The sequence below is a fragment of the Saccharothrix australiensis genome (assembly GCF_003634935.1).
GTDB classification, from domain to species: domain Bacteria; phylum Actinomycetota; class Actinomycetes; order Mycobacteriales; family Pseudonocardiaceae; genus Actinosynnema; species Actinosynnema australiense.
Map to the genome: position 1 here is coordinate 3,215,092 of NZ_RBXO01000001.1, position 922,746 is coordinate 4,137,837.

At 74.8% G+C, this 922,746-nt stretch carries 593 protein-coding genes, 1 tRNA gene, 10 pseudogenes and 2 riboswitches (2 of these 606 cut by a window edge); of the genes and pseudogenes, 312 read left to right on the forward strand and 292 right to left on the reverse strand.

The annotated features are described in order from the left end of the window. Window positions 1-369, reverse strand: the beginning of a protein-coding gene (locus tag C8E97_RS14750) for an ATP-grasp domain-containing protein (RefSeq protein ID WP_121005928.1). Its footprint begins 840 nt before the window's first position; 369 of the gene's 1,209 nt are visible here — the first part of the coding sequence; it begins with the start codon at window positions 367-369; the stop codon falls past the left edge of the window. Window positions 370-641: 272 nt separating this feature from the next. On the opposite strand from C8E97_RS14750, the gene C8E97_RS14755 reads away from it, so the two are divergent. Continuing rightward, window positions 642-1,856 carry an MFS transporter gene (locus C8E97_RS14755; RefSeq protein ID WP_121011521.1) on the forward strand — a complete coding sequence of 405 codons (1,215 nt, stop codon included), beginning with the start codon at window positions 642-644 and terminating at the stop codon, window positions 1,854-1,856. On the opposite strand, the gene C8E97_RS14760 is transcribed toward C8E97_RS14755, so the two are convergent. Then, window positions 1,857-2,609 (reverse strand): class I SAM-dependent DNA methyltransferase, encoded by a 753-nt coding sequence (locus C8E97_RS14760; RefSeq protein ID WP_121005930.1) that lies wholly within the window; start codon window positions 2,607-2,609, stop codon window positions 1,857-1,859. A gap of 364 nt (window positions 2,610-2,973) precedes the next feature. Here C8E97_RS14760 and C8E97_RS14765 point away from each other — a divergent pair, with 364 nt between their 5' ends. From C8E97_RS14765 to C8E97_RS14775, 3 genes are read left to right on the forward strand one after another with little or no spacing between them, the layout of a single operon-like run. Then, window positions 2,974-4,083, forward strand: coding sequence for a FecCD family ABC transporter permease (locus C8E97_RS14765; protein ID WP_121005932.1), 1,110 nt, complete (start codon window positions 2,974-2,976; stop codon window positions 4,081-4,083). Then, a complete protein-coding gene (locus C8E97_RS14770) occupies window positions 4,083-5,168 on the forward strand; it encodes an ABC transporter ATP-binding protein (RefSeq protein WP_121005935.1) in 1,086 nt (361 codons plus the stop codon). The genes C8E97_RS14765 and C8E97_RS14770 overlap by 1 nt, the downstream gene beginning before the upstream one ends. A gap of 54 nt (window positions 5,169-5,222) precedes the next feature. Further along, window positions 5,223-6,440 carry an ABC transporter substrate-binding protein gene (locus tag C8E97_RS14775; protein ID WP_121005937.1) on the forward strand — a complete coding sequence of 406 codons (1,218 nt, stop codon included), beginning with the start codon at window positions 5,223-5,225 and terminating at the stop codon, window positions 6,438-6,440. Window positions 6,441-6,494: 54 nt separating this feature from the next. Here the strand turns inward: C8E97_RS14775 and C8E97_RS14780 are convergent, their stop codons facing one another. Further along, window positions 6,495-7,235 carry an SAM-dependent methyltransferase gene (locus tag C8E97_RS14780; protein ID WP_121005939.1) on the reverse strand — a complete coding sequence of 247 codons (741 nt, stop codon included), beginning with the start codon at window positions 7,233-7,235 and terminating at the stop codon, window positions 6,495-6,497. A gap of 175 nt (window positions 7,236-7,410) precedes the next feature. On the opposite strand from C8E97_RS14780, the gene C8E97_RS14785 reads away from it, so the two are divergent. After that, window positions 7,411-8,610 carry a cytochrome P450 gene (locus C8E97_RS14785; protein ID WP_121005941.1) on the forward strand — a complete coding sequence of 400 codons (1,200 nt, stop codon included), beginning with the start codon at window positions 7,411-7,413 and terminating at the stop codon, window positions 8,608-8,610. 216 nt (window positions 8,611-8,826) lie between these two features. Here the strand turns inward: C8E97_RS14785 and C8E97_RS14790 are convergent, their stop codons facing one another. From C8E97_RS14790 to C8E97_RS14810, 5 genes are all read right to left on the reverse strand, one after another. After that, complete coding sequence (locus tag C8E97_RS14790; RefSeq protein WP_121011524.1) at window positions 8,827-9,648, reverse strand: IclR family transcriptional regulator domain-containing protein; 822 nt, start codon at window positions 9,646-9,648, stop codon at window positions 8,827-8,829. Window positions 9,649-9,724: 76 nt separating this feature from the next. Next, window positions 9,725-10,900: a thiolase family protein gene (locus tag C8E97_RS14795; RefSeq protein ID WP_121005943.1), complete on the reverse strand. Its 1,176-nt coding sequence runs from the start codon at window positions 10,898-10,900 to the stop codon at window positions 9,725-9,727. Beyond that, window positions 10,897-11,649, reverse strand: coding sequence for a CoA-transferase subunit beta (locus C8E97_RS14800; protein ID WP_121005945.1), 753 nt, complete (start codon window positions 11,647-11,649; stop codon window positions 10,897-10,899). Before C8E97_RS14800 ends, C8E97_RS14795 begins: the two co-directional genes overlap by 4 nt. Next, window positions 11,646-12,458: a CoA transferase subunit A gene (locus C8E97_RS14805; RefSeq protein ID WP_121005947.1), complete on the reverse strand. Its 813-nt coding sequence runs from the start codon at window positions 12,456-12,458 to the stop codon at window positions 11,646-11,648. The genes C8E97_RS14800 and C8E97_RS14805 overlap by 4 nt, the downstream gene beginning before the upstream one ends. A gap of 444 nt (window positions 12,459-12,902) precedes the next feature. After that, window positions 12,903-13,238 carry a helix-turn-helix domain-containing protein gene (locus C8E97_RS14810; RefSeq protein WP_121005949.1) on the reverse strand — a complete coding sequence of 112 codons (336 nt, stop codon included), beginning with the start codon at window positions 13,236-13,238 and terminating at the stop codon, window positions 12,903-12,905. A 529-nt stretch (window positions 13,239-13,767) separates the two neighbouring features. Here C8E97_RS14810 and C8E97_RS14815 point away from each other — a divergent pair. The 4 genes from C8E97_RS14815 to C8E97_RS35315 all read left to right on the forward strand — a co-directional run bounded on the left by C8E97_RS14815 (window position 13,768) and on the right by C8E97_RS35315 (window position 17,788). Further along, window positions 13,768-13,989, forward strand: coding sequence for a heavy-metal-associated domain-containing protein (locus C8E97_RS14815; RefSeq protein WP_121005951.1), 222 nt, complete (start codon window positions 13,768-13,770; stop codon window positions 13,987-13,989). 57 nt (window positions 13,990-14,046) lie between these two features. Then, complete coding sequence (locus tag C8E97_RS14820) at window positions 14,047-14,952, forward strand: hypothetical protein (RefSeq protein ID WP_121005953.1); 906 nt, start codon at window positions 14,047-14,049, stop codon at window positions 14,950-14,952. A 22-nt stretch (window positions 14,953-14,974) separates the two neighbouring features. After that, window positions 14,975-17,215: a heavy metal translocating P-type ATPase gene (locus C8E97_RS14825; RefSeq protein WP_121011527.1), complete on the forward strand. Its 2,241-nt coding sequence runs from the start codon at window positions 14,975-14,977 to the stop codon at window positions 17,213-17,215. A 99-nt stretch (window positions 17,216-17,314) separates the two neighbouring features. Further along, window positions 17,315-17,788, forward strand: coding sequence for a hypothetical protein (locus C8E97_RS35315; RefSeq protein WP_211347017.1), 474 nt, complete (start codon window positions 17,315-17,317; stop codon window positions 17,786-17,788). 303 nt (window positions 17,789-18,091) lie between these two features. On the opposite strand, the gene C8E97_RS14835 is transcribed toward C8E97_RS35315, so the two are convergent. Beyond that, window positions 18,092-18,955 (reverse strand): alpha/beta fold hydrolase, encoded by an 864-nt coding sequence (locus C8E97_RS14835; RefSeq protein ID WP_121005955.1) that lies wholly within the window; start codon window positions 18,953-18,955, stop codon window positions 18,092-18,094. Between the two features lie 104 nt (window positions 18,956-19,059). On the opposite strand from C8E97_RS14835, the gene C8E97_RS14840 reads away from it, so the two are divergent. Next, window positions 19,060-22,479, forward strand: coding sequence for an ATP-binding protein (locus C8E97_RS14840; protein ID WP_121011530.1), 3,420 nt, complete (start codon window positions 19,060-19,062; stop codon window positions 22,477-22,479). Window positions 22,480-22,533: 54 nt separating this feature from the next. Here the strand turns inward: C8E97_RS14840 and C8E97_RS14845 are convergent, their stop codons facing one another. Continuing rightward, entirely contained in the window at window positions 22,534-22,833 is a 300-nt protein-coding gene (locus C8E97_RS14845; RefSeq protein WP_121005957.1) for a DUF1540 domain-containing protein, read from the reverse strand. Between the two features lie 307 nt (window positions 22,834-23,140). Between C8E97_RS14845 and C8E97_RS35320 the strand changes: the two genes are divergently transcribed. Next, window positions 23,141-25,018, forward strand: a complete 1,878-nt coding sequence (locus C8E97_RS35320) for a serine/threonine-protein kinase (protein WP_246018895.1) — start codon at window positions 23,141-23,143, stop codon at window positions 25,016-25,018. 282 nt (window positions 25,019-25,300) lie between these two features. Here the strand turns inward: C8E97_RS35320 and C8E97_RS14855 are convergent, their stop codons facing one another. Next, window positions 25,301-25,633 carry a YnfA family protein gene (locus C8E97_RS14855; RefSeq protein WP_121005959.1) on the reverse strand — a complete coding sequence of 111 codons (333 nt, stop codon included), beginning with the start codon at window positions 25,631-25,633 and terminating at the stop codon, window positions 25,301-25,303. A 139-nt stretch (window positions 25,634-25,772) separates the two neighbouring features. Between C8E97_RS14855 and C8E97_RS14860 the strand changes: the two genes are divergently transcribed. Further along, window positions 25,773-26,243 (forward strand): hypothetical protein, encoded by a 471-nt coding sequence (locus tag C8E97_RS14860; RefSeq protein ID WP_121005961.1) that lies wholly within the window; start codon window positions 25,773-25,775, stop codon window positions 26,241-26,243. A 14-nt stretch (window positions 26,244-26,257) separates the two neighbouring features. Here C8E97_RS14860 and C8E97_RS14865 read toward each other — a convergent pair whose 3' ends face one another. Next, on the reverse strand, window positions 26,258-26,710 hold the full coding sequence (locus C8E97_RS14865) for a PaaI family thioesterase (protein WP_246018896.1): 453 nt from the start codon (window positions 26,708-26,710) through the stop codon (window positions 26,258-26,260). An 81-nt stretch (window positions 26,711-26,791) separates the two neighbouring features. Further along, window positions 26,792-26,959 (reverse strand): hypothetical protein, encoded by a 168-nt coding sequence (locus C8E97_RS34555; RefSeq protein ID WP_170211855.1) that lies wholly within the window; start codon window positions 26,957-26,959, stop codon window positions 26,792-26,794. Between the two features lie 246 nt (window positions 26,960-27,205). Between C8E97_RS34555 and C8E97_RS14875 the strand changes: the two genes are divergently transcribed. The 4 genes from C8E97_RS14875 to C8E97_RS14890 all read left to right on the forward strand — a co-directional run bounded on the left by C8E97_RS14875 (window position 27,206) and on the right by C8E97_RS14890 (window position 30,393). Beyond that, entirely contained in the window at window positions 27,206-28,132 is a 927-nt protein-coding gene (locus C8E97_RS14875) for a PfkB family carbohydrate kinase (protein WP_121005965.1), read from the forward strand. Then, window positions 28,129-28,878 (forward strand): 5'/3'-nucleotidase SurE, encoded by a 750-nt coding sequence (gene surE / locus C8E97_RS14880; RefSeq protein WP_121005967.1) that lies wholly within the window; start codon window positions 28,129-28,131, stop codon window positions 28,876-28,878. The genes C8E97_RS14875 and surE overlap by 4 nt, the downstream gene beginning before the upstream one ends. Before the next feature lie 523 nt (window positions 28,879-29,401). Continuing rightward, complete coding sequence (locus tag C8E97_RS14885; RefSeq protein WP_121005969.1) at window positions 29,402-29,803, forward strand: hypothetical protein; 402 nt, start codon at window positions 29,402-29,404, stop codon at window positions 29,801-29,803. 29 nt (window positions 29,804-29,832) lie between these two features. After that, entirely contained in the window at window positions 29,833-30,393 is a 561-nt protein-coding gene (locus C8E97_RS14890; protein ID WP_246018897.1) for an AAA family ATPase, read from the forward strand. On the opposite strand, the gene C8E97_RS14895 is transcribed toward C8E97_RS14890, so the two are convergent. Together C8E97_RS14895 and C8E97_RS14900 are read right to left on the reverse strand one after the other, a co-directional pair. Further along, window positions 30,386-30,739 (reverse strand): DUF6204 family protein, encoded by a 354-nt coding sequence (locus tag C8E97_RS14895; RefSeq protein WP_121011537.1) that lies wholly within the window; start codon window positions 30,737-30,739, stop codon window positions 30,386-30,388. The two genes, C8E97_RS14890 and C8E97_RS14895, sit on opposite strands and share 8 nt — an antisense overlap. Window positions 30,740-30,847: 108 nt before the next feature. Next, window positions 30,848-31,615 (reverse strand): CPBP family intramembrane glutamic endopeptidase, encoded by a 768-nt coding sequence (locus tag C8E97_RS14900; RefSeq protein WP_170211856.1) that lies wholly within the window; start codon window positions 31,613-31,615, stop codon window positions 30,848-30,850. Between the two features lie 112 nt (window positions 31,616-31,727). Between C8E97_RS14900 and C8E97_RS14905 the strand changes: the two genes are divergently transcribed. Further along, window positions 31,728-33,089: a sodium:proton exchanger gene (locus tag C8E97_RS14905; RefSeq protein WP_121005973.1), complete on the forward strand. Its 1,362-nt coding sequence runs from the start codon at window positions 31,728-31,730 to the stop codon at window positions 33,087-33,089. A gap of 17 nt (window positions 33,090-33,106) precedes the next feature. Here the strand turns inward: C8E97_RS14905 and C8E97_RS14910 are convergent, their stop codons facing one another. Continuing rightward, on the reverse strand, window positions 33,107-33,364 hold the full coding sequence (locus C8E97_RS14910; RefSeq protein ID WP_121005975.1) for a hypothetical protein: 258 nt from the start codon (window positions 33,362-33,364) through the stop codon (window positions 33,107-33,109). Between the two features lie 274 nt (window positions 33,365-33,638). On the opposite strand from C8E97_RS14910, the gene C8E97_RS14915 reads away from it, so the two are divergent. Then, entirely contained in the window at window positions 33,639-34,622 is a 984-nt protein-coding gene (locus C8E97_RS14915) for a GHMP family kinase ATP-binding protein (RefSeq protein WP_121005977.1), read from the forward strand. A gap of 414 nt (window positions 34,623-35,036) precedes the next feature. Continuing rightward, the gene (locus C8E97_RS14920; RefSeq protein ID WP_121005979.1) at window positions 35,037-35,687 is read left to right on the forward strand and encodes a TNT domain-containing protein; all 651 of its coding nucleotides are present in this window, start codon (window positions 35,037-35,039) and stop codon (window positions 35,685-35,687) included. Window positions 35,688-35,897: 210 nt separating this feature from the next. On the opposite strand, the gene C8E97_RS14925 is transcribed toward C8E97_RS14920, so the two are convergent. The 5 genes from C8E97_RS14925 to C8E97_RS14945 form a co-directional block, all read right to left on the reverse strand. Continuing rightward, complete coding sequence (locus tag C8E97_RS14925; RefSeq protein ID WP_147455119.1) at window positions 35,898-36,908, reverse strand: hypothetical protein; 1,011 nt, start codon at window positions 36,906-36,908, stop codon at window positions 35,898-35,900. Next, window positions 36,905-41,596, reverse strand: a complete 4,692-nt coding sequence (locus tag C8E97_RS14930; protein WP_170211857.1) for an ATP-binding protein — start codon at window positions 41,594-41,596, stop codon at window positions 36,905-36,907. The genes C8E97_RS14925 and C8E97_RS14930 overlap by 4 nt, the downstream gene beginning before the upstream one ends. After that, window positions 41,593-43,737, reverse strand: coding sequence for a CHAT domain-containing protein (locus C8E97_RS14935; protein ID WP_121005985.1), 2,145 nt, complete (start codon window positions 43,735-43,737; stop codon window positions 41,593-41,595). Before C8E97_RS14935 ends, C8E97_RS14930 begins: the two co-directional genes overlap by 4 nt. Continuing rightward, window positions 43,734-45,257 (reverse strand): hypothetical protein, encoded by a 1,524-nt coding sequence (locus C8E97_RS14940; protein ID WP_121005987.1) that lies wholly within the window; start codon window positions 45,255-45,257, stop codon window positions 43,734-43,736. The genes C8E97_RS14935 and C8E97_RS14940 overlap by 4 nt, the downstream gene beginning before the upstream one ends. 234 nt (window positions 45,258-45,491) lie before the next feature. Further along, complete coding sequence (locus C8E97_RS14945) at window positions 45,492-46,550, reverse strand: polysaccharide deacetylase family protein (protein ID WP_246018898.1); 1,059 nt, start codon at window positions 46,548-46,550, stop codon at window positions 45,492-45,494. A 127-nt stretch (window positions 46,551-46,677) separates the two neighbouring features. Between C8E97_RS14945 and C8E97_RS14950 the strand changes: the two genes are divergently transcribed. Both C8E97_RS14950 and C8E97_RS14955 read left to right on the forward strand, forming a co-directional pair. Continuing rightward, complete coding sequence (locus C8E97_RS14950; RefSeq protein ID WP_121005989.1) at window positions 46,678-48,255, forward strand: putative glycoside hydrolase; 1,578 nt, start codon at window positions 46,678-46,680, stop codon at window positions 48,253-48,255. Next, a complete protein-coding gene (locus tag C8E97_RS14955; RefSeq protein WP_121005991.1) occupies window positions 48,252-49,073 on the forward strand; it encodes a DUF3152 domain-containing protein in 822 nt (273 codons plus the stop codon). The genes C8E97_RS14950 and C8E97_RS14955 overlap by 4 nt, the downstream gene beginning before the upstream one ends. Before the next feature lie 157 nt (window positions 49,074-49,230). Here C8E97_RS14955 and C8E97_RS14960 read toward each other — a convergent pair whose 3' ends face one another. The 10 genes from C8E97_RS14960 to C8E97_RS15005 form a co-directional block, all read right to left on the reverse strand. Then, entirely contained in the window at window positions 49,231-50,616 is a 1,386-nt protein-coding gene (locus C8E97_RS14960) for an MFS transporter (protein WP_121005993.1), read from the reverse strand. Window positions 50,617-51,222: 606 nt separating this feature from the next. After that, complete coding sequence (locus C8E97_RS14965; protein WP_121005995.1) at window positions 51,223-51,615, reverse strand: STAS domain-containing protein; 393 nt, start codon at window positions 51,613-51,615, stop codon at window positions 51,223-51,225. Between the two features lie 215 nt (window positions 51,616-51,830). Beyond that, window positions 51,831-52,223 carry a hypothetical protein gene (locus C8E97_RS14970; RefSeq protein ID WP_147455120.1) on the reverse strand — a complete coding sequence of 131 codons (393 nt, stop codon included), beginning with the start codon at window positions 52,221-52,223 and terminating at the stop codon, window positions 51,831-51,833. Window positions 52,224-52,320: 97 nt separating this feature from the next. Next, window positions 52,321-53,538, reverse strand: coding sequence for a hypothetical protein (locus C8E97_RS14975; RefSeq protein WP_121005999.1), 1,218 nt, complete (start codon window positions 53,536-53,538; stop codon window positions 52,321-52,323). A gap of 139 nt (window positions 53,539-53,677) precedes the next feature. Next, window positions 53,678-54,889: a proton-conducting transporter transmembrane domain-containing protein gene (locus C8E97_RS14980; RefSeq protein WP_121006001.1), complete on the reverse strand. Its 1,212-nt coding sequence runs from the start codon at window positions 54,887-54,889 to the stop codon at window positions 53,678-53,680. Beyond that, entirely contained in the window at window positions 54,886-57,651 is a 2,766-nt protein-coding gene (locus tag C8E97_RS14985) for a DUF2309 domain-containing protein (RefSeq protein ID WP_121006003.1), read from the reverse strand. The genes C8E97_RS14980 and C8E97_RS14985 overlap by 4 nt, the downstream gene beginning before the upstream one ends. After that, entirely contained in the window at window positions 57,648-59,201 is a 1,554-nt protein-coding gene (locus tag C8E97_RS14990) for a SulP family inorganic anion transporter (protein ID WP_246018899.1), read from the reverse strand. Before C8E97_RS14990 ends, C8E97_RS14985 begins: the two co-directional genes overlap by 4 nt. A 143-nt stretch (window positions 59,202-59,344) precedes the next feature. Then, the gene (locus tag C8E97_RS14995; RefSeq protein WP_121006007.1) at window positions 59,345-59,638 is read right to left on the reverse strand and encodes a hypothetical protein; all 294 of its coding nucleotides are present in this window, start codon (window positions 59,636-59,638) and stop codon (window positions 59,345-59,347) included. Window positions 59,639-60,029: 391 nt separating this feature from the next. Beyond that, on the reverse strand, window positions 60,030-60,959 hold the full coding sequence (locus tag C8E97_RS15000) for a YihY/virulence factor BrkB family protein (RefSeq protein WP_121006009.1): 930 nt from the start codon (window positions 60,957-60,959) through the stop codon (window positions 60,030-60,032). Between the two features lie 255 nt (window positions 60,960-61,214). Beyond that, window positions 61,215-61,436: a hypothetical protein gene (locus C8E97_RS15005; protein WP_121006011.1), complete on the reverse strand. Its 222-nt coding sequence runs from the start codon at window positions 61,434-61,436 to the stop codon at window positions 61,215-61,217. 204 nt (window positions 61,437-61,640) lie between these two features. Between C8E97_RS15005 and C8E97_RS15010 the strand changes: the two genes are divergently transcribed. The 3 genes from C8E97_RS15010 (at window position 61,641) to C8E97_RS15020 (ending at window position 64,434) form a co-directional block, all read left to right on the forward strand. Continuing rightward, entirely contained in the window at window positions 61,641-62,276 is a 636-nt protein-coding gene (locus C8E97_RS15010; protein WP_121006013.1) for an acetoacetate decarboxylase family protein, read from the forward strand. Between the two features lie 359 nt (window positions 62,277-62,635). After that, window positions 62,636-63,505 carry an MEDS domain-containing protein gene (locus tag C8E97_RS15015; protein ID WP_121006015.1) on the forward strand — a complete coding sequence of 290 codons (870 nt, stop codon included), beginning with the start codon at window positions 62,636-62,638 and terminating at the stop codon, window positions 63,503-63,505. Beyond that, complete coding sequence (locus tag C8E97_RS15020) at window positions 63,502-64,434, forward strand: anti-sigma factor RsbA family regulatory protein (RefSeq protein WP_121006017.1); 933 nt, start codon at window positions 63,502-63,504, stop codon at window positions 64,432-64,434. Before C8E97_RS15015 ends, C8E97_RS15020 begins: the two co-directional genes overlap by 4 nt. Before the next feature lie 157 nt (window positions 64,435-64,591). Here C8E97_RS15020 and C8E97_RS15025 read toward each other — a convergent pair whose 3' ends face one another. Continuing rightward, window positions 64,592-65,131 carry a DUF6292 family protein gene (locus C8E97_RS15025; protein ID WP_147455121.1) on the reverse strand — a complete coding sequence of 180 codons (540 nt, stop codon included), beginning with the start codon at window positions 65,129-65,131 and terminating at the stop codon, window positions 64,592-64,594. A 217-nt stretch (window positions 65,132-65,348) separates the two neighbouring features. Here C8E97_RS15025 and C8E97_RS15030 point away from each other — a divergent pair, with 217 nt between their 5' ends. Beyond that, window positions 65,349-65,864 (forward strand): DUF1360 domain-containing protein, encoded by a 516-nt coding sequence (locus C8E97_RS15030; protein ID WP_121006021.1) that lies wholly within the window; start codon window positions 65,349-65,351, stop codon window positions 65,862-65,864. Between the two features lie 153 nt (window positions 65,865-66,017). Here C8E97_RS15030 and C8E97_RS34560 read toward each other — a convergent pair whose 3' ends face one another. Then, window positions 66,018-66,176, reverse strand: a complete 159-nt coding sequence (locus tag C8E97_RS34560) for a hypothetical protein (protein ID WP_170211858.1) — start codon at window positions 66,174-66,176, stop codon at window positions 66,018-66,020. 161 nt (window positions 66,177-66,337) lie between these two features. Here C8E97_RS34560 and C8E97_RS15035 point away from each other — a divergent pair, with 161 nt between their 5' ends. After that, window positions 66,338-66,859, forward strand: coding sequence for a hypothetical protein (locus tag C8E97_RS15035; protein ID WP_121006023.1), 522 nt, complete (start codon window positions 66,338-66,340; stop codon window positions 66,857-66,859). A gap of 15 nt (window positions 66,860-66,874) precedes the next feature. On the opposite strand, the gene C8E97_RS15040 is transcribed toward C8E97_RS15035, so the two are convergent. Continuing rightward, on the reverse strand, window positions 66,875-67,729 hold the full coding sequence (locus C8E97_RS15040; RefSeq protein ID WP_121011543.1) for a helix-turn-helix domain-containing GNAT family N-acetyltransferase: 855 nt from the start codon (window positions 67,727-67,729) through the stop codon (window positions 66,875-66,877). A 102-nt stretch (window positions 67,730-67,831) separates the two neighbouring features. Here C8E97_RS15040 and C8E97_RS15045 point away from each other — a divergent pair, with 102 nt between their 5' ends. Continuing rightward, a complete protein-coding gene (locus tag C8E97_RS15045; protein WP_121006025.1) occupies window positions 67,832-69,148 on the forward strand; it encodes an NAD(P)-binding domain-containing protein in 1,317 nt (438 codons plus the stop codon). A 366-nt stretch (window positions 69,149-69,514) separates the two neighbouring features. On the opposite strand, the gene C8E97_RS15050 is transcribed toward C8E97_RS15045, so the two are convergent. Next, complete coding sequence (locus tag C8E97_RS15050; protein WP_246018901.1) at window positions 69,515-70,255, reverse strand: TetR/AcrR family transcriptional regulator; 741 nt, start codon at window positions 70,253-70,255, stop codon at window positions 69,515-69,517. A 110-nt stretch (window positions 70,256-70,365) separates the two neighbouring features. Here C8E97_RS15050 and C8E97_RS15055 point away from each other — a divergent pair, with 110 nt between their 5' ends. Next, window positions 70,366-71,577, forward strand: a complete 1,212-nt coding sequence (locus C8E97_RS15055; RefSeq protein WP_121006027.1) for a cytochrome P450 — start codon at window positions 70,366-70,368, stop codon at window positions 71,575-71,577. Window positions 71,578-71,659: 82 nt separating this feature from the next. Continuing rightward, entirely contained in the window at window positions 71,660-71,854 is a 195-nt protein-coding gene (locus C8E97_RS15060) for a ferredoxin (RefSeq protein ID WP_121011549.1), read from the forward strand. A 362-nt stretch (window positions 71,855-72,216) separates the two neighbouring features. On the opposite strand, the gene C8E97_RS15065 is transcribed toward C8E97_RS15060, so the two are convergent. Continuing rightward, a complete protein-coding gene (locus tag C8E97_RS15065; protein WP_121006029.1) occupies window positions 72,217-72,774 on the reverse strand; it encodes a TetR/AcrR family transcriptional regulator in 558 nt (185 codons plus the stop codon). A gap of 93 nt (window positions 72,775-72,867) precedes the next feature. On the opposite strand from C8E97_RS15065, the gene C8E97_RS15070 reads away from it, so the two are divergent. Both C8E97_RS15070 and C8E97_RS15075 read left to right on the forward strand, forming a co-directional pair. Then, complete coding sequence (locus C8E97_RS15070; protein ID WP_121006031.1) at window positions 72,868-73,779, forward strand: NmrA/HSCARG family protein; 912 nt, start codon at window positions 72,868-72,870, stop codon at window positions 73,777-73,779. A 110-nt stretch (window positions 73,780-73,889) separates the two neighbouring features. After that, window positions 73,890-75,968, forward strand: coding sequence for an NACHT domain-containing protein (locus C8E97_RS15075; protein WP_121006032.1), 2,079 nt, complete (start codon window positions 73,890-73,892; stop codon window positions 75,966-75,968). Between the two features lie 34 nt (window positions 75,969-76,002). Here C8E97_RS15075 and C8E97_RS15080 read toward each other — a convergent pair whose 3' ends face one another. The 5 genes from C8E97_RS15080 to C8E97_RS15100 all read right to left on the reverse strand — a co-directional run bounded on the left by C8E97_RS15080 (window position 76,003) and on the right by C8E97_RS15100 (window position 82,767). Beyond that, window positions 76,003-78,861 (reverse strand): AfsR/SARP family transcriptional regulator, encoded by a 2,859-nt coding sequence (locus tag C8E97_RS15080; protein ID WP_121006034.1) that lies wholly within the window; start codon window positions 78,859-78,861, stop codon window positions 76,003-76,005. A 207-nt stretch (window positions 78,862-79,068) separates the two neighbouring features. Next, window positions 79,069-79,827, reverse strand: coding sequence for an iron ABC transporter ATP-binding protein (locus C8E97_RS15085; RefSeq protein ID WP_121006036.1), 759 nt, complete (start codon window positions 79,825-79,827; stop codon window positions 79,069-79,071). Continuing rightward, window positions 79,824-80,804, reverse strand: a complete 981-nt coding sequence (locus C8E97_RS15090) for an iron chelate uptake ABC transporter family permease subunit (protein WP_211347019.1) — start codon at window positions 80,802-80,804, stop codon at window positions 79,824-79,826. Before C8E97_RS15090 ends, C8E97_RS15085 begins: the two co-directional genes overlap by 4 nt. Before the next feature lie 5 nt (window positions 80,805-80,809). Continuing rightward, complete coding sequence (locus C8E97_RS15095) at window positions 80,810-81,802, reverse strand: ABC transporter permease (RefSeq protein ID WP_121006038.1); 993 nt, start codon at window positions 81,800-81,802, stop codon at window positions 80,810-80,812. Continuing rightward, complete coding sequence (locus C8E97_RS15100) at window positions 81,799-82,767, reverse strand: siderophore ABC transporter substrate-binding protein (RefSeq protein ID WP_246018902.1); 969 nt, start codon at window positions 82,765-82,767, stop codon at window positions 81,799-81,801. Before C8E97_RS15100 ends, C8E97_RS15095 begins: the two co-directional genes overlap by 4 nt. Before the next feature lie 378 nt (window positions 82,768-83,145). Between C8E97_RS15100 and C8E97_RS36480 the strand changes: the two genes are divergently transcribed. The 4 genes from C8E97_RS36480 (at window position 83,146) to C8E97_RS15120 (ending at window position 87,886) form a co-directional block, all read left to right on the forward strand. After that, entirely contained in the window at window positions 83,146-84,060 is a 915-nt protein-coding gene (locus C8E97_RS36480) for an FAD-dependent monooxygenase (RefSeq protein WP_121006040.1), read from the forward strand. 630 nt (window positions 84,061-84,690) lie between these two features. Continuing rightward, a complete protein-coding gene (locus C8E97_RS15110) occupies window positions 84,691-85,818 on the forward strand; it encodes an acyl-CoA dehydrogenase family protein (RefSeq protein ID WP_246018903.1) in 1,128 nt (375 codons plus the stop codon). A 17-nt stretch (window positions 85,819-85,835) separates the two neighbouring features. Continuing rightward, window positions 85,836-86,687 (forward strand): phosphate/phosphite/phosphonate ABC transporter substrate-binding protein, encoded by an 852-nt coding sequence (locus C8E97_RS15115; RefSeq protein ID WP_121006042.1) that lies wholly within the window; start codon window positions 85,836-85,838, stop codon window positions 86,685-86,687. Beyond that, complete coding sequence (locus C8E97_RS15120; protein ID WP_121006044.1) at window positions 86,684-87,886, forward strand: diiron oxygenase; 1,203 nt, start codon at window positions 86,684-86,686, stop codon at window positions 87,884-87,886. Before C8E97_RS15115 ends, C8E97_RS15120 begins: the two co-directional genes overlap by 4 nt. A 152-nt stretch (window positions 87,887-88,038) precedes the next feature. Here the strand turns inward: C8E97_RS15120 and C8E97_RS15125 are convergent, their stop codons facing one another. The 3 genes from C8E97_RS15125 to C8E97_RS15135 are packed head-to-tail and all read right to left on the reverse strand — an operon-like array spanning window position 88,039 to window position 91,206. After that, the gene (locus C8E97_RS15125; protein ID WP_121006046.1) at window positions 88,039-90,156 is read right to left on the reverse strand and encodes a hypothetical protein; all 2,118 of its coding nucleotides are present in this window, start codon (window positions 90,154-90,156) and stop codon (window positions 88,039-88,041) included. Then, the gene (locus C8E97_RS15130; protein ID WP_121006048.1) at window positions 90,153-90,836 is read right to left on the reverse strand and encodes an ABC transporter ATP-binding protein; all 684 of its coding nucleotides are present in this window, start codon (window positions 90,834-90,836) and stop codon (window positions 90,153-90,155) included. Before C8E97_RS15130 ends, C8E97_RS15125 begins: the two co-directional genes overlap by 4 nt. 1 nt (window position 90,837) lies before the next feature. Continuing rightward, window positions 90,838-91,206, reverse strand: coding sequence for a peptidase inhibitor family I36 protein (locus C8E97_RS15135; RefSeq protein WP_121006050.1), 369 nt, complete (start codon window positions 91,204-91,206; stop codon window positions 90,838-90,840). A 292-nt stretch (window positions 91,207-91,498) separates the two neighbouring features. Between C8E97_RS15135 and C8E97_RS15140 the strand changes: the two genes are divergently transcribed. Both C8E97_RS15140 and C8E97_RS15145 read left to right on the forward strand, forming a co-directional pair. Continuing rightward, on the forward strand, window positions 91,499-94,426 hold the full coding sequence (locus tag C8E97_RS15140; protein ID WP_170211859.1) for an AfsR/SARP family transcriptional regulator: 2,928 nt from the start codon (window positions 91,499-91,501) through the stop codon (window positions 94,424-94,426). A gap of 51 nt (window positions 94,427-94,477) precedes the next feature. Further along, the gene (locus tag C8E97_RS15145) at window positions 94,478-95,164 is read left to right on the forward strand and encodes a S1 family peptidase (protein ID WP_170211860.1); all 687 of its coding nucleotides are present in this window, start codon (window positions 94,478-94,480) and stop codon (window positions 95,162-95,164) included. 144 nt (window positions 95,165-95,308) lie between these two features. Here C8E97_RS15145 and C8E97_RS15150 read toward each other — a convergent pair whose 3' ends face one another. The 3 genes and pseudogenes from C8E97_RS15150 to C8E97_RS15165 all read right to left on the reverse strand — a co-directional run. Then, window positions 95,309-96,667 (reverse strand): caspase family protein, encoded by a 1,359-nt coding sequence (locus tag C8E97_RS15150; RefSeq protein ID WP_170211861.1) that lies wholly within the window; start codon window positions 96,665-96,667, stop codon window positions 95,309-95,311. 36 nt (window positions 96,668-96,703) lie between these two features. Then, window positions 96,704-97,057, reverse strand: coding sequence for an effector-associated constant component EACC1 (locus C8E97_RS15155; RefSeq protein WP_147455122.1), 354 nt, complete (start codon window positions 97,055-97,057; stop codon window positions 96,704-96,706). Between the two features lie 853 nt (window positions 97,058-97,910). Further along, a pseudogene (locus C8E97_RS15165) lies at window positions 97,911-98,540 on the reverse strand (IS110 family transposase); the annotation flags it as partial. Between the two features lie 1,095 nt (window positions 98,541-99,635). On the opposite strand from C8E97_RS15165, the gene C8E97_RS15170 reads away from it, so the two are divergent. The 5 genes from C8E97_RS15170 (at window position 99,636) to C8E97_RS35325 (ending at window position 113,175) form a co-directional block, all read left to right on the forward strand. Further along, a complete protein-coding gene (locus C8E97_RS15170; protein WP_425470525.1) occupies window positions 99,636-100,895 on the forward strand; it encodes a homoserine dehydrogenase in 1,260 nt (419 codons plus the stop codon). Between the two features lie 101 nt (window positions 100,896-100,996). Further along, entirely contained in the window at window positions 100,997-102,328 is a 1,332-nt protein-coding gene (locus C8E97_RS15175; RefSeq protein WP_170211862.1) for a bifunctional o-acetylhomoserine/o-acetylserine sulfhydrylase, read from the forward strand. Beyond that, complete coding sequence (metX, locus tag C8E97_RS15180) at window positions 102,325-103,428, forward strand: homoserine O-acetyltransferase MetX (RefSeq protein ID WP_121006065.1); 1,104 nt, start codon at window positions 102,325-102,327, stop codon at window positions 103,426-103,428. Before C8E97_RS15175 ends, metX begins: the two co-directional genes overlap by 4 nt. A gap of 15 nt (window positions 103,429-103,443) precedes the next feature. Beyond that, a complete protein-coding gene (locus tag C8E97_RS15185; protein ID WP_121006067.1) occupies window positions 103,444-103,992 on the forward strand; it encodes a carboxymuconolactone decarboxylase family protein in 549 nt (182 codons plus the stop codon). Window positions 103,993-104,001: 9 nt separating this feature from the next. Further along, window positions 104,002-113,175 carry a type I polyketide synthase gene (locus tag C8E97_RS35325; protein ID WP_121006069.1) on the forward strand — a complete coding sequence of 3,058 codons (9,174 nt, stop codon included), beginning with the start codon at window positions 104,002-104,004 and terminating at the stop codon, window positions 113,173-113,175. 191 nt (window positions 113,176-113,366) lie between these two features. Here the strand turns inward: C8E97_RS35325 and C8E97_RS36015 are convergent. Beyond that, window positions 113,367-114,509 (reverse strand): annotated as a pseudogene (locus C8E97_RS36015) (MFS transporter); the annotation flags it as partial. 214 nt (window positions 114,510-114,723) lie between these two features. On the opposite strand from C8E97_RS36015, the gene C8E97_RS15200 reads away from it, so the two are divergent. Then, entirely contained in the window at window positions 114,724-115,635 is a 912-nt protein-coding gene (locus C8E97_RS15200; protein ID WP_342776276.1) for an AMP-binding protein, read from the forward strand. After that, window positions 115,632-115,775, forward strand: coding sequence for a hypothetical protein (locus tag C8E97_RS34590; protein ID WP_170211864.1), 144 nt, complete (start codon window positions 115,632-115,634; stop codon window positions 115,773-115,775). The genes C8E97_RS15200 and C8E97_RS34590 overlap by 4 nt, the downstream gene beginning before the upstream one ends. A 23-nt stretch (window positions 115,776-115,798) precedes the next feature. Here the strand turns inward: C8E97_RS34590 and C8E97_RS15205 are convergent, their stop codons facing one another. The 8 genes from C8E97_RS15205 to C8E97_RS15240 all read right to left on the reverse strand — a co-directional run bounded on the left by C8E97_RS15205 (window position 115,799) and on the right by C8E97_RS15240 (window position 130,992). Next, a complete protein-coding gene (locus C8E97_RS15205; RefSeq protein WP_246018904.1) occupies window positions 115,799-119,131 on the reverse strand; it encodes a DEAD/DEAH box helicase in 3,333 nt (1,110 codons plus the stop codon). Window positions 119,132-119,324: 193 nt separating this feature from the next. Then, complete coding sequence (locus C8E97_RS15210) at window positions 119,325-122,141, reverse strand: DEAD/DEAH box helicase (RefSeq protein WP_121006073.1); 2,817 nt, start codon at window positions 122,139-122,141, stop codon at window positions 119,325-119,327. Then, the gene (locus C8E97_RS15215) at window positions 122,116-123,498 is read right to left on the reverse strand and encodes an ATP-binding protein (RefSeq protein ID WP_246018905.1); all 1,383 of its coding nucleotides are present in this window, start codon (window positions 123,496-123,498) and stop codon (window positions 122,116-122,118) included. Before C8E97_RS15215 ends, C8E97_RS15210 begins: the two co-directional genes overlap by 26 nt. Beyond that, on the reverse strand, window positions 123,495-126,035 hold the full coding sequence (locus C8E97_RS15220; protein ID WP_342776219.1) for a tellurite resistance TerB family protein: 2,541 nt from the start codon (window positions 126,033-126,035) through the stop codon (window positions 123,495-123,497). The genes C8E97_RS15215 and C8E97_RS15220 overlap by 4 nt, the downstream gene beginning before the upstream one ends. Before the next feature lie 304 nt (window positions 126,036-126,339). Further along, complete coding sequence (locus tag C8E97_RS15225) at window positions 126,340-126,894, reverse strand: hypothetical protein (RefSeq protein WP_147455124.1); 555 nt, start codon at window positions 126,892-126,894, stop codon at window positions 126,340-126,342. A gap of 161 nt (window positions 126,895-127,055) precedes the next feature. Next, window positions 127,056-128,081, reverse strand: coding sequence for a terpene synthase family protein (locus tag C8E97_RS15230; RefSeq protein ID WP_121006079.1), 1,026 nt, complete (start codon window positions 128,079-128,081; stop codon window positions 127,056-127,058). Between the two features lie 226 nt (window positions 128,082-128,307). Beyond that, the gene (ispG, locus tag C8E97_RS15235; protein WP_425470526.1) at window positions 128,308-129,492 is read right to left on the reverse strand and encodes a flavodoxin-dependent (E)-4-hydroxy-3-methylbut-2-enyl-diphosphate synthase; all 1,185 of its coding nucleotides are present in this window, start codon (window positions 129,490-129,492) and stop codon (window positions 128,308-128,310) included. Window positions 129,493-129,648: 156 nt separating this feature from the next. Next, the gene (locus C8E97_RS15240) at window positions 129,649-130,992 is read right to left on the reverse strand and encodes a tetratricopeptide repeat protein (RefSeq protein ID WP_147455125.1); all 1,344 of its coding nucleotides are present in this window, start codon (window positions 130,990-130,992) and stop codon (window positions 129,649-129,651) included. A gap of 602 nt (window positions 130,993-131,594) precedes the next feature. Between C8E97_RS15240 and C8E97_RS15245 the strand changes: the two genes are divergently transcribed. Further along, window positions 131,595-133,073 carry an ABC1 kinase family protein gene (locus C8E97_RS15245; protein ID WP_211347020.1) on the forward strand — a complete coding sequence of 493 codons (1,479 nt, stop codon included), beginning with the start codon at window positions 131,595-131,597 and terminating at the stop codon, window positions 133,071-133,073. Window positions 133,074-133,157: 84 nt separating this feature from the next. On the opposite strand, the gene C8E97_RS15250 is transcribed toward C8E97_RS15245, so the two are convergent. From C8E97_RS15250 to C8E97_RS15265, 4 genes are all read right to left on the reverse strand, one after another. After that, window positions 133,158-134,141, reverse strand: a complete 984-nt coding sequence (locus C8E97_RS15250; protein WP_147455126.1) for a terpene synthase family protein — start codon at window positions 134,139-134,141, stop codon at window positions 133,158-133,160. Continuing rightward, the gene (locus C8E97_RS15255; protein ID WP_121006087.1) at window positions 134,138-136,018 is read right to left on the reverse strand and encodes a 1-deoxy-D-xylulose-5-phosphate synthase; all 1,881 of its coding nucleotides are present in this window, start codon (window positions 136,016-136,018) and stop codon (window positions 134,138-134,140) included. Before C8E97_RS15255 ends, C8E97_RS15250 begins: the two co-directional genes overlap by 4 nt. Next, complete coding sequence (ispH, locus tag C8E97_RS15260; protein ID WP_121006089.1) at window positions 136,015-137,283, reverse strand: 4-hydroxy-3-methylbut-2-enyl diphosphate reductase; 1,269 nt, start codon at window positions 137,281-137,283, stop codon at window positions 136,015-136,017. Before ispH ends, C8E97_RS15255 begins: the two co-directional genes overlap by 4 nt. Window positions 137,284-137,454: 171 nt before the next feature. Beyond that, on the reverse strand, window positions 137,455-138,492 hold the full coding sequence (locus tag C8E97_RS15265) for a polyprenyl synthetase family protein (protein ID WP_246018906.1): 1,038 nt from the start codon (window positions 138,490-138,492) through the stop codon (window positions 137,455-137,457). A 240-nt stretch (window positions 138,493-138,732) separates the two neighbouring features. Between C8E97_RS15265 and C8E97_RS15270 the strand changes: the two genes are divergently transcribed. Then, window positions 138,733-138,978: a hypothetical protein gene (locus C8E97_RS15270; RefSeq protein WP_147455127.1), complete on the forward strand. Its 246-nt coding sequence runs from the start codon at window positions 138,733-138,735 to the stop codon at window positions 138,976-138,978. A 192-nt stretch (window positions 138,979-139,170) separates the two neighbouring features. After that, entirely contained in the window at window positions 139,171-139,341 is a 171-nt protein-coding gene (locus C8E97_RS34595) for a hypothetical protein (RefSeq protein ID WP_170211865.1), read from the forward strand. Window positions 139,342-139,485: 144 nt separating this feature from the next. On the opposite strand, the gene C8E97_RS15275 is transcribed toward C8E97_RS34595, so the two are convergent. From C8E97_RS15275 to C8E97_RS15330, 11 genes are all read right to left on the reverse strand, one after another. Then, window positions 139,486-140,196 (reverse strand): hypothetical protein, encoded by a 711-nt coding sequence (locus C8E97_RS15275; RefSeq protein WP_147455128.1) that lies wholly within the window; start codon window positions 140,194-140,196, stop codon window positions 139,486-139,488. 86 nt (window positions 140,197-140,282) lie between these two features. Beyond that, entirely contained in the window at window positions 140,283-142,370 is a 2,088-nt protein-coding gene (locus tag C8E97_RS36485; RefSeq protein ID WP_170211866.1) for a polyprenyl synthetase family protein, read from the reverse strand. A 203-nt stretch (window positions 142,371-142,573) separates the two neighbouring features. Next, entirely contained in the window at window positions 142,574-143,464 is an 891-nt protein-coding gene (locus tag C8E97_RS15285) for a class I SAM-dependent methyltransferase (protein WP_121006097.1), read from the reverse strand. Window positions 143,465-143,773: 309 nt separating this feature from the next. Then, window positions 143,774-145,567 (reverse strand): 1-deoxy-D-xylulose-5-phosphate synthase, encoded by a 1,794-nt coding sequence (locus C8E97_RS15290; RefSeq protein ID WP_121006099.1) that lies wholly within the window; start codon window positions 145,565-145,567, stop codon window positions 143,774-143,776. 1,101 nt (window positions 145,568-146,668) lie between these two features. Beyond that, window positions 146,669-147,973, reverse strand: coding sequence for a P1 family peptidase (locus C8E97_RS15300; RefSeq protein ID WP_170211867.1), 1,305 nt, complete (start codon window positions 147,971-147,973; stop codon window positions 146,669-146,671). Between the two features lie 322 nt (window positions 147,974-148,295). Then, window positions 148,296-149,141: an ABC transporter permease gene (locus C8E97_RS15305; RefSeq protein ID WP_121006105.1), complete on the reverse strand. Its 846-nt coding sequence runs from the start codon at window positions 149,139-149,141 to the stop codon at window positions 148,296-148,298. Further along, a complete protein-coding gene (locus C8E97_RS15310; protein WP_121006107.1) occupies window positions 149,138-149,977 on the reverse strand; it encodes an ABC transporter ATP-binding protein in 840 nt (279 codons plus the stop codon). Before C8E97_RS15310 ends, C8E97_RS15305 begins: the two co-directional genes overlap by 4 nt. A 32-nt stretch (window positions 149,978-150,009) precedes the next feature. Next, window positions 150,010-151,638: a flavin monoamine oxidase family protein gene (locus C8E97_RS15315; RefSeq protein WP_211347236.1), complete on the reverse strand. Its 1,629-nt coding sequence runs from the start codon at window positions 151,636-151,638 to the stop codon at window positions 150,010-150,012. 23 nt (window positions 151,639-151,661) lie between these two features. Continuing rightward, entirely contained in the window at window positions 151,662-152,453 is a 792-nt protein-coding gene (locus C8E97_RS15320) for a carbon-nitrogen hydrolase family protein (protein WP_121006111.1), read from the reverse strand. 347 nt (window positions 152,454-152,800) lie between these two features. Next, window positions 152,801-153,433 (reverse strand): response regulator, encoded by a 633-nt coding sequence (locus C8E97_RS15325; RefSeq protein WP_281275422.1) that lies wholly within the window; start codon window positions 153,431-153,433, stop codon window positions 152,801-152,803. Further along, a complete protein-coding gene (locus tag C8E97_RS15330) occupies window positions 153,430-154,626 on the reverse strand; it encodes a sensor histidine kinase (RefSeq protein ID WP_211347021.1) in 1,197 nt (398 codons plus the stop codon). The genes C8E97_RS15325 and C8E97_RS15330 overlap by 4 nt, the downstream gene beginning before the upstream one ends. 792 nt (window positions 154,627-155,418) lie before the next feature. Between C8E97_RS15330 and C8E97_RS15335 the strand changes: the two genes are divergently transcribed. From C8E97_RS15335 to C8E97_RS15400, 14 genes and pseudogenes are all read left to right on the forward strand, one after another. Continuing rightward, on the forward strand, window positions 155,419-158,178 hold the full coding sequence (locus C8E97_RS15335; RefSeq protein WP_170211868.1) for a helix-turn-helix transcriptional regulator: 2,760 nt from the start codon (window positions 155,419-155,421) through the stop codon (window positions 158,176-158,178). A 228-nt stretch (window positions 158,179-158,406) separates the two neighbouring features. Next, entirely contained in the window at window positions 158,407-158,934 is a 528-nt protein-coding gene (locus C8E97_RS15340) for a hypothetical protein (RefSeq protein ID WP_121011574.1), read from the forward strand. Further along, window positions 158,931-159,464 (forward strand): PH domain-containing protein, encoded by a 534-nt coding sequence (locus C8E97_RS15345; protein ID WP_121006117.1) that lies wholly within the window; start codon window positions 158,931-158,933, stop codon window positions 159,462-159,464. Before C8E97_RS15340 ends, C8E97_RS15345 begins: the two co-directional genes overlap by 4 nt. Continuing rightward, window positions 159,461-161,023 (forward strand): PH domain-containing protein, encoded by a 1,563-nt coding sequence (locus tag C8E97_RS15350; RefSeq protein WP_121006119.1) that lies wholly within the window; start codon window positions 159,461-159,463, stop codon window positions 161,021-161,023. The genes C8E97_RS15345 and C8E97_RS15350 overlap by 4 nt, the downstream gene beginning before the upstream one ends. Window positions 161,024-161,198: 175 nt before the next feature. After that, a complete protein-coding gene (gene speB / locus C8E97_RS15355) occupies window positions 161,199-162,302 on the forward strand; it encodes an agmatinase (protein ID WP_121006121.1) in 1,104 nt (367 codons plus the stop codon). A 170-nt stretch (window positions 162,303-162,472) separates the two neighbouring features. After that, window positions 162,473-176,689, forward strand: coding sequence for a type I polyketide synthase (locus C8E97_RS15360; protein ID WP_121006123.1), 14,217 nt, complete (start codon window positions 162,473-162,475; stop codon window positions 176,687-176,689). Between the two features lie 423 nt (window positions 176,690-177,112). Next, the gene (locus C8E97_RS15365; RefSeq protein ID WP_425470669.1) at window positions 177,113-186,256 is read left to right on the forward strand and encodes a type I polyketide synthase; all 9,144 of its coding nucleotides are present in this window, start codon (window positions 177,113-177,115) and stop codon (window positions 186,254-186,256) included. Window positions 186,257-186,292: 36 nt separating this feature from the next. Beyond that, window positions 186,293-200,122, forward strand: coding sequence for a type I polyketide synthase (locus tag C8E97_RS15370; protein ID WP_121006128.1), 13,830 nt, complete (start codon window positions 186,293-186,295; stop codon window positions 200,120-200,122). Window positions 200,123-200,159: 37 nt separating this feature from the next. After that, window positions 200,160-213,380 (forward strand): type I polyketide synthase, encoded by a 13,221-nt coding sequence (locus tag C8E97_RS15375; protein WP_121006130.1) that lies wholly within the window; start codon window positions 200,160-200,162, stop codon window positions 213,378-213,380. 259 nt (window positions 213,381-213,639) lie between these two features. After that, window positions 213,640-238,431: a type I polyketide synthase gene (locus C8E97_RS15380; protein ID WP_121006132.1), complete on the forward strand. Its 24,792-nt coding sequence runs from the start codon at window positions 213,640-213,642 to the stop codon at window positions 238,429-238,431. A 14-nt stretch (window positions 238,432-238,445) separates the two neighbouring features. Further along, the gene (locus tag C8E97_RS15385; RefSeq protein WP_211347022.1) at window positions 238,446-248,180 is read left to right on the forward strand and encodes a type I polyketide synthase; all 9,735 of its coding nucleotides are present in this window, start codon (window positions 238,446-238,448) and stop codon (window positions 248,178-248,180) included. A gap of 338 nt (window positions 248,181-248,518) precedes the next feature. Further along, window positions 248,519-263,692 carry a type I polyketide synthase gene (locus C8E97_RS15390; RefSeq protein ID WP_246018907.1) on the forward strand — a complete coding sequence of 5,058 codons (15,174 nt, stop codon included), beginning with the start codon at window positions 248,519-248,521 and terminating at the stop codon, window positions 263,690-263,692. Between the two features lie 42 nt (window positions 263,693-263,734). After that, window positions 263,735-268,912 (forward strand): annotated as a pseudogene (locus C8E97_RS15395) (SDR family NAD(P)-dependent oxidoreductase); the annotation flags it as partial. A 32-nt stretch (window positions 268,913-268,944) separates the two neighbouring features. After that, window positions 268,945-279,864, forward strand: coding sequence for a type I polyketide synthase (locus C8E97_RS15400; protein ID WP_121006138.1), 10,920 nt, complete (start codon window positions 268,945-268,947; stop codon window positions 279,862-279,864). Between the two features lie 234 nt (window positions 279,865-280,098). Here the strand turns inward: C8E97_RS15400 and C8E97_RS15405 are convergent, their stop codons facing one another. Beyond that, window positions 280,099-281,637 (reverse strand): glycosyltransferase family 39 protein, encoded by a 1,539-nt coding sequence (locus C8E97_RS15405; RefSeq protein WP_246018908.1) that lies wholly within the window; start codon window positions 281,635-281,637, stop codon window positions 280,099-280,101. 316 nt (window positions 281,638-281,953) lie between these two features. Here C8E97_RS15405 and C8E97_RS15410 point away from each other — a divergent pair, with 316 nt between their 5' ends. The 9 genes from C8E97_RS15410 to C8E97_RS15460 all read left to right on the forward strand — a co-directional run bounded on the left by C8E97_RS15410 (window position 281,954) and on the right by C8E97_RS15460 (window position 296,342). Next, on the forward strand, window positions 281,954-283,375 hold the full coding sequence (locus C8E97_RS15410; RefSeq protein ID WP_121006139.1) for a class I adenylate-forming enzyme family protein: 1,422 nt from the start codon (window positions 281,954-281,956) through the stop codon (window positions 283,373-283,375). Then, the gene (locus tag C8E97_RS15415; RefSeq protein WP_121006141.1) at window positions 283,375-284,307 is read left to right on the forward strand and encodes an ACP S-malonyltransferase; all 933 of its coding nucleotides are present in this window, start codon (window positions 283,375-283,377) and stop codon (window positions 284,305-284,307) included. Before C8E97_RS15410 ends, C8E97_RS15415 begins: the two co-directional genes overlap by 1 nt. A gap of 8 nt (window positions 284,308-284,315) precedes the next feature. Beyond that, window positions 284,316-285,029, forward strand: coding sequence for a thioesterase II family protein (locus C8E97_RS15420; RefSeq protein WP_121006143.1), 714 nt, complete (start codon window positions 284,316-284,318; stop codon window positions 285,027-285,029). A gap of 427 nt (window positions 285,030-285,456) precedes the next feature. Next, window positions 285,457-286,212: a glycosyltransferase gene (locus C8E97_RS15425; RefSeq protein ID WP_121011583.1), complete on the forward strand. Its 756-nt coding sequence runs from the start codon at window positions 285,457-285,459 to the stop codon at window positions 286,210-286,212. Then, the gene (locus C8E97_RS15430) at window positions 286,209-287,639 is read left to right on the forward strand and encodes a glycosyltransferase family 4 protein (protein WP_121006145.1); all 1,431 of its coding nucleotides are present in this window, start codon (window positions 286,209-286,211) and stop codon (window positions 287,637-287,639) included. Before C8E97_RS15425 ends, C8E97_RS15430 begins: the two co-directional genes overlap by 4 nt. Beyond that, complete coding sequence (locus C8E97_RS15435; RefSeq protein WP_170211869.1) at window positions 287,636-290,131, forward strand: glycosyltransferase; 2,496 nt, start codon at window positions 287,636-287,638, stop codon at window positions 290,129-290,131. Before C8E97_RS15430 ends, C8E97_RS15435 begins: the two co-directional genes overlap by 4 nt. Continuing rightward, window positions 290,128-291,648 carry an ArnT family glycosyltransferase gene (locus C8E97_RS34600; RefSeq protein ID WP_170211870.1) on the forward strand — a complete coding sequence of 507 codons (1,521 nt, stop codon included), beginning with the start codon at window positions 290,128-290,130 and terminating at the stop codon, window positions 291,646-291,648. Before C8E97_RS15435 ends, C8E97_RS34600 begins: the two co-directional genes overlap by 4 nt. Window positions 291,649-292,062: 414 nt before the next feature. Beyond that, on the forward strand, window positions 292,063-293,253 hold the full coding sequence (locus tag C8E97_RS15455) for an FAD-dependent monooxygenase (protein ID WP_211347023.1): 1,191 nt from the start codon (window positions 292,063-292,065) through the stop codon (window positions 293,251-293,253). Between the two features lie 125 nt (window positions 293,254-293,378). Next, window positions 293,379-296,342, forward strand: a complete 2,964-nt coding sequence (locus C8E97_RS15460; RefSeq protein WP_121006151.1) for an EAL domain-containing protein — start codon at window positions 293,379-293,381, stop codon at window positions 296,340-296,342. 346 nt (window positions 296,343-296,688) lie between these two features. Here C8E97_RS15460 and C8E97_RS15465 read toward each other — a convergent pair. The 4 genes and pseudogenes from C8E97_RS15465 to C8E97_RS15480 form a co-directional block, all read right to left on the reverse strand. Further along, window positions 296,689-296,808 (reverse strand): annotated as a pseudogene (locus C8E97_RS15465) (IS5/IS1182 family transposase); the annotation flags it as partial. A 419-nt stretch (window positions 296,809-297,227) separates the two neighbouring features. Then, window positions 297,228-298,193, reverse strand: coding sequence for an alpha/beta fold hydrolase (locus C8E97_RS15470; RefSeq protein ID WP_121006153.1), 966 nt, complete (start codon window positions 298,191-298,193; stop codon window positions 297,228-297,230). Window positions 298,194-299,239: 1,046 nt separating this feature from the next. Continuing rightward, the gene (ileS, locus tag C8E97_RS15475; protein ID WP_211347024.1) at window positions 299,240-302,371 is read right to left on the reverse strand and encodes an isoleucine--tRNA ligase; all 3,132 of its coding nucleotides are present in this window, start codon (window positions 302,369-302,371) and stop codon (window positions 299,240-299,242) included. A gap of 294 nt (window positions 302,372-302,665) precedes the next feature. Continuing rightward, window positions 302,666-305,317: a WD40 repeat domain-containing protein gene (locus tag C8E97_RS15480; RefSeq protein WP_147455130.1), complete on the reverse strand. Its 2,652-nt coding sequence runs from the start codon at window positions 305,315-305,317 to the stop codon at window positions 302,666-302,668. A 119-nt stretch (window positions 305,318-305,436) separates the two neighbouring features. Between C8E97_RS15480 and C8E97_RS15485 the strand changes: the two genes are divergently transcribed. Genes C8E97_RS15485 through C8E97_RS15495 form a run of 3 tightly spaced genes read left to right on the forward strand, consistent with a single transcriptional unit; the run spans window position 305,437 to window position 317,060 of the window. Next, entirely contained in the window at window positions 305,437-307,347 is a 1,911-nt protein-coding gene (locus C8E97_RS15485) for a tachylectin-related carbohydrate-binding protein (RefSeq protein WP_121006157.1), read from the forward strand. A gap of 36 nt (window positions 307,348-307,383) precedes the next feature. Further along, complete coding sequence (locus C8E97_RS15490) at window positions 307,384-316,569, forward strand: LamG-like jellyroll fold domain-containing protein (RefSeq protein WP_121006159.1); 9,186 nt, start codon at window positions 307,384-307,386, stop codon at window positions 316,567-316,569. 26 nt (window positions 316,570-316,595) lie between these two features. Beyond that, window positions 316,596-317,060 carry a hypothetical protein gene (locus C8E97_RS15495; protein WP_147455131.1) on the forward strand — a complete coding sequence of 155 codons (465 nt, stop codon included), beginning with the start codon at window positions 316,596-316,598 and terminating at the stop codon, window positions 317,058-317,060. On the opposite strand, the gene C8E97_RS34605 is transcribed toward C8E97_RS15495, so the two are convergent. The 3 genes from C8E97_RS34605 to C8E97_RS15505 form a co-directional block, all read right to left on the reverse strand. Continuing rightward, window positions 317,057-317,215 (reverse strand): hypothetical protein, encoded by a 159-nt coding sequence (locus tag C8E97_RS34605; protein ID WP_170211871.1) that lies wholly within the window; start codon window positions 317,213-317,215, stop codon window positions 317,057-317,059. The genes C8E97_RS15495 and C8E97_RS34605 overlap by 4 nt on opposite strands. A 50-nt stretch (window positions 317,216-317,265) precedes the next feature. Next, window positions 317,266-317,556: a hypothetical protein gene (locus C8E97_RS15500; protein ID WP_121006163.1), complete on the reverse strand. Its 291-nt coding sequence runs from the start codon at window positions 317,554-317,556 to the stop codon at window positions 317,266-317,268. A 146-nt stretch (window positions 317,557-317,702) separates the two neighbouring features. After that, window positions 317,703-318,152 (reverse strand): hypothetical protein, encoded by a 450-nt coding sequence (locus tag C8E97_RS15505; RefSeq protein ID WP_121006165.1) that lies wholly within the window; start codon window positions 318,150-318,152, stop codon window positions 317,703-317,705. Window positions 318,153-318,440: 288 nt separating this feature from the next. On the opposite strand from C8E97_RS15505, the gene C8E97_RS15510 reads away from it, so the two are divergent. After that, window positions 318,441-319,361: an esterase/lipase family protein gene (locus C8E97_RS15510; RefSeq protein WP_121006167.1), complete on the forward strand. Its 921-nt coding sequence runs from the start codon at window positions 318,441-318,443 to the stop codon at window positions 319,359-319,361. 22 nt (window positions 319,362-319,383) lie between these two features. On the opposite strand, the gene C8E97_RS15515 is transcribed toward C8E97_RS15510, so the two are convergent. Then, window positions 319,384-320,991, reverse strand: a complete 1,608-nt coding sequence (locus tag C8E97_RS15515; RefSeq protein ID WP_121006169.1) for a GMC oxidoreductase — start codon at window positions 320,989-320,991, stop codon at window positions 319,384-319,386. A 376-nt stretch (window positions 320,992-321,367) separates the two neighbouring features. Here C8E97_RS15515 and C8E97_RS15520 point away from each other — a divergent pair, with 376 nt between their 5' ends. The 4 genes from C8E97_RS15520 to C8E97_RS15535 all read left to right on the forward strand — a co-directional run bounded on the left by C8E97_RS15520 (window position 321,368) and on the right by C8E97_RS15535 (window position 334,658). After that, window positions 321,368-323,008, forward strand: a complete 1,641-nt coding sequence (locus tag C8E97_RS15520) for a PfaD family polyunsaturated fatty acid/polyketide biosynthesis protein (RefSeq protein WP_121006171.1) — start codon at window positions 321,368-321,370, stop codon at window positions 323,006-323,008. 10 nt (window positions 323,009-323,018) lie between these two features. Then, window positions 323,019-329,162, forward strand: a complete 6,144-nt coding sequence (locus C8E97_RS15525) for a type I polyketide synthase (protein WP_121011589.1) — start codon at window positions 323,019-323,021, stop codon at window positions 329,160-329,162. Next, window positions 329,141-334,051 carry a beta keto-acyl synthase gene (locus tag C8E97_RS15530; protein WP_121006173.1) on the forward strand — a complete coding sequence of 1,637 codons (4,911 nt, stop codon included), beginning with the start codon at window positions 329,141-329,143 and terminating at the stop codon, window positions 334,049-334,051. Before C8E97_RS15525 ends, C8E97_RS15530 begins: the two co-directional genes overlap by 22 nt. Window positions 334,052-334,298: 247 nt before the next feature. Further along, complete coding sequence (locus C8E97_RS15535) at window positions 334,299-334,658, forward strand: response regulator transcription factor (RefSeq protein ID WP_211347025.1); 360 nt, start codon at window positions 334,299-334,301, stop codon at window positions 334,656-334,658. A gap of 11 nt (window positions 334,659-334,669) precedes the next feature. Here the strand turns inward: C8E97_RS15535 and C8E97_RS15540 are convergent, their stop codons facing one another. The 3 genes from C8E97_RS15540 to C8E97_RS15550 are packed head-to-tail and all read right to left on the reverse strand — an operon-like array spanning window position 334,670 to window position 336,840. Beyond that, window positions 334,670-336,160, reverse strand: coding sequence for an ABC1 kinase family protein (locus C8E97_RS15540; RefSeq protein WP_121006178.1), 1,491 nt, complete (start codon window positions 336,158-336,160; stop codon window positions 334,670-334,672). Then, window positions 336,153-336,485 (reverse strand): hypothetical protein, encoded by a 333-nt coding sequence (locus C8E97_RS15545; protein ID WP_121006180.1) that lies wholly within the window; start codon window positions 336,483-336,485, stop codon window positions 336,153-336,155. The genes C8E97_RS15540 and C8E97_RS15545 overlap by 8 nt, the downstream gene beginning before the upstream one ends. 40 nt (window positions 336,486-336,525) lie before the next feature. Next, window positions 336,526-336,840, reverse strand: a complete 315-nt coding sequence (locus tag C8E97_RS15550) for a hypothetical protein (protein WP_121006182.1) — start codon at window positions 336,838-336,840, stop codon at window positions 336,526-336,528. 547 nt (window positions 336,841-337,387) lie between these two features. On the opposite strand from C8E97_RS15550, the gene C8E97_RS15555 reads away from it, so the two are divergent. From C8E97_RS15555 to C8E97_RS15575, 5 genes are all read left to right on the forward strand, one after another. After that, entirely contained in the window at window positions 337,388-338,896 is a 1,509-nt protein-coding gene (locus tag C8E97_RS15555; RefSeq protein ID WP_121006184.1) for a wax ester/triacylglycerol synthase domain-containing protein, read from the forward strand. A gap of 145 nt (window positions 338,897-339,041) precedes the next feature. Continuing rightward, complete coding sequence (locus C8E97_RS36490) at window positions 339,042-339,545, forward strand: helix-turn-helix domain-containing protein (RefSeq protein WP_281275423.1); 504 nt, start codon at window positions 339,042-339,044, stop codon at window positions 339,543-339,545. 146 nt (window positions 339,546-339,691) lie between these two features. Beyond that, window positions 339,692-341,272: an acyltransferase domain-containing protein gene (locus C8E97_RS15565; RefSeq protein ID WP_121006188.1), complete on the forward strand. Its 1,581-nt coding sequence runs from the start codon at window positions 339,692-339,694 to the stop codon at window positions 341,270-341,272. Next, window positions 341,269-347,481 (forward strand): SDR family oxidoreductase, encoded by a 6,213-nt coding sequence (locus tag C8E97_RS15570; protein WP_121006190.1) that lies wholly within the window; start codon window positions 341,269-341,271, stop codon window positions 347,479-347,481. Before C8E97_RS15565 ends, C8E97_RS15570 begins: the two co-directional genes overlap by 4 nt. A 40-nt stretch (window positions 347,482-347,521) precedes the next feature. Beyond that, window positions 347,522-348,298 (forward strand): SDR family NAD(P)-dependent oxidoreductase, encoded by a 777-nt coding sequence (locus C8E97_RS15575; protein ID WP_121006192.1) that lies wholly within the window; start codon window positions 347,522-347,524, stop codon window positions 348,296-348,298. Window positions 348,299-348,598: 300 nt separating this feature from the next. On the opposite strand, the gene C8E97_RS15580 is transcribed toward C8E97_RS15575, so the two are convergent. From C8E97_RS15580 to C8E97_RS15590, 3 genes are read right to left on the reverse strand one after another with little or no spacing between them, the layout of a single operon-like run. After that, complete coding sequence (locus C8E97_RS15580; protein WP_121006194.1) at window positions 348,599-349,885, reverse strand: ATP-binding protein; 1,287 nt, start codon at window positions 349,883-349,885, stop codon at window positions 348,599-348,601. After that, window positions 349,872-350,378 (reverse strand): acetyl-CoA carboxylase biotin carboxyl carrier protein, encoded by a 507-nt coding sequence (locus C8E97_RS15585; RefSeq protein ID WP_147455132.1) that lies wholly within the window; start codon window positions 350,376-350,378, stop codon window positions 349,872-349,874. Before C8E97_RS15585 ends, C8E97_RS15580 begins: the two co-directional genes overlap by 14 nt. 10 nt (window positions 350,379-350,388) lie before the next feature. Beyond that, a complete protein-coding gene (locus tag C8E97_RS15590) occupies window positions 350,389-352,419 on the reverse strand; it encodes an acetyl-CoA carboxylase carboxyltransferase subunit alpha/beta (protein WP_121006198.1) in 2,031 nt (676 codons plus the stop codon). Between the two features lie 309 nt (window positions 352,420-352,728). Here C8E97_RS15590 and C8E97_RS15595 point away from each other — a divergent pair, with 309 nt between their 5' ends. The 5 genes from C8E97_RS15595 to C8E97_RS15615 all read left to right on the forward strand — a co-directional run bounded on the left by C8E97_RS15595 (window position 352,729) and on the right by C8E97_RS15615 (window position 357,529). Then, on the forward strand, window positions 352,729-353,337 hold the full coding sequence (locus tag C8E97_RS15595; protein WP_121006200.1) for a DUF6230 family protein: 609 nt from the start codon (window positions 352,729-352,731) through the stop codon (window positions 353,335-353,337). Window positions 353,338-353,372: 35 nt separating this feature from the next. Further along, a complete protein-coding gene (locus tag C8E97_RS35330) occupies window positions 353,373-354,302 on the forward strand; it encodes a DUF6114 domain-containing protein (RefSeq protein WP_211347026.1) in 930 nt (309 codons plus the stop codon). Continuing rightward, on the forward strand, window positions 354,299-354,520 hold the full coding sequence (locus C8E97_RS15605) for a DUF5988 family protein (RefSeq protein WP_246018910.1): 222 nt from the start codon (window positions 354,299-354,301) through the stop codon (window positions 354,518-354,520). The genes C8E97_RS35330 and C8E97_RS15605 overlap by 4 nt, the downstream gene beginning before the upstream one ends. A gap of 581 nt (window positions 354,521-355,101) precedes the next feature. Next, complete coding sequence (locus C8E97_RS15610) at window positions 355,102-356,637, forward strand: class I SAM-dependent methyltransferase (protein ID WP_121006202.1); 1,536 nt, start codon at window positions 355,102-355,104, stop codon at window positions 356,635-356,637. Between the two features lie 187 nt (window positions 356,638-356,824). After that, the gene (locus C8E97_RS15615) at window positions 356,825-357,529 is read left to right on the forward strand and encodes a phosphatase PAP2 family protein (RefSeq protein WP_246018911.1); all 705 of its coding nucleotides are present in this window, start codon (window positions 356,825-356,827) and stop codon (window positions 357,527-357,529) included. 53 nt (window positions 357,530-357,582) lie between these two features. On the opposite strand, the gene C8E97_RS15620 is transcribed toward C8E97_RS15615, so the two are convergent. Then, entirely contained in the window at window positions 357,583-358,239 is a 657-nt protein-coding gene (locus C8E97_RS15620) for a response regulator transcription factor (protein WP_121006206.1), read from the reverse strand. A gap of 51 nt (window positions 358,240-358,290) precedes the next feature. Between C8E97_RS15620 and C8E97_RS15625 the strand changes: the two genes are divergently transcribed. Both C8E97_RS15625 and C8E97_RS15630 read left to right on the forward strand, forming a co-directional pair. After that, a complete protein-coding gene (locus C8E97_RS15625; RefSeq protein WP_121006208.1) occupies window positions 358,291-359,907 on the forward strand; it encodes a sensor histidine kinase in 1,617 nt (538 codons plus the stop codon). A 149-nt stretch (window positions 359,908-360,056) separates the two neighbouring features. Further along, window positions 360,057-360,461, forward strand: coding sequence for a hypothetical protein (locus C8E97_RS15630; RefSeq protein ID WP_147455133.1), 405 nt, complete (start codon window positions 360,057-360,059; stop codon window positions 360,459-360,461). A gap of 83 nt (window positions 360,462-360,544) precedes the next feature. Here C8E97_RS15630 and C8E97_RS15635 read toward each other — a convergent pair whose 3' ends face one another. Further along, window positions 360,545-361,567, reverse strand: a complete 1,023-nt coding sequence (locus C8E97_RS15635; RefSeq protein ID WP_121006212.1) for an LLM class flavin-dependent oxidoreductase — start codon at window positions 361,565-361,567, stop codon at window positions 360,545-360,547. Window positions 361,568-361,799: 232 nt separating this feature from the next. Here C8E97_RS15635 and C8E97_RS15640 point away from each other — a divergent pair, with 232 nt between their 5' ends. Further along, the gene (locus C8E97_RS15640) at window positions 361,800-364,013 is read left to right on the forward strand and encodes an ATP-binding protein (protein WP_121006214.1); all 2,214 of its coding nucleotides are present in this window, start codon (window positions 361,800-361,802) and stop codon (window positions 364,011-364,013) included. A 65-nt stretch (window positions 364,014-364,078) separates the two neighbouring features. On the opposite strand, the gene C8E97_RS15645 is transcribed toward C8E97_RS15640, so the two are convergent. Then, window positions 364,079-365,389 (reverse strand): serine hydrolase domain-containing protein, encoded by a 1,311-nt coding sequence (locus C8E97_RS15645; protein WP_121006219.1) that lies wholly within the window; start codon window positions 365,387-365,389, stop codon window positions 364,079-364,081. Window positions 365,390-365,619: 230 nt separating this feature from the next. Between C8E97_RS15645 and C8E97_RS15650 the strand changes: the two genes are divergently transcribed. Continuing rightward, window positions 365,620-365,955 (forward strand): hypothetical protein, encoded by a 336-nt coding sequence (locus C8E97_RS15650; RefSeq protein ID WP_121006221.1) that lies wholly within the window; start codon window positions 365,620-365,622, stop codon window positions 365,953-365,955. A gap of 99 nt (window positions 365,956-366,054) precedes the next feature. Here C8E97_RS15650 and sigJ read toward each other — a convergent pair whose 3' ends face one another. Continuing rightward, window positions 366,055-366,954, reverse strand: a complete 900-nt coding sequence (gene sigJ, locus C8E97_RS15655; RefSeq protein WP_121006223.1) for an RNA polymerase sigma factor SigJ — start codon at window positions 366,952-366,954, stop codon at window positions 366,055-366,057. Window positions 366,955-367,328: 374 nt separating this feature from the next. On the opposite strand from sigJ, the gene C8E97_RS15660 reads away from it, so the two are divergent. Continuing rightward, window positions 367,329-367,829 carry a carboxymuconolactone decarboxylase family protein gene (locus tag C8E97_RS15660; RefSeq protein WP_121006225.1) on the forward strand — a complete coding sequence of 167 codons (501 nt, stop codon included), beginning with the start codon at window positions 367,329-367,331 and terminating at the stop codon, window positions 367,827-367,829. A 367-nt stretch (window positions 367,830-368,196) separates the two neighbouring features. Then, window positions 368,197-368,562 (forward strand): peptidase inhibitor family I36 protein, encoded by a 366-nt coding sequence (locus C8E97_RS36815; protein WP_211347027.1) that lies wholly within the window; start codon window positions 368,197-368,199, stop codon window positions 368,560-368,562. Window positions 368,563-368,658: 96 nt separating this feature from the next. Here C8E97_RS36815 and C8E97_RS15670 read toward each other — a convergent pair whose 3' ends face one another. From C8E97_RS15670 to C8E97_RS15695, 6 genes and pseudogenes are all read right to left on the reverse strand, one after another. Further along, window positions 368,659-368,835, reverse strand: coding sequence for an acyl-CoA carboxylase epsilon subunit (locus C8E97_RS15670; protein ID WP_121006230.1), 177 nt, complete (start codon window positions 368,833-368,835; stop codon window positions 368,659-368,661). A gap of 16 nt (window positions 368,836-368,851) precedes the next feature. Continuing rightward, window positions 368,852-370,420 carry an acyl-CoA carboxylase subunit beta gene (locus C8E97_RS15675; protein WP_121006232.1) on the reverse strand — a complete coding sequence of 523 codons (1,569 nt, stop codon included), beginning with the start codon at window positions 370,418-370,420 and terminating at the stop codon, window positions 368,852-368,854. Next, window positions 370,420-376,581: pseudogene (locus tag C8E97_RS15680) on the reverse strand (thioester reductase domain-containing protein); the annotation flags it as partial. The pseudogene C8E97_RS15680 and the gene C8E97_RS15675, both read right to left, overlap by 1 nt. Window positions 376,582-376,627: 46 nt before the next feature. Next, window positions 376,628-381,916 (reverse strand): annotated as a pseudogene (locus tag C8E97_RS15685) (beta-ketoacyl synthase N-terminal-like domain-containing protein); the annotation flags it as partial. Between the two features lie 39 nt (window positions 381,917-381,955). After that, complete coding sequence (locus tag C8E97_RS15690) at window positions 381,956-395,563, reverse strand: type I polyketide synthase (RefSeq protein ID WP_246018912.1); 13,608 nt, start codon at window positions 395,561-395,563, stop codon at window positions 381,956-381,958. A gap of 486 nt (window positions 395,564-396,049) precedes the next feature. Further along, window positions 396,050-399,286, reverse strand: a complete 3,237-nt coding sequence (locus C8E97_RS15695; RefSeq protein WP_121006238.1) for an AfsR/SARP family transcriptional regulator — start codon at window positions 399,284-399,286, stop codon at window positions 396,050-396,052. Between the two features lie 311 nt (window positions 399,287-399,597). Between C8E97_RS15695 and C8E97_RS15700 the strand changes: the two genes are divergently transcribed. Next, a complete protein-coding gene (locus C8E97_RS15700) occupies window positions 399,598-402,114 on the forward strand; it encodes an ATP-binding protein (protein ID WP_170211872.1) in 2,517 nt (838 codons plus the stop codon). Between the two features lie 255 nt (window positions 402,115-402,369). Here C8E97_RS15700 and C8E97_RS15705 read toward each other — a convergent pair whose 3' ends face one another. Beyond that, on the reverse strand, window positions 402,370-403,902 hold the full coding sequence (locus C8E97_RS15705; protein ID WP_121006242.1) for an aspartate aminotransferase family protein: 1,533 nt from the start codon (window positions 403,900-403,902) through the stop codon (window positions 402,370-402,372). Between the two features lie 19 nt (window positions 403,903-403,921). After that, complete coding sequence (locus tag C8E97_RS15710) at window positions 403,922-405,127, reverse strand: acyl-CoA dehydrogenase family protein (RefSeq protein WP_170211873.1); 1,206 nt, start codon at window positions 405,125-405,127, stop codon at window positions 403,922-403,924. 299 nt (window positions 405,128-405,426) lie between these two features. Here C8E97_RS15710 and C8E97_RS35335 point away from each other — a divergent pair, with 299 nt between their 5' ends. From C8E97_RS35335 to C8E97_RS15735, 4 genes are all read left to right on the forward strand, one after another. Continuing rightward, window positions 405,427-407,601, forward strand: coding sequence for an alpha/beta fold hydrolase (locus tag C8E97_RS35335; protein ID WP_246018913.1), 2,175 nt, complete (start codon window positions 405,427-405,429; stop codon window positions 407,599-407,601). 17 nt (window positions 407,602-407,618) lie between these two features. Further along, window positions 407,619-408,098: a flavin reductase family protein gene (locus C8E97_RS15725; RefSeq protein ID WP_121006246.1), complete on the forward strand. Its 480-nt coding sequence runs from the start codon at window positions 407,619-407,621 to the stop codon at window positions 408,096-408,098. A 71-nt stretch (window positions 408,099-408,169) separates the two neighbouring features. After that, on the forward strand, window positions 408,170-409,018 hold the full coding sequence (locus C8E97_RS15730) for an NAD(P)H-binding protein (RefSeq protein WP_246018914.1): 849 nt from the start codon (window positions 408,170-408,172) through the stop codon (window positions 409,016-409,018). 101 nt (window positions 409,019-409,119) lie between these two features. Next, window positions 409,120-410,727 carry an FAD-binding oxidoreductase gene (locus C8E97_RS15735; protein ID WP_121006250.1) on the forward strand — a complete coding sequence of 536 codons (1,608 nt, stop codon included), beginning with the start codon at window positions 409,120-409,122 and terminating at the stop codon, window positions 410,725-410,727. A gap of 99 nt (window positions 410,728-410,826) precedes the next feature. Here C8E97_RS15735 and C8E97_RS15740 read toward each other — a convergent pair whose 3' ends face one another. After that, the gene (locus C8E97_RS15740) at window positions 410,827-411,213 is read right to left on the reverse strand and encodes a MarR family winged helix-turn-helix transcriptional regulator (protein WP_121006252.1); all 387 of its coding nucleotides are present in this window, start codon (window positions 411,211-411,213) and stop codon (window positions 410,827-410,829) included. Window positions 411,214-411,333: 120 nt separating this feature from the next. Here C8E97_RS15740 and C8E97_RS15745 point away from each other — a divergent pair, with 120 nt between their 5' ends. From C8E97_RS15745 to C8E97_RS15755, 3 genes are all read left to right on the forward strand, one after another. Continuing rightward, window positions 411,334-413,079 carry an MFS transporter gene (locus tag C8E97_RS15745; RefSeq protein ID WP_121006254.1) on the forward strand — a complete coding sequence of 582 codons (1,746 nt, stop codon included), beginning with the start codon at window positions 411,334-411,336 and terminating at the stop codon, window positions 413,077-413,079. A gap of 104 nt (window positions 413,080-413,183) precedes the next feature. After that, entirely contained in the window at window positions 413,184-414,182 is a 999-nt protein-coding gene (locus tag C8E97_RS15750) for an MDR family NADP-dependent oxidoreductase (RefSeq protein ID WP_121006256.1), read from the forward strand. Window positions 414,183-414,352: 170 nt separating this feature from the next. After that, on the forward strand, window positions 414,353-415,363 hold the full coding sequence (locus C8E97_RS15755) for a BUD32 family EKC/KEOPS complex subunit (protein WP_121011601.1): 1,011 nt from the start codon (window positions 414,353-414,355) through the stop codon (window positions 415,361-415,363). 21 nt (window positions 415,364-415,384) lie between these two features. On the opposite strand, the gene C8E97_RS15760 is transcribed toward C8E97_RS15755, so the two are convergent. Next, complete coding sequence (locus tag C8E97_RS15760) at window positions 415,385-416,398, reverse strand: glycosyltransferase (RefSeq protein WP_121006258.1); 1,014 nt, start codon at window positions 416,396-416,398, stop codon at window positions 415,385-415,387. A 20-nt stretch (window positions 416,399-416,418) separates the two neighbouring features. Further along, the gene (locus tag C8E97_RS15765; protein ID WP_121006260.1) at window positions 416,419-417,600 is read right to left on the reverse strand and encodes a cytochrome P450 family protein; all 1,182 of its coding nucleotides are present in this window, start codon (window positions 417,598-417,600) and stop codon (window positions 416,419-416,421) included. A 94-nt stretch (window positions 417,601-417,694) separates the two neighbouring features. Here C8E97_RS15765 and C8E97_RS15770 point away from each other — a divergent pair, with 94 nt between their 5' ends. Continuing rightward, window positions 417,695-418,765 carry a TetR/AcrR family transcriptional regulator gene (locus C8E97_RS15770; RefSeq protein ID WP_121006262.1) on the forward strand — a complete coding sequence of 357 codons (1,071 nt, stop codon included), beginning with the start codon at window positions 417,695-417,697 and terminating at the stop codon, window positions 418,763-418,765. Window positions 418,766-418,831: 66 nt separating this feature from the next. Here C8E97_RS15770 and C8E97_RS15775 read toward each other — a convergent pair whose 3' ends face one another. Further along, complete coding sequence (locus C8E97_RS15775) at window positions 418,832-419,236, reverse strand: hypothetical protein (protein WP_121006264.1); 405 nt, start codon at window positions 419,234-419,236, stop codon at window positions 418,832-418,834. Window positions 419,237-419,369: 133 nt separating this feature from the next. On the opposite strand from C8E97_RS15775, the gene C8E97_RS15780 reads away from it, so the two are divergent. Beyond that, window positions 419,370-419,690 (forward strand): tetratricopeptide repeat protein, encoded by a 321-nt coding sequence (locus C8E97_RS15780; RefSeq protein ID WP_246018915.1) that lies wholly within the window; start codon window positions 419,370-419,372, stop codon window positions 419,688-419,690. Between the two features lies 1 nt (window position 419,691). Here the strand turns inward: C8E97_RS15780 and C8E97_RS15785 are convergent, their stop codons facing one another. The 3 genes from C8E97_RS15785 to C8E97_RS15795 all read right to left on the reverse strand — a co-directional run bounded on the left by C8E97_RS15785 (window position 419,692) and on the right by C8E97_RS15795 (window position 422,871). Next, window positions 419,692-420,855, reverse strand: coding sequence for a glycosyltransferase 87 family protein (locus tag C8E97_RS15785; RefSeq protein ID WP_246018916.1), 1,164 nt, complete (start codon window positions 420,853-420,855; stop codon window positions 419,692-419,694). 100 nt (window positions 420,856-420,955) lie between these two features. Beyond that, window positions 420,956-421,618 carry a response regulator gene (locus C8E97_RS15790; protein ID WP_121006268.1) on the reverse strand — a complete coding sequence of 221 codons (663 nt, stop codon included), beginning with the start codon at window positions 421,616-421,618 and terminating at the stop codon, window positions 420,956-420,958. Beyond that, window positions 421,615-422,871, reverse strand: a complete 1,257-nt coding sequence (locus C8E97_RS15795) for a sensor histidine kinase (RefSeq protein ID WP_121006270.1) — start codon at window positions 422,869-422,871, stop codon at window positions 421,615-421,617. Before C8E97_RS15795 ends, C8E97_RS15790 begins: the two co-directional genes overlap by 4 nt. Before the next feature lie 783 nt (window positions 422,872-423,654). On the opposite strand from C8E97_RS15795, the gene C8E97_RS34610 reads away from it, so the two are divergent. The 4 genes from C8E97_RS34610 to C8E97_RS15815 all read left to right on the forward strand — a co-directional run bounded on the left by C8E97_RS34610 (window position 423,655) and on the right by C8E97_RS15815 (window position 428,335). Next, window positions 423,655-424,596: a LysR substrate-binding domain-containing protein gene (locus C8E97_RS34610; protein WP_170211874.1), complete on the forward strand. Its 942-nt coding sequence runs from the start codon at window positions 423,655-423,657 to the stop codon at window positions 424,594-424,596. Window positions 424,597-424,665: 69 nt separating this feature from the next. Further along, window positions 424,666-424,752: transfer RNA gene (locus C8E97_RS15805), tRNA-Ile, on the forward strand. A 52-nt stretch (window positions 424,753-424,804) separates the two neighbouring features. Continuing rightward, a complete protein-coding gene (locus C8E97_RS15810) occupies window positions 424,805-426,637 on the forward strand; it encodes a B12-binding domain-containing radical SAM protein (RefSeq protein WP_121006274.1) in 1,833 nt (610 codons plus the stop codon). 66 nt (window positions 426,638-426,703) lie between these two features. After that, entirely contained in the window at window positions 426,704-428,335 is a 1,632-nt protein-coding gene (locus C8E97_RS15815; RefSeq protein ID WP_121006276.1) for a glutamate-cysteine ligase family protein, read from the forward strand. An 18-nt stretch (window positions 428,336-428,353) separates the two neighbouring features. On the opposite strand, the gene C8E97_RS15820 is transcribed toward C8E97_RS15815, so the two are convergent. The 3 genes from C8E97_RS15820 to C8E97_RS15830 form a co-directional block, all read right to left on the reverse strand. Continuing rightward, on the reverse strand, window positions 428,354-429,574 hold the full coding sequence (locus tag C8E97_RS15820) for a cytochrome P450 (RefSeq protein ID WP_121006278.1): 1,221 nt from the start codon (window positions 429,572-429,574) through the stop codon (window positions 428,354-428,356). Between the two features lie 374 nt (window positions 429,575-429,948). Continuing rightward, entirely contained in the window at window positions 429,949-431,760 is a 1,812-nt protein-coding gene (locus C8E97_RS15825; RefSeq protein WP_121006280.1) for an RICIN domain-containing protein, read from the reverse strand. Window positions 431,761-431,824: 64 nt separating this feature from the next. Further along, window positions 431,825-432,544, reverse strand: coding sequence for a hypothetical protein (locus C8E97_RS15830; protein ID WP_121006282.1), 720 nt, complete (start codon window positions 432,542-432,544; stop codon window positions 431,825-431,827). 492 nt (window positions 432,545-433,036) lie between these two features. Between C8E97_RS15830 and C8E97_RS15835 the strand changes: the two genes are divergently transcribed. Continuing rightward, entirely contained in the window at window positions 433,037-434,086 is a 1,050-nt protein-coding gene (locus C8E97_RS15835) for a hypothetical protein (RefSeq protein ID WP_121006284.1), read from the forward strand. Window positions 434,087-434,091: 5 nt separating this feature from the next. After that, a complete protein-coding gene (locus tag C8E97_RS15840) occupies window positions 434,092-434,574 on the forward strand; it encodes a hypothetical protein (RefSeq protein WP_121011607.1) in 483 nt (160 codons plus the stop codon). A gap of 43 nt (window positions 434,575-434,617) precedes the next feature. Here C8E97_RS15840 and C8E97_RS15845 read toward each other — a convergent pair whose 3' ends face one another. Further along, window positions 434,618-436,144 carry an NHL domain-containing protein gene (locus tag C8E97_RS15845; RefSeq protein WP_121006286.1) on the reverse strand — a complete coding sequence of 509 codons (1,527 nt, stop codon included), beginning with the start codon at window positions 436,142-436,144 and terminating at the stop codon, window positions 434,618-434,620. A 279-nt stretch (window positions 436,145-436,423) separates the two neighbouring features. Between C8E97_RS15845 and C8E97_RS15850 the strand changes: the two genes are divergently transcribed. The 10 genes from C8E97_RS15850 (at window position 436,424) to C8E97_RS15895 (ending at window position 452,497) form a co-directional block, all read left to right on the forward strand. Then, the gene (locus C8E97_RS15850) at window positions 436,424-437,722 is read left to right on the forward strand and encodes a glycoside hydrolase family 18 protein (protein ID WP_342776220.1); all 1,299 of its coding nucleotides are present in this window, start codon (window positions 436,424-436,426) and stop codon (window positions 437,720-437,722) included. A 351-nt stretch (window positions 437,723-438,073) separates the two neighbouring features. Then, a complete protein-coding gene (locus C8E97_RS15855) occupies window positions 438,074-439,375 on the forward strand; it encodes a cation:proton antiporter (RefSeq protein WP_121006290.1) in 1,302 nt (433 codons plus the stop codon). A 171-nt stretch (window positions 439,376-439,546) separates the two neighbouring features. Further along, window positions 439,547-440,413, forward strand: coding sequence for a GNAT family N-acetyltransferase (locus tag C8E97_RS15860; protein WP_121006292.1), 867 nt, complete (start codon window positions 439,547-439,549; stop codon window positions 440,411-440,413). Between the two features lie 87 nt (window positions 440,414-440,500). Next, entirely contained in the window at window positions 440,501-441,424 is a 924-nt protein-coding gene (locus tag C8E97_RS15865; protein ID WP_211347030.1) for an alpha/beta hydrolase, read from the forward strand. A gap of 386 nt (window positions 441,425-441,810) precedes the next feature. Further along, the gene (locus C8E97_RS15870; protein WP_211347031.1) at window positions 441,811-443,055 is read left to right on the forward strand and encodes an ABC1 kinase family protein; all 1,245 of its coding nucleotides are present in this window, start codon (window positions 441,811-441,813) and stop codon (window positions 443,053-443,055) included. Between the two features lie 11 nt (window positions 443,056-443,066). Next, window positions 443,067-443,972: a DUF1702 family protein gene (locus tag C8E97_RS15875; RefSeq protein WP_246019373.1), complete on the forward strand. Its 906-nt coding sequence runs from the start codon at window positions 443,067-443,069 to the stop codon at window positions 443,970-443,972. Beyond that, window positions 443,969-445,888, forward strand: coding sequence for a CRTAC1 family protein (locus C8E97_RS15880; protein ID WP_121006298.1), 1,920 nt, complete (start codon window positions 443,969-443,971; stop codon window positions 445,886-445,888). The genes C8E97_RS15875 and C8E97_RS15880 overlap by 4 nt, the downstream gene beginning before the upstream one ends. After that, entirely contained in the window at window positions 445,885-446,820 is a 936-nt protein-coding gene (locus C8E97_RS15885; RefSeq protein WP_211347032.1) for an enediyne biosynthesis protein UnbU, read from the forward strand. Before C8E97_RS15880 ends, C8E97_RS15885 begins: the two co-directional genes overlap by 4 nt. Continuing rightward, window positions 446,817-452,069, forward strand: coding sequence for a type I polyketide synthase (locus tag C8E97_RS15890; protein ID WP_121006301.1), 5,253 nt, complete (start codon window positions 446,817-446,819; stop codon window positions 452,067-452,069). Before C8E97_RS15885 ends, C8E97_RS15890 begins: the two co-directional genes overlap by 4 nt. Further along, window positions 452,066-452,497, forward strand: a complete 432-nt coding sequence (locus C8E97_RS15895) for an acyl-CoA thioesterase (RefSeq protein WP_121006303.1) — start codon at window positions 452,066-452,068, stop codon at window positions 452,495-452,497. The genes C8E97_RS15890 and C8E97_RS15895 overlap by 4 nt, the downstream gene beginning before the upstream one ends. Window positions 452,498-452,703: 206 nt before the next feature. Here C8E97_RS15895 and C8E97_RS15900 read toward each other — a convergent pair whose 3' ends face one another. From C8E97_RS15900 to C8E97_RS15910, 3 genes are all read right to left on the reverse strand, one after another. Then, window positions 452,704-453,282, reverse strand: coding sequence for a hypothetical protein (locus C8E97_RS15900; RefSeq protein WP_121006305.1), 579 nt, complete (start codon window positions 453,280-453,282; stop codon window positions 452,704-452,706). 186 nt (window positions 453,283-453,468) lie between these two features. Beyond that, on the reverse strand, window positions 453,469-454,287 hold the full coding sequence (locus tag C8E97_RS15905) for a lipase family protein (RefSeq protein ID WP_121006307.1): 819 nt from the start codon (window positions 454,285-454,287) through the stop codon (window positions 453,469-453,471). 382 nt (window positions 454,288-454,669) lie between these two features. Next, on the reverse strand, window positions 454,670-455,806 hold the full coding sequence (locus tag C8E97_RS15910; RefSeq protein WP_121006309.1) for an MFS transporter: 1,137 nt from the start codon (window positions 455,804-455,806) through the stop codon (window positions 454,670-454,672). 5 nt (window positions 455,807-455,811) lie between these two features. Here C8E97_RS15910 and C8E97_RS15915 point away from each other — a divergent pair, with 5 nt between their 5' ends. After that, on the forward strand, window positions 455,812-456,327 hold the full coding sequence (locus C8E97_RS15915) for a MarR family winged helix-turn-helix transcriptional regulator (protein ID WP_121006311.1): 516 nt from the start codon (window positions 455,812-455,814) through the stop codon (window positions 456,325-456,327). A gap of 563 nt (window positions 456,328-456,890) precedes the next feature. Here C8E97_RS15915 and C8E97_RS36050 read toward each other — a convergent pair. The 3 genes and pseudogenes from C8E97_RS36050 to C8E97_RS36820 all read right to left on the reverse strand — a co-directional run. After that, window positions 456,891-457,688 carry an ALF repeat-containing protein gene (locus C8E97_RS36050; RefSeq protein WP_121006313.1) on the reverse strand — a complete coding sequence of 266 codons (798 nt, stop codon included), beginning with the start codon at window positions 457,686-457,688 and terminating at the stop codon, window positions 456,891-456,893. A gap of 159 nt (window positions 457,689-457,847) precedes the next feature. Then, window positions 457,848-457,973: a hypothetical protein gene (locus C8E97_RS36495; protein WP_281275424.1), complete on the reverse strand. Its 126-nt coding sequence runs from the start codon at window positions 457,971-457,973 to the stop codon at window positions 457,848-457,850. 376 nt (window positions 457,974-458,349) lie between these two features. Beyond that, window positions 458,350-458,652, reverse strand: a pseudogene (locus C8E97_RS36820) (hypothetical protein); the annotation flags it as partial. Window positions 458,653-458,828: 176 nt separating this feature from the next. Here C8E97_RS36820 and C8E97_RS36060 point away from each other — a divergent pair. Both C8E97_RS36060 and C8E97_RS15930 read left to right on the forward strand, forming a co-directional pair. Further along, window positions 458,829-459,296 (forward strand): hypothetical protein, encoded by a 468-nt coding sequence (locus C8E97_RS36060; protein ID WP_246018919.1) that lies wholly within the window; start codon window positions 458,829-458,831, stop codon window positions 459,294-459,296. Then, on the forward strand, window positions 459,293-462,085 hold the full coding sequence (locus C8E97_RS15930) for a M48 family metalloprotease (protein WP_121006315.1): 2,793 nt from the start codon (window positions 459,293-459,295) through the stop codon (window positions 462,083-462,085). Before C8E97_RS36060 ends, C8E97_RS15930 begins: the two co-directional genes overlap by 4 nt. Before the next feature lie 64 nt (window positions 462,086-462,149). Here the strand turns inward: C8E97_RS15930 and C8E97_RS34615 are convergent, their stop codons facing one another. Further along, window positions 462,150-462,293, reverse strand: a complete 144-nt coding sequence (locus C8E97_RS34615; protein ID WP_170211875.1) for a hypothetical protein — start codon at window positions 462,291-462,293, stop codon at window positions 462,150-462,152. Window positions 462,294-462,590: 297 nt separating this feature from the next. Continuing rightward, window positions 462,591-463,019 (reverse strand): hypothetical protein, encoded by a 429-nt coding sequence (locus C8E97_RS34620; RefSeq protein WP_170211876.1) that lies wholly within the window; start codon window positions 463,017-463,019, stop codon window positions 462,591-462,593. Between the two features lie 1,366 nt (window positions 463,020-464,385). Between C8E97_RS34620 and C8E97_RS15940 the strand changes: the two genes are divergently transcribed. Next, window positions 464,386-465,792, forward strand: a complete 1,407-nt coding sequence (locus C8E97_RS15940) for an arsenate reductase/protein-tyrosine-phosphatase family protein (RefSeq protein ID WP_121006317.1) — start codon at window positions 464,386-464,388, stop codon at window positions 465,790-465,792. A 1-nt stretch (window position 465,793) separates the two neighbouring features. Here the strand turns inward: C8E97_RS15940 and C8E97_RS15945 are convergent, their stop codons facing one another. After that, a complete protein-coding gene (locus C8E97_RS15945) occupies window positions 465,794-466,462 on the reverse strand; it encodes a nitroreductase (protein WP_170211877.1) in 669 nt (222 codons plus the stop codon). 345 nt (window positions 466,463-466,807) lie between these two features. Between C8E97_RS15945 and C8E97_RS15950 the strand changes: the two genes are divergently transcribed. From C8E97_RS15950 to C8E97_RS15960, 3 genes are read left to right on the forward strand one after another with little or no spacing between them, the layout of a single operon-like run. After that, window positions 466,808-468,247, forward strand: a complete 1,440-nt coding sequence (locus tag C8E97_RS15950; RefSeq protein ID WP_147455135.1) for a type I 3-dehydroquinate dehydratase — start codon at window positions 466,808-466,810, stop codon at window positions 468,245-468,247. After that, window positions 468,244-469,413, forward strand: a complete 1,170-nt coding sequence (locus tag C8E97_RS15955; protein ID WP_121006323.1) for an acyl-CoA dehydrogenase family protein — start codon at window positions 468,244-468,246, stop codon at window positions 469,411-469,413. The genes C8E97_RS15950 and C8E97_RS15955 overlap by 4 nt, the downstream gene beginning before the upstream one ends. Before the next feature lie 11 nt (window positions 469,414-469,424). Continuing rightward, entirely contained in the window at window positions 469,425-470,231 is an 807-nt protein-coding gene (locus tag C8E97_RS15960) for a hypothetical protein (protein ID WP_121006325.1), read from the forward strand. Between the two features lie 192 nt (window positions 470,232-470,423). On the opposite strand, the gene C8E97_RS15965 is transcribed toward C8E97_RS15960, so the two are convergent. Together C8E97_RS15965 and C8E97_RS15970 are read right to left on the reverse strand one after the other, a co-directional pair. Beyond that, entirely contained in the window at window positions 470,424-470,681 is a 258-nt protein-coding gene (locus tag C8E97_RS15965) for a hypothetical protein (protein ID WP_211347033.1), read from the reverse strand. Window positions 470,682-470,756: 75 nt separating this feature from the next. Further along, on the reverse strand, window positions 470,757-471,023 hold the full coding sequence (locus tag C8E97_RS15970; RefSeq protein WP_211347034.1) for a hypothetical protein: 267 nt from the start codon (window positions 471,021-471,023) through the stop codon (window positions 470,757-470,759). A gap of 158 nt (window positions 471,024-471,181) precedes the next feature. Between C8E97_RS15970 and C8E97_RS15975 the strand changes: the two genes are divergently transcribed. The 5 genes from C8E97_RS15975 to C8E97_RS15995 all read left to right on the forward strand — a co-directional run bounded on the left by C8E97_RS15975 (window position 471,182) and on the right by C8E97_RS15995 (window position 475,238). Beyond that, the gene (locus C8E97_RS15975) at window positions 471,182-471,604 is read left to right on the forward strand and encodes an XRE family transcriptional regulator (protein WP_121006329.1); all 423 of its coding nucleotides are present in this window, start codon (window positions 471,182-471,184) and stop codon (window positions 471,602-471,604) included. A gap of 55 nt (window positions 471,605-471,659) precedes the next feature. Next, window positions 471,660-472,091 carry a hypothetical protein gene (locus C8E97_RS15980; RefSeq protein WP_246018920.1) on the forward strand — a complete coding sequence of 144 codons (432 nt, stop codon included), beginning with the start codon at window positions 471,660-471,662 and terminating at the stop codon, window positions 472,089-472,091. After that, window positions 472,088-473,203 (forward strand): MAB_1171c family putative transporter, encoded by a 1,116-nt coding sequence (locus C8E97_RS15985; RefSeq protein WP_121006333.1) that lies wholly within the window; start codon window positions 472,088-472,090, stop codon window positions 473,201-473,203. The genes C8E97_RS15980 and C8E97_RS15985 overlap by 4 nt, the downstream gene beginning before the upstream one ends. 165 nt (window positions 473,204-473,368) lie before the next feature. Beyond that, the gene (locus C8E97_RS15990; protein WP_121006335.1) at window positions 473,369-474,001 is read left to right on the forward strand and encodes an RNA polymerase sigma factor; all 633 of its coding nucleotides are present in this window, start codon (window positions 473,369-473,371) and stop codon (window positions 473,999-474,001) included. Next, complete coding sequence (locus C8E97_RS15995; protein WP_121006337.1) at window positions 473,994-475,238, forward strand: hypothetical protein; 1,245 nt, start codon at window positions 473,994-473,996, stop codon at window positions 475,236-475,238. Before C8E97_RS15990 ends, C8E97_RS15995 begins: the two co-directional genes overlap by 8 nt. Before the next feature lie 186 nt (window positions 475,239-475,424). Here the strand turns inward: C8E97_RS15995 and C8E97_RS16000 are convergent, their stop codons facing one another. Then, window positions 475,425-475,670 (reverse strand): three-helix bundle dimerization domain-containing protein, encoded by a 246-nt coding sequence (locus C8E97_RS16000; RefSeq protein ID WP_121006339.1) that lies wholly within the window; start codon window positions 475,668-475,670, stop codon window positions 475,425-475,427. 552 nt (window positions 475,671-476,222) lie between these two features. Continuing rightward, window positions 476,223-477,164 (reverse strand): helix-turn-helix domain-containing protein, encoded by a 942-nt coding sequence (locus tag C8E97_RS16005; protein ID WP_121006341.1) that lies wholly within the window; start codon window positions 477,162-477,164, stop codon window positions 476,223-476,225. A 105-nt stretch (window positions 477,165-477,269) separates the two neighbouring features. On the opposite strand from C8E97_RS16005, the gene C8E97_RS16010 reads away from it, so the two are divergent. Both C8E97_RS16010 and C8E97_RS16015 read left to right on the forward strand, forming a co-directional pair. After that, window positions 477,270-478,673, forward strand: coding sequence for an MFS transporter (locus C8E97_RS16010; protein ID WP_121006343.1), 1,404 nt, complete (start codon window positions 477,270-477,272; stop codon window positions 478,671-478,673). Between the two features lie 173 nt (window positions 478,674-478,846). Next, window positions 478,847-479,713, forward strand: coding sequence for a hypothetical protein (locus tag C8E97_RS16015; protein WP_121006345.1), 867 nt, complete (start codon window positions 478,847-478,849; stop codon window positions 479,711-479,713). A gap of 105 nt (window positions 479,714-479,818) precedes the next feature. Here C8E97_RS16015 and C8E97_RS36065 read toward each other — a convergent pair whose 3' ends face one another. The 3 genes from C8E97_RS36065 to C8E97_RS36500 form a co-directional block, all read right to left on the reverse strand. Then, a complete protein-coding gene (locus C8E97_RS36065; RefSeq protein WP_121006347.1) occupies window positions 479,819-480,523 on the reverse strand; it encodes a lasso peptide biosynthesis PqqD family chaperone in 705 nt (234 codons plus the stop codon). Between the two features lie 16 nt (window positions 480,524-480,539). Then, the gene (locus C8E97_RS16025; RefSeq protein ID WP_211347035.1) at window positions 480,540-482,420 is read right to left on the reverse strand and encodes an asparagine synthase-related protein; all 1,881 of its coding nucleotides are present in this window, start codon (window positions 482,418-482,420) and stop codon (window positions 480,540-480,542) included. 97 nt (window positions 482,421-482,517) lie between these two features. Continuing rightward, window positions 482,518-482,646, reverse strand: coding sequence for a hypothetical protein (locus tag C8E97_RS36500; protein WP_281275425.1), 129 nt, complete (start codon window positions 482,644-482,646; stop codon window positions 482,518-482,520). Window positions 482,647-482,957: 311 nt separating this feature from the next. Here C8E97_RS36500 and C8E97_RS16035 point away from each other — a divergent pair, with 311 nt between their 5' ends. The 6 genes from C8E97_RS16035 to C8E97_RS16060 all read left to right on the forward strand — a co-directional run bounded on the left by C8E97_RS16035 (window position 482,958) and on the right by C8E97_RS16060 (window position 489,756). Beyond that, entirely contained in the window at window positions 482,958-483,518 is a 561-nt protein-coding gene (locus C8E97_RS16035) for a TetR/AcrR family transcriptional regulator (protein ID WP_121006351.1), read from the forward strand. A gap of 21 nt (window positions 483,519-483,539) precedes the next feature. After that, window positions 483,540-485,045, forward strand: a complete 1,506-nt coding sequence (locus tag C8E97_RS16040; RefSeq protein WP_121006353.1) for an FAD-dependent monooxygenase — start codon at window positions 483,540-483,542, stop codon at window positions 485,043-485,045. Window positions 485,046-485,442: 397 nt separating this feature from the next. Further along, a complete protein-coding gene (locus tag C8E97_RS16045; protein ID WP_121006355.1) occupies window positions 485,443-486,729 on the forward strand; it encodes a hydantoinase/oxoprolinase family protein in 1,287 nt (428 codons plus the stop codon). Between the two features lie 10 nt (window positions 486,730-486,739). Further along, a complete protein-coding gene (locus tag C8E97_RS16050; RefSeq protein WP_121006357.1) occupies window positions 486,740-487,822 on the forward strand; it encodes an S-methyl thiohydantoin desulfurase family protein in 1,083 nt (360 codons plus the stop codon). A gap of 76 nt (window positions 487,823-487,898) precedes the next feature. After that, a complete protein-coding gene (locus C8E97_RS16055; protein WP_121006359.1) occupies window positions 487,899-489,368 on the forward strand; it encodes a PucR family transcriptional regulator in 1,470 nt (489 codons plus the stop codon). A gap of 169 nt (window positions 489,369-489,537) precedes the next feature. Beyond that, complete coding sequence (locus C8E97_RS16060; protein WP_342776221.1) at window positions 489,538-489,756, forward strand: hypothetical protein; 219 nt, start codon at window positions 489,538-489,540, stop codon at window positions 489,754-489,756. Window positions 489,757-489,783: 27 nt separating this feature from the next. On the opposite strand, the gene C8E97_RS16065 is transcribed toward C8E97_RS16060, so the two are convergent. After that, window positions 489,784-491,442 (reverse strand): hydantoinase B/oxoprolinase family protein, encoded by a 1,659-nt coding sequence (locus C8E97_RS16065; protein WP_121006361.1) that lies wholly within the window; start codon window positions 491,440-491,442, stop codon window positions 489,784-489,786. Beyond that, on the reverse strand, window positions 491,439-493,481 hold the full coding sequence (locus tag C8E97_RS16070; RefSeq protein WP_121006363.1) for a hydantoinase/oxoprolinase family protein: 2,043 nt from the start codon (window positions 493,479-493,481) through the stop codon (window positions 491,439-491,441). Before C8E97_RS16070 ends, C8E97_RS16065 begins: the two co-directional genes overlap by 4 nt. Before the next feature lie 434 nt (window positions 493,482-493,915). Between C8E97_RS16070 and C8E97_RS16075 the strand changes: the two genes are divergently transcribed. Continuing rightward, entirely contained in the window at window positions 493,916-495,517 is a 1,602-nt protein-coding gene (locus C8E97_RS16075) for a carboxylesterase/lipase family protein (protein ID WP_246018921.1), read from the forward strand. Between the two features lie 84 nt (window positions 495,518-495,601). On the opposite strand, the gene C8E97_RS16080 is transcribed toward C8E97_RS16075, so the two are convergent. The 4 genes from C8E97_RS16080 to sigK all read right to left on the reverse strand — a co-directional run bounded on the left by C8E97_RS16080 (window position 495,602) and on the right by sigK (window position 499,420). Further along, complete coding sequence (locus C8E97_RS16080; RefSeq protein ID WP_121006367.1) at window positions 495,602-496,276, reverse strand: fasciclin domain-containing protein; 675 nt, start codon at window positions 496,274-496,276, stop codon at window positions 495,602-495,604. A 116-nt stretch (window positions 496,277-496,392) separates the two neighbouring features. Then, window positions 496,393-498,012: a molybdopterin-dependent oxidoreductase gene (locus C8E97_RS16085; RefSeq protein WP_121006369.1), complete on the reverse strand. Its 1,620-nt coding sequence runs from the start codon at window positions 498,010-498,012 to the stop codon at window positions 496,393-496,395. Window positions 498,013-498,047: 35 nt separating this feature from the next. Beyond that, window positions 498,048-498,827: an anti-sigma factor gene (locus C8E97_RS16090; RefSeq protein ID WP_170211878.1), complete on the reverse strand. Its 780-nt coding sequence runs from the start codon at window positions 498,825-498,827 to the stop codon at window positions 498,048-498,050. After that, window positions 498,824-499,420: an ECF RNA polymerase sigma factor SigK gene (gene sigK, locus C8E97_RS16095; protein WP_121006373.1), complete on the reverse strand. Its 597-nt coding sequence runs from the start codon at window positions 499,418-499,420 to the stop codon at window positions 498,824-498,826. Before sigK ends, C8E97_RS16090 begins: the two co-directional genes overlap by 4 nt. 280 nt (window positions 499,421-499,700) lie before the next feature. Between sigK and C8E97_RS16100 the strand changes: the two genes are divergently transcribed. Continuing rightward, a complete protein-coding gene (locus tag C8E97_RS16100; protein ID WP_121006375.1) occupies window positions 499,701-500,111 on the forward strand; it encodes an ATP-binding protein in 411 nt (136 codons plus the stop codon). Window positions 500,112-500,304: 193 nt separating this feature from the next. After that, window positions 500,305-501,456: a histidine decarboxylase gene (locus tag C8E97_RS16105; protein WP_121006377.1), complete on the forward strand. Its 1,152-nt coding sequence runs from the start codon at window positions 500,305-500,307 to the stop codon at window positions 501,454-501,456. 197 nt (window positions 501,457-501,653) lie between these two features. On the opposite strand, the gene C8E97_RS16110 is transcribed toward C8E97_RS16105, so the two are convergent. From C8E97_RS16110 to C8E97_RS16145, 8 genes and pseudogenes are all read right to left on the reverse strand, one after another. Then, complete coding sequence (locus tag C8E97_RS16110; RefSeq protein WP_121006379.1) at window positions 501,654-504,635, reverse strand: amidohydrolase family protein; 2,982 nt, start codon at window positions 504,633-504,635, stop codon at window positions 501,654-501,656. 55 nt (window positions 504,636-504,690) lie between these two features. Next, window positions 504,691-505,371 (reverse strand): hypothetical protein, encoded by a 681-nt coding sequence (locus C8E97_RS16115; RefSeq protein ID WP_121006381.1) that lies wholly within the window; start codon window positions 505,369-505,371, stop codon window positions 504,691-504,693. A gap of 193 nt (window positions 505,372-505,564) precedes the next feature. Beyond that, the gene (locus C8E97_RS16120; protein WP_121006383.1) at window positions 505,565-506,959 is read right to left on the reverse strand and encodes an NsdA family TPR-like regulatory protein; all 1,395 of its coding nucleotides are present in this window, start codon (window positions 506,957-506,959) and stop codon (window positions 505,565-505,567) included. 440 nt (window positions 506,960-507,399) lie between these two features. Continuing rightward, window positions 507,400-508,341, reverse strand: a complete 942-nt coding sequence (locus C8E97_RS16125; protein WP_121006385.1) for a Leg1-related protein — start codon at window positions 508,339-508,341, stop codon at window positions 507,400-507,402. A gap of 133 nt (window positions 508,342-508,474) precedes the next feature. After that, entirely contained in the window at window positions 508,475-509,605 is a 1,131-nt protein-coding gene (locus C8E97_RS16130) for an oxygenase MpaB family protein (protein WP_121006387.1), read from the reverse strand. 310 nt (window positions 509,606-509,915) lie between these two features. After that, window positions 509,916-510,077, reverse strand: a pseudogene (locus C8E97_RS36070) (ribonucleotide-diphosphate reductase subunit beta); the annotation flags it as partial. Then, a pseudogene (locus C8E97_RS36825) lies at window positions 510,070-510,186 on the reverse strand (hypothetical protein); the annotation flags it as partial. The pseudogenes C8E97_RS36070 and C8E97_RS36825, both read right to left, overlap by 8 nt. Continuing rightward, a riboswitch (cobalamin riboswitch) is annotated at window positions 510,187-510,371 on the reverse strand. Between the two features lie 84 nt (window positions 510,372-510,455). Further along, a complete protein-coding gene (locus C8E97_RS16145) occupies window positions 510,456-511,349 on the reverse strand; it encodes an MBL fold metallo-hydrolase (protein WP_121006389.1) in 894 nt (297 codons plus the stop codon). 109 nt (window positions 511,350-511,458) lie between these two features. Here C8E97_RS16145 and C8E97_RS16150 point away from each other — a divergent pair, with 109 nt between their 5' ends. From C8E97_RS16150 to C8E97_RS16160, 3 genes are read left to right on the forward strand one after another with little or no spacing between them, the layout of a single operon-like run. After that, window positions 511,459-511,710, forward strand: a complete 252-nt coding sequence (locus C8E97_RS16150; RefSeq protein WP_121006391.1) for a hypothetical protein — start codon at window positions 511,459-511,461, stop codon at window positions 511,708-511,710. Continuing rightward, window positions 511,697-513,085, forward strand: a complete 1,389-nt coding sequence (locus C8E97_RS16155) for an amidase (protein ID WP_121006393.1) — start codon at window positions 511,697-511,699, stop codon at window positions 513,083-513,085. The genes C8E97_RS16150 and C8E97_RS16155 overlap by 14 nt, the downstream gene beginning before the upstream one ends. A gap of 9 nt (window positions 513,086-513,094) precedes the next feature. After that, window positions 513,095-513,667, forward strand: coding sequence for a TetR/AcrR family transcriptional regulator (locus C8E97_RS16160; RefSeq protein WP_121006395.1), 573 nt, complete (start codon window positions 513,095-513,097; stop codon window positions 513,665-513,667). A 200-nt stretch (window positions 513,668-513,867) separates the two neighbouring features. On the opposite strand, the gene C8E97_RS16165 is transcribed toward C8E97_RS16160, so the two are convergent. From C8E97_RS16165 to C8E97_RS16175, 3 genes are read right to left on the reverse strand one after another with little or no spacing between them, the layout of a single operon-like run. Next, a complete protein-coding gene (locus C8E97_RS16165; protein WP_246018922.1) occupies window positions 513,868-514,704 on the reverse strand; it encodes an ABC transporter permease in 837 nt (278 codons plus the stop codon). 5 nt (window positions 514,705-514,709) lie between these two features. Next, a complete protein-coding gene (locus tag C8E97_RS16170) occupies window positions 514,710-515,654 on the reverse strand; it encodes an ABC transporter permease (RefSeq protein WP_121006400.1) in 945 nt (314 codons plus the stop codon). 6 nt (window positions 515,655-515,660) lie between these two features. Continuing rightward, the gene (locus C8E97_RS16175) at window positions 515,661-517,250 is read right to left on the reverse strand and encodes an ABC transporter substrate-binding protein (protein WP_121006402.1); all 1,590 of its coding nucleotides are present in this window, start codon (window positions 517,248-517,250) and stop codon (window positions 515,661-515,663) included. Between the two features lie 247 nt (window positions 517,251-517,497). Here C8E97_RS16175 and C8E97_RS35350 point away from each other — a divergent pair, with 247 nt between their 5' ends. From C8E97_RS35350 to C8E97_RS16195, 3 genes are all read left to right on the forward strand, one after another. Further along, window positions 517,498-519,771 carry a dipeptide ABC transporter ATP-binding protein gene (locus C8E97_RS35350; protein WP_246019374.1) on the forward strand — a complete coding sequence of 758 codons (2,274 nt, stop codon included), beginning with the start codon at window positions 517,498-517,500 and terminating at the stop codon, window positions 519,769-519,771. Between the two features lie 31 nt (window positions 519,772-519,802). Then, entirely contained in the window at window positions 519,803-520,735 is a 933-nt protein-coding gene (locus C8E97_RS16190) for an AraC family transcriptional regulator (protein WP_170211880.1), read from the forward strand. An 83-nt stretch (window positions 520,736-520,818) separates the two neighbouring features. After that, window positions 520,819-523,374, forward strand: a complete 2,556-nt coding sequence (locus tag C8E97_RS16195; RefSeq protein WP_147455136.1) for a N,N-dimethylformamidase beta subunit family domain-containing protein — start codon at window positions 520,819-520,821, stop codon at window positions 523,372-523,374. Window positions 523,375-523,477: 103 nt separating this feature from the next. Here C8E97_RS16195 and C8E97_RS16200 read toward each other — a convergent pair whose 3' ends face one another. From C8E97_RS16200 to C8E97_RS16220, 5 genes are all read right to left on the reverse strand, one after another. Further along, the gene (locus tag C8E97_RS16200; RefSeq protein ID WP_246018923.1) at window positions 523,478-523,951 is read right to left on the reverse strand and encodes a cupin domain-containing protein; all 474 of its coding nucleotides are present in this window, start codon (window positions 523,949-523,951) and stop codon (window positions 523,478-523,480) included. A 130-nt stretch (window positions 523,952-524,081) separates the two neighbouring features. After that, window positions 524,082-527,003, reverse strand: coding sequence for an AfsR/SARP family transcriptional regulator (locus C8E97_RS16205; RefSeq protein ID WP_121006411.1), 2,922 nt, complete (start codon window positions 527,001-527,003; stop codon window positions 524,082-524,084). Between the two features lie 330 nt (window positions 527,004-527,333). Continuing rightward, entirely contained in the window at window positions 527,334-527,759 is a 426-nt protein-coding gene (locus tag C8E97_RS16210; protein ID WP_121006413.1) for a hypothetical protein, read from the reverse strand. Between the two features lie 586 nt (window positions 527,760-528,345). Then, complete coding sequence (locus tag C8E97_RS16215; RefSeq protein ID WP_121006415.1) at window positions 528,346-529,251, reverse strand: ABC transporter substrate-binding protein; 906 nt, start codon at window positions 529,249-529,251, stop codon at window positions 528,346-528,348. 45 nt (window positions 529,252-529,296) lie between these two features. Further along, window positions 529,297-530,298: a ketopantoate reductase family protein gene (locus C8E97_RS16220; protein WP_121006417.1), complete on the reverse strand. Its 1,002-nt coding sequence runs from the start codon at window positions 530,296-530,298 to the stop codon at window positions 529,297-529,299. A gap of 770 nt (window positions 530,299-531,068) precedes the next feature. Between C8E97_RS16220 and mptB the strand changes: the two genes are divergently transcribed. The 3 genes from mptB to C8E97_RS16235 are packed head-to-tail and all read left to right on the forward strand — an operon-like array spanning window position 531,069 to window position 535,312. After that, on the forward strand, window positions 531,069-532,805 hold the full coding sequence (gene mptB / locus C8E97_RS16225) for a polyprenol phosphomannose-dependent alpha 1,6 mannosyltransferase MptB (protein ID WP_147455137.1): 1,737 nt from the start codon (window positions 531,069-531,071) through the stop codon (window positions 532,803-532,805). After that, a complete protein-coding gene (locus C8E97_RS16230) occupies window positions 532,798-534,036 on the forward strand; it encodes a mannosyltransferase (RefSeq protein ID WP_121006421.1) in 1,239 nt (412 codons plus the stop codon). The genes mptB and C8E97_RS16230 overlap by 8 nt, the downstream gene beginning before the upstream one ends. Next, window positions 534,026-535,312: a glycosyltransferase 87 family protein gene (locus tag C8E97_RS16235; RefSeq protein ID WP_121006423.1), complete on the forward strand. Its 1,287-nt coding sequence runs from the start codon at window positions 534,026-534,028 to the stop codon at window positions 535,310-535,312. Before C8E97_RS16230 ends, C8E97_RS16235 begins: the two co-directional genes overlap by 11 nt. Window positions 535,313-535,477: 165 nt before the next feature. Here C8E97_RS16235 and C8E97_RS16240 read toward each other — a convergent pair whose 3' ends face one another. Continuing rightward, window positions 535,478-538,096, reverse strand: a complete 2,619-nt coding sequence (locus tag C8E97_RS16240) for an AAA family ATPase (protein ID WP_246018924.1) — start codon at window positions 538,094-538,096, stop codon at window positions 535,478-535,480. Between the two features lie 292 nt (window positions 538,097-538,388). Between C8E97_RS16240 and C8E97_RS16245 the strand changes: the two genes are divergently transcribed. Together C8E97_RS16245 and C8E97_RS16250 are read left to right on the forward strand one after the other, a co-directional pair. Next, window positions 538,389-538,979 carry an SRPBCC family protein gene (locus C8E97_RS16245; RefSeq protein WP_121006425.1) on the forward strand — a complete coding sequence of 197 codons (591 nt, stop codon included), beginning with the start codon at window positions 538,389-538,391 and terminating at the stop codon, window positions 538,977-538,979. A 70-nt stretch (window positions 538,980-539,049) separates the two neighbouring features. Then, window positions 539,050-539,445 carry a hypothetical protein gene (locus tag C8E97_RS16250; protein WP_121006427.1) on the forward strand — a complete coding sequence of 132 codons (396 nt, stop codon included), beginning with the start codon at window positions 539,050-539,052 and terminating at the stop codon, window positions 539,443-539,445. A 293-nt stretch (window positions 539,446-539,738) separates the two neighbouring features. On the opposite strand, the gene C8E97_RS16255 is transcribed toward C8E97_RS16250, so the two are convergent. Next, complete coding sequence (locus tag C8E97_RS16255) at window positions 539,739-540,428, reverse strand: TetR/AcrR family transcriptional regulator (RefSeq protein ID WP_121006429.1); 690 nt, start codon at window positions 540,426-540,428, stop codon at window positions 539,739-539,741. Between the two features lie 66 nt (window positions 540,429-540,494). Between C8E97_RS16255 and C8E97_RS16260 the strand changes: the two genes are divergently transcribed. The 3 genes from C8E97_RS16260 (at window position 540,495) to C8E97_RS36505 (ending at window position 544,575) form a co-directional block, all read left to right on the forward strand. Further along, the gene (locus C8E97_RS16260; protein WP_246018925.1) at window positions 540,495-541,703 is read left to right on the forward strand and encodes a macrolide family glycosyltransferase; all 1,209 of its coding nucleotides are present in this window, start codon (window positions 540,495-540,497) and stop codon (window positions 541,701-541,703) included. Between the two features lie 113 nt (window positions 541,704-541,816). Beyond that, a complete protein-coding gene (locus tag C8E97_RS16265) occupies window positions 541,817-544,330 on the forward strand; it encodes an ATP-dependent Clp protease ATP-binding subunit (protein ID WP_121006433.1) in 2,514 nt (837 codons plus the stop codon). A gap of 110 nt (window positions 544,331-544,440) precedes the next feature. Beyond that, window positions 544,441-544,575: a hypothetical protein gene (locus tag C8E97_RS36505; protein WP_281275429.1), complete on the forward strand. Its 135-nt coding sequence runs from the start codon at window positions 544,441-544,443 to the stop codon at window positions 544,573-544,575. A gap of 45 nt (window positions 544,576-544,620) precedes the next feature. On the opposite strand, the gene C8E97_RS16270 is transcribed toward C8E97_RS36505, so the two are convergent. Then, the gene (locus tag C8E97_RS16270; RefSeq protein WP_121011625.1) at window positions 544,621-545,193 is read right to left on the reverse strand and encodes a hypothetical protein; all 573 of its coding nucleotides are present in this window, start codon (window positions 545,191-545,193) and stop codon (window positions 544,621-544,623) included. Between the two features lie 160 nt (window positions 545,194-545,353). Here C8E97_RS16270 and C8E97_RS16275 point away from each other — a divergent pair, with 160 nt between their 5' ends. Together C8E97_RS16275 and pip are read left to right on the forward strand one after the other, a co-directional pair. Next, entirely contained in the window at window positions 545,354-546,127 is a 774-nt protein-coding gene (locus C8E97_RS16275; RefSeq protein WP_211347037.1) for an AAC(3) family N-acetyltransferase, read from the forward strand. Window positions 546,128-546,771: 644 nt separating this feature from the next. After that, window positions 546,772-547,734 carry a prolyl aminopeptidase gene (pip, locus tag C8E97_RS16285; RefSeq protein WP_211347038.1) on the forward strand — a complete coding sequence of 321 codons (963 nt, stop codon included), beginning with the start codon at window positions 546,772-546,774 and terminating at the stop codon, window positions 547,732-547,734. A 209-nt stretch (window positions 547,735-547,943) separates the two neighbouring features. On the opposite strand, the gene C8E97_RS16290 is transcribed toward pip, so the two are convergent. Together C8E97_RS16290 and C8E97_RS36510 are read right to left on the reverse strand one after the other, a co-directional pair. Beyond that, complete coding sequence (locus tag C8E97_RS16290; protein WP_121006438.1) at window positions 547,944-550,985, reverse strand: AfsR/SARP family transcriptional regulator; 3,042 nt, start codon at window positions 550,983-550,985, stop codon at window positions 547,944-547,946. 211 nt (window positions 550,986-551,196) lie between these two features. Next, window positions 551,197-551,331, reverse strand: coding sequence for a hypothetical protein (locus tag C8E97_RS36510; protein ID WP_281275430.1), 135 nt, complete (start codon window positions 551,329-551,331; stop codon window positions 551,197-551,199). Between the two features lie 14 nt (window positions 551,332-551,345). Between C8E97_RS36510 and C8E97_RS16295 the strand changes: the two genes are divergently transcribed. The 3 genes from C8E97_RS16295 (at window position 551,346) to C8E97_RS16305 (ending at window position 553,974) form a co-directional block, all read left to right on the forward strand. Next, window positions 551,346-551,918 (forward strand): hypothetical protein, encoded by a 573-nt coding sequence (locus C8E97_RS16295; RefSeq protein ID WP_121006440.1) that lies wholly within the window; start codon window positions 551,346-551,348, stop codon window positions 551,916-551,918. Continuing rightward, window positions 551,906-552,805, forward strand: coding sequence for an HTTM domain-containing protein (locus C8E97_RS16300; protein ID WP_121006442.1), 900 nt, complete (start codon window positions 551,906-551,908; stop codon window positions 552,803-552,805). Before C8E97_RS16295 ends, C8E97_RS16300 begins: the two co-directional genes overlap by 13 nt. A gap of 182 nt (window positions 552,806-552,987) precedes the next feature. Then, entirely contained in the window at window positions 552,988-553,974 is a 987-nt protein-coding gene (locus C8E97_RS16305) for a ParB/RepB/Spo0J family partition protein (RefSeq protein ID WP_246018926.1), read from the forward strand. Between the two features lie 278 nt (window positions 553,975-554,252). Here C8E97_RS16305 and C8E97_RS16310 read toward each other — a convergent pair whose 3' ends face one another. The 5 genes from C8E97_RS16310 to C8E97_RS16330 all read right to left on the reverse strand — a co-directional run bounded on the left by C8E97_RS16310 (window position 554,253) and on the right by C8E97_RS16330 (window position 559,581). Further along, the gene (locus C8E97_RS16310) at window positions 554,253-555,455 is read right to left on the reverse strand and encodes an NAD(P)/FAD-dependent oxidoreductase (RefSeq protein ID WP_170211881.1); all 1,203 of its coding nucleotides are present in this window, start codon (window positions 555,453-555,455) and stop codon (window positions 554,253-554,255) included. Beyond that, entirely contained in the window at window positions 555,452-555,775 is a 324-nt protein-coding gene (locus C8E97_RS16315; protein ID WP_121006445.1) for a 2Fe-2S iron-sulfur cluster-binding protein, read from the reverse strand. The genes C8E97_RS16310 and C8E97_RS16315 overlap by 4 nt, the downstream gene beginning before the upstream one ends. Before the next feature lie 132 nt (window positions 555,776-555,907). Then, on the reverse strand, window positions 555,908-557,083 hold the full coding sequence (locus C8E97_RS16320; RefSeq protein ID WP_121006446.1) for a cytochrome P450: 1,176 nt from the start codon (window positions 557,081-557,083) through the stop codon (window positions 555,908-555,910). A 49-nt stretch (window positions 557,084-557,132) separates the two neighbouring features. Next, a complete protein-coding gene (locus C8E97_RS16325) occupies window positions 557,133-558,425 on the reverse strand; it encodes an aminotransferase class I/II-fold pyridoxal phosphate-dependent enzyme (protein WP_246018927.1) in 1,293 nt (430 codons plus the stop codon). Window positions 558,426-558,441: 16 nt separating this feature from the next. After that, a complete protein-coding gene (locus C8E97_RS16330; RefSeq protein ID WP_121006447.1) occupies window positions 558,442-559,581 on the reverse strand; it encodes a glycine amidinotransferase in 1,140 nt (379 codons plus the stop codon). A 220-nt stretch (window positions 559,582-559,801) separates the two neighbouring features. On the opposite strand from C8E97_RS16330, the gene C8E97_RS16335 reads away from it, so the two are divergent. Continuing rightward, window positions 559,802-560,596, forward strand: coding sequence for a tryptophan 2,3-dioxygenase (locus C8E97_RS16335; protein ID WP_121006448.1), 795 nt, complete (start codon window positions 559,802-559,804; stop codon window positions 560,594-560,596). Between the two features lie 4 nt (window positions 560,597-560,600). Here C8E97_RS16335 and C8E97_RS16340 read toward each other — a convergent pair whose 3' ends face one another. Genes C8E97_RS16340 through C8E97_RS16355 form a run of 4 tightly spaced genes read right to left on the reverse strand, consistent with a single transcriptional unit; the run spans window position 560,601 to window position 565,064 of the window. Continuing rightward, the gene (locus tag C8E97_RS16340) at window positions 560,601-561,854 is read right to left on the reverse strand and encodes a hypothetical protein (RefSeq protein ID WP_147455139.1); all 1,254 of its coding nucleotides are present in this window, start codon (window positions 561,852-561,854) and stop codon (window positions 560,601-560,603) included. A 35-nt stretch (window positions 561,855-561,889) separates the two neighbouring features. Next, on the reverse strand, window positions 561,890-562,534 hold the full coding sequence (locus tag C8E97_RS16345) for an FMN-binding negative transcriptional regulator (protein WP_121006450.1): 645 nt from the start codon (window positions 562,532-562,534) through the stop codon (window positions 561,890-561,892). A gap of 7 nt (window positions 562,535-562,541) precedes the next feature. Beyond that, window positions 562,542-563,825, reverse strand: a complete 1,284-nt coding sequence (locus C8E97_RS16350) for a lysine N(6)-hydroxylase/L-ornithine N(5)-oxygenase family protein (protein WP_121006451.1) — start codon at window positions 563,823-563,825, stop codon at window positions 562,542-562,544. 57 nt (window positions 563,826-563,882) lie between these two features. Continuing rightward, the gene (locus C8E97_RS16355; RefSeq protein WP_121006452.1) at window positions 563,883-565,064 is read right to left on the reverse strand and encodes an NAD(P)/FAD-dependent oxidoreductase; all 1,182 of its coding nucleotides are present in this window, start codon (window positions 565,062-565,064) and stop codon (window positions 563,883-563,885) included. Between the two features lie 215 nt (window positions 565,065-565,279). Between C8E97_RS16355 and C8E97_RS16360 the strand changes: the two genes are divergently transcribed. The 5 genes from C8E97_RS16360 to C8E97_RS16380 all read left to right on the forward strand — a co-directional run bounded on the left by C8E97_RS16360 (window position 565,280) and on the right by C8E97_RS16380 (window position 577,691). Then, a complete protein-coding gene (locus tag C8E97_RS16360; RefSeq protein ID WP_121006453.1) occupies window positions 565,280-565,501 on the forward strand; it encodes an MbtH family protein in 222 nt (73 codons plus the stop codon). A 34-nt stretch (window positions 565,502-565,535) separates the two neighbouring features. Next, window positions 565,536-567,320, forward strand: coding sequence for a gamma-glutamyltransferase family protein (locus tag C8E97_RS16365; RefSeq protein ID WP_121006454.1), 1,785 nt, complete (start codon window positions 565,536-565,538; stop codon window positions 567,318-567,320). Window positions 567,321-567,676: 356 nt separating this feature from the next. Beyond that, entirely contained in the window at window positions 567,677-569,374 is a 1,698-nt protein-coding gene (locus tag C8E97_RS16370) for an ABC transporter ATP-binding protein (protein ID WP_121011636.1), read from the forward strand. Next, window positions 569,371-571,110 (forward strand): ABC transporter ATP-binding protein, encoded by a 1,740-nt coding sequence (locus tag C8E97_RS16375; protein WP_121006455.1) that lies wholly within the window; start codon window positions 569,371-569,373, stop codon window positions 571,108-571,110. The genes C8E97_RS16370 and C8E97_RS16375 overlap by 4 nt, the downstream gene beginning before the upstream one ends. An 89-nt stretch (window positions 571,111-571,199) precedes the next feature. After that, entirely contained in the window at window positions 571,200-577,691 is a 6,492-nt protein-coding gene (locus tag C8E97_RS16380; protein WP_170211882.1) for a non-ribosomal peptide synthetase, read from the forward strand. Window positions 577,692-577,776: 85 nt separating this feature from the next. Here the strand turns inward: C8E97_RS16380 and C8E97_RS16385 are convergent, their stop codons facing one another. From C8E97_RS16385 to C8E97_RS16400, 4 genes are all read right to left on the reverse strand, one after another. Beyond that, window positions 577,777-579,288, reverse strand: a complete 1,512-nt coding sequence (locus C8E97_RS16385) for a B12-binding domain-containing radical SAM protein (RefSeq protein WP_121006457.1) — start codon at window positions 579,286-579,288, stop codon at window positions 577,777-577,779. Window positions 579,289-579,373: 85 nt separating this feature from the next. Beyond that, entirely contained in the window at window positions 579,374-580,681 is a 1,308-nt protein-coding gene (locus C8E97_RS16390) for a preATP grasp domain-containing protein (RefSeq protein ID WP_147455140.1), read from the reverse strand. A gap of 179 nt (window positions 580,682-580,860) precedes the next feature. After that, entirely contained in the window at window positions 580,861-582,168 is a 1,308-nt protein-coding gene (locus C8E97_RS16395) for an NtaA/DmoA family FMN-dependent monooxygenase (protein WP_121011639.1), read from the reverse strand. Between the two features lie 23 nt (window positions 582,169-582,191). After that, entirely contained in the window at window positions 582,192-583,361 is a 1,170-nt protein-coding gene (locus C8E97_RS16400) for an LLM class flavin-dependent oxidoreductase (protein ID WP_121006459.1), read from the reverse strand. Window positions 583,362-583,574: 213 nt separating this feature from the next. Here C8E97_RS16400 and C8E97_RS16405 point away from each other — a divergent pair, with 213 nt between their 5' ends. Continuing rightward, the gene (locus C8E97_RS16405; RefSeq protein ID WP_121006460.1) at window positions 583,575-584,624 is read left to right on the forward strand and encodes a D-alanine--D-alanine ligase family protein; all 1,050 of its coding nucleotides are present in this window, start codon (window positions 583,575-583,577) and stop codon (window positions 584,622-584,624) included. Window position 584,625: 1 nt separating this feature from the next. Next, on the forward strand, window positions 584,626-586,629 hold the full coding sequence (locus C8E97_RS16410; RefSeq protein WP_121006461.1) for a carbamoyltransferase C-terminal domain-containing protein: 2,004 nt from the start codon (window positions 584,626-584,628) through the stop codon (window positions 586,627-586,629). Between the two features lie 223 nt (window positions 586,630-586,852). Here the strand turns inward: C8E97_RS16410 and C8E97_RS16415 are convergent, their stop codons facing one another. Then, complete coding sequence (locus C8E97_RS16415) at window positions 586,853-587,776, reverse strand: NmrA/HSCARG family protein (RefSeq protein ID WP_121006462.1); 924 nt, start codon at window positions 587,774-587,776, stop codon at window positions 586,853-586,855. A 101-nt stretch (window positions 587,777-587,877) separates the two neighbouring features. Between C8E97_RS16415 and C8E97_RS16420 the strand changes: the two genes are divergently transcribed. After that, on the forward strand, window positions 587,878-588,432 hold the full coding sequence (locus C8E97_RS16420) for a TetR/AcrR family transcriptional regulator (RefSeq protein WP_121006463.1): 555 nt from the start codon (window positions 587,878-587,880) through the stop codon (window positions 588,430-588,432). Window positions 588,433-588,499: 67 nt separating this feature from the next. Here C8E97_RS16420 and C8E97_RS16425 read toward each other — a convergent pair whose 3' ends face one another. Next, window positions 588,500-589,381 carry an NAD(P)-dependent oxidoreductase gene (locus C8E97_RS16425; RefSeq protein ID WP_121006464.1) on the reverse strand — a complete coding sequence of 294 codons (882 nt, stop codon included), beginning with the start codon at window positions 589,379-589,381 and terminating at the stop codon, window positions 588,500-588,502. Window positions 589,382-589,456: 75 nt separating this feature from the next. Here C8E97_RS16425 and C8E97_RS16430 point away from each other — a divergent pair, with 75 nt between their 5' ends. The 3 genes from C8E97_RS16430 to C8E97_RS16445 all read left to right on the forward strand — a co-directional run bounded on the left by C8E97_RS16430 (window position 589,457) and on the right by C8E97_RS16445 (window position 595,764). Continuing rightward, on the forward strand, window positions 589,457-592,708 hold the full coding sequence (locus C8E97_RS16430; protein ID WP_121006465.1) for an AfsR/SARP family transcriptional regulator: 3,252 nt from the start codon (window positions 589,457-589,459) through the stop codon (window positions 592,706-592,708). Window positions 592,709-593,451: 743 nt separating this feature from the next. Further along, a complete protein-coding gene (locus C8E97_RS16440; RefSeq protein ID WP_121006469.1) occupies window positions 593,452-595,053 on the forward strand; it encodes an ABC-F family ATP-binding cassette domain-containing protein in 1,602 nt (533 codons plus the stop codon). 153 nt (window positions 595,054-595,206) lie between these two features. Beyond that, window positions 595,207-595,764: a TetR/AcrR family transcriptional regulator gene (locus C8E97_RS16445; protein ID WP_121006471.1), complete on the forward strand. Its 558-nt coding sequence runs from the start codon at window positions 595,207-595,209 to the stop codon at window positions 595,762-595,764. Between the two features lie 262 nt (window positions 595,765-596,026). Here C8E97_RS16445 and C8E97_RS16450 read toward each other — a convergent pair. From C8E97_RS16450 to C8E97_RS16470, 5 genes and pseudogenes are all read right to left on the reverse strand, one after another. Continuing rightward, a pseudogene (locus C8E97_RS16450) lies at window positions 596,027-596,200 on the reverse strand (IS110 family transposase); the annotation flags it as partial. 138 nt (window positions 596,201-596,338) lie between these two features. Next, window positions 596,339-597,763: a WGR domain-containing protein gene (locus C8E97_RS16455; RefSeq protein ID WP_121006473.1), complete on the reverse strand. Its 1,425-nt coding sequence runs from the start codon at window positions 597,761-597,763 to the stop codon at window positions 596,339-596,341. A 165-nt stretch (window positions 597,764-597,928) separates the two neighbouring features. Beyond that, the gene (locus C8E97_RS16460) at window positions 597,929-599,125 is read right to left on the reverse strand and encodes an MAB_1171c family putative transporter (RefSeq protein ID WP_121006475.1); all 1,197 of its coding nucleotides are present in this window, start codon (window positions 599,123-599,125) and stop codon (window positions 597,929-597,931) included. After that, on the reverse strand, window positions 599,118-599,582 hold the full coding sequence (locus tag C8E97_RS16465) for a hypothetical protein (RefSeq protein ID WP_211347040.1): 465 nt from the start codon (window positions 599,580-599,582) through the stop codon (window positions 599,118-599,120). Before C8E97_RS16465 ends, C8E97_RS16460 begins: the two co-directional genes overlap by 8 nt. A 162-nt stretch (window positions 599,583-599,744) precedes the next feature. Beyond that, window positions 599,745-600,218 carry a helix-turn-helix domain-containing protein gene (locus C8E97_RS16470; RefSeq protein WP_121006478.1) on the reverse strand — a complete coding sequence of 158 codons (474 nt, stop codon included), beginning with the start codon at window positions 600,216-600,218 and terminating at the stop codon, window positions 599,745-599,747. A gap of 268 nt (window positions 600,219-600,486) precedes the next feature. Here C8E97_RS16470 and C8E97_RS16475 point away from each other — a divergent pair, with 268 nt between their 5' ends. Next, on the forward strand, window positions 600,487-601,062 hold the full coding sequence (locus tag C8E97_RS16475; protein WP_121006480.1) for an LmbU family transcriptional regulator: 576 nt from the start codon (window positions 600,487-600,489) through the stop codon (window positions 601,060-601,062). 293 nt (window positions 601,063-601,355) lie between these two features. Here C8E97_RS16475 and C8E97_RS16480 read toward each other — a convergent pair whose 3' ends face one another. Further along, window positions 601,356-602,633, reverse strand: a complete 1,278-nt coding sequence (locus C8E97_RS16480) for an activator-dependent family glycosyltransferase (protein ID WP_121006482.1) — start codon at window positions 602,631-602,633, stop codon at window positions 601,356-601,358. A gap of 483 nt (window positions 602,634-603,116) precedes the next feature. Between C8E97_RS16480 and C8E97_RS16485 the strand changes: the two genes are divergently transcribed. Beyond that, window positions 603,117-604,898, forward strand: coding sequence for an ABC transporter ATP-binding protein (locus C8E97_RS16485; RefSeq protein ID WP_121006484.1), 1,782 nt, complete (start codon window positions 603,117-603,119; stop codon window positions 604,896-604,898). A gap of 106 nt (window positions 604,899-605,004) precedes the next feature. Here the strand turns inward: C8E97_RS16485 and C8E97_RS16490 are convergent, their stop codons facing one another. The 13 genes from C8E97_RS16490 to C8E97_RS16550 form a co-directional block, all read right to left on the reverse strand. Continuing rightward, window positions 605,005-606,036 carry a glycoside hydrolase family 113 protein gene (locus C8E97_RS16490; RefSeq protein WP_121006486.1) on the reverse strand — a complete coding sequence of 344 codons (1,032 nt, stop codon included), beginning with the start codon at window positions 606,034-606,036 and terminating at the stop codon, window positions 605,005-605,007. A 17-nt stretch (window positions 606,037-606,053) separates the two neighbouring features. Then, window positions 606,054-607,316 carry an activator-dependent family glycosyltransferase gene (locus C8E97_RS16495; RefSeq protein WP_121006488.1) on the reverse strand — a complete coding sequence of 421 codons (1,263 nt, stop codon included), beginning with the start codon at window positions 607,314-607,316 and terminating at the stop codon, window positions 606,054-606,056. A gap of 24 nt (window positions 607,317-607,340) precedes the next feature. Beyond that, on the reverse strand, window positions 607,341-608,612 hold the full coding sequence (locus C8E97_RS16500; protein ID WP_121006490.1) for an activator-dependent family glycosyltransferase: 1,272 nt from the start codon (window positions 608,610-608,612) through the stop codon (window positions 607,341-607,343). Between the two features lie 4 nt (window positions 608,613-608,616). Beyond that, complete coding sequence (locus C8E97_RS16505) at window positions 608,617-609,876, reverse strand: activator-dependent family glycosyltransferase (RefSeq protein ID WP_121006492.1); 1,260 nt, start codon at window positions 609,874-609,876, stop codon at window positions 608,617-608,619. Window positions 609,877-609,886: 10 nt separating this feature from the next. After that, on the reverse strand, window positions 609,887-611,155 hold the full coding sequence (locus C8E97_RS16510; RefSeq protein ID WP_121006494.1) for an activator-dependent family glycosyltransferase: 1,269 nt from the start codon (window positions 611,153-611,155) through the stop codon (window positions 609,887-609,889). Between the two features lie 18 nt (window positions 611,156-611,173). Further along, on the reverse strand, window positions 611,174-612,493 hold the full coding sequence (locus C8E97_RS16515; protein WP_121006496.1) for an activator-dependent family glycosyltransferase: 1,320 nt from the start codon (window positions 612,491-612,493) through the stop codon (window positions 611,174-611,176). A 20-nt stretch (window positions 612,494-612,513) separates the two neighbouring features. Further along, on the reverse strand, window positions 612,514-613,779 hold the full coding sequence (locus C8E97_RS16520) for an activator-dependent family glycosyltransferase (protein WP_342776222.1): 1,266 nt from the start codon (window positions 613,777-613,779) through the stop codon (window positions 612,514-612,516). Beyond that, entirely contained in the window at window positions 613,776-615,041 is a 1,266-nt protein-coding gene (locus C8E97_RS16525; protein WP_121006500.1) for an activator-dependent family glycosyltransferase, read from the reverse strand. The genes C8E97_RS16520 and C8E97_RS16525 overlap by 4 nt, the downstream gene beginning before the upstream one ends. Window positions 615,042-615,053: 12 nt before the next feature. Beyond that, a complete protein-coding gene (locus C8E97_RS16530) occupies window positions 615,054-616,331 on the reverse strand; it encodes an activator-dependent family glycosyltransferase (protein WP_342776223.1) in 1,278 nt (425 codons plus the stop codon). After that, on the reverse strand, window positions 616,328-617,587 hold the full coding sequence (locus C8E97_RS16535; protein ID WP_121006502.1) for an activator-dependent family glycosyltransferase: 1,260 nt from the start codon (window positions 617,585-617,587) through the stop codon (window positions 616,328-616,330). The genes C8E97_RS16530 and C8E97_RS16535 overlap by 4 nt, the downstream gene beginning before the upstream one ends. 8 nt (window positions 617,588-617,595) lie before the next feature. Beyond that, a complete protein-coding gene (locus tag C8E97_RS16540) occupies window positions 617,596-618,612 on the reverse strand; it encodes an NAD-dependent epimerase/dehydratase (RefSeq protein WP_121006503.1) in 1,017 nt (338 codons plus the stop codon). 42 nt (window positions 618,613-618,654) lie between these two features. Then, window positions 618,655-618,942: a hypothetical protein gene (locus C8E97_RS16545; protein WP_121006505.1), complete on the reverse strand. Its 288-nt coding sequence runs from the start codon at window positions 618,940-618,942 to the stop codon at window positions 618,655-618,657. 181 nt (window positions 618,943-619,123) lie between these two features. Beyond that, complete coding sequence (locus C8E97_RS16550; protein WP_121006507.1) at window positions 619,124-620,113, reverse strand: aldo/keto reductase; 990 nt, start codon at window positions 620,111-620,113, stop codon at window positions 619,124-619,126. Window positions 620,114-620,466: 353 nt separating this feature from the next. On the opposite strand from C8E97_RS16550, the gene C8E97_RS16555 reads away from it, so the two are divergent. The 5 genes from C8E97_RS16555 (at window position 620,467) to C8E97_RS16575 (ending at window position 626,596) form a co-directional block, all read left to right on the forward strand. After that, window positions 620,467-621,795 (forward strand): activator-dependent family glycosyltransferase, encoded by a 1,329-nt coding sequence (locus C8E97_RS16555; protein ID WP_121006509.1) that lies wholly within the window; start codon window positions 620,467-620,469, stop codon window positions 621,793-621,795. Window positions 621,796-621,810: 15 nt separating this feature from the next. Further along, window positions 621,811-622,683: a glucose-1-phosphate thymidylyltransferase RfbA gene (rfbA, locus tag C8E97_RS16560; protein ID WP_121006511.1), complete on the forward strand. Its 873-nt coding sequence runs from the start codon at window positions 621,811-621,813 to the stop codon at window positions 622,681-622,683. After that, complete coding sequence (locus C8E97_RS16565; RefSeq protein ID WP_121006513.1) at window positions 622,680-623,756, forward strand: AMP-binding protein; 1,077 nt, start codon at window positions 622,680-622,682, stop codon at window positions 623,754-623,756. The genes rfbA and C8E97_RS16565 overlap by 4 nt, the downstream gene beginning before the upstream one ends. Next, complete coding sequence (locus C8E97_RS16570) at window positions 623,753-625,273, forward strand: HAL/PAL/TAL family ammonia-lyase (RefSeq protein WP_246018929.1); 1,521 nt, start codon at window positions 623,753-623,755, stop codon at window positions 625,271-625,273. The genes C8E97_RS16565 and C8E97_RS16570 overlap by 4 nt, the downstream gene beginning before the upstream one ends. Window positions 625,274-625,366: 93 nt before the next feature. Then, the gene (locus C8E97_RS16575) at window positions 625,367-626,596 is read left to right on the forward strand and encodes a class I SAM-dependent methyltransferase (protein ID WP_121006515.1); all 1,230 of its coding nucleotides are present in this window, start codon (window positions 625,367-625,369) and stop codon (window positions 626,594-626,596) included. 58 nt (window positions 626,597-626,654) lie between these two features. On the opposite strand, the gene C8E97_RS16580 is transcribed toward C8E97_RS16575, so the two are convergent. After that, window positions 626,655-627,224 (reverse strand): LmbU family transcriptional regulator, encoded by a 570-nt coding sequence (locus C8E97_RS16580; RefSeq protein ID WP_246018931.1) that lies wholly within the window; start codon window positions 627,222-627,224, stop codon window positions 626,655-626,657. A gap of 361 nt (window positions 627,225-627,585) precedes the next feature. On the opposite strand from C8E97_RS16580, the gene C8E97_RS16585 reads away from it, so the two are divergent. The 13 genes from C8E97_RS16585 (at window position 627,586) to C8E97_RS16645 (ending at window position 643,210) form a co-directional block, all read left to right on the forward strand. Next, the gene (locus tag C8E97_RS16585) at window positions 627,586-628,695 is read left to right on the forward strand and encodes a DegT/DnrJ/EryC1/StrS family aminotransferase (RefSeq protein WP_121006520.1); all 1,110 of its coding nucleotides are present in this window, start codon (window positions 627,586-627,588) and stop codon (window positions 628,693-628,695) included. 31 nt (window positions 628,696-628,726) lie between these two features. Next, window positions 628,727-630,079, forward strand: coding sequence for an NDP-hexose 2,3-dehydratase family protein (locus tag C8E97_RS16590; RefSeq protein WP_246018934.1), 1,353 nt, complete (start codon window positions 628,727-628,729; stop codon window positions 630,077-630,079). A gap of 14 nt (window positions 630,080-630,093) precedes the next feature. Further along, window positions 630,094-630,711: a dTDP-4-dehydrorhamnose 3,5-epimerase family protein gene (locus C8E97_RS16595; protein ID WP_121006523.1), complete on the forward strand. Its 618-nt coding sequence runs from the start codon at window positions 630,094-630,096 to the stop codon at window positions 630,709-630,711. A 26-nt stretch (window positions 630,712-630,737) separates the two neighbouring features. Next, window positions 630,738-631,760, forward strand: coding sequence for a dTDP-glucose 4,6-dehydratase (gene rfbB, locus C8E97_RS16600; RefSeq protein ID WP_121006525.1), 1,023 nt, complete (start codon window positions 630,738-630,740; stop codon window positions 631,758-631,760). A 706-nt stretch (window positions 631,761-632,466) separates the two neighbouring features. Beyond that, window positions 632,467-633,630: a ThiF family adenylyltransferase gene (locus C8E97_RS16605; RefSeq protein ID WP_147455141.1), complete on the forward strand. Its 1,164-nt coding sequence runs from the start codon at window positions 632,467-632,469 to the stop codon at window positions 633,628-633,630. Window positions 633,631-633,646: 16 nt separating this feature from the next. Further along, the gene (locus tag C8E97_RS16610; protein ID WP_121006530.1) at window positions 633,647-634,867 is read left to right on the forward strand and encodes an MFS transporter; all 1,221 of its coding nucleotides are present in this window, start codon (window positions 633,647-633,649) and stop codon (window positions 634,865-634,867) included. Next, the gene (locus C8E97_RS16615) at window positions 634,868-636,817 is read left to right on the forward strand and encodes a prolyl oligopeptidase family serine peptidase (RefSeq protein ID WP_121006532.1); all 1,950 of its coding nucleotides are present in this window, start codon (window positions 634,868-634,870) and stop codon (window positions 636,815-636,817) included. It abuts the gene before it with no gap. Window positions 636,818-637,456: 639 nt separating this feature from the next. After that, window positions 637,457-637,576 (forward strand): lasso RiPP family leader peptide-containing protein, encoded by a 120-nt coding sequence (locus tag C8E97_RS16620; protein ID WP_121006534.1) that lies wholly within the window; start codon window positions 637,457-637,459, stop codon window positions 637,574-637,576. 40 nt (window positions 637,577-637,616) lie between these two features. After that, complete coding sequence (locus C8E97_RS16625; protein WP_147455142.1) at window positions 637,617-639,485, forward strand: asparagine synthase-related protein; 1,869 nt, start codon at window positions 637,617-637,619, stop codon at window positions 639,483-639,485. Then, the gene (locus tag C8E97_RS16630) at window positions 639,482-639,742 is read left to right on the forward strand and encodes a lasso peptide biosynthesis PqqD family chaperone (protein WP_121006539.1); all 261 of its coding nucleotides are present in this window, start codon (window positions 639,482-639,484) and stop codon (window positions 639,740-639,742) included. The genes C8E97_RS16625 and C8E97_RS16630 overlap by 4 nt, the downstream gene beginning before the upstream one ends. After that, complete coding sequence (locus C8E97_RS16635) at window positions 639,739-640,356, forward strand: lasso peptide biosynthesis B2 protein (protein WP_246018936.1); 618 nt, start codon at window positions 639,739-639,741, stop codon at window positions 640,354-640,356. Before C8E97_RS16630 ends, C8E97_RS16635 begins: the two co-directional genes overlap by 4 nt. A gap of 127 nt (window positions 640,357-640,483) precedes the next feature. Continuing rightward, entirely contained in the window at window positions 640,484-642,274 is a 1,791-nt protein-coding gene (locus tag C8E97_RS16640; RefSeq protein WP_121006541.1) for an ABC transporter ATP-binding protein, read from the forward strand. 204 nt (window positions 642,275-642,478) lie between these two features. Continuing rightward, the gene (locus C8E97_RS16645; RefSeq protein WP_121006543.1) at window positions 642,479-643,210 is read left to right on the forward strand and encodes an aminoglycoside phosphotransferase family protein; all 732 of its coding nucleotides are present in this window, start codon (window positions 642,479-642,481) and stop codon (window positions 643,208-643,210) included. A gap of 149 nt (window positions 643,211-643,359) precedes the next feature. Here the strand turns inward: C8E97_RS16645 and C8E97_RS16650 are convergent, their stop codons facing one another. Next, window positions 643,360-644,304 (reverse strand): RNA polymerase sigma-70 factor, encoded by a 945-nt coding sequence (locus C8E97_RS16650; RefSeq protein WP_121006545.1) that lies wholly within the window; start codon window positions 644,302-644,304, stop codon window positions 643,360-643,362. Between the two features lie 277 nt (window positions 644,305-644,581). Here C8E97_RS16650 and C8E97_RS16655 point away from each other — a divergent pair, with 277 nt between their 5' ends. Beyond that, the gene (locus tag C8E97_RS16655) at window positions 644,582-645,067 is read left to right on the forward strand and encodes a carboxymuconolactone decarboxylase family protein (RefSeq protein WP_121006547.1); all 486 of its coding nucleotides are present in this window, start codon (window positions 644,582-644,584) and stop codon (window positions 645,065-645,067) included. Window positions 645,068-645,134: 67 nt separating this feature from the next. On the opposite strand, the gene C8E97_RS16660 is transcribed toward C8E97_RS16655, so the two are convergent. Next, window positions 645,135-645,725, reverse strand: coding sequence for a TetR/AcrR family transcriptional regulator (locus tag C8E97_RS16660; protein WP_121006549.1), 591 nt, complete (start codon window positions 645,723-645,725; stop codon window positions 645,135-645,137). An 81-nt stretch (window positions 645,726-645,806) separates the two neighbouring features. Between C8E97_RS16660 and C8E97_RS16665 the strand changes: the two genes are divergently transcribed. Then, a complete protein-coding gene (locus C8E97_RS16665) occupies window positions 645,807-646,205 on the forward strand; it encodes a DUF4345 domain-containing protein (protein ID WP_121006551.1) in 399 nt (132 codons plus the stop codon). Between the two features lie 250 nt (window positions 646,206-646,455). Here the strand turns inward: C8E97_RS16665 and C8E97_RS16670 are convergent, their stop codons facing one another. The 4 genes from C8E97_RS16670 to C8E97_RS16685 form a co-directional block, all read right to left on the reverse strand. Next, a complete protein-coding gene (locus C8E97_RS16670; RefSeq protein ID WP_121006553.1) occupies window positions 646,456-647,745 on the reverse strand; it encodes a M14 family zinc carboxypeptidase in 1,290 nt (429 codons plus the stop codon). A 159-nt stretch (window positions 647,746-647,904) separates the two neighbouring features. Then, entirely contained in the window at window positions 647,905-650,664 is a 2,760-nt protein-coding gene (locus tag C8E97_RS16675) for a P-loop NTPase fold protein (protein WP_246019375.1), read from the reverse strand. Window positions 650,665-651,016: 352 nt separating this feature from the next. Then, on the reverse strand, window positions 651,017-653,815 hold the full coding sequence (locus C8E97_RS16680; protein ID WP_121006557.1) for an AfsR/SARP family transcriptional regulator: 2,799 nt from the start codon (window positions 653,813-653,815) through the stop codon (window positions 651,017-651,019). Window positions 653,816-654,095: 280 nt separating this feature from the next. Then, a complete protein-coding gene (locus C8E97_RS16685) occupies window positions 654,096-657,140 on the reverse strand; it encodes an AfsR/SARP family transcriptional regulator (RefSeq protein WP_147455143.1) in 3,045 nt (1,014 codons plus the stop codon). Between the two features lie 417 nt (window positions 657,141-657,557). Between C8E97_RS16685 and C8E97_RS16690 the strand changes: the two genes are divergently transcribed. Beyond that, complete coding sequence (locus C8E97_RS16690; protein WP_121006561.1) at window positions 657,558-658,304, forward strand: lytic polysaccharide monooxygenase; 747 nt, start codon at window positions 657,558-657,560, stop codon at window positions 658,302-658,304. A 71-nt stretch (window positions 658,305-658,375) separates the two neighbouring features. Here C8E97_RS16690 and C8E97_RS16695 read toward each other — a convergent pair whose 3' ends face one another. Together C8E97_RS16695 and C8E97_RS16700 are read right to left on the reverse strand one after the other, a co-directional pair. After that, window positions 658,376-659,635, reverse strand: a complete 1,260-nt coding sequence (locus C8E97_RS16695; RefSeq protein ID WP_121006563.1) for a signal peptidase I — start codon at window positions 659,633-659,635, stop codon at window positions 658,376-658,378. Between the two features lie 77 nt (window positions 659,636-659,712). After that, window positions 659,713-660,291 carry a hypothetical protein gene (locus C8E97_RS16700; protein WP_121006565.1) on the reverse strand — a complete coding sequence of 193 codons (579 nt, stop codon included), beginning with the start codon at window positions 660,289-660,291 and terminating at the stop codon, window positions 659,713-659,715. Between the two features lie 836 nt (window positions 660,292-661,127). On the opposite strand from C8E97_RS16700, the gene C8E97_RS16705 reads away from it, so the two are divergent. Further along, on the forward strand, window positions 661,128-661,655 hold the full coding sequence (locus tag C8E97_RS16705) for a hypothetical protein (RefSeq protein WP_147455144.1): 528 nt from the start codon (window positions 661,128-661,130) through the stop codon (window positions 661,653-661,655). Between the two features lie 111 nt (window positions 661,656-661,766). Continuing rightward, complete coding sequence (locus C8E97_RS16710; protein WP_121006567.1) at window positions 661,767-662,276, forward strand: hypothetical protein; 510 nt, start codon at window positions 661,767-661,769, stop codon at window positions 662,274-662,276. Between the two features lie 199 nt (window positions 662,277-662,475). Here C8E97_RS16710 and C8E97_RS16715 read toward each other — a convergent pair whose 3' ends face one another. Continuing rightward, window positions 662,476-663,309, reverse strand: a complete 834-nt coding sequence (locus C8E97_RS16715) for a hypothetical protein (protein WP_121006568.1) — start codon at window positions 663,307-663,309, stop codon at window positions 662,476-662,478. 165 nt (window positions 663,310-663,474) lie between these two features. Here C8E97_RS16715 and C8E97_RS16720 point away from each other — a divergent pair, with 165 nt between their 5' ends. The 10 genes from C8E97_RS16720 (at window position 663,475) to C8E97_RS16755 (ending at window position 677,608) form a co-directional block, all read left to right on the forward strand. Further along, on the forward strand, window positions 663,475-664,620 hold the full coding sequence (locus C8E97_RS16720; RefSeq protein ID WP_121006569.1) for a glycosyltransferase: 1,146 nt from the start codon (window positions 663,475-663,477) through the stop codon (window positions 664,618-664,620). A gap of 526 nt (window positions 664,621-665,146) precedes the next feature. Beyond that, complete coding sequence (locus C8E97_RS16725) at window positions 665,147-666,802, forward strand: catalase (RefSeq protein WP_121006570.1); 1,656 nt, start codon at window positions 665,147-665,149, stop codon at window positions 666,800-666,802. 969 nt (window positions 666,803-667,771) lie between these two features. Beyond that, window positions 667,772-667,906, forward strand: a complete 135-nt coding sequence (locus C8E97_RS36515) for a hypothetical protein (RefSeq protein WP_281275432.1) — start codon at window positions 667,772-667,774, stop codon at window positions 667,904-667,906. A 94-nt stretch (window positions 667,907-668,000) separates the two neighbouring features. After that, a complete protein-coding gene (locus C8E97_RS36520; RefSeq protein WP_281275433.1) occupies window positions 668,001-668,135 on the forward strand; it encodes a hypothetical protein in 135 nt (44 codons plus the stop codon). A gap of 316 nt (window positions 668,136-668,451) precedes the next feature. Beyond that, window positions 668,452-670,905 (forward strand): lantibiotic dehydratase, encoded by a 2,454-nt coding sequence (locus tag C8E97_RS16735; RefSeq protein ID WP_121006572.1) that lies wholly within the window; start codon window positions 668,452-668,454, stop codon window positions 670,903-670,905. Beyond that, a complete protein-coding gene (locus C8E97_RS16740; RefSeq protein WP_121006573.1) occupies window positions 670,902-672,497 on the forward strand; it encodes a hypothetical protein in 1,596 nt (531 codons plus the stop codon). The genes C8E97_RS16735 and C8E97_RS16740 overlap by 4 nt, the downstream gene beginning before the upstream one ends. 49 nt (window positions 672,498-672,546) lie before the next feature. Continuing rightward, window positions 672,547-674,253 carry a TOMM precursor leader peptide-binding protein gene (locus C8E97_RS16745; protein WP_121006574.1) on the forward strand — a complete coding sequence of 569 codons (1,707 nt, stop codon included), beginning with the start codon at window positions 672,547-672,549 and terminating at the stop codon, window positions 674,251-674,253. A gap of 236 nt (window positions 674,254-674,489) precedes the next feature. Then, window positions 674,490-675,473: a hypothetical protein gene (locus C8E97_RS34630; RefSeq protein WP_170211883.1), complete on the forward strand. Its 984-nt coding sequence runs from the start codon at window positions 674,490-674,492 to the stop codon at window positions 675,471-675,473. Further along, window positions 675,470-677,065: a thiopeptide-type bacteriocin biosynthesis protein gene (locus C8E97_RS16750; RefSeq protein WP_170211884.1), complete on the forward strand. Its 1,596-nt coding sequence runs from the start codon at window positions 675,470-675,472 to the stop codon at window positions 677,063-677,065. The genes C8E97_RS34630 and C8E97_RS16750 overlap by 4 nt, the downstream gene beginning before the upstream one ends. 297 nt (window positions 677,066-677,362) lie before the next feature. Further along, a complete protein-coding gene (locus tag C8E97_RS16755; protein ID WP_121006576.1) occupies window positions 677,363-677,608 on the forward strand; it encodes a hypothetical protein in 246 nt (81 codons plus the stop codon). 29 nt (window positions 677,609-677,637) lie between these two features. Here C8E97_RS16755 and C8E97_RS16760 read toward each other — a convergent pair whose 3' ends face one another. Beyond that, complete coding sequence (locus tag C8E97_RS16760; protein ID WP_121006577.1) at window positions 677,638-677,976, reverse strand: tetratricopeptide repeat protein; 339 nt, start codon at window positions 677,974-677,976, stop codon at window positions 677,638-677,640. A 317-nt stretch (window positions 677,977-678,293) separates the two neighbouring features. Between C8E97_RS16760 and C8E97_RS16765 the strand changes: the two genes are divergently transcribed. Further along, window positions 678,294-679,802 (forward strand): tannase/feruloyl esterase family alpha/beta hydrolase, encoded by a 1,509-nt coding sequence (locus C8E97_RS16765; protein WP_121006578.1) that lies wholly within the window; start codon window positions 678,294-678,296, stop codon window positions 679,800-679,802. A gap of 58 nt (window positions 679,803-679,860) precedes the next feature. Here the strand turns inward: C8E97_RS16765 and C8E97_RS16770 are convergent, their stop codons facing one another. After that, window positions 679,861-681,228, reverse strand: a complete 1,368-nt coding sequence (locus C8E97_RS16770) for an aminotransferase class V-fold PLP-dependent enzyme (protein WP_211347042.1) — start codon at window positions 681,226-681,228, stop codon at window positions 679,861-679,863. Window positions 681,229-681,552: 324 nt separating this feature from the next. Between C8E97_RS16770 and C8E97_RS16775 the strand changes: the two genes are divergently transcribed. After that, on the forward strand, window positions 681,553-682,380 hold the full coding sequence (locus C8E97_RS16775; RefSeq protein ID WP_246018938.1) for a lipase family protein: 828 nt from the start codon (window positions 681,553-681,555) through the stop codon (window positions 682,378-682,380). A 122-nt stretch (window positions 682,381-682,502) separates the two neighbouring features. On the opposite strand, the gene C8E97_RS16780 is transcribed toward C8E97_RS16775, so the two are convergent. The 5 genes from C8E97_RS16780 to C8E97_RS16800 all read right to left on the reverse strand — a co-directional run bounded on the left by C8E97_RS16780 (window position 682,503) and on the right by C8E97_RS16800 (window position 686,745). Further along, on the reverse strand, window positions 682,503-682,853 hold the full coding sequence (locus tag C8E97_RS16780) for a VOC family protein (RefSeq protein WP_121006579.1): 351 nt from the start codon (window positions 682,851-682,853) through the stop codon (window positions 682,503-682,505). A 115-nt stretch (window positions 682,854-682,968) separates the two neighbouring features. Continuing rightward, window positions 682,969-684,036, reverse strand: a complete 1,068-nt coding sequence (locus C8E97_RS16785; protein WP_121006580.1) for a glycine betaine ABC transporter substrate-binding protein — start codon at window positions 684,034-684,036, stop codon at window positions 682,969-682,971. Next, window positions 684,033-684,821 (reverse strand): ABC transporter permease, encoded by a 789-nt coding sequence (locus C8E97_RS16790; RefSeq protein ID WP_121006581.1) that lies wholly within the window; start codon window positions 684,819-684,821, stop codon window positions 684,033-684,035. The genes C8E97_RS16785 and C8E97_RS16790 overlap by 4 nt, the downstream gene beginning before the upstream one ends. A gap of 174 nt (window positions 684,822-684,995) precedes the next feature. Further along, window positions 684,996-686,108, reverse strand: a complete 1,113-nt coding sequence (locus C8E97_RS16795) for an ABC transporter ATP-binding protein (RefSeq protein ID WP_121011657.1) — start codon at window positions 686,106-686,108, stop codon at window positions 684,996-684,998. Further along, the gene (locus C8E97_RS16800) at window positions 686,098-686,745 is read right to left on the reverse strand and encodes an ABC transporter permease (protein WP_121011660.1); all 648 of its coding nucleotides are present in this window, start codon (window positions 686,743-686,745) and stop codon (window positions 686,098-686,100) included. The genes C8E97_RS16795 and C8E97_RS16800 overlap by 11 nt, the downstream gene beginning before the upstream one ends. Window positions 686,746-687,190: 445 nt before the next feature. On the opposite strand from C8E97_RS16800, the gene C8E97_RS34635 reads away from it, so the two are divergent. Continuing rightward, window positions 687,191-687,352 carry a hypothetical protein gene (locus C8E97_RS34635; RefSeq protein ID WP_170211885.1) on the forward strand — a complete coding sequence of 54 codons (162 nt, stop codon included), beginning with the start codon at window positions 687,191-687,193 and terminating at the stop codon, window positions 687,350-687,352. Between the two features lie 322 nt (window positions 687,353-687,674). Here C8E97_RS34635 and C8E97_RS16805 read toward each other — a convergent pair whose 3' ends face one another. Continuing rightward, window positions 687,675-688,781, reverse strand: coding sequence for an FAD-dependent oxidoreductase (locus C8E97_RS16805; RefSeq protein WP_121006582.1), 1,107 nt, complete (start codon window positions 688,779-688,781; stop codon window positions 687,675-687,677). A gap of 210 nt (window positions 688,782-688,991) precedes the next feature. On the opposite strand from C8E97_RS16805, the gene C8E97_RS16810 reads away from it, so the two are divergent. From C8E97_RS16810 to C8E97_RS16840, 6 genes are all read left to right on the forward strand, one after another. Further along, on the forward strand, window positions 688,992-689,591 hold the full coding sequence (locus tag C8E97_RS16810) for a TetR/AcrR family transcriptional regulator (protein WP_121006583.1): 600 nt from the start codon (window positions 688,992-688,994) through the stop codon (window positions 689,589-689,591). Window positions 689,592-690,431: 840 nt separating this feature from the next. Continuing rightward, window positions 690,432-692,012: a flavin monoamine oxidase family protein gene (locus C8E97_RS16820; RefSeq protein WP_211347043.1), complete on the forward strand. Its 1,581-nt coding sequence runs from the start codon at window positions 690,432-690,434 to the stop codon at window positions 692,010-692,012. A 248-nt stretch (window positions 692,013-692,260) separates the two neighbouring features. Continuing rightward, window positions 692,261-692,830: a YbaB/EbfC family nucleoid-associated protein gene (locus C8E97_RS16825; RefSeq protein WP_121006584.1), complete on the forward strand. Its 570-nt coding sequence runs from the start codon at window positions 692,261-692,263 to the stop codon at window positions 692,828-692,830. A 10-nt stretch (window positions 692,831-692,840) separates the two neighbouring features. Further along, on the forward strand, window positions 692,841-694,349 hold the full coding sequence (locus C8E97_RS16830) for a WXG100 family type VII secretion target (protein WP_121006585.1): 1,509 nt from the start codon (window positions 692,841-692,843) through the stop codon (window positions 694,347-694,349). A gap of 4 nt (window positions 694,350-694,353) precedes the next feature. Further along, complete coding sequence (locus tag C8E97_RS16835) at window positions 694,354-695,082, forward strand: hypothetical protein (protein WP_121006586.1); 729 nt, start codon at window positions 694,354-694,356, stop codon at window positions 695,080-695,082. After that, a complete protein-coding gene (locus C8E97_RS16840; protein ID WP_121006587.1) occupies window positions 695,079-695,702 on the forward strand; it encodes a hypothetical protein in 624 nt (207 codons plus the stop codon). The genes C8E97_RS16835 and C8E97_RS16840 overlap by 4 nt, the downstream gene beginning before the upstream one ends. A 35-nt stretch (window positions 695,703-695,737) precedes the next feature. Here C8E97_RS16840 and C8E97_RS16845 read toward each other — a convergent pair whose 3' ends face one another. Further along, window positions 695,738-697,201 (reverse strand): CoA transferase, encoded by a 1,464-nt coding sequence (locus tag C8E97_RS16845; protein ID WP_246018940.1) that lies wholly within the window; start codon window positions 697,199-697,201, stop codon window positions 695,738-695,740. Window positions 697,202-697,299: 98 nt separating this feature from the next. Continuing rightward, on the reverse strand, window positions 697,300-697,572 hold the full coding sequence (locus C8E97_RS16850; RefSeq protein WP_121006589.1) for a hypothetical protein: 273 nt from the start codon (window positions 697,570-697,572) through the stop codon (window positions 697,300-697,302). Between the two features lie 277 nt (window positions 697,573-697,849). Between C8E97_RS16850 and C8E97_RS16855 the strand changes: the two genes are divergently transcribed. Then, complete coding sequence (locus C8E97_RS16855; RefSeq protein WP_121006590.1) at window positions 697,850-698,611, forward strand: SGNH/GDSL hydrolase family protein; 762 nt, start codon at window positions 697,850-697,852, stop codon at window positions 698,609-698,611. An 84-nt stretch (window positions 698,612-698,695) separates the two neighbouring features. Here the strand turns inward: C8E97_RS16855 and C8E97_RS16860 are convergent, their stop codons facing one another. From C8E97_RS16860 to C8E97_RS16910, 11 genes are all read right to left on the reverse strand, one after another. Continuing rightward, entirely contained in the window at window positions 698,696-698,974 is a 279-nt protein-coding gene (locus tag C8E97_RS16860; protein ID WP_147455146.1) for a Rossmann-fold NAD(P)-binding domain-containing protein, read from the reverse strand. A 171-nt stretch (window positions 698,975-699,145) separates the two neighbouring features. After that, entirely contained in the window at window positions 699,146-699,826 is a 681-nt protein-coding gene (locus C8E97_RS16865) for an SDR family NAD(P)-dependent oxidoreductase (protein WP_121006592.1), read from the reverse strand. A gap of 306 nt (window positions 699,827-700,132) precedes the next feature. Further along, entirely contained in the window at window positions 700,133-700,990 is an 858-nt protein-coding gene (locus C8E97_RS16870) for an SDR family oxidoreductase (RefSeq protein ID WP_121006593.1), read from the reverse strand. Window positions 700,991-701,237: 247 nt separating this feature from the next. After that, on the reverse strand, window positions 701,238-702,059 hold the full coding sequence (locus C8E97_RS16875; RefSeq protein ID WP_121006594.1) for a S1 family peptidase: 822 nt from the start codon (window positions 702,057-702,059) through the stop codon (window positions 701,238-701,240). Between the two features lie 32 nt (window positions 702,060-702,091). Beyond that, window positions 702,092-703,615, reverse strand: coding sequence for an alpha/beta fold hydrolase (locus tag C8E97_RS16880; RefSeq protein WP_246018942.1), 1,524 nt, complete (start codon window positions 703,613-703,615; stop codon window positions 702,092-702,094). A 236-nt stretch (window positions 703,616-703,851) separates the two neighbouring features. Further along, window positions 703,852-705,069 carry an acyl-CoA dehydrogenase family protein gene (locus C8E97_RS16885; RefSeq protein ID WP_121006596.1) on the reverse strand — a complete coding sequence of 406 codons (1,218 nt, stop codon included), beginning with the start codon at window positions 705,067-705,069 and terminating at the stop codon, window positions 703,852-703,854. After that, window positions 705,066-706,202 (reverse strand): dimethylsulfone monooxygenase SfnG, encoded by a 1,137-nt coding sequence (sfnG, locus tag C8E97_RS16890; protein WP_121006597.1) that lies wholly within the window; start codon window positions 706,200-706,202, stop codon window positions 705,066-705,068. The genes C8E97_RS16885 and sfnG overlap by 4 nt, the downstream gene beginning before the upstream one ends. Window positions 706,203-706,566: 364 nt before the next feature. Next, window positions 706,567-707,208, reverse strand: a complete 642-nt coding sequence (locus tag C8E97_RS16895; RefSeq protein ID WP_121006598.1) for a hypothetical protein — start codon at window positions 707,206-707,208, stop codon at window positions 706,567-706,569. A gap of 176 nt (window positions 707,209-707,384) precedes the next feature. Beyond that, window positions 707,385-708,029 carry a response regulator transcription factor gene (locus C8E97_RS16900; protein ID WP_121006599.1) on the reverse strand — a complete coding sequence of 215 codons (645 nt, stop codon included), beginning with the start codon at window positions 708,027-708,029 and terminating at the stop codon, window positions 707,385-707,387. Then, window positions 708,017-709,099 (reverse strand): hypothetical protein, encoded by a 1,083-nt coding sequence (locus tag C8E97_RS16905; protein WP_121006600.1) that lies wholly within the window; start codon window positions 709,097-709,099, stop codon window positions 708,017-708,019. Before C8E97_RS16905 ends, C8E97_RS16900 begins: the two co-directional genes overlap by 13 nt. Then, window positions 709,092-710,192 carry a sensor histidine kinase gene (locus C8E97_RS16910; protein ID WP_121011666.1) on the reverse strand — a complete coding sequence of 367 codons (1,101 nt, stop codon included), beginning with the start codon at window positions 710,190-710,192 and terminating at the stop codon, window positions 709,092-709,094. Before C8E97_RS16910 ends, C8E97_RS16905 begins: the two co-directional genes overlap by 8 nt. Before the next feature lie 99 nt (window positions 710,193-710,291). On the opposite strand from C8E97_RS16910, the gene C8E97_RS34640 reads away from it, so the two are divergent. Beyond that, window positions 710,292-710,447, forward strand: a complete 156-nt coding sequence (locus tag C8E97_RS34640) for a hypothetical protein (RefSeq protein WP_170211886.1) — start codon at window positions 710,292-710,294, stop codon at window positions 710,445-710,447. 186 nt (window positions 710,448-710,633) lie between these two features. Then, on the forward strand, window positions 710,634-712,241 hold the full coding sequence (locus C8E97_RS16915) for a Dyp-type peroxidase (protein WP_121006601.1): 1,608 nt from the start codon (window positions 710,634-710,636) through the stop codon (window positions 712,239-712,241). A 118-nt stretch (window positions 712,242-712,359) separates the two neighbouring features. Here the strand turns inward: C8E97_RS16915 and C8E97_RS16920 are convergent, their stop codons facing one another. The 4 genes from C8E97_RS16920 to C8E97_RS16935 form a co-directional block, all read right to left on the reverse strand. Continuing rightward, the gene (locus C8E97_RS16920; protein WP_121006602.1) at window positions 712,360-714,003 is read right to left on the reverse strand and encodes a dipeptide ABC transporter ATP-binding protein; all 1,644 of its coding nucleotides are present in this window, start codon (window positions 714,001-714,003) and stop codon (window positions 712,360-712,362) included. Further along, window positions 714,000-715,673: an ABC transporter substrate-binding protein gene (locus C8E97_RS16925; RefSeq protein WP_121006603.1), complete on the reverse strand. Its 1,674-nt coding sequence runs from the start codon at window positions 715,671-715,673 to the stop codon at window positions 714,000-714,002. Before C8E97_RS16925 ends, C8E97_RS16920 begins: the two co-directional genes overlap by 4 nt. A gap of 76 nt (window positions 715,674-715,749) precedes the next feature. Next, window positions 715,750-716,745 (reverse strand): ABC transporter permease, encoded by a 996-nt coding sequence (locus tag C8E97_RS16930; RefSeq protein ID WP_121006604.1) that lies wholly within the window; start codon window positions 716,743-716,745, stop codon window positions 715,750-715,752. Next, on the reverse strand, window positions 716,745-717,671 hold the full coding sequence (locus C8E97_RS16935; protein ID WP_246018943.1) for an ABC transporter permease: 927 nt from the start codon (window positions 717,669-717,671) through the stop codon (window positions 716,745-716,747). Before C8E97_RS16935 ends, C8E97_RS16930 begins: the two co-directional genes overlap by 1 nt. A 483-nt stretch (window positions 717,672-718,154) precedes the next feature. Between C8E97_RS16935 and C8E97_RS16940 the strand changes: the two genes are divergently transcribed. The 9 genes from C8E97_RS16940 (at window position 718,155) to C8E97_RS16980 (ending at window position 729,368) form a co-directional block, all read left to right on the forward strand. Next, on the forward strand, window positions 718,155-718,508 hold the full coding sequence (locus C8E97_RS16940) for a hypothetical protein (RefSeq protein ID WP_147455147.1): 354 nt from the start codon (window positions 718,155-718,157) through the stop codon (window positions 718,506-718,508). Between the two features lie 244 nt (window positions 718,509-718,752). Continuing rightward, window positions 718,753-718,832: riboswitch (S-adenosyl-L-homocysteine riboswitch) on the forward strand. A gap of 26 nt (window positions 718,833-718,858) precedes the next feature. Next, window positions 718,859-722,470: a methionine synthase gene (metH, locus tag C8E97_RS16945; protein ID WP_121006606.1), complete on the forward strand. Its 3,612-nt coding sequence runs from the start codon at window positions 718,859-718,861 to the stop codon at window positions 722,468-722,470. Window positions 722,471-722,561: 91 nt separating this feature from the next. Continuing rightward, window positions 722,562-722,939 (forward strand): STAS domain-containing protein, encoded by a 378-nt coding sequence (locus C8E97_RS16950; RefSeq protein WP_121006607.1) that lies wholly within the window; start codon window positions 722,562-722,564, stop codon window positions 722,937-722,939. Window positions 722,940-723,226: 287 nt separating this feature from the next. Beyond that, window positions 723,227-724,489 (forward strand): response regulator transcription factor, encoded by a 1,263-nt coding sequence (locus tag C8E97_RS35355; RefSeq protein WP_211347045.1) that lies wholly within the window; start codon window positions 723,227-723,229, stop codon window positions 724,487-724,489. A gap of 112 nt (window positions 724,490-724,601) precedes the next feature. After that, window positions 724,602-725,378 (forward strand): alpha/beta fold hydrolase, encoded by a 777-nt coding sequence (locus C8E97_RS16960; protein ID WP_246018944.1) that lies wholly within the window; start codon window positions 724,602-724,604, stop codon window positions 725,376-725,378. A 305-nt stretch (window positions 725,379-725,683) separates the two neighbouring features. Next, window positions 725,684-726,229, forward strand: a complete 546-nt coding sequence (locus tag C8E97_RS34645) for a snapalysin family zinc-dependent metalloprotease (RefSeq protein WP_170211887.1) — start codon at window positions 725,684-725,686, stop codon at window positions 726,227-726,229. A gap of 184 nt (window positions 726,230-726,413) precedes the next feature. Further along, window positions 726,414-727,631 (forward strand): cytochrome P450 family protein, encoded by a 1,218-nt coding sequence (locus C8E97_RS16970; protein ID WP_121006609.1) that lies wholly within the window; start codon window positions 726,414-726,416, stop codon window positions 727,629-727,631. Window positions 727,632-727,710: 79 nt separating this feature from the next. After that, window positions 727,711-728,295 (forward strand): nitroreductase family protein, encoded by a 585-nt coding sequence (locus C8E97_RS16975; protein ID WP_121006610.1) that lies wholly within the window; start codon window positions 727,711-727,713, stop codon window positions 728,293-728,295. Window positions 728,296-728,630: 335 nt separating this feature from the next. Next, window positions 728,631-729,368, forward strand: a complete 738-nt coding sequence (locus C8E97_RS16980) for an SDR family NAD(P)-dependent oxidoreductase (protein WP_246018945.1) — start codon at window positions 728,631-728,633, stop codon at window positions 729,366-729,368. A 179-nt stretch (window positions 729,369-729,547) separates the two neighbouring features. On the opposite strand, the gene C8E97_RS16985 is transcribed toward C8E97_RS16980, so the two are convergent. Beyond that, window positions 729,548-730,021 (reverse strand): hypothetical protein, encoded by a 474-nt coding sequence (locus C8E97_RS16985; RefSeq protein WP_121006611.1) that lies wholly within the window; start codon window positions 730,019-730,021, stop codon window positions 729,548-729,550. 435 nt (window positions 730,022-730,456) lie between these two features. On the opposite strand from C8E97_RS16985, the gene C8E97_RS16990 reads away from it, so the two are divergent. Continuing rightward, complete coding sequence (locus C8E97_RS16990) at window positions 730,457-731,575, forward strand: carboxylate-amine ligase (protein WP_121006612.1); 1,119 nt, start codon at window positions 730,457-730,459, stop codon at window positions 731,573-731,575. A gap of 5 nt (window positions 731,576-731,580) precedes the next feature. Next, window positions 731,581-732,573 carry an iron-containing redox enzyme family protein gene (locus tag C8E97_RS16995; protein WP_121011681.1) on the forward strand — a complete coding sequence of 331 codons (993 nt, stop codon included), beginning with the start codon at window positions 731,581-731,583 and terminating at the stop codon, window positions 732,571-732,573. Window positions 732,574-732,730: 157 nt separating this feature from the next. On the opposite strand, the gene C8E97_RS17000 is transcribed toward C8E97_RS16995, so the two are convergent. Together C8E97_RS17000 and C8E97_RS17005 are read right to left on the reverse strand one after the other, a co-directional pair. Next, a complete protein-coding gene (locus C8E97_RS17000; RefSeq protein ID WP_121006613.1) occupies window positions 732,731-732,928 on the reverse strand; it encodes a CDGSH iron-sulfur domain-containing protein in 198 nt (65 codons plus the stop codon). Then, complete coding sequence (locus tag C8E97_RS17005; RefSeq protein WP_121006614.1) at window positions 732,912-733,559, reverse strand: HemK2/MTQ2 family protein methyltransferase; 648 nt, start codon at window positions 733,557-733,559, stop codon at window positions 732,912-732,914. Before C8E97_RS17005 ends, C8E97_RS17000 begins: the two co-directional genes overlap by 17 nt. 361 nt (window positions 733,560-733,920) lie before the next feature. Between C8E97_RS17005 and C8E97_RS17010 the strand changes: the two genes are divergently transcribed. Together C8E97_RS17010 and C8E97_RS17020 are read left to right on the forward strand one after the other, a co-directional pair. Then, entirely contained in the window at window positions 733,921-734,595 is a 675-nt protein-coding gene (locus tag C8E97_RS17010; RefSeq protein ID WP_147455149.1) for an adenine nucleotide alpha hydrolase family protein, read from the forward strand. 952 nt (window positions 734,596-735,547) lie between these two features. Then, on the forward strand, window positions 735,548-738,634 hold the full coding sequence (locus C8E97_RS17020) for an amidohydrolase family protein (protein ID WP_121006616.1): 3,087 nt from the start codon (window positions 735,548-735,550) through the stop codon (window positions 738,632-738,634). Window positions 738,635-738,798: 164 nt separating this feature from the next. On the opposite strand, the gene C8E97_RS17025 is transcribed toward C8E97_RS17020, so the two are convergent. Together C8E97_RS17025 and C8E97_RS17030 are read right to left on the reverse strand one after the other, a co-directional pair. Continuing rightward, window positions 738,799-739,317, reverse strand: coding sequence for an LIC_13387 family protein (locus C8E97_RS17025; protein ID WP_147455150.1), 519 nt, complete (start codon window positions 739,315-739,317; stop codon window positions 738,799-738,801). A gap of 57 nt (window positions 739,318-739,374) precedes the next feature. Further along, a complete protein-coding gene (locus tag C8E97_RS17030; RefSeq protein ID WP_121006618.1) occupies window positions 739,375-739,950 on the reverse strand; it encodes a TetR/AcrR family transcriptional regulator in 576 nt (191 codons plus the stop codon). A 373-nt stretch (window positions 739,951-740,323) separates the two neighbouring features. Between C8E97_RS17030 and htpG the strand changes: the two genes are divergently transcribed. Next, window positions 740,324-742,195: a molecular chaperone HtpG gene (gene htpG / locus C8E97_RS17035; RefSeq protein ID WP_121006619.1), complete on the forward strand. Its 1,872-nt coding sequence runs from the start codon at window positions 740,324-740,326 to the stop codon at window positions 742,193-742,195. A gap of 262 nt (window positions 742,196-742,457) precedes the next feature. Then, window positions 742,458-742,853: a hypothetical protein gene (locus C8E97_RS17040; RefSeq protein ID WP_211347046.1), complete on the forward strand. Its 396-nt coding sequence runs from the start codon at window positions 742,458-742,460 to the stop codon at window positions 742,851-742,853. 48 nt (window positions 742,854-742,901) lie between these two features. Here the strand turns inward: C8E97_RS17040 and C8E97_RS17045 are convergent, their stop codons facing one another. Beyond that, window positions 742,902-744,281, reverse strand: coding sequence for an amidohydrolase (locus C8E97_RS17045; protein ID WP_211347047.1), 1,380 nt, complete (start codon window positions 744,279-744,281; stop codon window positions 742,902-742,904). A 127-nt stretch (window positions 744,282-744,408) separates the two neighbouring features. On the opposite strand from C8E97_RS17045, the gene C8E97_RS17050 reads away from it, so the two are divergent. Beyond that, window positions 744,409-745,374, forward strand: coding sequence for an aldo/keto reductase (locus C8E97_RS17050; RefSeq protein WP_121006620.1), 966 nt, complete (start codon window positions 744,409-744,411; stop codon window positions 745,372-745,374). A 30-nt stretch (window positions 745,375-745,404) separates the two neighbouring features. Beyond that, a complete protein-coding gene (locus C8E97_RS17055) occupies window positions 745,405-746,334 on the forward strand; it encodes an alpha/beta hydrolase (protein ID WP_121006621.1) in 930 nt (309 codons plus the stop codon). Between the two features lie 54 nt (window positions 746,335-746,388). Here the strand turns inward: C8E97_RS17055 and C8E97_RS17060 are convergent, their stop codons facing one another. Together C8E97_RS17060 and C8E97_RS17065 are read right to left on the reverse strand one after the other, a co-directional pair. After that, a complete protein-coding gene (locus C8E97_RS17060) occupies window positions 746,389-746,982 on the reverse strand; it encodes a TetR/AcrR family transcriptional regulator (protein WP_121006622.1) in 594 nt (197 codons plus the stop codon). A 115-nt stretch (window positions 746,983-747,097) separates the two neighbouring features. Then, window positions 747,098-749,221 (reverse strand): YhgE/Pip domain-containing protein, encoded by a 2,124-nt coding sequence (locus tag C8E97_RS17065; RefSeq protein WP_121006623.1) that lies wholly within the window; start codon window positions 749,219-749,221, stop codon window positions 747,098-747,100. 674 nt (window positions 749,222-749,895) lie between these two features. Between C8E97_RS17065 and C8E97_RS17075 the strand changes: the two genes are divergently transcribed. From C8E97_RS17075 to C8E97_RS17095, 5 genes are all read left to right on the forward strand, one after another. Continuing rightward, the gene (locus C8E97_RS17075; RefSeq protein WP_121006625.1) at window positions 749,896-750,459 is read left to right on the forward strand and encodes an NlpC/P60 family protein; all 564 of its coding nucleotides are present in this window, start codon (window positions 749,896-749,898) and stop codon (window positions 750,457-750,459) included. A gap of 148 nt (window positions 750,460-750,607) precedes the next feature. Then, complete coding sequence (locus C8E97_RS17080; RefSeq protein WP_121006626.1) at window positions 750,608-751,711, forward strand: TIR domain-containing protein; 1,104 nt, start codon at window positions 750,608-750,610, stop codon at window positions 751,709-751,711. Continuing rightward, entirely contained in the window at window positions 751,698-753,938 is a 2,241-nt protein-coding gene (locus C8E97_RS17085) for a hypothetical protein (protein ID WP_121006627.1), read from the forward strand. The genes C8E97_RS17080 and C8E97_RS17085 overlap by 14 nt, the downstream gene beginning before the upstream one ends. Before the next feature lies 1 nt (window position 753,939). Beyond that, complete coding sequence (locus tag C8E97_RS17090) at window positions 753,940-754,962, forward strand: hypothetical protein (protein WP_121006628.1); 1,023 nt, start codon at window positions 753,940-753,942, stop codon at window positions 754,960-754,962. Then, on the forward strand, window positions 754,949-755,500 hold the full coding sequence (locus C8E97_RS17095; protein ID WP_121006629.1) for a hypothetical protein: 552 nt from the start codon (window positions 754,949-754,951) through the stop codon (window positions 755,498-755,500). The genes C8E97_RS17090 and C8E97_RS17095 overlap by 14 nt, the downstream gene beginning before the upstream one ends. 297 nt (window positions 755,501-755,797) lie before the next feature. On the opposite strand, the gene C8E97_RS17100 is transcribed toward C8E97_RS17095, so the two are convergent. Further along, window positions 755,798-757,255: a M1 family metallopeptidase gene (locus C8E97_RS17100; protein ID WP_121006630.1), complete on the reverse strand. Its 1,458-nt coding sequence runs from the start codon at window positions 757,253-757,255 to the stop codon at window positions 755,798-755,800. Between the two features lie 239 nt (window positions 757,256-757,494). Here C8E97_RS17100 and C8E97_RS17105 point away from each other — a divergent pair, with 239 nt between their 5' ends. The 3 genes from C8E97_RS17105 to C8E97_RS17115 are packed head-to-tail and all read left to right on the forward strand — an operon-like array spanning window position 757,495 to window position 760,567. Further along, the gene (locus C8E97_RS17105; RefSeq protein ID WP_342776226.1) at window positions 757,495-759,126 is read left to right on the forward strand and encodes a PP2C family protein-serine/threonine phosphatase; all 1,632 of its coding nucleotides are present in this window, start codon (window positions 757,495-757,497) and stop codon (window positions 759,124-759,126) included. Beyond that, entirely contained in the window at window positions 759,123-760,217 is a 1,095-nt protein-coding gene (locus C8E97_RS17110; protein WP_121006631.1) for a cobalamin B12-binding domain-containing protein, read from the forward strand. The genes C8E97_RS17105 and C8E97_RS17110 overlap by 4 nt, the downstream gene beginning before the upstream one ends. Further along, window positions 760,214-760,567, forward strand: coding sequence for an STAS domain-containing protein (locus tag C8E97_RS17115; protein ID WP_121006632.1), 354 nt, complete (start codon window positions 760,214-760,216; stop codon window positions 760,565-760,567). Before C8E97_RS17110 ends, C8E97_RS17115 begins: the two co-directional genes overlap by 4 nt. Window positions 760,568-760,643: 76 nt before the next feature. Here the strand turns inward: C8E97_RS17115 and C8E97_RS17120 are convergent, their stop codons facing one another. After that, window positions 760,644-760,994, reverse strand: a complete 351-nt coding sequence (locus C8E97_RS17120; protein ID WP_121006633.1) for an STAS domain-containing protein — start codon at window positions 760,992-760,994, stop codon at window positions 760,644-760,646. 64 nt (window positions 760,995-761,058) lie between these two features. Beyond that, window positions 761,059-762,102: an LLM class flavin-dependent oxidoreductase gene (locus C8E97_RS17125; protein ID WP_121006634.1), complete on the reverse strand. Its 1,044-nt coding sequence runs from the start codon at window positions 762,100-762,102 to the stop codon at window positions 761,059-761,061. 254 nt (window positions 762,103-762,356) lie between these two features. On the opposite strand from C8E97_RS17125, the gene C8E97_RS17130 reads away from it, so the two are divergent. Both C8E97_RS17130 and C8E97_RS17135 read left to right on the forward strand, forming a co-directional pair. After that, window positions 762,357-763,493, forward strand: coding sequence for a polysaccharide lyase family 7 protein (locus tag C8E97_RS17130; RefSeq protein WP_121011693.1), 1,137 nt, complete (start codon window positions 762,357-762,359; stop codon window positions 763,491-763,493). A gap of 63 nt (window positions 763,494-763,556) precedes the next feature. Then, window positions 763,557-765,281 (forward strand): serine/threonine-protein kinase, encoded by a 1,725-nt coding sequence (locus C8E97_RS17135; RefSeq protein ID WP_147455151.1) that lies wholly within the window; start codon window positions 763,557-763,559, stop codon window positions 765,279-765,281. Between the two features lie 51 nt (window positions 765,282-765,332). Here the strand turns inward: C8E97_RS17135 and C8E97_RS17140 are convergent, their stop codons facing one another. After that, window positions 765,333-766,115, reverse strand: coding sequence for an MBL fold metallo-hydrolase (locus C8E97_RS17140; RefSeq protein ID WP_121006636.1), 783 nt, complete (start codon window positions 766,113-766,115; stop codon window positions 765,333-765,335). A 90-nt stretch (window positions 766,116-766,205) separates the two neighbouring features. Between C8E97_RS17140 and C8E97_RS17145 the strand changes: the two genes are divergently transcribed. Next, window positions 766,206-766,799 (forward strand): ABATE domain-containing protein, encoded by a 594-nt coding sequence (locus C8E97_RS17145; RefSeq protein WP_121011697.1) that lies wholly within the window; start codon window positions 766,206-766,208, stop codon window positions 766,797-766,799. A gap of 129 nt (window positions 766,800-766,928) precedes the next feature. On the opposite strand, the gene C8E97_RS17150 is transcribed toward C8E97_RS17145, so the two are convergent. The 4 genes from C8E97_RS17150 to C8E97_RS17165 all read right to left on the reverse strand — a co-directional run bounded on the left by C8E97_RS17150 (window position 766,929) and on the right by C8E97_RS17165 (window position 770,074). After that, entirely contained in the window at window positions 766,929-767,420 is a 492-nt protein-coding gene (locus C8E97_RS17150) for a metallophosphoesterase family protein (RefSeq protein WP_121006637.1), read from the reverse strand. A gap of 64 nt (window positions 767,421-767,484) precedes the next feature. Continuing rightward, the gene (locus tag C8E97_RS17155) at window positions 767,485-768,474 is read right to left on the reverse strand and encodes a DUF3558 domain-containing protein (RefSeq protein WP_121006638.1); all 990 of its coding nucleotides are present in this window, start codon (window positions 768,472-768,474) and stop codon (window positions 767,485-767,487) included. 211 nt (window positions 768,475-768,685) lie between these two features. Beyond that, window positions 768,686-769,285, reverse strand: a complete 600-nt coding sequence (locus tag C8E97_RS17160) for a phosphoribosylanthranilate isomerase (protein WP_121006639.1) — start codon at window positions 769,283-769,285, stop codon at window positions 768,686-768,688. Window positions 769,286-769,339: 54 nt separating this feature from the next. After that, window positions 769,340-770,074 (reverse strand): PaaX family transcriptional regulator C-terminal domain-containing protein, encoded by a 735-nt coding sequence (locus tag C8E97_RS17165; protein ID WP_246018946.1) that lies wholly within the window; start codon window positions 770,072-770,074, stop codon window positions 769,340-769,342. Between the two features lie 102 nt (window positions 770,075-770,176). On the opposite strand from C8E97_RS17165, the gene C8E97_RS17170 reads away from it, so the two are divergent. Both C8E97_RS17170 and C8E97_RS17175 read left to right on the forward strand, forming a co-directional pair. After that, window positions 770,177-771,829 carry an acyl-CoA dehydrogenase family protein gene (locus C8E97_RS17170; RefSeq protein WP_121006640.1) on the forward strand — a complete coding sequence of 551 codons (1,653 nt, stop codon included), beginning with the start codon at window positions 770,177-770,179 and terminating at the stop codon, window positions 771,827-771,829. 156 nt (window positions 771,830-771,985) lie between these two features. Further along, window positions 771,986-772,867 (forward strand): helix-turn-helix domain-containing protein, encoded by an 882-nt coding sequence (locus C8E97_RS17175; RefSeq protein ID WP_246018947.1) that lies wholly within the window; start codon window positions 771,986-771,988, stop codon window positions 772,865-772,867. Between the two features lie 65 nt (window positions 772,868-772,932). Here C8E97_RS17175 and C8E97_RS17180 read toward each other — a convergent pair whose 3' ends face one another. Then, window positions 772,933-773,844, reverse strand: coding sequence for an NAD(P)-dependent oxidoreductase (locus C8E97_RS17180; protein ID WP_121006641.1), 912 nt, complete (start codon window positions 773,842-773,844; stop codon window positions 772,933-772,935). Window positions 773,845-773,957: 113 nt separating this feature from the next. On the opposite strand from C8E97_RS17180, the gene C8E97_RS17185 reads away from it, so the two are divergent. Further along, window positions 773,958-774,773 (forward strand): GNAT family N-acetyltransferase, encoded by an 816-nt coding sequence (locus C8E97_RS17185; RefSeq protein ID WP_121006642.1) that lies wholly within the window; start codon window positions 773,958-773,960, stop codon window positions 774,771-774,773. A 48-nt stretch (window positions 774,774-774,821) separates the two neighbouring features. Here C8E97_RS17185 and C8E97_RS17190 read toward each other — a convergent pair whose 3' ends face one another. The 4 genes from C8E97_RS17190 to C8E97_RS17205 are packed head-to-tail and all read right to left on the reverse strand — an operon-like array spanning window position 774,822 to window position 779,998. Beyond that, window positions 774,822-777,317 carry a CHAT domain-containing protein gene (locus C8E97_RS17190; RefSeq protein WP_246018948.1) on the reverse strand — a complete coding sequence of 832 codons (2,496 nt, stop codon included), beginning with the start codon at window positions 777,315-777,317 and terminating at the stop codon, window positions 774,822-774,824. 5 nt (window positions 777,318-777,322) lie between these two features. Next, window positions 777,323-777,805, reverse strand: a complete 483-nt coding sequence (locus C8E97_RS17195) for a hypothetical protein (protein WP_121006643.1) — start codon at window positions 777,803-777,805, stop codon at window positions 777,323-777,325. Further along, on the reverse strand, window positions 777,802-778,410 hold the full coding sequence (locus C8E97_RS17200) for an RNA polymerase sigma factor (protein WP_121006644.1): 609 nt from the start codon (window positions 778,408-778,410) through the stop codon (window positions 777,802-777,804). The genes C8E97_RS17195 and C8E97_RS17200 overlap by 4 nt, the downstream gene beginning before the upstream one ends. Further along, a complete protein-coding gene (locus tag C8E97_RS17205; RefSeq protein ID WP_121006645.1) occupies window positions 778,391-779,998 on the reverse strand; it encodes a S8 family serine peptidase in 1,608 nt (535 codons plus the stop codon). The genes C8E97_RS17200 and C8E97_RS17205 overlap by 20 nt, the downstream gene beginning before the upstream one ends. Window positions 779,999-780,265: 267 nt before the next feature. On the opposite strand from C8E97_RS17205, the gene C8E97_RS17210 reads away from it, so the two are divergent. Further along, the gene (locus C8E97_RS17210) at window positions 780,266-781,009 is read left to right on the forward strand and encodes a polysaccharide deacetylase family protein (RefSeq protein WP_121011709.1); all 744 of its coding nucleotides are present in this window, start codon (window positions 780,266-780,268) and stop codon (window positions 781,007-781,009) included. 141 nt (window positions 781,010-781,150) lie between these two features. On the opposite strand, the gene C8E97_RS17215 is transcribed toward C8E97_RS17210, so the two are convergent. Next, a complete protein-coding gene (locus tag C8E97_RS17215; RefSeq protein WP_121011712.1) occupies window positions 781,151-781,969 on the reverse strand; it encodes a peptidoglycan-binding domain-containing protein in 819 nt (272 codons plus the stop codon). 125 nt (window positions 781,970-782,094) lie between these two features. After that, window positions 782,095-783,363 carry an alpha/beta fold hydrolase gene (locus tag C8E97_RS17220; protein ID WP_246018950.1) on the reverse strand — a complete coding sequence of 423 codons (1,269 nt, stop codon included), beginning with the start codon at window positions 783,361-783,363 and terminating at the stop codon, window positions 782,095-782,097. 152 nt (window positions 783,364-783,515) lie between these two features. On the opposite strand from C8E97_RS17220, the gene C8E97_RS17225 reads away from it, so the two are divergent. Continuing rightward, window positions 783,516-783,905, forward strand: coding sequence for a hypothetical protein (locus tag C8E97_RS17225; protein WP_121006647.1), 390 nt, complete (start codon window positions 783,516-783,518; stop codon window positions 783,903-783,905). A gap of 61 nt (window positions 783,906-783,966) precedes the next feature. Here C8E97_RS17225 and C8E97_RS17230 read toward each other — a convergent pair whose 3' ends face one another. Next, window positions 783,967-784,683 (reverse strand): TetR/AcrR family transcriptional regulator, encoded by a 717-nt coding sequence (locus tag C8E97_RS17230; RefSeq protein WP_121006648.1) that lies wholly within the window; start codon window positions 784,681-784,683, stop codon window positions 783,967-783,969. Between the two features lie 63 nt (window positions 784,684-784,746). Here C8E97_RS17230 and C8E97_RS17235 point away from each other — a divergent pair, with 63 nt between their 5' ends. Beyond that, window positions 784,747-786,435, forward strand: a complete 1,689-nt coding sequence (locus C8E97_RS17235) for an MFS transporter (RefSeq protein ID WP_121006649.1) — start codon at window positions 784,747-784,749, stop codon at window positions 786,433-786,435. Here C8E97_RS17235 and C8E97_RS17240 read toward each other — a convergent pair. Genes C8E97_RS17240 through C8E97_RS17260 form a run of 5 tightly spaced genes read right to left on the reverse strand, consistent with a single transcriptional unit; the run spans window position 786,422 to window position 791,755 of the window. Next, entirely contained in the window at window positions 786,422-787,282 is an 861-nt protein-coding gene (locus C8E97_RS17240) for a PaaX family transcriptional regulator (protein ID WP_121006650.1), read from the reverse strand. The genes C8E97_RS17235 and C8E97_RS17240 overlap by 14 nt on opposite strands. A gap of 4 nt (window positions 787,283-787,286) precedes the next feature. Then, window positions 787,287-788,933 (reverse strand): AMP-binding protein, encoded by a 1,647-nt coding sequence (locus C8E97_RS17245; protein ID WP_121011715.1) that lies wholly within the window; start codon window positions 788,931-788,933, stop codon window positions 787,287-787,289. Window positions 788,934-788,973: 40 nt separating this feature from the next. After that, window positions 788,974-789,756 (reverse strand): maleate cis-trans isomerase family protein, encoded by a 783-nt coding sequence (locus C8E97_RS17250; RefSeq protein WP_121006651.1) that lies wholly within the window; start codon window positions 789,754-789,756, stop codon window positions 788,974-788,976. After that, window positions 789,753-790,631, reverse strand: a complete 879-nt coding sequence (locus C8E97_RS17255; RefSeq protein WP_121006652.1) for a fumarylacetoacetate hydrolase family protein — start codon at window positions 790,629-790,631, stop codon at window positions 789,753-789,755. The genes C8E97_RS17250 and C8E97_RS17255 overlap by 4 nt, the downstream gene beginning before the upstream one ends. A gap of 17 nt (window positions 790,632-790,648) precedes the next feature. Next, entirely contained in the window at window positions 790,649-791,755 is a 1,107-nt protein-coding gene (locus tag C8E97_RS17260) for a cupin domain-containing protein (RefSeq protein ID WP_121006653.1), read from the reverse strand. A gap of 98 nt (window positions 791,756-791,853) precedes the next feature. Here C8E97_RS17260 and C8E97_RS17265 point away from each other — a divergent pair, with 98 nt between their 5' ends. From C8E97_RS17265 to C8E97_RS17275, 3 genes are read left to right on the forward strand one after another with little or no spacing between them, the layout of a single operon-like run. Beyond that, entirely contained in the window at window positions 791,854-792,285 is a 432-nt protein-coding gene (locus tag C8E97_RS17265) for an acyl-CoA thioesterase (RefSeq protein WP_121006654.1), read from the forward strand. Beyond that, window positions 792,282-794,597 (forward strand): oxidoreductase, encoded by a 2,316-nt coding sequence (locus C8E97_RS17270; RefSeq protein WP_121006655.1) that lies wholly within the window; start codon window positions 792,282-792,284, stop codon window positions 794,595-794,597. Before C8E97_RS17265 ends, C8E97_RS17270 begins: the two co-directional genes overlap by 4 nt. 8 nt (window positions 794,598-794,605) lie before the next feature. Beyond that, complete coding sequence (locus C8E97_RS17275; protein ID WP_121006656.1) at window positions 794,606-795,625, forward strand: carbon-nitrogen hydrolase family protein; 1,020 nt, start codon at window positions 794,606-794,608, stop codon at window positions 795,623-795,625. Window positions 795,626-795,771: 146 nt separating this feature from the next. Here the strand turns inward: C8E97_RS17275 and C8E97_RS17280 are convergent, their stop codons facing one another. Beyond that, window positions 795,772-796,290 carry a hypothetical protein gene (locus C8E97_RS17280; protein ID WP_121006657.1) on the reverse strand — a complete coding sequence of 173 codons (519 nt, stop codon included), beginning with the start codon at window positions 796,288-796,290 and terminating at the stop codon, window positions 795,772-795,774. A 45-nt stretch (window positions 796,291-796,335) separates the two neighbouring features. Between C8E97_RS17280 and C8E97_RS17285 the strand changes: the two genes are divergently transcribed. From C8E97_RS17285 to asnB, 13 genes are all read left to right on the forward strand, one after another. Beyond that, window positions 796,336-797,004, forward strand: a complete 669-nt coding sequence (locus tag C8E97_RS17285; RefSeq protein ID WP_121006658.1) for a hypothetical protein — start codon at window positions 796,336-796,338, stop codon at window positions 797,002-797,004. 372 nt (window positions 797,005-797,376) lie between these two features. Then, window positions 797,377-798,390, forward strand: coding sequence for an NAD(P)/FAD-dependent oxidoreductase (locus C8E97_RS17290; protein WP_211347049.1), 1,014 nt, complete (start codon window positions 797,377-797,379; stop codon window positions 798,388-798,390). A 366-nt stretch (window positions 798,391-798,756) separates the two neighbouring features. Then, a complete protein-coding gene (locus tag C8E97_RS17295; protein ID WP_121006660.1) occupies window positions 798,757-800,082 on the forward strand; it encodes a lysine N(6)-hydroxylase/L-ornithine N(5)-oxygenase family protein in 1,326 nt (441 codons plus the stop codon). Window positions 800,083-800,114: 32 nt separating this feature from the next. Then, window positions 800,115-800,483, forward strand: a complete 369-nt coding sequence (locus tag C8E97_RS17300; protein ID WP_211347050.1) for a cupin domain-containing protein — start codon at window positions 800,115-800,117, stop codon at window positions 800,481-800,483. After that, window positions 800,480-802,111: a class I tRNA ligase family protein gene (locus C8E97_RS17305; protein WP_121006661.1), complete on the forward strand. Its 1,632-nt coding sequence runs from the start codon at window positions 800,480-800,482 to the stop codon at window positions 802,109-802,111. The genes C8E97_RS17300 and C8E97_RS17305 overlap by 4 nt, the downstream gene beginning before the upstream one ends. 11 nt (window positions 802,112-802,122) lie before the next feature. Next, window positions 802,123-803,364 (forward strand): ATP-grasp domain-containing protein, encoded by a 1,242-nt coding sequence (locus C8E97_RS17310; protein WP_121006662.1) that lies wholly within the window; start codon window positions 802,123-802,125, stop codon window positions 803,362-803,364. A 120-nt stretch (window positions 803,365-803,484) separates the two neighbouring features. Next, window positions 803,485-803,856, forward strand: a complete 372-nt coding sequence (locus C8E97_RS17315; protein WP_121006663.1) for an avidin-fold protein — start codon at window positions 803,485-803,487, stop codon at window positions 803,854-803,856. Next, the gene (locus C8E97_RS17320; RefSeq protein ID WP_121006664.1) at window positions 803,853-805,667 is read left to right on the forward strand and encodes an ABC transporter substrate-binding protein; all 1,815 of its coding nucleotides are present in this window, start codon (window positions 803,853-803,855) and stop codon (window positions 805,665-805,667) included. The genes C8E97_RS17315 and C8E97_RS17320 overlap by 4 nt, the downstream gene beginning before the upstream one ends. Then, window positions 805,664-806,968: a cation:proton antiporter gene (locus C8E97_RS17325; RefSeq protein ID WP_246018951.1), complete on the forward strand. Its 1,305-nt coding sequence runs from the start codon at window positions 805,664-805,666 to the stop codon at window positions 806,966-806,968. Before C8E97_RS17320 ends, C8E97_RS17325 begins: the two co-directional genes overlap by 4 nt. Before the next feature lie 49 nt (window positions 806,969-807,017). Then, a complete protein-coding gene (locus tag C8E97_RS17330) occupies window positions 807,018-808,265 on the forward strand; it encodes an ATP-grasp domain-containing protein (RefSeq protein ID WP_121006665.1) in 1,248 nt (415 codons plus the stop codon). Between the two features lie 32 nt (window positions 808,266-808,297). Further along, window positions 808,298-809,572: an MFS transporter gene (locus C8E97_RS17335; RefSeq protein ID WP_121006666.1), complete on the forward strand. Its 1,275-nt coding sequence runs from the start codon at window positions 808,298-808,300 to the stop codon at window positions 809,570-809,572. 188 nt (window positions 809,573-809,760) lie between these two features. Further along, window positions 809,761-810,816 (forward strand): MerR family transcriptional regulator, encoded by a 1,056-nt coding sequence (locus C8E97_RS17340; protein WP_121006667.1) that lies wholly within the window; start codon window positions 809,761-809,763, stop codon window positions 810,814-810,816. A 251-nt stretch (window positions 810,817-811,067) separates the two neighbouring features. Beyond that, a complete protein-coding gene (asnB, locus tag C8E97_RS17345) occupies window positions 811,068-812,906 on the forward strand; it encodes an asparagine synthase (glutamine-hydrolyzing) (RefSeq protein WP_121006668.1) in 1,839 nt (612 codons plus the stop codon). Window positions 812,907-812,976: 70 nt separating this feature from the next. On the opposite strand, the gene C8E97_RS17350 is transcribed toward asnB, so the two are convergent. Next, a complete protein-coding gene (locus C8E97_RS17350) occupies window positions 812,977-814,134 on the reverse strand; it encodes an MFS transporter (RefSeq protein ID WP_246018952.1) in 1,158 nt (385 codons plus the stop codon). 77 nt (window positions 814,135-814,211) lie between these two features. Between C8E97_RS17350 and C8E97_RS17355 the strand changes: the two genes are divergently transcribed. Further along, the gene (locus C8E97_RS17355) at window positions 814,212-815,516 is read left to right on the forward strand and encodes an ROK family transcriptional regulator (protein ID WP_121006670.1); all 1,305 of its coding nucleotides are present in this window, start codon (window positions 814,212-814,214) and stop codon (window positions 815,514-815,516) included. A 19-nt stretch (window positions 815,517-815,535) separates the two neighbouring features. Here C8E97_RS17355 and C8E97_RS17360 read toward each other — a convergent pair whose 3' ends face one another. Further along, window positions 815,536-816,813, reverse strand: a complete 1,278-nt coding sequence (locus tag C8E97_RS17360; RefSeq protein ID WP_246018953.1) for a cytochrome P450 — start codon at window positions 816,811-816,813, stop codon at window positions 815,536-815,538. Window positions 816,814-816,938: 125 nt separating this feature from the next. Between C8E97_RS17360 and C8E97_RS17365 the strand changes: the two genes are divergently transcribed. Further along, the gene (locus tag C8E97_RS17365; RefSeq protein ID WP_121006671.1) at window positions 816,939-817,394 is read left to right on the forward strand and encodes a MarR family winged helix-turn-helix transcriptional regulator; all 456 of its coding nucleotides are present in this window, start codon (window positions 816,939-816,941) and stop codon (window positions 817,392-817,394) included. A 219-nt stretch (window positions 817,395-817,613) separates the two neighbouring features. On the opposite strand, the gene C8E97_RS17370 is transcribed toward C8E97_RS17365, so the two are convergent. Together C8E97_RS17370 and C8E97_RS17375 are read right to left on the reverse strand one after the other, a co-directional pair. Continuing rightward, on the reverse strand, window positions 817,614-818,282 hold the full coding sequence (locus C8E97_RS17370) for a restriction endonuclease (RefSeq protein ID WP_121006672.1): 669 nt from the start codon (window positions 818,280-818,282) through the stop codon (window positions 817,614-817,616). A 132-nt stretch (window positions 818,283-818,414) separates the two neighbouring features. Beyond that, complete coding sequence (locus C8E97_RS17375) at window positions 818,415-820,256, reverse strand: ABC transporter ATP-binding protein (RefSeq protein WP_121006673.1); 1,842 nt, start codon at window positions 820,254-820,256, stop codon at window positions 818,415-818,417. A 636-nt stretch (window positions 820,257-820,892) separates the two neighbouring features. Between C8E97_RS17375 and C8E97_RS35360 the strand changes: the two genes are divergently transcribed. The 4 genes from C8E97_RS35360 to C8E97_RS17395 all read left to right on the forward strand — a co-directional run bounded on the left by C8E97_RS35360 (window position 820,893) and on the right by C8E97_RS17395 (window position 825,050). Further along, on the forward strand, window positions 820,893-821,051 hold the full coding sequence (locus C8E97_RS35360) for a sensor histidine kinase (protein ID WP_211347051.1): 159 nt from the start codon (window positions 820,893-820,895) through the stop codon (window positions 821,049-821,051). A 138-nt stretch (window positions 821,052-821,189) separates the two neighbouring features. Next, a complete protein-coding gene (locus C8E97_RS17385) occupies window positions 821,190-821,762 on the forward strand; it encodes a TetR/AcrR family transcriptional regulator (RefSeq protein WP_121006674.1) in 573 nt (190 codons plus the stop codon). Further along, on the forward strand, window positions 821,746-823,164 hold the full coding sequence (locus tag C8E97_RS17390; protein WP_121006675.1) for a nitrilase-related carbon-nitrogen hydrolase: 1,419 nt from the start codon (window positions 821,746-821,748) through the stop codon (window positions 823,162-823,164). Before C8E97_RS17385 ends, C8E97_RS17390 begins: the two co-directional genes overlap by 17 nt. A gap of 476 nt (window positions 823,165-823,640) precedes the next feature. After that, on the forward strand, window positions 823,641-825,050 hold the full coding sequence (locus C8E97_RS17395; protein WP_246018954.1) for a S8 family serine peptidase: 1,410 nt from the start codon (window positions 823,641-823,643) through the stop codon (window positions 825,048-825,050). Window positions 825,051-825,186: 136 nt separating this feature from the next. Here the strand turns inward: C8E97_RS17395 and C8E97_RS17400 are convergent, their stop codons facing one another. After that, on the reverse strand, window positions 825,187-825,897 hold the full coding sequence (locus C8E97_RS17400; protein WP_121006677.1) for an SDR family NAD(P)-dependent oxidoreductase: 711 nt from the start codon (window positions 825,895-825,897) through the stop codon (window positions 825,187-825,189). A 145-nt stretch (window positions 825,898-826,042) separates the two neighbouring features. Here C8E97_RS17400 and C8E97_RS17405 point away from each other — a divergent pair, with 145 nt between their 5' ends. Continuing rightward, entirely contained in the window at window positions 826,043-826,834 is a 792-nt protein-coding gene (locus C8E97_RS17405; protein WP_121006678.1) for a molybdenum cofactor biosynthesis F family protein, read from the forward strand. A 10-nt stretch (window positions 826,835-826,844) separates the two neighbouring features. Here the strand turns inward: C8E97_RS17405 and C8E97_RS17410 are convergent, their stop codons facing one another. Beyond that, the gene (locus C8E97_RS17410) at window positions 826,845-827,282 is read right to left on the reverse strand and encodes a PPOX class F420-dependent oxidoreductase (protein WP_121006679.1); all 438 of its coding nucleotides are present in this window, start codon (window positions 827,280-827,282) and stop codon (window positions 826,845-826,847) included. Between the two features lie 242 nt (window positions 827,283-827,524). Here C8E97_RS17410 and C8E97_RS36525 point away from each other — a divergent pair, with 242 nt between their 5' ends. Both C8E97_RS36525 and C8E97_RS17415 read left to right on the forward strand, forming a co-directional pair. Beyond that, on the forward strand, window positions 827,525-827,656 hold the full coding sequence (locus tag C8E97_RS36525; RefSeq protein ID WP_281275435.1) for a hypothetical protein: 132 nt from the start codon (window positions 827,525-827,527) through the stop codon (window positions 827,654-827,656). Between the two features lie 402 nt (window positions 827,657-828,058). Then, entirely contained in the window at window positions 828,059-828,793 is a 735-nt protein-coding gene (locus C8E97_RS17415; RefSeq protein ID WP_121006680.1) for an alpha/beta hydrolase, read from the forward strand. Between the two features lie 174 nt (window positions 828,794-828,967). Here C8E97_RS17415 and C8E97_RS17420 read toward each other — a convergent pair whose 3' ends face one another. The 3 genes from C8E97_RS17420 to C8E97_RS17430 all read right to left on the reverse strand — a co-directional run bounded on the left by C8E97_RS17420 (window position 828,968) and on the right by C8E97_RS17430 (window position 834,373). Next, window positions 828,968-829,582 carry a helix-turn-helix domain-containing protein gene (locus C8E97_RS17420; protein ID WP_211347052.1) on the reverse strand — a complete coding sequence of 205 codons (615 nt, stop codon included), beginning with the start codon at window positions 829,580-829,582 and terminating at the stop codon, window positions 828,968-828,970. A gap of 327 nt (window positions 829,583-829,909) precedes the next feature. Beyond that, a protein-coding gene (locus C8E97_RS17425; protein WP_121012388.1) for an IS5 family transposase occupies window positions 829,910-830,757 on the reverse strand; the annotation gives its coding sequence in 2 pieces (ribosomal slippage) (window positions 829,910-830,401 and window positions 830,404-830,757; 846 coding nt in all). 55 nt (window positions 830,758-830,812) lie between these two features. Continuing rightward, entirely contained in the window at window positions 830,813-834,373 is a 3,561-nt protein-coding gene (locus C8E97_RS17430; RefSeq protein ID WP_121006681.1) for a DEAD/DEAH box helicase, read from the reverse strand. A gap of 238 nt (window positions 834,374-834,611) precedes the next feature. Between C8E97_RS17430 and C8E97_RS17435 the strand changes: the two genes are divergently transcribed. Further along, window positions 834,612-835,523 (forward strand): SMP-30/gluconolactonase/LRE family protein, encoded by a 912-nt coding sequence (locus tag C8E97_RS17435; protein ID WP_121006682.1) that lies wholly within the window; start codon window positions 834,612-834,614, stop codon window positions 835,521-835,523. Between the two features lie 75 nt (window positions 835,524-835,598). On the opposite strand, the gene C8E97_RS17440 is transcribed toward C8E97_RS17435, so the two are convergent. Continuing rightward, complete coding sequence (locus C8E97_RS17440) at window positions 835,599-836,414, reverse strand: siderophore-interacting protein (RefSeq protein WP_121006683.1); 816 nt, start codon at window positions 836,412-836,414, stop codon at window positions 835,599-835,601. Window positions 836,415-836,709: 295 nt separating this feature from the next. Here C8E97_RS17440 and C8E97_RS17445 point away from each other — a divergent pair, with 295 nt between their 5' ends. Next, window positions 836,710-842,070, forward strand: coding sequence for a hypothetical protein (locus C8E97_RS17445; RefSeq protein ID WP_121006684.1), 5,361 nt, complete (start codon window positions 836,710-836,712; stop codon window positions 842,068-842,070). A 100-nt stretch (window positions 842,071-842,170) separates the two neighbouring features. On the opposite strand, the gene C8E97_RS17450 is transcribed toward C8E97_RS17445, so the two are convergent. Further along, on the reverse strand, window positions 842,171-843,127 hold the full coding sequence (locus C8E97_RS17450; RefSeq protein ID WP_246018955.1) for a LysR family transcriptional regulator: 957 nt from the start codon (window positions 843,125-843,127) through the stop codon (window positions 842,171-842,173). Window positions 843,128-843,226: 99 nt separating this feature from the next. Between C8E97_RS17450 and mdlC the strand changes: the two genes are divergently transcribed. Beyond that, complete coding sequence (gene mdlC, locus C8E97_RS17455; protein WP_121006685.1) at window positions 843,227-844,801, forward strand: benzoylformate decarboxylase; 1,575 nt, start codon at window positions 843,227-843,229, stop codon at window positions 844,799-844,801. Window positions 844,802-844,947: 146 nt separating this feature from the next. Then, a complete protein-coding gene (locus C8E97_RS17460; protein ID WP_121006686.1) occupies window positions 844,948-846,156 on the forward strand; it encodes an MFS transporter in 1,209 nt (402 codons plus the stop codon). A gap of 128 nt (window positions 846,157-846,284) precedes the next feature. On the opposite strand, the gene C8E97_RS17465 is transcribed toward C8E97_RS17460, so the two are convergent. Both C8E97_RS17465 and C8E97_RS17470 read right to left on the reverse strand, forming a co-directional pair. Continuing rightward, complete coding sequence (locus C8E97_RS17465; RefSeq protein ID WP_121006687.1) at window positions 846,285-847,541, reverse strand: M1 family metallopeptidase; 1,257 nt, start codon at window positions 847,539-847,541, stop codon at window positions 846,285-846,287. Continuing rightward, window positions 847,538-851,326 (reverse strand): Pls/PosA family non-ribosomal peptide synthetase, encoded by a 3,789-nt coding sequence (locus tag C8E97_RS17470; RefSeq protein WP_121006688.1) that lies wholly within the window; start codon window positions 851,324-851,326, stop codon window positions 847,538-847,540. Before C8E97_RS17470 ends, C8E97_RS17465 begins: the two co-directional genes overlap by 4 nt. 288 nt (window positions 851,327-851,614) lie before the next feature. On the opposite strand from C8E97_RS17470, the gene C8E97_RS17475 reads away from it, so the two are divergent. The 3 genes from C8E97_RS17475 to C8E97_RS17480 all read left to right on the forward strand — a co-directional run bounded on the left by C8E97_RS17475 (window position 851,615) and on the right by C8E97_RS17480 (window position 854,881). Next, the gene (locus C8E97_RS17475; RefSeq protein ID WP_121006689.1) at window positions 851,615-852,493 is read left to right on the forward strand and encodes an LLM class flavin-dependent oxidoreductase; all 879 of its coding nucleotides are present in this window, start codon (window positions 851,615-851,617) and stop codon (window positions 852,491-852,493) included. A gap of 942 nt (window positions 852,494-853,435) precedes the next feature. Further along, on the forward strand, window positions 853,436-853,594 hold the full coding sequence (locus tag C8E97_RS34650; RefSeq protein ID WP_170211888.1) for a hypothetical protein: 159 nt from the start codon (window positions 853,436-853,438) through the stop codon (window positions 853,592-853,594). Window positions 853,595-853,633: 39 nt separating this feature from the next. Then, window positions 853,634-854,881 carry a nucleotide sugar dehydrogenase gene (locus tag C8E97_RS17480; RefSeq protein ID WP_121006690.1) on the forward strand — a complete coding sequence of 416 codons (1,248 nt, stop codon included), beginning with the start codon at window positions 853,634-853,636 and terminating at the stop codon, window positions 854,879-854,881. A gap of 320 nt (window positions 854,882-855,201) precedes the next feature. Here the strand turns inward: C8E97_RS17480 and C8E97_RS17485 are convergent, their stop codons facing one another. Together C8E97_RS17485 and C8E97_RS17490 are read right to left on the reverse strand one after the other, a co-directional pair. Next, window positions 855,202-856,290, reverse strand: a complete 1,089-nt coding sequence (locus tag C8E97_RS17485) for a sugar phosphate isomerase/epimerase family protein (protein WP_342776228.1) — start codon at window positions 856,288-856,290, stop codon at window positions 855,202-855,204. After that, on the reverse strand, window positions 856,280-857,311 hold the full coding sequence (locus C8E97_RS17490; RefSeq protein WP_121006691.1) for a Gfo/Idh/MocA family oxidoreductase: 1,032 nt from the start codon (window positions 857,309-857,311) through the stop codon (window positions 856,280-856,282). Before C8E97_RS17490 ends, C8E97_RS17485 begins: the two co-directional genes overlap by 11 nt. 604 nt (window positions 857,312-857,915) lie before the next feature. On the opposite strand from C8E97_RS17490, the gene C8E97_RS17500 reads away from it, so the two are divergent. The 4 genes from C8E97_RS17500 (at window position 857,916) to C8E97_RS17520 (ending at window position 861,954) form a co-directional block, all read left to right on the forward strand. Next, window positions 857,916-859,211: a protoporphyrinogen/coproporphyrinogen oxidase gene (locus tag C8E97_RS17500; RefSeq protein WP_121006693.1), complete on the forward strand. Its 1,296-nt coding sequence runs from the start codon at window positions 857,916-857,918 to the stop codon at window positions 859,209-859,211. Window positions 859,212-859,315: 104 nt separating this feature from the next. Continuing rightward, window positions 859,316-859,669 carry a hypothetical protein gene (locus C8E97_RS34655; protein WP_170211889.1) on the forward strand — a complete coding sequence of 118 codons (354 nt, stop codon included), beginning with the start codon at window positions 859,316-859,318 and terminating at the stop codon, window positions 859,667-859,669. Then, window positions 859,666-861,279 (forward strand): CoA transferase, encoded by a 1,614-nt coding sequence (locus C8E97_RS17515; RefSeq protein ID WP_246019379.1) that lies wholly within the window; start codon window positions 859,666-859,668, stop codon window positions 861,277-861,279. The genes C8E97_RS34655 and C8E97_RS17515 overlap by 4 nt, the downstream gene beginning before the upstream one ends. Before the next feature lie 252 nt (window positions 861,280-861,531). Next, window positions 861,532-861,954 (forward strand): carboxymuconolactone decarboxylase family protein, encoded by a 423-nt coding sequence (locus C8E97_RS17520; protein WP_121006694.1) that lies wholly within the window; start codon window positions 861,532-861,534, stop codon window positions 861,952-861,954. 183 nt (window positions 861,955-862,137) lie between these two features. On the opposite strand, the gene C8E97_RS17525 is transcribed toward C8E97_RS17520, so the two are convergent. Next, entirely contained in the window at window positions 862,138-863,703 is a 1,566-nt protein-coding gene (locus C8E97_RS17525; protein ID WP_121006695.1) for an outer membrane protein assembly factor BamB family protein, read from the reverse strand. Between the two features lie 271 nt (window positions 863,704-863,974). After that, window positions 863,975-865,465 (reverse strand): FAD-dependent oxidoreductase, encoded by a 1,491-nt coding sequence (locus tag C8E97_RS17530; protein WP_121006696.1) that lies wholly within the window; start codon window positions 865,463-865,465, stop codon window positions 863,975-863,977. A gap of 60 nt (window positions 865,466-865,525) precedes the next feature. Between C8E97_RS17530 and C8E97_RS17535 the strand changes: the two genes are divergently transcribed. Continuing rightward, complete coding sequence (locus C8E97_RS17535) at window positions 865,526-865,987, forward strand: DUF6098 family protein (protein ID WP_121006697.1); 462 nt, start codon at window positions 865,526-865,528, stop codon at window positions 865,985-865,987. A gap of 89 nt (window positions 865,988-866,076) precedes the next feature. Here the strand turns inward: C8E97_RS17535 and C8E97_RS17540 are convergent, their stop codons facing one another. Together C8E97_RS17540 and C8E97_RS17545 are read right to left on the reverse strand one after the other, a co-directional pair. Then, window positions 866,077-867,084: an alpha/beta hydrolase gene (locus tag C8E97_RS17540; RefSeq protein WP_121006698.1), complete on the reverse strand. Its 1,008-nt coding sequence runs from the start codon at window positions 867,082-867,084 to the stop codon at window positions 866,077-866,079. A 255-nt stretch (window positions 867,085-867,339) separates the two neighbouring features. Further along, a complete protein-coding gene (locus C8E97_RS17545; protein WP_211347053.1) occupies window positions 867,340-867,813 on the reverse strand; it encodes a GNAT family N-acetyltransferase in 474 nt (157 codons plus the stop codon). A gap of 376 nt (window positions 867,814-868,189) precedes the next feature. On the opposite strand from C8E97_RS17545, the gene C8E97_RS17550 reads away from it, so the two are divergent. Next, complete coding sequence (locus C8E97_RS17550; protein ID WP_211347054.1) at window positions 868,190-869,368, forward strand: NAD(P)/FAD-dependent oxidoreductase; 1,179 nt, start codon at window positions 868,190-868,192, stop codon at window positions 869,366-869,368. 54 nt (window positions 869,369-869,422) lie between these two features. Here the strand turns inward: C8E97_RS17550 and C8E97_RS17555 are convergent, their stop codons facing one another. Next, complete coding sequence (locus C8E97_RS17555) at window positions 869,423-870,376, reverse strand: phosphotransferase (RefSeq protein ID WP_246018956.1); 954 nt, start codon at window positions 870,374-870,376, stop codon at window positions 869,423-869,425. 80 nt (window positions 870,377-870,456) lie between these two features. After that, the gene (locus C8E97_RS17560) at window positions 870,457-871,407 is read right to left on the reverse strand and encodes a magnesium transporter CorA family protein (protein ID WP_121011742.1); all 951 of its coding nucleotides are present in this window, start codon (window positions 871,405-871,407) and stop codon (window positions 870,457-870,459) included. Window positions 871,408-871,568: 161 nt separating this feature from the next. On the opposite strand from C8E97_RS17560, the gene C8E97_RS17565 reads away from it, so the two are divergent. Beyond that, window positions 871,569-873,251 (forward strand): sensor histidine kinase, encoded by a 1,683-nt coding sequence (locus C8E97_RS17565; protein ID WP_246018958.1) that lies wholly within the window; start codon window positions 871,569-871,571, stop codon window positions 873,249-873,251. A 169-nt stretch (window positions 873,252-873,420) separates the two neighbouring features. Here C8E97_RS17565 and C8E97_RS17570 read toward each other — a convergent pair whose 3' ends face one another. Next, entirely contained in the window at window positions 873,421-874,080 is a 660-nt protein-coding gene (locus C8E97_RS17570; RefSeq protein ID WP_121011748.1) for a response regulator, read from the reverse strand. 249 nt (window positions 874,081-874,329) lie between these two features. Between C8E97_RS17570 and C8E97_RS17575 the strand changes: the two genes are divergently transcribed. The 4 genes from C8E97_RS17575 (at window position 874,330) to C8E97_RS17595 (ending at window position 880,744) form a co-directional block, all read left to right on the forward strand. After that, window positions 874,330-875,199: a universal stress protein gene (locus C8E97_RS17575; RefSeq protein ID WP_121006699.1), complete on the forward strand. Its 870-nt coding sequence runs from the start codon at window positions 874,330-874,332 to the stop codon at window positions 875,197-875,199. A 49-nt stretch (window positions 875,200-875,248) separates the two neighbouring features. Further along, a complete protein-coding gene (locus C8E97_RS17580; RefSeq protein WP_121006700.1) occupies window positions 875,249-877,600 on the forward strand; it encodes a phosphoketolase family protein in 2,352 nt (783 codons plus the stop codon). Beyond that, the gene (locus tag C8E97_RS17585; RefSeq protein WP_425470540.1) at window positions 877,588-878,748 is read left to right on the forward strand and encodes an acetate/propionate family kinase; all 1,161 of its coding nucleotides are present in this window, start codon (window positions 877,588-877,590) and stop codon (window positions 878,746-878,748) included. Before C8E97_RS17580 ends, C8E97_RS17585 begins: the two co-directional genes overlap by 13 nt. Before the next feature lie 706 nt (window positions 878,749-879,454). Beyond that, the gene (locus C8E97_RS17595; RefSeq protein WP_121006702.1) at window positions 879,455-880,744 is read left to right on the forward strand and encodes a YcaO-like family protein; all 1,290 of its coding nucleotides are present in this window, start codon (window positions 879,455-879,457) and stop codon (window positions 880,742-880,744) included. Window positions 880,745-880,748: 4 nt separating this feature from the next. On the opposite strand, the gene C8E97_RS17600 is transcribed toward C8E97_RS17595, so the two are convergent. Beyond that, complete coding sequence (locus C8E97_RS17600) at window positions 880,749-882,398, reverse strand: cellulose binding domain-containing protein (RefSeq protein ID WP_121006703.1); 1,650 nt, start codon at window positions 882,396-882,398, stop codon at window positions 880,749-880,751. A gap of 185 nt (window positions 882,399-882,583) precedes the next feature. Here C8E97_RS17600 and C8E97_RS17605 point away from each other — a divergent pair, with 185 nt between their 5' ends. Together C8E97_RS17605 and C8E97_RS17610 are read left to right on the forward strand one after the other, a co-directional pair. After that, window positions 882,584-882,889, forward strand: a complete 306-nt coding sequence (locus tag C8E97_RS17605; RefSeq protein ID WP_147455152.1) for a hypothetical protein — start codon at window positions 882,584-882,586, stop codon at window positions 882,887-882,889. Window positions 882,890-882,894: 5 nt separating this feature from the next. Then, entirely contained in the window at window positions 882,895-883,932 is a 1,038-nt protein-coding gene (locus C8E97_RS17610) for a cysteine synthase family protein (protein ID WP_211347246.1), read from the forward strand. A 78-nt stretch (window positions 883,933-884,010) separates the two neighbouring features. Here C8E97_RS17610 and C8E97_RS17615 read toward each other — a convergent pair whose 3' ends face one another. Beyond that, on the reverse strand, window positions 884,011-884,922 hold the full coding sequence (locus C8E97_RS17615; protein ID WP_121006706.1) for a LysR family transcriptional regulator: 912 nt from the start codon (window positions 884,920-884,922) through the stop codon (window positions 884,011-884,013). A gap of 74 nt (window positions 884,923-884,996) precedes the next feature. Here C8E97_RS17615 and C8E97_RS17620 point away from each other — a divergent pair, with 74 nt between their 5' ends. Continuing rightward, on the forward strand, window positions 884,997-885,902 hold the full coding sequence (locus C8E97_RS17620; protein WP_246018959.1) for a DMT family transporter: 906 nt from the start codon (window positions 884,997-884,999) through the stop codon (window positions 885,900-885,902). 75 nt (window positions 885,903-885,977) lie between these two features. Here the strand turns inward: C8E97_RS17620 and C8E97_RS17625 are convergent, their stop codons facing one another. Together C8E97_RS17625 and C8E97_RS17630 are read right to left on the reverse strand one after the other, a co-directional pair. Further along, a complete protein-coding gene (locus tag C8E97_RS17625; RefSeq protein ID WP_121006708.1) occupies window positions 885,978-886,469 on the reverse strand; it encodes a Gmad2 immunoglobulin-like domain-containing protein in 492 nt (163 codons plus the stop codon). 219 nt (window positions 886,470-886,688) lie between these two features. Then, window positions 886,689-887,513, reverse strand: a complete 825-nt coding sequence (locus C8E97_RS17630) for an SDR family oxidoreductase (protein ID WP_246018960.1) — start codon at window positions 887,511-887,513, stop codon at window positions 886,689-886,691. Between the two features lie 104 nt (window positions 887,514-887,617). On the opposite strand from C8E97_RS17630, the gene C8E97_RS17635 reads away from it, so the two are divergent. Then, a complete protein-coding gene (locus C8E97_RS17635; RefSeq protein WP_121006710.1) occupies window positions 887,618-888,016 on the forward strand; it encodes a winged helix-turn-helix transcriptional regulator in 399 nt (132 codons plus the stop codon). Window positions 888,017-888,125: 109 nt separating this feature from the next. On the opposite strand, the gene C8E97_RS17640 is transcribed toward C8E97_RS17635, so the two are convergent. The 3 genes from C8E97_RS17640 to C8E97_RS17650 all read right to left on the reverse strand — a co-directional run bounded on the left by C8E97_RS17640 (window position 888,126) and on the right by C8E97_RS17650 (window position 892,881). Next, on the reverse strand, window positions 888,126-889,064 hold the full coding sequence (locus C8E97_RS17640; RefSeq protein WP_121006711.1) for an RCC1 domain-containing protein: 939 nt from the start codon (window positions 889,062-889,064) through the stop codon (window positions 888,126-888,128). Window positions 889,065-889,297: 233 nt separating this feature from the next. Beyond that, complete coding sequence (locus tag C8E97_RS17645) at window positions 889,298-891,154, reverse strand: ABC transporter ATP-binding protein (RefSeq protein WP_121006712.1); 1,857 nt, start codon at window positions 891,152-891,154, stop codon at window positions 889,298-889,300. Further along, window positions 891,151-892,881 carry an ABC transporter ATP-binding protein gene (locus C8E97_RS17650; RefSeq protein ID WP_121011754.1) on the reverse strand — a complete coding sequence of 577 codons (1,731 nt, stop codon included), beginning with the start codon at window positions 892,879-892,881 and terminating at the stop codon, window positions 891,151-891,153. Before C8E97_RS17650 ends, C8E97_RS17645 begins: the two co-directional genes overlap by 4 nt. A 90-nt stretch (window positions 892,882-892,971) precedes the next feature. Between C8E97_RS17650 and C8E97_RS17655 the strand changes: the two genes are divergently transcribed. Together C8E97_RS17655 and C8E97_RS17665 are read left to right on the forward strand one after the other, a co-directional pair. Then, on the forward strand, window positions 892,972-893,568 hold the full coding sequence (locus C8E97_RS17655) for a TetR/AcrR family transcriptional regulator (protein ID WP_121006713.1): 597 nt from the start codon (window positions 892,972-892,974) through the stop codon (window positions 893,566-893,568). 209 nt (window positions 893,569-893,777) lie between these two features. After that, window positions 893,778-894,455, forward strand: a complete 678-nt coding sequence (locus C8E97_RS17665) for a thiaminase II/PqqC family protein (RefSeq protein ID WP_121011757.1) — start codon at window positions 893,778-893,780, stop codon at window positions 894,453-894,455. On the opposite strand, the gene C8E97_RS17670 is transcribed toward C8E97_RS17665, so the two are convergent. Further along, window positions 894,426-896,600, reverse strand: coding sequence for a diguanylate cyclase (locus C8E97_RS17670; protein ID WP_121006714.1), 2,175 nt, complete (start codon window positions 896,598-896,600; stop codon window positions 894,426-894,428). The genes C8E97_RS17665 and C8E97_RS17670 overlap by 30 nt on opposite strands. A 352-nt stretch (window positions 896,601-896,952) precedes the next feature. After that, window positions 896,953-899,328: an HAD-IC family P-type ATPase gene (locus C8E97_RS17675; protein WP_121006715.1), complete on the reverse strand. Its 2,376-nt coding sequence runs from the start codon at window positions 899,326-899,328 to the stop codon at window positions 896,953-896,955. A 123-nt stretch (window positions 899,329-899,451) separates the two neighbouring features. Here C8E97_RS17675 and C8E97_RS17680 point away from each other — a divergent pair, with 123 nt between their 5' ends. After that, window positions 899,452-900,957, forward strand: a complete 1,506-nt coding sequence (locus tag C8E97_RS17680; RefSeq protein WP_121006716.1) for an amidase — start codon at window positions 899,452-899,454, stop codon at window positions 900,955-900,957. Between the two features lie 207 nt (window positions 900,958-901,164). On the opposite strand, the gene C8E97_RS17685 is transcribed toward C8E97_RS17680, so the two are convergent. The 3 genes from C8E97_RS17685 to C8E97_RS17695 form a co-directional block, all read right to left on the reverse strand. Continuing rightward, the gene (locus tag C8E97_RS17685) at window positions 901,165-901,815 is read right to left on the reverse strand and encodes an NUDIX hydrolase (RefSeq protein ID WP_246018961.1); all 651 of its coding nucleotides are present in this window, start codon (window positions 901,813-901,815) and stop codon (window positions 901,165-901,167) included. Between the two features lie 83 nt (window positions 901,816-901,898). Next, window positions 901,899-903,173 (reverse strand): adenylosuccinate synthetase, encoded by a 1,275-nt coding sequence (locus C8E97_RS17690; RefSeq protein ID WP_121006717.1) that lies wholly within the window; start codon window positions 903,171-903,173, stop codon window positions 901,899-901,901. After that, window positions 903,170-904,150, reverse strand: coding sequence for a hypothetical protein (locus C8E97_RS17695; protein WP_121006718.1), 981 nt, complete (start codon window positions 904,148-904,150; stop codon window positions 903,170-903,172). The genes C8E97_RS17690 and C8E97_RS17695 overlap by 4 nt, the downstream gene beginning before the upstream one ends. Before the next feature lie 631 nt (window positions 904,151-904,781). On the opposite strand from C8E97_RS17695, the gene C8E97_RS17705 reads away from it, so the two are divergent. From C8E97_RS17705 to C8E97_RS17715, 3 genes are all read left to right on the forward strand, one after another. Continuing rightward, a complete protein-coding gene (locus tag C8E97_RS17705) occupies window positions 904,782-906,422 on the forward strand; it encodes a tannase/feruloyl esterase family alpha/beta hydrolase (RefSeq protein ID WP_121006720.1) in 1,641 nt (546 codons plus the stop codon). Between the two features lie 533 nt (window positions 906,423-906,955). Continuing rightward, window positions 906,956-907,792 (forward strand): alpha/beta fold hydrolase, encoded by an 837-nt coding sequence (locus C8E97_RS17710; protein WP_121006721.1) that lies wholly within the window; start codon window positions 906,956-906,958, stop codon window positions 907,790-907,792. Beyond that, window positions 907,785-908,348, forward strand: a complete 564-nt coding sequence (locus C8E97_RS17715) for a TetR/AcrR family transcriptional regulator (protein ID WP_121011764.1) — start codon at window positions 907,785-907,787, stop codon at window positions 908,346-908,348. The genes C8E97_RS17710 and C8E97_RS17715 overlap by 8 nt, the downstream gene beginning before the upstream one ends. 65 nt (window positions 908,349-908,413) lie before the next feature. Here C8E97_RS17715 and C8E97_RS17720 read toward each other — a convergent pair whose 3' ends face one another. After that, entirely contained in the window at window positions 908,414-908,872 is a 459-nt protein-coding gene (locus tag C8E97_RS17720; protein WP_170211892.1) for an RICIN domain-containing protein, read from the reverse strand. A gap of 526 nt (window positions 908,873-909,398) precedes the next feature. Between C8E97_RS17720 and C8E97_RS17725 the strand changes: the two genes are divergently transcribed. Beyond that, window positions 909,399-910,556: an MFS transporter gene (locus tag C8E97_RS17725; protein WP_342776230.1), complete on the forward strand. Its 1,158-nt coding sequence runs from the start codon at window positions 909,399-909,401 to the stop codon at window positions 910,554-910,556. A gap of 72 nt (window positions 910,557-910,628) precedes the next feature. Here C8E97_RS17725 and C8E97_RS17730 read toward each other — a convergent pair whose 3' ends face one another. Further along, window positions 910,629-912,104, reverse strand: a complete 1,476-nt coding sequence (locus C8E97_RS17730) for an ABC transporter substrate-binding protein (protein WP_147455153.1) — start codon at window positions 912,102-912,104, stop codon at window positions 910,629-910,631. Further along, window positions 912,101-914,134: a hypothetical protein gene (locus C8E97_RS17735; RefSeq protein WP_121006725.1), complete on the reverse strand. Its 2,034-nt coding sequence runs from the start codon at window positions 914,132-914,134 to the stop codon at window positions 912,101-912,103. The genes C8E97_RS17730 and C8E97_RS17735 overlap by 4 nt, the downstream gene beginning before the upstream one ends. Before the next feature lie 359 nt (window positions 914,135-914,493). Between C8E97_RS17735 and C8E97_RS17740 the strand changes: the two genes are divergently transcribed. Further along, on the forward strand, window positions 914,494-916,548 hold the full coding sequence (locus C8E97_RS17740; RefSeq protein WP_246018962.1) for an acyltransferase family protein: 2,055 nt from the start codon (window positions 914,494-914,496) through the stop codon (window positions 916,546-916,548). Between the two features lie 179 nt (window positions 916,549-916,727). Then, complete coding sequence (locus tag C8E97_RS17745) at window positions 916,728-917,291, forward strand: GNAT family N-acetyltransferase (RefSeq protein ID WP_121006727.1); 564 nt, start codon at window positions 916,728-916,730, stop codon at window positions 917,289-917,291. A gap of 136 nt (window positions 917,292-917,427) precedes the next feature. Here the strand turns inward: C8E97_RS17745 and C8E97_RS17750 are convergent, their stop codons facing one another. The 4 genes from C8E97_RS17750 to C8E97_RS17765 form a co-directional block, all read right to left on the reverse strand. After that, the gene (locus C8E97_RS17750) at window positions 917,428-918,888 is read right to left on the reverse strand and encodes an aldehyde dehydrogenase family protein (protein WP_121006728.1); all 1,461 of its coding nucleotides are present in this window, start codon (window positions 918,886-918,888) and stop codon (window positions 917,428-917,430) included. A 307-nt stretch (window positions 918,889-919,195) separates the two neighbouring features. After that, the gene (locus tag C8E97_RS17755; protein ID WP_121006729.1) at window positions 919,196-919,882 is read right to left on the reverse strand and encodes an HNH endonuclease family protein; all 687 of its coding nucleotides are present in this window, start codon (window positions 919,880-919,882) and stop codon (window positions 919,196-919,198) included. A 63-nt stretch (window positions 919,883-919,945) separates the two neighbouring features. Then, window positions 919,946-920,422: a tetratricopeptide repeat protein gene (locus tag C8E97_RS17760; RefSeq protein WP_121006730.1), complete on the reverse strand. Its 477-nt coding sequence runs from the start codon at window positions 920,420-920,422 to the stop codon at window positions 919,946-919,948. Window positions 920,423-920,497: 75 nt separating this feature from the next. Further along, entirely contained in the window at window positions 920,498-921,547 is a 1,050-nt protein-coding gene (locus tag C8E97_RS17765) for a chitinase (protein WP_121006731.1), read from the reverse strand. 300 nt (window positions 921,548-921,847) lie between these two features. On the opposite strand from C8E97_RS17765, the gene C8E97_RS17770 reads away from it, so the two are divergent. Further along, window positions 921,848-922,746 carry the 5' portion of an FAD-dependent oxidoreductase gene (locus C8E97_RS17770; protein ID WP_246018964.1) on the forward strand. 37 nt of this gene lie beyond the right edge of the window, so the window shows 899 of its 936 coding nt (coding positions 1-899); the start codon lies at window positions 921,848-921,850; its stop codon lies beyond the right edge, outside the window.

The window sequence follows — 922,746 nt, forward strand, 5'->3', positions numbered from 1 at the left end:
GCGGCTGAGGCCGAGGTCGTGCAGCCGGGCCCGGACGGCGGCCTTGTCCCGCAGCGTGCGCACCGCCTCCGGGTCGGGGCCGGGCAGGCCGAGGCGGTGCGCCAGGTCAGCTCCGGGTATCGCCCACGTGTCGGTGGAGCTGATCAGGCCGGCCAGGTCCGGCAGGTCGCGCAGCACCCGCTCGCAGGCCGCGACGTCGGTGGTGTCGACGTCCACGACCCGCAGGCGGTCCGGCCCGAGCCGGCTCAGCTCGTGGGTGTAGGTCGACCGGTCGGCGGTGAGCAGCACGAGGTCGTGCCCGGCGGCGCGGGCGGCGTCGGCGAGGCGGCCCAGGCCGAACGTGAGGGCTTCCAGCATGGCGATGGTCACGGCAGGGCATCCTTCCGGCGTTCCAGCGTGGGCGATCGGTCCGCGAGCCGGCGCGTCCCGCTGCCGAACGACCGCGCCGGCCGGCCACCACTGGTCGTCACCACGGCCCCTCCGGTTCCCGGTGCCGGCGAATCGACTTCGGGACTCCGGGGAACCTTCCCGCGCGCCGGAACGACCACTTCTGCGCCGAGGTCGATCGAGTCGGCCCCCACGGCGACGGGTGCGACACCGGCGACGACGACGCGGAGGCTGCGCATGGGCGGGTGCGGTTGATGGGCACGCGGGTGTCCGCGGGCACGGGTGACCGGCGGCGCGGGCAGGCGGCCGGGTGGGGCGGGGGGCTCACCGGCGCTCAACTCTCGTTGCTGACCTGCGGTTTCCTGGTCAACGTCGGCACCTTCTCCGTCTACCCGTACCTGGCGGTCCTGCTGCGCGACCGGTTGGGCGTCGGCATGGCGCAGGTCGGCGTGGTCCTCGGGGCCGCCACGCTGGTGCAGTTCGCCGGCGCGCCGTTCACCGCCGCGTTCGCCGAGCGCGTCGGGCTGAAGCGGTGCCTGCTGCTGGCCGCGTCCCTGTACTGCCTCGGCGCGGCGACCTACCTGGCGGGCGCGGGCAGCCCGGCGCTGACGGTGGTCGCCCTGTTCGTCTCCTGCGGCGCGGGGTCGCTCTACTCGCCCTCCTACCGCGGCTACCTGGTGCACTCGGCGACGGCCGAGCAGCGCCCGCGGCTGGTGTCCGCGGGCAACGCCGCCGGCAACCTCGGCATCGCGCTCGGGCCGGTGGTCGGCGCGCTGTTCCTGTCCGACCCGAGCCGGCTGTTCGCCGTGAACACCGTGCTCTACGCGGTGCTGGCGGTCGGCCACTGCTTCCTGCGCCCGGAGCGGGCCACCGACGACCGGCCCGCCGTCGAGCCGTTCCGGCGGGTGCTGCGCGGCCTGGCCGGGTTGCCCTTCGCCGTCACCGTGCTGACCCACTACCTGTACATGCAGTTCTACCAATACCTGTCGCCGTTCGCGGAGGGCCGCGTGCCCACGGCCGTGTACGGCCTGGTCATGATGGGGTACTCGCTCGGCCTGGTGGCCGTCCAGCCGCTCGTGGCGCGGTGGGTCGGCCGGGTCCGCTACCCGGTGGCGATGGCGATCGGCTTCTCCTGCATGGCGCTGGGCATGGCGGCCTTCGCCGGTGGCCGCGCGGTCGGTCTCGCGCTCGGCGTCGCCGCGATGAGCGTCGGCAACGCCGTGTTGTTCCTCAAGAACGACCTCGCGGCGCTGGAGGGGTCACGGCGGTCGGCCACCGTGACCTTCGGGCAGCAGCGGCTGGCGGTGGGCGTCGGTGCGCTGCTCGGCGGCGTGCTCGGCGGCGCGGTGTACGGGTTGTTCGAGCGCGCGGGGGTCCTCCAGGTGTTCTGGCTGGTCGTCGCCGCCCAGTGCGCCCTGCTGCCGCCGCTGGTGCCGGCGGTGGCGCGCCGCTTGCGCCGCTCGGCGTGATCACGCGGTCGCGGGCTTCTCGTAGACGGTGACGTAGTTGCCCTCGCCGCGGAACGCCTCGCCGCGCCAGCCACCCCACCGGTGCACGCGTTCGAGCCCGGCGAGCCTGGCCATCAGGTCCAGCTCGGCGGGCCAGGCGTAGCGCATGAACGCCGGGGCCAGCCGGACGCCGTTGCCGGAGATCAGCACGTGGTGGCCGTCGAGGCGCTGCCGGGCGGGGTCGTGGCGGACCGCGACCAGCCGGACCCGGTCGATCCCGACCTCGAAGGTCTCCAGGGTCTGGTTGCGCGCGTAGCGGGCGACGTCCGGCATCGGGCACTCCAGGACGAACCGGCCGCCGGGCAGCAGGCGCTCGGCGACGTTGGCGAAGCAGCGCACCTGGTCCTCCTGCTCGGTCAGGAAGAAGAAGGTGGAGAACACGATGAACACCAGGCCGAACCGGTCGTCGGTGCCGGGGTCGACGTCGGCCATGTCGCCGATCGCGACCGGGATGCGGTCGCCGCCGGGCTTGGCGCGCATCCGGGCCACCATCGCCTCCGACGCGTCGATGCCCCGCACGTCCACGCCGGCCTCGGCCAGCGGGATCGTGACCCGGCCGGTGCCCACCGCCAGCTCCAGCACCGGTCCCGCAGGTGACTGCCCGATGAGGTCCAGCAGGCCGCGCACGGCGTCCCCGGGGTCGTGCGCGGCGTGCCACTCGTCGTAGACGTCGGCGTTCAGCTCGCCGTAGGTGTCGGGTCCGTAGTTCTCCATCGAGCGTTCTCCCCGGCAGTCGTTGGGCGCGTGCGGTGGGCGCGTCCCCGGCGGGCGGCGGGACGACGCCCCTCTCGGAGGTCGGCCGGCCGACGGGGAAAGTTCCCGCCCCGCCGGGGTGGGGGTTCGGGGTCGCCGACGGCCGGTGCGGACGCCCGGCCGGACGCGGGGGCACGGCCGGACGCGGACCGGCCGTGCCCCCGGCGCGGGACCGGTCCGGGTCGTCACGCCTCCGCCCGCGGACCCCGGCCGCCCCCGCCGCACTCCTCCCGCGCGGAGTTCCGGAATTCGCGGGAACCGCATGCCCGCACCGCACGACTCCTACGGTGGTGGCCGTTTCACGCGGGGAGGGACAGGGTGCGGGGTGTCGGGTAGTCGCACGGGTGTCGAGGACGTGGCCGAACGCGAGGCCGAGGAGGCGGTGCCGCGCGGGCCGCGCCGTCGCGCCGGGTACGTGACGGCGCTGTTCGCGCTGCTGGTCCTCCTGCTGCTCGGCGCCGTCGTGGTGCTGATCGCGCAGGGGTCGATCGCCATCCCGATCGGCGACGTGCTGCGCATCCTCACCGGCCGGGAGGTCGAGTCCGGGACGAGCCGCACCATCGTCCTGGACGCCCGGCTGCCCAAGGTCGTCGCCGGGCTGCTGGCCGGGGCCGCGCTGGCGGTCGGCGGCGTGCAGATGCAGACCCTGTTCCGCAACCCGCTGGCCGACCCGTTCGTGCTCGGGGTCAGCTCCGGCGCGATCCTGGGCGCGTCCATCGTCATCCTCGGCACCGGCGGCGTGGGGTGGCTGACCGGGCTGGGCGTGGTCAGCCAGCTCGGGGTGACCGGCGCGGCCGTCGCGGGCGCCGCCGGGGTGCTGCTGATCGCGCTGGGCATCGCCCGGCGCGTCGGCGACCCGGTCGTGGTGCTCGTGGTCGGCGTCATGCTCGGCTACCTGGCCGGCGCGCTGGTGGACATGCTGGTCTACTACACCGACCCGGACCGGTTGCAGGCGCTGACGACCTTCACCCGCGGCTCGGTGCGCAACGTGACGTGGAACGAGTTGCAGGTCGTCGCGGTGGCCTGCGGCGTGGTCCTGCTGCTGTCGGTGTTCCTCGCCCAGCCGCTCAACGCCCTGCTGCTCGGCGAGCGGTACGCGGGCAGCCTGGGCGTCGACGTCCGGCGGGTCCACTTCCTGTCGCTGGCGAGCGTCGCCGTGCTGTCCGGCATCATCACCGCCTACTGCGGTGCCATCGGGTTCGTCGGCCTGGCCGCGCCGCACCTGGCCCGCGGCCTGCTGCGCACCGCCGACCACCGGCTGGTCCTCCCGGCGAGCGCGCTCGTCGGCGCGGTGATCGTGCTGGCGGCCGAGTACGTCGCGGGCGGCAACGGGCTGACCCGGACGTCGTTGCCGCTCAACTCGGTCACCGCGTTCGTCGGCGCGCCGGTCATCCTCTGGGTGCTGCTGTCCGGCCGAGCGAGGAGGGGGGCCTGATGACCGCGGCGGACCGCCCGGCCCTGCAGGCGATCGCCGTGCGCGCGGGTTACCGGCGACGGCGGCGGCACCCGGCCGTCACGGTGCTGTCGGACGTCCACCTGGCGGCCCGGCCCGGTGAGCTGATCACGCTGATCGGGCCCAACGGCGCGGGCAAGTCGACCCTGCTGCGCACCCTCGTCGGCGCGCAGCCGCCGCTGGGTGGCCGGGTGCTGCTGGACGGGCACGACCTCGCCGCCCTGTCACCGCGCGAGCGGGCCCGGCGGCTGGCGGTCACGCTGACCGAGCCGGTCGACGTGGGCATGATGAGCGTCGAGGCGGTGGTGGCGCTGGGCAGGCTGCCCTACCGGTCGTGGATCGGCCGGTCCACCGCGCGGGACCGCGCCGCGGTGGACCGCGCGCTGGTCGACGCAGGCGTCGAGGAACTGCGCCACCGCGGGCTGGGCGACCTGTCCGACGGCGAGCGGCAGCGGGTGATGGTGGCGCGGGCCCTCGCGCAGGAGCCGGCGGTGCTGGTGCTGGACGAGCCGACGGCGTTCCTGGACGTCGCCCGCCGGATCGAGCTGGCGGCGATGCTGACCCGGCTCACCGCCACCACCGGCGCGGCGATCATCCTGTCGACGCACGACCTCGCCTTCGCGCTGCGCCGCGCGGACCAGGTCTGGCTGGTCGGCGCGGACGGCGCGGTGACGGCGGGCGCGCCGGAGGACCTGGCCTACGGCGACGCCGTGGCGCGCACGTTCACCGGCGAGAACATGTCGTTCGACGACGCGGCGGCCACGATCGTCGTCGCCGACGGCGGCGTGCCCGGCGCCACCGTGCGGGTCGCCGCCGACGGGCGGGTGCGGCAGTGGGCCGAGCACGCCGTGCGGCGGGCCGGGTGGGAGCCGACCGCGGACGCCTGCGCGCACGTCCTGGAGGTCGAGGCCGGCCCGCCGTGCCGCTGGCGGGTCGACGGCGCGGCCGTGCCGGACGCGGACCGCGGCCGGGGCGTCGGGTTCGAGTCCCTCGTCGGCCACCTGCGCCGCCGCGCCACGTCGCTGCCCGAGGGGGTGCGGGCCGGGCGGCCCCGGTTCCCCGACTGACCGGACGCCCGACGCCCGACCCCGCCGAGAACCAGCCACCCGCAGGAGAACACCGTGAAGGCACTCATCCGCTCGGCCGTCGCACTGCTGGTGCTGGCCCTCGCCCTGGCCGGGTGCGGAGGACCCGGCACCGGCGCGACGGGCGAGCGGGGCGGCGCGGAGGGCTGCGTCACCGACCACGCCGAGGGCAAGGACTACTTCCCTGACAAGAGCACGGTCGAGCAGTCGGAGCTGTGGGACATCTCGTACCACGGCTCCTACAAGACGATCACGTTGGCGGACACCGAGAACGACGGCGCCGGCCCGCTGCGGTACGTGCTCTACCAGTGCGGCACGCCCCGGCCGGAGGCCGCCGGCGACCTGGCGGGCGCGCTGTTCGTCCAGGTGCCGGTCACCAACGTGGCGGTCACCTCGTTCAACGCCTTGGCCATGCTGGACCGGCTGGGGAAGAACCGGACGATCACCGGCCTGAGCGGTCAGCTGCTGGGCAACGTCGGCAAGGACGCCTGGTACGCCGGGGTGGCCGAGGCCGCGGGCAAGCCCACCTCGATCGGCGAGTACACCGACCTCGACCGGGAAGCCGTCCTGGGCCTCGAGAACCAGGTGGTCTTCATGTCCGGGTTCGGGGCGGGGTTCGACGACATCTCCAACGCCCGCGCCGCCGGCCTGCCCGGCGTGAGCGTGTCCAACCGGTTGGAGCGCCACGCCCTGGCCTCCGCGGAGTGGCTCAAGATGGTGGCGGCCTTCTACAACGCCGAGGCCGCCGCCAACACCGAGTTCGACGCGATCAAAGCGCGGTTCGACCAGGTGGTCGCCACGGTCACCGGCAAGGTCGGCGACCGGGAGGCGGGCTACCTGTGCGTCGCGCCGGAGCGCGGCTGCGAGTTCGTCCACGCGCACGGCGCCGAGACCCTGGTCGGCCGGCTGTTCACGCGGCTGGGCGTCGGCAACGTCTTCGCACCCGGCAACGACCGGCCCAACGGCAGGCCCTACGACTTCGAGGAGGCCGTCGGCACCGCCGCCTCCGCCGACTTCTTCGTCGTCTACGACCCGCTGAAGCTGACGACCGACACCCTGAAGGCCGACCCCCGGTTCAACCGGTTCCGGCCGTTCCGGGACGGCGCGTTCATCGCCGGCGTCGACGCGAACTTCGAGGAGTGCCGCGCCAAGACCTACCTGGACGTGGACGTGCTGCTGCGGGACATCGCGATCGGCCTCGCGCCCGACCTGTTCCCCGGCACGCGGGGCACCTGCTTCGCCCGCCCCTCCTGACGCCGGGCCGCCCGGTCCGCCGGCCGGCGGGCGTCGCCGGCGGACCGGGCGGCCTCACCCGCGCGTGCCCCGCACGATCAGCCGTCGCGCGTGGTTGTCGTAGGGCGATCCGTCGAAGTCGCCGAAGCACTCGACCTCGGCGAACCCGGCCTCCCGGAACAGGGCGCGCAGCTCGGCGGCGCTGTAGAGCACGCAGTAGGTCGACGTGCGCCGCACCTCGTCACCGCGCACGTAGGTCCAGTCGGAGCGCAGCCGCGTCCAGTCGTCCAGCACGGTGTCGCGCATGAACACCGTGCCGCCGCCCTCGACGTCCACCGCCTGCGGCCGGCCGACCCACCCGGCGAACACCTCCTTGCCCATCACGTCCACCAGCAGCCGCCCACCGGGCACGAGGCTCGCGTGCGCGTTGCGCAGCACCGCCAGGTTCTCGCCCGGCTCGACGAAGTAGCCGAACGACGTGTACATGTTGACCACCAGGTCGTAGCCGCCCGGCTCCACGTGGTCGCGCATGTCCGCGCGCACCAGGCGCGCGGTCGTCCCGGCCCGCTCGCAGGCGTCCCGCGCCCGCGCGAGCATCGCCTCGCTCAGGTCCACCCCGGTGACCACCGCGCCGCGCCGGGCCAGCGGCACGACGTGGGTGCCCGGCCCGCACGCGAGGTCGAGCACCCGGTCGCCTGCGGCCACCTTCAGCAGCGGCGACGTGGCCACCAGGTGCTCCGCCTCCGCCACCCGGCGCGGCGGGAACATCACGTCGGCGAACCCCACCCAGAGATCGTCGTCCTCGTACCAGTCCATGCCGCTCCAGCCGTGTCGTCCTCGTGCGGGTGCGCACCGCCCCGGTCCAGGTGGTCGTCGGTCGGCGGCCCCCGGTTCCCGCGAGGCCCGAACCGCCGTCACCGCGCGGGAACTTTCCGCGCCGCCGGCCCGACCACTGGTGGTGACGACGCGACCGCCCGGAGTGGGGACACCGATGCGATCCACGCAGGCTGCCCGTTCTTACCCGTTCCGCGAACCCACCGCGCTGGAGCTGGAGCCCGAGTACGCGCGGCTCCGGGAGCACGAACCGCTCAGCCGGATCTCGCTGCCCCACGGTGGCGACGCCTGGCTGGCGGTGCGGCACGAGGACGTCCGCGCGGTGCTGAGCGACCCGCGGTTCAGCCGCGCCGCGCTGCTGGACCGGGACGTGCCGCGCACCTCGCCCCGCCGGCTCACCGACCCGACCCTGCACACGGTCGACCCGCCCGAGCACAACCGGTTGCGCCGCCTGGTTTCCGCCGCGTTCAGCCCCCGGCGGCTCGGCCGCCTCGCCGAGTACGCCCAGCGCGTCACCGACGACCTGCTCGACCGGATGGCGGACCAGGGCCCGCCCGCCGACGTCGTGTCCGGGCTCGCGCTACCGCTGCCGATGGCGGTCATCTGCCAGATGCTGGGCGTGCCGGTCGCCGACCGCGACCGGTTCACCGGCTGGATCGACGTCGCCCTCGCCACCACCGCGTTCTCCAGCGAGGAGATCCACGACGCGTTCGCGAGCCTGAAGGGCTACCTGGTCGAGCTGGTCGCCGCCCGCCGGCGCGAGCCGACCGACGACCTGCTGGGCGCGCTGGTCGAGGCCCGCGACAAGGGGGGCAGGCTCAGCGAGGACGAGCTGGTCGCGCTCGGCGTGACCCTGCTCTACGCGGGCCTGGAGACCACGTCCAACCACATCGGCAACTTCATCGCCACCCTGCTGACCCACCCCGACCAGCTCGCGCTGCTGCGCGCCGAGCCCGACCTGCTCGACCGGGCGGTGGACGAGCTGCTGCGCTTCATCCCCATCGTGACGTCGGCGGGGTTCACCCGCATCGCGCTGGAGGACGTCGAGCTGGGCGGCGTGGTCGTGCGCGCGGGCGACGCGGTGATGCTGCACCTCGACGCCGCCAACCGGGACGAGCGCGCCTTCGCCGACCCCGACGAGCTGGACCTGGCCAGGGCGGTCAACCCGCACCTGGCGTTCGGGTTCGGGCCGCACTACTGCGTCGCCGCGCAGTTGGCCAAGGCCGAGCTGCGGGTGGCGGTGGGCTCGTTGCTGGGCCGTTTCCCGAGACTGCGGCTCGCGGTGGGCGAGGACGAACTGCCCTGGCGGCGCGGCCGGATGGCACGCGGCCTGGAGCGGCTGCCCGTCGCCTGGTGACGCGGCGTGAGGCGGTGCGGCGCGGTTCGGGGTGGTGGATGCGCGCGGAAGTGGGGCGGTGCGGGGGATCGCGGTCGCGCACGGGGTCGGGGTGGCGTGCGGGCCGCGGCTGTGCGGGGCGGGACGGTACGCGGGGTCGGGGTGGCGTGCGGGTGACCCCGGTGTGGGGGGACGGGGCGGTGCGCGGGACGCGTGCGGGACCGGGCGGTGCGCGGGTCAGGACGACCAGGCGGCCGGACCGGTGTTCGGGCGCGGGTCGGCGGCCAGGTCCCGCTCGATGGCCGCGCACGCGGCCAGCAGCGGCGGCACCATGTCGCGCCGGACGCCGTCGGCGGTGGTGCGGCTGGCGTGGGTCGAGACGTTGACCGCCGCGACCACCCGGCCGGCGCGGTCCCGGACGGGCGCGGCGACCGAACGCAGGCCCTCCTCCAGTTCCTGGTCCACGAGCGCCCAGCCCTGCGCGCGCACCCGGTCCAGCTCGGCGCGCAGCCGGTCCGGCGACGTGATCGTGCGCGAAGTCAGGGGTTCCAGCCGCACGGCGGCCAGGTAGCGGTCCAGCGCGTCGCCCGGCAGGCCGGCGAGCAGCACGTGCCCCATCGACGTCGCGTAGGCCGGGAACCGCGTGCCGACCGTGATCGACACGGCCATGATCCGCGACACCGCGACCCTGGCCACGTAGACGACGTCCGAGCCGTCCAGCACGGAGGCGGAGGTCGACTCGCGGACCTCGCCCGACAGCCGCTCCAGGTGCGGCTGGGCGACCTCCGGCAGCGAGATCCCGGACAGGAAGGCGTACCCCAGTTCCAGCACCCGCGCGGTCAGCGAGAAGTGCTTGCCGTCCGTGCGCACGTAGCCGAGGTCGACCAGCGTGAGCAGGAACCGCCGCGCGCCCGCGCGCGTGAGGCCGGTGGCCTTGGCCACGTCCGTCAGCGTCGGGGACGGGTTGGCGGCGGTGAACGCGCGGATCACCGCCAGGCCCCGCTCCAGCGACCGCACGTAGTGCGCGCCGCGCTCGCTCGGTCCGTCCTGCTCGATCATGGTGGCGCTCACCCTATCCGGCGGTCACGGCGTGGTCCGGGCGCGGCGCGGGCGACGCGCCCGCGCCGCCGGGCGCCTACGCCTCCACCACCACGGCCAGGCCCTGCCCGACCCCGATGCACAGCGCGGCCAGGCCCCACCCGCCGCCGCGCCGGCGCAGCTCGTGCGCCAGCTGGAGCACCACCCGCGCGCCGGACGCGCCGAGCGGGTGCCCGATGGCGATCGCGCCGCCGTTGACGTTGACGATCTCCGGGTCCAGCTCCGGCCAGTCCGCCAGGCACGCCAGCGACTGCGCGGCGAACGCCTCGTTCAGCTCGACCGCCGCGAGGTCCGACCAGTCGATCCCGGCGCGGCGCAGGGCGATCTCCGCCGCCCGCACCGGGCCGACGCCGAAGGACTGCGGGTCCACGCCCGCCGCGCCCCGACCGGCGATCCGGGCCAGCGGCTGCACGCCGAGGCGGGTGGCGGCGGCCCGGTCGCCGAGCAGCAGGGCGCACGCGCCGTCGGTGAGCGGCGAGGCGTTGCCCGCGGTCACGGTGCCCTGCGGGCGGAACGCGGGCTTGAGCCCGGCGAGCTTGTCCAGGCTGGTGTCGGGCCGGATGCCCTCGTCCCGCGCCAGGTCGACGCCGGGCGGCGCCACGACGTGGCTGTCGTAGAAGCCGTCGTCCCACGCCCGCGCGGCAAGCCGGTGGCTGCGCAGCGCGAACTCGTCCTGCCGCTCGCGGGTGACGCCGTAGCGCTCGGCGAGCTGCTCGGTGGCCTCGCCGAGCGACACCGTCCACTCCGCGGGCATGTCCGGGTTGACCATGCGCCAGCCGAGGGTGGTGGAGTGCAGCGTCTCGTGGCCCGCGGGGAAGCCCTTGCCGGGCTTGAGCAGGACCCACGGCGCGCGGCTCATCGACTCCACGCCGCCCGCGACGACCAGCGACGCGTCGCCGACCGCGATGGTGCGCGAGCCCTGCATGACGGCGTCCATGCCGGAGCCGCACAGGCGGTTCACCGTCGTGCCGGGCACGGACGTCGGCCAGCCCGCGAGCAGGGCGCCCATCCGCGCCACGTTGCGGTTGTCCTCGCCCGCCTGGTTGGCGTCGCCGAGCACGACCTCGTCGACGGTCGCCGGCGCGAGGTCGGAGCGCTCGGCCAGGGTGCGCAGCACGTGCGCGGCGAGGTCGTCGGGCCGCACGCCGGACAGCGCGCCGCCGTAGCGGCCGAACGGGGTGCGCACGCCGTCGAGCACGAACACTTCGGTCACCGCGATGCCTCCTTGAGCGCGCGGAGAGCGGCCAGCTCCCCGGTGGTGGGCGGGGGAGTGCGGCCGACCTCGGGCGCGGTCCGCAGGTCCCAGCCGGTCGCGGCGCGCACCTGGTCCAGCGTCACGCCCTCGTGCATGTCCGTGAGGACCAGCTCGGCGGTCTCCGGGTCGGGCCGGAACACCCCGAGGTCGGTGATCACCAGGGTCGGCCCCGCGCCGCGCAGGCCGAGCCGCTCGCGGTCGCCCTTGCCCGTGCCGTGCCCGAACGAGGTGACGAAGTCGACCCGGTCCACGAAGCTGCGGCTGCTCTGCCGGACCACGACGTAGACCTCGCGGCACGACGCGGCGATCTCGGGCGCGCCGCCCGCGCCCGGCAGCCGCACCTTCGGGTGGTGGTAGTCGCCGCCGATGACGGTGGTGTTGATGTTGCCGAACCGGTCGAGCTGCGCCGCGCCGAGGAAGCCCACGTCGATCCGGCCGGGCTGGAGCCAGTAGTTGAACACCTCGGGGACGCTGATCACCGCGTCGGCGGTCTCGGCCAGGATGCCGTCGCCGATGGAGGCGGGCAGCCGGTCCGGCTTGGAGCCGAGCGTGCCCGACTCGTAGACGAGGACGAGGTCCGGCGCGTGCGTGCGGCGGGCCAGGTTGGCGGCGGTGGACGGGAGGCCGATGCCCACGAACACCCGCTGCCTGCCGGACAGCGCGCGTGCGGCGGCGATCGCCATCATCTCGTCGGCGGTGTGGGTCATGCCGGCACCTCTTCCCGGACCTGTCGCAGCCAGTTCGCGAACTCCTCGCGGTCGCGGCCGATCGCGTCCCACGCGGCGTAGTAGGCGTTGTCCCGCTCCGAGTAGCCCTGCGCGTACGAGGGGTGCGCGCCGCCCGGCACCTCGGCGACCTTCGTGACCGCCCAGGACGGCAGCACGATCGCGCCCGGCACGGGCGTCAGCTCGTCCACCACCTCCTCGACGGTGACGAGGCTGCGCCGCGCCGCCAGCACCGCTTCCTTCTGCACGCCGAGCAGGCCCCACAGCTGGACGTTGCCGGCGCGGTCGGCGCGCTGCGCGTGGATCACCGTGACGTCCGGGTTGAGCGCCGGCACGGCGGTGAGCTGCTCGCCGGTGAACGGGCAGGTGATCGGCTTGATGGTGGCCGTGACGGACGGCAGGTCGGTACCGACGTACCCGCGCAGCACCGCGAACGGCAGCCCGGACGCGCCCGCGACGTACCGGTTGGCCATCCCGGCGTGGCTGTGCTCCTCGATCTCCAGCGGCACGGGCCACGAGTGCTGCACCGCGTCGCGGAACCGGTGCAGCGAGCCGACGCCGGGGTTGCCGCCCCACGAGAACACCAGCTTCCGCGCGCAACCGGCGCCGATGAGCTGGTCGTACACGATGTCGGGTGTCATGCGCACGAGCGTCAGGTCCCGACGGCCCTGCCGGATGATCTCGTGGCCGGCCGCCGTCGGTATCAGGTGGGTGAAGCCTTCGAGGGCCACCACGTCCCCGTCGGCGACCAACTCGCCGATCGCCTCGGCCAAGGTCACGATCTCCGCCACCGCACACCCTCACTTTGTTCGTATGCCGAACAGGAGTTCTTAATACGAACATACGAGGGCGTGCGGCGTCGGTCAAGGTGGGGTGGCGGCTGTCGCCGGGGGTTGGTAGGAGGCGACCGGTTCACCGGGGCTCGGTGCACCGAGGCGGCGGTTTGCCCTGGGGGCGGCGGGCGCGGCGAAGCGGTGGGCGCGGCGAAGCGGCGGGCCGGGTGGGCGGTGGGCTCGGCGGACTCGGCGGGCCGGGTGAGGCGGCGCGGCGGCGGGCGGGGTGAGGCGGCGCGGTGGGTGAGGCGGCGCGGTGGGTGAGGCGGCGCGGCGGGTGAGGCGGCGCGGCGGGTGAGGCGGCGCGGCGGGTGAGGCGGCGCGGACGGTCGTGGCCGGGACTCGGCGGCGTCGGCGTCCTCCCGGCCGGGGGACGCCGACGCCGGTGCGCGGCGGGCGGGGTTACTTGCGCTTGAGGCGACGCCGCAGTTCCGCGACCAGCTCCTCGTCGCTCAACTCCGCCGGGTCGGGCCTGGTGTGCCGCAGCTGCGCCTCCTCGGCCGTGATCAGCTCGGCGGCGACCAGCACCTCCAGCGGGCTCACGTCGAACAGGTTCGCGATGGACCGCGCGGTCTCGATGCTGATCGACTTGCCGCGTCGCCAATCGGTGAAGCGGCTCCGGTGCACGCCGGTGGCGCGGGCCAGGTCACCGGTGGTGAGGCCGCGGTTCTCCAGGTTGGTCTCGATGTAGGTCCACAGGGGCGACGGTGCGTTCTGGTCTGCGCTCACGCCGCCCATGATAGTTGCGCGCACGCAACGTCCGTCATGCGCGTCCCCTGAAAGCGTGGCGCCAAAGCGGTGACGACGCGTTGCGTGCGCGCGGTCCGAGGTCGGGTGCGACGTCCGCTCGGCGCCGTCCGGGCGGGAAGCGGCCGAGGTCGTCGAGCGGATCCGGGTGGTGCGCCCCGGTCGGCGGGCGACGGGGAGGTCTGGGGGTTGCCCTCCCCGTCGTCCGCACGATGGGAGCGGGTTCCCGAACACCCGCTCCGCTGCTCCTCACCGCCGTCGTGGCAGCCATCGACAACTGTGCCACCGGCGGCGGGGCGGTGCGCAGGGTCGGAAGTCCCGATTCGACAGGGTCCTCGGTCATCCGGGTGACGCGCCGGCGGAAGCGTTGCCGTCGCGGTGGACTTCCGCCCGGATCGCGACTTACCCATACCCCCTATGGGTGTAACCCAAGTCTCAACCACGTTGACTTATACATACCCCAGGGGGGTATAAATTCGACCACCGGGGAGCGACCCCGGACGACGAGGAGGAGCCGACGATGGCCGAGTCCACTTTCACCGAGTCCACTTTCACCGTCACCGGGATGACCTGCGGCCACTGCGCGGCGTCGGTGACCGGGGAGGTCACGCGGATCGCCGGGGTGACGGACGTGGCCGTCGACCTGCCGACCGGCGCGGTGCGGATCACCAGCGCCGCGCCGGTCGCCGAGGCCGACGTGCGCGCCGCCGTCGAGGAAGCGGGCTACGCGCTCGCCCGCTGAGCCGACCACCCGGGGCCCGCCCCGAGCGGGCGGGCCCCCCAGTCCGAGGACCACACCATGAACACAGCAGCGAAGCTCTCCGCCTACGGTGCGGCGCTCGTCCTGGTCGCCGGTGCGGCCTGGGCGACCGGCGGTGCTGTCGGTCCCCTCCCCGCCGGCACCGCCGAGGGCGGTCGCGGCGGGGCGCACGGCGCGGAGGACGCCGGCCACGGGGACGACCACGGCGCCACCGTCGCGGGGGCCGAGCAGGACCAGCCCGCCGGGTTGGCGTCGTCCAGGGGCGGCTACACCCTCGCGCCCACCGACCTGACGCCGACCCCCGGAACCCCGTTCACCTTCCGCGTCCTCGACCGCGACGGCCACGCCGTCACCGCGTTCGACGTGGCGCACGACCAGCGGATGCACCTCATCGTCGTCCGCCGCGACACCTCGCACTACCGGCACCTGCACCCGGGGATGGCCGCCGACGGCACCTGGTCGGCCCCGCTGGACGTGGCCGAGGGCGGCTCCTACCGGGTGTTCGCCGACTTCAAGCCGACCGGCGGCGCGGCGACGACGCTCGGCGCGGACGTGTCGGTCGCGGGCCGGTACGAGCCGCGTGGGCACGCGCCCGCCCGGGTCGCCGAGGTCGACGGCTACCGGGTGCGGCTGGACGGCGACCTGGTGCCCGGCCGGGCGTCCCCGATCCGGCTCACCGTGACCAGGGACGGCCGGCCGGTGACCGACCTCCAGCCCCACCTGGCGGCGTACGGGCACCTGGTGGCGTTGCGCCGGGCCGACCTCGCCTACCTGCACGTCCACCCGGAGGGCGCGCCCGGCGACGGCAGGACCGCGCCCGGACCCGTGCTCCCGTTCACCGCGCGGGTGCCGACGGCGGACACCTACCGGCTGTTCCTGGACTTCCGGCACGAGGACGTCGTGCGCACCGCCGAGTTCACCGTGGAGGCGCGTCGTGGCCACTGACCTGGAACTGTCGATCACGGGCATGACCTGCGCCTCGTGCGCCGCCCGGATCGAACGGAAGCTGAACCGGCTCGACGGCGTGACCGCGACGGTCAACTACGCCACCGAGAAGGCGAAGGTGTCCGTGCCCGACGGGCTCGACCCGCGTGCGCTGGTCGAGCAGGTGGCCGCCGCCGGCTACGGCGCGACGCTGCCCTCCGCCGAGGAGGGGCCCGCCGACGCGGTGGACGACCCGACGGCGTCGTTGCGGCGGCGGCTGGTGGTGTCCGCCGTGCTGGCGACGCCGGTGGTCGCGCTCGCGATGGTCCCCGCGTGGCAGTTCACGCACTGGCAGTGGATCTCGCTGGCGCTGGCCGCCCCGGTGCTGGTCTGGGGCGCGCTGCCGTTCCACCGGGCGGCGTGGGCGAACCTGCGGCACGGCGCGGCCACGATGGACACGCTGGTCTCGATGGGCACGCTGGCCGCGTTCGCGTGGTCGCTGTACGCGCTGCTGTTCGGCACCGCCGGCACGCCCGGCATGACGCACCCGTTCGAGCTGACCATCGCGCGGACCGACGGCGCGGGCTCGATCTACCTGGAGGTCGCGGCCGGGGTGACGACGTTCATCCTGGCGGGCCGGTACTTCGAGGCGCGGTCCAAGCGCCGGGCGGGCGCGGCGCTGCGCGCGCTGCTGGAGCTGGGCGCGAAGGACGTCGCGGTGCTGCGGGACGGCCGGGAGGTCCGCGTCCCCGTCGACGAGCTGGCCGTGGGCGACCGGTTCGTCGTGCGGCCGGGCGAGAAGGTCGCGAGCGACGGCGTCGTGGAGGAGGGCGGCTCGGCGGTCGACGCGAGCGCGGTGACCGGCGAGTCGGTGCCCGTCGAGGTCGGCCCCGGTGACGCCGTGGTCGGCGCGACGGTCAACGCGGGCGGCCGGCTGGTGGTGCGCGCCACGCGGGTCGGCGCGGACACCCAGCTGGCGCGGATGGCGAAGCTGGTCGAGGACGCGCAGAACGGCAAGGCGCGGGCACAGCGGCTGGCCGACCGCGTGTCGGCGGTGTTCGTGCCGGTGGTGATCGCGCTGGCGGTCGGGACGCTCGCGTTCTGGCTCGGCGCGGGCGGCGGGGTCTCGGCGGCGTTCACGGCGGCCGTGGCGGTGCTGATCATCGCCTGCCCGTGCGCGCTGGGCCTGGCGACGCCGACGGCGCTGCTGGTCGGCACGGGCCGGGGCGCGCAGCTCGGCATCCTGATCAAGGGCCCGGAGGTGCTGGAGTCGACGCGGCGGGTGGACACGGTGGTGCTGGACAAGACCGGCACCGTCACCACGGGCCGGATGACGCTGCTCGACGTGCGCACCGCGGCGGGCGTCACCGCCGACGAGGTGCTGAGGCTGGCCGGCGCGCTGGAGAACGCCTCGGAGCACCCGATCGCGAAGGCCGTGGCGGCGGGCGCGGTGGACCGGGTCGGCGCGCTGCCGCCGGTCGAGGACTTCCGCAACCTGGCGGGCCTGGGCGTGCGGGGCGTCGTGGCCGGGCACGCGCTCGTCGTCGGACGGGAGGGCCTGCTGGCCGACTGGGGCGTGCGCCTGGACGACGACCTGGCCCGCGCCAAGCGCGAGGCCGAGGAGCGGGGGCGGACCGCCGTGCTGGTCGCCTGGGACGGCGTGGCGCGGGCGGTGCTGGTGGTCGCCGACGCGGTGAAGCCGACCTCGGCGGAGGCCGTGCGGCGGTTGCGCGACCTCGGTCTGCGGCCGGTCCTGCTGACCGGTGACAACGCCGCCGCGGCGCGGGCGGTCGCGGCCGAGGTGGGCATCGACGAGGTGATCGCCGAGGTGCTGCCGGAGGACAAGGTGGACGTGGTGGCGCGGCTCCAGGCCGAGGGGCGGGTCGTGGCGGTGGTCGGCGACGGCGTGAACGACGCGGCGGCGCTGGCCAGGGCCGACCTCGGGCTGGCCGTGGGCACCGGGACGGACGCGGCGATCGAGGCGGGCGACCTGACGCTGGTGCGGGGCGACCTGCTCGCGGCGGTGGACGCGATCCGGCTGTCGCGGCGGACCCTGGGCACGATCAAGGGGAACCTGTTCTGGGCGTTCGCCTACAACGTGGCGGCGCTGCCGCTCGCGGCGGCGGGTCTGCTGAACCCGATGATCGCGGGCGCGGCGATGGCGTTCTCGTCGGTGTTCGTGGTGACCAACAGCCTGCGGCTGCGCGGCTTCCGGGGCACCGCGCCGACCGCGCGGCCGACCGGCACGGCCGACCGCCGGCGGGAGCCCACACCGGTGGGCTGACCGCCGCGCACCGCGGTCCGGAGTCCACCGCGGGCTCCGGACCGCGGCCGTCTGCTCCGCCACTGCCTGCACGCGTTGGTCACGCCCGACGAGGAGAGCGTGCGCCTGATCCGGTTCTCGGTGGCGGTGCTGGGCCGCACGTTCTCCGACCCCGCGATGGCCCGCGTCCCGGCGCCCGGTGACGTCGGGCTGATCACGTTCACCGCCGGGCTGATCGCGGCGGCGCGGACCGGGCCGGGCGGGGACGACCGGGTCGACGCGGACATCTGCTGGTCGCCGGCGACGAGCCTGGCCGTGGACGTCGCCATCGGCCACCGCACGCCCGAGGCGGCCAGAGCCGTGCTCGACTACCAGGTCGACCGGGTCCTGCGCCCGGCTCGTGGTCCGTGGTCCCTGGTTCAGGTCTGGTGCTTGTCGGTTTTCGAAGCAGCGGGACCACAGCAGGGTGAGCACGGACTCAAGCTCCTCGAAGGCTGCCAGGTCTTGGACGGTCATCGGGGACGCCGAGCAACAGGACCACCCCATCGCCTGTGTACGAATCCGCCGCGCGGATCTCCCGTCAGTACGGCGTGATCCGACCGCGACCGGGGTCGCTGCGGGCCAAGAACCGGACCGATCGGGGGAGCCGGGCGGCGGATTCGTATCCAAGCGGAGGGGTGGTCAAGCTCCGTAGCGTCCCCGACGACCATCCAAGACCTGCGTAGCCTCCGGGCGCTTCGAGTCCGTGGTCCCTCTGCTGTGGTCCCGCTGCTTCGAAGGACTTGAAGGGCGTCAGTCCTGGAGGGGTGGAGGGCGTCGAGGGCGGGGCTGCCCGTCCTAGCGACGTTCGCGCGCTCGTCGATCAACGTCGAGGACGGGTCGCCCCCCCATGCACCCCTACCGCGCGAGCAGGTCCCGCAGCGCCTTCACCACGTCGGCGGGCGCCTCCTCGGCCATGAAGTGACCGCACGTCACGGTGTTGTGCACCAGGTCGTCGGCCCACTGCCGCCACAGGCCCTCGGCGTCGAAGCCCAGGGCCGCGCCCCAGTCCTGCTGGAGCACCGTCACCGGCATCCGCAGGCGGTTCCCCGCCGCGCGGTCCGCCTCGTCGTGCTCGACGTCGGTGGTCGCCGACGCCCGGTAGTCCGCCACGATCGACGGCACCGCCGCGCGCGACGCGGCCAGGTACGCCGCGCGCACGTCGGCCGGGATCGCGCCGGGGTCGGTGGTCCAGCTGTCCAGGAAGTGGCCGAAGAACGCGTCCGGAGCCGCGCCGATGAGCTGCTCGGGCAGGTCGGGCGCCTGCGCCATCAGGTACAGGTGGAAGCCGACGGCCGCCGAGCGGCCCCGCATGACCTCCCACATGTCCAGGGTCGGCAGCACGTCCAGCGACGCCAGGTGGGTGATCACGTCCGGGTGGTCCAGCCCGGCCCGGATGGCGACGAGCGCACCCCGGTCGTGCCCGGCCAGGGCGAACCGGTCGAAGCCGAGCCCGCGGGCGAGGGCCACGACGTCGGCCGCCATCGTGCGCTTGTCGTACGGCCCGTCGGCGGGCTTGTCGCTGTCGCCGTACCCGCGCAGGTCGGGGCAGATGACGGTGTGGTCGGCGGCCAGGTCGGCGGCCACGTGCCGCCACATCAGGTGCGTCTGCGGGAAGCCGTGCAGGAGCACGACGGGGCGGCCGGAGCCGCCGACGGCCACGTTCAGCCGCACCCCGTCGGCGACGGTGACGCGCTGGTGGTCGAAGCCGGTGATGGTCATGGGAGTCCTTCCGAGTGGTTGCGGGGTCGAGCCTGCCCGCGCCCGGTCAGCAACCGGTCAGCGTCCACTTCGGAGCCGTCTGACCTGCGGTTAAGCTGGTGCCCGTGGAGTTCGGGGTGCTCGGTCCGCTGGTGGCCGAGGACGAGCGCGGCCCGGTCGACCTCAAGGGGCGGCGGCACCGGGCCGTCCTGGCGCGGCTGCTGGTCGCCAAGGGCCGGGTCGTGCCGGTGTCGTGGCTGGTCGACGACCTGTGGGAGGACCCGCCGGACGGCGCGGTCGGCGCGATCCAGAGCTTCGTCTTCACGCTGCGCCGCGCCCTGGAACCCGATCGGCCGCCCCGCACGCCGTCGCGGTTGCTGGTCACGGCCGCGCCCGGCTACGCGCTGCTCGCCGGCGACGCCGTGGACGCGGTGCGCTTCGAGACCGCGGTGCACGAGGCGCGCGACCTGCTCGCGGACGGCGCGGCCGAGGCGGCGCTGACCTCCCTGGACGCCGCGCTCGCGCGGTGGCGCGGACCGGCCTACTCGGAGTTCGCGGAGGAGCGGTGGGCGCGGGGCGAGGTGGCGCGGCTGGACGAGTTGCGGCTGCTGGCCGTCGAGCGCCGGGCGGAGGCGGTGCTCGCGCTGGCCCGGCCCGCCGAGGCGGCGGCCGAGCTGGAGTCCCACGTGGCCGGTCAGCCGTGGCGGGAGAACGGGTGGCGGCTGCTGGCCCTCGCGCTGTACCGGTCGGGCCGGCAGGCGGACGCGCTGGGCACCCTGCGCCGGGCGCGGCGGGTGCTGGCCGACGAGCTGGGCGTCGACCCCGGACCGGACCTGCGCCGGCTGGAGGCCGACATCCTGGACCAGGCGCCGCACCTGGCCGGTGAGCCGGCCCGGACGCCCGCGCCGCGGGTGGTGGCGGATCGCCCGTTCGTGGGTCGGTCGGCCGAGGTGGCCCGGTTGGAGGACGCGGCGGCGGACGTCGTGGCCCGCGCCCGGCTGGGGTTGGCGCTGGTCTCGGGTGACGCGGGCGCGGGCAAGACGGCGCTGGCGGAGGTGGTGGCGCGGCGGCTCGCGGTGCGCGGGTGGACGACGCTGTGGAGCCGCAGCCAGGAGCACGACGGTGGCCGCTTCGTGCCTGACGTGCTCGCCGACCCCGCCACGGCTCCCGCCGAGGTCCCCGGCACGGCTCCCGCCGTCGAACCCGCCGAGGCTGCCGGAACGGCTCCCGCCGTCGAACCCGCCGGAAGGAGCGCCGCCGGTCCCGCTCCCGATCCCGCCACCGGCCCCGGTCCTGCTGCCGCTCCCGGTTCCTCTCCCGCCGCCGGTCCTGCCCTCGATCCGGTCCCCGCCCCCGCGTCCGGGCCCGCCGGTCACGACACCGGTCCGACCGGCGCCGACGCGGAACCGGCCGACCCCGTCGCGCGGCCCCTCGACCCCGCCGCCGAGCGAGCGCGGCGGCTGCGCGCCGTGGCGGCGCGCCTGACCGCCGCGGCCTCCGCCGGACCGGTGCTGCTGGTCGCCGACGACCTGCACTGGGCGGGCGAGGAGACGCTGGCCGCGCTGACCTCCCTGGTCGCCGAGCCGATACCCGCGCCGGTGCTGGTCGTCGGCGTCTACCGGGCCACGGAGGTCACCGCCGAACTCGGCGAGGCGCTGGCCCGGTTCGCCCGCGCCGAGCCGACCCGCGTCCACCTCGGCGGCCTGGACGGGCCGGCCGTGGCCGAGCTGGTGCGCGCCACCGCCTACCGGGACGTGGACGACGCCACCGCCCGCGTCGTCCACCGGCGCAGCGGCGGCAACCCGTTCTTCGTGCGCGAACTGGCCCGGCTGCTGGACGACGAGGGCGTCGAGGTGCTGTCGGCCGTCCCCGAGGGCGTGCGGGACGTCATCCGCCGCCGCGTCGCGAACCTGCCCGAGCCCGCCCGGCTCGTCCTGCGCCAGGCGTCCGTGATCGGCCACGACGTCGACCTCGACCTGCTGATCGCGCTGTCCGGCGACGAGGACGCCGTGCTGGACGCGGTGGAATCCGCGCAGCTCATGGGTTTCCTCGCGGAGCGCGGCGCGGACGAGGTGCGGTTCGCGCACGACCTGGTGCGCGACACCCTGTACGCCGACACGCCCCGGTCACGTCGCGGGCGCTGGCACGCCGCCGTCGCGGAGGCCGTCGAACGCGTCCGCCCCGACGACGTGGACGCGCTCGCGCACCACTTCCTGCGCGCGGAGAGCCGCGCGACCGCCGCCAAGGCCGCCCACTACGCCCGCGCGGCGGCGGAACGCGCCGAACAGCGGTTCGCGCCCCACGAGGCGGCGCGGCTGTGGCGGGACGCGGTCGCCGCCCACGACCGCTCCGGCTCGGACGACGTGCGGACGCGGCTGCGGTCCGTGATGGGCATGGTGCGGGCGTTGGCGGTGACCGGCGAGCTGGCCGCCGCGCGCCGGCACCGCGCCGAGGCGTTGACGGCCGCCGAACGGCTGGGCGACCCCGCCCTGACGGCGGCGGTGATCGGGTCCTTCGACGTGCCCGCGGTCTGGACCGGCAACGACGACCAGGCCATGTCCGACCACCTGGTGGAGGTCACCGAGCGCACGCTGGCCGCGCTCGGTCCCGGCGACCTCGCGACGCGCGCCCGGCTGCTGGGCACGCTGGCGCTCGAACTGCGCGGCACGGCGGGGGAGCGCGGTCGCGCGGCGGCGGCCGAGGCGGAGGCGATCGCCCGCTGGCTGGACGACCCGGCGCTGCTGGCGTTCGCCCTCGACGGCCGGTTCATGCAGTCCTTCGAGCGGGCCGGCCTCGCGCCCCGGCGCGCCGCCATCGGCCGTGACCTGCTGGCGGTGGCCACCCGGCACGGCCTGGTCGCGTCCGAGGTGCTGGCCCACCTGGTCCTCGTCCAGGCGAACGCCGCGCTCGCCCGGTTCGCCGCCGCCGACGAGCACGCCGCGACCGCCGACCGCATCGCCGAACGCCACGAGCTGCCGCTGGTCGGCGTGTTCACCGAGTGGTACGCCGCGTTGCGGCTCGCGGTCGCGGGGCGCGACGAGGAGGCGCGGACCGCCTACCGCACCGCCGCCGCGCGGCTGGGCGGCACCGGGATGTCCGGGCTGGAGGCGGGCATCCTGCCGTTCGCCCTGCTGTGCCTGGACGTCCGGGCCGGTCGGCTGCCGGATCCCGGCCGGGTGGTCGACGCGGACGAGTGGGGACCGTACCGGCCGTGGGCGGACGCGCTCGCGCACCTGGCGGCCGGTCGCCGCGCGGAGGCCCGCGCGGCGGTCCGGGACTCGCCGAGGGACCTGCTGTACGAGGCGAGGACGTGCCTGACCGCCACCGTCGCGCTCGGGGTGGCCGACCAGGCGCTGATGCGGCAGGTCTACGAGGACCTCCTGCCGGCGGCCGACGAGCTGGCCGGCGCGGCCAGCGGGCTGCTCACCCTCGGACCGGTGGCGGGGTACCTCGGCGACCTCGCCGCCGCGCTGGGCCGTCCGGCTGACGCCGAGCGGCACCGCCGGCGCGCACGGGCCCTCCTGGTCGAATCCGCGCGGGGCTGAACGACCGCCCGCGCGGAATGCCGGAAGCCCGTGCGACCGGAATTCGGTGGCGCGTTACCGGGGTTGGTAGGTCAGGCAGTTCGCGGCGTGGTCGCCCCTGCCGGGACCGACCCGCACACCGGTTGCCGTGCATTCCAGGTCGGAGTTGTGCACGCAGTCGACGCGCGAGCACGCGCCCACCTGCGCGACGACCTTCGGCAGGCCGCCCTTGGTGGACAGCGGCACGAAGGTCCCGCAGTCCGCCACGCCGTCGGCACCGCTGACGGTGATCGCGAACGCGTGGCAACCGTCGTGGTTGTACGAACAGCCGACGACGGTGCACTCGTTGACGGCGGGCATTTCTGTGGTGGTCATGGCCGCTCCTCGATCGGCGGATGTCCGGGTATATCGAGTATCGGCACGGCCATTCCAAGGTCGCAACTCGGCAGGAATCAGGTAAGGCTAACCACGCCGAATAGCGAAATGGGCTCCGGTGGTCCACCGACCACCATTCCACGCGGTTTCCCGACGGGTCCGGCGCGTGCGCCGGGCGCGACACACCGCTCGGCGGTCGCCGATCAGGTGACGCAGGGCCGGCATCGTAGGCGGGTACACACGTTCGATGGTCGCTGGATCGGGTGTTCGAGTACTCGACGTGCGTGGTGGGGGAGTAGGAGCAGTGGTGGACGAGCGCACCATCGCGGGCCGGTACCGGCTGACCGACCGGATCGGCGCGGGCGGGATGGGCGTGGTCTGGCGTGCCGAGGACACCCGGCTGCGGAGGATCGTCGCGGTCAAGGAGCTGTTGACGCGCAACGGGTTCGACCCCGACTCCACCCGGCGGGCGGTGCGCGAGGGCCGGATCGCGGCCCGGCTCCAGCACGCGAACGTCATCGCGCTCTACGACGTGATCGAGGACGAGGGCCGGCCGTGGCTGGTCATGGAGTACCTGCCGTCGCGGAGCCTGGCGGCCATCCTCGCCGACCGGGGGGCGCTGCCGCCCGACGAGGTGCGCCGGATCGGCAGGCAGCTCGCGGCCGGGCTGGCGTCGGCGCACCAGGCGGGCGTCGTGCACCGGGACGTCAAGCCGGGCAACGTGCTGGTCACCGAGTTCGGCACGGTGAAGGTCACCGACTTCGGCACCTCGCGGGTCGCCGGCGAGGGGACGCTCACCGGGTCCGGGCTGCTCGTCGGCACGCCCGCGTACCTCGCGCCGGAAGTCGCCAGGGGCGGTGAGACGGGGTTCCCGGCCGACGTGTTCGGCGTGGGCGCGACCCTGTACGCCGCGCTGGAGGGCCGGCCGCCGTTCGGGCTGGACAGCAACCCCATCCTGCTGCTGCACCGGGCGGCCGAGGGCCGGTACCCGCCGCCGAAGAACGCCGGGTCGCTGGAGCCCGTGCTGACCCGCCTGCTCGACCCGGACCCGGAGGCGCGCCCGAGCATGGCGGAGGCCGTGCGGATGCTGACCGAGGAGACGGTGGACCCGGCGACGGTGCTCGCGTCGGCGCTGCCCGTGGCCGAGGCGACCCGCGTCGTGCCGCCGGCGGACGTGGCGCCTGCCCGGCCCGCCGGTGCCGAGCCCGCCGACGCCCAAGCCGCTGACGCCCAAGCCGCTGATGCCCTGGCCGCTGATGCCCTGGCCGCTGATGCCCAGGCCGCTGATGCCCAGCCTGTCGTGACCCAGCCCGTCGACGCCGAGCCCGTCGATGCCGGGCCGACCGATGCGCAGCCCGCCGACGCCCGGCCCGCCGACGCCTCCTCGGCCGGCGCTCCTCCCGAGGTTCCCGCCGCCGTGCCGCCGCCCGCCGGAGCCGCGTCGACCGACGTGCTCGCCGCCGACGGGACCACCGTCGAGAGCCCCACCGCCGGTGACCGCGCCACCGTCCCCGCCGGGCCACCGGCCGTGCCGCTCGCGGACGCCCGCACGGTGGACACCCCGCCGGTCGACCCGACACCCACCACCGGCGAACCGGGACCGGGTCGGCGGCGGGCGGCCCTGGTCGCCGGTGGTGTCCTCGCGGCGCTCCTGGTCGTCGTGCTCGTGGTGTGGCTCAACCGGGGCGGCGGCCCGTCCACGACCGACCAGGGCACCGGCGCGAACGACGCCACCACGACCGCCGAGCAGACCGCGGGCGAGAACCCGCCGTCCGAACCGCAGCCGACGGAAACCGGGCAGACCGGGGCCGAGCGGACCACGTCCGGCACGACGCAGGTCACGACCTCTCCCCAGCCCACGACGGCTCAGCCCACGACCGCCCAGCCTGCGGCAAGCGCGGACCAGGCGCTCATCGACTACTACGCCCTGCTGCCGGAGAGGCTCGACGCCGGCTACGCCCGGCTCACCGATGCCTTCCGGGCGTCGCGCGGGCTGGATTTCGCCGGGTACCAGCAGTTCTGGGGGCAGATGCAGGACGTCCAGGTCTCCAACGTGCAGGCCAACGGCAACCAGGTCACGGCCACGGTGACCTACTTCTACAAGACGGGAGGGACGTCCTCCGAGCAGCACCGCTACGGGCTGGTCCGGGTCGGCGACGGCTGGGCCATCGACAGCCAGTCCTGAGCCCGACCGACCACGGCCGGCACGCGTTCCGCGTGCTCGGGAGGCGGTCCCCGCGGGCCACTTCCCGATCACCGGTGAGGCGGGGTCGTCGTTGTCGATGACCACGTCGGCCACCCTGGTCGGCCGCACGGCACCCCGGTACAGCCGCTGCCCCGGCAGGTAGCGCTACCGGACCACCTCCGGGGAACCGAACAGGGCGGTCTCGCGGACGAGGGCCCGGCGCAACGCCTCGGCGGGCTGACCCCCTCGGTCGGTCGCCGCGGTGCGGCCGGCCCGGAGCGGTCAGCCGCGCGGCGCGTACATGATCACGGCGACGCCGAGCAGGCAGATCGCCGCGCCCGCGTAGTCCCACCGGTCGGGGCGGAAGCGGTCCACCACCACGCCCCACGCCAGGGAACCGGCGACGAAGACACCGCCGTAGGCGGCGAGGATGCGGCCGAAGTGCGCGTCCGGCTGAAGGGTGGCGACGAAGCCGTACGCGCCGAGCGCCACCACGCCCGCCGCGACCCACAGCAGGCCGCGGTGCTCGCGGACGCCCTGCCAGACCAGCCACGCGCCGCCGATCTCGGCGACGGCCGCGAGCGCGAACAGCACGAGTGAGCGGGCGACGGTCATGATCCCGACGGTAGCCGGGGCGGCGGGCGCGGGCCGCGTGCGCGGGGTGTGATCCGTCCGGTCGAGACCGCAGTTTTGCGGTTCCGCGACGTATGGTCTGTCGGCACCGCACGCACGACCAGGCAGGAGCACCACGACCGTGGCGAAGACCGTCGACCCCGCGCGCGTCGAGCAGGACGCGCGCACCCGTTTCGCCGACCTGGACGCCGCCGCGCCGGCCGCGCGCGACGACCGGGGCGTCGAGCACGCGCCCGGCGAGCGCTACGTCGACATCCTCCGCCGCGCCCGCCTGATCGCGATCAGCGACGGCCTCGCGGACGCCGTCCTCGCCCGCCTGGCCGCGGCGGGCGTCGAGGCGGTGACCGACCGGGTGCGCGTCGACCCGGCCGAGGACGACCGGCAGGTCATGGCGATCGCCGGGACGGTCGGTGGAACGCCCGCGGTCGTGCCGCTGCGGCCCGGTGGGACGACGCTGCGCGCGTACCCGGCCGGGCCCGACACGACGCTCACGGGTCCGCCGCTGGTGATCGTCGAGGGGGTCGCGCGGGAACCGGACGGCTGGGTGGGGGCCGCCGCGATCGCCGACGCGCTGGCCGAGCACCTGCGGTAGTCGAGCACGCGTGCTCAGTCGCGTGGTCGCCAGCGCTTCCACAGTGCGGACGCCTCGGCGCGCGGCTTGCCGTCCCACACGAGCGAGACGTCCACCGTCATCTGCGCCTCGGACACCTCCCGCAGGGACGCCCGCAGCTCCACCGCTTCGGTCAGCGGCGAGGGCCGCAGGTAGCGCACGTCCAGCCCGGCCGTCACGTACGACAGCGCGGCGTCACCGAGCGGTTTCCAGCCCCGCCGGTCGGCCTCCAGCATCACGGCGGCGGCGCTGTGGCAGTCCAGGACCGTGCAGATGATGCCGCCGTTGAGGAACCCGAGCCCGTTGTCGTGCGCGGGCCACGGCGTGAAGGTCGCGGTCACCACCCCGTCCTCGCCGGGGTAGCTGCGCAGGCGCAGCCCGTCGTCGTTCGCGTGGCCGCAGCCGAAGCACGGCAGGGTGGGGTAGAGGCGTTCCTGGATGCTGTCCACGGAGTCCAAAGTAGGTGGACGCACGTGGTGCCCGTGATGGGGTCCGGCACGCCGCGGAGGTGATCCGCGCCACGCGAAGCCTCAAGGCACGCCGACCACCACGCCCGCCGGCACCACGCCCGCCGGCACCACGCCCGCCGGCACCACGCCCGCCGGCACCACGCCCGCCGGCACCACGCCCGCCGGCACCACGCCCGCCGGCACCACGCCCGCCGGCACCACGCCCGCCGGCACCACGCCCGTCCGCATCGTCCCCCGGCCGGCACCACGCCCACCCGCGCCATCCCCGCCCGCGCCTCACCCGGCCGGCACGCCGCGGCGACCTCGCGGTTGTGGCCGACCAGTCCCATGCCGCCCCTCGCTCGTCGGATCGCGGCCGATCACGGTCGGTGCGCGGCGCGGCCGTCGTCGGCCGGCGGTATGACGAGGCGCCATCCTGGCGGCTTACCGCACCCCGCCGGCTTGCAATCGGGCAAAACGGGTAAGTCCACAGGCATGAGGACGGGTCGAGTGGCGGTGTTCGCGCCGTCTCCGCAGTTGACGGTGACGGTGGAGGTGCTGGATGACGCTCCCGACATCCACATCCACGCTGGGGGCCAAGGGGTGTGGGTGTCCCGGATGATCGAGTCCCTGGGTGTCGACGTGGTGCTGTGCGCGGCGCTGGGCGGTGAGACCGGACAGGTGTTGCGGCACTTGGTGGACGTCCGGTTGAAGGCGCGCGACGTCACCGCGCGCAACGGGGCCTACGTGCACGACCGGCGCGACGGCGTGCGCGACCCCCTCGTCGTGATGCCCGCGGACCCGTTGTCCCGGCACGAGTTGGACGACCTGTACGAGATGACGCTGGTGGAGGGGCTCAACGCGGGCGTGGCCGTGCTCAGCGGTCCGGCCGAGGGCGACGAGCCGGTGCCGGACTCGGTCTACGAGCGGCTGGCCAAGGACCTGGGCGGCAACGGGTGCCAGGTGGTCGTCGACCTGTCCGGCGGCCGGCTCGCCGCCGCGCTGGAGGGCGGGCCGACGGTGGTGAAGGTCAGCCACGAGGAGCTGGTGTCCGACGGCCTGGCGGAGTCCGACTCGCTGCCGGACCTGGTGGCGGCGTGCGAGCGGATGGCCGGTTCCGGCGCGCGTGCGGTCGTGGTGTCGCGGGCCGCCGAGGCGACGCTGGCGATGGTCGACGGCGGTTTCGCGCTCGTGAGCGCCCCGAAAATGTCCACTGTGGACACCCGTGGCGGTGGTGACTCGATGACGGCCGGGCTCGCCGCCGCGCTCGCGCAGGGCAAGTCCCTGGAGGACGCCGTGAAACTCGGCGCGGCGGCGGGCGCGGTGAACGTGATGCGGCACGGGCTCGGTTCCGGTAGTGGTGACGTGGTGCGCGAACTCGTCGGACGGGTGCGGCTGGAGCGGTGGGAGGGCGACCGGTGAGGGTGCTGATCACCAACGACGACGGCATCGACTCGCCGGGGCTGGCGGCCCTGGCGCGCGGTGCGGTCGACCACGGGTGGACGGTGGTGGTCGCCGCGCCCGCGGCGGAGTCCAGCGGCACCAGCGCGGGCCTGACGGCCGCCGGCGACGAGCGCCGGGTGCGCGTGGAGCGCCGGGACCTGCCCGGACTGCCCGGCGTGCCGGGCTTCGCGGTCGCGGCGCACCCCGGCCTGATCGCCCTGGCGGCGTCGCTGGGCGCGTTCGGCGACCCGCCCGACATCGTGCTGTCCGGGGTGAACCGCGGCGCGAACGTCGGCCGGGCGGTGCTGCACTCCGGCACCGTCGGCGCGGCGCTGACCGCCGCCATCAACGGCGCGCGCGCGATGGCCGTGTCCCTCGACGTGGGGCTGGAGGTGGACGTGGAGCACCACTGGGACACGGCCGTCGCGGTGGCGAGCGGGTTGTTCGACCGGCTCGCGGCCCTGCCCGCCGGTGCGGCGCTGAACCTCAACGTGCCCAACGCCCGCGAGGCCGCCGCGCCGCGCCGGGCGACGCTGGCCGAGTTCGGCGCGGTGCGGAGTCGGATCGAGGAGACCGACGACGGCTCGATCACCCTCGCCGCGGTCTTCGTCGAGGGCGAGCTGCCGCCCGGCAGCGACGCCGCGCTGCTCGCCGAGGGCCACGCGACGCTCACGCCGCTGCGCTCGGTGACCGAGGACCCGGAACTCGACCTCACGGTGGTCTGACCGGTCGGCCTCGGGCGGCGGCGTTGGCGCCGGTGTTCGCGGGTGGCCGTCGTGCCGTTCGGCGGCGGGGCAACGGGGATGACCGGTTGGTCTGTGGACTGTCCGATGTGGAAATGCGGCCGAGTCGCAGGTCAGCGCACACGGTGATGACGCACGTGGAGACGTGCTGTGCAAGCGCTGCCTGCGCGACCAGCCCGCGGAGGCCCGGGGCCACTGGGCCGCGACCTGCTCCACACCCGCCCGCGCCCGCGCGAAGCCGAACGTGTCGCATGGCGAGGGTTCGACTTTTCGGCACCGGACCTGACAGGCTGGACCCCGAACGGTGCCCGACCGGACGACCCGGTCGGGCCGCCGGGTCCACATCCGTGGAAATTCCGTCGGCGCGGTGGTCGAAACGAGAGATGGATTACTTCGCGTCGCGCCCGGGATCGGAGGCCGGATCGGCGAGGATGGCCACGTGAACCAAGCTCGGAAAACCGCGGCTGTCTGGTCGGAGCTGTCGACCGGACAACTGTCGGAGCAGGTGCGACTGACCGTGAAGGCCCACGACGCGCGGGCGCGGGCGCTCTGGGCGGTCGTCGCGGAGGACCCGGTGCTGGTCGCGCGGGTGCGCGGGGCGCTCGCGGGGCTGAAGGCGGAGTTCCGCGGCCACCGCGACGAGGTGATGTGGCTGCTGTGGATCAACCAGGCCCAGCAGCAGCTCACGCCGTCCCACCCGGAGCCCGTCGAGGCGGCGGCCGCCGCGCCGAGGACGGCGGAGCCCGAAGCCCTTCCGCCGGCCGCGGAGCACGCGGAACCCGGCCCGGACCGGTCGGCGCACGACCTCACGCCGTCGGCGGTGGCCGTGGAGGAGCACCGGCCGGAGCGGGCGGCCCGCGACATCCCGGTGATGCTCTTCCAGGAGCCGCCGTCCGCGACCCGGTGACCGGGGGCCCGTCGCCGATCGGGCGGGACGTGACCGGAGGGCGGGCCGCCGACCCGGCCGGACCGGTGACCGTGCTGGTCACGGGCGTCCAGGCGGCAGGCAAGTCGACGGTCGCCCAGCTGCTGGCCGAGCGCCTGCCCCGCTCGGTGCACCTGCGCGGCGACCTGTTCCGGCGGATGGTGGTCAACGGCCGCGCGGACATGACGCCCGACCCGTCCGAGGAGGCGGTGCGGCAGCTGCGGCTGCGCCACCGGCTGACGGCGCGCACGGCCGACGAGTACCGCGAGGCGGGCTTCACGGTCGTCGTGCAGGACGTCGTCCTCGGCCCGCACCTCGGTGAGCTGGTCGGCTGGGTGCGGCACCGGCCGCTGCTGGTCGTGGTGCTCGCGCCCCGGCCCGACGCCCTCGCCGCGCGCGAGGCGGCACGGGCGAAGCACGCCTACGACGAGTGGACGGTCACCCTGCTCGACCGCGTCCTGCGGGAGGAGACGCCCCGGCTCGGGCTCTGGCTGGACACCTCGGAGCAGACGCCGGAGCAGACCGTCGCCGAGATCCTGGACCGCGCCTGGACCGAGGGCCGGGTCACCTGACCGGGGCCGGTCCGGCGCCCTTGGGCCGCCGCACCTTGACCAGGTCCATGTCGGTGGCCGAGGCGCGCAGGTCGCGGAAGTCGACGCCGAACTCCTCCACGGCACGGGCCGCGAGCGCCAGCGCCCGGTCGCACACCGCCCGGTCGGTCGCGGCCACCTCCGCGCGCAGTTGCACGCGGAAGCTGAAGAAGTCGAGGGTCCGGTCGTAGGACAGCGCGCCCTCCTCGGAGAACCCGTTGGTCAGCACGCCGTGCCGGTCGACGGCCGCGAGCAACCGGGCACGCCCGGCCTCGTCCAGGTCGGTGAACCGGCCGCGCACCAGGACGCGGTAGGTGTGATCGGTCATCGCGCCCACTTCCCCGAGGATGTCGCGCCATGATCGGCGAACCGCACCGCCACCGCAATCGATATGACGCCCGCCACGGTGCCCGCGAGCACCCGGCCCGCGCCGGCGTCAGACCAGCACGCCGGTGGTCGTGAGCAGCACCGCGAGCGCGGGCAGGAAGTTGTTCACCTGGTGCGCGACGACCGAGGCCAGCAGGTTGCCGGTGGACATCCTGGCCAGGCCGATCGGCACGGACAGCACCAGCAGGAGTGGCGTGCGCAGCAGCTCCAGGTGCGCCACCGAGAACACGGCGGTCGTCACGGCGAACACCACCCACCGGTGCCACCCGAACCGCTCCAGCGCCCGCCACAGCACGCCCCGGAACAACACCTCCTCGGCCAGCGGCGCGACGAGCCACACCACCAGGAACGCGAGGCCCGCCGCGAGCGGCTCCAGCTGCCTGCCCGCGAACGCGTCGCCGACCGCCGAGTTCTCGTCGCCGCCCACCCACGCCGACCACAGCGCGGCGGCGGGGATGGTCAGCAGCAGGCCGCCCGCCCCGTACGCCAGCCCGGTGCCCAGGTCGCGCCGGCGCCACGCGACCGCCAGCTCGCGGCGCACCCGGCCCGGCCGCGGACCACCGCCGAGCAGCGCGGTCCCGGCCACGGCCACGAGCGCCGCCGTCGACGTCGGCACCGCCAGCAGGGTCAGCAGCGGCCACGGCGGCAACCTGCCCTCCAGCAGCTCCGGGTCGTCCAGCGCGAACGGCACCAGCACCAGCACGGCGGCGACCACGCTGACCGCCTCGGCCACGAGGAACACGCCCAGCAGCAGGAGGCCCCGGCGGGGCTGCCGGACGGTCGGCGGCACCGCGGCGGACGGCCGGGACGGCGTCACGGCACCACCCTGCCCGACCGGACACCCGAGCGAGGCATCGCGCGGCGCGGGCGCGTGCCGCGAGCGGAGGACGGCGGCATCATCGGGCCGCCCCGTGGGAACACCTTGGCTCATGCGCGATGAACCGGCTCGATCGAGGACCACCGGCGCGCCCGGCCGGTCGACGTTCCCCGGCCGCCTGCTCGCGGCGGTCGGCGTGGCACTGCCCGGCGCGCTGCTCGGCGCGGCCGACTACCTGGGGTGGCCGCACCCGGAGCCGTCCCCGCCACTGGCCGCCGCCGTGTTCGGGGTGGCGATCGTCGGCGCGGCGTTCGTGCTGTCCTGGGCGGCCGAGGCGGCGCAGGTGGACATCGGCGCGGGCCTGGCGATCGCCGTGCTGGCGGTGCTCGCCGTGCTCCCGGAGTACGCGGTGGACCTGGTGTTCACCTACCAGGCCGGCCGGCACTACGCCGAGCACGGCGCGTGCGGGCAGGCGGGTGGCGCGGACCCGTGCTCGCTGGCGCTGGCGAACATGACCGGGGCCAACCGCATCCTGGTCGGCCTGGGCTGGCCGCTGGTGGTGCTGGTGGCGACGGTCTCGGCGGTGCGGGCGCGCAGGCGCAGCGAGTCGGCGAAGCCGGGCCGGGTCGCGCTGGCCCCCGCGATGTCCGCCGACGTGGTCTTCCTCGGCCTGGCCACGCTGTACTCGCTGACCCTGCCGCTGCGCACGTCGTTGACGCTGCTCGACGCCGCCGTCTTCGTCGGCATCTTCGCCGCCTACGCGTGGCGGCTGTCCAAGGCGCCCGCCGAGGAGCCGGACCTGGTGGGGGTGGCCGCCTGGGTGGGCGGCAAGCCGACCCGCGCCCGGCGCGGCCTGGTGGTCGGCCTGTTCGCGGTCGCCGGGCTGGTCATCCTGACCACCGCCGAGCACTTCGCCGAGAACCTGGTCCGGACCGGCGGCCTGCTCGGGGTCGACGAGTTCCTGCTGGTGCAGTGGGTCGCGCCGCTGGCCAGCGAGTCGCCCGAGCTGATCGTCGCCTGCCTGTTCGCGGCGCGGCTCAAGGCGTCCGAGTCGCTGGGCACCCTGCTGTCCAGCAAGGTCAACCAGTGGACGCTGCTGGTCGGCACGATCCCGGTGGTGTTCGCGCTGTCCGCCGGCACCACCGACGGTCTGCCGCTGGACGACCACCAGCGCCTGGAACTGCTGCTCACGGCCGCGCAGTCGCTGTTCGCGGTGGCGATCCTGGCCGACCTCGGGCTGACCGCGATCGGGGCGGTGAGCCTGCTCGCGCTGTTCGGCGTGCAGTTCACCGCGAGCCTCACGCTGCCCGACGACGCCAACCGGGTCGTGATCGTCGTGCTGTCCGCCGCGTACGCCCTCCTGGCGGCACTGCAAGTGCTCCGCCACCGGCACGACGTCACCCGGACCGTTCGCGACGGGCTGCGGACGCCGTTCCCGGAGCTGATCCGGCAGTCGCCCGGCCGGGACTCGTGAACCCGGCCGGCGCGGCGTCACCGCCCGACACGCCCGCCGCCCTCGTCGCCCTCCTCGACGTGCATCGCCCGCTGCTCGGGCCCGGCGGTGTAGTCGGAGCCCGCCTCCTCGGCGATCTCGGTGGCCTCCACGTCCGCGGACGACCCGACGTCATCCGGACGGGTGAACTGCGGACCGCGCGTCCCGCCCGTGCCCGGCTCGTCCACCCGCTCGTCGGCCCACGCCACGCCCTCCAGCCCCTCCTGCTGCTCGGACCGGGGTTCCCCGTTCGCCATCCGCCGCGCTCCTTCCCTGACCCGAGAGAGACGCCGCCACGTGGGGCGGCGTCCCGGAGGCGACACCTCCGGGACGCCTCGACTACCCCGACGGCCGCTCGGAAAACCCCGGCGGGCCGGGCGTGGTGCGCCCGGCCCGCCGGTGCCCGGCCACGACGGCGTAGCGGATGATGACCTGCCGATCGCGAAGTCGATCGGGCGGTGACGCCATCGGCCGGGCCCGACCCGCGCCGAGGCGCGACCCGCGTTCCGCGAGCCGGTCGGAAGGACACCCGTGCCGCATCCCCTCGGCGCACCAGGCCCGCCCGTCGCGCCCGTCCGGCGCACGGGGCACGGCCGCGCGCCCGCCCACCACGGCGAGATCCTCCAGGGCGTCTTCGAGGACGCGGGCGGGCGGCTCCGGCACGGCCTGGTGACGCTTCCCATGCCCGGTCACGGCAGCCGGGCGAGCTTCACCCCGCACGACGCGCCGGGCGTCACCGTCGAGCCGGCGGGCCTGGCGAAGTCGACGGCGGCGGCGGAACTCGCGCTGCGGCACGTGTTCCCGGCCGACGACCGGCCGCGCGGCGGGGTCCTGCGGGTGGCGCACGACGTCACACCCGCCGTCGGCCTCGGGTCGTCCACCTCGGACGTCGTCGCCACGATCCGCGCGGTGGCCGACTGCGCGGGCGTCCGCCTGCCCGAGGCCGCCGTCGCCCGGCTCGCCGTGGCCGCCGAACGCGCCTCCGACCCGATCATGGTCGAGGACCGGGTCGTCCTGTTCGCCCAGCGCGACGGCGTCGTCGTCGAGACGCTCGGGCCACGCCTGCCGCCGCTGGTCGTCGTCGGCGTCGACACCGACGGCTCCGGCCTCGGCATCGACACCCTGTCCCGCCCGCCTGCCCGCTACGAGGCCGGGGAGGTCGCGGCGTTCCGGGTGCTGCGCGCGGCGCTGCGCCAGGCGGTGCTGTCCGGTGACGCCGCGTTGCTGGGCCGCGTCGCCACCGCCAGTTCGCGCGTCAACCAGCGCTTCGGGGGTGCGGCCGGTTTCGCCGAGCTGGTCGAGGTCTGCCGGGCGGTCGGAGGGGTGGGCGTCCAGGTCGCGCACAGCGGAACCGTCGCGGGCGTCCTGTTCGACGGCACCGCGCCTGCCGCGGACCTGGCCGAACGCGTGGACCGGTGCGAACGGCTGCTGGCCCGGCGCGGCCTCGCGCACCGCGTCACCTTCGCCACGCCCGGTCGCCCGCACGGCCACCGGAACCCCGCGTCGGCGTCGTGAGGAGGGGGAGAGCCGCCCGCGGCCTGCGCAGAACAGGCCGCGGGCACTCCCCGGCGACACGCGGGGAGCGAGCCGGGCGTCGCCAAACCCCTGCGACGACGTCACCCGCCCTCGGCGCCGAACGGGCCCAGACCGCTCGGCACGACCGATCCTGTCGGCCCACCGCACCTCCGGCCCAATCCCATTCGGCTATCACACCGCACCACATCGGTCCGACGGGTGACGGCGTACGGCATCCGGTGGCCCCCGGACCCGCACCACTGCGGTCACGGGCGGCCGAAGCGGGCCCTCGCACTACCGACGGTGCGCGCCCGCCGGCGAAACAGGTGAACCCGCGCCGAGGACGTTCCCGCGCCGAGGGCGGCGGCACTAGCGTCTGCGTCGACCGGTTGTCGATCATGTCGGAGGTGTCGGATGGGTTGGGCACGCAGGTTGGTCGGGCGCTCCGCGGCGGTGCTGTCCCTCGTCCTGGCGACGACCCTGGTCGGCGTCGCCCCGGCACAGGCGGCGGGGACGGGCCTCACCGAGTGCTCCGCCGAGCAGTACCACGACGACCGCCGCCTGGGCCCCGAACGCCTGCCCGCGCTCGGCGCGGTCGGCGTGCAGCTGCTGGGGTACAGCCGCACCGGCTACCGCTCCGAGGAGCAGTTCCTCTCGACGTACTACGACACGGCGGCGAACTCGTGGCGGTACCCGCCGAAGGACGGCTACCTGCTGACGCCGGCCGGTGAGCCGGTGAAGTGGCAGCAGGAACTCCACGCGGGCCGACGCATCGACCGCTACGGCAGCGAGTACGGGGCATTCCTGGCCCCCGAGGGCCTGCCGTACACGACCCGCTCGATCCCGCCGCAGAACCTCACGGGCACCCCGGCGGAGAACTGCAACTACCACGTGTACCGGGTCGTGAAGCCGTTCCAGGTCGACGCGGGCCTCATCGCGCCGTGGTTCTACCAGGTCGGCGGCGGCATCCAGTACCAACTGCGCGGCTCCCTGGTCCCCGGCGCACCCGAACGCCTCAACGTCCTGTGGCTCCTGGACAACGGCTACCTGCAACGCCTCCGCTGACGCCCGAGCCCAGCGACGCGACAGCACCGACCACCCGCGCCACGAGTGGTCATCAAGGGCGAACAGCGACCCCCGCGTCGAGACCATGCTTCGGCCCCGTCGCTTCGGAACACGCGTGCTCGGGGAGAGAGGGTGCGGTCTTCGGGCCGGGCGCGGGGTTTCGTTGTCGCCATACGCATACAGGCGTCGGGGCAAGGGCTGGTGCCGGGATCAGGTTTGGAGCAGGGAGGTGAGGGTCTGGCCCTCCACCTCGTGGCGGTCGGGGAGCTTGTGGGCCGGGATCGGGTCGAGGCCGTCGGTTTCCGCCGGGGTCACGCCGAGTTCGGTCACGCGGTCGATGGACTGCCGCACGTACTTCGCCACCCGGTGCGCGTCGGTCTCGGTCAGGTCGGGTGAGTTGAACACGGCGACCACCGCGCGGTTGCGGAGGTCGCGGTGGGTCTCCGGCAGCCCGTGCAGGTACGCGGTCACCGCTTCCCGGCGCAGGCGTTCCAGTTCCGGGAAGCTCCAGTCGTCGCGCTCCTCCCGGCACTCGACGCGCAGGACCAGGAAGTCGTAGCCGGTGAGCAGGCCCCGCGGGCCGTGCAGCCGACCGTCCACGATCGTCAGCGGACCGGGCAGGGCGTCGGGCGAGCCGCTGACCACCGCCAGGTGGCCGGGCCGCAGCACGTTCCCGCCGCCGCCCGGCGAGGTCATCGCCCAGTGCACGCCGAGCACCGGGTCGTCGCCGTGGGCCGCGAGCACCGCGTCGACACCGGTGGACACCTTCTCGGCGATCGTGGCCGCCGTCGACAGCGGCGGGCCGATCAGCGGCGCCAGGCCGCCGGCGATGGTCACCGCCGTCTCCAGGGGACCGCCGGACGAGGCGCGGTACAGCGCGGCCTCGACCTCGACCGTGCCGCCGGCGTACGGGATCAGCGCGGTCATCGGGTAGTCCAGGTACGCGCCCGGCGCGGTGAGCGAGGCGCCGGGTCGGGTGAAGCGCGTGAACGGCGTGGCCTCGCTGCCCAGGAACGACAGCGTCACGCCGCCGTGCAGCGCCGGGAAGTGCTCCCGGCCCCAGCTGACCCGCTTGGCCAGGAAGCCCTCCACCAGCCACAGCCGGAGGTAGCCCTGGCCCGCCACGACCGGCCGCCCGTCGGGGTCCGGGAAGAACTCGACGGTGATGTGCTCGGCGTTGGCGGCGAACCAACCCCGCACGCGGTCGCGCATACCGGTCACTGGGTCTCCTCGTGGTCGATCCGGCGGTGGAAGAGGATGAGGTCGAGGCTCGCCGGCGTGGTGCCCGCCGACCCGGTCTCGGCCGCCGCGACCAGGTCCCTGATCTCGGCGAACGCCGACAGCACGGCCCGCGTGCCCGGCGTCCCGTGCGCGGCGACCCCCCAGATCAGCCGCACCACCCGGAGCGCCAGGTCGTCGGTCAGCGGTGGGACGACCAGCACGGTGCCCACGCCCCGGTCGACGGCGGCCACCGCGCAGCGCACGAAGTCGGCCCGCGTCTCGTCCAGCGGCAGCGGCCCGTGGTCGACCGGCTCGGCCTGGAGCACGACCACGCCGGTGGGGCGGCTGGTGGCCTCGTCGATGTCCAGCAGCACCTCGCGGTCGGCGGCGCGGCTGCCCCTGGCGTAGCCGTCGTCGTCGCCGGTCCAGTCGCGGACGCGGAACTGGGGCCCGGCGGTGGTGGTGACCGGTGTCCCGACGAGGTGCAGCAGGAGCCGGTCGGCGGTCGCGTCGTGGCGAGACCGCTCCGGTTCGAGGTGCGCGGGGCCGTGGAAGGTCGCGACGGACGCGTTCCGGCGCTGGTCCGGCGGCCGGCGGCGGCCACCGGTGTGGACGCGGAACACCAGGGGCCGCGCCGCCCACCTCGACCGGGCCCGGCCGATCCACTGCTCCCACGCCAGGACCTGGAGGTCGCGCTGGACCTCCAGGGCGACCGGGTGGTGGACGCGCAGCGTCGCGACCGGCGAGCTGCGCGCCTTGACGTCCACCTCGGCCACGGGCGCGGGCGCGTCGTCCTCGGGCAGCCGCCGCCGCCCCAGCGACACCCACTTCGTGTAGTTGGCCAGCCGGCGCAGCCGGTTCGACGCGCCGCCGTCGAACTCGTCGAGCAGGACGGCGTCCACGGTGGTCAGGTCGACCCGCCCGGCCGACGTCGACCCGACCGCGACGACGTCCACCGGTGTGAAGTCCCGATCGCCCACCAGGTGGACGAGCAGGGCGCTGACGGCCGCCGCCGCGTAGCCGCCGACCATCACGTACGCCGCCCACTGCGGCAGCGCCGTGACGAACAGGGCCGTGAGGAGCGGCAGCGCCACCAGGGCGACCAGGCTCGGGAGGTGGTGTGCGGCCAGGTCCGCGGTGATCGCCCGGAAGAGGTTCCTCGCGGCGGTGCCCACGCCGATCGACTCGACCGGTGCGCGCTCGGCCGAGGTCTCGGACCTGGCCCGGCGGTCCAGGCGGGCGGCCAGCGTGGCGGCCTGGTCGGCGGCGTCGTGGTCGCCCGCCCCGCCGAACTCCTCCCGCGCGACGCGCAGCAGGTTCGCGCCGCGCGCGGGCGCGGCGAGACCGCGCACCTCGCCCGCCGCCAGGGCCACGACGCCCCGCGCCCGCGCGGTGTCCGGTATGACCGGGTGCAGCAGGTCGTCGGTGGCCAGCACGGCCGCCTCCCACGCGTCGAGGTGGTCGGCGGGCTGCCAGTCGGGCGGCTCGGGCGGCTGCGACTCGGGCGCGCACCGCCAGTAGCCGTACGCGCTGCCCAGCAGCGGGCGGGCCGGTTCGGCGTCGTCCACCAGCCGCCGGACGAGCCACGCCTCGTCGCGCACGCGCGGCGTGCCCTCGTGCGCCAGCCGCACGACGGGCGCCCACTCCGTGGTCCGGTGCCGTCGGCACAGCCGCAGCAGGGCCAGTTCGCAGTACTCCACGACCCGCGCGTCCTCGCCGCTCGCCACCGCCGCCCGGCGATGCCTGCCGAGCAGGTCGGCCGCCACCCAGGGCCGGCCCGCCGCGCTGAGCGCGTCCGCCACCGCGAGCACCCACGGCCGGCCGAGGCCGAAGTGCAGCCAGCCCGTGTCGCTCCAGGAGTGGTGCGGCAGCGGCACGGCCAGCGACTTCACCGGCACGACGCCGTGGCACAACTCGTAGTCGAGGGTGGCGGCGATGAGCCGGTCGGCGTCGACGTCCTCCTCGCCGCGCCGCAGCGCGTCCGCCCGCCACGGTCGCCAGGTGGCCTCGGGCAGCGGCTCGCCGCCGTAGAGGGCGACCAGCACGCGCATGAGCCGGGCCCGGTCGAGCAGGCCGCGCGGGGCGACCCAGTCCCGCTGCTTGGCGGGCTCCCGCGCGCCCTCCAGCAGCTCGACGGCGCGCGCGGCCAGGGGCGCGGGGTCCGTCGGCCTGCCCCGGCGCAGCACCAGGCCGCAGCGCAGGATCAGCGCGTGCGCGGCGATCTGCGGCACCGGGTGGTCGCCCAGCGCGGACAGGAGCCGGTCGACGGTGGCCGCGTGGGCGTCGGCGACCGGGGGGTGCGCGACGGCGGTGTCGAGCGCGGCGAGCACCGAGTCGGCGATGTCGGGCCGGCCGAGCGCCCGGCCCGCGAGGTCGTTCCAGTCGGCGGCCTCGACGCGGTGCCCGGACGCGAAGCGGCCGAACTGGGCGCGCAGCGCGAGCGACTCCCGCTGCCCGGCGAGCGGGTGGTGCGGCGCGCTGCGCTGGACCTCCGTCCACAGCTCGGCGAGACCCTGCCGCTGCCCGGTGTGCACCCGCGCGGCGGCCTGGGTCGCCAGCACGGCGGCCAGCACGCTGCCGGGTGTGGGCCGCTCGGCCTCGACCGCGGCGATCCGCGACGTCACCTGCATCGCCCAGCCCCACTCGTCGTGCCGGGTGACCCGCCGGTCGATGCCCTCCCACAGCGCCGCGGCCTCGTCCGACGGCAGCAGCCGCATCGCCGCCTCGACCGTCTCCGCCGCCACGTCGGACAGCTCGGTCTGCTCGATCACCGTCGCCGCGTCGCGCCCGAGGCGGCGCTCGTCGAGCGGCGCGCCGAGGTCGCCCGTGCCGAGCACGTTGCGGATGCGGTCGCGGATGTGCTCGTCCACCTCCACGACACCCGGCCTGCCGTCCGGGTTCAACCGGACGACGTTGATCCACTCCTGGGCGGCCAGCCCGTCGAACGCGGCGCCGGGTTCGACGCCCGCGCGGCGCAGCGCGGGGCTGATGAGCGGCAGGTCGAACCGGCCGAGCGCCACGGCGGCGGGCAGCGCGGCGAACACCGCCGGGTCCTGGACGCGCGCGACGATCCGGCGCTCGATGTAGGGGTCGCCGGGCGCGTCGAGCAGGTCGCCCGCCACCAGGTCCCCGTCGCTGCGCACCCAGGAGCAGTAGCTCTCCAGCTCGAACGGGTTGTACCGGTCGGTGCCGCGCACCGCCGACCGCTCCAGCAGCGCGGGGCGCAGGGCGTCGGGCACCGACCGGGAGTCGAGGAACCGGTCCGCCTCGGCGGCGGTGAACCCGGCGATGCGCAGCACGCTCACGTACGGGCGGGGCCGCAGCCGGGGACCGCCGTAGCGGCGGGAGTCCGGCGGCACCAGCCACCGGCGGCCGGCGAACACGACGCGCACCTGCGGCACCCGCTCGTGCAGCCGTTCCAGCAGGTCGAAGGTGCGGTCGATGGCCGGCGCGCTCACGCCCGGCGCGTACAGCTTGGCCAGCTCCTCGCAGGTGTCGAGGACCAGCACGACCGGTCGGCCCGTCTCCTCGACCAACCGGGCGAACCGCTCGACCGCGCCCGCGACCAGGGTCCGCGCCTGCCCGGCGTCGGGCTCGGGTCTGGCCAGCTCCTCGTGCAGCGCCTCGGCGGTGTCGTGGACGGACCGGTGGTAGTGCTCGGCCGACCGGGACGGCGCGAAGCCCAGGAGCTGGTCGGTCAGCGCGACCAGCAGCTCCACCGGGCGCTGCTCGGGGTAGCGCGGGTCCAGGTGGTCGAAGTCGACCCTGGCGACGGGGAACGGCGCCAGGCCGTGCTCCTCCGCGAACCGCCCCGACGCCAGGTAGCGCAGCACCATCGTCTTGCCCACCCCGGCGTCGCCCATGAGGTGCAGGGCCCACGGCGCGCCCGGCGGCGCGTCGTCCGGGGTGGCGACGAGCCGCCGGATGGCCTCCTCGATGTCGGCGCGCCGGAAGTAGCCGCGCAGGTGGTCCAGGTCGTCGGCGGTGCGGTACTCGCGGTCCAGCCGCCACTGCGCGCGGGTGACCGCGCCTTCCAGCGTCCCGCCGATCACGTCGCTGACCAGGCGGGCGGTGGCGACCGTCGCCGCCGCCGCCGGCACGTCGCCGGTGCCGAGCAGGCCGTCCACGCGGTCCAGCAGGGACCGGCCGGACGGGTCGTGCTGGAAGCGCCGCACGGCCAGCCACAGCCGCAGCTGCGGGTCGTCCGGCCGCAGCCCGTCGACCAGCCGGCACAGCGCCTCGTACTCGGCCTGGAGGGCGCGCCCGAGCCGCTCCCGCAGGTGGTCGCCGATCTCCCGCCGGTAGCGGCTGCGGATCCAGAAGGTCTCGCCCGGCTGGTCGAGGTCCGGCCCGAGGTCGGAGCTGTCGATGCCGCGCTCGATCAGCCCGGCCCGCTCCAGCCGCTCGACCAGCCGGGGGAAGCCGTCGGCGGTCGTCAGGCCGAGGTCGGCCGCGAGGGCCCGGTTCCACCGCGGCAGCAGGCTCGCCCGGCACAGCGTGCGGACGTCGAACTGCCGCAGCGAGTGCTCCCACGCCTCCTGGCCGAGGGCGGCGAGCCCGCGCCGGAGCCGGTCGCCGAGCCCCTCGGACCCGCCCGCGCCCGACACCCCGGAGCCGCCCTCGCCGCGCCCTTCGGCCCAGCCCTCGCCGAGCCCCCCGGTCCGGCCCCCGCCCGGCCCGTCGGTCACGAGTACCGCTCCTCGTAACGGGTCCACGCCGCGTGGTCGTCCCCGGTGACGAAGACCTCGAAGTGCTCCAGCATCTCCGCGACCCGGTACAGCACCGGCTCCCGGACCACCGTCGGCCTGCCCTCGAAGAACTTGAACGCCTGCACGAAGTCGTCGTAGCGGGCCTTGGGCAGCGCCGCGTAGACCGTGCCGCCGTCACCCGCCCGCGGTGACGGCGGGTTCAGCAGCACCCACTGGAACCCGATCACGCCCTCGTCCACCGGCAGCGGGCCGAGCTGGGGGAACACGTGCCCCGGCATGTTCGCCATCCGCTCGCTGAACGACCGGACCGCGGCGCCGCTCGCGACGCCCGTGGACGCGGTGAACACCACCGGCACCGGCCGGGCGCGACTGCCGAAACCGTTGCGGCCGGCGGCTTTCAAGTGGTCGAGCAGGTCGCCGACGACACCCCAGCGGTGGATCTCGTCCGCCAGCACCACCACCCGGCTGTGCGGTCCGAACGGCTCGGCGAGGTCCTCCGCCGCGACCGCCAGCGTCTCCAGGTCGGCGGTGAGCATCGTCGTGGCCACGCCCCAGTCCAGCGGGACGGCGTCGGCGGCGAACCGCGCCTTGGCGGCGTAGAAGGCCATCCTGGCCGCGTAGGCGGCCCGGCCGGGGTCCTCGGCGGCGGCTTCCGCCGGGTAGTGCGGTTCGAGCAGCCGGAACCGGGGCACCGGCAGGTCCAGTTCGGTGGCGAGGATCGCCATGCAGTCCAGCACCGCGCCGAGCATCGCGCGCAGGTCGCTCGGCGACTTCGTCGGGTCGAACGGCCCCAGCAGCAACGGCAGGTGCCCGCGTAACAGGAGCATGTAGCCCAGCTCCCGCAACAGGCGGGTGCCGCCCATCCCGGAGATGTCGTCGCCGATCGCGCCGATCACCGACAGCCTGCGGTTGACCTCGTCGGCGAACAGGTCGTCCACCAGGTCCAGGATGCTCGTGCGGCCGATGAACAGCGGCCACTCGCGCAGCTTGAGGCTGTCGGCGATCTCCACGATGCGCCGCGCCTTGGCGTCCACCGGCCGGAACGACGACGGCACCGACTCGGACAGGAACAGCGACGGCATCGCCCAGTCCAGCTGGTCGCGCGGGCTGGACGAGTCCAGCAGCGCCGCCCGCCTGCCCTGCGCCGCCGCCACGGCGAGCGGCGTGCCGTCACCGATGGCCTCCACGAGCCGCCGCGTGTAGAGCCGGCACGCCTGCTCGCTGACCTCGCCGGAGACGGCGGACACGATGGGTATGCCCTGCTCGACCAGCTCGGCGGCGAGCGGGCCACCGCCCGGCGCGGCGGTGGACCCGGAGCCGCAGGCGCTCAGCACGACCGCGAGCGGGCGGCGCGCGCCGGTCAGCGCGGGCACCAACTGCTCCGCGGTGACCTGCTCGCCGTCGCCGAGGACGATGCTGCCGCGGCCGTCCACGGAGTCGCCGTGCGCCACGATGTGGACCAGGTCGGGGCGGAACCCGGTGCAGTGGTCGGTCAGGCTCTTGACGGTCACGGTCTGCGCGGCCTTCGCCGAGCAGACGCCCCGCGCGTCGAAGCCGCGCAGCAGCCCCATGAACATCGCGCCCGGCCGGATGACCTCGTCGACCATCGAGCCGCCCACCGCGAACAGCACGCGCGGCGTCCGCTCGATGGTGTGCACGGCCCCGGTCTCGACCGGCACCAGCCGGGTGATCGCGACCAGCAGGTCCGGGTCGGCGGCCAGCGGCGCGCGCCCGTCGTGCATGGCCTCCCACACCAGCCGGTGCAGGTCGGTCTGGTCGACCGGCCACCGCAGCGCCAGCTCGACGCCGCGCGCGGCGCACACCGCCTGCGCCGTGCGGATGCGCTCCCACACCGGTCCCAGCAGCCCGGCGAACAGCCACTGCCCGTACCGGCGGACGTCGCCGTCCACCGTGGACCGCCGCCTGATCCGGTCGAGCAGCCGCGCCAGTTCGACGGCCTCGACCGGCGCGGCGGGCACCCGGCACGCCTCGCCGCCGACCTGGACCCGGACCGCGGCCAGCTCGTGCTCCGCGTCGACGCCCGCACCGCGGACGCGCACCGACCACCCCGGACCCGCCGTCGACGGCGTGAGGTCGACGACCACCCTCGGCAGGGTCATCGGACGCCGTCCTCGGCCAGCAGCCGGTCCGCCAGCCGGTCGGCCAGCCCGGTCGCCGAGCGGTCGGGCCGGCGGGCGAGGACGCCGGGCGCCCCGCTGCCGGCGAGCGCGCGCACGAGGGCGCGGTGCAGCCCGGCGAGGTCGTCGGCGGCGCCCGCCGAGCGGTAGCGGCGCACGCCGGCGGCCAGCAGGACCCGCGGCGCGGATCGGGTGTCGATCGGCGTGAGCACGGGGTTCGCGCGGCCCAACTGGGCGGCCCACCTCTCGATGCGGCGTGGGTTCGACAGGACGTCCCGGTCGGCCAGCGAGCGTAGCGGGTACCCGGCGACGGGAAGGTCCAAAAGCGCGGACGCGATGCCCGGCAACGCCCGCGCGTGCGCCAACGCCCGCTCCCGCGCGGGCCCGCCCGACCCGGCGAGCCCGACGAGCCACCGCTCCGCCTCGGCCGCGCCGAACAGCGACCCGCCGCCGGCCCCGTCCGCCTCGGCCGCGCCGGACACCGCCCCGCCGCCGGCTCCTCCCACCGCACCCGTGCCGAACGCCGACCCGACGCCGGTCCCTCCCGCCGCGCCCGTGCCGAACGACGGCCACACCTGGGGTCCGGCGTCCAGCGCCCGCGCACCCCGCAGCACCTCGCCCAGCAGCGCGAGCCGCACCACCGGCGCGGGGTACGCGCCGACCGGCCGCAGCAGGTGCCCGGTCGACCCGAACGCCAGCTCGCCCACCGCCCACCCGGCGGCCTCGCCGACCATCAGCACCGAGAACGCGTCGGCGAACACCTCGCCGCTCCACGTCGACCACTCCCGCCCGAGGCCCGGCGGAGCGGCGGACGCCAGGGCCTCCACCACCGGCACCGTCAGCCCCAGGTCGTGCTGCACGTGGTGGCCGGTCTCGTGGGCGGTGACGACCAGCCACCACGCCTCCCGCGTCGCGTTCTCCGGCAGGGCGACGAGGGGCACCGGCAGCTCCGCGACGAACGCCGCCAACGGGTCGTCGCCGGCCACCCGGAAGTCGCTCGGCACCGGGCAGCGCCGCACGGAGTGCCCCGCGGACGCGCCGTCGACGAAGCACAGCGGACCGGTGGGCGGCGCGAGGTCCGCCGCGACGAACGGCTCCTGCCAGCAGCTGCGGGTGACCTCGTCGGCGGCCCGCAGCAGCCCGGCGTGCGGCCGGCCGTCGAGCCGCTGGTCGTACTTCTCCGCGTACCACTCGAACAGGCCGCGCACGAGGGACACCCGGCCGTCCAGCCGGCGGCACCGCTCGTAGCACTCGCCGGGGTCGGCGACCGGCGTCGCCGACGCCTCCGCGAGCCGGTCGAGCATCCGCAGCAGCACGGTCTCCAGCACGTCGAAGTGCCCGGTGAACCGCCGGAACGCCCGGTCCGCGCGCCGCTCGGCGAACCACCGCCCGATCCGGGAGCGCAGCGCGGCGAGGGCGTCCGCGCTGCGCCGCAGCCGGACCGGCACCGGGTCCGGGCCGATGTCCCACGGTGTCGGCGGGGCCGTTCGCTGACCGTCCATCGACTTCTCAGTCGGTGGACCGCCACGTTCGGTTACAGCCCTGAATCCGCCGAACGGGTGATCTTCGAGGGCGGCCCTCCGTCGCGCGCCGGCGGGGCTCCGGTACGCCGGGCCCGGCGGGAAGTCCGCGCGCCGGGCCCGGCGCAAGCCAGTGGCCGAAGGCCGGTGAACGAAAAGCCGCAGCCGGAAGGCGGTGGGCGGAAGGCGGTGGCCGGAAGGCGGTGGGCGGAAGGCTCAGTACGCGAACACCCGGTCGGCGAACCGCTGCGCCGGCTGGACGCCACCGCCCGACGGGTACGCGATCCGGTCCGCCACGCCGTCGGACGTGTACCGCGTCGCCGGGTTCGCGGCCAGGTGGTCCAGCCACGTGGTGGAGCCGTACTTGGCCTCGTCGCCGGACGCGTCCTGGGAGCGGATGCGCGGCACGCTCGCCGGGTCGAAGTCCGCCGCGTACGGCGACGGCGCGGGACCCGCGCCCACCAGCAGCACGCAGGTGTGCTCGTAGGACGTGCCGTCGGCCGCGCCGCGCAGCGCGAGCGAGCCGTCGGTGGGCCGCGCGCCGAACGGCAGCGCGAGGCTCTGCACCGCGTACCCCGGCAGCGCGGCCTGGATCTCCCGCTGCCCCGCCGCGATGGCCTGCTGCACCTCGGTGTCGCCCGCCGCGGACAGGTTCGTGTGCTGCCGCGTGTGGTTGCCGACCTCGAACCCGTTGTCCCGCAGCCACGGCAGCACGCCCGCGCCGTCGGACGTGCCGAACGGGGCGGCGTTGACGTACACGCTCGCGACCGGTCGGAAGCCGGGGTGCCGCGAGGCGACGTCGAGCAGGATGGCGATCGCCGAACCGGCCGCCGGTCGCCCGTCCGGCCCGAGGGTGAGCTGGGTCGGGTCGCCGTCGTCGAAAGTCAACACGACCGGGTGACGTCCGGCCGGGATGTCGATGCGGCCGGTGGCGTACTCGGTCGCCGTCACCGGCACGTAGCCCTCGTTCGCGAGGCGTTCCAGCTCGGCGCGGAACGCGTCCGGCGTCCGGTCGTAGACCGAGGTCGGCTCCGCCACGAACCGGTGGTACATCAGGACCGGGACCTGGCCCAGCTCGTTCGCGCCGACCGCGGCGGCGTCCGGTGCGGCGGAGGCGGACCGGCCCGCGGGCTGCGCGGAACTCGCGGTGCCGTCGGGGGGTGGTCCGGGCGCGGGCGCGTCGGCGGCGGGCTGCGCGCCGCACGCGCAGCAGACGGCCGCCGCGAGGGCGATGGCGGAGGGGGCGCGGCGGGTGCGCGGTCGTGGGCTCTTCACCCGTCGATGGTGGCGCGGAACGGCGGTGTCAGCAGGGGATACCCACCTTCGGATGACCCCGCGTTTGCGGCGCCGCGCCACGGGCTAGTCGCTGCTTGACTGTTCCGGACCCAGATAGGAGCCCACGGTGCCGGATTCACCACTCAAGGCGAAACGCGTGCTCATCCCGGTGGTCGCGGTGGCCGTGCTGCTGGTCGTGGCGGGCGTGGTCACCACGATCGTGCACACCCGCGACGTCAGCCTGGCGGTGGCCGACCTCGCCGACGGGACCAGCATCACGCCCTCCGACGTCGAGCAGGTGTCGATCACCGCGGCGGACCCGGCCGAGCTGCACGGCGTCTCGGTCCAGGTGGACGGGCGGCCGGTCGAGGTGCGGCAGGTCGAAGGCCGGATGACGCTGGCCGGCATGAAGCTGGCGGAAGGCCCGCACACGCTGTCGGTGCGCGTGCCGAACCTGCTGCCGTGGCTGCCGGACACGTCGGTCGACCGGGCGTTCACGGTGGACGCCACACCGCCCGCGGTGGAGGTCGAGTCGGCGGAGGCGAAGTCGCCGCGCGGTCCGCTCACCGTGCGCGGCACCGCCGACGGCGCGGACTCGGTGCGGGTGGGCGACCAGCGCGTGCCGGTGCGCGACGGCCGGTTCGAGGCGACGCTCGACTCGGTGCCCGCGCAGCTGAAGGTGCGGGCCGACGACAGCGCGGGCAACGCGACGGAGCGCGACGTCACCGTCAAGGTCACCCACCCGGGTATGCGCGCGGTCCACATGAGCGCTTCCGCGTGGGCGACGGAGTCGCTGCGCGAACCGGTGCTGGCGATGGCGCGCGAGCGCCGCATCGACACCATCCAGCTCGACATCAAGGACGAGAGCGGCGAGATCGGCTACGAGTCGCAGGTGCCGCTGGCCAGGCAGGTCGGCGCGACCCGCAACCACTACGACGCCCGCGCCACGCTGGACGAGCTGCACCGCATGGGCCTCCGGGTGGTCGGGCGGCTGGTGGCGTTCCGCGACCCGGTGCTGGGCAGGGCCTCGTGGGAGTCCGGCGCGCGCGACCGGCTCACGCAGAACACCTCCGGCGCGCCCTGGTCGGCGCACTACGGCGAGTTCGCGTTCACCAACTTCGCGAACCAGGAGGTGCGGGGCTACAACATCGCGATCGCCGAGGAGGCGGCGCGGCTCGGGTTCGACGACATCCTGTACGACTACGTGCGCCGCCCGGACGGCCCGGTGGGCCAGATGGTGTTCCCCGGCCTGACCACGACGCCCGAGCAGTCCATCGTGGACTTCGTGAAGGACAGCCGGGCGGCGGTCCGCCCGCACGGCGCGTACCTCGGCGCGTCGGTGTTCGGGATAGCGGCGCACAGCCCGACCGACGTCGCCCAGGACATCCCGGCGATGGCCCCGCACGTCGACTACGTCTCGCCGATGGTGTACCCGTCGCACTGGGGCCCCGGCGAGTACGGGGTGGACAACCCCAACGCCCGGCCGTACGACATCGTGCGGGCGTCGGTGGCGAACTTCGTGGAGCTGACGAAGTCCGGCAGCACGACGGTCATCCCGTGGCTCCAGGCGTTCTCGATGGGGCACAACTACGGTCCGGGCGAGATCCAGGCGCAGGTGGCGGCCTCCAGGGACGCCGGGGTGCCGTCGTTCCTGCTGTGGAACGCGGCCTGCACCTACGGCTCGTCGGGGCTGGAGCCCGCATGAGACCGGTTCCCGTGGTGGTCCACCTGACCGGCCTGTGCCTGGCCGTGACGACGGTGGTCGCGCTGGAGCTCGGCGCGGCGGCGCCGTCGCCCGGCGAGGTGACGCTGCCCGGACCGGCCACGGGCGGCGCCACCGCGGGCGGACCGACGACGGGGAGCGGACCGACGACGGGGAGCGCGCCGGCGCGGGAGAGCGAGCCGCGACCGGCCGGGGTGCGGGTCGCGGACCTGCCGCCGGGCCCGGAGTTCCCCCGGCACGGCACGGGCACGTGGCGGGTCGTGCCGGGAGGCATCGGCACGACCGGCGTCCAGTACTCGGTGGAGGTCGAGGAGGGCGTCACGGTGCCCCAGGGCGACGACTCGTTCGCGGCGGTGGTGGACTTCGCGCTGGCCCACCCGCGCGGCTGGTCGCGCGTCCAGCGGTTCCGCCGGGTCGCCGCCGGGGGCGAGCCGGAGCTGCGGGTCCGGCTCACGTCGCAGGACACGGCGCGGCGGTTGTGCGGCGTCGAGCTGCCCTACGACACGTCGTGCCGGATCGGGGACAGCGTGTACCTCAGCGCCGCGCGGTGGTTCCGGGGCGCGCACGCCTACGGCGGTGAGCTGCGGGCCTACCGGACCTACCTGGTCAACCACGAGGTCGGCCACTTCCTCGGCCACGGGCACGTGCCGTGCCCGGCGGACGGCGCGCCGGCGCCGGTGATGATGCAGCAGACGCTGAGCACGGCGAACGACGAGCTGGCCGCCATCACCGCCGGGGTGGACCAGGGCGTGGTGATCACGGCCGACGGCAAGGCGTGCACCGCCAACCCGTGGCCCTGAGCCACTTCCCGCCCGGAGGCCGCCCCGCGGTGGCCGTCCGGTTCGGACCGAGCCGGCTCCGCCCGCCTCGCGGTGCCCGCCTCGCGGTGCCCGCTCTGCCGTTCCCGGCCCGGCTGGCTCCCCACCCCAGCGCGCCGACACCCCGCGTGCGACCGGCCTACCCGCGAACGGGCGCCACGAGGTCCGAGGCGGGGTGCGCCTCCGCCATGAGCGTGACCACGTCCGCACCGGCGCGCACGCGGGCGCGGCGGCGGAACCGGGTGCCGGACCAGGTGCGCGGCCCGTGCCCGTGACCGGCGGGTACGGCCGGGTGGCCGGTCGGGGCGGGCACCGGGCGCGGCCGGCGCAGGACCCGGTGCGCGAGCGCGGCGCGGCGCTGGTGGGGCGCGGCGAAGACGGTCGCCGCGAGCACCGTCGCGATCAGCGTGAGCGTGCCCGCCAGCACCAGCGTCTCCGGCGCGCCGATCCGCTCGCACAGCCAGCCCAGCAGCGGCGCGCCGACCGCGCCCGCCGCCGCGCCGACGGAGGAGTTGACCGCGAGCAGCCTGCCGCGCATCCCGTCGGTCGAGTCGAGCTGGAGCCGGGTGCTCATGGTCGTGTCGATCACCACCGCGCCGGCCGCGATCGGCACCAGCACCAGCGCGAACCCGAGCGCGCCGGGCACCAGCCCGCCCGCCGCCTGGAGCACGCTGGTCACCCCGGCCACCACCAGCAGCAGCCGGACCGTCAGCGCCCGCCGCAGCGACGCCGCCAGCCCGCCGAGCACGGTGCCGACGGCGAACACCGTGGACAGCACGCCGTACCCGGCCGCGCTGTCGCTCATCGCGGCCATCGTGACCTGGTAGTTGCGCCCGAGGCTGGACAGCACGAACCCGAGCGCGAACAGCAGCAGCAACCGGCCGGACGCGCCGATGTAGCGCAGGCCCGCCCGCACGCCCGCCTGCTCCGCCGTGCTGACCGCCAGCGGGTGCAGCTCGCCCACCCGCACCGTCATGACGGCCGCGATCACGGCCAGGAAGCTGACGGCGTTGACGAGGAACAGCACGGGCGCGCCGAGCGCCGCCGCCAGCACGGCGGCGCTGCTCATGCCCAGGATGCGGCCGGTGGAGTTGAGGATCGAGCCGAACGCGAGGGCGTTGCCCAGGTCCTCCCGCGCCACGACCTGGCCGCCGAACCGGCCCAGCGCCGGGCCGTCGAACACCGACACCAGCCCGGCGGCGGCGGTCAGCGCGAACACCGCCGTGATCGGCGCGTGCAGCCAGACCACCAGGGCCAGCGCCGCGGCGAGCACGGCGTGCAGCGACTGGCAGACGAGGATGACGCGGCGGACCGGCACGCGGTCGGCCACGGCGCCCGCCCACGGGCCGAGCAGGACCGACGGCAGGGTGCCGACGAGCACGGACAGCCCGACGGACGCGGCGGAGCCGGTGCGGTCCATGACCACCCAGTTGAGGCCGATCAACTGCATCCACGCGCCGGTCACCGACACGAGGTCGGCGAAAGCCCAGCGACGGTAGTTTCGGCCGCGCAGCACGCGGAACATCAAAGCTCCCTGGAGAAAAGAACCGGGCGCGTCGACGGGCCCGTGCGAACTGCTCAACATTAGGCGTCGCTTTCCGGGGAACGTGCTTGTCGATCAGGTGAAACTGTTCACGTAACGCACCGTGCGGTCAGCGCTTCGCGCCGCCTTTCCCGCAGGTCGGCAAGCCGCGAGTCGCGGTGGGGAGCGTGGGTCGGAATGGTGGTGAGGGCGCGGATCGCCCATTCCGGGACCGGTTCTCCGGGTAGTGGGAAAGCGATGATCACGGATTCGGGTGGGCCGGGGGAACGGCGCGCGGGGGCGGTGGCCGGGCGGCGGAGAAGCGCTGCGACGGGGGGAGCGCCGTGCCGGAGAAGTGCCGAGGCGGGCCGGTGGGGCGGCGTGCGGCCGGGCGGCTGAGGAGTGCGGCTGAGGAGTGCGGCTGAGGAGTGCGGCGGCGGGGAGCGCCGCGCTGCACGGGAAGGGATCACCGGGCCCAGCGCGGGCGCTGGGTGATTCAACGGCACCGCGCCGGACCCGGCCGAGCCGCCGCAGCGGCTCTACCGCGCTGACACGTGCGCACGGTAAGTCATGACTACCCGAACGAGTGGAGATCCACACCTGTGGTGTTCATGAACCCGAACCGGGCGCGGGCACCCCCGGCCGCGCGTCGAGGGCGTCGGCTCGGGACGCGTACACGTCGAGGGTGCTCGCCACGCCGGTCACCTGGAGGGGCCGCAGCACCGCCCGCTGGTCGGCCACGACGGCGAACCGGACACCGAGCCGCTCGGCCTTCTGGCTGGCCGCCACCAGCGCCGAGATGCCCGGCGAGCCGAAGAACGTGACCTCGCTGAGGTCGACCACGAGCGCGCTGGGCCGGGCGTCGAGCCTGCCGAGCACCTCGTTCCGGGGACTGCACGCCGGTGCCATGTCCACGTCGCCCGCCACGCAGACGACGACCGCGTCGCCGACCACGGTCGTCTCGATCCTGACGGGTCCACCCCTGTTGAGCCGGTCGTCCACGAGAAACCTCCCGCTTCCGAGCCACCGAACGCAGGCTGGCTGCTCAACCGGACCGCTCGGCCGACGTCACGACGTCAAACGCAGTGAAGGGCTCCACCATACGCCCGCCCCACCGCCATCCACAATCAGTGAAGAGGTTACTACTCTTGGTGACAAGACCGTGTCACGGTCGGGTGTCGCGGCACCCCACCGTGCGGTGCCGGCGCCGGGCCCGGTCACCCGATGCCCTGCTGCTCCACCCCGACCTCGACCTCGACCGCCACCACCGGGCGCAGGCTGACCAGCGAGGGCCTGCCCTCGGCGTCGAACTCGATGACGCCGGACTGCCCGGTCGTCAGCGCCCGGTCGATCTCGGCGAGCATCTCCAGCATCACCTGCTCGGCGCGCTCCAGGCTCTCGGCGTGGGTGATCACGTACTCGTGCGCCCGGCCCCGCTGGCCGTCGGCGTCGCCGTGGAGCTGGACCACGATGCCGTACGGCAGCGGCGGGTCCGGGGTCAGCAGCAGCGCCGCGCCCACCCGCAGGAGCAGGTCGGCGCGCACCAGGCCGCGGTCGTAGGTCGGCAGCCACACCTGGGGCGTGGCGACCGGCACGGTGCTCCTGCTCATGATCACCACTGTAAGAGCCGACCCGCCGAGGGGGACTGCCGACGACCGGGAGACCCCCGGATCGAGTGAGACCGGTTCGGGTGGTCGACGGTGCCGGTCACCACCCCGTCAGACCCGGCGCGAGGCCGCCGAGCGCGAGCAGCACCAGCGCCACCGCCACCGCGCCGTGCTCCACGGGCGTGAGGTCGCGCTCACCGGTGTCCTCCGGGCGGCCCGCGAACAGGCCCAGGAAGCCGCGCAGCACGGTCACCCCGTCGACCGCCACGGCCACCACCAGCGCCGCCACCACGAACCCCGCCGGGTGCGCCAGCAGGTGGTGCACGTCCGCGAACCCCGGCAGCAGCGGGAAACCCGCCAGCGCCAGCCCGAAGCCCAGGTAGGCGACCGCCAGCCGGGGCGTGCGCGCCAGGTCGCCCGCCGGCGCGGTCAGCGACAGCGGTCCCCGCCGGGCCGCCAGCGCCGCCGCGGTCATCGCCAGCCCGGTGGCCGCGACCGCCGCCGCCGGCCGCGCGCCGCCCACCAGCGCCACCCCGTTCGCGCTCGCCAGCAGGAACGCCACCGCGCGCGTGCCGTCGGTCTGCACCACCGCGAACACCGCGCCGACCAGGGCGGCACCGGCGCCCACCGCCGCCGCGAGCGGCGTGGCGGGCGCCACCAACCCCAGCGGCAGCAGGAAGGCCGCCACGACGCCCGTCGGCGTGCGCGCCACGAACCGGGGGAACCAGCTGTGCAGCGGGACCGCCGCCGCCCGCACCGCGACCCCGAGCAGCACCAGCACGTCACCCGCCGGCGACGGGACCACCGAGCCGGCCAGCACCAGCAACACGCTCGGCACGTGGTAGACCGCGAACAGCCGGCGGTCCCGCGCGCCCGACCACGCCACGGCCGCCGTCACCGCCCACAGCGCCGCGTCGACGACCTCCACGCGCACCACCGTGAACGCGCAGGCCAGCCCGACCAGCGCCAGCGCGCGGGCCAGCACGCGCGGCGGGTGCGACGCGACCGGGCTCAACGCCGCCACGAGCAGCCCGGCCAGGCAGAACGCCGAGCACACGACCGCCGTCGCCGTCCCCGACGACACCGGGATCGCCGCCAGCGACAGCGAGAACGCCGCCGCCGCGCCGATGACGGCCCCGCGCCGCGCCGCGCGGGCGTCGACCCGCGCGCCGACCGCGAGCGCGGTCACCAGCCACACCACGACGACCGCCGCCGACGCGATCACCGGGACACCGCCGTCCGCCGCGTCCAGCGTTCGCCGCCCGTGGTGGGTCGACGCGTCGGCCGTGCGAGCCGGCCGACCGCCGTTGCCCGCCACACCGCGATCACCGGGATGCTCTCCGCTCGCCGCGTCCGGTGCTCGTCGCCCGTAATGGGTCGGCGCGCGTCGGCGCACCGGCCGCGTGGGCCTGCCGGTCGTGGCCGGTGCCGGGGTGGTCGGGTCGCGGTCGGCGCGGTCATCGGGTCGCCGCCAGCCGGCGCACCCAGCGCTCGTCGGCCGCGGCGCACCGGCGCACCAGCCGCGCGAACCCGCCGACCACCCGCTCCACCACCAGCGCGTCCAGGTAACCGCGCTCCAGGGCGAACCGGTACAGCCACGACCGGACCGGTCGAGGCAGGAGCCGGTCCCACACCGCGCCGGCGCGCGGCACGGGGCCGCCCAGCGCCTGCTCCAGGTGGTGGTGGTCGTGCAGCGCGCTGGGCGCGCGCAGGAACTGGGCGCTGCGCAGCGCCGCGTGCCCGAGCAGGTGCGCCAGCGCGAGCACGTGCCAACCCGCCGCGATCTCCACCAGCACCAACCCGACCTGCGTCGTCGACGCGTAGGCGAGGCCGGTCTTGACGTCGGTCTGCGCCCGGCCCACGAGCGCCGCGTGCACCGCCGTCACCCCGCCGACGACCCCGATCAGCACCGGCACCGCCGGCGCCTGCGACCACACGGGTTCCGTGCGCAGCAACAGGTACGGGCCCAGGCTCACCGAGATCGCGCCGTAGCAGATCGCGGTGGACGGGGTGGGCCCCTCCATCGCGCGCGGCAGCCACCCGCCGAGCGGGAACTGCGCGGCCTTGCCCATCGCGCCCCACAGCAGCAGCACGCCGACCGCGAGCGGCGGGCCGCCGTGGTGCGCGACCACGGCCGCGCCGACCAGGCCCACGTCGCACACCCGGTAGGTGGCGAACGCGCGCAGCCCGTGCGCGACCGGGCCGCGCCGCCGGTGGAAGAACGCGATGAGCAGCGCGGACGCCAGCCCGGTCAGCTCCCAGCCGACGACCAGCAGGTCAAGCGTCCCGGCGAGCACCACCAGTTGCACGCCCGCCACGAACAGCGCCAGCAGCAGGTGGAACCGGCGGTAGCCGGGGTCGCGGTGCAGGTAGCGGCGGGAGAACGCGCTGATCGTCGCGCCCAGCAGCCCGGCCAGCACGCCCACCGGCACCGACCACCCGTCGGCCACCAGCACCAGCGGGAACCCGGCGAACCACGTGCCGAGCACCACCTCCACCGGGCCGGACCACGCGACCGCGCACAGCAGCCCGGCGGAGACCGCCGCCGCCAGCACGACCACCGCCGACACGACCCGCTCGTCCGGCGGCACCCGCCGACCGGCGCCCGCCGCGAGGAGCAGGAACGCGGCGAACGGCGCGGCGACCGCCCCGACCAGCGCCCCGCTCACGGGACCGGCACCGGCACGTCGACCTCCTCCGCCAGCACGTGCGCGCAGTCGAGGTGGTCGCGCGAGCCCGCGTAGACGTCGACCGACCGCGCCACGACCGGGAACACCGTCCGCTCCCGCGCGTACGGCTGGAACGCGCCGTCCTGGAACACGTGCAGCGCGTCCGCCTCCCACGCCACGAGCTGGACCCAACCGCCGGACACCAGCCGGTCCAGGGCCGGGTTCGCCGCCACGATCGCGGCCAGCCGCCCCGGCGCGGCCTCGACCACGAGCAGCAGCCGCACCGGCTCGTGGATCTCCACCATCTGCCACGGTAGACCGGTGCGCAGGTCGGACGCGTGCCCGTCCATCACGCCGATCAGGCCGGTGACGTTGTGCGGCAGCTTGGTCCCGCAGCCGTAGCCCGTCGGGTCGACGAAGCTGAAGTAGTACTCCAGGTTGATGCCCGCGCACACCGGCCCGACGGCCGCCAGCAGCGCGGCGAGCAGGGTCGCGTCGGGGTCCGCGGCCGGGTCGTAGGAGGCCAGGAACGCCCTGCGGTCCAGGAACAGCCCGCGGGTGCGCGACCGCCGCCCGACCACGCACACCGCGTTGGTGGCGTGCCCGTACTCCGGCCGGGGCTGGCCGAGGTCGACGGCGTGGGTCTCCGCGTGCGCGGGCGCGGCGGCGTGGGCGAGGTCGGTCGGCGCGGTCTCGAACCGGCGGCAGCGCTCGTGCGCGGCGCGGACGCACGCCTCGGCGAGGGCGGTCTTGGCCTCGCGCAGGGGCTCCGCGTGCGCGTCGGGCACCAGGTCCTCGTCGTACCAGGTGATCGAGTCGTCGCACGTGTTGTGGTAGCCGCCGACGAACCAGGTCCCGTCGGGCACGGTGATCCCGCGCTCGGCGAGTCCACTCCGGACGGCCGGGTCGTTGGCCATGACGGCGAACGCCCGCGCGTTCGGCCCGCCCCGCCCGCCGCCGGTGGCCCCGCAGTCGTGCGCGGACTCGTGCGGGTTGTTCAGGCTCGACGAGCCGTGCCCCAGGACGAGCACCAGCGGTGCGGGCGCGCGGCTCAACCCGGTGGTGCGCAACAGGGTCGCCACGACGTCCACCTGTTCCGCCGTGGTGAAGCCCAGCGCCAGCCGCGTGGGCGGGGTAGTGCCGTGCCGCCGCGTCCAGCGGTGCGCGGCACGCGGGAACAGGCACCGCCCGACCAGCGACACCAGCGCCGCGACGCCGAGCGCGACGCTGGCCACCGCGCCGCCCGCGAGCGTGCGGCTGCCCACCGCGACCGCCCGCGTCCAGCGGGCCCGCAGGCGGCGCGGCGGGCGGCCGGGGCGCACCGGCCGCTCGACCACCGCGTGCCGGGGCGTCACGACCACCGGGCACAGGGGGCGCGACCGGACGTCGTCGACGCCCCGGTAGTGCATGGCCACGCCGAAGAACCCCGCGTAGCCGAACGTCTCGGCGGCGGGGCAGCACTCCTCCAGGTGCCTGCGCACGGACTCCTCGCGCTCGTCGAGGCAGAACACCGCCTGGAACGCCACCGCGCCCGCCGGCGTCGCGACCCGCTGGTGCGCGGCCAGCCCGTCCAGCACGCCGATCCGGTGCCGCCGCTCGTAGGCGAGGTGCAGCAGGCGACGGCGCTCCACCTCGTCGCACCGGTCCACGACGGCGAGCCACGCCGCCGCACCCGCCCGGTCGGTCAGCGGCACGTCCATCAACCGGGCCAGCACGAACGCCTCGTAGGCCAGTTCCAGCCCCGCGCCCCGACCCGTCGCGGCACCGACGACTCCCACCCCAGCGGTCCGGTCCGCCCCGGCCATCCCGCCCGCCGGACCACGCCCGACCCCGTCGCCCGGCTCGGCGGTCGCGAGCACGTGGCGCGTGGCGAACACGTCCAGCGTCAGCTGCACGGCCAGGTAGTCCACCAGCCGCGCCGCACGCGGTTCGACCGGTGCGCGGTCGGGTCGCAGCTCGAACTGCCGCACCATGCCCGCCCAGCCCCGCAACGACAGCAGCGTCGCGGTGACCACCTCGGCCCGGTCCTCGCCGGGCACCCCGAGTTCGGCCAGCGCCCACTCGGCGGTGCGCTCGGCCGACCACCCGCGCTGGGACCGCAGGCACGCCCCGAGCCCGCGCAGGAACGGGTCCGGCGGACCGCCCGCCCGGCCGTAGAGGTCGCGGAACGCCGCCAGCAGGCCGTGCTCGCGGCCCGGCATCGGCCAGAGGGCGACCCCCTGGTCCAGGAACGCCGCCGTGAACCGGATCAGCAGCGGGTGCGCCAGGTGGTCCGGGTCGACGCCGGTCGCGGCGAGGACGCGGTCGCGGGGCCGCGGGCGCGGCGGCGGTGCGGCCGGCGGCGGCGCGCAGGACCGCAGCAGGTCCCACCGCGGGTCGGTCGCGTCCACCGCGTCGGTCTCGGCCAGCAGCCAGTCCAGCGCCGGGCCGCGCGGCACCTCGACGTGGTGGCGCAGCCGGACCTCGTGGAACCGGCGCGGCGTCGGGCCGCCGGGCACCACGGGCACGCCGTCGTCGACGACCTCGGCCGCGACCACGGCGTCGAGGTCGGCCGTCGTGATCCGGCCCGAGCGCAGGAAGCCGTGGAACGCGGCCTCGCCCTGGTAGGGCTCGGTGCCGAGCACCCCGGCCGCACGGGTGACGGCGTCGGTGAACGGCAGGTGCTCGAAGGCGTGCAGGGTGTTGTGGTGCACGAAAGCCTGGAGCGGCCCCTGTTCGGGCAGCAGCGCCGCGGCGCGCCCCACCAGCTCGGCGATGGTCATCGCGACCGCCCGCGGCGGGTGGCGTGCGGGTCGTCCGAGGCGGGCACGAGCCCGTCGAGCCCCTCGACGACGAGGGTCGCGGCGGGCAGCTCCCGCGCCAGCTCGTCCAGCCTGGCCAGGAACGTGTGGTCCACGAGGACCGCGTCGCGCACGTCCACGACGACCTTCGTGACACCCCGGCCGGCGCGCGTGATCGCCTTGCGCACCGGCAGCAGCGCCGGGAAGACCGCCGCGCCGCGCAGCCGGACGCGCAGCACCTCGCCGACCACCGTGACCTGAGGTCGGGGCAGGAACGCGGACACCGGCACACCGCGCGCCAGGTGCAGCACGACCTTGAGCGCCAACCCGGACGCGACGCCCACCAGCAGGTCGGTCGCCAGGGTGACCAGCAGGGTGGTGGTGAACAGCGCGAGCTGGTCCCACCCGATCCGGGCGATGTGCCGCACGCCCGCCGGCGAGGCCAGCCGGAAACCGGTGTAGACGAGCATCGCGGCCAGCGCCGCCAGCGGGATGGTCTGCACGACGCCGGGTACCAGCGCGACGAACAGCAGCAGGATCGCGCCGTGGCAGACGTTGGACCAGCGGCTCGTCGCGCCCGCGTCCACGTTGGCCTTGCTGCGCACGATCTCGGAGATCATCGGCAGGCCGCCGATCAGGGCCGAGGCGAGGTTGCCCGTGCCGATCGCGAGCAGGTCGCGGTTGACGTTCGACACGCGCTCGGCCGGGCGCATCGAGTCGACGGCGAGCACCGTCAGCGTGGACTCGATCGTGCCGATGAGGGCGAACATCACGACGTACTGGACCGAGGTGGCGCTGAACACCTGCGAGAAGTCCGGGAAGGTGATCGCGTCCAGCAGCGAACCGGGCAGCCGCACCAGGAACTCCGGTCCGAGGTGGTGCTGCGCGCCGAGGAAGGTGTAGTCGTGCGGGCGGTCCAGGTGCAGCCAGAGGCCGATCGGGATGGCCACCGCCAACACCACCAGCGGCGCGGGCGCGAGCCTGCTCCAGCGGGCGCGCACCAGCGGCAGCCCGAACAGCAGCACCAGCGACAGCGCGCCGACCAGGAGGATGAACGGGTTCGCGTGCGCCGCGCTGCGCGGTATCTCGGCGATCAGGCCGAACGTCGAGTCCGCGGTCGGCCGCACGCCGAGCACCACGTGCGCCTGCTTCGCGATGATGATGACGCCGATCGCCGCCAGCATCCCGTGCACCACCGACGGCGACATGACCACGCCGACGCCTGCCGCGCGGACCAGCCCGAACACGATCTGCACGAGTGCCGCGACCACGCCGACGGCCAGGGCGCGCCGGTAACCGGCCACGAGGTCGCCCTGGCCCAGGTCGTGCACCGCGCCGACGGCGATCACGATCAGCCCGGCGGCGGGGCCCTTGATGCTCAGCGGCGCGCCGCCGAGCAGCCCGCCGAGGATGCCGCCGACAATGGCGGTGAGCACGCCCGCGATGGGCGGGAAGCCGCTGGCCACCGCGATGCCGAGGCACAGCGGCAGTGCGATGAGGGCGACCAGGAAACCGGACTTCAGGTCGGGCACCGTAAGTCTTCGGGGTGCCCGCACGGCGGGTGGTCGACCGTTTTGCCGGATTCGATCGGATTGACCGGGCATCGGTTTTGTCCTTTTTTCGGGCGCGACCGGGACACCGCCCGTCGTTTCGACGGGGGTGTGGTGGATACGGGTCAGCGACCGTCCGGCGGCCCGCGCGCGACCCGGCCGCCGACGCGCGTGGCGACCGCCGTCGAGGGGGCGGCGGCCACCGTGCGCACCAGGGCGCGCAGGAGCGCGACAGCGGGTTCGCAGGACTTGGCCTCGTCCGCCACACCCTCTTCGGGGTGGTGGAGAGCGCTGGTCAACGCCTCGACGAGGGAGTGCTGCCCGGACACTTCGGGTTGCGGCGGGCGCTGGTCGGCCCGCGCGCCGACGACGGAGGCGACCCCGATGAGCGCCGCGAGGAGCAGGCCGAGCACGCGCACGGAACCTCCCCGCGGAAGTCGGTGATTGTCGGGTCGGCGGTCGCGAAAAGGCGCGGACCGCAATCCGGGCAAGCCGCTCGATCATCGGGGACGCGCGGAACGGCCGTCAAGGGCCTGAAGTAGCCATTCAACGGCAGAGCAACGGGAACTACTGCGAGAGGCGTAGCGCTTAGGTTGGTCAATTGTCATGAGGATTGGTCGAAATCCGGGGAGGTGGTCTTATTCCCGTCCGGTGACCGGTTCGACCGGTGTTTCCGGTTGATCGCGAATATGTGCGGCAGCGGCGGTGGCGCGCGATTCGCGCTCGGCGCCGGCGGCGGTCATCCGGTGATCGGGTCGGCGGTCGTGTGGTATGCCGATCGGCGCGGTGGACGCGGTCGCGCCGCGCGGTTCAGTTCATCGCCTGAGTGTCGCGCGGCGGCGCGACCGGGTCGCGGCCGTCGGACTGGCCGGCCGCCATGCGCCGGCCGCGTTCCAGTTCGGCGTCCAGCTCCGCGCCGAGCAGCAACGCCAGGTTCGAGATCCACAGCCAGACCAGGAACACGATCACGCCGGCCAGCGAGCCGTAGGTCTTGTTGTAAGAACCGGCGTTGGCCACGTACAGGGCGAACCCGGCGGAGGCCGCGACCCACGCCAGCACCGCCAGCAGCCCGCCCGGCGTGATCCACAGCCAGCTCGGTTGGCGCACGTTCGGCGACGCCCAGAACAGCAGGCCGATCGCGAGGCTGGCCAACAGCAGCAGCACCGGCCACTTCGCGATGTCCCACACCGTGACGACGGTCGCGCCGAGCCCCAGCACCTCGCCCAGCCACGCGGCCACCCCGCCGGTGAGCGTGACGCCGAGCGCGGTGAGCGCCAGCAGCACCACCACGCCGACGGTCAGCGCCAGCCGCAGCGGGATCACCTTCCAGAACGGGCGGCCCTCCTCGACGTCGTAGATCGAGTTCGCCGCGCGCATGAACGCGCCCACGTACCCGGAGGCCGACCACAGCGCGGTGACCAGGCCGACGATCGCGAGCGGCCCGGCGACGCCGCTGGAGCGCTGGAGGTTGTCGATGCCGTCGGAGATCAGCTGCTGGGCCTCGCCGGGGCCCAGCAGGTCGAGGCTGTCCTTGACGGACCGCGTGGCGTCCGGGCCGAGCAGGCCGAGCAGCGAGGTGAGCAGCAGGAGGCCGGGGAACAGCGACAGCACCGCGTAGTAGGTCAGCGCGGCGGCCCAATCGGTGAGGCCGTCGTCGCCGAACTCCTCGACCGTCCGCTTGAGGACCGCCCACCAGGAGCGGCCGGGCAGTTGCGTCGGTGCGTCGGGTGCGTGCGCCATGCGCGAGGGGTTACCCCCGGGGCGGTTCGCGCACACCGCGTCGTCGGGACGCGGTGCGGGGGAACGGTTCGCGCGCGCCGCACCGCCGGGGCGACGGCCGCCGTCCACTGTGGACCGCAGGGTCGACCCGGTCGGCTCCGGGCTCCGGCTTGCGGCTCCGGCTTGCGGGACGACGACGGCGGCGGCGCGCCGGGGGAGTGCCGGTGGTGCCCGTGCTGGTGGTGCCCGTGCTGGTGGTGCGCTGTGCCGGTGGCGTTACGGTCGCGCGGACGTGTCCGTCGGCCGCACGCCGTGGTGCCACGCCGGTTCGCGGAACAGGTCCGTGTAGGTGCGCTGCTCATCGGCGGGCCGGGCCGGGCCGGTGTGGGTCTCGTGCGACTCCGGGTGGCTGAACAGGCCGTGTGCCGGCTGTGCGGCCGTCGCGCGGGTCGTGCGCAGGGCGTCCGCCCGTGCGTCCTGACGAGGAACGAAGTGCATGTGTGTCCGACTTTCTCCGCACCCGGCACGTGCTCACCACGAGCGGTGGCGAGGCTGCCGTGCGGTGCGAGTGTGTTCGGGGAGCGCCCAGTGGCGCCTCCACCCGATACCACCGACGGTACACCCTCACCCGCCCCGGCCGCACGGCACCGCCTACGGTGATCGTGACGGGAGTGCGGGGCCGACGGCGTCGAAGGGGGTGACGTGCACCAGGAAGCTCATCCGCCGGAACCGTGGGACCTGCGCGGCGACGGCTGGGTCTCGGCGTGGCTGGTGCGGTCGTCGGCGCTGCCCGCGCTGCCCGCCCCGACCAGGCCGTTGACGCTGCTGGGCGTCGCGCTGGTGTGCACCGCGTTCGCCGACTACCGGCCGGGCGGCGTGCTCGCGTACCACGAGCTGGTCGCCGTGGTCCCGGTGCGGCGCGGCGCGCGGATCGGCCTGTCGATCACGCACGCCTGGGTCGACAGCGCGGCCTCGCGGGCAGGTGGGCGCGCGCTGTGGGGCATCCCGAAGGAGGCGGCGCGCTTCGAGGTGGACCCGCGCGGCTCCGCGTCGGCGCACGACGGGCGTCGCGCGGTGGCGTCCGTCCGGCTCGGCGGGCCGGTGCGGTGGCGGCTGCCGGTTCGCGCGCGGGCGTCGGTGTGGCAGGGCGTGCCGGGTGGCGTGGCGCGGACGCCGCTGCGGTACCGGGGCGGGGTCGGGTTCGCGCGGCTGTCGTGGCGCGTCGACCCGGCCGGGCCGCTGGGGTGGCTGCGGGCGGCCCGGCCGCTGTTCGGGCTGGCGCTCACCGACTTCCGGCTGCGGTTCGGTCCCCGCCGGTCCCGGTCGTCGCGCGGATGAGGGGCCACCGTCCGCCGGCGGGGGGAGTGCGACGCGCGCGTGCCACCGGATGCCGCAGCGGCCACGGCACTCCGGGTAGACTCTTCCGCGATCGCGGTGGCTCGCACGTCCGCCGCGGACCGACATCCGGGTTCAGCAGGCAGCCCACCACTACTTTCTCGCTCCGAGAGGTGACCTGGTGGCAGACCCGCGCCGACCGAAGCCCCGCACCGCCGGCGTCACCCGGTCGGGTGGAATCGAGCCGGCCGCGACGCACGATCCCGTGCGCGCGACGCCCGACCGCCACGCCCGCGGCCTGGCGACCCGCCGGGTGTTCGGTGCATCCTTCGAGGGAATCACGGAAAGGGCACCCGCACGTCATGACGCACAGCGGTGAACCCGGACCGGACCGGCGCGGGTCGGCGGTGGCCGTCCGGCGGTCGTGCGGGCACGGGCGGCACGAGCACCTGTGCTGGTCGTACGGCGAGCCGAGCGAGTTCACCGGCCGCGCCGGGCGGTTCCTCGCCGACGGGCTCGCCCTCGGGCAGCGCGTCCGGCTCGTCGGTGCCGGCGACGCCGACGCCCTGACCGCCCTGCTGCGCGGCACGGCGGGGCTCGGCGCGGCGCTCGACAGCGGTGCGGCGCAGGTCGTCCCGCCCGCCGCGAGCCACGCCGTCACCGACCCGGAGGCCCTGGTCGCCGCCCACGCCGCGGCCACCGAGGAGGCCCTGGCGGACGGCTACACCGGTCTCCGCGTGGTCGCCGAGGCCACCGCCCTCGTGCGGACCCCCGCGCACCTGGCCGCGCTCCTGCGCTACGAATACCTGGTGGACCGCTACATGGTGGGTCGCCCGTTCGCCGCGATGTGCGGCTACGACCGGGCGGAACTGGGGGAGGACGTCATGGCGCAGCTCGTCGGTGTGCACCCCCGCGCCAACCGGCCGGGCCCGTTCCGGCTGCACGCCGGGCACGTGCCGGACGCGGCCGTCCAGCTCGGCGGCGAACTCGACTTCAGCGGCGACGAACTGCTGGCGACCCTGCTGGCGCGCGTGGACCCCGAGCCGTCGAACGGCGAGTTCGTGGTGCACGCGCCCGACCTGACGTTCATCGACCACCACGGCCTGCTGACCCTGGCCGCGCACGCCCGGCGGCGGGGCGCGACCGCCGTGCTGCGCACCGGCTGGGCAGGCGCGGCGCGCGTCGTCGCCCTCCTCGACCTCCCCGACGTGCGGGTGGAGCCCCTCTCATGACCGCGCCCGCGGACGAGCTGTTCGTCCACCCCGCCCTGTTCTACGGCTCGGCCGAGGAGTACCTCGCCGCGCTGGTCCCGTTCGCCGTCGACGGCCTCGCCGCCGGCCAGCCGGTCGCCATCGCGGTGCCGGGGCGGAAGCTCGACCTGGTCCGGGACGGCCTCGGCGCGGACGCGCGGCACGTCACCCTGCTCGACATGGCGCAGGAGGGGCGCAACCCCGGCCGGATCATCGCGCGGGTGCTGCGCCGGTTCGCCGACCGGCACCGCGACCGCCACGTGCGGATCGTCGGCGAGCCGATCTGGGCAGGCCGCTCGGGCGTGGAGTACCCGGCGTGCGCCCAGCACGAGGCGCTGATCAACGCGGCCTTCGCCGGCCGCGACGTCACCATCCTGTGCCCGTACGACACGTCCGAACTGGACGACCGCGCGCTGGCCGACGCCAGGGCGACGCACCCGGTGATCTGGGAGGCCGCGCGGCGCTACGCCAGCGACCACTACGCGCCCGACGCGGTGGTGGCCCGCTACAACGAGCCCTTCCCGGACCCCGGCGAGGGGGTCGTGGTGATCACCGGCACGGCGGGGCTGGGCGAGGCCCGGCGGCTCGCGGTGCGGCACGCCGTGGCGGCCGGGCTGCCGGAGGACCGTGTGGCCGACCTGGAGCTGATCGTCACCGAGCTGACCACGAACAGCCTGCGGCACACCGACGGGCCGAGCCGGCTGGCGGTGCGGCGGGAGCACGACCACCTGGTGTGCGAGGTCCGCGACACCGGGCGGCTGGCCGATCCGCTGGCGGGTCGTCGGCCGGCGGAGCCGGGGCAGCCGTCGGGGCGGGGTCTGCTGCTGGTGAACGACCTGGCGGACCTCGTCCGCGTGCACACCGGGGTCGACGGTACGACCGTGCGGGCCCTGCTGCGCCTGGACGGGTGAGCGTGCGCGTCCTGCTGCGCCTGGACGGGTGAGCCGGTCGCACCCCCGGCGGTGGGGCGGTGGCCCGACCGCCACGCGCTCGGGCGTCCGGCGCGCGACCTTCGTCGCACGGCGGACGCCCGGAATCGTCGGTTCGTGTGGAAGCGCGGTCGTGGTGTCACACGGTGTGGCGGGAAGCCTCTTCGACGGCCTCGCGCGGCACGTCCACGGCGAGGCCGCCGCGAACCTTCGTACCGGACCGCACCGGGCGGTCGAGCGACACCCGCAGGGGCAGCAGGCGTGCGCCGTCCCGGTTGGCCGCCCGCAGCAGGGGCAGCAGCCGGGTCCGCTGGTCGCCCGGAGTGGCCAGCCGCACGGCGCGCGGGTCGCCGGGGTGCTCGCCGCGGAGCAGCCGGTGCGCGAACCGCGCGACCGCGGCCGGCGGCGGCACGAGCGACCCGTGCAGGTAGGCGACCGTCACGAGGTCCAGCCCGCTCTGCGTCTCCAGCGCCGCGGACCACCCGTGCTCCTCGTCCCACAGCAGCGCCACGTCCCGGTCGGGGAACGACGGCAGCCGGCCGTCCAACGCGAGGTAGGCGTTGGCGGGCGGGCCCGCGTCGATGTAGGAGCAGTCGCCACCGAGCCCCAGCGCGCCGGTGACCCGTTTGACGTAGCGCCGCAACTCCAGCGCCACCGCTTCGTCGAATTCCTCGTCCACCACAACTACCGCCCAGCACTCGTGTCCCTGGCGTCGGCCGCTCGACGCTGTCCACGGATACCCGGAAGTGCGGCTTTTTACCGTTTATCGGCTACTGTACCGATTCAGTTACCACGGCTGGTCATGGGGAACACCCGTACGGGCGTCGCTCGGCCGGCGGGGATCGGCCGGCGGGATCGGCCGGTTTGAGGCCGGCGGGGGCGGTTACCCCTCGCGCATGTCGATCGCCGCGATGTTCGGCCGGGTCCGTGACGCGTACTCCGGTGGGGCCGACCGCCCGCTGGGCGGGTACCTGGGAGCGTTGGCCACCTATGCCGGCCTGGTCGGCGCGGCCGTCGCCGTGGGGCGTCGGCGGGGTGCGCGCCTGCCCGAGCGCTGGGCGGCGTCGGACCTCGTCCTGTTCGCGGTGGCCACCCACAAGTCGAGCCGGTTGCTGACCAAGAGCGCGGTGGCCGGCGTGGTCCGCGCGCCCTTCACCCGGTACGAGGAGTCGGCGGGACCGGCCGAGGTCACCGAGTCGGTGCGCGGCACCGGCGTCCGGCACTCCGTCGGAGAGCTGATCAGCTGCCCGTTCTGCTCGGGGGTGTGGATCGCCGGCGCGCTGACCGCGGGGCTCGTGCTCGCGCCTCGGGCGAGCCGGCTGGTCGCCGGCGCGTTGGCCGTCGTGGCGGGTTCGGACTGGCTCCACCTGGGTTACGCCGCCGCCACGCGGTGCGCCGAGGGCGAGTCCTGACGGACGCCGGAGCCGAATCCTCGCGTACGCCGGCCGCCGGGTCCTGACGGGCGCGGGCTCCCCGGCGGGTCACCCGGCCGGCGCACCGGTCGGCTGTGCGACCGGTGCGCCGGGGTCCGCGCCGGGCCGGGTCACCCGACCGCCCGCGCCCGCCTACGAGGGCTCGGGTGGCTCGTCGGCGGTGTCCCGCCGGGCCGCCTGCTCCTCCTCGCTCATGAACTGCTCGGGGTCGACGTCGAGGTCGGGCGGTTCCGGCGTGCCGGGCGAGTGCGGCGGGTCCGGGTTGAGCGGTGCTTCTTCGTGTTCGGCCATGCCGTACACGTACCCATTCCAGGCGACTCCGATCGGCCGGATCCCGCCGTGCCGCGCGTCCGTCCGCGCTCGATCGAGTGGTTCGACCGGTGCGCCGGCATAGGCAGGGGACCGGGGGTATTCGGGAGGCATCTTGTTTCCCGGCTCCTCTGGAGGGCCCTATGAAGGTCAAGGTAGTCGTGTGCACCGCGTTCGTCGCGGCGGGCCTGGCGGTCGTGCCGATGATCGCCCACGCCTCGTGCTCCCCGTCGGCGGAGCAGGCGGCCTTACTGTCCCGCGCGGTGGACGGCGAACTGGCCAGGCTCGCGCCCTGGCACCCCGGCGCCGACCCGCGCGACGCGGAGTGGTTGAAGGGCAACGTGGTCGGGCTGGTGCCGGACTGGCTGCCCGGCACCAGGAAGATGGTCGTCCGCGCGGAAGCCGACATCGGGCGGGTGGTGGACGACTGCCACCGGCCAACCGACTACACCGTCCCCGGTCCGGAGCGGAGCGCGTTCGCCGCGTGCGCGAAGGAGGCCGCGCTGACCCGGTTGGCGCCGGCGCACGTGGCCGAGTGGGGCGCGTTCTGCGGCGAGGTGCGGCAGAGCCTCCAGGACCCGGCGATCGAGGCGAAGGTCCGGGACTGGGCGCGGCACTGGGTGGACGCCTACATCGAGCACGTGCGGACGCGACCGGCGCGGTGACGCCGACCCGTGCGGTCAGCAGCCTTCCCCGCACGCCGGTGACGACGGGGCGCGGCGTTCGAGCAGGACGGTGTCGCGCCAGACCCCGTGGTGCCGCGCGATGCGCTCGCGGACCCCGACGGTGCGGAAGCCGGCGGCGTGGTGGAGGGCGATGCTCGCGCGGTTCTCGGGGAAGATCGCGGTTTGCAGCGTCCACAGGCCGGCGGCGTCGGCGGCGGCGACCTGCCGGTGCACCAGCGCCGTGCCGACGCCCCGGCCGCGCGCGTCGGCGGCGACGTACACCGAGGTCTCGGCGACGCCCGCGTAGCACGTGCGGGGGGAGACCGGGGTGGCGGCGGCCCAGCCGGCGACGCGGCCGTCGACCTCGGCGACCCAGCGGTGGCCGGGCAGCCACTTCGCGTCGAGCGCGCGGCGGCTGGGCGTCTCGGTCTCGAAGGTGGCGTCGCGGGTCGCGATGCCCTCGGCGTAGACGTGGCGGACGTCGGTCCAGTCGTCGTCGGTCATGGCGCGCACGGTGACGTCGGTCGGCGGTGCGGCGCTGCGGCGGGGTCCGGTGACGACGGTGCCCATGACGGCGTCGGCGGCGTGCGGCAGGCCCGTGCAGCAGGCCCGGTTCACCGACACCAGGGTGGTGGTGCCCTCCCGGCGGAGGCGGACGAACCCGGTGTCGGCGAGCTTGCGCAGGTGGTGCGAGCAGGTCGGCTGGCTGACGCCGATGGCCTCGGACAGCGCGCCGACGGTGATCTCGCCAGGGCCGGTGGCGACGGCGTGCAGCAGGCGGACCCTGGTCGGGTCGGCGAGGCAGGCGAACCACCGGGCGTAGGCGGTGGCGTCCTGGTCGGGCAGCGCGACCGGGCGGAGCGTCGTCATGCCGCCCACTCTATAGATCGGCGTCGATGCTTGTTTTGATAGATGATCGCCGATAGAGTCCGTCACGCCTTGATAGAGGTTCATCTATGAAAGGGGTGGCGCGTGGGCGCACTTCCGGTGGTCGTCGTCGGCGCGGGTCCGAGCGGCTTGGCGGCGGCGGCCCGGCTGGTGGAGCGGGGCCTGGAACCGCTCGTGCTGGAGTCCGGGCCGCGCGCGGGCGCGGCGGTCGCGCAGTGGCGGCACGTGCGGCTGTTCTCACCGTGGTCGGAACTGGTCGACCCGGCGGGACGGCGGCTGCTCGACACCGCCGGGTGGGCGCCGCCCCCGGCCGACGACCACCCGACCGGCGCGGAGTGGGCCGCGCGGTACCTCGCGCCGCTCGCCGCCGCGCTGGGCGACCGGGTGCGGTTCGGCGCGCGGGTGGTCGGCGTCGCCCGGCGCGGGCGGGACCGGCTCGTGGCCGAGGGCCGCGACCGCGAGCCGCTGACCGTGCACGTCGAGACCGCCGCCGGCGAGGAGCGGATCACCGCTCGGGCCGTGCTCGACGCGTCCGGCACGTGGGGCACGCCCAACCCGCTGGGCGGCGACGGGCTGCCCGCGCTCGGCGAACGCGCCGCCGCCGACCGGATCGCGTACCGGGTGCCCGACCTCGCCGCCGAGGCGCGGCGGTACGCGGGCGGGCGGGTCGCCGTGGCGGGCAGCGGGCACTCGGCGCTGACCGCGCTGGTGGCGCTGGCCGACCTCGCGGAACGGCACCCCGGCACGCGCGTCACGTGGCTGCTGCGCAGGGGTGCGGCGGGGACGGCGTTCGGCGGCGGGGCGGCCGACCAGCTCCCGGCGCGCGGCGCGCTGGGCGTCGCGGCCCGCGCCGCGGTGGAGGCGGGCCGCGTGACCGTCGTGACGGGGTTCCGCACGGTGTCCGTGACGCGCGTCGACGAGGGGGTGGTGCTGGAGTCCGAGGACGGCCGGCGGCTCGGCCCGGTGGACGAGGTCGTCGCGCTGACCGGGTTCCGCCCCGACCTGTCGTGGCTGTCGGAGATCCGCCTCGACCTCGACCCGGCGTCGCAGGCGCCGGCCGCGCTCGCGCCGCTGATCGACCCGAACGTCCACTCCTGCGGCACGGTTCCCCCGCACGGGGCGGAGGAGCTGCGCCAGCCGGAGCCGGACTTCTACCTGGTCGGCATGAAGAGCTACGGCCGCGCGCCGACGTTCCTCGCCCTGACCGGTTACGAGCAGGTGCGCAGCGTCGTCGCGGAGATCGCCGGCGACCACGGTGCCGCGCGGCGGGTCGAGCTGACCCTGCCGGGGACGGGCGTGTGCGGTGGGGCCGGGGTGTTCGACGCGGAGCCGGCGGCCACGGGCGGTTGCTGCGGCACGCCGGCCGCGGTGGAGCTGGCGGCACCGGGGCCGCGCCCCTGAACCGTGCCCGGCGGCGGGGAACTCCACCGCGTTCTCACCGGCCATGGGAGTGGTCGTGAAGCGGGTGCTGCGCTGGCACATGGGGCGCGACACGGCGGTGTTCTGCCTCGGAGCCGTGACCGGCCGGTGTCCGCGCGGCCTCGTCACGCCAGAGCGGCCTGCTCCACGCGTTCGCCGAGGCGGTGGACAACGGCGGCGGCGCGGTCGACGGCGCCGAGCGGCCGGCGTGGGTCGCGGTGGTGGACCAGGACCCGATCGGGCGGACCCCGCGGTCCGGCCCCGCCACGTGCACCTGACTTCGGCGCGGAACGCGCCCGGCGCGCGGTCGAGGCGCACGCCCGGACCCACGTGAGTCCACAGTGGACATCACGATGCGCCGGCGTCCTCCACGGCGCTGCCCGCGGTCACGACGACCTCGTCGCGCTGCCCTCGGCCGGGGCCTCTCCTGTCGTCCGACAGCCCCCGGATGACCAGGTCGACCGCGGCGGCGACGTCCTCGCGGTGTCGCCGCAGGGTTCCGGGGGTGACGCCCGTCGCCGTGACGTGGGCCAGGTGGTCGGTCGCCACCTTCAGCACCGCGCTCATCGCGGCCGCCTGCACGCGGACCTCGACGGAGTCGGGGGAGGCGCCCGAGCGCTCGGCGAGCACCTCCGCGAACGTGTCCTCCGAGCGTTCCCTGAGCATGAGGTACACGGCGCGCAGCGCCGGCTCGTCACGGGTCATCCGGACCACGGCGAGCACCGCGTCGAGGTCCGCGTCCGACGCCGAGTCCAGGACGGGCGTGTACGCCGCGCGCAGGTGTTCGATGAGGTCCAGTTCGGCGGGCCAGGCGCGCAGGACCGCGCGGAAGGCGTCGATCGCCTTGGCGAGCAGCGGCTCCACGCAGCTCTCCTTGCTGCGGAAGGCGCGCCACAGCGTGCGTTCGGAGACGCCGGCGGCTCGGGCGATCTGCTCGCCCGAGGTGGCGGCCACGCCGTGCTCGGCGAACAGGCGGACCGCGTGGCGCGAGATCTCCAGGCGCTGCCGCTGGCGTTGCCGGTCGCTCACCGGCGGCCGTCCCCGGCGGGGCACCTCCACCTGCTCCCTGTCGGTCGCGACGTTTCCCACCGGGCGATTCAAACATGCTCGTCCACCCGGCGGGCCGGGCCGAATTTACAGTCAGCCACTGCCAACAAACTGCTACGGTCGGGGTGCTTGAGGATCACGGGAGGAGAGCCATGAGCATTGCCGCGGAGCGCCCGCAATTACCGTTCGCCAGGCCCAACGTCCTCGACCTCGCGCCGCTGTACGAGGTGCTGCGCCGGGAGGCGCCGGTCGCGCGGGTCACCACGCCGACCGGGGATCCCGCCTGGCTGGTCACCCGCTACGAGGAGGTGCGCGACCTGCTCGGCGACAAGCGGCTCGGCCGTTCCCACCCCGAGCCGGAACGGGCTTCCCGCCTGTCGACCGCCGCGATCCTGGACGGGCCGACCGGCGACTACGAGACCGAGGAAGCCGACCACGCCCGCATGCGTCGGCTGCTGACCCCCGCGTTCTCCGCCAAGCGGATGAACCTGCTCTCCGGCTACATGCACGAACTGGTCGACGGCTACCTCGACCGACTGCTGGCCGAGCACGCCGCCTCGCCCGACGGGGTGGTCGACCTGCACGCCGGGTTGGCGTTCCCGCTGCCCGTCGCCGTGATCTGCCGGCTGCTCGGCGCGCCGGAGGGCGACCGCGAGCACTTCCACTCGCTGTCGGAGCGCATGTCCAACCTCGCCATCGGCGAGGACGCCCACCGGGCGTTCGAGGAGTTCAGCCGGTACATGGTCGGGCTCGTCGAGGCCAAGCGCGCGCGACCGGGCGAGGACGTGATCTCCGACCTCGTGCGCGCCCAGAGCGCCGACCCGACGTTCGACTACCACGAGATGGTCCGGCTCTGCGTCGGGCTGCTGTTCGCCGGCCACGAGACCACGGTCAACCGCATCGGCCTGGGCACGCTCTTCCTGCTCACCCACCGCGACCAGTGGGAGGCGCTGACCGCGGACCCCGACGGCCGGGTCAACGCCACCGTCGAGGAGATCATGCGGTTGGGCGCGCCCGGCGACCTCGGGCTGCTGCGGTACGCGCACGTCGACGTCGAAGTCGCCGGAGTCACCATCCGGCGCGGCGACGCCGTGGTCCTGTCGATCAACGCCGCCAACCGCGACGCCTCGGTCTACCGCGACGCCGAGGCGTTCGACCCCGACCGCCCGGAACGCGCCCACCTCGGCTTCGGGCACGGTGGGCACTTCTGCATCGGCGCGAGCCTGGCCCGCACCGAGTTGCGCGTCGTGTTCGCCGCCCTCGCCCGCCGCGTGCCCGGCCTGCGGCTCGCCAAGCGGGTGGAGGAGCTGGAGACCCGCACCACCATCACCGGTGGCGTCACCGAGCTCCCCGTGACCTGGTGAAGGTTTCCCGGATCCCGACGGCGGGCCGCACCGGCCGGCCGGCCGTCGGGGTCGATACCGCTCGCACATGGAGGAGGACGTCGTGAAGGTGGTCGTCGACCAGGACAAGTGCGTCGGCTCCGGGCAGTGCGCGCTGACCGCGGACGACGTGTTCGACCAGCGCGACGAGGACGGGATCGTGGTGCTGCTGGACGCCGCTCCACCCGCCGAGCGGCTGGCGGACGTGCGGCAGGCCGCGGTGATGTGCCCGGCGCTGGCGATCACCGTCGAGGAGTAGCCCACGGCGAGTACCCGGCCGCCCGGCCCCGCGGGCCATCGGCGCCATCCGGTCAACGCCCGCCGCCACCACCGGCTACGGGCCGGAGTCGAACACGCCCATCGCCGCGAAGGCGATGCGGTGCACGGCGTCCGGGGCGGGCAGGGAGGAGGTCGTGGACCGCGGTGGTGAGCACGCCCCCGTTGACGCACAGCAGCGCCGACGGCGGGTCGTCCGAGCCGAACAGGTCGGACGGCATGGTCTGCCGCTGCCACTCGGACGGGTCCGTGGGTTCGAGGTCGAGGTGGTCCGGCCCCGCCTCGACGCGGCCGCACGGCCTGGTGGCCCGGCTCCGGACACTTCGGCCCGCGCCCGGTGGACGCTCAGGGCCGGACGCCGTCGAGGACGAGGCGGAGCAGGCGGCGTGCCGCCGCCGGATCACCTTCCGTGGCCAGGGAAATGGCCGTCACGAGGGCGAGCAGGTCGTCCGGTGAGGTCCCCGGTCGCACGGCGCCCACCGCGCGCGCTCGGTCCACCAGCTCCACGGTCGCCTTCCGCACCACGCCGTGGCAGCCGTCGGCCGATGACGGCCCCCGGTCCGCGTCGGCCTCCAACGACGCGGTCAGGCCACGGGTCTCCACAGCGGTCACGGTCAGTTCTTCCAGCCACGTGAGGAGCCCCGTGCCGGGGTCGCCGCGGGCGAGTTCGGCACCTCGCCGGCGCAGGCACTCGACGGCCTCGTGGAAGACCTCGTCGAGCAACGCGCGCCGGGACGGGAAGTGCCGGTGCAGGGTGGCCGAACCCACGCCGGCCTCGCGGGCGACCTCCTCGAAGGAGAACCGGGCCCCGTTCCGGGCCACGAGGGGCCGGGCCGCCGCCAGGAGCCGCTCGTGGTTGCGCTGCCAGTCCGCCCGCTGCGGCCTGGGCCCACTGCTCGCCATCGGGACGACCTCTCGCTCGACAAACGGGGTGGCACCCCATATCTTAGCCCGGAGAAAACGGGGAGGGGCCCCACTTGCTGATCGGAGGACCGCGTGTCAACGCAACCGTCGTTCGTGCTCGTCACCGGAGCGACCGGCAAGCAGGGAGGCGCCGTCGTTCGCGCCCTGCTCGCCTCCCGCATCCCGGTCCACGCCCTGGTGCGGGACACCGGCACCGAGCGCGCCGCCGCCCTGCGTGAACTCGGAGCCGTTCTCGTGCAAGGCGACCTGGACGACGTCTCGTCGTTGGCAGCCGCCCTCGACAACGCCCACGCGGTGTTCTCGGTGCAGACGCCCGACACCACCGACCCGCTGGGTGACTCCGAGGTCCGCCACGGCCACAACCTGATCAAGGCCGCCCGGCGGGCGCGGGTCGGGCACGTGGTGCACACCTCGGTATCGGGCGTCGGCGCGATCGACGTCGAGCACTTCGACGAGCAGCGCTGGGGCTCCTTCGTGCGGCACTACTACCGCAGCAAGGCCGCGGTCGAGGAAGTCGTGCGCACCGCGGGCTTTCCACAGTGGACGATCCTCAGGCCGGCCACCTTCATGGAGAACTTCGTCCGACCATCGCCCTACTTCGCCGACATGACCTCGAACCGACTCGCCGTCGCCGTCGACCCCGACGTCGCGCACCCGTTCGTCGCGGTGGACGACATCGGAGCGGCCGCCGCCGCGGCGTTCGCCGAACCGGAGCGCTTCCACGCCGTCGAACTGGAACTGGCCGGTGACGTCCTGAGCTTCCGCGACGCCGCGCAGGTGCTGTCCCGGACGGTCGGAACCGACATCGAACCGCCTCCCGGCCCCGAACGGGTCCGAGCGGAGGGCGTCCACATGGCGTTCTTCCAAGCGCAGCAGCACATGAGCGCCCACCCCGCGCCGGCGCGTCCGGAGTTCGCCGCGCACCTGGGTGTGCCGACGACGACCTTCGCTGACTGGGCGACGAAAACCCTGCGCGACCGGTGATCCGGCTCAGCCGGGAAGTGCTCGGCCGGTCCGGCTTCGGGACGCCGGCGGGGTCCATCGGCTAGTGTCGGCTCGACTACCGTTCGTCACGCGGGGCGGGGGCGACAGCAGTGGCGCATGAAGGTGAGCACCGTGGGGATCCGGGGACGGCTGCGACGTCTCCCGAGGTTCACAACGAGTTCCACGGCGTCGCCGACTTCGTGGTGATGGCGCGTGACATCAGTGGCGGGATCAGTTATTCGCCGACCTTCACCACGGCCGCCACGGACCCCCTTGACGCGGCCGGCCGGGAACTCGCCCGGATGGTGGGGGCGCAATGGAGGTCGGAGATCGGCCTGCGGGGGCTGTTCACCATGAACCCGTTGGCAATCCGCTGGACAACAGACCGCAGCGGGCTCTCGGACCACGAACAGCTCATCGGTGGCCATGTCGACGGGGAGCGGGGCGACCTGAGGTCGTTGGCCGACTCGTTCCTGGACTTGCCGCACCGCAGGCTCGTCCTGCTCGGCGGGCCGGGGTCCGGAAAGACCACGCTGGCCACCCTGCTGCTGCTCGCGCTGCTCGAACAGTCCTCGCCGGATGACCCGGTGCCGGTGCTGCTTCCCCTGGCCTCGTGGGACCCCGCCCGGCAGCACCTGAACACCTGGCTGGCCGCCAGGCTCAACGAGAACTACCCGCGCTTGCGAGGTCGGGAATTCGGCAGACGTGCCGCCCAACGCCTGATCGAGGCCCGTCGCGTGCTCCCCGTCCTCGACGGCCTCGACGAGATGCCGACACACCGCCGGGCACTGGCGCTCCACCAGCTCAACAGTGCGTTGGCCGGGGGATCTCCCGTCGTCCTCACCTGTCGCACCGGTGACTACGAAACCACCGTGGGCGACGCGGGGGTGTTGCGGCACGCCACGGCGATCCACGCCAACCCCTTGGAGCCCGAGGAGGTGCTCCACCACTTGAGGAGGGCGATAACCCCGCAGCGGCAGGCGCTGTGGCAACCCGTGTTCGATGCGCTGGCGGCGGATCGCGGAGCCCCGTTGGCGGTCGCGCTGCGATCACCACTGATGATCAGTCTGCTGCTCTCCGTCTACACCGGCCCGGGTGCGCGGCCGGGCCGACTGCTCGACCTCCGTCGGTTCCCCGACGCGGCGGCGATCGAGGACCACCTGCTCGACAGCCTCGTCCCGACGGCGTTCACCAGCGGTCCGCCCCCCTCCGAGGTTCCCTGGCGGCACCGCCGCTGGGACGAGCGGAAGGCGCAGCGCTGGCTGCGCCAACTCGCCGTCGACCTCGCCCGGCGTGGCGAGGCGGATCTGACGTGGTGGCGGCTCCACCGGCGTTCACCGGCCTGGCTCAGGGCGCTGACCACGGGCGTCATCGCGGGGACGTCGTGCTTCGCCTTCCTCGTCGTCCTGGCGCATGCCGGGCTGTTCGGCCGCACTGACCAGGCAGGTCTGCTCGCGTCTGCCGCGCTCGGTGTCATCACCGGTGCAACCGCCGGCTGGCTCATCGCCGGCGCGGCCGGCCCCTACGAACCCGAACGCCCTCTGACCGTGTCCGAGGAAGTCTGGTGGTTCGGGGTCCGGCCTCGATTGCGGACTCCGATCAGGGGCTTCGTTCGCTCCGCGCGCCTCGCCCTCCTCGTGTGGGCGGCTTGCTGGGGGACCCTCTGCGTCATCGGGTTCGCCTGGATAGCCTGGGATCGGCTGCGGGGTAGGCAGGTGCCTGATCTGTCAGGTGAGTGGACCGTAGGCCAGGTGGTCGGGTTCGTGAAGTTCTTCGGGACGTTCCCGGCTGCCCTCGGCCTGCTGTTCTGGTTGCTCGCTTGGCTGGCCCGGCCGTTCGGCTCCGAGGATGCGGCGACCATGCGGGTCGGTCTGGGAATCGCGCGCCGCCGCGCGATGGCGCTGTTGCCGGCGTTCTGCCTGCCGGCGTTGGCGTTGCTGGCCCCTGGCTTGCTGTTGTGGGGTTTGTTCATCGGCTACATGGCGATCTTCCGCACCGCGTGGGGGTGCTATGTGAAGTGCCGGGTCTGGCTGGCCGTGACGGGCCGGCTGCCGTGGCGGCTCACGGCGTTCCTGGAGGACGCGCACCGGCTCGGAGTGCTCCACCAATTCGGGACCGTGTATCAATTTCGGAACACGAAACTGCGCGATCGTCTCGCCTCGGCCCCGCCGACGGATCGCCATGAGTGATCCGATCGAACCGTAGCCGGCGGGACAGCGGACTTCACGGGAGTCGCCCGTTGGCGCTGTCGAGGTCGTCGAGTTGCCGTTGCACGCGCTCGGCATCGGGGTGGCGGTCCTGCTCCCGGTACAGCTGGAGCGCCTCCCGCCACGCCGCGCCGGCCTGGTCGTGGTGTCCGAGCATGGTGTGCAGGTGGCCGAGGCGGTCGAGGGTGTTGGCGACCTCATAGGTGTCGCCGAGGGCGCGGAACAGGGCAAGGGCCTCGTGGTAGTGGGCGACGGCCCGGTCGTGGTGGTGACCGGCGTTGTGGTCGATCCAGCCCAGGCTGTCCTGGGTGGCCGCCTCGCCGTGGGGGTCGTGGTGGCTGCGGAACAGCGCGAGGGCGGCTTGGCAGTGGTCGCGGGCGGTGTCGTAGTCGCCCAGGCGGGCGGCGTACCAGCCCACGGCGTTGAGCGCCCGCGCTTCCCACACCGGGTTGCCGAGGGCGCGGTGGAGGTCCAGGGCGTGTCGGGCGTGTTCGAGGGCCTGGCGGTCGTCGCCCCGTCGTTCCCACGCCGTCGAGAGGTCGTGGTGGGTGACGGCTTGGTGGAAGGCGTCGTGGTGCTGTCGGGCCGAGGCGAGCGCCTGGTGCAGGTGTTCGGTGCCCTCCTCGTTCCGGTCCAGCCAGACCAGGGCCGTGCCGAGGTACCGGTGGGCGAGGATGCCGGTGGTGGGGTCGGACAGGTGTTCGGCGGCGTGCAGCGCTGCCTGCCATACGGCCAGGTTGTCGTGGACGTGCCCGCGCCGCTGGTGGAAGCTGTACAAGCTCCAGGCGAGTTGCCACACGGCGTGGTGGCGGTGGTGTTCGGCGGCGGTGCGCTGGGCGGCCAGCAGGTGGTGGTGATGGGTGTCCAGCCAGGCCAGCGCGTCCGACAGGTCGCGCGGCGCGGCGGGGTGGGTGCCCGGCGAGGGCGGGTCGAGCCGGATCGGTTGCCGGTGGGGGTTCAGGAGTTGGTCGGCGGCGTGGGCGGTGTGCAGGTAGAAGTCGACCACCCGCTCCAGCGCCGACCGCCGCACCGGGTCGGGGAGGTGGTCCCGGGCGGTGGTGGCGGCGTAGGCGCGGACCAGGTCGTGCATGGCGTAGCGGCCGTGTGGGCGCCGGTCGAGCAGGAAGTGGCCCTCCAGGGCACGGAGGTCCTTGAGCGTCCGCGCCTCGGGCTGACCGGTGAGGTGGACGGCGGCGGGCAGGCCGATGTCGGGACCGGGTGCGATGCCGAGCAGCGCGAACGCGGTGCGCTGCTCGTCGGTGAGCCGGTGCAGGGACCAGGACAGCACCGTGGGCAGGCTTCCCGTCGGGTCCTCGGAGTCCAGCGCGTCCAAGCCGAACTCGCGCAGTTCGGCGACGGTTTCGGCCAGCGGGAGGTGGGGTTCGGCGACGGCGCGGGCCGCGATCAGCCCCAACGCGAGCGGGAACCCGCCGCACAACCCGATCAGGTCCGCCACGGCCGGCTCCTCGGCCGCCACGCGTTCCGCGCCCAGCCGCGCCACCAGCAGTTGCCGGGACTCGGCCCCGGTGAGCACGTCCAGGTGCAGCGGGCGGGCGCCGTGGCGGGCGATCAGCCCGGCTAACCGGTTCCGGCTGGTGATCACCACGGCGCACGAGTCGGTGCCGGGCAGCAGCGGCACGACCTGGTCGGCGGTGGCGGCGTTGTCCAGCACGAGCAGCATCCGCTTGTCGGCGACCAGGCTCCGGTAGCGGGCGGCCCGCGCGTCGGGGTCGGTGGGCAGGCGGTCGGGGTCGGCGCCGAGCGCGTCGAGGAAGCCGCGCACCGCCTCGTCCGGGGCCATCGGGGGACCGGTCGGGCTGAAGCCGCGCAGGTCCACGAACAGCTGCCCGTCGGGGAACCGCTCGGCCCACCGGTGGGCCCAGGCGAGCGCGAGCCAGGTCTTGCCGATGCCGCCCGCACCCCCGATCGCCGAGATCACCACCGTGGCCCCTGGCGCCGAGGGGTCCCGCGACGCGTCGGACCGGCCGTCCCCGGCGGCGTCGGCCAGGGTGCGGTCGAGCGCGGCCAGTTCGGTGACGCGGCCGGTGAACAACCCGGGCGCGGCCGGTAGCTGGTGGGGCACCACCGGTGGCCCGTCGGCTCCCGCCGACCCGGTCCTGCCCGTGGCGTCGGCCAGGGTCGGGTCGGCGGCCAGGATCCTCCGGTGCAGGTCCTGCAACGCGGGGCCGGGGTCGGTGCCCAGCTCCTCGGCCAGTCGTGCCCGCATCCGCCGGTAGTGCTCCAGGGCGTCGGCCTGGCGTCCGCCGCGGTACAGGGCCAGCAGGTACTGGGCGGCGACCCGTTCGTCCAACGGGTGCTGCTCGGCCCGCGCGGACAGCTCCGCCACCAGTTCCCCGCCCTGGCCCGCGCGGAGCCTGGCGTCGACCAGGTCGTGCTGGACGGCCAGCCGCTCCTGCCGCAGGCGCTCGCGCTCCGCCTCCACCCACTGCCCGGTCAGGCCCGCCAACGCCTCGCCGCGCCACAACGCCAATGCCTCGGTCAGCAGCGCCACCGCGTCACCACCGCCGCGGGCACGCCCGCACAGCGCGCGGAACCGGTCCAGGTCCACCGCCGGGTCGGCCTGGTCCACCACCAGCGCGTAGCCGCCCGACCGGAGCACGATGTCCACCGAGCCGGGGGCCGCGTCGTCCAGGGCACGGCGCAGCCGGGAGAGGTAGGTGTGCAGCGTCGTCCGCCCTCGCCGCGGCGCGTCCGGACCCCACACCCGCTCCACCAGCCGCTCCACCGGCACCGCACGGCCGACGTCCACCGCCAACGCCGCCAGCACGCACCGCTGCCTGGCCGGCCCCGGGTCCACCGCCCGACCGTCGACGTGCGCGGTCACCTCGCCCAACAACCCGAACTCCACCGCCATGCCCCGCCGCCCCCTCGCACTGCTGTTCCCCTTGAGCAGGAGGCATAGCGCGCACACCGGGCCGGTGCGCCGACCTCGCCGACGGTTCACACGAACGGCCGCTCCCGCGGGGCTCGGGTGGGGCGGCCCGACGGCAGGTGCCCCGGCCGCCGGTTCGTGCCTGACCAGGTTCGCGGACGAGGCCGTCGGCTTTCGCGGACGAGGCCGTCAGCTGTAGTAGACGCCGATGCGGTTGCCGTCGATGTCGTGGACGGCGATGTCGAGGTCGAACACCGTGCCCAGCAGCTCGGGCGTCATCAGCTCCGTGGTAGGGCCCTGGGCCACGACACGGCCGTCGCGCATGGCGATCACCTCGTCCGAGTGGCAGGAGGCGAAGTTGATGTCGTGCACGACCAGCACGACGGTCTTGGCGAAGTCGCGGGCCATTCGCCGCAGGCGGCGCATCATCTGCACGCTGTGCCGCATGTCCAGGTTGTTCAGCGGCTCGTCCAGCAGCACGTAGTCGGTGTCCTGGCAGAGCACCGCGGCCACGTGCGCGCGCTGGCGCTGGCCGCCCGAGAGCTGGTCGAGCTGCCGGTCGGCGAACTCCTCCAGCTCGAAGTACGCGATGGCCTCGTCCACGGCGGCCAGGTCGGCGGCGGCGAGCCGCCCGCGCGAGTGCGGGAAGCGGCCGAAGGCCACCAGTTCCCGCACGCTGAGCCGGATGCTGGTGTGGTTCTCCTGGCGCAGCACCGCCAGCCGCTTGGCGAGCGTGGCGCCGGGGGTGGTGGTCACGTCCAGCCCGTCGACGGTGACCCGGCCGGAGTCCGCGGGGAGCAGCCTGCCGATGACCGACAGCAGCGTCGACTTGCCCGCGCCGTTGGCCCCGATGATCGAGGTGACCCCGCCGGGGGCGATCGTCAGCGACACGTCGTCGAGGACCCTGGTCGAGCCGTAGGTCTTGGTGACGTTGCGTACCTCGATCACCGCTTGGCCTCCCGGATCAGCAGGGCGATGAAGTAGATCCCGCCCACGAAGTTGATGATGACGCTGAGCGCGGTGTCGAGCGCGAACACGCGCTCCAGCACGAGCTGCCCGCCCACCAGGGCCACCACGGCGAGCAGCGCCGACGCGGGCACCACGACCCGGTGGCGGGACGCGCCCGCGAGCTGCCGGGCCACGTTGGCCACCAGCAGCCCGAGGAAGGTGATCGGCCCGACCAGCGCGGTGGCCACCGACACCAGCACGGCGACGGCGACGAGCACCTGGTTGACCACCGAGCGGTGGTCCACGCCGAGGTTCAGGGCGTGCTCACGGCCCAGGGCGAGCACGTCCAGCCGCGGGAACAACCTGACCACCCAGAGCGAGACCACCGCCACCAGCACCGCCGAGACCGCCAGCAGGTCCCGGTCGACGCTGTTGAAGTTGGCGAACAGGGTGTCCTGCAGCACGACGAAGTCGTTGGGGTTGATCAGCCGCGAGGCCAGCGAGGACAGGCTGGAGAACAGCGTGCCGCAGACGACTCCGACCAGCACCAGCACGTAGAGGTCGCGGCTGCGCCGGTCGAACAGCCACCGGTACAGCGCGCCGGCGAAGACGACCATGGCCACGACCTGCCCGGCGAACAGCAGGCGCGGGTCGGCCGAGCTGAGGGCCAGCGCGCCGAAGAAGTACACGACCAGCGTCTGGATCAGCACGAACAGCGAGTCGAACCCCATGATGCCCGGGGTGAGCACGCGGTTGTTGGTGACCGTCTGGAACAGCACGCTGGACACCGCCACGGCGGAGCCGACCACGACCATCGCGGCCACCTTGCGGGCCCGGATGGCCAGCGCGTACTCCCAGTTGCCGCGCAACGCGATCACGCAGAAGGCGACGACCGTCGCCGCGGCGGCCAGCGCCAGCAGCGCCAGCACGCGGTGCTCCCGGCGGCGCACGCGGGCGAACGCCTCGGCCGAGGTCACCCGGCTCACCCCGCCACGCGCCGGACGCGCAGCACCAGCAGGAGGAACACGACGCTGCCCACCACGCCCGCGACGGTCTCGACCGGGATCTCGTGGGGGTGGCGCACGACCCGTCCGACGACGTCACAGGCCAGCACGAAGGCCGCTCCCGCCAGGGCGGTCACCGGCAGCACGCGGCGCAGGTTGTCGCCCAGCACCAGGGTGACCAGGTTCGGCACCACCAGCCCGAGGAAGGGGATGTTGCCGACCGTGACCACCACCGCGGCCGTGGTCGCGGAGACCAGGAGCAGCCCCAGGTTGACCACCCGGTCGTAGTGCACGCCGAGGTTGACCGCGAAGTCGCGGCCCACCCCCGCCACGGTGAACCGGTTGGCGTAGAAGTAGCACCCCACCGTCACCGCCGCGGTCAGCCACAGCAGTTCGTAGCGCCCGCGCAGCACCGAGGAGAAGTCGCCGTTGGTCCACGCCGACAGCGACTGGAGCAGGTCGGCGCGGTAGGCGAAGAACGTGGTCACCGCCGTGATCACGCCGCCGAGCATGATGCCCACCAGCGGCACGACGACCACGTCGGCGAAGGTCAGCTTGCGGAGCACCCACAGGAAGAACAGGGTGCCGAGCAGGGCGAACAGCAGCGCCACGACCATCTTGACCATCACCGACTCGGCGCCGAGGAAGACCGTGGCGACGAACACGCCCAGCACGGCCGACTCGGTCGTGCCCGCCGTGGAGGGCGAGACGAAGCGGTTGCGGGTGATGTGCATCATCACCAGCCCCGCCACGCTCATCGCCGTCCCGGCCAGCAGGATCGCCAGCAGCCGGGGCAGCCGCGACTCCAGCAGCAGCAGCGCCGCCCCGGAGTCGGCGCGCAGCAGGTCCAGCGGGCTCAGCTCGCCGGCGCCGACGAACAGCGAGGCGAGCGCGGCGGGGACCAACAGGAGGACCGCGAGCGCCAGGTGGCGCCCGCGGACCTCCCGCCGTCGTCCGGTGCTCCGGCTCACGACAGGCTGTCGCCGATCGCCGCGACCATGGACTCGACCGAGCTCAGCCCGGTGGGCGCGACGTACCACGCGAACGGCTCCAGGTAGACGACGCGGTTGTTGCGCGCGGCGTTGGTCCCGTTGACCAGCGCGTTGTCCAGCACCCGGCGGGCGGCCTGGCCGTTGTCGCCGATGGCCGAGTCGCGGTCGACCACGTAGAGGACGTCGGGGTTGGTCTGGGCGATGAACTCGGCGGAGACGGCGTTGCCGTGGATGTCGGTGCCCAGCCCCTCGGCGGCGGGCTGCACGCCCAGCGCGTCGTGGATGAGGCCGAAGCGGGAGCCGGGGCCGTAGGCGCTGATCTTGCCGCCGGTGGTGAGCACGATCAGGCCCCGCTTGCCACCGGCGGGGGTGCGGCCGGCGATCTCGGTGATCCTGGCCGACAGCGCGTCGAGGCGGCGGCGCACCTCGTCCTGCTTGCCGAAGACCGCGCCCACGGCCTCGACCCGTTCGCGCAGGCTGGTCAGGAACTTCGCGTTGTCCACGGTCAGGTCGATCGTGGTGGCGATCTTGGACAGCTCGGCGTAGGCGGGCGCGGACCGGCCGCCGACGATGATCAGGTCGGGTGCCAGCTCGTTGACCTTCTCGTAGTCGGGCTCGAAGAGGGTGCCCACCTTGGTGTACCGCTCGCCCGCGTACTTGGCCAGCCGCTCGGGCAGCCCCTCCAGCTTGGGCACGCCCACCACCGGCACGCCGAGGTCGTCGAGCGTGACCAGGGCGCCGATGTCGAACACCACGACCTTGGCGGGGGTGGCCTGGAACGTGGCGGTGCCCTGCGCGTGGGTGACCGTGACGGGTCCGGAGGACGCGGGCGCGGCCGGCGCGGCGTCCGACCCGCTCCCGCAGGCGGAGAGCACGAGCAGGGCGAGGGCGGCGAGAGCCGCGGTCAACCCGCGGCCGGTCGCGCGGTGGTTAGGGGCGGCCACTAGGTGCACTCTCCTCGACGATTGATCCGATTGGGGTCCCGGCCGACGCCTGACCGCGCGTCGCGGTCGGTGCGAACGGAGGTGCGGGACACCACCGAACGGCCGAAACTTAGGAGAGCCTAAGTTTTCTGCGTTGACTGTTCAACAACCATCGGTATGGTCGATCTCACGCGCGGAACACTGGCCGCCGCGTCCCCGGTGTGATCTCTCGGTGTGATCTCTTGGCGGGCCGTCCGGCCCAGCGCCCCGACGAGGAGGCGCGACACCTCGACGGCGGCATCTACGCGCTCGACCTCGTCGACGTCCCGCCGGGGCGTCACCTGGTGTCCGACAGTCCCCGGATGACCAGCTCGACCGCCGCGGCGAGCGGGCAGCGTCGTGCGACAGGCGGCGGGCATCGACTTCCCCGGCACCGACTCGACCGTCTTCGGCTTCCTCGGCGACGTCGAGCTGGCCGACCCGCCGGAGCGGCCGGGCTTCTGGCACAACGCGCACGGCGCGCTGCTCGTGGCTCCGATCCCCGGCGGGCACCACCGCGTCACCGGGTACGCCCCGTCGGCTCCCACCCCGACCCTGGAGTCCCTGCGGGAGACGGTGGAGCTGATCGCGGGCACGGACTTCGGCCTGCACTCCCCGGTGTGGCTGTCCCGCTTCGGCAACGCCACCCGGCTCGCGGCGGAGTACCGGAAGGGCCGGGTGTTCCTGGCGGGCGACGCCGCGCACATGCACTTCCCGGCGGGCGGCGTCGGGCTGAACGTGGGCCTGCAGGACGCGATGAACCTGGGCTGGAAGCTGGCCGCGGTCCAGCGGGGCCGGGCGGACGCGGCCCTGCTGGACACCTACCACCCGGAACGCCACCCCGTCGGCGTGGCCCTGGGCGAGCACACCAAGGCCCAGACCGCCCTGATCACCGCCACCACCGAGGAGGGCCGCTCCCTGCGCCGGTTCATGGCCGACCTGCTGCGCACGCACCCCGACGTGGCGACCGCGCTGGCCAACACGCTGACCGCGCTGGACGTGCGCTACCCGGGCACCCATCCCCTGGCGGGCCAACGCCTCCCGGCCACCCGCGAGCAGCTGCACCTGCTGCGCGAGGGCCGCCCGGTGCTGCTGGCCCGGGAAGCCGACCCGGCGTTGAAGGACCTGGCAGCGAGCGCGGACTTCCAGCTGTACGAGACCGAGCTGCCCTGGCCCACGACCGCCGTGCTGATGCGCCCGGACGGGCACGTGTGGGCCGCCGGGGACACCGCCGAGCAGTTGGCGGACGCCCTGGCGGAACTGCCCCTGGCCTGACCAGGAGCCGCGCCCCCGGAGAAGCCCTCCCGGTGGCGCGGCACCCGCGTCCACCCGACCGGCGGCTCGTCCGCGGACCCACCGGCCGGCGCTCGTGGCGGCCTCGCTCGCGGGCACGGTCGCGTTCGACGCGGCGTGGCTGATCACGTCGAGGGCCATGCAGGGCCTGACCTTCGCGGTCACGGGCTCCGCTGGGGGTGGAGCCCGTGACCGCCACGGGTAGGTGCACCTCGGCGACCAACTGCCCGCGCAGGCCGATTCCGGCGTAATAATTCACCTGATAGGTGTCGTCGTCGATTCTTGTCAGGGTGCCGGTTGTGCGTCCGAATGCGGGTTCCGGCCGGCGGGACGTGACTTCATGGTTGTCCGGCAATGGGTTCGCGGACTGGTCAAGCGTCGGGAGGGACAGCGTCGACGACGATCGCGCCGGTCACCCTTACGGGAGCCTGTCTCAGCCGTGTGAGTGCGCTCCCGCACGAATAGTGCAACTCTTGGTAGTTCATGGACAGTGCTTCGCGTGACTACGAGTCACCTCTTATCCATTGATGATGGGAATATCGGCACGGGGAGCAGGGAGCCGGTTGTCCGAGCTTCCCCGGTGGCCGGTTCCGATCGCGAACAGGTGGTGTCGTGGTGCCGTCAGAGCAGCTGACCGCAGCGGGTTCCGTGATCGAGAGCGTGGTCGCGCCGCAGGCCGCTCAGGTGGACCGGGAGGGCGCGCTCCCGCGGGAGAGCATCGACGCGTTGGCCGGAGCGGGACTCCTCGGGCTGCTGTCCTCGGCCGACGTCGGTGGTGCCGGTGGCGGTCTGGTCGACGCGGCGCGGGTCGTCGAGGCGCTCGCCGGTGCGTGCGGCTCGACCGCCATGATCGCGCTCATGCACTACTCGGCCACCGCGCTGATCGAGGCGCACGGTGACGAGAAGACCCGGCGCGCGGTCGCCGCCGGGGAGCACCTGAGCACCCTCGCGTTCTCGGAAGTCGGTTCGCGCAGCCACTTCTGGGCGCCGTTGAGCACCGCGACCGACGTCGGTGGCAGCCGGGTCCGGCTCGACGCCGACAAGAGCTGGGTGACCGCGGCGGGCCACGTCGACAGCTACGTCTGGTCCAGCACGCCGTTGTCCGCGGACGGCCCGATGACGGTGTGGCTGGTGCCCGGGGACGCCGCCGGGATCTCGGTGCGCGGCGGGTTCGACGGGCTCGGGCTGCGCGGGAACGCCTCCAGCCCCGTGACCGCCTCGGCGGTCGAGATCCCCGCCGCGGCGATCCTCGGCGACGACGGGGCGGGGCTGGACATCGCGCTCCGGACCGCCCTGCCGCACTTCCTGGTGCTCAACGCGGCGTTCTCGCTGGGGTTGATCCGGTCACTGGTCGGCGAAGCCGGTGAACACCTCAAGCGGACCCGGCTGCACCACCTCGACCAGGCCCTGGCCGACCAGCGGCACCACCGCGCCGCCTACGCGCGGCTGCTCACCCGCGCCGACGAGGTCGGCGCGTTCCTGGACGACACGCTGCGCGCGCTGGAGACCGGTCGCGCCGACGCCACGCTGCGGGTGCTCCAGGTCAAGTCCGTGGCCGCCGAAGCCGCCGCCGAGGTCGCCGACGGGGTGCTCAAGCTGTGCGGCGGCGCCGCGTTCCGCAAGGAGCTCGGCGTGGAGCGGCGGTTCCGCGACGCCCTCGCGGCCCGCGTCATGGCACCGACGACAGAGGCTTTGCACGACTTCGTCGGTCGTGCCGCGCTCGGCCTGCCGCTGTTCTGAGACGGGGAGGCCGGAGCATGACCCTGATCCTCGGCGCCGTCGCCTACGACCCGAAGGTCGTCACCATCTGGAACGGGTTCCGCGCCTGGCTGCGGGCGCACGACCTGCCGTTCGACTACGTCCTGTACTCCCACTACGAGCGCCAGGTCGAGGACCTGCTCGCCGGGCGGCTCCACGTCGCGTGGAACTCGCCGCTGGCGTGGGTACGGGCCGAGCGACTGGCCCGTGCCGCCGGCCGCGAGGTCCGGCCGCTGGTCATGCGGGACACCGACCGCGACCTGCGCTCCGTGCTGCTGGTGCGGGCCGATTCGCCGTGCGCGAAGGTCGCCGAGCTCCAATACCGCACCGTCGGGCTCGGTGCGGTGGACTCGCCCCAGGCGACGCTGCTGCCCACCGCGCTCCTGCGCGAGGCCGGGCTCGTCCCCGGTGGCGACGTCACCGTGCGCCGCTTCGACACAGGCGTCGGCCTGCACGGCGACCACATCGGGGGCGAACGCGACGCGGCGCGGGCGCTGATCGCCGGCGAGGTCGACGCCGCCGCGGTGGTCGACACCAACGTCCTGCTGTTCGGCCGCGAGGGCACCCTGCCGGCGGGCAGTACCAGGGTGCTCGCCCGGACCGGGGCCTTCGACCACTGCAACCTCAGCGCCGTGGACACCGCGCCCGCCGACCTGGTCGACCGGCTGGGTGAGCTGCTGCTGTCGATGTCCTACGCCGACCCGGAGGTGCGACCGCTGTTCGACCTCGAAGGACTGAGGGAGTGGCGGGAAGGGCGGACCTCCGGCTACGCCCGGCTGGCAGCCGCCGTGGACGACGAGGGCTTCTACGACGGCCGAGGCCGCGTCACCGCGCGGGGGTACTCGCCATGATCGTGCCGGGAGTCCTGGACCTGCACGGGCTCGGGTTCGAGCGCGGCGCCCACCTCCTCGTGCAGCAGGCGCTGAAGAACACCCCGCCCGGCGGGGAGCTCGGTGTCACGGGAGCCGATCCGGCGCTCGTGGTCCACCTGACCGCGTGGTGCCGCCGGCAGGGCCACCGGGTGCGCGAGGCGTCGGACACCGACTCCGGCGTCCGCGCCCTGGTCGTGCGCGGACGGGCCGACCTGGACCGCTGGGCGGGTGCGGTCCGGGCCGGTGGTCCGGGCGTCGACGGCATCGTCGCCGAGCCCCCGTCCGACTGGGGGTTGGCGGCCAGGGGCGCGCTGGTGGAGAGCGGCGGTCCGGCGACCCCGTTCGACATCACCCACCGGGACCTGGTGTGGGCGGAGATCGCCCCCGCGCTGTACGCCAGCGCCGCCGCCTCGCAGTGGAACCCCGACACCGAGGTCCACTGGGACGCGGGGGAGCCCCTGCCCGACGAGGTCGAGGACGCGGTCGTGCAGGTGATGACCTACCTGGTCGAGAACGAGCAGACCGCGCTGGTCGTCCCCGCCCGGCTCCTCGCGCGCGTCCACCCGCACTTCCGCGAGGTCCAGCAGCTGCTCGCCGTGCAGGCGGCGGACGAAGCCCGTCACATGGAGGTCTTCACCCGCCGGGCGCTGTTGCGCCGCGACGAGCTGGGCACCTCCTCGGTCAGCGGCCGTGAGTCCCTGGCCGGCCTGGTGGCCGAAGCCGACTTCTCGGTGGCGTCGTTCCTGCTGTCCGTGCTCGGCGAGGGCAGCTTCCTGAACCTGCTGGACTTCCTCGACAAGAACGCGCCGGACCCGGTCACCCGGCAGGTCACCCGGCTGGCCCGGCGTGACGAGGCCCGCCACGTCGCCTTCGGCGTGGCCCACCTCCAGCACCAGGCCGAGCGCGACCCCGAGGTGAGGCGGCGACTGCGGTCCGCCGTCGAGCGCCGCTACCGCGCGTTGGTCGACACCGCCGGGCTCAACCAGGACGTGTTCGACGCCCTGGTGATCCTCGCTGCCGGCGCGTGGGAGCCCGACGCCATCGGCAAGGGGTACGACGCCGTCATGGCCCTCCAGTCCGAAATGGACGAAGGCAGGCAGCGGCGCCTGGTCCACCTGGGTTTTCCCGCCGACGAAGCCGCCGACCTGTCGGCCCTGCACACCCGCAACTTCATGTGACGCGACCCGGCCGCGCGTCACCCGCCGTGCGCGCCGGAGATCGAGCAGCAGGACACCACCGGGTGCCAGTACCGCGTGACGCTCGCGGAGCGGCATCATGGCCGTCTCGGGGAACCGGTTGTGCGGCACCGTCGTCGACGGCTGCGCCCTGATCACCGACCTGCTGACCGGGGCCCCCGACGCGCGGGCACCAGCCCCGCCGTCGAGCACGGCCCCCCGACCTGTGGCCGCGATCCCGCCACCAGCACGGCGAGGGCGCACCCGGCGGCCAGCAGACCGACGTGCCCCCACGGGACCCGCACAGCGACGCCGGCGAGCGCCATCGGCGGGAGCGCGACCAGGAGCGCGAGCCCGAGGCTGATCGCCGTCGTCACACCGGATTCGAGCAGGAGCAGCTGCTGTATCCAGCGTTTGCCCACTCCCACCGCCGTCAGCACCGTCGCGTGGTCGCGCGACGTCCGTGCCCGGGTGCCGGCGACTGCGGCTGCGGTCAGCACCGCGAGCAGTGCCGGCCCGATGGCGACGGCGTACAGCGACGTCGGCAGGACCGCGGGCTCCGGCGGCCGGTGGACCAGCACGAAGCTGTGCCCGAGCCGAGCGTCGGCCACGGCCTGCTGCGCCGCCCGTGCGATGTCGTCCGGCACATCGGTGAACACCACGGCCGATGGGGCGGCGTTGGTGGTGTGCGCGGCGAGCACCACGCCGTTCGCGTAGCTCCGCCACGACGGGTCGGTGAACGGCACGAAGCGCCCTGAGCGCAACGACTCCAGCTCGGTGGGAGTCAGCGCGCGGTGGTCCAGCGCGGACACGTCGTCAGGCGAGTCGACCACGAGCAGTCGTTGGCGCGGCAGGAACCCGGTCCGAACTCCCTGGCCGGTGATCCTGGTCCGGACGGCGGCGAGGACGTCGTCGGGCGGCGGGTGCCCGATGCCGGCCCGGCCGCTGACGATGACCTGCCCGGACGGTGCGTCGGGCACCACCGACGCCTCCTGGTGCGCCAGGTCGGTGGCGAGCAGCGTCATCAACGCCAGCGCCGGGGTGAGCGCCGCGGTCAGCACGACGACGGCGGAGGCGCCGCGGTCGCGCAGCCGGCGTGCGCCCAGCCGCAGCCTCGGGTCGCGCTCCGGGAGCAGCCCGGCCAGCCGCGGCACCAGGTCCGGCACGAGCAGCAGCACCACGGCGCCGACGAGCGCGGTGACGACCATCGCACCGGTCACGCCGTCCGAGCGGGTGATCGCGAAGGCGACCGCACCGACGAGCAGCACGGCCAGGTACCGGCGTGCGGCCGGGCCCGCCGCCCGGGTGCCGCGCCGGAAGTACACCCCGCACGCGAGCGAGGTGACCAGGAGCAGCTGTGCCGTCGGCGGCAGCAGGTCCGGCACCGGGGAGAACGGCTCGGCCCGGTCCCGCGCGAGGATCGTCCGCACCAGGAGCCCGATCCCGATGCCCGCCCCGATGCCGAGCGCGGTCCAGACGAGGGTCGACGCCGTGGCCGCGACGCCCACGGCGTACGTCTGGCGCACGCCGACGGAGTGCAGGAGCGTACGGGTGCGGCGCGACCACGCCCCGGTCAGCCCGGAGATGGCCAGCACGGTCAGCACGGGCAGGGCAAGCGCGGGAATTCGGTGGACGAGCGGGTTGCGCTCGATCCACGACCGCGGGTGGCGCGTGTCGCGCGCCACCACGGTGCCGGCCAGAGCGGCGCCGGCGGAGGCGGGACCGTTCCAGTACACCGTCGTCGTGGCGCTCACGCCCTCGCCGCGGATCGTCGCGAACGTGCCGGGGGCGGCGAGGATCGTGTTCCAGCCGGAGTAGGAGTCGCGCACGGTCCCCACGACCCGCAACGTGCCGTGTGGCACCGCGAGCGAGGAGCCGGTCGCGGCGGTCACCACGGCCTCGCCGGCGTGCCGCGGCCACCGTCCACTCGTGAGCGCGAACCGCGCGGGGAAGGGCGTCACGCCCCAGTCCGCCTCCAGGTACCTCGTCACCGGCGGGTCGACGACCGACGGCCGCACGTCCGTCGAACTCAGCGTGACCGTGATGTCCCGGCCACCCGCGCGTCGCACCCCCGCCAGATCGGGAGGCTCCGGTGTGGCCAGTTCGACCCGGGCGTCGAAACGGCCGAGATCGCGTTCGTCCACCTGCTGCGCGGTGAGCGCGAACGCCTTGACCGTGACGAAGAGGCCGACCAGCACCGACGCGGTGACGAACATGAGCGCGGCCGACCATGTCAGCGCCCTGTTGCGCATCAACCTGATCGCGAACCTCATACCGGTGCCCCCACCGCCGTGCGCACCCTGCCGTCGGACATCTCGTAGACCGTGTCCGCGATCTCCCGGCACATCGGGTCGTGCGAGCACACGACGGCCACCATGCCGTCGTCGCACAACGCTCTGATCAGCTCGAACAGCTCACGGGCGGCACGCGAGTCGAGCGCGCCCGTCGGTTCGTCGGCGACCAGCACGCGCCGGTCGCCGACCAGCGCCCGTGCGACGCCCACCCGTTGCCGCTGGCCGCCGGAGAGCTGGTGGGGCATCCGGTGCGCGACATCGGCGAGGCCGACCCTGGCGAGCTGGTCGAGCGCCCGGGCGCGTCCGTCGAGCCCCTGCGCCTCCAGTGGCAGGGCTACGTTCTCCAGCGCGGTGAACTCCTCGATCAGGTTGTGCTCCTGGAACACCACCCCGATCGTGGTGAGCCGCAGTCGGGCGCGGGCGCTCTCGTCGAGCAGGCCGAGGTCGACCTGCTCGACGAGTATTCTCCCGGTGTCCGCGGTGTCGAGTCCCGTGATCAGGTTGACCAGCGTGGACTTGCCCGAACCGCTCGCCCCCGCCACGCACACGAACTCTCCCGCACGTGCGGTCAGGCTGACGTCTCGCACGGCCGTGACGGTCTCGGCGGTGGAGGCGAACGAGCGGCTGACGTTCTCCACCACGAGCAACCGGGAGGTCATGTCAGCACCGGCCCTGGGTGTTCCACGACGAGAGCTTGTTGTCGTCCCTGGAGTTGATGTCGTCGTCCGACGTCCCCGCCCTCATCGTCACGCACCGGCCGCCGCCGCCGGCGTCGTGGTACCAGCGGGCGTCGACGTTGGTGAGGTTCCGCCACGACGACATCTCGTCGTTCGCCACGGCGCTGACGTTCGTCGTACCCTTCAGCGGCGCCTTCTCCTCCAGCTTGGTGCCGTAGTTGTTGTGCTTGTAGATGCAGACCCGGTCGGGCGTGCAGGACTCAGCCTGGACGCTCGCCGACGCCACACCGATGCCCCCGAGCACCACAGCGCCCGCGACGGCCACACCGGCCGCCAGCTTGCCGAACTTCATGGGAATTCCTCCTTTGGTTCGCCCTCTTCGTCGCCATGTCGGGACTTTCGGCGCGGGAGCACGAATGGCACAGCGGTACCCCTGCGCGTCGCCCGTTGATCTGCTGTAATGGCTGCACAGATGCCCTCCGCCGGGAATTTCGGTCAGGAAGGCGACTGCGGGCCCGTCGTAGGGCGTTCTCCGACGGGTGGGCAAACTGTGTGCCACGGCTGGTGCACCGTTCCTGTAGCACTCTTGAAACCGCAGGTCAGGGGGCGGGTTCGGGAGGGAGCGGCGCAGGCCGCAGGGGGTGGTGACGATCGAGTTCCGCGTGTTCGGAGAAGTCGAGGCGATCGTCGACGGACGTGTGGTCGACCTGGGGCCTTCACGCCAGCGGTGCGTGCTGGTCGCGTTGCTCGTCGACGCGAACAGATTGGTGTCCCTGGACCAGCTGATGGACCGGGTCTGGGGTGACAGCCCGCCGCACAGCGGCAGCAATTCCCTGCACAGCTACCTGTCCCGGCTGCGCAAGGCGCTGGGTGTCGCGATCTGCCGGCAGCCCGGCGGCTACGTCCTGCGGGTCGATCCGGCGATGGTGGACCTGCATCGATTCCGCGACCTGGCCGAGCGGGCGCGCGGCTCCGACGACGCGACCGCCGTCGCCCTGCTGGACCGGGCACTCGCGCTGTGGCGGGGAGCGGCCTTCCCGGTCATGGAGACGCCGTGGGCGGACGAGGTCAGGACCGCGCTGCACCGCGACCGGCTGGAGGCGGTGCTGCACCGCAACGAGCTCGGCCTCCGCGGTGGCCGCCACGCGGAGCTGGTTCCCGAGCTGCTGGCGCTCGCCGCGGAGGAGCCGCTGGACGAACGCCTGGCCGGCCAGCTGATGCGCGCGCTCTGCCTGGGCGGACGGCCGGCCCACGCGCTGGAGCACTACGAGCTGGTCCGGCGCAGGCTCTCCGAGGAGCTCGGCGTCGACCCGAGTCCCGCGCTCCAGCGGGTGCACCAGCAGATCCTCACCGGGTCGCCCGCGCTCGTGCCCGCGGACACGCGTCCCGTGCACGCCCTGCCGCACGACATCGCGGACTTCACCGGCCGCGACCAGGAGCTCGCACAGCTGCTCGACACCGTCCGCGACCCGTCCGGCGCGACGACGGTGATCGCCGCGATCGACGGCATGGCGGGAATGGGCAAGACCGCGTTGGCCGTGCACGCCGCCCACCGCCTCTCCTCGTGCTACCCGGACGTGCAGCTGTTCATCGACCTGCACGCGCACACGGCCGACAGACAGCCCGTGGACACCGCGGCGGCTCTCGGCACGCTGTTGCGTTCGGTGGGAGTGCCGGGTGAGCGGATTCCGGCCGGGCTGGACGAACGGGCGGCGCTGTGGCGTTCGACGCTCGCGGGGCGGAAGGCCCTGGTGGTGTTCGACAACGTGGTCAGCGCGGCCCACGTCCGCCCCCTGCTGCCCGGCGGCCCCCGCTGCCTGGCGCTGGTCACCAGCAGGCGCAGGCTGACCGACCTCGACTCGGCCCGCACGCTGTCGCTGGACGTGCTGCCGCACCGCCAGGCGGTGGCGTTGTTCACCAGGGTCCTCGGCGACGAACGGCGCGAACCGGGGGCCGTCGGCGAGGTGGTCGGCCTGTGCGGGCACCTGCCGCTGGCGATCAGGATCGCGGCGGCACGGCTGCGGTCCCGTCCGGTGTGGACGGTCGGGCGCCTGGCCGGCCGCCTGCGCGCCGGGCTGAGCGAGCTGGCGACCGGCGACCGCAGCGTGGTCACCGCCCTGCACCTGTCCTATCGGCAGCTCACCGAGGCGCAGCAACGGTTGTTCCGGCTGCTGGGCCTGCACCCCGGCGCCGACTTCGACGGGTGGTCGGCCGCCGCGCTCACCGCCGCCGGGGTGGTGGAGGTGGAGCGGACCCTGGAGGAGCTGGTCGACCTGCACCTCCTGCAGGAGCCGGAGCCGGGCCGGTACCGGATGCACGACCTGCTGCGCGCGTTCGCCGTCGAGCTGACGACCGCCACCGACAGCGCCCAGAGCAGGCACGCGGCCCGGACACGCCTGCGCGACAGGTACCTCTCCACCGCGGCGAGGGCGGTGGACGTCGTCGCGCCGGGAGACGACCACGTTCGCCCGCCCGCCGACCTCCCCGGCCCGGCCCTGTCCGGCTACGCGGAGGCGATGGCGTGGTTGGAACGGGAACGGGAGAACCTCGTGGCCACCGCGATCGCGGGGGCGCACTCGGGTGAGCTGTCCACGACCCTGTTGCGCTACCTCGACCTGCGCGGCTACCACGACGACGCGCTCGCGCTGCACGGCCACGCGTACGCCACCGCCCGCGGTCGCGCCGACGCCGAGGCGGAGTGCCAGGCGCTGGGGAACCTCGGCACCGCCTGCGAGCGGCTGGGCCGTTACGACTCGGCGGAGAAGCACCACCGCAACGCGCTGGACCTGGCCAGGTCGGTCGGCGCCCTGCCGCTGGAAGGCCGCACCCACAACAACCTGGCCAACGTGTACCTGGCCGTGGCGGACCACCACAACGCGCTCGTGCACTACCGGCAGGCGCTCGACATCGCGGTGCGGACCGGGAACCGCGTCGGCCAGTGCCGCTCGGCGAACAACCTCGGCATCGTCCACGAGCGGCTGGGCCAGTACGACGAGGCGGCCGTCCAGCACACCGAGGCGCTGACCGTCGCCGAGCAGGTCGGCGACGTCGCCGGGCGCGGGTACGCGTTGCACAGCCTGGGTTTCGCCTACCGCCGGCTGGGGCGTGCGGACGAGGCGCTCGGCCACTTCCGGCAGGCCGTCACGATCGCCGAGCACACCGCCAACCGGAGCCTGGAGGGCTACACCAGGCTGGGCCTGGGACTGCTGCTGGCGGACCTGGGCCGGTTCGCGGAGTCGGCCGCCAACCTGCACAACGCGCTCTCCGTGGCGAGCGACACCGGGAATCGGGGCCTGCGGACCGAAGCGCTCAACGGCCTCGGCGAACTGGCCCGGCGGGGCGACGACCCGGCACGTGCCCTCGTCCACCACCGGGAAGCCCTCGCACTGGCCGAGGAAACCGGCGACCGCTACCAGCAGGCCCGCGCTCATGACGGGCTGGCCCATGCGCAGCACGCCCTGGACCGGCGGTCCGAGGCCCGGCGGCACTGGCGCAGCGCGTTGACCCTCTACGTCGCGGCCGGCGTGCCGGAAGCCGATCCCGTCCGCGTTCGACTGTCCACCGCAGGGTGACCACCGAGTAGGAGCTGAGCCGTGAAACCGTACTCCGCCCTGGCAGCCGCGGTGCTGCTCGCCACGTTCCCCGCGCCCTCCGCGCGGGCGACGATCAACGGAACCGAGCCGGGCACGCAGATCTACTACGTGGGATCGGTGCAGGAGGCCACCGGTCCGGAGGCGTCCCGGCACCTCTGCGGGAGTGTCCTCACCGAGGACTACTGGGTGCTCACCTCGAAGCAGTGCGTGCAGGGCAGAACGCCCGAGTCGGTCAACGTCCGAGTCGGGTCGCGACGCCATGCGGGCGACGGTGAACTCATCTCCGCCGCCCGCATCATCCCGCATCCCACCAGCGACGTGGCGCTCATCCGGCTGAGCAAGCCGAGCAGCGCCGTCCCGGTGCACGTGGCCGAACAGCCGGCCGGGACGGGTGCCGAGGCCAAAACGCTGGGCTGGGGCCAAACCTGCCCGACCGCCGGGTGCGGGGGACCGAGCGCGGAGCTGCAGGCGGTGGCCGCCCGCACCGAGCCGCGTTCCGCGTGCGGCGGCGAGGGTGACCGCCTCTGCACGACGTATCCGAACGGTGGTGGTCCCTGCTTCGGCGACGAGGGCGGCCCGCTGGTCAGTCGGGACGGCTTGCTGCTGTTCGGGCTCGTTCCCAGCTGGGTGCCCGAGGCGCACGACTGCACCCTGGACCGGCCGCCCGTGATCGACCTGTCCGCGCTGCGCGACTGGATCGACCGGGAAATCCGCTGACCGGACCCGTCGGAGCACCAGGCCGACGTGCGCCCCTGGCGGTGCGGCGCGGCGCCCGACCCGCGCTCGGCCGATCCGCGGTTCCAGCGACGGGACGGCCGCTCGGGGCGGCCCGCTGCTCCTCCATCGCCCCTGCCCCCGCTGTCAACGGACTGCGGCGTGGGCCAGGTGCTTCTTCCGGAGGCGGATGGACAGGACGAAGACGGCGGACACCTCAAGCAGGAGGAGGGTGCCGGAGACGGTCGTCGACAAGGCGCTGATCGCGGTCGGCGGGTGCGAGCCCGGCACGATGAACACGGTGGCGGTGAACGCCAGTGAGATCATCAGCATCGTGACCGACACGGCGACGGGCAGCCGGCGCAGCGGACGTGCCAGCACCACCTCGACGGCGTCCCGGAGGGTGAGGCGTCGCCTGCCCGCGCGCCAAGCCGCCATCGGCCAGCGGAGCACCACCGACCAGAGTCCGCCGAACAGGAGCATGGCGATCGCGGTGCTCAAGTCGTCCACGGCGGTCCTGCCCAGTGGCGGGGTGCCGAAGATGGAGCCGATCACCCCACCGACGAAGCCGCTCACCCCCATGAACACGCCCAGCCACAGCGGGATCAACAGCAACCCGCTGGCGACTCGGGCGGCATCCACCGACTCCGTGCTCCGGGCGGCGGACATTCGCCCGGTCGGCTGATCACCGGTCCCCGCGGCGCGCTCGTGTGCGGCGGCGTCCTCGGGCGGCACGGCGTGCGCGGTCGGCGGCGGCTCCGGCGCGGGCGGCTTCGGGCCGGGCGGTGCGGCGGCTGGGTCCGAGCGCGGTTCTTTGCGCAGCAGCAAATCCGCGCTGGTGTCGGTGCTCTTGAACTTCGGTTCGGGCAGCCCTCGGTTCGACATGGCGGCGAGCAGCGAGCGGTAGAGCGTCCGGATCGTCAGCGGTGAGCCCGCGATCGACGTCCCCCGTCTCAGGAGCCCGATCAGCTCCTCGGTGAAGGCGGTGTTCCGCGCGCCGGGCGGTGCGTGGGACACCTGGTTCCGGGGCGCCGAGGTGATGACCGACGTGCCCGCGATCGCGATGTCCCGGGCGTTGATCCCACCGCCGGACATCGCGCCGAGGACCGTCCCGGAGTAGCAGCAGTCCAGGATGAGCAGCTTGACCCTGGCGGGGCTGTCCGCCAGCACTTCGCGCACGAACTCGAACGGGACCGCGGAACCGGCCAAGCCGTCCCGGTCGGTGTGCCGGACGGTCAGGTACAGCTCGTCCCTGGTGTCGTGGCGGACGCCGTGACCGGCGTAGTACACGAGCAACAGGTCCTCGGCCTGGCTGACCGCGCCGCGCAGGCGCTCCATGAAGCTGCTCACCGAGTCCGGGGTGTCGACGACGACGCACTGCTCCCACCCCAGGATGCCGGTGTCGGCGGCGGTCAACGCGGATACCAGGTCGAACAGGTTGTTGCGCACCGCGGGCAGCGGTGGGAACCGGTCGGTCTGGCGGAAGTCGCTCGTACCGATCAACACGGCCCTTGAGCGCACCGGATCGGGAAGCGTCGCCACCTATCCCTCCAGGAACGTCCGGACCGCGGTGGCCGTCGCGTGCGCGTCGTCACCGGAACCGCACGTCAGCTCCAACTCGCGGCCCTGCTCGTCGCGGACGGTGAGGGTGATCTTCGCGGTCGTGCGGCGGTGCTTGAGGTAGTCGAACAGCGACCGCACGAGCACCGACACGGTCCCGCTGGTCAGCACGATGACGGCGGCGTCGACGATCTCGCCCATCTCGCCCTCGGCCGGTGGTGCCGCGGCGAGGCTCACCCGGCCCCGCAACGCGTCCTCGTCCCGCAGCCACATCACCAGTGCGCGCAGGTCGTCAGCCGAGCCCGCTGTCCGCACGCGCGCCGTTGCGGTCGACACCCGAACCCCCTCGTCGGCGGAGCCTGACCACTCCGGCCGGTCAATAGTCATCTCGCGGGTGGAAGATCCACCCGCGCCACGCTAGCGCAACCACCGCCGTCGAACAGCACCTTTCGCGGTGAACGCACCCTCATACCTCGTACTGGTCCCGAGCGCCGGCGAAGTCGTGCTTCACTGGCCCGATCACCTGAACGGGCTTGACCTTCGACACGGGGCGGATCAGCGGCTATGCGCCGAGGGTGGTGCGACGGACGCGGACGCTGGAGCTGTGCCCGTCGTGCTGCGACCAGCCGCTGCTGAAGCCGGTGCTGGTGGCGACATCCCATCCCTTCTGCGCGCGCATCTGCTGGGCGAAAGCCGCAAGGTCCTTGATCCGGCATCCGCAGTCGAAGCGGACGTCCACCCACACGTAGCGAGCGGTGGGGTTGGTCTCGGAGGAACTGACTCCCCAGCGGATCTGGTGCTCGTGCTCGGCCAGTCCCGTTCGTTGCTGGTCGTGGACGATGCCGAAGGCTTTGGCGTAATCGTCCAGATCGTCGATGACGAACAGGTCGCTGCGGTACTGACCGGGCCAGACGGCGTACAGGCGCGACGCGCCCGAACGAGCCCGCTCGTAAGTGCCCGCGTCCTGCCCGAAGGTCACCGTGCCATCGGATGCGACTTCGATGTAGCAGATCGTCGACATGGTGTACGGGAAGTCCGCACTGGCCGCACTGCGTGGTTTCACCGAGCCTCCCGGTTCCCTTCGCGTCACCTTGCATTTCCACCCGCCTTTCGCACTCGGCGAATGATGTCGGAGGAGATGGGTCAGGCTCGGCCGATGGTCGAAGGCTCGGCCGCGAAGGGTGCGCATCAAGCACCCCTCGACGTCGGTGGCGACGGCTTTCCGCTGCTGGAGCACGGATTGAGGCTTTCCGTGAGCCCGGGCGGGACCGTGTCCGCCGCGGTGGTGCCCGGAACGGTCACGGTCTGCTCGTCCAGGGCGGTCCAGATGGACTCGACCAGTTGGTGCCCATGCGGGCGCGTTCGCGGCGGCGATCGCGGCGACTGTGCGTCGTCCGGCTTTGCGGATGCCGGCCGGTCCGCCGCAGCGGGACAGGATCTCCAGCACCGCCGAGTGCGCGATCCGGGTTCCGAGGGCGGGGTGGATGCCGGTGAGCAGGCCGCGGATGTGGGTGGAGATGCGGGTGGCTTCGGCGGCCAGGACGTCGTCGAACCCGACCAGCACGCCGAGTTCGGCGAGGGTGTCGTCGCCGGTGCCGACCGCGCGCAGGGTGAGGGACAGCGTGCAGGCCGCGTCGGCGATGACGAAGGCGTCGCGGGCGTCGGTCTTGGCCGTGCCGGGGTAGAGGTCGGCGATACGGCGCATCGCCGGACCGGGCGGGCAGGCGACCCGGTGGCCGGCCGCGCGGGCGACCGCGACGGGCAGGGCGCCGGTGGTGGCGGGCTGGTCGACCACGACCAGCACCGTCCCGTGTCGGGCGCCATGACCTGTGTGGGAAGGCGCTCTGGGTGTTCCCCCGAGCGGAGTTGCCGTCGGCGGCCGACGCCGCCTACGGCGACGACATCGAGGGTGGTGCGCGCCGCCGTTCTCGAGTCTTGGCGATCAACGTCCTCGACCGGCTCGGCCGCCACCTGGGCGCGTTCACCTGTGGTGGGGCAGTGCGAGTGTGGAGGGGCAGTGCGACGATCATGGCCTTCGCACGGTATGTCGCCCGGCTGGAGCGTGGCGAGGACTCCGGTGGACGGGCCGGCGGGCGAGGACTTCTGAACACCGCGGATCTCCGTGCCCCCGGACCCACCCACCACGACCGGCGCGGCGGCGCGCCATCGGCGCAAAACACCCATATCGAGCTATTGGGGATGGCTGGATGAGTGGGTGATCCGTCCTGTGCTGCACGTCACAGTCTCTGGCTGTGAGCGCTGGCGGTGCGGATCGATTCGCTGGGACGGCCGCTTGACGTCGCCGGTGATGGGCGCGTGCGTCCTGGTTCGGCGAGGGCCGTCCCTGGTGCACTTTCCTTCAGTATCAATCCTGTCCACGTCGTTAGGGGGAACAGGTGGGGTGCGGCCGTGTCCGTCGCGGTCATTGGTTGGTTGACAGTCGCCACCGGTCCATGTGTATGTTCGTGACGTGTTAAAGCGTCGGTGACTTCGATTCGTCGGTATTTGTGAGCCGTCGTTTCGGGTTCGCAGACTTCTCTTCGGGATTGTTCGCGTATTCGCGCGCCTTCTCCGGGGGTGGGTTCGTGCCAGGGGGTGTCATGGGTGTCGGTCCCGGTGCTGTCGTCTGCTGTTTCCGCTGGTCATGCGCATCGTGTCACCGTGCGCGCGGCGGGTGGCGCGGGTCGGGCGCGGAGTGTCGGGCCGGGTGGGTCGCCTGCGGTTGACGCTGTGTGCCGCGAGCGGCCGGCGGGGTGGCTCCTGAGGGCCGACGCGTGCGCGGAGGATTTCCGTCCGACTCGGAGGTAAAGGACGCGCCAGCCGTTCTTTCGCTGCTTGCCTGCCTTGACGGGACAACCGGACCGCCTATTCGCGGCCGTGTTGAATACACGACCAAACTGGGGGATGCACAGTGTTGGATCGGCCTGTTCGCGTCGCGTTGCTCGGCCACGGGACGGTCGGCTCGGCCGTTGTCCGGCTGCTCACGGGGCGTGCCGCGGGACTCCGCGACCGCATCGGCGCGCCGGTGGACCTCGTCGGCATCGCGGTGCTCGAACCCGCCCGCCACGCCGGACCGTGGCGCCACTTGCTGACCACGGACGCCGCCGCGCTGGTCGACGCGGACGTCGACGTCGTGGTGGAACTGATCGGTGGTGTCGAGCCCGCGCGGGAGTTGGTGCTGTCGGCGCTGCGCTCCGGGAAATCCGTGGTGACGGCGAACAAGGCGCTGGTGGCCCGGCACGGCCTGGAGCTGCGCGCGGCGGCGGAGTCCAGCGGCGCGGCACTGCGCTACGAGGGCGCGGTCGCCGGTGCGGTGCCCGTGTTGCGGCCGTTGCGGGAGTCGCTGGCGGGCGACCGGATCACGCGGGTCAGCGGGATCGTCAACGGCACCTGCAACTTCGTGCTCACCACCATGACCCGCACCGGCGGCTGCTACCGGGACGCGCTGGCGGAGGCGGTGCGGCTCGGGTATGCCGAAGCCGACCCGACCGCCGACATCGAGGGGCACGACGCCGCCGCGAAAGCCGCGCTGCTCGCGTTCGCCGCGTTCGGCGCGGTCGTCGACCCGGGGGAGGTGCGGCGGACCGGCATCGCGGAGGTGACGGCCGAGGACATCGCCGCGGCGCAGGCCTCCGGTCGGGTCGTGAAGCCGATCGCGGTGTGCGAGCGGGTCGACGGACAGGTGAACGTGGCCGTCCACCCGGCGATGGTCCGCGCCGACCACCCGTTGGCGGTCGTGGACGGTGTGCTCAACGCCGTGCTGGTCGAGGCGGAGGCGGCCGGCGAGCTGCTGTTCCGCGGCGCGGGCGCGGGCGGCGACGCCACCGCCAGCGCCGTTCTCGGCGACCTGGTGTCGGTCGCCCGGGACCTGGCCGCGGGCGTCACCCGTCCCGCCGACGCCGCACCCGTGGCGCTGCCCGTGGACCCGCGCGGCGGCACGGCCACCGGCTACCACGTGCGGGTCGAGGTGGACGACCGGCCGGGCGTGCCGGTCGAGGTGGGCGCGGTGTTCGCGGGTCAGGGTGTCGAGCCGGAGTCCCTGTCGCGCCGCGGTTCCCACGTCGTGGTGACGACCCGCCCCGCGCCCGATCCGGCGGTGCTGTCCGCCCTGGACAAGCTCGCCGTGCTCCCCGAAGTGCGCGCACTGCCGCGCGCACTTCGCCTCGAAGGCTGATTCCCCTTCCCACGACAGGCCCGTTCGAAGGCTGATTTCCCCCTTCCCACACCAGGCCCGTGCCCGTGCACGGGTCCCACCTCCCTGCGAGAGGACACACCGTGACCGAGACCACCGTGCGCGCCGAGACCCCCGAGCAGCTCCCGGACCCGAGTGGGTCATGGGGCTTCGAGACGCGGCAGATCCACGTCGGCCACTCGCCGGACGTGGCGAGCAACGCGCGGGCGCTGCCGATCTACCAGACCACCTCCTACGCCTTCAACAGCACCGACCACGCCGAGGCGCTGTTCAACCTGTCCGAGACCGGCAACGTCTACACGCGGATCATGAACTTCACGCAGGACGCCGTGGAGCAGCGGATCGCCTCCCTGGAGGGCGGTGTCGCCGCGCTGCTGCTGGCGTCCGGGCAGGCCGCGTCGGCGGTGTCGGTGCTGAACCTGACCGGCTCCGGCGACCACATCGTGTCCAGCCCCCGGTTGTACGGCGGCACGCACACGCTGTTCGGGCACACGCTGCCGCGGTACGGGGTGGAGGTCGCGTTCGTCGACGACCCGGACGACCTGGAGCAGTGGCAGGCCGCCGTCCGCCCGGAGACCCGCGCGTTCTTCGGCGAGAGCATCTCCAACCCGCGCAACGAGGTCTTCGACATCGGGGGCGTCGCCGAGGTCGCCCACCGCAACGGCCTGCCGCTGGTCGTGGACAACACCGTCGCCACGCCGTACCTGGTGCAGCCGCTGCGGCACGGCGCGGACGTCGTCGTGCACTCCGCCACCAAGTACCTGGCCGGTCACGGCACCACCATCGCGGGCGTCGTCGTGGACGGTGGCTCGTTCGACTGGAGGTCGGGCCGGTTCGCGCAGTTCACCACGCCGGACCCCAGCTACCACGGCTTGGTCTACGCCGACCTCGGGCCGGCCGCGTACGCCATCAAGGCCCGCGTCTCGGTGCTGCGGGACCTCGGCGCGGCGGTGTCGCCGTTCAGCGCGTTCCTGCTCGGGCAGGGCGTGGAGACGCTGAGCCTGCGGGTGGAGCGGCACGTGGCCAACGCGACGGCCGTCGCCGAGTTCCTCGCGGGGCGGGACGACGTGCGGTCCGTGGCCTACGCGGGGCTGCCCACCTCGCCCTGGTACGACCGGGCCCGCGAGCTCGCCCCGCGCGGCGCGGGAGCGGTGGTGGCGTTCGAGATCGCCGGCGGCGAGGCCGCCGCGCGGCGGTTCATCGACGCGTTGTCGTTGCACAGCCACGTCGCGAACATCGGCGACGTGCGGTCCCTGGTGCTGCACCCGGCCACCACCAGCCACGCCCAGCTCACCTCCGAGCAGCAGTTGGCGGCCGGCATCACGCCCGCCACCGTGCGGCTGTCGGTGGGCCTGGAGAGCATCGACGACATCATCGACGACCTGAAGACCGGGTTCGCGGCGGTCGCCCGATGACGGTGCACGCGCCCGCGCCCGTCGCGTTCCCCGGCGAACGGGTGCGGAACATCGCGATCGGCCCCCTGCGGCTGGAGTCCGGCGAGGTGCTGCCGGACGTGGAGCTGGCCGTGCAGTCGTGGGGCACGCCGTCCCCCACGCGGGACAACGTCGTGCTGGTGCTGCACGCGCTGACCGGCGACTCGCACGTGACCGGCCCGGCCGGGCCGCCCGACCACCCGACGCCGGGCTGGTGGGACGGCCTGGTCGGGGAGGGCCGCCCGCTGGACACCCGGCGGTGGTGCGCGGTCGCGGCGAACGTGCTCGGCGGCTGCTACGGCAGCACCGGGCCGACCGCCACCCACCCGGACGGGACCGTCTGGAGTGGACGGTTCCCCGAGGTGACCGTGCGCGACCAGGTCGCCGCCGAGGCGGCCCTCGCGGACGTCCTGGGCGTCCGGGAGTTCGCGGCCGTGGTGGGCGGTTCGATGGGTGGCGCGCGGGCGCTGGAGTGGGCGATCGGCCGGCCAGACCGGGTTCGCGCGGCGATGGTGCTGGCCGTCGGCGCGCGCGCCACCGCCGACCAGATCGGCACCCAGAGCACGCAGGTCGCCGCCATCACCGCCGACCCCGACTGGCAGGGCGGTCACTACCACGCCACGGGCCGCGCACCGCGCGCCGGCCTCGCGCTCGCCCGCCGCATCGCCCACCTCACCTACCGCTCCGAGACCGAGCTGGACGAGCGGTTCGGCAACGACGACCAGCGACCCGGCCTGCCCGCCGTGGAGAGCTACCTGCGGCACCAGGCCCGCAAGCTGGTCGCCCGCTTCGACGCGGCCAGCTACGTCGTGCTCACCCGCGCCCTGAACGGGCACGACGTGGGCCGCGGCCGGGGCGGTGTGGACGCGGCGCTCGCGTCGTGCCCGGTGCCGTTCGTCATCGGCGGCATCGACAGCGACCGGCTGTACCCCCTGCGCCTGCAACGCGAACTCGCCGACAAGCTGCCCGGCTGCGCCGGCCTGGACGTGATCCGGTCCCGGCAGGGGCACGACGGCTTCCTCACCGAGACGGCGGCGGTCGGCGAGCTGCTGACCCGAGCGCTGCGCCTCGCCGAGCGCTGACCACCAGGAGGAACGATGGCCCGTGTCACCTACCCGCACCTCGCGCCGTCCTTCGCCATGCCCACCCCGATCTACGGCGACCCGCACGACGGCACGCTGCTCAACGTCTTCCGCATCCTGGGGCACAACCCGGCGCTGCTCACCGCGGTCGCCGACATCGGGCGCGCCCAGGCGCTGGACAGCACCCTGACCGACGCCGACCGCGAGCTGGTGGTGCTGGCCGCGGCCCGCCACTTCGGCGCGGAGTACGTGTGGGCGCAGCACCGCGCGGGCGGGCTGAGCGCCGGCCTGAGCCCCGGGCAGCTCGCCGCGCTGAGCGCCGGTGCACCGGACGGGCACTTCGACGACCGGCAGCGCGCGGTGCTCGCGTTCGTGGCGGAGGTCGCCGCCGGGCCGCGCGTGGACGACGCCGTGTTCGCCCGCCTCCGCGAGCACTTCCGGGACAGCCAGGTCGTCGAAGTGGTCGCGCTGGTCGGCGTCTACTTCATGGTCGGCCGCCTGACCACCGTCCTGGACATCGAGATCGACGCGCCCGCGGACCCGACACCCACCTTCGAGTCGTAGGAGAAGACTGTGCGCAACACGTCCTACGCCAGTGCGGGGCGGCGGTCCGGCGCGATCGCCGTCGTCGGCCTGTCCTGCCGGTTCGCGGGCGCGGGCAACCCGGACGAGTTCTGGCACCTGCTCCGCACCGGCCGCGACGTGGTCGGCGAGGTGCCCGCCGACCGGGCCGAGCCGGGCGGGGACACCCGTCGCGGCTCGTTCCTGGACCACGTCGACCGGTTCGACCCGGGGTTCTTCCGGATATCACCGCGCGAGGCCGCGCACATGGACCCGCGGCAGCGGTTGGCCTTGGAGCTGGGTTGGGAGGCGCTGGAGGACGCGCGGATCGTGCCGACCGGCCTGCGCGGCCGGTCGGTCGGCGTGTTCGTCGGCACGATCTGGGACGACTTCGCCCAGCTCCTGTCCAGGGGTGGCGAAACCGGGCACACCATGCCGGGTGTCCAGCGGGCCCTCATCGCGAACCGGCTGTCGCACTTCCTCGGCCTCACCGGGCCGAGCATGGTGGTGGACACCGGCCAGTCGTCCTCGCTGGTGGCGCTGCACCTGGCGGTGGAGAGCCTGCGCTCGGGCGAGTCGGAGGCCGCGATCGTCGGCGGCGTCAACATCAGCCTGCTGCCCCGCACGTCCGAGGTCTCCGCCAAGTGGGGCGGGTTGTTGCCCGACGGCCGGTGCTACACGTTCGACGCGCGCGCCAACGGGTACGTGCGCGGTGAAGGCGGCGGCGCGGTGGTGCTCAAGCCGCTGGCCGCCGCGCTGGCCGACGGCGACCGCGTGTACTGCGTGGTGCGCGGCAGCGCGGTGTGCCACGGCGGCGGCAGCAGCGTCACGGTGCCGGACGTGGCCGCGCAGGAGGAGGTGCTGCGCCGCGCTTATCGGGACGCGGAGGTGGACCCGGCGCTGGTGGGCTACGTGGAGCTGCACGGCACCGGGACGCGGGTCGGTGACCCGGTGGAGGCGGCGGCACTGGGCGCGGTCGTCGGCACGGCCGCCGAGGAGCGGGTGTTGCGCGTCGGCTCGGTGAAGACCAACATCGGGCACCTGGAGGGCGCGGCGGGCATCGCCGGGTTCATCAAGCTCGCGCTCAGCGTGTGGCACCGGGAACTGCCGCCCAGCCTGAACTTCCGCACGCCCAACCCGGACATCCCGCTCGACGAGCTGCGGCTCGCCGTGCAGGACCGGCTCTCACCCTGGCCGGGCGGAACGCTGGTGGCAGGTGTCAGCTCGTTCGGGATGGGCGGTGCGAACTGCCATGTGGTCGTGTCGGAACAGGTGGCCCCGCAGCCGACCGCCGCGCCGGTTCCGGCATCGGGCGAGGGCCGTGGGCCGGCGCTGGTGCCGTGGGTGCTGTCCGGGCACACGCCGGCCGCGGTGCGGGCACAGGCATCCCGGCTCGAACAGTTCCTCACCGGGCGTGACTGGAGTCCCGTCGACGTGGGGTTCTCGCTGGCCTCCACGCGAGCGGTCCTCCCGCACCGCGCGGTGGTCGTGGGCGCGGACCGGGACGAGCTGCTGACCGGGCTGGGCTCGGTGACGGCGGAGACGCCGTCATCCGGGTTGGCGTTCGCGTTCCCCGGCCAAGGCGCACAGCGCGCCGGCATGGGGCTTGAGCTGGCGCGGACGTTCCCGGAGTTCGGTGAGTTCTACGACGAGGTGCTGGCCGCGTTCGACGGGGAGGTGCGGCACGCCGTCGCCACCGGTGAGCGCTTGCACGACACGGGGATCACGCAGCCTGCCCTGTTCGCGCTGAGCGTCGCCCTTTACCGGTTGGTGCGTTCCTGGGGTGTGTCTCCGGATTTTCTGGTGGGTCATTCGATTGGTGAGATCGCGGCGGCGCATGTGGCGGGTGTGTTGTCGTTGGGTGATGCGGTTGGGTTGGTGTCGGCGCGTGGTCGGTTGATGCGGGCGTTGCCGGTTGGTGGGGTGATGGTCGCGGTGGGGGTGTCGGAGCGGGACGTGGTGCCGTTGTTGTCCGGTGGTGTGGGTGTGGCGGCGGTGAACGGTCCTGCTTCGGTGGTGTTGGCGGGTGATGAGTCGCAGGTGTCGGCGGTTGTGTCTTCGTTGCGGGACAGGGGTGTTCGCACGAAGCGGTTGTCGGTGAGCCACGCGTTCCACTCGCCGTTGATGGACCCCATGCTCGACGACTTCCGACGAGTTCTGAAGAGCCTGACCTTCCGTGAACCGGAACTGCCGATCGTCTCGACGTTGACCGGTGGGCTGGTGACCTCCGAGCTGACCGATCCGGAGCACTGGGTGCGGCACGCGCGGGAGGCGGTGCGGTTCGCCGACGCCGTCGCCGTCCTGGAGCGGGAGGGCGTGCGCACGTTCCTGGAACTCGGGCCGGACGGCACGCTGAGCGCGCTGGTCCCGCACTGCCTCGCCGAACCGGACGCGAGCACGGCCTTGGCCGCGCTCAGCGGCGTGAAGCCGGAACCGGACACGTTCGCGGCGGCTCTCGCCGGCGTCTTCACGCGCGGCGTGCAGGTCGACTGGAAGCGCGCCTTCCCCGGCGCGCGCTGGATCGACCTCCCGACCTACGCGTTCCAGCGCGAACGGCACTGGTTGGAACCGACGGCGGGACGTGACCTGACGTCGGCCGGGCTGCGCCCCACCGAGCACCCGCTGGTGGGCACCGCGCTGGACCTCGCCGACACGGGCGGCCACGCGTTCACCGGGCGGCTGTCCCTGGCCACCCACCCGTGGCTGGCCGACCACGCGGTCCTCGGTTCGGTGGTCGTGCCCGCGACCGCGTTCGTCGAACTCGCCCTCACCGCGGGCGCGCAGGTCGGGTGCGCGGCGGTGCGGGAGCTGACCCTCACCAGCCCGCTGGTGCTGCCGGAGGACGGCAGCGTGGTCGTGCAGATGACCCTCACCGAGCCCGACGACGCGGGCCGGCGCGTGCTGGCCGTGCACTCCCGGCAGTCCGACGGGGAGTGGACGCGGCACGCGACGGGCGTGCTGGGACCGGACCACGCGACGGTGCCCGTGCCGGCCGCGTGGCCCGACGCGGACGAACTGGACCTGACCGACGTGTACGAGCGGCTGGCGGAACAGGGTTACCGGTACGGGCCCGCGTTCCAGGGCCTGGTCGCCGCGTGGCGCGACGGCGACGAGCTGTTCGCCGAGGTGGACCTGGACCGCCCCGGTGAAGGGTTCCTGCTGCACCCGGCACTGCTGGACGCGGCGCTGCACGTGCTGTTGCCCGGCGTCGCCGACGACGCCACCGGTACCCGGCTGCCGTTCTCGTGGTCCGGCGTCCGGCTGCACGCCGCGGGCGCGACCCGGCTGCGCGTGCGGGCCACCCGGCGCGGCCGGGACGCGGTGTCGCTCACCATCCAGGACACCGCGGGCGCGCCGGTGATCACCGTGGACGAACTGCTGTGGCGGGAAGCGCCGGCGGGCGGCTTCGGCGCCGGCTCGCTGTACGAGGTGCGGTGGCGGCCACTGGAGCCGGCGGGCGGCGTACCGCCGCTTTTCGTGGCCTCGCACGGAGAACTGGCCGCTCTCGCCGAGGTGCCCGAGGTGGTGGCGCTGCCGGTCACCGGGACCGACCCGGCGGGTATCGCGCTGGACACCCTGGAAGCGGTGCGGTTGTGGCTGTCCGACGAGCGGTTCTCCGCCTCGCGCCTGGTGCTGGTCACCACCGGCGCGGCCGGGGACGGACCGGTCGAGCCCGCACCCGCCACCGCGTGGGGCCTGGTGCGGTCGGCGCAGACCGAGCACCCCGGCTGGCTGGTGCTGGTGGACGTGGACGGCACGCGGGCGTCGGCCGACGCGCTGGGCGCGGCGGTCGCCACGGGCGAGCCGCAGGTGCTGCTGCGCGAGGGCGCGGCGTTCGCGCCGGAACTCGTGCGCTCCCCAGCGGTCGAACCGGCGACGCTCGACGGCACCGTGCTGATCACCGGTGGGACCGGCGCGCTCGGCCGGTCGCTGGCCCGGCACCTCGTGCGCCGGCACGGGGTGCGTGACCTGGTGCTGCTCAGCCGCAGCGGCCCGGACGCGCCGGGCGCCGCGGAGCTGGTCGCCGAACTGGCCGAAGCCGGTGCGCGGGCACGCGTCGAGGCGTGCGACGCGGCCGACCGGGACGCGCTGGCCGGACTGCTGGCCACCGTGCCCGCCGACCGCCCGCTCAAGGCCGTGGTCCACGCGGCCGGTGTGCTGGACGACGGCGTGGTCACCGCGCTCACGCCGGACCGGCTGCTGGACGTGCTGCGGCCCAAGGTGGACGCCGCGTGGAACCTGCACGAGCTGACCGGCGACCTGGACGCCTTCGTCGTGTACTCGTCGGTGTCCGGGCTGATCGGCGCGGCGGGCCAGGCGAACTACGCCGCCGCCAACGCCTACCTCGACGCGCTCGCCCAGCACCGCCGGTCGCGCGGCCTGCCCGGCACCGCGCTCGCGTGGGGGCTGTGGGAGCAGAGCGGCGGCATGTCGCAGAACCTGGCCGACGCGGACGTGCTGCGCATGGCACGCGCCGGCGTCGGTGTCCTGTCGCACGCCGAAGCGCTCGACCTGTTCGACCGCGCGATCGCCGCCGACCGGGCGCTGCTGGCTCCGCTGCGGGTGGAGCGGTCGGCCACCGCGCACCCGTTGCTGCGCGGCCTGTTCGGACGCCCTCCCGCGCGGCGACGGACCCGGCCCAAGCCGGCGACGAACGACCTGCGCGAACACCTCACGATGGTGGTGCGCGCCCAGGCGGCGGGTGTCCTCGGGCACGCCGACGCCGACGCCCTGCCGCTCGTGAAACCCTTCCAGGAGCTGGGTTTCGACTCGCTGATGGCGGTGGAGTTCCGCAACCGCCTCGGCGCGGAGACCGACGTGCCGTTGCCGATGTCGCTGGTGTTCGACCACCCGTCGCCCGCCGCCGTGGTGGACCTGCTGGTGGAACGCCTGACCGGCGCGGGGGAGCCGACGCCGGCCGTGACCGCGCCGACCGGGGTCGATGACGACCCGTTGGTGGTGGTGGGTATGGCGTGTCGTTATCCGGGTGGTGTGGTGTCGGCGGAGGGTTTGTGGGAGTTGGTCGTGGGGGAGGGGGATGCGATCGGTGGGTTTCCTTCGAATCGGGGTTGGGCTGCTGATTTGTATGATCCGGACCCGGATGTCCTTGGTAAGTCGATGACGCGGTCGGGGGGTTTTCTTTACGGGGCGGATGAGTTCGATGCGGGGTTTTTCGGGATTTCGCCGCGTGAGGCGGTGGCGATGGACCCGCAGCAGCGTTTGTTGTTGGAGACGGCGTGGGAGGCGTTCGAGCACGCGGGTATCGATCCGTATGGCGTCCGGGGCAGCAACACGGCCGTGTTCATCGGCGCGATGTACCACGACTACGCGCCGCCGGTCAGCCAGATGCCGGGCGAACTGGAAGGCGTGCTGCTGACCGGGAACACGGCCAGCGTGATCTCCGGCCGCCTCTCCTACATGTTCGACCTGACCGGCCCGACCGCCACCGTGGACACGGCGTGCTCGTCGTCGTTGGTGGCGCTGCACTTGGCGGCCAAGGCGTTGCGGTCGGGTGAGTGCGACCTGGCGTTGGTCGGTGGTGTCACGGTCATGTCCACGCCCGGCACGTTCGTGGAGTTCAGCCGCCAGCGCGGTCTGGCCCCGGACGGCCGCTCGAAGTCGTTCTCCGCCGACGCGGACGGCACCGGGTGGGGCGAGGGCGTGGGTCTGTTGCTGGTGGAACGGTTGTCCGACGCGCGGCGCAATGGTCATCGCGCGCTGGCGGTCGTCCGCGGCACGGCGGTGAACCAGGACGGCGCGTCGAACGGTCTGACCGCGCCCAACGGCCGCTCCCAACAGCGGGTCATCACACGGGCGCTGGCCGACGCGAGGCTGTCGCCGCGTGATGTGCAGGTTGTGGAGGCTCATGGGACCGGGACGCGGTTGGGTGATCCGATCGAGGCCGAGGCGTTGTTGGCGACGTACGGTCGGGATCGGGACGAGCCGTTGTGGTTGGGGTCGTTGAAGTCGAACATCGGTCATACGCAGGCGGCGGCGGGTGTGGCCGGTGTGATCAAGATGATCATGGCGATGCGGTATGGGGTGTTGCCGAGGACTTTGCACGTGACGGAGCCGACTCCGCACGTGGACTGGTCGTCGGGGCGGGTGGAGCTGCTCACCGAGGCGCGGGAGTGGGTGGTGGAGGGTCCGCGTCGGGCGGCGGTGTCGTCGTTCGGCATCAGCGGCACCAACGCCCACGTGGTCCTGGAGGAACCACCCGCCGCAGAACCCGAGCCCGAGCCGGTGGACCTGCCCGCGACGCCGTGGGTGCTGTCCGGCCACTCGGCGGAGGCCGTCCGCGCCCAGGCGGCCAAGCTGCGTGACTTCCTCGACGGCAGCGACTGGCACCCCGGCGAGGTCGGCCACGCGCTGGCCACCACCCGCGCCGTGCTGGACCACCGAGCCGTGGTCGTCGGCCGCGACCGGGACGAACTGCTCGCCGGCCTGGACGCGGTCGCCGAGGGCGGCACGCGGCCCGCGCGGGAGCGGGAGAAGGTGGTGTTCGTGTTCCCCGGCCAGGGGTCCCAGTGGATCGGGATGGCCGTGGAGCTGCTGGACGCCTCCCCGGTGTTCGCCGAGGCGATGGCCGAGTGCGAGCGGGCGCTGGCGCCGCACACCGGCTGGCGGCTCGCGCAGGTGCTGCGGTCGGGCGGGTTCGACCGCGTGGACGTGCTCCAACCCGTCCTGTTCGCGATCATGGTGTCGTTGGCCAGGCTGTGGGAGTCGGTCGGCGTCACGCCCGCCGCCGTCGTCGGCCACTCGCAGGGCGAGATCGCGGCGGCGCACGTCGCGGGCGCGCTCAGCCTGGAGGACGCGGCCCGCGTGGTGGCCCTGCGCAGCCGCGCCCTGTCCGCGATCGCCGGGCACGGGGGGATGCTGTCCGTGCCGCTGCCGGTGGACCGGACGGTCGACCTGCTGGCCGACTGGTCCGGGCGGCTGTCGGTGGCCGCGGTCAACGGACCGCACGCCACCGTCGTGGCGGGTGACGTCGAGGCGGTGACCGGCCTGCACGACCGGCTGCGCGCCGAGGACGTGCGGGCGCGGATCATCCCGGTGGACTACGCGTCGCACTCGCCGCACGTCGAAGCGGTGCGCGACCGGCTCCTGGCCGACCTCGCGGACCTGGAGCCGACGGCCTCCGACGTGCCGTTCCACTCCACGGTCACCGCCGCCCGCCTGGACACCACCGGGCTGGACGCCGACTACTGGTACCGCAACCTGCGCGAGCCGGTGCGGTTGCAGGAGGCGGTGGAGGGCCTCATCGGCGGCAAGCACGTGGTGTTCGTCGAGGTCAGCCCGCACCCGGTGCTGGTCACGGCCGTCCGGGACACGGCGGAGGCGCTGGACGTGGACGCCACCGTGGTCGGCTCGTTGCGGCGGGACAGCGGTGGCTTCGACGAGTTCCTGCGCGCCGCGGGCGCGCTGTTCGCGGACGGCGGGAACGTGACGTGGCGCGAGCTGTTCACCGGTCTGCGGCGCGCCGAGCTGCCGACGTACGCGTTCCAACGCCGGCGGTACTGGCTGGACGGCGGCGGTGTGCACGTGCCCGCGCCGCGTCGCGCCGAGGAGCCGGAGCTGAGGTCGCGGCTGGCCGGGCTCACCGGGCCGGCGCGGACCGAGGTGATCGCCGAGGTCGTCAGCCGGGAGCTGGTCAGCGCCCTGGGCAGGCAGGAGGGCGGGATCGGGGCCGGTGACACGTTCACCGAGCTGGGCCTGAACTCGCTGTCCGCGCTGGAGCTGCGGACCCGGTTGAACGCGCTGACCGGCGCGCGGTTGCCGGCGACCGCCCTGTTCGACCACCCGACCGTCGACGGCCTCGCCGGGGTGATCGACGAGCTGGTCGGCGAGGTCGTGCCCGAGGAGGCCGCAGAGCCCGTCGAGCCGGTTCCGGTCCAGGGCGCGGGGCGGGCGCTGGTGCCGCTGTTCGAGGGCGCGCGGGCCACAGGTCGGATCGGCGAGGCGCTGGAGCTGCTGGCGCTGGCGGCCGACCTCCGGCCGGAGGGCGCCGGGCGGCGTCGGCGGGAGGCCGTCCGGTTCGGCGGTGACGGCGCGGAGCACGCGCTGGTGTGCCTGCCGTCCTTCGTCGCGCCCGCCAGCCCGTACCAGTTCGCCCGGTTCGCGGCGGTGTTCCGCGGCGAGCGGCCGGTGCACGCGGTGACCGCCCGGGGGTACGCGGCGGGCGAATCACTGCCCACCAGCGTGGCGGACGTGGTCGCCGACCACCTGGACGTCGTGCCGCGGGTGGTCGGCGACGACCCGTTCGTGCTGGTCGGGTACTTGTCGGGCGGATGGCTCGCGCAGGCCGTCGCGGCGGGGTCGGCGCGGCGGCGGCCCGCGGCCGTGGTGCTGCTGGACACGTTCCTGCCCGACGACGACGAGATCCGGCTCATCCAGGCCACCCTGTTCGACGAGCTGGCCGGGAAGCCGGAGGTCGCCGAGCTGGTGGACGACGCCACCCTCACCGCGATGGGCCGCCACCTGCGCCTGTTCCGGGGCTGGAGTCCAGAGCCGGTGGACGTGCCCACCCTGGTGGTGCGCGCGGCGGACCTCCCGGGCGCGCCTCCCGAGCGGTCGGTGTGGCCGCTGCCGCACGACGTGGTCACCGTGCCGGGCACCCACGTCAGCCTGATCGACGAGCACGCCGCGGCGGCGGGTGAGGCGGTGCGTGACTGGTTGCGCTCGGTGATTGATTACTGCACCTTAGAGGTCGCCATGACGGTGTTGGGCGGCATCTGGAAGCTGAGCATCCTCAAGTACCTGTTCCGGGGCACGCTGCGCTTCGGTGAGCTGAACCGCATGATGCCGGACATCACGCCGCGGATGCTCACCCGCCAGCTCCGGGAGCTGGAGGAGGACGGGCTGGTGCGGCGGACCGTCTACCGGGAGGTCCCGCCGAAGGTCGAGTACTCGCTGACCGAGGTCGGGCTGAGCCTCAAGGACCTCGCGGAGCAGCTGGAGGAGTGGGGCAACTGGTACCGGGACAAGATGCGCGGGCCCCGTGCGGGGGAAGCACGGGGCCCGCTGGAGCCGGGTCGTCAGGCCGGGGAACCCGACGACTCGGCTTCTTCGGCGGGGCGGTCGGCCTCGACCGCCGCGGCCGGCCTCAGCAGCACGGCCGTCGACACGGCGAGGAGCAGCAGCGCGGACGCCACCACGGCCCCGGTGAAGGAGAAGCTGGCCTCGTAGGCGGAGCGCGCCGCGGCGCGCAGGGCCTCGCCCGCCGCGCCGCCGAGGTCGTCGGCGACCCGCAGCGCGCCGCTGATCGAACCGTTGACCGCCTCCCGCCACTCCGGGGTGAGCGCCGCGGTCGCCCCGCCGACGCCCCAGCGGTAGGACACGGCGGTCAGCACGCCCAGCGCCGCCACGCCGAGGCCCGCGCCGAGCGAGAAGCCCGTCTCCTGCACCGCGCCCGCCTCACCCGCGCGCTCCGGCGGCGCGGCGGTCATCATCGAGTCCGCGCCGAGCGCCATCACGATGCCCGCGCCCAGCCCGACCCCGGCGAACGCGGCGAAGTTCCCCGCCGCGCCGAACACGGCCAACGCCGTCACCGCCAGCGCCAGCACCACGACCCCGGTCGTGACGCCCCAGCGGTTGCCCACGACGGCGGCGAGCCTCGGCGCGACGACACCTCCGACCGCGCTGGACACGGCGACCGGGACCAGCGCGAGGCCGGACTGCGCGGGCGAGTAGCCGTGCACGGACTGGAGCTGCTGGGTCAGCAGGAACAACAGGCCCGTGTAGCAGCCGTAGCAGACGAGGATGGACACCGTGGCCGTGGAGAACCGGCGGTCGCCGAACAGGCGCAGGTCCAGCAACGGGTTGTCGATCCGGCGCTGCCGCACCACGAACACCACCAGCAGCGCCACACCCGCGATCCCGACCAGCACCGCGTCCAGCGGCACGGGACCGGGCTGGCCGATGTGCTGCAACCCGTACACGGTGCCCGCGAGGCCGAGGATCGACAGCACCGCGCTGAACGCGTCGAACCGGTGCACGGCGTCGCCGCGCGACTCGGGCACGAGTGCCGCGCCCAGCGCCAGGATCACCACCACGATCGGCAGGTTGACGAGGAACACCGCGCCCCACGAGAACGACTCGACCAGCAGGCCACCGAGCACCGGGCCGAGCGCCGCGCCCGTGCTGGACGCGGCCACCCACAGGCCGTAGGCGAGCGCGCGTTCCCGGGCCACCGGGAAGACCACGCGGATCACCGCCACCGTGCTGGACAGCAGCATGGCGTAGCCGAGGCCCTGCACGGCACGTGCGGCGATGAGCTGGCCGGGCGCGGAGGACAGGGCCGCCGCCGCGGACGCCACGCCGAACGTGGCCGCGCCCGCGAGCAGCACCCGCTTCCGGCCCAGCCGGTCACCGGCGGTCGCGCACACGACGAGGGTCGCGGCCACGGTCAACGAGTAGGCGTCGACCGTCCACAGCAGCTCGGAGTTGGTCGGCAGCAGGACGCGGCCGATCGTGGGCAGGGCCACGTTGAGGATCGTGAAATCCATGCCACCCATGAGCATCCCGGCCAGCAACACGGCCAGCACCACCCACCGGCGACCCAGTACCTGGTCTTCCGTCACGACGTCATCGTGCCGAGCCGCGCAAGGGCGGACAAGTAGGGCATTTATTGTCAGGTAGGGACATTTTCGTCCTCACCCGGGGTCTCCGGCCAGGCCGTGGGCACTCGAACTGAACTCCTTGTCATATAACGGGAAACGTGCCACGTTGACGACTGTGGCATTGACGCTGATCCATGCCGACCCCTGGTGGGGCGGTGACCTGCTGGCCGGTCGACCGGAGCGGGACGTGTGGGCGGACGTCCGTCGCGAGTGGACGTTCGGCGCGTTGCGGGACCGGGTGGACGCCCTGAACGCCACCTACGGCGCGCACGGCGTGCGCCCCGGTGACACCGCGGTGCTGCACATGGCGCCCAGCCTGACCCTCCTGTGGTCGTTGCTCGCGCTGTGGTCGCGCGGCGCGCGGGTGGTCCTGGTCGACCACCGCGCGGGCCGTTCCCGGGTGATGCGCGACCTGGCGCGCACCCGACCCCGCTGCTACGTCCGCTCCGACGGTGCTCTGCCCGGTCGGTTCCGCGCCGAGTGCGGCATCCGCGTGGAGATCCTCGGCGGCGGTTCCGCACCGAGCACGCCGCATCGGCTGCTGCACCTGGACGGCCCTTCCCCGGTCGGCCGCACCGGACCGGACCTGCTCGCCGAGACCACCCGGTTGTCCGGGCTGGACGGCGCGCCGCGGGCCGGTGAGCGCGTGCTGGTGCTGGACGACCCGGTGAGCCCGGTGGGCGTCGTGGTCGGTCTGCTGCACTCGTTGCAGGCAGGGACCACACTGGTCTTCGGGCAGCACGACGACGTGTCGTACGCCCTGGCGGACACCGGGTGCGACGTCGTGTTCGCCCGCCCCGAGCGCATCCGCTCGCTGAGCACCGCCCCGCACGACTTCAAGACGCGGCCGAGGCTGGTCGTCGCCACCGGTCCGGTGTCCGAAGTGGAGCATGATCGGTTCGTCCGACGTCACGGCGTGTCCCTGGGCCGACTGCTGCACATACCCGGGGTCGGCGTGGTCGCGGCGGACCTGGTCGGCGCTCACCGGCCACCCGTCGTCGGGCCGTACTGCCGGGCGTCTCGTTGACCGCGCGGCACGGACTGCTGCGGGTCCGGGCGGCGGAGTCGCCGTTCCCGAGCCACGACGATGAGCGCTACCGCGACGGCTGGGTCCACACACGGGTGCGCGCCGACGTCGACGGGGGCGTGGTGCGCACCCGGCCGTGATGGAACCGGTCCCTGCCCCTCGGTCAGTCGGGGAGATGCGCGGACAGCACATCGAAGTAGCGTTGCGCGGACCAGGAAGACCTGTTGCCGATGACGTAGAGACGACGTTTCGCACGGCTCACCGCGACGTTGAGCAGGTTCGGTTTGCCGGCGGCCCAACGACGCGCGCCCGGACGCGCCGGATCGCTGCCCAGGACCAGCACCACGACGTCCGCCTGCTTGCCCTGCGCGGTGTGGACGGTGCCCGCCACCAGACCGGGGTACCGGTGGGACCGCGACGCCAACCGCCGGGCGACGTCCCGGAAAGGTGCCACGACCATGACCTCGGACATGTCGAAACCGAGGTCCGCCAACGCGGCCAGCACCCGGTCGAGCCGTTCGCCCTCCTCCGGTACCCAGTGGCCCTGGGACGTGCCGGACACGACGTCGATCCACTTCGACGGCGGCAACGACGGGAAGGCGCGGGCGAACCGCTCCCCGGCCGCCGGACCGGTACCGTTGATCATGAGGCCGTCGTAGGCGATGTCGTTGACGATGTCGAACATCGGTTGGTCGCAGCGCCGGTGGACGGTCAGCGGCACGCCGACCCAGGCCAGGCCGTCACCGTCGGGGAGGGAGGTGCCCAGCGGGGTCAGGCGGTCGGCCAGCCGCTGCACCGAGGTCCGGCTCGCGGACCACTCCTCGTCGACGCCGAGCTGCGTCCGGATGGCCTGTTCGGCGCGGAAGGGCAGGGTGGTCACCGGTTCGAGCTGCAGCGGGTCGCCGACGACGACCGCGCGCCGCGTTCGCCACAACGCGCCGACGGCGTTCTGCGGGGTCGCCTGACCGGCCTCGTCGACCAGGAGCCAGCCGAGGGCCGCGCGGCCGAGGTGCCCGAACAGCCGGGCGTAGGACGCGAACGTCGTCGACACCACCGGCACGACGAAGAACAGGCTGCGCCACGCTTCCAGCGCGGCGTCCTGGGCGACGTCCGACGGCGCTTCCCCCGAAACGAGGTCCATCGCGGCTTGCAGGTTGCGGCGCATCTCACCGGGCACGTGCCGCAGGAATGCCTTGTGCAGGGCCAACGCCGCCAAGAGCAACGCACTACGGGCCGCGTTCCACTCGGGATCGGTCCACAAAGCGGCCGATTCACGGCGTTCGCGGTCGTGGTACCACTCGTCGTCCGGGAAGTGTTTTTTCAGCTCCTCCGCGCCGGCCTCCCGGGTCCGCCGCGCGGAGTCGAGTTCGGCCTCGCGGTCGCGCAGCGCGCTTGCGGCCCGCTCCACGGCCCGCCGCGCCTCGTCCACGGCGTGCCGAGCAGCGGCTACCACGTTCCTCGCCCAGGTCAGCGAGGCCGGGGTGCCCGGTGCGGTAGGCATCGCCGGTAGTGGTGCCTGGTGGGCGAGGGCCAGTCCCGCCTGTGCCTGCTGGACCTGTTCGAGAAGAGCCGCGTCGTGTCGCTTCCACCGCCTGTACGACCTTCCGAAGGTGCGCAGCGACGACCATGTGCTCGGGCGTTGTTGTTGGTGCATCAGATGGGCCTGCCAGCGGGTGTCCACCAGGGATTTCCACGCCTCGACCGCCTGTTCGACGGATGTGCGGTGCTCGCGGGTGATCCGCTCGACCTCGGCCCGGTGCGCGGCCTGGACCGCCGTGAACGCGTCGTTGCCGCGCTCTTCCTCGGCGAGGGCGGTGGTGTGCCGGTGGTGTGCGGAGTCCAGTACTTCCTGGGCTTCGGCGACCGAGCGCCGGAGCGCCGCGACCTCATCGGTCAGCCGCTGGTGCCTCCGCACCGCCTGGTAGACCTCGTCCCTGCGCGCGCGGAGGGTGCTCACCAGCGCCTCCGCGGCGCGGAACTCCTCCACGGCGCTCCGCCAACCGGTCTCGGGTGCGCTGTTCTCGTAGGTCCTGAGGATGGCCAGGAGTCCGTCCCACGACTTGGGGTCGTCGTCCTTCCTCGTCTCGTACCAGAAGGCGTTCACGAACCGGCTGCGGTTCGCCTTGTTGCCCAGTCGCGCCGCGATCAGCGCCCACGCCGGAGCCGGGGACCCCTCCTGGTCGTCGTCCGCCTCGGGCTCGTCATCGGTCGTCAGCAGGTTGCCCGCGATCTCCGCGAAGTAGTCGACGGCGGCGGCTTGGGCACGCCAGGAGCCGTCGATCGCGTCCGCGGCCGGGATCTCGTCGGTGACGTTCTGCACGGCGCCGTTGTTGGACGACGCCACCACCACCTCGAACCCGACGAGGTCGGGGCGCCATTCGCTGACGACTCGCGTGCGCTGACCGCTCTTCCACCGCATCTTCCGGCTGGTGAACGCCTTGCGCGGGTCGCTGAGCACCGACAGCCGCCTCGCCCGCTCGACCACCAGCGCCGCGATCAGGTCGCGCAGCATCGTCGTCTTCCCGGTGCCCGGTGGCCCGTTGACGCCGACCACGCCGGCGTCGGACATGCTCAAGGCGGTGTTGACGGCGAGCTGCTGGTTCAACGCCAAGGGGTGCTCCGGGTCGCTCGGCCACCGGCCCGACGGCACGCGGTCGGGCGCGGTCGCCTCCAGCACCGCGTGGACGTTCTCGCGGACGTCCACGCGCCTGGCGGTGGAGATCGAGCCCTCCGGTGACAGGTACTCCCGCAGGGCCGCGCCGAAGTCGCCACTGGCCAAGCGCTCCGCCACGTTCCCCAGGTCGTCGACGATGAAGCTGTTGAGGAAGTCGTGGCCCGCCGACGCCGCCGTGCGCCGGGACACGACCTGGCTCCTGACGCGGATCTCACCCGGCCGCAGGATGACGCCCGTGCCCGTGGCCGCGACCGCTGCCGCGAGGCAGTCGGCCAGGTCGCCGTGGTCCAGGCTCCGCGGCGTGCGGGTGATCGGGACGCCTTCGCCCGAGCCGACGTCCTCGACCGCGACGATGTCCCGCCACTCCTCGGAGAACCCGTTGGCCGCCTTGTCGAAGCCGGACAGCCAGTCGACTCGGCCGCCCCCGTGCCGGACCACCTGCCCGGTCGCCCAGGCACAACCGGACAGCACGATCGAGTCGAGCACCGCCTGACCGCGCTCGTCCACCACGAACGCGGCGACCGCGCTCTCGCCGGCGGGCCGGTCGTCGTAGCTCTCCTCGTCGGGGGTGAACACGCGCGACAGCGCCTCGTAAACGCCGTCCAACTGGTAGATGCCCAGGTGGACGACGTGGCGCCAGGTCTGCTTGGCGGTGAGGCGGCGGCGGGCGAGGACGTGACCCGGCTCCCAGGGCAGCGGCTGGTCCGGCCGCACCGCGTAGACCATCCGCTCCCGGTCGACCTTGTCCACTTTCTGCGGACTGAACATCTCGACCGTGCGCCAGTACTCGACGACTCGGGCCCGTTTCGCGTCCGAATGCACGATTGCCGCTCCTCTCACCCCTGTGCGGCCAATGGGGCAGGAGATTACCGGCACTCCGAATGCGAACGATCTCCACAATCTGCCAAGAAGTGCGCCGCGTGGACGGCATGGGCGACACGCGCCGACTCCCGTGGTCCAGGGGCCCGAAGCTCGCCGTGTCCCAACCGGACCGCGCTTCCTCGTCGCTCGTCCGCTACGGGCCGGTGATGGTGGCGCGCACCTCGGCCGGTGCGTGGATCAGGTAGTGGCGGAGCAGGTTCGCGGTGGCCTTGGCGTCCGGAAGGGCGCGGTGGGCTGTGTCGTGGGTGTCGAGCAGGTTGGCTGCGGCGAGGCAGTCGCGCAGGCGGCGGTGGCCCGTCCGGTGGACGCGGTTGTCCAGCTTCATCGTGCACAGCGTCGCGACGGCGGCCGGTGGGTGGCCGGTGCGGCTGAATTCCGCGTCGAGGAAACCCATGTCGAACGGGGCGTTGTGGGCCACGACGACGGCGCCGGCCAGCCGCGCGGCGAGGACCGGTGCCAGGTCGGCGAAGGTGGGTGCGCCGGTGAGGTCGGCCTCGGTAATCCCGTGGACGCTCGTCGCGCGCAGCCGGCGGCGCGGGTCGACCAGCGAACTCCACTCGTCCAGCACGGTGCCGTCACCGGCGACGCGCACGACGGCGACTTCGATGACCCGGTCACGGCCACGTGCGGCGAAGCCGGTGGTTTCGACGTCCACGACGGCGTACTCGGCCGGGACGGCGGCGATGCGGCGCGGGATCGGCGGCGGCGCGCCGGTGATGATGTCCCCGTCTGCTTCGGGCAGGCGCTCGATCAGTTCGGCCAGCGTCGCGCGGGCTCCCGCCATGTCCAGGTGGCCTGCGGCGTAAGCGCGGATGCGCAAGTCGTCGCCCAAGTGGGCATCGTACTTGTCGACGACGGTGTCCGGCAGTGCGGCGGCGACGTCTTCGGCGGTGGTGCGGTCCTCCAAGAGCACTTGCCGGCACACCGCGCGCAGCTGGGCGGGCGTGCACTTCAGCACGGTGAGCGCGACGCCGTCGCGGACCGCCTCCACACCGGCCACGGTCAGCCAGGCGACGAGGGTGTCGAGGATGCGGTCCCCGCGCCACGGGAACACGATCGTGCTGTCGCCGGCGGCGAGCGCCGGTGTGGTGGCGAGGCCGAGGCGGCGGTAGGTGGCGCGACCCTCGTCGAGGAGCCGTTGGGCGGTGGCGTCGAGGTAACCGGGCACGTCGTCGGATTCGTAGACCTCGCGCATCCGGCGGCGGACGCCGTCGTGGATCTCGGCGGCGACCCCCTTGAACCTCGGTGCGCGGCCTCCGCGCGAGGGTTCGACCTCGATGAGCGACGCGCGCTCGTCGAGCGAGAGGATGCGCCAGCGCCGTCCCGCGAAGATGATCAGTGCGCCGATCGGCGTGGGTGTGGTCAGGTGCAGGGCACCCAGCGTTCGCGTGCCGTGGACCAGTCGGTACTCCTGCTTGTCGGCGAACACCGAGTAGAACGAGTGGTGGTTGACGATGCGCTCGCCCACCCGGCCGAGCAGGAGCAGCCCGTCGGGTTCCTGCTGGACCAGTTCGGCCCGGCCGAGGTCGCGCAGCAGGGCGACGAAGGTGGCCTGGTCGACCCGGGCGAACGGGCCACCGGCGCACAGCGACCGGAACAGCTCGACCGGTCGTGCGCCCTGGTGCTGGGCGATGACCGACAGGACCTGCTGGACCAGCGTCGACAGGTGCAGCGAGGAGGTGTCCGGCGGCTCGTACCAGTGGTCGGCGAGCAGGCTCATCGTCGCGACGGCCTGGAACAGCTCGGCCCGCAGTTCGTCCTGGGGCGTGATGTCGGCGGTGATCTCCTCGGCGGTCACGTACAGGCGCAGCACGGCGGGCTGCCCGCGCCGCCCGGACCGGCCGAGCCGCTGGCGCAGGCCGGCGACCGACGGCGGTGCGCCGATCTGGGCGACCGAGGTGACGGTGCCGATGTCGATGCCCATCTCCAGCGTCGAGGTGCACAACACGGTGACCGGCCGGTTGCTCCTGAGCAGTTCCTCGACGTGCTCGCGGACCTCTTTGGCAAGGCTGCCGTGATGGGGGAAGAACTCGTTGGGCACGGCGCGTTCCTCGCTGCGGCGGCGCAGGCGGTCGGCGTAGAGCTCGACGTCGCCGCGCCGGTCGAAGAACACCAGGTTGTTGCCGCCGCGCAGCTTCGCGAACAGGTGCTCGCTGATCTGCTCGACGGAGGTGCGCTCGTCCGCATCACCGTCCTCAGTGGACGTCGCTTGGCCGATGTAGCCGCGGATGATCGCCTTCGCCCCGGCGCCCTGGTGCTCGGAGGTGAGCAGGTGGACCTCGGCACGCCGGCCCGGCCGCAGGTAGTCCCGCGCGGACGCCATGTCGCCCAACGTGGCCGACAGCCCGACGCGAGGCACGCGGCGGCGGGTGGCCAGCTCGACGCGGTGCAGCAGCGACTGGAGCTGGGCACCGCGCTCGGTCCCCAGGAAGGAGTGCATCTCGTCGATCACGATCCACCGCAGCGCGCGCAGCAGCCGGCCGACCTCCATGCCGCGCAACACGAACATCGCTTCCAGTGACTCCGGGGTGATCAGCAGGATGCCGTCCGGCCGGTCGAGCACCTTCACCTTGGCGGAGCGGGGCACGTCGCCGTGCCAGCGGTGCACCGGCAGCCCGAGGTCCGCGCACAGCTCTTCCAGGCGGCGGTGCTGGTCGTTGATCAGCGCCTTGAGCGGCGACACGTACAGCACCCGGATGCCGCCGTCGTCCACCTCGTCGAGCAGCGCCGAGCAGATCGGCAGGAACGCCGCCTCCGTCTTGCCCGACGCGGTGGCCGCCGACACGATCACGTCCTCGGTGCCCTTGAGCACCAGGGGGATGGCGCGCTCCTGCACGTCGTTGAGGGCCTGCCACCCCCTTCGGTGGACCCAGCGGCGGACCTTCTCGTGCAGCCGGAAGAACTGCGAGGACGGTTGGCTGCCCTCAGAGTCGGAAGGTGGCCAGCTCATCGTCCACACCCTCGTCGCCGTGGCCCTGGTCGGCCAGGCCCCCGTGGTTCGCACTCCCGCCGTTCAGCCGCTCGCCGCCCGACGTCGGCGCTTCGAGCGGTTCGAGGTCGGGATTGGACTCCGCCGCCAAGCGCACACCGCCGACGAGTGGTTCCCAGGGCTGACCGGGGTTGTGCTCCAGGATGGAGAGCAGGTTGAGGAACTCGCGGATCGTGGTGCGCGGCGTGCGGAAGTAGGCGTCGCCGATGTTCTTCGAGCAGTGCCGCATGAACGCGTGCAGCGCCTCGTCCGGCACCAGGTACCGGGCCGGGTCGCCCGAGGCGTGCACGTGGCGCAGCTTGGTGAGCAGGACGTAGAAGTCCTCCTGCGTCAGGTTGCTCAGCCTCAGCACCGGTCCGGAGTGGTCCACCAAGCCGTCGGTGGCGAACGCGTTCTCCGCCAAGCGCGATTGGAGCGCTTCGTAGGAGTACAGGCCGCGCCGGGTGTCCATGAGGAACTCCGGCGTGCCGCCGAACAGGAAGCCGATGTGGGTGCTGATGCCCTGGAGGCTGTCGTTGACGATCCGCAGGATCTGCTCGTAGTTCGCCGAGCGGGCCTGTGACGAGGTCAGCTTGTAGAGGTTGACCATCTCGTCCAGGCACACCAGGAGCCCGCTGTACCCGGCCATGCGCACGAACCGGGACAGCAGCTTGAGCTGGTCGTAGAAGTTCGCGTCGTCCACGATCGTGCGCACGCCCAGCGCGGTTCGCGCCTCGGTCTTGGTGGTGAACTCACCGCGCATCCAGCGCACCGCGTCGATCTTGAGCTGCTCGTTGCCGGTGTCGTGCCCGCGCCAGTAAGCCTCGACCACGGTACCGAAGTCGTACCCGCCGACCAGTTCGGACAGCTCACCCATGCGCTCCCGGATGACGCTTTCCGGGGAGCTGCCCCGTTCGCGCGCGGTGGACAGGGACTGGGACACGAACCGCTCGACCACTCCCGCCAGCGCGCCGCCGTCCGGCTTGGCCGACGTGGACGCGTTGCGGGCCAGTTCCGCGTACAGACCGCGGGCCTGGCCGCCGGTCGCGTGCAGGCGGCGGTCGGGCGCGAGGTCCGCGTGCAGGGTCACCAGGCGCTTCTTCAACGCGGCTGACCTGATCAGGTTGAGGAAGAACGTCTTGCCCGAACCGTACTCGCCGATCACGAAGCGGGCCGTGGAGCCGCCGTCGGCGACCCGGTCGAGGTCGCGCAGCAACGAGTCGACCTCGCGCATCCGCCCGACCTGGACGTGCTGGTGCCCCGAGCGTGGCACGACACCGGCCCGGAGCGACTGGATGATCGCGTCGCGGTCACGAGGCCGGATGCGCGTGTCGTTCATGCGAGCAGTTCTCCCCTTGCGTAGTCGTTGATCACGAACCCGTCGCCGTCGTCCTCGATCAGCGGTTCGTCGGAGACCTCCACCGCCGCTTCGTTCACCACGTCCAGCGCGCCCTCGGGCAGCAGACCAGCCTCGGCGCAACGGGCTTCGAACTCGGCGCGGGACCAGGACGTCCGCGTCACCAGCACCCGCACCAAGGCCGAGTGCGCGGCGTCCAAGGGCCCGACGGCCGCCACGGCGACGACCGGGGCGGGCGGCGCCTCCTCGGGCTCGTCCTCGAAGACGTCCGAGAGCAGGGCCGCCACCGCCGCGCTCTCCCGCATCTTCGCCTCGACCAGCGCCGGGTCGAGGCGCACGGCCCCGGTCGGCTCCGCGCGCACCTCCGGTGCCGGTGGCAGGAGGTAGCCGGACGGCCCGGTGCTCGCGGGCAGCACCACGACGGGGTCGGTGGCGGGCGTGGGACGGGCCGACGCGGCGAGGGCGTGCAGTTCGGCGTACACCGAGTCCGGCTCCTGTCCCAGCAGCTTGTAGATCTTGCGCAGCGTGTCGACCTCGGCGGGCGAGACCACGCCGTCCACCGCGGCGATGGCGGTGGCGAACCCGGCGACCCTGGCTCGCTGCGCGGTGGTCAACGCGCCCAACCGCTTGGTCAGCCCGGTCAGCTTCAGCGTCGACGCCAACAGCCAGTCGAGGTGGGCGATCAGCCTGAGCCGTTCACCCGGCGTCAGGTGCAGGCTCGACTCCAGGTGCGAGACCAGGTGGTCGCGTTCGGCGGCGGACACGTCGTCGTCGGCGGCGGAGACCACGGCGGCCAGGTGCAGCAGCGTCGTCGCCGCGACGTACTCGGGCGTCGCGGTCGCCGGCTGCGCGGCGGTGAGCCGGAACAGCACGGCCGGTCCCGCGCTCTGCACCGGCCCGCCCATCCGCACGTCGGGTTCGAGCCCGACGCCCAACCGGTCGAGCAACTGCGCGACACCCACCGCGTCGGCCTTGACGAACTTGCCCGGCGTCCGCGCGGGCCACAGCGACGTCAGGTCCGCCAGTTCGAAGCGCGCCTGCCGCACGCCGTCGGGGAGGACACGTGCGACGAGTTCGCGCACGGGTGCCAGGCCGTCCGGCGCGGCGGTGAACAGCTCGTCGGGCAGCAGCGCCAACGCGGGCAGCGTCCCGGCCGCCTCGGGCTGCCGGCCGAGCAGGCGGCTGTAGGCGTCCAGGTCGTCCGAGCAGGACTCGACCAGCGCCTTGAGCGCCTTCGTCGGCGCCGCCGCCGTGATGACGTCCGGCAGGTCCGCGGTCACGGTCACCGTGTCGAGCCCCCCGCTGGCGGGCCGGTAGTCCACGGTCACCCGCGCCTTCAACGGGCGCACCACGAGACCTTCGCCGTGCCGTGCCCGGTAGCGGGTGGTGAACAACTCGCGGAACTCGTCCGGGCACCGCTTGGCCGGTGTCCTCGGGTAGATGTCGGGGTGGCTCATCGCCCACGACCAGGCCCAGTCCGCCGGGACGGGCCGCTTCGCGTCGGCGAACCGGCCGATGCCCGCGCGCAGGGCGGCCGGAGGTTGCCAGTGGTCGTGCTCGGCGGGATCGGGCGGCGCCTCGTTCCCGTCGCTCAGGAGCAGGCGCAGGACCTGTTCGAAACCGGTCGCGTACCCGTGGAACGAGCGGTTGTCACCGTAGAGGGAGCGCAGGCGGACGACCTCGTCGAGGATGGCCGGCAGGTCGGCCTGCGCGGCCGGGTCGTGGCGTGCGTCGACCAGCGCGCGCCGTTCCAGGCCGTAGAAGTACAGGAACACGTGGCCGATGTACGCGTCCGGGTCCCGCTTCCCGCCCTGCAACCAGCTCAGGTATGCCGCCCTGGCCTGCGGGGTGATCGAGTGGTAGGCGGGCCAGTAGCCCATGCTCCGACCCAGGAGGTCGGGCTTCTTCCAGTCGACCGGCAGCGTCGGGTCGATCACCTCGACGTGGCGGTCGTCCACTCGTTCGGAACGGTGGAGCTTCCCGAAGTAGAGCATCCCGCCCGGCAGTTCGCGCCCGTCCACCCGGACCGTCGTGCCGGCCGGGACCCAACTCGGCTTGCCGGTCTTGGTGCGGACCGGGGACGCCGGCGGTGCGGGCGGTGGTGGCGCGGCTGGCGGGGACGCGGGCGCTTGCGGCCGGGGTGCGGGGTCTTGCGGCGGTGCGGGCGGGTACGGCGCGGGAACCTGCGGCGCGGGCGGCTGGGGCGCGGTGGGCTGGGGCGCGGTGGGCTGCCGCAAGAGCGCTTGTGGCACGGGTGCTTGCGGCACGGGCGGGTACCCGGCGGACGGCTGCGGTGCGACGGGGTACTGGCCGGGAGGCTGCGGCCCCGGTGGGTACGGCGCCGGTGGGTACGGCGGGGGCGCCTGTGGCGGGGGAGTTTGTGGTGGCCACGGCATCGCAGGGTGCGGCGGCGGGCCCGGTGGGGGCATCGGCGGCGGTGAGGCGGGTCTGATCGCGAGTTTGCGCTTCAGCTTCTCGAACAGCCCCACCTGGCCCCCAAGCCTTCCACTGCCGCGCATTACGGCCCGTCCGCGGTGACGTTATCAGCGGCTACGTCGTATCGGCTCGGGTCAGTGTTAGCGGCCGAATGGGTGAATCGTGGGTTGAGGTCCGCCGTCGTCCGGTTCTGGCGAGTCACGTTGGTGCTGCGGTCGGCGGTCCTGGTGCGCTCCCTTCGCCGCCGTCGTGATGAGGTAAGGACGGGTGCACGGCTTCAGCGGGGTTCTCGGTGTCCAGCGGTGAACCGGGCAGTGCGTGCTCGGTGTACCGGTAGACGCCGGGGAAGTCCGTTGGTGTCCGTGCTGTCCGGAACAGCGACCCGGCTCACCGCCGGCGGGGTAGTAGCAGGTCGACCAGGCGTTGTCCGATGCCGATGCCGATCCCGGTCAGCAGCGCGGTCGCCATCGTTCGGGCGCTGCGGTCCACGGCCGGCATTGGCGCGGTCTCGGCTGCGACGTCGGTGTCGAGTGGCCCCGGGTCGACCGTTTCGGCAGGGGTGCCGCCCGGTCGGGGGATGCGGTGGATGCGGTGGGCCGCGTCCTCCAGGCGCACGGCGACTGCCTGTCCGTCCCAGGCCACCACCTCCAGTCGGCCCAGGTCGGCCAGGTCGGCGAAGCGGTGGTCGCCCGAGGCGACGACGAAGGTCCGGCAGCCGAGTGAGGCGTGCACGCGGCGGGCGTGTGCGAGCAGTGCTTCCTCTGCCGCGTTCGCCGACGGTGTCACGCGCAGTGCGGACACGTGCGACTCGGCGAGCATCGAGGCGGTCGGGTCGTCGGCCAGGTCCGCCCCGCCGTACCCGGCGACCGCGTGGTGCACCGGCCCGGCCGCGGCCAGCAGTGCCTCCACGCGGACTTGCAGGACGCGCCGTCGCGGTCGCACCGCACCGACGCTGTTCTCCAAGTCGATCAGCAGGACCCGGGGTTCTACAGCGGTTGGAGTCACCCGGTGAGTTTGGCGCAGGTTGCCCCGGCGGGGTGGGGGCACGCGCTCGGCACCTTGTTCTCCGGTCGATCGACGCGGTCAACGCGCCGGGCGCATGGTCAGCGGCGTTCCGACAGCGGATTCGTCACGCCCGTCAGGTCTTCGAGATGTGCGAGCACCGCGGCGGGGGTGAAATCGTCCCGCTGGTAGCGGTACGACATGTTTCCCCAGGTGTCGTACCCCACCATGGTCGCTTTGAGCCCTTCGACGTACAACTCGACCACCTCGCCGTAGGTGTCCCGGCCGAGGGCGTCGACGACCTGCGGCAGTTCGCTTTCGAGCCGCAGGAAGTCGCGCAGCTGGTCGTGCGCGTCGGCGCGCACCCGTTCCGCGGCTTCCGCTACCGGGATGCCCAGGGTGCGACTGACGACGAAGACGATGTTGTCCGTCCTGTTGTCGGCTCCCGCCTCTTTTTCGTAGGATTGCAGGTCGTTACTCATCGATGTCGTGCGGGCGATGTTCTTCCTCATCAGCCACAGGTGTGGATGGAACTTGATCTCCTCCGGCACCTCGTACTCCCCGATCCGCTCGGTGAGGTCGAGGGTGGACTGCACACCCACGTTGAAGTGTCGGCACTGCTTGTACTCGGTCAGGTCGTAGGTGGTCCCGAGCTTGCGGTGGGCAGCTTCGAAGAACTGGCCGTTGAAAAAATCCCGCCAATGCGCGGCCATCCGCTGGCACCAGCCGGCGGACATGCCCTGGACGACCCTGGACCAGATGTCGGCGAAGGCGACGTAGATGGGCTCGGTTCGATCCGTGACACCGCCCGTGAAGGTTATCCGGTTCAAGGGCTCGACCACGCGGAGGACGGCTTGCGGGTCCCATCCCAGCGCCACGTCGAACTGGTCGTCGAGGAAGAAGTAGAAGGTCATGAGGTCGACCGCCAACTCGACGCTTCGTTGATTGGCCTGCGCCCAGTGCAGGCAGGCCAGTTCGGGCATCATGGCGGCGTGCCAGTAGTCGGCCGCCTCATCGCTCTTCACCATGCCCATGCGGCGTGCCCAGCGGATGCCGTGGTAACGGGCCTGCTCGACGAAGGGCGCCATGCGGACCTCGAACGGGATTTCCAGTCCTGAAACGGGCATGATACTCCTGTCGTCCGGCCCGGTACCGCTCGCTTCGGTGGCGCAGCCGGCCTCGGGGATGACATGGGCAGAACCCGAAGAATTCGGGTGGTGTGCTCGCCTGCGCCGCAGCCGGCGGACGGCCGACTCGGCGTCGACTACGATCGGCCACCGGGGGCGATGACGAGTGCGGGGTCGCGCGGGAGCGACGAATGCGAAAGATTCCCGTGGGGCAAGCCGGGTGCCGTCATGCAGTATCCCCACGGGTGCCACTCGAATTCGGCCGAACTCGCGTCGGCGGCCCCGGCGCGGGGGTGTCACCGCCCTCCTCGGCGATGCGCATGGCCTCCTCGATGAGGGTCTCCACGATCCGGTGCTCGGGCACGGTCTTGACCACCTCGCCCTTGACGAAGATCTGGCCCTTGCCGTTGCCCGACGCCACACCCAGGTCCGCCCCCCGCGCCTCACCGGGACCGTTGACCACACAGCCCATCACGGCGACCCGCAGCGGCACCTCCAACCCCTCCAGACCCGCCGTGACCTGCTCCGCCAACGTGTACACGTCCACCTGGGCCCGACCACAGGACGGGCAGGACACGATCTCCAGCTTGCGCGGACGCAGGTTGAGCGACTGCAGGATCTGGTGACCGACCTTGACCTCCTCCACCGGCGGCGCGGACAACGACACCCGGATCGTGTCCCCGATGCCCTGCCGCAACAACGCACCGAACGCCACCGCCGACTTGATCGTGCCCTGGAACGCCGGACCCGCCTCGGTCACCCCCAGGTGCAACGGGTAGTCGCACCGCTCGGCCAACAGTTCGTAGGCCCGCACCATGACCACCGGATCGTTGTGCTTCACACTGATCTTCAGGTCGTGGAAGTCGTGCTCGGCGAACAACGACGCCTCCCACAACGCCGACTCCGCCAACGCCTCCGGGGTCGCCTTGCCGTGCTTGGCCAGCAACCGCGGGTCCAACGACCCCGCGTTCACCCCGATCCGGATCGGCGTGCCCCGGTCACGCGCCGCGGCGGCGATCTCCCGCACCTTGTCGTCGAACTTCCTGATGTTGCCGGGGTTCACCCGGACCGCCGCGCACCCCGCCTCGATCGCCGCGAACACGTACTTGGGCTGGAAGTGGATGTCCGCGATCACCGGGATCTGCGACTTGCGCGCGATCTCCGCCAACGCGTCCGCGTCGTCCTGCGACGGGCACGCCACCCGCACGATGTCACAGCCCGCCGCCGTCAACTCCGCGATCTGCTGCAACGTCGCGTTCACATCCGCCGTCACGGTCGTCGTCATCGACTGCACCGACACCGGGAACTCACTGCCCACCCCGACCGACCCGACCATCAACTGCCGGGTCTTGCGCCGCTCCGACAGCACGGGAGGCGGCAATGCCGGATCGGGCAGCGGAACGGACACCATGATACGAACCCTCCACGAAGTCGTCAGGCCGCGCACGAAGTCGTTCGGCCGCGCTGGGAGCAGGTGCTCGTCCGCGCTTTTTCGACGGTACGGCGGCGCCGGTCGCGACCGCCAGGGCTTGGTGTTGAACCGGTTGAAGAAGAGCTGCCGCCCGCGCTACCCGGCACGTGGCATCGCTTGGCTCAGAACTCGTTCCACGGCGGGGTTCCCGCGATAGCGCTGCAGTCTCCTGCGCAGCACCATGATGGCGCGGTCCACTCGACCGGAGTGCATGTACGGATAATCTTCGAGAAAACCTCGCCAGGCCGCACAGGCGTTCTCGACTTGTCCTTGCGCCAACTGCGAATCGGCCAGCAGGTGCGCGGTGAGCATCCGGGACCGGCGCTCCCTCCCCGGCCGATGCCCCAGCGACCGGAGCAGCCAGCGCTCGGACTCGCGGTAGTTCTTCGACAGCAGCATCGCCTGGCCGACGCGATAGGCAAGGTCGGCCTGGGGGGTCTGGCCCGGCCGACTGACGGTGTCGATCTTCTCCACTTGCCGCTCCGCGTGGGAGAGGAAGGTGGTCGCCTCCCTGCTGCAGGCGAGAGCGGCGTAGGCCACCGCGGCCTGCCCCAGGAACGCGGCATGGGTTTCGGGTGGCGCCACGCCCTTCGTCCGGTAGAGCGCCGCGCTCACCAGTTGAGCAGCCCGGGAGTGGTGGCCGAGGAAGCTCGCCTGGATGCCCATGTAGAACAGGGTTTCGCCGTGGCCCAGGGTGTCGCCTGCCTCCTCGGCCAAGCGCAGTGACACCCGGTAGTACCGTTGGGCGAGGTTGCAGTGCAGGCTGTCGAAGCACTTGAACCCCATCAGGCGCGTCAGGGCCGACGCCGCGGCCAGCAGTTCTCGGCGCTCCTGCCCGCCGGACGACGACCGCAGCCAGGTCAGGACGTCGGTGGCCAGGTACGCCTTGAGCGCGGACCGGCCGATGTCGCCCCCGAACGCCTGATCGGTCGAGGCGAAGGCGGCTGTCATGGCGACGAGTGCCGCCGTGTGGCCGGTGGGGGACTGCGGCACGCCGTGGTGGTGGCTCGGCCGCTCGGAGCCGGTCGGGTGCCACGGGCCGGTCACGGCCCAGTCGAGCCGGAACGGCTGCTGGTACAACCGCGATCGACGTACGGGGTCCAGGTCAGCCGTCACCAGGGCGTGCAGCGCGGTGGTGCCGGACGGCTCGTCACAGGTCGACGTCGTGGCGTCGGGGGCGGCGTCGGTCATGCCGATGTCGGCGGTGCTGACGAAACGGTCCAGGCGGCGTGACAGCGCCTCGGCGATGAATGCGGCGACGTGGGGCCGCGGTCTGGTGCCCCACAACCAGTGGGACACGGTGGTCCGGTCGTAGCGCAGGGTGATTCCGGATTCGGCCGCGACCCTGTTGACGGCCAGGGCAAGATTGTGGTTGGTCCATCTGGCCTCGTTCACAAGGGCGCGTAGGAGGGAATTCTCGGTGCGGTTCCTCGGTGACATGGAACTCCTACCGGTGCACATTCCATCTCAATTCGCACGGCTATCCAGGTGTGCGGGAATGTTGGGGCACACAAGTCCTGGTCCGCTTAGCTGGGAACGTGGGGCGCTTACAGTCAAGATGTCGAGGGATTTCCCTGCAAGCGGCGTTGGAGTGAACCGGCAGTTACAACCATTGGGGGCGAATGGATCGTGTGCCGGAGACGGGCTACGCCGAACGGCAGTAGGGCGACGTCCGGCGCTCAGTTGGCGGCAGGTCGCACCACCGCCGCTGCACAGGTGTTCTTTCACGGACGGCCACAGCTCCTCGTCGTCCGGTCGCCGCAGTGGACCGCGGTGAATCCGGGCATTGTGGGCCCGAACGGCGGGCATCCGGTTCAACGGGTTCAACACCCGGTCGACGCCACGGGTTGTGAATCCCGATGCCTCCTGCTCGAATGCTGGGGATGGTGGTTCCGGGCCGGTCGACGAGGCGTCGGCCGTACGGTCTCCTCGGGGAGTGATGCGTTCTGACCGCCTACAGCGAGGACACGGTCGACAACGCACGGACGGCGGACGCGCCGGGACCCCCGAAGAAGAAGAGCCGTTCGCGACTGCTGATGGACGTGGCGGGCAACATCGCCGCGGGCGCCGTCTCGCGCCAATCGGCGGGGTCGGAACCGACCCAGGACACGCCCGTCGAGGACAAGGAGCGGCGGCGAGCGCGGGCCGTCCGGGTCGCGCTCGAGCGGTTGGGCCCGTTCTACGTCAAGCTCGGCCAGATCCTGTCCACCCGGCCCGACCTCGTCTCCGATGTGCTGATCGACGAGTTGGAGAAGTTGCACGACGACGTGACGCCCAGCCCGTTCGGGGAGTTCGCCGCGATCCTGGACCAGGAGATACCCAGTTGGCGCCTGCGGCTCAGGACCATCGACGTCGTCAAACCCCTGGGGTCCGCCTCCCTCGCGCAGGTGTACCGGGTCACGATGGACGACGGTGGCGACGCGGTGGTGAAGATCCAACGCCCCCGGATACGGTCGCAGGTCCTCCAGGACATGAAGAAGATGCGCCGGGTCGCCCGACTCGTGGGCCGGTTGGCACCGCGTTTCAACGAACTGATCGACCTCGACGCGATGCTGCAGGTCATCTTCAACGGTATGCAGCCGGAGCTGGACTTCACCCTCGAAGCGCAGAACATGGTCGACGCCCGCCGGGTGGTCAAGGAGTTCAAGCACCTGACCGTGCCCAAGGTGATCGACGCGACCCCGAGGGTGTTGGTGCAGACATTGGCCCCCGGTGTGTCCATCGGTGACGCCGACCCGAACGCGTTCTCCGGGAAGGAGCGCAAGAAAATCGGTCGGGACCTCCTCGCCTTCATGTACCGCGGCTACTTCTCCGAACACGTGTTCCACGCGGACCCGCACCCCGGCAACATCTTCGTGCACCCCGGGAAGAAAGCCAACATCATCGACTGGGGAATGGTCGGGAAGATCGACCGCCACCTGGGCATGGTGCTCATCCTGGTACTGCTCAGCATCGCGCAGAACGACGCGCCGGCGACCGCCCGCAGCTGGATCGAGCTCGGGCACGCCACCTCGCGGGCCGACCTGCACGGCTTCTCCGGCGACATGTCGATGCTCATCCCGAAGATCTCCTCGGCCTCGCTGGAGGAGTTGAACTTCGGGGTCACCCTCAGCACCATCCTCATGTACGCGACCAGGCGCGGCGTCCACACCAGCCCGCACATCTCCCTGCTGGGCAAGTCGTTCGCCAACGTCGAGGGCTCGGTGCGCAACCTGGCTCCCGAGCTGTCCATGGTCGACGTCTTCGAGGACGCGATGGTCGAGATCATGGGCGACCTCTTCTCCGAAGTCCTGTCCAAGAAGCAGGCGGCGCGGTTCGCGCTGGACCTCGTGATCGGCGGCACGAGCGCGCTGGACTACCTGCGGAAGATCACTCGCGATCTCAACAACCGCGACGTCACCATCCAGCTGGGGGTGCTCAAGGGCAGGGGCTACCAGGAGGTCGGCCACGCGGCGAACATGATGTACATCGGCCTCGGCATCCTGATCGCCTGGGTGTGGACGCTTCGCACCCGCCGATAGGGCGCCGACAGCCCGTATCGGACGCGGGCCGACGACCGTGCCGCGGCCTCCGGCGCTCCCGCCGGCCCCACGGGGACGCCGGTGTCACCAGTCGTCGACGGCGTCCGCCGCACACCGGGGTCGCGGGGGCAGCCGGGGGAGCCCCGAGCGGCGCAGCCAGGCGATGTGGCCGCTGACGCAGTCCCGCAAACGCGACAACGTCGACCGGAGCGCGGTGTCCGCCCGTCGGTCGAGGAACTCGCAACCTCTGACGAACGCCGCCATGATCTCGTCGCGGCGCTGGACCGTTCGGTAGATCGCGACGTCCCACGGGTGCCCCTCGTGCCTCTCGATGCAGGTGGCGGCATTGAGCGGGAAAGGGCCGCTGCGCAACACCAACGGGTACAACGCCACATCGTGGTCCAGGCCGATGACGTCGACCGCGGCCAGGGCGAGTCGTCGTGCGGCGAGCGTCGCGGATGACCCGAGCCCCGGGTCGGACCGGCGGGGCAGGGTGAGGACGCAGAGCGCGGCGATACCGGACCGCCGCCGGGTCACGTAGTGCCCGAAGCCGGGAACCCCGTGTCGGGAGCGGCACCCGTACTCCCAGCGCCGGGCCACGACGTGGTTGCGCACGCGGGCGGTCCAGGCGTCGACGGCGGACGGGTGCAACCGCTCGACGCGTCGCGACAGGTCCGCCAGCGCCCGCGGCAGAGGACCGCCACCCGCCCCTCGTGCCCCGGGGCGCTGGAGCACGCCGAGCAACCGCTGGGCCAGGGCCGGGAAGTCCTCCACGTCGGGGCGGGAGAAGTCCTGGCGCGCGGCGGCCTCCAGGGCGAAGGACCACTCGACGAAGTCGCTCGCCAGTTGGGCGGTCCCGGCTCCACCGGCGGGGTCGAGATAGGGGCCGAGGCCGGACACGCCCCTCGGCAGGGCCGTGTCCGCGAACACCGTCGAGGACGCGGCCAGGCCCATGTCCCGCGCCCATCGGGCACTGCCGTCGACCAGTTGCGCCGCCAGCGGGTGCGGCCTCGCGGGGAACGGGCACCAGAACGGGGGACGTGGAGGTGTGCCGCGGGCGTGGGTCACGACCGCGCGGTTCGGCGGGCCGACCGCAGGGGGTGGAGGCGGTCATGCGTCTGGACCGCCGTGCCGCGCAGGTCCGCGGTACCGGGGCGCAGGCTCGTCAGCACGGTCCGGACGATCGACCGGGCGTCCAACCCCGCTCGGGCCAGCAGGGCGTCGCGGGAATCGTGGGGCAGGAACGCGTGCGGCAACGACACCGTGCGCACCCTGCCCGGACGGGGGGACGCGGCGGCTTGGTGCGCCAGGCGCGCGCCGAACCCACCGGTCTCGACGTTGTCCTCCACGGTGACGGTCAACTCGTGTGCGGCGGCCATCCGCGGGAGGCACGGGTTGAGCGGCACGGCCCACAACGGGTCCACCACCGTCGCGCCGATGTCGTGCCGGGCCAGCAGTTCGGCGGCCTCCAGGCAGACCCGTGCCAGGGGGCCCAAGCCGGTCAGCAGCACCCTGGCGTCCCGCGCGGTCCGCAGGACGTCGATGCCGTCGACTTCCGCGACCGCGGGGATGTCCGCCCCCACCGCACCCTTGGGGAAGCGCAAGGCCGTCGGGCCGGTGTCGGTGGCCGTCGCGGCGTCGAGCAGGGTCGCCAGACGAGCGGCGTCACGGGGCACGGCGACCCGCAGACCGGGAACCGCGGCCAGCAACGACAGGTCCCACACGCCGTGGTGGCTGGCCCCGTCCGGGCCCGTGACGCCCGCGCGGTCGAGCACGAACGTCACCGGGAGGCGATGCAGCGCCACGTCCATCAACACCTGGTCGAAGGCCCGGTTGAGGAACGTCGCGTACACCGCGACCACCGGGTGCAGGCCCGCCATCGCCAGGCCGGCGGCGCTGGTGACCGCGTGCTGCTCGGCGATGCCGACGTCGAAGACCCTGTCCGGGAACTCCCGGGAGAAGCCGAGCAGCCCGGTCGGACGCAGCATCGCCGCGGTGATCGCGACGACCTCCGGTCGCCGGCGCCCGATGTCGACGATCCGCTCGGCGAACACCGACGTCCAGTCGCGCGGTGACACCGATGTCGGCCTCCCGGTTCGGGGATCGACCACGCCCACGGCGTGCAGGCGGTCCGCCTCGTCGGTTTCCGCCGGCGCGTACCCCTGCCCCTTGACCGTCACGCAGTGCACGACCACCGGGCACCCCAACGCCGCGGCCCGGCGCAGCGCGGCCTCGACCGCGTCGACGTCGTGGCCGTCCACCGGCCCCAGGTAGGCCAGTCCCAGGTCCTGGAACAGGTTCGGCCCGCTGTGCCGATCCCCGGCCGCGCGCCTCAGCTCGGCGAGGTGTCGCGCCAGACCACCGCGGGTGGGCGCGTACGATCGGCCGTTGTCGTTGAGCACGACGATCACCGGCGCCGCGTCGTCGGTGCCCAGGTTGTTCAACGCCTCCCAGCCCATGCCCCCGGTCAACGCGCCGTCACCGACGACCGCGACCACGCGGCGGTGCGACTGGCCGCGCAACGCGAAGCCCCGGGCCAAGCCGTCCGCGTAGGACAAGGCGGTCGAGGCGTGCGAGTTCTCCACGGCGTCGTGGTCGGACTCGCTCCTGCTCGGGTAGCCCGACAGGCCACCGCCCTGACGCAGCCGCCCGAACCCGGCGCGACGTCCGGTGAGGATCTTGTGCACGTACGCCTGGTGACCGGTGTCGAACACGATCCGGTCGGAGGGCGAGTCGAACACCCGGTGCAGCGCGATCGTCAACTCCACCACACCGAGGTTGGGCCCCAGGTGGCCGCCGGCGCGGCTGACCCGGTCGACCAGGAACAGGCGGATCTCCTCGGCCAGCGACGCCAAGCGGTCCCGCGGCAGCGCGCGCAGGTCCGCGGGGCTGTCGACGCCCGCCAGGACGGAGGTGGTCGGTCGAACGGCCGGGCTGGTGGTCATGAGGTGGCTACCTTGCGTGGCAGGGCGAACTGGATGTCCTCGCGGGTGACCTGGCGGTCCTCCACGTCCACCGGTCCCAGGCCCGCCAAGGCGGCCACCACCTCCTCGACGATGCCGCCGGGAGCCGAGGCCCCCGCGGTGAGCCCGATCGCCTCCGCCCCGACCAGCCATTCCCATCGGATGTCCGTCGCGTCGTCGACCAGGTGGGCGGGTGTGCCGTCCCGGCGGGCGAGTTCCACCAGCCGCTGCGAGTTGGAGGAGTTGACCGATCCGACGACCAGCATCACGTCGGCGTCGCGAACGACGGCCCGGAGCGCGTTCTGCCGATTGGTGGTGGCGTAGCAGATGTCCTCGGAACGGGGTCCTCGGATGGCGGGGAACCTCTCCCGCAGGGCTCCGATGACCTCCTCGGTCTCGTCGACCGCCAGGGTGGTCTGCGTCAGGTAGGACACCCGCGCCGGATCGGGAACCCGCAGGGTGGCCACGTCGGCGACGTTCTCCACCAGCACCACGCGGCCGGGAGCTTCTCCCAGGGTGCCTTCGGTTTCCTCGTGCCCGGCGTGCCCGATGAACACGACCGTGTCGCCGCGCTGCGCGAAGCGCCGCGCCTCCGCGTGGACCTTGGTCACCAGGGGACAGGCGGCGTCGACGACGTCCAGCCCCCGGGCCAGCGCCGCGGAGTGCACCGCCGGGGAAACACCGTGCGCCGAGAACACCACCGGCACGCCGGGGGGAACGGTGTCGATCTCGTCCACGAAGACCACGCCCCGTCGTTCCAGGTCTCGCACCACATGGACGTTGTGGACGATCTGCTTGCGCACGTAGACCGGCGGACCGTGTTTGGCCAACACCTTCTCGACGATCTCGATCGCCCGCTCCACGCCCGCGCAGAACGAACGGGGGGAAGCCAACAGCACCCGCCGCGGCCCGAACACCCCGGCCGCGGTGCGCAACGCCGACCGTGCCGCGGCCCTGGCGCCAACGGCGTGGTCGGCAACCGCCACGGCGAGGCCGTGCCCGTCGACAGGGGTCCTGGCGACCAGCAGGGTGGCCGCGTCCCCGTCGCCTGGCCGGTCGGTGGCCACCGCGCCCAGCCTGGCGTCGAACCCCTGCCTGCGCAGCTCACCCCACAGCAGCCCGGCGGCCGGGCAGTGCACCGGTTCGCCACCCGGGGTGAAGACTGCCGTGGCCACCACGACCTCGCTGTCGACCACCCCGTCGATCGGCGTCTCGGTGATGTGGTGGTCAGGCGTTCGGGCGCTCATGGATCACACCTCGTCCTCGTCGCTGAGACGGTCTTCTCCGGAAGCGGCGCGTGCCGGCCATCTCGACACCGCCGCCGGCCCCGGACGGCGGTCGACGACCAGCCCGGGACCGGACGCCGCCGCGTGGTCCGCGTGATCGCGGCGGGACCGCGTCGGCGGCTGCCGGCGTGGTCAGCCGTCGCGGTCGGTGATCAGGCGCGAGATGGCGACCAGGACCCGCACGGCGCGCGGGTCGGCGTCGACCGCCTCCAGGCACGACAACGCCTCCTGAAGGTGCCGGTCCGCGCGCGCCCGTGCCCAGGACCTGCCCCCGGCTTCGTCGACCAGCTCGGCCACCGCGACGAGCTGGTCATCCGACAACGCGGCCGGGCTGCCGTACAGCCGGGCGAGCTCCCGCCCCGCCGCGGTGCCGCCGGACAGCGCCGCCACCACCGGGAGCGACTTCTTGCGGGCCCGCAGGTCCGACCACACCGGCTTGCCGGTGCGGTCGGGCCTGCCCCAGATGCCCAACAGGTCGTCGACGTACTGGAACGCCATCCCCAGGTGACGTCCGAAGTCCCCCAACGCCGCGACCTCGTCCGGCCCGCCATCGCCGTACATCGCCCCCAACGTGCACGCGCACCGGATGAGGGATGCGGTCTTGCCCTCCGTCATGATCAGGACGTCGTCCGACGCCACGTCCTGCCGGGATTCGAAGCTGATGTCCAACATCTGCCCGTACAGCATCTGCTGCACCGTGTCGCCCAACACCGCCAGCGCACGCGTCGCCACGGGATGTCCACCGGAGAGCAGCACCTGCTGTGCCGCCATCAGCATCACGTCACCCGCCAGGATCGCGGTGGGGATGCCGAACACCGACCACACGGTTCCGCGGTGCCGCCGCCGCTCGTCGCCGTCCATCACGTCGTCGTGGACGAGCGAGAAGTTGTGCACCAGCTCCACCGCCACCGCCGCGTCGGCCGCCGCCTGCTCCGCCGCACCCAGCGCCTGCGCCGCGGACAGCGCCAACGCCGGCCGCACGGCCTTGCCGCCACCGGCCGACACGGGCTCCCCGGCGGCGTCACACCAACCGAGGTGGTAGCCCACGACGGTCCGGAACGCCGGGCAGAACTCGTCCAACGACGTCCGCATCCGCGGCTCGACCACTTCCCACGCCCGGCGCAGCGCCGACAACGCTTCCCGATGTGTCGAGACACCGCTCGTCGTCACGACAACGCCTCCTCTTCCGGTGGTGCCCGTCGAGTGCGGCGGGACAAACGATGCACCGATTACAGGCGATACCTCGACCGAAAGGCAAGGTCTCCCGGCCGCCCGGAGTTGAGTGTGTTGAACACCGGGCGAAAACCTCGGAATTCAACACATTCAACAGCCGGCCGGTCGACGGGGTTGCCGGGTCGCCACGCGGTGACGTCTACTGGGGACCCCGTACCAGAAGTGAAGGGAGGGCTCGTGGCGAAACGCAGGAAGAACCTTTTCGACAACATGTTCGACCGCCTCGACGACGTCAGCAGGGACTTCCGGAAGGCAGGCCGGCGCACCTTCAAGAGCAAGAAGAGGAAGAAGGGCAGCGCGCGCAAGTGGGCGAGGCGGAACAGCGAGCAGCTGGACGCCCTCACCGAACAGATGGCGTTGCTGGTGCGGCACCTGTCCTCGTCCTCGGACACCTCGCGTGAGCCGACCCGGTCCACCAAGTAGTTCCAGGGTGCCGTCGCCGAGTCGACCCGGGACGATGTCACCCCGGTCCTCCGGCCCGTGCGGCTGTGACGGGGCGGCCGGTCAACCGGTCGGCCCGTCGCCGGCTTGGGCGACCGCGGACGTGAGGTGGCGACCTCCTGCCGGCGACGAAGCTCGACTGCCCGACCGGATCGGACCGGGGAGGACAGCGCCATGAGCGCCGAGGATCTCTCGTCACATGCCCCTTTCGCCTTCACGGCCGCCGGCTTGACGCTCTTGTCGCTGGCGGACCCGGCGTGGTGGCCGACCGAGGTCGGCTGGGCGATGCTCGCACTCACGCTCATGGCATGGCTTCTTTTCGCCGCCCGGGCACGTCGCCGTTGACCGCTTCCGGCCCGCCCGGCGCATCCCTCGGAGAGATCGATCAAACCCGCCGCGAGGCATGGCGTCCACGGCGGCAACCGCGACAAACCGCCGGGCGGGGACGGTGGTGACGCCGTCCCCGCGGACCTGACCGGCGGTGGTCGATCAGTGTCCTGCCGGCCCCGAACTCCCTCCCGGCCCTCGCGCGGACTCCGCACCCTGGGAGTGCGCCGCTCGCGCTCGTCCGCGTTCGCCGCCGCGCATACGCACGACCAGGCCCAGGTGGAACGCGGCGAAGACGACCGAGGCGGCTGCGAAGTAGCCGAGCAGCAAGCGATCGGTCAAGTGCAGTTCGGAGGGGGCGAACAGGAAAGCGGTCGGTCCGGTGCCGGCGATGATCAGCCACAGGCCGGCCGTGACGACCGACTGCCCCTCCAGCGTGCCGCGGTGGTACAGCATGATCGGATAGCACACCGAGACGATGAAGACGACGAGCGTCGATGTGTAGGCGCCGTGCGTGTCGTGCAGGCTTCGACTGATCACGGGAGCGATTCCGGCGCCGATCACCATGGCCAGGACGAACAGCCCGCGGAAGGTTTTCGCCGGGATTCGGGGGAAGTGCCGCGGCCCGTACACGATGATCTGGTACACGAAGATGACATCAGGGATCACGAACGCGATGCCGAGCGCCCACATCGGCACGGCGGGAAACCAGCGGTCGTACAGATCGAGGGCGATGGACACGTCGAGCGAGAAGAACACGCAGACCGAACCGATGGGCACGCTGTAGGTGCGATCCCGGAAGCCGGCGCGGCTGGAACTCAGTCCCCACAAGACTGCTGCCGCGAGGGCGAGGACGAGCAATGTCACGAACAAGGGGGCCTCCTTCGCGTCGTATGGGCAGAAAACCGGGCGGTGGTCGTCGCTGGGTGCCCCTTCGGCGGCTACCGGCCGCCCTCCGATCATCGGGTTCCGGCCGTGTAGCGATTCGTGATGTCGTACCAGTCGTAAGAGCCCCGCACCCAGTGGCGAAGGGACTCGACGTGCCGCCTGACGACGTGGCACGTGTCGCGGGCAAGGCTCAGGCGGTCGCAGAACGACCCGAGCCGGTCGCCGAGGGCGCAGAACTCGTGGACGTGGCGGTCCGCCTGCTGCGTGACGACCTGCATCGCTTGAGCAGAGGTCAGCTCCTGCTCATCCATGATGAGCGATACGAGGTTGACGCGCTGTGCCGCCACGTCCTGGTCGAACGACCGGATGTCGTTGGTCAGGATGATGTGGCGGGCGGCGTGGTGGCGCAGGGCGGCGAGGTAGCCGGCGTGCCACACCTCGACGGGCACCTCGAACCCGCCCGTGCGCTCGGCGACCGCGAACATCGCGTGGACGGAGATCGACATGTCCTTGATGCGGAGGTGCTCGGAGCTGGTCGGGACACGGCCTTCGCGGCGGTCGGCGGTCTCGGTGTAGTTGCCGTGGAGGTATTCCTGCCACAGCCAGGCCATGCGGTGGCACCAGGCGTCGGACATCCCGGTGCGGAGCCGGTCCCACAGGTCGGAGAAGGCCGCTGTGAGCGGGTGGGTCGGCGTGAGCGGGTGGTGCAGGATGCTCACCAACTCCGAGGTCACTGCGGGATCGACCGTGCCGTGGGCGGCGTTGTCCATGTAGTCGTCGTACTGGAAGACCCATCCGTAGACGTCGGAGGACAGGAGCGGACTCCCGCTGCCCGGGTCGCAGTAGGAGGCGATGTCCGGGACACGGGTTTTCAGGTACCGGTCGGTGGCTGCGCCAGGGGACAGAAGGCCGTGGCGGTGCAGCCACGACAGGTGCGCTTCGCGCACGTCGTCCACGACGGGCGGGTGTTCCTGCCGGGGCAGCGGCATGGCCGGCGGGGCGGGGTGCGACATGTCGTTCTGCTTTCGTCCGATGCCGAGGTTCACGTCGACGGCGAGGAAGTCCGAGGGGCGCGAGGTGGCACGAGGTTCCCCGCGGTCTCCTGGCCGTCCCGCATCGCCCCCCGGCCGCCGGGTGACGGTGAACTGCAGGAGCTCGGCCAGGTCCTCGCGCACCCGCGCGGGCACGGCGACGGTCTCCAGCACTCCCAGCGCCAGGCCCAGGTGTGTTCGGGCGACTTCCTCGGCGGCGGCCTTGCCCCCGAGCCGTTCCAGGAGGTCGGCGGCGGCCTGGAGATCCGGTTCGTGGAGCGTCTCCTGTGCCAGGAGGGCGCGGAGCCGCGGGACCTCGGCGTGCCCGGACTGCACGGCGGCGATGACCGGGAGGGTGTTCTTGCGCAGCCGCAGGTCCTGGAAGCCCGGTTTGCCGACCAGGGCGGCGTTGCCCCAGATGTTCTCCAGGTCGTTGACGGCTTGCCAAGCGGTGCCCGCGTGGTGGGCGGCGCGGCGCAGCGCCTCGCCGTCGTGGACGGGCTTGCCGCACAGGATGGTGCCCAGGAGCGCGCCTGTCCCCAGGAGCGCGCCGCCTTTTCCGCGACAGCAGTCCAAGTAGGCGTCCAGCCGGATGTCCTGCGCCGGAGCGCGGTCGAAGGTCGGTTCGCTCGCCCAGGCGTGGATCATGTGGTCCACGCCGTCGGTGAACACCCGCACCGCCGTCGCGGCATTCGCGGTGGCGGCCAGGACTCGGACGGCCTCGTTGAGGAGCGCGTCGCCCGCCACGATGGCGGGCCCGGCGCCGAAGGCGAGCCAGGCGGTGGGCCGGTCACGCCGGACGACCTCGTCGCCGTCGGCGATGTCGTCGTGCAACAGGGAGAAGTTGTGGGTGAGCTCGACGGCGACGGCGCCGGGGACCGCGTCGGCCGGGTCTCCTCCGCTCGCCTCGGCGGCCAGCATCACCAAGGCCGCCTGCAGCGAGCGGCTGCCGCGGCCACGGGTCGGATTGCCTTCGACGTCGTTCCACCCGAAGTAGTAACCGCAGATCCTGGCCAGGTCGGGGTGGAGTCGGCTCAGCGCCTCCTCCAACCCGCTGCGTGCGAAATCACGAGCGCGGTGGATGACATCGGGCAGGGGCGGCTGGCTGACCGTGCTGGGGGTGGTCACGAAGTCCATTCCCTTCCTGTCGGTGGTCGTGGATCGTTGTCGCGCCGATCCGACGGCGGCGGCCGAACGACGCGAGGGCGTCCGCGATGCCGCGGGACCGGCCCGAGTCCGCACCCGGCCGGTCCCGCGACGGTGGCACGGGCGGACATCGCCCCGAGCAAAGGAAGTCCTCCGCTCCCGGAACGGACGCCGCGGACGGGCACTTACGAGGTCTGCGAAGCTTCGTCCGGTGCCGCCTGGTCGTTCTTGCGGGAGGCGATGCGGATGTAGTTGACGCGGTCGCTGAGGTAGCCGCTCAGGTACACCTGCTCGATTCCCGTGGCCAGTCGCGAATGGCTGCGCAGCTCCCAGTAGGGGATGGCGGCCTTGGTCAGGTCGTCGACCTGGTAGGGGATCAGCCCGGCGTCGACGAGGGCCCTCAAGTAGGCCACACGGCGGTGGGTGTGGCAGTGGTAGTGCTGGTCGATGGCCTCCGCTTCCGGGGGACGCGGTGCGATGGCGTCGTTGTTGCACCAGGTCGTCAGGACGTAGCGGCCACCGGGTTTGAGGATGCGGGCGAACTCGGCGAACGTCGTGTTCAGCTCGACGTACATGGTCGTCTCGTTCGTCACCACGTAGTCGAAGGACGCGTCCGGGAACTCCGTCGACACCATGCTCCGGTCGTGGAAGCGCACCCGGTCGGCACAGCCTCGGCGTTCCGCCTGTTCACGGGCGAAGCCGTTCTGGTAGCTGGAGATGTTGACGCCGTCCACGCGGCAGCCGAACGCGCGGTGGAGGAGGAAGGCGGTGCCGCCGCGCCCGGACCCGGCGTCCAGGATGCGCGCTTCGGGCGCGACGCCGCCCAGCGCCTCGACCAGGATGTCGACCTGACGGGTTTCCATGCGGTGCATCTCGGCGTTGATGGCTTGCTCGCGCTCGTCGTCGGGCAGTTCCAGGACTCGGCGGTCGAAATCGCCCACGGCGAAGTGGTGGTGGTAGAAGCCGTCGATGGAGCCGAGACCGAGGTTGATGAAGTCCGTGCGCTTGTTGTCGTAGTAGGCGAAGGCCGCCTCTTCCAACGGGTTGCGCATCTTGAGGGTGGGGCGGGTGTCCATAACAGCTCCTGTGCTGCCGGCCGGTCAGGGTTTCACTGGTCGGGGAAGGGGCTCCGCGGGCCCGCGGGCGTCCGGGCACGCATGGGTCGCGGCGCTGCGGAGGTCTCAACCGCTTCCCGGTCACGGCGAGTGCGTGCTGGAGGAGCGTCTCGACCATCGCGGAGTCCGCGATGGCGGCGATCACCTCGCCCCTGACGGACACGACAGTGGCTCGGAGCGGGTGCGGAAAGCCGCCGACCACCACCGACCCGATCCGGACCCGGCGACTGAGCCGTCGGACGTCGCGCACGTCGAGGGGCGGGGGCCTGGTCACCTGCCGCTCCCGGACGGTGCGCCGGCGGTGAGGCGGGACAGCTCCGCGCGGGCGGTGGCCGCGATGGCGGTTCCGGTCAGGCCGGCCCGGGTCAGGACCTGCTCGCGGGTGCCGTGCGCCAGGAACGAGGTCGGCAGGCCCACCACGTGCACGCGGTGGTGCGCGGCGGCCTGCGCCAGGCGGGAACCGATGCCGCCGGCGGCGACCCCGTCTTCCGCGGTGACGGTCACCCGGTGGCGCGCGATGGACCGGAGCAGGGGATCAGGGGGCGGCCAGGCCCAGCGGGGGTCGACCACCGTGACGCCGACGCCCTGCTCCGCCAGCAGTGTCGCGGCCCTCAGGCAGGCCGGCGCGGTCGCGCCGATGGCGACCAGCAGGACGTCCAGGGGGCGCCGGTCGGTGCGGTGCAGGACGTCCATGCCGCTCATCCGCGTCAACGCCGGGATGTCCTCCGTGGCCGGTTCCTTGGGGAAGCGCAGCGCCGTCGGGCCGGCGACGTCGACGGCCTCGTGCAGCAGTTCGCAGAGCCGCTCGGGATCGCGCGGGCAGGCCACCCTCATGCCCGGTACCGCGGCCAGCAGGGTGAGGTCCCACATGCCGTGGTGGCTGGGGCCGTCGGGCCCGGTGATCCCGGCCCGGTCCAGGACCAGGGTGACCGGGAGGCGGTGCAGGGCGATGTCGAGCAGGAGCTGGTCGAAGGCGCGGTGCAGGAACGTGGAGTACAGCGCCACCACCGGGTGGGTGCCGCCGGTGGCCAGTCCGGCGGCCGAGGCGAGCAGGTGCTGCTCGGCGATGCCGGAGTCGAACACGGCCCCGGGCCGCGAGCGGGACAGCGTGCCGAGGCCGGTGGGCAGGCGCATCCCGGCCGTCAGCGCCACCACGTCCGCGCGAACCTGCGCGATCGCGGCGATCTCCTCCTCGAAGACGTCGGTCCAGGTCGGCTTCGGGGGCTTGGCGGGCCGTCCGGTAAGGGGGTCGATGATGCCGCAGGCGTGCATGTGATCGGATTCGTCGGCTTCCGCGGGAGGGTAGCCGTGGCCCTTGCGGGTGATCGCGTGCACGATCACCGGTCGCCGCGCACCCGCCGCTCGTCGGAAGGCCGTGCAGAGGGCGTCGATGTCATGGCCGTCGACCGGGCCGAGGTAGTCCAGCCCCAACGCGGTGAACAGGTTCCCCGCTCCCGCTTCCCGCCGGCGGAGCCGGCGCAGGTGGGCCGCGACACCCCCGACGGTCGGGTCGTAGGAGCGGCCGTTGTCGTTGAGCACCACGATGACCGGGCGATCCGGCGCGGAGGCGAGGTTGTTGAGCCCTTCCCACGCGACACCACCGGTCAGGGCGCCGTCGCCGAGTACCGCGATCACCCGCCGATCGGTCTCGGCGCGCAGCGCCAGGACCTTCGCGATGCCGTCGGCCCACGCGAGGCTGACCGAGGCGTGCGAGTTCTCCACCCAGTCGTGCGGCGACTCGCCCCGGTTGGGGTAGCCGGAGAGACCACCGGCCTGGCGCAGCGTCGTGAACTCCAGCGCGCGCCCGGTCAGCGCCTTGTGCGGGTAGGTCTGGTGACCGGTGTCGAACACCAGCACGTCCTGCGGTGAGCGGAACACCCGGTGCAGGGCTATGGTCAACTCCACCACGCCCAGCCCTGCTCCCAGGTGGCCACCGGTGGCGGCCACGCGGTCGATGAGCAGGGATCGGACCTGCGCCGCCAAACCGGGGAGCCGGTCGGCGTCCAGGGCGGCCACATCGGTCGGACGGGTGATCCCGGCCGGCGTCACGGGAGTGGCGGTCACGACTCTTCCGCCTGTGCCGGGAGTCCGAAGTGGACCGTCCCCGTCGCCACGGTGCGCTCGACGCTCCCGATCGGGGTGGCGACCGCGGTGACGGCATTCCGCCGAGTGGTCGTGGCGTGCCGGATGTCCGCGTCAGGCGGGTCCGCCGACCGCGGGTACCCGGCCAGGGCACACAGCGATCGAGGGCCGGTGAGGAGCACGGTACGAGCAGGGACGGTCATGGAATCTCCAACGATTTCGTGCAGCCGAAGCGCGCCACAGTCGTTGCGGAACGAATTGAGGACTGCCGCGCGGACGGCAGATTCGCTCGGCGATCCGCGATTGTCCCGTCTGCTGCCGGGTGGGAGTGCCGTGGCGCAACTCCCGGACAGAGGGGAAAGGTTGCCCTTCGAGGAGGTTACGTCACGCCGTGTTCGGATTTCCAGAACGGTCACCCGCCCAGCCGACAACCGTCCGTCACCCTGTCAGCCGATGCGCGGCCCACTGGACCGGGAACACTTCATGACGCCCCGGGAAGCGCGTCCCGATGGCAGAACCGCGTGGTCGGCGGCGGTTTGTGTGCGAAGGCGTGATGAATGTGCCGGGGCAATCCCGGCCGGAGCTGGGCGAATGGCTGCGGCGCGACCGCGATATGTTGAACCGGTCGCAATGTTGAAAGTCGGCCCGGTCGCGGGGTATTCCGGCGCGAATCCGCCGTCCGCGGGGGCGGCGCGCCGAGCAGCGACCCGGCGGGTTCGGCGCACGACCGCCGGGGCCGTGACACGGCGTCGCGCCGGCTCGCCCCGGAGGAATGGCACGTGCGTCCCGCCCGACCGGCGCGTGCCGCGCCCGGTGAACCCGCGATCGCGGGTTCGCCGGGTCGTGGTCGAGGCGTTCGACGCCATCGCCGTGCGGTCGACGAGCCCGGGGCGGAACAGCCCGCCCGGCGTCAGGACCTGAGCACCGGCCGGCCGGTGGTCAGCACGGCCAGGTCGCCGTCCACGATGACACCGATGTCCCGGGCCACGTCCCGCGTGATCGTTCGGGTGTGCACGGCGGCACGATGTCCGGCGGCGCCGACTTCGGACGGTGCTCGCGGGGCGGTCGGGTCCGGGTGGCGGTTCAGCGGAGCCGGTCGCGGGTGGCGTCGGCCGTGCGGCGGCGCCAGAGCGTCCAGAACACGACGGCGGTGATGGCCAGGGGGAGCGTGGGGACGGGGGAGTTCCCGCTCGGCGGGGCGGGTGCGGCACCAGGACCGCCCGAGCCCGGCGCGGGGTCGACGTCGTCCCCGGCGGGGCGGTGGGTGTCGCAGGCCCCGGCGAACACCTCGCAGTAGGTCGGCCGGCCGCCCAGCGGGGTGGCGGCGAGGGCGGCGTGCACGGTGGCGCGGCTGAAGGTGCTCGCCGCGGCGTCGAGGATCGCCTCGTACCCGAGGTCGTCCGGCGCGCCGGTGGTGCGGGTGGAGATCCCGAACGTGGTGTCGCCGTCGCCCATGCTGTGCGCGGGCCGGATGGCTCGGGCCAGGCCGTCGTGGGCGACCTGGGCGAACTTCTCGGCTTGCGCGACGGTGAGGGTGGCATTGGTGGCCACCACGCCGATGGTGGTGTTCTCGTCCACCGCGCCGTCGGTCCCACCGCCGCGCGGAGCCGGGCCGGAGCCCGCGGTGGAGGTCCGGCAGCCGCGCGGAGGGCGTCGGGTGTCGCCGTACTCGTCGCCGACTTCCATGTGCAGCGCGTGCAGCTCGCAGCCGAGGGCTTCGTTGTAGACCTTGCCGGCGGAGTTGAGCACCACCAGCGCGCCCACGACGACACCGCCGTCGAGCCGGATGCTCGCGGTGCCGACCCCGCCCTTCAACCGGGTGCCGGGGGGACCGTCGGTCCCGGTCCCCGTGCCCGCGCCGACGCTGCCCATCTCGACCGGGCCGGGGCGGGCGGCCTTGGCCGCCTGGTAGCCGGCGTCGAAGTCGGGCGTCCGCTCGATCGGGTCGTCGGCGTCGACGCCCTGGCCGAGGTCGAACACGATCGCGCCGGGCACGACGGGGATGGCCTTGCCCAGGAACTTGCTGCCCAGTCCCTGCTCCCGCAGGTGGTGGACCACGCCGGCGTAGGCGGACAGGCCCATCACGCTGCCACCGGACAGGAACAGGCCGTGGACCTCGGGCCGCAGGGCGACCGGGTCGAGCAGGTCGGTGTTGATCGTGCCGGGGGCGCCGCCCCGGACGTCCGCGCCCGCGGTCGAGCCCTTCGGCATGACCAGGGCGGTGGTCCCGGTGATGGTGGCGCGATCGGTGTGGTGGCCCACCAGGACGCCCGCGACGTCGGTGATGGCGTTGTCCGGGCCGGTGCGGCCCGGCTCGTCGGCGGAGGCCGGCGCGGTGACGCCGAGCGCGATCAGCAGTGCGAGGCCGGTGGTCGAGGACCGTTTCATGGCGTTCTCCGGAAGTGGTGGGCGTCCGGACCGGGGCGGACCTGCTCGCCCGCCGACCCGGGCGCACGGGGCGGGGAGGGTGGCGATGCGGTGCTCGTCGACGGTGAGCGGATTGTCCCCGAGCACGGCGAAGCCCGCCAGGTCTCCCGGTGGCGGCCACCTCCTCCGCGTGGCGGCCGGCAACCCCGCGCGCCCGCGAGGACCGACGTGCCCCGGACACGTCGGTCCTCGCGGGCGGCACCCGAAGGCGGTGGAGCAGCGTGGCGGCAGCGCGGTGGCGGGGCCGACCGCCATGACGCGCGCCTCGGCGCGCCGGCCGGGATCAGCGGCGGCGGCCGGTCCAGCGGAAGGTCAGCAGGCAGAGCGCGAGGCCCACCGCGCACCAGGCGCCGAGCACCAGCGCGGTGCGGCCCAGCTCCCACGTGCCGGCGGGTTCCCAGGCCGCCAGCTCGTCGGGCAGGAACACCGAGCGGAAGCCCTGGCAGATCCACTTCACCGGGAACACCGACGCCACGGTCACCATCAGCGTCGGCAGCACGGTGATCGGTGTGATGAACACGCCCGAGACGAACTGCAGCGCCAGGAACGGCATGTTGATCACCGCCGGCGCGCTGCGCGCCGAGCCCGGCAGGCCGCTCACCGCGATGCCCAGCAGCGTGCACGCCGCGAGCCCCAGCGCGAACACCCACGCGAACGTCCACCACTTGCCGGGGGTCGACGGCAGGTCCAGGCCGAACATCAGCGTGCCCACCGCGAGGATCAGCACGACCTCCGCGACGCTGCACACCGCGACGAGGATGAACTTGCCGATGAAGTACGCCGCGGGCGGCATCGGGGTACCGCGCAGGCGCTTCAGCGTGCCGTCCTCGCGGTCCAGGCAGATGCCGACGCCCAGGGTGGTGAACGACGTCGAGATCACGCCCGCGCCGATCATGCCGGCCGCCAGCAGCTGCCCCTTGGTGACGCCGGTGTCGCCGATCTCCTGGCCGAAGATGCTGCCCAGCAGCACCAGCAGGACGGCGGGCAGGCTGAACGTGAAGACCACGTAGTCCTTCTCGCGGAAGAACTGCTTCAGCTCCAGCGCGCCGCGGGCCAGGCCGAGCCGCAGCGTGCCGACCGGCGGGAGGTGCGCCGCGCGCGGCGCGGGTTCGACGGAGAGGGAGGTCATCGTCGGCCGCCGATCAGGTCGAGGTAGCGGTCTTCCAGGGAGGGGCGGGTCACGGTCAGGTCGGGCACCTCGCCGGCGAACCTGGTCGCCAGCGTCCGCAGCAGGGCGGTGGGCGCGTCGGTCAGCTCCTCGCGCGGCCCGTCCGCGTCGGTCCACCGGACCCTGGCGCGCCCGGCGGACGCGCCGCCGAGCGCGGCGGGCGCGCCCTGCGCGACCACCTGCCCGTCGACGACGACCGCGACCCGGTCGGCCAGCGCCTCGGCCTCGTCGAGGTAGTGCGTGGTGAGCACGATGGTGGTGCCCTCGGCGCGCAGCAGCCGGATGAGGTCCCAGAACTGCCGCCGGGCGTCCGGGTCGAACCCGGTCGTCGGCTCGTCCAGGAACAGCAGCTCGGGCTTGCCGACGATGCCGAGCGCCACGTCCAGCCGCCGCCGCTGGCCGCCGGACAGCGTCCGCGTCCGCGCGTTCGCCTTCGCGGTGAGGCCGACCAGGTCGAGCAGGTCGTCGGGGTCGCGGTGCTCCGGGTAGTAGCGGGCGAAGTGCCGCAGGGTTTCCAGCACCGTGAGGTCCGCGGCGTCGTAGGCGCTCTGGAGCACGATCCCGATGCGGGCCCGCCACGCGCGCCCCGCCCGGCCGGGGTCCTCGCCGAGCACCTCCGCCTCGCCGCCGTCGCGGGCGCGGTGGCCCTCCAGGATCTCCACGGTGGTGGTCTTGCCCGCGCCGTTCGGCCCCAGCAGGGCGAACGTCTCGCCGTGCCCGATGTCGAGGTCGAGCCCCGCGACGGCGCGGTGCGCGCCGTACTCCTTCACCAGGCCGCGCACCCGCACAGCTGTCATCGCGCCATCCTCGTCTTCTCCGCTGTGGACAGTCAGGTCTCGGGCAGCGCCACCGGCGCGATCCGGTCGAACACGTCGCCCGGACCGGGGTTGTCCGGTGGCGTGCCGCCGCCCAGGTGGCGCAGCACGCCCCACACCGCGTTCAACGCGGTCGTGACCGCGCCCTCGGCGAAGCCCGCCGTCCACGACACGTCGTCGCCGCACAGGAAGAACCCGCGCTGGGCGGGCGGCAGGCCGTCCTGCGCGAAGTGCGTGAACAGGCGGCGCTGGTAGCGGTAGTGCCCCGGCAGGTTCGCCTTGAACGCGCCCATGAAGTGCGGTTCGTCCTCCCACGTCACGCCCAGCGGCGAGCCGATGACGTGCGAGCGGATGTCGACGTCGGGGTAGATCTCGCCGAGCCGCTCCAGCAGCACCTCGACGCGGTCCTCGATGGACAGGGTGGCGAGCTTGCGGGAGTCGTCGTTCCACGTGTAGGACAGGCAGATCACGCCGGGGGAGTCGGGGCCGTTGTCGAACAGGTACACCCCGCGCGGGGTGCGGTCGGTCAGCGTCATGCCCATCACGTCGCGGCCGGTCGCCGGGTCGGTGTCCCGCCAGAAAGGTCGGTCGGTGAGCACGAACACCTTGGACGAGCCCATGTAGTGGGTGCGCTCGATGGCCGTCCACAGTGGAGTCGGCAGCAGCCCCGGCGCGCAGTCGACGCGGCCGAGCAGCGTCCACAGGTGCGGCGTGTACACCACGGCGGCGAACCGGTCCTGCCCGCCGGACGCGTCGGTGACGACGAAGTCCGCGCCGTCGCGGCGGATGCGCGTGACCGCCGGCCGGGGCGCGCCGCCGTGCAGCGACTCCAGCGACGTGCCGCTCGGCCAGTGCGCGACCCGGTCCGGCCGGTGCGACCACAGCCCTTCCGGCAGCCGCTGCGAGCCGCCCTCGATGCCCACGTGGGCTTCGTCCGCGCCGGTGTAGACGACGCGGAGGATCTCCAGGATCGAGTTGGGGAAGTCGGTGTCCCACCCGCCCGCGCCGAACCCGACCTGGCCGAAGATCTCGCGGAACCGGAAGGACTCGAAGCTCGGCGCGGACGCCAGGAACCCGTAGAACGACTGGTCGTCCAGCCGCGCCACGAGCCGGTTCCACACCGCCTTCAGCAGCGGCACGTCCCGCCGGCGGATCGCGTCCTCCAGCGTGGAGCGCTCGGCCAGCTCCCGCAGCGCCTTGTCCCACGCGTCGGCCACCTGCTGGTACACGGTGGGCAGCTCCTCCAGCGAGCGCGCGTGGTGGGTGCGGCCCGCCAGGTGGACCACCGTGCTCGGCGTGCAGTCGGCCAGCGGGTTCGGGAACGGGTAGGTCGCCAACCCCAGCTCGTCGACGTAGTGGAACAGCGTCGAGGCCGCGCGCGGGAACCGCATCGCGCCCATCTCCGCCACGCAGCGCGGGTCCTCGGCGAAGGGGACCGACCGCATCCGGCCGCCCAGCGCGCCCGCCTCGTACACCACGGGCCGCAGCCCGGACCGCAGCAGCTCGTACGCCGCCACCAGCCCGGACAGCCCGCCGCCCACCACGGCGACCGGCGCGCCGAGCCGGTCCGGCGGCACCGCGCCCAACCCGGCGGGGTGGCGCACCCAGTCGTCGTAGGGGAACGGGAAGTCCGGGACGAACATGGTCGGCGCCGCGCCCGCGTGCGTCACGGCCGCACCTCCGGCCCCACTGCCCCGTACAGCTCGGGGCGGCGGTCGGCCAGGTACGGCGTCTCCGCTCGGGCGGCGGCGATCGCGGCCGGGTCGACGTCGACCACCAGCAGCTCCTCCGCGTCACCGCCGGCCGTGGTGATCGCGCCGTGCGGGTCCACCACGCGGGTCAACCCGCAGTAGCGCACGCCGAGCCGTTCGCCGACCCAGTTGGTGTAGGCGATGAAGAGCTGGCTCTCGAACGCCCGCGCCGGCACCAGGGTCTCGGCGACGATGGTCCACGGCCGCATCAGCGCCGTCGGCACGACCAGGAGTTGCGTGCCCGCCAGCGCGTGCGCCCGCACGGTTTCCGGGAACTCCACGTCGTAGCATACCAACAGCCCCACGGTCACGCCCGCTACGTCCGCCTGCACCACCGGCTCGTCGCCCGGCGTGAACACCGAGCGGTCCAGCTCGCCGAACAGGTGCGCCTTGCGGTACGTGGCCAGGGTTTCGCCCGTCGCGGAGACGAGGCTCGCCGCGTTGCGCACGCCGGTCCCGGTGTCCTCGGGCCACCCGTGCACGACGGCGACGCCGGTGTCGCGGGCGATGTCGGCGACCTCGCGGGCCGCCCGCGCGCCCCGCTCCACCTGCCGGCCGACCGGGTAGCCGGTGACCGACATCTCCGGTGTCACCAGCAGTGCCGCGCCCGCGTCCCGTGCGCGTGCCGCGGCGGCGGCGATCCGCTCGGTCATCGAGCCCGGCGCGTCGGCGCCAGGGCTGCGCGCCTGCCAACAGGCGATCCTCACGACGCTGTTCCTCCCCCGCACGACCCGTGCGAACACGAGGCTCCCCGCCGCGCCGGCGCGGCCGGAGTGCCCAGTGGACGGTCACGAACCGGCGCGCTGGGCGTGCGGTGCGAGGTGACGTCCGGGTTCGGAGCCTAGGAACGGCGTTCGCGGCCGGAACACCCCTAGCGTCCCCCTACCGACCCGGAAAACCGCCCTTCAGGACGGCGAACCGCGCTCGGGGACGGGGAACCGGTCGGGGGACGGCGGACCGGTCGGGCACAGCGAACCGCTCGGGCACAGCGAACCGCTCGGGGACGGCGAACCGCTCGGGGACGGCGAACCGCTCGGGCACGGCGGACCGCGCTTCAGGACAGCAGCCCGCGCTCCATCGCCGCCAGCACGGCGGCCGTGCGGTCGGACACGTCGAGCTTCTTGAAGGTGCGCAACAGGTGCGTCTTGACGGTGGCCTCGCTGATGAACAGCCGCTTGCCGATCTCGGCGTTGGTCAGGCCGCGCCCCACGAGCTTGAGCACCTCGCGCTCACGGCCGGACAGCGCGGGGGCCTCCGGCGCCTTGACCCGGAACAGCCGCTGCGCCACCGACGGCGACAGCACCGTCTCGCCGCGCGCCGCCGCCCGCACCGCGTTCACCAGCTCCACCCGCGGCGTGCCCTTGAGCAGGTAGCCCGCCGCGCCCGCCTCGACCGCGCGCAGGATGTCCGCGTCGCTCTCGTAGGTGGTGACGACGACCACCCGGCTGCCCGGCACGGCCGCCAGGATGCGCTCGGTCGCCTCGACGCCGTCCATGCCCGCCATCCGCAGGTCCATCAGCACCACGTCCGGGCGCAGCGCCGCGGCGTGGGCGACCGCCTCCTCGCCGGACGCGGCCTGGGCGACGACCTCGACGTCGCCCGCCGACTCCAGCATCGTGCACAGGCCCTCCCGCACCACCGGGTGGTCGTCGGCCAGCAGCACCCTGATCGTCCCGTCCCCGGTCACCCCGCACCTCCACCGTCGTCCACCGGCACGCTCACGGTGATCATGGTGCCCTCCTCGGGCGCGCTCGTGACGGTCAGCACCCCGCCGATCTCCGCGACGCGCGCCCGCATGCCCGCCAGCCCGTAGCCCCCCGGCGCGGCGGACGCGTCGAAACCGCGCCCGTCGTCCACCACGGCCAGCTCCACCTGGTGGGGCTCGAAGGTCAGCGTCACCTCGACCCGCGTCGCGCCGGAGTGCTTCTGCACGTTCGCCATCGCCTCCTGCGCCACCCGCAGCAGCACCACCCGCACGGCCATCGGCAGCGGGAACTCGTCGCCCTCCAACTCGCACACCGCGGTGAGGCCGGTCTGCGTGGCGAGGGTGTCGGTGCGGCGGCGGACGGCGTCGCCGAGCGAGCCCGCGTGCAGCGACGGCGGCGTGAGGGCGACGACGAACTGCCGCGCCTCGGCCAGGCCCTCGGCCGCCGCCTCGCGGGCGAGGGTGAGCAGCCGCTTGGTGCGCGGGTCGGTGTCGGCGACCTCGGACTCCGCCGCCTCGACCAGGCTGATGACGCTGGTCAGGTTCTGCGCGATGGTGTCGTGGATCTCGCGGGCGAGCCGCTCGCGCTCGGCGGCGATGCCCGCCTCGTGGGACAGCCGCGCCACGCGCTCGCGGTTGCGGCGCAGCTCCTCGATCAGCGCGGCCCGCTCGCGGCTCTGCCGGATGACCCGGCTGATCCACAGGCCCATCAGGGCGGACAGCGCGATGCCGAGCAGGGTGGTCGGCAGGACGCCGAGCATCTGCTCGTCGATGCGCCCCTGGCGCAGCCACACCGAGAGCAGCGGCACCAGGTTGGCCACCAGGGACACCGAGATGGCGGGCCACGTGGGCAGCGTCATCATGATCATCGGCACCACGGCGAACAACGCGAAGCTGCTGCCCAGGTCCACCAGGGTGGCCAGTGCGAACAGTCCGAAAAGGACGGTGGTGAACAGGACGTTCCGCCAACCCGTCCGCTCGGTGAAGATCAGGCGTCGCCCCACTCCCGCGTACCACGGGACGAGCGCGGTCAGCGCGGCGGTGGCGACGGCGGTCTCCAGCGGCTGCTCGGCGGAACCGCTGAACAGCAGGGTCGCGGTGACCAGGTACGAGATGGCGAAGTAGCTGTCCCACAGGCCGAACCAGCGGCCGGGGGCCTCGGGTGGGGCGCTCACCGTCTGTGCCGGCGTCGCGGCCGGTCCGTGCTCGGGCACGTGCCCAGTCCTATCACAGGGCGCCGCCCGCCGGGCGGGAACGCCGGAATGCGGCGCCGGGCGCACCCGGAATAGGCGACACCCGGAGGGCGCGTCCGCTCCGGGTGCTCCGTCGCGGCGCGAAATGGTCACAAGTGCGTAGTTTTGCGGATAACATCCGGCTACTTCGTGGTGTATTGCGCCGCCCGCGCCGATTATCCGCGGGCGCGGATGTGACGTCGGCTCGGTTCACCGCCGACGGTGATTCGGCCGGGGCGGCGGCCCGGTCCGGAGGACCCGCCCGGCGTGCGCTCCCTCCCCCCTGGTGACGCCGCGACCGGCCCGGACGTCCGGCCAGGCGCGAGGCTAACACCGGCGGGCGAGGGGCCCTGTCAACCGTTCGGGGGACAGCCGGCGGCGGGGATCACCATTTGGGACGCGGCTGAAATATTTCTCGAACCCACTGGGTGGGACGGGCGACTACTTAAGGTTTTCCTAACATTCCGGACCGGCTGCTACTCCCTGCAGTTGAGGCCGGTTGGTTAGAACAGGTGAGCCGGTTGAGGAGCGTCCGACGAAATCGCGGTACGACGTTTACCGGTGTGCTAGCGTCCGCACCGCCCAGGCGAATCTGGTTGCGACCGGCGACGTTTGCCCAGGTCGCTCGGGCTCTCGTGCGCGCAGAGCGGTTGCGCGCCGACCGGCGGGAGTCCCGGGGCGGACACATCCACGACAGTCCAATGTGGGGGTTGACGAGTGGCGGGATGGCACATATTGATCGAGCGGAACGACCACCTCGCGGCACTCGGGGAGCGCCTCGCCTCGGCGAGCCGCGGCGAGGGCAGCGTGGTGGTCGCGGCGGGTCCCGCGGGGAGCGGGAAGACCGCGTTGCTGATGGAGGCGTGCGGCTCCGCCGCGCGATCGGGATTCGGGCTGCTGGGCGCGACCGCGTCCGCGGACGAGCGCGACCTCCCGTTGGGACTGATCGGGCAGCTGTTCGCCAACGCCCAGCTCACGCCGGCCGAGCGCGAGGTGATGGCGACGCACCTGCGCACCCCGATCGGCCAGGGTGGGCTGCTGCCCGCGCACGCGGTGTACGAACTGGGCAACCTGCTGTTCACACTGGCCGCGCGCAAGCCGCTGCTGGTGCACGTGGACGACGTCCGGCACGCCGACGACGCGTCGTTGCAGTGCCTGCTGTTCCTGGCGCGGCGCATCCGCACCAGCGGCATCGTGCTGGTGCTGTCGGACATGCCGTCGAGGCGGTCGGGCCACCAGCCGTTCCGCTCGGACCTGCTGCGCCAGCCGCACGGGCACCGGCTGACCCTCGGACCGCTGTCCCGGCAGGGCGCGCTGCGGGTCGTGGCCGACCGGACCGGTGAGCTGGACGAGCAGCTGGCCGCCGACTGCCACGCGGTCAGCGGTGGCAACCCCGCGCTGCTGCACGCCGCGCTCGACGACCGCGAGCTGTTCTCCACCAGTGGTTTCGAGCAGACCGACGCCGTCGCGCTCGGCCACGGCGAGACGTTCCGGCAGGCGGTGCTGGACTGCCTGGACCGCTACGAGCCCGCCGTGGCCGCGGTCGCGCGGGCGATGGCGGTGCTGGACGAGTGCGGCACGCCCGAGCTGATCGCCGGCCTGCTCGACACGGACGTCGACCTCGTCGGCATCCCGCTCGGCGACCTGGAGCGCGCGGGCCTGGCGTGCAACGGCGCGCTGCGGCACGCGGCGATCCGCGCCGCGGTCCTCGCCCACACCCCGGCGGCCGAGCTGACGGACCTCAACCGACGGGCCGCCCGCCTGCTGCACCGGCACAGCGCGTCGCCGACGGTGGTCGCGCGCCGGCTGCTCGCGCTGGACGACCAGCCCACCCCGTGGACGGTGGCCGTGCTGTGCGAGGCGGCCAACGAGGCGTTCACCGCCGACGAGGCCGACTTCGCCCACCGCTGCCTGGAGCTGGCGCGCCGCGCGGCAGGCGACGAGCGGCAGCGGGCCGAGATCGCCGCCCAGCTCGCGGGCATGGAGTGGCAGCTGCCCGAGTTCAACGTCGCCCGCCACACCGCCCAGCTGGACACCGTGCTGGAGGAGGTCCGCGCCGGCGGGCGGCACCGCGCGACGCTCGTGCGCTACCTGCTGCGCTACGGCTGCTTCGACCTGGCCGAGCGCGCGCTGGCCGTGATCGGCGCCGACCCCGACGACGTGGACGAGGTGGAGCTCCAGGCGGTGCGCACCCTGGTCGCGGTGTCCTACCCGCCGCTGGCCGAGCACCTCGCCGCGGAGTGGCCGCCCGGTGCGGGGCCGTCGCCCGCGGTGCGCGCGGACCCGCTGGTGCGCACGGCGGGCACGCTGCGCGACGTCCTGCGCCGGTGCGCCGACGACGACAGCCTCGCGGGCGCGGAGCAGGTGCTGCGCACCGCCCGGCTCACGTCGGGGTCGTTCGAGCAGGTCGAGTGCGCCCTGCTGGCCCTGGTCTACGCCGACGAGCTGGGGCGCGCGGCGGCGGCCTGCGAACTGGTGGAGAGCCGGGCGGAGCGCACCGGCAGCGCGGCCTGGCGGGCGAGGCTCGCGGCGCTGCGCGCCGAGATCGCCCTGCGGCGCGGCGAGTTGTGCGCCGCGCGGCACCACGCCGACCGGGCGCTGGCGCTGCTGCCGGAGCAGGCGTGGGGCGTGGCGGTCGCGGGACCGCTGTCGGTGCTGCTGATGTCCGCCACCCTGACCGGCGACCTCGTCACCGCGGCCGACGTCGTGACCCGGCCCGTGCCCGACGAGGTCTTCCGCACCCGGTTCGGCCTGCACTACCTGTACGCGCGCGGCGAGTACCACCTGGCCACCAACCAGGTGCACGCGGCGCTGGGCGACTTCCTGGTGTGCGGCGAACTCATGCGGGACTGGGGGATCGACCTGCCCGGCCTCGCGCCGTGGCGCTCCGGCGCGGCCCGCGCGCACCTGCGGATGGGCAAGACCGACCGCGCCCGCCGCCTGGTGGACGAGCAGGCCGCCCGCATCGGCTCGGGCAGCCCCCGCAGCCGCGGCATCACGCTCCGGCAGCTCGCCGCGGTCGGCGACGCCAAGGCCAGACCGGCCCTGCTCCGGCAGGCCGTGGAGGAGCTCCAGTCCGCGGAGGACCGGGTCGAGCTGGCCTACGCGCTGACCGACCTCGGCCAGTCCTACCACGCCCTGGGCGAGCACCGCCGGGCGCGCATGATGTTCCGGCGCGCCGGGCACATGGCGGAGGAGCAGCGCGTCGTGCCCCTGCTCAACCGGCTCGCCCACGACTTCCCCGAGCTGCGCCGCCTGGAGCTGGTGGAGGACGACGAGGAGGCGTCGGCGCGGATCACCGTGCTCAGCGACGCCGAGCGCCGCGTCGCGGCCCTCGCCGCGGCGGGCTACACCAACCGCGAGATAGCCAACAAGCTCTACATCACGGTCAGCACGGTCGAACAACACCTGACCAGGGTGTACCGGAAGTTGAACCTCGCCGGGAGGAATGAGCTGCTCTCCGATCTGGGTGCGCTCGTCACCACGAGCGCGTGACAGGGGCGGTGGCCGCGGAGACGGTCACCGCCCTCTTTCCGCCCGGACGCGGCGACGGACCGTGTCCGTTCCACCACCGAAAGTACCGCCCCCGTCGAGGTCCGGTGTCCACCGGCCGACTGACAGCCGGGTCAACCGCCCGGTCGTCGTGCGCGGGGCGCCCCCGGTCCTAGCGTGGTCGACGAGAGTCACCGACGGCGTGCAGAAGGAAGCGTGAAGGCGGAAACCATGAGCCCATTCTGGACAACGGTCGTGGTCAGCGGCACCATCCTGGTGGTCATCCTGGCCAGCGACCTGGGCCGGCGCAAGGTCACCACGATGCGGCTGGTGCGACCCCTGATCGCGGTCGGCATCGTCATCGCCATCTTCGTGCGCTCCTTCCCGCTGGACGGCAACGACCCGTCGCTCCAGCTGGTCGGCATCGGCGTCGGTGTGATCTGCGGGCTGATCGCGGGCGCGCTGCTGCCCGCCGAGCGGGAACCCTCCGGGACCGTCTTCACCCGCGGCGGCGCGCTGTACGCGCTGCTGTGGCTGGTGATCTCCGCGGCGCGGGTCGTGTTCGTCTACGGCACCGAGAACTGGTTCACCGACAAGATCATCGAGTTCTGCATCGAGTACCGGATCAGCGGGCCGGACGTGTTCTCCAACGCCTTCGTGTTGATGGCGCTGGCGATGGTGCTCGCGCGGACCAGTGTCATCCTGGTGCGCAGCCGCCGCCTCAAGGCCGCGGCGGAGCCCGCAGAGGTCAGGGGATGAGCGGAGTGGACACCGTGGACCAGGTTGCCGTGGCAGGACGGGGTGCGACGCGGCTGCGCCCGCCCCGCCACCGGTTGGAGCGCAGGGCCGTCGGGTGGTGGACCGTCAACGCGCTGATCTGGGCGCTGCCGCCGGTGATCGTGTTCGGGGTGCTGACGCTGGTGATCCCGCCGACGCGGTTCATCTTCGGCCCGGCCACGGCGGTCGCCGCCGTCGTCGGCCTGGCGTACGTGCTGGTGATGCCGACGTGGCGGTACCGGGTGCACCGCTGGGAGGTCACCGAGGACGCGGTCTACACGCTCAGCGGCTGGCTGTGGCAGAAGTGGCGGGTCGCGCCGCTGTCCAGGGTGCAGACCGTGGACACCCTGCGCGGCCCCGTGCAGCAGCTGTTCGGGCTGACCGGCATCACGCTGACCACCGCGTCCACCGCGGGCGCGGTGAAGATCAAGGGCCTGGACCACGAGCTGGCCGAGCAGCTGGTGGAGGAGCTGGCGAAGGCCGCGCAGCGGCACCGGGGTGACGCGACGTGAGCGCGTCCACCGAGGGTTGGGAGCGGCTGCACCCCCGGTTGGTCATCGTCGGCGCGAGCTGGTTCCTCGGCCCGCTGGCGACCACGGCGGTGTCGGCGGTGCTCGCGGGCGGGCTGTCGGTGTCGGCGGCGATCACGCTGGCCGGTTTCCTGGCCGCGTTCCTGGTGATGGCGTCCATCATGGTGCTGCGCTGGATCAGCACCCGCTACCGGATCACCGACACGGCGGTGGAGATCCACTCCGGGCTGGTGTTCCGCCGCAAGCGCGCCACGTCCGTCGAGCGCATCCGCAGCGTGGACGTGACCGCGAACCCGGTGCACCGGCTGTTCGGCCTGGCCACCGTGGTGATCGGCACCGGCGAGCAGGTCGACTCGTCCGACAGCGCCCGCCGCCTGGCCCTGGACGGGGTGACCCGCGCCCAGGCCGACGAGCTGCGCACCCGCCTGCTCCGGCGCGCGCCGGACGCGCACGGCGACGAGGCGACGCTGGCGCGGATGGACTGGGCGTGGCTCAAGTACGGCCCGCTGACCATCTGGTCCATCGCCGGCGTCGGCGTGGCGCTGGGCGGCCTGTACCGGCTGCTGGAGTCGTTCGGGCTCAAGCCGTACGAGCTGGGCTTCGTCAAGGGCGTCTACTACTTCTTCGCGGACATGTCGCCGTGGGCGGCGGTCCCGCTGCTGGTCGCCATCGTGGTCGGCCTGGGCGCGCTCGGCTCCACCGCGCTGTTCGTGGAGTCGTGGTGGAACTTCCGGCTGTCGCGGGAGGACGAGGCGTCGTTCCGGGTGCAGCGCGGCCTGCTCACCACGCGGTCGCTGACCGTCGACCGGTCCAGGGTGCGCGGCGCGCAGATCACCGAGCCGCTCGCGCTGCGCATGGTCGGCGCGGCGCGCACCAACGCGATCGCCACCGGGCTGGGCACGCACGAGGACCGCTCGACGTCGCCCAAGTCCGCCCTGCTGCCGCCCGCGCCGATCGGCCTCGCGCACCACGTGGTGGCCGAGGTGCTGGGGCTGCCGGACTCGCCGCAGCGCGACGTCCACTGGCGCGCGCACCCGCGGGTGGCGCTGCGGCGACGGCTGTTCCGGGTGCTCCAGCTCGTGCTGCCGCCGGTCGCGGTGGTGTGGGCGTTGGGCCTGTGGCTGACGCCGGTCCTGGTGCGGACGGCGTGGATCGCCGGCCTGGTGTGCCTGCTCGCGGGCGTCTGGCTGGCGTTCGACGCGTACCGCAACCTGGGGCACGGCTTGTCCGGTGACTTCCTCGTCGTGCGGTCGGGCACCTTCGCCCGCCGCGCGGTGGCGCTGCGCCGCGACGGCGTCGTCGCCTGGGAGGTCTCGCAGTCCCCGTTCCAGCGCTGGTCCGGCCTGGTCACCCTGACCGCGGCCGTGGCCGCCGGCCGCAACGCCTACCGGGTGCGGGACGTGGCGGTCGCCGACGGGCTGGAGTTCGCCGAACGGGCGGTGCCGGGCCTGCTGGCGCCGTTCCTGGAAGAACGAGGGGAGCGGGTCCGGTCGGACCGGGCCGCGACCGCGCGTCACACCCCCCAGACCGCGCGGTCCTGAGCAGCTCCTCCCGATCGCCCGGTGTCGACCTCCCCCCGTCGGCACCGGGCGAGACCTTTTCCGCCCCCGGTCGCGACGACGCCCGTTCGCCGTGACCGGGGCGACACCGCCCCGTCCGCCATAGGGGTGGGTTAGGGGTTGGGCCCGGCGGGGTCGCCGTTGATAACTGGGCGGTATGAACGATGGCTGGCCGTTCCCCGTCGACCGCTCCGCGTTCCCGAACCGGGAGCCGGGCCCCATCAACCTCCAGCGCTACGCGGGCCAGCCCGCCTACTCCGGCATCGCCACGTTCCTGGGCCTGCCGGTGTGCCTGACCCCGGAGGACCTGAGGGCGGGCAACGTCGACGTCGCGGTCCTCGGCGCACCCGTGGACAGCTCGACCGGCCACCGGGGCGCGGCGTTCGGCCCGCGCGCCATCCGCGGCGACGAGCGGTACCTGTTCCACAACAACACCGAGTGGACCAACGCCAGCACCCGCGTGAAGCCGTTGAGCGAGCTGACCGTCGTCGACTACGGCGACGCCGCCGTCGACATGTTCAGCGTGGAGCGGTCCCTGGACCAGGTGGCGCTCCTCGTCCGGGAGATCGCCGACGCCGGCGCGGTGCCGGTGCTGCTGGGCGGCGACCACTCCGTCCTGTGGCCATCCGTGCGGTCGCTCGCGCAGGTCCACGGCGCGGACCGGATCGCCGTCGTCCACTTCGACGCCCACCCGGACTGCCACGACGAGATCTACGGCCACAAGGCCACCCACGCGACCCCGATCTGGCGGCTGATCGAGGACGAGGGCATCCGGCCCCAGAACGTCGTCCAGGTCGGCATCCGCACCCCGGCGGCGCCGGACAACCAGCTGTTCAACTGGATGCGCAAGAAGGGCATCCGGGCGCACTTCATGGCGGAGATCGAGCGCGTGGGCTTCCACGCCGTCCTGGACAAGGTCATCGCCGAGGCGCGGGAGAACGCCGACTTCGTCTACCTCTCGGTGGACATCGACGTCCTGGACCCGGCGTTCGCGCCGGGCACCGGCACCCCGGAACCGGGCGGCCTGACCAACCGCGAGCTGCTGCCCGCGTTCCGCCGGATCTGCCACGAGACCCACGTGATCGGCATGGACGTGGTGGAGGTCGCGCCCCACCTGGACCCCGGCTACTCGACGGCGCTCAACGCGCGCCGCGCCATCTTCGAGGGCTTGACCGGCATGGCGATGCGCAAGATGGGCATCACGACGACGAACTACCTCCACCCGGTGGCGTCCGGCGAGATCCGCTTCCCCCTCGCCTGACCGGCGCACCCGTCGCGGGTCACCCGGTTTTCCTTGGTCCACAACAACACTAGGGGTCCCTAGGGGCGGGTTCGGGGTGCCCGGCGCGGCTAGCATCCGGGCGACCGGCGGACCGCCGCCGTCCCCGAGCCCTGCCGTTTTGCGGCTTCCCGACGCGATTGCGGAGCACCATGACCAGCGGACCCGGCAGCACGCGCGCACCCCTCTCCGACCGGCTGGCGCAGGCGCCGGCACCGGAGCGGGAACGACTCCTGCTCCGCCTGGTCCGCGACCACGCCGCGGCGGCCCTGCGCCAGGGAGGTCAGTCCGAAGTGGACTCGGCCGACAACCCGGACCGCGGCTTCTTCGACGCGGGTTTCACCTCCCTGTCGGTGGTGGAGCTGCACAGGTCCCTGGTCGAGGCCACCGGCGTGCCGCTCGCGCTCAGCGTGGTGTTCGACCACCCCACGCCGCGCGCCCTGGCCCGCCACCTCCACACCGAGCTGTTCGGCTCCGGGGGCGACACCACCGCGCCGCCCGCCCGGCGGACCGCCGAGGAGGACGACCCGATCGTCATCGTCGGCATGGCGTGCCGCTTCCCCGGTGCCGACTCGCCCGAGCGGTTCTGGCGGCTGCTCACCGAGGGCCGGGACGCGATCACGCCCTTCCCGACCGACCGCGGCTGGGAACCCGAGGCGCTGTTCCACCCCGACCCCGACGAGCCGGGCCGCACCTACGTCCGGTCCGGCGGCTTCCTGCCCGACGCGGGCCGCTTCGACGCCGCGTTCTTCGGCATCAGCCCCCGCGAGGCCGCGGCGATGGACCCGCAGCAGCGCCTGCTGCTGGAGACGTCGTGGGAAGCCTTCGAGCGGGCCGGTATCGACGTCCTCGGCCTGCGCGGCAGCCGCACCGGCGTGTGGGTCGGCGCGGAGAACCACGAGTACGGCCCCGGCCTGCGGGACGCGCCGGACGGCGCGGAGGGCTTCCTCGTCACCGGCACGGCGGGCAGCGTCGGCTCCGGCCGCGTCGCCTACGCCTTCGGGTTCGAGGGCCCGGCGGTCACGGTCGACACCGCGTGCTCCTCCTCCCTGGTGGCGCTGCACCTCGCCGCGCGGTCGCTGCGCGCGGGCGAGTGCGACCTCGCGCTCGCGGGCGGGGTGGCCGTCATGGGCGGCCCCGGCGGGTTCCTCGCGTTCAGCCGCCAGCGCGGCCTGGCCCCGGACGGGCGCTGCAAGCCGTTCGCGGCGGCGGCGGACGGGACGGCCTGGGGCGAGGGCGTCGGCCTGGTGCTGCTGGCCCGCCGCTCCGACGCCCTGCGCGCCGGCCACACCGTGCTGGCGGTGGTGCGCGGGTCGGCGGTCAACCAGGACGGCGCGTCCAACGGCCTCACCGCGCCGAACGGGCGTGCCCAGCGCCGCGTCATCGCGGACGCCCTCGCCGACGCCGGCCTCCGACCGTCCGAAGTGGACGTGGTGGAGGCGCACGGCACCGGCACCCGACTCGGCGACCCCGTGGAGGCGGACGCCCTGATCGCGGCCTACGGGACCGACCGCGCCGCCGACCGCCCGCTGTGGATCGGCTCCGCGAAGGGCAACATCGGGCACGCGCAGGCCGCCGCCGGTGTCGCCGGCGTCATCAAGATGGTCCTCGCCCTGCGCGAGGGCACCCTCCCCGCCACGCTGAACGTCGACACGCCCACCCCGCACGTCGACTGGTCGGCCGGCGCGGTCCGGCTGCTCACCGAGCCGACGCCGTGGCCCGCGCCCGAGTCGGACCGCCCGCGCCGCGCGGGCGTCTCGTCGTTCGGCTTCAGCGGCACCAACGCGCACGTCGTGCTGGAGCAGGCGCCGCACGAGGACCCGCCGCCACGCGAGCACCGCGCCGGCGGCGCCCTGCCGTTCCTGCTGTCCGCGCGCACCGCGGAAGCGCTGCGCGCGCAGGCGGCGCAACTGCTCGCCGTGCCGCACCCGCCCGCCGACACGGCGTTCTCGCTCGCGACGACCCGCTCCGCCCTCACCCACCGCGCCGCGGTCGTCGCGGCCGACCGCGACACCCTGGCGCGGGGCTTGCGCGCCGTCGCCGACGGCACACCGGACGCGGCGGTGGTCACCGGCACCGCCCGCGAGGGCGGCGTGGCGTTCCTCTTCACGGGCCAGGGCGCGCAGCGCGCCGGCATGGGCCGCGAGCTGCACGAGCGCTTCCCGGTGTACGCCGAGGCTTTCGACCGCGCCTGCGCCCACCTCGACGTCCACCTCGACCGCTCGATCCGGGACCTCGTCCTGGCGGGCCCCGACGAGGCGCTGGCGCGGACCGAGTACACCCAGCCCGCGCTGTTCGCCGTCGAGGTCGCCCTGTTCCGCCTGCTGGAGCACTGGGGCGTGCGCCCGGACGCGGTGGCCGGCCACTCCGTCGGCGAACTGGTCGCCGCGCACGTGTCCGGGGTGCTGGACCTGCCGGACGCGGCGGCCCTGGTGGTCGCGCGCGGGCGGCTGATGCAGGCGGCCCGGTCCGGTGGCGCGATGGCGTCCGTGCGGGCGGCGGAGGACGAGGTCCGGCCGCTGCTGCGCGACGGCGTCTCCATCGCCGCCGTCAACGGCCCGGCCTCCGTCGTCGTCTCCGGTGACGAGGACGCCGTGGCGGCCCTGACCGACGCGCTCGCCGCGCGGGGCCGTGCGGTCAAGCGGCTGCGGGTCAGCCACGCGTTCCACTCGTCGCACCTGGACGACGTGCTGGCCGAGCTGTCCGAGGTGTGCGGCGTGCTGACCTACTCGCCGCCGCGCATCCCGGTGGTGTCCAACGTGACCGGGCGGTACGCCGACGCCGACGAGCTGCGCTCGCCGGACTACTGGGTACGGCACGCGCGCGAGGCCGTGCGGTTCGCCGACGGCGTCGCCGCCCTGGCCGCCGACGGCGTGACGAACTTCCTCGAACTCGGCCCGGACGGCGTGCTGTCGGCGATGGTGCGCGAGTGCCTGGCCGACCGCGACGTGCTGGCCGTGTCCGCGCTGCGCCGCGACCGCGCCGAGGAGCCCACCCTGGTCGACGCCGTCGCGCGGCTGCACGTGCGCGGCGGGCACGTCGACTGGCGGCGGTTCTTCGGGCCCGGCGTCGGGCGGGTGGACCTGCCGACCTACCCGTTCCAGCGGGACTTCTTCTGGATGGGCGCGCGTCCGGCGGCCGGCGCGGGCACCGAGGACGCCGGGTTCTGGGCCGCGGTCGACCGCGGCGACGTGCCCGCGCTCGCCGACGCCCTGGACGTGGCCGACCGGGACGCCCTGGGCGCGGTCGTGCCCGCGCTGGCGGCCTACCGGGGCAGGCGGCGGGAGCTGGCCGAGGTGTCGGGGTGGCGCTACCGGACCCGGTGGGTCCCGGTGCCGGCGGCCACCCGCCCGCTCGGCACCTGGCTGGTGGTCGTGCCGGACGGCGGCGAGGACCGGATCTCCCCGGTGCTGACCCGGCACGGCGCGACCTGCGTGCCGACCCGGCCGCACGAGCTGCCCGCCCGGACCGTCGACGGCGTCGTCTCGCTGCTGACCGACGCCGCCGACACCGCCGCCCTGGTGCGCGCGCTGGGCGAAGCGGGGATCACCGCCCCGCTGTGGTGCGTCACCAGCGGCGCGGTGGCCGCCACCGCCGACGACGTGGTGCCCGCGCCCGACCTGGCCCTGGTCTGGGGCCTGGGCCGGGTGGTCGGCCTGGAGCACCCCGAGCGCTGGGGCGGCCTGCTGGACGTGCCCGCCGAGCCGGACGAGCGGACCGGACGGCTCGTCGCCGCCGCGCTGTCCGGCGCGACCGGCGAGGACCAGCTGGCGGTGCGCCCGGCGGGCCTGTTCGCGCGGCGGGTCGTGCCCGCGCCCGCCACCGGCGGTCGCGGCTGGGCGCCGCGCGGCACCGTCCTGGTCACCGGCGGCACCGGCGCACTGGGCCGCGCGGTGGCGCGGTGGGCGGCCGGCGCGGGCGCGGACCACCTCGTGCTGGTGTCCCGCCGAGGCGTCGCCGACGACCTCGACGACCTCCACGCCCTCGGCGTCCGCGTCACCGTCGAGCGCTGCGACGTCGCCGACCGGGACGCGGTCGCGGCGCTGCTGGACCGCCTCGACGCCGCCGGCGTCGCCCTGGACGCGGTGGTCCACGCGGCCGGGGTGGCGGTGAACGGTGCGGTCGCGGACCTGTCCGCCGAGGGCTTCGCCGCCGTCGTGGCGGGCAAGGTGTCCGGCGCGGCCCACCTGCACGAGCTGCTGGGCGACCGGCCGCTGGACGCGTTCGTGCTGTTCTCCTCGATCGCGGGCGTCTGGGGCAGCGGCGGCGAGGCCGCGTACTCGGCCGCCAACGCCTACCTGGACGCGCTGGCGGAGCACCGCCGGGCCAGGGGCCTCGCCGCCACCGCCGTGGCCTGGGGCCCCTGGGCCGACGCGGGCATGGCGGCGGACGAGGACGTCGCGACCCACCTGCGCCGCCGGGGCCTGCGCGCGATGCCGCCCGCGAAGGCGCTGACCGCGCTCGGCGTCGCGGTCGCCGAGGGCGGGGCCACCGTCACCGTCGCCGACGTCGACTGGGCCGTGTTCGGGCCCGTGTTCACCTCGGTTCGCCCCAGCCCGCTGCTGCGCGAGCTGGTCGCGACGCCCGACGCCGAGCCCGCGCGCCCGCCGTCGGCCGACCGGTTCGCCGGGTTGTCGCCCGCCGACCGGCACGCGGCGGTGCTGGACCTGGTGCGCGCGCACGCCGCCGTCGTCCTGGGCGGGGTCGACCCGGCGGTCCTCGACCCGGACCGGGCGTTCCGGGACTTCGGCTTCGACTCGCTGACCGCGCTGGAGCTGCGCGGCAGGCTGGTCGAGGAGACCGGTCTGCCGCTGCCCGCCACCGCCGTGTTCGACCACCCCACCCCGCGCGCCCTGGTGGACCACCTGCTGGCCGGGCTCGCCGGCGCGGGGGCGCCGACGCCCGCCGCGGTGGTGGCCGCCGCGCACGACGAGCCGATCGCGATCGTGTCGATGGCGTGCCGCTTCCCCGGCGGGGCGACCTCGCCGGAGGAGCTGTGGCGGCTGCTGGTCGACGGCGTGGACGCCGTGGGCGACTTCCCGACCGACCGGGGCTGGGACCTGGCGTCGCTGTTCCACGACGACCCCGACCACCCCGGCACCAGCTACACCGACCGGGGCGCGTTCCTGCGGGACGTGGCGGGCTTCGACCCGGTGCTGTTCGGCATCGCGCCGCGCGAGGCGCTGGCGATGGACCCGCAGCAGCGGCTGCTGCTCGAAACGACCTGGGAGGCGTTCGAGCGGGCGGGCATCGACCCGCTGTCCCTGCGGGGCAGCCGGACCGGCGTGTTCGCGGGCACCAACGGCCAGGACTACGGCACGGGCATCGCCGTCCCGGCGGACCTGGAGGCGCACATCGGCACCGGGACCGCCGCCAGCGTGGTCTCCGGCCGGCTCGCCTACGCGTTCGGGCTCGAAGGCCCGGCGCTGTCGGTGGACACCGCGTGCTCGTCCTCGCTCGTGGCGCTGCACCTGGCGGTGCAGGCGCTGCGCAACGGGGAGTGCGACCTGGCCCTGGCGGGCGGCGTGACGGTGATGTCCACGCCCGAGGCGTTCGTGGACTTCAGCCGCCAGCGGGGGCTGGCCAGGGACGGTCGGTGCAAGGCGTTCGCCGCCGCCGCCGACGGCACCGGGTGGGGCGAGGGCGTCGGCATGCTGCTCGTCGAGCGGTTGTCGGACGCTCGCCGCAACGGTCACCGCGTGCTGGCGGTGGTGCGCGGCTCGGCGGTGAACCAGGACGGCGCGTCGAACGGGCTGACCGCGCCGAACGGCCCTTCGCAGCAGCGGGTGATCCGCCAGGCCCTGGCGAACGCCCGCCTCGAACCGTCCGATGTGGACTTCGTGGAGGCGCACGGCACGGGCACGAAGCTGGGCGACCCGATCGAGGCTCAGGCGCTGCTGGCGACCTACGGGCAGGACCGGTCGACGCCGCTGTGGCTCGGCTCCGTCAAGTCCAACATCGGCCACACCCAGGCCGCCGCCGGCGTGGCGGGCGTGATCAAGGTGGTCCTGGCGCTGCGCCACGGCCTGCTGCCGAGGACCCTGCACGTGGACGAGCCGTCGCCGCACGTGGACTGGTCCGCCGGCGCGGTGGAACCGCTCACCGGGCACCGGGACTGGCGACCGGGGGAGCGGCCCCGGCGGGCGGCGGTCTCGTCGTTCGGGTTCAGCGGCACCAACGCGCACGTCGTCATCGAGGAGCCACCCGCCGGGCAGCCCGACGCCGAACCGGCTCCTCCGCGCCCGGCCACCCCCGTGCCGCTGCCGCTCTCGGCCCGCACCCCGGCCGCGCTGCGCGCGCAGGCGGACCGGGTGCGCGCGCACCTCGACGGCGGTGCGGACCTCGTCGACACCGCCTACTCGCTGGCCACCGGTCGCGCCGCGCTCGACCACCGCGCGGTCGTGGTCGCCGCCGACCCGGACCGCGCGGCCGACGCCCTGGCCGCGCTCGGCGGCGGCTCGGCGGCGGGGTCGGTCACCGGCCGGCCCGCCGCGGGCAGGCTGGCGCTGCTGTTCACCGGTCAGGGCGCGCAGCGCGTCGGCATGGGGCGCGGCCTGCACGACGCCTTCCCGGCCTACGCCGACGCCTTCGACCGCGTGTGCGCCGCCGTCGACCCCCACCTGGACCGCCCGCTGCGGGACGTCGTGTTCGACGGCGGGGACCTGCTGGACCGCACCGGCTACGCGCAGCCCGCGCTGTTCGCGGTGGAGGTGGCGCTGTTCCGGCTGGTCGAGTCGTGGGGGATCAGGCCGGACTTCGTCGCGGGCCACTCGATCGGCGAGCTGGCCGCCGCGCACGTGGCGGGTGTGCTCTCCTTGCCGGACGCGGCCCGCCTGGTCGCCGCGCGCGGACGCCTGATGCAGGAACTGCCGCCCGGCGGGGCGATGGTGGCCGTGCAGGCGCGCGAGGACGAGGTCGAGCCCGCGGAGGGCGTGTCGATCGCGGCCGTCAACGGGCCGGAGTCCGTCGTGCTCTCCGGTGCCGAGGACGCGGTGCTCGCCGTCGCCGCGGGCTGGGCGGCGCGCGGGCGGAGGACCAAGCGGCTCACCGTGAGCCACGCCTTCCACTCGGCGCTGGTGGAACCGATGCTGGCGGCGTTCCGCGAGGTCGCCGAGCAGGTCGACTACGCCGAGCCGACGCTGGCCGCCGTGTCCACCGTGGACGGCGGCGGCGCGGCGGCGTGGCGGTCGCCCGACTACTGGGTGCGCCAGGTCCGGGACGCCGTGCGGTTCTCCGACGCCGTGACGGCCCTGCACGCGCAAGGCGTGCGCACCTTCCTGGAACTGGGCCCCGACGGCGTGCTGTCCGGCCTCGGCCGCGCGGCGCTCGACGACTCGGCGGTGTTCGTGCCCGTGCTGCGGTCGGACCGGGACGAGGCCGCCACCGCGGTCGACGCGCTCGGCCGGCTGCACGTGCGCGGCGTCACCCTGGACTGGGCGGGCTTCTTCGCGGACCGGGACGCCCGCCGGATCGACGTGCCGACCTACGCGTTCGACCGCGAGCGGTACTGGATCGCCGACGTGGCGGAGCGGCCGGCGGGCTCCCTCGGCTACCGCACGACGTGGCACCCGGTCGCCGGCGGGTCCGGGCGGCTCACCGGTCGCCGGCTCGTCGTCGCCCCGGAGGGCGAGCCCGTCGACGCCGTGGTGGCGGCGCTGCGCGCCGGTGGCGCGGAGCCCGTGCTCGTCACCGCACCCGCCGACGCCGACCGGGCGGCGCTGGCCGCGTCGATCGGCGACGTGCGGCCGGACGGCGTGCTGTCCCTGCTCACGTCGGCGACCGCCACGATCGCGCTGCTCCAGGCGTTGGGCGACCTGGGGATCGACGCGCCGCTGTGGTGCGCGACGCGCGGCGCGGTCGGCGCGGGCGACCGGGTGGTCGCGCCCGAGCAGGCCCTGGTGTGGGGGCTCGGCCGCGTGGCCGCCCTGGAGCACCCCGACCGGTGGGGCGGCCTGGTCGACCTGCCCGCGGACGGTGGGGACGCCGTGGCGCGGTGGCTCGTGCCCGCGCTGCTGGGCGAGGAGGACCAGGTGGCCGTGCGGGCGTCCGGGCTGTTCGGCCGCCGGGTCGAGCCGGCCGCGCTGGGCACGGGCGAGTGGCGGCCGGGCGGCACCGTCCTGGTCACCGGCGGCACGGGCGCGCTGGGCGCGGCCGTCGCCCGGCACCTCGCCGCCGGCGGCGCGCGGCTGGTCCTCGTCGGCAGGCGCGGACCGGACGCGCCCGGTGCGGCGGAACTGGTGGCCGAGCTGGGCGACCGCGTCCGGGTGGAGGCGTGCGACGTCGCCGACCGCGCCGCGGTGGCCGCGCTCGTGGCCCGCCTCGACCGGGAGGGCGCACCGGTCACCGCCGTCGTCCACGCGGCCGGCGTCGCGGACGACGCCGACCTCGCCGACCTGACCCCGGCCGGCTTCACCGCCGTCGTCACGGCCAAGGTCGCGGGCGCGCGGCACCTGCACGACGTGCTGGGCGACCGGCCGCTGGACGCCTTCGTGCTGTTCTCGTCCATCTCCGGCGTGTGGGGCAGCGGCGGGCAGGCGGCCTACTCGGCGGGCAACGCCTTCCTCGACGCGCTGGCCGAGCACCGCCGCGGCCTGGGGCTGGCCGCCACCGCGATCGCCTGGGGACCCTGGGGCGAGGTCGGCATGGCCGCCGATCCCGCCGTCGCCGCGCGCCTGCGCCGCCAGGGCCTCGTCGCGCTCGACCCGGCCGCCGCGCTCGCCGCGTTCAGCGGCGCCGTCGCCGCCGGCGAGACCACCGTGACCGTCGCCGACGTGGACTGGGCGCGGTTCGCGCCGCTGTTCACGGCGGTCCGGCCCAGCCCCCTGCTGTCCCGCCTGGCGCCCGTGCGCGCCGCGATCACGTCGACCGCCGCCGGCGCGGCTCCCGGTGGCGGGCTGGCGGCCCGGCTCGCCCCGCTGCCCCGACCCGAACGGGACCGGGTGCTGACCGAGCTGGTCCGCGCGGAGGCCGCCGCGGTCCTCGGCTTCGCGGCCACCGACGCGGTCGAGGACGGGCGGGCGTTCCGCGACCTGGGCTTCGACTCGCTGACCGCGCTGGAGCTGCGCGGCAGGCTCGCCGAGGCGGCCGGGGTGGCGCTGCCCGCGACGCTGGTGTTCGACCACCCGACCGTGGCCGCGCTGGCCGATCACCTGCACGACCTCGTGCTCGGCACGGCCGACGAGGTCTCGGAGGTGGCCGCCGAGTGGCGCGCGGACGAGCCGGTCGCGATCGTCGGCATGGCGTGCCGCTACCCCGGCGGGGTGTCCTCGCCGGACGACCTGTGGCGGCTGGTCGTGGCCGGTGGCGACGCGGTGGGCGAGTTCCCCGCCGACCGGGGCTGGGACCTGGCGAACCTGTTCCACGACGACCCCGACCACCCCGGCACCAGCTACGTCCGGACGGGCGCGTTCCTGCACGACGTGGCGGAGTTCGACGCGGGTTTCTTCGGGATCTCGCCGCGTGAGGCGTTGGCGATGGACCCGCAGCAGCGGTTGCTGCTGGAGACGTCGTGGGAGGCGTTCGAGCGGGCCGGGATCGACCCCGTGACGGTGCGGGGCAGTCGGACCGGGGTGTTCGCGGGCACCAACAACCACGACTACGCCCAGAACGCCGACACCGCGGCCGACGGCGTCGAGGGGCACCTCCTGACCGGCACGGCCGCCAGCGTGGTGTCCGGCCGGCTGGCCTACCTGTTCGGGCTGGAGGGCCCGGCGGTGACGGTCGACACGGCGTGCTCGTCGTCGTTGGTGGCGCTGCACCTCGCGGTGCAGGCGCTGCGGTCGGGGGAGTGCGACCTGGCGCTCGCCGGTGGCGTGACGGTCATGTCGACGCCCGGCACGTTCACCGACTTCAGCCGGCAGCGCGGGTTGGCGGTCGACGGCCGGTGCAAGGCGTTCGCGGCGGCGGCCGACGGCACGAACTGGGGCGAGGGCGCGGGCGTGCTGCTGGTGGAGCGGCTGTCGGACGCCCGGCGCAACGGCCACCGGGTCCTCGCGGTGGTGCGTGGCTCGGCGGTGAACCAGGACGGCGCGTCGAACGGCCTGACCGCGCCGAATGGTCCGTCGCAGCAGCGGGTGATCCGGCAGGCGTTGAGCAGCGCGGGACTGCGTCCGTCCGAAGTGGACGCCGTGGAGGCGCACGGGACCGGCACGAAGCTGGGTGACCCGATCGAGGCGCAGGCTTTGCTGGCGACTTACGGTCAGGACCGCGACGAGCCGCTGTGGCTCGGGTCGGTCAAGTCCAACATCGGGCACACCCAGTCGGCCTCGGGTGTCGCCGGTGTGATCAAGATGGTCATGGCGATGCGGCACGGCGTGCTGCCGAGGACGCTGCACGTGGACGAGCCGTCGCCGCACGTCGACTGGTCGTCGGGCGCGGTGGGGCTGCTGACGGAGAACCGGCCTTGGCCGGAAGTCGGCCGGCCGCGCCGGGCCGCGGTGTCGTCGTTCGGGATGAGCGGCACCAACGCGCACGTGGTGATCGAGCACGTCGAGCCGGTCGAGGCGGCACCGGTGGCGACCGGGCGGGCGGTGCCGGTGGTGCTGTCGGCGCGCGGCGCGGAGGCGTTGCGGGACCAGGCCGCGAACCTGGCCGCCCACTTGGCCGCCGAACCCGGCATCACGGTGGCGGACGTGGCGCTGTCGGCCGCCGCGCGGACCGCGCACGGCCATCGGGCGGTCGTCGTCGCGCGGGATCGTTCCGGCTTGTCGGACGGACTGCGGGCTCTGGAGCGCGGCGAGCGCACGGCATCCACGGTGCTCGGCGAGGTCGTCAGTGGCAGGCTGGCGTTCCTGTTCACGGGTCAGGGTGCGCAGCGGGTCGGGATGGGCCGTGAGCTGTACGACGTCTTCCCGGTGTTCGCGGAAGCCTTCGACGCGGTGTGCGCCGCGTTCGACATGCCGTTGGGCGAGCTGGGCGCGGACCTGATCGATCGGACGGAGTACACGCAACCCGCGTTGTTCGCGGTTGAGGTGGCGTTGTTCCGGTTGTTCGAGTCGTGGGGTGTGCGGCCTGATTTCGTTGCGGGGCATTCGATCGGTGAGTTGGCCGCCGCGCATGTGGCGGGTGTGTTGTCGTTGGATGATGCCGCCACGTTGGTGAAGGCGCGCGGGCGGTTGATGGGTGCGTTGCCCGAGGGTGGCGCGATGGTTGCCGTGCAGGCGACCGAAGCAGAGTTGGAGCTGACCGACGGGGTGTCGGTCGCGGCCGTCAACGGGCCTTCCTCGCTGGTGCTGTCGGGTGTGGAAGAGGAAGTGCTGGCGGTCGCGGAGAAGCTTGCGGCGCAAGGCCGTAAGACGAAGCGGTTGGCGGTGAGTCATGCGTTCCACTCGGTGTTGATGGAGCCGATGCTGGCCGGGTTCCGCGAGGTCGCGGAGTCGTTGGCGTACGGCGATTTGCTGGTTCCGGCGGTGTCGACGGTGACGGGCAAGCCGGTGACGGACGAGTGGCGGTCGCCGGAATATTGGGTGGGGCAGGTGCGGCAGGCGGTGCGGTTCGCCGACGCCGTCACCGCGCTGCGGGACGAAGGCGTGGCGACGTTCCTCGAAATCGGCCCCGACGGCGTGCTGACGGCTCTGGGCGACGAGGACTTCGTGCCCGCGTCGCGCCGCGACCGGGCGGAGGTGGAGACGATCACGTCCGCCGTGGCGGCGCTGTTCACCCGAGGGGTCGCCGCGGACCTCGACGTGGTGCTCGCCGGCACCGGCGGGCGGCGCGTCGAGCTGCCGACCTACGCCTTCCAGCGGCAGCGGTACTGGCTGGCCCCCGGCACCGCGACCGGTTCACCGGCGGCGGTCGGGCTGGCGGCGGCGGACCACCCGCTGCTCGGCGCGGTCACGCGGGTGGCCCGGACCGGCGAGTCGCTGTTCACCGGCAGGCTGTCCACCGCGACGCAGCCGTGGCTCGCCGACCACGTCGTGCACGACGCCGTCGTGGTGCCGGGCACGGCCCTGGTCGACATGGTGGTCCGCGCGGCCGACGAGGTCGGGTGCGCGACCGTCGAGGAACTAGCCCTGGCCGCGCCGCTGGTGCTGCCGCCCTCGGGCGCGGTCCGGGTGCAGCTCGCCGTCGAGGCGCCGGACGGGGACGGGCGGCGCGCGGTCTCCGTGCACTCGCGACCGGAGCACGGCGACGACGAGTCGTGGACCCGCCACGCCACCGGGGTCCTGTCGCCGGAGAGCCGGGCCGCCGGGTTCGACCTGGCGCAGTGGCCGCCGGCCGGCGCGCGACCGGTGGACGTCTCGGCGGTGTACCCCGCGCTGGCGGAGGCAGGGTTCGGCTACGGGCCGGTGTTCCAGGGCCTGCGGGCCGCGTGGCGGCGCGACGGCGAGCTGTTCGTCGAGGCCGAGCTGGCGGAGGGGCGGGATGACCGGTTCGGCGTGCACCCGGCGCTGCTGGACGCGGTGCTGCACGGGCTGGAGGTCGGCGGGTTCGCGGGCTCGGAGGGCGGCGCGCAGCTGCCCTTCGCGTGGACGGGTGTCGAGGTGCACCGGTCGGGCGCGACGGCCGTGCGGGCGCGGATCGCGCCGGCGGGGGCGAGCGGGGTCCACCTCCAGGTCGCGGACGGCTCGGGCGCGCCGGTCGCGTCCGTGGCGTCCGTGGCGCTGCGACCCGTGTCGCCGGACCAGCTCGGCTCGGCGCGGCCGGTGTCGTCGCTGTACCGGGTGCGGTGGACGCCTGCCGACGGCGCGCCGGCCGACTTCGTGGTGCTCGGTGAGGACGTGTTCGGCCTGGGCGCGCCCGTGGTCGTGGACCCCGCCGACGCGCGGGGTCGCCACGTGGTGGTGCAGTCCGCCGGTGAGGGCTCGCCGAGCGCACGCGTGTCGGCGGTGCTCGCGGTGGTGCGGGACTGGCTGGCGGCCGACGTCGCCGACTCGTGCCTGGTGGTCGTGACGCGCGGCGCGGTCGCGGTGGACGGTGGGGACGTGCCCGACCTGGGCGGCGCGGCGGTGTGGGGCCTGGTCCGCACGGCCGCCGCGGAGAATCCGGGACGGCTGCGGCTGGTCGACCTGGACGACTCCCCGCTGCTGCTGGTCGGCGACGAGCCGGAGGTGGCCGTGCGCGGGGGGACGGCCCACGTGCCGCGCCTCGCCCGCGTGACGACCGCCGACGCGCCGGCGGAGCCGTGGGACCCCGACGGCACGGTCCTGGTCACCGGCGCTTCGGGCGCGCTGGGCGGGTTGTTCACCCGGCACCTGCTGGAGCGCGGCTGCCGCCGGCTGCTGCTGGTGGGCAGGCGTGCGCCGGCGACCGCGCTCGACGACGGGGTGACCTTCGCGCACTGCGACGTGACCGACCGGGACGCGCTGGCCGCCGTCCTCGCGGCGGTGCCGGCGGAGCACCCGCTGACGGCGGTCGTGCACCTCGCGGGCGCGCTGGACGACGGCGTGGTGACCGCGCTGACCCCGGAGCGGGTCGAGCGGGTGTTCGCGCCCAAGGCGGACGCCGCGTGGCACCTCCACGAGCTGACCGCGCACCTGGACCTGGCCGGCTTCGTGCTGTTCTCGTCCGCGTCCGGCGTGCTGGGCAGTCCGGGGCAGGCGAACTACGCCGCCGCGAACACCTTCCTCGACGCCCTCGCCCGGCACCGGGCGGCGCGCGGCCTGGCGGCGAAGTCCCTGGCGTGGGGCCTGTGGGGCAGCGGCGGCATGGCGGCCGGCCTGAGCGGGACCGACCTGGACCGGTTGCGGCGGGGCGGCGTCGAGCCGCTGTCGCACGACGAGGGGCGCGCGCTGTTCGACGCGGCCCTGCGCGTGGCGGACCCGGTGGTGGCGCCGGTCCGACTGGCGCGGTCGGCGTTCCAGGGCGCGGAGCCGCCGCACGTGCTGCGCGACGTGGTGCGGGTGCCGGCGCGGTCGACCGCCCGCCCGGCCGCGCGCACCGGCCTCGACCTCGCGGGGCTGGCGGCGGAGGACCGCGCGCGGGTGCTGCTGGACGTCGTGCGCGACCACCTCGCCCGCGTCCTCGGCCACGACCGCCCCGGCGCGGTCGACGTGCGGCGCGGTTTCCTGGAGCTGGGCGTGGATTCCCTGACGGCCGTGGAACTGCGCAACGCGCTCGCCGGCGCGACGGGCCTGCGGCTGCCCGCGACCCTGATCTTCGACCACCCGTCCCCGGTGGCGCTGGCCGAGCACCTGGACCGCGAACTCGCGCCCGCCGCCGACTTCTCGGCCGAGGAGCTGCTGGCCGGCCTCGACCGGGTGGAGGCGGAACTGCCCGCGCTGGACCCCGACGTGGCCGACCGACTCGGCGCGCGGCTGCGCCTGCTGCTGGGCCGCCTGGACCACCGCGAACCGGCCGCCGACGAGCACCTGGCCACCGCGACCGACGACGAGATGTTCAACTTCATCGAGAACGAACTCGGCCTGTAAACCCCTCGCCACCAGCGGGACACGGCCACGCCCCCTAACCCCACCCCCTACCCCCACCACCCCTCCTCCCACCCTTACCCCTTTCCCTCCCTCTTCCCTTCCCTCCCTCCCGCTCCTAGTCCGCCACCGCTCGCGCTCAGTCCCGCGAGGCCGCGTCGGTGGTTCACGGCGCGTGTTCCGCCGATCACGCCTTTCGATCGGTGGAACACGCCCCGTGAGCCGCCGACCAACAGGCGGCCGAGCCGCCCGACGGAGTCGGGCCATCAGACACAGTCGGGCCGAATACTAGGGGCCCGGTAGGGGTTGTCCGCCGGATTCGGGCGTTCATAGCGTGCGAACGCGCAAGCCGCAGCGGGTTTCGTGCGCCCCGGGGCTTGTCGCGGTGGTCGTCCGGGACACCGGTGCCCGCGTGTCCGTCGGTTCATCCGCGCGAAGAGGTGGCCTGGAATGTCGAACGAGGAAAAGCTCCGCGACTACCTCCGGCGGGTCACCGCCGATCTCGCGCAGACCAGGAAACGGTTGCAGGAGGCCGAATCCGGGCTGCACGAGCCGGTGGCGATCATCGGGATGGCGTGCCGCTACCCCGGCGGGGTCGGCTCGCCCGACGACCTGTGGCGGCTGGTCGAGGCGGGCGGTGACGCCATCTCGGAGTTCCCGACCAACCGGGGCTGGCACGTGCGGTACGACGCCGACCCCGAGCAGGCCGGGACCACCTACACGCGGCACGGCGGGTTCCTGCACGACGCGGACCTGTTCGACGCCGAGTTCTTCGGGCTGAGCCCCCGCGAGGCGCTGACCGTGGACCCGCAGCAGCGGCTGCTGCTGGAGACGTCCTGGGAGGCGATCGAGCGCGCGGGCATCGACCCGTCTTCCGTGCGGGGCAGCCGGACCGGTGTGTTCGCCGGTGTCATGTACAACGACTACGGCGCGCGGCTGATGAACGCCGACCTGCCGGAGTTCGAGGGCTACCTGGGCAACGGCAGCGCGGGCAGCATCGCGTCCGGCCGGGTCGCCTACACGCTCGGCCTGGAGGGGCCGGCGGTGACGGTGGACACGGCGTGCTCGTCGTCGCTGGTCGCGTTGCACCTGGCCGCGCACGCGCTGCGCCAGGGCGAGTGCGGGCTGGCGCTGGCGGGCGGCGTGACCGTGATGTCCACCCCGGACACCTTCGTGGAGTTCAGCCGGCAGCGCGGGCTGTCGCCGGACGGTCGGTGCAAGGCGTTCGGCGCGGGCGCGGACGGCACCGGGTGGGCCGAGGGCGCCGGGATGCTGCTGCTGGCCCGGTTGTCCGAGGCGCAGCGCCTGGGTTACCCGGTGCTGGCGGTGCTGCGCGGTTCGGCGGTCAACCAGGACGGCGCGAGCAGCGGCTTGACCGCGCCCAACGGGCCGTCGCAGCAGCGGGTGATCCAGCAGGCGCTGTCCCGCGCCGGCCTGTCCACCTCGGACGTCGACGCGGTCGAGGCGCACGGCACCGGCACGACCCTGGGCGACCCGATCGAGGCGCAGGCGCTGCTGGCGACCTACGGGCGCGACCGGCCCGCCGACCGGCCGCTGTGGCTGGGCTCGTTCAAGTCCAACGTCGGGCACACGCAGGCGGCGGCGGGTGTCGGCGGCGTGATCAAGATGGTCATGGCGATGCGGCACGGCGTGCTGCCGAAGACCCTGCACGCCGACGAGCCGACGCCGGCGGTGGACTGGTCGGCGGGCGCGGTGGAGCTGCTGCGGGAGGCGCGGCGGTGGCCCGAGTCCGACCGGCCGCGCCGGGCCGCCGTGTCGTCGTTCGGGGTCAGCGGGACGAACGCGCACGTGGTGCTGGAGCAGCCGCCGTCGACGGAGCCGAAGCTCGCGGCCGTCCACAACGGACCCGTGCCGGTGGTGGTGTGCGGGCGGACGGAGGAGGCGCTGCGCGCCCAGGCGGCCCGGCTGCGTGACTTCGTGGAGGGCGACCGCGGCGTGACGCCCGCGGACCTGGCGTGGTCGCTCGCGGTGTCGCGGTCGCGGTTCGCGCGGCGGGCCGCGGTGGTCGCGGAGAGCCGGGGCGAGCTGGTGCGCGGCCTGGACGAGCTGGCGCGGGGCGTGCCCGCGTCGCCGGGCGTCGCGAGCGGGCGGGCGACGGCGTCGGGGAAGGTCGCGTTCGTGTTCCCCGGCCAGGGCTCCCAGTGGCCGGGTATGGGCGTCGAGCTGCTGGAGTCGTCGCCGGTGTTCGCCGCGCGGATGGCCGAGTGCGCCGAGGCGCTGCGCCCGCACACCGGGTGGGACGCCGTGTCGGTGCTGCGCGAGGCGCGCGAGGACCACGACGTCGACGTCATCCAGCCGCTGCTGTTCGCGGTGCTGGTGTCGCTGGCCGAGGTGTGGCGGGCGCACGGGGTCCGGCCGGCGGCGGTGGTCGGGCACTCGCAGGGCGAGATCGCCGCCGCCTGCGTGGCGGGCGCGCTGTCGCTGGCGGACGCGGCGAAGGTCGTGGCGCTGCGGTCGCGTGCGCTGCGGGCCGTCGTGGGCGACGGCGGCATGGCGTCGGTCGCGGTGTCCGCCGAGGACGCGGCGGAGCTGATCGCGCCGTGGGCGGGCCGCCTGTCGGTCGCGGCGGAGAACGGGCCGGCGTCCGTCGTGGTGTCCGGTGACCGGGATGCGCTGGACGAGTGGCTCGCGCACTGCGCCGAGCACGACGTGCGCGCCCGCCGCGTCGCCGTGGACTACGCCTCGCACAGCGCGCACGTCGAGCGGGTGCGGGACGAGGTGCTGTCCGGCCTCGCGGGCATTACGCCCGTCGAAGGCGCGATCCCGCTGTACTCCACGGTCACCGGCACCGCGCTGACGGGTGCCGAGCTGACGCCCGACTACTGGTTCCGCAACCTGCGGCAGACCGTGCTGCTGCGCACGGCCGTCGAGCGCCTGGCGGCCGACGGGTTCGGGTTCTTCGTCGAGTCCAGCCCGCACCCGGTGCTCACGCCGGGCCTGCGCGAGACGGTCGAGGACCTCGACAGCGGCGCGGCGGTGCTGGGCACCCTGCGCCGCGACGACGGCGGCCTGCCCCGGTTCCTGACGTCGCTGGCGGAGGCGCACCTGGCGGGGCTGGACCTGGACTGGACGGCCGTGCTCGGCGGCGAGCGCCGCCGGCTGGACCTGCCGACCTACGCCTTCCAGCGCGACCGCTACTGGCTCGACGCGCCCGCGACCACCGCCGCGGACCCGGAGGACGCGGCGTTCTGGGCCGCCGTCGAGCGGGAGGACCTGCCCGCGCTGGCGGACGCCGTGCTCGCCGGCTCCGACGACGACCGGGAACGGCTCGGCGGCGCGCTGCCCGTGCTGTCGGCGTGGCGCAGGCAGCGGCACGCCTCGTCCACCGTCGACGACTGGCGGTACCGGGTGGAGTGGCCGCGGCTCGCCGGGCTGCGCCCGACCACGCCGTCCGGGAGGTGGCTGGCCGTCGTGCCCGCCGGGGTCGAGCACCCCTGGGTCGACGGCGTGCTGGGCGTGTTCGGCGACGTCGTGCGGGTGGACGTCGGCACCGACGGCGACCGGGACGCGGTGGCCGCCGCGATCCGCGCTGCCGTGGCCGACGGTGCCGTGGCGGACGGTGCCGCGGTCGACAGTGGTGCGGCGGACGGTGCCGTGGTCGAGGGTGGCGCGGTCGGCGGTGGTGCGGTCGAGGGTGTCGTGTCCCTGCTCGCCCTCGCCGAGGGCGTCCACGCGACCGGGATCACCGACGGCCTGGCGGCGACGGTCGTCCTCGTGCAGGCGTTGGGCGACGCGGGCGTCGACGCGCCGCTGTGGGTGCTGACCCGCGGCGCGGTGGCGGTCGGCGGCGAACGGCTCGACCGGCCCGCCCAGGCCCAGTCGTGGGGCGTCGGCCTGGTCGCCGCGCTGGAGCACGCCCGCCGCTGGGGCGGCCTGGTCGACCTGCCCGAGGCCGTGGACGCCGCCGCCCTGGCCGCGCTGTCCGCCGTGCTCGGCGGCGGGACGGACGAGGACCAGGTCGCGCTCCGGGCGACCGGCGCGCACGCCCGCCGCCTGGTCCGCGACCCGCGCGCCCGCCGCGCGGGCACGCCGTGGCAGCCGACCGGCACCGTGCTGATCACCGGTGCGACCGGGGCCATCGGCCCGACCATCGCCCGCTGGTTCGCCGACCAGGGCGCGCGCCGCCTGGTGCTGACCAGCCGGAGCGGGCGCGGTGTCGACGGACTGGCGGCCGAGTTGGCCGAGCGGGGCGTGGACGTCGCGGTCGAGGCGTGCGACGTCGCCGACCGGGACGCCGTCGCCGCCCTGCTGCGCCGGCTCGCCGACGCGGGCCACGAGATCGGGACCGCCGTGCACGCCGCGGCCTTCATCGAACTGGTGCCGCTGGCGGAGACGACGGTCGAGCAGTTCGCCGACACCGTGCGCGCGAAGGTCGCGGGCGCGGTACACCTCGGCGACCTGCTCGACCACACCCACCTGCGCGACCTGGTCCTCTTCTCGTCCATCGCGGGCGTGTGGGGCAGCGGCGAGCACGCCGCCTACGCCGCCGCCAACGCGTTCCTGGACGCCTACGCACAGCAGCGGCACGCCGACGGCCTGCCCGCCACCTCCGTGGCGTGGGGCATCTGGGACGAGCACGAGACGGCGTCGCGCATCGACGCCGCCCAGATGGTCAAGCGCGGCCTGGCGTTCATCGACCCGGACATCGCGCTGAGCGGCCTGCGGCAGGTGCTGGAGGACGGCGAGCCGTTCCGCGCGGTCGCCGACGTCGACTGGGACAGCTTCGTCCCCGTGTTCACCTCGGCGCGGCCCAGCCGGTTCATCGCCGACGTCCCCGAGGCCCGGCGCGCCCTGGCGGGACCGGAGCGGGTGACCTCCGGCGGGCCGGCCACCCTGCCGCCGGCGCAGCGCAAGCGCGCCCTGCTGGACCTGGTGCGCGCGCACGCCGCGGCCGTCCTCGGCCACGACTCGGCCGCCAACCTCGACACCGCGCGGGCGTTCCGCGAGTTCGGCTTCGACTCGCTGACCGCCGTCGAGCTGCGCAACCGGCTCGTCGCCGCCACCGGCCTGCGACTGCCCGCCACGCTGGTGTTCGACCACCCCACGCCCAACGCGCTGGTCGCGTACCTCGACGGCGAACTCGCGGGCCACGCGCGGGAGCAGGCCGACGTGCCCGCCGCGACCCCGAGCGCCGAGCCCATCGCGATCGTCGGCATGGCCTGCCGCTTCCCCGGCGGCGCGGCGTCGCCCGAGGAGCTGTGGCGGCTGGTCGCCGAGGGCGGCGACGCCATCACCCCGTTCCCGCCGGGGCGCGGCTGGGACGTCGACGCGCTGTTCCACCCCGACCCCGACCACCCCGGCACCACCTACGTCCGCGAGGGCGGCTTCCTGCGCGACGCGGGCGAGTTCGACGCCGCGTTCTTCGGCATCTCGCCGCGCGAGGCGGTGGCGATGGACCCGCAGCAGCGGCTGCTGCTGGAGACCACGTGGGAGGTGTTCGAGCGGGCGGGCATCGACCCGACGTCGCTGGCCGGCGCGCCGGTGGGCGCGTTCATCGGGTCCGGGTTCATGGACTACGGCGCGACCGCGCAGGACGCGACCGAGAGCTTCCTGCTGACCGGCAACGCGACCAGCGTGCTGTCCGGGCGGCTGTCGTACTTCCTCGGCCTGGAGGGCCCGGCGGTCACCGTCGACACGGCGTGCTCGTCGGCGCTGGTCGCCCTGCACCTGGCGGCGCAGGCGGTCCGGTCGGGCGAGTGCGCGATGGCCGTGGCAGGCGGCGCGACCGTGATGGGCGGTCCGATGCCGTTCATCGGGTTCAGCAGGCAGCGCGGCCTGGCGGCCGACGCGCGGTGCAAGGCGTTCGCGGCCGGCGCGGACGGCATGATCCTGGCCGAGGGCGTCGGCGTGCTGCTGGTGGAGAAGCTGTCGGACGCCCGGCGGCTGGGGCACCCCGTGCTGGCGGTGGTCCGCGGCTCGGCGGTGAACCAGGACGGCGCGTCGAACGGCCTGACCGCGCCGAACGGACCCGCCCAGCAGAAGGTCATCCGGCAGGCGCTGGCGAGTGGCGGCCTGCGACCGTCCGATGTGGACGTCGTGGAGGCGCACGGCACCGGCACGGCCCTCGGTGACCCGATCGAGGCGCAGGCGTTGCTGGCGACCTACGGGCAGGACCGCGACGAGCCGCTGTGGTTGGGTTCGGTGAAGTCGAACATCGGTCACACGCAGGCTGCGGCGGGTGTCGCCGGGATCATCAAGATGGTCATGGCGCTGCGGGAAGGCGTGCTGCCCAGGACGCTGCACGCCGACGAGCCCTCGCCGCACGTGGACTGGTCGGCGGGTGCGGTGCGGCTGCTGGTGGAGAACCGGCCGTGGCCCGAGGCGGGTCGTCCGCGCCGGGCGGGCGTGTCGTCGTTCGGCATCAGCGGCACCAACGCCCACCTGGTGCTGGAGGAAGCGCCCGCCGTCGAGGCGGAGCAGCCGGAGACCACCGTGCGCACGCCCGTCGTGCCCGTGGTGGTGTCGGGTCGCGGCGCGGAGGCGCTGCGGGCGCAGGCGGCCCGGCTGCTGACCACCGACCCGGACGTGCCCGCCGCCGACCTCGCCTGGTCGTTGGCCACCGGCCGGGCCGCGCTGGACCACCGCGCCGTCGTGGTCGCCGCGAGCACCGAGGAGGTGCGCGACGGGCTGGACGCGGTCGCGCGGGACCGGCAGGCCGGGCACGTGGTGCGCGGCGTGGCCACCGACGGCGGCCTCGCGTTCCTGTTCACCGGCCAGGGCGCGCAGCGGCTGGGCATGGGTCGCGAGCTGTACGAGGCGTTCCCCGCCTACGCCGAGGCGTTCGACGCGGTGTGCGCGGAACTGGACCGGCACCTCGCGACACCGCTGCGCGAGGTGGTCTTCGAGCGCGCCGACCTGCTGGACCGCACGGCGTGGACGCAGCCCGCGCTGTTCGCGGTGGAGGTGGCGCTGTTCCGGCTGGTCGAGTCGTGGGGGATCAGGCCGGACTTCGTCGCGGGCCACTCGATCGGCGAGCTGGCCGCCGCGCACGTGGCGGGTGTGCTCTCCTTGCCGGACGCGGCCCGCCTGGTCGCCGCGCGCGGCCGGGTGATGCAGGAGCTGCCGCCCGGCGGGGCGATGTTCGCCGTGCAGGCCACCGAGCAGGAGGTGCTGCCGCTGCTGGCGGGCCACGAGTCGCGCGCGTCGCTGGCGGCGGTCAACGGGCCGGGTTCCGCGGTGGTGTCCGGCGCGGAGGAGGTGGTGGCCGGTATCGCGGAGCAGTTGGCTGCGCGGGGCCGCAAGACGCGGCGGCTGGTCGTCAGCCACGCCTTCCACTCGCCGCTGATGGAGCCGGTGCTGGACGAGTTCCGCCGCGTCGCCGAGACCCTGGCCTACGCGGAGCCGACCGTGCCGGTGGTGTCGACCGTGACCGGCAAGCCGGTGGCGGGCGAGTGGCGGTCGCCGGACTACTGGGTCGAGCAGGTGCGGCGGCCGGTCCGGTTCGCCGACGCCGTCGCCGCGCTGCACGCCGAGGGCGCCACGTCGTTCCTGGAGCTGGGCCCGGACGGCGTGCTGTCCGCGATGGCGCGGGAGAGCCTGCACGGCGACGTCGTCCTCGCGCCCGCGCTGCGCGCCAAGCGCGGCGAGGTGCAGGCGCTGACGACGGCGGTGGCGCAGGTGTGGGCGCGCGGCGCGGCGGTGGACTGGTCCGCGGTGACGGCCGGGCGCGGCGCGCGGCGGGTCGACCTGCCGACCTACGCGTTCCAGCGCCAGTGGTACTGGCTGGCCGAACCGGCGGCGACCGATGCCGCCGACCCGCTCCGGCACCGCGCCGCGTGGCGGCCGGTGCGTGCGGGCGACGCGCCGCCCGGCGTGTGGCTCGCGGTCGCGCCCGCCGGCGTCGACCACGGTGTCCGGCACGACGGGCCGGTGCTGACCGTCGACGGCCCCGCCGACCGGGCGGTGCTCGCCGACCGGCTGCGGGACGTGCTGCTGGACCTCGTGGAGCCGCTGGCCGGTGTCGTGTCGCTGCTGGCGCTGGCCGAGGACCGCGGCGTGGCCGACACGGTCGCGCTGGTCCAGGCGCTCGGCGACGTCGGCGTGCCCGCCCGGCTGTGGGCGGTGACCCGCGGCGCGGTCGCGGCCGACCCGGCGGACCGGGAGGTGCGCCCGGCGCAGGCCGCCGTGTGGGGCCTGGGCCGCACCGTCGCGCGGGAGCACCCGGACCGCTGGGGCGGCCTGGTGGACCTGCCCGCGGGCGCGGACGCCGTGCCCGCCGGCGCGCTGGGCTCGGGCGAGCCGGAGGTGGCCGTGCGCGGCGCGGGCCTGCTGGCCCGCCGCCTCACCCGGTCCCGGCTCGCGCCCGCGACCTGGACCGCCCGCGGCCTGGTCCTGGTCACCGGCGGCACGGGCGCGCTGGGCCGCGCCACCGCGCGGTGGCTCGCCGACCGCGGCGCGGAGCACCTGGTGCTGGTGTCGCGCGGCGCGTCCGCCGGGAGCGCCGCGGACCTGGTCGCCGAGCTGTCCGCGCGCGGCGTCGAGGTGACGCTCGCGGCGTGCGACGTGGCCGACCGGGACGCCGTCGCCGCCCTCCTGGCCGGTCTGCCGCAGCCGCCGACCGCGGTGTTCCACGCCGCGGGCGTCCTCGCGGACGGCGTGCTCGACGGCCTCACCCCCGACCGGGTCCGCGAGGTGCTGCGGGCCAAGGCCGACGGCGCGCGGCACCTGCACGAGCTGACCGGCGACCTGGACGCGTTCGTCCTGTTCTCCTCGATGTCGGCGACGCTGGGCAACCCCGGCCAGGCCAACTACGCCGCCGCCAACGCCTACCTCGACGGCCTCGCCGAGCACCGCGCCCTGACCGGGCTGCCCGCCACGTCGGTGGCGTGGGGCCCCTGGGCGGGCGGCGGCATGGCGGCCGACCTGGCCGAGCGGACGGCCCGCGACGGCGTCGCCGCGCTGGACCCGGACCGGGCGCTGGCCGCCCTCGACCGGGCCCTCACGGCGGGCGACCCGGCGGTCACCGTCGCCGACGTGGACTGGGCGCGGTTCCGCGCGCCCGGCCCGGTGCTGGCCGAGCTGGTGCCCGACGAGCCGGCGGCGCGGGCGGAGCAGGCCGCACCGGCGGACCGGCTGACCGGCCTCGCGGGCGCGGAGCTGGACCAGGCGGTGCTGCGCCTGGTGCGGGAGCAGGTGGCGCTGGTCCTCGGCTACCCCGGACCCGACCACGTCGAGCCGCACCGCTCGTTCCAGGAGCTGGGCGTGGACTCGCTGACGGCCGTCGAGCTGCGCAACGCCCTGGCGGGCGCGACCGGCGCGGCGCTGCCGCCGACGCTGGTGTTCGACCACCCGACCCCGGCCCGCCTGGCGGAGCACCTGCGCGGCGAAGTCGGCGGCGCGCCCGCCGACCCGGTCGCCGCCGCGCTGGCCGACCTGGACCGCCTGGAGGGCGCGGTGGCGCGGCTGCCCGAGGGCGACCACGCCGCGCTCGCCGCCCGCCTGCGGGCGCTCGCGTCGCGCCTGCACGGCGGCGCGGACCGCGGCGAGCTGGCCACCGCCAGCGCCGACGACCTGTTCGAGCTGATCCAGACGGAGTTCGGCAAGTCCTGACGACCCGCCGACCCCGTGACGAGGTGGACCCCTGAGATGTCGAACGAACAGAAGCTGCTCGAACACCTGCGCTGGATGACCGGTGAGCTGCGGGAGACCCGCGACCGGTTGCGCGCGGCGGAGGACGCCGCGCGCGAGCCGGTGGCGATCGTGGGCCTGGCGTGCCGGTTCCCCGGCGGCGTCGACACGCCCGAGCAGCTGTGGCGGCTGCTCGACGCGGGCGCGGACGCGGTCGGCCCGTTCCCCGACGACCGGGGGTGGGACCTCGACGCGCTGTTCGACCCCGACCCGGACCGGCCGGGCACCACCTACGTGGACTCGGGCGCGTTCCTCGCCGACGCGGCGGGCTTCGACCCGGCGCTGTTCGGCATCTCGCCGCGCGAGGCGCTGGCGATGGACCCGCAGCAGCGGCTGCTGCTGGAGGTCACCTGGGAGGCGCTGGAGCGCGCGGGCCTGGACCCGCTGTCCCTGCGCGGCAGCCGGACCGGCGTCTACACCGGCACCAACGGGCAGGACTACGGCTCGCAGGGGAAGGTGCCCGCCGAGCTGGAGGCGCACATCGGCACCGGCACGGCGAGCAGCGTGCTGTCCGGCCGGGTGTCCTACTCGTTCGGGTTCGAGGGCCCGGCGGTCACCGTGGACACGGCGTGCTCGGCGTCGCTGGTGGCACTGCACCTGGCCGTGCAGGCGCTGCGCAACCGCGAGTGCGATCTGGCGGTCGCGGGCGGCGCGACGGTGATGGCGACGCCGGGCGCGTTCACCGAGTTCAGCCGCCAGCGGGGGCTCGCGGCCGACGGCCGGTGCAAGCCGTTCGCGGCGGCGGCGGACGGCACCAACTGGGGCGAGGGCGCGGGTGTCGTCCTGGTGGAGCGCCTGTCGGACGCGCTGCGCAACGGTCACCGGGTGCTGGCCGTGGTGCGCGGCACGGCGGTGAACCAGGACGGCGCGTCGAACGGGCTGACCGCGCCCAACGGCCCGGCCCAGCAGCGGGTGATCCGGCAGGCGCTGGACAGCGCGGGGCTCGCACCGTCCGATGTGGACTTCGTGGAGGCGCACGGCACGGGCACCAGGCTGGGCGACCCGATCGAGGCGCACGCCCTGCTGGCCACCTACGGCCGCAACCGCCCCGACGACCGGCCGCTGTGGCTGGGCTCGGTGAAGTCCAACCTCAACCACACGCAGGCCGCAGCCGGCATCGCGGGCGTGCTCAAGGTCGTCCTCTCGCTCACCCGCGGCAGGCTGCCCAGGACCCTGCACGTGGACGCCCCCACGCCGCACGTGGACTGGGCGTCCGGCGCGGTGCGGCTGCTCACCGAGGCCCGCGACTGGCCGCGCGGCGAGCGGGTGCGGCGGGCCGGGGTGTCGGCGTTCGGCGTGAGCGGGACCAACGCGCACGTCGTGCTGGAGGAGGCGCCCGAGGTCGAACCGGCGACGCCGGTGGCCGACGACCGCGCCGTGCGGGCGTTCCCGGTGTCCGGCAAGGACGCGGCGGCGCTGGCCGCGCAGGCCCGGCGGCTGCTGGACGTGGACGCCGCCCTGCCGGACCTCGCGCACACCCTGGCGACGCGCCGGGCGGCGCTGGACGAGCGCGCCGTCGTCGTGGCGGGTGACCGGGCGGGGCTGCGCGCCGGCCTGCGCGCGCTGGCCGACGGCACGCCCTCGGCGTCGGTGGTGCGCGGTTCGGTGCGGTCGGGCGGGCTCGCGTTCCTGTTCACCGGTCAGGGCGCGCAGCGCGCGGGCATGGGGCGCGGGCTGCACGCGGCGTTCCCGGTCTTCGCCGAGGCGTTCGACGCGGTCCGCGAGGCTTTCGGCCTGCCGCTCGGCGATCCGGGCGCGGGGCTGATCGACCGGACCGAGCACGCGCAGCCCGCGTTGTTCGCGGTGGAAGTGGCGTTGTTCCGGTTGTTCGAGTCGTGGGGCGTGAAGCCCGACTTCGTCGCCGGGCACTCGATCGGTGAGCTGGCCGCCGCGCACGTGGCGGGTGTGCTGTCGTTGGAGGACGCGGCCACGCTGGTCGAGGCGCGCGGTCGGCTGATGGGCGCGCTGCCCGAGGGCGGGGCGATGGTCGCCGTGCAGGCGGCCGAGGACGAGCTGGTCCTGACGCCGGGCGTGTCGGTCGCGGCGGTGAACGGTCCGTCGTCGGTGGTGCTCTCCGGTGTCGAGCAGGAAGTGCTGGCGATCGCGGAGAGCCTTGCGGCGCAGGGACGGAAGACCAAGCGGCTCACCGTCAGCCACGCGTTCCACTCGGTGCTGATGGAGCCGATGCTCGCCGAGTTCCGCCGGGTCGCGGAGGGGCTGGCGTACGCCGCGCCGACGATCCCGGTCGTCTCCACGGTGACCGGCGAACCGGTGTCCGCCGAGTGGGCCTCCGCCGAGTACTGGGTGGACCAGGTGCGCCGGCCGGTCCGCTTCGCCGACGCCCTCGCCGCGCTGCACGACCGGGGCGTCCGGACCTACCTCGAACTGGGCCCGGACGGCGTGCTGTCCGCGCTGGGCCGCGAGAACCTGCCCGACGACGTCGCCCTGACGCCCGCCCTGCGCGGCGACCGGCCGGAGGCCGAGACCGCCACGACCGCCGTCGCCGCGCTGCACGTGCGCGGGATCGCCGTCGACTGGGACGCCGTCCTGGGCGGCGGCGGGTGGGTGGACCTGCCGACCTACGCCTTCCAGCGGCAGCGCCTGTGGCTGACCGGCGCGGTCGCCGACACCGCCGACCCGTGGACCTACCGCGTGCGGTGGCACCCGGTGGACCTGCCGCCCGGCGCGCCGTCCGGCACGTGGGCCGTCGTCGCGCCCGCCGACCCGGACGGCGCGGAACTCGCCGCCCTGGCGGCGCGGGCGCTGGAGCGGCACGGCGCGCACGTCGTGCCGACCACCGGCGCGGTGCCGGACGCCGTGGCGGGCGTGGTGTCGTTCCTCGCGTTCGACGACCACGACCCCGCCGCGCCCGCCGGCCTGGCGAAGCTGCTCGACCTCGTCCGGGCGGTCGACGCGCCGGTGTGGGCGGTGACGCGGTCCGCGGTGTCCACCGGGCGCGGCGACCACCTCGCCCATCCCGCCGGCGCGGCGACGTGGGGCCTGGGCCGCGTGGTCGGGTTGGAGCGCCCGGAGCGGTGGGGCGGCCTGGTCGACCTGCCCGCCGAGGTCGACGACCGCACCTGGGACCGGTTCGTCGCGGTGCTCGCGCAGGGCGTCGAGGACCAGGTGGCGATCCGGTCCGCCGTCCTGGGCCGCCGCCTGGTCCGCACGGCGGCGACCGGCGAGCCCTGGACGCCGCGGGGCACCGTCCTGGTCACCGGCGGCACCGGGGCCCTGGGCGCGCGCGTGGCGCGCCTGCTGGCCCGCTCGGGCGCGGAGCACCTGGTGCTCGCCTCGCGCCGCGGACCGGGCGCGCCGGGCGCGGACGAGTTGGCCGCGGAGCTGCGCGGGCTCGGCGCGGAGGTGACGGTGGCGGCGTGCGACGTCGCCGACCGGGACGCCCTGGCCGCGCTGCTCGCCGACCACCCCGTGCACGCCGTCGTGCACACCGCCGGCGTCCTCGCCGACGCCGTCGTGGACAACCTGACCGCCGACGCCCTGGCCGACGTGCTGCGCGCCAAGGCGGTCGCCGCACGCAACCTGCACGAGCTGACCGGCGACCTGGACGCGTTCGTCCTGTTCTCCTCGACCTCGGGCACCCTCGGCAACCCCGGCCAGGCCGCGTACGCCGCGGCCAACGCCTACCTCGACGCCCTCGCCGAGCACCGGCACGCCGCCGGCCTGCCCGCCACGTCCGTGGCGTGGGGCCCGTGGGCCGCGTCCGGCATGGCCGCCGGCCTGTCCCGCCGGCTGCGCGACGCCGGCGTGCCGCCGATGGACCCGGACCGCGCGCTCGACGCGATGCTGCGCGCGGTGGGCGACCGCCGGGCCGCGCTGACCGTGACCGACCTCGACTGGGCGCGCTTCGCGCCCGGCTTCACCGCGACCCGGCCCACCGCGCTGTTCGCCGAGCTGCCGGAGGCCCGCGTCGCCGCGCCGCGGCCCGAGCCGTCCCGCCACGCCTTCGCCGACCTGCCCGCCGCCGACCGCCTGCCCGCCCTGCTCGACCTGGTCCGGTCCCGGGCGGCGGCCGTGCTCGGGCACGCGTCGGCCGCGCGGGTCGCGCCGGACCGCGCGTTCCGCGACCTCGGCTTCGACTCGCTGACCGCGCTGGAGCTGCGCACCGCGCTGGGCACCGCGACCGGCCTGAAGCTGCCGGCCGGCCTGGTGTTCGACCACCCGACCCCGACGGCGCTCGCCGCGCACCTGCGCGACGAGCTGTTCGGCGCCGAATCGGAGGCCCCGGTCGCGGCGGCGGTCGACGCGGGCGACCCCGTGGCGATCGTCGGCATGGCGTGCCGGTTCCCCGGCGGGGTGTCCTCGCCGGAAGACCTGTGGCGGCTGGTGGAGTCGGGCGTCGACGCGGTGTCGGCCTTCCCCGACGACCGCGACTGGGCCCCGGGTGAGGACCCCGGCTACACGCCGGTGGGCGCGTTCCTGCGTGACGTGGCGGAGTTCGACGCGGGTTTCTTCGGGATCTCGCCGCGTGAGGCGTTGGCGATGGACCCGCAGCAGCGGTTGCTGCTGGAGACGTCGTGGGAGGCGTTCGAGCGGGCCGGGATCGACCCGGCGACGGTGCGGGGCGGTCGCGTCGGCGTGTTCGCGGGCACCAACGGCCAGGACTACGCGGACGTGGTGTCGGTGTCGGCGGACGACGTCGCCGGCTACGTGGGCACCGGGAACGCGGCCAGCGTGCTGTCCGGTCGGGTCGCGTACGCGTTCGGGCTCGAAGGCCCGGCGGTGACGGTGGACACCGCGTGCTCGTCGTCCCTGGTGGCGCTGCACCTCGCCGTCCGCGCGCTGCGGTCGGGTGAGTGCGACCTGGCCCTGGTCGCCGGTGCCACGGTGATGTCGACGCCGGAGTCCTTCGCGGAGTTCGGCCGTCAGGGCGGGCTCGCGGCGGACGGTCGGTGCAAGGCGTTCTCGGCGGCGGCCGACGGGACGGGGTGGGGCGAGGGCGTCGGCGTGCTGCTCGTGCGCCGGCTGTCGGACGCGGTGCGGGAAGGGCACCGGGTGCTGGCCGTGGTCCGTGGTTCGGCGGTGAACTCCGACGGCGCGTCCAACGGCCTGACCGCGCCGAACGGTCCTTCGCAGCAGCGGGTGATCCGCCAGGCGCTGGCCGACGCGGGTGTCGCACCGTCCGAAGTGGACGCTGTGGAGGCGCACGGCACCGGCACCGCCCTGGGCGATCCGATCGAGGCGCAGGCGTTGCTGGCGACTTACGGTCAGGACCGCGACGAGCCGTTGTGGTTGGGTTCGGTGAAGTCGAACCTGGGGCACACCCAGGCGGCGGCGGGTGTCGCCGGGATCATCAAGATGGTCATGGCGATGCGGCACGGCGTGTTGCCGAGCACGTTGCACGTGGACGAGCCCACGCCGCACGTGGACTGGTCGGCCGGCGCGGTGGAGCTGTTGACCGCGAACCGGACCTGGCCCGAGGTGGACCGGCCGTGGCGCGCGGGTGTGTCGTCGTTCGGTGTGAGCGGCACCAACGCGCACGTCATCGTGGAGGACTACCCGGCGCAGCCGGCACCGGAAGCCGCCGGGCGCGACGTCCCGCTGCCGTGGTTGCTCTCGGCCCGCGCCGCCGACGCCCTGCCGGCCCAGGCCGCCCGCCTGGCGTCGCTCGACGCCCCGGCGCGCGACGTCGCGCACTCGCTCGCCACCACCCGGTCCGCGCTGGAGCGCCGGGCCGTGCTGCTGGGTGACGACCCGCGTGCGCTCGCCGCCCGCTTCGCGGAGGGCGTGGTCGAACCCGGTGTGGTCACCGATGACCTTGCCGATGGCAAGGTGGCGTTCCTGTTCACGGGTCAGGGTGCGCAGCGGGTCGGGATGGGTCGTGAGCTGTACGGCGCTTTCCCGGTGTTCGCGGAAGCGTTCGACGCCGTGTGTGCTGCTCTTGACATGCCGTTGGGCGAGTTGGGCGCGGGTGAAATCGATCGGACGGAGTTCACGCAGCCGGCGTTGTTCGCGGTTGAGGTGGCGTTGTTCCGGTTGTTCGAGTCGTGGGGTGTGAAGCCCGATTTTGTTGCGGGGCATTCGATCGGTGAGCTTGCTGCCGCTCATGTGGCGGGTGTGTTGTCGTTGGATGACGCTGCCACGTTGGTGAAGGCGCGTGGGCGGTTGATGGGTGCGTTGCCCGAGGGTGGCGCGATGGTCGCGGTGCAGGCGACCGAGGCTGAGTTGGATTTGACCGAGGGTGTGTCGGTTGCGGCGGTGAACGGGCCTTCCTCGCTGGTGTTGTCGGGTGTGGAAGAGGAAGTGCTGGCGGTCGCGGAGAAGCTTGCGGCGCAGGGTCGTAAGACGAAGCGGTTGGCGGTGAGTCATGCGTTCCACTCGGTGTTGATGGAGCCGATGCTGGCCGGGTTCCGCGAGGTCGCGGAGTCGTTGGCGTACGGCGATTTGCTGGTTCCGGCGGTGTCGACGGTGACGGGCAAGCCGGTGACGGACGAGTGGCGGTCGCCGGAATATTGGGTGGGGCAGGTGCGGCAGGCGGTGCGGTTCGCCGACGCCGTGACAACCCTGCACGAGCAGGGCGTGCGGACGTTCCTCGAACTCGGTCCGGACGGCGTGCTGTCGGCGCTGGGCCAGGAGGTCGTCGCCGAGCCGGGTGGTTTCGTCGCGGCGCAGCGCAAGGACCGGCCCGAGGCGCGGACCGCGGTCGAGGCGGCGGCGCGCCTGCACGTGCGCGGCGCGGCCGTGGACTGGGCGGCCTACTTCGCGGTGGCGGGTGGACGGCGCGTCGACCTGCCGACCTACCCGTTCCAGCGCAAGCGGTACTGGCCCCGGCCGGCGCGCCCGGTGGGCGACCTGGCGGCCTTCGGGCTGTCCGACGCGGACCACCCGCTGCTCGGCGCCGCGGTCGAGTCGCCCGATTCCGGCGCGGTGCTGTTCGTCGGCGCGCTGTCCGCGCCTGCCGGGTCGTGGCCGGCGGACCACGTGGTGTCCGGCTCGGTCCTGCTGCCCGGCACGGCGTTCGTCGAACTCGCGCTGCGGGCCGGCGACGAGGTGGGCCTGCCGCACCTGGAGGAGCTGACGCTGTCCGCGCCGCTGGTGCTGCCGGACCGCGGCTCGGTGCGGTTCAACGCGGTCGTGGCGGCACCCGACGGGACGGGCCGCCGGACCGTGACCGTGCACGCCCGCCACACCGACACCGACCCGTGGACCGTCCACGCGTCCGGCACGCTCGCCCCGGCGAGGCCCGTGCCCTCCCCGATCGCCGAGTGGCCGCCCGCCGGCGCGGAACCCGTCGCCGTGGACGACCTCTACCCGGCCCTGGCGGACCTCGGGCTCGCCTACGGCCCGCTGTTCCGCGGGCTGCGCGCGGCGTGGCGGCGGGACGGCGAGGTGTTCGCCGAGGTCGAGCTGCCGGAGGCGGCCGACGCCGCCCGGTTCGGCATCCACCCGGCGCTGCTGGACGCGGCCCTGCACGGCATCGCGCTCGGTGGCCTGACGTACGACGACGAGGGCGGCGGACCCCGGTTGCCGTTCGCGTGGCGGGACGTGGCGCTGCACGCGGTGGGGGCGACGTCCCTGCGGGTGCGCATCACGCCGACCCGGCCGGGCACGGTCGCGCTGGAGGCGTGTGACGCCACCGGGGCCCCGGTGGTCTCGGTGGGGTCGCTGGCGCTGCGCCCGGCGGCACCGGTCGCGTCGACGGCACCGCAGGACCTCTTCCACGTCGCCTGGACCCCTTGGCGCGCACCGGACGCGGACGCGAGCGTCGCCGTGCTGGGCATCGACCCGTTCGGGTCGGGGCTGCCCGTGCACGCCGCGGTGGCCGACGTGGCGGCGGCGGCCCCGGACGCCGCGCTGCTGGTGCTCCCCGACACGCCGCCCCACCTGGCCGGCGCGACGGCGGCCGACGTGCTGGGGGTGCTGCGGCAGTGGCTCGCCGACGACCGCCTGGCCGACACGCGCCTGGTCGTGGTGACCCGGAACGCGGTGGCCGTCACGGACGAGGAGGTGCCCGGCGCGGGGCACGCCGCCGCGCGCGGTCTGGTGCGGTCGGCGGCGACGGAGAACCCGGACCGCTTCCTGCTGCTCGACGTGGCCGGCTCGGGTCCGGGCGCGGCGCTGGTCGGCGGCCTGATCGCCGCCGGCGAGCCGGAGGCGGCCCTGCGGGACGGCACGGTGTTCGTGCCGCGCCTGGCCCGCACCACCGCCACCCCGGCCCGGCCCGACTTCGGGTCCGGCGCGGTCCTGGTGACCGGTGCGGCGGGCGCGCTCGGCCGGCTGGTGGCGGACCACCTGGTGACGCGGCACGGCGTGCGCCGGCTGGTGCTGGCGGGCAGGCGCGGCGCGCAGGCGCCCGGCGCGGCCGACGTCACCGCGCGGCTGACCGCCGCCGGCGCCGAGGTCGAGTGGGTGGCCTGCGACGTCGCCGACCGGGAGGCCGTGCGCCGGCTGTTCGCCGACCACCCCGTGACGGGTGTCGTGCACCTGGCGGGCGTGCTGGACGACGGCGTGCTGTCGTCGCTGACGCCCGAGCGGCTCGCGGCGGTGCTGCGGCCCAAGGCCGAGGCCGCGTGGCACCTGCACGAGCTGTCCGGTGAGCTGTCCGCGTTCGTGCTGTTCTCGTCGGCCGCCGGTGTGTTCGGCGGCGCGGGTCAGGGCAACTACGCCGCCGCGAACGCGTTCCTGGACGCGCTCGCCCAGCACCGCCGCGCGCTGGGCCTGCCCGCGACCTCGCTGGCGTGGGGTCCGTGGGCGGGCGAGGGCATGGCGGGCGCGCTGGCCGACGCCGACCGCGACCGGCTCGACCGGGCCGGCGTCGCGGGCTTCTCGCCCGAGGAAGGGCTCGCGCTGCTGGACGCCGGGTTGGCGGCGGACCGGGCGCTGGTCGTGCCGCTGCGGATCGACCTCGACCGGGTCCGCGCCGACGGCGTGCCACCGCTGTTCCGCGGCCTGGTCCGCGCGCCGGCGCGGCGGGCGGCGGCACGCGGGGCCGACCGCGCCGCGAACGGCCTGGTCGACCGGCTGACCGGCCGGACCGCCGAGGAGCAGACCGCCGTGCTGCTGGAGGTGGTGCACGGCCGGGTGCGCGCGGTGCTCGGATACGGTGACGAGCTGCTCGACGCGGCGAAGTCGTTCCGCGACCTGGGGTTCGACTCGTTGACGGCGGTGGAGCTGCGCAACGCGCTGTCCGGGGAGACCGGCCTGCGGCTGCCCGCGACGCTGGTGTTCGACCACCCGACGCCGGCCGCGCTCGCCGACCACCTGCGCGGTGAGCTGGTGGGTGGCGCTGCACCCGTGACCGCCGTCCCGGTGGTGCGACGGGTGGACGACGACCCGGTCGTGATCGTGGGCATGGCGTGTCGGTACCCCGGCGGGGTGTCCTCGCCGGAGGGGTTGTGGGAGCTGGTCGCGGGCGGTGTGGACGCGATCTCGCGCTTCCCGGTGAACCGGGGCTGGGACCTCGGGCGGCTCTACCACCCGGACCCCGCGCACCCTGGCACCACCTACACGGATCAGGGTGGTTTCCTGCACGACGCGGCGGAGTTCGACGCGGGGTTGTTCGGGATTTCGCCGCGTGAGGCGTTGGCGATGGATCCGCAGCAGCGGTTGTTGCTGGAGACGTCGTGGGAGGTGTTGGAGCGGGCTGGTGTGGACCCGTTGTCGTTGCGCGGCAGTCGGACGGGTGTGTTCGCGGGTGTCATGTACTACGACTACGGCGCTCGGCTCTCGTCGGTGCCCGAGGATGTCGAGGGCTATCTCGGTACGGGCACCGCGGCGAGCGTGGTGTCGGGTCGGCTTTCCTACACGTTCGGGTTCGAGGGTCCGGCGGTGACGGTGGACACGGCGTGTTCGTCGTCGTTGGTGGCACTGCACCTCGCCGCACAGGCGCTGCGCAATGGCGAGTGCGACATGGCGTTGGCCGGCGGTGTCACGGTCATGTCGACGCCTTACACGTTCATCGACTTCAGTCGGCAGCGCGGCCTGTCCCCGGACGGTCGGTGCAAGTCCTTCTCCGCTTCGGCCGATGGCACCGGCTGGGGTGAGGGTGTCGGCATGCTGCTGGTGGAGCGGTTGTCGGACGCTCGCCGGTTGGGGCATCCGGTGTTGGCGGTGGTCAAGGGTTCGGCGGTGAACCAGGATGGTGCGTCGAACGGGTTGACCGCGCCGAATGGTCCTTCGCAGCAGCGGGTGATCCGGCAGGCGTTGAGCAGCGCCGGCTTGACTCCGTCCGAAGTGGACGTGGTGGAGGCGCACGGCACCGGTACCACGCTCGGTGACCCGATCGAGGCGCAGGCTTTGCTGGCGACTTACGGTCAGGACCGTGACGAGCCGTTGTGGTTGGGTTCGGTGAAGTCGAACCTGGGTCACACGCAGGCGGCGGCGGGTGTCGCCGGTGTGATCAAGATGGTCATGGCGATGCGGCACGGCGTGTTGCCGAAGACGTTGCACGTGGATGAGCCGTCGCCGCACGTGGACTGGTCGTCGGGTGCGGTGGAGTTGTTGTCGGCGTCGCGGGAGTGGCCTGCGGTGGGGCGTGCGCGGCGGGCGGCGGTGTCGTCGTTCGGCATCAGCGGCACCAACGCCCACGTGATCCTCGAACACGCCGAGGACGACGCACCCGCCGACGTCGTCACCGTGCACAGCCCCGTGGTGCCGGTCGTGGTGTCCGCCAAGGACGACGACGCACTGCGCGCCCAGGCACGACGCCTGCGCGACCACCTCGTCGAGCGGGACATCGCGCCGGTGGACGCCGCGTGGTCGCTCGCCACCGGGCGTGGCGCACTGGAGCGGACGGCCGTCGTCGTGGCGGCGGACCGGGACGAACTGCTCGCCGGGCTCGATGCGGTCGCCGACGGTCGCGCCCCGGCACGGGCCACCGGCACGACGGCTTTCCTGTTCACGGGTCAGGGTGCGCAGCGCGTCGGGATGGGCCGTGAGCTGTACGACGCCTTCCCGGTGTTCGCGGCAGCCTTCGACGCGGTGTGCGCCGCGTTCGACATGCCGTTGGGCGACTTGGGCGCGGATGAGATCGATCGGACCGAGTACACCCAGCCGGCGTTGTTCGCGGTTGAGGTGGCGTTGTTCCGGCTGTTGGAGTCGTGGGGCGTGAAGCCGGACTTCGTCGCCGGGCATTCGATCGGTGAGCTGGCCGCCGCGCATGTGGCGGGTGTGTTGTCGTTGGAGGACGCCGCCACGTTGGTGAAGGCGCGTGGCCGGTTGATGCAGGCCCTGCCCGAGGGTGGGGCGATGGTCGCGGTGCAGGCCGCCGAGAACGAGGTCGAGCTGACGCCGGGTGTGTCGGTGGCGGCGGTGAACGGGCCGTCGTCGGTGGTGCTCTCGGGTGTGGAAGAGGAAGTGCTGGCGATCGCGGAGGGCTTCGCGGCGCGTGGGCGCAAGACGAAGCGGCTCGTGGTGAGTCATGCGTTCCACTCGGTGCTGATGGAGCCGATGCTGGCCGAGTTCCGGGTGATCGCCGAGTCGTTGGCGTACGGCGAACTGCTGGTTCCGGCGGTGTCGACGGTGACCGGCAAGCCGGTGACCGACGAGTGGCGCTCGCCGGAGTACTGGGTCGGTCAGGTGCGGCAGGCGGTGCGGTTCGCCGACGCCGTCACCACGCTGTGGACGGCGGGCGCGACCAAGTTCGTCGAGGTCGGGCCCGGCGGGGTGGTGACGGCGATGGCGGCGGAGTCGCTGCCCGCCGACGCGGTCCTGGTGCCCGCCCTGCGCGACGGCGCGGAGGCGCGCGCGGTGACGTCCGCCGCGGCGGCGGTGGGCGCGGACTGGCGGAAGGTGCTGGCCGGCCGGGGCGCTCGGCGCGCGGACCTGCCGACCTACGCCTTCCAGCGGCGGCGGTACTGGCTCGACGAGACCCCGAGCCCCGCGGCCGACCCGGTGGACGAGCGGTTCTGGGCGGCCGTGGCCGGCGGCGACGTCGAAGACCTCGCCCACACCCTCGGCGTGGCCGACACCGCGGCGCTGGACGCCGTGCTGCCCGCGCTGTCGGCGTGGCGCAAACGCGAGCGCGAGCAGGCCGCGGTGGACGGCCGGCGGTACCGCGTCGAGTGGGCACCGGTCGCGGTGGCCGGCGGCCTGCGCGACCAGGTGTGGCTCGTGGTCGCCGCCGACGGCGACGAGTGGGCGGCGTCGGTGCGCGCGGAACTGGCCCGGCACACGACCGTCGTCGCCGCCTCGGTGGACGCCCTGCCCGACGCGGCGGGCGGGTTCGCCGGCGTGGTGTCGTTGCTGCCCGCCGAACCCGCGACGCTCGCGCTGGTGCAGGCGCTCGGCCGGGCGGGGGTCGACGCGCCGCTGTGGTGCGCCACCCGCGAGGTCGTCGGCGGCGTCCGGCCCGAGCAGGGCGGCATCTGGGGCCTCGGCCAGGTCGTCGGGCTGGAGCACCCGGAGCGGTGGGGCGGCCTGGTCGACCTGCCGTCCACCGTGGACGAGCGGATCGGCGGCCTGCTGGCGGCCGTGCTGGCGGACGGCTCCGAGGACCAGGTGGCGGTGCGCGCGGCCGGTGTGACGGCACGCCGGCTGGTGCCCGCCCCCGCCTCCGGCGCGACGTGGACCCCGCGCGGCACCGTGCTCGTGACCGGCGGCACGGGCGCGTTGGGCGCGCGGGTGGCCCGCGCGCTGGCCGGGGCGGGCGCGGAGCACCTGGTGCTGACCAGCCGCGGTGGCCTGGGCGCGCCCGGCGCGGTGCGGCTGCGCGACGAGCTGGTGGACCTGGGCGTCGAGGTCACGGTCGCGGCGTGCGACGTGGCCGACCGGGACGCCGTGGCCGGGCTGCTCGACTCGCTGGACGGCCTGACCGCCGTCGTCCACGCCGCCGGCGTCACCAAGGACGTGCCGCTGGACCGGTTGACGCCCGAGGACTTCGCCGAGGTGTGCGCCGCGAAGGTCGCGGGCGCGTGGCACCTCCACGAGCTGCTGGGCGACCGGCCGCTGGACGCCTTCGTGCTGTTCTCCTCCATCGCGGGTGTCTGGGGCAGCGCCACGTCGGGCGCGTACGCGGCGGCCAACGCCGCCCTCGACGCGCTCGCCGAGCACCGCCGGTCGCGTGGCCTCGCCGCCACGGCCGTCGCCTGGGGGCCGTGGGCGGGCAGCGGCATGGCCGCCGACGAGGACGTCGCCGAACGGCTCCGTGCCCGCGGCCTGCGGCCGATGGACCCGGCGGACGCGGTGACCGCCCTGTGGCGGGCGGTGCCGGACGACACCGCGGTGGTCGTCGCCGACGTGGACTGGGCCCGGTTCGCCGAGCTGTTCACCGCGGCCCGGCCGCGCCCGCTGATCCGCGAGGTCGCGCCGGCGCGACCGGCACCGGTGGCGCAGGCCGCGGAGGCGACCGCCGAGCGGCTCGCCGCGCTGCCGCCGGCCGACCGCGCGCGCGTCCTGCTGGACGTGGTGCGCGACCAGGTCGCCGCCGTGCTCGGGCACGGCTCCGGCGCGGCGGTCGACGTGGACCGGCAGTTCCGCGAGCTGGGCTTCGACTCGCTGACCGCGGTGGAGCTGCGCACCGCGCTCACCGCCGCGACCGGCCTCGCGCTGCCCGCCACGGTCGTGTTCGACCACCCGACGCCGCTCGACCTGCGGGACCGCCTGCTCGCCGAGCTGGCGCCCGCCGACGCGGCCGGGTCCGACGAGGACGCCCACCTGCGGCACGTCCTGGCCACCATCCCGCTCGACCGCCTGCGGGCGGCGGGACTGGCCGGCGTCCTGCTCGACCTCGCGCGGGACCCGGCGGACGCACCCACCCCGGCCGGCGTCGACGTCGACGACCTCGACGTCGACGACCTGGTCCGCCTCGCCCTGGACCAGGGCGACGCCTGATGCCCACCCCAGACCACTGCGAAGCGCGGAGCACACGATGAGCACTCCCCAGGACCGGATCGTCGAGGCGCTGCGCGCGTCGGTCAAGGAGGCGGAGCGGCTGCGCCGGCACAACCAGCAGCTGACGGCCGCCGCGACGGAGCCCGTCGCCGTCGTCGGCATGGCGTGCCGGTTCCCCGGCGGCGTGTCGTCGCCGGAGGACCTGTGGCGGGTCGTGGCGGACGGCGTGGACGCCCTGACCGGGCTGCCCGCCGACCGGGGCTGGGACGTCGGCGACGCCGACTTCGCGCCGCAGGGCGGGTTCCTGCACGAAGCCGCCGAGTTCGACCCGGCGTTCTTCGGCATCTCGCCGCGCGAGGCGCTGGCGATGGACCCGCAGCAGCGGCTGGTGCTGGAAGTGGCGTGGGAGGCCGTGGAGCGCGCGGGGATCGACCCGACGTCCCTGCGCGGCTCCCGCACCGGGGTGTTCGCGGGCACCAACAGCCAGGACTACTCGATCGTCCTGCTGGACGCGCCCGACCACCTCGAAGGGCACATCGCCACCGGCACGGCGGGCAGCGTGCTGTCCGGCCGCGTGGCCTACACGCTGGGCCTGGAGGGTCCGGCGGTGACGGTGGACACGGCGTGCTCGTCGTCGTTGGTGGCGCTGCACCTCGCGGTGCAGGCGCTGCGGTCGGGGGAGTGCTCGATGGCGCTCGCCGGCGGTGTGACGGTCATGTCGCAGCCGGGCGCGTTCACGGAGTTCGCCAAGCAGGGCGGGCTCGCCTCCGACGGGCGGTGCAAGGCGTTCGCGGCGGCGGCCGACGGCACCGGCTGGGGCGAGGGCGTCGGCCTGCTGCTGGTCGAGAAGCTGTCCGACGCCCGGCGCAACGGCCACCCGGTGCTGGCCGTGATCCGGGGATCGGCGATCAACCAGGATGGTGCGTCGAATGGGTTGACGGCGCCGAATGGTCCGTCGCAGCAGCGGGTGATTCGGCAGGCGTTGAGCAGTGCCGGCTTGTCTGCGTCCGATGTGGATGTTGTGGAGGCGCACGGTACGGGTACGGCTTTGGGTGATCCGATCGAGGCGCAGGCGTTGTTGGCGACTTACGGTCAGGGTCGTGACGAGCCGTTGTGGTTGGGTTCGGTGAAGTCGAACATCGGTCATACGCAGGCTGCGGCGGGTGTTGCCGGGATCATCAAGGTGGTCATGGCGATGCGTGAGGGTGTGTTGCCGAGGACGTTGCACGTGGATGAGCCGTCGCCGCATGTGGACTGGTCTTCGGGTGCGGTGGGGTTGTTGACGGAGAACCGGCCGTGGCCGGTGGTGGGTCGTCCGCGTCGGGCGGGTGTGTCGTCGTTCGGGTTCAGCGGCACCAACGCCCACGTGATCGTCGAACAGGCCGAGGAAGAGGAAGCTCCCGCGACGACCGGTGTCCCGCCGGTGGTCGTGGCTCCCGTGTCGGCGCGCGGCACCGCCGCCTTGGCCGCGCAGGCGGACCGGCTCGTCGCGGCGGTCGAGGAACGCGACCTCGACGCCGCCGACGTGGGTTTCTCGCTGGCCACCACCCGCGCGGCGCTCGCGGACCGGGCCGTGGTGCTGGCCGACGACCGCGCCGGCCTGCTCGCCGGGCTGCGCGCCCTGGCGGGCGGCGCGTCCGGCGGCGAGGTCGTGCAGGGCTCCGTGACGGGTGGCAGGCTGGCGTTCCTGTTCACGGGCCAGGGTGCGCAGCGGGCCGGGATGGGCCGTGAGCTGTACGACGCCTTCCCGGTGTTCGCGGAGGCTTTCGACGCGGTGTGCGCCGCGTTCGCGATGTCCCTGGGTGAGCTTGACGCGGATCTGATCGATCAGACGGAATACACGCAGCCCGCGTTGTTCGCCATCGAGGTGGCGTTGTTCCGGTTGGTCGAGTCGTGGGGCGTGAAGCCGGACTTCGTCGCCGGCCACTCCATTGGCGAACTGGCTGCCGCGCACGTCGCCGGTGTCCTGTCGTTGGAGGACGCGGCGACGCTGGTGAAGGCGCGTGGCCGGTTGATGCAGGCGTTGCCCGAGGGCGGCGCGATGGTGGCCGTGCAGGCGACCGCCGACGAGCTCGACCTGACCGGTGGCGTGTCGATCGCGGCCGTCAACGGGCCGTCGTCGGTGGTGCTGTCGGGCATCGAAGAGGAAGTGCTGGCGGTCGCGGAGGACCTCGCGGCGCAGGGGCGCAAGACGAAGCGGTTGGCGGTGAGCCACGCGTTCCACTCGGTGCTGATGGAGCCGATGCTCGCCGAGTTCCGGGCGGTCGCCGAAAGGCTCACCTACGCGGAGGGCACCGTCCCGGCCGTCTCCACGGTCACCGGGGCGGTCGTGGCCGACGAGTGGCGCACGCCGGAGTACTGGGTGGACCAGGTGCGGCGGGCGGTGCGGTTCGCCGACGCCGTCACCACCCTGCACGACCAGGGCGTGCGCACCTTCCTCGAACTCGGTCCCGACGGCGTGCTGACCGCACTGGGCCGCGAGGTCGCGCCCGAGGACGCGGTGTTCGTCCCGGCGCAGCGCGCGGACCGGTCCGGGGTGAAGGCGGTCGCCGGCGCGCTCGCGCGGCTGCACGTGCGCGGCGTCGACCCGGACTGGGCGGCGTTCTACGGCGGTCGGGCCCGTCGCGTCGACCTGCCGACCTACGCGTTCCAGCGGCAGCGGTACTGGATCGACGAACCCGTGGCGGCGGTGCGCCCCACCGGCGGCGACGAGGCGTTCTGGAGCGCCGTCGAGCGGGCCGACCTCCAGGCCCTGGCGGACGCGCTGGAGGTGGACGGGACCGGGGCGCTGACCGAGATCGTGCCCGCGCTGTCCGCCTACCGCCGCCGCCTGCGGGAGAGCGCCGCGCTGGACGACCTGCGCTACCGCGTCACGTGGGAGCCGGTGCCCGCGCCCGACGCCGCCCTGTCGGGCGCGTGGCTCGTGGTCGGCCCGGACGCGGCCGACGTGGTGGGCGCGCTGACCGCCGCCGGGGCCGACGTCCGGGCGGTCGACACCGCGGCGGACGTCCCCGCCGGCTCCTGGGCGGGCGTCGTGTCGCTGCTGGCGCTGGACGAGGAGCCGCAGCCCGGCACGACCGTCCCGCGCGGCCTGGTGGCCACGCTCGACCTGCTGCGCGCGGTCGACGCGCCGCTGTGGTGCGTGACCAGGGGCGCGGTGGCCACCGGCGGCGGTGACCGGCTCACCTCGCCCGACCAGGCCCTGGTGTGGGGCCTCGGGCGGGTGGTGGGGCTGGAGCAGCCCGGCCGCTGGGGCGGTCTGGTCGACCTGCCCGGCACGTGGGACGAGCGGGTCGGGCGACGGCTGGTCGCGGCGCTGGCCCGGACCGACGGCGAGGACCAGCTCGCGGTGCGCGCGACGGGCCTGCTCGCGCGGCGGCTGGTGCGCGCGCGGGGCGGTGCGACTCGGCGGTTCCGCGGCACGGTGCTCGTCACGGGCGGCACGGGCGGCCTGGGCGCGCGGGTGGCGTCGGCGCTGGTCGAGGACGGCGTGGACCACCTCGTGCTCACCGGTCGGCGGGGTGCCGACGCCCCCGGCGCCCCCGAGCTGGTCGAGCGCCTGAGCGCCGCCGGGGCACGGGTGACGGTCGTGGCGTGCGACGTCGCCGACCGGGACGCGGTGGCGCGACTGGTCGCGGAGCACGAGTTCGACGCCGTCGTGCACGCGGCCGGGATCGCGCCGGACGGCACGGCCGCCGAGACCGGCGTGGACGACCTGGTCGCGGGCCTGGCCGCCAAGGTCGACGGCGCGCGGCACCTGCACGAGCTGACCGGCGACCTGGACGCGTTCGTGCTGTTCTCCTCGATCTCCGGCGTGTGGGGCAGCGGCAACCAGGCCGTCTACTCGGCGGCCAACGCCTACCTGGACGCGCTGGCCGAGCAGCGGCGCGCGGACGGGCTGCCCGCCACGGCGATCGCGTTCGGCCCGTGGGCCGAGGTCGGCATGGCGGCCACCGACACCGCCGCGCGGCACCTGTCCCGCCAGGGCCTGCGCGGCATGCGCCCGGACGTGGCGGTGCGCGCGCTGCGCTTGACCGAGCCGGCCGCCGTGGTGGCCGACGTGGCGTGGGACCGGTTCGCGCCCGTGATCACCGCGAGCCGGCCGAACCGGCTGTTCGACGGCATCGCCGAGGCCGCGCCGGAAGCCGGCGAGCCGGCGGCGGACGACCACCCGTTCGCGGGTGTCGCACCGGCCGACCGGGACCGGGTGCTGGTGGACCTGGTGCGCGACCGGGCCGCGGCGGTCCTGGGCTACGGCGACGCGAGCGCGGTCGCGCCCGGACGCGCGTTCCGCGAGCTAGGCTTCGACTCGTTGACGGCCGTGGAGCTGCGCGCCGAGCTGGCGTCGGCGACCGGCCTGCGGCTGACGCCCACCCTGGTGTTCGACCACCCGACACCGGCCGCCCTGGCGGCGCACCTGCGCGAGCTGCTGTTCGGCGCGGACGCCCCGGCGGCGGTGACGCCCGCGTCGGTGGACCACTCCGCCGACCCGGTGGTGATCGTCGGCATGGCGTGCCGCTACCCCGGCGGGGTGTCCGCGCCGGAAGACCTGTGGCGGCTGGTGGTCGAGGGGCGGGACGCGGTGTCGGCGTTCCCCACCGACCGGGGCTGGGACCTGGCCAACCTGTTCCACGACGACCCCGACCACAAGGGCACCAGCTACGCGCGGGAAGGCGGTTTCCTCTACGGCGCGGCCGAGTTCGACGCCGGATTCTTCGGCATCTCGCCGCGTGAGGCGTTGGCGATGGACCCGCAGCAGCGGTTGCTGCTGGAGACGTCGTGGGAGGCGTTCGAGCGGGCCGGGATCGACGTGGCGTCCGTGCGCGGCAGCCGGACCGGGGTGTTCACCGGCACCAACAGCCAGGACTACCTGACCACGCTGGAGGACGTGCCCGACGAGCTGGAAGGCCACCTGGGCACCGGCAACTCGGCGAGCGTCATCTCCGGTCGCGTGGCCTACGCGTTCGGGCTGGAGGGCCCGGCGGTCACCGTGGACACGGCGTGCTCGGCGTCGCTGGTGGCGTTGCACCTGGCGGCTCAGGCGCTGCGCAACGGCGAGTGCGACCTGGCGCTGGCCGGTGGCGCGACCGTGATGGCCTCGCCCTACACGTTCGTGGACTTCAGCCGGCAGCGCGGGCTCGCCGTGGACGGCCGGTGCAAGGCGTTCGCGGCGGCGGCCGACGGGACGGGCTGGGGCGAGGGTGTCGGCGTGCTGCTGGTGGAGCGGCTGTCCGACGCCCGGCGGCACGGGCACCCGGTGCTCGCGGTGGTGCGTGGCTCGGCGATCAACCAGGACGGCGCGTCGAACGGCCTGACCGCGCCCAACGGTCCGGCGCAGCAGAGGGTCATCCGGCAGGCGTTGAGCGTCGCCGGTCTGGCTCCGTCCGATGTGGACGCCGTGGAGGCGCACGGCACGGGCACGAAGCTGGGTGACCCGATCGAAGCCCAGGCGCTGCTGGCCACCTACGGCCAGGGGCGTGCCGAGCCGCTGTACCTGGGTTCGTTGAAGTCCAACATCGGTCACACCCAGGCGGCTTCGGGTGTCGGCGGGATCATCAAGATGGTCATGGCGATGCACCACGGTGTGCTGCCGATGACGTTGCACGTGGACGAGCCGACTCCGCACGTGGACTGGTCCTCGGGCGCGGTGGAGCTGCTGACGTCGTCGCGTGCGTGGCCGGAGGTCGGTCGGCCACGGCGGGCGGCGGTGTCGTCGTTCGGGTTCAGCGGCACCAACGCCCACGTCGTGCTGGAGGCCCCGGCCGCGGTGGAGGATGACGCGGTCGAGCGGCGGGCACCGGCGGTGTTGCCGTTCGTGCTGTCGGCGCGCGCGGAGGACGCGCTGCGCGCCTGCGCCGAGGCGGTCGCGAGCCGTCCGGACACCGGGCTGGACCTCGCCTTCTCGCTGGCGACCTCGCGGACCGCGCTGGAGCGGCGGGCGGTCGTGGTGGCGGAGGACGAGGACTCGGCGCGGTCCGCGCTGATCGACTTCGCGGCGGGGCGGCCGGCGGCGAACGTGGCCGTCGGGACCGTTCAGGACGGGCCGCTGGCGTTCCTGTTCACGGGTCAGGGTGCGCAGCGGGTCGGGATGGGTCGTGAGCTGCACGGCGCTTTCCCGGTGTTCGCTGAGGCTTTCGATGCGGTGTGTGCTGCTCTTGACATGCCGTTGGGCGAGTTGGGCGCGGATGAGATCGATCGGACGGAGTTCACTCAGCCGGCGTTGTTCGCGGTTGAGGTGGCGTTGTTCCGGTTGTTCGAGTCGTGGGGTGTGCGGCCTGATTTTGTTGCGGGGCATTCGATCGGTGAGTTGGCTGCCGCGCATGTGGCGGGTGTGTTGTCGTTGGATGACGCTGCCACGTTGGTGAAGGCGCGTGGGCGGTTGATGGGTGCGTTGCCTGAGGGTGGGGCGATGGTCGCGGTGCAGGCGACCGAGGATGAGTTGGATTTGACCGACGGGGTGTCGGTCGCGGCGGTGAACGGGCCTTCGTCGCTGGTGTTGTCGGGTGTGGAAGAGGAAGTGCTGGCGGTCGCGGAGAAGCTTGCGGCGCAAGGCCGTAAGACGAAGCGGTTGGCGGTGAGTCATGCGTTCCACTCGGTGTTGATGGAGCCGATGCTGGCCGGGTTCCGGGAGGTCGCGGAGTCGTTGGCCTATCGCGAGCCGGAGATCCAGGCGGTGTCGACGGTGACGGGCAAGCCGGTCGCGGGGGAGTGGCGGTCGCCGGAGTACTGGGTCGGTCAGGTGCGGCAGGCGGTGCGGTTCGCCGACGCTGTCACCACCCTGCACGGGCAGGGTGTCGGGACGTTCCTGGAAATCGGTCCGGACGGCGTGCTGTCCGCGATGGGCCGGGAGAGCGCGGACGCCGAGTTCGTGCCGTCCCTGCGCGCCGACCGCTCCGAACCGCTCGCGGTGGTGACCTCGCTGGCCCGCCTGCACGTCCGGGGCGCGCGGGTCGACTGGCGGGCGTGGTTCGCGGGCACCGGCGCGCGGCGCGTCGACCTGCCGACCTACCCGTTCCGGCGGCAGCGGTTCTGGCTGGACCGCGCCGCCTCGCCCAAGGGCGCGGTCCGCGCGGGCGACGTGGCCGGGTGGCGCTACGAGGTGACGTGGCAGCCGGTCACGGCCGAGCCCGCCCCGCTGTCCGGCACGTGGCTCCTGGTCGGTGACGCGCCGCTGGTCGCCGAGGCGCTGACCGCCGCAGGCGCCCGCGTGCTCACCGTGCCCGCCACGGCCGACCGCGACGACCTGCTCGACCGGCTGCTGGACGTGACGGCGGTCGCGGCGGTCGCGGGCGTGCTGCTCGCGGCCGGCCGGGACGACCTCGGCGCGCTGCTGACCCTGGTCCGGACGCTCGGCGAGGTCGGGGTGCCCGCACCGCTGTGGTGCCTGACCCGCGACGCGGTGACCACCGGCGACGACGCAGTCCTGGTCGACCCGGACCGGGCGGCGCTGTGGGGCGCGGGCCGGGTCGCGGCCCTGGAGCACCCGGACCGCTGGGGCGGGCTGGTGGACGTGCCGTCCGACGACGACGCCCTGCTCGCCCACCTGCCCGCCGTGCTGTCCGGCGCGGAGGACCAGGTCGCGGTGCGCGCCGCCGGGCTGTTCGGCCGCCGCGTCCGGCCCGCCGCCGCACCGACCGGCCCGGCGTGGACGCCGACCGGGACCGTGCTGATCACCGGCGGCACGGGCGCGCTCGGCACCCGCACCGCACGGCACCTCGTGGCGCGGGGCGCGCGGCACCTGGTGCTGGTGTCGCGCGGCGGACGGGCGGACGACGTGGCGGAGGCGCTGGCCGCCGAGGGCGCGCGGGTCGACGTGGTGGCCTGCGACGTCACCGACCGGGACGCCGTCGCCGAGCTGCTGGCGCGCCTGTCGGCCGAGGGGACCCCCGTGCGCGCCGTGGTGCACGCGGCGGGGATCGCCGCCGAGACGCCGATCGCCGGGACGGACCTCGCGGAGGTCGCGGACGTGCTGGCGGCCAAGGTGGCCGGTGCCCGCGTCCTGCACGAGCTGACCGGCGACCTGGACGCGTTCGTCCTCTACTCGTCCGTCTCCGGCGTGTGGGGCAGCGCGACGCAGGCCGCCTACGCCGCCGCCAACGCCTACCTGGACGCGCTCGCCGAGCGCCGCCGCGCGCAGGGCCTGCCCGCCACGGCCGTCGCGTGGGGCCCCTGGGCCGAGGCGGGCCTGGCGGCCGAACCGGTCGTCGCGGACCGGCTGCGCCGCCAGGGGCTGCGCCCGATGGCGCCGGACGTGGCGGTGACCGCGCTGGACCACGTGGGCGACCGGGCCGCGGTGACCGTCGCCGACGTGGACTGGACCCGGTTCGCCGCCCTGTTCACCGCCGCCCGCCCGAGCCCCCTGCTGTCCGCCCTGGTGGTGGCGGAGGAGGAGCAAGCGGCCGAGGTCGACGCCGCCGAGCCGGGCACCGCGCTGGGCCGCCGGCTGGCCGCCGTGGCCGCCGACGAGCGGGACCGCCTGGTGCTCGACGTCGTGCGGGCGGGCGCGGCGGCCGTCCTCGGCTACCGCGCGGCCGCCGACGTGGACCCCGACCGCGCGTTCCGCGACCTGGGCTTCGACTCGCTGACCGCGGTGGAGTTCCGCGACCGGCTGGCGGGCGACACCGGGGTCGGGTTGCCCGCGACCGTCGCGTTCGACCACCCGACGCCGCGCGCCCTCGCCGCGTTCCTGCGGGACGAGGTGCTCGGCGCGGCCGACGCCGTCGAGGAGACCCGCGCGGACGTCGGGCCGGGCGAGCCGATCGCGATCGTCGGCATGGCGTGCCGCTACCCCGGCGGCGTCGCCTCGCCGGAGGACCTGTGGCGACTCGTGGCGGCCGGCGAGGACGCCGTGTCCGGCTTCCCGGTCGACCGCGGCTGGGACCTCGACGGCGCGGACTACGTGCCGCAGGGCGGTTTCCTGCATGACGCGGGCGCGTTCGACCCGGCGTTCTTCGGCATCTCGCCGCGTGAGGCGCTGGCGATGGACCCGCAGCAGCGCCTGCTGCTGGAGACCTCCTGGGAGGCCGTGGAACGGGCCGGGATCGACCCGACGTCCCTGCGCGGCACGCGGACCGGCGTGTTCGCGGGCACCAACAACCACGACTACCTGACCATGCTGGAGGAGGTGCCGGACGGCCTGGCCGGGCACCTGGGCACCGGCAACGCGGCGAGCGTCGCGTCCGGCCGCATCGCCTACACGCTGGGGCTGGAGGGCCCGGCGGTCACCGTGGACACGGCGTGCTCGTCGTCGCTGGTGGCCCTGCACCTGGCGTTGCAGGCGCTGCGCACCGGGGAGTGCTCGATGGCGCTGGCCGGCGGCGTGAACGTGATGGCGACGCCCGGCACGTTCGCCGAGTTCGGCAGGCAGGGCGCGCTGTCCGGCGACGGTCGGTGCAAGGCGTTCGCGGCGGCGGCCGACGGCACCGGCTGGGGCGAGGGCGTCGGGGTGGTGCTGCTCGCGCCGCAGTCCGAGGCGCGGCGGCTGGGCCTGCCGGTGCTGGCCCTGGTGCGTGGCTCGGCGATCAACCAGGACGGCGCGTCGAACGGCCTGACCGCGCCCAACGGCCCGGCGCAGCAGCGGGTGATCCGGCAGGCGCTCGCGAACGCACGACTCGAACCGTCCGATGTGGACGTCGTGGAGGCGCACGGCACGGGCACGAAGCTGGGTGACCCGATCGAGGCGCAGGCGTTGCTGGCCACCTACGGCCAGGACCGCGTCGAGCCGCTGTACCTGGGTTCGCTGAAGTCCAACGTCGGTCACACGCAGGCGGCGTCGGGTGTCGGCGGTGTGATCAAGATGGTCATGGCGATGCGGCACGGCGTGCTGCCGATGACGCTGCACGTGGACGAGCCGACTCCGCACGTGGACTGGTCCTCGGGCGCGGTGGAGCTGCTGACGTCGTCGCGGGAGTGGCCCGAGGTGGGGCGTGCGCGCCGGGCGGCGGTGTCGTCGTTCGGCATGAGCGGCACCAACGCCCACGTCGTGCTGGAGGCCGCGCCGGCGACCGAACCCGGACCCGAGCCCGAGCAGCGGGACCTGGTGTGGGTGCTGTCCGCCAAGGACGAGGCCGCGCTGCGCGCCCAGGCCGAACGGCTGCGCGAGGTGGACGCCCACCCGGCGGACGTGGCGCACTCGCTGGTGACCGGCCGGTCGCGGTTCCCCCACCGCGCCGTCGTCGTGGGCCGCACTCGGGAGGAGCTGCTGGCGGGCCTCGCGGGCGGTGCCGTCACGGGCGAGGCCCGCGCCGCCGGCCGGGTCGCGTTCGTGTTCCCCGGCCAGGGCTCGCAGTGGGCGGGCATGGCCGTGGAGCTGCTGGAGACCTCGCCGGTGTTCGCCGCGCGGATGGCCGAGTGCGCCGCCGCGATCGACCCGCTGGTGGACTGGTCCCTCCTGGACGTGGTGCGGCGCGGCGACTTCGAGCGCGTGGACGTCGTGCAGCCGGTGCTGTTCGCCGTGATGGTGTCGCTGGCCGAGGTGTGGCGGTCGTGGGGCGTGACGCCCTCCGCCGTGGTCGGCCACTCGCAGGGCGAGATCGCCGCCGCCGTGGTCGCGGGCGCGCTCGGGCTGGTCGACGGCGCGCGGGTCGTGGTCGAGCGCTCGCGGGCCATCACCCGCATCGCCGGCGGTGGCGGGATGGTGTCCGTCGCGCTGTCCGCGCAGGACGTGGCGCCCCTGCTGGACGAGGGCGTGTCGGTCGCGGCGGTGAACGGGCCGGCCTCCGTGGTGGTGTCCGGTGACGTCGACGGCCTGGAGGCGCTGCTCGACCGGTGCGCGCGGCTGGACGTCCGGGCCCGGCGGGTCGCCGTGGACTACGCGTCGCACTCCCCGCACGTCGAGCGCATCGAGGACGAGATCCTGCGCGCCCTGGACGGTGTCGCCCCGCGCGCCGGGACCGTCCCGGTGTACTCGACGGTGACCGGGCAGGTGCTGACCGGCGCGGAGCTGGACGCCGCCTACTGGTACCGCAACCTGCGGCAGCCGGTGGACCTGCGCGGCGCGGTCGAGCGGCTGGTCGCCGACGGCCACGACGTGCTGGTGGAGGTCAGCCCGCACCCCGTGCTGACGCTGGGCGTCCAGGCCACGCTCGACGCCGTCGGCAGCGACGCGGCGGTCACCGGCACGCTGCGCCGCGACGAGGGCGGCCTGCGGCGGCTGCTGACGTCGCTGGCCGAGGTGCACGTGGCGGGCGTCGAGCCGGACTGGTCGGCCGTGCTGCCCGCCGGGCGGCGGGTCGACCTGCCGACCTACCCGTTCCAGCGGTCGCGCTACTGGCTGGAGCCGGGGCAGCCGTCCGCCGCCGCCGACCCGGTGGACGCCGAGTTCTGGACGGCCGTCGAGCGCGACGAGTGGCCCGCGGACCTCGTGATCGACCCCGAGCAGCCGTGGCGCGCCGCGGTGTCGGCCCTGTCGTCGTGGCGGCGGGCGCGCCGGCAGGAGTCCGTCGTGGACGGCTGGCGGCACCGGGTGGTGTGGCGGGACGCGGGCCGCCGCGCGGAGGCCGACCTGCTCGGCGAGCGGGTCGTGCTGCTCGGCGGTCCCGACGGGCTGGCCGGGCAGCTGGCCGACCTCGGCGCGGACGTCGTCCCGGCCGGGGTCGACGAGCTGCGGGACGTCCTCGACGGCCGCCCGACGACGGTGGTGTGCCTGCTCGGCGTGCTGCCGACCCTGGCGGTGGCGCGGACCCTCGCCGACGTCGGGGGCGACGTGCGGCTGTGGGTGGTGACCTCCGGCGCGGTGGCGGTGGGCGACGACGAGCCGGTGGACCCGGTCGCGGCGCAGCTGTGGGGCCTCGGGCGGGTGTTCGGCCTGGAGCACCCGGACCGCTGGGGCGGCCTGGCGGACCTCGCCGAGGTCACCGGCCGGCACCTGGCCGCCGCGCTGGCCGCCGGCGAGGACGAGGTGGCGGTCCGGCCGCGCGGCGTCCTCGGTCGGCGGCTGGCGCCCGCGCCCGCCGCTGCGGCGCGGCCGGTGTCGTGGGACGGCCCGGTGCTGGTCACCGGCGGCACGGGCGGGCTGGGCTCGCGCGTCGCGCGGCACCTCGCCGCGCACGGGGTGGACCGCCTGGTGCTGGTGAGCCGCCGGGGCCCGGACGCGCCCGGCGCGGCCGACCTCGTGGCGGACCTGGCCGCGCTCGGCGCGCACGCCACCGTCGTCGCCTGCGACGTGGCCGACCGGGACGCCGTCGCGGCGCTGCTCGCGCGGCTGGCCGACGAGGGGGTGGCGTTCGGCGCGGTCGTGCACGCCGCCGGCGTCGGCCAGGACTCGGCGGTGCGCGACACCTCGGACGCCGCGTTCGCCGACGTGGTGGCCGCCAGGGTGACCGGCGCGCTCGTCCTGGACGAGCTGCTGGACGCGTCGGCGCGGTTCGTGTCCTTCGCGTCCCTGTCGGGGGTGTGGGGCAGCGGGCGGCAGGGCGCCTACGCCGCCGCCGACGCGTTCCTGCTGGCGTTCGCCGAGCAGCGCCGCCGCCGCGGCAGGCCCTCGACCACCGTCGCGTGGGGACCGTGGGCCGGGGTCGGCATGGTCGCCGCCGCCGAGCCCGCGCTGCGCCGCCAGGGCCTGCCGGGGCTGGACCCCGACCGGGCGCTGGTCGCGCTGGACCGCGCGCTCGCGGCCGACGACACGACCGTCGTGGTGGCGGACGTGGACTGGGCCCGGTTCGCGCCCGCGTTCACCGCGGCCCGGCCACGCCCCCTGCTCGACGAGGTCGCGCCCGCGCCCGCCGACGAGCCCGAGGCGGTGGACGACGACCTCGCCCGCGCCCTGGCCGGGCAGACCGCCGCCGAGCAGCAGCGAACCCTGCTCGCCCTGGTGCGCCAGGCGGTGGCCGGCGTGCTGGGCCTGCCCGACGCCGACGCGGTCGGCGCGGAGCGCGCGCTGCGCGACCTCGGCTTCGACTCGGTGACCGCGGTGGACCTGCGCAACCGGCTGGGCCGCGCCACCGGCCTGCGGCTGCCCGCCACGCTGGTGTTCGACCACCCCACGCCCACCGCGCTGGTGGCGCGGCTGCGCGCCGACCTGGTGCCGGACACCGACCCGGTGGCGGCCGTGCTGGACGGGCTGGACCGGGTCGAGGACGCGCTCGCCGCCGCCGACGCCCTGTCCCGCAGCAGGTTCCGCGTCCGGTTGCAGACCCTGCTGTCCCGCTTGGACGATCCCGCGCCGGCGGCGGGCGCGGTCGAGGGGCAGTTCGACGCGGCGTCCGACGACGAGCTGCTCAGCTTCATCGACGAGGAGCTGGGCCGCGCCGGTCGGTGAGGTCCGCGGCGGGCCGTCCGCGCGGCACCGGGGAACCGGTGCCGCGCGGACGGCCTTTTCGCTGCTCCACCGCCCTGAGGGGGGCCTAGGGGGACGGTAGGGGTTGTCGCCGAAATCCGGCCGTTCCTAGCGTCCGACTCCGGGGACGTGCGGTCGTGCCGCCGTCCCGCGATGCACCGGGCCGCCCGACGCCGATCGGGGACCGGTGCGGGTTTGTTCCGTCGAGCGCGCAGGTGTTGCGGGCAAGAGGTGGGGTCCGATGGCGAACGAGGACAAGCTGCGCGAGTACCTCAAGTGGGTGACGGCCGATCTCGCCCAGACGAGGCAGCGCGTGCGCGACCTGGAAGCGAGCAGGCACGAGCCGGTCGCCGTCGTCGCCATGAGCTGCCGCTATCCGGGCGGGGTCCGCTCGCCCGAGGACCTGTGGCGGCTCGTCGAGTCGGGGGTCGACGCGATCGGCCGGTTCCCCGACGACCGCGGCTGGGACGTCGACGCCGCCGAGGTGGTCACCGAGGACGGCGACCGGGTCACCCGCGGCGGCGGCTTCCTGCACGACGCGGCGGAGTTCGACCCCGCGTTCTTCGGGATCTCGCCGCGCGAGGCGCTGGCGATGGACCCGCAGCAGCGCCTGCTGCTGGAGAGCACGTGGGAGCTGTTCGAACGCGCCCGCATCGACCCCACCACCCTGCGCGGCGGCGACACCGGGGTGTTCGTCGGCGGCAGCTTCATGGGCTACGGCGCGGTGGACGAGATCCCCGAGGGCGTGCGCGGCCACCTGCTGACCGGCACCGCGCCCAGCGTCCTGTCCGGACGCCTGTCCTACACCTTCGGGCTCGAAGGCCCCTCGGTCACGGTGGACACCGCGTGCTCGTCGTCGCTGGTGGCGCTGCACCTGGCGGTGCAGGCGCTGCGGGACGGGCACTGCTCGCTCGCCGTCGCGGGCGGCGTGACGGTGATGGCGGGCTCCGGTGTGTTCGCCGAGTTCGACAAGCAGGGCGGGCTGTCCGGCGACGGCCGCTGCAAGGCGTTCTCCGAGGACGCCGACGGCACCGGCTGGGGCGAGGGCGTCGGCGTGCTGCTGGTGGAGCGGCTGTCCGACGCGGTGCGCAACGGCCACCCCGTGCTCGCCGTGGTGCGCGGCGCGGCGGTCAACCAGGACGGCGCGTCCAACGGGCTCAGCGCGCCCAACGGCCCCGCCCAGCAGCGGGTCGTCCTCCAGGCGCTGGCCGACGCGAAGCTGTCGCCCGGCGACGTGGACCTCGTCGAGGCGCACGGCACCGGCACCCGGCTCGGCGACCCGATCGAGGCGCAGGCGCTGCTGGCCACCTACGGCCGCGAGCACTCGCCCGAGCAGCCGCTGTGGCTGGGTTCGGTCAAGTCGAACATCGGCCACACGCAGGCGGCGGCCGGCGCGGCGGGCCTGATCAAGGCGGTCATGGCGATCCGCCACGGCGTGCTGCCGCGGACCCTGCACGTCGGCGAGCCGTCGAGCCGGGTGGACTGGTCGTCGGGCGCGGTGGCGCTGGTGACCGACAACCGGCCGTGGCCGGCGGTCGACCGCCCGCGCCGCGCCGCCGTGTCGTCGTTCGGCGTGAGCGGCACCAACGCGCACGTCGTGCTGGAGCAGGCGCCCGCCGCCGAGCCGGTGGACGAGCCGGTCGCCGTGTCGACGCCCGTGGTGCCGCTCGTGCTGTCGGCGCGCGGCGCGGAGGCGTTGCGCGCGCAGGCCGCCGCGCTGCTCGACACCGACCTCTCGTCCATTGTGGACACCGCGTACTCGGCGGCCGTCGGGCGGGCGGCGCTGCCGCACCGGGCGGTGGTCGTCGGCGACGGGGAGGCCGTGGCGCGCGGGCTGGAGGCGCTGGCCTCGGGCGCGTCGGCGGCGAACGTCGTGCAGGGCGTCGTGCGCGACACCGCCTCGCCCTCGGCGTTCCTGTTCACCGGTCAGGGCGCGCAGCGCGTGGGCATGGGCCGTGAGCTGCACGCTGCGTTCCCCGTCTACGCCGAGGCTTTCGACGCGGTGTGCGCCGAGGCGGACCCCCACCTGGACGTCCCGCTGCGCGAGGTGGTGTTCGAGCGCGCCGACCTGGTCGACCGGACCGAGTACGCGCAGCCCGCGCTGTTCGCGGTCGAGGTCGCCCTGTTCCGGCTCTTCGAAGCCTGGGGCGTCACGCCGGACGTCGTCGCCGGGCACTCCATCGGCGAACTCGCCGCCGCGCACTGCGCCGGCGTGCTGGACCTGGCGGACGCCGTGCGGCTGGTCACGGCGCGCGGCCGGCTGATGCAGGCGCTGCCCGCCGGTGGCGCGATGGTCGCCGTGCAGGCCGGTGAAGCCGAGGTGTCGCCGCTGCTGACCGACGGGGTGTCGATCGCGGCGGTCAACGGGCCGTCGTCGGTCGTGGTCTCCGGCGTCGAGGCCGAGGTCCTGCGGATCGCCGGGTCGTTCGCCGAGCGGGGGCGCAGGACCAAGCGGCTCACCGTCAGCCACGCCTTCCACTCGCCGCTGATGGAGCCGATGCTCGCGCGGTTCCGCGAGGTGGCCGGGCAGGTGGCGTACCGGGAGGCGGCGATCCCGGCGGTGTCCACCGTGACCGGGCGGCCGGTCGCGGACGAGTGGCGCACCCCGGAGTACTGGGTCGACCAGGTCCGCGCGGCCGTCCGGTTCGCCGACGCCGTGACCGCCCTGCGCGAGCGGGACGTGCGGACGTTCCTCGAACTGGGCCCGGACGGCGTGCTGACCGCCCTGGGCCGGGACGTGCCGTCTGACGCGCCGGCCGTGCTCGTGCCCGCGCTGCGCTCCGGTCGTCCCGAGGTGGAGGCGGTGACCGCGGCCCTGGCGCGCCTGCACACCGCCGGCGTGACGCCCGACTGGGCGGGTGTCTTCGCGGGCCGGGGCGCGCGGCCGGTGGACCTGCCGACCTACCGGTTCCAGCGGGAGCGGTTCTGGCTCGCCGACGCGGGCGGGGACACCGCCGCGCCCGCGCTTGACCCGGCGGAGTCGGCGTTCTGGTCGGCGGTCGAGCGCGGCGACGTCGCCGCGCTGGCCGGGCAGCTCGCGGTGGGCGACCAGGCCGCGCTGGACGCGGTCGTGCCCGCGCTCGCCGCCTGGCGCGCCCGCCGCCGCGCGACGTCCACCGTGGACTCCTGGCGGTACCGGGTGGTGTGGGAGCCGCTGACCGGCCTGCCGCCCGCCGCGCCGACCGGCACGTGGGCCCTGCTGGTACCGCAGGGGCTGGCCGACGACCCGGCGGTCGAGGCGGTGCGGCGCGCGGTGACCGCGGGCGGCGCGGCGGTGCTCGCCGTGGAGGTCGACACGGCCGCCCCGGTGGTCGCCACCGCCGACGTGACCGGCGTGGTGTCCCTGCTCGCGCTGGACGACCGACCCGACCAGGCGCACCCGGGGCTGACCCGCGGCCTGGCCGCCACCGCGGCCGTCGCCCGCGCCGGCGTCGGGCCGGTGTGGTGCGTCACCAGGGGCGCCGTCGCCACCGGCCGCGCCGACCGCGCGCCCCACCCCGACCAGGCCGCCGTGTGGGGCCTGGGCCGGGTCGTCGCGCTGGAGCGGTCCGCGCTCTGGCACGGCCTGGTGGACCTGCCCGAGGATTTGGACGACCGGGCGGTGTCCCGGCTCGCCGCCGTGCTCGCCGGCGCGGCGGGCGCGGAGGACCAGGTCGCGCTGCGCCCGTCGGGCGTGTCCGTGCGCCGCGTGGTGCGCGCCGCGCCGCTCGGCGACACCGGCGCGGGCTGGACGCCGACGGGGACCACGCTGATCACCGGCGGCACCGGCGCGCTGGGCGGCCACGTCGCCCGGATGCTCGCCGAGCGCGGCGCGGAGCACGTCGTGCTGGTGTCCCGGCGCGGCGCGGACGCGCCGGGGGTGGACCGGCTCGTCGCGGAGCTGTCCGGCACGCGGGTGACCGTGGCCGCCTGCGACGTGGCCGACCGGGACGCCGTCGCCGACCTCCTGGACCGCCTGGCCGCCCAGGGCGACCCGGTGCGCGCCGTCGTGCACGCGGCGGGCGTCGGGCAGCACACCCTGCTCGCCGACACCGACCCGGCGGAGTTCGCCCGCATCGTGTCCGCCAAGACCGCCGGCGCCCGCCACCTGGACGAGCTGACCGGCGACCTGGACGCGTTCGTCCTGTTCTCCTCGATCTCCGCGACCTGGGGCAACGGCGCGGGCTCCGCCTACGCCGCGGCCAACGCGTTCGTCGACGCCCTCGCCGAGGCCCGCCGCGCCCGCGGCCTCGCCGCGACCTCCGTCGCCTGGGGCCCGTGGGCGGGCGGCGGCCTCGCCGAGGACGACGGCGTCGGCGAGCACCTGCGCCGCCGCGGCCTCGCGCCGATGGCGCCGCACCTCGCCCTGGCGGCGCTCGCCGGCGCGGTCGGCGCCGGCGACGCCACGCTGACTGTCGCCGACGTCGACTGGTCCCGCTTCGCGGCGACGTTCACCGCCGCCCGCCCCAGCCCGCTGCTGCTGGGCGTCGCCGAGGCGCGCGCCGCCGTCGTCGAGGACGACGCGCCGCCCGCCGGCACGGACCTGACCCGCGCGCTGGCCGCGCTCGCGCCCGCCGACCGCCGCCGCAGGCTCGCGGACCTGGTGCGCGCCAGGGCCGCCGCGGTCCTCGGCCACGCCTCGGCCGCCGCCGTGGAGCCCGACCTCGCCTTCCGCGACCTCGGCCTGGACTCCCTGACCGCCGTCGAGCTGCGCGACCTGCTCGCCACCGAGACCGGCGTGCCGCTGCCCGCGACGGTGGTGTTCGACCACCCGACGCCCGCGGCGCTCGCCGACCACCTGGCGGAGCGGCTGCTGGGCGACGCGGACGACGCCGTCGCGGTCACCGCCGCCGGCGCGGCGGACGAGCCCATCGCGATCGTCGGCATGGCCTGCCGCTTCCCCGGCGGGGTGTCCTCGCCGGAGGACCTGTGGCGGCTGGTGGCGGACGGCGTGGACGCGGTGGCGGACTTCCCGACCGACCGCGGCTGGGACGTCGACGCCCTCTACCACCCCGACCCGCTGCACCCCGGCACCTCCTACGCCCGCTCGGGCGGCTTCCTGTCCGGCGCGGGCGAGTTCGACGCCGGCTTCTTCGGCATCTCGCCGCGGGAGGCGCTGGCGATGGACCCGCAGCAGCGGCTGCTGCTGGAGGTGTCCTGGGAGGCGTTCGAACGGGCGGGCATCGACCCGTCGTCGGTGCGCGGCAGCCAGACCGGCGTGTTCGCGGGCACGACCAACCAGGAGTACCTGAGCCTGCTCGCCGACGCGCCGGAAGCGTTGCAGGGCCACCTGGGCACCGGCAACGCGGGCAGCGTCGTGTCCGGCCGCATCGCCTACACGTTCGGGCTCGAAGGCCAGGCCGTCACGGTGGACACGGCGTGTTCGTCGTCGTTGGTGGCGCTGCACCTGGCGGCGCGGGCGCTGCGGTCGGGCGAGTGCGACCTGGCCTTGGCGGGCGGTGTCACGGTCATGGCCACGCCGGGCACGTTCGTCGAGTTCAGCCGGCAGCGCGGGTTGGCGGAGGACGGCCGGTGCAAGTCGTTCGCCGCCGCCGCCGACGGCACGGGCTGGGGCGAGGGCGTCGGCATGCTGCTGGTCGAGCGGCTGTCGGACGCTCGCCGCAATGGCCACCGCGTGCTGGCGGTGGTCAAGGGTTCGGCGGTGAACCAGGACGGCGCGTCGAACGGCTTGACCGCGCCGAATGGTCCGTCGCAGCAGCGGGTGATCCGCCAGGCGTTGGCGAACGCCGGCCTCCGTCCGTCCGATGTGGACGCCGTGGAGGCGCACGGGACCGGTACGCGGCTGGGCGACCCGATCGAGGCGCAGGCCCTGCTGGCGACCTACGGGCAGGACCGCGACGAACCGCTGTGGCTCGGGTCGCTGAAGTCCAACATCGGTCACACCCAGTCCGCGTCCGGCGTCGCCGGCGTGATCAAGATGGTCATGGCCATGCGGCACGGCGTGCTGCCCAGGACGCTGCACGTGGACGAGCCCACCCCGCACGTCGACTGGTCCGCCGGCGCGGTCGAGCTGCTGACCGAGGCGCGGCCGTGGCCCGAGGCCGACCGCCCGCGCCGGGCGGCGGTGTCGTCGTTCGGCGTCAGCGGCACCAACGCCCACGTCGTCCTCGAACACGTCGAGCCCGTCGCCGAGCCCGCGACCCCGGACCCGGCGGGCCCGCTGGCCTGGCCGCTGTCCGCGCGCACCCCGGAAGCCCTCGCGGCGCAGGCCGGGCGGCTGCTCGACACGGCGGCCGACGCCCACCCGGCGGACGTGGCGCACGCGCTGGCGACCACCCGCGCCGCGCTGGAGGAGCGGGCCGTCGTGCTGGGCGCGGACCGGTCCGAGCTGCTGGCCGGCCTGCGGGCGCTCGCCGAGGACCGCCGGGCGGGCGGTGTCGTGCGCGGCACGGCCGACCGCGGCCGGGTGGCGTTCGTGTTCACCGGTCAGGGCGCGCAGCGGGTCGGCATGGGCCGTGAGCTGTACCAGGCGTTCCCGGTGTTCGCGGAGGCGTTCGACGCGGTGTGCGCGGAGTTCGACCGCCACCTCGACGTGCCGCTGCGCGAGGTGGTGTTCGAGCGGGCCGACCTGGTCGACCGCACCGAGCACACGCAGCCGGCGCTGTTCGCCGTCGAGGTGGCGCTGTTCCGCCTGGCCGAGTCGCTGCGGATCGCGCCCGACCTGGTGGCGGGGCACTCGATCGGCGAGTTGGCCGCCGCGCACGTCGCCGGTGTGCTGTCGTTGGCGGACGCCGCGAAGGTGGTGGCCGCGCGCGGTCGGTTGATGCAGGCCCTGCCCGAGGGTGGGGCGATGGTCGCGGTGCAGGCGGCCGAGGACGAGGTCGGGTTGACGCCGGGTGTGTCGGTGGCGGCGGTGAACGGTCCGTCGTCGGTGGTGCTCTCCGGTGTCGAGCAGGAAGTGCTGGCGATCGCGGAAGGTTTCGCCGCGCGGGGGCGCAAGATCAAGCGGTTGGCGGTCAGCCACGCGTTCCACTCCGTGCTGATGGAGCCGATGCTGGACGACTTCCGGGCGGTCGTGGAGAGCGTGGCGTTCGCCGCGCCCACCGTGCCGGTCGTGTCCACGGTCACCGGCCGGCTCGCCGTGTCCGGCGAGTGGGGCGATCCAAGCTACTGGGTCGAGCAGGTCCGCGCGGCGGTGCGGTTCGGCGACGCCGTGACGGCGCTGCACGGCGAGGGCGTGACGACCTTCGTGGAGATCGGCCCGGACGGCGTGCTCTCGGCGCTGGGCGCGGACTCCGCGCCGGAGGCGGTGTTCGTCCCGCTGATGCGCGCCGGGCGCCCGGAGGAGCGGACCCTGCTCGACGCCGCCGCCACCGTGCACGTGCGCGGCGTCCGCGTGGACTGGGCGGCGCTGCCGTCGGTGGCGGGCGCGCGCCCGGTGGAGCTGCCCACCTACGCGTTCCACCGCGGCCGGTACTGGCCCCGGCCGACCGCCGGGTCGGGCGACGTGACCGCCGCCGGCCTGGCCGCCGCCGACCACCCGCTGCTCGGCGCGGCCGTCGCGCTGCCCGACTCCGACGGCGTCCTGCTCACCGCGCGGCTGTCCCTGGCCACCCACCCGTGGCTGGCCGACCACACCATCTTCGGCACCGTCCTGGTGCCCGGCACCGCGTTCGTGGACCTGGCGCTGCGCGCCGGCGACCTGGTCGGGCGGGACGTGCTGGACGAGCTGACCCTGCACGCGCCGCTGGCCCTGCCCGCCCGCGGCGCGGTGCACCTGCGGGTCGCGGTGGACGGCGACGGCGGCATCACCGTGTACTCGCGGCCCGAGGACGCCGACGGCCTGCCGTGGACCCGGCACGCGACCGGCGCGCTCGTCGCCGGGAGCCCGGTCACCGGCCTGCGGCAGACCCAGTGGCCGCCCGCAGGGGCGTCCGAAGTGGACACCGACGGCCTCTACGACTGGTTGCGCGACAACGGTTACGGCTACGGCCCGCTGTTCCGCGGCCTGCGGGCGGTGTGGCGGCGCGGCGACGAGGTGTTCGCCGAGGTGGCCCTGGCCGACCGGGAGGAGACCTCGCGGTTCGGCCTGCACCCCGGCCTGCTGGACTCCGCCCTGCACGCCGTGGGCGTCGGCGGCCTGCTCGACGACGCCGAGCAGACCCGCCTGCCGTTCTCGTGGACCGGCGTGCGCCTGTTCGCGCGCGGCGCGGACACCCTGCGGGTGCGGCTCACCGCGTCGGCCGGCGCGGTCGCGCTCGACCTCGCCGACGGCGCGGGCGAACCCGTCGCCGAGGTGGCCGGCCTGCTGCTGCGCCCGGTGACCGCCGACCAGGTGGACGCGTCCCGCCGCGCCCACCGCGACGCCCTGTTCCACCTCGACTGGACGCCCGTGCCGCTCCGCGAGGCGCCCGCCGGGCGGTGGGCGGTGCTCGGCGACGCGCCGGACCTCGTGGCGGCGCTGCGCTCGACCGGCGCGGAGGTCGGCACAGGGGTCGGCACAGGGGTCGGCGCGGCGGCCGACGCCGACTGGGTGGTCCTGCCGCTGCTGGACCGGGTCGAGCCGACCGCCGCCGCCGTGCACGAGCGCACCGCCCGCACGCTGGAGCGGCTGCGCGAGTGGTCCGCCGACGGCGGCCGGTCCCGGCTGGTCGTGGTCACCCGCGGCGCGGTGTCCGCCGCGCCGGGCGAGGACGTGGCGGACCTGGTGCACGCCGCCTCGCGCGGCCTGGTGCGGTCCGCGCAGTCGGAGAACCCGGACCGCATCGTCCTGGTCGACCTGGACGACCCGGCCGCCGCGACCATGCTCGCCGCCGCCGTGGCCACCGACGAGCCGGAGATCGCCGTCCGCGCGGGCACGCTGTCCGCGCCGCGCCTGGCCCGGCTCGCCCCGGCCGACGCGCCGTCGTTCGGCGCGGGACCGGTGCTGGTCACCGGCGCGACCGGCACGCTGGGCCGGCTCGTCGCCCGGCACCTCGCCACCGCGCACGGCGTGCGCGAACTGCTGCTGGTCAGCAGGCGGGGCCACGACGACGACCTCGCCGCGGAACTCGCCGGGTTGGGCGTGGCCGCCACGTTCGCCGCGTGCGACGTCGCCGACCGGGACGCCCTGTCCGCGCTGCTCGCCGACCGGCGGCTGACCGCCGTCGTGCACACCGCCGGCGTGCTGGACGACGGCGTGCTGTCCTCGCTGACGCCCGAGCGGCTGGCCGCCGTGCTGCGGCCCAAGGTCGACGCGGCCGTGCACCTGCACGAGCTGACCCGCGACCACGACCTGTCCGCGTTCGTGCTGTTCTCGTCCGGCGCGGCCACGTTCGGCAGCGCCGGTCAGGCCAACTACGCCGCCGCCAACGCATTCCTGGACGCGCTCGCCCAGCACCGCCGCGCCGCCGGGCTGCCGGCGACGTCCCTCGCCTGGGGACTGTGGTCCACCGAGGGCGGCATGGCGGGCACCCTGTCGGCCACCGACCGCGCCCGCATCGAGCGCGGCGGCGTGACCGGCCTGTCCGTCGCGGAAGGGCTGGCGCTGTTCGACGCGGCGATCGCCGCCGACGACCCGCTGGCCCTGCCGATGCGGCTGGACCTGCGCGGTGACGGCCCCGTGCTGCCGCTGCTGCGCGGCCTGGTGCGCACGCCGGTCCGCCGGGCCCGCGCGGGCTCCGCCGCGCCGGCCGCGTCCCGGTTCGCCGGACTGGACGGCGAGGAGCGCCAATCGGCCCTGCTCGACCTGGTCCGCGCGCAGGTCGCCGCCGTCCTCGGGCACGAGTCGGCGGGTTCCGTCGCGGCCGGCCGGGCGTTCCGCGACCTGGGCTTCGACTCCCTGACCTCGGTCGAGCTGCGCAACGCCGTCGCCGCCGAGACCGGGCTGCGGCTGCCCGCGACCCTGGTGTTCGACCACCCGACGCCCAAGGCGCTCGCGGCGTTCCTGGCGGCGGAGCTGGGCGAGGCCGCCGCCGACGCGCCCACCGCCACCGCGACCCGCGCGGCCGACGACGAGCCGATCGCGATCGTCGGCATGGCCTGCCGCTACCCCGGCGAGGTCACCTCGCCGGAACAGCTGTGGGAGCTGGTCAGCCAGGGCCGGGACGGCATCACCGGGTTCCCCGACAACCGGGGCTGGGACCTGGAGGCGCTGTACGACCCGAGCGCCACCGTGCCCGGCACGACCTACGCGACCGGCGGTGGCTTCCTGCACGATGCGGCCGACTTCGACGCCGACTTCTTCGGCGTCAACCCGCGTGAGGCGCTGGCCACCGACCCGCAGCAGCGGTTGCTGCTGGAGACGTCGTGGGAGGCGTTCGAGCGCGCGGGCATCGACCCGGCCGCGCTGCGCGGCAGCCGGACGGGCGTGTTCGCGGGCGTCATGTACTACGACTACGCCGCGCGCCTGTCCACCGCGCCCGAGGAGCTGGAGGGCTACCTCGGCGTCGGCAGCTCGGGCAGCGTCGTGTCCGGCCGCGTGGCCTACACGTTCGGGTTCGAGGGTCCGGCGGTGACCGTCGATACGGCGTGTTCGTCGTCGCTGGTGGCGCTGCACCTGGCGGCTCAGGCGCTGCGGTCGGGCGAGTGCGACCTGGCGCTGGCCGGCGGTGTGACCGTGATGCCGACGCCGGGCACGTTCACCGAGTTCAGCCGGCAGCGCGGGTTGGCGGAGGACGGCCGGTGCAAGTCGTTCGCCGCCGCCGCCGACGGCACGGGCTGGGGCGAGGGCGTCGGCATGCTGCTGGTCGAGCGGCTGTCGGACGCTCGCCGCAATGGCCACCGCGTGCTGGCCGTCGTCAAGGGTTCGGCGGTCAACCAGGACGGCGCGTCCAACGGCTTGACCGCGCCGAATGGTCCGTCGCAGCAGCGGGTGATCCGCCAGGCGTTGGCGAACGCCGGCCTCCGTCCGTCCGATGTGGACGCCGTGGAAGCGCACGGCACCGGCACGACTCTCGGTGACCCGATCGAGGCGCAGGCTTTGCTGGCGACTTACGGTCAGGACCGTGACGAGCCGTTGTGGTTGGGTTCGGTGAAGTCGAACCTGGGGCACACCCAGGCGGCGGCGGGTGTCGCCGGGATCATCAAGATGGTCATGGCGATGCGGCACGGCGTGCTGCCCAGGACGCTGCACGTGGACGAGCCCACGCCGCACGTGGACTGGTCCGCCGGCGCCGTCGAGCTGCTGACGGAGGACCGGCCGTGGCCGGAGCTGGACCGCCCGCGCCGCGCGGCGGTGTCGTCGTTCGGCATCAGCGGCACCAACGCGCACACCGTCCTGGAGTTCGACCCGGCGGTCGCGGAGCGGGTCGAGCCCGTGCGGCGCGACCTGCCCGCCGTGCCCGTCACGCTGTCCGCGCGCGGTGACGACGCCCTGCGGGCGCAGGCGGAGCGACTGCGCACATGGGTCGAGGACAACCCGCACGCGCGTCTGGCCGACATCGCCGCCGCGCTGGCGACGACCCGGTCCGCGCTGGACGACCGGGTGGGCTTCGCCGCCGTGGACCGTGAATCGGCGTTGTCGGTGCTGACCGCGCTGGCGGCCGGTGAGCCCGCGCCCGGCGTGGTGCGGGATCGGCCGGCCGACGGCAAGGTGGCATTCCTGTTCACGGGTCAGGGTGCGCAGCGGGTCGGGATGGGTCGTGAGCTGCACGACAAGTACCCGGTGTTCGCGGAGGCGTTCGACGCCGTGTGTGCTGCTCTTGACATGCCGTTGGGCGAGTTGGGTGCGGGTGAAATCGATCGGACGGAGTTCACGCAGCCTGCGTTGTTCGCGGTTGAGGTGGCGTTGTTCCGGTTGTTCGAGTCGTGGGGCGTGAAGCCTGATTTCGTTGCCGGGCATTCGATCGGTGAGTTGGCTGCCGCGCATGTGGCGGGTGTGTTGTCGTTGGCGGACGCCGCCACGTTGGTGAAGGCGCGCGGGCGGTTGATGGGTGCACTGCCCGAGGGTGGCGCGATGGTCGCGGTGCAGGCGACCGAAGCAGAGTTGGAGCTGACCGACGGGGTGTCGGTTGCGGCGGTGAACGGGCCTTCCTCGCTGGTGTTGTCGGGTGTGGAAGAGGAAGTGCTGGCGGTCGCGGAGAAGTTTGCGGCGCTGGGGCGCAAGACGAAGCGGTTGGCGGTGAGTCATGCGTTCCACTCGGTGCTGATGGAGCCGATGCTGGCCGAGTTCCGCGACGTTGCCGAGTCGTTGGCGTATGGCGATTTGCTGGTTCCGGCGGTGTCGACGGTGACCGGCAAGTCGGTGACCGACGAGTGGCGGTCGCCGGAGTACTGGGTGGGGCAGGTGCGGCAGGCGGTGCGGTTCGCCGACGCCGTGACAACCCTGCACGGTCAGGGTGTCGGGACGTTCCTGGAAATCGGTCCGGACGGCGTGCTGTCCGCGATGGGCCGGGAGAGCGTGGACGCCGGGTTCGTGCCCTCGCTGCGCGCCGGCCGCGACGAGGCCGTCACGGTCACCACCGCCGTGGCGGGCCTGCACGTGCGGGGCGTCCGCGTCGACTGGGCCCGCTACTTCGCGGGCGCGGCGGGGCAGCGGCTCGACCTGCCCACCTACGCCTTCCAGCGCCGGACGTTCTGGCTGCACGACGTGCCGGACGGCGTGGACGTCGGCGCGGCCGGACTGCGCCCGGCGGACCACCCGCTGCTCGGCGCGGCCGTCGCGCTGCCCGACTCGGACGGCGTGCTGCTCACCGGCCGGCTGTCGACGCGCACCACGCCGTGGCTGGCCGAGCACGTCGTCCACGGCCGGGTGCTGCTGCCGGGCACCGCGTTCGTGGAACTCGCCGTCCGGGCGGGCGAACTGGTCGGCTGCCCCGTGGTGGACGAGCTGACCCTGTCCGCGCCGCTGCCCCTGCCCGACGCCGTCCAGTTGCGGGTGGCGGTCGCGGCGGAGCGCGGCGGGACGCGGTCGTTCGAGGTGTTCTCCCGGCCCGAGCACGCGGCCGACGACGAGCCCTGGACCCGGCACGCGAGCGGTGCCCTGCGCGCCGAGGAGCCGGTGGACGCCCCGTCCGCCGAGCCGCCCGCGGGCGCGGAACCCGTCGACGTGGCGGAGCTGTACCCGGCGATGGCCGAGGCGGGCCTGGCCTACGGGCCGCGCTTCCGGGGCCTGCGGTCGGCGTGGCGGCACGACGGCGAGGTCTTCGCCGAGGTCGCGCTGCCCGACGGCGAGCAGGACGCCGGCCGGTACGCGGTGCACCCGGCGCTGCTCGACGCGGCGCTGCACGCGATCGGCGCGGCCGGGCTCGTGACCGACACGGCGCTGCCGTTCTCCTGGTCGGGCGTGCGGCCCGGCGCGGTGGGCGCGACGGCGCTGCGCGTGCGCCTGACGCCGCTGGGCGGCGACTCGTTCGCCTTGGCGGCCACCGACCCGACGGGCGCGCACGTGGTCAGCGTCGACGCGCTCGCGCTGCGCCCGGCGACCGCCGAGGCGACCACCGCCCGGCACGACGCGCTGTTCGGCGTCGACTGGGCGCCGCTGACGCCGGCGGCCGGCACGCCCGCCACGTGGTCGGTCGGGCCGGAACTGCCCGCGACCGCGTCGGACGTGGTGGTGCTCCAGGTGCCGCCCGCGACCGGCGACGTGGTGGCGGCGGTCCACGCGACCACCGCCCGCGTGCTCGCCGACGTCCGCGCCTTCCTGGCCGACGACCGGTTCGCGGACTCGCGGCTCGTGGTGGCGACGGCGGGCGCGGTGGCGGTCGGCGACGAGGACGTGACCGACCTCGCCGGCGCGGCCGTGTGGGGCCTGGTGCGCACCGCCCAGTCGGAGCACCCGGACCGGATCGTGCTCGTGGACGTGGACGCCGCACCGGCGCCCGAGGCGCTGTCCGGCCTGGTCGACCTGGACGAGCCGGAGGTCGCCGTGCGCGGCGGCACCGCGTTCGCGCCGCGGCTGGCCCGCGTGCGTTCGGCGGGCGGGTTCGGCGCGTTCGGCTCCGGGACCGTCCTGGTGACCGGTGCGGCGGGCACGCTGGGCGGGCTGGTGGCCCGCCACCTCGTCGCCGCGCACGGCGTCCGCGACCTGCTGCTGGTGAGCCGGCGCGGCGCGGCGGCCGAGAACGCCGCCGCGCTGTCGGCCGACCTGGAGGCGTCGGGCGCGGCGGTGGAGTGGGTGGCGTGCGACGTGTCCGACCGGGACGCCGTGCGCGCCCTGGTCGACGGGCGCGAGCTGTCCGCCGTCGTGCACACGGCGGGCGTGCTGGACGACGGCGTGCTGTCGTCGCTGACGCCCGAGCGGCTCGCGGCGGTGCTGCGGCCGAAGGTCGACGCCGCGTGGCACCTGCACGAGCTGTCCGGTGAGCTGTCCGCGTTCGTGCTGTTCTCGTCGGCGTCGGGTGTGTTCGGCAACGCCGGTCAGGCCAACTACGCCGCCGCGAACGCGTTCCTGGACGCGCTCGCCCAGCACCGCCGCGCCGCCGGTCTGCCGGCGACGTCGCTCGCCTGGGGCCTGTGGGAGACCGAGGGCGGCATGGGCGGCGGGCTCGCCGACGCCGACCGCGACCGCATGACCCGCTCGGGCGTTTCCGGCCTGGGCGAGCGGGAAGGGCTGGCCCTGCTCGACGCCGGCGTGGCCGCCGACCGGGCGCTGCTGGTGCCGGTGCGGCTCGACCTGCGCCCGCGCGGCCCGGTGCCGCCGCTGCTGCGTGGCCTGGTGCGGCAGCGGTCGCGCCGGGCCGCCGGCCGGGCGGCCGACACCCCGCTCGCCGCGCGCCTGGCGGGGCTGCCGGACGCCGAGCGCGACCGCGTCCTGCTGGACCTGGTCCGCACGCACGTCGCCGCCGTCCTCGGGCACGCGGCGGTCGGCGCGGACCGCACCTTCCGCGACCTGGGTTTCGACTCGTTGACGGCGGTGGAGCTGCGCAACGCGCTGTCCGCCGCGACCGGCGTGCGGCTGCCCGCGACCCTGGTGTTCGACCACCCGACGCCGCCGGCGCTGGCGCGGCACCTGGCCGCGGAGCTGGTCGGCGCGGACCAGCCCGTGACCGTCACCCCGGTGGTGAAGCGGGTGGACGACGACCCGGTCGTGATCGTGGGCATGGCGTGTCGGTACCCCGGCGGGGTGTCCTCGCCGGAGGGGTTGTGGGAGCTGGTCGCGGGCGGTGTGGACGCGATTTCCGGCTTCCCGACCGACCGCGGTTGGGACATCGCCGGGTTGTACGACCCGAACCGGGAGCGGGCGGGCACCACCTACACGGATCAGGGTGGTTTCCTGCACGACGCGGCGGAGTTCGACGCGGGGTTGTTCGGGATTTCGCCGCGTGAGGCGTTGGCGATGGATCCGCAGCAGCGGTTGTTGTTGGAGACGTCGTGGGAGGTGTTGGAGCGGGCGGGTGTGGACCCGTTGTCGTTGCGCGGCAGTCGGACGGGTGTGTTCGCGGGCGTCATGTACTACGACTACGGCGCTCGGCTCTCGTCGGTGCCGGACGACGTCGAGGGATACCTGGGCACCGGCACCGCACCCAGCGTGGTGTCCGGGCGTGTGGCTTACACGTTCGGGTTCGAGGGTCCGGCGGTGACGGTGGACACGGCGTGTTCGTCGTCGTTGGTGGCACTGCACCTCGCCGCACAGGCGCTGCGCAGCGGTGAGTGCGACATGGCGTTGGCGGGCGGTGTCACCGTCATGTCGACGCCCTACACGTTCACCGAGTTCAGCCGGCAGCGCGGGTTGGCGGCGGACGGTCGGTGCAAGGCGTTCGGCGCGGGTGCGGACGGCACCGGGTGGGGTGAGGGTGTCGGCATGCTCCTGGTGGAGCGGTTGTCGGACGCCCGTCGGTTGGGGCATCCGGTGTTGGCGGTGGTCAAGGGTTCGGCGGTGAACCAGGACGGCGCGTCCAACGGCCTGACCGCGCCGAATGGTCCTTCGCAGCAGCGGGTGATCCGGCAGGCCCTGAGCAGCGCCGGTCTTCGTCCGTCCGATGTGGACGCTGTCGAGGCGCACGGCACGGGCACGAGCCTTGGCGACCCGATCGAGGCCCAGGCGCTGCTGGCGACCTACGGGCAGGACCGCGACGAGCCGCTGTGGCTCGGGGCGATCAAGTCGAACCTGGGTCACACCCAGGCGGCGGCGGGTGTCGCCGGTGTGATCAAGATGGTCATGGCGATGCGGCACGGCGTGCTGCCGAAGACCCTGCACGCCGACGAGCCGTCGCCGCACGTGGACTGGTCGTCGGGCGCGGTCGAGTTGCTGACGTCGTCGCGGGAGTGGCCTGCGGTGGGGCGTGCGCGGCGGGCGGCGGTGTCGTCGTTCGGCATCAGCGGCACCAACGCCCACGTGATCCTGGAACAGCCGCCCGCCCAGCCGGTTCCGGCCGTTGTGGTCGAGGACGGGCGGGTGCACGCGCTGGCGGTGTCCGGGCGTGACGTCCAGGCCCTGAGGGCACAGGCCGAGCGGGTGCGGTCGACGGTGGCCGGGGGTGTTCCGCCGGCGGACGTGGCCTTCTCGCTGGCGACCGGCCGCGCCGCGCTCGACCACCGGGCGGTGGTCGTCGGGACCGACCGGGACGAACTGCTGGACGGGCTCGCCGCCCTGGCCGAGGGCGTCCCGTCGTCCGCGGTCGTGGAGGGCACGCCGGTCGAGGGCGATCTGGCGTTCCTGTTCACGGGTCAGGGTGCGCAGCGCGTCGGGATGGGTCGTGGGCTGTATGCGGCTTTCCCGGTGTTCGCGGAGGCTTTCGACGCGGTGTGTGCCGCGTTCGACATGCCGTTGGGCGACTTGGGCGCGGATGAGATCGATCGGACGGAGTTCACGCAGCCGGCGTTGTTCGCGGTCGAGGTGGCGCTGTTCCGGTTGGTGGAGTCGTGGGGTGTGCGGCCCGATCTCGTCGCCGGGCATTCGATCGGTGAGCTGGCCGCCGCGCATGTCGCCGGCGTGCTGTCGTTGGAGGACGCCGCGACGCTGGTCAAGGCGCGCGGTCGGTTGATGGGCGCCTTGCCCGAGGGCGGGGCGATGGTCGCCGTGCAGGCGACCGAGGATGAGCTTGACCTGACCGATGGCGTGTCGGTCGCGGCCGTCAACGGACCTTCCTCGATCGTGCTGTCCGGTGTCGAACAGGAAGTGCTGGCGGTCGCGGAGGTCCTTGCGGCGCAGGGGCGCAAGACCAAGCGGTTGACCGTGAGCCACGCGTTCCACTCGGTGCTGATGGAGCCGATGCTCGCCGAGTTCCGGGCAGTCGCGGAGTCGCTGACGTACTCGGACCTCGCGATCCGGGCGGTGTCCACGGTGACGGGCAAGCCCGTGGTCGACGAGTGGCGCTCGCCGGAGTACTGGGTGGGGCAGGTGCGGCAGGCGGTGCGGTTCGCCGATGCCGTGACGACCCTGCACGAGCAGGGCGTGCGGACGTTCCTCGAACTCGGCCCGGACGGGGTCTTGTCCGGCATGGGTCGCGAGAGCGCCGCCGAGGACGAGTTCGTGCCCGCGCTGCGCGCCGACCGGCCCGAGACGCGGTCGGTCGTGACGGCGGTCGCCCGCCTGCACGCGGCGGGTGTCGCGGTGGACCGCGCGGCGTTCTTCGGGACGCCCGGCGCGCGGCGGACCGAGCTGCCGACGTACCCGTTCCAGCGGCGGCGGTACTGGCTGGACGCCGGCCCCGCGGCGGGCGACGCCGGCGCGCTGGGCCTCGCGGCGACCGACCACCCGCTGCTCGGCGGCGTGGTGGCGTTGCCGGACTCCGGCGGCGCGCTGGTCACCGGTCGCGTGGCCCGCGCGAGCACCCCGTGGCTCGCGGACCACGCCGTGCACGGCGAGGTGGTGCTGCCCGGCGCGGCGCTGGTGGACCTGGTGCTGCGCGCGGGCCGCGAGGTCGGCGCGCCGGCGCTGGTGGAGCTGACCCTGGCCGCGCCGATCGCCGTGCCGGCGCACGGCGGGGTGGCGGTGCAGGTGGTGGTGGGCGCGGACGACGCCGGGCAGCGCCCGGTGACCGTGTACGCGCGGCCGGACGACGCGGCCGCCGACGAGTGGACCCGGCACGCGTCCGGTGTGCTGGGCGCGCACGCGGCCGACCCGGAGCCGGCCTGGGCGGAGTGGCCGCCGTCCGGTGCGGAGCGGGTGGACCTCGACGGGCACTACGCGGCGCTGGGCGCGGCCGGGCTCGGCTACGGACCGGCGTTCCAGGGCTTGCGGGCGGCGTGGCGGCGGGCCGGCGAGGTGTTCGCGGAGGTCGAGCTGCCCGACGGCGTGGCCGTCGACGGCTACGGCCTGCACCCGGCGCTGCTGGACGCGGCGCTGCACGCGATCGGGGTGGGCGACCTGGTCGACACCTCGGACGGCGCGGTGGTGCCGTTCGCGTGGTCCGGTGTCGCCCTGCACGCCGTGCGCGCCACGTCCCTGCGGGTCCGGATCACCGGGCGCGGCGGCGCGGTGTCGCTGGCGCTGGCCGACGGCCTCGGGCAGCCGGTGGCGTCGGTGGGGTCACTGGCGCTGCGCCCGGCGGAACGCGCGGTCGGCCGCACCGGTCACGACGCCCTGTTCCGGCTGGAGTGGGTCGCCACGACCCCCGGCACGCCGTCGGCCGACCGCGCGGTGGCCGGTGGTTCGGCCGCCGAGGCGCACACCGTGCTGCCGCCCGCGAACAGCGTGCGGGACGCGGTGAACGACCTGGTCGACCTGCTGCGCGAGCGGCTGGCCGACGACGGGGCGCTGGTCCTGGTCACGCGCGGTCTGCTGGAGGGCGACGAGGTCGCCGCCGCCCGCTGGGGCCTGGTGCGCTCGGCGCAGTCCGAGCACCCCGGCCGGTTCGTCGTCGTGGACGTCGCGGACGACGCGGACCTGGCGCTGGTCCCGGCGGCGGTCGCGACGGGCGAGCCGCAGGTGGCGGTCCGGGACGGCCGCGTGCTGGTGCCGCGCCTGGCGCGGGCCAGGGTGGGCGGCGCGCCGTTCGCCGGGTTCGACCCGGCCGGGGCGGTGCTGGTCACCGGCGCGTCCGGCACGCTGGGCCGGCTCGTCGCGCGGCACCTGGTCACCGCGCACGGCGTGCGGGACCTGCTGCTGGTCAGCCGGCGCGGCGAGGCCGCCGACCTCACCGCCGACCTGGTCGCGGCGGGCGCGTCGGTGCGGTGGGCCGCGTGCGACGTCGCCGACCGCGACGCCCTGGCCGCCGTGCTGGCCGGGCAGCGCCTCACCGGCGTCTTCCACACGGCCGGTGTGCTGGCCGACGGCGTCCTGACCTCGCTCACCCCGGAGCGGGTGGATCGCGTGCTGCGGCCCAAGCTGGACGCCGCGCGCCACCTCGACGAGCTGACCCGCGACCACGACCTGGCGGCGTTCGTGCTGTTCTCGTCGGCGGCCGGCGTGTTCGGCACGGCGGGTCAGGGCAACTACGCGGCGGCCAACGCCGCGCTGGACGCCCTGGCGGTGCGCAGGCGGGCCGCGGGGCTGCCCGCGATGTCGGCCGCGTGGGGCCTGTGGGCGGACAGCGGCATGGGCGGCGGCCTCGGTGACGCGGACCTGCTGCGCATGGCGCGCGCCGGCGTCACCGGGCTGTCGGCGGAGGACGGCCTGGCGCTGCTCGACCTGGCGCTGGCCGACGACGCCGCGACCCTGGTGCCGATGCGGCTCGACCTCGCGGCCGTCCGGGCGCGGGCGGCGGAGGACGGCGTGCCGCCGCTGCTGCGCGGCCTGGTGGCGACGCCGGTCCGGCGGGCCGCCGGCCGGACCGCCTCGGGCGGCCTGGCCGACCGGCTCGCCGGGCTGACCCCCGCGCGGCGGACCGACGAGCTGGTCGCGCTCGTGCGGGCGCGCGGCGCGGCCGTCCTCGGGCACCCGGACGCCGGGGCGGTGACGCCCACCCGGTCGTTCCGGGACCTGGGCTTCGACTCGCTCAGCGCCGTGGAGCTGCGCAACGCGCTCAACGCCGAGACCGGGCTGCGGCTGCCCGCGACCCTGGTGTTCGACCACCCGACCCCGGTGGCGCTGGCGGACTTCCTGCTCGGCGAGCTGTTCGGCGTCGCCGAAGCGCCCGACGCGCCCGCGCCGGTCGCGCCGCCGTCCGACGACCCCGTGGTGATCGTCGGCATGGCGTGCCGCTACCCCGGCGGCGTGTCGTCGCCGGAGGACCTGTGGCGGCTCGTGCTCGACGGGACCGACGCGATCTCGGGCTTCCCGCTCGACCGGGGCTGGCCGGTGGACGACCTGTTCGACGCCGACCCCGGACGCGCCGGCACCAGCTACACCGACCAGGGCGGCTTCCTGCGCGGCGCGGCGGAGTTCGACGCCGGTTTCTTCGGCATCTCGCCGCGTGAGGCGTTGGCGATGGACCCGCAGCAGCGGTTGTTGCTGGAGACGTCGTGGGAGGCGTTCGAGCGGGCCGGGATCGACCCGTCCGGGATGCGCGGCAGCCGGACCGGGGTGTTCGCGGGCGTGATGTACCACGACTACGGGTCGTGGCTGACCGAGATCCCCGAAGGCGTCGAGGGGTACCTGGGCACCGGGACGTCGGGCAGCGTGGCGTCCGGCCGGGTGTCGTTCACGTTCGGGTTCGAGGGTCCGGCGGTGACCGTCGACACGGCCTGCTCGTCGTCCTTGGTGGCGTTGCACTTGGCCGCGCAGGCGCTGCGCAACGGCGAGTGCGACATGGCGCTGGCCGGTGGCGTGACCGTCATGGCGACGCCCGGCACGTTCCTGGAGTTCAGCCGCCAACGCGGCCTCGCGGCGGACGGCCGGTGCAAGGCGTTCGCGGCGGCGGCCGACGGGACGGGCTGGTCCGAGGGCGTCGGGATGCTCCTGGTCGAGCGGATGTCCGACGCCGTGCGCAAGGGCCACCGCATCCTGGCGGTGGTGCGCGGTTCGGCGGTGAACCAGGACGGCGCGTCCAACGGTTTGACCGCGCCGAACGGCCCGTCGCAGCAGCGGGTGATCCGCCAGGCGTTGAGCAGCGCGGGTCTCCGTCCGTCCGATGTGGACGCCGTGGAGGCGCACGGCACCGGCACGCGGCTCGGTGACCCGATCGAGGCGCAGGCGTTGCTGGCCGCCTACGGCCAGGACCGCGACGAGCCGCTGTGGTTGGGCTCGGTGAAGTCGAACCTGGGCCACACCCAGGCCGCCGCCGGTGTCGCCGGGATCATCAAGATGGTCATGGCGATGCACGAGGGAGTGCTGCCCAGGACGCTGCACGTGGACGAGCCGACGCCGCACGTGGACTGGTCGGCCGGCGCCGTCGAGCTGCTGACCGACAACCGGCCGTGGCCGGAGCTGGACCGCCCGCGCCGGGTCGCCGTGTCGTCGTTCGGCATCAGCGGCACCAACGCGCACACCATCCTGGAGGAGCCCCCGGCCGCGGAGCCGGCGCCGGTCGAGCCCGTCGTGACGGCGCCCGTCGTGCCGTGGGTCGTGTCGGCGACGAGCCCGGAGGCGTTGGCGGCGCAGGCCGCGCGGCTGCGGGACGCCGACGTGCCCCTGCTGGACGGCGCCTACTCGCTGGCCACCGGGCGGGCCGCCCTCGACGAGCGGGCGGTCGTGGTCGCCGCCGACCGGGACGAGCTGGTGGCGGGCCTCAGCGCGCTGGCCGACGGCCGTGCTTCCGCGTCGCTGGTGCGCGGCCCCGTGACGGCGGGACGCCTGGCGTTCCTGTTCACGGGCCAGGGCGCCCAGCGGGTCGGGATGGGTCGTGAGCTGTATGCGGCGTTCCCGTTGTTCGCCGAGGCGTTCGACGCGGTGTGTGCCGCGTTCGACATGCCGCTGGGCGAGCTTGGCCCGGACTTGATCGATCGGACCGAGTACACCCAGCCCGCGCTGTTCGCGATCGAGGTGGCGTTGTTCCGGTTGGTGGAGTCGTGGGGCATCCGGCCCGACTTCCTCGCCGGGCACTCCATCGGTGAGCTTGCCGCCGCGCACGTGGCGGGTGTGTTGTCGTTGGAGGACGCGGCGACGCTGGTCAAGGCGCGCGGCCGGTTGATGCAGGCCCTGCCGGAAGGTGGGGCGATGGTCGCGGTGCAGGCGACCGAGGCCGAGGTCGAGCTGACGCCGGGTGTGTCGGTCGCGGCGGTGAACGGGCCTTCGTCGGTGGTGCTGTCCGGTGTGGAAGAGGAAGTGCTGGCGGTCGCTGGGAAACTCGCGGCGCAGGGGCGGAAGACCAAGCGGTTGGCGGTCAGCCACGCGTTCCACTCGGTGTTGATGGAGCCGATGCTGGCCGCGTTCCGCGAGGTCGCGGAGTCCTTGGTCTACCGCGAGCCGGCGATCCAGGCCGTGTCGACGGTCACGGGCAAGCCCGTGGCGGGGGAGTGGCAGTCGCCCGAGTACTGGGTGGGGCAGGTGCGGCAGGCGGTGCGGTTCGCCGACGCCGTCACCGCACTGCACGAGCAGGGCGCGCGCACCTTCCTCGAACTCGGCCCGGACGGCGTGCTGTCCGCCGCCGCGCAGGACGTCGTGGACGGCGTGCTCGCCCCGGCGCTGCGCGGTGACCGGCCCGAGGCCGTCGCGCTGACCGCGGCGGTCGCCCGGCTGCACGTGGCGGGCGTGCGCGTGGACTGGGAAGCGTTCTTCGCCGGGCGCGGCGCGCGGCGGGTGGACCTGCCGACCTACGCCTTCCAGCGGGAGCGGTACTGGCTGGGCACCACGCCCGCGCGCGGCGACGTCGCGGCGGCCGGGCTGGACGCGGCCGACCACCCGCTGCTCGGCGCGGCGGTCGAGCTGCCGGGCTCGGGCGGCGTGCTGTTCACCGGCGTGCTGTCGACAGCGACCCAGCCGTGGCTCGCCGACCACGTCGTGGGCGGCGCGGTGCTGCTGCCGGGCGCGGCGTTCGTCGAACTGGCGGTGCTCGCGGGCGACCGGGCGGGGTGCCCGCACCTCGCCGAGCTGACCGTCGAGGCGCCGCTGGTGCTGCCGGAGCACGGCGGCGTGCGGGTGCAGGTCGTGGTGGAGGGCGAGGGCGAGGAGCGCCGCGTGAGCGTCCACGCGGGCGACCCGTGGGTCCGGCACGCGACCGGCACCCTCACCACCCGCCCGCCGGCGTCGACCGCGGACCTGCGGGAGTGGCCGCCGCCCGGCGCGGAGCCGGTGGCGGTGGACGGCCTGTACGACGGCCTCGCCGACGCGGGCCTGGCGTACGGACCGGCGTTCCGGGGCCTGCGCGCGGCCTGGCGGCGCGGCGACGAGGTGTTCACCGAGGTGGCCCTGCCGGACGGGGTGGCGGTCGACGGGTTCGGGCTGCACCCGGCCCTGCTGGACGCCGCCCTGCACGGCATCGCGCTCGGCGGGTTGGCGCCCGGTGACGAGGTGCGGTTGCCGTTCGCGTGGAGCGGCGTGCGCCTCGACGCGGTCGGCGCGTCGGTGCTGCGCGTCCGGCTGGCGCGCGCCGAGGGCGATGCGGTGGCGATCGACCTCGCCGACGGCGCGGGCCGCCCGGTGGCGTCGGTGTCGTCGCTGGTGCTGCGGGCGATGTCGACCGGGGAGCGCAGGGTCGACTCCCTGTACGACCTCGACTGGGTCGAGGTGTCCACTGTGGACGACGTCGGTGCCCCGGTGGTCATGCCCGCCGGTGGCCCGGCCGCGTTGGATGACGTGCCGGACCTCGTGGTGGCCCATCCGCCGACCACGGGCGGAGACCTCTCCGACGCGGTGCACGCCGCCGCCGGCTGGGCGCTGGACCTCGCCTCGGCGTGGGTGGCCGACCCCCGGTTCGCCGCGTCCCGCCTGGTGGTGGCGACCACGGCGGGCGTGGCGGCGGGCGGTGTCGTGCCCGACCCGGCGCACGCGGCGGTGTGGGGCCTGATCCGGTCCGCGCAGTCCGAGCACCCCGACCGGTTCGTGCTGGTCGACGGCGCGGACGGCCTCGACGCGGTGCGGTCCGCCGCGGCCTGCGGCGAACCTCAGGTGGCGGTGCGCGGCGGCCGGGTGCTCGCGCCCAGGCTGGTCCGGGTCGCGGGCGAGCCCGGTCGGCTCACCGGGCCGGTCCTGCTCACCGGGGCGTCCGGCACGCTGGGCGGCCTGGTCGCCCGGCACCTGGTGACCGAGCACGGCGTGCGCGAGCTGCTGCTGGTCAGCCGCGGTGAGCCCGCCGTGCTCGCCGAGCTGGCCGAGCTGGGCGCGGACGTCGAGTGGGTGGCGTGCGACCTGACCGACCGGGCCGCGGTGCGCGACCTGGTGGCGGGCCGCGAGCTGTCCGCCGTGGTGCACGCGGCGGGCGTGCTGGACGACGGTGTCCTGTCCTCGCTCACCCGCGACCGGCTGGCGACCGTGCTGCGGCCCAAGGTCGACGCGGCGCTCGCCCTGCACGAGGCGACCGCCGGGCACGACCTGTCGGCGTTCGTGGTGTTCTCCTCGGCCGCCGGCACGTTCGGCAACGCCGGTCAGGCGAACTACGCCGCCGCCAACGCCGCGCTCGACGCCGTCGCCGGGCTGCGCCGGGCGCAGGGCCTGCCCGCGGTGTCGCTCGCGTGGGGCCTGTGGTCGGGCGCGGGCATGGGCGCCGCCGCCGACCGCGACCGCCTGGACCGGGGCGGCGTCACCGGCCTGTCCGAGGCGGAGGGCCTGGCGCTGTTCGACGCGGCGCTGGGCGCGGACCGGGCGGTGCTGGTGCCGATCCGGCTCGACCTCGCCGCGCTGCGCGGCCGGGACACCGCGCCACCCCTGCTGCGCGGCCTGGCGCCGGGCGGCACCAGGCGCACGGCCGCCGGGACGTCCCTGGTCGACACCCTGGCGGGCCGGGACCGGCAGGGCCGGACGGGCGCGCTGACCGAGCTGGTGCGCGAGCAGGTCGCGGCCGTGCTGGGCTACCCGTCGACGTCGGCGGTGCGGCCGGACCGCTCGTTCCGGGAGCTGGGCTTCGACTCGCTCAGCGCCGTGGAACTGCGCAACCGCCTCGGCGCGGCGCTGGACCTGCGGCTGCCCGCCACGCTGGTGTTCGACCACCCGACCCCCGTCGACCTGGTGGAGCACCTGCTGGGCGCGCTGCCGTTCACCGGGTCCGACCTGCCCGCGGAGGCCGAGCTGGACCGGTGGGAGCGCGCGCTGGTCACGCTGCCCGCGGGCGACCTCGACCGGACCCGCTACACCGTCCGGCTCCAGGCGCTGCTCGACAAGCTCACCGCGTCCGACGCGGCGGGCGCGCCGGAGGTCGAGCTGGACTCCGCCTCCGACGACGAACTGTTCGACCTGCTCGACAACGAGCTGTCCTGACCGCGCGAGGAGCCGTGGACCACATGCAGACCGAGGACAAGCTGCGGGAGTACCTGAAGCGGGCCACCGCCGACCTGGTCGCGGCCCGGCGCAGGCTGCGCGAGGTCGAGGAACGCGACCAGGAGCCCATCGCGATCGTGGGCATGGCGTGCCGCTACCCCGGCGGCGTGTCGTCGCCGGAGGACCTGTGGCGGCTCGTGCTCGACGGCGGCGACGCGATCTCCGGCTACCCGACCGACCGGGGCTGGCGCATCGAGGACGTCGTGGACGCCGACCCCGGCCGACAGGGCACCAGCTACGTCGCCGAGGGCGGGTTCCTGCACGACGTCGCCGACTTCGACCCGGAGTTCTTCGGGATCTCGCCGCGTGAGGCGTTGGCGATGGACCCGCAGCAGCGCCTGCTGCTGGAGACGTCGTGGGAGGCGTTCGAGCGGGCGGGCATCGACGCGCTGGGCCTGAAGGGCAGCCGGACCGGCGTGTTCGCGGGCGTGATGTACCACGACTACGGGTCGCGGCTGTCGGAGGTGCCCGAGGGCGTCGAGGGGTACCTGGCGACCGGCACCTCGGGGAGCGTCGCGTCCGGCCGGGTGTCGTTCACGTTCGGGTTCGAGGGTCCGGCGGTCACGGTCGACACGGCGTGCTCGTCGTCGCTGGTGGCCCTGCACCTCGCGGTCCGCGCCCTGCGGTCGGGCGAGTGCGACCTGGCGCTGGCGGGCGGGGTGACCGTGATGTTCACGCCGACCACGTTCGTGGAGTTCAGCCGGCAGCGCGGGCTGGCGGCGGACGGGCGGTGCAAGGCGTTCTCGGCCGACGCCGACGGCACCGGCTGGTCCGAGGGCGCCGGCGTGCTGCTGGTGGAGCGGCTGTCGGACGCCCGCCGGCTCGGGCACCCGGTGCTGGCGGTGGTGCGCGGGTCGGCGGTGAACCAGGACGGCGCGTCGAACGGGTTGACCGCGCCGAATGGTCCGTCGCAGCAGCGGGTGATGCTCCAGGCGCTGGCGGACGCCCGGCTCGCACCGTCCGATGTGGACGTCGTCGAGGCGCACGGCACCGGCACGACCCTGGGCGACCCGATCGAGGCGCAGTCGGTGCTGGCCACCTACGGCCAGGGGCGCGCCGAGCCGCTGTGGCTCGGGTCGCTGAAGTCGAACATCGGTCACACGCAGGCGGCGGCGGGTGTCGCGGGTGTGATCAAGATGGTGATGGCGCTGCGGACGGGTGTGCTGCCGAAGACGCTGCACGTGTCCGAGCCGACCCCGCACGTGGACTGGTCGGCCGGCGCGGTGGAGCTGCTGACGTCGTCGCGGGAGTGGCCGGCGGTCGACCGGCCGCGCCGGGCGGCGGTGTCGTCGTTCGGGTTCAGCGGCACCAACGCGCACCTCGTGCTGGAACAGGCGCCCGAGGAAGCGCCGGTGGAGCCGGCCGAGGTGCCCGGCGTGCTGCCGTGGGCGCTGTCCGGTCGGGGCGAGGAGGGCGTGCGGGCCCAGGCGCGGGCACTGCGGTCCTTCGTGCTGGACCACCCCGATGCGCGCTTGGCCGATCTCGCCTGGTCGCTGGGCGCGGCACGGGCGCACCTGTCGCACCGGGCCGTCGTGGTCGGGCGCACGCGCGACGACCTCCTGCGCGGGCTTGGTGAGGTCGCGGACGGCGAGGTCGGCTCGGTGGTGACGGGGGCCTCGCGGGGTGGTGGTCCAGTGGCCTTCGTGTTCCCTGGTCAGGGGTCGCAGTGGGTTGGTATGGCTGTGGAGTTGTTGGAGCAGTCGTCGGTGTTCGCGGGGCGGATGGGGGAGTGTGCGGCTGCGATCGACCCGCTGGTGGAGTGGAACCTGCTGGACGTCGTTAGGTCCGGTGATTTTGATCGGGTTGATGTTGTTCAGCCGGTGTTGTTTTCGGTGATGGTGTCGTTGGCGGAGTTGTGGCGTTCGTGGGGTGTGCGTCCGTCTGCTGTGGTGGGGCATTCGCAGGGTGAGATCGCGGCTGCGGTGGTGGCGGGTGCGTTGTCGTTGGAGGATGGCGCGCGTGTGGTGGTGTTGCGGTCGAAGGCGATCACCGGTATTGCCGGTCGTGGTGGGATGGTGTCGGTCGGCTTGCCGGTGGCCGAGGTTGAAGCACTGATCTCGCGTTGGGAGGGTTTGTCGGTCGCGGCGGTGAACGGTCCGGGGTCGGTGGTGGTCTCGGGTGATGTGGCCGGGCTGGAGGGCTTGCTGGAGCACGCGTCCGCGAATGATGTTCGTGCGCGGCGTATCGCGGTGGACTACGCCTCTCATTCTGTTCACGTCGAGCAGTTGGAGGACGAGATTCTGGCTGTGTTGGCCGGGATCAAGCCGCGTGAGGGTGAGGTGCCGGTCTATTCGACGTTGACCGGGTCGGTGTTGTCCGGTGTGGAGATGGATGCGGGGTATTGGTTCCGTAATCTGCGGCAGCGAGTGGGGTTGCAGGGTGCGGTGGAGCGGTTGGCCGCCGATGGGTTCGGTGTGTTCGTGGAGTGCAGTCCGCACCCGGTGTTGACGTTGGGTGTCCAGGAGACGCTGGATGCGGCCGGCAGTGATGCGGTGGTGTTGGGGACGCTGCGCCGCGATGAAGGCGGGTTGGCGCGTGCGCTGACTTCGCTGGGTGAAGCGCACGTGGCGGGTGTCGAGCCGGACTGGGCGGCGGTCGTGCCCGGTGGGCAACGGATCGACCTGCCCACGTATCCCTTCCAGCGCGAGCGGTACTGGCTCGACGCGACCGCGCCGTCGGGCGACCCGTCGTCCCTCGGGCTCGTGCCGCTCGACCACCCGCTGTGGACCGCCGTCGCGGACGTGCCCGACAGCGAGGACGTCCTGATCACCGGCTCGCTGTCGAGGGCAGGCCACCCGTGGCTGGCCGATCACGCGGTCGGCGACGTGGCCCTGCTGCCCGGCACGGCGTTCGTGGAACTCGCGGTCCGGGCGGGTGACCAGGTCGGTTGCCCACGGGTGGCCGAGCTGACGCTGTCCGCGCCGCTCGTCGTGCCCGACGCCGGGACGGTGCGGTTGCGCGCGGTCCTCGGTGGCGCGCGGCCGGACGGCACGCGCCCCGTCACCATCCACTCGCGGCTGACCGACGGCGAGCCGTGGACCCGGCACGCCACCGGCGTCCTGGCCCCGCCGGTCGCCCCGACCGGGCCGGACCTCACCGCGTGGCCGCCGGCCGGCGCGGAACCCGTCGCCGTGGACGACCTCTACCCCGACCTGGCCGCGGTCGGGCTCGGCTACGGTCCGGCGTTCCAGGGCGTGCGCGCGGCGTGGCGGCGCGGGCGCGAGGTGTTCGCCGAGGTCGAGCCGGCCGAGGCGGTCGCGGGCGACTTCCGGCTGAGCCCCGCGCTGCTGGACGCCGCCCTGCACGCCATCGCCCTGGGCGATTTCGTGCCGGGCGCGGCCGGTCCGCTGCTGCCGTTCGCCTGGAACGACGTGGCCGTGCACGCCGTGGGCGCGACGACGCTGCGCGTCCACCTCGCGCCGGCGGGCGGCGACACCGTCGCCATCACCGCCGCCGACGGGACCGGCGCGCCCGTGGCGTCCGTCGCGTCGCTCGCGCTGCGGGCCGTCGACCCGGCGCGGCTGCGGCCCACCGGTGCGACCGACTCGTTGTTCGGCCTGGACTGGGTGCCGCTGCCGCTGGGCCAGGCGCGTGCCGACGACGTGGTGCTGTGGTCGCCGCCCGTGACCGGAGGCGACCTGCCGGCCCGGACCCGCGCCGCCGTCAACGCGACCGTCGAAGCCGTCGCCGCGTGGTCGGCCGACGACTCGGGCCGCCGGCTCGTCGTCGTGACGCCCGACCACACCGATCCCGTGCACGCCGCCGTGTGGGGCCTGGTCCGCTCCGCGCAGTCCGAGCACCCCGGCCGGTTCGCCCTGGTCGCGGGCGACCGCGAGGACGACCGGCTCGCCGCGTTCCTCGCCACCGACGAACCGCAGGGCGTCCTCACCGCCGACGCCGCCCTCGTGCCGCGCCTGGCCAGGGTCGGCGCGGCCGAGCAGCTCCCGGACTTCGGCGGTGGCACCGTCCTCCTCACCGGCGCGTCCGGCGCGCTGGGCAGGCTCGTCGCGCGGCACCTCGTCACCGAGCACGGCGTGCGCGACCTCCTCCTGCTCAGCCGCGGTGGCGGCGTCGGCGCGGAGGACCTCACCCGCGAACTCGCGGACCTCGGTGCCGCCGTCACGTGGGCCGCGGCGGACGCGGCGGACCCCGGCGCGCTGGCCTCGGCGGTGGGTGACCGGGCGCTGACCGGTGTCGTCCACGCCGCCGGCGTGCTGGACGACGGTGTCGTGCAGGCGTTGACGCCCGAGCGGGTGGACCGGGTGTTCCGGCCCAAGGTGGACGCGGTGGTCGCGCTGGACGACCTCGCCCGCCGCCACGCCGTGACGGCCTTCGTGGTGTTCTCGTCGGCGGCCGGTGTGTTCGGCAACGCTGGTCAGGGCAACTACGCGGCGGCCAATGCGTTCGTGGACGCCGTGGTCGCCCGCCGCCGCGCCGAGGGCCTGCCCGCCGTGTCCCTCGCCTGGGGCCTGTGGGCGGAGACCGGCACGATGACCGGAGCGCTGACCGACGTCGACCTCAAGCGCATCGGCCGCGCCGGCGTCAGCGGGCTGTCCGCCGCCGAGGGCCTGGCGCTGTTCGACGCCGCCGCCGGGTCCGACCGGACGCTGGTCCTGCCGATGCGCCTCGACCTCGGCCCGGTGCGCGCGAAGGCCGCGAGCGACGGCGTGCCTCCCCTGCTGCGCGGCCTGGTGCGGCCACCGGCCCGCAAGGCCGGTGCGACCGCGGGCGCGGCACGCCGGCTCACCGGGCTGTCCCGCGAGGAGCAGTCCGCCGAACTGCTGACCCTGGTGCGCGCGCAGGTCGCGGCCGTCCTGGGTCACACCGGCGCCGCCGCCATCGCCGCCGACCGCGCGTTCTCCGACCTGGGCTTCGACTCGCTGACCGCGGTCGAGCTGCGCAACCGGCTCGGCGCGGCGCTGGGGTTGCGGCTGCCCGCGACCCTGGTGTTCGACCACCCGACGCCGACCGCGCTCGCGGAGCGGCTGCGCGCCGAGCTGACCGGCGACGACTCCGCGCCCGTCGTGGTCGGCCCGGCGGCCGTCGCGGACGACCCGATCGCGATCGTCGGCATGGCGTGCCGGTTCCCCGGCGGCGTGACCACGCCGGAGGAGCTGTTCCGGCTCACCCTCGACGGGGTGGACGCGATCTCCGCGTTCCCGACCGACCGGGGTTGGCCCGTCGGCGGTGTCGGCGGGTACGCGCCCGAGGGCGGTTTCCTCTACGACGCGGCGGACTTCGACCCGGAGTTCTTCGGGATCTCGCCGCGTGAGGCGTTGGCGATGGACCCGCAGCAGCGGTTGCTGCTGGAGACGTCGTGGGAGGCGTTCGAGCGGGCGGGCATCGACCCGTCCGGGATGCGCGGCAGCCGGACCGGGGTGTTCGCGGGCCTGATGTACCACGACTACGCGAGCCGGCTCGCCGAGATCCCCGAGGAGGCCGCGGGCTACCTCAGCACTGGCACGTCGGGCAGCATCGCGTCCGGCCGCGTGGCTTACACGTTCGGGTTCGAGGGTCCGGCGGTGACGGTCGACACGGCGTGCTCGTCGTCCTTGGTGGCGTTGCACTTGGCCGCGCAGGCGCTGCGCAACGGCGAGTGCGACATGGCGCTGGCCGGTGGTGTGACGGTGATGTTCACGCCCGGCACGTTCAGCGAGTTCAGCCGGGCGGGCGCGTTGTCCGCGCACGCGCGGTGCAAGCCCTTCGCCGCCGCGGCGGACGGCGCGGTGTGGGGCGAGGGCGTCGGGATGCTGCTGGTGAAGCGCCTGTCGGATGCCCGGCGCAACGGTCACCGCGTGCTGGCGGTGGTGCGTGGTTCGGCGGTGAACCAGGATGGCGCGTCCAATGGCCTTACCGCGCCGAACGGCCCTTCGCAGCAGCGGGTGATCCGGCAGGCGTTGAGCAGCGCGGACCTTTCTCCGTCCGATGTGGACGTGGTGGAGGCGCACGGCACCGGTACGACTTTGGGTGATCCGATCGAGGCGCAGGCGTTGTTGGCGACCTATGGTCAGGGTCGTGACGAGCCGTTGTGGTTGGGTTCGGTGAAGTCGAACATCGGTCACACGCAGGCGGCGGCGGGTGTCGCGGGTGTGATCAAGATGGTGATGGCGCTCCGGGAAGGCGTGCTGCCGAAGACGTTGCACGTGGACGAGCCGTCACCGCACGTGGACTGGACGGTCGGGTCGATCGAGCTGCTGACCGAGTCCCGGCCGTGGCCGGAGGTGGGGCGCGCGCGGCGGGCGGCGGTGTCGTCGTTCGGCATCAGCGGCACCAACGCCCACGTCGTCCTGGAACAGGGTGACGCCCCGGCCGAGGTCGCCGCCGAGCTGGTGTCCGTGCCGGTGCCCTGGGTGCTGTCGGCCAAGGACCCGGCCGGCGTTCGGGCGCAGGCCGAGCGGCTGCGGGAGCACTTGGCCGAGCACCCCGGCACGCGGGTGGACGACGTGGCGCTGACCCTGGCGGGGCGGTCGCGGTTCCCGCACCGGGCGGTGGTCGTCGGCGCCGACCTGGCGGGCTTGGCGCAGGATCTCGCCGAGGTGACCGTTGGTGAGGCGGTAACGGGCGCGGATCGCGTCGCTTTCGTGTTCCCTGGTCAGGGGTCGCAGTGGGTTGGTATGGCTGTGGAGTTGTTGGAGCAGTCGTCGGTGTTCGCGGGGCGGATGGGGGAGTGTGCGGCTGCGATCGACCCACTCGTGGAGTGGAACCTGCTGGATGTGGTCCGGTCTGGTGATTTCGATCGGGTTGATGTTGTTCAGCCGGTGTTGTTTTCGGTGATGGTGTCGTTGGCGGAGTTGTGGCGTTCGTGGGGTGTGCGTCCGTCTGCTGTGGTGGGGCATTCGCAGGGTGAGATCGCGGCTGCGGTGGTGGCGGGTGCGTTGTCGTTGGAGGACGGCGCGCGTGTGGTGGTGTTGCGGTCGAAGGCGATCACCGGTATTGCCGGTCGTGGTGGGATGGTGTCGGTCGGCCTGCCGGTGGCCGAGGTTGAAGCACTGATCTCCCGTTGGGAGGGTTTGTCGGTCGCGGCGGTGAACGGTCCGGGGTCGGTGGTGGTCTCGGGTGATGTGGCCGGGCTGGAGGGCTTGCTGGAGCACGCGTCCGCGAATGATGTTCGTGCGCGGCGTATCGCGGTGGACTACGCCTCTCATTCTGTTCACGTCGAGCAGTTGGAGGACGAGATTCTGGCTGTGTTGGCCGGGATCAAGCCGCGTGAGGGTGAGGTGCCGGTCTATTCGACGTTGACCGGGTCGGTGTTGTCCGGTGTGGAGATGGATGCCGGTTACTGGTTCCGGAATTTGCGTCGGACGGTCGGGTTGCAGGGTGCGGTGGAGCGGTTGGCCGCCGATGGGTTCGGTGTGTTCGTGGAGTGCAGTCCGCACCCGGTGTTGACGTTGGGTGTTCAGGAGACGCTGGATGCGGCCGGCAGTGACGCGGTGGTGTTGGGGACGTTGCGCCGCGATGAAGGCGGGTTGGCGCGTGCGCTGATTTCGCTGGGTGAAGCGCACGTGGCGGGTGTCGAGCCGGACTGGACGGCGGTCGTGCCCGGTGGACAGCGGATCGACCTGCCGACCTACGCGTTCCAGCGCAAGCGGTACTGGCTTGAGGGTGCCGCGACCCCCGCAACCGCCGAGGACGAGGTGTTCTGGGACGCCGTGGAGCGGGGTGAACTGGGAGCCCTGGTGGGCGCGGACTCGCCGGAGGACCGGCGGAAGGTCGAGCAGGCGCTGCCACTGCTGTCGTCGTGGCGTCGCCGTCGCCAGGAGGAGTCCACTGTGGACTCCTGGCGCTACCGCCTGACGTGGTCCGCCGTCACCCCGAGCGCGTCCGCGCTGCTCGGGACCTGGCTGCTGGTCACGCCCGAGGGCTTCGACGCCGACGCCCTCGCCGAGGGGTTGGCGCGTCAGGGCGCGCGGACCGTGCACGTCCCGCTCGACCCGTACGCCGACCGCGAGACCATCGCGCGGCGCTTGGCCGGTGTCGAAGCGGACGGCGTGCTGTCGCTGCTCGCGCTGGACGAGGCGCCGCACCGCGACCACCCGGCCGTGCCGGTCGGGCTCGCCGCCACCCTGGCGCTGCTCCAGGCGCTGGACGGCGGCGCGCCGCTGTGGGTGGCGACGCGCGGCGCGGTCAGCACGGGCGCCGAGGACGTGACCGGTCCCGCGCAGGCCCAGGTCTGGGGCCTGGGCCGGGTGGCCGCGCTGGAGCACCCCGACCGCTGGGGCGGTCTGGTCGACCTGCCCGCCGACCTCGACGACCGCGCGCTGGACCGGCTGGCCGCCGTCCTCGCCGCCGCTGACGAGGACCAGGTGGCGATCCGCCCGGCGGGCGTCTTCGGCTGCCGGCTCGTCCCGGCCGGCCCGGCGGCGGGCGGCACGTGGCGCCCGCGCGGCACCGCCCTGGTCACCGGCGGCACGGGCGCGCTCGGCGCGCACGTGGCCCGCCTGCTGGCCCGCGAGGGCGTGGAGCACCTGGTGCTCACCAGCCGGCGGGGCGCGGACGCGCCCGGTGCCCCGGAGCTGGTCGCCGAGCTGCGCGAGGCGGGCGCGCGGGTCACCGTCGCCGCGTGCGACGCCGCCGACCGGGAAGCGCTGGCCGACCTCCTCGCGGGCCTGCGCGACGAGGAGGTCCGGATCGCCGTGCACGCGGCAGGCGCGCTCACCCCGGCCGCCCTCGCCGACACCGACCTGGCGCTGCTGGCCGACACGGTGTCCGCGAAGGTCGCGGGCGCGGTGCACCTGGCGGAACTGCTCGACCCTGCGGAGCTGGACGCGCTGGTGCTGTTCTCGTCCAGCGCGGGGGTGTGGGGCAGCGGCACGCAGGGCGCGTACGCCGCGCCGAACGCGTTCCTCGACGCCTTCGCCCGCCAGTGCCGCGACCGGGGCATCCCGGCCACCTCCCTCGCGTGGGGCCTGTGGGCGGGCGACGGCATGGCCGCCGGCATCGGCGAGGAGTACCTGTCGAGCCGCGGCCTGCGACCCATGACGCCGGACCACGCGGTCGTCGCGCTGCGGCAGGCCGTCGCGGACGGCGAGGTCGCGCTGGCCGTCGCGGACGTCGACTGGCCCCGGTTCCTGCCGGTGTTCACCGGCGCCCGCCCGAGCCCGCTGCTGGCCGACCTGCCCGCCGCGCGCGAGCGGTCCGCCGACCCCGGGGTCGAGCAGGTCACCGACCGGGACGAGCTGCTGCGCAACCTCACCGCCCTGCCCACCGAGGAGCGCGTGGCGGTCCTGACGGACCTGGTGCGAGCGCACACCGCGGCCGTGATCGGCTACGACAGCGCGGACGCGGTGCGCGGCGACCGCCCGTTCAAGGACCTCGGGTTCGACTCGCTGGCCGCCGTGGAGCTGCGCAAGCGCCTCGGCGCGGCGACGGGCCTGAAGCTGCCCGCCACCCTGGTGTTCGACCACCCGACGCCCGCCGCGGCGGCGCGCAAGCTCCTGGCGGACCTGGGCATCGCCGAACCGGGCACCGCGGAGTCGGCCCTCGCCGAACTCGACGCGCTGGCCGACCGGTTGGCGGAGGTCGAGGCGGACGAACAGGCCAGGCTGCGGATCTCCATGCGCTTGCAGACCCTGCTGGCCCGCTGGCAGGCCCCGGCCCAGCCGACCGCGGACGGCTCCGTCGACGACCGCATCGGGTCCGCCGACGCCGACGAGCTGTTCGCCTTCATCGACGGCGAATTGGGCGTCTGACCCGCCTTCGGCCCGCCCGGTCGCCCCAGTGCCGGGCGGGCCTTTCCTTTTGCGCGTGGCGTGCCCTCGCGGTGCGAGGCGCAATTGTTCCGGCACCGTCCACAGCTCGGTGGCGTGCGATTTCCGCTTTCGCCAGGACGTGCGCCACGCTGGGAAAGGCGAGGTCGGGGCCGTTGTGGTGGGGGTCGGGGCAGCCTAGGGGCCGCTAGGGGGACCGTAGGGGTTGTTCGCGCGGAACGGGCGCTCCTAGCTTGCCAACTGATATCGAGTCGCTTTTTCCTGCCCGCGTTCCGCGCTGGTGAGCGCTTTTCGGTCGGGGTGTGATGGAGGTTCCGCCGGTGGATCAAGAGAAGCTCCTCGACTACCTCAAGCGGGTCACGGCGGACCTGCACAAGACGCGCAAGCGCCTACAGGAGGTCGAGTCGGCCGACGCCGAGCCCGTCGCCGTCGTGGCGATGGCGTGCCGCTACCCCGGTGGCGTGTCGTCGCCGGAAGACCTCTGGCAGCTGGTCGCCGAGGGCGGTGACGGCATCAGCGCCTTCCCCGACGACCGGGGCTGGGACCTCGACGCCCTCTACCACCCCGACCCGGACCACCCCGGCACGAGCCTGACCCGCGAAGGCGGGTTCCTCACCGGGGCGAGCCGGTTCGACGCCTCGTTCTTCGAGATCAGCCCGCGTGAGGCGTTGGCGATGGACCCGCAGCAGCGGTTGCTGCTGGAGACGTCGTGGGAGGCGTTCGAGCGGGCGGGCATCGACCCGACCTCGGTGCGCGGCAGCCGCACCGGGGTCTTCGTCGGCTCCAACACGCAGGACTACGCGCGACTGCTGGCGGTGGCCGAGGAGTCCAGCGAGGGCTACATGGTCACCGGCACCACCGCCGCCGTGATCTCCGGGCGCATCTCCTACACCCTCGGGCTGGAAGGCCCCGCGGTGACCGTGGACACGGCCTGCTCGTCGTCGCTGGTGGCGTTCCACCTGGCGGTGCGGGCGCTGCGCAGCGGCGAGTGCTCGATGGCGCTCGCGGGCGGCGCGACCGTCATGACAACGCCCGCCGCGTTCGTCGAGTTCAGCCGCCAGCGCGGGATCGCGGCCGATGGCCGCTGCAAGGCGTTCGCCGCCTCCGCCGACGGCTTCGGCCCGGCCGAGGGCGTCGGTGTCGTGCTGCTGCAACGCCTTTCGGACGCCCTGCGCGACGGCAACCCGGTCCTGGCCGTGGTGCGCGGGTCGGCGGTGAACCAGGACGGCGCGTCCAACGGGATCTCCGCGCCCAACGGCCCGTCCCAGGAAAGGGTCATCCTCCAGGCGCTGGCCGACGCGCGACTCACCCCGTCCGATGTGGACGTGGTGGAGGCGCACGGCACCGGTACCGCTCTTGGCGACCCGATCGAGGCGCAGGCGTTGCTGGCGACCTACGGTCAGGGTCGTGACGAGCCGTTGTGGTTGGGTTCGGTGAAGTCGAACATCGGTCACACGCAGGCGGCGGCGGGTGTCGCGGGTGTGATCAAGATGGTGATGGCGCTGCGGGCGGGTGTGCTGCCGAAGACGCTGCACGTGGACGAGCCGTCGCCGCACGTGGACTGGGAGTCCGGTGCGGTGGAGGTGCTGGCCGAGGCCCGGTCGTGGCCCGCGGTGGACCGGCCGCGCCGCGCCGCCGTCTCCGCGTTCGGGGTGAGCGGCACGAACGCCCACGTGATCCTGGAGCACGTCGAGCCGTCGACCGCCCCGACCGAGGACGTCCCCGGCCCGGTGCCGTGGGTGGTGTCCGCGCGCACGGAGGAAGCGCTGGCCGAGCAGGTGGCGCGGCTGAGGGCGTTCGCGGTCGAGCACCCCGATGTCCGCGCGGTCGACGTCGCCCACACGCTGGCGGTGTCCCGCGCCCGTTTCCCGCACCGCGCCGTGCTGGTGGGTGAAGCGCCGGCGGACTTCGCGGAGCGCGAGCCGGTGACCGGCGTGGCCCACGGCGGGAAGACCGCCTTCGTGTTCCCTGGTCAGGGGTCGCAGTGGGTTGGTATGGCTGTGGAGTTGTTGGAGCAGTCGTCGGTGTTCGCGGGGCGGATGGGGGAGTGTGCGGCTGCGATCGACCCACTCGTGGAGTGGAACCTGCTGGATGTGGTCCGGTCTGGTGATTTCGATCGGGTTGATGTTGTTCAGCCGGTGTTGTTTTCGGTGATGGTGTCGTTGGCGGAGTTGTGGCGTTCGTGGGGTGTGCGTCCGTCTGCTGTGGTGGGGCATTCGCAGGGTGAGATCGCGGCTGCGGTGGTGGCGGGTGCGTTGTCGTTGGAGGACGGCGCGCGTGTGGTGGTGTTGCGGTCGAAGGCGATCACCGGTATTGCCGGTCGTGGTGGGATGGTGTCGGTCGGCCTGCCGGTGGCCGAGGTTGAAGCACTGATCTCCCGTTGGGAGGGTTTGTCGGTCGCGGCGGTGAACGGTCCGGGGTCGGTGGTGGTCTCGGGTGATGTGGCCGGGCTGGAGGGCTTGCTGGAGCACGCGTCCGCGAATGATGTTCGTGCGCGGCGTATCGCGGTGGACTACGCCTCTCATTCTGTTCACGTCGAGCAGTTGGAGGACGAGATTCTGGCTGTGTTGGCCGGGATCAAGCCGCGTGAGGGTGAGGTGCCGGTCTATTCGACGTTGACCGGGTCGGTGTTGTCCGGTGCGGAGATGGATGCCGGTTACTGGTTCCGGAATTTGCGTCGGACGGTCGGGTTGCAGGGTGCGGTGGAGCGGTTGGCCGCCGATGGGTTCGGTGTGTTCGTGGAGTGCAGTCCGCACCCGGTGTTGACGTTGGGTGTTCAGGAGACGCTGGATGCGGCCGGCAGTGACGCGGTGGTGTTGGGGACGTTGCGCCGCGATGAAGGCGGGTTGGCGCGTGCGCTGACTTCGCTGGGTGAAGCGCACGTGGCGGGTGTCGAGCCGGACTGGACGGCGGTCGTGCCCGGTGGACAGCGGATCGACCTGCCGACCTACGCGTTCCAACGCAAGCGGTTCTGGCCCAAGCTCGCGCCGGTGGTCGGTGACATCTCCGCCGCCGGCTTGAACCCCGCGAACCACCCGCTGCTCACGGCGGCCGTGGCGCTCGCCGACTCCGACGGGTTGTTGTTCACCGGTCGGCTGTCCCGTGCGACCCACCCCTGGCTGGCGGACCACGCCGTCGGCGACGTGGCCCTGCTGCCCGGCACGGCGTTCGTGGAACTCGCGGTCCGGGCGGGCGACCAGGTCGGTTGCCCACGGGTCGCCGAGCTGACGCTGTCCGCGCCGCTCGTCGTGCCCGCCCAGGGCGCGGTGCAGGTCCAGGTCCGGGTGGCCGCGCCGGACGCGGAGGGGCGGCGCGCGGTGACGGTCCACTCCCGGCCGGAGGAGGACGAACCGGAGTGGTCCGGCGCGGTGTGGGCCCGGCACGCCGAAGGCGTGCTCGTCGCCGCCGGCGCGGTGCCGGACGGGTTGACCGGCGCATGGCCGCCGCCGGGCGCGCAACCGGTGCCGGTGGACGACTTCTACGCCGTGCTCGCCGACGCCGGGTTCGAGTACGGGCCGGCGTTCCAGGGGTTGCGGGCGGCGTGGCGGGACGGGGAGGACGTGCTGGCGGAGGTCCGCCTCGCCGCCGACCAGGCGGAGCACGCCGACCGGTACGGCCTGCACCCGGCGCTGCTCGACGCGGCGCTGCACCCGCTGGGGCTGCTCGACCGGGCCGGTGGCGTGCGGCTGCCGTTCGCCTGGCGGGACGTCGAGCTGCACGCGACGGGCGCGACCGCGCTGCGGGTGCGGCTGTCGCGGCGCGGTGACGGCGTGTCGCTGCTGGTCGCCGACGAGACCGGCGCGCCGGTCGCCGAGGTGGGCGACCTGGTGCTGCGACCGGTGGACCCGCGTGCCCTCGGCACCCCGGCGGAGCTGCCTTACCGGGTGGACTGGGTCCCCGTCCCGCTGGGCCGCGCGGAAGCGCCGCACGCGGTGGTGGACGACCTCGACGCGTTGGCGGGCGCGGAGGTGCCCGCGACGGTCGTGGTTCCCCTCGCCCCGGTCGCGGGCGAACCCGGTGGCGCGACGAGGACCGCGGTCGGCACCGCGCTCGCGCTCCTCCAGCGGTGGGTGTCGGACGACCGGTTCGCGGACTCCCGGCTGGTGCTCGTCACGCGTGGCGCGGCCGGCCCGGACGTCACCGACCTGCCGAACGCCGCCGTGTGGGGGCTGGTCCGGTCCGCGCTGTCCGAGCACCCCGGCCGGTTCGGGCTGGTGGACACCGACGACGAGTCGGCCCACCTGGTGCCCGCCGCGCTGGCCTGCGACGAGCCGCAGGTGGTGTTGCGCGGCGGCACGGCGCTGGCCGCTCGGCTCACCCGCGTCGCGCCGGTCGACCCGCCGGTGTTCGACCCGGACGGCACCGTGCTGGTCACGGGTGCGACCGGGACCCTCGGTTCGCTGGTGGCGCGGCACCTCGTCGTGGCGCACGGCGTGCGGGACCTGCTGCTGCTGAGCCGGTCCGGGTCGGCCGCCCCCGGCGCGGCGGAGCTGGTGGCGGATCTGGCGGCGGCGGGCGCGCGGGTGGACCTGGCCGCGTGCGACGTGGCAGACCGCTCCGCGCTGGCCGCCGTGCTCGCCGATCGCGAGGTGGCTGCCGTGGTGCACACGGCGGGCGCGCTGGACGACGGCGTGCTCACCGCCCTGACCCCCGAGCGGGTGGACACCGTGCTGCGGCCCAAGGTGGACGCGGTGCTCAACCTGCACGAGCTGGTCGGCGACGTGTCGGCGTTCGTGCTGTTCTCCTCCGCGTCGGGGCTGTTCGGCGGTGGCGGTCAGGCCAACTACGCCGCCGCCAACGCCTTCACGGACGCGTTCGCGCGGCACCGGCGGGCGATGGGGCTGCCCGCGACCTCGCTCGCGTGGGGCCTGTGGGACCAGCGGACCGGCCTGACCGGGCACCTGGCGGACGCGGACATCGCCCGAATGGCGCGCATGGGCGTCGCCGCCCTGTCCACCGAGGACGGCCTGCGGATGTTCGACACCGCCGTCGCGTCCGGCGAACCGGTGCTGGCGACCGTGCGGCTGGACCTGGCCGCGCTGCGCGGCCGGCCGGTGCCCGAGGCGATGGGCGCGTTGCTGCGGGGTCTGCTGCGGACGCCCACGCGCCGGGTCGCGGCGCGGGTCGACGTCGACGGTGCGGCGCTGGACGAGGCGGCGCTGCTCGACCTGGTGCGCGCACAGGCCGCGAACGTCCTGGGCTACGCGGCGGGCGACGACGTGGGCGCGGACCGCGCGTTCAAGGAACTCGGCTTCGACTCGCTGACCGCCGTGGAGCTGCGCAACCGGCTCAACGGGGTCACCGGGCTGAGGCTGCCCGCGACCCTGGTGTTCGACCACCCGACGCCCGCCGCGCTGGCCGCGCACCTGGCCGCCGAGCTGGGCGGCGCCGCGCCCGCCGCGCCGGCGGTGGTCGCTACGGCGGGACCGGTGGACGAGCCGATCGCCGTCGTCGGCATCGGCTGCCGCTTCCCCGGCGACGTGCGGTCGCCCGAAGACCTGTGGGACGTCCTGGCCGCCGGGCGCGACGTGCTGACGCCCCTGCCGGCCGACCGGGGCTGGGAGGGCTGGTTCGAGGACACCCGCGTCGGCGGTTTCCTGCACGACGCGCTCGACTTCGACCCGGCGTTCTTCGGCATCTCGCCGCGTGAGGCGCTGGCGATGGACCCGCAGCAGCGCCTGCTGCTGGAGACCTCCTGGGAGGCGTTGGAACGCGCGGGCATCGACCCCGCGACGCTGCGGGGCAGCCGCACGGGTGTGTTCGCGGGCGTCATGTACTTCGACTACGCCTCAAGGCTTTCCTCCGTGCCCGACGACGTGGCGGGCTACCTGGGCAACGGCAGTTCCGGCAGCGTGATGTCGGGCCGCGTGGCCTACACGTTCGGCTTCGAGGGCCCCGCGGTCACGGTGGACACGGCGTGCTCGTCGTCGCTGGTCGCCCTGCACCTGGCGGTGCAGTCGCTGCGCCGGGGCGAGTGCACGATGGCGCTGGCGGGCGGCGTGACGGTGATGTCGACGCCGGGCGTGTTCGCCGAGTTCGACCGGCAGGCCGGTTCGGCGGCCGACGGCCGGTGCAAGTCCTTCGCCGCCGCCGCCGACGGCACGGGCTTCGCCGAGGGCGTCGGGATGCTGCTGGTGGAGCGGTTGTCGGACGCCCGGCGCAACGGTCACCGCGTGCTGGCCGTCGTCAAGGGTTCGGCGGTGAACCAGGACGGCGCGTCCAACGGCTTGACCGCGCCGAACGGCCCTTCGCAACAGCGGGTGATCCGGCAGGCGCTGGCCGACGCGCGCCTGCGACCGTCCGATGTGGACGCGGTGGAAGCGCACGGCACCGGCACCACGCTCGGTGACCCGATCGAGGCGCAGGCGGTGCTGGCCACCTACGGGCAGGACCGGGCAGAGCCGCTGTGGCTGGGTTCGGTGAAGTCGAACCTCGGTCACGCCCAGGCCGCCGCGGGTGTCGCCGGCATCATCAAGATGATCATGGCGATGCGGCACGGCGTGCTGCCCAGGACCCTGCACGTGGACGAGCCCACCCCGCACGTCGACTGGTCCGCCGGCGCCGTCGAGCTGCTGACGGAGGACCGGCCCTGGCCGGAGCTGGACCGCCCCCGCCGCGCGGCCGTGTCGTCGTTCGGCATCAGCGGTACCAACGCGCACGTCGTCCTGGAGCAGGCGCCGCCCGAGCCCGAGCCCGCGCCCTCCTCGCCCGCGCGCCCGCTGCCGTGGGTGCTGTCCGCCAAGTCGCCCGAGGGCCTGCGCGCCGGGGCCGACCGGCTGCTGCGCCTGGTGTCCGACGGCCGGGACGACTGGGGCGACCTGGCGTTCTCCCTGGCCACCACGCGGTTCGCCGCCGAGCACCGCGCGGCCGTCGTCGCCGCCGACCCGGCCGGGTTCCGCGCCGGCCTCGCCGCCCTCGCCGAGGGCACGACCCACCCGGACGTCCACTGCGGCCAGGCGGCCGGCGGCAAGGTCGCGTTCCTGTTCACCGGGCAGGGCGCCCAGCGCGTCGGCATGGGCCGCGAGCTGCGCGAGGCGTTCCCGGTGTTCGCGCGGGCCTACGACGAGGTGTGCGCGCACTTCGACGTCCCGCTCGCCGACCTGGACGCCGACCGGCTCGCCCGCACCGGCAACACCCAGCCCGCGCTGTTCGCGTTCGAGGTGGCGCTGTGCCGGTTGGTCGAGTCCTGGGGCGTCCGGCCGGACTTCGTGGTGGGGCACTCCATCGGCGAACTCGCCGCCGCCCACGTCACCGGGGTCCTGTCGCTGCCCGACGCCGCCCGGCTGGTCGCCGAGCGGGGCCGCCTCATGGAGGAGCTGCCGCCCGGCGGCGCGATGGTCGCCGTGCGCGCCGCCGAGGACGAGGTGCTGCCGCTGCTGACGCCGGGCGTGGCGGTCGCCGCGGTCAACGGCGAGGACTCGCTGGTCCTGTCCGGCGCGGAGCAGGCCGTGCAGTCGGTCGTGGACGCCCTGGGCCGCAAGGCGAAGCGGCTCGCCGTGAGCCACGCGTTCCACTCGCCGCTGATGGAGCCGATGCTGTCCGCGTTCCGCGAGGTCGCCACGGGCGTCGCCTACGCCGGACCCGCGGTGCCCGCGATCTCCACCGTCACCGGGCAGGCCGCCGACTGGACCGACCCGGAGTACTGGGTCGGGCAGGTCCGCGCCACCGTCCGGTACGCCGACGCAGTCGCCGCCCTGCGTGCCGCGGGCGTCACGACGTTCCTGGAGATCGGCCCGGACGCCGTGCTGACCGCGCTGGGCGACGGACCGGCCTTCGTGCCCTCGGTGCGCGCCGGCCGGCCCGAACCGCTCGCCGTCGCGGCGGCCGTCGCGGCGCTGCACGTGCGCGGCGTGCGGGTGGACTGGCCGGCGTTCTTCGCCGACACCCCCGCGCGGCGGGTCGACCTGCCCACCTACCCGTTCCAGCGGCAGCGGTACTGGTTGGACGCGACCCCGGCGACGGGTGACGTGACCTCCGCCGGCCTCGACGCGGCGCGCCACCCGCTGCTGGGCGCGGCCGTCCCGCTGCCGGACGCCGACGGCGTCGTGTTCACCGGCCTGCTGTCGCGGGCGACCGCGCCGTGGCTGGCCGACCACGTCGTCGGCGGCGTCGTGCTGCTGCCCGGCAGCGCCCTGGTCGAGCTGGCCGCGCACGCCGGGGCCGCCGTCGGCCGCGACCGCGTGGACGAGCTGACCGTCACCGCGCCCCTGGTCGTGCCGGCGCGCGGCGGTGTGCAGGTGCAGGTCGTCGTGCGCGACCGCGCGGTGACCGTGTACTCCCGCGCGGAAGGCGCGGAGTGGACCGCCCACGCCACCGGCACGCTCGGCACGGCCGGTCCCGCCCCGGTGGAACCGGCCGAGTGGCCGCCCGCCGACGCCGAACCGGTCGCCCTCGACGACTTCTACGCCGCCTTCACCGAGCTGGGCATCGAGTACGGCCCGCTGTTCCGGGGCGTGCGCTCGGCGTGGCGGCGTGGCCGCGAGGTGTTCGCCGACGTGCGCGTGGCCGACGACCGCGCCGAGGACTACGGCGTCCACCCCGCGCTGCTGGACGCGGCCCTGCACGGCATCGCCCTCGGCGACTTCCTCACCGGTCCCGAGGGCGCCCGGCTGCCGTTCGCCTGGCGGGGCGTCACCGTGCACGCGGTGGGCGCGTCGGCGCTGCGCGTCCGGATCAGCCCGGTCGGCGCGGACGCGGTGGCGCTGACCGCCGTGGACGGCACGGGCGCGCCCGTGATCACCGTCGACTCCCTGACCCTGCGCCCGCTGCCGGCCGACCGGCTCGACGCCCGGCCCCGACCGGACGCCCTGCTGCACCTGGCGTGGCGCCCGGTCGACGCCCGACCCGCCCGCGACGGCCGCTGGGTCGTCGTCGGCCCACCGCTGCCCGGCCTCGACGTCCCGGCCCAGGACGACCTCGACCCCGCCGCCGACGTGGTGGTGGTGCCGCTGACCGGGTCGGACGTGCGCGGCGCGACCACGCGGGCCCTGGAGCTGGTGCGGCGCTGGACCTCCGACGACCGGTTCGCCGACGCCCACCTGGTGATCGCCACGACCGGCGCGGTCGCCACCCGGCCCGACGAGGACGTCACCGACCTCGCGCACGCCGCCGTGTGGGGCCTGGTGCGCTCGGCGCAGTCCGAGCACCCCGGCCGCGTCACGCTGGTCGACGGCGCGGACTTCGCGCTGCTGCCCGCCGTCCTGGCCGCCGGCGAACCCCAGGCCGCGCTGCGCGACGGGCGCGTGCTGACGCCGCGCCTGGAGCGGGGGCGCGCCGGCGACCCGCTCGACCTCGGCGACACCGTCCTGGTGACCGGCGCGACCGGCGCGCTCGGCGGGCTCGTCGCCCGCCACCTCGCCGCCACGCCCGGCGTGCGCCGCCTGGTGCTGCTGAGCCGGTCCGGCGCACCGGTCGACGTGGCCTGCGACGTGGCGCACGTGGCCTGCGACGTGGCCGACCGCGACGCGCTGGCCGCCGTGCTCGCCGAGCACCGGGTGACCGCGATCGTGCACGCGGCGGGCGTGCTGGACGACGGCGTGCTGTCGGCGCTCACCCCCGAGCGGCTCGACACCGTCCTGCGGCCCAAGGTGGACGCGGCGCTGGCCTTCGACGACCTCGCGCCGGACGTGCCGCTGGTGCTGTTCTCCTCGGCGAGCGGCGTGCTCGGCGCGCCGGGGCAGGGCAACTACGCCGCGGCCAACGCCTTCCTCGACGCGTTCGCCCAGCACCGCCGGGTGCACGGCCGTCCCGCGGTGGCCCTGGCCTGGGGCCCGTGGTCGGTCGGCGGCGGCATGGCCGAGGGGACCGCGCGGCGCGGCCCGTTCCTCCCGTTCGGCGCGGAGGACGGCCTGGCGCTGTTCGACGCGGCCGTGGGCGGCGAGCACGCCGCGCCGGTGCTGCTGCGCGTGGACCGGTCCCGCGCCGACGACGTCCCGCTGCTGCGGACCCGCGCGCCGCGCAAGGCCGCCGCGTTCGTGCCCGGCACCGAGGCGTTCGCCGCCCGGCTGGCCGCGTCCGGTGACCCGCTGCGCACCCTGCTCGACCTCGTGCGCACCGCCGTGGCGGGTGTGCTCGGGCACGCGGGCGCGGCGGCGATCGAGGCCGGACGCGCGTTCACCGACCTCGGTTTCGACTCCCTGGCGGCCGTGGAGCTGCGCAACGCGCTCCACGCGGAGACCGGGCTGAGGCTGCCCGCGACCCTGGTGTTCGACCACCCCACACCGCTGGCGCTGGCCCGGCACCTGCACGAGCACTTCGCCGGACCCGCCGCCGCGCCGGCCGAGGTCGCGCGCGTCGCGGCCGTGGACGAGCCGATCGCGGTCGTCGGCATCGGCTGCCGCTTTCCGGGCGGGGTGCGGACGCCCGAGGACCTGTGGCGGCTCGTCCTCGCGGGCGAGGACGCCGTCGTGCCGTTCCCCGAGGACCGGGGCTGGGACGTGGACGCGCTCTACGACCCCGACCCGGACCAGCGGGGCACCAGCTACACGCGGGAGGGCGGGTTCCTGCGCGACGCGGACCTGTTCGACCCGGCGTTCTTCGGCATCAGCCCCCGTGAGGCGCTGACCATCGACCCGCAGCACCGGTTGCTGCTGGAGACGTCGTGGGAGGCCGTCGAGCGCGCGGGGATCGACCCGGTGTCCCTGCGCGGCAGCCGCACCGGCGTGTTCGTCGGCGTGATGTACAACGACTACGCGACCTTGCTGAGCCAGTCCGAGGAGGCCGCCGAAGGCCACATGGGCACGGGCAGCGCGCACAGCGTCGCCTCCGGCCGGCTGTCCTACACGTTCGGGCTCGAAGGTCCGGCGGTGACGGTGGACACCGCGTGCTCGTCGTCGTTGGTGGCGCTGCACCTGGCGGCTCAGGCGCTGCGGGCCGGTGAGTGCTCGTTGGCGCTGGTCGGTGGCGTGACGGTGATGTCGACGCCGGGGGCGTTCATCGAGTTCAGCCGGCAGCGCGGGTTGGCGGCGGACGGTCGGTGCAAGGCGTTCGGCGCGGGTGCGGACGGCACCGGGTGGGGCGAGGGCGTCGGCATGCTGCTGGTGGAGCGGTTGTCGGACGCCCGGCGCAACGGACATCGCGTGCTGGCGGTCGTCAAGGGTTCGGCGGTGAACCAGGACGGCGCGTCCAATGGTCTGACCGCGCCGAACGGTCCTTCGCAGCAGCGGGTGATCCGGCAGGCGTTGAGCAGCGCGGGTCTTCGTCCGTCCGATGTGGACGTGGTGGAGGCGCACGGCACCGGTACCGCTCTCGGTGACCCGATCGAGGCGCAGGCGTTGCTGGCGACCTACGGTCAGGACCGCGACGAGCCGTTGTGGTTGGGTTCGGTGAAGTCGAACATCGGTCACACGCAGGCGGCGGCGGGCGTGGCCGGGATCATCAAGATGGTCATGGCGATGCGGCACGGCGTGCTGCCGAAGACGCTGCACGCCGATGAGCCGTCGTCGCACGTCGACTGGTCGGCCGGGGCCGTGGAGCTGCTGACCGACAGCCGGCCTTGGCCGGAGGTGGGGCGTGCGCGGCGGGCGGCGGTGTCGTCGTTCGGCGTGAGCGGCACCAACGCGCACGTCGTGCTGGAGCAGCCACCGGCCGTCGCCGAGCCCGAGCGCCGGCCGTCGGACGCCGTCCTGCCGCTGGTGATCTCCGCGCGCGGTGCGGAAGCCCTTGCGGCCCAGGCGAGCCGCATCCTCGACCGGCTGACCGACGACGTGTCGCCCGCCGACGTGGCCCACTCGCTCGTGACGGGTCGGTCCACGTTCGACCGCCGTGCCGTCGTGGTCGGCGACTGGCGCGAGGGCCTGGGCGCGCTGGCCGCCGGTACCGCGTCGCCGAACGTCGTGACCGGGCGTCCCGTGGACGGCACGCTGGCCTTCCTGTTCACCGGGCAGGGTGCGCAGCGCGTGGGGATGGGCCGTGGGCTGCACGACGCGTTCCCGGTGTTCGCGGAGGCGTTCGACGCGGTGTGTGCCGCGTTCGACATGCCTTTGGGCGAGTTGGGTGCCGACCTGATCGATCGGACCGAGTACACCCAGCCGGCGTTGTTCGCGGTCGAGGTGGCGTTGTTCCGGCTGCTGGAGTCTTGGGGTGTCCGGCCCGACGTCGTCGCCGGGCATTCGATCGGTGAGCTGGCCGCCGCGCACGTGGCGGGTGTGCTGTCGCTGGCGGACGCCGCGACGCTGGTGAAGGCGCGTGGCCGGTTGATGCAGGCCCTGCCGGAAGGCGGGGCGATGGTCGCGGTGCAGGCCGCCGAGAACGAGGTCGAGCTGACGCCGGGTGTGTCGGTCGCGGCGGTGAACGGGCCGTCGTCGGTGGTGCTCTCGGGTGTGGAAGAGGAAGTGCTGGCGATCGCGGAGGGCTTCGCGGCGCGTGGGCGCAAGACGAAGCGGCTCGTGGTGAGTCATGCGTTCCACTCGGTGCTGATGGAGCCGATGCTCGCCGAGTTCCGGCAGGTCGCCGAGTCCCTGACCTACCACGAGCCCGGCATCGACGCCGTCTCGACGGTGACGGGCAAGCCGGTGACCGACGAGTGGCGCTCGCCGGAGTACTGGGTCGGTCAGGTGCGGCAGGCGGTGCGGTTCGCCGACGCCGTCGCCACCCTGCACGACCAGGGCGTGCGGACCTTCCTCGAACTCGGCCCGGACGCGGTGCTCACCGCCCTGGGCCCGGAGAGCGCCGACGCCGCCTTCGTGCCGGTGCTGCGCGCCGACCGGGACGAGGAGCGCACCGCCGTCGCCGCGCTGGGCGTCCTGCACACGCGCGGGATCCCGGTGGACTGGGCGGCTTTCCTCGCGCCGCACGGTGGGCGTGCCCTGGACCTGCCGACCTACCCGTTCCAGGAGGAGCGGTTCTGGCCGCGGGTCGTGGCACGGGCCGGCGACGTGGCGTCGGTCGGTGTGACGGCGGCGGACCACCCGCTGCTCGGCGCGGCCGTCGACCTGCCGGGCTCGGGCACCGCGTGGACGGCCCGGCTGTCCCGCCGCACGCACCCGTGGCTGCTGGACCACGCCGTCGGCGACGCGGTCCTCCTGCCCGGCACGGCGTTCGTGGAGATGCTGGTGCGCGCGGGCGACGAGGTCGGCGCGGACCGCGTGGAGGACCTGGCGCTCGCCGCGCCGCTGGTGCTGCCCGAGCGGGGCGCGGTGCAGGTGCGGCTGATGGTCGCCGACGCCGACGACCGGGGCCGCCGCGCGGTGACCGTGCACTCGCGGCTCGACGACGGGCCGTGGACCGAGCACGCGCAGGGCGTGCTCGCGCCGGGTGCGCCCGCGCCGGCCGCCCTCGGCGAGTGGCCGCCGGCCGACGCCGAAGCGCTCGACGTCACCGGCCTCTACGCGGAGCTCGCCGCTCGCGGCCTCGCCTACGGCCCGGTGTTCCAGGGCCTGACGGCCGCGTGGCGGCGCGGGGACGAGGTGTTCGCCGAGGTCGAGCTGCCCGAGGACGTCCGCGCGACGGGGTTCGGCGTGCACCCGGCGCTGTTCGACGCGGCGCTGCACGCGGTCGCGCTTACCGGCGGCGCGGGCGGTCCCGCGCTGCCGTTCGCCTGGTCCGACGTGGCGCTGCACGCGGCCGGCGCGACCGCCCTGCGGGTGCGCGTCACGCCGACCGACGGTGGTGTGCGGCTCGACGCCGCGGACCCGACCGGCGCGCCGGTGCTGTCGGTCGGCACGCTGGCGCTGCGGGAGGTGGCGGCGACCGCCTCGGAGGAGTCCGCCGTCCGGGCCGCCGCCGTGGACGCGCTGTTCCGCCTGGACTGGCTGCCCGTGGCAGGCGGGGCGCCGACCGGCTCCTGGGCGGTGGTCGGGCCCGACCCGCTGGGCGTCGCGGACGCCGTGCGGGCGCACGGCCTCACCGTCACCACCGCCGACGAGTTGGTGGCGGCGGACGTGGTGGTCGTGGCGATCGGCACCGGCGACGGCGACCTGCCGCACGAGGCGCGGGCCGCCGTGGCGCGCGCGATCGACGTGGTCGCGGCGTGGACCGCCGACGACCGGTTCGCCGACTCCCACCTGGTGCTGGTCACTCGGGACGCCACCGGGCCCGACCCGGACCCGGCCGCGGCGGCGGCGCTGGGCCTGCTGCGGACCGCGCAGTCGGAGCACCCCGGCCGGCTGACCCTGGTGGACGTGTCCGGTGACGCGGCGGCGCTGCCCGGCGCGGTGGCCTCGGGCGAGCCGCAGCTCGCCGTGCGCGGCGGTGCGGTGCTCGTGCCGCGCCTGGCCAGGGTCGCCACCGACGAGGTGGGCGAGCGGCCGGGGTTCGGGGCCGGGACGGTGCTGGTCACCGGCGCGTCCGGCGCGCTGGGCCGGGTGGTCGCGCGGCACCTGGTCGCCGAGCACGGCGTGCGCGACCTGCTGCTGGTCTCGCGGTCCGGCGACGGGGACGACCTCGACGGCCTCGACGCCCGCGTGCGCCGGGCCGCGCTGGACGTGGCCGACCGCGCCGCGCTGGCGCGGGCCCTGGCGGGCGAGCGGCTCTCGGCCGTCGTGCACCTGGCGGGCGTGCTGGACGACGGCGTGCTGTCGTCGTTGACGCCCGAGCGCGTCGACCGGGTGTTCCGGCCCAAGGTGGACGGCCTCGTCGCGCTCGACGCCGTGACGCGCGACCACGACCTGGCGGCGTTCGTGGTGTTCTCGTCGGCGGCCGGTGTGTTCGGCAACGCGGGTCAGGGCAACTACGCGGCGGCCAACGCGTTCGCCGACGCCCTGGTGGCCCGCCGCCGTGCCGAGGGCCTGCCCGGCGTGTCGCTGGCGTGGGGCCTGTGGGCGGGTGGCATGGCCGACCGGCTCGGCGAGGCGGAGCGCCGGCGCGTCGACCGGGGCGGTGTCACGGCGCTCGCCGAGGACGAGGCCCTGGCGCTGCTCGACACGGCGCTGGCCACCGGGCACGGCCTCCTGGCACCGATCCGGCTGGACCTCGCACCGTCCGACCACGCGCCGGCGGTGCTGCGGTCCCTGGTCCGCGCGCCCCGGCGGCGCGCGGCGGCGGCGGGCAGCGCGCCGGACCTCGCGCGGCGGTTGGCCGACCTGGACGGGCCCGCGCGCCGCGCCGTGCTGCTGGACCTGGTGCGCGGGCACGTCGCCGCCGCCCTGGGCCACGCCCGGCCGGAGGCGATCGAGGAGGACCGCGCGTTCTCCGAACTGGGCTTCGACTCCCTGACCGCCGTGGAGCTGCGCAACGCGCTCGGCGCGGCCACCGGTCTGCGGCTGCCGAGCACGCTCGTGTTCGACCACCCCAACCCGGCGGCGCTCGCCGACCACCTGCTGGCGGCCCTGCGACCGGAACCCGTCCCGATCACCGCCGACCTGGCCCGGCTCGCCGCGCCGACCGCCGAGGACCTCGCCGACGAGCAGCGGCGCGCCGAGGTGACCGCGCTGCTGCGCGGCCTGCTCGGCAAGTGGGACCGGCCCGCCGACCGGACCGGTCTCGTGGCACGGCTCGACGAGGCGGGCGACGACGAGGTCTTCGAGCTGCTCGGCACCGAGTTCGGCATTTCCTGAGAGGCGACCAGAATGTCCACCGAGGACAAGCTCCGCTACTTCCTCAAGCGGGTCACGGCCGACCTGCACGAGGCGCGCACCCGCCTGGACGAGGTGACGGCCGCCGCGGCGGAACCGATCGCGATCGTCGGCATGGCCTGCCGCTACCCCGGTGGCGTCACCGCACCCGAGGACCTGTGGCGACTGGTCGCCGAGGGGCGCGACGGCATCGGCCCGTTCCCGACCGACCGCGGCTGGGACGTCGAGCGGCTCTTCGACGAGGACCCCGACCGGGCGGGCACGTCGTACGTCGAGGAGGGCGGTTTCCTCCGCGACGCCTCGTGGTTCGACGCGGACTTCTTCGGGGTGAACCCGCGCGAGGCGCTGGCGATGGACCCGCAGCACCGGTTGCTGCTGGAGACGTCGTGGGAGGCCGTCGAGCGGGCCGGGCTGGACCCGGTGTCGCTGCGCGGCAGCCGGACCGGCGTGTTCACCGGGATCATGTACAACGACTACTCCACCCTGGTGCACGGCGCGCCGGACGGCGTGGAGGGCTACCTGGGCACCGGCACGGCGGCCAGCGTCGCGTCCGGGCGGGTGGCCTACACGTTCGGGCTGGAGGGTCCGGCGGTGACGGTGGACACGGCGTGCTCGTCGTCGCTCGTGGCGTTGCACCTGGCCGTGCAGGCGCTGCGGAACCGGGAGTGCGACCTGGCGCTGGCGGGCGGGGCGACCGTGATGGCGAGCCCCGCGCCGTTCACCGAGTTCAGCCGCCAGCGCGGGCTCGCGCCGGACGGCCGGTGCAAGGCGTTCTCGGCCGCCGCCGACGGCACCGGCTGGTCCGAGGGCGCGGGTGTGCTGCTGGTGGAGCGCCTGTCGGATGCCCGGCGCAACGGTCGCCGTGTGCTGGCGGTGGTGCGTGGTTCGGCGATCAACCAGGATGGTGCGTCGAATGGGTTGACGGCGCCGAATGGTCCTTCGCAGCAGCGGGTGATTCGGCAGGCGTTGAGCAGTGCTGGGCTTTCCGTGTCCGATGTGGATGTTGTGGAGGCGCACGGTACGGGTACGGCTTTGGGTGATCCGATCGAGGCGCAGGCGTTGTTGGCGACTTACGGTCAGGGTCGTGACGAGCCGTTGTGGTTGGGTTCGGTGAAGTCGAACATCGGTCACACGCAGGCTGCGGCGGGTGTTGCCGGGATCATCAAGGTGGTCATGGCGATGCGTGAGGGTGTGTTGCCGAGGACGTTGCACGTGGATGAGCCGTCGCGGCATGTGGACTGGTCTTCGGGTGCGGTGGGGTTGTTGACGGAGAACCGGCCGTGGCCGGTGGTGGGTCGTCCGCGTCGGGCGGGTGTGTCGTCGTTCGGGTTCAGCGGCACCAACGCCCACGTCATCGTCGAACAAGCCCCGGACGAGCCGGTCACGCCGACCGCCGAGGACGGGATCGTGCCGTTCGTGCTGTCCGCGCGTGGTGACGACGCCCTGCGCGCCCAGGCCGCGCGGTTGGCCGACCACCTGGCCCACCACTCGGCCGACCAGGCCGCCGCCGACCTCGCGTACTCGCTCGCCACCGGCCGCACGTCGTTCTCCCACCGCGCGGTGATCGTCACCGACGACCGGGGGGAACTGTCGACGGCGCTCGACGCCCTCGCCGGCGGCGGCCACCACCCCTCGGTCGTGCGCGGCACGGCGAGCAAGGGACCACTGGCCTTCCTGTTCACGGGTCAGGGTGCGCAGCGGGTCGGGATGGGCCGTGAGCTGCACGACAAGTACCCGGTGTTCGCGGAAGCGTTCGACGCGGTGTGTGCCGCGTTCGACATGCCGTTGGGCGACTTGGGTGCGGATCGGATTGATCGGACGGAGTTCACGCAGCCGGCGTTGTTCGCGGTTGAGGTGGCGTTGTTCCGGTTGTTCGAGTCGTGGGGTGTGAAGCCTGATTTCGTTGCCGGGCATTCGATCGGTGAGTTGGCTGCCGCGCATGTGGCGGGTGTGTTGTCGTTGGAGGACGCTGCCACGTTGGTGAAGGCGCGTGGCCGACTGATGGGTGCGTTGCCCGAGGGTGGCGCGATGGTTGCCGTGCAGGCGACCGAGGCTGAGTTGGATTTGACCGAGGGTGTGTCGGTCGCGGCGGTGAACGGGCCTTCCTCGGTGGTGCTGTCCGGTGTCGAGGAAGAAGTCCTGGTGATCGCGGAAGGTCTTGCGGCGCGAGGGCGCAAGACGAAGCGGCTCGCGGTGAGTCATGCGTTCCACTCGGTGTTGATGGAGCCGATGCTGGCCGGGTTCCGGGAGGTCGCGGAGTCGTTGACGTACGGCGAGCGGGAGATCCAGGCGGTGTCGACGGTGACGGGCAAGCCGGTGACGGACGAGTGGCGGTCGCCGGAGTACTGGGTGGGGCAGGTGCGGCAGGCGGTGCGGTTCGCCGACGCCGTCACCACCCTGCACGAGCAGGGCGTGGACACGTTCCTCGAACTGGGACCGGCGGGTGTGCTGTCGGCGATGGCGCAGGACTGCGTGGGCGGCGTGACCGCCGTCCCCGCGCTGCGCCCCGGCACACCGGAAGCGGCGGCCGTCCTCCGCGCGGTCGGCACCGCGCACGTGCGCGGCACAGCGGTCGACTGGACCGCCCTGCTCCGGGGCCGCCGCGTCGACCTGCCGACCTACCCGTTCCAGCGGGAGCGCTACTGGATCGACGCCCGCCCCGGCGTCGGCGACGTCTCGGCCGCCGGGCTCGACCCGGCCGACCACCCGCTGCTCGGCGCGGTCGTGTCCGTGCCCGGCACGGGCGGGGTCGTGCTCACCGGGCGGCTCTCGCTCGCCGACCAGCCGTGGCTGGCCGACCACCTCGTGGGCGGCTCGGCGCTCCTGCCCGGCACGGCGTTCGCGGACCTCGCGGTGGCGGCCGGCGACCAGGTCGGGTGCGGCGCGCTCGCCGACCTGACCCTGCGCGCGCCGCTGGTGCTGCCCGAGCACGGGTCGGTGTGGCTGCGCGTCGTGGTGGGCGACGGCGACCCCCGCACGGTCGACGTGCACGCGCGCACCGACGACTCCGAGTGGGTGTGCCACGCGTCCGGCACGCTGACCACCCCCGGCGCGCCACCGGCCGGGTTCGACCGCCCGGCCGACGCGGAACCCGTGGACCTGGACGGCTACTACGACGCGCTCGCCGGGCTGGGCCTGGAGTACGGCCCGGTGTTCCGGGGCCTGCGAGCGGCGTGGCGGCACGGCGGCGACGTGTACGCCGAGGTGGCGCTGCCCGTCGAGCCCGACGGGTTCGGCCTGCACCCGGCGCTGCTCGACGCCGCCCTGCACGCCATCGGCCTCGGCGACGCGGCGGGCGGCGGCCTGCCGTTCGCGTGGCGCGGTGTGGCGCTGTGGGCGTCCGGCGCGGCGGCGCTGCGGGTGCGCCTGTCGCCCGTGGCCGGCGGCGTGGCCGTGCTCGCGACCGACCTCGACGGGAACCCCGTGCTGTCCGTGGACGAGCTGGTGCTGCGCGAGGTCCGGCACGACGTCCCCGTGCGCTCCCTGTACGCGGTGGAGTGGACGCCCGTGCCCGCCGCCGACCCCGCCGCCCTGGACATCGCCGCCCTGGACATCGCCGCGCTCGGCGCGGTGCCCGGCGTGCGGACGTGCGAGGACCCGGCGGAGGTCGCCGACGCCGTGCTGCTGCCCGTGCCGGACACCGAGGACGTGCGGGAGGCGACCCGGCTCGTGCTCGCCGCCGCCCAGCGGTGGGTCGGGCTCGACACCGCGGCCCGGCTGGTCGTGGTGACCCGCCCCGGCAACCTGGCGCACGCCGCCGTCCGCGGCCTGGTCCGCTCCGCGCAGTCGGAGCACCCCGGCCGGTTCGCGCTCGTCGAGGCGGACGACCCGAAATCGGCGCCGCTCGCCGTGGCCACCGGTGAGCCGGAGGTGCGCGTCCGCGACGGCGTGCCGCACGCGCCCCGCCTCGTCCGGGTGCCCGCCGCGGACGGACCGCCGGTCTCGTTCGGCTCCGGCGCGGTGCTCGTGACCGGCGCGGCGGGCGCGCTCGGCCGCGTGGTCGCCGCCCACCTGGTGCGCGCCCACGGCGTCCGCGACCTGCTGCTGGTCGGCCGGCGCGGCGAGGACGCCGAGCTGACCGCCGAGCTGACCGCGCTGGGCGCGACCGTCGAGTGGGCGGCGTGCGACGTGGCCGACCGGGACGCCGTCGCGGCGCTGCTGGCCGGCCGCCGGGTGACGGCCGTCGTGCACTCGGCGGGCGTGCTGGACGACGGCGTGCTGACCGCCCTGACGCCGGAGCGCTGCGACCGGGTGCTCGCGCCGAAGGCGGACGCCGCCACCCACCTCCACGAGCTGACCGCGGACCTGTCCGCGTTCGTGGTGTTCTCCTCGGCGGCGGGCACGTTCGGCAACGCGGGCCAGGCCAACTACGCCGCCGCCAATGCCTACCTCGACGCGCTGGTCGAGCACCGCCGCGAGCGTGGCCTGCCCGCCGCGTCCCTCGCCTGGGGCCCGTGGGCGGTCGGCATGGCCGAGGGCGAGGCCGACCGGCTCGCCCGCGCCGGCGTGCGCCCGCTGTCCGAGGACGAGGGGCTGCGCCTGTTCGACGCCGCGCTCCGCGCGGAGGCGCCGGTGACGCTGCCGATCGGGCTGGACCCGGCGGCGATGGCCGCCACCGGCACGCCGCCGCTGCTGCGCGGCCTGGTGCGCCCGACCCGCCGGCGCGCCGCGGTCGCCGCGCCGACCGGCGACGCGGACGCCCTGGCCGAGCGGATCGCGGCGCTGCCCGAGGCCGAGCGCGGGCGCGCCCTGCTGGACCTGGTGGTGACGAGCGCCGCGCACGTCCTCGGCCACACCTCGACCGCGGCGGTCGCGCCGGACCGCGGGTTCCTGGACCTGGGTTTCGACTCGCTGACCGCCGTGGAGCTGCGCAACCGGCTCGACGCGGAGACCGGCCTGCGGCTGCCCACCACGCTCGTCTTCGACCACCCGACGCCGGCCGACCTCGCCGAGCACCTGCTGGCCGCGCTGCCGCTGCCCGGCGCGGTCGGCGTCCGGGCCGTCCACGCCGGCATCGAGGACCTGGAGCGGGCGCTCGCGGCGGTGCGCGCGTCCGACGACGAGCGGGCCGCCGTGACCACGCGGCTGCGCGCCCTGCTCGCCGCGTGGGACGACCGGCCGCGACCGGCGGACGACACCCTCGACGACGCGACGGCGGACGAGCTCTTCGACCTGCTCGACGCCGAACTCGGCCAGCTCTGACCCACCCGTACCGGCCCACCAAGGTGACTCACATGGCGAACGAGGACAAGTACCTCGCCTACCTCAAGCGCGCGACCGGCGACCTGCGCGAGGCGCGGCGGCGGCTGCGCGAGGCCGAGGAGCGGGACACCGAGCCGGTCGCGATCGTCGGCATGGCGTGCCGGTTCCCCGGCGGTGTCCGCACACCCGAGGACCTGTGGCGGCTGGTCGCCGACGGCGGCGACGGCATCGGCCCGTTCCCCGACGACCGTGGCTGGGACTTGGACGGCCTGTTCCACCCGGACCCCGACCACGCGGGCACCTCCTACGCCGACGAGGGCGGCTTCCTCGACGGCGTCGCCGACTTCGACCGCGAGCTGTTCGGCATCTCGCCGCGCGAGGCGCTGGCGATGGACCCGCAGCAGCGGTTGCTGCTGGAGACGTCCTGGGAGGCCGTCGAGCGGGCGGGCATCGCGCCCGCGTCGCTGCGCGGCAGCCGGACGGGCGTGTTCGCGGGCGTGATGTACCACGAGTACGTGGGCCTGCTCCAGCAGTCGGCGGACGAGGGCGTCGAGGGCTACCTGGGCACCGGCAACTCCGGCAGCATCGCGTCCGGCCGGGTCGCCTACACCCTGGGCCTGGAGGGACCGGCGATCACCATCGACACGGCGTGCTCGTCGTCGCTGGTCGCGCTGCACTGGGCGGCGCGGGCCCTGCGGGCGGGCGAGTGCGACCTGGCGCTGGCGGGCGGCGTCACGGTGATGGTCAGCCCGGCGGCGTTCGTGAACTTCAGCCGCCAGCGCGGTCTCGCGGCCGACGGGCGCTGCAAGCCGTTCGCGGCGGCGGCGGACGGCACCGGCTGGGGCGAGGGCGCGGGCATGCTGCTGGTGGAGCGGCTGTCCGACGCCCGCCGCAACGGGCGGCCGGTGCTGGCGGTGCTGCGCGGCTCCGCCCTCAACCAGGACGGCGCGAGCAGCGGCCTCACCGCGCCCAACGGCCCGTCGCAGCAGCGCGTGATCCGGCAGGCGCTGGCGTCGGCCCGGCTGTCGGCGGCCGACGTGGACGTGGTGGAGGCGCACGGCACCGGCACCACCCTGGGCGACCCCATCGAGGCGCAGGCCCTGCTGGCGACCTACGGGCAGGAGCGCCCGGCGGACCGGCCGCTGTGGCTGGGGTCGGTGAAGTCCAACCTGGGCCACACGCAGGCCGCGGCGGGTGTCGCCGGGGTCATGAAGGTGGTGCTGGCGATGCGCCACGGCGTGCTGCCCAGGACGCTGCACGTGGACGAGCCGTCGCCGCACGTGGACTGGTCGGCGGGCGGCGTGGAGCTGCTGACCGAGGCGCGGCCGTGGCCCGCGGGCGAGCGGCCCCGGCGGGCGGCGGTGTCGTCGTTCGGCATCAGCGGCACCAACGCGCACGTGGTGCTGGAGGAGGCTCCCGTCGCGGAGTCCGAAGTGGACGCCCCGGTGCGGCGGCTGCCGGTGCTGCCGCTGCCGGTGTCGGGCCGCTCGCCGGCAGCGCTGCGCGCGCAGGCCGAACGGCTGCTGGACCACGTGCGGGCGACCGGTGTCGCGCCGCTGGACCTGGCCTGCTCGCTGGCGACCACCCGGTCCGCGCTGCCGTGCCGGGCGGTGGTCGTGGCCTCGGACGCCGACGAGGTGCTGCTGGGGCTGGCCGCGCTCGCCGACGGCACGGCCGCCGCCGGTGTCGTGCACGGGACGGCCGCCGAGGGCCGGGTGGCGTTCCTGTTCACCGGTCAGGGCGCGCAGCGGGTCGGCATGGGCCGTGAGCTGTACGGTGCGTTCCCGGTGTTCGCCGACGCGTTCGACGCGGTGTGCGCCGAGTTCGACTTCCCGTTGCGGGACACCGTGTTCGAGGGCGGTGAGCCGATCGACCGCACCGAGCACGCCCAGCCCGCGCTGTTCGCCGTCGAGGTGGCGCTGTTCCGGCTGCTGGAGTCGTGGGGCGTCCGGCCGAACGCGGTGGCGGGGCACTCGATCGGCGAGTTGGCCGCCGCGCACGTCGCCGGTGTGCTGTCGTTGGCGGACGCCGCGAAGGTGGTGGCCGCGCGCGGTCGGTTGATGCAGGCCCTGCCCGAGGGTGGGGCGATGGTCGCGGTGCAGGCGGCCGAGGCCGAGGTCGAGCTGACGCCGGGTGTGTCGGTGGCGGCGGTGAACGGTCCGTCGTCGATCGTGCTGTCGGGCGTTGAGGAAGAAGTGCAGGCGATCGCGGAGGGCCTTGCGGCGCAGGGTCGCAAGACCAAGCGGTTGACGGTGAGCCACGCGTTCCACTCGGTGCTGATGGAGCCGATGCTGGACGACTTCCGGGCCGTCGTGGAGGGCGTGACCTACTCCGCCCCGGATATCCCGGCGGTGTCGACGGTGACGGGCAAGCCGGTGACGGACGAGTGGCGGTCGCCGGAGTACTGGGTGGGGCAGGTGCGGCAGGCGGTGCGGTTCGCCGACGCCGTCACCGCCCTGCACGACCAGGGCGTGCGCACGTTCCTCGAACTCGGTCCGGACGGCGTGCTGTCCGCCGTGGTCCGGGAGGTGGCCGCCGACTCCGCCGCCGCGCCCCTGCTGCGCCGCGACCGCCCGGAGGTCCACACCGCCACCACCGCGCTCGCCGCCGCCCACGCGCACGGCGCGGCCGTCGACTGGGCGGCGTTCTTCGCGGGCACCGGCGCGCGGCGCGTCGACCTGCCCACCTACGCGTTCCAGCGGGAGCGGTTCTGGCCTTCCGGCGTCGCGCACGCGGGCGACCTCGCCCACGCCGGCCTCCGCCACGCGGACCACCCCCTGCTCGGCGCGCTGGTCGCCCTCGCCGACGCCGACGGCGTCCTGCTCACCGGGCGGCTGTCGCTGCACGCCCACCCGTGGCTGGCCGACCACGCGCTGGGCGACGTGCCCCTGCTGCCCGGCGCGGCGCTGGTGGACCTCGCCGTCCACGCGGGCGACCAGGTCGGCTGCCCGACCCTGGCCGAACTGACCCTGCACGCGCCGCTGCCGCTCACCGGGCCGGTCGACGTCCAGGTCGCGGTCACCGCACCGGACGACACCGGCGCGCGGACCGTCACCGTCCACTCCCGCCACGACGACGAGCCGTGGGTCCGGCACGCCACCGGCCGCCTCACCGCCGACGCGGGCGCGCCGACCGGCCTGCCCGAGTGGCCGCCCGCCGGCGCGGACCCGGTCGACGTCGCCGACCTGTACCCGGCGCTGGCCGCCGCCGGCCTGCGCTACGGTCCGGCGTTCCAGGGCCTGCGGGCCGCGTGGCGGACCGCCGACGCCGTCTACGCCGAGGTCGCCACGACCCGCGACGTCGCGGGCTTCGGCCTGCACCCGGCCCTGCTGGACGCCGCCCTGCACGCCATCGGCCTGGGCGGGTTCGTCGACGTCGCGGGCGGCGCGCCGGTGCTGCCCTTCGCGTGGAGCGGGGTCCGCCTGCACGCCACGGGCGCGGAGTCCTTGCGGGTCAAGGTGTCCCGCGCCGGCGGCGCGGTGTCGCTGACCCTCGCCGACGACACCGGCGCGCCCGTCGCGGAGGTCGCGTCGCTGACCCTCCGGCCGCTCGCGCCCGACGCGATCCGCGGTGGCCACGTCGAGTCCCTGTACGCGGTGCGGTGGGCGTCGGTCGCCGTGCCGGACGCGCCGGAGGCCGCGGTGGCGACCTGTCCCGGCGGCGACCCGCGCGAGACCGCCGCATGGGCGCTGGACGTGGCGCGGGCGTGGCTGGAGGACGGCGACGGCCCGTTGTTCGTCGTGACCCGCGGCGCGGTGGGCGAGGACCCCGACCCCGCGCAGGCCGCCGTGTGGGGCCTGCTGCGCTCGGCCCAGTCCGAGCACCCGGGGCGCATCGTGCTGGTCGACACCGACGACTCGCGGCCGGTGCCGTTCGGCGCGCTCGTGGTGGGCGAGCACCAGGTGGCCGTGCGCGACGGCGTCGTGACCGCGCCCCGGCTGGTCCGCGCGCCACGACCGGACGCCGAGGTCCGGCTGTCCGGGGCGGTGCTGGTCACGGGCGCGAGCGGCACGCTGGGCGGGCACGTCGCGCGGCACCTGGTGACCGCGCACGACGTCCGCGACCTGCTGCTGCTCAGCCGGCGCGGCGAGGTGCCGGAGCTGACCGCCGACCTGCGCGCGCTCGGCGCGGAGGTCACCTGGGCCGCCGCCGACGCCGCCGACCGCGACGCCGTGGCCGCCCTGGTCGCCGGTCGCGACCTGTCCGCCGTCGTGCACGCGGCGGGCGTGCTGGACGACGGCGTGTTCACCGCCCAGACCCCGGAACGGCTCGACGCCGTGTTCCGCGCCAAGGTCGACGCGGTCACCGTCCTCGACGAGGTGACCCGCGAGCACGACCTCACGGCGTTCGTGGTGTTCTCCTCCGCCGCCGGGGTGTTCGGCACCCCCGGCCAGGCCAACTACGCCGCCGCCAACGCCTGGCTCGACGCGTTCGCCGCGCGCCGCCGCGCCGCGGGCCGGCCCGCCACGTCCCTGGCCTGGGGCCTGTGGTCCGACGACAGCGCCCTGACCGGCGCGGCCGACCGCCGCCGGCTGGCCCGCGCGGGCGCGGCGGGGCTGCCCACCGCCGAGGCGCTCGACCTGTTCGACGTCGCGCTGGGCGCGCCGGACGCGCTGCTCGTGCCGATGCGGCTGGACCTGGCGGCGTTCCGCGACGCCGCGCCGCCGCTGCTGCGCGGCCTGGTCCGCACGCCGGTCCGCCGCGCCGCGAGCCGCCGCGCCGACTCCTCCGACCTGGCCCGCGCGCTGGCCGGGCTCGACGCCGACGAGCGGGACCGGCACGTGCTGGACCTGGTGCGCGGCCACGTCGCGGCGGTCCTCGGGCACGCGGGCGCGGCGGCGGTCGACCCGCTGCACACGTTCGGCGACCTCGGGTTCGACTCGTTGACCGCCGTGGAGCTGCGCAACGCGCTGGGCGCGGACACCGGGCTGCGGCTGCCCGCGACGCTGGTGTTCGACTACCCGACGCCGCGCGTGCTGGCCGACCACCTGCTGGCCGAGCTGTCCGGCGCGGACGTCGCGGTCGACGTGGCGCGGGCGACGGCGTCGGCCGACGACCCCATCGCCATCGTGGGCATGGCGTGCCGGTTCCCCGGCGGTGTCGCCTCGCCCGAGGACCTGTGGCGGCTGGTCGCGACCGGTGGCGACGGCGTCACCGACCTGCCGACCGACCGCGGCTGGAACGTCGAGGCGCTCTACGACCCCGACCCGGACCGGCCCGGCACCAGCTACACCCGCTCCGGCGGGTTCCTGGCGACCGCGGCCGACTTCGACCCCGGCTTCTTCGGCATCTCGCCGCGCGAGGCGCTGGCGATGGACCCGCAGCACCGGTTGCTGCTGGAGACGTCGTGGGAGGCCGTCGAGCGGGCCAGCATCGACCCGCGCTCCCTGCGCGGCAGCCGGACGGGCGTGTTCGCGGGCGTGATGTACAACGACTACGGGAACCTCCTGCAACTCGCCGCCGAGGACCTGGAGGCGTACCTGAGCACCGGCACGTCCGGCAGCGTCGCGTCCGGGCGGGTGGCCTACACGTTCGGGCTGGAGGGCCCGGCGGTGACGGTGGACACGGCGTGCTCGTCGTCGTTGGTGGCGTTGAACATGGCCGCGCACGCGCTGCGGGCGGGGGAGTGCGACCTCGCGCTGGTGGGCGGGGTGACGGTGATGTCGACGCCCGGCACGTTCATCGCGTTCAGCCGGCAGCGCGGCCTGGCCCCGGACGGCCGGTGCAAGGCGTTCGCCGCCGCCGCCGACGGCACCGGGTGGGGTGAGGGCGTCGGCATGTTGCTGGTGGAGCGGCTGTCCGACGCCCGGCGCAACGGTCACCGCGTGCTCGCCGTGGTCAAGGGTTCGGCGGTGAACCAGGACGGCGCGTCGAACGGCTTGACCGCGCCGAATGGTCCGTCGCAGCAGCGGGTGATCCGCCAGGCGTTGGCGAACGCCGGATTGCGTCCGTCCGATGTGGACGCCGTGGAGGCGCACGGCACCGGCACCACGTTGGGCGACCCCATCGAGGCGCAGGCGCTGCTGGCGACCTACGGGCAGGACCGGTCGGAACCGCTGTGGCTGGGTTCGATCAAGTCGAACATCGGCCACACGCAGGCGGCGGCGGGTGTCGCCGGGATCATCAAGATGGTCATGGCGATGCGGCACGGCGTGCTGCCGAAGACGTTGCACGTGGACGAGCCGTCGTCGCACGTGGACTGGTCGGAGGGCGCGGTCGAGCTGTTGACCGACAACCGGCCGTGGCCGGAGGTGGGTCGCGCGCGGCGGGCGGCGGTGTCGTCGTTCGGCGTCAGCGGCACCAACGCGCACGTCATCCTCGAACACGTGCCCGCACCGGACGCGCCGGCCGAGCCCGAGGAGCGGCTCGTCCCGGTGCTGCTGTCCGCCCGCACCGCGGCCGGGCTCGGCGCGCAGGCCGCGCGGCTGCGCGACTTCGTGGCGGACCGGGACGTCCGGCCGCTCGACCTCGCGCACTCGCTGGCCGTGGCGCGGACCCGGTTCGCCCACCGGGCGGTCGTGGTCGGCGCGACCCGCGAGGAACTCGTGCGGGGGCTGGACGAGCTGGCCGGCGGGCTGCCCGCGTCGCCGGGTGTCGTGCGCGGCACGGCGGCCCGGTCGGGTCGCGTGGTGTTCGTGTTCCCCGGCCAGGGTTCGCAGTGGGCGGGCATGGCGGTGGAGCTGCTGGAGACCTCGCCCGCGTTCGCCGAGCGGATGGCGGGGTGCGCCGCCGCGATCCACCCGCTGGTCGACTGGGACCTGTACGAGGTGCTGCGGTCCGGCGACTTCGAGCGGGTCGACGTCGTGCAGCCGGTGCTGTTCGCGGTGATGGTGTCGCTGGCGGGGCTGTGGCGGTCGTGGGGCGTCGAGCCCGCGGCGGTCGTCGGGCACTCCCAGGGCGAGATCGCCGCCGCCGTCGTGGCGGGCGCGTTGACCTTGGCCGACGGCGCGGCGGTCGTCGTCGAGCGGTCCCGGCTGATCACGCGCATCGGCGGCCGGGGCGGCATGGTGTCCCTCGCGCTGCCCGCCGCCGACGCGGAGGCGCTCGTCGCCAGGTTCGCCGGGCTGTCCGTCGCGGCGGTCAACGGGCCGGGCTCCGTCGTCGTGTCCGGCGAGGTGCCCGCGCTGGACGGCCTCCGAGCCTGGTGCGACGACCACGGCGTGCGGGCGCGGCGGATCGCGGTGGACTACGCGTCCCACTCGGCGCAGGTCGAGCCGCTGGCCGACGACATCGTGGCCGCGCTGCGCGGCATCACGCCCCGGCCGGGGACCGTGCCGCTGTACTCGACCGTGACCGGCGAGGTGCTGACCGGCGCGGAGATGGACGCCGCCTACTGGTACCGCAACCTGCGCGGCACCGTGGACCTGCGGGGCGCGGTGGAGCGCCTGGCCGCCGACGGCCACGACGTGGCGATCGAGGTCAGCCCGCACCCCGTGCTGACGATGGGCGTCCAGGAGACGTGGGAAGCCGCCGGCGGCGCGGTCGTCGGCACGCTGCGGCGCGGCGAGGGCGGCCTGCGCCGGGCGCTGGCGTCGCTGGCGGAGGTCGTGGTGGCCGGGGTGGAGCCGGACTGGTCCGCGCTCGCGCCCGGCGTCGTCGTCGACCTGCCGACGCACGCGTTCGAGCACACCCGCTACTGGCCGACGCTGGTCGACGCGCCCGGCGACGTGTCCGCCGCCGGCCTCGGCGCGGCCGACCACCCGCTGCTGGGCGCGGCGGCCGAGCTGCCCGGCTCGGACGGCGTCGTGTTCACCGCCCGGCTGTCCACGCGGACGCACCCGTGGCTGGCCGACCACGCCCTCGGCGGCACGGTGCTGTTGCCCGGCACGGCGTTCGTGGAGCTCGCGCTGCGCGCAGGCGACGAGGTGGGCTGCGCGCTGGTGGAGGAGCTGACCCTCGCCGCGCCGCTGGTGCTGTCCGACGCGGCGGTGCAGCTGCGCCTGGTGGTGGACGGTCCGGACGAGGCGGGTCGGCGCGCCCTCGCCGTGCACTCGCGCCGCGAAGGGGCCGTCGACGAGCCGTGGACGCCCCACGCGACCGGTGTGCTGGCCCCGCGCGGCGAGGTGGCGGTGGACCTGACCGCGTGGCCGCCGCCGGGCGAGCCGGTCGCCCTGGACACCCTCTACGACGACCTCGCCGCCGCCGGGCTGGAGTACGGCCCGACGTTCCAGGGCCTGCGCGCGGCCTGGCGGCACGGCGACGAGGTGTTCGCCGAGGTCGAGCTGCCCGTCGACCCCGGCGGGCACACGCTGCACCCGGCGCTGCTGGACGCGGCGCTGCACGCGATCGCCGTCGCGGGCTTCGGCGGCGGTGGCCTGCCGTTCACGTGGTCCGGGGTGAGCGCGGTCGTCGCGGGCGCGGACCGGCTGCGCGTGCGGCTGTCCGAAGTGGACGACGGCGTGATCCGCCTCGACCTCGCCGACGGGGACGGCGCGCCGGTCGGCGTCGTCGGCGGCCTCACCCTGCGCGCCGCGCCGACCGGCCCGGCGGGCGCGGAGTCGCTGTTCCGCGTCGACTGGGTGGAGGTGCCGCCGGGCGCACCCGGCGAGCTGACCTTCGCCGTGCTGGGCGAGGACGAGCTGAAGGTGGGCGCGGCGCTGGACCTGGCCGGCGTGCGCTACGCGAGCCACCCCGACCTCGCCTCCCTGGTCGCGGGCGGGGTGCCGGCCGCCGTGCTGTGCCCGGTGGTCCCGGCGGCGGGCGACCCGGCGTCGGCCACCCGCGCCACCCTGCTGCGGGTCGTTGACCTGCTGCGCGACTGGTCGGCCGACCCGCGGTGCGCGGCGAGCAGGCTCGTCGTCGTCACCGCGGGCGTCCGGGCCGACGACCCGGTGGTCGCCGCGGTGTGGGGCCTCGTCCGGTCCGCCCAGTCGGAGAACCCCGGCCGGTTCAGCCTCCTCGACCTCGACCTCGACCTCGACCTCGACGGCGCGGGCGCGGCGGTGGCCGCCGCGCTGGCCTGCGACGAGCCGCAGCTCGCCGTGCGGGACGGCGGCATCACCGCGCCGCGCCTGGTCCGCGTGCCCGCCGCCGACACCGACCCGGTCGTGTTCGACCCCGACGGCACGGTGCTGATCACCGGCGCGACCGGTGTGCTGGGCGGGCTCGTGGCCCGGCACCTCGTGACCGCGCACGGCGTCCGCGGCCTGCTGCTGGTGAGCCGCGGCGCGGCCGACGAACTGGCGGAGGAGCTGCGCGGGCTGGGCGCGGCGGTGGCCGTGGCCGCGTGCGACGCCGCCGACCCCGACGCGCTGCGCGCCGCCGTGGCGGGCTTGCCGCCCGACCGGCCGCTGCGGGGCGTGATCCACGCGGCGGGCGTCCTGGACGACGGCGTGATCGGGTCGCTGACGCCCGAGCGCGTCGACCGCGTGCTGCGCCCGAAGGTGGACGCCGTGCTGGCGCTGGACGAGGTGACCCGCGACCACGCCCTGACCGCGTTCGTCGTGTTCTCCTCCGCCGCCGGCACCTTCGGCGGTCCCGGACAGGGCAACTACGCGGCGGCCAACGCGTTCGTCGAGGCCGTCACCGCCCGCCGGCGCGCGGCGGGCCTGCCCGGCGTCGCCCTCGGGTGGGGCCTGTGGGCGCGGCGCAGCGCCATGACCGGCGACCTGGCGGAGGTGGACCTGCGGCGGATGGCGCGCTCCGGCCTGGTGCCGCTGGCCTCCGACGAGGGCCTGGCCCTGTTCGACCGGGCCTGCGCCGCCAACCTGCCGGTCGCGCTGCCCGTGCGGGTCGACTTCGCGGCGCTGCGCGAGCAGGCGTCCGCCGGGCTGCTGCCGCCGCTGCTGCGCGGCCTGGTCCGCGCGCCGTCCCGGCGGGCGGCGGCGGCACGGCACGACCCGGCCGAGTACGCCCGCTCGCTCGCGGCGATGTCCGGGCCGGACCGCGCCGCCGCGCTGCTCGACCTGGTGCGCGGCCAAGCGGGCGCGGTGCTCGGCCACGACCCGGACGCGATCGCGCCCGACCAGCCGTTCCTGGAGCTGGGCTTCGACTCCCTGACGTCGCTGGAGCTGCGCAACCGCCTGGTCGCCGCGACCGGGAGCGCGCTGCCGGCGACCCTGCTGTTCGACCACCCCACCCCGGAGCGCGTGATGGCCGTCCTCGCGGAAGCCGTCGCGGGCGCCGCGCCCGAGCCGGCGGCGGCCGACACGGTGACGACGATGTACCGGCAGGCGGCGCGAGCGGGCCGGATGTCGGAGTTCCTGCCGCTGCTCATCGCGGCCTCGGAGTTCCGGCCTTCCTTCGCCGCCCCGGCCGACCTGCCCGCGCCGCTCGCGGTGACCCGGCTGGCGCCGGGGCCGGGGCCGGTGGTGGTGTGCCTGCCGTCGATCCTGGCCATCTCCGGTCCCTTCCAGTACACGCGGTTCGCGGCGGCGCTGCGGGACCGGCGCGAGGTGGCGGTGCTGCCCGCGCCGGGCTTCCTGGCCTCCGAACCGGTGCCCGCCTCGGTCGAGGCGGTGACGGAGGCGCAGGCGGAGGCGTTGCGCGCGTACGTCGGCGACCGGCCGTACGTGCTGCTGGGGCACTCGTCGGGCGGGATGCTGGCGCACGAGCTGGCCGCCCGCCTCGACGGCGAGGGTGGACCGGCGGCGGTCGTGCTGATCGACATCTACTCGCACGACGGCGACGCGCTGACCGGCATCCAGGGCGACCTGACCGACGGGATGCTGGACCGCGAGGACGGCCACACACCGCTGGACGACGCGCGCCTCACGGCGATGGGGGCCTACTTCCGCCTCTACCGCGACTGGCGGCCGCGGGAGATCGGCGCCCGCACCCTCCTGGTCCGCGCCGCGGAACCGCTGTTCGCGTGGAACCGGGACGGCGAGTGGCGGTCGACGTGGGCCGGTGCGCACGAGGCGCTGGACACGCCGGGCAACCACTTCACCGTGATGGAGTCCCACGCCGGGACGACGGCCGAGGCCGTGGCCACCTGGCTGGACCGCCTGTAGGCGGGCGGAGGCCGCGCGCGTCACCGGTTCCCGGTGGCACGCGCGGCTTTTTCGCGGTGTGGAGCCGGTTCGGCCTGGTGGCGGTGCGAAGCCGGCTCGGGTACCGGACCGCCCGCGGGAAGGCCGAAGGCCGCGCGTGCCACCGTTTTCCGGTGGCACGCGCGGCCTTCGCTCGTGGTGGGGTCGGGCTCGGCCGGGTGCGACGCGAAGTCGGACCGGGCCGAGCGGCGCGGGTCAGGCCAGGTGGTGCATGGTCGGCCACAACCGCGACCACGGCTGCTTGACGTCCTCGCACAGCCAGATCGCCATGCCCTGGCTGAAGTTCACCACGCCGACCCCGTTGTCGACCTCGCCCACCCTGCGGACGGACCCGAAGTACTGCCGCAGGTAGTTCTCGTCCGCGCCCACGAACAGCACCGTGCGCGCGGAGTCCGGCGGCGCGCCGAAGTACCAGTACCCCCGGTGCGGGCTGTAGGCGTGCGGCAGGCCCCGCTCACGGCCCAGCACCTCCACCGCGCTCGCCGGGCCGTAGGTGTCGGCGACCACCACGGCCTCCTCCTGCCGCGCGGCGGGCAGCGCCCGGTAGGCCCGCTCCACGGCGTCCACCAGCTCGGGGTTGCCGATGGTCTCCACGGACGACAGCAGGAACGCCTGCGGACCGGTCGCCACCGACGTCACCGGCAGCACGGGCAGCGCCAGGAACACCGCCGCGAGCGCGGAGAAGGCGAAACCCACCTTGCCGAACGCGAACCGCCACCAGCGGGCCGAGTCGGCGCGGTCGAGTTCGACGGCCGCCACCGCCCACACGACGGGGAACACGCCGGCCACGTAGTACTGCCGCCCGTTGGTGATCAGGAACACCGCGAGCAGGCCGACGACCGTCCAGCCCAGGAACCGGTACGGCCGCAACCACTCCGCGCGCAGCAGCCGCCACGTCCCGTACATGGCGGGGAACATCAGCAGCGGCCCGGCCGAACCCAGGACGAACGGCAGGAACATCGCGCGCCCGCCCTCGACGGCGTCGATCTCCGCCGACAGCACCGGACCCATCGCGAGCTGCGGCCAGCCGTGCGACGCCTGCCACAGCAGGGCAGGCACGGTGGCCACGACGGCGATCGCCGCGCCGACCCACAGCAGCGGGCGGCCGAGCACCTCCCGCGGGCCGGTCACCGCGATCGACACCAGCAGCACGACCACCAGGAACACGACCAGGAACTTGTTCTGCAACGCGACGGCGGTGGTCACGCCGGCCCACAGCAGCAGCACGTCCCGCCGCGTGCGCACCCACCGCACCAGGAGCAGGCAGATCAGCGCCCAGCTCACGATGTCCAGCGTCGCGGTGGCCAGCCAGTGGCCGTGCACCAGCACGATGGGGGAGCAGGCGAACGCGCCGGCCGCCACGAGCTGCGCCCGCCGCGCGCCGCCGAACTCCCGCGCCAGCAGCGCGGCGAGCACCACGCCCACCCCGGTCAGCAGCGCCGGGAACACCCGAAGCGCCACCAGGTTCGGCCCGAACAGCAGGTCCACGAGCCTCGCCACCAGCGGCACCAGCGGCGGCTGGTCGGCGTAGCTCCAGTCCAGGCTGCGGCCCGCGCGGAGGAAGTACAGCTCGTCACCGGCGAAGCCGTAGCGCCCCGCGGTGGCGAGCAGGGCCGCGACCACCGCGCCCGCCACCACCAGCACGGGCTGGCGGGCGAAGGCGGGCAGGTCCCGCGCCACCGGCTCGTCGATCGTCGCGGCGCTCTCCGCCGCCGTTCTCGCTTCTGCGACCACCACTACCTCCGTGGCGAGAAAAGGGGTTGACGGGAAAACCGCGAACGGGGCGGAAACGGCGTCGGGACAACGGGTGCCGAGCACATCGCGGAGGTTTTCCGCGGCGGAGCGTAACAGCGGCGCCACTCGGGCCGACCCCGCGCGACCGGGATCAGGGGACCCTAGGGGGCGGGTAGGGGTTCACCGGGCCATGCCCCGGTGCGGAGCCTGGGAGCGTGCCGGGGACGGGTGCCCGGCGCGTCCGCACGTTCCTCGGGGGACATCCCGCGCAGACCGGCGACCACATCCACCGGCGCAGTGGACGGAAAGAGGTCCGATGACGGCGAAGATCTTCGGCCCGGACGGCGTGCAGCCGCTGCCCGAGTTCGAACGCGACGCTCTGAACATGGCCCGCGAGCTCCAGGAGCGCGGTGTCAACCACGGCGACCGGGTCCTGCTCAAGGCGGGCAACTCGGCCGGGTACGTGTGCGCCCTGCTCGCCCTCATGCACGTGGGCGCGTCCATCGTGCTGGTCGACCACCAGGAGCAGCGCGAGTCGACGCGCGCGATCATCCGCCAGGCGGGCGTGAAGATGTGCGTCGTGGACGACGACGCGCCGCTGCCCGACGGCGTGGCGCACCAGGTCACCGTCTTCGAGCTGATGGTCGCCGCGTCGGGCCGGGTGCCGTTGCAGGCCCGGCTGTCGGTCGGCGAGTGGTGCGAGCGGCCCGACGGCCTGGTCATGTGGTCCTCCGGCTCGACCGGCACGCCGAAGGGCGTGGTGAAGTCCGGCGGCTCGTTCCTGCGCAACCTGGACCGCAACCGCGCGCAGGTGGGGCACGTGGCGTCCGACGTGCTGGTGCCGCTGCTGCCGTTCTCCCACCAGTACGGGCTGTCGATGGTCCTCATCGCGTGGCTGGCCCGCTGCTCGCTGGTCATCGCGCCCTACAAGCGGCTGGACCGGGCGCTGACGATGGCCGCCCGGTGCGGCGGCACGGTGTTCGACGCGACACCCGCGACCTACCGCAGCATGCTGAACCTGACCCGCCGCCGCCCGGCGCTGCGCCCGGCCCTGGACGCCGCCCGGATGCTGTGCGTGGGCGCGGCACCGCTGGACCCGAACCTGGTGGACGAGTACGTCGCCGAGTACGGCCTGCCGCTGCTGGACAGCTACGGCAGCACCGAGCTGGGCAACGTCTCCTTCGCCACGCCGGAGAACCCGGTGGCCTGCGGGCGCGCCATGCCGGGCCTGGAGCTGGCCGTCGTGGACGACGACGGCAACCGCCTGCCCGCCGGCGAGGTCGGGGAGGTCCTGGTCCGCACGCCGGACCTGATGACCGGCTACCTCGACCAGGACGGCGGCGTCGACCCGGTGCGGGTCGACTGGTACCCCAGCGGCGACCTCGGCTACCTGGACGAGCGGGACAACCTGCACGTGCTGGGCCGCAAGCTCGCGGTGCACCGCAACGGCCACACGCTCTACCCCGAGGTGATCGAGCGGCGCGCCGCGCGGGCGGGCTGCTCCACCAAGGTCGTCGCCCTGCCCGACGACCGGCGCGGCAGCAGCCTGGTGTTCTTCGTCGAGGACGAGTCCGGCACGGACGCCGCCGTGTGGCGCGAGCGCATCAACGAGGTGCTGCCGCCCTGGGAGGCGCCCAACCGCGTCGTCGTGGTGGACCGCTTCCCGTTGAACCGCAACGGCAAGCCGGACCGCGCCGCGCTGGAGCGGCAGGCGCTGGCCGACGCGGCGGCGAGCTGATGGCCGACCGCACGGCGATGGTCTTCCCCGGCATGGCACCCTCCGGTTTCGCCACGCTGGGCAAGTTCCTCGTGCTGGACCGCTTCGCGCGCGAGCGGGTCGCGGAGGCGTCCGAGGTCCTGGGCTACCCGCTGTTGGCGCGCCTGCGGGCCGACGGCGAGGACGGGTACTCCGCCGACGCCCAGGTCGCGTTCGTGGTGAGCTGCCTGGCCCTGGCCGACCGCGCCGAGCAGGTCCGGGGTGTGCGGGCGGACGTGGTCGCGTGCCCGAGCTTCGGGCAGAAGGCCGCCGCGGTCTACACGGGAGCGCTGTCCTTCGCCGACGCCGTCCGCTTCACCGTGGACCTCGCGCGGTGCGAGGAGGAGTACTTCGCCGGCTCGGACCTGGTGACGCACTGCGTGGTGCGGGTGCCGGAGGAGGCGTTCCACGACGTGCTGCGCGGCATGGCGGAGCGCGGCGAGTGGTACGACGTGTCCGGCCACCTCGACCGCGGCTTCCACCTGGTGTCGTTGAGCGAGCGCCACCTGGACGCGTTCATCGCCGACATCCGCGCCGCGGGCGGGTACTCGATGCACACCATGCGCCCGCCGGTGCACGCGGCGGCGTTCACGCCGTTGCGGCACAAGGCGGAAGCGGAGGTCTTCACCCGCTACACCATCGGCGCGCCGCGCATCCCCGTGGTGGCCGACCAGGACGGTGCGCTGGTCGAGACCGCGGACGCCATGCGGACCATGCTGCTGGACACCTTCGACCGCGCGATCCGCTGGCCCGACGTGGTCGCGGGGCTGCGCCGGCTGGACGTGGGCACGGTCGTGTTCGCGGGCCAGGACAACCTGTTCCACCGCCTCGACGTCACGGCGGAGGCGTTCCGCGTGGTCGCGCTGAACCCCAAGAACGCCCTGCTGCCGCCGAAAACCGCCCGATCCGCCTGAGGACGCCGATGAACACCGAGTGGTTCCGCCACTTCCACGACGCGCCCGCCGGCGCGCCGCGCCTGATCTGCTTCCCGCACGCGGGCGGCGCGGCCAGCGCGTACCTGCCGCTGGCCCGCGTGCTGTCGTCGTTCGCCGAGGTGTGGTGCGTCCAGTACCCGGCGCGGCAGGAACGCAGGCGGGAACCGCACTTCGGCACGGTGCCCGCGCTCGCGGACATGGTCGCCGAGGCGCTGGGCGAGGGGCCGTACGCGTTCTTCGGCCACAGCATGGGAGCGGTCGTCGCCTACGAGGTGGCGCACCGCGTCACCCCGACGGCGCTGATCGTGTCCGGCCGCCGCGCGCCGTCCACGACGCGCTCCGAACGCGTCCACCTGCGCGACGACGACGGCGTGCTGGCGGAGATCCGCGCGCTCAGCGGCACCGACCAGCGCATCCTGGACAACGACGAACTGCTCAGGATGGTGCTGCCGACCCTGCGCGCCGACTACCGCGCCGTCGAGACCTACGAGTTCCCCGGCCACCCGCCGCTGTCGACGCCGATCACCGCGCTCGTGGGCGACCGCGACCCGAAGGCCACCGTGCCCGAGGTCGAGGCGTGGGCCGGGCACACCACCGGCCCGTTCGGCCTCCACGTCCTGCCCGGCGGCCACTTCTTCCTGGACGACCGGCGGCAGGAGGTCGCCGCCCTGGTTCGCGCCGCGCTGACCGCGGCGGCGTAGCGGCGCCTGCTCCCACGGGCACGGACGCGCTCCCGGTAGCGCGTCCGTGCCCGCCTCGCGTTCCGCCCGGAGTCCACTGTGGACCCCGTGGTCACGACCGCCGCTTTCACATCTCTCGCGAAAAGCTGTGTGCATTTTCGGCCGGTCGGCAGTCGGCTTGATCGGTCGGGAAAACGTGGCCCCGGTTGATCCGTGCGGGTGAACATCCCCGACCGCCGGGTGCGCGCGGTCGCTCTCCCGGACGAAATGACCTGCGCCGATCGCCCGGCCTTTGATCGGGGTCGAAGAGCGGGTCCGATTATTGCGCCGGAAACGGTGTTTGTCGGTGTGATGCTCCGGTTATCTATCTGGCGATCGCGGTCCGAGTCCGTGATCGAATAGTTTTGCAATCTTTTCTCCTCCTACCTGGAATAGGATGCACATGGTCATGTCGAGATGTGTTCTCGGCTTGCCCGGCGCGGTGGGGCCCGTTCGTCGGGTGGTCGACCTGGAGATCGTGATCCCCGCCTACAACGAGGCGGCGCGGTTGCCCGCGACCCTGCGTGCGGCGGTGGCCTACCTCGACGAGCGCCCGTGGCGCACGCGGATCGTCGTGGTGGACAACGGCAGCGTGGACGACACGGCCGAGGTGGTGAGAGGTGTCGAGGCCGGCGGGGTGGACCTGGCGGTGATCGGGTGCTCCCGCGCCGGGAAGGGCGCCGCGGTGCGGCGTGGCCTGTCGGCGGGGACGGCGGCGTTCGTGGGTTTCGTGGACGCGGACCTGTCCACGCCGTTGGACACGCTGACCGAGGTGATGTCCCGCCTGCGCTGGGGCGCGCCCGCGGTGGTGGCCTCGCGGCACGCGCCGGGCGCGCGGTTCGTGCGCGCCCAGCCGTTGGGGCGACGCCTGGGCGGCGCGGTGTTCCGGGCGCTGGCGCGGCCGTTGGTGGTGGGGGTGCGCGACACGCAGTGCGGGTTCAAGTTCTTCCAGCGGGACGTGGTGCACGCGGCGTTGCGGCGGTGCCGCTTGACGGGGTTCGCCTTCGACGTGGAGCTGCTGCGCCAGGTGCAGGCCGCGGGTCGGCAGGTGGTGGAGATCCCGGTGGCGTGGACCGACGACGCGCGCACGACCTTCCACCCCGTGCGGGACGGTGTGGCCACGTTCGTGTCGCTGCTGCGCCTGTACCGGCCGGGTGTCGCATGACCAACGTGGCACGGCTGCGCGGCAAGCACCTGGCGGTGTTGAACTGGCGGGACGTCCGGCACCCGCAGGCCGGCGGCGCGGAGTGGTACCTGCACCACATCGCCCGCCGCTGGGTCGGCGCAGGGGTGCGGGTGACGTGGCTGACCGCGCGCCCGGAGGCGCTGCCCGCGCACGAGGTGATCGACGGCGTCGACGTGGTGCGCGCCGGGGGAGCGCTGTCGGTGTACCCGGCGGTGGCGTGGCGGTTGCTGCGCGAGCGCGGCCGGTTCGACGCGATCGTGGACTGCCAGAACGGCATCCCGTTCTTCGCCCCGCTGTTCGCCGGTGGGAGCGTGCCGGTGGTGCAGGTGGTGCACCACGTGCACCAGGAGCAGTTCGCCGATCGGTTCTCCCCGCCCATGGCGGCGGTGGGCCGGTTCCTGGAGGGGCCGGTGGCCCGCCGGGTCTACGGGCGTCGCCTCACGGTGGCGGTCTCGCCGTCCACCCGTACCCGGCTGCGGCAGCGCCTGGGGTGGCGCGGACCGATCTGCATCGTGCCCAACGGCACCGCCGCCCCGGCGGGCGCGACCGCGCCGCGCGCTCCCGACCCGACGATCACGGTGGTCAGCCGGCTGGTGCCGCACAAGCGCCTGGACCTGCTGCTGTCGGCGCTGCCGCCGGTGGCCGCCCGGTTGCCGGGGCTGCGCGTGGACGTCGTCGGCGACGGCGTCGAACTGCCCCGCCTGCGCGACCTCGCGGCACGGCTCGGCCTCCACGGGGTGGTGACCTTCCACGGCAGGCAGCCCGACGCGGTCCGGGACGGGCTGCTCGACCGGGCCTGGCTGACCGCGTGCACCTCCGCCGGCGAGGGGTGGGGCTGCTCCATCGTCGAAGCGGCCGGTCGGGGCGTGCCGTGCCTGGCGGTGGACGCGCCCGGTGTGCGCGATTCGGTCATCCACGGTCGGACCGGCCGACTGGTGGCCGACGCCGACGACCTGCCCGCGGCGCTGGTCGACCTGCTCACCGACCTGGCGGACCCCGGCACGGCCGCCGCGTTCGCCGACCGCTGCCGGGCGTGGGCGGGCTGCTTCACCTGGGAGCGCAGCGCCGAGCTCCTGGCGGGCGTGCTCGTGCAGGAGGCGGCCGGGCAGCGGACCGGTTGCCGCCGCACGGCCCGGCCCGACATCGCCACCGTCGTCCGCTGCGCGCCGGGCGTCGCACCCGGCGTCGGGCGGCTGCGCGCCACCGACGAGGTCGCGACCCACCGCGACGGCACGACGACCGTGCTGCTGGCCGGCTGCGACGACTTCGACGCGCCGCGCGTGGTGGCACGGCTCGGCCTGACCGTCGAGCGCGTGCGCCTGGCCGACCGCTACGACCTGCTCTCGGGTCCGGCCGGGCTGCCCGCCCGGCTGGCGCCCGCCGACGAGGAGGCGAGGCGGGCGTGACCGGGCTCCACCGCGCGGGTGCGCTGGTGACCGCCGCCGCCGGACTGGTCGGCGTCACCGGCTACGTCGGCACGCTGCTCCTGGCGAACCTGCTGACGCCCGCGCAGTTCGTCGACTACAGCGCCGCCCAGTCGCTGGTGACCACCGCCGGGGTGGCCGCCGCCGCCCTGGTGCCGCTGCCCCTGGCCCGCGCGGTGCGCGCCGGTCCCGCCGGCTCGGTGGTCCGGCGCGACAGCACGGGTTTCGCCGTGCTCGTGGCGTTGCTCGGCGGTGCGGTCACCGCCGTGGCGCTGACCGGTCTCGGCCTGGTGCTGAGCACGCCCGGCGTCGCCGTCGCGCTCGGCGCGGCGGGGTTCGCGGTGTTCGCCATCTCCCCGGTGTGGGGCCGCCTGCAAGGGGAAGCGCGCTTCGGCCGCTACGCGGCGGCCTCCGTCGCCGAGGTCGTGGTGCGGCTGGTGGCGAGCGTGGCCGCCGTCGCGCTCGGCCTCGGCTCGGCGGGCGCGGTCGGCGGGTTCGTCGTCGGCGCGGTCGTCGTGGCCTGGACGGGCGTGACCACCCTGCGCGGCGACCTCGCCTGGCGGCCGGGCCTGCTGCGCGATCGGACCCGGTGGCGCGAGACCGGTGTGCTCGCCTCGGCGCAGCTCACGCTGTCCGCCCTGGTCGGGTGCGACGTCGTGCTGGTGGCGGCGGTCGACGCCGACTCGACGGCAGGCGCGGGCTACCAGGCGGTGGCGGTGATGGCCAAGGGCCCGGTGTACGTGGCGGCGTCGGCCGCGCTGGCCGGTTTCCCGCTGCTGCGCAACACCGCTCCCGAGCGGACGCCCGAGGTGGTCGGCGCGATGCTCGGGTCGTTCACCCGGCTCGCCCTGCCGATCACCGCCGTGGTCGCCACCGTGCCGCCGTCGGCGGTGTCGGCCGTGCTGCCCGACCGGTACGCGGGCGCGCTCGGCCTGCTGCCCTGGCTCGCCGTCGCCGGGTTCTCGTTCGGGGCGATCAGCGCCCTGGTCATGGTCTTGCTGGGCGTGGGCGCGCACGCGAGGTGCCGTGCCGCGCTCGCGGTGGCGACCGCCGTGGTCACGGGCGGCATGTGCGTGGGCTGGTACGCCGCCGCCACAACGGGTCTCGCGGTCGGCGTGGCCTTCGGCGCTTCCCTCGCCGCGCTGGTGTGCGCGGTGCTCGTCCACCGGTTCCTGCCCGCCCGCGCGCTGCGGGCGTTCGCGCGTGCCGCGGTGCTCGTCGCCGGGCTGACGGTGGTGCTGCTGGTGGCCCGTTCCTCGACTCCGGCGTGGCTGTGCATCGCGGTGGTCGCGGTGTCGGCGGCGTTGTGGCCCCGTCGGGAGCCGCGCGGACGGCCGGGCGCGTCCCTGGACATCCTGCACCTGGGGTTCGAGGACCCCGACATGCCCGGCGCGGGCGGCGGCTCGCTGCGCACCCACGAGATCGACCGGAGGCTGGTCGCCGCCGGCCACCGGGTCACCGTGCTGACCACGAGGTTCCCCGGCTGCCGCGACCGCGTCCAGGACGGCGTCCGCTACGTCCACGTCGGTCCGGGGCGGGGGAGGACCCTCGTCGGGCGGGTGCTCGGCTACGCCGCGGCGCTCCCCTTCGCCGCGCGCCGCCACGCCGCCGACCTCGTCGTGGAGGACTTCTTCGCGCCGTTCTCCACGATGGGCGCTCCACTGTGGACCGGGCGGCCGACGGTCGGTGTCGTGCAGTGGCTCAACGCCCGCGACAAGGCCCGCCAGTACCACCTGCCGTTCCACCTGGTCGAGCGGTTCGGCGTGCGTCGCCACCGGCGGCTGGTCGCGGTGTCCCGAGGCGTCGCGGACCGGTTGACCGCCCTGAACCCCCGCGCGCACGTCGAGGTCATCGGCAACGGGGTGGACCCGCGCGCCTTCGCCGCCACCCCCTCCGACGGCGCCGACGTCGTCTACATAGGACGGTTGGAGTTCATGCAGAAGGGGCTCGACCTGCTCCTGGGCGCGTGGTCCTCGGCCTGCGCCCACGTCACCGGGACGCTGGTCGTCGCCGGGACCGGACCCGGCGGGCGCAGGCTGCGCGACCTGGCCGACGACCTCGGCATCGCCGACCGCGTGCGCTTCGCCGGCTGGGTCACCGGGCAGGCGAAGTACGACCTGCTCGCGCGCGCCCGCCTGGTCGCCGTGCCGTCGCGGTTCGAGACCTTCGGCATCGTCGCCGTCGAGGCGCTCGCCACCGGGACCCCCGTGCTCGCGTTCGACATACCCTGCCTGCGGGAGGTCGTGCCCGCGCACAGCGGCGAGCTGGTCACCCCGTTCGACGTGCCCGCCTACGCCGAGGCCCTGATCCGCCTGCACCGCACGCCCAAGACCGGCGACCGCGTCCGCCGCGCCCGCTCGTTCGCCGCGGCCTACGACTGGGACGCGCTCGCCCGGCGGCAGGCGGACTTCTACCGCCGGGCCGTCCGGGAACGGCCCGGCACCGACCCCGTGCCCACCGGGAGGTCGACATGACGCACAGCAGACGACCGGCGCGCGGACGACTGGCGCACGGACGCCCGCCGCTGCTCGTCGCGGCGGGTTTCGGCGCGATCGCCCTGGCGGTGCGCGCCTTCGGCCTGACCCGCGCCTTCGACCTCTGGGTCGACGAGATGGTGTACGCGCGCCTGGCCGCCAGCGCGGCCCGCGGCGAGCTGCCCAACCTGGACGGCATCCCCTTCTTCCTGCACCCGCCCGGCAGCTTCCTGCTCAACGGCCTGCTCATCGACCTGTTCGGCCTGTCGGGCACCGACATGGACCTCGCGCTGGCGCTGCGCTGGGGCAACGCGGTCCTGGGCGCGGTGACCGTCGCGCTCGGTTTCCTGCTGGTCCACCGCGTCGCGGGCACCGGCCTCGCCGCGTGCTGCGCGACGATCCTCGCGTTCGACCCGTTCGTCCTGCGCAACAACAGCAGGCTCTTCCTGGAGACCCCTGCCGTCGCGGTCGCCCTGGCCGGGTACCTGCTCCTCGTCCGGGCGGTGAGCGGCGGCGGTCGCGTCCCGACGGGCGCCGCGGTCGCGGCCGGGCTCCTGCTGGGCTGCGGCGTGCTGACCAAGGACGTGACGATCGTGCTCGCCGCCGCGCCCATCGTCCTGGCCGTGGCCTGGCGGAAGACCTTGCACATCAGGGACGCGGCGGTCGTGCTCGCCGCCGGCGCGGTGCCCTACCTGGTGTACCTCTTCGTCGTCGTGCTCGACGGGTCGTCGGGCGCGTGGGGCCGGGCCAAGCTCGACGGCGTCGAACGCATGATCGGCCTCACCCAGACCACCGGGTTCAACGCGCCCCACACCCCGAACCTCGTCGGACGCCTCGTCGACCAGGTCGGCTACTTCGGCACCAGCTACCTCCTGCTCGCCGCGTGCCCCGTCGCCGGGGTGATCGCCGCACGCGGCGCGGACGCCGCCCGACGGCTCGTCGGGCTGTGCGCGGTGGCGATGGGCGCGCTCGGCGTCTACGCCGCGGCCTTCGGCACGTTCGAGGAGCAGTACGGGTACGGCGTCATCGTCGCCGGGACACTGGCCCTCGGCGTCGCCGCGGCGGAACTGCGCGACCGCCGCCCCGGCCTGGTCAAGGCGGGCGCGATCGCCTTGGCCTGCCTGGTCCTGCTCACGGCGGCACTGGGCGCACGGGTCGAGACCACGCGGGACGACAGCATCCGGGCCGTCCGCGACTGGGTCCGCCACCACCTGCCCGCCGACGCCAGGGTCGGCGTCACCTCCAACACCGCCCAATGGGCCTTCGCCGACGACCCGAGGTTCGGCGTCTGGCCCTCCGCGCCGACCCTGCGCGACCACGGGGCCACCCACATCCTCACCCACGACCTGATCACCGAGCAGGGCTACGGCTACGCCAAGACCTCGATCATCACCTGGCTGCGCGCCAACGCCACACCGCTGGTCACCGCCACCGGGCCCAGCAACGGTGAGACGGTTCTGTGGCGGATCGACCCCGCCGCCCTGGACGAGGCCGCCCGCGAAGGCGTCGGGTCGTGACCCGTGAGCCGCCGGGGTGACCACCCGGCGCGTCATCACCCGGCCCGGTAGGCCCGGAGGAACGCACGCACGCCCTCGACGACGAGCGGCCGGAAGCGGGCGTCCGCCGCGGCGTTCGCGGAGCCGAACCGGCTGAGCGCGACACCGGAGGTCAGCGCGACGAGGTGGTCGGCCGCGAGCCGCGCGTCGGGGGCTGCCGGCAGTCGACGGCGTTCCGGCCACCGTCGCGGCGACGGCGCTGCCCGCCGGCGCGATCCTCGCCGCCGAGGCCGACCCGGTGCCGAGCCGGCCGGCCGAATCGGCCTTCGTCGCGGGTTTCGCCGTCGCCGGTCTGGTCACCGCACCGGCACTGTGCTTCGTTCGTGCCATGAGGAGAGGAATCCGGTCATGACGCCCACCGGTCGATCGACGGACATGAGGAGCGCTGCCCGGCGCAAGATCCTGATCTCGGGCGCGAGCATCGCCGGGCCCGCGCTGGCGTACTGGCTGCACCGGTACGGGTTCGCGGTCACGCTGGTGGAGAAGGCGCGTGCGCCGCGCGACGGCGGCTACCCGATCGACGTGCGCGGCACCGCGGTGGAGGTCGTCCGCCGGATGGGCCTGCTGCCGCGGCTGGAGGAAGCGCACGTCGACACGCGGCGGATCACCTTCCTCGACGCCGGAGGCGGCGAGGTGGCCTCGGTACCCATGCACGTGGCCGTCGGCAGCGCCCGGGGACGGGACCTCGAAGTGCGTCGGGGGGATCTGACAGCGGCCCTCCACGCGGCGATCCGCGACGACGTGGAGTTCCTGTTCGACGATTCCATCGACGCCCTCGACCAGTCCGGACACGGTGTCGACGTGGCGTTCCGCGGCGGTGGTCGGCGCACGTTCGACCTCGTGCTCGGCGCTGACGGCATGCACTCGCGCACCCGACAGCTGGTGTTCGGTCCCGAGGAGCGGTTCCACCGCTACCTCGGCTACTGCTTCGCGGTGTTCACGGTGCCCAACACCTACGGGCTTTCCCACGAGGCCGTGTTGTGGAACACCCCGGGCAGGGCAGCGGCGCTTTACGCCGTCGGCGACCACGACCGGGTGCACGTTTTCCTGAACTTCCACCGACCGGAACCGCCGAACCACGTCATCCGGAACCCCGAGGCCCAGCTGGACCTGGTCGCCACGACGTTCGCCGGCGCGGGGTGGGAGGTGCCGGACCTGCTCACCGCCATGCGCGCGGCGGACGACCTGTTCTTCGACACGGCCGGCCAGATCCGCATGCCCGGCTGGTCCAGCGGTCGGGTCGCGCTGGTCGGCGACGCCGCGTACGCGCCTTCGTTCCTGACCGGCCAAGGCTCCAGCCTGGCGCTCGTCGGCGCGTACACGCTCGCCCACGCGCTGGCCACGAACCGGGACCACGTCGAGGCTTTCGCCGCCTACGAGCACGGCAGCCGGGAGTTCGTGGCCATGAACCAGGCGCTGGTCGACCACGGCGGCGCGGCGCTCTTCCCCGCCACGGCCGAGGCCCTGGAGCAACGCAACGCCGTGTTGCGCGAGCTGGTCGCCATGCCCACCGCGCCGACACCACCGGCCCACTCGGCCCTCGCGCTGCCCGATGTCGTCCGGTAGCCGCGAGCCCGTTGCCCGCCGAACGGCGGACCGCCCCCGGCCGGCGCGGCCCTGCCGCCGGATCACCCCGGACGGGCAGCGTGTCGGTCGAGGACCGCTTCGGAGCGGCAGGCCACAATCCGGTTGTGCGGGACGGTGACATGTCGGGCGACGAGGGGACGCGGGTGGCCGCGCACGGTGGCGACGCGGTCGGTCAGCGCGCCCACGCCGAGTCCGCCGGGATCGTCGTGCAGACGGCCGGCGACGCCACCATCAGGCTGGAGCACGGGCTGCCGGACGCGCACGTCCGGCTCGTGCACGCGCAGGCCGACACGATCGAGGCGCAGCGGCAGCTCATCGACGTCACCAACGAGCTGAACGACGCCCGGCGGAAGTTGGTCGAGAGCGCGCGGGTCGAGCAGCGGACCTCCCAGCTCATCATGGTGTTGCACGTCGTGCTGGTCCGCCTGTCGGCGCTGATCGCGCACCTGACCGGTGAGCGGGACCGCTACCTCGTCGAGGCCGCCGCGTACCGCGAGGAACTGGAGGCCGCGCACCGCGGGCTGAGCGACGCCGAGCGCGAGCGCGGTCGGGCCGAGGGGCAGTTGGACCAGGCCAAGCAGGAACGCGGACGGGCGACGGCGGTCGCCGAGGCCGCGCACGTCCGGGTCCGGTCGTTGGAGCAGCGGCTGCGCGGTATCGGGGGTTACGGGGGAGCGCACGCGGGCGAGCGGCCCGCGCTCGACGTCCCGGTGCTGTCGCCGGACGACGTCCTGCTGGACACGTCGAGCGGCCTGGACCGGGTGCAGCGGCTGCTGGACGCCCAGGAGCACGAGCTGGCTTCGCTCGAGGCCGGTGTGGCGCGGCCGGTCCTGGAGCGCGGTCCGGGCGGGCGTGATCCGCTGACCGGGCTGCCGGACCGGGCGTGGTTCCTGGTGCGGCTGGCGGAGGTGTGCCGCGGTGGGGGACCGCCGGTCGGCGTGTGCTGCGTTGAGCTCGACGACTTCGACCGCGACGACGAGGGCGGGCGCGAGGTGGGCGACCGGGTGCTGGCGGCCGTGGCGCGGCGGCTGTCCGAGGCGCTGCACGGCGTCCACCCGCTCGCGCGGGTGGGTGGCGCCGCGTTCGCCGTGCTGGTGGTGGCGCCGGGGGATGCCGACGTGCTGCCCGAGCTCGCCGCGCGGGTCCGGGCGCTCGTGTCGGCGCCGACCGGTGATCCGCCGTCCCCGGCCCGGACGGTGAGCATCGGCTTGGTGGAGCGCCGGCCCTCCGACACCACGCCCGAGGAGCTGATGCGCGAGGTCGAGATCGCCCTGCTGCGGGCGAAGTCGGCCGGCGGGAACCGGTGGGTGCGGTACGACCCGCACGACGAGGCCGAGCGGCTCGCGCGGTCCTTGGCCGGCCAGCGCGAAGCGCGAGCCCGGATGAACCGGTCCGGTCGGCGGTTCGCGGACCTGGTGTCGCTGACGCCCGTGGGTGTCGGCCTGTTCGACGAGGCCGAGCGGTTGGTGGACGCCAACGACGCCCTGTGCGACCTGCTCGGCACGGACCTGGAGCAGCTGCGCGGCAGGACCGCGGCGGAGCTGACCCACCCCGACGACAGTCGCGACTGGTTGCGGTCGGCGGGCGATGCGATCAAGGAGTCGTCCCGCACACATGAGATCCCGGAACGGATATTGGTCCGCCCCGACGGTGAGCGGGTGTACTGCGAGTTGCACATCGCGTTGTCGGTGCAGGATGACGGTCGTCGGTTCTGGTTGACGGTGTTCCAGGACATCACGGAGCGTCGTCGTGCGTCGGAGGCGTTGCGTCATCAGGCGACGCACGACGAGTTGACGGGTCTGCCGAACCGGGCGCTGGTGAAGGAGATGCTGGCGCGGTTGTTGGCGTCGGAGGACCGGTCGCGGGTGGCGGTGTTGTTCTGCGACATCGACAATTTCAAGCGGGTCAACGATTCGTTGGGGCATGACGCGGGTGACGAGTTGTTGGTGGCGTTGGCGCGGCGGTTGGAGGGTGGTCTGCCGGAGGGGTGCACGGCGGCGCGGTTGTCCGGTGACGAGTACGTGATCATCTGCGAGGACATCGACCGGGTCGGTGGTGTGGACGCGTTGGCGACGCGGGTGGCGGGGTTGTTGCGGACGGCGGTGCCGGTGCACGGGCAGTTGGTGCGGGTGTCGGCGTCGATCGGGGCGGCGGTGCCCAACGGGGCGCGGGCGACGGGGAACGACCTGTTGCGGTTCGCGGACGCGGCGATGTTCGAGGCGAAGCGGTCGGGTGCGGGGCGGGTGGCGTTGGCCAGTGCGGCGTTGATCGCTTCGGCGGATCGGCAGGTGCACCTGGAGGGCCAGTTGCGGGAGGCGTTGGCGCACGACGGGTTGGCGTTGCACTTCCAGCCGGTGGTGGGGGTGGACGGGGTGGTGGAGACGGCCGAGGCGTTGGTGCGGTGGCCGCACCCGGATCGGGGTCTGTTGCCGCCGGATGTGTTCCTGCCGGTGGCCGAGCAGGGTGACCTGTTGCGGGAGTTGGACCGGTGGGTGTTGCGTTCGGCGTTGCGGGAGGCGGCGGCGTGGCCGGCGCCGAACGGCCGGCCGGTGTCGGTGGCGGTGAACCTGGCGGGGTTGGTGCCGGGTGATCCGGAGTTCGTGGACGTGGTGGCGGACGCGATCGCCGAGGCGGGTGTGCCGTGGGACCGGGTGGTGCTGGAGTTGGTGGAGACGGCGCTGGTGGACCTGCCCTCGCGGGTGCGGCAGTCGATGGACGAGTTGGTGGCGCGGGGTATCCGGTTCGCGGTGGACGACTTCGGCACGGGGTATTCGTCGTTGGCGCGGTTGAAGGACCTGCCGGCGCAGATCATCAAGGTGGACCGCCGGTTCGTCTCCGGGGTGGGCAACGACTCGTCGGACTTCGCGGTGGCGCGGGCGGTGGTGGACATGGCCCGCGCGATGGGCCGCAAGTGCGTGGCCGAGGGCGTGGAGACCGTCGACCAGTTCCACGTGCTGCGCGGCGTCGGGGTCGACGCCTACCAGGGCTGGCTGTTCTCCCGCCCGGTACCCGCCGGGGAACTCCGCGCGCTGCTGGCCCTCGGCGGGCTCACCATGCCGGCGTCCTGATGTCGCGGATGTCCTGAGCGCGATCCGACCGATGCCGCCCTCGCCGGCGCGCACCTCGTCCGGAGGTGGTGCGGGCGCCGGTGCCGCCGGGGTTCGCGCTGACCCGCACCCCGCTGGACCCCGTTCGCGCCGGACGGCCGCACGCCGGCCACCGCGAGCGAGGACCACCGCGCGGCCGTGGGACGTCGCCCCGGCGCGGGTGGTGGACCTGATCCGCGCCACGGCGTACCCGCGGATCACCTCGGCCGAGTGGGCACGGCACTTGGACAACGTCTCATGTGGCCATCCTCGCCAGCCGTTTGAACCAGGTCGGTGTTGCGGCGAGGGTGAGGAAGGCGCAGTGGTTGTCCGCGTGGAGCTTCGCCGGGCGGAAGCGGCGCGGGCCGCGTCGTGAGCGGATGCGCGGGATCGCCCGGAGCAGGGGCTTGAGGGCCTGGCTGTCGTACGGGTTCGCCGCCGACACCCCCGCAAGGGCATCGACTCGTCCGATCGACTCGGCTGCCACCGTCGGGCCGGGGAACGCACGATCTCCTGGTTCACCGGCTACCGCCGCCTGGCCATCCGCTACGAACGCCACGCCGACAACCACTGCGCCTTCCTCACCCTCATCGCAGCACCGACCTGGTTCAAACGACTCACCAAACCGACCACGTGAGACGTTGTCTCAGATCGGGTGGTCATGCTCCGGACGGAGCGGGTACGGCCCCCGGTGCGCATCCGGTGGTGTGTCGGGCCGCACGACCATGGACGCTTCCTTCCACCGCCCGTCCCTGTTCCCGTTCCGCTGCCTGGCCTCACACCCCATCCAACGGGCTTGATGGGGTGTGAGGGCGCTCCCACGACACGTTCGGCGGGTTCGATTGGATCACCCCGTGGCCCGGATGGTCAGTGCCGATTGGCCCGGAAGAAGTTCAGCAGCACGGGGTTGACCACGTCCGACCGTTCCCAGTGGACGTTGTGCCCGCACTCGTTGGCCACCACCGTGCGCACCCTGCGGAAGTGCCGGGCCAGCAGACGCTGCACCGGCGGTGAGGTGTGCGGGTCGGCGTCCCCCCACAGCAGCAGGGTGGGCACGGTGAGCCGTTCGATCACGGCCCAGCTCAGCGAGGTCGCCCTGGGCTGGACGATCCCGTCGGGCCCGGCCCGGTGATGGATGTCCAGCCACCTGGCGACACCGTCCGGGTCGATCGCGCGGTAGGACGGGCCCAACTCCCGGAAGTGGATGGGCAGCGCGTCGACCTCGGGCGACCGCAACCGCTCCACCATGTCCTGGTAGTCCCGCTCCTGGACCTGAAGCACGCACGTGCCGATCACCAGGCTGTGCAGCCGGTCCGGGTGGTTGAGCGCGTAGTCCATCGCGTACCAGCCGCCACCGGCAACGCCGACGAGGTGGAACTTCCCGACTCCCAGGAACTTCACGAGGTCGTGCAGATCCTCGATGCCGGTCCTCGGGTCGTTCGGGTCCTGCACCGGCGAGTTGGTGTACCCCCGGCGCGAGTAGCCGATGACCCGGTACCCCGCACGGGCGAGGTACGGCTGCTGGTACGGCCAGCTCTCGCCGCTGCCGCTCAGAGCGTGCAGCAGAACCACCGCCTCGCCGGGCCCGCCGGTGTCCCAGTACCACAGCCGCGCCCCCGGCACCTGGAACAAGCCCTGGGTAGCCGGAACCTGCTCGGGCACCGGGATCGGGCGCACCGGGCTACCGGGGGCCGGGACCGGAACACCCGGTGGGTGCGCGTCCGCGGTGCCGTTGACCAGGGCCGTGCCGCCGAGGGCGAGCCCGGTTCCCTGCAACAGGGTCCGGCGGGATATCGGAAGCGACGGGTTCGGGTTGGCCTCGGCGTTGCCCATGTGACCTCATCTCGAGTACCGGTTCCCGCCGACGTGCCGGACGTGCCGAGGAGCCGAACCACTGGCGCATCGGTGATCACGTGTCGGGTCGGGCGGGCGCGGCGGCCGTCCGGAGCGTAGCGAACGGTCCGCACCCGACTCCAGGCGTTCACCGTAAAGAACGCACCCTGGTGATCACCGCAGCCTGTCGGCCGCTGCCGTGTCGGTCTGGCCACGGCGCGTGGGGAACGGGGACCGGTCCGCGTACCGTTGGCCTCGACAGGGAGCGACGTCCCGTCGGGTCGACCGCCGTGTACGAGCCGTGCCGGTGACCCGCCGGTCGGGCCGGGGCCGACCCGGCTCGACCGGCGGGCGGCCCGCGGGACTACCTGGCGTGTCGGCCCCCGGTCCGGCCGGGGAGCCGAGCAGGGGCGAGGCGCGTCACCGCGACCAGCAGCGCCACGGCGAGGACGGGCGTCAGCAGCACCCGCGGCGTGCCGGACCCGGACAGCGGTGCGGGGTGACAGCCCCGACCGGTCGCCTGCCGTTGTCCGCCGCGTGGGAGCGACGCAACGCCGCCGTCGGTCGCGGCGCCTGCATTCCATGGTCATCGTGGTTCCGCCGGTCTTGCTGGTTGATCACGGAAGCGCGGATACCGCCGCTTGCAGGCGTCCTACGGTTCCCGCGCCGGCACCGGTGGAGCACGTCCGGGCCTCCCCGTCGCCGCGGTGTCCGGGACGGCGACGGGCGGCCCCTGGTGGAGCCGCCCGTCGCCGTCGTGCCTGGTGCCGACGCCGACCTTACGGGCGTCGACCGCAGGTGGTCGTGCTCGCCGTCGGCAAGGAGACCGGCATCGCCGGCCGGCGGCCGCACGATGCCCTCCTGGTTTCCGGACCGGGCTGTCACCCTGTCCGGGGCCAACCATTCCGATAGTCGGATCTCAAGTGGGCACGGCACTTCCCCGGCACGGACTACCGGCCTCCCCGTCCGTGAGCGCCGCGCCTCCGCCCCGTCCGCTCGGTGCCGACGTCGACGCGGTCCCCGCTCGGCGCCGGACCGCGCCGCCGTCACGCCTTCGACAGCCAGAAGCGCAGGCCCAGCTCGTCGTCCACGCGGGGTTCGGTGGCCCCTGCGCGCTCGGCCACCTCCACCGCCAGCACGGTGTCCGCGATCTCGCGCTCGTGCTCCCGCAGCGCCTCCGCCGTCTCGCCCTCGGCCGTCCACAAAAGACGGACGCGGTCGGTGACCGCGTAGCCGGCCTCCTTGCGCGCCGCCTGCACCAGCCGGACCACCTCCCGCGCCTGCCCGGCCCGGCGCAGCTCCGGCGTCACGGTCGTGTCCAACGCCACGGCGGCCTCCGGCTGGGTGATCATCGACCACCCCGTGCGGGGCACCTCGGTGATCAGCACGTCCTCGGGCGTCAACGACACCTCGGCCCCGTCGACGACGACGACCGCGCTGCCCGTCGCCTTCAGGTCGCGGGCCAGCCCGCCGTGGTCGGCGTCGGTGATCGCCTCGGCGACCTGCCGGGTCCGCGGCCCGAACCTCCGGCCCAGCGCGCGGAAGTTCGGCTTGACGGTGACGTCCACCAGCTCGCCCGCCTGCGCGAGCGGCGTCACCTCGCGCACGTTCAGCTCGTCGGCGATCTCGGCGAGCAGCTCGGGGCGCGGTTCCCGACCGCCCGGCACGGCCACCAGCGCGCGCCGCAAGGGCTGGCGGTTGCGGACCTTGCTCGACTTGCGCACCGCGCGACCGACCTCGACCACCTGCCGGGTGACGACCACCTCCGCGCGCAGCTCGTCGTCCCGGTGCGCCGGGACGGGAACCGGCCAGGACGACAGGTGCACCGACTCCGGAGCGGTGTCGTCACCGGGCCGGATCGCGTGCCGCCACACGTGCTCGGTGACGAAGGGCACGAACGGGGCCAGCAGCCTGGTGAGCGTGTGCAGGCACTCGTGCAGGGTCGCCAACGCGTCCGGGTCGCCCTCCCGGAACCGGGCGCGGGACCGCCGCACGTACCAGTTCGACAGGTCGTCGACGAACCGGCTCAGCGCCTTGCCCGACCGCGCGGTGTCGAAGTCCTCCAGCGCGGCGTCCACTTCGGACACCAGGGCGTGCAGCTCCGCGAGCACCCAGCGGTCGTTCACCGCGCGCTCGGCGACCGGCGACGCGGTGGCGGCCGGGCTCCACGAGCCGGTGCTCGCGTACAGGGTGAAGAACGAGGCGGTGTTCCAGTAGGTCAGCAGGACCTTCCGGACGATCTCCTCCAGCGGCGTGTCACCGACCCGCCGGGGCGACCACGGCGAGCCGGAGCACAGCATGAACCAGCGCAGCGCGTCCGCGCCGTGCTTCTCCATCAGCGGCACGGGCTCGATGATGTTGCCCAGGTGCTTGCTCATCTTGCGGCCGTCCTCGGCCATGATGTGGCCGAGGCACACGACGTCCTCGTAGGAGGACCGGTCGAACACCAGCGTGCCGATGGCCATCAGGGTGTAGAACCAGCCGCGCGTCTGGTCGATGGCCTCGCAGATGAACCGGGCCGGGTAGCCCTTCTCGAACCGCTCGACGCTGCCCTCGACGTACGGGTAGCCGATGCTCGCGAACGGCATCGAGCCCGAGTCGAACCACGCGTCGACGACCTCCGGCACCCTGCTCGCGCGCTCGCCGCACTCGGGGCAGGGGAACCGCACCTCGTCGACGAACGGGCGGTGCGGGTCGAGGTCCGACAGGTCCGCGCCCGCGAGCGCGCCCAGCTCGGAGCGGGAGCCGACACAGGTCAGGTGCCCGTTCCCGCACTGCCACACCGGCAGGGGAGTACCCCAGTAGCGGTTGCGGGACAACGCCCAGTCGACGTTGTTGGCCAGCCAGTCGCCGTACCGGCCGTGCTTGATGTGCCGCGGGTGCCAGTTGGTGCGCTCGTTCTCGCGCTGGAGCTCGGCGCGCCTGGCCGTGGTCCTGATGTACCAGGAGAGCTGCGCGTAGTACATCAGCGGGGTGTGGCAGCGCCAGCAGTGCGGGTACTGGTGCTCGTGCTCCTCGGCGCGGAACAGCAGGCCGCGGGCCTCCAGGTCGGCGGTGAGCAGGGCGTCCGCCTCCTTGAAGAAGACGCCGCCCACCAAGCCGACGTCGTCCAGGAAGCGGCCGTCCTCACCGATCGGGTTGACCACCGGCAGGCCGTGGCGGCGGCAGGCGGCCAGGTCGTCGGCGCCGAAGGCGGGCGCCTGGTGCACCAGGCCCGTGCCGTCCTCGGTGGTGACGTAGTCGGCCGTGATGACGACGTGCGCGTCCGGGATGTCGACCAGGTCGAACGGCGCGCGGTACCGGACGCCGGCCAGCTGCTCGCCGCGCAGCGAGGCGAGCACCTCGGCGCCCTCGCCCAGGACGGCGGCCAGCAGCGGCTCCGCCACGACGAACACCCCGTCGGCGGTGCGCGCCACGACGTACGCCGTGTCCGGGTGCACCGCCACGGCGGTGTTGGACACCAGCGTCCACGGCGTGGTGGTCCAGATCAGCAGCTCCGCGCCCGCCGCGCCGGCCACTTCGCCGTCCACGGGCATCCGCACGTACACGGAGGGGTCGACGACCGATTCGTACCCCTGCGCGACCTCGTGGTCGGACAGCCCCGTGCCGCAGCGCGGGCAGTAGGGGGCGATGCGGTGGTCACGCACCAGCAGCCCGCGGTCGTTGATCCGCTTCAGCGCCCACCAGACGCTGTCGACGTACTCGGGCGACATGGTCCAGTAGGCGTCGGACATGTCCACCCAGTAGCCGACGCGGTCGGTCATCTCCTCGAACTCGCCGACGTACCGCTGCACGGACTCGCGGCAGCGGGCGTTGAACTCCCCGATGCCGACCTTCTCGATGTCCTGCTTGCCGGAGAGCCCGAGCTCCTTCTCGACCGCGATCTCCACGGGCAGTCCGTGGCAGTCCCACCCCGCCCGGCGGGGCACGTGGAAGCCCTTCATGGTCTTGAACCGGGGGAAGACGTCCTTGAACACGCGCGCCTCGACGTGGTGCGTGCCGGGTTTGCCGTTGGCGGTGGGCGGCCCTTCGTAGAACACCCACTCGGGGCCGTCACCCGTGCGCTCGACGCTGCGCTCGAAGATGTTCCGCGCACGCCAGAAGCCGAGCACCTCGTGATCCACCGCGGGGAGGTGCGCATGGGGCGGCAGCGGCGTGTACGGCGACTTGTCGGGCAACGGAACTCCCTGGTCACGTGACGTGCGGGTGCGGCATCGGCCAGGGTATCGAGCCGGTCCACCGCGTTCGCCCGCACAGGTCCGACCGCGCGGCGGAGGGTGTCGGAAGGCTTGCGCGAGGCGGTCGCGGAGGACGGGCCACCCTTGTCTCGTCGATCCGGTGGGCGTCGGCCACCGCCAGGCCCAAGCCGACGCGGGGGGTCGTCGATCAGCCTGCCGCGGACCGCACCGTCGCGGGCGAGATCCGCCCGCGACCGTCGCCCCCGCTGGTGCGCGCGGGCCCGGCCCCGGTGTTCAGCAAGGCGGCTGGAACTCGACGTCCGGGAGGTGCTTCTCCCACTCCGCGGCGGTGATCCGCGGCGCGGCACGGCAGGCGAGGGCTTCCGCGTCGGCCACGTCGAGGTCCCAGATGTGCGCGGTCCGGTCGGTGCTGCCGGTGGACATGGTCCCGTCCGGGGCGAACGCCACCGAGGTCACCGCTCCCTGGTGACCGGTCAGCACCGCGCGTCCGGTGCGGCTGTCCACGTCCCACAGCCGCACGGTGCGGTCGGTCCCGGTGGAGGCGAGGGTGCGGCCGTCGGGGCTGAACGCCACCGACATGACCACGTCGTCGTGACCGGTCAGCACGGCCTCGGGCCGGAAGCCCCGCACGTTCCACAGCCGCACGGTGTGGTCGTCGCCGCCGGTGGCCAGCAGCCGGCCGTCGGGGCTGTAGGCCACCGTCGTCACGAAGTCGCCGTGCCCGGACAGCACGGCCACTTCGACCGGCTGCCCCGGCCGGCTCACGTCCCACACGCGCACGGTCCGGTCGTCGCTGCCCGCGGCCAGCAGCCGCCCGTCGGGGCTGAACGCGACGGGCTTGACGTTGAGGGCGAACCCGCCCAGCACGGCGACCTCCCGGCCGGTGGCCACGTCCCACAACCGGACGGTGTGGTCCCAACTGCCGGACGCGAGGGTGCGGCCGTCCGGGCTGAACGCCACCGACCACACCGCGTCGGCGTGCCCGCGCAGCGTGGCGAGCTTCGTGCCGGACGGCAGGTCCCACAGCTGGACGGTCCGGTCGCCGCTGCCGGTGGCCAGGCGGGTCCCGTCGTGGTTCAGCGCGACGGAGAAGACGGTGCCGTCGTGCCCGGTCTCCAGCACGGGGCCGGGCTCTCCCGCCGGCCCCCACAACCGCACGGTGCGGTCCCTGCTCCCGGTCACGAGGTGCCTGCCGTCCGGGGTGAACAGCACCGCGTTGACGTAGTCGCGGTGCCCCATCACCGTGGTCGCGAGCGTGCTCAGCAGCCCGTCACGCACTTCGGGCGTGGGGTTCAGGCGGTACGCGCTCAAGCCGAGCTGCGCCGCCAGCGCCGGGTTCGCGGTGCGCAGCCCGACGGCTTCGACGGCGACCTTGTGCGCCAGCGCCGCGTTGCGCTGCGCGGTCACCGCGCTCCGCGCCCGCACCGCGTACGCGGTCGCGACCATGCTGACGACCAGCAGCACCACCAGCGTGGCGACCAGGTACCCCATGCGCTTCGCCCGGTGCCGCCCGGTGGCCTGCTCGGCGAGTTCGAGGGCCACGCCGGCGTCCACGAACGCGCGTTCGCGGGCGGTGAGCCGGGGCAGTTCGCGGGCCAGCGCCAGCCGCGTGCCCCGGTACAGCGAGCCGGGGTCGCGGTCGTGCGCCTCCCAGGCGTCGGTGGCGTCGGTCAGCTCGCGGCGCCTGCGCAGCCCGTCGCGGTCGTCGGCGAGCCAGTCCCGCATCCGCGGCCAGCCTCGCACGAGCGCTTCGTGGGTGATCTCCACGCCGGTGCGGTCGAGCGTGATCAGCCGCGCGCGGGCCAGGTGCTCCAGCACGGGCGCGGTGTCCGGGTCGAGTTCGCCGCGGTTGAGCCTGCGCTTGGTGTCCTCGGTGCCGTCGCCGAGCGCGACCAGGCGGACGAACACGTCCCGTGCGAGCTGCCGCTGACCGGGCGAGAGCGCGTCGTAGGCGGCCTCGGCGGTGCGGGCGATCGCGTCGGTGATGCCGCCCGCCTCCCGGTACCCGGCGAGGGTGAGCATGTTGCCCCGCCTGCGCCGCCAGGTCTCCAACAGGGCGTGCGAGAGCAGCGGGAGCACGCCGGGCCTGCCGACGGCGTCCGCGACGACCGCGGGCACCAACTGGTTCTCCAGGCGGTAGCCGGCGGCCGTGGCCGGGCCGGTGATCACCGCGCGCAGCTCGTCGGCGGACATCGGGCCGACCAGGAGCTGGCCGTCGCGCAGCACGTCCACCAGCTCCGGGTGCTGGGCGCAGTGGGCGTAGAAGTCCGCGCGCACCCCGATCACGACGTGGTGCTCCAGGAGCGACACCACGAACCGGACGCGCTCGTCCTGGTCGTGGCAGAGGGTGAACAGCTCCTCGAACTGGTCGACGACCACCAACTCGTCCGGCCGGCCGGTGATCTCGGCCAACCGGGGCAACGGTCGGCGGCCGGGCGTGATCACGACGGTCGGCCGCGTCCCGCGCGCGTGCACGAGCCCCGCGTGCAGCAGTGACGACTTCCCGGACCCGGACGGCCCGATGACCGCCACGGCCCGCCGTGCGGCGACCAGCGAGCACAGCTCGCTGACCAGGGCGTCCCGGCCGAAGAACCGCGCGGCGTCGCCCTCCCCGAACGCCGCCAGCCCGACGTAGGGCGCGCTGTCGCCGGCGGTCCCGGCGAGCTCCGCGGCCACGCCGCGCCACCGGGCCTCCCACTCGCCCGCGTCGCCGCCGCACGCGCGCACGTAGGCCAGCGTCACGTCCAGCGTCGGCAGCTTGCGGCCCCCGGCGGCCTCGGCGAGCGACGACGCCGAGAAGTGCGCCCGCCCGGCCAGCTCGCGGTAGGACGGACCACCCGCCAGGTCCCGCAGCCGCCGCAGTCCACCCGCGAACTCGGTCAGCGCGGACCCCTCGGCGTCCAGCGGACGCTCGGCTCTCGGCACCACAACCTCCGGGTCGGTGTTCGGACGTTGTTGTCCGACGATCGTCTTTGGGCCTTGGACAACGTAGCTGCCACTACGCATGGAATCCGCAGTTCCGGTCGTCCGAGGGGGAGCCCCAGGTGTTGTCGCGAAGATTCACCCTGCTGTCGGTGCTGGTCATGGCGTCGTCGCTGATGTCGGTGGGGACCGCCACCGCCGATCCGGTCACGGCGCAGGCCGTGACGTGCCGGTCCGACGTGCCCTTCTTCCTCGCCGACGTGTACAACGGCCTGACGCTGACCCGGCACTCCGAGCCGGAGACCGGCGTCGAGGCGGGCGCCTGGTCGACGGGCCAGGGCATCGGCGTGGGCTGGGACGGCAACCTCTTCGCGGGACCCGACGGCCTGGTGTACCACGTCACCCCCGGCAAGGAGCTGTACCGCTACCGCTGGACGGCGTCGGGCTGGGCCGACGGCGGCCGGCCGCAGCAGCTGCCGGGCCTCGGCCTCCAGTTCGCCGGAGGGGCGGCCGGTCGCAACCGGATCGCGGTGGACGAGCTCGGCGACTTCTACTACTTCGAGCTGGGCCGGGGCCTGACCTGGGCGCGGTTCGACGAGGCCACGCGCACCTGGAACACCCGGCTGATCGACGGCGGCGCCAAGTGGACGCTCGCCCGGTACGACATGCTCATCGCGGCCGGGCCCGGCGTGCTGTACGCGCGGGAGTCGCAGGTGGGCAACCTCTTCCGGTTCCAGTACGACGCGGCCAGCGAGCGCTGGATCGAGCACGCGCACCAGGTCGGCGCCGGCGGCTGGGACCGGTTCACCGACGCCGCCGGGGTGGGCGGCGACATCTTCTACGTGTTGGAGAGCAACAACACGCTGAAGTGGTACCGCTACGCCAACGGCGGGTTCGTGACGGGTTCCGGCCGCACCGTCGGCTCCACCTGGCGGGCGGACCTGCGGATCGAAGCGACCAGCGACTCGTGCAAGGCGATCCCGAACGGCCTGCCGACCCGGCCCGTCGTGCCCGCCGTGCCGCACGCGCCGGCGAACCTGCTGGTGGCCGCCGACGGCCGGCTCGACTACTCCTACGTCGACGAGTCGAACCGCACGGTCAACGCCCAGGTCACCGACCTGACCGGCGGCGCGCCGTTCGGGTTCGCCGCGATACCGGGCAACCTCGGCGTCACCGGCACTCCCGCCGCCGTGGACGGCCCGGACGACCGCGTCCGGCTGCTCGCGCTCGGCCTCGACGGCGACCTCCGGTCGAACCGCCAGGTGGCGTCGAACGGGGCGTGGGGGCCGACGGCCCACGTGGGCGGCTTCGCCGCGGGCTCGCCCGCGCTGATCCGGGCGGGCGACGAGTTCAACGCGTTCGCCGTGGACGACGCCGGCTGCCTGTGGCGGCGCGCGTTCCGCAACGAGAACGAACGCCTCGGCTGGTGGCACCAGGGCTGCCACGACCTCGCGCCGCAGGCCCTGACGACGGTGCGCGCCGGCGACACCTGGCACCTCACCGCGCGCACCCGCTCCGGGAGCTACCTGACCAGCGTGCTGAACGGCGCGTGGACGACGTTGCCGGGCACCGGCTTCACCGGCCGGGCCTCGGTGGTCGTGGACGGCAGCGGGCTGCGCAGGCTGTTCGCGCGAGCCGCGGACGGCACCGTCCGGACGCTGGCCGAGACGAGCCCGAACGCGTTCGGGTCCTGGACGGTCATTCCGGGCATCACGGCGGCGGGCGACCCGTCCGCGCTCCTCGCCCCGAACGGGCTGTACGAGGTCGTCGTCCGGGGGACCGACGGCTACGTCCACAACACCGGTCAGCTCTCGATCGGCTCGTCGGGCTGGAGGCCCTGGCGGGAGATCACCGACTACGCCGAGCAGTCGTCCACCGACCCGACGGCGGTGGCGGTGCCCGCGCGGAACGCGTGGGTGGTCGCGTTCCGCGACCTCAACGACGCGCCCAGGCTGCGACGCGCCCAGTCGGGCGCCCACGCGGCCCTCGGCGGTGCGGGTTTCGTCGACCTGCCGCTGACCGCCGCCCGCTAGTCCGTCCGCCCAGAAGGCCACCGGGGGAGTCCTGCCGTGCCGGTTTTCCGTTCGCGCTCCAACGCCTTCCTGCCCGCTCCCGTGCCGCCGACGCGGCGCTGGACGGCCCTGCTGCTCGCGGTCGCGCTGGTCGTCGGGGTCTTCGGCCCCGAGCTGGGCCGACTGTGGCCGCGCTACGCCGAGGTCGCCGCCCCCGCCTCGGGGCCCGCGCAGCGGTGGGGCAGCGCGGACGGGCTGCCCCACGAGGACGGTGACGGCAAGGGCAACACGGCGGACCCGGTGTCGTTGCAGTCGCAGTACCCGCCGGTGGAGGGCCAGGCCGACCCCGCGCCGGCGGCCAACGCGGTGGAGGTGGTCGACCCCGTGCCGCAGGTGCGGGGCTTCGACCAGGCCACCAGCACCGAGATCCCGGAGCTGCGCGGTCGGTCGCAGCGCACGTTCCGCAACGGCGACGGCACGCAGACCACCGAGTTCTCCGAGGTGCCCGTCAACTACCGGGCCGCCGACGGGAGCTGGCAGCCCGTCGACCCGGCGTTCGTGCCGAAGGAGAAGGGCGAGGGCTGGCGCAACAACGCCGACCAGGTCTCCATCGTCGCCGCGCCGCGCGCCGCCGCGTCCGGTGTCGTGCGGGCTGCGTTGGATGACGGGCACGCGATCGAGTTCGGCGTCGCGGACGCGGCGGAGGTGCCCGGCGAGGTGTCCGGCAACAGCGTCACCTACCGGGGCGTGCGGCCCGACGCCGATCTCACCGTCACCTCGGAACCGGGCCTGCTCAAGGAGGTCGTGCGGCTGAACACGCCGAACGCGCCGCGTTCCTGGCTGTTCCCGCTCACCCTGACCGGCCTGACCGCCGAACGGGTCGACGGCGGGGTGCTGCTCCACGACGAGAAGGGCGTGCGCCGGGCGCACATCCCCGACGGCTTCATGACCGACGCGTCACCGCCGGACGAGTCGGGCGCGGTGCCCACCTCCTACGGCGTGACCTACGAGCTGGTGCGGCACGACGGGAAGCCGGCGCTGCGCATGGACCTCGACGCGGCCTGGCTGGACGACCCGGCGCGCGCCTACCCGGTGTCGGTCGACCCCCCGGTCGACATGCGCGCCGCCGCGTCGAGCATGTACGTGCAGCGCGACAACAACGGCAACAACTTCAGCCGCGTCGACGGCGACCTGAAGGTCGGCCGGTCGTCGGTCAGCACGGCCGCGAGCTACCTGTCGTTCCCCGGCGTCGAGGACGCGCTGCGCAACCACAAGATCTTCGGCGCCAACCTGTCGCTGCTCAACTACCAGTCGTCGTCGTGCAGCGCCCGGCCCATCACCGTGCACCCGGTCGTGGTGCCGTGGACGGCGAACAACTCCCACAAGTACCCGGGGCCGGCGGTCGGCGACGCGCTCGCGTCGTCGAGCTTCGCGCACGGCTACATCGCTTCCGGCAGCACCAAGTCCCGGTGCCCGTCGACGACGGAGACCGTCGCGCTCGGCGACGACGGCCGCGACCTGGTGCAGCGCTGGGTGACCGGCGCGCAGGCCAACCACGGCCTGTCGGTGCGCGGCTCGGAGACCGACCCCAAGAGCTGGAAGGTCTTCACCGGCGCGGGCACCGCGAACCCGCCGCGCCTGGCCGTGACCCACACGCCCTACAACGCCTCCTACAAGTTCCTGCGCCCGGTGCCCGAGCCGCCGGTGACCCGCACCCGGGCGGGCAAGGTCCGGATCGAGGTCACCAACCTCGGCGCGGAGAAGTGGACGCCCGGCATCTACGCCCTGGCGTACCGGTACTTCGGCGCGAACGGCCAGTACCTCGGCTGGTCGGAGTCCGCCGCGCTGCCGTCGGTGGTCGAGCGCGGCGGGACGGTCGAGCTGGACGCGACGATCAACGCGACACCGCCGGGCAGCTACCGGTTCGAGTTCACCATGATCAAGCGCGGGGTCGCGTTCTTCACCGACGAGCAGATCCCGCCCGCCGCGCTGGCGTTCCAGGTCATCGACGTGCCACCGGTGATCAAGGAGCAGTACCCGCCCAACGGCTACTCCGCGCCGACGCTCACCCCCAGCCTGTGGGCCAGGGCGCTGGACGTCGACGCGCCGCCGAACGGCTCGTTGCAGTACCGCTTCGAGGTGTGCGACTCCGACAAGCGCAACTGCTTCGACTCCGGGCGCCTGGCCAAGGCGACGTGGACCATCCCGCACGGCAAGCTGTTCTGGAGCCGGAGCTACCTCTGGCGGGCGTTCGCGTTCGACGGCGCCTCCGAGAACGAGAAGCTGCCGTTCAGCACCCTGCTGACCGCCGTGCCGCAACCGGAGATCACCGCGCACCTGGGCAACGCGCCCTACGGCGGCCGGTCGACCGACGTCGACCCGCAGGTGGGCAACTACACCACCGGCGCGGTCGACGCCTCGCTGGGCACGCCCGGCCCGTCGCTGACCGTCGCCCGCACCTACAACAGCCTGGACCCGAGGCGTGACAACGCGTTCGGCGCGGGCTGGTCGACCGTCTACGACATGCGCGTCACGCCGGACGGCGACGGCTCCGGCAACGTCGTCGTCAGCTACCCGGACGGCCAGCAGGTCCGGTTCGGCGCCAACAAGGACGGCTCGGGCAACCCGGTGGGCGGCCGGCTCGCACCGCCGCAGGGCAGGTACGCGACGCTCGTGCCGCAGCCCGAGGGCGGCTGGACGTTGGCGGACAAGAACGGCACGACCTACGTGTTCGGCGGCGACGGCAGGCTGACCGGCATCATCGACCGCGCTCAGCGCCACCAGGAACTGACCTACACCGGCGGGCGGCTCGCCGCGGCCACCGACCGCGCCAACGGTCGCAAGCTGGAGTTCACGTGGCAGGGCGACCACGTCGCCTCGGTCACGGCGGGCGGGTCGACCTGGAACTACACCTACGAGGGCGACCGCCTGACCTCGGTGTGCGACCCGGACGACGGGTGCACCAGGTACTCCCACACCGCGGGGTCCCACTACCGCAGCACGGTCCTCGACGCCAAGCCGGACGCCTACTGGCGGCTCGGCGACCGGGGCGGGGACAACGCCGTCAGCCAGATCGGCATCAACCTCGGCGCGGACAAGGCGCGGCTGACCGATGTCGCGCTCGGCGGGGAGGGCGCGCTGTCCGGCACCGACGACAAGGCGGCCGGCTTCAACGGCGGCTCGTCGGTGATGAGGCTGCCCGACGGCCTGGTCCGGCGGACCCGCGAGCTGACCGTCGAGCTGTGGTTCAAGACCACGACCGGCGGCCCGCTGCTGGGCGCGCAGCTCAAACCGCTGGGTGAGAACGACAACCCGACCTCGGCGACGCTGCTGGAGGTCGGCGCGGACGGCAAGCTCACCGGCCGCTTCCCCGGCGTCATCCCGTTCCCGCCGCCCAGCGCGGGCCCGGTGAACGACGGCCGCTGGCACCACGTCGTGCTCACCGGCTCGCTGACCACCCAGACGCTGTACCTGGACGGGCAGCAGGTGAGCACCCGCGCCGGGGTCATCGACACCTCCGAGATGGCCTACAGCCAGATCGGCGCGGCGTTCTCCGGCGGCACGCGCAAGTGGTTCGCCGGCCAGGTCGACGAGGTCGCGGTCTACCAGCACCCGCTCGGCGCGCCCGCGGTGCGGGACCACTTCCGCGCCAGGGAGGCCACCGACCACGTCGCCGAGGTGAAGCTGCCCAGCGGCCGGGTCGCCGCCCGCCTGGACTACGACACCGCCGCCGACCGGGTGCGCGAGTACGTCGACCACAACGGCGGCACCTGGAAGCTCTCGGTGCCGGCGGTGTCCGGTCCGCCGACGAACATCATCCGCACCGTTCGGCTCACCGACCCCGCGAACCGCGCCCACTACTACGACTTCGACCCGCTGCGCGGTCGGATCGTGCGCTACCTCGCCCCGCTGGGCACCTCCACCCGCCCGGAAGACCTGCCGCCCACCACGACGGCCACCCGACCACCGCCGTCGTGCACCACACCGCCGCCGGGCGAACCGGTGTTCTGCGACGTGCCCACCGACGGCGGCCCCGGCTCGTTCCCGCCGGTCGAGGCGCAGGGCGCGCGCAGCTACCACTACGACGCCAACGGCTTCCAGAGCACGATCGCCGACGAGAACGGCAACACCGTCACCCTCGTGCAGGACGACCGCGGCAACATCCGTTCCCGCAAGACGTGCCGCACCGGGCCGACCGACTGCCAGACCGCGCACTTCGAGTACTACAACAGCGACAACCTCACCGATCCCCGGCTGGACAAGCTGATCTCGGCGCGCGACCCGCGCTCGGCGTCGGCCACCGACACGACCTACCGCACGCTCTACACCTACACCTCGCGCGGCGACCTGGAATCGCAGACGACGCCGGACGGGGCCGTGGTGCGCCACACCTACACCACGGCGACCACGCCCGCGTTCGGCGGTGGCAGCACGCCGGCGGGCCTCGTGCACACCTCCACCGACGCGCGCAACGCGCAGACGGTCTACTCCTACTTCCGCAACGGCGACCTCGCGGAAGTGCGCACCCCGAGCGGGTTCGCCACCCGCTTCACCTACGACGCCCTGGGGCGCAGGACGTCCTCGACCCAAATCTCCACCGCCCACCCCGGCGGCGTGACGACCACCTACACCTACGACAAGCTGTCCCGCCGCACGTCGGTCACGACGGCCGCGACGACCAACGCCGTGACCGGAGCCCGGCAGCAGTCGCGCACCACCACGGCCTACGACGTCGACGGCAGGCCCGAACGCGTCCAACTCGAAGACCTGACCGGCGGTGCCGTCACCCGGTCGTCCACCGTGGAGCACGACGACCGCGGTCGCGTCGCGCTCACCAGGAACGCCGAGGGGCACGAGACCAGCTACCGCTACGACGTGTTCGGGAATCTCACGTCGATGGTGAACGCCGCGGGCGTCAACTTCGAGTACGCCTACACGGCCCGCAACAAGCTCGCCGAGGTGCGGGTGAAGGGGTGGAACAGCGACCCCGGCGACGCGCCGCCGACCGAGCAGCTCGTCCTGGCCTCCTACGCGTACGACCTGGCGGGCCGGCTCGTCCGGGAGACCGACGCGATGGGCCGCGCCACCCGGTACCGCTACTACTCCGACGACCTGCTGCGCCAGGTGGTCGCGGCGGGTTCGCGCGAGATCGTGCTGGAGGACAACACCTACGACGCCGCTGGCCACCTGACCCGCAGCACGCAGGCCGGCGAGCGCGTGTCGGCGTTCGAGTACGACGCCACCGGCAGGCTCACCGCCACCACCGCCGACCCCGCCGGGCTGAAGCGGCGCTCGGTGCTGTCCTACGACCCCAACGGCAACGTCACCAAGGTCGTGCGCACCGGCAACGAGTCGAACACCGGCGTCCTGGACGACGGTGTCAGCGAGACCACCGAGTTCGGTTACGACCAGGCGGGCCGGCAGACCTCGCAGACCGTGTGGCTCGGCGCGGACCGGCTGGTCACGAACTACGGGTACGACCAGCGCGGCCTGCTGACCTCGTCGACCGACCCGCGGGCCGGCGACGCGCACACCTCGCTGTTCGGCTACGACGAACTCGGCAGGCTGGTCACCGCGTCCACGCCGCCGGTCACCGCCGAACGGCTCGGCGCGCAACCGGAGACCAAGCGGGCCGTCACGACCCTCGGCTACGACGTGTCCGGGTCCGTCGTGGACGCCCGCGACGCGGCGGGCCGCACCACCCACGTGGACCACGACAAGCTCGGCCGCCAGGTCGCCACGCACCTGCCGGACTACACGCCGCCGGGCGCGACCGAGCCGATCAAGGCCGTGTGGCGCACCGCCTACGACGAACTCGGCAACGTCACCGAGACCACCGACCCGCGCGGCGCGGTGAGCCGGTTCACCTACGACCAGCTCGGCCGGCTGGTGTCCTCGGTGGCGCCGAAGTGGGACGTCCCCGGTGAAGCGGGCGGTACGACCGCCTACACCTACACCAGGGTCGGCGAACTGCTCGCGGTGACCGGACCGACCGGCGCGCGGACCGAACGCACCTACGACGAGTTCGGCCGGATGGACACGCTCTCCGTCCTGGAGCGCAAGCCGACGCCCGGCACGTACACGACCCGCTTCTCCTACCGCGACACCGGGGAGCTCGCGACGACCACGTCACCGGGCGGGGTGGTCGACAAGATCGACTACGACGCCGCGGGCGACCCGATCACGTTCACCTCGGGCGCGGGCGTGCGCACCCGGCTCGGCTACGACCGGGCGGGCCGCCCGGTGAAGTCGGTGGACGGCCTCGGGCGGACCCGCCGCGTCCAGTACGACCAGGCGGGGAGGGCGGTCAAGAGCCTCGACATCGCCCCGACCGGCGGCCTGCTGCGCCAGACCGCCACGGGCTACGACCGGGCGGGCAACGCGATCTCCCACACCGACCCGGAGCAGCGGGTCACGGAGGTGGCGGTCGACGCGCTCGGCCGCGTCACCCGGCAGACCGAGCCGGTGGCGGCGGGCGAGTCCCTCACGACCTCGTTCGGCTACGACATCGTCGGCAACCCCACCAGGTTCACCAACGGCCGCGAGCACAGCACGTGGACGACGTTCACCAGCTGGGACCTGCCGGAGTCGGTGGTGGAGCCGTCGACCACCGCCCACCCCGCGCCCGGCGACCGCACCTGGACCACGTCCTACGACGCCGCGGGCAACCCGGTGAGCACGGTGGCGCCGGGCGGTGTGCGCCGTGACCGCACGTTCGACCTGCTCGGCCTGCTGCGCGCGGAAACCGCCCCCGACACCGCCGAGCGCGTGCTCGACTACGACGACCTCGGGCGGCTCGTCCGGGCGGGTGGCAACACCTTCTCCTACGACGACCGCGGCGCGCTGCTCGACACCGCCGGCCCGTCGGGCGCCTCGTCGTTCCGCTACAACGGGGACGGCGACCTGCTCTCCCGCGCCGACGCCTCCGGCACCTCGGCCTTCACCTACCTCGACGGGCGGCTGAAGACCCTCCGCGACGGCATCACCGGCACCGTGCAGACGCTGGGCTACGACGAAGCGGGCGCGCTGTCGACCGTCGACTACGGCGGCCGGGGCGTGCGCAGGTTCGACTACGACGAGCTGGGCCGGCTCAAGACCGACGCGGTGGGCACGGCGGCGTCCACCGCCTACGGCTACGACCTGGCGGACCGGCTCACCGGCAAGACCACCACCGGTGTCGCGGGCGCGGGGACGCAGACCTACGGCTACGACTTCGCCGGACGCCTCACGTCGTGGAACGGTGTCGCCTACGGCTGGGACGCGGCCGGGAACCGCACCCGCGTCGGCGACAAGACCGCGCAGTACGACGAACGCGACCGCCTCCTGACCGACGGGGCCAGCAGCTACACCTACACCCCACGGGGAACGCGCGCGACGAAGACCACCGGGACGACCGTCGTCCCCTTCGCCTTCGACGGTTTCGACCGGATGACCGCGCAGGGCGCGACCCACTACACCTACGACGCGCTGGACCGGGTCGCCACGCGGGACGCGACCGGGTTCTCCTACAGCGGTCCGGGCAACGACCTGGCCTCGGACGGCTCGGCCACGTTCAGCCGCGACCCGTCCGGCGAGGTGATCGCGCTGGCGTCCGGCGCGGACCAGCGGCTCACGGTGGCCGACGCGCACGGCGACGTCGTCGGCGGCTTCGACCCGGCGACCGGGCCGACCGCGCTGGCCGATTCCGCGTCCTACGACCCGTTCGGCGCGGTGACGGCGGTCGGCGGGGCGAAGCGCCCGCTCGGCTTCCAGGGCGACCACACCGATCCCGAGACCGGCCAGGTCAACATGGGCGCGCGGTGGTACGACCCGGCGAGCGGCGCGTTCGACAGCCGGGACGACGCCTCGCTGCCCACCTCCCCGTCGGCGATGGCGAACCGGTACGGCTACGGGTCCTCGTCGCCGGTGAACTTCACGGACCCGTCCGGGCACAACTCGCTGCCGCCGGGCTGGACCTGCACGCCGAGCTGGTGGGACCCGTTCAGCGGCAACCAGTCCGCGGACTGCCACATGACCCCGCCGAGCGACGACGGCGGCGTGGGCGGCAGCACCTGCGGCGGCGGCGGGGTGGACCCGAGAATCCAGACGCGCGCCCCCCGCTGCTGTTCCGGCGGCACGGCGAGCAAGGCGTCCAACGGGTGCGCCGGCAGCTCCACCACCACCATGAAGGGCGGCAAGGGCACCAGCATGAAGGGCGGCAAGGCCGGCGGGAAGGGCGGCGGGCGCAAGAACGCCACGAAGCCCAAGCCGAAGCCCGACCCGGCGATCGCCGCCCGGAAGGAGGCCCGCAACAGCGCCCGCACCAACCCGCGGCCGATCCCGCAGGCCATGCGCACGCCGCTGTACGGCTCGACGTACACCCCGCCGGTCTCGTCCGCGCCGCACGCGTGGTCCCACGAGGTGGGCGACTACCAGGAGCCGGTCGACGACGTCAACGAGAGCTACCGTCGACTCCAGCGGTCGCTGACGGTCGACCCGGGCACCCTGCTGGGCAAGGTCGCCGACACGGTGGCGGCGCCCTCCGAGATCACCGCGACCAACGCGGCGAACAAGTTCCGCATGGACCCGGAGTCGGGCGCAGGCCAGCGGCACAACCGCGAGGACTTCCCGACCCAGGAGGAGTACGAGCAGTACTGGGGCGAGAAGAACGGTTGCGTCGACAACGGGACCTGGGACCGGACGGGTCCGGAGTGCGACCCGCCGAACCCCGCCGACACGGCCCGGCAGAACCGGGCGGTCGGTGACTTCCTGATGATGCTGCTCGGTGTCGACGACATCAGCGCCTGCTTCGAGGACGGTTCGATCGAGGGCTGCCTGTGGTCCGCGATGGCGATCATCCCCGGCGGCAAGCTCGCCAAGGGCGCGAAGCTCGGCGAGCTCTCCGGCGACGCGGCGCACCTCGGCGACGCCGGTCGGCACATGGTCGGGAACTCCGGCAAGCTGGCCCTGCCGTTCCACGACCCGGCCCTGCGCGACCAGGTCCGGAGCGTGGTGGAGCACTTCGACAAGTTCGGCACGCCGCCCGCCGGCGTGTTGCAGGGCGGCAGCAGGCGTGGGGACGGGATCTACCGGGGTGGCGGCCTGCCTCCCAAGTCCGACAAGTACTACGTGGAAACCGATGTGTGGCCCACGAAACCGGGGGAGCACCGCAAGAGCGGGCGGCTGGTCATGGGCGCTCTGGGCGAGGTCTACTACACCAACCACTACGATGACGGCTTCGCGCTGATCCGCTCGGGATACTAGGGACGTTCGTGGACCTGAGAGATGTGGTGAGACGCCATCCGTGGCTCGGGGAACGACCGCACCTGGTCGAGGCGGACCGCCGGGAGGACTTGATCCGGGCGCTGGGAGCGGCGGACGGCGTCCGGGTGCGGACGGTGCGGGCGCGGACGTCGGTGCCCGAACTGGTCACCGGGATCGGGCGGGCGCTGGAGTTCCCCGAGCCTCTGCCGCGCGGCTGGTGGGCGTTCAACGACTACTACCGCGAGATCGACCGGCTCTCGCTCGGCCCGTTCGCGGTGGTGGTGGACGACGCGGACCTGCTGGCCCGGAGCGCGGGCGTGGCGGCCTTCGTCGGAGCGGTGCACCGCTTGCTCTCCATCGCCGACGGAGGCGAACCGTGGGAGGACGTGGACGTGCGCGTCGGGTACTTCTTCGTCGGGAGGTGGGCGGAGCTGGTCTCGCAGGGCGCCCGCGGGGTCGGCCCGGTCGACCGGGCCGACCCCGCGGGCTAACGCCGCGCGGGTGGCTCGCCGAGGGTGGCCTGCGCCTGGTCGAGCATCGTCCGCATGCCGTTCAGGAAGCTGGTCGCGTCGTGCAGCGCCGTGTGGAGCTGCTCGGCCAACTCCTCCGACGCGCTGGTGAACACCACCACCTCGGTCGACTCCAAGCGCTGGTTCAGCGACGAGACCGCGGTGCGCCAGCGGTGCAGCAGGTCGATCAGCTCGGCGTCGTGGCGCGGTCCGGCGCGAGCAGCAGCAGGTTCACCCCGAAGCCCTGCGCCGAGCGCGGCACCTGGAAGTCGGAGTGCGTGCGCAGCAGCGCGCTGGTCGCGAACTCGCGGTAGGCGCGGCTGCGGGCGTACTCCTCCACCGTGTCGCGCGCCAGGTCGTCGCTCAACGCGTCGGTGGTCGCGACCTCAAGCAGGAACAGGTCCTGCGGCCTGGTTAACGCGGTGAGGTTCGCCGGCAGCTCGGTGTCGTGGTCGAACGGCTCGCCGACCAGTCGCACGTCGTCACTCGGACTCCTCGCGCCGGCGGCTCCACCCCACCTCCCCGCGACGCCGAGAGGCTGCCCGCCCCGGACAGGGCGGGCAGCCTCTCGGTCAGTGCCGAACCCCGCATGGCCAAATGCCGGGTACGCCGAGGTCGAGCCGGTCAGCCGATACCGTAGACGTGCACCGTCACGTGGCCGTCCGCGCCCTTGATCACGTAGGGCTCGTGGTGGCCCCGGTAGGGCAGGCAGCCGTCGGCGAGCCGGTCGTCGGAGCCCCCGTCGCGGTCGTTGACGAAGGCGCACACCTGCTCGACGGCGTCCTCGGGGAACGGCACCTCCTCCACGGCGGCGCCGGTCGTCGGGTAGCGCCACCGGGACGGGATGTCCCCGGCGCGGCCCTGGTGCCACAGCAGCCGGTCCTGGTCCGCCTGCCGCAGGACCACCGCGCCGTACGGCTCGGGGTCCCGGTGCTCGCCGGGGTCGGCGAACTCGATCGAGTACGCCACCCGCGTCCGCTGCTCCGCCCCGGCGGGGCCGACGCCGGACAGACCGGTCAGCAGCAACCCCGCCGACGCGACCAACGACGCCTTGCCCAACCACCCGACGACCATTCCTGCCTCCGCACCCGTGATGGCGTTGCCGACACCGCTCGAACGTAGGCAGCGGAGGCCCACCCCGCCGCGCGCAGCGCGAAAACCGTCCGCGCGGGTGAGGTGTCCACGTCCGGACGGTGAACGTGCCCTGCGCCGGACACGGACGGTGTCCTGCACGGCCCGGTCGTACGGGTGGTGCGGAGAGCGCGACAACCACCCCATCGTGTGGCCGGATGAGGGGCGGCAGCAGCCCCTGTGGCGACTACTGTCATGCGGCGACCTGGTGCCCGGAGAAGGGTTCGCGCCATGTGGCGGTTACTGGTGGTGTCGGTGCTGGTCCCCCTGCTGCTGTGGTCGTCGGGGGTTTCGGCGGCCTCGGGCGTGCTCGTGGGACGGTCGGGCGCGGCGGCGTTGGCCAATGCCGCGCTGCGGCCCGACACCCCGCCGGACGGGGCGAACGACTGGTCCTGCGCGCCCTCGCCCGCGCACCCCCGGCCGGTGGTGCTGGTGCACGGCACGGTCGAGAACATGACCTACAACTGGTTCGCGCTCGCCCCGCTGCTGGCCGACGAGGGGTACTGCGTCTTCGCGTTCAACTACGGCCAACGCCCCGGTCGCGTCGTCGGGCTGCCGGGTTCCCGCCTCGCCGGTGGCGTCGCGCCCATCGCGGAGTCGGCCGCCGAGCTCGCCGCGTTCGTCGACGAGGTGCGGTACCGCACCGGCGCGGCCGAGGTCGACCTCGTCGGCCACAGCCAGGGCGGGCTGATGCCGCGCCACTACCTGAAGTTCCTCGGCGGCGCGGCCGCGGTGCACCACCTCGTCGCCCTGGCCCCGCCCAACCACGGGACCACCGTGCTGGGCCTCTCCCGGCTGCCCGGCGTGCCCGAGCTGCTCGCCGCCGGCCTCGGCGAGTCGGTGGCGGACCAGGTCGTCGGCTCGGACTTCCTGCGCGCGCTCAACGCGGGCGGCGACACCGTGCCCGGCGTGCGCTACACGGTGATCGCCACCCGCTACGACGAGGTGGTCACCCCCTACACCTCCGCCTTCCTGGACGGCCCGGAGGTCACCAACATCACCCTGCAACGGCTGTGCGGCCCGGCGCACGCCTCCGAGCACCTCGCCGTCCCCTTCGACCAGGCGGCGCTCCGGCACGTCCTCAACGCGCTGGACCCGGCCCACGCCCGGCCGGTGGCGTGCGGCTTGGCGCTGCCGGTCGTCGGCGGCTGACCGACCCCTGGGCCCGCGGTGGTCAGATGACCGTGCCGACGTCCTGCGCCACGATCCGGTCCAGGCAGCGCTCGGCCAGCGCCGTGATCGTCCACGACGGGTTGCAGCACGCGGTGGAGCCGGGGATGAGGGAGCCGTCGGTGACGTAGAGGCCGGGGTTGTCGTGGACCCGGCCGTACGGGTCGCACACCGGCCCGATCACCGCGCCGCCCAGCGGGTGGAAGGTGTTCGGGTCCACCGGCTGGACGGGGGCGAACACCCCTCCGCTGGTCAGGGCCATCCGCGTGACCGCCGCGTCGATCGCGATCTCGGGGTCGACGTCGGAGGTCGGCGGCCACACCAGCCGGGCCGAGTCGGTCAGCGGGTCGTAGTGGAACGCGCCGTGCCCGTTCGGGATCGCCATGCCCGCCACGTACATGGAGAACGTCTCGACGTCGAACGGCGCCGGCGGGTGGAACAGCGTCACGGGACCGGTGCCGGCGTCCCAGTCGAGCGCCGCGATCGCGGTCGGACCGCCCTGGTGCGGCAGGGTGGGGTCGAGCGGTTCGGTGCGCAGGAACACCCGGTCGCCGTTGGTGCCCCAGAAGCGGCCGACGTCGGGCGGCAGGTTCGGCATCGTCCCGGACCCCTTCGCCCGCACCAGCAGCCGCGAGGTGTTGGCCGACCCGGCGTTGAGCAGCACGGTGTCGGTGTGCACCACGACGTTCTCCTGCACCACGCCGTCGGTGTCGATGCGGTGGCAGCGCAGCACGTACCGGGTCGTGCCGCCGGGCGCGAGCTCCTTCACCACGTGCAGCGGCGCGATGGTGACCAGGCCGGTCGCCACCGCCTCGGCCAGGTAGGTCTTGTCCACCGAGTACCGGGCGCCGTTGTTCACGCCGTACAGGAACTCGCCGTGCGACGTCCACGGCGGCAGGTCGCCGCGCAGCTCGGCGCGGATGACGTCCCAGTTCATCGGTTGCAGCACGCGCACACCGGTGGTGCCTGCCCGTTCGGCGTCGGCGAGGAACTTCCGGGAGGACGTGTAGCGGACGTGGTTGAGGATGTCGTCCGGTATCGGCGTCATCCGCAGCATCGACGCCACCCTGGGGTAGTGGACGGCGGCCATCTCGTCGTAGTCCACCGAGGAGGGCATGACCCTGGTGAACAGCTCCTCGGACGGTTGCAGCGAGATCCCCTCGTAGTGCAGGGAACCGCCGCCGACGCCCGCGCCGCACAGGACGCTCATCCCGACCCCGCGAACCCGTTCCACCAGGCCGGTGTAGGGCTGGAACACGGCGGGCGGCGACGACGGCACCACCGGCGTCGGCTCCAGCCAGCTCACCCGCCGGTCGGGGTGGTAGAAGCGCGGGAAGGTGTTGTCGTTGGGGACGCTGTTCCACCAGCGGCCCCGTTCCACCACGAGGGTGCGCACCCCGGCGCGGGCCAGGCGCAGGGCCGCGACACCGCCGCCGAACCCGCTGCCCACCACGACGGCCCGGTACCACTCGTCGCGCGTCGGCGCGGGCGCGGGGAAGCCGACGTCGGGCAGGGCCCGCGCCGCCGCGGCCTCGCCCAGCCCGACCGTCGCGGCCGCGGCGCCGACACCGGCCAGGAAGCCGCGTCGGGAGATGCGCTGTCCCGTGGTCATGTTCCGGGTCCTTCCAGCTGTGGTGGAGGGGGCCTCCTGACCATCCGGGCCGGCGGGACGGGCCGCAATGAAGCGGGGGACCCCGGTCGGACAGCCCGAACCATCCGGCCGCCGGGCCCGCCGTCGGCGGGTTCGCGCTGGTCGCCGTCGCGCGCTCGGTGGGACGCCCGGCGGCGTCATGCTTCCGGGCCGGCACCAGCAGGCGGCTTATGCCCTCCGGTGGCGCGCCGCAGACTCGGTGCGACGCGGGCTTCGGACCAGCGGGGCTCCGGACCGGTGGGTCCGGACCGGGACCGGCGGGCTTCGGGCCGGCGGGTCCCGGCCCGGTGACCACCGCACCGGGCCGCGCCCGGCACAGAGAGGACGGTGACCGCTGATGGCAGCCGGTCCCGATGTCCGACCGCAGGCGCACGGGCGCGAGGACGGCGCGCACCTCCGGGGTGTCGCGGCGGGGCAGGCGGTGTTCGACGAGGCGGGCATCGTGGCGGCGGTCGGCCGGGTGCGGGAGCGGGCGCACCTCGTGGTGCTCGACGGGCGGGTGGGCGTGGCGCTCGACGACGGCGGCGGTCCGCCACCCGGCGGGCACGTGGGCACGCTGCCTCCGCTGTACCCCGAGTGGCTGGGCGACCGCTCGTTCTGCCAGGCGCACGGCGTGCGCTTCCCTTACGTGGTCGGGGAGATGGCCAACGGCATCGCTACCACCGGCATGGTCGCCGCGGCGGCGCGCGCGGGCCTGCTGGGCTTCTTCGGCGCGGCCGGCCTGCCCGTCGCCGCCGTCGACCGGGCGCTGGACGAGCTGGCCGCGACGCCGGGCGAGCACGCGCCGTGGGGGGTGAACCTCATCCGCTCGCCGCACGAGCCCGCCACCGAGAACCGGGTCGCGGACCTGTTGCTGCGGCGGGGTGTCCGGCGCGTGTCGGTGTCGGCGTTCACCGAGCCGAGCCTCGCCGTGGTGCGGTGCGCGGCGACCGGGCTGCGGCGCGGTCCGCACGGGGTGCACCGCCGCGTGCGGTTGTTCCCCAAGGTCTCCCACCCGGTCGTCGCCGAGCGGTTCATGTCGCCCGCGCCCGCCGCGCTGCTGCGCGCGCTGGTGGACGACGGGCACCTGACGCGGGAGGAGGCCGAGCTGGCGGGCCACGTGCCGCTGGCCGAGGACATCACCGTCGAGGGCGACAGCGGCGGCCACACCGACAACCGGCCGCTGGTCGCGCTGCTGCCCGCGATCACGGCGTTGCGCGACGAGGTGGTGCGCCGGTTCGGCTACCGGGAGCCGGTCCGGGTGGGCGCGGCGGGCGGGCTGGGCAGCCCGGCCGGTGTCGCGGCGGCGTTCGCGCTCGGCGCGGCCTACGTGCTGACCGGGTCGGTGAACCAGGCCGCGGTGGAGTCCGGGCTGTCCGCCGACGCCAAGGAGATGGTCGCCGCCGCGGACATCTCCGACGTGGTGATGGCGCCGGCCGCCGACCTGTTCGAGTTCGGCGGCAAGGTGCAGGTGCTGAGCCGCGGCACCATGTACGCGGTCCGGGCCGCCAAGCTGTACGAGCTGTACGTGGGCCACTCGTCGCTGGAGGAGATCCCGGACCGGGTGCGGCTCAAGCTGGAGCGTGAGGTGCTGCACGCCTCGCTGGAGGAGGTGTGGGCGGAGACGGCCCGGTTCTGGCAGGCGGTCGACCCCGGTCAGCTCGTCCACGCGGAGGCCGAGCCGAAGCACCGGATGGCGTTGCTGTTCCGCTGGTACCTGGGCCGGTCCAGCCACTGGGCGATCGACGGCGAGCGCGCCCGCCGCGCCGACTACCAGGTGTGGTGCGGACCGGCGATGGGCGCGTTCAACCGGTGGGCCGCCGGCAGCCACCTCGCGCCGGTCGGCAACCGCTCGGTGGGTGACATCGGGCTGAACCTCCTGGAAGGGGCCGCCGTCGTCACCAGGGCCCAGCAGCTGCGCAGCCACGGCCTGCCCGTGCCGGCGCGGGCATTCGCGTTCACGCCGCGCCGACTGGCCGGAGAGAGGCACGGAGCTTGAGGTGGAGACGATGAGCGAGCCTTCCTACTCGCGCCAGGCGCCCGTCGCGGTCGTCGGCGTCGGCGCGCTGCTGCCGGGGTGCGACGACGTCGAGGACTTCTGGCGGGCCGTGCTGACCGGGCGGGACCTGATCGGCGACGTGCCCGCGACGCACTGGCTGCTGGAGGACTACTACGACCCCGACCCGTCCGCCGTGGACAAGACCTACGGCCGCCGGGGCGCTTTCCTGCGCCCGACGGAGTTCGACACCCTGTCGTTCGGGATACCGCCCAAGGCGCTGCCCGCCACCGACACCACCCAGCTCCTCTCGCTGGTGGTGGTGGAACGGCTGCTCGCCGACGCGTTCGGCGGCCGGACACCGCCCGACCGCGAGCGGGTCGGCGTCGTCCTGGGCACCGCGGCGGTGGAGCTGCTCTACACGATGGCCGCGCGGTTGCAGCGCCCGGTGTGGCTCAAGGCGTTGCGCGCGAGCGGGATCGCCGAGCCGGAGGCGCGGCGGATCTGCGACCGGATCGCCGACCACTACCCCGAGTGGCAGGAGGAGAGCTTCCCCGGTCTGCTCGGCAACGTCGTCGCGGGCCGCGTCGCCAACCGGTTCGACTTCCACGGCGCCAACTTCATCACCGACGCGGCGTGCGCCAGCTCGCTGGCGGCGATCTCGACGGCGGTCGACCAGTTGGCGCTCGGCCGGGCGGACGTCGTGATCACCGGTGGCGCGGACACCGCCAACGACATCCTGATGTACATGTGCTTCTCCAAGACGCCCGCCATGTCGCCGTCGGGTGACTGCCGCCCGTTCTCCGACCTCGCCGACGGCACGGTCCTCGGCGAGGGCCTGGTGTTCTTCGCGCTCAAGCGCTTGGCGGACGCCGAACGCGACGGCGACCGCGTCTACGGGGTGATCAAGGGCGTGGGCAGCTCGTCGGACGGCAAGGGCGCCGCCGTCTACACCCCCGTGCCGCAGGGCCAGGAGAGGGCGCTGCGCCGCGCCTACCAGGCGGCGGGCTACGGCCCGGACACGGTGGAGCTGGTCGAGGCGCACGGCACCGGGACCAAGGCCGGTGACGCGGCCGAGGTCGCCGCGCTGCGCGAGGTGTTCGGGCCGCGTGCGGCCGGCGAACCGCCGCGCACCGCGCTGGGGTCGGTCAAGTCCCAGCTGGGGCACCTGAAGTCGGCCGCGGGCGCGGTCGGCCTGCTCAAGGCGCTGCTCGCGCTGAACCAGGGCGTGCTCCCGCCCACCGCGAAGGTGCGGCGCCCCAACCCGGACCTGCTGCTGGAGGGCAGCCCGCTCTACCTCAACACCGCCGCCCGGCCGTGGGTGCGCGGCCGCGGCCACCCGCGCCGCGCGTCGGTGTCCAGCTTCGGGTTCGGCGGCAGCAACTTCCACCTGACCGTCGAGGAGTACGTGCCCGCGCCGGGCTCCGCCGCGCGCCGCGCGCCCCGGTTCCGCGCGCTGCCCGCCGAGCTGGTGCCGCTGAGCGCCGCGGGCCCGGTCGAACTGCTGGCCCGGCTCGACGCGCTGGTGGCCGGACCGGGCGGCACGGCCGCGAAAGCCAAGGCCGCGCAAGGGGAGTTCCGCGCCGGCGACCGGCACCGGCTGGCCCTGGTGGTCCGCGACGCCGAGGACCTGGCGCGCCAGGCGGCGTCGGTGCGCGGCGCGATCGAGAGCCACCCCGCGCAGCCGTTCGCCACACCGGGCGGCGCGCACTACGCGGTGGGCGACGCCGATCCCGGCGCGCTGTGCCTGCTGTTCCCCGGACAGGGCGGCCAGTACCCCGGCATGGGCGGCGACGTCGCGGCGCACCTGCCGCGTGCGCTGGCGGCCTGGGACGCGGCGGCGTCGGTCGACCCGGACGGGTGGGCGCCGCACCGGGTCGCGCACCCGGCGCCTGCCTTCACCGACGAGGAGCGGGCGGCGCAGCAGGAGCTGCTGACCGCCACCGAGTGGGCGCAACCCGCGCTGGCCGTGCACAGCCTGGCGCTGCTGGAGGTGCTGCGGTCGGTGGGCGTCCGGCCCGACCTGGTGGCCGGGCACAGCCTCGGCGAACTGGTGGCGCTGCACGCGGCGGGCGTGTTCGACGCGCCGGACCTGGTGCGCCTGGCGCGCCGGCGCGGCGAGCTGATGGGCGCGGTCCGCGGCGAGCCGGGCGCGATGCTCGCGGTCGCGGCGGCGGTGGGCCGGGTCGAGGAGCTGCTGGCCGAGTCCGGCGCGGACGGGGTGTGGGTGGCCAACCACAACGGGCCGGAACAGGTCGTCGTGTCCGGTGTCGCGGACCGCGTCGAGGCGTTGCGGGGATGGCTGGAACAACGCGGGGTGCGTACCCGCCGGCTGCCGGTCTCGCACGCCTTCCACACCCCGTTGGTGGCCGATGCGGGCGAACCCCTGCTCGACTTCCTCCACACCGTGCCGGTGCGCTCGCCGCTGATCCCGGTGGTGGGCAACCGGGACGCCGCCGCCTACCCCGACGAGCCCGACGCGATCCGGCACGCACTCGCCGCGCAGGTCGGCGCGCCCGTCCGGTTCGCGGAGCAGGTCGAGGAGCTGTACCGGCGCGGCGCGCGGACCTTCGTGGAGGTGGGCGCGGGCTCGGCGCTGACCGGCCTGGTGTCCGCGACCCTCGGCGACCGGCCGCACCTGGCGGTGAGCACGGAGCCCCGGCGCGGTGACGGCGTCACCGGGTTGTCCGAGGCGCTGGGCAGGCTCGCCGTGGCGGGTGTCCCGGTGGACTTCGCCGGGCTGTGGGAGTCCTACGACCGGGCGGAGGCCGGTGCCCGCGAGGAGCCCGCCGCCGACAACCGGGCCGTGGTGTCGCTCCTGGGCGTCAACTACGGCAAACCGCGTCCGGCGGAGGACGGGACGGCCGCGCTGGCCGAGCCCGTGCCGGGGCCGGGGTCGGTGCTGGAGCCGGCGGAGGGGGAGGAGGCGTCGGGCACGTCGGCGATGCCACCCGCCCCCACCGTGCCGACAGCGCCCCGACCGGTTTCCGCGCCGCCGGTTTCCGCGCCGCCGGTTCCTTCGACAACGGTTCCCTCGGCACCGGTGCCACCGCCGTCCGTGCCGTCGGTTCCCGCGCCCTCGGTCGCCGTGCCGGCGCCTCCGTCCGTTCCGCTCGGACAGTCCAATGGAGACAGTGAGTGGTGGCGGGCATTGCACGAGTCGCAGCGCGAGACGGCGCTCGCCCACGCCGCCTACCAACGGGCGATGGCGGACAACCACACCGCGTTCCTGCGGCTGTCCGAGGTCGCGCTGACATCGCTGGCCGCAGCCCTCAACGGCAACGGGCATCACGCGCCCGCACCGACTTACGCCCCGCCCGCGACCGCACCGCGACCGGATCCACCCGCCGCGTGGCCCGACGCGCCGCCTGCCGCTCCACCCGCCGTCCGCACCGAGCGGTCGCCCGCGCCGCCCGACCTGGTCGAGCCCCCGGCACGCCCCGAACCGGCGCCGGTCGCGGAGGGGGACGCGGCGGACCTGGAGGAGGTGCTGCTGTCCGTGGTGGCCGACCGGACCGGGTTCCCGGAGGAGATGCTGTCGGGTGAGATGGACCTGGAGGCGGACCTCGGCGTCGACTCGATCAAACGGGTCGAGGTGTTGTCGGCGCTGCGGGAACGGGTGCCGGGGTTGGCCGACGTCGACACCGCTCGGCTGGGCAGGCTGCGGACGCTGCGGGAGATCGCCGACCTCTTCCGCGGGGTCGCGCCCGTGCCCGCGCCCGAGCGGGGTCCCCGCCCGCCCGGACCGCAGGACCCCGAGCCACCGCCGCCCGCGCGCCTGGCGTGGCGCACCGCGCCCGCGCCCGCACCCGGCCTGCGGATGGCCGGCCTGTCCGACGGGCCCGTGCTCGTCACACCGGGGGAGCCCGGCGTGGCCGAAGCGCTCGCGGCGCGGCTCGCGGAGCGGGGCGTGCCCGCCGAAGCCGTGCCCGCCGAAGCCGTGCCCGCCGAAGCCGTGCCCGCCGAAGCTGTGTCCGCCGGAACCGGGTCCGACGGAACCGGGTCCGCCCTCCCGTCCGACGCCCGCGCGGTGGTGTTCCTCGGCGGCCTGCGGGAGGTCGCCTCGCCCGACGAGGCGTTCGCCGTGCAGCGCGAGGCGTTCCGGCTCACCCGCGACCTCGCGCCGCGCTTCGCCCGCGACGGCGGGCTCCTGGTCACCGTGCAGGACACCGGGGGCGACTTCGGGCTGCGCGGCGCGCACCCGGAAAGGGCCTGGCTGGGCGGGATCGCCGCACTGGCGCGCACCGCGGCCGTCGAGTGGCCGGACGCCTCGGTGAAGGCCGTCGACTGCGAACGCGGCGGCCGGAGCGCCGACGCCCTCGCCCAGGCCCTCGCGGCGGAGCTGCTGACCGGCGGAGCGGCCCCGGAGGTCGGTCTGCGCGCCGACGGCACGCGCACCGCGCCCGTCCTCGTGCCCGTCCCCGCACCGCCGCCGACCGAGCACGACGACCTCATCCGGCCCGACTCGGTGCTCGTGGTCAGCGGTGGCGCGCGGGGCATCACCGCGCGGGCGCTGGTCGAGCTGGCCGCGCGCCACCGCCCGCGCCTGGTGCTCCTCGGCCGCACCCCACCGGCCGAGGAACCGGAGGCGCTGCGCGCCCACGTCGACGAGCCGTCGCTGACCAGGGCGCTAATGGCGCGCGAGCGCGACCGGACCGGCCGCCCGCCCACGCCGGCCGAGGCGGCGGCGCTGGCCGCGCGCGTGCTGGCGGGCCGCGAGCTGCGCCGGACGCTGGAGGAGCTGCGCGGCCACGGCAGCGAGGTCCGCTACGCGTGCGTGGACGTCCGCGACCCGACCGCCCTGGCCGCCGCGCTCGCCGCCGTGCGCGCGGAGTGGGGCCCCGTCACCGGGGTCGTGCACGCCGCCGGTGTGCTCGCCGACCGGCGTCTGGAGGACAAGACCGACGAGCAGTTCGACCGGGTGTTCGGCACCAAGGCCGACGGGCTGCGCGGCCTGCTGGCCGCGACCGCGGACGACCCGCTGGAGCTGGTCTGCGTGTTCTCGTCGGTGGCCGCCGTGCACGGCAACGCCGGTCAGTGCGACTACGCGATGGCCAACGAGGTGCTCGCGCACGTCGCCTCCGCCGAGCGGGCCGCCCACCCGGCCCGCCGCGTGCGGTCGATCGCCTGGGGCCCGTGGCGCGGCGGCATGGTCTCGCCGGGGCTGGCCCACGAGTTCGACCGCCGGGGCGTGCCCCTGCTCGACCCGGACGCCGGCGCGCGCGCCTTCGTCGCCGAGCTGTCGGCCGACTCGCCGGACGTGCGGGTGGTCGTGGCCGGCGCGGGTGACGGCGCACCGCACGGCGCGCCGCCGCGCCGGGCCGCCGAGGTGCTGGTCGACGCGGCGTCGCACGGTCACCTGGCGGACCACGCCATCGTGGGCGTGCCGGTGCTGCCGCTGGCGGTGGTGCTGGAGTGGTTCCGGGCGGTGGCGGCCACCTGGTGGCCGGGCGGCGACGCGGTGGTGCTCGGCGACGTCCAGGTGCTGCGGAAGGCCGCGCTGCCCGACTTCGCCACGACCGGGCACCGGTTGGCCGTGCGCGGCGTGCGGCGGGCGGTCGACGCCCGGCCCGTGGTGGAGCTGGAGCTGTGCGGCGACGGTGGAGTGGTGCACTACCGCGCGGTGGCGTCGGTGGGCGAGGCGCCGGACCCCCGGCCCTGGCACCGCCCCGACGGGGAGCCGTTGGACGCGGACGACCTCTACGACGGCGTGGTGTTGTTCCACGGCCCCGCGTTCCAGGTGCTGAGGGGCGGGCCGGTGGTCGCCGCGGACGCCGCCGCCGGCGTCGTGGACGGCTTGCGCGCGAAGGGGTGGCCGGCGGGGTTGTGGCACACCGATCCGGTGGCGGTGGACGGCGCGCTGCAACTGGCGGGCCTGTGGGCGGCGCGGCGGCTGGCCGGCGCGTGGCTGCCGATGTCGGTCGGGCGGTTCGCGGTCGGGCGGTCCGGGCCGCTGACCGCGCCGGCGGAGGTGGTCGTGCGGGTCGGCCGGGTCGAGCACGACACCGCGCGGTGCGACATCCGGGTGCAGGACGGCGGTGGCGCGGTGGCGGAGCTGACCGACGTCGTGCTGGTGCGCCGGCCCGATGTGCCGGCCGACCGGGTGCCGGCCGCGCCGGCGGGGGAGGTGGCGGTGTGGCGGGGCGCGAGCCGGTAGCCGTGGTGGCGGTGGCGGTCGCGGCCACCGGCGGCGGGACGACGCGGGACCTGTGGCGCGCCCTGTTCGACGGGGTGGCGTGGTCCGACGCCGCGGCGCGGCCGGGGCGGACCGGCCACGGGGCCGGCGTGCCACCGGTCTCCGCCGCGCTGGCCGAGGCGGCGCGGGACACGCGGCTGCCGGCGCGCGGCACGGTCGTGGCCGGTGCGGTGGACCCGGCCGGTGCGCCGCCGGGCGCCGTGCTCCCGGTGCCACCCGGCTCGACCGCGCTGGCCGCCGCCGCCGACGCGGTGGCCGGTGGCGCGGCGGAGGCCGCCGTCGTGGTCGAGGTGCCGCCCACCGCGCCGGAGGTCGCGGTGGTGCTGGTGCTCAAGCGCACCGCCGACGCCCGGCGGGACGGCGACGTCGTGTCGGCGCTCCTCGACGTGGCGGTGGACCGGGACGGCACGTCGAACGGGTCGAGCGCCCCCCGCGCCCCGGCGGACCTGGTCGTGGGCGTCGGTCGGCGGGGCAACCGCCGGTTCGACCCGGTCGCCTGCACGGGCGTGCCCGCCGCGGACCTGTTCGCGGTGGCGTGCGCCGTGCTGGCGGTGCGCCACCGGGCGCTGCCGAGGCCGGGTGTGCCCGCGCGGGCGTGGCCGGGCGACTGGTCCGCCGAGGTGGCCACCGCGGCCGGCCCGGTCGGGTTGCGGACCGCCGACGCGGTGCCGTGGGTCGCGGGCGCGCCCGTGGCGCTGCGGGTCTACTCGGGCGCGGACCGGGCCGGGGTGGTGGCGGCGGTGGAGGCCGGTCGGCCGTCCGACACCGGGCCCGCCCGCCTGGTCGTGTGGTCCACCGACGGCCTGCCGCCGCGCGAGGTGGAGCAGGCCGCGCTGCGGTGGCTGGCGGGGCGCGGGCCGAAGCCGGCCGGCGCGGCGTACCGGGACGGCCCGGTGAGGGGCGAGGTGGCCCTCGTCTTCGGCAACGGGGCCGCGGCCTACCCCGGCATGGGCGCGGAGCTGCTGACGGCCTTCCCCCGGCTGGTGACCGCGGTGGAGGGCGCGTTCGGCTTCGTCGGGCCGCTGCTGGGCCCGGCGGCCGACGCCGGCGACGACCCGCTGCCCGCGGCGCTGCGGCAGATCTGGGGCGCCGGCGCGCTGGCGGGCCTGCACCGGGCGGTGACCGGGGAGGTGCTGGGCCTCCGGCCGGACGCGGTCATCGGCTACTCCTCCGGCGAGATGGTCGCGATGGCCGTCCTGGGCGTGTGGCGGCAGCCGGGGCGGGTCGTCCGGCAGGTGCGCGAGTCGTGGCTCTACACCGCGGGCGTCGTCGGCGGGTTCGAGGCGCTGCGGGAAGCCTGGCGGCGGGCCGGCGTGCCCGGTCGGGACTGGGCGTGCCACCTGGTGCACGCCTCGCCCGAGCGGGTGCGCGAGGTGTTGGCGGGTGAGCGCGCCGCGCACCTGATGCTGGTCAACGCGCCCGAGTCGTGCGTGGTCGGCGGTGAGCGGGACGCCTGCGCGCGGGTCGTCGGGCGGCTCGGCGCGGACCGCGCCCAGGAGATCGACTACCCGGTCGTCGCGCACGTGCCCGAACTGGCCTGGGTCCGCGACCGGTTCCACGCGCTCTACCACCAGCCGACGACCGACGTCGGTGGCACGCGGTTCTACTCGTGCGCGACCACCGGCTGGTACGTGCCCACACCGGAGAACGTCGCGGAGGCGCTCACCGCGCAGCTCGTCGGCACGGCGGACTTCGCGCGCACCGTGGAGCGCGCGTGGCAGGACGGGGTGCGGGTGTTCGTCGAGCACGGGCCGCGAGGGGTGTGCTCGCGCTGGATCGGCCAGGTGCTCGAAGGGCGCGAGCACCTGGCCGTCGCGCTCGACGCGCCGGGTCCGGGCGGGGTGCGGCACCTGGTCGGCGCGGTCGCGGAACTGCTCGCGGCCGGGGTGCGGGTGGACGTGGCGGCGCTGCTCGACCACCTCTCGCCGGGCGCCGGGCGGCCGCCGGCGGACACGGCGTCCGCGGTCCGGGACGCGTACCACGTGCGGGTGGCGCGCGTGCACCAGGAGTTCGTCGAGCGGGAAGGGGCCGTGCACCGGCGTTTCCTCGACCTGCGCGCGCGGCTGGACGCGGTGCTGCGCGGCGTCGGGGGAACCGTCACGTCGGACGGCGGCACGGCCACGCCTCCGCCCGGCCGGGTCGTCGCGGACGCGACCGCCGACGGCGCGCCCGTCGCGGACCTGCCGCCCCACCCGCACTTCCGCCCCGCCGACCTCCTGCCCACCGCGGAGCCTTCACGGGCCGCCGACCCGCCCCCCGCCGTCGGGCCTGCGCGCGTCGCCGACCCCCAGCCCGTCGCCGACCCGGCACGCGCCGCCGACCCCCTTCCGGTCACCGGGCCCCCGCCCGTCGCCGACCGCTCCTCGGCCATCGGGCCCCCGCCCGCCGCCGATCCCGCGCCCGTCGCCGACCGCCCTTCGGTCACCGGGGCCCCGCCCGCCGGCCCGTCCCGGCCGCCCCTCCTCGACCGCGCGCGGCTGGAGCAGCACGCGGACCGGGGTGGCGAGCTGTTCGGCCCGCTGTTCGCCGCCCAGCGCGGCTTCCGCAGGCAGACCCGCCTGCCCAAGCCGCCGGTGCTGCTGGTCGACCGCGTGGTGGGGCTCGACGCCGAGCCCGCCTCGATGACCGGCGGCACCATCCGGACCGAGACCGACCTCCGCGCGGGCGACTGGCACATCGACCCGACCGGCCGGGTCGCGCCCGCGCTGCTGCCGGAACTGGGGCAGGGCAACATCCTGTTGCTGAGCTGGCTCGGCGTCGACCTGACCACCGGCGGCGAACGGGTCTACCGCGCGCTCGGCGCGGAGCTGACCTACCACGGCAGCCCGCCCGCCGTCGGCGACACCGTCGAGTTCGAGACGGCGGTCGAGTCGTTCACCGAGCACGACGGGCTGCTGGTGGCGGCCTTCCGCGCCGACTGCCGGGTGGCGGGGCGGCCGCGCCTGACCGTGCGCGCCGCGCGGGCCGGGTTCTTCACCGAGGCCGAGCTGGCCGGCGGTGGCGGCGTGGTGTGGCGGCCGGAGGCCGAGCGCCCGCCGTCGGGTCCGCTCGACCCGCCGGCGCGCCGGGCCGCGCGGTCCGCGTTCGGGCGGGCGGAGGTGCGGGCGCTGGCCGAGGGCAGGCCCGCCGACTGCTTCGGCCCGGAGTGGCGGGCGGCGCGGTCGCACCTGCGCACACCGCGCATCGCGGGTGGCGAGCTGCTGGTGCTGGACGAGGTGACCCGGCTGGACTTCGGCGGCGGGCCGTGGCGGCGCGGTTACCTGCGCGCCGAGACCGCCCTGACCGGTGACGAGTGGTTCTTCGCCTGCCACTTCGCGGGCGACCCGTGCATGCCGGGCTCGCTGATGCTCCAGGGTTGCGCGCAGGCCGCGGCGTTCTACCTGGCGGCCACCGGGTGCACGGTGGAGCGGGACGGGTGGCGGTTCGAGCCGGTGCCCGACCGCCCGGTCCGGCTCACCTGCCGCACGCAGGCGACACCGCGCAACCGCCACGTCGCCTACGAGGTGTTCGTCCGCGAGCTGTCCCTGCGGGACCGCCCGACGCTGGTCGCCGACGTGCTGTGCTCGGTGGACGGGGTCGGCGCGCTGCACGGGCGCGGCCTGGCCCTGCGCCTGGTGCCGGACTGGCCGCTGGAGCAGTGGCGGACCGGGCGGGCGGTCCCGCGCCGCGTCGCGCCCGCCGGGCCGCCCGCCGCGCTGGGCGGTCTGCGCGGCCACCGGGACGACCGGCCGGCGGCCGAGGTCGACGGGTTCCGGTTCGACTACCCCGCGCTGCTGGCCTGCGCGTGGGGACGGCCGAGCGACGCCTTCGGGCCGTCCGCCGCCGCCCTGGACGGCGCGGACCGCGTCGCGCCGCGCTGCCCCGGTCCGCCCTACCACTTCATGAGCCGGATCGCCGAGGTCACCGGGCCGGCGGACGGCACGCGCCCCGGCGGCGTCGTGGAAGCCGAGTACGACGTCCCCGAGCGGGCGTGGTTCTTCGACGCGGACGACGACGACGACGCGGTCATGCCGTTCGCGGTGGTGCTGGAGGCCGCGCTGCAACCGTGCGGCTGGCTGGCCGCGCACGTCGGCGGGTTCGACCCGGTCCGCAGGTTCCGCAACCTCGACGGGTCGGCGACGCTCCGGGCGCTGGTGCGCCCCGGCGCGGGCGTGCTGCGCACCAGGGCCGAGCTGACCGCGCTGTCCACCAGCGGCGGCACCACGATCGAGCGGTTCGAGGTCACCTGCCGGTTGGGCGGCGCGCCGGTGCTGACCCTGTCCACGGTGTTCGGGTTCTTCCCGGACGACGCCTTCGCGGACCGGACCGGCCTGCCGGTCTCGGCGGCCGAGCGGGCCGCGATCGCCGAGCCCGCCGCGTGGTGGCGCGACCTGCGGGCGCGGGACGGCTCGGCGGGCCCGCCGCTGTCGGTCGGCCTGCTCCGCGCGCTCGACCGGATTACCGGCTACTGGCCGACCGGCGGCTCGGCGGGCCTGGGCCGGGTGCGCGGCGAGAAGCGCGTCGACCCCGGCGAGTGGTACTTCCGGGCGCACTTCTTCCAGGACCCGGTGCAGCCCGGTTCCCTCGGCCTGGAGGCCATGCTCCAGCTCGTGCGGTGGTACGCGGTCGAGCGCGGCCTCACCGCCGGGCCGGCGAGGCCCCGGTTCGAGCCGGTGGCGCTGGGCCGCCCGCTCGACTGGACCTACCGCGGCCAGGTGCTGCCCACCGACGAGGTGGTGACCGTCGAGGCCGACGTGCTGGAGGTCGGCCGCGACGAACGCGGCCCGCTGGTGGTCGCGCGGACGCGGCTCTGGGTCGACGGCCGGTGCGTCCACGAGGCCACGCCCGCCGTCCGCGTCGTCGGCGGTTGAGCGCGCGCGGGCGCGCCGGACGGCCCTCTTCGGCCTCTCGGGTGGTCATTCCGCCCGGCTCCCCTCGAATGGAGTCGAAATTCCTCTACCCAGCGTGACCGCACCGGGATCGGTTGTGTATTCGGCCGGTCGCCCTTTGTGCGGAACAGCCTGATCGGCCGTCGCGGTGCGAGGTATGCTCATTCGGCGGGTCCTGTTGCGTCGACAATGCGCGCGGTTGTCGCGGGCGTCGCGGAGGTGTCACAGCATGTGTCCGGAGGAGCGCATTCCCGATACCGGTGGGGAACCCACCGTGCTGGGGCTGATTCGTTTGGCGCGCACCCACCAAAGTATCGCGCAGGCGCTGCTCGCCCATGCCGAGAAGATCGGTCGCCGCAATTCGGCGGTGTTGCCGGCCGCCCTGGACGGCCTGGCGAGGTGGAATCTCACCAGACGGGAGCGGCGGGTGGCCGAACTACTGGTGGAAGGGCTGTCCAATCGCCGGATAGCGCGCAGAATGGAAATCTCCGAGCGCACCGTGAAAAACCACCTGCACTCGATCTTCTACAAGCTCGGCGTCGGTGACCGGACCCAGGCGGTCATCAAGCTGATGCGGAGGCCCGAGTGACCGGCGGGGCGTCAGTCGTCGCGGTGCGCCCTGCGCCACAGCAGCACGCCGCCGAGCGCGGCGGCGCCGTAGAGCACCTTGGCGGGGGTGATGGTGGTCGCCTCCACCTTGCGGGAGTCGACCGGGATCTGGAGGTCCCGGTTCGACAGGTCCCGCAGGATGCCGCGCGCCTGGGTGTAGCTGCCGTTGGCGGTCAGCAGCAGCTCCACCACGCCGCGGGCGAGGTAGGACTCGGACAGCGTCTCGCAGCTGAGGTCGACCACGATGTCGGCCAGCTCGGCGCGCAGCACCTCGGCGGCGGACACCTCGGGCGCCAGGCAGCGGATCGAGCCCTCCAGGTTCGCGAACGACTTGCCCAGCATGGGTATCACCGGGCTGATCCGGATGCCGCGCTTGGTGGAGTGCCCGAGCACGGTGGTCAGGGTGATGCCGAAGTTCAGCTCCTCCAGCGACGCGGTCGCCGCCTTGGGCACCAGCGCCGCCACGTCGCCGACGAAGCCGCTGAGGTCGGCCCACTGCGTCGGCTTGCCCATCTCCACCCACGCCTTCGCCGCGCCGTCGCCGTCGTTCTCCACGATGTTGATCAGGGTCAGCGCCAGCTTGAGGCTCATCGGGCGGTCCAGCCGGCACACCATGCCCCAGTCGATCAGGAACGCGCCCCGGCCCGGCGCGACGAAGACGTTGCCGGGGTGCGGGTCGGCGTGGAACAGCCGGTCGACGAAGTAGCCGCGGTACATGTAGGCGAGCAGGTCGTGGGCGATCGCCAGGCGCTCGTCGGCGGGGAACGCGCCCGGCGCGACCTCCCGGATGGACCGGCCCGCCGCCAGGCCCTGCACCAGCACGCGGGGCGTCACCAGCAGCACCTCGGGCACGGTGAGGTGGTCGAACGCCGCCGCCTGCGCGCGCCCGCGGTCCATGTTGCGCGCCTCGACGGTGAAGTCCAGCTCGCCGTTGACCGCCTCGAAGGCCAGGTCGAGCATCGCGTGCACGTCGACCACGGCGTTGAACCGCGGCCGCGTGTTGACCAGCAGGCGCGCGGCCCGGCGCAGGAGCGCCATGTCGGTCGCGACCACCTCCCGGACGCCGGGTCGCTGCACCTTCAGCGCCGCGCGGCGGCCGTCGGCCAGCGTCACCCGGTAGACCTGGGCGAGCGAGGCCGAGCCGAGCGGGTGCTCGACGTCGACGTGGCGGAAGTGCCGCTGCCAGTCGCGGCCCAGCTCGGCGGCCAGGACGGGCTCGAAGTCCCGGAACGGCGACGCGGGCACCCGGTCGTGCAGCCTGCCCAGCTCCTCGATGGTCTCCGCGTTGACGAAGTCCGGCCGCGTCGACAGGATCTGGCCGAGCTTGATGTAGAGCGGGCCGAGCTGCTCGAAGGCTTCCCGGACCGCTCGCGCGCGTCGCCTGCGCCGCGCGGCGAGGTCGCCGCCCGCACCGGGCGCGACCCGGCGGGCGACCAGCCGCGCCAGCGTCGCGGCGATCAGCCGGACCCGCCCGTCAGCCATGTCCGACGTCCGGGTCGGGACCGCGCGGGTGCGCCGGGCCCGGCAGCAGGCCCGCCACACCGCCGACCAGCGGGACGGCGACGCCGCCTGCCCGCGGTCCGGACAGGGCCGGGCCGAGCACCTCGGCGAGCACCTCCAGCGTGCAGTCCGCGCCGGTGCTGCGCCGGTGCGCCCGGAAGCGGCGGCCCGCCCGGAGGCCGTCCAGCAGCTCCGCGGCGTCGACCACGCGCTGCTCGTCGACGTCGAAGAGGCCGCCGTCCCGCTCCCGCAGCAGCACCCGCCGCGCCCGCGCCCGGCCGGCGGCGGGCGGGCGGCCCGCGATCACGCCCCGCCCCGGACGGCCGCGCCGCACGACCGCCGGCGGGTCACGAACCCTTCTTCTGCTGGCCCTGCGCCGACTGGCCCTGCCCCGACGACGTCCCGGCCTGCGCGCCCGCCAGCTCCTCCAGCCGCCCGGCCAGCTCGTCCAGCTCCTCCCGCAGCGCCGCGACGTCGTCGGCGGTGTCGTCCTCGCCGCGGAACGCGCGCCGGGTCGTGCGCCGCAGGTCGTGGTCGATCTCGTGGCCGCGGTCGAGCACGTCGTCGAGGTACTCCTTGGTGTCGTCGACGATGTTGCCCAGGTACCCGATGATGCCGGTGCGCTTCCGCGAACCCCGGCTCGTGCTCCTGCTCGTGGTCATCCTCGATCTCCTCGGCTGGTTCGGTGTCCGGTGGGCGGTCCGCGTCCGCACTGGCGCCGGGACGCGGACCGCCGGGGTGAACGCGGGAAACGTGGACCATCGGGGATCGGGCCCACTCGGGCGTTCCCGCGTCCGGTCGATGGCGTTCCGGTCCTGTCCGGTCCAGTATGCGGCGGGCGCGATCGGGAAAGAATGGTTCTCTCGCACTAGTCCACCAGGGTCGCCCCGAAATCCACCGAAAGAGTTCCGACCCGGCCGCCCGGACTTCGCCGCGCACGCCTCCGGCGCAGGTCGGCCCAATGGTACCGGGTGCTTTCCGCCTATTCGACGGTGCGTTACCGGGCAGCCATTCGTGCCTATGCCGGAACACCCCATCGGCGGTTTACTGAACAGCCCGGTCTGTCTGTGATGGAAACGTGGGCCGGGCCTGGCCCGACCAGTCGAATACCGGTGCGCACGAGGTGCCGGGAGCGCCTGCCGGTTTCCGATCGGCCCGGTCGCGGCGGTCACCACTGGAAGTGTCGACGGAAAGCGAGGTATCCGGGACATGGGCGCTGATCCGTTCCGGCATCTGACCGGTCTCCGGACGTGGGGCGCGGTGCGGGAGATGAACGCGGTGGAGGCCATGTTCTGGCGGGCCGACACCAGCGCCGGCCTGAACGCGAACCTCATCGGGATGCACCTGCTGGACCGCTCGCCCGACTGGGACCGGCTGGTCGCCAAGCACCGGTGGGTCAGCCGGGTGGCGCCGCTGCTGCGCAGCCGACCGGTCGAGCCGCCCCTGCGGGCCGGCCGGCCGTTCTGGGCGGACGACCCGCACTTCGAGGTGGAGCGCCACCTGCGCCGGGTGCGGCTGCCCGCGCCGGGTTCGCACCGCCAGCTCCTGGATTTCGCCCAGGCGCTGGCGATGTCCGCGTTCCCCGCCGGGTGGCCGCTGTGGGAGGCGGTGCTGGTCGAGGGCGTCAACGGGCACGGCGCGGCCTACCTGCTCAAGCTCCACCACAGCCTCACCGACGGCACCGGCGCGTCGCAGCTGGTGTACCTGCTGACCGACGAGGAGGCCGACCCGCCGCTCCCCGAGCTGCCGCCGCCACCGGGACCCGGCCGGGCCCGGACCAACCGGGGGCTGCTCCTGGCCGGGCGGCTGGCGCGGACGGCGGGCGGCGCGGCGCGGGCCGCCTGCCGCCTGCCCGCGGCGCGCGCCGCCCGGTCCGCGGCCCGGCTCGACGGCGGGCCGCGCGCGTCCGTCCGGGCGCGGGACCTCCGGGCGCTGCTGCCGCTCGTCCCGCCGACCCTGCTGGCGCTCGCCAGGGCCACCGTGCTGCCGTCGATCCCGCCCTCGCCGCTGCTGGCCGGCCGCAGCGGCCGCGCCCGGTTCGAGATGCTCGACGTGCCGTTCGAGGCGCTGCGGGCAGCCGGGAAGGCCGCCGGCGGCACCTTCAACGACGCCTACCTCGCCGCGCTGGCCGGCGGTTTCGACCGCTACCACCGGCGGTTCGGCACGGCGGTGGACGCCGTGCCCGCCCTGCTGCCGATCAGCGTGCGCCGCCCCGGCGCGATGGCGGGCGGGAACCACCTGGCCAGCTCCCGGTTCGTCCTGCCGACCGGCGAGCGGTCGCTCGCGCGGCGGGTGCGCCTGATCCACGACCGGGTGGCCGCGGTGCGCGGCGGGCCGACGCTGCACGCGCTGCGCCTGCTGTCCCGCCCGATCACGCCGCTGCCGCCGTCCTGGGTCGCGGGCGTCACGATGCAGCTGTTCCGCGGCAACGACCTCCTGGCGAGCAACTTCGCCGGGATCAACCGGCAGGTCCACCTCGCCGGGGCCAAGGTGACCGCGATCGTGCCGTACGCGCCGCTGCTGTGCGGCGCGGTCTCCATCGCCCTGGTGTCCTACCAGGACAGGGCCTGCCTGGGCATCACCCTCGACTCCGCCGCGGTCACCGAGCCCGACGTCTTCGTGGCCTGCCTGCGCGAGGGCTTCGACGAGGTGATCGCGTCGCTGCCCGCCGGGCAGGCGCCCGCCGCGCCGGAACGCGCGGCATCCCGCAACCACTGAGCCCCGCCGACGCCCATCGCGACCGCCGGGCACGCCTGCGGCGACCGGGCCCCACCGGGTCCGGGAGCGCGCGACCGCCACGACACCGCTGAACCGCTGAACCGCTGAACCGCTGAACCGCCACGAGAACCGAGGAGAAGACGACTTGACCACCCCCGGCGCCGACGTGTTCCCCATCCCGGCACCACTCCCGCGCCCACCGGACGCCGAACCGGCCGCCCCCTCGCTCGACCTGGTCGAGCACGCGTTGCAGTGCGTCCGGCAGGCCCTGGCGTCCGTGGAGCAGGTGGCGCGCACGCTGTCGGTGGGTGACGGCCGGGAACGGGCGGAACCGCGCGCCGCCGTGGCCGCGCGCCCCGACGGGAGCGCCCACGAGCCCTGGCTGACCAGGCAGGAGCGGCGCGTGCTCACCCTGGTCGCCGCCGGGCTGTCCAACCGGGAGATCGCCGGTGTCCTGGAGATCTCCGAGAAGACCGCCAAGAACTACGTGCACACGGTGCTGGTCAAGCTGGACGCCGGCAGTCGCACGGAGGCGGCGTTCACCGCGCTCTACGAGAACCTGGTGGACCTGGACGAGTGCCGCCGCGCCAGCAAGCGCTCGTCGGCCTCCTGGCTGGTACCGCCGCAACGGAGCCGGCCGCTGCCCTGACCCCGCGCCGCGCGCCCGGCGGGTGCCCGGAGTGCACCTGCCGAAGGGTTCTGCCGCCGCGGCGGCTTCGCTCGCACACTGGGTGACCGGCCGACGACGCCGGCACGGCGCACGACGAGCACCCCGACGTGTCCCGGAGGACATCGATGAACCCACGTACCGCCTTCCTCTTCCCCGGACAGGGGAGCTACCTCCCCGGCCTGTTCGGCAACCTCGTCGACCACCACCCGGTGATCGGGGACACCCTGTCCACAGTGGACTCCGTCGCCACCCGGCTCGGGCGGGCGGCGGTGTCGCCGATGCTGCTCGACACCGACTCGCCGACCCTCCAGGAGCTGGTCGCCCACGACCCGCCCGCGCTGCACCTGGCGATCTTCGCCGCGTCGGTGGCCACCTCGCGGCTGCTGGTCGAGGACGGCGGGGTGGCCCCGGACCTCATGCTGGGGCACAGCTTCGGCGAGCTGACGGCGTTGACCGCGGCCGGCGCGCTGACCCTGGCCGACGGCGCGCACCTGGTGGCCCGGCGCGACGAGTCGCTGCGCCGGCCCGGCGCGCCGCGCGGCGGCCTGGTGGCGGTGAGCTGCGGCGTCCGCCGCGCACGGCACCTGCTGGGCGCGCTGGACGAGTGGGGCCTCGCCGTCGCCGCCGACAACGGCCCCGACCAGGTCGTCCTCTCCGGGCCGGACGAGGCGCTGGCCAGGCTCCAGGAGGCGGCGGGCGCGCTCGGGCTCACCGCGACCCGCCTGCGCATCCCCTACCCGTTCCACAACCGGCTCATGCTGGACGCGGCCGACGACTTCGCCGAGCGGACGGCGGACGTGCCCAAGCGGGCGCCCCGGCTGCCGGTGTACTCGCCGCTGCTGGGCCGTTACGTCGAGGACGTCGCGGACGTGGAGCGCGTGGTCCGCGACCACCTCGTCCGGCCGGTGCTGTTCCTGGACGCGGTCCGGGCCGTGCACGCCGACGGCGTGCGGCGGTTCGCCGAGGCCGGGCCGAAGGGCGTCCTGGTGGACCTGGTGGCCCGTGCGGTGCCCGACGTGGTGACCACCGCGCCGCTGCGGCGGCGGACCGACCGGCGCGGGCTGCTCTCCGCCGTGGAGGAACTGCTGGCGCACGACGACCGGTGGGTGCCGGCACCTCGTCGCGTCGAGCACGACCGATGGGCGCCGATGCCACCCCGCGCGGTGCGCGCGCGCGAACCGGGGACGGAGCCGTCCCCGGTCCGGGGGACCGGTCGGTGGCAGGAGTGGACCACCACCCGCGAGGACCCGCCCGGACAGCCGTCGGCGCCGGACCGGCCCTCGGCGCCCGACCGGCGCGAACAACCTGATCCGTCCGAACAGGACGGTCGCGTCAACGCGTCCGGAAGGGACGGTGCGGAGTCGGCGGCGCAGCACCTCCCGGCCGCACCCGCCCGCCCCGGACCGCACCCGGTCACCGCGGCGGGCCTGGACCGCGACGAAGTGCTCGGCACCGTGCGCGGGCTGTACGCGGAGCTGGTGGGCTACCCGGTGGACGTCTTCGAGAGCGGCACCGACCTGGAAGCCGACCTCGGCATCGACTCCATCAAGCAGACCGAGGCGTTCGCGCGGATCACCCACCACTTCGGCATCCCCGAGACGGCGTCGGTGGACGTGCGGCTGACCGACTACCCCACCGTGGACGCGGTCGCCGACCTCGTCGTGGAGCTGGCCGAGGGCCGCGAGCCGACGGGACGGGTCGCGTGACCGGTCGGGCGGGTGGCCCGCAGGCGCCGCCCGGTGAGTTCGAGGGGAAGGTCGTGCTCGTCACCGGCGGTGCGCGGCGGGTCGGCCGGGCCATCGTGCACGAGTTCGCGTCCCTGGGCGCGCACGTGGTCGTCAACTACTTCCACTCCGGGCAGGCGGCGCACGAGACGCGCGAGCAGGTCCTCGCCGCGGGCGGCTCCTGCGAGCTGCTGCGGGCGAGCGTCGCCAAACCCGACGACGTCAGCGCGATGTTCGACACCGTGCGTGACCGCCACGGCGCGCTGGACGTGCTGGTGAACAACGCGGCGCGAGGGGTGTTCGCGCCGACGGCGACGCTGACCGAGGCGGACTGGCGGAAGATCTTCGACGTCAACGTGCACGGGGCCCGCCGGTGCGCCCTCGCCGCCCTGCCGCTGCTGGCCGCCGTCGGCGGCGCGGTGGTGAACGTGTCGTCCATCGGCACGGAGGTGGTGCTGACGGACTACACCGCGATCGCGGCGAGCAAGGGCGCGTTGGAGACGCTCAGCCGCTACCTCGCGGTGGAGTTCGCCGAGCGCGGTGTGCGGGTGAACGTGGCGTCGGCGGGCCTGCTGGACAACCCGACGGCGGACCTGTTCCCCGACGCCGCCGAGCTGCGCGCGCGGTGCGCGGCGGCGGCTCCCCTGGGTCGGCTGGGCACGGAGCAGGAGTTGGCGCGCCTGGTGGTGCTCCTGGCGTCGCCCCGGCTGGGCTGGGTGACCGGGCGCAGCCTGCTCGCTGACGGCGGGCTGTCGCTCGGCCACGCCCTGCTGCGACCGGACCCGCCGGCGGCACGGGTGCCGGCGGCGCGCGAGGCGGGTGGCCGTGCGCCTTCGCCGGGGGCGGCGGGTGGCCGTGCGCCCGTCCTCGGGGCGAAGCCCGCCAACGGTGATCGTCTTGCCGAGCCGGGTCCGGCGTCGGTCGCACCCGCGCGCGCCGCCGGGCGGTCCGGGTCCGTGACGTCCCCCGGACCGTCAGGGGCCGACGACTCCGCCGGCGACCGGACCGTCGCGGTGGTGGGGCTGGGGCTGGCCCTGCCCGGCGCGGTCGACCCCGGCGAGTTCTGGGAACTGCTCGACCGGGGCGAGCCGGTCTTCGACGAGCCGCGCGAGCGGTTCCGCCGGGACGCGTTCAAGACGCCGGACGGGACCGCGCCGGGCGGCACCGCACCAGGGTGGTCCACTCTGGACAAGTCCACTTCGGACGGTGCTGTACCGGACCCGAACGCGGCGGACCGCGGTTACACCTTCCGCGGCGGCTACCTCCGGAACCCCCGCCTGCACCGCGAGGCCAAGGCGCGGTCCTGCGCCAACGACATGGCCGCCCAGTGGTTGCGGCACAGCCTGGCGCAGGCGTTCGAGGACGTCGTCCACCTGTCCGGCGACCGGGTCGAGTGCTTCGTCGGCAACACCGTCGAGGGCAACCAGCACCTGGAGGAGCGCCTGGTGGTGGAGACCGCGCTGAACCGGCTCGTCCGGCACTGGCCGGACCCCGACGCCGATCGCGACCGGCTGGCGGACCGGCTGCGCGCGGTGCTGCTGCGGCACTACCCGCACGCGGCCGGCGACGGGCGCGGCCACCTGCCGGACGGGGTCGTGCACGCCGCCGTCACCGACCTCCTGCCGGCCGGGTCGCCGTACACGACGGTGGACACCGCGTGCTCGTCCAGCCTCTACGCCGTCGACCTGGGCGTGCGCAGCCTGCTGGCGGGCGAGAGCGACATCGCCGTGTGCGGCGGGGTGTTCACCAACACGCCGCGGTTCTCGATCATGTTCGCCGCGCTGCGCGGGCTCAGCCGCAGCGGCGCGGTCCGGGCGTTCGACCGGGCCGCCGACGGCACGCTGTTCTCCGACGGCGCGGGCGCGGTGGTGCTCAAGACGCTGCGGCGCGCCCGGCGGGACGGCGACGAGGTGCTGGCCGTGCTGGGTGGCACGGGGGTGGCCTCCGACGGCCGGGGCAAGGCGGTCTACGCGCCCAACCCGGTCGGGCAGGGCATCGCCGTCCGCCGGGCCAGGCGGGTCAACGGGACCCGGCCCGAGGACGTCGACTGGGTGGTCGCGCACGGCACGGGCACCCCGGTGGGCGACCGGGTCGAGCTGGGCGTGCTGGACTCGGCCGCCCCGGAGCGCGGCTACCCGTGCACGTCCAACAAGTCGCTGATCGGCCACACCGGCTGGACGGCGGGCGTGGCGTCGGTCATCCACGCGGTGCTCGGGTTGCGCCACGACCGCGTGCCGGCGCAGCGCCCGCTGCGCGAGACGACCCCGGACGTCCGGAACACCCGCGTGCGCATCCCGCGGACCGGCCGACCGCTGCCGCGCGAGCAGGGCAGGCCGCGGGTGGTGGGCGTGTCGGCGTTCGGGTTCGGCGGCACCGACGCGCACCTGCTCGTGCAGGACCCGCCGCCGCCGGGCGGCACGCCGCCGGTCTCGGCGCCCGAACCGGAGACCGACGACGTGGTGCTGGTCGGGTGGACCGCCCACCTGCCCGACGACCCCTCGCCCGAGCAGGTGCGGACGCGGTTGGCGGCGGGCGCGCCGCTCACCGCGCGGCGGGCGTTCCCCACGCCCTACCCGCCGCCCGCCGGCATCGTGCGGCTGACGCCCCGCACCGCGCGGACGATCGACCGGTCCCAGCTCATGGCGCTGGCCGTGGCCGCGAAGTTCGCCGAGGAGCACGGCGCGATCTGGGAGGAGGTCGCGGAGCGCACCGCCGTCCTGGCCGCGCACACCGGTCCGGCGAGCCTGCTGGGCACGTCCGCGTTGCGCTGCTACGCCGACGACCTGCGCGCGCTGCGCCCGACCGAGGACGACGGGCTGCCGCCCGAGGCGCTGGCCCGCGCGATCGAGGGCTGCCTGGCGCAGGTGCGGCGGGAGCGGGTGCCCACCAACGAGGACCTGCTGCCGGGTTCGGGCCCGAACATCATCCCGGCCCGGCTGGCGAACGCCCTGGACCTGCACGGCCCCGCGCTGACCCTGGACACCGGGCGGTCGTCCACCCACACGGCGGTGCGCACCGCCTGCCACTACCTCGCCGACCGCGAGACCGACCTGGTGCTGGTGCTGGCGCTCAACGGCAACAGCACGCCCGAGCTGGCGGCCCTGCTCGACCTGCCCGCCGACCGCCTCGGCGAGGGGGCGTTCCTGCTGGCGCTGGCGCGCGGGCGGGACGCGGCGGCGAAGGGGTGGCCCGCGCTGTGCCGGGTGACCGCCGACCCGCGACCGCGGCGGGCCGCCGCGGTCGACCGCCCCGAGGACCCGTCGGCCGGGCTCGTCGAGGGCGGGTCCGCGAGCCACCCGGAGACCTCGCGCGCCGATGCCGCCGCCGGCGCGCCCACCGAGCACCTGGCCGCGGACCACGCCGGGGGTGCCGGCCACGTGGCGGGCGCGCGCACCTACCTCGCCGCCGACGGCGCGATCGACCTGCTGACCGCGCTGGCGGGCGGCCCGGTCGAGCCGGTGACGGTGACCGCCCCGTTCCCGGGGCCCGCGCTCACCCTGCACCCCGTGCCGGCGACCGGCGCCGATCGGGCCGGTGGGTACCCGGCAGCCGCCCGGCCGGTCGCCGCGAACCCGGCGCGGGAGACGGCGGACCCGGCGCGCGACACCGCGAACCCGGCGCGGGAGACGGCGGACCCGGCGCGGGAGACGGCGGACCCGGCGGGGGAGACGGCGAGGTCGGCGCGGGAGACGGCGGACCCGGCACGCGACACCGTGAACCCGGCGCCGGACACCGCCGCGCCGGTGGTGCCCCGGCCGCCGCGAGACCCGCTGACGGCCCGGCACGTCTGCCGCTGGGAGCCGCAACCCCTGCCGAGCGGTCGCGACGGGCTGCCCGCCGACTGCCTGGTGCTCGCCGACGAGGCGACGGCACGGGCCGTCGCCGGCGCGGCGGAGTCGACGGGCGCGACCGTGGTCGCCGTGCGGCCCGGCGACGACCCGGAGGCCGTGCTGCTCCCGGCCTTCGCCGCCGGGAGGTCGTACCGCCACCTGCGCGTCCTGGCCCGGCAGCGGCACGCCGGGCCCCACGCCTCCGAGTCCGCCGACACCCTGGTGGTGCTCCAGGAGGCGGTGTTCCTGGCCGCCCAGCGCTGCCTGCGCGAGCTGACCGGCGGCGGCTCGCTGGGCGCGGTGCTGCTCGACCCGCTGGAGTCGGGCACGCCGGGCGTCCACACGGGACTGCTGTCCGGTTTCGTCAAGAGCCTGTCGTGGGAGCTGCCCGCGTGCACCTGCCGGATGGTCGTCACCGACGAGCCCGCGGTCGCGGCGTGGCACGCGCTGGAGGCCGAGCCGGGGCAGCGCGGCGGGCTGCCGGTGGTCCTGCGCCGCGCCGGTACGCGGTACCGGCAGCGGCTGCACCCCGCGCCGCCCGACATCGGGGAGCTGCCGCTGTCGGCGGGCGACGTCGTGGTGGCGACCGGCGGCGCGCGGGGCATCACCGCCGCGTGCCTGGAAGCGCTGATCGACCACGTGCCGCTGAAGGTGTGGCTGCTCGGGTCGTCCACCCCGGCGGAGGTGCCGGACTGGCTGCTCACCGCGGCGGACGACGACCTGCCCGCCCACCGCGCGGAGTTCATCGCCCGGCTCCGCCGCGACGAGGGCGCGCCGGTGGCCGAGCTGAACCGGCGCTTCGAGCGGCTGCTGCACGCGCGGGAGAGCAGGCTGACCCTGGACCGGATGCGGCGGCGCTGCGGCTGGACCGCGGTGCAGTACCTGACCTGCGACGTGGTCGACCCGGACGCGGTGCGCCGCGCGGCGGCGACCGTGCTGGCTCGGGACGGCCGGGTCGACCTGCTGGTCAACGGCGCGGGCGTGCACGGCGCGGGCGACCTGGAGCGCAAGCGGCTGGCGGACTTCCGCCGGATCAGGGACGTCAAGCTGCTCGGCTACCGGCACCTCAAGCGGTACTTCTCCGCGCCGCCGCCCCGGCTGTGGTGCAACTTCGGCTCGGCCGCCGGCCTGGTCGGCCTGCCGGGGGAGTCCGAGTACGCGGCGGCCAACGACTACCTCTCCTGCGCCGCCGAGCACCGGCGCGCGACGGGCGGGTCGGACGAGTACACGATGGCCTGGACCGTGTGGGACGAGACCGGGCTCGGCGGCGGTCCCGTCGCCCAGGCCATCGTGGCCCGCGCCCAGCGGCTGACCTCGATGAGCAAGGCGGAGGGCGCGGCGCACTTCGTCGCCGAACTGGCGCAGCGGGGTCCCCGCGAGCCGGTGGTGTCCTTCCTCGGGGACAAGGAGCGCGCGTCGTTCAGCCGGCAGTTCCCCGGCTGCGTCGCCGATCGCGCCCCGGACCGCGACGAGGCGGCGGTCGGCGCGCTGCTGCCGCCACCGGAGGAGATCACCGCGGACCGGGCCGTGTGGCGGCTGGTGCTCACCGAGCGGCACCGGGACCTGGTGCGCGACCACCTCGTGGACGGGCGGCCGACGGTGCCGGGCACGGTGCTCGCCGCGCTCGCCGTCGAGGCGGCCCGCGCGCTGCTGCCCGAGCACCCGGTCCGCGCGCTGCGCGACGTGTCGTTCGCCTCCTGGGTCCGGCCGGCCGCCGACGGCAGGCCGGGCCGGTACCGCGTCACCGCCGTGGTGAACCGGTCCGGCCGGTCCTCCCGGCCGACCGTGCTGGTGCGCGTCACCTCCGACGTCACCGCGTCGGGAGGGCGGCTGCTGCGGCGCGACCGCGAGCACTTCCGCGCCACGGCCCTGGCCGGCGCGCCGAGACCGGAGGGCGTCCCGGCGCCGGAGGGCGACCGCGAGCCCGTCGGCGCGCCGTACTACCACCCGGCGGCGAGGGTGCTGCTGTCCGGCGCGTACCGCACGACGCGGGACTGGCGCGCCGGCCCGTCCGGCGCGTCGGCGACGTGGCGGCCCGACGTCGCCGCGCTGCCCGCCGACCTCGCCCGGCTGGCCGCGCCCGCCCTGCTGCTCGACGCCCTGGCCCGCACCCGCGCGCTGCGGCCGGTGGCGGGCGGCGAGCAGGAACCGGAGGCGCCGCGGCACATCCGGCGGGTCGAGTGGTTCACCGACGAGTGCGACCTGGAGCTGGCCGCGCGCTGCCCGGAGGGCGTCCGGCTGCGCTGGGACGCGGTGACCGGCGAGTTCACCGCGGTCGCGGTGGACGGCACCCCGCTCGCCCGGATGCAGGACGTGCGCGGCGTGCCGATGGGTCGCGTGCGGGCGACCGGGGAGGCATGAGGGAGCGGGCGCCGAACGGCGAGGAGAGGAGGGCGACACCGTGGAGCTGGACGGCAAGGTCGCGGTGGTCACCGGTGGCAGCAGGGGCATCGGCCGGAGGATCGTCGAGCGGTTCCTCGACGAGGGCGCGTCGGTGGTGTTCAGCGGCCGGGACGGGATGGCGGGCGAGCGGACCCGCAAGGAGCTGGACGTCGGTGACCGGGCGCTGTTCGTGGCGGGCGACGTGACCCGCAGGCAGGACGCCGAGCGGATGGTCGACGCGGCGGTCGAGCGGTACGGCAGGTTGGACGTGCTGGTCAACAACGCCGGCGGGATGCCGGGTTTCGGCCTGGTGGCAGGCACCGACGACGCGGTCTGGCACGACACGCTCGCGGTCAACCTGCACGCCGTGTTCTACGTGACGCGCCGGGCGCTGGCGCACCTGGTGCCGCAGCAGTCGGGCCGGATCATCACCATCTCGTCCATCTCGGGCAAGCAGGGCGACCCCGGTCTCGGGGCGTACGTCACCGCCAAGCACGCCGTGATCGGCCTGACCAAGGTGGTGGCGCGCGAGGTCGGGGCGCTGGGCATCACCGCGAACTGCATCTGCCCCGGCCTGGTGATGACGGACCTGATCCGTGACCGCGCGCCGGTCGCGGCGGAGGTGCTGGGCGTGACCGCCGAGCAGCTCGTGGCCGCGTTCGCGGGCAAGGCCGCTACCGGGCGGGCGACCACGGTGGACGAGGTGGCCGCGATGGCGGTGCTGCTGTCCTCGGAGGCCGGTGCCGGGATCACCGGCGCGGCGCTGTCGGTGGACGGCGGCGTGACCTCGCACTGAGACGCCGTGACCGCGCTGGGACGCCGTGACCCCATCGAGGCGACCGCCCGGCCAGGGGCCGTCGACGGGGTGCCCCTCCCACGGGGGATGCCCCCGCGGGGGTGACCGCCCACAGGGTCACCCCCGCGTCGGCGGGACGTCCACCGGGGTGAACCGCCCACTCGGGTGGCCATCCCGGTGGACGACCGCGACCGGGCGGGAGGGCGGGAGTGGCCCGGCCCGCGTGGGGCCAGGCCACTCCCGTCGCTGGACCAGGCCACCGCTGCCGCTGGACCGGGCCACTGCCGTCGCGGCCTCGCCTCACCTACCGGCGGCGGCCGTCTCCGCCAGGGCGCGGTCCAGCCTGCGCAGGCAGTGCGCCCGGTCCCGGCCGCTGACGACGACCTCGGCCGACGCCCGGTCGGCCGGGCACCCGGCGGGCAGGTCGACCCGCACCCCGGCGCCACCCGGCAGCACCGGTCCGGTGTGGTGGTCCGGCGGTGCCACCCGGTCGCGGTCCGGCGGTGCCACCCGGTCGCGGTCGGGCGGTGCCGTCCGGCCCGCCGGCGGTTCCGGGGCGCTGATCCGCACCAGCACGGCGTGCCCGCGCACCGCCACGTCCCACCGGTCGAGGTCGAGCCGCTCACCCGCCGCCACGCGCAGCGCCCACTCCACGACGTCCACCCCGGTCACCGCCTCCGTCACCGGGTGCCCCGCCCGCGGCACGGGGTCCACCCCGACGCAGGCGAACCCGTCCGGCCCGGTGACGAGGAAGTCGACCGTGGCCGCGCCGGCCAGGCGCACCGCCGCCGCGCCGCGCACGGCGGCCTGGTGCAGCCGCTCCCGCAGGCGGGTCGGCAGGTCCGGCGCGGGCGCTTCCGCCACCAGCCCCCGGTGCCGGTCCGGACCCCGGCGGTCGCCCAGGTGCACGACGCCGCCGTGGTGGTCGGCGAGCACCTGCACCTCGACGCGTCGGGCGGCGGGCAGGTGCCGCTCCAGGAACAGCCGCGCGTCGGCGAACAGCCGTCGCGCGTCGTGCGTGGCGCGCCGGAACGCCTCGGGCAACTCCGCCGGCGTCCGCACGAGACGCCCGCCTCGGCCCGCGGCGGGCTTCAGCGCGACCGGGTAACCCAGCCGGTCGGCCTCCCCGAGCGCGTCCTCCACGCCGCGCAACCGGTCGGCCGACCCCGGCACCACCGGCAGGCCCGCCCCGGCCAGCACCGCGCGGGTGGCGATCCGGTCGCCCAGCAGCGCCAGGTGCTCCGGCGTCGAGCCGACGAACACCAGGCCGGCTTCCGCGCAGCCGCGCGCCAGCAGGAGGTCGGCGGCGAGGGGGCCGCAACCGGGGTGCACCGCGTCCGCGCCGGTGCCGGCGCAGCCGTAGAGCACGGCCGGCACGTTGAGGTAGCCGTGGGCGGGTGCGGCGGGGCCCAGGCAGAAGCCGTCGTCGGCCAGCCGGACCGGCAGGCTGTCCGCGTCCGCGTCGGAGTGCCCGACGACCGAGCGGAGGCCGAGTTCCCGGCAGGCCCGCACGACGCGCACCGCGGCGCCGCCCCGGCCGGGGACGAACACCGTGCGGACCGTCGGCGACGGGTCAGCCGAGGGCATCGGCCGGTGCCCCGTCGTCGCCCACCGGCTCCAGGCGCAGCAGCGGCTGCCCGAACGACACCACGTCACCGTCGCGGGCGCAGACCTCGCGGACGACGCCCGCGTGCCCGGCGAGCACCGCCGTGACCGTCTTCATGGCCTCGATCTGCGCCACCTGGTCGTCCGCGGCGACCACGAGCCCCGACGGGCTGCCGGGACCGGTGGTGAACCGGACGACGCCCACGGCGGTCGCCACGACGTCGACCAGGGCAGGCGCGGTGTCCGCCGCCGGCGCGGTGTCGGTGGGTGCGGTGCCGGCGCGCGTGGCGCCGGGTTCGACGCGGACGTGGTCGGCCTCGATCTCGACCTCCAGCCCGGCGGTGCGCACCACCAGCCGGCGCGCGGAGTGCCGGTGCACGGCGGCGAGGAGCTGCCGCACGACGTCCAGCGGGACGCCGTCCGCCGGGCCGGTGCCCCGGTGCGGTGGGGGGATGGGGGACACGTGCGTCGACACGGGGACCGCCTCACTCGTCTGCTCGGACCGCGTCCGCGGAGGCCCCCCGGACGCGCAGTCGGTGGTCACGCCGGGCCAGCAGCTCGGCGGTGGACAGCCTCGCCAGTTCCGCCAGGCGTCGGCGCAGGGCGGACCCGACCAGCCGCACCGCCGCCGCCGGGTCGGCCTGCGCGCCGCCGTCCGGCTCCGGGACGAGTTCGTCCACCAGCCCGGCGCGGTGCAGGTCGACCGCGCGCAGCCGCAGCGCCTCGGCCGACTCGGGCGCGCGGCCGGCGTCGCCGTGCAGGATCGCGGCGCACCCCTCGGGGCTGATCACGGAGAAGTAGGTGTTCCGCATGGCCAGCAGCACGTCGCCGGCCGCCAGCGCCAGCGCGCCGCCGCTGCCGCCTTCCCCGATGACCACCGCGACCAGCGGGACGGGCAGGCCGGACGCCGTCCGCAGCGCCTCGGCGATGGCGCCGCTCTGGTTGCCCTCCTCCGCCCGGCGGCCCGCGTAGGCGCCGGGCGTGTCCACGAACGACACCACGGGCAGGCCCAGCCGCCCGGCCAGCCGCATCAGCCGGACCGCCTTGCGGAAACCGGACGGGTGGGGCATCCCGAAGTTGCGGACCCGCGCGCGGGCCGGGTCGTGCTCCTTGGCGTGCCCGAGGACGACCACGCCGGTCGCGCCCCACCGGGCGAGGCCGCCGACGAGCGCTGGGTCGTCCTCGGTGTGGCGGTCGCCGTGCAGCTCCACGAAGTCGTCGAAGATCCCGGCCACGTGGTCGAAGACGGTGGGGCGGCGGGGGTCGCGGGCCGCCCGGACGGCGTCCCACGCCGTGCTCCCGCCGACCCCGGTCGCCTCCGCCGCCTCTCCGGCCCGGCTCGCCCCGCCCGTGCGATCCGCTGCGCTCACACGGTTCGCCTCCTCCGCACGGTCCGCTCCGCCGGCACCGGACGCCCCGCCCGACCCGTCCACCTCGCCCACCTCGCCGGTCGCGCTCGCCCCGCCGCGCTCGTCGGTCTCCCGCACCTCGTCCGTCTCGCGCGCCTCGCCCGGCGACCGCTCGCCGGGCAGGCCGGGCAGGCCCGGCAACTCCGGCAGCGCCGGGAACGCCGAGAGGGCCAACCGGTCGCGGGGCCGCGCGCGCGCCGTCGACCCCGGCCGCCGGCGGCCCGCCAGGCAGGTCAGCACGCGGTCCAGCACCTCGGGCAGCGCCGACCGCTCGACGACCCGGTCGACGTGGCCGTGCGCGTGCAGGAACTCCGCGGTCTGGAAGTCGGCGGGCAGCCGCTCGCCCAGCGCCTGCTCGATGACGCGCGGACCGGCGAAGCCCGACCGGCTGCCCGCCTCGGCGAGCACCACGTCACCCAGGGACGCGAAGGACGCGGCGACACCGCCGTACACCGGATCGGTCAGCACGCTCACGAACGGCACGCCGTGCTCGTTCAGCCGCCGTACCGCGTCGGCCGCGCGGGCCACCTGGAGCAGGGAGTACATGCCCTCCTGCATCCGCGCGCCACCGGAGCACGAGACCGCCACGAGCGGCGCGCCCAGGTCGATCGCCAGGTCGGCGGCGGCGACGACCTTCGCGCCGACCACCACGCCCATGCTCCCGCCGAGGAAGCCGAAGTCCATCACCAGCAGCACGACCGACCTGCCACCGGCCATCGCGGTGCCCAGGACCGCCGCCTCCGAGGAGTCCGTGCGGGCGTGCGCCCGGCGCAACCGCACCGGGTACGGCGCCGAGTCGGTGAACCCGAGCGGGTCGGTGGAGCGCAGGCGCGCCAAGTGCTCGGTGAAGGTGTCCGGGTCGACCAGCTGGGCGATCCGCTCGGCGGCGCTGAGCCGGCGGGTGCTCCCGCAGGCCGCGCAGGCGCCGTGCGACCGCGCCCACGCGGTGTGGTGCAGCAGGCACCCGCAGGCCGCGCACCGCTGCCACACGCCCGGCGGCACCTCGTCGATCCGGTCGAGGACGCGGCGCGGGCCGACGCCGGGCGTCGCGGTCGGGTCGCCGCCGGCCGGCGCTGTTCCGGTGTCGGACAGGTCATCCAGCCGCATTCGTGCTCCCACCCGATCGACGCCGCTCCGTCACCGCCAGTGTCGCTCCGTCACCGCCAGTGTGGTCGCGCGCGGGCGCGGCGCACATGGTCCGGGCGTACCGGGCACCGGGACTCCGGCCTTTCGGTCCGTCCACTGAGGACGAAACGGGTCCGGCGGCGGTTGTGCCCTGGTCGCGATGGGCGCCGCGCGCCATCGGCGGTGTCCGCCGTCGGACCGGTCGCGGTGTGAACATCGGGCAAAGCCCTTGTCCACGGTCCGGTTCCGGGGCGAACCTCGGTGGTGCACCGGCCACCGGGAGGAACGGACATGGCGGACTCGCGAGTACGCGGGAGAACACGTCGCGGGGTGTTCGCCGGCGTGCTGGTCGCGGGGCTGGCCGTGTCGGCCCTCCTGCTGGTGGCGGTGTCGCGGGGAGCGCTGGCGGCGTCGTTCGCGGTGTCGGGGACGAGTTTCAAGATCTCGGCGGACAGGTTGGAGGGAACGGGTTTCGTCCAGTTCGGCGGTGTGGACGGCGGACCGGAGGGCGCGCACGCCGTGTCGCCCAGCGCTTTCCGCACCGTGGTCCTCGACAACTTCTGCCAATCGGCGTCGCTGCGCTCCCTACCGGTGGTCGGCGACGTGACCCTGCGCATCGCCTCGCCCGGCGAGGGCGGCATGTCGGCGACCGACATCGTGCTCGGCGTGGCGGAGCAGCGCGGCGACCTGACCCTGCTGAACCCGCAGATCGGGGTGGACGCCGGGCAGGTGTCGAAGGGGCCGCCCGGCGTGGTCGGCCCGCCCGGCGGGTTCGGACAGCAGGCGGACCGCGCCACGATCGTCGCGCCGCGCATCGAGGCGTGGAGCGCCGCCGCCTCCACGTTGCGCTTGAAGAACTCCCTGCTGACCCTCCACAACGGCGGTGGCGAGTGCTACTGACACCGGCGGCGAGGAGGGCTTGCGAGGAGGGTTTGATGGATGCGGACGCAAAATGGGGCACGGCGCGGTGGCGGGCGTGGTGGCGGCGGACGTGCCGGGCCTGGCGCGGTTTCCGGGACTGGCGGCGAAGCCGGCCGTTCACCGCCGGTGCGCTGCTGGTGCTGTCCGGCGTCGTGATCGCGCTCCCGCCGTACGCCGGGTTCCGCGTGGGCGACGTGCTGGTCTCCATCACGACGGTCGGTGGCGTGTCGGCGCTGCTGATCGGCGCGCTGCTCGGGATCTGCGGCCTGTCGCTGTGGCTGCGCCCGCGGTTCCGGTTCGCGGCGGGCGTGGCGGCGGCGCTCCTGTCGCTCGTCGCCCTCGTCGTGACCAACCTGGGCGGTTTCGTCGTCGGCACGCTGGCGGGACTGGTCGGCGCGGCACTCGCCCTCGCCTGGACCGACCGACCGCGACCGCCCCGGCGATCGGTGCCGCGCACCGGTTCCTCACTCCTGGTCGTGATCGCGGCGGCGGCGGGCACGGGCGCGCCGAGCGCGCGGGAGGTGCCCGCCGGGCGCAGTTGGACGGTGTCGGCGAGCGCGGTGCGGTTGGAGGGCGTCGCCTACCACGGCATCGACCGGGTCGTCGTGGACGGGCGGCCCACCAGGGCGATGCGGTTCACGGCGCACCGCGTCGAGGTCACCGACGCGGTGCAGGTCGGCGACCTCGGCAACGGGCACGAACTCGTCATCACGACCGCGCGCGACGCCACCCCGGCGGTGGCCGGCTCCGTCGACCTGTTCGCCCTGCGGGTGACCGGGGTCTTCAGCGTGCTGGGCCTGATCGGCATCCCGTTCGACTTCACCCCAGACCACCCACCGCCCCTGGTGCCGTCCGCCGCGGTGCTGACCGACGTGACCGCGGTCAACGCCCTGGCGAGCGGCTCGGCGCTGGCGGTGCCCGACGCGGAACTGGTGATCCGATGAAGCACGAGGCCACGTCCCACCGCGTCCTGCTGTCCGGCGGTCCGGACTACCTGGACCCGGCCGAGCGGACCCGTTTCGTCGACGACCTCGACCAGCCGCTCAAGCTGCCGTGCTACGGCGGGCACGAGCACTTCGTGTTCGCCGGCAGCTATGAGGTCGTGGACGGGGCCCGGGTGGCGGTGATGCGTTGGTGCCATCGCACCGCCCTGGCGGAATGACGTGCCCCGAGGTCCTGCGGTCCTGAGGCACCGGGGCCCATGCTGCCCCGCACCGCGTCAGCGGTGGGCCGACTCCCGTGAGCGGTTTGAATCGGCCGCGCCGACCCCCGGCTGTTCGAGCTTCGACCGGCAGGAGCCGGGTCGGCAGACCAGGTCGCGGCTGCTGAAGGCCGAACAGATGGGGGATCGCGGCCGGGGATTCGTACCCGGGCGACGGGGTGGTCGTTCTGCGTAGCGTTCCCGACGACCGTCCAAGACCTGATGCGCTTCCGGGCGCGTTGAGTCCGTGCTCACCCTGCTGTGGTCCCGTTGCTCCGAAAACCTCGTAGCGCCAAGACCCGGACCGGGGATCACGCGGTGTTGGTCGGAGGGCCCCGTCAGCGCCTGCCGTACCTGACCCAGTCGGGTCCACCGGGTTCGGTGTTGCGCCCCTTCTCGATGAACACGATGTCCCGCCGGGTCGGCCTCCGGTGCGCGCCGCCGCGGTCGGCCCGGCGTCGCGACCCAGCCCATCGGCGGGCGGTGTCGTGGGTGGAGCGGTGCGAGAGGTCTGGGAGGATCACCCCGCCGAGGTCTGGGGGATGACGATGAGGACGAACCTGCCCGCGCTCGCCGGTGTGGAGTTGGGCGCGGGGTTCCGCGCGGTGGTGGACGCGGTCGCCGCGCTCGTGTCGCCGCCCGACGGGCGGGTCGCGGTGCTGCTCGACGACCTGCCGGACTCCTCCGCGCGCCTGGACCTGGTGCGGCTGGCCGTGATCGTGGCGCTGGAGCGGGGCGCCGGGAGCGTCCGGGTCCTGCCGGTCACCGCCTGCTACTGGGCTCGGGTCGGCACGGAGTGGTTGATCTCCAGGGTGGAGCCCGCTCGCGGGTTCACCTTCGTCGGCGGTGCGGAGCAGCCGCGCGAGCGCACGGTGACGCTGGCCGAGGGCGACGACGGCTCCGTGCGCGTGGCGGTGGGCGGCGCGGGGATCGACGTCGCGGTGCCGTCCGAACAGGAATGCCTGCGGCTGCTGGGGTCCGGGGTGCTGGGCAGGGCGCTCCGGTTCCCGGTCTTCCCGAGTTCGGGCCCCTCGCTGGTGGCGCGCGGCGACGGGCCGGACGAGCTGGTGCTGTGGCGGTGCGGCCTGCCGGCGGCCGCCTTCCGGCTGCCGGGCCCGGTGCTCGCCGCGATCCACGTGTCCGACACGTCCGTCGAGTCGCTGATCGCGCTGATCGGGGTGGGCGGGGAGCTGGTGGTGCACGTCGAGGGTTTCCAGGACCTGCACGTGCGGCGGCTGCGCGTGCCGGTCGACTTCAGCGTCGCCGACGAGGCCGGCCGCGACCTGTCGCCGCTGTACCTCGCGATGGACGAGCCGTGGCGGTTCGGCGTCTACTTCCGCCGCGCGGGCACGTGGTGGGAGCTGCACCGGCTCGGCGACCGGACCTCGCTCGAACGGTCGCCCGCCGTGGTGCACCAGCCCGGTACCTCGCCCTTCCACACCACCACGGACGGCGCCGGCCTGACGTTGGCCGGGCCGGGCTGTTCGCGCGCCGCGCGGGACGGGACCACGTGGCGGGTGTGGGGGCCGCGCCTGGCCGAAGCGTCCATCCCGGTCCCGCCGGGCGAGGACGTGCTCGGCCTGGCGAAGCTCGGCGACCGGCCGGCGCTGGTGACCCGCGAGGGCGACGTCGTCCGGGCGCGGACGTCGGACGGCGTGCGCACGGTCGTCGAGTCCGCCGGGCCGGTGGCGCGCCACCAGGAGCTGCCGTGGGTGGCGGTGCAGCGCTCGCCGCGGCTGGTCGAGGTGCTGGACGTCGCGACCGGCGCGGTCCTGCACCGCGTCGGGACCGCGGGCGACGAGCCCCGCTCCCTCCGGCCGGTGGTCGAACTGCTGCGCGCGGGCGGGCGGGACGGGCTGGGCGCGGTGGCGCTGGCCGGGCTGGCGCGCGAGCACCTGGGTGACGCGTTCGACACGGTCACGTTCCTGGCGTCGTTCCGGATGGCTTTCGGCGTCCCGTTCGAGACCATGCGGGCAGCCACCGCCTGGCGCGGCCACCACCCCGGACCGCACGCCCTGTCCGACGCGGAGTTCGAGCGGCTGCTCGCGCCCTGGCTGGACCGGCCCCGGGGAGCGTGAGCGGGCCGGCCACCCCTCCGCGACGGGCACACCTGACGAAAGTAAGGGGTGCACCGCTGTCGGAGGAGGGGGTGGACCGGTGCCGATCGTGCGCGGTGCCGACCCCCTTCCCGCTCCTACCTTCGCCATCGAGCGGAGGCGGCCCGAGGACGCGGGTCGCGGGAGAGGGATGGCCATGATGGTGCGGGTGGACGGGACGGCTGCGTCCGGCAGCGGTCTGTACGACGGGGTCGTGGAGTTCGCGGGTGCGACACCGCGGTGGTTCCAGGGGTTGTTCGCCCTGTACACCGAGTTGGGACTGCTGGTCTTCGGCGCGCTGTTCGTCGTCGTCTGGTGGCGGGCGCGCGGGCGGAACGATCCGCGCGCCACCGCGCGGGCGTTGCTCGCCCCGGCGGCGACCGTGCTCGCGTACGTCGTGAGCGAACTGCTGAAGACCGTGGTGGACGAGGACCGGCCGTGTCGGGGGCTGCCGGCGGAGGCCACCGTGGTCGCGTGCCCAGGGACCGGTGACTGGTCGTTCCCGAGCAACCACGCCACGATCGCGGGGGCGGCGGCCGTCGGCCTCGTGCTCGCGCGGCGGGCGCTGCTGCCGTGGGTGGCGGCACTGGCCGTGCTGATGGCGTTCTCCAGGGTCTTCGTCGGCGTGCACTACCCGCACGACGTGCTCGTCGGCCTGCTGCTCGGCGCGGTCGCGGCGTGGGTGACCGTCCGGCTGTGCGCGACCCCGGTCACCGCGCTGGTGGTGCGGCTCGGCGGCCACCCCCTGGCGGGCAGGGTGCTGTACGCCGCGCCGCCCGCGCGGGCGGCGGGCCGACGCGCCCCGATCGACCAGGCCACCGTGCGGCTGGACCGCACCGGTTCCACCGCGCGGCGGCGACCCGACGGGCGCTGACGTGACGGGCGCTGACGCGACGAGTCCTGACGCGACGGCCGGACCGTGTCGCGTCAGGACTCGTCGACGAGATCGGCTTCGTAGGCGATGATCGCGGCCTGGACGCGGTTGCGGACGTCGAGGCGGTTGAGGATGGCGCTCACGTAGCTCTTGACCGTGCCCTCGACCAGGTGGAGCCGGTCGCCGATCTCCTGGTTGGAGCAGCCCGCGCCGACGAGCGCGAGGACCTGGCGCTCGCGCGGGCTCAGCTCCGCCACCCGGCCCTTCGCGCGCTCGGCCCGGCTCATGCGGTCACCGCCGAAGGCGCTGATGACCCGAGCGGCTACCTTGGGGGACAGGTAGGCGGCGCCCTCCGACACCGCGCGGACACCCGCGATCAGCTCGTGGGGGTCGCCGGACTTGAGCAGGAAGCCGCAAGCGCCCGCGCGCAGCGCGCGGGCGATGTAGGCGTCCTCGGAGAAGGTGGTGAGCATGATCACGGCCGTGCCCTCGGCCGAGCGGCGGATCGCTTCGGCCGCGGTGAGGCCGTCCAGGCCGGGCATCCGGATGTCGATGACGGCGACGTCCGGGCGGTGGCGCGCCACGAGGTCGATCGCGGCGCGCCCGGTGTCGGCCTCGGCCACCACGTCGATGTCCGGGTCGGACTGGAGGATGCCCTTCACCCCCACCCGCACCACCGCCTCGTCGTCGGCCAGCACCACTCGAATCATGCGCGCTCCTCAGCGATCCGGCCCCGATGCTAGCCGCAGCGGCGGGCACCGGTGAGCGCGCGTGCGTGGCCGGTCCGGGCCCCGGCGGCCCCGGGCCGGGCGGACCTGGCGCTGTGGGGCGGTTTCGCGCTGCTGACCGTGGTGGAGAGGGCGACGCAGGGTGGTCGCGGCGCGTCCTGGTGGCTGGTGCTGTGCGGTGCGCTGCTGCTGGCCGCGGCCGGGTCGTCGGCGCGGCGGCGTCCGCTGGTGTCGTGGCTGGTGGTGGCGGTGTTGGCGTTCGGGCAGCTGGACGGCTCGACGATCGGCCCGTCGTTCCTGCTGACGTACCCGCTGGCGCTGGTCGCGGTCAGCTACCGGGCCGGGCGCTCGGTCGAGGGCGTGCGGCGGCCGGTGGCCGTGTTCGCGGTGGTGGTGGCCCTCGGGCTGTTCGCCGTGGTCGCGGTCGGCTTCCTGGACGGGAGTTCCCTGCCCGCCGTGGGGCACCGCCTGGTGCGCGGGCTGTACCTGGTGGTGGCGCTGGTCCTGCTCGCCGGGCTGCCGTGGTTGGTCGGCCGGTACCGGAGGCTGGACGCCGGCCTCGCGGCGGCGGGCTGGGAACGCGCGCGACAGCTCGCCCGCGAGCAGGTCATGCTGGCCGAGCGGGAACGGCTGCGCGAGCGCGCCCGGATCGCGCAGGACGTGCACGACTCCCTGGGGCACGCGCTGAGCCTGATCGGGCTGCGCGCCGGGGTGCTGGAGGTGGACCGGACGGCCGACGACCGGCTGCGCGGGTTCGCGGCCGAGATGCGGACCGCCGTCGGCGCGGCCGCGGAGGAGCTGCGGACCGTCATCGGCGTGCTGCGGGAGGATGCCGCGCCCGCGCCGGTCGCGCCGGTCCACGAGGGCGTGGCGGAGCTGGTCGACCGCACCGCGTTGTCCGGTGTGGACGTCCGCCTGGAGCGCGTCGGGGAACCGGTCGCGCTGCGGGTGCTGGCGGACCGGGCGGTGTACCGGGTGGTGCAGGAGTCGCTGACGAACGCCACCAAGCACGCGCCGGGCGCGCCGGTCACCGTGCGGTTGGCGCACGGCGCGGACGAGACGGTGGTCGAGGTCGTCAACGCCCGTCCGCCCGCCGGGGCGCGCCCGGCGGCCGGGCAGGGCGGGCGTGGCCTGATCGGCATCGAGGAACGGGTCCGCGTCGCGGGCGGCGTGCTGACCGCCGGTCCGCACGACGGGGGCTTCCGGGTCACCGCCACCCTGCCGCACGGTGCCGTGGACGTCGTGTCCGGCCCGGTGCGGCCGGGGGCCGCGCCACCGGTGTTCGAGGAGGAGCGGCGGCGGAACCAGTGGCGGCTGGTGCGCGGCGTCGCGGTGCCGGTGGGGTTGAGCCTGGTGGTGGTCGTGCTCGTGCTCGGCCTGTACGCGACGTGGGTGTACAACTCCGTGCTGGGCGAGGGGGAGTACGCGGCCCTCCGGGTCGGGGCGGACCGCGCCGCGATCGAGCCGGCGCTGCCCGCGTTCGAGCTGACCTCGCCGGACATCGCGGCGGAACCGGCCCGGCCGCCGGGCTCGACCTGCTCGTACCACCTGACGAGCGCGGTGGTCGTCCCCGCGCCGCGGTCGGTGTACCGCCTGTGCTTCGCGTCGGGCGTCCTGGTGGAGAAGACGGTGATCCCGGTCTCGCGGTGAGGGCGGTGACGCGGGTCTCGCGGTGAGGGGTGCGCCGGTCGGAACCACCGCGCGGGTCCGTTGAGCCGAACCGCACCGCGCCGGGGTGTGGCGGCCGCGCGGACCGGGCACTCGGACGTCGGCGATCCGACTCCCCGAGGAGAAACCCGATGTCACCAAGTCGATTAGCGCGCGCCGCCCTCGCGGTGCCCGCCGTGGTCGCGGCGCTGCTCGTCGCCCCGGCCGGCGCGGGGGCGAGCACGCCCGGCCGGGACGCCGCGGCCGTGGAGGTCCGGTACAACCCCGGCGACCAGGACCCCGCGCACGGTCCGAACTCCTTCGTGATCACGGTGGGGAAGTGCCCGCCGACCTATTTCGTCGAGTACCGGTGGGCGTCGAAGTCGGGACGGGTCAACGGCAGGTGCGAGGAGACCACCGCCGACTCCATCGCGCCGCTGGGTGACACCGAGTACTCGCTCGAGTGGCGGCTGTGCAGCTTCCGGCTGTGGAGGTACCCACCGCTGCCCTACGTCCGGTGCGGCGACTACCGGACGGACGTCGTGCGCACCGGCTGATCCACATCACGGTGGTGGGGCGGGCCGTCCGGCCCGCTCCACCACCGCGCGCCGATGGCCCGGCGCCGGGGCGGCGGTGCGGGTCAGCGCCAGCCGAGGGCGGGCGCGACGTGGGTCAGGATGCTGTCGAGCACGTGGGTGTTGTAGTCGACGCCGAGCTGGTTGGGCACGGTGAGCAGCAGCGTGTCGGCCTCGGCGATCGCCTCGTCCCCGGCCAGCTGCTCGACCAGCACGTCGGGCTCGGCGGCGTAGCTGCGGCCGAAGATCGCCTTGGTGTCGGCGTCGATGTAGCCGATCTTGTCCGTGCTGTCGCCGTCGCGGCCGAAGTAGGCCCGGTCGAGGTCCGTGGTGAGCGCGAAGATGCTGCGCGAGACCGAGACGCGCGGCTCGCGCCGCCAACCCGCCTCCGACCACGCCTTGCGGTAGGCCCGGATCTGCTCGGCCTGCTGCACGTGGAACGGCGCGCCGCCCTCGTCGTTCTTCAGCGTCGAACTCATCAGGTGCAGGCCCTTCTCCGCCGCCCAGACGGCGGTGGCGTTGGAGCCCGCGCCCCACCAGATCCGGTCGCGCAGGCCCGGCGAGTGCGGCTCGACGCGTAGCAGGCCCGGCGGGTTGGGGAACATCGGGCGCGGGTTGGGCTGGGCGAAGCCCTCGCCCTCCAGCACCGTCAGCAGCACCTCTGTGTGCTTGCGGGCCATGTCGGCGTCGGTGTCGCCCTCGTCCGGCCGGTAGCCGAAGTAGCGCCACCCGTCGATGACCTGCTCGGGCGATCCCCGCGAGACGCCGAGCTGGAGCCTGCCGCCCGAGATGAGGTCGGCCGCGCCGGCGTCCTCGGCCATGTACATCGGGTTCTCGTACCGCATGTCGATCACGCCGGTGCCGATCTCGATGCGGTCGGTCCGGGCGCCGATCGCGGCCAGCAGCGGGAACGGCGAGGCCAGCTGCCGGGCGAAGTGGTGCACCCGGAAGTACGCGCCGTCCACGCCCAGCTCCTCGGCCGCCACGGCGAGGTCGATGGACTGGAGCAACGTGTCCGACGCCGTCCGCGCGCCGGAGTGCGGGCTGTCCGACCAGTGCCCGAAGGACAGGAATCCGATTTTCTTCACGCCCGTGCCAACGCGCGGTCCTGCTGGTTGATTCCTCAACTACTTTGTCGGCTGGATCTCGGCCGGGCATGTCGTGGGCCGTGGCGGGCGGCCGCGCGGCGACGAGGAGTGACCCCCCGGGCGCGGGAGCCCACGCCCGTACGGGTGGTTACCCGCCGGACACGGGCCGCGAACGGGGCTCGTCTCGTAGCGTCGGGGCCACCGAACGCACGGAGGCGGACGGGAACAGGCGATGACGGTCCGAAACCGGCAGGGCGACAGCCGCGACGACGGGACCCCGTCGGTCGGGTCCACTCCCGCGTCCGGGGTGCACAACGCGGTCGTCGGCGTGGTGTCCGGGTCGGTGGTGCAGGCGGGCGTCCTGGTCGTGGGCACCGCGCACCAGCCCGCCGCGCGGGAGCGGCCGGTGCCTCGGCAACTGCCCGCCGCCCCACCCGCCTTCGTCGGCCGCGCCGGCGAATGCGCCGAGTTGACCGCCGCGGTGGAGCGGCCGGTGGGCGGTGCGCCGGCGATCGCGGCGATCTGCGGCGCGGGTGGCATCGGCAAGACGGCGCTGGCGCTGCACTGGGCGCACCGGCACGCCGACCGGTTCCCCGACGGGCAGCTGTTCGTCGACCTGAACGGCTTCTCCTCGGCGGGGGAGCCGATGACGCCGGGGGCGGCGGTGCGCGGGTTCCTCGACGCCCTCGGCGTGGACCCCGCACGCATCCCGTCCGAACCGCACGCGCAGACCGGGCTCTACCGCAGCCTGGTCGCGGGTAAGCGGCTGCTGATCGTCCTGGACAACGCCGCCGACGCGGAGCAGCTCGGGCCGCTGCTGCCCGGTGACGCCTCCTGCGGGGTGCTGGTGACCAGCCGTCGCCGCCTCGACAGCCTCATCGCCAACCACGGCGCGCACCCGGTGCGGCTCGCGGCGCTCGCCGGCACCGAGGCCCACCGGCTGCTCGCCGCCCACCTCGGCCCCGACCGGGTCGACGCCGAACCCGGCGCCGTGGCCGACCTGCTGGCCGTCTGCGGCGGGTTCCCCCTGGCCCTGGCCATCGTCGCGGGCCGCGCCCGCGCCCACCCCCACCTGCCGCTGACCGGCCTGGTCGCCGAGCTGTGCGACGAAGCCAACGGCCTGGACGTCCTGGACGGCGACGACCCCGCCGTCAGCCTGCCCGCCGTCCTGTCCTGGTCGCTGCGCGCGCTCACCCCGTGGCAGCGGGCGGTGTTCGGGCTGCTGGGCATCGCGCCGGGCAGCGACATCGGGTCGGGCGCGGCGGCGAGCCTGCTCGGCGTGCCCGGAATCCGGGCCAGGGCGGTGCTGCGCGAGCTGGTGCGGGCCTCCCTGCTCGACGAGCACGCACCCGGCCGGTGGCGGATGCACGACCTGATCCGCCGCTGCGCGGTGGAGCGGGCGGACCGCGACCTCACCGACGCGGAGCGGGAGGCCGCGCTGCGCCGGGTGGTCGGGTTCCACCTGCACACCGCGGACGCGGCCGCGCGGCTGCTGCACCCGCAGGTCTACGAGTCGATGGTCCCCTTCGGACGGCCGCCCGGGGGTTGTGCGCCGCTGCGCCCGGCTGACGCGCGTGCGGCGCTGGCGTGGTTCCGGGCCGAGTACCCGAACCTGGCCGCCGTCGAGCGGTTCGCGGTGGAGCGACGCCGGGACGCGCTCGTCTGGCAGCTGGCGTGGGTCATGCAGGGCTTCCGCGTCATGCAGGGGCACCACGCCGACAACGAGGCCGCGTGGCGGGCGGCCCTCGTCGCCGCCCACCGCCTGCCGGACCCGGTGCTCCCGACGTGGACGCGCGGGTTCCTGGGTGCGGCCCTCACCTGGAACCGGCGGTACGCCGAGGCCACCGGCCACCTGGAGCACGTCCTGAGCGTCGCGGTGGACTTCGAGGAGGTCGGTGTCGAGGGCCACGCGCACGCCCTCCTGGCCTGGAACCACGGCGAGGCGGGCGACCACGAGCGCGCGTGGGAGCACGCCCACCACGCCCTGCGGATCTGCCGGGAAGCGGCTCTTGGCGGGAAGGAGGCGTACGCGCTGCACGTGGTGGGTCGCTGCCGGATGCGGGCGGGCGACCTCGCCGGCGCGCGCGACTGCTGCGAGACCGCCCTTGCCCTGCACCGCGCGCAGGGCGACCGGTTCGGGGAAGCCGAGGTGCTGGACAGCCTGGGCGGGATCGCCCGCCGCGAGGGCCGCCTCGACGTGGTCGAGCACTACCGGCGCGCGGCGGACCTGCACCGGGCGCACGGGTACACCTACGCGGAAGCCGAGAGCCTCGACCACCTCGGGCAGGCCCACCTCGCCGACGGCCAACGGGTCCGGGCCCGCGCGGCGTGGGAAGAGGCGCTGGCGCTGTACCGGGAACAGGGACGGGACACCGCCGCCGCGCGGGTGCGGGCACGGCTCGACGACCTCGACGCGGCCGGCCGGCCGCCTCCGGGCAGCGGGTAGGCCCGGCCGGCGGACGCCTCGTCCGGTGGGAGCGCCCCGTCGCCGGCCGGCACTCTCGGTGGTCGTCAGTCGATCCGGTAGGCGGCCGCGCCGTTGTGCAGGAAGCGGGCGCGGCCCTGCTCGTCGGAGCCGACCAGGGACAGGACCCGGTGGCCGTCGGGCTTCGGTTCGACGGTGATGATCGAGCTGTCGCCGAGGCGGACCACCTCGACGCGGTCCTCGGGGCCGCCGAGGAAGGACTCGGCGAGCCGGTCGCGTGCGCGGTAGGTGAGGAACGCGCGGTCGTGCTCGACGGCGAGGGTGATGTCGTACAGGGTGGAGCGGTAGGTGCCGCACATGCGGTCCGCGTCGATCCCGGTCGCGTCCGGGGGCGGCACCGGCAGCGGCGCGGTCCCGACACCGGCGAGTTCTTCGAGCGCCGTGCCGAAGACCTCGTGGGCCAGCGGATCGCCGCCCGCGCTGTTGGTCAGCACGGCCACCGCCACACCCGCCGACGGCGCGATGCGGAGGAATGCCTTCTGCCCCTTGGCGACGCCGGTGTGGCCGACGACGCCGTCCCGGTAGAGCATCCAGCCCAGTCCCCAGCCGACGACGCCGCCGCCGAAGTCCGGCACGGGGTCGACCTGGGGTTCGCGCAGCGCCGCCAACGCGGGGTCGGTGAGGTGCAGGCGGACGAACTCCAGCAGCTCGCGTGCGCTGATCGCGAGGTGCGACCCGCTGGGCGCGCAGTAGTACGACACCGCCCAGTCCTTCACCGGGACGACCTCCGCGCCGGCCCGGAGGTGGCCGACCGCGGCGCGGTGCAGGATCGCCTCGTAGGGGTCGGTGGCTACGGTGCGCAGGCCCAGCGGCGCCACCAGGCGTTCGCGGAGCACGTCGTGGAAGGGCTTGCCGCGCAACACCTCCACCAGCCTGCCGAGCACCACGTACCCGCTGTTGGAGTAGGACAGGACGGTGCCGGGCGGCAGGAGGTGGTCCGCCTCGGCGAGGGTGGCGACGAACCTCTCGATCGCGTCGTCGTTGCGCCCGGTGTCGGTGAAGTGGTTGCCGTCGATACCGCCGGTGTGGGTGAGCAGGTGGCGGGTGGTCAGGGACTCGGTGGCGGCCGGGTCGCTCAGCCGGAAGCCGGGCAGGTGGTCGCGGACGGGGCGGTCGAGGTCGAGCACGCCGTCGTCGACGAGCTGCTGGACCAGCGTGGCCGTCCAGACCTTGGTGATCGAGCCGATCTTGAACACCGAGTCGGTCGTGGCCTCGACCCCGGTGCGCAGGCTCAGCACACCCGCGGCCTCGTCCCGGATCTCCCCGTCGGCCAGCACGGCGACCTGCGCACCGGGGACGTCGTGCTTCGCGACCAACTCGCCGAGATCCCACCCCACCCCGTCAGGTTAGTGGGGCGGCCGGTGGCCGATCCGGGACGGGTTCCGGGGCGGGTTCCGGGGCGGGTTCCGGGGCGGGTCCGAACACCGACCGTGTCCGGTTCGGTCGCCGGCACTCGTGCAGGTGGTTCCGCGCGCGCTCCGGTGTGGTCGGCGGGAGCGGGCGCGTTCGGCGCGGGTCCCGGTGGTACGTCGTGCGGTGACCGTACTGGTGCAAGTCGGGAGGGATCATGGAACGCACCACTGCCGCCACGACCGTGCTGGGTGTGGTGACCGCACTGGCCCTGGTCGGTGCGCCGCAGGCGTCCGCCGCGGCGGCCCGCGCCGCCGGGACCGCGGCCGCCGAGGCCGCGCCGGACCTCCGGCAGAAGACCGCCTGCTACCAGGCGACCCGCGACCTCTGGGTGCGCGAGGAGCCGAGGAAGGACGCCAAGGCGGTGGGGCTGCTGAAGAAGGGCCAGGTGGTGCGCGCCTCGGTGAAGGAGACCAACGGTTTCCGCGAACTGGGCCCGCAGCGGTGGTCCAGCGCCCGCTACCTCATCAAGGTCACCCACGACAAGTGCTGAGCCGCGGGGTCGGGCGGGTGGCGGGTCGGGAGGCTCCGGGTCGTGCCCGGCGCACGGGTGGAGGTGCCCCGGCCCGGTGCGCGGTCCGGGGGAGCGGGGTCACCGGTCCGGGGTGGTGAGGTCGAGGTCGGCCAGGCGGTCGGGGTCGGAGAGGATGTCGATCGCGACGATCCGGTCGGCGGCGATGGTGAAGCTCATGATCGAGACGAGCGTGCCGTCGACGGTGTTGACCAGGCCGGCGGTGCCGTTGACGCGGGCCGGGCGGGTGGTCGAGAGGGTGGCCATGCGGTGGAAGGTGTCCAGCCGGCCCGCCACGGCCTCGACGCCGCGCAGCACCTTCACCCCGTCCGGGAGGCCCTTGCCGCCGTCGGCCCGCAGCGTCACGTCGGGGTCGAGGACGGCCACCAGGGCGGTGAGGTCGCCGCCGCGCGCGGCGCTCAGGAAGGCGTCCACGACGCGGCGCTGCGCGGCCGGGTCGGGGTTCGGGGCGGGTGTCGCGCCCTGGACGCGTCGCCGGGCGCGGCTCGCGAGCTTCCTGGCCGCGACCGGTGTGCGGTCGAGGATCGGGGCGATCCGCTCGAACGGCATGCCGAACAGGTCGTGCAGGACGAAGGCCAGCCGCTCGGCCGGCGCCAGCGACTCCAGCACCACCAGCAGCGCCAGGCCCACCGAGTCGGCGAGCACCGCCCGGTGCTCGGGATCGGCGTCCTCCTCGGTGACGACCGGGTCCGGCAGGCGGGCCTCCAGCGGGTCCTCGCGGCGCAGGCGGCGCGACCGCAGCACGTCCAGGCAGACCCGGCCGACGACCGTGGTCAGCCAGCCGCCGAGGTTGTCGATGCCCGCCGCCCGGTCGTCGGCCTCGGCGCGCGCGAGCCGCAGCCAGGCTTCCTGGACGGCGTCGTCGGCGTCGGCCGACGAGCCGAGCATCCGGTAGGCCACCGCGGTCAGGTGTCCCCGGTGCTCCTCGAAGCGGTGGGCCAGGCAGTCGTGTCCGGTCATGCTCGTCCTCCGTGTCGGCGGTCGATCCCATGACGAACGGGACGTCCGCGATGTGACCGCCGGGAGGATGCCACCTCCCGCGCGGCCCGTGCGCCACGCCTCCGACGGATCGACGACACGACGGTCGGAGCAGCACGGGCGATACGACCGGGTGATCGCGCGGCGGCCGGCCGGGCAGCGGCCGTACCGGCGGCCGGGTCCGGCCCACGGCTACGGGGGTTCGCGGCGTTCGCGATCGTGGGCGAGGTGGTCCGCCCGGCCACGGGGCGGTCGTCGGTCCACCGCGCGGAACCGGCCGTGATCGGCGGTCACATCCGCCGCGCGCCGGACGTCAGAGCAGTGATCACACCGGAATCGCGAAAGGACCACCCACGATGACCACCGCCACCACGCAGGAGAACCCCCAGTCGCGTCTGCCCAACCCCGGCGTGCTCGTGCCCGAGCTGGCGGAGATCGGCGCGGCCCTGTTCAAGGCCACCGGGAACGGCTCGATCCCCCGCACCACCATCAGCCTGGTGCAACTGCGCGCCGGGCAGATCGTCGGCAACACCTACCTGACCGTCCTGCACACCGGTAACCTGCGCAAGGCAGGAGAAGCGGAAGAGCGCGTCACCGCCGTGTCGTCCTGGCGGGACGCACCGCACTTCACCGCCGCCGAACGGGTCGCGCTGGCGCTCGTGGAGGCCGTGCTCACGCCCGACCCGCGCGGCGAGCGGGTGCCCGACGACCTCTACGCCCTGGCGTCCGCCCACTACGACGACAAGGCGCTCGCCACCCTCGCCCTGGCGATCGGCCAGGTGTGCTTCTTCATCCCCCTGGCCCTGATCGGCAAGCCGCTCCCCGGCGTGTCGCCGGCGGAGCAGTGGCGGGACTGACCCGCCCGGACCGACCCCGCGGCCCGTCCGGCCGCGGTCACCCCGGGCACGGCGGCCGGTAGGCGAGGCCGGGGAAGTACCTCTCCCGGTCGGCACGGCTGATCGCGGGGCGCGCGAAGTCGCACACGCGGGACGCGACGCGCTCGGGGTCGACGGGCCACAGCCGGGCGGTGCGGTCCGCGCCGCGCGGGCGACCGCTCGGTGGTCGTGGAGCAGCGGTTCGGCGCGCTGCCCGGCTACACGCGGCTGAGCGCGGAGTTCACCGCCGACGCGTCGGTGGTCGAGGTGTTCGCCGGGGTCTGGGCGAGGTCCGGCGCCGACACGTGGGCGCAGCTCGACGACTTCGTCCTGGAGCGGCTGCCTGTTCGTGTCGTCCCCGGCGAATGCCGCCCCGGCTCCGCTGCCCGCCCGGGGCGACTGCGCCGCCGGCAGGTTCTGCCTGTTCGACGGCGCCAACGGGTCAGGTTTGTTCTACTCGGCGACCGATGGGTGTCGGTTCCTCAACATCGGCCTCGAAGGTGCCGGTGACCGGGCCGATTCCGCGTACAACCGCACGAGTCACCCGGTGGACATCGCCGACTGGACCGGCAGCGCGTGGGAGCACCTCGCCACGGTGCACCCTGGGCAGACGCCGAACCCGGACGGCAACTCGGACAAGGCCGACGCGATCCACTCCATCTGCCGAGGCGCTGATCGCGGCGCGGCACCCGGTGCGCCGGCACCGAGGCCGTGACGCGTTCCGCGCCGACCGGGCGCCGGGTGAACCGGACCCGGCAACGCGGACGACGTCCCCGCACGCGAGGCGTGCGGGGACGTCGTGGCGACCGGCTCAGGCCGCCCAGGACGTGGGGGCGGTGTAGCCGGTGGTCGTCAGCCACGTCGGGCGGTGGACCACGGGTGCCGGTGGCGGTTCGGTGGCGGCCCGGACGAGGAGCGCGATGGCGAGGGCCGCCAGTTCCTCGTCCGTCGGTTCGCCCTTGAGCACGCGGAACGCGGGGCTGGTCATGGTTCTCCTGGTCCGGTCAGTACGGCGGGTTGCCGTGCTTGCGCAGCGGGAGGGGCCGGGTCTTGCGGCGGAGCATCGCCAGGCCCGCCGCCAGCGCGCGCCGCGTGTCCGCCGGGTCGATCACGTCGTCGACCAGGCCCCGCTCCGCCGCGTGGTACGGGTGCATCAGCTCCTGCTCGTACTGCTTGATCTTCTGGGCGCGCGCCGCCTCCGGGTCGTCCGCCGCCGCGATCTCCCGGCGGAACACCACGTTCGCCGCGCCCGCCGCGCCCATCACCGCGATCTCGTTGGTGGGCCAGGCGAACGACAGGTCGCACCCGATCGACCGCGAGTCCATCACGATGTAGGCGCCGCCGTACGCCTTGCGCAGGATCACCTGCACGCGCGGCACGGTGGCGTTGCAGTACGCGTACAGCAGCTTCGCGCCGTGCCGGATGATCCCGCCGTGCTCCTGCTCGCTGCCCGGCAGGAACCCCGGCACGTCGACCAGCGTCACCAGCGGGATGCTGAACGCGTCGCACGTCTGCACGAACCGCGCCGCCTTCTCCGACGCGTGGATGTCCAGCACGCCCGCCAGCGACGCCGGCTGGTTCGCCACGACGCCCACCACGTGCCCGTCGATCCGCGCCAACCCGCACAGCACGTTCGTCGCCCACCCCCGGTGCACCTCGAACAGGTCGCCGTCGTCGACGAGGGTTTCGACGACCCGCCGCATGTCGTAGGCGCTCGACGGGTCCGCCGGCACGATGTCCACCAGCTCCGCCGTCGGCCGGTCCGCCGGGTCGGCCGCCGCCACGACCGGTGGCTCCTCCCGGTTGTTGGCCGGCAGCAACGTGATCAGGTGCCGCACCTCGGCCAGGCACTCGGCCTCGTCCCGGTACACGAAGTGCGCCGCGCCGGACACCGAGCCGTGCACGCCCGCGCCGCCGAGCTGGTCGTGCGTGATGACCTCGCCGGTCATCGCGCGCACCACGTCGGGCCCGGTGATGTACATCTGCGAGATGCCCTCGACCATGAACACGAAGTCGGTCAGGGCGGGCGAGTACGTGGCCCCGCCCGCGCACGGCCCCAGGATCACGCTGATCTGCGGGATCACCCCGGACGCCCGGACGTTGCGGCGGAAGATCCCGCCGTACCCGGCGAGCGCCGTCACGCCCTCCTGGATGCGCGCGCCCGCGCCGTCGCTCAGGCTGATCAGCGGCGCGCCCGCGTCCACCGCCAGGTCCATCACCTTGTGGATCTTCTCCGCGTGCGCCTCGCCCAGCGAACCGCCGAAGATGCGGAAGTCGTGCGCGTAGACGAACACCTGCCTGCCCTCGACCAGGCCCCAGCCCGTCACCACGCCGTCGGTCGGCGGTCGCCGGTCCTCCAGGCCGAACGAGGTGGAGCGGTGCGTGCGGAACCGCTCGATCTCGTGGAACGTGCCGGGGTCCAGCAACAGGGCGATGCGCTCGCGCACGGTCAGCTTGCCGCGCGCGTGCTGCGCCTCGGTGGCCTTGGCGGACGGGCCCGCCTCGGCGGCGGCCCTGGCCTCGCGCAGCTCGGCGACCCTGGCCGGCAGGCCGGGCTTGACGTCGGTGGTCATCACGCACCCCTGTTCGTGGTGGCGGCGGGCGTGGGGAACCAGCCCGTGTCGACGAAGAACCGGACGTAGGTGTCGAACAGCTCCGGTCCGAGCGGCGGGCACACGACGCCGGAGCCGGCCAGGTCCCGCTCGGTGGCCGAGACGTCCATCGCCGGGTAGAAGCCCTCCGGGTCGTCGGTCATCAGCTCGAACGCGTGCAGCAGGGGCACCAGCGCGTTGTCCCGGTCGGCGCGGACCCGGTCGCGCCAGGTGTCCCGGTCGACCTCGGCCAGTTCGTAACCCGCCGCGCGCAACCGGTCGACGAACTCGGCCAGGTCCATCGTGGACTCGTTGTGCAGGTGGTAGGTGCCGCCCGCGCCCCGGTTGCCCAGCTCCACGACGGCCGCGCTGACGTAGTCCACCGGCAGCAGCCGGATCGGCGCGCGCAGCCCCGCCGGCACGGCCCGCGCCTGGAGGAGCCCCTTGAGGCTGAGCCAGATGAAGTCGCGCGTCTGGCACGCGCCGGTCCGCCGGTCGCCGCTGACCACGTCGACCCGGTACAGCGACACCGGCAGGCCGCGTTCCCGCGCCTGCTCCACCAACTGCTCGGCGACCCACTTGGTGCGCAGGTAGCCGCTGGGCAGGTCCTGCGGCGGCCCGGTCGGGTCGTCCACGCGGGTCGGGCCGCCGTGCGCGGCCTTGCCGGCGAACACGCCGACCGTGGACACCACGTGCACCGGCACGGCCCGGTGCCGCGACGCCAGCCGCAGCACCTCGGTGGTGCCGCCGACGTTGGCCGCGCGCAGCGCCTCGTACGGGTGCAGCCAGTGCACCGCCGCGCCCGCGTGGTAGACCACGTCGACGGTGCGGGCCAGCTCGTCGAACACCTCCGCGGGCAGGCCCAGCCCGGCTTCGGCGAGGTCGCCGGGGTGCACCCGGACGCGGGACAGGTCGACGTCGTCGGTGAGCCGGAACCAGTCCAGCGCCTCGACCAGCCGCCGGTGGCCGTGGTCGGCGTCGTCGGCGCGCACCAGGACGTGCACGACGTCGGCGGCCGTGCGGTGCAGCAGGTCACGCAGCAGGAACGCGCCGAGGAACCCGGTCGCGCCGGTCAGCAGCACCTGCGCGGGCGGACCCGTCGGCGTCGGGCCGCCGGGTCGGACGTCGTCGGGCAGGAGGGCGTCCGCGGCGTAGTCCGGGCCGGCGCCGCCGCCCGGCTCCTCCGCGCCGAAGTACTCCGCGCCGAGGAACGCGGCCAGCCGCGCGGCCGTCGGGTGGTCGAACGCCACCGTGGCGGGCAGCGCGTGCCCGGTGACCGCGCCCAGCCGGTTGCGCAGCTCGACCGAGGTGAGCGAGTCGAACCCGAGCTCGGGCAGCGGTTTGTCGGCGAGCGAGGCGTCGGCCGAGCCCAGGCCGAGCACCCCGGCGACCTGCTCCAGCACCAGCGCGAGCAGGGCGGCGGACCGCTCTTCCGGCGGCAGGTCGGCCAGGTCGGCGAACGACGGGCCGGCCTCGGTGTCCCGCGCGGCCGGCCGGGTCGTGGTGCGCAGCAGGCCGCGCAGCACGGCGGGCACCTCCGCCGCGGCGCGCAGCGGGCGCAGGTCGACCGGCGCGGCCACCACGGCGGCGGCCCCGGTGCCCAGCGCCGCGTCCAGCAGCGCCGGACCGCGCTCGCTGTCCACCGGCCGGAACCCGCTCGCCGCGATGCGCTTGCGGTCCACGTCGGTCAGCTCGCCGGTCAGCCCGCCGTCGCGGTCCCACAGGCCCCACGCCACCGACGCGCCCGGCAGGCCCCGGCCCGCGCGCAGCGCCGCGAGGCCGTCCAGGAACGAGTTGGCCGCCGCGTAGTTGCCCTGGCCCGGTCCGCCGAGCACGGCCGCGATGGACGAGAACAGCACGAACGCCCCGAGGTCCAAGCCCTCGGTCAGCTCGTGCAGGTGCCAGGCCGCGTCCGCCTTCGGCCGCAGCACGCCCGCCAGGCGCTCCGACGTCAGGTTGGTGACCAGGCCGTCGTCGTTGACGCCCGCCATGTGCACGACGGCGGTCAGCGGGTGCGCGGCCGGGATCGCCGCGAGCCGCGCGGCCAGCGCGGCGCGGTCGGACACGTCGCACGCGGCGATCGTCACCTCCGCGCCCAGGTCGGACAGCTCGGCGACGAGTTCCCGCGCGCCCTCGGCCTCGGCGCCGCGCCTGCTCAGCAGCAGCAGGCGGCGCACGCCGTGCGCGGTGACCAGGTGGCGGGCGAACAGGGAGCCCAGCGAGCCGGTGCCGCCGGTGAGCAGGACCGTCCCGCCGCTGAAGTCCGGGCGCTCGCGGGTCGGCGCGACGGGGCGCAGCCGGGGCACCCGGACACGCCCGCCGCGCAGCAGCACCTGAGGCTCGCCGGACGCCACCGCCGCGTCGAGGTCCGCGCCGGGCTCGGCGTCGACCAGCACGACCCGGCCGGGCGCCTCGGACTGCGCCGAGCGGACCAGGCCCCACACGGCCGCGCCGGGCAGGTCGGTCACCGCCTCGCCCACCGCGCCGCTGGTGGCCACCACGAGCGGGACGCCGGTGGTGCGGTCGTCGGACAGCCAGGCGCGCAGCCGGTCCAGCACGCGGGCCGTCACCTCGTGCGTCGCGGCCAGCGGGTCGCCGGTCGACGGCTCCACCCGCAGCAGCACGGCGTCCGCGGCGGCCGGGTCGGTGTCCGGGGTGCCCCAGCGCAGCGCGGGGACGTCGTCCACGGCGATCGGCGTCCACACCGTCTCGAACAGCGCGTCCGCGCCGCGCTCGGCGGGCTCGGCGGTGTCCGGGCGGGTGCGCACCCCGCCGACGGTGGCCACCACCGCGCCCGCCGGGTCGGTCAGCACCAGGTTGGTGCCCTCGGCGGTCCGGGTGATGCGGGCCCGGACCGTCGACGCGCCCGCCGCGTGCACCCGCACCGCCGTCCACGTGTCGGCCAGGCCGGGCGCGGTCAGCCGGACGGCGGCGGCCAGCAGCGCCGGGTCCAGCACGACACCCGCCGGCGGGGTCGTCGCCAGTTCGGCGAACACCTCGCCGCCCCGCCGCCACGCGGCCTGGACGACCGGGTCGCCCGACGGCAGCGGCTCGGCGTCGGCGGGCGGCCACGGCGTCGCCTCCGGCACGGCCGCCACCCGCACGCCCAGCACGCCCTCCGCGTGCCGCACCCACGCCGCCGCCGCGCCGTCCGGTCGCGAGTGGACGGTCACCGCGCGGCCGCCCTCCTCGTCCGGCGCGCCGACCCGCACCTGGACCTGGAGCGAGCCGCGCGCGGGCGGCACGAGCGGCGCGTCCACGGTGAGCCGGTCGAGGGTCGTGCAGCCGAACTGGTCGCCCGCCGCCACCGCCAGCTCCACCAGCGCGGTGTCGCCGTCGGTCAGCCAGGGGTGGGTGCGGGCCGACACCACGGCCGTGAACAGGCCCTCGTCCGCGCCCGCGACGGACAGCGCGGTGCCCAGCAGCGGGTGGTCGACGGCGGTCAGGCCCAGACCGCCCGGATCGGACGGACCCGCGTCCACCCAGTACCGGGTGCGCCGGAACGGGTAGGTCGGCAGCGCCACCGGGCGCGGCCTCCGCCCGCCCAGCACCGCCGACCAGTCCGGCGCGACACCGGCCAGAAACAGCGCGCCCGCCAGGTCGGACACCGCGAGCACGTCGTCGCCGTCCCGGCGCAGCGAGGCGATCGCCGTGTGCGGGCCCTCCAGCACGCGGGACACCAGCGGGGTGAGCACGGCGTCGGGGCCGAGTTCCACGAACACGGTCGCGCCGCGGTCGGCCAGCGCGCGCACGGCGTCGGCGAACCGCACCGCGCCGCGCATGTGCCGGGCCCAGTAGTCCGCGCCCACCGGGCCCGCCGCGACCAGGTCCCGCCCGGTCAGCGTGGACACGATCGGGATCGTCGGCTCGTCGAACTCCACCGACGCGCAGACCTCGGCGAACTCCGCCAGCACGGCGTCCACGTGCGGCGAGTGGAACGCGTGGCTCACCTCCAGCCGCTTGGTCCGCCTGCCCTCGGCGGCGAACCGGTCGGCCAGCGCGAGCACCGCGCGCTCGTCGCCGGACACCACCACGGAGTCGGGCGCGTTCACCGCCGCGATGTCCACCGCGACCCCGTCGACCAGCGGCCGGACCTCGTCCTCGCGCGCGTCCAGGGCGACCATGACGCCGCCGTCGGGCAGCGACTGCATCAGCCGGCCGCGCGCGGCGACCAGCGTGGCGGCGTCGCGCAGGCTGAGCACGCCGGACACGTGCGCCGCCGCCAGCTCGCCCACCGAGTGGCCGGCGAGCAGGTCCGGCCGCACGCCCCACGACTCCAGCAGCCGGAACAGCGCCACCTCCACCGCGAACAGCGCCGGCTGCGCGTACTCGGTGCGGGCCAGGCCCTCGCCGGTCGCGATCACCTCGCGCAACGGCCGCGCCAGGTGCGCGTCCAGCTCGGCGCACACCGCGTCGAACGCGACGCCGAACGCCGGGAAGTCCTCGCCCAGCGCCAGCGCCATCCCGACCCGCTGCGCGCCCTGCCCGGTGAACAGGAACGCGGTGCGCCCCGGCGCGGGCACGGCGGTCACCGGCGCGGCGCCGTCCGCCAGCGCCCGCAGCCCGGCGCGCAGCTCGGCGGGACCGTGGCCGGTGACGACGGCCCGGTGCTCCAGCGCGGCCCGGCGGGTGGCCAGGGCGTGCGCCACGTCCAGCGGGTGCTCGTCGGCGGTGGCCTCCAGCAGCCGCGCGGCGGCGTCCCGGACGGCCTGCGGCGAGCGCGCCGACAGCACCCACGGCACGGCGCCCGGCTGCGTCCCGGCCAGCGCGGGTTCCGGCGCGGGTTCCGGCGGGGCCTGCTCCAGGATCACGTGCGCGTTGGTGCCGCTCACCCCGAACGCCGACACGCCGGCCCGGCGCGGCGCGCCGGTCTCCGGCCACGGGCGCTCCTCGGTGAGCAGCTCCACGTTGCCCGACGCCCAGTCGATCAGCGGCGACGGCGCGTCCACGTGCAGGGTGCGCGGCATCCGCCCGTGCCGGATCGCCTGCACCGCCTTGATCACGCCGCCGACGCCGGCGGCGGCCACCGAGTGGCCCAGGTTGGACTTCAGCGAGCCGAGCCACAGGGGCCGGTCGCGCTTGCGCCCGTAGGTGGCGAGGATGGCGTGCGCCTCGATCGGGTCGCCCAGCCGGGTGCCGGTGCCGTGCGCCTCCACCAGGTCCACCTCGGCGGGGGTCAGGCGGGCGTCGGCGAGCGCCCGCCGGATCACCTCCTCCTGCGACGGTCCGCTCGGCGCGGTGAGGCCGTTGGACGCGCCGTCCTGGTTCACCGCCGAGCCGCGCAGCAGGGCCAGCACCTCGTGGCCGTTGCGCCGCGCGTCCGACAGGCGCTCCAGCAGCACCACGCCCACGCCCTCGGACCACGACGTGCCGTCGGCCGCCGCCGCGAACGACTTGGACCGCCCGTCCGGCGCGAGCCCGCGCTGGCGCGAGAAGTCCACGAACCCGCCGGGCGTCGCGGTCACGGTCGCGCCGCCCGCCAGCGCCAGCGCCGACTCGCCGCGCCGCAGCGACTCGGCCGCCAGGTGGATCGCCACCAGCGACGACGAGCACGCGGTGTCCACGGTGATCGCGGGACCGGTGAACCCGAAGGTGTAGGCCACCCGGCCGGACGCGACGCTGCCCAGCTTGCCCGTCATCAGGTAGCCCTCCAGCTCCGGAGGACCGGCGGTGCCCAGGTAGCTCTGCTCGACCAGGCCGCTGAACACCCCGACGGGCGCGCCGCGCAGCGCGGTCGGGTCGATGCCCGCCTGCTCGAACACCTCCCACGAGGTCTCCAGCAGCACCCGCTGCTGCGGGTCCATCGCCAGCGCCTCGCGCGGCGAGATCCCGAAGAACTCGGCGTCGAACTCGCCCGCGCCGTCGAGGAAGCCGCCGTGGCGGGTGTAGGACGTGCCGGGCGCGGTCGGGTCGTCGTCGTACAGGCGCTCCAGGTCCCAGCCCCGGTCGGCGGGGAACTCGGAGATCGCGTCCCGACCTTCGGCGACCAGCGCCCACAGGTCCTCCGGGGAGCGCACGCCGCCGGGGAACCGGCAGGCCATGCCGACGATCGCCACGGGCTCGCGGTCGCCTGCCTCCAGTTCGGCGATGCGGGCCTTGGCCCGCTTCAGGTCGGCCGTCACCCGCTTCAGGTAGTGGACGGCCTTCTCCTGCTCGTTCACGGGATTCCCCCTCGTCGTCGGGTGGCGGTCAGCCGAGCGGGCTGTCGAGTTCGCGGTCGATGAGGGCGAACAGCTCGTCGGTCGAGGCGTCGTCGAGGTCGTCCGCCGGCGTGCCGGCGTCGTCGGGGTCGCCGCCGGTGGCGGCGAGCCAGCGGGACAGGGTGGTGCGCAGCCGGGTGGTGATCTCCGCGCGCCGCTCGTCGCCCTCGGGGACGCGGTCCAGCGCCGCGTCGAGGTCGTCCAGGTCGTCCAGGACGGTCCGCTCGGCCGGGTCCGCCGGGAACCGGGCCAGCAGGTGGTCGGTGAGCGCGGCGGCGGTCGGGTGGTCGAACGCGACCGTGGCGGCCAGCGCGACGCCCGCCGCCGCGGCCAGGCGGTTGCGCAGGTCGATGGCGCTGAGCGAGGTGATGCCCAGGTCGGTCAGCGGCTTGTCGGCGGGCACGGCCTCCGGGTCGGCGTGCCCGAGCACGGTGGCCGCCGCCCGGCGCACCACGTCGAGCACGGTCGCGTGCCGCTCGGCCGGGTCCAGGCCGAGCAGGCGGGCGCCCAGGTCGCGCGGCGCGGTCGGCGCGGTGGCGGCCGTCGCGGCGCGCAGGACGACCGGGACGCGGGGTCGGGACCGGGCGGCGAGGACGTCGAGCGGGGTGGCGACGACGACGGGCGCGGCCACGGCGCGGGCGGCGTCGAACAGCGCCAGCCCCTCGGCCGGGTCGACGGGCCGCAGGCCGCCCTCGGCGAAGCGGGCGCGGGCGGCGGCGTCCAGCGCACCGGTCACGCCCCGGTCCCAGCTGCCCCAGGCGATGGCGGTGGCGGGCAGGCCCAGCGCCCGGCGGTGCTCGGCGAGGCCGCCGAGGAACGCGTTGGCCGCCGCGTACGCGCCGTGGGCAGGCGCGCCGAGGACGTCGGTGACGGAGGTGAACAGGACGAGGTCCGCGTCGCCCGCCAGTTCGTGCAGGTGCCAGGCGGCGTCCGCGCCGGGCCGCAGCGCGGCGTCGAGCGCGGCCCGGTCGAGCGCCGGGACCGTGGCGGTGGTCAGGGCGTTGGCGGCGTGCACGACCGCCGTGATCGGCCGCTCGGCCCGGTCCAGCGCGTGCCGCAGCGAGTCGCGGTCGGCCCCGTCGCAGGCCACCACCCGCGCGGACGCGCCCAGCCCGGCCAGCTCCGCCGCGAGGCCCCGGTCGTCGCCGCCGCGGTTGAGCAGCAGCAGGTGGCGCACGCCGTGCTCGGCGACGAGGTGCCGGGCGACCAGCGAGCCCAGCGCGCCGGTGCCGTAGACCACGGTGGTGCCCGCGGTGTCCCAGGCGGCCGGTCGGCCGGGTTCGGCGGTCACGAGGCGGGGGACGAGCACGCCGCCGTCGCGCACCGCGACCTGCTCCTCGTCGCCCACGGCGAGCGCCCGCAGGACGTCCGCGCCGGCCGGGCCGTCGACCAGGACGATCCGGCCCGGCTCCTCGGACTGCGCCGACCGCACCAGGCCCCACACCGCGGCCTCGGCGGGGGAGACGCGCTCGCCCGGCCGCGCGGCGACGGCCGACGTGGTGCGCACCAGCAGCCGGGTGTCCGCGAACCGCGCGTCGGCGAGCCACGCGTGGAGGGCGTCCAGCACCGCGCCGGTCCGCGCGCGGGCCTCGGCCGGGGCGTCGGCGGCGGTGTCGGGCACGCCCAGCACCACGGCGCGCTCGGTGCCGGCGACCTCGTCCAGGCCGGACAGGTGCCGCAGGCCCGGCACGGGCTCGCCCACGGTCACGACCTCGCCCGTGCCGGGGTCGGGCAGCGCCCGGCCGGTCCAGCCGACGACCCGCAGGGCGCGGGCGGCGCTCGCGGCGGCGTCGGCCCGCTCGACCTCCACCAGCCCGACCACCGCCGCCGCGCCCGAGTCGAACCGCACCCCGACCGCGCTCGTGCCGCCGACGGCGCCCGTACCGCTGTCCGGGCCCGCGCCGTTCGCGCCGGGGCCCGGCACGGCGACCGCGTCGCCCGGAACCGCCCCGTCGGGCCCGGCTGCCCCGTCGAACCCGCCCGCGTCGAACCCGCCCGCCGCCTCGTCGAGCGCGGCGGGAGCGACGACGGCGGTCGTGGTGGGCGCCTCGACCTTGCCGGCGCGGAGGTCGCGCCAGCGCAGCGGCACGCGGCCGGGCAGGACGTCGGCGAGCGCGCCGCGCCACACCGCCGGGTGCACCAGCCAGCGCGGGTCCGCCCCGTCCGGCACCGCGACGTCGACCGCCGTGCCGTCCGCGTCGGCCGTCGAGTCCTCGGCCCGGTCCAGCACGCCGGAACCCAGCCGGGTCCACTCGCCGTCGGCCTCCGCGTACACCGCGACCGGTCGCGCGCCGTCCGCCGACGGCCCGCCCACCCGGAGCTGCACGCGCGCCCCGGCGGCGGGCACGCCCACCAGGTCCAGGGCCCGCACGCGCGGGTGCTCCACCGCCACCCCGGCCCGCAGCACGGCGTCCGCGACCGCGAACGCCCGGTCCTGCGCCGCGTCCCCGGTCAGCGACTCCCCGGCCAGGGACCTCCCGGCCAGGGCGCCGCTGAACAGCCACTCACCGGCGGTGCCCGCCACCGGGTGCGCGTCGCCGAGCACCGGGTGGTCGAGCGCCGACCGGTCGCGCCGCGCGCCCGGCACCGGGTCCAGCCAGTACCGCCTGCGGTCGAAGGCGTAGGTGGGCAGGTCCACGCGGCGTGCGCCGGCACCCGCGAAGTGGGCCGCCCAGTCCACCGCGACCCCGCGCACGTGCAGGTCGGCCAGCGCGGCCGTGAACGCCTCGTCCTCGGCGCGGTCCCGCCGCAGCACCGCCACCGCGTCGGCGTCGGCGGACCGCGCGGACGGGGCGAGCACGGCGTCCGGCCCCACCTCCAGCATGGTGCCGAACCCGGCGTCGACCAGCGCCGCCACCGCCGCGCCGAACCGGACCGGGCGGCGCACCTGCCCGACCCAGTACTCGCGGTCCTGCCACTGGTGCTCCACCGGCGCGCCGGTCACCGTCGACACCGCGGGCACGCGCGGCCGGTCGAACGTCAGGCCCGCCACGACCTCCCGCAGCGCGGGCAGCGCGGAGTCCATGTGCGCCGAGTGGAACGCGTGGCTCACCGCCAGCGCCTTCACGCGGTGCCCGGCCGCCCGCACCTGCTCGGCCAGCGCGTGCACGGCGTCCGCGTCACCCGACACGACCACCGAAGCCGGCCCGTTGACCGCCGCCAGGTCCACCCCCGGCCGGTCGGCGAGCAGCGGCGCGACCACGTCCTCGCCCACCGCCAGCGCCACCATCGCCCCGCCGGGCCGGGCCGCCTGCATCAGCCGGCCGCGTGCCGCCACCAGCGCCGCCGCGTCCGCGAGGGACAGCACGCCCGCCACGTGCGCGGCGGTGATCTCGCCCAGCGAGTGGCCGGCGACGGCGGACGGCGTCACGCCCCGGTCGGCGAGCAGCCGCACCAGCGCCACCTCCACCGCGAACAGCGCCGGCTGGGCGAACTCCGTGCGGTCCAGGCGCTCCGGGTCGTCCAGCACCTCGCGCAGCGGCGCGGACAGGTGCGGGTCGAGCAGGTCGCACACCTCCTCGAACGCGGCGCGGAACACCGGGGACGCCGCCGCGAGCCGCTTGCCCATGCCGACCCGCTGCGCGCCCTGCCCGGTGAACAGGAACGCCACCCCGCCGTCGCCCCGCTCGCCGCGGACCAGTTCCGGCGCGTCACCGCCGTCGGCCAGCACCCGCGCCAGCTCCACCAGCCGCTCGGGTTCGGCGACCACCGCCGCCCGGTGCTCCAGCGCGGACCGGGTGGTGGCCAGCGCCGCGGCCACGTCCAGCGGGTCCAGCCCCGCCTCGGCCGCGTCGGCCACGGACCGGGCCTGGCCCGCCAGCGCGGCGGGCGTGCGGCCGGAGAACACCCAGGGCAGCACGGACGGCCGGCGCGAGCCGGGGTCCGCCGCTTCCGGTTCCGCGTCCGGCGCCTGCTCGACGATCACGTGCGCGTTGGTGCCGCCGAACCCGAACGACGACACACCGGCCCGCCTCGGCGCGCCGGTCTCCGGCCACGGCGTGCTGCCGCGCAGCAGCCGCAGCCCCGACGACGCCCAGTCGACGTGCGGCGTCGGCTCCTCCGCGTGCAGGGTGCCCGGCAGCACGCCCCGCCGGATCGACTCGATCACCTTGATGACGCCGCCGACGCCGGCCGCCGCCTGCGCGTGCCCGATGTTGGACTTCAGCGAGCCGAGCAGCAGCGGGCGGTCCGCCGGGCGGCCCGCGCCGTAGGTGGCGGCCAGCGCGTTGGCCTCGATCGGGTCGCCCAGGGTCGTCCCGGTGCCGTGCGCCTCGACCGCGTCCACGTCGGCCGGGCGCAGCCCGGCGTCGGCCAGGGCGGCGCGGATGACCCGCTCCTGCGCCCGGCCGTTGGGCGCGGTCAGGCCGTTGGACGCGCCGTCCGAGTTCACCGCCGACCCGCGCAGCACGGCCAGCACCCGGTCGCCGTCCCGCCGGGCGTCGCCCAGGCGCTTGAGCAGCAGCAGGCCCACGCCCTCGGCCCACCCCGTGCCGTGCGCGCCCGCCGAGAACGAGCGGCACCGCCCGTCCCGCGCCAGCCCGCCCAGCCGGGAGAACTCCACGAACGCCACCGGCGTCGACATCACCGTCACGCCGCCCGCCAGCGCCAAATCGCACTCGCCGCGCCGCAGCGCCTGCGCCGCCAGGTGCAGCGCCACCAGCGACGACGAGCACGCCGTGTCCACGGTGACCGCCGGCCCCTCCAGCCCGAACCGGTACGCCACGCGCCCGCAGGCGATGCTGCCCGCGCTGCCGCTGAACAGGTAGCCCTCGAACTCCTCGGGCGGCAGGCCGGGCCGGGCGCCGTAGTCGCTGTACATCACGCCGGTGAACAGGCCGGTGCGCGAGCCGTGCAGCGACTCCGGCGGCAGGCCGCCCCGCTCGAACGCCTCCCACGCGGTCTCCAGCAGCAGCCGCTGCTGCGGGTCGGCGGCCAGCGCCTCGCGCGGCGACATGCCGAACAGCGCCGCGTCGAACAGGGCCGCGTCGTGCAGGAACCCGCCCTCGCCGCTCGCCGACGTGCCGGGCCGGTCGCTGCCGTCGAGCAGGTCGGCCAGCGGCCAGCCCCGGTCGGTCGGGAACGGCGACACCGCGTCCACGCCCGCGTCGGCCAGCTCCCACAGCTGTTCCGGGGTCCGCACGCCGCCGGGGTAGCGGCAGGCCGCCGACACGACGGCGATCGGTTCCCGGCTGCTCTCCTCGACCGCCCGCAGCCGCGCCTTGGCGTCCTGCGCGTCCGCGATCGCGCGCTTGAGGTACTCCCGGAGCTTGTCCTCGTCTGCCACGTCTCTTCGCTCCTGCGCTCGTTGGTGGGGTGCTCAGTTGCGGGTCGGCTGGTCGAGGCCGTCGACCAGGGCGAACAGGTCCTCGTCGGACGCGGAGTCCAGGTCCGGCCCGGTGCCGGCCGACGCCGGTTCGGCGGCGCGCAGCAGCCCGCGCAGCCGCTCGGCCAGCTCGGGCGGCAGCGCGCCGGGGTCGGCGGCCAGCGCCTCGGCGAGCGCGTCCACGGCGGCGGCGACCGGCACCGCGGCCGGCTCGGCCGGCGCGACCAGCGTCGCGAGGTGCGCGGCCAGCGCGCCGGTGGTCGGGTGGTCGAACACCAGCGTCGTGGGCAGCCGCAGGCCGGTGGCGGCGGAGAGCCGGTTGTGCAGCTCCAGCACGGTCAGCGAGTCGAACCCGAGGGCGTCGAACGCCGACCGGTCGGTGACGCCCGCCGTGCCCGCGTGCCCGAGGACGCCCGCCACCTCGGTGCGGACCAGGTCGGTCAGCACCCGCAGCCGCTCGCCCTCGTCCAGGCCGACGAGCCGCTCGGACAGCGACCGCGTGCCGGTCGCCGCCCGCGCGGTCCGGCGCACGGGGCGGGACCGGCCGCGCAGCACGGCGGGCAGCCCCTCGCGCGGACCGCGCAGCCGCCGCGCGTCCAGCCGCGTGACGGCCACGGCCGGGTCGTCGAGCCGCAGCGCGGCGTCGAACAGCGCCACGGCCTCCGCCGAGCCCAGCGGGGTCAGGCCGATCGACGCGAGCCGCCGCACGTCCAGCTCGGTCAGGCCGCCGGTCAGCTCGCTGCCCTCGGCCCACAGGCCCCACGCCAGGGACGTGGCGGGCAGCCCGGCGGACCGGCGGTGCCGCGCCAGGGCGTCCAGCGCGGTGTTGGCCGCCGCGTACGCGGCCTGCCCGGCGGTGCCGAGCCAGCCCGCGACCGACGAGTACAGGACGAACGCCGCCAGGTCCCGGTCGCGGGTCAGCTCGTGCAGGTGCCACGCCGCGTCCACCTTGGGCCGCAGCACGCCCGCCAGCCGCTCGGGCGTCAGCGACGTCAGCACGGCGTCGTCCAGCACGCCCGCCGTGTGCACCACCGCGCGCAGCTCCGGCAGGTCCGCGACCAGCGCGGCGACCGCGTCGCGGTCGGCCACGTCGCAGGGCAGCACCCGGACCCGCGCGCCCAGCCCGGTCAACTCGGCGACCAGCTCCGCCGCGCCGGGCGCGTCCGGGCCGCGCCTGCCCACCAGCACCAGGTCGTCCGCGCCGTGCTCGGCCACGAGGTGCCTGGCCAGCACCGCGCCGAGCGCGCCGGTGCCGCCGGTGATCAGCACCGTCCCGCCCGACCACACCGGGCCCGGCACGTCGGCGGGTGTCGCGGGCGCGACCCTCGGCACGAGCACCGCGCCGTCCCGCACGGCGAACTGCGGCTCGCCGGTGGCCAGCGCCGCGCCGACGGCCGCCCCTCGCGGGTCGTCCAGCTCGGCCAGCACCAGCCGGTCCGGGTGCTCGGCCTGCGCGGACCGGACCAGGCCCCACACGGCCGCCGCCGCCGGGTCCTGCCCGGTGCCGCCGGGGGTGGCCACGACCAGCCGCGACCCGCCGAAGCGGTCGTCGGCCACCCACCGCCGCACGGTCGCGGCCACGCCCGCCACCACGGTCCGCACCCGGTCGGGCAGGTCGCCCGGCACGTCGGTGGCCACCGGCAGCACCACCGCCGGCGGCACGTCCGCGAGTTCCGCCAGGTCCGCGACGACGGCGCGCTCGACGTCGCCGTCCGCCGGCGCCGGCGTCGGCGTCGGCGTCGGCGTCCACCGCAGCACGTGCAGCCCGTCCGCGGCGGCCGGCGCGCCCGCCGGCCGCAGGGTCAGCTCCGCCACCGACAGCACCGGCGCGCCGAGCGGGTCGACGGCGGTCAGCGCCACGGACGTCGTGCCGCCCCCGGACCGCGCCACCGCCAGCCGCACCCGCAGCTCCCGCGCGCCGGCGGCGTGCACGGCCAGGCCGGACCACGCGTAGGGCAGCACGGCGGGCGCGTCCGGGTCGACCACGGTCGGCACCAGCGGGTGCAGCGCCGCGTCCAGCAGCGCCGGGTGCACCAGGAACCGGGTGTCCGGCACGTCCTCGGGCAGCGCGACCTCGGCGAACAGCTCGCCGTCCGCCACCCACGCCCGGCGCAGGCCCCGGAACGCGCCCCGGTAGTCGAACCCGCGCTCGGGCAGCCGCTCGTACACCCCGGCCAGGTCGACCTCCGCCGCGTCCGGCGGCCACTGCGCCAGCCGCGCCACCGCGTCGGGGTCCGGGCCGGTGTCCTCCGCCGCCACCAGCGTGCCGGTGGCGTGCGCCGTCCACTCGGCGTCCTCGTCGGACAGCCGGGAGTGGACGGTCAGGGTGCGCGTGCCCCGGTCGTCCGGCGCGCCGACCACGGCTTGCAGCGCCACGGCCCGCTCGCCCAGCACCAGCGGCGCGGACAGCACCAGGTCGCCGACCGAGGTGCCGGTGGCCGCCGCGACCGCCGCCGCGATCTCGGCGAACGACGTGCCCGACAGCAGCGCGTTCCCGCGCACCCGGTGCTCACCCAGCCAGCGGTCCCTGGACGCGCTGAGCCGCCCGGTGTACACGGTCGCGCCGGTGTCGGCCACGTGCACCGCCGCGCCGAGCAGCGGGTGGCCCGGCTCGGCCAGCCCGAACCGGCCCGCGCCCCGCGTCGACGTGTCCTCCAGCCAGTGCCGGGCGCGCCGGAACGCGTACGTGGGCAGCTCCACCCGCTCGGGCGCGCCGAACAGCGCGTCGGCCGACAGGTCGACCCCGCGCACCCACAGGCCGGCCGCGGCGGACGCGACCGCCTCCGCCTCCGACCGGCCCGACCGCAGCACCGGCGCGGCGCTGCCCACCCCGTCCGGCAGGGACGCGCGGACCAGCGCGGTCAGCACCCCGTCCGGCCCGACCTCCAGGAACTCCGTGACGCCCAGCGCGGCGAGGGTGCGCACGCCGTCGAGGAAGCGGACCGCCTCGCGGATGTGCCGCGCCCAGTAGCGGGGCGAGGTCAGCTCCTCGGTGGTGGCGGGCGCGCCGGTCGTGTCGGACACCACGGGGATGCGCGGCTCGTGCCACGTCAACCCGGCGGCGACCCGCTCGAACTCCGCCAGGACGCCGTCCATGTGCGGCGAGTGGAACGCGTGGCTGACCTCCAGCCGCTTGACCCGCCTGCCCCGCGCCCGCCAGTCCGCCTCGACCGCCGCGACGGCGTCGGCGTCACCGGACACCACGGTCGACGTCGGGCTGTTGACGCCCGCGACCGCCACCGTGCCCGCGCGGCCGGCGAGGTCGGCCAGCACCTCCTCCTCGGAACCCTCGACGGCGAGCATCGCGCCGTCGTCGCGGGCCGCCTGCATCAGCCGGCCGCGCGCGGCGACCAGCGCGCACGCGTCGGGCAGGTCGAGCACCCCGGCCACGTGCGCGGCGACGACCTCGCCGATCGAGTGGCCCAGCACGTGGTCCGGCCGCAGGCCCAGGTGCTCCAGCAGCCGGAACAGCGCCACCTCGACGGCGAACAGCGCGGCCTGGGTGAACGCCGTCCGGTCCAGCAGCGCCGCGTCCGCCGTGTCCGGCTCGGCGAACAGCACGTCCCGCACCGGCCGCTCCAGCAGCGGGTCGAGGTGCGCGCACACCTCGTCCAGGGCGGCGGCGAACACCGGCGACGCCCCGTACAGCTCGCGCCCCATGCCCGCGCGCTGGCTGCCCTGCCCGGTGAACAGGAACGCCAGCCGGCCGCGCGGCGCGTCCGACCCGGTGACCACGCCGGGTCCGCGCTCGCCCCGCGCCACCGCCGCCAGCCCGGCCACCAGCGACGCCCGGTCCGCGCCGACCACGGCCGCGCGGGCGTCGAGCCGGGCGCGCCCGGTCAGCAGCGCCGCGCCGACCGCCGCCGGGTCCTGGTCGGTGACGAAGTCCGCGAGCTTCGCGGCCTGGCCGCGCAACGACGGCTCGTCGGCCGCCGAGAGCACCCACGGCACGACCGGCAGGGCGGGCGAGCCGCCGCCGCGCGCCGGCTCCGGCTCGGGCGCGGCCTCCAGCACGATGTGCGAGTTGGTGCCGCTGATGCCGAACGACGACACGCCCGCGCGGCGCGGCCGGTCCACCGCCGGCCACGGCCGCGCCCGGTCCAGCAGCGCGACCGCGCCCGATGCCCAGTCCACGTGCGGCGACGGCGTGCCCAGGTGCAGGCTGCGCGGCAGCGTGCCGCGCCGCATCGCCTCGACCATCTTGATCACGCCGCCGACGCCCGCCGCCGCCTGCGCGTGCCCGATGTTGGACTTCAGCGAGCCCAGCCACAGCGGCTCGTCCCGGTCCGCGCCGTAGGTCGCGAGCAGCGCCTGCGCCTCGATCGGGTCGCCCAGGGTCGTGCCGGTGCCGTGCGCCTCGACCGCGTCCACCTCGTCCGGGCGCAGCCCGGCGTCGGCGAGCGCGGCGCGGATGACCCGCTCCTGCGCCGGGCCGTTGGGCGCGGTGAGACCGTTGGACGCGCCGTCCTGGTTGACCGCCGTGCCGCGCACGAGGGCCAGCACCCGGTGCCCGTTGCGGCGCGCGTCGGACAGGCGCTCCACCAGCAGCAGGCCGACGCCCTCGCTCCAGCCCGTGCCGTCGGCGTCGGCGGAGAACGACTTGCAGCGGCCGTCCGGCGCGAGCCCGCGCTGCCTGCTGAACTCGACGAACGTGGTGGGGCTCGACATCACCGTCACGCCGCCCGCCAGCGCCAGGTCCGTCTCGCCCCGCCGCAGCGCCTGCACCGCCAGGTGCAGCGCCACCAGCGACGACGAGCACGCGGTGTCCACCGTGACCGCCGGGCCGCCCAGCCCGTAGGTGTAGGCGAGCCGCCCGGACACCACGCTGGACAGGTTGCCCGCCAGCAGGAACCCCTCGTACTCCTCCGGCACGTCCGCCAGCCGCGCGGCGTAGTCGTCGTACATCACGCCGACGTACACGCCGGTGTTCGACCCGCGCAGCGACGTCGGGTCCACCGCCGCGCTCTCGAACGCCTCCCACGCCGTCTCCAGCAGCAGCCGCTGCTGCGGGTCGGTCGCGGTGGCCTCGCGCGGCGACATGCCGAACAGGGTGTGGTCGAACAGGTCGGCGTCGTGCAGGAAGCCGCCCTCGCGGGTGTAGGACGTGCCGAGCCGCGCGGGGTCCGGGTCGTACAGCGCGTCGAGGTCCCAGCCCCGGTTGACCGGGAACCCGGACACCGCGTCGACGCCGTCGGCCACCAGCCGCCACAGGTCTTCCGGCGAGGACACCCCGCCGGGGAACCGGCAGGCCATGCCGACGATCGCGATCGGCTCGTCGTCCACCGCCCGCGCGCCCCCGGCCGGACGCGCGCCGGACGATTCCGGGACGCTCGCGCCGACGCGGTCGAGCAGGTGGTCCGCCAGCGCGGCCGGGCTCGGGTGGTCGAACACGGCCGTGGTCGCCAGCCGCACGCCGGTCGTCGCGACGAGGTTGTTGCGCAGCTCCACCCCGGTCAGCGAGTCGAAGCCGAGCGCCCGGAACGCCTTGCCCGCGTCCAGCGCCGCGCCCGAGGAGTGCCCGAGCGCGGCGGCGGTGGCCGCCAGCACCTCCGCCAGCACGGCGGCGCGCCGCTCCTCCGGCGGCAGCGCGCCGATCCGCTCGGCCCAGCCGGCGCCGGCCGTGCTCGCGGCGGCGGACCGCCGCCTGCGCCGCACCAGGCCGCGCAGCAGCGGCGGCACCGGGTCCAGCGCCACGCGGGACGAGTCCAGCACCACCGGCACGGGCGTCGGGTCCGCGCCGCCGAGCACGGCCGCGAGCAGGGCCGCGCCGCGCTCCGGGGTGATCGGGTCGATGCCGGCGCGCGCCCAGCGGGCCACGTCGGCGTCGCCGAGGGACGCGCCCATCCCGCTGTCCCACAGGCCCCACGCCGGCGAGCAGGCCGGCAGGCCGGCGGCGGCGCGGTGGGCGGCGAGCGCGTCCAGCCACGTGTTGGCGGCGGCGTAGTTGGCCTGCCCGGCCGTGCCCAGCAGGCCGGAGACCGAGGAGAACACCACGAACGCCGTCAGGTCCAGGTCGCGGGTGGCCCGGTGCAGGTGCCAGGCCGCGTCCACCTTGGGCCGCAGCACGGTCGCCAGCCGGTCCGGGGTGAGCGTCGGCAGGGTGCCGTCGTCGAGGACGCCCGCCGTGTGCACGACCGCGGTCAGCGGGTGCTCGGCGGGCACGCCGTCGACCAGCGCGCGCACGGCGGCCTCGTCGGCGACGTCGGCGGCGACCACCCGGACCTCGGCGCCCGCCCCGGTCAGCTCGGCGACCAGGTCCGCCGCGCCGGGCGCGGCGGGGCCGCGCCGCGAGGCCAGCAGCAGGTGCCGGACGCCGTGCGCGGTCACGAGCTCCCGCGCCACCAGCGCGCCCAGGCCCGTCGTGCCGCCGGTGACCAGCACCGTGCCGCCCTCGGCGAACCGGGGCCGGCCGGGCGTCGCCGTCGCGCGGGCCAGCCGGGGCGCCAGCAGGCGGCCGTCCCGGACGGCCAGCTGCGGCTCACCGGTCGCGAACGCCGACCGCACCGCCGCGTCGGCGTCGGCGTCGTCGTCGAGGTCCAGCAGCACCACCCGGTCGGGGAACTCGGACTGGGCGGTCCGCACCAGGCCCCACACGCCCGCCTGCGCGAGCCCCGGCACGTCCTCGCCGCCCGTCGACACGGCCCGCCGCGTGACGACCGCCAGCCGGGTGTCCTCCTCGGCCAGCACGCGCCGCACCGCCGCCAGCACCTCGGCGGTGACGGCGTGCGCGCCCGCAGGCCCGACCCCGGACGGCGCGGTCAGCACCACCGCGTCGACCGGCTCGGCGTCGGGCGACACCTGGCCCACCGGGGTCCACCGCACGGTGTGGAGGTCCTCGGGCACCCCGGTGGGGGCCGCGGCGGCCTCGGCGGGCACCGGCAGCAGCGACAGCGCGCGGGCGTGCAGCACGGTCGCGCCCGCCGGGTCGGCGGCCAGCAGCTCGACGCCCTCGTCGGTCGGCGTCAGCCGCACCCGCAGCCGGGTCGCGCCCGTCGCGTGCAGCGCCGCGCCCGACCAGGAGAACGGCAGCCGGACCGTGCCGTCCGCGCCCGCCGCGGCCAGCACCAGCGGGTGCAGCGCGGCGTCCAGCAACGCCGGGTGCAGGCCGAACCGGCCCGCGTCGTCGGCCGCGCCGGCGGGCAGCTCGACGTCGGCGAACAGGGTGTCGCCCCGCCGCCACGCGCCGCGCAGCCCCCGGAACGCGCCCGAGTAGTCGTAGCCCAGCCCGGCCAGCCGCTCGTAGGCGTCGGTGACGTCCTCGGCGGTGGCGTCGGCGGGCGGCCACCCGGCCGCGTCGGCGGGCGTCGCCACCGCGTCGGTGAGGAAGCCGCCCGCGCAGCGCGTCCACGTACCACCGGTCCGGGCGTGCACCGAGAACTCGCGGTCGCCGTCCTCCGCCGGCTCCGCCACGCGCACCTGCACCCGCACCGCGCCGTCCTCGGGCAGCACCAGCGGCGCGGCGAGGGTCAGCTCGCCGACGCCGCGCGCGCCCACCCGGTCGGCGACGGCGACGGCCAGGTCGAGCAGCGCGGTCGCGGGCACCAGCACCCGCCCGGCGATCCGGTGCCCGGCCAGCCACGGGTGCGTCGCCACCGACACCGAACCGGTGAACACCACCCCGCCCGCGTCGGCCAGCTCCACGACGCCACCCAGCAGCGGGTGGTCCGCCACGTCCACGCCGGCCGCGCCCCGCGCCGGCGGGGCCTGCCAGAACCGCTCGCGGCGCAGCACCGTCACCGGCACCTCGGCCGGCCGCACGCCGGGGAAGAACGCGGCGAGGTCCGGCACGCGACCCAGCACGTGGGCCCGCGCCACGCCCTCGGCGAACGCGACCCGCTCCGGCCGCCCGCCCCGGACCAGCGCCAGCGCCGTCGAACCCGGCCGCCGCACGGACTCCGCCGCCATCGCGGTCAGCGCCGAGTCCGGGCCGATCTCGACGAACGCGGTGACCCCGTCGTCCTCCAGGGTGCGCACGGCGTCCAGGAACCGGACGGTGCCGCGCAGCTGGGCCGTCCAGTGGTCGGGCGAGGCCAGCTCCTCGTCGGCGAGCACCCGGCCGGTGGCCGTCGACACCACCGGGAGCCGGGCGGGCCCGAACGGGATCGAGGCCGCCACCGCGTGGAACTCCGCCAGCACCCCGTCCAGGTGCGGTGAGTGGAACGCGTGGCTGACCCGCAGCGGCTTCACCGACCGCTCCCTGGCGCGCCACCCGTCGACCACGGCGCGCACCTCGTCCGCGTCACCGGCGACGACCACCGAGCCGGGCCCGTTCACGGCCGCGACGACCACGCCGGTGCCGTCGAGCGTGGGCAGCACCTCCTCCTCCGAGGCGCGGATGGCCGCCATCGCGCCGCCCTCGGGCGCGGACTGCACGAGCCGGCCGCGCGCGGCGACCAGCCGTGCCGCGTCGGGCAGGGTGAGCGCGCCCGCGACGTGGGCGGCGGTCAGCTCGCCGATCGAGTGGCCGGCGACCGCGTCGACCACGAGGCCGTGGTGCTCGGCGAGCCGGAACAGGGCCGTTTCGTAGGCGAACAGGGCGGGCTGGGTGTAGCGGGTCTCGTGCAGCAGGGCCGAGCGCGGGTCGTCCTCGTCGTACGACATGACCTCGTGCAGCGGCACCTCCAGCAGGCCGTCGAACGCGGCGCACGCCTCCGCGAGCGCGTCGGCGAACACCGGGTGCGCGGCGGCGAGGTCGCGCCCCATGCCCGCGCGCTGCGCGCCCTGCCCGGTGAACAGCACGGCGGTCAGGCCGCCGTCCGGCGCGCCGGTCACGACGTTCGGCGCGGAGCCGCCCGCGGCGACCGCCCGCAGCCCGTCGACCAGCGCCGCCCGGTCCTCGCCGAGCACCACCGCCCGGCGCGCCAGCGCCGCGCGGGTCGTGGTCAGCGCGAGCCCGACCCCGGCCGGGTCGCCGACCACCTCGGCCACGGCGGCGGCCTGCGCGCGCAGGCCCTCCTCGTCGACGCCGGTGACGACCCACGGCAGCGGTCCGGCGGGCGCGGGCGTCGGCGCGGCGGGCGCGGACCCGGCGGGCTCGTCGGGCGCGGACTCCACGATGAGGTGGGCGTTGGTGCCGCTGATGCCGAACGACGAGATCGCCGCCCGGCGCGGCCGGTCCACCTCGGGCCACGCGGTCGCCGACGTGACCAGCTCGACCTCGCCCGACCGCCAGTCCACGTGCGGGCTCGGCGCGTCCACGTGCAGCGTCGCCGGCACCACCCGGTGGCGCAGCGCCAGCACGGTCTTGATCAGCGCGGCGACGCCCGCGGCGGCCTGGGCGTGGCCGATGTTGGACTTCAGCGAGCCGAGCAGCACCGGCCTGGCCCGGTCCCGGCCGTAGGTGGCCAGCAGCGCGCCCGCCTCGATCGGGTCGCCCAGCGCGGTGCCCGTGCCGTGCGCCTCGACGACGTCCACGTCGGACGGCCGCAGCCCCGCGTCGGCCAGCGCGGCGCGGATCACCCGCTGCTGCGCCGGGCCGTTGGGCGCGGTGAGCCCGTTCGACGCGCCGTCCGAGTTGACCGCCGAACCCCGCAGCACCGCGAGCACCCGGCGACCCTCGCGGCGCGCGTCCGACAGCCGCTGCAACACGACGAAACCCACGCCCTCGGCCCACGACGTGCCGTCGGCGGCGGCGGCGAACGGCTTGCACCGGCCGTCCGACGCCAGCCCGCCCTGCCGGGCGAACTCCGTGAACATGCCGGGCGTCGACAGCACCGCCACCCCGCCCGCCAGCGCCAGCGACGTCTCGCCCGACCGCAGCGACCGGATCGCCAGGTGCACCGCGACCAGCGACGACGAGCACGCGGTGTCCACGGTCAGCGCCGGTCCGGACAGGCCGAGCCGGTAGGCGACCCGGCCGGAGACCACGCTGTTGGTCGTCCCGGTCAGCACGTGCCCGGCGATCTCGGCGGGCGCCTCGTGCATCGGCGCGCCGTAGTCGCCCTCGGTCGCGCCGACGAACACGCCGGTCCGCGTGCCCGCCAGCGACGTGGGCGCGATACCGGCCCGTTCCGCCGCCTCCCACGCGGTCTCCAGCACCAGCCGCTGCTGCGGGTCCATCGCCAGCGCCTCGCGCGGCGAGATGCCGAAGAACCCGGCGTCGAAGTCGGCGACGCCGTCCAGGAAGCCGCCGAGCCCGGTGGCGTCCCAGCCCCGGTCGGTCGGGAACGGGCCGATCGCGTCCCGCTCGGCGAGCAGCAGGTCCCACAGCTCGTCCGGCGACGCGACGCCGCCGGGCAGCCGGCACGCCATGCCGACCACCGCGATCGGCTCGTCGGCGGCCGTCGCGACCGCCTCGGCCTCCTGCTCGCCCGCGCCCGCCAGCTCGGCGGTGAGGTGCGCGATGAGCCGTTCGGGCGTCGGGTGGTCGTACAGGACGCCGCCGGGCAGCGGCAGGCCGGTGGCCTCGGCCAGCGCGTCCCGCAGCTCCACCGCCATCAGCGACGTGAAGCCCAGGTCGCGGAACGGGGCCGCGACCTCGATCGGCTGGTCCGGCCCCTGCCCGAGGACGGCGGCGACGTGCCCGAGCACCAGCCGCACGACGTCAGCGGCCCGGCGCGGCGGCCTGCGCTCGGCGGTCGCGGGCTGCCGGGCGGTCGCGGGCTCCTCGGTGGTCCCCGGTTCAGGCGCGGTGAACGCGCGGGCGACGCCCAGGTCGTCCAGCCAGTGCCGGCCGCGCTGGAAGGCGTAGGTGGGCAGCGGGACCACGCGGGCGCGCGGGTGCAGGGCCGACCAGTCCACCTCGACCCCGCGCACGACCAGGCGGGCCAGCGCGGCGGCCAGCGTGCCGGGCTCCGGGCGGTCGCCGCGCGTGGTCGCGACGGCGGCGGTCCCGGCCTCGGCGGACTCGGTGACCATCGGCGTGCAGACCGCGGCGGGCCCGATCTCCAGCACCGTGCGCACGCCCTCGGCCTCCAGCGCGCGCACCGCGTCCCGGAACCGGACGGCGTGCCGCGCCTGGCGGACCCAGTAGTCGGCGGTCAGCAGCTCGTCGCCGGCGGGCGCGCCGGTGACGGTGGACACCAGCGGTACCTCCGGCCGGCGGAACTCCGTCGCCTCGGCGATCGCGCGGAACTCGGCCAGCGCGGGCTCCAGGTGCCGCGAGTGGAACGCGTGCCCGACGGCCAGGCGCTTGGTCCGCGCGCCCCGCGCCGCCAGCGCGTCCGCCGCCGCCGTGACGGCCTCGACCGCGCCGCTGAGCACCAGCGAGCGCGGGCCGTTCACCGAGGCGACGTCGACCTCGGCGGTCAGGTCGGCGGGCAGCGCCGCGTACTCCTCCTCCGACGCCTCGACGGCGATCATCGCGCCGCCTTCGGGCAGCGCCTGCATCAACCGGCCGCGCGCGGCGACCAGCGCGCACGCGTCGGCCAGCGTCAGCACCCCGGCCACGTGCGCGGCGGCCAGCTCGCCGATCGAGTGCCCGGCCACCACGTCCGGCCGCACGCCCCACGACGCCAGCAGCCGCACCAGCGCCACCTCGAACGCGAACAGCGCCGGCTGGGTGTACTCGGTGCGGTCCAGCGCGGCGGCGTCGGCCAGCACCTCGTCCAGCGGACGCGCCAGGTGCTTGCCGAACTCGGCGTGCACCTCCGCGCGGGCCCGCGCGAACACCGGGTGCGCGGCGGCCAGCCCGTCGCCCATGCCCACCCGCTGCGCGCCCTGCCCGGTGAACGCGAACGCCAGCCGGCCCTCCACGACGGACCCGGTGACCACGCCCGCCGACGGCACGCCGTCGGCCAGCGCCGCCAGCCCGGCCAGCAGCTCGTCCCGGTCGGCGGCGGGCACGGCGGCCCGGTGGCGGAACGCGGTGCGCGTGGTCGCCGTCGACCACGCCACGTCGGCGGGCGACCAGTCCCGGTCCGCGAGCGCCGCCCGCAGCGCCGCCGCCTGCGCGGGCAGCGCGGCCTTGGTCGGCGCGGACACCACGACCAGGGCGGCCGGCGCGTCGGCGGGGGAGCGCGGCCCGGTGGCGGCCGGTTCGGTGGGGGAGGCGGGCTCGGCGGTCGGCTGGGTGGGGGAGGCGGGCTCGGCGGTCGGCTGGGTGGGGGAGGCGGGCTCGGCGGTCGGCTGGGTGGGGGAGGCGGGCTCGGCGGTCGGCCCGGCGGAGGGGTGCGGCTCGGTGGCCGCCGGCCCTGCGGGGTAGTGCGCCCCGGCGCGGGATCGCGGCCCGACGGCGGCGGGTTCCGCGGGGGAGTGCGCCCCGGCGGTGGGCGGCTCGGCGGTGGGTGGCTCGGTGCGGGAGCGCGGTCCGGTGGCGGCGGGCGCGGTGGCCGGCGGCTCGGCGGAGGCGCGCTCCGGCGGCGGGCCCAGCACGACGTGGCAGTTGGTGCCGCCCATGCCGAACGAGCTGACGCCCGCGTACCGCGGCCGGTCCGGGTGCGGCCACGGCCCGGTGACCCGCTGCACCTCGATGTTCAGCTCCTCGAACGGGATCGCCGGGTTCGGGCGCGCGAAGTTCAGGCTGGCGGGCAGCCGGCCGCGCTCGATCGCCAGCACCGCCTTCACCAGGCCCGCGATGCCCGCCGCGCCCTCCAGGTGGCCGATGTTGGTCTTCACCGAACCCACCCGCAGCGGCCCGCCGTCCCGCGCCGCCCCGTACGCCGCGCCCAGCGCCGCCGCCTCGACGGGGTCGCCCACCGGCGTGCCCGTCCCGTGCAGCTCGACGTACTGCACCTCCGCCGGGTCGACACCGGCCCGGCGCAGCGCCGTGGTGATCACCGCCGCCTGCGCGTCCGCGCTCGGCACGGTCAGCCCCGGCGTCGCGCCGTCGTTGTTGACCGCGCTGCCGCGGATCACCGCGAGCACCCGGTCGCCGTCGGCCTCCGCCCGCTCCAGCGTCTTGAGCACGACCACCGCCGCGCCCTCGCCGCGCACGTACCCGTTGGCCCGGCTGTCGAAGGTGAAGCACCGGCCGTCCGGCGAGAGCCCGCCGAACGCCTCCGCGCCCAGCGCGCCCTCGGCGGTGAGGTTGAGCGTGACGCCGCCCGCCAGCGCCAGGTCGACCTCGCCCGAGAGCAGGGCCTGGCTCGCCGCGTGCACCGCCACCAGGGACGACGACTGCGCGGTGTCCAGCGTGGCGCTGGGGCCGCGCAGCCCGAGGAAGTAGGAGACGCGGTTGGCGATCAGGCCGCGGTGGGTGCCGGTGTTGGTGTGCTGGGTGACCGCGCCCGCGCCGCGCGCGTGCAGCAGGGTCGTGTAGTCGTCGCGCAGCGAGCCGATGTACACGCCGGTTTCGGTGTCCCGCAACGAGCCCGGCACGATCCCGGCCCGCTCCAGCGCCTCCCAGGCCAGCTCCAGCACCAGCCGCTGCTGCGGGTCGGTGGCGGCGGCCTCGCGCGGGGACAGGCCGAAGAACCCGGCGTCGAAGTCCGCCACGGCGTCCAGGAACGCGCCGGCGCGGGGACCGCCGCCCCGGCGGCCCAGCACCGCCGGGTCGCCCGAGACCGACTCCCAGCGCCCCTCGGGCACCTCGCCCACGGCGTCGCCGCCCGAGGCCAGCAGGTCCCAGAACTCCTCGGGGTCGCCACCGCGTGGGAACCGGCAGGAGAGCCCGACGACGGCGACCGCCGCTGCCCGACCGGTCCTGTCCTCCCGTACCGTCACCTCGCGCACGTTCGTGTCACTCCCTCGACAGCGCCTGGGAAAATGGCTTCGAATGCGAATCGCCGACGGCGGTAATCGCCTCCCGCGATCGGCGGGAACGTCGACCCGCCGGCCGGGGTCGCGCACGTCGGCGGCGGATTCCGCTCGAATCCCGGTTCAGGTTGCCGGCGCGCCCGGCGCGCCCGGTAATACCGCACTCACCGAGGGGTAATGAGTCGCGGGCCTGACCCGTGCATTACCCGGCGGTGAGGCGTCGGCGCGCGGCAGTGTGTTTTGGGTCGCAATCAGGTCTTGGCCGCGGATGGCGTGACGCGGTCGACGATCGGCGCGGACACCGCCGAATGGTCCATGCCGGGTATTGCCCGCGCGGTGGCGCGGCGTCCCATTGGCGGGTGGCGGCGTTCCGCCATTACCACAGGGCGAACACTCAGGGTGACCGGCTCGGCGATGATTCCCAGTGAGTGGACCACCATCCGGGTGGTCGGGTCAGCACAGGTCGGGGTGCGCCGCCCGGAAGTCGCCGCCGTCCGCCGCGCGGGCCCGCTCCGCCGCCTCGCCCTCCGCCACCAGCTCCGCGAACGCCGCCTCGCCCAGCGCGTCCCGCGCGGCCGCGGTGATCCGGTCCACGTCGCGCCGCTCCTCCTCGTGCAGCGGCGCGTCCAGCGCGTCCCGGATGGCCCGCGCCACGCCCAGCAGGCGCGCGGCGGCGTCCGGCCGCCCGGCGAGCCGGTGCGCGCCCGCCAGGCCCTCCGCGGCCAGCGCCACCGCCCGCCGGTCCCCGGTGGCCAGCGCCGCCTCCAGCCCTTCCGCGTGGTGCGCGCGGGCCGCCGCCGCGTCACCCCGCTGCTCGGCCAGGAAGCCCAGCTCGGCCAGCGTCAGCGCGAGCCCGTTGAGCGCCTGCATCCGCCGCATGGCGGGCACCAGCCCGGTCAGCAGCGCCTCCGCCTCGGCCAGCCGCCCCTGCCGCCGGTAGCTGATCGCCAGGCCCGACTCGGCGAACACCTGCCACGGCATGTTCGCCTGCTGCTTGGCCAGCGCCGCCGCCCGCCCGTGCAGGTCGTCGGCGATCGGGTAGTCGCCCGCGAGCATCGCCATCCGGCCCAGCATCGCCAGCTTGCGCGCCGTCTCGCCCCACAGGCCCAGGTCGGCGGCGATGCCCAGGCCCTCCTCGTGCAGCCGGGTCGCCTCCCGCCGGTCGCCGCGGATCTCCGCCAGCACGCCCAGCAGGTCGGTCGCCTTGAGCAGGCCCCACCCGTCGCCCAGCGCCTGGAACAGCCGCAGGCACTCCGACGCGGCGGCGTCCAGCGTCCGCAGGTCGCCCCGGCCGACCGCCAGCGCCGCCGCGGTGGCGGTGGACGCCGCCGTGCCCCACCGGTCGCCGACCGCCCGGAAGTGCGGCAGCAGCACGGAGTTCAGCTCCGCGCTCTCGGCGAACGCGCCCACCGACCAGCGCGCGTAGGCCAGGAACCACCACGCCCGCCCGTCGCCCGCCGCGCCGCGGCCGGCGGGCGCCCGCGGCCCGGTCGGCTCCACCCCGGTGGACAGCAGGGTGAACCCCCGGTGCCAGACCTCCGCGTCGGCGACGTCCGGGGCGGACCCGGCGTCGTGCGCGAGGCCCAGCACGAGCCGGAGCCTGCGCTGCGCCTCGGACAGCCGCCCGCGCAGGAACCAGTACCAGGTCTGGTCGTTGACGTGCCGGACCGCCCGGTCGTGCCTGCCCAGCCACAGCCACGTCTGTAGCGCCCGCTCCAGGTTCGCGGTCTCCACGTCCAACCGGGACAGCACGTCGCGCTGGCGCGGCCCGCACAGCTCCGGCCGGAGGGCGGCGACCAGCCCGCTGTAGTACTCGGCGTGGGCGAGGGCGGTGGCCTCGGCCTCGCCGGACTCCGCCAGCCGCTGCCTGCCGTACTCGGCCATCGACTCCAGCAGCCGGTAGCGCGGGCGGCCCGCGTCCTCGCCGACCACCACCAGCGAGCGGTCCACCAGCCTGCCCAGCACCGAGGGCACGTCGGCCGCGTCGACCGGGCCGCCCGCGCAGGTCCGCTCGGCGGCCTCCAGCCGGCAGCCCTGGGCGTGCGCGGACAGCCGGGCCAGCACCAGCCGCTCCGGCTCGGTGCACAGCTCCCAGCTCCAGTCGATCATCGCCCGCAGCGTCTGCTGCCGCGCGGGCACGCCGCGCCGCTCCACGCCGACGCCCAGCACCCGGAACCGGTCGGCCAGCCGCACCAGCAGCTCGTCTAGGCCCAGCGCGCGGACCCGCGCCACCGCCATCTCGATGGCCAGCGGTATGCCGTCGAGGCGGCGGCAGATCGCGGCCACCGTCTCCAGGTCGCGCGGTCGCGGCGCGAAACCGGGCACCGCCGAGCGGGCCCGCGCCAGGAACAGCTCGACGCTGCTGAACCGGGCGATCACCGCGGGCGACGCGCCCGGCGCGGGCAGGTCCAGCGGCGGCACCTCCACCAGCTGCTCGCCGACCACGCCCAGCAGCTCCCGGCTGGTGGCCAGCACGCGCAGGCCGGGCGCGCCCGCCAGCAGCACCGACACCAGCTCGGCGGACGCGGCCAGCACGTGCTCGCAGTTGTCCAGCACCAGCAGGGTCCGCCGGTCCTGCAACGTGGCCACCAGCCGCTCGGTGGCCGACCGGGGCTCCGCCCGCTTGTCCACGACGGGCTCCTCGCGCAGGTCCAGCGCCGCCGCCACGACCTCGGCCAGGTCGTCGGCCGTGCACGCGCTCGCGGGCGGCAGGCCGGCCAGCTCCACCAGCCACGTGCCGTCGGCGGACTGCCCGTCCGCTTCCCGCGCCACCTCCGTGGCCAGCCGGGTCTTGCCCACGCCGCCCGGCCCGACCAGCGTCACCAGGCGGTTCGCGGCGAGCGTCTCCCTGATGCGGGCCAGCACGCGCGCCCGGCCCACGAGCCCGGTCAGCGGCGCGGGCACGTTGCTGCCGCGCACGGTCGGCCGGTCCGCGTCCGCCCGCAGCGACCGGTCCTGCTGGAGCATCGCGTGGTGCAGCCGGACCAGCCCCGGCCCCGGATCGACGCCGAACTCCTCGGCCAGCCGGGTGCGCAGCGCGTCGTAGAGCCGCAGCGCCTCCACCGAGCGCCCGCTGCGGTAGAGCGCGAGGAGCTGCGCCGTGCGCAGCCGCTCCCGCAGCGGGTGGCGCTCGGCCAGCTCGGTCAGCTCGCCGATGAGCGACTGGTGCTCGCCCAGCTCCAGCCGGGCGTGCGCCCGTTCCTCCAGCACCACCAGCCGCTGCTCCTCCAGTCCGGCGGCCAGCGCGTAGACGGAGCTCTCGTCGGCGAACCCGTCGAACGCCGCGCCGCGCCACAGCGCCAGCGCCTCGTCCAGGGCGGCCACCCGCTCGGCGGGCGCGGTGATGGACAGGGCGCGGGCGGTCAGCGCGTCGAAGTGCCGGAAGTCGACGTCCTCGGCGGGCGCGGACAGCACGTACCCGGCGGAGGTCGAGCCGAGCAGGGCCCGCCCGCCGTCGGCCGCCCGGTCCAGGGCGCGCCGCAGCTGCGAGACCTTCACCTGGAGCGAGCCGGTCGGGTTCGCCGGCGGTGAGTCCGGCCACAGCAGCTCGATCAGCCGGTCCGCCGAGACGGGCCGCTCCTGGGCGGCCAGCAGCGCGACGAGGAGGGAGCGGACCTTCGCCTCCTTGACCGGCACGACCTCGTCACCCTGCGTGCGCACCTCCAGCGGGCCGAGGACCGCGAAACGCACCCGTGCGACCTTCTTTATGACCCACCCCCAGCGCCCGTTCGCGCCCGTCCCCTCAGGGCGTCGAAAGCCGATCGAAAGTGTCCCATAGGGGGTGTCGGACAGGGTGTTGCCGACGACGTGCCCGTCCTGTGCGCACAGACCGACAACGGGGCGCACGCGCAGCGCCGCGCAGGGCCCTGACCGGCCGGAACCACCGGTCCGCGGGCCCGGTCTCCCCAGCCGCGCGCACGCCGGGCACGTCGTCGGATATGTCGACCGCCGAACCAATCCGGCGGTTCGTCTGTCTTGTTCACTCGGGGGAGGAAGTGCTCATGCGTTTTCGTGTGCTGGGGCCGCTGGAGTTAACGGACGGAAGCGTCCAGGTGGGCGTGCACGGCACGAAACAGCGCGCGGCGTTGGCATACCTGCTGTTCAATGCCAACCGGGTGGTGTCGACGAGTGAATTGCTGGACATCCTCTGGCCGACGGGGGAGACGCCGAACTCGGCGCGGAAGATCCTGCACAACGCGATCTGGGGACTTCGGGGTGTGCTGAACCCCGAAGTGTTGGCCGACGACCGGGTGTCGTTGCTCACAAGGCCGCCGGGCTACGTGCTCGAACTGGAGCCGTCGCTGGTCGACCTGCACCGGTTCCACCGGCTGGCTGCCGAGGGGCGCGCCCAGTTGGCGGCGGGCCGGCCGGACCGGGCCGGCGAGACGCTCGGCGCGGCGCTGGGCCTGTGGCGGGGCGCGGTGCTGGCCGACCTCGTGGAGGCGGGGTTCGGCTGGCCGGAGCTGGCGGCGGTGGAGAGCGCGCGGGTGGACGCGCTGGAGGACTACTTCGACGCGGAACTGGCGCGGGGCAGGCACCACGCCGTGCTGCACGACATCGAGACGACCGTCGAGCAGGAGAGCCTGCGCGAGCGCCTGTGCGGCCAGCTGATGCTCGCGCTGTACCGGTGCGGCCGGCAGACGGACGCGCTGGAGGCGTACAACCGGATGCGCGCCCGCCTGGTGGACGACCTGGGGCTGGAGCCGGGCGTGGCGCTCCAGGAGTTGCAGCGCGCCATCCTGCGGCACGACGACTCGCTGCGCCTCGGACCGCGCGAACCGGTCGTCGCGGGCCGCGTGCCCGCCGCCGTCGGCGCGCTCGCCCTCAACCCGGCGCCCGTCGTGCCCTTCGTCGGCGACCGGCGTCCGCAGCCCGGTCCGGTGTGGACGCCGCACCGGGCCGTGCACGCCCTGCCGCCCGCCGCCCTGCCGCCTGCCGCCGAGGCGGTGGTGCCCGAGTCGGTGGTGCTGGAGTCGGCGGCGTTCGAGTCGGCGGCCTTCGAGTCGACGGGGTTCGAAACGGCGGGGTTGGAAACGGCGGGGTTCGAGTCGGCGGTGCCCGTGCCGCGCTCGGCCGAACGCGGCCACCCCGCGCCGCGCCGGGAGGAGCTGAGCGTGCTGATGGCGCAGGTGTCCGCGACCGGCGACGGCGAGCAGGACCCGGTCCGGCTCAACCGCGCGCTCGCGGCGTTCCGCACGGCGTTCCAGCAGGCGGTCGACCTGCTCGGCGGCCGGACGGACACCGCGCCGGGTGCCCCGATCGCGTGGTTCCACGGCCGCGCGGAGCTGGCGGCGGCCGAGCGCGCGGTGTCGGCGGCGCTGGCCGTGCTCGCGCCCGCGCACGACGCCATCTCGGTGCGGGCGGCGGTGGCGACGGGCGAGGCGGTGGTGTTCCGGCTGCCCGGCGCGGCCGAGGACCGGCTGGTGATCACCGGGCCGGTGGTCGACACGTGCCAGGCGCTGCTGGCCCGCACCGCGGCGGGCTCCGCGCGGGCGTGCGACACGACCAGGGCGCTGACCGGCCACTCGGCGGACTACGGGCCGCGGACGCCGGGCGGGGGAGGCAGCCGCATCCGGTCCGCGCACTGGCACTCGGTGGCGCACCCGTCGATACCCATCGTGGACCGCGACTGGGAGCTGGACGTGCTGACCGGCCTGATCGACCGGTCGTGGCACCGGGGCGTGCCGCAGCTGGTGACGGTGCTCGGCGGGCCGGGCGTCGGCAAGAGCAGGCTGGTGCTGGAGTTCGAGCGCCGGGCCATCGCCAAGTGGGACACGACGGAGTTCCTGGTGGCCGGTCCGGGCTCGGCGTCCTCGCCGTTCGGCCCGCTGCCCGACCTGCTGCTCGCGCTGTGCGGCGGGGACCAGGCGGCACCGAGGGCGGAGGCGCTGCGCGGTCTCGTCGCCGCGCACGTCGCGGACCCCGCGGAGGCCGAGCGGGTGGCGGCCGCGCTGGCGGACGTGGTGGCGCCCGAACCGAATCCGCGGGACGCCGCGCCGGGGCAGGCGTCGGTGGCGGCCGCGCTGGCGGCGGGCGCGACGCTGCTGCGCGCGGTGGCCGCCGACCGGCCGCTGGTCGTCTTCGTGGACGACGCGCACGAGCTGGACGACCGGGCGCTGGACTTCCTGACCGGCCTGGTCGCCGAACCCGGCCACCCCGCGCTGGCGCTGGTGCTGGCGGCCCGCCCGGAACTGCTCCAGCGGAGGCCGGACTGGGGCGCGGGGCTGCCGCACGCGGCGACGATCACGCTGACCCCGCTGTCGGAGTCCGCGATCGACCGCCTGTCCGACATGGTGGTGGCGGGCATGCGGCGGCGGCGGATCGCCATGCCGCCGTGCCGCATCCGGGACAGCCTGACCGACCAGGAGCACCTGGCGCGGCGGCGCGCGGCGATGCGGGTGCTGATGCTGGTGGACGGGCTGCCGAGCCCGGCGGGCCACGCGCCGGCCGACCAGCCGCCGACGGCGGTGCCGCCCCGGCGGCGCTGCGACGACGACACCGAGGTCCGGGTCGCCTGACGGGACGACGGCGCGGCACGCGACCGGCACCGGCCGACGACGCCCGGTCGGCCGGTCGCGGGGCCACCACGCCCGGCCCGTTCCCGTCTCCGCTCCGACGCCGTCCGGCCGTCCGCGGCGTCGCCGAACCGCTCCGACCGGTCCTCCCGCCTCCGCGACGCGGCCGGCCCGCCGCGCACCGGGACCGAGCCGACCCCGACGCCGGTCCGCCCCCGCCACACACCGGCGGGTCGCGGGGGAGGACCGGCCGCCGGGTCAGCGCGAGCCGAGGAGGGCCTCGCCGTCCGCGGCGCGGAGCACGGCCGCGGCGTCGCGCAGGCCCTCGGCGAGCTGGTCGACCTCGGCGTCGCCGATGAACACGGAAGGCTCGAACCGCAGGGTGTTGGGCGCGCTGGCGGTCGGGAACGTCCGCACCCGGTGCCGCCGCAGCAGCAGGCCCGCGATGGCGTACCCGAGCGTGCCGCCCGCGTTGTGCTCGCGGATGGCCGCGTGGGCCGACCCGGACTGGTCGGCGAACTCCAGGCCCAGCATGAGCCCGCGCCCCCGCACGTCGACCACCACGTCCGGGAACTCCTCCCGCACCGCCCGCAGGGCGGCGGTGATCCGCTCGCCCCGCTCGGTCGCCCGCCGGTACAGCGCGCCGCCGTCGGCCTCCAGCAGCTCCAGCACCTTCAGCGCGATCGTGGTCGAGAACGCGTCCTTGGCGAACGTCGAGCTGTGCACCAGCTCGAACTCGCCCCGGTACCGGGACGCGCGGGCCAGCATCACCGCGGTCTTCGCGACGCCGCCGCCCAGGCTCTTCGCCAGGGCGTAGTAGTCACCGCGCAGCCCCACCGCCGAACTGGCCAGGAACGTGCCCGTGCGGCCCATCCCGCTCTGCACCTCGTCCACCAGCACCGGGCAGTCGACCTCGTCGCACGCGGTCCGGATCAACCGCGCCGAGCGCTCGTCCAGCACGCGGATACCGCCCTCGCCCTGCACCGGCTCCACCGCGAACGCGCAGAACACCGGCAGCGGCCGGGGCACCGGGACGACGCGGCCGTCCCGCACCTCCAGGTCCAGCAGGTCCACCCGCTCCTCGTCGAACAGCTTCGGCAGCGAGGCCAGGTCGTCCTTCGCCACGAAGCGGGTCGTCACGCCCAGCGCGCCGAACGGGTTGCGGTAGGCGGCGTTGTGGGTGAGCTGCACGCTGCCCACCAGCTTGCCGTGGAACCCGCCCTCCAGCGCGAACAGCACCGGACGGGTCGCCGCGCGCTCGGCGTTCACCTCGTCGACCCTGGCCGCCAGCGCCTCGAAGTCCCCGTCCGCGACGGCCGTGCCGTCGGCGACGGCCGCCCGCGCCGCCTCGACGTTCGCCGCGATCGACTCGCGCAGCGCGCCGACCTTGAGCACCCGGTCCAGCTCGGCGTGCTTCACCGCGGCCTCGATCGCCTCCGCGCCGCTGTTGGCGAAGATCACCGAGTACGGCTCGTCGTCGCCGTGCTCGCGGCGCAGCACGCGGTTGAGCGCGCTCGCCAGGTCGCGGGCGTACGGGTGGCGCGAGAACTGGGCGTGCACCGGGACGCCGTTGGCGAGCAGGTCCCTGGCCAGGGCCACGATCTCCGGGTGGTTGTGGCCGAGCAGCGTCGAACCGTAGCCGCCCGCGAAGTCCACCACGGCCACCTCCCGCCCCTGCTCGTCCAGCCGGTACAGGTGGTCGCCCTCGGCGCGCGTGTAGTGCGCGTCCAGGTGCACCGATGCCAGCCAGCCCAACAGCAGCGGCTCGGCGAGGTCGGGTTCGTCGTCCATGATCGCTCCTGCCCGGTGGTCAGTGGTACTGGGTGATGGTGGGGCCGATGTCGAGCAGCGCGCGGGCGTAGTCCTCGGCGATCATCGGCGTGCCGAGCATCGCGTGCCTGCTGCCGACCTCCAGGTCCCGCCAGTAGACCTGCAACGGGTTCGGCACGGCGAAACCGCTCGTGCCCGCCACGTCCAGGGCCTTCTGCAACCCGTCGCGGGCGGCGCGCAGCGCGGACGACGAGTGCATCCGGGCCCGCGCCCGCGCCAGGCGCGGCATCTCCTCGCCGGGCAGCAGCGCGTCGAACTCGTCGGCCACGTGCAGCATGTGCACCCGCGCCGTGTCGATCAGGTGCGCGGCCTCGGCGAAGAAGAGCTGGATGGTGGGCGAGTCGACCGCCCGCCGGTAGCTGGAGTAGATGATCCCCTTGCCGCGCGCCAACTGCTCCCGCACGATGTCCAGCGCGCCGTACGCGCCGCCGACGAGCGCGGACAGCGAGTGCAGGTTGCCCCGCACCAGGTCCGTCGGCGACAGCAGCTCCTCCAGCCGGCTCAGGTCCTCCTTCTCCACCACCAGCGACAGCATGTCGGGCACGAACACGTCCACCACGCTCATGGCGTGCGTGCCGGTGCCGCGCATGCCCGCCGCGTTCCACGTGCGGGACACCGTCGCCTCGGTCAGCGGCACCAGGCACGTGGTCGCACCGATGCGCTTCTCCCCCTCGTACAAGGGGATGCCGATGAGCAGCGCCCAGTCGGAGATCTCGCAGCCCGACGCGTAGGGCGCCTTCGCGGTGACCTTCAGCCCGCCCGGCACGCGCTCGGCGCGCGAGTCCGGCGTGCAGCCCGCCGACAGCATGATCGCGTCGGGGTTGTCGCCGAACACCCGGTCGGTGGCCTCCTCGGTGAGGATGAGGGTGAACTCGGTGGACGCCGCGTGGTTGGCCACGATCCACCCGGTGGACGCGCAGCCCCGGCCCACCTCGGCGATGATCTCCACCTGGGTGCGCATGCTGGGGTGCAGCCCGCCGTACGCGATCGGCGTGGTGAGCCGGAAGAGTTCCGCCGCGCCCAGCGCCGCCAGGTTCTCCGGCGCCGGGTTGCCCAGCTCCTCGGTGCGCGCGAGGTTGGACCGCAGCAGCGGCACCAGGTCGCGGGCGCGGGCGACGAGTTCCTCCGGCGGCACGGACTTCTCGTGCGCCGGACCCTGCTGGACAGGCTCCTGCGTGGCTGTCATCGCTGCTCCTCCTGTGGCCGGCGGTGCGCGACGGCGGCCGGGCGGTCGCCACGCGCGCGGGTGCCGGATCGATGTCGGGGACGTCAAGACCGGGGCGGACCGCCGCTCGCGGTTCCGCTGCCCGCCGGACGCGCCGAGCCTAGTTCCGGTGCGGCGCACGACGGTCATTTCCGGTTCTCCACGCGGTCATCCGGTCCGCGGGGCGGGCGGGAGAGCCGGGGATGAGCCGGCAGTTGGCCCGGCCTGGCAGCGTTCCGGGGCGGGGCAACACCACCGGTCGACACCATGAGGGAGAAGTCGTGGGAATTCCGGGTCGTGACCGCGCGGTCGTCATCGGTGCGGGCATGGCGGGGCTGTTCGCCGCCCGCGTGCTGGCCGAGTCGTTCGGGGAGGTCGTGGTGCTGGACCGCGACGAGCTGCCGGACGGCGTCGAACCGCGCAGGCGGGTCCAGCACGGCAGGCACGTCCACGGGCTGCTGGCCAAGGGCCACCAGGGCATCGAGGGGCTCTTCCCCGGCATCACGGCGGAGTTCACCGCCGCCGGGGCCGTCGAGTGCGACCTGACGGGCGACGTGCGCTGGGTGTACGACGGCGCTGCGCTGCGCCAACCGATCTCCGGCCTGCGCATGGTGTCGGCGAGCCGCCCGCTGCTGGAACGGGTGGTGCGGTCCCGCGTCGAGGCGCTGCCGAACGTCACCGTGCACGGGAGCAGCGACGTGGAGGAGCCCGTCACGGAGGGGGAGTCGCACCGCGTCACCGGTGTCCGGGTGCGCCGCGGCGACCTGGTCGAGGAGATCGCCGCCGACCTGGTGGTGGACGCGGGCGGGCGCGGCGCGCGCACGCCGACCTGGTTGGGGGAGTGGGGTTACGGCCCGGTCGAGGAGGAGACCTTCAAGATCGGCATCGGCTACACCACCCGGCACTACGACATCCCGGAGTCCGCGATGGGGGGCGACGTGTCGATCCACGTCGTCGCCACGCCCGCGAACCCGCGCGGCGCGGTGTGCGCCCGCGTCGACGGCGGCCGGGTCGTCGTCACCGCGTACGGCATGAACGGCGACCTGCCGGGCGCCGACGAGGAGAGCTTCCCGGAGTTCCTGCGCTCGCTGTCCGCGCCGGACGTGGCCGACGCCGTCGCGCAGGGCACCCCGCTGGACGGGTTCGCCACCTACCGCTTCCCGGCCGGGCTGCGCCGCCGCTACGAGCGCCTGACCGCGTTCCCGGAGGGCCTGCTGGTGGTCGGCGACGCGATCTGCAGCTTCAACCCGACCTACGCGCAGGGCATGACGGTGTCCGTGCTGGAGGCGCTCGTGCTGCGCGACCACCTCGCCCGGCCCGCGCTCGACCCCGCGGCCTACTTCGCCGACGTGGCGACGGACGCGGTCGACCGCTGCTGGACCATCGCGACCAGCACCGACCTCGCCCGCTCCGGCCGCGTCGACCCGGCGGACCCGGCGGCGCGAGCCGCCGCCCGGCTGCTCGCCGCCGCGTCCCGGCACGACGAGGTCGCGATCGCCCACATCCGCGTGGTGAGCCTGATCGACCCGGCGGAGTCGTTGGCGGAGCCGGACATCGCGGCCCTCGTCGCCCGCGAGGACACCGGCCGCGTGGACCGGGTCGCCGTCGGGGACCTGGTGTTCGACGTCCGGCTGGCGGGACCGGAGGACGGCGAACCGGTCGTGCTGCTGCACGGCTGGCCGCACAACTTCCGCTCCTGGCAGGAGGTCGAGCCGCTGCTGCACGCCGAGGGCCTGCGCACCATCGCGCCCAACCAGCGCGGCTACTCGGCCGGCGCGCGGCCGCGCGACGTGGCCGACTACCGCCTGCCGCTGCTCGCGGGCGACGTGCTCGGCCTGCTCGACGCCCTGGGCGTCGAGTCCGCGCACGTCGTCGGCCACGACTGGGGCGCCATCGTCGCCTGGTACCTGGCCGCGCGGCACCCCGAGCGGGTGCGCACGCTGACCGCCACCGCGTTCCCGCACCTGGACGCCTACCAGGACGCCTACCAGGTGGACCCGGAGCAGCGGGCGGCGTCGGCCTACATCGACCTGCTGACCGCGCCGGGGTCGACCGAGTACTGGCTGGCCGACGACGCCCGGCGGCTGCGCGAGCTGCTCGCGTTGCACGACAACGCGCTCACGCCCGAGCAGCAGGCGCGCTACCTCCGCTTCCACACCCAGCCCGGCACGTTCCACGCGGCGCTCAACTGGTACCGCACGGGCGTCCTGCTCGACGGCGCCGTCGCGCTGGGCAAGATCACCGTGCCGACGACGTTCATCTGGAGCGAGGCGGACGCCTCGGTCAGCACGATGGCCGCCGAGCGCACGGCCGACTACGTCAGCGCACCCTACCGGGTGGTGACCCTGCCCGCGCCCGCCTCGCACTGGCAGCCGCAGGAGTTCCCCGCGCTGGTCGCGGCGGAGGTCGTGGCACGGGTGCGCGGCGGCTCCACCCCGTCCGAGACCGACTCCTGACAGCCCCGGAGGGCAGCATGTCCCTGGACACCGCGACGTTCACCTCGGTCATGGCGGCGGTCGCCGGGCCCGTGGCGGTGGTGACGACCGTCGACGAGCACGGCAAGCGCTGGGGCTTCACCGCCAGCGCCTTCTGCTCGCTGTCGCTCGACCCGCCGCTGGTGCTGGTGTGCTTGGCCCGCACCGCGTCCTGCCACGGAGCGTTCGTCACCGCGAAGTCGTTCACCCTCAACGTCCTCGCGCACGACCAGGACGACCTGGCGCGGCACTTCGCCCGCTCCGGCCCGGACAAGTTCGAGGGCACCCGGATGACCGAGTGCGAGCGCGGGCTGCCCGGCCTGGTCGACGCGGCGGCGCGGCTGGTGTGCTCGGCGCACTCCGTCTCGGACGGCGGCGACCACAGCATCCTGGTGGGCCGGGTGGAGGAGGCGGTGGCGCTGGACCGCGTGCCGCTGATCTACCACAACCGCGCCTTCACCCGGCCGCAAGCGGCCTGACCAGGACCGATTACCGGCGGATGACCACCTGGGAGGTCGGCGTGGCCACCGGGCCGCTACCTTCCCCGGCTGTGACAACCGCACAAGACGCCCCGATCCTCGTGATCGGGGGCACGGGCAAGACCGGCAGGCGCGTCGTGGACCACCTGCGGGCGCGTGGCGCGTCCGTCCGCGTGGCGGCGCGCCACGGCGACGTGACGTTCTCCTGGACGGATCGGGACACCTGGGCCCCGGCGCTGGCCGGGGTCCGCGCCGTGCACATCGTCGCGATCGACGGCGTGTCGCGGACCGACGAGTTCGTCGCCGCCGCCGTCGAGGCGGGCGTGCGCCGCTTCACCCTGCTGTCGGCGCGCGGCGTGGACGTGCCCGACTACTACGGCGAGGGCAACGCGGGCGCGGCGACGCACCTGCTCGGCGAACGGGCGCTGCACGAGTCCGGTGTGGACTGGACGGTGCTGCGGCCGGGCTGGTTCATGCAGAACTTCGACGAGGGCATCTTCCGCGACGACGTGCGGCGCGGCGAACTGCGGCTGGCCGCCGCCGAGGGCGCGGCGGCGTTCGTGGACGCCGAGGACATCGGCGAGGTGGCGGCCGTCGCCCTCACCGAGGACGGGCACGCGGGTCGGACCTACGACCTGACCGGGCCCCGCGCCCTGACCTTCCACGAGGCGCTGGCCGAGATCGCCGACGCGTCCGGCGTGACGGCGCGCTACCGGCCGATCCCCGAGGCGGAGTTCATCGCCGAACTGGTCGAGGCGGGCTGGTCGCCGTCCGACGCGGCCCTGTGGTCGGCCGCGCTCGACCCGATCCGGCGCGGCGTGGAAGGCGCCCTGGCCGACGGCGTCCAGCAGGTGCTCGGCCGCGAGCCGCGCGACTTCCGCGCCTTCGCCGCCGCCGCGCGGGACGCCTGGCGGGACTGACGCCGCGCCACCCGACACCGTCGTCCCACCTCCCCGCGCGGGGAGGTGGGACGACGGCCGCCCCGGCCGCACCGCACGCACCGACCGGAGGTCCGACCACCATGTCTTCGCTGTCCCGCAGGCACTTCCTCACGAGCACCGCGGTCGCCGGCGGCGCGGTGGCCCTGCCCGCCCTCGCGGCGTCGCCCGCGTCCGCCGACCCGGCGGCGGACGGTGACGTCGGCGCGCTGTCGGTGGTGACGCGCGACGACCCCCGCTACGCCGGTCTGCTCACCGGTTCGAACCAGCGCTGGGTGGCCTCGCCCGAGCGCATCCACCTGGTGCGCACCGCCGACGACGTCGTCCGGGCGGTGCGCGACGCCGTGCACGCCGGCCGACGGGTCGCGGTGCGCAGCGGCGGCCACTGCGACGAGGACTTCTCCAGCAACGGCGCGCCGGTCCTGATCGACCTGTCGCTGATGGACGAAGTCGGCTACGACCCGCACCGCAGGGCGTTCGCGGTCCAACCCGGCGCGACCCTGGGCGCGGTCTACCACAAGCTGTACCGGGGCTGGGGCGTCACGCTGCCCGGCGGCACGTGCCCGACGGTCGGCGCGGGCGGCCACATCGTGGGCGGCGGCTACGGCGCCCTGTCCCGCCTGCACGGCCTCACCGTCGACCACCTGCACGCCGTGGAGGTCGTGGTGGTGGGCGCGGACCGCGAGGCGCGCAAGGTCGTCGCCACCAGCGACCCCGGCGACCCGCACCGCGAGCTGTGGTGGGCGCACACCGGTGGCGGCGGCGGGACGTTCGGCGTCGTCACCCGGTACTGGCTGCGCACGCCGGGCACGGCGGACCTCCCGCCGGAGCGGCAGCTGCCCCGGCCGCCGGCGAACCTCCTCGTGTCCGACGTGTCCTGGTCGTGGGCCGACCTGGACGAGCGCTCGTTCACCCGGATCCTGCGCAACTACACGGAGTTCTTCGAGCGCAACTCCGCGCCGGGCTCACCGTGGGCCGCGCTGTTCAGCCAGCTCAAGCCCACGCACAAGGCGGCGGGCGCGTTCACGATGAGCACGCAGGTCGACGCGTCCGCGCCGGACGCGCACGGGCTGCTGGACGCCTTCCTCGCGGCGGTGGGTGACGGCACCGGCGTCCGGTACCGGGTGAACGACCGGTCCACGGTGCCGTGGACGTACGCGGCCAAGGAGTGGTTCGGCTTCGTGACCGCCGCCGTGCCCCGGTGGAAGGCGAAGTCGGCCTACCTGCGCAAGGCGCCGCCGGAGCCGCAGCTCAAGGCGTTCCACCGGCACCTGACGCGGGACGACTACGGCAACCCCTCCGCTACCGTCGTGCTCGCCGCGTACGGCGGCCGGATCAACGCGGTCGGCCGCGGCGAGACCGCCACCGCCCAGCGCGACTCGGTGCTCAAGCTGCTGTACCTGAGCCTGTGGACGGACCGGGCGGCGGACGCGGAGCACATCCGGTGGGTCCGGGAGTTCTACGCCGACGTGTACGCGGAGACCGGCGGCGTGCCCGCGCCCGGCGACGTCACCGACGGCTGCTACATCAACTACCCCGACGTCGACATGGCCGATCCCGCGATCAACACCTCGGGCGTGCCGTGGCACGCGCTGTACTTCAAGGACGGCTACCCGCGCCTGCGCCGGGTGAAGGCGGCCTACGACCCGCTCGGGGTGTTCTCGCACGCCTTGGCGGTGCGGGCGGACTGACGGCGCCCTGATTACCCGACCATGACCGCCGGGTGATCGGCGTCGCGTTGGATCGGCGGTGTGGGATGCGACCCGATGCCGGCGGCGTGCGCGCCGCGGTCAGCGCGCCGACCCGGGGCCGAGGTGCTCGACGAGCACCGCGAGCCGGGTCGCGGCGGCCTCGGCGTGCCGCTCGCGGCCGAGGTCGGTGGCGCTGACGTCGACGATGCGCCGGTCGGTCGCGCACAGCTGCCGCTCGACCAGGCCGTCCTTCTCCAGCCGGGCGACCGTGCGGGAGAGCGCGCTCTGGCTCAGGTACATGTCCTGCGCGAGGTCCTTCATCGGCCGGTACTCGGTGCCCGGCTCGATCAGCCGGTCGAGGGTCTCGAACTCGTTGAGGTTGAGCCCGTGCGCGCTCTGGAGCACCTGGTCCAGGTGGGTGGCGATGCCGTTGTAGGTGGTCAGCAGCTCGCGCCACGCGGCGATCACGTCCGACGGCGCACCCATGAGCCGAGAATAACATGCGTCGGCAATTCATGATTCGACATATGATGTCTTGACATCCTATGTCTAGGCAAATTACTGTTGGTGAGCACGCGATCGCCCCTCGGAAAGGAACCCGTCCCGATGCCCACGAACGCGGCACCCGCCGCCCCGCGAGCCGGGCTGAAGCAGTGGTTCGGACTGGTGATGCTCCTGCTGCCGACGGCGCTGATGACGGCCGACCTCGGCGTGCTGTGGCTGGCCACCCCGTACCTCACGGCGGACCTCCAGCCCACCAGCTCGCAACTGCTCTGGGTGACCGACAGCTACGGGTTCATGACCGCGGGCTTCCTGGTCATCATGGGCACGCTCGGTGACCGCATCGGTCGCCGCAAGCTGCTCATGATCGGCTCGGTGCTGTTCATCGCGGCGTCGGTGATCGCCGCGTACGCGCCGAGCGCGCTCGTGCTGATCATCGGGCGCGGCCTGCTCGGCATCGCGGGCGCGGCCGTGCTGCCGTCGACCCTGTCGCTGATCACCACCATGTTCGTGGACGCCCGCCAGCGGGGCGCCGCGATCGCCGCGTGGGTCACCGCGCTGTCGCTCGGCCTGGGCGTCGGCCCGGTGCTCGGCGGCGTCCTGCTCGGCAGCTTCTGGTGGGGCTCGGTGTTCCTGATCGCGGTGCCGGTCATGGTGCTGGCCCTGGTGACCGCGCCGGTCCTGCTGCCCGAGTACCGCGACCCCGCCGCGGGCCGCCTCGACCTGCTCAGCGTGCTGCTGTTCCTGCTGGGCATCCTGCCGGTGGTCTACGCGATCAAGCACGCGGCGGAGTCCGGTGTGGACGTCGCGTTCGGCGTGGCGCTCGTGGTGGGCCTGGTCTTCGGGACGCTGTTCGTGCGCCGCCAGCGCGCCCTGCCCAACCCGCTGATCGACGTGCGGCTGTTCGCGAACCGCACGTTCACGATGGCCCTGGTGACGCTGATGCTGGGCATGATGGCGCTCAACGGCGTCGAGTACGTCGTGCCGCAGCTGCTCCAGCTCGTCAGCGGCATGTCGCCGATGGACGCGGCGCTGTGGCTGCTGCCCAGCGCGGCGGGCCTGATGCTCGGCTCGCAGCTCACGCCGCCGCTCACCCGGACGTTCCGCCCGGCCTACGTGATCGGTGGCGGCCAGGTGGTCGCGCTGGTCGGCTACGCGATGATCTGGGCGACCGGCGAGGGGTACGGCGGCGGTGTGCTGGCGTCCGTCGGCCTCACCGTGGTGATGTTCGGCGTCGCGCCGATCTCCGTGCTGTGCACCGGGATCGCGGTCGGCTCCGCGCCGGCCGAGAAGGCGGGCGTCGCCGCGGGCACCGGCCAGACCAGCTACGAGCTGGGGCTGGCGCTGGGCATCGCGGTCGTCGGCAGCGTGTCGGTCGCGGTCTACCGCTCCGACGTGGCCGACCGCCTGCCCGCCGGCCTGCCCGAGGACGCGGTCGCGCAGGTCCGCGACACGCTGGGCAGCGCGGTGGCGGTGTCCGAGACCCTGCCGGGCGCGCAGGGCGCCGAGGTGGCGGCGGTGGCGCGCGCGGCGTTCCTCGACGGCTTCCACGCGTCGGCGATCTTCAGCGGCGCGGTCGCCCTGGTGCTCACCGTGCTGGTGGTGACCCTGCTGCGGCACGTCCCGTCCACCCCGCGCGCCACCGAGCCCGCGGAGCCCACCGAGCCGGGGCCGTCCGCCGAGGCCGTCGGTCCGGCCGCACCCGCGGCGGCGGTCGAGCCGGTGCCGAACGCGGCGGACGAGGACGCGGCGGACGAGGGCGCGGCGGGCGACCCGCCCCGCGCGCAAGCCCCGGCGGCCGACCCGGAGGGGTCCGCCGCCGACGAAAGGGAGCGGGTGGAGCGCGTCTAGCCCGGACGGCTCCCCGCGACCGCCCCCGGCGGCCGGGGCCGGGTGAGACCCCCAGCTCACCAGGCCCCGGCCCGCCCTTGCCACCGAACCGAGGAACGAACCACATGATCACCGCACACGAGGTACAGCTGGTCACCCGCCCGGACGGCGCGCCCCGGACGACGGACTTCCGCGTCGCGGAGGTGCGGGTGCCCGACCCCGGCCCCGGCCAGGTCCTGGTCCGCAACACGTGGCTGTCGATCGACCCGTACATCCGCCTGATGCTCAACGACAGCAAGTCCGCGGTCTTCCCGCCGTTCGCGTTGAACGGGCCCATCGACGGCGCGGCGGTCGGCGAGGTCGTCGCGGGCGACGCGGTGCCGGTGGGCGCGACGGTCACGCACTTCCGGGGCTGGCGCGAGTACTCCGTGCTGGACGCGGGCGACGTCCGCGTGCTGGACGTCGACGGCGTCCCGCCGCAGGCGCACCTGAGCGTGTTCGGCACCACCGGCCTGACGGCGTACGCGGTGCTGACGGACGTGACCCCGGTGCGGCCGGGCGACACCGTGTTCATCTCCGCCGCGGCGGGCGCGGTCGGCAGCGTCGCCGGGCAGCTGGCGCGCAAGCTGGGCGCGGCGCGGGTGATCGGGTCGGCGGGCGGACCGGCCAAGGTCCGGACCCTCGTGGAGGACCTGGGCTACGACGTCGGCATCGACTACCGCGCGGACGACCTGGCGCGAGCCCTGGCGGACGCCGCGCCCGACGGCCTCGACCTGTACGTGGACCACGTCGGCGGCGATCAGCTGGACGCGGCGCTGACCGTGCTCAAGCCGCGGGGGAGGGTCGCCCTGGTGGGGGCGATCACCGGGTACAACGAGGCGACGCCGACCCTGTCGACGCGCAACCTGTTCGCGGCGGTGGAGAAGGAGCTGACGCTGCGCGGCATGCAGGTGACGTCGTACTTCGACCGGCTGCCCGAGTACGTCGAGCTGGCGAGCCCGTGGCTGCGCGACGGTTCGTTCCGCGTCCCGGAGACGGTGCTGGAGGGCATCCACGCGGTGCCCGAGGCGTTCGTCGGCGTCCTCGGCGGGGCCAACACCGGCAAGATGCTCGTGCGCCTCTGACCCCGGACACCCCGCGCCGGCCCGGAGGTCCGTCCGTTCAGCCGGCACGCACCGCCATCGACCGAGCCGTGCTCGATCGGCGAGCCGCGTCGCGGGACGATCCGGTCGTGGCGGTGGCCGCGAGCACCGCCACGACCGGTCGACGGCTCGGCCGATGGCACGATGGGATCATGACGACTGCCGGGAACACCCGTCACCACGGGCTTACGGCCGTGCTGTCCGCCCTCGACGACGCCGAGCTGGCCGCGCTCGTCGACGCCGGCCGGGTCGTCGGCGTCGGTGTCGGCGGTGGCTCGGCGGTGCTCGATGTCGACGGCGTGCCGGTGTTCGCGAAGCGCATCCCGTTGACCGACCGGGAACTCGCCCACCCGCGCTCCACGGCGAACCTGTTCGACCTGCCGATGTCCTGCCAGTACGGCATCGGCGGCCCGAGCCTCAACGCCTGGCGCGAGCTGGCCGCGAACCTCCTCGTCACCGACGCCGTGCCGGCGGACGGGACGCGGTCGTTCCCGGTGCTGCACCACTGGCGGGTGCTGCCCGGCCGCGCGCCGGTCGCGGCGGAGCACGTCGACGTCGACGCGGTCGTCGCCACTTGGGGCGGCTCACCGGCGGTGCGCGCCCGGCTTGAGGCGCTGACCGCCGCGCCGAGCAGCCTCGTGTTGTTCTCCGAGTACGTCCCGCACCCGCTGGAGGACTGGCTGCGCGATGACCCGGTCGGCAAGGCCGCCGCGGTCGAACGGGGGTTCGCGTGGATCGTCGCCTCCCTGCGCGAGCGGGACCTGCTGCACATGGACGGGCACCTCGGCAACATGCGCACCGACGGCGAGCGGATCCACCTCTGCGACTTCGGCCTGGCCACCTCGCCGCGGTTCGACCTGTCGGCGACCGAGCGCGACTTCGTCCGCCGCAACGCCGCGTACGACGCCGACCACGCCGCCATGCGACTGGTCAACTGGCTGGTGACCGACGTCTGCGGCGTGCCGGTGCCGACCGGCGGCGCACCGGTCGCCCGCAACGAGTGCGTGCGCCGGTGCGCCGCCGGTGACCTCCCGGACGGGGTGCCGCCGGTGGTGGCCGGGATCCTGGCCCGGCACGCGCCCGCCGCCGCGCGGATGAACGCCTTCCACTGGCGGCTGTTCGACGGCGAGGTCGACGCGGAGTACCCGGGGCCGGGTCGGTGAACCGCGCTCGTCCCGGAGTGGTCACCCGCGCTCGGCAAGGGCCGGCAGGGTGCGGGCGACCTCGTCGGGGGAGGGCATGCGGGCGATCTCCTCGGCGATCGCGCGGGCCGCGTCGCGGTGGGGGGCGTGCCCGTGGCGCGGCAGCAGTTCCCGGGCGTGCTCGGCCACGGCGTCCACGCTCAGCTCGTCGGGGAGCAGGCGCAGCGCGGCGCCCGCCGCGACCAGCGCCTCGGCGTTGGCGAACTGGTCGGCCCCCTGCGGGAGGAGCAGTTGCGGGACGCCGACCGCGATCGCGCCGAGGGTCGTGCCGCTGCCGCCGTGGTGCACGACCGCGTCGACGTGCGGCAGCAGCTCCGCCTGGGCCACCCAGCCCAGCACCGTGACGTTGCCCGGCACCGCCCCGAGCTGCTCGGGGCGCACCCGGCCGGTGGCGACCACCACGTCCGCGCCGAGCGCCGTCAGACCCCCGATCGCCGTGGTGAGCACCTCCGGGGTGCCGAACGCGGTGCCGAGCGTCAGGTAGACCAGCGGTCGCGACGCGCGCTCGACGCGCCACGGAGGCGTCGCCGCTTCGGGGAACGGCACGGGCCGTAGTTCGACGCGGTCGGTGGTGGCGAGGAAGTCCTGGTCCTGCAAGGACGGCGGGCAGATGTCGAGGTGTGGTCGGTCGGGGAGGCCGGCGGCGGGCGTGGGCCGTTGGAGCCCGATCCCGTCGGGGAACATGCGGCCGAACCCGTGCCAGAGGCCGGGGACCCCGGCGCGGCGCGCGGCGACGGCCGCGCCCGGCAGCCCCCACCCGTGCACGACGAGGTCGGGCCGCAGCCGCGCCAGCGCCGGCGCCAGGTCCTCGGCGTAGATCTCGTAGCACGCGTCGGCGGGCCGGAAGGGTCGGAGCCCGTGCCGGCGCAGGGGCGCGTGGACGTGCTCGCCGGCGGCGAAGTGCACCTCGTGCCCGGCCTCCCGGGCGGCGACGGCGAGCGGGACGAGGGGATACGTGTGGCCGGGCGACGCCAGGCCGGCGAAGAGGACGCGCACGTGATCGGTTCCGGCCGGCGTCAGCAGGAGACGACCAGTGCGGTGAGCCGCCACGTCCCGGGGTCCGGGGCGCGCCGGGCGTCGGCGATCGCGAGGGCGGGGAAGCGGCGCAGCAGCGCGCCGAGCGCGACCTCGGTCTGGACGCGGGCGAGCGCGGCGCCGAGGCAGAAGTGCGGACCGTGGGCGTAACCCAGGTGCGCCGGTCGGCCCGCCGGTCGGCGGAGGTCGAGGCGGTCGGGGTCGGTGAACGCGCGGGGGTCGCGGTTGGCGGCGGCGAGCGCGGCGGTGACGGGTTCGCCCTGGCCGATGGTCGTCCCGCCGAGGTCGACGTCCTCGCGGGCGTAGCGGGGCAGGCTCAGCAGCTGCGGTCCGCACCACCGGGTCAGCTCCTCGACCGCGCCCGGCAGGAGGCCGTCGTCGGCGCGCAGCGCGGCGAGCTGGTCAGGGTGGCCGAGCAGGGTCTCGACGGCGTTGGCGACGAGGTTGGTCGGGGTCTGCCCGGCCAGGACGAGGTGCCAGACGAGGGTGACCAGCTCGGTCTCGCCGAGCCGGTCCCGGTCGTCGGCGTGGACGCCGATCAGCTCGGACAGCAGGTCCGGCCCTGGTTCGCGCGTGCGCCGGGCGACCGCGGCCACGGCGTCGTCCATGATCGCGGGGATGGCCTGGGCGAACGCGGGGCCGTGGCCGGCGGCGACGGCGGCACCGTAGGCGCGCCAGGTGTCCCGGTCCTCCGGCGGGATGCCGACCAGCTCGCAGATCACGTCGATGGGCAGCGGTCGGGCGAAGTGCGCCAACAGGTCCGCGGTGTTCCCGTCGGCGCGTTCGGCCAACTCGTCGAGCAGGGTCTCGACGATGCGCGTGACGCGCGGCCGGAACCGCTCGGCGCGCCGGGCGGTGAACGAGGGCGAGACGAGCCGGCGCAGCCGGGTGTGCTCGGGCCCGTCCATCTCCTGCATGGTCCGCAGGTACCGGCGGCAGTGCTCGGGCACGTCCGGGCGGAGGTAGCTGCCGGCGTTCAGCTCGAAGCGGGGGTCGGTGAGCACCGCCTTCGCGTCGTCGTAGCGGGTCACCGCCCACATCGCGCCGAAGCCCGGCGTCACCAGCCGCGCCAGCGGGCCGCGCTCGCGTGCCCGCCCGTACGCGGTGAAGGGGTCCCGCAGGACGGCGGGGTCGGACAGGTCGATCTCGGGGATGGCGGTCACGGTCCACTCCAGATGTTGACGTCAGATGTTCAGAGTATCTGAATGAGGACAGTATCCTGAGCCCGGCAGGCACGGGTGGGCACGAAGGGGCGCGATGGTCCGGCTCAGCAGGGCGCAGACGCAGGAGCACAACCGGGCCAGGGTGCTGGCCGCGGCCCGGAGCGAGCTGGCCGAGCACGGCTTCCGCGAGGCCAGGATCGACCGGATCGCCGAACGGGCCGAACTGACGCGGGGCGCGGTCTACTCCAACTTCCCCGGCAAGCGGGCCCTCTACTTCGCCGTCCTGGCGCAGGAGGCCGAGCGGGCGGCCGACCCGAGGCGCCCGCCGACCGCCACGACCGCCGGCGCGGCGCTGGGCGACTTCGCGCGCGCCTGGCTCGCGGGGCTGCCGCCGGTTCTCGACGACCGGCGCAGCGCGAGCAGGCTGAGCCGGGACCTGCTGCCCGAGATCGTGGCCGACGACCAGGTCAACCGCCCGTTCGCGCAGCTGACGAGCCTCGGCGCGATCGTGCTCGGCATGTGCCTTGAGCGGTTGCCGCCCGCCGACCGGACCGGCGCCCGCATGGTCCGGGCGGCCGAGATCGCCTTGACGACGCTGCACGGCGCCGGGCAGCTCGCCGCGGCGGCGCCGGGGTTCGGCGAGCCCTTCGCGGTCATCCGCGCCTGCGAGCACCTGGCCGGGCTCGACCTCGACGACACGTGGCGACCGGCCCACCTGCCGCACGTCCCACCGGCGCGGCCCACCGACGAGCGGTGGTCGCCGCCGGCCGCGACCGACGCGCTCCGCGACGAGCCGGCCGACCCCGGCCGCGACGGCGTGCTGGCCGTGCTCGGCCTGCACCGCCTGTCCGCCGTCGAGGAGGCCCTGCGCGCCGCCCCGCCCACGGCCACCGTGACCGCCGCCCTGGTCACCAGCGATCCCGGCGAACTGGGCCCCCTCGCCCGCCTGGCCGTCACCGACCTGCGCAACTGCCTCCGGGCCGCCGTCGCGCCCTCGGCGTGGCCGCGCCTGCGGATCGTGCACGACGAGTCGGGCGAGCTGGCGGCGGCGGCAGGGGTCTCGGCCACCAGCGACGCCACCGAACAAGCCGTGCGCATCCAGGCCGGCCGGATCACCGCGCGCGCCGACGGCTACGGCGCCTGCCACGCCGCCGCCTCCGCGTGACCCGCGTGGACGGCGCGCTCGTCCCGTCCGGACCCCGAGACCGGGCGGGACGACCACGCACCCCGCTCAGATGTCCACGCAGGGCAGACCGATCGAGTGCCACCTGCCGCCGTGGTAGGACCAGCCCTGGGCGCACGCCTTGCCCGCACCGCGACCGTTGTAGCGCCGGGTGTCCTCGCGGGCCTTCCACGGCCCGTCGGGCGACTTGGCGTTCAGCCCCGGTCCCCAGAAGTCGATGTGCCCCCTGGTCACGTCGATCCTGAACTCCGCCCACGCCTGGTAACCCGAACCGGTGCGGGCGGTGTAGAGGCACACCTGGTGGTTGCAGCCCGACCCGGTGATGCCAACGTCGCCCTGTGCCTGTGCCTGTGCCTGTGCCTGTGCCTGTGCCTGTGCCGGGGTCGCGATCAGAGGTGCGACCAGCACCGCGGCCACCGCCGCGAGCCCGGTCATCGCCGACTTGACGGACATGTCGTCTCCTCTCGGTCCTTCTGCCGGGGCGACCGGTTGACCACCGGTCGCCGCAGGGGCAACCGTGCGCCACCGAACGTGTGAAATCACCGCGATTTCCCACAACGCGCAGGTCCGGGCCCTCGACAGCCCGGTGAGGGAAGCCGTCGCGCTCAACGGGGTCGGCTGGTACGCCGCCCGCGTGGGGGAGTACGACGTCGCCCGCGAGCACTGCCAGGCGGCACTCGCCCTGTTCCGGCGGTACCCGGACCTCGAAGGGGAGGCCGTCACCCTGGACATCCCGGGGTTCGTCGAGCACCACACCGGCCACCAGCTCCAGGCCGTCCACCACTACGAGCAGTCCCTCGCCCTGCTCCGCACCCTCGGCCACACCTACCACGTCGCAGGAACCCTGGCAGACCTCGGCCGAGCCCACGCCGCCACTCCACCCGACCCGCGCGACACCCGCTCCTGAGTCACACGCGGAGCCCCGCGCGGGAAGCGCGTCGGCGAGCCCGAACGGCATGCACCACCACCGCCCCACCCACCACCGCGCCGAGCACATAAGCGTTGCCCACCAACGACTCCAGGGGCGTCCACGCGAGTTCACGACCGTCACCACGAGGCACGGCCGCGAACGTCCACCCGCTGAACAACGCCACGATCCCGACCACGGCGGACCAGGGACGCCGAACCCGACCCAGGACCACAAGGCACAGCGGGAAAACCCACACCCAGTGGTGCGTCCACGAGATCGGGCTGACGAGCAAACCGCAGAAAGCCGTCACCAGCACCGCACCCACGCCGTCACCGCGATCGTCCAACGCACGCGCGAGGAACACCGCACCCACCACACCGGCGAGAACCAACAGGACCAGCACGAACGAATCGCCCGCGAACCGCCGCACGAGACCGTTGAGCGACTGGTTCCCCGACCACGCGTTGGACAGAGCGCTGTTGGCGCCGAACACGGTCGAACTCCAGTACCGCACCGCGTCGCCCGGCAGCAGCGCGAACCCCGCGCAGCCGGCCAACGCGAACGCGCCCAGCGCGCGCAGCGCGTCCGCCCCGCGCCGGGTGACGAGCAGGTGCAGCACGAACACCAACGGGGTCAGCTTGATCGCCGCCGCCAACCCGACGAGCACGCCGGAGAACCGCGAACCCCGCAGCGCCACCAAATCCACCAGGACCAGCGCCATGAGCACGACGTTGACCTGGCCCAGGCCGATCGTGCGCCAGACCGGTTCCAGCACGAGCAGGAGGGGCAGCGCCCACCCCGCGCCCGGGTGCACCACGCGGGCCACCGCGCCCAGCCCCAGCGCGGTCGCCGCGGCGAGCACGCCCCAGGCGAGCTGCGTCGGCAACGCGGCCAGCGGCAGGAACACCAGCGCGGCGCTCGGCGGGTAGGCGAAGGGCAGGTCGGGCGACCAGTCCGGGGTCGCGGTCAACCGCTCGTAGAGGGGTTCGCCGTTCAGCACGGCGAGCGCGCCCGAGCGGTACACCGCGCTGTCGATGCCCAACGGCCACCCCCGCGCCCACCACACGAGCGCCGCCACCACGAGGGCGCAGGCCACCGCGCCCGACGCGATGGCGGTCGTGCGGAAGGCGGCCGGTGGCGGGCGTCGAGCGGTGTCGATCACCCGCTCGACGCTAGGAGCCGGGGGAGCGGGAATCGTCACGCCGCGGTGGTGTTCCCGGCTCGCCCGCCGGTACGGGTCCGGCCGGACCCGTACCGGGGTGCTACTCGTGCGGCGCCACGAGCCCGGTCTCGTAGGCGAGCACGACGGCTTGCGCGCGGTCGCGCAGCGCGAGCTTGGTGAGCACCCTGCTGACGTGGCTCTTGGCGGTCTGCTCCGCGATCGTCAGCGCCGCCGCGACCTCCGCGTTGGACAGGCCGCGGGCGACCAGCCGCAGCACCTCCACCTCGCGCGGCGTGAGCCCCTTCAGGGCCGCGCGGTCGGGCTTGCCCGCGGCCCGCTCGGCGAACGTCGCGACCAGGCGGCGCGTCACCGAGGGTGCGAACAACGCGTGGCCGGCCGCCACCACGCGCACGGCGTTGACCAGGTCGGCCAGCGGCGCGTCCTTGAGCATGAACCCGCTCGCGCCCGCGCGGAGCGCCCGGTAGACGTACTCGTCGAGGTCGAACGTCGTGAGCACCAGCACCCGCGGCGGCTCGTCCCCGGCCGCCGCGAGGATGCGCCGGGCGGCCTCCAGCCCGTCCATCACCGGCATCCGGATGTCCATCAGGACCACGGCCGGCCGCAGGTCGAGCGCCAGCGCCACGGCCTCCGCCCCGGTGCCCGCCTCGCCGACGACCTCCAGGTCCGCCTGGCTGTCCAGCGCGACGCGGAAGCTCTCCCGGATCATCGCCTGGTCGTCCACGACCAGGACCCTCGTCGTCACCCTTCGCACCCTTCGTCGAGCGGCAGTTCGGCGACCACCGCGAAGCCGCCGTCCGGGGTGCGCCCGGCGCTGAACCGGCCGCCCAGCACCCGCACCCGTTCGCCCATGCCCACCAGCCCGTGCCGGGGCCGCCGCGGGTCGGCGTCGAGGGCGGGCCGGACGCCCGCCGCGTTCGCCACGACGACCCGGAGCCGGCCGTCGTCCGCGCCGAGCCGGATCGAGACCGCGCCGCCGGGCGCGTGCCGCGCGGCGTTGCTGAGCGCCTCCTGGACGATCTGGTAGGCCGAGAGTCCGACGCCGGCCGGGATCGACCGCCCGTCGTAGTCGGTGCCCAGGGTGATCTCCGCGCCCGTCGCGCGGAACCGCGCGACCATCTCCGCGACGTCGGCCAGGCCGGGCTGGGGCGCGGTGTCGGCCTCGTCGTCGGTGGACCGCAGCACGCCGAGCATCCGCCGCATCTCGGTGAGCCCGTCGCGGGCGATGCGCTGGAGCACGTCGAACTCGGCGCGCACCTCGGGCGCGAGGCCGGGCAGCCGGTAGGGCACCGCGTCCGCCCGCAGCACGAGGGCCGACATGTGGTGGCTGACCACGTCGTGCAGCTCCCGCGCGATGCGGCTGCGCTCCTCCAGCGCCGCCGTGCGGGCCTGCTCGGTCAGCCGCTGCCGGTCGGCCTGCCGCCGCAGCCGTACCGCGTTGCCCAGCAGCGCCACGCCGGCGGCCAGCGCGGCGACGAGGAACAGGTTGCGCCGGTCGGGCAGGTGCGGCCAGGCCGCCGCGGCCGTCAGCACCCACACCTGCGCCGGCACCGGTTGCGCGTAGCTCTCCGCCACGGCGTAGAGGACGAACCCGGCGGCGAGCGCGAACCCCATCGTCCACGGCCAACCCCACACGCGGACCAGGTCCACGTGCGGCGCGTAGGCGAACGGCGTCACCAGAACCATGACCGCGGTCAGCCGCCACGCCACCAGGGGGTGCCGCAGCACGGCCAGCACCGGCAGGGCGGTCAGCGCACCGAGGAGCAGGACCGCGGCGTCGCCCTTCGGCGCCACGGACTGCTGGATCGGCGCGATGGCGAGGAACGCGGCCAGCGCGGCCACCAGCACGATCGCCGACCGGGTCCGGCGGCTGCCGGTGAACCCGGCGGGCGTCTCCGGCCGCGCGCCACGCGCCACGACGAACACCAGCGCCCGCAGGAAGCCGAGTGCGGCCCCGCGCAGCCGCGTCGAGGGTCGGCTGTCCCGTGCGTCCGCCATCCGCCCAAGCTATCCGCCTCGACCCGCCGCGCCGGACGACGGGTGCGCCTCACCCCCGGTTCCTGAGCGCAACCGCGGTCGATCACGGGCTCCATGACCTCGGAGGTCGTCGCCGCCACACCCCGTGCACCGCCACCGTCCGAACAGGACCGGGTCCGACCGGGACCCGGCGACGGCACCGAGGAGACGGGCATGCGCGCCCCCGGTACTACCCCCAACACCCCGAGCACCCCCAACACCCTCAGCGCCCACGACACCTCCGGCACCGCCGCCGCCCCGGGCACCGCCGCACCGCGTGGCGGGGCACCCCGCGACGCGGTGCGCGCGAGCCCGCGGGCCGACGGCTGGGGCGCCGCCGCCTTCGGCGTGGTGACGCTGGTGGGCGGGCGACGGCTCGCCGGCCCGCTCGGCCTGCCGCCGGCCTGGTTCGTCCCGGTCGGGATCGCCATGCCGGGCGGCGGCGCGGCCTCCCGCCGATCGCCGGCCGGCCGCGCGTCCCCGACGCCCCGGTCACCGCGTCCGCCGTGCTCGCGGCACTCGGGCCCGACCGCCGAGACCCGCGACCGCGAATTGTCGGCAATGCGCCGGATCAACGGGTGGCCCGGTTCACCCGGAAGTATTCGCCCGACAGTGACGAATTGCGCTGACTGGTGGTCGCGCAGTTGTCCGGCGGCGCGCGATGATCCCCTGACCGCGTGCCTCCGGGGCGAATTCGTCGAGGCTGTCCGCACCGTCCCACGTGCGACCGCGCAGAGGTGGAATGGGAGAGCTACCGTGCTGGAGATGCGGCGACTCCAGATATTGCACGAACTCCGCGCGCGGGGCACCCTGGTGGCCGTCGGCCAAGCCCTGTCGCTGTCCCCTTCAGGGGTGTCCCAACAACTCACCCTGCTGCAACGCGAGGTCGGGGTGCCGCTGGTGGAAAAGATCGGCCGGAATGTCCGGCTCACCCCGGCGGGTGAACTGCTCGCCGAGCACGCCGAAGCGCTGCTCAACCGGCTGGAGGAGGCGGAGAACGACCTCGCCGCACGTGGCGGGCGCGTCACGGGCACGTTCCGGATCGGCGCGTTCGCCTCGGCCATCACCCGGCTGGTGGCGCCCTGCCTGCCCGCCCTCACCGTCCGGCACCCGAGCCTGCGCGTCGAGGTCGAGCACCACGAGACCGACCGGGCCCTGCACCGGCTCGCGCTCGGCGAGATCGACCTGGTGCTGGCCAACGAGTACGAGCACCTGCCCCGGCGGCGCGACCACCGGTTGGCCCACGAGCCGCTGCTGGTCGAGGCGGTGCGGGTCGCGCTGCCGCGCAGGCACACGCTGACCAGGCGTCCCGGCCCCATCCCGCTGGCCGAGCTGGCCCGCGCGGTGTGGGCGTCCGGTACGCAGAACACCAGCCACGCCTCGATGGTCACCAACCTGTGCAACCAGCTCGGCGGCTTCCACCCCGACATCCGGCACCGCTCGGACGACCCCGGCGTGCTGCTCGCCCTGGTCGGCAAGGGTCGGGCGACGACGCTGGTGTCGCAGCTCGTCGACGCGGAGCTGGACCCGGCGATCGAGGTGCGCGACCTCGCGGACCACCAGCCGACGCGCAGGCTGCTCGCCTGGTTCCGCGCGTCCGCCGCCGTGCGCCCGGCCACCGCCGCCGTGCTGGGCGCCCTGCGCACCGTGGTCGCCAACACCCTGTCGCCGAATCCGTCAGCTGGGCTCAAGCGGACCGTTAAGTAATCCTCACTTGACCGGCCCTTTTCCCCCTGGAAATATGTTGGGTGGTCGCCCGGAATTCATTTCCGATCGGCCGGGGTGGCGGAACTGGCAGACGCGGCCCGACTTATCGTCGGGTTGTCCCATTGGGACGTGGGGGTTCGATGCCCTCCCCCGGCACGGCACTCGCGCGGTCACCGCGGCGCATTCCGCTCGGCGTCAGGGGAAGCACATGTCGACCCGTTCCACGGTGGTCCTCTCCTATCCGCCCGCGTCCAGCATCTGGCACCTGCCGATGGGCGTCGGATATCTGGCCGCGATTCTCGAAAGCCGCGGTCACGACGTCGTCCAGGAATACGGCTACGTCAAAGCCGTCGAGCACCTCCTGCGCGAGCACGGCGGTCCCGGCATGGCGCGGCACCTCGCCGTCGTCCGGGACCCGGACAGCTCCGTCCTGGACCGGTACGACGCCCGCATGGCGTTCGAGACCACGACGGCCGGCCTCGGCGAGGGCGAGGGCTTCGCGGTCGAGCGCAACAACGTGAAGTACGACTCGAAGCACTTCAAGGGCGGCGTCGCCGAACTGGTGGGGCTCCTGCGGCGGCGCGAGGACCACGTGTTCCACCGCTACTTCACCGAGGTCGAGGTGCCCCGCGCGGTGTCCCTGCGACCGGACCTGTACGGGATCAGCGTCGCCGACGAGCGGCAGCTGATCAGCGGCTGCGTGCTGGCCTCGCTGGTGAAGGAGGCGCTGCCGTCGACCACGGTCGTGCTCGGCGGCAACTACTGGTCCCGCGTCGTCGACGCCTTCCACGACCCGCTGTTCGCGGAGCTGTTCGACCACTGGGACGGCGTCGTCCACACCGAGGGGTTCCAGGCGATCACCCAGCTCGCCGACGGCGTTCCGCTCGCCGGCGTCGCGGGCCTGGTGTGGCGGGACGGCGACACCGTGCGGGTCAACGGCCGCGCCGCCACGCCGACGCCGTTCGAGGACCTGCCGACGCCCGTCTTCGCCGCCGACGCCCGCCAGTGGAGCCCGGACTTCGTGCCCCCGCTCTACACGTCGTCCAACTGCCCCATGCGCTGCTCGTTCTGCTCCATCGCCGCGGGCAGCGACACCTTCCTCGCCCGGCCGCGCGTGATGTCGGCGGCCCGCATCGCCGACCACGTGATGGCCCTGGGCGCGCACCGGTTCGACGTGCTCGACGAGTTCTTCACGATCTCCCGCCAGCTCGCCCTCGGCCGGGAGTTCGCCCGGCGCGGGTACCGGGCCACGTGGCAGTGCTACCTGACGATGAACGACAAGCTGGGCGACCCCGGGGTCTGCCGGGCCCTCGCCGACGCGGGCTGCGCCGCGGTGCAGCTCGGCCTGGAGTCGCTCGACCCGGACGTCCTGCGCCAGGAGGCCAAGTCCTGGAACCACCCGCGCAACTACGGCCGCATCCTGAAGAACCTGCACGACGCCGGGATACAGACGCACGTCTTCCTCATCGTCGGCATCCCGAACGAGCCGATCAACCAGAACCTGCGCTGGCTCGCGTTCCTGGAGGAGTGCGGCGAGCACATCCTCACCATCAAGAGCGGTCGCTACCGGCTGACCCGGCGCGCACCCGACGAGCAGCGGGCCAACGCGGGCGCGCTGCCCGGCATCCGGGCGTCGGCGACCGACGGGCAGCTGCTCAACCTCAACCGGGACCAGTTCTCCTACACCACCAACGGGTTGAGCCGCAAGCGCGTGGAGGCGGTGCGGGACCTGCTGGAGGAGGCGTGCCGGCGGCACTGGGCCTACCAGGTCACCTCGACGGTCCCGTGGTGGACCAACCGGGGCCGCTACACGCTCGCCGAGCTGCGCGACATGGCCCGGACGCTGGCCGCGCACCGGCCGGCGGAGCAGGCGCTGCCCGAGCGGCGGCTGCGCTTCGCGCTGAACAAGACGGCCTCCGCGATCCGCGAGGAGTGCGGCACCGACACGTGGTTCGCCTCCTACGACGACGCGCTGCGCACGTCTCGGGAGCTGATGGGCGACCTGGGCAGCGGTGCGGCGGCGCTCGCGGTCGCCCGGTGACGGCGTCGGTTCCGTCGATGGTGTGAGCGCGTTGGTCGTCGCGGCGCGCCGGTGCACAATCGGGCGATGAACGCGCCCCAGCCCGGCCGGGAGGTGGCCGCGCCGCCGGTCGCGGCCCTGCCCGCCGCCACGTTCGGCGGTGAACTCGAAGCGCTGGTGGTCGACGCCACCGGCGCGTTGGCCCCGATGTCGCCGGAGCTGCGGCGGGAGGCGGCCGCCCGCATCGCGGGGGAGACCCGCCTGCGCGGCGACCTGGACCTGCACGGCGAGTCCGCCGAGGTCGGCTGGGACCTCGTGCGCAGCACGCCGGAGCTGAACCTGGGCGTGCACGACGCGGTGACCGGTGTCGTCCGCTGGGCGCACCGGTCGGTGGCCCAGCTCAACCACGTCCTCCACGACGCCGGCCTCGGCCTGCTCGCGACGGCCTTCCACCCCCGCGCCACCGAGGAGGACTCGTACCGGCACGTCACCGACAAGCCGCTGTACCGGCTCTTCCGGGGCACCTCCCAGGGGCCGGCCGCGACGGTGACCGAGGGGGAGCGGGCGATGCTCGCGGCGGCCTGGCCGGTCGACCCCCACCGCGGCCGGGGTTTCGACCACACCGCGCCCGTCCCGACCGCGGGCGTCCACGTGTGGAACCGCACCGAGCCGGACACCGCCGGGTCGCACCTCGCCCTCGTCGCCGCGCTCGGCTGGCTGGTCAACCTGGTCACGGCCAACGGACCGCTCCGCCGCGGTCGGCTCGCGGCCCGCGACACCAGGCTGTCCGCCGTGGAGCGGATGCTCGCGCCGAGCCGGTTCCCCCGCGACGTGCTGCTGGCCGGGCCGCCGCCGCACCGGCCGCGCGGTCTCGCGGACTACCTGCGCTGGGTGCTGTCGTTCCGACCGCTGGCCGTCGCCGAGCCGGACGAGGCCGGGACCGCCTGGCAGCGCCCCCTCGCCGTCATACCGCCCGACGACGCGCCCGCGACCTGGAGCACGCTCGACTTCCTGGAGCTGGACCGGTGCCGCGTGGTCGGCCCCGACGGCGAGCCGAGGTGGGTGCGACCCCGGTTCGCCCACCTGTGCAACGGCGGCGACTGGTTCTACTGGCCCTCGACCGGCGGCCGGCTCCGCGTCCTCGCGCCGCGGCCCGAGGAGGTCGGGGCGCGTGACTTCGCCGAGGCCGTCCGCGCCGGGGACGACGCGGCGCTCGCCGACCTGCTCACGCGCGCCGGCGCGGCGGGGTGCGACGCCGGCGCGCTGTGCATCGAGGGCCGCGCGGCGGCGACCGTCCTGCCCTGCCCGCTGTGGGGCGAGCACGGCGACCGGTTCACCGCGGTGCCCTTCGTCCTCCAGACCGCGGTCCTGCGGGCCCACCACGAGATCTGGGAGGTGCTCGACCGGACCGGGTTGAGCTGGCGGGAGCTGACCGTCGACCTGCCCGCGCGGACGAACCGGATCGGCGGCTTCGGGGCGAGGATCGGACCCGTGGCGGTCCGGGACCTGGCCCGCGAGGTGTGGCGCGTCGCGGCCCGCGCGCTCACGGCGGCGGAGCTGGCGCTGGTCGGTGACACGGTCGACGTGGTGCTGGAGCGGGCGAAGGCGCCCGCCGAGCTGCAACTGGACTTCCTGGCGGACCGCACGCGGCGCGGCGACCCCGCCCCGGACGCGGTCGACGCGCTGCTGGAGGTGCTCCGGGTGCCGCTCACCCCTTGACCGCACGCCGCACGGGCGTCACCACGCCACGGGAAGCGCTTCCACGCCGTAGACGAAAGCGTCGTGCTTGAACACGAGGTCGGCGAAGTCGACGGCGAGGCGGAGGCCGGGCAGCCGCCGGTAGAGGGTGCGGTAGACGACCTCCAGCTCCAGCCGGGCGAGCGGCTGGCCCAGGCACTGGTGGACGCCGAAGCCGAACGCGAGGTGGTGGCGCCCGTGCCGGGTGATGTCGAGGCGGTCGGGGTCCGGGAACGCCAGGGGGTCGCGGTTGGCCAGCTCGCCCGGCAGGACCAGCGCCTCGCCCGCCCGGACGGGCAGGCCGCCGACCAGCATGTCCTCGGTGGCCACGCGGCGGCGGCCGGTGTGGGTGACGTTGAGGTAGCGCAACGTCTCCTCGACCGCGCGGGTGGCGACACCCGGGTCGGCGGAGTCGCGCAGCAGCGCCAGCTGGTCCGGGTGCCGCAACAGCAGCAGGGTGCCGAGCGCGATCATGTTCGCGGTGGTCTCGTGCCCGGCGACCAGCAGCAGCACGGCCATCTCGGCGGCCTGCCGCAGGTCCAGCTCGCCGGCCGCGACCCGCGCGCCCACCCGGGACAGCAGGTCGCCACCCGTGCCGCCGACCTTCGACTCGACCATGCCGGCCAGGTACCGCTCCAGTCGCCGCGACGCCCGCGTCCGCTGCTCGGCCGAGGCCCGGCGGTCGAACACGGTCCTGCTGGTGGCCTGGAAGAAGTCGTGGTCGGCGTAGGGCACGTCGAGCATCGTGCAGATCACCAGCGACGGCACCGGGAGCGCGAACGCCTCGACCAGGTCGGCCGGGTTCGGCCCGGCGACCATCGCGTCCAGCGCGTCGTCCACGACCCGCTGCACCACCGGGCGCAGCGCGGCGACGTTCCGGACGGTGAACGCCGGGCCCACCATGCGCCGCAGGCGGGCGTGCTCGGGGTCGTCCATGCCGATGAAGCTCATCAGCCCGTTGCCCGGCGCCACGCGCGGGTACTCCGGCCGGTCGATGTCGGCGCTGACCCGCCGATCACCGAGCACCGCGCGCTGGTCGGCGTACCGGGTGACCAGCCACGGCGTGCTGCCGTCCCAGATGCGCACGCGCGCGAGCGGTGCGCGGTCCCGGAGCTCGCACAGCCGAGGCGGCGGGTCGAACGGGCACTCGGCGGCCCGCCGCATCGGGAACTCGGGCACCCCGTCCTCCCGGCGACCGCCCGGGTCAGACGTGCTCGTCATCGCCCTCCTTCCGGTGCGGTCGCGAAGGATGCCCGCACCTGCGGGGCGCAATCGCGCGGACGGCACTCCGCGGTCCGCCGGGTAATGCCGCACGCCCCCGCGGAACGAGTGCCGGACAGCTCCGGCGGCCCGCGTCACCGCACAACGCTTCGACCACGGACTCGACCCAGGCATACACCCGACCGGCTCACCACCACAAGGCAGTCGTCGTGCCGTATCCGGAAAACCACCGGCGTCGATTGGCTTTGGCGGCACCGCGTTGTCGGACGCGCCCTGATGCGCGATGCCCGGCGCACGGCCTGACAGGTGAAGGGGCCTGCCGGGCCGTGCGCCGAGTCGAGGGTCCGGTGTTCCGGCCCGTCGGACGCCCGCGGTTACCGGGTCATGAACCGGCGCACCAGGTTCCGGGCCACGTACACCCCCGGCCCGCCGAACCCGACGACGTCGACGCGGCCGTCACCGGTGACGTCGGCCAGGAACCGGGGGTGCCGGTCGACCCGCCACCCGCCGGCCTCGTCGGCGTGCCCGAACCCCCGGCACACCAGCCGCGCCTGGTCGAACGCGCCACCGCCGCGGCCGGGCGACACCCACACCCCCTCGTCGCCGAACCCGACGACGTCGAGGTTGCCGTCGCCGGTGAGGTCGGCCAGGAGCCGGAGGTGCCTGTCGGCCGTCCACCCCTGGGCGCGCCCGAAGTCGTTCAGGACGAGTTCGGCCTCGCCGAACGCCCCGTCGGCCCGCCCGCGCGACACCACGACGCCCTGCGGACCGAACCCCACGATGTCCAGGGGCCCGCCGGCGGTGGTCCTGAGCAGGAACCGGGGGTGCTCCTCGACCGACACCCACCCCTGGTCGACCCCGAAGTCGTCGAGGACGAACACGGGTTCGGCGAACTTCCCCTCCTCGTCCTGGTGCGACACCCAGACGCCGTCGTCGTGGAAGCCGACGACGTCGACGCGGCCGTCGCCGGTGGTGTCCACGAGGAAGCGCGGGTGCCGCTCGGCGTGCCACCCGCCGGCCTGCACGCCGTACCCGAACGCCTGGAGTGCCGGTGCACCCGTCACGGGGGCGAACTTGCCGTGCTCGTCCTGGCGGGCCACCCGGAGGCCGTCGTCGTGGAAGCCGACGACGTCGACGCGGCCGTCGCCGGTGGTGTCGACCAGGAAGCGGGGGTGCCGCTCGGCGTGCCACTCCCCGGCCTGCTTGCCGTGCCCGAACGCCCGGACGGCCGGCTCGTTGCCCCACGGCGCGAACTTCCCGTCCTCGCCCTGCCGCGCCACCCGCACGCCGTCGCCGGCGAGCACGACGACGTCGAGCCGGCCCGAGCCGGTGGTGTCCACCAGGCACCAGAGGTCGCCGCGGCGCGAGTCGTCGTTGGGCGCCGTGTACGGCAGCAGGACGCGTTCGGTGTCCTCGAACGTGCCGTCGCCCCGGCCGGCGGACGCCACGACCCCTTTCGCGGGCTTGATCCCGACGAGGTCCACCCGGCCCTGCCCGGTGACGTCGGCGAGGAACCGCGCGCCGGCCCGCAGGCCGTGCCCACCGCCCGGGGGGCGGGTGTCCCACACCCCGGCCTCGTCACCGCCGAACCGGCCGAGCACCAGCCGCATGTCGCTGAACGACGGCGTCGCGTCGGGCGTCGGCCGCAGCGCGGTCGAGCGGACCAGCCGCCAGGACCGGCGGCCGTTCCAGTGGCTCGCCGACGCCCACCGCAGCGCGGGCTCCGCGGTGCGCTCGGGCTCGGCGGGGACGAACCGCCACCGCTGGCTCTCCGCGCCGTCGTCGTGCTCGCGCAGGACGACCCGGGGGTTGTCCTGCCCCGCGGCGAGGTCGAGGACGGCGCCGCCGTTCACGCACTCGACGCGGTAGAGGTCCGCCTCGCCCTCCACGGCGATGACGCGCCACTGCTGGCCCGGCCCGCCGTTGGCGGCCCACTGGCGCGCCCTCCGGTCCGCGACGGCGGGGTTGTCGAGCACCTTGCCGCTGCTCGCGTCGCGGATCACGTACGCCCGGTCCTCCCGCGCCTGCACGGGCACGAGCTGCCAGCGCTGCGGGTCCGGGCCGCCGGCGGGGTGGTCGCGGACGACCAGCGCGCCGTCCGCGCTCGTCGGCGACTCCGCGCCGAGGGTCTTCTTCGTGGCGGCGTTGACGATGGCCACCTTGAGGTGTTCCGTGGGCACGGGCATCGATGCCCCTTCCGGGCGGTGCGGCCATTGGCTCTGGACGGGTTCGCGCGTCGGCGGGCGCGGCTCACGTGAAGACGTGGTGGTAGGGGACGCCCCACTCGTTCGGCAGCCGGGGGTAGAAGGTGTTGATCACCGTCCCGGTGAAGTCACCGCCCCAGTTGTAGGTGACGCGGGCCTCGGCGTTCGCCGCCACCGCGTGGTCCTTGAACCCGAGGATGGCGTCGGGGTGGGTGATCGGCACGAAGGTCACCCCGCCCCAGGGCGTGACCGTGACGACCCAGAGCTGGGTGTCCTCGGGCGCGCCGTTGCGGCCGCGCCACTTCTCGCCGACCTTGCCCGGCAGCCCGACCTGGAGGGCGTCCGCCTGGCTCTTGGGCGCGTCCTGGTGGACCGTGATGCGCCGCCGCTTCGGCTTCGGCGCGCCGTCGTCACCGACGCCGGCGGGCGCCGCGCCGGGAGCGGCCGGCTTGTCCGTGACCTGGCCGGCGGCGCTCTCGATGAAGTACAGCGGTCGCTGCGCGAAGAAGCCGCCGGGCGTGATGTGCCAGAGGTGGCCGCGCCGGTCCTTGGTCTCGGGGTCGAGCGTGGTGGCGAGCTGGACCCCCTGGTCGTGGCTCTCCTCCTTCAGGTTGACGGGTCGGAGGTAGCCGCCGTTGAAGGCGTGGACGAGCATGACCGGCCGGTTCTCGACCAACGCCGCCACGATGGCGTTGTCGTGGCTGTTCACCGGTACCGGTCCGCCGACCACCAGATCCGCCAGTGGAGTGCGTTCCTGGGTGTACATCGTGGACACCTCACCTGTTCTGGGTGTGAGCACGGCGCATCGAATGCTCGATGCGGGGATCGGGGGCGACGCGTCGACGACTTCGCGATCCGGAACGCCGAAGTCCGACGCGCGATCGGGGTGGGCACGCGATCGGATGTCACCAGGTATACCGCACGACGAAAATACCGGTCAGTATTTCACTCGATCGACGCGAAACCGGAGGCGAATGGCGCAGTGCGCGTCGGAACCTTCACGCAAACCGTTCGCCGGGGGCCGGCGGGCTGATGCGACGAGGCGGTCGAAAGCCGACGATCGGGTGATCCACAGTGACCGCTCGTGCCGTCGGCGACATTTCACGGGAATCGTCGGGCCGGTCGATCGACCAGTGCGGTCCGGCACTCGGCGGAGCCTGGTCCCGGATCGGGACCCGTGCTAGCGTCGACCGCGTTGCGCGCAGCCCCCATTTACTCCCGCCAGCACGGTCACCCCCACATCCGGCGAGGTCGAGGAATGCCTGCGAACACGTACAACCTGGAACGGGTCAAACGCCACCCGCTGACCAAGCGGAACCTGCGGGAACTCAACATCGAGCAATCCTGGCAGTCCATCCTCAACCACCCCAACCTGGTCTACGTGGACCAGAACGGCACCGCGCACAAGCCCATCGGGTTCTCCCTGAACAAGTCGAGTTTCGGTGATTTTCCGGGCACCGCGACCGAGCTGGGCTGGCTCGCCTACCTGCACCTCGGCGAGCCGCTGGTCGAGGAGCGGGGCAACGTCGACCAGCCGCCGCCCGACACGTTCTCCGCGCGCTCCTACGTCAACCGGAGCCAGTCGTCCACGCTCAAGTTCTCCGACACGGTGAACTTCACCGTCTCGAACGCGGTCACGTGGACGCTCCAGGGGCAGTCCCAGCTCACCTTCGGCGGCAAGGCGAGCGCGTCGTTGCAGCTCCAGCTCCAGAACCAGCTCCAGTTGCAGCTCCAGAACAGCATGCAGAACAAGAACTCGAACACGGTCACCAACAAGAACAGCAAGGACTCGGTGGGCGTGGACAACGCCAACACCGGCGAGACGTCGGCGACGAACACGACGACGAACGCGACGACGTTCACGACCCAGGGCAGCGCCACCGGCACGGCGGAGTTGCACGCCCAGTTGATGCTGGGCATCACGGCATCCGTCGGCGGCACGCTGACCACGAGCTGGTCCTCGACCTCGCAGATTTCCGGCGACGTCCCGCCGAACTCGCGGGTGCAGACCATCGCCACCCAGCGGCGCACCCGCAAGCAGTACACCTACGAGATACCGGTCACCTTCTCCGGTTTCCTGGCGGTGCGGTACGCCGTGCCGGTGGCCGTCCTGTCGCCACCGCAATCCGGCGGTTACCCCGGACTGGAGCACGTGGTCGCCCGCGACATCGGCGACATCGACCTGGTCGGCGGCGGCGATTTCCGCTTGAAAGGGCGGGCCGAGGTCGTCTCCGCCCTCGACGTCCACCACACGATGTTCGACGGGGAAACCCTGGATTATTCGCCACGAGCGCTCTACAAGGGGTGAGCAGCATGGTGTTCGGCAACATCTTCGACTTCGCCAACAAAGGGGCGGAAATCTTCTCGGTGACCCGCGACGGCGCGCGGCCGCGGCCGGGTGACGGCGTCGACTTCGAGGACGCCGACGACGACACCTACGACGACACCCACGGCAGCCTGTTCAGCAACGGCATCCACGGCGCCTCCGCCCGGTCGAAGGTCGTGCAGGAGCACTCGCCCGAGGCTCGGGCCGTGTTGGGCTTCCTCGGCGCCTTCATCCAGAACGCCCGGACGACGGCCGGCGAGCAGTCCCGGTACGCCCAGGACCCGGCTTCGGTGTCGAAGGCGGCGTCCGCGGGGATGCAGGAGTCCAGCTCGACCGTGACGGAGCACAGCGGGCTGCAGAAGGACGAGGACCTGGAGGACCGGCCGAGGAAGAGCGACTTCGCCGGGGCGCCCGAAGCGCCCAAGGCGAAGACCGACACCCCGCCCCGCGCCTCCGAACCCGGCAAGTGAGCGGGAGGAGGAAGCCCGAGCGGGCTTCCTCCGTGCGCTCCGCCTACGCCGGGACCATGCGCCACTGCCGCTTCTCGTCGTCGCCCGCGGCCCCGGACTGCCTGACCACCCCTTGGGCGTTGGTCTCGACCCGCAGGGACAGGCCGCTGTTCCGGTTCACGATCCGGAACACCCGCGGGGCGTCGGCTCCGGGGTCCACCGGGATGAGCTTCCACTGCTGGTGGCGTGCGCCGGCACCGGCGTAGGCGCGTTGCACGACCACCGCGCCGTCCGCTGTCCGCGCCTCGTCGATCTCCAGCACCTTGCCGCTGCGCGCGTTCTGGATCGTGTACAGGGCATCACCGCCGTCCTGGCCCACGAGGGTCAAGCGCCACCGCTGGTGGTCCCTGGCGGCGGGGAGCGACTGGTGGACCTCGGCCCCGTCCTTGGTGGACTCGCGGAAGACCGCCATCCGCAGTTTGCTCCGGACGTTGGTCCACGAGACGACCGCGCCCGAGGCGGGCAGGCCGGTCACCCTCGCCGTGACGACCCTCCGGACGCGGTGGTTGTGCGCCTCGGCGAGGTACAGCGCGCCGGCGCTGTCCAGTGCCACGTCCTGCGGGTTCTTCAGCTGGGCGGCGGTGGCGGGTCCGTTGTCGCCGCTGGAGCCGGCGGTGCCGGTGCCGGCCACGGTGGTGATGGTCCCGTCCGGCGTGATCCTGCGGACGCGGTGGTTGTCGAAGTCGGCGAGGTAGAGGGTGCCGTCGTGGTCCACCGCGATCCCGAACGGGTTGTTCAGGGTGGCGTTGGCGGCGGGTCCGTTGTCGCCGCTGGAGCCGGCGGTGCCGGTGCCGGCCACGGTGGTGATGGTCCCGTCCGGTGTGACCTTGCGGAGGCGGTGGTTGCCGGAGTCGGCGAGGTAGAGGGTGCCCGCGCTGTCCAGGGCCACTCGGGTCGGGCTCTTGAGGGCGGCGGCGGTGGCGGGTCCGTCGTCGCCGCCGAACCCGGCGGCGCCGGTCCCCGCCACGGTGGTGATCCGGCCGTCCGCCGTGACCTTGCGGACGCGGTGGTTGTCCCGGTCGGCGATGTAGAGCGCGCCGGCGCTGTCCAGGGCCACCCCCATCGGGCTCTTGAGGGCGGCGGCGGTGGCGGGTCCGTTGTCGCCGCCGTATCCGGCGGTGCCGGTGCCGGCCACGGTGGTGATGGTCCCGTCCGGTGCGACCTTCCGGACGCGGTGATTGGCGTAGTCGGCGATGTAGAGCGCGCCGGTGCTGTCCACGGCCACCGCGATGGGCCAGTTCAAGCGGGCGGCGGTGGCGGGGCCGTGGTCGCCGCCGAACCCGCCCGCACCGGTGCCGGCCACCGTGGTGATGGTCCCGTTCGGGGTGATGCGGCGGATCCGGTGGTTGTCGGTGTCGGCGAGGTAGAGGGTGCCGGCGCGGTCCGCCGCCAGCCCGCGCGGGGTGTTCAGCCGGGCTGTCGTGGCGGGTCCGTCGTCGCCGCCGAACGCGGCGGTGCCCGTCCCGGCCACCGTGGTGATCGAGGAGGCGGTTGTCGGGGTGTCCGTGGTCGCAGCGTGAACAGTGCTCATCATCAACCCTTCGCGCCCGGTGACCGAACACTACTAGTAGTGATCGATTGAATCCATACAGTCACAGTCGGTGTCGGGAGGCAAGCCTGCTTCCGGGTGTTCCCGTGATCCGGGCGATCGGCTGCCGCGTCGGCGCGGTGCCGCCCACGTCCGGCGCGGACGCGGAGCCACCCGGACCGGCGCCGGTTGGGCCATTCGGGCGTAGCTGTGGTCTAGACCTCAATCTAGCGTGGTCTGGACCTTAACGTCGCCGCTGCCAGCACGAGGAGAACCATGTCGATGAGGAGATGGGGCGCCGCCGTCGTGGCGGGCGCCTTGTCGATCGGGCTGTCGGTCGCCGCGTCCCCGGCCGGTGCCCACGACCACCACGGCGGCGGTGCCGTGCGCACCGTCGGGTACTACACGCAGTGGAGCTTCGCCGACCGCGGTGTCCCGGTGCGCTACCTGGTCGAGAACGGCACCGCGGCCAAGCTCACCCACCTCAACTACGCCTTCGGCCTGCTCGACGAGCAGGGCAGGTGCGTCAGCTCCGACCCGGTGGACGACTACCAGCGGCTGATCCCGGCCGACCAGTCCGTCAACGGCAAGGCCGACCGGCCCGGCCAGGCCCTCGCGGGCAACCTCAACCAGCTCAAGCAGCTCAAGAAGAAGTTCCCCGAGCTGCGCGTCTACATCTCGCTCGGCGGCTGGACGGGCTCCAAGTACTTCTCCAACGCCGCGCTCACCCCGCAGTCGCGCGCGGAGCACGTGAAGTCCTGCATCGACCTGTGGCTCAAGGGCAACCTGCCGGGCGCGCCCGCCGGCGCGGCCAAGGGCGTGTTCGACGGCATCGACCTGGACTGGGAGTGGCCGTCCACCGAGGGCGACGTCGGCAACGTCGTCCGCCCCGAGGACAAGCAGAACTTCACCAAGCTGCTGCGCGAGTACCGGGCGCAGCTGGCCAAGCAGGGCGTCCGCGACCGCAAGGTCTACGACCTCACCGCGTTCCTGCCCGCCAACCGCGAGGCGATGGACCGCGGGTACGAGCTCGCCGAGGTCTACAAGCTGCTGACCTTCGCCACCGTGCAGGGCTACGACTACCACGGCACCTGGGAGAAGACCACCAACCAGCAGTCGGCCATCCGCGTGCCCGAGGGCGACCCGACCACGCCCAAGGACAGCGGTGAGATCGTGGTCGACGCGCACATCGAGCGCGGCGCGCCGCGCCACAAGATCACGCTCGGCGTGCCGTACTTCGGTCGTGGTTGGACCGGCGTGACCAACGCGAACAACGGCCTGTTCCAGCAGTCCACCGGGCCCGCGCCGGCGACCCACGAACCGGGCTACGACGACTACCGCGCGCTGAAGAACCTGTTGGCGGGCGGCAAGTACCGGCTGCACCGCGACGAGAAGGCCGGTCACGCCTGGCTGTTCGACGGCGCCACGTTCTGGACCTACGACGACCCGACCGAGCTGAAGCGCAAGGGCAAGTTCATCCGCGACCGCCGGCTCGGTGGCGCGATGATCTGGTCGCTGGACGGCGACACGCCGCAGGGCGAGCTGATCAAGGGCCTGCACGCCGGTCTGCACCGGCGCTGAGGGCGACCGTTCGCGGGGCGGGCCGTCGCCGGCCCGCCCCGCGGGCACCGCGCGGTCGGAGCCGCTGCCGGACGGCTGGGCGTCGTCCGGTTCGCGGGCGGTGTTCGCGGCCGTGATGGGGTGCACCGGCCCGCCGGTGGCGACGGTGTGGTGGTGTCGGCCGAAACAGTCCTTTGTGGACTGAGGTACGGCCATGCGTCCGGCGTCCCTGAACGACGGCCCGTGAACCATGAGCGGCCCGCGGTGCGATGTGTTCCGAAGGCACGCGAAACCGGCGGGGTTGGCTTGGCCCGCACCGGGTACCACCGTGGTCGAGTCGCGTCCCCGGCCGGGGGCGGAGAGGAGACCTGAGTGGCTGCGGGCGCCGTTGCCTACGTCGGTGTCGGCGTCGCGACCCTCCTGGCCGCGTTGCTGCCGCGGGCGCTCGGCCGAGCGCCGATCTCGATGCCGATCGTGTTCCTGGCCGCGGGCGCGGTCGGGTTCGCGGTCGTCGGCGCGCTGCCCGACCCGGACCCGATCCGGCACGGCGCGGTGGTGGTGCACCTGACCGAGCTGTGCGTGATCGTCTCGCTGATGGGCGCGGGCCTGGCGCTCGACCGGCCGATCGGCCTGCGCCGCTGGTCCACGACGTGGCGGTTGCTCGCCGTGACGATGCCGCTGTCGATGCTCGCCGTCGGCCTGCTGGGCCGGGGCGTGCTCGGCTGGGGCGTCGCCGCCTCGGTGCTGCTCGCGGCGGTGGTCGCGCCCACCGACCCGGTGCTCGCGAGCGAGGTCCAGGTGGCCGAGCCGGCGGAGGACCCGGACGACCCCGGCTCGGCCGAGGACGAGGCGCGGTTCGCGCTGACCTCCGAAGCCGGGCTCAACGACGGCCTGGCGTTCCCGTTCACCTACGCCGCGATCGCCATCAGCGTGGCCGGCGTCGCGCCGGCCGCCTGGCTCGCGCACTGGGTCGCCGTCGACGTGCTGTGGCGGCTGGGCTGCGGCGTCCTGGTCGGCTTGGTCGCCGGGTGGGGCCTGCGCGCGCTGTTCTTCTCCGCGCCGTCGGACGAACTCCGCCTGGCGGAGCACGCGGAGGGCTTCGTCGCGCTCGCCGCCACCTTCCTGGCCTACGGCCTCGCCGAACTGGCCGAGGGGTACGGCTTCGTGGCGGTCTTCGTGTGCGCCTGCGCCATCCGGGCGGGCGAGAGGTCCCACGGCTACCACCGCGTGCTGCACGGGTACGTCGAGCAGACGGAGCGGATGCTGACCGTCCTGCTCGTCCTGCTGCTGGGCGGCGCGGCCGTCAGCGGCCTGCTGGCGGGCACCGGGTGGCGGGAGGTGTTGGTGGCCCTGGCCGTCCTGCTCGTGGTGCGGCCGGCGGCGGGGTTGATCGGCCTGGCGCGCGGCAAGACGGGCTTCCGCGAGCGGGCGGTCATCTCGTTCTTCGGCGTGCGGGGCATCGGGTCGCTGTTCTACGTCGCCTACGCCCTCCAGCACGGGCGGTTCGCGGAGCAGGAGGCGATCTGGCGGGTGGTCGCCCTCGTGGTGATCGGTTCGGTCCTCCTGCACGGGATCACGGCCGGCCCGGCGATCCGGCTGCTCGACCGGGTGCGGGAGCGGGCCGCGCGGGTCCGGCACGGCGACCCGGACCGCGCGCCGCAGACGCCCGTGTGACCGCGCAGGCCGGCGGAGGCCGATCACCCGCCGGCGAAGTGCGAACCTGTGCCCGTGTCGCGGCGGAGATCGGCGCGGAGCGCGGGCGGTTGTGGCCCGGCTGCTCGACCGCCGACCAGGCGCGCCGAATCCGGGTGCGCGCGGTCGGTGCGGTGGTGTGTGATCGGGGGCATGGCGATCGTGGTGCGCAAGCCGGGGGTCGAAGGGCTGGACGGGGCCGTTGGCGTGCTGCGGGAGTGGCAGCACGAGGGGGCGCCGGTGCAGTTGCACCCCGGTGACGTCGGCTGGTTCCGGCGGTTCGGCGCGGAGGCGGCGGCCGGGGCGGTCCGGACCTGGAGCCGGGACGGGCGGGTCCTCGCCGTCGGGCTGCTGGACGACCCCCGGCTGCTGCGGCTGGCGATCGCGCCGGACGCCCAGCGCGACGGGGAACTGGCGCGGCAGGTGGTCGAGGACGTGACCGACCCGGAGCGCGGCGTGCTGCCCGCGGGGGAGGCGTACGTCGAAGCGCCGACGGGCTCGCTGGTCCAGGACGCGCTGGCCGAGGGCGGCTGGACGGCGGGCGACCCCTGGACGCCGCTGCGCCGCGACCTCGCCGAGCCGGTGGAGGACCCGGGCGTCCGGGTGGAGGAGGTCGGGCCGGAGCAGGCGCACGTCCGGGTCGCCGTGCAGCGTGCGTCGTTCGACGGGTCGACGTTCACCGAAGAGCGCTGGCGCGCGATGGCGGCGGGCTCGGCGTACACCGACGCCCGGTGCCTGGTCGCCTACGACGGGCGGGGCGACGCGGTCGCGGCGGTGACGGTGTGGTCGGCCGGTCCGGGCAGGCCCGGCCTGCTCGAACCGATGGGCGTGCACCGCGACCACCGCGGGCACGGCTACGGCAGGGCGATCACCGTCGCCGCGGCGTCCGCGCTGCGGCGGCTCGGCTCGTCGAGCGCGCTCGTCTGCACCCCGAGCTCCAACGTCGGCGCGGTCGCCACCTACGAGTCGGCGGGCTTCCGGCGACGCCCCGAGATCCGGGACCGGTGCCGCGGCGCGTGACCGGGGACCCCGGCCACGCGACCGGCGCGGCGGCAGGGGATGATCGGGTCGGACCGGGGTTGTCGCGCGGAGCATCGGGGGACGGGCGTGCGGTTGGGGCTGGGGGATCTCATCGACGCGGGGCTCGTCGCGCACGTCGCGGAGTGCCGGGCGGCCAATGCCGCGTCACGGGCGGTGGAAGGCCCGAGCGACCCGGACGAGCTGCGGGCGGCCCGCGCGAAGCGGAGTGCCGTCCCGCCCGACCCGGCGGCGGTCGAGCAGGTGGTCGAAGCCGCCGGGCGGCAGGTGCCCGTGCGGGTCCTCCTGCCCGCGGGCGACACCGCGCCGCGCGGAGTCCACCTGGACATCCACGGCGGCGGCTTCTACCTGGGTTCGGCGGCGCAGGGCGACGCCCGCAACCGGCGGCTCGCGGACGCGCTCGGGGTCGCCGTCGTGAGCGTGGACTACCGCCTCGCGCCCGAGCACCCCTGGCCCGCCGCGCCCGACGACTGCGAGACGGCGGCGCTGTGGCTGCTGGAGCGGGCCGAGGCGCGCTTCGGCACGACCCGGCTGTCGATCGGCGGCTTCTCGGCGGGCGCGACGCTGGCCATGACGACGCTGCTGCGCCTGCGCGACCGGGGCGTCGTCGACCCGTTCGCCGGCGCGGCGTTGCAATTCGGCACCTACGACCTGAGCGGCCTGACCCCCGCCGGCCGGCTGATCGCCGACGAGTACTTCATCCAGGCGTACGCCGGCCACGTGCCGGACCGCACCGCGCCGGACATCTCGCCGGTCTACGGGGACCTGCGCGGCCTGCCCCCGGTCCTGGTGGTCGTCGGCAGCCTGGACGTCCTGCTGGAGGACAACCTGGCCATGACGGCGCGGCTGTCGGCGGCCGGCGGCGAGGTCGACCTCCGGATCTACCCGGAAGCGCCACACGGCTTCACGTCCCGGCCGACCGGCATGGCCGACGCGGCGCTGCACGACATCGAGCGCTGGCTCGCGGGCCGCTTGTCCCCGACGTCCGGCTGAGCGACCACCGGAACTGGTCCGGCTGTCCGGAGCCGCCGGGTGAACCGGCGTCGTGCGATCTTACGCGACGCGTATCCGGATTTGCTCGAAAGTGGTGTGTGCGAACCGTAGTCGGCAGGATTTCCGGTTCCGCGATTGATGTCGTCCGAGCGCCCAAGGCGGGTCGTTCGTCGATCCCCCGGAGTTTGTGGTTGACGCTGGGTCCACAAGGGAACGACGTGCCACCGAAAAGGTTGGTTGCTCTTCACTCACGCGAGTGTTTCGCGTCGTCTGATCGCGTGTCGGCCGGCGTGGCTGGTCGCTGCTAGCGTCTCGACGCGATGTCGTGCCCGGGTGATTCGGAGGCGCTCGTGTGGATGGCCGGCGGGAAGGTCAGTCGGGGCGCGGTGGTTCTTCGGTTCGCACGGGTTCTGCTGGTCCTCGGTAGGCGCTCGTCGTCGTTGGCCTGGTCGGCGGCGACCGGCCGGCTGCGCGGGCACCGGGCCGGGCCCGTGCTGGAGTCGTGGCTGGCCGGCACGGTGGTCGAGCTGGGTGCGGCGTTCGTGAAGGCGGCGCAGTTGCTGAGCACGCGGGCGGATCTGCTGCCGCCGGGGGTCTGCCGTGCGCTGGCCCGGCTCTACGACCAGGTGCGCCCGGAACCCGCGCCCTCGTTCGCGGCACTGCGGGGGTCGGCCGGCTCGCCGGCGACGCTCGTCGGGTCGGGCAGCATCGCCTGCGTCTACCGGGTTCGGGTCGCCGACGGCCGGGACGTCGCCGTCAAGGTGCGCCGACCGGATGTGGAGCGGTCGTTGCCGCTGGACCTGGCTGTGCTGGAGCGCGTCGCCGGTGTGCTGGCTCGGCTGCCCGTCCTGCGCGGTGCACCGGTCGTCGAGATCGCCCGGCAGCTCAGCGCAGGCATCCGGGCGCAGCTCGACCTCACCCGCGAGGCCGAGCTGCTCGACGGTTTCCGGAGGAGCATGGCCGACGTGCCCGGGGTGACGGTGCCCGCGGTCCACCGCGACCTGTCCACAGAGGACATGGTGGTGATGGACTTCGTCGGTGGCCTGGTCCGCTTCCGGCCGGACGAGCTTTCGGCAGCGGGCCGGCGGCGTGCCGTGGTGACCGCGCTGCGCGCGGTGTACCGGATGCTGTTCATCGACGGTGTGGTCCACTGCGACCTGCACCCGGGGAACCTGTACTTCCGGGAGGACGGCTCGATCGTGGTCCTGGACGCCGGGTTCACCGTGCGGCTGTCGGATTCGGCGCGGGAGAAGTTCGCGGCGTTCTTCTACTGCATGGGTCGCGGCGACGGACCGGCGTGCGCGGACATCGTGGCCTCGACGGCCACGACGGTGCCGGGTGCGGACCCGGACGGCTTCCGCGCCGAGTTGGTGGCCCTGGTGGAGGAGAGTGCCGGTCGGCGCGCGGAGGAGTTCGACCTCATCTCGTTCGCCACCACGCTGTTCGACATCCAGCGGCGGCACGGTTTCTACGCCGACCCGCAGTTCGTGTTCCCGATCCTGTCGTTGTTGGTCCTGGAGGGCGCCGTGCGTGCGTTCCACCCGGAGGTGGACTTCCAGCGGGAGGCGAAGCCCCTGCTGGTCACGGCGTTGTTCGAGCGCGCGATGGCGCGCGGCGGAGCGTCGCGGTGAGGCTGTTGTCCGTGGACCCCGGCCGGGTCGACTTCGGCCGGCGTAGGTTCCGGTTGCGGACCGGCCCGGCGCGGGGCGTGCTCGAATCCGCGGCCCGCGCCTTCCTGTCCGGGCTGAACGCCGCGATCGAGGGGCGCACGGTCGACCGACTGGCGCGGCGCATCGGCGAGGTGGACCCGGCGCACAGGGGCTTCGCCTGCGAGGGAGCCGGAATGGGCTGTGCCCTGCTGGACCTCGTCACGCTCGCCAGGGGGCGGCGAGTGGCGGAGTTGCTCAGCGGACCGGGCAGTGCCCACCCGCACCTGGTGCACGTGGGGATCGGGTGGGCCTACGCGCGGCTGCGCCTGCGGCCGGTGGCCGGTGTGCCGACCGCGGACCCGCTGCTGCGCTGGCTGGCCTGGGACGGGTTCGGTTTCCACCAGGGGTTCTTCCACGCCGACCGCGCGATCGGCCGCGCACGGGTGGAGCCGGGGCTGCCGCCGGGTGCGCGCGCCGTGCGCGACCAGGGCCTCGGCCGGGCGCTGTGGTTCCACGAATGCGCCGATCCGGAGGGCGTGGCGCTGCGGGTCGCGGAGTTCCCGCCGGACCGGCAGGCGGATCTGTGGAGCGGCGTGGGGCTGGCGGCCACCTACGCAGGCGGCGCCGATGCCGCCGAGCTGAGCAGGCTGGTCGGGCCGGCCGGGCGGCACCGGCGGTGGCTCGCCCAGGGCTGCGCGTTCGCGTGCAAGGCCCGGCAGGTGGGTTCGGTGGTGCCCGCGCACACCCACGAGGCCGCGGCGCTGCTGGCGGGGGTCGGCGTCGCCGAGGCCGCCGCGTGGACCGACCGCGCGCTGGCCCTGCTGGACGACGGGCCGGTCACCCTCACCCGGTACCAGCGGTGGCGCACCGAGACCAGCCGACAGTGGGAGGAGCGATGAGGACATTGCTGCGCAGGCACGCCGTCCGGCTGGTCGCGCTGCTCGGCTGTGCCGCGGTGTTCGCCGCGACCGTCGGGCACCGGCCTTCGGCAGCGGAACGCGATGCGCTCGCCGAGCGGTTCTCGTTCACCGGCTACCCGGTCAGCCCCGCCGATCAACCCGGCGCCCGACACCTGCGTTCCGTCGCGCCCGCCTACGAGGGCATCAGGTCCTGGATCTCCTCGGTCGGCGCGGGAGCCGGGCTGTTCGCCGCGGACGGCGGCACCGTCTCGCACGACCTGTGCCTGGTCGATCCGCGGACGGACACGGTGAGCGTGGCGCCGGCGCCGACCACCGGCGCCCGCTACCGGCCGTTCCCGCTGGTTCCCAGCGGGCCCGAGCTGCCTCCGCACGCGGCGCCGATGGGTTGCCTGCCGACCGATGCCGACGAGGACGGCTGGCAGGACGTGGTCGTCTACTACTGGGGCCGCTCGCCCGTGCTGTTCCGGCGCACCCCCGGCGTGGCGCCGTCGGCGGCGGCGTTCTCCGCGCGTGAACTGGTCAGCCCGTGGCAGGTGTGGAACACCAACGCCGCGACCACGGGCGACTTCGACGGCGACGGCCACCTCGACCTGGTGTTCGGCAACTACTTCCCGGACGGCCTCCGGGTGCTCGACCCGACTGCCGGTTCCCCGGAGCAGGTCATGAACGACTCGCTCTCGCACGCGGCCAACGGGAGCGCGCTGCGGCTGCTCCGGTCCGCGGGCGACGGGCGCTTCACCGAGGAACGCGACGCCTTCGCGCCGGCGGACCGGACCGGGTGGGCGCTCGCGCTCGGCGCCCAGGACCTCGACGGGGACGGTCTGCCGGAGCTGTACGTGGCCAACGACTTCGGCCCGGACCGGTTGCTGGTCAACGGTTCCGCGCCGGGGCACGTCGCGTTCACCCCGGCCGCCGGCGTCCGGCACGCGACCACACCGAAGTCGAAGGTGCTGGGCGACGACTCGTTCAAGGGGATGGGGGTGGCGTTCACCGACCTGCTGGGTACGGGCGTGCCCGCCATCCTGGTCAGCAACATCACCGAGCCGTACGCCCTCCACGAGAGCAACTTCGCCTTCGTCGCGACCGTGCCCAGGGCCGGCCTGTCCGACCGGTTGCGCCACGCGGTGGCGCCCTACGACGACGTCAGCGAGGATCTCGGCCTGTCCCGGTCGGGCTGGTCGTGGGACGTCAAGGCCGCCGACTTCGACAACACCGGAGCGGACGAGGTCATGCACGCGACCGGGTTCGTAGCCGGTGCGGAGAACCGCTGGGCACAGCTCCAGGAGCTGGCCATGTCCAACGACCTCGTGGTCCGCCACCCCGAGCTGTGGCCGACCTTCACCGAGGGCGTCGACCTGTCCGGGCACGACCGCAACACGTTCTTCGCCCGCGCCCGCGACGGCCGGTTCGTGGACGTGGCCGACCGGGTCGGCGTGGACAGCGACGCGGTCAGCCGGGCCTTCGCCGTGGGGGACGTCGACTCGGACGGCCGGCTGGACTTCGTGGCCGCCAACCAGTGGGCACGGTCGACCATGTACCGGAACACGTCCCCGGCGGGGAGCTTCCTCGGGCTGCGGCTGCGCCTGCCGACCGGCGCGGGCCGGTGCGTCGCGCACGCGGGCGGGCCGACCACACCGGCGATCGGCGCGGAGGCCGAGGTGTCGACGCCGGACGGCGGCGCCGGGTTGGCGCAGCTCTACCCGGCCAACGGCCACAACGGGGTGAACGCGCCGGACCTCCACTTCGGCCTCGGCGCGAACCCGCCCGCCGCGGTGCCGGTACGGCTGACCTGGCGGGATGGGTGCGGGCACCGGCACACCGGTTCGGTCTCCCTGGCTCCCGGTTGGCACGTGCTCCGGCTGGAGCCCGACGGCAGCGTGCAGGAGGACGAGTGACCAGGACCGTTCGCGATCGGCGTTCCGCGGCCCTGCGCCGGTTCGGGCTGTCCATCACCGCGCTGACGGTGCTCGGCCACACCGTGCTCGGCTTCGAGCAGGCGTACCTGACCCCGGTGGCCGCGGTCCTCGCCGGGCTCGCCGCGGAGCTCGTGCTGGACTCGGTGGAGGCGACGACGGAGCGGCGCCGCCCGCGTTGGCTCGGCCGGCCGGGCGCGGTCGTGGACTTCCTGCTGCCGTCCTACATCACGGGCATGGCGTGCGCGATGTTGTTGTACGCCAACGACGATCTGCTCCCCACGGTGCTCGCCACGGTGGTCGGGGTGGCCGGCAAGTACGTGGTCCGAGTACCCGTGGCTGGACGTCGGCGGCACGTGCTCAACCCGAGCAACTTCGGCATCGTCGTGGTGTTGCTGGCCTTTCCCCGAGTCGGTGTCGCGCCACCGTACGAGTTCACCGAGTGGGTCACCGGGTGGTGGGACGCGGTCGTCCCGGCCCTGCTGCTGGTGGCCGGGACGATGGTGAACGCGCGGCTGACCGGCAAGGTGCCGCTGATCCTCGGCTGGGTGGGCGGGTTCGTCGCCCAGGCGGTGCTGCGCTGGGGTGTCGACGACATCTCCCTGGTCAGCGCGTTGCTGCCGCTGAGCGGAACGGCGTTCATCCTGTTCACCAACTACATGATCACCGATCCCGGCACGACACCCGTCCGGCCGCGCAACCAGGTCCTGTTCGGCCTGGCGACGGCCGCGGTGTACGGCGTGCTGGTGCAGTTCCACGTGGTGTTCGGCTTGTTCTTCGCCCTGGTGATCGTGTGCGTGCTGCGCGCGGTCGTGCTGGTGGCCACCGCGTCCCGTCCGCCGAGGACGGCTCCGGTGGTGCCGCGACAGCGGGTCGAGGTGGGGCATCCGGCCGCGCTGCGGGAGTCCTCGTGAAGCGGGGGGAGCAGGGGGAGCCGATCGCGATCGTCGGCATGGCGTGCCGGTACCCGGACGCCGACGACCCGGCGGGGCTGTGGCAGGCGGTGCTCGAGCGCCGCCGCGCGTTCCGTCGACTACCGCCGCAGCGGCTCGACCTCGACGACTACTGGGACCCCGACCCGTCCGCACCGGACAAGACCTACGGCACGCACGCCGCGGTCCTGGAGAACTGGTGTTTCGACCGCCGGGAATTCCGGATACCGAGCGAGGTCCACCGCGCCGCCGACCCGGCGCACTGGCTGGCGCTGGAGACCGCCGCTCGGGCGCTCGCCGATGCCGGCCACCCGGCGGGTGCGGGACTGGACCGCGACCGGGTCGCCGTCGTGGTCGGCAACAGCCTGACCGGCGAGGTCACCAGGGCGCGGACGCTGCGGCTGCGCTGGCCGTACGTCCGCCGGGTGCTGGAGGCGGAACTGCCCGAAGTGGACGGCGGGGTGCTCGAGCGGATCCGGCGCCGCTACCTCGCGGCCTTCCCCGAGGTGGGGGACGAGACGTTGGCCGGTGGCCTGGCCAACACCATAGCGGGCCGGATCTGCAACCAGTTCGACTTCCACGGCGGCGGGTACACGGTGGACGGGGCGTGCGCGTCCTCCCTGCTCGCCGTGATCACGGTGTGCCGCGCGTTGCGGGACCGCGGCGCGGACTTCGGCATCGCCGGCGGCGTCGACCTCAGCCTGGACCCGTTCGAGCTGGTCGGGTTCGCCAAGACCGGCGCGCTCGCCAACGGGGACATGCGGATCTACGACGAGCGGTCCGCGGGCTTCCTCCCCGGCGAGGGCTGCGGCATGCTCGCGCTGATGCGCGCCGAGGACGCCCGCGCGGCCGGCGTCGCCGTGTACGCGGAGATCCTCGGCTGGGGCGTCTCGTCCGACGGACGTGGCGGCATCACCAGGCCCGAGGTCGCGGGCCAGTTGCTCGCCCTGCGCCGGGCGAGCGGCATGGCGGGGATCGACCACGCCGAGATCGCGCTCTACGAGGGGCACGGCACCGGAACGGCGGTCGGCGACAGGGTGGAGCTGACCGCGTTGAACCAGGCCCGTGCCGGTGCGCCGGCGGCGGCCGCGCTGGGTTCGGTCAAGGCCAACATCGGCCACACGAAGGCGGCGGCGGGCGTGGCCGGGGTGATCAAGGCGGTGCTGAGCGTGGCGTCCGGCACGCTGCCGCCGACGACCGGCTGCGTCTCGCCGCACCCCGCGCTCCGCCCGGCGTTGCGCGTGCTGCCCGCCGGCGAGCCGTGGCCGGCGGGCCCGCGATTCGCCGGCGTGAGCGCGATGGGCTTCGGCGGCGTCAACGCGCATCTGGTGCTGGGGCGGGACACCGCCCGGCAATCCCACCGGTCGGTGTCGGTCGTGGTGGCGGACCGCCGGGCGCCCGCCGTCGAGGTGGTCGCGGTGAGCGGCGCGGACCCGGCGCGGACCGGCCGATTGCTGACCCGGATCGCCGCGCTCGCACCGCGGCTGTCCCTGGCCGAGCTGCGGGATCTCGCCTGCCACCTCGGCCGCCTGCCACCCGCGGGCGGGGTGCGCGCGGCGCTGGCGGTGCGCACCCCGGAAGAACTCGGCGCGTGCGCCGCCCGCGCCGCCGCCGAACTCGCCGGGTTGCCCGGCGGGAAGCTGGTCTCCCGCCGGGGCACGTGGCTGGGCAACCAGGTGGCGGGCCGGGTCACCCTGCTGTTCCCCGGTCAAGGGGTGGGCGCCGGGGACACCGTGGACACGGCGCGGGTCCAGCCGACGGTCTACCGGGCCGGCCTCGCCGCCGTCGCCCGGCTGGACGAACTCGGAGTGGAACCGGTCGCGGCGATCGGCCACAGCCTCGGCGAGATCACCGCGCTGGCCTGGTCCGGCAGGCTGTCCGCCGCGGACGGCGAGCGCCTGGTGGTCGAGCGCGGACGGATCATGGCGGACCACGGCGCCGGTGGCACCGGGATGATGGCCGTGGCCACCGGCCCCGCCGAGGCGGCGGCGATGTGCTCGGGCACCGGGCTCGTGGTCGCCGCTGACAACGGCCCGCGCGCCCAGGTCCTGGCCGGTGCGCTGACGGAGTTGCGCGCGGTGGCCGAGGCGGCCTCGCGTCGTGGGGTCGCCGCCACGATGCTGCCGGTCTCGCACGCCTTCCACACGCCCGCCATGTCCGGTTGTGCCGAGCGGTTGCACGCCGTCCTGCGCACCATCGGCTTCCGCCCCTCGCCCAGGGTCGTGGTGTCCACCGTGTACGGGCGACCGCTCGACGACGAGGACCTGGTCGAAGCACTGACCGCCCAGGTGCTGGCACCGGTGCGGTTCTGGCCGGCGGTCCACTGCGCTTTGGCGGGCACCGACCTGTTCTGCGAGGCGGGTCCGGGGGACGCGTTGAGCGCGTTGGTCGCCCTGGGCTGCGACACGCCGGCGGTGAGCCTGGAAGCCGCCGATGCCGCCGCGGCGTTGTTCTGCTCCACCGCGGCGAAGGACCTCGCGCCGCTGTTCGCCGGGCGGTTCGCCCGTCCGTTCGACCTGTGGCGTGAACCGGAGTTCCTCGCCAACCCGTGCTCCGCGCCGCCGCCACAACGCCCTCCCGTCCCGGCGGTGTCGTCCGAGCGGGACCGCGCCGAATCGCCGGTGTCGGTCATCACCCGGCTGCTCGCCGAGGCGACCGAACTCGACCGCGCGCTCATCCAACCGGGCACCCGCCTGGTCGGCGACCTCAACATCAGTTCGCTGCGCGCGGCCCAGCTCGTCGCGGCGGCCGCGAAGGAGCTGGGCCGGCGGCTCGACGCCGTCCCCGCATCCGTGTCGGACTGCTCGGTCGCCGAACTGGCCGCCCTGCTCCTGGAGCTGCCCGCGAGGCCGGCGTCCGAATCGGACGGTCCGGTCGACGGTGTCCGGCCGTGGCTGCGGTGCTTCACGGAACGGACCGTGCCGGCACGGCCCGAGCCGGGACCGCCGGCGCGGACCGCGTCCCTGCCCGTCCCGAGCGAACCCGGCGCGCTGTTGGACCTCGCCCGGTACGCGTTGCGCGCCAAGGCGCTCGTGGTGACCGCGCACGACACGGCGGCCAGCGGGTTCCTGCGGTCGCTGTGCCTCGAACACCCGGAGATCGGCATCACGCTCGTGCGGCTGCCCGCGGGGCGGTCGGATGCGCCACCGTGTCACGCCGAGCCCGGCCGGTGGCGGGAGCTCGTCGTCGACGGTTCCGGCTCCGTGAGCGAGCCCGTCGAGCAACCGCTCGACCTCCGACCCGTCGGCCGGCTGCCGCTGGGCGACCGCGACGTGCTGCTGGTCAGCGGCGGTGGGAAGGGCATCGGCTACGCGTGCGCACGCGCCCTGGCGCGCTCCTGCGGGGTGGCCTTGGCCGTCATCGGGCGAGCCCGGCCGGACACCGACGAGACGTTGCGGTGCAACCTCGACCGACTGCGGGAGGACCGGGTCCGGCACGCCTACCGGTCCGTCGACGTCGCCGACCGGCACGCCGTGCGGCAGGCGGTGGCGGAGCTGTCCGCGGAGCTGGGGCCGGTCACCGCTGTCCTGCACGCCGCGGGCATCAACGAGCCCACCCGGTTCGAGCACCTCGACGCCGAGCGAATGCGGCGGCACCTGGCGCCCAAGGTCTCCGGGCTGCACGCGCTGCTGTCCGCGGTGCCGGCGCGGCAACTGCGGCTGCTCGTCACGTTCGGCTCCGTGATCGGCAGGCGCGGGCTGGCGGGCGAGAGCCACTACGCGCTGGCCAACGGCGTGCTGCGCGCCGAGGTGGAGCGGCTGCGCCTGCCTGGTTGTCGAGTGCTGAACGTGGACTGGTCGGTCTGGGCGGGCGTCGGCATGGCCGAGCGGCTCGGCGCGGTGGACGCCCTGGCGCGGGGCGACATCACCCCGATCTCCGTGGAGGAGGGAACCGACCTGCTCCTCCGACTGCTGTCCGGTCCCGACACCCCCGTCTCGGTGTCGGTGCACGGTCGGCTCGGCGACCCGGCGCCGGTCGCGAACCCCGGCCGCTTCGTCGAGCGGGTCCGGGCACACCAGCCGGGGGTCGAGCTGGTCGCCGACGCGGTGCTGTCCCTGCGCACCGACCCGTGGCTGGCCGAGCACCGGCTCGACGGCCTGGCCGTGCTGCCCGCCGTGGTCGGCCTCGAGGCCATGGCGCAGGCGGCGTCGGCGTTGGCCGGACGTGCGCTGACCGTGGCGGAGCGGGTCGTGTTCGACCGCCCGGTCGTGGTGCCCGATTCCGACGGTGCCGTGCGGGTGTGCGCCCTGCGCCACGACGGGGTCGTCGAGACCGTGCTGCGCAGCGCCGAATCCGGCTTCGCCGACCACTTCCGTGCGCAGTTCCCCCTGCGTCCCACGGCGCCCGGCGTCGATCCGATCACCGTGGCCGGGGCGGACGCGGTCGACGCCGGCGACCTGTACGGCCCGCTCCTGTTCCACACCGGGCGGTTCCGTCGGATCGCGGCCGTGTCGGTGCCCGATCCGAGATCGTGCCGGGCGACGGTGACGCCCGATCCCGGAGGGACGGGCTTCGACCCCGTGCTGGGCAGCCCCACCGTCAACGACGCGAGCGTGCACGCGCTCCAGGCGTGCGTGCCGCACCAGCGACTGCTACCGGTGGGCTGCGACCGGGTGGAACTCGACCCGACCGTTCCCGGCCCGTGGGAACTGCACGGTGTCGAGCGCCGAGCGGCTCCCACGGCCGGCGGTGGCGAGTACACGTGGGACGTGGTCGCGCTGGGCTCCGCGGCCAGGCACGCCATCCGGTGGACCGGTCTCCGCCTGGCCGGCGCCGGTGCGCTGCCCAGCCGGCCGCTGGCACCGCCGCTGCTGGCAGCCATGCTGACCCGCTCGGCGATCGGCATCGGCCTCGACCCGTCGCTGTCGATCTCGGTCGCCACCCCGTTCGCCGTCGAGGCCGGCGGGGACTGCCCGGTGGCTTGTGACTGGCAATTCGTCGAGCCACGTGGACATCCACGCGGCCAATCGCCCGACGCGGAGCTGGTGCGGGCGTTGACCGGCGCAGGCGAGCTACCCCCGGACGCGCTCGCCGCGCGGGCGAGGACGATTCGCGGCTGCCTCGACCGGCTTCGGTGCGATCGGTCGACCGTGCGGTTCGCCGGCGCCTACGACGGCGGGTGGCTGCTGCTGCGCTGCGGAGGCTCGCTGATCGCGTCGGTCATCGTCCCGGTGCCCGGACAGGATCGACCCGTCGCCATCTCCGTGCTCACCGCAGGAGCGCCCGCGTGACCCGCAGCTACGCCTATCGACACCTGATCACCCTGGACGAGACCAACCTCGCGGGCAACGTCTACTTCGCGCACTACCTCCGTTGGCAGGGCCACTGCCGGGAACGGTTCCTCGCCGAGCACGCCCCGGGCGTGCTCGGAGCGCTCGCCAACGGCTTCACGCTGGTCACCACGACGTGCGATTGCCAGTACCTCGGCGAGCTGACCGCCGGCGACACGGTCGAGCTGCGCATGACGCTGACCGAGTTGGACGACAACCGCGTCGGCATGGCCTTCGACTACCTCCGGGTCAACGCGCCCGTCCCGCAGCTGGTCGCGCGGGGTGGCCAGTCGGTCGCCTGCATGTCCCGCGGTCCGGAGGGTTTGGTGCCCGTGCCGGTGCCGGCGGAGCTGCGGAACAGCCTCCACCCGTATTCGGCGACCCGGTAGTGGGCCGCCCGGTGTCGACCGGGTCGGTGCGGTCGGCGGGTGCTGGCCGGTGTCGCGGGCTCGTCGCCCGCGCCGCACGTGCCGCCCTGCTCGGCGGTGCCGCCCTGCTCGGCGGTGCCGCCCTGCTCGGCGGTGCCGCCCTGCTCGGCGGTGCCGCCCTGCTCGGCGGTGCCGCCCTGCTCGGCGGTGCCGAGCCGCCGGACGGGTCAGAGGCCGCCGACCTTCACCGGGAACTTGTCGATCTTCACGATCGTGGTGTCCGGGTTGTCCGGCAGCACCAGCTCCATCGGGTTCTCCAGCTTGTACATGTCGCCCTTGGGCGGGAACTTCGTGAGCTTGCTGCTCAACTGCACCGGGTTCTTCGTGGACAGCACCAGCGGCTCGGACGGGGTGGTCACCTGGACACCCGCGTTCCGCAGCACCGCTTCGGGGTTGTCGATGGTCATGGTGAAGCTCAGCACCATGAGTTGCTCGAACTTGGGTGGGAACTTCGACACCAGTCGCAGCACGCTCTTCGTGTCGATGTCGATGTCCTGCTGCTCGATCGTGACCGTGGTGGGACGGGAACCGGCGAGGTCGTCCGCGGGCAGTTCGGCACTGATCTTGTGGCCGACCACCCGCAGTCGTACCGAGTTGAGCGGTTCCTGGGGGTTGACCTCGATCCGAACCTTGATGCCGCCCTTGAAGTCGAGGGTGAACAGGCCAGTGCCGATGGTCATCGGGGTGTTGAGGGCCAGGCAACTGCACGGGATCTCGACACCGATCTTGGGCAACAGGTTCAACATCAGGTCCTCCGTGATCTCGTCACCGCGACGAACCGAATCTAGGTCGGATCGGCGGTGCCGGCCGGGTCCGCGACGAGGTCGACTAGATCGTGTCAGCCGACGTGACGGGCAGTGGTCATGGCGGCGGCGAAGCGTCGCCCGACCGGACGTCCCGCACCCGTCCGAGCGGTGGTCCTCGCGGAGTCCTCAGGTGAGGTTCTTCTCCAGGGCGGCCACGTAGGCTTTCATGAGGTGGTCGCGCACCCCGTCGGCAGCCGGGGCGAACAGGTCGGCGGTCATCCCCTTGGCGCGGTCCAGCAGCTTGGACACCCTCGGCATGGAGTCGCGGACCTTGCCCGAGGAGTCGATGTAGCGCAGTGCCGCGACGTGGCGGAACAACGGTCCGGGCGGGACCTGCGCGACGACGTCGTTGTTGTTGACCACCCGGAACGTCCGTCCGGCCAGTGCCCGGTCGTAGGCTTTGACCAGGACGTTGTTGCACGTGCGGGGCTGCCCGAAGGTGTAGACACCGTGCGCCGACAGTCGGGGCTCCTCGAAGTGCAGCCACGCCGCGGCCAGCATCGCCAGTGCGCCGCCGAGGCTGTGCCCGGTGAACCACACCGTCTGCTCGCCGTCGCGCAACTCCTGGACGGCCGCCACCACGGACGGGATCACCGCCCGCAACGCCTCGGCGAACCCGTAGTGGACCAGACCGGTGCCCGCCGGTCCGGGCCACGGCGGGATGGTCACGTCGGAGAACCAGTCCCGCAACCGCAGCGGCTCAGTGCCGCGGAACGCGGTCACGACCATCGTCGGACTCGCCATCGTGTACGCCTGGGTGTGGCTGATCGCGAACGGCGGCTTGAACGTCGAGCAGTGGTGACGTACCCGGTCGAATCCCCACTCGCCGGCGGTGACCTCGATCTCGTCCCGGTCCCCATAGGCCAGTTCGGCGGCCTTCGCCAGGCAGTACGCCTGGCGGGCGTCGTACCCGGAGGCCAGGTGGTTCAGCGTCGGTGCGGACATCGTCCATCCCTCACGTAGACAACACGTCGACAGTGGCCACGTTCACCGCCACACCACCTGTGCCTACCTCCGCCGCGGCCCGCCGCGCCACCAGCCGCGCCGTGATTCACCCCGCCGGGAGGGTTCGGCCACTTGATCCGCGCACAGGGCATCGCTGACGGGTCGGAGGCACAGCTGGCCCGAGGAGCGGTTCGTCACCCGGCGGTGCCGCGGAGTCGGCCCCGCCACCGCGCGGACCCGGCTCGACGCGCTGCTGTCGGCAGCGTGCCGCTGAGCCGCGGAGGCAGGGGATGCCGGTAGGCCGCGGTCAACCGGTCAGGCGCTCGCGCGATGCCCCTCCGCCGCCGTGGCGCGGACGGACCGGCCGACCGGGGGAGCGGGGTCAGGTCGGCGCGGAATCGGGCAGCGTGCGCCTGCGGCGGAGCGCGATGGCGAAGCCGGTGCCGAGCGCCGCTGTCACCAGGAGGAAGGCCGGCCCGCCCCCGTAGCGGTCGGCGAGCGGGCCGGCGACCGCGGAGCCGACGGCGCTGCCGAGCTGGCCGGCGGTGGTCAGCCAGCCGTACAGCTCCGCGGTGCGCTCGACGGCGGACGCGGCCACCAGTTGGTCGTTGACCGCGAGCCAGGGCGCGAGCGCGACGCCGAACACCGAGACCGAGACCGCCATCCCGCCGACCGTCGTCGGCGGCACGAGCAGCAGGGAGGTGGCGGCGAGCGTGCCCAGCAGCCACAGGTAGCTGTTCCGCTTCGACCCCCGCGGCGGGCGTGCCGCGAGGACCAGCCCGCCGACGAGGCTGCCCGCCGACCACAGCGCGACGAGCAGCCCGGCCTGCCCCGCCGCGCCGGCGCGTTCGGCGAACGCCGGTAAGAGCACCCACATCGCTCCCATGCACACCCAGTAGACGAGGTACGCGCCGCCGAGCGTGTGCACGGCGGGCTCGGCGAGCAGCGGCGGGCCGGGTGACGGCGACCGGCGTCGGCCCGAGGGTGCCAGGGCACCCCCGACGACCAGGCAGCCCACGCCGATCACCGTGCTCGCGACCAGGGCGGCGGTCGGTCCGGCCAGCGCCACCCAGCCGGTCACCCACAGCGGCCCGCCGAGGTAGACGACCTCCAGCGCCACCGAGTTCACCGCGTACGACCTGGTCAGGTCCGCCGGGGGGACGAGTCGGGGCAGCAGGGCCCGGACGCTGCCGGCGGCCGGCGGCGTGCACAGCCCCGACACCGCCGCCAGGCCGATGATGGGGGCCGTGCCGTGGCTGACCGCGAGCGCGAGCTGGCCGCAGAGGAAGAGCCCTCCGGAGGCGACGAGGACGCGACCGTCACCGAAGCGGGGCAGCAGGCGCGACCACCACGGCGCGGTGAGCGCCGTGCCCACGGCGGCCGTCCCGCCGGCGAGCCCGGCGACGGCGAAGCTGCCGGTCCGGTCCGCGGCGAGCAGCGTGACGAGCAGCAACCGCATGGCGACGGGCAGCTGGGCGAGGTTGAGACACACGATCAGGACCACGTGCCGTACATTCATGAGTTATGAATGTCTCATCGCAGGAGGCGGCAAACCTGCTGGGCGCCGTTGGCCTGCTGGTGGCCGGCGCCGTCCGGGGCGCGGTGACCGGGGCGGTGGGCGCGGGCGGCGCGCTCGGCGAGGCGCTGATCGCCATCAAGGACCAGCCGGGACGCACGGCCGACTGGCTGGCGGAGGTGCTGCACATCTCCCAGCCGGGCACGGCCCACCTGGTGCGCCGCATCACGGAGCAGGGCTTGGTCGTACGGGACACGAGTGGCCGCGCCCGCCCCTTGCGGCTGACCGAGGAGGGCGAACGGGTGGCGGCCGAGGCGCTGGCGGCCCGGCAGGCGGTGCTGGACCGGTTGGTCGAGCGGTTGTCCGATCGGCAACGCGCGCAACTGGTCGCGATCGCGGGGGCGCTGCTCGGCCCGGAGGCGCGCAGCGAGCACCTGCTGGCGGAACTGTGCCGACTGTGCGACCGGTCGACCTGCCCCCGCTGCCCGGTGCACCGGGGGTGGCAGCGCGCCTGCTCGGGCTGAGTTCGCCGGTCCGGTGGCCCAGCACGGCGACCTGCACGGACTCCGGCCCGACCGGCTGGAGTGGATTCGCGTGACGCAGGTCCGGCGGGTGACGCACCGACTTCCCGCCGATGCGGTCACCGTCCGGGTCTTTTCCGCTGGACGGGAACGGTCCGACCGGACCGGACACCGCCCGCCGAAGGCGCGGTCGCCCCCCGACCCGGTGAAGCTGGGGGCGAAGGAGATCCCGAGAGCGGCGCGGGCGGGCACGATGTGGAGGACGTGCGTGCCGCCAAGGACACCGACCAGCCGACCACGTCCAGCGCGTCGGCGATGCAGCGGCCGTGCGCCTCGGTGGTGGCGGCCAACCCAAACACCATCGAGTGAATCAAGGTGCGGACATGTACGAACCCCGCCCCGCCCCCACTCGGTAAAGAGGAAGCCGCGCGAACCACCCACACCTCGTTCCCCACGACCCGTCGACCCCCGCCCGACAACCCTGCCCCCCGGCGGTGAGCCACCCACCAGGGGGGCAACCGTCCACTACCCCGGCAATGCGCCATCCGCCGGGGGGCAACCGCCCACTACGGCTTGATCTCCACGCGCAGCAGGGTCTCCGGCTTGGCCGACGTGCTGCGACCAGTGCCCACCTGCAGGGCCCCGTTCGGGTTGATCTTGTCGGTCCGCTGCTCACCGGAGGGTTCCCGCACCTCGACGATGCCGCCGTGGCTGGGGGTCCGGCCGTGGCCGTCACCGCGGATCTCGAAGACGTCGGGCACCAGCATCGTCAGATAGCCCGACGTCCCGATGACCTTGAGGCAGAACACGCCGTCATCGTTCGGCCCGACCTCCAGGTCGGTGGTGCGGACCTCCATCAGGCCGATGCCCTCGGAGGGCTGCTGACCGCACGGCGTGTAGACGACGTGCCCGTCGCCGGAGAGCAGCTGGACCTTGTCCTCGTCCAGGATGCGCTGCGCGCCCGGCCGGGTGGTTGAAGTCCTCCACCGGGAGTCCCTGTTCGGCGGCAGGCTCGGCCTGCTGCCCCGAGGCGACCAGCGCGCCCGCCGACAGCACCCGGTTGACCTTGACCCGGTGCTGGACGTCGCGTCCGGGTAGTCCGGGTTGCGCAGGAAGTTCCGCACGTCCGCGTCGTAGCCGGCGAGCGCGGCGTCGGCCGCGTCCTTGAGCCGCCGGCTGCCCACCGTGGCGACGCTGCGCAGCGTCACGCGGTCGTCCTGCGCCGCTGCCCGTTCCAGGCCGGTGCGGACGTGCTTTCGCACCAGCGGGTCGGCCCCGGTCAACGCGCCTTCGGCGGCCTGGCGCGTCCACGGGTCGCTCGCCTCCGCCAATCGCAGCGCGATCCGGCGGCCGTGGCGCACCACGAGCGCGGGGTCCGCGTCCGGCGCGGTCGCCTCGCCGATCAGCCGCTTCGTCTCGGCGTCGCGCAGCGACTCCTGGGCGGCGTCCCACTGCTGGGCGGTGGTCGACTGCTGGGCGGTGGTCGACTGCTGGGCGGTGGTCGACTGCTGGGCGGTGGTCGGCTACGACATGGCGGTCTTCGCCTCGGCCGCCGCCGTGCGGGCCTGTTCGCTGCGAGCGGTCAGCTTCTCCTCGTCGACCTTGCGGGTGGCGTCGTAGATCGCCTTCGCCTGCCCGGCCGCGTCCACGGCGGTCTGCGCCGCGTTCGTGGCGTTGCTCGCGTGCCGGGACGCCTCGGCGACGGCCTTGTCCGCGGTGACCGCGTGGTCGGCGGCCTTCTGCGCGGCGTCGGCGGCTGCGGCGGCGTTCTGGCCCGCGTTGCCGGCGTCCTGCGCGGCCTCGGCGACGTAGCCCTCGACGGCCTTCGTCGCGAATTCCTTGGCCAGAGCGGCCTCGGCGACGGCCTTGGCCGACGCGTCCCTTGGCCGCCTGCGTCGCCTGCGCGGCCACCTCGCCGGGGACCTTGGCTGCGTCGGCCAGTTCCGCGACCGACGCGGTCTCCTTGTCGCGGGCCTGGGCGGTCGGCCACTCGAAGTCGAAGAAGTTCTGGAGCGCCTCCAGGGTGCCGGCGTCCAGCGCCTCCTGCGCCTTCGCGCGGAGGTCGGGCCCGCCGACCGCGACGGCGGCGGGCGAGTGCGCGTCGAGCGCCCGTTGAGCGGCCTGCTTCACGGCGCAGCCGCCGCAAGACGGCACACCGGCCACCCACGCGCGGTCGTCGTTCTCGGCGGCGTGACGGTCACCGTGCCGACCAAGGTGGTGAACGCCAGGAGGAACGAGGTCAACCACCGGCTTCTTCGTGTGCGAGTGCTCGGACCATGCCTCTGAGGCCCCCGCGTAACGGCCGTCGATCCACGAACCCCTTCGCACCGCGGCGGCGGCGCTCGTCGGGCCGGGGACGGCGACGGGTACGCGGCCGGGAACCTCTCCCGGAGAGCGCGGGGCCGGGTTCGACGGCGTGTAATGAACGGAAGTCCCGTCACGACAACCGATGTGAGCGTTCGTGCTGCTGTCGAACGGACTGATCGGATGGTCGGATGACGGAGATGACTCGTCCTGACAACATCGGCTCGGCGGAGAAGACGGCGACGATCGCCGACCTCGCGCGGCACGTCGTGCGGGCGGTGGAACCGGAGCAGGCGGACTACCTGGAGCTGGTGACCGCGTCCTGGGAAAGCGGCGCGGGATCGCGGAGAACGCCGGCGTGGACCGGCGGCACCGTCGGCTCCGGTGTGCAGCCCGCCGTGTTGGCCGACCTCGTGTACCCGCTGCTGGCCGGGACGTTCGCGCAGGTGCTCGGCGCGTCCGCGTTCGCCGCCCTCCAGCGCAGGCGGTGGTGGCGGCGCAAGCGCGCGGTCGTCCCGTCGACGCGGATCACCCTGACCGCCGAACAGGTCGAGCGGGCACGGGCCGCCGTCGTCGCGCACGGCATGACGCTGGGGCTGTCGGAGGCGGAGGCGACCATGCTGGCCGACGCCGTGCACGGCGCGCTGCGCAGGGCCGACGACGAGTGAGCGCGCCCGCCGTCGACGACCGGCCCCGGCCGGTGCAGGCGCCCGCACCCGACCGCCCGTGGTGGGCCTACGTGCTGGTGTGGGTCGCGCTGGCGGTCATCGGGGCGGGCGCGGGCCAGGCGCTGTTCACCACCCTCGACCTGGGCGACACCGTCGGCACGCAGGTGTGCCTGGTGCGCAACGGGATCTCCGTGGACGGCGCGGACCCGGTGACGACCGACCAGTCGGTGTACGGGTCGTGCGTGCGCGACTACTTCCGCGTGCAGGCCACCGCCGTCCTCGCCGGCGCCGTCGCCCTCCCGGTCGCCGCGTGGCTGCTCATGCTGCTGGGCGGCGTCGGCACGCGGTGGCGGCTGCGGCCGGGCGCGGTCGCCGGGATGCCCGCGGGCGCGGAGCGCCTGACCGGGCGCTTCGCCGAGCTGTGCGACAGCCAGGGCCTGACCGGGCGGCACCGGCCGCGCCTGGTGCTCGCGCCGCCGGGGACCGGTGTGGCGCAGGCGTTCACCACCGGCCTGCCCGGATCGCGCCCGTGGGTGGTCGTCCCGCTGTCCTACGCCTACGCCGACCCGGCCGCGTTCGACGCGGTGGCCGCCCACGAGCTGGGCCACGTCCGCTCCCGCGACGTGCTGTGGGCCTCGGCCGTGTGGTGGGCCGGGTGGTTGGCCGTGCCCGCGCTGCTGCTCGCCCTGGTCCCGTTGGCGGGCACGCCCGCCGTGGCGTGGGACGCCTACCGCGGCGCGCTGGTCGTCGCGGTGGCCGTGGCGGTGGCGATGTTCGTGCTGCGCGCGGGGTTGCTGCGCCGCCGCGAGCTGGCCGCCGACCGCCACGTGGTCGAGGTGCTGGCCGACCCGAACGCGGTGGCGGCCCTCGTCCGGCCCTCGGGGAAGCGCAGGGCGGGTGTGTTCGCCACCCACCCCACGGCCGGTGACCGGCTGGCCGCGGGCCTGGCGACGCGCCACCCCGAGGGCGGCTTCGTCGTCACCGTCGCGGTCGGCGTCGTGGCGATGGCGGCACACCACGTCGCGTTCTCCGTCCTGAGCAGCCTGCGGTGGACGTTCGACGCCGACGTGACCGCCTCGGCCCCGGTGGTCGCGGCGGTGCTGTGGTCGTCGGTGGTGGTGCCCTTGTGGACCAGGCGGGCGCCGGTCACCCCCGGTCGGTGGACCGGTCCGCTGGCCGGTGCGGTGGTGGGGCTCGTCGTCGGGTACCTCCTCCAGCCGCCCGGCGTGATCACCGTCCTCGCCGCCACACCGGGGCGTGGCCTGCTGCTGGTGCTGTTGTTGTTGCCGGGCTTGGTGTTGGCCGCGTTCGCGGCCGCCCTGCTCGCCGCGGGACTGGCCGCCCGCCTCACCGTCCACTCCGGACACCCGCGTCTCCGCCGGTTCGGCGCGGTGCTCGCGGTGACGTCCGCCCTCTCCGCGCTCTGGGGCACCGTCATCGCGGCCACGACGGCCCACGTCGTCACCGAGGGCGTCGGGTCGATCCGGTGGTTCCTGGTGGTCAACGGCGACGACCGGGTCTGGCGTTACGCGGCGGCGCTGGTCCTCGTCGGGCTGGTCCTCGCCGTCTTGCGCACCCGTCCGGGACGTCCCGCCCTGGCGGTGAGCGCGGTCGCCGCCGTGACCGGTGGGGTGGCGGCGGCCCTGTCCTGGCAACTCCGTTCGGGTGGCGGGCTCTCCGACGCCCGGAGCGACTTCCTGACCCACCAGGGCTGGTGGATCTGCGCACTCGCCGGGCTGGTCGCCGTCGCGGCCGTGGTGGTGGTCAACGGCGGCGCGCCGGCCGAGGTGCCGATCGCGGTCCTTTGTGGACTGACGGTGACCGTGTCGGCCGGTGCCGTCCAGTACGCGGCGGTGTGGATCGGGTCCGGCGTCCGATCGGACTTCTTCCGGGAATCGCTCCGGATGCCGGGCTGGTTGCTGCTGCTGGCCCTGGCCGGCGCCGCCCCGCTGATCGCGGCGGTCGTGGCGGTGACCCGGCGTCGGGAACCGCGCGGCGGCGCGGTCCGCTGGGCCGCGGGCGCGGGCGGTGTCACCGCGTTGCTCTCCCTGCTGCTCGTGGCAGGCGGCCTGTCGAGCGTCACGGTGGTGGAGGGGGACCTCGCCCGACCCGACGCCCGGTCCCGTCCCACTTCGACGGAAGCCGCGCCGCCTTCGTCGCCTCCTGAGGCGTCCGTCGAGCCGGAGCGCCCCCTGGACCAGCAGGCCGCCACCACGGCCTTGTCCGACGTGCCCGGCGTGCTACCGCCCGGCGCGAAGAGCGCGCCCGACGCCGCCGAGACCTCGTCCACGCTCGTCCCGGACACCTGCGACGCGGCCGCCAAGCGGACGGCCGCGAACAAGAAGGCCCTCCCGCGCGCGGCGGAGGCCGAGCAGCGGTTCACGTTCCCGCTGGGTGACGCCCCGGACGGCGGAACCATCTCGGTGTCGGTCACCTCGCACCCGGCCGCCCCGCCCGGTTTCTCGGACCTCGACGCCGAGAACGAGGCGTGCGCGCGGTTCCGGCTGCCCAGCGAGCGACAGGACGACGGCTACCTGGACTGCCGCATCACCGCTCGGCCCGCGCACGACTTCCCGTTGGCGCGCAAGCGGAACGTCACCGCCCAGGGTCGGATCAAGGGCGTGCCGATGGTCGTCGTCGTGCACGACTACGCGGCGACCTTCGGCCTCAACCGGGTGGAGGTCAGCCTGAGCTGGTTCTACCTCACCGCGGCTCCGCCGCAGGCGGTGCTCGACGAGGCCGACCGGATCGCGACGAGCGCGATGAACGTCATCGCGGCGAGGCTGTGAGCCGCTCGGCCAAGCGGCCACCGCTCGGAACGACCGCCGCTCGCGCGGCCGAGCACCTGCCCGACTACGTCACCCGCACCCCCGCCCTCCGGCTGCTGGGCCGCGCGCACGCCGTGCTGGGCGGTACGAGCACGCGATCGAGCACCTGCACCGGGCCCTTGCCCCGGCCGAGCAGCACGACCACCCGACCCGGCAGGCGCACACCCACCGGTCCCTCACCTGGCCGTGGCAGCAGCGCGGCGACGACCGGCGGGCCTGGAGCACTCGCGCCACGCCCTGGAACTCTTCCGCGCCCTCGGCGAGCCCGCGTGGGAAGCCGAGGCGCTCAACTCGGCGGGCTGGTACGCGGCCCGTCCGGGCCACCACGACACCGCCGCGACCGCAGACCTCGATCCGCGCGTACCGCCTGTGGCCGGGTGCGTGTGGCCGGGCGCGGAGCGGTTCGACGGTGCCGGCCCGTCCCACCGCTCCACGCCCCGCCTGGACCCGGGCGCGTGCCCGGGGGTCACCACCAATCGGTGGCGTTGCCCGGCGTGCAGGTGCCGTTCGGGTCGACCACGTAGCAGGCCCGGAACGCCCGGTTCGGGCTCGAACTGGTCGGGTACGCCTGCGTGTAGTTGCGGTTGCCCGCCGTGTAGGTCGAGAAGTCGTCCCAGACCCGGTCACCGTTCAGGTCGACCTCGAAGCGGATGAACTCCGGCCCGTTGTAGTTGAGGATGCGGCCCCACCCGTACTGGAGACCGCCGCAGTTGCCCGAGCGGACCTGGACGATCCGGCCGTTCACCACCCGCTCCCGCTCCGTCTGCGGGTTGGAGCACGTGGCCGGGTCGCTCCACCACGGAGGCGCGTCCGCCGCCGTGGCGACGCCCGCGGTCAGCAGCGTGGTCGCGGTGGCGGCCGTCAGTATGGCCGCGATCTTCGTCGTCTTCCTCATCGATCCCCCTTGTCGCGGGTTTCCGCGGACGCGGTCGGCGCTCCCGCTCGGAACCGGGCCCGTCGAGCGCCACCCCGTTCGGCCGGATCGAGAGAACTGCGTGAGGCCGCGCGGAGCCGCCAGGCGGTGTACTCGGCGTCGGTGATTCCGGCACAGCTCGGTGTCGTTCCTCCCCGCCGACACGAGCGCCTTGCCGTCCGTCCAAACATGGTGCCACCGCGAGTGGAGGCAGGCATCAACCCAATCGGGTGAACACGTGGAGGGCTGATCGCCCGGCCGCGAACCGGCGCGAGGTGGGCACCGGGCCCGGCCGGACGCCGTAACGGTGGTGACGGCGGTGACGACGAGGGCCGTGAGCGACCGCACGGGCCGCTCACGGCCCTCGTCGGCCGTGAGCCGCGCGAGCGGGGTGAACCCGTGCTGGTCGACCGGGGCCGCGGTCGCGGGCAGCAGGACGACGGCGGTGCCCGCGGTCCGGTCCAGGGCTCGCGCGTCCGCCCCGACCCCGTCGTGCCGACCAGCGCACCGGATCGCCTTGAGCCACGTGCTGAGCGAGGAGAGCGTCAGGCCCGACACCGCCGTCCCGCGCGGTGAGAGCGTGGCGGCGGCGACCACCGGGTGCCGGGAACCCATGCGCCGCACCGGTTCCGCGTGAGCGCCGCGTCGCCGCGCGCACTCGTCACGACGACCACCGGACAAGTCCGACCTCCCCGAACCCGTTGCCACAGCGACGATCCGACCGTGCTGGGCGTGGCTCCGGTCGACATGGGACCTTCGGCTACCGTTGGCGCGACTTCGGTTCCGCTGTGACGGCCATGAACGTGGAGTGTCCTTTCCGGACCTGCTGCCGCTGCTGGTCGGCGAGCTGCTCCAGCACGGCCGGGTCGACATGACCCGGTACTTCCTCGGCGAGCGAACCGCCCCTGCGGCGGCTCGCCGGAGGGGCGTCACCGTTCGGCGAACACGACACCACGGGCTCGGGAATATCCGGGCACCCCGCTCCCCGTCCGCGGAGCGGTGGCGGTGGCGGTGGCGAGTGCACAGTGGATGATCCCACCGCCGACGGTCGGCTGACGCCATCGTCGGGCGTTCGACCGGGGGGCCGTTGGGGTTACCGCGACGAGCGCGGGTTCACACCGTCGGTGGAGGCCCGGACGCGCCTCGTGTCTGTTTCCGGTCCGTTCGGCTACTCGTCGCGCGTCGTTCAGGTGGTATCCGGCGGCGTCCCTGGGCGACCGCGCCACGCGTCTCCCATCCTGTCCGGGGACGAGGCACGGTTCCCAGTCCGCCTTGCCGCCGTTCCGGCGTCGGACCCACGCCGATCCGGACGTCGCACGCCGCCGCTGCTCTCGGGAAGGAGCGCGTCGTGGTGTCCGACCACGGGAAGCCGCAGGCCGTGATGGTGCTGGCGATCGGCTATTTCCTCTGGTACACCCCGTACGCGGCGTTGACCAAGGCGTTGTCCGCCGGACTGCTCCCGGTCGACGCCGCGGAGGCGGGCGGGGTGGCGCTCCTGCCCGCCGCGGCGATCGGCACGCTGCTGGGCGTCGGCGCCTACCTCGCGGTGTCGGGCCGGTGGCGGGATGTGCCGATCGGCCGCGGTGACTGGTCGGGGGGACTGCTGTTCGCCGGTTTCTGCACCGCGGTGATCATGGCGACCACGACGTTGAACTTCACCTTCGCCGGCATCTCCGTCCTGCTGATGCTGCTGGTGATGCGCGGCGGCGTGCTGATCCTCTCGCCGCTGGTCGACGCCTTCCGGCGGCGGCCCGTCTCGCGCGACTCGTGGATCGCCCTGGCGCTCAGCCTGATCGCGGTGTGCGTGGCGCTCGGCGACGTGAACGGCTACCACCTCACCCTCGGCGCGGTGCTCAGCGTCGGCCTGTACCTGGCGGGCTACGCGGGGCGGTTCGAGGTGATGAGCCGGGTGGCCAAGACCGACGTCGGCACCGTGGACCGGCGCTACTTCGCGGGAGAGGCGCTCGGCGCGGCCTGCTGGCAGGTCGCGCTGTGCGCGGTGCTGGCCGTCGCGGGACCGCTCGCGGGCGGCCTGCGCGCGGGCTTCGGGCTGCTGTTCACGCCGACCGGGGCGGTCGCGGTGGTGATCGGGCTGCTGTACGCGGCGCTGTTCACGTTCGGCACGCGGATCTACCTCGACCCGCGCGAGTACACGTGGTGCGTGCCGGTCAACCGGGGCGCGAGCCTGCTGGCCGGCATCGTCGCGTCCTACCTGCTGACCGCGCTCGCCGGGCCGGCCGCGCCGGGTCCCGCCCAACTGGTCGCGACGGCGATGGTCCTGCTGGCCATCGCGGTGCTCGCGTTCCCGGCGCGGGAGCGGCGGGTGCTGCTGTTCGTCTGCGGTGACAACACCTGCCGGTCGCCGATGGCCTCGGCGGTCGCGCGCCTGCTGCTGGACCACGACCGGGAGTGGGCGGTGGCCAGCGCGGGCATCACGGCGCAGCCGGGGCGGCGGCTGTCCGCGCAGGCGCGCCACGCGCTGCGGGAGGCCGGTGTGCCCGTGCCCCGGCACTGGTCGCGACCGCTGACCGCGGCGATGATCGCCGCCGCGGACACGGTGTACTGCATGACCGTCGGGCAGCGCGACGCCGCGCGGGCCATGCTGCCCCGGCACGCCGACAAGGTGGTCTGCCTCGACCCCGACCGCGACGTCCTCGCGCCGACGGGCCAGGCCGCCAGCTCCTACCAGGAGTGCCTGGGCCAGTTGCGGTCGGCGGTGTCCCTGCGGCTGCGGGAGCGGGGCTGCCGTGCCTGAGTCACCGGTGCCAGTCGACGTACTCGCGCAGCGGCGCGCGGCCGGGGCGGAACGCGTTCACCGGCGCGTCGGGGTCGGGGTGGCCGACGGCGAGGCCGCAGACGATCACGGCGTCGCGCAGGCCGAGCTGGTCGCGGATCAGGTCGGCGTAGCCCGCGACGCTGTACTGCGGGCAGCTGCCGAGCCCGACGGCGGTCAGGCCGGTCATCACGTTCTGGAGGAAGAGGCCCATTTCCAGGAAGGTGCCCGGCACCGCGCCGCCGGGCAGGTGGAAGATCATCTCCACCGGCGCGCCGAAGAACTCGTGGTTGGCCCGGATGTGCAGCCGCCGCGCCTCGGCGTCGGCCCGGTCGACGTTCCCGGCGTCGTACACGCCGCGCCCGAACTCGGCGGCGCGGCGGCGCAGCAGGTCGTCCGGCTCGGCGATCCGGTTCGGGTAGTCCGGCGACACCGGCACGCCGGCGTCGTGCGCGGCGCACAACCGCCGGGACAGCTCGTCCCTGGCGCGACCGGTGACCACGGCGACGCGCCAGGGTTGGGTGTTCCGGGTGGACGGCGCGTGCGCGGCGGCCGTCAGCACCTCGCGCAGCACGTCCGGTTCGACCGGTCGGTCGAGGAACGCGCGGACGCAGTGCCGCCGCGTCAGCGGCGAGAGCGGGGGTGGCGCCACGCGTCCCGATGCTAGCGACGCCGCAGCACGTTTCCCATACCCCGGCCCAGAAACGCAGGTGCCCATGCCCGATTCCGCCTCGTTCCACCCGTTCCACGTGGACGGTGTCCCCGGCGCTGCCACGGACACCGCGCCGCGCCCGCGCGTGCCGGGCTTCCGCGCGCCGGTCGTCCGACCGTCCGGCTTTCGCGCGCCGAGCTTTCGGGTGCCCGGCTTGCCTGTGACGGGCTTCCGTGTGCCTTGTGCCGCTGTGCCTTGTCCCGCTGTGCCGCGTCCCGGTGCGCCGGGCTCCCGGTCGGCGGCGCGGAACCAGGCGGTGGCCACGGCCTGCGAGGCGGGTCGGTGATGGTGTGGTCACCGCACGGCGTGACGGTGTGCGGCGTCGTCACCGGTCCGCCGGACGACAGCCCGCCGCCGGTCGGCGTCACGGCCCTGGAGGTGCGTGCCGACCTGGTCGACGACGCCGACGCGGAGCGGTGGCGGCGGCGGTTCGACGGCCCCGTCCTGTACTCCTTGCGCGGCGAGGCCACCGGTGGCGCGGACACCGCCCCGGACGACGTGCGGCACGCCCGGCTCCTGGCCGCCGCCCGGCACGGCGACCTCGTCGACCTGGACGTGGACCGGGATCGGGCGCTGCTCGACGACGTGCCCCGCCACCGCAGGGTGGTCTCCGCGTTCCCGTCCACAACGGACCCGGCGGCGTTGCGCCGGCTGCGCGACGAGCTGCTGGCCGTCCCGGCGCGGCTGCGCCGGCTGGTGCTGCCGGCCGACGCCGCCGCGCTGGCGCCCGCGCTGTCGGCCGGGACGCCCCGACCCGACTTCACCGCGTTCGCCCGCGGCCAGGCGGGCGCCTGGACGCGGGTCCTCGCGGCCCGCTGGGGAGCGCGGGTGGCGTTCGGCGGGCTGCGCCCCGGCGACGGCACCGACGGGACGCCGACCGCCGGGCAACTGTTGGACGAGTACCACGTGCGCGACCTGGCCGAGGTGGACCGGCTCTACGGGATCATCGGCGGCCGGGCGCACCGCTCGCTGTCACCGCGCCTGCACAACGCGGGCTACCGCGCGCTGGGCGTCCCGGCGCGCTACCTGCCGTTCACCGCCGTCGAGCTGCCCGCGACGGCGGCCGCGCTGCGCGCCGCCCTGGCCGGGGTCGGTCTGCCGCTGCACGGCCTGACCGTGACGTCGCCGCTCAAGGAGGCCGCGTTCGGCATCGCGGCGGGCGGCGGCGCGGCCGCCCGGCGGTGCGCGGCGGCGTCGCTGCTGGTCCGCCGCGGCGACGGCTGGTGGGCCGAGGTGGAGTCGGCGGGCGTGGTGGCCGCGTTGCGCGGCCACGGCGTCGAGCTGCGGGACCGGGCGGTCGCGGTGGTCGGCTGCGGACCTTCCGGCCGTGCCGCGGCGGTCGGGCTCGGCCTGGCCGGTGCGCGCGTCACGCTGGTCAACCGCGACCCGGTCGCGGGCCGCCGGGTCGCGGACCGGTTCGGCCTGCCCTTCACACCGCTCGCCCGCTTCCGGCCGGCCGACCACTCGCTCCTGGTCAGCGCGGTCCCGGTGCACGACGAGCTGCTGTTCACGCCGAGCGGACCGGACACCGCGGTGCTGGACATGGTCTACGCCGACGCCGAGACCCCGCTGGTCGCCGTCGCCCGCGCCGCCGGCCTCCAGGTCCTGGACGGGCGGGCGCTGCTGGCGGCCGTCGGCGGCGACCAGTTCCGCGCGATGACCGGTCGGGAGCTGCCCGTCGAGGTGGCGGGGGCCGCGGTGGGGCGGGCGGTGGCGCTGCGGTGAGCGAGCACACCACGACCGACCCGGTCGCGACGCTGGCGGTGCTGGCGCGCGAGCGGTTCGCCGCCCGCGCCGCCGGTTACGACGACGCCGCCGCGTTCCCCGAGCAGGACTTCGCCGACCTGCACGAGGCCGGCCTGCTCGCGCCCTGCGTCCCGGTCGCGCACGGCGGCCTCGGCCTGGGTCCGCTGGCCGGCCGCACCTACCCGCTGTGGGCGATGACGCGCGAGCTGGCCAGGGCGGACCTGTCGCTGGCCCGCTGCTGGGAGGCCCACGCGAACTGCCAGGTGCTGCTGGACGCCCTCGGCTCGCCCGAGCAGCGGCGGAGGTGGTTCGACGGCATCGTCACCCGAGGCGAGCGCTGGGCGGCCTGGAGCGGGGAACCACCGGCGCGCCGGGGTGGCGACGCCGGCTTCGGCACCACGCTCACCAGGGTGGACGGCGGCTGGCTGGTCAACGGCAGCAAGGCGTTCTGCACCAGCGCCGGCGCGGCGCACTGGGCGATCCTGCTGATCAACCGCGACGCGCCCGGCGGCGCGCGGCACGGCGACGGCTCGGCCGAGCACCTGCTCATGCTGGCCTGCGACCTCACCGACCCCACCGTGGTCGTCGACGACTCCTGGTGGCACCCGATCGGGATGCGCGCCACGGTCAGCCACCGGGTGCGCTTCGAGGGCACGTTCATCCCCGACGAGCACCGGATCGGGCCGCCCGGCGCGTACCTGCGCGATGGCTGGCAGGCGGCGTTCACCCCGCACTACGCGGCGAGCTTCCTCGGCGCGGCGGGCGCGGCCCACGACTACGCGCTGGCCACCGCCCACGCCGACGACCCCTACGTGCAGCAGCGCGTCGGGCGGATGTCCATCAACCTCGAAACCGGCGACCTGTGGCTGCGGCACGTCGCCGAGCTGTGGGACACCGGCCGCCGCGAGGAGGCCCGGCAGGCGGGCGCGCGGGCGCGGCACGTGGTCGAGCACCTGGCGGAGGACACCGTGCAGCAGTGCGTCCGGGCGTGCGGCGCGCGGTCGCTGGTGCGCCCGAGCCCGGTGGAACGCGTCCTGCGCGACCTCAGCCTCTACCTGCGGCACGACAACGACGACCACGTCCTGGCCACCATCGGCAAGGCGCTGTTGGGCCGTGCGCACGACCCGCTGTTCTTCAAGCCCTAGGAGGCGACCCGATGACGACCACCTTCGCGAGGGAGATCGACCGCCCGCTGGAGCACCCGGGCGCGGCGGCAGGCGCTCCGCCGGACTTCGCCACGCTGACCGGCGAGTGGGTCAGCGTCTCGCCCGTCGCCGCCGGGGTGTCCCGCGTCGGGCTGCGGGCGCGGGACGGGGTGCTGTCGGTCCGCGCGACCGGCCGGGGCGAGCCGCGCGACGGCGAGTGGGGCGAGCGGCCGGTGGACCGGTGGTACACCGACGGCCTGTACTCCCGGCGCGTCATGTCCTTCACCACGACCTTCGCCGACGAGCGGGTGGTGGTCGACCTGCTCGGCTACGTCTCGCACGGCGTGCTGGCGGCGTTCGCGTTCCACCGCTTCGCCGACGGCTCCGGCCGCGACTTCCTGCTGCGCAACTTCTGCGCGCCCGCCGCGCCGGGCGAACCCGCCCCGGCCACCACCCGCCGCCTGTCCGAGGAACTGCCGGCCGGCCCGAACTCGGCGGACGACCTGGTCGGCACGTGGCGGTGCGTGGACCCGCACGGGCGCGGCATCAGGGAGATCTCCTGCGCGTGGGCCGACGGCGGGCTGGTCGTCGGCGCGCGGGGCATCGAGGACTGGGGCCGGACCCGCGCCGCGCTGTACGTCGACCCCACCGAGCTGACCTTCGCGCCCGCGTTCACCACCACCTTCGACCACGACTTCGGCCGCATCCACCTCTACGCCAGGGTGAACCTCGGCCTGCTGGTGGTCGTGCAGCTCGTGGAGTTCACCGACGGCAGCGGTCGCGCCGACCACTTCCTGCGCGAGTGCTACCGGCGTTGATCCGCGGCGCCCGTGACCGCTGTGCGCCCGTCAGCCGGTCACCCCGCCGTCGGGTGGTCGTCGGCCCACGGTCACCGGTCACCGGCGAGGACCGCACCGGACGCGTCGACCCGCCGTCACGCGGAGGGCGCTCGGCGGGCGGTCGGGTCCCGCCGAGGCGCACCGGTTCGCCTCGGCGGGACGTGCCGCGGGTCAGCGGGTGCAGCGGATGGCGGCGTTGGCCGCGTAGTAGCCGGGCGCGAGCCGGTAGGACTCGGCGTACAGCAGGACGCACTGCTCGTTGAGGTAGCCGCTGATCAGCGCGCTGCGGCGGGCCGCCTGCTCGGCGTCCCGCTTGGCCTCGCGCGGGCTGTTCTCGTGCGCGGAGCCGGTGAAGACCTGCGTCTCCTGCGCGCGGACGTCGGCGTGCGCCACCGCCGGCGCGAGCGCGGCGAGGGCGGCGAGAGCCACGGCAACGCCACCTCGGACGATCGTCGGGATCATGTCGGTAGTCCTCTCTCGGTGTGGTTCAGCTCTCGGTGTGGTTCAGCGCCGGCAGAACAAGCTCGCGGAGGCCGCGTGCACGCCACCTCCGACCGACCTGACGTCGGTCGCGCGGACGTGGCACAGGTCGGCCGACCAGCCGGCCGAACGGGCGACCGCGTAGGCCATCCGGACCGCGCCGTCCACCGCCTGGGACGGCGAGGTGCCGAGCCCGCTGCCGGTGAACGTGCTCACCTCAGCTGACGCCGGCGCGGCCAGTGCGGTCACCGCCCCCATCGCGAGGAGGGTCGCGCACAGGAATTTCCGCATCGTTCGTCCTCTCCCGGCCGTCAGCCGAGACCGGCCGACACCCGCGTGCTCGTTCATCTCAGCTAACATCGCACCGGACCGTAGATCGACGTGCGCGGCGTGTCAATCCCAGGTGAATGAGAATCAGCTGTACGTTCATCTCAGCTAGTGGAGCGAGGATGTCCGAGGAACGAGTGACCACGCTCGCCGACCGGATCGACCGCCTGTTCCAGGTGGTGCGCCGGCCCAACGGCGAACAGCACAGCCACGAGGAGGTGGCCCGCGCGTGCCGGGAGAGCACCGGCGAGTCGTTCTCGGCCGCCTACCTGTGGCAGCTCCGGACCGGGCGCAGGGACAACCCGACCAAGCGCCACCTGGAGGCGTTGGCGGCGTTCTTCCAGGTGCCTGCCGCGTACTTCTTCGACGACGAGCAGGGCCGGGTCATCGCCGAGGAACTGGAGCTGCTGGCCGCGCTGCGCAAGAGCGCGGTGCGCGACCTGGCGCTGCGGGCGGTGACGCTGTCCGAGGAGGGGCTCGGCACCGTCACCGACATCGTGGAGGCCATCGGTCGCCGTGAAGCGATGCGCAAGCGGGGTGACTAGCTTGTTCGGCAGGGGGAGCGCGCTCTGGCGCCGGTGCGAGCGGATCGCGTCCGGGGTGGACTTACCGGACCCGTTCGACGAGGCCGGGTTCCTCGCCGGGCTCGCGGAGCGCCGGGGCAGGCCGATCGAGCTGGTGGCGCTCGCCGCCTGGTCCGGCGCGCAGTGCGGCCTGGTCGTGGCCACCGACCGGGCGGACTACGTGTTCGTCACGGCCGACACGAGCCCGCTGCACCAGCGGCACATCGTGCTGCACGAGGCCGGGCACCTGCTCTGCGGGCACACCGGGGGCGGTGCGCTGCCCGACGCCGTGGCCGCCTCGCTCACCCCGAACCTGTCGGTCGAGCTGGTGCGGCGGGTGCTCGGCCGCACGACCTACGACCGCGGCCAGGAGCGGGAGGCCGAGCTGGTCGCGTCGCTGATCATGCGCCGGGTCGACGCGGGCGCGGACGCGCCGCCGGACCGGCTCCGGTCGGCGTTCGGGTCGTGATCAGCTGCCTGGCCGCCGCGCTGCTGGTGCTGGTCGGCGCGGTGCACCGGGTCACCTCGCGCGGCACCGGCCGTCGGCACCTGACGGCGTTCTTCCTCAGCATGGCCGCGGCGCTGCTGATCTCGGCCGCGCCGGTGGTCCGGCTGGTCGGCGACGAACTGGTGTGCCGCTTCGCCACCAACCTGCTCCAGTTGGCGGCGGTGCGGTCGCTGGTCCGGCTGGCCCGCGGCACCCGCGACCCCGAACCGCGCACGGCGCGGTGGCCGCTGGTGGCGTGCTGGCTGGTGCTGTCCCTGTGCTGCCTGGACTTCGCGCCGCACCGGGCCGAGGTCGCCACCGACGCGTTCCGGTGGCGGCCCAGCGTCGTGGCCTACCAGGTCGTGCTCACCGCGTACCCGGTCGGCTGCCTGGTGGTGTTCATGCGCACGCTCGCCGCGAGCGCCGCCGACCGGCCGGCCGGGACGTTCCGCACCGGTCTCCGCGTCATCGTCGCGGCGGCGGCGGCCACGATCGGGTGGGGCGTGTTCTCCGGGCTGCCGTCGCTGTGGCTGGCGGTCACCGACCTCGCCGCGGCCGACTTCCTGCCGCACGCCAGGGTCTGCGGCCTCGTCGCGGTGGTGCTGTGGGTGGTGGGCGCGGCGCTGACCACGTGGGAGGGCGCGGCCAGGCTCGTGCGGACCCGGCGCGACATCCGGGCGGTGACCCCGCTGTGGCGTGCGCTGGTCGCGGCCCAGCCGCAGATCGCGCTGCCCGCGCGGCACGACTGGGCCTTCACCCGGTACCGCAGGCTGATCGAGATCCGCGACGGGCTGCTGGCCCTGCGCGCCCACGTGCCGCCGCACCTCGCGGACTGGCTGACGAGCCCGGTCGACGCGCCCACCCGCGCCGCGGCCGAGGTGGCCGCGGCCCTGGTCATGCGCGACGCCGGGCGGACCTGGCCCCGGCGGCCGACCGCCGCCGCCACCACGCCGCCCAGCGTGGACGCCGAAGCCGACTGGCTGGCGGCGGTGTCGTCGGCGTTCCGGCGCTCGCCGGTGGTGCGGGAGGTGCGGCGCCGGGCCCGGCTGGACGCGGAGCGCGGTCACCTCGCCGGCGAGCCGCCGCCGTCCTGACGCGGTGGCGCATCGGTCCCGCGCGGTGGCAGGCGGGCCGGGAGAGCCCTCGGCGGCGCGACCGGCCGCGCCTCCGGTGGTGTCGCCCGGCCGCACCTCCCGCGGTGTGACCGGGGACACCGCGCGACGGCGCAGCGCCGGTCGACCCCCGGCCTCATACAGTGCATGACGCAAGCCCCACTGCGACCGGCGGAGGCGTTGGCCCTGGGCGACACCTCCGGGAGCGGCCCACCCGAAGCGGCTGACGCGGAACTCTGGCTCCGGATCGCCGACGACGGGCCGGACGCCCACGCGGCCTTCACCGAGCTGTTCCAGCGCCACGCCGAGGCGGTCTGGAACTACGCCTACCGGTTGACGGCGTCCTGGAGCCAGGCCGACGACCTGCTGTCCACGACGTTCCTCAACGCCTGGCGCACCCGCGGCCGGGCCGTGCTCGCGCGGGACTCGGCGCGTCCCTGGCTGTTCACCGTCACCGCGCGCCTCGCCCGCGACCAGCGCCGCGCCGGCGCACGCCTCGCGGCCGTGGTGCAGCGGCTCTCCCGCGCGGCACCGGGTCACGACCACGCCGACGCCGTGGCGGACGGCGATCTCGCCGAGCGCCGGCTGCGCCGCGTGCTGGAGGCCGTCGACCACCTGCCGCGCGCCGAGCGGGAAGTCGTCCGGCTGTGCCTGCTGGGCGAGGTCTCCACCGGCGACGCGGCCCGGCTGCTCGGCATCGCCGAGGCCAGCGTCCGCTCCCGGACGTCCCGCGCCCGCGCCCGGTTGCGCGCGCTGATCGGAGAGGACCCCGATGCCTGACCTGGACCTGCCGCCCCGCCGGTCGCTGCCCGACGGCGTCCGCGACACCGCGCTGCTGCGCCTGCGCGCCGGCTTCGACGAAGACCGCCGACCGCGCCACCTCCCGCTGAAGGCCGCCGCCGTCCTCGCGGTCGTCGCGACGGCGACCACCCTGGTGGTGCAGGCCGCGAACCGCCCGGCGGTGTCGCCCGGTCGGAGCGGCCCGGAGGTGGCGGAGCTGCCGCTGCCCATCGCCGCCGAGCACTACGACCTGCGCGAGGGCACCGCACCGGAGGGCGCGGCGCAGCGCTGCCACGCCGGGTCGAGCGGCCTGCCGCCTGTCGAGCGCTGGGACGCGATCGCCACGGCGTCACTGTTCCGAGTGGACCTGATGGCGTTCAAGACCCCTGCGGGCACCGTGTTCTGCGAGACGACACCCGCGTCGGTCACCGTGTCGGCGCCGCAGGCCGACCCCGGTTCGCTCACGCTGTCGTTCCGGACCGCCACGGGCTCGATGGCGGGTTTCGGCGGCACCGACCCCCGTCCGTTCGTGCTCCGCGACCGCGCCGACGAGTCCGGCCGGGAAGCGCTCGCGGCGCGCTCCGGGCGGGTCTTCCTGACACCGGCCGGGTTCGTCGCCGAGGCGGTGGGCGCGCAGCCGGAGGTGCCCGGTGGCGAGCCCGGCCGGCGCACGGAGCTGATCCCGCCGCCTCCGTCGACGGCGGTGGTCGACCGGCCGGCCACCGCCCACGAGCGCGTCAGCGTCGAAGGTCGCCGGCTGGGGGAGTGCCTGGCGGGCAGCGCGACACCGGTCCCGGACCCCGCGGCCTGGCGGGCCGGCCTGTCCGCGCGGCTGACCGCGACCGACTCCGTGCAGCTGGGCCACTACCGGGGCCTGTTGCTGGTGTGCCACGAGAACGGCAGCGTGTCGATCAGCGACCTCGACCGCGTCGACGCCGAGGAGCGGGCGGGGTCGGTGTGGGTCGGCGACACCCTGCGCGCGGTGCGGGTGTCCTACGGCTTCGTCGAGGACTCGCCGAGCCCGACCAGCGTCGCCCTGATCGCCGAGGTGACCGACCCGCGCGTGGCGACGGTGACCGCGGCGGTCGCGGGCAGGCTCGACGTGACGGCCAAGCCGGTGACGGGCTCCGCGGTCATCACCGGCCTGCGACCGGACGGCGCAGGACCGACCGAGGTGACGCTGACCGCCAGGGACGCCACCGGTGCCGTGCTGGAGGAACTCCGGCGGAACCTGTGAACCGGGCCTCCGGCACCGCGTAGCGCACCGCCCCGCCCGGCTCGCACCGCCCCGCCCGGCTCGCACCGCCCGACCGGCGCGGTGCCAGCCGGGCGGGGCGGTGTCCCGTCCCGCGCGACTCGTGGATCGCCTCGGCGCTCGGCCTGATCGCGGGCGCAACCCGTCCGCCGCGCCGGCGTCCCGGCCCTACCGCACGCCCTGCAACCTCTGCTGGGCCGCCTTGGCGGCCAGGATCGGCAGGAAGCCGTGGACCTTGGCGCGTGCGGCCAGCTGCCGGTACGCCTCGACCACGGTCTCGCGGACGACCTGGTAGTCGATGCCGCCCGCCAGGCGACGGGTCACCTCCTCCGCGGCCTGGTCCAACTGGACCTCGATCCGGGTGTGCAGGTCATGCGGGTCACGCACCTCGTGCCCGTCGAGCTTGTCGACCATCGCAGTTCCTCCTGCCACGTGCGCAGGCGCACGGCGGACCAGCCGCCGCCACCTTCGCCGATCCACGAACCTGGCGCAGGGGATCGACCCTAGAGACGAACACCCGGCGAAGGCAGTCTGGATTTCCGGTGAAGGAAAGCGCATCATGCGCCGTTCCGGAACGGCCGGTCGCCCGTCCGCGCCGTGTTGGTGCTTTCGGGTTGTTTCGCGCGATCCGGTGAAACGAGGCCGTCCGCGGCGCGATCAGTCGGCATGAGGCCGAAACAGGGCGACGTCCCACCCGACCGCCGGACCGGGCACCACCCACTTCGCCCGCCGGTGGCCCCGACGGGCGCGGTCGCGCTTCCGGCCTTCGCGCGGGGTGAAGGCCGGGAGCGGTCGCCGGGGCGGAGGGCGTGCTCGCGTCGGTGAGGATCGCGTAGCGGTCGGTGGTGGCGGCGCCATCCCGCTGTCGGGCGGTTGTCGACCGCCGGTGGCCACTTGGCCGAGGGACGCACCGGCGCACCGCCCGGACCGCGAGCGGGCACGTCACCGCCCGGTCGTCCCGGCTCCTCAACGGCCCGGCTGGGCGATCCCGGCACCACGCGGACGCGCCTCCGCCTCGCCGGCGCTGCGGTCCGGTTGCCCCCGGTCCCACCAGGCGGTGTCCTGCGGCACCTCGCGAGCGAGCAGTTCGAGCGCGTGGTGGGAGGGTGATCCGGCCGGGGCGGTGAAGACGATCAGGGTCTGCTCGGGTGAGCCGGTGACGTCGAGCGACTGCTGCGTCAGCGTCACCGGCCCGACCAGCGGGTGCCGCAGCTCGTAGGCGGCGGCGTCGCAGGCGCGGATGCGGTGGTCGGCCCAGATCGCGGCGAACTCGGGGCTCCGCACGGACAGCTCGCCGATCAGCGCGGCCAGCGGCGCGTCGTCCGGGTGGCGGCCGACCGCGAGGCGCAGGTGGGCGACCAGGGCGCGGGCCTTGCGCGGCCAGTCCGCGTACAGCTCGCGGACGTGCGGGTCGAGGAAGACCAGCCGGGCCGTGTTGGGCCGGTCCGCGGCGCGGTCCGGGCTCGTCGGGTCGAGGTGGCCCGCGAGCAGGGCGTGGCCGAGCGGGTTCCACGCGAGGACGTCGGTGCGCCTGCCCTGCACGAGGGCGGGCACCCCGCCCATGAGCCGGAGCAGTTCGCGGGTGGCCGCGGTGACCTTCTCCGGTCTGGGGCGGGTCGCCCGGCGGGGCTTCTCCTCGGCGAGGCGGCGGAGGTGGTCGCGCTCGTTCGGGTCGAGGCGCAGCGCGGTGGCGATGGCGTCCAGCACGGCGGGCGACGCGCCGCGCGACTGCCCCTGCTCCAGGCGCGTGTAGTAGGACGCGCTGACGCCCGCGAGCAGGGCCAGTTCCTCGCGCCGCAGCCCCGGCACCCGGCGGCGCGGGCCCCGCGCGGCCAGCCCGACGTCCGCCGGCCGCACCTGCGCCCGGCGCGCTCGGAGGAATTCGCCGAGCCGTCCTGGACCACCCATGCCGTCGAGTATGTGGGGACGCCGGGTGGCCCAGCCACACCCTGCCAGGGGTGGGATGACGCCGGGCTGGTGGCGGTGCCGGACCGGTCGGCAGGGTCGGGAGCCATGCGACGGGTGGTGCGGGAGCGGGGCAGCCGGAAGTGGTGGGCGCTGACCGGGGTCGGCATCGTCAGCTTCCTCGGGTGCGTGGACCTGACGATCGTCAGCACGGCCGCCCCGGAGATCGGGAGGGACCTGCGGACGACGGTGGCGCAGACGCAGTTGGTCGTCAACGTCTTCGTGGTCGCGCTGTCGGCGTTCATGGTGGCGGCGGGCCGGCTGGCCGACGTCTTCGGCCGCCGCAAGGTGTTCCAGCTCGGCACCGCGCTGTTCGGGCTGGCGTCGCTCGGCGCGGGCTGCGCGACGGACTTCCGGCTCCTGGTGCTCTTCCGGTTCCTCCAGGGCGCGGCGTGCGCGGTGCTCTACACGAGTTCCAGCACGATCGTGTCCGACGCGTTCCCGGCGGCCCGGCGGGGGAAGGCGATCGGCACGCTGTTCGCGGTCAACGGTTTCGGCCTGGCGGTGGGTCCGGTGCTCGGCGGGGTGCTGGTCGGGGCGCTGGACTGGCACTGGATCTTCCTCGTCAACGTGCCGGCGGTCCTGTCGGCCCTGGGCATCTGCGCGTTCAGCGTGACCGAGTCGCGCGGTGCCGCCGTCCGGCCGGACTGGCCGGGGGTGGCGCTGCTCGCCGTCGGCGTCTCGGGGCTGGTGTTCGGCCTGACGTTCAACGACACCTTCGGCTGGGGCTCCTGGCAGGTGTGCGGCGCGCTGGCCGTCGGGGCGGTGGCGCTGGTGGCGTTCGTGCTCGTCGACCGGGCGGCGGAGCACCCGCTGATCCCGTTCGGGCTGTTCGGCGACCGGCTGTTCCTCGGCGCGGTGGTCGCGGAGTCCGCGCTCGGCTTCTTCTACACCACCGCGCTGTTCCTCATGCCGCTGTACCTGGGTGTCGTGCGCCACCACGACGACACGGCGGTCGGCCTGCTGATGCTGCCCGCCACGGCCACCGTCGCGGTGCTCTCACCGGTGGTGGGCCGCGTGGTGGACCGGGTCGGCCCGCTTCCGGTGCTGTCGTTCGGGTTCGCCGCGTTCGCGGTGTCGGCGTTCTGCCAGTCCCGGTTGGACGCAGGCAGCGGGATCGGCGTGGTCGTCCTCGCGTTCGTCCTCATGGGAGTGGGGTGGGCCACCGTGCTCGGGCCGGCGGCGGTCGCGGCGCTGTCCTCGGCTCCGCCCCGGCTGTCCGGGCTGGCGGTCGGCGCGAGTTGGACGTTCCACAACTTCGGCGGCGCGGTCGGGCTCGCGGCGGGGATGTCGGTGTTCCGGGCGTTCGGCGGCGAGACGCGGTTCGAGGCCGGTCACCACGCGGCGATGCTGCTGCTCGTCGGCAGCTCGGTGGCCGCGCTCGCCGTGATCGTCGCTGTGGGACGCGGCGCGTTCGGGCGCTGGAACGGGGTGCGGCCAGTCGGTGGCTGAGGACGTCCGGGCGGCGGGAGTGGTTGCGGGGAGCCGAATCCAACGGTCCGCACCCGGTGCGTCGGACCGCGGACGCGACCCCGGCATCACCTGCTCGCGGCGGTACGGGCACCCTTGTCACCGGCCCTGTCGTCCCCACGCGGGTCCGCACGCCCACCACCGAGGACGGACACATGACGCTGCCCTACGAGCCCGACGACGACCAGGCCGCCGACCGCTACATCAACGCCGCGCTGCGCGGCCGCGACGCCGAGGCGTGGCGGCTGCTGGCCGCCGACACCCACGTCGAGCAGACCGACCGGGTGATCCGGGCGATGCTCGACCGGATCGCGGTGGCGCGCGCGCACCGCACGGCCGAGCGCGCGACCGCGCGTGCGCGGGTGTCGGCAGGCGAGATCACCGAGGCCGAGTACCGGCGCGAGGCGGCCGAGGAAGCCGCACGGGCCACGAAGACCGCGCACTTCGAGACGTTGCTGCGCGAGCACCACCGGCTGATCGCGCAGGCCGCGCGCCGCCTGCGCGGCGACGACGTGCGCGACGAGCTGGCGGACCTGGTGCTCGCCCTGGGCACCGCCATCGACGCCCACCGGTCGGCCGTGCTCGCCGCCGGCGTCGAGCCCAGCGCGGCCGACCGGGCGTTGTGGGAGCGGTTGAGCGCGCTGGAGGTGCCCGGCACGCCCGGTGGCGCGGGGCGCACGTCGGTGGAGGAGCTGGTCGGGCGCCACGCGACGCGGCAGGACGACTTCGGGCGCGTGCTGGCCGGGATCATCCTGGACGTGGCGGGTGATGCGGCGTCGGTGTCGCGTGCCGCGTTGCTGCCCGCGTGGAAGAGGGCGGTCGCGCCGGTCCTGGCGTCCGGGGAGAGGGCGGAGTTCGCGGCCAAGGGCAAGGGCTCGTTGGTGACGGAGAAGCTGCGCAAGGCGTTGGGGCACTTGGAGCGGAAGGGACTGGTCAGGCGTTCGGAGTCGCCCGACGGGCAGCGACTGGACGTACTCGACCGGCCGGGTCTGGTGGAGCTGGCCGGCGGGCGGGAGCCGTGACGGGTGCGCCGCACCGGCCTCGGCCCGTCCGGTGACGCCGCCGAGGCCGGTGCCGACCGGTGGAGCGCGCCGCGGCGCTGTGCGCGCCCGTGGTGCGGTGCGCGGTCACGTCCTGGTCAGGAAGCCGGCGTCGAGCAGTCGGTCGGTCATCGCCAGGATGTCGCGGTGTGCCAGGGCCGGGTCGATGTCGTAGTGGGCGGCGTAGTGCTCGGCGGCGTCGTCGGGGGTCTGTCCGGAGAGGAGCCTGCGCAGGGTGTCGACCCCGGTGTGGTTGAGCTGCCAGTAGTCGCCGGTGCGCTGGTTGAGCAGGACGGCGCCGTCGTCGGTCTCCGCGCTGAGCGCGTCGTGGTGCAGCCGCAGTATCCCGGCGGTGCGCTCGCGGCAGGTGCTGCCCGGCGTCGGCGGGCCGACGGTGATCAGCGGGACGTAGTAGCCGTCGGGCAGCGGTTCGTCGATCATCCGGCCTTCGGCCTCCACCCAGGCGTGCGCGCCGAACGGCGTCGTGCGCGCACCCAGGCGCCAGGTGGGCCACGTGCCCCGCGCACGGCACAGCAACGCCGTCGCGATCGACCGTTGCAGGCATCCGTTGACGGCGCAGCGGAGGCTGCTCGCGACGACCGCCTCGCGGGCGGCGGACGCCTGCGCGGCCGTCGCCGCGCGGGCACCGCGACTGGCCAGCGCCAGCACCGCGCGCAACACCTTCGGCGGCAGGCGGGTGAGCGGCGCGGCGACCGCGACGGCCGCCAGGGCCGACAGCCGGGTGCGCGGGGCGAGCCGCACCCGCTCGGGTGGGGCGTAGGGCGTGCTCATCTCGGACCTCCCTCGGTCAACCCACCGGGAACCGGGTGTCGGTGGGCGGTGGGCCGGTCGGCACCGGGTCCGCGGGCCGGACGGCGCGGGTTTCGCGCACCCACATCTCGCAGCCGAGCGTCATCTCCAGGTTCGGCGACACGTCGTCGAGCGCGGTGCCCTGTTGGGCGTACAGGCCGGCGCGCAACGCGTCGACGTCGATCAGCCCGCGTGCGGCGAGCGCCGAGTCCGCGAACAGGTCGAGCAGGTCGGGGATGTGGCGGTGCTGGGCGCGGAGGACCAGTTCCTCGTAGTCGCCCTTGGTGCGCCGGTCGAGGACGGCGGCCGGCACGCGGCCGCGCATCGCCTCCGCCAGCAGGGGCTTGTAGCGCCAGGGGTCGTTCCGCTCGTGCGGTCGGACCGCCAGCGCGGCCTCCACGACCCGGTCGTCCAGGAAGGGCAGGTCGAGGCGCAGCCCCTCGGCGGCGTGGTCGCGTACCACCTGCCGCAGCACCGGTCCGGCGGAACGCAGGCAGCTCAGCGTTTCGTGCCGACCGCGGTCGCCCGCCGCCGGCACGGCTTCGGCGGCGACCTCGCGCAGCACCCGGCGCGCCGTGCCCACCGCGTCGGCGGTGGCCCACGGCGAACGGCTCAACGGGTCGGCCCAGCCCAGGCGCGGGTTGTCCGGCGGCGGTGGCGGGCCGGTGAGGGAGTCGGCACTGTCGCGCCACCACGAGCGCACGTCGCGGTGGTCCAGGAGCGCGCGCAGGGTGGGCAGCAGCGGCCACCGGCCCAGCGCGAGGTGCACGCGCAGGTGCTTCAGCGCCGTCAGCGGCCGACGCCGGATCAGGGTGTGCAGGTAGGCGGCGCCGCCGGTGAACAACTCGTCGGCGCCGTGCCCGGCCAGGTGCAGGGTGGCGCCGTGCCCGACGAGCCACCGCACCTGGAACCGGGTGCCGTTCAGACCCCGGACGAAGGCGTGCGGCGCTTCGGTGTCGGGCAGCGAGTACGGCGGCGCGAACACCGGCGGACCGTCGTCGTCCAGCAGTTCGAGGTGCTCGGCCCGGTCCAGCGCTCGCGCCGCTTCCGCCGCGTAGCGCGGGTCGTCGTTGGTCGCGCCGCCCTCGGTCCGGCGGAAGGTGAGCAGGTCGGGCGTGTGCTCGGCGGCGAGGAAGCACAGCGAGGTGGAGTCCATCCCGCCGGAGAGGTCGGCGGACAGCCGCCCGTGCGCCGGCCTCCGCCACGCCACGGCCTCCCGCAACGCCTCGCGCACCCGTCGGGCGCCGACGCGCAGCGGGAGGACCGGGTCCGGCGGCGTCCACCAGCGGACGGTGCCCGCGCGGTCGGGCGCGAGGTCGAGGTAGCGGTCCGGCGGGACCCGGTGCACCCCGCGCCACCAAGCGCGCTCGCTCAGCGGCGGCACCAGCGGCCCGCACGCGACGTGCACCGCGAGCAGGTCCTCGTCCGGCTCGGCACCGATCATCGCGGCCAGCGCGTCCGCCCGGTCGCTCGCGACGGTCACGCCGTCCAGGCGGGCGGTGAACACCGGCCGCGAACCCGTGGCGGTGCCCTGGAAGCGGACGCGCCCGGCGACCGAGGCCACCAGGTGCGCGCTGCCCGGCAACGTCCGGGCCAAGGCGTCCAGGTCGGCCGGTCGACCCACCCGGCGCGCCGCCTCGGCCAGGCGGGCGGAGTCGACCGGGCAGCGCCCGAACGCGGCGATCCGCACGTCGCCCGCACCGCCCACCACCAGCTCGTCCGCCGCCCACCGCCCGACCAGCCACGGCCGCCCGGACGGGTGCGCGACCACCTGGGGCGCGCGGTGCGGCACCCGTCGGCTCGCGCGCTCCCCGCCCGGTGAGTCCGGCAGGACGACGAGGCTGTCGGTCAGCCCGTACATGAACGACCTCGCTGTCATCGACCGCACTCCCGGCGGGATGCGCCGGGAGTGCGGTGTCGTCACACGTATGACCCGTCGTGCGACGGGCAAGGGACTTGGGGGCGGCCGTTGCTCGTCAACGTGGCCGGTAACCCTCGCGGCCGTTGTCCCGCTTACCCTTCTTGTACGCGCCGAAGGTGTCGCGGGCGAACTGGCCCGCCTTGGCCGCCACGGGCGGCACGTAGCGCTCAGGTCGTGTTTCCACGCTGGTCTCCCTGCTGGATCGGATGGTCCGGCCGACCATCGCCTGCGCCTCCACGATGGGGCGGACCCCGGTGCGCGGCAACGCTCCTGCCGACGACCACCCGTCCGACTACCCGACCGGGCGAGCAGCGCCTCGGACGAACCCGTTCCGTGTGAGGTCGCCCCGGGACCGGCGAACCGGGCGAGCCGCGCCGCCTCATCGTCCGGTCCGGACGATGTCGCGCCGCCTGTCGGGGCTCGTGCCGGCCGGGACTCGGCGATACCGGTGCCCGTGGTGTACGGTACGGTTTCGTACACTACGGAGCGAGGTCGATGATGAGGGGCGAGGCGCGCGAGCGGGCCATCCTCGACGCCACCACGGACCTGGTGGGCGAGGTCGGCTACCAGGCGCTGACCGTCGACGCGGTGGCCGCGCGGGCACGCGCCAGCAAGGCCACGATCTACCGCCGCTGGCGCAACAAGGCGGAGCTGGTGAAGGCGGCGCTGGACGCCTACGACGCCGGCTTCAACCTGGTCATCCCCGACACCGGTGAGCTGCGCGGCGACCTCGTCGCGGTGCTGGCAGCCCTGCGGGACAAGGCGACCGACCGCTACCTCGCCCTGCTCAACGCGCTGATCAGCGCCGCCAGGTACGACCCGGCGCTGGCCGCCGCGCTGCACGAGCACCAGGAGGACGACGAGCTGTCGCCCTTCACGGCCTGCCTGCGGCGCGCGGTCGCCCGCGGCGAGGCGCCCGCCGACGTCGACACCACGCTGGTGCACGACGTCGCCGAGGCGCTCATCCTGCGGCAGCTCACCATCGACCGGCCGTTCGACGACGCGTTCATCGAGCGGGTCGTCGACCGCGTGCTGCTGCCGCTGATCAACTCCTGAACGGATGGGGGAACACCGGGGATGCCCGACCACGTGCCGGTCCTGATCGCGGGCGCGGGGCCCAGCGGCCTGACGCTCGCCGTCGAACTCGCCCGCCGCGGCGTCGACTGCCGGGTCGTCGACAAGGCGGCGGAGCCGTTCCCCGGCTCGCGCGCCAAGGGCCTGCAACCACGCACTCTGGAGGTGCTGGAAGACCTCGGGGTGCTCGACGCCGTGCTCGACGGCGGTGCGCCGTTCCCGGCCTTCCGGATGTACTCGGGGACGAAGATCCTGTGGGAGCGCGGACTGGACGAGGTGCTCGGCACCGAGCTGCCGAGGCGCTCGCCCGACGTGCCGTACCCGCTGCCGTGGCTGATCCCGCAGTGGCGGACGGACGCGATCCTGCGCGGTCGGTTCGAGGAGCTGGGCGGCCGGGTGGAGCGGTCGACCGAGCTCGTCGGGTTCGACCAGGACGACGACGGCGTCGTCGCGACCCTGCGCCACGCCGGGCGGGACGAGCGGGTGCGCGCCGACTACCTCGTCGGCGCGGACGGCGGGCGCAGCTTCGTGCGCAAGCACGCCGGCATCCCGTTCGCGGGCACGACCCACGACACCGAGCGGACGCTGATCGGCGACGTCCGCGCGGACGGGGTGGAGGGGAACTTCTGCCACATGTTCACCGGCGGCGACCTGGCGAAGCGGTTCTCGCTGTGGAACCTGCCCGGCTCCGACCACTTCCAGTTCGTCGCGGCGGTCGACCCCGGCGACGAGCCCGAGCCGGGCCTGGCCGCGGTGCGGCGGATGCTGGACGAGCGGTCCGGCCGCACCGACATCCGGCTGCACGACCTGCGGTGGATCTCGCTGTACCGGATCAACGTCCGCCTGGCCGAGCGGTTCCGGGTCGGCCGGGTGCTCCTGGCGGGCGACGCCGCGCACGTGCACTCGTCGGCAGGCGGCCAGGGGCTGAACACCAGCGTCCAGGACGCGTACAACCTGGGCTGGAAGCTCGCCGCCGTGCTGGGCGGCGCGCCGGACGCCCTGCTGGACAGCTACCACGAGGAGCGGTTCCCGGTGGCGGCGGAGGTGCTCGACGTCAGCACCGCCCTGCACCGCGGCGGGTTCCGGGCGACGACCGCGCCCGCCGGGTCCGCGCCCTCGATCCACCAGCTCGACATCACCTACCGCGGCGGCCCGCTCGCCGTCGACGACCGCGTCGAGCGGGGACGCCTGCACGCCGGTGACCGCGCGCCCGACGCCCCGCTGCGCACCCCGCTCGGCGGCCGGACGCGCCTGTTCGAGGTCTTCCGGGGGCCGCGCTGGACGTCGCTGACCTTCGGGGCCGCGCCGGTCGCCGACCTCGGGCCCGGCGTGCACGCCTGCTCGGTGGCCGCGCGCGGTGGCGACCTCCTCGACACCGACGGGCACGCGGCCCGCGCCTACGACGTGCCCGGGGGAACCCACGTCCTCGTCCGGCCCGACGGCCACGTCGGGCTGATCACCCCCGACGCCGAACGGGTTCGCGGGTACCTGCGCGGGCTGGGGCTCTGACGCGAGGCCGGCAGCCGGCCGCGTGGTGGCCGTGCTCGGCGGTGTCGCGGGCGGGGGCGACGTCGGGACGGGACAGGCCGCCGCGCACAGTCGATCGGGTGACGGGTGTGCGCCGTGCACAGCGCCGGCGGGCACGCGTTCCTACAGTGGCGCTCGCGCCGTTCCGGGCGGCGACGACGCGCGGTCGGTGGGTTGGTCGGTCGGGAGGCATCGTGGTTCGCAGCGCTCGCCACCTGCCGACGCGGACCGCCGGGGTGACGCGGACCGCCGAGCCGGCTCGGCGCGGGCACGTGCGGCGGAGCATGATCGGGGTCCGGTCCCGACCGGTCGCCGCCCCACCGCCCGGCCGGGGCGGCGGCGCGGGCCGGGTGCGGCGGGGTCGAGCGGGAGGCAGTCGGTGCGGATCGGTGTGCGGTTGACGCCCGACCTCGCGCACGGCGCGCTGGTGGACGGCGGCGCGCTGGTCGCGGCGGGTTCCGGCGCGCCGGACGAGCTGCCCGCGCGGCTGGCGGGCGGGCGGCGGGTCGACACCGTCACCTGGGACGTCTCCGCCGTGCTGGACGCCTCGCTCGGGTCGGTGACGGGCCGCGTCGCGGCGGTGCGGGTGCTGCCCGGCGTCACGCGCGCCGCCGCGCTCGACGGGCACCCGTCGGCGCTGGTGCGCGCGCTGGTCGGCTGGCGCGCCCGCGTCACCGGCGGGCACGACCTGTTCGGCGCGGAGCTGGCGCCGCTGGACCTCGACGCGGGCCGGGCCGCCGAGCTGGCCGCCGCGGGCGGCCTGGACACCCTCGCGATCACCGCGACCGGTGCGGTGGGCCGGGCCGACCACGAGCGGGAGGTCGCCGCCAGGGTGCTCGCCCGCCGACCCGGCCTGCGCCTGTGCCTGTCCTGCGAGGTGGGCGGACCCGGCCTGCTGGAGCGGGAGGCGGCCACCGTGCTCAACGCCGCGCTGCTGGACGTCGCCGACGAGCTGGTCGACCGGTGCGCGGCGGCCACCGCCGCCCTGCCGGGCGAGGTGACCTGCGGGTTCGTCACCGGCGAGGGCGGGCGGGTGTCGGCGGAGCGGCTGCGCTCGCTGCCCGTGCTGGGACTGGGCGCGGGCGACGCCGCCCGGCTGTCCGGCGCGGCGGTCCTGGGCGGGGCGGCCGACGCCGCGGTGGTCCTGGTGGGACGGGAGGAGATCGCCGTCGGGCACGTGCGCGACGGCCTGCCGCGGGTGGAACCCGACCTGGCCGGGCCGCACGGCGTGCGGTTGGCCGCGCCCCGGCCGGCGCTGACCGGGTGGCCCGCCGGGGCGGTGGCGGCGGTCGCGGCCGATCTCGCCGGGCACGAGCCGCAACGCGCCGTGGTCGTCGTGCCCGACGACGCCGAGGACGTGGCGGCCGGGTTGCTCGCGGGCGGCGGGTGGACGCCGGTGGTGGTCCGGCCGGCCGCCGACCCCGGCGCGGTCGGCGCGGCGTGCGCACGCGCGGGCGCGTGGCTGGACGTCGTCGCGACCGCCGAGACCGCCGACGAGCTGGACCGGCTGCGCGAGCGGGTCCGGCAGCGGGCGCTGACCGTGGTGGCCACCAGTGGCGCGGCGCCGGGTGAGGAGGCCAGGGTCGTGGAGTCCACCGCCCGGCCGGTGGCCTACCTGCGCAGCGGCGTCTACCGCCTGCACGTCCGGGCGACCGGCGCGTCGTGAGGGGCGCGTCGTGAGGGAGCTGTCGGCCGCCGACCTGCCCGCCCTGCTGGCGGGCAGCGGGTTGTTGAGCGCGTCCAGCGGGTTCGTCGTGGACGGCTGCCTGGACTGGGTCGCGGAGCTGCTGGACCGGCACGGCCCGGTGCCGCTGGTCGACGCGGCGGACCTGCCGCCGGACAGCCCGTGCGCGGCGATCGCCGTGGTGGGTTCGGTGACCGCGCTCGCGGAGCTGCCGCCCGCGGGCGACGAGCCGGAACGCGCCGTGCGGGCGCTGGAGGCCCGGCTCGGGCACGCCCTGCGGGCGGTGCTGCCGCTGGCCGCCGCGACGGTGAACGCGCTGTTCCCCGTCGCCGCCGCCGCGATGACGGGCCTGCCGCTGGTGGACTGCGACGGGATGGGGCGCGTGCTCCCGCTGATCCAGCAGAGCACCTACGCCCTGGCGGGGCTGCCGCTGACGCCGCTGGCCGCGGTGGGCGCGGCGGGCGACGTGGTCGTGGTGGACGCGGTCGGCACCCGCGCCGACCCGCTGCTCCGGGCCGCCGTGAACACCGCGGGCGGCTGGATGCTGTGCGCCCTGAACCCCACCACCGCAGGCCGCCTGCCGGGTGCGGCCATCCCCGGCGCGGTGAGCAGGCTCGTCGACGTCGGCCGCGTCCTGCGCACCGTCGCCGACCACACCGCGATGCTGGACGACCTGGCCCGCGTGCTGGGCGCGAAGCCGCTGGGCGGCGGCCGGGTCGTGGAGCTGTCGCACGACACCCGGCCCGCCGGCTCGGGGCTGCCCGCGAACCCGGTCAGCGTGGCGATCGTGGAGCACGCCGGCGGCGGGCGGTTGATCAGGCTGGAGGCCCGGAACGAGTTCCTGCTGGCCACCGTCGACGGCGCGGTCGCCGCGGCGGTGCCGGACCTGCTGTGCCTGCTGGACCGGCGGGAACGGCGCGTCCTCGACCCCGGCAGCGTCGCCGTGGGCGACCACGTCGACGTGCTGGTGGTGCCGGCCGCCCCGATCTGGCACACGCCCGAAGGTCTGCGGCTCGCGGGTCCCGGCGCGTTCGGCTTCCCGGTCGGGCACCCGCGGCAGGGTGACGGGCGATGAGCGCGCCATCCACCGGGGAACCCCTTGTCGCGCACCGGCTTTCCCGGATCGGTGGACACCGCGGAGGTAGCGCGCCGTGAGCAGCCGCGTCCGGGAAGAGCTGTCCGTGGCCGAGCTGGTCCACTACGGACCCCTGGGCCGGGCCCGCGCCCTGGTCACCGCGGACCTGGACCGCCGGGTGTCGGTGGTGGAGCTGGTCGGCGAGCTGGACCAGGTCCGCCGCTGCCGCCCCCACACCGCCATCGTCCTGCACCACGCGGCGGCCCACGGCGTCTGGGCGGTGGAGTCGGCGCTGCGCCTGGCGTGGGAGCGCGGCGCGTCCTGCGTGGTGGCCCCGGAGGACGTCGGCGTGCCCGCGTCGACCGTGCAGCTCGCGGAACGCCTGCGGGTGGCCCTGTTCACGGTGTCCGACGACCCCGCCCGGTACGCGCTGGACCTGGCGGGCGCGATCGCGAGCCCGTCCGCCGCCCGCGCCGTGCTGACCGCCCGGTGCGCCGAGCTGTTCGGCGAGCGCGGCGGCCTGCGCGGCATCGTCGGCGTCGTCAACGCGGAGGTGCCCGGTGTGTCGGCGGCGCTGCTGGGCACCGACGGCCGGGTGCTGGCGGGGCGGTCCGCCGCCGCCACCGATCCCGTGCTGCGCGTGCCGGTGCCGGGACCGGACGGCCGGCCGTGGGCGGAACTGGTCGCGCGGCTGTCCACCGACTCGCCCGGTCGTGTCGAGGTGGTCCGGACCATCCTGCAACTGGCGAGGGCGCCGCTGGCCGCCGCGGTCGCGCGCAGCCGCCTGGCGCTGGCCGACCGCGTGGCCAAGGACCAGTTGATCCTCGCGGCCCTGCTGCGCGACGAGCCGTCGCCGGAGGCCGAGCAGGCCGCCGCGGACGCGGGCTGGCGGCCGACGGGGAACCACGTGGCCGTGGCGCTGCGGGCGGAGGGCGTGCCCGTCGCGGACGCGACACCGGGCCTGGTCGCGCACTGGCAGGAGACCTTCCACACCCGTCCGCTGATACCCACGGCCGACGGGTGGGTGACGTGGTGGACCGGCGACGAGGTCACGCCGGGGGGAGTGGCCCGCGCGGTGGAGAGGGGTCTGTCCCGCCTGTCCGCGCCCGTCGCACTGGCGGCCGGCGTCGGGCGGGCGGGCCGCGACCTGCCGGGCCTGCGCCGCTCGCTGACCGAGGCGGGGCTGGCCGCCGCCCTGGCGGGCCGCGTCGAGGGCTCCCGCGTCCAGTGCTTCGCCGACCTGGGTCCGCGCGTGGTCCTGGCGTGCCTGCCCGTGGCGGAGGTCGCGGCGGCGGCGGGCGTGGCGCTGCGGGAGGTGGTCGAGTCGCCGGACGGGCGGACGCTGGTGGCGACCATCGCCGCGGTGCTGGACTGCGGCGGGTCGACCGGGCAGGCGGGGGCACGGCTGGGCGTGCACCGGAACACGGTGATCGGCCGCCTGGACCGGTTGCGGGCCAAGGGGATCGACCTCGACGTGCCGGAACGGCGGCTGGCCCTGCACATCGCCTGCTACGCCCTGCTGAACGCGCAGCCGCCCTCCCGGTGACGGGCCGTCGCGGGGGGTCGAGCCGTGTTGCGTCACGGGTACCCGGATCGTGTGCCTCCGGAGCGATGGCCGCCGCCCGGCCGGTCGACTCCTCCGCGCGGTCCAGGTGCTCGGGAGCGGAACCACGGGCGAGTGGGCAGTTGAACTGCCCGAACCGTTGGCATCGGTCGTGGACTACCTCGGGGACGAGCAGGAGTTCGTGCCCACTGCCGAGCTGGTCGAGGCGTTGCAGGTCGAGGCCACCGCGTTCGGCCGGGAGATGGGCGAGCCGGGGTGCCGGCCGGTGCGGCGGTACGTACCCGATGGGGATGGCGTGCGGCGGGTGCGTGGCTACCTCGCGGCGGACATCCGCGCGGCTGTCGACCACGTCGGCGCTGCCGAGGGGTGACCGGGCGGGCCACCCCTCGGCGCGGGGTCACACCCCGTGGACCGCCGCCGCCCGTTCGGGCGTCACGTGCCCGTCGGCGATGTCGGCCCGCACCGCCGCCGGGTCGCGGTCGGCGGGCGGGCCGTAGCCGCCGCCACCGCCCGTGGCGCAGCGGATCGTGTCACCGGCCTTGAGCGCCAGGCCGTTGCACTTCAGCAACCGCCGCTCGTCCGGCCGGCCCTCGTTGATCACGACCTCCGGCGGCGCCGCGTCCGAGCCGCCGAACAGGCCCCAGGCCGGGGTCGTCGAGCGCTCGAACCACAGCGACACCGTGCAGTCCTGCTGGGCCACGTACTCGCGCACGACGCCGTTGCCGCCGCGCCAGCGGCCCGCGCCGCCCGAGTCCGGCCGGATGGCGTACTCGGTGATCCGGAACGGGTAGCGGGTCTCGAACACCTCGATCGGGATGTCCTTCAGCGACCCGTTGACGTTGTTGATCAGCGCGCTCTCGCCGTCCGAGCCCTCCCACGCGCCCCAGCCGCCGAGCGTGGCCTCCAGGCTCACGTAGTCGCGGCCGTGCCGCGCGTCGCGACCGGCCAGCAGCACGATCATCGAGTCGCCGTGGCTCGCGGCGGCCACGCGCTCGGGCATGGCGGGCGCGAGCGCCTTGGCGACCAGGTCGATCAGCAGGCCCAGGTGGGAGAAGTACCACTGGCAGGCGGCCGGCGCCTGCGCCCCGAACACCGAGCCCTCCCGCACCCGCACGGTCATCGGCCGGAACGAGCCGCCGTTGCCCGGCACGTCCGGGCTCACCAGCAGCTTGTACCCCACCCGGCACGCCGACACCGTCTGCGCCGTGCCGCAGTTGACCGGGCCGACCGTCTGGTCGGCCGACTCGGTCACGTCGAACTCCAGGCTCTCCCCGGACACCGTGATCGCCAGCTTCACCGGCACCGGCGTGGCCAGGTCGACGCCGTCGTTGTCCAGGAAGCCCTCGGCCCGGTAGACGCCGTCGGGGATGGCCCGGATCACCTCGCGCTCCAAGCGCTCGGTCTGCGCGAAGATCTCGTCGCGCGCCGCGCGCACCGTCTCCAGGCCCCAGCGCCCCACGATCTCGGCGAGCCGGGCCTGGCCCATCTTGATGGTGGCGATCATGGCGTGCATGTCGCCGCTGGTCGGGTACGGGAAGCGGACGTTGGTGGCGATGGTGTCGATCACCGCGGCCACCTCCCGGCCGCCCTCCACCAGCTTCTGCGGTCCCAGCCGCAGCCCCTCCTGGAAGATGTTCACCGAGTCCATCGACCCGCCGGGGTCCTTGGAGCCCACGTCGATCCAGTGGGCGCGGGTGGCGGTGAAGCCGACCAGCCCGCCGTCCACGAACACGGGACCGAAGATGGTGACGTCGTTGAGGTGCGTGCCGCCCAGGTAGCTGTCGTTGAGGATCCAGACGTCGTCGGGCTGCCACACCTCCCGGCCGAACCGCTGCTCGGTGGCCAGCGTGCAGGTCTCCAGGTTGCCCAGGAAGATCGGCAGGCCCGCGGACTGGCCGAGCACCTGGTGCTCGTCGTCGAGCAGGGCCACCACGCAGTCGCCGCACTCGTAGATGATCGGGGTGTAGGCCGACCGGATGAGGGTCGCGTTCATGTCGTCGGCCGCCGAGGTCAGCGCGTTGCGGATGATCTCGACGACCACCGGGTCGATGCTCATGCCTTCTCCTCGTCACGCACCACCAGCGAGCCGATCGCGTCGATCGACACGGTGAAACCGGGCGGCACCACGGTGGTCGCGGTGCTCTCGACCACGATGGCGGGACCGTCGAACGCGTGGCCGTGCGCGAGGTCGTCGCGGCGGACGACCACGGTGTCCCGCGGCTCGCCGCCGAAGACGACCGGGGCCACGCGGTGCGGGAACTCCCCGGCGCCGGCGGCCAGGCGCTCCGCCTCGGCCCGGCCCAGGTCGCCGAACGCGGTGGTGCGCAGGGTGACGAACTCGATGGGCGCGCCGGGGTTGGCGTGCCCGTAGCGGGCCTCGTGCAGCTGCGCGAACCGCTTCGCGACGACCTCGACGAAGTCCTCGCGGGCGGGCTCGTCCGCGCCGTGCACCGGGACGGTGAGCGTGTACTCCTGCGCCACGTAGCGCACGTCCACCGCGTGCTCGACGCGGCGACCGGACTCCGGCACGCCCTCGTCGGCCAGCGCGCGCAGCCCCTCCTCGGCCAGGGCGGCGAGCCTGCGCGCGGCGTCCGCGCGGTCCAGGTCCTCGTCGACGTGGAAGTACGGCTCGACGAAGTCCTTGCGGATCTCGGTCTGGAGCATCCCCCACGCCGAGAACGCGCCGGGGAACCTCGGCACCACGACCTCCGCGATACCCAGCTCCCGCGCCAGGAACACCGCGTGCATGGGCCCCGCGCCGCCGAACGCCACCAGCGTGAACTCCCGTGGCTCGATGCCGCGCGACACCGTGATGGTGCGGATGGCCTGGGCCATCTTGGCGTTCGCGACGTCGCAGACGCCCTCCGCCATCGCCACGGCGCCCAGCCCGAGCCGCTCCCCGAGCCCGGCCACGGCCCGCTCGGCGGCCTGCACGTCGAGGTCCAGCTCACCGCCCGCGAACCAGTCGGCGTCGATGCGGCCCAGCACCAGGTTCGCGTCGGTGACGGTGGGCTCGACGCCGCCCCGGCCGTAGCAGGCGGGTCCGGGCGCCGCGCCCGCCGACCGGGGGCCGACGCGCAGGCCGCCCGCCTCCTCCCAGCCGACCGAGCCGCCGCCCGCGCCGATGGTGTGGATGTTGACCACGCTCATCAGCATGGGCAGGCCCTCCAGGGACGCCTCCGGGGAGATGTCCGGCTTGCCGTCGACGACGAGGGAGACGTCGAAGGAGGTGCCGCCCATGTCGACGCAGATCATGTTCGGGCGGCCGAGCGCCTCGGCCAGCGCGACACCGCCCACCGCGCCGCCGACCGGGCCGGACAGCAGGGTCTGGAGCGGGCTGCGGCGGGCGGAGGCCGCGCGCAGGATGCCGCCGGAGGACTGCATGACGTGCAGCGGCACCCGCAGCCCGCGCTCGGCGAGGCTCTCCTCCAGCCGGGCGAGGTAGCGGCGGATCACGGGCCCGGTGTACGCCTCCACCACCGCGGACGACGTGCGCTCGTACTCGCGCCACTCCTTGGCGGCCTGGTGCGACAGCGACACCGTCACGTCGCCGCCCAGCTCCTCCTCCAGGATCTGCCGGGTGCGCAGCTCGTGGGCGGGGTTGGCGTAGCTGAACAGGTAGGCGACGGCGATCGCGCCGAACCCCTCGGCGGCGTAGCGCTTCGCCGCGGCGCGTACCGCCTCCTCGTCCAGCGGGACCAGCTCGGCGCCGGTGGCGTCGAACCGCCCGCCGACCTCGACCACGTCGCGCGGCGGCAGCAGCGGCTCGGGCTTGCGGTAGTGCAGGTCGTACAGCCTCGTCCGGGGGCCGCGGGCGATGTGGTAGGTGTCGCCCGCACCGGCCGTGGCCAGCAGCAGGACCTTCACGCCGCGGCGTTCCAGGAACGCGTTGAGCCCCTGGGTCGTGCCGTGGACCATGAACGAGATGTCGCTCGGATCGGGGACCAGCGCGGTCAGGGCGGCGAACACGCCCTCCGTGAGGTCGTGCGGGGTGGTGGACGACTTCGTCGCCCGGTAGCGCCCGGTTTCCTCGTCGTAGGCGACGACATCGGTGAACGTGCCACCGATGTCCATCGAGACCCGGTATCGGCTCATCAGCGCTCCTCTCGGCAGAGGGCCAAGCTAGGAGGGACCGGGTCGAGGCGGCTGTGCGCGGTGACCAGTCCGGGGGCGGCGGGCAGTGCGCCGCGCCCGGTCGGGGGTGTAGCGCCGCACACACCCGGTCCACGCGGAGGCTCCCGCACCGGGGACGACCGAGCGGCGAAGCCGGTCGTGCCGGCCGGTCAGCGTCGCCCGGCAACCTGTGGCCGGCCGCGCTCGTGCGGTGACCGGCGTTCGTGTGGTCGCCCCGACTCGCGCGCCCCGACTCGCGTGCACCCGACTTGCGCGCCCCGACTCGCGCCCCGGCACATGTCGGACGCGCACCCGCGGCGACACCGATGTCGTAGTGCCAGGCGGGCGACGCGCCTTGACCGTCGCGAGCAGCGCTCGTGACGATGGCCGAGCCCCCGACGTCCCAGGGAGAGTCCATGAAAACGGCTCGGAGGTCGCACCCGCTGGTCCTCGCGATGGTGACCTTGCTGCTGGTCGGAGGCGCGACGTCCGCGACCCCCGCCACGCCGCCGCCCTGCTCGCCCGGCACCGGGGTCACCACACCGGACGGCCCGGTCTGCGGCCTCGCGGGCGAACGGGTCACGTCCTGGCTCGGCATACCCTTCGCGCAGCCGCCGGTCGGCGAGCTGCGCTGGCGGCCCCCGGTCCGGGTCGCGCCACGGGCGGACACCTTCGCGGCCACCGAGCAGGGCGACCGGTGCCCGCAGCCCGGCCGGCCCTCGCCGCGGATCTCCGAGGACTGCCTGAACCTCAACGTCCGCGTGCCGCGCGACGCGGGCGACCGGCCGCTCCCGGTCATGGTGCAGATCCACGGCGGCGGCTTCCTGCTGTTCGGCCCCGCCGACGGCAGCCTGCCGGCCGCCAGCGGGCGCGTGATCAGCGTCGAGATCAACTACCGGCTCGGGATCATGGGCTTCCTCGCCGCGGCCCAGTTCGGCCCGCACGCGGGCAACTACGCGTTGCAGGACCAGCAGGAGGCGCTGCGCTGGGTGCGCCGCAACATCGCGGCGTTCGGCGGCGACCCCGGCAACGTCACCATCTACGGCGCGTCGGCCGGCGGGTCGAGCGTGTGCTCGCAGCTCGTGTCGCCCAGCGCGCGGGGGTTGTTCCACAAGGGGATCATCCAGAGCGGCGTCTACAACTCGTTGTTCGGCAACAACACCTCGTGGCAGGCGCAGGACTGCAAGTCACGGTGGCCCACGCAGGGCGAAGCGCACGAGGCGGCGGCGCGGTTCGCCGCGGCGGTCGGCTGCGGCGACGCGCTGGACGTGGCGGTCTGCCTGCGCGCGGTGCCGGTGGACAAGCTGGTGGCGCAGGCCGGGGACGGCCTGTCGCCGGACAGCGGCACCGTCGCGCCGGTCGTGGACGGCCGGACCATACCGGTGGCACCGGCGAAGGCCATCGAGGACGGCCGACTGCACCAGGTGCCCGTGATGACCGGCGTGGCGCGCGACGACGTGCAACTGGACCCCGCCGACACGCCGGAGCGGTACCGCGAGCTGGTCCGGGAGCAGTACGGGCGGCACGCGCCGGAGGTGTTCGCCCGGTACCCGCTGGAACGCTTCCCCGAGCCCTCGGCGTTCCTGGCCTACCGCACGGTCGTCGCCGACTCCAACTCGGTGTGCCCGTCCCTGGTCCTCGCGCGCAGGCTGGCCGAGCACGTGCCGGTGTTCGCCTACCAGGTCGACAACCCGGACTCGCCGCCGGCCTCGTGGCTCGACCGGACCAAGCCCAACGGCGCGTACCACGTGTCGGAGAACGTGTTCCTCTACGCCGCCGGCCACGACCTGTGGAACGCCAACCAGAACGCCTACAGCCGCCAGCTCGTGGCGCAGTGGACGGGGTTCGCCCGCACCGGCGACCCCACCGTGACCGGCACGCCGCTGTGGACCCGGCACACCGCGGACGACCCACGCGTGATGTCGCTGCTGCCGGCGGGGAACAGCGTGATGACCGGTGAGATACCCCGCCAGCACCACTGCGACTTCTGGGACGGGATCGCACCGCGCCCGCGATGAGGGGGACGACGGCGTACCCGCGTCCGCCCGCAGGCGAGTGGCCGGGACCGCGTTCCGCCGTCCCGGCCGGTGACCGGCGGGTGGTCAGGAGGCGGGCATCATCACCTTGTCGATGACGAAGACCGTGGCGTTGGCGGTGGGGATGTTGCCGCACAGGACTTTCGCGCCGTTGACGGTGATGTCGTCACCCGAACCCGAGACCTTCAAGGCATCGCCCTGGACGGTGGTGAGGGTGGCGGCGGACAGGATGCCGTCGCGGTCCATGCGCTGCGGCACGACGTGGTGGGTCAGGATGCCGGTGAGCTTGGGCTTGTCCGCCAGCACGGCGTCGAGCGCCTCCTTGCCCAGGGCCTCGAAGGCGGGGTCGTAGGGCGCGAAGACGGTGTACCCGGCGTCGGCCTTGTTCAGGGTGTCGACGAGGCCGGCGGCCTTGACGGCGGCGACGAGCTTGGTGAGCAACGGGTTGTTGCTCGCGGCGGTGGCGACCGGGTCGTCGACCATGCCGTCCAGGGAGCCTTCGTCGGTGGCCGCCTTGGGCAGACCGGCACAGCCCGCGCCGAACACGTCACCGGTCCTGGTGACGCCGCCGCCCGCCGCCTTCGTCCCGGCGGTGCTCGTGGTGGCGGTCGTGGCGGTGGAGGTGGTCGCGGTGGAGGTGGTCGTGGTGGAGGTGGCCTGCTCACCGCCGCCTCCGCAGGCGGCGGCGAGCAGTGTTGCGGCGAGTACGCCGACCACGGAAGCGAAGCGGGTGCTGCGCATGGTGATTGCTCCTTTGTGGACTGTCGCGGAGGTGTGTGCTCCGGGGGTGTCACCGGTGATTCGGCGCTGCCGTCCGGTCGGATTGGTCGATCCGGGACAGCGGGCGCGCCGACCGGTCAGGGCCGGGCGGTGAAGACGATCGTGTGCCACCCGGTCGCGCCGTCGGGGACCGGTTCGGCGCGGTCGGCGGTCTGGGTGTGCCCGGTCCGGTCCGTCGCCCGGACCTCCAGGGTGTGGGAACCGGCCGGGAGGTCGAGTTCGGCCCGCCACATGCGCCAGGTGTCGACGCCGACCTCCCGGCTCAGGGTCGCCGCCCGCCAGGGGCCGCCGTCGAGGCGCACCTCGACCCGGTCGACGCCCCTGCGCTGCGCCCAGGCGACACCGGCGGCGACGAACCGCCCGGCGGGCACCTGTTGGAAGGCCCGTGGCCGGTCGACGCGCGACATGGTCTTGACCGGCGCGTGCCGTGCCCAGCCGCGTTGGACCCAGTAGGCGTCGAACGCGGCGAAGGTGGTGAGTTCGGCGTCGACCAACCACTTGGTCGCCGAGGCGAACCCGTACAGGCCCGGCACCACCATGCGCACCGGGAACCCGTGCTCGACGGGCAGCGGCTCGCCGTTCATGCCGATCGCGAGCAGCGCGCCGCTGTCGGGTCGCAGGACGGCCTCGACCGGTGTGCCGCAGGTCCAGCCGTCGACGCTGCGGGTGGCGAGCTGGTCCGCGCCCGGCCGGATACCCGCATCGGCGAGGACGTCGTGGAGGCGGACGCCGATGAAGTCGGCGGTGGAGATGTAGGGGCCGCCGACCTCGTTGGACACGCAGCACAGGCTGATCGTCCGCTCCACCAGTTCGCGGTCGAGCAGGTCGTCGTAGGTGAGCACGAGTTCGCGGTCGACCATGCCGTGGACGCGCAACCGCCAGTCCCGGACCCGGACCACGGGCACCGACAGCGCCGTGTCGACCCGGTAGAAGTCCGCGTTCGGGGTGATGAACGCGGGCGTCCCGTCGGCGGCGAAGTCCGCGCCCGGCGGGATGGGCGGCGCACCCACGTCGGGGACGGCGCGCAGGGACCGGCGGGTCGCCTCCACGTCGGCCCGACCGCCGCCGAGGCGCCCGCCGACCGCCGCCGCGCCCGCTCCCAGCGCGACCGCGCCGGAGGCGACCAGGAACCGACGGCGGTCCGCGCCCGCGACCGCCCGCCCGGTGGCGGGTCCGTCCACAGTGGTCTGTTCATGCGCGGCCTTCCCGGCGGGCGGCCCGTTCCGGTGGCGAGGTGCGAGCCGGTGCAGCCACCGGAAGACGGCGACGCCGACGACCAGCCCGGCCGACGGGGCCAGTGCGGCGAACGCGTCGGAGGTGGGCCGGGCGAGCACGGCCGCGACGCCGACCAGGCCGAGCGCCACCGCCACCAGCGTGCCGGGGAGCGGGCCGCGTCGGGACAGCAGCCCCGCGACCACCGCCGCGCCGGCGACGACGGCCGCCATGCCCGCCAGGAGGGCCGCTTTGTCGTGCTCGCCGAAGGCTCGGATCGCGAAGTCCTTCACGGCGTGCGGCGTCAGGTCGACGGCGGTGTCGCCGACGGCGAGGAAGGGCGAGGCGAACGGGTCGGTCAGCGCGGCGACGAGGTGTCCCGCCGCCAGCGCGGCGGCGACCGAGACCAGGCCGACCGCGGTGGCCGACCACCGCGACAGCGGCGCCACCGGCCCGGTTCCCCGCTTGCCGAAGGATGCTTTCACAGCACCTGTTCGGAGCCGGCGCGCCGGTGGATTGCTCACGCCACCCGCAGGACGACGACGGGCGGCGTCGTCGGCCGGTCCGACCCGCCACGCGGTTCGACGGTCAGGCCGACGGCCTCACCGCCGGTGAAACCACCGGCCAGCAGCGGACCCGGCTGCCCGCCCGAGGGCGGGAGCAGCCCCGCCGAGCGCGGCCCGGCGTCGTCGATCAGCCACAGCTGGTAGGCGCGGTCCTCCGGCAGCCGCGCCAAGCCGTGCGCCAGGAACAGCACCTGCCCCTTCGCCGCCGACGCCACCGCGGTCCCCGTGCCGCCACCGGCCACCTCGCCCCGCGCCAGCGCGGCGTCCGGCGCGGCCAGCAGTTCCACGAGCCTGCCCCGGTCGGCTTCGACCTGGCGCAGGGCTTGGAGCTCCCGCTCGAACTGCCGGTCGCCCACCACGCCCTGCACGCCCAGCGTCACCGCCACCGCGACCGCCGCCGCGGCGGCGAGCGACCCCGCGCGGCGCGACCACGCGCGGCGGCGGGGCGGCGCGCCGGCGATCGGCGGCGGCTGCGGGGTGCGGGCGATCGGCGGCGGCTGCGGGGTGCGGGCGGCCTCCGCCAGCACCCGGTCCCGCAGCCCGGCGGGCGGCTCCGCGGCGGTCGGGTCCGCGAGCAGCGCGGTGGTCTCGCGCAGCTCGGCCGTCTCCCGCGCGCAGCCGGAGCAGGCCGCGAGGTGCTCCTCGAACACGAGGCGCTCCGCGTCGGTCACGGCGTCGAGCACGTAGGCGCCGATCAGCGTGTGCGCTTCGGCGCGCGTGGTGTCGTCGGTCACCGGGTCACCCCCAGGCAGTCGCGGAGTCTGATCAGCCCGTCGCGCATCCTGGTCTTGACCGTGCCCAACGGGATGCCCAGCAGGGCGGCGGTCTCCGGGTAGGTGTGGCCCTGGAAGTAGCTGAGCAGGATGGACTCCCGCTGGACGTCGGTCAGCGTCGACAGGCACCGCCGGACCTGCCGCCGCTCGAACCGCGCGGCGACCTGCTCGCTCACCGCGTCGAAGGGCGTCTCGGCGTCGCGCCGGGCGGCGGCGTCCTCCCGCCGGGTCGCGGCACGGGCCGACCGGACGCGGTCCACCGCGCGGTGGTGCGCCATCGTCATCACCCACGCCGGCGCGCTGCCCCGCGCCGGGTCGTAGCGACCGGCCGTGCGCCACACCTCCAGCAGCACCTCCTGCGTGACCTCCTCCGCCTGGGCGTGGTCCCGCACCACCCGCAGGACGAGGCCGAAGACCTTGCCCGCCACGGCGTCGTACAGCCGCTCGAACGCGCCCTCGTCGCCGCGCGCCACCCGCCCGACCAGCTCCTCGGTCGACACGTCGGCCGGGACGTCGGGCACGGCCCGGAGATCGCGCTCGCGGCTGCCCGTCACGTCCCCTCCCCGGTCGACCGCCCTCGACAGGTGTTCGTCGGCACCCTCACCTCCGGATCGACGCGATGCCAGGTCAACCCCACCACGCCGGGGCGCGCGGGGCAGGACGGGCACCCGGCGCGGTGCGCGTCACCCCTGCTTCGGAGCCGGTCGGCGATCGGATTGCCGACCGGCCGGACCTCACCCGTGACGGTGATCGTCGCGAGTGGGCGTTACCCCTCGGCGCCCGCCGGGTAATCCCACGGCGGAAGGGCGCCGGAGGTGAGAGGGGAGTGCCGCGATGGGTCACGGTGACGAGCCCGCGTGCAGAGTCGACGACCTGGTGCTGGACCTCCAGGAGGATCCCTGCTCCATCGCCGGGATGCGCCGACGGGTCGCGGAGGCGATGGGCGACCTGTCCGAGGACGAGTTGTACGACGTGATGCTGGTCGCCACGGAGCTGTTGACCAACGCCTACGACCACGGCGCGGTGCCCCGTCGGATCCGGTTCGTGCGCTCCGAGCGGCCGGGGTGCGTCCGGGTCGAGGTGGACGACACCTCCTCGGACCCGCCGATCCTGGGCCGGTCGACGATCTCCGAGCACCGCGGCCGCGGCCTGGTGATGGTGGACAGCATCGCGCAGGCGTGGGGCACCAAGAGCCGCAAGGTCGGCAAGACCGTGTGGGCCACGATCCCCTGCGAGAAGGTCTGACCCGCGAGCCGGCACCCGCACGCCCTCTCCGGCGGACACCTCGGGTCGCGCAGGGCACCCGAGGCCGTCGTGTCGCACCGGACGTTGAACGTGTTGAACCGCCGTCGATCGCCCGCGGCCGCCGTGCCACCCTGGACGTCACGCGACCGCCGCTGCTCGCGCTGCCACCACCACCCGCGGAGGTGACGGGGTCATGGAACCGCTCGACCCGGAACGGCTCCGCATCGGGGAGGACGGCGCGCCACCGGACGCCGGGCCGCTGCGCGAGCTGGCGCGGCGGATGCGGGGCGAACGCGAGCGGATGCTCGGGCTGCCGTTCAACCTGGACTTCGACCACCGGCCGCTGGCGGACTTCCTGGCCGTGCACGGCAACAACCTCGGCAACCCGCGCACCGCCGCCGACTACCGGATCGACACCAAGCCGTTCGAACTCGCGGTGCTCGACTTCTTCACCCGGCTGGCGGGTGGCGACCCGGCCCGCGTGTCCGGGTACGTCACCACCGGCGGCACCGAGGGCAACCTGTTCGCGGTGTGGGTGGCGCGCGAGCGGTACCCCGACGCCGTGCTGTACGCCTCCGCCGAGGCGCACTACTCGATGCCGAAGGTCGGCGGGCTGCTCCGCGTGCCCTACGTCGAGGTGGCCACCGCGGCGGACGGCAGGATGGACCTCACGGCCCTGGCGCGGGAACTGGCCCGACACCCCGGCCGGGCCGCCGTGGTGACGGCCACGATCGGCACGACCGGGCGCGGCGCGGTCGACGACCTGCCCGGCATCCGCCGCGCGCTGGCCGCAGCGGGCGTCGAGCGGAGCCGGGTGCACTGCGACGCCGCGTTCGGCGGGCTGCTGGCCGAGTTCGGCGACGAGGCGATCCCCTGGAACCTCGCGTCGGGCGCCGACAGCGTCGCCCTGAGCGGGCACAAGGTGATCGGCGCGCCGATGCCCTGCGCCGTGGTGCTCGCGCCGGAGGCCGACGTCGCCACCATCCGGCGGGCGGGCGTCGCGGTCGGCGCGGACGACGACACCGTCACCGGGTCGCGCGACGCCGTGTCGCCGGTCCTGCTCTGGTACGCGCTGCGCGGGCTCGGCAGGCGCGGCATCGCCGAGCGGGTCCGCCACTGCCACCGGGTCGCCGCGCACGCCGTGCGCGCGCTGGCCGCGGCAGGCCGGAACCCGAGCCGGGCCAGGGGCGGGACGATCGTGCGGTTCGCCGCGCCGCCGGAGGCGTTCTGCCGCCGCTGGCACCTGCCGCGCGACGAGGAGCACGCGGCGCTGGTGGTCATGCCGCACGTGACGGAGGAGCACGTGGACCGGCTGTGCCGGGAACTGCGGCAGGCCGGTCGGTAGCGCACCGGTTGCGGTGGGAGGCCGGTCGGTAGCGCACCGGGTGTGGTGGCGGGCCGGTCGGTGGCGCACCAGGTGTGGTGGCGGGCCGGGTGGTAGCGGGCCGGTGTGGCGGCAGGCCGGGTGGTAGCGGGATCGGGCGCGGCGGCGGGATCGGCGCGAGCGGTGGCGGAGGAGCGGGCGCACCCCCGCGCGACCCGTCACCCGCGCCGCACGACGCCGTCCTGCATCACGAAGTCGACCCGGCCCATGACCGCGAGGTCGTCGAGCGGGTTGCCGGGCACCGCCACCAGGTCGGCGACCGCGCCGTGCCGGACGCGCCCCAACTCCGGGCGCTCCAGCAGGTCCGCCGCGACGGACGTGGCCGACCGCAGCGCCCGCTCGGCGTCGACGCCCACCCTGGCCAGGGCCGTGAACTCCCGCCACGTCTGGTCGTAGGGGATCATGCTGGCGTCGGTGCCGAAGGCGAGCAGCACGTCGCTGTCGGCGAGGTGCGCGGCCGACGCGTGGATGGGCTCGGCGAGGTCCCGGAACTTGGTGCGCAGGAAGCCCGGCCGGCTCGCCCAGAACTCGTCGTCGTCGAGCCGGTCGAGGTGGTGGAACAGCACGTGCAGCGTCGGCACCAGGTAGGTGCCGCGCTCGGCGAGCAGCGCGAAGGTGTCGGGGCCCGCCATGTTGGCGTGCTCCACGGAGCGGACGCCCGCGCGGACCGCGCGGCGCACCGCCTCGTCGTTGAACGCGTGCGCGGCGCACCGCAGGCCGAGGTCGGTGGCCGCGGCGACCAGGGCGTCCACCTCCGCCTGCGCGTAGGTCACCGTGGCGGGGCTGTCCACCGGCGAGGAGAAACCGCCGCTGGTGGCGAACTTGATCCAGTCCGCCCCGACCCGGACCTGGCGGCGCACCTGCGCGACCACCTCGGCGGCGCCGTCGGCCACGGTGCCGACCTCGACGCCGAACCGCGTGGTGAGCGCCGGCTCCTTGTCACCGTGCGCGCCACGCGCGGAGATGATGTTCGGCGCGGTGATCAGGCGCGGCCCGGTCACGATCCCCTCCCGGACCGCCTGGCGCAGGTCGACCGTGATGGGGTGGTCGGCGCTGCCGAGGTCGCGCACCGTGGTGAAGCCGCCGTCGAGCAGGGTGCGCAGCGCCGGGAGCGCCCGCAGGGTCTGCTCGCCGATGGAGGAGGTGTTCAGCGACTCGTCCAGCACGTGCACGTGGCAGTCGATCAGCCCCGGCAGCAGGGTGTGCCCCGGCAGGCGCACGGTCACCGCGCCCGGCGGCGTGGGCACGTCGTGGCCGAACGCCTCGACGACCCCGCCGCGCACCAGCACGCGGGCGTCGTCGTGCAGCCGTTCGCCGTCCCACAGGCGGTCCGCGGCGAGGACGACCTCGTCCGGCGCGTCGCCGCGGGGCGCGGTGGTGACGGGCCGCGTGCGCGCCGGCCCGGCTCCGTCACCGGGCGGCGGCAGCGGGCGGTACTCGTCCCGCAGCCAGGCGTCGCCCGGACCGGGGTTGTCCTCCGACGTGGTGCCGCCCAGGCACCGCAGCACGCCCCAGGCCGCGTTGAGCCCCGAGCACAGGGCGCCGTTGAGCCACCCGGTGGACCAGGCCGTGTCGTCGCCGGCCAGGAACAGCGGGTTGGGCGGCTCGCCCGGCACGGCGGGCCGGCCGCCGAAGTCCTTCACGAAGTGGGAGAACAGGTCCCACTGGTAGGGGTACTCGCCGGGCCGGGAGAACCGGCACAGCCCCCGGAAGTTGCGCTCGCGCTCCCAGGAGATGGTGCAGGTGGCGCCGGTGGCGACCTGCCTGCGCAGCTCCTCGGCCAGGTCCGGGTGGATCTCGCCCAGCTCGCGCGTGAACGCGGCCACCCGCTCCTCCAGCGTGGCGCTGCCGACCTTCATGGCGTCCTCGGCCCACGTGAAGCTGAGCACCAGGACCGCGCGCCGGCCGCCCGGTTCCACCGGCTCGCCGTAGTCCAGCGTGTAGGTGGCGCGCGGCAGCCGGTCGGTCAGGGTCGCGCCGTCCAGGCTCGTGCCCTCCCAGAACGGCGTCCGGGTCACCAGGGCGGTCTTGGCCGACTGCCAGTAGCTGAGCCGGCGGATGGCCCGCAGCAGGCGCGGGCCGAAGGGCGGGGGACCGCCAGGGCGCAGCGGGCCGACGCGCACCGCGCTCTCCAGCACGTGCAGCTGCGGGGTGAAGATCACGGCGGGGAACCGGTCCGCGCCGCCGTCCTCGTCGTGGACGACGACGCCCTCGGCGCTGTCCGCCCCCACCTCCAGGGCGGTGACCGCCGGGCGCGGCGCGCCGTCGTTGACCGCGGACAGGCTGGTGAACCGGCCGTCGGGCGCGCTGGTGCGCCGGGTCCAGAACGCGCGGGCCAGCGCGCTGATGCCCTTGCCCATGTGCAGCACGTCCGCGCCCTCGGTGGCCAGCAGCAGGCGCAGGACCTCCAGGAACCCCAGCTCGAAGAAGCAGTCCCAGGCGGCGGTGCCGACACCCGCGGTGCCCAGCAGGCGGGCCTGGTCCCAGGTCAGGCCGGCGCCCTCGGGGTCGAGCAGGAAGCGGTGGAACGTCCAGCGCTCGTAGCGGTCGAGCAGGCCGGCCCACCGCCGTCGCACGGCCGCCAGGTCGCGGTCGGCCACGGCCCGCTGGAGGTCCGCCAAGCCGATGCGCTCCAGCGCGGCCAGCCACGCGGTGTGCGCTTGCCGGAACAGCTCGTCGTGGGGGTAGAGGTCGGTGATGGCGCGCACGGTGCGGGTGACGCCGTCGACGTCGAGGACGGTGCGCGGGGTGACGTCCTCCTGGTACTCGTCGCGGAAGGGCCGCCAGGTCAGGCCGAACTGCTCGGCGTACTGGAGCAGCAGCCGGGCGGAGTCGGGTACGCGCATGCAGCCCAGCTCCACGACCGCGCTGTCGGCGGGCGCCAGCCGCAGGGAGTGCATCCGCCCGCCGAGCCGCCGCCCGCCCGGACCGGCGGGGTCGCGCTCCGCCTCGTACAGGATCGGGACGCACCCGACGCGCAGCAGCTCGTAGGCCGCCGCGAGCCCGCTGCCGCCGGTGCCGATCACGGCGACGCGGGTGCCCAGGGCGCTCGTCGGCAGGCGGCCGATGCGCCGCCCGCCCGCGACGTGGGCGGCGTAGTCGAAGGGGAAGTCGACCTGGAGGTCGGCGGCGGGGGTCACCTGGGCACTCCTCGGTACGGGTCCGGCCGGCGGGTGTCGTGCTCGCGGGCGGTGCTCAACCGGCGGCGGCGAAGTGCCACAGGTCGGCGATCACGGTGTCCATGTGCGGCGCGCTGCGCGGGATCCGCTCGGGGTCCTCGCCGGCGGCCAGCGCGTAGTCGATGACCTCCACGGCGCCGTCCACGACCTCCGGCGGCGCCTCCGCGTACTGCCGGAGGTAGGCGACGACCTCGGCCGGCACGTCCGCGCCGTCGAGCACGTCCACGAGGGCGCCGCACGCCGCGGTCCACAGCACGAAGTCCACCCGCGCGGTCATCGCGGCCTCGCCCGCGCCGGCCTGTAGGCCCAGCCAGGACACCAGTTCCGCCGTCCGCCTCGGCGCGGGCGACAGCGGGGCCCGGCGCATCTCGTCCACGTCCAGGCCGAGCGCCGGCGCCACCTCCTTGACCAGGAAGGTCCTCGCTCGGCGCACCGTGTCGGCCACGAACAGGAACAGCCCGTCGGGCACCTCGTGCCGGAAGCGGACCGACAGCAGCGGGTAGGCGCTGAACTCCACCTCCTGGGTCTGGAACTCCAGCAGCAGCAAGCGGTGCACCTGCTTCGCGTCCAGCCGGCCACCGCGCGCCGCGGCGATGAACTCGTTGTCCTCCACGTGCCTGCGTACGGGGATCTCGTACCGGTTGACGATCGTCCCGGCGTCCATGCGCACCCTCTCCCGGTCGGCCTCGCGGCCCACGACTTCCGCCTCCGAGTCAACGCCTCCGGGCGCGGGCGTGACAGGCTTCCGCGCGGCTGGTGGTGTTGAACCGGTTGAACGCGGCCGGTTCCCGCGTCACCGCTCGGGGCGCGTCACCGCCTGAGCGCGTCACCGCTCGGGGCGCGTCACCGCCTGGAGCGCGTCACCGCCGGGAGTCGCTGCCGCGAGCGCGTCACCGCCGCGAGCGGGGCGCGGTGGCGGCGCGCGTCCGACCGGGCGGTGCGGAGGGCCGGTCCATCAACCGCTCCGCCCGCCGCAGCGCCTGGTGGACCACGGCGTTGGCGCGGAAGGGCTGGAGGCGTCCCCACAGGGAATCCAGGGCCCAGCGCACGCGTCCCGAGCACACCCACGAGCACTCGTCGAGGAAGTGCTGCCAGATCCGGCACGCCTGCTCCGGGTTGCCCCGGCGCAGGTGCAGCTCGGCCAGCTGGTGCGTGGTCAGCAGGCGCGAGCGCCGCTCGGCCTCGGGGCGGTGCCGCAGCGACGCCCGCAGCGCGTCCTCGGCCTGCCGGTGCTCGCCCAGCAGCGCCAGCGCCTGACCCGCCAGGTGCGCCACGTCGGCGCGGTCGGTGCACCCCGGTGGCCGCGACGCGTGGTCCGCCCGCTCCAGGCGTCGTTCCGCCGCGGCCAGCCGGTCCAGGGCCGCGCGCCGGTCGGCGAGCGCGGCGTGCGCGACGGCCGCCTGCCCGAGCAGGACGGCGTGCGTGCCGGGCGGCGCGCACCCGCCCGCGCGGTCCACCGCGGCGTCGGCCAGCCGCGCGGCGTGGCGGTGGTGGCCGAGGAAGCACGCCTGCGCGCTCATGCCGCGCAGCGCCACGGAGTGGCCGACGCTGTCGCCCACCTCGTCGACCAGGTGCAGCGCGGTCCGGAAGTAGTGCTGGGCGAGGTGGTGGTGCAGGTCGTCGAAGCACATGAAGCCGACCAGGTACGTCAGGGCGGAGGCGGCGCTGACCAACTGCTCGCGGACGTCGCCCGCCGGTGCCGGGCGCAGCCGGCCCAGGACGTCGTCGGCCAGGTAGGCGACCAGCGCCGAGCGCGCGTGCCCGCCGCCGAACGCCTGGTCGGCGGCGGCGAAGGCGGCGGTCATGACGGTGAGGGCGGACACCGGGCCGTACTCGGGCCCGCCTGCCGTCGCCGGGGTGCGCGCACCGCCCGACCGCTCCCGCCACGGCGGTACCGCCGACCAGCCGACCTGGAACGGGTGGTCGCGCAGGGCGGCGCGCCGCCGCGGGTCCAGGTCGAGCCCCACCAGGCGGCGCAGCGCCCCGAGGCCGGACGCCGGGTCCTGGACCGCGTCCTCGGCGGCCGGGTCCACCAGACCGGTGTCCGCCGGCGGCACCGGGCGGCGCAGCCGGCGGGACAACGCCTCGGCGGCGAACGCCGGCACCGGTGGCCGTGGTCGCGTGCCCGCCAGCCAGTGCGAGACGCTGGTGCGGTCGTAGTGCAGCCTGGCGCCGGTTTCCGCGGCCACGCGGTTCACCGCCAGGGCGAAGCTGTGGTTGGTCCACCGCGCTTCTCGCAGCAGAGCGCGGAGCAGGTCGTTGGGCGTGCGGTTGCGCGGTCTCACAGCTCCTCCCCGGTCGGGCGCGTGCCACCGGCCGCGACGGGGGCACCGCCCCGGCGCCGTGGTCGGGACGTCGACGGGACGGCGGTCCGCCTCGTCTGCGGCGTCGTGCCCAGTCAAGTGACCCGAAGGGGTTCCCGCCAACGCCCGCCGGGGTGAGGCGGTCGTGCCCGTGGCGAGCCGGTCGGCGCGATCGGCCGGTGGCCGTGCACGCGAGGTGCGCGGTGACGCCGCGATCGTGACCGGATGGCCGGGTTTGCGGTGCGAACACACGAGTCCGGGCGGGCCGCGGCTACGTGCTGTGCGGGTTCGGCGCGCACTCCGGCCGGACGCCGGGGGGCGGGCCGTGCAACACTTTCAACAACAAAGCACCGCCACGCCGGCCGGCGTGGGTGACCGCGCCGCCGGATGACCGGACCGGTGTGATCAGGGGCCCGGTGTGATCAGGGGCGTAGCAGGTAGCCGAGCAGCCTGCGCCGCGCGGCGGCGTTGTCCGGTCGCCGGTTGAACACCGCGTCGAGCAGCGGCAGCACCTGGTCGCGGGCCTCGCTGGTGCGCATGATCCGCCTCCACAGCGCCAGGTTGAGGTCGTAACGCCACTTCGGGGTGCTCGCGAGGCGCAGGACGTTGACGACGTTGCCGCGCGCCTTGGCCGGCAGCGCGCGCACGTCCTCGGGCGTGGTGAGCAGCGACTCGGGCAGCACGTCGAGGCCGTGCGCGGTCATGAAGCCGAAGTCGGTCGGCCAGGCCGCCGCCCACAGGTAGTCGACCATCCGGCACCAGCCGCGCAGGAACGCGACCTCCAGCTCGGGCCAGGGCGCGGCGTCGACGTCGGCGATCGCGGCGACCACCACGTCCAGGCTCGCCTTGTGCGCTTTCCACAGGGCGCGGCGCGCCGGTTCCGGCTCCACCGGCCCGCTCCCGCCCACGAGGGCGAAGTAGTCCCGCCAGTCGGCCACCGCGCCGGCGAGCTCCGCCGGCACGACACCGCGCACCACGTACCGGAACCGGGTGCGGGCCGGCGGGTCGGCGACCGGCAGGGCGGGCGCGACCCCGGCGAGGCCGGCCGCCAGCCACGGGATCGCGCTGAGCGTGTAGTTGCCGTAACCCCACGGCGAGTCCGGGTCGATCCGGCCGTCCCGTCGCGCACCCGCGCCGAGCCGGCCGGTGCGGAACTGCCACTGGAGCTGGAACAGCAGGCCCCACAACGGGTTGTGCCGGTTGTCGACGCCGAACCGGTCCGCCGGGTTGGTGCGGTGGAGCAGCAGCCGGTAGGCGGCGACCCGCTGCTCGAAGCGGAACGGGTCGAACGTGCCCTCCGGGTCCTCCGCCGTCGTCCAGACCGGGTACAGGTCCAGGGTGGCCAGCTCCTCGGGGTGGGCCATGACCGGGATCCTCCGCATGGGTGTCGGCCGGTGTCCACCGGGGCTCGGTCGGGCGCGGCTGCCCGTCGGGCCTGCCCCTGCCGCACCGGAGGGCCCTGCGGCGCGCGGGCCGCGGTCGTCAGACCGGTTCGGGTCAGGGTCGGACCGGGCACGTGCCCGCGGCGGTCCACCGCTCGCGCAGGTCCGCCGGGATGTCCAGGGTGGTGGACTGGCCGTTGATCAGGGTGCGGACGCTGCCGCCGAGCAGCAGCGCGCCCGCCTTGTCCAGCACGGCGGCGGCGAGGGCGCTGTTGTCCTCGGACCGCTCCAGCGCCCGGACCACGCGGGTGCCCGCGCGCACGACACCGGCCCAACCGCGTGAGCGCGGCACCTCCATCCAGTCGGCGACGGCCGGGTCGACGACCTGGCGGATCATGGCGGCGACGACGCCGTCGAAGAGCTTGCCGGGGAACAGCTTCTCGTACAGCGCCAGCAGGTTGCGGGTCAGCGTCACGCCTTCGGGCGAGGGGCCGTAGGCCGCCTCGACCAGGGTGGCGCTGAGCTCACGGGCCTCGTCGACGGTCTCGGGCAGGGCGTCGACCGGGATGCCGAGCATGGCACCGGTGACGCGCCAGACGTAGTAGTAGTCGGCGGCCTCCTGCTCGGTGACGGAGATGCCGATGCGCCGCATGCCCTCGATCACCTGCACGGAGAAGATGAGCAGCGCGCCGACCATGTCCTGCTGGCAGACCGGGACGCCGTCGGCGGCGACGTCCCACCGGCCCGAGGCGGTGAGGAAGTGGCGGACGGCGGCGTGGATGAGCCGCGTCTTCTGGATGCTGGGCACGAACGACCCGCCCGTGCCGAACGCGTCGCGACCCATCATGTGCAGGACGAACTGCGAGGTCTCCGACAACCGCCGGTGGGGTTGGTTGAGCCCGTGCGTGAGGGTCAGCGCCCGAGAGGCGCGCGCGTGGGCGTAGCAGTTCACCATCGCGCCGAAGGTGAGCACCGAAGCGACGTGCACGCCGTCGTCGACGAAGAACTCGTAGGCCCGCGCCACGCGGTCCAGGTCCGCCCACGCGGGCGGGTCGTCCGTGGCCACCAGGAACTCCCGCACCGCGGTGGGCAGCTGCTCGGGGATCGGCTGGTCGTTGGCGCGGAAGTGCTCCAGCACCCGGTTGACCTCCTCGACCCGGCCGGTGGCCACCAGGTCGGCGACCACCGCGTCGGCGAGCGGGTCGCCCTGGAACTTCAGGGCTTCCACCGCTGCGATGTCGATCATCACGCCTCCTCCGCGGCAGGGACACCCAGTCCACTCCCCGTCCCACCCCGGACACCAGAACACGATCCGGTGACGCGCGCCGGGTGGGGCACACGCACAGTGCGCTTTCCGCGGATCCCGGCCGCTGACCGGGTCGTGCGGCCCGGCCGGCGGTCGGAGCCGCGTTGTGCCAGGGCATCGGGCCGGTCAGGACGTGCGGTGCACCGGGTCGGGCAGGTGGACGTCCTTCTCGGCGTGCCCCTGGCCGAAGTCGCTGTCCTGGTCGCCGACGAACGGGCCGGGGCGCGTCGCGTGCCCCGGCCCCCTCGCATCAGTCCCGGTCGAGCGTGGAACCGCGGGCGTACTCGGTGACGCGGGTCTCGAAGAAGTTCTTCTCCTCCTTCAGGTCGATGGCCTCGGACAGCCACGGGAACGGGTTGTCGGCGGTGCCGAAGACCGGGGCGAGGCCCAGTTGGGCGCAGCGGCGGCCGGTGCCGCAGGTTGGACCGCCGCGCCTCGGGGACGGTGTGGAAGTTGATGTCGATGACGTTGTCGAGCATCCGCACGGCGGTGGTGACGGTGCGCTCCAGCCGGGCCGCGTCGTGGACACCCGGCTGTCGACCGGACCTGGTGGCCGTCGCCTCCCGGAGGCGCACGCCTCCAGCGGGCTGTGTGACGGCGGTCGTTTCCACTCACCGCTGCGGGGCAGTCCCGGATTCGCACCGGGTTCCCTCTTTCCTCCTCCGCCCCTGGGGGCGTCGGAGCCATCGACGGCGGGAACACTGCATGTTGTAGATCGTTCCGCAACACACTCCCACATGAACGCGTGTCGTGTCGCCGTGCAGGACCGCCCGACGCGGCCCCGGCCGACCTACGGCGCGACGCGGTGCGCGGTGACGAGGCGGTGCCCGTCGCCGTCGGTGACCACCAGGCCGGCGGTCGGCGCGGGGAAGTGGCTGCCCAGCAGCAGGGTGTCGGTGCCGGCGGCCGAGGCGAGCAGCGCGCGGCGGCTGCGGACGGCCAGGGCGGGGTCGACGTCCACGCAGCTGGTGATGTCCGGGCGCGGCAGCTGCACGGGGTGGTGGACGGCGTCGCCGGTGATGACCACCGACCGGTCACCGTCGCGGAGTTCGACCGCGACGTGGCCGGGCGTGTGCCCCGGCGTGGGCAGGAGCCGGATGCCGGGCGCCACCTCCGCGCCGCCCTCGGGCACGTCGACCGGGTCGAGCAGCCCCGCGTCGCGGACCGGCAGGACCGAGTCCCGGAACATCTGCCGCCGGGCGGGCTCCATGTCCGCGGCGGCCCAGTGCTCCCACTCGGCGCGGGAGGTCACGTAGCGGGCGCGGGGGAAGGTGGGCACCCACGCGTCGCCGTCGCGCCGGGTGTTCCAGCCGACGTGGTCGGTGTGCAGGTGGGTCAGGACGACCAGGTCGACGCTCTCGGGCGCGAAGCCGGCCGCCGCGAGCCGGTCGAGGTAGTCGGTGTCCAGGTCGTGCCAGGCCGGGTTGGCGCGGGTCTTGCCGTTGCCGACGCCGGTGTCGACCAGGACGCGCAGGCCGTCGGCCTCGACGGCGAACGTGTGGCTGGCGAGGCGCAGCGCGCCGTCCGGCGCGGCGAAGTCCGGTCGCAGCCACGGTGCCCGGTCCACCACCTTGGGCGTGGCGGCGGGCAGGAGCCACCGACCGGTGTGCGCGGGGAACGCGACCTCGTCGACGCGGTGCACGAGCAGGCGGCCCGCGGTCCAGGTCGGTGCGGTGGGGTGCAAGGCGTCCTCCGAACACTAAAGCAATCTCTTTGCGTTAACGGACCCTATGCGCTACGGTCCACTAACGCAAACATTGTGCGTTTGCTCGGAGCCGTGGGAGGTGGTGCGCATGAGCGCCGCAGGAGCAGACCCCGAAGAGGACACGCCGGAGGACACCGCCAAGTGGGCGCTGCGGGCCGGTCTCCCCGCGCCGATCGACGGGCTGGACGAGGTCGCCAAGACGGCGAACCACATCCGGCGGGTCGTCGGCCTGCTGCGCGAGCTCGACTTCGGCGAGACCGCACCGGCCTTCGCGTACCGCGCCGTGTCGCCCGCCGCCGTGTCGCCCGCCGCTGAGGAGGGACCCGATGGAACCGCATGAGCTGACCCTCGCCGCCGCGGCGGACGCGATCGCCGGCGGGCAGCTCTCGCCGGTGGAGCTGACCCGCTCGACCCTGGGGCGGATCGAGGCGGTGGACGGGCGTCTCGGCGCTTACGTCGTGGTCGTCGCGGACGCGGCGCTCCGCGCGGCGGAGCAGGCGGAGCGCGACATCGCGGCCGGCCGGCGTCGCGGTCCTCTGCATGGCATCCCGATGGCCCTCAAGGACCTCATCGACGTCGCGGGCATGCCGACCACGGCCAGTTCCCGGGTACGCGACGGGCACGTCGCCACCCACGACAGCGCGGTCGCGGCGAAGCTCGCGGACGCGGGCGCGATCCTGGTCGGCAAGACCCACACGCACGAGTTCGCCTACGGCCTCACCACGCCGCAGACCAGGAACGCCCGGAACCCGGACCGGGTGGCGGGCGGGTCGAGCGGCGGCTCGGGGGTGGCGGTCGCCGCCGGCCTGGCGACCTTCGCCCTCGGCACGGACACCGGCGGCTCCATCCGGGTGCCGGCCGCGCTCAACGGGGTGGTGGGCCTCAAACCCACCTACGGCCTCGTCTCCCGGCACGGCGTGACGTCCCTGTCGTGGTCCCTGGACCACGTCGGGCCCATCACCCGCACCGTCGAGGACGCCGGGCTCGTGCTCGCCGCGCTCGTGGGGCACGACCCGCGCGACCCGGCCTCGCTGGACGTCCCGGTCCCGCCGGACGACGGCGCGCACGACGACCTGTCCGGCCTGCGCGTGGGCGTCCCGCGCAACCACTACTTCGAACGGGTCGCGCCCGAGGTGGCCGACGCGGTCGTCCGGGCGACGGCGCGGCTGGTCGAACTCGGCGCGCGACCGGTCGAGGTGGACATCCCGCTGGCCCGGTACATCCAGGCCACCCACTGGGGGCTCATGGTGCCGGAAGCCACCGCCTACCACGAGCGAGCGCTGCGCTCGACGCCCGAGCTGTACGGCCCGGACGTCCGCGCCCTGCTCCAGGCGGGCGAACTCCTGCACGTCGGCGACTACCTGCGCGCGCAGCGGGCCCGCACCCTCATGAGGCAGGAGTGGGCGCGCCTGTTCGACGCGGTCGACCTCATCGCCGCGCCGACCGTGACCTCCACCGCCGTCCACCGCGACCAGCGGGCGGTGGAGTGGCCGGACGGCACCGTGGAGGGCGTGCCGGACACCTACGTCCGGCTGTCCTCGCCGGCGAACATCGTCGGCGCGCCCGCGCTGTCCCTGCCCGTCGGCGTGGACGGCGACGGGCTGCCCATCGGGATGCAGTTGATCGGCAGGCCGCTCGGCGAGGCCACCCTGCTGCGCGTCGGCCGGGCCTACGAGGCCACCTCGGAGGAGGGCCCGGCTCGTGTTCCGCGGTGAGGTGGCACGGTGAGCGGCAAGCCGTCGACCCGTCCCGGAGGGCGCAGCGCGCGCGTGCAGCGGTCGGTGCACGAGGCGGTGCGCGAACTGGAGGCCGAGCAGGGCCGTGACGACCTCACCGTGCCCCGGATCGCCGCGCGCGCGGGTGTCACCCCGTCCACCATCTACCGCCGCTGGGGCGACCTCCGGGAACTGCTGGCGGACGTCGCGGTGCAGCGGCTGCGCCCCGAGACGCCGCCGGACGACCTCGGGAGCCTGCGCGCGGACCTGGAGCACTGGGCCGTCGCGTTCCTGGAGGAGATGTCCTCACCGCCCGGCCGGGCCCACATCCGCGACGCCCTCGCGGGAGACCCCGACGGGGACAACGCCGGTCGGTGCTCCGCCTACGCCGTCGAGCAGGTCGAGACCATCCTCGCCCGCGCGGCGGGGCGCGGCGAACCGGCACCGGGCACCGACACCGTGCTGGACCACCTCGTCGCGCCGATGATGTACCGCATCCTCTTCCGTCCGGGTCTACTGGACCCGCGGTACGCCCGCGAACTGGTAACCGACCTCCTGGACCACTTCACGACGACACCGTGACCTTAATCCACTGTGGACGCACCACCCCATGACCCCACGCGAGGCCGCGTCGGCTCGTCGCGCCTCATTTCCCGCCGATCACGCTTTTCGATCGGCGGGAAATCAGGCGCGACGAGCCGACTTCCAGGCGGCCGAGCCGCCGTCTGCGGAGCAGCGGCCATTCAACACCGCCGAGCCGCCGTCTGCGGAGCAGCGGCCATTCAACACCGCCGAGCCGCCGTCTGCGGAGCAGCGGCAATCCAACACAGCCCCGAACCCGCGACGTTGAGCAGGAACACGAACAGGGCGATGCTCAGACCGGGGAACAGCACCATCGTCGGGTGGTCCTGGAGGTAGGTCCGGCCGTCGGAGACCATGTTGCCCCACGTCGCCGTGGGCGGCGAGATGCCGAGGCCGAGGAAGCTCAGGGAGCCGTCGATGAGCATCGCGCCCGCCGACAGCAGCACGCACTGCACGAGGGCGAGCGGCAGGGTGTGCGGCAGCACGTGCACGGCCAGCGTCTTCCACGAACTCATCCCGGACACCCGCGCCGCCCGCACGAAGGTCCGCGTGGTGAGCCCCAGCACGCGGCTGCGGATGACGCGGGCCGTGTAGGGGGTGAAGATGATCGTCACGGCGAGCAGTTCGCTCACCGGGCCCGGCCCGACCACCACCGCGAACACGATCGCCAGGATGATGGACGGGAACGCGATCCACGCGTCCACCACGCGCATGACCACCGCGCCCGCACGGGGGAAGTAGCCCGCGACCAACCCGATGAACGTGCCCAGCCCGGCCGCGCACGACGTGATCAGCACCGTCATCCCGATCGACACCCGACCGGCCGACGCCCACCGGGCGAACAGGTCGCGGCCGTACTTGTCGGTGCCCATCGGGTGCTCCGCCGACGGCGGCAGCAGGCGCAGCGCCGGCTCGGGCGCGTTCGGGTCGGGCAGCACCGGCGGCAGCGCCAGCACCAGCGCCGTCAACACCAGCAGCAGCCCGCACGACACCACCAGCGCGCGGTGGCGGCGCACGGCGGACCTGCTGGCACCCACCCCGGTCACGGCACCCGGACGCGCGGGTCGACCAGCGCGTGGACGAGGTCCACCAGGAGGTTCACCAGCACGAACAGCACCGCGATGAACATGACACCCCCTTGGATGAGCGGGAAGTCCCGCGCGTACACCGCGCCGAGCAGCATGGTCCCGAGGCCGGGTATGACGAAGATGCTCTCGACCACCACCACACCGCCGACCAGGGACGCGAAGTTCAGCCCGGCCGTGGTGAGCACCGGCGGCATCGCGTTGGGCAGCACGTGCCGCAGCAGGACGCGCCGCTCCGGGACGCCCTTGGCCCGCGCGGTGCGCAGGTAGGGCTGGGACAGCTCGCCGAGCACGCTCTCGTGCGCGGTGATGGTGAGGAACGCGGTCTGGCCGACCACCAGCACCGCCACCGGCAGCGCCAGCCGCGCCACCGCGGTGGCCGGTTCGGCGGTCAGCGGCGCGTAGCCGCTGGTCGGGAACCAGCCGAGGGTCAGCGCGAACAGGTAGATCGCCAGCAGCGCCAACCAGAACTCGGGCAGCGCGAGCCCGAACTGGGCGACCCGGTTGACGAGCCGGGCCACCCGGCTGCGCGGTGACGTGGTGACCCAGCCGACGACCAGCACGGTGAGCACGAGGCTGATCGCGGTGGCGAGGACGGCGAGGGTCAGGGTCGGGCCGACGTGGTCCAAAACCATCCGGGGCACCGGCAGCCCATACTTGATCGAGGTGCCGAAGTCGCCGGTCAGCACGTTGCCCAGCCAGTGCAGGTACTGCTCGTGCGGCGGTCCGGTCAGCCCCAGGTCGCGGCGCAGCCGGTCGAGCTGCTCGGGGCTCGCCTTCGCGCCGAGCAGCACCCGGGCCGGGTCGCCCGGAATGGACCGCAGCAGGAAGAACAACGCGGTGCCGACCACCAGCAGCACCACCACCAGGTCGCGCAACCGGCGCAGGACGACGGCGGCCACCGGCGGCTACCCCGCCAGCCAGACGTCGGCGAACGCCATGCCCCACCCGTCGTACCCGCGCACCCGCGCGCCGTAGGCCACGTAGGACTTGGCGTTGTACAAGGTGATCGTCGGCAGGTGCTCGGCGGTGAAGACCTGGATGCGGTCGACCGCCCGGCGCTGCTCGTCCGGCGTCCGGGCCGCGTCGTAGTCGGCGAGCAACGGCTGGAGCCGGTCCCTCGGGTAGCCCGTGTCGTCCAGGCCACGCACGTTGTCGCTGTAGGCCGGCACGGGCGGGTTCGCGTCGTCCATCAGCGCCAGCACGTCCCAGCTGTCGGGCTGGTCGTTCTTGCGCCCGATGAGCGTGGCGAAGTCGTGGCTGTCGATGGTCGCGGTGACCCCGATCTTCTCCAGCTCGTGCTGGATGATCACCAGCGCGTCCTTGAACTGGGGGAACTCGTCGGTGGTGATCATCCGGACGGCCTGCCCCGGCCGCAGCCCGGCACGGGTGAACAGCTCCTTCGCCCGTGCCGGGTCGTGCTCGGACCACTTCTCCTTGCCCGCCGCGGAGTACAGGGCCTGGTTGGTCCGCGCGGCGAACGCGCCGTCGCTCGGCGACACCAGGTCGGGCACGCCCTGCGCGGCCATCACGGCGTTCTTGTCGATCAGCAGGTTCAACGCGTCGCGCGCCGCCGGCTCGGCGAAGACGGAGCCGGGGTTGTGGTTGAGCGCCACGTAGTGGATGTAGGCCGAAGCCTCGACGCCCACCCGCAGGGTGTCGGTCCGCTTGACGAGGTCGTACTGGTCGTGCGACGGCTCGGCGACGTCCAGCAGACCGGTCCGGAGGCCGTTGAGCACGGCGTCGGGGTCGGCCACGACCCGGTAGGTGATGGTGTCCAGGTAGGCGTTCTTCGCGCCGGCGTAGCCGCTGGACCGGCCGTTCGGCGGCCGGTACCGGTCGTTGCGCTCCAGCACGACCTCCTGCCCCGCCGTCCACGACTTCACCTTGTACGGCCCGGTGCCCGTGGACCGCTCGCGGGGAATGCCCGTCGGCCCGGCGGCGGCGACGTCGGCCTCCTTGCGGATGCCGGTGCCGTGGCTCGCGGCGACCAACGGGATCAGGTTGAACGGCGCGGTGAGCGTCACCAGCACCGTGCGGTCGTCGGGCGCGGTGATGTCCGCGAGCACGGGCTTGAGCGAGCCGGCGTAGCCGCCGTTCGCGACCCAGTACTCCAGCGACGCCGCCGCGTCGGACGCCCGCAGCGGGGTCCCGTCGGCGAACTCGACGCCCTCGCGCAGCCTGAACGCGTAGCTGAGGCCGTCGTCGCCCTTCTCGTACGACTCCGCCAGCACCGGCTCGGGCTGGTGGTCGGCGTCGATCGTGACCAGCTGCTCGTACACCTCGTGACCGATGTAGGCGGCCCCGGCGTTGGTGTTCCGCACGGTGTCCAGCGATCCGGGGTCCTGGGCGAGGCGCACGGTGAGGTTGCCGCCGCGCACGGGCGGGCCCGCGTCGTCGGCGAGCCGGGTGGTCGGGGTGGCGCAGGCGGCGAGCACCAGCCCGATCGCGGCGAGTGCGGGGATCCCGTGCGTGCGACGTGGTGCGGTGCGATCCATTGCGGCTCCTCGCGCCTGGGCTTCCGCAGGTCGGTGGCCGAACGTAGTCGCGGTGACCGGGTGGGCACAGACGCCGGTGTCGGCTTTTCTGTCACTCAGGAGAGGTGGTGCAGACCATTGTGCTCCACTGTGGACAGAAAGCCGCCATCGGGCGAGGATCGGGCCGCAACCCTTGTGGGGTCGGGTGTTCGCGGTACAGAATCACCGCCAACCGGGGCCGTGCCGGCCGGCGGGAGGGATGACACCCGTGTCGCTGCTGGAGATCGACCGCTTGTCCGTCGAGGTGCTCGCGGACGACGTGGCCACCGGGCTCGTCCACGAGTTGTCGCTCAGCCTGGACGCCGGCCGGACCCTGTGCGTGGTCGGCGAGTCCGGCAGCGGCAAGACGGTCACGGCGCTGTCGGTGATCCGCCTGTTGGAATTCGTCGCGCCGGTGCGCACCACCGGTGAGATCCGGCTGGACGGCGTCGACCTCACCGCGCTGGACCCGGTGCGCATGCGGGCGGTGCGCGGGCGGCGGATCGGGATGGTGTTCCAGGAGGCGCTGGACGCGCTCAACCCGGTGCAGCGGGTCGGCGCGCAGCTCGCCGAGGCGCACCGGCCGCCGGCGCACCGACCGGGGACGCGTCGGCGCTGGTCGGGGTCGCTCCGATCGGCGGTGCTCGGGCGGGGGACACCGGGGCGGGCGGCGTCGGAGCGGGAGGCGCTGGGGGAGGCGCTCGGACCGGCGACGCTCGGACCGGCGACGCTCGGACCGGCCGCGCTCGGGCGGGTGGCGCTCGGTCCGGTGGCGCACCGCCGGGCCGCGCGTGCCGCGGCCCGCGCCCGTGCCGCGGCCCTGCTGGCCGAGGTCGGCTTCCCCGATCCCGACCGCGTCGCGCGGCTCTACCCGCACCAGCTCTCCGGCGGGATGCGGCAGCGCGTGCTGATCGCGATGGCGCTGATGGCGGACCCCGACCTGCTGCTGGCCGACGAGCCGACGACCGCGCTGGACGTGACCACGCAGGCGGAGGTGCTGCGCCTGTTCCGCGCCCTCCAGCGGGAGCGCCGGATGGCGTGCGTGTTCATCACCCACGACATGGCGGTCGCGGCGGAGGTCGCCGACCGGATCGCCGTGCTGTACGCGGGCCGCCTGGTGGAGGTGGGCCCGGCCGCCGACGTGCTCGGCACGCCGCGCCACCGCTACACCCGCGCCCTGGTGGCGTGCGTGCCGGCGGTGGGTGCGCGCCGCGTCCCGGATTCCGGCGCCGGCCGCCTGCCGTCCATCCCCGGCTCCGCGCCCGCGGCGGGGGAGGCGGTCACCGGCTGCCGGTTCGCCCCGAGGTGCGCGCACCGCGATGACCGCTGCACGACCGAGGAGCCGCCGTTGGCCGCCGTCGGCCCGGTGGAGGTGGCGTGCCTGCACCCCGGCGAGGGACCGGTCGAGCTGCCCACACCGGTCGCGGCGATCCCACCCGCCGTGCCGCCCAAGAACGCCGCGCCGCCCAAGAACGCCGCGCCGCCCAAGAACGCCGCGCCGCCCAAGAACGCCGCGCCGCCCAAGAACGCCGTGCCGCCCTCGCCCGCCGCGCCGCCCCCGCCCGCCGCGCCGCCCTCGAACGCCTCGGCGACTCCACCGCGCACGGCGACTGCACCGGTGACGCCGCTCTCGTCGGTCGCGCCCGCCCTGGTCGCCGAGCGCGGCACCGCGCCGCTGCTGGAGGTCGAGGGCGTGCGGCGCGTGTTCGTCACGCGCGGCGGGAGGGCCGGCGGCCTGCTCGCGCCGCGCCGCCGCGAGCGGACCGCCGCCCTCGACGGCGTGAGCCTCACCATCCGGCCGGGCGAGTTCTTCGGCCTGGTCGGCGAGTCCGGCAGCGGCAAGACCACGCTGGGCCACCTCGTCGCGGCCCTGGACCACCCCACGTCGGGCACGATCACCGTGCGCGGCCAACGGCACACCCCGCGCGGGCTGGCCGGTGACGCCCGCGCGTTCCGCCGCACCGTGCAGCTGATCTTCCAGGACCCGCACGGCTCCCTGGACCCGCGGCACACCGTCGGGCGGATCGTCGCCGAGCCGCTGCGCGAGCTGACCGACCTGCGCGGCGCGGACCTGCGCCGTCGGGTGGCGCGCCTGCTGGACGAGGTGGGCCTGCCCGCGTCGACCGCCGACCGGTTGCCCGCGCGGCTCTCCGGCGGCCAGCGGCAGCGGGTCGCGATCGCCCGCGCCCTCGCGCCGGGGCCGGCGCTGGTCGTGGCCGACGAGCCGACCTCCGCGCTGGACGCGTCGGTGCGGGGGCAGGTGGTGAACCTGCTGCTCGACCTGCGCCGCGAGCACGGCCTGGCCTTCCTGTTCATCACCCACGACCTGAGCCTGGTGCTGTCCGTCGCGGACCGGGTCGGCGTGCTGAAGGACGGCAGGCTGGTCGAGGTCGCGCCACCCGCGGAGATCGCGGACCGGCCGCGCCACGGGTACACCCGTGCCCTGCTGGCCGCGAACCCCGGCCGCCGCCCGGTCGCCCGCGCGGCGGGTCCACCCGAGTGACACCCGGCCCGAGTCACACCCAGGAGGCGCCGTGCAGCCGGCCCGCGTACCCCTCCCGACCCACCGCTTCGACGACCCGCTGATCGCGGACGGGCCGCCGGGGTTCGCCATCGGGTCGTTCGCCGACCTCGCGCCCTGGTCGGACGCGCCGTACCCGCACCGGCACGACTTCTACGAGCTGGTGTGCGTCACCGGCGGCGCGGGCACGCACGTGATCGACTTCGTGCCGTACCGGGTCGCGCCGGTGGCGCTGTACTTCATCGCGCCCGGCCAGGTGCAGTTCTGGGAGCGCGAAGCGCCGCTGGAGGGGCACGTGGTGGTGTTCGTGGAGGAGTTCCTGGTGCCGCAGTACGGCGACCGGGTCTCGCCGCGCCGGTCGCTGGCCCTCGACCCGCTGGGCACCGGGCACGCGCTGCACCTGGCGGCCGGGCAGGCGGCCCCGATCACGGCGCTGATCACCGCGCTGGACCGGGAGTACCGGCGGCCGGGCGGCGCGGACGTCTCGGTGCTCCAGGCGTACCTGCACGTCCTGCTGGTCGAGATGCGCAGGCTGCGGCGGGGTCCGGGCGGGTACGCGGTGGAGGAGGACCGCGGCACCGCGCTGGCCCGGCGCTACCTGCGGCTGGTCGGCGAGCGGCTGCCGCACGAGCAGACCGTGCGCGGGTACGCCAGCCGGATCGGCGTCACCCCGAAGCACCTGGCGGACGTGGTCAAGCGGACCACGGGCAAGCGGCCCGCGGAGATCATCCGGGCCGTGCTCACCGTGGAGGCCAAGCGGCTGCTCACGCACACCGACCTGACCGTGGCGCAGGTGTCGGAGCGGCTGGCGTTCGACAACCCGTCCTACTTCGGCCGGTTCTTCAAGCGGGAGGCCGGGATGAGCCCCGGCGAGTTCCGCCGCCGCGCCGCCGGCGTCGACCTCCTCCGCCCGGTGGCACCGCCGCCGACCACCTCAGCCCCGTGACACCGACCACCTCCGCCCAGTGACACCGCCGCCGACCTGACGCGCTGTCCGCGCCGGGGCGCACGTGCCTAGCGTCGGGGGACATGGACTCCGCAGTGGCCATCCGGGAGCGGTTCGCGCGCCGCCGCGCCGAGCAGCTCCGCCCGTCGATCACCGAGGACGTCGTCGCCGCCTGGCTCCGGGAGCCGGGCGCGGTCCACCGGGAACCGGTGAGCCTGCTCGCGCGGTTCCTCGACGCCAGACCGCCCGCCGAGCGGCTGTCGGTGCACGAGTCGCCCGACGGCCGCTGGCGGCTGGTCCGGCCGCCCGACCGCCGCGGCCGGACCTACCGGCTCGCCGACCGCCGCGAGTTCGCCGGTCCCGAGGAGGCCCGCGAGGCGTGCCTGCGGCGCGAGCTGTTCACCGCGTTCGGGTACGGCGACCCGCCCGCCGACGCGGTGGACGGCCCCGAGCTGCGCCAGGACGGCCCCGTCCTGCTCGGGTACGCCGACCGGGTCAGCGCCGCGCCCGGCGAGACCGTCGTGTTCATGGTCAGCGCCGAGGGGGGCGTCGCCGAGTACACCACCGAGCTGCTGCGCCTGCGGCACGTCGACGACCACCCGGACGGCCCCGGCGTCCGCGTCGAACCCGTGCCCGGCGCCTGGCGCGGCCGGCACCGCGGGCACGTCCAGCGCACCCGGCTCGGCTCGCACGTCGCGGTCCGCGACCCGCGGGGCGCGACCACCGGCGAGGGCGGGTTCGCCGTCGCCGCCTACGTCTTCCCGACCCACGTGACCGGCGGGCCGCAGGCCGTCATCGCGCGCTGGGACGACGGCCCGCGCGGGTTCGCGCTCGGCCTCGACGGCGAGGGCCGGGCGACGCTGTGGCTCGGCGACGGCGACCGCGAGACCGCCGTGCGCACCGAGGCCCCGCTCGCGCCGCACCGGTGGCACGGCGTGGCGGCGGGCCACGACCCCGCGACCGGCCGGGCGGTGCTCGTCACCCGGCCCCTGGTGACCGTCGTGAACAGCCGCGTCAGCCCGATCGTCGTGGACCGCCGGCCGCAGGTCGCCGAACGGCGCGTCGACGGCGCGTTCACCCCGGCCGAGCACGGCGACCTGCTGTTCGGGGCGCGCACCCCCGACTCGGACCACTACAACGGCAAGGTCGAGCGGCCCGGCTTCTGGCCGCACCCGCTGTCCCGCGCGGCGCTGCTGGCCGCCGCGACCGACGACCACGACGCGCCGCTGCGGTGGTCGTTCGAGCCGGGTGGGACGGCGGCGTCGCTGGTGGTGCCGTGCGCCGGGCGGTCGGACCTGGTCGGGCGGCTGGTGAACCTGCCGGTGCGCGGCGTGACGGGCCGCCACTTCACCGGGCGGGTCGAGCACTACGCGGCGGACCCGCGCGGGTACGCCGCGATCCACTTCCACGACGACGCGCTCGCCGACGCCGACTGGGCGCCCAGCCACGAGTTCACCGTGCCCGAGGGCCTCGCCGGCGGTGTGTACGCGCTGCGGGTGGCGGCGGTCGACGGGTCGTGCGAGCGGTCCGTCCCGTTCGTGGTGCGCCCGCCGGCCGGCACCGCCACCGCGCGGCTCGCGCTGCTGCTGCCCACCGCCACCTACCTGGCCTACGCGAACGAGCGCGGCCTCGGCCACGTGCCGTTCGTGCCGCCGGGCACGGTGTTCCTGGAGCACCGCTACGACCTGGGGCACTCCGCGTACGCGCGGCACACCGACGGCAGCGGCGTCTGCTACACGTCGTGGCGGCGACCCATCCTGACGCTGTCGCCGGGGTTCCGCATCCACCTGTCGCCGTTCCTGCTGGCCGCCGACCTGTACATCCTCGACTGGCTCACCGGGCTGGGCTACGACTTCGACGTCCTCACCGACCACGACCTGCACGCCGAGGGCGTCGACCTGCTGCGCCGCTACCGGGCCGTGCTCACCGGCTCGCACCCGGAGTACGCCTCGGAGCGGATGCTCGACGCGGTCGAGGCGTACGTCGGCGGCGGCGGGCACCTGGCCTACCTCGGCGGCAACGGCTTCTACTGGGTCGTCACGTTCCACCCGGAGCTGCCGCACGTGATGGAGGTGCGGCGCGGTGAGAACGGCACCCGGAGCTGGCAGGCCCGTCCCGGCGAGCACCACCACGCCTGCACGGGTGAGCGCGGCGGGCTGTGGGCGGGGCGCGGCCGCCCGCCGCAGAAGGTGTTCGGGGTGGGGTTCTCGGCGCAGGGCGGCGGTCCGTCCGGGCACTACCGCCGCGGTACCGGCGACGACCCGGCGGGGCTGCTGCGCGGGGTGCCCGAGGTGTTCGGCGACGTGGGGCTGCGCGGCGGGGCGGCGGGCAACGAGGTCGACCGCTACGAGCCGGAGCTGGGCAGTCCACCGGACGCGGTTCTGCTGGCCACGTCGGAGGGGCTGGGCGACGGCTACCAGTTCGTCGTGGAGGAGCTGGGCGGGACGCACCCCGGCCAGGGCGGGACCGAGCACCCCGGCGTGCGGTCGGACATCGTGTACTTCCGCACCACCGGCGGCGGCGCGGTGTTCGCCACCGGCTCCATCGACTACGCCCGCGGGCTGTCCGCGAACGGGTACGACAACGGGCTGTCCCGACTGACCCGCAACGTCCTGGACCACTGGCTGGGCGACGGCTGACCGGGGCCGCGCGCCGGTCGGGCCGGCCCCCGTCCGCGGCCGGGGCACGAGCGCGGGCCGGGGGTCCCCGCCCGGCCCGCGTCGCCCGGCCCGCGGGGCGCGCTCAGGAGTGGCGCGGCACGTTCTCGTCGGAGGCGTACTCCGGGTTCAGCGACAGCGCGATGAACGTGAACGGGCGCTCGACGTGGTTGAAGCCGAGCGGGCAGTGCCGCGTGCCGGCCGGGATGTAGACCGCGCCGGTCGTGGTCACCGTGTGCCGCTCGCCCTCGATGTCGAGGTACAGCTCCGCGCCGAGGTCGTGGACGTCCTCCGGGTTGCTGCCCATCCACATCAGGACTTCGTCGTAGGCGTGCTCGTGGTCGTTGACCCAGTGCACCCGCTCGGCCGTGGGGTTGATCCAGCTGTAGGCCATGTGGACCTTGCTGGCCGCGACGTCGATGCCGCGCATCAGCCCGAACGGGTCGCCGATGTTCGCCGGTCGCTCGCCCCCGGCGGCGGCCCCTTCGTTGACGAGGTCGTCCGCGCACTCGCGCATGTGTTCGACGAACAGGTGGTCGTACTTGCCCATGCGTGTCATCGCTCCCCACGGGTCGAGCGGCCGGTTCCGCGCCTCGATCGTGGTTCCTCGGCGCGGCGGGGGGAAGGCACTCACGGCACGGGTGCTGTCACTGCTCTCCCGGTCGGGCGTGCAGGTCCACTGTGGACGGTCACGGCGTCGGTGACGCCTGCCGCGCGGTCGGGCCGTCGAGGTCGGCGAGTTGCCGCCGCACCCGGCGGGCGTCGTCGTCGCGCCCCTGCGCCCGGTACAGGTCCAGCGCCTCCGACCACGCCGCGCGGGCCTGCTCGACCTCGCCGAGCGCGGCGTGCGGGTGGCCGAGGTGGTCGAGGGTGTCGGCGGCCAGGTAGTCGTGGCCGAGCGACCGGAGCAGGTCGAGCCCCCGCCGGTAGTGCCCGGTGGCCTGCCGGTGGCGTCCGGCGAGGTGGTCGAGCTGCCCCAGGGTGTCCCTGATGGTCACCTCGCTGCCGAGGTGGGGGTGCCGTTCGACCAGGGCGAGGGCGGTCTCGCAGTGGGTGCGCGCGGTGGCGTGGTCGCCCAGGGCGGCGGTCAGCCGTCCCACCAGGTTGAGCACGCAGGCTTCCACCGCCGGGTCGCCGAGCGCCCGGTGGAGGTCGAGGGCGCGTCGGGCGTGCGCCAGCGCGCCCCGGACGTCGCCCTGGCGTTCCAGGACGTCCGCGAGGTCGCAGTGGAGGTCCGCCCGCCGCGCGTGATCGCGGTGCCGCTCGGCCAGGGCGAGCGCCTGGCACAGGTGCTCGGTCGCCTCCTGGTGCCGCCCCAGCCGCGCGCAGCCGGCGGCGACCTTCCGGTGCGCGACGACGCGGGTGACCGGGTCCGGCAGGTGGCGCGCGGCGTCCAGCGCGGCCCGCCACACCACCAGCGCGTCGTGGGTGTGCCCCCGCCGGTGGTGGAAGAGCGACAGGCTCAGGGCGAGGTGCCACACGGCCCGGTGCCGGTGCTCGGCGACGGCGACCCGCTGCGCGGCGGCCACGTTCGGGTGCTCGGCGTCCAGCCAGGCCATCGCCGCCTCGGCGTCGGCCAGGGGGTGGCGGTGCGTGCCGGGCGCGGGCGGGTCCGGGTGGAACGGCTGTTGCTCGATGGCGAGCAGTCGGCAGGCGGCGTCGGCGGTGTGGAGGTAGCAGTCCACCACCCGCTCCAGCGCCGCGCGGCGGTCCGCCTCGGGCAGGTCGCGGGCGACGCCGGCGGCGCACTCGCGGACCAGGTCGTGCATCGCGTAGCGGCCGTCGGCGTCCCGCTCGACCAGGGAGGCGTCCTCCAGGGCGCGCAGCGCGGCCCGCGTCCGCGCGACCGGCGTCCCGGCGAGGCTGGAGGCGGCGGTCAGGTCGATGTCGTTGCCGGGCGCGACGCCCAGCAGGGCGAACAGGGTGCGCTGCTCGGCGGTCAGCCGGCGCAGGGACCAGGACACCACCGCGGGCAGGCTGACGGCGGGGTCCTCGTCGTCCAGCGCGTCGACGCCGTGCTCGCGCAGCTCGGCGACCAGGCGGGCGAGGGGGAGGCCGGGATCGGTGGCGGCCCGCGCGGCCAGGACGGCCAGCGCCAGCGGCAGGCCCCGGCAGAAGTCGAGCAGGGCCCCGACCGCGTCGGGTTCGGCGGCCACGCGCTCGACGCCGAGCCGGTGCACGAGCAGGGCGCGGGCCAGGGGAGCGGTGAGCACGCCCAGGTCGAGGTGGTGCGCGCTGTGCCGGGTGACCAGGCGGGTGAGCTTGCGGCGGCTGGTCACCAGGACGGTGCAGCCGCGCCCGCCGGGGAGGAGGGGCTCGACCTGCTCGGGCGAGGCGGCGTTGTCCAGCACGACCAGCAGGTGCTTGTCCGCCACCAGGCTCCGGTACAGCGCGGCGCGGGCCTCCGGGCCGCCGGGCACCCGCTCGGGTGCGACGCCGAGCGCGGACAGGAACCCGAACAGCGCCTCCACGGGGTCGACGGGCCGCCCGGCGGGTGCGAAACCCCGCAGGTCGACGAACAGCTGCCCGTCGGTGAAGCGGTGCAGGTTGCGGTCGGCCCAGGCCAGGGCGAGCCAGGTCTTGCCCATCCCGCCCGCGCCGCCGATCACCGAGATCAGGAAGGTCGGGTCGCCGGGGGTGTCGCCGGCGGGACCGGGGCCGCGGGGCGGTTCGCCGTCCGGCGCGTCCTCGCCGGCACGCCGGCTCGCCGGTGGGCGCCCGCCGTCGTCGGGGTCGCCGAGGAGCACCCGGTCCAGCTCGGCCAGCTCGTCGGCGCGCCCGGTGAACAGGCGGGGCGGCGACGGCAGCTGCCTCGGCGCCGGGATCGGTGACGGCCTGTCCGCGCCGGTGTCCGGTGCGGGCGGCGTCAGCGACGGGTCCGCGGTCAGGATGCGCTGGTACAGGTCTTGCAGGTCCGGGCACGGGTCGACGCCCAGCTCGTCGGCCAGCCGGGTGCGGATGTCCCGGTAGCGGGCGAGCGCCTCCGCCTGCCGCCCGGCCCGGTACAGCGCCAGCAAGTGCCGGCCCGCCACGCGCTCGTCCAACGGGTGCTCGGCCGCGAGCGCGGCCACCTCGGCGACCAGCTCCTCGCCGTGGCCCAGGCTCAGCCGGACACCGACCAGGTCGTGCTCGACGGCCGACCGCTCGCGGGCGAGGCGGTCGCGCTCGGCCACCGCCCACTCGCCGTGCAGGCCGGTCAGCGCCTCACCGCGCCACAGCCCCAGCGCCTCGGTGAACAACCCCGCCGCCGCCCGGTCGTCCCCGTCCCGCGTCCGGTCGCGCGCCGCCGCGCACAGCGCGCGGAACCGGTGGAGGTCGACCACCGACCGCTCCGCCGCCAGGACGTAGCCGCCCGAGCGCTGCACGATCTCCAGCTCGTCGGACGCCGCCAGCGCGCGCCGCAGCCGGGACAGGTAGGTGGCCAGCGTCGGCCGCACCCGCAGCGGCGGCAGCCCGCCCCAGACCCGCTCGGCCAGCCGCTCGGCGGGCACCACCCGGCCCACCTCCACGGCCAGCGCGGCCAGGACGCACCGCTGCCGGGCCGGCCCCAGCTCCACCGCACCACCGGGCGTGCGCACCGCGACCTCGCCCAACAGGCTCAACTCAGCCACCGCATCCCCCTCGCCGCGCGGCCCTGGTGCCGGTATAGCGCCTGTGGCGCGCGAATGGAGCAGCAGCACGGGTCGAACCACTCGAATGGGCGGCTCGTGCGCCCGGTGCCGGCGCGATCAACCGCCGGGTGCCGGCGGGACGGGTTCCCGGCCCTCGCGCGATCCGCCCTGGGTGCCCGCACGATCCGCCCCGGGTGCCCGCGTGCTGCGCTCCGGTGCGGGCGGGACCTGGTGGCGCGGCGGCCGTCCCGGTGCGGAACAACACCGGGACGGCCGCCGCGAGGCGTTCCGGCGTGGCCACTGCGCCTGGCCACGCCGGCGGTCACCGGGTCACACGCAGGAGTGGCCCACCAGCAGGGGCTGCTCGAACGGGTTGTCCGGGTCCACGTAGCTGACCAGGTGCACGCAGATGTGGTCGATCGGCGGGGTGGTCTGCGGGTAGACGTTGAGGTCCTGCCAGGTGCCCCCGGCCTCCACCCACTGGGCTTCCCGCGGGTTGCTGTCCGCCACGCCGCCCGCGAACACGACGACGTCGGCGAACACGTACCGGCGGTCGGTGCACTCGACCGTCCAACCGGCCTCCCGCGCCGCCGGGTCGATGTGGATGTTCGTGGCGGTGCAGCCGGCGTTCGCGGCGGTGGTCGCCGGGGCGCCGGTGGCGGCGGCCGACGTGCCGGCCGTGACGGTGAGCGCGCCGGCGGCCAGGGCCACGGCGGCGAGGGTCCGGACGGTGCGCTTGCGGTCGAAGCTCCGCACAGTGCCTCCACTCCAAGATTGGTCTGGGCCAGTGGAAGTCTGCCGGCGCGCGGGTGAACACCTACCGCCGTCCGGGCGCGGCCACCGTCACAGGCCACCGGACTTGCCAACCGGCGTCATCCTGTGGCACCAAGGAGTTAATACTGTCCTCTGTGGACTGAACAGGGCGGGGGCCGGCGGCGCGCGGCGGGGCGCGGCGACCCGATCGGCGTGGTGGCGGCGGGCCGGCGCGCCGCCGATCGGACGGCCGCCGGGGTCGCCCGCGCGGTCGGTCGCCCACCGCCCGTTCGAGGGCGCGGGACCGCCGGCGCGGGCACGGGCGACCGGTGGGTGACCGCCACGCCCGTCCGCCGCGGTTCGGATTACTGAAGCCCCGCGGCGGTGGGCAGCCGGGCGCGGTCGGGTCGGTCGTCGCCGGTCCGGGAGGCCGCGCGCCGCCGCCGGCGCCCGGTGATTGGTGCGCGTCCGCCGCGAGGGCGTCGCCCGACGGCCGCTGTCGGAAGGGGCACGGCCAAGGGGACGTCGGTCGGCCGTCGTCAGGCCGTCACCGGTCGGCTGCCGTCGAGGGGTCGTCGGTCGGCTGCCGTCAGGAGGTCACCCGACGGGCCTCGGCCGGGCGCACCGGCTCCGCCACGGTGACGCCGTGGAGCACGTGGACCAGCACCTCGGCCCCGCGCACCACCCGGGGACCGGGGCGGTTGAAGTAGGCCGGGCCGTCCAGCACCCACACCTCGCCCGACCGCACGGCGGGCAGGTCCGCCCAGCCCGGCCGCGCGGTGAGCGCGCCCAGCTCCGCCAGGGTCCGCTCGGGGGCCAGGCCGCACGGCATGAGCAGCACCACGTCGGGTCGGGCGTCGAGCACGGCGCGCCACTCGACCGGCGAGGTGTGCTCGCCCGCCTGCGCGAGCAGCGGCTCGCCACCCGCGCGGGCGACCTGCTCGGGCACCCAGTGCCCGGCGGGCCACACCGGGTCCAGCCACTCGATCGCCGCCACGCGCGGCCTCGCCCGGCCCGCCACCGCCGCTTCGACGGCGGCCAGGCGGTCCTCCAGCGCGGCGACGCGCTCCCCGGTGTCGTCGACACCCAGCAGCGCGCCCACGCGACGGACGCAGTCCAGCACCTCCGCCGTCGTGCGCGGCTCCAGGCTCACCACGCGCGGCCCGCCGTCCAGCACGCGCACGACCTCGCCGACCCGCTGGTAGGACACCGCGCAGACGTCGCACAGGTCCTGGGTGAGCACCAGGTCCGGCGCGAGCGCGGCGAGCAGGTCGGCGTCCAGCGCGTACAGCCCGGAACCCCGGTGGTCGCCGACCGCGGCGGAGATCTCCCGGCTGCTGAGCCGGTCGGTGTCCAGGCTCGTCCCGGTCACCACCGGCACCGACGCCACCTCGACGGGCCAGTCGCACTCGTGGGTGCGCCCCACCAGGTCGCCGACGCGCCCCAGTTCCGCGACGATGTCCGTCGCGGCGGGCAGCAACGACACTATCCGCATCGACCCAGGGTAGGCCGGGCGCGGCGGGGCGCGCCCACCCCGACCTCATCCGGCGGCCTCGACGGCGGCCTCGACCCGCTCGGTGAGCCGGTCGAGGAGCGCCTCGTCCGGCGCACGCCCCAGCCGGGCGGACTCCACGGCGGCGTGCGCGAGGGTCTCGTTCACCGGGGTCGGCACGCCGTGGGTGCGGCCCAGCAGCACGATCTCCCCGTTCAGGTAAGGGGCCTCGACCGAGGTCTTGCCGCGCACGACGCTCTGCCACGAGGAGCCGAGCCCGCGGTCGACGCCGTCGATCGGCCGCACGGTCACGGAGTCGCCCTGCAACCGCGCGAACTCCGCCTCGGACGCGCGGTCGATCCCGGCGGCGGTCAGCACCCGGTCGGCCTCCTGCCTGGCCAGGGCCACCAGTGCCGGCGAACGACGCCCGCAGACCGCCTCGACGGCGTTGCCGAGGTTGCCGAGCAGCTTCGCGTACTTCCACCGCATCACGTCGGCGAAGACCGGGGCCGACATCCGGGACTCCGCCAGGTCGGCGGCGACCAGCTCGCAGGTGCGGTCGACGCCGGACGGGTACCTGCCCAGGGGCAGCAGCCCGGTGAGGGGCGCGCACGGCGCGACGACCCGACCCGGCGTCAGGAAGGTCGACGGCAGCACGACGCAGGCGGCGAGGACCTGCCGGAAGCGCCGCAGCGCCAGCCGCTCGTTGGCGACGCCGTTCTGCGCGCACAGCACCGGCAGCCGTTCACCCGCCGTCCCGCCGCCGAGCACCGGCTCCCCGCACCAGGCGTCCAGCGCCGCGACGCTGTCCTGCGTCTTGACCGCGAGCACCAGCACGTCGTCGGGCCGCAGCCGCACCTCGGCGGGCCCGGACACGACCGGGACGCGCAGCCGCAGCCGCTGGTCCGGGGTGATCAGCTCCAACCCGTCCGCGCGCAGCGCGTCGCCGTGCTCGCCCCTGGCGACGAGCACCACCTCGTGCCCGCTCTCGTGCAGCCGACCGCCGACCGAGCAGCCGATCGCGCCCGCGCCGATCACGATGTAGCGCATTCCCCAGCCCCCGCTTCCCGACCGATCCCACTGTCCGGCCACGCGCTCGTGGCCGCACGACCCGGCAGCGCCGGCGAGCCGTCCCGACCGCCCTCGCCGCCGTCCCGGCCGCCCGCCTCATCGCCTCCGCGCCGGTCCGAGCAGGTCACCGCCGCCGCCCGGCACGGGTTCGCCGACGCGGGTGATGCCCCGCGGCTCCAGCCCCGGCCGCGCCAGGAGGTCGCGGATCTCCCGCTGATCACGACGGTAGCGGCCACCGCGCTCGGGCCCGCTCCGGGGACCGCGCCGCGAGGTGGTCCGGCAGGCGGAAGCAAGGCGGGTGGGCGCAGGACCGCCGACCGCAGGACCGCCGACCACGCACCGCGCCCGCCGCCCCGCTCACCGTGCCCGTCGACGCACCGCCGCAACCCCGGACGGCGAACTGAGGCGATCGTCACAACCGGTGGACCTCGGGCGGGTGCGGTGGTGAGGTTCGCGATGAGGGCGCTGGAACCGGTACGCGCAGCACACGACCGGTGACGTGGGTGACAAGAGCGGCCGTCGGCCGGTTCCGGACCGTGTGCTCGCTCACCGCGTGTCGGCCGAAGTGCGGAATCACACACCCCGATCGAAGGTCAAATCCGGGGTTAGTGTCATCCCCGGCGAACGGTCGTGCCAGCATTTCTGTTCATGGCCCCACATGTCCCTGATCATCCTGTCGCCGCCGTACCCGGTCCGCACGGTCGGCGTGCGCGAGGACCGGTCACCGGATCGACGAGGTGGATCTGGTCGTGACCGCCGGGGTGAACGCGGGTGGCGAACGGGCGGGCGTCCTCGCGGAGCGTCCTGGCGCGTGGAAGGCGGTGGTCCGGCAGGTCCCGCTGCGCGTGATGAGACCGGGTGTGATCGGCGCGCTGCTGATCGCGATCGGTGGCGTCGGCGCCGGGGCGGTCGTCCACCGCGACCCGTTCCTGAGCGGCACCTTCCTGAGCGTGGTGCGCTACGGCCACGGCCGTGACCTCGCGACCGCGGTCCTGTTCGCCGGACTGGCGCTCATGGTGGTCTCGTGGGTCCGGCTCGGGCGGATGGTGCGCGCCGGCGAGATCGGCGGGCGCGGCGTGGCGCTGGCCGCCGCGGCCTGGACCGCGCCGCTGCTCATCGCGCCGCCGCTGTACAGCCGGGACGTCTACAGCTACCTGGCCCAGGGCGCGGTCGCGCTGCGCGGGTTCGACCCGTACACGACCGGCGCGTCCGCGCTGACCCTCCCGCTCGGCGGGAACGTGGCGTCGCTGTGGCAGGACACGCCGTCGCCCTACGGGCCGCTGTTCCTCCTGCTGGCCAAGTCGGTGGTCGCCGTCATCGGCGACAACGTGATCATCGGCGTGGTGCTCATGCGGCTGGCCGTGCTCTGCGGGCTCGTGCTGCTCGTCCGGGCGCTGCCTGGCCTCACGCGGCACCTCGGCGGGCGCGCCTCGGTGGCGCTGTGGCTCACCGCGGCCAACCCGCTGGTGATCGCGGTGGGCATCGGCGGCGCGCACAACGACATCCTGATGGTCGGCCTGATGGCGGTCGGCCTGCTGATGGTGCTGGACGGCAAGCACGTCCGGGGTTTCGCGGTGATCGCCCTGGCGGCGGCCGTGAAGGCCACCGCGGTGCTGCTGATCCCGTTCCTGGTGTGGGTGTGGGTGGCGCGGCTGTCCGGTCCCGCCCGGCAGCGCTTCGTCAAGGCGTGCGCGGTGGGCGGCGCCACGTTCGTCGGCGTGTTCGGCCTGTCCACCCTGGCGGCCGGGGTCGACCTGGGTTGGATCGACGTGCTGCGGTCCCAGACACCGTTGCTGACCTGGATGTCGCTGCCGTGCGCGGTCGCCGAACTCGCGTACCACTCGATCGGGCGGCACTTCGGCGGCGCGGAATACGAGGGCTTCCTCGGGTTCTTCCGGTCGGCCGGGGTCTACGTCCTCGCGGTGGTGCTCGTCCGCCAGTGGTGGATGGCCAGGGCGGGTGGCGTGGAGGCGGTCCGCCGCGCCGCGATCGCCCTGCTCGCCGCCACCGTGCTCGCCCCGTCGGTGCTGCCGTGGTACTTCACCTGGGCGCTGGCGGTCGCCGCCGCGTTCGCGTGGAAGGACCGGTGGCTCGCCGTCGTGGCCGGCGTCTCGGTGTGGATGGTGCTGGTGACCCTGCCCGACGGCACGATCGTCGCGCGCTGGCACTACGGGTCGATGAACCCGGTGCTGTGGTGGTCCTACCTGGCGGTCACCGTGCTGATCGGCGTGTGGGTGGGTATGTCCCTGCTCCAGCGCGTGCCCGGTCAGGCGGTGGCGCCGCCCGCGCCCGAGCCGTCCGTCGCGGCCAAGCCGTCCGTCGCGGACGCCGCCGAGGACGTCGTGGACACCGCGCTGGACCCGACGCTGGACCCCGCCCTGAACGCCGCGCTGGACGCCGTCGAGGAGTCCGAGGTGGCCGGGCGTCGCCAGGACAGGGCCGCCGCGCGCACCGAACCGGGGCCGAAGGGGGACGACGGTGCTTGAGCGCAGGCTGCTCCCGTTCGCGCCGCTGGTCCTGCTGCTGTCGCTCGGCAGGCACTTCTGGCTGCTGGGCAGCCCGGAGGGCTGGGGCATGATCGACCTCAAGGTCTACTGGACCCTGGCGCCGAACCTGCTCACCGACCAGCTCTACTCGATCGACATGCCGTTCACGGCGGACTTCCCGCTGCCGTTCACCTACCCGCCGTTCGCGGCGCTGGTGTTCCTCCCGCTGACGTGGCTGCCGTGGCTGGCCGCCCGCGTCGTGTGGCAGCTGCTGTCCCTGGTGTGCCTGTGGTGGCTGGTCCGGACGGCGTTGAGGCTGGTGGCGACCAGGTCCGGGCAGCCGTGGGACGCCACCTGGTCGCGCCGGGCGGTGCTGTGGACGGGGCTCGCCCTGTGGGCCGAGCCGGTCCGCAAGACCCTCGACTTCGGCCAGATCAACCTCGTCCTGATCGCCGGCGCGTTCGCCGCGATAGTCGCCTCCCGCCAACTGGTGGCCGGGCTCGGCGTCGGCGTCGCGGCCGGCCTGAAGCTGACGCCCGCGATCTCGTCGCTGTACTTCCTGGTCACCCGCAGGTTCGCGGCGGCGGCCTGGTCGGTGGCGGGTTTCGCGCTCACCGCGGCCCTGGGCTTCCTCGCCTCGGCCGCCGACTCGTGGCGCTACTGGTTCGACCTGCTCGGCGCGGCCGACCGGGTCGGCCCGGTGGGTTCCGCGATCAACCAGTCGCTGCGCGGCGCGCTGTCGCGCAGCTTCGGCTACGACGTGGGCACGTCCTGGCCGTGGCTGCTCGCGGTGGCGGTGTCCGCCGTGCTGACCGGGTTCGCGCTGCGCGCGGGGGTGCGGGCCGGTGACACGCTGGCCACGGTGGTGGCCGTGCAGGTGTTCGGCCTGCTGCTCTCGCCGATCTCCTGGAGCCACCACTGGGTGTGGGTGGTGCCCCTGGTGCTGTGGCTCTGGTACGGCGCGGCCCGTCGCGGAGCGCTCGCGCTGTCGCTCGCCGCGGCCTGGGTGCTCGTCACCGGCACGGACCTGATCACGTTCCTGATCGACCGGCAGCCGAGCATCTGGGAGATACCCCGGCCGTGGCCGCTGGCCGCGCTCGGGTGGTGCTACCCGCTGCTCGGGCTGATCACGCTCGCGGTGCTGCCGAGGCTGCTCCGCGCCGGGACGTCGCGGCCGGACGCCGGGCAGGCGTCCGGCGAGGCGTCGAAGGTGGGGCACGGTGCGGGCTGAGCGGTTCTCGCCCCGGGCCTCGCTCGCGGCCTGGGAACGGCGGCTGGCGGCCCTCGCGCCGTGGCTGCTGGTGGTCTCCGCGCTGGTCCGCGCCTGGACCATCGTCACGGGCTTCGGCAACGAGACGATCGACCTGTACGTGTACTGGGCGCTGGCCCCGCACGTGCTGACCGACGACCTGTACCAGGTCACCTCGCCGAACTCGCCGCCAGACTTCCCGCTGCCGTTCACCTACCCGCCGTTCGGCGCGCTGGTGTTCCTGCCGATGACCCTGCTGCCGTGGGTCGTGGCGCAGTGGACGTGGCGGCTGCTGTCCGCGTTGTGCCTGTACTGGATGGTGCGGGTCGCCCTGCGCCACGTGGCAGGCGAGGGCTGGACGGCGGACGCGGCGCTGTGGCGGCGTCGCGCGCTGCTGTGGACCGCGCTGCTGCTGTGGATGCAGCCCGTGTACCACACGTTCGAGTTCGGGCAGATCAACCTGGTGCTCTCGGCCATCGTGCTCGCGGCCATGCTGGCGCGCAGCCCGCGGCTCGCGGGCGCGGGCGTCGGCTTCGCGGCGGGCGTGAAGCTCGTGCCGGCGATCTCCGGGCTGTTCTACCTCGCGACCGGCAGGTTCGCCGCGGCCGGGTGGTCGGTGGTGGCGTTCGCGCTCAGCGTCGGCCTCGGCTTCGCGGTGGACCCGGAGCAGGCCCGGCACTACTGGTTCGGCCTGCTGGGCGACGCGGACCGCGTGGGCCCGGTCGCCACGGCGCACAACCAGTCGCTGCGCGGCGCGTTGGCGCGCACCTTCGGCTACGACGTGGGCACGTCGTGGCCGTGGCTGCTCGCGGTCGCGGTGACCGCCGTGCTCGCCGGCTTCGCGCTGCGCCGGGCGGTCCGGTCGGGCGACGCGCTGCTCGGCGTGCTGGTCGTGCAGTTCCTCGGGCTGCTGGTGTCCCCGATCTCGTGGGACCACCACTGGGTGTGGGTGGCCCCGCTGCTGATCTGGCTGGCGCACACCCGCGGCACGCCGTGGGCGCGCCGCTGGCTGCTGGTGCTGTGGTGCCCGGTCGTGTTCCTGGACGTGATCGCGTTCCAGCTGGACCGGCAGCCGACGATCTGGACGATCAGCCGCCCCGGCTACCTGTCCGCCATCGGGTGGGCCTACCCGGCGCTCGCGCTGCTCACCCTGGCGGCGATCGCGTTCGTGTTCGGCGGGCGTGCGGTGGCGGCCCGCGGCGAGGAGCCCGCCCTGGCGCCGGGGCAGGGGGTCGGCTCCCGGAACGGCGAGGGGTGACGTCACGCCGCCCCGGGCACGCGGTGACGTCGTGCCCCGGCCGCTGAAGACGTGCCCGAGGTGCGGTGACGTCGTGCTCGCGGCGCGGTGGCGGTGCGTCGGAGCCGGGTGGGACGCAGGGGGCGGCACCGCGCCGGACCCGGCGCGGTGCCCGCACCGGCCGGATCAGCGGATGGCCGGGAGGTCCCGCAACCGGCGGCGCGACGTGATGCCGAGCTTGCGGAAGATGTTGCGCAGGTGGGCGTCGACGGTGCGCGGGCTGACGAACAGCTTGGCGGCGACCTCCTTGGACGTCGCGCCGTCGGCGACCAGCCGCGCGATGTGCACCTCCTGCACCGTGAGCGCGTCGGAGGCCGACGAGGAGCGGCTGCGCGCGCGTTCCCCGGTGGCCCGCAGCTCGTTCGCCGCGCGGGCCGCGAAGGCTTCCGCGCCGAGCCCCGACAGCAGCTCGTGGGCGTGCCGCAGCTCGGTCCGGGCGTCGCGTCGCCTGCCCCGCCGGCGCAGCCACTCACCGTAGACCAGGTGGGCCCGGCCCCGGTGGATCGCCATCGGGCCTGCGCCCAGCAGCTCGACGGCCTGCCGGTAGGCGTCCTCGTCGTCGTCCACCAGGGCCCGCGCGTAGGACTCGACGCCCAGCCCCCACGGTTGTCCGCCCGCGCTCGTGCGCTCGGCCAGCGTCGTGAACGCGGCGCGCGCCACGTCCGGCCGGCCGCACCGCACGGCGGCCTCGACCAGTTCGGGCAGGGCCTGACCGGCCAGGCCGAGGTCGCCGGTGGCCACCGCCTGCTCGGCCGCCGCCAGGGCGGCGGGGTAGTCGGCGAGGCCGTTGCCGAGGACGGCCGTCGCGTACCGGACGCTGAGGCTCATGTGCGGGCCGACCCGCGAGAACAGCTCGTGCGCCGCCGCGCGCCGCCCCTGGAGCGCGGCCAGGTGGATGCGCGGGTAGACCAGCGGCGCGGCACCGGTGGCCTCCGCGATCGCCTCCTCCTCGGAGATCATCTCCTTCGCCGCGCCGAAGTCGCCGGTGTGGGCGCTGACGGTGGCCAGCATCGCCAACCCGATCGGCAGGACGTGGAAGGAGCCGGACTCGCGGCCGGCCGCGGTGACCCGGACGGCGATGTCGCGCATGGCCTCGCGGTCCCAGAGTTCGAGCGCGAGCAGGTACCCGAGGGTGGGCCACCGGGTCCACACCGGGTCGTCGCGGTCGGCCACGACCGGGCGCAGCAGCTCGGCGGCGGCCCGGTGCCCGTGGTCGGCCAGGGCGACCATGCCGTCCAGGACGACGTCCGCGCTCCGCGGGCGGCCGGGCGCGGGCGGCGCGGTCCGGGCGGCGTCGACCACCGCGGCCAGACCGCCGGTGAGGACCGCCATCTCGATGGCGTCCACGTAGACCGTCCGCGCCGCCGCCGGCTCCTTGTCCGCCAGCGCGGCCGCGGCGCGGAGCAGGTGGCCGGTGGGCAGGTCCCCGCCTCGGAAGCGGGCGAAGGACAGCCGTCCGCGCAGCAGGTCGACGCGCGGGTCGTCGGGCTCGACGGTGGACAGCAGCCCGGCGGCCACGTCGAAGTCGCCCGCGGCCAGCTTCGCCTCGACCGCGGCCAGCACCCGGTCGACCCGCGGGCCGGGTTCGAGGGTGAGCGCGGCGGCGCGTTCCAGGAAGGCCGCCGCGGCGGCGACCCCGCCGCGCGACCGCGCGCGGGACGCCGAGCCGACGAGCGCGGCGGCCACGTCCTCGTCGGGGCCGACACTCGCCTTGGCGCGGTGCCAGGCGACGCGGTCCGGGTCGGCCAGCGGGTCGCTGACCCGGGCGAGGGCGTCGTGCGCGCGGCGGCGCTGCTCGTCGGTCGCGGCCCGGTAGACCGCCGAGCGGGCCAGCGGGTGCGCGAAGCGGACCCGGGCGCCGAACTCGACCAGCGGCGGCACGTCCCGCGCGGCGCTCTCCCCGATGTCCAGCAGCGCCGCCGCCCGCCACAGCAGGCCGGGGTCGCCCACCGGCTCGGCGGCGGCCACCGCCAGCAGCAGCCGCACCTCGGGCGGCAGCCCCGCCAGCCGCGCGCGGAAGCTCCGCTCGGCGGCGGCGGGCGCGGGCAGGTCGAACCCGCCGGCCAGACCGGTCAGCCCGGCGGTCGCGGTCAGCTCCACCAGGGCGAGCGGGTTGCCGCGCGCCTCGGCCAGCACCCGGTCGCGGACCCGTTCGTCCAGGGGCGCGCGGTTCGCGCGGGCCAGCAACGCGCGCGCCGCCCGCTCGCCCAGCGGCTGGACGTCCAGTCCGGGCAGGTGGCCGAGGTCGGCCGGTTCGTCGCGCGCGGCGAACACCACGGCCACCCGCTCGGCGGCCACGCGGCGGGCCACGAACGCCATCGCCCGCGCCGAGGCGCGGTCGAGCCAGTGCGCGTCGTCGACGAGGCACAGCAGCGGCCGGTCGGCTTCCAGCAGCAGGCCCAGCGCGGCCGCGCCGGCCAGGAACGGGTCGGGCGTGCCGGTGTCCAGGCCGAACGCGATCCGCAGCGCCTGCCGGTGCGGCGCGGGCAGGCGGTCGAGGTGCGCCAGGACCGGGACGCACAGCTGGTGCAGCGCCGAGTACGGCAGTTCGGTCTCGAACTCGACGCCGGAGGCCCTGATCACCAGGAAGTCGGAGGTCGAGGCGGCCAGGTGGTCCAGGAGCGCGGTCTTGCCGATGCCGGGTTCGCCGCGCAGCACGACGGCGCCGCCGCGGGATCGCCTCGCCTCGTCCACCAACGCCTGGAGCCGCGACGTCTCGTCCCGCCGCCCGAGCAAACCGTCCATATGCCCCGGATCATGACGGACGGGCCGGGTGAAATCCAGGCGGCGGATGGCGAACACCGATGCGACCGGTGTGGTTCGCCCGGACGTCGACCGGTGTGGGCGACGCACCGGCCCCGGCTCGCCCGCCGTCACCTGCGGATCGGCCCGGCACCGGCGGATAGGTGATGTCCACCGACGCGAGCGGCACCGGCCGGACGACATCCTGGAGCACGCGAGGAGCACGGTCCGGTCCCGGCGCAGGGCCCCACCACCGCCGATCCGGCCGGACCAGTCGTCGACCGAGGAGCAGACCATGCGCGACACCACCCCCCTCCACCCCGCCGGACTGCCGGGCCCGGCCCGCCGCGCGCACCCGCCACCCGACCGGTGCGCGTGCCGCCCTGCTCGCCATCCCGCTGGCCGCCGCCGGCCTCCTCGGCGTCACCGCGCCCGCCGAGTCAAGGCCCCGCTGAGCACCGTCTGGCAGCTCCAGGCCGACGTGGAGCGCCGGCCGTCCCGGCAGCCGCCCGTCACCGGCAGCGAGCGCCTGGACCGGGGCCCGCTCCGGTCGGGTTCGCGGTTCCGGTGGACCACCCCGGTGCCGGCCACCCCCACGACACCCGCGACGACCCTGACCATCACCTCCACCGTCCGGCAGTTGCAGCACCACCGGTGCATCCGCTGGACCGGAGCCGCGATCGGCGAGGGGCTGACCATCGACCGGGGTGTCCACGCGTGGACCTTCACCAGGGTCGAGGGCGGTGTCCTGGTGCGCACCGAGGAGACCTGGACCGGCGACCAGGTGGAGGCCGACGTGCCCACCTCCGTCCACTTCCTCGGTGAGGGCCTCAAGGCGTGGCCGGCGGACCTCAGGACCGCCGCCGAGGCCCGGCACCGGGGCTGACCGGACGACGCCCCCGATCACGCCGGCCGAACGACCCACCCCGCGATACCGCCACCTACGGAGGGAAACCGTGTCCACCACAGCACCGCACCGCGACCGCACCGACCACGCCGATCCGACCGGCCGCCGGTCCTCCCTGCCCGTGATCGTCTCGGCCTGGGCCGTGCCGGTCCTCGTCATCGCCCAGTTCGCGATGGTCTCCGTCGTGCCGGTCCTGGTCGTGCTGATCGGTGTCCTGCGCGATCCCCACCTCCGGACGCTCCGCTGGTGGGCGTCCGCCCTGACCGCGGCGTACGCCCTGCCCCTCGCGCTCTGGGCGATCGGGCCCGAGCGCGCGCCGAGCCTGTCCAAGGACATGCACCCCGCACTCGCGGCACTGGTCGTCGCGGCCGGCGTCGCGGTCGCGGTGGCCTACCACGTCCTGCGCCGGCAGTCCCGGCCGAGCGGCGACGACCGGACCGCCTGACCGCCGTCGCCCGGTGCCGCGCACGCCGCCGCTGCCCGGCCTCGCGCACCCGGCGAGGCCGGACAGGCGTGTCGCACCGCCGCCGGCCACGTGCCGGCCGGTCACGCCTCACCCGGGCACGACCCACCGTCCCGGTCGGTGCGCCGGCCGTCGGTGCCGGACGCGCGGGACGACGCGGTGCTCGTCGCGGTGGTCGAGCGCGGTGGTCGAGCGCGGTCGGGGTCGCCGAGCGGCGTGGACGGGGTCGGGCGGGGTCCGGTTCGGGTGCGGTCGGCGGCGGGTGCGACCGGGGATCAGGGGTGATCGGAGTCGGCTGTGGGCGGCGGGGTCGGGGCCGGCGGGGTCGGGTCGGGGGTCGGGCCCGAGGTCGGCTCGGTGTCGGGCTCGGGCAGGCCGTGCAGGGCGATCCGCACGCCGCGGTCCATCGCCGCCCAGAGCTGCTGCTCGTCCTGTCCCAGCTCCATGCTGCGCAGCGCCGCCGCCTGGGTCGCGCCGGCCAGCGCGCCGACGACCGCCGCGGCGGAGATGGGGTCGAGCCGGTCCGGGAAGGCGGCGAGCAGCGCCTGCGCCAGCTCCCGCTGGAACGCCAACGACCGTTGCAGCGCACGGGCCTGGAGCGACGGCACCGTGGTCAGCAGGCGGCCGTGCAGGGCGGTCGTCTCGGGGTCGCGACCGCCGATCGGGACGTAGTCGTGGCGCAGCGCCTCGTAAGTGCGCCGCAACACGTCCGCGACCGTGTCCTCCGGCCGGCGGGCGGCGATCACCTCGGCCGCCAGCGCGTCGCTCGGCCCGGCGTCGGCGAAGAGCACGTCGTCCTTGGTCGGGAAGTGGTTGAAGAACGTCTTGGGCGCCACGTCGGCGGCTTCCGCGATCTGGGCGACGGTGGTCCGCTCGAAGCCCTGCTCGGCGAACAGCCTCATCGCCGTCTCCACCAGCAGCTTCCTCACCTGCTGCTTCTTGCGCTCTCTCCGCGACTCTTCCACGGTGTGACCTTACACGCACAGCATGCTTTCACTGGCTATAACCTTACATCGAGTGTAAAATGCGGCATGAGTCAGCTCGTCATGGCGGGGATGCCCGCCCCTGGGCACGTCAACCCGAGCCTGCCGCTGGTGCGCGAACTCGTCGCGCGCGGCACGTCCGTCGCCTACTACGCGAGCGAGGAGTTCCGCACCGCGGTCGAGCGGGCGGGCGCCGAGTTCCGCGCCTACCCGGAGGGTGTGCTGTCCGCGCGGGACATCGCCGAGGCCACCCGGTCCGGGAGCCTCCTGCGGGTCGTCATCCGGGTGCTGCGCGCGACCGAGTCGCTGGTCCCGTTCCTCGTCGACGAACTGCGGCGCGACCGGCCCGACGCGGTCGCCTTCGACTCCAACGCCGTCTGGGGTTACGTCGCGGCGACGACCGCGGGGCTGCCGCGCGTGTCCCTGATGACGACGATGATGATCGGGTCGGCCGACATGAAGGTCCTCACCGCGCGCGAGTGGGCGCACCCGCTGCGCGCGATGCTGCCCGACCTGCCGGCCGCGCTGCGCGCGAAGAGCCGCGTCGTGCGGCTCTTCGGCAAGGAGGCGTACCCGCCGTCGCCCACCCTGCCCATGCGCGGTGACGTCACGATCTTCCCGATCCCGCGCGCCCTCCAGCCGCCGAACCCGGCGATCGACGACCGGTGCCACTTCGTCGGCCCCACCCTCACCGGTCGGCACGAGGAGCTGGACCCCGAACTCGCCGCGCACTGCGCCGGGCCCGAGCCCGTCGTCCTGGTCTCCCTCGGCACCCTGCACCAGGGCACGGGCGAGTTCTTCCGCACGTGCTTCGAGGTGCTGTCCGACCTGCCGGTCCGCGCCGTCGTCGTGGTCGGTTCGCACGCGGGCGACCTCGGCCCGGCGCCGGCGGGCGTCCTGGTGCGCAGGACCGTTCCCCAGGTCGAACTGCTGAAGCGGACGGCGGTGTTCGTGACCCACGGCGGGATGAACAGCGTCCTGGAGGGACTGGGCCTCGGCGTCCCGCTCGTCGTGGTGCCGCAGCAGGTGGAGCAGCTCATCATCGGCAACGCCGTGGCCGCGCGCGGCGCGGGCGTCGTGCTGCGGCACAACCTGTCCCGGCGTCCGGTCCCGGCCGGCGACCTCCGCGCGGCGGTGGACCGCGCGCTGCACGACACCGCCCTGCGCGAGTCGGCCCGGTCCCTCGCGGACGGCATCGCGGACGGCGGTGGCGCGGCGGCCGCGGCGGACGTGGTGGAGAGCGTGCTGCGCCGGTAGGCCACCGGGGCCACCACCGAGTGCGCCGGCGCGCAGCGGTCGCGGTGCGCGGGCCGGTGCCGCAGGCTGGTGTCGACAGGCCCGCTCGGTCGCACCGGACTGGAGGCAGCACGATGACCGGCTACTTCGGACCGGGCGGTGGTCCCGGCGGCAGCCCGTTCGACGAGTTCCTCGCGCAGTTCTTCGGGGCGGGCCCGACCGGACGCCGCTCCCACCCGGTCGACATCACGGGCCTGATGAGCGACCAGGCCAGGGAACTGGTGTCCGAGGCCGTGAGCCAGACCGCCGCGTGGGGCCGCACCGACGTGGACACCGAGCAGCTCCTGTGGGCCGCCACCCGGCAGCCCGCGACGCGGGCGCTCGTGGAGCGCGCCGGCGCGGACCCCGACGCCCTGGCGCGCCGGATCGAGCAGCGGTCCAACGGGGGCGAGCCCCGCCAGGGCCCGGTGCGCCTGACGCCTGCCGCGAAGCGGACGCTGCTCGACGCCCACCAGATCTCGCGCGGGCTGGGCGCGTCCTACATCGGTCCCGAGCACCTGCTGCTGGCGCTGGCCGCCAACCGGGAGGCGGGCGCGGGACGGTTGCTCGCCGAGGCGCGGGTGACCCCGGAGCGGATGGCGGGCCGTGAACCCGGCGGGCCCCGGCGCGAGGCGGGGTCGTCGTCCGGTGGCGGCGGGACGCTCGAGCAGTTCGGGCGCGACCTGACCGAACTCGCCCGGTCGGGTGAGATCGACCCGGTGATCGGCCGGGACGAGGAGATCGAGCAGACCGTCGAGGTGCTGTCGCGCCGCACCAAGAACAACCCGGTCCTCGTCGGCGAGGCCGGTGTCGGCAAGACCGCCGTCGTCGAGGGCTTGGCGCAGCGCATCGCGGCGGGCGACGTGCCCGACGCGCTGGCCCGCCGCCGGGTGGTCCAGCTCGACCTGACGGCGATGGTCGCGGGCACCCGCTACCGCGGCGACTTCGAGGAGCGGATGACCCGGCTGGTCGACGAGGTGCGCGGACGGCGGGACGAGCTGATCCTGTTCATCGACGAGCTGCACACCATCGTCGGCGCGGGTTCCGGCGAGGGCTCGATGAGCGCAGGCAACATCCTCAAACCCGCGCTGGCCAGGGGCGAGCTGCACGTCGTCGGCGCGACGACGCTGGACGAGTACCGCCGCGACGTCGAGTCCGACCCGGCGCTGGAGCGCCGCTTCCAGCCGGTCCTGGTCCCGGAGCCGACCGTGGCCGAGACGGTGGCGATCCTGCACGGCCTGCGCGACCGGTACGAGGCGCACCACCAGGTCCGGTTCACCGACGAGGCGCTCGACGCGGCGGCGACCCTGTCGGACCGCTACCTCACCGACCGGTTCCTGCCGGACAAGGCGATCGACCTGGTCGACCAGGCGGGCGCGCGGGTGCGGCTGCGCGCGGGCCGGGGACCGGCGGAGGCGCGCGACCTCCAGGGCGAGCTGGAGCGGCTCCTGCGCGACCGGGACCAGGCCGTCGGCGAGGAGGACTACGAGCGCGCGGCGCGCCTGCGCGACCGCATCGCCGAGGTCCGCCGCGAGGTGGAGCGCGCCCGCGCGCACGACCGCCCCGACCACGTGCCGGAGGTCGTCACCGAGGACATCGCGCAGGTGGTCTCCCGCAGCACGGGCATCCCGGTCAGCCGGCTCACCGAGGAGGAGCGCGACCGCCTGCTGCGCCTGGAGGAGCACCTGCACGGCCGGGTCGTCGGGCAGGACGAGGCCGTGGCGGCGGTGGCCGAGGCGGTGCGCCGGTCGCGCGCGGGCCTCGCCGAGCCGGGCAGGCCGGCGGGCAGCTTCCTCTTCCTGGGACCGACCGGCGTGGGCAAGACCGAACTGGCCCGCACGCTGGCCGAGGCGTTGTTCGGCGACGAGCACCACATGGTGCGCCTGGACATGAGCGAGTACGGCGAGCGGCACACCGTGAGCAGGCTCGTCGGCGCGCCGCCCGGCTACGTCGGCCACGAGGAGCCGGGGCAGCTCACCGAGGCCGTCCGCCGCAGGCCCTACTCGGTGGTGCTGCTGGACGAGATCGAGAAGGCCCACGCGGACGTGTTCAACGTCCTGCTCCAAGTGCTCGACGACGGCAGGCTCACCGACGGGCGCGGCCGGACGGTGGACTTCGCCAACACGGTCGTCATCATGACCAGCAACATCGGCTCCGACCTCGTCACGGCGGGCACGCGGGGCGCGCTCGGGTTCGGCCCCCTGGACGAGCGGGACACCGAGGGACCGCTGCGGGAACGGCTGATGCGCCGCCTGCGCGAGACGTTCCGGCCGGAGTTCCTCAACCGCATCGACGAGATCATCGTGTTCCGGCGGCTGGAGGTCGAGCAGCTGCACCGCGTCACCGAGCTGATGCTGGAGCACACGAAGCGCCGGGCCCACGGCCAGGGCATCGACCTGGAGTTCACCCCGGAAGCGGTGGACTGGTTGGCGCGGCACGGGCACCAGCCGGAGTTCGGCGCCCGCCCGTTGCGGCGCACCATCCAGCAGGAGGTGGACAACCGGTTGTCGCGGCTGCTGCTGGACGGGAGCCTGTCCGCCGGTTCCCGCGTGCGGGTCGACGCGCGTGACGACGAGCTGACCGTGGATACGGTGGGCACTGCGGGCTGAGGCCGCGAATCCCTTGTCACGGCGGACATCCACGTCCGGAGTGGACTCGTCGGGGGCGCGCCGGGTGGTGCTCCCGCCGCCGGCAGCGGTCCGGAGGGGAGGAGCAGCGGGTGTCTTCGGTGGGTGTGCTGGTCGGCGGGCTGAAGCCGGTGCTCGTCGGCACGCTGCTGGTCACCGATTTCGCCGTGGCCGTGCTGCTCGGGCCCGCCGGGGTGCGGGGCCATCGCGACCTGCCGACGGGCTGAGCGCCCGCCGAGCCGCCGGTCGGGTCCGGTCGCCGGCGTGGCCCGTCAGCCGGCCGCCAGGCACGGCGGGCGGTAGCCGTCGACGCGCAGCCCCCGGAACTCCAGCTCGTTCGGCGTCTTGCCGACGAAGACCAGGCCGCGCGCCTCGCCCAGCGCCGACCCGAGGGAGTACGACGGCTTGCCCAGCTCGGGCAGCCACGTCCACCGGTCGGGGGAGAAGCCGAAGAACTTCCGGACGAGCTGCCCGCCCGTCGACGGCACCCGCGTGAGCCACTTGTCACCGCCGCTCCAGCGCGAGGCCGGGCGAAGCTGGACGTAGAGGTCGTCGGTCGCGCGGTAGGTCAGCCAGAAGCCGGTCGACCCCGAGAGGTCGACCTGCGCCTCGAACCGGTTGCCCAGCCACACCACGGCCACGTGCCAGTCGTCGCCGAGGAACGCCACCTCGGCCGCGTACCCGTTGCCCCGGCGCACGAGCAGGCTGCCGGTCGGCGGCACGGTGGTCCCCTCGCCGGAGGCGAGCCACTGCTGGAACCGGTCGATCGACGGGGTCGCGCACTCGCAACCGCGCGGCGCCGCCAGGGGCGCTCCGCCCGCGTGGGCGACCGTCGCCGACCCCATGAGGGACACCACCACCGTGCAGACGAACGCCGCCAGTGCGACCGTCACCCGACCGAACGTCGAACTCCCGCGCATTCCCCGGAAGCTAGCACATCGACGGGCACCGCGGTGATCTTGAAAATTTGCCGGGGAGAGGGGCGGCTCGTGATTGGGTGGTGGGGTGATCTCGAAGCAGCGATTGGTGGGGCAGTTGCGGGAACTCGGTGTCCGCGCCGGTGACGTGCTGGTCGTCCACACGTCCTTCCGCGCGGTCGGTCCGGTGTCCGGCGGGCCGATGGGGTTGATCGACGCGCTGCGCACCGCCGTGGGCGGTGATGCGGGGACGCTCGTCATGCCGTCGATGACCGGCGGCGACAACCCGGAACCGTACGACCCGCGACGGACGCCGACCCGGGGGATGGGCGTCGTCGCGGAGCTGTTCCGGCGGCTGCCGGGCGTCGGTCGGGGCGACCACCCGACGTCGACCTTCGCGGCCGTGGGCCGGCACGCGTCCCGGATCATCGCGCCGCAACCGCTGTCGCCGCCGCACGGCCCCGACAGCCCGATCGGCAGGGTGCACGCGCTCGGCGGATCGGTGCTGCTGCTGGGCGTCGACCACGACGCGAACACCGCGCTCCACCTCGCCGAGGACCTGGCGGGCGTGCCCTACCGGTCGGAGGACCACGCCCTGGTGCGCGACGGCGACCGGGTGCGCGAGGTGACGATCAGCGAGCCCGACCACTGCGGCCGGGGCTTCGCCGCCGCCGACGACTGGCTCCGGGAACGGGGCGCGCAGCGGGAAGGCCGGGTAGGCGACGCGACCGCCCGCCTGTTCTCCTGCCGGGACCTCGTGGACGCCGTCGTCCCCCGGCTGGTCGCCGATCCCACGGCGATGCTCTGCGCCGAGGGGTCCGGGTGCGAGGAGTGCGACGAGGCGCACCGCAGCATCGGCTGAGGCGCACGCCGCCGCACACCGCGCGCTGTCGCGTCGTAGGCTTGCGCACGTTGCGCGGAAGGCGGCCGGTCCACGGCGCGACCCCGTCGTGGCCGGGCACGGACGTCACCCGCCGCGCGGCACGAGCAGCCCCGGTGGAACGCCTCGGTGACGAACAGCTCCGCCGGCGCCTCCCGGTTCGTCGCACCGCCCGCCACCAGTCGGAGCACGTCGAGCTTCCTGCCGGACGCACGCGGTACTCCGTCCGCGACGGCACGTCCACGAAGCCACGCGGGGTGGCGTGCCGCCATCGCGGTCGGCCGTCGGCGCGACGCACGACCCGGCGAGTGCGACACCGAAGCCTTGCCGGGCAGCGCGGTGTCTTCGGTCCTTTGTGGACGGCTGATGGCGGCGCGCGGGTCGACGCGGTCGCGGTGAACGCCCGGACCGGGGACGTGGCGGGCTCGGCCGGTCGCGGGGTGGATTCGGGTACCCGGTCACGGGTTCGGCCACCCGGCACGTGAAGATCGGGTTCCGCGCGGGAGCGCTGCCGGAGAGCCCGCGCCCGACGTCCTTCCGCACCGGACCACGCCCACCGTCCACGACGACGGATTCACCCGGACGTGGGAGGCGCGGGCCCTGGTGGCGCGCAGTACGTTCGGGGTGTGGCGGAGATCCTGTACCCACCGGTCGAGCCCTACGAGCACGGGATGCTGGACGTCGGCGGCGGCGACCTCGTCTACTGGGAGGCGTGCGGCAACCCCGACGGCAAGCCGGCGCTCGTCGTGCACGGCGGGCCGGGGTCGGGGTGCACGCCGGCCCACCGGCGGTTCTTCGACCCCGCGCGGTACCGGGTGGTCCTGTTCGACCAGCGCGGCTGCGGGCGCAGCATGCCGCGGGCCGGGCTGCCGGGGACGTCGTTGCGGCACAACACGACCGCGGCGCTGGTGGCCGACATGGAACTGCTCCGGGAGCACCTCGGCGTCGAGCGCTGGCTGCTCACCGGTGCCTCGTGGGGTTCCACGCTGCTGCTGGCCTACGCCGAGGCGCACCCCGACCGCGTGTCGGAGGTGGTGATCACGGCGGTGACCACCACCCGGCGCGCGGAGATCGACTGGCTGTACCGGGGGCTGTCCCGCTTCTTCCCGGCCGAGTGGCGGCGCTTCCGGGACGTCGTGCCGCCCGCCGAGCGCGGCGGCGACCTGACCGCGGCGTACGGCAGGCTGCTGGCCGACCCTGACCCGGAGGTCCGCGCCCGCGCGGCCAAGGCGTGGCACGCGTGGGAGGACGCCACGATCTCGCTGGACTGGAACCCGACCGCGCCCGCGTTCAGCGACCGCCCGCTGCCGGCCATGCTGGACCGGGCCCGGATCTGCACGCACTACTTCGCCAACGACGTGTTCCTGGCCGACGGCGTCCTGCTGGCGGACGCGGCCAAGCTGACCGGCATCCCCGGCGTGCTGCTGCACGGCAGGCTCGACCTCGGTTCGCCCGTCGACACGGCGTGGGAGCTGGCCGAGGCGTGGCCGGACGCCCGGCTGGAGGTGTTCGGCGGCTGCGGGCACGCCGGCACGCCGGAGATGTCGGCCCGCAAGCGCCAGGTGCTGGACGAGTTCGCGCGGGCGTGACCGGGGCCCGCCCGGCGGTCGCGCGCCGGCTCGGACGGCGACCGCGCGCCGGCCCACCCGCCGGCCATCGGTCCGCGCGGCGATCACGGACCGGCTCCACCCGCCGCCTGCGCATCCGTTCCGGCGGCGGTCGCGCACCGGCCCACTCCCGCCGGCGCACCGGTCCAGGCCGTGATCGCCGATCGGCCCACCGCCGGCCGCGCACCGGTTCACGCGGCGATCGCACACCGGAAGCACGTCGTCGCGCCGGACAGGTGGGCCCGCGCGAACCCCGCCTCCGCCATCCCCTCCGGGTAGGCCGCCACCGCGTCCTCCCACAGCCGCGTGGCCTCCGCGCCGGCTCCCCGCGCCGCCGCCACGTGGGCCAGCCCCTCCAGCACACGGGCCAGGTAGCGGCGCAGCGCGTAGCGGTCGGCCCGGTCGTACGCCTGCCCGAACACCTGCTCCGCCTGGTCCAGCTCGCCCCTGGACACCATGACCTCGCCGATCACGATCAGCGTCTCGCACTCCAGCGCGTGCAGGCCCAGCTTCCGCGCCTGCTCCAGCGCCGACCGGCCGGTGTCCAGCGCCCGGTCCAGCTCGCCCACCGAGCGGTGGACGGACGCCAGCCCGAGCAGGGCCACGGCCCGGCCGTGGTCGAAGTTGCGCTGCTCGCTGACCCGCAGGATGTCGCCGAAGGTCCGCGCCGCCTCCGCGTGCCTGCCCTGGAAGTGCTGGATCGCGCCGATGCTCCACGCCGTCAGCTGCTGGGCGTGCGGCGAGCCCTCGTTCGCCGCCGACGCCAGCGCGCCGCGCAGGCGCTCCAGCGCCTCGGCGTAGCGGCCCAGGTCGCGCTCCACGGCGCCCAGGCTGTTCTCGATCGCGGCGCGCAGCGTGGTGTCGCGCTGGTCCCTGGTCAGCCGCTCGGCCGCCTGGAAGGCGTCGTGCGCCTCGGCGAGGCGGTCGTCGCTGAAGTGCACGATGCCCAGGTCGACGAGCTGGGCGGCCTCGCGGGTGCGGTCGCCCAGGGCGCGGCTGCGGTCGAGGGCCTGCCGCAGCAGCTCCTCGGCCGACGCGGTGTCCTCGCGTTCCCGGTGCGCCACCGCCAAGCCGTGCAGGCACGCCGACTCGGCACGCGGGTCGCCGTCCGCCCGCGCCGCGCGCAGGCCCTGCTCGAACAGCGCGAGCGCGTCCTCCCCGTAGTTGCGCAGCCGCAGCGCGGGCTGGAGCGCGCAGGCGAAGCCCCAGGTGTGGCGGTGCATCCCGTGCTCGGCCGCGCACCGGGCGGCGGCCACCAGGTTCTCGTGCTCCTCGGCCAGCAGCGCCAGCGCCCGGTCGTCGGACGCGGGCACCCGCACGTGCGCCGGCCGCCGCCCGACCGGCGGCGGCAGGTCGTAGACGCGGTTGTCCAGCCCCCTGCTCCACACGTGGCAGGAGTGCAGGTAGTAGTCGAGCAGCCGGGCCCGCGCCGCGTCCAGCTCCGCCTGGTCCTCGGTCTCCACCAGGATCTGCCGGGCGCAGTCGCGGATCAGGTCGTGGAAGTGGTAGCGGCCGGCGGCGTTCTGCTTGAGCAGGTTGTCGTCGAACAGCCCCTCCAGCAGCTCCTCGGCGTGCGCCGGGTCGAGGTCGGCGAGCGCGGCGGCGGCGTAGGCGTCGAAGTCCTTGCCCACGTGCAGGGCCAGCCGCCGGAACAGCCGCTGCGCGTCCGGCCGGAGGTACCGGTACGACACCCGCAGGACCCGCATCACGTTGCGGTCGTCGACGGTCAGGAACTGGCTGCGCGCCGCCTGGTCCCGCAGCCGCGCGAGCAGGTCCGACACCCGCCAGGTCGCGCGGTCGCGCAGGCGGGCGGCGGCGACGCGGATCGCCAGCGGCAGGTGCCCGCACAGCTCCACCGCCGCGGCCACCTCGGCGGGCTCGCCGGCGGTCCGCTGCTCGCCGGCGACCTTCCGGAACAGCGCGATGCCGTCGGCGGTGGTCATCACGTCCAGCGACATCGGCGTCACGCCGTCCAGCGCGGCCATCTTGCGCCTGCTGGTGATGATGACCAGCACCTCGGGCCCGCCGGGCAGCAGCGGTCGGACGTGGCCGGCGTCGATCGCGTTGTCCAGCACCACCAGGGCCCGCTTGCCCGCCATGTGGGAGCGCCAGAGCGCGCTGCGCCCGTCGAGGTCGGACGGCACGAGCTCGGGCGGCACGCCCGCGTCGCGCAGCAGCGCGTCCAGCGCCTGCTCCGCCGTCAGCGGCGCCAGGCCGGGGCTGAAGCCGTGCAGGTCGATGAAGTACCGGCCGTCCGGGAAGTCGTCGGCGACCTTGTGCGCGAGGTGCACGGCCAGCGTGGTCTTGCCGACCCCGCCCATGCCGTCGATCGCGGTGATCACCAGGGCGCTCGGCCGGTCCTGCCGCGTCTCGGCGAGCAGCCGCACCAGTTCCGGCGCCCGGCCGGAGAAGTCGCGGATGTCGTGCGGCAGGTACGACCTGCTCGCCCGCCCGGTGGTCGCCTCGGGCGCGGTGACCGGGCTCGGCGGCGGCACCTCGCCGGCGCCGTCCAGGATGGCCGCGTGCAGGCCGCGCAGCTCGGGGCCGGGGTCGAGGCCCAGCTCCTCGGCGAACACCCGCCGCCCCTCCTCGTACACGGCCAGCGCCTCGGCCTGCCGCCCGCCCCGGTGCAGCGCCCGCATCAGCGTCGCCCGCAGCCGGTCGCGCAACGGGTGGTCGGCCACCAGCCTGCGCAGCTCGCCGACCACCGCGCCTGCCTCGCCCGCGGCCAGGCGCAGTTCGAGCAGGTCCTCGGTCGCGACGAGCCGCTGCTCGGCCAACCCCGCCGCCGCGTTGAGCACCTCCGAGCCGTCCAAACCCTCGAACGCGTCGCCGCGCCACAGGTCCAGCGCGGACCGCAGCAGCCGGATCGCCGTCGCGGCGTCCCCGGCGGCCTGCGCCTCCTTGGCCTCCCGCACCAGCGAGGTGAAGCGGCGCGCGTCGATCGCGTCGTCGGCGACGTCGAGGCGGTAGCCGGTGTCGGTGCGCGTCACCCGCACGTCCTGGCGTCGCGCGCCGAGCGTGGTGCGGAGGGTGCGCACGGCGTTGTGCACCTGCTGCCGCACCGAGCGCGGCGGGTCGTCCCACAGCTCGTCGATCAGCCGCTCCACAGTGACCACCCGGCGTGCGTCGAGCAGCAGCAACGCCAACAGCTTCCGCTGCCGCGCGCCGGGGATGCGCACCACCTCTTCGGACTCCCGTACCTCCAGCGGTCCCAGGACATGGAACTCCACCAACGCGCCCCTTCACCACCGCTTCGTGCCGCGCCGCCGGCACGACGTCCACCCGAAGGTTTACCACGAGTAGTAAGCCGGTAGCCGTGCAGTAGCGCACCCGGTTAGCCTGGTCGAAGGCACGGAGTGGGGACCTTGCCTGCTCCTCGCCGGTCGTGGGACCGAGGTCGCGGACCGATCGATGACGAGTGCCGAGGGGGGCATCTTGCGTTCACTCCTGGTCGGACTCCTGCTGTCCGCCGCGCTGGTAGGCGCGGTGGCTGCGCTCGGAGGCGGGGAGGAGGCCGGACAGCACCCGCGGTGGTCGCCCTCGCAGAACTCCTATGTCGACGACGACCTGCCCCACGGTCGAATTCCGTGGTGAGTGGCCCCTCGACGAGCGCGGAGGCGAAGGCGGTCGGTTCGTTCCTGGTGACCATCACCATCCTGCTCACCAGCATGGGCGTGAGCGCCCTGGACCTGCTCGGTGACGGCGTCCTGCCCGGCGCGGTGTCCGCCCGGCTCGGGGCCTACCGGGCGATCTGGCCGCAGAAGTGGTCCTTCTTCACGAACCTCGACGGCGAGTCGCCCGTGCCCTACCGGGTCGGGCCCGACCTCGGGCTCACCCCGCTGTACGGGCACCGGGTGTGGGACGAGCGGCTCGCCGGCCTGCGGCGGCACGACGACGCGCGGGAGGTCGAGACCAGGCGGCTCGCCCTCGCGGTGCCCGAGCGGTACTGGCAGGAGTGCGGCCGGCTGCGGTCCGGCCGGTGCGAGCGCGACCTCGCGCCCGACCTCGTCCACGAAGTGGACAACCCGGTCGCCCGGCCCGGTCTGTGCGGCCGGGTCGCCGTGGCCCTCGAACGGGTCGCCCCGCCCGCCCCGCGCACGATCGCGGACGGACCGCGGCAGGTGTTCCGGCTGGCGTTGCTGGACGTCCGGTGCCCGTCGTGATCGGCGCCGCGGCGCTGACGCGCGCGGTGGCGCGGTTCGAGCCGCGCGGCGCGGGGCTGTCGGTGGGTCGCGCGCTGCTCGCCGCGGCCCAGCTCGCGGTGCTGGTGTTCAACCAGGACGCGGACCTGTTCGTGGCGACCCGCGAGCACCCGACGGGCGTCGACTGCGGCGGCGTGCGCGCGGCGGCGCTGCCGTGCGCCACCGCCGACGCGCCGCTGGTGGGGCGGATCGCCGCCGTCGCGGTGCTGCTGGTCGTCGCGTCCGGCTACCGGCCCCGGTGGACGTGCGTGCCGCACTGGTACGTCACGGCCGGGCTGGCGATGACCATGCCGATGGCCAACGGCGGTGACAAGATCGCGCAGATCGCGACCATGCTGCTGGTGCCGCTGTGCCTGGGTGACGACCGGGTGTGGCAGTGGGGCCCGGTGGTCCGGCCGCTGGCGGCGAACTGGCGGGGCGTCGCGTTCGCGGCGCTGGTCGTGCTGCGCGGGCAGCTGTGCCTGGTCTACGCGTACGCGGGCCTGTCGAAGCTCGGCGATCCGCTGTGGCGGCAGGGCAGCGCGATGTCCGTGGTGTTCGCCGACCCGTACTTCGGGTTGGCGCGGGAGGTCCACGACCTCGTGGCGCCTGCGCTGTCCTGGTACTGGCCGATGGCCCTGCTGGGGTGGTCGGTGATCGCGGCGCAGCTGGTGATCGCGGTCGCCGTGCTCGGCGGGCCGCGCGCCCGCGCCCTGGCGTTCGCGCTGGGGCTCTGCCTGCACCTGGGTATCGCGCTGCTGATGAACCTGCCGCTGTTCACCCTCGCGGTGCTCGGGATGCTGGTCGTCGGGTGCGCTCCCACGAGGCGCTGGGACGCGGGGTCGGGCGTCCTGGAGCGGGCGCGCTGACCCGGCCGCCCCGCCTGTTTGTCCACAAAGGACTGTTCCGGCCGGTGGCGAGTGGTCGACGGCGAGTAGTCGTCAGGTACTCGACTGGTAGTGGTGGCCGGGATGATCCAGGGTGCCCACTCCTGCGACTTCGGGGGTCGTGGTTCGGCGTTGTGCCGTGGGACGACGAGGAGTGCGACAACGTGATCGAACGCAATCGCAGTGGAGACAAGGAGAACGCGCTCGACGGCCTGTCCCCGGCCGTCGACGTGCCCGTGGAGGTGCTGCTGCCCGCCGACTCACCCCGGCTCGACGGTGAGAGCGACGAGCACGTCCGGATGCTCGCGGCGATCGAGGGGCCGCTGCCGCCGATCATCGTGCACCGGCCGACGATGCGCGTCATCGACGGCATGCACCGCGTGCGGGCGGCGTTGCTGCGCGGTGACGGCGAGGTGGCCGCGCGGTTCTACGACGGTGACGAGGAGTCCGCCTTCGTCCGGGCGGTCAAGGCGAACGTCACGCACGGCCTGCCGCTCAGCCAGGCGGACCGGGAGGCCGCCGCGCGGCGGATCATCGGCTCGCACCCGGAGTGGTCCGACCGCTCGATCGCCGCGGCCACCGGGATGGCGGCGGAGACCGTCGCCGCGCTGCGCCGCCGGTCGGGTGACCGCGCGGCCCAGCCGATCGCGCGCATCGGCCGTGACGGCCGGGTGCGGCCCCTGAGCAGCGCCGAGGGCCGTCGCAAGGCGGGCGAGCTGTTCGCCGACCGGCCCGGCGCGACGCTGCGCGAGGTCGCCAGGGCCGCCGGCATCTCGGTCGGCACGGCGCGGGACGTCCGGGACCGCGTGCGCCGGGGCGAGGACCCGCTGCCGGACCGGGTGCGGGAGCGGGAGGCGGGCGCGCCGACCCCGCCGACCGCGCTGTGCGCCGCGCCCGCGCTGCCCGACGGCGACTTCGCGCGGCTGCTCGACAACCTGCGGCGCGACCCGACGCTGCGCCTGACCGAGTCGGGGCGCGCCCTGCTCCGGCTGCTGACCGTGCAGGCGATGCGCCCGGAGGACTGGGGCCTGCTCGTCCGCGCCACGCCCGCCCACTGCCTGCCGGCGCTGTCGAAGCTGGCCAGGGGCTGCGCCGACAAGTGGGCCCAGCTGGCGGAGGAGTTCGACGAGCGCGCCCGCGCCACGGCGTGACCCGCGTGCCGTGCGGACGGGCCGCGACTCGTCCGCACGGCACGCTGGCGCGGGGTCCCGACGCGCCGGGGCTCGCGGCGCGGCGACGCCGAGGCGCGCGTCGGGTCGCTCGGGTCACAGCGGTGTGACGCCGGTGTCGGGTCCCGCACCGGCCTGGTGCCGAGGTGCGCGTCAGGTCGGTGCCGGACCCTCTGTGCCGGACCCTTCGCGTCGGACCCTCTGTGCCGGACCCTTCGCGTCGGACCCTCTGTGCCGGACCCTCTGTGCCGGATCTCGGGTCAGGCCGACAACGGCGCCTTCAGCGGTGACTCCGGGCTGAACGGCACCGCGTGGTCGGCGGCGGACCCGAGCAGGCGACGAGCCGCGACGTGGTCGGCGGTGTGGCCGACCGTCTCCACCGCCACCAGCCGCGACCCCGCGACCCGGAACACCGTCAACCCCTTCTCCGTCGGCCGCGCGACAGCGTCGTCGGCGGGCCGCGCGAGACCCACGACCTGCACCCGCGCGCCGTGCTGCGTGGTCCAGAACCGGGGCAGCGCCCGGTACGGGTCGGTCTCCCCGGTCAGGTGGCCGGCCACGAACCGGGCCTGGTCCACGGCGTTCTGCACCGACTCCAGCCGCACCCGCCCGCGCGGGGTCGGGTGGCTCGCGCAGTCCCCGATCGCGTACACGGCCGGGTTCGCCGTCCGCAGCCACGCGTCGACCAGCACCCCGTCGGCGGTGGGCAGGCCGCACGCCGCCGCGAGGTCCGTCGCCGGCCGGACGCCCGCGCCCACCACCACGAGGTCCGCGGGCAGCCGCGCGCCGGACGCCGTCACCACGGACCGCACCCGGTGGTCGCCGTCCAGCCGCACGGCCGTGTCGCCGAGCAGCACGCGGACGCCCCGGTCGCGGTGCCGGGCCAGCAGGTCCGCCGCGACCTCGGCGGACAGCGCGCGCCCCAGCAGCCGGGGACCCACCTCCAGCACCGTCACGTGCGCGCCCGCCGACGCCGCCGACGCCACCTCCAGGCCGGTGAACCCGCCGCCCAGCACGACGACGTGCTCGGCGGTCCGCAACCGCTCCCGCACCTCCACCGCGTCGGCCAGGGTGCGCAGCGGGCACACGCCCGCGAGCACCGCGCCGGGCACCGGCAGCGTCCGGGCGACCGAGCCGGTGGCCAGCACGAGGTGGTCCCAGCCCAGGACGACGCCCGCGCGGGTGCGGACGGTGCGGGCCGCCTGGTCGACCGACTCCACCGGGTCGCCGGTGCGCAGCCGGACGTCCAGCCGCTCGTAGGCGTGCGCCGGGCGCAGCGGCAGCGCGTCCTCGTCGGCGGAACCGGCGAGGTAGTCCTTCGACAGGGGCGGTCGCTGGTAGGGCAGGTCCGGCTCCGCGCCGACGACCGTGATCGCGCCCGCGTGCCCGCGCTCCCGCAGGGACACCGCGACCTGCGCGCCCGCCTGGCCCGCGCCGACCACGACGACCCGCCCGTCGCTCACAGCTGCTCCTCGGGCAGGTGGACGGTCAACCCGTCGAGGTCGTCGTCCACCACGACGCAGCACGACAGCCTGCTCGCGGCGGTGCGCGGCGACGCGGTGGCCTCCAGCATCTCGTCCTCGTCCGGCGAGACCGGGCCGAGCCGGTCGGCGTCGGCCTCGTCGACGTAGACGTGGCAGGTGGCGCACATGGTGTTGCCACCGCACTCGGCGACGATGCCCGCCACGTCGTGGCGGATCGCGCCCTGCATCACGCTCGTGCCCGCGGCGACGTCCACGGTGTGGCGCGTGCCGTCCGGCCGCACGTAAACGATCTTCGGCATCCGCCGCTCCCTCGAAACCCGGTGTCGGACCTTCGCCGCCCTCGGCCGCCGTCCTCAGCCGCCGCCCTCGGCCGCCGTCCTCAGCCGCCGCCCTCGGCCGCCGTCCTCAGCCGCCGCCCTCGGCCGCCGCCCTCAGCGCACCGTCACGTGCAGCCGCTCGATCTTGCGCAGCATGTTGTTGGTGAGCCGGCGCACCTCGCCGATCTCGAACCGCTCCACGCGCCGCGCCAGCGCGGCGAGCACCGCCTTGATCTCCAGCCGGGCCAGCCGCTGGCCGAGGCACGCGTGTTCGCCGTGGCCGAAGCCGACGTGGTCCACGGGCGCGCGCCGGACGTCCATGCGCTCCGGGTCGGGCCACTTGCGCTCGTCGCGGTTGGCCGACCCGTACATGACCAGCACCCGCGCGCCGGCGGGTACCACCGTGCCGCCCAGCTCCACGTCGCGGGTGGCCACGCGGCTGAAGTACGGCGTCGGCGTCTCCAGCCGCACCACCTCGTTCACCGCGTGCGGCAGCAGCGCGGGGTCCTCCCGCACCAGCCGCCACTGGTCGGGGTTGCGGCCGAACAGCCAGATGGCGCTGGTCATGGCCGCGATCGTGGTGTCCAGCGCCGGGCCCCAGTAGTCGATCAGCAGGGCCGGGCACTTCTCGACCGGCACCTCGCCCGCCGCCGCGGCGCGGTACACGCCCTCGGCCCACCCGCCGGGCAGCAGCCGGCCAGGCAGCCCCGGGTCGTAGGAGTAGGCCACGGCCTCCTCCAGCACCGGCAGCGCGGCACGCGCCCGCGCGTTCATCGGGCCGGCCGAGTCGAAGGCCGCCGCCGCCCACGCGAGCATCCGCTCGCGGCCCTCCTCGGGCAGCCCCACCTGGTGGGACACGATCGACAGCGGCAGGTGCGGCGCGAGTTCGGCGGCGGCGTCGAACGAGCCGCGCGCCACGAGCCGCTCCACCACCTCCTCCGCCGCCACGCGGAACGGCTCCTCCAACCGCTTCAGCGCCCGCGGCGTGAGCGGGCGGCCGACCACGGTCCGCTGCGCGACGTGCTCGGGCGGGTCCGTGTGCAGCGTCGCGCCGGCCTGGGCCCGGTTCAGGGTGTCGTTGAGCATGACGCCCCGCGCCGAGGAGAACGTCCGCCAGTCGGCCAGCGCCGCCCGCGTCTCCGCGTAACGCGGCAGGGCGTAGAAGTCCGGCTCGCGCAGCCGCACGACCGGTCCGGTCTCCCGCATCCGCGCCCACAGCGGGTACGGGTCGTGCAGCGCCTCGTCGGACCACAGGTCGAGGTCCAGCACCGGTGCGTCGCGGTGGGACATGGGGTGTGCTCCCGTCTCCGTGTCGTCGTCAGCCGCCCTGGCCGTGTCGTCAGCCGCCCAGGCCGCGCAGGAAGTCGGCGAGTCGCCGCACGCCCTCCTCGATCTCCTCGGGGGTGAGGAAGCTGCACGACAGGCGGATCTCGTCGGTGCCCGCGCCGGCGAGGTGGAACTGCGACATCGGCGTCCACAGCACGCCGTACTTCGACGCGGAGGTCTCCATCAGGCGCGCGTCCGCCTTGACCGGCAGGCGCATCCGCACGAAGAACCCGCCGGTGGGGCGGTTCCACGTCACGGCGGGCAGGCCGTCGCCGGGCACGATCTCGCGCTCCAGCGCCGCCAGCAGCAGCCGCAGGTTTCGCCGGTACAGCTCGGCCTTCGGGCGGCCCAGCTCGACCAGGGAACCGCCGTGCGCCAGCAGCATCCCGCCGACCACGGCCTGGCCGACCGCGGGCGTGTGCAGGCTGATCATGCCCTTGAGGGCGGCCAGGTCGTCGGCCAGCAGCCCGGTCGCGCCGTCGCGGCGCACCGGCTGGTCGGCCACCACGTACCCGACGCGCGCGCCGGGCAGCGCGATCTTGGAGAACGTGCCGAGCAGCACCACGCGACCGGTGGTGTCGAGCTGCTTGAGCATCGGCAGCGCCGCGCCCGGCTCGGCGGTGAACGCGTAGGTGGTGTCCTCGACCAGCAGGAAGTCCTCGGCCTCGGCCAGGTCCAGCAGGCGTCGCCGCGTCGCGAGGTCGAGCACCGTGCCCGACGGGTTCGCGTGGTCCGGCGCGACGTACAGGGCGCGGACGCGCTTGCCGCGCGACCGGGCGTCGGCGCACGCGCGGGCCAGGCCGTCGAGGTCGAGGCCGCCGTCGACCTCGGCCACCGGCACCAACTCCGCGTCCACCAGCCGCGCCGCGCCGCTGAAGCCGATGAAGCACGGGTCCACGGCCGCGAACAGGTCGTCGGCGTCCCGGCGCAACGCGCGCAGCAGCAACAGCATGGCCTCCTGCGCGCCGACCGTGACGACGACCCCGCCGCGCGGCGTCGCCAGCCCGAAGTCCCGGCGCAGCGCCTCCGCGATCAGGCCGGTGACCAGGCCCTTGCCCGGACCGTACTCGTAGAGCGCGGTGCGGGCCGCCGCGTCGGACAGGCCCTCGTCGGCCCTCAGGTGCTCCAGGAAGCGCTCGACGTGGGCCGTGGCGTCGAAGTGCTCGGCGAACGCCGGGTTGGGCGCGCCCGGCGCGAAGGAGATCGCGTCGGGGTAGCGGCTCATGACGGAGGTGTGGAACACCGGGACGCTGAGCACGGGGTCGCGCAGGGAGGCGTGCAGCAGGTGGTGGTCGACCGTGGTCACAGTGGTTCCTCCTGGTTCAGGACAGGTAGTCCTCGGGGCCGCCGTCGCGCACCGTGTCGAGGGTGAAGCAGTGGAAGCCGCCGCCGAAGATGCGCCGGTGGCGGTGCCGCACCGGCACCACGGTGAAGCCGTGGCGCTCCAAAGTGGACATCAGCTCGGGGCACGCGTCGTTGACCATCACCGTGTCCGGGCCGACCGACAGGACGTTGAGGTCGATGAACGGGCTGGTGAGCACCAGGTCGTCGTCGTCGTAGACCGGGAAGTTGTTCGACGTCGGCCGCGGCGGGACGATCATGTCCCACTTGCGGAGCGCCTCCGGGAGGAACGCGGCCACGGCGGGGGAGCGCACCAGCAGCGTGCCCGGCCGCAGGGCGAGGACCATGCTGTCGATGTGGCTGTCGCTGAGCTTGTGCACCCGGTGCACGCGGAACCGGCCGCGCAGGTGCCGCTCCAGCCAGTCCGCGCCCATCGCGTGGTTCTCGGTGGAGATGTTCACCACCAGGTCCTTGCCGAGGCGCAGGCACTGCGCGCCGTCGATCATCATCTCGAACCCGACGTCGTACGGCGACGGCTCCGGGTCCTTCACCGGCTCGGTCGGGCCGCCCTGCGAGGTGTTGGCGTAGGACGGGTCGAACGACGAGTCGGTCATCAGCGGTCGCGGCATCACCGTCCACCGCGCGCCTGCCCGGAAGTACTCCGCGAACACCGGCTTGAGCAGCTGCGTCTCGAAGTAGCGCGAGCGGATCATGGGCGAGGTCTCGATGATCTCGTCGCCCAGCACGAGGGTGTTGTCGCGCAGGTTCAGCGGCGGGATCACCGCCGCCGACCACGCGGGCGTGGTCACCTCGGCGGTGGCCGCGTCGAGGTCCAGCGGGCGGTGCACCGTGACGCCGAGGGACTCGAACGCCTTGGCCATGCCGTCGAGGTCCTCGATCAGCTCCTCGACGTAGCGCTGCTTGATCGGGGCGCGCTCGGCGTCGCGCTCGGACACCGGGTTCCCGCTCCGCGCCGTCACCCGCGGGTAGTAGTAGCGGGTGATGTTGTCGTGGAAGAACAGGTCCCACGACAGGTCGCGCTCGTGGGAGATGTAGTTCGCCGCCGACCCGAGGACGACCTCGCGCAGCGGGGACCACTCGTCGTAGCTGTTCAGCTTCATGGGTTCGAGGACTTTCTCGTCGCTGGTGCGGGCAGGCACGCCACCGGTCGGCCGGGTATTCCTCCGGGACCCGTATTGGGGATCGCGCCGACGGGTCGCCCGGAAGCACTCCGGCGATTTTTCTACCACCGCGCCGCGGTGCGGTCCACTGTGCATCGGGCGCACCGCGCGGGGTGTACTCGCGCGCCCTCCGGAAATACGATCCGGGCGAGGTGATCCCATGACGCAGCAAGTCAACGCGGCCTTGACATATGCCCACTACCTGCGCCTGGACCAGGTGTTGACGGCGCAGCGGCCGCGGTCCGACCGACATGACGAAATGCTCTTCATCGTCATGCACCAGGTCTACGAGTTGTGGTTCAAGCAAATCCTGCACGAACTCGACCGGCTCCAGCGGCTGCTGGCCTCGGGTGACACCGCGCGGTCCGGTCGGGCGCTGCGCCGGATCCTGGCGCTGTGGCGGACGTCGGTCGCGCAGTTCGCCGTGCTGGAAACGATGACGCCGCCCGAGTTCGTCGGCTTCCGCGATTGGCTGGAGGCGTCCAGCGGATTCGAGTCGGCGCAATTCCGGGAGATCGAGGCGGTGCTCGGCAGGCGGGACCGGCGGGTGGTCGAGCGGTACCTGCCCGGCACGCCCGAGCGGGAGCGGATCGCGGCGGCGATGAGCCGGCCCGCGCTCGGCGACTCGTTCGCGCGCTACCTGGTCCACCAGGGCTACGCGGTGCCCGCCGAGGTGGTCGGGCGGGACGTGCGCGAGCCCGCCGAGCCGTCGCCCGCGATGCAGGATTTGCTGGCGCGCGTGTACTCGGACGACGGTCCGGCGGTGGGCGTCTGCGAGCACCTGGTCGACCTCGACGCCGTCGTGCAGGAGTGGCGGCACCGGCACGTGAAGATGGTGGAGCGCGTGATCGGGGGCAAGCGGGGCACGGCCGGATCGGCGGGCAGCGCCTACCTGCGGACCACGGTGGGCAAGCCGGTGTTCCCCGACCTGTGGGCCGCCCGCGACCGGCTGTGACGCGTCACCGCTCGGAGAACAGGGCCGGGAACAGGGGCTGCCTCGACGCCTTGTCGAGGTAGCCCGCGCCGGTCGTGCCGCCGGTGCCCGGCACGTGGCCGATGGTCTTGATGGTGATGCCCCAGTGGCTGCGCTTCAGCACGCACCACGCCTCGTCGGCGCGCCGCATCGCCTCGCGCACCGCGTCGGCGTCGGCCTCGGGCAGCCACCGCAGGGCGGCCCGGAACACGTCCTGGAGCGGCTCGGCCGACGTGCCCGACCGGTCGTCGTGCGCCGCGGCGGCGGCCAGCTCGACCCGCCGGTACGCCGAGGACTGGATGGCGCTGCGCCCGGCGGTGTGGCCCCGGATGATGGCGAACGCCTCCTTGGGCATCGTCGTCAGCACGCGGTAGAGCGCCGAGGCGGCCGTCAGCCGGTCCGCGGTCGCGTCCAGCAGGGTCACCGCCTCCGCCGCGCGCCGCTCCCGCAGCGCCTCCGCCGCGTCCTCCAGGCCCCACGCGGTCCGGAGGTACAGGCACTCGAACATCTGGATGCTGCGCAGGAACATCTGCTCGTCGTGCAGCGGCGTCGCGGGCAGCAGCACCAGTTCCGCCAGCTCGCCCGCCTCGGCGTAGCGCCGCGCGCGGGCCACCGCCGCCAGCGCGTGCCCGACGAGTTCGGCGTCGTCCGCGTCGCGGGTCGGCTTCGCCACCTCGGGCCGGGCGTCCGCCGCGCCGGGTGCCAGCCGGTCCGCGTGGCGCAGGGCGTGCAGCACGGCCCTGGTGCGCCGGTGCTGCTCGCGCGACGGCGCGACGGCCAGCGCCTCGGTCTCCGTGCGCAGCAGGTCGACCAGGTGCGTGACGAGCACGACGTCGGCCGTGCGCTCCCGGCTGCCGTACCGGGCGGTCTCGAGGAAGCGCTCCTGGAGGCCGACGCCGGAGTAGGTGGCGTAGTCGCCGTCGGCGTGGTCGGTCGTGTTGCGCAGCCAGGGCTTGAGCGCCACCGGCGCGCCCGCGCGGTCGTCGGACGGGTCGGCGTCCCGCAGCCGGGCCAGCTCCGCGACCAGCGAGGCGGACGCGGCGACCCGGCCGACGGCCCGGTAGTGGTCCACCACCTCGCGGTAGGGGAAACCGGCGCCGCCTCCCGCCCGCCACGCCGCGACGGCCTCGCGCGCCGCGCTGCCGAGCCGCCGGTCCGGCGACGCCGACGTCGAGTGCACGCTCAACCCGCCGGTCGCGATGTGCTCCGGCCACACCGTGCCGCCCTCGTGGCTGGTCATGGCAGTCTCCGTCCAGTTCCGGTCGTTCGGTCGGGTCACGGCGGCGTCGCGCCGCCGCCGAAGGACCACCGCATCAACTCGGCGAGGTCCCGCGCCGTGCCCGACGTCCCCGCGTCGAGCCGGTGCGCGACGCGCGCGCGTTCGGCGGGCGTCTTCTCCTGGCTGAGCTTGGCCATCACGTCCACCTCGGCCACCTCGAAGCGGAACGCGCCGACGCCGGGCAGGATGCGGCGGAAGTGGGCCAGCGAGCCGGCGGAGTCCCAACCGTCGCCGAAGGACTCCTCGAACAGCCGGGCCGTGCGCGCCACCACGGCCAGCGCCTCCTCCGGGTCGCCGATCGGGAACACCGTGCCCGTCACGTGCGCGGAGACGAAGTTCCAGGTCGGCGCGGCGGGTCCGGGGTCGTAGCCGGCGGGTGAGACGTAGCCGTGGGGGCCGCTGAACAGCAGCCGGCCGGCGGTGCCCGGCGCGAGGTCGCGCCAGTGGGGGTTCGCCCGGTTCATGTGTCCGAACAGGACTGTCCCGGAACCTGGCTCGTCCACATCGGACTCGGGCACGATCGGGAGGTGCGTCGCGTGCGGCACGTCGGCCCCGTTGGTCGTCAGCACGGCCAGCGGGTAGCGCCGCACCACCAGCCGCGACCAGCCCTCGTCGGCCCGGTAGATGGATGGCACGTGCACGGCGCGCCTACCGCGTGCGGCCGAGGATCGAGCGGGCGATCTCGCCCGCGCGGACCGCGGTGGTGGACAGCAGCCCGGACGCCAGGCCGTGCGAGGGTTCGGCCGCCGCGCCGTGCACGTAGATCCCGGCGGTCACCGCCGCCGAGGTGACCACGCGGTGGTCGCGGTCGAGCACCAGCCGGTCGGCCGCGTCCCGCTTGCACTCCGCGGCGATGCCGGCCAGCAGCGGCGACGGGTCGGCGGGCCGGTACCCGGTGGCGAACACCACCGCGTCGGCCGCCAGCGCCCGCACCTCGCCGGTCGGCAGGAACTCCACCTCCAGGCGCACCCCGTCGTCGTCCTCGACGAGCGAGCGCACCCGCGACGCGTTGAGCAGCCGCAGCCGGTTCGCGCCGGTGACCAGCTCGTCGTAGTGCCTGCGGTGCAGCAGCTCCACCAGGTCGGCGTCCACCACGGAGTAGTTGGTGTTGGCGTGGTAGCCCAGGATCAGCTGCTTGACCTCTTCGTTCGCCCCGTGGAACAGGTCGACCGCCGACGGGTCGAACACGGCGTTGGCGAACGGGTTGTCGTCGGCGGCGCTGTAGCCGAACCGCGAGTGCACGGCGTACACGTCGGCGCGCGGGAAGCTGCGGTGCAGGTGCTCCACGGCCTCCGCCGCGCTCTGCCCCGCGCCGACGACCACGATGCGCCGCGCGCCCGACCGGGCGAGGTCCGCGGTGTGGTCGAGCAGCCCGGCCGAGTGCCGGACCCGCCGCGAGGCGACGATCCCCGGCGGCAGCACCGGCACCAGGCCCGTGGCGATGACGACGTTGCGCGCGCGGCGCACGGCGGTCGTGCCGTCCGCCACCGAGCGCCCGACCACGTCCAGGTGCGTCACGACGCCGTTGTCGACCACCGGCCGCGCCGCGACCACCTCGGTGCCGTAGTCGACCGAGGTTTCGAAGTCGCGGGCCACCCAGGTCAGGTAGTCGTGGAACTCCACGCGGCCGGGGTAGAGCGTCTTGCCGTTGATGAACTGCGGCAGCCTGCCGTGCGCGTGCAGGTAGGACACGAAGCTGTAGGTGCTCGCCGGGTTCCGCATGGTCACGAGGTCCTTGAGGAACGAGACCTGCATGGTCGCGCCCTCGATCAGCATCCCGACGTGCCAGCCGAACCGGGGTTTGCGCTCGGTGAACGCCCAGGCGAGGTCGTCGCCCGCGGTTTCCCGCAGCGCCACCGCGAGCGCCAGGTTCGACGGGCCGAACCCGATGCCGGCCACGTCGACCGCGGCCCGGCCAGGTCGTCGCGTCATCGTGGACTCGCCTCCCGGTGCTCGTTGGTGCGGGGTGTGCGGTGGTCGACGCGCCGGTCACAGCAGCGCGACGACCTCCGGCGTGAGGAACTCCTCGCTGTCGAGGAGCCCGGCGGTCAGCGCGAAGTAGCGCTCGACCAACGCGGGCGTCCCGCTGATCGCCCGCAGGAACTCCAGCCGCTCGGGCGGCACCCGCAGGCGCGCCAGTTCCAGCGTGGAGCGGTAGCCGTCGGCCAGCGCGTCGTCCCGCGCCCGGCCGAACGCGCGCAGCGCCGCGTCCAGCCGGCCGGGGTCGCCGACCTCGTCGCCGATCGCGTCGGCGAGCAGCTCGGCCTGGGCGAGGGCGTTGGTGATGCCCTGCGCGGTGATGGTGTCGCGGTGGTGCCCGGCGTCGCCGACCAGCGCCCACCCCGGCCCGGCGGCGGCGCGGAAGAAGTTGCGCTGGTCGCCGGTGCCGCGCAGGCGGTCCACCCGCTCGGCGTAGGCGAGCTGGTCGCGCAGCTCCGGCGCGGTCGCGGCGACGGCCGCGAGGTGCGCGTCGAGCGCGTTCGCCCGCACCTCGTCGAACCGGTCCTGGGGGAAGTACGTGGCGACCAGGGTGACCCCGTCGTGCGTGGGTATCCTCGCCACCCAGTTGCCGGTGCGCTCGTGGAAGCCGAACCCGCCAGTCACGCCGGTCCAGGCGCTGTAGTAGACGCACGACAGCTTCGGGTGCTCGGCGACGACCGCCGCGCCCGCCAGCCCGGCGACCGCGGAGTTCATCCCGTCCGCGCCCACCACGAGCCGGGCATCGGCGACGGCGTGCCCCCCGCCCGGTGTGCCGTACCCGACGCCGGTCACCCGGCCGCCGCGTTCCCGCAGCTCCCGGACGCGGCACCCGTCGGCGAACTCGGCGCCCGCGGCCACCGCCGCGTCCACCAGGATCGCGTCGAGCACGCGCCGGCGCGGCGCGTACCCGCAGGAGGCGCCGTCGGCGGCGGGCGCGGGCGAGGACAGGCGCACGTCCGCCACGTGGTGGTGGACGGTGTCCAGCGGCGGGCAGCCGGACGCGACGACCGCGTCCAGCACGCCCCAGCGCGCCAGCCGCGCCACGCCCGGCTGGTGGATGTACAGAGTGGACATCGTGTCGGCCGGGAACCGCGCCCGGTCCAGCAGCAGCACCCGATGGCCGCGCCGCGCCAGCAGCAGCGCGGTGGCGGCGCCCGCGCAGCGGGCGCCGACGACGATCACGTCGTACATCGGGGAAACCTCTCCGGGAAAGGGCGATGGGCTCGGTCGGAGGGTGCTCCGGCAAGGTAGCCACGCCGAATCGGCGGGCGCAACCTCGGCCGGCGCGGGCCGCGTGCAACCGCCTTTCCCTGGCAGTTGAACGAAAGCCGCGCCGTTCGCGGCGCGGACCGCGTCCTGGCTAGGGTGTCGGGCCGACGGCGTGTCCCACCCGGAGGTGGCCGCGGATGGACGTGAATCCCTTTGACGACAACGATCTGGACCAGCTGGTACTGGTGAACGACGAGGGGCTGCACTCGCTGTGGCCCGCCGTGCTCGACGTGCCCGCCGGGTGGGCGGTGGTGTTCGGCCCCGCCGCGCGGTCGGCCTGCGTCGCCGTGGTGAACGAGCGCTGGACGGACCAGCGCCCGCGCCGCCGGACCGCGCGGAGCGCCGAACCGGGCGCGTGACCGCCTTCCCGAACCGACCCGACGAGGTGGAGCATTGTTCACGACGAGGCCCGAACTGGTTGGCACGCACGGCATGGTGGCCACGACGCACTGGCTCGGCTCGGCCACCGCGATGGCCGTGCTGGAGAGCGGCGGCAACGCGTTCGACGCGGCGGTGGCCGCCGGGTTCGTGCTCCAGGTGGCCGAGCCCCACCTCAACGGCCCGGCCGGGCAGGTGCCGGTGCTGTTCGCGACGGCGGCCGACCGCGTGCCGAGGGTGCTCGACGGGCAGGGCGTCACGCCGGCCGCCGCGACCGCCGAGCGCTTCGCCGCGCTGGGGCTGCGCATCGTGCCCGGCACCGGCCTCCTGCCCGCGACCGTGCCCGGCGCGTGGGACGCGTGGCTGCTGCTCCTGCGCGACCACGGCACGAAGACCCTGCGCGAGGTGCTGCACTTCGCCATCTCCTACGCCGAACGGGGCGTGCCGGTGACGCCGCGCCTGGCGAAGGTCGTCGACACGGTGGCCGACACCTTCCGCAGGCACTGGCCCACCTCGGCGGAGCAGTGGCTGTCCGGTGGTCGCGCGCCCGCCGTCGGCGCGCTGCTGCGGAACCCGGTGCTGGCAGGCACGTGGCGGCAGCTGCTGGTGGTCGCCGAGGCCGTGCCCGGCCGCGAGGCGCAGATCGACGCGGCCAGGCGGGCCTGGTCGCAGGGGTTCGTGGCGGAGGAGATCGCGGCGTTCGCGCGGCAGCCCAGGCACGACGACACCGGCCGCGCGAACGCGGGCCTGCTCACCGCCGACGACATCGCCTCCTGGCAGGCGCGCTACGAGGAGCCGCTGGTCACCGAATTCGGCGACGTCGGGCTGGTCAAGTGCGGCGGCTGGACCCAGGGGCCGGTGCTGGCGCAGCAGCTGCGGCTGCTGGAGGGCCTGCTGGACGACGAGTCCTATGTGGACGGCAAGCCGTCGGCGCGCCTGGTGCACCTGGTCGTCGAGTCGGCCAAGCTCGCGTTCGCCGACCGCGAGGCGTGGTACGGCGACTCCGGCGACGTGCCGCTGGACGACCTGCTGTCCCGCGAGTACGCGCGGTCCCGCCGCGCGCTGATCACCGACGAGGCCAACGGCGAGCTGCGGCCCGGCGCGCCCGGCGGGCGCACGCCCCGGCTGCCCCGGCTGGTCACCGACCACCCCGACGGCATACCGCGCGGCGCGGCGACGGGGGAGCCGATCGTGCTGCCCAGCGGCGCGACGCGCGGCGACACCGTGCACATCAGCGTGGTCGACGCGGCCGGGAACATGGTCGCGGCCACCCCGTCGGGCGGCTGGCTCCAGTCCAGCCCGCTGATCCCGTCGCTGGGCTTCAGCCTCGACTCGCGGGCGCAGATGTGCTGGCTGGAGCAGGGCCTGCCGAACTCGCTGCGCCCCGGCGTGCGCCCGCGCACCACCCTGTCGCCCACGATGGTGCTGCGCGACGGCGAGCCGTCCCTGGCGTTCGGCACGCCCGGCGGCGACCAGCAGGACCAGTGGCAGCTGTGCTTCTGGCTGGCGCACACGGTCGGCGGGCTGAACCTCCAGGAGGCGGTCGACTCGCCGACGTGGCACTCGGCGTCGTTCCCCAGCTCCTTCGCGCCGCGGGCGTGGTCGCCCAACGAGCTGGTGGCCGAGTCCCGGCTCGGCGCGGACGTGCTGGGCGAGCTGCGCGAGCGCGGGCACCGGGTGGTGGACGCCGGGCCCTGGTCGCTCGGCGGGCTCAGCGCCGTGGCGAGGGACCGCGCGACGGGCGTCCTGCGGGCCGCGGCCAGCCCGCGCGCCATGCACGCCTACGCGGCCGGGCGCTGACCGCGGTCGCCACCCGGCGGTCGCCCGCGCGGCGACGCGGTCGGAGCCGGTCGCGGTCGGCGCGGTCGCACCGGGACGGTCGCCGGCGGCGCGGTCGGCACCGTCGTGGTCCGCACCGGCGTGGGGCAGCGGTTCGGGCAGCGGTGGACGCGGGGTCGCCGAGCGGCGGGGTGGCGAGACCGTACCGGGGCCGCCGGGAGGTGACCGCCGAGCGGGCCTCGGCCGGCGGTCGCGGAGCGGACAGGCTACCGGTCCGGCGCCCGCGCGGGAAGGCCGTGCACGGCGCGGCGGTGTGCAACCACGCCGCCGCGCCGGCTGTGGGCGCCGCCGCGCGCGCCGCTAAGGTTGGCCGCGCCATGAGAAGATTTCCCGGTGCAGAACCAGAATTACGCACATTCCGATCTCCCGGCGCATACCTGTGGTGGTTAGCCCGCCACCTGCGCGTTCCCCTGCTCCTGTGCGTGGTCTACGGAGCCCTGTGCATGGTGGCGCAGGCCCTCGTGCCCGCCGCCGTCGGCCGCGCCGTGGACGAGGGCCTGCTCGGGCGGGACGCGGGCGCGCTGGTGGCGTGGGGCGCGATCCTGTTCGGCCTCGGCGTCGTGCAGGCGGTCACCAGCATCCTGCGCGACCGCTGCACCGTCACCAACCGGCTGGGCTCCTCCTTCCGCACCATGCAGGTGGTGACCGCCCAGGCGGCGCGCCTCGGGTCGAGCCTGGCGCGCCGGACCTCGACCGGCGAGGTCGTCAACGTCGGCGTCTCGGACGTCACCCACATCGGCGGCGCGTTCTCCACGGCGGGCCGCGGCGCGGGCGCGATCGCGTCGCTGTTCGTGGTCGCCACCGTGATGCTCGTGTCGTCGTGGCGGCTCGGCCTGGTGGTGCTCGTCGGCACGCCGGTGATGGTGTGGGCGGTCACCCGGCTGGTCCGCGCCCTGCACCGCCGCCAGCAGCACCAGCGCGACCTCCAGGGCGCGCTCACCGCCGAGTCCGTGGACATCGTCGGCGGCCTGCGCGTGCTGCGCGGCATCGGCGGCGAGGCGATGTTCTCCCGCCGCTACCGGGAAAGCTCGCAGCGGGTGCGCGCGGCCCGCGTCGAGGTGGCGAAGGTCGAGGCCGTGTTCGGCGCGGCCAAGGTGCTGCTGCCGGGCCTGCTCACCGTGGTGATCGTGTGGCTCGGCGCTCGGCTGGTGCTGGCCGGCGACCTGACGCCCGGCGACCTCGTCACCTTCTACGGCTACGCCGTGTTCCTGGTGTCGCCGCTGCGGTGGCTCACCACGACCGCCGAGTTCGCCACGCGCGGCCACGTCGCCGCGCGCCGCGTGACCGACTTCCTCGCCCTGGAACCGGACCGGGCGGCGGACCTGCCCGCGCCTCCCGAGCCCCTGGGCGGGCCGCTGGTCGACCCGGAGTCGGGGCTCACCGCCCGGCCCGGCGCGTTCACGGCCGTGGCCTGCGCCGCGACCGCCGAGGCCACCGCGCTCGCCGACCGCCTCGGCGGCTACGCCGGTTCGACGGCCACCTTCGGCGGCGTGCCGCTCGACCTGGTGCCCACGGCGCTGGCGCGGCGGCACATCCTCGTCGAGGGCCACGACAGCAGGCTGTTCTCCGGCCCGCTCGGCGAGGGGCTGGACCCCGCCGACCGGGGGCGCGACGTGGTCGAGCGGGCCGTGGACACCGCGGGCGCGCGGGACGTCGTGGAGGCGCTGCCGGACGGCCTGGACACCGTCGTCGCCGTCGCCGGCCGCGACTTCTCCGGCGGCCAGCGGCAGCGGCTCCGGCTGGCCCGCGCGCTGGCGTACGACCCGGACGTGCTGGTCCTGGTCGAGCCCACCAGCGCGGTGGACGCGCACACCGAGGCCCGCATCGCCCGGCGCCTGCGGGAACGGCGTGCCGGCCGCACCACCGTCGTCTTCACCACCAGCCCGGTCGTGCTCGCCCAGGCGGAGCACGTCGTGCACGTCGAGGACGGCCGGGTGTCCGCCGAGGGCGAGCACGCCCGGCTGCTGGCCAACCCCCGGTACCGCGGCCTCGTGGAAAGGGAGACCGCCGAATGACCACCCTGCCCGTCGCCTCCGCCCGTGCCGTGCGCGCCCACGCCCGGCGGCTGGTCCTGCGCCACCCCGGCGCGCTCGCGGGCGCGGTGGGGCTGCACGCCCTCGCCGCGCTGTCCGGGCTGGTCTCGCCGTGGCTGCTCGGCAACCTCGTCGAGGACGTCGGCCGCGGCCTGGACAACGTCGAGCGCACCATCCTGTTCATCCTGCTGTTCGTCGTGCTCCAGGCGGTGCTGCTGCAACTGGCCACCTACCGGTCCGCGACGCTGGGCGAGCGGGTCCTGGCCGACCTGCGCGAGGACTTCGTCGACCGCGTCCTCGCGCTGCCGCCCACCACCGTGGAACGGGCGGGCACCGGCGACCTGGTCACCCGGATGACGCGGGACGTCGACGCGCTGTCGGTCGCGGCGCGTTCCGCCGTGCCGGACATGCTGATCGGCGCGACCACCGTCGTCATCGCGCTGGGCGCGCTGGTGCTGGTGGACCCGCTGGTGGCGTTCCCGTGCCTGGTGGCCGTGCCGTCGCTGTGGCTGGCCGCCCGCTGGTACTACCGCCGCGCCCGCGCCGGCTACCTGCGGCAGAACGCCACCTACGCCGACCTCACCGAGGGGCTGGCGGAGACCGTGGAGGGCGCGCGCACGGTCGAGGCGCTGCGCCTGGGCCCGCGGCGCGTGGCGCGCGTGCGGCACGACATCGAGGTGGCGTACGCCGCCGAGCGCCACACGCTGTGGCTGCGCACCGTCTACCTGCCCATCGCGGACGTCTCGTTCGTGCTGCCCGTCGTGGCGACCCTCGTGGTCGGCGGCCTGTTCTACCTCAACGGGTGGACGACGCTGGCCGCCGTCACCGCGGCGACGCTGTACGTCCAGCAGATCATCCCGCCGCTGGACACGCTCCTGGCGCGGCTGGAGGACCTCCAGGTCGGCGGCGCGGCGCTGGCCAGGGTGCTCGGCGTGGCCGACGCGGCCGAACCGGGCCCGCGCGGCGAGCCGGCGCGGCCCGCCGGGGCCGACCTCGCGGTCCGCGGCGTCTCCTTCGCCTACCGGCCGGGGCACGACGTGCTGCACGACGTGCACCTGGAGGTGGCGCGCGGCGAGCGGCTGGCGATCGTCGGCGCGTCCGGCGCGGGCAAGACCACGCTGGGCAGGCTGATGGCCGGCCTGGAACGGCCCCGCACCGGGACGGTCGTCCTGGGCGGCGTGGACATCGCCGAGGTGCCCCGCGCCGAGCTGCGCCGCCACGTCGCGCTGGTGACCCAGGAGCACCACGTGTTCCGGGGGACGCTGGCCGACAACCTCCGCATCGCGGACCCGGACGCCTCCGACGAGGCGCTGGTGGCCGCGCTGCGCGCCGTGGACGCCTGGGAGTGGGCCGAACCGCTCGGCCTGGGCGCGGAACTCGGCGGCACGGCCGTCGCGCTGTCGCCCGCGCAGGCCCAGCAGCTCTCGCTGGCCCGGCTGGTCGTCGCCGACCCGCACACGCTCATCCTCGACGAGGCCACGTCGCTGTTGGACCCGAAGGCCGCCCGGCATCTTGAACGGTCGTTGGCTGCCGTCCTGGAAGGCCGTACGGTGATCGCCATCGCCCACAGGCTCCTGACGGCGCACGACGCGGACCGCGTCGTCGTCATGGACGGAGGGCGGATCACCGAGATCGGCCCGCACGACGAGCTGGTGGCGGGCGGTGGGGCCTACGCCGCCCTGTGGGAGTCCTGGCACGGTCGCTCCGCCCCGGTCTGACCCCCGGTTCCGCTCGTGCGGGCCGCGTGCCCGGCGGACGACCGGGCCCCGCCGGCCGCGTGTCCGCCAGAACACGGGAGGAACCAGTCGTGCACGAGAACGGACCGACCCCTCCGGTCGGCGCGCCGCGGACCCAGGCACCCGACGACGTGGCGACCCGGTTCGCCGCGCGTGCCGGGTCCGCGCCGTCGGCGGTCGCGCTGCGCTTCGGCGAGCACGTGATGACCTACGGCGAGCTGGACGCCGCGGCGAACCGGCTCGCCCACCGGCTGCGCGCCCTCGGCGTGGCGGCGGAGGTCGTGGTGGGCGTGTCGATGGCACGGGGTTTCGGCACGCCGGTCGCGCTGCTGGCGGTGGCCAAGGCGGGCGGCGTCTACCTGCCGGTGGACGCCCGCCTGCCCGCGATCCGGCTCAAGCAGCTGGTGGCCACCGCGGAGCCGCTGCTGCTGCTCACCGAGTCCGCGGTGGCCGACGACCTGCCCGACCTCGGCGTGCCGCTGGTGCACGTCGACCGGGAGGACCTCGCCGCGCTGCCCGGCACGCCGCCGGAGCGCCGCGCGACACCGGAGAACCTCGCCTACATCGTCTTCACGTCCGGTTCCACCGGTGTGCCCAAGGGCATCGAGCTGGCCGGTCGCACGCTCACCCACCTCGCCGACTGGAGCCTCGCGGCGAACCCCGACACCGCGCGGTGCGCGCAGCTCGCGCCGCTCGGGTTCGACGTGTCGGTGCAGGAGATGGTGGTGACGCTGCTCGCCGGGCGCACCCTGGTCCTGCTCGACGACGAGCTGCGGCGCGACCCGGCCGCGCTGCTGCGCGAGCTGGCCCGCCACGAGGTGGACACCGTGCACCTGCCGCCCGCGGTGCTGGTGGGTCTCGCGCAGGCGTGGGAGCGCGACCCCGTGCGGCTGTCGCTGCGCGCCGTCTACACGGCGGGCGAGGCGCTGCACGTGACGCCGGAGGTGCGCCGGTTCCTGGCCGCGCACCCCGGCGTGCTGTTGCAGAACGAGTGGGGCATGTCGGAGGCGCAGGTCGTCACGACGTGGCCGCTGACCGGTCGGCCCGACGACTGGCCCGCGCACCCGCCGATCGGCCGGACCGTCGCGGGCGCGGGCCTGTACCTGCTCGACCACCGGCTCGCGCCGGTGCCGCCGGGTGGGCTGGGGGAGCTGTACGTCGCCGGGCCGGGCGTGGCGCGCGGCTACCGGGCCCGGCCGGACCTGACGGCGGCGCGGTTCGTCGCCGACCCGTTCGCGGCCGAGCCCGGCGCGCGGATGTTCCGCACCGGCGACCTCGGGCGGGTCCGCCCGGACGGCGTGTTCGAGTTCGCCGGCCGGGCGGACCGGCAGCTGAACGTGCGCGGGCACCGCGTGGAGCCGGGCGAGGTGGAGGCCGTCCTGGCCGAGCACCCGGAGGTGCGCGGCGCGGTGGTGGTGGCCGACGGGTCGACCGGGCAGCCGCGCCTGGTGGCCTACGTGGTGACCGACGGCGGCGTCGCGCCGCGCGGCCTGCGGGAGCACGTGGCCGCCCGGCTGCCCGCCCACATGGCGCCGGCGGCGTTCGTGGCGCTGGAGTCGTTCCCGCTCAACGGCAACGGCAAGGTCGACCAGGCCGCGCTGCCCGCACCGCCCGCGCAGGCGCCGCGCCGCGCGCCGGCGACGCGGCGGGAGGAGGTGCTGTGCGCGTTGTTCGCCGAGGTGCTCGGCACGCCGGAGATCGGCCCGGACGACGACTTCCTGCTGCTGGGCGGCCACTCGCTGCTCGCGGCGAAGCTGCTGTCGCGGGTGCGGACCGAGTTGGGCGTGGCGCTGCCGGTGCGCGCGCTGTTCGACGCGCCCACCCCGGCCCGGCTCGCGACGCTGCTGGCCGACGGCGACCGGACCACGCCGGCGCTGCGCGCGGGCGCGCGGCCCGAGGTGCTGCCGGTGTCGTTCGCGCAGCGGCGCTTCCTGTACGTCCACGAGCTGGACGGGCCCAGCCCCACTTACAACGTCCGGGTGTCGCTGGACCTGACCGGCATCCCCGACGAGCCCGCGCTGCGGCGGGCGCTGCACGACGTGGTGGCGCGCCACGAGCCGCTGCGGACGGTGTTCCCGCGCACGTCCTGGGAACCGCACCAGGAGATCCTCGACCCGCCCGACCCGGCGGAGCTGCTGACCACCGCGGACACCGACGCGGACGGCCTGGCGGGCCACGTGGCCGCCGCGTCCGGGCACTGCTTCGACCTGCGCGCCGAACGGCCGCTGCGCGCCTGGCTGTTCCGGCTCGCGCCCACGCGCCACGTGCTGCTGCTCGTGGTGCACCACATCGCGATGGACGGCTGGTCGGTGCCCGCGCTGGTCGGCGACCTGTCCCGCGCCTACGCGGCGCGGCGCGCGGGCCGCGCGCCGGACTGGTCGCCGCCCGCCGTGCAGTACGCGGACTTCGCCGTGTGGCAGCGCGGGCTGCCCGACGAGGAGCGCGACCCCGACGGGCTGTTCGGCAGGCAGGCCGCGCACTGGCGCGCGGCGCTGGCCGGGCTGCCCGAGGCGGTGCCGCTGCCGCTGGACCGCCCGCGCCCGCGCGTGCGCGCCGGCACGGCCGAGGCCACCCCGGTGGAGGTCGACGCGGACACGCACCGCCTGGTGGTCGAGCTGGCGCGGCGGACCGACACCACGGTGTTCATGGTGCTGCACGCCGCCCTGGCGGCGCTGCTGTCCCGGTTGGGCGCGGGCGCGGACGTCCCGATCGGCGTGCCGGTCGCGGGTCGGCACGACGACGCGCTCACCGACGTGGTCGGCTGCTTCGTCAACACGCTGGTGCTGCGGACCGACCTGTCCGGCGACCCGACGACGCGCGAGCTGGTGCGGCGGGTCCGCGAGGTCGACCTCGCCGCCTACGCCAACCAGGACCTGCCGTTCGAACGGGTGGTGGACCTGGTGAACCCGACCCGCACGGTGGCGCACCACCCGCTGTACCAGGTGATGCTGGCCTTCAACAACAACGTCGAGGTGCGCCCGGAACTGCCCTGCCTCGACGCGGTCACCGAGGTGCGCATCGGCAGCGCCCAAGCCGACCTGGTGTTCGACCTGCGTGAGCGCCGCGGGCCCGACGGCGCGCCCGCGGGCGTGCACGGGGTGGTCGAGTTCGCCACCGACGTGCTCGACCGCGCCACGGCCGAGACCCTCGCGCGGCGCTTCGCCCACCTGCTGCGCGCGCTCGTCACCGCGCCCGACGAGCCCGTCGGCCGTGCCGAGCTGCTGCTGCCCGGCGAGCGGGAGGCGATCGCCGCCCTCGGCGAGGGCGAGCCGGTACCGGTGGCCGACCCGCCGCTGCCGGTGCTGCTGCGGCGGCAGGCGGCCCGCACCCCGGACCGGACGGCGCTGGTGCACCGGGACGGGACGCTCACCTACGCCGAGCTGGACGCCCTGGTCGAGCGGGTCGCCCGCGCGCTGCGCGACCGGGGCGTCGGACCCGAATCGGTGGTGGCGGTGCGGCTGCCCAGGTCGGCGGAGCTGGTGGTGGTGCTGCACGCCGTGCAGCGGGCCGGCGCGGCGTACCTGCCGGTGGAGCCGGACCTGCCGCCGCGGCGTGCGGCGCACGTGCTCGACACCGCGCGGCCGGCCGCGGTCGTCACCGAGGACGACCTGCCCGCCCTGCTGGCGGAGCGCCCGCCCGGCGACCCGCTGCCCGACCCGGACCCCGACTCCGCCGCGTACGTGATCCACACCTCCGGCTCGACCGGGCGGCCCAAGGGCGTCGTCGTCACGCACCGGGCGCTGACCAACCGGATCGCGTGGATGGCGCACGCCTACCCGCTCGCCGACGACGACCGGGTGCTGCAGAAGACGCCCGCCGGGTTCGACGTGTCGGTGTGGGAGTTCTGCTGGCCGCTCAGCCGGGGCGCGACGCTGGTCGTGGCGCCGCCGGAGGCGCACCGCGACCCGCGCCGGCTGGCGGAGCTGATCCGCGCCGAGCGGGTGACGACCGCGCACTTCGTGCCGTCGATGCTGCGGGTGTTCCTGGCCGAGCCCGCGGCGGCCGGCTGCGCCTCGCTGCGCCGGGTGATCAGCAGCGGCGAGGAGCTGACGGCCGAGGACCGCGACGCGTTCCACCGGGTGCTGCGCGCGGAGCTGCACAACCTCTACGGGCCGACGGAGGCCACGGTGGACGTCACGGCCGCGCCGGTGCCGCCGGGCGCGCCCGTCACGATCGGCCGTCCCGTGTGGAACACGCGGGTGCGCGTCCTGGACGACCGGCTCGCGCCCGTGCCGCCCGGCGTGGTGGGCGAGCTGTACCTCGGCGGCGTGCAGCTGGCGCGCGGCTACGCGGGCCAGTCGGCGCTGACCGCCGAGCGGTTCGTCGCCGACCCGCACGGCCCGGCGGGCGCACGCCTGTACCGCACCGGCGACCTCGCGCGGTGGCGGCCCGACGGCGCGCTGGACTACCTCGGCCGGCGCGACGACCAGGTGAAGGTCCGCGGCGTGCGGATCGAGCCGGGCGAGGTGGCGGCGGCGCTCGCCGAGCACCCGGCGGTCGCGCGGGCCGTCGTGGTCCTGCGGACCGACCTGCCCGGCGGCGCGGGCCTGGTGGGCTACCTGGTGCCCGACCGGCGCGCGGCGGGCCCGGTGGCCGAGCTGCGGGCGATGGAGCGCGAGGGCGTGCTCGCGCCCGACGCGTGGCACGCCCTGCCCGGCGGCGGCGCGGTGGTCGCGCCCAGCCGGGGCGAGGCGCTGTTCCTGCACCGGGAGATCACCGAGGGCGACTACGCGGGCCCGGAGGTGGTGCTGCCCGACGGCGCGGTGGTGTTCGACGTCGGCGCGCACGTCGGCACGTTCACGCTGGCCGTGGCGCGGCGGTGCGCGGGCGCGCGGGTCTTCGCGTTCGAGCCGATCCCCGAGCTGGCCGCGATGGCGCGGCTGAACTTCCGGCTGCACGGCGTCGACGCCACGCTGGTCGAGTGCGGCCTCGCCGACCGCGCGGGCACCGCGTCGTTCACGCACTACCCGGACCTGTCGATCATGTCCGGCCGGTACGCCGACCCCGACGAGGACCGCGCGGTGGTCGAGGCGTACGTGCGGGCGGAGGCGGCGGACGAGCCGGACGCCGACCGGCTCGTGGCGGCGGTGCTGGCCGACCGGCTGCGCGCGCGGGTCGTGGAACGGCCGCTGCGCACCGTCTCCGACGTGGTGCGCGAGCACGGCGTCACCCGGATCGACCTGCTCAAGGTCGACGTGGAGAAGAGCGAGGCGGAGGTCCTGGCGGGCGTCGAGGACGAGCACTGGCCGCTGATCGGGCAGGTCGTCGTGGAGGTGCACGACCGCGACGGCCGGCTGGAGCGGATCACGGCCGACCTGGCGGCGCGGGGCTTCGCGGTGCGCGCGGCCGTGCAGCCGATGCTGGCGGGCACCGACCTGGTGCAGGTGACGGCCGTGCGGCCGGACCTGGGCCTGCGGCCGGGCACGGCCGCGCCGCACCGCTACGCCGACCCCGGCGCGCTGGCCGCCGACGTCCGGGCGCACGCCGCGGACGTGCTGCCCGAGCACCTGGTGCCCGCCGCGCTGGTCGTGCTGGACGAGGTGCCGCACACGCCGAGCGGCAAGCTCGACCGGGCGGCGCTGCCGCGACCGGTGTTCACCGCGTCGACCGGGCGCGCGCCGACCGCCGCCGAGGAGGTGGTGTGCGCGGTGTACGCCGAGGTGCTGGGGCTGCCCGCGGTCGGGGTGGACGACAACTTCTTCGCCCTCGGCGGGCACTCGCTGCTCGGCGTGCGGCTGGTGTGGCGGCTCCAGGAGGAACTGGGCTGCCGGCTGTCCCCGCGCGACCTGATCGAGGCGCCGACGCCCGCCCTGCTCCGGGCCCGCGTGGACGCCGGCCGCTCGTCGGGCGCGCTGGGCACGGTGCTGCCGCTGCGCGCGGAGGGCGCGAAGCCGCCGCTGTTCTGCGTGCACCCGGTCACCGGCGCGGGCTGGTGCTACGCCGGGCTGGTCCGCCACGTGGCGAGCGGCGTGCCGATCTACGCCCTCCAGTCGCCGCTGCTGGCGCGGCCCGGCGACCACGTGGCCGACGTCGCCGAGCTGGCCGCGCGGTACGTGGCGGCCGTCCGCTCGGTGCGGCCCACCGGGCCGTACCACCTGCTGGGCTGGTCGTTCGGCGGTCTCGTGGCCTACGAGATGGCGGTCCAGCTGCGGGCCGCGGGCGCGGAGGTCGGCCTGCTGGCGCTGCTCGACGGGCACCTGCCCGCGCCGGGCGGCGACCCGGTGCCCGACGCCGGGCTGTCCCCGGCGGACAAGCGGGCGGTGCTGCGCGCGCACGGCGTCGCGTCGGTGGAGCTGGAGGACGAGGTGGTGGACGCGGTGTTCGCCGCCACCCGCGAGAACCTGCGGTTGGAGCAGGGCTACCGGCCCGAGCCGTACCCCGGCGACCTGACGTTCTTCACCGCCACCCGCGGCCGGCGGGCGCACTGGCGGGGCGCCGAGCAGTGGGCGCCCCACGTGCGCGGCGCGCTGACCGACCACCCGCTGCGCTGCGGCCACCTGGAGATGACCGACCCGCCCGCGCTCGCCGCCGTGTCCAGGGTGATCAACCGCGTGCTGAGGTGAGCGGGCGGCACCCGCGCCGGTGCACGCGAAGGCCCCGCCGGTCCACAGTGGACCGGCGGGGCCTTCGCCGACGGACCGGGGCCGGTCAGCCCGCGTTGAGCACGGCCTCCGAGATGCGGGACGAACCCGACGTCGCGCCGTGCGCGTCGGCGTAGGACCGCACGACGCGGGTGGCGTCCAGCAGTTCGGACCAGCCGACCCGGCTGAAGATCCGGCACCAGTCCATCGAGATCTCGTCGAAGTCGACCACGTCGGTGTGCCCGTACTTGTCCGGCATCGACTCCAGCAGCGCCTCGTCCAGGATCTCGAAACCCTTCTCCTTCGCCGCCGCCCGCGCCAGGTCCGGGTTCATCAGCCACCGGCCGGTCAGCGCGCCGAAGTCGGGGTACAGCGGCTGCGCCTGGATCGACGCCATCATCCCGTTGTCCACCAGCCACTCCGCGAACGCCACCGTGTTCGCCAGGCTCTCCTGCGTCTCTCCGGGCCCGCCCAGCACCAGCGAGCCGTAGATCAGGATGTCGGCCTCCTTGAGCAGGGTCGCCGCGCGGCGGTTGTTCTCCAGGCTGTCGCGGGGCCCCTTGAGCAGCTTGAGCATCCGGGTGTCGCCCGACTCCAGGCCCATGTTCACCCGGTACACGCCCAGCCCCCGGTACAGCTCCACCAGCCGGGGCGTGGTCTCGGCGGCCTGCGTGTAGACGAAGAACTTCGGGTCGCCGATGTCGTCCGGCTTGGCCCGCACGAGCTGCTCCACCCAGCGCGGCGAGCTGCTCATGCTGTCGAACGCCTCGTAGAAGATCGACGCCGCCACCTGCTCCCGGCCCGCGCGCACGTCGGCCCAGAACACCTCGGGGGAGGAGAACCGCAGGGTCAGGTCGGCGATGCCGCAGAAGTGGCACGGCGACTTCACGCGCGCGCAGCCCCGCGCCCGGTTCATCGTCGTCACGCCGGTGATCTCGCCGTCGTGCAGGGAACCGTAGCGCTCCACGTAGTTGCGCAGGTACTGGTCCCAGTTCGAGGCGGGCATGAGCGAGCGGTCGGGCACCGGCACCGCGTCCAGCACCCGCGTGGTCAGCGCGCCGCCGCCGAGCAGGGACGGCAGCTCCGGCAGCGCGTTGTGCGCGATGCCGTCCCGCGTCCGGTACAGCAGCTGCGGCACCGACTCGACGGGCCGGTCGCCGTTGAGGGCCGAGATGAAGGCGGAGAACGCGAACTCGCCGACGTCCGCCGCGCACACGTAGTCCACCGCCTCCCGGTGCCGGAGGATCTGCCGGGCCATCGCGGCCGCCTGGTCGTTGCCCAGGATGGTGACGGCGCCGACGTCCTTGCCCAGGGCCGCGAGCCGCAGGGTGTTCCGGTACGAGGTGCCCAACACGCTGATGCCCAGGACGTCGGGCTCGAAGTCCCGGACGAGCCGTTCGACCACCGGCATGGGCGTGATCTGCCCGTCGACGGCGATCACCTCCAGGTGGGGGTGGTCGTGCATCAGCACGGTGGCGAGCGACACCACGCCGAGCGCCGGGAATGTGCCGTCGTTGGCTATGGAGGACACGTGGTCGTCCGTGCCCGCGTTGACGAGGAGGACCTTGTTCACGCGCATGGTGGCTGACTCCAGGACGTGGGGCGGCGGGCGCCGACCGGGCCGGCGCCCGCCGCGTGGTCTCGGGATGCGGCCGTCGCACCGGTCAGGCGATCGGGGGCGCGAAGTCGAACAGCTCGCCCAGCCGCTGCTCGACCTCGGTCGCGGCGTCCATCGACTCGGCCACGACGCAGTACGGTACGCAGTTCGCGGCGGGGTTGAAGGCGTGCACGAACAGGACGCCGCGCCGGCTCGCCCGGTCGTAGCCGAGGTCCGTGCCGGCCAGCCGGTCCACGGCCTCCGCGAACGTCGTGACCGACCACGGCGGCGTGCCGATGCGCTCGACGATGAACCGGTCCTCCGCGTAACCGGGCCCGATGACCTGCTCGCCGACCACCCCGTACAGGTGGGTCGACCCGGTGGAGCGGCCGTTGTACTCGGTGAACAGCACCTCGCCCGCGGGCGTCACGATGGCGTCCGCGCTGAGCACGCCCCGGTAGCCGATCGCGCGCATCGCCTCGCCGAGCCGCCGCCCGCCGTCGATGATCTCGGCCATCCGCCCGGCGTCGACGTTCGGCGCGGGGATCACCGAAGCGGCCTGCGGCAGCGACAGCAGCTGGCCCTGCCCGCCGAACCGGACGCCGTCGTCGCCGACGTGGAACTCGGCGAACGCGGCGCTGCTGTCGGGGTGGTAGCGCTCCACGACCAGCGAGTGCCGCCCGTCACCGGTCAGCTTGTCCCAGTGCTCCTCCAGGTAGTCGCGCAGCGTGATCGCGTCCGCGACGACGACCAGGCGGCGTGCGCCGATCGGGTCGATGTGCGGTGTGCGGCTGATGATCTCATTGCCCCAGCCGCCGGACATGAACTCGTTCTTCAGCATCGCGGGGTGCCCGGCGTCGAGCAGGGCCGTCACGGCCTGCTCCGCCGCGCGCGGGTGCAGGCACACCGCGCCCTCGGCCACCGGCACGCCGACGCCCCGCGCGATGACGCGGAACAGCGCCTTGCTGTTGGCGACCGCGTCACCGCCCTGGCTGAGGAAGCCGCGGCCGGGCACCGCGTGCCCGACGCCCAGCGCGTCGGCCAGCTCCACCACCCGCGCGTCCGGCCACAGCGCGTAGACGTGGTCGATCACGCGGTCCTCCGCGGCGGCGCGCAGCCGGTCCAGGAACTCCGGGTCCCGCAACCGTTCCCGCGTCAGCCGGCCGATCGCGCCCTCGCCCGGCGGCGGCACCACGAACCGCAGCGACTCCGCCGACGTGCCCGTCCAGCCGGTCACGTACTCGACGTACGCCTTGTCCGGCTCGGTCGGCAGCACCAGCACGTCGCCGTCGCGCGCGAACCAGGTGAGGCGTTGGCTGTACCACGCCGCCGCATTCCTGTTCCGCAGGTCCTCGTTGAAGTCATGGCCAACCAACAACTGCACCATATCGGTTTCGTCCGATCGTCGAATGCGAATTCCCGAGGCCGGGTACGGTGTTCGGATTGATTCGTCGGAGCATACGAACGCGCGGTCCGCCGGTCGACGGCGCGCGGCGGACGGCGTGCACACCGCCGGAAAGCGTCGCGGAAAACGCGTGCAACCGCGAGGGGCGGTCAGTTGCACGCGAGGCCCAGGTGCTCGCGCAGCGTGCGCCCCTCGTACTCGGCGCGCACCACGCCGCGCTCCTGGAGCAGCGGCACGACGGTCCGCGCGAACTCGTCGAACGCGCCCGGCACCGTGTGCGGCACCACGATGAAGCCGTCGCACGCGCCCCCGTCCACCCACGCGCACATGGCGTCGGCGACCGTCGAGGGCGCGCCGATGAACGTCTGCCGCCCCGTCACCTCGATCACCAGCTCGCGGATCGACAGGCCCTTGGCCTCGGCCAGCTCCCGCCACCGGCGCGCCGTGGCGGGCGGGTCCGGGTACTTGCGCACCCCCGCCATCGCCTTGGCCACCGCACCGCCGCCGACCACCGGCTCGACGTCGGGCAGCGGGCCGTCCGGGTCGTACGCGCCCAGGTCGCGGTTCCACACCTCCTCCAGGAACGCGATCGCGGTCCGCCCGTCGACCTGCGCCAGCCGGACGCGGGCGGCCCGCTCGCGCGCCTCGGCGTCGGTGTCGCCGAGGCAGAACGTGGCCGCGGGCAGCACCAGCGGCGTGCCCGGCGCGCGGCCGTGCGCGGCGGCCCGGCGCCGCACGTCCGCGTAGAACTCCCGCTTCTCCGCCAGGTCGCCGTACATGCCGAAGATCGCGTCCGCCGCCGCGGCGGCGAACTCGCGGCCCTCCGGCGACGAGCCGGCCTGGAACACGACCGGCCGGCCCTGCGGGCCGGGCGGCGTGGTGAACCGGCCGGCGATGTCGAACTGCGCGTCGCGGTGCGCGAACGCGCCCGCGTCGGCGCGGCGCAGGAAGCGGCCGGTGGCCTTGTCGGCGAGCACGTCGTCGGCGCGCCAGGAACCCAGCAGCCGGCACACCGCGTCCAGGAACGCGGCGGCCCGCTCGTAGCGCTGCTCCCGCGGCAGGTAGGACCCGCGCCGGAAGTTCTCCCCGACGTACTCCTCCCAGGTGGTGACGACGTTCCACCCGGCGCGCCCGCCGGACAGGTGGTCCAGCGTCGCGAACTGCCTGGCCACCTCGAACGGCTCGTTGAACGTCGAGTTGACCGTGCCCGCCAGGCCGATCCGGTCGGTGACGGCGGCGAGCGCGGCCAGCACGGCGAAGTTGTCCGGCCGGCCCGCCATGTCGCGGTCGTAGACCTTGCCCTGCTGCTCGCGCAGGCGCAGGCCCTCGGCCAGGAACACGAAGTCGAACCGGGCGCGCTCGGCGGTGCGGGCGAAGTCCGCGAACGCGGCGAAGTCGATGTGGCTGCCGGTCGCCGGGTCGCTCCACACCAGCGTGCTGTTGGTGCCGGGGAACATCGCGCCCAGGTGCAGTCGGCGGGTCACGACGACCTCACCGCCGCGGCGGCGTACCGGCCGGCCGGGCGGGCCAGCCCCAGCAGGCCGCGCAGCGTGCCCGCCTCGTACCGGGTGCGGAACACCCCGCGCCTGCCCAGCTCGGGCGCCACGGCGCGGGTGACGGCCCGCAGGTCGTGCGGCAGCGCGGCGGGCCGCAGCCGGAACCCGGTGATCCCGACCGCCCACCACGACTCCAGCAGGTCGGCCAGCGCGGCGGGCGTCCCGGTGAACACCGGCGCCCCGGGGTCGCAGCCGCCGTGGCCCAGGGCGTCCAACCGCGCCGCGCGCTCGGCCGCCGCGCCTTCCTCCTCGTCCACGAAGACGGTCAGCTCGGCGAACACGTGCACGGGCCCGTCCCGGCCCGCAGCCTCGCACGCGGCCCGGACCCGCGCGGCGGCGCGGCGCGCGTCCTCGGCGTCGCGCGGCGCGACCAGCACGACGTCGGCCGCGCCCGCCGCGAAGGCCAGCGCGTCGTCGTCGTGGGCGGCGGCGCACACCACCGGCTGCCCCTGCGGCGGGCGCGGCGTCGTGGACGGGCCCGCGACCGAGAACCACCGGCCGCGGAAGTCGACGTGGTGCAGCTTGTCGCGGTCCAGGAACCGGCCCGTCGCCCGGTCGCGGATCACCGCGTCGTCGTCCCAGCTGTCCCACAGCCTGCGCACCACCTCGACGTAGTCGGCGGCCTCGGCGTGCAGGTCCGCGCGCGGCACCGGGAAGCGGCGGCGGCCGAAGTGCGCGGCCTCGTCCACCCGGTCGGTCACCCGCGCGCACCAGCCGGCCCGCCCGGTGCTCGCGTAGTCGAGCGTCGCGACCGCCCTGGACGTGTGGAACGGCTCGGTGTGCGTCACCGTCACCACCGGCACCAGGCCGACGTGCGCGGTGACCGGGGCCGCCCGCGCGGCCACCTGCACCGCGTCGAGCCGGCCGCGCACCCGGTCCAGCCGGTCGTCCGGCCCGTGCGGCGCGGACGACTGGAGCACCAGCGCGTCCTCGACGGTGACCAGGTCGAGCAGGCCGCGCTCGGCCTCGGCCACCAGGCCCGTCCAGTAGCCGGGCGTGCACAGCAGGTCCGGACGGGCGTCCGGCTCGCGCCACGCGGCCGGGTGCCACCCCGTGCCGTCCAGCGCGACGGAAAGGTGCAGCGGGAACACCACGGATAACGCCTCCTCGGGTGGTCGACAGGGACCGCCCTGGTTTCTCGCGGCTGCCCCCGCGTGTTGTCAAACGTTTGTCACCGGCCCTTGTAAACATTCCGCGCGCCCTGCCACACTTGCCGCCCCGCAAGCGGTCGCTATTCGCGGCGGGCGTTCCGCGGCACGGCGGAAATCGGGCCCGCAGGCGCCACCCCGCAATTCGGAGGAGAACACGTGCGCGTCGCCATCGCCCACAACCTGCGCACCACCGACGACGTGTCGGAGGTGGTCTTCACCTCCCGCGAGACGGTCGACTCCGTCGCCGAGGCGATCGCCGGGCTCGGGCACGAGCCGGTGCCGGTCGAGGTGTCCGGACCCGTCGCCGACACCGTGGAGCGGCTGGAGGACTGCGCGCCCGACCTCGTCTACAACCTCGCCGAGGGGTGGACCGACGGCGCGCGCCAACCGTTCTACACCGGCCTGTACGCCGCGCTCGGGCTGCCGTTCACCGGGTCGCCCGCCCACGTGCAGGCCCTCGCGATGGACAAGTACGCCACCAAGCTCGTGGTGGCCGGGCACGGCGTCCGCACGCCCCGGTCGCAGTTCCTGCGCGACGCCCGCGACCTCGACCCCGCCCGGTTCGAGCCGCCCGTGATCGTGAAGCCGAACCACGAGGGCACCTCGCGCGGCATCACCCAGGAGTCCGTCGTGGACAGCGCGGCCGAAGCCGCCGCCCTCGCCGCGGACCTGCTGCGCGAGTACGGGGCGGGCGTGCTCGTGGAGGAGTACGTGCCCGGTGTCGACGTGACCGTGCCGTGGCTGGAGATCGCGGGCGATGACGGCGGGGGAGCGCTCGACGCCACCGAGGTGCTGATCCACGACCTCGCCGCGTCCGGTCGCCGGCACGGCATCATGGACTACGGCTTCAAGAACTACTCGAACCGGCCGCTGACCGGTGTCGCGCCGAGCGCGTCGTTCCGCACGCCCGCGCGGCTGCCGTCCGCCGTGCTCGCCGAGCTCGCGGCGAGCACCGCGACCACGGCGCGCGCGCTGGGCTGCCGCGACCTCGCGCGGGTGGACTTCCGGGTCGGCGACGACGGCGTGCCGCACCTGCTGGAGGTCAACGTGCTGCCGGGCCTGGACCCGACGCAGAGCATCCACCACGCGGGCCGCCTCGCCGGCCTGCACCCCACGCAGGGCGTGGTGCGGGCCGTCGTCGCCTCGGCGGCGCGGCGCTGGGGCCTGGCGGCCGAGCCCGTCCAGCCGACCGCCGTGGGGGTGTGACGTGGAGGACGGCTGGTACCTCGCCACCTACCTCAACCCGGCCGGCGTGCACCGGCCGCTCGACGTGTACTTCCGCCACGACAACAACATCTCGCTGTGGGAGAAGCGCGGCCGGTACGTGACCCTCCTGCGGCACTGGGAGTACGAGCGGACGACGGGGCAGAAGATGCACCGCACGCCGTTCGTCGCGCACCGGGACCAGGTGGCGTTCATCGACCGCCTGCTCGCGCCGACCGGGCTGCGGCTCGCCGACATGACGGCGGTGTGGGGCACGCCGGACCTCGCGGCGGGCGCGCACCCGTGGGTGGAGCCGGACACCGACCTGGCGTTCCACAGCATCGCCCACCTCTACAGCGCGATCCTGCTCGACAGCGACGTCTTCTTCGACGGCACGGTCGTCGGCATGGCCGTCGACGCCGGCCCGGACCGCCTGCTGGACCGCCGCTTCAAGCCCCACTGGTACGCCGGGTGCGTGGTGCGCCGCGGACGCGTCGAGCTGCACCCCGTCGAGTCGCCCGGCCCGCTGTACTGCGAGGCGCGGGACCACTTCGGGCTCCGCGAGGGCACGCTGATGGCGCTCGCCACCGCGACCGGGGCCACCGGCCGGTGCGACCGCGAGGCGGTGCTGGAGAAGTGCCGGTTCGACGGCTTCGACGGCATGGCGCAGGCCGCGCTCGCGTTCCGGGAAATCCTGGCCCAGGTCACCGGAACCGCCGACGCGGACCCGCGGTTCACCGAGCGGGAGAACCTGATCAGCGCGGTGATGAAGGAGGTGCAGGCGATCTCGGTGGCGATCATGGAGCGCAACACCGAGCGCCTGCTCGACGTCGGCGGCGTCGACCCGGCGGCGGCGCACCTGGCGCTCGCCGGCGGTTACGCGCTGAACTGCCCGACCAACAGCCACCTGATGGACCGGTACGGCTTCCGCGGCCTGCTCGCGCCGCCGTGCGTGGGCGACAGCGGCCAGTCGATCGGCATCGCGCTGGAGGCGTTCCACCGCGGTTCGGGCGGCGAGCGGTTCCACTTCCGCTTCCCCGGTCCGTACCTCGGGTCCGAGGACGGCGACCTGGCCGGCGCGCTCGCCCGCCACGCCCGGTTCGTCGAGTCCGTCACCGACGACTTCGACCCGGCGGCGGCCGTGGCCGACCTGCGCGAGGGGCCGGTGGCGTGGTTCGCGGGCCGGGCGGAGAGCGGGCCGCGGGCGCTGGGCAACCGCAGCATCCTCGCGGACCCCACGTCGAGCGTGGCCAAGGACGTGCTGAACCAGGTGAAGCGCCGCGAGTGGTGGCGGCCGGTCGCGCCGGTCGTGCTGGCCGAGCACGCCGACGCGTGGTTCGAGGGCGTCCGGCCGTCGCCGCACATGCTGGAGACCTTCGCCGTGCGGGCCGACCGCCGCGCCCGCGTGCCCGCCGTGGCGCACCTGGACGGGACCGCGCGGGTGCAGACCCTGACGCGCGCGCAGAACCCGTTGCTGCACCGGCTGATCACGGCGTTCCACGCGGCGACCGGCGTGCCGATGCTGTGCAACACGTCGTTGAACGACAAGGGGGAGCCGATCGTCGACACGATCGAGCAGGCGATGAACTTCTGCCTGCGCCGAGGCGTGCGCGTGGCGTACTTCGACGGGCGGCGCGTGGCGTTCCGCGACTTCGCGGACTACCCGGAGCGGAACCCGGCCGAGCGGGTGCGCGCGCCGTTCACCGACGTGGACCCGTGGGAGGCGCTGCGGGTGCGGGCCGAGGCTAACCCGCACGGCCTGCCCGGCACGCACCTGTACCTCTACCTGCGCGACCTGGAACTGCACGACCGGCACGACATCCGCACGGCCGAGGGCGCCGCCGCCGTGCGCGCCGCGATCGACCGCCGCCTGCGCGCGGACCCGGACCTGTGGGTCGAGGTGGAGCGCGACCGCGAGGAAACCGCGCGCCAGTTCGAGAACTTCGGCGGGGCGGAGGTCGTCAACGGGCGCGTGCCCGTCTACCGGGTGTCCGAGTCGTCGCGCTGAGCGGGCGGGTCGCCGGGATGCTCGACGCTCCGGCGAACACCGCCCCGGAGCCCACGCCGGGGACGGGGCGCGGCCGATCGGCCGCGCCCTGCCCGGATCGGCCGCGCCCTGCCCGCCCGGTGCCGCAGCCGGCCGGTGCCCGGCCCGACCGGTGCCCCGGTCCACCGGAGCCGAGCGCGACCAGGGCCGACCGCGACCGGGGCCGACCGGGACCTGCCGCCGGTCAGGCCGCGGCCCGCAGGTGCTCCCACGCCCACTCCTCGAACCCGGTCAGGGGCAGCCCGAGGTCCCTGGCGTGCTCCGGGCGGGCGGGCTGGCCGGCCGCGTCGAGCCACTCGTGCGAGGAACCCATCGCCGGCATCCCGGCGGCGACGGCCTGCTCCGCGGTCATGTCGGGTGCGGCCAGCGGCGTGCCCAGCACGCGGGAGAGGACGTCGGCGATCGCGGTCATCGACAGGTAGTCGCCCGCCAGTTCCAGCTCGACCCCGGTGAACCGCTCCGGGTCGAGCACGGCCGCCGCCGCGGCCCGGCCGATGTCCTGCACCGCGACCAGGGACAGCCGGGTCGCGGGGCGCAGGAGGGTCACCAGGCCGCCCTCGACGCCGCGCGGGAACAGGTACGCCATGGACGGCAGGAAGTTCTCCATGAAGAAGCCCGGCCGGAGCAGCGTCCAGTGCCGGAAGCCCGCCGCGCGGACCCGCTCCTCGACCGCGGCCTTGGCGTCCATGGTGGGCGCCAGCGACGCCCAGCGACCCTCGGCCCAGCCGGGGGTCTCGGTGTACCGCCCGACGCCCGAGACCGACGTGTGCACGAACTGCGGCACCCCGGCCGCCCGCGCGGCGTCGACGAGGTTGCCGCCCTGCGCCACCTCACCGGCGAAGTCGAAGCCCGCCGGGGTGCCGGCCGGCATCTGCACCGAGAAGACGGCGCGGACGCCCTCGGCGGCCCTGCGCAGGGAGTCGCGGTCGTGCAGGTCGCCGGTGACCAGTGCGGCGCCGAGCGCCTGGACCGCCCTGGCCCGGTCGGTGGCCGGGTCGCGCACCAGGGCGCGGACGGGGACGCCGGCCGCGAGCAGGGCGCGCGCGGTGGCCCCACCCTGCCTGCCGGTCGCGCCGGTGACCAGGACGGGGGCGGAAGTGGTCGACATGGTGCTCCTCGGGGTGCTCGGAGTGAAACGGCGGGGCCCGCCGTTTCTGCTCCGCTACGATACGGCGGGGCCCGCCACTTAGCCAGCACGGAGGTCGTGCCATGCCCGAACACCGCCGTGCGGACGCCCGGCGCAACTACGCGCGGGTGCTGGCGGCGGCCGACGCCGAGGTCGCCGCTCACGGCGCGGGCGCCTCCCTGGAACAGATCGCCCGCGTCGCTGGTGTCGGCTCGGCGACCGTGCGCAGGCACTTCCCCACCCGCCGCGCGCTGCTGGAGGCGGTCTCCCGGACGCGGGTCGAGGCCCTGTGCGCCCGTGCCCGCGAGCTGACCGGCGAGGACGACAGCCGCGGCGCGCTCCTGGGCTGGCTGGGCGAGGTCCTCGCCTACTGCGTCACCGCGCGGGGCCTCGCGGTCGCACTGGCCTACGACCACGAGGCCGCGCACGAGAACAGCTGCTCGGCGGCGCTGGAAGAGGCGGGGGAACCGCTGCTGCGCCGCGCCGCGCACGACGGCGCGGTGGCGGCCGGCGTCACGGTCGCGGACCTCATAACCCTGGCCGTCGGCATAGTCCTGGCCACCGAGCACACCCCCGACCCGGCCGCCCACGCGCAACGCCTGTTCCACCTGGCCGTAGCAGGCATGAGCCCGCCCTGACCCGCCCCGGCCCCAACCGGCCCGAGGGCGTGCCCGGCCTGGTCGCCGGACGCCCCGGACCGGGCCGCTAGGCCCGGCCTCGGAAGACCTCGACGAGACTGGCGTAGCTCGCACCGGCGTGGCCGGCGTCGATGGCGCGCTCGGTCAGGGCCTGGAGGCGGGCGGGCCAGTCGGTGTCGACGCCGGCGGCGGCGCTCTCCCGCACCAGGTACTTCATGGTGGCCAGGTGGGTCTCCAGGGCGGCGTCCTCGGCCTGGTAGTCGCCGCGGTCGATCTGGGCGGCGTAGGCGTCGACGAAACCGGTCACACTGCCGATCCACTGGTTGGCGAACGGCGCGAAGGCGGTCGCGTCGACCTTGGCCGCGCCCAGCAGCGCCGCGCCGTGCAGGAACGCGTTCAGCGTGCCCCACATGACGCCGAGGAGGGCCACGTCGTACAGGGACGCGAGGCCGGGGTCCTCGCCGAAGAACGTGGCGTTGCCGAGTCGGCCGAGGCTGTCGCGGTGCCGGTCGAACGCCGCCCGCGATCCGCTGAACAGCAGGAACGCCTCCGGCCGGCCGATCGACTCGGGGATCGCCATGATCGCGCCGTCCAGGTGGTCGTCGCTCCACGTGGCCAACTCCCGAGCCTCGTCGGAGGTGCCGGAGGTCAGGTTGACCAGGGTCCGGCCGGCGAGATCGGCCCGGTGCGGGGCGAGCGCGTCGCGCACCGCGGCCGTGTCGCTGAGGCAGACGACGACCAGGGAGGCGGCTCGGATGGCGTCGGCCGCGGACGGCGCGAGCACCGCGCCGCCGGCGACCAGGTCGGTCGCCTTGTCGGGGGTGCGGTTCCACACCGTGGTCGGGTGGCCCGCTTCGAGGAAGGCGGCGGCGAGCGCTCGGCCCATCAGGCCGAGGCCGAGGACGGTGACGGGTTCGCGGTGGGAGGTGGTGTTCGTCGTGTCGGTCATGGCACGACTGTGCGCGAGTGGTGTTCCGATCCGTCTCCGGAAAGGTCGCGACGCCGTTGTGGGTACTGTCTCGACGTGCGTTTCGGGGTGCTGGGTCCGTTGGAGGTGTGGACGTCGGACGGTCGGCCCGTCCGGGTGCGCGAGACCAGGGTCCGCACGCTGCTGACGGCGCTGCTGGTGCACCGGGGCCGGGCCGTCGCGGTGGACCGGCTCGTCGACGCGCTGTGGGGCGACGCGCCGCCGGCGAACGACGTCCGCACGCTCCGGTCCAAGGTTTCGCTGCTGCGGCGCACCCTGGAGGACGCCGAGCCGGGCGGCCGGGACCTGATCGAGTCCCGGCCGGCGGGGTACCTGCTGCGGGTGGCCGACGACGCGGTCGACGCCGGGCGCTTCGAAGCGCTGCTGCGCCGGGTGCGGACGGTCGGCGGCGACCCGCGCGCCAAGGCCCGCCTGCTCGGCGAGGCCGCGGCGCTGTGGCGGGGCACGAAGGCGTTCGCCGACCACGCCGACGAGGAGTTCGTGCGCGCCGAGGCCCGCCGGTTCGAGGAGCAGCGGCTGGCCGCGCTCGAAGAACTCGCCGAGGCGCGACTCGCGCTCGGCGAGCACGCCCTGCTGGCGGGCGAGCTCGGCGAGCTCGTCGCCGCCAACCCGCTGCGCGAGCGGCTGCGGTCCGCGCACGTCCGCGCCCTGTACCTGGCGGGCCGCCAGGACGAGGCGCTGGCGAGCCTGGGCGAGTTGCGCGACCGGCTCCGCGACGACCTCGGCCTCGATCCCGGCCACGAGTTGGCCGCGCTGCACGAGGCGATCCTGCGGCAGGACGCCGCGCTCGCGCCCGCCGCCGCGCCCGAGGCCCGGCCGCGCCACACCCTGCCCGTGCCGCTGACCGACCTGATCGGCCGAATCGAGGAGGTGCGGCGGATCGACGCGCTGCTGTCGGCGGAGCGGCTGGTGACGCTGACCGGCCCCGGTGGGGTCGGCAAGACGCGGCTCGCGCTGGCCGTCGCCGCGCGTCGCGCCGGGGAACTGCCGGACGGCGTCCTGCTGGTGGAGCTGGCCACCGCCCGGACCGCCGCCGAGGCGCACGAGGCCGTCGCGGCGGTGCTCGGCCTGCGCGACGACCTGCGGGCGCCCGTGCGGCACCTGTCCGACCAGCTCGCCGACGCCCTGGCGGGCCGTGCCACGCTGCTCGTGCTGGACAACTGCGAGCACGTGGTCGAGCCGGTCGCCGAGCTGACCGCGCGGCTGCTGAGCGCCGCGCCCGCGCTGCGGGTCCTGGCCACCAGCCGGGAGCCGCTGGCGGTCGTCGGTGAACTCCGGTGGCCCGTCGAGCCCTTGGGCCTGCCCGAACCGAGCGGACCGAGCGGGACGGCGGGGACGGGCGGAACGGACCTGGACCGACTGGAGCGGTCCGACGCGGTGCGGCTCTTCGTCGCCCGCGCCACCGCCGCCGCACCGGACTTCCGCGTCGAACCGGGTAGCGCGGCGGCCGTCGCCACGATCTGCCGTCGCCTGGACGGCATCCCGCTCGCGCTGGAGATGGCCGCCGCCCGGCTGCGCGTCATGTCCGTGGCCGATCTCGCCGCCCGGCTCGACGACCGGTTCCGGCTGCTGACCGCGACCCTGCGCGCCGTCCCGACCCGTCAGCGCACCCTGCGCGCGACCATCGACTGGAGCTGGGACCTGCTCGGCGAGCCGGAGCGGATCGCGCTGCGGCGGTTGGCCGCGTGCGCCGACGGGTGCGGGTTGGCGGCGGCCGAGGCGGTGCTCGCCGACGGGCCGGTGCGCCGAGAAGACGTCCTCGACCTGCTCGGACGGCTGGTCGACCGGTCCCTGGTCGTCCAGCGCGACGGCCGGTACCGGCTGCTGGAGTCGGTCGCGGCCTATGGCGCGGAGCGGCTCGCCGAAGCCGACGGGGAGGACGAGCGGCGCACGCGCGACCGCCACGTCGCCTACTACGTCGACTTCGCCGAGCACGCCGACGCCCGACTCCGCGGCCGGGAGCAGCGGCACTGGCTGGCCCGGTTCAAGGCCGAGGCCGCCAACGTCCGCGCCGCCCTCGCGCACGCCGTGCGCCACGGCCTCGCCGAAGAGGCGCTGCGCCTGGTCAACGCCCTGGCGTGGTCCTGGTTCCTGCGCGGGCGGTTCGCCGAGGCGCGGCGCTCGTTCGACCTCGCGCTGACCGGCGGCGGCACCCCGGAGCGGAAGGCGGTCGCCCGTGCCTGGCGGGCGGGCATGTCGCAGCTCCTGCTCGACGCGCGCGACAGCGACGGCCAGGCCGCGGTGAAGCTGTGCGACGCCATCGAGGACCCGGCCGGGCGGGCTCGCGCCCGGTGGTTCACCGCGCTGGGCAGGGCGGGGTTCGGCGATCCCGCGGTGACGCTCGACCTCGCCGACCGGGCGCATGCCGGCTTCGTCGAACTCGGGGACGAGTGGGGCGAAGCCGCCGCGCTGTCGGTCCGTGCCGAAGCCCTGCTCTACCGGGCGAAGCACGACCAGGCACGTGCGGACGCCCTGCGGGCGCGCGCCCGCTTCCGGGAACTCGGCGACGGGTGGGGCCGACTCCAGACCACCTACGTCCTCGGCGACCTGGCCGAGACGACCGGTGACTACCGCGCCGCCGAACGCCTGCGCGAGGAAGGCCATCGGCTCGCCGACGACCTCGAACTGTGGCACGACGCGTCCAAGATGCTGTCCCGGCTCGGCCGCACCGCCGTGCTCACCGGCGACCTCGACCGCGCGCGCGAACTCCACGAACGCGCCAGGCGGCTGGCCGTGGCGCACGGCTACCAGCGCGGCGAGGAGTTCGCCGAGGTCGGCCTGGGGCTCGTGGCGCGGCGCCAGGGCAGGCCGGACGACGCCGAGGCGCACCTGCGCGCCTGGCTCGACTGGTGCCACCGCTGGGAAGGCGACCACGGAGTGGCGTTCATCCTGGCCGAACTCGGCTTCATCGCCGAGCAGCGCGGAGACGCCGACACCGCCCGGAAGCTCCACCGGGAAGGGCTCGACCACGCGGGGCGCACCGGCGACCCGCGTGCGGTGGCGCTCGCCTGCGAGGGCCTGGCCGGCGCCGAAGCGCTCGCGGGGGAGCACGTGCGCGCCGCTCGGCTGCTCGGCGTGGCCGCCGCGGCGCGGGACGCGGTGGGCGCGCCGCTGCCCGAGGCCGAACGTGGCGATGTCGACCGCATCACCGAGGTCGTCCGGGCCGGCCTGGCACCGCAGGCGTACGACGACGCCTTCGGGCAAGGAGCGGCCATCATCACGCCTGCCGACCACCAGGGCGCCGACGAGCCGTGGCCCGCGCTGATCGCCCACGTATCGTCACTGTGATCAGGAGCCCTGCGCTCGACCCCCGCGAGGCCGACCATCAGGCGGCCGAGCCCGCCTCGGCGGAGCCGAGGCCATCCAACACGATGGTGAGTGGTTCGGCGGGGTGACGGGCCAGAACGCGCAGGGTGAGATGTCGCGGGTCAGCGGGCCGAACAGCGGTTCGGTGGCGCGGTGCGCCTCGATGTCGCGGTAGTGGTCCTCCGGGTCGTGCGACGCCGCGCGGTCGGCGCAGACGACGACCGCGCTTGCCCGGTCGGTGGGCCCGCTGCGCAGCGCTGCCCTCGAAGACACTGCGGAACAACAGGTACGGAACCACACATCTGTCTTCTTTGGACTATCCTATGTGGAGTTTTGGTGGGCCGTGTCCTCCGCCGGATGCACCGTGGCCATCACCTCCTCCACCGTGTCACCCAGGCCCTGACCGGTGGCGGTGCGGGCCCAGTCGCGCAGGGCCGTGGCCGACGCCGTACCGGCATCCCGCAACAGGCGTGGGCCGTACCGGTCCGGGTCCACCGCCGAGTCCGACGCGAACCGGTCCGCCCCACCCCGGCGGAGCCCCCGGGTGTGGCCTCGCCCGCACCCGCGCCCAAATCGGATGACTCGGGGCCGCCGCCGGCCTACGGTGGTCGACGTGATGCCGCACCTGTTCTTCCTCTGAGGGACGACGCCTCCACCGGTACCGCCGAGCGCGGCACCGGCCCTCGTCCTCTTCGCGCATCACCTCTCGTTGGAGGCAGTTCCCCATGTCGTCCCACCTCTCGCCCGCTGTCGCGCGCGCGGCGCACGTCCGCCTGTCCGGCGTCCACCTCTCCTTCGGCGGGCGGCCCGTGCTCACGGGGGTCGACCTCGTCGCCGCCGCCGGTGACCGGGTCGCCGTCGTCGGCGAGAACGGCCGCGGCAAGACCACCCTGCTCCGGGTCCTCGCCGGCGACCTGCCCGCCGACCGCGGCGACGTGCACCGCGCGGGCTCGGTCGGCGTCGCCGACCAGCAGATCCCGCTCGGCGCGACGGACACCGTCGGCGCCCTGATCGACCTCGAACTGGCCGCCGTGCGCGACGCGCTGGCCCGCCTGGCGGACGCCGCCGACGCGCTCGCCGCCGGACGCCCCGGCGCGGACGACGCCTACGCCGCCGCGCTCGCGGACGCCGAGGCGCTGGACGCGTGGGACGCCGACCGGCGCGTGGAGGTCTCGCTGGCCGCGCTGAACGCCGTGGCCGACCGCACCCGCCCGCTCGGCACGCTCTCGGTCGGGCAGCGGCACCGGGTGCGGCTGGCCTGCCTGCTCGGGGCCGGGCACCCCGTGCTGCTGCTGGACGAGCCGACCAACCACCTCGACGCGACCGGCCTCGACCACCTCACCGAGCGGCTGCGCGCCCACCCCGGCGTGGTCGTGCTGGTCAGCCACGACCGGGCGCTGCTCGCCGACGTGGCCACCTCGGTGCTCGACCTCGACCCGTCCAGCGACGGCAGGCCGCGGGTGTACGGCGGCGGCTACGCCGGCTACGTCGAGGGCCGCCGGGCCGAGCGCGCGCGGTGGGAGGCGCTGCACGCCGACCAGGTCGCCGAGCGGCAGCGGCTCGCCGACGACCTGTCGGCGGCGCGGAACCGGCTGCGGGACAACTGGCGGCCCGACAAGGGCCACGGCAAGCACACCCGCGCGACCCGCGCGCCCGCCCTGGTCCGGGCCGTGCACCGGCGGCAGGAGGAACTGGCCGCGCACGTGGTGGCGGTCCCGCCGCCGCCGACCCGGTTCGCCATGCCCGAACTGCCAAAGCACGCTGGGGCGACCCTGCTGCGGGCCGACGGCGTGACGGTGGCCGGCCGGCTCGCGCGCCCCGTCGGCCTCGTGCTGGACTCCGGCGACCGGCTGGTGGTCACCGGACCCAACGGGGCGGGCAAGTCGACCCTGCTGGCGGTGCTGGCGGGCGGCCTGGAGCCGGCCACGGGCACGGTGACCCGCGCCCGGTCGGCGCGGATCGGGTGGCTGGGCCAGGAGTCCGACCCGCCCGGCCCGCGCACCGCGGTGGAGACCTACGACGCCCGCCGGGCCCGGTCGGGCCTGCCCGCGCCGGGGCTCGGCGAGCTGGGCCTGCTGGACCGGTACGACCTGCACCGGCCGGTGGCCGAGCTGTCGGTCGGCGCGCGGCGGCGGCTGGACCTGGCCCTGGTGCTGGCCGAACGCCCGCACGTGCTGCTGCTCGACGAGCCGACCAACCACCTGTCGGCCGCGCTCGTCGACGAGCTGACCGCAGCGCTCGGGTCCACCCCGGCGGCGGTCGTGATCGCCACGCACGACCGGCAACTGCTGCGCGACACCGGCTCCTGGCCACGTCTCGCGCTCTGAACCGACAGCGCACCCGTCGCGCGATCCACCGAGGTGCCGTGCCATCGCCCGCCCGCGGCAAAGGCACGGCACCTCGGCCGGGGCGGTCGCGAGCTGCCCCCGGCGGCGTCCACGGGCGTGATGTCAGGGACTGTCCTCACTACACTCCCGGCCATGAGTCGCTGGGAGCCGGGTGCGCGCGGGCGGATGGTCGCCGCCGCGATGGACCTGTTCGCCGAGCACGGCTTCGAGCAGACCACCGCCGTCGACATCGCCGAGCGGGCCGGCGTGACCGAGCGGACCTTCTTCCGGCACTTCACCGACAAGCGCGAGGTCGTGTTCAGCGAGGACGAGGCGCTACAGCAGGCGATGTCCGACGCGATCCTCACCGCGCCGACCGGCCTGTCACCGCTCGACGCGGCGCTGACCGGGGTGGTCGCGGCCGGCGGCCTGCTGGCGGACCGCCGCGACCGGGCCGTGCGCCGCTCGCGGATCGTCGCGGCGCACCCGAGCCTGCGGGAACGCGAACTGCTGAAGTTCGCGGCGATGGTGGACACGATGGCCGGCGCTCTGCACGTGCGCGGCGTCGCCGAACCGACCGCCGGCCTCGCGGCGCACAGCGCGGTGACCGTGTTCCGGGTCGCGTGCGCGCGCTGGGTCTCGGCGGAGGAACCGCCCGGCCTCCTCGCCCGCATCGCGGAGGCCGGGGAGGCGCTGCGCGCGCTGACCTGACGCGCGCCGGTCCACGCGGCGGTTGCCGGGCCGGGGCTCGCGAAGGAGGGTGTGCGCGAACGGCGGTGTGGTGGGTTGCGGTGCAGGGGCAGTGGGTGGGGTGGCGGCGATCGGTGGCTCCCTGCCGGTCGCATCGCGTCGGTGATCGCACGTCGGGATGGACGGGCCGCGCGTGGGGGAGCGGGGCGAAGTCGGTGCCGAGTGGCGGCTGTGCGCGCGTCGGCGGCGGGGGTGTCCCTATGTGGTTGTCAAGCCGCAGCGGGGCGTGAGCAGGTTCGGGGTGGCGGTAGTGGGTCTTGTTGCGGAGCATGGCGAACAGGACGTCGCAGCGTCGTCGGGCCAGGCAGATCAGGGCGGCGTTGTGCTTCTTGCCCTCGTCGCGTTTGCGCTGGTGGTAGGCGCGGCAGGTCGGGGCGGAGAGGGCGGCGAAGGAAGAACGCGCGTTTGAGTGCTGTGCGCCGAGTCGGCGGCGGGTGGCGGCTGTGGCGCGCCGGGCGGACTCGGTGGCTGTCGGCCGCGTCGGGCCGAGTCGGTGGCGGCCCCGGTCGACCGGAGCCGCCACCGACTCCCGTCGTCAGCGCAGGCGCCTGATCTCGCCGCGCGTGCGGTAGAACGACCCGCTGGCCGAGGTCAGCACCTCGGAGACCAGGTAGCGCGCGCCGGGCACGCGGATGTCCTTCGGGAACTGCACGCCCCACGTGTGGTCGTAGCCGTCGGACACGACGTGCACCCGGACCCGGCCGCCCTCCTGCACGCACTCGACGACGACGCCCTCGCCGGGCGCGACGTGCGAGACCACCTCGACCTCGGCGGTCGCCTCGACGCGGTCGATGCTGCCCGCCTTGATGTCCTTGCGCTGCGGGAGCTGCCCCTGCTCGGCCGCGCGCACGGCGTCCCGGCTCGCGTCGAGGCACGCGAGCGAACCGTCCGTCGTCACCAGGTAGAGCCGCTCGTCGCGGTACTGCATGGAGAACGCCGAGCCGCACCCGGTCGCGAGCTTCCACAGCCGCGTCCCGTCGGCGGCGAAGCAGTACACCGAGGACTGGTTGTCGCCCGCGAAGACGAACTCGCCGTCGGGCGACGTCGCGCAGGAGAACACCGCCGCGTCGCACCGGTAGGTCCCGGTCTCCCGCCCGTCCGACTTGGCGAACCGGTGCACCCGGCCCCGGCTGGTGCCGGCGAAGACCTCGGTGCGTTCCTGCCAGCCGAACAGCACCTCCCCGACGGTGTCGGCGTGCCACGCGCGGTGGCCGCGGCCGGTGTAGTGGGTGACGCCGCGCGAGTGGCCGTGGAACACGCCTTCCGCCGAGCAGCGGACCATCCAGGCGCTGTCGCCGACGGCCGGGCACGACCACTGGAACTCGTCCTCGTGGTCCACCACCGTCACCCGGCCCTGCCGGTCGGACACGCCCAGCACGCCGTCGTGGATGTCGAGCCAGTAGATGTCGACGTCGTCGGCGATCTCGTACGCCACGCGCGGCACCTTGGCGCCCAGGTCGTACACCTGGCCGTCGTCGCAGCCCGCGTAGATCCAGAAGTCGTCGGCCACGATGCACTTGACGGAGTCCGGCAACCCGAACCGCCCGGTGACCCGGCCGTCGTGGGTGAGGGTGTAGACGTCGCCCTTCTCGTTGCCGACCCAGGCGTGGTCCTCGCCGATGAAGATGCCGAACGCCGGCGCGCCGGACGCGAACCGCCACAGCACCGGCGCCTGGCGCGCGGTCGAGCGCGTGCTGACGATCTGCCGCCTGCTGACCGGGCGGCGCTGCCGCACGCCCTTGACGGCGGGGGCGTAGCCCTTGCGGACCTTCTCGCCGATCTTCTTCTCGGCCGCCTTGAGCGCCTTGGCGTGGTCGGCGAAGGACGCGGTCCTGACCTGGCCCTGCTCCCCGATGCGCCCGTAGGTGATGGTGACCTCGGTGCCGTCGACCCGCACCTCGTAGAACTTGTGCGCGCCACCGTTCGCCTCGGACAGCTCCAGGTACGTCGTGCCAGACATGCGTTCGCTCCCTCGTCCCGTGATCTGCGCGCACGTTATCGAGTGGCACCGACAATTCCGGGCGCGCACCCGATCACCAGGGGGTTCGGGGGAGCCGGGCACCTCGGGCGGGCACCGGCGCATCCGACCGCCGACGGCACGCGGGGGCCGCCGCCGCGGTTCCCGTCACCACACGCCCCGCTCCACCGGACGCGGCGGCGGCTTGCGGCGGACGTGCCGGTAGGCGATCGCGACGTCGGTGAGGAACGCGATGTCGCTGTCCAGGTCACGGCCGCCGGGGGTGGGCACCGGCGAGTGCGCCGCGGGCGACGGCGCGCCGGCCTCGGCGGCGCGCAGGGCGCTGGTCAGCGTGATCGCCTCCACGAACGCGTCGAACTCGCGGCCGACGAGCCCGGCCCTGGTGGCTTCCGCCTCCGCCGTGGCGATCACCTCCGGGTCGAGGTGCGGCCGGAGGGCGAGCCTGCCGTCCCGCACCTCCACCACCCGCCGGTACACCCGCAGGTTCAGGTCGCGGACGTCGAACAGCTCCACCCACCTCGGCCGGGGCGGCACGAGCACGATGTGCGGGCTGGTCCGGCAGAGGTCCAGCCACAGCGGGCGGAGCCGCTGGTAGGTGCGGTAGTTGCGGACCCAGTCGACCGCCCGCGCCACGTTCCGCCACGCGGGCAGCGCGACGCCGATCAGGACCAGGACCGCCGCGCCGAACACGGGGTACCGGTCCAGCGGCGTGCTCAGCGCCTTGGGGTAGACCAGCCCGAAGCGGTGCGCGGCGAAGAACACCGCCTTGTGCACGTGGTAGACCACCATGCACACCGTGCCCGCGGCGATCATCCGCAACCCGACGCGCAGCGCGGGGTCGGTGGTCATCGCGGCGTACCGGACGGCCAGCCTGGTCGTCTGGACCACCGGCGGCAGCAGGCCCGCCAGGTACGCGAGCCAGTACTCCAGCACGCCGGGTGTCGTCGCGTACCGGGCGGCGAACCGCACGTCGTCGACCGGTGCGTCGGTGAACGCGAAGCACGCGCACATCACCGCGAACGCCGCCGCCACCCACAGCCCGTACCGCAGCGACTTCCGGGTGGCACCGGGGTAGTTGACGCGCAGCAGCATGTTGTGCGCGCCCCAGCCGGCGACCAGCATCCCGGCGTGGTCGATCAGCCGGCCGATGTTCGGCACCCCGGTCAGCGCGCCGGCCATCCGGTACCCGTAAGGCGCCTGCACGGTCAGCAGCACGGCGATGGCGCACAGGACGACCCACGTCATGGCGTTGGCGCCGGTCGGCCGGCGGAACCTCACCAGTTGCGCGAGCACGACCGCCCACACCAGCGCCACCGGGACGTAGAACCGCAGCCACTCACCCATCCGCGGCCTGCTCCCAGGCGAACACCGCCCTGAGCCGGTCGTTGATCGCGTGCGGTTCGGGGTGCCGGGTGCGCGTGCCCTCGGCGTGCTGCCGGATGATCGAGGCCAGCAGCTCGGCTTCCTGCTCCTCGGCCGCGACGTAGGTCGTGCGGCCCAGCATCCGGCGGATCGTCTTCGGGTCGAGGGTCGGCACGAGCACCCGGAGGTCGCCCGCGGGCAGGTCCGCCCCGCGGTAGTGCCCGCAGAGCAGGTGGCTCAGCTCGTGCAGGATGATGTGCTCCTGGTGCGGCAGCGCCGTCGCGTCCTCGTAGAGGATGACGTCGGCCGTGTCGGTGCCGAGCCACAGCCCGTGCGCCTCGCTCGTACCGGTGATCGGCACCAGGTGGATCGGTCTGCCGCGCTGCTCCGCGACCCTCCGGCACAGGTCGCGGGCGTCGAACGGCGTCCGCAGCGGCAACCTGCGGGCGATGGCCTCACAACGGCGCCTCAATCGTCTGAGCTGCGCGCTCAACGAACCTCCCAGGTGGGGCACCGGGCACCGGGTGTTCGGTGCCCGCTGCCCATGTTGCCCGAACCGTGGATCATGGTGCGGGCAGGGCGGCCGGATCGGTGCGCGCCGTCAGCGGCTCCCGTGCGCGGGCGGGTCGGCCGCCGGCGGGTCCGGAGCCGGCGGGTCGGGCAGGCCCTCGATCTCCCGTGCCCGCTCCACCATCTCGGTGATCGCGCCGAGGCTCCTCGGGGACAGCCCGGCGGCGCGCATCGCGATCTGCCGCACCGAGGCGTCGCGGAGCGCGGCGATCAGCGCCAGTTCCGCGTCGACCTGCCGGGTCGTGTCGTCGTCGAAGAAGTACGCGGGCGGGACACCGAAGAAACCGGCCAGCGCTTCGAGGTGGCGCCTGGTCGGGTTGTCGCGCAAGCCCTTGCGCAGCTGCCACAGGTAGGTGCCCGAGATCGTCGGGCCACCGCCCGCGCGGACGGTCTCGGCCACCTCCTCGAAGCTGTACTCCTTGCCGCTCGGCGGCCGGACGGTGCGGAAGAGGTGGTCGATCTTCGCTGCGAGGGTTCGATCGTGCGTCGGGGAAGGACCCGGCACCGATACCTCCTGCCCGGTGGGGGAAGCGTGTCCCGCTGCCAACTAGGTTGAGTCAAATAATGCCACAGTTATTCACGCCAGTTGACGGCGTATTCACCCGAGCTTACGATCGGCCGCGTTCGTATGAACTGGCGTAAGGGTTCGATGTGCCACCACGGGAGGAAGGTTGGACACACCAGACGAGCCAGGAGCCGGTGGGGGAACGGGTCGCGGCACAGCGCCGCGGCCGGGGAGGTACGCCGGGCTGCGCGTGCTGCCACAGGCGGCTGTGACGACGCGGACGAGTTTCAGCCTGCCACCGGATTTCCCGATGGACGAGTGGAGCAGGATCGGTCACCAGATCAACGCGCTGTCCGTGTCGTCGGCCTGGTGGCTGGGTGATTGGTTGATCTACGGTCAGGCGCAGTACCCGGACCGCTACAAGCAGGCGATCGAGCAGACCTCGCTCGATTACCAGACGCTGCGGAACTACGCGTGGGTGGCCAGGCAGTACCCGGTCACCCGCCGGAGGTCGGCGTTGAGCTTCCAGCACCACGCCGAGCTCGCCGCGCTGACGCCGTTCGAGCAGGACCAGTGGCTCGACCGGGCGGAGCGCTTCGGCTGGTCGCGGAACGAGTTGCGCAACCGCGTCCGGGCGAGTCGGAAGATCGACCGCGCGGGCGGTGGTGCGGCGGATCGGACGTTGCAGATCCAGATGACCGTGCCGCCGAGCCAGAAGCAGCGTTGGATGCAGGCCGCGTCGAGGACCGAGCAGGACTTCACGGCGTGGATGGTGGCGGTGCTGGACGACGCGGCGGCGACCACGTTGGAGACGGTGAGCAAGCACCTGGGGTCGAGCAACTGAGGACTCCGCGTCCGACGGCACGCGGATCGCGGTCGGGCAACCGGGGCGCCGGCGCTGGGGGCGCTGCCACGGGGGGCACCGGCACCGGGGCACCACGACTGGGGGTGGTGTGACTGGGGAAGGGCGGCCGGGAGCGGGTTCGCACCGGGACCGGGCGGGACAGGACCGGGTACGCCTGGTCCCCGTGGCGCGGGTCGCGCGCCGCCGCCGCTGGTCGGGGAGGGGATGCCGGTGCCGGCGTCCCCTCCCCGCGCGCGGTCCGGTGCTCCCGCGCCGGCGGAGCGCTTCGGTGCTCACGCGCCGGCGGGAGCGCTCCGGTGCTTCCCGGCCAGCTCCTCCAGCCGCAGGACGACCTCGTGCGGGTCGGGCATGGCGAGCATCTCGTCGCGCAGCCGCCCGGCGCCCTGCCGGAAGGCCGGTTCGTCGAGCAGCCCGCGCAGCCGCTCGCGCACCGCCGCGCCGGTCGCCTCGGTCGCCGGCAGCGCCAGGCCCGCTCCGCTCCGGACGAGCCCGTCGGCGATCATCGGCTCGTCGAACTCCCACGGCAGCGCGAGCTGGGGCACGCCGTGCAGCGTGGTGGTGGCCAGGGTGCCCGCGCCCGCGTGGTGGATCACCGCGGCGCAAGTGGGCGCGAGGTGGTGCAGGGGCACGTACGGCACGACCCGGACGTTGTCCGGAATGGACGTCAACGTGTGCCGTTGGCTGTCGTGGACGGTGGCGACGAGTTCGACGTCGAGGTCGGCGACGGCGTCGATGACGCCCTGCACGTCCACCGCGTAGCGGTCGATCTCCACCGCGAGGCTCAGGCCGAGGGTGAGCGCGACGCGGGGCCGCTCGGGCGGCGCCCAGAGCCAGTCGGGCACGGTCGCGGGGCCGCCGTAGGGCGTGTACCGCAGGGGCAGGTAGTCCAGCCCCTCGGCGTGCAGCCGGATCGAGGGCGGCAGCTGCTCGATCGTGAAGTGGCCGGTGACCATGTCCTCGGTGAACTCGAAGCCGTATCGGGCGGCCTCCTCCGCGAGCCAGTCGGCGAGCGGGTCCTCGTGGTCACCGGCCGGCCGCTCGGCCTTGAGCCGCAGGAAGTGCTCGCGGGCGACGCCGAACACGTCCAGGCACCACATCACCCGCGCGTGGGCCGCGCCGCACGCCTTGGCCGCGATGGCCCCGGCGAAGGCGCAGGGCTCCCACAGGACCAGGTCGGGCCGCCATCGGCGGGCGAAGTCGACCAGGTCCGCGGTGAGGACGTCGTTCATCGGCCGGTGCCACCCGGTGGTGCATCCCCGGTAACCGGTCAGCATGTGCTCCCACTCGACGCTTCCCGGCGACACCGCCGCGTCGTAGGGCGCCGGCACCTCACCGGTCTCCGGTTCGTCGTCGTCCTCGTCGTCCCCGGCGGACTCCTCGTCGCCCACGCCGACCGGGACGGCGGTGAGCCCGGCTTGCGTGACGGTCTCCACGAAGTCCGGCTCGCACGCGACGCGCACCTCGTGACCGGCGATGCGCAACGCCCACGCGAGCGGCGCCATGAAGTACAGCAGGGTGGGTCCGGGTAGCGTGGTGAACAGGACGCGCATGATCCACCTCCGGTGGCGTATCCGATCGAATGCGTCGCGGGCGGTTTCCTCGCGGCGCAAGGCGGGCCGGTTCGGGGCGAGCACGCGGTTCCCCGGTCGCGCCGCGCCTTTCCGGTCGTGCCACGCCTTTCCGGTCGTGTCGCGCCTTTCGGGTGTGCCACGCCTTTCCCGTTGTGTCGCGCTTTTCCGGTGCGCGCGGCACGTGGTCCGGGTGGTCGGCGCGGAGCCGGGGAGCGCCCAGGATTTCGCCATTCCCGGCCGTGCGCAAGGTTTTCCGGCGTCTATCCCGCCCGCGGGCCCGGCGGAACCGCGGATCGTCCCGCCGGCGGGACGGCCGTCGGTGGAAACCCTTCGCCGGGCCCGGCATCGCCGCGGCCGCCGGCGGTACAGTGATCGCCAGGGGATCCGCGGGGGCAGTGGTCGTGCTCGCGTCTTTCCGTGTGTCGATTCGGCGGCCGGTGCGGCTTCGACTGGAGGAACCGGGTGGAGCGGAAGGAAACCGAGACCGATCGAGCAGGCGTGTTCACGCTGTCGGCCTGGCGGGAGCTGCTGGCCTACGCCCGGCCGTACCGCGGCGCGGTGGTGCTCGGCGGCGCGCTGAGCCTCCTCGGCGGTCTGACGGGGCTGGTGGAACCGCTGGTCACCAAGGAGTTGGTGGACGCGCTGGAGCGCGGCGAGACGGTGGCGGGGCTGCTCCTGCTGTTGACCGCGGCGGTGCTCGGCAGCACGGTGGTCAACCTGCTCGGCGCGTTCCTGCTGGGCCGCACCGCCGAATCGGTGGTCCGCGACGCCAGGGTCGGCCTGATCCACCGCATCCTGCGGCTTCGGGTGCCCCAGTTCGCGCGGTTCCCGCCGGGCGACCTGATGTCCAGGGTCGGCACCGACACCACGCTGCTGAACCAGGCGGTCAGCCACGCCCTGATCGACTCGGTCAAGGGCGCCCTGATGATGATCGCCATCCTGGTCGTCATGGTGGTCATGGAGCCGGTCCTGGTGCTGGTGACGCTCGGCGTGCTCGGCGTCTGCGGTGTCCTGGTCGGGCTCCTCGCGCCGTTCTACACCCGCTACAACGTCACGGTCCAGGAGTCGCTGGGCGACATCAACAACACCCTGGAACGCGCCCTGGGCGCGTTCCGGACCATCAAGGCCACGGGTGTCGAGCGGAGGGTGGAGGCGGAGGCCGTCGCGGCGTCCGAGCGGGCCTGGAAGTACGGCGTGCGGCTGGCCGGGATGGACGGCGCGATGGGCGCGCTCGCGCTGATGGGCATCCACCTGTCGTTCCTGGCGGTGCTCGGCATCGGCGGCGCGCGGGTGGCGTCCGGCGACACCGCGATCGGCACGCTCATCGCGTTCCTGCTCTACCTGTTCTACCTGATCGAGCCGGCGACCGAGCTGATCGACTCGGTGGCGCGGTTCAGCGCGGGCGTCGCGGCGGTGCGCCGGGTCCGCGAGGTGCAGCGGCTCGACGTCGAGGCCGACGGCACGCCGACGCCGGCGGACCCGGCACCGGCCGCCGGTGCGGACCGGTGCGCGTCGCTGCGGTTCGAGGACGTCGTCTTCCGGTACCCGGACACCGAGTCGCCGGTGCACCACGGCGTCAGCTTCGACGTGCCGCCGGGCGGTGTGACCGCGTTCGTCGGCGGGTCCGGCGCGGGCAAGTCGACCATCTTCGCGTTGATCGAGCGGTTCTACGAGCCGGACGGCGGGCGCATCCTGCTCGACGGGGTGGACCTCGGCCAGTGGCCGCTGCACCGCCTGCGGTCCGGGATCGGCTACGTCGAGCAGGACGCGCCGGTGCTGGCCGGCACGCTGCGGGAGAACCTGCTGCTGGGCGTCGAGCACGCGACCGACGACGACCTCGCCGGGGTGTTGGCGAGCACCCGGCTCGACGGGCTGGTGGCGCGCCTGCCCGACGGGCTGGACACCAGGGTCGGCCACCGCGGCAGCACCCTGTCCGGCGGTGAGCGGCAGCGGGTCGCGGTCGCCCGCGCCCTGCTGCGGAAACCGCGGCTGCTGCTGCTCGACGAGGTGACCTCGCAGCTGGACGCGGTGAACGAGCTGGCGCTGCGCGAGGCGATCGAGCAGGCGGCCCGGCGCACCACGGTCCTGGTGGTCGCGCACCGGCTGTCCACGGTGACCCGCGCGGACCGGATCGTGGTGATGGACGCGGGCCGCGTGCGGGCCGTCGGCACCCACCGCGACCTGGTCGAGAGCGACGACCTCTACCGCGAGCTGGCGGCGACCCAACTGCTCACCGCCCAGTGAGCGGTGCGCGACCGACGCCCACCGCCGCCCGCGCTCACAGCGGCCGGTACGAGCGCCCGGACCAGGTGCGCCGCCCGCCCGCCCGCGCTCACAGCGCCCGGTAGCCTCACAGCGCCCGGTAGCGCTTCGCCACCTCGTGGAAGGCGGCCTTCGGCTCCCAGTGGCCGCTGGAGTAGGGCAGCTCGGCGTCCTCGGCGTGGACCTTGACCAGGGTGTAGCCCGCCCGGTCGAGGTCGAGGCGCGGGTCCGGCGAGTGCGGCGAGGCCGGCTGGATGAACTCGAACGCGAACGCGGCGAACACGCCCTCCGCGGCGTAGAGCTCGATCAGGTCGGCGAGGTAGCGGGCCTGTGCCGCCTCGTCCCTCGGCGGCGCGGACTCCCGCACCGACGTGTGGGCCGAGGCGTCCCAGGTGACCAGGCGCTGCGCCCGCGGGCCGTCCTTCTCCGCGCCCCGGTAACCGCCGCAGCCGAACTCCAGGACGGCCACCGGTTTGCCGTGCCGGTGCAGCCGGCGCAATCCCTGCCGGTAATTCGCCTCGTTGTGCTCGTGCCGGTAGTAATTCGAGCCGACGATGTCGAACAGCGTCCAGTCGACCTGCTCCCACAGGCCCGCCCCGTAGGTGAGCGGGCCCGTGAAATTCGCCCTCGCCACCGCCGCCGCGTTGGCGAGCAGGAAGTTCAGCCGCTGGTTGAACAGCGGCAGCACCGGCCACCAGCGCGGCGAGCCGAGCGGGAGGCCCTTCGCCGCCGCGTCCTCGCCGGGGATGATCCCGTCGGTGTAGAGCGAGTACTCGCACCCGACGTTGAGCACCACCCGCTCCGGGTGGCGCGCGCGCAGCCGCTCGGCGGCCCGCGCCGCGTCCGCGAGGTGGTCGAGGGTTTCCGCCGCGTCGACGTCGTACAGCCGGGGCTGGAGCCACACGTCGAGCCCGAGGGACAGCGCGATGGTCGCGGCCTCCACCAGCCGGGGGACCTCGGTGCCGTAGACGTTCACCGCCGTGCAGTGCAACTCGTCGCGGATCACCCGCAACTCCTGTTCGACGAGTTCCGTCCGCCAGATGTCGCGGGTGCACCCCTCACCGACGTAGTTGAGACCGACGGTGTAATTGATTCCTTTGTGGACCAGGCTCGACCCCATAATCCGAAAATAGCACATCAAGTGCGGTGCGCGGCCGTGCGCCGTTCGATTTCCCGGACGGCTTCGAGCGGGGACGGCATCGTTCGCATCTCTTCGCCGAGCCGTTCGGCGGAATGCTTGAACGAGGGTTCCCGGAGTATTCGGAGCAGGTTTTCCCGGATGTCCCCGGCGGTCGTCCCGGCGGGGTCCACGGCCAGTCCCGCGCCCTGCGCGGCGAGGTTGCGGGCCAGCAGCGGCTCGTCGAACTCCCACGGCAGCGCCAGCTGCGGCACGCCGTAGAACGACGTGGTGGCCAGGGTGCCGATGCCGGCGTGGTGCACGATCGCCGAGCAGGTCGGCGCGAGCGCGTGCAGCGGGACGTAGGGCACGATGGTGGCCCCGGGCGGGATGCGCCGCAGCAGCGCCCGCTCCCGGTCGGCGACCGTCGCCACGACGTCGACGTCCAGGTCCGCGAGCGAGTCGAGCACGTCCTGGAGGTCGAAGCCGTACTCGGCGGGCCGCTCGGAGAGGAGGCTGCTGCCCAGGGTGATGGCGACGCGCGGCCGTTCCGGCGGCGCCCACAGCCACCGGGGGACGCTCGCCGACCCGCCGTAGGGCACGAAGCGCACCCCGACCCGGGGCAGGTCGGTCGGGAGGGCCAGCGACGGCGGCAACAGGTCGATCGTGAAGTGCCCGGTCGCCATGTCCTCGGTGAACCCCACGCCGTACCGCCGCCCGTACCGCGTGAACGACTCGGCGAGGGCGTCGTCGCGGTCCTCCGGCGGTCGGCCGTCCCGCAGCCGCCGGAAGTGGCCCCGCGTGACGCCGAAGACGTCCAGGCTCCACAGCGCCCTGGCGTGCGCCGCGCCGCACGCCCCGGCCACGATCGGCCCGGCGTAGCTGGTCGGCTCCCACACCACCAGGTCGGGCCGCCACCAGCGGGCGTAGGCCACCAGGTCGGCCAGGATCGGCGCGGTGAACGCGGTGAACCACCACGGGACGTCCTCGCGGTACCCGTCCCGCAGGTGCTCCCAGGTGATCTTCGCCGGGTCCTCGGCCGCGTCGTACGGCGGGTTGAGGCCCGTGTCGACGTCACCCTCGGCGGGCTCCTCGGCGGACTGCGCCGCGCGGCCGGGGCGACCCACCGGTACGGCGGTCAGCCCGGCGAGGGTGATGGTGTCGGCGAACTCCGGGTTGCTCGCGACGCGCACCTCGTGGCCGGCGGCGCGGAACGCCCACGCCAACGGCACCAGCGGGTAGAAGACGGTGTTGCCAGGGTGGGTGATGAGCAGGACGCGCATGGTCGGTTGCCTCCGAGGGTTCCGTCAGCGTCGCCCGGCCGGCGCCGCGCGGTGCCGGTCGGTGAGTTCTTCCAAGTCGCGCACGACCTCGGCGGGAGTGGGCATCGAGAGCATCTCGGCGCGCAGCCGGCCCGCCGCCGCCGTGAACGACGGCTCGTCCAGCAGCCGCAGCACGTCCCGGCGCACGGTGTCGCCGGTCGCCCTGGTCGCGTGCGTGGTGAGCGCCGCGCCCTGCCGCGCGAGCAGTTCGGCGACGGCGGGCTCGTCGAACTCCCACGGCAGCGCCAACTGCGGCACGCCGTGCAGCGACGTGGTGGCCAGCGTGCCCGGACCGGCGTGGTGGATGACGGCGGCGCAGGTCGGCACGAGGTCGTCGAGCGGGGCGAACGGCACGACCGTGGCGTTGTCCGGCACGCGACCCAGCTTCGGCTGCTCCCGCTCGGCGATGGTGGCCACCACCTCCACGTCCAGGTCGGCCAGCGCGGCGAGGACGTCCCGGACGTCCAGGACGTGCCCGCCGGGGTGCTCGTGGACGACGCTGCTGCCCAGGGTGAGCGCGATCCGCCGCCGCCCGGAGGTCCGCCACAGCCACGGCCGCACGGTCGCCCGGCCGCCGTAGGGCACGTGCCGCACCGGCAGGTAGGTCAGCCGGTCGGCCTGGATGCGCAGCGACTCGGGGAACGCGGTGACGGTGAAGTGCCCGCACGCCATGTCCTCGGCGTAGTCGACGCCGTGGCGCTCGGCGTAGAAGGCGAGCCACTCGGCCAGCGGGTCCTCCCGGTCGTCCGCCGGCCGCTGGTCCCGGAGCCGCAGGTAGTGCTCGCGGGCGACGCCGAAGACGTCCCGGCTCCACAGCACCCGCGCGTGCGCCGCGCCGACCACGTGGGCCGCGATCGCCCCGGCGTAGCAGCCGGGTTCCCAGAACACCAGGTCCGGCCGCCAGCGCCGGGCGAACTCGACCAGGCCGCCGATCACCGGGAAGTTCACCGGCTTGTAGAACTCGTCGAGCTGCTGCCGGTACCCCGCCCGCAGGTGCTCCCACGTGGCCCGCTCGGGGTGGTCGGCCACGTCGTACGGCGCGGCCAGCACGTCGTCCGGCTCGTCGGGGGAGACCGGGCCCGCCACGAAGTTCCGGCCGACGGGCACCGCGGTCAGCCCGGTCTCGGCGACCAGCGGCGCGAAGTCCGGCTGGCTCGCGACGCGCACCTCGTGCCCGGCGGCGCGCAGCGCCCACGCCAGCGGCACCATGAACTGGAACAGGGTGTAGCCCGGCTCGGTGGCGAACAGGACGCGCACGGTCCTACCTCCCGGTGGTGAGTTCTTCGAGCCGCGGGACCAGCTCGTTGGGCGTGGGCATCGCGAGCATCCCGTCGCGCAGGGTCCCCGCGCCGGTGCGGAGGGCCGGGTCGTCGAGCAGGCGCAGCACCGCGTCCCGGACGGTCGCGCCGGTCGCGGCGCGGGGGTCGAGGACCAGCCCGGCGCCCTGCGCGGCGAGCCGGGCGGCCAGCGCGGGCTCGTCGAAGTCCCAGGGCAGCGCCAGTTGCGGCACCGCGTGCAGGGACGTGGTCGCGAGGGTGCCCGGTCCGGCGTGGTGCACGACCGCCGCGCACGTCGGCGCGAGGGCGTGCAGCGGGACGTAGGGGACCAGCCGCGCGTTGTCCGGCGCGCGGCCCAGCCCGTCGCGTTCGGCGTCCGCGACGGTGGCGACGACGTCGACGTCCACATCGGACAGCGCGTCCAGGATCGCGCGCAGGTTCACCGCGTAGCCGTCGTACTGGCCGGTCGCGGTGATGCCGAAGGTGAGGGCGACGCGGGGCCGCGACGGCGGCGTCCGCAGCCAGGCCGGGACCACCGCCGGCCCGCCGTAGGGCGTGTACCGCATCGACAGCGGCTCGTCGCCGGTCGGCGGGCTCGGCAGGCGCAGGGACGGCGGGAACTGGTCGACGGTGAACTGCCCGGTCACCAGCTCCTCGGAGAACGCCACGCCGTGCTTGGCCGCGTGCGCGGCCAGCCAGTCGCGGAGCGGGTCCTCGGCGTGGCCGCCGTCTGCCTTGCGGCGCAGGAACTCCCGGCGGGTCGCGCCGAAGACGTCCAGGCTCCACAGCAGGCGGCCGTGCGCCGCGCCGGCGGCCGCGGCGGCGATGGCGCCCGCGTAGCTGACCGGCTCCCACACCACCAGGTCCGGCCGCCACCACCGGGCGAAGTCCACGAGCTGGTCGACCAGGGGGAAGTTCTCCGCCTTGTGCCACCAGGTGACCTGCTGCCGGTAGCCCTCGACCAGGTGCTCCCACGTGACGTCCGGCCGTTCCACCACGTCGTAGGGCGGCAGCAGCCCCGCCCGGACCTCCCGGCGCTTGCCGGGGTCGTGCGCCAGCGCCCGCCAGATCGCGTGGTCGCGGCCCAGGGGCACCGCGGTCAGCCCCGCCTGCGTGACGGTGGCGGCGAGGTTGGGCTGGCTCGCGACGCGCACGTCGTGCCCGGCCGTGCGCAGCGCCCACGCCAGCGGCGCCATCGAGTAGAACAGGCTCCGGTCCGCGCAGACGGTGAACAGCACCCGCATCGCCTTCCCCCTACCCGGCCGCGAGTTCCACCAGCCGGGGCACCACCTCGTGCGGTGTCGGCATGGCCAGCATCTCGTCGCGCAGCGCGCCGACGCGCTCCCGGAAGGACGGCTCGCCCAGCAGGCGCAGGACGCTGTCGCGGACGGCGTCACCGGTCGCCCGGTACGCGGGGATGGCGAGCCCCGCGCCCTGCTCGGCGAGCTTGCGCGCCAGCGCCGGCTGGTCGGAGTTCCACGGCAGCGCGAGCTGGGGCACGCCGTCGAGCGTCGTGGTGCACATCGTCCCGATGCCGGCGTGGTGGATCACCGCCGCGCAGGTGGCGGTGAGCGCGTGCAGCGGGAGGAACGGGACGACCCTGGCGTTGTCCGGCACCCGCCGCAACTTGCGCTGCGCGTCCGGCGCGATCGTGGCGACCACCTCGACGTCCACGTCGGACAGCGCGTCGAGGACGTCCGACAGGTCGACCAGGTAGCCGTCCGGGCGCTCGGCCACGACGGCCTGCCCCAGCGTCAGGGCGACCCTGGGCCGCTCGGGCGGCGCGGTCAGCCACTTCGGCAGGGTGGCCGGCCCGCCGTAGGGCACGTACCGCATCGGGATGTACTCGACGTCGGCCGCGACGCGCAGCGACGGGGGCAGCTGCTCGATGGTGGCCTGCCCGGTGACCAGCTCCTCGGAGAACCGGCCGCCGTACTTGCGCGCGTAGGCGGCCAGCCAGTCGGCGAGGTGGTCGACCCGGTCGTGCGCCGGCTGCCGGTCCCGCAGCCTCCGGTAGTGGTCCCGCGCGGCGCCGAAGTAGTCCACGCTCCACAGCAGGCGGACCTGGGCCGCGCCGACGGCCGAGGCGGCGATCGCGCCCGCCGGGGACATCGGTTCCCAGATCACCAGGTCGGGCCGCCAGTGGCGGGCGAAGTCGACCAGGTCGGCGAGGAAGGGGAAGTTGCGCGCCTTGTAGAACCACGTGACGTGCGCGGCGTCGAAGCGGGCCTTGAGGTCGTCCCAGGTGATCTCGGCCGCGGGTCGCTCGATCACGTCGTACGGCTCGGGCACGCCCCGGTGGTCGGGGTAGGAGGGCTCCTCCGGCGGGTCGTCGTGGCCCGGCGGCGCGTGCTGCGTCCGGCCGACCGGCACGGCGGTCAGCCCGGTCCGGGTGATGACGTCGGCGAGCTCGGGCCAGCTCGCCACCCGCACGTCGTGGCCGGCGGCGCGCAGCGCCCAGGCCAGCGGCACCATCGCGTTCAGGATGGTGCCGCCCGGCTGGGTGGTGAACAGCACGCGCATGGGTTGGCTCCCTTCCGTTCAGGCGTCGACCGCGGCTGCGGCGAGGTCTTCCAGGCGCGCCACGACGTCGCCGGGTGAGGGCATGGCCAGCATCTCGTCGCGCAGCAGGCCGGCCCGCTCGCGGAAGGACGGCTCGCCCAGCAGGCGCAGCACGCCGTCGCGGACGGCCGGCCCGGTGACCCGGTCGGCCGGGATGGTCAGCGCCGCGCCCTGCCCGGCGAGCCGGCGCGCCAACGCGGGCTCGTCGAAGTCCACCGGCAGGGCCAGTTGCGGCACGCCGTAGGCCGACGTGGTCGCGAGCGTCCCGAAGCCGGCGTGGTGGACGACCGCGGCGCAGGTGGGCACCAGCGCGTGCAGCGGCACCCGTGGGAAGACGCGCACGTTGTCGGGCAGGTCGTCCAGCCCTTGGCGGCGCGGGTCCGCGACGGTCGCCACCACCTCGGCGTCCATTTCGGACAGCGCGGTCAGGATCTCCCGCAGCCCGGAGGCGTAGGACGAGGTCCGCTCGGCGACCTCGGTGATGCCGAGCGTCACGGCGATCCTCGGCCGCTCGGGCGGAGCGGTCAGCCACCTCGGCACGATCGCCGACCCGCCGTAGGGCACGTACCGCATCGGCACGTAGCGCAGGTCGGCCGGCGTGGCCAGCGAGGGCGGGAGCTGGTCGACGGTGAACTGCCCGGTGACCACGTCCTCGTCGAACCCGAAGCCGTACCGGCGGGCGTACCGGGCGAGCCAGTCGCCGAGCGGGTCGGCCCGGTCCTCCGGCGGCTGCCGGTCGCGCAGCCGCCGGAAGTGGTCGCGGGTGACGCCGAAGATGTCCTGACCCCACAGCAGCCGCCCGTGCGCGGCGCCGCACGCCTTCGCCGCGATCGGGCCGGCGTAGGTGATCGCGTCCCAGAGCACGAGGTCGGGCCGCCAGTGCCGGGCGAAGGCCACGAGGTCGCCGACGATCGGCACGGCGTCCGCCCGGTGCCATTCGACCGCGGTGTCCCGGTAGCCGTCGGCCAGGTGGCGCCACGTGGCCTTCTCCGGCGCGTCGGCCACGTCGTAGGGCCGGATCAGGGCCGTCGGGTCGTCCGGTGCGGCACCGGCTCCCCGGTCGGCGTCCGGTGCGGCGTCGGCGTCCGGGGCCGCGGGTCCCGGCCCGGTGACGCGCCAGAAGCTGTCGCGGTCCCGGCCGACCGGCACCGCGGTCAGGCCCGCGCCGGTGACCACGTCCGCGAGGGACGGCGAGCAGGCGACGCGCACCTCGTGGCCCGCGGTGCGCAGCGCCCAGGCCAGCGGCACCGAGGACAGGAAGATGCTCCGGTCCGACCCGGTGGCGAACAGCACGCGCATGGGTTGCTCCTCGGTGGGTTTCAGCACAGTTCGGCCAGTCGCGACGCCAGCTCGCCGGGCGAGGGCAGCGCGAGCATCTCGTCGCGCAGGTCCTCCGCCCGCCGCCCGAAGGCGGGCTCGTCCAGCAGGCGCAGCAGGTGCTCCCGCACCGCCTGCCCCGTCGCCCGGCCGGTGTCGAGCATCAGGCCCGCGCCGTGCGCGGCGAGCTTGCGCGCGTAGATCGTCTGGTCGAAGTGGAACGGGATGGCCAACTGCGGCACGCCGTGCAGCGAGGTGGTGGCCAGGGTCGCCCCGCCCGCGTGGTGGATGACCGCGGCGCACGTGGCCGTCAGGGCGTGCCACGGCACGTACGGCACCACCCGCGCGTTGTCGGGCGCCACCAGGCCGTCCCGCTGGTCGTCGGCGACCGTCGCGACCACCTCGACGTCCAGGTCGGACAGCGCGTCGAGGATCTCGCCCACGCCGACGACGTAGCCGCCGTAGTGCTCGGTCGCGCTCAACCCCATCGTCAGCGCGACCCTCGGCCGCGACGGCGGGACGCGCAGCCAGTCCGGCACGACGGCGGGCCCGCCGTAGGGCACGTGCCGCGTGCGCACGTACCGCAGGTCCGCCGACTCCTGGAGCGAGGCCGGGAACTGGTCGATGGTGAACTGCCCGGTGACCATGTCCTCGGTGAACTCGAAGCCGTACTTCTCGCCGTACCCGCCGAGCCACTCGGCGAGCGGGTCGGCGCGGTCGCCCGGCGGTCGGGACGCCCGCAGCCGCAGGAACTCGCCGCGCGCGATGCCGAAGACGTCCTGGCCCCACAGCATCCGGGCGTGCGCCGCGCCGCTCGCCTTGGCCGCGATCGCGCCGGCGAACGTCGTGGGCTCGCGGACCACCAGGTCCGGCCGCCACCAGCGGGCGAACGCCACCAGGTCGGCCGTGATCGGGAAGTTCTCGACCCGGTACCACCATTCGACGTTGTGCCGGTACGCCGACGACAGGTACGGCCAGGAAGCCTTCTCCGGGTGCTCGGCCACGTCGTAGGGCGGGGGCAGGCCGGCCCGCCCGGCCTCGCGGACGGCCTGGTCCTCCAGCTCCAACGTCGGCGTGTCGCGGCCGACCGGCACCGCGGTCAGGCCGGCCTGCGTGATGACGTCGGCGAACTTCGGCTGGGCGGCCACGCGGACGTCGTGGCCGGCGGTGCGCAGCGCCCACGCCATCGGCGCGAAGTACTGGAAGATGCTCTTGTTCGGGCACGTCGCGAACAGCACGCGCATGTGCTTCCCCCTCGGCTCGGTCATCGGGCGTCGCGGTACCGGTCGACCAGGCCCTCGATCCCGCCGACGGCCTCGGTGGGCGACGGCGTGGCCAGCACGTCGTCGCGCAGCCGGACCGCGGCGTCGCGGAAACCCGGCTCCCGCAGCAGCCGCAGCACGGCGTCCCGGACGTGCTCGCCGGTCGCCTCCGTCGAGTGGATCGCGATGCCCGCGCCCTGCGCGGCGAGGGCGCGGCCGAGCGCGGGCTGGTCGAAGTGGAAGGGCAGCGCCAACTGCGGCACCGCGTGCAGGCTGGTGGTGGCCAGGGTCGCCGCGCCGGCGTGGTGGATGACCGCCGCGCACGTCGGCACCAGGGCGTGCAGCGGGACGTACGGCACGATCCGCGCGTTGCCCGGCGTCGCGCCGAGCCGGTCGCGCACCCGGTCGGCGATGGTGGCCACGACCTCCACGTCGAGGTCGGCCAGCGCGTCGAGGATGTCACCGACGCCCACCGTGTAGCCGTCGAACCGCTCGGTGGCCGACAGCCCGAGCGTCAGCGCGACCCTCGGCCTGCCGTCGGACTGCCACAGCCACTTCGGCACCACGGCCGGCCCGCCGTAGGGCACGTAGCGCACCGGCACGTAGTGCAGGTCGGCGGGCGTCCGCAGCGGGCCGGGGATCTGGTCGATGGTGAAGTGGCCGGTGACCATGTCCTCGGCGAACCCGAAGCCGTACTTGTCGGCGTAGCCGCCGAGCCAGTCGGCCAGCGGGTCGGCGCGGTCGGTCCGGTCCCGGCCGAGGCGGAGGAAGTGGTCGCGGGTCACGCCGAAGACGTCGACGCTGTAGAGCATCCGGGCGTGCGCGGCGCCCACCGCCTTGGCCGCGATCGGGCCGGCGAACGTCGTCGGCTCCCAGACGACCAGGTCGGGCCGCCAGTACCGGGCGTAGTCGACCAGCTCGGTGACCAGCGGGACGCTCTTCATCCGGAACCACCAGTCGACCTGTCGCGCGTAGCCCGCGCTCAGGTGCTCCCAGGTGATCAGGTCCGGCTCGTCGACCACGTCGAAGGGCGCGGGCAGCCCCGCGCGCGTCGCGTCCCGCTCCCGCGTCCGGTGCTCGGCCAGCCGCCAGATGTCGCGGTCGCCGCCGACCGGCACGGCGGTCAGGCCGGCCTGCGTGACGACGTCGGCGAACTTCGGCTGGGTCGCCACGCGGACGTCGTGGCCCGCGGTGCGCAGCGCCCACGCCATCGGCGCGAAGTACTGGAAGATGGTCTTCTCCGGGTAGCTGACGAACAGGACGCGCATCCGGTGTGCTCCTCAGGCGGCGGTGACGCGGTGCTTCGCGGTCAGTTCCTCCAAGGCGCCGACCAGGTCGCCGGGCCCCGGCATGGCCAGCAGCTCGGCGCGCAGCGCGTGGGCCCGCTCGCCGAAGCCCGGCTCGGTCAGCAGCCGCAGCAGGTGGTCCCGGACGGCGGTGCCGGTGACCTGGTCGGGCGGCAGGGTCAGCCCCGCGCCCTGGGCGGCCAGGGCGCGGGCCACGATCGGCTCGTCGAAGTGGAAGGGCAGGCTGAGCTGCGGCACGCCGTGCAGGCTCACCGTCGCCAGCGTCGCCGCGCCCGCGTGGTGGACGACCGCCGCGCAGGTGGGCGCGAGGTCGTGCAGCGGCACGTAGGGCACCACCCGCGCGTTGGGCGGTATGCGGTCCAGCGCGCGCTTCTGCTCGTCGCCGATCGTCGCGACGACCTCGACGTCCAACTCGCCCAACGTGTCCAAAATGGACTGCACGGGCACGGTGTAGCCGCCGAAGGAGTCGGTGGCGGCGAGGCCGAAGGTCAGCGCGACCCGGGGCGACCGCGGGTCCTCGCGGAGCCACCGGGGCACCACGGCCGCGCCGCCGTGGGGCGTGTAGCGCAGCGGGACGCGGTGCAGCCCGGTCGGCAGGGCCAGCGACGCGGGCAGCTGGTCGATGGTGAACTGGCCGGTGGCCATGTCCTCGGAGTACTCGGCCCCGTGGTGCCGGGCGTTGGCCCCGAGCCAGTCGGCCAGCGGGTCGGCGCGGTCCTCGGGCGGCCGCTGCTCGCGCAGCCGCAGGAAGTGCTCGCGGGTGACGCCGAAGACGTCCGTGCCCCACAGCAACCTGCCGTGCGCCGCGCCGACCGCCTTGGCCGCGATCGCGCCCGCGTAGCTGGTGGGCTCCCACAGCACGAGGTCCGGCCGCCAGTGCCGGGCGAAGTCCACCAGGCCGGCGATCACCGGGACGTTCTCCGCCTTGTGCCACCAGGTGACCTCCCGGTCGTACCCGGCCTTCAGGCGCTCCCACGCGACCTCGTCGCGCGGCGTGCCCGCCGCGTCGTACGGCGGGCGCAGGCCCGGCCGCGCGGCCTGGATCCGCTCCGGCGAGACCCGCGCCCAGGGGTCGCGGTCGCTGCCGACCGGCACGGCGGTCAGGCCCGCCTGCGTGATGACGTCGGCGAAACCCGGCCGGGCGGCCACCCGCACCTCGTGGCCCGCCGTGCGCAGCGCCCAGGCCAGCGGCGCCAGCGTCAGCAGGTAGCTCCGCACCGCGGAGGTGGTGAACAGGACCCGCACGGTCACCCTCCCGATCGTTGTCCGGCGACGAGCGCCACCAGCCGCCCGACGACCTCGTGCGGCGCGGGCATGGCCAGCATCTCGGCGCGCAAGCGGTCCGCCGCGCGCCCGAACGCGGCGTCGCCGAGCAGGCGCAGCAGGTGGTCGCGGATGCTCCGCCCGCTCGCGCGGGTGGAGTGCAGCACCACGCCCGCGCCCCGCTCCGCGACGCGGTCGGCCAGCGGCGGGTCGTCGGCGTGCACGGGCAGCACCAGTTGGGGCACGCCGTGCAGGGCGGCGGCGGCCAGCCCGGCGGGGCCGGGGTGGTGCACGACGGCCGCGCAGCCGGGCAGGAGCGCGGACAGCGGCAGCGGTGGCACGGCGACCGCGTTGGCGGGCAACCGGGCCGGCGGGTCGCCGTCGAGCGCGGCCACCACCTCGACGTCGAGGTCGCCCAGCGCGTCCAGGATCTCCGCCGCGCGCACCGGGTAGCCGCCGAACGCCTCGCCGCCCGTGCCGCCGAGCGCGACGAGGACCCTGGGCCGGTCCGGCGCGCCGGGCAGGTGGGCCGGCGTCGTCACGGGCCCGTCGTAGGGCACGTGGCGCATCGGGACGCGCCGCACGTCGGCGGACATGCGCAGCGAGTCGGGCAGCGGGTCGATCGTGACGTCGCCGCGCGTCATGTCCTCGCTGAACCCCACGCCGAAGCGACCGGCCTGCTGCCCCAGCCAGTCGGCCAGCGCGTCGCCCCGCGCGCGGCGCGGCTGCCGCGCCCGCAGCCGCAGGTAGCGGTCGCGGGTGACGCCGAAAACGTCCAGGCCCCACAGCAGGCGGGCGTGCGCCGCGCCGACGGCCTTGGCCGCGATCGCGCCCGCGAAGGTGGTGGGCTCCCAGACGACCAGGTCCGGCCGCCAGTGCCGGGCGAACGCCACCAGGTCGCCGACCACCGGGAAGGCGTCCATCTTGTGCCACCACGTGACGTGGTAGTCGTAGGCGGCCTTCAGGTGCTCCCACGGCACGTCCGGCTCCACCGCCGCGTCGTACGGCGCGAGCAGCGCCGTCCGCAGCGCCGCCAGCTCCGCGGGCCGGGTCTCGAACGACTGCCAGATGTCGCGGTCCCGGCCGACCGGCACCGCGGTCAGCCCCGCCCGCGTGACCTCGCCGGTCAGCGCGGGCGGGACGGCCACCCGGACCTCGTGCCCGGCGGTGAGCAGCGCCCACGCCAGCGGCACCGTGCTCCGGAACACCGTCGGCTCGGGGACCGTGGTGAACAGCACGCGCATTGGGCCGGTCACCGCGACGACGCGGCCGGCGCGCCCGCCTCCGCGGCCACCGCGGCGACGGCGCGGTCCAGCGCCTCGTCCAGCGCGACCGTCGGCACCCAGCCGGTGGCGCGCCGGAACGCGGCGGGGTCGAGCACGAAGTCGATCAGGTCGGTCGGGCTGGAGTGGTCGGCGGGCTCCACCCGCAGCAGCGGCACCGGCGCCTGCCCGGTGTGCGCCGACACCTTCCCGATCAGCGCCCGGAACAGGTCGCCGACCGCGGTGGCCACGCCGGTGCCGACCAGCCAGTGCCCGCCGGCCAGCGCGTCCGCGTGGTCGACCGCGGCGGTGAAGGCGCGGGCGGCGTCGTCCACGCACAGCAGGTCCCGCTTGACCGTGCCGTCGTGCCACATGGTCAGCGGCTGGCCGGCCAGCGCGCGCCGGATCATCGCCGCCACGACGCCCCGGTCCAGTGCCGTGCCGTCCGTGCCCCGCGTGAACAGCGTCGCCAGGCGCAGCGTGATCGCCCGGAGCACCCCGTCGGCGTCGGCCGCCTTCAGCGCCTGCTCCGCGGCCAGCTTCTGCCGGTCGTACACGGTCAGCGGCTCGTCCGGGTGGGTCTCGTCGATCCGCGCCGAGCGTGGCCGGCCGACCTGCGACATGGAGCCGGCGAACACCACCACCGGCGGCCGGTCGCGCGGCCGTGCCCGGCAGGCGTCGACCAGGTCGCGCACCAGCCCGAGGTTGACCCGCTCGGCGAGCCGGTCGCCCGCGCTCACCCGCCAGGTGGCCGGGCCCGCGATGTGCGCGACGAGGTGGATCACCACGTCGGCGTCGGCCACCGCGGCGGCGAGCGCGCCGGGCTCGGTCAGGTCGCTGCGCACGACCTCCACCTCGGCCCGGCAGCCGGGCGGTACCGCCGTCCGCCTGCGGCCGACGGCCCGCAGCCGCACCGGCCGGTCGGCGAGCTGCCTGGTGACCGCGGTGCCCAGCAGCCCCGACGCGCCGAGCACGACGACCAACGGCTTGGCGATGCCCTGTGTCACGGATTCTCCCCTGAGTCTCGCACCGCGGCCCTTTCCGCTCGTTCAGTCGGCTCGGTGGCTTTCGCCGTCCGGTCGGTCGTCGCCGGCCGCGGCCAATCGGACGATGATTTCCGCCAGATCCTCGAATTCCTCGCCGGTGAACTGCTCAAGGTCCTCGATCAGCTTGACGCCGTAGATGTTCTCCAGTTCGAGGACGATCTGGACGAGGGAGAAGGAATCGAGGTCGCGAATACCGTCCGGCACCGGCACGTCCGGTTGTTCCGCGCAGATCGTCCGGGCGGTCTCGGCGACCGTCCGGGTGACTTCGTCCTTGTCGAGGATAGCGGTCATCGCGGGCAGAACCTTCCTGGTGGGTGTGCTGATTTCGCCGGGAACCGGTGTCCCGGTGGATTCGTACCGCCGGCGGGACGGCGGCGCGCGGGCGCCGTCGCGCGTCCGGGCGGCGCGGCGGCCGGCCAGCCTGCGCGGCGGGTGGCCTGCGCGGCGGGTGGCCTGCGCGGCGGGTGGCCGGCTACCGGGCGCCGACCCGCCGCCCGAAGTTGTCGGTCGACCGCCAGCGGTCCCACTGCATCCGGCCGGTGGGCACCGGCAGCGCGTCGAGTTCGCGGAGGTCCTCCGGGCCGAGCCGCACGTCGAGCGCGGCCACGTTCTCCTCCAGCCGGCGCAGCGTCCGGGTGCCCGGTATCGGCACCACGCGGTCGCCCTGGGCCAGCACCCACGCGATCGCGACCTGGGCGGGCGTCGCGCCGACCCGCTCGGCGACCGACCGCACGCCCTCGACGATCGGCCGGTTGGCCGCCAGCGCGTCGGCGGTGAACCTCGGGTCGCTGGACCGGGAGTCGCCGACGCCGACGCCGTCGACGCCGCCCGTGAGGTAGCCCCGGCCGATCGGCGCGAACGCCACGAACGCCACGCCGTTGGCCTGGCACCAGGGCAGCACGTCGGCGCGCAACTGGGGCGCCAGGATGGACAGCTCGTACTGCACGGCGGCCAGCGGGAACAGCGAGTGCACCAGGGCCAGCTCGGGCACGGTCGCGTGCGAGATGCCCAGCGCGCGCACCTTGCCCTCGGCGACGAGGTCCGCCATCGCGCCCCAGGTCTCCTCCAGCGGCACCGCCGGGTCGACCCGGTGCAGCTGGTACAGGTCGATCACGTCCACGCCCAGCCGGCGCAGCGAGCCCTCGCAGGCGGCCCGGATGTGCTCGGGCCTGCCGTCGCGGCTCAGCGCGCCGTCGGGCCCCGGCACCAGGCCGCACTTGGTGGCGATGACGGCCCGGTCGCGACGGCCGCGCAACGCCCGGCCGAGCAGCTGCTCGTTGCTGAACGGCCCGTAGATGTCCGCCGTGTCGAACAGCGCGACGCCGAGGTCGAGCGCCCGGTGGACGACCTGGATCGACTCCCGGTCGTCGCGGGTGGCCGGCGCGTAGCCGCCCGTCATCGACATGCAGCCGAGACCGGTCCGGCCGAGTTCGAGGTTTGCATCGATCGGAGTTTTCCGCATTGGGAACCTGCACATCTTCATAGACGGGAGGGAGGTGCACCTGACGGAATGCGGCCGAGCGGTGCGATCCGGCCGTGCCGGCCGGTGCTCCGGGAATCATGTCCCAGTGCGCGCGGCGGTGGCAATGACCGGGCTCGGCCGTTTTCGGTGAATCCCGGCGCGATCGCCCGCGGATACCGCCGTCCCGCCGGCGGGACGCCGCCGCCCGCCGCCCTTGGCACCGTCGCCGGCGCGGTATTAGATTGCGGAGGTGTTCGCCCGCCGCGCCAACGGCGTCGCCCCGCGAACACCGGAGCACGCTTCCCGGCGCGCCCGGTCGAATACCGTCGGCTGTCTGTGCCGAGAGGAAATCCATGCGGGTCCTGTTCACCACGTACGCGGTGAAGACGCATTTCCAGGCGATGGTGCCGCTGGCGTGGGCGCTGCGCAACGCCGGGCACGAGGTGCGGGTGGCCAGCCAGCCGGAGCTGACCGACGTGATCACCGGCGCGGGCCTCACCGCGGTGCCGGTCGGCACGGACCACGCGCTGTGGCGCACCGCGAACCGGTTCCTCACCCGCCGCTACGCCGAGCTGAACCCCGAGGTGCACCGGTCGGTCCGCGAGGCGCGGGTGCTGCCGTTCGACCAGGCGGACACCGCGCCGGAGCGGCTGACGTGGGACGACCTCGCGCCCGCCTACGACAACCTCGTCCGGTCGTGGTACCGGGTCGTCAACGGCACCATGGTCGACGACCTGGTCGACTTCGCCCGGCACTGGCGTCCCGACCTGGTGATCTGGGAGCCGAACAGCTACGCGGGGTCGATCGCCGCGCGGGTCGTCGGCGCCGCGCACGCCCGGCTGCTGTGGGGCGTGGACGTCTTCGCCGTCACCAGGGCGCGCCTGCTCCGCCTGCGCGACGGGCGGCCCGCCGACGACCGCGCCGACGTGCTGGGTGAGTGGCTGGCGGAGCAGCTCGGCGCGCACGGCGCGGACTTCACCGAGGACGTGGTCACCGGCCACTTCACCATCGACCAGCTGCCCTCCCCGCTGCGGATGACCGCCGACCTGCACTACGTGCGCATGGGGTACCGGCCCTACAACGGCACGGCGGTGGTGCCCCGGTGGCTGTGGGCGCCGCCGGAGCGGCCGAGGGTCGCGCTGACCCTCGGCGTCACGTCGACGGAGGGCTTCGGCGGGTACGGCGTCGGCGTCCAGGACGTGCTCGACTCGTTGGCGGACCTCGACATCGAGATCGTCGCCACGGTGGCCGACCGCGAGCGGCACCGGCTGCGGTCGGTGCCCGCCAACACCAGGGTCGTCCCGTCCGTGCCGCTGCACGCGCTGCTGCCGAGCTGCGCCGCGGCCATCCACCACGCGGGTTTCGGCACCCTGTCCACCTCGCTGTACTACGGGGTGCCGCCGATGTCGCTGCCCGAGCGGTTCGACGAGCCGCTGCTGGCGCGCCGGGTCGCGGCGCACGGCGCGGGACTGTCGGTGCACATGTCCGAGGCCACCGGCGAGCAGGTGCGCGCCGGCGTCCAGCGGCTGCTGGCCGAACCGTCGTTCCGGCAGCGCATCGCACCGCTGCGGGCCGAACTGCTCGCCCTGCCGTCACCAGCGGACCTGGTGGCGCGCCTGGAAGAACTCGCCGCGGGGTACCGCACCGGCGTCGCCGCCGCCCGGCGGTCCGCCGCCCTCTGAACGAAACGGACCGTGATGAAGGGGATCATCCTCGCCGGCGGGAGCGGGACCCGGCTCTACCCGCTCACCGCCGCCACCTCCAAGCAGCTGCTGCCGGTCTACGACAAGCCGCTGGTCTACTACCCGCTGTCCGTGCTGATGCTCGCGGACATCCGCGAGGTGCTGATCATCTCGACCCCGGCGAGCGTGCCCGTGATGCGGGAGCTGCTCGGCGACGGCGCGCACCTGGGCCTGGACATCAGCTACGCCGTGCAGACCGAGCCGCGCGGGATCGCCGACGCGTTCCTGCTCGGCGCCGACCACATCGGCGGCGGCGACTCGGCGCTCATCCTGGGCGACAACATCTTCCACGGCACCGGGTTCCCCGGCCTGCTGCGCGACTCGCGCAAGAACCTCGACGGCTGCACGCTGTTCGGCTACCCGGTGTCCGACCCGCAGCGCTACGGCATCGGCGAGCTGGACGCGCGGGGCGAGCTGGTCTCGATCGAGGAGAAGCCCGCGCGGCCCCGGTCGGACAACGCGATCACCGGGCTGTACTTCTACGACTCCGACGTGGTCGAGATCGCCAGGGGGCTGCGGCCGTCGGCGCGGGGCGAGCTGGAGATCACCGACGTGAACCGGGCGTACCTGGCGGCGGGCCGGGCGCGCCTGGTCCGGCTCGGCCGCGGCTTCACCTGGCTGGACGCCGGCACGCACCAGTCGCTGCTGGAGGCGGGCCAGTACGTGCAGGTGCTGGAGAACCGGCAGGGCGTACGGGTCGCCTGCCTGGAGGAGATCGCGCTGCGCATGGGATTCATCACCGCGGACGAGTGCTACGCGCTCGGCGAGCGGATGGCGAACTCCCAGTACGGCCAGTACGTCATGGCCGTGGCGAGGTCGGCGGCATGAGCGATCCCGCCGGCGGGACACCGCGAGGGACCGGTGGCTTCCCCGCGCGCGCACCGGAGGAGCTGCTGGCCGCCGGGTTCGACGCGCTCGCCGACCGGCCCTGGTCGGCGCGCTGGGACGAGGTCGCCGACGTCGAGCGGCTGGTGCTCGGGTCGTTGCCGGACACCGTCGTCCTGCACACCTCCGGCACCACGGGCGAGCGCCGCGCGTGGCCGCGCACGCGGGAGCAGCTGTGGGCCGAGGCCGGTCTGCTCGCGGACCTGCTGCGCCCGTACCGCCCCGAAGCCGCGGTGTCCTTCGCGCCGCCACGGCACCTCTACGGCGCGCTGGTGAGCGTGCTGGTGCCCGCCCGGCTGGGCGTGCGCGCCTGGTATCGGCCGGGGTTCTTCGGCGCGCTGCCGCCGGTGGCCGGCCTGCGGGTGGCCGTGATGGCGGTGCCGTGGACCTTCCGGCTGCTGCTGGAGCACCCGGCCTGGGTGGACTCCGCCGCGGACCTCACGGTGCTGCACAGCACCGCCGTCCTGCCCGCGTCGGCGGAGGAGTTCCGCGTGGCGACGGGCGGCGCGCGGATCGTGGAGGTGTTCGGCTCGACCGAGACCGGCGGCATCGCGCACCGCCGGTGGCGAGGCGGCAACCCGCTGTGGGAGCTGTTCCCGGACGTCACCGCGGTGGCCGGCGGCGACGGCGAGGTGCCGCTGGAGGTGCGCAGCCCGCGCCTGGCCGGTGGCGCGCGGTCGCTGCGCACGGACGACTTCGTGGAGCTGGTGGACGACCGGCGGTTCCGGTTCGGCGGTCGGCGCGGCCGGCTGGTGAAGGTCAACGGCCGCCGCCTCAACCTGGACGAGCTGGAGGTGGCGCTCCAGGGCGCGGTGCGGTGCGCCGACCTGGCGCTGGTGCCGGTCGCGGACCCGCTGGTCGGCGAGCACGTCGACCTGCACCTCGTGCCCGTGCCCGGCGAGGACCCGGACCTGGCCGCCGCGTTCGACCTGATCGGGCTGCGCCCGCGCCGGGTGCTGCGGGTCGGGCGGATCGACCGCACCGAGACCGGGAAGATGCGGCGGGTCGGCTCGTGAGCGGGCTGGCGGCGCTGGTCCGGCGTGCGGGCTGGGACGCGGTGCTGGCCGCCTGCGGCCCCGAGGACCGGGGCCGGATGGCCGAGAGCGCCGCGACGGTGGACAAGGCGCTGGCGGCGGGCGCGCCGGTCTACGGCCTGACCCGTGGTTTCGGGCCCCTGGTCGAGTACGCGGCCGGCTCCGAGGCCGACCAGGGCAGCGGCCTGATCGCGCACCTGGGCACGGGGCAGGGCAGGCCGCTGGACCCGGACACCTGCCGGTTGGTGGTGTGGCTGCGGCTGACCAGCATGCGCAAGGGCTTCTCGCCGGTGTCGCCGGAGTTCTGGCAGGTGCTGGCGGACCTGTGGAACCGCGGGTTCACCCCGGCGATACCCCGCGACGGCACGGTGAGCGCGAGCGGCGACCTCCAGCCGCTGGCGCACGCGGCCCTCGCGCACTCGGGCGTCGGCGAGGCGTGGGTCCGCAACGGTCCGGAGTGGACGGTGCACCCCGCCGCCGAGGTGCTCGCGGAGCTGGGCGTCGAGCCGGTGGCGTGGCCGGTGCGGGAAGCGCTGGCCTTCGTCAACGGCACCGGCGCGAGCCTGGCGGTCGCCATCCGCAACCAGCGCTCCGCGGTGCGGCTGGTCCGCGCGGGCGCGCTGCTCACCGCGCGCCTGGTGGTGCTGCTGCGCGCCAACCCGGAGCACTACCGGCGCGGGGTCGACGCGGCGCGCGGGCAGCCCGGCCAGGCCACCGTGGCGGCCTGGCTGCGCGACCACCTGCCCGCCGACCTGGTCCGCGACCCGGACCGGCCGCTCCAGGAGCCCTACAGCCTGCGGTGCGCGCCGCAGGTGCTCGGCGCGGTGCTCGACCAGCTCGGCGCGGCGGGCGACGTGCTGCTGCGCGAGGCGGACGGCTGCACCGACAACCCGCTCACCTTCGGGGGAGAGGTGCTGCACGGCGGCAACTTCCACGCGATGCCGGTGGGACTGGCGTCCGACCAGATCGGGCTCGCCGTGCACCAGGCCGCGTACCTGGCGGAGCGGCAGCTCGCCGTGCTGGTCGACCCGCAGCGCAACGGCGGCCTGCCGCCGATGCTCACGCCCCGGCCGGGCCGGGGCAGCGGGCTGGCGGGGGTCCAGGTCAGCGCCACCTCGTTCGTGTCGCGGATCCGGCAGCTCGCGTACCCGGCGTCGCTGACCGCGTTGCCCACCAACGGGTGGAACCAGGACCACGTGCCGATGGCGCTCAACGGGGCCAACTCCGCGGCCGAGGCGCTGGACCTGGCGTGGCTCGTGGTCGGCTCGCTCGCGGTGGGCGTCGCGCAGCTCGCGGCGCTGACCGGTGACCGGCCGCGCGCGGGCGGGCTCTGGGCGGAGCTGGCCGCGATCAGCCCGCCGCTGGCCGCGGACCGGCCGCTGGCGGCCGAGGTCCGCGCCGCCCGCGACCTGCTCACCACCGCCGCCGCGGAATTGCTCGACGATTCCGCCGCGATCGACCCGGACCGTTTTAGGTCCGCTGTGGTAGAAGTTTCGTGAGAAGAAAACCGGGCCGGAATCACGGATCCTGCCGGCGGTGCGCGGCGAGGTCGTCGGTCACCGGTCCGGCAGTCGAGTCGAGGGGAACATGACATGCCGGTAACCACCCGCTGCCGTATTTGCGAAGGTACCGTCGAGGAGTTCTTCGACTTCGGGCGGCAGCCATTGTCCGACGCGTTCGCGGAACCGTCCGCGGCGGGCGAGAACGAGTTCTTCTACCGGTTGGCCACCGGGATCTGCACCTCGTGCAGCATGGTCCAGCTGATGGCCGAGGTGCCGCGCGAGGAGATGTTCCACGAGGACTACCCGTACCTCTCCTCGGGTTCCTCGTTCATGCGGGAACATTTCGGGAAACTCGCCGAGCGGTTCCGCACGACCGAGCTGACCGGACCCGACCCGTTCATCGTGGAACTCGGCTGCAACGACGGCGTGATGCTCAAGGCGCTCGCCGACGCCGGCATCCGGCACCTGGGCGTCGAGCCGTCCGGCGGCGTGGCCGACCTGGCCGCGGCCAAGGGGATCTCGGTGCGCAAGGACTTCTTCGAGGAGGCCGTGGCGGCCGACATCCGGCGCACCCACGGGCCCGCCGACGTCATCTTCGCGGCCAACACGCTGTGCCACATCCCGTACATGGGCTCGATCCTGCGCGGCGTGGCCGGCCTGCTCACGGCCAAGGGCGTGTTCGTCTTCGAGGACCCGTACTTCGCCGACATCGTGCGGCGCAACTCGTTCGACCAGGTCTACGACGAGCACTTCTTCTTCTTCACCGCGCGGTCGGTGCGGGCGATGGCCGAGCTGCACGGGCTGGAGCTGGTCGACGTCGAGCGGCTGCCGGTGCACGGCGGCGAGGTCCGGTACACCCTGGCGCTCGCCGGCGCGCGCACGCCGAGCCCGGCCGTGGCCGAGCTGCTGGCCGCCGAGGAGGAGGCGAACCTGACCGACCCGCGGACGCTGGAGACCTTCGGCGCCAACGTCCGCAAGATCCGCGACGACCTGGTCGCCCTGCTGCGCGACCTGAAGGACAAGGGGCACCGGGTGGTGGGCTACGGCGCCACCGCCAAGAGCGCCACGGTGCTCAACTTCTGCGGCATCGGGCCGGACCTGATCGAGTTCATCTCCGACACCAGCCCGACCAAGCAGGGCCGGGTCACGCCGGGCACGCACATCCCGGTGCGCCCGCCGAGCGAGTTCGCCGCGGACCACCCCGACTACGCCGTGCTCTTCGCGTGGAACCACGCCGAGGAGATCATGGCCAAGGAGCAGGACTTCCGCGAGGGCGGGGGCAAGTGGGTCCTCTACGTGCCCGACGTGCACGTGGTGTGACCGGTGGCGCGACCCGACGGCCGGGCGGTGCGCACGGCGCCGCCCGGCCGGTCGCCGGTCAGTCGACCGGCGGGTCGGCCGCCGCTTCGTCGAGCACCGACACGATCCAGGTGAGCAGGTCCTGCTCGGCCGTCGCGGCGGCGTCCTGCCAGCGCTGCCGCTGGTCGGGGATGATGTCCACGCGCAGCCGGGCGTCCTCGGCCGGCTTCACCGCGCGGCGGCCCACCCGTACCCGGTTGCGCAGCTCGTTCCGGGACCACCGGAACTCCTCCGCGCGGTCGAGCCACTCGTCCTGCTCGCCCGCGGTCAGGCTCGCGAGTTCCGCGTGGTGCTGGAAGCTCAGCGCGGCGCGCCTGCGCGCGGGCGGGAACCGGCGGGCGACCCACGCGTAGTTGCGCAGGGTCTGGTAGTCCAGCCCCGTCTCCTCGATCGCCCTCCGGTAGCGGTCGGGGTACTCCTCCTGGCCGTAGATCAGCCAGTCGCCGAGCCACCAGGCGGACGACTCGGCGATGGCCGAGATGTGCTGCCCGATGCCCCGCCAGTCCTCCAGTGGAATACGCGCGGGGAGCGCGAGGCTCGTCCGCTTGGTCAACACCGGCCGCGCCGTCGACGTCGGCCCGGAGTTCACCGCTGGTGATCGTTGCATGTCCCCGGCCGCCCCCTCTCGTTCGTGCCGCGCTTTCGCCGCCGATTCCGGCCCCAGGACGACGAAAGCTCCCCGAATGACATCGTGCCGGCGACGCCGCCGCCCGACAACACGCGTCGCGCCCGCCCCGACCGCGCGTTCCGCCGTCCCGCCGGCGGGACAGTGCCACGCGCCACCCGGCCACCGCCGCCGCGGCCCGCCGACCGTCGATTTCACCCGGCCCGCGAAACGGCCCGCGTGGAAATTGACGCGGCGGCGCGGTGGTGGCTAACTTCTCGATGAGCGCCGCACCGCGGGCCGTCACTCATTTCCCATTTAATCCACCCGGCGGAGGATGACGTCGATGACCCAATATGTCTGGGGATATCTGGACGAGTACGAGAACGAGCGTGCCGACATCCTCGCCGCGGTCGACGAGGTGTTCCGCTCCGGCACGCTGGTCCTCGGGCCGAGCGTCGCGGCGTTCGAGCGCGAGTTCGCGGCCTACCACGGGGTGGCGCACGGCGTGGGCGTCGACAACGGCACCAACGCGATCGTGCTGGGGCTGCGGGCGATCGGCGTCGGCGCGGGCGACGAGGTGATCACCGTGTCGAACACCGCCGCGCCCACGGTCGTCGCGATCGACGCGGTCGGCGCGACGCCGGTGTTCGTCGACGTGCACGAGGACACCTACCTCATGCGGGTCGACCAGGTCGAGGCGGCCATCACGGAGCGGACCCGGTGCCTGCTGCCGGTGCACCTCTACGGGCAGTGCGTCGACATGACGGCGCTGGAAGCGGTGGCGGACAAGCACGGCCTGCCCATCCTGGAGGACTGCGCGCAGGCGCACGGCGCGACCCAGCGCGGCCGGATCGCCGGCTCGATGGGGCTCGCCGCCGCCTTCTCCTTCTACCCCACCAAGGTCCTGGGCGCGTACGGCGACGGCGGCGCGACCATCACCAGCGACGAGACGGTGGACGCCGCGCTGCGCCGACTCCGCTACTACGGCATGGAGAAGGTCTACCACGTCGTCGAGACGCCCGGCTACAACAGCAGGCTCGACGAGGTGCAGGCGGAGATCCTGCGCCGCAAGCTGACGCGGCTGCCGGACTACCTCGCCGGCCGGCGGGCGGTCGCGGACCGGTACCGGGAAGCGCTGTCCGACACCGACCTCGTGCAGCCCGCCACCGCCGAGGGCAACGACCACGTCTACTACGTGTACGTGGTCCGCCACCCGCGGCGCGACCGGATCATCGCCGCGCTCAAGGAGCGCGACATCCACCTCAACATCAGCTACCCGTGGCCGGTGCACGTCCAGGAGGGCTTCCGCCACCTCGGCGTCGAGCGGGGTTCGCTGCCCGTCACCGAGCGGCTGGCCGGGGAGATCTTCTCGCTGCCGATGTACCCGTCGCTGTCGCGCGGCGCCCAGGACAAGGTCGTCGACGCGCTGCGCGACGTCCTCGCCACGCTGTAGGAAGGGACCTGCCGTGACCCCCACAGGTGCTGTGCCCGCCACGGAGCGGGGCGTGGTCGCCACGATCGCCGAGTTCGACCGGTGGTGGGCCGACCGCCACCGCGCGGGCCGCTTCGAGGTGACCAGGGTGCCGTTCGCCGAGCTGGACGCGTGGCGGTTCGACCCGGCGACCGGCAACCTCGGGCACGACAGCGGCCGGTTCTTCACCATCGAGGGGCTGCGGGTCGACGTGGGCGGCGAGCCGACCCGCTGGCAGCCGATCATCAACCAGCCGGAGATCGGGCTGCTCGGCATCGTCGTGAAGGAGATCGACGGCGTCCTGCACTGCCTGATGCAGGCCAAGATGGAGCCGGGCAACGTCAACACGCTCCAGCTGTCGCCCACCGTCCAGGCCACCCGCAGCAACTACACGCAGGTGCACCGCGGCGCGAGCACCCGGTACCTCGACCTGTTCATCGGGCCGGGCCGGGGCGAGGTGCTGGTGGACGTGCTCCAGTCCGAGCAGGGCGCGTGGTTCTGGCGCAAGCGCAACCGCAACATCGTCGTGAAGGTCGACCGGGACGTCGACCTCGACGACGACTTCCGCTGGCTGCCGCTGCACCTGGTGCGGGAGCTGATGCGGGTGGACAACCTGGTCAACATGGACGCCCGGACGGTGTTGTCGTGCATGCCGTTCGCCCAGCCGGACGGCACCCTCCAGTCCCAGGGCACCTCGTTCGCGGACGCGCTCACGCGCTCGTACCTCACCGAGGAGGCGCTGCACCCGACCGGCGCGGTGCTGAGCTGGTTCACCGAGGCGAAGACGCTGTGCGACTGGAGCGTCCGGCTGATCCCGGTCGACGCGGTGCGGAACTGGTCGCGCACCGCCGACGAGATCGCCGAGGACTCCGGCCGGGACTTCCGGATCATCGGCGTCCGGGTGGCGGCGGGCAACCGGGAGGTCCGGACGTGGTCCCAGCCGCTGCTGGAACCGCGCGGCCGGAGCCTGGCGATCTTCGTCGTCCGGCCGATCGACGACGTGCTGCACCTGCTGGTGCAGGCGCGCCCCGAGATCGGCCTGCTCGACCTGGTCGAGATGGGGCCGACGGTGCAGCTGCTGCCCGGCGTCGACCCGTCGGCCGTGGACGACCCGTTCGTCAAGGAGGTCGCGGCCGGCGGGCTGGGGCGGGTCCGCTACGACACCGTGCTCTCCGAGGAGGGCGGGCGGTTCCACCAGGCGCTCACCCGCTACCAGGTGGTGGAGGTCGGCGACGAGTTCCCGGTCGACGTGCCGCCGAACTTCCACTGGCTGACCGTGCGGCAGCTGATGGAACTGCTGCGGCACGGCCACTACCTCAACATCGAAGCGCGCAGCCTGCTCGCCTGCGTGCACAGTCTGTGGTGACCGAAGGAGATTCGATGCAGGCGCGGAAGCTGGCCGTTGACGGCGCAGTCGAGTTCTCGCCGGAGGTCTTCGCCGACGATCGCGGGCACTTCGTGTCGCCGTACCAGGAGGCCGCGTTCGTCGAGGCGGTGGGCAGGCCGCTGTTCGCGGTGGCGCAGACCAACATCAGCGTGTCCCGGCGGTCGGTGGTGCGCGGCGTCCACTTCACGGCCACGCCGCCGGGCACGGCGAAGTACGTGTACTGCACCAGCGGCAAGGTGCTCGACATCGTGGTGGACATCCGGGTCGGGTCGCCGACCTTCGGGCGCTGGGACGCGGTGGTCCTCGACCCGCGCTCCTGCCGCGCCTCCTACCTGCCGCTGGGCGTCGGGCACGCGTTCGTCGCGCTGGAGGACGACTCCGTGATGTCGTACCTGGTGTCGCAGACCTACGTGCCGCACCAGGAGCTGGGGCTGTCCGTGCTCGACCCCGAGCTGGGGCTGCCCATCCCGCCGGACATCGACCCCCTGCTGTCCGAGCGCGACCTGACCGCGCCGACGCTGGCGGAGGCCCGCGCGAGCGGCCTGCTGCCGGACTACGCTACGTGCCTGCGGATCGAGGCGGACCCGCCGGTCCACGCCCGGCCCGCCTGACCAACGTGCGGAGAGAGGCTTCCCAGATGCGGTTACTCGTCACCGGTGCGGCCGGGTTCATCGGCTCGCACTTCACCCGGCACTGGTTGCGCGAGCACCCGGCGGACACCGTGGTGGCCCTGGACGCGCTGACCTACCGGGGCACCGAGACCAACCTCGCGGACGTCCGCGACCGGATCGCCTTCGAGCACGCCGACATCGGCGACGCCGCCGCGGTCGACGGGGTGCTGGACCGGCACGGGATCGACGTGGTGGTCAACTTCGCCGCCGAGTCGCACAACAGCCTGGCGGTGCTGGACCCGGCGCGCTTCCTGCGCACCAACGTGGTGGGCACGCAGGTCCTGCTGGAGTCGAGCCGGCGCGCGGGCGTCCGGCGCTTCCACCACATCTCCACCTGCGAGGTCTACGGCGACCTGGCCCTGGACGCGGAGGAGGCGTTCACCGAGGAGTCGCCCTACCGGCCGCGCACGCCGTACAACGCCAGCAAGGCCGCGGCCGACCACGTGGTGCGCGCCTACCACGAGACGTTCGGCCTGCCGGTGACCATCACCAACTGCGCCAACAACTACGGGCCGAACCAGTTCCCGGAGACCGTGCTGCCGCTGTTCACCACGCGGGCACTGGCCGGCGAGCGCCTGCCGGTGTACGCGTCGAAGCACAACCGGCGGGAGTGGGTGCACGTCCTGGACCACTGCGCGGCGATCGACGCGGTGCTCACCCGCGGCGAGGTCGGCCGGACCTACCACGTCGGCACGGGGGTCGAGGCCAGCGTCGAGCGGATCGCCGACCTCGTGCTCGACGAGCTGGGCCTGCCCGCCTCGCTGAAGACCACGGTGCCCGACCGACCCGGCCACGACCGCCGCTACCTGCTGGACTCCGCCCGGATCCGGCGCGAGCTGGGCTGGCGGCCCCGGGTGGAGTTCGAGGCGGGCATCCGGGAGACCATCCGCTGGTACCGGGAGCACCCGGAGTGGTGGCGACCGCTGCTGGAGCGCAGCCCGGTCGACGAGAGCGCCTGGCAGGCCGGGGCCGGCCGCGTCGACGCCTGACCTTCCGGCCGCGGCGGGCCCGACCTCCGGCCGCAGCGGGTCCGACCGCGCGGCGTGGTTCGTGCGGCGGCCCCGGCGCTGCGGTTCTCCGAACCGCGGTCGTCCGCACCGGTAGCCGACCCCGGCGCTCGGGCCCTCCGGCCGGGTCCCGAAGCCCGTCGCGTCACCCCCCGACCTCCGCGGGGCGGGTGACGCGACGGGCTTCGGCGTGTCGCGGCCTGCGCGGACGGCCGGGCCGTTGCGCCCGGAACCGGTGGAATGATTTCGGGGAACACCGTCGAAAATTGATCTCCGACCGGTCGGGAATGATCACCGGAAGCGTGACGAAACGGACGCGCGGGTAATTCGGAACCCGCGCGGGCATCACCCGAACGGACGTTCCGGCCCGGAAAAGGCCCGGCTATGGTCGGGTACCCGCAAGAGCGGTCTGGGGCGGGAAATGGGGTCCGGGGGGATCGAGTTCCATCCCACGGCAGGTCCGGCGGAACGGCGTTCCGCGGGCGTGCCGAACGGGTCCGTGCGTGTTTCCGCGCCTGCCGCGCGGCGATGTCGGATACCGGGAGGGGGTGACGGCCATGATCCGGAAGTCCAGCTCGAAGTACAGCACCGCCGTGGGCGCGTCGAAGAACTGACGCGAATCGGGTCGGGTGGGCGGCGCTGGCCGCCCACCCGACCCGACCAGTCCTGAGCTGCGAGGAGGCGACCGGTGCGGCCGAGTGTGAAGATCAGCATCCCGCGGTTCGCGGGCAACGGGGCGGTGCACTTCCGGCATGCCGGCGAACTGCTCACCCTGGAGGACCCGGACGGCAACGTCGCCCGGCTGCTCGACCTGTTGGACGGTTCCCGCACCGTCGACGAGATCGGCGACGCGATGCTCGCGGCGGATTCGTCGCTCGACCGATCGACGGTGCTGGAAGCGATCGGGGAACTGGACAGGTCGGGTTTGCTGGAAGACGGTTCGGCGCTCGACGGGCAGTTCGACGAAACGGAACTCGACCGGTTCAGCAACAACTTCGGTTTTTTCGAGACCTATGCGTCGCTGAATGTGTCGAAGTACGCGCTGCAAGCCCGCCTGGTCGGCGCCAGGGTGGCCCTGCTCGGGGTCGGCGGCGTCGGTTCGCACGTGTTGCTCGACCTGGTCGCGATGGGCGTCGAGGACGTGCGCATCGTGGACTTCGACCGCGTGCAGCTGTCGAACCTCAACCGGCAGGTCCTCTACACCGAGGACGACCTGGGCCAGGTCAAGGTCGACCTGGCGGCCCGGCGCGCGAAGGCGCTCAACAGCGCGTGCCGGGTGGACGCCCGGCAGCTCACGCTGTCGTCGCCGGACGACGTCCACGACGTGGTGGCCGACCGGGACGTGGTGCTGGCCGCCGTGGACCGGCCCAAGACGACCATCCTGCACTGGCTCAACGCCGGGTGCGCGCGCGCCGGGGTGCCGCTGGTCACCGGCGGCGTGGACACCCACCGCGTCTACCAGTACACCATCGTCCCGGGCGTCACCGGGTGCTTCGAGTGCTGGTACGAGCAGGCCCGCTCCGCCAGCGAGGCGACCCGCCTGGTGGCCGCCAGCCTGGAGCGGGACACGGCGGGCGGCCGGGTCGCGGGCGAGGACACCGCCGCCTTCAACGGCCTGGTGGCGGTGCAGGCGTCGATGCTGGTCTGCGAGTTCGTGCGGCTGGCCACGCGCATCCAGGCGCCCGTGTCGCTGGGCCGGGTCATGCAGCTCACGTTCACCGACCCCCGGCTGGCCGAGCACGAGCGGTGGGAGCGGCAGGAGGGCTGCGCCACCTGCGGCGGGCTCGTGCCGCGCGAGGAGCTGTCCTGGCTCGCGGGGCTGCCCGCGGCGGAACCCGCCCTCCACCCCTGACGCCCGGAGCGACCTCGTGACCACCACTCGCACCGCCGGGATCGTCGGCGCGTTCACGGTGTCGTCCGTGGGCGACTGGATCTACCGGCTCGCGTTCCCCATCCTGGTCTTCCAGCTCACCGGCTCGGCCGTGTCGACGGCCTTCGCCTACGTCGTGGAGTTCATCCCGTACGTCCTCGTCGGGCTGCTCGCCGGCGCGGTGGCCGACCGGGTCCGGCGGCGGCTGCTGATGATCTCCTGCGACCTGGTCTCGGCGCTCCTCGCGGGGCTGCTGGCCGTGCTGGCGAGCCTGCCGGGCACCCCGCTGTGGCTGCTGTACGCGGTGGCGCTGGTGCTGGCGTCGGTGCGCCCGTTCTACTTCCCGGCCTTCCAGGGCTACCTGACCACGACCGTGCCCGAGGACCGGTTGGTGCGGGTCAACTCCACCACCCAGACGCTGGACAGCGGGCTGGCCATGCTGGGCCCGTTCGCCGGCGTCGCCGCCGTCGCCTGGCTGGGCGCGGCGCAGGCGACCGCGCTCAACGCGCTGTCCTTCGCGCTCTCCGCGCTGATCATGAGCCGCTGCCCGGCCGATCCCGCGCCGACCGGCGCGCCCGCCGTGCACCTCGTGGCGAGCGTGGCGGACGGGCTGCGGCAGCTCGTCCGGCTGCGGGTGATCTGGTGGGGGACGGTCCTGCTGACGCTGTCCAACCTGGCCGCGTTCATGATCGAGGGCAACCTCGTCTACCTCGGGCTGGAGGTCAACGGGCTGGACAGCCTCGCGCTCAGCCTGGTGTTCGCCGGGCAGGGGCTCGGCGCGGTGCTGGGCGCGGTGCTGTGCCCGCGCCTGGTGGACCGGTTCCGGACCGGGCACCTGCTGGTCGCCGGCCTCGGGCTGAGCGTGGTCGCCGCGCTGGCCGCGGCCCTGCACCCGTCGTGGGCCGTCGTGGTCGTCGCCTGGGGCGTGGAGGGCGTGGGCACCTCGCTCGTGGTCGTCCCGTGGTTCACCGCGCGGCAGAAGATCGTGCCCACCGAGGTGATGGGCCGGGTGGTGTCGGTCAGCCGGGCGCTGTCCTACCTGACCATCCCGCTGGGCGCGCTGCTCGGCGGGTGGCTGCTGGCGGCCAGGGGCGCGACCGCGCTGTTCGGCTGGACGGCCGCGGTCGCGGCGCTGGTCGCGCTCGCCGCGGCGGTCGGGCCGCTGAGCCGGATCGACCGGGACGTCGAGGACGCCCGGCGGGCGAAGGCGGTGGGCTGAGTGGGTGACGCGGTGACGCGGGCCGACCCCCACCGGTGGCTGGAGGACGCCGACCACCCGGAGGTGGCCCGGTGGCGCGCGGCGCAGCGCGACCGCTGGGCGCGCCACCGCGCGGACCTGACCGCGTTCGACGCCTTCCGGGCGCGGGTCGAGGAGCTGACCCGCTACGACGACCACGGCCTGCCGCAGCGCCGGGCCGGGCGGCTGTTCCTGACCGTCCGCGCCGCCGACGGCGAGCACCCGGTGCTCACCGTCGTGGAGCCGGACGGCACGCGGCGCGCCCTGCTCGACCCCGGTGCGCTGGACCCCTCGGGCCGCACCACCCTCGACGTCTGGTCGGCGAGCCCGACCGGCGGGCACGTCGCCTGCCTGCTGTCGGCGGGCGGCGGCGAGACCGGCCGGCTGTCGGTGCTGGAGACCGCCACCGGCGCGGTGGTCGACCGGGACCTGGCGGAGGCCAGGTACTCGCCGGTCGCCTGGTGCGGCGAGGACGCCTTCTACTACGCCACCGCGCGCGACGGGCGGCTGGTCGTCCTGCGGCACCGGTTGGGCGAGCACCCGGCGGACGACCTGCCGGTGCACACCACCGGCCCGCGCTGCACCGGCGTCTCGCTGGACGAGGGCGGCGGCTGGCTGGTGGTGACCGAGCACCAGGGCCCGTCGTGCACGGCGCTGTGGGCCGGCCGGTCGACGCCGCACGCGCCGCCGACCCGCCTGCACCCCGTCGACCTGTCGGACGAGGGGTGGTCCGGCTGCTGCGGGCTGGTCGACGGCCGGCTGTTCGCGCTCACCGACGTGGACGCGCCGGCAGGCCGCCTCGTCGTGGTGGACCTGGCCGGGGGCGCGGTCCGGACCCTGCTCGCCCCGTCCGGCGACCGGCTGCTGGCGGGCGCGGCGGTGCTGCCCGGCGGACCGGTGGTGGCGCTGTGGGAGTCGGCGGGCGGCGAGCGGTCGCTCACCCGGCACGACCCCGGCGACGGGCGGCCGGAGGGCGACATCGCGCTGCCCGGACCGGGCGCCGTCGTCGAGTTCGGGTACGACGGGCACTCGGCCGCGTGGCTCGTGCACAGCACGCCGCTGACCCCGCCGACCCTGTACCGCTGGGACGGCGAGCACGGGCTGTCCCGGTTCGGCGACGCCCGGCCGGGCGTCGCCGCCGACTACCGGCTCACCCGCTATCCCGCCGACGACGGCGTCGAGGTGGACCTGCACCTGGTGGGCCCGGCGTCCGCGCCGGACCGGCCCGTGCCCGCCGTCCTGCACGGCTACGGCGCGTTCGCCGTGCCCCAGCTGCCCGAGTACTACGCGGTGGCGCTGGCCTGGGCCGCCGCCGGCGGGGTGTTCGCCACGGCGGGCGTGCGCGGCGGCGGCGAGCGCGGCGAGGACTGGCACCGGGCAGGCAGCGGGCGCCGCAAGCCGGTGGCCATCGCCGACTTCACCGCCGCCGCCCGGCACCTGGTCCGGTCCGGCGTCACCACCGCCGACCGGCTGACGGCGTTCGGCGAGAGCGCGGGCGGCCTGCTGGTCACCGCCGCCGCGGTCGCCCGGCCGGAGCTGTTCGGCGCGGCGGTCGCCGTGTCGCCGCTGTGCGACATGGCCCGCTACCACCTGTTCGGCCTCGGGCAGGACTGGCTGGACGAGTTCGGCTCGCCGATGGACCCGGAGGACGCCGAGGTGCTGGCCCGGTACTCGCCGTACCACAACGTGCGCGGCGACCGGTCCTACCCGGCGACCCTGCTGGTCGCGTTCACCGCCGACACCCGCGTGGCGCCGCTGCACGCCCGCAAGATGTGCGCGGCGTTGCAGGCCGCGCCGGGGCGCGGTCCGGCGCTGCTGCGCGAGCACCCGGACCTCGGGCACGGCGCGAAGGCCCGCAGCCGCCGGCTCGACCACTACGCCGAGGTGCTGGCCTTCGCGGCTCGGCACGCCGGCGCGGGGATGGCGTGGTAGAGGGGCCGTGGTGTGGTCGCGTAGCGGTGTGGTGGCGTGCCGTGGTGCGGTGGTGTGCCGTGTTGTGCCGGGGAAGGGTTGTGGCGCTTGGGTTTCGCGCGGGCGTGGGGAGCGCCGGCTGTCCGCCCTGACCGGTTGACGGCCGGCCGGCGCGCCGCGCAGCGCTCCCGCGGCAACCCGAGGTCCTAGCCGAAGGGGTGGTCGTTCTGCTTGGCGTCCCCGACGACCGTCCAAGACCTGCACGGCTTCCGGTCGCCCGCCGTCGTGGGTCCCCCTGCTGTGGTCCCGTTGCTTCGGAACCCCCGCGTGCCCTCTCCTGGTGGTGGGGTGGCTTCGGCGGCCGGCCCCGCGTGCTCCGGGTTGGTCGGTGCGGTCTTCGAGGTGGGGGTGGGGTTTCGTCGTCGGGTGTGCCGCCATTGTCCTGATGCGACCGTCGACGGCTTGTACCGGTGACACGATCGATTAGTCCACCGCGCGGTGATCCTGCGCGTTCGGTCATGGCCGCGCCGCGTCCCCGGGTCCGCCTCGGTGAACCGGCCCGCACGAACGTGTGGCGGCGTCGGCGGGTGGTTTTCGGCGGGGTTCCGCTGTGCCACGGTGGGTTCTCCGGAACATCCGACCGGCGAAAGGAATTCGACCATGCAGGACAAGCCGTCCGAGTACGTGAAGCCGCTGTTGGTGGAAGTCGGCAGGTTCTCCGGGCTGACCCTGGGTTCGAGGGGCCGCCAGCGGGATTCCCGGCGCAGGCAGAAGAACTGACGCACCGCGGGATCGGCGGGTGACCGGAGGGAACCGGGTCGTGGACGCAGGCCGTTCGGCCACCGCGGGCCACGGCGAGGAGTGGTTCGTCGTCCTCCCGGACGACGAGTGCGCCCTCGCCGTGGCTGCCGCGCTGGGTCCGGGCGCGGGTCCGTTCACCGTGACGGGGCGGCTCGACCACCCGTCGGGCCGGCCGTGGCTGATCGGCCGGTGGGACGAGCGCGACCTGCTGGTCGGCACGGCGGGCCGGACGCGCGTGGCCGTGCTCGGGTGCTGCCCCGCGCCGCCCGACGCGATCACCGCCCTCGCCCGGCGCGCGACCCGCCCCGCCGACCTCGACCGGGCGGCGGGCGCGCTGGCCGGCTGCTTCCACCTGCTCGCCACCGTCGACGGCGTGGTCCGCGCGCAGGGCAGCGCCTTCGGCGTGCGCCGGGTGTTCCGCGCCCGCGCCGCCGGCTCGACCGTGGCCGCCGACCGCGCCGACGTGCTCGCCCTGCTGACCGGCTCCGGTGTCGACGAGGCGCGGCTGGTGTCCCGCCTGATGTTCCCGGCCGCGCCACCGGCGCTGGCCGGCGTCTCGCTGTGGCGCGAGGTGGCGGACGTGCCCGAGGACCACTACCTGCTGGTGCCACCGGGCGAACCGGCCCGGACCGTGCGCTGGTGGCAGCCGCCGCGCCCGACCCGGTCGCTGCGCGACGGCGCGCCCGCGCTGCGCGAGGCGCTGGTCGAGGCGGTGGCCGCGCGGACCGGGTCGGGGCGCGCGGTCAGCGCCGACCTGTCCGGCGGCGTCGACTCCACCGCCGTGTGCGCGCTGGCCGCCGCGCGGGTCGACCGGTTGCCCGCGTTCACCGTCGTCAGCCCGGACCCGGCCGACGACGACGAGCACTGGGCCAGGGTCGCCGCCGCCGGGCTGCCCGCGGTGCGCCGCGTCGTCGTGACCGACGCCGACCTCCCGACGCCCTACTCGGGCATCCTCGACCCCGGCGTGGCCCGTGACGAGCCGTACCCGGACATCCACCTGCGGGCCGAGGACGCCGTGCGCGCCCGGCTGCTGACCGCCCAGGGCGCCGAACTGCACCTGACCGGCGACGGCGGCGACGAGGTGCTGCACGCGACCCTGGCCTACCTGCCGGAACTGCTGCGCCGCCACCCCCTGCTCGGGTGCGCGCACCTGCGCGGGCACCGGGCCCTGCACGCCTGGCCGTGGTCGCGGGTCGCCCGGCTGCTCGCCGGGCCGCGCGACGAGCGGAGCGCGCTGCTGGCGCAGGCCCGCGCCCTCGCGAGGGTGGGTGACGGCGACGCCGACGGTGGCCACCCGGACGCCGTGCACCTGCCCGCGTGGGCGACACCGGCCGCCGTGGACGCCGCGCGTGAGCTGCTGCGCCGGGCCGCGCTGGAGGCGGACCCGTCGGGGCGGGACCGCGCGCTGCGCGACTCGGTGGACCTGGTGCGCCACGCCGGGCGGCTGCAGCGCCGCACCTCCCTCGCCGCCGCGGCGGACGGGTTCCCGGTGGCCGCGCCGTTCCTGGACGACCGCGTCGCGGAGGCGTGCCTCGCCGTCCGGCCGCACGAGCGGACCACGCCCTGGCGGTACAAGCCGCTGCTGGCCGAGGCGCTGCGCGGCGTCGTCCCGGAGCGGTCGCTGGCCCGGAGCACCAAGGGCGGCACGTCGCCCGAGTACGCCGCGCTGCCGCGGTACCGCGCGGACCTGCTCGCCCTGTGCGAGGACTCCCGGCTCGCGGCGCTCGGCCTGATCGACGTCGACCGGCTCCGGGCGGAGCTGAACGGGGTGTGGCTCTCCGACGCCTCGCCCATCACGGTCGAGCAGACCGTCGGCTGCGAGCGGTGGCTGCGCGACCTGGAGTCCACCGGCTTCGCCACGACCCTCATGACGGGAGCACCCGGATGACCCTGCGCCTGGCCCACCACGTGTCCGTGACGACGACGGAGGACGGAGCGGTGCTGCTGGACGAGCGCACCGGCCGGTACTGGCAGCTCAACCAGACCGGCTCCGAGGTGCTGCGCACCCTGCTCGACGGTGGCGACCAGGAGGACGCCGCGCGGCTGCTCGCGGAGCGCGGTGGCGCGGACCGGGCGACCGTGGCCTCGGACGTCGCCGACGTCGTGGCGCACCTGTGCTCGGCGGGACTGGCGGTGCGCCGGTGAGCACCCCCGCCGCGCTGCCGGGGAGGACCGGGGGAGTGGGCGCGCGTCGACGGGTGGTGGGCTGGGGCGTCACCGCGGCGGCGCGGTGCCTGGCCGTGCTGCCGCCGCGGTGGATCCGGTCCGCGCTGGTCGCCGTCAGCACGGGCGCCCGGCCGGCGAGCTACGCCGAGGCGGAGTCCGCGCGGGGCACGGTCATCGCGGTGAGCCTGCGGTGCGCGGGGCCGGGTTGCCTGCCGCGGTCCATCGCCACCGCGCTGCTGTGCCGGCTGCGCGGCGCGTGGCCGACGTGGCGGGTGGGCGTGCGCACCAGCCCGTTCGGCGCGCACGCGTGGGTGGAGGCCGAGGGCCGCCCGGTCGGGGAACCGCCGGGGACCGATCGGCTCCACGTCCTGATGACCGTGCCGCCGCGCGCCGTGCCGGGCTCGCGCGTCGTGCCGGACCCGTCCGCCGTGTACCCACCGGTCCCACCGGACCCGTCCGCCGCCCCGCCGTCCGCCCCGCCGTCGCCTGCCGTGCCACCGCCTGCCGTGCCGCCGCGCGCCGCGTCGAGCCCGTCCGCCGCGTCGGACCCGCCCGGCGCGCCGGAACCGAGCCGAGGTCCGGTTGGCCGCTGAGCCGCCGGGCGCGGGCGGTCACCGCCCGGCCCCCGAACCCCCGGCCCCCGAACCCCCGGTCCCCGAACCCCCGGTCCCCGAACACCCGACCCGCCCCTTGTCCGACCGAGGAACAGGACTGCGCCCGATGACGGTCGTCGCACCGCCCGAACACGCACCCGGACCGGCCGCCGTGGAGGAGCCCGTCCGGGCCCGCGTCGGTCTGCGCGAACTGGTCGCCGCCACGCGCGGCCACCGCAAGTCCATCGCCCTGGCCCTCGCGCTGACCCTCCTGGGCGCGGGTCTGGGCCTGGTCCAGCCGCTGGTGGCGATGCGCACCATCGAGACCGTCACGGCAGGCGGCGTGGTGGCGTGGCTGCTGGCGCTGCTCGCGGTCATGTTCGTGGCGGAGGCCGTGATCGACACGCTCGGGCGGTACTGGCTGGAGCGCTCCGGCGAGAACATCGTGCTCAGCCTGCGGATCCACCTCGTCGACCGCCTGCTGCGGCTGCCGATGCGGCTCTACGACCGGCACCGCCTCGGCGACCTGCTGTCCCGCACCACCAGCGACACCACGCTGCTGCGCGACGCCATCGCCTACGACTCGGTCGACCTCATCTCCGGCGCGTTCATCGTCGTCGGCGGGCTGGCGGCGATGCTGTGGCTCGACCCGGTGCTGTTCCTCATCGTGGCCGTGGTCGTCGGCGGCATCGGCGGCGTCACCCTGTTCGTGCTCAGCGGCATCCGCAACGCCACCGAGAGCGCGCAGGACAACCTCGGCCGGATGGCCGCCGAGCTGGAACGGGCGCTGACCGCCATCCGCACGGTCCGGGCGATGCGGGCCGAGGACCGCGAGAAGGAGCGGATCGCGGAGTGCGCCCGCGTCAGCTACCGGCAGAACCTGCGGTCCGCCCGGCTCGACTCGATCTCCGGCCCGGCGGTGACGCTGTCCGCGCACGGTTCGCTCATCGCGGTGCTGGTGATCGGTGGCACGCGCGTCGCCAACGGCCACCTCACCCTCGCCGAGCTGGTGGCGTTCCTGCTCTACGTCAGCTACATCGCCCTGCCGGCGGCGGGCCTGTTCGAGGTCGCCGGGACCCTCCAGAAAGGACTGGCGGCGCTCCAGCGCGTGCACGACGTGACCGACCTGCCGGTGGAGGCCGACCGCGCCGCGCCCCGCCGGGACGTCGCGACCGCGCCCCGCCGGGACGACGACCCGGCGCGCCCGGCGCTCGAACTGCGCGACGTCTGGTTCGCCTACCAGCCGGACCGGCCGGTCCTGCGCGGGGTGTCGTTCACCGTGCCGCACCGCGGGCACGTGGCGCTCGTCGGCGGGTCCGGCGCGGGGAAGTCCACGATCTTCGCGCTGGTCGAGCGGTTCTACGAGCCGGACCGGGGAACGATCCTGCTGGACGGCCGCGACCTGCACGACGACCTGACCATCGCGCAGGCCAGGGCGCGCATCGGCCTGGTCGAGCAGACCGCCCCGATCCTGCACGGCACGCTGCGCGAGAACGTCGCCTACGCCGTGCCCGACGCGCCCGAGGACGAGATCCGGCGCGTGCTGGCCATGACCAACCTGGCCGCGATGGTCGACCGGCTGCCCGACGGCCTGGACACCCAGGTCGGCGAGCACGGCGGGATGCTCTCCGGCGGCGAGCGCCAGCGGCTGGCCATCGCCCGCGCCCTGCTGCCGCGCCCCCAGCTGCTGCTGCTGGACGAGCCGACCGCCCACCTCGACACCGCCAACGAGGCGGCCTTCGCCCGCACCCTCCAGCACGTGGCGACGGAGTGCGCGCTGCTGGTGATCGCCCACCGCGACACCACCGTGCGGCTGGCCGACACCGTGGTCGCGCTGGACGGCGGGCAGGTCATCGCGGTCGGCCCGTTCGACGAGGTCGAGCCGCGGATACCGGCCTTCCGCGACCCGTCGGCTTGAGCGCGATCCGGCCGCTTGGCCGCGAGCCGCCAGCGCGGCGGCGATTCGTCGGCTTGAGCGCGACCGTCGGCTTGGCCGCGACCCGTTCCGAGCCTGGCCGCGATCCGTCGGCCTGACCGCGACCCGTCCTGAACACGGCCGCCGCCCGTCGTCGGGCGTGCCGCGGGGTTGACGCCGCTCCCCGCCGAGTCGATCATTGCCGGCGTGACGGACACGGCCAGCGAACCCCTCGCAGGCGGGCACGACACCGAGGTCGTCGTCCGCGTCGGGGACACCGTGCGGCGCTCGCGCGGCCCCCGCTCCGACTACGCCGCGGAGGTGCTGCGGCACCTGGAGGCCGTCGGCTACGCCCACGCGCCTCGCCACCTGGGTGTGGACGACGAGGGCCGCGACGTGCTGACCTACCTCCCCGGCCGGACCACCGACCACCCCACGCAGCGCGCCGACGGCGCTTACGCCCGCGCCGGAGCCATGCTCCGCGAGCTGCACGACCTCACCACCGGCCACCCCCTCGCCGGCGATCGCGAGTGCGTCGTCCACGGCGACCCCGGACCGTTCAACACCATCGTCCGGGACGGGCTGCCGGTGGCGTTCATCGACTGGTCCGCCTGCCGTCCCGGCGACCGCCTGGACGACCTGGGCTACCTGGCCTGGACGTGGTGCGTCCAGACGCTCGGCGCGGTGCCGATCGCCGACCAGGCGGCGCACCTGCGCGAGCTGCGGGACGGGTACGGCGACGTCGAAGCCGAACGGCTGGTCGCGGCGGTGCTCCGGCAGCAGACCCGCGTCATCGACGTCGAGGGCGCCAAGTCCCACGACACGGCGCTGACCGCGACCCGCCGCGCGCACGCGCGCGACGCGGTCGCGTGGGCCACGGCCGACCGCGCGCTGGTCCGGCGGCACGAGGCGCTGCTGCTGTCGGCCCTGCGTCGGTGAGCGGTCCGAGCGACGGGGGACCGGCGGGCACGGCCGTCCGCGGTGTGGCGGTCGCGCCCCTGGTAGCGCGCCCCTGATCGCGCATCCCCCGTCGCGCATCCCCTGCCGCGCACCCCGATCGCGCTCCGCCGCCGGGCCGCGTTCCGGGCTCAGCGGCGCAGGACGGTCTCCCGCTGCATGCGCGACAGCTTCTCCGGGTTGCGCACGGTGTAGAGGCCGGTGACGAGGCCGTCGTCGATCCGCATCGCCACGACGCTGTCGAACTCGCCGTCGATCCGGAGCGCCAGCGCCGGGTGCCCGTTGGCCTGCACCGGTTCCAGCGACACCCGGCCGGCGAGGCGGCCGATGCCGACGGCCAGCAGGCGCGCCACCTTGTCCGCGCCCGCGACGGGCCGCAGGACGGCCTGCTTGACCCCGCCGCCGTCGCCGAGGAGGACGACGTCCGGCGCGAGGACGTCCAGCAGGCCCTGGAGGTCGCCGGTCTCCACCGCACGCCGGAACGCGTCGAGGGCGTCGCGGGTGGCGGTCGGTGAGGCGGCGCCGCGCGGGCGGCGCGCGGCGACGTGCGCCCGCGCCCGGTGGGCGATCTGGCGGACCGCCGCCGGGGTCTTCTCGACGGCGTCCGCGATCTCGTCGTACTCCAGGGCGAACACCTCGCGCAGCACGAACACCGCCCGCTCGGTCGGCGTGAGCGTCTCCAGCACCAGCAGCATGGCCATCGAGAGGCTGTCGGCCAGCTCGACGTCCTCGGCCACGTCGGGCGCGGTGAGCAGCGGTTCGGGCAGCCAGGGGCCGACGTAGGACTCCTTGCGCCTGCCCAGCGTCCGGAGCCGGGTGAGTGCCTGGCGGGTGGTGATGCGGACCAGGTACGCGCGCCGGTCGCGCACCTCGTCGAGGTCGACGCCCGCCCAGCGCAACCAGGTCTCCTGGAGGACGTCCTCGGCGTCGGCGGCCGAGCCGAGCATCTCGTAGGCGACGGTGAACAGCAGGTTGCGGTGCGCGACGAACGTGTCGGTGGCGGAACCGGCAGGGTCGTCCCGGCCCGGTGCCCCGGCGGTGTCCTGGGGTGCGGCCTGCGACGTCCAGGGCTTCATGGCGGCTCCACTTCACTTCGACGGTGTCGACCACCAGACGCCGGACCTCGTCGGTCTGTGACATCCGGGTGGTGCGAAACCCCCGACCGTCGTCTTCGGACGCCAAACGTACGTGACGCGGACCCCGGTCTCGTGGGGGGTGGCGCACCGGACGCGCGGTCGCGTCCACACGTCCGGTGGCGCAGGTCACGCGGTGGCGGTGTCACAGGGGTCGGGCCGCCGGCATCTGGTGTTCGTCCAGTGCGGCAGCACGCAACACCACGAGTGAGGACCAGTCATGGAACCCCGTTTCGACCTGATGCAGAACGAACTCGGCGCCAAGTTCGCCAAGCGCTTCGCCAACACCGCCGTGCCGGTCATGCAGTCGTCGCTGCCGAAGTCCACCCAGGAGCTGGTGGCGCTGCGCGCGAGCCAGATCAACGGCTGCGGCTTCTGCGTGGACATGCACACCAAGGACGCCGCGGCGGCGGGGGAGACGGCGGTGCGGCTCAACCTGGTCGCCACCTGGCGCGAGGCCACCGTGTACACCGCCGCCGAGCGGGCCGCGCTCGCGTTCGCGGAGGAGGGCACGCGCATCGCCGACGCGCACCAGGGCGTCTCCGACGAGACCTGGGCGGCGGTGCGCGAGCACCACGACGAGGAGCAGGTCGCCGCGCTGGTGTGCCTGGTCGCCCTGATCAACGCGGCCAACCGGATGAACGTGATCACGCGTACCCCGGCGGGTTCCTACGAGCCCGGCATGTTCCAGGCCGTGCACGGCTGACCGGCGGGTGGGGGTGCGGCCCGGCCGGGTTCGGCGTTCCCACGCGCCACCCGGCCGGGCCGACCGTCTACAGAGGACTGATGTCGAGGACGGGTTCCAGCGCGCCCAGCAGCGCACCGACGCACACGTCGCGCAACTCCGCACGGGAGAAGGCGTCGTCGACCAGCCACTCGACGCACAGCGTCCGGACGAACACCAGCCACGCCATCGTCGCCGCCGAGACCACCTCGCGCACGTGCCCCTCCAGGCCGGCGGCGTCGAGCAGGCGTTGCCGCAGCACCGAGAACTCGTCGGCGATGACGGCCTGGATCACCGGGTCGCCCGCCAGCTCCCGGTTCGCGGCGAGCACCGCGTGGCGGTTGGCGGCGAAGTAGTCCAGGTGCGCCTCCAGCGCGGCGGTCAGCTGCTCGACCAGGGTGCCCGACCCGTCGAACTCCGACGCGGCCAGCAGCCCGGCCGCGGCCTGCCGGTAGATCGCCGCGAACAGGTCCCGCTTGGCGGGGAAGTACCGGTACAGCAGCGCGCGGGAGATCCCGGCCTGCTCGGCGACGTCCTCCATCAGCACCTGGTCGTACGGCTTGGCGGCGAACAGCCGCGCGCCCACGTCGATCAGCTCGGCCCGCCGCCGCGCGGGGTCGAGGCGGCGTCTGGCGGTCATGGGGCCACAGCCTACTTGACACGTGTTCACCAAGATCCGTAGCGTCCCCTTAGTAGTCACACGTCTACTAAGGGGGGTGCGATGGCCGGGGTGCTCCGGTGGCTGGTGGCCGCGATGGGGGTCGCCTGCGTGGCGATCGGTCTGTTCCACCTGGGGTGGGGCATCGATTCCGTGCCGGGTGAAGGGGCGGCCGGCGCGACCGTCGACAGCCGTGAGCGGTTCTACAACGCGGTGTTCCTCGGCTACGGCCTGGCCTGGCTGTGGGCGGCGCGGCAGCGTCCGGTGCCCGCGACGGCGGTGCGGTGGCTGGCGGGGATCCTGCTGCTCGGCGGTGTCGGCCGGGTGCTGTCGATGGCGGTGCACGGGCAGCCGCACTGGTTCCAGGTGGTGCTCACCGCGACGGAGTTCGTCCTACCGGTGATCTACTTCCTACTGGCGAACGCCGACGAACGCCACCCCGCAACCACTCCACGCCAATAGCCCACAGCCCACGCCACACCCCCGCCCGTGCCCCCGCGCCCCCCGCGAGGCCGCGTCGGTGGTTCACGGCGCGGGTTCTGCCGATCACGCTTTTCGATCGGCAGAACCCGCCCCGTGTGCCGCCGACTCAAAGGCGGCCGAGCCGCCCGACGGAGGAGGGCAAATCCAACACAGTCGCGTCGGTGGTTCACGGCGCGAGTCCCGCCGATCACGCTTTTCGATCGGCGGGACTCGCCCCGTGTGCCGCCGACTAGAAGGCGGCCGAGCCGCCCGACGGAGTCGGGCCATTCAACACAGCATCTTCGTCCAGACCGCCGATGTTCGGCCCGCGCGGGGGGATCCGGTCGTAGTCGGCCGGCGAGAGCCGGTGCACCTGGCCGCTGGCGATGCTGGACAGCATCCCGTCGAGTCCGATGTAGACGCTCCGCGTCAGGGTGGCGCGGTGCTGCTGCCCCAGGGTCTGGGTCTGCCCGCGGACCTCGAACAGCACCGCGCCGCTGCCGTTGAGCGCGAAGGAGCCGAGACCGGTGCCCGGCAGGTTGATGTCCTGCGGGTACAGCGTGACGTTGCCGAACACCGGCCGGTTGGCCGCCGCGGCCTGCAACGCGTTGTGCACCGCGACGTTCAACCGCTTCGAGTAGTTCAGGTCGTACTTGCCCGCGTACTTCGCGAGGCCCGGCGTGGCCGCCGGGTCGTCGACGAACTTGCCCGAGATGGACAGCGTGACGAACTCGTCGTGGTCGTCGGGCATGACGTAGCACGCGCCCTGGTGGTGCAGGTCGACGTAGGTGTCGACCTTGCCGAACTCGGCGGTGAGCCCGCGGTAGACGTCCCGGACGATGCGCGTCTCCGGTGAGATGAACCAGCCGGGCTGCGCCGAGGTGCCGGGGAAGTCCTCCTTGCGCGGCAGGTAGTCCAGGTCCGGGTTGTAGTCGCGGTTGATGTCGAATCCGGGCCGGGCGGCGTAGTCGTCACCCTGGATCGACCCGGTGTAGTAGTTCCACGCCGGCCGGCTGCCCCGCAGCTGGGGGAACCGCGCGGTCACCTCCTGCCAGGTCATGTCGTTGCCGCGGCGGTCCAGTTCGGCGCCGTCGGGGTTCATCTTGGGTATGGCCACGATGGTCAGCTCGCTGCGCCAGCGCCTGGCCTTGGCGCTGTCGCTGGTGCCGACCCAGTCGAGCAGGGACAGCAACGCGTCCGTGCCGGTCTTCTCGTTGCCGTGGATCTCGCTGGTCAGCAGTACCGCCTTGCGGCCGGTGCCGACCCTGGCCGACCAGATGTCGCGGCCGCGGTTGCTCCGGCCGAGCAGGTCCACCTGGACCTTGCCCCCGCTGACCCGTTCGATGCGGTCCAGTTCGACACCCAGCTCGCGGTGGTCGGTGAACTGGTTGATCGGCAGCTCGCGGGGTGTCTCGCTGCACGTGGCGGCGAGCATGACCGGGTCCTGCGGTTCGGGCGCGGCGTGCGCCGGCGTCGCGGTGCCGAGCAGGACGAGGGCGCTGAACGCCACCAGGGCGGTGGGTCGTCTGCGTACGGGCATGTACGGCTCCTCGCAGATATGACGGACGTCACAGGAAGTCGATACTACTTAGTTGCGGCAACAAAGGGAAAGGGATTCGACCCCGGTGGGCACGACCGCGCCAGGGCGGGAGCCGGTGCGGGAAGGCCCGGCGCCGGCCGCGCGTCGCGGACCCGGCCGTCACCGATTGGTGTACGAGAAGCGGCGGACGTGGGGCGTCCACGTCCGGAAGGCCGTCAGGTCGGGCAGGGTGACCTTGCGGGTGATCGGCTGGAGGCCCTGGTACAGGCGCAGCCACGAGTCGGCCTCGGCGGCCGTCACGGCCCCGGTGACCGGCGAGCGGCCTTCGCGGGGGAACAGGTCGGCCACGAAGGTCGACCAGGACTCGGCGGGGTCGCGGTGGATCAGGCCGCCGCGGGTGCCGCTGCCCCTGGGCGCGCCGAGCACGGCCGGTGCGAGGGCGGGCGCGCCGGCGACGACGCCGAGCAGGACCACGACCGCCTGGAACTCGCCGGGGCGGTCCTCGTCGCCGAGGAAGCGGGCCGCCGCGCTGAGGTCCCGCGTGGCCCGGATCATGCGGTAGACGTTGAACAGCCGCTTCGCCGCCCTCGGCGTGTCGACGAGGGGCTCCAGCGCGTCCAGGAAGTCGAGTTCGCCCGGCGTCAGCGGACGGGCGGGCGCCGGTCGGCCGAGGTCCGCCAGCGGTGCGCCGGGTTCGATGGTCAGGTCGGCGGCGTGGTGGTGGCGGCGCGCCTCGGCGGTCGGCGGCTCGGTGGTCGGCGGCTCGGTGGTCGGCGGCCGTTCGGCGTCGGTCATCGAGCGCAGCACCGAGCCGAGGCTGCCCGCGCCCATGCGTGGCAGGGCGAACGGGATGTTGATGATCTTCTCCAGGTAGTCCTCCGGCGGGATGGCCGGCGGCGCGGAGGCGTCGGCGTGGTCCAGGAGCCCGGTGTAGTGGGCGCGCACGGACCCGAGCAGCCAGCGCGGGTCCACGCCCACGACCACCACGAAGAGGTCCAGGGCCAGCAGCAGGTGGACGGCCTCCAGCACCTGCACCACCTGCGCGGGCTCGCAGCGGTCCAGGTCGTCGATGTGCAGGACGACGCGGTCGACGGGTCGGCGGTCCGGGTCGGCGTCGGGGTTGGCACGCCAGTGCGCCAGCAGGGCCACCAGGTGCTCGAAGTCCTCGCGCAACGCGGAGATCACGCCGGGGCGCGGCGCGCGGGCGTCGCCGTGCGCGCGCAGGAACGCGGACATGCGGCGGGACGGGTCCGCCTCGGCCGACGCCCGGCCCGGCGCGCCGCCGCGGGCGACGGCCCGGTCGAGGCGCGCCCTGGCCACGAGGTGGGCCGCTTCGGCTTCGCGCAGCACCGCGACGGCGTCGGCCACGCGCCCGCCGGCGCGGTCCACGCGGGTGCGCGGGTCGTCCGCCAGGTGCTCGCCGCCCGGTCCGGCGGCCCGGTTCGCGCGGGTGCGCGGGTCGTCGGCCGCCCGCGCGCCACCCGGTCCGCCGCTCCGGTCCGCGCCGGTGCGCAGGTCGTCGGCCAACGCACGCAGGTCGTCCACGCCGGCGCGGGCCCTCAGGAGCAGGCCACCGCCGACGACGCCGAGTCCCGCGCCCACCAGCGCACCCAGCCAGGACACGAGGGGCGCGGCCACCGCGGTCGCGGCGCAGGCGCACAGCACCGCGGCGGCGGTGACCAGGGCGGCCTGCCCGGCGCGGTGCGCCGGAAGGCCCCGCACGGTGTCCGCGTCGGGCCGGAGGCCGCGCAGCTCGCGGGACAGCAGGCGGGCCCGCGCCACGTCGTCGGTGACGCCGACGCGCCGCCCGGCCCTCTCCAGCCGGCGCGCCGCGGGGGAGGAGCGCAGCGCCGCCACCAGGTCGCGGGTCCGGGCGACGTGCTCGCCGTCGGTCCGGTCGACCTCCGCCTTGAGCCGCGCGACCTCCCGCGCGTGGTCGTCCAGCCCGGCGCGCTCGCCCACCTTCCCCGCCAGCACGCGCTGGAGCTCGCTGCGCTGCGGCTCCGGTCCCCGGTCGGGCTCGGCCAGCGCCCGGAAGATCACCTCGGCGAGGCTCACCCACAGGTCGGTGTCGACGTAGTGCCACGCGTTGAAGCCGATCTGCACCACGCGGTGGCAGTACTCCGGGGAGCCCGAGCCCGCCAGCTCGTCGACCCGGCCGCGCAGCATCCCCATGAAGAAGCTCTTGCCCGAACCCCACTCGCCGAACACGCCGATGGACAGCGGCGTCGGCGTCGCCCGCTGCGCGATCACGGTGGCGAGCATCGACACGTACGTGCCGACGCCCAGCCGGTCCCGCTCCAGGGGTATCGGCGCGGAGGGCACCAGGTCGCTGGTCACGCCGCCCGCGAGGTCGACGTCCGGCGCCGCCGCCCGGTCGGCCGGTGTCGTGACGTCCGGCCGGTCCCAGTGGGTCGCGATCAGGTCGGGCAGGTCGGGGTTCATGCCGACGAACACGACCAGCTCCAGCGTGCGCGCCGACCGCAGGGCGGCCACGACGGCGGGCACGGCGACCGCCGCCGCCGTGCCGTGCGGGATGCCCAGCGCGCCCGTGGCCAGCAGCGGCAGGGCGAGGCTCGTCGCGCCGGCGCGGTCCGCCGCCGCCACCGCCGACCGGGTCGCCACGCCGACCGAGACCGGGTCGACCCCGCCCGAGGCGCCGTGCGGCGACGCCAGCACGACGTGCCGCAGCGGCGCGTCCGGGTCGAGCTGGACGATCCTCGGCCGGGACGCCGGGATGCTCGCCAGGTCGACGCGCGCCGTCCGGAAGCTCGGCACGTGCCGGTGCAGCGCCGCGCCGAGGAGGCCGAGCTGCCCGCCGACGGGCACGACCAGCGCGTCCACCCCGAGCCGCCACGGCTCGTCGGTCACGGCCACCGCCACCGTGACCCGGCCGACCGCGCCGACGTTCGACACCACCGCGCCCAACCCACCGACCTCCGCACCGATGACACGAACAGCGGGGCCGACCGTACCGAGTCGATCACGCCCGGGTACGGCGGATGGCGGAACGCCCGCGCCGCCGGGGCGTTCGCCCCGTCACCTTCAGGAGCTTGCGGTGACCGGCACCGATCCCCTCAACGCGTCGGTTCGGACCCCGCCCGCGTCCGGTGAGGACTGTCGAGGAGGTGGTGACCGATCGAGTGCCACGGCAACCCCGGCAAGCAGTGGTCCAGGCACCCGCCGCCCGTCCAGGCACCCGCCGCGCGTCCAGGCACCCTCCACGCGTCCAGGCACCGCCGCTCGTCCAGGCACCGCCGCCCGTCCGGGCTCAGCGGCCCTCGTCGGCGGCGCCACCGGCGTCGAGGTCGTCGAGCTGCCGCTGGACGCGTCGGGCCTCCGCCTCGCGGCCCTGGCCCCGGTACAGCGCCAGCGCTTCCCGCCACACCGCGCGCGCCTCGTCGCGCCGGCCGAGGGCGGCGTGCGGGTGGCCGGAGTTGTCCAGGGTCTCGGCGACCTGGAACGCGTGGCCGAGCGCGCGGTACCGGTCGATCGCCCGGCGGTACTGCCGGACGGCCTCCTCGTGCCGCCCGCTCCGGTGCTCGGTCAGGCCCAGGGTGTCCAGGGTGTCCGCCTCGCCGAGCGGGTCCCGGTGGTCCCGGTACCGGTCGAGGGCGGCCAGGCAGTGCTCGCGGGCGGTGTCGTGGTCGCCGGTGCGCGTCGCGTACCAGGCCACGGCGTTGAGGGCGCGGGCGTCCCACACCGGGTTGCCGAAGGCGAGGTTCAGCTCCAGGGACCGCCGCGCGTGGTCGAGCGCCCGGTGGTCGTCACCGCGCTGCGCCCACGCCTCCGCCAGCGCGTGGTGGTTGTGGGCCTGGTGGAGGGTGTCGTGGTGCTGCTCGGACAGCGCGAGCGCCCGGTGCAGGTGCGCGATGGCCTCCTCGTGCCTGCCCAGGGAGGAGCATGCGCCGCCGATGTTGCGGTGGGCCTGGATGTGGGGCCCGTGGTCCGGCAGGTGCTCGGCGGCCTCCAGCGCGGCCTGCCACACGGCCAAGCTGTCGTGGAAGCGCCGCCACCGCAGGTGGAAGCCGGTCAGCGCGCGGGCGAAGTGCCAGGCGGTGTGGTGGCGGCCGAGGTCGGCGGCGGTGCGCTGGGCGGTGAGCAGGTGCGGGTGCTCGGCGTCCACCCAGGCCAGGGCGGCGCGCTGGTCGGGCAGCGGGTGCGGGTGGACGCCCGCCGCGGGCGGCTCCGGTGGGATCAGCGGCGTGTGCGGGTCGAAGACGCGGTCGGCGGCGTGGGCGGTGTGCAGGTAGAAGTCGACCACCCGGCCCAGTGCCGCGTGGCGGACCGGTTCCGGCACGTGGGCGTGGGTGGCGGCGTAGGCGCGGACCAGGTCGTGCATGGCGTACCGGCCACCGGGGGTGCGTTCGAGCAGCGAGGCGTCGACCAGGGTGCGCAGCACGGCGCGGGTCTCCCGCTCGGGCAGGCCGGTGAGGCTGGTCGCGGCGGGCAGGCCGATGTCGGGTCCGGGCGCGCTGCCCAGCAGCGCGAAGGCGGTGCGCTGCGGCTCGGTGAGCCGGCGCAGGGACCAGGACAGCACGGCGGGCAGGCTCGCGGTGGGGTCGTCGGCGTCGAGGGCGTCCAGGCCCGACTCGCGCAGTTCGGCGACCGCCTCGGCCGGCGAGAGGTGGTGGCGCACGCGCGCGGCGATCAGCCCGAGGGCGAGCGGGAACCCGCCGCACAGCGCGACCAGCTCGGCGAGCGCGGGCTCGTCGTCGTCGGCGCGGTCGGGGCCCAGGGTGGCGTCGAGCAGGCGGCGGCCCTCGTCGTCGGTCAGCACGCCGAGGGACAGGGGCTGCGCGCCGTGCCGGGCGACCAGCGCGGGCAGCCGGTTCCGGCTGGTGACCAGCACGGTGCACGAGGGGCTGCCGGGCAGCAGCGGCACGACCTGGTCCGGGGTGGCGGCGTTGTCCAGCACGATGAGCATCCGCCGCTCGGCGACCAGGCTGCGGTACAGCGCGGCGCGGGCGTCCAGGTCGTGGGGCACGCGGTCGGGGGAGACGCCGAGCGCGTCGAGGAAGCCGCGCAACGCGGCCTCCGGCGCGGTCGGCGTGCCGGAGGGGCTGAAGCCGCGCAGGTCCGTGAACAGCTGCCCGTCGGGGAACCGGTCCAGGTGGTGGTGCGCCCAGTGCAGCGCGAGCCAGGTCTTGCCGATGCCGCCCGTCCCGGCCAGCGCCGAGATCACCACCGTCGTCCCGTCGCCGGGGTGCTCCAGCGCCGCGGTCAGCGCCGCGGACTCGTCGGCCCGGCCGGTGAACGGGCGGGGCGGTGCGGGCAGCTGGCGCGGCACGACCGGCGTCGCCGCCGCGGTGGCGACCGGCCCGAGTGGTGCGGCCAGCTCCGGGTCGGCGGCGAGGATGCGCGCGTGCAACCGCTGCAACGCGGGACCGGGGTCGGCGCCCAGCTCCTCCACCAGCAGCTCGCGCACCCGTCGGTAGTGCTCCAGCGCGTCGGCCTGCCGACCGCTGCGGTACCACGCCAGCATCAGCTGCCCGGCCGTCCGCTCGTCCAGCGGGTGCCGCCGCGCCCGTTCGACCAGGCCGGGCAACAGCTCGGCGTGCCGGCCGAGGCGCAGCGCGACGTCCGCGTGGTCCGACTCGGCGGCTTGGCGCTCGCCCTCCGCGGCGGCGCGCACCCCGACCGCCCACGGGGTGTCCAGCTCCGGCAGCGGCTCACCCCGCCACAGGCTCGCCGCCTGCTCGAACAGGCCCGCCGCGCGCTCGTCGTCCGCCATCCGGGCCGTGGCGACCAGGTCGCGGAACTGGTGCAGGTCCACCGTCAGCTCGTCCACGGTCAGCCGGTAGCCGCCGGGCCCGCGGGCGAACCGCACGCCCTCCACCCCGGCCAGCGCCGCGCGCAGGCCGGACAGGTAGGTGTAGAGCGAGTTGCGGGCACGGGCGGGCACGTCCTCACCCCAGACGCCCGCGAGCAGCCGGTCCACCGGGACCAGGCGGTCCGCCTCGACCAGCAGCACCGCCAGCACCGCGCGCTGCTTGGCGGTGCCCAGGTCCACCGGCACGCCCTCGACCTCGGCCTCGATGCCGCCCAGCAACCGGAACCACACCGCCATCGACCCACCCCCTGTCCCACGTCCGCTGCCCCGCGCCGGGATACCAGAGTGTGATCAGGTTGTCACATGACGGCGACGCGGTGTGCCGCGGTCCGGTCGGTCGACGGGGCCGCCGAGCGCCACCGCCGGGCCTCATGCGACGAACCCTCATCGGATCACGTTGCCGCGAGCAGCGCTCCGCGACGACTGACCGTCCATTCAGGACACTCGACCTGCGGTGGTCGTCGTACCACCGCGCCCACCGGGGATCGGGTGCGCCGCACCCGCGTCGACGAGGTGCTCAGTGGTCCTCGGGGCCGCCCGCGGCGGTGTCGTCGAGCCCGTCGAGCCGTCGCCGGACGCGGTGCGCGTCGGCGTGGCGGCCTTGTTCCCGGTACAGCTCCAGCGCTTCCCGCCACACCGCGCGGGCCCGGTCCCGCCGCCCGAGCGCGGCCTGCGGGCGGCCGAGGTTGTCCAGGGTGTTGGCGGTCTCGTAGGTGTTGCCGAGCGACCGGTACAGGGCGAGGGCCTGGTGGTAGTAGTGGACGGCCAGGTGGTGCCGGCGCGTGTGGTAGTGGATGTAGCCGAGGCTGTCCAGCGTCGCCGCCTCGCCGTCGGGGTTGTGGTGGCGTCGGAACAGGACGAGCGCGGCCCGGCAGTGCGCGCGGGCGGTGTCGTGGTCGCCCAGGCGCGCGGCGTGCCACCCGACCGAGTTGAGCGCCCGCGCCTCCCACACCGGGTTGTCGAGGGTGCGGTGCAGCTCCAGGGTGTGCCGGGCGTGGTCGAGGGCCTTGCGGTCGTCGCCCCGCCGCTCCCACGCGACCGCGAGCTCGTGGTGGATGGTGGCCCGCAGGCCGGTGTCGCGGTGGCGCTCGGCGAGGGCGAGCGCCCGGTGCAGGTGCGCGGTGGCCTCCTCGTGCCCGCCCAGCCGGGAGTGCGCGCGGCCGAGGTTGCGGAGGGCGCGGATGCGGGTGGTCGGGTCCGGCAAGTGCTCGGCGGCCTCCAGCGCGGCCCGCCACGCGGCGAGGTCGTCGCGGAGGTGCCCCCGCAGGCGGTAGAAGCCGGTCAGGTTCCAGGCGAGGTGCCAGGCGGTGTGGTGGCGGCGCCGGGCGACCGCGGTCTGCTGGGCGGCGAGCAGGTGGGGGTGCTCGGCGTCCAGCCAGGCCAGGGCGGTGGGCTGGTCGGGCAGCGGGTGCGGGTGGACGCCGGGCGCGGGCGGTCCCGGCGGGATCAGCGGCACGTGGGGGTCGAACAGCCGCTGGGCGGTGTGCGCGGTGTGCAGGTAGAAGTCGACCACGCGGGTCAGGGCCGCGTCGCGGGTCGGTTCGGGCACGGTGTCGTGTGCGCGGGTGGCGGCGTAGGCGCGGACCAGGTCGTGCATGGCGTAGCGGTCGCCGGGTGTGCGTTCGAGCAGCGAGGCGTCGGCCAGGGCGCGCAGCACGGCGCGGGTCTCCCGGCGCGACGCGCCGACGAGGTCGGCGGCGGCCGGCAGGCCGGTGTCCGGTCCGGGCGCGATGCCCAGCAGGGCGAACGCGGTGCGCTGCGGCTCGGTGAGCCGGCGCAGGGACCAGGACAGCACGGCGGGCAGGCTCGCCGTCGGGTCGCTGTCGTCCAGCGCGTCCACGCCGAAGGCGCGCAGCTCGGCGACGGTCTCCGCCAGCGGCAGGTGGGGTTCGGCGGCGGCGCGGGCCGCGATCACCGCCAGCGCCAGCGGGAACCCGCCGCACAGCCGGACCAGGTCGGCGGCGGCGGGCTCCTCGGCCGCCACGCGCGCCGCGCCCAGGGCCGCCGTCAGCAGGGCGCGGGACTCGGTGTCGGTGAGGACGTCGAGGGACAGCGGTCGGGCGCCGTGCCGGGCGACCAGCGCGGGCAGCCGGTTCCGGCTGGTGACCAGCACGGTGCACGAGGTGCCGCCGGGCAGCAGCGGCGCCACCTGGTCGACCGCGGCGGCGTTGTCCAGCACGACCAGCATCCGCCGCTCGGCGGTCAGGCTGCGGTACAGGGCGGCGCGGGCGTCCAGGTCGTGCGGCACGCGGTCGGGGGAGACGCCGAGGGCGTCGAGGAAGCCGCGCAGCGCCTCGCCCGGCGTCATCGGCTCGCCGGTGGGGCTGAAGCCGCGCAGGTCCACGAACAGCTGACCGTCGGAGAACCGCTCCCGGTGGCGGTTGGCCCAGGCCAGCGCGAGCCAGGTCTTGCCGATGCCGCCCGCACCGCCGATGGCCGAGATGACCACCGTCGCGCCGGTCGGCGGCGGGTGCCCGGCCGCTCGGGGCGGTGCGCCGGGAGCCGCCGCGCCGGGCGCGTCGTCGGCGTTCGTGCCGGGCGCGTGGTCCGGACCGTGGGTGCGGTGCCTGCCGTCGGGACTGCGGGTGCCGGCCGCGCCGCCCGGACCGCGGGTGTCGGGTGCGCCGGCGGGCTCGTGGGTGTCCGATCTCCCGGCGGGGCCATCGAGGGGCGCGGCCGGGACGATGCGGTCCAGCTCGGCCAACTCGGGGGCGCGGCCGGTGAACAGCGCGGGCGCGGCGGGCAGCTGGCGTGGCGCGACCGGCGACCGCGCGGTCACCGCCGCCGGGGCGACCAGGTCGGGGTCGGCGGTGAGGATGCGCTGGTAGAGCTGCTGGAGGTGCGTGCCGGGGTCGGTGCCCAGCTCGTCGACCAGCCGGGCGCGGAGCCGCCGGTAGTGCTCCAGCGCGTCGGCCTGGCGACCGCCGCGGCAGAGGGCCAGCATGAGCTGCGCGGCGATCCGCTCGTCCAGCGGGTGCCGCCGCGCGCGGTCGGCCAGACCGGGCAGCAGCGCGGCGTGCCGGCCGCGGCGCAGCGCCACGTCGGCGTGGTCCAGCTCGGCGGCCAGCCGTTCACCGTCCAGCGCGACGCGCAGGCCCTCCGCCCACGGGCTGTCCAGGCCGGCCAGCGGCTCGCCCCGCCACAGCTCCAGCGCCTGCTCCAGCAGCGCCACCGCCCGCTCGTCGTCCGCCGCGCGGGCCCGCGCCACCAGGTGGCGGGACCGGTGCAGGTCGACGCGCTGCTCGTCCAGGGTGAGCTGGTACCCGCCGGAGCGGCGGACCAGCCGCGCCTCGTCCGTCACCGACAGCACCGCGCGCAGGCGCGACAGGTAGCTGTACAGCGTGCTGCGCGCCCGGTGCGGGGGACGCCCGCCCCACAGGCGGTCGAGCAGCAGGTCGGCGGGCACGACCCGGTTGGCCTCGACCAGCAGCACCGCGAGCACGCCGCGCTGCTTCGCGGGCCCGAGGTCGAGCGGCACGCCATCGACCTCGGCCTCGACACCGCCCCACAACCGGAACCACACCGCCATCACGACCCCCAGCACCACGCCTGTGTCCTGCACCGGGATACCAGGGCGGCCGGCGCGTCACAGGCAGACCGCGGGATTTGCCCGGAGGACGTCCGCCGGCGGCCGGAGGCCGGGGTTCACGGTGCGCGGGTTGCGCGGGTCGGTGGTCGGGCGTTCCGGGTCGCCGGGTCCGGGTGGCGGCGATCGAGGGGGCCGGCGGTCGGGCGTTCCGGGTCGGAGATCGTGGACGGGCGGAATCCGCAGGTCGCGGGGACGCGCATCCCGGACCGGTCGGGAACCAGCCGTCCGGCGGGTTCCTTGACGGGACCACTGTTGATGATTATGGTCTAGACCACTTTTCCGGGTGTGGCCGCCCGCTCACGCACGGTCACCACCGGCGTGATCCGGCCGCCGCGGAGTCGGACCCTGCCCCGGAGGCCCCCTGCGGCCTCCTCCGAAGGAGCTGGACAAATGAGTGTGAAACGCAAGCTCGCGGCGGTGCTCGCCGGCGTGGGCATCGCCCCGTTCATCGTCGTGGTGTCGGCCGGCACGGCCAGCGCGCACGGTTACATCACCTCGCCGCCCAGCCGGCAGGCGAACTGCGCCGCGGGCAAGGTGTCCAACTGCGGCGACATCATCTACGAGCCGGCGAGCGTGGAGGGCCTCAAGGGGCAGCAGAACTGCCACGGCGGCGACGCCCGCTGGGCGCCCCTGAACGACGACCGCAAGGCGTGGCCCGCCACGTCGGTCGGCGACTCGGTCTCGTTCAACTGGCTGATCACGGCCAACCACTCCACCAGCACGTGGCAGTACTTCGTCGGCGGCAGCAAGATCGCCGAGTTCAACGACCACGGCCGCCAGCCCGGCCGCACGGTCAAGCACGACGTCAGCCTCGGTGGCCGCACCGGCCGCATCAAGCTGTTGGCCGTCTGGAACATCGCCGACACCGCGATGGCGTTCTACAACTGCGTCGACCTCCAGGTCGGCCCCGGTGGCGGCCCCAACCCGACGACCACCACCACGCCGACGACCACCACCACGCCGCCCACCACGACGACCACGACCCCGCCGGTGACCGGTCCGTGGGCGGCGGGCGTCTCCTACCCGGCCGGTTCGCAGGTGACCTACGGCGGCGCGTCCTACCGCTGCCTCCAGGCCCACACCTCGCTGACCGGCTGGGAGCCGCCGAACGTCGCTTCCCTCTGGCAGCGGCTGTAGGTCGGGACCGGGCGTGCGGCGCGGCTGCCTCGCCGTGCCGCACGCTCCGGGTGCACGGGGTCCCCGAGCCGCTAGCGGGCGTCGTAGTGGGCCTGGACCCGGTCCGCGGGCAGCGCTCGCGGGTAGATCGCGACCTCGTCCAACGTGCCCTTGTACGGCTTGTCCGCCGGCGCGCCCTCCGGACCGGCGAACGACACGCGCGAGGCCGGCACCACCAGGCCCGGTTTGCGCAGCGCCGTCGCCGGGCTCGCCTTGCCGTTGACGAACACCTGCGCGGTGCTCTGCGAGACCACGATCGCGACGTGCTGCCAGGAGGTGCCGTTCGTCAGGTACCCCGAGCCCAGGGTCAGCGGGTCGGTGGAGGCGTTCTGGAGCAGGCTGATCTCACCGCCGCGCAGCATGACCCGGTAGTGCGCCGCGCCGCCGTCGGACACGAACTGGAACAGCGTGCTCTCCGACGACGTGTAGTCGGCCCTGAGGAACGCCTCCCACGTGAACTGCGACGGCGCGGGCCGCGTGGTCGTGGTGGCGAACCCGAGCCCCGTGTTCGACGGGAACCCGGTCGCCTTGGCGTCCGGGGTGGAGGGCAGCGCGCCGGCCATCCCGTACTGCGGGGAGCCCCGGAACCCGGCGTCGTAGCCGTTGCCGGACGCGTCCCGCGCGGTCGGCCCGGCGGTCTCCTCCAGCCGGTAGTAGTACAGCGGGTCGTCGGCCAGGACGGCCGCCGGGTACCCGGACGGCGGCGCGGTCCGCCAGCTCGCGGTGGCGGCGGTGACGGCGGTGAACCCGGCCCCCGACGTGGTCACCCCGAGCGCGACCAGCGCCAGCAGCGCCGTCCCCGCCGTCACGGCCTGCCGCCTCGTGCGCGGACCCGGTCCGAACGCGCCCGCCGCGATCAGCGCCAGCGCGCCCGCGGTGGCCGACAGCGGCAGCCACCGGCCCTCGCCGAGCCACGTCACGGGCAGCCCGGCCCACGGGACGCGCAGCCGCGCCAGGCCCAGCACGTCCTCCGGCGGCACCGGGGTCGCGTCGGGGTCGTGGTTCGCGTCGCCCTTCGTCACCAGCGTCCCGTCGCTGTTCACCGACAGCACCCGGTGCAGGAGCCTCCGGTCGCGCGGTCCCGGATCGGTGAACAGGACGACCTGCCCGGCGGCGACCGCGTCACCCGCGATCGGCGAGGCCGCCACCACGTCGCCGCGCTCGACGCGGGGCGACATCGAGCCGGACACCACGGCGGTGCTGTGCCAGCCGATCGCCAGTGGCACGAGCGACCAGAGCGCCAGGCCGGCCACGACGCCGAGCACCGCGCGGCAGACCGCCCGCCCGGCCACGGCCGGCCAGGTCTCGGCGGACTCCCGCGCGGTGCCCTCGTGTCGGATCAGTCGGCCCTCCCCGGCCGGCCCGGAGATCAGGCCGTGGTCTCGGCGGCCCAGGTGAAGGTGACGCCGGCGTTCTTGCCCATCAGCTCCGAGGTGTCGCCGGTCGGCGAGAAGTCGTAGGCGATGCGGAAGGTCTTGGTGACCGAGCCGGGCGACCGGTAGCCGAGCACGCCGTTCGCGTACGAGCCGATCGAGTCGAACTCGGCCAGCGTGCCGGTCCACTGCGCGCCCTGGTCCGGGGCGAACGACGCGCCGGTGCCGGTGCCGCGCTGGATGGTGAGGGTGATGTTCCGGGCCAGCGGGCCGTTCGGCTCGACCGGCGAGGTGGCGAACATCCGGATGTCCGACGGGTAGTCGCCGGTGTAGGTGACCACGACGTCCTTGCTGTCACCCGTGTCCGGCGCGAGATTGTCCACCGCGAACACGGCCTTGCCCTCGTGGTCGTTGGTCAGGTCGATGGTGCCGGTGCTCCACGTGTTCGACTGGGTCGACGTCTGCGCGGAGAACGCGGCTTGCGACGCGACCAGCACGAGCACCCCCGACAGCAGGATGCCCAGCGGCGCCGCCGCGTAACGGACGATGGCCTTTGCTCGCGTCGACTTGCTCATCACACTTCTTTCCTTCGAGGGCGGACGATTGGATGCTAAGTGGACGGACGGGCGAGAAAGCCCGTTCGTACCCCGGTTCACCGGTGATTCCGGACACCGTGAGCGGGCGCACACGTGGCTGGATTCCCTTGCAAGATCGGGATTTTCGATCACTGGAAGATCCACAGTGGACGAACTCGCGACCCGCGCCGCGCGGGCGGCGCACGCGCGGCGCGGGTCGCGACGTCGTCACCCGGTCACCGCCGCGAACCCGCGACCGGCGTCCCGCGACTCGCAACCCGCCTCCCGCGAACCCGCGTCCCACGACTCGGGACCCGTGACCCGCGACCGCGTCGGACCGCGCGGCGCGACAACTCCCGAGCGGCCGATTACAGGCGGTTGCGCCCGCGAAGGTCGCCCGACACGGACGGCGTCGTGCTCGGGCGCGCTTCCCCGTCGGCGCGTCGATGCGCCATCCGGAGGGGTGCGATCACCGGTCGGGACTGTTCGGTCGAGCGGGATTGACCGCAACGGGTGAAATGGCGTCCGGCTGTTCTCCGGGCCATTCCCCGTGACGTGGGCGCGGGTCGGAAGAAATGCGGTCGCAGTTGCAACAAAAGGGGGATCGAACGCTCCGTTCCAGTTCCGAGTCCCTGCCGGATAACTTTCAGGCACGTTCCGTGTCCGGGCCGGCGGGCATTGCAACAGTCGTGCGACACGGGGCTTCAAAGGAGTGTAAAGGGCTTGTGAGCGGGCCTCTGCTGCGCCAGTCTTGCCCTCGTGTCACCAGTGGTACCGCTGGGCGACGGGCACATTAAGGTGCCCGTCCGGCGGGTGAAGTAATACGGGGGAATTCCATGCGGAAAATCATCTCCTCCGTGGTCGCGGTGATCGCCCTGGTGCTCGGCGCCGGACTGGTCTCGGCCGGTCCCGCGAGCGCGGCGGCGGACAACATCACCGCTTTCCACGGGTTCAGCAGCTTCAAGGGCATCAGAGTCGACTCCCAGGGCGTCGACATCGAGGGCACCATCGAGGGAACGCTCAACACCTACAGCTATGAGGCCATCTACAAGGTCTACAACCTGCCCAGCTCCAGCAGCTGGAAGTTGTGGGTCGTCAAGTTCAAGCAGGACAGCAGCCAGAGCGTGCTGAAGCAGACCTATGAGAAGGTGACCCGGACCGAACTCAAGATCTTCCTGAAGTTCAAGATCAGCGCCAAGAACCTGCGCGGGGTCACCCACCTGCGGATCGGTTTCGAGACGCTGCGGCTGGCGTTCAACGGCACCACGAAGGACTTCACGGTGCCCAACCCGGCGTCCGGCGGCGGCAAGGACCAGGACAACAACGACATCCCGGTCGACTTCGAGCCGGTGCTGGTCGCCTGAGGGGCGCCACCACCTCCCGGTCCGCGGCCCGGCGCCCCGCCGGGCCGCGGACCGGCCGCACGCGAGAACCACGCGCACTCCAGGACCCTACGGACTTCAGGCAGGTCAGCCATGAGCACTCCCACCGCCGCCGGAGACGAGACCGGGCAGACGGGGCAGTTCGAGGAGACCGACCCCGCGGCCGACGGCGCGCTCGTCGGCGACGTCAAGGTGCGCACCGGTGTCACCATCCTCCTCCCGTTGGAGGTGCAGAACATCGATGTGACGGTGACGTTGTCCGGCACGCTGACGACCCACGACTGGGAGCAGTTGTTCGACCTCTACGAGGTGCCCCACGACGCGCACGTCCGCGCCTGGCTCACCCGTTACCGGGAGCACCCCGACAAGGACCTCCTCGACCGGAACTTCGACCGGTTCCAGCTCGCGCGGTTCCCCTTCGAGTTCACGGTGACCGTGCGGGCGGCGGGCCGGCCGTTGAAACTGCGGCTCGGTTTCAACGCCCTGCGCCTCGACCCGCCCGCCGGCGATCCCAAGGGGTTCACCGTCACCAATGCCGCGAATGTCGTCGCGTACACCGAGGAGGGGAAGGTCTACGAGGACATCGTGGTCGAACCCGCGTAACCGGATTCGGGCATCGGCGTCGTGCCGGAAACGAGTCGTGTCGGGAACGCGTCGTGCCGGAAACGAGTCGAGCCGATAACGCGTCGAGCCGGAAACGAGTCGAGCCGGAAATGAGGCCGGTCCGTCGGAAACGGGGCGCGCCGGGAACGGCCCGGCGCGCCCCGCCGGATTCACCGACCGGCTTCCGCGCGACCAGGCGTCAATCGGGCATTCCGGACGCCAGCGTCAACAGCAACAGCATCATCGGCGTGCACACCAGCGTCGTCAGCACGCTCGCGGCGGTCAGCCCGATCCGCTGCCCGGTCGCACCGGTGAGCGGTTGGTTCAGCACGAGTTGCCACACCATCGCGAGCACCGCGGGCAGCAGCACCGAATGCGGGATGAGCAGGATGTGGAAGGAAAGGGCCGTCCCGTCCCACGGCGCCACGGCGAGCGTGACCGGAATGCAGAACGTCCAGTACACCAGGAACGTCAGCGCCGCCCGCAGTGCCCGGCGCGGCGCGGCGGGGCGAGGGGTGCCCGACCAGGACCACGCGAGCACCCCCGCCGCGACGGCCACCGCCGCCACCAGCCCGAGGGCCACCGCGAACCACGCGCCGTCGAAGACCGCCGACCACCACGGGTACGCGCCCCGGATCGCCGCGGCGTCGGGTTCGGGGACCGTCAAGGACGACAGGTGCACCCGGTGCGAGCCGGGGCCGTAGTCGAACGTCCGCTTGCACGCGATGTCCTGACCGTCGTACGTGGCGGTGCAGGAGAGCGCCGCGCCGGGCGTGGTGTCGAGCCGGACGCGGAGGGTCGCGCCGGCGACCTGCGTGGTGCAGGTGGCGACCTGCTCCCGGTCGCGCACGCAGTCGATGTCGTGGTGGCTGATCGAGAACTGCGTCGTGGTGATCTTGTAGAGGCCGTCGGTGGCCCGCGCCGGCGAGACGGGCGCGATGGCCAACGCGACCAGGAACAGGAAACCGGGCACCAGCAGCGGCAAGGAGCGCAGTCGCCCGGCGGTGCCGGGCGGGAGGACGGTCGTCGTCACGGTGTGCCCCCTCGGGTCACCACCGGAATCGACGCGCCGCGCCCGCTCGTTAGCGCGCAGCCGCGAACCCGACGCGGCACCACCCGTTCGCCGCACCGCCGCGCGTGCCGGTGGCGGCGGGAAAATGGCGGGTCGTCGCGGCAGGCGCCCCGATAGGCTGGTCGGATGCGCGTATTGTTCACCTTCGCCGGCGGGGCGGGGCACTTCCAACCGCTGGTGCCGATCGCCCGCGCCGTGGTCGCCGCCGGCCACACCGTCGCGTTCGCCGCGGGGCCGGCGCGGCGGGCGGCCGTCGAAGCGGCCGGTTTCACCGCGTTCGCCGTGGGCCGTGGCGGCGGCGCCGCCGCCACGGCCGAACGCCGCCCGCTGCTCGTGCCGGACCGGCAGCGCGAGGACGACGACCTGCGCGAGATCTTCGTGCGACAGGGGGTGACCCGGAGGCTGCCGGACTACCTGGACCTGTTCGGCCGGTGGCGGCCGGACGTGGTGGTCTGCGAGGAGACGGACTTCGGCGGCGTGCTCGCGGCCGAGGTGCTCGGGCTGCCCTACGCCAACGCGCAGGTCATCGCATCGGGTTCGTTCGTGCGGCCGGCGGTGGTCGCGCCCGCGCTGGCCGAACTGCGCGCCGAACAGGGGCTGCCGCCCGACCCCGACCTGGTCACGCAGCACCGGCACCTGCTGCTCTCGCCGTTCCCGCCCAGCTTCCGCCACCCGGACTTCCCCCTGCCGGGCACCGCTTTCCCGATCCGCCCGCCGGTGGGTGGGCCGGCCGGGTCCGACCGGCCCACCGTCTACTTCACCCTCGGCACGGTGTTCAACACCGAGTCCGGCGACCTGTTCCACCGCGTGCTGGCCGGGCTGGGCGACCTGCCGGTGGACGTGGTGGCGACGGTCGGCGAGCACGTCGACCCGGCGGAGTTCGGCGAGCAGCGGGCGGGCGTGCGCATCGTCCGCTACCTGCCGCAGGACGAGGTGCTGCCGCGCTGCGACGTGGTGGTCTCGCACGGCGGGTCGGGCAGCGTGATCGGCGCGCTGGCGCACGGCCTGCCGGTGGTGGTGCTGCCGATGGGCGCGGACCAGCCGCACAACGCCGAGCAGTGCGTCCGGCTCGGGGTGGGCCGGGAGTTGGACCCCGTCGCCGCCACCCCGCAGGACGTGCGGGCCGCCGTGGCGGAGGTGCTGGCGGACCCGGGGTACCGGCGGGCGGCCGAGCGGGTGCGCGCCGAGATCCTCGACCTGCCCGAGCCCGCGCGGGCGGTGCCCCTGCTCGAACGGCTGGCCGCCGCGCCGGTGGTGCGCTCCGGGAGCTGACCCCGGCCGGCCGCCGCGCCGCTCGTGAGCCCCGGCGGCCGGCCCCGGCCGGTGGGCCTCCTCACCGGCCGGGGCCTCCTCCGGCGGGCGAGGCCCGCCGTGCAGCCCGCCCCGTTCGCCGGGTCCGGTCGACCGACTCTCCCGCGTGGCCCGAGCCGCGGTGGCCCGAGCCGTGGTGTGCCGCGCGGGCGGTGTGCCGCGCCGTGGTGTGCCGCGCCGTGGTCACTCGTCCGAGTGACTTGTGCCGTCGCCCGCCCGTCCGGCGAGTCGGCGGGCCCGGTCACGGACCGTCCACGTCTGTCATCCCGGCACGGCTGCGCCGGCTCGGGCACCCCACCCGCACGGGTGGTGACCGGCGGCCCGACCGGGTGGCGGCCTGTCCGCTCGTGTCCGCCCGTGACCGGACGGCCGTCGCCGCACGCGCGGACGACACTCACGAGTCGGGTCATTTCCGTTAATCGACCCCGATCCCGGGTAGGCCCGGGGGGACGACGGGACGAGACGTGCGGAAGGACCGAGGGATCTCATGACTGACGTGGCGAGCCAGGGCCCGGAGCCGGGCGACGACCGCCCCGTGCTCACCAACCGGCAGGGGCACCAGGTCTACGACAACCAGAACCAGCGGACGGTCGGCGCGCGCGGACCGGCCACCCTGGAGAACTACCAGTTCCTGGAGAAGATCAGCCACTTCGACCGCGAGCGCATCCCGGAGCGGGTGGTGCACGCGCGGGGCGCGGTGGCGTTCGGCTACTTCGAGAGCTACGGCAAGTGGGGCGACGAGCCGATCTCGACCTACACGCGGGCGAAGCTGTTCCAGGAGCCGGGCAAGCGGACGGACGTGGCGGTGCGGTTCTCCACCGTCATCGGCGGCCGGGACTCGTCGGAGGCCGCCCGCGACCCGCGCGGGTTCGCGATCAAGTTCTACACCGAGGACGGCAACTGGGACCTCGTCGGCAACAACCTGGCCGTGTTCTTCATCCGGGACGCCATCAAGTTCCCGGACGTGATCCACGCGCTCAAGCCGGACCCGGTCACGTTCCGGCAGGAGCCGAACCGGATCTTCGACTTCATGTCGCAGACGCCCGAGGCGATGCACATGCTCGTCAACCTGTTCAGCCCGCGCGGCATCCCCGCCGACTACCGGCACATGCAGGGCTTCGGCGTGAACACCTACAAGTGGGTCGACGCCGAGGGGCGCACCCACCTGGTCAAGTACCACTGGATGCCCAAGGCGGGCGTCAAGAGCCTGACCGAGGCCGACGCCGCCGTGATCCAGGCCACCGAGCTGGGGCACGCGACCAAGGACCTGTACGAGTCGATCGAGCGCGGCGACCACCCGGAGTGGGAGCTGCTGGTGCAGCTCATGACCGACGACGACCACCCGGAGCTGGACTTCGACCCGCTGGACGACACCAAGGTGTGGCCGGAGGACCAGTTCCCCGCCAAGCCGGTCGGCCGCATGGTGCTGAACCGCAACGTGGACGACTTCTTCGCGGAGAACGAGCAGCTCGCGTTCGGCACCGGCGTTCTGGTCGACGGCCTGGACTTCTCCGACGACAAGATGCTGGTCGGCCGCACGTTCTCCTACAGCGACACCCAGCGCTACCGGGTGGGCCCGAACTACCTCCAACTCCCGGTCAACCAGGCCCGGAACGCCTCCGTGCGCACCAACCAGCGCGACGGGCAGATGGCGTACCACGTGGACGGGGCGAAGAACAACCCGCACGTCAACTACGAGCCGTCGATCACCGGCGGGCTGCGGGAGGGCGAGTACCCGACGCACGACGAGCAGGGGCCGGTGATCGAGGGGCGGCTGACGCGCAAGCGGATCCCGCGCACCGACGACTACCGGCAGGCCGGTCAGCGCTACCTGCTCATGGAGCAGTGGGAGCGCGACGACCTCGTGCACAACCTGGTGACGATGCTGGCGCAGTGCGACCGGCCGATCCAGGAGCGCATGGTGTGGCACTTCCTGCTGGTGGAGGACGAGTTGGGCCTGCGGGTCGGTGAGGGGCTCGGCATCAAGCCCCGGGACGTCGCCGACCTCCCGCCGCTGGCCAGCCAGGACCTGACCGACGAGGACCGCGAGCGCCTGGCGAACCTCGGCGCGAACGGCCCGCGGGACGTCTCCGGCCTGAAGATGACGCACTGCGTGCCCAACGAGCGGGTGCGGCTCGCCTGAGCGGCGCGCGACGACCCGGAGTCCCGGTCGCACCGGGCGGTCACGGCGACCGCCCGGTGCGACCGCCCGATGCGACCGCTCGGTGCGACGCCCGCGGGCCGACCTGTTCGTCGGAGCCCCGCCGTCCTGGCCCCCGATCGGAGTCCCACCGCGTCCAGTCCATTCGACCGGTCCGCGGATAACCGCGGTCACTTCTCCGGCACCCAGGTGAATAGCGTTCCGCCGGGCGCCGGGCGCCGGGACGACGTCGCCGCGCGCCGCGCATCGGCGGACGACAACTCCGGTGGGCGAGGTCCCGCACGCCCGAAGATCCGATGTGCCGAATCCCGCGCGCGACGGGCCGACGGCATCCCGGTTCGGGGACCGCCGAACCGGGATGCCGTGGATTTCCGGTTCGGGCGCGGCTCGTTTCGGGGCCGGCCAAAGCCCGCCCGGCCGCGCTCCGCGCCGACCGCGACAGGAAATTCAACGCTCCACCGGCCGTATGCGATAAATGCGCCGACCGGCCGCACACGAGCGGGTCGTCCCGCGCCGCAGTGGGCTGACCAGCGTGGTCTTGCCGATAACGGCCCGGAACCGTCCGCTCTCCCGAATCGCGCCCGATGTCGTTCGGAATCCCGCACCCCGCGCGGGAGGTCACGCGTCCGGCGGTTCCGGGCGAATGGCGGACGGTGTGCTTCGGTCACTCGGACCACGCGTGCCCGTCCGGCGCTGTCGGCGCTGTGGGTCGCGCAACCTACACCCGGTCGGGGGTTCCTCGCCGCACTTGCCCGGCGTTTTCCGCGAGCACGCCCATCGGGAGTTCAAATGGGCTTCCGAGGTCGAACGAATACCTGTCACCCGAATGACCTCCCGGCCCCTTTCCCGAATCATCTGGAATAGCGTCGACGGGTCTTGTCGGTGTCCGATCCATCTGCTTAGGGTTCCGCCCTGCAATGCACGATTCCGGATCGGACGAAGGAGGACGACATGGACTTGACGTTCGACGTCGAGGACTTGGTGCTGGACGAGCTGGCCGTGACGGCCGTCGGTGACGCGGCGTTCGCGGACGGCGGTGCGGGTGCGGCGTCCTGCTCGTGCTGCAGCCGGCCGACCCAGGGCTGATTCGACCCCCGGGGGCCTGATTCGAACCCCGGGGCTGATTCGAACCGTGGTCGGCGTTGGTCAGCCGGTCGCGACAACCAACCAGGAGGGTGTCATGGAGCTGTCTTTCGACGTCGAGGACTTGGTGCTGGACGAGCTGGCCGTGACGGCCGTCGGTGACGCGGCGTTCGCGGACGGCGGTGCGGGTGCGGCGTCCTGCTCGTGCTGCAGCCAGCCGACGCAGGCGTGAGCAGGCCCGTCGCCGACCGCTGACCGCGACGCCGGTCCGGCGGTGCCGCGAGGCCGGCGCCCGACGTCGAGGACGCGGTCCTGGACGTGCCGGCCGTGACACCGCCGACCGCGCGGCTGCCGCGCACGGCGGAGCGGCGCCCGCGTCCCGTCCGCCCGCGCTCCACCCGGGCAGGTCGGGACACCGCCGGGCGCCGGCGGTCGCGGTGGGCCGACGCGCCCGCCGCGACCGCCCGCCGCGGCGGCAGGTCGGTGCCCCCGGTCGGGGGCGTCGGTCCCGACGCCCCCGACCACCACTCCCGCGGAAGGAAGCGCGCATGGCCGCTGTGATCACCACCGAGTTGGCGCCGTACGCGGTGGTCCGCGTGGCGGCGTTGCCCCACCCCGGGCCGCCGGCCGGCGCGGCGGGCTTCCGCGCGGCGATGGCCGCCGCGGTCGCGGCACGCGCCCGCGTCCGGGGGCTCGCGCCGGAGGTCGCCGACGCGCTGCACGACAGCGCGGCCGACCACCCGCCGGAGTTCCACCGCCGGGTCGTGCTGCCGCTGCGGCGCGACGTCCACAACGACCGCTCGCCCCGCCCCGCGCTGCTGGCGGAGTTGGGCGAGCTGCCCGACCGGGTGCCCGTGCTGGCGCGCTGGCTCGCCGAACGCGCCGCGCTGGACGCCGCCACCGACGCGCTGCTGACCGCGTGGCCGGCCGCGCTGGCCGCGGAGCGCGCCGTGCTGGCGCGGGTGTGCGACGCCGAGCCGGTGCGCCTGGCCGGGGTGCTGACCGGCGCGGACCTCCTGCACGGCCTGGCGCGCACCGCGGCGGGCGGCGGCACGCCCGACCGCAAGGCGCGCAAGGCGGAGGCGACCGTCCTGCGGTACGCCCTGCGCGCCACGGCCAAGACCAGCCCGCTGTCCTGGTACACCCACGTCGGCTGGGGCTACTGGGGCGACGGGCCGTGGCCCTCCGCGCGGCCGGTGGCGCACACCGAGGTGAACCGCCTGCTGCTGGCCCGCCTGGTCGACGCCTTCCGCGACCGGCCGCACCGCCTCGCGCCCGGCCTGCACGACCGGGACGGCCGCGTGGTGTTCCGCCGCGACGCCCCGATCGCGCCGGGCGCGGACGCGCCGCCGTCCCGGATCCACGTCACCCGCGAGGAGCAGGTCGACCTGGCGGCCACCGGGCCGCTGCGGTTCGTCGTGGCCACCGCGCGCGCCGCCGGTGCGGCGGGCGTCGAGCCGTCCGCGCTGGTCGGGGCGCTGGCCGCCCGGATGTCCACGCCCGACGCGCGCGCCGCCGCCCGCGGCTACGTCGAGCGGATGCTGGACATCGGCCTGCTGGTGCCGGTGGAACCGGTGCACCCCCAGGACCCGGACGCGCCGTCGGCGATCGTCGCGTGGCTGCGCGAGCGGGGCGCGCACGACGCCGCCGACCGCCTGGCGCGGCTGGTGGCGACCACCGCCGCGTTCGCCACCGCCGACCCGCCCGCGCGCGCCGTCGCCGCCGCCGCGCTCGACACCGGCTGGCGGGAGCTCGGCGAGCGGGTGGGCGTCGACCTCTCCGGGATCGCGCCGGTCCTGGAGGACGTCCTCCTGCCGGAACCCGTGCCCGCGCCGGCCACGGGCACCGACGCGCTGACCAGGCTCACCCCGCTGCTGGTCCTCTTCGACCACCAGGTGCTGCTGCGCAGGCTGCTCCGCAACCGGTTCGTCGAGTCGGTCGGCGCGGGCGGCGTCGCGACCCTCGCGGAGTGCGCGGTCTTCCTGGCGGGCACGTGGAAGGACACCGCCGACGCCGCCGAATGGACCGGCGACCCCGAGGTGGTGGCGCTGCTGGAGGCCCGCGCGAAGCTCGCGGCCGCCGCGCCCGCGGACGGCGTGCTGACCGACGACCTGGTCGACGAGGCCGCCCACCACGTGCCGACGTGGCTGCGCCGCCCCGGCTCCTACGCGTTCTTCGGCCAACCGTCGCGGGACGGGCGGCTCGTGGTCAACCACGTCTACCCGGGGTTCGGCCGGTTCACGAGCCGGTTCCTGCGGCGGCTGCCCGGCGCGGCGGACGCGGTGGCCGCCCGGTTGCGGCGGACGCTCGGCGCGCGGTTCGCGCAGTTCCGGCCGCTGCGCGGGTTCAACGCCAACCTGCACCCGCTGCTCGCGCCGCACGAGGTCGGCGAGGACGCCCGGTGGGCCGACCTGCCCGCCGACGAACTCCTGGTCCGGCACGACCCGGTGGCCGACGAACTGCGGGTCGTGCACCGGGGCGAGCCGCTGGACGTGGTCTACCTGGGCTTCCTGATGCCGCTGGTGCTGCCCGACCGGTACGTCCCGCTGTACTCGGACCTCGCGTGCGGCCGGGTCGGCCTGGAGCCGCTCCGGTCGAGCGAGGCCGACGGCGAGGTGGTGCGGCGCGGCGGGCTGCGCTACCGCGACGTGGTGCTGGCCCGCCGCGCGTGGGACTTCCCGACCGCGCCCGCGCTGGGCGCGGAGGAGGAGGTCGCGCCCGCGGTCGCGGCGTGGCGCGCCCGGCACGGGCTGCCCGGCCACGTGTTCGTCGACGCCCGCTCGTCGTCGCTGTCCGCCGACTTCCTGAGCCGCCGGCTCATCGCGGCCAAGCCGCAGTACGTCGACCTCGGGAACGCCCTGCACCTGCGCTGCCTGCCGCGGCTGCTGTCCCGGTTCCCGGACGGCGTCGAGCTGACCGAGGCGCTGCCGGTGCCGGGTGCGGGGTCGCCCGGCGGCCGGGTGCTCGAAGTGGTCGCGGAAACGTACTGGGAGGTCTCGTGACGGACCAGCCTGCCGACGGGGAGCTGCTGCGCCTGCGCCCGATCGTCCACGCCAGCCCGACGCCCACCGGCCTGCACGTGCGGGGGTGGTCGTCCAGCTTCAACGTCGACGGCGGCAAGGGGCTGTGGACGGTCTGGCAGCGGCTGGCCGGACCGCTGGCCGACGGCGTGCCGCCGGAACGGCTGACCGTGCCGGACCAGGCGCCGCCCGCCGTCGCGGCGGCCCTGGAGCTGATCATCGGCCAACTGCACGAGCACGACCTGCTGGTGCGGGTGCCCGCGTCCTGGGCCGCCGGTGGACCGCCCGAGCACGTCGCGCGGTGGCTGGAGGCGGTGGCGGAGCGGCCCGCGCGGGCGTGGGACGCGCTGCGGCGCGCCGCGGTGACCGTCGCCGGGCCCGGCGCCCTGGCCGCCGCCGCGCGCCGGGCGCTGGCGGACACCGGGCTCCACGTCGGCCCGGTCGAGCCGGGACCGGACCTGGTGCTGGTGTGCGACGGCCACGCGGTCGCCGCCGGGTGCGCCGCCGACGTGGGCTTCGTGGTCGCGCCCGGCGCGCGGGGCGACGTGCTCGCCGACGCCGAGGCCGTCGCCCACCGCCTCGGTGCCGAGGCCGTCGCCCACCGCCTCGGCGGCGCGGCGGGCGAGCCGCCGGAGGTGCTGGCGGCGCTGGTCGGCTCGGCCGCCGCGCACCGGCTGGTGTGCGCGGTGGCGGACCTGCCCGACCCGGCGCACGAGGTGGCGGGCACCTGGTACGACGCGCCGCCGCCCGGACCGGTCCACCAGCCGGTGCTCGTCGCGCGGCTGGACCCGCTGCGGGCGGACTACCACCCGTGGCTGTCGGCGGTGCGCCCGGTCCCGCCCGCCGGCCGGATCGCCGAGGTGCTGGGCGACGCCGAGCTCGGGCCGGTGCCCGCGCCGGACACCGGCGACCTGCCGCAGGTGCCGGTGAAGCTGGCCGCCTCGGGCGACGTCGTCGGCTACGGCGTCACCGAGCGGTCCGCCCGGCTGGACGCCGTGGTCCGCGCCGCGCACCGGCTCGCGCCCGACCGCACCGCGGTGGGCGCGGACGCCGTGCACGCGCTCGGCCTCGCGCTGCGCGCCGCCGCCCGGTCGCTGCCGGGCACCCCGGTCGACCCCGACGAGTGGCACGCCGACCCGACCGCGCGGCGGTGGTGGAAGGCGGTGGTGCTGCGGTTCGCGCTGCCCGCCGAGGCGGAGGTGGCGCGGCTCGGCGACGGGGTGGTGCGCGCGGTCGTCCGGGCGGGCGGCGCGGAGCTGTCCTGGGCGGTCGAGGCGACCGCCGCCGACGCCGTCGCGTTCGCGGCGATGGCGGCGGCGGGCCGCGCGCAGGCGGGCGGGTCGGAGCCGGTCGTGCTGTCCGGCGCGTTCCCGGTGGAGGAGCCGAAGACCGCCGGCGTCCCGTGGACCGACCGGGCGTGGCACTGGCCGCACGGGGTGCGCGCGGCGGAGGAGGGGTTGCAGCGCCGGCTGGGCGAGCTGATCGGCGGCGTCGAGGTCAAGCGGGTGGCGTTGGGGCCGGTCCTGCACGCGGCGGGCCTGGTGGGTTTCGCGATCCCGGAGGCGGTGCGGTGAGCGTGGTGGTGTCGGGCCCGGTGGGTTTCGCGGCCCCGGAGGCGGTGCGGTGAGCGTCGTGGTGCTGTGCGACTACGCGGTCGGGGACCTGCGGCACGTGGGCGCGGACGGCGTGGCGGTGTTGCCGGTGCGGCACGACGGCGCGGTGACGTTGCTGGGTCCGGTCGTCGGCGGTGGGCCGGGTGTGTGCCTGTCCTGCGCGGAGGACGGCAGGCTCGCCGCGCAGAGCGCCGTCGTACCGCGCCGCGACGACGGGATGCGGGTGGGCGGCGTGCCCTCGCCGGCGCACGGACCGCTGGTGGACGCGTTGACCGCGCTCGTGCTGGCCGACCCGGACGCCTACCGCGACCGCGTGCTGGCCATCCGCGTGGACGTCGGCACGGTGGCCGAGCACCCCGTGCGCACCCGACCCGAGGGATGCCCGGTGTGCGGGCCGCTGCCCGACGACACCGCAGCCTCCGCCGTCGTGGCGCGCGCGCCCGCGCCCGTGTCGCCCGGCACGCTGCGCGGCGCGAACCCGCGCACCGGCGGCGACGCGCTGCGTGCCGCGCTGGTCGACCCGCGGCACGGACCGGTGGACCGGCTGACCCCCATCGGCGACCTGCCGCTGCCCGCGGTGAGCGCGCGGATCGTGACCGACGACGGGCAGCAGGCCGGCTTCGGCCGCACGGCCACGTTCGCCGAGTCCGAGCGGGTGGCGTTGTTCGAGGCGGTGGAACGGCTCGCCGGGATGCGGCCCCGGCGCACCCGGACCGTGCTGGAGGCGTCGTTCGCCGAACTGGGCCCGGAGCGCGCGGTCGACCCGACCCGCCTGGGCCTGCCGGACTTCCCGTCGCCGCGCGTGACGCCTTACACGCCGGACACCCGCACGCGGTGGGTGCACGGGTGGTCGTACTCGCGCGGCACCACCGTGGCGGTGCCCGAGCACGCCGTCTACTGGGGCGGCACGCCGGGTACCCGGTTCCTGCACGAGACGTCCAACGGGTGCGGCACGGGCAACAGCCTCACCGAGGCCGTGCTGTACGGGTTGTTCGAGATCGCCGAGCGGGACGCGTTCCTGATGGCGTGGTACCAGCGGACGCCGTTGCGCGCGCTCGTGGTCCGCGACGAACTGGCGCTGCACCTGTCCGACCGGCTGGAACAGTTGGACTACCGGCTGGAGTGCTACGACGCGACCAACGACCTTGCGGTGCCCGCCGTGCTGGCGCTGGCCCGCTACACCGGGGCGGCGCCGTCCGCGCCGCGCGCGTTCTTCGCGGCGGGCGCGGGGGTCGACCCGGACGCCGCCGTGCGGTCCGCGGTGGTGGAGGTGGCGGTGGACGTCGAGTCGGCCGCCAAGCGCGCCCGCGCCGACCCGGCGGAGCACGACCGGGAACGGCTGCTGCGGCTGCTGCGCGAACCTGAGCTGATCCGCACGATGGAGGACCACGTGGCGGTCAACGGCCTGCCCGAGGCCGCCGACCGCTACGACTTCCTGCGACCGGACGACCCGGTGGCGCCCGCCCCGCCCGACGTGCCGCTCGACGACCTGGACGCGTTGCTGGAGCACTACGTGACGGCGTGGGCGGCGGCGGACCTGGAGGTGATCGCGGTGGACCTGACGGACCCGCCGGTGCGCGACCGCCTCGGCCTGCACTCGGCGAAGGTGGTGGTGCCGGGCACGCTGCCGATGACGTTCGGCGAGCGCGACCGCCGCACCCGCGGCATGCCGAGGCTGCGCGCGACCGGGCCCCTGCCGCCCCACCCCTTCCCGTGACCGGGTCCGACGCGCGGGCCGCCGGACCCGCCAAGGCGCCGTCGGCCGACGAGCGGCTTGGCGCACGGCCTGTCGACGGACAGCCAGGGGGCGCGACCGCCGCCGAGGCGCCGGTCCCCGCTGGGGCGCGGGCCGCCGAGGAGCTGGCCGCCGCCTACCGGCACGGTCCCGAAAGGACGATCGCGCCCGGCCCGCCACCGCCCCCGCCGCCCCTCGAACCCGGACCCCGAGCGGCGTTGAGGAGCCTGGCCGAGCGGGGCGCGTTCGGTGCCGCGTTGGCGCACCTGCTGACCGACGTGGCCACCCCGCTGCGGTGGGAGCCGTGGAACCCGTACAACGACCACCGCGCCTACCCGTCGGCGCGGTCGGCGTTCGCGGTGGACGTGGTGCTGGTCGCGGACGGCCGGTCGTGGCCGCTGGACCCGGTGCGCCGGGCACTGGTCGGCGGCGCGCCCGAACGGCTCGGCCCGTGCGCCCGGCTCGACCTCGTGCGCCGCCCCGAGCGCTTCTCCGCGGGGTACGGCGAGTTCGCGGACGTGCTGGTGGAGCTGGAGCTCGGGCACCTGCTCGCGGCGCTCGCGGACCACGCGGCGCGGCTGGGCCTGCGGGCGCGCGTGGCCGGCGACGGCGTGGTGGTGTGCTCGGACCGCGAGACCGGCGCGCCCGCCCCACGGCCGCCGGCGCGCAGTTCCGGGTTCGGGCCGCGCGGCGTCGCCGCGGACCCGCGGCCCCTGCCCGCCGCCGCGTGGCACGCGGTGGTCGCCGCCCTGCCGCGCCTCGCGCACGTGCGGCACCGGCTGGCGGCGCGCGATGTCGAGGGCGTCCCGGACGGGTGGTACGACGCCGACCGGCCGGTCGAGCCGGGACCCGCGGTGGCGCGGCTCCGGGACGCCTTCCGGCACCCGCCGGACACCGTGGACGTCGGCAGCGCGAACCTGGCCCTGGTGATCACCGGCGACCCGGCGGCGGCGGTGGCCGACACCGGGCCCGACGGGTACCGGGCCCTGCTGCGCGCCGTGGGCTCCGCCGCCCAGCGCGTCTGCGCGGCCGCCGCCGGCGCGGGCCTGTTCTGCCGCCCGCTGCGCGGCGTGCACGACGAGCGGCTGGAGGCGCTGGTCCGGGCGCCGGCCGGGCACACCCTGCTCTACCTGCTCGTGGCGGGCAGGCCGCGGGTTACGGGCTTCACCTACGACCTCACCCCGCTGGAGGGACGACCGTGACGTGGACTGGACTGCACGTGCGGGTGTCGTGGCGGGTGCAGCACGTCGACGCGTTCGTCGCCGACGTGCTCGCGCCCGCGATGGCCGAGCACCGCGCGGCCGGCCGGATCTCCGACTGGTTCTTCATCCGCTACTGGCAGGCCGGCCCGCACCTGCGGGTCCGGCTGCGGGACGCGGCCGGGCACGCGGACGCGATCGCCGGGCAGTTGCGTTGCCTGGTCGCGGCGCAGGACCACCCCGAGGTGGCGATGGACCCGGAGAAGTACCACGCCGCGCTGGGCGTGGCGGACGAGCCCCTGCTGCCGCACGGGGACGTGCGCGCGGTGCCCTACGAGCCGGAGGTGGAGCGCTACGGCGGCCCGGAGGCGCTGCCGATCGCCGAGGAGGTCTTCTGCCGCAGCACCGACGTCGCGGTGGCGGTGCTGACCGCGGCGCGCACGCCGCAGGCCAAGCTCAGCGCCGCCGTGGAACTGGTCATGGCCACGACCTCCGGGCTGGGGCTGGACCGGCCGGCGGCGGCGTCGTGGCTGCGCGGCCTGGCCGCGTCCTGGCGGATGCGCCACGAACCGGCGACCGCGCCGACGATGTCGTCCCACCTGGCCGCGCACCGGCTGCACGCCGCCCGCGCGGCGAAGCTGAGCGCGCGGTGGGACCGCGTCGAGACCGCGCCGACCGGCGCGGTGGAGCACTGGGTGCGGCAGCTGCGCGCCGACCTGCCGCGCGGCGCCTGGGCGTCCCAGCTGCACATGCTGCTCAACCGGCTGGGCGTCGGCCCGGACGAGGAACGCCTGGTCTGCTGGCTGGTCGCGGCCACCGCGCTCGCGCCGTCCGGGGTGGCGGGGTTCCACGCCGACGGCGCGGACGCGCCCGACCGCCGCTACCTGGAGGCGAGCAAGTACCGGCCGGAGGTCGACGAGCAGCGCCCGCGCAAGGACCACACCCGCGACCGGGCCGCACCGCGACCGGGGCGGCGGGTGGTGCGGCTGCCCGAGCCACCGGACACCGCGGTGACGCTCCGGGAGGTGCTGCGCGACCGGCGCACCGGTCGGGGCGACGCGCTGCGCGGGCCGCTGGACGCCGCCCGGTTGGCGGCGCTGCTGTGGACCGCGCACGGCCGGCTGCCCGACGGCCGGCGTCCGCACCCCAGCGCGGGCGCGCTCTACACCGCCCGGCTGCGCCTGGTGGCGTGGTCGGTGGACGGCCTGGAGCCGGGCCTGTACGACGTGGACGAGGACGACCGGCGGCTGGTGGCGGTCGCGCCCGCGCCGCCGGTCGAGGACGTCACCCGGACGGCGAGCTGGTTCGGGCCGGGCGCGGTGCGCGGCGGCGGCGTGGACCTCGCCACCACGCCGGCGCTGCTCGGGCTGTACGCGCGGGTCGGCGAGCTGCGCCGGGACTACGGGCTGCGGGCGGCGCGGCTGGGGTTCACCGAGGCCGGTCACCTCGCGCAGAACCTGGCGCTGGTCGCGGCGGGGCTGTCGCTGTCGTTGGGCATGGTCGGCGGGTTCTACGACGACCTCGCGCACGACGTGCTCCTCCTGGACGGCGTGGACGACACCCTGGTCTACCTCCTGCCGGTCGGGTCGTGCTGAAGCAGGCGGGCGACGGTGCCGGTACCCGCCGCCCGTAGCCCGTCCCCGCGCACCTCCGGCTGCTGGTCGGACCGCCACGGCTGCGGGAACCGCCCCCGCCCGGCGACGGGTTGCCGCTCCCGGACGACGAGGCGGAGCACCACCGGGATCTCGTGGCGGGCGCGCGGGTAGCGACCGGGCGCGTCGGGTTCGCCGCCTGGGAGGAGCCTGCGCGGCCCGCCTCCGCGCACCTCGGCCGGGGGTTCGGTCCTGTTCGGACTGCGGTGGTCGGCGGCGCACCTCGCGACGTCCGGCCGGGTGCCGGGAGGAGCCCCGACCGGCGGCGGGTCGTTCACCGAGCCGGTGGTGGCGGACGCCCGTGCGCCCGGCGGCCTGGTGCTCTTCGCGCCCCGGTTGGCCGCCGAGCCGCGCCACCTCGCGTCCGTCCTCGGCGTCGTCCCGGCGGCGGACGGCGACGACCGCGCTCGCGGGGTGCACGCCCTCCTCGCGGCGGCCCGTGCCGCCGTCGCCGCCGGTGCGGCCCTGGTGGCGGACTACGCGTGACCACGTCCGCTCGGCGAGCGCGCCGCGCCTCAGGTGGTGGGTTCCTCGGCATCCGGTGCGGCGGCACCCGGTTCCCCGGCACCTGGTCCGGTGGTGGGGTCGAGCAGGTGGCGGACCTGTTCGGCTTCGTCGTGGCGGCCGTGGTCGAGGTAGAGGGTGAGGGCTTCGGTCCAGGCGGTGCGGGCCTGGTGGTGTTGGCCGAGGGCGGTGTGGCAGTGGCCGAGGCGGTCGGGGATGCGGGCGGTGATGTTGGTGTGGCGGATGCCTTGGAACAGGGTGAGGGCCTGCCGGTAGTGCTCGACGGCCTGGTGGTGGTGGCCGGTGCGGTGGCTGAGGTAGGCCAGGTGGCGTCGAGCGCGGCCTGCCACGTGGCGCGGCTGTCGGCGCGGCGGCGATCGGCCAGGACTGTCTCATGTGGACTCCTCGGTGGTCGGCGCGTCCGGGCGCGGCGGCACGGGCGGAGCCTCCGCCACCGGGCTTCGGCACCGCTTCAACGGTGCTTCGACCGCCTGGTCACGTCCGGGTCCGGGACGGCGTGCCCACGCGGCGGGCGGGCTGTTGACAGACGGCGCGGCGCGTCCCAAGGTGGATCTCACCGGCACATCCGCGCACCGGGTGCGGGCACAGGGCACCGCTCCGCGGCTGGGCCGCCTCCGTCGTCGTCCGGGGTCCAGGGAGGCCGGTCATGCGCGGGAACGGGAGAAGGAGCGCTGCGCTCGCCGTGGTGGCGCTGCTGGCGCTGCCGGTGGTGACCGCCTCGGCCGCCACGACCGCCGGCGGTGGCCGGCCGTTCTCCGCCGCCGCGCGCTGCGCGTCGTTGCGGGCCCTCGACCTGGAGGCGCTGCCCGGCGCGCCGACCAGGATGGCCACGGCCGAGGTCGTGCCCGCCGACCGGGACGTGCCGGGCCACTGCCTCGTGCGCGGGTACGTCGCGCCGCAGGTCTCGTTCGAGCTGCGGCTGCCCGACCCGGCCGGCTGGAACGGCGACTTCTTCTTCGGCGGCTGCGGCGGGCTGTGCGGCAGCCTCGACACCGACGCCTGCGTCGCGGCCCTGGGCCGGGGCTACGCCGCGGCGACCACCGACACCGGCCACCGGGGCGCGGACCCGCGCGGCCTGGGCACGGTGACCGCGGATGCCCTGTGGGCGTACGGGAACGAGCCGGCCGTGGTCGACTGGGCGCACCGCGGCGTGCACGTGGCGACGGTCGCGACGAAGAAGCTCACCGAGGTCTTCTACCGGCGCGCCATCGGCTACTCCTACTTCGCGGGCTGCTCCAACGGTGGCCGCCAGGCGCTGGCGGAGGCGCAGCGCCACCCGCACGACTTCGACGGCATCTGGGCGGGCGACGCGGGCCTGGACTTCCGCACGGTCACCCTGAACTGGGCCTGGGCCGCCAACGCCAACCTGGACGCGGCCGGGCGGCCGATCGTCACCGAGGCGGACGTGCCGCTGGTCCACGACGCGGTGCTGGACCAGTGCGACGCCCTCGACGGCCGCGCCGACGGGATGCTGGACGACCCGCGGGCGTGCCGGCTCGACCTGTCGGCGCTGGAGTGCCGCGACGGCCGGACCCCGTGCCTCGACGACCGGAAGGTCGAGGCGCTGCGGCTGCTCTACCGGACACCGACGGACTCGCGGGGCGTGGAGCTGACCGACGGCGGGCTCCTGCCCGGCAGCGAGGGCGACTGGCCGGTGTGGCTCACCGGCACCGGTGGCGCGCCGCCGCTGGCGCCGCTCCTGGTCGACGGGATGCTCCGCTACCTGGCGTTCGACGAACCGCCCGGCCCGGACTACGACCCGCGCGCGTTCGACTTCGACGCGGACCCGCCGCGGATGACCCGCAAGGACGCGCTGATCAGCGCGGACGACCCGGACCTCTCGGCGTTCCGCGCGTCGGGCGGCAAGCTGCTCATGACGGCCGACTGGGCGGACGGCGTGCTCCAGCCGCGGTCGTCGCCGAAGTACTTCGACCGCGTGGCGGAGGCGCTCGGCGGGGTGGCGGAGGCGCGGCGGTTCTTCCGGCTGTTCCTGATACCCGGCAAGAACCACTGCTCCAGCGCGTGGGTGGGCGGTCCGACCGACCCGTTGCGGATCCTGGAGGACTGGGTGGAGCGCGGCACGCCGCCGACCACCGTCACGGTCGGGTACGACGGCGGCGTGACGCGCTCCTTCCCGGCGTACCCGTCGACGTGACGCGCTCCTCCCGGCGCGGTCGATCGGGGGTGGCGGGCCCCTCCGGGGTGCGCCGTGGTCAGGACCTCACGAGCCGCCTGATCTCGGCGAGGACCCGGTCGACGTCCTCCGACCGGTTCGTGATGCCGGTGCCCAGCCGGGGGTAGGGCACCCGGTACTGCGCGTTGGTGATCCGGATCCGCCGCTCCGCCAGCCGGTCGGCGACCTCGTGGTGGTCGAGGCCCGGCACCTCGAAGCACGTCAGCCCGGACGACAGCCGCTCGGACAGCGGGGTGTGCAGGACGACGCCGGGCGTGTCCGCCAGGCCCCGCCGCAGCCGCGCGGACAGCTCGCGGGTGCGCGCGGCGACCCGGTCCCGCCCGATCCGCCGGTGGAAGTCCACCGCGGCGGGCACCGCGAACACGTGCTCGAAGGCCAGGAAACCGCCGGGCACCAGGTCGTCGGCGGTGGTCGGCTCGACGGGGTCGCGGCGCAGGAAGCTCGGCGTCACCGGGCGGAGCTGCGCCCAGGCGTCCGGCCGGGCCCACACCAGGCCCGTCCCGCGCGGCCCGAACAGCCACTTGTGGGTGCCCGACACGAAGATGTCGGCACCCAGCGCGGCCACGTCGGCGTCCTCCGCGCCGAGCCCGTGCACGCCGTCGACCACGAGCAGGCACCGGTCGGCCTCAGCCCGCCCGGCGTTGGCCCGCGCGACCACCTCGGCCAGCACGGGGACCGGCAGCTTCACCCCGGTGCTGGACTGCACCCACGTCACGCCGACCGCGCGGGTCCGCGGCGTGATGGCCGCGCGCAGGCGCTCCGCGACCTCGTCCACCGACACCGTCGCGGGGTCGTCGTAGAGCCGGCCGACCCGGACCTCGGCGTCGCCGCGCGCCGCCGCGAGCCGGACCGCGTTCTGGTGCGCGAAGTGGTCGTGCTCGGTCACGAACAGCTCTTGGCCGGGCCGCACGCGCAGCCCCTGGTAGACCAGCGCCAGCCCGATGGTGGTGTTCGGCACCGGCGCGATCTCCTCCGGCCTGCCGCCGAGGTAGCCGGCCAGCGAGGCCCGGAGCCGGACCCACTCCTTGACCGACGGGTCGCCCCAGTACGCCCGCTGCACCCAGCTCGGGTCGGCGTCCATCAGCCGCCGCAGCCGGTCGATCTCGGCGCGCACCGGCGCGGGGTGGGGCGACAGCAGGAACGCGTTGAGGTGCACCCGGTCGGGGGCGAGCCGGAACTGGGCGCGCACCGCGGACCAGTCGACGCGGCCCGAGGCGTCCACCAGCGGCTGCCCGGACGGCGACGTGGGGGCGTCGCCGGGCGGCGCCGCGCGGGCGGTGGCACCGGCCGCGGTCGCGGTGGTGGTCGCGGTGGTGGTCGGCAGGGCCGCCGCGCCCGTGAGGAGTCCGGCGTTGACCAGGAAACGACGTCGGTTCGACATGGCCATGATGAGCCTCCTTGTGCGGTCCAGTGGACCAAGCCGGGTGGCCGCCGGACAGGGCGTCGGGGGAAGAGGGGACGAAAGGGCACCGGCCACTCCGGACGCGGAGCGGGGTTCCGGCGGTCCGCCCGGTCCGCCGTGCGATGCCCGCCGCACGCGGTCCACCGCGCGCCGACCGGCACCGGGCGACGTCCCGCCCGGTTGTCCGTCACCGGAGCGCCCCGCGCGCCACCTTCGGGTGAGATCGCGCCGCCGGAGCGGCGCACCGCGCGGCTCCGGCGTTACAACGGAGGCGGCCTCAGCCCGTCCGATCGAACCGGGAGCCCAGCCGTGCCCGTGCAGACCTTCGACCACACCGCCACCGGCTACAGCGTGCGGCAGGCGTACTGGATGGCGGAGGCCGCCCGCCTGGCCTACCAGCCGCCGGACGTGATCGAGCAGACCGCCCGCGAGTGGGGGTTCGACCGCGTCCGCCACCACGAGACGACCTTCCGGCCGCCGTTCCCGCTGGAGGACACCCAGGCGTTCACCGCGGCCAGCGACCACATGGTGCTCACCGCCTTCCGCGGCACCGAGCCGAGGAAGATCCAGGACTGGCTCTCCGACGCGTCCACTCCGCCCTGGCCGGGCCCGGCGGGCAAGGGTTTCGTCCACTACGGGTTCGCGGAGGCCCTCCAGTCGATCCACCCGCAGGTCCACGACGCCGTCGCCGAGTTCCGGGACAACGACCAGACCATCTGGTTCACCGGTCACAGCCTCGGCGGGGCGCTCGCCGCGCTGGCCGCGATGCGGCTGTACTTCGAGGACCCCCGCCTGCTCGCCGACGGCGTCTACACGTTCGGCCAGCCGCGCGTGTGCGACCGGGCGCTGGCCCAAGCGCACGACGAGGCGTTCCGCGACCGCACGCACCGGTTCGTCAACAACAACGACATCGTCACGCAGGTGCCGCCGGAGCCCGCGTTCCACCACACGCGGACCCTGCGCTACATCGACTCCTCGGGGCAGTTGCGCGACCGGATGCCGCTGCTCGGCGGCCTGGCCGACCGGGCGAAGGGCTTGACGGCCGACGCGCTCGCCCCGACCAGTGACGGCGTGCGCGACCACTTCGTCAACCGCTACGTGGAGGCCCTGCGCGCCCTCAGCCACCAGGAGGCGTGACGCGTCCCGCGGGGGAAACGGGGCCGCTCCGGACCGGCCTCCGGTAGCGCGCCCGGCGCGCGGATGTCAGGCGCGCGGGCAGAGTCGGTCGTGCTGGAGGCCGTCAGCCGCGCGAGGACGTGTCAGCCGTGCGCGAGGACGTTGACCACGTTGCCGTCCGGGTCGCGCAGGAAGAACCGCCGCACGCCCCACGGTTCGTCGGTCGGGCCGTGCACGATCTCCGCGCCCGCGGCGACGGCGGCCGCGTGTGCCGCGTCGACGTCGTCGACCTGGATCGAGGCCACCGGGACGACGGACGCCGTCGCGTCGTGGGTCGCGAGGCTGAGCTGCGCCTCGGGTCGCGCGGGGTCGGCCAGCGTCACGATCCAGCCGTGGTCCATGACCACCGCCAGGCCGAGGACCTCCGTGTAGAAGGTCTTGGCCTGCTCCAGCGACGCGCTCTTGAGATTCGGGACCACCCTGCCGACCGCCATCCGCCGATCCTCGCCCACTCGGCGGTAGGCGGGCAACACGCCGGTGACGGGACGCACTCCCACGCCGCGCCCGTCCCTCCGGGCGCGGGGACGTCGGTCGAGCGGGCCGGCGGGGTCAGCGGGCGGGCAGGGTCACGAACCCCTCGGCGACCAGCCAGTCGCGGGCGACCGCGGCCGGGTCGCGGCCGTCGACGTCCACCTCGGCGTTGAGCCTCCGGATGGTGTCGTTGTCCAGCTTCGCGACGACGGGCGCCATGACCTCCGCGATCCGGGGGTGGGCGTCGGCGAACTCCTTGCGCAGCACCACCGCGGCGTTGTAGCGGGGGAAGAACTTCCGGTCGTCCTCCAGCACCACGAGGTCCAGGCCGAGGACCCGGCCGTCGGTGGTGAACACCTCGCCGAAGTTGCACGACCCCTGCGCGGTCGCGGAGTAGATCGTGCCGATGCCGAACGTCTTGACCTCCACCGCGCCGACCTCGAACCCGTAGGCCCTGGCCACGCCGGTGAAGCCGTCGTTGCGGCCGACGAACTCGGTCTCCAGGCAGAACACGCCCTGGGCGGGGTCGCGCCGGATCAGCTCCACCATGTCGGACGTCGTCCGCAGGCCGTGCGCGCGGGCGTAGGACTCGGTGACGGCGAACGCGTAGGTGTTGTCCACCGCCGCGTAGTCCAGCCAGACGAGACCGTTGCGGGCGAGGTCGGCGTCGCGCACCGCCTCGTACTGGGCCTGCGCGCCGGGCACCGGGTCGGTGTTGCCGAGGTAGCTGATCCAGCCCGTGCCGGTGTAGTCCCACAGCAGGTCGATGTCGCCGGTGAGCAACGCCTGGCGGGAGCTGTCGGAGCCCTGGATGTTGGTCATGTCCCGCACCTCCGCGCCGGCCGCGGTGAGCGCGACCTCGGCGACGTAGCCCAGGACCTGGTTCTCGGTGAAGTCCTTGGACCCCACGGCGATCGGCACGCCGACCAGCTCGGGCACCGGCCGCACCGAGCCGGGCGCCACCTCGAACGGCAGCGCGAACGAGGACTCCAGGCCGCAGGCGGACACCAGCAGGGCGGCGACGACCGCCGACACCGACCACCGCGACGCGCGCCGCCCACCCCACGCGCCCGCCCGCGTCGACCGCCCGTCACGGCCCGACCCGCCGCTCACCGCCCGTCCGCTCGTGCCGGCCCGCCCGCTCATCGCAGCCCCTTCGGTCCCAGCCAGGTCTCCGCGACGGCGCCGAGCCAGTCCACCAGCAGGGCGAGCCCGACGGCCAGCACGGCGCCGGTGACCAGCACGGGCGCCCTGGCGAGCTTGTAGCCGGTGTCGATCAGCAGGCCCAGTCCGCCGCCGTTGACGAACACGGCGAGGGTGGCCACGCCGACCGCGTGCACCAGCGAGGTCCGCAGCCCGGCGAGGATCAGCGGCACCGCCAGCGGCAGCTCGATCCGCCGCAGCACGGTCGCCGCGGACATCCCGATCCCGCGCCCGGCGTCGACCAGCGCCGGGTCGACGCCCCGGAGACCGACCACGGTGTTGCGCAGCACCGGGAGCAGCGTGTAGAGCGCGATCGGCAGCACCGCCGCCCACAGCCCCTCCAGCCCCGACACCAGGAAGAACAGCACCAGTATCCCGACCGCGGGCGTCGCCTGGCCGATCGTGGCGAGGCCGAGGAACACCGGCGCGGCGCGGCGCGCCCACCGGCGGGTCAGCACGACGCCCAGCGGGACGCCCACCACCGAGACCAGCGCGGTCACGACGAGGCTGATCACCAGGTGGCCCCAGGTGGCCGACACGAGCGCGGACGCGTTGAGGCTCTGCCGCTCGATCGAGTCGAGGTCTCGGGTGAACGCCCAGGCCAGCACGCCACCGACGAGCACCACCGCGGCGACCGGCTGCACCAGCAGCCGCAACTTGTCGGCCCGCCGCCGCGCGGCAACCGCCGACCCCGCCGCCCCCGCCTCCGGGACCGCCGCGCCCGTCACGACACCACCCCCGACGCCGCCCGCACCGACGTCGCCTGCTCTGCCGCAGCCCGCACCGACGCCGCCTGCTCTGCCGCAGCCCGCTCTGCCGCCACCGCCGAAGCCCCCGTCACGACGCGACCCCCGCCGAGGCCCGCACCGCCGACACCCGCACCGCCGAGGCTCGCACCGCCGTCACGACGCCGACCCCGCCTGGTCCCCGCGCGGCTTGCGCACCGCGCCGATCACGGCGTCCACCTCCACCAGGCCGACGTACTCGCCGCGCTCACCCGTGACCACCGCCGGGCCGCCCTCGGTGAGGATCGCCTCCAACGCGTCCTGCAAGCTCGACTCGCGGGTCACCGCGCCGCCGACCGGCCGAGGCCGCCCCGGCCGGCGCACGTCCGCCCAGGCGACGGGCCGGTCGTGCGCGTCGAGCAGCAGCGCCCGCTCGTGGCCGCACCCGGCCAGCAGGCGGCCGACCTCGCCGGGCTCGTCGGTCACCCGCGCGGTCACCGCCCGGCCCAGCTCGACCTCGCGCACCTTCCGCAGCCGCAACTGCTTGAGCGACGCCCCCGCGCCGACGAACCCCGCGACGGTGTCGTCCGCCGGATCGGCCAGGATGGCCTCCGGGGTGTCGTACTGGAGCACCCGCGACCGCGGGCCGAACACGGCGATCCGGTCGCCGAGGCGGACCGCCTCGTCGAAGTCGTGCGTGACGAACACGATCGTCTTGCGCAGCCCCGCCTGCAACCGCAGCAGCTCCTCCTGGAGGTTGCCCCGCGTGATCGGGTCGACCGCGCCGAACGGCTCGTCCATCAGCAGCACCGGCGGATCGGCCGCGAGCGCCCGCGCGACGCCCACCCGCTGCTGCTGGCCGCCCGAGAGCTGCCGGGGGTGGCGGTCGCGGAACTCGGCCGGCTCCAGGCCCACCAGCTCCAGCATCTCGTCCACCCGGTCGGCGATCCGCGACCTGTCCCAGCCCAGCAGCCCCGGCACCGTCGCGACGTTCTGGCCGACGGTCAGGTGCGGGAACAGCCCGGCCTGCTGGATGGCGTACCCGATGCCGCGCCGCAGCCGGTCCGGGTCCAGCGACGACGTGTCCCGCCCGTCGAGGGTGATCCGGCCCGACGTCGGCTCGATCAACCGGTTGATCATCCGCAGGGTGGTGGTCTTGCCGCACCCGGACGGGCCGACCAGCACCACGACCTCGCCTGCCCGGATGGTGAGGCTGACCGCGTCCACGGCGGGCGCGGCGACACCGGGGTAGCGCTTGGTCACCTCGACCAGCTCGATCTCAGCCGCCACCGGCACCCCTGGTGGTGCGGCGGCCGACCAGCGCGAAGACGCCGTCCAGGGCCAGCGCGAGGACGACGACGCCGAGCGTCCCCGCGATCGCCTGGTTGGTCGCGTTCGCGCTGCCCGCCCTGGTCAGCCCGGCGAAGATCTCCACGCCGAGGCCGGGACCGCGGACGTAGGCGGCGATCGCCGCGATGCCCATCAGCATCTGGGCGGCGACCCGCGTCCCGGTGAGGATCGCGGGCCACGCCAGTCGCAGCTCCACCCTGGTCAGCACCCCGAACCGGCTCATCCCGACACCGCGCGCCGCGTCCCGCACGGCGCCGTCCACACCGGCCAGGCCGACGATGGTGTTCCGCACGATCGGCAGCAACCCGTACAGCACGAGCGCGACCACCGTCGGCTCCGCGCCGAGCCCCAGCACCGGGATGAGCAGCCCGAGCAGCGCGAACGACGGGATCGTGAGGACGGCGCTGGTCACCGCGATGGCGGCGGCCGAGCCGAGCGGGCTGCGGTGCACCGCGATCCCGATGCCCACGCCCAGGACCGCGGCCAGCAGCGTGCACTGGACGACGGCGCTGAGGTGCAGCAGGGCCTCCACCAGCAGCCGGTTCCACCGGTCGCCCAGGAACTCCCAGAAGCTCACGGCCACGCCCCGGCGCGCCGGTCGGACCCGGTCCGGGCACGGGACCGGGCGGGGCGGCGCGCCGTTCGCGGCCCGCTCCGGCCCGCCGCGGCGGCCGTGGGCGCGGGCGCTGGAGGAACGATCATCAACCACCTCTGCTGGTCGGCGGGCACGGTGGCTGGTCCGGACACCGGCCCGGAGGAGGACCGCCCGGCCCGCGGTGCGAGAATTCCCAGCGGAGTCCCACCCGGTGGTGAGCCGGCGAGGCCCACGGTACGCCGGCCGATCACCGCGCGGAACGGTTCGGGTCGCGGCTGGTTCGCGGGTCCGCGCGGGCGGTCGGCGCGGTGCGCGTCACCCGGCGGCCGTCACCGGTCGGCGGTGTCGGCGTGACGCACCTCATCGTTTCGCCGGTGCCACCGCCGGCAACCACAGGGCACGAGTGCGTTTTTCCACTGGAGGAAGCATGGAGGAGACAGACGCCGGCCGGGCGGTCGCCAACCCCCGCCGGACGAGGCTGGGTCCGGACTGGACCGCGGGGTCCACGGGTTCGGTCGACCCCCGGCCGAACCCCGGTCCCGGAACCGGCGCGAGCGCCGGGAACGCCCACTCGGCCGAGCCGCTGTAGGCGAGGACCGCGGTGCGGGCGCGGCGGGCGAACACCCCGCGACCGCTCCCGGCCGGACACCGACCCGATCGGACGCCGACGAGATCGGACGCCGACGCGATCGGACACTGATCGGTTCGGACATGGACCGGTTCGGACACCGACCGGAACGTCCGCCGACCGGGTCGCCGGGCGAGGGGACGAACCGCCGGGCGGCCGGTGCTCGGAGGCGCTGCCACGAACACCGGCCGCCCGGCGGTCCACCCGCGCCGGTCCACCTCGGAAGGTCCACTCGACGCGGTCCACCGACGCGGTCCTCTGCGGCCCGTCGCGGCCGCGCTCGTCACCCGACCATCGCCCGCAGGCGCTCGTTCCGCGCGGCGATGGCCTCCCACGTCGGCGGCAGGACGATGTCCGCGCCGGTGCCGACGCTCTGCTGACCGGACTCGGCGTACGGGCGCTGGCGCGCCTCGTAGCGCTCGAACGCCACGACGTGGTCGCCGCCTGCCCGGTCGAGTTCCTCGGCGAGGAAGTACGCGCCGGTCAGCGCGAGCGACGTGCCGCGGCCGGAGAGCCCGCTCGCGCAGTGCGCCGCGTCACCGACGAGGACGACCCGGCCCCGGTGCCACGCGGGCAGGTGGATCTGGCTCGCGGAGTCGAAGTACAGCTCGGGGTCGGCGAGGACCGCGTCCAGCAGGCGCGGCACCTCCCACTCGGGGTGCCCGGCGAACCGCGCCCGCAGGATCTCCTTCTGGGCGGCCAGGTCGCGGTGGTCGTGGTCGAGCGGCTCCGACCGGAACATCAGGACGGCGAGCGCTCGGTCCCGGTACCGGGTGATGCCCGCCAGGTGACCGGGGAAGTTGTAGATCGGGTTGGGCAGGTCGGCGCCGGCCGCGCCGGGCAGGTCGGCGACCGCGACGTAGACGCCCAGGTGGCGGGCGTGCTCGCGCTCGGGCCCGAACACCAGCCCGCGCACGCCGGAGTGCTGCCCGTCGGCGCCCACGACCAGGTCGAACCGCTCGGCGCGGCCGGACGCGAACCGGACGTCGACACCCGCGCCGTCGTCGGTGAGCGCGTCGACGGAGTCGCGGAAGCGGACCGTCGCGTCCGCCGGGAGCGCGTCGACGAGGACCCCCGCCAGGTCCTCGCGCGGGATCTCGATGTCGTCGTCGGAATCGCCCAGCGCGGCCAGCGGGAGGCGGGCGACCGGTTCGCCGTCGGCGTCCACGAACCGGATCAGCTCCGAGGTGCGGACCCGCCGCTCGCGGACGCGGGGCAGCAGGCCCATCCGCTCGGTGATGTCGATCGCGTCGCCGCGGATGTCGATCGGCGACCCGTTGACGCGGAAGTGCGCCGCCCGTTCGACCACGGTGACGCGGTGGCCGCGTGCGGCGAGGTCGAGCGTCGCGGAGAGCCCGGCGATGCCCGCGCCGGAGATGAGGATGTGCATGGTGACCTGTTCCCGAGGCCGGCGAGCCGGCGGTGGATGGGGCCGGCGAGCCGGCGGTGGATGGGGCCGGCGAGCCGGCGGTGGACGGGGCTGTGGTGCGGTGTCGCCTTAAAGCGACAAGTTGTAACTTTAATGTACCGCAGGTGCGGCACCCCGGTCTGGGAGGATCGAGCCGTCGCACGACGCGGGTACCGACGGGAGTGGCAGCGGATGGTGGACGACCGGGAACCGGCGGCCCGGCGGCCGGGCGGGCGCACGGCACGGGTGCGGGCGCAGGTCCTCGACGCGACGGTGCGGCTCGTCGCGCGGTACGGGTTCGCGGGCTTCCGCTACGAGCAGGTGGCCGAGCTGGCCGGCGTGCACCGGATGACCGTGTACCGCAACTGGCCGGACCGGGAGAAGCTGGTCGCGGCGGCGCTGACGCGGTTCGGCGAGCAGGAGGTGCCGGTGCCGGACAGCGGCGAGCTGCGCCGCGACCTGGTGGACATGCTGCTCGGGCTCGCCGCCGGCCTGGAGAGCACGACGGGGCGCGCGTTGTTCCAGGTCGTGCAGGGCGCTCGGGAGAACGAGGAGGTCCGGCGGACCGTCGAGCAGGTCTTCCAGCGGCGCGCGGACCTCTTCGGGCAGCGGGTGGACCGCGCGGTCGAGCGGGGCGAGCTGCCGCCGGTCGACCGCCGCCTCCTCGGCGACCTGCTGTCCGGCCCGGTGCACCTGCGCGTCGGCCGCGACCTCGGCCCGGTCACCCGCGCGGACGCGGAGCGGATCGTCGACGTGGTGCTCGCCGGCATCCGCGCGACCGCCACGCCCTGATCCCCGGCACGCGCCTCCGGCCGCACGTACCGGCGTGGCCGGCCCGCCGGTCCCACCGGCCGTGCCCCGCCGGTCGCGTGTCGCGGATCGGGCCCCGTCCGCCCCGCCGCGCCTCGCTGGTCGCGCCCCGTCCGCCGCGCCCCACCGTCACCGGATGTGGTGGTTCGGCGTCGGTCGGCTGGCGATCCGGCCGCCGGTCGGTATCTTCGTCCTACCGGTGATCGGGTGCGCCCCCTCGCCCCGGTGATCCCGCCCCGACGTCCGCCCCGGCTCGACCTCCCCGGAGTCGTGATGCGCCTGCGCCGCGCGAGTTGCCCGACCTGCCACTGGCACGAGGGCGAGTTCGTCGTCCACCCCCGCCGGACACCCACCGCGCCGCGCCCGGTCGCGGCGGAGGCCCTGACGGCGTTCGACGACCGGGTCGCACCAGGGACGGCGGCCGAGTCCGGGAGGCCGCGCCGCCGTCGACGCCGACCGGGACCGCGCGTCACCGCCCGGTGATCCCCGCCCGGTGATCACCGGGCAGGGCGCCCCGTCGCCGCCCGGACCGCGCCCGCGACGCTCCTATTGCGCCGGACGGACCTCCGGCGGCGACAGCCGGTCGGGTGGGCCGCCGACACCGTCCCTCCACAAGGGACGGTCGATTTCCGGTGCACGTCCGGGCAGTCCTGGCGGCTGAACGTGCCGGCACGGTGGACGGCGTCCGCGGCCCGTGGTCCGATCCTCGTGTTCCGCTGTTCCCACGCGGTCCACCGGGGCGGTCGCCGTGCCGCCCGGCGGGTTCGCCGCCGCCACGGCCGCGTTTCGGCCGCCGCCACGACATCCGAGGTTGGAGTGCAGATGACCGCGTTGACGCGCAGACGTTTCCTGGAAGCCGTCGGCCTGGCCGGCGGCGCGGGCGCGATGTTCCACACGATGGGCGCGCTGGGCCTGGTGCCCGAGGCCGACGCCACGCCGTTCGTCCCGCCGCGCGAGGGCGACCTGGCCGCGGGTCGGAGGGGCCGCCGGGTGCTGGTGCTCGGCGCGGGCATCGCCGGGCTGGCCACCGCCTACGAGTTGGGCAAGGCCGGCTACGACTGCGTGGTGCTGGAGGCGGGCGAGCGCGCCGGAGGTCGCGTGTGGACGGTGCGCGGCGGCGATCGCGCGCGGGACCTGGACGGGCACGTGCAGACCGCGAACTTCGCCGAGGGGCGGTACTTCAACGCCGGCGCGGCGCGGATCGCGCAGTCCATGATCACTTTGGACTACTGCCGGGAGCTGGGCATCGCGATCGAGCCGTTCGCGGGCCAGAACGCCAACGCGCACCTCTACGACGAGAAGGTGTCGGACCGCCCGACCACGATGCGCGCGGTCAAGGCCGACGTGTTCGGGCACCTGTCGGAGTTGCTGGCCAAGGCGACCGACCGGGGCGCGCTGGACGGCGAGCTGACGGGCGACGACAAGGAGCGGCTGCTGGGGTTCCTGGAGCACTTCGGCGACATCGGCGGCGAGGACGACGGGTTCGCCTACCGGGGCGGCAGCCGCCGCGGCTACTCGGTGCTGCCGGGCGCGGGCACGGAGGAGGGGAAGGTGCTCGGCCCGCCCGAGGCGCTGTCGCGGGTGTTCTCCCGCGGGCTCGACCGCGTCTTCGACTTCGAGCTGGACTTCGAGTACGCGATGATGATGTTCCAGGTGGTCGGCGGCACCGACCGGATACCGTCGGCGCTGGCGTCGGCCGTCGGCGCGCGGCGCATCCGGTACGGCTGCGAGGTCCGGTCGATCAGGAACCGCGAGGACGGCGTGGAGGTCGACTACCGGGAGCCGGGCGGCGCGGTGCGCGTGGAGCGGGGCGACTACTGCGTCGCGGCGCTGCCGCCGCACGTCCTGGCCCGGCTCGACCACAACCTCGGCCCGGCGGTGACGGCGGCGCTGGCCACCCCCGTGGCGAACCCCGTCGGCAAGCTCGGCCTGGAGTACGGCCGCCGCTGGTGGGAGCAGGACCTGCGGCTCTACGGCGGGATCACGCGGACGGACCTGGACATCCACCAGATCTGGTTCCCCTCCTCCGGGCTGCACTCCGACGGCGGTGTGGTGGTGGGCTACTACAACATCGACTCGCTGACCGAGCCGTACGACCGGATGGCGCCGGACGACCGGCTCCGCCGGGCGCTGGACCAGGGCGCGCGGATCTACGGCGACGTGTACCGGCGGGACGTGCGGTCGTCGTTCTCGGTGGCGTGGTCGCGGGTGCCGCACATCGGGGGCGGCTGGGTGACCTGGCCCTCCGAGGACTCGCCCGAGTACCGGCTGCTGACCCGCCCCGCCGGCCGCGTGCACTTCGCCGGCGACTGGCTCAGCCACTGGATCTCCTGGCAGGACGGCGCGTTCCTGTCCGCCCGCAAGGCGGTCACCGAGATCCACCGCCGCGTCGCGGCCGGCTGACACCGCCGTCGCCCGCGCCTTGCGGTGCGCGCATCCCGTGACCTCCATGCTGCCGCGTTCGTCCCGCATGTTCGTCCTGTCGCGTCCGTGCTGTCGTTTTTGTCCGATCATCGGCACTCGCCGGCCTCCCGTCGTGGTCACGGCGCGTCCCGCCACCGATCGCACGACCCTCGGCCCGCGCCCGGAGCGGGGTTGCTACGGTTGGGCTCGGTGGAGTGAAGCCTGCGGTGGGTGACAGGGGGACGACAGTGCCGGATCGCAGGGCACGGCTGGACGACGCCATCCGTTCCTTCCAGGAACAGGCGGGCAAGGTCGCCCAGCTCAAGGACAAGCTCGCGGAGTTGCGGGGGCAGGCGCGCAGCGCGGACGGTTCGGTCACGGTGACCGTCGCGCCGTCCGGCGCGGTGCTGGGGCTACAGTTGACGCCCAACGCCATGCGGCTGAGCCACACGCAGCTCCAGCAGGAGATCCTGAGCACCATCCGGCAGGCCACGCAGCACGCCGCCCAGGCGTTGCAGGACACCGTGGGCCCGGTGCTCGGGGACCGCGCGGCGCAGTTCAGCGAGGCGTTCAACGCGCACTCGCCGATCCAGCCGCTCGGTCCGGACGCGCCCGGCACGCCACCCGGCGCGCCCGCCGCGCCGCCGCCCGGCGCCCACGCCGGACCGCCCGCCGGCGCCCGCGTCGCGCCGCCCGCCGGGCCGCCGCAGCCGGCGTGGCAGCAGAACCGGCCGCCCGTGCCGCAGGTCACGCGGAACCGACCGGCCGCCCCGGAAGTCGGAGACGACGACGAGGGCTTCGGCTCGATCCTGAGGTGACGGGGGACCAGTGACCGGTTACGACGTCGACAGCGCCGCGCTGATCGCGCACGGCAAGGGCTCGCAGGAGGCGGCGGGCAACTTCGGCCAGTTGGCCACGCTGCTGGAGCAGGCGCGGGTGTCCGACGACTGCTTCGGCCCGCTCGGCGAGCTGATGGCGTTCAAGTACTTCGACAGCCTCCAGGAGTGCCAGGACATGGCCGACAAGGCCAAGTCGTTCATGGAGGGCGTCGCCGAGCGCGCCGAGCAGACCGCCCAGACCTACCTGGAGGCCGAGGACCTCATCCGGTCCGCCTTCACCGACCTGGGCAACGGCCTGGGCGGACCCGGTGGGCTCGGCGACCTGAACGGCGCGGGCAGCGGCAAGAGCAAGAGCTTCCTGGAGCAGCACGCGGGCTACGGCTCCTCGTGGGTCGGCACGGCCGGTGACGTCGCCCGCGCGAGCAGCCCGCCGGACGTGGCGATCGCCGCCGTGAACGCCCGCATGGAGCAGCTCCAGCTGGTGACCAGTCCGGGGCAGTCGTTCATCGACAACGGCCTCGGCTTCCTGATCGGCATCGTGATCAGCCCGATCGTGGAGTTCGTGCTGGAACCGGCGATCGGCGACCCGGAGCAGATGCGCAGCACCGCGCAGGGCTGGGCGAAGGTCGCGGAGTGGCTGGACCAGGCGGGCGAGCACGAGCGGAACCGCGCCCAGGCCACCGCCGAGGCGTGGAAGGGCGCGGCGGGCGACAAGTTCCGGCAGCAGATGGGCGAGTTCGCGGAGGGCTCGAAGGCGTTCGCCGACGAGATCCGCAACGTCCAGCAGATCCTGGAGATCGCGGCCGACCTGTTCGACGCGTTCGTCGAGATCTGCGTCGACATCCTCCAGGAACTCGTGATGGGCCTCATCATCGAGTGGCTGGCGGCCATCGCCGCGTCGTGGATCACGGCGGGCGGTTCGCTCGGCGCGGCGGGCGCGGTGACCACCGCGCAGGTGTCCATCGCGGGCGGCCGGCTCGGCCAGAAGGTCAGCCAGCTGCTGAGCAAGCTGATGCCGCTGATCAAGCGCCTGGAGACGATGTTGCAGAACCTGCGCAAGGGCCCGCTGAAGAACCTGGTGGAGCGGGCCGAGGGCCTGCGCGACGGCAACATGGCGCAGAAGTGGGTCGCCCGCCAGATCGACGCCAACCCGCTGGCCAAGATCGTCACCAAGGCCAACGCGGAACGGCGGGTGGTGGACGGGGCCGAGGAGGCCGCGACGATGGCGTCCAAGACCGGCAACCGGTTCGCGGCCAGGTACGGCGTGGACGGCGAGGGCGCCAACGCGCTGACCACCAACCTCGCCGAGGCCGGCCTGCGCATGGCCGGGATGAGCGGCACCACCCACGTGCCGACCGCGATCACCAACGGCGTCATGGAGAACGCGCCCGGCCTGGCGATGGAGCAGGGCGTCAAGTACGGCTACAACAAGGCGCAGGACCCGTCGTCGGGCGAGGAGCGGCAGGACTCCATGAACCGCGGTTTCGAGTACGAGTAGTCCGGTGGGGAACTTCGAGTCGTGGCCCGGACCGGGCCTGCTGACCCGCCTGCGGGTCTGCCGCCCCGGCGAGCAGCTGCTGTGGGCGGTCAACCGGACGACGTTCTACCTCGACGTCGAGGGCTTGGACGCGCTCGGCAACCCGCGGAAGGGCCTGCTCGGCCGCGGCGCGCGCGCCGCGGGCGGTTTCACGCTCGACGTCGTCGGCTCGGCCCTGTTCGGCTCCGAGGACGCGACCGGTTCCGACCGGCCGCCGGCCCCGGACCACCTGCTGTTCGGTCCGGGGCCGGGCTGCCTCGCCCACCAGGCGGTGCCGTCGATCCCCGTCGCGCCGGGCAAGCGGGGCGTCGCCCTGTGGGCGCTGACCGGGCAGCGGCTCGTCGTCGCCCGCGCGTACGACCGGCAGCCACCGCCCGAGCCGGAGAAGTCGTTCCTGGGCAAGGCGATGACCATCGGCAAGGGCGTGGTGGACTTCGGCGTCGACGCCGCGAAGATCATCGCGGGCAACTACCACGACTACGGCCGCAACACCTCGGGACAGCCGGTGGCGCTGCCCGAGGTGTCGGTCCTCCACGAGTTCCCGCGCGCGGCGATCGCCTCGGTCGCGCCGTCCGCACGCGAGAAGAAGCCGTGCCTCCGGGTGTCCTTCGTGGACGGTTCCGGGGTGGACTTCCTGTTCCCGGACGAGGGATCGGCGCGCAGGGCGCTCGACCTGACGAATGGTGCGCGATGAGCAAGCCGCTGAACGGCGAGGACGGGGTCGTCGAGGACGAGCTGGCCCGGTTCTGGCTCGCGCCCGGCGAGCGACTGCTGCTGGGCCTGCCACCGGTCGAGGCCCACGTCGCCGCGCGGGTCGGGCCGGCCGTCCGCGTGCCGCACCGGCCGGTCGGCGAGGTGCCGGACCTCGACCTGGGCAAGGAGCACTGGCCGCTGCCGACCGAGCACGTCACGGCCGAACCGGACGCCGACTGGGCCGACGACCGGACCGTCGGCTACTTCGCCGTGGCGGCGCGGGAGACCGACGACGCGATCCGGCTCGCCGACCACTTCGCGCACAGCCGGGGGCAGGCGCGCCTGGCGGTGAGCGACCGGCGGGTGGCCGTGGTGTACCCGACGAAGCTGTTCCGGAAGGACCCGTCGTCGGTCTTCACGACCCACGCGGAGCTGCCCGCGAACCGCCTGGTCGGGGTGGACGCGGTGTTCGTCGGCCAGAGCCCGGACGTGCCGCCGGTCGTGCGGCTGTCCTTCGCGGACGGGTCGGTGCTGCACCTGCGCGCGGCGCTGGCCGCGCGGAAGGTCGAGCGGGCGCGGGAGCGCGCCGCCGGCCGCCGGGAGTCGCCCACCGGCGGCTGACGCGCGTCAGCGCCGTGCCCACGGGCCGGCGCGCGTCAGCGCGCTGTCCACTCCGGACGGTCCGCGCCGAGGCGACCGGGCGGGCGGTGCCACGTGGTCGGCGCGCCCGCGTAGTGCACCGGGGGTCGGGCGTGTCGGAGGAGCCCGAAGTCCGACTCCGTCTCCGTGAGCCACGGGCGGTGGTCGTGGCCGTGTTCGTGCGCACCTCGGTCGGCGCCGTCGTCGGGATCGGCCCCGAGGTCGTGCACCAGCCAGGAGGCGGTGCCCGCCAACGACAGCCGGACGTGGCGCCCGCCACCGGCCCGCCACCGCCCGGTCAACGCCCGGAGCACGGCGGCGGCCAACAGGTACCCGGTGCCGTGGTCGAGCGCCTGGGCGGGCAGCACCCCCGGACGCCCGTCGTCGCCCTCGATCGCCGCGATGCCGGAGCGCGCCTGCACGAGGCTGTCGAACCCGCGCCGACCGGACCACGGCCCCGTCCAACCCCAGGCGCACAGCTCGGCGACGACCAGGTCGGGGCGGCGGTCGAGCAGGTCGTCGGCCCCGAGGCCGAACCGGTCCAGCGCGCCGGGCCGGTAGCCGGTGACGACGACGTCCGCCGCGTCGAGCAGTTCCCCGAGCACCCGCCGGTCGCGGGCGAGGTCCAGCACGACCGACCGCTTGCCGAACCCGGTGTCCGCGAGGGTGTCGTCGTGCTCGGGCAGGGCGGGTGCGTCGACCCGCAGCACGTCCGCGCCCAGCAGGGCCAGGGTCCGCGTCGCGACCGGTCCGGCGATCACCCTGGTCAGGTCGAGCACGCGCACGCCGGTGGCGGGCAGCCCGGCGGCGGGGACAGCGGTGGTGGTTGCGGCGGAGAGCGGCCCGGAGGAGCGTGCTGCGGGCGTGCCCCGGTCGGATGCCCCTGCTCCCGCCGTGCCGGCGGGCACCGCGCGCGTCTCGACCAGTGGGTGGCGCTCGGGCGGTCCGGGCCGTACGGCGACCGCCAGACCGCCCGCCGCGTAAACGTCCTCCTGGACCGACTCCGACGAGCGGACGGCGAGGGCACCCGCCACCCGCGCCACCAGCGCCTCGTCGTCACCAGGGTCCCCGACACCCAACGCGCCCAGCAACCGCGCGCGGTGGTGCGGGTAGTTCGCGTGGGTCCGCACCCAACCGTCGGCGGTCCGCCAGAACCGGGAGAGCGGCGCGAACGCAGCCGGCACGCGCCCGTCGACCCGGAGGTGGCGCTCACTGGTGAACGCGGCGGCCACCGCGCCCTCGTGCACCCGGACCGCGGGCGGCGGCACGCGGTCGCGCACGGACAGCAGCTCGGCGGCGGCGAGCGAACAGGCGCCGACCGCGGCACGAGCCATCCGCCGCACCGGCAGCCGCGCGGCCAGCACACCGGGCACCTCTGCGTACTCCACCCGCTCGACGAGCCCGGCCGGCCCGCCCAGCGCCGCCCACGCTCCCGCCGTCGCGCTGTCCTCGCTGTGCGCCATGAGGACATCCTGCGACACGGTCCTCCTCATGACCCACGCCCTGTGACGCGGCTGTGCCGGCCACCGACCCCTCGGCCGTCGCCGCGCCCGCCGAACGGGCGTACCACCCGGAGCGGTCAGCGGATGTGGACGCTCGCGCCGAACTCGAAGACCTGCTTCTCGCCCGGAGCGACGGTCCCGACTACCTGACCGCCGCAGTTGTCATCGTCGAGGACGAGAGCGACCTGGTCGGTTCGATTGTCGACCACCAGGGGCCAGTGATGGCCCTGGTAGCAGCCGCTCGGGTCGTCGATCCGGTTGCCGCTCACCACGAGCACGCCATGCGCGGCGGATGCCGGTGCGGCGGTCAGCACACCGGCCACCGCCATGACCGCCGTGGCGATGCCCACTGCCGCGCCCCGTCGTCGTGTCGTCATCACACCCACTCCCTTCCATCACAGTGCCCTCAGCATCCAGGCCGCACGGACCGCCCGCCGGCGATCGGCCGCCGTCCCCTTCCAACGGGTCGGACTCTCGCCCGTGCCGGTCAATCCGCCCCGAGCGCCGGTGACCAGCGGTCACCGACACCGCCGTCACCCACCTCGGGGAAGTCCGGCTGCCGTGCTGCCCGCCCCGCCCGCCGGGGCACCTCCTATGCTGCTCCCAACGGGTGATGGGGGAGGACTTGTGCGGTACGTGGCGATCGGCGACAGCTTCACCGAGGGCGTCGGCGACGAACTGCCCGACGGGTCGCCGCGCGGCTGGGCCGACCTGGTGGCGGAGGGTCTCGCGGCCGGGCTCGGCGAGCCGGTGCGGTACGCCAACCTGGCCATCCGGGGCCGCCTGCTCGAACCCATCGTCACCGATCAGCTCGACGCCGCCCTGTCGCTGTCCCCGGCGCCCACGCTGATCACGCTCAACGGCGGCGGCAACGACATGATGCGCACCGGTGTCGACACCGGTCGCCTCGTGCGGCTCACCGAGCACGCCGTGCGGCGCTGTGCCGACGCCGGGGTGCGGCTGGTCCTGCTCAGCGGCGCGGACCCGTCCGAGCGCCTGCCGTTCGGCCGCACCGTCCACCGGCGCGGCGTCGCCCTGACGGCGGCGGTCAAGGCGTTGGCCGCCCGGCACGACCTGCTGATGGTCGACATGTTCAACGACGCCGAGATCCGCAAGGCCGCCTACTGGTCGCCGGACCGCCTGCACCTCAACGCGATCGGTCACCGCCGGGTGGCCGCGCACGTGCTGACGGCGCTGGGCCACGCCACCGAGGCGGAGCAGGTCGAGCACCGCGACACCGGCCGCCGCGTGTCGGCGGAGGCCCGCTACTACCGCGAGCACGTGCTGCCCTGGCTGTACCGCCGGCTGCGCGGCCGTTCCTCGGGCGACTACCGCACCGGCAAGCACCTCGCGTGGACCACGGTGCCCGCCGCCCTGCCCGAGGTCTGACGAGCCGCCGCGCAACCCTGAGCCGGCTCCACGCCGGCCCGGTCTTCCAAGGTCCCCGGTGGCGCATCCCGCGCCGGTGCCGGCTCAGCCGAACGCGCTGAAGACCTCCTCGGCCCGGTCGCGCCGGGTGTGCAGCCGCCACGCCGCGTCCGCGATGGCGTCGGGGTCGAGCGTGCTGTCGCCGACCTCGCCTAACCGCTCCGGCCGCGACCGCACGTGCTCGAAGATGTCGCCGCGCTCGACGAGGCCGCCGATGGTGAGCGTGGCGACGTGCACGCCCCGGTCCGCCGGCGCGGCGTGCAGGGCCAGGGCGCAGTTGCGCAGCGCCGCCGACGAGACCGCGATCGCGCCCAGTTGCGGCATCGGCCGGGGCTGCGGGCCGAGGCCGCGCGCCACCCCGTGCCGGCGGTCGCGCGGAGCGGCGAAGGAGGGCCGGGGTGACGCCCGGCGGCGGCTGGTGAGGGCTCGGCCGGTGAGGGGGGTGGCGGTGACCGCCGGCGTGCGGTCGGCCGGTGAAGGCGACGAGGCGGGTCGTCAGGTCCGCAGGTGCGAGGCGCCGTTGAGGTCCAGCACGGCGCCCGAGGCCCACTCCGCCTCGCGCGACGCCAGGTAGACGACGGCCGCCGCCACCTCCTCGGGCGTCGCGACCCGGCCGAACGGGCTCTGCCTGCGGACCTCGTCGGTCACCAGGTCGGCCACCCGGTCGGTCGCGACGAAACCGGGGGCCACCGACGCCACCGCGATCCCGTGCGGCGCGAGGGCGACGGCGAGCGACTGCCCCATCGAGTGCAGCGCGGCCTTGCTGGCGCCGTAGGCGGGCATGTCCGGCTCACCGCGGAACGCGCCACGGGAACCGACGTTGACGATCCGCCCGCGCACACCCCGCTCGACCATGTGCCGCGCCACGCAGTAGGACATGTCGGCGGCGCCGAAGACGTTCACGGCGAACGTGCGCCGCCACAACGACTGCCACTGCTCGTAGGACGTGTCCGCCACCGAGCCGTACTCGACCAGCCCCGCGTTGTTGACCAGGACGTCGATCCGCCCGAGCGCGTCGACGGCGGCCGAGACGGCCCGCGCGATCGACTCCGGGTCGGCCAGGTCGACGTCGGCCGACGACAGCGCCACCACGTCGTCCCCGAGGTCCCGGAACGCCCCGGCGATCGCCGCGCCGATGCCCCGACTGCCACCGGTGACCACCACGCCCCGGCTCATCGCGCGGACACCCGGCCCTCGACCGTGGACGTCCGAGCGGGGCCGGGGGCGAGGTGGAATGCGGATCTCATGCGATCACCTTGGCACGGAAGGGGACCCGATGGCCGCAGGGGGTGATCGAAGTTGCTCAAGTGCCTGGTTCGTCGGCGAGCCTTCCGCGCGGCGTCGTGCGGCGGCGACCCGGACGAGTGACGACGAACCGGGCCGGTGTCGGGCCGTGACCGCGACATGAGCACCGCGACACGACCGCGACACGGCTTGGACGTGGCCGCCGCGCCGTGACGACGTGCCGGTCGCCCGGCCGGGTCAGCCCGGCAGGGTCTCGCCGCCGAGCGCCGCGATGACCTCGCCGGTGTAGTAGGACGACAACCGGTTCGCCGCCAGGAACACGTAGGTCGGCGCCAGCTCGTCGGGGTGCGCGGGCCGGCCCATCGGCACCTGCGAGCCGAACTGCTCGACGTGCCCGGCGTCGAACGTGGCCGGGATCAGCGGCGTCCACACCGGGCCGGGCGCGACGCAGTTGACCCGCACGCCGCGCTCGACGAGCGCCTGCGCCATCGCGTACGTCCACGCGATAACCGCGCCCTTCGTGGCCGAGTAGTCGATGAGGGACTTGTTGCCGCGCAGCCCGTTCACCGACGCGGTGTTGATGATCGCGCTGCCCTCGCGCAGGTGCGGCAGGGCGGCGGCGGTGACCCGGAAGTAGCTGTGGATGTTGACGTCGAAGGTGTGCAGCCACTGCTGCTCGGTCAGCTCGTCGGGCGAGTCGAGCGGGTTCTGGGTGGCCACGTTGTTCACCAGCACGTCCAACCCGCCCAGGTGGCTGGTGGTCTGGTCCACGACGTCGCGGCAGTGCGGCCCGGAGGCCAGGTCGCCGGGCAGCAGGACGCATTTCCGGTCGACCTCGCGGACCTTCTCGGCGGTGTGCTCGGCGTCCTCGTGCTCGTCCAGGTAGGAGATGGCGACGTCGGCGCCCTCCTTGGCGAACGCGATCGCCACCGCGCGCCCGATGCCGGAGTCGCCGCCGGTGATCAACGCCTTGCGACCTTCGAGGAGGCCGCTGCCGACGTAGTCGGCCATCGAGTCGCGCGGCTGCGGGCGCATGGCCTCCGTGCTGCCGGGCGGTTGCTGCTCCTGGGCTGGCTGCGTTCGGTCGTCGGCCATCGCGCTGGTGTCCTCTTCGTCCTCGGGTGCGGTGGTTCGTGCTCTCCAGCGGGGCGCCGGCGGACCGTGGCGCGCACGGGCGGGACGGCCCCCGTGGACACGCCGGTTACCCGGCCGCGAGCGGTCCAATCATCGGCCCACCGAACGGGTGACGAACGCCTCGCCCGGCCGGACGGCGGCCCCGGTGGGCCGGGGCCGCCGTCGCGGAAGGGTGGTGCCGACCGGTGTCGCGCTCAGGGCGCGGTGGTCACGCGCTCGGCTCGGGCAGCAGGCAGCCGCGGCGGCCGAGGTCGAGCTTGTTGCCCGCGCCCATGCAGGTGGTGAGCCAGTACGTCTGGGTGGCGTAGCTGCTGCCCTTGCGCACCGTGATGACGCCGTCGCGGTCCATCTCGCACGGGTTGTCCAGCGTGCACTGGCCGCCCTCGCGGTTGCTGGTGCTGTTGATCGCCACGACCTGCCCGCTCGCCGCGTCGACGACCGGCGACCCCGAGGTGCCGGGGCCCGTCGCGCACGCCTGCGTGTAGCGGACGACGTCCTTGGCGACGTACGCCTTCTCCAGCAGGCGGTAGACCAGCTGGTCGACGTGGCAGGAGAAGACGGTCTTCATGCTGCCCGAGACCACCCGGATCCCGGCGCCCGCCGCCGGGCGTTCCGCCGATACCGTGAGCGGTCGGACGCGGTGCCGTCGTTGCAGGTCGCGATAGCTCGTGTCGAGCTGGTACAGGGTGATGTCGGTCCCTGTCATCGTCGCGTAGAGAACCTTGGCCGCATGCACATCGGCCACCCGCTCACCCTTGCCGTCGAGCAGGGTGAGCAACCGGTGTGACGGCTGGTCCACCAGCACCTCGTCCGGCACCGGCCACGCCCCCTCGTAGCAGTGCCCGTTGGTCAGGACCAGCGCCCGGTCGCCGTCCCGCGAGGTCGGCATCCGCACCAGCGACCCCGAGCACCCGTCCACGTCGACGGCGCCGGTGAAGTCCACGTCCGCCGCCCAGGCGGGCGGTGCCACCACCGCCAGGCCGAGCAGTGCGGCGCCCAGGGCCGCCCAGGTCCGTCGGAACACGCGCATCTCACGTCCGTTCATGGGGGAGGGGACCGGGTTCACCGCACACCGGGGCAGGAGCCCCCGGTGGTGCGACCGGTGCGGAAGAAGTCCACCGCTTTCGCGGCGCAGGGCAGCGCGGGCAACGAGCCGTGCACGGCGTCCTTGACGGTCAGCAGGGTCCCGCCGATGGCGTCCCGAGTGGCGACCGCCCACTCGTAAGGCGTCTCGTACTCGTAGGTGTGGCCGGACAGCTGGAGCGGGCTGGAGCCCCTGACCGGCTTCCACTGCTGCGCCTGCCACGGCCAGTTGGCGCACCAGACGCCGAGCTGCGCGCCGCCGCCGGTGCCGGGGTAGGCGCGCATCCGGGCCTCGTGGTCGGCCCACACCTGGTCGAAGTCGCGGCCACCGGTCCCGTCGTTGCACATGATCGCCGAGTACTGGAGGTAGTTCGCGCCACCGTGGCCGTGCTCGAAGCCGAACGCCCCGACCGCGCCCCCGACCGCGCCCCCGACCGCGCCCCCGACCGGGCGCGCCGACCTCGGCACGCCACCCTCGCGCACCGTGGCCAGGTCCGCCGCGACCGCCGCCCAGCTGTTCGGCTCGCCGCCCAGCAGCGCGGTCACCCAGGCGCGGTCCAGGACGGTGGTCCCGTCCACCACCTTCGGCTCGCGGTCGAGCCGGTCGCGCAGCTCGAAGATCGTCCTGCGGACCGCGTCGGGCGTCGTCCCGAAGTGGTACTCGTGGTCGCGCCCGGCCACCCACGGCAGGAACTCCTCGAACCTCTTCTCGTGGATCGCGTCCGACGCGGCGGAGACCGCGGCGTGGTCCAGGACCGGCGGCATCACCGAGTCCAGCCACATCCGGTGCACCCGGCCGTCGAACAGCGACCGGTAGTTCGCGCCCACCGCCGTCCCGAAGGACGTCCCGTAGAAGCTGATCTTCGACTCGCCGAGGGCGGCGCGCAGGGAGTCCACGTCGCGGGCGATGTTCGCGGTGGTCAGCTGCCGCGTGAAGACGGGGTCCAGCGCGGCGCACCGCGCGTTGAACTCGGCCTGGTGGTCGAACGCGGCCCGGCCCCACTCCTTGCGCGACGCGGTCGGCGGCAGTTCCGGGTACGGCTGATCCGGGCACTCGACCTTGTCGCTGTAGCCGACGCCGCGGGGGTCGAAGCCGATCAGGTCGTGGTCGGCGGCCAGCGCCGCGAGCCCCTTCCCGGCGAAGCCGAGCGGTGCGTCGATGTTGACCACGCCGGGTCCGCCGGGGCTGAGCACCAGCACACCGCGCCGCTTCCCGGCGTCGGCGGCCTTGATCCGGCTCACCGCGACCTTCATCGTGCGACCGCCGGGGTCGGCGTAGTCGACCGGCACCGCGAGCATCGCGCACTCGGACCTGGTGTCGTTCTTGTCGGGCCAGTCCTTGGCCGTGGTGGCGCACGGTTTCCACGAGAGCGTATCCGCCGCTGCCGCTGCGGATGTGGCGGGCAGTCCGGTGGTCACCACCACCGAGGCGACGACCACCGCGACGGCGGTCGTCATCCTCCGGCGCGCGGGTGTCGCCACCGCGCTTGTCCTGTCGATCATGCGGGTCACGCTAGGGACGGGGTGTCCGCGTTCCGTGCGCGAAGTGTCACGGCTCCGTGACAACCCGGTACGAGCCCCGACGAGAGGCCGGAACACCGGGGTTCCGCTCGCGCGGCGCGTTCCGGGCGTGACCGGCTCCCGACGTGCGCCGCGCCCACCGGTGGCGAGCAGCCCCGCCACCGGTGGGCAACGGCAGGTCCGTCCCCGGCACCCCTGCCGTGCCGGGGACGGCCGGCTCAGGTGTACCAGGTGGGCTCCGGGATCTCGCCGAGCAGCGCGTAGCGGCCGACTTCGGCCCGCTTGTGGGCGATCGGGTCGTGCAGGCTGTGGGTCCGGATGTTGCGCCAGAAGATGTCCAGGCCGACCGAGGACGCCGTGGCCCGCGCGCCGGTCACCTCGAAGACCCGCGAGCCGATCTCCAGGCCGACGTCGACGGCGCGCTGCTTGGCCGCCGCGACGACGACCGCCGCCTCGCCCCGTTCCCGCGCGGTCACCTCGTCGGGGTGCGCGTTGACGGCCTCGATCAGGGCGGCGGCGCGCTCGGCGAGGGCTTCCGCGGCCCACAGCTTGGCCTGGAGGTCCCCGTAGGTCTCCAGGACGTGGAACTCCTCGACGGCGGAGCCCTTGACGTCCGGCGTGTACGGCCACGGGCGGGTCCGGTCGCGGGTGTAGGCGGCGGCCGTGGTCAGCGCCGCGCTCGCGATGCCCAGGTAGAGGTTGGCGAACACCAACTGGATCAGCGGCACGTTGAGCGTGTTGTAGACCCTGGGCCGGAACTCCTTGTCCACGTAGCCCGCCGCCTGCGACCACGGCACGCGCACGCCCTCGACCCGGACGCCGCCGCTCTCGGTGAGCCGCTGGCCGAGGTTGTCCCAGTCGTCGGCGAACACGATGCCGTCCTGGTGCGACGGGACGATCGCGAACACGTGCTTGTCGGTGCCCTCCAGCACGCCTTCCAGCACCGTGACGTCGGAGACCTTGCTGCCGGTGGAGAACGACTTGCGGCCGTTGAAGACCAGCTCGTCACCGTCCTCGGTGATCACCAGGTCGTCGTCGCGCGGGTTGACCGCGCCGCCGAAGAACCACCGCTCGCGGGTCGCCTGCTCCTCCACCGCCGCCACCTGCTCCGGCGTGCCGACCAGGCGCGCCGCCCAGAACCAGAGGTAGTGGTAGCCGATCAGCTGGCCGATCGAGCCGTCCCCGGAGGAGACCTCGCGGATCACGCGGTAGGCCGTGGTCCAGTTCTGCCCGCCGCCGCCGTGCTCGACCGGGCCGAGCAGGGTCACCAGACCGGAGTCCTTCAGCAGCCGCACTTCCGCGTGCGGGGTCGCGCCCGCGCGGTCGCGGGCGACGGCGTCGGTGGACAGCAGCGCCGCCACCTCGCGGGCGCGGGCGAGCCACTCGGCGTCGGTGGTGGGACGGGTGCTCCAGGTGTCCTGCGCGGAGGTCGTCACGGTAGGGCTCCGATCGGTTCGGCGGTCGCGGCGGAGGGGTCGGCGGAGGCTTCCAGCTCGCGCACGATCGGCAGCACGTGGCGGCCGAAGTACGCGACTTCCTCGTGGTAGTGCAGGAAACCGAGCAGCAGCAGGTCGACGCCGCGCCGCCGGTACCCGACGATCCGGTGGGCGACCTGTTCGGGCGTGCCGATGAGCCGGCTGCGGAAGCCGTCGTTGTACTGCACCAGGTCCTCGAACGTCGAGTCGGCCCACATGCCCTTCCGGTCGGCCGTCGCGCCGCCCGCCTGGCGAACGGCGTCGCGGAAACCCTCCACCGCGCGCACGTCGGCCTTCGCGACGATCTCGCGCAGCGTCTCGCGGGCCTCGGCCTCGGTGTCGCGGGCGATGAGGAACCCGTTGAGCCCGAACCGGACGCGCCGCCCGTGTGCCTCGGCGGTGGCGGTCACCTCCTCGATCTGCTCGGTGACGCCGTCGAAGTCCTTGCCGTTGCTGAAGTACCAGTCCGACACGCGGCCCGCCATCGCGCGGGCGGCGGTGGAGTTGCCGCCCTGGAATATCTCCGGGTGCGGCCGGTCGGGCCGCTCCAGCGGCTTGGGGCGCAGCTGGTACCCGTGCAGGCGGTAGAAGTCGCCGGTGAACTCGGCGGTGTCCTCGGTCCAGCTCGCGCGCAGCACGCGGATGAACTCCTCGGCGCGGCGGTAGCGCTCGTCGTGCTCCAGCCACGGTTCGCCCAGGGCGGTGAACTCGTCCTTGAACCAGCCGCTGACGACGTTCACCGCCGCCCGGCCGCCGGACAGGTGGTCGGCGGTGGCGATGAACTTCGCCAGCACCGCCGGGTGCCACAGCCCCGGGTGCACGGCGGCGATCAGCTTGAGCCGCCGCGTGGCCAGCAGCAGCGCCAGGCTGAAGCTCGTGGACTCGTGCTGGTGGGTCGCGCCGTAGCCGGCCAGGTAGCGCACCTGGCTCAGCGCGTACTCGAACCCGTTCTCCTCGGCGAGCACGGCCAGCTCGCGGTTGTACTCGTAGGACCAGTCGGTGCGCTGCTCGATGTCGCTGACGACGAGACCACCGCTGACGTTCGGCACCCAGTAGGCGAACTTCAGCGGTTCCCCGTCCCGGTTCTCGGGCACGGTGGCACTCCGGGGCTCGGTGTGGATGTCCTCTGTGGACGGACGGCGGGGCCTATCGGGCGGGACAGTCCTGTGCGGCGACGCGGACGAAGTCCACGTGCCTGCGCTTGGTCAACACCGTCGGTTCCGACACGCGTCCTACTTCAACAGCACAGCGCCACCGGGTCAACACGCGGCGTGCGCGTCCCACGGGGTGGGCGGCGGGCGGCCGGCCTGTACCGCGACGGCCGGACCGGGTAGCTTCCGGCGGTCCGGCCATCGACGACGTGGTGCGGCCGGGCCACGGAGGGCCCGGCCGCACATGAGGTGGAATACTTGTGGCGCAACGGTTCCCGCCCGAGCCGGGCCCTGGCGGGCGGCCGGGTCAGCCCTGCCAGACGAGGGGCGACTTGTCGTAGCCGTCGCCCTCGTTGTAGCTCGCCGACACGACCTTCGCGCCCTCGCGGGCACCCTGGAGCACGCACGTCTCGTACTTCGCGCCGGCGGTGGTGAAGCCCTTGCCCGCCGTCTCCGACTCGCACTTGTCGGTGTCACCGCTGATGATCACGCCGGTGCCCTTGCCGTCCGCGCCCAGGCCGCGCAGGCTCACCGAGCTGTGCGCGAGGTCCGTGCCGCCGACGTTCTCCACGGACACCCGCAGGTAGAACGGCGTGATGCCCTTGGCCTTGTCGCCGAACTTCACCAGGTCGGCGTTGTCGCCCTGCTCGATCGCGGTGACGGTGAGGGCGATCGTGCCGCTCTTCTGCGTCCCGTACCGGAACGGCACCACCGCGCGGTCGCCGACCTTGAGCTTCGTGCCCGGCGCGGTCACGTCGCCAGGTGCGGCCGGGGTGGCGGCGGTGCTGCCCGAGGGCTTCTCCGACCCGGTGGTGGTCGCGGTGGTGGTCGTGGCGGTGTCAGGCGTCGCGGTGCCGGGCGTGGCGGTGCCGGATGTCTGGCCGCCGCACGCCGACAGCATCAGGACGGCCGCTCCGGCGACGAGCAGGGTGGCGCGGACGTGCGTCAAGACGGGGCTCCTTGCGTGCGACGAACCGGGGGATGCCGACACGCTAGCCCGATCGGCGTCATCCCACTGTCGGTCGTTCGCACCACGGCCGTGAACCGGAAGCACGCACCGGGCACCCCGCGTCCGCGCGCACGGCTACCGCACCCGCGCACTACCGCCACGCACGGCCCGCACGGTCACAGGTCGTCGACGCTGATCAGGCCGTCCTGGATGGCCCGCGCCACGAGGGCGGCCTTGGTCGGGGCCTCCCGGCCGATCAACGCGTACTTGACGCGGATGCGCTCCAGGTAGGTGTTGACGGTGCTCACCGCGATGCCCAACCGCTTCGCCACGAACTCCTTGGACTCCGACTGGAACCACTCCACCAGCACCTCGGTCTCCCGCGCCGACAGCGCGGGCCGCTGGTCCGACCGGTCGCCCGCCAGCGCGCCCGCCAGCGACGGCGGCGTGTACGACCTGCCACCGGCCGCCGCGTGCGCCGCCCGCACCAGGTGCTCCTCGCCCTCGGCCTTGGTCAGGTAGCACAGCGCGCCCAGCTCCAGGCACCGCAACGCGATCGCGTCGTCGGCCCGCATCGAGTACACGACGACCCGCCGGCCCGCGTCGGCCAGCCGCCGCAGGTCGCCGAGCACCGGGGTCGGCCCGCCCAAGTGCAGGTCGAGCAGCACGACGTCGGCCCGCGCGCCCTCGCCCTGCCACGCCGCGCCCACGTCCTCGCCCGTGACCACCCGGAACGGCGGCGCGCCCGACGACAACCAGTACGCCACCCCGGCCCGGACCGCCGGGTGGTCGTCCACCACCACCGCGCTCAACTCCGCCATCGCGCCTCCGTCCGCGTCCGACCACCGTGGGTGTCGGACTCGACCTCGACCAGTTCCGACACCGCGCCCACCTCGACCGGCGCGTCCGCCAGCACGGCGACCCGCACCTCGCCCGCCGCGCGCAGCAGGCTCACCCGCGCCGTCGACCGCGCCGCGGCCAGCGCGGCGGCCACCGGCCAGGTCAGGGCCCTGCGCACCTCGGTCGGCACCGGCGACGCCTCGCCGCTGACCGCCAGCGACACCGCGACACCGCGCCGCTCGGCGACGTCCACGCACGCCGCCACCTCGTTCACCAGCGGGTCGGGCACGTCGTCGTCCTCCGCGAACAGCCGCCGCAGCTGGGTCGCCGCCAGCGCGCACCGCCGGCGCGCGTCCGGGTCGCGCGGGTCCAGCACGCCGTCGGCGAGGTCGGCCAGCAGCGGCAGGGTCGCACCCAGCCGGCCCGCGAAACCCGCGCGCAGGTCGTCGGCCCACTGCTCGGCGAGCGCGGCCCGCACCGCCGCCCGCTCCCGCTCGTGCGCGACCTCGGCGGCCCGACGGGCGTTGCGGCGCAGGACGTGGGCGATCACCAGGACGCCGAGCTGGAAGCTGGTCGTGCTGAGCACCACCACGCCCGCGCCGCCGAGCGCCGCCCGGTCGAGCGTCTCCGCGAGCGCGAACTGCCCGACGCTGAGCCCGACGTGCGCCGCCAGCGCGGCGAGCAGCAGCCCGACCCGGTCCGGCAGCAACAGCAGCAGGTGCCACCCGACCAACCCGAACGACCAGTGCGGCGCCGCGAAGTGCCCGCCGGGCGGCAACGCCGCGTTCGCCAGGGCGGACGCGCCCAGCTCCACCACCACCGCGACCGCCACGACGGGCGGCGGCAGCGCCCGACGCCGGACGACCCACCACCCGATCACCACGAGGACCAGCGTGAACAGGCCGGACGCCACCGGCGCGCCCGGTCCGTGGTCGTACGCCAGCAGCGGCACGACCCCGAGCCCGAACTGCACGACCGCGGTGACGACGAACACGACGAGCCGCATGGCGGTGAACACCTGGCCGGCGGCCCACGCGGAGTGGTCAGCCATCCGGCCACCGCAGCCGGACGGTCGTGCCACGGCCCGCCGCGGACGTGACGTCGGCCGTCCCGCCGACGGCCGCCATGCGCCCCACCACGGACTCCCGGATGCCGCGCCGGTGCCCGGACACCCCGGCCGGGTCGAACCCGCGGCCGGCGTCGCGGACGGTCACCTCCACGCCGTCGCCGTCGCCGCGCACGGACAACGTCGCCGCGCCCGTCCCCGCGTGCCGCTCGACGTTGGTCAGCGCCTCGCGCGCCGCGCGCGTCAGCGCCAGCGCCACGAACGCCGGCACGAGCGCGTCGCCGCCGTCGACGCGCACGTCCAGCGCGACCCCGTCCGCCATGGCCCGCAGCGACGTGGCGACGTCGATGGGGTGGTCGTGCGGCGCGCAGGGGTCACCGGTCAGCGCCGCCAGGTCGCGGCGCGCGTAGCCGGCGACGGCGGCCGGGTCGAGGTCGCCGCCGTGCGTCGCGACCATCAGGAACGTCGCCGACGCCGTGTCGTGCAACAGGGCCAGGTACTCCCGCTCGCGGCGGCGCCGGTCCAGCGCCAGCGCCTCGGCGCGTTCCAGCGCGCCCCGCCGGGCACTCAGCGCGTCGATCCGGCGCGTGGAGCGGCGCACCAGCAGGAACGCCAGCCGCGCGCACGCGCACTCCACGACGACCCGCGGCACCGCGCCGCCCGAGCCCGCGGCGAACACCTGCACGGCCACCAGCGCGGCCGTGATCGGCACCGTCACCCTGGGCGACCACTGCCACTGGAGCGTGATGGCGGTGGTGGTGAGGACGTTGAGCGCCCACTGGTCCGCGCCGCCGCCGAGCCGGCCCTGCACCGCGCACACCGCGACGACCCGCACCACGGCCGGCACCAGCGCCGCCCGCGGGGACGCGACGTCCGCCACCGCGCCGACCAGCGTCAACCCCAGCAGCGCGAACCCCTCCGGCAGCCGGTCGGCGGGCAGCGACAGGACGCCGAACACGCCGATCAGGACCACCCCGACGCCGCGGACGGGACCGGTGAACCGGCGCACGGCGGCGTCGAACTCCGCCTCGATCCGCCCCGGCACGTCCGGCCGCGCGGGCGCCGTGACCCTGACCATGCGGGAGACCCTAACCCGCCGGTCCACCGCGACCACCGCCGCCGGCCCGACCCGCCGCGCCGGTCCCGCGCCGCCGCACCGGGCGGCCGTCCGCACCGGGTGTCCACTTGGGATGGTCGGGGCGGGTTGGTCCGCGCCCGCCTCGACGCGACGACGGCACCGTGCGCGGTGCTCTCCACGTGCCCGAGCCGCTGCGCCCGGCTGGAACCCGGCGGCCGGGGCGCGGCGCGCCCGCAGGTCGACCTGTTCGCGTGAAACCGCCACCCGGAACGCCGTGCCGGCTGCACATACCGTTACGCCACAGGCGATGCGAACCAACCGATGGTGTGCGCACGGCGGCGCGGTTCCTGGTTAGCGTCGGAGCGACGTTCGCGGCGCGGGAAACCGGCCGCCGCGCCGTTCCCGCCACCGCGCCGGTGCGCGGCCGAGCCAGGAGCAGCCATGCGACCAGACCCGGAGCCGACGCTGGCCGGGCACGAGATCCAGGGCGACATCGTCCCCGGTTTCCGCAAGCCGCACCTGACCGTGCTCGCCCTGGACATCACCGACGCGGCGGCGGCCCGGCGCTGGTGCGCGGCGATCGCGCCGCGGATCACCACGCTGGCCCAGGCGGTGGCCGCCGCCGGACCGGGGCGGGTGGCGGCCGAGCCGGGCGCGGTCGGCGGCGTCGACGCGCGGGTGGTGGGGCACGGGGGAGCGGTCGACGCCGGTGACGCGTGGTCGAGCGTGGCGTTCTCGCGGCGGGCGCTGCACGAGCTGCTGGGCGAGGCGCGGGGCGACCTGGACGCGTTCACGGACCTGGCGTTCCAGCTCGGCATGGCCGCCCGGTCGGCCTCGCTGGGCGATCCCACCGACGGGCCGGGCCACCCGGACGACTGGGTCGTGCGCGACCCCGACGTGCTGCTGGTGCTGGCCGCCGACGTGCCGGCGACCCTCGCGGCACTGGTGGCGAGCACGACCTCCCTCGCCCGCCGGCACGGCCTGGCGGTGGTCTACCGCGAGGACGGCCACCGGCTCGACGCGGCGGGCTCGGGGCACTTCGGCTTCCCGGACGGCGCGGGCCAGCCGGACGTGCGCGGCCTGCCCGGCGTCGTGGCCGGCGCGCCGCGGACCGCGCGCGACCGGTGGTCCGGGGCGGGACGACCCGAGGCTCGGCAGCCCGAGCGGTGGCAGGCCGAGCGGTGGCAGGCCGAGCGGTGGCAGGCCGAGCGGTGGCAGGCCGAGCGGTGGCGGCCCGAACGCCGGCAGGCCGAGCGCGGGCAGAGCGAGCGGTGGCGGTACGAGGCGCGGCGATTCGGGGCGCGGCAGCCCGAGGCCGGGCGGCCGGGGACGCGGTGGCCCGAGGCGCGGCAGGCGGGCACGCGGTGGTCCGGTTCGTCGGGGCGGCACCCGGCGTGGCCCGGCGAGTTCGTGTTCGGCTACCCCGGCGAGGGCAGCGTCCCGTGGCGGGCGGGTCCGGTGCGGCGGCCCGGTCCGGCGTGGAGCGTCAACGGCTCGTACCTCGTGTTCCGCCGGCTGCGGCAGGACGTGCCCGCGTTCCGCCGCTTCATGGCCGGAGGAGCCCTGCACCCGGTCCGCGGCGGCACCGGATCGCGGCTGGCGGGGCACGTCGGCCGGTGGCCCGGCAGCGTGCCCGCACCCCACGCGGCCGACGCGGTGCCGGCGGCGATCGAACCGCCGCACCCCCTGCCCCCGCACGAGATCCCCGCGCACGAGATCCCCGCGCACCGCCGCGTCCTCCGTCGCGGCCTGCCCTACGGCCCGACCTACGAGCAGGAGCCGACCGCCGACCGCGGCCTGCTGTTCCTGTCCTACCAGACGTCCATCGTGGAGCAGTTCGAGTTCCTGCACCGGCGGCGGGCGCGCGGGCACGACCCGGCGGACCACGGGCACGGCCGGCACGGCGGCCGCGGCGCGGTCCTCACGGCCGCGCAGGACTTCGCCGGCCCGACCGGCGGCGGCTACTTCTTCGCGCCGTCGATCTCCGCCCTGCGCACCGTCCTCGGCGACGACCCGGCGGGACGGGGGCGCGGGCCCGCCACCCGGTGAACGGCCACCGCCCCCGCCGACCGGGGAGACCAGGCCGGCCCCGCTCGAACCGGGTTACCCTCGACCGGGCGCCCTGGAGCGGTCCCGCTCGAACCGGGCGGACCCGGCCGATCGCCGATCAGCCCGCGATCTCCCGCCACCGCGCGTGGCGTTCGCGTTGCAGCACCGGGTCGGCCACGGGCGCCGCCGCGATGAGCCGCGCCGTATAGGCGTCCCGAGGACGCGTCAGGACCTCCGCCGCCGGCCCCTGCTCCACCACCCGCCCGTCGCGCAGCACGGCCACCCGGTCGGCGAGCCGTTCCACCACCGCCAGGTCGTGGCTGATGAACAGGCACGCGAACCGCAACCGCTCCTGCAACGACCGGAACAGGTCGAGCACCTGCGCCTGCACCGACACGTCCAGCGCGGAGGTCGGCTCGTCGGCGATCAGCAGCGCCGGGTCCAGCGCCAGGGCGCGGGCGATGCCCACGCGCTGCTTCTGCCCACCGGACAGCTCGTGCGGGTACCGGTCGCGCAAGGACCGGTCCAGGCGCACCAGTTCCAGCAGCTCGTCCACCCGCCGGTCCGGGTCGACGTCGCGCGGGTGCAGCATGAGCGGCTCGGCGATGGTGCGGGCGATGGTCGCGCGCGGGTTGAGCGACGACGCCGGGTCCTGGAACACCACGCCGACCCGGCCCCGCGCGGCCCGCCGCTCACGCCGGCCCAGCGCGCTCAGGTCCCGGCCGGCGACGGTGACCCGCCCGGACGTGGGTGAGCGCAGGCCCGTGATCACCGATGCCAGCGTGCTCTTGCCCGAGCCGGACTCGCCGACCAGCCCCAGCACCTCGCCGGGCTCGACGTGCAGGCTCACGCCGTCCACCGCCCGCACGCCGGGCAGCCCGAACCGCCCGCCGTACACCACGGACACGTCGTCCACCACCAGCGCGGCGTCCGGCGACGGCGCGGACCGCTCCTCCGCCCGCGCCGGCCCGCCGTCCGGCGGCGTCAGCGACACCACCGCGGCCAGCAGGTCCCTGGTGTACGGGTGGCGGGGCCGCGCGAACAGCTCGACCACGCCGCCCTGCTCGACCACCTCGCCGTCCTTCATCACGGCCACCCGGTCGGCGAGGCCCGCCACCACGCCCATGTCGTGCGTGATGAGCAGGATCGCCACGTCGAGCCGGTCCCGCAGGTCGCGCAGCAGGTCGATGATCTCGGCCTGCACGGTGACGTCCAGCGCGGTCGTCGGCTCGTCGGCGATCAGCAGCGCCGGCTCGCAGGCCACGGCCATCGCGATGACCACGCGCTGGAGCTGGCCGCCGGACAGCTCGTGCGGGTAGGCCCGCAGCCGCCGCTCGGGGTCGGGCAGCCCGACCAGCGCCAGCAGCTCCACCGCGCGTTCCCGCGCCCGCCGCGCGCCCCACGGGCGGTGCGCCCGCACGGCCTCCACGAGCTGGTGGCCGATGGTGAACACCGGGTTGAGCGCGCTCATCGGCTCCTGGAACACCATGCCCACCCGGCCGCCCCGCACGGCGCGCAGCTCGGCGGGGCTCATCCGGTAGAGGTCCTGCCCGTCCAGCAGGGCGGTCCCGGACAGGCGCGCGGTGTCGGGCAGCAGCCGCAGCAGCGACATCGCCGTCACGGTCTTGCCCGAGCCGGACTCGCCCACCACGGCGAGGACCTCGCCGGCGGCCAGGGACAGCGTGACGCCCCGGACCGCCGGCCGGCGCCCGCCGCCGAACTCCACCGTGACGTCGCGCAGAGCCAGCAGCGGTTCGCTCACGAGCTCAGACCGACCTGGAGGTAGTTCGGGTAGGCCGGGAAGTCGGCGATGTAGAGGTTGGCCACCTTCGACCCGCGCAGGAACGAGTTGCGCGTGTAGATCAGCGGCACGATCGGCGAGTCCTTGAGCACCCGCTTGTCGATGGCCGCCCACTTGCGGCCCGCCTCGTCGGGGTCGACGGTGGCCTGCGCCTCGTCGATGAGCCGGTCGACCTCCGCGTCGCGGTAGCGGGACAGGTTGTACCCGCCGCCGCCGATCTCGGAGGACGCGAACAGGGGCTGGATGTTGGCGTTGGCGCTGGGGAAGTCGGGCTGCCACGAGGCGAGCGTCAGGTCGAACTTCGCGACGGGGCTGTTGCTGGTCTCCTCGGTGTAGGCGTCGCCGTCGAGGGTGCGGATGGTGGTCTTGATGCCCGCCCGCTGGAGCGACGCCTGGAGCGCCTGCGCCTTCTCCGGCGCGTTGTTCGTCTTGCTCACCAGGAAGTCCAGGTTCTCCAGGCCGTTGGGGAACCCGGCCTCCGCGAGCAGCTTCTTCGCCTTCTCCGGGTCGCCCGCGGGCGGGGCCGGGAACAGGTCGAACTTCTCGCGCCCGGTGATGCCCTCGGTGATCAGCGTGGTCGCGATGTCACCCGCGAGCTGGGCGTTGCCCGCCGACGCGATCTGGAACGAAGTCTTGTCGACCGCGTACTGGAACGCCTCGCGCACCTTCGGGTTGTCCAGCGGCGCCTTCTCGGTGTTGAGCGCCAGGTAGGCCAGCGCGCCGGACTTGGAGGTGACGATGCGGTCCTTCGCCGACGCGTTGCCGGTGACCTGCGCGAGCTGCGCGGCCGACACGAACGACGAGCCGAAAGCGGTCTTGTCGTCACCGGAGTCGGCGGACAGCCGCTGCGAGATCACCGAGGCGTCCTGCCCGAGCTGGAACACGATCTCGTCGGGATAGCCGGCGCGCACCTGGTCGGTCTTCTGGTCCCAGTGGGCGTTGCGGGTCAGCTTCGCCTCGACGCCCTTCTGGTACTTGGCGAGCTGGTACGGGCCGGACGCCACGGGGTGCTCGGAGTAGTCCGGCTCCGCGCCCTTGCCGTGCGGCACCGGCGCGAACGCGGGCGTGCTGACCACCCACGGCCAGTCGCCGTAGGGCCGGACGAGGCGGAACCGGATGGTCTTGGCGTCCGGGGTCTCGATGCCGGCCAGCTCCGCGCCCTCGAACGGGCCGCGGTAGTCGGCGCCGCCTTCGAGCAGCTGCTTGTGGTAGCCGAGGCCGCCGGAGAACGCGGGCGCGAACGACCGCTGGACGCCCCACTTGACGTCGGCGGAGGTGATCGGCGTGCCGTCGCTGAACTTCAGCCCGTCCTGGAGGGTGAACGTCCAGGTCCGGCCGCCGTCGTCGGTCTTGCCCGCGTCGGCCAGGTCGGGCACCACCCTGGCCTGCTCGCCGGGCTTGTTCAGCCACCCGGTGAGCCTGCGGTGCACCAGGCCGAGCGACGTGATCGCCAGGCTGCCGCTCTTGGCCGGGTCGAAGTTGACCGTCTGGCCCTCGGACAGGATGCGCAGGGTGCCGCCGCGGGTCGCGGTCGCCTGCCCGGCGCCCTGCGGCGCCTGGTTCGCGCCGCAGGCGGTCAGGGCCAGCACACCCGCCATCGCGGTTGCCACGGCCAAGCGACGTCTGGTCATTTCCGGTGTCTCCTAGGGGTTCTCGGGTCGAGCGGGGTTCTCGGGCCGGGCGGCGCGCCCGGATCGGGCGGTGTGCTCAGGACAGGCGGGCGCGTGGGTCGAGCGCGCCGTAGCAGAGGTCGACCACGACGTTCGCCGTGACGATGAGGAAGGCGGCGAACAGCGTGCAGCCCAGCAGCAGCGGCAGGTCGCGCTGGCCGACCGCGTCGATGAGCAGCCCGCCGAGGCCGGGCAGGCCGAACACCCGCTCGGTGATGACCGCGCCGCCCAGCAGCGCGCCGAGGTCGACGCCGAACACCGTGACGACGGGCAGGAGCACGTTGCGCAGCGCGTGCTTGCCGATCACCTTGGCCTCGGTGAGGCCCTTGGCACGCGCGGTGCGGATGTAGTCCTCGCCCAGCGTGTCCAGCATCTGCGCGCGGGTGAGCCGGGTGTAGACGGCGGCGTGGGAGAACGCGAGCACCGCCCACGGCAGCGCCAGCCGCCACGCCCAGTCCACGGGGCTGGTGGTGAACGGGACGTACCCGCCGACCGGCACCACGTCCAGGGTGAACCCGAACAGCAGGATGCCGAGCAGCCCCATCAGGTAGACCGGCGCGGACACGCCCGCGACCGAGGACGCCAGCGCGACCCGGTCCCACGCGGTGCCGCGGCGCAGCGCCGCGACCACCCCCGCGCCGACGCCGGTGACCAGCCACAGCAGCGCCGCGCCGAGCGCCAGCGACGCGGTGACCGGCAGGCGTTCGCCGATCAGCGCCAGCACGTCGGTGTTCTGCGCGAACGAGTAGCCGAAGCACGGCGCGTCGCAGACGATCGCGGTCGGTCCGGAGCCGAACGTGCGGCCGGTGAAGATCCCGCCGGCGAAGTCCAGGAACTGCCGCCACCACGGGTCGCCGTAGCCCATGAACTCCCGCGCCAGGGCCAGGTTCTGCTCGGTGCACGGCCGGCCGCACGCCTGGAGCGCCGGGTCGGCGGGCACCAGGTAGAACACGGCGTAGGTGCTCAGGGCGACGAGGAACAGCACCAGCACCGCGCCGGCGATCCGGGTGCCGGCGAACTTCGCGGTACGCATCAGCGCAGCACCGCCGTCCGCGGGTCGAGGGCGTCGCGCAGGCCGTCGCCGAGGACGTTGAACGCCCACGTGGCCAGGAACAGCGCCGCGCCGGGGAACACCAGGAACATCGGGTCGGTCCCGACCCAGTCGACGGCGGCGCTGATCGCGCGGCCCCAGCTCGGCGTGGGCGGCGGGATGCCGAGCCCGAGGAACGACAGCGCGGCCTCCAAGCCGATCTTGCCGGGGATGGACAGCGTGGACACCACGATGATCGGGCCCCACAGGTTGGGCAGCAGCTCGTGCCGGAACACGTGCGCCGGTCCCGCGCCCAGCGACCGGGCGGCCGACACGAACCCGCGCGTGCGCAGCGTCAGCGTCTGGGCCCGGACGATCCGGGCGATCGAGGGCCAGCCGAAGAACCCGATGACGACGATGAGCAGCGCCGGGCGCGGCACCTCGGCGGGCACCACGGCCGCGAGCGCGATCATGAACACCAGGTAGGGGAAGCCCAGCAGCACGTCCGCGGTCCAGGTGACGAGCCGGTCCACCACGCCGCCGAGGTAGCCGGCGGCGGCGCCGAGCACGACGCCCAGCAGCACGGACAGCAGCGTCGCGGTCAGGCCGATGAGGAACGACGTGCGCGCGCCGTGCGCGACGATCGCGAACAGGTCGCGGCCGGTCAGCGGCTCGACCCCGAACCAGTGGTCGCCGCTCACGCCGCCCAGCGGCCCGGCGGGCGCGCCGGTGGCGGGGTCGAGCGCCTCGGTGCGGTAGGTGTAGGGGTCCTGCCCCTCGATCGCGGTCCACACGTCCGCGCCCAGGGCGAGCAGCGCCAGCAGCGCGATCGTGACCGCGCCCGCCAGCGCCCAGCGGTCCCGGCGCAGCACGGAGCGGATGGTCGTCCACGGCGAGCGGACGCCGGTGACGGACAAGGGTTCGGACACGGCCACCTGACCTCTTGAGCGGGTGAAACGCGCTCACCCTAGGCCGATCGGGCTACCGTCCCGGCCCCGCTCCCACGACGTGGACTGTGACGGAAGCGATGTTGAAGTTCCGGAACCATGTCGTTCTCGCCGCCGTCCGACCCCTGGTCGGGGCACGTCCACAGTGGAGTATCGGGGCCGACGGCCCGGCGCGGTCCGCGCCACGCCGGTCGGGGTGGCCCGGCTCGGCCGTGTCCACTGTGGAGCGACACGGGGAGCCGGAGTGCGCTGCCCGCGGCGCGTCATCCGTCGGTGCGTCCGAATCGGGTCATCGTCGTCGCGGTCCGTCGCGAAAATCGCGAAAGCGCGCTGATCGGGTGATCCGAAATGCCTCTCCGATAGCACCGTGGTGGGTTTTCGGTCGATTCCCCTGCGCCCGCCGAAGGCGTGGGTAATCTGGGTCGTGGTGTTCCCCGCGCCGATTCGGGAGAGATGGTGGCGGTCATGTCGATCGGAAATCGCAAAGCGCTCGTCGCGGTGTTCGCGTTCAGCACGATGATCGGCGGCGGTGTCGCCGCCGCCGACTCACCCCCACGCGAACGCGTCGACCAGAAGTACACGTGCAACGCGCTGACCAGTGCCTCCGTGCCGGAGGTCCGCCTGGCGCTGGTGCTGTCGGGCATCAACCCGGCCGAAGCCAAGGGGCCGGTCGGGCTGGCGTGCACGGTGCCCGAGCGCGTGCAGCCGGACGGCGGCGACGTGCACATCACCGGTATCGAGGACGTCGTGTTCACCTGCGGCAAGGCCGACCTCAAGAAGGAGAACCAGATCGTCTTCTTCGACGGGTGCAAATCCTGAGCCCCGCCATCACCGGGTGACGGCGACGCCCGGCGGTCCGGTCGGGAAACGCCCCGCGACCGCGCGCCGGGCAGGGTCGCGGCACTCCACCCGGAACGGTCCCCGACACCGCGGCGGTGCCGCGCTCCGCGTGCGACCGGACGGCCCCGGCCACGCGCGTGGTCGGCGGGTGGCCGCACCTCGGACCGCCGCGCCCGCCGGTCGGCGGCCGTGGCGCTTGCGCGCTTGCGATATCTTGGGACGCAGGGTCGAGAGGCGCTGCAACGGACCACGGTCCGCCACGCTCGACCCGGTACGACACTCACCCAAGGGCGCCTCCCTGAGACACATGAGGGAGACGAAGGGTGAGCATGGACCACGGTTCCCGCGGCCGATCGGGTGAAGCCCTGCGCGAGGTGCTCGACCAGCGGATCGCCGTCCTCGACGGGGCCTGGGGCACGATGTTCCAGGAGGTGGGGCTCGCGCCCGCCGACTACCAGGCCGACTTCCTGCGCGGGCACCCGCGCGACGTCACCGGCGACCCGGACCTGCTCAACCTGACGCGGCCGGACGTCGTGCTCGACGTGCACCGCCGGTACCTCGCCGCGGGCGCGGACATCACGACCACCAACACGTTCACCGCCACCGGGATCGGGCAGGCCGACTACGGCCTCCAGTCCCTGGTGCGGGAGATGAACGTCGAGGCCGCGCGCCTGGCCAGGCAGGCGGCCGACGAGGCGGGCGGCCGGTTCGTGGCCGGCTCGGTCGGGCCGCTGAACGTGACGCTGTCGCTGTCGCCGAAGGTCGACGACCCCGCCTACCGCGCGGTGTCGTTCGACCAGGTCCGCGACTCCTACGCCGAGCAGATCGCCGCCCTCGCCGAGGGCGGCGTCGACCTGCTGCTGATCGAGACGATCTTCGACACGCTCAACGCCAAGGCCGCCGTCGCCGCCGCGCGCGAGGTCGCGCCGCACCTGCCGCTGTGGATCTCGGTGACGATCGTCGACCTGAGCGGCCGGACCCTGTCCGGGCAGACCGTCGAGGCGTTCTGGACCGCCGTCGAGCACGCCGAGCCGCTGGTCGTCGGCGTCAACTGCTCGCTCGGCGCGGCGGAGATGCGCCCGCACGTCGCCGAACTCGCCCGCCTCGCCGACACCTACACGGCCTGCCACCCGAACGCGGGCCTGCCCAACGCGTTCGGCGGCTACGACGAGACCCCGGCGCGGACGGCCGGCCTGCTCGCGGAGTTCGCCGGCGAGGGCCTGGTCAACGTCGTCGGCGGGTGCTGCGGCACCACGCCGGCGCACGTGGCGGCCATCGCCGAGGCCGCGGCGGGCGTCACGCCGAGGACGTGGTCGCCGCGGGAGCGGACGCCGCGGTTCAGCGGGCTGGAGCCGTTCCGGATCGGGGCCGACACCGGGTTCGTCATGATCGGCGAGCGGACCAACGTCACCGGCTCCGCGCGCTTCCGCAGGCTGATCGAGGCGGGCGACCACCAGGCGGCCACCGAGGTGGCGGTGGAGCAGGTGCGCGGCGGCGCGAACCTGCTGGACGTCAACATGGACGCCGACCTGCTCGACAGCGAGCAGGCGATGACGACCTTCCTCAACCTGGTGGCCACCGAGCCGGAGATCGCCCGCGTGCCGATCGTGGTCGACAGCTCGCGCTGGAGCGTGCTGGAAGCCGGGCTCAAGTGCGTTCAGGGCAAGGCGGTGGTCAACTCGATCAGCCTCAAGGAGGGCGAGGAGACCTTCCTGCGGCAGGCTCGCACCATCCGGGACTACGGCGCGGGCGTCGTCGTCATGGCGTTCGACGAGCAGGGCCAGGCCGACACCGCCGCCCGCAAGGTGGAGATCTGCGCGCGGGCGTACGACCTGCTGACGGAGCGGCTCGGCTTCCCGGCCGAGGACATCGTGTTCGACCCGAACGTGCTGGCGGTCGCCACCGGCATGGCCGAGCACAACGGCTACGCGAAGGAGTTCATCGAGGCGCTGCCGCTGATCAAGCGGCGGTGCCCCGGCGCGCTGCTGTCCGGCGGCATCTCGAACCTCTCGTTCGCCTTCCGCGGCAACGACACCGTCCGCGAGGCGATGCACTCGGTGTTCCTGCTGCACGCCGTGCGGGCGGGCCTGGACATGGGCATCGTGAACGCGGGCCAGCTCGCCGTCTACGAGGACATCCCGGCCGACCTGCTGGAACTGGTCGAGGACGTGCTGTTCGACCGCCGACCGGACGCCACCGACCGGCTCGTCGCGTTCGCCCAGACGGTCAGCGGCAAGGGCAAGCGCCGCACCGTCGACCTGTCCTGGCGGGAGGCGCCGGTCGGCGAGCGGCTGGCGCACGCCCTCGTGCACGGCATCGTCGACTACATCGAGGACGACGTCGAGGAGGCCCGCGCGGCGGCGGCCAGGCCGCTGGAGGTCATCGAGGGGCCGCTGATGGACGGCATGAAGGTCGTCGGCGACCTGTTCGGCTCCGGCCGGATGTTCCTGCCCCAGGTGGTCAAGAGCGCGCGGGTGATGAAGCGCGCGGTGAACTACCTGGAGCCGTACATGGAGGCCGAGAAGGAGGCCCTGACCGGCGGCGGCGAGCCGCGCGGCAACGGGAAGGTGGTGCTGGCCACCGTCAAGGGCGACGTGCACGACATCGGCAAGAACATCGTCGGCGTCGTCCTGGGCTGCAACAACTACGAGGTGGTCGACCTCGGCGTGATGGTGCCGGCGTCGGTCATCCTGGACACGGCGGTGGCGGAGGAGGCCGACGCCGTGGGGCTGTCCGGGCTCATCACGCCGTCGCTGGACGAGATGGTGTCCGTGGCGGCGGAGATGCAGCGGCGCGGGCTCAAGCTGCCGCTGCTGATCGGCGGCGCGACGACGTCCCGCCAGCACACGGCCGTGCGCATCGCGCCCGCCTACGACGGCACCACGGTCCACGTGCTCGACGCGTCGCGCGTGGTCGGCGTCGTCTCCGACCTGCTCGACCCGCGCCGCGCCGAGGACCTCGCGGAGACCACGCGGGCCGAGCAGGAGAAGCTGCGCGAGCAGCACGCCGCCAAGCAGCGCCGCCCGCTGCTGACCCTGGCCGAGGCGCGCGCGAACCGCGAGCGGGTGTCGTTCGACGACCTGCCCACGCCGTCGTTCCTGGGCACGCGCGGGTCGCGGCCGTCGCTGGAGGAGCTGCGGGAGCTGGTCGACTGGCAGTTCCTGTTCCTGGCCTGGGAGCTGAAGGGCAAGTTCCCCGCGATCCTCGACCAGCCGGTGGCGCGCGAGCTGTACGACGACGCGAACGCCCTGCTGGACGAGATCGTCGCCGCCGGGTCGCTGCGCCCGGAGGGCGTGTACGGCTTCTGGCGGGCGCGGGCCGAGGGCGACGACGTGGTGCTGGACACCGACGCCGGTCCGCTGCGGCTGCCCATGCTGCGGCAGCAGACCGTCAAGCCGGAGAGCCGGGCCAACCGCTGCCTGGCCGACTACGTGGCGCCGGCGGGCGACCACCTCGGCGCGTTCGCCGTCACCATCCACGGCGCGGACGAGCTGGCCGCCCGGTACGAGCGCGAGCACGACGACTACCGCGCGATCATGGTCAAGGCGCTGGCCGACCGCCTCGCCGAGGCGTTCGCCGAGCACGTCCACCGGGACGCGCGCCGCGAGTGGTTCGAGCCGGGCGCGTCGGCCGACGTCGCGGACCTGCACGCCGAGCGGTTCCGGGGCATCCGGCCCGCGTTCGGCTACCCGGCGCTGCCCGACCACACGCACAAGCGGGCGGTGTTCGAGCTGCTGGGCGCCAAGTCGGTGGGCATGGACCTCACCGAGTCGTTCGCCATCACCCCGGCGGCGAGCGTGAGCGCCCTGGTCTTCGCCCACCCGGCGTCCCGCTACTTCACGGTGGGGCGCATCGGCGAGGACCAGTTGGCCGACTACGCGCGACGCTCCGGCACGACGGTCGAGGAGGCCGCCCAGTGGCTGGCCCCGAACCTCGGGTGACGCGGCGACACCCGGCGCGGCCCGCCGGGGGAGGGCCCCGGCGGGTCCGGGTCGTCCTGCCACTCCCGCCCGGCCGTGCTTAAGTGGTGCGGTGACGAACCCCGAGACGGGCCCGTGGACGCGGGTCGAGACCCTGGCCGAAGGCCAGGCGGTGCTGGTGCGCGTCGGTGGCGACATCGACCAGGGCACCGTCGCCACGCTGGACGAGGGGTTGGCGCGGGCCACGGCGACCAGCGCCCCGCTGGTGGCGGTCGACCTGCACGAGGTGGGCCTGCTCGCCTCGGTCGGCCTGTCCTCCCTGATCCGGGTCCACCAGCGGCTCGGTGAGGACGGGCGGGAGTTCGCCGTGGTCGTCGACGCCGAGCACCAGCTCTCCCGGCTGCTCTGGACGACCGCGCTCACCCGCATCCTGACCGTGGTCCCGTCGGTGGACGAGGCGCTCGCCCGCGCGCCGCGCAACCCCGGATAGCCTTCGTCCACTGTGGACTCATCGGTGCCCGGCGGGCGTCGGCGCCCTTCGATCGGCGGTAGCGCGACGGCCGCGTCCTCCGGAGCGGTGGTCTAGACCTCTGTGGGGACGACGTGCCGCCGCGGGAGGGGGAGCGCCGTGAGGCTCCGCCGCCGTGCCTGCTCGGACGTCATCCTCGGCGGCTGAGCGCCGGCCGCGCGCGGCCACCACGTCCGGCCGCCTTTCGTAGAGTGGGCACGCGCCGACGCCGGGTCGAGCGCGCCGCGGAGGGGGAGCGGGCCCACCCGATGAGGAACACGCCGAAGAGAACGACCGCGCCGGCCACGTCGAGCAGGACGACCGCGCCGGCCACGGCGACCGCGCCGGACGCCTCCGGCGGGACGGGCGCGCCGACCGCGCTGCACGGCCGCGCCGCCGAGGTGGCGCTGCTGCGCGACGTGCTCGGGCGCGGCACGGGCACCGTGCTGGTCGACGGCGTGCCCGGCGTGGGCAAGTCCCGGCTCCTGCGGGAGGGCGAGCGGATCGCCGCCGGCCTCGGGTACGCCGTGCGGCGGGTCGGCCTGGGCCGCGCGTGCCCGGAACCGGTCACCGACGGCCGGCCCGCGCTGCACGTGCTGGACGACGCGCACCTGCTCGACGAGCGCGCCGTCGCCGAGCTGCTGGCCGACGACGCCGTGGCCGGGCCGCACGACGGCACGGCGGCGCGCGGGGTGTGGTTGGTCGCGCGCCGCACCGCGACCGGTCCGCGGCCGGCGGACGTGCTGCCCCCGGCGCTGCCCGGCCGGACCGCGATCGTCGCGCTGCCGCCGCTGACCGCCGCCGCGTCCGTCGACCTCGCGACCGACCTCCTCGGCGCGGTGCCCGACGCGCCGCTGACCCGGCTGGTGGCCTCCGCCGGCGGCCACCCCGGCCTGGTGGTCGAACTGGTCCTCGGCCTGCGCGAGGACGACGCCCTGCGGATCACCGCCGGTCGGGCCCGCCTCGTGCGCGAGGGCCTGCCCGCGCGGTTGACGACGCTGACGGCGTCGACCCTGCACACCTACTCCGCCGAGTGCCGCAACCTGCTCCGCGTCGCCGCCGTGCTGGGCGACGAGGTCGTCTACGGCGAACTGGCGCCGCTGCTCGGCACCTCCTCGGCCGGGCTGATCCCGGCGCTGGACGAGGCGTGCGCGGTCGGCGCGGTGATCAGCGACGGCGAGCGCACCGCGTTCCGCAACGAGCTGACGCGCCGCCTGATCGCCGAGTCGGTGCCGCTCACGCTGCGCCGCGAGCTGCGGCGCGAGGTCGCGGCCATCCGGGCGCGGTCCGACCGGTCGCCGGGGCAGGTGCCGGCGCGGCCCACCGCCGACGACGACCTCGACGGCCGTCGGCGCGACGTCGTGCGCCTCGTGGCGCAGGGGCTGACCAACCAGCAGATCGCCCGACGCCTCGGCCTGTCGCCGCACACCGTCAACTACCACCTGCGTCGGCTCTACCAGGCGTACGGCGTGCGGTCGCGGATCGAACTGCTGCGCGCGGCGCAGCGGCGGAACACCCCGGAAGCCCCCTGACAGCCGGCCGGACGACGCGGCACTACCCGACCTGGTAGGCCGCGCTACCAGCATTGGCAGTCCTCGGCGGACCACGCCGGAAACGCGGTCCGGGATGCCTAGCGTGGCGGCCGTGAGAACACCGCGAGAACCACTCGTCACCGGCTCGGGCCCGGCGCTCGTGCTCGCCCACGGCGCGGGCAGCGACCTCGACGACAGCTTCGGCCCGGTCATCGACCGGCTCGCCCGCGCGCACCGCGTGATCGGGGCGGACTACCCCGGCTCAGGCGCGAACCCGCGAGCGCCGCTGACCCTGGACGGGCTCGCCGACCACGTCGTCGCGGCGGCGGACGCGGCGGGCGCGGACCGGTTCGCCCTGCTCGGCTTCTCGATGGGCACGGCGGTCGCGGTCCGCGCGGCCACCCGCCACCCCGACCGCGTGACGGCGCTCGTGCTCAGCGCCGGGCTCGCGCACCCGGACGCCCGGCTGCGGCTGGCGGTCGACGTGTGGCGCGCGCTCGCCGACCGGCCGCGCACGCTCGCCGCCTACCTGACGCTGGTGGTGAACTCGCCCGACTGGGTCGCGAGCCGCCCGCCCGCGGCACTGGCCGCGCAGCTGACGTCGTTCGCCGCGACCGCGCCACCGGGCGTCGACGACCAGCTGGCCCTGCTGCGGGACGTGGACGTGCGCGCCGACCTGCCCTCCATCACCGCGCCGACGCTCGTCGTCGCCGCACGCGCGGACGTCCTGGTGCGGCCGGCGCACTCGGCGCGGCTGGCCGCGGGCATCCCCGGCGCGACGCTCGTGACGCTCGACTGCGGCCACGCGATCGCGGCCGAGGACCCCGACGGCTGGGCGACGGCCGTGACGCGGTTCCTCGCCGGGCTCGGCGGCCCTGCACAGGGCTGACCGGGCTGACGGCGCCGACCGGTGCCGATGGCGCGGGCCGCCGGCGGCGCGTCGACCGACGGCCCGCCGACCGACGGCCCGCCGACGGGCGCGGTGCGCCCGGAACCGCGCCGTTCGCGGAGTTATGCGCAGGTGTTATCTGGTCCGGGCGGGTCGCCGGGCGCTACCTTCGGGTGAAGTCCAGGCCCGCGCCCGAACCGGGGCGGCGGGCCCGTCCGGCGGTTCGGCGGCTGTCCGGTGTTCCGGCGGCGCGCACGGGAAATGGAGCGGCTGCGTTGTTCCGAGCGACGTTGTTCCGAGCGACATTGGCGGGGATCGTCGGCGTGCTCGCCGCGATCGCCCTGGTCGGCGCCCCCACCGCGGCGTCCGCGCTGCCGCGCGAGGACGCGGCGCGCACCATCTACTACAACTCCGGCCGGGCGGCCGAGCTGGCGCCCCTGGTCGACCAGGCCGCCGAGATCTGGAACTCGGGCGTCACGACGGTCCGGCTCGTCAAGGGCTCGGGCGGCATCACGGTGGTGACGTCCGAGAACGGTTCGGCGCCGGGCACGGCCAGTTGCGTCGGGTGCACCAGGGGCACGATCAACTTCTACCGGAACCAGATCAAGCAGTCCGGCGCGGGACCGCTGCGGGTCGTCGTGCACGAGTTCGGCCACATCCTGGGGCTGAACCACCCGCCGGACATCGGCAACTGCGACAAGGTGATGGCCGGCGGGCGGTGCGACAACGCCCAGCCCAACGCGCAGGAGCTCGCCGCCGTCGAGCGGTTCTGGGCCGGCCGTCCCGCGCCGGTCGCCGGCCCCGTGGACGAGCGCGGCGTCTTCGGCGCGCCCGCGCTCGCCGGGACGTGAGCGGGCGGCGCTCGGTGCGGCACGAGTAGCGGAGCACAGGGCAGCGGGCGGTGTGGGCGCAGGTCGCCCGCACCGCCCGTCGCTCGACCCACCGCCGGGCCCGGTACCCCCGAACGGGGGCTCGTCCCGGTATGCCCCACAACGGGTCTTGTACCGGCTGTGCGCAAGGGGTCACGATGAGTGCATGGCTGCGGACCCGTTCGTGCTCGACACCACCGGTCGCGACATCCACGGTGAAGGGGCCCTGCTGAGGGCGCGCGGCGCAATGACGCGCGTCGAGCTGCCCGGCGGGGTGGTGGCGTGGTCGATCAACCGGATCGACGTGCTCAAGCGGCTGCTCGGGGACGCGCGGGTGTCCAAGGACCCCCGGCGGCACTGGCCGGTGTGGCGGCAGGGCGGCATCCCCGAGGACTGGCCGCTGCACCTGTGGGTCTCCGTGCGGAACATGTTCACCGCCTACGGCGACGAGCACCGGCGGCTGAGGTCGCTGGTGTCCAAGGCGTTCACACCCCGGCGGATCGAGGCGCTGCGCCCGACCGTGGAGGCGATCACCGCCGGGCTGCTCGACGACCTCGACGCCGGGCCGCCGCGGGTGGACCTGCGGGCGGCGTTCGCCTACCCGCTGCCGATCGAGGTGGTCTGCCGGCTGATCGGCGTGCCCGACGACATCCGGCCGGGCCTGCGCCGGGCCGTCGACCTGATCTTCGACACGGCCATCACGCCGGCGGAGGCGCTGGCGAACCGGCAGGACATCTACCGGATGGTGAGCGAGCTGGTCGCGCTCCGGCGGCGGCAGCCGGCGGACGACGTCACGTCCGGCCTGATCGCCGCCTGCGACGAGCAGGCGTCGCGGCTGTCCGAGGAGGAGCTGGTCGACACCGTCATCCTGCTGATCTCGGCGGGGCACGAGACGACGGTCAACCTGCTCGACCACGCCATCACCGCCCTGCTGGCCCACCCCGACCAGCTGCGCCTCGTGCTGGCGGGCGAGCGGAGCTGGTCCGACGCCGTCCACGAGGTGCTGCGCTGGCAGGCGCCGGTGGCGAACCTGCCGCTGCGGTACGCCGTCGACGACATCGCCGTCAACGGGGTCCTGATCCGGCGGGGCGAGGCCATCATCGCCTCCTACGGCGCGGCCGGCCGCGACCCGGACTTCCACGGGCCCACCGCGGACCGGTTCGACATCACCCGCGAGGACAAGACGCACCTCGCGTTCGGGCACGGCGCGCACTTCTGCCTCGGCGCGCCGCTGGTGCACCTGGAGGCGGAGGTGGCGCTGCCCGCGCTGTTCGCCCGCTTCCCGGACCTGGCGCTCGCCGTGCCCGCCGACCGGCTGCGGCCGGTGCGCTCCTTCATCTCCAACGGCCACGACACCCTGCCGGTCGTCCTCCGCGCGGGGTGAGCGGGCGCGGTGCGCCACGCGGCCCGGCGCACCGCACCGCGCTCGTCGCAGCCGGGCCGACCGACCGGATGGAGATGGCGTGGAGTTCCAGGACGTGGTGCGCCGCAGGCGCATGGTGCGCGAGTTCAGCGACGAGCCGGTGTCCGAGGAGAGCCTGCGGCGGATCATGCACAACGCGCTGCGCGGGCCGTCGGCGGGTTTCTCCCAGGGCCAGGAGTTCCTGGTGCTGCGGGGCGCGGACCGCGCGCGGTTCTACGGGCTGGTCCAGCTCTGGGCGGCGGAGTCGGTGCGGGCCGCCCCGGTGCTCGTGGTCGCGTTCGCGGTGAAGGACGCCTACCTGGACCGGTACGCCGAGCCGGACAAGGGGTGGACCGACCGCAGCGAGGACCGGTGGCCGGTGCCGTTCTGGCACATCGACACCGGGATGGCCGTGCTGCTGATCCTCCAGACCGCCGTGGACGAGGGGCTCGGCGCGGTGTACTTCGGCATCGCCGCGGAGGACTTCGACCGGCTCCGGGCGGAGTTCGGCGTGCCCGCGACCCACGTGCCGATCGGCGCCGTCGCGATCGGCCACAGCGCGGAAGCACCGGGCCCACAGGACACCTCGGCGTGGACCCGCCGCCGCAAGCGCTTCGAGGAATCCGTCCACTTCGGACAGTGGTAACCCCGTGCCGCCCCCTCCCTCCGCCACCCGGTCCGCGAGGCCGCGTCGGCCTGTCACGCCCGATTCCCCGCCGATCACGCTCTTCGATCGGCGGGGAATCAGGCGTGATGGGCCGACTTCTGGCGGCCGAGCCTGCCGTCTGCGGAGCAGCGGCAATTCAACACAGCGGGGAATCAGGCGTGATGGGCCGACTTCTGGCGGCCGAGCCCGCCTCGGCGGAGCCGAGGCGGCAATCGGACACAGCATTCAACACAGTTCGTAGATTTGCGAACTATGGGTCCCTGCGGCTAGGTTCAAGTTCGTCATACGACGAACGTCGAACAAGGGGGTTCCGGGTGAACCGGGAGCTGGACAAGCAGGTCGCGCTGGTCACCGGCAGCACGACGGGCATCGGGCGGGAGACCGCCCGGCTGCTCGCGGCGGCCGGCGCGGAGGTCGTCGTGTCGGGCCGCGACGCCGAGCGCGGCGCGGAGACCGTCGCCGCGATCGAAGCGGACGGCGGGCAGGCGCGGTTCGTGGCGGCCGACCTGGCGGACCTCGCGTCCGTGCGGCGGCTGGCCGACGCGGTGGGGGAGGTCGACGTGCTGGTCAACAACGCCGGCATCTTCCCGTTCGCGCCGACCGCCGACCAGGAGTTGGAGCCCTACGAGCGGTTGTTCGACGTGAACGTGCGCGCGCCGTTCTTCCTCACCGCCGCGCTCGCGCCGCGCATGGTCGCGAAGGGTGGCGGCAGCATCGTCAACATCTCCACCGTGGTCACCGCGATCGGCCTGCCCGGCGCGGCCGTGTACAGCGCGACCAAGGCGGCGCTGGAGTCGCTGACCCGCACGTGGGCCGCCGAGTTCGGCGGCGGTGGTGTGCGGGTGAACGCCGTGGCGCCCGGCCCGACGCTGACCGACACCGTGCTGGCGACCACCGCCGACGTCGCCAGGCAGCAGGCCGAGGCCAGCCTGCTGGGTCGGGTGGCCGAGCCGGGGGAGATCGCGGAGGCGGTGCTGTTCCTGGCGTCGTCGCGGGCGGCTTACGTCACCGGTGTGACGCTCATGGTGGACGGCGGCCTCGCGATCGCCTGACGGCCTCGATCCAACCGGCCTTCAATAAGGAAATTCCACCTACTCCACCGTGCGCGGCCGAGAATCGGCCCCGACGTGCCGATCCGCCGCGTGCGCCGGGATTGTCCGGTGCACGCGGCGGATCGTCATCTCACTGGGTACCGTCTTGCGTCATTACGACTGCCGATGAACTGCTGGGCTCAGCCCTCGGCGTGGGATTCGGTGTCCGAGGCGAACGCGCCATCCGGGCCGGCGAACGCGATCTCCTGCTCGAAGCTGGCGCTCGGGTCGTCGTCCCAGTCCCAACCGTCGTGGCCGCCGTTGTAGTCGGCGTCCCCGTTGTCGTCACCGTTGTCGTCGTCCCAGTCGTCGCCGTTGTCGTCATCCCAGCCGTTGTCCCAGTCGTCGTCCCAGTCGTCGTCGGCGTTCGCGGACGACGATGTGTCGCTGGCGGCGGCGCCCTGGTCGGTGGCGATCGCCCACTCCTCGCTGAAGTAGGCGTTGCCGTCGCCGTCGGCGCCCGAGTGCACCTCGTGGGCGATCGAGCCGTGCTGGCCCGCGGCAGCGGCTTCGTGATCGAATTCGGTCTCGGCGGCGTAGGCCAGGCTGGCCGCGCCGAGCAGAATGGGTGCGGTGAGCGTGCCGGCGGCAATCAAGCGGCAGATGTTGCGCATGGGTTCCTCCTTGAGATTTTGGCCATGCCGTCACATCGTCGCCTCATCCGCCGAACTTGTGCATCACGAGGTCTTCGATCGTGTTTCCGATTCATACCTTCGAGGGCGTGTCCAGGGTTCTCGACACGGAATGCAGTGATAGTGCGCTCGTTGAATCCCTAATTCGGTGACGCCGGTCGGGACTCGGCCGGTGTAGTGGCGTAAACGTTCGCAGGTCAGGGGCACACCGCCCGCGCCGCGGCACGGGGCGAAGGAACACACACCGTGACAGGAGCGCCGTTCAGGACCGTGCACTCGTATCGCGTGCACGGAGGGCACCTGCACCGCGCATGCGCGGCGGTCCGGGTGGGGAGCGCGTCCGACCGCCCACCGCTTCCGCCCGGACGCCCGCGGTGGACGGGTGCACCGCGCCGGGGATCGGGGAACAGTACCGGCATGACAGCCCGGACGACCGCCGCCGCCACCCCGTCGCAGAGCACGACGACCGTCGGCGTCGAAGAGGAGTTCCTGCTGGTGGACGCGACCACCCGGCAGACCGCCGCGCGAGCGGCCGACGTGCTCGCGCGGACGCCCGCCCTGCCGGCGGGCGCGAAGGTCGACCGCGAGCTGCTGACCACGCAGGTCGAGTTCGCCAGCGGGGTGTGCACGGACCTCGACGAGCTGCACGGGCAGCTGCTGGCCGGCCGCCGGGCGCTGGTGGCGGCGGCCGGCGCGGAGGGCGCGCTGGTGGTCCCCTCCGGGACGCCCGTCCTCGCCGGGCCGGTGCCGCCGCTCGCCGAGGGCGACCGCTTCACCCGGATCTCCGCCCTCTACGGCGGCCAGGTCGCCGACTACCAGTGCTGCGGGTGCCACGTCCACGTCGGCGTGCCGGACCGCGACACGGCGGTCGCCGTGGTCAACCACCTCCGTCCGTGGCTGCCGACCCTGCTCGCGCTGTCGGTCAACTCGCCGTTCGCGGCCGGCCGGGACACGGGCTTCGGCAGCTGGCGGATGGTCGAGCAGGCGAGGTTCCCCGGTTCCGGGGTCCCGCCGAGGTTCGGGTCGGCGGCCGAGCACGACGCGGCGGTGGCGCGGCTCGCGGAGTGCGGCGTCCTGGTCGACGAGGCGATGACGTTCTGGCTGGCCCGCCCGTCGCCGCGGTACCCGACGGTCGAGGTGCGGGCCGCCGACGCGGCGGTCACCGCGGCGGACGCCGTGCTCCAGGCGGGGCTGACGCGGGCGCTGGTGGACGCGGCGCTCGCCGACCTCGCGGCCGGGCGCGAGGCCCCTGCGCTCGACGACCAGGTGCTGGCCGCGGCCGTGTGGTCGGCGGCCCGGCACGGCCTGGGCGGTCCCGGCGTCGACCCGTGGCGCGGCGTCCCGGTGCCCGCCGCGGACCTGCTGCGGCGGCTGGTCGAGCACGTGTCGTACGACGGCCCGGTGTGGTCGGTGGTGGCGGGCGGCACCGGCGCGGACCGGCAGCGCCGCGCGGCCGACGGCGGCCCGGTGGCGGTGGTCGACGCGTTGGCCGCCGCGTGCATCAGCGCGCCGGACGGGGGTAACCCGCGACGGTGACGCACATGCCGGGCCTCGAAACGCCCACCCTGCCCGCGCCGCGCGGACCCGTGTCCGCCGCCGTCGTGGAGGCGCTGCGGACCGATCCGCCGCCCGCGGCCCTGCCGACGGCGCGGGCGCGGGACGCCGACCCGTACGGCGAAGACCTCCACCTGGCCCTCCAGGTCTGCTACGAGCTGCACTACCGGGGCTTCCGCGGCGTCTCGCCGGACTGGGAGTGGGAACCGGACCTGCTGCGCCTGCGCGCCGTGCTGGAACGGGTGTTCCTGGACGCGCTGCACGCCGACCTGCCCGGTCGGCCGGGCGTCGACGACGTCCTGGCCGAACTGCTGGTGGAGCCGGTCGACGGCACGGGCGTGAGCCACCACCTGCGCGACGGCGGCGAGTGGTGGCAGATGCGGGAGTACCTGGTCCACCGGTCCGTCTACCACCTCAAGGAGGCCGACCCGCACGCGTGGGCGATCCCGCGGCTGCGCGGGACGGCGAAGGCCGCGCTGGTGGCCGTGGAGTTCGACGAGTACGGCGGCGGGCGCGGCGAGCGGATGCACTCCCAGCTGTACGCGCGCCTGCTGGCCGGCGCGGGCCTGGAGACGGGCTACCTGCACTACCTGGAGCACGTGCCCGCGCCGATGCTCGCAACGGTCAACCTGATGTCGCTGTGCGGCCTGCACCAGGGGCTGCGCGGTGCGCTGGTGGGCCACTTCGCCGCCGCGGAGATCACCACCGCGCCCAGCGCCGCCCGGATGGCGAAGGCGCTGGAGCGGATGGCCGCGCACCCGGACTGCGTCGAGTTCTTCACCGAGCACATCGAGGCGGACGCGGTGCACGAGCAGGTGATGCGCCACGACGTCGTCGGCGACCTGGTGGCGCGGGAGCCGGAGACGGCCGACGCCGTGGTGTTCGGCGTGCGGGCGACCGAGCTGCTGGAGCAGCGGCTGGGCGACCACCTGCTGGGCGCGTGGAAGAACGGCGAGAGCAGCCTCCTCCGGCCACTCTGACGAGCCCAGCCACTCCGACGACGCGACGAAGGCGAAGGCCGGGGACGACAGCGGGGAACGGCGCTTGCGGCCCCGTGGGCGTCGGCGCTCGCGGTGGCGTCCGGTCATGGCCGCCGTCGGCGGGATGTCGGGTCGGCGGGATGGGTCGGCGCGATGGTCAGCGTCGGCGCTTGCGGTGGCTCGTGTCGCACCACGGGTAGCGCTTGCTGCGCCGGCACACGCACACCGCGACCACGAACCGGTCGGAGGTGACGGTCGTCCCGTCCTCTTGGACGATCTCCACCGGTCCCTCGACCAGCAGCGGGCCGCCGGGCACCGGGGTGATCCGGCGGCGGTCCTCACTCGGCGTCGGCACGGACCACCACCAGTTCCTCGTGATCCTGCCCGGCCTGGACGAACCCGCGCGCCCGCAACCAGTCCAGGCGGGAGCGCAGCACGGGTCCGAACCGGACGCTCCGCCGCGCGACCACCGACGCCTTGAGCCCGGCACCGCGCAACTGGCGCAGCGTCACGTCCTCGCGGCACATCGTGGAGTGCACGACCAGCGCCATGCCCTGGTCGGCCAGCAGCAGCGGCAGCACCGCGCACAACCGGTCCAGTACGGACCTCCCTCGCGGCCCGGCGTCCCACGCCCTGGCGGCGCCGCGGTCGGCCGTGTCGTCCGCCGGCACGTACGGCGGGTTGGCCAGCACCACGTCGAACCGGCCCGCGCCGACCAGGTCGCCGAAGTCCCCGCGCCGGGCCCGCACGGGCAGCCCGCGGACGCGACCGTTGAACCAGGCCGAGAGCACGGCCCGGCGGCTCCGGTCCACGGCGGTCACCTCGCCCGCGCCGGCCAGCCCCGCCGCGACACCGAGCGCGCCGGTGCCCGCGCAGGCGTCCAGCACCCGTGCGCCGCGTGGCACGCCGGCCACGGCGAGGGCTTCCGCCACCAGCCACGTGTCTTCCTGCGGGCGGTACACCCCTGGCGGTCTCCACAGCCACATGGAACGAAGATTCCCCGCACCACCCCGACCAAACGGCGAAGTCCGCCGTGGACCGCCGCGCCGCGCCGGCCGGCACGCGCCGCGCGGTGCCGCCGAACGCCCACTCCCGCGCCGAGGGTGTTCGGGTGCGTTCGGTTCCGCCGCGCATGCCCGCACGGATCGCGAACGCGTGTGCGACAGGTGTTCGGAGGTGTTCGATCCGGACGGCGGACCGGTCGCCGGACCCGGCCCTGCACGATCCGTGTCCGGTCCGATTCAGAGGCCACGAAAGGGTTCCGGCGGGGCCGCTGGTCTGGCGCGGCGCGCCGGCAGCGCCCACAGTGGCGGGTAGACCAGTCGGAGTAGTCGGGCGAGGCGAACCATGTCCAAAGTGATCGCGGCGGAACCGGTCGGGTGGCTCCCACGGCAGAGGGGGGCCCGGCGCACCACCCGTGCGGTCGCGGTCGGGGAGGACGGCACACCGGCCACGCGCCGCGCGGCGGCGTGGGCCGAGCGGTACGCGGCGGTCATGGGCGTCGAACTGGTGTCCGTGCCACCGGAGGAGTTGCGCACGGTGGACTGCGCGATGCTGGTCGTCGGCCCGCACGGCGAGCCGTTCCGCCCGCGCGGGTACGCGGCGGCGGCCGAGAACCCGGAGCGCGCGCTGGTCGTCGTGCGCGGCCTGCCGGAGCCGCGCACGGGCGTCGTGACGGCCGCGGTGGGCGGGGCGGCCGACACCGGGGTGCTGTCGGCCGCGGCGGCGTTCTGCCGGGCGAGCGGCGCGCGGCTGCGGGTGCTGCACGTGCACCACAACTTCGGCGGCGTCGCGGAGTCGGCCGAACCGGACGACGCGCCGCTGCGCCGGGCGCTCGCGTTCCTGGAGGTGGTGGCGGCCGACCTGACGCCGGCCGTGGTGCTGGACGGGCGCGAGCCGCACGACGTGCTGGCCGCGCCGGTCAGCGACCTGGTGGTGGTGGGCCGAGGTCCCGCCGGCGGCCTCGGGCGGATGGCGCGCACCGCGCTCTACCACTCGGCGTGCCCGGTGCTCATCCCCTGACTCCCCTCCGGCGCGGTCGGCCGCCGGCGGCGGTCCGGCCCGGTGCGAGCGACGGTGAGCGGTCCGGCACGCGGTCGATCGGGTAGGTGCCGTGACGTACCGGGACCTGGCGTCCCGCGCCGGGCCCGACCTCGACGCGGTGGCACCCGAGCTGCACCGCGCCGTCACGGGCGGCCACGGCGTCGCGGTGCGGCTGCCGTCCACATCGGACGGTCTTCGGCCGGTGGTCGGCGCGCCCGTCCTGGAGACCCCGGCTCGACGCGGGCCGGGAGGCGCTGAGGCTGGAGGGGTCGGGTTGGCCGGGAGGTCGAGGCGTTCCCGGCGTCGCGCGGGTGACTCGCGGGAGGGGGCCTGCGACGGGCCTGCCCACCTGTGGAGCATCGCGGTGGAGGAGCAGTGCTGCGCCGTGTGGCCGCTGCTGGTGCTGCCGCTCGCGCGCGGCGCGTCGACCGCCGGGTCGTCCTCGCTCCGGACGAGTTCCACGCCGCACCCGGACGAGCTGCGGGAAACCGCAGCGGCGGCGAAGGACGTGGTCGACCAGTCGGCCGGGCACGCCGTGCTCCTCGACAGCGCGGTCGTGTGGGGCGCCGCGCACCAGCGCGAACGCGACAGCGCGAACGCGACAGCGCGAACGCGACGGCGAGGCCGACCGCGGCGCGGACGGCATCCACACGTGCCCTGCCGGTGCGGCCCGCTTCACGGCGTGGCTGATGGCCGAACCGACGCAGCGCTACTCCGGCGTCGGCCGCACCGACCCGGCACCGGACCGCCCTCGCGATCGGAACTGTGTCCACAATGGACTGGAGCGGGCAACCACGCCGTGTGGTGGTGTCTCATTTCGCAGGGTGGGACACGCCGCTTCGCCGACGCGCTGCCACTGTCCCGGAGCCCCCGCGAGTGGCAGGCTGTGACCAGGAGAACGCGCCGAGTTGCCTTCCGGGGGAGCGATCGCATGGCACCGCAGGATTTGTCGCGCCGGGATCTGTTGCTGCGCAGCGGCCAGGTGGCCGCCGCGCTGGGTGTGGCGGGAGCGGCGGGTGTGGCGGGAGCGACCGCCGCGCACGCCGACCGGCCCGACCGGCGGGTGCGGCTGCGCGAGGGCACGAACATCTCCGTCGCGCTGTCGCCGGACGGCAAGTGGCTCGCGACGGACCTGGTCACCGCCATCTGGGTGCTGCCTGCCGAGGGTGGCGCGGCACGCAGGCTGACCGACGACCTCCAGGACGCCACGCTGCCGTCGTGGTCGCCCGACGGGCGTTCGATCGTGTTCCAGTCCTACCGGGACGGCAACTTCCACCTCTACCTCGTCGACGCGGCGGGCGGCGAGCCGCGCCGGTTGACCAGCGGCCGGTACGACCACCGCGAGCCGGTGTTCTCGCCGGACGGCACGCGCATCGCGTTCACCGGCGACCGCGGCGGCGCGTACTGGGTCTGGCTGCTCGACGTCGCGTCCGGCGAGGTCACCGCCCTCACCGGCGGGTCGGACGAGGCCGCCGCGCCGCGCTGGTCCGCGGACGGGCAGCGGATCGTCTTCACCGCCAACGAGACCGCCGTGGACGTGGTCACGGTCGCGACCGGCGAGCGGGTCCGGCTGGTGACCGCGCCCGCCGACGGCCGCGTCCACGGCGCGGCGTTCGGACCGGGCGGCACGCCCAGCTACACCCTCGTCCGAGGCGCCCGCGCCGACCTCGTGCTCGGCGACCGCCCGCTGACCGAGGGCGAGGACGTCTTCGGGTTCGCCGCCACGTGGATCGGCGGCACGGCCCTCTACACCGCGGACGGGCGCATCCGCCGGCGGGATGCCGAAGGCGTGACGCGCGACATCCCGTTCGAGGCCGTCGTGCCGGTCGCCGCGCCCGTGCCGCCCCGACGCCGCCCCGACCCGACCACCGGGCCCGCGCCGGTGCACGGCATCGCCGGGCCGGTCGTGTCGCCGGACGGCGGGCTGATCGCGTTCCGCGCGCTCAACGCCGTCCACCTCGTGCCGATCACGGGCGGCCGGCCGCGCAAGCTCACCGACGGCGCGTACTTCGACTCCGACCCGGACTTCTCCCCGGACGGGCGGTCGATCGTGTACTCCAGCGACCGCACCGGCACGCCCGCGCTGTGGCTGCGCGACCTGGCCACGGGGGAGGAGCGGGTGCTGAGCCCGTCGCCCGGCTCGCAGACGACACCGCGGTTCGCGCCCGACGGCCGGCGGATCGCCTACGTCGACCAGGACGGCGCGGTGTGGGTGCTCGACGTGACGACGGGCGACCACCGGCAGGTGACGCCGACGCTGTTCCAGCCGGGTCGCCCCACCTGGTCGGCCGACGGCAACGTCCTCGCGCTGGCCGCCGTCAAGCCGTTCTCCCGCCGGTTCCGCGAGGGCACCAGCCAGGTCCTCACCGTCGACCTGACCAGCGGCGAGCTGCGCTACACCGAGCCGCTGCCGTTCCGCTCGATCGCGACCAGGGGCGACGACGGGCCGGTCTGGTCGCCGGACGGGCGGCACCTGGCGTTCGTGGTGGAGAGCGTCGCCTGGGTCGTCGCGGTCGACGCGTCCGGCCGGTTCCTCGGCGACCCGCGCCAGGTGACCCGCGAGGTCACCGACTCCCTGGCGTGGCGCGGCCCGGACGAGCTGGTCCACCTGTGCAACGGCAGGTTGCGCCGGGTCGCGCTGGACGGCGGCGGCGCCCGGACGATCCGCCTCGACTTCACCTGGCGCAGGCCGAAGGCGCCGCGGCGCACGATCGTCCACGCGGGCGCGGCGTGGGACGGCGAGTCCGACCGCGTGCGGCACGACGTCGACATCGTCGTGGAGGAGGGCCGGGTCCGCGAGATCCGGCCGCACCGGGCGTCGGCGGGTGACCGGGTGGTCGACGCGCGCGACCTGTTCGCCCTGCCGGGGCTGATCGACGCGCACAACCACTGGCACCTGCGCGGCAGGCACTGGGGCGCGCGGCAGGGCCGGGTGTGGCTGGCCTACGGCATCACGACCACGCGCTCACCGGGCGACCCGGTCTACCAGATGGTCGAGACGAGGGAGGCGCTGGCGTCCGGCGCCCTGGTGGGACCGCGGCTGTTCGGCACCGGCGAGGCGATCGACGGTTCCCGCGTCTACTACAACTTCATGCGCCCCACGCTGTCGCGCGAGCAGCTCGACCTGGAGCTGAAGCGCGCGTTGGAACTCGACTACGACCTGGTCAAGACCTACGTGCGGCTGCCGGTGGAACTCCAGCGGGAGACCGTGTCGGCCGCGCACCGCGCGCGGCTGCGCCTGACGTCGCACTACCTCTACCCGGCGGCGAACCTCGGCATGGACGGCATGGAGCACGTCGGCGCGACCAACCGCCTCGGCTACTCGCACACGGTGAGCCGCACCGGGCGCTCGTACCAGGACGTCGTCGAGCTGTTCGGGAAGTCCGGCATGTCGGTGACCCCGACGCTGTTCCAGTCCCGCGCGCTGTACGCCGACGACAAGTCGCTCGTCGAGGACGAGCGCACCAGGGTCCTGTTCCCGCCGTGGGAGTACCAGCGGTACGCGGAGGACGCGAACGGCGCGGGCAAGCCGGGGTCGCCGTGGTCGCGGGACGTGCTCGCGGGCTGGGTGGACATGGTGCTGCGCGTGCACCGCGCGGGCGGGCTGGTGATCTGCGGCACCGACGCGCCGCTGGACGCCGTCGCCACCTCGACGCACCAGAACCTGCGGGCGATGGTGGCCTTCGGCTTCACGCCGCTGGAGGCGTTGACGACGGCGACCCGCAACCCGGCGGTGTGGCTGGGGATGGAGGGCAGGCTCGGGACCCTGCGACCCGGCGCGCACGCCGACCTGTCCCTCGTGGCGGGCGACCCGCTGACCGACATCCGCGCGGCGGCGGCCGTGCGGAAGGTGCTGGTCGGCGGCGTCGTGCACGAGGTGGACGACCTGCTCGCGCCGTTCCGGTCGACGCAGGCGACGACCCGCCGCGCCCCGCTGCCGCCCTTGGCGTCCGCCGCGCACGACCACGAGCACTGGTGGCACGAGCCGGAGTGGTCGGAGCACGTGTGCTGTATTTGATTGCCTCGGCTCCGCCGAGGCGGCTCGGCCGCCTGTTAGTCGGCTCATCGCGCCTGATTTCCCGACGATCGAAAAGCGTGATCGTCGGGAAATGAGGCGCGACAAGCCGACGCGGCCTCGCGGGGGGTGCGGGGGAAGGGGTGGGCGAAGGGGAGGGGGTGGGCCTAACTGGTGGCTGGGCTTGGGTGGTTGGTGGTGGCTGGGCTCGGGGGAGTGGTGGTGGCTGGGCTCGGGGGAGTGGTGGTGGCTGATGACCAGGCGAAGGTGACGGTGGCGATGGTGAACAGGGCGATGGGTGGCGCGGGTAGCAGCCACAGGGACACGCCCAGTGCCGCCAGCGAGGCGAGCAGGGCGAGGGTGCGCAGCCGGCGTGATCGCGTGACCAGGTCCGGCGCGGAGCGGGCCACGTGCGCGCACACCAGGCCGCCGAAGATCAGCGCCACGGCCATGACCAGCGACATGCCCTGGTCGAGGTCGTACAGGCTGCGCCGCACCCCGGGGATCTCCGGGCGGTAGCCCCGCATCGCGGCGACGGCGCCGGCCTCACCGGGGTCCCCGGGCCCCAGTGCCGCCACGGCCGTGAGCGCCAGGTGGCCCACGCCGGTGACCACCCACGACCAAGCCCCGATCCGGAACGTCGTCAACACCCGCCGCTGCATGGCGGGCCCCCTCTCGTCTGCCATGCACAACTGTATGTTCGAACCATACAGTTGTGCATGGCAGACCCCGTCCGGGGCCGGCTAGGGGAGGGGGATCAGCTGCTCGACCAGGTGCTTCATGGCCGCCTGGCCGCGTGGGCCGTCCGGCGCGACCTCGGGCACCACCGCCGAGGCGGAGCGGCGGAGGTCGGCCCACCCGAGGTAGGCGGCGTAGGCGACGACGGCCTGCCGGCGCGCCACCGCGGGCGTCAGGCCCAGTTCGGCGTAGACCTCGGCGAGGAACGCGATGCGCCGCTCGATCACGCGCTCGACCACGGGGGTGATCACGGGGTGGTCGACGTGGGCCAGGAGTGAGGGCTCCAGACCGGCCACGGCCTCCGCGCCGAGCGCCGACCGGAACCCCTCGCGCAACTTGTCGCGCGGGTCGTCGACGGTCGCCAGCCGGGCGATGAGGTCGTCCGTGGTCCGCTGCTCCCACAACTCCACGGCGGCCACCAGCAACGCCTCCCGGTCCTTGAAGTGCCAGTAGAAGCTGCCGCGGGTGATGCCCAGCTCGCCGGCGAGCACGTCGACGGCGACGGCCGCCACCCCTCCACGAGCCAACGCCCGCAGCGCCGCCATGATCCAGTCCTCACGAGTGACCCGTCCCCTGCCCATGCGGGCAGAGTATTGGTTGGGCTGTATTTGATTGCCTCGGCTCCGCCGAGGCGGGCTCGGCCGCCTGGTAGTCGGCAGCTCGTGCCTGATTTTCCCGCGATCGAAAAGCGTGATCGCGGGAAAATGAGGCACGAACTCCCGACGCGGCCGAGCGGCGCGTGTCGCCTACACCGCTCGACCCGGTCGCTATCCTTGACCTGGTCGCTGCTCGGCCCGTGGTCGCCGAGCCCCCAGCGCGAGGCCGCGTCAGCCTGTCGCGCCTCATTTCCCGCCGATCATGCTTTACGATCGGCGGGAAATCAGGCGCGATGGGCTGACTCCCAGGCGGCCTCGCCCGCCGTCTGCGGAGCAGCGGCAATCCAACACAGAGAGGATGAAGGTGGAGACGCTCGAGTTCCAGTCCGAGGCGCGTCAGCTGCTACAGCTGATGATCCACTCGATCTACTCGAACAAGGACACGTTCCTGCGCGAACTGGTTTCCAACGCCTCGGACGCGCTGGACAAGCTGAGGCTGGAGACGTTCCGCGACAAGGACCTGGTGGCGGACACCTCGGACCTGCACATCGCCATCGAGGTCGACCGCGACCGCCGCACGCTGACCGTCCGGGACAACGGCATCGGCATGACGCGCGACGACGTCGTCAGCCTGATCGGCACGATCGCGAAGTCCGGCACGGCCGAGTTCCTCCAGAAGTTGGCGGAGACCAAGGACGCCGCCGCGTCGCAGGACCTCATCGGCCAGTTCGGCATCGGCTTCTACTCCACGTTCATGGTCGCGGACAAGGTCACGCTCGTGACGCGCCACCCGCGGGCCGAGGGCGTCCGCTGGGAGTCCACCGGCGAGGGCACCTACACCATCGAGGACGTCCCCGACGCGCCGCAGGGCACCGCCGTCACCCTGCACCTGAAGCCGGCCGACGAGGAGGACCGCCTCGCCGACTACACGTCGACCGCGAAGATCACCGAGATCGTGAAGCGGTACGCCGACTTCATCACCTGGCCGATCCGGATGGCGACCGAGGACGGCGCCGAGCCCACCGTGATCAACTCGCGCAAGGCGCTGTGGGCCCGGCCGTCGAGCGAGGTCACGGAGGACGAGTACGCCGAGTTCTACCGGCACGTCAGCCACGACTGGAACAAGCCGCTGGAAACCATCCGCATGCAGGCGGAGGGCACGTTCGAGTACCAGGCGCTGCTGTTCATCCCGGCGCAGGCGCCGCTCGACCTGTTCATGCGCGAGCGCAAGCGCGGCGTGCAGCTCTACGTCAAGCGCGTCTTCATCATGGACGACTGCGAAGAGCTGATGCCGGAGTACCTGCGGTTCGTCAAGGGCGTGGTCGACGCCCAGGACCTGTCGCTGAACGTGTCGCGCGAGATCCTCCAGCAGGACCGCCAGATCCAGCTCATGCGCAAGCGGCTGGTGAAGAAGGTGCTGTCGACGGTCAAGTCCCTGATGACCGACAAGCCCGAGTCCTACGCCACCTTCTGGCGCGAGTTCGGCGCCGCGGTGAAGGAGGGCCTGCTCAGCGACCCGGAGAACCGCGACGCCATCCTCGCCATCGCCTCCTTCGACTCGACCGACGACGCCGAGCGCCAGACCACGCTCGCGCAGTACGTCGAGCGGATGAAGGAGGACCAGCAGGACATCTACTACATGACCGGCGACTCGCGGGCCAAGGTGGAGCACTCGCCGCACCTGGAGGCGCTGCGCGCCAAGGGCTTCGAGGTGCTGATCCTCACCGACCCGATCGACGAGATGTGGGTCGACGCGGTGTCCGGCTTCGAGGGCAAGCAGTTCCGGTCGGTCGCCAAGGGCCAGGTCGACCTGGAGAGCGAGGAGGAGAAGGCCGAGGCGGAGGACCGCCGGAAGGACTTCGCCGACTTCCTGGCCTGGATGACCACGACGCTCGCCGAGCGGGTCAAGGAGGTCCGCCTGTCGACGCGCCTGACGACCTCGCCCGCGTGCGTGGTCGGCGACGCGCACGACCTGACCCCGACGCTGGAGAAGATGTACCGGGCGATGGGCCAGGAACTGCCGCCGGTCAAGCGCATCCTGGAGCTGAACCCGAACCACCCGCTGGTGGCGGGGCTGCGCGCGGCGTTCGACGAGCGGGAGGACCGCACCGCCCTGGCGGAGACCGCCGAGCTGGTGCACGGCATGGCGCTGTTGGCCGAGGGCGGCGACCTGCCGGACGCCTCGCGGTTCGTGCGCGTGCTGTCCGACCACCTCCAGCGGGGCTTGTGACTGCACCGCTGGAGCGGTGATCCGGCTGCCCGTCGCACCTCGTGCGGCGGGCAGCCGTCGTTTCCGGGGTAGCGGTGGCGCTTGATCTTTTATTCTCTCTATTACTTCAGTGCTGACTAATCAAAGGTGCTCATCGGGGGAATACCGGGTGGATCCCGGACCGGCATCGGTGATCGCCCTGATGCCCGCCGGACGCCTCGGGTCGTAGGTTCCGAGTCGCCCGGTCGGAAGGGGTCCGACCGGTTCTCACCGGGGGGTAGAGATGACGGGTGTGCGTCGGTGGGCGGTGGCCGCTGCCGCCTGCTACGTGGTGTGGGGCCTGCTGCACCTGGGGCTGGGGTTGTCGACGGTGGTCGGCGACCTCGCGGGTGGCTTCCCCGAGGGGGAGTTGGCGGCGGAGAGCCTCATGTTCTTCGTCTGCGCGGCCGTGTTCGGCGCCCAGGCGGTCTTCGTCGCGCTGGCGCTGAACCGGGTCAACAGCCGGGTCGGGTTCTGGCTCAACGGCGTCGTGCTGGGCGTGGTCGACGTGGCGTTCCTGGTCGTGCTGGTGCTGCCCGGCCACGTCGACCCGATCGGCGGGGCGTCGGGGCCGGTGGTCTGGTTGTTGGGCACCGGGTGCGCGGTGGTGGCGCTGCGCCGGGAGCCGGTGGGCGCGTAGCCGCTCGCGGGCGTCGTCGGGGGGTGGGCCGACGACGCCCGCGAGCGGTCATGCCTCGAACACGGTCCGGCCGTCCAGGACGGTCATCGAGACGGCCACGTGCGGCAGGTCGGCGGGCGCGAGGTCGAGCGGGTTGGCCTCCAGGACGCACAGGTCGGCGACCTTGCCGACCTCGATGGAGCCCTTCCACGCCTCGGCCCCGTCCTGCCTGGCCGGGTTGACGGTGTAGGCGCGCAGCAGCCGGCGCATCAGGGCCGGGCTCGGGTCGGCGCCCATCCACTCGGCGGCGGCGGCGATCCAGCGCCGCCAGTCGGGTTCGATGACCGGCGCGTCGGAGCTGAGGCACACCGGCACGCCGTGCTCGAACGCCCTCCGCAGCGGCCACGCGTCGCGCAGCGCCTCGTCGCCGAGCGCGGCGGCCAGCCACGGGCCGGTGGCGGCGGCGATGCCGGGTTGGGTGTTCAGGCCGATGCCCAGTCCGGGCAGCCGGGCCAGCACCTCGGGTGACACGAGGTCGCCGTGGATGAGGTAGTGCCTGCCCGCCGGGCCGTGGGCGGCGATCGCGTCGGCCATCGCGGTGACGACGGCCTCGATGGAGCGGTCGCCGGTGGCGTGCACGCCGATCTGCGCGCCCGCGCGGTGGGCGAGGTCGATCATGCGGTGGAGGTTGGCTTCGCGCTCGGCGTCCTGCGCGCCGTCGACGAGCAGGTGGCCGGAGGTGCCGTCGGCGTAGCAGCGGTGGGTCCAGGCGGAGCGCATGGGCGGGATGCCGTCGGCGAAGATCTTGACGCCGGTGACGTTGACCCGGCGCGGGTCGGTGCTCGGGAGGGGCGCGCCGAGGCCGCGTTCGAAGTCGGCCAGCGTGCTGGGTCCGTCGAGTTCGCCGAACAGGCGCAGCACGGTGACGCGCGCGGTGAGCAGCCCCTCGTCGGCGAGCGCGGCGTACTCGTCGAGGACGGCGCTGGAGAAGCAGCCGGTGCGGCCGGCGTCCTCGCCGGGTCCGAGGCCGGGTTCGGTGTAGCTGGTGATGCCGAGCGGGGCGATGATGCGGCCGGTGCGGAGGATGGCGGCGCGGCGCGCCTCGGCGTCGGCGAGCAGCGGCGCGCCGGGGCCGTCGGTGTCGCCGTGGGTTCCGCCGTCGTGGGTGTCGCCGCCCATGCCGCCGCCCATGCCGCCGCCGAGGATGGTGGTCGGCCAGATGGCGCCCAGCCACGCGCCGTGCAGGTGGGAGTCGTTGATGCCCGGCAGCACCGCGCGCCCGCGCAGGTCGACCACGCGGGTGTCGGGCCCGGTGACGTGGTCGACGTCGCCGACGGCGACCACCGTGCCGTCCGCGACGGCCAGCGCGGTGGCCTCGCGGTCCTCGCCGTCGAAGGTCAGCACCGTGCCGCCGGTCAGCACCAGGTCGGCGGTCTTGGGTGGGGTCACGCTGTCCTCCGTCAACAGGTGTAGATGAAGCGGTGCCGTCTTGCGCGCCGCCGCAGGGGGGAACTCCCGGTTTTTAGTCTATGTATGTAGACTAACCCAAACTTCCGGTGGTTAGTGAGGAGCGCTCATGGGCGAGGCACCCCGCGTCCCGGTCCGGCAGCTCGGGCCAGGCGGCCCGCAGGTTCCGGTGTTCGGGCTCGGCTCGTGGAACACGTGGGACCGGATGGACTTCGGCGACGCCGTGACCCTGCTGTGGCGCGCCGTCGACGCCGGGGTGACGCTGTTCGACGTCGCGCACTACAACATGGGCCCGCACGCCGAGCAGGCGCGCACCGACATCATCTTCGGCGAGGCGGTGCGCGCGGCGGGGATCGCCCGCGAGGACTACCACCTGTGCGGGAAGCTGTGGCTCTGGGAGTACCCGGCGGCCGGTTTCGAGCAGCAGCTCACGACCTCGCTGGACCGCATCGGGGTCGACAAGGCCGACAGCGTGGTGGTCGGCGACTACATGTCGCCGCCGGACATCCCGTCGATCGTGACCGACGTCGCCGAGCAGATCCGCGCCGGCCGGTTCGACGTGTGGGGCGTGAACAACTGGATCGCCGCCGACCTCGCGGAGGCGTTGGCGTTCGCCGAGCGCGAGGGCATGCCGGCGCCGGTCTTCGCGCAGCTGAAGTACAGCATCGCGCGCCGCAGCATGGCCGAGGGCGAGTACTACGGCGGCCACTTCGCCGCCGGTCGGCTGGCGTTGCAGGCGTCGGACGTGTTCGAGGGCGGCATCCTCGCCGGCCGCAAGTTCCCGGAGCGCAAGATCGGCGCGGACCCCGGCGGCATCCGCGACGCGATCCGGGAGACCGCGGACCGGGTCGCCGAGGTGGCCGCCCGCCACGACGCGACGGCCGCCCAGGTCGCCCTCGCCTTCTGCCTGGCCAACCCCGCCGTCGCCAACGTCCTGTTCGGTGTCAGCCGGCTGTCCCAGCTGGAGGACAACCTCGGCGCGCTGCGGCTGGCCGCGGAGCACGGCGCGGAGCTGCGCGCGGAACTCGATCCACTGTGGACGGACCGCGCGGTCGACCCCGACGGCTCCTGGTGACCGCCCGCGACGACGAGGAGGTCCCGCGCCATGCCGCTCGATCCCGCGGTCGCCGCGCTGCTGTCGGCGACCGCCGCGCCGCCCGCTGACGCGCCCGCCCGGACGCCCGCCGAGATCCGCGCCGCGTTCGCGGCGGGCGTCGTCGTGCCCGACGACCTGCCCGAGGTGCGCTCCGTCACGGACCTGGCCGTGCCGGGCCCGGCGGGCGACCTGCGGGTCCGGCTCCACCTGCCGGGGGCGGCCGGGCCGGTGCCGCTGCTGCTCTGGATGCACGGCGGGGGCTGGACCCTGGGCGACATCGAGGAGAACGAGGTCGCCAACCGCCGGGTCTGCCGCGACGCGGGTGTCGCGGTGGCGTCGGTGGAGTACCGGCTCGCGCCCGAGCACCCGTACCCGGCCGCGCCGGACGACTGCTACGCGGTGCTGTCCTGGTTGGTGGCCAACGGTTCCCGGCACGGCGTCGACGCCTCGCGCGTCGCGGTGGGCGGGGAGGGCGCGGGCGGCAACCTGGCGACCGTGCTCGCGCTGCTCAGCCGGGACCGGGGCGGGCCCCGGCTGTCGGCGCAGGTGCTGGTCTGCCCGGTCACGGCGCACCCCGACGACGAGGGGCTGGCGTCCTACGTGGACTGCGCCGAGGGGTACGGCACGTCGGCGGAGTCGATGCGGTTCTTCTTCCGGCAGTACCCTTCCTCGCCGGACGACCTGGCCGACCCGTACCTGCTGCCCTCGCGCGCGCCCGACCTCACGGGCCTGCCGCCCGCGCTGGTGCTGACGGCCGAGTACGACGTGCTGCGCAGCGAGGGGGAGCGGTACGCCGAGCGCCTGGCGAAGGCGGGCGTGCCGACGACGCTCAAGCGGTACGACGGGCAGATCCACGGCTTCTACGGCCGGTACACGGACCTGCCGGCCTCGGCGGTGTCCCACTCGGACGTCGTCGCGTTCCTCGGCTCCGTCCTCTGACACCGGGTGCGGCGCCCTCCCGAGCCGGGACGGCGCCGCACCCGGCGCGGGGGATCAGGGTCGCGTGATGCGCTCGAAGAACGTGTCCAGGTGCTGCTTGCGCAGCTTGCCGGTGGAGTAGCGCGGGCCCACCAGGCTCATGACGTTCGCACCGGCGTTCATCAGCACGATCTCGTCCACGAGCTGCTCGTCCGGCGTCGACGTGCGGATCTCGCCGTCCTCCCGCGCGCGCCGGATGTGCTCGTGCATCAGGCCGCGCCAGGTCCGCAGGTGCTCCAGGTACCGGTCGTGCAGCCGCTTGTTGGCCAACGACATCTGCCAGAACACCAGCAGCACCCGCGCCGCCGTCACCCGCTTGGCGTCCAGCGGCATCGCGCCGTAGCAGATGGCGCGCAACGCCTCCAGGCCGGAGCGGTCGGCGCTCGCGCCGGAGACGTGCGCGTGCACCATGGACAGCGCGCGGTCGAAAGTGGCCTCCACCAAGGCGTCCTTGCTGGGGAAGTACCGCTTCAGCGCGCCGTTGGCGAAGCCCGCGGCGGTGGCGATCTCGCGCATCGTGGCGGCTTCCAGGCCGCCGCGCACGATGAGGCCCCACGTCACGTCGATGATGTGCTCGCGACGTTCGTCGTGGTCGATGACCTTGGGCATCGTGCTCCTCGCAACCGGCGGTTTGTCTACGTCCGTAGTGTAACTGTGATCCGGGCTGCCGGATTCGTGATGCGGGGAGACGCCGGTCGCACCGGCGCGGTGGCCGTGCCCCGCCTCACGCGGGGAGCCGCGGCCCGCCGGTCCTCCACGCCGGCCGCCGCGCCGCCGCCCACGCCAGTGCCGCCGCCACCACCAGGTACGCGCCGAGCACCGCCGAGGCCCGCCAAGCCACGTCCGTCTCACCGCCCGTGACGGTCACCCGCAGCGCGTCCACCACGTGGGTCATCGGCAGCACGGGGCCGATCACCCGGAACGGCGTCGGCAGCGCGTCCGGCGGGTAGAGGCCGCCGCACGACACGGCTTGGACCACCAGCAGGACCAGCGCGAGCGCCCCACCGCCGACCACGCCGAACGCGCGCCGCAGCAGGCGCACGACCGCCGTGAACGCCGCCACGGCCAGCGCGAGCACGCCCACCGTGCCCGCCACCGACACCGGCCGCAGCCCCAGGCCCACGTCGACCACCGCGAACAGCAGCAGCGCGCCCGCCAACCCCACCGCGTAGACCGGCGGCCACGCCGCCACCGGGGCGGGCGCGGGACCGTCCCGTCCTGCTGGGCCGCGCTTCGGGTCCGCCCGCCCCGCCGTGCGCTTCGGGTCGGCCCGTCGTGCCGGGTCGGCTTGTCCTGCCGTGGCGCGGGCCGGCTCGGCCGGTTCGACCGTGGCGTGGGTCGGGTCCGCATGTGCTGCCACGGTGTGCACGGGGTCGGCGTGTGACGCCGTGGTGCGGGTCGGACCGGCTCCTCCCGCCGGCGGTCGCCGCGCCGCCGGTCCGGGGAACAGGGACGCCACCATGCCGAACACCCACAGCGCGAGGCCGAAGGCGAGCGGCGCGAGCCCGCGACCCTGGACCACCGCCGGGTGCAGGTGCTCCACTTCCACGTCGACCGGTCGGGCCAGGGTGCCCGCCGCCCTGGCGCGCTGCGCCGGGTCGAGCGAGGGCACGCGGTCCGCCGCGTTCGCCAGCCCGTCGACGACCTGGCGGGTGCCGTCGGCGAGGTGGCCGGTGTCCGCGGCGAGCCGGTCCGCGCCGGTCCGCGCGTCGGCCAGGCGGCGGTCCAGCTCCGCCAGCCCGTCGGCGACCCCGGCGGCGGCGCGGTCGAGGCGGTCGAGGTCGTCGCGCGCCGAGCCGAGCGTGCGCTGCGCCGCAGGCACGTTCTGCCGGATGTGGTTGACGCCGGTCGCGATGGTGCCCGCGCCGGTCGCGATCCGGCCGGTCAGGTCGGCGACCGACGCGGCGTCGGCGGACACCGTGCCCGCCGCGCGCCGCACGCCCTGGAACACCGGGTCGGCGGCCACCTCCGGGTACTTGGCGGCCAGCGCGCCCAGCCCGTCGGTGACGGTCCCGGTGGCCAGCGCGATCGTGCCGCCGTCCGCGGTGGTCTTCGCCGTGACCTCGGCGGACAGCGCGGTGATGTCGCCCGCCGTCCGGACGACGCCGGGCAGCCCGGCGGAGATCGCGTCCAGCACCGGGCCGGACAGGGCGTTGATCCGGCGCATCCCGTCGGCCACCCGCCGGGCGTCGGGCGCGAGTCCGGCGGACCCGTCGTGCAGCCCGGCGACGCCGCCCGCGAGCGACACCGCGCCCGTGTGGGCGGACTCCGCGCCGGTCTCCAGCCGTCCCGCGCCCTCCCGCGCCTGCACCAGGCCGTTCTCGATGCTGTCCAGCCCGGCGAAGGCCACCTCCGCGAACGCGCTGACCGCGGCGGCGTCGACCTGCCGGTCCAGCTCGGCCCGCACCGCCTCGGCCATCCGGCCGACCAGGTAGCCGTTCGCGTCGTCGAGCTGCACGCGCAGCGCGGCCCGCTCCGGCGTGCCGCCCGCGCTCGCGACCAGGTCGGCGCTGAAGTCCGGCGGCACCGAGATCACCAGGTGGTAGCGGCCGTCCCGCCGACCGCGCTCGGCCTCGGCGCGGTCGACGAACCGCCAGCCCAGCAGCGGCGCGTGCCGGAGCTGGTCGGTGAGCAACGCGCCGGCGTGCACCGTGCGGTCGCCCGCGGTCACCGGGCGGTCCTCGTCCACCACGGCCACCGGCACCCGGCCCAGGCCGCCGTACGGGTCCCAGGTCGCCCACAGCGCGAGCGCGCCGCACAGCAGGGGCACGAAGGCGAGGCACAGCAGCGCCGCCCGGCGCGGCGGGGTGCGGAAGCGGCGCAGCCCGCGTGCGGCGAGGTCAGGCATCTGCGGCTCCGGTGGGGTCGGCGTCGGCCCGGCCGGTCGCCGGGGCGGGGTCGGGCGTGGTACCGGTGACCCGGTCGTGGCGGGCGGCCGGGCCGCGATGGGTGGCCTGATCGGGACGGGTGGCCTGATCGCGGCGGGCGGCTCGGTCGCGGCGGGTGGCCTGGTCGGGGCGGGCGGCTCGCTCGCGGTGCCCACGGCGCGAACCTCCCGTTCGGACTATGCCCCGGTGGCGGCGGGCACGCCGCAGGACGACCCCGCCCATCCACTCGGACGAGTGAACGACCCGCGCGTGCCCGCACGCACCGACCTAGCCTGCGAGAAGCGTCCGCTGTGGATGCTCGCGGAGGACCCATGAGCGTGCTCAGAGACGAGGATGTCGAGCCCCACCCCGAACCGCCGGCGCTGCCCCTCGCGCGCGGACCACTACCGCGGCGATCGTCGCCGTCGCCGTCGCACCGCCGCCGCATCGCCGCGCCGCGCCGCCGGCACCGTCGAGCGGTCGGGAGGGCGACCGGCAGCGCCGCCACCGGGTGCGCCACCCTGCGGGAAGGCCGCGAGCCACCTCCGACTCGGCGCTGCCGATGCCCGACGCGGGCGCGGCGACCCGCCGCGGAACCCACGCGCGAGGCCCGCGCCACCCCGCCCTCGCGCACGACCCCGGAAGGGAGACCATCATGAGGAGACTGCTGTTCGCGGCGATCGGCGTGCTGATCGCGGCGGTACCGCCGGCCCAGGCGGGCGCCGAACCGCGGACCTACGGCGGCCAGGGGCCCGCGCCGAGCGCCGAGCAGGTCCGCGCCACCGTCGCCGCCGCCGAGCCGATCACGCGGGCCGAGGTCGTCGAGCGCGCCCGGTCGTGGCTCAACCCGCCCGTGCCCTACGACATGAAGGGCTACAAGGACGGCTGGCGCACCGACTGCTCCGGTTACGTCTCGATGGCGTGGAAGCTGGACTCCTCCCTCAACACCGAGACGCTGCCCGACGTGTCCCACCGGATCGAGAAGGACGACCTGCGCGCCGGCGACGTGCTCATGATCGGTGGGCCGAACACCGGCGGCGTCTACGGCCACGCCACGATCTTCGAGCGGTGGACCGACGAGACCCGCACCCGCTACTGGGCGTTCGAGCAGACCGAGCCGCAGACCGTGCACCGCGAGATCCCGTACCCGTACTTCGACAACGACACCAGGTACCTGCCCTACCGCTACAACCTGATCGTCGACGGCCCCGTTCCGTGACCGCGCGCGGTCGCGGCGTGGTCGGCGCGCCCCGCCGAGCGGTCACCTTCCGGACAGAACGCGGACAGATCCCGGCATTGGTCACATCCGACCGGGCCGTGGCGTTTGCTGTCTCCTGGGGCAACCGGGAGCGCGCGGAGGTGGCGGGGTGGCCGAAGAGGTGTCGTACGACGTGTGCCTGTCGTTCGCGGGCAGCGAGCGCGACTACGTCGAGGAGGTCGCGGGACTGCTGCGCGCCCACGACGTGCGGGTCTTCTACGACGCCTACGAGACCGTCGACATGTGGGGTGACGACCTCCACGAGCACCTGGTCGACGTCTACCGCGACCGGGCGCGCTTCTGCGTGCTGTTCGCCTCGGCGGACTACGCCCGCCGGGTGTGGACCACGTTCGAGCGCCGGGCGGCGCAGGACCGGGCGATCCACACCGCGGGGCCGTACCTGCTGCCGGTGCTGTTCGACGACGCCGCGATACCCGGCCTGCACCGCACCACCGCGTGCGTGGACGCGCGCACCACCTCGCCCGCCGGGCTCGTCCGGCTGCTGCTGGAGAAGCTCGGGCGGACCGCGCCGCCGGTCGGCGTGCCGTCGTCGGTGCTGGTCCTCGCGACCGACGAGCCCGACCCGGAGCTGGACCGGGTCCTGGACACGGCGCTCGCCCGCTGCCGCCTCACCCTGCGGCGCGACCGGCGGCGCTCCACCGACCGCCGCGTGGTGGCGGTCGTGCCGGAGTCGGTCGCGTCCGTCGTGGACGTGGTCACCGCGCTGGTGCCCGCCGTCGAGTCGGTGGCCCGTGAGCGGGGGTCGGCCGCGCCCGGCGGTCCGCTGCGCGTGGCGGTCCACTGCGGACAGGTGATCGGCTTGGACGGCGTGGACGTGGCGGGCGCGGTCGACGCCGCCGCGTCGGCCGCCGTCGGCGACGTGCTGTCCCGCGCGGACCGGGCGCGCTGCGCCGTCGCGGTGTCGCAGCGGGTGTGGGAGCGCGTGGTCGAACGCGGTCGCGGCGGCAGCAATCCGGCGGCCTACCAGCGGATCCGCCTGCCCGACGGCGCGGAGTACCACGTGCGCGTGCAGGGCTACCCGAAACCGCCGCCCGCGCGGGGCGGTCCGGACCACCCGCGCGGCGACGGCGGCGGCGGCAACGGCGGCGCGAAGTCGTACTACTTCCACGACAAGGTGGACGTGGGCCGCATCGGCGACACCTTCAACCTCGGCGACGGGTACCGGTTCGGGAGCGCCGATGGCGGCCGGTGACCCGCCGGAGGACCGCGCCGACGACACCGACCGCGCCGGCACCCGCGACACCGGCACCCGCGACACCGGGGCCACCGGGACCCGTGACACCGGGACGGCGGGCCGCTCGGACGTCCGGGACCGGGCGGGCGACGCCGACAAGGGCTTCACCGAGGCGCAGGCGAAGGCGGCCGACCCGTCCTCCGCCGGCGAGTGGCAGGACCTGCGGGCCAAGTTCGACACGGCCAAGCAGTGGCTCGGCGGCGGCACCACGAACGTCTTCTTCGGCGAGGCGCGCGTCGGCTCGCTGGGCGACCACTACGCGACGGCGGGCGTCGCCTCGGCCCACTCCGCGCACTTCGGCGTCGTGGTCAACAGCGGGCCGGTGCCCGCCGCGATGCTCGCCGACATCCGCGAGTCCTACGTGGAACCCGCGCGCTACGGCCACCTCCGCGCGGTGCTGGAGTCCCACCAGGTGGTGGTGATCCGGGCGCCCGACGGCACCGGCCGCACGGCCACCGCGCTGCGCCTGCTGGACGACCTGTGCCGCGAGGGCGTGCTCAAGCTCGACCCCGACGTGAACCTCAAGACCGTCGACGGCAGCGCGTTCAGCGGGCTGCGCGGCTACCTGCTGGAGTCCCTGGACCCCGAGCAGGCCCGCGAGCTGCGCGCCTTCCACGCCGAACGGCTGTGCGCCCTGATGAAGGACAAGGGCTGCATGCTCGTGGTGATCGCCGACGACCGGACGCCGCTGCCGGTCGAGGACATCGGCCACCTGGTGGTGGACGACCTGGGCGAGGTCGAGCCCTCGGCGCTGATCCGGCGGCACCTCGACTGGGGCCTGTCGGCGGTCGAGTCGCCGCGGGCGGGCGCGGCCGTGCTCGACCTGCCCGAGGTGCGGGAGATCGTCACCGCGCTCACCCCCGACGTGCCGCGCCGCCAACTGGCCGACCTCGGCGCGCTGCTGGTGGACGTGGCCACCGGGCGCATCGACGTCGAGGTGGTGCGTGAGCGGTACTCGGCCACCAGCCGGGCGAACTTCGTCTCCTGGTTCGACCAGCAGACCGACGTCGAGCAGCGGGCGTTCGTGATCGCCCTGGCCGTGTTCAACGACGAGCCCGTGCACCTGGTGTCCGGCGCCGCGACCATGCTGGCCGACCTGGTCAAGGAGGTCGAGCTGCCCCGGCGGGCGGACCGCGGGCGCGCCCTGTTCGCCACCCCGCTGAGCAGGCGGCTGGAGGACGCCCGCGCCGAAGTGGTGGAGGACACCGAGCGGACCCGCATCGGCAACGTGACCGTGCGCAAGGCGCGGTTCCGCGACGACCGCTACCCGGCGCTGGTGCTCGCCCACCTGTGCACCGAGTACGACCAGGGCCTGACGGTGGTCACGCGGTGGCTGCGGGAACTCGGCGGGGCACTGGGCGGGCGGGTGCGGGTCCGCGCCGGCATGGCCGCGGGTTTCCTGAGCACCTACGACTTCTTCGGCATCCACCACGAGGTCGTGCAGCCCTGGGCGGACGCCGACGACCCCTACACCCGCGACGCGGCCGTGGCGGCGCTCCAGTTCCCCTCCGACCACCCCGCGCTGGGCCGCGTCGTCCACAAGCTGCTCGACGCGTGGCTGCGCGATCGCGAGAACTGGTCGCGCCGCAAGACCGCCGCGCGGGCGCTGGGCAGCACCACCGCCGCGAGCCCGGCGGCGGTGCTCAGGCTGCTCAAGCGGACCGCCCGGCACGTCGACTGGACCACCGCGTTCATGATCGGCGAGAGCGTCAGCGACCTGCTGTGCCGGGTCGACGACCCGGTGCAGGTCCTCGACGCGCTGGTGGCGTGGAGCGACGACGACGAGTTCCCGCTGCGCCGCGAGACCGCGCTGCTCGCCGTGCTCGTCGCGAGCAACTACCTGACCGTGTCGGTCGCCGAGAGCGCCGAGAAGTGGCCCGCGCTGCTGTGGCTGGCCGAGGACGGCGAACCGGCCCGCTCGCGGGTGGTGCTGCTGTTCGCGCGGATGCTCCAGACCGCCGACTTCCTCGGTCGCGGCTACGAGCACCTGCGCCGCTGGCTGCGCCTCGCGCAGCGCGACCGCACGCTGCGCGCGCCGGTGGCGCGCCTGCTGTTCGACATCGGCACGGAGATGGACGACCTGGACAGCGTCCGCCACTACGTCGAGACCTGGGGCGCCGGCCGGGGCGGCCCGGCCGACGCGGCCCGCGCGGTGCTCGACCACTTCGACGAAGGAGCGAACTGACATGGGCAGTGCGACCGACCAGGGCGTCGTGCGGGAGATCGAGGTCAGCCGGTCCGCGCTGCGCAAGGCCAACCCCTCGTCGTCGGGCCACTCCGCCGTCGTGTGCGTCACCCGGCGCGGCGAGTACGTCACCGTCCAGGGCAGGCTGACGATGGGTGAGCTGTGGCTGACCACGCCCAGGGAGATGTACGTCGTCGACATCTCCGCCCGCGAGGACGTGTTCAAGGTCGACCTGCCCTCGCAGGAGGAGGCGTTCTCGTTCGCGGCGAACCTGCGGGTCAGGTGGCACGTGGCGGACCCGGTGGCGGCGGTGCGCGCCCGGCTCGGCGCGCCGCAGCACTCCGTCAAGCAGCAGGTGGAGGTGCGGCTGCGGGAGGTGTCGCGGCTGTTCGACCTGGAGAGCAGCGCCGCCGCCGAGCGCCGGATCAACCTCGACCACGAGCACCTGGAGATCCCGCTGCACAACGGCGTCGTGGTCGACGGCTGCCGGGTCGTGCTGAGCCTGGACGCCGAGGCGCGCGAGCACATCGCCAAGCGCACCCGCGCCCGCTGGACCCGCGAGGACCTGGCGATCACCGGCGAGACCGAGCAGCAGTCGCACCTGCTGGAGCTCCAGCGCACCTCGTTCCAGCGGGAACTGGAAGCCCTGCGGGAGAAGCACGAGATGGACCTGAAGATGCAGCGGATGTCCGTCTACGCGGACGCCCTGCGGACCGACAACAACAACCTCCTCGCCCTGCGCCTGGCCGGGCACGGCGAGGACGTCAACGACGTCATCGAGATGATCATGAAGCAGCGGCAGTTGGAGTTCAACGGCGCGAGCGCCGTGCTCAACTCCCTGCTGGAGGCGAACCTGGTCAACCGCAAGGACGTGGCCGCGATCATGGCCAACGCGAGCAACATGGTGATCGACCAGCTCGGCGGCCCGAAGGGCCTGGACAAGGCGGCCGAGCCGCGCCCGGCGGTCGCCGCCGACGCCGTGCGCGCGGACCGGGTCGAGGAGGACGACGATGACGACCGGTGAGGTGGTCAACCCGGTGGCCGACGTGCCGCTGGTCGGCGGCCTGCTCGCCGTGCTGGACGAGTTCGCGGCCGGCCTCGGCGTGCCGTTCTGGCTGCGTGCGCTCGCCGAGTGCGCCCTGGTGGCGGTGGTGGGGTTCGCCGTGCTGCGCCTGGTCGCGACCAGGGTGCTGCCGTGGGTGGGCGAGGCGCTGGTCCGCCCGGTCGTGCTGGTCACGGCGGCGGTGCGGGCGCTGCTGCTGCTGGTCGACCTCGGGATCAGCCGGGCGGTGCGGCGCTTCGGCCGCGTGCCGCCGGAACCGGTCTACGCCTACGGCACGGCGGTGATGGCGGTGCTCGACGTCGTCGAGGGGTTCGTCCGGGCCGGCCTGCCGAAGCTCGCCATCGCGCGGGCCGCGCCGCGCTGGCTGCTGGTCGGCGCGATGGTGATGGCGTTCCTCGCGTGGAACGGCAACGAGTGCGTGCCCTCGGCCGACACGGCCTGCGTGAGCCCGGTCAACCACTGGACCACGTCGTTCGAGGCGTGGGTGGGGACGCGGTAGCGGCGGGTCCGGCACGCCTCTTGGGGGAACGATCGCCGGCGGACCGGTGCGCCGACCCGGTGCTCCGGCCCCGTGCGCCGGCCCGCTCCGGCGAGGGCGCGGGGCGGCCGGTTCCCGAAGGCGCGGCTCGGGTGCGGGGCCGGGTCGGTTTCCGGCGGGCGCGGGACCGGGCGACCGGGGTGGGGCCCGTCCGACCGCTCGCGGCGAGCGGGCCCCGTGCCGGTCAGTCGCGTGCCGGCCGACGCGTGCCGGTCAGTCGCCTCTCGGCCGGTGGCGTGTCGGTCAGTCGCGTGCCGGTCAGCCGCGTGCCGGTCCGTCGCGGTGGATGCGCGCGAACGACTTCGGCTCGCTCGTCGTCAGCGACCGCGCGCCCACCGGCGCGGGCTTGCCGGGGGAGTGCACCCACGTCCGGAACAGGTCGTCCAGGTCGCGCCCGGTGATCTCCTCGGCCATCGCGACGAACTCGGCCGTGCCGGCGTTGCCGTGCTCCTTGGTCGAGGCCCACGTCCGCAGCAGCGCGAAGAACGTCGCGTCACCGATCGCCGCCCGCAGCGCCTGCAGCGCCAGGGCGCCCCGCTCGTGCACCGCCGCGCCGTACAGGTAGCGCGGGGTGGGGTCGGCGACCGCCACGTCCCAGACCTCGTGGTCGGCGGGGTAGTACCGGTAGGTCCAGTCCGCCAGGTCCTGCGCCGTGCCCTCGCCGACGGCCTCCGACCACAGCCACTGCGCGTAGGTCGCGAAGCCCTCGCTGAGCCAGATGTCCTTCCACTGCCGCACCGCCACCGAGTTGCCGAACCACTGGTGCGCCGTCTCGTGCACCACGACGTAGTCGTTCGGGCCGTCCTGGAACGCCCACGCCGGGTAGGCCGGCCGGGTCTGGGTCTCCAGCGTCGACGACAGGTACGGGCTGACCACGCCGCCCAGCTCGGCCATCGGGTAGTAGCCGAACCTGCCCTCCAGGAACCGCACGACCTCGCGGGTCCGCTCCACGCTGGCGCGGGCCGCCGGGCCGCGCGTGCCCAGCGCGTCCGAGTACGCCGTGACGACCTGCTTGCCGGTGTCGGAGTAGCCCCGCCGCACGTCGAACTGGCCGATCGCCAGGAACGTCGCGTAGGTGGTCTGCGGCTTGCCGCTGAACCACGACCAGTTCGTGCGCCCGTCGCCCAGCGGGAACGTGCCCACCAGCTCGCCGTTGGAGATCGCCTCCACCCCGTCCGGCACGGTGATCACCACGTCGTAGGTGGCCTTGTCGCTCGGGTGGTCGTTGGCCGGGTACCACCAGGGCGACATCGACGGCGCGGCGACCGCCAGCGCGCCGTCCGGGGTGCGCTTCCAGCGCGTCACGGGCACCTCGGCGTGGGTACGCGACGGCGACGCCGAGTAGGTGAACACGAAGGACAGGTCGGTGCCCGCCGGCACGTCGCCGCCCGTGCCCACGGTCAGCTCGGTGCCGTGCTGGGCGAACCCGACGTCGCGCCCGTTGACGCGGGCCGTCAGCAGCGGCAGCGCGAAGTCGAAGTTGACCGACGACACGTCCCGCGTCGTGACCGCGTTGACGACGGTCCGCCCGGTCAGCACGTCCGTCGCCGGGTCGTACTGCAAACCCAGGCTGTAGTGCCGGACGTCATACCCGGCGTTGCCCGCACGGGGGTAGTACGGGTCGCCCAGGCCCGGTGCACCGGGCTCGGCGGCGTGCGCGGGCGTCGCGCCGAGCGCCAGTGCCGCGACGACCAGTCCGATCAGCGTTTTTCGCAAGTTCGTCCTTCCTCGACCGGAGGGCGGGAACGGCCCTCCGGGGACAAGACGCCGCCGGGGACGATCTTGTTGCCTCGGTGCCGCCGGCCGCTTCGGGAGTCCCCCGGTCGCCCTCCGGCGGCCGGTCTGGCAACCTGGGGGTTCCTGCGAGCGGGGTGACCCGCGTGGTCCCGCCCTGCTCGCGCCCGGCAACCGAGCCAGTGAGACGGGGTGCGGCCCGAACGGGCCACGTGAACGTGGTGGAGACCAGTCGTGCGGTCCGGCGGCCGGCCGATGTCCGGGAGGACACCGGCTGGGCGAGCGCGCCCTGCCCCGTGGTGTCGGTCGACGCAGGCGGCACCCTCCTGGCGTTGAACGAGCCCGCGCGCGGCGTGTTCCCCGCCGCGGCGGCCGGTGGCGCGCCGGCCGAGGTGTGCGCCGCGTGGCTGGCGGGGGCGCACCGCCCGCCCGTCGGCGGTCGCGGCCCGGTCACGGGCCGGGTCGGCGACCGCAGCTTCGAGGCCCACCCGGTCGACCACGCCGACGGCGCGGTGACGTGGTGGCTGGTCGAGGACACCGACCTGCGGCTGGCCAGGGAGGCGCTGCGGGTCGAGCGGCAGCGCGCCGCCGTGCTCGGCGAGGTGTCGACGAGGCTGCTGACCTCGCTGAACCCCGAGCGCTGCATGCAGGTCACGGCCGAACTCGCGGCCGGCCACCTGGCCGACGCCGCGTGGGTGGTCGCGCCCGGCGGTCGACGCGACTTCCCGGTCACGCGGTGCGTGCGCGGCGGCGAGGCGGTGCACGAACGGCTCCGGATCGACCCGGACGAGGTCGCCGGCCTCGCCGAGGCGCTGGAGGGCTTCCCGCCGGTGCCCGCGCGGTGGATCGAACCGTCGTCCGCGCCCGCCTGGCTGGTGCCCGAGGGGTTCGGCGAGGTCGGGTCGATCGTGGTGACGCCGCTGCCCGGCCACGGCGTGCCGGCGGGCGCGCTGATCCTCCTGCGCCGCACCGAGCAGCGGGTGTTCACCGATGAGGAAGAGGTCTTCGCCCGGCTGTTCGCGGCCCGCGCCGGCGCGGCCATCTCCTCCGCGCGCCTGTTCGCCCAGCAGATGTCCATCACCGACACCCTGCTGCGCGAGCTGCTGCCGCCCAAGCTGCACCGGGTCGACGGCGTCGAGTTCGCCGGCCGGTACCGCCCGTCGCTGGACACCGAGCGCGTCGGCGGCGACTTCTACGACATCCACCCCGCCACCGGGGGCGGCGAGTCGCTGGTCGTCCTCGGCGACGTGTGCGGCAAGGGGCTGGAGGCGGCGGTGCTGACCGGCAAGGTCCGCACCACCCTCCAGGCGCTGCTGCCGCTGGCCTCCGACCACCCGCGGATGCTCCGCCTGCTCAACGACGCGCTGCTCAACAACCACGACACCCGGTTCGTCACGGTCGCCCTGGCGTCCGTGGCGCGCGTCGACGACGGGGTCCGGCTGCGGCTGACCACCGGGGGCCACCTGCCGCCGCTGGTCGTGCGCGCGGGCGGCGAGGTGGAGGAGGTGCCCGCGCACGGCACCCTGATCGGCGTGCTCCCCGAGATCGAGGCCACCACCGTCGAGGTCGTCCTCGGCCCCGGCGAGACCTGCCTGCTCTACACCGACGGCATCACCGAGGCCGTCGGCGGGCCGCTGGGCGGGGAGATGTTCGGCGAGGACCGGTTGCACGACGTCCTCGCGGCCTGTGCGGGGATGCCCGCCGACGCCGTCGCCGAGCACGTCCACATGGTGGCGTCCCAGTGGATCGGCGGCGGCAGCCACGACGACATCGCGGTGCTGGCGATCACCGCGCCGCGCGGCAGACGGCAGGCCCCCGTCGGCGACCACGGCCGGAGCACCCGCACCGCATGACCGCCATCCCCGGAACCCTCGACGTGCACGCCCGCGCGCAGCGGCTGTGGGACGCCGTGGTGGACGGGGACGAGCAGGTCGCGACGGAGGTCGTGCTGGCCGCGTGCGCGGACGGGCTCGACCCGGAGGCGGTGCTGCTGGACGTGATCGGCGCGGTGCAGCGCCGGGTCGGCGGGGAGTGGGCGGCCAACCGCCTGACCGTGGCGCAGGAGCACGCGGCGACCGCCGTCAACGAGCGGGTGGTCGCGGCGCTCGCGAACGCGGTCCCGGCGCCGGCGCCGCACCTCGGCCGCATCACCGTCGCCTGCGTGGACGGCGAGTGGCACGCGCTGCCCGCCCGGCTGCTCGCCGAGGTGCTGCGGCGGCGCGGGTTCCGCGTCGACTACCTCGGCGCGCAGGTGCCCGCCCCGCACCTGATCACCCACCTGCACGGCACCGGCCCGGACGCCGTCGCGCTGTCCGGCTCCCTCGCGACCCGGCTGCCGACCGCGCACGCCACGATCACCGCCTGCCAGGCCGCCGGCGTGCCGGTGCTCGTGGGCGGCGGCGCGTTCGGGCCCGACGGCCGGTACGCGCGGCTGCTCGGCGCGGACTACTGGGCGCCCGACGCGCGCACGGCCGCCGACGAGCTGACCGCGGGCCCGCTGCCCCGCCCGCGCGGCGACCACCAGCCGATCGACGACCTGCCGCACCTGGGCGACCAGGAGTACACGCTGGTGTCACGCACCAGCGGGCAGCTGGTGAAGGCCGTGTACGCCGGGCTGGAGGCCCGGTTCCCCGTGCTGGGCCGCTACTCCGAGGCGCAGCGCAGGCACACCGTCGAGGACCTCGCGCACATCGTCGACTTCTTCGCCGCCGCGCTCTACACCGACGACGACACCCTGTTCACCGGCTTCCTGGCGTGGACCTCCGCCGTCCTCGACGCCCGCGGGGTGCCGCCCCGCTTCCTGCCGCCCGCGCTGACGCTGCTGGCCGCCGAACTCCGCGACTTCCCGCGGGCCACGCGCATCCTCGGCCGCGCCCACGACCAGTCGACCCGCGCCCTCGGCCTGGCCGAGGGCCCCGAGCACGAGCCTGGACCCGTCGCATGAGTTCGCCACACCAACTGACCTGCACCACCGCCATCGTCGACGCCGACACCGCCCGCATCGCGGTGGCGGGCGAGATCGTCTTCGGCAGCAGCGACGCCCTGCTGCGCGTCGTCACCGAACTGCTCGCCGACCACCCGGTGCGGCGGCTGCGCCTCGACTGCTCCGAGGTCACGTTCTGCGACTCCTACGGGCTGGGCACGCTGCTCGCGGTGCACCGGCGGGTCGGGGCGGTGGACGGCGTGCTGCACTTGGAGAACCGCCCGCCGGCGCTGGACCGCCTCATGCGGCGCACCAACACCTTCCAGCACCTCGTGCCGCCCGCCGAGCCCGAGCGCCGGTCCGACCGCTGACACCCGACCGCTGACACCCGACCGCTGACGGCCGGCGGTGGGCCGGTCACGCGCGTCGTCCCCGGTCCGGCGTGGGTCAGCCCGTCGGGCCCTGCGCGGCGAGGGCGTCGCCCGCCGTCGGGTAGGAGCCCAGCACGCGGTCCAGCCCGGTGACCTCGAACCGGCGGCTCAGCGGTGACGGCACGGCCGCGAACGCCACACCCGCCCCGAGCGCGCGCGCCCGCCGCCAGACCGAGAGCATCGCGCCCAACCCCGACGAGTCGCAGAACGTCACCCCCGACAGGTCCAGCACCAGCACCCGCGCCCCGGCGGTGAGCAGCGCGACCGCGCGGTCGGCGATCCGGGCCGAGGTCGCCGGGTCCAGCACGCCGACCACGTCCGCCACCACCCGTCCGCCGTCGGCGGTGCGCAGGACGACGTCGTCCACGGACCCGCTCCTCTCGCCGCGCCCGGCGTCCCGCCCGTCGGCGCTGCGGAGTGTAGTCGTCCAGTTACGCAGGCGTCACACCGCGGTGGTCGTCGGCAGGTCGCCAGCCGAGCGCCGGGCCGAGGCCGGTGGCCAGGTCGGTGAGGATCTGGACGTAGTCGTCGTGGGCGAACGTGAACGGCAGCGCGAACGCCACCTCGTCGACCTCCCGGAACGCGGCGTGCGCGTGGAGCCGTTCGGCGAGCTCCGCCGACGGGCCGACCAGGTCGGGCGCGTACACCAGGCGCGCCGGCCCGTGCGGCGACGTGGTGCGCGGGGTGCGCCGCCGGACGTACTCCTCGTACTTCGCGCGCTGCGCGGCGGTCGCGCCGTCGGTGGGGATCACCACGAGCCCCTGCGACACGCGGGCCCGCTCGCCGTCGGGGTGGTGGGCGCGGAACGCCCGGACGTGCGACAGCTGGACCTCGGCGAAGTCCTCCGACTCCTCGGCCTTCACCACGTTGCTGGTGAGGAGGTTCAGCCCGTGCCGGCCGGCCCACCGCGCCGACCGCAGGCTGCCGCCGCCGTACCAGAGCCGGTCGGCCAGGCCGGGCGACCGCGGCTCGACGCGGTCGGAGAACACCTCGATCCCCTCGGTGCCGCTGAAGTCGGTGGCGGGTTCGCCGCGCAGGAAGCCCAGCAGCCGCCGCACGCGGTCGTGCCCGAAGTCCTCGGCGTTCGCGGTGTGCGGGTACAGGGCGTCCTTCACGCGGTCGAAGTGCATCGGCGGGCCGACGCTGACGCCGGGGTTCAGGCGGCCGCCGGACAGGACGTCCACGGTGGCGAGGTCCTCGGCGAGGCGCAGCGGGTTCTCCCAGCCCAGCGGGATGACGGCGGTGCCGAGGGCGATGCGGCTGGTGCGCTGCGAGGCCGCCGCGAGCACGGCGACGGGCGAGGAGATCCCGTGCTGGAGGTGCCGGTGCCGGACCCAGGCGCTGTCGAACCCGAGCCGCTCGCCGAGTTCGATGATCTCCAGCGTCGACTCGTGGCCGGGCCGCGGATCGTCCGGGTCGAACAGCCCGATGGTGAGGAATCCCAGCTTCCGCAACGGTTCCGAGGGCAGCGGCACGGGGTTCCTCCCTGGTCGGCGACGTGCTCCGGAGTGCCGAGTCTGGCAGGCCGGGCAAGGGCGGGCGGGCCTGTTCCACGGGCTGAACGACCCCGCCGCACGGGGTAACGTGATCGGGATGCCCGCGTGCGCGGGGTGTCGGGCGGACGCGTCGAGTGGCGACCGCACGTCCGCTCGCTGCCCTTACGCGGTTGAGCTAGGACCCCTCCCGAGCGCGGTTCCCTAGGGTGCACCGGACCCCACGGGAGGCGATGATGAGGAAGATCCTGGCGCTCACGGCCGCGTTCTCGCTGCTGGCGACCGGCTCCGCGGCGGCCGCGTTGCCGGTGAGCGAGGTGACCGCGAGCGACGACGACGGCAACGTGGCCGCGAACGTGCTCGACGACGACCTGGGCACCCGGTGGTCGGCGGAGGGTGACGGGGCGTGGATCCGCTTCGACCTCGGCGCCGTGAGGACGGTGTCGGCACTGGACATCGCGTGGCACAAGGGGGACACCCGGACGTCGCTGTTCGACGTGCAGACCTCCGACGACGGCACCGCCTGGCGCACCTCCGCGTCGGGCGTGACCAGCAGGAAGACGTTGCGGCAGGAGCGGTACGACATTCCCGACGCCTCGGCGCGGTACGTGCGGATCGTGGGGCACGGCAACTCGTCCGGCAACGGCTGGAACTCGATCACCGAGGTGGACGTCCAGGAGTCCGGCGCGCCGCAGCCCTGCGGCGACACGCCCGCGGAGCTGCTGGACCTGCGGAACTGGAAGGTCACGCTGCCGGTCGACAACCCGGACAAGGAGGGCACGCAGCCGCTGGAGATCACCCAGCCGCGACTGGCCGACTACGCGCTCGACCCGTGGTTCGTCGTCGACGAGAAATGCGAGGGTGTCCGGTTCCGCGCACCGGTGAACGGTGTGACGACCCCGAACAGCAAGAATCCCCGCTCCGAGTTGCGCGAGATGAACGGTTCGAGCCTCGCGAGCTGGTCCGCCAAGTCCGGCAAGCACACGATGGTGATCGACCAGGCGATCACCGCACTGCCGAAACAGCGCCCGTACGTGGTGGCCGGTCAGATCCACGACTCCAGCGACGACGTCACGGTATTCCGGCTCGAAGGCGAAAAGCTGTGGTTGACCAAGGGCGACACCACCCACCACAAGCTCATCACCGACAACTACGTGCTCGGTACCCGGTTCGAGGCGAAGTTCGAGGTCAGCGGCGGTGAGGTGCGGGCGTTCTACAACGGGCGACCGGTCGGCGCCATCGACGCCGACTTCACCGGCGGCTACTTCAAGGCGGGCGCCTACACCCAGGCCAACTGCGGCAATTCCACACCGTGCAGCAGCAAGAACTTCGGGCAGGTAACGGTGTACGGGGTCACCGTGACGCATTCTTGATCGACATCTGTTTCGCCTTTTTTCGCATAGTGGCCACTTGTCGGAGTGGCTAAGCTGCGGAGAGTGCGCACGGGCGATATGGTCGACGGCCGTTACCGGCTCGAAGACGCGAGGGGTTCGGGATCGGGTGGCACGGTCTGGACCGCGTTCGACACGAAGCTGAAGCGGAAGGTCGCGCTCAAGCGCCCGCACGGGGCGGTGAGCGCGGAGGAACGCCGGCAGCTGCGGCGGGAAGCCGAGATCGCGGCCCAGGTGCACCACCCGAACCTCATCGCGGTCCACGACTGCGTCGACGACGGCTGGCTGGTCATGGAGCACATGGCGGCGGACAGCCTCGACAAGGCCATCGTCGAGGGCCCGCTGCCGCCGGAGCGGGTCGCCCGGATCGCCATGCAGGTGGCGGGCGCGCTCGCGGCGCTGCACGCGCACCGGATCGTGCACCGCGACGTGAAGCCGGCCAACATCCTGCTCGGCGACGACGACCTGGCGAAGCTCGCCGACTTCGGCATCTCCATCTGGCACGAGGTCACCGGCGCGGACGACGGGCGGATCAGCGGCACGCCCGCCTACACCGCGCCGGAGGTCGCGGGCGGGTCCGCCGCCCGCGAGCCGTCGGACGTGTTCTCGCTCGGCGCGACGATGTACGCGGCGCTGAAGGGGGAACCGCCGTTCGGCACCGGTGACGCGGCCGCGGTGCTCGCCCGCGCCCGCGATGGCGACATCGCGGTGCCGGACGGCGTGCTCGCGCCGCTGATGACCGAGATGCTGGACCGCAGGCCCCAACGGCGGCCGACCGCGGCGGAGGTGCGGCGGCGGCTGGGTGAGATCGTCGGCGACTGGGCGCCACCACCCCCGCCACCCGTCCCCGCGCCGTTCTGGCGTCGCCGCCGCTTCCGGCTGGTCGGCGCGGGTTTGGCCGTCGTCGGCCTGGCGGCCGCGGCGGTGGCCGTGGCGTGGCCGAAACCCGGCCCCGACAGCCTCGTCGGCGACGAGCGCACCGCCGAGCCGTGCGCGCTGCTCCGCGCGAGCGACTTCGGCGAGTTCGGCCCACCGGAGCTCGCACCCGACCGGGGCAACTTCAACCGCTGCGACGTGCTCATCGACGTGCGGGCGAAGGAGAAGATCGACGTCGAGGTCCAGTTGACGACCCTGGTGTCACAGCAGCGGGACGCGACCTGGCCCACCCTCTCGGCACCGCCGTTCGAGGTGCTGGAGGTCCCGTCGGACGACGACTCGGAGTGCAACCGCCTGGTGCTGGTCGACGACAGGTACGGGGTCAGGGTGACCGCCGGGCTGGACGACTCGCCGAAGGACCTGTGCCGCATCGCCGACGTCGCGGTGGGCACCGTGCGGAAGGTGCTCGGCGAAGGCCCGATCCCCCGGCGTGGTGAGGACTTCCCGCCGGGGTCGGCGGCGCGCATCGACGCCTGCGGACTGCTGCCGGACGACGCGCTGCCGGGCCTGACCGGCCGTGTCGACGTGTTCGGCGGCTGGTCGTGCAAGTGGTACACGGCGATCACCGACTCCAAGGTCCACGTGCGTTACGACCAGCACGCCAGCCGCTCCAGGATCACGGGACAGCTGAGGGCCGTGGACGGCCGCGAGGCGTACGTCGAGGATGCCGACGGCGAGTGCACCTACCGGGTGCCCCACCACCCGTCGAACCGGCCCGAGCGCGCCCGGGTGGACGTGCTGATGGTGACGGTGGCGGACGACCAGCCCGCGGACCGGCGGTGCGGCACCGCCGAGCAGTTGACGAAGGTCGCGGCGGCCAACATGAACCGCTGAGCGGGAGGAGCCTCCGGCCCGCTCGACCACGACGCCCGCCGCGCGGTCCGCTCAGCCCAGGTCGAGGCGGTCGGCCAGCCCGGCCGCGGTGAAGGCGGCCACCAGTTCGTCGAGCCCCTCGGAGAAGTGGCTCCAGCCGGTGCAGTGGACCGGGACCACGCGGCGGGCGTCGAGGATGCGGGTGGCCTCGGCGGCCGACGCGCTGTCGAGGACGAGTGCCGCGCCGTCGAACACGACCGGGATGCGCGGCGCGCCGGCGAACAGGATCGCCGTGTCGATCGCGGTGAAGCGCTCGGCGACCTGCCGGACCGCGTCGAGGGAGGCGTTGTCGCCGCTGACGTAGACCGCGGGCAGGTCCGGCGCGGTCAGCACGAACCCGACGACCTGGCCGGTGACGGGTTCGACCTCCTCGCGGGCGCCGGGACCGTGCACGGCGGGCACCGCCGTCACGGTGACCGCGCCGCCGCCTGGCCGGGGCAGCTCGACGGTCTCCCAGTCCGCCAGCCCCTTCGCGGACCCGCCCAGCCGCTGCCCGCCGCCGGGGGTGGTCAGGGTGAGGGGCACGTCGGCGAGCAGCGCGCGGCCGGCGTGGTCGAGGTTGTCCGGGTGCTCGTCGTGGGACAGCAGGACGACGTCGACGCGGCCCAATTCGGCGGGGGTGGCCGCGGGTGGCGCGGTCTTGGCGAGTTCACGGCCGGTGCCCTCCCCGTAGGTGCCGGGGTCGTCGAACGTCGGGTCGGTGAGGAAGGTCAGGCCGCCGTAGGTGAACAAGGCGGTCGGGCCGCCCAGCACGCGGACGGGGAACTGCTCGGTGGTCGTGCCGGTGGATGTCACGGGTCTCGATCTCCTCACGGATGGGAACTTCCCATCCGTGAGGAGACGCTAGTGTTTCTCACGGATGAGCGCAAGCTCTACCATGAGTTCATGCATGAGGACGTCGAGCCCGCGGTCCCGCCCGCACCGGGCGCGGAGCAGTACCCGGCGCTGGACTTCGCCAACAGCGCGGTGGCGCTGCCCGGCGGGCAGTACGCCGACCGGCTCGGCACGCCCGCGTCCGCCGACCGGTGGCTCGCCGACCGGGGTCTCGCGCCGGAGAACGCCGGCCTGGCCGAGATGTGCACGTCCCAGCTCCGCTCGCTGCGCGAACAGATCAGGTCGCTGTTCGCCGCGCGGGTGGCCGGCGTGCCCGCGCTGCCCGCGGCGGTGGCCGCGGTCAACGACGCGCTCACCAGGGTCCCGACCGCGGCCCTGCTGCTGTGGGACGACAAGACCGGCCCGCGCCGCGCGGCGCCGCACCCGGTCGACCAGATCCTCGACCACGCCCTGGCGGCGCTGGCGGCCGACGCGGCGGACCTGCTCACCGGCCCGGACGCGGCACGGCTGACCGCGTGCGGCTCCCCGCCCTGCAACCGCTTCCTGCTGCGCCACGGCCGCCGGCACTGGTGCTCGACCCGGTGCGGCGACCGCGCGCGGGCGGCCCGCGCCTACGCCCGCCGCACCCGCCCGGCGGACGGCTGACGCGTCGCCCGCACACCCCGGCCCACCGCTCCGGGCCGGGCCGCAGGGCGCCCGGGGCGGCCCGTGACGCGCTCTCCGCCGGACAGGGCACGCCGCCGCGCGCCCAGCCACCGTGTCTCGAACTCGTGGTCAGGTGACCGGCACGATGCGGGCGTCCACCAGGCGGCCGTCGTGGATGTCGAGCAGGCCGATGGTGCCGTGCGGTTGGCGGCGGCGGTCGGTGGGTGAGCCCGGGTTGAACACCCGGACGCCGTCGCCCGTCTCGTCCAGCGGGATGTGGGAGTGGCCGAACACCACCAGGTCGGCGGTCGGGAAGCGGCGGCGCATCCGGGCCGTGCGGCCCTTGGCCTGGCCGCTGTCGTGGATCATCGCGACGCGCAGGCCGGCCAGCTCCAGCTCCACCGCCTCCGGCGCGCCCCACGCCGCGACGTCCGGCCCGTCGTTGTTGCCCAGGACCGCGACGACCGGGGCGAACCGCTCCAACTCGGCCAGGACCGGTGCCACGCACACGTCGCCGGCGTGCAGGATCAGGTCCGCGTCCCGCAGGTGCTCGGCCACCGCGGGCGGGCAGGACTTCCACCGGCGGGGCGCGTGGGTGTCGGACACGACGGCGACCTTCATGGGTGGGTCGTACCCGGTCGCGGGCCGTCGGAAGCACGTCCTGCCGCGGTCCACCCGTCGGGCGTCACTTCGGCAGGTGGGACCAGACCTCCGCCGCGATCGCCTTGGCCGCGGCACACGCGTCCTCGACCTGGCTGCCCGTCGGCAGGTTGACGGTCACGAACGCCAGCTCGTGCAGGCCCTCGCCACCGTCGACCGGGATGTGCGCGGTCTCGGCCGCGCACAGCGCGAGGGACGACGAGGACGACTTGCTGATCGTGGTGGGGCGCCCGCCGACGTCCTCCGCCGTCTTGGTCCGGCCGTCCGGAACCGTGGGCACGCCCACCGCGTACGTGACGCGCAGCCGCGGCGGCTGCGCGGAGCCGTCCTTGCTCCACCGGCACTGGTGCGCCGCCGGGTAGGGCTTGACCTTCGGCGACGTCATGCCCGGCACCTTGGCCGCCGTCGCGCTCGACACCGAGGAGCACGGGTCGACGCGGCCCAGCGACCGGGCCGGGAACGTGCGGTGCCCGACCTCCTTGTCCAGCACCCGGTCCGCGACGAGCCGGACGACGTGGTCGGCGATGCCGCACAGCTCTCGGGCGGAGGTCTTGTCCGCGCCGAAGTTGTCCACCGCGACCGTCAGCGTCACCAGGTCGGTGAACACCACCCGCCGGGCGCAGCGGGTCGGGTCCTCCCGCTCGACGGCGATGCGCAGGTCCCGGTACGGCTTGTACTGGGCCTGGATCTCGCCCTCGGAGTCGAGCCGGTCGAGCAGGCCCACGGTGACGTCCAGCTTGGCGTTCGACGCCGTGGTGACCGTGAACGGGCAGTGGTCGAGCGAGTCCGGCTTGGCGGGCGCGGGCGTGCCGTGCGGGGCCAGGTCGGCGGGTTCGACCAGGCTGCACGGGTCGAAGGACGGCAGGTCGCCGAGCAGGTTCGCGGCGGTGGGCACCGGCTTCACGGGTGTCGGGTTCGGCACGGGCACCGGCGATCCGGCGACCTGGGTGGTGCACGCGCTCAGCACCGCGACGAGCACCGCCGCGAGCGGGATCCGGCTACGCGTCCTGATCATGGAATGCAGCCTATTCGACCGCACCGCCGGGATGCGGTGGGATTCGCGCCGGTGGTCGGTCCGGCCGACAGCGGTTGGTGCCACGGGGCTCCGGCCCGGAGGTCCGGTCGGCGGAGGCCGGCGGTGCGGGCCGGGCGCCCCGCGGTGCCGGGGTCGGGTCGTGCGTCGTGCGTCGTGCCGGGCCGGGATGTCGGGCCGGGTGGGGCGTGGTTCACCCGTTGCGCGCGGCGGCGACGAACTCGCGCATCAGGCCGTGGTCCTTGACGCCCCGGCTCGACTCGATGCCGCTGGACACGTCGACACCCCACGGACGGGCGCGGGCGACGGCCTCGGCCACGTTGCGCACGCCCAGGCCGCCCGCGAGCAGCCACCGGCCCTCGGGCCGCGCGCCGTCGAGCGCGGTCAGGTCCCACCGCTCACCGGAGCCGGGCACCGGGGAGTCCAGCAGCAGCATCTCCTCGCCGTGCGCGCCGACCCGCACGTCGGTGCCCGGTGTCAGCGCGACGGCCCGCACCAGCGGCAGGCCCGAGGTCGAGACCTCGTCGAAGGCGGCCTTCGGGTAGGCGCCGTGCAACTGGACCGCGCCGACACCGGACTCGACGGCGAGCCGCCGCACCTCCGCCGCAGGCACCCCGCTGAACACGCCGATGGACAGCACGTGCGGCGGGACCTCGCGCACGAGCCGTCCCGCCGTCGCCGGGTCGACCTGCCGGGCGCTGGGGCTGAAGACGAACCCGACCGCGTCGGCCCCGGCGTCGACGGCGGTCGCGACGTCGGCGGTGGTGCGCAGCCCGCACAGCTTCACGTACATGGCGGTGACAGTAGCGCCGGCGCGGGTCCGGGCGCTCCGGTGCCGGCGGCGTGGTCAGCCGTGCCGCGTGACGCGGGTCAGGTCGGCGAACTCCGCCCGGTACCGGTGGTAGGCCGCCCGCAGCCCGGCCGCGGGCCAGGAGCGGGGCAGCAGGGCCGCGGGCAGGACCGGGTCGGCGAGCAGGTGCCGGACGGCCGCCGCGGCCACGGTGAACCGGTCGCGGGCGCGGTCGGCGGCCTCGAACGCCCCGAGCAGCGCGGTGGCGTGCGCGGACCAGCCGTCCAGGTCCCACAGCCCGCGCGCCAGGTACCCGTGGTCGGTCTCCGGGCGCGCCCGGAACCGCTGCACGACCCCGTCGAGGTCGTCGGTCCGCGCGCGCCGCAGGTTCGCGGGCCGCACCCACACGCCTTCCCGCAGTTCGGCCAGGCGCAGCGCCGCCAGCCGGGCCCGCAGCGCCGCCCGGTCGGCCGCGCCGCGCCCGGTCGCCGTCACGGCGAGGACCTCCCACGTGCCGTCCCAGTCGGTGGTGCTCGGCTCGACCGCGTCGTCCTGCCGCCGCTGCCGCGCCACGAGCCGTTCGCTCAGGCGGTAGGTCGCGTCGACGCGGGTGAGGTCGCCGGCCGCCACCATGCGGGTGAGGGCGACGCGCAACGCGGTGTCGCTGATGTCGAACAGGGTCGCGACGCGGACCAGGTCGCGCGCCGGCAGCTCCGGGGGATGCGTGCCGAGCAGCACGCTGAGCACGACCGACCGCGCGGTCAGCGGTCGCAGTGCGATTTCCGGCGTCACGCCCGTTCCCCCGTTCGCCCCGCTGGATGGTAGCCGTCGAGGTCGCCGCGCCGGGCATTACACTCTTGCTGCGGTTGTCCCATAGCAGTAATACTCGTGGTCATGGCCCTCACCGCGCCGTCCCGCGCCACCCACGAGGTCACCAACCAGCCGCCGCCGACCGCGCCCTACGACGCGTCCGCCGACGCCGCCCTGCTCGAAGGGCTGCGGCGCGAGGGAGCCGGGTGGGCGGAGGACGACGTCCGGCGGCTCGGCGCGCACGCGGGCAGCCCCGAGGCCCAGCGGTGGGCGGAGGAGGCGAACGCGGTCGAACCCGTGCTGCGCACCCACGACCGGTACGGCAACCGGATCGACGAGGTCGACTTCCACCCCGCCTGGCACCACCTCGTGCGGGTCGCGGTGGCCGAGGGCAACGCGGGCTCGGCGTGGGCCGACGAGCGGCCCGGCGCGCACGTCGCCCGCTACGCCGGGCTCCTCGTCTGGGGGCACACCGAAGCCGGTCACGCCTGCCCGGTGGCCATGACGTACGCGGCGGTGCCCGCGCTGCGCCTCCAGCCCGACCTGGCCGCCGGGTACGAACCGCTGCTCACCAGCCGCGTCTACGACCCCGGCCTGCGCGTGCCGACGACCAAGCGCGGGCTGCTGGCCGGCATGGGCATGACCGAGAAGCAGGGCGGCTCGGACGTCCGCACCAACACGACGACCGCGACGCCGACCGGCGAGGACGGCGTGTACGCCCTGCGCGGGCACAAGTGGTTCACCTCCGCGCCGATGTGCGACCTGTTCCTCGTGCTGGCCAGGGCGCCCGGCGGGCTGTCGTGCTTCCTGGTGCCGCGCGTCCTGCCCGACGGCACCCGCAACCCGTTCCTCCTCCAGCGGCTGAAGGACAAGCTGGGCAACCGCTCCAACGCCTCGTCCGAACCGGAGTTCGACGGCACCCTGGCCTGGCTCGTCGGGCCGGAGGGCCGGGGCGTCAAGACCATCGTGGAGATGGTCGACTGCACCCGGTTGGACTGCGTGTCGGGCTCGGCGGCGTTGATGCGCAAGGCACTGGTCGAGGCGGGGCACCACGCGGCGCACCGCAGGGCGTTCGGCGCGCGGCTGCTCGACCAGCCGCTGATGCGCAACGTGCTGGCCGACCTGGCGGTGGAGTCCGAGGCGGCGACGGCGCTCACGCTGCGGCTGGCCGGCGCGGCGGACCGGGCGGTCCGGGGCGACGACGGCGAGCGCGCGTTCCGCCGGATCGCGACCGCCGTCGGCAAGTACTGGGTGACCAAGCGCGCGCCGGCGTTCGCGGCGGAAGCGCTGGAGTGCCTGGGCGGCAACGGGTACGTGGAGGACTCGGGGATGCCCCGGCTGTACCGGGAGGCGCCGCTGAACTCGATCTGGGAGGGCTCGGGCAACGTCAACGCGCTGGACGTGCTGCGGGTGCTGGACAAGGACCCGGCGGCGGCGCGGGCGCTGACGGCGGAACTGGAGGCGGCGCGCGGCGGCGACCCGCGCCTGGACGCGGCCGTCGCGCGGGTCGGCGCGGCGCTCGCCGACCGGGACGGCGCGGAGGTCCGCGCGCGCCGCCTCGTGGAGCTGATGGCGTTGGCGCTCCAGGGTTCGCTGCTCGTCCGGCACGCGCCGGCGGCCGTCGCGGACGCGTTCTGCGGGACCAGGTTCGGCGGTGGCGGCTACGCGTTCGGGACGCTGCCCGCCGGGACGGACTTCGGCACGATCCTCGACCGGGCCCTGCCCGAAACGCGCTGAACCGGCCGGTGTGCGCGCCTGCCGCACCGGGCCGCCTCACCTGCCGCGCCGGCCGGGTCTCAGGTGCGCGCAACCGCCGCCGGAACCGTCCGACCGCCGCCGGGCCGAACCGTCCGACCGCCGCCGGCCGGTTCCGTCCGGGATAGCCTGGACGGCGTGCGGACGGGGTGGGACGGTCGGAGCGGGTGGTCGCCCGACCGGTCGCTGTCCGGCGCGCCGGGTGCTCGCCGGCTGCGGTTCGGCGGCGGCGCGGCCGGTATCGAGCGCATGGAGGCCGCGCTGACCGGCGCGGCGTTCGCGCCGCACCGGCACGACACCTACGCCGTCGGCGTCACGCTGGCCGGCGTGCAGACGTTCCGCTACCGGGGCGCCCTGCGGCACTGCCTGCCGGGGGAGTGGCACGTGCTGCACCCCGACGAGCTGCACGACGGCGCGGCGGGCACCGAGGGCGGGTTCGGCTACCGGATCATCTACCTGGACCCGGCGCTGGTCCAGGACGCGCTCGGCGGACGGCCGCTGCCGTTCGTCGCCGACCCGGTGATCGGGCCGGCGCGCGTGGGCCCGGCGGTGGCCGGTTGGCTCGCGCACATCGACGAGCCGCTGGACGAAGCCGAGGCCGCCGAGGTCACGGCGGCGGTGGCGGACCTGCTGGCCAGGCACTCGGCGGACGGCCCGGCGCGCCGCGCGGCCCTCGACCTGGAGGCGGTGCGGCGGGTGCGGGAGCTGCTGCTGGACGACGTCACCGGCAGGCACCCCGTGGCGGAGTTCGAGCGGGTGTCCGGCCTGGACCGGTGGGCGGTCGCGCGGCAGTTCCGGGCGGCGTTCGGCACGAGCCCGACCCGGTTCCGGACGATGCGGCGGCTGGACCTGGCGCGGCGGCAGCTGCGCGCGGGCCGACCGCCGGGCGAGGTGGCGGTGGCGGTGGGGTTCGCCGACCAGAGCCACCTCACGCGCATGTTCAAGCGCGCCTACGGGTTGACCCCGGCGGCCTGGGCCGCGGCCGTGCGCGGCGCGGCCGCCCTGCCGCGCCCGGACTGATCCGCACCGACGCCGCCGAGGTGGCCGGCGGGACCGGGGCGTCGGCCGGTCCGGGTCGCCCCTCGTCACCCGGACCGACCGGCCGGCCGCGACCCGACCGGGTCGCGGCCGTTCCGCGACCTGGCCCGGATGGCCCGGACCACCGCCGCCATGTCCTCACCGCCGTGCCCGAGCCCGACGGTCTCGGCGAACAGCGCGTGGCACACGTCCAGCAGCGGCGACGCGACGCCGGCCGCGCGCGCCGCCTCGGCGATGAGGCGGTTGTTCTTCAGCACGTCGAGCGCCGCCGCCTGGACGGTGAAGTCGCCCGCCAGCAGCTTCGCCGCCTTCGCCCGCGACACCGCGGACGCCATCGGCCCGGCGTCGAGCACGCGCGTCAGCACCTCCGGGTCCAGCCCGTGCGCCTCGGCGAACCCGTACGCCTCCGCCAGGCCCGTGACCAGCGTGATCAGGTGCAGGTTGACGGCGAACTTCATCAGCAGCGCGCCGGGCACCGGTCCGCAGCCCACCACCTCCGCGCACATCGGCGCGAGCAGCGGACCGACCCGGCCGTCGTCGTCACCGGACACCATCGCGACGAGCGAACCGGCCTCGGCCGGGCCGCGCGACCCCGAGACCGGCGCCTCCACGTAGCCGCCGCCGACGGCCGCGACCTCGGCGGCCAGCGCCGCGGAGTACGTCGCCGACACGGTGCCCATCTGCACGACGGTCCGGCCGCGGCAGCGCTCGGCGAAAGCCGCCGTGCCGCGGGCGAGGACCGCGTCGACCGCCTGCTCGTCGGCGAGCATCAGCAGCACCACGCCCGCCTGCTCGAACACCTCCGCCGGCCCGGCGGCGACCCGCGCCCCGGCGGCGGCGACGGGCCCGCACCGGGCGGCCGTGCGGTTCCAGACCACCAGCGGCGCACCGGACCGCGCCAGGTTGACCGCCATCGGCTGCCCCATGACGCCCAGCCCGATGAACCCCACGTCGACCATGCGCGCTCCTCCCGTGATCCCACGCGTGTTGTAGCCGCCGCGCGCCGCGCCGGTCTTGAACGTTTGTGCGCGGACCACGTGGCCATCCGTTCGGTAACGGCTAACGTGGGCCGATGCCCGACACCACGGACCTCCTCGCCCGCTACGACGCGCAGCTGCGCCCCGCCGAGTGGACCAACCTGCCGCCCGGCGCGCACGCCGAGCACGACGGGCCGGTGGTCCGGGTCGTCGGGCAGCACCGCCGCGGTTTCGTCAGCGGCGCGCGCGACCTGGGCACGGCCGGTCCGGCGCTGGACGCGGTGATCGCCCGGCAGCGGGACTTCTTCGCCGCGCGCGGCGAGGCCGTCGAGTGGAAGACGCGGGGCCACGACCTGCCCGCCGAGCTGCCCGAACGGCTCTCCGCCGCCGGTTTCACCGCCGAGCCGCGCGAGACCGTGCTGATCGGCGCGACCGCCGACCTGGCCGCTGCGGCGCCCGCGCCCGCCGCCGGCGTCACCGTCCGGGAGGTCACCTCGGACGCCGACCTGCGCCGGGTCGCCGACATGGTATCCGAGGTGTGGGGCGACGACCGGAGCCGGCTGGCGGCGGAACTGGGCGACCGGCTGCGGTCGGGTGACGGCCGGACCGTCGTGGTGGTCGCGGAGGCGGGCGGCCGGGTGGTGTCCTCGGCGCGGCTGGAGTTCGTGCCGGGCACGGACTTCGCCGGGCTGTGGGGCGGTTCGACGCTGGCGGAGTGGCGCGGACGGGGCACCTACCGCGCTTTGGTGGCGCTACGCGCGCAAATCGCGGCGGCGCGCGGCACCCGCTACCTCAACGTGGACGCGACCGAGGACAGCCGCCCGATCCTGCAACGCCTCGGCTTCACGGCCATAACAACCACCACGCCCTACGTCTGGACACCCCCGCAGCCCAACACCCCGACCACCTGATCACCCCCCCGAGCCCCCCTCTCCCTCCCCCCTCTCCCTCCCACCCCCTCACCCGCCCCACCCGTGGCACACGAACGGCATCAACGGCTCGCTCCGGGTCGCGTCGGCCAGCGCCTCACCCGGCGGCACGCCGCGTGCCAGCGCCCGGTGGTAGGCGGTCATCACCTCGACCGCCGCCTCGTCGTCGACCCGCGCCACGCTGGACACCACGGTCCGGCTGCCGCTGTAGAGCAGGGCGGCGGTGAAGCCCAGGATCTCGTCGCCCGCCCGCACCACCGCCTGGCCGATGTCGCACGACGACAGCACGACGTGGTCCGGCACGGCCGCCAGCTGGTGCACGTCGTGCGCCATCAGCGGACCGTCGACGAGGTCCAGCCGGGAGAACAGCACGTTCTCCTGCTCGTGGTGGCCGTGCGAGGCGAAGTGCGCCAGGCTGCTGCGGTTCACCGCAGCGAGCGCGTTGTCCACGGTGGCGTCGTCGCCGTCGAGCACCGTGCTGTCGGGGTAGATCCGCGCCAGCCGCCGTACCTCGTCCGACGAGTGCTTGAGGTTCGGGCCGCCGACCAGCAGCACGGGACCGGCCGGCCGGGTGGTGCGCTTCGCCGAGACCCACGCCGAGGGCGACGGCGTCACGGTGACCGGCCGCCCGCGCAACGCGTCCAGCAGGCCCCACGGCATCGCCGACAGCGCGCCGGTCGGCACGAGCACCACGTTGTGGTCCCCGATGGCGGGCAGCAGCGGGTCGAGCAGGTGCTCGGACAGCACACCCAGCTGGCGGCGGATCGAGGTGTGGATCACCTGCTCCAGCGCCGGGTGGAGCCGCCTGCCGCACGCCGCGTCGAGGTCGCTGCGCAACCGGGCGATGGCCTCGAACACCGCGGCGGTGCCGCCGAGCCCGAGCAGGTCGGCGCGGCGGTCGCCGACGACCTGCGCCAGCAGCCTGCCGCCGTCGACGAGGAAGCTGACCAGCACGCTGTCCGCGTCGGCCAGCTCGGCCTTCACCTCGCCGAAACCGACCTCGGCGGAGCGCCCGCCCACGCCGTCGGTGCGCCAGCCCTTCGCCCGGATCTCGCGTTCGAGCTGCCGGGCGCGGCGCAGCGCGTCGGTGTCCTGGCTGCCCTTCAGCTCGGCGGCGCGGGCCTCCCGCGCGAGCTGCCGCAGCTCGGCGACGGCGTCGACGGTGTGCTCGTCGGCCGGTGTGCGGACGGGCGGGAAGCGGAACGCCTGCGCGCGCGAGCGCTCCAGCCACCGGTAGACCACCTCGGGCCTGCCGTTCTCCAGCGCCGCCGCGAGGCCGGCGCGGGCCAGCTCGCCGCCCAGCGAGGTGGTGCCGGTCTGGAGATCGAGGCTGCCGAACCGGCCGCGGTGCTCGCGCAGCAGCGCCAGGCCGGCGCGTGCCTCGGCGAACGTGCGGCGCTGGTCGCCCTCGGCCGCGCCGAGCTCGGCCAGGACGAGCCTGCGCAGCAGCCTCGTGGTCAGCGGCGCGCCGGGGCGGTCGCGGCCGGACAGGTGCACGCGCGCCTCGGCCGTCCGGCCCCTGGCGAGGTAGGTGCGCGCGGCGAGCAGGTCGGCCTCCTCGGCGTCGTTGCGCAGGCCCAGCGAGCGCAGCCGGTCGGCGAGCCGGGCCGCCGCGCGGGCGACGCGGACGGTGCCGTTGCCCGCCGCGAAGTCCGCCCGCAGCATCGCCAGTTCCGCGACGGCGGCCCACGTGTCGTTGCGGCGGCGGCGGAAGTGCAGCCGGGCCCGGTCGGCCCACCGCCGCGCCTCGGCCGGGTCGCCCGCGGCGAGCCGGGCCCGCGCCATCGTCAGCTCGGCCTCGGCGTGCTCGTGGCCCATCCGCAGCTCGGGCACCCGCTTGAGGAACGTGTCCAGCTCGGTCGCCGCCTCGCTGGGCAGGCCCGCCGCGAGCAGCGCCCGCGCCCGGTCGCCGGCGAGCACGGCCAGCATCCCCTGGCCCTGGTCGGCGTAGACCTCGGCGGCGATGTCGAAGTCCCGCAGCGCGCCGGGGATGTCACCGGTCAGCACCCGGCACTGGCCCCGGCCGTGCACGGCCTTGGCGACGGTGCGCGGCATGCCCTCGTCGGGCCCGAGCGACGCGCCCAGCTGCGCGCACTGGTCCAGGTCGGCCAGCGCCAGCCGGACCCGGCCCGCGATCTGGTGCAGCATCCCGCGGTTGAGCAGCACCCGCGTCAGCGCCGCCTTCTGGTCGGTGCGCCGCAGCCGCAGGATGGCGTCGTCGAACAGGCTCAGCGCGTCGTCCATCCGCCCGGTGAGGACGGCGACCAGCGCCCGCTGCGACAGCAGCAGGTGCCGGTCCTCCGCGGTGACGACCTCGTCGGCCTCGTCCAGCAGCTCCAGGGCCCGGCCGGTGTTGCCCTGCGCGACCTCGGCGGCGGCCAACGTGCCCAGCAACCGCGCGGTCAACGGCTCCGCGCGGTCGGCCAGGCGCAGGGCTTCGCGCAGCAAGCGCGCCCCCACGGCGGGCCGGCCGCTGTTGATCTCCTCGATCGCGCGCTGATGCAGGTCCCGCACACGGTCGCTCACCGGGCCTATAGTGTCATCGTCGGGGTACTTACGGCACTCGTCCGGCCCCTTGGTCGGATCACGAACTGGACGAAACCCGACGGGATGCGTCCGAGTGCGAACCTCCCGTCCTCGTTGGCGCTGGTGCGCAGCGGTCCGGCGGGGGTGCGCACCTCGACCTCGTGCGGCGCGGGCGGCGAGAGCCAGCCGTCCACGCGGTACGTCCCGTCGCCCCGCGCCTGCACGTTGACCATGAAGTCCACGGTGCCGCCGGCGAACGTGATCATGCGGGAGTGCACGTCGCCCCGCACCCCGGCGACCTCGCGGTGCTCGATGACCCGGACCACCTCGACCTCGGAGTCCTCCAGCTCCACCGCGAACCGGATGCGGTCGACCAGGTCGGCGGGCGCCGGGTCCAGCGACTCCCACAGCCACCGCACCTCGCGCAGCACCCGGCCGTCGAGGTCGTCGAGCTTCCCGAGGGGGCCGTCCGGGTCGTCGCGGCTCACCGCCAGCTCCCCTCGTCGTCGGCCAACAGCTGCTTGCGGAGCTGGGCCAGGCAGCGCCCCCTGGTCGGGCCGATGCTGCCCCTGGGCATGTCGAGCGCGGCGCTGATGTCCGCGTAGTCCGGCCGGGGGACGAACGCGATCACCCGCAGCAGTTCGCGGCAGCGGTGCGACAGCCGGTTCACCGCCGCCCACAGCCGGACGCGGCGGTCGGCGAACGCGGCCTGCTCGTCGGGGCCAGGCGCGGGGTCGACCACGTCGTCCGGCAGCGCGCCGACCAGCTCGCCGGACCGCTGCTCGGTCCGCATGGCCCACGCGACCCGCTTCGTGACGGTCACCAGCCACGCGGTCAGCGCGCGGGGCGTGTGGATGTCGGCCAGCGAGCCGAGCAGCCGCAGCCAGGCGGTCTGGACGGCGTCCGCGCTGCGCTCCCGGTCCAGGCCCTGGGCCCGCGCGACCTGCCACAGCAACGGGGTCAGCGCCTCGGCGAGCCGGCCGAGCGCCCGGCGGTCGCCGTCGCGCGCCGCCTCGAACAGGACGGCAAGCCCCTCGTGGTCGCCGAGGGGCTTGCCGCCGAGGTGCCGCCCGTCAGAACGGGTACTGCACATAGCAGCGTTCCATCGCCGCCCGCGCACGCTCGATCACGGTCTTCCGGTCGACCTGGGCGAGGCTCAGGCCGGTGTCCTCCGCCGCCACGTCGATCAGCGCGTTGGCCACGGCGGCGGCGGCCAGCGGCGTCGCGAACGAGGTGCCGTCCCACACCGCGAACCCGCTGTCGAAGTCGTCCGGGTCGAAACCGCTGCGCTGCGAGTCGGACAGCACGGGCTGCCGCGGCCCGGTCACGTCGGTCGGGAAGGTGCTGATGATGCCCGCGCCGGTCGCCCAGCACGTGACCCACTCGCCGTCGTTGGAGAACCCGGCCTTGGTCGAGTTGGGGTTGAGCGCGCCGACGCTGATCACCCCGGGCCCCCCGGCCGGGTCGTCGGGCAGCTCGGCCAGCGCCGCCGGGTAGAAGCGCCTGCTGGTCGAGTTGTTGCCGGACGCGGCCAGCACCAGCACGCCCTGCCCGACCAGGCGGCCGACGACCTCCGCGAGGTGCGAGGTGTACTTGGCGTCGGACGGCGACTCGTCCAGGTACCCCAGGGAGAGCGACACGACGTCGACCATGTCCTCGGGGCGGCCCTCGTCCTGCGCGCGGGCGACCCGCCGCGAGATCGCCTCCAGCGCGGCGATGACGTCCGAGCCGTAGGCGACGCCGTCGCTGTGCATGACCCGGACGGCGAGCACGTCCGCGCGCGGCGCGGCCTGCCGGATGATGCCCGCGATGAACGTGCCGTGCCCGGTGTTGCTGTCCACGTCCTTGATCAGGCGGTCCGTGGTCGCGGGCTCGTCCCAGAAGTCCGTGAGCGCCTGCGCCGACGTGCCGGCGCAGGTGACGGCGGCGTTGCACCGGATCGCTTCCTGGGCCTCGTCCAGCACGGAGATGAAGCTGTCCTCGGGCGGCGGCGCGCTGCGGTCGCTGAGGCCGAACCACGGGTGCGGCCCGATCCCCGAGTCCAGCACGGCGACGACGGGCCGCCGGGCGAACCGCTCGGTGCCGACCTCGCCGCGCGGCGGCGGTTCGGCGACGAGCGTGACCGGCATCCGCGAGAACCCGGCGTCGGACCGGCGGTAGGAGCCGTTCACGATGTCGCCGTTGGTGTCCCACGGCGTCCCGGTGATGGTGACGGCGCTGAACATCAGGTGCTCCAGGCTGATGCGCCCGACGAGGTCGCGGTCGAACTCGACGTCGTCGCGGTCGGCGGCGGCCCGCAGTTCCTGGAGCGCCGCCCACGAGTCGACGTCCCGCCTGCCGGCCAGCGGGCGCAGCACCACGGGGCGCGGCAGGGTGCCCTCCCCGACCTCGGGAGTGGTCAGGTCGATACCCGCCCCGTTGAGCACCCGGCGGATCGCGCCGAGCCCGACCTCGTCCCGCAGCACGTCCTCGGGCACCAGCAGCACCCGCGGCCGGTACGCGGTCGAGCGCGGCGCGGGCCAGCCGCCCGCCGCCGCCACCGCGCCGGGGTCGAGGACCCGGCCGTCGTGCCGGTTGAGCAGTTCCGCCGGCACCCGCAGCCTCGTCACGGACTCGACGCCGACTCCCCCCGAGCCGCACGCATCGCCTGGCGGCGGCTTCTTGATGAACTTGATCGCCACTCGGCCTCCCGTCGTCGCAGTGGACACGATCCCCCGTCTACACCCATGACGTGTGCGTTTTGGCCTAGGGGATACGCCCTGGTGGTAACGAAGCCATAACGTCGTACCTCCGAACGGGTCATCGTTAACCCTTTCGGGTAGGTATCAGGGGCAGACGCACTACGCAGCATTGCCTTACTTCGGCCGGACGTGCGGGGTCTGGCGTCCGACGACCGAGGCCCGCCGGGTCCATCTTGATCACGGTCGGTGATCGGCCACGATGACCCGATGCGCTTACTGCCGACGGGCGCGCGTGCGCGCCGGTGGACGGTCGTCGCCGTGGCCGCGTCCCTGGTGCTGTCGTCGGGCGCGTGGGGGCTGTCCGCGCTGGCCAACGCCCGCACGTTCCAGCTCTTCGGCGGCCTCACCAGCCGGGTGGAGACGGACGAGCGCGTGGTCGCGCTGACCTTCGACGACGGGCCCGACCCGGCGGGCACCCGGCCGGTGCTCGACGTGCTGGCGGCGAAGGGCGTGCGCGCGACGTTCTACCTGACCGGTCGCGAGCTGGCGGCGCAGCCGGGGCTGGGGCGGGAGATCGCCGCCGCCGGGCACGAGCTGGGCAACCACTCGTACTCGCACGAGCGGATGGTGTTCGTGTCGCCGGGCCGGGTCGCCGAGGAGGTCGAGCGCACCGACGCGCTGATCCGCGAGGCCGGGTACACCGGGGAGATCACCTTCCGGCCGCCCAACGGCAAGAAGCTCTTCGCGCTGCCCCGGTACCTGGACGAGCACCACCGCCGGACGGTCACCTGGGACGTCGAGCCGGACTCGGCGGACGCCGGGGTGGGCGCGGAGGAGCTGGTGGCGGCCACCGTCGAGCAGGTCAGGCCGGGGTCGATCGTCCTGCTGCACGCCATGTACCCGGCGCGGGCCCGGACGCGGGAGGCGATCGGCCCGGTCGTCGACCGGCTGCGCGAGCGCGGCTACCGGTTCGCCACGGTCTCCGAGCTGCTGGCGCTGGGCGGGAGGTGAGCGCGTCGGCCGGCCCGCGCGCGACGGCTGCACGGGGTGACGGGCTCACCCGGCGGTGCGACGGCCTTTCGCCGGGTGACGGCCTGGCCACGTGACGCGACGGCCCCGTCCCACGGCGGGGCGGGGCCGTTCCGCGCGTGGTCAGCGGTTGTAGTCCTCCCACGTCCTCTTGGCCACGGCGGGCCCGTCGTCGGGCGCGCGGTTGGCCAGGCCGTTGTAGCCCAGGTAGTAGTCGCCGGCCTGGTGCTGCGCGGCCGGCGACAGGTCCGGGTCCGCCAGGGCCACCGCGTGGATGTGGTAACCCCAGTCGCCCTGCGCCGGTGTGCGCACCCAGGCCGCGAAACCGACCTGCCGCAACGCCTTCGCGACGGCCGTGCGCGTGGCGGCGGACATGCCCGCCACGGAGAGGTCCAGCGCGCCGCCGCCGTCGTGGGTGCCCGCCGAGCCGGGGTTGCCGGTGTTGTACGAGCCCTGCGTGATGTCGAGCTGCCTGCCGAGCAGCCGTTCCGCCTCGACCAGCATCGCCTTGGTGCGCGCGTTCATCAGCGCGCCGCGATAGGTCAGCCTGTCGCCCGCCGACACGGTGGCCGTGACGGTGTAGCGCTGCTCGCCCAGCCGCCGCAGCGAGGTCTGGCCCGGCAGGCCGGACGCGTCGAGGCCCGTGTAGCCCAGCGAGCGCTGGTAGGCCGCGTACGCGTCGACGGTGCGGGTGCCGAAGTGGCCGTCCGCGTAGGCCGCGTCCAGCAGGCCGCGCGCGCTCAGCGCCTGCTCCACCAGCAGCACGCCGTCCCCGCTGCCCGGCGTGATCGCCGAGTCGGACCGGCGCGGGTCGATCTGCGCCGCCTTGAGCACCGCCTCCATGCTGACGGCGGGAAGGAGGGTCCGGGCCGAGGCGTCCGCCGGAGCGGCGCCGAGCAGCCCGGCGACGAGTCCCGCCGCCACGACGATCCTGCTGATCACGTCCACCTCCGGTCGGCTTCCCCGCGGACCTGGCCAGTGAAGCGCGCCGGGCGCGGCATGGCAAGAGTTGACCGGGTGCACGTCCAATTGGTTGCCAATTGACCTACGGGATCGCGCAGCCCCGGTCACACCTGGCCGGCGGCCATGTCGATGAGCCGGTCCAGCACGCGTTCGCCCGACGCCGACACGCCGTCGTGCTCCCACTCGTTGGTCACCCACGCCCGCAGCGCGCCCACCCGGCCCGCCGTGTCGAGCGACAGCCCGGCGTCGACGTACATGTCGTCGTGGTAGACGGCGGCGGCGACCGGGACCTCGTTGCGCGCCAACCGGTCCGGGTCGTACAGCGGCGTCCACTCGGACCACTCGGCCAGTTGGTGCGCGGCGTCGGCGAACGGCCGCAGGCAGCGGACGTCCTCGAACATCCACGGGTAGATCATCTCGCCGGTGAGCAGCAGCGGGTCGCTGTCCGCCGTGAACTCGGGGAACGCGGCCAGCGCGCGGTGCGCGGCCCAGGCGGTGGGCTTGCCGCCCTGCCCGTAGATGGACTCGTGCAGCGTCGCGAACAGCGGTCGCCCGGCGTAGGAGGTCCACGCCAGCACCTCGTAGAGGAACGCGTCCGACAGCCCGTCGCCGTCGAAAGCCTGCTCCAGCAACCAGTGCAGGCGCTCGGCCCCGTCGCCCGTGCCGAGCGCGAACCCCAGCGTCCGCAACCGGTCCAGGGTGAGGCGGTCGCCGTCGGGCAGCGCCACCGGCAGCAGGTCCGCGATCCGCCGCACTCGGTCGGCGTCGCCGGGGTGCCGCGCGTAGAAGGCGTCCACCTTGGCCCGCACGCGCGGGTACGTCCGGGCGTAGACGTCGTCCGCCGTGGCCGTCAGCCCCGGCAGCCCGCCGGTGATGTAGCAGGACCGTAACCCTTGGGGCGCAACGGAGAGGTAGGTCAGCGTGAGGAAACCGCCGTAGCTCTGGCCCAGCGTCTCCCACGGTTCGTCGCCGCACAGCCCACGCCGCACCAGCTCGGCGTCGGCCACGATGGCGTCGGCCCGGAAGTGGGCCAGGTAGGACGCGAGGCGCGGACCCAGCTCGGCGGCGGTCCGCGCGGTCACCGGCGTGCTGCGCCCCGTGCCGCGCTGGTCGAGCAGCAGCACGCGGTGGGACCGCACCGCGCGGCGCAACCAGCCGCGGGCGGCGGCGGGCCGGGGCGCCCTCCCGCCCGGTCCGCCCTGGAGGAACAGCAGCCACGGCAAGGGTTTCCCGACCTTCGCCGGGTCGACGACCTCCCGCGCGAAGACGGTCAGGCTGCCCGCCGACGGGTCGGCGTGGTCGACCGGGACGGTGAACCGGTGGTCGGTCATCGCCAGGCCGGGGACACGGGTGGTGTGGTGGTCTCGACTCACCGGTGAATGATGCAGGGCCGGACGCCGGACCGGTATCCCGAGTGTGCATAACAGGTTCTCCGGGGCAGCCTGGCGTGTTACCCGTGACACTTCGGACGGCATTGTCGGCGACTGCGCCTCGGCGCGCCCCCGACCGTCCTAAAGTGGATCACATGAGGGCGTACACGGACGAGGAGAGCCGGACTCTGCGCACGGCGGTCTACGGCGCGATGGTGCTGGTGTCGGTGGCGGAGGAAGGCGCGCTCGACCAGGAGAGCCACGCGGGGGTCGAGGCGATGGCGACGCTGCCGCCCGCCGTGCGGGAGGTCGTGGACGCGGGCGCGCCCGAACTGCCCGCCGGCTCGCTGGCCGACGTCGAGGAGGGCGTGCTGGCCGCCCTGCGCGCCTCGGTGGCGCTGCTCGCCCGGCGGTCGGCCGCCGACGCGGAGGGGTTCGCCGACGCCGTGCTGGCGATGTGCGGGAAGGTCGCCTCCGCCGACGGCCGGGTGGGCGCGGACGAGGACGCCGTGATCGGCCGGGTGCGCGTCGCGCTCGGCCGCTGACCACGGGCTCCGGCGCGCCGGGCGGGCGCCGCCGCCCCGGCGCACCGCCGGCGCCGCCGCCTCAGCGCTTCGCACGGGCCTCGATCAGGGCCTCCACTCCGTCGAGCAGGCGTTGCAGGCCGAACTCGAACTGGTCGCCCGACCACGGGGCCACGCCCTCCCGCAGGGCCCGCAGCAGGGCCGGGTACCGGTCGAAGTCGACCAGCCTGCCCAGCTCCGCGTCCCGTTCGCGCAGCTCCTCCGGGTTCTCGGCGTGCGCGTCGGTGTCGATCTGGAGGCGGGCCAGACCCCGCACGTAGGCGTCGACCGACTCGATCACGGCCATCTTCTCGGACTCGGTGAGCCCCGTGTCGGCCAGCACGGACAGGGCGGAGTCGAGCCAGCGAAGCGCGTTCGGGCCGGGCGCGGGCGTGGTCGCCAGCAGGTGGAGCACCCACGGGTGGCTGCGGAAGCCGACCCAGTCGGCGCGGGCGCAGGCCGTCAGCTTCGCCCGCCAGTCGCCCGGCCACTCGTGCGGCAGCGGGTCCTCCGCGGCCATCGCGTCGAGCATCAGCGCGGCCAGCTCCGTCTTGCCCGGCAGGTAGGTGTAGAGCGACGCGGTGCCGACGCCGAGCTGCGTCGCGACCCTGCGCATGGACAGCGCGGCCAGGCCCTCCGCCTCGACGACCTCGATCGCGGCGGCGACGATGCGGTCCATCGTGAGCCCGCGCCGCGGACCCCTGGAGGGCCGCCGGTCGGGGTTCCACAGCAGGTCCAGGGCCTGGTTCTTTGCGTTCATGGCAAAACCCAGTATACCGTTCGGAGTAGAACGAACGGCGTTCGGTGTTTCGAGGGGGAGACCGTGGAGGACGCGCGCCGCAGGGAGCGGCGGACGTTGTGGGCGGCCACGCTGACCAACGGGCCGGCGGAGTTGATCGACTTCGTGCTGCCGCTGTGGGCGGGCATCGCGCTGGGGCTCGGCGCGACCGAGGTCGGTGTGCTGCTGGCGGTGGAGATGGCGTTGTCGGTGGTGGTCCGGCCGGTCGCCGGCGTGCTGGCCGACCGGTGCGAGCGCCGGCACGTGGCGGGCGCGGGCGCGCTGCTGTACGCGGTGTCGTGCGCCGGGTACGCGGTGGCGGGCGACGTGGTCGTCGCGTACGCGGCGGCGGCGGTGGGCGGCGCGGGCGGCGCGCTGCTGTGGGTCGCGGTCTCCGCGATCGTCAGCGAACGGCTCGCCGAGGACTCGGCGGTGTTCCCGCGCCTGCTGGCGGCGCAGGAGACCGGCTCGTGGGTGGCGTTCGTGGCGGGCCTGGCGCTGCTGGGCGCGATCGGGTTCGGCGGGCTGTTCCAGGCGTGCGCCGCGGCGTGCCTGGCGGCGGCGGCGCTGCTGTTCGCCGCGCCCCGGCGCGGCGTGCGGTCGGGCGCGGGCGTCGAGGCGGCCGGGTTGGGCGCGGTCGGGTTGGGCGCGGTCGGGTTGGGCGCGGTCGGGCGGCGGCTGCGGCCGATGCTGTTCGCGGTGGTGATGACGATGGCCGCCGAGTCCGCCGTGTCGCTGCTGCTGCTGTTGCACCTCCAGCGCGGGTTCGGGCTGGAGGTGGTGCAGGTCGCCTATGTGTTCCTGCCGGGCGCGATCGTGATGAGCGTGGCGGCGGGGCGCCTGCACCGGTACGTGGTGCGGTTCGGCCGCTCACGGGTGCTGATGGCGGCGTCGGTGGCCAGTTGCGCGTTCGCGGTGAGCCTGTCGTGGGCGCCGGACCCGTACGTGATCGCCGCGCTGTGGGTGCTCAGCGGCGTGGCCTGGGCGGCGGTGCTGCCGATCCAGCAGGCGGTGATCGCCGAGGCGTCGGGTGGCCAGGTCGGGCGCGGCATGGGGGTGTACGAGTCGGCGTGCCTGGTCGGCGGGCTGGTCGGCAGCCTGGCGGCGGGCGCGCTCTACGACGGTGCGGCCTGGTCGGTGGCGTGCGTGGTGGCGGGCGCGATGATCCTGGCCGGCGCGGTCGTCGTGCCGCGCGCGGTGCGCCGCCTGGGTGTCGAGGAGTTCCCGCCGCCACCGCCGGTGGTGGGGGAGGCCGGGGCGGGACCCGTGGCCGGTGCGGCGGAGGTCGCGGCCGGGCCGGGGGAGACCGGGGCGGACCGGGACGGCGGCTCGTCGCGGTCCGAGCCGTCGCAGCCGGAGCGGTCGCAGCCGGAGCGGTTGCAGCCGGAGCGGTTGCAGCCGGAGCGGTCGGGGCCGGAGCCGTCGCAGCCGGAGCGGTCGGGCTCGTCGAAGTCCGAGCCGCCGAAGTCCCCGGCGAGGCTGCTCTCGGACCTCCTCGTCCACAGTGGACTGTTCGCCGCCGCGCAGGCCGTCCTGGCGCTGTTCGACCTGTCGTGGGTGCGCGACCTGCTGACGCGCGACCTCGGCACGGTCCTCCTGGGCCGGGTCGGGCGGGACGGCGCGGACGCGTTCCTGTACGGGGCCGGTCGGGTCTGGGCCGTCGTGCTGGTCGTCGACGTGGTGTGGACGGTGGTGCTGGTCGTGCGGCGGAACCGCGCCGTCAAGCCCCGATGACGCGGCTGCCGTAGGCGCGGGCGGCGTCCTCCAGGCGGTCCTGGAGCGAGAAGAACAGGTCCGCCGCGCGGACGCCGATCCAGTCGGGCGGCAGCAGGTCCTCGGGCAGGCCGGGGTCGAGGTAGGGCAGCCGCCGCCAGTCGGTGAGCAGGCGGACGTAGTCGACGAACGCGGCGCGGCCGTCGACCGCCCGCCGGTGGCGGTCCGGCGTCGGCCCGTGCTCGGCGAGGAACGCCGAGTACAGCGCCTCCAGCTGGTCGAGGTCCCACCACCGGCGCACCTTCGCGGCCAGGTCGCCGAACGCCAGGTGGTCGGCGCGGAACAGGTCGGCGTAGCCGTGCAGGTCCTGGCTGCGCAGGATGTCGGCGGTCGGCTCGTGCAGGTGGGCGGGCGCGATCCAGACGCCCGGCGCGGCGGTGCCGAACCCGAGCCTGCTCAGCTGGGAGCGCAGCAGGTGCCGCTTGTGGCGCTCGGCCTCGGGCACGGAGAACACGGCCAGCAGCCAGCCGTCGGCCGACGTCGCCCGCTCGCGCCGGAAGATGCGGTGGTCGCCCTCGCGCAGGATCGCCAGCCCCGCCGGGGACAGCGCGTACCCGGCGGTGCCGTCGCGGCGTTCCGCCTGGAGGACGTCGCGCCGCTTGAGGCGGGAGACCGACGACCGCACGGCGGGCTCGTCGACGTCCAGCTCGCGCAGCAGGCCCACCACCGACGCGACCGACAGCCACCCGCCGCGGCCCCTGGCGAACAGGCCGTACAGCGTCACGATCAGCTGCCGGGGCCGGGCCGCCTTCGTGGACGTGTCGCCGTCGGCGAACCCCGCCTCGCCGGCGGCCGGTACCGTCGTCACGTCGTCACGGTATCAGCGCGTCGCCCGACGGCGTCCCTGGCTCGGCCACCAGCCGCCGCAGCCGGTAGCGCTGGACCTTGCCGCTGGGCGTCTTCGGCAGCGCGGCCGTGAACTCGACCCGCCTGGGGTACTTGTAGGGCGCGATCGCGGCCTTGACGAACGCCTGGAGCTCGGCGGCCTTCGCGGTGTCGCCGGTGACGCCGGCCCGCAGCACGACGAACGCGCACACGACCGCGCCCCGGTCGGCGTCCGGCGCGGCGACGACGGCGGTCTCGGCGACGTCGGGGTGGTCGAGCAGCGCCGCCTCCACCTCGGGCCCGGCGATGTTGTACCCGGCGGAGACGATCATGTCGTCGTCGCGGGCCTGGAACCAGAAGTAGCCGTCGGCGTCGCGCACGTAGGTGTCGCCGGTCAGGTTCCAGCCGTGCCGCACGTAGTCGCGCTGGCGGTCGTCGGCGAGGTAGCGGCAGCCGGTCGGTCCCTTCACCGCGAGCCTGCCGGGCACGCCGTCCGGCACCGGCCGCCCGTCGTCGTCGAGCACGGCGGCCCGGTAGCCGGGCACGGCCCGGCCGGTCGCGCCGGGCCGGATGTCGTCGTCGGCGGCCGAGATGAAGATGTGCAGGAGCTCGGTGCCGCCGATGCCGTCGATGATGCGCAGCCCGGTCGCCCGGTGGAAGCGCTCCCAGGTGGACGCGGGCAGGTGCTCGCCGGCGGACACGCAGCGCCGCAGGCCGGCCAGCGCGGGCGCCTTGCCCGCCGCGAGCATCGCCTTGTAGGCGGTGGGCGCGGTGAACAGCACCGTCACGCCGTGCGCGGCGATCGCGTCGGCGAGCTCGGCGGGCGTCGCGCGTTCCAGCAGCAGGGTCGACGCGCCGCAGCGCAGCGGGAACACCACCAGGCCGCCCAGGCCGAAGGTGAACCCCAGCGGCGGCGTCCCGGTGAACAGGTCGTCGGGCCGGGGCCGCAGCACGTGCCGCGCGAAGGTGTCCGCGCACGCCAGCACGTCCCGGTGGTAGTGCATGGTGGCCTTGGGCCTGCCGGTGGTGCCGGAGGTCGGCGCGAGCAGCACGACGTCGTCGGCGGCGGTGTCCACGCACCGGAAACCGTCCACCTTGGACTCGGCGCGCGCGACGAGGTCCGCCGGGCCCGCGCCGCCGTAGCCGACGACCACCGGGCCGGCGGGCGGCGCGGGCAGGTCGTCGGCGAACCGGTGGTCGGCGAGCACCAGCGCCGGTCTCGTGATGGCCACGAGCTCGGCGATCTCACCGGCGCGCAGCAGCGGCATGACGGTCACCGCCACGCCGCCCGCCTTGACCACCGCCAGCCACGCGGCGACCGTCCACGGGTTGTTCGGCCCGCGCAGCATCACCCGGTTGCCGGGCCGCACGCCGAGGTCCTCGGCCAGGACGCGGGCGATCCGGTCGCTGCGCCGGGCCAGCTCGGCGTAGCTCCAGCAGTCGGCCGGGGTGCGCAGGCACGGCCGGTCGCCGCCGAACCGGCGGATGGCGTCGTCGAGCAGGCGCTGCGCGCAGTTCAGGCGGTCGGGGTAGCGCAGCTCGGGCAGGTCGAACAGGAACTCGGGCTGCTGCTCGGGCGGCGGGAGGCGGTCGCGGCAGAACGTGTCCACGTGGGCCGATCTGGTCGGTGGCACCGGCAGCACTCCTTCCCGGAGCGTCGGGCGCGGGCGCGGGTCAGCGCCCGCCGCCGCGGAACGGGGTCTCCGCGTGGCCGCCCGCCAGCAGCGTGCCCGCGCCCGGCGCGACGGCGGGCAGGTCGAGCGCCCGCATCAGCTGGTGCGCGGTCGCGGTCGACGCGGAGAGCACGGGCTTGCCCAGCGCGCGTTCCACGACCTCGATCGCGGCCAGCGAGGGGAGCTGGACGCAGGCGGACAGCACGACGGCGTCCGCGTCGCGGTGGTCGAGCGCGGCGGCGAGCGGGACGAGGTCCGCCGGGTCGTGCGCGGCCACCCGGAGGTTGTCCGCGATGCCCAGGGCGGTGCAGTCGGTGACGCCGATGCCCTCGGCGCGCAGGTAGCCGACGACGGTCTCGGCCAGCGGCCGGAGGTAGGGGCAGATCACGGCGACGGTGCGCGCGCCCAGCAGGTGCAGCGCGTCGACGAGCGCGCCGGCGCTGGTGACGACCGGCGCGGGCGCGCCGTGGTCGGCGGCGACCCGCGCGAGGGACCGCTCGGCGACGCGGTGGCGGCCCCGGCCGAGGCTCATGACGGCCACCAGGCAGGCGTAGCCGAGCACGTCGACCCGCGCGTCGGACAGCTCGGCGGCGCACCGCCCGGAGTCGGCGTCCATCGCGGCCAGCTCCTCCGGTGTCACGCGCGTCATGCGCATCCGGCTGGAGTGGAAGGTGAACCGCTCGGGCGCGACGGCCTCCCGCGCCCGGAAGATCGCGGGCACCTCGGTCTCCATCGTCACGTTGGAGCTGGGCACGATCTGCCCGATCCGGTAGGCGCGGCTCATCGGACGGCCACCACCGGGTTGCGCAGGGTGCCGATGTGCTGCACGAACGCCTCGACCACGTCACCGGGCCGCAGCCACTGCTGGGGCGACCGCCCGGCGCCGACGCCGGACGGCGTGCCGGTGGCGATGACGTCGCCGGGCTCCAGCGTGATGCCCGCGCTGATGTCGGCGATCAGCTCGGGCACCCGGAACAGCATGTAGCGGGTGTTGGACCGCTGCTTGACCTCGCCGTTGACGCGCAGGCAGAGGTCCAGCGCGTGCGGGTCGGGTATCTCGTCGGCGGTGCGGACCGCCGGCCCGAACGGCGCGTAGGTGTCCTGCCCCTTGGAGTAGAACCACAGCCCGCCGCGCCGCTGGTCGCGCGCGCTGACGTCGTTGACGACGCTGTAGCCGAAGACGTGCTCCAGGGCGCGTTCGGGCGGCACCCGCTTCGCCGTCCGCCCGATCACGACGGCCAGCTCGCACTCCCAGTCCAGCTGCGCGGTCAGCGACGCGTCGTGCTCGATCGCCTCGTCGGGACCGATGACGGCGGTGGCGGGCTTGCAGAACAGCACCGGTCGCTGCGGCAGCTCGTGCGCGGTGTCCAGCGCCCGCGCCGATTCCGCGACGTGCTCGGTGTAGTTGAGCCCGACGCCGACGATCTTGCCCGGCCGCAGCGGCGCGTGCAGCCGCACCGCGCCGACGGGGTGCCGCGCGGACTCCGGGACCGGGCCGGCGAGCAGGGCCGCGACGGCGTCGGCGGCGTCGTCGCGCACGACGTCCCACAGGGAGGCGGGCGCGCCGGGGGACAGCGCGCCGACGTCGACCACCTCGGCGTCCCGCCGCACGCCGAGGCGGTGGCGGCCGTCCCCGGTGGAGAAGGTGACCAGCAGCATGGGGTTCTCCCGCCCGGTCAGGCGACCGGTTGGTGGCCGTCGTTGTCGGGGTAGGGCTCCTCCCGGAAGAAGCCGAGCGCGCGCATCACGGGGAAGTCGTTGAAGGAGAACAGGCACGCGTCGTCGGACCGGCTCGCGTTGGCGTGCTCGTGCCAGGCCCACGACGGCACGCAGAAGATGTCGCCCTCGGTCCAGTCGAGGCGCGTGCCGGCCACCACGGAGTACCCGCTGCCCTTCGCGGCGGTGTAGATCTTGGAGCCGACCTGCCGGTGCGCCAGGGTGCTCTCGCCGGGGCGCAGCAGCTGCATGTGCGCGCTCATGGTCGGCATGACCGAGCCGCCGGTCATCGGGTTGCTGTACTCCATGATGATCCCGTCGTACGGCGAGCCGTCGGTCGCCTCGGCGGCGTTGAGCAGCGCCTCGTAGGTGGGTTCCCACGGGTAGGCCAGCAGCGGCGAGTGGTTCTTGTGCCACGGGTCGCCGAAGGGGCGCAACTGTCCCGCGCCGTAGACGCGCAGCGAGGAGTTCGTGATGCCCTCCTGCTTCTGGTAGACGTCGGGGTGCACCTCGTAGAACCCCGCGTCGAGCGCGTTGACCAGCGGGATGTCCAGGCCGTCCTGCCAGATCACCGGTCCGTCCTCGCCCTCGTTGCCGTGCTCGTGCCACGTCCAGTTGGGCGTGATGGCGAAGTCGCGCGGGCCGACCTTGAGCTTCTGCCCGTCCACGATCGTCCACGCGCCGGTGCCCTCCAGGACGAACCGCAGCGCGGCGGCCTGGTGGCGGTGGGCGGTCATCGACTCGCCGGGACCCATCACCTGGAGGCCGCTGTAGAGCAGGCCGACGGTGGCCGCGATGTCGCGCCGCCGCGGGTTGTACAGCGCGACCACGCGCCGGCCCGCGTCGTCGCCGCTGACCAGCCGCAGCGCTTCCAGCACCAGGGGCCTCAGGTCGCGGTAGGCCCACTTGACCGGCACCGACTCCGGCTGCGGGTACCACGGCTCGATCCGGTTGGCGACGGTCCACAGCGCGCCGGCGTCGAGCCGGGCGAGCTTGTCGTAGTAGGCGCGCAGGTCGGCGTTGTCGATCACGCGGGCCCGGCCGAGCACGTCGTCGCGGTCCGTCATGGCGGCTCCTCACCACTCGGAGCGATATTCCGTTCTCTTGACGCACGTCAACAATGCGAAATACCGTGCACGGTGTCAAGAGCCCTGGAGGAGCAGCGATGGCGACACCGGATGCCACACCCGACGGGCGGTTCGAGGCCACGGTCGAGCGCCGGGTCGAGTGGCACGACACCGACGCGGCCGGCCACCAGCACCACTCCGCGGTGCTGCGCTGGGCGGAGCAGGCCGAGGCCGAGCTGCTGCGCCGCCACGGGCTCGCCCGCCTGTTCGGCCGCACGCCCAGGGTGCGCCACGAGGTCGACTACCGCGCCCGGCTGTGGTTCGGCGAGTGCGTGCGGACCCGGCTGCGGGTGGTGCGGCTGGGCCGGGCGTCGCTGGAGTACGCGTTCACCGTGCACGGCGAGTCCGGCCTGGCCGCCGAGGGCCGCGTGGTCGTCGCGCACGTGCCGCCCGGCGCGTCGGCGGGCACGCCGTGGCCCGACGACGTGCGGTCCGCGTTGGACGGTGCGGCGGGGGCGGGTCGCCGATGAGGATCGCGGTCGTCGGCGGCGGGCCCGGCGGGCTGTACTTCGCGGCGCTGGCCAAGCGGCACGACCCGAGGCGGGAGATCACCGTCTGGGAGCGCAACGCCGCCGACGACACGTTCGGGTTCGGCGTGGTGTTCTCCGACGAGACGGTGGACGGCATCGCCGGCGCGGACCCGGTGATCGCCGCGGCGGTCGAGGCGGACTGCGCGCGGTGGAGCGACATCGACGTCCACTACCGCGGCGTCGTGCAGACCTCCGGCGGGCACGGGTTCGCCGCGATCGGGCGCGCCCGCCTGCTGGCCGTGCTCCAGCGCCGCTGCCGGGACCTGGGCGTGGACCTCCGGTTCGCCGCGGACGCGCCACCCGCCGACGAGCTGGCCCGCACGCACGACCTGGTGGTGGCGGCGGACGGCGTCAACTCGGCCACCCGCGCGAAGCACGCCGACGTGTTCCGGCCGTCGCTGGACGAGCGCGACTGCCGGTACATGTGGCTGGCCACCGACCGGGTGCTGGAGGCGTTCACGTTCGTCGTGCTGGAGACCCGGTTCGGACCGCTGCACGTGCACGCCTACCCGTTCGCCGACGATCGCAGCACCGTCATCGTCGAGCTGACCGGGCGCGCCTGGCGTGCGGCCGGTTTCGCCGACCTGGCCGCGCGGGACCTGCCGCCGGGCCGCAGCGACGAGGCGAGCGTCGCCCGCTGCGCCGAGCTGCTGCGCGACTTCCTCGGCGGGCACTCGTTGCTGACCAACAACTCCCGGTGGGTCCGGTTCACCACCGTGCGCAACGCGACCTGGCGGCACGGCAACGTCGTCCTGCTCGGCGACGCCGCGCACACCGCGCACTTCTCCATCGGCTCCGGCACCAAGCTGGCGATGGAGGACGCCGACGCGCTGGCCGCCGCACTCGGACCCGCGCCCGACCGCGAACCGGGTCCCGACCGCGAACTCGCGCCCGGTCGGGACGCCGCGCCCGACCTGGAGCGCGCCCTCGCCCGGTACGAGGCCGAACGCCGACCGGCCGTCGAGTCGGCCCAGCGCGCCGCGCAGGCCAGCCTGGAGTGGTTCGAGGCGATCGAGCACGCCGTCGGCCAGGAACCGGAGCAGTTCGCGTTCAACCTGCTCACCCGCAGCAGGCGCGTCACCCGCGACAACCTCCGCCGGCGCGACCCGGCCTACGTCGCCGCGCTGGACCGCTGGTTCGACGCCCGGCAGCACGGGCCGGACCGGCGGCCGGAGGACACCGCGCCGCCGCTGTTCCAGCCGCTGGCCCTGCGCGGCCTGCGGCTGCGCAACCGGGTCGTCGCCGCGCCGGTGGGCATCGACCGCGCGGTGGACGGCGTGCCCGGCGACGCCGAGCTGCTGCACCTGGGCGGGCGCGCGCTGGGCGGCGCGGGCCTGGTGCTCGCCGGCCTGACCGCGGTCGCCGCCGACGGCCGGACCACCACCGGCACCGCCGGCCTCTACACCGAGCGGCAGGTCGCGGCGTGGCGGCGGATCACCGACGCCCTGCACGAGCACAGCGGCGCGGCGGTCGGCGTGCAGCTCGGCCACGCCGGGCCCAAGGGCCACCGGGGCGGCCCGACCCCGGCCGCGCTCGGCGGTGCCGCGCTGCGCGCCCTCGTCGAGGACTTCGCCGCCGCCGCCGCGCGGGCCGACCGCGCCGGGTTCGACGTGCTGGAAATCCAGGCGGGCCACGGTTTGCTGCTCTCGGCGTTCCTGTCGCCGCTGACGAACCTCCGCGCGGACCGCCGCGGCGGCGCGATCGAGGGCAGGCTGAGGTTCCCGCTCGCCGTCGTGGCCGCCGTCCGCGCGGCGTGGCCCGCGACCAAGCCGCTGCTGGCCAGGATCTCCGCCGTGGACTGGGCGCCGGGCGGCACCACGCTCGACGACGCCGTGCGCATCGCCGCCGCCTTCGCCGAGCACGGCGTGGACGCGGTCGACGTGTCCAGCGGCGAGGTCGTCGCGCACGAGCGACCGGCCTACGGGCGGAGCTACCAGACGCCGTTCGCCGAGCGGGTGCGCGCCGCGACCGGTGTGCCCACGATCGCGGTCGGCGGCATCTCCACCCACGACGACGCGAACTCGATCCTGCTCGCGGGTCGCGCCGACCTGATCGGCGTCGGCCGGGCCCACCTGCACGACCCGGCGTGGACGCTGCACGCGGCGGCCGACCTCGGCTACACCGGGCCGGGCGCGCACTGGCCGCCCATGCACGCCGCGGGGGCCGCGCCGCCGCCCGCGGGCAGCCGGCCGGCGGCGCGCCACGACGGACCACCCGTGCCGACCCACCAGCGGTGGCGTCCCCGACGGTAGGAGGACCCGTGGAAGAGCTCCCCCGCTTCACGGCCGCCGCGGTGCAGGCCGCGCCGGTCTACCTCGACCCGGCCGCGACGGTCGCCAAGGCCGCGTCGCTCATCCACGAGGCGGCCGGGCGCGGCGCGCGGCTCGTGGTGTTCCCGGAGGTCTTCGTCGCCGGCTACCCGTACTGGAACTGGACGATGAACCCGGTCGCCGCCTCGCCCCTGTACGAGCGCCTGTACCGCGCGTCGGTGGACGTGCCGGGTCCGCACGTCGACGTGCTGCGCGCCGCCGCGGCGGCCACCGGGACGACCGTCGTCGTCGGCGTCAACGAACGCGGTCGCCACAGCCTCGGCGTGCTCTACAACAGCGTCCTGACGATCGGCCCCGACGGCGCGGTGCTCGGCCTGCACCGCAAGCTCGTCCCGACGTGGGCCGAGAAGCTCACCTGGACACCCGGCGACGGCAGCACGGTCCTCGTGCACCGGACGCCGGTGGGCCCGCTGGGCGTCCTGGCGTGCGGCGAGAACACCAACACGCTGGCCCGGTTCGCCCTGCTGGCGCAGGGGGAGCTGGTGCACGCCGCGAACTACGTCGCCCTGCCGGTCGCGCCCGCCGACTACGACATGGCGCAGGCCATCGCGATCCGCGCCGCCGCGCACGCGTTCGAGGGCAAGCTGTTCTCGGTGATCGCCTGTTCCACCGTCACCGACGAGATGATCGAGGTGGCGGCCGGCGACGACGCCGCGATCGCGCGGGGGATGCGCCGCCCGCACAGCGCGCTGTCCGGGGTGTTCGGACCGGACGGCAACCCCGTCACCGAGCCGCTGGTCGACGTCGAGGGCATCGTCTACGCGGAGGTCGACCTGGCCCGCTGCATCCAGCCCAAGCAGATGCACGACGTCATCGGCCACTACAACCGGTTCGACGTGTTCCGCCTGCACCACAACACGAACCCGACGACGCCCCTGGTCCAGGAACCGCCGGTCCGGCCGGGACCGCTCACCGGGCCCTGGACGCCGGACGACGCGGCGGCGGGGTGAGGTCCGCGCCCGGCAGGGCACTTCGGTTCGCCGAAGGGCGGGCGACCCCGCGCGGACCGCCCCGCCGGGTCCCCGCCGCCGTTCCCGCCCGCCGTTCCCGCCCGCCGCCGAACGACGTCCCCGGACGACGGGCGGGAACGGCCGCACTAGACGGTGCCGGTGAACCGGTCGTCGAGGTAGGCGGCCTTGGCGGCGTCGTCGCGCGCCGAGCGCAGGAAGCGGTTCCACGCCTGCCGCTCGTGCAGCACCGCGCCCATCTCCCAGACGCAGATGACCTGGAGGTGGTCGCCCTGTTCGAGGCGCTGGAACCCCTCGTCCCGCGTCACCTCGCGGTAGTAGACCGACACCCACATCTCGTTGTTGTTGCGCCAGGTGCAGGCGATGAGGAAGTGGAACGACGCGCCGCACAGGTGGTGCACGACGAACCCCAGCTCGCCGGAGATCGGGAGGCGGCCGGCGGCGACCTCCGCGCGCAGGAAGCGCTCGCCCTGGGCGCGCACCTCCGGGTCGACGGTGGCCTCCGCCTCGCGCACCTCGTACCACTTGAGGTGCGCGTCGGGCAGCACCACGTCGTGGTCGGGCAGCGCGACGACCTCCTTGCCGTAGTGGCGGTAGTCGTCGGAGACGCTGGTCAGCTTGGCGAGATGGGCGAGGTTCGTGGTCACGGCACGGGATGGTAAGCCGACGGGGCCGGGCTAGTCTGCCCCGTTGTGAAACCGGATCTCGCCACTTTGCGGGCCGCCGTCGAGGAGTTCGGCGGTTACGCCCAGCCGGACCGGTCGTGGGCGGCGCTGCTCGCCGCGACCGCGCCGGCCATCGACCTGTCGGTGCCCGCGCACCGCGCGGCGGCGCACCGCTGGCTCAACGCGTGGGGCTGCCGCATCCGCTACCCGAAGGACGGCGAGCCGCCGGTGTTCGACGAGGCGCTGGCGGCGTGGTGGGAGCACGGGCACGCCGCGCTGCCGCCGGCGGGCACGCGGATCGGCGAGCTGACCGACGAGGCGATCGAGGCGCTCGGCGACTGCTTCGCCGAGCTGTCCGCCGCGCCTGCCGCGGCCCGTCGCTCGCTCGGCCCGACGGCCGCGTCGAAGCTGCTGTTCGCCCTGCGCCCGGCCGGCCTCATGCCGTGGGACGACCTGATCGCGCGCGGCCTGCACGGCGGGCGCGACCGGGCGGCGTACACCGCGCACCTGCGACTGGGCCGCAGCTGGGCGCGCGACCTGCTCGCCGAGGCGGGCGTCGACGAGCAGGCGCTGGTGGCGCGGCTGGGCAGGCCGGGCCACTCGCTGGCGAAACTGCTCGACGAGTACTGCTACCTGGTGCACACCCGTAATTGGTCGGTCACTGACGGCGAGCGCCCCGTGCCAACGGGCGCGTAATTAACCGGTCACTTTCCGCGAGCTGGTGATGGCGCGGTCACGGAACGCTTTCAAGTGATTGTCCGACTACCCACGGAGAGCGGCCGATCGGCGGTGTCCGGTGGCTCTCCGGGATGCCGGCGGGCGACTCCATAGGGGTTCCTGATGAGTGCCCGCCGGCGATTCGGGAGCGTCGTTGACATCGCACCGACCGCGCTTACGATCTGCGTACCCAGGACGAGGGGAGACCGGGGTGCGTAGTTTGTCGGGTGGCGGAACGGTAAAACGCCACACATTGTCCGAATTGCCCGTCCGAGGGGCGGGTCACACTTTTTCCGGCACTTCCGGGGTATTCGGCGCGGGCGCGGCGGGCGGTCCGGCGTGAAGGTGGGGGTGATCGGCGGGGGCCTCGCGGGGTCGCTGCTGGCGTGGCGGCTGCGGGAGGCGTCGCGCCGGGTGCGGGTCGAGGTCGTCGTGGGTCGCCGCGCCACCCCGGACGCCTCCGCGGTGTCCGGCGGGCTCGTGCGCGGGTTCGAGCCGGACCCGGTGGCCTGCCGCGACGCGGCGGACAGCCTGGCGGAGGTCCGGGGCGACGCCCGGCTGCGCGAGGGCGGCGGGTACCGGGAGATCGGCTCCCTGTACGTGGTGCGCGCCGGTGTCGACCCGGCCGGGTCGGTGCGGGTGGTCGAGGAGCGGCTGCCCGGCTCGCCGGTGGTGGTGGACGCGCGTGTCCTGCGCGACCGGTTCGGGCTGCGCGACCCGGAGGGGCGCGCGGTGGGCGTGGTGGAGCGGCACGCCGGCCACCTCTCGCCCGCCCGGCTGCGCGACAGCGCGCTGGCGTGGGCCGCCGACCTCGGCGCGGAGGTGGTGCGGGCGGACGCCGTCGAGGTGCGCGACGGACCGGCCGTGCGCACCTGCGACGGGGCGGAGCGCCGGTACGACGTGCTGGTGGTGGCGACCGGCGCGTGGACGCCCGGTCTGGTCGACCACGGCGGCGCGCTGCGCGTCAAGCAGATCCAGTACGGCGTCCACCCCCTGGTCCTGCCGGGTGTCGGCGCGTTCGTGGACGACGACACCGGCCTGTACGGCAGGCCCTGGGCGGCGGGCGCGTTCCTGGTGGGCATGGGCGGCGACCGCTGGGACGTCGGCCCGGGGGAGGCGGCGCCCGACCGGGCGCTGGCCGACCGGGTCCTGGCCGCGGTGCGCCGCCGGTTCGGGGTGGTCGGCGGTCCGCCGGACCGGCTGGTGGCGTCGTGCGACTGCTGGTCGTCGCCGGCGGGGCTGCGGCTGCGGCCGGTCGCGGGCCGGCCCGGCCTGTGCACGTTCACCGGCGGCAGCGGGGGCGCCGCGAAAACCGTCGTCGCGGCGAGCCGCACGGCGGCGGGTGAGCTGTTGGCGGCGCGCTGATGGTGCCGCGCTGATGGTGCGGCGCTGATGGTGCGGCGCTGACGGTGCCGCGCGGAAATCCCGGCCGGCGGTCCACCCGGACCTTCCGGTCGGGATTCGGGCTGCCCGGAAAATGGGCCCGGAACCGTCGATAGGGTTCTTTTATCGACTCCATTCGGACGCGTCGGCGGACATCTTGTCGGCGGCGATCCGGTCACCTACGGTTCGTTCGTCAAGCCGGACCCGGCTTTCTCGACCGCCTGGCGCGGGAATTGTTTCCCCGGCGCCGGCGGACCTGAATTCCTGCCTACTCGGGGCGCTCGATCGCCTCCACCCGCGTGACGCCGCCGTCGCGGCGCCACCCACTTCGAGGTTTGGGAGAATGCGTTGGACCACCGGGATGTAGAGCTGCTGGCGATCGGCGCGGGGCCGGCGAACCTGGCCCTGGCCGTGGCGTTGGAGGAACTCGCCCCCGACCTGGCCGCCCGCACGCTCGTCGTGGAGCAGCACGAGGACGTCGCCTGGCAGCGGGGGATGCTGCTGCCCTGGTCGCAGAGCCAGGTGTCGTTCCTGAAGGACCTCGTGACCCTGCGCAACCCGCGCAGCGAGTTCTCCTTCGTCAACTACCTGCACTCGATCGGCAGGCTGGACGAGTTCATCAACCTCGGCACGTTCACGCCCTACCGGCTGGAGATCTCCGACTACCTGGCGTGGGTCGCGCGGTCGCTGCGCGCGGTGCGGCTGGAGCACGGCCGCCGCGTCGTCGGTGTCGAGCCGGGCGACGTCGTGGCCGGGCGGGTCACCGGCTGGCTGGTGCGGTTCGCCGACGGCGGCACCGTCCGCTGCCGCGACCTGGTGGTGGGCGCGGGCCGCGACGCCCACGTGCCCGAGCAGTTCGCCGCGCTGCCGAGGGAGCGGGTCGTGCACAGCACGGAGTTCCTGGACCGCGTCGGCGAACTGGACCCGAGGGCCGCGCACCGGGTCGTCGTGGTGGGCGGCGCGCAGAGCGCGGCGGAGATGCTGTGGTCCACCCACCAGGGCTTCCCGAACGCGCAGGTGACGATGGTGATGCGCTCCATCGGCCTCAACGGCTACGAGAGCAGCAAGTTCACCAACGAGCTGTTCTACCCGTCCTTCGTGGACACGTTCAACGCGGCGCTGCCCGACGCGCGCGAGCAGCTGCTCCAGGAGATGCACCGCACCAACTACTCCGGGCTCGCACCGTCCATGTTGGACAACCTCTACCGCACCATGTACCTGGAGAAGCTGACCGGCGCGGAGCGGCTGCGCATGATCACGATGGCCGAGGTGCCCGACGCGCGCCTGGACGGCGACGAGGTCGTGCTGACCCTGCTGGACCGCAAGTCCGGCGTCGCCGAGGAGCTGCGCTGCGACGTCGTCATGCTCGGCACCGGTTTCGTGAAGCGGATGCCCGCGCTGACCCGGTCGCTGGCCGCCGCCGTCGGCGTGGACGACTTCACCGTCACCCGCCACTACCGCATGACGCTCCCCGACTCGGTCGACGCCAGGGTCTACCTCCAGGGCGTCAACGAGTCCACGCACGGCATCGCCGACTCGCTGATCAGCGTGCTCGCCGTGCGCGCCGGCGAGATCGTCGGCGACCTGCTGGCCGGCCGCCCGGCGCCCGCCACCCCGGACGCCCGGCCGAGGTCCGACGCCGACCTGCTCGCCAGCGCGTCCCACCCCGCCTGAGCCGCACCCACCGCACGGAGGAAACCGACACCATGATGGAGATCCGCAAGCTCGACCGGGAGAACCTGAAGCAGGACAACGGCCTGGTGGCCCAGCGGCTGATGCCGTGGGAGCTGGTGAACGCGCCGTTCGAGGGCTCCTGGTGCGTGGTGCGGCCCGGCGCCGAGTCCGGCGCGCACGGCCACCACGAGTACGAGATCTGGGTCGCCCTGTCCGGCGAGTCGCACATCGTGACCGCGGCCGGCGAGACGCCGTTCGTGGCGGGCGACATCGTCCACTTCACGCCGCACGAGCGCCACCAGGTGGTCAACCGCGGCGACGCCGACTTCGAGTTCTACGCCATCTGGTGGGACGCCGAGATGAGCGAGAAGTTCGCCGCCCGCCACGAGGAGTCCGCGTGACCGACCGCGCGCGCCCGGCGATCGTCATCGCCGCGACACCCACCCCGAACGGCGACCTGCACGTGGGCCACATGGCCGGCCCGTACCTGTCCGGCGACGTCTACGCCCGCTACCTGCGCGCCAACGGCCGCCAGGTGATCTACACGACCTGCACCGACGACAGCCAGAGCTACGTCGTGTCCACCGCGCACCGCCGGGACACCACGCCCGAGGAGCTGGTGGCGACGTCGACGGCGCGGATCGAGCGGTCCCTGTCGATGATGGGCACGCTGATGGCGGGCCTGCCGCCGATCGACGACCGCTACCGCCGCACGGTGCTGGACTACGTGGCGGACCTGCACGCCGCCGGGCGGTTCCGGCTGCGCACGGTGCGCCTGCCCTACGCCCGCAACGCGGGCCGGTTCCTCTACGACGGCCTGGTCGCCGGCACCTGCCCGGTGTGCATGGCGGGCAGTTGCGGTGGCGCGTGCGAGACCTGCGGCCACCCCAACAACTTCGACGAGCTGATCGACCCGAGGTACACGGTCGACCCGACCGACCCGGTGGTCTACCGCGAGCACACCGTCCTGGTGCTGCCGATGGAGGAGTACCGGGAGCGGCTGACGAGCTACTACGCGTCCCGCACGCCGCGCTGGCGGCCCCACGCCAAGCAGCTGATCGGCGAGCTGCTCGCCCGCCCGCTGCCGGACGTGCCCGTCACGTTCCCCGGCACCTGGGGCATCGCGGCGCCGTTCCCCGAGACACCGGGCCAGGTCCTGTACCCGTGGATCGAGGCGATGCCCGCCGCGATCTACAGCACCTGGTGGGCGGCCACGCGGCACGGCCGCGCGACCGGCGACACCGACCACCTGTGGCGCGCCGAGTCCGACGCGGAACTGGTCTACTTCCACGGCTTCGACAACGTCTACCACTGGGGCCTGGTGGACCTGGTGATGCTGCTCGCCCACGGCGACCGGTACACCACGCCGGAGAGCAACGTCTGCAACGAGTTCTACGACCTGGACGGCGAGAAGTTCTCCACCAGCCGCAACCACCTGATCTGGAGCGCCGACCTGCTCGCCGAGGTGCCGCGCGACCTGGTGCGCTTCTACCTGGCGCTGACCGCGCCGGAGTACCAGCGCACCAACTTCAGCCGCGACGCGCTGCACGCCGTCACCACGCGCCGCCTGGTCGAGCCGTGGAACGCGCTCGCCGACGCCGTCACCCTGGCGCTGGTCGGCGTGGACGCGGCGGGCGAGCCGCGCACCACCGAGGACGGCAGGCGGCGCTCGGCGGCCATGCTGGAGCGCTTCCGGCTGTGCTACGAGCTGCCGAACTTCAGCCTGGGCCGGGCGGCGGAGACCCTGCTGACCCAGCTCGGGCGGCTGCGCACGCTGGCCGACGCGGTGGACGGCAAGCGCAACGGGCACTCGCCGGTCGCGCCCGGCGACCTGCTGCTGGAGGCGCGGACGCTGCTGGCGTGCGCCGCGCCGATCCTGGTCGACGTCGCCGACGCGCTGCACGCCGGCGGCGTGGACCTCGACCTGGGCGCGGCGCGCGCCGAGTCGGTGCCGGTGTTCCGGTTCCCCCGGCTGCCCTCGACCACCGCGCCCGCCGGGCGCGAACCCGCGCTCGACGGCGCACGTTAGGAGGCACCGCCGTGAAGCTGCTGACCGTGGAGACCCGCCAGTACCTCCAGTACTACCACTCGCGCTACCAGCAGGTGGAGGCGCTGGGCGTGGAGCTGTACGTCCTCAACGGCGAGGGCACCGAGGACTTCTGGCCCGCCGACCGCTACCGCCTGGTGGGCGGCAAGAACATCGACGACATGATCGCCGTGGCGAAGCAGTGGCACGCCGCGGAGGAGTTCGCGGGCGTCATCACCTTCTCCGAGGCGGCGGTGGTGGCCGTCGCCGCCATCGCGGAGGCCCTCGGCCTGCCCGGCATCGGCGTGGAGGCGGCGCTCAACAGCCGCAACAAGCTGTTGATGCGCCGGGCGCACCAGAAGGCGGGCGCGCCGATCCCCGGTTTCCGGTACGTGACGGAACTGGCGCAGGCGCGCGACGCCGCCCGCGAGTTCGGCTACCCGGTGATCGTCAAGCCGACGCTGGGCGCGGGCAGCCACTTCGTGTTCAAGTGCGACGACGAGGCCGAGCTGACCGAGCGCTACGAGCAGGCCGCCGCGGGCATCCGGGAGCTGTTCTGGGCCACCTCGGAGGCCGAGGGCGTCGACCTGGGGCCCAACGGCCTACTGGTCGAGTCGTTCCTGGACGGCAAGGAGTACCTGATGGAGGCCGTCGCCTGGGACGGCGAGGTCTACCTGGGCTCGGTGGTGGACCGGATCACCGCCGAGGGCGGCACCTTCGACGACGACGTGCACCACGCGCCGACGTCGATGAGCCGGGAGGACCTGGCCGCCGTGCACGAGGTGGTGAAGGCGGGCGCGCTCGCGCAGGGACTGCGGCGCGGCGTCATGCACGCCGAGGTGCGGTTCCACCGGGGCAAGCCGTACCTGCTGGAGATCGCGGCCCGCGTCGGCGGCGGCGGGCTGGACGAGATCGCCCGGTTGACCGCCGACCACGACCCGATCGCGGCGGTGGTCGACGTCGCCGTCGGGCGGCGGCCGGACGTGCGGCACTTCCGGCCCACCGGCACGCACATCACCGCCATGTGCCTGATCTCCGAGGCGGGCGTGGTCGACCGCGTGGTCGTGCCCGAGGAGGTCGAGCGGTCGGACCGGGTGTTCCTGCTCAAGATCACCGCACGGCCCGGCGACGTGATCCGGCGACCGCCGGACGGCAACACCATCCTCGGCTTCCTCGGCACCACCGGGGAGTCCGAACAGGACGCGTTCGCGCTGATGACCGAGTACGCGTCGAAGATCCGGGTCGAGTTCCGCTGACACCGGGCGGGCGCCCGGCACCGCGCCGGGCGCCCGACCGGTCGCGACCCCCTTTGCCCGAACCGAAACCCGGCGCAGCGCCCGGCGCTGCGCGCCCGAACCGCGTGGGGAGCGAGGAAAGTGATCAACTACGACGGCAAGAGGTTCCGGCCCGTCGCCGACGGCGCGCCCGAGGAGAGCCGGGTCGCCGTCTACCACCAGGACGGCGACCTGCTGTGGGGCGAGTTCCTCGGCGGCCGGGCCCGGCGCGGCGCGCTGACCGGCACCGCCGCGCCCGACGGCTCGCTGGACTTCGCCTACTGCATGGTGCTCGACGACGGCGAGGTCGTGTCCGGCCACTGCCGCAGCACGCCGAACGTCCTGTCCGACGGCCGCATCCGCCTCGACGAGGTGTGGGAGCGGTTCGGCGACCACGCGTCCAGCGGCGTGTCCGTGATCGAGGAAATCCCCGCACCGCAAGCCACCCGACCCGTGAGGACCCGCCAGCCATGACCTCCGCCAGCACCGCCGCCGCGCCCGCCGGTGGCAAGCCGCGCAAGGGCGGCGTGGTGACCTGGGCGTGCGCGCCCGGCTTCCCGCCCGCCGTGATCTTCCCGTTCACGCCCGCCGAGCGCATGGGCACCCGCAACATCCTGGAGTTCCAGGCGCTGATGTACCGGACGCTGTACTACTTCGGCAGCGACGGCACGCCCGCCGTGGACTACGCGCAGAGCATCGGCGAGCCGCCGGTGTGGAGCGAGGACGGCCTCACCGTCACCATCACCGTCAAGCCGTGGAAGTGGTCCAACGGCGAGACGGTCCGCGCCGACAACGTGCTGTTCTGGGTCAACCTGATGAAGGTCAAGGGCGCCCGGTACGGCGAGTACGTGCCCGGCTACTTCCCCGACAACCTCACCTCGTACGGGAAGCTGGCCGAGGACAAGGTGTACTTCACCTTCGACAAGGTCTACTCCAAGCACTGGGTGCTGTACAACCAGCTCAGCACCATCACGCCGCTGCCGAAGGCGTGGGACCGCACCGAGGCGGGCCCGGCGAACGCGTCGGGCGACCTCGCCGACGTGGAGGCCGTCTACGAGTACCTGATGGCGCAGCAGGGCGACATCGTCGACGAGGGCAACGAGCACCGCACCCGGTGGGCGGACAGCCCGATCTGGAGCGTCGTCAGCGGACCGTGGCGGCTCAAGAGCTACACGCTCGAAGGCGTCGTGACGTTCGTGCCCAACGAGCACTACTCGGGCCCGAACAAGCCCTACCTGGACGAGTTCCGGCAGGTGCCCACGTTCTCCGACGAGGAGCAGTACCGGATGCTCCAGGCCGGGCCGCACGCGGAGAACGGCATCCAGGTCGGCTACCTGCCGCTGAGCTTCGCCACCGAACCGGCGGTCGACCCCGTGGTGGGCGGGCCCAACCCGTTGGCGGGCAGCTACACCATGTACCCGCAGACGGCGTTCTGCATCCGCTACATCTCGCTGAACTACAACAACCCGACCGTGGTCGGGAAGATGTTCGCGCAGACCTACCTGCGGCAGGCGTTGCAGAGCACCCTGGACCAGGACACCGCCGTGCGCGACATCTACCAGGGCTACGCCTACCGGCAGAACGGCCCGGTCCCGATGTACCCGAGGACCGACTACGTGTCGCCGCGCCAGCGCGAGGGCGCGTGGCCGCTGCCGTTCGACCCGAAGCGCGCCAAGGAGCTGCTGGAGGCCAACGGCTGGGACACCAGCCGCACGCCCGCCGTGTGCGTGCGGCCCGGCACCGGTCCGGGCGAGGCGGGCGAGGGCATCCCGGCGGGCACCGAGCTGTCGATCCTGCTGCGCTACGTCGAGGGGCGGCCCGCGCTGACCCGGCTCATGCGCGGCTTCCGCGACGCCGCCGCCGAGGCGGGCATCGAACTGCGCCTGGAGGAGGTCTACGGCTCGGTCCTGGTCGCCGAGGACGCGCCGTGCAAGGCCACCGAGGAGACGCCGTGCCTGTGGGAGATGTGCTGCTGGAACGGCGGCTGGGCCTACCACCACCCGACCGGTGAGATCCTGTTCTCCACCGGCGCGGGCGGCAACTTCGGCTTCTACACCGACCCGAGGGCCGACGAGCTGATCGACCGCACCGTCACCAGCGACGACCTGGACGTGCTCTACGAGTACCAGGACTACATCGCCGAGCAGGTGCCGGTGATCTTCACGCCGAACTTCCCGATCCGGCTGTTCGAGGTCGCCGACGACCTGCGCGGGTTCGGTCCGGTCAACCCCTACGGGATGATCAACCCGGAGAACTGGTACTACGTGGAGGACGAGGACCGGTGATCCTCGCCGCCGCGCCGCCGAGCCCGCTCGGCGCCCACCAGATGCTGGTGTTCCTGGTGCAGCTGGCCGCGCTGCTCGGCGTGGCGTTCGTCCTGGGCAGGCTCGCGACCAGGTGCCGCATGCCCGCCGTGGTCGGCGAGCTGGCCGCGGGCGTCGTGCTCGGGCCGTCGCTGCTGGGCCCGCTGTGGCCGGCGCTGTCCGGCTGGCTGTTCCCCGCCGACCCCGCGCAGCTGCACCTGCTCGACGCGGTCGGGCAGCTCGGGGTGCTGCTGCTGGTCGGGTTCACCGGCATGCACCTCGACCTCGGCCTGGCGCGCCGCCGGGGCGGCGCGGCGGCGTGGGTCGGCGCGGGCGGGCTGCTGATCCCGCTGGGGCTCGGCTTCGCCGTAGGGTTCGCGCTGCCCGCCGCCCTGATCGGCGGCGGCGCGGACCGCCCGGTGTTCGCGCTGTTCCTCGGGGTCGCGGTGTGCGTGAGCGCGATCCCGGTCATCGCCAAGGTGCTGCTGGAGATGAACCTGCTGCACCGCGACATCGGCCAGCTCGTGATCACCGCCGCCGCCGTGGACGACGTGGTGGGCTGGTCGCTGCTGGCCGTCGTGTCCGGCATGGCGGGCGCGGGCTTCACGCTCGGCCACGCCGCGCTGTCGGTCGGCGCGCTGCTCGTCGTCGGCGTGGTCGCGCTCGTGCTGGGCAGGCCGGTGGTGAAGAAGGCGCTGACGTTCGCGGTCCGCGCCAACGACCCCGGCGTCACGGTCGCGGTGGTGGTGCTGCTGGTCGTGCTGTCCGCGGCCGGCACCCACGCCCTGTCCCTGGAACCCGTCCTCGGCGCGTTCGTCTGCGGCCTGCTGATCAGCTGGTCGGGCGTGCCCGTGCACCAGAAGCTGCGCGCGCTGCGGACGTTCGTGATGGCCGTGCTCGCGCCGGTCTTCTTCGCCACCGCCGGCCTGCGCATGGACCTCACCGCGCTGCGCGAGCCCGCGGTGCTCGGCGCGGCGGCGCTGGTCCTGCTGTTCGCGGTGATCGGCAAGTTCGCGGGCGCCTACCTGGGCGCGCGGATCGGGCGGCTGGGCCACTGGGAGGGACTGGCCCTGGGCGCGGGGCTCAACGCGCGCGGCGTCATCGGCGTCATCGTCGCGATGGTCGGCCTGCGCCTGGGCGTGCTGACGACCGAGGCGTACACGGTCGTCGTGCTGGTCGCGGTGGTCACGTCCCTGATGGCGCCGCCCGCCCTGCGCTACGCGGTCAAGCGCATCGCGGTCACCACCGAAGAGCAAGAGCGGGCCAAGGCGCTCAGCGTCTGACCCCGCCGCACCCCAACCCCCGTCGCATCGAGAAAAGAGGCACCGCGTCATGACCGGCACCCAGGACACCCGCCCGCTGCTGCTGGTGGTCGCCACCGGTATGCGGACCTACCGCGAGTACCTGCTGCGCTCCATCGCCGCCGAGTACCGCGTCCACCTGTTCCTGAGCACCGAACCCGAGTGGGAGAAGGAGTACGCCTCGGACTGGACCGTCCTGCCCAGCACGATGGACGGACCGGCGATGGCCGTGGCCGCCGCCGAGCTGGCCGGGCGCGAGCCCGTCGCGGGCGTGCTGTGCTGGGACGAGGCGCGCATCCACGCCGCCGCGTTCGTCGCTCGGGCCGTCGGCGCGCGCAACGGCGACCCGGACGTGGTGTGGGGCCTGCGCGACAAGGGCCGGACGCGGGCCGCGCTGGACGCCGCCGGCGTGGCGCAGCCCCGGTCCGTGCCGGTCCGGACGGTCGAGGACGCCGTGGCCGCGGCGGAGGTCGTCGGCTACCCGGCGATCCTCAAGCCACGCGGCCTGGGCGCGAGCCTGGGCGTGGTCAAGGTCGCGGACGAGGCGCAGCTGCGGGCGAACTTCGCGTTCACCAGCGCCGCGGAGGGCCCGGAGCCGGTGGTGTTCGACACCGACCAGCCCGTGCTGGTGGAGGAGTTCGTGTCGGGCGAGGAGATCAGCGTCGACTCGGTGGTGCGCGACGGCGAGGTGACGCCGCTGTTCGTCGCCCGCAAGGTCGTCGGCTACCCGCCCTACGCCGAGGAGGTCGGGCACTTCGTCGACGCCGCCGACCCGCTGCTCACCGATCCCGCGCTGCTCAAGGCGTTGCAGCGCACGCACGAGGCGCTGGGCTTCACCGACGGCGTCACGCACGCGGAGTTCATGCTCACCGCGTCCGGGCCGAAGGTCATCGAGGTCAACGGCCGCCTCGGCGGCGACCTCATCCCGTTCCTGGGCTCGCTGGCCACCGGCATCGACCCCGGCCTGGTGGCCGCCGCCGCCGCGACCGGCCGCCCGGCCGACCTCACGCCCACCCGCTCCCGCGTCGCCGGTATCAGGTTCTTCTATGTCGCCGAGGAGGACACGACCATCGGATCCCTCGGTTTCACGGAGAATGCGCTGCCCGAGGGCATAGAGCTGGCGGTCGCGGTGGCCAGGCCCGGCGCGGTCGTCTCGCCGCCGCCCAAGGGCACGGTCTGGGGCCGCATCGCGTTCGCCGTCGCCACCGGCGGCTCGCGCGAGCAGGTCACCGACCGGTTGGCCGCGGCGGAGGCCGCGTTCGACGTCCAGCCCGCCTGAAGTCCCCGCACACCCCCGAGAGATGTGAAGTGATGGCTACCCAAGAGAAGTCAGCGCACGACAAGCCGGCCGGGATCTGGACCACGTTCGCCGAGTCGCCGATGGCGGTGAAGGCGGTCCTTGGCGGCGTCTTCGTCAACAAGATCGGCGGCTTCCTCAACATCTTCCTGGTGCTGTTCCTCACCGCGAAGGGCTACTCCGCTGGCCAGGCGGCCACCGCGCTCGGCGTCTACGGCGTCGGCAGCGTGGTCGGCGTGCTGATCGGCGGCGCCCTCGCCGACCGGCTCGGCGCGCGCAACTCCACGGTGCTGAGCATGGCCGGTTCGGCGGCGCTCATCGCGGCGCTGCTCTACCTGCCCAGCTACCCGCTGCTGATCGTGGCCACGGCGCTGGTCGGCGCGGTCGGCCAGGTCTACCGGCCCGCGTCGGCGACCCTGCTGTCGGAGCTGACCGACGACGACCGCCAGGTCATGATCTTCGCGATGTACCGGTTCGGGCTCAACCTGGGCACGACCGCCGCGCCGCTGATCGGGTTCGCGCTCTACCAGTGGGGCGGTGACAGCTACCACCTGCTGTTCTGGGGCGAGGCGCTGGTGGCGCTGGCGTACGCGGTGCTGGCGCACCTCGCGCTGCCGTCCAAGGCGGAGGAGAAGCGCGTCCGCGCCGGCGGCGACGCCGCGGCGCCCGCCGCGACCGGCAGCTACGCGGACGTGTTCCGCGACCGCCGCTACCTGGCGTTCCTGCTGGTGGTGTTCATCAACGGCGTGGTGTACGTGCAGTACCTGTCGACGCTGCCGCTGGACGTGGCGAAGTCCGGGGTGCCGATCTTCTGGTACACCTTCGCGGTCGCCCTCAACGGCGCGGTGGTGATCCTGTTCGAGCTGCTGGTGACCAAGACGACGCAGAACCTGCCCGCCAAGGTGGTCGTCGCGACGTGCTTCGTGCTGCTGGGGCTGGGCGTGGCCGTGTACGGCCTGCCGCTGGGGCCGGCCGTGATCATCGCGGGCACGCTGCTGTGGACGCTGGCGGAGATCATCGGCGGCCCCGTGGTGTTCTCCTACCCCGGCCTGGTCGCGCCCGCGCACCTCAAGGGCCGCTACATCGGCAGCTTCCAGTTCGTCTACGGCCTGGGCGCGGCGGCCGGCCCGATCGTGGGCGGTTTCCTGTTCCTCCGGATCGGGCACGCGGTGTGGCCGGTGCTGGGCGCGTTGTCCTTCGTGGCGGCGGTGATCGGGTTCGTGGCGACCAAGAGCACGAAGAGGGGGACGCCGGCGGAACCGGTGGAGGAGCCGGTGGCGCAGGGCTGACATCGCGGTCCCTCCCACGTCGGGCCGGCACCGGGCGCGGTGCCGGCCCGACGCCGTTCCCGCTCGCACGCCGTTCCCGCTCGCACGGCGGTGTTGCTTGCCCGGCGCGGAGTTGACCTTCACCCTGGGGGAAGCCGCACGGTGGACCTCGCCGGGCGAGCCGCGCCCGGCGGGGGAGGGACGAGGTCGTGGAGCTGGTGACCATCGGGGAGTTCGCGCGGGCGGCGCGCCTGTCGCCCAAGGCGTTGCGGCTCTACGACGAACTGGGCCTGCTCACCCCGGCCCACGTGGACCCGCGGTCGGGTTACCGGTGGTACGCGCCGGACCAGCTCGACCGGGCCCGCCTGGTGGCGTGGCTGCGGCGGCTGGGCATGCCGCTGGCCCGCATCCGGCAGGTCTGCGCGCTCGGCCCGGCGGACGCCGCCGCCGAGGTGCGCGCGTACTGGGCGGGGGTCGAGGCCGACACGGCCGCCCGCCGCGACCTCGCGGCCTTCCTCGTGGCACAGCTGTCCGGAAGGGGCAACACCATGAACCTCGCACTGCGCTATGCGCTGCGCACCGACCGCGGCCTGGTCCGCGAGTCGAACCAGGACCGCGGCTACGCGGGCGAACGGCTGCTGGCCGTGGCCGACGGGTTCGGCGCGAACGGCGAGCCGGCCAGCTCGATGGCGATCGAGAACCTCGCGCCGCTGGACACCGCGATCCCGGCGGGTGAACTGCTCAACGCCCTGGCCGACGCCGTGCACCGGGCCGGCGCGGCGATCGGCGACTACCTGTCCGCCCACGGCGACGGGCAGTGCAGCGGGACCACGGTGACGGCGCTGGTGCTGTCCGGCTCGCGCCTGGGCCTGGTCCACGTCGGCGACGCGCGGGTGTACCTGCTGCGCGACGACGAGCTGTTCCTCATCACCCACGACCACACGGTGGTGCGGTCGCTGATCGCCGAGGGCAGGCTCACCGAGGAGGAGGCGCACAGCCACCCGCAGCGGTCCATGCTGCTGCGCGCCCTGCACGGCCGGGAGGTGGAGCCGGACCTGGCCCTGCACGACGCCCTGCCGGGTGACCGCTACCTGCTCTGCTCGGACGGGCTGCACACCGTCGTGCCGCGGTCGGACCTGCGGGACGTGCTGCGCGAGGCGTCGGACCCGGACGCGGCGACGCGGCGGTTCGTCGAGCTGGCCAACGCCCACGGCGGCCCGGACAACGTGGTGTGCGTGGTCGCGGACGTGGTGTCCGCCGACTGACCCGGACGCGCCGGCCGGTGCGCACCGGCCGGCGCCCCCGTCCGCATTTTTGCTCGCTGCCCGTGACGATCTGTACGACCGTTCGGTTCCCGTATTAGTCCGGAAGGCCCTCTGAGCTGGGGAATCCGCACACTCCGTAGTCCGATGCGGACATTTGTTTCATAACGGGCAGACAGAACCTACCGGTCGGGTGTTACATCGGGGGATCGCCAATGGTTGTGATTGCTAAGCAATCGCCAGGGAGGCCCCGCATGTGCGGTATCACCGGATGGGTGTCGTTCGACCAGGACCTGACCCGGCGTCGGGACGTGGTGGACGCCATGACCGCGACCATGTCCTGCCGGGGACCCGACGACGCGGGCACCTGGGCGCGCGCGCACGTCGCGCTCGGCCACCGGCGCCTCGCCGTCATCGACCTGCCCGGCGGTCGGCAGCCCATGTCGGTCACGACCCCGAACGGCGACGTGGCGATGGTCTACAGCGGCGAGGCGTACAACTTCGCCGAACTCCGCGCGGAACTGACCGGCCTCGGGCACACCTGGCGGACCGACAGCGACACCGAGGTCGTGCTGCACGGCTACCTCCAGTGGGGCGACGCCGTGGTCGACCGGCTCAACGGCATGTACGCGTTCGCGATCTGGGACGAGCGCGACGACCGGCTCGTCCTGGTCCGCGACCGCATGGGCGTCAAGCCGCTCTACTACCACCCGACGCCCGACGGGCTGCTGTTCGGGTCGGAGCAGAAGGCGATCCTCGCCAACCCCCTGGTCGAGCGGGTGGTCGACACCGACGGGCTGCGCGAGCTGATCGCGTTCACCAAGCGGCCCGGCTGGTCGCTGTGGCACGGCGTGCACGAGGTCCGGCCGGGCACCGTCGTCACCGTCACGCGGGGCGGCATCCGGACGCGGACCTACTGGCGGCTCGACGCCCGACCGCACACCGACGACCGGGAGACGACGGTCGCGCGCGTCCGCGAGCTGATGTCGGACATCGCGCGCCAGCAGCTCGTGGCCGACGTGCCGCGCTGCGTGCTGCTGTCCGGCGGTCTCGACTCCAGCGCCCTCACCGGGCTGTCCGCCGGGCTGCTCGCCGAGGAGGGCGAGCGGCTGCGGACGTTCTCGGTGGACTTCCTCGGCCAGGAGGATAACTTCCGGCCCGACGTCATGCGCGACACGCCCGACTCGCCGTACGTGCGCGACGTCGCCGCGCTGGTCGGGAACGAGCACCACGACGTGGTGCTCGACCCGGCCCGCCTCACCGACCCGGACGTGCGGCGCGCGGTGGTGGCCGCGCGGGACGCGCCCGCCGGGTTCGGCGACATCGACGCCTCGCTCTACCTGCTGTTCAAGGCGATCCGCGCGGAGTCGACGGTGGCGTTGTCCGGCGAGGCGGCGGACGAGGTGTTCGGCGGCTACCGCTGGTTCCACGACGACTCGGTGGACGCGGACACGTTCCCGTGGCTGGCGTTCCCGACCCCGCTGATGACCGACGGCGCGCCCATGTACCGCCGGGAGCTGGAACACGGGTTGCGGTTGCGCGAGTACGTCGCCGACCAGTACCGGACGGCGCTGGCCGACGTCCCGCCGCTGGACGGCGAACCCGCGCGCGACGCCCGGATGCGCGTGATCGGCCACCTGAACCTCACCCGGTTCCTGCGCATCCTGCTGGACCGCAAGGACCGCGTGTCGATGGCGGTCGGCCTGGAGGTGCGGGTGCCGTTCTGCGACCACCGGCTCGTGGAGTACGTCTACAACACGCCGTGGTCGCTGAAGACGTTCGACGGGCGGGAGAAGAGCCTGCTGCGGCACGCCACGGCGCACGTCGTGCCCGAGTCGGTGCGGCAGCGCGTGAAGAGCCCGTACCCGTCCACACAGGACCCCGGCTACGGCGCGGCCCTCCAGCAGCAGGCGAAGGAGCTGCTCGCGGAACCGGCCCACGCGGTGTTCGACGTGGCCGACCGGTCCTGGGTGCACCGGGTGTGCGAGGGCGACCCGATGACGATGGCCCCGATCGAGCGCCGCGGCCTCGACCGCGTCCTGGACCTCTACCACTGGATCGACCTGTACTCGCCGACCCTGCGGCTGGACTGACGGCGCGGCGGGCCGCCACCCGATCCCCGACGGACCGCGTGGCGGCCCGGTGACCGCGCTTCCCCTCCGCCTACTCGCGGCGGGTGGACAGCACGCCGGCGAACAGCACCAGGGCGAAGGCGAGCGCCGTCACCACCATGAACGACACCGAGAGGCTGGTGGCCTGCGCGATCGCGCCGATGAGCGAGGGCGCGACCAGGCCCGAGGTGTAGGTGATGGTCGCGACGCCCGCGATGGCCCGGCTGGGGTTGTCCTGCCCGTGGCCCGCCGCCGCGAACGCCAGCGGCACCACGACCGCGATGCCCAGGCCCAGCAGGCCGAACCCGCAGATCGCGACGAGCGGCTGCGGCGCCGCCACCACGAGCACCCCGCCCGCGGCGGCGACCAGGCCGCCCGCCCGGACGGTGCGCGCCGCGCCGAACCGGTTCACCACGGCGTCGCCCGCGATCCGCGCCACCACCATCGTCAGCGTGAAACCCGTGGTGGACGCCGCCGCCAGGCCCGGCGACGTGTCCAGGATGTCGCGCAGGTACACGGCCGACCAGTCCAGGCTCGCGCCCTCGGCGAACACGGCGCAGAACCCGATCGCGCCGATCAGCAGCGCGGACTTCGGCGGCAGCGCGAACCGCGGCGGCGGCTCCTCGTCCTGCTCGGGGCGCACGTCCGGCACGCCCTGGCAGGCGGCGAGCCCGGCGGCGGTGAGCACGACGGCCGCCACCGGGTGGTGCAGGGCGGCGCTCACCGACAGGTGGGCGGCCAACGTGCCCGCGGCGGAGCCGAGCAGCGCGCCGACGCTCCACATCCCGTGCAGGCCCGACATGATCGACCGGCCCAGGCCCCGCTCGACCTCCACGCCCAGCGCGTTCATCGTCACGTCGGACATGCCCGACGCCGCGCCGAACGCGAACAGGGCCACGCACAGCGTCGGCAGGTTCGGCGCGAGCGTCGGCAGGACCAGGGCCAGCGTCCACAGCGCGAGCAGGCCGCGCAGCGCGTTCCGGGCGCCGAACCGGTGGCCGATGCGGGCGGCGAACGGCATGGCCAACGCCGAGCCGATCGCGGGGAACGCCAGGGCGAGGCCCAGCTGTCCCGCGCCGATCGCGGTGTGGTCCTGGATCCAGGGCACCCGGGTCGCGAACGACCCCAGCACGGCGCCGTGCACGCAGAACACGGCCGCCACCGCGATCCGGGCGGTCCGCAGACCGCCGGCGAGGGCTGTGTCGCCCACGTTCCCCACCCCTTCCGGTAGTAGAATACGGAAATTATCAGGAAGGCTTCCTGAATAAAAGGGTGGGAGGACGGGACATGCCCGCTTCACCGAGCGCCGCACGGGCGATCAACGACCGGGAGGCCCTCCTCCTGCTGCGCGACGGCCCGCTCACGGCGGCCGAGCTGACCCGCCGGACCGGCCTGTCCCGGCCGACCATCGCCGAACTGGTGAAGCGCCTCGGCGACGCCGGCCTGGTCACCGTGGTCGGCGAGGCGGACGTCCGCCGCCGCGGCCCCAACGCCGCGCTGTACGGCATCGTCCGCGACCGCGCCCACGTGGCCGCGCTCGACATCCGCACCCACAGCGTGGCCGTCGTCGTCGCCGACCTGGTCGGCGACGTCCTCGCGGAAGCCGCCCTGCCGATCGGCCCGGACGACGCCGCGACGGCCGTCGGGCGCACCGTGGCACTGCTCACCGACACCGCGCGCGGCGTCGGCGCGACGACCCTGCACTCGGTGGGCATCGGCGTCCCGGGGGTGGTCGACCCGGTGAGCGGCGAGCTGCGCTCCACGCCCGGCCTGCCGCCGTGGCACAGCGGCGTCATGGCGGCGCTGCGCGACCTGCCGAGCCGGCTGGTGGTGGAGAACGAGACCAGCGTCGCGGCCCTGGCCGAGCACCGGGCGGGCAACGCCCGTGACCTCGACAGCTTCGCCCTGCTGTGGCTCGGCCACGGCACCGGGGCGGCACTGGTGCTCGGCGGCGTCCTGCACCGCGGCGCGTCCGGCGGCGCGGGCGAACTGGGCTTCCTGCCCGTGCCGGACGTCCCGGTCGGCGGGTGGGTCGGCTGTTCGGCGGGCGTGCGGCCGGGTGGTCCGGCGGCCGGGTCGGCGGGCAGCCCGGCGACCGGGTCGGCGGGTAGTCCGGCAGGCGGGTCGGTGGGCAGCCGGGCGGCCGGAGTGGCGGGCGGGCCCGGTCGCGGGCAGGCGAGCCGGGGATTCCACTCGCTGGCCTCCTCGCCCGCCATCGCCGCGCTCGCCGCCGCGCACGGCCTCACCGCCACCCCCGCACCGCACGAGCCGCCCGCCGCCGCCCTCGTCCGCGAGGCGGTTTCGGCCGGCGCGGAGGGATTCCTGTCCGACCTGGCCGACCGCGTGGCGATCGGGGCGGCGGCCATCGCGGCGGTGCTCGACCCCGGCTGCGTCGTCCTCGGCGGCGAGGTGGGCCGAGCGGGCGGCACCGCCCTGGCCGAGCGGGTCGCCGAGCGCCTGGCCGCCCTGTCCCCGGTGCCCACCACCGTGCGCCCCAGCACGCTGGGCGGGTCGGCGGTGCTGCGCGGCGCGCTGCTCACCGCCTGTGAGACGACCCAGGACGACGTGTTCGGCGGCGTCCCGCGCCCGTGACGGCCCACCCCCGCACGGGTCAGCGGCCCGGCGACGCGCCGGGTCCCAGTCGCACCGGCAGGGCGGCGAGCCGGGTGCCCTGGGTGCCGCCGCGGTCGACGCGGCGGAGTTCGGCGTACGGCACGGCGAGCCGCGCGTCCGGGTAGTCACCGCGCAGCACCGTGGCGAGGGCGGTCAGCTCCAGCAGCGCGAGCCGGGCCCCGACGCAGAAGTGGTGCCCCGCGCCGAAGGTCAGGTCCGGCCCGGACGCGCGCACGGGATCGGTGTTGATGCCCTCGATGTCCACCAGGACGGGGGAGCGGGCCGGCAGGTGCTCGTCGCCGATCCGCACGTCGGTGGTGGTGAACCGCCACAGCGTGAACGGGGCCGGCGGGTGCTCGCGCAGGGTCAGCTGGACCAGGGTGTCGACGGGGGCGTCGTCGGTGAGGGTTCGGGCGACGAGGAAGCCGAGTGCGGCGTCGGTGGTGAGCTGACCGGCGAAGATCAGCGCGAACAGGTGGTAGCTCAGGTCGTCCGCGCTGGTGCCGGCCGGCATCCGGGCACGCAGTTCGTCGGCCAGGCCCCGGTACCCGCGCGGTCCGGTGGCCTGGTCCTGCGGTCCGCGTGGTTCGGTGGCCGCGTGCTGGTGGGTGTCGGTCAGGCCGGCGTCGGCGAGGGCGCGCAGCGCGGCGATGGCCTGGCCCTGCTCGGCGGCGTCGCCGAGCATCTGTCGGCACGCGGCGGTGGCCTGGTCGACGTGGTGCGGTGGGATGCCGAGCAGGTCCAGCAGGACCGTCAGCGGGTAGCGGGTGGTGAAGTCGGCCATCAGGTCGATGGTGGGGCCGGCGTCGGCCTGGGAGGCGTCAGCGGCGGCACCACCGGTGACGGCACCGCCGGCGGAGACACCACTGGCGGCGGCACCAGCGGCGGCGTCGGCCAGCAGTCGGCGGGCGATCTCGTGGACGCGGTCGGAGTACGCGGCCATTCGCTTGGCGCTCAGCAGCGGTGCGTGGGCCTTGCGCAGCCGGGCGTGTTCCGGGCCGTCGAGCGTGGTGAGGGACGGCTGTTCGGCGGCGGTCGGTTCGAGGCCCGCGGTGGACCGGGTCCAGGTCGGCGGCGCGAAGGCCGGGTCCTTGACGATGCGGGGATCGGTCAGCACCGCGCGGGCCACGGCGTCGTCGGTGACGATCCACGCCGGGCCGCCGGCCGGGGCGTCCACCCGGACGATCGGGCCCGACGCGCGCAGCGCGACGCGGGCGGGGTGGGGCTGGGTGATGCCGCGCGTGGCGGGGGTGAACAGAGGGGGTGTCGCACGCAAAGCGAACTCCAGAGGGAAGTTGGCGGAAATTTAGCTTCATGGTGAAGTAACTTCACCATGAAGCTAAATGGCGACGCGGTAGGTTGTCAACGCATCAGGTCGAGCGGTGGGAGTGGGCAGGCGGAATGGACGAGGCAGCGCGGGTCGCACGCCTGCTGGAGCGGCTGCGGGCGTTCGGTGCGGCCTATGCCGAGATCACCGGCCGGTTCGCCGCGTCACTCGGCCTCCACGCCACCGACGCCCGCGCCCTGGTCGAGATCCTCTACGCGGAGGACAAGGGCGCACCGCTGACGCCGACCGGGCTCAGCCAACGCCTCGCGCTCACCACCGGCGCGACCACCAACCTGCTGAACCGGCTGGAGAAGCTGGGCCACGTCGAGCGCACCCGCGAGCACTTCGACCGGCGGATCGTGACGTTGCGCAGCGGCCCGCGCATCGAGGAACCCGCCCGCGCGTTCTTCGGCCCGCTCAACTGGAACCTCGAAACGGTGGTCGCCGGGTTCCCGGAGGACCAGTTGGACCGGTTCGAGGACTTCCTCGACCGCCTGCGCGAGACCATGCGCGACGTCCTGGGCGGCTGACCCGGCGGGCCGGCCCGACGAGCCGGCCCGGTGGCGGTCGCCGGACCGTTGCTCGCACGGGTGGGCAGGTCCGTCCGCGGTGGACGGCGGACGGTTGGACGACGGCCGCGCTGCCGCCTGTGGGGCGGCGGGGACCGCTGTGCCGTGGCCGGCCGATTCGTGCCCGCTCGGTTGTGCCCCGGCCGGTGAGGTCGTGCCCGGCCGGTCGTGCCCGCTCGGTCAGGTCTGGCCCCTCGCGCCGTGGTGCTCGTCGACGGCCGGTCGTCCGATGCCCGTCGACGGCGGCGCGACGCCCGTGCGCGCCCACTCCGCCAGCAGGTCGCGGTCCACCAGGGTGATGCCGACGGTCGCGGCCAGGTCCCGTGCCGGTCTCGTGTAGCCGGTCGTCGTGATCAGCAGGGCGTGGTCGGCGTGGTGGACGTGCCGGGCCGTGCCCGCGAACCGCTGCACGTCGGGGCTGCCGACCTTGGTCGCGAGGTGGTCGTACCGCTTGCACTGCACGACGACCCGGCCGCCGTGCGGGCTCCGGGCGACGACGTCCGCGCCCGCGTCGCCGGCGCGGCCGACCACCTCGACGTCCGTGCAGCCCGAACGCCGCAGCAGCCGGGCGGTCCAGTGCTCGAAGTCCCGGCCGCTCATCCCGTCGGTGGAGGTGATGACCCGGTCGCGCTCCGCCTGCAACCGGGCGCGGGCCAGCCGCCGCCGCACCCACCACACGCCGACCGCCGCCGCCGCGCACGCGGCGGACGACCCGGCGACCACGAACGGCACCGGGTTGTCCGCGACGACCCTGGCCAGCTGAAGTGCCGCCAGCGCCCCGACGAAGACCAAGGCGCCGACGACTCCGTTGGACGACTTCTTCCGCGCGCGGCGCTTCTTCTTCGGCATCTGCTCCCCCTCCGCCCCAGCGTGGGGGACCGTCGCACGGGGCCGACAGGTGCCGACGGGTGAATCCACGCGGCGCCGTGGGTGGCCGGTCCCCGCTGCGGCACACCGTGCGCCGCCGTCGGCGCACGGTGCTCAGCGCACGGTGGTCGGCTCGTCCTCGGCCGGCTCGTCCTCGCCCAGGAACCCGCCGGACTGGTGGTGCCACAGGCGGGCGTAAGGGCCCTGTGCCCGCAGCAGCTCGTCGTGCGTGCCCTGCTCCAGGACGCGACCCCCGTCCAGCACCACCAGCCGGTCCATCCGGACCACCGTGCTCAGGCGGTGCGCCACGACCAGGGCCGTGCGGTCCGCCATCAGCTTCCACAGCGCGTCCTGCACCAGGATCTCGTTCTCGGAGTCCAGGGCGCTGGTCGCCTCGTCCAGCAGCAGGAGGGGCGCGTCGCGCAGGATCGCCCGCGCCAGGGCGACGCGCTGGCGCTGCCCGCCGGACAGCTTGACGCCGCGTTCGCCGACCAGCGTGTCGAACCCGTCGGGCAGCGCCTCGGCGAACTCGGTCACGTGGGCCGCCCGCGCCGCCCGCAGGATGTCGGCTTCGCTCGCGCCCGGCCGGGCGAAGGCGATGTTCTCCCGCAGCGACCGGTGGAACATGGCGGGCTCCTGCGGCACGTACGCGATCCGGCCGCGCAGGTCGGCCTGGCGCAGCTTCGCGATGTCCTGGCCGCCCACCAGGATGCGGCCGCCGTCGACGTCCATCAGCCGCAGCAGCAACCTGGTCAGGGTCGTCTTGCCGCTGCCGGAACGCCCCACCAGCCCGACCTTGTGCCCGCTGGGGATGTGCAGGTCCAGGCCGTCGAACAGCGGGCGCTCCGGGGTGTGCGCGAAGGTCACGCCGTCGAAGCGCACCCCGGCGTCCTTCGGCCGCAGTGGTTCCGGCGACGGAGGGTCCACCACCGTCGGCGGCGTGAGCATCAGCTCGGTGAACTGCGCGGCCTCGGTGAGCGAACTCTCCAACCGGCGGTAGATTTGATTAAACTCATACATGATCCGGGTGGCGTTGGAGAAGTACGCGAACGTCACCAGGATCGCCTCCACACCGAGCCTGCCGTCGGCGAGGCCGACCGCCACGAGCAGGCCCAACGCGTTGGTGAGCACGGACATCGGCGCGACCACGGTTTCGATGCGCAGGTTGCCGTAGTCCCACGACCGGATCGTGAGCCTCCGCTGCTCGGCGACCCGCGCCCGGTGCTCCGCCGCCTCGCGGGGCTCGGCGGCGAAGGCGCGCACCGTCTCCATGTTCCCCAGGGTGTCGGCGACGTGGCCGGCCACGCGCGCGATGGCCGCCTCCCGCTCGTCGACCAGCACCTGGCGGCGGCGGACGAGCGGCGCGATGACGCAAGCCGTGACCACGATGAGGCCGAGCAGGACGGCGACCAGCAGCGGGTCATAGCGCCACAGCACCACGCACGCGAACGCCAGCGGCACGACGTTCGCGACGACCGAGAACGCCAGGGTGTCGACGAACTCCTCGAACCGGGCGGCGAAGCTGATCACCCGTTTCGTCAGCGAGCCCGCGAAGTTGTCGTGGAAGAACGCCGCGTCCTTGCCCAGCAGTTCCTCCATGCCGTCGACGGCGAGCCGCTCGATGCCGCGGCCGTCGGTGCGGTTGAGGCAGTGCACGCCCGCCCGCCACAGACCTTCGGCGAGCAGCAGCAGCGCGGCGAACCCGAGCACGTACGGCAGCACGGCCCCGAACGAGCTGTCGCCGCCGGCCGCGAGGTGGCCGACCAGCGTGGCGACGACCAGGGGCGCGACGTAGAGCAGGCAGGTGTTGCCCAGCGCGGGCAACAGCAGCGCGGGCACGGCGTGCGCGCGCTGGCGGCGCAGCTCGCGGCCGTAGCAGCGCAGCGCCAGCAGCACCGCCTTCCTCCGGGTGGGTGAACCGCGGTCGGTGGTGCCGGAGATCCCGGACACTGGCATCCGTTCCCTTCCAGGGCAGTAACGGCGCTTGCCACGTCATGCTGCCGCAGCGGGCACGGGCCGGCGATCGAATATCGCGATCGTCCTTTGTGGAGGATTGGGTCGCCTCCGTGCGGAGAGGGATCGCGCCTCGCGTGGAGGGCGCCCGAACGCGTGGCCGGCGAGCGGCGTGAGCGGGGGTTGCGACGGGGTTCGTTGGTGACCCGACGTGGGACGGCGCGGCGGTGGCGCGCCGTGAGGCGCGCTCGGCGATGTGGCACTGCGATGTGGTGCTGCGAGGCGGGCTCGGCGGTGGCCGTCTCATCCGCGAGAGGTGGTCGCGTGGTGCACGCGGGATCGGCGGAGGCGCCGATGCCCCGGTGGTCCGGGCGTGGGCGAGCATGGGCGGGTGGGCCGGTTGGGTGAACGCGTGCGCCTGCTGATCGCACTGCCCGCCCGTCCGGGCCGCCGTCGCGCCCGGCCTGGACCAGGTCGGCCACCTGGTCGCACGGGTGCGCGACACCGGCGTGCCGGTGGAGCCGGCGGTGACCGGGACGCCGCGCGCCCTGCCGTCCGGGGTGGAGCCGGCCGCGTACCGGGTGGTGCAGGAGGCGGTGACCAACACCGCGAAGCACGCGGGGCGCGTCGGCGGAGGTGGTGGTCGTCGTCGAGTACGGGCCCGAGTGGCTGCGGGTGGAGGTCGCCGACACCGGCGGTGCGCCGGACCCGGCCGCGGCGGGCAACGGGCGCGGGCTGATCGGCCTGCGCGAACGCCTCGGCGTCCACCGCGGCACCCTGCGCGCCGGGCGACGGTGAAGGCGCACGTCGCGCATCCTCGCCAAGCTGGGGCTCCGCGACCGCTGCTCCCGCTGCGCGCGGTCCCCGTCGTGCGTTCCGCTCACGCCACGACGACCCTTGTCTACGCTGTACACGTCCGCCGTGTACGGTGTACACATGAGCACCGCGGAACGGATCGCCTCGGCGGCGTTGGCGATCCTGCTGGACGAAGGGGCCGACGCCGTCACCATGCGGCGGGTGGCCGCCGAGGTCGGCGTCACGCCGATGGCCACCTACCGCCACTACCCCAACCGGGACGCCCTGCTGCGCGCCGTGGTCGACGCCGCCGTCGCCGACCTCACCGCCGGCTGGGGCCGGCGCGGCGACCGGGGCACGTTCGAGGAGCGGCTGGACGGGCTCACCGACGACTTCCTCGACTTCGCCCTGGGCAAGCCGAACCTGTACCGGTTCGTGGTCACCGAACGGCGGGAGGGCGCGCGGCGGTTCCCCGAGGACTTCCGCACGGGCGGCTCGCCCACGTTCGCCCCCGTGCTGGACGCCGTCAGCCGGGCCGTCCGCGACGGCGACCTGCGCGACGGCGACCCGGTGGAACTCACCCTCGCCGTCACCACGCCCGCGATGGGGCTCGTCCAGCTCTACCACGGAGGGCGCATCGCGTTGTCCGAACAAGACTTCCGAGCGCTGTGCAAGCGCACGATCGAAAGGGTCCTCGATGGACTCAGGCCGTGATCTCGTGAAGGCCGGGTGCGCGGTCGCGTGCTCGGCGCCGCTGTTCTTCCTGGGCACGGGTTTCGAGCCCGTCGCCGCGCTGACCTGGGTGGCGCCGCTGCCGGTGCTGCTGCTCGCGCCGAGGGTGCCCGCACCGCTCGCCGCGGGCGGCGCGTTCCTCGCTTTCCTGCTCGGCACCGCGAACGGCTGGGCGTTCCAACTGCGGTCGCACGACACGCCGATGCTGCCCGTGGGGCTGCTGATCGACGTGGGGATGTCGTTGACGTTCGCGCTGGCCGTCCTCGCGTTCCGGTTGCCCGCCGTGCGGGGCCGGGCGTTGGCTGCCGCCGTGGGCGCGCCCGCCGCGTGGACGGGCCTGCTGTACGTGGTGTCGGTGTCCAACCCGATGGGGCTGATGGGCACCTTCGCGAACCACCAGGCCGACGTGCCGCTGGTGCTCCAGACCGCGGCGGTGACCGGCATGTGGGGTGTCGAGTTCCTGGTGCTGCTCGCGCCGTCCGCCGTGGCCGCGCTGTTCGCCCCCGGCGTGACCGGGGCGGCCCGGCTGCGGACGGCGGTGGTGGTGCCGGTGGTGTTCGGCGTGGCGCTGGGCGGGGGAGCGCTGCGGCTCGCCGGCACCGGCGGTGGCACGACCGGGCGCGTCGCCGCGGTCGCCACCAACCAGGAGGTGTGGGCGCCGGACCTCGCCACCCCGGCCGGCCGGGACCTCGTCGCCGCCTACGCGGACCACATCGCGGCCCTGCCCGAAGGCGTGCGGGCCGTGGTGCTGCCCGAGCAGTCGTTCCGGTCGACCGAAGCCCGCCCCGCCGTGCTCCACGAGCCGATGAGCCGCCTCGCGCGCGAGCGGAACATGGACGTCGTGGTCGGCTTCGCGCACCTGGACGGCGACGTCAAGTACAACTACGCCGTCGTGTTCCGCGCCGAAGGCGGTGAACCGGCCACCTACCTCAAGCACTGGGACCGGGTCAGCCCGCGCGGCGACACCCCGGTCGTCACGGCGGCGGGGGCCGGTGTGGCGATCTGCCTCGACGTCAACCACTCCACCCCGACCCGCGAGTACGCGGCGGCGGGCACCGGGCTCCTGCTGGTGCCCGCGTCCGACGAGGGCGACAACGGCCGCCAGCACAGCAGGGTGGCGTTGCTGCGGGGCGTGGAGCACGGTCAGGCCGTCGTCTGGTCGGCCCGCACCGGCGTCCCGCTCGTCGCCGACGGGCACGGCCGGGTCGTGGCGGACGCGCGCACCGGCGGCGACGGGCCGTTCACGACGGTCGTGGCGGACGTGCCCACCGGTCCGGGCGCGACCCCCTACACCCGGTTCGGCGACTGGTTCGCGTGGCTGTGCCTCGCGACGGCGCTCGCCGTCGTCGTCACCGCCCGCCGACGACCGCTCCGGAACCGCTGATCGGCGCAATTGGATTCACCCGTCGTGCGGTCTCGGCGGCGGTCCGGCCCGGAATCCCCGCGCGAATTGCTCCATTCGGTGCGTGGCGTTCGGAGGTGCGGCCGGAACTGCCCTGCCGGCCGCGCGGAGGTGCTGGAACCGGCGGGGACTGCGGGGCCGGGCCGCACGGCCCCGACCGCCGACCGGGCGCGAAACCGCAGGTGGCGGCCGTGCGGGCGGTCCGACCGGTGCGCGGCTCCGGACGCCCACACCGATTTGGCCGAACCTTTGTCGCAAATTGTGAGTGCATGGTGACCGCGGACCGCTAGGCTGCACAACGGTTCGCGCGGACCCCTTTGTAGTCGAGTAACCCGCATGAGGGAGACCCAGGCATGGGAGAGTTCGGCGCGTCCTGGAGACGGTTCGCCGGTGTCGGAGTCGCCGCGGCAGTCGCCGTGGGGCTCGGTGCAGCACCGGCTTCCGCACAGGGGGGCATCGTGGACGCGAACAGCGAGGACGCTGTCGCGGGTAGCTACATCGTGGTGCTGAAGGACCGCGACCAGGTGGACACGCTCGCCACCAAGGCGGGGATCAAGGTCACCCACCGGTACCAGTCGGTGGTCGACGGGTTCGCGGCCACCATGAGCGAGGAGCAGGCCAAGCAGCTCGCCGCCGACCCGGCGGTGGCGTCCGTGGTGCAGGACCGCAAGGTCCGCAAGTCGGGCGTGCAGCCCACGCCACCGTCCTGGGGCCTCGACCGGATCGACCAGCGCGACGTGCCGCTGGACAACTCGTACACCTACCCGAACACGGGTAAGGACGTGCACGTCTACGTGATCGACACGGGCATCCGGACGACGCACCAGGACTTCGGCGGTCGCGCGACGTTCGACTACAACGCCCTCGACAACAACAACACCGACTGCGACGGGCACGGCACGCACGTGGCCGGCACGGTCGGCGGCGCCGCGGTCGGCGTGGCCAAGGAAGTCAAGCTGCACGCCGTGAAGGTGCTCGGCTGCGAGGGCGAGGGCACCGTCGGCGGCGTCGTCGCCGGGCTCGACTGGGTCACCACGAACAAGATCCAGCCCGCCGTGGTGAACATGAGCCTCGGCGCGGGCGAGAACAACCTGCTCGACTCGGCCGTGCGCCGGACGATCGCGGCCGGCATCACCGTCGTGGTGGCGGCGGGCAACAGCAAGGCCGACGCGTGCCGCCAGTCGCCCGCCAGGGTGCCCGAGGCGATCACCGTCGGCTCCACGGGCCGGACCGACCAGCGCTCGGTGTTCTCCAACTTCGGCACCTGCACCGACCTGTTCGCGCCGGGTGAGGACATCTTCTCCACCTCGAACTCCGCGGACGACGAGGGCACGGAGATGAGCGGGACGTCGATGGCGTCGCCGCACGTCGCCGGCGTGGCCGCGCTGAACCTGCTCGCGAACCCGGCCGCCAACCCGGCCGCGGTGCGGGACGCGATCGTCAACGGCGCCACCAAGGACCGCGTCACCGACCCCGGCGCCGGCTCGCCGAACGTGCTGCTGCACGCGTCGGTGCCGCCCGCGCAGCCCGGTCCGGACCGCCTGGTGCGCGGCGAGCAGCTGGCGCCCGGCCAGTCCCGCACGTCGCTGAACGGCCAGTTCCGCCTGGTGCTCCAGTTCGACGGCAACCTGGTCCTGTACACGGCGGACCGCAAGGCGCTGTGGGCCAGCAACACCAAGGGCGCCAACGTGACCCGCGCGGTGCTCCAGGAGGACGGCGACTTCGCGCTGTACTCGCCGGACGGCGCCCGGCGCTGGCACACCAACACCGCGGGCTCCACGGCCGACCGCCTGATCGTCCAGAACGACGACAACGTCGTGCTGTACGGCCCGTCGCGCGAGGTCCTCTGGCACCGCAAGCAGAGGTAGCCGGTGACGGCACCGTGCCGGGGTCGCGTTCCGCGGCCCCGGCACGGTCGCGTCCGGACCCGTGCCGCCACCGGTTCGACCTAACCGTCCACATCGGACCAATGGATGCCCGGCGCGGTCACCGCCCGCCGAGCGGTCAGGCGGGGAAGGACGACCGCGCGGAGAAGCCGAAGTCGGACAGCAGCGCCTGGCCGTTGACCGGGCGCGCGTGCGGTCCCGCCAGGAACAGCACCTGCCGGGCCACGTCCTCCACCCGCTGCACGGGGAAGTCGGCGTGGTCGATCGCCTCGTCGCCGAGGTCCGCCCGCGCCATCGGCGTGTCCACCACGGACGGGCACACGCAGTTGACCCGCACGCGGTCCAGCTCCACGGCCAGCGCGCGGGTGAGCGCGACGACCGCGCCCTTGGAGGCGCAGTAGGGCGCCATGCCCGGTGTCGCCACGAACGCCGAGTCGCTGGCCAGGAACACGATCGCGCCACCGGTCGCCAGGTGCGGGTAGGTGTGCTTGGCCAGCAGGAGCTGCCCGGTGACGTTCACCGCCAGCACCGCCGCCAGGTCGGCCGCCGACGTGTCCACCAGCGGGGTGCCCACCGGGCCGGAGATGCCCGCGCAGCCAACCACCACGTCCAGCCCGCCCAGCCGCCGCACGGCGGTCGTCACGGCCTCGGCCAGGCCCGGTTCGTCCGTGACGTCCGCGAGCACCGTGTCGACGTCGGCCGGCCCGCGGGCCCGGTCCAGCGCTACCACGCGCGCCCCTTCGGCCCGGAACGCGCGGGCGCAGGCCAGCCCGATCCCGGACGCCCCTCCGGTGACCAGCACCTTCCGGTCGGTGAACCCCAGATCCATGCGCCCATCGTCCGGGTCGGACGGCCCGTCCGGGTTGACGGTCGGCGCACCGTCCTTGTCGCGGGCCGCACGACTGCCGCCGGGGGCGTTCCGCCGAACGCCGCCCGGCCCGAGACTGCCCCGGTAGGCCGAGAAAGGATCGCCCATGACCGAGACCGCGACGACGCTGTCGGACACCTCGACCTGGCTGCCCCTGGACGGGCTCGCGCCGGGCTTCGACGAGAACAAGGCTCCGACCGTCGGTGACCTGCACGGGCGCGAGGTCGTGCTGGACGGACCGGACGGGCCGGTGCTCAGCGCGCGGTTCGCCGGCAACCGGATCGAGTGGGACCACGGCGCGGACGACTGCGAGACGTTCCTCGTCGACGACGACCTGTACTTCACGCAGTTCCACCCGCACGCCCGTCCGGAGGAAGCGGTCTCGCTGTTCCTGGACCTGCGCGCGGGCCGGGCGCTGGTCGTGGTCACCACCATCAACGACAGCGGCACCCCGCGCGTCACCCAGCGGTTCGTGACCGCGACGGTGCGCGGCGCGGAGGTGAGCGGCGAGGAGGCCGCGCCGACCCGCGCCCTGATCGGGCGGCGCGCCATGTGGGTCTACAGCGCCGAGCACGCCTACGAGCACGTCTACCTCAGCCCGCACTGGTACAGCTGGCAGTGCCTGTCCGGCCCCGAGAAGGGCCTGGCCGACACCGACGAGAACTCGGTCTACCAGCTGCGGCCGGGCATCTACGTGTTCACGTGGCGCGAGAAGGTCATCCCGTGCGCGTCGGTGACCGTCGCCGACCACCGCGACGTGCAGCGCCTGCGCTCGCACGGCGTGCTGTTCGGGCTGGACGAGACCGGCCGCACCCCGACGCACTTCACGTTCGGCGCGCACGGCCGCCTGCTGAGCAACACCGTCCACCCGCGGGAGTACGACCCGGCGCTCGACTGAGCCCGGCGGGTCACCGCCCCGGCAGCACGCCGGGGCGGAACGGCTCGACGCCCACGACGCGGCGGACGCGGGTCGGGGCCACCAGCACCTTGACCCGCCGTTCGCCGGGGACGCGCCACTCGTAGCGCTCGGCCCCGGTGTACTTGCGCGCCAGGTGGTCGATGTGCCGGTCGGCCTCCTCGCCGGTGACGAACCGGACCGCCCGGCCACGCACCTCCACCCGGTCGTACGGGTTCGCACCGTCCACACAGGACAACGAGACGCGCGGGTCGCGGCGCAGGTTGTCCACCTTCACCCGGCCCAGCGCGGTGTTGAACGCGACGTGGTCGTCCTCCAGGTCCACCCACATCGGGGTGACCTGGGGCGAGCCGTCCGCGTTGACGGTGGCCAGGTGCCAGAAGTTCGGCGCGAGCAACCTGGCCCGCACGGTGTCGTCGAGTCCGCTCACGTCGCTCCGCCCGTCGCCGTCGGTGGCCCCGATTCTCGCAGACCGCGCCGGCGCCGGGCAGGGAAGCCGTGGGCTCGACGGCGTGGACGACCTCCCGGTGCGCCCGACGGCGGCGGGGCTGGTGGGGCCCGGCGAGCCGGTCGTGTTCCACCGCCTGGCGGCCGGGCTGACCGGCGTGGCCGTGGACCTGGTGGCCCGGCCGGACCCGCACGATCTCCGTCGACTGGCAGTCGGGGGCGCTGGTGCCGTTCGGGGTGCTGCGCGCGGACAACACGGCGGTGGTGGCGGAGACGACCCTGACCGCGTCGGCGGCGCGACAGCTGCAACTCGGGCTGGACGCGACCGGTCACCGCCGCGAAACCCGCGCCCGGTGACGGGAGCCGGCCGACAACCCGGCTAGTGCCGTGACCACGAACGTTCACGGTGTTGGTTGACACATCGTCGGCCTGACGGGCGTACGGCGTAATCGGGAGGTCAGCCGCCACCGCGAGTCGGGGCAGGCGGGACTCAGGAAGGGAGCACGGCGGCCAGGTCGTTGGACGTGATCGGTGAGCTCCACCTGACCGCATGCGGCCTGTCGGTGTATCCGGCCACGGAGCCTGCGTAGAAAATGTTTGGCGGATCACGGTGGCCGCTGCTAAGTTCCCGGAGGCCGTGCGAGAGACGAGGAGGTGGTACCCGTGAACGTTTCGACATGGGTGCTCCCCTCTGGGGTCACGGTAGGGCGATAGGTCGTCCGGGAGCGCCGTTCACGAGCACTCCCGAAAGGCACGACCATGCGATTCACTTCTGAACAGCGCCTCGATGACGGCGTCCTCGAACGCGAATTCACCCTCGGCGAGATTCCCGGCATCTTGTGGACGCCCGCATCCGCATCCGCACCGGTCCCGCTGATCCTGCTCGGTCACCCCCCGCTCGGACTGCGCAAGATGTACCCCCGTCTGGTGGCGCGGGCCCAGCAGGCTGCGGCGGATGGCTTCGCTGCGGCCACCATCGAGCTTCCCGGCAGCGGTGACCGGCCCCGTTGGGCCGCCGCCGAGCAGGCTCGCGCCGACCTGCTCCGGGTCACGGAGGCCGGCGAGCCGGTCAGCGACGAGATCATCGACGCCCTCATCCTCCCGCTCGTCGACAAGGCGGTCCCGGAATCGCAGGCCGCCCTGGACGTCCTCCTGTCGCTGCCGGAAATCGGCGGCCCGGTCGGGTACTCGGGGGGAGTGATCTCCGTCGGCATCCGGCTTGTGGTGGTCGAGCCGCGCATCGTGGCCGCCGGGCTGTTCGCCGGGAGTTTCGTGCCTCGCAGCATGTTCGAGGAGGCCCGACAGGTCACCATTCCGCTGCACGTCCTGCTCCAGTGGGACGACGAAGGAAACGACCGGCAAGCGGCCCTGGACCTGTTCGACGCCTTCGGCTCCAAGGAAAAGACGCTGCACGCCAACATGGGCGGACACACCGGCGTCCCGCAGTTCGCGGGGGAGGACGCGGCCAGGTTCTTCGCCCGGCATCTGCGCTAGGCCGGGACCTCGAACGCTTGAGGCGTTGGGGTCAGGCTGCCTGGGTGGCGGGTTGGCCCCAGCGTCGTCGGCGTTCGCTGCGGATGCGGGCGCGTTCGCGGCGTTGGGCCGCGAGGACGTCGGGGTGGCGGGCGTTGGCGTTGCGCCGGCGCAGGTACTTGTGCAGGTGACGGATCAGCGCCGGACGACGCCCCAGAGCTGGTCATCGCCGACCGAGTAACAGCCGTGGAACTGCCGGACACCGTGCAGCTTGTGATAGTTCGCCGGCAGCCGTCGCGGATGCCTCTTGCGCGCCCAGCCGGCACCAGCCTGCGGATGGATGACGAGAGGCCCGACCTCGTCGAACGCGAACACCCGCTGCGGGACGTTGTTGGTGACATGGTCGATGCGGGCGAGTTGCGCGTCGCGCTGCGGGTCGTTGGATTCCTTCCAGGTCTTGGTCCGCTGGAACGTGATCCTGTGTTTGATCAGCAGCTGCCGCAGCCGTTCCCGCCCGATGGTGATCGGGCGGGCGGCCCGCGAGGCGAGGTAGTCGGCGAGCTTGCGCACGCTCCACCGGGTGAACGGCCGCCCCAAGGCTTCGGGGCGGTTGTTGGCCGTCTCGACGATGAACTGCTCGTCGTCGCTACTGATCAGGCGGGGGCGGCCACCCGCCCATCGAGGGTCCAGGCCGGCCATGCCCATCTCGTTGAACCGGTGGCTGACCTGCCGGATTGTGTCCTCGTCGGCCTGCACGAGACGAGCGATAGCCGGCACGGTGTTGCCACCGGCCGAGGCGAGCACGACCATTGCTCGCCGTCATCGAATCGGTGATCCGGTGCCTCTACGAGTGATACGCAGTAGCTGCTGACCTTCCTGGTCACTCAGCCGCCGCACGCGTACGGGATCTGCCACCGTCACAGCCTGACCGCCGCACCGCGGTACGCCCGTCAGGCCGACGGCGTGTCAACCAACACCGTGAACGTTCGTGGTCACGGCATTAGCGCGGGGAAGTGGTGGAATCGGCTTGCGCGTGGGGATGCGGCGATGTGCGCCCCCCGTGGGGACGTCGTTCGCGGGCTTCCTCGTCAAGGTGGTACGGGTCGGTGTCCGGGCGCTAGGGCTCGTCTTCAAAGATCAGATCCAGAGCAGGATCGAAGCGATGGTGACAGCGGCCTGGTAGGACTCTTGGGTCTTGTCGTAGCGCGTGGCCAGGCCGCGCCACTGCTTGAGCCGGTTGAAGCAGCGTTCGACCACATTGCGCAGCCGGTAGGTGCGGCGGTCGAAGGCGGGCGGGCGGCCACCGCGCGAACCGCGGTTCAGGCGGCCGTTGACCTGGTCGACACGCTCGGGGATCGTGTGCCGGATGCCCCGCCCTCGCAGGTAGGCGCGAATCCTGCGTGAGCTGTAGCCCTTGTCCGCGATCACGTGGTCGGGGCGGGTTCGCGGACGGCCCGGCCCGATCCGGGGGACACGGATCGCCTCCATCACCTGCTCGAAGCGGGTGCAGTCGTTGGTGTTGCCGCCCGACAGCACGAATCCGAGCGGGCGGCCCCTCCCGTCGCAGGCCAGGTGGAGCTTGGTGCTCAGCCCACCGCGGGATCGACCGAGGGCGTGATCACCCGCCTCGCCGTCGTCGCGTGCCCCCTTTTGCCTCCGGCGGCGTGCTGGTGGGCCCGCACGATCGTGGAATCGACCGACACCAACCAGTCCAGGTCACCGGCGGCCTCGCTCTCCGCCTGGACCGCCCGCAGCATCCGCGAGAACGTCCCGTCCAACGCCCACCTGCGGAAACGGGTGTAAAGGGTCTGCCAGGAGCCGTAGCGCTCCGGCACGTCCCGCCAGGCCGAGCCGGTCCGCAACTTCCACACGATCCCGTTCAGCACCACACGGTCGTCCGAGCGGGGCCTTCCTGCGGTCCCGGAAACCGGCAGAAACCGCGACAGCACAGCCCACTCGACATCCGACAGCTCATGACGACGCACCACGACCGACATGATCCAACACCGCTTGATCGTCTTTGAAGACAGGCCCTAGCCGTCATCCCGACCGGCGGTCACCCGTGCCGCGTCGTGGCGTCCGACCCGCCTGCGCGGGCGTCGCGCCGAGCCCGCGCCGCGACGGCGTCGGCGGTGCCGGATCGGCCTCGTCCGCCACGGCGTCGTACACCGACAGCCAGCCGGTGGCCCGGTAGTCGCCGCGCCGCGTGAACACCGCCACGCCCCGCTCCGGCTCGTCCACCGCGTCGGGTGACGGCTCGGGGAACGGCACCTCGGTGGCCGACCTCGTCGGCGTGGCCGCCCCGTGCTGCTTGCCGCGCCACGCGACGGCCACCGCCGCGACCGTCCCGCCGACCACCGCCCGGTCGTCGTGGAGGGCCAGGGTGGCGGTGGTGGCGCGTTCGCGCAGCAGGGCCGTGTAGCCGGCCTGGTCCAGCTCGCACTCGGCGGGCGGGCGGCCGGGCGGCCAGTCGGGGGAGCGGACGCCCCGGCCCAGCGCGGACCGCCACATCTCCGGCACCAGCTCGGCCGCCCGCTGCCGGGTCGCCATCTGCTCGCACAGCCACAGCAGCCGGCCCGCGCCGCGCCCCGGCGCGAGGTGCCGCCAGCGCACGCGGTGGTCCAGGTCGGCCGCGACGATCGCGATCCACGGGTGCACGGTGCCCAGCGCGCCCTGCGCCGCCAGCCACGACAGGTAGCGCGGCGCCTGCTCGAACACCGGGTGCAGGGTGGACAGCGGGATGCCCGCCGCGACCCGGCGGCCGGTCCTGGCGCGCGTGAACAGGTGCGGCGAGCGGGTCGCCAGCAGCAGCCCCGCGCGGGCCAGGTCGCCGGGCGCGGTCGACGTCTGCGAGCCGAGGCCCTTCACCGACGCCGTGTGCGTGATCCGGGACGTCCGGCCGCCCGCCTTGATCACCGTCGCCACGGCCGGGCGCACCTGGTCGGGCACCGGGATCGCGGCGAGGTCGCGCACCGCGACCGACAGCACCAGGGTCAGCGCGTCCTCGGCGGCGTCCGGGTCCGGCGGGACGGGCAGCAGGCCCAGCGCGTAGCGCAGGCGGTGGCCGGCGTGCGTGGACACCATCATGCGCGCGGTGAGGCGGCCCAGGTCGGTGATCGCGAGCGCGCCGCCCGGCCGCGCGACCAGGTGCCCCTCGTCGAGCAGGAACGCCACCGCGTCCTGCACGGGTTGCAGCGCGTCGTCGCCCTGGGCGTGGGCCAGGGTCTCCACCCACCACGCCTCGGCGTCGGCCCGGCTGGTGATCCGGCCCTGGAGCACCTCGGCCAGCACGTGGTCGGGCAGGCTCTCGTGGATGCGCGAGTACACCGAGTACCCGGCCACCAGCCGGGTCTGCCACGCCGCGCGCTGGTGCTCGTCCACCACCAGGTACGACCAGCCCTCGGTCTCGCCCGCGCCGATGCGCCCGGCGCGGCCGAACATCTGGAGCACCATCGAGGTGTCCATCGTCTCGCCGCCGACCGCGGTGTCCCGCACGATCACCGCGCGGGCGGGCAGGTTGACGCCCGCCGCGACGGTGGACGTGGCGACGAGGACGTCGGCCTCCCGCTGCCGGAACGCCCGTTCGGCGGCGTGCTTGTGCTCGTAGTCGGCGTAGTGCAGGCGGACGCCGACCTCCGCGCACACCGCGGTCAGGCCGTCGACGTCGTCGGCGGCCACGGTGTGCACGGGCGCGCCCCGGTCGGCGGCGATCGCCATCGCGGTGGACCGCACGTTCCGCTTGGAGCCGCAGAACACCAGGACGCTGCCTTGCTCGGCGGTGTGCCGGGCGGTCAGGTCGACCACCACCTGCTCCCGCAGCCGGGCGTTCGCGGCGTACCCGGAGCCGGCGGGCACGGTCGGCAGCTGCCACGTCACCCGCGACGGCCGCCAGCGGGTCGCGACCAGCTCCGCCTCCAGCCACTCGGCGACCTCGGCGGCGTTGGACACCGTCGCCGACAGGCCGACGATCCGCACCGGCGAGTCCGCGCCACGCACCCGCGCCAGCAGCGCCTCCAGCAGCGCGCCCCGGCCGGGCGTGCCCAGCAGGTGGATCTCGTCGACCACCAGGCAGCCGACCTCGCCCAGCGCGGCCTGGAGCGACGCGGCCCGGCAGATCGCCTCGAACTTCTCCGTCGTGGCCACCCACAGGTCCGCCGCCCGGACCCGTTCGACGTCGACCGCGTACTCGCCGGACAGCCGCTCCACCCGCAGGCCGCGGGCGCGCCACGACTCCAGCTCCCGGTCCAGCTCGTCGGTCAGCGACCGCTGCGGCACCAGCCACGCCGCCTTGCGGCCCTCCTCCAGGATGGTCTTGAGCACCGCGAGCATCCCGATCGCGGTCTTGCCCGCGCCGGTGGGCGCGGTGACCAGCAGGTGCGCGTCGCCGTCCAGGATGCGGGGCGCCGCCTGCGCCTGCGCCGGGTTGAGCAGCGGGAACGGCAGGAACGGCAGCCACTCGGGCGGCACCAGCCGGTCGACCGGGGTCGGGTCGGGCGGTGCGGCGGGCTCCGGTTCGTGCAGGTCCCACAGCAGCCCGAACGCCAGTCGCGCGGCCAGCGCCCGGTCGTCGGCGACGGGTTCGCAGGGCTCCGGGACGATGCCGCCGACCTCGGACAGCCAGGCCGTGGCCCGGAGGCGGTCGGTCAGCGACGAGACCGTCTCCTGCTCCAGCCAGTGCCGGACCGACCGGTGCGCCACGCCCTCCTGGGTCAGCAGCGCGCGCAGGCCGTCGAACTCAGGGCGGTCCGGCATGATCACGCGGCCACCGGTGACGCCGGGCGGCGGCTTCAGGGTCGGGTCGGTGGTCTTGCACCACCACACCGGTTCCCGGTCGAGCGCGTCGACCAGGGCGGGCGGCAGGGTCGGCACGTCGTCCTGCGCGGTGGGCACCGCCTCGGAGCCGGCCAGGATCGACCTGATCCGGGCCGCCATGACGGTGGTCGACATGCGCCGCGCCGGGCGGGCGGCGTGATCCGGCTCCGCGCGGTCGTCGGGCCCGCCGGGGGCGGCACGGGCGCGAGGCGCGCGGTGGTCGACCGGTTCGTCGTGCCCTGCCGGTGCCGCGTGCCCTGCCGGTGCCGCGTGGTCTACCGGTGCCGGGTGGTCTGCTGTTGCCGGGTGGTCTGCCGGTGTCGGATGGTCTGCCGGTGTCGGGTGGTCGGCTGGTGTCGGGTGGTCTGCTGCTGCCGGGTGGTCGGCCGGCCGGCGCGGGGGAGTGCGGTCGGCCCGGCTCGCGGCACGGGCCTCCCGCGCCAGCGCCGCCAACTGCGCGTCCTCGGCGGCGCGGCGGGCGACCGCCTCGGGCCGCAGCTCGCCCAGCACCGACCGCTGCGACAGCTGCAACTCGCGCAGCGTGAACGACGCCGGGCACGCCACGCACACCACGGCGGCCTGCAACTGCTGCTTGCCCCGGTGCGGGTGCGCCCGGTAGAGGCCGTGCAGCTGCCCGGAGCACCGGGGGCACCGCTTCTCCACCGGGATCGGCGACCACTGCCAGCCCGGCTCGCCGTACCGGGCGATGGCGGGTTCGGGACGGACACCCCACCGGGCCTCGACCACCCCGGCGACCGACGTGTCGACGTCAGACGGCCCGCGAACCACTCATCGCCTCCCCCGTTGGCCACCACCCGGTGAGCACGCGATGCTAACCCGACCCCGCGGGCGGCCGCAGGCGGCGGCGGTGTCCCCGCGCCGGCGTCGCCGGTCCGGGGCGCGCACCCGTCCCGCCGCGACCAACGGCGTGGGCCGCACCGGGTAGCGGGATGACTCCGGCTGGTCACCGCGCGGGGCGGTGCGGGCGATCGAGACTGGAGGGGGCGCGTCGGAGAAGGGACATGCGATGTCGGTGATCCGCAACGCGCTGGTCTGCGCCGTCGTCCTGGCCGCGCTCGGCCCGACGGGTGCGACGGCGGCGGGACGGGGCCCCACGACGATCACCCTGCCCGACGGGTTCCGCCCGGAGGGCATCGCGATCAGCGGGCAGTGGGCCTACTTCGGCTCGATGGGCACGGGCGCCGTCTACCGGGCCGACCTGGCCACCGGGCGCGGCGAGCAGTTCGCCAGGGGCACCGGCACGGCGGCGGTCGGGCTGGAGGTCGACGGGCGCGGCCGGCTGTTCGTGGCCGGCGGCGGTGGCGGCGACGCGCGCGTGATCGACACCCGCACGGGCGCGACCCTGGCCACGTACCGGTTCGGCACGCGGTCGACGTTCGTCAACGACGTGGTGGTCAGGCCGGAGGCGGCGTGGTTCACCGACTCGCTCACGGCGGTGCTCTACAAGGTGCCGTTCGGGCGGGACGGTGCGCTGCCCGCGCGGGCCGAGGTGATCCGGCTCAGCGGCGACCTCGTGTACCGGTCGGGCACCAACGCCAACGGCATCGAGAGCACCCCGGACGGGGAGGCGCTGATCGTCGCGCAGCACAACACCGGCAGGCTGTTCCGGGTCGACCCGGCGACCGGCGCGACGAAGGCGGTGACCGTCCAGGGCGGTCCGCTGGTGAACACCGACGGGCTGCTGCGCGAGGGCACGACCCTCTACGTGGTGGAGAACCGGGTCAACCGGGTCGCGACCGTGCGGCTCGACCCGACGGGCGCGGCGGGGACGCTGCTGGGCCGGGTGACCGACCCGAGGTTCGACGTGCCGACCACGGCCGCCGCCCACGAGGACCGGCTGTACCTGCCGAACGGCCGGTTCACCACCACGCCGACGCCGGACACCCCGTACACGGCGGTGGCCATCCCCAAGCCCTGACGGACGCCGCTACCGGGACCCCGCTGCCGGGGTCGGGCTGTTCGGACCGGTCTCACGGCTCGCTCGGAACCCGGCTCAGACCCGCTGCTCCTGCTCCTGCTCGACCTGCCGGTTCCAGTCGGACTTGCCCGCCTGCCAGCCGTCCTCGTCCTTGCCCAGCCGCCAGTAGCCGGAGATGGACAGCCGCTCGCGCGGCAGCCCGCGCTCCAGCCGCAGGTGGCCGCGCAGGTCCTTGACCGCGTTGGCCTCGCCGTGCACGAACACGTGCGGTCGGCCGGGCGGGAACTCCAGGGCGCGCACGGCCGCCACCAGCGCCTCGCCGCGCGGCCGGCCGGCGCGGTGCAGCCACGTCACGTCGAACGGCGCGTCCTGCTCGTCCTCGGGGCCGTCGACCTCGGCGAAGACCCGCACCACGGCGTCGGCGGGCAGCGCGTCCAACGCCGCCGCGATGGCGGGCCACGCGCTCTCGTCGCCGGCCAGCAGGTGCCAGTCGGCCGTCACGTCCGGCGCGTAGCCGCCGCCCGGCCCGGCGAAGTGCAGCACGTCACCCGGTCGGGCGGCGGTCGCCCACGGCCCGGCCACCCCGCTGTCGCCGTGCGTGACGAAGTCGATCCACAGCTCGCGGGCCTCGGCGTCCCAGCGGCGCACGGTGTAGGTGCGGCTGCGCGGCCACTGCTCGCGCGGCACCGACTCGCGGATCACCGACAGGTCGAACGGCTCCGGGTAGGTCACGCCCTCCTGCGGGAACTGGAGCTTGACGTAGCTGTCGGTGAACGGCCCCACCTCGAACCCCGCCAACCCGTCACCGCCGAGCACGACCCTGACCATGTGCGGCGTCAGCTGTTCGGTGCGCAGCACACGACCGCTCTTGATCCGGGACCGCTCCGCCATACGACACCCCTCGCCACGACGACACTGCCGCCGTCCACCGTACGTTGTGGACCGTGGCCGGGGGTCGGCCTCCCACTGTGACGCGCACGCCACCGCGTCGGCTCCGGCACGGGCACGACACCGGTCGCCGCCACCCGGACGCCCGCGCCGGTCCGATCGTCGACCGGGCTCCGCCCGCCGTCCGGGTGTCATCTCATCGTGGTTCATCCGATCGTGTGATCCCGCTGTTCTTCGTCCCCCTCGGTCGCCCGGTGATCGTGAGACGATGCGGCGGACCGGGAGAGAGGGGCCGGGATTGGCTCGGGAGGACTGGCCGCGGGCCGCCAACCACATCGGCGGCGGTGTCGCCGGACCCTCCGTCCAGGCCGGTGCGATCTACGGGGACGTGCACCTCCACCACGTCGGGACCGGCGCTCCGGCGTGCCACCACGTCGGAGCCGGCGCGCCGACCCGCCCGCCCGCGTGGTGGGCGGACCGGCCGGAACTTCCGACGGAGGTCCGGTTCCTGCTGCGGGCCCAGGTGCAGGCGGCGCAGGAACTGCCGTACCGGCTGCCCGGCGCGCGCCGCCCGTCGCTCGCGACCGTCCACGTCCGGCAGGACCTGGGCGGCGTCGAGGAACCGCCGTCCGAGCAGCACCGCCCGACCCCGATCCTGGACGGCCGGGGGAGGCTGGTGGACCTGCCCGCCACGCCGCTCGCCCGGCCGGCGGTGCGCCCACCGACCCGGACCGTGCGCGAAGCGCTCGACGGCGACGACCACCTGCTGGTCACCGGCGGGCCGGGGCAGGGCAAGTCGACGCTGTCGCTGCGCCTGGCCGCGGACGTCGCGGCCCGCTGGAGCGCGCCCGACGACCCGGCCCCGCACGCCGACGACCCGGCTCCGCACGCCGACGACGCGGCCCCGCACGCCGACCGCGCGGGACTGCGCGCCGGTGGCGGGGACTCGCGCGCCGATGGCACGGCACCCCACCTCGACGGCGCGGAACGGCGCGCCGACGGCGCGGACCCGCTCGCGGAACCGGTCGTGCCGGTGCGGGTGGCCGCCCGCGAACTCGCCGCGCGCCTCGACCTGCCGTTCTCCCGCGCGCTCGCGGACGCCGTGCGCGCCGAGTACGGCTCGCTGCTGCCCTCGGCGGTGGACGCGCGGACGCTGGGCGAGAGGGTCGCGGGCTGCCGCTGGCTGCTGCTGGTGGACGGCCTCGACGAGGTCGCCGACACCGTCGAGCGGGACCGGCTGGTGGCCGTGCTGGCGGCGTGGGCGGTGGACGAGTCGCCGTACCGGGTGGTGCTGACCACCCGGCCCATCGAGGGCGCGGCGCTGGCGCCGTTGCAGCGCGTCGGCGCGGCCCGCTACGAGTTGCAGCCGTTCGACGCCGAGGCGCTGCTCAGGTTCGCCGAGAGCTGGTTCGCCGACGACCGGGAGCGGGCGCACCGGTTCGTCCGCCAGGTCCGGGCGGCGCACCTGGACGAGCTGGTCCGGGTGCCCCTGCTCGCGACGATCGCGGCGATCATCTTCGAGCAGCGCGGCGGCCGGCCGCTGCCGGACAACCAGTACGAGCTGTACGAGTCGTACCTGAAGTACCTGCGGTCCGCGCACCCCGCCGGGCCGGGCCCGTTCGACCACTGCCGCGACGCCCTGGTGGAGCACCTCGGCCGCGTCCGCCTGGAGGCCGACACGTCGCTGGTCGAGGCGGCCCACGCGTGGGCGGCGCGCCACCTGGCCGACCTGACCGGGGAGTGGCGGGAGGAGCTGACCGCGTACCTGGCGTCGGTCGGCCCGCTGACCCGGCGCGGCGACGACCTGTGCTTCCTGCACCACAGCTTCGCCGAGCACGTCGCGGCCACGGCGGAGGCCCGCCTCCTGCCCGACCGGTTCGACCCGGCGCACGCCGACTTCGCCCGCCTGCTGCACGCGGCCCGGTCCGGCGAGCGCGGCCGGTACGCCCGGCGGGTCCTGCTCCACCACACCCGCCTGCACCCGGCGGCGGCCGACGACCTCGTCCGGTGGCTGCACGACGGCGACCCGGAGTCGCACCTGGTCGCCGCCCGCCTGCTGGCCTCGCACGTGCCGGCGGGGGAGGAGGTCGTGGCCGCGTTCCTGGCCACGGTGCGCGGGTGGGCGATGACGACCCAGTACCCGGCCGCGAAGATCCTGGCGCGGACGGGACGGGCCGCGCACCACCCCGGCCTGGCCGAGTGGCTGCTGGACCTGCTGCGGGACGGCGCCGCGCCGTGGGCGTCCAGGGTGGAGGCGGCGACCGCGCTGGCCACCCGCCTGCGCGGCGCGCACGAGCACGAGGCGCGGGCGCTGCTGCGGTCGGTGGTGGACGACGCCGGCGTGCCGGCCGCGCACCGGCTGGCGGCGGCCGAGGCCCTGTCGGACTGCGGCGGCGCGGAGCGGGCCGCGTCGGAACGCGGGCTGCGCGCGGTGCTGGCCGACCCGACCGCGACGGCCTCGCAGCACCGCACGGCGGCCGTCGTGCTGGCCGGGTTCGGCCCGACGGCCCGCGCTGATGCCGTCGCCGCGCTCGAACAGCTGCTGGACGACCCCGACACCCCGGGTGCCGACCTCGCCGAAGCCGCCACCGGGCTGGTCGAGATCGGCGTCGAGTTCCACGACCGCGCCGCCGAGGTGTTCCGCACCATCCTGAGCACGCGCACGTCCACGCGGGCCGGTCTGGACGAGGCGGCCCGCGGGCTGGCGTCGCTGGGCGCGGCGCAGGCGGCCGAGGCGGCAACCGCACTGGAAACGCTGATCGCCGACCCCCGGATCCGGGTCACCGAGCGCGCCCGGCTGGGCGGGGCGCTCGCCGACCTGGGGGCGGAGCACCGGGCCACGAGCGGGCGGATGCTGGCGGAGCTGGCGGTGAGACCTGGTCTGAGCGGGCACGACCGTCGCGACCTCGCGGCGGCCCTCGCGCGGTGCGGCCCGGCGTTCCGCCCGCACGCCGCGGGCGTGCTGCGGTTGCTGCTCGCCGACGGCGCGGCCACCGCGAACGAACTGGTGTGGGCGGCGGACGAACTCGCCGACCTCGGGCCCGACCACCACGACGAAGCCGCGCGAGCGTTCCAGGCACTGGTGGATGATCCCCTGGTGGACGGTTACGAGCGCGTGGCCGCCCTGCGCCACCTCGTCCGGTTGGGCGAGCCGCACCGCACCCCGGCGCTCACCGCGCTGCGCGCCACGCTGGCCGACCCCCACGCGGAGCCGGACCAGCGCCGTTACGCCGCGAGCGAACTGGCGCGCATCGGGCCGGAGTTCCACGCCGAGGTCATCGCGGTGCTGGTCGACATCGTGTCCCGACCGCACGACGCCGACACCGTGGCGCTGGCGTGGCGAGTCCTCATGCGACTGGACAACCGGTTCCGGCGCGAGGGGGCGGCGGCGCTGCTCGACCTGGCGGCAGGGCCGGGAGCCGACGAGCACGCCGCCTCGGGCCACGCGGTGCAACTGTTCAACGGGGACGCCGACGACCCCGACGCGGCGGCGCGGGTGCTGACGGCGGCGGTGCGCGACCGTTCACGTCACCCGCGCGTGCGCATCAACGCCGTGCAAAGCCTGGTCCAGCTCGGCCGGTCGTACCACCGGGCAGCCGTGGACGGTGCGGTCGCGCTGCTGCGGTCGGGCACCGCGGCGGTCCTGCCCTGGCTGGTCCGGTTCCCCGAGCTGGGTGACGGTCTTCGGACCGAACTGGTCGACGAGCTGCGGGCGGTGGCGCTGCGTCCCGAGGCCACCGAGTCCACCGTTTGCCAGGTCGAGCGGGTGATGCGCGAACTCGACCACTGCGGCGACCCTGCGATCACCGACGCGATTCGGGTGATCGTCGCCGACGAGTCCGCACCGGCCACCGTGCGCGGTGAAGCTGCCCTGGCGATGGCGGATGTCGCGCCGAAGCAACTCGCCGAGGCCGTTGATGTGGTACTTCGCCTGCACGAGGACGGCTTCGCCCCTTTCTGGCTGAGGCGGGTACGCCGCCTGCCCGCCCGAGGTGGCGACCTGGCGTCGGGCGTGCGGCGGCTGCTCGTGGACCCGGACGCCCGACGCGCCGTTCGAGAGGCATCCGCCGACCTCCTCGCCGCCGTGCGGCCGGACCTGGTCGGGGATGCGCTCGGCGAGCTGCGGTCACAGGCCGCCGACGACCACCTCGACGCCCTGGCGCGGTCGAGCGCGCTGCGGGGGCTGGCGGCACTCGACCCTGGTGCGGTCGACCAGGCCGTCGCGTTCCACCGGGCGCTCCTCGATGACGAGACCAGGCCGATGGCCCAGCGCTGCACGGTGGCGCACCGCCTCGCCATCCTGGATCGGTCGACCGGCCGCGTGGTCCTGTCGGCGCTGCGGCGGTTCGTCGTCGCACCCACCTCGACCGCCGAGGAGCGGTTGACAGCCCTGACCTGGCTGGACAGCCTCCACCCGCACCGCTCGGGCGAAATCACGCGACTGGCCGCGGCGCTGATCCGGGAGCCGTCCGTCGACAGCCGGACGCGGTGCCAGGTGGTGCGTCACCTGCACGGTCACGTTCGCGGGGAAGTGGAGCGATTGCTGCTCGCCGACCACGTCGCGCCGGTCCGGCACCGCGTGCCGGCGACAGACGGGTACGGCTATCCGCCGCTGCCAGTGGAGACCGAGGCCGTCCTGCGGGATGTCCTCGCGGCGGCGGAGACCACGCCCGCCGAACGGGTCGAGGCGGCCGTCGCGCTCGGCCGCCTGTCGCGCCGGTTCATGCCCGAGGTCGAGGCACTGCTGGCGGGGTTCGAGGCGTGGGAGGAACTGGCCGGGTTCGAGGGCCGGTGGCGGCGTCGGGCGTTGGACGGGGTCCGGCGCGCCTTCGCGGACGGGACCCGCTCGTGGCGGGAGTGGAACCGGGCGGCGCACCTCCTCGCCGACCTGTTCACGACCCCGCCCGAACCGGTGCTCGACCACCTCCGCGACCTGGCCCGGACCGCGTCGGGACGGGTTCGGCTGCACGCCCGCCAGGCTTTGGGCAAGGTCGACGGCCGTGATGCCGTGCGGGCCGTTCGTGACGACGAGCGGGAGAACCCGGCGATTCGTCGGGCCGCCGCGGTGTCGCTGCGGGAGTACGCGGTGGCGGATCGGGCGGCGGGTGCGGCGCTGCTGCGGGTCCTCGCGACCGACCCGGCGGGCCGTCCCGCGCTGCGCCGGCAGGCGGCCGAGGACCTGCTGGAGTTCGGTGACCGGGGGCGTGAGTGGGGTGTGGCGGCGTTGCGGACGCTCGTGGTTGACGACACCCTGCCGGCGACGACCCGCGCACGTGCGGCGTCGGCACTGGGGCACGGTCGCCCGGACCTGCGTCGGGAGGTGGTGCGGTTCCTGCGTGACCTGCGCCCGGACATCCCGGCGCACCGCGTGCTCGTGCTGCGGGCGCTCGGTGCGTTCGAGCCCGAGGAGAGTTCGCTCGCGCTGCGGGTGATGGCGGACGACCGCGCCCACGGTCCGGTGGTGCGGATGCGGTGCGCCGAGGGGATGGCTGATCTGTGGCGCGACCACCGGGAAGCGGCGGCGATCGTGGCGCGGGAGATCGCGCACGACGCGGCCGTGCCCCGCCACGTCCGACGGCGTGCGGCTCGCGACCTCGCCAGATGGAGTGAACTGTGCCGGGCGGAGGCCCGCGACCTGCTGGTGGCGCTGCGCGACTGACCCGACGCCCCTGACTGCCGGTCCCGAGCCCCAACGCCGTCGCGAGGTCCGCATCGACCCCCGACCCTGGCTCGGCTCCGCCGGGCAGGCCCCGCCCGGATCAGGTCGGCTCGCCGATCGCGCCACCGATCGCGCCGCCCACCGCGCCGCCGTCGGGCTGCCCGAGCACTTCCGCCATGAACCGCACCAGCCACGCCTGCGCGGGCCCCCGCGCGTGCGCGTGCCGGGCGTAGATCGACACCTGCGCGGGCTCGATGTCGAGCGGCAGCTCCAGCAGCCGCACGTGGTGGTGCTCGGCCGCGAACACCTCGGCCACCATGCGCGGCACCATCGCGAACAGGTCGCCGTGCCGCACCAGGTACGGCAGCGAGGTGAACCGGGTCGTCTCCACCGCCACGCGGTGCAGCAGGCCGTGCGCCTCCAGCGCCCGGCGCGGACCGTCGTGGCCGGTGGGCCCGAACACCGCCACGTGCCGCTCGGCGGCCAGCTCCGCCAGGCCGACGCGGTCGCCGCGCAGCCGGGGGTGGTCCGCCGCGACCATGCCGACGTAGCCCTCGGCGAACAGCGGGATGCGGGCCACCCGCGGCGTGCTGAGCACCGGCGACGCGATGAACGCGTCGATCTCGCCGCGGCCGAGCTGGTCGGCGGCGTTGACCACGTCCAGCGGCCGGACGGTGAGCGTGACGCCGGGCGCGCGCGCCGGCAGCGCCGCCACCAGCCGCGGCAGCAGCGACACCTCGCCCAGGTCGGACAGGGACAGCGTGAACGTGGCGCGCGCCGTCGCCGGGTCGAACGACCACGCGCCGCTGACCGCCGCCTCGATGCCCGCGAGCGCCCCGTGCAGCGGCTCGTACAGCGCCTGCGCGGTCGCCGTCGGCACCAGGCCGCCCTTCGCCCGCCGGAACAGCTCGTCGCTGAACCGGCGGCGCAGCTTCTGGAGGCTGTAGCTGACCGTGGGCTGCGTCAGGTGCATCGCCTCGGCGGTCGCGGTGACGCTGCGCGTCTCGTACAGCAGGACGAACGTGCGCACGAGGTTCAGGTCGAAATCCCGCACCATAGATCCCATCGATATAGCTAGGTCCGAACATTTATTGGAACACAGTCGCCAGGCTTCTTATGGTCTGGGCCACAAACCCCGCGAGGAGGAAGCCCGCCCATGCCGACCGTCCGCCGGATCACCCACCGGTTCCTCGAACGCCGTGGCCTGACCACGATCTTCGGCAACCCCGGCTCCAACGAGCTGCCGTTCCTGGCCGAACTGCCCGAGTCGTTCCGCTACGTCCTCGGCCTGCACGAGGGCGTCGTGATGGGCATGGCCGACGGCTACGCGCAGGCCACCGGCCGCCCGGTGCTGGTCAACCTGCACGCCGCCGCCGGGTCCGGCAACGCGATGGGCGCGCTGACCAACGCCGTGTACTCGCGGTCGCCGCTGGTGCTCACCGCCGGGCAGCAGGTGCGGTCCGCGATCGGGCTGGAGGCGATGCTGGCCAACGTCGACGCCGCGCACCTGATGCGGCCCCTGGTGGGGTGGTCCGGCGAGCCGAGCTGCGCGGCGGACGTGCCGCGGTCGCTCGCGCAGGCCGTGTTCGAGGCCGAGTACCACCGCCGGCCCACCTACCTGTCCGTGCCCTACGACGACTGGTCGCAGGAGCTGGCCGAGGACGCCGAGGTGGTCCTGGACCGCGAGGTGCGGCGTGGGTCCGCGCCCGGCGAGCAGCAGCTCGCGGACCTGGTCGAGCAGGTCGCCGCCGCGCGCGCCCCGGCCCTGGTGCTGGGCGGCGACATCGACGCGGCCGGGCTGTTCGACCGGGCCGTGGCGCTGGCCGAGCACCTCGCGCTGCCGACGTGGGTCGCGCCCTCGCCGCACCGCCTGCCGTTCCCGAACCGGCACCGGCTGTTCCGGGGCGTGCTGCCCGCCGGCATCGCCTCGGTGTCCGACGCGCTCGCCGGGCACGACCTGATCCTGGTGCTCGGCGCGCCGGTGTTCCGCTACCACCAGCACGTGCCGGGCCCCTACCTGCCCGCGGGCAGCCGCCTGGTGCAGGTGACCGACGACGCGGGCGCGGCGACCCGCGCGCCGATGGGCGAGGCGCTGGTCGCCGACCCGGGCGCGGTCGTGGAGGCGCTGCTGGCGCGGACCGCCGCGCGCGGCGGCGACACCGGTTTCGAGCCCAACCCGGAACCGGAGACCGCGCCGGACGCGCTGCACCCCGAGGAGGTCTTCGCCGCGCTGCGCGACACCCAGCCCGCCGACACGACCTACGTCGTGGAGTCGACGTCGACCAACGCGGCCTGGTGGCGGCAGATGGACCTGCGGCAGGGCGGCTCGTACTTCTTCCCGGCCTCGGGCGGGCTCGGGTTCGGGCTGCCCGCCGCCGTCGGCATGGCCCTGGGCCGGCCCGAGCGCCCGGTGGTGGCCGTGGTCGGCGACGGCTCGGCCAACTACGGCATCACCGCGCTGTGGACCGCCGCCCAGCACCGCGTGCCGGTCACCTTCGTCATCCTGCGCAACGGCACCTACGGCGCGCTGCGGTGGTTCGGCGGGCTGCTCGGCACGCCGGACGTGCCCGGCACCGAGATCCCCGGCCTGGACTTCACCCGCATCGCCGAGGGCTACGGGGTGCCCGCGACCGCCGTGACCGGGGTCGACGAGCTGCGCGCGCAGCTCAAGGCCACCACTGAGGGCCCCCGGCTGATCCAGGTCGACACCCACCTGACCACCCCGCACTGACCCCGTCCCGAACCGACCCCGTCCCGACCGCTCCTCCGGACCAGGACCCCGATTCCGGTTCCGGCTCCGGACGAGCGCACCCACCCCCCTCACATCCCCCCTGGTGGTGACCCGGCCGGCGCCCGGCCACCGGAAGGAGCACGGCAATGACGACGTCTCCAACCCGCTCGACCTGGACGGCGGTGTTCTGCTGGCTGACCGTCCTGCTGGAGGGTTACGACCTGGTCGCGTTCGGCGCGACCATCCCGACCCTGCTCAAGACCGGCCACCTCGGCTTCACCCCGGCCGGCGCGACCCTGGTGGCCACGGTGTCGCTGATCGGCGTCGCGGTCGGCGCGGCGGTGCTGAGCCCCCTGACCGACCGGTTCGGCCGCCGCAAGCTGCTCATCGGCTCGGTGCTGCTGTTCTCGGTGTTCACGCTCGTGATCCCCCTGTCCCCGAGCGTGGGCGTGTTCGCGGCGTTCCGGTTCATCGCGGGCCTCGGCCTGGGCGCGTGCATGCCGGTGGCGCTGACCGTGATGTCGGAGAACCTGCCCGCCCGCAGGCGGGCCAGCGCGAGCACGTTCACCATGACCGGCTACCACGTCGGCGCGGTCCTGATGACGCTGCTCGCGCTCGCGGCCCAGGAGGACTGGCACCTGCTGTTCTACGGCGGCGGCGTCGCGGGGCTGGCCGTCGTGCCGCTGATGTGGTGGCGGCTGCCGGAGTCCTCGGCGTTCCTGGCCGTCCGCGACCGGGTGGAGCGCCCCTCGCCGCGCGTCCTGCTCACCCCGAGGTTCCGGCGGACCAGCGTCGCCGTGTGGGTCGGCTCGTTCATGGGGCTGCTGCTGGTCTACGGCCTGAACACGTGGCTGCCGCAGCTCATGCGCACGGCGGGCTACCCGATCTCGACGGCGATCACCCTGCTGCTGGTGCTCAACGTGGGCGCGGTGATCGGCCTGCTGGCCGCCGGCCTCATCGCCGACCGGTACGGCATCAAGCCCATCGCGGTGCTGTGGTTCGGCTCGGCGGCGGTGCTGCTGGCGGCGCTGAGCCTGCGCGTGGACAGCGGTGTCCTGCTCAACCTGATGGTGCTGTTCACCGGCGTGTTCGTGTTCTCGGCGCAGGTGCTGATCTACGGGTACGTGGCGCAGGCGTTCCCGGCGCAGGTGCGCGGCACGGCGCTGGGCTTCACCTCGGCGGTGGGCCGGCTCGGGTCGATCCTCGGCCCGTTCGTCACGGGCGCGCTGGTCACGGCGGGCATCGCCTACCCGTGGGGCTTCTGGTTCTTCGCGGCGGTGGCGGTGCTGGGCCTCGGGGCGGTGCTGCTGCTCACGCGCACCCCGGCCGCGCACCCCGAGGAGGCGACGGTCTGACCGCCCGGTCCCGGCTGCCCCACCGAGGCGGGACAGCCGGGACCGCTCAGCCGAACCCGCGCAGCCGGGACCGCTCAGTCGACGTGCAAAGCCGGCGCGCACAGTCGAGGCCGGGCAGCCGACGCCGCTCAGCCGGTGTCGGGCAGGCGGCCCCGGAGCAGCCACGCGTCGAAGAACGGACCGAGCGGCGCGACGCTGTGCCACTGGGCGAGCGACGTGAAGTCGGCCGTCGTCGCGGTGCCGTGGCGGTGCACCCTGGTCCAGTCGCGGAGCACGGTGAAGAACGCCTGGTCGCCCAGGCGGTCCCGCAGTGCGTGCAGGGTGAGCGCCCCGCGCTGGTAGACCCGGTCGTCGAACAGGCCGGCCTCGCCGGGGTCGCCGACCAGCAGGTCCTGCGGCAGGCGGGCCAGCCGGGCGCGGGCGCGGGCCGCGTGCACCGCCGCGGGCGGACCGCCCGAGTGCTCCGACCACAGCCACTCGGCGTAGCAGGCGAACCCCTCGTTCAGCCAGATGTCGCGCCAGTCGGCCAGCCCGACGCTGTTGCCGAACCACTGGTGCGCCAGCTCGTGCGCCACCAGCCGCTCGAACCCCCGCCGCCCGTCCACGTGGTTCGACCCGAACACCGACAGGCCCTGCGCCTCGACCGGTACCTCCAGCTCGTCGTCGGTCACCACCACGTGGTACTCGCGGAACGGGTAGGGCCCGAACAGCTCCTCGAACACCGCCAGCATCCGGGGCTGCCTGCCGAAGTCGTGCGCCGCCGCGGCGCGCAGCCGCGCGGGCGCGAGCACGTCCTGGCCGGGCGCGAGGGGCAGCCGCTCGTACTGCCCGATCTGCACCGACGCCAGGTACGCGGCCATCGGCTCGGCCTGCTCGTACACCCAGGTCGTGGTGCTGCTCCCGGTCCGCCGGTCGACCAGCACCCCGTTGGCCACCACCGCGTACGGCGTCGCCGTGGTCACCGAGATGCGGTAGGTCGCCTTGTCCCGCACCAGGTCGTTGCACGGGAACCACGACGGCGCGCCGATCGGCTGCCCCGCCACCAGCGCGCCGTCCGCGAGCGGCTCCCACCCCAGGTCGCCCCAGTGCGGTGTCCGCACCGGCTGCGGGGCGCCCGCGTAGCGCACCTCCACCACGCACCGCCCGCCGGACCGCCGGCGCAGCCGCAGCTTGCCGTCGCCGTGCGCGTACCGGACGGGCTTGCCGTCGACGAGGACCTTGCCGAGGGTGAACCGGCCGAGGTCCAGCGCCACCGGGCCGTCGGCCTCGACCCACAGCCGCGCGCGACCGGCGAGCCTGCCGGTCAGCGGCTTGTAGTCCAGTTCGAGGTCGTAGTGCTCGACCCGCACGCCGGGGTCGCCGTGCCGCGCCAGGTGACCGGTCATCGCCAGGCGGAGATCGGGTTGCCGAGCCAGCGGCTGCCGGCCGGGACCTCCTCGCCGCGCATCACCAGCGAGGCGGGCCCCACCGTGGTGTGCGCGCCGACCGTCGCGCCGGGCAGCACGATCCCGTGCGGTCCGAGCGTCGCGCCGTCCGCCAGGGTCACCTGGTCCATGCGGAGGATGCGGTCGTGGAACAGGTGCGTCTGCACCACGCACCCCCGGTTCACCGTCGCGCCGTCACCCAGCGTGACCAGGTCGGACTCCGGGAACCAGTGCGACTCGACCCAGGTGCCGCGCCCGATCCGCGCGCCCAGCGCCCGCAGCCACCCGGTCATCAGCGGCGAGCCGCCCGCCGAGCCGATCAGCCACGGCACGGCCAGCACCTCGACGAACGTGTCCGCCAGCTCGTTGCGCCACACGAACGCGCTCCACAGCGGGTACTCGCGCGACCGGAACCGGCCGACCAGGACCCACTTCGCCGCCACGGCCACCGCGCACGCCAGCACACCGGCCGCGAGCAGCACGACGCCCGCCAGCAGCGGCGCGAACGCGCCCAGCTCCCGCAGCGCGAACAGCACCAGCACCACCAGCGCCACGTGGCACATCACCGGCACGACCCGGCACAGCTCCACCAGCGCCCGCGCCACCACCAGCCGCCGGGGCGGGTCGAACGTGCGGCTCTGGTCGCCCTCCTCGGCGGCGCGCGGCAGCTTCATCGGCGGCATGCCCAGGTAGGAGCTGCCCGCCTTGGCGCGCTTGGGCGCGGCCGACAGCACGCCCACCAGGCCCCGGTTGGGCACCGAGCGGCCGGGCGCGGTCATGCCCGAGTTGCCCAGGAACGCGCGCTTGCCGACCTTCGCGGACGCGATCCGCAGCCACCCGCCGCCCAGCTCGTAGGAGGCGACCAGGGTGTCGTCCGCGAGGAACGCGCCGTCGCCGATCTTGGTCATCTTCGGCAGCGCCAGCACGGTCGACGCCTCCACGCCGCGCCCCACGCGCATGCCGAGCGCCCGCAGCCACACCGGCGTGAGCAGGCTCGCGTACAGCGGGAACAACACCACGCGGGCCAGGTTCATCAGCCGCTCGGTGGTCCACGCCTGCCACGCCACCCGGCTGTGCACGGGGTGCGCGCCCGCCCGCAGCCCGATACCCAGCAGCCGCACCGACACCAGCACCAGCAGCGCGTACGAGACCAGCCACGCCACCGTCGCGGCCGGCACCGCGAGCAGCGCTCCGCCGAGCGTCAGCGGCGCGCGGACGACCAGCAGCAGCGCGGGCAGCGCGGCGACGGCGGGCAGCAGGCCCAGCGCGAACGTCGTCGCGCCGTAGACGGCCTTCCACCACGGCGAGCGCGGCGGGCGCGGACCGGGCCGCGCCGCCTTGCCGGTGCGCTGCGCGGGCACGCCCGCCCACCGCTGGCCGGTCGGCACCGAGCCGACCACGCCGGAACCGGGCGCGACCTCGGCCCGCTTGCCGACCCGCGCGCCGGGGAACAGGGTGCTGCGCGCGCCGACCGTCGCGCCCGCGCCGACCCGGATGCGGCCGACGTGCACCCGGTCGCCGTCCACCCAGGTGCCGGACAGGTCGACCTCGGGCTCGATCGCGCTGCCGCGGCCCAGCTTGAGCAGCCCGGTGACGGGCGGCAGCGAGTGCAGGTCGACGTCCGGGCCGACCTTCGCGCCCAGCGCGCGGGCGTAGTGCGTGATCCAGGAGCCCGCGAGGTTCGTCGCGCCGCTGGACTCGGCGAGCCGCTCGGCGGTCCACAGCCGCAGGTGGACGCTTCCGCCGCGCGGGTAGGAGCCGGGGCGGACGCCACGCAGCAGCAGCCGCGCGCCGCCGGCGGCGACGGCGACCTTGCCGGGCGGGCTGAGGAACACCAGCCAGCCGGCCGCGACCCACCACCACGACACGGACAGCAGCCCGAGGACGTTGCCGACCGCCGCCAGCGCGACCACCCACCGGACGCCGGCGACGGTCGCCAGCGGGACCGTCAGCAGCGCCTGGAGCACCGCCGCGCGGCGCGGCGTTGGTGCGACGGCGCGGGCGGGCGCGTCGTGCGCGGCCAGCTCGTCGAGCCGGGCGGCCAGCGCGCGCAGGGTCGGGTGCTGGTAGACGTCGCTGACCGACACGCCGGCGTGCCGGGCGCGCACCGCGGACACCAGCTGGGCCGCCGCGAGGCTGCCGCCGCCGCTGGCGAAGAAGTCGGCGTCGGGGTCCGCGACGCGCGAGCCGAGCACCTCGGCCCACTGCTCGGCCAGCCACGCCTCGGTGCCGTCCAGGCGCGCGCCGACCTCGGTGTCCAGGGCGGGCAGCGGCCACGGGAGGGCGTTGCGGTCGACCTTGCCGGAGGTGCGGGTGGGCAGCGTGTCCACGACCGCGAGCAGCGGCACGAGCGCGGCGGGCAGCGCGGCGCGCAGCCGCGCCACCGCGTCGGCCTGGTCGAACGCGTCGTCGGCCGCCACCAGGTAGCCGACGAGGACCTGGTTGCCGCCCCTGGTGGTGCGCACGGCGGCGGCGGCGCCCGCCACGTGCGGCAGGGCCTGGAGCGCCGCGTCGACCTCACCCAGCTCGATGCGCCGCCCGCCGAGCTTGACCTGCTCGTCGGCGCGGCCCAGGAACAGCAGGCCCTCCGGCTCGGCCTTGACCAGGTCGCCGCTGCGGTAGGCGCGGGACCAGCCCAGCGCGGGCAGCGGCGCGAACTTCTCCGCGTCCTTGGCCGCGTCCAGGTAGCGGGCCAGGCCGACGCCGCCGATGACCAGCTCGCCCGTGCCGCCCATCGGCACGACCTCGCCGCGCGCGTCGACCACGGCCAGCTCCGAGCCGTCCAGCGGCAGCCCGATCCGCACGGGACCGACACCGGTCAGCGGCGCGGCGCAGGCCACCACGGTCGCCTCGGTCGGGCCGTAGGTGTTCCACACCTCGCGCCCGTCGACGGCCAGCCGCTCGGCCAGCTCGGGCGGGCACGCCTCGCCGCCGAAGATCAGCAGCCGCACGTCGTCCAGCGCCTCGACCGGCCACAGCGCGGCCAGCGTCGGCACCGTGGACACCACGGTGATCTCCTGCTCGACCAGCCACGGGCCGAGGTCCATGCCGGTGCGCACCAGGGCGCGCGGCGCGGGCACCAGGCACGCGCCGTTGCGCCACGCCAGCCACATCTCCTCGCAGGAGGCGTCGAACGCGACGGACAGGCCCGCGAGCACCCGGTCGTCGGGCCCGATCGGCTCGTCGGCGAGGAACAAGCGCGCCTCGGCGTCGACGAACGCGGCGGCCGACCGGTGCGACACGGCCACGCCCTTGGGCTTGCCGGTGGAGCCGGAGGTGAAGATGACCCACGCGTCGTCGTCCGGGCCCGGCGCGCCGACCCGGCCCAGCGGCGCGGCCCGCGACACCGGTTCGCGGCCCGCGCCGACGACCGCGCACACGCCGGCCTCCTCGAACACGAGGTCCGCCCGCTCGTCCGGGTCCTCGGCGTCGACCGGCACGTAGGCCGCGCCGGCGGCCAGCACGCCCAGGATCGACACGTACAGGTCGACGGTGCCGGACGGGACGCGGATGCCCACCCGGTCGCCGACGCCGACGCCGCGCGCCGCGAGGCCGCGCCGGACGCGGTCGACCTCGTCCAGCAGGGCCCGGTAGGTCAGGGCGGTGGCGCCGTCGTCCACGGCCGGCGCGTCGGGGTGCCGACGGGCGGTGTCCGCGAGGACGTCCAGCAGGGTGCGCCCCGGCGCGGCGGGTGCGGCGCGGAACAGGGCGGGTGTGGTGGTGGCGAGGTCGGCGGCGGTGGTCACCGACGGGCACCGGCTGGGCGCAGACGCACTTCTTCGTCCTCCGAGGGGGTGGGGAGGGCCGCTCCGCACCCGGTGGGCACCGGCCAGGCAGCCACGGCGGTCGCGACGTCGACCGCGCCGAAGGGGGACTTTACCGGGTTTTCACCGGGGTACCCGGTGATCGGGACGCCGAGTGGGGGGACTCACACACGGTAATCGCCTTGACAGGCGGACAGGTTCTCTGTTCGGTCGAACGCGGTGTCCGGGCGAAACGGCGGCGGTGCACGGCGACGAAGGGGGAGTGCGTTCGTGAAGGCCGGGATCACGATCCTGCCCGAGTACCGGTGGGCCGAGGCCCGCCCGCGCTGGCAGGCGGTGGAGGAGTACGGGTTCGCCCACGCGTGGACGTTCGACCACCTCGGCTGGGGCCCGCTGGTGGGCGGTCCGTGGTTCGGCTCGGTGCCGACGCTGGCGCTCGCCGCCGAGGCCACCTCGCGCGTCGAGCTGGGGATGCTGGTCGCGTCGCCGAACTTCCGGCACCCCGTGCCGTTCGCGCGGGAGCTGACCGCCCTGGACGACGTGTCGGGCGGCCGGTTCACGCTCGGCGTCGGCGCGGGCGGGATGGGCGGCTACGACACGCGGGTGCTCGGCGGCGCGAACGCGGTCGCCAGCCCGGCGCGGAGGTACGCGGAGTTCGTGGAACTGCTCGACCTGCTGCTGACCCGCGACGACGTCACGTGGTCGGGCGAGCACTACCGGGCGGAGGGCGCGCGGAACCTGCCCGGCTGCGTGCAGCGCCCCCGCATCCCGTTCGTGCTGGCGGCCAACGGGCCACGGTCGCTGCGGCTGGTGGCGCGGTTCGGGCAGGGCTGGATCACGACCGGCACGCGGCACGACGCGCTGGAGTCGTGGTGGGCGTCGCTGGCGGAGCTGTCCGCCCGGCTCGACGAGGCGCTGGCCGCGGCGGACCGGCCCCGCGCCGAGGTGCGCCGCTTCCTCCAGACCGACGCCGCGCCGGTGTTCGCGCTGTCCTCGGTGGAGTGCTACCGCGACTTCCTGGGCCGGGCGGGGGAGCTGGGCTTCACCGACGTGGCCGCGCCGTGGCCGCGCGAGTCCGGGCCGTTCGCGGGTGATGAGCGGATCCTGGAGGCGGTGGCGGCGGAGGTGCTGCCCGGCCTCGCCGGGTGACCTGGCCGCGCGGGTGACGTGGCCTCGGCGGGTGACGTGGCCGCGCGGGGTGACCCGGCCTCGGCGGGTGGGGCGGCCGGGTCGGGTGGTGTGGCCTCGCCGGGCGATGCGGCCGGGTGCGGTGACGCGGCCCGGTCCGGTGCGGCGGCCGGCCCGGTGATGCGGCCGGGGCGGATGCGGCTGTCAGGCCGGTGTGGCGGTGGGTTCGCCGGGTGGCGCGCGGGCGTGGCCCGGTCGGCGTGGTTGTGATGGGTCGGCGGGCGCGGGGCGTTGGTGCGCGGGCCGGTGCCCGGCTGCCCGCTGTCGGCGCGGTCCAGGGCCGCGCCCGTCGCGCCGGCCGGCGATTCCGCACGCTCGGGCCGATGTCGATCGAGCCGACGTGCCCGCGCACGCCCTGCCGCATCGGGTGACGCTCGCACAGAGTGACCTGACCGCGCACCGTCACCTGTCCGGGTCGGCGCGATCCGCACGCCCCCGCCGCCCGCGCCGGCGACCGGACCGGTGGCCGCACGACCGGGGCGGACCACCTCCCACCCCCGCGGGTCGGGCGGGCCAGCGGAAACGCGCTCCCGGCCCCCGCGCGGCCCCGAGCGTCCCGGCCGTGCCGGACGACCGCTCCGGCGGCCCTGCCGGCGGTTCCGGATCGCTGACCGTGACCGCATTTCGGCGGTCCGAGTGGGTGATGTCACGCGCTGCTCCCGATGGCTCCGCAAGATCGCGGAAGACGGCCCCCGAAGATCACCCGCCCTCGTGAATACGTGCACGTGCAGCCCCGCAGGACCACTCTCAGGCGATTACTGAGCGGCATCCGGAGGAATCCGCCGAGTGACCCGCAACCTGGACGAGTGGTGTTCGGTTTGAGCGCTGCTTCTCGCAGAGGGTGACTGTTAGCTTGCGGACTGCGATGAGCGCGCCCGCGCACCGTCCCCTGTGGAGGTTGAGATGACACGCTTCGCCACGCTCCTGCCCGGCGCGATCGGCGGGACCGCGACCCGCGCGGCCGGGCCGACGCCGTCGACGAGCCCGCGCCGCCCCGGACGCGTGGTGGAACACGACTACGGCCCGCGCGCCCGGCCGGCCGCGGGCAGTGCCGACGTGTGAGCCGTGACAACGCATCCCGATACGGTGGAAAGGGCGCACGTGTCCGTCGATCTCGTCGTGGTGGGAGTCGGTTACGTCGGGCTCCCGCTGGCCGCCGCCGCCAGCGCCGCGGGCCTGTCGGTCATCGGGTACGACACGTCACCTGCGGTGCGCGACGCGCTCGAAGCGGGTCGCCCGCACATCCCGGACGTGACCCCGGCGCAGCTGAAGTCCATGCGCGCCAACGGTTTCACCACGACCACGGACCCGTCCGCGATCGCCTCGGCCGACACGGTCGTGATCTGCGTGCCCACCGGCCTCGACCCGGAGGGGCGGCCCGACCTGTCCGCCGTGCGCGCCGCCGCGGCCACGGTGTCGGACCACCTGCGGCCCGGCACGCTCGTCGTGCTGGAGTCCACCAGCTTCCCCGGCACCACCGACGAGGTGCTGCGGCCCATCCTGGAGCGGCACGGCCTCGTCGCGGGCGAGGACTTCCCGCTGGCCTACTCGCCCGAGCGGATCGACCCCGGCAACCGGCGGTACGGCATCCGCAACACCCCGAAGGTCGTCAGCGGGCACACCCCGCTGTGCGCCAAGCACTGCGCCGCGTTCTACGGCCGGTTCGTGGAGACCGTCGTGGTGGCCAAGGGCACCCGCGAGGCGGAGATGGCCAAGCTGCTGGAGAACACCTACCGGTACGTGAACATCGCGCTGATCAACGAGATCGCCATGTTCTGCGAGCGGCTCGGCCTGGACGTGTGGGACGTCCTGCACTGCGCCGCGACCAAGCCGTTCGGGTTCGCGCCGTTCACGCCGGGCCCCGGCGTCGGCGGCCACTGCATCCCCGTCGACCCCCGCTACCTGCTCGACAAGGCACACCGCACGGGCGCGCGGCTCGGCGTCGTGGAGGCGGCGCGCGAGGTCGACCGCGCGATGCCCGGCTACCTGGTGGACCGCGTGGCGCGGCTGCTGGCGGAGGGCGGCACGCCCGTGGCGGGCGCGCGGGTGCTGCTGCTGGGCGTCACGTACAAGGCCGACGTGCCCGACACGCGGGAGTCGGCCGCGCTCCGGATCGCCGCCGGCCTCACCGCGCTCGGCGCCCGGATCGCCTACCACGACCCGGTGGCGGGCGCGGTGGCCCGGCTCGGCCCGCCCGTGGCGGACCTGGACTCCGCCGTGCGCGACTCGGACGCCGTCGTCCTGCTCGTCCCGCACAGCGCGTACGACCTCGGCCACCTGGGGCGGAACGCGCGGCTGCTCCTGGACGTGACGGGACGCGTCCCCGGCGGTGAGGTCCAACGCCTGTAGGCCGCACCGGCGGACCCGAGACGTGGGCCCGCCGCGTGCGTCCGAGGAGTGCGTCCGAGGAGTGCGGGCCGGGCGTGCGGGGCGTCGGCGGCCTCGTCGAGTGGCCAGGTCCGGAGGCGGGGCACCGGCCCCCGGTCTTCGGGCGGCACCGACCTCGGGTGTTCCCAGGGCACCGGGCAGGGCGGGCGACATCGAGCCGGGGTCGGCGCGGGGCAGGATCAGCCGGGAGATCGGCGCAGGGGATCGGCGCGCAGGGGATCGGGCGGGGGATCGGGCAGGGAACCGGCGTGGCGGGTCAGTGTGGTGGATGGGCGCGGGGATCAGCGCAGCAGCCGGACCATCGCCCGGCCGGCCGCCACGAACGTCTCCGCCGCGTCGTCGGCGAGCCCGCCCGGCTCGTGCGGGCGCAGCGAGATGTGCGGTTCGAGTGACCACGCGCCCCGATAGCCGTTGGCGCGCAACAGCTCCACGCACTCCGCGACCCGAGCGGCCCCTTGGCCGGGCGGCACGTACCGGTCGCCCACCGCGTCCTTGACGTGCACGTGGGCCACGTGCGGCGCGATCTCCGCCAACACCGCCAACCCGTCGTACCCGTGCGGCACGCCGTTGCCGGTGTCGAACAGCAGCCGCAGCGCCGGGCTGTCCACCTCGCGCAGCAGCTCCAGCATCCGGTCGGCGCTCGCGCCCGCCCAGCCCGCGCAGTTCTCGTGCAGCAGCACGACACCGGCGGCGCGGGCGCGTTCGGCCAGCGCCGCCACCCGGCACAGCACGCGGTCCCGCCACGCCGGCTCGGACAGGCCGTCGTTCGGGTAGGACATGATCCGGACGTAGGGCGCGCCGAGTTCGCCGCAGCGCCGCAGCAGCACGTCCAGCTCGTCGAGGTCGTCGGCGAACGGCGTGGTCACCGGGCGCGCCCAGCCGCCGATCCGGGACGCCAGGCAGACCACCCGCACGCCGTGGTCGGCCAGGGCCTTGGCGACCTCGGTGAACTCGCGGCGGCCCAGCTCGGCGACCGGCCTGCGGTCCAGCGTGCGCAGCTCGACGTGCGACCAGCCGAGTTCGGCGAGGACGGCGAGCTGGCCGGCGAGGTCGGGCGCGGCCTCGTCGGTGATGCCCGCGCAGATCGGCTCGGCGGGCGGCAGTGCGCCGAGCGACCCCGGCTCGGCAGGCGACCCCGATCCGGCAGGCGACCCCGATCCGGCAGGCGACCCCGATCCGGCAGGCGACCCCGATCCGGCAGGCGACCCCGATCCGGCAGGGGACAGCGATCCGGCGTACGTCGGCTCGGCGGGCGGTCCCTGCTCGGCGTGCGGCACCCGCCCGGCAGGCGGCTTCGGCCCGGTGGGCATCGGTTCAGCGGACATCGGCTCGGTGGGCATCGGCTCGGTGGGCATCGGCTCAGTAGGCATGGACGCCCACCGGGATGCGTGCGCGGCCGTCGGGCACGACCGGTTCGGCGCAGATGTTCTTGGCCACCGACAGCAGCTGCACCACGTCGGTGGCGAACGCGAACCCGCGCGCGTGCTGGTCGACCGTGCCCCGGAACAGCTGGTAGGCGCGGATCATCCACTCGGTCAGCGAGTCGTCGCGCAGCACCTCGTGCTCGCGGCGGCCGGTGCGCGTGATGGTGAGCTGGGAGTGGTCGTCGTCGGCGCTGACGGCGTAGTGGCCGACGACCGTGCCGTGCTCGAACCGGATGGTGATGCGGCGTTCCCGCACCGGCGACATCAGGTCCGAGTCGATCTCCGTGCGCACCCCGCTGTTGTGCCGCAGCCCGATCCGCGCGCCGCCCATCCTGGGCACCACCACGTCGCCCACGACCAGGTCGAACCCCGCCGCGTGGGTGACCCGCGCGTTGCCCGCCAGCCGCAGCGCGAGCCCGACGCCGTGCGGCAGCTCGACGTCGAACGCCGTCGGGTGGCCCGGCCGGGCCAGGGAGCGCCGGAAGCGGGGCTTGTTCTGCACGATCGAGATCGTCTTCGGCTCGCCGAGCGCCCCGCCGCGCACGAGGTCGGCCAGGCGGGCGGTCAGCGTGCTGGTCAGCCACGGCTCGACCACCGCGATCCGCAGGCTGTGCTTGCGGCGCAACCGGATGATCCGCGCCAGGTCGTCCGTGTCGGCGGCCAGCGGCTTCTCCACGACCAGGTCGCGGAAGCCGTGCTCGGCGAGTTCGCCGATCACCTCCGGCCGCACGGTGGGCGGTGTGCACACGTGCGCGACGGTGTCCCCAGGGTCGAGCAGCGTGGCGGCGGCGGCGATGCTGGTGGCTGTCACGAGGCCGGGGCGGTCCCCGAGCACCCGGCGCAGGTCGCACGCGACGACCGGGTGCTCGCCGAACAGCTGCCGGGCTCCTGCGCGGGCCCTGGCGAGCACGGGGAGGTGCAGTTCCGCACCGGCCCGGCCGAGTCCCACGACGAGTGTGCGCACCATTGAGTCCTTGTGGTTCGTAAGGCAGGCGAATAAAAGCGGATGAATTGGATCCGTACGGACGTTCTCCGATAAGGCCGGTGCTGTCAACCGGAGCCTGCGGAATTGACCAGGAAGAGTGAACTCTCGTGCGTGCGGGGGTCCGCCGGACCGCCTGCCATACGCTTCCGACCCGTGCCGAGACAGCGGAGGTGAGCACGCTGCCCGTCCCATTCTCCACGCGATCGGCCGCTTTTTCCCGGAGGCGGTCGATAACGCGGCAGCGCATTGTCGGGGTCGCCCGCAATGGGTGGTATTCGCGGGGTCGCGGCGCGGTGGGGCCGGAGGGCGCGCCGCCGGCGCACGCCGGCGCGCTCCGCGTGCCCGGTGCGCACGTCGGGGAAGGGCCGGCGCGGTCCCCGCGTCGTCTCCTGCCGTGCGCCGGGGACGGCGGGCGGGTGCGCCACGCGGCCGGCGGTCCGTGGCGCGTGGACGACGCGCGGCTCACCCCGGACGGCGAACGGCCGGCCGGGGTGCGCCGCCGTGGCCGGTCCCGGACGGGGTTCGGCGACGACCCGCGACGACCCGCTGACCGCGCCACCACCACCACACCTGTGGTGGTGGGCCGGTGAGCACGGAGGTGGACGTGGTGGTCGTCGGGGCCGGTGTCGCGGGCCTCACCGCCGCCTACGAGCTGCGCAAGGCGGGCCGCCAGGTCGTGGTGCTGGAGGCGGCGGACCGGGTCGGCGGCCGGACCGCGACGCTGCGCCGCGACGGGTTCGTGATCGACACGGGCGCGGAGCGGGTGTCCGAGCGCGGCTACGGCGCCACCTGGGCCCTGCTGTCCGACCTGGGCATCGACCGGTGGGAGCTGCCCCGGATCGGGCGGCGGGTCGGGGTGTGGCGCGCCGGCCGGGTCCGGCCCGGCCTCACCCACCCCGGCGGGCTGCTGACCGGCGCGGGGCTGTCCGCGCGGGCCCGGCTGGACCTCCTCGGCGTGCTGCGCGGCGGGCACGACTTCGACCGCCCCGAGGCGGTCGGCACCGAGACCGTCGCCGGGTTCGCTACGCGGCACCACCCCGACCTGCTGGACTACCTGTGCCGGCCGGTGGCGGCGGGCCTCTGCGGCTGGGACGCGGCGAGGTCGGCTGCCGGGCCGTTCTTCGGGCTGCTGGCGGCGATCGGGCCGTCGTCGGTGTGGCGGACCCACCGCGACGGGATGGACGTCCTGGCGCGGGCCCTGGCCGACCGGCTGGACGTGCGCCTGTCGTTCCCGGTGGACGAGGTGATCGCCGGGACCCGGTCGGCGCGGGTGTTCTCCGGCCAGGAGGAGGTGCGGGCGCGCTCGGTCGTGCTCGCCGTGCCCGCGCCGGTTGTGCGTACAGTGTACGCTAACCCGCCCGGCAACGAGATCCCGTTCCTGGAGGCGTCGACCTACGTGCCGATGGTCGCGGCGCACCTGATGCTGCACCGGCGGCCGGAGTCGCGCGTGTACCTGGTGGTGGTGCCCGAGGCGGCGAGCCGGACGCTGGCCGCGATCCGGTACGACCACCTCAAGCACCCGAACCGCGCGCCCGCCGGACGCGGCCTGGTCACGCTGGTCGCGCACCCGTCGGTCGCCGGTCGCCTGCTGGGCGCGTCGGACGGCGAGGTCGCCGACGTGCTGCTGACCGCGGCGGAGGAGTTCGCGCCCGGCCTGCGGGCGGCCACCCGTGCCGCGGTGGTGCACCGGTTCCGCGACGGGATGCCCGAGGCGACACCGCGGGCGGTGGCGCTGCGCGCGGCGTTCGCGGCGCGGGCGGGCGGTGTCGTGGACTACGCGGGTGACTGGGTGGGCGTCATGCCGTGCAGCGAGGCGGCGGTGCGGTCGGGTCGACGGGTGGCGGAGCGGTTGCTCGCCGTGCCGAGGAAGGAGCCCGTGTGAAGCCGTGCGCGGGGAGTCCATCGCCGGGGGATGACGTGGCGCGTCCCGGCCGGTGTCCACGGGGGACGGTCGTGCTCTGGCGGGCCGGACGGTTTCGCCGCCTGTTGGCCGCGGATGGCCACGTCGCGCCCGCGCGGCTCGCGCACCGGCTGCGGGACCGGCTGGTGGCCGGCCTGACGGGTGCCGGGGTGTGCGCGGTGCGGGTGGTGGCCGGCCCGCGTGGGGTGCCGGTGCCGGTGGTGGTGCCGGTGGTGGTGGCAGTCGCGCGTGCGGTGCGGGCGGCGGTGATCGGGTTGTGCGGGGTGCCGGCCGGCTCGCGTGGGGTGCCGAGGGCGGTGGCCGGGGTGCGGGCGGCGCTGGTCGGGGTGTGCCGGGGGTCGGGTGTCGTGACCGCGTCGGGCGGGGCGTCGGAGGTCGTGACCGCGTCGTGCGCGGTCCGGGGTCGGAGGTGTGCATGACCGTCGCCGCGCCGGAAGCCGTCACCTGGGCCGGGCCCGTCGACCTGCCGCTGGGCGGGGAGTCGGACGTGCAGGCGGCGTGCGGGCTCATGCACGTCCACGGCCGCCGCTACGGCCGGCCCACCCGGCTCGGGCTGGACTACGCGTCGATCACCGCGTCGGAGCTGGCCGGCATCGGCGCGGTGGCGGTGGAACTCGCGCGGGCTCGTGGGTTGGCGTTGCGCGCCGCCACCACGTCCGTCGCCCAGGCCGCGCTGCTCACCGTGTCCCAGTACCTCGCGGCGGCCACGGCCGAGCGGTGGCCGGAGCCGTACCTGCCGGGCGGTCCGCCGTTCGTGTCGGCCGACGGGGTGCCGTTCGAGGTGGAGGCGCTGGAGGCCGAGGTGTGGCGGCGGTTCTGGGCCGCGCTGGACGCGCCGGACCGGGCCGTGGCGCGCGGCTGGCGGCCGTTCCAGCACCGGTTCGCCACGGCCACCTGCCCGCTGCCCGTCGAGTTGACGGCCCTCACCGGCCGCACGCCGATCCACGTGCTGGAGAACGCGGCGCGGTCGACCGGGATGAGCCTCGTCCGGGTGGCGTCGCGGGCGGTGGACGACCTGCCCGCGTACCGGGTGACGGCGCTGGGAGACGTGCCGGCGCGACCGGGTGAGGCGTCCGCTCCGCCGCCGGGTGAGGAGTCCGGTCGGTCGTCGGGTGAGGAGTGCTGCCGGTCGTCGGGCGAAACGCCCGGCCGGTCGTCGGGTGAGGAGCCCGGTCGGTCGTCGGGTGAGGGGTGCGGTCCGTCGTCGGGCGAGGCGCTCCCGTCGTCGGCGTGCGGGTGGTCGGCGCGCGGTGCGTCGGGGTGGTCGGCGGCCGACGCGCCCGCGGTCCCGCCGGGCGGCGCGCTCCCGCTGTCCGGGCTGGTGGTGCTGGAGTCGTGCCGCCGGGTGCAGGGGCCGCTGGCCGGGCACCTGCTCGGGCTGCTCGGCGCGTCGGTGGTGCGGATCGAGCCGCCGGGCGGCGACCCGGCGCGGTGGGTGCCGCCCGTGGTGGGCGACGGCTCCGCCCGGTTCCTCGCGCTGAACCGGGGCAAACGGGTCGAGGAGGTCGACCTGGGCACGGTCGCGGGTCGGCGCGAGGCGCTGGAGCTGGCCTCGGCGGCGGACGTCTTCCTGCACGACTGGGCACCCGGCAAGGCCGCCGCGTGGGCGTTGCGGGCGGGTGACGTCGCGCGGGCGCGGCCCGGTGTCGTCTACGCGCACGCGTCCGGCTGGGGCGACGCGCTGGGGCCGGAACCGCCGCTCGGCACCGACTTCGTGGTGCAGGCGCACGCCGGGGTGCCGCCGTCGCTGATGACCATCGTCGAGGTCTTCGGGGGAGTGGTCGCGGTGCGCGGGATCGTGGACGCGCTGCTGCGGCGGGCGCGCACGGGGCGCGGTCAGGCGGTGGACTCGTCGCTGCTGGCGGCGGCGTCCCGGCTCAACGCACGGTCGCGGGGCCGGTGCGCCGCGCCGCTGAGGGCGCCGGTGTGCACGGACCTGGCGGAACTGGCCCGCGATCCCCGGTTCGCCCGCGCGCTGGTGCGCGACGGGTGCGTGTTCCCGGCGTCGCCGTGGGAGTTCGCGCGATGACCGGGGACCGTCCACTCCGCTCCGGACCGCACGCGCGTTCGTCGTGCCGGACCGCGCCCGCGTTCGTGGTCGCGGGTCGCGCCCGCGTGCGTGATCCCGGACTGAACCCGCCACCCGCCGACCGGCGGGGCGCGGCACCGCAGAGGTTCCCGAGGCACCCGCCGGTGCCGCCGGAGTTCCGCGCGGGCACACCGGCCCGGTCTGCCCGCGCACGTCGACCCGACTCGCCGTCGAACGGCACGGAGGTTCCTGATGAGGCTCGATCCCCTGGCGGGGCCCGGATACCACGCGCTGCTCGCGCTGTCGAAGGCGGTGGACGCGGACGCGCGCTTCCCGGTCGGACTGCTGGAACTGCTGCGCCTGCGGTGTTCCCGCATCAACGGGTGCACCTACTGCATCCGCCTCCACAGCGGACAGGCGCTGGAGGCGGGCGAGGGGCCCGAGCGGGTGGAGGCCGTCGACGCGTGGCGCACCCACCCGGCGTTCTCCGAGGTGGAGCGCAGCGCCTTCGCGCTGGCCGAGGCGGTGACGCTGGTCCACGACGGACACGTGCCCGACGACGTGCTGCACAAGGCGATCCGCGACTTCGGCCCGGCCGGCGCGCAGCAGCTGATCTGGGTGGCGCTGGTGATCAACTCGTTCAACCGGCTGGCGATCGGGATGCGGCTGGCTTGACCTCGGCCGTGCCGGGCGGGTCCCGACGCCGCGAGGCACCCGCCCTGCCGGCGGCACGTCGTGATCGGACCTGCGGCGTCGTGCGGGGATGCGCGGCCCGCGGGCGTCCGACATGCGTGGGGGCATGCACGGCGTGCGGGACCGCGGGCGCGGTGTGGTGGCGGGGACGCGGTCGGGGGTGGGTCAGCGGCCGGTGAGGCCCACGACCGGGGCCGGTGTGCCGCCGTGCGCGGCGCGGGTGAGCACGATCGCGCCGGGCGCGGGCGTCAGCAGCAGCGCCGACCGCGAGCCCGAGCCGTCCAGCCGGACCGGGACCGCGGTCGGCGGCGCGCCGTCCAACCCCTGGACCAGCACGGTCACCTCGCGGCCCGTGTCGCCGCAGACCCTCAGGTAGGTGGTCGACGTGGTGGCGTCGGCCGCGCGGTGCGGGCACGCCGCGACGTCCAGCGCCGTGGTCCCGCCGGTCGCGACGTCGAACGCGTGGATCGCCCGCACCGCCGAGCTGTCCTGCTCCTCCAGCAGCACGCGGGCGCCGACCTCCGCCCGCACCACCCACGCCGGGTCGGGCCGGGCGAGCGGCGTGCCGTCCTCGGCGTCGAACAGCCCGTCGGTCACCGCGCCCGGCCGGGCGCGACCGGTGGCGAACCGCGCCCACACCACCGAGCCGTCCGCCGTGCCGCGCAGGTGGAGGTCCTGCCGCTCGCCGTCCGGCGGGCGCAGGTCGACCTGGTGGCCCCACCGCTCCCGACCGGTCGACTCGTCCAACGCGGACAGCCGCAGCACGTCGTCGCACTCGACGGCCGCGAACACGGTGGTCCTCCCGCGCACGGTCGGCGTGTACGGCGCACCGCACCCCTCGGGCGGCGACCACCGCCACCGCTCTTCCCCGGTCAGCAGGTCGTGGCCGACGACCGACTCGCCGTCCCGCAACGCGAGCGTCCGGGTGCCCGGCACGATCCCGTCGGTCTCGGCCTGCACCGAGGGGACCACCTCCTCGAACCGCACCGCGCCGGTGTCGGCGTCCAGCGCGACCAGCAGCTGCGCGGTGGTGTCCAGCAGCGACCGGAACGTCACCACGACCGTCGCGCGGTCCATCGAGGCCACCAACGTGCCGATCCGCGCGCCGCGACGGGTGTGCCGCCACTGCTCCCGCCCGTCCGCGCCGTCCAGCGCCACCACCGACCCGTCCGCCGTGGCCACCACGACCCCGTGCCCGGCGGCGACGAGCCCCGCCACGTCGGCGTCGGGCTGCCACGACCACTGCCCACCGGTGGGCCGTTCGACCACGGCCGGCGCGTCGAACGCCCGCGCGTCCCGGACCAGGGAGTCCACGACCACGGCGCGGGTCGCGAGCGGTGCGACGACGGCCGCCGCCACCGCCAGGACGGCCGCGAGCACGCCGACCGGCCGCGCCCGCCACCCGAGCCGACCCCCGACGCGCCCCGCCCACGCGGCGACCGCGACCGCCGCCGCGCCCACCGCGAGCACCGGCAGCCGGGGCCCGGTGAGCCCCGTGCCGAGGTCGACCACGAGCACCCGGAGCACGACGCCCAGGGCCGCCGCCGCGCCCACCGCCGCGGTGACCCGGACGGCCCTGGCGTCGGCGAGCCCGAGCGCGGCCACGGCGACCAGGCCGACCGCCGCCGCGATGACCGGCCGGTCGACGGCGTAGGAGCGACCGGCGCCGCCCGGCAGGAACGGCGCGACCACGCCGCACAGCGCGCCGACGAGGCTCAGGTAACGCAGCATGTGGGTACCTCCGCGCCTCAGACGGGAGATCCGCCGCGCCCGTTCCCGACGCGGCGGTCGCGCCACCGGGTGTTCACCCGTCCTGACGAGGGTGGCTCCGCTGCACCCGGTGGCGGAGGCGACGTCCCGGCACCGGGTGTGCACGCGTGCGATACGGCGGCCGGCCACGATCGGACCGTGCTGTCCCGCGGCCGGCCACGATCGGACCGTGCTGTCCCGCGATCAGGCATGATCGGGACGGGCCGGACCGGCGTGGCGGTTCGCCGGCCGGTCAGCAGTCCAGGTCGTGGCGGGGGAGCGGCTTGGTCGCGGGTCCTTCCAGGACGTTGCCGTCCACGTCGAACCGGGAACCGTGGCACGGGCAGTCCCAGCTGCGCTCGGCGTCGTTGAACCGCACCAGGCACCCCAGGTGGGTGCAGCGCAGCGAGACCGCGTGCAGCGCGCCGTCCTCGTCCCGGTAGACGCCCGACTTGCCGACCACGCGCGCCTGCCCGCGCGGCACGTCGGAGAGGTCGCGGGTGTCCGGCCGGCGCAGCCGGTCGCCGATCAGGGACGCGGCGGCCTTCCCGTTCAGCTCCAGCAGCTTCGGCGCGGACTTGAGGTCGAAGCGGTGCGGGTCGAAGCGCCCCGCCCACGGGTTGTCGACGCCGTTGATCAGGTCGGACAGGATCATCGCCGCGAACGTCCCGGTCGACAGCCCCCACTTCATGAAGCCGGTCGCGACGTAGAGCCTGGTCGAGCCGGGCGTGTACGGGCCGATCATGGGCAGCCCGTCGTAGGCGCTCGGGTCCTGCGCGGACCAGCGGTGGACGACGCGGTCGACGTCCCAGTGCTCGTGGGCGAACGCCGTCAGCGCGCCGTACGGGTCGCCGGGCCGCTCGCCGGTGGGGTGGCTGCGACCGCACAGGATCAGCAGGTCCTCGTAGGCGGACAGCGACCACGACGGGCTGCCGGCGCTGATGGCCAGCCCGGTGGGCGGCGCGCCGGACCGCAGGCGCACGGCCACGCAGTACGCCCGCGTCGGCTCCAGGCGCGCGAAGTACAGGCCCCGGTCCAGGATGGGGTAGTGGGTCGCGACCACGACGCGGTCGGCGGTGACCACGCCGGTCGCGGTGCGCACCCGGCACGGGTCGCCGTCCTCGACCCGCGTCGCCCGGCTGCGCTCGAACACGTGGCTGCCGTGCCCGTCGACCAGGTCCGCCAGGCCCCGCACGTACCGGACGGGGTGCAGGGCCAGCTGGTCGTCCAGCCGGACCGCGCCGAACACCTCGAACGGGACGCCGATGCCCTCGCCCCGGTCGCGGTCGACCGGCAGGCCCGCCCGCGCGGCGGCCAGCGCCTCGTGCTCGACGGCGGGCAGCTCGTCCGGGCTGATCGCGTAGGTGTAGGCGGGCGCGCGGCGCAGGTCGCAGTCGATCGACCCGGCCAGGGCGGCGACCTCGGCGACGCCCGCGAGGCTCGCCGCCGCGTAGTCGGCGGCGGCCCGGTAGCCGTGCCGGTCGGTGATGCTGGAGTACACGGTGGACTGGAGCGCGGTCACCTTGGCGGTGTTGTTGCCGCTCACCCCGCCACCGACGCGTTCCGCCTCGATCACCGCCACCGTCCGGCCCGCCCGCTTGAGGCGCAGCGCGGTGGTCATGCCGGCGATGCCGCCGCCGACCACGGCGACGTCGACCCGGCAGTCGTGCGCCGGGGGGAAGGCGTCGCCGCGCGCGTCGGACGTCCACAGCGAGTGGCTCGCGGTCACCGTTTCGTGGGCCATGCCGTCGACGTACCCGAGTGCGTCGGGTTCGAACCGGATCCGACGGGCAATCCCACGGCCATGAGCACAGTGGAACCGGACACCTCGGGGGGCCTGCCCACGTTGACCGACCTCGCGGACCTGGTGGCGCTGGTCGAGGCGCGCGGGTCGGAGCTGTTCGTGCGCTGGTCGAAGGGACCGGACGCGGACGCGGGCGGGTGCAGCCGCGACGGGTTGACCGGCGTCCGCCTGCCGGGGCTCTCGGCGAACCCGCTCGCGGTCGAGTCGTGGTGGGGCGACCGGTCGCTGAAGGTGTGGGTCGCGCGCCGCCTGCACGACTACCGGCACCTGCCCGAGCGGCGGGGGCCCGGCGTCCGGCCGTGGGTGCTGGCCGGCACGGAGGCCGGGCGCGGACCGGACAACGAGCCGCTGGTGCGGTGCCGCGAGCCGGTGGCGTGGATCTCCGACGGTGTGCTGCGGCAGTGCGAGCAGCTGGTGCGGCAGCACAGCGGCGAATGGGGCTCGCTGGACCGCGAGAAGTGAGGGACCGCCCCGCGCCCGTTTACGCGCTCGCCCGCTTACGTGCTCAGTCCTCACGTGCTCAGCCGCCGAAGCGCTCGACCACCGGGTGCTCAGCCGCCGAAGTGCGCTTTCATCCAGTCGTGGACGGCCGCGCGGTAGTCGGCGGCGTTGGGCGCGTAGCCGAGGGTGTGCCCGGCGTCGGGCAGCACGAACGCCTCCACCGGCGTGCGCGGGTGGAAGAACGGTCGCTCGGCGTCGAGCAGCGCCGCCGCGCTCTCGCACCGGCCCGCGCAGAAGATCGCGTCGCGCGCGCCGTTGACCAGCAGCACCGGCACGTCGATCCGCCTGCTCAACGGGCTCAGGAAGGCCGGCGGCAGCAGGTCGGGCACGACCGTGGCCGGCACCTGGTCCTTGGTCTCCTCGTCGGCCGCCAGCACGCCCGGCTCCACCACGCCGGGGTCGTGGAACAGGTACCGGGCGCCGGGCGCGGTGGTGAGGTAGCCGGGGTCGCCGCCGCGGCGGGACAGCGCCGGGTCCAGCGCGGCGGGCCGGATGCCCTCGACGAACAGCCGCGTGAACCGCGCGACGTCCACCGAGTGGCGGTAGCCGGTGAGGACGACGCCGTCCACGTCGTGGTGCTCGGCGGCGACCAGCACCGCCAGGCCGGAACCCATGGAGTGGCCCACCAGCACGACCCGGTCGAACGAGTGCCCGAGGACGCCTGCCCGCAGCCGGCCGACCACCTGGTGCACCACGGAAGCCTGGCCGCTGCCGCTGATCAGGGTGCTGAGCGGCCGGGAGCTGTCGCCCGAGCCGATGGCGTCGACGGCGAACGTGGCGATGCCGCGCCGCGCCATGTCCCGCTGGTAGGAGTAGTGGTGCGCGCGGTGCGGCAGGTCCCAGTAGGTGCGGTTGTAGGTCGCGCCGTGCACCAGCAGCTGCACCGCGTCGGGCGGCGTCCCGGCGGGCAGGCACAGCCGGCCGTGCGCGGTCTGGGCGAACAGCCCGAGCGAGACCGGCAGGTCGGTGTCCGCGCACCCCGTCGAGGCCCGTGCGGGAGGGGTGACGAGGGCCGCGGTGAGCAGCGCTGTCGCGGCCAGGGTGCGGAGTGGGCGCACGGTACGTCCTTTCGGGCGAGTGGCATTGCCGACGGAAAGGGCAGGCTACAACCGTGGCAGCAATAGACTCTTCCGGGTAATGGCCTTCACCCGGAAGGTTCAATGGGATACGTCGGAAAGTGAGTGATGTTCTTTTCCGGAATTCCGCGATCCCGACCTCCGGCGGTGGTGGGAATCGACAGCCGTGCGCTCGACCGGGCCGATCCGCGGGGAATTCGGACCTGACGCGCGTGATCCGGGCCGGCACCGCGCCGGTCAGGCCGTGCCCAGCGCCAGCCGCAGGACGATCTCGCCCTCGTCGACCTCACCGGTCGGCACGAACCCGAACCGCCGGTAGAACGGCAACGGCTCGCCGTAGCCGGGTTGGTAGCTGGTGAACAGCTCCGCGCCGCCCGCCGCGCGCACGAGGTCGATGACCTGCGCCAGCGCGGCGCGCCCGAAGCCGCGACCCTGGTGGTCGCGGTCGACCAGCAGCCGCCACAGGTAGTAAGGCCCGAGGACGCCCGGTCCGGGCGGCGCGTTCCAGCTCAGCATCACGAACCCGACCGGCACGTCACCGGCGTAGATCGCGCGGTACCAGGGCGCGGCCTCGGGCGTGGCCGCCGCTTCGGCGAGCGAGTCGGCGACGGAGTCGACGAACTGCCGCTGGCCGGGGTGCACCCGCAACGCGCACACCGCCGCGCGGTTCTCGTCGGTGATCTCCCGCAGGTGCACCCGTGGCGAAGTCATGTCCCGGCCGATTATCCCCACCGCGCCCGCCGCCGGCGAGCCGATCCGACCGATGGCGCACCGACCTCGCGCCGCCCGCCCACACCGCCCGCCCGCCCGCGCCGCGTAGCCGCCGCCCGCCCGCCCGCCCAACCGCACGCCCACCGCCCGCCGCCGCCCACCCGCCACCAGCCGCCCGCCGCCGCCCACCCGCCGTCACCTGTCCGCCGCCCGACCACCCGCCGCCCGACCCGCCGCCGCACGCCGGAGAACGTCCACCCGCTCGTCCGCCGGGCGAGCGTCCTCGCGCCGTCGAGCCGGGTGGGCGTGGAGCGGGTGGACGTCGGCCCGTGCGGCGCACCACGATGGGTGGCACGCCGTCGACGGAAGGGACGCCGTGGTCGCCACCGCCCGCCTCCAGCCGTTGCCGCCCGCCGCTTCCGTCGTGATCATCGGCGGCGGTGTCGTCGGCGTCGCCCTCGCGTTCCACCTCGCCGAGGCGGGCGTGACCGACGTCGTGCTGCTGGAGCGCGCCGGACTCGGCTCCGGCTCCACCTGCCGCGCGGCGGGCGGCGTGCGCGCCCAGTTCTCCGACGAGGTGAACATCCGGCTCGGCGCGCGCGGCCTGGCCGCGTACGCCCGGTTCCCGTGCCGCCCCGGCCAGGAGATCGACCTGCGCCGCGTCGGCTACCTCTTCCTGCTGTCCGAACCGGACCACGTGGCCGACTTCGAGCGCCACGTCGCGCTCCAGAACCGCCTGGGCGTGCCGAGCCGCCTGATCGACGCCCGCGCGGCGCGCCGGCTCTCACCGCTGGTCGAGACCGGTGACGTGCTGGCGGCGGCGTTCTCGCCCGACGACGGCCACTGCACGCCCGAGTCCGTCGTCCTAGGCTACGCCACCGCCGCGCGCCGGCTGGGCGCGACCCTCCTCACCGGCACGACGGTGGTCGGCCTGGAGGTGGCCGGCGACGAGGTCCGCGCCGTGCGCACCGACCGGGGCCCGATCCGGGCCGGCACGGTGGTGTGCGCGGCGGGCGCGTGGTCGGGTGGGGTCGGCGCGATGGCGGGCGTCGACCTGCCGGTGACCCCGCTGCGGCGGCAGGTCGTGTTCACCGGGCCGGTGCCCGACCTGCCGCCGGCGCTGCCGATGACGATCGACTTCTCGTCGTCGTTCTACTTCCACCGCGAGGGCCCCGGCCTGCTGGTCGGCATGTCGGACCCGGCGGAGGAGCCCGGCTTCCACCTCCGGTACTCCGACGCCTGGGTGCCGCGCCTGACCGAGGTCATCGCCCGCCGCGCGCCCGCCCTGCTGGACGTCGGGCTGCACGGCGGGTGGGCCGGCCTGTACGAGGTGACACCGGACCACAACGCGCTGATCGGCCGGGCCGCCCACCCGTCGAACTTCCTGTACGCCACGGGGTTCTCCGGCCACGGCTTCCTCCAGGCCCCCGCGGTCGCCGAGGTGGTGCGCGACCTGTGCCTGGGTCGCACGCCGTTCGTCGACGTGGGTCCGCTGTCCGCCGACCGGTTCCGCGCCGACGCGCCCGCGCCGCGGCCCGAGACCAACGTCGTGTGACGCCCCTCGCCGTGCGGGGCCTCGGCGAGCGGGCGCGGGCCGGCGCGGGAACGCCTACCCGGCCAGGTGGTCGAGCGTCTCGACGAACCCGCGCCACGCGGTCTCCGTGTCGGGTGACGCGCTGTGCGGTGCGCGGAACCACGCGACGAACTCCGCCACGTCCAGCAGGCTCCACCGCAACCGGTACAGCGCCAGCGCGGCGGCGCGCGGGACGTGGCCGGTCAGCTCCGCGTACCGGCGCGTCGACCGGTCCTCCGGCAGCACGGCCAGGTCGCGTTCGGGCACGGCCAGGCCGACGGTGTCCCAGTCGACCAGGCGCGGGCCGCGCTCGGTGAGGACCAGGTTGCCGGGGTGCGGTTCGCCGTGCGTCACGACCACCGGGCCGCCGTCGCGCCGCACCTCCTCCGCCAGCCGGTCGAACTCGGCCAGCCGGGCGCGGACGACCTCCGCGCGGGACGCCAGCAGGTCGCGCGCGGGCGCGGAGCACGGACCGCCCGTCCAGGGCTCGTCCGGCTCGCGGAGCACGGCGTCGAGGTCGCGCCGCCCGGGGAAGGACACCTCCGCCACGGGGGTCGTCGCGGGCGGTGCGGCGCGGTGCAGGTCGGCGAGCAGTTCCAGCACCCGGTCGTGCCCGTCGTCGGTCAACCGCTGCCCGAACTCGCCCGCTTCGCCGTCCACGTAAGGGAAGACGCTCAGCGCGTAGCGCTCGTCCAGCGGCACGACCGTGGTGCCGCCGGTGGCGCGCAGCGGCGCCACGACGAACGGCGCGGCCAACGCCGCCGCGGTGTCCATCGCGCGGCGCAGGGCGTCCAGCGGACCGGTGTCGCCGTGCGGCTTGTGCGCCAGGTCGGCGACGGTGGCGAACCAGCGCGCGTCGCCGCCGTCGACGGCCCAGTGGTAGTCGCCGAAACCCACCGGGGCGTAGGTCACGGCCCGCGCCGTGACGCCGAACGCGCGCAGCCCCGCCACGACCCGGTCCTCGGTCAAGTCCTTCGGAAGATCACGCACGCGGACACCGTAGCGGTCGCGAACCGCGGTGGTCGGGCGTCGTGGTGGTCGGGCATCGGGGTGGCCGGGGACCGCGGCGGTCAGAGCCAGTCGCGGCGCTTGAACAACGCGTACAGCCCAGCCGAGAGCACCGCGATCACCGCGGTGGACACCCAGAAGCCCCACGGCTGCTCGAAACCGGGGTAGGGCACGTTCTGCCCGTAGAACCCGGTGATCGCGGTCGGCACGGCGATCACCGCCGCCCAGCCCGTCACCTTCTTCATGATGGAGTTCAACCGGTTGGCCTGGATGCCGAGCTGCGTCTCGCGGATGGTCGCCACGGTCTCCCGCAACGACTCCGTCCACTCCGTCGCCCGCAGCACGTGGTCGTAGACGTCGTGGTAGTACGGCATGATCCGGTCGTCCACGAGGTCGTGGCGCATCAGGCCGTTGACCACCTCGCGCATCGGCAGCACGACCCGGCGCAGCACCACCAGCGACTTGCGCAGCGCCAGCGCCCGCCGCTGCACGTGCCGGTCGTCCGGGTGGTCGGCGAAGACCAGGTCCTCCAGGTGCTCGATGCGGTCGTCCAGCGCCTGCACGGCCTCGAAGTGGCCGTCCACCACGGCGTCCAGCAGGCCGTGCGCCAGGAACCCGACGCCGCTGCCGGCGAGCTGCCGCGACTCGTCCCACCGGGCGGTGACGGCGGCCATGTCGAACCGGTCGTCGGCCCGGACCGTCACGAGCGCGCGCGGGGTGAGGAACGCCGACAGCTCGAACGTGCTCAACCGCCCCGAGTCCGGGTCCAGCCGCACGGCGTAGGCGGACAGGAAGCAGTGCGTGTCGTAGCGGTCCAGCTTGGGGCGCTCGTGGGGGTGCAGCGCGTCCTCCACGGCCAGCTCGTGCAGGCCCAGCTCATCGGCGATGGCCGCGAGGTCCGCCTGCGACGGGCCGCACAGGTCCACCCACACCGTGGTGTCGTCGTCCCGCAGGCGTCCGGACAGCTCGCCGATGGGGAACCCCTCGGCCTCCAGCACACCGTGCCGGTACAGGCGGGTACGTGACACGACGGGCAGCCTAACGGTCCGCGCGTCCGGGGAGTGCGCGGTGGCTCGCGGGCGCGGTCGTCGGCGGTGTGCGGGAGCGGCCGCGAGCGACGGCCCGCCGGTGGCACGAGTTGGCCGCCCGGTGCGGTCGTGCGAGGCTGCTGCCCGTGACCGGACCGGACGGGGGTCCACCGCACCGCCTGCTCGGCGGGCTGCGGCTGGACGAGTTGCTGGACGAGATGCGCGAGCGGCTGACCGAGATCGGGTCGACGCGGGACAAGATGCAGCGCCTGCTGGACGCCGTGCTCGCCGTGGGCGCCGGCCTGGAGCTGGACTCGACGTTGCAGCGGATCGTCCAGGTCGCGGCCGACCTGGTGGGCGCGCGGTACGGCGCGCTGGGCGTGCTGGGCACGCGGGCGGACCTGGCGGAGTTCGTGCACGTCGGCATCGACGCCGTGACCAGGTCGCGCATGGGCCACCTGCCGGAGGGGAAGGGCCTGCTCGGCGTGCTGATCAAGGACCCGCGCCCGATCCGCCTGCACGACCTGGGCACGCACCCCGCGTCGGTGGGCTTCCCGCCCAACCACCCGCCGATGCACAGCTTCCTGGGCGTGCCGGTGCGCGTGCGCGACGAGGTGTTCGGCAACCTGTACATGGCGGAGAAGACCGACGGGTCGGACTTCACCGCCGACGACGAGGTGGTGCTGGCGGCGTTGGCGGCGGCGGCCGGCGTGGCGATCGAGAACGCCCGGCTGTTCGAGCGGTCCCGGATGCGGGAGCGCAGGCTGGAGGCCGCGGCCGAGATCAACTCCGTGCTGCTGGGCGGCGCGTCGGAGCAGGACGCGCTGGAGCTGGTCGCCCGGCGGACGCGGGAGCTGGCGGCGGCGTCGTCGGCGCTGATCGTGCTGGCCGAGGACGGTGGGCGGCTGCGCGTCGCGGCGGGCGCGGGCACGCGGGCCGAGTCGCTGGTCGGTGACGTGCCGGGCGGCGGGCCGCTCGTGGCGGAGGTGCTGGCGTCGGCCGTGCCGGTGCTCGTCGACGACCTCGACGGCAGGCTGGGCGTGGACCTGGTCGACGCGGGTCCGGGTGTGGCGGTGCCGCTGCGGACCGGGTCGACGGTGCGCGGCGTGCTGCTCGTGGCGCGGGACAAGGGCGCGGCGCGGTTCGGGCCGGACCAGGTGCCGCTGCTGGCGTCGTTCGCCGACCAGGCGGCGGTGGCGCTGGAGTTCGCGGAGAACCAGCGGGCGCGGAGCCTGGTGGAGCTGCTGGAGGACCGCGAGCGCATCGCCCGCGACCTGCACGACCACGTGATCCAGCGGCTGTTCGCCACCGGGATGAGCCTCCAGGGCGCGCTGGGCGCGATCCGGCAGCCGCCCGTGCGGGAGCGGGTGGAGCGCGCGGTGCGGCAGCTGGACGAGACCGTGCTGGAGATCCGGACGACGATCTTCGACCTCCAGGGCGCCGACGACGCGCCCGGCCTGCGGCGCAGGTTGTTGGACCTGGTGTCGGAGCTGACCGCGCCCGCGGCGCTGCGGGCGTCGGTGCGGATGACCGGCACGGTCGACAACTCGGTGCCCGACGACGTCGCCGAGCACGCCGAGGCGGTGGTGCGCGAGGCGGTGAGCAACGCGGTCCGGCACGCCCGCGCCGCGGAGCTGACGGTGACCGTCGAGGCGGGCGACCACCTGACGATCACGGTGGTGGACGACGGGGTCGGCATGCCGGACCAGGTCGCGCGGAGCGGGTTGCACAACCTCCAGCGGCGGGCGGAGGGGCTGGGTGGGACGCTGGCGGTCACCGGCGAGGCCGGCGGTGGCACGCGGCTCGCGTGGCGGGTTCCGCTGTCCTGACGGTCCGGGCGGGCGCCGCCGCCGCGCCGTGCCCCGAGGCGTGCGGTCCGCCCCGCCCCGATCGCCAGGGCTGCCCGCCGCGCCCGACCCGGCAGCGCCCGATCCCGCAGCGCCGATCCCACAGTGCCCCACCCCCGCAGTGCCCCACCCCCGCAGTGCCGTGCTGGGGTCAGCCGTCCTCGCGGGACGACGAGGCGGGTCGGCGCAGGCGCGTCGCCAGGACGGCGGCCTGGGTGCGGCGCTCCAGCCCGAGCTTGGTCAGCAGGTGGGAGACGTAGTTCTTGACGGTCTTCTCCGCCAGGAACATCCGCTCGGCGATCTGCCGGTTGGTCAGCCCGTTGCCGATGTGGTCGAGCACCACCCGTTCCTGCTCGGTCAGCGCGCGGACCGGGTCGCCCTCCTCGCGTTCCCGCCGGATGCGGCTGAGCAGCGCCGACGTCGACCGGGCGTCGAGCAGGGACTCGCCGGCGGCCACCGTGCGCACGGCCGACACCAGGTCGGTGCCCACGATGCGCTTGAGCACGAAACCCGCCGCCCCCGCCATGATCGCGTCGAACAGCGCCTCGTCGTCGGTGAACGAGGTCAGCATGAGGCACCGCAGCTCCGGCAGCCGCGACCGCAGCTCGCGGCACAGCTCGATGCCGTTGCCGTCGGGCAGGCGCACGTCCAGCACGGCCACGTCCGCCTCGCTGACCGGCACGCGGGCCAGCGCCTCGGCCACCGAACCGGCCTCGCCGACGACCTCCAGGTCGTCCGCGTCGTTCAGGAGCTCCCTGACCCCGACCCGCACCACCTCGTGGTCGTCCACCAGGAACACCCTCGCGCCCACCGCACCCACCTCGCCGTCGTCGTGACCCCCGATCTTCACCCTCCCCGGTCGGGCACGCCACCGGACAGGGCCGAAGTGCCCTGCCGAAGGCGCGCAGGGCCTGCTCCGCCCGCCCCGCCGGTCGCACGCGCACCCCGGCCGAAGGGCCCCGGCCGGTCGGGACCTCGGACCGCGTACCGCCTGCCGGGGCGCGCCCGGCGTCGTTGCCGTCGACGCGCGGGTTCGGTGCACTTCGGAAAGGATTGCGGCATGAGCGTTCCGATCGTGGTGGGCGTGGACGGTTCGGCGTCGGCGCTGACGGCTGTCGGGTGGGCCGCCGAGGAGGCCGCCCGGCACCGCGTGCCGCTCAAGCTCGTGCACGCCTACCTGCTGCCCACGCGTGGCTACCCGGACGTCATCCTCATCGGGCACGAGGTGCGCCAGGCCCTGGAGGAGCAGGGCAGGCGGTGGCTGGCCGAGGCGGAGGCCGCCGCCCGCGCCGCGGCCGACGTCGAGGTCGTGGTGTCGCTGGAGCACTCCGGCGCGGCGGGCGCGATGGTGTGGGAGTCCAAGCGGTCGCGACTGGTCGTGCTCGGGTCGCGCGGGCTCGGCGGGTTCGCGGGCGTGCTGGTCGGCTCGGTCGCGGTGGCCGTCGTGACGCACGGCGAGTGCCCCGTCGTGGTGGTGCGCGGTGCGACGCCCGCCGGGGGCCCGGTGGTGGTCGGGGTGGACGGCTCGCCGGCGAGCGAGCAGGCCGTGGCGTTCGCGTTCGAGGCCGCGTCGACGCGCGGCGCACCGCTGACGGCCGTGCACGCGTGGACCGACTTCGCGGTCGACGGGCCGTACGGCGACCGGCTCGCGGTGGAGTGGGCGCGGGTGGAGGACGAGGAGCGCCGCGTGCTGGCCGAACGCCTCGCCGGGTGGCAGGAGCGGTACCCGGATGTCAGGGTGGACCGCGTGGTGGTGCGCGAACGGCCGGCGCGCGCGTTGCCGGCGCTCGCGGCGGACGCCCGCCTGCTGGTGGTGGGCAGCCGGGGCCGGGGCGGCTTCAAGGGGATGCTGCTCGGGTCCACCAGCCAGACCCTGGTCCACCACTCGCCGTGCCCGCTGGCCGTGGTGCGCCCGCCCTCGACGGACTGACCGGAACGCCCACGACCTGACCCGAACGCCCACGACGCCGGGGAGAGAGATGACGGGCAACACCGCAGCGGACCTGTCGCTGGTCGACGCCTACTGGCGGGCCGCGAACTACCTGTCGGCGGGCCAGATCTACCTGCTGGACAACCCGCTGCTGACCGAGCCGCTGACACCGGCGCACATCAAGCCCCGCCTGCTGGGGCACTGGGGCACGACGCCGGGCCTGAACTTCGTGTACGCGCACCTGAACCGGGTGATCCGGGCGCGCGGGCGGGCCGTGCTGTTCGTGACCGGCCCCGGTCACGGCGGTCCGGCGCTGCTGGCCAACACCTGGCTGGAGGGCTCGTACTCCGAGAACTACCCGGACGTGCCGCGCGACGGCGACGGGATGCGGGCGCTGTTCCGGCAGTTCTCGTTCCCCGGCGGGGTGCCCAGCCACGTCGCGCCCGAGGTGCCGGGCTCGATCCACGAGGGCGGCGAGCTGGGCTACTCGCTGGCGCACGCGTTCGGCGCGGCGTTCGACAACCCCGACCTGCTGGTGGCGTGCGTGGTGGGCGACGGCGAGGCGGAGACCGGTCCGCTGGCGGCGAGCTGGCACGGCAACAAGTTCCTGGACCCCGCCCACGACGGGGCGGTGCTGCCGATCCTGCACCTCAACGGCTACAAGATCGCCAACCCGACGCTGCTCGCGCGCATACCGCACGAGGAGCTGGACGCGCTGCTGCGCGGCTACGGCTACGCGCCGTCGTACGTGGAGGGCGACGACCCGGCGGCGATGCACGCCCGGATGGCCGAGGCGCTGGACGGCGTCGTGGACGACATCGCCCGCATCCGGGAGGCCGCCCGCGCCGGGAGCGCCGAGCGCCCGCGTTGGCCGATGATCGTGCTGCGCAGCCCGAAGGGCTGGACCGGTCCGTCCGAAGTGGACGGTCTGCCGGTGGAGGGCACGTGGCGGTCCCACCAGGTGCCGCTGTCGGGTGTCCGGGACAACCCCGAGCACCTGCGGCTGCTGGAGCGGTGGCTGCGGTCCTACCGGCCCGAGGAGCTGTTCGACGAGCGGGGGCGGCCCAGGCCGGAGCTGCTGGACCTCGCACCGCGCGGCGACCTGCGCATGGGGGCGTCCCCGCACGCCAACGGCGGCCTGCTGCTGCGCGCGCTGCGGATGCCCGGCACCGCGCCGTACGCGGTGGAGGTCGCCAAGCACGGCACCACGAACTCCGAGCCCACCCGTGCCCTGGGCCGGATGCTGCGCGACGTGATGGCGCTCAACGCCGAGGAGCGCAACTTCCGGCTGTTCGGGCCGGACGAGACCGCGTCGAACCGGCTGGACGCGGTGTACGAGGTGACCGGGAAGCAGTGGCAGGCCCAGCGGCTGCCGACCGACGAGCACCTGGAGGCCGGCGGCCGGGTGGTGGAGGTGCTGTCGGAGCACCTGTGCCAGGGTTTCCTGGAGGGCTACCTGCTGTCCGGGCGGCACGGGTTGTTCAACTGCTACGAGGCGTTCACGCACATCGTGGACTCGATGTTCAACCAGCACGCGAAGTGGCTCAAGGTGCACCGGCGGCTGGCGTGGCGGCGGCCGGTGGCGTCGCTGAACTACCTGCTGTCCTCGCACGTGTGGCGGCAGGACCACAACGGCTTCTCCCACCAGGATCCGGGCTTCATCGACCACGTGATGAACAAGAAGGCCGAGGTGGTGCGGGTCTACCTGCCGGCGGACACCAACACCCTGCTGTCGGTGGCCGACCACTGCCTGCGCAGCCGCGACTACGTCAACGTCGTGGTCGCGGGCAAGAACCTCACGCCGGACTGGCTCGGACCGGAGGAGGCGGCGCTGCACTGCGCGCGCGGCGCGGGCATCTGGGACTGGGCGGGCACCGCCGAGGACGAACCCGACGTGGTGCTGGCCTGCGCGGGCGACGCGCCGACGATGGAGGTCATGGCCGCCGCCGCGCTGCTGCGCGAGCACCTGCCGGAGCTGGACGTGCGGGTGGTCAACGTGGTCGACCTGATGCGCCTGCAACCGGACACCGAGCACCCGCACGGCATGACCGACCGGGAGTTCGACGCGCTGTTCACCCCGGACAAGCCGGTGATCTTCGCCTACCACGGCTACCCGTGGCTGATCCACCGCCTGACCTACCGCCGCGCCAACCACCACAACATCCACGTGCGCGGCTACAAGGAGGAGGGCACCACCACCACGCCGTTCGACATGCTGGTGCTCAACGACATGGACCGCTACCGCCTGGTCGTCGACGTGGTGGACCGCGTGCCCGCGCTCGGGGTGCGGGCCGCCGGGCTGCGCCAGCTCATGACCGACCAGCGCGCCCGGCACCACACCCACATCCGCGAGCACGGCGAGGACCTGCCCGAGATCCGCGAGTGGGCGTGGCCGTACTGATGGGCGGCGTGCCGGTGGGCGGTGGGGTCCTGGTGGTCAACGCGGGCTCGTCGAGCCTGAAGCTGTCCGTGCTGGGCGAGGACGACTCGGTGCAGGCCCAGCGGCACGTCGAGCGGTGGGACGGCACCGGCGGCGTCGCCGACTTCCTCGCCGACGCGCCGGAGGTCGTCGCCGTGGGCCACCGCGTGGTGCACGGCGGGCCGGACTTCACCGCGCCGGTCGTGGTGGACGAGCGGGTGCGCGCGGGCATCGAGCGGCTGACCGACCTCGCCCCGCTGCACCAGCCGAGGGCGCTGGCGGGCATCGCCGCCGCCACCGCCGCCCTGCCGGACGTGCCGCAGGTGGCGTGCTTCGACACGGCGTTCCACCACACCATGCCCGCCGCCGCCCGCACCTACGCGCTGCCCGCGCCGTGGCGGCGGGACTGGGGCCTGCGCCGCTACGGCTTCCACGGCCTGTCGCACGCCTACGCGGCGCGGCGCGCGGTGGCGCTGGCCGGCGGCGGGTCGCGCGTGGTCACCTGCCACCTCGGCGCGGGGTGCTCGCTGGCGGCGGTCCGCGACGGGCGTTCGGTCGACACGACGATGGGCTTCACCCCGCTCGCGGGCCTGGTGATGGCCACCCGCAGCGGTGACGTGGACCCCGGCCTGCTGACGTGGCTGCTGCGCACCGGCCGGCTCGGCGTGGCGGAGCTGGACGAGGGGCTGGAGCACGGGTCGGGCCTGCTCGGCGTCGCGGGCAGCGCCGACCTGAGGGAGGTGCACCGGGCGGCGGACGCGGGCTCCCGCGACGCCGCGCTCGCGCTGGAGGTGTTCGTCCACCGGCTGCGGCAGGGGGTCGCGGCCATGACGGCGTCGCTGGGCGGCCTGGACCTGCTGGTGTTCACCGGCGGGGTGGGCGAGCACGACGCCGCGGTGCGGGCGCGGACCGTCGAGGGCCTGGGTTTCCTGGGCGCGGAGCTGGACGAGCGGCGCAACCACGGCCGGTCGGGCGGTGACGCGCCCATCGCGGCGGAGGGCTCGGCGGTGGGCGTGTGGGTCATCGAGGCGCGGGAGGACGTCGAGATCGCCGCCGGGGTGCGCGCGGCGTTGGCCGACCCGGCCGCGGGTGGGCCGACCTCGCCGCGCTCGCCGGACCGGGTGCGGTGACGCTCGTCGACCCGTCGCCGGTGTGGGAGGTCGTGGGGGCCGGGGTGCGGTTGGTCGGCGAGGGCGTGGGGGCGGTGGAGGACCCCGTGGCGGTGCGGCGGACGTGCCGGAGGTGCCGGTGGCCCGCACCCGGTCGGGCCCCGTCCGGCCGCGCTCCACCGAGCCGGGCGCGTACCGGGGCCGCCGGTGCGGTGGCCGGCTGGTCGCGGTGACGGGTGAACGACCGCGCCCGCCGGGCTCGGCGGAGATCGGCGGAGCCCCTGCGCGTCGGACCGCCCGGTCGACCCGGTGGCGGGCGGTCGTGACGTCGGGTCAACGCCGGCCGGGGCGTCCGACCCCTGAGCGGTGGGTGTCCGTCGATGCGGTCGAATCCGCGCCGCCGCCGGTGCGTCACGAGTAGGCCGGAAGGCGGGCGGCGGTGTTCCACGCCCGTTCGACCACAACGTGCAGGGAGTTCGTCATGGGTTTCTACAGGGACTGGCGTTGGGACGACGACAGCGCCGAGGTGTCGTTGACGGTGGAGGAGCAGCAGGCGCTGGCCGAACTGGAGGAGCAGGGGCCGGTGGTCGCGCGCTGAAACCCCGCACGCGGGCGGGGGACCGCTCACGGGTCCTCCGCCCGCGCACGGCCGTCGCACGGCGCGGTGGCCGTCGGCGCGGTCGGCACGCCCGCGCCCGCCACCTCCCAGCACACCCGAGGAGCGGCCATGTGCCCATCACCGACCACCGGCGCGACCGCCACCGCGAGCGGGGTCGGCACGCGGTCCGGTGAACGCGCCGTCGACCTCGACCTGGCCTGGTGGCACGGTCGGCGCGCCGTCGCCGAGCTGGGGCTGACCGCCCGGCTGCGGCCGGTGCCGCCGGGGGAGCCGGGCGCGTGGGTGTGCGCGCTGCACCGCGACGGCCGCCCGACGCCCGAGGGCGTCGGCGCGGGCAAGGGCGTCGACGCCGCCGCTCGGGTCGGTGCGCTGTTCGAAGCGCTGGAGCACCACCTCGGCAGCGAGGTCGCCCTGGACCGGGTGCGGGTGGCCCGCGCGCACGAGGTCGCGGAGGACCCGACCGGCGACGCCGTGCTCGCCCTGCTCGCGGCGGGCCCCGACCGGCCGCTGGGGTGCCTGCCCTACCGGGACCTGCTCGACGGCTCCCGGCGCGACCTGCCGCTCGTCCTGTCCACCCCCGACTACCTGCGCCCCGGCCTGGCCGCCGCGCGCGAGGCGCTCGGCGACACCTACGACTACTCCGCCGCCCGCCGCTACTGCTTCAACAGCGGCTGGGCCGCCGGCGTCACCGCGACCGACGCCGCCGTGCACGCGGTCAACGAGATCGTCGAGCGCGACGCCATGTCGTTGTTGCTCGTCGAGCGCTTCCTCGCGCCCGTGCCCGCGCCGCTGCGCGTGGTCCGCCCCGAGACCCTGCCGACCGACCTCGCCGACCTGCACCGGCGGGCCCGCGAACTGGTGCGGCGGCCGGTGCACCTGGTCGACATGACCACCGACCTGGGCGTGCCCGCCTACTGGGCGCACGTGCCCGCCGACCAAGGCGTGCCCGCCCGCGTCCGGGGGTGCGGCGCGTCGCTGTCGGCCCGCCGCGCCGCCGAGCGCGCCCTGACCGAGCTGATCCAGATCCACGGCGTCGCCACCCACGAACCCGAACCGCGGCCCGCGCGCCGCTTGCGGACCACCGCACACACCGTGCTGCACCGCTGCCACCTGGCCGACCTGACCGGCCCCGGCGACGTGCGGGAGGTGGCGTTCGCCGACACCGACGCCCCCGCCACCCCGCAGGGCCACCTCGACGCCCTGCTGGACCGCCTGGACCGCGCCGGGCACCGCGCGTGGGCCTGGCCGCGGCACGTCACCGACCACCTGGCCGTGCTGAACGTCTGCGTGCCGGGCCTGGAGCGGTTCGTGCTCGTCACCGACGGCGCCCTGGTCCTGCCCGGACGGCGCGGGCACGCCCACCGCGCCGCCTGCCGGGCGGCCCGCGCGGGCGGCTGAGCCGTCACGGCGTGACGGCGATGTTGGTCAGCCCGACGACCGCCCGCGTCACGGTGTTCGACGCGTGCACGACGTTGGGCAGCCCGGCGCACTTCGAGGTGGAGGTGACCTTCACGGCGTACCGGCCGACCCCGCCGAGGTCGGAGCGGTTGCCGCGCCAGACGTTGCCGCAGCCGTTGGGGAACGACGGCGTGGTGGCCGGGTTGTGCGTCTCGTAGCCGTTGGCGAACGCGCCCGGCGCGGCGAACGTCCCCGTGTTGTCCTCGATCGCGTAGCGGACGCCCTTCACGTCGATCCACGAGTCGGCGGAGTTCTGGCCGGAGATGCCGCTGCCGTCGAAGGTGTTGCCGCGGATGACCCCGTCGGACGTGCCCTCCTTGACGTCGACGGGCTCCGCCGCGACGCCCGGCCCGATCCGGTTGCCCAGCACCCGGACGCGGTCGCTGCGGTCGACGCCGCCGGAGTTGCCGTGGCAGTCCCAGTTTGAGTGCGCCGAGCCGATGTAGACGCCCTCGCCGTAACCCGGCTGGGCCAGCCCGGTGTCGGTGACGGTCGAGTCGCGCAGCACGCCGTCCGCCGACGAGCGCCGGAAGTGCACGCCCTCCTCGGCCACGTGGTGCACCGACACCCGCGTGATCACCGTGTGGTGGGAGTCGTCGACGACGATGCCCTTCTTCGAGTCCCGCACGGTGAACCCGGTCAGGTTCCAGTGCGGCGCGCCGTGCAGCCACAGCCCGTAACCGGGGTGCCCGCCGGCGGTCGGCGTCGGGCAGGACTGCCCGGCCCCCGACGGGCCGTCGTTGACCAGGACGGCGTCGGCGGGCCCGGTGAGCGTGATCGGCGCGGACGCCGTGCCGGGCCGGGTGGCCGTGAACGCGCCGCGGTAGACGCCCGCCGCGAGGCGGATCGTCCGGCCGGGCACGGCGTCGGCGAGGGCGGCCCGCAGCTCGGCGGCGGTCGAGACGTCCGCGGTGGACCCGCCGTCGGGCGCGCCGGTGGTGGCGTGGACGGCCGTGCTGGGCGGGGAGGTGTTGCCCGCCGCGTCGCGGGCGCGGACGGTGAACGCGTAGCCGGCGCCGGGCAGCAGCCCGGTGACGGTGGCGGTGGTGGCCGTGGCGGTCGCGACCACCGTCGACCCGTCGAGCACCTGGTAGTCGGTGACGCCGACGTCGTCGGTGGCGGCCCGCCACGCCAACGAGACCGAGCCCGCCGTCACGCCGGTCACGCGCGGCCCGCCGGGGGCGCTCGGCGGCGCGGTGTCGGGGACGGGCACGCCGCCGCACGCGACCCCGTCGACGGTGCAGCCGGTGGGGAGGCCGGATCCGCTGACGGTGAACCCGAACCCGGCGGTGCCGCCGGGGCGGATGCGGCCGTTGGACGCGGCGTTGGCGAACCGGTACCGCTGCCCGGTGCGGGTGAGCGCGGAGTTCCACGAGTTGGTGACGGTCGAACCGGCCGGGAGGTCGAACTCCACGACCCAGCCGGCGGTCTCGGCGTCGCCGGTGTTGGTGAGCGCGAACCCGCCGCGGTAGCCGGTGCTCCACACCGAGTCCTGGCCGAACGCGGCGGTCACCCGCGCCGCCGCGGCCTCGGCGGGCGGGGCGCACAGGGCCACCGCGCAGGCCGCGAGCAGTGCCGACAGGTGTCTTCTCATGCCAGGGGGACCCTTCGGGGCGGTGGGCTCCGGGTGTCGCGGCTCACACCCGTGGTCCGGATCTTTATAGGCACGGTCGGCGCACGCGTCAACGGACCGCGGATTCCGTCGATCATCCGACCATCGGGTCGTCGGGTGTCCGTATGTGCGGTGTGGCCGGCAGGTCGTCGGGTGCCGGTGCCGGTGTGGGGGTCGGGGCTGTCGCGGTGGTGGCGGTCTTCTCCAGCGGTGCGCCGGTCCTCACCTTGGCGGACCTGGCGGCGGCCATCCGGGTGCACCGCGGCGGGATGTCGAGGTGGCCGGGAACCGGCGCGCCGCCCCGTCCGACTCGTACGTGGGACGCGTACGAGCGGAGGACCATGCACTGGTACGAGGAAGCCGACCCGCGGGCGGTGTTCGCCGACGTCCTGCTCCACGGACGTGCGCGAGCCGCCCGTCGCCCGCCGCGCGCCGACGACCCGGCCGCGACCGATCGGCGGGTGCGCCCGTGATCGCCGTGCACGAGCACATCACCGACGCGGTGAAGACGCCCTCGCTGATCCGGCTGTCGCCCAACGTGGTGCTGGTCCGGTTCGAGACGCTGAAGGTGTACGCGGCGCTGGGCGCGGTGCGCGCGCTGCTCGCCGCCGGCACCGTCCGAAGAGGACAGACGCTGGTGGACAGCTCCAGCGGCATCTACGCGCTCGCCCTCGCGATGGCCTGCCACCGGTACGGGCTGCGCTGCCACATCGTGGCGTCCACGACGGTCGACGCCACCATCCGGGCGCAACTGGAGGTGCTGGGCGCGACCGTGGACCGGATGCCGCCGTCCGACGACCTGCGGCTCGACCAGCGCCGTCGCGTCGCCCGCGTGCGGGAGCTGCTGGAGCGGCACCCGGACATGCACTGGATGCGCCAGTACCACGACCCCGTGCACTACCTGGGCTACGCGGAGCTGGCCGACCTGGTGCGGGAGGCGCTCGACCCAGGGCCGCTGGCCGTGGTGGGCAGCGTGGGCACCGGCTCGTCCACCGGCGGCCTGGTGCGGGCGCTGCGCGAGCACGACCCGGCGGTCCGGCTGGTGGGCGTGCAGCCGTTCGGCAGCGTGACGTTCGGCAGCGAGCGGTTCGTCGACCCGGATTCGATCATCGCGGGCATCGGCAGCGCCATCCCGTTCGACAACGTCCGGCACGACCTCTACGACCGGGTGCACTGGCTGGACTTCCGGCACGCCATGTCCGCCACCGTCGCCCTGCTGCGCGACCACGCGGTGTTCGCGGGCCTGTCCACCGGCGCGGCCGACCTGGCGGCCGGCTGGGAGTCCGCCCGCCACCCCGACCACACCCACCTGGTGATCGGGGCCGACACCGGTCACCGCTACACCGAGCGGGTGTTCGCCCGCCACCGGGAGGCGCTCGACCCGGCGGGCCTCGCGCCGGTGGAGATCGAAGCGCTGGACGAGCTGACCCCGCCGTGGTCGGTGATGGACTGGCGTCGCCGCGCCTACGGCGCCCTCGTGCCCGCCCAACTGCGCCGCAAGCACCGCGTGCCCTGACCACCGGGCCGGGCTCGGCGCGGCCCCTCGCGCCGGGTCGGCGTTCTTCGTCGGGCGGGGCGCGTCGGGCGTGGCTCGTCAGGCGGGGTTCCGGAAGCGGGCCGACGCCGCGACCAGCGCGTCCACGCAGGCCCGGATCGCGCCCCGCTCGTCGTCCTCCGCGCGGTTGATCGCGTGGATCGTGCGGTTCAGGGCCGGGCGGGTGGCCAGGACGCGCACGCCCTCCGGCACCGGGTCGCGGCCGAGCCGGGGCACGACGGCCGCGCCCACGTTGCCCGCGACCAGCGCCATCTGCGTCGGGTAGCTGCCGACGGCGCAGCTGATCCGCGCGTCCACGCCCTGCTGCCGCAGCACCCGCACGAGCCAGTCGTGGCAGCCGGAGCCCGCGCTCCAGGCGATCCACGGTATGTCGTCCACCTCCGCCAGGTCGACGACCTTGCGGTGCGCCAACCGGTGGCTCGCGGGCAGGACCAGGTCGGCCACGTCGGACAGCAGGGTGGTCCGCGAGGTCGTGGGCGGCACGGTGGTCGGGCGGTGCTCCCAGCTCTCCAGCACCGCCACGTCCAGCCGCCCGTCGACCACCAGCGGCATGGTCTCCTCGGCCTCGCCCTCGCGCAGCGTCACCGCCAGGCCGGGGTGCCGGTCGCGCAGCGCGGCGAGCACGGGCGGCAGCAGGGCGTGCAGGCTGGTCGGGATCGCGCCGACGCGCAGCGGGCCGGTGAGGTCCTCCCGCAGCAGCTCCAGGTCCGACCGCGCCTTCTCGACCAGGGCGAGGATGTCCGCCGCGTGGCCCGCCAGCACGTGCCCGGCGGTGGTCAGGCGGACGGTGCGGCCGTGCGGCTCCAGCAGCCGCTGACCCGCCTCCCGTTCCAGCTTGGCCAGCTGCTGGGACACCCCGGACGGCGTGACGTGCAAGGCGGACGCCGCCGCCGCGACCGTGCCGTGGGTGGCCACGGCGTGCAGGGCGCGCATCCGCTCCAGTCCGAACACGGAAGAGATGCTACCGAGTTCCGCTCAAGAACATTCGCTTGTCCTTGACGGTCGGGATCGCAGAGGGTGGACCCGTGACCGGCACCGCGACTCGTCCCGCCTCCGCGCCACCGGTCCGCCGCCGGGCGAACCCGGTGCTCCTCGCGCTGGCCGGCAGCTGCTGCGTGGCGCTGTCGTCGGTGTTCATCAGGATGTCCGACGCGAACGGCAGCACCACCGCCTTCTGGCGGTGCCTGCTGTCCCTGCCGGTGCTGGCGGTGCTGGTGTGGTGGGAGCGGCGGCGCGGCGCGGCCCGGCGGAGGCTGCTGCTGCCGCTGCTGGCGGGTGTCGGTCTCGGCGTCGACTTCGTGCTGTGGGGCGACGCGATCGGGCTCGTCGGCGCGGGCATCGCGACCGTGCTGCTGTCGATCCAGGTGGTGATCGTGCCGGCGGCGGCGTTCCTGCTGTACCGGGAACGCCCGTCGAACCGGTTCCTGGTCGCGGTCCCGGTGCTGCTGGGTGGGATCGTGCTCGCGGGCGGCCTGGCCGGCACGCCCGCGTTCGGCCCGGACCCGGTGTCGGGCGCGGTGCGCGCCCTGGGCGCGGGCCTCGCGTTCGCCGCCTACCTGCTGCTGGTGCGGCGGGCCACCGGGCCGGGCAGCCGGGAGCACACGCTGTTCCTGGCCACGGTGTCGGCCGGGGTGGTGGCGGTCGCGAGCGGTGTGCCGACCGGTCGGCTGGACCTGTCGCCGGGGTGGCCCGCGCTGGGGTGGCTGCTGGCGCTGGCGTTGCTCGGCCACGTCGTCGGCTGGTTGCTGATCTCCGCGGCGCTGCCCCGGATGCCGAGCGCGACGGGTGCGACGGTGATGCTGTCGCAGCCCGTCGGCGCGGTGCTGATGGGTGTCGCGCTGTTGGGCGAGCGGCCGAGCGGGTCGCAGGTCGCGGGCTGCCTGGTGGTGCTCGGTGCGGTCGCGTTCGTGGGCGCCGGGCCGCGCGGGTAGCGACCGCGCGGTCGGCAGGTGCCGGCTCGGCTGCTTCGGCGGGCCCGGCGCGCCGGGCCTCGGCGTGCGGTCGGCTCAGCTCTGCGGCACGCGGAGGCCGGTGCCGGGCTCGATCACGTTCGGGTCGGTGATCGTCTGCGGGTTGGCGGCCACCAGCCGGTGGTAGAGGTTGCCGGAACCGTAGTAGCGCGTGGAGATGCCCCACAGGGTCTCGCCGGCGGCCACGACGTGCTCCAGGTACACGCGGTAGCCGGGCAGGATCTTGGTGCCCCACAGCACCGGCACGACCACCTTCTCCAACTCCTCGCCGTCCTTGGGCGAGGTGTGGAAGACCTCCACGAAGAGCCGGTCGAGCGTGAACGCCGCGCCGGAGACGTCGACGGTGAGCTGGAACTGGCCGTGGCCGCCGACGCCGTCGCCCGCCGTGAACCCGCCGGTGACCTCGTCGTGGCCCTCGTGCACGCGATAGGAGAAGCCGGCTTCGAACGCGCCGCCGGCGACACCCGCGATCCGGATGGTGTCGTCGACCAGGTCGTAGGGTCGGGGCTGCTGGACGTCGATGGTCATGGCGGCCTCCCGTCGCTCGGGGGTTGGGAGGCTATCCCATCGGCCGGCGGCCGAACGCGACGCGCAACGGCGTTCACCCGTTCGCCACGGTGGCGGGTCCGGCCGCCGGGACCGCCGCGACCCCGCACGCGCCGCGGCGCGTTGGCAAGTGCCTGGCGCGCTTCACCTTCCGGGCCGCAGGGCGCGCGGACCGCCGTCCGGAACCGCCCGCGGCGCCGGTCAGCGGAAGTCCTCGCGGTGGTCGGCCAACCACTCCCGGAACGTCCGCGCGGGCGCGGAGGTCACCTCGGCCACCGCGGACGTGGGCGGGAAGGGGTGGTCCACCATCGCGGCCTCGACGTCCAGCACCACGTCCACCAGGGACGCCGGCAGCCAGTGCCGCGCCCGCGCCTCGGCGCGGGAGACCTCCTGCCAGCGCAGCGGCCGGCCGATCGCCTCGCCGATGGCGCGCACCCGCTCGATGTTCGTCAGCAGCTCCGGCCCGGTGACCTCGTACTTCCGGCCGTGGTGGGTGCCGTCGAGCAACGCGCGCACCGCGACCGCCGCCAGGTCGGCCTCGTGGACGAGCGTCGCCGCGGCCCGCCCGTACGCGCCGCGCACCACGTCGCCGGCGCGGATCTGCGGCGCCCAGTGCAGGGTGTTGGCCGCGAACCCGTGCGCGCGCAGGAACGTCCACTCCACACCGGCCCCCGTGATCGCCCGCTCCACCTCGGCGTGGTAGCGGGCGATGGGCTGCACCTGCTCGGCGAGCCGGTCGTCCACCGCGCCCGAGGACAGGAAGACGATCCGGCCGACGCGGGCCGCCATGACCTCCACGACCGCTCGGGCCGCGCGCGCGTCGGGCGATGGCCAGACCAGGAACGCCGCGTCCGCGCCGTCGGTCGCCGCGCGGACGGCCTCGGGGGAGAACTGGTCGCCGGCCACCACCTCGGTGCCCGGCGGGAACACCGCACCGGGCCGCCGGGTCAGCGCGCGTGCCGCCACCCCCGCATCGGCGAGCTGCCGCACCACCTGCCGACCGACGTTGCCGGTCGCACCTGTCACCAGAACCCTGCCGTGTGCCAACGCTTTCCTCCTCGTCCGGTGTCGGTGACGGTAGGGGCGCGCGGTGGTGTCGGTAAGGGCTTACCACGACGTAAGCTCCGGACGTGGCGGTAGGCATCCAGGCCGAGGGGCACCCCGGCGGGGCACGGCGTGACGGGTTTCACAGCGACTGTCCGGGCCGGGTGCTGTTCCGGCACGTGGCCAACCGGTGGGGTGTGCTGATCCTGACCGCGCTGCGGCACGGTCCGCTGCGGTTCGCCGCGCTGCGCGACGGGGTCGACGGCATCAGCGAGAAGATGCTGTCGCGGAACCTCCGCGACCTGGTGCGCGACGGCCTGGTGCACCGCGAGGTGGAACCGACGACGCCGCCGGGGGTGACCTACTCGCTGACCCCGCTGGGGGAGCAGCTGGCCGCACGGGTCCACGGCCTGCTGACGTGGGTGGGCGACCACACGCCGGACGTGCTGGCCGCTCGACGCCGCCACGACGAGGCACGGCCTTAGCCGCGCCCGGCGCGGACACCCGCCCCGGCGCGGAGACCCGCCCCGCCACGGTCACCCCGCGCGGCGGTGGCGCGGACGTCCCCGCCGCGTCACCGCCGTCCCGGCCCGCTTACCCGACCAGGGCCAGGCCGCTCACCTCGCCGGCCGCGATCGCGGTGACACCCCACAGGTCCTTCGGGGGCGCCGCGGAGGTGGCGCTGTTGTAGCCCCAGGCCACCACCTTGCCGTCCCTCCTGAGCGCCAGGCTCAGGAACGTGCCGGCCGCGATCGCCACCACCTCGTGCTCGGACAGGGACCACGGCGGCGTGGCCCGGCCGTCGTCGTCGTGGCCCCACCCCACGACGGTGCCGTCGTGTTTGAGCGCCAGGTTGTGGTAGTCGCCGGCGGTGATCGCCTTCACCCCGCCGCCGGCCAGGACACGGGGCACGGACCCCTGTTTCAGGTCGTCGCGGCCCCAGGCCACGATGGTGCCGTCGCCCTTGAGGGCCAGGCTGTGGTAGGCGCCGGCCGCGATCGCCACCACGTCCCGCAGGCCCGCCGGCGGGGTCGCCTGGCCGTGGTCGTTGTTCCCCCATGCCTGGACGCTGCCGTCGGCCTTCAACGCCAGGTCGTGGTGCCCGCCCGCCGCGATCGCCCGCACACCGACCAGCCCCAGCGGCAGGTCGATCGGTTCGGTGCTGTACAGGTTCCGGCCGATGACGGTGCCGTCCGCTCGCAACGCCAGGTCGTGCGACCCGCCGGCCGCGACGGCGACCACCCCGGAGCCCCACGCCGGCGTGTCCCGGCGATAGCCCTGACCCCACCCCACGACGGAGCCGTCGGACCGCAGGGCCACACCGTGCGCGAAGTTCACCGAGATCTTCTTGACGTCACGGAGATCCGCCGGGGGGTTCACGTCGTAGTGGAGGTTGTTGTAGCCCCAGGCGACCAGGGTGCCGCCGGCCGCCGCGCCGGCGTGACCGACGCTCACCAGACCGATCACGAGTGCCGACGCGACGAGCGCCGCGCCCAGGCGGCGCGGTCGGGACACGATGGCGCGCGAGGACATGTGGACTCGACCCCTTCCGGAGGAGAGCGGTGACGTCGAGCATCGCGTCGTCGGTCGCGGTTGTCCAGGGACGCGCGCCCGCGGGCGACCCCGGACAGGCGGTGACCGCGTCACCGACACCCCGTCGCGCGCCCGGCCGGGTCCGCCGCACGCCACCGGCGGGCGCCCCGCGGCTCGGGTCCACCGCACCCCCGCCGGCGGGTGCCCCGCGGCCCGCGGGGCACCCGCCGGAGTCACGACGCGGCGAACTGGGCCTCGTACAGGCGGCGGTACGCCCCGTCGTGCGCGATCAGCTCCTCGTGCGTGCCCTGCTCGACGATCCGCCCCGACTCCATCACCAGGATGAGGTCCGCGTCGCGGATCGTGGACAGCCGGTGGGCGATGACGAAGCTGGTCCGCGACGACCGCAGGGCCGACATGGCGTGCTGCACCAGCGCCTCGGTCCGGGTGTCCACCGAGCTGGTCGCCTCGTCCAGGATCAGCAGCGCCGGGTCGGCCAGGAACGCCCGCGCGATGGTGATCAGCTGCTTCTCGCCCGCGCTGACGTTGGTGCCCTCCTCGTCGATCACGGTGTCGTAGCCGTCGGGCAGGGTCCGCACGAACCGGTCGACGTGAGTCGCGCGCGCGGCGGCCAAGACCTGCTCCTCGGTGGCGTCGGGGTTGCCGTAGGCGATGTTGTCCCGGATCGTGCCGCCGAACAGCCAGGTGTCCTGGAGCACCATGCCGGTCCGGGAGCGCAGGTCCTGGCGGCGCATCGACGTGATGTCCACGCCGTCGAGGGTGATCCGGCCCTCGTCCAGCTCGTAGAACCGCATGACCAGGTTGACCAGCGTGGTCTTGCCCGCGCCGGTCGGGCCGACGATCGCGACCGTCTGGCCCGGCTCGGCGACCAGGGACAGGTCGCGGATCAGCGGCTGGTCCGGCCGGTAGGAGAAGCCGACGCCGTGGAACTCGACGCGCCCGCGCCGCACCGCGGGTGGCGTCGCGTCGACCGGGTCGGGCCGCTCCTCCTCGGCGTCGAGCAGCTCGAACACCCGCTCGGCGGAGGCCACGCCGGACTGCATCAGGTTCGCCATCGACGCGACCTGGGTCAGCGGCTGGGCGAACTGGCGCGCGTACTGCACGAACGCCTGCACCTCGCCCAGCGTCATCGCCCCGGACGTGATGCGCAGGCCGCCGATCACCGCGATGGCCACGTAGCCGAGGTTGGACAGGAACGCCATCACCGGCATGATCAGGCCGGAGATGAACTGCGCGCCCAGCGCCGACGCGACCAGCTCGTCGTTGCGGCGGCGGAACTCCGCCTCGGACTCGCGCTGCCGCCCGAACACCTTGACGAGCTGGTGGCCGGTGAACGCCTCCTCGATGTGCGCGTTGAGCGCGCCGGTCTGCTTCCACTGCGCGACGAACAGCTTCTGCGACCGCTTCCGGATGTGGTTGGTGGCCAGCACCGACGCCGGGATCAGCGCCACCGCGACCAGCGCCAGCAGCGGCGAGATGGTCACCATCATCACCAGCACGCCGACCACGGTCAGCAGCGAGGTCAGCAGTTGGCTGAGGGTCTGCTGGAGGGTGGTCGACACGTTGTCGATGTCGTTGGTGACGCGGGACAGCAGCTCGCCGCGCGGCTGCCCGTCGAAGTAGCGCAGCGGCAGCCGGTGGAGCTTGTCCTCCACGTCGGACCGCATCCTGGACACGAACCGCTGCACGACGTCGTTGAGGATGCGGCCCTGCGCCCAGGCGAACAGCGACGACGCCAGGTACAGCCCGGACACCCACAGCAGCACGACGCCCAGCGCGTCGAAGTCGATGCCCGCGCCCGGTTCCCGCCGCACCCGCGCGAGGACGCCCTCGAAGATGATGTCGGTGGCGTCGCCGAGGATCTTCGGCCCGGCGACGCCGAGCGCGACGCTGACCACGCCGAGGGCGAGCACGACGGCGAGCGCCGACCGCTCGGCGCGCAGCCGGGTCACGAGCCGCCGCGCGGACGACCCGAAGTCCTCCGCCCTGCCCATCGGCATCCCGCCGCCGGGGAAGCCGCCGCCCATGCGGGGCGGTGGCGCGGGCCTGCTGGTCGTGGTGGCGCTCATGCGGCCTGCTCCGAGGTGAGTTGCGACCGGACGATCTCCCCGTAGGTCGGGCAGTCGGCCAGCAGTTCGTGGTGGGTGCCGACGCCGACGACGGAACCGTCGTCCAGCACGACGATCCGGTCGGCGTCGACGATGGTGGACACCCGCTGGGCGACGACGATCACGACCGCGTGCCGGGTGTGCGGCGCGAGGGCGGCGCGCAGCCGGGCGTCGGTGGCGAGGTCGAGCGCCGAGAACGCGTCGTCGAACAGGTAGACCTGCGGTCGGCGGACCAGCGCACGCGCGATGGACAGCCGCTGGCGCTGCCCGCCGGAGACGTTCGTGCCGCCCTGCGCGACCTCGGCGTCGAGCCCGCCCATCGCGGTCACGAACTCGCGGGCCTGGGCGACCTCCAGCGCCGCCCACAGCTCGTCGTCGGTGGCGTCGGGGTTGCCGTAGCGCAGGTTGCTCGCGACCGTGCCGGAGAACAGGTACGGCCGCTGCGGCACCAGGCCGAGCCGTGCGCACAGCGCGTCCGGGTCGATGCCGCGCACGTCCACGCCGTTGACCAGCACCTCGCCCGCGGTGGCGTCGACCAGGCGCGGCACCAGCGAGAGCAGCGTGGTCTTGCCCGAGCCCGTGCTGCCGATGACGGCGGTGGTCCGGCCCGCCTCGGCGCGGAACGAGATGTCGCGCAGCACCGGGTCCGCCGCGCCGGGGTAGCGGAACTCCACGCCGCGGAACTCCACGGACGCCCTGGCGGGCAGTTCCCGGACGCCGTCGGCCGGCGGCGTGACCGACGAGTCGGTGTCGAGCACCTGGATGACGCGCTCCGCGCAGACGGCGGCGCGCGGCACCATCATGGAGATGAAGGTCGCCATCATCACCGACAGCAGGATCTGCATCAGGTAGCTGAGGAACGCGGTCAGCGACCCGATCTGCATCCCGCCGGTCTCCAGCCGGTGCGCCCCGAACCACAGGACGGCGACGCTGGAGCCGTTGAACAGCAGCATCACCACGGGCAGCACCAGCGCCTGGAGCCTGCCGACGCGCAGGGCGACGTCGGTGAGCGCGGCGTTGACGTCGCCGAACCGGCGGGTCTCGGCGCGTTCGCGGACGAACGCCCGGACCACCCGGATGCCGGAAAGCTGCTCGCGCAGCACGCGGTTGACGGCGTCGATGCGCTCCTGCATGAGCCGGAACCGCGGCACCATGCGCACGACGATCAGGCCGACGGCGACGATCATGGCGGGCACGCAGGCCAGCAGCAGCCAGGACAGGCCGACGTCCTCGCGCAGCGCCATCACGATGCCGACCGCGCTCATGATGGGCGCGGTGACCAGCATCGTGCACACCATCACGACCAGCAGCTGCACCTGCTGCACGTCGTTGGTGGTGCGGGTGATCAGCGACGACGGGCCGAACGCCGCAACCTCGCGCGCGGAGAACCCGCCGACCCGGTGGAACACGGCGGAGCGGACGTCGCGGCCGAACGCCATCGCGGTGCGGGCGCTGAAGTAGACCGCGCCCGCCGAGCACAGGACCTGGACGAGCGTGACGACGAGCATCCAGCGGCCCGCGGACAGGATGTAGCCGGTGTCGCCGGTGGCGACGCCGTGGTCGATGAGGTCGGCGTTGAGGCTGGGCAGGTAGAGCGACGCGACGGTGCCGACGAACTGGAGCGCCAGCACGGCGCCCAGCTCCCGCCGATAAGGGCGGAGATATGTCCGAAGTAGGCGGATGAGCACCTTTTCCCCCATAAGAAACGGCACGTGTCTAAAGTATGGGCACGACGGTAGACCCGTCGGATAAGAAACGCAACGTATCTTAGGGGTAGGGTGACGGAGCCGAAGTCGCGCCGCCGCGGCGCGGAGCTGGAACACGCCATCCTCGACGCCGCCTGGGCCGAGCTGAGCGAGCACGGCTACGCGCGGTTCACCGTCGAGGGTGTCGCCACGCGGGCGGGCACCAGCAAACCCGTCCTCTACCGGCGGTGGAAGGGTCGCGCCGAACTGGCCCTGGCCGCATGGGACCACCGCGTGCCCGCGTCCCGCGAGCCGATCGACACCGGGTCGCTGCGCGCCGACCTGGTCCTGCTGTTCACGAGGATATCCCGGCGCGCAGGCGCGATGATGAACGAGATGGTCGCCGGGGTGATGGCGGACGCGTTCCGGTACCCCGAGGTGGCCGACCTGCTGCGCGACCGCCTGACCCGGCCGTCCTCGCTGACCAGGGCCGTGGAGGACGTCGTCGCCCGCGCCGTGGCCCGCGGCGAGCTGCCGCCCGTGCGGCTCGGCCTCCGGGCCGCCCGCGCGCCGCTCGACCTGGTGCGCAACGAGCACATCACCTGCGGGCAGGAGATCGACGAGGCGACCATCGAGGAACTGGTGGACGAGGTGTACCTGCCGCTGCTGCGCGGGCTGGCGGTCGGCTGAGCACGCGCCGCGCCGGCACCCGGTGCGCCGGCACCCGGTGCGCCGGCACCCGGTGCGCCGGCACCCGGTGCGGCGGCGACCGGTCCGGGCGGTGCCGCCCGGACCGGTCGCCCGTGCCCGTGGCGGTGCCGAGCGCGCCGCCGCCGGTCGCCGCCGGTGATCTAGGGTGGTCGGCGGACACCGCCCACCGCGTGCAGGGGAGCGAGTCGATGACCCACTCGGCGCAGGAGCTGCTCGACGGGATCCGGACCGCCATCGCGGACGGGCACGGGGTGAACCGGTTCGTCCCGCTGGTGGCGGAGGGGCGCGCCCCGCTCGCCTCGATCGGCGCGCTGGCCGCCGAGGAGAGCCGCATCGTGCCGGCGGACTGGCGCAGCTTCCTCGCGCTGGCGGCGCGGGCCGACGACCCCGCCGGGCGGGCGTTCTTCACCACCCTGGCGCAGGGGGAGGGCTCGGTGCTGCCCCTGGTCGCGCCGCTGGCGGCGGCGGCGGGCTTCGACGAGGCGGCGGTGCGCGACCACCGGCCCGAGCCGGCCTGCCAGGCGTACGCGGCGTTCGTGGCGTGGCTGGCGTCGAACGCCGCGCCCGCCGTCGCCGCGGTCGCGCTGCTGACCAACTTCGCCGCCTTCGGCGGGTACTGCGCGGCGATCGCGGACGGCCTGCGCGCGCACTACGGGTTCGCCGACGAGGCGGTGGCGTTCTTCGACTTCTTCGCCGCGCCCGCGCCCGACCTGGCGCGGCAGGGGCTCGCCGCGGTGCAGGCCGGGCTGGACGCCGGCGTGCCGTTCGACCGGGCGGTGGAGTACGCGCGGCTGCTCCAGGGCTACGAGCTGATGTTCTGGAACGCGCTGGCCGACTCAGCCGCCGACCCGGCCGAGGCCGGCTGAGCCGAGGCCCGCCGGACCGACGTCCGCCGAGCCGAGGCCCGCCGGACCGCCCCCCGCGGGCCCGGCCCCCGCCGGACCGACGTCCGCCGGGTCGAGGTCGACCGGGTCGATCCGGCCGTCGGCGTGCAGGTCGAGGAACAGGTCCACGGCGTCGGGGTCGAACAGCGTCCCGCGGCCCGACCGCAGCACCTCGCGGGCCTCGTCCGCGCCGAACGCCTGCCGGTGCGGGCGGTCGCCGAGCAGGGCCGCCCACACGTCGCACACCGCCACCAGCCGGGCCTCCCAGCGGATCGCCTCGCCCGCCAGGCCCTGCGGGTAGCCGGTGCCGTCGAAGCGCTCGTGGTGCTGGCGGATGACCTGCGCCACCGGGAAGAAGCCGGGCACCGTGTCGGCCAGCAGGAACCCGTGCTCGGCGTGCCGGCGCACCAGCCGCCACTCGTCGGCGTCCAGGGCGGCCCGCTTGGTCAGCACCGCGTCCGGGACGACGACCTTGCCGATGTCGCGGAGCCTGCCCGCCAGCTCGGCGGTCCGGGCGGCGTCCTCGTCGTGGCCGAGCCCGGTGGCCAGCAGCCGGGCCCACCGCCCGACCGCGCGGCTGCTGCGCGGCGCGCCCAGCCTGAGGTCCACCTCGTCGGCGAGGCGGCACAGGTGGTCGATCGTCGTCGGGTCGTGGTCCGGGCGGCCCGCGCCCACCACGGCCCGGTCGCGGCCGGAGACCTTGGCGGCGTACAGGGAGCGGTCGGCGGCGGCGATCACCTCGGCCGGGTCGCCGCCGTGCTCGGGGTAGCAGGCCGCGCCGACCGACACCGTCGCCGGCAGCCACACCCCGGCGGTGGCGGCGATGGGCGAGGCCGCGACGCTGTCGCGCAGCCGGCGCGCGATGGCGGCCAGCTCGGCCGGTCGCGCGCCGGGCGCGAGCAGCGCGAACTCCTCGCCGCCGTAGCGGGCCACCACGTCGCCCGCGCGCGCCGCGCGCCGCAGCCGGCGGGCGATCTCGACCAGCACCTGGTCGCCCGCCGGGTGGCCGTGGCTGTCGTTGATGGCCTTGAAGCGGTCGACGTCGGCGATGAGCACGGCGACCGAGCCGCCCGCCCGGCGCGCGCGCTCGACCTCGATGGGCAGCTGCGCGACGAAGAACCGCCGGGTGTGCAGACCGGTCAGCGCGTCGGTGATGGCGAGCTTGCGCTGGTCCGCCACCATCGCCGCCAGCCGGGCGATCACCAGCGCGAACAGCATCGCGCACGCGGCGGCGATGACCGGGATGTCGTGGAACCGCCCGGTCGCGTGCTGGACGACCAGCATGGCGGGCGCGGTGAGGGCGGCGGCGCACAGCGCCGCGATCCGGACCGGCCCCAGCACGTGCTCGCGGGCGGCGGTCGGCTCGGCGACGGCGCCCATCGTCGGGTGCAGGGCCGCCGCGCCCAGGGTGAGGTTGCCGCCCAACCAGACGGCGTCGAGGAAGTTGCCCGCCTGGTACGTGCCGTTGAGCTGTTGCAGCACGTAGAGGGTGTCCGCGGTGAGGATGGCCAGCAGGCTGGTCGCCAGCAGCAGGAACGAGTGGGTCCGCTTGCCGGTGCCCATGAACAGCCGCAGCGCCACGACCAGCATCGCCAGGTCCATCACGGGGATCGCGACCGACGCGACCATGGCCAGCGGCGGCTGGTCGAGCCGGGCGCGGGGCCCGATGAGGTAGAGCCACGAGAGCATCGCCGCGACCACGGCGAGCACGGACGCGTCCAGCGCGCTCTGGAGGTCGCGGCCGGGCGTGCGGCGGCGGATGAGCAGCAGCAGCGCCGCCACCGTCAGCGGGTAGTGCCCGAGGTAGAACGCGTCGGCGGGGGAGGGGAAGCCGGTGCGGCCCAGCAGGTAGTGGTGGACGTAGAACGTCATGTCCGCGGTGGCGTACACGACCTGGCTGGAGCCGAGCAGCAGCCAGGGCAGCCGCGCGCCGTCCTGCTCGCGCCGGGCCGCCAGCAGCACCATGACCGCCGCCGACAGGCTGGTGAGGCAGTACAGCACGACCCGCGCGGCGATGCCCGCGCCCTGGCGGGGGATCGCGTAGTAGACGACGACCGCCGCCGTCCCGGCCGCGAGGTAGCCGAGCCAGGCCCGGCCCGAGACCGGGCGTGGGCCGTTCGCACTCATCGCATGGTCTCCGCGGTGTCGCCTGGGATAGCGGGTGGGCGGCCGGGTTCGCGGCGCGGCGCCTACCGCCGTTGGATCATGCCGCACCCGCCGGATGGGCGAAAGCGAGGTGGACTGGTCCATTTGTGTTAATCGACGTGCCCGTATTCCGCGCGGCCCCCGTTCACGCAGGTGGCAGGCATCGGGCACGCGTCGTCGATGATCTTCCCTCACGTTCCGGCGGCGTTCCGGAACCCCGTCGGAGGACTGATCTTTCTCTGGAATATTCCGCTCTGTAATTTCAGTGCTGCCTGAATTCAGCCCCTGGCGGCATCCGGCGGACACCTCCGGCGGCGGTCTCGCGCAGGACGCCTCAACCGGCGGAGGCGGCCTGGACGGGGCGGAGGACGGCGCGGCCGACGAGTTCCACGACGACACCGGCGAGGAGGCCGACGACCGCGCCCACCAGGAGGCGCTGCGGTGTCACGGCGAGCAGGAAGAGGCCGCCGCCGAGCGCGGGCACGGTCAGGACGACGGCGACCGCGCCGCTCAGGCCGGCGATGAGGGCGAGCTTCCAGCGGGTGAGGGGCCGGGCGAGCAGCGACAGCGTCCACAACGACGCGATGACCACGACGACCGTGGCGACGGTCTGGCCCGCCGGCCGGCCGCCGCCGGGGTCGAGGCCGCGGATGGCGAGGTCGCCCGCGTAGGCCGCGAGGCCGATGACGAGCCCGGTGGGCACGGCCAGGCGCAGCACGCGCCGCAGGAAGCCGGGCACGTAGCGGCGGCGGTTGGGCGCGAGGGCGAGGACGAAGCCGGGTATGCCGATGGTGGCGGCGGAGATCATGGTGAGCTGGATCGGCGCGAGCGGGTAGGCCAGCGATGTCGCCACCACGACCAGGGCGAGGACGAGCGAGTAGACGTTCTTGACCAGGAACAGGTTGGCGGCGCGTTCGATGTTGGCGATGACGCGCCGCCCTTCGGCGACGACGTCGGGCAGGTGCGCGAACCGGTCGTCCAGGAGCACCAGTTGGGCGACCGCGCGGGTGGCGGCGGCGCCGTTGCCCATCGCGACGCCGATGTCGGCGTCCTTGAGCGCGAGGGCGTCGTTGACGCCGTCGCCGGTCATCGCGACGACGTGGCCCCGGCGTTGGAGCGCGCCGACGACGGCGCGCTTCTGCTGGGGTGTGACGCGGCCGAGGACGACGGTGTCGGCGAGCGCGTCGGCGAGGCGCTCGGGGTCCTCGGGGAGGGTGCGCGCGTCGACGGCGTCGGCGGCGCGCTCGATGCCGGGCACGCCGACGGCGACGGCGACCGCGCCGACCGTGCGGGGGTTGTCGCCGGAGAGGATCTTGAGGGTGACGCCCTGCTCGGTGAAGTAGCGCAGGGTGTCGGCGGCGTCGTCGCGGACGCGTTCGGCGAGCACGACCAGGGCGCGGGCGGTCAGGTCCGGCGGCAGGTCGGTCCCTCGGGCGGGTGCGGGGGTGGCGGCGAGGACGAGGACGCGCCTGCCCTCGGCGGCGATGTCGGCGGCCTGGTCGAGCAGGGGCTGGTCCGGGTCGTCGGGGAAGACCACCTCGGGCGCGCCGAGCACCCACGTCCCGTGGCCCTCGGCGGTGACGGCGGACCACTTGCGGGCGGAGGAGAAGGGGATGCCGCCGGTGCGCCGCCAGGCGGGGTCGGTGAACTCGGCGGCGAGGGCGGTGGAGGTGGCGTTGGCGTCGGGGGCCGCCGCGCACAGGGCGAGGGCTTCCCGGACGTCGGGCTCGTCGTCGTCGCGTGCGGTGACGAGGCGGTCGAAGACGATGTCGCCGTGGGTGAGGGTGCCGGTCTTGTCGAGGCAGACGGTGTCGACGCGGGCGAGGACCTCGACGGCGGGCAGCTTCTGCACGAGGGTCTGCCTGCGGGCCAGGGTGACGGCGGCGAGCATGAACGCGAGGCTGGTGAGCAGCACGAGCCCTTCGGGGACCATGCCGACGAGTCCGGCGACGGTGCCGGTGACGGCTTCCTGCCAGTCGTCGGTGTCGGGGGTGCGGAACTGGCTCCACAGCAGCAGCGGCGCGACGACCAGCATCATCAGGGAGATCCAGCGCAGCAGCTTGTTGGTGCCGGCGACGAGTTCGGAGCGGACGACGGTGAAGCGGCGCGCGTCGGCGGTCAGGTGGGTGGCGTAGGCGTCCGCGCCGACGGCGGTGGCGCGGAACCGGCCGGTGCCGGCGACCACGATGGACCCGGAGCGGACCTGGTCGCCGGTGGTCTTGCCGACGGGTTCGGACTCGCCGGTGAGCAGGGACTCGTCGATCTCCAGGCCGTCGGCTGCGGTGACGGCGCCGTCGGCGACGACCTGGTCGCCGGTGCGGAGTTCGAGGAGGTCGTCGGCGACGACGTCGGCGACGTCGATCTCGGTGGTGCGGCCGTCGCGGACGGCGCGGGCGTGCGGCGCGTTGAGCACGGCGAGCCGGTCGAGGGTGCGCTTGGCGCGCAGCTCCTGGAATACGCCGATGGCGGTGTTGGCGACGATGACGAGCCCGAACAGGCCGTTCTGCCAGTGGCCGGTGGTGAGGATGACGATGAACAGGGTGAGCAGCAGCCCGTTGAACGGGGTGACGACGTTGGCGCGGACGATCTGCGCGGTGCCGCGGCTGGTGCCGGCGCGGGTGGCGTTGGTGCGGCCGTCGGCGACGCGTTCGGCGACCTCGGCGCCGGTCAGCCCGTCGTCCCCGGTGGCCGGGGCGGCGCGTTCGGACATCCCCACCTCCCGCCGGTCATCCTGCACCGGCGGCGGCGGTCCCGCCCGGTCACCGGCGGCGGTCGGGCGCGCTGCGACCAATGGGGGCTTTACGGGCGGCGCGGGCGGGGCTGGACTGTGGGCATGCGATCACTGCTCGCGGCCGTTCTCGCCGTGCTCCTCGTCGCGCCGCCCGCTCAGGCCGGGGACGGGGGCGCGGCGCTCGGGTTCGACCTGGACGGCGCGACCATTCCGGACCTGGTCCACCGGTTCGAGGCGGGCACGCTGACGTCGGTCGACCTGACCCGCGCCTACCTGCGCCGGATCGCGACGGTGGACCGGCGGGTGCGGTCGGTGGTCGCCGTCGACCCGACGGCCCTGGCGCAGGCGGAGGCCGGCGACCGCCGTCGTGCGCGCGGTGGCGCGCGCGGCCCGCTGGACGGCATCCCGGTGTTGCTCAAGGACAACATCGACACGCGGGGGCTGGCGAGCACGGCGGGTTCGCGGGCGTTGCGGGTGCCGCCGCGCGACGACGCGGAGCTCGTCGGGCGGCTGCGGGCCGCCGGCGCGGTGGTGCTGGGCAAGACGAACCTGTCGGAGTGGGCCAACTTCCGCTCGACGCGGTCCACGTCGGGGTGGTCGGGCGTCGGCGGCCAGACGAACAACCCGCACGTGCTGGACCGCAACCCGTGCGGCTCGTCGTCCGGTTCGGGCGCGGCGGTCGCGGCGTCGCTGGCGCAGGTGGCGGTGGGCACGGAGACCGACGGTTCGATCGTGTGCCCGGCGGGGCAGAACGGCGTCGTGGGGCTCAAGCCCACGCTGGGCGCGGTGAGCGGGGACGGGATCGTGCCGATCTCGGCGCACCAGGACACGGCCGGGCCGATGGCGCGGCACGTGGTGGACGCCGCGATCCTGATGTCCGCTCTGGCCGGGCGTGGCGGCGACCACGCGGTGGCGGCGTCGTCGGACGCGCTGCGCGGCGCGCGGGTCGGGGTGTGGCGCAAGGCGGGCGCGAGCCCGGAGGCGGACCGCGTGGTGCGGGAGGCGGAGCAGGCCCTGCGGCGGGCGGGCGCGACCGTGGTGGAGGTGGAGCTGCCGTACCAGGACCGGATCGAGGCGGTGGAGTTCCCGGCGCTGATCACCGAGTTCCGGCACGACCTGGAGCGGTACCTGGCCGACCGGCCGGGCGCGCCGCGCACGCTGGGCGAGCTGATCGCGTTCAACGAGCGGGACCCGGTGGAGCTGGGGAAGTTCGGCCAGGAGCTGTTCCTGGCGGCCCGCGACGCGCCGCCGGTGACCGACCCGGTGTACCTGGAGCAGCGCCGGACGGCGACGGAGCTGGCCCGTCGCTCGATCGACGAGGTGCTGGCGGAGCACCGGCTGGACGCGGTGATGGCGCCGACGAACTCGCCCGCGTGGCGGACCGACCACGCGGCGGGCGACGCGTTCGTGCTGGGCTCGTCGACGCCGGCGGCGGTGGCCGGCTACCCGAACGTGACGGTGCCGGCGGGGTTCGCGGGGCCGTTGCCGGTGGGGGTGTCGTTCTTCGCGGGGCGGGACGCGGACGCGCGGCTGCTGCGGTTCGCGGCGGCGTTCGAGCACGCGACCAAGGCCCGCCGCGTGCCGCACTACCTGCCGACCCTGCCGTGACGGGTTCCGCCGTGTCCGGTCCGGCGTGTCCGGTCCGGCGTGTCCGGTCCGGCGTGTCCGGTCCGGCGTGTCCGGTCCGGCGTGCGCGGTGACGGGCAGGTGGTGCGCGCGGGGTGGGTGGTGCGCGGGCGGTGGGTGGCGTGCCGGGCGGTGGTGTCGGTGGCCGGCTTCCGGGCGTCGTCCGCCGCGTGAGCCGGGCCCGGTGGTCTAGCGGTCGCCGTCCCAGCGCCACACCAGCGGTGGCCGGCCGCCCTTCGGCAGGGCGGCGGCGTGCCGGGTGGTGCGGGTCAGGCCGGGCACGCGGTCCATCGTGCGGCCGAGGTTGGCCGGGTACGGCCGGTCGCCGGTCAGCGACTCGGTGACGTCCAGCGCCTGCGCGGTGGTGAACTCGGGTCCCAGCAGGCCCGCCGTGAACGGCACGTCCCGCCACAGCCGGTCGGCCAGCAGCGGTCGGCAGTCGGCCACGATCCGGTCGTGGTCGAACGCCAGCGGCGGCACCGCGTCCAGCGGCGACCACTCGGCGCTACCCTCCAGCCGCGCGGGGTCGAGCGTGGCCCACAGCGCGATGGACAGCGTCGGTCCGCGAGGGTCGCGGGAGGGTTCGTCGAACGTCGCGAGCTGGCCCGTCGCGGTCACCGCGCGCCCCGGCACGCCGAGCTTGCCGGTGACCGCGCGCAGCGCGGCGTCGCGCAGCCGCTCGCCCCGGCCCAGCAGCACGCCCGGCAGCGCCAGGTCGCCCGCGAACGGGTCGGCCGCGCGCGGCGCGACGCCCAGCAGCACCGACCGGGCCTCCGGGTCGAACCGCAGCGCGAGCACGTCCACCGACACCAACGTCGACTCGATCCCCTGCCCGTCCACGTGCCGGATTCTCCCGCACGCGGCCGGCGCCCCGGTCCGTGCCCGGCAGCCCGGCGGATCGGACGCCGGGCACGGACCGGGGGTCAGGCCGCCACCGGCGTCCGCACGGTGTAGTCGGCCCGGTCCGGCCCGCGGCCCGTGACCTCCACCGGGACGCCGACCTCGCGCTCCAGCCACGCGACCGGGTCGGGCAGCGGCTCCACCACCGGCGCGCACCCCGCCACGAACGCCGTCCGGTCGACCCCGGCGGGCAGGCGGGTCACCGGGCCGCTCGCGGTGCGGTAGGCGGTGGCCACCGACAGGTCGCGCGCGTCGAGGTGCGTCACCGCGAGCCCGTCCACGCCGCCGCACGCCGCGACCGCGTGCCGCAGCAGCACGGCGTCCAGGTGCCCCGCGCGCCACGCGCCCTGGTACTCGCCGGTCCCGTTGTGCCGTTCGGGGAACCGGGCAGGCAGGGCCGCGTCCTCGGTCGGCAGGGGACCCGCGCCGTGCCGCGTCTGGTAGGTCCGCGTGACGCCGAGCACCCGCGCCGGGCGTCCGCCCAGCAGCAGGCGGGCGTTGCGGGGTGTCGTCGACGACCAGGTGGTGTGCGGGTGGAACCCGTGGTCCTGGTCCAGCAGCACGCCCTGCGCCCCTTCCAGCACCAGCCGCCCGGCGTCGGCGCGGCGGCCCACCTCGTCGCCGTCGACGATCCGCACCGCGTCGGCGAACGCCCGGTACAGGGCCACCAGCCCGGCCACCGACGTGCCGTCCCCGGCCAGCGGCCGGTAGCAGCGCGCCAGCGCGTCGAGCTTGCGCCGCAGCACCGCGCGCCGCGCGCAGTCGCCGACGGTGGGCGCCTCGCCCGGCTCGCCGGGCACGACCTGGCCCTCCACGACGTCGCCCGGTCGGGCGGCGCGGCGGGCGAGCAGCGAGTACCACACCGTCTCGCCGATGCCCTTGCCGCACGAGCCGTGCCGGCGGGGGCCGCGCGCGTCCTCGCGGACGCGGTTGGCCGCCACGTGGAACGGGGTGGTCAGCAGCGCGTCGGCGTGCGCGGTCACCAGCCGCAGCGGGTCGGCGACGCCCAGCGCCGCCAGTTCCCGCGCCTCGGCGGCCAGGGCGATCGGCTCCACCAGGACGTGCCGCGACAGCAGGGTCGGCACGCCCGCGAGGGTGCCGGACCCGAACTGGCTGAACGTGTGGTGCCGTCCGTCGGCGACCACGTTGTGCGCGGCCTGCGCGCCGCCGTTGAACCGCACGACCGACGACACCGACCCGTCCCGGCACAGGGCGTCGACTACCGCGCCCTTGCCCTCGTCGCCGAACCCGAGCCCGACGACGACCACGTGCCCGGTCACGCCGGCCCGCCCCGTCACGACAGCGTCACGTCGTCGGGGCCGTCGAGGTCCGGGGGAGCGGCCGACGCGGCGAGCGCCGCCGGCCCGACGCGGACCAGCGCCTTGCCCACCGCGCGGCTCTCCGCCGCCGAGCCCACCTCGGCCAGGTCGACCATCGCCTGGTCCAGGTCGACGACCCGTTCCTCCAGGCCGATGGTGGCGGCGATCAGCTCGCACACCGCGCCGGGGTCCTCCAGCTTGAGGAAGTGCTGCCCCAGCAGCTCCCGCCAGTGCTCGGCGATCTCCGGGTCGTCGTAGTGGTGCGACTGCCTGGGCAGCACGAAGTAGACGTGCCACTTGCGGGCCAGTTCCCGGTACACCGAGGCGGGGTCGACGTCCTGGCGCACGTCGTCGCCGATGACCCGCCGGATGTGCCGGGCCTCCAGCCGGGGCTTGTTCAGCTCGTCGCCGATCAGGAACAGGTAGCCCTTGCGGCCGCGCTTGCGCCACGCGTCGGTCACCACGTGCCGGGCGACGAAGTAGGCGGCCAGCTCGTAGGACTCGCTCTTCTGCCCGCCGCCGTTGCCTTCCAGGAAGATGGTGCGCAGCTGCTCGTCCATGCGGTTGTCCGACTCGAACTGCCCGACCTGCAACGGCACCCGGTCGCTGTCGGCGTCGCCGATGCCGCCGAACATCAGCTGCGGGTCGGCCAGGTAGCCCTTGCGCCGCAGCAGGCCGTGCAGCCGGCCGAGCTTGCGCTGCATGACCTGCGGCACGCGGCCCATCGAGCCGGTCACGTCGAACAGCACCGCGATCGGCGTCGAGTCGGCGTGGTCGGCCGAGTCCAGGCACTCCCGCGCCGCCACGCCCAGCGGGTCCAGCGACGGGTCGGCCCGCCACCGGTCGCGCGGCGTCGACCTCATGCTCGCGGTGTAGCCGAAGTCGTCGATGCCCTTGGCCGCGCGGAAGGTCCGCGCCGCCGCGTAGGCGTCGTCGTCCCACTTGCCGTGCCCCATGTCGGTCTCCCGTCCCGTCCGGCAGGGCGAACGGGCGGAACACCCCCTCGCCGTGGAGTTCTTCGAGCAGCGCGTCGTACTCGTCGAGCAGGTCGACGGCGCGCGGGCGGCGCGCCGGGCCGTCCTGCGCGCAGCCGCGGGCGAAGGCCCGCTGCCGGGTCTCGTCGCGTCGCAGCAGGTCGAGCATCAGCGCGTGGGCCAAGCCCACGCGGTTGGCGGCGTCCGCGCGCAGCAGCCTCCGGTGCATCCACGCGTAGTCGCGCGGCCACGCGGTCGGGGTGCAGCGCGGTCGGGGTGCAGCGCAATCGCAAGGCCCCGGTGGAGCCGCCGGGCCGCCGCGCGCCGCGCCGGGTCGCCGGCGGGCGGTCCGAACAGCCCCGTCGCCGTGTTCCCCTCGACCCGGTCGAGCGCCTCTTCCCTCGTGAACATGGTTTGAGTCTAAGCAACTCAAACCGCTGGGTGCAACAGCGGGTGATCGACGACCGGGTCGGACGGGGAGGGGCGACGGGGGGAGTGTCGAGGCCGCCCGTCGGGAGGTCGTTACTCGCTGTGTTCCGTCGTACCCGTGTGGTTGGCTGTGCGGCAGGGGGATCGGGGATCCCTCACCGACCGAACGTTCACCTGGGGGGTGATGGCGTTGAGGAAACGCGCGTTCCTGGCGGCACTGGTGATGGCGGTGTCGTCGGTCGCGGCGTCCGGCGCGGCGGCGACGGCCGAACCGGCCGGCGCGGCCGAACCGGTGCGGGCCTGTGCCGACCTGGTCGGCGGCCACGAGCTGCCCGGCGCCAAGGCGCACGTCGAGCAGGCCGTGCCGGTGCCCGCCGGCGCCGAGCCGGAGCACTGCGACGTGCGCGGGCACGTCGAGCCGGCCGTCCGGTTCCAGCTCAAGCTGCCGACCACCTACTCCGGCCGGTACCTCCAGTCCGGGTGCGGCGGGTTCTGCGGCGAGCTGGTGACGCCCGCGATCCGCTCCTGCACGCCGGCGCCGGGCGACTTCGCCGTCGCGACGACCGACGACGGGCACGTCGGCGGAGGGCCGTTCCCGTCGGCCGACGGGAGCTGGGGCGAGGGGAACCAGGCCGCGCGCGACGACTGGGCGTTCCGCGCGCCGCACGTGGTGTCCCTGGCGGCCAAGCGGCTGATCGCCGAGTACTACGGCGCGCCGCCGCGCACCTCCTACTTCGACGGCTGCTCCAACGGCGGCCGGGAGGCGCTGCTGCTCGCCCAGCGCTACCCGCACGACTTCGACGGCGTCATCGCCGCCGCGCCCGCCAACTACTGGTCGGCGCTGGTGGTCTACCAGGCGTGGATGGCGCGGGCCAACACCGACGAGGCCGGCCGGATCATCCTCGGCGACGACAAGCTGGCGGGCCTGCACGACGCGGTCCTCGCCCGCTGCGACCGCCTCGACGGGCTGGTCGACGGCCAGCTCGAAGACCCGCGCGGCTGCGACTTCGACCCGGAGTCCGTGCGCTGCGCGCCCGGCGCGGACACCCCGTCCTGCCTGACCCCGGCCCAGGTCGAGACGGTGCGCAAGCTCTACCGGGGCCCGACCGACGAGCGGGGCCGCGCGCTCTACCCGGCGGGCCAGGCGCGCGGCTCGGAACTGGCGTGGGCCGGGTGGATCACCCGCTTCCCGGAGTTCGGCGGCTCGGCGGCCGAGCAGCTCGCCGACAACTACCTGCGGTACCTCGGCTACCCGATCGGCGCGCCGCACAACACGCTCGCCGACTTCGAGTTCACCGCCGAGGAGTTCCACCGGCTCACCGTCGTCGGCGCGCGCGCCAACGCGATGAGCCTCGACCTGTCCGCGTTCCGCCGCGCCGGCGGCAAGCTGCTCCTGTGGCACGGCTGGAACGACCAGGCGATCCCGGCGGCGGGCCTGCTCGACTACTACGAGCGGCTCACCCGGCGCAACGGCGGCCCCGCCGCGACCCGGCAGTGGGCGAGGGCGTTCGTGGTCCCGTCGGTGTACCACTGCGCGGGCGGCGACACGCTGAACACGGTCGACCCGCTGCCCGAGCTGGTCCGCTGGACCGAGGACGGCGTCGCCCCGGACCGCCTGATCGCGACCGCGCGGGCCCAGGACGGCACGGTCACCCGCAGCCGCCCGGTGTTCGCGTACCCGACGCGGGCGCGCTACGACGGCACCGGCAGCATCGACGACGCGGCGAACTTCGTGCCCGCGCCACCGCGGCAGCCGCCGCACGACACCGTCGACTGGGTCGGCTCCTACCTGCACCACGTGCCGGGTCCGGTGACGCGCCCCTGACCCCGTCCGCCCGGCTGGTCGGTCGTCGACGACCAACCGGGCGATCGTGAACGCGGCCCTTGGTCGGTGTCCTCCGCGCGGGCGGGGGCCTCCGGCCAGGGGCCGCGTTGATCAGTGGGCACGACCGCGACCCCGGCGCGGGCATCAGCGCGGTCGTTTCGTTCGGGCACGAGTTCCGCCTCGTGCCGGCACGAGCCCCACCGCCACGGCGGTCGCCACAGCCACGCCCGCACCATCCGGCGGCCCCCACCGCGTCCGAGAGTCCCACCGCGTCCGGTGACCCCACCGCGTGGGGCAGCGCCGTCCACGACACCCCGCCGGTCTCCGCCACCGCGACGATCGGGCAGGACCGGCCGGGACGTCCGGTCTGCCTTCAGCGTCCGTCCGGGCGTCCGCCCGGCCGTTGTCGATCGCGCGCGCCGGCCCGTCCGCGCACGGTGCGCCGCCTCCCGCGCGGCCATCGCCGTCGGTTGACACCCCTGGCTAATGACATTAGCCTCCGAGCTACGAGCATTAACCGACGGAGGGGTGGCATGACGGAGTTCCTGGAGGTCGAGGGTGGCCGGCTCGCCTACGACGTGATCGGCGAGGGGCCGCTGGTCGTGCTGGCCCACGGCATGGGTGACAACCGCGCCGCCTACCGGGGCATGTCCGCCGCGCTGGCCGCCGCGGGCCACCGCGTCGCGAGCGTGGACCTGCGCGGCCACGGCGAGTCCAGCGCCGACTGGCCCTCCTGCACCCGCGCCGACTCGGCGGCCGACCTGCTCGCCGTGGTCCGCCGGCTGGGCGGGCCCGCCGTGCTGGTGGGCCACTCGTTCGCGGGCGGCTCCGTCACCATCGCCGCCGCCGAGGAGCCCGAGTCCGTCCGCGCCATCGTGGGCATCAGCCCGTTCACCCGCGCGCAGCGGGTCGACCTCGGCGGCCTGCTCACCAACGCCCGCTACCGCAAGGGGATGGCGCTGCTGCTGGGCGCGGGGCTGTTCCGCAGTGTCGGCCTGTGGCTGCGCTACCTCGACCACGCCCACCCCGGAGTCGAGCCCGCCGGCCACGCCGAGCACCTCGCCGCCCTGGCCGCCGACCTGCGGCGGCCCGGCCGGATGGCCGTGGTGGGCAGGATGGGCATGTCGCCGCCCACCGACGCGGGGGCCCGGCTCGGCGACATCCGGTGCCCCGCGCTCGTGGTCGAGGGCTCGCTCGACCCCGACTGGACCGATCCGCGCGCCGAGGGCGAGGGCGTCGTGGCCGCCATGCCGCCGGGCCTGGGCCGCGTCGAGGTGATCGAGGGCGCGGGCCACTACCCGCACGCGCAGTTCCCGGCCGAGGTGGCCGGTGCGGTCCTGGCCTTCCTCGGCGCGGTCGCCCGTGGCTAGGGCGGCGCTGTCCGCGACGGCGGTGGTCGACGTCGCGCTGCGCCTGGTCGACGAGGAGGGCCCCGCCGCGGCGACCCTGGCGGCGGTGGCCTCGCGCGCCGGCGTCGCCACGCCGTCGCTCTACAAACACGTGCGCAACCTCGCCGAGCTGCGCGCGCTCATGTCGGTGCGGATCATGGGCGAACTGGCCGAGCGGATCGGCGCCGCCGTGCTCGGCCGCTCGGCCGACGAGGCGGTCCGCGCGCTCATGACGGCCTGGCGCGACTACGCGCTGGCCCACCCGCACCGCTACTCCGCGCTGATCCAGGCGCCCGAGCCGCTGGTGGCGCAGGCGGGGGAGCGGCTGGTCGACATCGTCCTCGCGGCGCTGCGCGCGTACGGGCTGACCGACGCCGACGCCGTCCACGCGGTCCGCTGCGTGCGCGCGGCCATGCACGGCTTCGCGCTGCTGGAGGCGGCGAACGCGTTCCAGCGGCCCGAGCAACTGGACGAGACCTACGAACTGCTGGTGCACATGGTGATCAGCGGACTGCGCACGCCACCCCACCGCACCTGAACCCGCTCACCGGGTTCATGGGAGGTCCGGGCGGGCGAGGGCCTGCCCGGACCGGAGTCCCGGTGTCAGGACGTCCACCTCTGGTTCGCGCCGCCCCAGCAGTCCCACACGCCCGCCTGGGCGCCGTTGTCGTTGTTGAAGCTGAGCAGTTCCAGGCACTTGTGGTTGAAAGAGCTGCGGAGGGTGTCACCGAACTGGTACCACTTCTGGTTCGCCCCGCCCCAGCAGTCCCACATGCCGACCCAAGCGCCGTTGTTGTTGTCGAACCTCAGGATTTCCAGGCACTTGTGGTTGAGCAGGCTGCGGATGTTCCCGTTGTCCCAGTACCACTTCTGGTTGGCGCCGCCCCAGCAGTCCCACAAAACGACCCGTGCGCCGTTGTCGTTGTTGAAGCCCAGGACATCCAGGCACTTGTTGTTCATGCCGTTGCGCAGCTCGAACGTCGAGAGGGCGGCCAGGCCCGACCCGGTGCCGGTGGCCGCGCTTCCGGTGGCCGCGGTCGCGGCGGAACTCCACGCCGTCATCGAGAGGATTGTCGCGACGAGCGCGACGCCTAATCGTCCGAACAGGCCGAAGGATTTCACAGAATACCCCTTTGAAAGTTCGTGCGGGAAGGTCACGGATTCCGTGGACGTCACCATACGGAATCGTGGGTCCATCGATAAGCGGTGGGTGCGGTGCTCACTCGAACATCGGTCGTGAAACGCCCGGATGGACCAGTTTCAACGAGCGGGGGACCGGTTTCCGTGGTAATGCGGGGGCGGGCCGGTGGTGCGTTCGAGTGGTGGCATCACGCGTTCGGTCCGCGCCGATCGTCGGATGGCGGAAAATCGGTGATCGGCGCTGTGCGGCCGATGTGCCGTCGGCCATTCGCTAATAAACTGAATAGCGGGGGCGGATATCGTCGAACCCGTTTTCCGGCATCACCGCCGGCATCACCGCCCTCCGGCGGCCCCCTCCCGACGCCGCCGACCTACTGTTCCCGTGTGCCGACGTGTGCGACCGACCCGCCCCATGCCACCGATCCGCCCCGTGCGGGGGGATGACCGGGTGGGCCCCCTGTCCTCCCGAGCCGTCCTGCCGCTGTACGCGGCGGGTTTCGTGACCGCGTTCGGCGCGCACGGGATCGCGTCCGGACTCGGCGGTTACACCGGGGCGTCGCTGCCGGCGCTCGGCGTGCTGCTCGCCGTGTACGACGGCGCGGAGATCGTCCTCAAACCGGTGTTCGGCTCCCTGGCCGACCGGATCGGGCCGCGCCCCGTCCTGCTGGGCGGGCTGGTGGCGTTCGCCCTCGCCTCGGCCGCCTTCGTCCTCGCCGACGACCCCGGCGCGGTCGGCGTCGTCCGGCTCGCCCAGGGCGCCGCCGCCGCGGCGTTCTCCCCGGCGGCGAGCGCGCTGGTGGCGCGCTTGACCCCGGCCGGCGGCCACGGCCGCGCGTTCGGCGGCTACGGGGCGTGGAAGGGGCTCGGCTACACCCTCGGCCCGCTGATCGGGGGCGCGCTGATCGCGGCGGGCGGGTTCGGGCTGCTGTTCACGGCGCTCGCCGTGCTCGCGGTGGCGGTCGCGGTGTGGGCGGCGCTGGTGGTGCCCGCCGCGCCGCCGCTGCCGCGCACCCGGCAGACCCTGCTGGACCTGGGTCGCGAACTGGCCCGCCCCGGCTTCCTCCGTCCCACCGCAGCCCTGGCCGCCACCACCGCCGGGCTCGCCGTGGGCGTCGGCTTCCTGCCCGTGCACGCGGCCGACGCGGGTCCGCTCGTCGCGGGCGTCGCGGTGTCGGCGATGGCCGCCGCGGCGGCGCTGGCGCAGCCCGTCGTCGGCCGTGCCCGCGACGCCGGGCGCCTGCGCGACACCACGGGCATGACCGGCGGCCTGCTGCTGACCGCGGCCGGCTACCTCGTCGCGGCGACGCTGCCGGGCCTGCCCGCGACCTTCGCCGCCGCCGTGGCGATCGGCGTCGGCGCCGGACTGGTCACGCCGCTCGGCTTCGCGGCCCTGGCCGCCGCCGCGCCACCCGAGCGGCTGGGCCGGTTCATGGGCAGCGCCGAGGTGGGCCGCGAACTGGGCGACGCCGGCGGGCCGCTGCTGGTCGGCGGCATCGCGGTGGTCACGACCCTGGGCGGCGGACTGCTGGGACTGGCCGCCGTGCTGACCCTGACCGCCACCGCGACCGGCCTGACCGCCACCCGACGCCGTGGCGACCGCTCCTGACCAGCACGGACCTCCACACCGGGCCCGCCTCGGGCACGACACCCCACCGCGGAGGTCCCCACCATGCCCGAGTCAGTCGGTCACCAGCTCGACGAACTCAGGCTTCCCCGACTCGTCCAGGCGCAGCAGCGGCACGACCTTCTGGTGCGCCGTGCCGTCGTTGTCGTAGGACAGCAGACCGCTCGCGCCCGCGATGGCGTTCTGCCCGTTGAGCGAGTTGAACGTCTGAAGCACCTCGGCCGCCGTCACCCGCCGCCCCGGCACGCCGGACGCCCGCTGGATCGCCGTCGTCGCCGTCAGCATCGCGTCGTAGGCCATGATCGCGCCGTCGTCGCCGAGCGCGTCCGCGCCGAACAGGCACCGGAAGCACGTGTCGGACGGCTGCTCGTCGCCCAGGAACCGCCGCACGGCCGCCTCCTGGAACCGGCGCTCCGACTCGGGTTTCCGCCGGTCCGCCTCCCACGCCCGCTGGTCGGCCACGTCGGTGTGGACGACCTCCACGCCCGCCGCGAGGCCCTGCCGGAACCGCTCGCCGCGCAACTGCTCGGCGGACAGGTCGTCGCCGGTCAGGATGCGGATCACCCGGTCCCGGCACAGGCGGGTCGCGAGCTGCCCGACGAACCGCACCAGGTCGCGGCCGCGCCCGGCGAAGAAGACCAGGTCCGCCTCGGTCGCGCAGATGTTGGGCAGCATCAGCGCGAACGCGTTCTCCACGCTGCCCAGGCTGGAGTCGTACTGCTGGTCCTGCGGCAGCACGCGGTGCTCCCCGTCGTCGAACCGGGTGCGGAACGCACGGGCCAGCGTGCGCGGGTACAGGTCCCGCTCGTTGGTGTCGGTGATCAGCAGGGCCTTGGTCGCGCCGGTCCGCTTGGCGTGCACGGCCGCCGCGCCCGCCTGCCGCTCGTTGGTCGGCGCGGGCCGCAGCAGGCCCGCGATGTCGCGCAGGTCGTCCGCGGTGACGGTCGAGCCGACCATCGGGATGCGCAGGTCAGACAACGCCGACATGGCCTCGCGGGCGGCGCCCAGGCTCAGCCCGATGCCGGTCACCGCCACCAGGTGGTCGGGGCCGGCGCGCCTGCGGCCCAGCTCCTCGACGACCGGCCGCCACGCGCCCATGTCGCTGCCCGGATTGGCCAGCAGCAGCTGCACCTTCGGGCGCGCGTCCCGGTTGAACATCGCCTGCGCCTGGTAGGAGCCCTGGAGCTGGTAGCGCACCCACTCCTCGGTCGCCAGGCCCTGGTCCGACGTGCTGATCGGCAGGAACACGGCGACGCTGACGAACTGACCGTCGGTGCGGGCGTCCTCGTTCGCGGCGCGGATGCGGTCGATCACGCCGGCCACCGACCCCTGCCCGAAGTGGCTCTCCGCGGCGCTCACGCCGACGCACTCGCCGTTGGCGGCCTTGCGCACGTCGTCGCGGCCGTCGCAGCGCTCGAACCGGTCGCGGACGACCAGGTAGGCCGTCACCAGCACGGCGGCGACCACCACCACCAGCCCGATGACGAGCACCTTGCGCAGCGGCGACGGCGGGATCTTCAACAGACTCATGCGCGGTACCTCTCCGCCCGGTCGTACAACAGGATCGAGCCCTGGCCGCGGCGCTGGGCGAGCGTGCCGTAGGCGTGCCCGATGCGCCCGCGCAGCGTGCCGCCGGGGTCGCCGAGCGGGTCGGCGGACACCCACAGCGCCGCGACCAGCCGGGCCAGGGCGGCGTGCGGCGCGGGCACGTCCTCGATCAGCCGCTCGACCTGGGCGAGCGGGTCTGCGTCGCGGGGCAGGCGGTTCGGCGCGGACGTGACGAGGTCCAGCTGCCGCAGCCAGGTCCGCGCGGTCGGCTGGTCCAGCGGGCGGTCGGCCGCGGCGAACGGGCGGGCCAGCCACGCCACGACCGCGCCCACGTCGCCGAGGGCCAGGTCGTGGTAGCGGGCTTCGGCGAGCCGCCCGAGCCCCTCGTGGTGCTCGCGGCAGCGGCGGTGCACGGCGGTCCAGCCGACCCGGCTGTCCTCGGGGCGGCCGGCCAGCCGGTGCAGCAACAGGGTCCGCAGCCACGGGTCGAGCACCACCCGGCCACCGCCACCGCCACCGGCACCGGCACCGGCACCGGCACCGGCACCGGCATCACCACCGCCGGCACTGTCCTCGCCACCACCACCACCGGCACCGGCACTGCCGTCGCCGTCGTCGGGTTCGACCGCGAGCAGGAAGTTGTTCACCAGGAACGCGTAGAGCGCCCCGCCGCCGTCCGGCAGCGCGGACGCGAGCACGGTCGGGTCGGACAGGAACTCGACACCGCGCCCGGCGGACGCCGTGACCAGGTCGGCGCGCAGGTCCGGCGACAGGTCCCGGATCAGCGCGTCGAGCGCCTCGTCGGCCAGCGACACCGGCCGTTCCGGGTCGGCGGGCAGCGACAGCAGGTCGCGCAGCGCCCGGCCGCGCGGCGGCTCCTCCTGGCGCGCCACCACGTCGAGCAGGGCGCGCAGCCCGCCGGGGTGGCCGCGGGTCAACCGGTGCGGTAGGTCCGCGGGCAGGTCCACCTCCGAGCGCGCCACCACGTCGGCGGTGTCGGCGGCGTCCAGCCTGCCCAGCCCCACCAGGTACCAGCGGCCCCAGTCGGTGCGGGTGCGGCTGTCCCGGTCGGCCTCCGCCGGCGTGCGGGGCAGGGGAGCGGCGACGCCGTTCGCGGCGATGCCCGGCCGCCGCCACTCGCCGTTCCACTCCACGTTCCAGCTCCGGGCGGTCGCGAACACCGCCGCGTGGTCGGCGTCCAGGCCGGAGCGGCGGCGCGCGGCGTGCAGCGCGGTCAGGAACGCCCGGCCCTCCGCGGTGTGCGCGTTGTCCAGCAGCACCACGCAGTTCGCGGTGCGCCGCAGGCGGTCCAGGCGGCCGGTGAACGCCTGGTTCAGGTCCGCCAGGAACGCGTCGAACACGATGTCGTCCACCGCGCGGCGGTCCGCCGGCGAGCCCTTGTCCTTCTTGTTCAGCTCCACCAGCAGGTCGCGCGGGTCGCGCGCGGACCCGGTGGACAGCTTGCGCACCGACCGCAGCATCCGTCGGCGGGACAGCGCGTTCAGCCCGTTGAGGAGGGTGTCGGTCGCCTCGGGCGCCCAGCCCGGCAGCCCGCCCGCCTCACCCGCCAGCCGGGCCAGGTCCAGCACCTTCTGCCGGTGCCGCTCCAGCGGCCGGTCCTCGCGCATCAGGTCGTTCAGCCCGGCCAGCGCCCTGGGCCGGTCGGCGGTGTTGAGGTTGCCCGCGATCACCAGCGTGCACAGCCACAGGCGCGGGAACGCGATCCGCCCGAACTGCGGCACGGCCCGGCTCAGGTCGAACGCCAGCTCGACCAGCACCCGGCTGGGCCGCGCGTCGCCGATCTCCTCCAGGTCCAGCAGCGCGCACGGCACCCGACCGGAGCACCGGTCGTGGATCAGGCCCAGCAGGGCCGTCTTGCCGGTGCCGCGCGCCCCGAGCGCCACCACCACGGGCAGGGCGCGGCCCCGCCCGCCGGGTCGCCTGGTCAGCTCGTCGACCAGGCCCCACGCGACGCCCCGCACACCCGACAGGGCAGGCACCGAATCGGACATGGTTCTCCCGCGTCTCCGCCGGCCACGCGGCCCCCGCCGCCGGATCGGCACAGTATGCGGAGCACCGCGCCCGCCGCCGGGGGCGAACGGGGCCGATTGCGCCCTTCGGCATGATCGACCACCGGAATGGCGCAGGTCCGGTCCCGATTTCCGCGGACAGCGCGCCGGCGCGCGGACCACACCGCTGCTCCGGTCGGCGCGCGGCCGGGCGTCCGACCGCCCCTCAGACGTGGGACGTGTCGCCTCGCGTGGCCCGCGACCTCCGGTATCGTCCCACCGGCGCCACTCGACCGTGTGGCGTACGGGGGCGTCCCGAGACACGGGTCGGAGACGCGAACGACCTGCGATCCGGAGCCATCGTGACGCTTGCCCCGACCTCGCGCGAGGACACCACCCCCAGCGCCGCGCCGCCCGCGGCCGGGCCGGCCAGGCGGTTCCGCCCCGAGATCCAGGGACTGCGCGCCGTCGCCGTCACCCTCGTGGTCGTCTACCACGTGTGGCTGGGCCGGGTGTCCGGCGGCGTGGACGTGTTCTTCGTCGTCTCCGGCTTCCTCGTCACCGGCCAGTTGCTGCGGGCCGTCGCCAGGGGCCGCGTCGACCTCGTGCCCCTGTGGGGCCGGATGATCAAGCGGCTGTTCCCGGCTGCGCTCACCGTGCTGCTGGCCGTGATGGCGGTGTGCGTGGTCGCGCTGCCCGGCAGCCGCTGGTTCCAGACCATCCGGGAGGTCGTCGCCGCCGCCCTCTACCTGGAGAACTGGCAGCTCGCGGCGGACTCGGCGGACTACTTCGCGCAGCACAACTCGGCCAGCGTCGTGCAGCACTTCTGGTCGCTGTCCATCCAGGGCCAGTTCTTCGTGGTCTGGCCGCTGATGGCGGTGGCGGCCATCGCCCTGGGCCGCGTCACGCGGTGGGGCGCGCGTCGGGTCATGTGGTGGCTGCTGGTCGCGGTGTTCGTGGAGTCGCTGGTCTTCTCGGTCGCGCTCACCGGCGTCGACCAGCCCCTGGCCTACTTCCACTCGCTCACCCGAGCCTGGGAGTTCGCCCTCGGCGGCCTGCTCGCGCTGCTGGCCGACCGCGTGACGTTGTCGCGCGCGGCGCGGGTGGTGCTCGGCTGGGCGGGCATCGCCGGGCTCGTCGCCTGCGGCCTGGTGCTCCAGGTCGGCGCGGTGTTCCCCGGCTGGCTCGCGCTGTGGCCGACGCTGTGCGGCGCGGCCGTGATCCTCGCGGGCACGAGCGGCAGCGGGCTGGGCGCGGACCGGCTGCTCGGCACGCCGTTCCTGCGGTACGTGGGCGACCTGAGCTACGCGCTGTACCTGTGGCACTGGCCGGTGCTCGTGCTGTTCCTCGTGGTGCGCGGGCAGCGCGAGATGGGCCTGGTGGACGGCGCGTTCGTCATCGCCGTCGCGGTGCTGCTGTCGGTGGCGACCCACCACCTGGTCGAGAAGCCGGTCCGCACGTCCGCGATCGGCGTGGCCAAGCCGTGGGGCGCCTACCGGTTCGGCGTGCTGCTGATGGTGCCGGTGCTGGTGGGCGCGGGCGTGTGGCAGCACGCGAGCACGCGGGAGGCGTCCTCCTACGCGATCCGGCTGGACGACCCCGACCACCCCGGCGCGCTCGCCCGCACGCCGGGCTTCGAGTACTGGGGCTCGCCGGACGCCGAGTTCGTGCCGCCGCTGGTGGCGCTCAACGACGACGTCGGCAAGCCGCCGGACCGCGAGTGCCTGCTCGACCAGGGCGACGCGGAGCTGCGCATGTGCACGCTCGCGGGCCCCGCGCGGCCGAAGAAGCGGATCGTCCTCGTCGGCGACTCCCACATGCACGCCTACCTGCCCGCGCTGGCCGTGGTCGCCGAGCGGCGGCAGTGGGAGATCACCACCATCCTCAAGGGCGGCTGCCCGTTCTCCGTCGACTCCGACGCGATCCCCGGCTTCCAGCCGTGCGTGCAGTGGAACGCGTGGGCGTTGGCGCGCATCAAGGAGCTGCGCCCGGACGCCGTGATCGCCAATGGCACCCGCGACATCCGCCCCGGCCGCACCGAGTACACGCCGACCGGATTCGTCCGGCAGTGGCGCAACCTGGAACCGGACGGCATCCGGGTGGTCGCGATCCGGGACAACCCGAGGTTCGAGGTCCGCCCGTCGGAGTGCATGGTGGCCAACAACATGAGCGTGGCGCGGTGCAGCCCCGACCGGTCGGACCTGTACCACGACACGCCGCCGTACGAGGGCATCGCCGACCTGCCGTCGAACGTGGTCTTCGCCGACTACACCCGCTACTTCTGCGACGATCACACGTGCCCGCCGGTCATCGGCAACGTGTGGGTGTACCGGGACGACAACCACATCAGTGGCAGCTTCATGATCTCGATGGCCCCGATGGTGGAACAGGACCTGGTGGCCAAGCTCGGCGGCTGACGGCGTCGACCCGGTCACCGGCCGCACCGGCTCCACCGCCCGCGGGTGGGTGGCGGACCCGGCCCGGAGAACCCGACGTCGTGCGCCTTCCGCACCGATGATCCCGCCGTCCGAATCGGGCGGCGCGCCCCGGCCCCGCCCTTGTAGCCTGTCGGCCTGGTGGAGACGAAGGGCTTGAGGTGCGCGTTTTCCTGGAGACGGAGCGGCTGGTGCTGCGCCGGTTCACCGAAGCCGACGTGGACGCCCTGGTCCTGCTGGACAGCGACCCCGAGGTGATGCGCTTCCTCACCGGCGAGTCGACACCGCGCGCGGAGATCGAGCACGAGGTCCTGCCCGGCATCCTGCGGGACTACGGTCGCTCCCCGGCCGGGCGCTGGGCGGCCGTCGAGCGGTCCACCGGCGACTTCGTCGGCTGGCTCGCCCTGCAACCGGCGGCGGACGGCGGCGTCGCGGAGGTGGAGCTCGGCTACCGGCTGAAGGCGTCGGTGTGGGGCCGGGGGTACGCCACCGAAGGGGCACGCGCCCTGGTCCGGAAGGGGTTCGCCGAACTGGGCGTGGAGCGGGTGTGGGCGCAGACGATGGCGGTCAACACCGCCTCCCGCCGCGTGCTGGAGAAGGCCGGCCTGACCTACGTGCGGACCTTCCACCTCCGGTTCGACGACCCGCTGCCCGGCACCGAGCACGGCGAGGTCGAGTACGAGCTGCGGCGGTCCGACTGGGAGAGGTCGCGCTCCGCGCGCTGAGCGCCGGACCGGACCACGTCGCACCCGCCGGCCGGGCACCGCGCCGCGCGGGGGAGCGGGCCGCGAGAACCGACGGCCGGGTCGTGGGTGTCCGCAGCGCTGCGGACACCCACGACCCGGCCGTCGGGGTCCCGGATCAGAACGGGTAGTGCGCGTGGGTCGTCGCGAGCGTGATCCAGCGCGTCGTGGTGAACGCCTCCACGCCCCAGCGGCCGCCGAACCGGCCGTAGCCGCTGGACTTCACGCCACCGAACGGCGCCTGCGGCTCGTCGCCGACGGACTGGTCGTTGACGTGCACGATGCCGGTCCGGACGCGGCGCGCCACGGTGAGGCCCCTGGTGCCGTTCTCGGTGATGATGCCGCAGGTCAGGCCGTGCTCGGTGTCGTTGGCCTTCGCCACCGCCTCGTCGTCGGACGCGAAGGTCTCCAGCACGCACACCGGGCCGAACGCCTCGCCGTAGTGCAGGTCCATCTCCGGCGTGACGCCGGTGAGCACGGTCGCCGGGTGCAGCGCGCCGTCCGGCTCGCCGCCGCCGGTGAGCACGGTCGCGCCCTTGTCGCGCGCGTCGCGCACCAGCGCCGCCACCCGCTGCGCGGACCGGGTGTTGACCAGCGGCCCGATCACCGTCTCCGGGTCGGCCGGGTCGCCGGCGGGCAGCGACGCGACCTTGGTGACGAACCGCGCGGTGAACTCGTCGGCGATCTTCTCGTGCACCAGCAGGCGGTCGCCGGACATGCAGATCTGGCCGGAGTTCATGAACACGCCGAACGCCGCCGCGTTCACCGCGTGGTCGAGGTCGGCGTCGTCCAGCACGATGATCGCGTTCTTACCGCCGAGTTCGAGCACGGCGGGCTTGAGGTGGCGGGCGGCGTGGGTGCCGATGATCCGGCCGACCTCGGTGGAGCCGGTGAAGTTGACCACCCGGACCCGCGGGTCGGCGATCAGGGTCTCGGCGACCTCGGCGGCGTCGCGCGGGTCGTTGGTGACGACGTTGAGCACGCCGGCGGGCAGGCCCGCGTCGCGCAGCACGTCGGCGAGGAACAGGCCGGACGCCAGCGGGGCGTCCTCGCTGGGCTTGAGCACCACCGTGTTGCCGGCCGCGATGGGCGTGGCGAAGGCGCGGGTGCCGAGGATCAGCGGCGCGTTCCACGGCGCGAACGCCGCCACCACGCCGACCGGCTCGCGCACCGCGAGGCCCAGCGCGCCCTCCTCCTGCGCGGCGAGCACCTCGCCGCGCGGCGCGGTGACCGACGCGGCGGCCTCCCGCAGGATGTTGGCGGCGAGGAAGACGTTGAACCTCGCCCACCGGGCGGTGCCGCCCGCCTCGCCCGCCATCAGCTCGACCGCCTGCTCGGCGCGCTGGTCGAGCAGGTCGGCGGCGTCCAGCAGCAGCTTCCGCCGGGCGAACGGGCTCACCGCGGCCCAGTCCGGGAACGCGGCGTCGGCGGCGTCCACCGCCCTGGTCACGTCCTTCGGCCCCGCGGCGGCGACGGTCGCGAAGACCTCGCCGGTGAACGGGTTGACGTCGTCGACGGTGCGGCCGTCCGCCGCCGGCACGTCGTCGCCGGCGATCAGCAGGTCACGGTGGATGGTCATGGTCAGCGCCTCCCGACCAAGGCAGGATTGGTCGCGGCCAGCATACGGACCAGTGATCGACCCGCTTCGGCGGCAACGCTTCCTCCGTTCGGCCCCGTCCGGACACCTTCTTGACATCGCGCGCACATGTTGTTGGTTCTGCGCGCACGGGCGCGCGGTTCGGCGCCGGATCGGGCGTGCGGCACGTGACCGGGGACACGTCGGACGGGTGCGGCCCTCGCGGCGCGTGACCGACCCGGCACGCGGGGTGGGATGCCCGATCCGGTTGTGAGTGTAGTCACAGGACCCGCCGGGGTGGGCGGGGCCGTCACGGGCACGGGGCCAGGGTCCGCTCCAGCGCCGCGCGTTCGGCCGGCGCCACGGTCAGCCCGTACTCGGCCTTCACCCCGACGTAGATGCGCGCGTAGGGGCAGGCGTAGGAGGGTTCGGGCGGCAGCCACTCGTCCGGCGTCCGGTCGCCCTTGGCCCGGTTGGCCCTGCCCTGCACGGCGAGCAGGTTGCGCAGGTCGTTGGCGGCGGCCGTGCGCCGCTCGGGCGGCCAGCCCGCCGCGCCGCTGCGCCACATCTCGGCCAGCGGCACCACGTGGTCGACCTGGACCTCGGACACGTCGGTCACCGTGCGGCCGGTGTACGGGTCGTGCAGCGTGCCACCGGTCACCGCGCACCGGCCCTCCTTGCGCACCACGTCGACGAGGTCGCGGGCCAACACCTGGCTGCGCTGGTCGCACCCGTCACCGTCCACGTCGGACCAGGGGCGGCCGAAGACGCAGGCCGCGCCGTCGTCGCAGTCGCGGACGTAGCCGTCGAGCCTGCCCGGCGCGGCCACCGCCAGCGAGGCGAGCAGGGAGCGGGCCGTCACGGCGTCCGGGGTGCCGGCGGGCACCCGGTCCGCGGCGGGCCCGGTCGACGCCCCCGGCGGGACTCCCGACGGCGCGGCGCAGCCGGACGACGACAGCAGCGCGGCGAGCAGCGCGACCAAGACCGGCCGGGACATCGGCTCCTCCGGTATCCGTGGTGCCCACCGGGATACCCGTGGGCGCGGACCGCGAGACGCCGCCTATCGGCCGAGGGCGTTGCGCCGGTAGGCGAGGTTGCTGCGGGTGGTGCGGATCAGCGGGTCGTCGGGGTCCTCCGCCCGCAGCCGGTCGGCCAGCAGCTCCTCGAACGCCGCCGCCGGGTCGCCCGCTTCGCCGAGCCGCCGGGCCAGGTGGCCGCGCGTGGTCAGGGTGACGGGGTGGTCGGGGCCCAGCACCCGCCGCTGGACGCCGACCAGCTCGCGCAGCGGCTCCACCGCGCCCGCCGGGTCGCCGTCCTCGCCCCGCCAGTACGCGAGGTTGTTGCGGGCCGCCAGGGTGTCGGCGTGCTCGGGCCCGAGCAGCGTCGCCGCGACCCGGCCGGGGTGCTGGTGGACGCCGCCGTAGATGGCGCCGGCCTGCACCACCGTCCCCGCTCGCCCGCCGTTGACCGCCTTGGCCACGTCGCCGGCGGGCGGGGCGGGGTGCCCCGTCGGCTCGATCCGGTGCCCGCCACCCATGCGCGGATCATGCCGCGAACTGTCGGGCGCTCCGGCGGCGCGGGTCCCCGGACCGGGGGCCCGCGCCGGCCGGGGTCAGCGGCCCTGGAGGGACTTCACGTTGCGGCCGAAGGTCCAGCCCCGCGAGCCGTCCCAGTTGATCGACCAGGTCATCAGGCCCTTGAGCCCGCCGCTGTAGGTGTTCCACGCCTGCGCGACCAGGCCGGGCGACATGTGGCCGCCGCCCGCGCCGGGCTGGGCGGGCAGGCCGGGCACCTGCTTGTCGAACGGCACCTTGATCGTCGTGCCCTGGATGACCAGCCCCTTGTTCAGGCAGTTCGTCTGGGCGGTGAAGCCCTGCACCGTGCCCGCCGAGTAGGAGTCGCCGTTGCAGCCGTACATGTTGCCGTTGTAGTACTGCATGTTCAGCCACCACAGGCGGCCGTTGTCGGCGTACTTCTTCACGATCGGCAGGTACGCGCCCCAGATCGAGCCGTAGGTGACGCTGCCGCCGGTCACGTACGCGGTCTCCGGCGCCATCGTCAGGCCGAAGTTCGACGGCATCTGCGCCAGCACGCCGTCGATGATCCGGATCAGGTTGGCCTGCGAGGTCGACGGCGTGTTGATGTTGCCGCTGCCGGTCAGGCCGGTCTCGACGTCGATGTCGATGCCGTCGAAGTTGTACTTCTTCAGGATCGGCACCACCGTCTGCACGAACCGGTCCGCCACGGCCGACGAGTTCAGGTCGATGCCCGCCGTCGCGCCGCCGATGGACATCAGGATCGTCAGGCCCGCCGCCTTGGCCGCGCACATCTCGGCCGGGGTGGCGACCTTGACGTTCGCGTCCATCCCGTCCTCCCACAGCACCGTGCCGTCGCCGCGGATCACCGGGAACGCGGCGTTGATCACGTTGTAGCCGTTGTCCCGGATGCGCTGGTCGGTGATGGGTATCCACCCCATCGGCGGGTGCACGCCGTTCTTGGCGCCGTCCCAGTTCTCCCAGTAGCCGTGCAGCACCTTCCCGGTGGGCTTGGACTTGACCGCGCACACGTCCTCGGCCGGTGCCGCGGTCGCCGCGGCGGTCAGCGACGAGGTGAGGGCCAGTGCCGCGCCGACGGCGAGCAGTCGTGTCAGCCGACGAATCATGTCCCGACTCCTTCTGGGCGGTGCGCGTCCGCAGGGTCGCCCCGCCCGTGGTCGTTTCTCGGCGAGGTCCGCCTGCCCACCGCGTGATCAGGGTCGCGGTGGGGTCGCCGCGCGTCGGAGACGGCTTCCCCTGGGCAGCGCACGAACCTCCGGGGTTGTCGCTCACTGGCCCCCGGCGGTGTCGCCGCCGGTTCGCGCCGCCAGAAGTGATCTATCGGAAACCTCATGGAAGCAGCCCGTCGGTGGCCGTCACAACCCGGCGTTCGGCGGAACCTGGGCCGGTTCTGGTACGACCACCGCATGGGAGATGTGGCGGTGATCGGGTCCGGCGTGATCGGGTTGACGTGCGCGCTGCGGCTGGCCGAGGCGGGGCACCGGGTCGAGGTGGTCGCCGACCGGCGTCCGCCGGACACCGTGTCGGCGGTGGCGGGCGGGCTGTGGTTCCCCTACCGGGCCGCGCCGCCCGACCGGGTGCTGCGGTGGGGCGCGGTGTCGCTGTCCCGGTTCGCCGCGCTGGCCGGGGAGGGCGGGAACGGGGTGCTCCTGCGGGAGGGCGTCGTGCTGCACCGCCGCGCCTCGCCCGACCTGGGGTGGACGGCCGCGGTGCGCGGGCACCGGCCGGCGTCGGCGGCGGAGCTGCCGGGCGGCGCGGTGTCCGGCGTGGTGTGCACGCTGCCCGTGGTGGACCTGCCGGTGTACCTGGAGTGGCTGGTCGGGCGGTGCGCGCGGGCGGGGGTGCGGTTCCGGTCGGCGACGGTCGGCCGGCTCGCGGAGCTGCCGCAGGAGCGGGTCGTCGTCGCCGCCGGGCTGCGGTCGGGCGAGCTGACCGGCGACCCGTCGCTCGCGCCGGTGCGCGGCCAGGTCGTGCGGCTGGCCAACCCCGGCCTGACGCGGTGGGTGGTGGACGACGACAACCCCGCCGGGATGGCCTACGTGATCCCGCGCGACGGCGACGTGGTGTGCGGCGGCACGGCGGACGAGGGGGAGTCGGACCTGGCGGTGGACCCGGCGGTGGAGCGCGCCGTGCTGGCGCGGGCGGTGGCGCTGGCGCCGGAGCTGCGCGACGCGCCCGTGCTGTCCCGCGCGGTGGGGCTGCGGCCCGTCCGGCCGTCGGTGCGGGTGGACCGGGTCGAGCGGGACGGGCGCGTGGTGATCAGCTGCTACGGGCACGGCGGGGCCGGTGTCACGCTGTCGTGGGG

Bases quoted from the DNA above. Each gene is read 5' to 3' on its own strand.
- C8E97_RS14755 (WP_121011521.1), top strand. From the start codon at position 642: ATGGGCACGCGGGTGTCCGCGGGCACGGGTGACCGGCGGCGCGGGCAG.
- C8E97_RS14760 (WP_121005930.1), bottom strand. From the start codon at position 2,609: ATGGAGAACTACGGACCCGACACCTACGGCGAGCTGAACGCCGACGTC.
- C8E97_RS14770 (WP_121005935.1), top strand. From the start codon at position 4,083: ATGACCGCGGCGGACCGCCCGGCCCTGCAGGCGATCGCCGTGCGCGCG.
- C8E97_RS14780 (WP_121005939.1), bottom strand. From the start codon at position 7,235: ATGGACTGGTACGAGGACGACGATCTCTGGGTGGGGTTCGCCGACGTG.
- C8E97_RS14785 (WP_121005941.1), top strand. From the start codon at position 7,411: ATGCGATCCACGCAGGCTGCCCGTTCTTACCCGTTCCGCGAACCCACC.
- C8E97_RS14790 (WP_121011524.1), bottom strand. From the start codon at position 9,648: ATGATCGAGCAGGACGGACCGAGCGAGCGCGGCGCGCACTACGTGCGG.
- C8E97_RS14800 (WP_121005945.1), bottom strand. From the start codon at position 11,649: ATGACCCACACCGCCGACGAGATGATGGCGATCGCCGCCGCACGCGCG.
- C8E97_RS14810 (WP_121005949.1), bottom strand. From the start codon at position 13,238: ATGGGCGGCGTGAGCGCAGACCAGAACGCACCGTCGCCCCTGTGGACC.
- C8E97_RS14815 (WP_121005951.1), top strand. From the start codon at position 13,768: ATGGCCGAGTCCACTTTCACCGAGTCCACTTTCACCGTCACCGGGATG.
- C8E97_RS14820 (WP_121005953.1), top strand. From the start codon at position 14,047: ATGAACACAGCAGCGAAGCTCTCCGCCTACGGTGCGGCGCTCGTCCTG.
- C8E97_RS14825 (WP_121011527.1), top strand. From the start codon at position 14,975: ATGACCTGCGCCTCGTGCGCCGCCCGGATCGAACGGAAGCTGAACCGG.
- C8E97_RS14835 (WP_121005955.1), bottom strand. From the start codon at position 18,955: ATGACCATCACCGGCTTCGACCACCAGCGCGTCACCGTCGCCGACGGG.
- C8E97_RS14845 (WP_121005957.1), bottom strand. From the start codon at position 22,833: ATGACCACCACAGAAATGCCCGCCGTCAACGAGTGCACCGTCGTCGGC.
- C8E97_RS14855 (WP_121005959.1), bottom strand. From the start codon at position 25,633: ATGACCGTCGCCCGCTCACTCGTGCTGTTCGCGCTCGCGGCCGTCGCC.
- C8E97_RS34555 (WP_170211855.1), bottom strand. From the start codon at position 26,959: ATGCGGACGGGCGTGGTGCCGGCGGGCGTGGTGCCGGCGGGCGTGGTG.
- C8E97_RS14875 (WP_121005965.1), top strand. From the start codon at position 27,206: ATGAGGACGGGTCGAGTGGCGGTGTTCGCGCCGTCTCCGCAGTTGACG.
- C8E97_RS14895 (WP_121011537.1), bottom strand. From the start codon at position 30,739: ATGACCGATCACACCTACCGCGTCCTGGTGCGCGGCCGGTTCACCGAC.
- C8E97_RS14905 (WP_121005973.1), top strand. From the start codon at position 31,728: ATGCGCGATGAACCGGCTCGATCGAGGACCACCGGCGCGCCCGGCCGG.
- C8E97_RS14910 (WP_121005975.1), bottom strand. From the start codon at position 33,364: ATGGCGAACGGGGAACCCCGGTCCGAGCAGCAGGAGGGGCTGGAGGGC.
- C8E97_RS14920 (WP_121005979.1), top strand. From the start codon at position 35,037: ATGGGTTGGGCACGCAGGTTGGTCGGGCGCTCCGCGGCGGTGCTGTCC.
- C8E97_RS14935 (WP_121005985.1), bottom strand. From the start codon at position 43,737: ATGACCCTGCCGAGGGTGGTCGTCGACCTCACGCCGTCGACGGCGGGT.
- C8E97_RS14940 (WP_121005987.1), bottom strand. From the start codon at position 45,257: ATGGACGGTCAGCGAACGGCCCCGCCGACACCGTGGGACATCGGCCCG.
- C8E97_RS14955 (WP_121005991.1), top strand. From the start codon at position 48,252: ATGAGACCGGTTCCCGTGGTGGTCCACCTGACCGGCCTGTGCCTGGCC.
- C8E97_RS14960 (WP_121005993.1), bottom strand. From the start codon at position 50,616: ATGTTCCGCGTGCTGCGCGGCCGAAACTACCGTCGCTGGGCTTTCGCC.
- C8E97_RS14970 (WP_147455120.1), bottom strand. From the start codon at position 52,223: ATGAGCAGGAGCACCGTGCCGGTCGCCACGCCCCAGGTGTGGCTGCCG.
- C8E97_RS14985 (WP_121006003.1), bottom strand. From the start codon at position 57,651: ATGACCATCGCCGAGCTGGTGGGGCGCGCCGCGGCGCTGCTGCCCGAA.
- C8E97_RS15000 (WP_121006009.1), bottom strand. From the start codon at position 60,959: ATGGCGCACGCACCCGACGCACCGACGCAACTGCCCGGCCGCTCCTGG.
- C8E97_RS15005 (WP_121006011.1), bottom strand. From the start codon at position 61,436: ATGCACTTCGTTCCTCGTCAGGACGCACGGGCGGACGCCCTGCGCACG.
- C8E97_RS15015 (WP_121006015.1), top strand. From the start codon at position 62,636: ATGACGCACAGCGGTGAACCCGGACCGGACCGGCGCGGGTCGGCGGTG.
- C8E97_RS15020 (WP_121006017.1), top strand. From the start codon at position 63,502: ATGACCGCGCCCGCGGACGAGCTGTTCGTCCACCCCGCCCTGTTCTAC.
- C8E97_RS15030 (WP_121006021.1), top strand. From the start codon at position 65,349: ATGTCGATCGCCGCGATGTTCGGCCGGGTCCGTGACGCGTACTCCGGT.
- C8E97_RS34560 (WP_170211858.1), bottom strand. From the start codon at position 66,176: ATGGCCGAACACGAAGAAGCACCGCTCAACCCGGACCCGCCGCACTCG.
- C8E97_RS15035 (WP_121006023.1), top strand. From the start codon at position 66,338: ATGAAGGTCAAGGTAGTCGTGTGCACCGCGTTCGTCGCGGCGGGCCTG.
- C8E97_RS15040 (WP_121011543.1), bottom strand. From the start codon at position 67,729: ATGACGACGCTCCGCCCGGTCGCGCTGCCCGACCAGGACGCCACCGCC.
- C8E97_RS15055 (WP_121006027.1), top strand. From the start codon at position 70,366: ATGAGCATTGCCGCGGAGCGCCCGCAATTACCGTTCGCCAGGCCCAAC.
- C8E97_RS15065 (WP_121006029.1), bottom strand. From the start codon at position 72,774: ATGGCGAGCAGTGGGCCCAGGCCGCAGCGGGCGGACTGGCAGCGCAAC.
- C8E97_RS15080 (WP_121006034.1), bottom strand. From the start codon at position 78,861: ATGGCGGTGGAGTTCGGGTTGTTGGGCGAGGTGACCGCGCACGTCGAC.
- C8E97_RS15115 (WP_121006042.1), top strand. From the start codon at position 85,836: ATGACCCTGATCCTCGGCGCCGTCGCCTACGACCCGAAGGTCGTCACC.
- C8E97_RS15120 (WP_121006044.1), top strand. From the start codon at position 86,684: ATGATCGTGCCGGGAGTCCTGGACCTGCACGGGCTCGGGTTCGAGCGC.
- C8E97_RS15125 (WP_121006046.1), bottom strand. From the start codon at position 90,156: ATGAGGTTCGCGATCAGGTTGATGCGCAACAGGGCGCTGACATGGTCG.
- C8E97_RS15130 (WP_121006048.1), bottom strand. From the start codon at position 90,836: ATGACCTCCCGGTTGCTCGTGGTGGAGAACGTCAGCCGCTCGTTCGCC.
- C8E97_RS15135 (WP_121006050.1), bottom strand. From the start codon at position 91,206: ATGAAGTTCGGCAAGCTGGCGGCCGGTGTGGCCGTCGCGGGCGCTGTG.
- metX (WP_121006065.1), top strand. From the start codon at position 102,325: ATGACGGTGCACGCGCCCGCGCCCGTCGCGTTCCCCGGCGAACGGGTG.
- C8E97_RS15185 (WP_121006067.1), top strand. From the start codon at position 103,444: ATGGCCCGTGTCACCTACCCGCACCTCGCGCCGTCCTTCGCCATGCCC.
- C8E97_RS15210 (WP_121006073.1), bottom strand. From the start codon at position 122,141: ATGAGCTGGCCACCTTCCGACTCTGAGGGCAGCCAACCGTCCTCGCAG.
- C8E97_RS15215 (WP_246018905.1), bottom strand. From the start codon at position 123,498: ATGAACGACACGCGCATCCGGCCTCGTGACCGCGACGCGATCATCCAG.
- C8E97_RS15220 (WP_342776219.1), bottom strand. From the start codon at position 126,035: ATGCGCGGCAGTGGAAGGCTTGGGGGCCAGGTGGGGCTGTTCGAGAAG.
- C8E97_RS15230 (WP_121006079.1), bottom strand. From the start codon at position 128,081: ATGCCCGTTTCAGGACTGGAAATCCCGTTCGAGGTCCGCATGGCGCCC.
- ispG (WP_425470526.1), bottom strand. From the start codon at position 129,492: ATGGTGTCCGTTCCGCTGCCCGATCCGGCATTGCCGCCTCCCGTGCTG.
- C8E97_RS15240 (WP_147455125.1), bottom strand. From the start codon at position 130,992: ATGTCACCGAGGAACCGCACCGAGAATTCCCTCCTACGCGCCCTTGTG.
- C8E97_RS15255 (WP_121006087.1), bottom strand. From the start codon at position 136,018: ATGACCACCAGCCCGGCCGTTCGACCGACCACCTCCGTCCTGGCGGGC.
- ispH (WP_121006089.1), bottom strand. From the start codon at position 137,283: ATGAGCGCCCGAACGCCTGACCACCACATCACCGAGACGCCGATCGAC.
- C8E97_RS34595 (WP_170211865.1), top strand. From the start codon at position 139,171: ATGAGCGCCGAGGATCTCTCGTCACATGCCCCTTTCGCCTTCACGGCC.
- C8E97_RS15285 (WP_121006097.1), bottom strand. From the start codon at position 143,464: ATGGACACCCGCCCCACCCTCAAGATGCGCAACCCGTTGGAAGAGGCG.
- C8E97_RS15300 (WP_170211867.1), bottom strand. From the start codon at position 147,973: ATGAAACGGTCCTCGACCACCGGCCTCGCACTGCTGATCGCGCTCGGC.
- C8E97_RS15305 (WP_121006105.1), bottom strand. From the start codon at position 149,141: ATGACCTCCCTCTCCGTCGAACCCGCGCCGCGCGCGGCGCACCTCCCG.
- C8E97_RS15310 (WP_121006107.1), bottom strand. From the start codon at position 149,977: ATGACAGCTGTGCGGGTGCGCGGCCTGGTGAAGGAGTACGGCGCGCAC.
- C8E97_RS15315 (WP_211347236.1), bottom strand. From the start codon at position 151,638: ATGTTCGTCCCGGACTTCCCGTTCCCCTACGACGACTGGGTGCGCCAC.
- C8E97_RS15340 (WP_121011574.1), top strand. From the start codon at position 158,407: ATGAGCCCATTCTGGACAACGGTCGTGGTCAGCGGCACCATCCTGGTG.
- C8E97_RS15345 (WP_121006117.1), top strand. From the start codon at position 158,931: ATGAGCGGAGTGGACACCGTGGACCAGGTTGCCGTGGCAGGACGGGGT.
- speB (WP_121006121.1), top strand. From the start codon at position 161,199: ATGAACGATGGCTGGCCGTTCCCCGTCGACCGCTCCGCGTTCCCGAAC.
- C8E97_RS15360 (WP_121006123.1), top strand. From the start codon at position 162,473: ATGACCAGCGGACCCGGCAGCACGCGCGCACCCCTCTCCGACCGGCTG.
- C8E97_RS15370 (WP_121006128.1), top strand. From the start codon at position 186,293: ATGTCGAACGAACAGAAGCTGCTCGAACACCTGCGCTGGATGACCGGT.
- C8E97_RS15375 (WP_121006130.1), top strand. From the start codon at position 200,160: ATGAGCACTCCCCAGGACCGGATCGTCGAGGCGCTGCGCGCGTCGGTC.
- C8E97_RS15380 (WP_121006132.1), top strand. From the start codon at position 213,640: ATGGCGAACGAGGACAAGCTGCGCGAGTACCTCAAGTGGGTGACGGCC.
- C8E97_RS15400 (WP_121006138.1), top strand. From the start codon at position 268,945: ATGGCGAACGAGGACAAGTACCTCGCCTACCTCAAGCGCGCGACCGGC.
- C8E97_RS15410 (WP_121006139.1), top strand. From the start codon at position 281,954: ATGACGGCGAAGATCTTCGGCCCGGACGGCGTGCAGCCGCTGCCCGAG.
- C8E97_RS15415 (WP_121006141.1), top strand. From the start codon at position 283,375: ATGGCCGACCGCACGGCGATGGTCTTCCCCGGCATGGCACCCTCCGGT.
- C8E97_RS15420 (WP_121006143.1), top strand. From the start codon at position 284,316: ATGAACACCGAGTGGTTCCGCCACTTCCACGACGCGCCCGCCGGCGCG.
- C8E97_RS15425 (WP_121011583.1), top strand. From the start codon at position 285,457: ATGTCGAGATGTGTTCTCGGCTTGCCCGGCGCGGTGGGGCCCGTTCGT.
- C8E97_RS15430 (WP_121006145.1), top strand. From the start codon at position 286,209: ATGACCAACGTGGCACGGCTGCGCGGCAAGCACCTGGCGGTGTTGAAC.
- C8E97_RS34600 (WP_170211870.1), top strand. From the start codon at position 290,128: ATGACGCACAGCAGACGACCGGCGCGCGGACGACTGGCGCACGGACGC.
- C8E97_RS15455 (WP_211347023.1), top strand. From the start codon at position 292,063: ATGAGGAGCGCTGCCCGGCGCAAGATCCTGATCTCGGGCGCGAGCATC.
- C8E97_RS15470 (WP_121006153.1), bottom strand. From the start codon at position 298,193: ATGGGCAACGCCGAGGCCAACCCGAACCCGTCGCTTCCGATATCCCGC.
- C8E97_RS15505 (WP_121006165.1), bottom strand. From the start codon at position 318,152: ATGGTCGTCGGGTGGTTGGGCAAGGCGTCGTTGGTCGCGTCGGCGGGG.
- C8E97_RS15510 (WP_121006167.1), top strand. From the start codon at position 318,441: ATGTGGCGGTTACTGGTGGTGTCGGTGCTGGTCCCCCTGCTGCTGTGG.
- C8E97_RS15515 (WP_121006169.1), bottom strand. From the start codon at position 320,991: ATGACCACGGGACAGCGCATCTCCCGACGCGGCTTCCTGGCCGGTGTC.
- C8E97_RS15520 (WP_121006171.1), top strand. From the start codon at position 321,368: ATGGCAGCCGGTCCCGATGTCCGACCGCAGGCGCACGGGCGCGAGGAC.
- C8E97_RS15525 (WP_121011589.1), top strand. From the start codon at position 323,019: ATGAGCGAGCCTTCCTACTCGCGCCAGGCGCCCGTCGCGGTCGTCGGC.
- C8E97_RS15535 (WP_211347025.1), top strand. From the start codon at position 334,299: ATGTGTCCGGAGGAGCGCATTCCCGATACCGGTGGGGAACCCACCGTG.
- C8E97_RS15540 (WP_121006178.1), bottom strand. From the start codon at position 336,160: ATGGCTGACGGGCGGGTCCGGCTGATCGCCGCGACGCTGGCGCGGCTG.
- C8E97_RS15550 (WP_121006182.1), bottom strand. From the start codon at position 336,840: ATGACCACGAGCAGGAGCACGAGCCGGGGTTCGCGGAAGCGCACCGGC.
- C8E97_RS15555 (WP_121006184.1), top strand. From the start codon at position 337,388: ATGGGCGCTGATCCGTTCCGGCATCTGACCGGTCTCCGGACGTGGGGC.
- C8E97_RS15565 (WP_121006188.1), top strand. From the start codon at position 339,692: ATGAACCCACGTACCGCCTTCCTCTTCCCCGGACAGGGGAGCTACCTC.
- C8E97_RS15580 (WP_121006194.1), bottom strand. From the start codon at position 349,885: ATGCCCTCGGCTGACCCGTCGCCGACGGTCCGCACGGTGTTCGTCCCC.
- C8E97_RS15590 (WP_121006198.1), bottom strand. From the start codon at position 352,419: ATGCGGCTGGATGACCTGTCCGACACCGGAACAGCGCCGGCCGGCGGC.
- C8E97_RS15595 (WP_121006200.1), top strand. From the start codon at position 352,729: ATGGCGGACTCGCGAGTACGCGGGAGAACACGTCGCGGGGTGTTCGCC.
- C8E97_RS35330 (WP_211347026.1), top strand. From the start codon at position 353,373: ATGGATGCGGACGCAAAATGGGGCACGGCGCGGTGGCGGGCGTGGTGG.
- C8E97_RS15605 (WP_246018910.1), top strand. From the start codon at position 354,299: ATGAAGCACGAGGCCACGTCCCACCGCGTCCTGCTGTCCGGCGGTCCG.
- C8E97_RS15610 (WP_121006202.1), top strand. From the start codon at position 355,102: ATGACGATGAGGACGAACCTGCCCGCGCTCGCCGGTGTGGAGTTGGGC.
- C8E97_RS15620 (WP_121006206.1), bottom strand. From the start codon at position 358,239: ATGATTCGAGTGGTGCTGGCCGACGACGAGGCGGTGGTGCGGGTGGGG.
- C8E97_RS15630 (WP_147455133.1), top strand. From the start codon at position 360,057: ATGTCACCAAGTCGATTAGCGCGCGCCGCCCTCGCGGTGCCCGCCGTG.
- C8E97_RS15640 (WP_121006214.1), top strand. From the start codon at position 361,800: ATGACGGTCCGAAACCGGCAGGGCGACAGCCGCGACGACGGGACCCCG.
- C8E97_RS15650 (WP_121006221.1), top strand. From the start codon at position 365,620: ATGGAACGCACCACTGCCGCCACGACCGTGCTGGGTGTGGTGACCGCA.
- sigJ (WP_121006223.1), bottom strand. From the start codon at position 366,954: ATGACCGGACACGACTGCCTGGCCCACCGCTTCGAGGAGCACCGGGGA.
- C8E97_RS15660 (WP_121006225.1), top strand. From the start codon at position 367,329: ATGACCACCGCCACCACGCAGGAGAACCCCCAGTCGCGTCTGCCCAAC.
- C8E97_RS15670 (WP_121006230.1), bottom strand. From the start codon at position 368,835: ATGACCAGCCCCGCGTTCCGCGTGCTCAAGGGCGAACCGACGGACGAG.
- C8E97_RS15675 (WP_121006232.1), bottom strand. From the start codon at position 370,420: ATGACCACCGACGTCAAGCCCGGCCTGCCGGCCAGGGTCGCCGAGCTG.
- C8E97_RS15700 (WP_170211872.1), top strand. From the start codon at position 399,598: ATGCGTTTTCGTGTGCTGGGGCCGCTGGAGTTAACGGACGGAAGCGTC.
- C8E97_RS15705 (WP_121006242.1), bottom strand. From the start codon at position 403,902: ATGGACGACGAACCCGACCTCGCCGAGCCGCTGCTGTTGGGCTGGCTG.
- C8E97_RS15710 (WP_170211873.1), bottom strand. From the start codon at position 405,127: ATGACAGCCACGCAGGAGCCTGTCCAGCAGGGTCCGGCGCACGAGAAG.
- C8E97_RS15725 (WP_121006246.1), top strand. From the start codon at position 407,619: ATGTCCCTGGACACCGCGACGTTCACCTCGGTCATGGCGGCGGTCGCC.
- C8E97_RS15735 (WP_121006250.1), top strand. From the start codon at position 409,120: ATGTCTTCGCTGTCCCGCAGGCACTTCCTCACGAGCACCGCGGTCGCC.
- C8E97_RS15740 (WP_121006252.1), bottom strand. From the start codon at position 411,213: ATGGGTGCGCCGTCGGACGTGATCGCCGCGTGGCGCGAGCTGCTGACC.
- C8E97_RS15745 (WP_121006254.1), top strand. From the start codon at position 411,334: ATGCCCACGAACGCGGCACCCGCCGCCCCGCGAGCCGGGCTGAAGCAG.
- C8E97_RS15750 (WP_121006256.1), top strand. From the start codon at position 413,184: ATGATCACCGCACACGAGGTACAGCTGGTCACCCGCCCGGACGGCGCG.
- C8E97_RS15755 (WP_121011601.1), top strand. From the start codon at position 414,353: ATGACGACTGCCGGGAACACCCGTCACCACGGGCTTACGGCCGTGCTG.
- C8E97_RS15770 (WP_121006262.1), top strand. From the start codon at position 417,695: ATGGTCCGGCTCAGCAGGGCGCAGACGCAGGAGCACAACCGGGCCAGG.
- C8E97_RS15775 (WP_121006264.1), bottom strand. From the start codon at position 419,236: ATGTCCGTCAAGTCGGCGATGACCGGGCTCGCGGCGGTGGCCGCGGTG.
- C8E97_RS15795 (WP_121006270.1), bottom strand. From the start codon at position 422,871: ATGGCGGACGCACGGGACAGCCGACCCTCGACGCGGCTGCGCGGGGCC.
- C8E97_RS34610 (WP_170211874.1), top strand. From the start codon at position 423,655: ATGCGGCGACTCCAGATATTGCACGAACTCCGCGCGCGGGGCACCCTG.
- C8E97_RS15810 (WP_121006274.1), top strand. From the start codon at position 424,805: ATGTCGACCCGTTCCACGGTGGTCCTCTCCTATCCGCCCGCGTCCAGC.
- C8E97_RS15815 (WP_121006276.1), top strand. From the start codon at position 426,704: ATGAACGCGCCCCAGCCCGGCCGGGAGGTGGCCGCGCCGCCGGTCGCG.
- C8E97_RS15820 (WP_121006278.1), bottom strand. From the start codon at position 429,574: ATGACGAGCACGTCTGACCCGGGCGGTCGCCGGGAGGACGGGGTGCCC.
- C8E97_RS15825 (WP_121006280.1), bottom strand. From the start codon at position 431,760: ATGCCCGTGCCCACGGAACACCTCAAGGTGGCCATCGTCAACGCCGCC.
- C8E97_RS15830 (WP_121006282.1), bottom strand. From the start codon at position 432,544: ATGTACACCCAGGAACGCACTCCACTGGCGGATCTGGTGGTCGGCGGA.
- C8E97_RS15835 (WP_121006284.1), top strand. From the start codon at position 433,037: ATGCCTGCGAACACGTACAACCTGGAACGGGTCAAACGCCACCCGCTG.
- C8E97_RS15840 (WP_121011607.1), top strand. From the start codon at position 434,092: ATGGTGTTCGGCAACATCTTCGACTTCGCCAACAAAGGGGCGGAAATC.
- C8E97_RS15845 (WP_121006286.1), bottom strand. From the start codon at position 436,144: ATGAGCACTGTTCACGCTGCGACCACGGACACCCCGACAACCGCCTCC.
- C8E97_RS15850 (WP_342776220.1), top strand. From the start codon at position 436,424: ATGAGGAGATGGGGCGCCGCCGTCGTGGCGGGCGCCTTGTCGATCGGG.
- C8E97_RS15860 (WP_121006292.1), top strand. From the start codon at position 439,547: ATGGCGATCGTGGTGCGCAAGCCGGGGGTCGAAGGGCTGGACGGGGCC.
- C8E97_RS15880 (WP_121006298.1), top strand. From the start codon at position 443,969: ATGAGGACATTGCTGCGCAGGCACGCCGTCCGGCTGGTCGCGCTGCTC.
- C8E97_RS15900 (WP_121006305.1), bottom strand. From the start codon at position 453,282: ATGTTGAACCTGTTGCCCAAGATCGGTGTCGAGATCCCGTGCAGTTGC.
- C8E97_RS15905 (WP_121006307.1), bottom strand. From the start codon at position 454,287: ATGTCCGCACCGACGCTGAACCACCTGGCCTCCGGGTACGACGCCCGC.
- C8E97_RS15910 (WP_121006309.1), bottom strand. From the start codon at position 455,806: ATGAATGTACGGCACGTGGTCCTGATCGTGTGTCTCAACCTCGCCCAG.
- C8E97_RS15915 (WP_121006311.1), top strand. From the start codon at position 455,812: ATGAATGTCTCATCGCAGGAGGCGGCAAACCTGCTGGGCGCCGTTGGC.
- C8E97_RS36060 (WP_246018919.1), top strand. From the start codon at position 458,829: ATGACTCGTCCTGACAACATCGGCTCGGCGGAGAAGACGGCGACGATC.
- C8E97_RS34620 (WP_170211876.1), bottom strand. From the start codon at position 463,019: ATGAGGAAGACGACGAAGATCGCGGCCATACTGACGGCCGCCACCGCG.
- C8E97_RS15950 (WP_147455135.1), top strand. From the start codon at position 466,808: ATGGTGTGGTCACCGCACGGCGTGACGGTGTGCGGCGTCGTCACCGGT.
- C8E97_RS15960 (WP_121006325.1), top strand. From the start codon at position 469,425: ATGACGACCACCTTCGCGAGGGAGATCGACCGCCCGCTGGAGCACCCG.
- C8E97_RS15970 (WP_211347034.1), bottom strand. From the start codon at position 471,023: ATGCGGAAATTCCTGTGCGCGACCCTCCTCGCGATGGGGGCGGTGACC.
- C8E97_RS15975 (WP_121006329.1), top strand. From the start codon at position 471,182: ATGTCCGAGGAACGAGTGACCACGCTCGCCGACCGGATCGACCGCCTG.
- C8E97_RS15990 (WP_121006335.1), top strand. From the start codon at position 473,369: ATGACGCAAGCCCCACTGCGACCGGCGGAGGCGTTGGCCCTGGGCGAC.
- C8E97_RS15995 (WP_121006337.1), top strand. From the start codon at position 473,994: ATGCCTGACCTGGACCTGCCGCCCCGCCGGTCGCTGCCCGACGGCGTC.
- C8E97_RS16000 (WP_121006339.1), bottom strand. From the start codon at position 475,670: ATGGTCGACAAGCTCGACGGGCACGAGGTGCGTGACCCGCATGACCTG.
- C8E97_RS16005 (WP_121006341.1), bottom strand. From the start codon at position 477,164: ATGGGTGGTCCAGGACGGCTCGGCGAATTCCTCCGAGCGCGCCGGGCG.
- C8E97_RS16010 (WP_121006343.1), top strand. From the start codon at position 477,270: ATGCGACGGGTGGTGCGGGAGCGGGGCAGCCGGAAGTGGTGGGCGCTG.
- C8E97_RS16015 (WP_121006345.1), top strand. From the start codon at position 478,847: ATGACGCTGCCCTACGAGCCCGACGACGACCAGGCCGCCGACCGCTAC.
- C8E97_RS36065 (WP_121006347.1), bottom strand. From the start codon at position 480,523: ATGAGCACGCCCTACGCCCCACCCGAGCGGGTGCGGCTCGCCCCGCGC.
- C8E97_RS16025 (WP_211347035.1), bottom strand. From the start codon at position 482,420: ATGACAGCGAGGTCGTTCATGTACGGGCTGACCGACAGCCTCGTCGTC.
- C8E97_RS16035 (WP_121006351.1), top strand. From the start codon at position 482,958: ATGATGAGGGGCGAGGCGCGCGAGCGGGCCATCCTCGACGCCACCACG.
- C8E97_RS16040 (WP_121006353.1), top strand. From the start codon at position 483,540: ATGCCCGACCACGTGCCGGTCCTGATCGCGGGCGCGGGGCCCAGCGGC.
- C8E97_RS16065 (WP_121006361.1), bottom strand. From the start codon at position 491,442: ATGAGCATCGACCCGGTGGTCGTCGAGATCATCCGCAACGCGCTGACC.
- C8E97_RS16070 (WP_121006363.1), bottom strand. From the start codon at position 493,481: ATGAGCCGATACCGGGTCTCGATGGACATCGGTGGCACGTTCACCGAT.
- C8E97_RS16075 (WP_246018921.1), top strand. From the start codon at position 493,916: ATGAAAACGGCTCGGAGGTCGCACCCGCTGGTCCTCGCGATGGTGACC.
- C8E97_RS16080 (WP_121006367.1), bottom strand. From the start codon at position 496,276: ATGCGCAGCACCCGCTTCGCTTCCGTGGTCGGCGTACTCGCCGCAACA.
- C8E97_RS16100 (WP_121006375.1), top strand. From the start codon at position 499,701: ATGGGTCACGGTGACGAGCCCGCGTGCAGAGTCGACGACCTGGTGCTG.
- C8E97_RS16105 (WP_121006377.1), top strand. From the start codon at position 500,305: ATGGAACCGCTCGACCCGGAACGGCTCCGCATCGGGGAGGACGGCGCG.
- C8E97_RS16125 (WP_121006385.1), bottom strand. From the start codon at position 508,341: ATGGCCCACCCCGAGGAGCTGGCCACCCTGGACCTGTACCCGGTCTGG.
- C8E97_RS16130 (WP_121006387.1), bottom strand. From the start codon at position 509,605: ATGATCGACATCGCAGCGGTGGAAGCCCTGAAGTTCCAGGGCGACCCG.
- C8E97_RS16150 (WP_121006391.1), top strand. From the start codon at position 511,459: ATGAGCGCCGCAGGAGCAGACCCCGAAGAGGACACGCCGGAGGACACC.
- C8E97_RS16155 (WP_121006393.1), top strand. From the start codon at position 511,697: ATGGAACCGCATGAGCTGACCCTCGCCGCCGCGGCGGACGCGATCGCC.
- C8E97_RS16175 (WP_121006402.1), bottom strand. From the start codon at position 517,250: ATGGATCGCACCGCACCACGTCGCACGCACGGGATCCCCGCACTCGCC.
- C8E97_RS16195 (WP_147455136.1), top strand. From the start codon at position 520,819: ATGGACTCCGCAGTGGCCATCCGGGAGCGGTTCGCGCGCCGCCGCGCC.
- C8E97_RS16200 (WP_246018923.1), bottom strand. From the start codon at position 523,951: ATGACACGCATGGGCAAGTACGACCACCTGTTCGTCGAACACATGCGC.
- C8E97_RS16215 (WP_121006415.1), bottom strand. From the start codon at position 529,251: ATGCGGATAGTGTCGTTGCTGCCCGCCGCGACGGACATCGTCGCGGAA.
- C8E97_RS16220 (WP_121006417.1), bottom strand. From the start codon at position 530,298: ATGCGCTACATCGTGATCGGCGCGGGCGCGATCGGCTGCTCGGTCGGC.
- C8E97_RS16240 (WP_246018924.1), bottom strand. From the start codon at position 538,096: ATGGACGGTTTGCTCGGGCGGCGGGACGAGACGTCGCGGCTCCAGGCG.
- C8E97_RS16245 (WP_121006425.1), top strand. From the start codon at position 538,389: ATGCGCGACACCACCCCCCTCCACCCCGCCGGACTGCCGGGCCCGGCC.
- C8E97_RS16260 (WP_246018925.1), top strand. From the start codon at position 540,495: ATGAGTCAGCTCGTCATGGCGGGGATGCCCGCCCCTGGGCACGTCAAC.
- C8E97_RS16265 (WP_121006433.1), top strand. From the start codon at position 541,817: ATGACCGGCTACTTCGGACCGGGCGGTGGTCCCGGCGGCAGCCCGTTC.
- C8E97_RS16270 (WP_121011625.1), bottom strand. From the start codon at position 545,193: ATGGGGTCGGCGACGGTCGCCCACGCGGGCGGAGCGCCCCTGGCGGCG.
- C8E97_RS16315 (WP_121006445.1), bottom strand. From the start codon at position 555,775: ATGCCGAAGATCGTTTACGTGCGGCCGGACGGCACGCGCCACACCGTG.
- C8E97_RS16320 (WP_121006446.1), bottom strand. From the start codon at position 557,083: ATGTCCCACCGCGACGCACCGGTGCTGGACCTCGACCTGTGGTCCGAC.
- C8E97_RS16330 (WP_121006447.1), bottom strand. From the start codon at position 559,581: ATGAAGCTGAACAGCTACGACGAGTGGTCCCCGCTGCGCGAGGTCGTC.
- C8E97_RS16335 (WP_121006448.1), top strand. From the start codon at position 559,802: ATGACGCAGCAAGTCAACGCGGCCTTGACATATGCCCACTACCTGCGC.
- C8E97_RS16340 (WP_147455139.1), bottom strand. From the start codon at position 561,854: ATGACCAGCCACGAGGGCGGCACGGTGTGGCCGGAGCACATCGCGACC.
- C8E97_RS16350 (WP_121006451.1), bottom strand. From the start codon at position 563,825: ATGACGCGACGACCTGGCCGGGCCGCGGTCGACGTGGCCGGCATCGGG.
- C8E97_RS16355 (WP_121006452.1), bottom strand. From the start codon at position 565,064: ATGTACGACGTGATCGTCGTCGGCGCCCGCTGCGCGGGCGCCGCCACC.
- C8E97_RS16360 (WP_121006453.1), top strand. From the start codon at position 565,280: ATGGACGTGAATCCCTTTGACGACAACGATCTGGACCAGCTGGTACTG.
- C8E97_RS16370 (WP_121011636.1), top strand. From the start codon at position 567,677: ATGAGAAGATTTCCCGGTGCAGAACCAGAATTACGCACATTCCGATCT.
- C8E97_RS16375 (WP_121006455.1), top strand. From the start codon at position 569,371: ATGACCACCCTGCCCGTCGCCTCCGCCCGTGCCGTGCGCGCCCACGCC.
- C8E97_RS16385 (WP_121006457.1), bottom strand. From the start codon at position 579,288: ATGCGCGTGAACAAGGTCCTCCTCGTCAACGCGGGCACGGACGACCAC.
- C8E97_RS16395 (WP_121011639.1), bottom strand. From the start codon at position 582,168: ATGTTCCCCGGCACCAACAGCACGCTGGTGTGGAGCGACCCGGCGACC.
- C8E97_RS16415 (WP_121006462.1), bottom strand. From the start codon at position 587,776: ATGTCGACCACTTCCGCCCCCGTCCTGGTCACCGGCGCGACCGGCAGG.
- C8E97_RS16420 (WP_121006463.1), top strand. From the start codon at position 587,878: ATGCCCGAACACCGCCGTGCGGACGCCCGGCGCAACTACGCGCGGGTG.
- C8E97_RS16425 (WP_121006464.1), bottom strand. From the start codon at position 589,381: ATGACCGACACGACGAACACCACCTCCCACCGCGAACCCGTCACCGTC.
- C8E97_RS16440 (WP_121006469.1), top strand. From the start codon at position 593,452: ATGTCGTCCCACCTCTCGCCCGCTGTCGCGCGCGCGGCGCACGTCCGC.
- C8E97_RS16445 (WP_121006471.1), top strand. From the start codon at position 595,207: ATGAGTCGCTGGGAGCCGGGTGCGCGCGGGCGGATGGTCGCCGCCGCG.
- C8E97_RS16455 (WP_121006473.1), bottom strand. From the start codon at position 597,763: ATGTCTGGCACGACGTACCTGGAGCTGTCCGAGGCGAACGGTGGCGCG.
- C8E97_RS16460 (WP_121006475.1), bottom strand. From the start codon at position 599,125: ATGGGTGAGTGGCTGCGGTTCTACGTCCCGGTGGCGCTGGTGTGGGCG.
- C8E97_RS16480 (WP_121006482.1), bottom strand. From the start codon at position 602,633: ATGCGCGTCCTGTTCACCACGCTACCCGGACCCACCCTGCTGTACTTC.
- C8E97_RS16490 (WP_121006486.1), bottom strand. From the start codon at position 606,036: ATGGGGTCGAGCCTGGTCCACAAAGGAATCAATTACACCGTCGGTCTC.
- C8E97_RS16495 (WP_121006488.1), bottom strand. From the start codon at position 607,316: ATGCGCGTCCTGCTCATCACCCACCCTGGCAACACCGTCTTCTACCCG.
- C8E97_RS16505 (WP_121006492.1), bottom strand. From the start codon at position 609,876: ATGCGGGTGCTGTTCACCGTCTGCGCGGACCGGAGCCTGTTCTACTCG.
- C8E97_RS16510 (WP_121006494.1), bottom strand. From the start codon at position 611,155: ATGCGCGTGCTGTTCACCACCCAGCCGGGCGGCACCATCCTGAACGCG.
- C8E97_RS16515 (WP_121006496.1), bottom strand. From the start codon at position 612,493: ATGCGCGTGCTGTTCGCCACCGGGTCGGACCGGAGCATCTTCCTGTCC.
- C8E97_RS16520 (WP_342776222.1), bottom strand. From the start codon at position 613,779: ATGACCGAGCCGAGGGGGAAGCACATGCGCGTGCTGTTCGCGACGTGC.
- C8E97_RS16525 (WP_121006500.1), bottom strand. From the start codon at position 615,041: ATGCGCGTCCTGTTCGTCAGCTACCCGGAGAAGACCATCTTCCAGTAC.
- C8E97_RS16535 (WP_121006502.1), bottom strand. From the start codon at position 617,587: ATGCGCGTGCTGTTCACCACGGTCCCCGAGCCGACGGTGTTCCGGAGC.
- C8E97_RS16545 (WP_121006505.1), bottom strand. From the start codon at position 618,942: ATGACCGCTATCCTCGACAAGGACGAAGTCACCCGGACGGTCGCCGAG.
- C8E97_RS16550 (WP_121006507.1), bottom strand. From the start codon at position 620,113: ATGCGGAAAACTCCGATCGATGCAAACCTCGAACTCGGCCGGACCGGT.
- C8E97_RS16555 (WP_121006509.1), top strand. From the start codon at position 620,467: ATGCGGGTCCTGTTCACCACGTACGCGGTGAAGACGCATTTCCAGGCG.
- rfbA (WP_121006511.1), top strand. From the start codon at position 621,811: ATGAAGGGGATCATCCTCGCCGGCGGGAGCGGGACCCGGCTCTACCCG.
- C8E97_RS16565 (WP_121006513.1), top strand. From the start codon at position 622,680: ATGAGCGATCCCGCCGGCGGGACACCGCGAGGGACCGGTGGCTTCCCC.
- C8E97_RS16575 (WP_121006515.1), top strand. From the start codon at position 625,367: ATGCCGGTAACCACCCGCTGCCGTATTTGCGAAGGTACCGTCGAGGAG.
- C8E97_RS16585 (WP_121006520.1), top strand. From the start codon at position 627,586: ATGACCCAATATGTCTGGGGATATCTGGACGAGTACGAGAACGAGCGT.
- C8E97_RS16595 (WP_121006523.1), top strand. From the start codon at position 630,094: ATGCAGGCGCGGAAGCTGGCCGTTGACGGCGCAGTCGAGTTCTCGCCG.
- rfbB (WP_121006525.1), top strand. From the start codon at position 630,738: ATGCGGTTACTCGTCACCGGTGCGGCCGGGTTCATCGGCTCGCACTTC.
- C8E97_RS16620 (WP_121006534.1), top strand. From the start codon at position 637,457: ATGCAGGACAAGCCGTCCGAGTACGTGAAGCCGCTGTTGGTGGAAGTC.
- C8E97_RS16630 (WP_121006539.1), top strand. From the start codon at position 639,482: ATGACCCTGCGCCTGGCCCACCACGTGTCCGTGACGACGACGGAGGAC.
- C8E97_RS16640 (WP_121006541.1), top strand. From the start codon at position 640,484: ATGACGGTCGTCGCACCGCCCGAACACGCACCCGGACCGGCCGCCGTG.
- C8E97_RS16650 (WP_121006545.1), bottom strand. From the start codon at position 644,304: ATGAAGCCCTGGACGTCGCAGGCCGCACCCCAGGACACCGCCGGGGCA.
- C8E97_RS16655 (WP_121006547.1), top strand. From the start codon at position 644,582: ATGGAACCCCGTTTCGACCTGATGCAGAACGAACTCGGCGCCAAGTTC.
- C8E97_RS16660 (WP_121006549.1), bottom strand. From the start codon at position 645,725: ATGACCGCCAGACGCCGCCTCGACCCCGCGCGGCGGCGGGCCGAGCTG.
- C8E97_RS16665 (WP_121006551.1), top strand. From the start codon at position 645,807: ATGGCCGGGGTGCTCCGGTGGCTGGTGGCCGCGATGGGGGTCGCCTGC.
- C8E97_RS16670 (WP_121006553.1), bottom strand. From the start codon at position 647,745: ATGCCCGTACGCAGACGACCCACCGCCCTGGTGGCGTTCAGCGCCCTC.
- C8E97_RS16680 (WP_121006557.1), bottom strand. From the start codon at position 653,815: ATGGCGGTGTGGTTCCGGTTGCTGGGCGGCATCGAGGCCGAGGTCGAG.
- C8E97_RS16690 (WP_121006561.1), top strand. From the start codon at position 657,558: ATGAGTGTGAAACGCAAGCTCGCGGCGGTGCTCGCCGGCGTGGGCATC.
- C8E97_RS16700 (WP_121006565.1), bottom strand. From the start codon at position 660,291: ATGAGCAAGTCGACGCGAGCAAAGGCCATCGTCCGTTACGCGGCGGCG.
- C8E97_RS16705 (WP_147455144.1), top strand. From the start codon at position 661,128: ATGCGGAAAATCATCTCCTCCGTGGTCGCGGTGATCGCCCTGGTGCTC.
- C8E97_RS16710 (WP_121006567.1), top strand. From the start codon at position 661,767: ATGAGCACTCCCACCGCCGCCGGAGACGAGACCGGGCAGACGGGGCAG.
- C8E97_RS16720 (WP_121006569.1), top strand. From the start codon at position 663,475: ATGCGCGTATTGTTCACCTTCGCCGGCGGGGCGGGGCACTTCCAACCG.
- C8E97_RS16725 (WP_121006570.1), top strand. From the start codon at position 665,147: ATGACTGACGTGGCGAGCCAGGGCCCGGAGCCGGGCGACGACCGCCCC.
- C8E97_RS36515 (WP_281275432.1), top strand. From the start codon at position 667,772: ATGGACTTGACGTTCGACGTCGAGGACTTGGTGCTGGACGAGCTGGCC.
- C8E97_RS36520 (WP_281275433.1), top strand. From the start codon at position 668,001: ATGGAGCTGTCTTTCGACGTCGAGGACTTGGTGCTGGACGAGCTGGCC.
- C8E97_RS16735 (WP_121006572.1), top strand. From the start codon at position 668,452: ATGGCCGCTGTGATCACCACCGAGTTGGCGCCGTACGCGGTGGTCCGC.
- C8E97_RS16765 (WP_121006578.1), top strand. From the start codon at position 678,294: ATGCGCGGGAACGGGAGAAGGAGCGCTGCGCTCGCCGTGGTGGCGCTG.
- C8E97_RS16770 (WP_211347042.1), bottom strand. From the start codon at position 681,228: ATGGCCATGTCGAACCGACGTCGTTTCCTGGTCAACGCCGGACTCCTC.
- C8E97_RS16780 (WP_121006579.1), bottom strand. From the start codon at position 682,853: ATGGCGGTCGGCAGGGTGGTCCCGAATCTCAAGAGCGCGTCGCTGGAG.
- C8E97_RS16785 (WP_121006580.1), bottom strand. From the start codon at position 684,036: ATGAGCGGGCGGGCCGGCACGAGCGGACGGGCGGTGAGCGGCGGGTCG.
- C8E97_RS34635 (WP_170211885.1), top strand. From the start codon at position 687,191: ATGGAGGAGACAGACGCCGGCCGGGCGGTCGCCAACCCCCGCCGGACG.
- C8E97_RS16805 (WP_121006582.1), bottom strand. From the start codon at position 688,781: ATGCACATCCTCATCTCCGGCGCGGGCATCGCCGGGCTCTCCGCGACG.
- C8E97_RS16810 (WP_121006583.1), top strand. From the start codon at position 688,992: ATGGTGGACGACCGGGAACCGGCGGCCCGGCGGCCGGGCGGGCGCACG.
- C8E97_RS16820 (WP_211347043.1), top strand. From the start codon at position 690,432: ATGACCGCGTTGACGCGCAGACGTTTCCTGGAAGCCGTCGGCCTGGCC.
- C8E97_RS16840 (WP_121006587.1), top strand. From the start codon at position 695,079: ATGAGCAAGCCGCTGAACGGCGAGGACGGGGTCGTCGAGGACGAGCTG.
- C8E97_RS16860 (WP_147455146.1), bottom strand. From the start codon at position 698,974: ATGCCGCAACTGGGCGCGATCGCGGTCTCGTCGGCGGCGCTGCGCAAC.
- C8E97_RS16865 (WP_121006592.1), bottom strand. From the start codon at position 699,826: ATGAGCCGGGGCGTGGTGGTCACCGGTGGCAGTCGGGGCATCGGCGCG.
- C8E97_RS16870 (WP_121006593.1), bottom strand. From the start codon at position 700,990: ATGGCCGACGACCGAACGCAGCCAGCCCAGGAGCAGCAACCGCCCGGC.
- C8E97_RS16875 (WP_121006594.1), bottom strand. From the start codon at position 702,059: ATGCGCGTGTTCCGACGGACCTGGGCGGCCCTGGGCGCCGCACTGCTC.
- C8E97_RS16880 (WP_246018942.1), bottom strand. From the start codon at position 703,615: ATGATCGACAGGACAAGCGCGGTGGCGACACCCGCGCGCCGGAGGATG.
- C8E97_RS16900 (WP_121006599.1), bottom strand. From the start codon at position 708,029: ATGGCGGAGTTGAGCGCGGTGGTGGTGGACGACCACCCGGCGGTCCGG.
- C8E97_RS16905 (WP_121006600.1), bottom strand. From the start codon at position 709,099: ATGGCTGACCACTCCGCGTGGGCCGCCGGCCAGGTGTTCACCGCCATG.
- C8E97_RS16910 (WP_121011666.1), bottom strand. From the start codon at position 710,192: ATGGTCAGGGTCACGGCGCCCGCGCGGCCGGACGTGCCGGGGCGGATC.
- C8E97_RS16915 (WP_121006601.1), top strand. From the start codon at position 710,634: ATGCGACCAGACCCGGAGCCGACGCTGGCCGGGCACGAGATCCAGGGC.
- C8E97_RS16925 (WP_121006603.1), bottom strand. From the start codon at position 715,673: ATGACCAGACGTCGCTTGGCCGTGGCAACCGCGATGGCGGGTGTGCTG.
- C8E97_RS16930 (WP_121006604.1), bottom strand. From the start codon at position 716,745: ATGCGTACCGCGAAGTTCGCCGGCACCCGGATCGCCGGCGCGGTGCTG.
- C8E97_RS16940 (WP_147455147.1), top strand. From the start codon at position 718,155: ATGTCGATCGGAAATCGCAAAGCGCTCGTCGCGGTGTTCGCGTTCAGC.
- metH (WP_121006606.1), top strand. From the start codon at position 718,859: ATGGACCACGGTTCCCGCGGCCGATCGGGTGAAGCCCTGCGCGAGGTG.
- C8E97_RS35355 (WP_211347045.1), top strand. From the start codon at position 723,227: ATGAGGAACACGCCGAAGAGAACGACCGCGCCGGCCACGTCGAGCAGG.
- C8E97_RS16970 (WP_121006609.1), top strand. From the start codon at position 726,414: ATGGCTGCGGACCCGTTCGTGCTCGACACCACCGGTCGCGACATCCAC.
- C8E97_RS16985 (WP_121006611.1), bottom strand. From the start codon at position 730,021: ATGCGCAACATCTGCCGCTTGATTGCCGCCGGCACGCTCACCGCACCC.
- C8E97_RS16990 (WP_121006612.1), top strand. From the start codon at position 730,457: ATGACAGCCCGGACGACCGCCGCCGCCACCCCGTCGCAGAGCACGACG.
- C8E97_RS16995 (WP_121011681.1), top strand. From the start codon at position 731,581: ATGCCGGGCCTCGAAACGCCCACCCTGCCCGCGCCGCGCGGACCCGTG.
- C8E97_RS17005 (WP_121006614.1), bottom strand. From the start codon at position 733,559: ATGTGGCTGTGGAGACCGCCAGGGGTGTACCGCCCGCAGGAAGACACG.
- C8E97_RS17010 (WP_147455149.1), top strand. From the start codon at position 733,921: ATGTCCAAAGTGATCGCGGCGGAACCGGTCGGGTGGCTCCCACGGCAG.
- C8E97_RS17020 (WP_121006616.1), top strand. From the start codon at position 735,548: ATGGCACCGCAGGATTTGTCGCGCCGGGATCTGTTGCTGCGCAGCGGC.
- C8E97_RS17025 (WP_147455150.1), bottom strand. From the start codon at position 739,317: ATGGCAGACGAGAGGGGGCCCGCCATGCAGCGGCGGGTGTTGACGACG.
- C8E97_RS17030 (WP_121006618.1), bottom strand. From the start codon at position 739,950: ATGGGCAGGGGACGGGTCACTCGTGAGGACTGGATCATGGCGGCGCTG.
- htpG (WP_121006619.1), top strand. From the start codon at position 740,324: ATGAAGGTGGAGACGCTCGAGTTCCAGTCCGAGGCGCGTCAGCTGCTA.
- C8E97_RS17040 (WP_211347046.1), top strand. From the start codon at position 742,458: ATGACGGGTGTGCGTCGGTGGGCGGTGGCCGCTGCCGCCTGCTACGTG.
- C8E97_RS17050 (WP_121006620.1), top strand. From the start codon at position 744,409: ATGGGCGAGGCACCCCGCGTCCCGGTCCGGCAGCTCGGGCCAGGCGGC.
- C8E97_RS17055 (WP_121006621.1), top strand. From the start codon at position 745,405: ATGCCGCTCGATCCCGCGGTCGCCGCGCTGCTGTCGGCGACCGCCGCG.
- C8E97_RS17060 (WP_121006622.1), bottom strand. From the start codon at position 746,982: ATGCCCAAGGTCATCGACCACGACGAACGTCGCGAGCACATCATCGAC.
- C8E97_RS17065 (WP_121006623.1), bottom strand. From the start codon at position 749,221: ATGCCTGACCTCGCCGCACGCGGGCTGCGCCGCTTCCGCACCCCGCCG.
- C8E97_RS17075 (WP_121006625.1), top strand. From the start codon at position 749,896: ATGAGGAGACTGCTGTTCGCGGCGATCGGCGTGCTGATCGCGGCGGTA.
- C8E97_RS17085 (WP_121006627.1), top strand. From the start codon at position 751,698: ATGGCGGCCGGTGACCCGCCGGAGGACCGCGCCGACGACACCGACCGC.
- C8E97_RS17090 (WP_121006628.1), top strand. From the start codon at position 753,940: ATGGGCAGTGCGACCGACCAGGGCGTCGTGCGGGAGATCGAGGTCAGC.
- C8E97_RS17095 (WP_121006629.1), top strand. From the start codon at position 754,949: ATGACGACCGGTGAGGTGGTCAACCCGGTGGCCGACGTGCCGCTGGTC.
- C8E97_RS17110 (WP_121006631.1), top strand. From the start codon at position 759,123: ATGACCGCCATCCCCGGAACCCTCGACGTGCACGCCCGCGCGCAGCGG.
- C8E97_RS17115 (WP_121006632.1), top strand. From the start codon at position 760,214: ATGAGTTCGCCACACCAACTGACCTGCACCACCGCCATCGTCGACGCC.
- C8E97_RS17130 (WP_121011693.1), top strand. From the start codon at position 762,357: ATGAGGAAGATCCTGGCGCTCACGGCCGCGTTCTCGCTGCTGGCGACC.
- C8E97_RS17145 (WP_121011697.1), top strand. From the start codon at position 766,206: ATGCATGAGGACGTCGAGCCCGCGGTCCCGCCCGCACCGGGCGCGGAG.
- C8E97_RS17150 (WP_121006637.1), bottom strand. From the start codon at position 767,420: ATGAAGGTCGCCGTCGTGTCCGACACCCACGCGCCCCGCCGGTGGAAG.
- C8E97_RS17155 (WP_121006638.1), bottom strand. From the start codon at position 768,474: ATGATCAGGACGCGTAGCCGGATCCCGCTCGCGGCGGTGCTCGTCGCG.
- C8E97_RS17160 (WP_121006639.1), bottom strand. From the start codon at position 769,285: ATGTACGTGAAGCTGTGCGGGCTGCGCACCACCGCCGACGTCGCGACC.
- C8E97_RS17170 (WP_121006640.1), top strand. From the start codon at position 770,177: ATGGCCCTCACCGCGCCGTCCCGCGCCACCCACGAGGTCACCAACCAG.
- C8E97_RS17180 (WP_121006641.1), bottom strand. From the start codon at position 773,844: ATGGTCGACGTGGGGTTCATCGGGCTGGGCGTCATGGGGCAGCCGATG.
- C8E97_RS17185 (WP_121006642.1), top strand. From the start codon at position 773,958: ATGCCCGACACCACGGACCTCCTCGCCCGCTACGACGCGCAGCTGCGC.
- C8E97_RS17200 (WP_121006644.1), bottom strand. From the start codon at position 778,410: ATGTGCAGTACCCGTTCTGACGGGCGGCACCTCGGCGGCAAGCCCCTC.
- C8E97_RS17210 (WP_121011709.1), top strand. From the start codon at position 780,266: ATGCGCTTACTGCCGACGGGCGCGCGTGCGCGCCGGTGGACGGTCGTC.
- C8E97_RS17225 (WP_121006647.1), top strand. From the start codon at position 783,516: ATGAGGGCGTACACGGACGAGGAGAGCCGGACTCTGCGCACGGCGGTC.
- C8E97_RS17230 (WP_121006648.1), bottom strand. From the start codon at position 784,683: ATGAACGCAAAGAACCAGGCCCTGGACCTGCTGTGGAACCCCGACCGG.
- C8E97_RS17250 (WP_121006651.1), bottom strand. From the start codon at position 789,756: ATGAGCCGCGCCTACCGGATCGGGCAGATCGTGCCCAGCTCCAACGTG.
- C8E97_RS17255 (WP_121006652.1), bottom strand. From the start codon at position 790,631: ATGCTGCTGGTCACCTTCTCCACCGGGGACGGCCGCCACCGCCTCGGC.
- C8E97_RS17260 (WP_121006653.1), bottom strand. From the start codon at position 791,755: ATGACGGACCGCGACGACGTGCTCGGCCGGGCCCGCGTGATCGACAAC.
- C8E97_RS17265 (WP_121006654.1), top strand. From the start codon at position 791,854: ATGGCGACACCGGATGCCACACCCGACGGGCGGTTCGAGGCCACGGTC.
- C8E97_RS17270 (WP_121006655.1), top strand. From the start codon at position 792,282: ATGAGGATCGCGGTCGTCGGCGGCGGGCCCGGCGGGCTGTACTTCGCG.
- C8E97_RS17300 (WP_211347050.1), top strand. From the start codon at position 800,115: ATGATGGAGATCCGCAAGCTCGACCGGGAGAACCTGAAGCAGGACAAC.
- C8E97_RS17320 (WP_121006664.1), top strand. From the start codon at position 803,853: ATGACCTCCGCCAGCACCGCCGCCGCGCCCGCCGGTGGCAAGCCGCGC.
- C8E97_RS17330 (WP_121006665.1), top strand. From the start codon at position 807,018: ATGACCGGCACCCAGGACACCCGCCCGCTGCTGCTGGTGGTCGCCACC.
- C8E97_RS17335 (WP_121006666.1), top strand. From the start codon at position 808,298: ATGGCTACCCAAGAGAAGTCAGCGCACGACAAGCCGGCCGGGATCTGG.
- asnB (WP_121006668.1), top strand. From the start codon at position 811,068: ATGTGCGGTATCACCGGATGGGTGTCGTTCGACCAGGACCTGACCCGG.
- C8E97_RS17355 (WP_121006670.1), top strand. From the start codon at position 814,212: ATGCCCGCTTCACCGAGCGCCGCACGGGCGATCAACGACCGGGAGGCC.
- C8E97_RS17365 (WP_121006671.1), top strand. From the start codon at position 816,939: ATGGACGAGGCAGCGCGGGTCGCACGCCTGCTGGAGCGGCTGCGGGCG.
- C8E97_RS17370 (WP_121006672.1), bottom strand. From the start codon at position 818,282: ATGCCGAAGAAGAAGCGCCGCGCGCGGAAGAAGTCGTCCAACGGAGTC.
- C8E97_RS17375 (WP_121006673.1), bottom strand. From the start codon at position 820,256: ATGCCAGTGTCCGGGATCTCCGGCACCACCGACCGCGGTTCACCCACC.
- C8E97_RS17385 (WP_121006674.1), top strand. From the start codon at position 821,190: ATGAGCACCGCGGAACGGATCGCCTCGGCGGCGTTGGCGATCCTGCTG.
- C8E97_RS17390 (WP_121006675.1), top strand. From the start codon at position 821,746: ATGGACTCAGGCCGTGATCTCGTGAAGGCCGGGTGCGCGGTCGCGTGC.
- C8E97_RS17400 (WP_121006677.1), bottom strand. From the start codon at position 825,897: ATGGATCTGGGGTTCACCGACCGGAAGGTGCTGGTCACCGGAGGGGCG.
- C8E97_RS17405 (WP_121006678.1), top strand. From the start codon at position 826,043: ATGACCGAGACCGCGACGACGCTGTCGGACACCTCGACCTGGCTGCCC.
- C8E97_RS17415 (WP_121006680.1), top strand. From the start codon at position 828,059: ATGCGATTCACTTCTGAACAGCGCCTCGATGACGGCGTCCTCGAACGC.
- C8E97_RS17420 (WP_211347052.1), bottom strand. From the start codon at position 829,582: ATGGTCGTGCTCGCCTCGGCCGGTGGCAACACCGTGCCGGCTATCGCT.
- C8E97_RS17435 (WP_121006682.1), top strand. From the start codon at position 834,612: ATGTCGGTGATCCGCAACGCGCTGGTCTGCGCCGTCGTCCTGGCCGCG.
- C8E97_RS17440 (WP_121006683.1), bottom strand. From the start codon at position 836,414: ATGGCGGAGCGGTCCCGGATCAAGAGCGGTCGTGTGCTGCGCACCGAA.
- C8E97_RS17450 (WP_246018955.1), bottom strand. From the start codon at position 843,127: ATGGTGCGGGATTTCGACCTGAACCTCGTGCGCACGTTCGTCCTGCTG.
- mdlC (WP_121006685.1), top strand. From the start codon at position 843,227: ATGCCGACCGTCCGCCGGATCACCCACCGGTTCCTCGAACGCCGTGGC.
- C8E97_RS17460 (WP_121006686.1), top strand. From the start codon at position 844,948: ATGACGACGTCTCCAACCCGCTCGACCTGGACGGCGGTGTTCTGCTGG.
- C8E97_RS17465 (WP_121006687.1), bottom strand. From the start codon at position 847,541: ATGACCGGTCACCTGGCGCGGCACGGCGACCCCGGCGTGCGGGTCGAG.
- C8E97_RS34650 (WP_170211888.1), top strand. From the start codon at position 853,436: ATGACACGCTTCGCCACGCTCCTGCCCGGCGCGATCGGCGGGACCGCG.
- C8E97_RS17485 (WP_342776228.1), bottom strand. From the start codon at position 856,290: ATGCCTACTGAGCCGATGCCCACCGAGCCGATGCCCACCGAGCCGATG.
- C8E97_RS17490 (WP_121006691.1), bottom strand. From the start codon at position 857,311: ATGGTGCGCACACTCGTCGTGGGACTCGGCCGGGCCGGTGCGGAACTG.
- C8E97_RS17515 (WP_246019379.1), top strand. From the start codon at position 859,666: ATGACCGTCGCCGCGCCGGAAGCCGTCACCTGGGCCGGGCCCGTCGAC.
- C8E97_RS17520 (WP_121006694.1), top strand. From the start codon at position 861,532: ATGAGGCTCGATCCCCTGGCGGGGCCCGGATACCACGCGCTGCTCGCG.
- C8E97_RS17525 (WP_121006695.1), bottom strand. From the start codon at position 863,703: ATGCTGCGTTACCTGAGCCTCGTCGGCGCGCTGTGCGGCGTGGTCGCG.
- C8E97_RS17530 (WP_121006696.1), bottom strand. From the start codon at position 865,465: ATGGCCCACGAAACGGTGACCGCGAGCCACTCGCTGTGGACGTCCGAC.
- C8E97_RS17535 (WP_121006697.1), top strand. From the start codon at position 865,526: ATGAGCACAGTGGAACCGGACACCTCGGGGGGCCTGCCCACGTTGACC.
- C8E97_RS17545 (WP_211347053.1), bottom strand. From the start codon at position 867,813: ATGACTTCGCCACGGGTGCACCTGCGGGAGATCACCGACGAGAACCGC.
- C8E97_RS17575 (WP_121006699.1), top strand. From the start codon at position 874,330: ATGAGCGTTCCGATCGTGGTGGGCGTGGACGGTTCGGCGTCGGCGCTG.
- C8E97_RS17580 (WP_121006700.1), top strand. From the start codon at position 875,249: ATGACGGGCAACACCGCAGCGGACCTGTCGCTGGTCGACGCCTACTGG.
- C8E97_RS17595 (WP_121006702.1), top strand. From the start codon at position 879,455: ATGTGCCCATCACCGACCACCGGCGCGACCGCCACCGCGAGCGGGGTC.
- C8E97_RS17600 (WP_121006703.1), bottom strand. From the start codon at position 882,398: ATGAGAAGACACCTGTCGGCACTGCTCGCGGCCTGCGCGGTGGCCCTG.
- C8E97_RS17625 (WP_121006708.1), bottom strand. From the start codon at position 886,469: ATGACCATCGACGTCCAGCAGCCCCGACCCTACGACCTGGTCGACGAC.
- C8E97_RS17640 (WP_121006711.1), bottom strand. From the start codon at position 889,064: ATGTCCTCGCGCGCCATCGTGTCCCGACCGCGCCGCCTGGGCGCGGCG.
- C8E97_RS17645 (WP_121006712.1), bottom strand. From the start codon at position 891,154: ATGAGCGCCACCACGACCAGCAGGCCCGCGCCACCGCCCCGCATGGGC.
- C8E97_RS17665 (WP_121011757.1), top strand. From the start codon at position 893,778: ATGACCCACTCGGCGCAGGAGCTGCTCGACGGGATCCGGACCGCCATC.
- C8E97_RS17670 (WP_121006714.1), bottom strand. From the start codon at position 896,600: ATGAGTGCGAACGGCCCACGCCCGGTCTCGGGCCGGGCCTGGCTCGGC.
- C8E97_RS17675 (WP_121006715.1), bottom strand. From the start codon at position 899,328: ATGTCCGAACGCGCCGCCCCGGCCACCGGGGACGACGGGCTGACCGGC.
- C8E97_RS17680 (WP_121006716.1), top strand. From the start codon at position 899,452: ATGCGATCACTGCTCGCGGCCGTTCTCGCCGTGCTCCTCGTCGCGCCG.
- C8E97_RS17695 (WP_121006718.1), bottom strand. From the start codon at position 904,150: ATGGGGCACGGCAAGTGGGACGACGACGCCTACGCGGCGGCGCGGACC.
- C8E97_RS17705 (WP_121006720.1), top strand. From the start codon at position 904,782: ATGGCGTTGAGGAAACGCGCGTTCCTGGCGGCACTGGTGATGGCGGTG.
- C8E97_RS17710 (WP_121006721.1), top strand. From the start codon at position 906,956: ATGACGGAGTTCCTGGAGGTCGAGGGTGGCCGGCTCGCCTACGACGTG.
- C8E97_RS17720 (WP_170211892.1), bottom strand. From the start codon at position 908,872: ATGACGGCGTGGAGTTCCGCCGCGACCGCGGCCACCGGAAGCGCGGCC.
- C8E97_RS17730 (WP_147455153.1), bottom strand. From the start codon at position 912,104: ATGAGTCTGTTGAAGATCCCGCCGTCGCCGCTGCGCAAGGTGCTCGTC.
- C8E97_RS17735 (WP_121006725.1), bottom strand. From the start codon at position 914,134: ATGTCCGATTCGGTGCCTGCCCTGTCGGGTGTGCGGGGCGTCGCGTGG.
- C8E97_RS17750 (WP_121006728.1), bottom strand. From the start codon at position 918,888: ATGACCATCCACCGTGACCTGCTGATCGCCGGCGACGACGTGCCGGCG.
- C8E97_RS17755 (WP_121006729.1), bottom strand. From the start codon at position 919,882: ATGTCCCGGCCGGTCTTGGTCGCGCTGCTCGCCGCGCTGCTGTCGTCG.
- C8E97_RS17760 (WP_121006730.1), bottom strand. From the start codon at position 920,422: ATGGGTGGCGGGCACCGGATCGAGCCGACGGGGCACCCCGCCCCGCCC.
- C8E97_RS17765 (WP_121006731.1), bottom strand. From the start codon at position 921,547: ATGATTCGTCGGCTGACACGACTGCTCGCCGTCGGCGCGGCACTGGCC.